We start from the raw sequence: 922,746 nt of genomic DNA, 5'->3' as shown, positions 1-922,746 counted from the left end.
TGGCTGAAATAATCAGCCCCTGATTCGTTATCTGCTGGGCTATCCAGCCAGACGCCTGTTGCTGCGTCATGCCCAATCCCTGTAGCTGATCGTACATTGCCTGCGCATTCGGGTTATACGGATTCACCGACTCGGTTAACTGTGCATGGTGCATCGATTCCCGGTTGGTCCACATGGTGGTGGTGATCGATGTCCCGATTGACCCCGCCAGCGTTCGCGTAAAGTTAGACAAACTCGATGCCGCCGCCAGACGCTCAGGCGGTAAGCCAGACAGCGTGATGGTTGTTAGCGGCATAAAGAAGCACGCCACCGCGAAGCCCTGAATAAACTGTGGCCAGGCGGAGGCGCCGAAGTCCATTCCCGGTTCAAACGTCCACGCGCGCCAGTAAAAGCAGACGGCATACATAATAAAGCTGAACGTCACCAGCCTGCGCATATCCAGCTTATGGGCAAAGCGGCCAATAATCGGCGACAGGATCACCGGAATAATCCCCACCGGCGCGGACGCCAGACCCGCCCACGTCGCGGTATAGCCGTAAACCTCCTGCAAAAGCTGAGGTAGCAGAACAATAGCCCCGAAGTACAGCATATAAGCCAGACTGATACACAAACAGCCGATGGTAAAGTTTCGCGACTTAAACAGTGAGAGATCGACAATGGGGTTATCGTCGGTAAGCTCCCAGACAATCAGGAAGCTAATGGCGACCACCGCCACCACGGTCAGAATGATGATCTCCTGTGAGGCGAACCAGTCCAGCTCTTTCCCCCGGTCGAGCATAATCTGCAGGCTACCGATCCCAATGACCAGCAGCGCCAGCCCGATGGCGTCAATCCGCCGCTGTTCCGTGCGTGTTTCGCGTCCACGCAGGGTTTGCAGCGTCATCAGAACGACGGCAATACCGATCGGCACGTTGATAAAGAAAATCCAGCCCCAGTGATAGTTATCGCTGATATAGCCGCCCAGAATCGGGCCGCAAATCGGCGCGACAATCACTGTCATCGACCACAGCGCCAGCGCGATAGAGCGCTTTGCCGGAGGGTAGTTATTGAGTAGCAGACTTTGCGAAAGCGGGATCAGCGGCCCGGCAACCACCCCCTGAACGACGCGGAAGAAGATCAGCATGTTCAGACTACTGGAGACGCCGCACGCCCAGGAGGCGATGGCAAACGCCACCGTTGACCACATGAAGAGCTTCACTTCCCCAACGCGCTTTGCCAGCCAGCCGGTAATGGGAATCGAGATGGCGTTCGCCACCCCGAAAGAGGTGATCACCCACGTCCCCTGGCTCAGCGATGAGCCCAGGTTCCCGGCGATCGTAGGGATCGCCACGTTAGCAATGGTGGAGTCCAGCACCTGCATGAATGTCGCCAGCGACAGCGCAATCGTCATAATGACGAGCTGCGCGCCCTCCAGCGGTTTTTGCTGTTGCATCACACGCACCTCAGATTAGCCTGCGTTGGCCTGCACAATCTCTTCGATCAGTTTATTGACCGGGGCAAGGCTGATTTCACGGGCGTTACTCTCAGACACCGGCGTAGTGCGCACCTGGCTGGCGAGCACCTGACCGTCGCGGTTCGCGGTATCGACGGTGACGAGCGTCGATAAACCAATCCGCAACGGATGTTGCGCCAGCTGCTGTGCATCCAGTTCGATACGTACAGGCAGACGCTGAACCACTTTGATCCAGTTACCGGTTGCGTTCTGTGCTGGCAGCAGTGAGAAGGCGCTACCGGTCCCCATATCAAGACCGACCACTTTACCGGTGTACTTAACGTCATCGCCGTAGATATCACTGATCACCGTTGCCGGTTGGCCGATGCGCATATGGGCAAGCTGCGTCTCTTTGAAGTTAGCATCAACCCACAGATTGGTGGCCGGAACCACAGCCATCAGCGGCGTGGTAGGGCTGATCTGCGCGCCAGGCTGCACGGCGCGGCGCGACACGTAGCCGGTCATTGGGCTGACGATCTTCGTTCGCTCGAGCGCCAGCCAGGCGTTACGCACTTCGGTGGCGGCCTGTTGGACGGCGGGCTGATCTTCCAGCTTGCTGTCGAGAATCATCGCCTGATTAGCATTGTATTGCTGAATGGCAACATCAAGCTGCGCCTGAGCGCTGGCCACGGCATCCCGTGCGTGTTGCAGCTCTTCACGACCAATCAGATTGGCGTTACCCAGTGGTACGCGACGGTTAAAATCGCTTTGCGCCTGGGCAAGGGCCGTTTTCTGCACCGCAATGTTCGCCTGCAACTGTTTGCTGTTGATCATTAACTGATGCGTCTGACGGACGCTGGAGGCCAGCGCGGTCTTCGCTTTTTCAAATGCCTGTCTGGCATCCGTCTGATCGAGCGTGACGAGAACGTCACCCTGTTTAACAAAATCAGTGTTATCCGCCCAGACTTTCGTCACGCTGCCGGATACCTGTGCCATGATTTGAACCTGGTTCCCTGCCACGTATGCATCATCGGTCTCTTCGACATGACGCAGTACCAAAAACCAATAAATTCCATATGCCACGGCAATAACGATAAAGAGCAAGGTCAGGAGGAGTAGCGTACTTTTACGTTTGCTTTTCTTCTTAACCGGTTGCTGCGGGGTTTGGGTCTCCGCATTTGCGCTCATGTTGTTCTCCACGATCTTATTTTTTCGTCGGCTGAGCCGAGCTGTTTATCAGAAAGGCCAGCACGTTCAAGTGCTGGCCAGTCAGTTTTCTTTGGTAATCTGGATTATTGAGCGAGTCGACGCGTTAGCTCAGCGCCTCAAGGATAGCACCCTCCTGGTCCATCTGATCGAGACGCGTCAGAAGCTTACGAGTGATGTGCTCAAGCTGTTCTTTTTCTGCAGTGTTAAGAGCGGACCACAGTTGATGCAGGCAGTTATGCTGCGGCGGTAATACTTCGCGCAAAAATGCATGGCCTTTATCGGTTAACTGCAGATGCAGGCAACGACGATCGTTGTCGCTTTCATGGCGCTCGATCCAACCGCGCTTTTCCAGCTCATCAGCGATACGTGTCGCGTTAGTACGGGATGATCCCAGGGCACAGCTCAGTTCAGAAGGCTGAATGCTGTGGTTTTCCTGAGACTCCAGCGTAATCAACGCCATAAACAACGTCTCGTTAATCCCTTGAGCTTTCAGCATTTTATTGCGGTTATCCAGCAGTTTTCCTTGCATATGCATGCAAAGACGAGTCAGCAGGATTTCCTGATACGGAAAATCCTCGTGGCGGCTGGCGCGAAATTTTAGCATTTGTTCAATGGGCGTAAACGAACTATCCATTTGGGCATGACCTCATTAATTTCAGCCGATATAGTAACGACAGTGACAAATAAAGTAAATGTATTATTAAATTAAAATGATTTTTCCAACCTATAAAACCGCCAACATTTTCCACGCTAATCCATAGGCCAGAGCACTTAATAGCGTAGGAATGATGATACTGCGCGTTTTATAAAAACTAGCACCCAGTACAGCAAAGCCCACGAGCGTCGGCACGAAGCGACTGGCATCGTGCATGACCTCAGGGGCCGTTGACACAACCAGCAGGGCGCAAATTGATGCAATGCCGATGGTGTCGAGTAAAACGCCGGTTGCACCACGCTTGCCTGGACGGGTATTTCCCATCTTCAGACGCAGCGGTAAATAGCGAAACCCATAATTTACACAGCCGACCAGCAATCCGAGCAGCAGCACCTCATAGCGCATCGGGAACTCCTTGCCAGAAAGCCTGAATTAGCGCGGTCAGACAACCACACACAATCCCCGCCAGAATCGCGGCGGGGATGGAAAACAGCGTCACGCCCGCCAGTGCGCCCGCTAAGGCGGCGGTCACGCACAGGGACTGTTTACGCTGGAATGACGCCAGCAGAAAACTCATAAACAGCGCGGGGAGCATAAAACCGAGCGCCGCTTCGACCGCCGGGAATCCTTTCAATAAACCGCTGCCGGAAAAGGCGCCGAGTACGGTTCCCAGCACCCAGGAGGCCCAGGAGCAAAACGCGATGCCAATCATCCAGTTCTCGCTCCAGCGACGGTTATCCCGCACCAGCTTTGCAGTGGCAGCGGCAAAGACTTCGTCGGTGAGACCAAACGCCCACAGGGCGGTTTTCGGTTTACTGAGTTTCTGGGCGATACGACTGCGCAGGGAAGGACCGTATAAAACATGGCGTACATCCATCGCCATAACGGTCAGGGCGGCAACCCATAATGTGCTGCCTGCGGCGAGCATGGTTGTGATAACGAACTGGCTGGCACCGGCATAAATAATGCAGGAGAAAAACACGCTCTCAACCGGGCTAAACCCGAGACGGGTGGCATTGAGACCAAATGCAAAGGCAACAGGAATATAGCTGATGACGATGGGTAAGCTGTCTTTGAATCCTTCCGCACAGGTAGCCGGAGGGGTATTGGGCAGAGATGCGGGCCTTTCCATAGAGTTTTGCGCGTTATCACCAATGTTAAAATTATCAGGGTTAATAATCTCTATCACCTTAACAGACTGGGGGGCTCCTTAACACCCTCAGGAGCCCAAACGCTTGCCGGGCGCTTAAATTGCAGCGTCTTGTCGGTGAAATCCTCGCCACCAGACCAGCAGGTTCAGTACGGCAACGGTCGTCCCTGCCAGACAAACGCCCAGCCATCCGGCATGCTGCCAGGCCGAGGCGGAGATCAATGACCCTGCTGCCCCGCCGATAAAGTAACTGGTCATATACCCGGCGGTCAGACGGTTTCGGGCCTCCGGATACAAACGGTAAATCACCGTCTGATTAGTGATGTGAACCCCCTGAACGGTAAGATCCAGAACCAGAATCCCCACAATCAGCGCCAGCACTGAGGTGTGTCCCAACCAGATAGCGAGCCAGGAAAGCAGCAATAGCAGCAGGCCATAGGTTGTGGTGAGGTGAGAATGTCCTTTATCCGCAAAACCGCCAGCCGGACGCGCGCCGAGCGCACCAGCGGCACCCGCCAGCCCAAACAGGCCAATCATCCCTTCAGAATAGTTAAACGGCGGGGCGGCCAGTAAAAAGGCCATTGACGTCCAGAGAATGCTGAAATTGGCGAAGGTCAGGCAGCCCAGCAGTGCCCGCGTGCGCAGCAGTTTATCGCGGGTAAACAAACTGAATACCGAACCCAGCAACTGCGGGTAGTTCAGGTGGGTGTCTGACTTCACCTTTGGCAAGCCGCGCCACAGCGCGATAGCCATCAGCGCCATCAATACGGAGGCGACCCAGAAGACAGTGCGCCAACCGCCGAGATTCGCCAGCAGTCCCGCCACGGTTCGCGCCAGCAAAATGCCCAGCAGCAGGCCGCTCATGATGGTCCCGACCACTTTGCCGCGTTTATCCGGCGTGGCAAGCGTCGCCGCCAGCGGCACCAGAATCTGTGCAACCACGGAAAAAAGTCCGGTCAGCGCCGTACCGAGGATCATCATCGCCAGCGACTGACTGCTGGCGGTAATCAGCATCCCGCCCGCCGCCAGCAGCGTCATGGAGACGATCAGCGTCCGGCGTTCAAACATATCGCCAAGCGGAACCAGAAACAGTAAACCGGCGGCGTAGCCAAGCTGAGCGGCGGTGACGATAAACCCCGCTGAACTGGCAGAAAGTAAGAAGTGGCGTGCGATGGTTTCGAGCAGTGGCTGTGCATAATAGTTGCTGGCGACGGCCAGACCGGTAGCCACTGACATGAGAACGATCAGTGCCGGGCTCAGCCCGTGAGAGGTTTTTGTCATTATGTTCGCAATCGTGAGTCAGGTGATGATTTCTTTGGGAATCAATCATAGCGGACATTTATGAATGTTGGGGATTTGTTGCGTGCCGGATTGTGCGATCAGGGGAGGGAACGGAGGGAGCAGGCCGGGAACCGCGTTCCCGGCTATCGTATGCCAGATAAGCGCATCGCGCGCCATCCGGCATTCAGGAGGCAATTACTTCTGCGCCGCCAGCGCGTCGTTCACCCAGCCGTCAAACTGCTGCTGGTGGGCTTTGATCCAGCCGTCAACATGACCCTGAACGTCAGCTTCCGACGCTTTGCCCTCATGCATCATCGCGTTTTGCGCGTTAATGTCCGCCAGCGGCAGTTTCATGATGGCAAACAGTTTCGCCGCCGCCGGGTTTTTCTCTGCCCAGGCCTTGTTGGCAACGATGTGCATGGTGTTTACCGGGAAGCCATAGTTCGCGCCATTCGGCAGTTTAGTATCGATATCTTTCTGTTCGCCCGGCAGTGAGGAGAACGGCACCTGTAACCAGACCACATCTTTACCTGGCTTCATCACGTCGCTCACCCAGTAAGGCGTCCAGGTGTAATACAGAATTGGTTTACCTTCTTTAAAGCGGGTGATGGTATCGGCCATCATCGCTGCATAGTTACCGTGGCTGACGTCGACGGTTTTTTCCAGATCAAACGCTTTGTTCTGGTGGTTAATCACGGCTTCACAGCCCCAGCCTGGTGAGCAGCCCATCATGTCCGCTTTACCGTCGCCGTTGGTGTCGAAGATTTTAGCGATGTTGGGGTCTTTTAACTGGGCGATATTAGTGATTTTGTACTGCTCAGCGGTTTTCTTATCGATCAGGTAACCCTGCGCAGCTCCGGTGACGAATGTGCCTTCGCGGTAAAACTTCTTGTCCCCGCCTGCCGCAGAAAACATATCGTCGTGCAGCGGCTGCCAGTTGACGGCGGTAAAGGTAGCGTCACCGGAGGCAATAGAGGTGTAGCCCACGTTATAGTCGACTTCGCTCGGTTTATTGACGGTGTAACCCAATTTCTCCAGCGCGCGGCTCACCAGCAGCGTCTGAAAGGTTTCTTCGGTGATGGTGCTCTGTACCGGTTGGACGGTAATGCCTTTGCCTGGCAGGTCGGCAGCGAAAGCGCTGGTAGAGACAAGGGTGGCAAACGCTGTGGCAATCATGATTTTCTGTCGCATCGTTGTTCCTTAATTATTGGAGGGACGTGTAGGCCCGGTAAGCGCAGCGCCACCGGGCAACAGGTGAATTACTTAATGAAAGGGCGCGTAACGAGCCCGACAGGACCGGTGGTGTACCAGCGACGGTTACCGCGGCTGCGTGAGTCGCGACCCACGGCCTGAGTCAGACGATCCAGAATGATGGCGAGGATCACAATGCCGACCCCGCCGACGGTGGCCAGTCCCATATCGAGACGACCGATACCGCGCAGTACCATCTGGCCCAGACCACCGACGGCAATCATGGAGGCGATCACGACCATCGAGAGCGCAAGCATGAGCGTCTGGTTGACCCCTGCCATAATGGTGGGCATCGCCAGCGGTAACTGAACTTTGAACAGCATCTGACGCGGACTGGCTCCAAATGAACGTGACGCTTCGATCAAATCAGCCGGAACCTGGTTAATCCCAAGGATCGTCAGACGCACAATCGGCGGCAACGCAAAGATGATCGTCACGACCACCCCCGGCACGTTCCCGATACCGAACAGCATCACAATTGGCACCAGGTAGACGAACGCCGGCGTTGTCTGCATGGCGTCGAGCAGTGGACGAACGATCTTCGCCGCCCGTGGGCTGCGCGCCAGCCAGATCCCCATCGGCAGGCCGATTACCACGCAGAACAGCAGAGCGGTCAGCACCAGCGCCAGCGTAATCATCGCCTGCGACCAGGCGCCGATCGCGCCGATGGCAATCAGGGAAACAAGTGTTGCAACGCCCATCCCGACGCCGGAAATCTGCCAGGCGATCAGGGCGAAAACGACGATCGCTACCGGAGCCGGCATTCCCAGCAGCAATTGCTGAAAACCGTTAAGGATGTAATCCACCGGCACACGAATGCCCTGGAAGACGGGACGAAAATGGGTAACCACCCAGTCGATCCCTTCAGTGACCCAACTGTCGAGCGGGATCAGCGTCTTATGGAACGGATCCATAATGTTGAAATGTTCTGGTGCTGGCGCAGGTGCGCTGGTCAGCCAGTCTGCGCTGTCGCTATCGGCAGGCGTCCCGGACGGCGTGCTCCAGGCGTCAGCGGATGGTGCGGCGCTCTCAGCCGCTGGTGCGGTATCCCACGGATTAGATTGATCAGCCATTGTTTGTCCCCTCGCGATCTAAAGCCTGTAGCAGCATGCGTTTTGAAATAATGCCTACATACTGTTGTTCCTCATCGACAACCGGCACCGCGCACGGCGCTTGTCCGACATGAGAGAGCAGCTCGCTAAGTGGGGTTTGTGCATCTACGGCCAGCGGCTCGTCGATTAACGCCCCTTCAATGCCCTGAGCCTGACCTAATGCCGCTTTTAATGAGTCGATGGAGACCACGCCAACAAACTTATTGCCGCGTTCGATGACGTAACCGTATTCCCGATCTTCGTCCTGTAATAATTTCAGGGCTGAACGGGGGCCAAAGCCCGGCGTTTTACGAATCAGTCCCACCGGGCTACGGCGGGCAATATCTTTCGCGCTAAAGACCTGGCTAATATCGACGCCACGGAAGAAGGTACGCACATAATCGTTCGCCGGATTATTCAGAATTTCATCCGGTGTACCGACCTGAACTACTTCGCCATTTTGCATAATGGCAATTCGGTCGCCAATACGCATCGCTTCATCAAGGTCGTGGGAAATAAAGACGACGGTGCGCTGATGTTTCGCCTGCAGTTTCACCAGTTCATCCTGCATCTCGGTACGAATTAAGGGATCGAGCGCAGAGAAGGCTTCATCCATTAATAAGATGTCAGGGTTAATGGCTAATGCTCTGGCGAGACCGACACGCTGACGCATGCCGCCGGAAAGTTCATCCGGGTAGCCGTGCGCATAATTTTCAAGTCCCACCTGGCGCAGGGCATCCAGCGCTTTTTCGCGACGTTCCTCAGCACTTACACCGGCTAATTCCATGCCGAATGCGGTATTGTCCAGAACGGTCATGTGCGGCATCAGCGCAAATGACTGGAAGACCATCGCAATCTTTTTTCTGCGCACCTCGCGGAGTTCGGCATCCGATATTTTGGCGATATCGACGCCGTCGATCAGTACCTGTCCGCGGGTGGGTTCAATCAGGCGATTGAGAAGGCGTACCATTGTGGATTTACCCGAACCGGATAATCCCATGATGACAAATATCTCGCCTTCTTCAATGGCCAGACTGGCGTCTTTAACGCCAAGCGATAGCCCTGTTTTTTCCAGAATTTGTTCTTTCGAAAGTCCTTTTTCAATATATTTGAAGGCGCGCTGTGGATGCTCTCCAAATACTTTATATAGATTTTTCACTTCTAATTTAATTGCCATGCAATAGAAAGATTCCCGTTATTTATATATATCGATATGTTACCTGATAGAAATAGTCACCTTTTTCTACCCTAACATACTGAGAATCTGAGACAACCCTGAATGTGGCATGAGGGGAAATAGTGTGGAAGGCAAATTGCCGGGATTTCCCATGATATAAGGGTTGAGAGCAAACCACGGCCGGTGAATATTTTTTGTAAGGACCACTGGAAAGGCGCCTGAATTTCGAAAATTCAGGCGAATATGACAACAGCTATTGAGTGTAGAACACCCTGAAATAGTTGGGTGAGAAAAACGTGATCTGCTTAAAATATTAACGTAAATATTGTAATGATATTCCCTATATTAATTTGTGTTAAAAATTCCAGTCTTCGTCTTCTGTTTCGACGGCTTTACCCATTACGTATGACGATCCCGAGCCAGAGAAAAAGTCGTGGTTTTCGTCGGCATTGGGCGACAGCGCAGCCAGGATTGCTGGATTCACCTCCGCCATTTCCGCCGGGAACAGCGCCTCATAGCCCAGGTTCATCAACGCCTTGTTGGCGTTGTAGCAAAGGAACGCATTGACATCCTCTGCCCAGGCGGTGTCGGCATACAGTTCTTCGGTATAACGGACTTCGTTATCGTACAGTTCCATCAGCAGCTCGAGGGCAAAATCCTTCAGCTCGTCACGCTCGGATTGAGAGCGTTTTTCCAGTCCTTTCTGGTATTTATAGCCGATGTAATAGCCATGAACCGCTTCGTCACGAATGATTAGCCGGATAAGATCGGCGGTGTTGGTGAGCTTACCGCGGCTGGAGAAATACATCGGCAACCAGAAGCCGGAATAGAACAGGAAGGATTCCAGAAACACACTGGCAATCTTCTTCTTTAACGGGTCGTCGCTGGCGTAATGCGCGAGGATAATCTGCGCCTTTTGTTGTAACGGCGCATTTTCTTCGCTCCAGGCATAAGCGGCATCGACATCTTTCGTCTGGCACAGCGTAGAGAAGATGGAACTGTAGGAGCGGGCGTGCACCGCTTCCATAAAACTGATGTTCGACAGCACCGCCTCCTCATGCGGTGTCAGGGAATCTGCCATCAGCGACGGGGCCCCGGCGATATTCTGGATGGTGTCGAGCAGCGTCAGGCCGGTAAAGACGCGGATGGTCAGCTGCTGCTCGGCGGCGCTCAGGTTTTGCCACGCTGGAATATCGTTAGACAACGGTACTTTTTCCGGCAACCAGAAGTTGCTGGTCAGGCGGTTCCACACTTCGAGATCTTTGTCGTCCTGAATCTTATTCCAGTTGATGGCGCTCACGCGTGATAATGTCATACCGGTCTCCTTACAATGCGCACGAAACGCAGCCTTCTATTTCTGTACCTTCCAGCGCCAGCTGTCGCAAGCGAATGTAATATAACGACTTAATGCCTTTTCGCCAGGCGTAGATCTGCGCTTTGTTGATATCGCGGGTGGTGGCGGTATCAGGGAAAAACAGCGTCAGCGACAGGCCCTGATCGACGTGTTTAGTGGCTTCGGCGTAGGTATCAATGATTTTCTGTGCGCCGATTTCATACGCGTCCTGATACATATCCAGATTCTCATTGGTCATGAACGGGGCCGGATAGTAGACGCGCCCGGTTTTGCCCTCTTTGCGAATCTCCACTTTCGAGACAATCGGATGAATGCTAGACGTCGCATGATTGATGTAGGAGATCGAACCGGTCGGTGGCACCGCCTGTAAATTCTGGTTGTAGATGCCATAGCGCATCACTTCGTCGCGCAGATACAGCCACATTTCACGCGTCGGCAGCGTGATGCCGCTACGGGCAAACAGCGCCCGGACTTTCTCGGTTTTCGGCGTCCAGTTCTGCTCCAGATACTGCGTGAAAAACTCGCCGCTGGCGTAGCGCGACTGCGCAAATCCGGCAAAGGTCTGCCCACGCTCGCGTGCCAGCAGCATCGACGTATGCAGTGCATGCCAGGTGATGGTGTAAAAGTAGAGATTGGTAAAATCCAGTCCTTCTGGCGAACCATAGGCGATGCCTTCGCGCGCCAGATAGCCGTGCAGGTTCATCTGTCCCAGTCCGATGGCGTGGGAGGCGGCATTACCGGCAGCAATCGACGGGACGCTGTGGATATGGCTCATATCTGACACCGCCGTCAGCCCGCGAATCGCTGTTTCGACCGTCCGGCCAATGTCCGGAGAATCCATGGTGTGGGCAATATTCAGCGAGCCGAGGTTGCAGGAAATGTCATGCCCGGTCTGGGCGTAGTCAAGATTCTCCTCGTAGGTAGAGGCGCTGTTGACCTGCAAAATTTCCGAGCACAGGTTGCTCATATTAATGCGACCCGCAATCGGGTTGGCGCGATTCACCGTATCCTCATACATCATGTAGGGATAGCCGGATTCAAACTGAATTTCTGCCAGTGTCTGGAAAAAGTCGCGGGCGTTAATGTATTTTTTGCGCACGCGCTCGTCGGCGACCAGTTCGTCGTATCGTTCGCTTATGGCGATATCGCCGAAGGGCTTACCGTAAAGACGCTCGACGTCATACGGTGAAAACAGCGCCATCTGCGCATTCTGTTTGGCCAGGCGGAAAGTGACGTCCGGGATCACTACCCCTAGTGAGAGCGTTTTAATGCGGATCTTTTCGTCGGCGTTTTCGCGTTTAGTATCGAGGAAACGCAGAATATCCGGATGATGCGCATGCAGATAGACCGCCCCCGCCCCCTGACGCGCGCCTAGCTGGTTGGCATAGGAAAAGGCGTCTTCCAGCATCTTCATCACCGGGATCACCCCGGAGGACTGGTTTTCGATGCGCTTGATGGGCGCACCGGCTTCGCGCAGGTTAGAGAGTAAAAACGCCACGCCGCCGCCGCGTTTGGAGAGCTGAAGCGCGGAGTTCACCGCCCGACCGATCGACTCCATGTTATCTTCAATCCGCAGCAGGAAGCAGGAGACCAGTTCGCCGCGCTGCTGTTTACCGCAGTTTAAGAAGGTGGGCGTGGCGGGCTGGAAACGCCCCGAGAGCATCTCATCGGTGAGTTGTGACGCCAGCGCTTCATCCCCCTGCGCAAGTGTGAGCGCAACCATCACCACCCGGTCTTCAAAGTGTTCCAGATAGCGTTTGCCATCAAAGGTTTTCAGCGTGTAGCTGGTGTAAAACTTCCAGGCACCGAGGAAGGTCTGGAAACGAAAACCGCTGGCGTGAGCGCGGGCAAACAGCGACACCACGAAAGCGCGATCGTAGCGTGCCAGCACGCTTTCGTCGTAATACCCTTCGCGTACCAGCGTTTGCAGACGTTCCTCCTGACTGCTAAACGTGACAGAGTGGGGGCCAACATGGGCGGCAAAAAAGGCGTCGACCGCCTGCCGGTCCTTATCGAACTGAATACGGCCTGCTTTATCGTACAGATTCAGCATGGCGTTCAGTGCATGGTAATCCAGCGATTCCTGCGTTACGCGTTCTGCGGTTGTCGTTGCCAAAATTCGCTTACTCCTTTTCGAACGTTGTCGATGTCGGCGGGGGTTCCCATCAGTTCAAAACGATAGAGCCAGGGTACGGCACATTTTTGGGCGATCACTTCCCCTGCGCGACCATACGCCTCGCCGAAGTTACGATTGCCAGAGGCAATGACGCCGCGAATTAACGCCCGGTTGTGAGCATCATTTAAAAAGCGGATCACCTGTCGCGGCACTGCGCCAGCCGTGCCGCCGCCACCGTAGGAAGGCACCACCAGAATGTAGGGATCGTCTACCCGGATCCGTTCGCGTTCATTCAGCGGAATGCGAATGGCGGGCAGCCCCAGACGCTGCATAAAACGGTGCGTATTTTCGGAGCTGCTGGAGAAGTAGACGAGCGGGTTCATGCGCTGGCTACCCGAGGCTCTGGATGCAGACGGTTGATCATATCCGGACGAAATCCTGACCAACGGGTTTCGCCGGCAATGACCACCGGCAACTGGCGAAAACCTTCTGCGCGCAGGGTATCCGCTGCTTCCGGCACCAGATCGACGTTTATCATCTCAAATTCAAATCCACGGCTTTCCAGCGCCCGTTTAGTGGCGTGGCACTGAACACAATCATTTCTAGTGTAAATAGTAATGCGCATGATTCGTATTTCCATTTAAAATGAAAGAACGGCGCGATAAGACGCGTCGGTTTGGGTGTGTACTGATAGAGGGGATACTAGATGTAGTTGAAATAAGTTTCAACCATACAAGATATGGGAATTATCGATTAATTACTCCCCACCGATGAGCCTGGCGGGGAGCGGGAGTTTGTGCTGAAAAATCGCCGGATTACATCCGCATGCTAACGGCCAGGCGGTTGAAGCAGTTCATCAGACCGATCGCAAAGGTCAGGTCGCTGATTTCGCGAGCGCTAAAATGCGTAAGCAGCGGCAGATAAACGTCATCTTCAGCATGGGTTCTGGCGATATCGGTCACCGATTCAGCCCACGCCAGCGCCGCTTGTTCCTGCGCGCTGAAATGATGACTCACTCGCCAGCCGGCCAGCGCGTCCAGTTTACTTTGCGTGACACCCGATTTACGCAGCGCCTTGCTGTGCATTTCCAGGCAAAATGCGCAGCCGTTGATCTGCGAAATACGCAGGTAAATCAATTCCATCAGCGTGGTATCCAGCGCGCTGTTTTCCAGTGCCGTTTTCGCTTGTACCAGGGCGTTATAGACTTCAGGGCTGAGTTCATAGTAGGGCTGGCGTAACGTCGTCATGGTGCTTCTCCTCGTGTTGATGGCCGGCAATGTAGCACTATAATGGACTGCAAAAGAGAGCCATATTTTTACGAAAAAAGCAGACCATATGCCGCGCTATCAGCAAATTGCCCGTCAGTTAAAAACGGCCATTGAACGTGGGGAACTCCAGCCCGGAGCCAGACTACCGTCCAGTCGTACCTGGTCACAGGAGCTGGGTATTTCGCGCTCGACGGTGGAAAACGCTTATGTGGAGCTGGTGGCACAGGGCTGGCTGGAGCGGCGAGGGCAGGCGGGAACGTTTGTCAGCGCACAGTTGCATCCGGAACAGACGTACAGCGAACCGGTGGTCTTTGCCGGAGAAAGTACCGTTCCTCAGCCCTTTCAGATGGGGCTTCCTGCGTTGGATCTCTTCCCGCGAGACATCTGGGCGCGGGTGATGGGGCGACGACTGCGCACGCAGACGCGTTTTGATCTGGCTCTCGGCGACGTCTGCGGTGAAGCCGTGTTACGCCAGGCAATCGTGGACTATCTGCGCGTGTCGCGCAGTATTGACTGTCTGCCCGAGCAGATTTTTATCACCTCAGGCTATGCGGCGTCGATGACCCTCATCCTGCGCGCGCTGGCCAAGCCGGGCGATGGCATGTGGATTGAAGATCCCGGCTTTCCGTTGATCCGTCCGGTGATTGAGCAGGAAAATGTCGCGCTGCTGCCGGTTCCGATCGATGACGACGGGTTGAATGTGGCGATCGGGATCCGCGATTATCCGGATGCGCGTTTTGCGCTACTCACTCCGGCCCATCAAAGCCCGCTTGGCGTCGCGCTGTCGTTAGCCCGGCGTCATCAACTGCTGGAGTGGGCATCACATACCCAGGCGTGGATTATTGAAGATGATTACGACAGCGAGTTTCGTTATCACGGTAAACCGCTGCCGCCGCTGAAAAGTCTGGATGCGCCACAGCGGGTAATTTACGCCGGTACGTTCAGCAAATCGCTGTTTCCCGCCTTGCGCTGTGCATGGCTGGTGGTGCCAGTAAACCAGGTGAGTCGTTTTCGTCAGCAGGCGGTACGGATGGCCTGTAGCGTGCCGCTGCTCTGGCAGCAAACGCTGGCGGATTTTATCCGTGATGGGCATTTCTGGCGGCATCTGAAAAAAATGCGTCAGCACTATGCGCAGCGAAGGCAATGGACGGAAAGGGCGCTCGGCGAACAGGGATTTCACGTTGTGCCCCAACAGGGCGGGATACAACTGGTGATTACTGTTGACGGTGACGATATCGCGCCGGTACGCAAAGCCAATGAGGCGGGCCTGGCGGTCCAGGCCCTGAGTCGCTGGCGGTTGAATACATCGGGGATGGGAGGGATTTTGCTGTCGTTCACTAACATCGCTTCGCCTGAAATCGCAAGACAGGTGGCAAAGCGGTTGCGACAGGCCATTCAGTCAGCGCTTTAGTCGAGTTTATGCCAGGCCGGATATACGTAAACGCTATCCGGCACCGGCCTCATCCTTAGCGACGAAGACTCAGCAACGCACCGACAAAGATCCCCACCGCCGCCGCCGTACCGATGCTACACCAGGGTTTATCACGCACAAACGTATCAGCGCAGCCTACGGCGTCACGGGCGGCTTGCTGCACGCGCGTCCGGCCATGCATTTTCGCACGCGTCTCTTTCAGTAGCGCCTGTGCTTTACGCCGTGCGGTATCTGCTTCATCCTTCGCATCGCTACCCAATGACTTCAGTACGGCTTCCAGACTATCGGCTAATTGATTGACGTCATTATGAATATCCTGCACGCCATCATCTACGTCGTTTCGGTTCGGTCGGTTAAACATATGATCCTCCAGTGATTTCGATGTGACTTTCAGTTTAGTCGATATTTTTAACTTCTGAGACGCCTCACGGCGTTATTGCGCGTTTATGGACTTTTCTGAAAGCGTTGCCAATGCTGAATCAGGTAAGGTAAGCCCGCAGTAAAAGATAACGAGGAAAAAATATGTATTTACGACCTGACGAGGTGGCGCGCGTACTTGAAAAAGTGGGGTTTACCGTTGATGTGGTAACACAGAAAACGTACGGTTATCGACGTGGCGAGAATTATGTCTATGTTAATCGCGAAGCGCGTATGGGACGCACTGCGCTGGTGATTCATCCGACATTAAAAGAGCGCAGTTCTTCGCTGGCTGAACCGGCATCTGAAATTAAAACCTGCGACCATTATCAGCATTTTCCGCTTTATTTAGCCGGGGACACCCACGAACACTACGGCATTCCTCACGGCTTTAGTTCGCGTATTGCGCTTGAGCGTTATTTGAATGGACTGTTTGGCGAGGCGAGTTAATTAAGCGACTGGCACAGCCAGTCGCAAAGTCGTTTCAGGCTTTAGCCTGTTGGTAGCGACTCACCTTAAACAGGCGGCGGCAATAATCGAGGAAATAGCCATATACCGCCCCCATCATCATCGATATTACGATATTAGAACTGACTGCGGCGGTAATTTGATGCCAGTCAGCGCCCACCGTCAGCAGAATAGCGACATAAACCGGGGACTGGAAGGTGACATAAGCCAGTACATCCGCCAGGTTTTTCAGCCACCCCGCAGAACCCACTTTACGCGACGCCTTCATAAAGAGATCACGATACATTCCATAGGGCCAGGCGATCAGAATGTTGACCGGAATGGCGACCAGTCGGGACGAAAGTGATTGCTCAAAGGTCATTCCGGAGAGGAAGATCTCGATCAACATGTTCACGACAGAACAATAAACAACCATCGCGAACGTGTCTGCTACAGCATGACGCAAGCGTGACTGTGGTGAGAACATGCTGATGCTCCTTGTAAAAAAGGGGTAAAATTGCCGTTAAATAAGTTCGTGTTAGTGTTTTGTTGTGGTATTTTTGCTTGATGATAGAGTATATTGCTGTATTGTAACTATCAACTAGCGAAATATTTTTATTTTGACGCTTTTTGTCGATAAAATACTCTGTAATCGCCTGATTTTTGTACCGGATAGAGTTTTTGTTGTTTGTGTATCTTAAATGATTAAAAATCAATGTGTTATGTTGATGTTCTGGTTGAGGGGGTTCCCTGTAAGGCAAAAACCGCATTCTATGTTCGATGAGCCGGTATGGAGGTTATTCGTCATAGAATGAGAAAATGAGCCGGAATATTATTTAGCGTATATTAACGGGAGGTGGTATTTCCTCTGTTATATTCCAGGGGCTGGAAAATGTTCTAACAATATAATAGACTGCGCAGTGTAATAATTTGTTTTTGCGTTAAAGGATTTTAATTATTATGAATTTGATGTTACAGAACTTAAATAATATTCGTAAATTACGCGCCATGGCTCGCGAATTCTCCATTGACGTTCTTGAAGAAATGCTGGAGAAATTCAGGGTCGTCACTAAAGAAAGACGTGAAGAAGAAGAACAGTTACAGCGTCAGCGCGCTGAACAGCAGCAGAAAATTAATACTTTGCTGGAAATGATGAAGGCCGACGGAATTAGCCCGGAAGAGTTATTCAGCAATGACGCCGCGGCCATGCGAGTGGGTAAAAAACGCCAGCCGCGTCCGGCGAAATATCGCTATACCGATCTTAACGGGGAAAGTAAAACCTGGACCGGTCAGGGGCGTACGCCAAAACCGATTGCCCAGGCACTGGCGGCAGGTAAATCGCTGGACGATTTTCTGATCTAATTTTGTAAGCGGTGAGGTGTTCCTCACCGCGTATTTCCCGTCATTATTGAGGACGGCGATTCCACGGCATTTTGTCGAGCAGTCGCGCCATGCCGCAAAAACCAGTCAGTCCGGCGAACAGCAACCCCGCGCCTACAAAACCGCTGAGCAGGAAAAAGCCGCTGTTGACGCTATACCCCAACACCACGCCCAGTAAGGCCAGCCCGCCTGCGGCAATTTGTACCTGACGCATCAGCGGAAGCGGCTGTGATTTATCTTCTGCCGTGGGGAAACCCGCCGCTTTCCAGCCGTCAATGCCCCCTTCCAGCAGCAAGACTTCAGCCGGTGCGGCAAGAACCTGCAAGGTAACCGCATTGTTTTGCGTTCGTTTTCCGGACTGACAATGGAAAATGACGCATTCACCTCGCAGCCTGGCAGGAAAGCCCCCCTGTTCGAGCGTACTCAGCGGTGCGAGATGGGCCTGCGGAATATGTTCACGCAGATATTCGTCGGCATCGCGAATATCAATCAGTCTGGCGCCTTGCTCAATACGGGCCTTTGCGTCGCGCGGGGAAATCGTCCCGATGGTCATGTTCACTCCTTATGGACAATAGACGTTTTTCAATGTGGCAATGAGTGAATTCACCGCTGCATTTTTAATGAAATAGAGGATGCGCTGAGCATCGCGCTGGCTGCCAATCAGCCCTTCTTCGCGCATTTTTGCCAGATGCTGTGAAGTGGCCGAGGGACTTAACCCGGTGGCGCGTGCCAGATCGCCCGCGCTGGTGCCCGGTGAGCCGCAAAGCATACACAGGATCAGCAGTCGCTTAGGGTTGCTCATCGCTTTCAGCAGGGCCGCCGCCTGTTCCGCGCTGGCCTGGAGTTGTTCGAGTTCGCTCATATTTATTTTAGTGTTTTCTAAATTAAGTAAAGTCTAAAATAAAAATGAAGCGACTGCCAGTGTAAAAATCGTAAAAGAGGGTAAAAGCGAGAGTGATAACTGGCGATCTCCGCTAAGCTCGCTACGCTTAGGGATAAAATCCCTTTTTAAACAATGAGTAATTTTTCTTTTTGGAGTGTATATGGGTTTCTGGAGAATTGTATTTACGATCATTCTGCCGCCGCTGGGGGTCCTGTTGGGTAAAGGATTCGGCTGGGCGTTCATTCTTAATATCGTTCTGACGTTACTGGGCTATATTCCCGGTTTGATTCACGCGTTCTGGGTGCAAACCCGTCCTTCATCTCTTTCTTAACCGCCATGATACCGCCCGATAGCGTGACGTTATCGGGCCACACCGGTCGCCGCGCCGTCAGAATTTTAAGCGAAACTTTCTGCTACACTTCCTGAGTGTTTATTGTCAACGATCGAGGTGGATATGGGACTTTTCAACTTTGTAAAAGACGCCGGGGAAAAACTGTGGGATGCAGTAACCGGTAATCACGATAAAGACGATTTAGCAAAAAAGGTGCAGGACCATCTGCATAAAACCGGTATTCCGGACGCTGACAAGGTGAATGTACAAATTGCTGATGGCAAGGCGACGGTGACGGGTGACGGATTAAGTCAGGAAGCGAAAGAAAAAATCCTGATTGCGGTCGGGAATATTTCCGGGATTGCCAGCGTGGAGGATCAGGTTAAAACCGACGCGCCTGCCGCCGAGAGTCAGTTCTACACGGTGAAATCCGGCGATACCCTGAGCGCTATTTCGAAACAGGTTTACGGTAATGCCAACCTGTATAACAAAATTTTTGAGGCGAATAAGCCGATGCTTAAAAGCCCGGATAAAATATATCCCGGCCAGGTGCTGCGTATTCCGGAAGAATAAATAAGCGCCGTCAGGATTTTTGCGCCAGTAGTTTACCGGTCATGGCCTGCTGGATAATAGGTATCGGCGTCAGTAAATGTTGGCGCATGAGTTCACTGGCGCGCGTCGCATCGCGCGCCAGAATGGCCTCCGTTAGCGTCTGATGCTGAATGTGTTTATCCTCCAGCATTTCAACCGACAAGACCGTTTTTCGCAGCCAGATAAACCGATAGCGCGCCGCGAGATCAAACAACCGTTCACGCATTTGCAGCAGATACTGCGAACCGCATCCGGCAACAATAGCGGTATGGTATGCCTGATGGCGTAAATCCCACTCATCCAGCAGGTGTTCGCTGGCGTCGCTGGCCTCTAGCTTGCTGAGCATGTGGGCGCGGGCGAGGATCTCAGCTTCCCATTCGTCACCGCCGCGTTCAATCGCCAGACTTACCAGCATGGCTTCCATATTGGCCCGGGCGTCGAAAATATCGAGCAGTTCCTGCTCTGACATGGACGCCACCCGATACCCTTTTTGATTCACCACCGTGACCAGCCGTTCCGCCACCAGATGAGAAAGCGCCTCCCTGAGCGGCCCAACGCCAAGAGAATAGCGTGAAGTTAATAAACTCATGCGCAGTTTTTCATCAGGTTGATAAACACCACGGATAATATCGTTCTTCAGCCAGCGGTATCCATCTATGGCCGTCGGATGGGAAATGGCGGTCATGGTCTTACTCCTGAATCGTGTTCCCGGCCTGCGCCGGGAAATCATTTAACGGGTATTTTGCAGCGGTGTCTTTTGCCACAATACCAGTTTTTTCCAGCGCGACATAATCGGCACGGTGCAAATAATCCCCAGCCCCAGCAACCCTGTGGAAATCACTTCCAGCTGTTGCGCCGGGCGGAAGAGCATCACAACCAGCACAAAGATGATAAAGCCAATCACCAGCCAGGTCAGCCATGGATAGAGCCACATTTTCAGTTTGATCTCGCCGCCTTCCGCCAGCAGGATTTTGCGCATCCTCAGCTGAGAAACGGCGATAACCAGATACACCAGCAGGGCGATAGCGCCGGAGCTGTCAATCAGGAACTTAAACACTTTTGCCGGGGCATAATAGTTCACGACGACGGTTAAAAACGCCGCGCCTGTCGAGAGTAACACCGCCACCCAGGGGGTTTTGCTGCGATTGATTTTACCCATCATGGCTGGCGCGTCGCCACGGCGGCTCAGGGAGTAGAGCATTCGCGACGCGGTATACAGCGCAGAGTTCAGGCAACTGGTTACCGACAGCAGGATCACACAGTCCATGATCAGTTTGGCATGCGGAATATGCAGCAGTTCCAGCACCGACTGATAGGAACCTACCTCTTTCAGACCCGGCATGTTCCACGGAATCAGGGAGACGACGACAAAGATCGAACACAGATAAAAGATCGAAATACGCCAGATGACCGAGTTAGTGGCGCGGACGATGTGCTTATCCGGCGTGTCGGATTCGGCAGCGGCGATGGTAACAATCTCAGCGCCCATAAAGGAGAACATGGTGATCAGCATGGCGCTTAGCACCGCGCCAAAGCCGTTCGGCATAAAGCCGCCGTGATCCCACAAGCGCGAAATACCGCTGACTTCAGCGTAAGGGTAAAAACCGCTGATCGCCGCGGCACCCAGCGCGATAAAGGCGAGGATGGCAATCACTTTGCACAGCGCCAGCCAGAACTCAAATTCACCGTAGTTTTTGACGCTCAGCAAATTACTGCCGGTCAACGCCAGCGTGATGACCAGCGAGAACAGCCAGATCGGGATGCCGGGGACCCAGGAATTGAGGATGATGGCGGCGATATTCGCTTCAAGCGGGATCACCAGCACCCAGAACCACCAGTACAACCAGCCGATGGTGTAGCCTGCCCAGCGTCCGATGGCTTTATCGGCGTACGTGGAAAAGGAACCGGTGTCCGGCGTGGCGACGGCCATTTCGGCCAGCATCCGCATAATCATCACCACCAGTAACCCGGCGAACAGATAGGCCAGCAGGACCGCGGGCCCGGCCTGGGCTATCGCCACACTGGAACCCACAAACAGACTTGCGCCGATAACCCCGGCAATAGACAGCATGGTGACGTGGCGTGATTTCAGCCCGCCCCCTAAATCATGTGATTGCGACAGTTGCCCCATCTTATGACCTCTTTATTGTTATTGAACCGTTTGCCGGATGGCGGCTCCGCCTTATCCGGCCTTCAGAGGAGAGGTTTTCCAGGCCGGACAAGACGCCGAGGCATCTTGTCCGGCAGCGCTACAGGCGTGTTAACCGTGTTTCACCTCATCAAAACACTGGGCGATAATGTCCAGCCCTTGGCGGATTTGCGCCTCTTCAATGGTGAGCGGAACGAGGATGCGCAGCACGTTGTAGTACGGCCCACAGGAGAGCAGGATCAGACCTTTATCGCGGGCGCGCGCGACGATCTCTGCCGTCAGTTTTGCATCCGGCTTGTTGTGGTCGCCGTCTTCAAACAGTTCGATGGCGATCATCGCCCCCAGCCCACGGACATCGCCGATTTCACGATGCGTTTCGGCAATCGCCAGCAGACCGTTGCGCAGGGTTTTGCCGAGTTCGTTGGCTTTTTGCAGCAGATTTTCCTGCTCGAAAATGTTCAGGACCGCCAGCGCGGCGGCGCAGGCAATCGGGTTACCGGCATAGGTGCCGCCCAGTCCACCCGGCGGGATGGCGTCCATGACGTCGGCGCGTCCGGTGACACCCGCCAGCGGGAAGCCCCCGGCAATGGATTTGGCGAAGGTGGTGATGTCCGGTGCCACGCCCATCTGCTCCATCGCAAACAGCGTACCGGTACGCCCCGCACCGCTCTGTACTTCATCGGCAATCAGCATGATCCCGTGCTCGTCGCAAATCGCGCGCAGGCGCTGCATAAAGGCCGGAGAGGCGGCGTAGAAACCGCCTTCGCCCTGTACTGGTTCAATCACGATGGCGGCGATATCTTCCGGCGCGGCATCATTTTTAAAGATGCGGTGAATGCTGGCGATGGCGTCATCTTCGCTAATGCCGTGCAGGGCGCACGGATAGAGCGCGCGATAGACGTGACCCGGCATCAGCCCCATTCCGGCGGAGTACGGGTTCACTTTCCCGGTCAGCGACAGGGTGTAGTGAGTGCGACCGTGGTATGCACCGCTAAAGGCGATCGTCCCCGTGCGTTGCGTTGCCGCGCGGGCGATCTTCACAGCGTTTTCTACCGCTTCGGAACCGGTGGTGACCAGCAGGGTCTTCTTGGCGAAGTCGCCCGGCACTTTCTGGTTCATGATTTCGCACAGTTGCAGATACGGCTCATAGGCCAACACCTGGAAGCAGGTGTGGGACAGTTTTTTCAGTTGCGCTTCGACTGCCGAGACGATCTGCGGGTGCAGGTGTCCGGTGTTCAGCACCGCGATGCCACCAGCAAAATCCAGGAATTCACGGCCTTCCACATCCCAGACCCGGCAGTTTTCCGCGCGCGCGGCAAAGATCGGATGAATTTGTCCTACGCCACGCGGGACGGCATGAGCGCGACGCTGCATTAATTCGTTATTGGTGCTCATCAGGTGTTCTCCAGTTGATTTATTATGAAAGGCCAATGCACAGGTATTTGATTTCTAAGTAATCTTCGATGCCGTATTTGGAACCTTCACGGCCAAGACCGGAGGCTTTGATCCCGCCAAACGGCGCGACTTCGTTCGAGATAATGCCGGTATTAATGCCGACGATGCCGTACTCCAGCGCCTCGCCAACGCGAAAGACGCGGCTCAAATCGCGGGCGTAGAAATAGGCCGCCAGACCAAACTCGGTGTCGTTGGCCTGTCTGATAACGTCGGCTTCATCACTAAAGCGGAACAGCGGAGCCAATGGACCGAAGGTCTCTTCTTTGGCGACCTTTGCGTTGTCTGGCACGTCCACCAGAATGGTGGGCTGGAAGAAATTACCGCCCAGCGCGTGCGGTTTTCCGCCGGTGATGATGCGCGCCCCTTTTTCCAGCGCATCGGCAATATGCTCCTGCACTTTGGCGACCGCTTTCTCATCAATCAGTGGGCCGGTAGTGACGTCGGGTGCCAGACCGTCACCGAGATGCAGTTTTTCCACCGCCTGTTGCAGCTTCTCCGCAAAGCGCTCATAAACGCCGTCCTGCACATACAGACGGTTGGCGCAGACGCAGGTCTGTCCGGCGTTGCGGAACTTGGACGCCAGCGCGCCTTCAACCGCTTTATCGAGGCAGGCATCGTCAAAGACGATAAACGGCGCATTACCGCCCAACTCCAGAGAGACTTTTTTGATGTCTTTGGCGCACTGTTCCATCAACTGACGACCAATCTCCGTCGAACCGGTGAACGACAGTTTGCGCACCAGCGGATTGTGGGTCAGTTCGTTACCGACCGCGCCCGCCGAACCGGTGACAACACTGAATACGCCCGGCGGGATCCCGGCGCGGTTTGCCAGTTCCGCCAGCGCCAGCGCGGAGAACGGCGTCTGGCTGGCGGGTTTAAGCACCATCGTGCAGCCAGCCGCCAGTGCCGGACCGGCTTTGCGGGTGATCATCGCTGACGGGAAGTTCCACGGCGTAATGGCGGCAGTAACGCCAATCGGTTGCTTAATGACGATCAGGCGTTTGTCGGCCTGGTGTCCGGGAATGGTGTCGCCATAAATGCGTTTGCCCTCTTCGGCAAACCACTCAATAAAGGAGGCGGCATAGCTGATTTCCCCTTTGGCTTCTGCCAGCGGCTTGCCCTGTTCCAGGGTCATCAGGCGGGCGAGATCGTCCTGATGCTCCAGCATCAGATTGAACCAGCGACGCAGAATATTCGCCCGCTCTTTGGCGGTGAGGTCGCGCCAGGCGGGCAGCGCGCGGTTAGCGGCCTCAATGGCATCGCGGGTTTCCGCGCTGCCCATTTTCGGCACGCTGCCCAGCGTCTTGCCGTTGGCCGGGTTGGTCACCGCAATGACTTCGCCGCTATCGGCATCGCGCCACTGGCCGTCGATCAAGGCCTGCTGACGGAACAACGTCGGATCGTTTAGTTGCATGATGGCTTCCTGTCTGAAAAAAGGTTAACGGGTGAAAGCGGCGTGTAAGGTGTCCACGCTACGTGCCGCACGCAGCGTGCGTCCGGGGTTGCTCTGGTTTGCCAGCAGCGTTTGTACCTGGCTGACGATGTGTGCGCCGATAGGCAGCGCTGACGTCGCCGCAGGGGAGGGGGCATTGCAGGTGTGGATCGATCGCGGTGTGGTGACAAACAGAAAATCGTCAATCAGCTTGCCGTCCGGCGAAACGGCCTGAGCGCGGACGCCTGCAGGCCACGGTTGCAGATCGTTTAGCGTCAGGCTCGGGCAGTACTTTTGCACCAGTCGCAGATAGCCACTCTTGCACAGCGAGTTTTTCATTTCGCTTAAACCGGCGCGCAGGTTGTTTTGCAGAACCCGACGAATGCCGGAAGAACCGAGGATCTCCAGCGTATCGCTGAGCGAAAAGTCGCGTTTGCGATAGCCCTCGCGCTTAAACGCCAGCACCGCATTTGGCCCAACCGTGACGCTGCCGTCGATCATGCGGGTGAGATGGACGCCGAGAAACGGCATCGCCGGATCGGGAATCGGGTAGATCAAATGGTTGACGATATGGTTGTGTTCCGCCGCCAGGCGGAAGTACTCGCCACGGAACGGGCAGATGATAAAGCCTGGCTCGACGCCGAGCATTTTCACCAGCCGATCGGCCATCAGTCCGGAGCAGGTAATTAGCGTCGACCCTTCAAATTCCTGTCCCTGGCGGGTACGCACGACCATGCCCGAGGCGTGCTCTTTCAGAGCGCTGACGTCGGCGTTGTAGATAATTTCGCCGCCTCTGGCCTGGAAGATTTTCGCCATCGCCGCCGTGACCTCCCGGTAGCTGACGATCCCGCTGGACGGCACAAAAATGCCGCCGAGTCCGGTGATGTTTGGTTCGCGCTCGCGCAATTCCTGCGCATTCAGCCACTCGCGTTCTAAGCCATTCGCGGCGGTGCGATCCCACAGGGCGCGCATCCGTTCCATTTCCTGTTCAGAGGTGGCGACCAACATCTTGCCGCAGGTGTCGTAGCGGATGCTGTTTTGATCGCAAAAGGCTTTGGTCGCACGGTTACCGGCGAGACAAAACTGCGCTTTCAGACTGCCGGGAGTGTAATAGACCCCGGCATGGATCACGCCGCTGTTGTGGCCCGTCTGATGACAGGCCGGGCCGGACTCTTTTTCCAGCAGCGCGATGCGAGCGTCCGGATAGACCTCACTTAACTGCATGGCGGTCGACATGCCAATAATGCCGCCGCCAATAATCACAAAATCATACATCCGCTTGTTCCTTCACGCTTACTGATGCGTCTGGTAGTGGTGGGTGGAATAAGCGAAGTAGCCGCGCTGACGCATGAGTTCGCGGCGCAGGTCCGGGTGCGAGGTAAAACGATCGCGTCCGTGTAGCCAGAACAGGTTGTTGATCAACAGGAATTTACCCACCGAAACCGGAACGGACAGGATGCTTTTGCTGGTTTCCAGCGCATCAGACAGCTCGCTCAGCCAGACACCTTCTTCAAAATCTTTTGGCTGCACAAACTGGTCGATGTAGCGCATAACCGGGCGGCCCTGTTGGTCGACGTCAAATACCGGGTGGTACACATCATGACTGACGTTCTTGCTGGGCGGCGCAGCGAAGCGCATCGGACGGCGCGCCAGTGGGTGGCTGAAGTACTCGTCAAGATGTTCCCAGTCGTCAAGATGCAGCAGCAGCGAGTTGCCGCCGGTCATGTTTTGCTCGTCGATTTTCATCATCAGCACGTAATCGGTGATCTCTTCGACGTAGGTGCCGTCGTTATGCAACTCCATTACGCGGTGTGGCTGACGCAGATAGCTGTCTGAGTTATCGACGTTTTTTACCACAAAGCGCGCATAATACTGACCGCTCATGGCATCAAAGTTGGAGCGTCCAACCAGATGGGCCACCGCGGTTGCCAGTTTGACCATATCGTCAGCCTGCGCCACGTTATCGATGCCTTCTGCGTTGATCAGTAACGCGCCCTTTGCGCGATCCAGCAGCGTTTTCAGCAGCAGCGGCTGCAGCTGGTTGTCGCACAGATCGTCAAGGATCTTGCCCACTTTGAAGCGCAGGAACGATTTGTATTCCAGTGCCTGCACCGGCCATTGCGCGACCTGCCGAAGAAAGTGTTCTGTCGTCCGGGCGGAAAAGGTCAGCTCCAGCAGACGTGGGGATTGGGCTGACGGTTTCAGCGTAAATCCGTTGCCAGGTTGGCCTGGATCTTCAGCGTTTGGTTTAACGGCAGTCAGTGCATTCATCAGAATCGATCCTCTCAGTAGATGGTCAGGGAGACATGGCGAAGCTCATTTCGTAGCCATAAATTAAAAATATCTACATTTTTAGAAAGCGTGCACAAAATGAACTTTTTGTTTCTTTTTTGTGATCAAAAACAACAAATATTTAACATTATTAAATGCAGGGGTAAATGCATGCGTATCGGGAGAAAAGGGCGGAAAAGGTTGAGGAAACCGCCGGTTAGCCTACACTAACGCCGGTTGCGGTGTGTCTGATGAGCGAGGTTCGGGATAAACATGTTGCTTAAAAACCTCTTCCGTCGGGTGAAGTGGGTCAGTTCCGGCCTGTTGGCGCTGATCAAACACGTGGTGCTGACGCTGCTGGTGGTACTGATTATTTTTCTCGGCGTGCGGGTGTATCAGACAGAGAGTGGGCCTGATCTTCATTCCTGGCATACCTGGCACGGGAATGAAATGAGCGCGGCGGCGCTGGATAACGCCACCTTTGCGCAGTATCAGGTACGGGAAGCGGCGCTGTTTGCCGATCTACAAAAACAGGTGGGCGATACGCTGAGCCCGGATGAGCAGACGCCGATCAACCGTTTCTGGTCGGGCAGTCGGGTTGCTCCGGCGCAATTTACCCCCAACTGGAACCGCTCATTCGTGTTGATGCCGCAAGGCAAACCGCGCGGCGTTGCCGTGATGCTCCACGGCCTGACCGACTCGCCCTACAGCCTGAAAGATATCGCCCGGATCTACCAGCAGCAGGGATTTATCGCCGTGGTGCCACGCCTGCCCGGACACGGCACCGCGCCAGGCGCGTTAACGGCGGTCGACTGGGAAGCGTGGCTGGCCGCGACACGTCTGGCGGTGCGTGAGGCGACGAGACTGGTGGGTAACGAGGTGCCGCTGCATCTGGTGGGGTACTCTAACGGCGGCGCGCTGGCGCTGAAATACACGCTGGACAGTCTGGACGACGCCACGCTGCGACGTCCGCGTCAGGTGGTGTTGCTGTCGCCGATGATTGGCGTCACGTCATTCGCCCGTTTTGCCGGGCTGGCGGGGTTACCGGCGCTGTTTCCCGCGTTTGCCAAAGCCGCGTGGCTCAACGTCACGCCAGAATTTAACCCCTTCAAATACAATTCGTTTCCTGTCAATGCGGCGCGGCAGTCTTATCTGCTGACCAAAGCGCTACAGCAGCAAATTGTCCAGGATGCGCAGACTATGCGACTTCACGATCTGCCGCCGGTGCTGACCTTCCAGTCGGTAATGGATTCCACCGTCAGCACCCAGGCGGTAGTGGAGTCGTTGTATCGCTATCTGGGACCTAACGGCAGCGAACTGGTGCTGTTTGATATCAATCAGGCGGCTAACCTGCGCCCTCTGCTGCGGACATCTTCTTATACCGCCGCCGCGACGTTGCTGCCCTCCGTACCGCGAGCTTACCGCACAACGGTGGTCACTAATGCCACGGCAGAAACGCTGGCCGTGGTGGCGCGTGACACCCTCGCCGGAACGCGTGATGTGCAGGTTCAGCCGTTACAGGAGGCCTGGCCGCAGGAGATGTATTCGTTGTCGCATGTGGCGGTGCCCTTTCCAATGACCGATTCGTTGTATGGGTTGAAGCCGGATGTGTTGAATCGCTATGGGCTGAGCATTGGCACGATTGCGCTGCGCGGAGAGACCTCCACGCTGCTGGTGGGGCTGGATACGTTAATGCGTGTCACCTCGAATCCGTTCTTTCCCTATATGAAGGAACGGATTGAGGCGGTTATTGGAAGGAATGTTAAGAATTGAGACTGTTGCCGGATGACAACGCGGCGTGTTTTATGCGGCCTGGGTTGAGGGTAGGCCGGATAAGCGAAGCGCCATCCGGCGAGGCATTACCCGACATCCACCTGCGGTTTGGTGTGGCGCTTACGGAGGATCCGTAACAGCGGCGGGATCACAATGACTGCCACCGCCATCACCAGCAGCACTTTGGTGACGCTACTTTCCCACAGAATCGCCATATTGCCGTTGCTGATCGACAGCGCACGGCGCAGGTTTTGTTCGAGCATTTCGCCCAGCACAAAGCCTAAGATCAGCGGCGACATCGGGAAGTGCATTTTGCGCAGAACGTAGCCCAGCACGCCGAGCGCGACCATCAGCACCAGATCGAAGGTTGTACTGTGTACGGCGTACACCCCGACAGCGGAAACCGCCGCGATAGCCGGTACCAGGAACCACAGTGGGATGGTCAGCATCCGGGTGAACAGGCCGATCAGCGGAATGTTCATCACCAGCAGCATCACGTTGGCAATCAGCAGAGCCGCAATCAATCCCCAGACGATATCCGGTTGTTCGGTAAACATCGCCGGTCCCGGCGTGATGTTGTACAGGGTTAGGGCACCCATCATCACCGCCGTGGTGCCGGAGCCCGGCACGCCCAGTGTCAGCATCGGAATAAACGAGCCACAGGCCGACGCGTTATTCGCCGCTTCTGGTGCGGCAACCCCACGAATATCGCCTTTGCCGAAGCTGTCGCTGTTGCCGCTGATTTTTTTCTCGGTCATGTAGGTGATGGCGCTGGCGATGGTGGCACCCGCGCCCGGCAGCACGCCGACGAAGAAGCCAATCACCGACGAGCGCAGCGTCGCGCCGACGCACTGCGCGCCTTCTTTGGCGTTGAACAGCATGCGCCCTGTTTTGCGTACCAGTTTCTGCCCGCTGCTGGTATGTTCCAGCATCAGCAGGATTTCAGAAACCGAGAACAGGCCGATCACCACGACGATAAACTGCACGCCGTCAGAAAGATGCACGCTGTCAAAGGTAAAGCGATACACCCCGGTGTTGGCGTCAACGCCGACGGTCGCCAGTCCCAGACCAATCAGCGCCGCCAGAAACGATTTCAGCGGATTTTGCGCCATCATGCTGCCAAGACAGGCAATCGCAAAAACCATGAGCGCGAAGTACTCTGCCGGACCAAACGCCAGCGACCATTGCGCCAGTAAGGGGGCGAACAGAATGATTCCGCCGATGGCGATCAGTGAGCCAAAGAAGGAACTGACCGCTGAAATAGAGAGCGCGACGCCGCCGCGCCCCTGTTGCGCCATCGGGTAGCCGTCCAGCGCGGTCATAATTGCCGCCGCATCGCCGGGCACGTTGAGCAAAATCGACGAAATGCGTCCGCCGTATTCGCAACCAATGTAAACCGTTGCCAGCAGGATTAGCGCCGATTCCGCTGGCAGATGCAAAGCAAAGGCCAGTGGCAACAGGATCGCCACGCCGTTGATCGGCCCCAGACCCGGCAGCAGACCGACAATGGTGCCGACGAAGCAGCCGATCAGCGCGATCACCAGGTTTTCCGGCGTCATCGCCACCGCAAAACCCTGAGAAAGATATATCCAGGTATCCATCGTTTCTCCGTTAACTCAGCCAGGCGCCGAGCGGTAAGGTGACATCAAGCAGGCGGTCGAAGGCATACCACAGGGCGACGCCGAGGATCGCGCCGGAAATGCCCGCGGCGGGTAATGTGGCGCCAAACAGAATGCCAATCACCAGCGTCAGAATGGCGGTGGCGACAGGGAAGCCCAGCCACTCAAAGCCCCAGGCGTACATCAACAGGACGATCACCATAGTTAACAGTTTTTGCAGGACGTGCCGGCGCGGCCAGTCCACAACATCCGGATGGCGTAACAGGAGTGCCAGCGCGCACAGCGCCATCAGGGCGATAATCCCCAGCGGAAACGGACGCGGGCCGACCGGTTCGTAACTGTATTCACTCTGAATTTGCCAGGCGATAAACAGCCCGGCGATACACAGCAACAGCCAGATACCGGCGAAAATACGATCGCTCATCGGAGCCTCCATCTTTATTTCGCCAGGCCAAAGGCTTTCGCCTGCTCGCGGTAACCGGTCACCTGTTTTTTGACATACTCATCAAGCTGTTGACCCGTCATATTGAATTCGAACAGGCCACGCAGGTCGCGCTGCTTTTTGAACGCGTCGGTCTGCTGGAGTTTTTCAAATGCCTGCACCCACCATTGATACTCGGCATCACTGACTTTCGGGCCGACATAAAAGCCGCGAATGATGGGCCAGACCAGGTCGTAACCCTGCTCTTTGGCGGTAGGCACATTGGCGAGTTGTCCGGGCAGACGGTTTTCAGAGAAGACGGCGAGGACGCGGATTTTATCGCCGCTCAGATAGGGCACCATCTCACTGAGATCGCCGGAAACCACCTGTACATGATTGCCCATCAGTGCGGTGACTGGTTCGCCGCCGCCTTCAAAGGCGACATAGCGCATCTTGTGCGGATCGACGTGAGCCTGTTGCGCCAGCAGCGCCGACTTCATCCAGTCCTGGCTGCCAATAGAGGCCCCGGCGCCAATCACCACGCTGTTGGGATCTTTTTCCATCGCGGTGAGCAGATCTTTCAGTGACTTCCACGGCGAGTCGGCGCGCACGGCGATCATGCCGTAGTCCGTACCGACGCTCGCCAGCCAGCGCACATCATCCACGCCGTAACGACCAAATTTACCCTGTGACAGGTTCAACAGCGAACCGCCGGAGAACGCCACGACCGTCCCCGCTTCGGCGGGCCGTTGCGCGACGATCGCGTTATAGGCGACTGCGCCCACGCCGCCTGGCATGTAGGTCACGCGCATCGGTTTCTCGATAGCGCCAGTTTCCATCATGCTCACCTGAATCAGTTTGCAGGTAAGGTCAAAGCCGCCGCCCGGTTTCGCCGGGGCGATACATTCGGTACGCGACGGCGCTTCTTGCGCCAGGACAGAGGTGCTCATCAGTAAAACGCTTGCAGCAAGGGTACGAACGAACTGTTTTTTCATTATTTATCCTCACGCCGGAGAACCGGATGGTAGGGTTCGGAAGATTATTTTTTGATTATGTGAACCAACATGTAGCGGTTCGGTTGCGTGATTGTTAAAACATTAACCTTTCATTTCCCTTTCAATGCGGCAGAAACTTTACAGGATGTGATATGCGTCTCTTATTGGCGGAAGATAACCGTGAGCTGGCTCACTGGCTGGAAAAAGCGCTGGTGCAGAACGGATTCGCCGTGGACTGTGTGTTCGACGGACTGGCTGCCGACCATCTTCTGCATAGCGAAACCTATGCGCTGGCGGTTCTGGATATCAACATGCCTGGGATCGACGGACTGGAAGTGGTGCTGCGTCTGCGTAAGCGTGCGCAGACGCTGCCGGTGCTGCTGCTGACAGCGCGTAGCGCGGTGGCGGATCGGGTAAAAGGACTCAATGCCGGAGCGGATGATTATCTGCCCAAGCCCTTCGAACTTGAGGAACTGGACGCCCGGCTGCGGGCTTTGCTCCGGCGCAGTGCGGGACAGGTACAGGAGCTTCAGCAACTGGGCGATCTGGCATTCCATGACGAAGGATATTTCTTGCTTCAGCAGCAACCGCTGGCGCTCACCCCGCGTGAACTGGCGCTGTTGACGGTGCTGATGTATCGCAGAACCCGTCCGGTATCGCGCCAGCAGTTGTTCGAACAGGTCTTCAGCCTGAACGATGAGGTCAGCCCCGAAAGTATCGAACTGTACATTCATCGTCTGCGGAAAAAATTACAGGGCAGCAATGTGCGGATCACCACGCTGCGCGGGCTGGGATACGTGCTGGAGTGCGGCAATGAGGTGGGTTAAACCCCAGTCGTTATACCTGCAATTGATGCTGTTTCTTGATCTACCGTTGATTCTGCTGTGGGGACTGTCGGCGTTTAACAGCTACGTCAGCGCCCTGCAGGCGGCAACGCAGGCCTATGACCGCACGCTGCTGTCGTCTGCCCGCACGGTGGCGGAGCGGCTGGTGGTCCGCAATGCAACGCTGGAGGTCAATGTTCCGTGGGTGGTGCTGGACAGCTTTGAACTGAACATGAACGACCGGCTGTACTATAAAGTGGTGGATCCGTCGGGGAAGGTGATTTCGGGTTACGACGACCTGCCGGCAATGCCGCCTTCCACCTCTCGCACGCAACTCTACCCTGCGCTGGCCTGGTTTTATCATACGCAATATCAGGGGCAGGCCATTCGCGTGGCGCGCCTGTTGCAGCCGGTAAACGAGGGCGGCATTGTCGGGATGGCGGAGATCTACGTCGCAGAGACGCTACAATCGCGGCGTTACCTGGCAGGACAACTGCTGTTTTCGTCATCGGTAACGCAGGGTTTGTTGGTGCTGCTGACGCTGGTGCTGGTCGGCTGGCTGCTGCGCCGCGTGCTGCGGCCGATGCGCCAGCTCTCCTCACTGATGGTGCGACGTGAACCGGAACTCCTGACACCGTTACCTGAACTGCTGCCCTGGTCGGAGACGCGGTTGCTGATCGTCGCGTTTAACCGTTATCTCGATCGCCTGCGCGCGCTGATCTCCCGGCAGGAACGGTTTAGCGCCGATGCCTCTCATCAACTGAAAACCCCGCTGGCCGTGTTGAAAACGCAGGCCGCCGTGGCGCTTGCCAGCGAACAGCCTCAGCAGTGGCACGAGAGTTTACGGGCGATGAGTACGACGCTGGACAACACCATCCTGCTGACGGAAAGGTTGTTACAGCTTTCAGCGGTGAAGCGAAAAGAGCAGGGGGAGCGGCAGTTTTCACCGGTCAATCTGTTCGAGGTGGTGCAGACGAGCTGTTTCACGCGACTGGCGCAGGCGCGCAGTAAAGGCATCGACCTGGGTTATGAAGGCGTGCTGGAGGCGATATGGATAGACGGTGATGATGTCCTGCTGGGGGAATTGTGCGGTAATTTGCTGGATAACGCCCTGAAATATACCCCGGCGCAAGGGACGGTGACCGCCAGGTTACGTCGGGAAGGTGAGGCCGTGGTGCTGGAGGTCGAAGACAGTGGTCCTGGCATCGAAGATGAACAGATTCATCAGGCAATGCTGCCGTTCCATCGTCTTGAAAATGCCGGAACGGAAGCCGGAGCAGGCATTGGCCTGGCGCTGGTTTCTGATATTGCCCGTTTGCATCGCACCCATCCTCATCTTTCACGCAGCAATACGTTAGGCGGTTTACATGTTCGGGTTCGCTTTTTAGTGGTCGCTCACATCCCGATGAAAACATAAATATTCTTAATAGACAATCAGATAGCCGGAATTACCACATTGGGCCATAAAAGCCTTTAGCAAAAAGTGCTTTTCAAAGGCAGTTTTTACACGCTGGCAAAATGTTAAAAATCTTATTACGCAATATAAAAATCCTGGGTTCCTCTCTATTTCCCCTTTCATGATACGGAAAAATAGAATTTCGTCATCTGTCCTTCCCAGGAATTTATGCTCACTAATTATTATTTTCTGATATTAATGTTCAGGCTAATAGTCCGGGGGCGTATTGACAGCTTTTTAGGCGAGTGTAAAACTGAGCGCAAGAATTACATAAACATTATTAACCAAACAGCAAGCCGCAATGGCTGCCGCCGAAACGCTCCCGGGTCGTCACCAGAAGATCTGAATTTATCGTGTGTTGTCAGTCACCAACTGGCATGAGTGGATGTTTTGTACAGGGACACGCGTTATATATTTGCATAATATTGTTTTTTATTTCTGACGATGGTCTGTGATTCATTAACGCCCTCTCCGGAGAGTAAATCGTGGATCCTGGATGTTCGTTATTTACTCATGCATGGATACTATTGTCGGAGACAATATGTGAAATCATTATAACACCATCAATAGATTATTTAATTTAAGACTGTTCAGAATTCATTTCTGAATAGCCCTCTATTTCCCATTTCCAGGTGAGGGAAGCTTATCGATTCTATGTTGCGTATTAAAAACAATTACACCGCATATAAACATTTTATCAGATTATGAGCATTTTTTATGAACACAAATTATCGCGTTATATGGAATGAAGTTCTGAAGGTATTTCAGGTTTGTTCCGAGTTGGTGAGAGGGAAAAGCCAGTCATCAACCCATTCATCTTTGAATACAACGTCCTCTTCCGCGCAACAACACCATGCTTTGCAACCGCTTTTTAAACGTAGTGCCCTGTCACTGCTGCTGCTGGCCTCTCTGCCCGCCTATTCGGCCATTATTGATAATGGCGAGGTGGTCAACGTGGCGACGGGATATTCACTGGATTACTACACTTTCGTCGGCATGAACGGCGTGGGCACACTGAATATTCTCGCGGGCGGTGTGGTGGCAGGATCGGATGTCTACAAGCTCATTATCGGCGATAACACCCAGGCGAACGGTACGGTGAACGTCGATGGTTCCGGCTCTTCGTTACGTTCAGGAGCGATGACCATTGCCGAGTACGGTGTCGGCACCATGACCATCTCCAACGCTGCGGTGGTGAATACTTCAGGGTTGGGCGTGTTGGGCGGATCAAATGGCAGTCACGGGTCCGCTACGATCCGTTCGGGTGGACTGTGGAATTTAGTGAATCCTTCGGGGGCGCTCCAGGACCTGAATATTGGTTATGGCGGCACAGGAGTGATTAACATTGAAGAGGGCGGTGCGCTGAACGCCGGTATGACAACGATTGGCAGTTTTGAGGCTGGAGTCGGAACCGTCAGCATTAGCGGTCAGAATTCAACAATGAGCACCGGCGCGCTGCGGGTCGGGGATTATGGTTCGGGAACGCTGAATATCTCTGACTCTGCCATTGTACGCAGTAGCGCCGACAGTATGCTGGGACGTTCGCCTGCGGGTTATGGGCGAGTGAATATCAGTAACGGCGGGGAATGGCGGATCGCTGACGCCAGTGACGTCACCAAAAAACTCAACGTGGGTCATTCCGCGACAGGGATACTGGATATTCAGTCGGGTGGGAAAGTGGTTGCCAGCGCGGTGAGCCTGGCGGCAAATGGCGGCGAGGGGACGGTGAATATCAATGGCGCCGGATCGCGTCTGGATGCGACGTCAGCCACCGTCGGCGCCGTGGGCGACGGTACTCTCAACCTGAGTAACAGCGGCGCGCTTAACCTGAATGGCAAACTGTTCATTGCGCAGAATGCCTCAAGCACCGGCGTAGTGAACATTGGCGCGGCTCAGGGACAGGCCGCCGCCGGAGCGGGCGTGATTTCCGGCGTGACCGGCGTGACGTTTGGCTCGGGTACCGGTTCTCTTGTGCTCAATCACACCACCAACGATTCCTCCACCGCGGGAGGATATCAGCTCGCTATGCCGATTACCGGCCAGGGAACGATTGTTCATCAGGCCGGGCATACCGTACTGACGGGGGATAATACCTACAGCGGGAAGACCCTGGTCAATGGCGGCACGCTCACCTCGGCTCTGCAATCTAGCGCTAACAGAACCGGCCTTGGCAGCAGTGAAGTGACGATTGGCAGTGATGGCACGCTCGAAATTGTCGGTGCCACCGACACCAGCACTAATGACTTTGCCTTCAGCAATGTGTTGAACGGCACGGGGTTGATGTCTGTCAATCTGCACGCTGGGGATGATGTCTTTTCCTTTACGCCTGCCGTCGGCAACAGTTTTCGCGGAGCGGTTGAGTTGCGAAATAGCACATTTGCGCTTTCCGGGACTAACGCTTCGTCATTGGCACAATCGCTGTTAATCAGCAGTGCGGGGAACACCACAACCGTCAGCGGTACGCAGGATCTTACGGGGCTACTTTTTAATGGGGGCACGCTGGCTTTTGACGTTACGCTTCCGGGGGCAACGATCTCCAACAGTCTGGTGTCGGTCAATACCCTGGTTGCCGGCGCAGCGGGGGTAATGTACAACGGACGCGAACATCAGGCAGACGGTACCGGCACGGTGAAAGTAAACCTTGCCGATCCCTGGAACGATACTGGCGCGGCGGCGAATCCAGATACTACCGCAAATCTGCTCCAGCAGGATGACGCCGGGATTGGCGTACAACTGGTGAAAGCGTCGATTGTGCTTGGGTCGGGTGGTTCACTGACGCTTGCCGATCAAAACGGTGCGCCGATTGCGGGAGATAAAACCCTTCAGATAGCGCAGAACGGGACGACCGTGGCGAACGGGCAGTATGGTTTTCGCCTGACCACCGCACCGGGTAATGGCCTGTATGTAAACTACGGTCTGAAGGCGTTGGATATTCTCTCCGGACAAACGTTGGTGCTGTCGCCGTATGCGGGGGCGACGGGTGCGGGCGCTGATATGTCGGCGACGATCTCCGGCAGCGGCAATCTGGCGGTGAATACGGCTGATGTCGTGTCGCTCTCCAACGGCCTGAACGACTACAGTGGTGCCACGCAGGTACAGGCAGGGACGTTGCGCACCGACGCCGATGGCGCGCTGGGCGAGACCAGCGAATTGCACATCAGTAGTGGAGCAACCGCCGATCTCAATGGTACAACCCAGACGGCGGGTACGTTGACAGGACAGTCCAACTCCACTTTAGCACTAAATGGCGGCTCGCTGACCCTGTCGAACGGCGGGCTTAGCGAGGGAAGTCTGACCGGCAGTGGCGCGCTGAATGTTAACGGCGGCCTGTTAACGATTGACGGTGCTAACGCCGCCCTGACGGCCAAAACGACCATCAGCAGCGGGGCGGAAGTGAGCGTAAATGATGTGCTGGGTGCAGGCAGTGGCGATATCGTCGATGACGGGACGCTGACCCTGAATGGAATTGTCGGCACGCTGACGAACGCCATCAGCGGAGCGGGCGGCATTGATGTGGCGAATATGTCAGATGTGGTCGTCAGCGGGAATAATAGCGGCTTCAGCGGCCTGTTCAACATCGACACAGACAACAAACTGACCGTCAGTGAACAGCAGAACCTTGGCACTGCTTCTGTGACGGATAACGGCTTGTTGACGGTAGCGGCGGATACGAACTGGACGCTGGACAATGCCATTAGCGGCACAGGCAATCTGACCAAGACCGGTAGCGGCGTGTTGACACTGAAACAGGATTTGACCTCCTGGACGGGCACCACCGATATTCTCGACGGTGAGATTGCGCTGGGTAGCGATGCCGATTCTGCCGTCGATATGGCTAACCAGCAGGTAAATATTCACGATGGCGCTACCCTATCGGGGTATGGTCGCACCGCCGGGGATGTGGATGTGATGAGCAGCGGGACGATGCAGGTGTCCGGCTTTACAGTCGGCGGCAATCTGACTCACAGCGGCACTGTGATCCTGGGGCGTTCGGGCATGCAGCCGGGTAATCACCTGGATGTGAACGGTAACTACCACGGTAATGACGGTCTGATGGTATTTAACACAGCCCTCGGCGGTGATGATTCCGCCACGGACAAACTGACCGTACATGGCGATACCTCCGGTAACACGCGGGTGGACGTCAATAATGTCGGCGGTATTGGCGCGCAGACCCGCAACGGCATTGAACTGGTGCAAGTGGAGGGCAATTCAGCCGGTCAATTCGCCCTGACCCGTGGCTCCGTGGAGGCCGGTGCGTATGTCTACACGCTGGCGAAGGGAACCGGCGAGGCGGCGAAAAACTGGTATCTGACCAGCAAATGGAATGGTGTGATTGATTCGGACAACCCGCCGGTTGTTGATCCGCGGACGGTGGATGTTCTGCGACCGGAAGCGGGTAGCTATACCAGCAATATTTCTGCTGCGAACACGCTGTTTGCTCACCGTCTGCACGATCGTCTCGGCGAGCCGCAGTACAGCAATGCGCTCCAGGATGAAGGGCTGGCTGGTAGCATGTGGATGCGCCACGTCGGCGGGCATGAACGTTCCACGGCGGGGGACGGCCAACTGAAAACACAGAGCAATCGCTACGTGCTGCAACTGGGTGGCGACATTGCACAGTGGAGTATGGATGGGCTGGACCGCTGGCATCTCGGCGTGATGGGCGGTTACGCCAATGAGCACAGCAACACCCAGAGTAACCGTGCAGGATACGGTTCAGACGGACGTACCAGCGGCTACAGCGCCGGTCTGTACGGAACCTGGTATCAGAATGCCGTGGATAACACCGGGGCGTATGTTGATAGCTGGTTGCTGTACAACTGGTTCGACAACACGGTGGATGCGGACGAGCGTGAGAGCGACAGCTATGACTCTAAAGGGCTGACGGCCTCGCTGGAAGCGGGTTACACCCTGAAAGCCGGTACGTTCAGCGGCAGCCAGGGTTCTCTGAACACCTGGTACATCCAGCCGCAGGCACAGTTCACCTGGATGGGCGTGAAGTCGGATTCGCATACCCGGCATGATGGTACGCGCATTGAAACAGAAGGTGATGGCAACATTCAGACGCGTCTTGGGGTGAAAACGTACCTCAACAGTCATCACAAAATGGATGACGGACAGCAGCGCGAGTTCCAGCCCTATGTCGAAGTGAACTGGATCCACAATACCGAATCCTTCGGCGTGAAGATGGATGGCGTGAAAATCAGCCGTGACGGCGCGCGCAATCTGGGTGAAGTGCGTACCGGGGTGGAAGGTAAACTGAATAACCGTTTAAGCGTCTGGGGGAATGTCGGTGTGCAACTGGGTGATAAAGGCTACAGCGATACCCAGGGCATGCTGGGAGTGAAATACAGCTGGTAAGTTCAGACGGGGAAAAGCAGAAATAAAAAAGCCGCGTAAGCGGCTTTTTTATTCTTTAATGATCAGGGCGAAAGATTTATTCGCTGATTTTCTTCTCTACGCTGGCTGCGCCTTCTTTGGTTTTATTCCAGCCCTGCTCAGCACTTTCTTTCGTGGCGTTCCAGCCTTTTTCAGTACCTTCTTTGGTTTTATGCCAGGTTTCTTGCGAGCCTTCGCTAACTTTGCTGCTGATATTATCCTGTTTACCTTCGGCGCGGTGTTCTGCTTTCAGTTTTTGCTCTTCCCCCTGATTCTGCGCCTGGTGTAATTTCTCTTTCGCTGTATTTGCGTTTTCATGTGCGGCGGCGACATCATTATCGGTTGCGTGTGTCGTAGCGGCAAAAACAGGAGAAGCCAGCAGAAGTGCAGATAATGCGATTAGAGTCTTTTTCATCATGTCCTCGCTTTACGTTATAAGTTATTAGCGTGTTTAAGCATGGCATCTAAACGAAGCGCTGGCTTTAGGAAAAAACTGTAAGCGGGAAATATCGATTTTTTCCATGTGTTACGTCAGGAGCGCGTCATGCTGATTGGCGTTGACGGCGACAAATAAATATCGACATGACTATGGTTATTTATCGTTCTTTCTACCATGCTTTTTAGATTCGTGGCGTTAAGCGAGTCAACGACAAAATAATAACTTTTCTCTCGCCCGGGGCTGACAATGCGTAACACTCTTCTCCCTATTATTGTTGCTGTGTTGCTCTTTATTCTCGGTGTTTCTGTTTTAAATGTGCAGCTCTGGTATTCGGCGAGAGCAGACAGTCTTTCGGGGGCCCGCTATGTTGCGAGTGATATTGATGTCATTCTTGATGAGGCTACTCACGCGACGTCAACGGCCAGTGATATCATGCGAAAGGGTTGCGATCAGGAAGGGCAGTACCGGTTAGGGACGGAAGCCGCGCTACAGCCTCATCTTCGGACCATTTTAATCTACCGCGAAGGCAAAATATGGTGCTCCTCGCTGCCGGGTAATCGCATGCTACTTTCTTATCTTTCTGAAATACCGGATACAACGCTGCAACTCGCGCCAGCAAATAATGCGGTTAACAGACGACCGGTTTTGTTATATCAGAATCAACTTGCCGGGAGCCGAATTGTCATCACCATCAGCGATCAGCATATTCGTGATTCACTGCGTACGCCGCTGAAAGAAGCGAATTATTCATTAATGGTAGGGAAGGCGATCCTGGGGCTGTCCGGTGATGTGGCGACCGTCAACGATACAGGCCAGGAGTTCGGACAGGTAGGATCCAAACGTTACCCCTTCACAATACGTTATAATTTACCGCCCGTGTTTAGCCTGCAAAGACTCATCAGTCAGGGGATGGGGATGCTGATCTTCATTTTTCTCATGTCTTGTTTTGCCGCGTATGCCCTGATTAAGTATTTAAATAAAAGCACCACGCCGGAAGAAGCGCTGCGCAGAGCAATTCTCAAGGGAGAAATCGTGCCTTTTTATCAGCCCGTGGTGAATGGCCGGGAAGGGACGTTACGGGGCGTTGAAGTGCTGGCGAGGTGGAAACATCCGAAAGCCGGATATATTTCCCCGGCGTCATTTATTCCGCTAGCGGAAAAGTCAGGTTTGATTATTCCTCTGACGCAAAGTTTGATGGAACAAGTGGTTACCCATATGAATGCTATCGCCACGAAGTTGCCAGAAGGTTTTCATGTCGGTATTAACTTCAGCGCCTCTCATATTACCGCACCGACCTTTGTCGACGAGTGTCTGAACTTTAAGGCGCGGTTCAGCCGAAAAGATTTGAATCTGGTGCTCGAAGTGACCGAGCGTGAACCTTTGCATGTCGATGAGCACCTGGTACAGACGCTCAACGTTCTGCACGAAAATGGTTTTGTCATCGCTCTGGATGATTTTGGCACCGGTTATTCCGGACTTTCTTATCTTCATGATCTACACATTGATTACATTAAGATCGATCAAAGCTTTGTGGCGCGAGTCAGCATGGAAGAAGATTCCACCCGGATTCTGGACTGTGTACTGGATCTTGCTCGAAAACTGTCGCTAAGCATTGTGGCGGAGGGCGTGGAAACAAAGGAGCAGGTTGACTATCTGAACCGTAACGATATTACCTTCCAGCAGGGGTACTATTTCTTTAAACCGGTTAACTTCACCGAACTGATAAAAATTATTTTGTCGAAGCCGAAAGTCAAAGTGGTTGTTGAATAGGTGCGCTATTTTTTCTGTGAATTTTGTGTATTCATATTATCCACTTCCTGCATGCCTTTTTGTGGGTCAATAAAATAGCATTTCGTCTTTGACGAATGGGCCAGTGATGCCGTCTCGCATTGCGCCAGATCGCTAAACGCGCCAATCACTTCACTTTTCGTTGTGTTATTGGAAAGGGCGAAAATCAGTGCCAGAACGTACATATTCATTCCTTGAATAAATGGCTCATGGAGAGCCCGTTTTTTATTGACAGGAAGATACTACGTAGGACATGGCGCAAAACAAGTTGAACATGCCTGCAAGTCTGAATCTGGACCAGATCTCGTTTTTTATAAACCAAAGAATTGGCGTGGCTTGTCTGGTGTTCAGGAGGACTCTAGCATATCTCAATGGTGTTAAAGAAAGGCTAAACACCAGACTATGAAGCCGCCTTAGAACGGTTCAATAAGTGTGTTGCGTCTATCAGTTGAACTCACAGCTCATAGCAGACGCTCACATCAGCTATGGCTAAAAAGCATGTATGAGGGGAAGGTGACAGGCTGCGATGAAAGAAAAGCGGGCTGTTGTTTGCGGCCGCATTGAGAGTGGCGAATGAGGCCAGAGAGCAGCAATAAAAAAGCCCGCATCAACGGGCTTTCATGTCACTCTGGAGCCGCGGCTCCTTTGCGTATCCTTTTTTGTCCCCTCACCGTCTGGTCGGTGTCCTGCTGAGACTGCTAACTTCCTGTTTTTGTTAGTGCTGTCTTGGCACTGTCCAATCATGATTGCTGGCGTCCTTGTAATTGGTGGGGGAGGTGGTTGAGTTTGTTGGGGATTTTGATTTTTTGCGGGGAAGGGAAGGCGCAAAAAGAGTGGCGATGATGTTGATATGGAAGGTTTTTTTGTAAGTTTATGATTTTTATAATGATTAATGAAAAAAGAAATATGACGTTTTGAGTTCTGTTTTCAACGGAAGCAAAATGAATAATCGCGATGTGCATTGTCGGATACTGTGAACAAAGTCCCCGAAAAGAAAATCTGTCACATCCCTTCTCATTCAGAATTGATAGGATCTGTTGTTAACTCAACGGCTATTGAAATTTGAAAAAACATGAAAAAAGTGGCTGTCATGCTTGAGAAAGGCTGAGTTAAGCTCTCTAATTTAGAACTGTTAGATTGAGAGTGTGTTTGTTCTGAAATATTTTTAGCCCATAGCTACCTACGTATGGGCCGTGACTTCAAAATATCCAAAAGGAAAAGTGAATATTATAGTTGGATCTCAGGTGGTGATTCATTAAAAATTTCCTCCCACTGAGATTGCCAGTCATTGCTTAAGGAAAACTTTCTGAACTTATGGTGTAAATCTGTCCTTATTAATAACCACTTCTGTTTAGTTAATGCACTAGAGCGTAATGCTCGAGAAACATTATTTGTAAATTTTTTGTTATCTTCACTTACAAGGTGATCATTTATTGCCTCAGTAATTTCAGTTCCAATACTTGCCTCATGGCCCAAGTAAGCTCTAATTACCAATGCCACGAAAATAAGTGGAATATATTCACTGCCACGAGACATAGCTTCATTTAAGCTTAATGGTTTTATCGTGGAAGGGACCTCCTTATCTCCATATGTAATATCTGTGTTTATTGGTTCATTGATATCATCAAAGTTAAAAGATAAATTAATTTGGTTTGTTTTTTCTTTATTACAGCTATTATCTTCATTTATTTCGTTTGTATAATTAAAGGAAGCTATTAGTTTGCTTATTCTCTTTTCAGTTAAAAATACATCAGTCTGTGTTTTTAATATTGATAGTGATAATTTCTCCTTCTCATATTCAGAAGATAAATAACTGGATATTAAACTTGGCATTTTGCTATTTTCAACCAGATCTATAATTTCATGGTTGTTATTTATTGTTCTATCATTATATATAGAGTTAACTAACTTATTAAGTTCATCTTTCGCTTCATTATATGGTTTTTTCTCATGAAAAGGCAGATGGATTGAGGACAAAGAAAGATATATAGGAGTGTGGCATATATCAAGTATCAGACAGGTTCCAAGAGGAGATATCCGGAACGTATGTGATGGTTGAACATTATATTCTATATTGAGATCGCTATCTGAAGGTAACTCAATACATTCTATAATTCTTTCTTTAACAGAACCTTCAATTGCTTTAACAATCCATTGTTTTTTATAACCATATAAAGATGCAAACTTCATTACTCTATCTAAAGATATTCCTCTTGAGGTTTCTCCAGGTGAAACTGCATCATTTAGAAAAGATAATATCCGTAGTTTTAGATAATAGCATTGGTTAATATTTTGATATGGCAAATATACATTTGGAATGTAAGCTTTTTCAGTATGGTCTGGATGATAGGTCAAAGTAGATATAATATCTTGCTTGCGCCACGTTATTTTATTCCCTAGTTGATAATGTACATGCTTTATCAACTGATAGAAAGTTCTAATATTATGCCATGCTACAGATGATAATATCTCAAGGATAGGTATAGATTCATTTGATAGCTGAAGATTTTTGCGTAGAACATCTGCGTAAAAATTCATCCTTTCGAGGAATTTATCTAATTGATATTTTTTCCTCCAATCTTTAATCCTGTAATCCTCACCCAAATGTTCTTTAATGTATTTTATACGGGTTGATATTAGTTTATTAAAATCTGGAGATTTAAGGTGTATTATCTTATCCTCAGGACGAACATCAAGGAAACCTTTATCTTTGTTTTTGAAAAAAGTAAACTCCCTAAGAGTGATTATTACAGTGGCACCTGATTCCTGCGTGATTAAATGTGATAACGCATAAATTTCTTCCTGGAAACTTTCTGCTGCTCGATCTACATTATCAATAATAATAATTACAGATTTGTTTTCTCTAGCTCTTTTTTTAAATATGCGTAATACCATATTTTTCTTGTTAGAGCTTTCTTTTTCTAGAAGTTCAGCTTCTTTAAGTATAAAAGACTCAGGGTTTTTATTGAAAATTTCTTTATAAGCACCATTTTTTAATACTTTTAATTCATGTGAAAATGTTACTCTTAGTTCATCTAAAGTAAACTCTGTTTCGTAGTCATTCTTTATTTTTTCATATAGGTAATCAAAAACTATATTTTTCACATCAATACTGTGTTTAGACACATCATTTATCAAATCAATTATAATTGGCGTGGCATAAATATTTTTTGACTGTCTGGCTTCTACCAGACATTTTGTGACCAATGTTGTTTTTCCACAACCAACAGCACCAGTTATGATGATAACTTTTCCAGTATTGTGCTCAAGAATAAAATCTTTCCCTTCAGATGGAGACAAATCTAGCGCATCATTTGGTAGAAAACTAGGTTTGGAATCCTTTAATGCTCTTTTAATCTCACCTTTAAATTGGTCAAGTTTTGAGTCGCTTACAAAGCAATGCTCAAGCATCTTACGCTGATTTTTTTCAGTTATTTGAGAGAAGAAATTTTGATAAAAATCGTCAATCCATTCATTATCTTTGTTGCTGTCCCACGTAAAATTATTAAAATGATCTTTTAAGATATAACATACTTCTGATGGTGAATAATTTAGTTCTGAAAGATAATTGTCAAGATTGTTATTATGTATGCTATCCTTCGACATTAGGTCATACATAAGATCAAAAGAAAACTCCCCGTTAAATAAATTACCAAAATAAATCCCTTTCATTGAATCAATAGTTTTACCAGGTTTTGGTAACATAGGGCAAACTAACCATTCAGCGCCATTTGTTATAACTGCATATTGCACTGCTTTTTCGACGCAATATCTTTGTGCTTGATCTATAACATCAGTAAGCTTTTTCTTGAATGCTTTTTTAAAATATGAAACTGTATATTCATTAGAAGTTAATGAACTCGTCGGTAAACCAAAGGTAACACCTATCTTTTTTGCTTCGACGACAAGTCGTGGATTCCTCTCTATACTCAGTATATAGTCGGCATATCCTGAGGTTCCACAAAAGGCTTCTGGTGTAAATTCTTCTTTTTTCCAGCCAAGAATCTGTAAAATTTCATCGATCATTAGGAGTCTGATCTCAGCTTCATTAGCTTCAAAAAGAGTTTCCTTGTGAGTGATGTAGTTTTCCTGAAGTGTCTTAAATTTTTCGAATGCTTTTTCTCTGCTCATAGCTAGCCTTGATAACTAGGTTTAAGGAATTATTTTATCTCTGGCTTTCAAAGCGTCAACTTGTACTTAAGTAAAATGTGCTTTGTTAATGAATGCAAAATAAGAGATTATTTCATTTCTTTATGTGATGAGATTCACAAAAATATTGTGGTGCTAAATTTTAATAGTACCTTATAGAGGATGTGTTTACGAATCGTAGATGTGGAAATAATTAGAAAATTATAATTATTTGTTAACATAGGTTAGTTTTGCAAGCGTTAAGGGCTATTTAATATAAACCCTCTCTATATATCTTCCCCGTCCATCTCCATGACCCAGATCCGTTGAAGTCACCGCCAGCGCCTCTTTACTGCTCAGACTTTGCTCTTCGTAATATCGGATCGCGTCCTGCGCCCAGGCATAGCGCAGAGAGTGGGGAGAGTATTCGCCCGTCAGCCCGGCATCGCGAAGATGGTTGTGCCAGTAGTCCATCGCTGATTTCAGATCCGGTTTGTCAATCAGATGCCCGTCACGCTCCCCGGCAATATTCAGCGCCTCTTTCACGGCCTGACGAACAGCTTCCTGATTAATCACCTGCGTCATACGCGGTCGTCCGCCTTTGGTGCCAAAGATCACCGGCAGACGTTCAGCCCCTTTTTCCAGCTGTTTATCCCAGGTTTTCAGAGACTGGCAGCACTGTACCGCTTCCTGACCGCGCAGCCCCATCACCCGCGCCAGTTGGAGGCTGGCTGCGAGACCTACGTCGATATGATGAACCCGGTCCAGTACCTGATGGTAAAGTGCATCCGGAATGGCCCGGTGAGTCCCGTTACGGCTGGCACCACTGATACCGAGCGACTGGTTGCTGATTAATTCTGACTGGCTGAGTTGTGTGCGTCCGGCTTCAGCCAGAATGGAGCGCACCATCGCCATTTCATTCTGTAGTGTTCGCAGAGAAATCCCCTGTGCCAGCCGTTCATGAATATATCCTGCAATGTGTCTGGCTTTGAGTTGGCTGGTGCTGGTGACCTGAATATTTTGCGTCAGCAGATGACGGGCAAAACGCTGCGCCATCCGTTCGCGGTCGTGGACGGTTTTGTGGCTGCCACCTGCGCGGTGTGCCAGTTTTTTCATATCCAGTGCCAGTCGCGACATACTGACTCCTCCGCCTGATGCGGTAGCAATATTTTCCGGCGCGTGGTGGATGCTGTCGCAGTAAAAAACTGCGCCATGCTGAACAATACCGGTGCGCCGGAAGGCGAGAGTTGAGGTATGGTGGGGTACGGTACTGCACGGTGTGCAGGCCGCCTGCCTCAGCAGGGATGCCCCCGGATCGTCGTGATCCGCCTCCGGTACTGTTCATTCCTCCTTGTTATCTTTTTGACGCAGAAATGATGGCGTCAGAGGGTAAATACAACGATAAGCCTGATAAGACGGCGGCTGGCGCAGCGGTGTGCGTCGGCGTCACTTTGTTTTGCTACGTCTCCAAAGTGACGCGCCGCCGTTTCAGGCAACCTGTTTACTGGCGCAGAGATACGCTCCGTCTGAAGACGCGGTACCAACCTGTCTCTTGCTGGCACAGGCTATAGCAGCAACAACGACCGGACTGCGTCAGAGACGCCCCCGCCGTATTGTCCGGCTTGCGGGGTTAAGGGCTTGACCAACCTGACATAGCAGCCAGGCACAGTCCTCTAAGGTCATGGCTGTCTCGGGTGCAGTCCCAGGACTGCGGCAGTTACCGTAAAAATAGCACTGTGGATACGATGGTCAAGCTGATTTATTTCCATAATACACTGATAATAAATAACTTTATCATCATGATGCAGTATGAGGTTTTATGAGTATCAGAAGATTAGGAAAATATTGTCCAGAGAATGCCATGGCAGGAAGGATTCTGTGCGAGTTGTGAACCCGATGCTTACGTATACGCAGCGATGCTGTTTTGCATCTTTGGTGAGGCTTTCATGAATAATTATCCGGAAATGCCGCCCGCAAAGGCTCGCTAAAGCGAGCCTTTGCGGGCGTAGATTTTAAATTTTTCTGATGGTTCAAACCACGCTATCTCAGCCGTACCTAAAATACTTAAACGAACAGAGTGGGGATGCAGAATGATACAACGCACCACGCGAAATGTTACTGTGATGCCGAACGCAGTTCCCTCTGATCCAGAAGCGAAAAAGCAGGCCAGTTCTCCCTGGCAAGAAGAAAATCAGGAAGGACTGGAGGCGCTAAACAGCTTCCATGCTGAGTATGGGCATTTTAGTGGTGACTAATCGCGGCGCATCACGCGAGAGCCGACCGGCCAGACCGACGTGCTCAACGTCAGTGTTAGCGCGCCCTGTCTCGCGGTTCATGCCGATGTAACGTGTTGTCATAGTGGTGTCCCTGTTTCACCGCCGCTGTCGCCGGGGTGTTTATGCAGATGAAGCACTTTTCCGTTTGAAGAAAGCGATCCGGCGGTATGGGTAATATTGCCTTTCATCGTCCCGCCTTTGGTGACCTCGAGTGACCCGGTCGTCAGCTTGTTGGTGCAGACCACCTCTGGGGTGTCGAGGGTGATGCGGGTCTCCGCTTTCACCGTCACCACCGGCACCGTCACGGCGATGGAATCCGACGCCGTAATGTCTGCGGTTTTTATGCCGCTTACGGTCAGCGCGCCGGTCTCCGGCTCGTACTCGATAACCGCCCCGTCAGGAAAGGTAATGTGAAATGCATCAGCCGATGCCGACGGTGCGGGGTAGTCATCAGAGAAAATACCGGGCAGCACAAAGGCGGTATCGAGCTCGCCGCCCACGGCCAGCAGTAAAACCTGCTCGCCCACAGAGGGAGCCCACCACGTGCGAGAGCTACTGTAAGTATCCCGCATAATCGTGCCATTCACATTTAGAGATCCTCCGCCATAATCAATCTGCCAACAAAGGAGATCGCCATGCGTAAAGCCCGTTTTACTGAGCATCAGATCATTGCCGTCATTAAATCGGTTGAAGCCGGACGAACTGTTAAGGATGTCTGCCGGGAGGCCGATATATCTGAAGCCACCTACTACAACTGGAAGTCCAGATACGGCGGCATGGAGGCTTCTGATATTAAAAAGATCAAGGATCTTGAGGACGAGAATCGGCGTTTCAAACAGATGTTTGCCGACCTGAGCCTTGAGAACCGGGCGCTGAAAGACGTTATCGAAAAAAAGCTTTAAAACCAGCCTTTAAGCGTGAGCTGGTTACTCATCAGATAACAACATCTGGACTCAGTATCCGTCAGGCCTGCCGGAGTCTGAACCTGAGCAGAACGGTTTACCATTACCGTCCGGATACCACGCGTGACGAACCCGTTATTGTCGCGTTGCAGGCAGTGGCAGAGCGATACCCACGGTACGGTTTTCCAGAACTTTTCCAGGTTCTGCGGCGGCAGGGATACCCGTGGAATCACAAAAGGATCCATCGTATTTATTGTCTGCTGAAGCTGAATTTTCGCCGTAAAGGCAAACAACGGTTGCCAGTACGTAATCCCTCGCCACTGGCCACACCGGAAGCGCTGAACCAGAGCTGGTCTGTCGATTTTATGCATGATGCCCTGGTCTGTGGTCGTCGTTTTCGCACGTTCAATGTCGTTGATGACTTTAACCGTGAGGCGTTGTCGATTGAAATCGATCTGAATCTGCCAGCTCTGCGCGTGGTCCGTGTACTCGACAGGATCGCGGCAAATCGCGGCTATCCAGTCATGCTACGCATGGACAATGGTCCGGAATTTATCTCACTTGTACTGGCTGAATGGGCAGAGCAACATGCAGTAAAACTGGAATTTATTCAGCCGGGTAAGCCGACGCAGAACGCTTTTATTGAGCGCTTTAACCGAACATACCGTACAGAAATACTCGATTTTTATCTGTTCAGAACGCTGAATGAAGTGCGGGAAATCACGGAAAGATGGGTGTCAGAATATAACTGTGAACGCCCGCATGAATCACTGAACAATATGACGCCAGAGGAGTACCGACAGAACCATTATTTGGCCGGGATCTCAAAAAATGCCTGGAACTAAAGCGGGTCTATTTACACAATTGGCTGTCAAAATCAATAGAATTTAGTTAACTTACTGAAATTGAAAGTTTTAATTCCTATGATTCTTATTGGGAGTTGATGTTCAGAGGTTAACGGATGGCAATGCACTACTACAAAAACTCCATTAACGTTAAGCTAAAAGCTAAATCATTGATAAAAACTTGATAATGAGAATGTCGTGAATTAGTTAGCAGCACAAATAGGTCTCTATCTGTGCTACAATTTCAAGTTAAAGGAAATATCAAGATGAATATATTTTGTTTGCTCCAGTCAGTTTTCCATCGTCGTAAGAAAAAAAACCACTGAATTCTATACGACCATACTGGTGAGTTGAACTTAAGGACCCACCGATAACACCTTTTTCACCAAGAAGCGTCCACACTATTTCTAGATTATTTTCATTCAACATTTTTAAGAACGGCTCTTTCTTAATTAACAAATGTGCTTTTGAGTTATTTAAAGCTTCAGTGGCGAAACAAACTATACTTCCATATTTATCCTCATAACTACCTTCATATTTACCATCTTTGAGGCCCATCTTGTCGAAAATTAAACTAGTTGGTTTGAGGAAACTTAAAGTATCTGTTTTTGATTTATCGAACTCTTCTTCCCATAAATAATTGATCGATGTGACGCTTACATCAGCAATTTTAGCTCCAGAATCTTGATCTGTTACAGAACTCCAATCTAAACTGCCATAATAATCTGATTTAAAATAATGGAATGCTTCAGACCAATAATACTCTCTATTAAATAATTGATACCTATTGCTTCCTTCTGGCATCCACCTGCCCATGTAGTGTTGGTTTTCTGCCCAATTTTTAAGAGCATTTAATTCTGTTGTTCTAACTAAATATCCTCTGATTTGACACCAAACTTCCTTTCGAGGATGCCCCCACTCTTCATTACCGATAGTTTTAGGTTCTTTCCATGAGGGATAGCTTTCTAATATCAACCATTCAGTACCATTGTTGTCATTGACTTCAATCAGTCCATATGGATTACTTATCGTGGAAGGATTGCTAACCCATTCTTGAAAAGTACAATCCCAATCAAATACTTCTTTAGTATCCCACCACATTTCTTGTTGGGTTAACTCTTTTGTTCCTGTATTTTTGATTAAAATGGTTGGATCTATATCTCTTACATATGGATCCCAAGGTCCTTGATAAGGATTTTCTTTGCGTTCATCTCCATACCCATCAAAACGAATAAAATTATCAGAAAGCATTGCCATATATTCATAGTAAGAAATCCATTGATATTTTTTCCCAATTCGCTCTTGTAACGATTCTCTTCGTCCGCGCCCAGAGCCTACCTGCTTATCAAAATCACCATGAAGTTTTGGATCCCAACCAAGGTTAATAACACGATTAAAAATCATGCGTTCAGCAATTCTTAGATCAAAATATTTATCGGTTTCGAGCAGATTATTATTGTGATCTAAATATTTTTCTATGTCTCTTTCAAATGTAGCTAATAAGTCCTCTGACAATGATTTCTTGAACACGGATTTATGGGAAAGAACTTCCTCCTCACTCTTTCTACCTATTGCTACACCATATTTAATAAGTGTATTACCGAATGAAATGCTTTTATAATTTTTATCGTAAATAATAGGGTCTGTAGAGTCGTAGAGCGCTTTTTGTTCGTCTGACAATTGACCTAGAAAATCGTTAAAAATTTTTTTGCGATTAATAGGAGTTTCACCAAATTTACAACCAGACCAATTTGAGTGATTATGATTTGTTCCAATAGTATATCTAGAAAAATCTCCTCCACCCATTATGGATCCCCAAAGTGACCAATACCCATCCTTTTTATAAAGTGATTGAAGTTCTTCTTTGGTTGGTATATTTTCAGGCCATTTACTTTTGTATGGCGGCTTAGTTTTGGATAGGTCGAGTCCTTCCGGTATCAATTGAAGATGTGAAACATACTCTATAATCTCTCTCGCATAGTCTCGTAATAGAATATGTGGATACACATATTTAGGTTGAAACACTTTGGCAAAAACTGTCTCTGCCAATTGACTTAGCTTATTATGATTCTTTGTTCGCAATGTGCAACCTAGGGCTACAGCAAACACTCTCTCCCAAACATATGGATCATTTATTCCATCGAATTTATTGATTATCCTAATTAAAACGGAGATACGTTCCTCTAACAAATTAACCAATGCTTTAGTTGTACAATCCCTTAGCTCTCTATTAGTTGAAGTTAAAAACCAGCATAGAGTGGTTGCAACTAACTCTATCGAATCATCTGATATATAGCTTTTATCAGTCCCACTCCATGCCCAGTCAATCAAATTTTTAAATGCTGAGTCTTCACTATATCTATATTTTAACGCAGTAGTCCAAAAGGCATCTCGATTTGGTAAAGAATGCTGTAATAGCCAGTTATGTAAGAAATTAGCATTGAAAGGATGTTCTTCTAATCCAGAAATAGATATTAGCGTCTCAAGAAAATGACTAAAACTATTATCGAAACCGAGTACTTGCTTGTTTACAAAAGGCTTAATTTTTTCAAAATCAATTGCTGCGGAATCCCTCCAAACTAAGCTATCGATAAAAGCAGTCACTAAATTATAATTGTCACTGTAATTAGGCAGTAATTCATAAATTTCTTTTCCATATTTTTCTGGTGATTGAATAGATAAAGCCTCAATGATTCCTTGATTGCGATAAAAACTGTATTCATCATTGAAGTATTTTTGAAGAGAACCTCCTGTTTTAAATTCATCTTCAATATTATCAACACCATTTAATAAATAGTTAACTGTTAAATGATCATCAAATCTTTCAAAGGATATATAAACGACCTCTTCAACAGAGTTGTCTTCATTGCGAACGATACCTTTGGTCAGTATTCCTTCATCTATCATAGAGCTGAGAAATGTTTTATCGTTCACATAGTCTTTAACAACAGACTGGACAGTTGTATGAGCATCCTTAAGAGCAATGCTATTTCTGCCATTAGCTAGTTTAACTTTAATTAATTTATTGAGAGCATCACTAACTAATGGGAAACTAGGATCGAAATTATATCTTTTGTGAGAGGATAGTGACTTATTTACGCCTTCAACAAAAAAACTTAAGATCTTAGAAATCCCATGAAATCCTACAGGGACTTTTTTCAGACCACTTTTCTTTATCCCCTCGCATAGTAACTTAAGAAATAAAGGGTTTTTAAACTCTGGATTTAAATTAGGTGATGATGGTCTTTCTATATTATAATTATCATAAAATAAGTTAACAGCTTCCATCTCTTTATTCTTAAAACCCAAGTGTTCATAAATTTCAAAATTATTACGAGAGATCCGTTCGTTTGAGATAGTAATATCTTTATATGTTGATCTGACTGATATTATAAGGCCAAGCCATTTAAAACTTCTTATTTCATCAACGAAGCTATTGATGTTATCTTCCCAAAAAATATTACCATTCCCTTCATTTATTGCATCAATAAATATCAGGAATCTTTTCCCTTGTTTTTCACCATAGAGATTTAGCTTTTCAAGAAATTCTGAGGATACAGTGTTTAGCTGTAGCCTTTTTAAAATTTGCACCCAAGGGGATTCATCAGTTGTAAGTTGCTGCCCTAATAAAAATAGAGATGGATATCCTGTTTGAATTCTTGATTCGATGATATCAGCAAGCAAATGAGACTTACCAATCCCAGCTTCTCCTTCAAGGAGCAGAAATGGGTTATTCGATAATTTTACCGTTATAGAATTGAGAAATGTATATAAAGTGTCACACTCATAATAAAATTCTCTTAAGTCTCTCAAAATTGATGAATACTTATCGCTAAAACTTGTTGTCTTATCCGGATTTTCCTTTTCCTTGATTTTCCATAGTGTCGACTCCGCCTCAGAAATGTATTTTTGACAATTTGAGATATATTCATTAAATTTATTGATTGGAATGCTTTTGGATTCGTGAAAATCAATTTTTAGAAACAGAATTGAGGTGTCTGTTAAGGCTTTAGAAATCAAAGCTAACTGCTCACGTATTTCATCGCAGTTTCGAAGATTGTTTCCTTTGATCAAGAAATTATCGATATGTTCGTAAAATATTTTGGAAAATTTGTTAGTTTTCCCAAGCCCTTCGAAGATATCTGCGATCTCTAATTTTAAATTTAGTTCGGGTGTGTAACGTCCTCCTAAATCAGCTATAGCTTCTCTATTTTTATTATTTAACCAATTATCGTTTAAGTGAAAAGTAAACTTTTCATCAAATGATTGCAGCAAAAGTTTTATCTGAATGATCTCATTGCTTACATCGAATATCTTATCTTTATAAGTCTCCTCAATGTGGAGTTTTTTTAATTCTTTACAGTTGTTTATTTTTAGTAAAAAAATTTTATAGAAAGTTTCAAGTTGTTCTTGAGTTGGTGGGATGACATTTGGATATTCACTGAATTTTTGCAACAAATAATCTTTATCTGGTAATTCTTTGAATAAAATATGCTCATTCAATGTTTCAAACAATAGTTGAGATTGGTAAAATGGAATTTTTATACTATCGATGGGGAATTTTTTTTCGAATTCAATAGCCGTTTCTTCAATTATTCTATAGAGTTGGTTAACATAGTTGTTTTTGGGGAATAATTTCTTTTTTAACCATCCGTAACCTTCTTCTGCAATGAACTGATCAATAAATTTTGTTGCGACATAAATTGATACTGTTGTAACTGATATTGGATCCATACTCAACTACCCCTCAATTTTTTGATGATATCCATGTCTTCTAATATGGGTTGAACCTCACAAGAGAAAAGTATTTCTAAAGTTCCTCTGCGAATCTCAGCATAGTATAAGAAGTTAAGATTTCCTTCTTCAAATTTCAGTCCCTGTTCAAGAAGTATATACCTACTTCTCCTTCTCTCGTCCCATTTTCAACACCTCATAAAACGTCCCTCGCCCAAGCCCGTCTGACGGCAATTCCCGCTCCTGCGCTAGCGCTCTCAGCTTTCGAAGTATCCTATCCGAAGCCGGTTTATCAGACGTCCCATAACGCCCGTCAGTCTCCTCAACCAGAAGCTGAACCAGTAGCCAGCAGAGCCTGGCAGTATTCTCCCGCGCTTTGTCGCGTTTATGCATCCCACGCTGGGAAGGTTGTGCTGAAGTAGTGAGATCTGGTAGCGCGTCGTCACCGAGCGTCTTCAGCCACTTGCGGCCACGGCTGTTGCGTGACAGTTTCATCACTGCCTTCAGGCTGCGGGCCTTAATTTCTGGCGGCGTAAGTTCGTCATCAATAAGCCGCCAGGCCAGGGCAAACATTTCATCGGCATAGAACATGCGTTTGTTCGCCGGGGCGCTGACCATGCCCGTTGCTTTGATGGTGCGGCTGATGGCGTCGTGCAGGATACGGTAATTTTCCTGATGTTCTTCCGGCAGGGCGTTTGCCGGTTGGGAAGCATCGAGGCCGAGAAGCAGAAGGGCGAGATGCCGCGCTTCCAGCAGCGGCATATCGCATTCCCGTTCAAACAGATTCTGACGAATGGGGCTGGTCACATTATTCTCCTTCTACGGTCCGCAGCGGTTCTTCTTCGCCGAGCAATGCCTGCCGTCTGGCGGCATCAACGTAGTTTCCCCACCACTGCATGAGCGGTCGCCTTTGTTCCAGGTAATCGCTGCGGTTGTAGGCCGCTTCGATCTCGTCTTCTTTCTGGTGCGCCAGTGCAGATTCCAGGACTTCACGGGGAAAATGGCCTGCTCCCGCCGTTCTGGCGATGCTGCGCATACCGTGGGCAACCAGTTCGCCGCCGAACCCCATGCGGATAAGCGCGGCGTTTGCGGTCTGCTGGTGCATATGCTCCAGTGGTTTGCGGATGCTGGGGAACACCCATGGGCGATGGCGGCTAACCGGCTCCATTATCTGAAGAACGCGCAGCGCCTGTTTGCTGAGCGGCACCGTGTGCGAACGGTTCATCTTCATAAAGGTGTCGGGGATGCGCCATTCCGCTTTTTTCATATCGATGTCGCACCAGCGGGCGCTAACGGCTTCGCCGGGGCGAACCCAGGTCAGTAGCTCCCATTCGATAAGGCAGCGGGTTTCTTTGCGGATAGAGGCGTTCTGTAGCGCCAGCATCAGCCTGCCCAGCTCGCTGGGGTGGAGGGCGGGCATGTTCTGCTTTTTCGGTTTTTTGAAGCGGGCGACCAGGTTGTCAGCCGGATTGAACTCGATGAGCTCTTCGGAGATGGCGAAGCGGAAGATTTCATTAAGCCGCGAAATGACTCGTCGCAGTGTTTCGAGGATGCCTTGTTCTTCCAGAGGTGTGAGGTGCTCCTTGAGCATCTTCGGGCGGATCTCGGTGACGGGCGTGTTACCCAGAGAAGGGAAGACGTGCATCTCCAACGAGCGCCAGACATCTTTGGCGTGATCTTCGCTAAGATCGCTGGTCCGTTTCTTCTCTTTGAGCCACTGTTCCGCAACTTTTTCCAGCGTGCATTCATTCTGGATGCGTTTTTCTTCAGCTATCCCTGCTAAATGTTGACGGGGATCGATCCCTGCCAGAGCAGTCGTCTGTATTTCGTGCGAGTTTCGCGAGCCATGGCCAGTGTAACGACCGGGTAAGGGCCAAGGCTGGTTTTGGTGCGCTTTTTGGTGACGGGATGATAATACTCGAAATGCCAAGCCTTCCTCCCTGAAGTCTTAACCAGCAAGTACAGGCCTTCACCGTCCCGTAGCTCATAGTCCGTGCTACGGGGCTTCGCGCCAGCGATCTCCACATTTGTTAAGGGTTTCAGTTGCTTAGGCATGTTTTAGCACCACGCTTTTTTAGCCCCACGATACCGTGGTGCTAAACATGGTGCCAAAAGGTCAAGATTCATACAGAGATCATGACCACACATGCAACAAAAAATCCTGCAACTCGTTGAAGTTACAGGCTTTTTTAAGGTTCATGATGCATCATGAATGAATGTTTGGGCTGGCGGAGTCTGAATTGGTTTTATAACTATTTGTTTTATATGTGCTAATAATCAATTCAATTTTCATTTTGGTCCCATTGTTGGTCCTAAAAGAAAATGTCAGGTTTTTTGCAGGGGAGGGGAGGTTACAGCAGGAGTCTCTTCGTCTGTGAGATTAGCATTTTGCTTTCCTTTAGTCTGCTCTGTATTTAAGCGTTTATTTCACGTTAGTTTTTTGCAAGCCGGTAGAGCGCCTTGCTCGCAGAATATCCACTACGGAAATATACGGGGTTTGTTCTTGCCACGAAAATCCCTTCCGGTCGATACGGACAAGCCCGTATCTTTCTACCAGAAAGTTCACCGCATCGCTGAGCGATACTCCAGCATCAATATGTTCTCGTATGGTGGTTTCATTACTGAACGGTGTGTCATTCAGCGTCAGGCCATAGTGCTGCGACAACAGATGAGTTAGCAGGCACTGCCAGATTTCAATGGGTGACAGGCAGGGCTGAGCCGCCTGCGTCGGGTGTGATGATAAGGTTTGCATGATGTTTACTCTATGATGTTTAGGGAATAAGTGGTGAGTTAATGCGGCTCAGTTTGCTCAGGATAGATAGCAATGTAGACATAGCCACAGGAGCCGAGTGTGTCGGCTTCGCAGGTGAGTCCGTTGTGGTAAAGCGTGACGCAGTGCTGATAGCGGGGATTGAGCTCGCTGCTAATCAGCATCAACTCCAGTTGTTTGAGCATCAACGGAAAGGCCTGGTCGAGGCGCAATGCATCGTTGTCACTGAAAGCACCGTTAAACCCGGCGCGGTCAGCGAGAAAATGCACCCGATTGCCTTCCTGTACCAGACGAGCCCCAAAACAGGGGGTAATAGCACGTTTTAGTCCCCACAGCTGGCAGGCGGGACTCTCCGGCTTAGTACCGGATTCGGAGTGATTGTTCATTATTGTTCCTGATAAAAGGGAAGGATTAATTGAGAGTGACGCTACGAAGAATCACATAGGGACCATTGCGGTCCTGACGACGTTCAGCAAACACGGCCAGAACGCCACGTATGTCCTGAATTTCCCGACCAGCATAATGGCAGATACTACCTGACCATTTATATTTGCCCGTACTGAAGCGAAACAGTCGGGAGCCAGGATGTTGCCGGTACAGGGTCATTGCCTGGCGTTTGCTGATGATTTTCATATCCAGCCTCGCTCTGCGAACGACACAATGCCCTCTGAACCGATGACCAGATGATCGAGCGTGTTCACATCAACCAGTGCCAGCGCTTCTTTAAGCCTGCCCGTAATGTTGCGGTCGCATTGGCTGGGCTCCGGGTCACCGGATGGATGGTTATGCGCCAGTACGACAGCTGCAGCATTGAAGCGAAGCGCTGACTTCACTACCTCACGGGGATGGACCTGGACATGGTTAATCGAACCAGCAAACAGCGTTTCGCTCTCCAATAAACAGTGCTGGTTATCGAGATAGAGCACCATAAACACTTCCCGTTCTTGTCCTGCCAGCTGTAACCGAAGCCAGTCACGGGCTGCCGTACTTGAGGTAAAGGATATGCCGGACTGACGCAGATATTTATCCAGTAGATTGATAGCGCGGCGAATGGTGCGTTGGGCATAGGGGGTTAATCCGGAGGTCGCAGGGAGCAAATAACCATGCGGGGCCATAATCGCCAGTGGAAAGGGTTCAGGCTGCGTTGACACCGGGGATAATGCGGTATTCATGTCAGGTATTCCTCAGTCGATTAGATGCATAATGGCGCTGCATTCCGGATGGTTTAGCGCGTAGTCGCGTAAGCGATAATAGTGCTCAGTCATCGCGTCACACTCGGTGCGACAGGCGTGGTGGCTGTAAGCCATCAGGCAGGCGACTATCCCTGCCGCTTCGCCAGTAAGTTCAGCGCCGTTGCCGTTCATGCTGTTGAACAATGCCCACGTCTTATCGTGCTCTGACTCAGGAGCCATGAAAGCACCGCCGTTGCTGAGCGTCGAAAAGTTCCAGATACCACCGTGATAATCGACACACAGACGGCTCATCCAGGCAAAGATTCGGGGCTCAAGGGTTATCCATTGTGGGATGGAGCCAAAGTGCTGCGGCCAGAAGCCGATGCGTAACTCGTCAGGGACCACTGAGGCAGTAATTGCGGTATGCTCCGCGAACTGATGATTTTGTGTATTCATTGAACTATCTCCTTATGCCGGAACGGTTGTTTAACGCCCGAAAAATTCGAGCATGTTTTCTGCCATAACCCACAGGGCGCGATTGAGTTTCACATCGCCGTCAATGCCGGTAACAGCACGGGTGCGGCTGCTTTTCCCCTGAGTGGTTCGCCCTGACAGACCTCCTTTCATCAGGTTCTCCTGCACGCGCTGGTATACGGTCCACAGGTCATCGCTGTAGTCCTCCCGCCTACGTGGGGTCAGCAACTGCGATACCGTGACCGGCTGGTGGTCTTCACCAAAGCGATACTTCAGCGCGGCATTCGCCAGGGCGTTACGGGCCGGGGCTGGCAGCGCCAGTGACTGCATCGCATCGCGCTTCTCCTCCACCCGGTCAAAGACCCCGAGCACTTCGTAAGCCCCTTCAATCACCTTCTCGACGACATTGCCTTTATGCGGTACCCGCACTTCTCCGAATGACTGGCCGCAGACCAGACCATTGGTACAGACGCCTCGAAACAGCCCCGGCAACATCTGGTAGCTTGATGAGCCGTCATGGCTGTTAAGTAGAATGATTTCCGGCACCTGATGTCCGGACAGTTGACCGGCACGACGCAGGCGAAGCATGTGTTTGGTGTGCTCCCGCTTGCTCTGGTCCCGAACCTTCGTCTGGCAGGCAAAGAACGGCTCAAAGCCTTCACGCTGCAGGCTTTCAAGGATGGTGATGGTCGGGATGTAGGTGTACCTGTCTGAACGAGATTCATGTTTGTCACTCCCGAACACGCTGGGGACATGACTCATCAGCTCTTCGTAGGTCAGAGGCCGGTCACGGCGTATCTGGTTTATACGGCCAAAGCGGCTGGCTAATCGCATGGGTAACTCCTTATGCAGTGGGTAAAAAGACAAAAGGCCACACTTCCCGAAGGAGGTGTAGCCTGACTTTGTTTATATCGATGATGTGCTGGTGGTGGTTATGCAGGAAATTTGCGGATGCCATAACGAGTGATATACCGGTTCAGCCAGTAACTGGCATCCGACTCAAAGTTCCAGGCTCGCCAGACCATGCGACACTCATGACGGATAACCAGACGGAAATGTGTCCCCTTGCTAATCCTCTATAGCAACACTGGTATATTGAGACGCAACCGCCTCTGCCTGCTGGCGCGTAAATGGCCCCTCAGGTAATTCAGTAAGTTCAGTCATACTGGCTCCTTAAAACAAAAAGCCCCTGTGGCATAAGCGACAGGGGCTGAAACGGACGAGTAATGATGGCATCAGGATGTCTTACCTCCGGCAACCGACACCGGTAGTGGGTGATAATACTGCGGATCAAACACTGACAGCGGCAGGTCAGTCTGGTAACCATCAGAGGCTTCCGTTGCCTTCATGATTTCGACGGAACTGACGTTTTCCACGCATTCGTTCTCCAGCCAGGCTTCCTGAGAGCGAGTGGCATCGCTGTCGCCAAATGCAGCCACTGCCATATTCCCCATCGCCAGCGTGTTCCCCCCTTTATCTTTCAGACGCAGGGAAAGTGTCAAAGGCCCGAATCCTTCACCACTTCCGCCGTTGTCCAGGCGAAACTGCCAGACGCAGACATTGCCTGGCACCCAGACCATGTCTATGTTGCGGATACTGATGTAACGCTGTTCTTCGGCCTGAGCCGGTGACAGCAGACAAAGGCTCAGAGCGAAAAATGAGATAACGCCTTTCAGCTTCTTCATGGATTTTTCTCCTGATTATCCGGCAGATAGAGTTTTCCCGTTTCCTTACCATCGTGCGAATACACCACCGATTTTTCACCCGTATAGCTGTCGGTTTCAATCCTGAAACTCAGGGTGATATTGTCCGCAAGGCACAGGGCTGCCATCAGTGGCTGTACTGTTTTCTGCTGCATGTCAGCAATGTAGTAATAATTGCCTGACTCACAGCCTTCCGGTGACTGGCGGGTTTTCATCACCGTATATTGCGGTGTACCAAAGGCATCCTTCTTTACCCATTCCCGGGCAATATCGGATTTATGCGAGACAACCTTGCTGAACGGTGGTGGAGTCAGGTCCTTAAACCTGGCTATCGCTTTCACGCCAGCATCTTCCTTGCTGTCACAACCGGAAACACTGATAGCACTGATAACGGCCAGAACAGTGACAACAATACGTGGGTATGTTTTTTTCATGACGTTGATCTCTTGCTGATAATATCGTTTTGACTGCGTCAGCAGTTACCGGTACGACGGCATAGCTCAGCAAGACTCTGCTGTGCCACCCACTGTTGCAATTCCCTGTCTTTTTCAGTACGCCGGGCTGCAAGCGCTGCCTGCTGCCGTTTGTTAACACAATTGTCCTTTACCATCATCATGACTTCCGGCGTGAACTGTTTTTTGAGTTCAGCCGCTTTTTCATCAACATTTTCAACGGCGGGATACTGGTAGAGCAGCTTGTCTTCAACGGCTGTCCAGTAGTTAGCCATCCGGTCATCAACGACAGCGAAATAACAGCCCTGTCCTTCATTATTGCCCTGATAAATAATCCGGAGATGTAGCGGATATTCGTCACGGGGTTTTATATCAATGTATCTGACCGTCAGGGATTTTTTGTCTGCCAGATAAAGCGAGCCTCCATCTCTGCTGCGAAGAAAAAAGTGATTCGTCCAGGGATAATTGTCGAGTACAACCGCCTGATAGAGTGCGTTATGCATATGGTTATCATCGTATCCATCAGCGGATTTCCAGCCATCTGCCTGCATGGACTTCCAGGTTCTGACTGAACCCACGATATTTTCAGCGAGGACCGGGGGCGCTGAGATAATGCTGAGACTGGCGACCAGCGCCGCTGTGGTGAGTAATTTCATACCTGTTCCTTATGGATAATCTGCCCGTAACTGTCGTCAGCGAGCAGTGAATGAAAAAGATGAAAATGAGGTAACGCCTGTAAAAAATCCGGGCGTGACAGGATGCGGGTGAAATGTCCGTCTGGTGTGAAGGTTTCCGGGTGAAACATCACAGAGTGAACAGTGTGCAGTGCAAAAATGGTTATCCTGCCGAGGTGTTCTCCTGCCAGAAACCACTCACCGGAACTGAAAATCAGCCGGTAGGGAGCAAGGCTGTCGCAACGGCACCCGTCAGCCAGGAGGGTTACCCTTCGCTGTTCTGATACCGCCCTGACCAGTCGGGTGAAGATGCCCGGGCGGGAAGGCGGTATGGGTGCACCCTGATGCCAGATAAGGCATGGTGGGGTGCCCCGACCGCTTAGTAATGAGCTGACCAGATGGTGGTCCATCTCAGGAAACAGCGCGTCAGTGCCTGACTGACGGGCAAACTGCATTGCTGCCCCGGCCTGAATCTCGTGTCGTCCCCCGCTCAGCAGACGGCAGCAGCCATTCTGATATTCGAGGTCGAGATAAATCAGACGCTCGCGGAAATCACGATGCAGGGTACGCTCCGAGACCCCAAACTCCGTCGCCAGTTTGCGCATATTCAGCGTTTCCCCCGCGAGCAGACGGCTGATAATCAGCGAAAGCCGGACAGACAGGCGGTCATAACGACGCTCAGCCTGAGACATGTATTATCTCCGTGTTGGGTAAGTGATTAATTAAGAAGGTATTACTGTAAAGGATGAGACTGACAGGTTATGTCCGTGATACGTTGCGAAGCGCCTGGCGCGAAAAGGCCGTCTGGGTGCCCTGTTGGCAGCAGTAACGTGCTTATGACCGGTGGTATCTTTTGCTGGTGCAGACAGGTTATGTCTGCCACATAAAAATCATCTGCAGGATGATGAATAAACAGAGTAATCCACTACGGACCAGATGACCTTTGACTCATTCAGAAGAAAATCCAGTCCCAGACGGCCCGGGCCACCGACACGACCGCATCACGCACAGTACGCATCACCGTTTTCAGCGGGGCGGACAGAAACGACGAAGACTCCGCCGTATCAAACACCCGGCCCACGGCCGCACCGAAGCCGTCACGGGCCTGCGACCTGACCGCCTCCGTACAGAGCTGCCCATGCAACTGTGTCGCCACCGGGCTGGCGGCGCGGTCCGGCAGACTGCGCATCATGGTGCCCACCATCTCCTCAGTGCCCCATCCGGCCAGCGCGGACACCATGCAGACAGGATGATGTGGTTTAAACATCGCGGTAATGGCTACCTGCTTTTCCTGAAGATTTGCCCATTGCTGTGCTGAAGGCGTGCTGGTTCGGGTATCCCATTCGTGGCAGGGTTCTATTTTGTCGGCCTGGTTAATCACGAACAACACCTGCTGCTGGTAAGGCTGCATCACGCCGCGCCAGAAATGCTCGTCCACCGACAGCGCCCGGTCATCGGCCTTAATGACCCACAACACCAGGTCCAGTTCCGGCAGCATACGCCGGTACAGGGCGCGGTATTCCTGGTCCCGTTGTCCGTTTTCGCCCACGCCCGGCAAATCAACAATCACCAGACTGTGACGCCCGCTGCGTAGCCGGAAGCGCAGCACGGCACGGGTACAGGCGTTCACATCACTGACGGGGGAGATTTCTCCCCGGAAGAGTTCGTTACAGAGCGAAGACTTACCGACACCGCTCTTACCCATGATGCCAATCACAGGCTCGTAGTGGGTGAGGTTCTGAATGCGTTCAAGAATCAGCTGGCGAAGCGTCTCAGGAAGTGATGCCAGCGGTTGTTCAAGGGCCTGAAGGCCGTGAGGTCTAGTCATACAGGGTTCTCAGCGTGAAAAAGAAAAATCCCCGCACTCCGGTCAGGGAGGCGGGGGGGATTCACGGAGATAATATCTTTCTGAAATTATTTGGCATATGAACCTATCTGTAATCTAGGTTGTGGCAATTGAGTGGGGTTGAGTTTGACAAGCGCCCAGTGCTACAAGGAGACTGAAACAATGCCTTTAAAGTGATAGGTATCATAACTCTTTGATTTTCATCTTAAACATGATAAAATTATAAAAAATAATTACATGACAAGGAAAGAGAGATGAACGTTAATCCATACCTAAATATCCCTGAATCTCAATGGCAAGAACTCACTTCATACTTAGTTAATAATCATCCTTTAACTCCTCACTTGGTTAGTTTGGTCATGGACTCATGGAGAGGTTTATTTAATACATCCTTTGGAATGCATGATCTAAAAATTGGTGTGGATATTTTCCCTAAGCCTCAAATCATTGGTGCCATTCTGCATGAGTTAATTCCAGCGGCTATCGAAGCTCAATTTCCTCAGCAATGGAGAAAAGAAGAAAATAAAAATGATAAAGATATAGTTTGTAAGTATGACAACTCTCTTTCAATAGAGTTGAAAACTTCTTCAAATTCCAGCCAGATTTTTGGGAATAGAAGTTATGCACAGCCGCAAAATGGAGAAGGAAAAATTAAAGATGGATTTTATCTTGCAGTTAATTTCCAACCTTTCTCCCAAGCAAACGCCACCCCACAAATTTTAAAAATTCGATTTGGGTGGCTTGCACATACGGACTGGATTGCGCAGTCATCAAGCACCGGTCAGCAGGCTCGTTTAGCCTCTCATACTTACCAGAATAAGTTTATCACTCTCTATGGCTAAACTAACAATGGTTGTTGGGCCAATGTTAGAGAAATATCTTCTGTTTTACGCTGCAGTCTATTTTTGGCATAGAGTAAATATTCTTTATTTATTTCTATGCCAATAACATAGCGACCATTTATCATTGAACTTTCTGCTGTTGTTCCTGATCCTAAAAACGGATCGAGAACAATTTCCTCTTCGTTCGAAAAACCATTCATCAGCCTGTTAATTAGCTCCAGAGGAAACTGTGCTGGATGAGGGGCTCTTTCCTGAGATGACCTATTTTTCCCAGACGTAACTTTGGCGATCTGCCAGACATCAGACGGATTTTTTCCTAAAGGATTACACTTAAGCTTTCCATTTTTCTTTTGGTTTGGATACTTTACATTTGGGTCTCTGATTAGATCTAAATTAAATGTATAGTTCTTAGGATCTTTCAAAAACCAAAGAACTTTTTCGTTCCTTGGTGACAGACGTTTGCGAGAAGCAACGCCAGCCCCATAATTCCATACAATTTCTTGATGTAAATAAAATGGTGTTTTATCCCATAATAAATATGGTATTGGCACAGCGTAGCCTTTGTTTGGCACCTCTAGATAACCCACATTTAATGCAAGAGCACCATTATAGACAGTAATATCATAAATATTTTTCAACCATGTAATGCACCATTCAACATATTTATGAACATCTTGTATTTCTTCATACGCCTTGCCGATATTGTAAGGGGGTGAAGTAATGGTCAAATCCACTGAGTTATGGGGAATTTGAGACATAATGTCAATACAGTCACCATGATAAAGCGCTGTTCGATCATCCCTATAAAATGGTTGACCCAACGTATCAATAATGTTTTCAAATACTTGTTTTTTCATAGTTTTGCTAGTCATAGAAATTCCTAAACTTCATTTTAAGTGATTTTATCAGGTGAAGAAAAAAATTCCTACCTACGATAGAGTACATAAATTGTTACATTTAGAAATATTTTTACCTCGGTAAGATTCAGAATCTGACATTGTTCGTCGTGTAAAATACAGTTGAAACAGTGATTTAAGTTGAAACTTCTTATTCAACTGCGAATTTTCATAATGCCCAACATTGGTTCGTAATGTGTTGGATTTACGTCAGTGTTCAAAAACGTGACTACGGAAAACGTAAGGCAGGGTAGAGGCGCAAGCGGCTTTTCGATGGCCTGAAGGCCTTTAGATTAATTCATAAGGTGATCTCTGTGAAAAAACATAAAACCCCGCAATCCGGTAAGGATGCGGGAGGATTCACAGTGATGATATCTATCTGAAATTATTTGGAGTAATTATCAAAATTAAGCGTTACGTGAGCACCGTAATGGCGGTCATTTATCGATGAGAACCACGTTCCATGGCAGCAGTTTGGCCACTTTGTTGCCCGGGCACCAGGATTCTGTACCGAACAGCGCCTCGCGAAAATCAGGCCGAGGCACAAGCTGTCTAGAACTTGGTAGTTCTGTGAAAAGGATGATTATCAGTTAACTTAATGGCGGCCAGATTCAGCAACTGAGAAATTTGAGAGGGAATATGGTAGCTTGGAACGCTAAGGTATGCGCCCCTCTCCAACTTCGGCAGGCATCTAATGGAAAGAATGCCACCTGAATTTAAAGAAGCGGAATTAATGGTCGGGGTGAGTGGGGTGCTGTGTTGATATTTAGCGCGTCGTAAGGATAATTCAACCTGATGAGCACAGCACGTCGCAATGGGAACAGAGTTCGGCTATTTATCGGAGAGCGTATAGAACACGCCTCGGATCGCGATGTTTTGGTCACCGTTTGCGATGCTTTAGAAAAGGGCTCCGAGTGGGCCTACATATTCGCCAATTTCAACGTTAACGGCCGTCAGGTTGATGTTGCGGTCTTTTCCGCCACAACTACGCTTGTTATTGAAGCCAAGGGATATACACAACCCATCAAAGGCAGTGTCAACGGCCGTTGGACCCAGGCCGGAGCGTATGGCAGTCGACAGCTACGCAACGGGTACACTCAAGCCCTGGGTGCCAAGAATGCGTTGCGTGACGCGATGGCCGCGCTATTCAGCGATCTTACCGGCTATCCCAATGCTTTGCTGGCCATTACACCTGTGATTCCGTCAGGCTCCTCATTGCCACCGAGTGATTTCAAGGTAGTCACTGGCGGACTGGATGCGATCAAGATTTCTCTCAGTTCAAGGTCAGGAGCCTTACTAAATGAAGTGCAATGCCAAGCGCTCGCAGCCCATTTGAGCCTTGAACGCATATCGGAAAGAGATGCAGCAATTCATGAAACTGTGCTCATATCGGAGCAAACAGTGTCGAGTTATAAATCCGCTTTCTTGGAGTATCATGGGCCAACTGGTGCACGACTGGTAGAGGACCAATACCTCCTTGATGACAAACTGATCTCGGCATCTAAGATTCTTGAGATGGCTCTGTCGTCGCAATCTGCACTTCTGATCAGGGGACCGTCAGGATGTGGAAAGTCCTTGCTAAGTGCGCGTATCGCCACAGAATGTATGCAGGCTGGTGTGCTGCCTATCCACATCCAAGGCAAAGACTTCGAGGGTAAGCTTCAGAAAATAATTGATGCCGAGCTTAGACTACTCGGTGCTTCCGTGCGCGATATATTAAGAGCAAGTCGTCTCCTTTTAAGGCATATTGTACTGTTTCTCGACGGCTATAACGAATGCCCAGAGCATTTGCGAATTACTTTAACGCGAAGCCTTCAAGTATTTTCACTACGCTATGGTGCAGGCCTTGTGATTACCTCACAAGGCATCATGGCTAGGCAAGAGCTTCTGTCAGTAAAAGAGGCTCTTGTCAGCCCGCCACAATCCGCATTGAAGTCACAGCTCGCAAAACTTAGCAAAGAAGATGAAAACTTCACAAACTGCCAGTCTCTCCTTGAAATAGCACTCTCTGGGCTTGAAGCTGAACTCATTGGGCAGGCAGCAGCTTCACTGCCCGCTGGGGCAAGTACGTTCGTTCTATTCGACACGGTTACTCGCATGCGCCTCGGCAACTTCGCAACGGCGGGAATTCGCGCTCTTTCCGGGTTTGCAGAAGAACTGATCTCTCAAACTGCATTTAGTGTGTCCATTCGAGAGTTTGACAGATTTTGCGATGCGGCAAGTGTGACTGACGCGGCACGGTACGCGATCCTTGAGTCGCGGCTTGTGTCACAGCGTGGTGACAGACTTAGCTTCTCTCATGAAATGTTTTTCTATTTCTTCATGGCGGAATCTGTAATCCGGGTAGCGCGTAAAGATTCTGAGCGAATACAAGCTATTCTGCGATCTCCACGGTTTCATGGCTCTAAGGCTCTTATTCTCGGTGCGGTGGAGGACGATTCGACACTAAAGGATATTTTGGAAAAAACCACTGATAAGGGCATCCTGGAGTCTTGCGTCCGAGGAGAGTGTGGAGAAGCCGCAAGACGTACCGTCAAAGCAAAGTTTGACGTGCTATTCGCCGAAATGGTCGCAGAGACTTCTGAACTGCGCTTCCTGATCAATGGCGAGGGATGGCATAGCTGTTCGATTGAAACTGCCTATCATCGGCCAACCCTCTCGAAGTTTGAAGTTTTTCTTCCTGCTATTGGCTGGCTTCTAATGCAGGGGGGCCATTTAGAACAAATCATGACGGCATGTCGCGTCATGGAAGGAAAAATTGCCGAAGCCAATCGGGAGCTTTATAAGGAAGCAAGGGCCAAAAAGGTACCACTTCTGCACGAGACATTTAGCCAAGCCTATGTGTTCAATCGTAAGATCGCGCTTTCGCAGCTTGTGTCCTTCGTCCATAGTGGTGGCCTAAGTTTTCGCCATAGTCCAGGGAGCGAATTTGGTGAAGCTCTGAAAAAATCATGGAAGGAAGCGAGCACACATAGCGAATTCTACGTCCTTCTCGGAATCACCAAGTTCACGAAGTACGCTCCGTGGGCAGCGCCATGTGTGCTGAATCTTCTTGAGCGACTGCAGAGCTTGCCCTACCACCTTCAGCTAGACACGCTGGACTTTTGTGTACACTTGAGAAATGTGGATGATGCCGTAAAAGCAAAGATGATCGCGGCGCTTGAGGACTCCATGGACAAATTGGGCGTGTTTATGAATTCCATGATTTTTGATGCACTGAAGGGTTTAGGTGGATTAGAAACCGAAGAAGAAAACTACAGAACGGTGGTCTTAGAGGAGATCGAAAGTGTATGCTCCGAGACGGGACCGCAGGCCGATACCGAAGCATGGAATATCTTCTCTCGACAATTTGATCATCCGTATGACGGCATTTATTGGGAAGAGATAAATAATCTCGCCAGCGCTCAGAAGCGGCAGTTCCTTTTCAAGGCACTCAAAGGGGCAAGCACCGAGTATGTTTCGTTTGTCGATATTCTGATTCGTCAGCTCGCAGATTTCGGTGACTCATCAGTTTCTGAGGCTATTGAACCTTGGCTTAGGCTGCCAGCCAAAAAGTCGGTTATGCCACAAGATACAGTCGAGGTGTTTTTCGCAGCACACGAAGCGATGGGGATTTTAGACCTCCCACTTCCTGCCACTGTGACATCGACTATCGATGTTGATGAAACTATGCGGGCCTGCGGGGAATTAGCTTACTGGGCTTGCCGGTTAAGCATTTGCGAACTCGAGTCTTCACCTCAGACTCTCGGTGCACGGACTACATTACTGGATTACTCCTCTTCGGCAAGTGCCGGAGCACTGTGGTCTTCAACATCTCGAATGTTGTCTACGGATGGTACAAGAATTAACGTTGCAGCGCGCTATCCGAAAACAGCCCTAGCTATCTGCCGCGATGCATTGACCAACCATGGGTCGCAGAAGACGTACCACGAACACGGGTTAATGAACGATCAGGCGCGCATAGCTTCCTTTTCCATTCAAGTGATTGGGCAGTTTGGTGACGCCGATGACCTAGGACGTTTACGCAGTCTTTGCGACGAAGAGGAACTAGGTCATGAAGCACTTAACGCGATCCATAAGATTGAAGACCGCATTCGTTATCGAAAATAAATGTGTCAGCAGGGATATTCAGACACTGACAGAGCGTTAGACGATATGAGTGAATTACCTGAGTAGACACGTAAATATACTACATCGCTTATTTTTCGGTAGGTGTAGGCGGAAAACAGCTATCGGATTGATTTGTGCGATTTAGTGACATACCACTTATCTCAAATGTAAAAAAGCCTTCCCACGCAGAGAAGGCCACAAGTAGTTACAGATCGATTTGGCTGCAACCGAAGTTACGATCCCCTTCACCAAACACTTTAGATTCGACTTTGGTTAGGTAGTCCAATCGAGTTAGCAGCGCCTGGTAATGATCCTCGAAGCCAGTGTCTTCGTTATCTAGTACGTAGCGACAGTTATCAGGGAATGTCACCAGGTCAGGGCAATCATCCCGTTGCAAAGCTAGGGCGCTGTACCATGCACCTGTAATCATCCCTCTCAGGTTGTCTTCCCGTTCGTAGTCCCCGAGGTGGTAGTAAGCGTCTTTGTTGAACAATAGGCAAATGTGGTAGTGGCATTTACCCGATTCGGAATACTCTTTAGCCCACATAATAAATAAAGGGCAACGGTAAATACGCTTACCTTCACGCTTCTTACGAATACGGTCAGCTTCCAATTTAGCTTTAAGGGACTCACGCATTCGAGATATCACCCCTGGTTCAAGATTAGGGAAACAGCATATATTGTCTCCGTTATCGACTATCTTCGGATAATGCAGATCGACACGTACCGCCGTTAGTCTGGGGTAACGGTCAGTCAAGCGACAGAGTAATTGGTTAATCTTGACCCAATACTGCAGAACGTGATCCCCATGTGAGCCTTTATACGTTTTCATCTTAGTATTCCTATGTGTTTAGTCCTACGGTCTTTTCCAGACCGCATTGGTTATTGCCACACAGGCAGGGCTATCATTACTCAGTGATGAAGGTATATATTGGTATCAGATCTTAGTTCGGACATACTGATCTGATAGTTACTCTTACCGGTTAATACAGGTAGTAAGAGTGTGTTGCCATTATAATACCTATCCAACATCAAAATTTGAGGTGAGCGCAGCCCCAGCCTGACATGGCAGTTAAAAAGTTACTCTGCAATTAGCGTTGAAAACTAACCAATAATTGTGGTATTCCAGTGTCGCTTAACTGTCGATATACTGATCCTCAACAACCTTGCGACGTCTGTCTGTTTGTATCCGTTTGTCTTAAGTTTAACTATGTCGGCTTTGTACCTACTACCTTCCTTCCTCCCCAAAGTATTTTTCATCCCTCGGTATTTGCTTCTGGTTGATTTCAGATTGTGAATATCAACACTTGTCTGAATAGCTATTAGGAATGATATGCAGCTCTCAGCTGTTGGTTCGATTCTTGTATAAGAGTGATAACAGTAAATGTTTATCTCTTTTCGAAAGCAAAAAAATAAAGCTTCCTCTATATCCTCAACATTTCTGCCGAGGCAGCTTAAATGAGGTATAATTAGTGTATCGTTACGATTGATTTTTTGTGTGACTAACTCCTTAAGCAAACGTTGCTCTGATAGTGGTTTTTGATCATCAACTATTTCAATCACAACATCATCTGGGGAGACAGCAAATCTGTCACATATTGCCTGATATGCAGCATGATTCTTTATGTCGTTGATGCCCCGTGCATCTAGACTTTTAAGGTATAAATGACAGTGCATTTGCATCACTCCGGTATCATTAATAGTTTTTGATACGTTGAAAACCTTTTTACTATGTACAAACACCAAGAAATTAAAGGTATTGATTCCTATTATCATTTGCGTGATGTATGTTGTTGCTAGAAAATCACATATGGGTTTGAACTTGCGAAAACTGATTTCGCTGTCTTTCAGGTCGATATTACCGACTTTGCATATCACTAGAAAATGGGTTGATAACAATGACATCACTAGATGCCTTTCTGCATGTTGATACATCAGTTACATTAGCAACCGGAAGCATTATTGATAAGTTATTTACATGATGGATATCTATCCAGCAAATATACGGGTGAGGGAGGGCTATCTTTTTCTTTTTTATAAGTTCAGCAGTGCCAAATGTTATTAGATCTGACGTTGATAATAATTGAATATGATCGAAATCGAAGAAGTAGTTATCATATCTATCTTCTTTAATCGGAATTATATTTGCTCGCCCATGCACGCGTAAGGTCCTGAGATCTATTGCTCTCTCATTATAAATGTATATAATTTTTTTTGCGTTGATTGATTCTTTATGTGATTTCAGTTGTTCCTTTATCGTTATGGCCTCTCTTTTACTCATTGAGTCATTACCGGATTTTTGTTGATGGCTATTTGCAGGTGTTATTAAAGAATTACCTTTAATCGATGTTTGATAAATAATTTTACAAATCTCTTCAGGAACAATACAAGGGTTGGCTCTTAGTTGAGAAATCGTCTCAGTTACGATAAATTTCTGCAGTCTTCCTTGCAGGTTAAGCGCGGATTGATGGTTTTCATTCATTTTTTCCAATATTGGAGCCAATGTAGATACGCAAGACAAAACGACTGATGATTCAGTACAGTTGCTTCGTTTGGCCGTGCTTTTGATTGTTTGTCTAATAGATGGCGAGTTAATCGTTACAGATAAACGTGACATAGAATCCTCGTAAATTTTAAATAAATCACAGTGTTGAAGCGGCGATTTCTATATGCTTCTACGGCTTGACTTGATTTCGGAGCAAAACCCATTCATCGATCTCGGACTCTAGCCAGCCGACAGATTGCTGCCCTAAGCGTCGCTGCTTAGGGAAAGTCTCGTCGTAACGTGGGGACTTGGGGTTGATCCAGTCGTAGATAGTAGAACGGGCAATTCCTATCTTATCTACAACTGCTGAAAGGCGAAGAATTTTGACATTAGTTGCGTTCATACTGAGTTACCTCTCATTGGTGCTATTTGGTTTAAGAGAGGATAACTTGACTTTTTTTCTACTAAAATCCGGTTGGCAAAATAACTTTTATTACGTGATTTTGCATGGTTGTGAACTTGAGGAGTTGGGGGGGAGGTATTGAGTTTTTCTAAGATTTACGCCGAAGTTAGCTATAAAGTTAAGTGTCTGGCTGATGAGGTATCTCGTACTGAGTGGCATGATACTGCTGTGATCATAGAGGAAGAAAATGCTGACTTAGAGAACTATTTTGCGTGGTTGAGAAAACGATTCTGGTGCTCAAATAAGATAGGAACCAAGGTCTTGCGCTATGCAGACCCTCATCTCCGGGAGGAGAAATTCCATGAAGAAGATGGTGAAATCAAATACAAGGAAGAATATACAGAGTTATACGATCCTGTTCAGGCCTGCTGGAGAGAGGTTGAGAGTGAAATTTGTTTTAATACAAGGCCTTACTGGTTTAAACCGAAGTTATTAATTCATGAAGCATTTGAGTCTAATCTGCTTTTTGGCATGTTGGCCTATAGATGGGCCGTTTCTGTATCAAAAGAAAATGAGGCTGTTGCGATCAAAGCTATGCAAGTGGCATCTGGTTTGTTGGATAAATGTACAGGGATGGTATGGGTAAAAACATTTTGGGAAAAAGAGAAGAAATTATCTCGTAAACGCGCGAATGCAGGTAAGGAGGGGGGCAGAGGAAAGGCAGAAACCTATAAAGCTATTCAGGAACAATTAGCTAAAATGTTGCATGAAAAGGGAGTAAAGTCTGGTTGGAAAAGCAAAACTGCAGCAGTGGACGATATTCTTGAGGACTTATGGTCGTTTGTCCAAGCGCCAGAATTCACCATTAAGAGTTCTAGCAACCAGCATAGGGTCGCAACGATGAGCCAAGAAGCATTGAGAGATACCATTATTAAACAATGGTCTACTAAGGTGGACATCGTCAAAGAAGCCTTCGATGCAACGGTGACAAGAAAAAAGAAGGGTAACAAATAGTCAAGACTGCTTCTGTTATGAACTGTGAGAGTTGGCGAAGCCTTATTCACTAAGGCCAAGGCTTCGTTTATCAAGGTGAATAACTCATGGCTACGAAAGCTGATATTTGCTGTATAACAGTTTGTTACAAGCCCAAAAATCAATTTGATACCAGCCTCGGCTATAAAGTTCAAACAACAAGTGATAACACTGTCATGTTATTTTCAATCATGCGCCCTTCATCCGCTGCTTTAACAAGATCAGCCCACCACTGCATCATAGGGCGGCGTTGCTCAAGATAATCACTGCGGTTGTAAGCGCGACGTACCTCATTTTTGTCTACATGAGCCAATGCTGCCTCAATAACATCAGACGGAAACCCTTGCTCATTGAGAGCTGTACTTGCGATAGAACGCAAGCCATGAGAAACGAGAACACCTCCTAACCCAGCACGCTTGAGTGCTGCATTCACTGTTTGGCTGTTCATTGGCTGGGTTGGTTTGATGCGACTGGGAAAGATAAATTCTCGACCACCACTGAGGGACTTCATCATTTCCAGAATTGAGATAGCCTCATCCGATAGTGGAACCGTATGGTCTCGGTTCATCTTCATTCGAGCTGCTGGAATTTTCCATTCTTTAGCATTGAAATCGATCTCATCCCATCGTGCCTCAGCAGCTTCGGCAGGGCGGGTAATGGTGAGGAGCTGCCACATGAACAGACACCGCGTGGACACACTGATACTTGCCGTACGCATTGTTTGCATTAACTGTGGAAGTTGATCCGGGCGGATACTTGGCATGTTTTTCTTCTGCGGTTTCTCGAAGGCTTTTCCGATGTTTACGCTGGGAACAGCATCAATCAGGCCCGTGTTCTGCGCATAAATCATGACTTCGTTAATACGCTGACAAAGGCGGCGAACAGTCTCTAATGCACCTCTGGCCTGTACCGGCTGAACAGCTTTAACCAGAGTATGAGCCTTAATCTCAGTGACGCTGATATCACCGATTGCTGGGAAAACATCTCTCTCAAGCGAGCGCCAGATATCGTCGGCATAGTCCTCTGTTACGCTGGCTTTCTTCACATTCCACCAACGCTCGGCAACTAACAAGAAGGTGTTGGTTTTGGCCTCTTGAGAATTCCTCACCTGTTCTTTCTGGTGTTCCTGAGGATCAATATCTTTTGCCAACAAAACTCGAGATTCAGCTCTGAGTTTACGCGCATCAGAAAGGGAGACGGCTGGGTAGGCTCCGAAGCTCTGCTTGGTTCGCTGCTTGGTCAGAGGTCGATAGTAACGGAACTGCCAGAGCTTACTACCGCTGGACTTGATTAACAGAGTAAGCCCGTCACCATCATACAGCTGGTAATCGGCATCTTTAGGTTTGGCGGCTTTGATTTCCGTATCGGTTAACGGCTTGGTTTTTCTTGCCATGGGGAGTCTCCATGCGTTTAGGCCCAACGAAAACAATAGGGCTTTTCGTTGGGCCTATCAATGGGCCTAAAAGGTTCGGATTTAATTAGTTCTCTTCGGACTTCGCGGGACAAATTGAAGGCACAAAAAAGCCCGCAGGGCTTGCGCCGTGCGGGCTCTTAGGACTTCATCGGATGACTCTGGTAATCACCGATGGAAAATTTTGGTGGAGCTGGCGGGAGTTGAACCCGCGTCCGAAATTCCTACATCCTCGGTACTACATGCTTAGTCAGTCTTTACATTCGCCTGGCACCTGCGGATTGACACGCCACTACCAGACTAGCCTGATTAGTTTTAACGCTTCAACCCCAGGCAGGGCATCCACGCGATCTCTTTTGGGTTTGACCTCTCTTTGATCCCCGTCTTAAGAGCGGAAGCTAGGGAGAGAGGGCTCAGAGCAGGTTATTAAGCTGCTAAAGCGTAGTTTTCGTCGTTTGCGACTATTTTTTGCGGCTTTTTACGAGGCCAACCGCCCCTCGGCATGCACCTTGGGTTTCGCAAATCCCGTCGAATCCAGAATCAGCCCCAATGTGTTAAGACAAGTATAACAGACTTGTGACAGCCCTTTCCACCCCAAATCATCAGGCATTTACCGCTCGCGCAGCGCTTCTTTGGCTCGGTTGAACGGTTTGATTAAATAGTCGACGATGCTTTTTTCACCTGTTTTTATATCCACTGTCGCGATCATGCCCGGTACGATGGAAAAACGGCGTCCTAGCTTGTTTTGCAGATAGTCCTGATGGGTACGAATGAAAACGCGGTAGTAGAAGATTTCCGGCTTCACTTTGTCCTGAATGGTATCCGGCGAAATGGTTTCGACAACGCCTTCCAGTCCGCCGTAAATGGCGTAATCGTAGGCGGTGATTTTCACCAGCGCGCGCTGGCCGGGGTGGATAAAAGCGATGTCGCGCGGCGACAGACGCGTTTCAATCAGCAGATGATCGTCAACCGGTACGATCTCCATCATCTCGCCGTTTGGCGGGATCACGCCGCCGATGGTCGTGACCTGAATGTTCTTCACTATGCCGCGAACCGGTGAGCGAACGGTCAGGCGGGTCACCGAATCTTCGCGTCCCTTAATGATGGCGGAGAGCATTGCCACTTCGGCGTTGGCTTTAGACAGCGCCTCGCGCGCCTGGACGTAATATTGCGAGCGCAAATCCGTGAGCTTCAGACCAATATCGCTTTTTTGCCGTTGCAAACGCAGCACCTCGACGTGGCTGGCGGCGCCGCTTTTTGCCAGCCGCTCGGTGATCGCCAGCTCTTTATTCACCAGCGTCAGCGCCTCTTTGAGCTCAGACTGCGCGTCGGCGAGTTGCGCGCGGCGACTGGTGTAAAGCCGCGTTTCCGAGGCGACCAGATCCGGCCAGGCGTTCAGTTCGTCAGAGAAGACCAGCGGCTTGTCGCTAACCTCAGCCGTCAGGCGCTGACTGGATGCCAGCGAGGCACGATAGCGGGCGGCGCTTTCGCCGACGTTAGACTCCGAGCGCGTTGGGTCCATTCGCGCCAGTACCTGTCCCGCCTGGACCTGATCGCCTTCATGCACCATCAGTTCGGCGAGGATCCCCCCGTCGAGCGACTGCAATACCTGCTCGCGCGAACTGGGGATTACCTTGCCGGTGCCCGTCGAGACCTCATCAAGAATGCCGAACCACGCCCACACCGAGAGAAGCAGACACAAGATCGCGGTGAGCCAGATGATGCGGCTGGCACCTGAGAATTCTCGCTCGCGGCTGTCGTCGAGCGCGTCGTGGGTCGCGTCAGGCTGACTGGTTTTCATTTTTCCACTCCCGCGTGTTGACCTGCGTGGCCATTCGACTTTGCCCCAGCGCCTGCGCTTTCGGCGCGTCCATCACCAGTTGCCCCTCTTTAAGCACCACCACCCGTTCGACCAGCTCCAGTACCGGTACGCGATGGGTGGCGACGATCAGAGTGCGGTTGCCGAGCCACTGTCCCAGTCGTTGAATAAACTCGCGTTCGGAATGCTCATCCAGCGAGGCGGTGGGCTCATCGAGCAGGACGATATTGGGGGCGCGCAGCAGCATGCGGGCGAGCATAATGGACTGTCGCTGACCGCCGGATAACCCGCTGCCGCCTTCCATAATCGGATGATCGAGCCCTTTCGGCAGCCGTTTCACGAAGTTGGCCGCACCGCAAATCTCCAGCACGGTAAATATCTCGTCGTCGCTGGCGTGCGGGGCGCCGAGCGTCAGGTTCTCGCGCAGGGTGCCAAAAAACAGGCGCGCGTTCTGGCTCAGTAGCCCGACGTTGCGGCGCAAATCGGCCATATCGATGTGCGGCAGGCTGAGGTTATCGAGACGGGCGTCGCCCTCGACCAGATCCACGCCGCCTGCCAGCGCCTGCAACAGCGTGGATTTGCCCGCGCCGTTGCGCCCGAGCACCGCGATGCGCTCGCCGGCGGCGATCTCCAGTCGGTTAATGCGCAGTGGCACTCGCTGATCTTCACTGTGATAGCGAAACTGTGCGTTCTCGAACAGATAATGACCGTGAAAGATCTCCTGATGCACCCGCGTTTCGTCACGCTGGGTCTCAGTGGGAAGTTCCATAATGCTGTCCAGCCCCTTTTTAGCGGCTTTCACCTGCTGCCAGCGTGCCAGCACGCCGCACAGATTACCCATCGGGGCGATCATCCTTGAGCCAAGCATGGAGGCAGCAACCACCGAGCCGGTCGTCAGCGTGCCTTCAATCACCAGCGGAGCGCCAAACATCACCATTGCCGCATAAACCAGCCCCTGGACGGTCACCCCCCAGTTGATTAGCCCTTGCGACAGTTCGCGGGTGCGCAGTCCGGACTCGGCGGTGATGCGGATATAGCTGTTCCACTGTTGCAGAAACCGGTTCTCCGCCTGCATCAGCTTGATGTCCTCCAGCCCCTGAACGCTTTCGACCAGCACGGCGTTACGCAGCGTGGCCTCGTGCGCTGACTGATTCGCCAGCTCCGCGAGCTTTTTTTGCAACAGTAGACCGGGAAGGATCATCAGCAGCGCGGCGACCGGGGCGATCCAGGCGAGCGGCGGGGCGATGATCGCCAGCACCACGATGAACAGGAAAAAGAAGGGCAGATCCACAATGGTGGAGATCGTGGAAGAGGTCACCATCTCGCGGATCTGTTCCAGCTCGCGTAGCTGCGAAATAAAGCTGCCGGTGGAGCGCGGGATCGCGCTATTACGCAGGCGTAGAGCGTGGCTGAACACGCGATCCGACACCCGCATATCGGCGCGCTTACCCAACAGATCCATCACATGACCACGGGCGAGTCGCAGCAGAAAACCAAACAACATGGCGATCAAAACGCCGACGGCAAGGACATACAGCGACGGCCACGATTGCGCGGGGATCACCCGGTCATACACCTGCATCGAGAAGACGATCCCGGAAAGCGACAGGATGTTGATCAGCAATGCAGCCAGCATCACCGGGCCGTAAGGACGTAGATCTTTCAGCACCAGGCTTTTCAGCCAGTCGGGTTTGAAACGCGAGATATAGGTATCCACCCGGCGGTCTTTCACGGCGGAAAGCGGACGTAACGCGATAATGAAACGGACCGTCGGCAGCAGGTCGCGCAGGGCGATCCGGTTGCGCTGGAGTTCGCCGTTGATAAAACAGACGTCAAGCTGGTCTTCGCCGTCGAACTGTTCAACCAGTACCAGTTCACCCTCCTGGAGCTGGATCACCACCGGCAGACGCCAGCGGGTGAGCGACTGTTCGCTGGGAGCCAGCGGCTGAAAAGAGAGTCCGGCCTGGCGGGCCAGTTGGCTGAGCGCCTGCGGCATCGGTTTATCCTGGAACCACGGGGCGCTGGCCTGCAACGCGCCGGGAGAACAGGCAATACGATAATGGGTGGCGATATGGCTCATTGCCCGCGCCCAGTTGGCCAGCGCCGGTGCGGTGATGCGCTCGTCGCCAGGAGTGTCGGCGTGAGTCATGGCTGAATCTCCACTGACTGAATGGTGCGGTTTTCCAGACCAAAGGCCTGGCGCATCTGACCGGTGTTGTACAGGCAGTTAAGCTGCAGTTGATGCAACTGACTCTCTGTCTGTAACTGTGCGAAGCGCGCCTGATAGACCTCCTGTTCAGCGTTAAGAACATCGAGAAGCGGTCGGGAACCAAGGTCGAGATACTGTTGCTGGTACAGCTCGCGCGTCCGTTCACTCAACGTCTCCTGACGCTTCTGGATCTGCAAGGAGGTCACCAGGTTCATCGCTTCACTGCGATCCGCAAGCAGCTTCTTGCGCACGTCCAGCCGGGTGCGCTGGATGGCTGACTGGGCGGATTCCACCGCGTGGCTGGCGGCGTTGCGCCGGGCGGTTAAGCCGCCGCCCTGATAAATGGGCATCTCCACTTTGACCCACGCCGAATACTGAGTGCGGTCAACGGACTCATGCCCGGCATAATTATCATTGAGATAGTGGCGAACCTCCGGCTCCAGCGAAACCGTCGGCGTCATCTGCGCGTTGGCGTAGTCGAGATTAGCCTGGGCGACGTTGGCCTGCGCCCAGGCGGCAAGAACGGCGGGTACCAGCTTGTCATCCAGTTTTGCCCGTTCGCAACTGCGGCCCAGCTTTTGCGGGAAGTCGTTGCTGATGGTGTTAAGGTTTTTCCAGCCCAGCCAGGTCATGAGCGTCGCCTGCGAGCTCTCAAGATTGGCCTGATACTGTACGAGTTGGGAGCGGGCGCCCTCAATGCGCGCATCGGTCTGCACCACGTCCGACAGCGAGCTGGCGCCTTCATCGTTGCGCTGATTCGCCAGCCTGCCAATGGTGCTCAGGGCATCCAGTTGCTCCTTTGCCACCGCCACCATCTGCTGCCAGGTCTGCACCTGTACAATAGCGGTTGCCGTTTCATGGCTGACGGTATCAATGCTAAGCAGCACGTTGGCCTGCTCCTGCGCCACGCCGGCGTTTTCTGCCCGCACCTGGCTTGCGACTTTTCCAAAGTCATAGAGCATTTGCGACAGTGACAGTACCAGCGACGGGCTGAATCCGCTGTCGGAATAGGTGTTGGTATAGCCGTTATTCATCCCGGCGTTAACCTGCGGATAGTATTTGGCTTTTGCAACATCGACCTGCTGAATTTGGGCATACAGTTTACCGACCACTTCCGCGATCGATGGATGCCAGGTGACAGCGCGATTGACCGCCTGAGAGAGGGTCAGTTCGCCGGGCGCGGCGCTGTCGCCGCTTTGCGGCATCGGGCCATCAAGCGCGGGCAGTTCCTGCCGTTCAACCCACTGCTGCGGGGCGATGCGGGGCATTTCCACGGCAGCGATAGCGGGTGCAGCGCACAGATTGCCCGCCAGCCACCAGAAAGTAAGCTGTCGTTTTCCCATTTTCTTCCCTAATTGAGCGTTGTTTTTTGCCCCGGGCGAGCGTGCGCCCGGGGTCGTTGTGTGGTCGTGCTACTGGCCTTTATCAGGTCACAATATGGTTTTGTTCGATAAGCTCCGTCAGCGTGGTTTGTACATTCTCCAGGGTTACCAGTTGCGTGGAGTGGTAAGTGCTGCCCGCCCCGTCACGGTCAATAGAGAGGGTGGTATTGCCGCCGCTGGTGCTGACGCTGAGATAGTTGCCCAGCGAGGCGGTTTGCCCGTTCCAGCCCACCAGCAAATCGGCGATGTCAATTTTGTCGCCCTGCGCCAGCGAGAAGTTTCTCCATGTGTCAGTCCCGTTGCCGCCCGTGGCATCGCTGGCGTTGAGCAGGTTGTAGATCAGCGTGTCGCCATATACCGATCCCACCAGCACGTCGCTTTGCACGGTACTGCTTACCTGCGGGGCGATATCCACCGTCAGCGTGGCGGTATCGGTATGACCGTGGGTGTCATTGAGCGTGTAAGTGAATGTCTCCTTCGTGGTGATGGACGAGAGCGCCACACCGTTGTTGAGCGTGTAGGTGTACGAACCGTCGGTGCGAATTTGCAGCGAACCGTAGTGGCCCTGAATGGTTGTAGTGGCGCTGGAGTAAGGATCCAGCGTGGCGGTACTGCCGTTGTAACCGGTAATGGTCAGGCGCGTATCGACGGTATTCAACTGATCCATCGCACCGCCGGAGTCGCTGCCGTCAAAGATATTGCCGCTGACGGTGTGCGTGCCGGAGGTTTCGAAGTTATCCAGATCGACCGTCGTCCCGGTGATTTTCGGCGTAATGGTCGCTGCGCCCGCCAGGGTGTTATTGCCGGTGAAATTCAGCGTGTAGGTGCCGCCATCCAGCTCCAGCCCGCTCAGATTGACGGTCACGGTGGCGCCGCCGAGCGTGATATTGGCGACCGGCACGGTACCGGAGCGAACGACCACGCCGTTTTCCAGTATTGACCAGCTAATGGTCAGATTGCCCAGCGTCACCAGCGTCGAGACATCAAAGACGATGGACGCGCCTTTCAGAATGGTGCCTGCCGCGACGTCAAAGGTTCCGCTGCCGCTACCGGTTCTGCCAAGGACTCCCCAACTGGCACTCCCGACGGTGGAATCCAGATAACTCGTGGTGTCCTGTACGGACGGGGCCAACAGGGTATCGCTGACATCGTTCACGGCATCCAGCGGACGGGCAGTCGGCTGGATATTGAGCGAGGCGGTATCGGTATCCCCGTTTGGCGCTTTCACCGTGTAGATGAAGCTGTCCGGTGTTTTGGTGCCGTCCGCGCCTACGCCGCTTTTCAGGGTGTAGGTGTAGTTCCCTTTCGCATCAATGGTTAACGTGCCGTAGGTGCCGACAATAGTCGTCGGGCCGGTAGCGGCAACCGCCACACCGTTTACCTGGGTGACCAGCGTGCCGGCGGGGGCGATATCATCGCTCAACACATTGCCCTGGGTGCTGGTGGTCAGGCTGTCAACGCTGTAAACATGATCCTCCAGCACGTTCAGGATATAGCCGGTTAACGCCGTGACGCCAAATGCCGGGTTCAGCAGGAACAGGTATTCGCCGCCCGGCAGATTCAGCGTCAGCTTGTCGGACTGACCGCCCAGCAGCGGTGCGTTCAGCCAGTTTTTCTCCACTCGCCACTGTTCAAACTTCTGGGTGACGTCGTTGAAGCGATAGATGTACAGATCGAAGCTGGACGCCACCGCCACGCCGCCAATGGAGGATTGCAGCGTCATGGTGCGCGTAGAACCCTGCTCAACGTCGAAAATAATCGGGTTACTCAGTTTGTCCAGTACGCCCAGATCCAGCACGTTGCCCAGACTGACGTTCACCACCGTAAAGCCGCCCTGCGAGGACGCCCCGTTGTTGATCGCCTCCACATGCGTGTCATAGGGCAGGGTGGAGACGTTATCGACGGCGGTCACGCTGCTGACCGGAGCGTCATTGCCCAGAGTAATCACCAGCTTCGCCGAGGCGCTGTTGCCGCCGCCGTTGATGGTGTAGGTGAAGCTATCCGTGCGGCCAATCACTGAGGCCGGACTGTTCGGGTTCAGCGCATAGCTGTAGCTACCGTCCTGATTAATCGTCAGCGTGCCGTAGACACCCTGAATGACGTTACTGCCAGCGTAAAGCGTAAAGACTTGTCCGTTGGCGTTAGTGACTGTGGTGACAAGAGTATCCTGCGGCGCGCTGTCGTTATTCAGCACGTTGCCAGTCTGCGGCGTAGTGGTAGTGATGGTACCGGCACTGGTCTCTTCGACGCTGACGTTCAGTGCGGTATAAGAGCCGGTTGCCAGCAGCGCGGTGTTATAGGTCAGAACCCGATAAGTACCGCCCTCCAGTCCGGACACGTTCACCGTGACGCCGCTGCTGCCGAGCGTCAGTAAATTGGCAAACTGTGCCTGCGCGGTGTCGATGACCGTGGTCCACGAGTTAGTCGCGGCATCATATTTCTGGATCGCCACCTCCTGCGTATTCAGCAACGAGAGCACAACCCCGGTAGCGCTGGCGTCTATCACCAGACTGGCGCTGCCGCCGTCCTGAATGGTGAACTCCACGGCTGCCGTATCGTTACCTAACACGTTCGCCACGTTGCCCAGCGCGCCAACCAGCAGCAAACCATAGTCGCTCAGTTGCTCGGTTGTGACGGTGGCACTGGAGGTTAACTCCAGATTTTCAACGTTATCGCTGGCCGAGATGGGCAGCGTTGGCGCGGTGACCTGCGTCGGGGTCGAGGCGTTGCCGACGGCGTCCGTGGCGCTGACGCTGATGTTCTCGCCGCTGGTCTGTTTGCGATCGAAGGTATAGGTGTAATTGCCGCTGCTGTTGGCGGTTGTGGTCACCGTTAAGCCCGTGCTAAGCGTGATGCTCACCGTACTGCCCGCTTCAGCGGTGCCGCTGATGCTGGCACCGTCGGCGCTCACGGTGCCCGTTGGCGCGGCCGTGACCGTATCCACCGTGACGGTATAACCGGATGACAGCGTACTGGTGCCGTTGGTGTTAGTGGCTGTGGCGGTGAGGATGTGCGTTCCGTCGGCGATGTTGGCCTGCGGGGTCAGTGACCAGTTACCTTGCGCATCCACGCTGGTGCTGCCAATAGAGACGCCGTCGCTGTACACCGTGATGGTGGAGAACGGCTGACCCGTCCCGTTTAACAACGGTCTGGCGTCATTGGTGCCCTGACCGTTGGCCACCAGGCCGGTGATAGAGCCCACATCGTCCGTCAACGAGGCGATCACCGGGGCACCAGGCAGACCACTGAACGGCGCAATGACGCTGCCGGAGGTCCCGGTATTACCCGCTTTGTCCTGGGCGACTACCTGCAACGTCTCTCCACCGACCTGCGCAGGGGTAATCAGAATGTTAAAGCTGCCAGTGGTGCCGTCCGCAACGCCGGTACCCAGCACCGTGCCATTGCTGCTGGTGATAATGACCGTGCTGCCGGCCTCTGCCGTACCGGTGACGTGACTGCCGTTGGTGACTACCGCCAGATTGGTCGGCGTGCCGGGCGGCGTGGTATCCACCACGATGGTCGATGTCGCCGATGATGCGCTGACATTGCCCGCGGCGTCGGTGGCTTTGGCGGTAAAGGTATGCGTACCCTCCGTCAGTGCGGTGGTAGGCGTAAAGCTCCACGCGCCGTTGGCATCCGCCTGAATCGGGGTTGGCGTGAGTAACGTTGCGCCGTCATAGAGTGTGATGAATGCGCCCGGCTCGCTGGTGCCACGCAGCTCTGGCAGGGTGTCATTGGTGCTTTGTCCGCTGCCGACGGGACCGATGATATTGCTGACATCATCAAGAATGGTGGTAATCACCGGCGCGGTTGGCGCCAGCGTATCCACCGTGACGGCGAAACTGGCCGCCGGACCGACGTTGCCCGCGGCGTCAGTCGCGGTCACAGCAAGGGTATGCGCGCCGTTAGTCAGGGCGGTGGTTGGTGTGAAGGTCCAGTTGCCGTCCGTACCGACAACGAGGCTGCCAATGACCGTGCCGTTATCGGTAAAGGTTAGCGTGGTGCCTGGCTCTGCCGTGCCGTTAAGCGTAGGGCGAGTGTCATTGGTGCTCTGATTGGGCGACAGATTGCCGGTTTGCGGCGCGCTGTCATCGACCACAGAAGTGATTACCGGTGCCAGCGGCGCGGCGGTATCTACCGTGACGGTGAAGCTGGCAGAAGGACCGACGTTACCGGCGGCATCCGTTGGGGTGAAGGTTAACGGATGATTCCCCTGGCCCAGATCGCTGGTGGGGGTAAAGGTCCAGCTCCCGTTCGCCTCAACCGTCACGCTGGCGAGGGGAACGCCGTTGTCCGCGATGCTGATTGTGGTCCCCGGTTCACCGGTGCCGGTGAAAACAGGACGCGCATCGTTGGTGGTTTGACCGCTGCTCAGACTGCCGGTGACCGGGCCAACGTCATCCTGCACATTACTGATTATTGGCGCGCCAGGCGAAACGGTATCGACCGTCAGCGTAAAATTCGCTGATGCCGGGCCGGTATTGCCCGCGCTGTCGGTGGCGGTGACCCTCAGCGAGTGGGCCCCCTGGGACAATCCGTCCGGCCGGTAGCTCCAGCTCCCGCCTTCGGTCACGGTGGCGGTGCCAAGCAGAACGTTGCCATCGTAGACGTTAATGGTGCTACCGGGTTCACCGGTTCCGGTCATGATCGGGCGGGTATCATTGGTGCTTTGCCCGCTGGTGAGCGCACCGGTTCCTGGCGTCACGTTATCGGTGACGCTGACGATGGTGGGAGCCGGAGGGGCAACCGTATCGACGACCACAGTAAAGGCGGTGCCAGGGCTGACGTTACCGGCCGCGTCTGTGGCGGTTACGTTGAACGTGTGTGAGCCATTGCCCAGTGCGGTTGTGGGCGTAAAGGTCCATGCGCCTGTACCGTTGGCCTGCACGGTGCCTAGCAGCGTGGTGCCGTCAAAAATGCTGACGGTGCTGTTCGCTTCGGCGGTTCCGGTCAGCGTTGGCCGCGTGTCGTTGGTGCTTTGTCCGTTGTTCAGCGAACCACTATTCGGGGCGACATCATCACTGACGGAACTGATGACAGGAGCCGATGGCGCCTGTGTGTCCACGGTCAGAGTGAACGCGGCGGACGGGCCTTCGTTGCCTGCCGCGTCCGTGGCCGTGACGGTCAGATTGTGTGGGCCGCTGCCTAATGGGGTATCCGGTGAGAGCGACCAGCTTCCATCGGTGCCCACCACCACGCTGCCCACGGCGAGTCCGCCGTCATACAGCGTAACAGTGGCGCCCGGCTCCGCCGTTCCCTGGAAGGTTGGCTGAGTATCATTGGTGCTTTGTCCGTTCGCCAGTACGCCGGTTGACGGGGTGGTGTCATCGGTGACGCTTTGAATCACCGGTACCCGTGGCGCGGTGGTATCGACGTTCACCGTGTACGCGGTGGAAGGCGCGCTGACGTTACCCATCGCATCGGTGGCGGTGACGGTAATCGCATGTGAGCCTGTGGCAAGCGTCGGAGAGGTAAAACTCCAGCTACCGTTGGTGACCTGCGTGGTGCCGATTTTCACGCCATTGTCATAGAGGGTAATCGTACTGCCTTCTTCACCGCTGCCGGTAAAGGCGGGTGTGGTGTCATTGGTGCTGCCACCGTTACTGATGACGCCTGTTTGCGGCTCGCTGTTATCCGTGGCGCTGGTAAGGGTTGGCGCTACTGGCGGCGTGGTATCCACCACCACGACAAATGCTTCCGACGCGACGCTGGTATTCCCTGCCGCATCGGTGGCAGTGATGGTCAGATTGTGGCTGCCTTCCCCCAGACCGGTGGGAGGCGTAAAACTCCACGTGCCGTTGACGACCTGTACCTGACCGATTGGCGTATTGCCATCGTAAATCGTGATGGTTTCGCCGTTGGTGCCGCTGCCGCTCAGGGTAGGACGGGTATCGTTGGTCGTCTGCCCGCTGGTCAGCGTTCCCGTACCTGGGGCGACATCATCTGTCACGCTGCCAATCGACGGTTGTGCCGGTGGAGTGAGATCGACGGTGATGTTGACCACGGCTGACGCTTTGCTGCCATCCACGGTATCGATAACCTCGAAGGTGTGCAGGCCTTCGGCTAACGTGGCGGTGGATGTCCAGTTCCAGTTGCCGTTCTCGTCAACCGGGACGTTTGACGCGACAACGATGCCGTCGACCAGAATATCGACGGTTGAGTTCGGTGTGGAAACGCCGCGCAGCCCCGGTTGCGTATCGTCAGTGGTTTGTCCGCTCTTCAGATCGCCCTGAATGGTGCCGGTGTCATCGACTATCGCGCTGATGACCGGCAACCCGGTGCCGGAGCCGGTAAAGTTTGTGGGATCGCTGGTGTTACCGGCGGCATCCTGCGCCGTAGCGGTCAGCGAATTGACGCCCGTTTGCGCTGGCGTGACCTGAATCTGGAACGTGCCGTCTGTTGCCACGCCCGTACCAATCACATTGCCGTCGGTATCGCGGATTGTCACCGTGCTGCCGGTTTCTGCCGTGCCGCTGACCGTCGCGCCATCGGCTGTGATCGTTACCTCCTCCGGGGACGCCGGTTTAGTCAGATCGACGTTCAGCGAGATGGAGGCGGAAGGTGTGCTGACGTTCCCCGCCGGATCGGTGGCCGTTGCCGTCAACGTGTAATTGCCTTCGGTGAGCGGCGAATCCGGGGTGATCGTCCAGTTTCCTGCGGAATCGACTTCAGCCGTGCCAATCACCGTGCTGCCATTCGACAGGGTGATGGTGCTGCCGGGTTCGCCGGTACCGCTAATGGGTAACCCGGGCTGATTGGTGACTGCCGGACTGCCCAGCGAGGTGATAAACGGCGCGTCGGGTGCCTGGGTATCAATGATGATGCCAGTCGCTTCTGACGGCTGACTGGTGTTACCTGCGGCATCTTTTGCCGTCACGCTAAAGTTGTAATGGCCTTCGACCAGGGCGCTATCCGGGGTAAAGCTCCAGACGCCATCAATGACCTCGGCAGTGCCAATCTCCACGCCGTTATTCAGAATGGTAACAATGCTACCCGTCTCGCCCGTCCCACTCAGCGTTGGGGTGGTATCGTTGGTTTGCGCTCCGGCGTTCAACGCCCCGTCATCATCGCTCACAACCAGCGTTGGCGTGCCTGGCGCCTGGGTATCCACGCGAACAATGCGATCCGGCGAGGTGCTGCTGTTACCGGCGGGATCGGTCGCGGTGATCTTGATGATATGGTCGCCCTGCGACAGCAGTGGCGACGGGATGCTCCAGTTCCCGGAATTATCAATCACCAGCGATGGCAGCGCGACGCCATCCAGCGTGATAGTGATCGTGTCGCCTGGCGTACCACTTCCGCTCAGCAGCGGTCGCGTATCATCGGTGTACTGACCGTTATCGAGAGTGCCGGTCTGATTGCCGACGCGGTCAGTGACGGTCAGGTTGGGCACGGCGGGTGGGGTGGTATCTACCAGAATGCCGATCGGCGCGGAGGGTTCACTGATATTGCCCGCCGGATCGGTGCTGGTGAGGGTAAAAACATGGTCGCCTTCATCAAGGGCATCCGACGTGTAGCTCCAGACGCCGTTATTCACCGTGACGGTGGTAACCAGATCGCCATTGTCGTAAATGCTGATGATATCGCCATCTGTTCCCGTACCGCTCAGAACCGGCTGGGTTTCCCGGGTCGCCTGACCGTCGGTGAGTGGGCCATTTGCGCCATCCGTCAGCGTCAGCGCCGGAGTGTCGGGGGCGGTGGTATCCACCGTAATGGTTATCGGGGAGGATTTCTCGCTGGTGTTGCCCAGAGGATCGCTGGCGGTGACGCGCAGCGTATGGTCGCCTTCGCCCAGCGCGGGAGTCGGGGTAAAGCTCCAGCTCCCGTTTTCCGCAACTTTTGTCGTGCCAATGATCGCCGTTCCGTCATACACCGTAATGGTGTCTCCGGCGGTGCCGCTTCCACTTAACACCGGTTGCGTGGCGTCGGTCACGTCGTTGTCCGTCAGTTCACCTACGTTGCTGCCAGTGTTGTCAGTCAGGGTCACGATCGGAACGACTGGCGGCGTGGTATCGACGGTAATCGTGATGGGTGCAGAAGGTGTGCTGGTCTGGTTTTCCGCATCGGTCGCGGTGACGGTGAAGGTATGGTCGCCGTCGCCCAGCACCGGTGTGGTGAGCGTCCAGTTGCCGTTGCTGTCCACGGTGGCGGTTCCCGCAAGCGGGGTCCCTCCGTCCAGAATGGTGATGGTTGCGCCGGGTTCACCGGTACCGTTTAAGGTCAACGTGTTGTCGTCCGTGCGCTGGCTGTTACTCAGATTGCCTTTCTGCGCGCCGGCATCATCGATAATCGCACTGATGACGGGGGCGTCTGGCGCTGTGATATCCGGGGCCGTAACGTCAGTTGGCTGGCTGGTATTGCTCGCGGCGTCGGTGGCGGTGACGCTCAGCGTTTCACCGTTGGCCTGCGGCGGGTTAAGGGTGATCACCAGCGTTCCGCTCTCCGGTACCGGACCGGTTTCCGCCAGCGTATTGCCGTCACTGTCTTTAATCGTAATCGTACTGCCGGGTTCGGCGGTGGCGGTCAGGGTGGTGCCGTCTGTTGAAATAACCGCCGTAGGTGGCTGCGGCGCGGTGGTATCCGGCGCGGTAACGTTGGCTGGCGTGCTGTTCTGATTTGCCGGATCGGTCACTGTGGCAGTAAGCGTTTCACCATTGGTTTGCGGCGTGTCCAGCGTGACGGTGAAATTCCCCTCGCCGTCGGTTTGACCCTGGCCAATCGGGTTACCGTCCGGATCGCGAATCGTCACCGTGCTGCCGGGTTCTGCTGTCCCCGTTACGGTGGTGCCATCATCCGAGACGTCCAGGTTTCCGGCGGGCTGCGGCGGGGTCGTGTCCGGGGCGAGGGCGGTCGCCGGAGGACTGGTCAGATTCGCCGGATCCTTGACGATGGCGGTTAAAATCTCTCCGTTGGTTTGTGGTGGGTTCAGTGTGACGGTGAATGAACCGTCGGGTTGAACCTGTTCAGATCCCAGCGGGGTGTTGTCGCTGCCGTAAATGGTCACCGTCGTGCCTGGCTCGGCGGTACCGGTTACGGTTGTCCCATCGTCGGAAACATCCAGATCACCGGCCGCCTGCGGAGGCGTAGTATCTGGAGCGGTTGCGTTGGCTGGCGAGCTGTCATTTCCCGCTTTATCCGTGGCGATGGCGGTCAGAACTTCTCCGTTTACCCGTGGCGGGTTGAGCGGGAAGCTGAATTTCCCTTCGCTGTCTGCGGTTACGGTGCCGAGCGTGGTGCCGCTGGCGTCAGCAATGGTGACTTTACTTCCCGCCTCGGCGTTGCCGGTCAGGACGGTTCCGTTTTGCGAGACGAGCAGATCGTCGGGAGCCGCCGGTGGGGTAGTATCCACGGTGACCGCAAATTCTATCGTATTGCCGCTGACGCCGTCCTCTGTGGTCTGCGTGGCCGTGTAGTTGTGCAACCCTTCAGGCACATCTGTCAGATCGAACGTCCACGTGCCATCGTTGGCACTCGCCGTGCCGATCGCGATACCATTTTCATAAATGGTCACGACTGCGCCAGGCAACGCGGTACCTGTAAGGGTGGGGGTGGTGTCCTTGGTAAACTGACCGCTGCCTAACGTCACCGCGATGGGTTGCGTGTCATCAATGATGCCGGTAATGGTGGGGGCATCAGGAAAACCTGAGTCGGAACCGAGAAAGGCGGCTTCGTCACCTTCGTTACCCGCAGCGTCAGAAATATCGGCATACAGCTGTTCGGAATCGGTTTGCGCTGAAGTGAGGCGAACGGTAAACCGGCCAGTGTCATCGACCTGAACCGAGGCCAGGACATTGTGCTGGTTGTCGAAAATCGTGACGACACAACCCGCTTCTGCGATCCCTGAAACCCAGAGCCCATCTTCAGAAATCGCTAACCCGGAGACCTCATCAGGGGCAATCGTGTCGACGGTAAAGGTGAAATCACCGGAGATGGCGCTGGTATTACCGTTTTCGTCCGTCGCGGTCGCGGTCAGTACGTGTTCGCCTTCGGAAAGCGGGAGGTCGGGTTTATAGCTCCAGTTTCCTTGTTCATCGACGATAACGATCCCCATGACCTGCCCATTGTCATAGAGGGTGATGACGGAGCCAGCTTCACCTGTACCGGCAATCATCGGCTGGCTGTCGTTGGTGCTCTGGTTTTCCTGAATCGCCCCCGTAATGGCGGAGACGGCATCTGTTGCGCTGGTAATCACAGGGGCCGTCGGTGGTGTGGAATTTTCCCCGCCCGGAAGGTTCGTGTTGTTATCGCCGCCGCTGTTATTTCCACTTCCGTTATTTCCGCCCGCGTCCCCCGGCGTGCCGCCGTTCCCGGAACCATCATCAGGATTACCATTGTCGTTATCATGATGATGACTGCTGCCACCTCCCGAGGATGCGATGGCCACGATTCCACCGGCAGCAACCGCGCCACCCAGAAGCCATGGCCAGAGTGCTCCGCCTTCGTGAGATTCGCCGGCAGTAACCAGTAAATCGTCAATGGTTGAAATTTGTTCAAAATGCAGACCGTTTTCCGGGTTTTCCACCCACCACAGAGCACCGTGACTGTCTTCCAGCACCAGTTGGCTGGCCCCCTGGTCGTTCGCCACATAGAAATTTTTAACGGTCAGTTTTTCACCGGACGTAAAGGTGATCACCAGATCCTGATTCACACGAGCCAGTTGGCTGATGTCGCTACGCTCTGCGGATAATTTCACAATGGAAGGGGCATTAAGTGTGACTTCAGAGGCTTCAACATTGGTGGAAACGCCCGTCAACCTGGATATAACGGCGAGATGACGCATATGATCACTCCTGATGGCTAGCTCTGTGCATAAATTCGTTAAAACTACCGGGCAGGGAAAAGTACAGACGAGCGATCCCGTTCATCATGTGGATGAATTCTTGCCGGTGATGACAATGTTATGGCCGTGCAGATGATGGTTTCTGTTGCGTTGAATAACCCTTTGTTTTTTTGATCCACTGGTACTTTCGTATTAGATGATATAGTCAGAAAGAACTCATTCTGCAAATTAACGTATATTTGCGATTTGTTTAGTGGCGGTAAAATATATACAGTTTTGCACCGATTGGCGACGTGAAACGGTACGGTGCGGAAAGCGAGTGTGATTTATCTCATTGTATTGAAATTAATTTTATGATTTCTGTTAGCCGGATAGGTATTGATTTCTTACATAAATTGTATTGGTATTTTTGACTATTAAAATGTCAAAAAAAATTATTTGAAGTATTAGATTATTGGACTATGTACGTAATATGAATAGGGTTGAAGATATATTCTTATCAGTTTTACGTTTCGGGGAAATAGAAATAATAAAGGAGAGAATATATTTTTGGAGTTTCAACAGGTAAATAATGATGACCTACCTCAAATGCGAGGCAGGTCACATAATAACATCGTTAGCGTCCGGCATTTTTCATAATGCGCGCTTTATCCAGTTGCCATTCACGTTCTTTCAGGTCGGAACGTTTGTCGTGCTGTTTCTTACCCTTCGCTACGCCAATTTTGACCTTGCACCAGGCATTCTTCCAGTACAGAGAAAGGGCGACAACAGTGTAGCCTTCACGATTCACGCGACCATACAGGGAATCAAGTTCACGCTGATTCAACAGCAGTTTACGGGTGCGAGTGGGATCGCACACCACGTGCGTGGAGGCCACCGCCATCGGCGTAAAGTTAGCGCCGAACAGGTACGCTTCGCCGTCTTTCAGGATCACATAGCTGTCGCCGATGTTGGCTTTACCGGCGCGCAGGGATTTCACTTCCCACCCTTGCAGAGCGAGTCCCGCTTCGAACTCTTCTTCGATAAAGTATTCGTGTCGCGCGCGCTTGTTGAGCGCGATGGTGGCTGAGCCAGGTTTGTGTGCTTTTTTCTTCGTCATAGTGCCGCTCAGTATAGGTAATCTGGAATCGAAAAACACCCCATTTCATCCTTTGGGGCGCAAGGAGATATCTTAACATGAACGTGGTTGTACCCTATTGTGGGATAGCGTTTTTTTTACCTTGTGATAAATGGTATTATTTGTTCGATTTTTGTTGATGGAAAGAGCTATGCCGCAGATTAGTCGAACCGCGTTAGTCCCTTACAGTGCGGAACAGATGTATCAGTTAGTGAATGATGTTCAGTCCTATCCCCAGTTTTTACCGGGTTGTACCGGCAGCCGTGTTCTCGAGTCTACACCAGGACAGATGACGGCCGCAGTGGATGTCTCTAAGGCGGGGATCAGCAAGACGTTCACCACGCGAAATCAGTTAACCAGTAACCAGAGTATCTTGATGCATCTGGTCGACGGTCCGTTCAAAAAATTGATTGGTGGCTGGAAATTTACGCCGCTGAGTACGGATGCCTGCCGCATTGAGTTTCATCTCGATTTCGAGTTTACCAATAAGCTGATCGAGCTGGCGTTTGGCCGTATCTTCAAAGAGCTGGCATCCAATATGGTGCAGGCTTTTACGGTTCGAGCCAAAGAGGTCTACCGTGTCGCCTAAGATTGTCGTTGAGGTGGCCTATGCGCTGCCTGAGAAACAGTACCTGCAACCGGTGACGTTGCAGCCGGGGGCAACGGTCGAAGAGGCTATCCGCGCGTCGGGGCTGCTGGAACTGCGAACCGATATCGACCTGACGAAAAACAAAGTCGGTATTTACAGTCGTCCGGTCAAGCTGGCGGATGTGTTACAGGATGGCGATCGGGTAGAAATTTATCGACCACTGATTGCCGATCCGAAAGAGTTGCGCAGACAGCGGGCAGAGAAATCGGCAAAAAAATAGCAGATAACAAAAAAGGTGCTCTGAGAGCACCTTTTTTGTTATCTGAAGACAAGCTTACGGATTGTTGGTCAACGAAGGCTTGTTATCGATATTGGTCAATACACCGCTGCTGTTGAAGGTTAACGTCAGCGTTTGCTGCGTAACACCTTCATGGCCCGGCTGTTGACGGAACACATAGAACCAGGTGTTGGTGCCAAACGGATCGGACATCATCGGCGTACCCAGCGCATAGGCAACCTGTTGTTGCGTCATGCCCACACGAATTTTGGCTACATCGTTCGCGGTCAGATAGTTCCCCTGGTTGATATCAGGGCGGTAAACCACTCGCTCCAGAGTGGAACAGCCTGCGGTCAACATCAATAATACTGCTGCGGCAGCAGTCAGCGTTTTACAGCGCATAGTGATTTGATTCCTTTTCGGGCCCGAGCAGTACGTGGCTCATATGTAATATGCCGATGATAATAGACCTTTCACCACTTTAAAACCTTTTGCTTACGGGTCCGACGGCGTTTTTGTTGTCTACTCTGACCGTTAGGGTGCAAAAAAGTTTACGCTGCCAGCAGTTCTTTCGCATTTGCTAGGGTGTTGCGCGTTACTTCGCTGCCGCCCAGCAGGCGCGCCAGCTCCTGTAACCGTGCGCGTTTATCCAGTGGTTGCATGTGCGTTTCGGTCATTTCGCCGTCGGTCTCTTTACTGACAAAAAAGTGCTGATGACCGCATCCCGCCACTTGTGGAAGGTGCGTGACGCACATCACTTGTGTTGACTCACCGAGCTGACGCAGCAATTTCCCGACCACTGCGGCTGTTGGACCACTGATGCCGACATCGACTTCATCGAAAATCAGCGCCGGGGTTTCCATCTTACGTGCGGTAATCACCTGAATGGCGAGAGCAATACGCGACAGTTCCCCACCGGAGGCCACTTTGGCAATCGGCTGCATCGGCTGGCCTGGGTTAGTTGTCACTTTAAACTCGACGCGGTCTGCGCCGTCCTGGCTCAGATGGTGCTCATCAAACGCCACGTCGATAGTGAAACGACCGTGTGGCATAGAGAGTGAGTGCATACTCTCGGTAATGAGGGTACTCAGTTCCTGGGCATAGTGCTGACGTTGCTCATGCAGCGCTTTCGCTGCTTCCAGCGCCTGCTGGCGGTGTTTGTTCACGGCCAGAGTCAACGTTTCCAGCGAGTCGGCCTGATCGTCGAGCTGCTGCTGTTCCTCCAGTAACGACTGGTAATACTGTGGCAGCGCTTCCGGACTGACGTGGTGTTTACGGGCCAGCGAAATTTGCTTCGAGATACGCTGTTCCAGTTCGAACAGGCGATTAGGGTCTAAATCCAGGCGATCGCAATAGTGGCGCAGCTCGTCACTGGCTTCCGTGAGTTGAATCGTTGCCTCTTCCAGCATATCAAGAATGCCTGAGAGCTTACCGTCCATACCGACCAGTTCACTAACCAGTTGCTTTGCGGTATAGAGCTGACTTTGTAGGTTAACGTCTTCACCGTCTGCCATCAGTGACAGCGCATTCTGGCTGGTGGAGAGAAGCTGGCCGCTGTTGGCCAGGCGCTTGTACTCTTCATCAATCTGTTCAAACTCACCCGGCTGCGGGTTAAATTCATTCAGCTCTTTAAGCTGATATTGCAGCAGTTCCGCACGAGCGGCACGTTCCTGACTCAGCTGCTGGTGATGTGCTAAATCACGGCAGCTCTGGTGCCAGAGTTGGTAACGCGCAGCCATATCCTGCACCCGCACGGATTCATTCGCGTAGCCATCAAGCAAGGATTTTTGGTGTTCAGCTTTGGTCAGCAACTGATGCGCGTGCTGGCCATGAATTTGAATGAGCAGTTGTCCCAGTTCGCGAAGCTGAGAGAGGGGAACCGCAGTCCCGTTGATAAAACCACGGGAACGCCCGTCGCTGCTGATCACGCGGCGAAGTAAACACTCACGTCCTTCTTCAAGCTGGTTTTCTTCCAGCCAGCGCAGGGCTGCAGGGGTATCCTTCAGCGAAAAACGGGCGCACAGGTCAGCACGGCTGGCGCCGGCCCGGACCATGTCGGCTTCAGCACGGCCACCAAGGCACAAGCCGAGCGCATCAATTGCAATAGATTTACCCGCCCCAGTTTCACCGGTGATGACGGTCATTCCGCTCTGAAAATCGATCTCAAGTTCACGAACGATAGCAAAATTGCTGATGGTCAGTTGTGCCAACATAGTCGTTTTCCTGTATGAAAAACCATAACTGTAATTACATACAGTATAAACTGGTTTTTTATACAGTAAAGAGGTTGGTGTTAAATTAGAATAATTTTTTTGACCAGCCTAATTTGGTACTTAATGTATTGAAATAGCTATAATCTTTAGGGTGGATGAGATTCAGGTGATAGTCACAGCGGCGGATCAGTACATCTTCACCTTCCTGGATCGGCAACGCGATCTGACTGTCACAACTGATTTCGAGATCGTTACGGCGGTGCGAGAAGCGCAACCGAATAGTGCTGCTGCTGTTGATGACCAGCGGACGCGCAGAAAGGGTGTGCGGGAACATCGGCACCAGCGTGATGGCATCAAGCGACGGGGTCAGAATCGGCCCGCCGGCGGAGAGGGAATAGGCGGTGGAACCGGTAGGCGTTGAGATGATCAGGCCATCGGAACGCTGAGAGAAGGCAAAGCTTTCGTCAATATAGACTTCAAACTCAATCATATGCGCGACTTTGCCGGGATGCAGCACCACTTCGTTAATGGCGGTACTGATACGCTTCTGGCAGTCCTTCTGACACACCTGTGCTTCCAGCAGAAAGCGTTTTTCCGCGACGTAATGACCTTCCAGCACGTCGGCGAGCTGTTGCTGCGCGTTATCGGGGTCAAGGTCAGTCAGAAAGCCGAGATTGCCACGGTTGATACCGATCACTTTGATATCGTATCGCGCCAGCGTTCGCGCCGCACCCAGCATATTGCCATCACCGCCGACAACCACCGCGAGGTCTGCCTGCTGGCCAATCTCCGCCAGGGTGCCAATTTTCACATTCTTCAACTGCAACTCGTGAGCGATTTGTTGCTCAACAATGACCTCATACCCTTTCGTGCATAACCAGCGGTAGAGCATTTCATGTGTCGTGAGTGCCGTGGGGTGCCGAGGGTGTCCCACAATGCCGATACACTTGAAATGATTATTCATTTTTTCGAGGTCCTTGTGACGAAGATTGATGACAATGTGAGTGCTTCCCTTGAAACCCTGAATCTGATCCCCATAATAAGCGAAGTTAGCGAGATGAATGCGAAAAAAACGCGGAGAAATTCATGAGTAGTAAAGAACAGAAAACGCCTGAGGGGCAAGCCCCGGAAGAAATTATCATGGATCAGCACGAAGAAGTTGAGGCGGTTGAATCAGACGCTTCTGCTGAGCAGGTGGATCCGCGCGATGAAAAAATTGCGAATCTGGAAGCGCAGCTTACTGAAGCTCAGACCCGTGAACGTGATGCGGTGTTGCGCATAAAAGCGGAAATGGAAAACCTGCGTCGCCGTACCGAACTGGACGTTGAGAAGGCACACAAGTTCGCGCTGGAGAAATTCGTCAATGAACTGCTGCCGGTGATTGATAGCCTGGATCGCGCGCTGGAAGTGGCGGACAAAGCCAATCCGGATATGAAGCCTATGGTGGAAGGGATCGAACTGACCCTGAAATCGATGCTGGATGTGGTGCGCAAGTTTGGCGTTGAAGTGATTGCTGAGACGAACGTTGCGCTGGATCCGAACGTGCATCAGGCGATTGCGATGGTCGAGTCTGAAGACATCGCGCCGGGCAACGTGCTGGGTATTATGCAGAAAGGCTATACGCTAAACGGTCGTACGATCCGCGCGGCGATGGTGACCGTTGCGAAAGCGAAAGGTTAATCTTTCGGCTATTTATATTGCCGGATGGCGCTGATGTTTATCCGGCCTACGGCCCACTGGAAAACCGGCGGGCCGTTTTCATTACTCCGCGACACTCTCCCGCAGCGGTTTAACGGGCAACACTTTGACCTGTTTAATCATATTCTCCTGGACGTCGAGAATATCGATATCATATTGACCGATGCGCACGCGAGTGCCCGCAATCGGGATCTCTTCCAGTGCTTCCAGAATCACGCCATTTACCGTACGCGCATCGTCTTCCGGCAGATGCCAGTTAAACGCTTTGTTAATTTCCCGCACGTTGGCGCTGCCATCGATAATCACCGAACCGTCATTTTGCGGCGTCACTTCCTCAGCCAGCGTAGGTGACATCGAGGTGGTAAAGTCGCCGACAATCTCTTCAAGAATATCTTCCACCGTGACCAGCCCCTGAATATCGCCATATTCATTGACCACCAGGCCGACTTTCTTTTTATTACGCTGAAATTTGATGAGCTGTGTGCTGAGTGGCGTGCCCTCCGGGACGAAGTAAATCTCATCGGCGGCGCGCAGCATGGTCTCTTTGGTGAACTCTTTCTTTTCCGACATTAACCGCCAGGCTTCGCGAACGCGCAGCATGCTGATAGCGTCATCCAGCGAGTCACGGTACAACACAATACGCCCGTGCGGCGAGTGCGATAGCTGACGCACGATGGACTTCCAGTCGTCATTGATATCAATTCCCATAATTTCACTGCGCGGCACCATGATGTCATCCACGCTGACCTTTTCCAGATCGAGCACTGACAGCAGCATGTCCTGGTTGCGCCGGGAAATTTGCGAGCGGGATTCATTCACGAGGGTTCGTAACTCATCTTTACTCAACGAACCGCTGATGACGATATCGGTTTTAATGCCCATCATGCGCATCAGTAATCGGGTGATAGTGTTGAGCAACCAGACCAACGGCATCATCAGAATCTGTAACGGCGCCAACAGGAAGCTGCTGGGATAGGCCACCTTTTCCGGGTACAGCGCCGCAATGGTTTTTGGCAGAACTTCGGCAAACACCAGCACGACGAAGGTCAGCACGCCGGTGGCGATGGCAACGCCCGCATCGCCATACAAACGCATACCGACAATGGTGCCGATGGCCGAAGCAAGAATATTGACCAGGTTATTACCAATTAGTACCAGGCTTATCAGGCGATCGGGCTTACGCAGCAGCTTTTCAACGCGCTTTGCTGGACGGTTCCCTTGTTTGGCAAGGTGGCGTAAGCGATAGCGATTCAGGGTCATCATTCCGGTTTCGGAACCGGAAAAATAAGCGGAGATAACCACCATGACGATCAATGTGACGATCAGCGTGGTGGTGGAGATGTGTTCCAGGGGGCGCCTCCTTTAAGGCTTAGCTGACAAACTGCTGCAATATCCGGCTACCGAAATAAGCCAGCGTCAGGATCCCGGCGCCTGCGACGTTAAACCACACAACACGACGACCGCGCCAGCCTTCATGATAATGTCCCCACAACAGAACAATATAGACAAACCATGCGATGATCGAGAGCACCGCTTTGTCGATATTTTCCATGCTGAACAGATTGTGCATGTAAAACAGGCCGGTACACAGGGTGAGCGTCAGCAGGACCACGCCAATCTGCGTGATGTGGAACATCTTGCGTTCGATGCTCATCAGCGGCGGCATTTCATTATTGAATGCCAGCTTTTTGTTTTTAAGCTGATAGTCGATCCACGCCAGTTGCAGCGCGTACAGTGCGGCGATAATGAGTGTCGCATAAGAGAACAGCGACAACCCGATGTGGACCATCATTCCCGGCGTGGCTTCAAGGTGGGTGATGAACTCGTTCGGCATAAAGGTCGCGAAAGCCAGATTGATCAGCGCGAAGGCATACACCACTGGCAACAGTAGCCAGCCACGGTTGCGCGAGGCGACAATCGTCATCACCGTACAGATCATCAGGCTGACCAGCGAACCGACGTTCAGCAGGCTCAGGTTTTGTCCGCTATCACCACCCGGCAGAATGCGGGCTTCAAGCGCAATGGCGTGACACACCAGCGCGACAACCGCAGAAAGAATGGCCATACGCCGCCAGCCGCTGTTTTTTTGCAGCAGAGCGGGGACGATCAGCGCGAGGCTGACGGAATAGGCGACAAGGGCGAGCAAAGCAAAAACGGGCATAGTGGTGTCGACAGTTGGCCAGTGAGAAAGAGAAGCAGTATAGCGTTACGTGACCGCGGCTCCAACCGTTGCATAACAACAAAGACGGCTTCATGTTATACTGCGACAAAATTCTGTTCATGTGTCGCTTGAGCGACCAACCGTTTCCACCCCAGGCGAGAGACAATGTTTGATAATTTAACCGATCGTTTGTCGCGCACGCTGCGCAATATCAGTGGCCGCGGACGCCTTACTGAAGACAACGTTAAAGAGACGCTGCGCGAAGTGCGCATGGCGCTGCTGGAGGCTGACGTTGCGCTGCCGGTAGTGCGAGAGTTTATCAATCGCGTAAAAGAGAAAGCGGTTGGGCATGAAGTTAACAAGAGCCTGACGCCAGGGCAGGAGTTCGTCAAGATTGTCCGTAACGAACTCGTGGCGGCGATGGGCGAAGAGAACCAGAGCCTGAATCTGGCTGCGCAGCCGCCAGCCGTGGTGCTGATGGCGGGCTTGCAGGGTGCGGGTAAAACCACCAGCGTCGGTAAGCTGGGTAAGTTCCTGCGCGAAAAGCACAAGAAGAAAGTGCTGGTCGTCTCCGCTGACGTATATCGCCCTGCGGCGATCAAACAGCTGGAAACGCTGGCCGAGCAGGTTGGCGTTGATTTCTTCCCGTCGGATGTCGGCCAGAAGCCGGTCGATATCGTTAACGCGGCGCTGAAAGAAGCCAAACTCAAATTCTACGACGTGCTGCTGGTGGATACCGCCGGTCGTCTGCACGTTGATGAAGCGATGATGGACGAAATCAAGCAGGTCCATGCTTCTATCAATCCGGTAGAAACCCTGTTTGTGGTCGATGCGATGACCGGTCAGGATGCGGCGAATACCGCGAAGGCGTTCAATGAAGCGCTGCCGCTGACCGGCGTGGTGCTGACTAAAGTTGATGGTGACGCCCGTGGCGGTGCTGCGCTCTCTATTCGTCACATCACCGGCAAGCCGATCAAATTCCTCGGCGTTGGCGAGAAAACCGAGGCGCTGGAGCCGTTCCATCCGGATCGTATCGCGTCACGTATTCTCGGCATGGGCGACGTGCTGTCGCTGATCGAAGATATCGAAAGCAAAGTTGACCGCGCGCAGGCTGAGAAGCTGGCGACGAAACTGAAAAAGGGCGACGGTTTTGATCTGACCGACTTTCTGGAACAGCTGCGCCAGATGAAAAACATGGGCGGCATGGCGAGCCTGATGGGCAAGCTGCCGGGCATGGGGCAGATCCCGGACAACGTGAAGTCACAGATGGATGACAAAGTGCTGGTGCGCATGGAGGCGATCATCAACTCGATGACGCTGAAAGAGCGCGCGAAGCCGGAAATCATCAAAGGGTCCCGTAAACGCCGTATCGCACAAGGCTGCGGTATGCAGGTGCAGGACGTTAACCGCCTTCTGAAACAGTTCGACGACATGCAGCGCATGATGAAGAAGATGAAGAAGGGCGGAATGGCCAAAATGATGCGAAGTATGAAAGGGATGATGCCGCCAGGATTCCCTGGTCGCTAAAAACAAGGGTATAAGGCTATCTTGTTTGCCATTTTAGTTCCGGGGTGTGCTCGAAATGCTCACGTACTACGTGTACGCTCCGCTTTTTGCGCGCACGCCGGAACGAAACTGGCTTCACCGATATACATCTTCTATCCCTTGTTTACTGTCCAGCATCAAGATGCTGATTGCAATTTCCCCAGAAATCAGTAAAATTTTCGGGCTTTTAATATGACACCGGGCTCCGTTCCTCGATGGGGCCCGGTTGTTTTATTCACACAAGAGGATGTTATGGTAACTATTCGTTTAGCTCGTCACGGCGCTAAAAAGCGTCCGTTCTACCAGGTTGTTGTTACTGACAGCCGTAACGCACGTAACGGTCGCTTCATTGAGCGCGTTGGCTTCTTTAACCCAATCGCTAGCGAAAAAGAAGAAGGCACTCGCCTGGATCTGGATCGCATCGCTCACTGGGTTGGCCAGGGCGCGACCATTTCTGATCGCGTTGCTACGCTGATCAAAGAAGTAAGCAAAGCAGCTTAATCTGTCACGGTGGTCATGATGAGCAAGCAACTCACTGCGCAAGCACCCGTGGACCCGATTGTCTTAGGGAAAATGGGATCGTCTTACGGTATTCGTGGTTGGCTCAGAGTGTTTTCTTCCACTGAAGACGCCGAAAGCATTTTTGACTATCAGCCCTGGTTTATCCAGAAGGCGGGTCAGTGGCAGCAAGTACAGCTGGAAAGCTGGAAGCACCACAATCAGGATCTGATCATCAAGCTGAAAGGCGTTGAAGATCGGGATGCTGCGAATCTGTTGACCAATTGCGAAATTGTCGTGGATTCTACGCAACTGCCAAAACTGGAAGAAGGTGACTACTACTGGAAAGACCTGATGGGCTGCCAGGTAGTGACCACTGAAGGCTACGATCTCGGTAAAGTCGTCGACATGATGGAAACCGGATCGAATGACGTCATCGTCATTAAGGCAAACCTGAAAGATGCGTTTGGTATCAAGGAACGCCTCGTGCCGTTCCTCGATGGGCAGGTTATCAAGAAAGTCGATCTCACTACGCGGACTATCGAAGTAGATTGGGATCCTGGTTTTTAAACCACCGGATAAGCGGTAAATGACGGCGTGATGGGGATTGGCTTGTGTTTATAGGTATCGTTAGCCTGTTTCCAGAAATGTTTCGCGCAATTACCGATTACGGGGTAACTGGCCGGGCTGTTAAAAATGGCCTGCTGAACATCCAGAGCTGGAGTCCTCGTGACTTCACGCATGACCGGCACCGTACCGTGGACGATCGTCCTTACGGCGGCGGACCGGGGATGTTAATGATGGTACAACCCTTACGGGATGCCATTCATGCAGCAAAAAGCGCGGCGGGTGAAGGCGCTAAGGTGATTTATCTGTCACCTCAGGGACGCAAGCTTGATCAAGCAGGCGTCAGCGAACTGGCTACGAATCAAAAGCTGATTCTGGTCTGTGGTCGCTACGAAGGCATAGATGAGCGCGTGATCCAAACCGAAATTGACGAAGAATGGTCAATCGGCGATTACGTTCTCAGCGGTGGCGAGTTACCGGCAATGGTACTGATTGACTCCGTTTCCCGGTTTATTCCGGGGGTTCTGGGTCATGAGGCATCGGCAACGGAAGATTCCTTTGCGGATGGATTGCTGGACTGCCCGCACTATACCCGACCTGAAGTGTTAGAAGAGATGGACGTCCCGGCAGTGTTACTGTCAGGAAACCATGCTGAGATACGTCGCTGGCGTTTGAAACAGTCGCTGGGTCGCACCTGGCTTAGAAGACCTGAACTTCTGGAAAACCTGGCTCTGACTGAAGAGCAAGCAAGGTTGCTGGCGGAGTTCAAAACGGAACACGCGCAACAGCAACATAAACATGATGGGATGGCGTAAGCCCCCGATTATCAGTTTACCCAGGATAAGAGATTAAATTATGAGCAACATTATTAAGCAACTTGAACAAGAGCAGATGAAGCAGGACGTACCTTCCTTCCGTCCGGGTGATACCGTGGAAGTGAAAGTATGGGTTGTTGAAGGTTCCAAAAAACGTCTGCAGGCATTCGAGGGCGTGGTTATCGCTATTCGTAACCGCGGTCTGCACTCTGCATTCACTGTTCGTAAAATTTCCAACGGCGAAGGCGTTGAGCGTGTCTTCCAGACTCACTCTCCGGTTGTTGACAGCATTGCTGTTAAACGTCGTGGTGCCGTTCGTAAAGCTAAACTGTACTACCTGCGTGAGCGTACTGGTAAGGCAGCTCGTATCAAAGAGCGTCTTAACTAAGATATCGCTCAGGCGACATCCTGTTAGAGGGGCTGGCCAGTTGGCTGGCCCTTTTTTTATCTCCGTAATACTCACAACGTTAACCTTCAGTTCATAAATCATTTACAATGCCCCTCGTTCTCTGCGGGAGGGACAGTGAATAACGGTAAATTTCGTCAGTCAGGTTTTCAGCGGCACGCGGCATGTCTCGCGTTGTTTGCGATCCTGCTGATTGTCATTGCCCCGCTAATCTCCGTTGCACTGCAAAAAGATCCAATGAGCGCGATGCTGGGTATGCATCATGAGATGAGTTCGATGGCGAAGCACACCGGGCATCACGGTGATTCTCCTTCCATTCCGATACCTGTCGATCACGGCGAAGCCTGTGGCTATTGTGTATTACTGGCTCATGTTCCAGGGCTTATCCTGGCGATGATGATTCTGCTCTGCGGCGTTCTGCTCAGAGTGCAATGTCAACCCACTCGTCCGACGGTAAAACACTGGTATTTCTTCCCCTGGCTGTATCCTGATACGCGCGCGCCGCCGCGCAGGTCCTCACTTTCCTGTTACTGAAAATAAGATTGACGCATAAGCGTCACGACACTCTTTTGCTTTTTCTGAGGAAAAGTATGACAACCTGCACACCGCGCGCGGCATGGATAACCCTGCTGCGACGCCTTCATTTCTACATCGGCCTGTTTGTCGGGCCATTTATCTTTGTTGCCGCACTGACCGGCACGTTGTATGTGGCGACGCCGCAGCTGGAAGAGGCCATTTACGCTCAGGCACTTAACGGGACGACGCAGGGAGAGCCGCAATCGCTGGCGGCACAGGTTGCGATCGCGCAGCAGGTGACTGGTGGGCACCTGCGCCTGCACGCCGTCCGCCCTGGACTGGAGCCGGGCGATACAACGCGCATCATGTTTACCGACCCTGCGCTGGCGGCTTCTGAACATCGGGCCATTTTTATCGATCCGGTAACCCTGGCCGTGAAAGGCGATATGCCGGTGTACGGCACCAGCGGTATCCTGCCGCTGCGGCAGTGGATTGATTATGCCCACCGTTCGCTATTGTTGGGGGAGGTCGGGCGTCTCTACAGTGAACTGGCGGCATCCTGGATGTGGGTGGCGGCGCTGGGCGGTATTACACTCTGGTCAGTAACGCGACCCCGGCGCCGGTTGAACAATCCGGTACAAAACCACCGTCGCTTGCACGTTACGCTGGGATGGCTGTTGTTAGTCGGAATGCTGCTGTTTTCAGCAACCGGACTGACCTGGTCGCAGTGGGCTGGCGGCAATGTGGATAAAATGCGCGCCGCGTTTGGCTGGCTGACGCCACAGCTTAACGCTCAACTTCATGGTGCTCGCCCGCTTCATGATGAGCACGCAGACCACCATGGCGGCAGGGAGATGCCTGCTGTCCAGGTGAATATCCGTCAGTTCGATACCGTATTACAGACCGCGCAGACGGCTGGCCTCAATGCGCTTCGGCTGGAGATTCGCCCGCCGAAGGATGCGCAGCACGGGTGGACGGTAACGGAAATCGATCGCCGATGGCCTACGCAGGTTGATGCCGTTGCCGTTGACCCGACGACGCTTCAGGTGACTGACCATACCCGATTTGCCGACTTCCCGCTGATGGCGAAGTTGACGCGCTGGGGCGTCGATTTTCATATGGGCATTCTGCTGGGATTGCCGAACCAATTACTGCTCATCGGTTTTGGCGTTGGCCTTTGCCTGATGATCGTGATTGGTTATCGGCTGTGGTGGATTCGCCGTCCTGCCGGCCCATCAGCCAGTCCGGCGCAGACGCTGGTTCAAAGCTGGCTCATGTTGAGCGTTTGGGGGCGTACAGGTGTTGGGTTACTGGCGATGACGCTCGGACTGGCAATGCCGGTGCTGGGGGGGAGTCTGCTGCTGTTTATGCTGGTCGACTGGCTGCGCTGGGTTCACGCGTCACGCGCGGTAATCGTGCAGCCAGCCGACTGAGGACTAAGGCGTGCTGATGACCACGGCGACACGGCGGTTTTCAGCGCGACCTTTCGCCGACTGGTTGCTGGCGATGGGGTATTTTTTCCCTAATCCCTGAGTGGTCAGATTGGTTCGCGGAATCTTCGCACCTTCTGACCACGCGTCCGCCACGACATTGGCGCGCTTGAGTGATAACGCCTCATTGTAGCTGTCCTCGCCATAGTTATCGGTATGCCCATCCATACGCGCATGATTCAGACCGACTGAAGCCAGACGAGCGGCCATCGACTGAATCTGCTGCTGGCTTTCCGCACGCAGTTTGTAGTCATTCTTATCAAACAGGATAGTGTCGGAAAGCCCCAGGGACCAGTCTCCCGCGGATTCAGTAAATCCGTACGATTGCATGGCTGCTATCTGCTCAGGGGTGAATTTGCCCTGTGGAGCCTGACAGCCTGCCAGCAGTAGTGTGGCAAGAATGAATGGGGATAAAAGACGCTTAAGCATGTGTGCATTCCTTTTTTATTTTATCGAGCGCACAGCGCGCTGATGTTTAGCCTGATACATATTACGATCGGCCAGTTCTTGTAATTTCTCGGCGGAAGCGTGCTCCCAGGTCAGCGCGTAACCCATACTCAGTGTCATACTGACTAAATGTCCGTTATGCAGGTCAAAAGGACGATTAAACTCGTGTGACAGCGCGGCGCTGATTCGCTGGACTTCATAGTCTGAATGGACGCCGTAAAGCACGACGGCAAACTCATCTCCGCCGAGGCGATAAGGAATATGGCGGTTGCCGCCAAATTCAGCCAGTCGTCTGGCGACTTCAATCAGCACGCGATCGCCTGCGGCATGTCCCCAGGTATCATTTATAAATTTGAAGTTATCGCCATCAAGAAACAGAAGCGCTGAGCTGCTACGGGCTGAATTGTCGTTCATCAGGGCGCTGATGCTGCTCCGGAACGCCGCCCGGTTTGCCAGCCCGGTCAGCGGATCGTGCAGCGCCGTTCGCAGTAATTGTGCATTTTTGGCCTGCAAACGCAGCTGCCACTCTTCCATTTCATCCAGCAGGCTGTTGAAGTCCTGGGCAAAATTGTGGAACTCTTCAATCCGCTCTTCAGAGACGCGGCGGGAGAAGTTACGGTTGGTACGCACATCGTGCACCACCTCGGTGATATTTTGCAGCGCCTCAACCACACCACGGTGCAGGTGACGCGTCAGCAAAATGGCAATACCGGAGGCCAGCAGAATCGACCCGGTAAGTACCGCCAGAGAAAGCCAGATGAAGTGGCTGATTAAGCTGTCGCGTGCGGTAAGTCGAACTTCACCGATAATTTCACCACTGTGCCAGACGGGCTGGGCGACGGGGAAGGGAAAGAGCCAGTGACTAATAAAATCCCCTAGCTTATCGTCGTTCTCCAGCGCGTTGTAGCGCCAGGAGGCAATGACATTCTGATTATTGTCGCGAACCTCAGCGGCGGAAAATTGCCCCTGTTGGCCGAGCGCGGCCAGCGTTTCTGCGGCGGCGGCATCATCGGCGAATACCAGCGCAGCTTCCAGACTATGGGTCATTGTCGCCGCCGTGAGCTCGAGGTTCCTTTGCGCATACTGTTTTAACGTCAGCACCGAGGCCACACATAGCAGCAGCCAGATCAACGTCATGGTCACGATCACGCTGGTGATGTTGATGCGTCGCAACGCTCGCTTAAATGTGGGACGGGGGGTTAGGGAAAGATCCTTATCCATTTTTATTATTCCGTGCGAGCATCAATACATCCGGATTGACTCTTACGCCACTGCGTGACAAGGAATCCAGATTAACGGCGAATCTGACATCATTATTGTTAATAATCAGACAAAAGGTGCTGCCAATAATGCATTCGGCATTCTGTTCTGCAATTAATAACAACGCCTTAGACGGATATTTATTCGCTAATTCAACCTGAGCAGTGGGAGATTCGCTGCCGAAATAAACACCATCACAACGCGCAGTTAATGCTTCTTGTTCGGTGTAAATAATAACAGGTTGATAAGGCAGCGACGTATCACTGCTGTCTCCCAGGACGTTGACGAACCGGGAAGACGAGAAAATACACAGTCTGGGTGGCCCTGAGAGGGCAGGCCAGCGCGTATAGCTGACAATGCCAGAGACCATGGTGCGAACGTTCTTCGCCGCATCAGGGATGTCATTTGCAAAAACTGGCGATCCTGCCAGTAAGAGCACCAGCAGCATCAGGCATCGGTGAGAAGCGGACATAACGATTTCCTCACCAGCATCTTTTATCAGTCATCAAAATACATCCATGTTTTGTTTAAAGCAAAATAGCATTATTTTTGCGGAGCGTCATTATACCTTGTAGATTAACGTATACGCCTTAAGCTAAATCTGACTAAATATTAATTCAGACGTATTGAGCCAGCATTTTCATCGGCACCTTGTTGCCATGCTTCACGCAACTGGCTGGCATTTTCTACGGTATCGCAACTGGCAGGGAAGGTTTTCCCCGTTACGCCTCTGGCATAGACAAAATTTTGCTGACAGGTTTTACGCTGACCTTCTGCATAACCGTTGAGGTATTGCGAACGATCCACCTCCGGGTCGTTAAAGCTATCGGCCAGCGTTTCATTATCTTTAACCGCAACGCCGGAAATTGCATCTTTGATACCGGCGTCATACCAGTTGGTACTGGTCCATGTTGGCGCGTGGGTGTAAGGATCGATCTGGCAGCCACTGAGCAGAAAAATGACTGCGATACTGACTCTTCTCGTCATTGCTCGTTCTCCTGTTTTTCAAAGCATAGCGGACCGTACAATAACCGCGTGTAAATTATTATGTACGGTATAGTGGGCTTTAAATCGAACAAATGTCGATTATGTAACGCAATGTTTACGTATTTTGGATTGATATCTTTACTCGTTGTGTTATCGTTACGTCATCCTCATTGAGGAAAACTATCGCAAACGAGCTAAAACAGGATCGCCATCATGCAAAAAGACGCGCTGAACAACGTACATATTACCGACGAACAGGTTCTGATGACCCCGGAACAACTTAAAGCGGAATTCCCACTGAGCCTGGCGCAAGAGGCGCAAATCGCCCAGTCGCGCAAAACCATTTCTGACATCATTGCCGGTCGCGATCCGCGTCTGTTAGTGGTGTGCGGTCCGTGCTCCATTCACGATCCTGAAACGGCCCTGGAATATGCTCGTCGATTTAAAGCCCTTGCCGCAGAGGTCAGCGATAGCCTCTATCTTGTGATGCGCGTCTATTTTGAAAAACCCCGTACTACCGTTGGCTGGAAAGGGTTAATTAACGATCCTCATATGGATGGCTCTTTTGACGTTGAAGCAGGTCTGAAAATTGCGCGTCAACTGCTGCTTGAACTGGTCAACATGGGACTGCCGCTGGCGACGGAAGCGCTGGATCCGAACAGCCCGCAGTACCTGGGCGATCTGTTTAGCTGGTCTGCGATTGGCGCGCGAACCACGGAATCGCAAACGCACCGTGAAATGGCATCGGGTCTGTCGATGCCGGTGGGCTTCAAAAACGGCACCGACGGCAGCCTGGCGACGGCGATCAACGCCATGCGCGCGGCGGCGCAATCGCACCGTTTTGTCGGTATTAACCAGGCAGGTCAGGTTGCGCTGTTGCAAACCCAGGGCAACCCGGACGGGCATGTGATCCTGCGCGGCGGCAAAGCGCCTAACTACAGCCCGGCAGATGTCGCCCAGTGCGAAAAAGAGATGGAGCAGGCGGGACTGCGGCCGTCACTGATGGTAGATTGCAGTCATGGTAATTCCAATAAAGATTACCGTCGTCAGCCTGCCGTGGCGGAGTCGGTGGTTGCGCAAATTAAAGATGGCAACCGCTCAATCATCGGCCTGATGATTGAAAGTAATATTCACGAAGGCAACCAGTCCTCCGAGCAACCGCGCAGCGAAATGAAGTACGGCGTGTCCGTTACCGATGCCTGCATCAGTTGGGAAATGACGGACGCGTTACTGCGTGAAATTAACAAAGACTTGAACGGCCAGTTGGCGGCGCGCCAGGCTTAAGAGGTTCGTTATGGTTGCTGAATTGACCGCGTTACGCGATCAAATTGATGAAGTAGACAAGGCGCTGCTGGATTTGCTGGCGCGCCGTCTGGAACTGGTGGCAGAGGTCGGGGAAGTCAAAAGCCGCTTTGGCCTGCCGATTTATGTACCGGAACGCGAAGCCTCAATGCTGGCTTCGCGCCGAGCCGAAGCGGAAGCGCTCGGCGTACCGCCAGATCTGATTGAAGACGTATTGCGTCGAGTGATGCGTGAATCCTATTCCAGTGAGAACGATAAAGGGTTTAAGACGCTGTGTCCTTCGCTGCGCCCGGTGGTGATTGTCGGCGGTGGCGGTCAGATGGGACGGTTGTTCGAGAAAATGCTCACCCTCTCGGGTTATCAGGTGCGGATCCTCGAACAGCATGACTGGGATCGCGCGCAGGAGATCGTCGCGGATGCCGGCATGGTGATCGTGAGTGTCCCGATCCATCTGACGGAACAGGTGATCGCAACATTACCGCCGCTGCCCGCTGACTGTATCCTGGTCGATCTGGCGTCGGTGAAAAACGGTCCTTTACAGGCAATGCTGGCGGTGCACGACGGGCCGGTACTCGGTCTGCACCCGATGTTTGGCCCGGACAGCGGCAGCCTGGCAAAGCAGGTGGTGGTCTGGTGCGATGGACGTCATCCGGAAGCTTATCAGTGGTTCCTGGAGCAGATTCAGGTCTGGGGCGCGCGGCTGCACCGTATTAGCGCCGTCGAGCACGATCAGAACATGGCGTTCATTCAGGCGCTTCGTCACTTTGCGACCTTTGCTTATGGTCTACATCTGGCAGAAGAAAACGTGCAGCTTGAACAGTTGCTGGCGCTCTCTTCTCCGATTTATCGCCTTGAACTGGCGATGGTGGGGCGGCTGTTTGCTCAGGACCCACAGCTTTACGCCGATATCATTATGGCGTCGGAGAGCAATCTGGCACTGATTAAGCGCTATTACAAACGTTTTGGCGAAGCGATCAGTCTGCTGGAGCAGGGAGATAAACAGGAGTTTATCGACAGCTTCCGCAAAGTGGAGCACTGGTTCGGTGACTACGCGAAGCGCTTCCAGAGCGAAAGTCGTACGCTGTTACGCCAGGCGAATGACAGTCGACAGTAATGGCAGGATTATGCCGGATAGCGCCGCTAAAGTGCCTTATCCAGCCTATGCAACATAAACAACAGGCCGGACAGGCATACGCCCTCCGGCCTTGTTGCACGTTAGCTCGGATCGACTGGCACCACGTTCTCACTGGGATAGCAACCCAACACCTTCATGGAGCGAGTAATCTCGCCCAACTCTTTGAGCGCCTTCTGCATCTGTGGGGATTCCAGATTGGCCTGGATGTCGAGATAAAACATCTCTTCCCACGGATTGCCGTGTATGGGGCGGGATTCCAGTTTGGTCATGATCAGATTGTGGTTACGCATCACCAGTAGCGCTTCCACCAGCGCGCCCGCCTGTTGTCCTGTCGCCATCAGCAGCGTTGTTTTGGCTGGCACCTGGTCAGAAACATTGATCGCTTTACGCGCCAGCACGATGAAACGCGTGATATTTTGCGTCTGATTTGCCTCGATACGTTCAAGAACCTGTAAACCATGCAGCACGCCACCGGCTTCGCTTCCGAGCGCAGCAACGCGCGGAGAATTCGCCTGAGCGACCTTTTCCATTGCGGCGGATGTGCTTTCGGTGTATTCAATTTTCCAGTGCGGATAACGACTGAGGAACTTGCTGCACTGCTGGAACGGCTGCGGGTGGCTGTACACCGTCTCAATGGTGTCGAGGTCCGTGGTACCGGAAACCAGCACGCAGTGATCGATAGTCACCGTCATCTCACCCACAATGGAGAGACTGGTGTGCTGGAGCAGATCGTAGACATCGTTAATCCCACCCGAACTGGTGTTTTCAATCGGTACAACTGCGTAATCGGCCTGGCCGGTTTCAACCTGATTAAAGATATCGGCAAACTTTGTACAACCGCTCTCAATAAACTGCTCAAAGTGACGTGCAGCGTACTGGCGTGCCGCAAGATGTGAGTATGAGCCTTTTGGTCCCAGGAACGCCACGCGCGCAGAATGCGGGTTGATCTTATTCAGATGTTGCTGGAGCAGCGCCTGCTGGGTGAGAACGGAGTCTTCGATGATGAGTTGAAAAAGGCGGGTGATGTAGTGCGCATCCAGATGATGGGTTTTGCCAAGCGTAATCAATCTGTCCAGGAGATCGCGCTCGCGGTCGATATCCCGTACCGGGCGATGGGATTCAAGCTTGGCTTTGCCGACTTCAACTGCCAGCCCACGTCGCTCGGCCAGTAACGCCAGTAATTTTGCATCCAGCGCGCTGATTTTATCGCGCAGCGCCAGTAATGGGTTTTCCGATGTCATAGTGTTGCCTTTATTGTTATCAATAAAAAAGGCCCCCCGGTGTGGGAGGCCTTATTGTTCGTCTTCGCATTCTTTTTCACACGACGAAAGCCTCCCATTCAGGGGAAGGTAAAAAAGAATGCGAAGAAGAACGGAGTGTGTTTCATATCAGTTTCCTTAAGTGATGTCAGTAAAGTACCCGTACTGTTTTCACCCTGTCAACAAAAAACGCGCCCGAAGGTGCGTTAATAATGCCTATCAAATAAGGCGCTCATTGATAAATCAATATGTTATGAGCGCCTTATTAACCCTAATACACCCTAAAATGCCCTAGTCGGTGGACATTATGTGGACACTCCCACGCATAGGGTTAAATCGTATGGCATCAGTCAGATAATCTGGGGCGAAGTGAGCATATGTCATTGTTTGCTCGATTGTTGTATGACCCAAAATACGCTGTAGCGTGATGATATTCCCGCCGTTGATCATGAAATGTGTTGCGAAGGTATGGCGTAAAACATGCAGTGCCTGACCTTTCGGCAAGTCTGGCTTAATCTTACGAAGAACATCGCGAACTCGCTCATAGTTGGTATCGAACAATTTCCCCGATTTGCGTGTAAGGATGTAGTCCGCGATTTCCTTCGATATCGGAACAGTACGAGCTGGGCCGGTTTTGGTCTTAACAAAGGTCACACGGTTACTTATCACGTTTTCAGCTTTAAGATTACTGGCTTCACCCCATCGTGCTCCTGTATTCAGGCAAAGAACGACAACTCTGCGATCATCCCCTGTAAGGGCATTCAGCAAATGGTGGATCTCTTCTTCGGACAGAAATGACATTTCTGTGTTTTCCAGACGTAACTTCTTCACGGCGCGAAACGGGTTTTCGTGATGAAATTCTTCCATATCTATCAGCAAACTGAACATGCTGGACATGGAACAGAAATCCCTGTTTACCGTGCCAGCAGATACTCCACTATGAAGTCGTTCTGCACGATATTTCATCAGGAAGTTGCGGGTAAGCTCGTACACTCTGGGTTCCGCCATTTCTCGGTTGATTTTTTCCAAACGCTTTTTATATGAGTCACCATAGTTGTGATTCTTTCCATGGTAGCTCCACCATAAAGAAATTAACTCGGATACAAGCCTCCTGTCTGCGGGTTTATCCTGCCATTCTTTATCGTGAAAGTTTGTCAGTACATACCGCTCGTATGCCTGTGCTTCCGCCTTTCTGTCAAATTTGCGTCGAATCCTTCTTCCTGAGGTTCCGCGCGGTCTAACGTCCACTTCAAAACGACCATCATCAAGCTTCTTAATCGACATAGCGAAGCCCTCCGATGTATGAATCATTATGTAAATTTTGCTCTAACGCATTGAAAAACCAGATATTTAGCCAATTTTCCGGGTGGAGCGGGATGATGTTATGTTGTCTTGCCCATCAGGGGAGAGAGACGGGGACACCTGCCCCGCAATTGGTGCCGTCTTATCTGTCATTAACCAGAGTGTATATTTTTCAAACATATGTACCTCAATAACACTTTCTAAGACTTCTGCACGAGCTGGCTGATGGCCAGTTTCGTACTTTTTTATTGTTCCAAGAGCTACCCCAGTAAGCTCTGAAAAATCTTTTTGAGTTAACCCTTCAGCTTTCCGGATCTGCCGGAGTTTCTCCGCATAATTTCTTGACATGGTTCTTGTATCGCAACTATTATTGGTTCTTACAAAAGAACCTTGAAAAAAGAACCCTAGAACGACTTAAAGCGCCCTAGGAACCCAAACTAACGGAGGATACCACAGATGAAGGAACCAGCAGAAAAGGCGCTTTCAGAGTTGGTGACCCCTGAGCTTTTTGCCGAATATATAGGCAAAACGCCTGCTGCAATTCGCAAAATGGCCACGGCTGGAAAACTGCCGGTAATCCGCATGAAAGACCCTCTAAATCCATCAAAAAAAGGTGGGGAAATCTATATCCATCGGGGGGAATGGGATGCTTATGCCCTTCATCTGGCTCAAATTGCCCCGCCTGAATGGCATGACTGGAAGAACCGTTTATTCACGAAAGATAAAAGTGCTCGTTAGTAAACTAAATATTATTGGGGATTATCATGAAGACTAAATACGCCACTCTTATTCGTAACCTGTTGCAGAGTTACCATGCTCAGGCAAACGCTATTGAAAAAGAAACGTTCTCTGTCCATAGCGATGGCTTGCAGTTAATGGAATTGAATATCCAGCTTGCGAAATGTCTTGAGGGAATTACTTCTACTGCTCGTTTTAATAACGATAATGATGATTTTGAAGAGTTGCACAAGATTACGCTTATGGTGTTTGGTGGGAATATACCAATTGAAAATAATATTTCCGGGCTTATGTCGCTTGCTACCACAGCGTTAAAAAGTAATAACTCGCATCTTAAATCTGTTGCAGCTTCCCATCGTTAAGGAGCCGATATGAAACATTTAATGATTGACCTTGAAACAATGGATAATAAACCGACTTCTGCGATTGCTTCTATCGGTGCTGTGTTCTTTGACCCTGAAACTGGCGAAATGGGTGAGCAGTTTTATCAGCGCGTTAGCCTGGGCAGTTGTGTAGGCCACGGTCTCACTATGGGTTCAGAAACCGTATTATGGTGGATGCGTCAGGATGCCGAAGCGCGTAGCGAGCTGCTTAATGATGATTGCCTGGACTTGCCTCTGGCTTTAGCGAATCTGGAATCCTTTATTACTGAGCATTCTGACCCATCTAAAGTGCAGGTATGGGGGAATGGTGCGGCGTTCGACAATGTTATTTTACGTAATGCATCAGATAAATGCGGGTTTGCCGATCCACTTTGGTACTGCTGGAATGACCGTGATGTAAGAACGGTTGTTGAACTGTCAAAAACACTTGGGCTGAATGTTCGTAATATTATTAAGTTTGATGGTGTTAAACATCACGCTTTATATGATGCCATTCATCAGGCTAAAGTTGTTTCTTATGTCTGGATGTATCTTGTAAAAATAGCCAGTGTGAAATGACGATGCTTACAGTGACCTCTCATGCAAGTGAAAGTGTCATAGCAAAGGCATTTTCTGTGCTGACGGAATATTACAGCGGCAAAAAAGTATATCAGGTTATAAAACCGCATCATTATTTTTCTGTGCATGTCTCTTATCGCTGGCGATTATTGAGTAAAGATAGGGGGCGGCATTGGGAGTTAATGACGCATGAGCGATATAACAAACAATACCGAATATAGTTTTTTGCCTTTTATACCTTTCTACATCTGGATTAATTATGAATGCCACAATACAGCAGGACGTTGTGCGCCGGCTCGTTCAGGATTTTGAATTCAAGGAACGGGATAAATATTTGCAGCAGGGCGTTTGCCCTAAATGCCATAAACGCGAATTATTCACCAGTATAGAAAAGCCCTGGATACTGAAGTGCGGCCGTGAAAACAACTGCGGCCATCAGGTCGTTGTCAAAGAGCAGTATCCTGAAATCTTTGAGGACTGGTCTAAGCGGTACCAGGACACCCCTGAAACCCCACATGCCGCTGCTGAGGCGTACCTGCGTGAGGCGCGGGGGCTGGATACTGAACCGCTAAAAGGTTGCTTTACTCAGGGCGCGTTCGTGAAGGATGGCATGGGGTCGGCAACGGTCAGATTTTCGCTGTCATGCGGTGCAACATGGGAGCGCATCATTGACCAGCCTCAGCGCTTCGGTAAGCAGAAAGCCAACATCAGGGGAAGCTATGTCGGTCACTGGTGGGTTCCTCCCTTTATTAACCTGCAGGAAGTGAACGAAATCTGGATCACTGAGGGAATCTTCAACGCACTGAGTCTGTGCCAGGCAGGGTTACCTGCAGTTGCCACACTGAGCAGTAACAACTATCCGCTGGCCGCACTGGATACGCTGGCCAAAGAACTGGGCGAAAAACCACGTCCACGTCTTGTATGGGCGTTTGACGGCGATAAAGCCGGCACAAAGCACACGCTGGCGTTCGCTGCCCGTAGTGATGCTGCAGGATGGAAAACCCGTGCCGCGCAGCCGGTAAAATCATCGGCATCGCTGGACTGGAATGACCTGTTGTTACGTAACCGGTTCAGTAAGTCGGACATTAAAAATTATCGCTACTATGGCGATCTCCTTCTGGCAAAAAGCCCGACTGAGAAAGCCCTTCTTATGCATCAGCACAATGAATGGCACTCGTTTTATTTCGAACATGGTTCCCGCATGTACTGGTTTGAGCTGGATCTGGACAGGTACATGCGAGCCTATGAGCGCATCACCAATACCGGTACCGAAGTAGTGATGGAGTGGGAGGCAAAAGAACGGGCGGTTAAAGAGTCAGGCGGTGTGACCGAAATTGCCAACTGCTGGCTGACGCCGCTTTATTTCCAGCGGTCTGAACCTACAGACGAGTCCTGGTATTACGTGAAGGTCAGTATGCCGAACCGGCCAGCCGTGAAAGATACTTTTACGGCTAATCAGCTCACCAGTTCCGCCGAGTTCAAAAAGCGTCTTCTGCATATCGCCAAGGGGGCGGTGTATACCGGCAGTACCAAACAGCTGGATAAGTTCATCCAGATGCGCCTCCCTGAAATCAAAGAGGTAAAGACGCAGAATTTCATCGGCTATAACAAGGATTATGCCGCCTGGTTGTTTAACCGCGTGGCCGTTTGCGATGGCCGGCTGTATGAGATGAACGACGAGGATTACTTCGAAATCAACAGTGCCAGCGTTAAGAGCCTGAGCCTCACGCCGGCGCTGGATCTGAATCCGAAGCTGAACGAGTTTACTACGGGTTGGGTAGACGATATCTGGACGGCATTTGGTGAAAAAGGGTATGTGGCGCTGGCGTTCTGGCTAGGGTCGCTGTTTGCCGAACAAATCCGCGAGCGTGACAAGTCATTTCCGTTTCTGGAAATCGTGGGCGAGCCGGGGACAGGTAAATCCACGCTGATAGAATTTCTCTGGAAGCTCGCCGGCCGTGAGGAATACGAAGGGTTTGACCCATCTAAATCTACCGCCGCCGCGCGTGGTCGTAACTTCGCCCAGGTCGGTAATCTGCCGGTTGTGCTGATTGAGGGCGACCGTACTACCGATAACGCCAAGCAACGCGCTTTTGACTGGGACGAGCTGAAATCACTGTATAACGGTCGTGCCTCCCGCGCCGTGGGTATCAAATCGAACAATAACGAGACGTATGAGCCGCCGTTCAGGGGAAGTATTGTGATAGCGCAAAATGCCGACACAGACGGCAGCAAGGCGTTTCTGGAGCGTATCATCCACATCTATACCGACAAGCGCGGCCAGTCCATTCAGACCCGCTACGCCGCCGAGCGTCTTGAACAGATACCCGTCAGCCAGGTATCCGGGTTCACACTGCTGGCCACCATGCGTGAAAAAGAAATCATGAAGGTGTTTGGCCAGGGCTACGAACGTGCTCGTAGTGAGCTTGAGTCCAATATCAACATTCGCCATATTCGTATCGCCAAAAACCACGCGCAACTGGTTGGTCTGCTGGAAGCGCTGGCGCTGGTTGTGCCGGTACCGGTGGAACGTATTGAGAAGACCCGCGAGACCATCACCGCGCTGGCCGTGGAACGGTGTCAGGCGCTTAAAAAGGATCACCCTCTGGTGCAGGAGTTCTGGGAGCTGTTTGATTACCTGGATGAGCTGGCACCCTATGGCATCAATCACTCATCAGATGAAAATGAAATCGCGGTTAACTTCAATCACATGGAAGAGGTCGCCGCAGCACACCGGCAGCGTATTCCGTTCACATTAACGGAAATTAAAAAGCTGCTTAAAAACGGCAATGAACGCCGGTTTATCAGACAAAGCACCACGCGCAGCGCGGTAAGTGAGCGCCATAATCGTGGTAAAGGGGATATGCAGAGAATGCCGGAAACGTTCCGCTGCTGGATATTCAATAGGGATAAATAAGATTATGTCTGACTGGTTATTATGGGGAACATCGCTTGTCCTGGCTTTGCTTTCAAAATTAGTGAGAAAAATGGATCACGATGTTGTCACTTTATTTTGCATCCTCATTGCTTGTGCAATTGGTTATGGTCTGGCCACATTCTCATTTATGAATATGCTTCAGGAACTTTGACGGGTAACAGAAGTAAAAAAGCACCGGCAACGGTGCTTTTTTCTAAGCGACGGCGGTGCCGTCCTGACTTAAAAACTTGAGCATCAGCTGTTTTTGCTGCATATCAAGGCTGTTGCAGATAGTGGCGATCAACGCATCGCTGGATTTAGCGCTGGGGCTGATGGTATGTGAGAATGTCATATTCATCACAAAAGTGTGACCACATTCAACATCGGTACACGCGCAATATAAATCCGACAGTTCCTTGTGTTTTCGGGCTGTTTTTTTGATAACAGCCCTTGCCTCACATACCGGACAGTAAACCTTCATTACCCGCATATCCATCGCTCCGGAAGTTGGAAAACGATGATATTTTAGCCTTTTTGCGGACATTAATCACCTTCCAGCTCGCTGTCTTTCAGGAAATTAAGGTACAGGTGGGGCGGTACATCACTTTCCTGTTCCACTGCGGCGGTAAACATGCGCTGAATGGGCAAAATTTCTGCTTTGCGGTAGGTTTTGGCCGCTTTCTCAACATCTCCCATTACTGCGCCGTTCGTCGGGATAATCCCCGCCAGTCCTGCCGGGAATCGATGCGCGGTCAGTACGTCCTGGGCGCTGATGCTCTTGATATTCTGAAACTCATCTTTGGCGCTGATATCACCAATCGGGATAAATTTGATGCCGTCCGGATCGCCTTTGGGGATGTTCACAAACATGGTGCTGAAGTTCCCGATCCCCTTTGACTGCTCCAGCTTCTGAATAATTTCTTCTTCCACTTCATCAGTCATATTTGGGTCGTTACAGTAGATCATGCCACCTGTGTGTCCGCCGTTATGGTAGTAACGCCGGCGAAAAATTGTTGCCTCACCGTTAAGCAGGGCAGAATGGATACCGCTGATATAATCCGGCAGACCATAAATCGCCTGTTGCGGATCGTACTGCCTGAGAAAAATAATATCTTCAGGCGGATAAATCATCGGTTCACCCTGCTGCAGTACCACAAATTCCCCGGTCTTACGCTGGCGGGTATAGAGTGCCGGCAGCGGGTACAGCGCCACCACATCCCCCCAGCCGTTACGCACTTTCAGAATGGCCACATCACCGAAGGTCAGCCAGTCGAACACGGCTGCGCCAAGCTGTTCATGCGTCAGTCCGCCGTCTTTATAGTTTGCCGTCACCATATTGCGACGGGCATACAGCACACCGCCGTGCTGTGCGTTCAGGTTCACCAGTTGCGCCAGCGCCAGTCGGTCAATCGGGAGCGTCCAGTGTTCCGCTTCATTGTCATACCAGACGTCTGTGTAGTTTGTGCCGGTCGTCAGAATGGGTTCCGGTTTACCCAGGGTAATAAGGCTCATATGGCGCGGCTTGCTGGCGGTGCGGCGTTCCCTGTATTTCCGTTTTTTCATGCTGCTTTCCCTAAGTTACCCCAGCGTGATTTTCGCTGGTTTTCAAAGTTTAATGGTTCGTTGTCAATGGCATGGGCGATAGCCCAGAAACTGTCAGCGTGGCCGGTTTCTGCTGTACGGTCGGCGACAAACGTCATGGCGTTACCGCTGGCTGTGGACGTGCGGCGGATGGTCATAAAACTGGCGGCAATTTCGGTTTTTTCCTTATCCCATTCCACACGGCCATCTTCGATAACGTCGATCATCTTCATCACCAGGCGATTTTTCGTCTCCACGCCGTAGCGGATAGGCACCGCCTGACGCATGGCGAAGTGCTGCACATCCTCAAAGACCCCGCTCCCCAGCCCGGTGATATCAATGCCGATGTAAGTCATGTTGTACTGACCAAACAGCTTTTTGATTTGTGCCGCCTGCCATTTCCAGTTCATCCCCTGCCAGTGGAATACACGCAGTACCCGAAATTTTTCGCCGACCACTATCGGCGGCGCGATGATCACGAAGGTGGAGGTGTCTCCACTGCGAGCCGGGTCATAACCCGCCCACACTTCACGGTTGCCGAACGGCCGGGGCAGGTTTTCGTCATGATCCTCCCAGATATCCGGATCTACACAGCAGCGTTCTACGTGAGAGAACGAAAATACGCTGTCCTTGCTGTCCACGAACACGCACATATACAGCATGTTGAAAGTGTCGCGGTTGTAGCGGTTGCGCAGCTTCTCGATGCTGGCGAGATTAAACCCGCCTGCGATCGCGTCTTCCATCGTGATGATGTAGCGCCACTGTCCATCAGGACATAAACGTCCACCGTCGCGCAGCTCCTTCTCCGTGGGAAATTGTACGCGCGCGCGTTTTTTGTCACCGCGCTTCCATTCTTCACCAGTCCAGAACGGGTACGCCTGGTGCGTTTTGCTGCTGGGGGTGGAAAAGTAGGTGGTTCGCCATTTGTCGTGTGTGGCCATCGCGCTGGCCACTTCGTTTAATTTTGCAAAGTTGGGTACCCAGAAATATTCATCGCAGTACAGATGGCCGCTGTATGACTGGGCGGTGTTCTTGTTGGTGGACAGGAATCGCAGCTCCGCGCCGTTGGAGAGGCGGATGGGGTTTCCCGTCAGCTCCACGCCGAAATACTGCTCCGCAATGTTGACGATATAGCTGCGGAATACTTCCGCCTGAGCCTTTGATGCGGACAGGAAGATTTGCGGATCGCCTGTCATGACCGCATTCTCAAAGGCTTCTATTGAGAAATACCAGGTTGCACCAATCTGGCGGCTTTTCAGGATGTTCCTGATTTGCTGATGAAGATTAGCGCGAAGGTGTTTCTGGTAGCCGAAAAGGTGCTCCAGCGCGAACCGGTCAAAATCTTCCTGTGTCAGTCCGCTGATGTCGTTCTTTTTGTACTTGCCACGTTTCCGGGGCTTTTCGTCGCCACCGGACTGACGCGCCGGCGCATCATTTTCACTGTGTTTAATTTCTGCCAGTTTTTCCTGATGTTTATTGTGCTGTGCACGTAGTTTCACTAGGTGAGAAACGAGACTGTCCAGCTCCCGCAGCTCCAGCTCCGATTTCCCTTCACGTAATGTCAGTGACTGAATGCGGCGGTTTAATGCATCTTCGGTGGATTCATGACTGAGTAATTCCGCCCAGCAATATTTCTCCGCCCAGTAATAGACAATACGTCGGTTAGGCAGATTAAGCTCGCTGGCAATTTCCTGCGGGGTATAGCGTTTTAAATAAAGCGCCCGCGCAACGCCTTTTAATTCTTCTGAATATTTAGCCATGCACACATTATGCACGGGCGTTTGTATATTAAATCCCGCTTTATTTCTGATGTGTTCGGCTAATAGCCTATATCCGAAATGAAGTGAATGCGGCAGTAAATTTTATTGGCGATACTGAAAACCGCAGCATGAACGGAGGCAATATGTCAGGTTCACAACTGGCAACAAACTGGATTTGTATCGCCACTGCGGGTGAAACGGTCGATAAAAGAACCATTGAAGAACAATGGTTACTTGATGCCGCTGAATTATATGACCCCAATTTATATACCGCGCTGTTATGGCCGGAACATACCCGCAATTTCGGGAATATGGGGGAAGTGCTGGAAGTAAAAGCCGAGCGGGATGATGAAGGTATTCTTCGTTTATACGCCCGACTCTGTCCGGCTATAGCGTTGCTTCAGGCGAATGCGAAGGGGCAGCTTTTATTTTTATCACCGGAGTTTACACCGGACGGGAATTTCAGAAATACCGGGAAAACCTATCTTGAGGGGCTGGCCATTACTGACAGTCCGGCCGGGGTAAGCACCACACGGCTACGTTTCAGCCGCACCAGGGGAAAACGCATCGGACCATACAAGCCGCTGGCGTTTGATGAAGTCAGGGAATTTAAAAAGGAAAAGGGAATGTCAAAGACAGCGAAAAAGGGCTGGCGCCATTTTTTCAGTATCGAAGAACCGGAGCAGACCCCGGAGCAGGAACCTTCACAGTCTGATGCCTTACAGGCGCTGGCTGAAGCGCTGGATGCCATTGATAAGCGCGTATCTGCTATTGAAACCCGTCTGGGTGAGGCGGAAGAGGCGGTATCTGATGTGCAGGACGATGTGGACACCGTGAAGGAAGTGGTGGACACCGAAGATTTTGCGCGTCTGGTAGGGAACCTGCCGGAGCTGGTGAAGAACTTCAGCAAGCTGAATAACAAAGTTACTCAACTGCCGGACAAGAAATTCAGCAAGGGCAAAAAAGGCTTCAATTTCCTGTAAGGGATAACACTACTTTTCTTTAAGGAAAAAGAATATGCAATTAAATGCGAAAGCCCGTGAGTTCCTGCTTCAGTATCACACCGGGCTGCGTGAATCCTACGGGGCGACCGACAGCGAACGCTGGTTTGCACTCACCGACCCCAAAGAAACCCAGCTGCGCAATGCGCTGATGGAGCAGTCTGATTTCCTGAATCTGATCACCGTTGCCGATGTCGATCAGCTGCAGGGGCAGGTGGTTCCGGTTGGCAGCTCTGGCCTGTATACCGGGCGTGTGCTGGATGGACGCTTCCGTAAGAAAGTGGGCGTGAGTGGTAATGATTACAGTCTGGTCGAGACCGACTCATGCGCCGCACTCACCTGGCAGTTGCTTTCTGTCTGGGCGAACGCCGGCGATGAAAACGAGTTTTTCCAGCGTGTTCAGGAGTTCACCAATCAGGCGTTTGCGCTGGATATGCTGCGTATCGGCTTTAACGGTACCAAAGTAGCCGAAACCACGAACGCGGAAACCAACCCGAACGGCGAGGATGTGAACAAGGGCTGGCATCAGATCGTCAAAGAGTGGAAGGACGGACAGCAGATCATCACTGATGCGGTGGTGCTGGACGGTGACGGTAAAGGCGATTACGTGTCGCTGGATGCGATGGCTTCCGATCTCATCAATACCAAAATCCCGGCACAGTACCGTAATGACCCGCGTCTGGTGGTTCTGGTCGGCGCTGATCTGGTCGCGGCGGAGTCGTTCCGTCTGTATCAGAAAGCAGACAAACCCACGGAGAAGATCGCTGCGCAATTACTGTCTGACAGCATCGCCGGTCGCACGGCTTACGTACCGCCGTTTATGCCGGGCAAACGCATGATTGTTACGACACTGCCAAACCTGCACATCTACACCCAGCGCGGCACGCGCCAGCGCAAGGCGGAGTTTGTGGAAGACCGCAAGCAGTATGAAAACAAATACCTGCGTAACGAAGGTTATGCGGTTGAGTATCCAGAACTGTACGCCGCATTTGATGAAAGTGCGGTAACTATCGGGGCACCGGTCGCGCCTCCGGCAGGGGAGTAAGGGGGATTTAATGCAACTGTCACCGGCACAGCGCCACAGCGCACGAATTGAAGCGGAGCGGTTACTGCGACAGCAGCAGTCTCTGGACACGGAAACCAGCCTGCATATTCAGATTGTCGCGCTGGAGAAAGATGTCGCCGCAGCTGCAGCGATTGAAAGCCGCGCTGAGCGCATGGAGTTTAAGCGTGATGTGCTGTTACCGCGCTGGATGCCGACCGCGCAATCCTGGCTGGAAGGTGACAGTGTGCAACAGAATCCTGTTTTTGCCTGGTGTGTCGTCTGGCTGTTTGATACAGGCCAGTTTGACCAGGCGCTGGACTGGGCGGATGTGGCAATCCAGCGGGGGCAGGAAACCCCGGCCGCGTTCGGCAGTACGTTCCCGGTGTTTGTGGCGGATACGGTGTTGTCCTGGGCGGAAGCGGAAGCCGTACAGGGGCATGAAGTGGAGCCGTACTTCAGCCGTACGCTGGAAAACGTGACGCAGCACTGGAATGTGTATGAGGTCATTAAGGCCAAATACCTGAAGTTTGCCGGTCTGCACCTGCTACGCGATGAAAACGGAGAGCCACGCGCAGCAGCAACGGAAGACAGGGAAGTATTGCTCCGGGCTAAGGGACTGCTGGAGCAGGCGAAGGGATTCGACCCTAAATGTGGCGTTGGCACGATGTTGCAGCGTATTGCTGCGCGTCTGCGGGCGCTGAAAAAAGAGTCTACGGGAGTTTGATATGTCGTTTAAGCATGGGTTAGGCCAGGTTGTTGAAGTTTCCATTAGCGGCGAAGAGGGGCATATCAAAGCCCGTGCGGAGTACACCAACAGCTGCAATCAGTATCTGATCCACTATCAGACTGCTGACGGCCGCGCATCTGATGCGTGGTTTGAAGAAGGTGAGATTCAGGCCGCAAAACGCGGCGAGTAAGACTACCGACCCGAAAGCGGGCGCGGTGGAGGGGATCGCATAAGCGTATCGCCTGTGGAAACCGGCCTGCCCGCTTTTTTTCCGGAGAAACAGGATGTTCAGCGGAACTTCAATTGATTTTGACGATGCCACTCTGACGAATGATGGCTTCTGGCCTGACCTGAGCGTGAAAGATTTTCAGTCCCAGCGCACCATTCCGGCCGATATTGATGCGGCCACCATCCGCCAGGCACTGCTGACTGCAGCCGGCGAAATCAATGATGATCTGGTCAGTGTGGCGGCAATGTATCGCAGCGCTGGCCATGAGCGCGCGGCGGACGTTCCGGGCGTGGAAATTGACGGCGAAAATCTGTTGTGCGCCCGTTATCGCAAAGCGGTATATGCACGTGCCAAAGCTGATTTGATGGGCGAGTTTGCCTCTGTTGGTCGCCGTGAGAGCCATCCGGGGCAGGAAAGTGACGAAACCCGCTCCAGCCTGATTGCAGAGTCCACACTGGCAGTACGCCGCATCAAAGGGATGAAACGCATTACGGTGGCCATGATATGAGCCAGTTAACGGCATTAACCGATTTTCTCATTGCCAACATGCCCAGACGGGCAATGCAGGGATTTGACAGCCAGATGGACGAGATCGCGTTCATCCCGGCACAGCGGGACACCGGGCTGGGGCAGTACCGTATTGCCATCATCCGTTATAACGCCGTGCTGACGTGGGAGCGTTATCCCTACCGCGAGTACGATCCCAAAATCCTGATGGCTTTGTTTATGTCGTGGCTTTGCCAGGATGAGCGCACGCTCTTTGAGGAAACCGGCATTGACGCCGAGCTGCCGGAATTTGATATCGAAACCATCGACCAGGAAACAGCCATCATGGTGGTGACGCTGCCAATGGTGGAGGAACTGAATCTGGTTCCCGATCCCAAAGGCCAGATCCCGTTTGATGGCCAGCGCTGGAAGCTGGCAAACCCCGAAGTCTGGACGGCTGATGAGGTGATGGTGATCCCGGTCAGTGAGGGGCAGGAATGATAAATGGCGAGCTGAACAAGGAACAGTTCCGCCAGCTCCAGGAGGCGCTGAAAAAACTGGATTTACCTTCTGCGAAACGTCGCCGGCTGTTGTGGCGTATGGCGAAATACGGCGTGGAAGCTGCAGCAAAGCGTAATGTGCGCAATCAGCAGTCGCCGGAGGGTGATAAGTGGCAGGCGCGACAGACCCGGCGTAAAGGCAAAATGTTGCGCAATATGCCGAAACTGATCCGCATCCGGGAAATGCCTGAAACAGAGTCGGTCAGGCTGTATCTGGCCGGTGGTCATTACCGGAATGCGAAGGGAAATCTGCCTGCCGGCGTGGTGGGGTATGTCCAGCAGAACGGCATGAGCGTGACCGTCAACCGTAAACAGGTGGAAGGCCGTGAGCAGGGGGACAAGCCTGCATCACTGCGACAGGCGAAACGTCTGCGCAAGGCCGGGTATAAAGTCAGGCGCGGTAAGCGCTGGCGTAAGCCCGGTTATAAGGAAATACAGGAAAGGATGACCGCCAGACAGGCAGGTTTGCTTATCCGGATACTGGAGGACAAGCCGGTCAAAACGTCCTGGCAGATTGATTTACCTGCCAGGGCGTTTCTGGGGATAGGTCAGGATGATTTTAACAAAGCGCTGGCGCGACAGCTGCAGGCTATCGGGTTCGGCTGGGATGTTAACGCGCAGGATATCAGGGGGAGAGCATGACCTGGCCAATTGTGACCGTAAACCAGGTAAATCAGCTGCTGGGTGAAACCACGGAAGTGGAGCGCACGCTGCTGTTTATCGGCACGGGAACCAAAAATGTAGGTAAGACGCTGGCAGTTAACGCACAGAGTGATTTTGATGCGCTGCTGGGCGAGGGTGACAACCCGTTAAAAAGTGATGTTCTGGCCGCACTGGCGAACGCCGGCCAGAACTGGTGGGGATTTGTTCATGTGCTGGCCGCAGACAGTGAGCCGGGGGCATGGGTGGAGGCCGTTAAGGCCGCACAGGTCTCCTGTTCGGTGGAAGGTGTGGTGCTGTCTGATGATGTGGCCGCGAAAGCGCAGATTAATCAGGCGGCAACGCTGCGATCTGAACTGATTGCTAAATACGGGCGCTGGGTGTGGTTCATTCTGGCGGTTCAGGGGATGCAGCAGGATGAAGCCCAGGCGGATTATCTGGTGCGTCTGTCCACCCTTCAGGAAGGTATCGCGGAAAAAGCGGTACAACTGGTACCCCGTCTCTGGGGGAATGAACCGGGCGTGCTGGCTGGTCGTCTCTGCAACCGTGCTGTCACTATTGCCGACAGTCCGGCGCGGGTGAAAACAGGCGCGTTGCTGAGTCTGGGAAGCGATGAACTGCCGAAAGACGGTACCGGCGAAACGCTGGAACTGGCGACCCTTCAGGCGCTGGAAGCTCAGCGCTACAGCGTGCCGATGTGGTATCCGGACTATGACGGCTTTTACTGGGCTGACGGGCGCACGCTGGACGTTGAGGGCGGTGATTACCAGTCCATCGAGACGCTGCGTATTGTGGATAAGGCAGCACGCCGCGTCCGTCTGCTGGCCATCGGTAAGATTGCCGATCGCTCACTTAACAGTACACCGGGCAGTATTGCCGCACACCAGACGCTGTTTGCCCGTCCGCTGCGGGAAATGTCCACTGCGGCCAGCATTAACGGCGTGTCATTTCCGGGCGAGGTGAAACCTCCACAGGACGGTGACGTGACCATTGTCTGGAAGAACAAAAAGGCGGTGGATATTTACATTGTGGTGCGTACGTATGAAGTACCGCTGCAGATCACCATCAGTCTGTTACTGGATGCAAGTCTGGAGGCCAGCGCATGACCAAACGTATTTCAGGGATGTCCTTTGATATCTATCTGGACGGTGACCTGATCCACATTGAAAAAATTTCGCTGGATATTACCGATAACAGCGCCGCCGCACAGACGCGCGGCGTTCCTGACGGGTATGTGGACGGTGACGTTGCCGCCGAGGGTGAAATTGAAGTCAGCTCCAAAGTGCTGCAGGTTCTGACAGCCAAAGCCCGTTCAGCGGGGTCATGGCGTGGTATTCCCCCGGTTGACTTCCTTTTTTACGCCAAAGCCGGCAGCGAAGAAATGAAGGTGGAAACCTTTGGTAACAAGCTGCAGCTCAACAGCGTTCTGGATGGTGATCCGAAGGGTGGCAGTGTGTCCACGCATAAAATCAAATACTTCGTGACAAGTCCGAAGTTCGTCAACATCAACGGTGTGCCGTATCTGGAAGCGGAAGCCACGGAAAACCTGATTGGATAAGAGGCAGCAGGGATGCAGGAGTACGAAAAGGGGTTCATTGCACTGGCAGTCATGGGGGCGCTGATTGCGCTGGGTAAATTGCTCAACAGTGATGAACCAATCACCCTTCGCCTAGTGGCGGGGCGTGTCATTGTGGGCAGCGGGCTGTCACTGATTGCCGGGGTGGCGCTGTACTTTGTCCCGGATATCCACCCGCTCGCATTAGCCGGATTTGGCTCTGCGTTGGGTATTCTGGGACAGAACGTGGTGGAAGCCTGGCTGCGTAAGCGGGGGTTAACAGGGATTTTTGATAAAGGGACAGGGAAATGACTCTGAGCGAAAAACAGCAACTCTTTACCGTTATGGTGGCAAATCTGATCCAGTGGGCTGAAGAACATGGCTACCGGCTGACATTTGGTGAGGCTTACCGTACCCCGGAACAGGCTGCACTGAACGCGAAAAAAGGCAGCGGCATTTCCAGCAGTCTGCACACGCAGCGTCTGGCCGTGGACTTCAATCTGTTCATTAATGGCCAGTATCAGACCGACAGCGCGGCGTATCTGCCGCTGGGTGAATACTGGGAATCGCTGGGTGGTTCATGGGGCGGTCGCTTCAAATCCCGCCCTGATGGTAATCATTTCAGCCTGGAACATAACGGGGTGCGCTGATGGATCGCGTCGTGTCAGGCTGGTTATTCACCCTTGCTCTGGCATTTATAGCCGGCTGGAAAACGGCCGGCTGGCAGCGGGACAGTGTTGATCTGACTGTCTCAAAAGCGGTCACCGCGACCGGGGAACAACTGGCTGAAATTGCCGGTTCATCTGGTCGCCGGCTGGAAGACAAACTGGAGGCACTGAAAAATGCGCCACCGCGTGAAATCCGCACGGAAGTGGTTAAGCCGGTATTTACCAATAAGTGTCTGTCTGATGACTTTGTCCGCATGTACAACGACGCCGTCACCAGTACCGAACGTACGTTATCAGGAAAACCTGAAAACTAAATGCGCCACGCAGCTGCCGCGCCTGAGTGGAACGCAGGGAAAAGATGCGGCGGAATTACTGACACTTTATCTGGAGTTATACGGGCAGTGTGCTGCACGGCATAACGCACTTGTTGATGAAATTAATTTAAGAGAGAACGTTATTTATGGAAAAAATTAATCTGGTTGTATGCAAAAAAGAAATTACCTTTGAACCGAATCAGACTGCTTATAATAAGTTCATCAACGAAATGGCGATGGATAATAAAGTGGCACCTGCACACAATTATCTTGTGCGCATTGTGTCTGCTGAAAGTAAAGAGGCGCTGGAAGATATTCTGAAACGTCCTGGCGCAGCGCTCCAGCTTGCCGGGAAAGTGAATGAGCTTTATGCGCCAGAACTGGAAATTGAAGTAAAAAACTGACAAAACGAGTCCGGGCAATTGAACAGAACGGACTCGAACAGTATTTAATTTTACGTCGCCATTATTTACCACACGGTCAGGATTCCGTGGATGATATTTCCGCTGCCATCTGGCTGGATAATCGCCACTGGGAAAATATGCGAATAGCGGTTGCTAACGGAATCAACACTGCATTTAAAGGCACGGAATGAAACAGTTAGATTTTACATTAAGCCTGATTGATAAGCTGACGCGCCCGTTAAAACAGGCGCAGGGCAGCGTCACCGGCTTTGCGGAAAAATCAAAAGCGGCCTTTTCGCAGATTGGTGGTGGCGTGCTGGGGCTGGCCGGTACGGGGATGGCCATAAAAGGCGCGTTATCGCCGGCTATCGAAATGTACGACGCGCTGAATGATGCCGCTGCAAAAGGGATTGATAACCAGGCATTAAAGACCGTACAGCGTGACGCGCTCCGGTTCAGCATGACCTACGGTGCCAGCGCGGTGGAGTTCGTCAAATCCACAGAGAACATTAACGCGTCCATTGCCGGCCTTACCGCCAGCGAGTTGCCGAAAGTGACGAAGGTCGCTAATACGCTGGCATTTGCCCTGAAATCCACATCCGCCGACACAGCGGAGTTCATGGGGCAGATGTACGGTAACTTTTCCGCCGATGCGGCGCGGCTGGGTAAAGTCCAGTTCGCTGAGCAACTGGCGGGGAAAATGGTGTATATGCGCAAGGTCTTCGGTACCGAAATGGGCACCATTAAAGACCTGATGGAAGGGGCGCGGGGTGTCGGTACCAACTACGGCGTCGGGCTGGATGAACAGCTGGCGGTGCTGGGACAGCTCAACCGTACGCTGGGAACAGAGGCCAGCAGCGCTTACGAAGGTTTCATGACCGGCGCGATAGAGGGCGCTAAAAAGCTGGGGCTGTCCTTTACGGACTCCACCGGCAAAATGCTGTCCATGCCTGAAGTGCTGATCAAGCTGCAGGGCAAATACGGCAAAAGCCTGGAAGGGAACCTGAAAGCCCAGGCGGAGCTGGATGCGGCATTTGGTGACAGTTCAGCGGTGATAAAGCACCTGTACGGCAATGTGGCGTTACTGCAGCGTAATATCACCGAACTGGGCGGCTCTGACGGGCTGAAGCGTACACAGGAGATGGCCGGGAAGCTGGTCAAGCCGTGGGATCGCTTTGTACAAATCCTCAAAGCCATTCAAACGGTGATCGGACTGACGTTGATCCCGGTTCTGTACCCGGTCCTGAACCGTCTGGCCGATATGGGGCAGACGTTCGGCCGCTGGATGCAGATGTTTCCCAATATTGCGCGGGTGATTGGTTACGTGCAGCTTGCGCTGTTTGGTGTGGCGGCAGCGGGCGCGGTGACAAATATTGTCATGGGCGTCTCAAAATTTATCCTGGTGGGTCTGAAGGGACTCTGGAGCGCCCTGACGCTGGTCACGAAGATTTACGCGGCCACTGTCTGGATTACCTCAAAGGCTGTTGTGGCGTGGAACCTGACGCTGAAATTCCTGCGGGGTACGCTGCTGGCCGTGCGCATGGCGGCGATTATGGCCGGTATTGGCATCAACCTGATGAGCTGGCCGGTTCTGCTGGTTATCGGGGCGATTGCTCTGCTGGCAGCCGGGTGTTATCTGCTGATTAAACACTGGGATGATGTGAAAGCGGCGGTGATGAATACGGCAGCGTTTACCGCCGTGGCTGGTGTGGTGGAATGGCTTGCCGGCGTGTTTTCCGCTGCGTGGCAATGGATCACGGACGGCTGGAACAGCTTTATTGCGCTGCTGACCGGGTTTTCACCGTCACAGGCGTTAAGCGGCATGGCCAGCGGGATTGTTTCCCTGTTTGATAACGTCTGGCAGACCATCAAAGGCGGGTTCCTGAAATCGTGGAACTGGATTGTCGGAAAACTCAATAAAATTCCGGGCGTCGATATTTCACTGGCGAACGAATCTCAACCGGCACTGACAACGAATACCCTTTCAACTGGCGGTGAATTAAAAGGCGTTGATAAAGGTGGTATCAGTAAAACAATTAGCAGTAATTCTAAATCAGTAACGGATAACAGCCGTAAAATTGGTGAAGTGCATTTTCATACTAAAGAAGCGCTTTCACCCTCCCAGCTAATGGAATGGCAGGAGCTTAATGCGTGAGTGAGATTCTTTATATTGACCTGCTTATTGAGAATGGTGACTTCTCATTAAATGCCGGTAATGAGCCTGAATTATGCAATAACCGAAAAAGTATCGGGCAGGACATTATTCACGCCATTATTGAGAGCGGATTAGCCACGCAATTAATTGCGGAACGCAGTCCGACACTGAGGGCAGATATTTTTACACAACTGGAATTACTGGTTGAAAACGATGAGCGCATTGTGCCGGGAACGGTGGAAATCAGTGAAGAAAGCCAGAAACGGCTGTGGGTGACCGCGAGCACATACGATTTTGGCACGCTTTCATATCAGGTGGACTTATGACGGAAAAGCCCCAGGTTGATTTTGAAGAAGTGGTGAAAGCCAGCGGGATGCCGGTGACGGAATCTGAGGTTCGCGATCGCTTTAATGCGATTGCAGCTGACGAGGGGATTATCACCAATACGTCCCGCATGTCACCGTTCTGGCGGTTAATCACCGCCATTGTGACCGCACCAGTGATGTGGCTGAAAGACGTTCTGGTATTCACCGTGCTGGCCAATATGTTTGTGGCCACAGCCAGCGGGAGCATGTTGCGTCTGCTGGCGTGGGCGGTGAACGTCACGGCAAAACCGGCGAGCGCTGCACAGGGTGTGATCCGCTTCTTCAAAGAAGATGCAAAAGCTGTGGTGACGGTGAAAGCCGGGACGATTATCCAGACAGAGCGCATTAACGGCCGCGTGTATGAGCTGGCCACCAGTGAGGATGTGGTGATCGCTTCCGGTATGGCCAGCGCATTACTGCCGGTGAAAGCCACCGGCACCGGGGGCGCATATAACCTTGCGCCGGGATATTACCGCATTCTGCCGGTTGCCGTTGACGGTATCAGCCACGTGACCAGCGAAGAAAACTGGCTGACCGTACCGGGCGCGGATGAAGAAAGTGATGATGAGCTGCGCGAACGCTGCCGCAATCAGTTCAATCTGGTGGGGAATTACCACACTGACGCCGTTTACCGGTCAATGATTGCCGGCGTTGCAGGGCTGAGTATTGACCGGATTTTCTTTGAACATGAAGCGCCGAGGGGACCCGGTACCGCCAACGCGTATCTGTTGCTGGACAGCGGGGTGGCTTCTTCGCCGTTCGTGGATGCCGTCAATGACTATATCAACACGCAGGGGCATCACGGCCACGGTGATGATATGCAGTGCTATCCCATGCCGGAAACGCTTCATGATCTGTCCGTCACGGTTTATGTCAAAAATCTGGCCAATTTCAGCGATGAGGACAGGAAAACCCTGAAAGACGGGGTGGAAAACATGATCCGCTGTGCCTTTCGTGAGAATGCTGATTATGACGTCAGGAAGACGTGGCCATATTCGCGGTTTTCCTTTTCTCAACTGGGGCGGGAAATTCATAAAACCTTTGCGCAGACGGAATCACTGTCTTTTTCGCTGGGCGACATCACCAGTGAACTGAGTGTGCCACGCCTGAAATCGCTTGCGGTGGTTATTGAAAATGAGTGAGTTCCTGAAAAAGCTGGCCGGGATGGTGCTTCCTTCCTGGATGAACAAAGGGGAGCCGGCCAAGTTGCTGAAAACGGCGCGGCGGTTCTGGGCTGAGGTTTACGGCTGGGTAACGTGGCCAGTGAATCAGTTCGATCCGCTGACGTGTACGCCGGTATTACTGAACCTGCTGGCGTACGACCGCGACATTACCCGCTTTGACGGTGAACCGCTGGCATTGTTCCGTAAGCGCGTGGCATATGCCTTTGTGAATGCGCGGGATGCCGGTTCCGTTGAGGGGTTTATCAACATCTTCGAACGGCTGGGAATTGGGTACGTTGAGCTGCAGGAACGCCAGCCGGGGATTGATTGGGACGTGATACTGGTTCGCGTGACAGACAGCCAGATTGCGGACAACACGCAGTTGCTGATCCAGATAATTCGCCAGTACGGGCGAACATGCCGCCGTTATCAGTTTGAGGTGATCACGTCTGAAAGCTTGGCCATCCGGGCGGGATGGGATCAGGGAGAATATGTGGCGTATCCGGCAGCGTTAAACAGTACGGAAACAGACAGCGCGACGTTTAGCGCGGGTTTATAGGGAGATTTTATGTCACAGACAGCTATCACACTGGCATTTGAACAGTGGAAGGCGCTGCAGGGTGCCACTGGCGAGCCTGTCCTGCTGGACGAATTTGTTTTTGCGAACGTGCCGGGACTGAATCCAGAACAACCCGTTGATCGCAGCGAGACACTGCCACCGGCCGCGCAGATTGTTCACCGGCAGGCAGTCAGCCGTAAAGGTGTGGTGAATGAAAATGCCGTGGTGCACTCCGTTGTGCTGGGTGCGGATGTGGGCGATTTTTCGTTTAACTGGATCGGCCTGATTAACAAGGCCAGCGGCACGCTGGCGATGATTGTTCATGCGCCTGTCCAGCAAAAGCTGAAAACTGCAGAAGGGCAGCAGGGGAATGTTCTGACCCGTTCTTTCCTGATGGAATACAACGGCGCACAGAAAGAAACCGGCATCAATACGCCCGCTGAAACCTGGCAGATTGATTTTACTGCGCGTATGGCCGGAATGGATGAGCGCCAGCGCCTGGAAAATATGGATATCTATGGTGCGGCGGCGTTTTTTGGTAACGGGTATCTGGTAGCCAAAATCGGCAATCAGTTTTTTGTCACGAAAGGCACAGGTTATGTGGCTGGACTTCGTGCGTCACTGACTGCGAACCAGAATATTACGGTGACGACAAAGCCGGTAAAAGTCTGGCTGGATGTGTGCTGGACAGGGACACTGACCAGTGTCTGGAATGTGCAGAGCAAAATCACGGTGGCTGCAAATCTTGCTGATTACGTTCAGAACGGGGTTCAGCATTACGTGTTTGCGGTGGCCAGCATTGATGTGGATGGTCACATCACGGATTTACGACCAAAAGGTAGCCTGGGAGAACAGCAGGCCAGCAGCGATTTCTTGCGTAAGGATGCAAACCTTGCTGATGTTAACGACAAAGCGAAAGCCAGAAAAAATCTTGAACTGGGTGAACTGGCTGTTTTAAGCATTAGTGATGTTGTACCTGTTGGGGTGCCACTTCCCTGGCCGACAGATATCCCACCGGCGCGTCACGCAATCATGCAGGGACAGGCATTTGATACAGTGGCTTGCCCGCAATTGGCTATTGCATACCCATCGGGTGTTCTTCCTGATATGCGCCGCCAGACAATCAAAGGGAAACCAGATGGCCGCGCAGTATTGTCCTGTGAAGATGATGGCAATAAATCCCATGCCCACACTGCGAGTGCATCCAGTACGGATTTGGGAACGAAATCAACATCCTCATTTGATTACGGTACTAAAACGGCGAGTACGTTTGACCACGGTACAAAAACGACAAATACGACAGGGGCGCACGCACACGGTTTTACCACGCGAGGCACTGATGGTTCAGGAATAGCCAGATCAGCAGGCGGAAGTGGTACTGCATATACCGTAAATACCAGTTCAGCGGGAAACCACGCGCACACCGTAGCCATTGGCGCACATAATCACTCCGTAGGTATTGGCGCTCACTCTCATACCGTAGCCATTGGCGCACACAGTCACACCATTACCGTCGTCGCGTCGGGCAACGCAGAAACGACCGTTAAGAATATTGCATTTAACTACATAGTGAGACTCGCATAATGACTTTTAAAATGAGTGAAACCGATCAAACAGTTACTGTTTATAACCTGCGTTCCGATACGAATGAATTTATTGGTTCGGGTGATGCTTTTATTCCTGCGCATACCGGACTGCCAGCTAACTGCACCACGATAAAGCCACCGGCAATCAAAGCGGGATTTGTGGCGATTTTTGATTCAGAGAAGCAAAGATGGATTTCCCGTGAGGATCACCGTGGTGAGGTGGTGTTTGATACAGAAAACGGTAATGAACTGGTGATCACCGAGCCAGGCGCTTACCCGGAAGGGACAACCACGTCAGCACCGGCTAATGCCTGGCAAAAATGGAATGGTAAGGCGTGGGTGGATGATGCGGAGGCCATGCGAATTGCATTAGTTAGCGAAGCAGACGCCGAAAAGAAAAGCCTGCTTAAACAGGCCAATGACGCCATTGCCACATTGCAGGATGCCGTTGATTTAGACATGGCAACCGAAGAAGAAGCACTGCTGCTTATCGCATGGAAAAAATACCGCGTTTTACTGAATCGTATTCAACCGGAAGATGCGCCAGAAATTGTGTGGCCGGAGGTGCCTGGAAATGTGGCGTGAAGCACGTCTGGCCTTCACGGATTCAGTTGCTGCGCTGAACTGTTCGATCGTCCCTGCGCATCCGTGGATTTATGGGCTGGGACAGCAGACAGCGAACGGGGCATATCTCAGCCCTGTTAATGCCGTTCGCTATCTTGCTGAACGCCTGGCCGGAACCGGGGGGAATGCGGATGTGGTGATTATGATGGTCACCGGACAGACGCAGGAAAACTTTATGGCCAGCCTGAATAACCTGGTCGGGATTTTCCCCGCCCCGGCATTCACGCAGGTCAAACGGTTGGCGCAATCCGCCGCAGCGTTGGCTATTGAAAAGATGCAGATCCCTGCGAAAGCCGCCGCAGCATTACCTGCGTCCATTCCACTGTCTGTACCAACCAGCAGGGCAGCTTTATCTGCTGCGGCAATCAGCCAGGCACAAAAGGCGGCGGGTGCCGGGTTTGATATCGAAGGGCTGAAAAAACAGCTGGGCGAGTTCACGCAGCTGCGTGACCAGCTTATCAGTGATGTGGCCAGCGGCCTGAATGATTTACAGGAAAAAAGTGCCAGAGCGTGGGTTTTTACTGCCAGCGGAGACACCGGCACTACGTTACTGGAACTGATGAAGGACATTCCGCAGCAGTCTGCCGTTTACACCGCTGCCATGATGCTGGTTGGCGATAATCTTGATGGAATAAAGGGAATGATTCATGACTTCGATCCCGACACTGGCGCTTAATGGCGAGGCCATCCAGCTGAAAAACATGCGGGTGACTGTTTCACAGCAATTTCAGGATAAAGATCAGTCCGGCCAGACCAGTGCCACAACAAAATCAGAGCAGGGAGCAAAGGGAAAGGAACTGCGGATCAGCGGTGAAATACCTTTTAAACAGCCTGAAATACTGAAGCGTATTTTTGAGCTGGCCAGTGCTACCGATGCCAGTGGTAATCGTCAGAAGTACCGAGTGGCGCATGAAGTTGCCCGTGCTGTTAATTTTCGTGAAGCAACGTTCAGCGGAATGCTGGATGCACCCCAGCAGGACGGGAAAATGGCCTGGCTGGTGACATTCACACTGGCGGAACATATCAGCGTGCAGGAAAAGCGAGAGGCCAGGGCAACAGGTAAGACGACCGCAAAAAAACAAACTGCCGGTAGTGCGGGACAGTCCGGTGGCCAGTCTGCCGGAGAGGATGAAGAAAAACTGACGTGGTTTGAACGCAAGGTGCTGAAGCCCGTCAATGATGCTTTGGGTTAATGATGAAACCAGTAAAACGCCTTTACCTTTCAACGGATGAAGTTCACCTGGTGGATGCCAGCCTGGTACTGGAGCTGAACAGCTGCGGCCGGGGCTTCATCACCGCAGAGACAACAACCGATTACACCGGAAAACTGGTGCGGCTGGATGTGGGGTATACCGATCTGCTTTTGCGCTGGTTTACGGGGTATGTGGAGCGATCGCAGCCCGCTGAAAACGGTTTTCAGCGTCTGTTCATTCGTGAGCTGGCAGGTGTGTTTGAAAGGATGTGGCCATGTTCGTTTCAACACCCGACTTTGCGTGAAATTGCGGGCTGGCTGGAAGAAAACAGCGGGATCACGGTCAGTGTGCCTGATGCACAGTACAGCGATACCCCAATCCCACATTTTACCCATAACGGTACTGGTTATCAGTTGCTGAACAATCTGGGCAGGGCGTTCAGTATCCAGGATTACATCTGGTACCAGTTGCCTGATGGTTCGCTTTACGTCGGAGGCGCAGAAAAATCATTGTTTGCCGGTCGTTCCGTAGAAATCCCGTCAGAGTTCAGCCAGGGGGCTGCTGGCGGTAACTCTGTGACATTACCAGTGATCCAGACTATGCGGCCAGGGGTGGAGATGAACGGTGAACGCGTGACTAAAGTTCACCTGACTAATGACACGATGGCGATCACATGGACACCGAGAAACCGCGCAACGGGTAAACCTTTGCAGAAAACACCAGCGCAACGGCAGATTGAAAGCCATTACCCGGAACTGACATCCGGGCTTCATTTGCCAAAGATGGCCAGAGTCGTGGCGCATTCAGAGCCGGTAAAAAGCGGTAACTTTGCCGATCCCTTCCGGCCACGTTACGCCGTGGACGTGCAGCTGCTTGACGCAGACGGAAACCCGGACAATCAGACGCCTGTTTATTCAGCGGTGCCGCTGCCGGTACCAATGGCCGGGAATGATTCAGGTATGTTTCAGTTCCCGCCAGAAGGGACGCTGGTTGAGGTCGCATTCACAGGAGGCAGACCGGATAAACCTTTTATCAGGCAGACGCTACCGGATGGCACCAGTCTGCCGGACGTTAAACCCGGTGAGCAATTACAGCAGCAGCGGGAAGAAGTATCCCAGAGAGTGACTCAGGCGGGTGACTGGGTAAGGCAGACCGATCAGACCATCAGCGAAACATCGATGGTGCGAACCGTAAAAGCCGATACGGAACAGCGCGAACTGGTCAGCCGTGAAACCACAGTGAAAGCCACGGATAAAACCACGGTACTGGGAACCGCCACACTGCTGGCCGGAGCCATCCAGCAGGTAAGCGCCGGTGATTATAGCCAGGCGGTGAAAGGTAACAGGCTGGCCAGTATTGAAGGAAACGAAGAAACGGACATAGCAGGACAGCAGTCCACTAAAGTGGGCGGAGCTGTAGCCGTGGAGGTTGGCGAAAGCCTGACAGAGAAGATTGCCGCACTGCGTAAATCAGTGGCCGCTGGCGGTCAGCAGGTCATGGGGACAACTGTCCATATTGGCAGTGAGAGTATCAATGCCCTGACCATGATGCTGGACACCATTGATTTGCTGGCAGAACTGGCAAGGCAGTGCGCCAGTCACTCACACCCCAGCGTAGGCACACCGACCAATGCGTCATCATTTACTCAGACTGCCACGAAAGCCGGAGAAACCCGGAGCAAGTACCAGAATATTATCGCCTGATTACCCAACTAGCCCGCGTCATGCGGGCTTTATCGTACCCACCAGACCTCACCAGACGCATTCTGAGCGCCGCAATTATCTGCACCCGTTCATCCCAACCTGATTAACTTCAGTAGCGCAGCAAGGCGCTGATACAGCCTGCCGCGACGAAATAACGGCGGAAGTGACGAAAACGGCGCTACACCGCACCCGCCTGCGGTTTTCGTGTTGAGAATGATTTCAGTTTTTCCGGTGGTACAAAACACATCGCCAGACCGCACCAGCGCTGGAGCTTTGGCAGTAGTTCGCCAACTGAAATGTGTGAAACAAATTTCAAGGATTTCAGTTTTTGTGCGATGACCGGCTGTGGGTGAACAATGCCGGTGCCGGGTTTCATGCGGGGTTAACAGCTATTACGTGACTTTTTACGTAACGGTCGCAGCGAGATCAGGTCAGTGCGTGGAAGTGTCCAGGCCTTAGCTGACGTGCTCTGGCGCGGAATGACAGTGGAACGCGGAACTGAAATACTTTGCACAGCCTGAACCATCGGCATACCTGAGATAACTTACATGCACCAGTGCTTAAATCAGTCACAGATAGATATACAAAACTACCAGAAAATCAGGGTGATTTCTGACCAAATCTGATTTTTTCAAAAAATTATGGGGACTATCGGAAAACCGTCACAAGCGTCACAAGATTTAAAGATGTTATCTATCTATATGATATATATAAATAAAGCATGGAATTGAAAACCATCACAAAACTATCACAACAGTATCACAGTGTGACGGTCTTAAAACATCACAACGCAGCTTTATAACTCACTGAATTTACTAGGTGTGACGGTTTATGTTACGTTTTGTGATGGTTTTACCGTCACAACATTTATTGTTTAGAATCATTAGGATAGGATTTCTTTTGTAAGGTGTGATGGTTGTGACGGTTTTCCGATAGGGCTTCCAATATTATGTTATGTAGATGTTTTTATTATTTAACGGGGTTTAATATCTTGGTAAGAGTGAAATGATGTAAGTTCTGTTAATATTTATATTAGCTACAAATATAGTACCGTATGGTATTAATAGCGTGCTTGTAATTTTTTATGGTTAAAGCTAAGGGACTAAAATGAAATTATCTCCAGCAGAATTAAAGTTAGAAAAAGATAAGGTGCAGGATAATAAATTCAATCAATATGTTAAGCGTATCACACTAAAAAATGTCAGAGGATTTGATGAGGAAATTGTAGAATTTAAAACCCCCGTAACTGCACTTATTGGTACCAATGGTGGCGGGAAGTCGACGATATTAGGTGCTGTAGCCCTCGCTTATAAAAATGTTAAGCCAAGTAAATTTTTCCCTAAATCATTTTATGGCGATGATTCGATGAGTGATTGGGAGATTGGTTTTGAGTTGATTGATAAGTCCATTTCAAAAGATAAAAACATTAACAGAACTGCAAAGTTTAAACAGATGAAATGGCGTAGAGATAGTTTTCCGGAGCGAAATGTTGTATATGTAGAAATACAACGAACGGTGCCTGCTGGTGAGCTAACTAAATTCAATAAGTTTTTATCTGGTGATTCAGAACAATTTGAAGTAAAAAACCTTAATCCAGATACAATAAAATATTGCACTGCGGTTTTGGATAAAAAAATTGAAGATTATAAATGTGTAATAAATAAGTATGATCCATCTTCTAGAATGTTTGTAGGCAAGGCGTTGAATGGTTCTGGTTATTCTCAGTTTCATTTTGGTGCTGGTGAAGCCTCAATAATAGATACTATTGATAGAATTGAAAATGCTACCGATAATTCTCTGATCTTGATTGAAGAAATTGAGAATGGGTTGCATCCCGTCGCAGTAAGATTGTTTGTTAATTATTTGACTAATGTCGCGAAACGAAAAAAACTGCAGATAATATTTACAACACATTCACAGGATGCAGTGAATGAGCTTGAGCCAGAAGCCGTTTGGGCCTCCATTAATAAAAAAGTATGGAATGGTAAACTAAGCATTGAAAGTTTACGTGCTATTACAGGGCAGAAGGTGAATTCGAAGGTTATATATGTTGAGGATTCTTTTGCAAAAGAGTGGGTTGAGAATGCGATAGATAGATATCTTCCAAAATTAGCTTCAACAATAAAAGTTTATACTGCCGGCGGATATCCTAGTGTTGTTAAGGTTAGTCAATATCATAATGAGAACCCTACCATTCATTATCCTTCTATTGCCTTAGTTGATGGCGATATTAAAGGACGGCAGGGAACTAAGGAATTGCCTGAAAATGCAATGTTTATCGGGGAAGATTATCCTGATGCTATAGTCTATCATTATATTGCTAAAAACATAGAAGAACATGCTTCAGTTTTAAGGCAAAGATGTTTGTTAACAAGGTTTGATGCTGAAAAAATTAAGGCTGCTGTTGAGAGTGTAATGCATTCGGCATGTGATCATCATGTTTATTTTACTAGATTAAGTGATAAATTGGATTTTACATCTGAGTTGTTTATTAGGGCCGGTATGATAGATTTATTCAATGAACACAACTCTGAGTTTTGGTCGCCAATCATGGACTTCATTAAAAAAGGATTGGAATGAATGGTTGAGAGTAAATATATAAATGTAGACTGGGATGATTTGTAAAGTTCGTACTACATTTTAATTAGAATTAAACTAATAAGATAAAGCCTCATCAGTCGAGGCTTTATCTTATATATGGCCTTTTTCTTGAGTTTATTGATTGTTTTGCTTTGGTGTAATAACTACTGATGCCAGTTTATTGATCAGACGTTCGCACGCTTCAACATCCTTCAGACTGCGCAACTTGACCTTTGCTATTTTAGGTTCATTGTCCTGGGTACAAAGATTCAATTCGATTTCAACATCATTCTTGTTCAGCAATCCCATAATGACCCCTGCTAACTTCCTTGCCTGAGTAGCCACTTCAAAGATGAGATTAAGTCTATCCGGTGCATTGTTAGAAAAGCAAACAGTTTTACTAACGTCAAACCCGTTACTTTTGAAATAATCTTGTATTGAAGCTGAAAGTTCAGGAGGGCAGGCAAGCCGAACGCCGGCCAGCTTTGAATGGTGTAGTGGTGTTCCTTCTAACTCTTGCATTTTAGACTCCATATGAAAAAACCCCAGAATCGGGGTTTTTGTTGTCGATGTGGTCAATATGTGGTCGCTGGTTGAAATAAATCCTTTTATTTCATTGTGTTACTTTGCAATAAAACGCGCCCGAAGGCGCGTTGGCGATACACTCAATGTAAGGGACTACTCTTCTTCTGCTTCGACGAAGTTGGCGTCTTTTACTGAAGTTGTTGCACGACGGGCTTCGCCTTTGTGCTGCACTTTATTGAGCTGCCGTTCCAGCTTGTTGATCAAATCGTTAATAGCGGTATACATATCTTCGTGTTTTGCGCTGGCGACCAGATGTCCGTTCGGTGTATTGATGGTGGCATCAGCAATGAAACCCTGTGGCTCCTTGGACAGAATGATATGTGGATTAATGAGATGGGTTTGCCATTTTTCAAGTTTGGCGAGACGGTCTGCGACATGTTGGCGAATTGCCGGAGTAATTTCCATTTGTTTACTGGTAATGTTCATTGTCATAAATTTTACCTCTTGTCTTTCCCGTCTTGGTGATTCCAGCATACCGTTCCTAATGTCAAAATGTGTGATTTAAATCACATTATTTTGTCACTTTTTGTCAAGGGTACCTTTTTGTGAGTTATCGCAGGAAGAGGTGATTTTTAACTTGAGGAAAGCCAGAAAGCAGGCCATATTTGATGAGTTGCGTCACGCAAAAGTCATCAGCGCCACAACGCGAAACGGATAAAAAAACGGCAGCTCAGCGCTGCCGTTTTTGCATCTGAAAATCGATCAGGTGTTGCTGCTGTTAGCGGCGATAATCTTCGCCACTTTGTCAGCTTGGGCCGTCATCTGCATTTCGCGATAGGCATTTTCCATCAACGGCAGGGCATCACGCGTTGCCTGCGTATCCGGGAAATCGCGCAGCATACCTTCTACACGGTTAACCACGGCAACCCATGCACCGCGCTGAGTGTAATAATCCGCAACGGAGTACTCATATTTCGCCAGACGATCTTTCAGGAACACCAGACGTTTGGTGGCGTCGGTGGTGTACTGGCTGTTCGGATAACCGCGAACCAGTTTCGAAAAGTCATTGAACGCAGCTCGCGCATGCTGAGGGTCACGGTCGCTACGATCAACACCAAAGAACCCTTGTAATGCGCTGTCATCTAACGCCATATTGGTCAGGCCACGCATATACATGACATAATCAATGTTAGGATGAGTTGGATTCAGGCGGATAAAGCGATCGATGGCAGCCTGAGCAAGCGGCAGATCGGCGTTTTTGTAGTAGGCGTAGATGAGATCTAACTGCACCTGCTGAGAATAAGGACCAAATGGATAGCGGTTATCCAACGCTTCCAATTGCGTTATTGCCTGTTTCCAGTTACCGTCCTGCAGCTTTTGCTGAGCAGTCGCGTAGATTTCATTAGGCGGATTATCGGGCACCTCTTCCTTTGAACCAGAGCAACCCGCCAAAAACAGGCTCAACGTGGCTGCTGCCACCAGATATTTCATGCGCGTCATGACGTTTTGACTTTCCTCAAAATGTTTTACGGGAGATTCTCTGTTCCTGCTCCCGGTTAAGACCAGCTACAATAGCACACTATATTAAACGGCAAAGCCGTAAAACCCAACGTTAAACGAAGAAGCTGTATATGGCACAACGAGTACAACTCACCGCAACGGTATCCGAAAATCAACTCGGTCAACGCTTAGATCAAGCTTTGGCCGAAATGTTCCCTGATTATTCGCGATCGCGCATAAAAGATTGGATTCTTGATCGGCGCGTGCTGGTCAACGGTAAACTTTGCGACAAACCAAAAGAAAAAGTGTTAGGCGGAGAACGGGTCGCCATCGATGCTGAAATCGATGAAGAAATCCGCTTCGAGCCTCAGGATATCCCACTGGATATCGTTTATGAAGATGATGACATCATTGTTATCAACAAGCCACGCGATCTGGTTGTTCATCCTGGCGCGGGCAACCCGGACGGCACGGTTCTGAATGCATTACTGCATTATTATCCGCCAATTGCTGATGTCCCACGCGCAGGTATTGTCCATCGCCTGGATAAAGACACCACCGGGCTGATGGTAGTGGCGAAAACCGTTCCGGCGCAAACGCGGCTGGTGGAAGCGCTGCAACTGCGTGAGATTACCCGTGAATACGAAGCGGTAGCGATCGGTCATATGACGGCTGGCGGCACGGTGGAAGAACCTATCAGCCGTCACCCGACGAAGCGTACTCATATGGCGGTGCATCCGATGGGTAAACCAGCGGTCACGCACTATCGCATCATGGAACACTTCCGTGTGCACACGCGTCTGCGCTTGCGTCTGGAGACCGGACGTACGCACCAGATCCGCGTGCATATGGCGCATATTACCCATCCGCTGGTGGGCGATCAGGTATACGGTGGCCGTCCGCGTCCGCCGAAAGGCGCGTCGGAGGCATTTATCTCGACATTGCGTAAATTCGACCGTCAGGCGCTACATGCCACCATGCTGCGTCTGTATCACCCGATTTCCGGTATCGAAATGGAATGGCATGCGCCGATCCCACAGGATATGGTGGAACTGATTGACGCGATGCGTGCGGATTTCGAAGAGCATAAGGATGATGTGGCCTGGCTATGAGTGAGCTTATTGTCCCGCAGTGGCCTCTGCCGAACGGTGTGGCGGCCTGCAGTTCGACCCGTACCGGTGGTGTGAGTTTGCCGCCGTATGATGCCTTAAACCTGGGCGCCCACTGTGGCGATAACCCGGAGCATGTCGAAGAGAACCGCAGACGCCTGTTTGCTGCGGGCAATCTGCCTTCAAAACCGGTCTGGCTGGAACAGGTGCATGGAAAAGACGTCCTGAAGCTGACCGGCGAGCCTTACGCCTCTAAACGGGCGGATGCGTCATACAGTAATACGCCGGGTACCGTTTGTGCGGTAATGACGGCAGACTGTCTGCCCGTACTCTTTTGTAATCGGGCAGGAACGGAGGTGGCGGCAGCCCATGCGGGCTGGCGTGGATTATGTGAAGGCGTACTGGAAGAGACGGTGGCCTGCTTTGCTGATAAGCCTGAAAATATTCTTGCCTGGTTAGGCCCGGCGATTGGTCCTGCGGCGTTTGAAGTCGGACCTGAGGTGCGCGAGGCGTTTATCGCCAAAGAGACTAATGCGCATGAAGCCTTTGAGCCTCACGGCGAAAAATATCTGGCGAATATTTATCAGCTTGCCCGTCAGCGCCTGGCAAATGTCGGCGTTGAGCAAATTTATGGCGGCGACCGCTGTACTTTTAGTGAAAATGAGACTTTCTTCTCTTATCGTCGCGACAAGACCACGGGGCGTATGGCAAGTTTTATTTGGCTGATATAACCTAAAGAATCAAGACGATCCGGTACGTGTAATTTTCTTTTCACATAATTCAGGTCAATAACCTTGAATAATTGAGGGATGACCTCATTTAATCTCCAGTAGCAAATTTGACCTGTTATGGGAGGAGTTATGCGTCTGGATCGTCTTACTAACAAATTCCAGCTTGCTCTTGCCGATGCCCAGTCGCTCGCACTGGGGCACGACAACCAATTCATCGAACCTCTTCATTTAATGAGCGCCTTGCTGAATCAGGAAGGGGGATCGGTACGTCCTTTATTAACCTCTGCCGGTATTAATGCCGGACAGTTACGCACCGCCATCGATCAGGCGCTGAGTCGTTTACCGCAGGTGGAAGGCACTGGCGGCGACGTCCAGCCCTCTCAGGATCTGATGCGTGTTCTTAATCTTTGCGACAAGCTGGCGCAAAAGCGAGGGGACAATTTTATTTCGTCAGAACTGTTCGTTCTGGCGGCGCTTGAGTCGCGTGGCACACTGCCCGATTTACTGAAATCGGCTGGCGCAACGACCGCGAATATTACTCAGGCAATTGAACAAATGCGTGGAGGTGAAAGCGTGAACGACCAGGGGGCTGAAGACCAACGTCAGGCCTTGAAAAAATACACTGTCGATCTGACTGAGCGTGCCGAGCAGGGCAAACTTGACCCGGTTATCGGCCGTGATGAAGAGATCCGCCGGACCATTCAGGTTCTGCAGCGTCGTACAAAAAACAACCCGGTGTTAATCGGTGAGCCTGGCGTCGGTAAAACGGCGATTGTTGAAGGACTGGCACAGCGAATCATTAATGGTGAAGTCCCTGAAGGGTTAAAAGGCCGTCGCGTACTGGCGCTGGATATGGGCGCACTGGTGGCAGGGGCAAAATACCGCGGTGAATTTGAAGAACGCTTAAAAGGCGTACTCAATGATCTCGCCAAACAGGAAGGGAATGTCATCCTGTTTATCGACGAATTGCACACCATGGTGGGCGCAGGTAAAGCGGATGGCGCAATGGATGCCGGGAACATGCTGAAACCGGCGCTGGCGCGTGGGGAACTGCACTGCGTAGGGGCGACTACGCTCGACGAGTATCGGCAGTACATCGAAAAAGATGCGGCGCTGGAACGTCGTTTCCAGAAAGTGTTCGTGGCTGAGCCGTCAGTGGAAGATACCATTGCGATACTGCGGGGTCTGAAAGAACGTTATGAACTGCATCACCATGTGCAGATTACTGACCCGGCAATCGTCGCGGCCGCCACGCTGTCTCATCGTTACATTGCCGATCGCCAGTTGCCGGATAAAGCCATCGACCTGATCGATGAAGCGGCATCCAGCATCCGTATGCAGATTGACTCTAAGCCGGAAGAACTGGACAGACTCGACCGCCGTATTATCCAGCTCAAACTGGAGCAGCAGGCGTTAATGAAAGAGTCTGATGAGGCGAGTAAAAAACGCCTCGATATGCTTAACGAAGAGCTGGATGACAAAGAACGTCAGTACTCTGAATTAGAAGAAGAGTGGAAAGCGGAAAAAGCGTCGCTCTCCGGAACACAAACGATCAAAGCCGAGCTGGAACAGGCGAAGATTGCTATTGAACAGGCGCGTCGTGTTGGCGATCTGGCGCGGATGTCAGAACTGCAATACGGTAAAATTCCTGAGCTGGAAAAACAGCTGGAAGCTGCGACGCAGTCGGAAGGTAAAACCATGCGTCTGTTGCGTAATAAAGTGACGGATGCGGAAATTGCCGAAGTGCTGGCGCGCTGGACCGGTATTCCGGTCGCGAGAATGCTGGAAGGCGAGCGCGAAAAACTGTTGCGTATGGAGCAAGAGTTACATAGCCGCGTGATAGGGCAGAATGAAGCGGTCGAAGCCGTATCGAATGCGATTCGTCGTAGCCGTGCCGGTCTTGCCGATCCAAACCGTCCGATTGGCTCGTTCCTGTTCCTCGGCCCAACCGGGGTCGGTAAAACCGAGCTGTGTAAGGCGCTGGCAAACTTTATGTTTGACAGTGATGACGCGATGGTGCGGATCGACATGTCCGAGTTTATGGAGAAACACTCCGTATCACGTCTGGTGGGGGCGCCTCCGGGATATGTCGGTTATGAAGAGGGTGGCTACCTGACAGAAGCGGTTCGTCGTCGTCCTTATTCCGTTATTCTGCTTGATGAAGTTGAGAAAGCGCATCCTGATGTGTTCAACATTCTTCTGCAGGTACTGGATGATGGTCGTCTGACCGATGGACAGGGGAGAACGGTCGACTTCCGTAATACGGTGGTCATTATGACCTCTAACCTGGGTTCCGATTTGATTCAGGAACGCTTCGGCGATCTCGACTACAGCCATATGAAAGATCTGGTGTTAGGCGTGGTGAGTCACAACTTCCGCCCGGAATTCATCAACCGTATAGATGAGGTTGTGGTATTCCATCCGTTGGGTGAACAACACATCGCGTCTATTGCGCAGATCCAACTGCAGCGTCTGTACAAACGTCTGGAAGAGCGTGGCTATGAAATCCACATCTCTGATGAAGCGCTGAAACTGCTGAGCGCAAATGGTTATGATCCGGTGTATGGGGCGCGTCCGTTGAAACGTGCAATCCAGCAGCAGATCGAAAACCCGCTGGCGCAGCAAATCCTGTCTGGAGAGTTAATTCCAGGTAAAACGATTCGTCTTGAGGTAAACGACGATCGGATTGTCGCAGTACAGTAATTCTTGATGAAATAATTAATGGGCTCTTCGGAGCCCATTTTTGTTTAAAAACCAGGCTAAAATGATGGTTTATAGAGTGGTTTGCCTGAAAAGTGAGCAGTTGATAAGTTTTTTGTATTTTTGACTTGTCAGCCCGAAATAACTCCCTATAATGCGCCACCACTGACACGGAACAACGGCACACAAGCCGCCGGGTCAGCGGGGTTCTCCGGTGAAAACCAGTGATGAACACCGACAGAGAAAAGCGAAATAAATGCTTGACTCTGAATGAGGAAAACGTAATATACGTGACCTCGCGACAGAGCGCTAAAGCGCGTCGCAGCTGCTCTTTAACAATTTATCAGACAATCTGTGTGGGCACTCAGAGTGACATGGATTCTTAACGTCGCAAGACGAAAAATGAATACCAAGTCTCAAAGAGTGAACACGTAATTCATTACGACGTTTAATTCTAGGAGCATCAAACTTAAATTGAAGAGTTTGATCATGGCTCAGATTGAACGCTGGCGGCAGGCCTAACACATGCAAGTCGAACGGTAACAGGAAGCAGCTTGCTGCTTTGCTGACGAGTGGCGGACGGGTGAGTAATGTCTGGGAAACTGCCCGATGGAGGGGGATAACTACTGGAAACGGTAGCTAATACCGCATAATGTCGCAAGACCAAAGAGGGGGACCTTCGGGCCTCTTGCCATCGGATGTGCCCAGATGGGATTAGCTAGTTGGTGAGGTAACGGCTCACCAAGGCGACGATCCCTAGCTGGTCTGAGAGGATGACCAGCCACACTGGAACTGAGACACGGTCCAGACTCCTACGGGAGGCAGCAGTGGGGAATATTGCACAATGGGCGCAAGCCTGATGCAGCCATGCCGCGTGTATGAAGAAGGCCTTCGGGTTGTAAAGTACTTTCAGCGGGGAGGAAGGGGTTAAGGTTAATAACCTTAGCCATTGACGTTACCCGCAGAAGAAGCACCGGCTAACTCCGTGCCAGCAGCCGCGGTAATACGGAGGGTGCAAGCGTTAATCGGAATTACTGGGCGTAAAGCGCACGCAGGCGGTCTGTCAAGTCGGATGTGAAATCCCCGGGCTCAACCTGGGAACTGCATTCGAAACTGGCAGGCTTGAGTCTCGTAGAGGGGGGTAGAATTCCAGGTGTAGCGGTGAAATGCGTAGAGATCTGGAGGAATACCGGTGGCGAAGGCGGCCCCCTGGACGAAGACTGACGCTCAGGTGCGAAAGCGTGGGGAGCAAACAGGATTAGATACCCTGGTAGTCCACGCCGTAAACGATGTCTATTTGGAGGTTGTGCCCTTGAGGCGTGGCTTCCGGAGCTAACGCGTTAAATAGACCGCCTGGGGAGTACGGCCGCAAGGTTAAAACTCAAATGAATTGACGGGGGCCCGCACAAGCGGTGGAGCATGTGGTTTAATTCGATGCAACGCGAAGAACCTTACCTGGTCTTGACATCCACAGAACTTGGCAGAGATGCCTTGGTGCCTTCGGGAACTGTGAGACAGGTGCTGCATGGCTGTCGTCAGCTCGTGTTGTGAAATGTTGGGTTAAGTCCCGCAACGAGCGCAACCCTTATCCTTTGTTGCCAGCGGTCCGGCCGGGAACTCAAAGGAGACTGCCAGTGATAAACTGGAGGAAGGTGGGGATGACGTCAAGTCATCATGGCCCTTACGACCAGGGCTACACACGTGCTACAATGGCATATACAAAGAGAAGCGACCTCGCGAGAGCAAGCGGACCTCATAAAGTATGTCGTAGTCCGGATTGGAGTCTGCAACTCGACTCCATGAAGTCGGAATCGCTAGTAATCGTGGATCAGAATGCCACGGTGAATACGTTCCCGGGCCTTGTACACACCGCCCGTCACACCATGGGAGTGGGTTGCAAAAGAAGTAGGTAGCTTAACCTTCGGGAGGGCGCTTACCACTTTGTGATTCATGACTGGGGTGAAGTCGTAACAAGGTAACCGTAGGGGAACCTGCGGTTGGATCACCTCCTTACCTTAAAGAACCTGCCTTTGTAGTGCCCACACAGATTGTCTGATGAAAAGTAAAAAGCAAGGCGTCTTGCCGAAGCAGACTTCAGTGTCCCCTTCGTCTAGAGGCCCAGGACACCGCCCTTTCACGGCGGTAACAGGGGTTCGAATCCCCTAGGGGACGCCACTTGCTGGTTTGTGTGAGTGAAAGTCGCCGGCCCCTGTATCTCAAAACTGACTCAGCGAGTCATGTTTGAGATATTTGCTCTTTAAAAATCTGGATCAAGCTGAAAATTGAAACGACACACCGTTAATGGTGTGTTCGAGTCTCTCAAATTTTCGCAACACGATGATGAATCGAAAGAAACATCTTCGGGTTGTGAGGTTAAGCGACTAAGCGTACACGGTGGATGCCCTGGCAGTCAGAGGCGATGAAGGACGTGCTAATCTGCGAAAAGCGTCGGTAAGGTGATATGAACCGTTATAGCCGGCGATGTCCGAATGGGGAAACCCAGTGCAATTCGTTGCACTATCGTTAACTGAATCCATAGGTTAACGAGGCGAACCGGGGGAACTGAAACATCTAAGTACCCCGAGGAAAAGAAATCAACCGAGATTCCCCCAGTAGCGGCGAGCGAACGGGGAGCAGCCCAGAGCCTGAATCAGCATGTGTGGTAGTGGAACGGTCTGGAAAGGCCGGCGATACAGGGTGACAGCCCCGTACACAAAATTGCATGTGCTGTGAGCTCGATGAGTAGGGCGGGACACGTGGTATCCTGTCTGAATATGGGGGGACCATCCTCCAAGGCTAAATACTCCTGACTGACCGATAGTGAACCAGTACCGTGAGGGAAAGGCGAAAAGAACCCCGGCGAGGGGAGTGAAAAAGAACCTGAAACCGTGTACGTACAAGCAGTGGGAGCCTCTTTATGGGGTGACTGCGTACCTTTTGTATAATGGGTCAGCGACTTATATTCTGTAGCAAGGTTAACCGAATAGGGGAGCCGAAGGGAAACCGAGTCTTAACTGGGCGTTAAGTTGCAGGGTATAGACCCGAAACCCGGTGATCTAGCCATGGGCAGGTTGAAGGTTGGGTAACACTAACTGGAGGACCGAACCGACTAATGTTGAAAAATTAGCGGATGACTTGTGGCTGGGGGTGAAAGGCCAATCAAACCGGGAGATAGCTGGTTCTCCCCGAAAGCTATTTAGGTAGCGCCTCGTGAATTCATCTCCGGGGGTAGAGCACTGTTTCGGCTAGGGGGCCATCCCGGCTTACCAACCCGATGCAAACTGCGAATACCGGAGAATGTTATCACGGGAGACACACGGCGGGTGCTAACGTCCGTCGTGAAGAGGGAAACAACCCAGACCGCCAGCTAAGGTCCCAAAGTCATGGTTAAGTGGGAAACGATGTGGGAAGGCTCAGACAGCCAGGATGTTGGCTTAGAAGCAGCCATCATTTAAAGAAAGCGTAATAGCTCACTGGTCGAGTCGGCCTGCGCGGAAGATGTAACGGGGCTAAACCATGCACCGAAGCTGCGGCAGCGACACTAAGTGTTGTTGGGTAGGGGAGCGTTCTGTAAGCCTGTGAAGGTGTGCTGTGAGGCATGCTGGAGGTATCAGAAGTGCGAATGCTGACATAAGTAACGATAAAGCGGGTGAAAAGCCCGCTCGCCGGAAGACCAAGGGTTCCTGTCCAACGTTAATCGGGGCAGGGTGAGTCGACCCCTAAGGCGAGGCCGAAAGGCGTAGTCGATGGGAAACAGGTTAATATTCCTGTACCAGGTGTTACTGCGAAGGGGGGACGGAGAAGGCTATGTTGGCCGGGCGACGGTTGTCCCGGTTTAAGCGTGTAGGTGTGTGTTCCAGGTAAATCCGGTTCACTTTAACACTGAGGCGTGATGACGAGGCACTACGGTGCTGAAGTGACAAATGCCCTGCTTCCAGGAAAAGCCTCTAAGCATCAGGTAACATCAGATCGTACCCCAAACCGACACAGGTGGTCAGGTAGAGAATACCAAGGCGCTTGAGAGAACTCGGGTGAAGGAACTAGGCAAAATGGTGCCGTAACTTCGGGAGAAGGCACGCTGATATGTAGGTGAAGCGATTTACTCGTGGAGCTGAAATCAGTCGAAGATACCAGCTGGCTGCAACTGTTTATTAAAAACACAGCACTGTGCAAACACGAAAGTGGACGTATACGGTGTGACGCCTGCCCGGTGCCGGAAGGTTAATTGATGGGGTTATCCGTAAGGAGAAGCTCTTGATCGAAGCCCCGGTAAACGGCGGCCGTAACTATAACGGTCCTAAGGTAGCGAAATTCCTTGTCGGGTAAGTTCCGACCTGCACGAATGGCGTAATGATGGCCAGGCTGTCTCCACCCGAGACTCAGTGAAATTGAACTCGCTGTGAAGATGCAGTGTACCCGCGGCAAGACGGAAAGACCCCGTGAACCTTTACTATAGCTTGACACTGAACACTGGTCCTTGATGTGTAGGATAGGTGGGAGGCTTTGAAGCGCGGACGCCAGTTCGTGTGGAGCCATCCTTGAAATACCACCCTTTAATGGCTGGTGTTCTAACGTGGGCCCGTAATCCGGGTTGCGGACAGTGTCTGGTGGGTAGTTTGACTGGGGCGGTCTCCTCCTAAAGAGTAACGGAGGAGCACGAAGGTTAGCTAATCCTGGTCGGACATCAGGAGGTTAGTGCAAAGGCATAAGCTAGCTTGACTGCGAGCGTGACGGCGCGAGCAGGTGCGAAAGCAGGTCTTAGTGATCCGGTGGTTCTGAATGGAAGGGCCATCGCTCAACGGATAAAAGGTACTCCGGGGATAACAGGCTGATACCGCCCAAGAGTTCATATCGACGGCGGTGTTTGGCACCTCGATGTCGGCTCATCACATCCTGGGGCTGAAGTAGGTCCCAAGGGTATGGCTGTTCGCCATTTAAAGTGGTACGCGAGCTGGGTTTAGAACGTCGTGAGACAGTTCGGTCCCTATCTGCCGTGGGCGCTGGAGAATTGAGGGGGGCTGCTCCTAGTACGAGAGGACCGGAGTGGACGCATCACTGGTGTTCGGGTTGTCATGCCAATGGCACTGCCCGGTAGCTAAATGCGGAAGAGATAAGTGCTGAAAGCATCTAAGCACGAAACTTGCCCCGAGATGAGTTCTCCCTGACCCTTTAAGGGTCCTGAAGGAACGTTGAAGACGACGACGTTGATAGGCCGGGTGTGTAAGCGCAGCGATGCGTTGAGCTAACCGGTACTAATGAACCGTGAGGCTTAACCTTACAACGCCGAAGCTGTTTTGGCGGATTGAGAAAATTTTCAGCCTGATTACAGATTAGATTAACCGGCGAAAGGCGGGTTAATAAACAGAATTTGCCTGGCGGCTGTAGCGCGGTGGTCCCACCTGACCCCATGCCGAACTCAGAAGTGAAACGCCGTAGCGCCGATGGTAGTGTGGGGTCTCCCCATGCGAGAGTAGGGAACTGCCAGGCATCAAACAAGTGAAGAGCCCATCCTGACGGATGGGCTTTTTGCGTCTCTGCGCTGCAAATTTGGAGTGTGGCTTTGCCTTATCTGGCCTGCTGTCAGGGCGAGGCTCCGTGGTTAACGGACACGACCGTCCAGAATAGTCGAACCTCTGCGCGCGCCGTCACGATGAATCTCATCAACTGATCCCTGCGCTTACTCCTAAATTCTTTCCCTGCTAATTAAAACCGCGATCGCTGTCACACAACAACATATAACAATTATATAACATTTCTTTTACTAAAAAAGACAGCAAACACAACCGGATCTTTGGCAGGAGTACAACTTTAATGACTGAAAGCAGTGTAACTGCGAACGGGTCACTGACTGACAGTGATACCCGTCGTCGCATATGGGCAATTGTAGGCGCGTCATCCGGAAATCTGGTTGAATGGTTTGATTTCTATGTCTACTCGTTTTGCTCGCTCTATTTTGCCCACATCTTCTTTCCTTCCGGAAACACGACAACGCAGCTACTACAAACCGCAGGCGTTTTTGCGGCCGGGTTTTTAATGCGTCCGATTGGTGGTTGGCTATTCGGTCGTATCGCCGATAAACATGGTCGTAAAAAATCCATGCTTTTGTCCGTTTGTATGATGTGTCTGGGATCGCTGGTGATCGCCTGCCTGCCAGGTTATGAAACCATTGGAACCTGGGCTCCGGCGCTGTTACTGCTGGCGCGTTTGTTCCAGGGATTATCTGTTGGTGGGGAGTATGGCACCAGCGCGACCTACATGAGTGAAGTTGCTGTCGAGGGCCGTAAGGGGTTTTACGCCTCTTTCCAGTACGTCACACTTATCGGTGGTCAACTGTTGGCGCTGCTGGTTGTGGTTGTCTTACAGCAGACTATGGAAGATTCAGCCCTCAGAGAGTGGGGCTGGCGTATTCCTTTCGCATTAGGCGCAGTACTGGCGATTGTGGCGCTCTGGTTACGTCGTCAACTGGATGAAACATCAAAGCAGGAAACGCGTGCGCTGAAAGAGGCGGGCTCGCTGAAAGGGTTATGGCGTAACCGTAGAGCGTTCATCATGGTGCTCGGGTTCACCGCGGCGGGATCGCTGTGCTTCTATACCTTCACTACCTATATGCAAAAGTATCTGGTAAACACCGCAGGTATGCATGCCAATGTGGCAAGCGGAATTATGACGGCGGCGCTATTTGTTTATATGCTTGTGCAGCCGCTGTTTGGTGCGTTGTCAGATAAAATTGGCCGACGTACCTCCATGCTGTGTTTCGGCGCGCTGGCAACCCTGTTTACTGTCCCCATTTTGACCGCACTTCAGAATGTGACTTCGCCGTATGTAGCATTTGGTCTGGTAATGTGCGCGCTGCTGATCGTCAGTTTCTACACCTCGATCAGCGGTATATTGAAAGCTGAAATGTTCCCGGCACAGGTTCGTGCATTAGGAGTGGGGCTTTCTTATGCCGTGGCGAATGCTCTGTTTGGTGGTTCGGCGGAATATGTGGCGCTGTCGCTGAAGTCTGTCGGTATGGAAACGTCGTTCTTCTGGTATGTCACCGTTATGTCGATCGTCGCATTTTTGGTTTCGCTGACGTTGCATCGTAAAGGGAAAGGTCTGCGCCTCTAGTGATGCGCCATTTGCCAGAGGGTATAGCCGGTCGTTGCACCGGCGACATCCCAGGCAAAGTCTTTCCAGCTCCAGCCGCTCCCTGCGGGGCGGCTATCCCAAAGCTCCTTTGACGCCCCCAGACTGACCGAGAACATAAACCCTATCATCGCACTGTGATCGCGGCTGATTCCCTGATGTTGCGCGTACTCATTACCTGCGGCTGAGAGCATCGCGGAAGCAATAAAGTGCTGTGCTTTGTCCTGCCCACTCCAGCTATCCTGCGCCATATGGCTACAGCCTGACAGAATAAAGGCGCTCAGAAAAAAAATAACGCGCACCATGCCCCCATAGGAAAAACCCCGTTCAGGACGGGGTTTCACTTTTACAGAATACGGCTTATCAGCCTGTCGATTCGAATACGACGTAATCGACGGATCAGTTTGCGAACTTTTACCGGGTAATCGGCAATGCTCTGCAAGTCACGATAGTGTTTAACGACCGTGGTATGCGTACGAATTAGCGCCAGCTCTTTCTCGCGCTGTGCAGCCAGCTCTTGCTTAGGATCGTGGATCAGGATTGCATTTTCCAGATCCAGACGCCAGGCGCGCGGGTTGAGGTTGTTCCCGGTCAGCAGCATCCACTTGTCATCGATCCACATCCCTTTGAGATGGTAGGTATTGTCGTCATCTTTCCACAAGCGAACGACCAGTTGATCGGTATTGACGTAATACTGCAAACGACTCAGGAAACGACGCAGGTTAATCTCATAGAGATAGGGCAATGCGCCAATTATCTTAAATGGTTCATTTTCCGGGATATAAAAATCGTTGGCGGTTTTATCCCCCACAATGATCTCAACTTTCTTCCCTTCGCGCAGCAGTTGAATGATGTTGCGAACAAGAATTGCTGGCAGGTTGAAATAGGGGGTGCAAATCGTGAGCTTATGCTCCGCACAGGGCATAAGGTGGAAAATGGTTTTGTTCAGCAGGCTGGATTTCCCCAGACCGACCAATGGCGTCACGGACAGCTGTTCATTATCGGCATCGCCCTGGAAGTGATAAGCCGCGTCACGAAGCTCCTGGCGGTATAAACGAATGTCGTTTTTAATCTCCGGGCTTTTCGGACGCTGGGTATTATCCAGACGATTTACGCCACGACCGTTCATCAGGTTCTGGGTCACCCACTCGAACATGATGTCTGCCATTCTGGCGTTGCGGATTAGCTGATAGCGGTCATAGCGATATTTATCGTGCTGATGCAGATAGACATCGTTAAGACTGGCGCCGCTGTACAGGACGCTATCATCAATGATAAAGCCTTTAAAGTGCAGCACGCCAAGGGCTTCGCGGGTATTGATCGGCACACCGTATACCGGCACATCGACACCCGGATTTTCATGCGCCATTCGGCAATACCAGTCGGCGTTGGTATTGGATGCTGCCGCGCCAATACGTCCACGCTGCGCACGATGCCAGTCGACGAGTACCCGAACATCCAACTCAGGACGCTGCCGTTTCGCCTCGTAAAGCGCGCTAAGAATGCCTTTGCCACCGTCATCCTGTTCCAGATACAGGGCAATAATGCAAATGCGCTGCTTCGCGCTGGCTATCTTTTCCAGCAGGGTCTCCCTGAACCTGGCGGGAGCATAAAAGAAATCGACATCATCAACTGATTGAGAAATCTTAGGTAGTTGGGCAAGGTGTTGTTGATGTTTATTACGCTTAAATTTTGACAACATCACAGTGCATTTCTTCTCTGTTCATTGAAGGGTCCTCTGTGCTATGCAGACGACATAAGCGGGCAATGATAACACCGTCCCCGTTAAAGTGGTCAACATTTCCAGTACCTTACTCACGATTCCTCGGGCGGAGCCAGATCCAGCGACAGCCCGACGATTCCCTCTTCGAGCTGGATATCCACGCTAAACCCAAGCTTACGCGCCAGCGCGACCATGCCACGATTATTTGGCATCGTAATACCATTCAGCCTTCTCAGTCCGTGATCTCGTGTATAGGTAATCAATTTTTCCAGCAATCGACGACCCAATCCTAACCCTTTGAGATCGGAACGAACCAGTACGGCAAATTCCGCATCAATATTATCCGGATCGGAGATCGCTCGCGTCACTCCCAGGATCTCTTCCGTTCGTTCTACGCGCCTCACCGCAACAAACGCCATTTCCCGATCGTAGTCGATTTGCGTCATGTTGGCTAAATCTTCATGAGTAAATTCATTGATCTCGCTGAAATAGCGGTAATAAAGATCTTCTTTGGTGACCTGGGAAATAAACTGCTGAAGCTGGGGTTCATCTTCTGGCAGGATAGGACGGAACAGACATTGCTCGCCATTTTTCATCTCCACCCACTCTTCCAGTTGATGCGGATAGGGGCGAATGGCAAGACGACTTTCGTTATCGCCCTCGAATGGGGCGATATCCAGCGTGACATCCAGGGCGGTAAACTCACCGGCGGAGGCCAGCAGCGGGTGAATATCCAGACGCTGGATCTCCGGGCAGTCGACAATCAGGTTTGAGACCTGAACCAGCAATTGACTTAACCCCGCGACATCCAACGGGCGCAGCGCACTGCGGCCACGGATCTTTTTATTCTTGATCGCCTGAATCACTAAATAACGCGCCAGGTTCATGTTTAGCGGCGGTAATGCCACCACGGCCTGCTCTTCAGGCCGCCACTCAACGCCGCCTTCACCCAACATGATCAATGGGCCAAATACGGGATCGTGCTCAACCACCACGCGCAGTTCCTGCGCTCCCGCACGGTTCGCCATACTTTGCACCAGCAGACCGTGGATCCGCGCCTGTGGCCAGGTCATTTTCACACGATCAATAATTGCATTGGCTGCCTGTTGAACTTCGTTTGCCGTACGCAGGTAGAGCATTACGCCCTGAACTTCAGATTTGTGCGGGATGTCCGGTGAACGCAGCTTCAGCGCGACCGGGTAGCCAATCTGTTCTGCAATATGGACGGCCTCGATGCTGTCGCCGGCAATCCAGGTCGGGAGCGTATGTAAGCCATAAGCCTGCAGGATCGGCTGAACCTCATGGGTATCGAGTGAGGTTGCTCCATCGGCAATCGCCTGCTGAAGCAGATCATGCGCCTGGGCCGTATTGGAGGTCAGATTGCTGGGCAGAGCTGGCGTTTCACGCAGCTGTTTCTGGTTGCGCCGGTATTCGACCATATGCATAAATGCAGTGATCGTCCCTTCCGGAGTACGATAGGTAGGGAGTCCGGCTTCACTGAACAGCCTACGGGCTTCCTGAGAGGAAAACTCGCCACACCAGTTGGTCAATAGCGAGACAAATTTTCCACGCGGGTGGTGCTTAACGGTTCCAATCAGCGTTTGTGCACACTCGGTGGCGGGGGCGGCGGCACTGGGGGAGTGAATCACCATCAGAGCGTCAAAGTCCTGGCTGGCGAGCAGAATGTCCAGCGTTCGGGTGTAATGTTCAATGCTGGCATCGTCACGCAGGTCCAGTGGGTTGGCGATCTCGACATGGGCAGGCAGAGCATCGCGCAGTTTCTGGCTGGTCTCTTCACTCAGCATGGCGAGCTTGCCGTTGCGGGACCAAAGTTGATCAAGCGCCAGCGCCGCAGGCGCGGCACCGTTACTGATGATCATCAGCCTGTCACCGCGCAGAGGACGCATATGGCTGAGCGTTTCCACTGCGGAAAAGAGCTCATGGGTATCTTTCACGCGCAGCAGACCGGCGCGTTGAATGGCGGCATCCCAGGCCGGATCCATTCCGGCGCTGGTATGCAATAACCGCTGCGCTGCCGGGCTGCGACCGCTCTTAATCACCAGAATGGGTTTGTTGCGCGCGGCGCTACGGGCGGCGGATACAAAGTGCCGGGCATCGCTGAGATGTTCGAGATAAAGCAAAATAGCGCTGGTTTTGCTGTCACGCGCCAGATAATCCAGCAGCTCATCGACATCAATATCCAGGCTGTCGCCGAGGGCAATGAAATAGGAAAAGCCCATTTCCCGCTGCTGTGCCCAGTCGAGAATGGTATTGGAAACCGCAGCGGACTGAGAAATAAAGGCCAGTTTGCCGCGCTTAATCGGGACCGGCGAGAAGCTGGCATTCAACCCCTGCCAGGGGGCCAGCAGGCCAAGACTGTTAGGGCCGAGCAGACGCATGTTGTAGCGTTGCGCACAGGTTAGCAGTTCTGCATGTTGCGCGCCTGGAGCCGAGAGAATAATGCAGGTTTTACAGCCTTTTTCCCCAAGCGCTTCCAGCAAGGCCAGATTACGGCTGGCATTGGTACACAGCACGGCAAGGTCGGGGGTGAAGGGCAGACTGGCAATATCGGGCCAGGCCAGGACGCCCAGAACGGCTTTCCAGGCAGGGGTTACCGGCAAAACGGGACCGTTAAATCCTCCTGCCAGCAGATTGCGCATCATCAGATATCCCGCCCGATTGGGCTTCATCGATGCCCCGATCACCGCGATCGATTTTGGTCGCAGAAGTGCTTCCAGTCCTCGCTGACTCATACCGGTTTCCCTTACACAGAAGTGACCGAATGATTCTAAACGCTTTCTGCTGATTCTGCTGTGATGCTTCCTTGATGTTGGGTTTTTCCCGCGAGGTAGCGCGTTTTAAAACGGGTAAAGTGCTCGCCGAGGCTGCTTGCTGCATCGGTATCACCGGCCAGATCCAACAGCGCAATGGCGACTTCAGCGGTACAATACTGCCCTTCGGCATGGACTTCACGCAGGTGATAGGCCGACAACCGCGACAGATCCACCGAGATCACGGGGAGAGAGTCGAGATACGGGCTTTTACGGAACATCTTACGCGCTTCCGGCCAGGTGCCGTCGAGCATAATAAACAGCGGAGGCTTACCTGTCGGTGGAGTGGAAATCACCACACGTTCAGCATCGGCATAGGAGGCGGGGAACACTACCATCGGCTGATACGTCGGGTTTTTCACCAGATCCAGCAAGGCCTGCGGTGGTTCTGTCCGCGACCACTGAAACGCGGCAGTATCCGGTAAAATATCGGCGATCAGACGCCCGGTATTGCTCGGTTTCATCGGTTCAGTATCAAACATCACCAGACAAAAACGGCTCGTTGCCTGAGAAGGCGACAGCGTCGCGCACAGGCAAAGTTTCAGCGGCAGCAAGCAGCGCTGGCAGCGACGAATGCGATTGCCTCGGGCGAGAAAAGGGCGAGTGGCGCGCGCCAGACGTTCAGCGCGAAGCGTGAGAACAGCGTTTTCAGTCATAGAGAATACGTTGAAAAACGTCATTGTCGCAGAGGTGAAAACGGGGCACAAGATGCGCCCCGCAGAGTTTACAGTGACTCGTTCAGCCAACTATCAAATGGCGCTTTGGGAACCGCGCCGTTCAGCATGTCGACAACCTGACCGTTTTTGAAGATCATAATGGTGGGAATACTACGGATACCAAAGCGTGCACTGAGCTCTCGTTCCGCTTCCGTGTTGATCTTCACGAAGCGAACTTTGCCGCTGCGTTCTTCGGCAACATCTTCAAAGATCGGGGCGAAGTTACGGCATGGGCCGCACCACGGTGCCCAGAAATCGATTACGACGGGCAGATCGTCTTTGAGCAGTTTATCCAGTGTTTCACCGGTCGCATTGATCACCTCCCCGTCGAACAGGTCGTGACCACAGCGTCCGCATTTTGCCGCATCCTCAACCCGATCGTCGGGAATGCGGTTGATGGCCTGGCAGCTGGTACAAACGGTATTCATAACTAACCTCTGGATGCGTCGGGGTATTGAACGGCAGAGACGCCGGTATGTTTCTAATATGTTACATATTATCGATGAGACTGTTTTAAACGACAATCTGTTTTATTCAATGAGTACAATAGTCATAAGCTTTTAAATGAAATAATGGCTAACCTGGCGCACATCGGGTAATCTGCGCGCTTCGCGCAGCGCTGGTGGAGAAAAGCATGAACGATGAATTGAAAAACAAAAGCGGCAAGGTCAAAGTGATGTATGTCCGCAGTGATGATGATTCTGATAAACGTACCCATAACCCGCGTACCGGGAAAGGTGGCGGGCGTCCAGGAAAATCTCGTGCCGACGGTGGCCGTCGCCCCGCCCGCGATGAAAGAACCCCTCAGAACCGCGATCGCAAGCGTGAAGACTCACCGTGGCGGACCGTGTCCCGCGCGCCGGGTGATGAAACGCCTGAAAAAGCCGATCACGGTGGTATCAGCGGTAAAAGCTTTATCGATCCTGAAGTCTTACGTCGTCAACGTGCAGAAGAGACCCGCGTTTACGGTGAAAATGCCTGTCAGGCCCTGTTCCAGAGTCGTCCGGACGCGATTGTCCGCGCCTGGTTCATTCAGAGCGTCACGCCGCGCTTCAAAGAAGCATTACGCTGGATGGCGGCAAACCGCAAAGCGTACCATGTGGTTGATGAAGCGGAACTGGCGAAAGCTTCAGGTACCGAACATCACGGCGGTGTCTGCTTCCTGATTAAAAAACGTAACGGCACGACGGTGAAACAGTGGGTAAGCCAGGCGGGCGCGCAGGACTGTGTGTTAGCGCTGGAAGCTATTTCTAACCCGCACAACCTCGGTGGCATGATGCGTAGCTGCGCGCACTTCGGTGTGAAAGGCGTAGTGGTGCAGGATGCGGCGCTGCTGGAGTCCGGTGCGGCGATTCGTACCGCAGAAGGCGGTGCCGAACACGTTCAGCCGATTACCGGCGACAGCATCGTTGATGTGTTGGATGATTTCCGTCAGGCGGGTTACACCGTGGTGACAACGTCCAGTGAACGCGGTAAGCCGCTGTTTAAAACTGAACTGCCAGAGAAAATCGTCCTGGTGTTAGGTCAGGACGTTGACGGTTTGCCGGATGCGGCGCGCGATGCCAGCGATCTGTGCGTTAAAATCGACGGTACGGGGAATGTTGAAAGCCTGAACGTCTCGGTGGCAACCGGTGTGCTGCTTGCCGAATGGTGGCGTCAGAACAAAGCCTGATGGAAAAATGCCAGCGATTCGCTGGCATTTTTTTTATTCGCTCTCCGCCGGTAAAACGGGCATCCAGTCAATCGGCTTCTCGCCGCGTTGTTCCAACCACTGATTCGCCAACACAAAATGGTTACAACCAAAAAATCCACGATGCGCCGAGAGCGGTGAAGGATGAGGCGCTTTCAGGACATGATGACGTTTTTGATCAATGATCGCGCCTTTCTTCTGCGCATGAGAGCCCCAGAGCAGAAAAACCACCCCTTCACGATGTTGATTAATCAGGCCGATCACTTTATCGGTGAACGTTTCCCATCCCAGACTGGCATGAGAGTGCGCCTGACCCGCCCGCACGGTTAATACCGTATTAAGCAGCAGAACGCCCTGATGCGCCCAGCTTTCCAGATAACCGTGGGCAGGACGAGTGAAACCGGGGATCGACCCCTCCAGTTCCTTATACATGTTCAGCAGCGAAGGGGGCGTAGCAATACCGGGGCGGACAGAAAACGCCAGACCATGCGCCTGCCCGGGACCGTGGTAGGGATCCTGTCCAAGGATCACGACCTTGACATCACCCAGCTCGGTGAAGCGAAACGCATTGAACACATCTTTTTGCGGCGGATAAACCGTGATCCCGGACTGACGCTCTCCGGCGACGGTATGCAGCGTATTGATAAAGTAGGGCTGCTGTTTCTCTTCAGCCAGCACATCGTGCCAGGTTAATTCAGTGGCCATCTCGCTCTCCTGCGAATTCTCGATCGTCATAGCTTAACTGCTTCTTTCAACGGCGCAAAATTCTCTCCGCGATGATGTGCGCTACGCACTTAATAAAGTTGAAAATTTGTGTAAAAAGTTTATGTCTTCACATGGCGTAAGTTGATGTAAAACAATAAAATCATCTCATCTCCCTATTCTGCATGTGGATTTTATTGATTTAAATCAATGAATCGAGGGTGTTAGGGGGGTATATATACACTCAAGCAACAATGGTTTTACCAATTGGCCGCGAGCCGGCCAACCCTAATCAAATACTTTGCCGGGGAGGCATCACAATGATTACAGGTATCCAGATTACTAAAGCCGCTAATGACGATCTGCTGAATTCCTTCTGGCTGCTGGACAGCGAAAAAGGCGAAGCGCGTTGCATCGCAGCGAAAGCCGGTTTTGCCGAAGATGAAGTGGTAGCGGTCAGCAAACTGGGTGAAATTGAGTACCGCGAAATTCCGATGGAAGTGAAACCGGAAGTTCGTGTGGAAGGTGGCCAGCACCTGAACGTTAACGTTTTGCGTCGTGAAACGCTGGAAGATGCGGTTAAGCATCCGGAAAAATACCCGCAGCTGACTATCCGTGTTTCGGGTTATGCCGTGCGCTTTAACTCACTGACGCCGGAACAACAGCGCGACGTTATCGCTCGTACCTTTACTGAAAGCCTGTAAGGCTTAACGTTTAAATAAAAACGCCGGGAAATCCCGGCGTTTTTTTATTCTTCGTTTGACTCCTGCGGCGTCGTTGCCGTACTCGGCTTGCGACGTTTACCAATGTTCCTGGTATCGCGATGGCGTTTCTTCACGCGCGGTTTATCTTTGTCTTTCTCTTTTTTCTTCTCTTCACGTTTCGCGAGTGCTTTTTTCGACGGTTTGCCCGTCATCTTTTCGCTCGGAGCGCGTGAGGTTGGGCGCAACTCATCAATCACCCTGGATTTCAGCGGTTCTTCAATGTAGCGACCAATTTTCAGCAGCAGCAGGTGATCGTGCGCTTCGACCAGCGAGATTGCGGTGCCCTTGCGACCGGCGCGGCCGGTACGGCCAATGCGGTGCAGATAGGTGTCTCCGCTACGCGGCATGTCGAAGTTAATCACGTGGCTGACGTCAGGAATATCGATCCCGCGTGCGGCAACATCGGTGGCGACCAGCACGTTAACGCGACCGTCAGTAAGACGCTTAATGCCTTCGTTACGCTTGATCTGCGCCATCTCACCTTCGAGATAGCAGTTGTTGATCCCCGCCAGACGCAGCTTTTCAGCCAGTTCGTGCACGCGCTCGCGCTTGCGGACAAACACAATGGTACGGGTGGCGTCGTCTTGCTTCAGCAGGTGCTTCAGCAGTTCGAATTTATGTTCGACGTTATCCGCGCGGTAATACCACTGGTGGATCTTCTTACGTTCGCGGGTGGATGGCGTAGCGGAGACTTCGACCGGCTCTTCCAGCAGACGTTCGGCAAAATCTTTAATCGCATCGCCTTCCAGCGTGGCGGAGAACAGCATCGTCTGTTTGCGCCAGCGCGTTTCCCCGGCGATGTGCTCGATGTCCTGGGCAAAGCCCATATCCAGCATTCGGTCGGCTTCGTCGAGGATCAGCGTTTCGACGGCGCGGCAGTCAAAATTCTCTTCTTTAATATACTGCAGCAGACGTCCGGTGGTGGCGACCACGATATCCTGGTTTTCGCTGAACACTTCGGCGTGGTTCATGTAGGCTACGCCGCCGGTAATTGTCGCGATATCCAGATGGGTGTTTTTGGCCAGTTCACGGGCATGATCGGCGACCTGCATCGCCAGTTCGCGAGTCGGAGTCAGGATCAAAATACGTGGCGGACCGGATTTTTTACGCGGGAAGTCGAGCAGGTGCTGCAACGCTGGCAGCAAATACGCCGCCGTTTTACCGGTGCCTGTCGGCGCAGAACCGAGTACGTCACGGCCTTCGAGTGCAGGCGGAATGGCGGCAGCCTGAATGGCGGTCGGGCGAGTGAAACCTTTTTCCTGGAGGGCATCCAGCAGGCTTTCATCGAGTTCAAGTTCGGAAAAAGTCGTTACAGTCATGTTCTACCTCTGTGTGGGGCGCTGATTATAGACGTTACGGCTGCAATCTTCATCTGTTTGTATGGATATCGCTTCTCAGGTATTGTTTTCACCAGGTGCTGTTGCCGTTTTTCCTGCAAGGTTTTTAATTCATGCCTCAGTCTACATCCGTCCTTCGTCGTAATGGATTTACTTTTAAACAGTTTTTTGTCGCGCACGATCGTTGTGCGATGAAAGTCGGAACAGATGGGATTCTGTTAGGGGCATGGGCACCGGTGGCGGGCGTAAAGCGGATCCTCGATATCGGTACCGGCAGCGGACTGTTGGCGCTGATGCTGGCGCAGCGTACTGATGAAAGCGTCACCGTTGATGCCGTTGAACTGGATAGCGATGCCGCCGCGCAGGCGCAAGAAAACGTTACCCAGTCGCCGTGGGCGGATCGGGTAACGGTGCAGGCGGAAGATGTCCAACATTGGGCGGCACGGCAGACCGTTAAATATGACCTTATCATCAGTAACCCGCCATATTACGAGCAGGGCGTCGAGTGTGCTACACCGCAGCGGGAACAGGCGCGTTATACCACGATGCTGGATCATTCTGCGCTGTTAGCGACGGCGACGGGGCTGATCACGGAAGAGGGATTCTTGTGTGTTGTGTTGCCGGAAAATATCGGCAATACCTTCACGCAGCAGGCGTTAAATATGGGCTGGCATTTACGGCTACGCACCGACGTTGCTGAAACGGAGGCGCGGTTGCCGCATCGGGTGCTGCTGGCATTCTCCCCTAAGAAGGGGGAATGCTTTAGCGACAGGCTGGTGATTCGCGGGCCGGATCAGCGTTACTCCGAAGGTTATACGGCGCTGACCCAGGCATTTTATCTGTTCATGTGAGCCGTTAACGGCGAGAGCACAGACGGGCCAGATTCCTCCAGCAGTGCCGGATAATCGAGCGTGTAGTGCAGACCGCGGCTCTCTTTGCGCATCATCGCACAGCGCACAATCAGCTCGGCGACCTGAACCAGGTTGCGTAACTCCAGCAAATTATTCGAGACGCGGAAATGGGCGTAATACTCGTCGATCTCCTGTTGTAACATAGTGATACGACGCAGGGCCCGCTCCAGACGTTTGGTGGTGCGCACAATCCCCACGTAGTCCCACATAAACAGCCGCAGCTCATGCCAGTTATGCTGAATCACCACCAGTTCGTCAGGGTTGTCCACGCGACTTTCATCCCAGGCGGGCAGGGCGCTTACGCCACGGGCGTAAGGCATTCGTCTGTCGATATCTTCCGCTGCGGACCAGCCGTACACCAGACACTCCAGCAGCGAGTTTGAGGCCATCCGGTTCGCGCCGTGCAGGCCGGTGTAGCTCACTTCCCCGATCGCATACAGGCCGTCCACATCGGTACGACCAAAGTCGTCAACCATCACGCCGCCGCAGGTGTAGTGTGCTGCTGGCACGATGGGCACTGGTTCTTTGGTCAGGTCGATACCCAGCCCCAGCAGCTTTTCGTAAATCATCGGGAAATGCTGACGCACAAAGGCTTCTGGCTTATGGCTGATATCAAGGAACATACAGTCCGCACCGAGACGCTTCATTTCATGGTCGATAGCGCGGGCGACGATATCGCGCGGCGCCAGTTCCCCTCGCGCGTCAAAGTCTGGCATAAACCGCGTGCCGTCCGGGCGTTTGAGATGAGCACCTTCTCCGCGCAGCGCTTCGGTAAGCAGGAAATTACGTGCCTGGGGATGATACAGCGCGGTAGGGTGGAACTGATTAAATTCGAGATTCGCAACCCGGCATCCGGCACGCCAGGCCATCGCAATACCGTCGCCGGAGGAAATGTCCGGATTCGTTGTATATTGATACACCTTTGATGCGCCGCCGGTCGCCAGCACGACAGACTTCGCGTGACAGGTTTCCACCGCCTCTTTATTCCGGTTCCAGACCCATGCCCCCACGACGCGTCGTGTGCCGGGCAGGCCAATTTTGTCGGAGATGATTAAATCGACGGCATTACTGCGTTCCAGTACCCGGATGTTCGGATGGCTTTGCGCCTTGCTGACCAGCGTGGTTTCCACCTCTTTACCGGTGGCATCAGCGGCATGCAAAATGCGACGATGGCTATGGCCACCTTCACGCGTCAGATGGTAACTCGCTTCACCGTTAGGCTGCACCTGGGTATCAAATAGCACCCCCTGATCAATCAACCACTGTACGCAGGGACGGGCGTTGCTGGCGACAAACTCCACCGCATGGCGATCGCAAATACCGGCGCCGGCAATGAGCGTATCTTCGACATGTGAATCAATGCTGTCGGTTTCATCGAAAACGGCGGCAATCCCGCCCTGCGCATAGAAAGTGGAGCCTTCGCTGACGGGACCTTTACTCAGCACGATAACCTGGTGCTTTTCAGCCAGGCGCAGCGCCAGCGAGAGTCCGGCAGCGCCGCTACCAATAATTAACACGTCACAAGAAAGTTCAGGCGTAGTTTTCATGATATTTTGTTTAATGTACTAAACAGTGTTTGGCCAGCATAGCACCAGAATCTGCGATTCAGCACGTTTTATTTTCAGTGTTGTTGTAATGACTAAACAAAACGGTGCGATGTAAAAGGATGTCAGGTGGGGAAACCATTTTGCGCGGCGGGCCGTAAGCATCAGATTAGAGGATGAAATAAAGTGGCCGTTGGGTTACTCTGCAACCGGTTTATGGGCATTTTTAAAGATAGTGCGTTGTTCAGACTCGGTAGACTTATAATGAGAGATAATGACCGTCTACAACATGACAAACAAAAAACAGATGCGTAACGGAACTTTACAAAAACGAGACACTCTAACCTGTTGCTTGCTCATAGTGCAGCTAATGGAGTGGCGTTTCGCGAACGCGTGGAAATTTGGTTTGGGGAGACTTTACCTCGGATGAGCGAGCAGTTAACGGACCAGGTCCTGGTTGAACGGGTCCAGAAGGGAGATCAGAAAGCCTTCAATTTACTGGTAGTACGCTACCAGCATAAAGTGGCGAGTCTGGTTTCCCGTTATGTCCCGTCGGGCGATGTTCCCGATGTGGTGCAAGAATCATTTATTAAAGCCTACCGTGCGCTGGACTCGTTCCGGGGAGATAGTGCTTTTTATACCTGGCTGTATCGCATTGCGGTGAATACAGCGAAGAATTACCTGGTGGCTCAGGGGCGTCGTCCGCCATCAAGCGATGTTGATGCGATTGAAGCAGAAAACTTCGAAAGTGGCGGTGCGCTGAAAGAAATTTCGAACCCTGAGAACTTAATGTTGTCAGAAGAACTGAGACAGATAGTTTTCCGAACTATTGAGTCCCTCCCGGAAGATTTACGTATGGCAATAACCTTGCGGGAGCTGGATGGCCTGAGCTATGAAGAGATAGCCGCTATCATGGATTGTCCGGTGGGTACGGTGCGTTCACGTATCTTCCGAGCGCGGGAAGCTATTGATAATAAAGTTCAACCGCTTATCAGGCGTTGACGATAGCGGATACTGGAAAAGGTATTAGGCATGCAGAAAGAAAAACTTTCCGCTTTAATGGATGGCGAGACGCTGGATAGTGAGTTACTTAACGAACTGGCTCACGATTCGGATATGCAAAAAACCTGGGAAAGCTATCACCTGATCCGTGATTCAATGCGGGGTGATACACCTGAGGTGCTTCATTTCGATATTTCCGCTCGCGTAATGGCCGCTATTGAAGATGAGCCGGTACGCAATACGGTGCCATTCATTCCAGAGGCCCAGCCTGCGCCGCAGCAATGGCAGAAAATGCCATTCTGGAAAAAAATGCGTCCGTGGGCCGCGCAACTTACCCAAATGGGCGTTGCCGCGTGCGTATCGCTTGCAGTTATCGTTGGTGTCCAGCACTATAATGGACAATCTGAAACGTCCCAGCAGCCTGAAACGCCGGTCTTTAATACTTTGCCGATGATGGGTAAAGCCAGCCCGGTAAGCCTGGGAGTACCTTCTGATGCGACCGCGAATGGTGGGCAACAGCAGCAGGTACAGGAGCAGCGTCGTCGGATCAACGCCATGTTGCAGGATTACGAACTGCAACGCCGACTGCACTCCGAACAGCTTCAGTTTGAGCAGGCACAGACACAGCAAGCCGCTGTTCAGGTGCCAGGAATTCAAACTTTAGGAACGCAATCGCAGTAATGAAGCAACTTTGGTTTGCCATGTCACTTGTGACGGGTAGCCTGTTCTTCTCTGTCAACGCCTCGGCCAACACTGCGTCCGGGGCGTTGTTGCAGCAGATGAACGTGGCGAGCCAGTCACTCAATTACGAGCTGTCATTCGTCAGCATCACGAAACAAGGCGTTGAGTCTCTGCGTTATCGCCATGCTCGCCAGGAAAATCGTCCGCTTGCGCAGCTGCTGCAAATGGATGGTCCGCGTCGTGAAGTGGTCCAGCGCGGAAATGAAATTAGCTACTTCGAGCCTGGACTCGAACCGTTCACTCTGAACGGTGACTACATCGTCGACTCCCTGCCGTCGCTTATCTATACCGATTTCAAACGTCTTGCTCCCTACTATGATTTTATTGCTGTGGGTCGTACCCGAATTGCCGATCGCCTGTGCGAAGTGATTCGCGTGGTCGCGCGTGATGGTACGCGTTACAGCTATATTGTCTGGATGGATACGGAAACGAAGCTGCCGATGCGGGTCGATCTCCTCGATCGCGATGGCGAAACGTTAGAGCAATTCCGGGTGATTGCTTTCACCGTGAATCAGGATGTCGGTAGCGGCATGCAGACGCTGGCGAAAGCCAGTTTGCCGCCGCTGCTCTCTGTTCCGGCGGGTGAAAAAGCCAAATTCAGCTGGAATCCGACCTGGCTTCCGAAAGGGTTTAGCGAAGTGTCCAGCGGGCGCAGACCGTTGCCAACGATGGACAACATGCCGATTGAATCGCGTCTCTACTCCGACGGTCTGTTTAGCTTCTCTATTAACGTCAATCGGGCAACTCAGGCCAGCACCGACCAGATGCTGCGCACCGGGCGCAGAACGGTCAGCACCAGCGTACGCGACAACGCGGAAATTACCATCGTGGGTGAATTGCCGCCGCAGACAGCGAAGCGCATTGCCGACACCATTAAGTTCGGAGCCGCGCAATGATCAAAGAGTGGGCTACCGTGGTGTCATGGCAAAACGGTGAGGCATTGGTGAGCTGTGATGTGAAAGCGTCCTGCAGCAGCTGCGCTTCACGTTCAGGATGTGGCACCCGCGTGCTGAATAAACTCGGGCCGCAGACCACGCATACCATTGTGGTGGCGAGCGATGTGCCGTTAGAACCTGGGCAGAAAGTGGAGCTGGGGATTGCCGAAGGCAGTCTGTTAGGTTCCGCCATGCTGGTTTATCTGTCGCCGCTGGTGGGGTTATTCCTCATCGCCTCCCTGTTTCAGGTGCTGTTTGGCTCAGATCTCGCGGCGTTAAGCGGCGCGATACTGGGCGGCGTCGGCGGATTCCTGATTGCCCGTGGCTATTCCCGCAAGCTGGCTGAACGCGAAGCCTGGCAACCCGTTATTCTTAATGTTGCTCTCCCGTCCAGTATGATTCGCGTTGAAACGCCCTCCACCGAAACGGCACCATGATATTCTTGCCGGATGGCGGTTTCGCCTTATCCGACTTTCAAACGATCAGCAAGTCCAGTAGACCCGATAAGCTTGCGCCATCGGGCATCATGCTTCTCTTACGATGTTTTACATCAGAAAAGCGATGCCGTTTCCAGTTCCCGCTATCCTGACTTTATGAACATTTCCTCGCCTCAGCGTTGTAGTGTAGAATGCGGCGTTTCAGTTAAACAGACGTTAAGCTCAGAACAGCGACTTCTCAAAGCCTGTCCAACCAGGCGTAAGGCACAATAATTACACTATATGAAGAACATACGTAACTTTTCGATCATTGCTCACATCGACCACGGTAAATCGACGCTGTCTGACCGTATTATTCAGATCTGCGGTGGCCTGTCTGACCGTGAAATGGAAGCGCAGGTTCTCGACTCGATGGATCTTGAGCGTGAGCGCGGTATTACTATCAAAGCGCAGAGCGTAACGCTCGATTTCAAATCCGCTGATGGTGAAACATACCAGCTTAACTTCATCGACACCCCAGGCCACGTTGACTTCTCGTATGAAGTTTCTCGTTCGCTTGCCGCTTGTGAAGGCGCACTGCTGGTGGTGGATGCCGGGCAGGGCGTCGAAGCGCAAACCCTGGCAAACTGCTACACCGCGATGGAAATGGATCTCGAAGTGGTGCCGGTCCTCAATAAAATTGACCTGCCAGCCGCCGATCCCGAGCGTGTCGCCGAAGAGATTGAAGACATCGTTGGTATTGATGCGACTGATGCCGTGCGCTGCTCGGCGAAAACTGGCGTGGGCGTGACCGACGTTCTGGAACGTCTGGTGCGTGATATTCCGCCGCCGCAGGGCGATCCGGATGGACCGTTACAGGCGCTGATCATCGACTCCTGGTTCGATAACTATCTCGGCGTTGTCTCGCTGGTGCGTATTAAAAACGGCACCCTGCGTAAAGGCGACAAAATCAAAGTGATGAGTACCGGTCAGACCTATAACGCTGACCGTCTGGGGATCTTCACGCCTAAACAGGTTGATCGTACCGAGCTTAAGTGCGGCGAGGTAGGTTGGCTGGTGTGTGCGATTAAAGACATCCTCGGCGCACCGGTTGGCGATACCCTGACTCAGGCACGTAACCCGGCAGAAAAAGCGCTGCCAGGCTTCAAAAAGGTAAAACCGCAGGTTTATGCGGGCCTGTTCCCGGTCAGCTCTGATGATTACGAGAACTTCCGCGACGCGCTGGGCAAGCTTAGCCTCAACGACGCCTCTCTGTTCTATGAGCCGGAAAGTTCTACTGCGCTGGGCTTCGGCTTCCGCTGTGGCTTCCTTGGTCTGTTACACATGGAGATCATTCAGGAGCGTCTGGAACGTGAATACGATCTCGACCTGATCACCACCGCGCCGACGGTTGTGTATGAAGTCGAAACCACCGCGAAAGAGACGATTTACGTCGACAGCCCGTCCAAGCTGCCACCGCTGAATAACATCTATGAGTTGCGCGAGCCGATCGCGGAATGTCACATGCTGTTGCCTCAGGCATACCTCGGTAACGTGATTACCCTGTGTATTGAGAAGCGTGGCGTGCAGACCAACATGGTTTACCACGGTAACCAGGTGGCGCTGACTTATGAAATCCCGATGGCTGAAGTGGTACTCGACTTCTTTGACCGCCTGAAGTCCACCTCGCGCGGTTATGCGTCGCTGGATTACAACTTTAAACGCTTCCAGGCCTCCGACATGGTGCGTGTTGATGTCTTGATCAACAACGAACGTGTCGATGCGCTGGCGCTGATCACTCACCGTGATAACTCGCAGAGCCGTGGTCGTGAGCTGGTGGAGAAGATGAAAGATCTGATCCCACGTCAACAGTTCGATATTGCGATCCAGGCGGCGATCGGGACGCATATCATTGCGCGTTCTACTGTGAAACAGTTGCGTAAAAACGTTCTGGCAAAATGCTATGGCGGCGATATCAGCCGTAAGAAAAAGCTGTTGCAGAAGCAGAAAGAAGGTAAGAAGCGGATGAAGCAGATCGGTAACGTTGAGCTGCCTCAGGAAGCGTTCCTCGCCATTCTGCATGTCGGCAAAGACAGCAAATAATCCTTAAGGAGTTGGCATGGCGAATATGTTTGCCCTGATTCTGGTGATTGCCACATTGGTCACGGGCATTTTATGGTGCGTGGATAAATTTATCTTCGCACCAAAACGTCGGGAGCGTCAGGCGGCGGTACAGGCTGCAGCCGGAGATTCACTGGATAAGGCAACGCTGAAAAAAGTCTCGCCGAAGCCTGGCTGGCTGGAAACTGGCGCTTCGGTTTTCCCGGTGCTGGCTATCGTGCTGGTTGTGCGTTCGTTCATCTATGAACCTTTCCAGATCCCATCGGGTTCGATGATGCCGACGTTGTTGATCGGTGACTTTATTCTGGTGGAGAAATTTGCCTACGGTATTAAAGATCCGATTTACCAGAAAACCCTGATCGAAACGGGTCATCCCAAACGCGGTGATATCGTGGTCTTTAAATACCCGGAAGATCCACGGCTGGATTACATCAAGCGAGCGGTCGGTTTGCCTGGTGATAAAGTGACCTATGATCCGGTCGCGAAAGAAGTGACTATTCAGCCGGGTTGCCGTTCGGGTCAGGCGTGTGAGAACGCCCTGCCGGTCACCTATAGCGATGTTCAGCCGAGCGATTTTGTGCAGACGTTTGCACGTCGTAACGGTGGTGAAGCCACCAGTGGTTTCTTTGAGATCCCGCTGAGTGAAACGAAAGAGAACGGTATTCGTCTGTCCGAGCGTAAAGAGACGCTGGGCGACGTGACGCACCGTATTCTGACCGTGCCGATTGCTCAGGATCAGGTGGGGATGTATTACCAGCAGTCCGGGCAGCCGCTGGCGACCTGGATTGTGCCGCCGGGCCAGTATTTCATGATGGGCGACAACCGCGATAACAGCGCGGACAGCCGTTACTGGGGCTTTGTCCCGGAAGCGAATCTGGTCGGTAAAGCCACTGCCATCTGGATGAGTTTCGACAAACAAGAAGGCGAATGGCCGACTGGCGTTCGTTTAAGCCGCATTGGTGGTATCCACTAATTGCCGCGAATCGTTCACGTTGTCGTCGTTATGACGGCAACGTGAATTATTTCTTCGATAAATCTGCCCAGGCTAACGACATCCCTCGTCGTTGTGTATAGAATATTCCCCCGAAGTTTCAGGTTGGCGCCTCCAGGTCGCCACGGCACACGAAACAGCGTTGGTCCCCCTATATGAGCGTACATAAGCTGCTTAACGCGGCCGGAAGGATGCTACATATATCAGGTCTGTTTCGTGTGCTGAATTGTTGACGCATTTATTTATTGGTATCGCATGAACCCCATCGTAATTAATCGGCTTCAACGGAAGCTGGGCTACACTTTTACTCATCAGGAGTTGTTGCAGCAGGCATTAACCCATCGCAGTGCCAGCAGCAAACATAACGAGCGTTTAGAATTTCTGGGCGACTCAATTTTAAGTTTTGTGATTGCAAATGCGCTATATCACCGTTTCCCGCGAGTGGACGAGGGTGATATGAGCCGTATGCGCGCGACGCTGGTGCGCGGGAATACGCTGGCTGAATTAGCCCGCGAGTTTGATCTGGGCGAATGTCTGCGCTTAGGGCCTGGCGAACTGAAAAGCGGTGGCTTCCGTCGCGAATCGATTCTGGCCGATACCGTCGAAGCGTTGATTGGCGGGGTTTTCCTTGACAGTGACATTCAGACCGTCGAAAAGCTGATCCTCAACTGGTATCAGACTCGTCTGGACGAAATCAGTCCTGGCGATAAGCAAAAAGATCCGAAAACGCGTTTGCAGGAGTATTTGCAGGGTCGCCATCTGCCGCTGCCGTCTTATCTGGTGGTACAGGTGCGTGGTGAAGCGCACGATCAGGAATTTACTATCCACTGCCAGGTCAGCGGCCTGAGTGAACCGGTGGTTGGCACAGGTTCGAGCCGTCGCAAGGCGGAACAGGCTGCCGCCGAACAGGCGTTGAAAAAACTGGAGCTGGAATGAGCGACGAAAAAACCTATTGCGGATTTATTGCCATCGTCGGTCGTCCGAATGTTGGCAAATCCACGCTGTTGAACAACCTGCTCGGGCAGAAGATTTCGATCACCTCCCGTAAAGCGCAGACCACGCGTCACCGTATTGTCGGGATCCATACCGAAGGGCCCTGGCAGGCGATTTACGTCGATACCCCCGGTCTGCACATGGAAGAAAAACGCGCGATTAACCGTCTGATGAACAAAGCAGCCAGCAGTTCCATTGGTGATGTTGAACTGGTGATCTTTGTGGTGGAAGGCACCCGCTGGACGCCGGATGACGAGATGGTGCTCAATAAACTGTGTGACGGTAAAGCGCCGGTGATTCTGGCCGTCAACAAAGTAGATAACGTGCAGGAAAAAGCCGATCTGCTGCCGCATTTGCAGTTCCTGGCAAGCCAGATGGACTTCCTCGACATCGTACCGATCTCTGCGGAAACCGGGATGAATGTCGACACCGTCGCGGGCATCGTGCGCAAGCATCTGCCGGAGGCGGAGCATCACTTCCCGGAAGATTACATCACCGATCGCTCACAGCGTTTTATGGCTTCTGAAATCATCCGTGAAAAGCTGATGCGTTTCCTTGGCGCTGAACTGCCGTACTCCGTGACTGTGGAAATCGAACGCTTCGTGTCAAACGAGCGCGGCGGTTATGACATCAACGGGCTGATCCTCGTTGAGCGCGAAGGGCAAAAGAAGATGGTTATTGGCAACAAAGGGGCCAAAATCAAGACCATCGGTATTGAAGCGCGTAAAGACATGCAGGAAATGTTCGAAGCTCCGGTTCATCTTGAACTGTGGGTGAAAGTGAAATCCGGCTGGGCCGATGACGAACGCGCGCTGCGCAGTCTCGGTTACGTCGACGATCTCTAAACCTGCGCTCCGAACAGGCGACGAGTATGATGGAGGGCTGGCAGCGCGCTTTTGTCCTGCATAGTCGCCCCTGGAGCGAAACCAGCCTGATGCTGGACGTCTTCACGGAAGAGTCGGGTCGCGTGCGTCTTGTTGCTAAAGGCGCACGTTCTAAACGCTCTAATCTGAAAGGTGCCCTTCAACCTTTTACCCCCCTGTTAGTCCGCTTTGGCGGACGTGGCGACGTCAAAACGCTGCGTAGCGCGGAAGCGGTTTCTCTGGCGCTCCCTCTGAGCGGTATCACGCTGTACAGCGGCCTGTACGTCAACGAACTGCTCGCCCGCGTGCTGGAGCACGAAACCCGCTTTTCTGAACTCTTTTTCGATTATCTGCATTGCATTCAGGCACTGGCGGGGGCTACGGGAGCGCCGGAACCCGTGCTGCGTCGTTTTGAACTGGCGCTGCTCGGCCACCTCGGGTATGGAGTCGATTTCCTGCACTGTGCGGGCAGCGGTGAGCCGGTGGATGACACCATGACCTACCGCTATCGCGAAGAAAAAGGCTTTATCGCCAGCGTTGTGATTGACAACAGCACCTTTACCGGACGCCATCTGCGGGCGCTGGCAGAACGTGAATTTCCGGATGTTGATACGCTACGCGCGGCGAAACGCTTTACCCGCATAGCGCTGAAGCCGTATCTTGGTGGTAAACCCTTAAAGAGCCGCGAATTATTCCGGCAGTTCATGCCGAAGCGAACATAAAATCACGAGGATTGTCATGGCTGAATTACTGTTAGGCGTCAACATTGACCACATTGCCACGTTACGTAATGCACGCGGTACTGCATATCCGGATCCGGTTCAGGCGGCATTCATTGCCGAGCAGGCGGGTGCTGATGGCATTACCGTCCATTTACGTGAAGATCGCCGTCACATTACCGACCGCGATGTCCGCATTCTGCGCCAGACGCTGGACACGCGTATGAACCTGGAAATGGCGGTGACGGAAGAGATGCTGGCGATTGCCGTGGAAACCAAACCGCATTTTTGTTGCCTGGTGCCGGAAAAGCGCCAGGAAGTGACCACCGAAGGCGGTCTGGATGTGGCCGGGCAGCGCGACAAAATGCGTGATGCCTGTAAACGTCTGGCTGACGCCGGGATCCTTGTGTCGCTGTTTATTGACGCCGATGACGCGCAAATCAAAGCGGCTGCTGACGTCGGCGCACCGTACATTGAAATTCATACCGGCTGCTATGCGGATGCGAAAACCGATGCGGAACAGGCGCAGGAACTGGCGCGCATCGCGAAAGCCGCCACCTTTGCCGCAAGCCTGGGGCTGAAAGTCAATGCGGGACACGGCCTGACCTATCACAACGTCAAAGCCATTGCCGCACTGCCGGAAATGCACGAGCTGAATATCGGTCATGCGATTATCGGTCGTGCGGTGATGAGCGGGCTGAAAGACGCCGTCGCGGAAATGAAACGTTTGATGCTGGAAGCGCGCGGCTAATGGCCATTCTTGGATTAGGCACCGATATCGTGGAGATTGCGCGCATTGAAGCGGTGATCTCCCGTTCCGGTGACCGGCTTGCCCGACGAGTGCTCAGCGCTAACGAGTGGGCTATCTGGGAAACGCACCAGCAGCCGGTGCGTTTTCTGGCAAAACGCTTTGCCGTCAAAGAGGCGGCGGCGAAAGCTTTTGGTACCGGTATTCGCAATGGGCTGGCATTTGATCAGTTTGAAGTGTTTAACGACGAACTTGGTAAACCGCGCTTGCGGTTATGGGGAGAGGCGTTAGCGCTGGCGGAAAAACTAGGCGTTGCGCATATGCACGTAACGCTGGCCGACGAACGTCACTATGCCTGCGCCACGGTCATTATCGAAAGTTAGATTTTATCGGCGTGGTGCATCTGGACAAATTTGTCCCACAGTTGTTCTTCCGTTTCGACATGTGCCGGGTCTTTGAGGATCGTATTGGGGATCGGGCACACCTTCTGGCAGGTGGGCGTGTCGTAATGCCCGACGCACTCGGTGCATTTGTCGCTGTTAATCTCATAGATGCTGTCACCCATCGAAATGGCCTCATTCGGACATTCGGGTTCGCACATATCGCAATTGATGCATTTTTTCGTGATTAACAGGGCCATCAGGAAACTCTCAAAACAACACAAACCGGGCGGGCATTATACGCGCATTCCTTGCTCAGACCAGTTTTTTTACCAGCGCCTCGCTGTGGCGAATACGTTCAGGTGCGTGCTCCAGATCCTGCTGTACCAGCGCCATAAAAAGCAGATCGGTGAGCATCATTTGCGCGTGGGTTGAAGAGATCGCCGCACTGCGGGTGGCCTGTTCTTCCGCGATGGTATACAGGCAGTGGCTGGCGCGCTGTTGAAGCCCATTAGGGGTGAAACCCGTGATCGCCAGGATCTGCCCGCCGACGCGTAAAGTCTCTTCTGCCGCCAGGTTCAGTTCCCGACGTTCGCCGCTGTAGGAAATCGCTAACAGCAGATCGTCCGGCGTCAGCGCCTGAACCGTGGCCAACAGCGCATGCATATCGCGCTCAACAATAGCGTTCAGGCCGATTTTCATCAGCTTCCAGGCAAAATTCTGCGCTACCAGGCCGGAGGCACCAATCCCGGTTAACACGATCCGACGGGCGTTACGCAGCATCGTCACGCTTTCGCTCAGCTTCTCTTCCGTGTTGACATCCAGCGTGGCATGCATCGCCGCCACATTCTCTTTGATCAGTTTCTCGCCGACCAGACGCAGGGGATCGTCGCCACGGATCTGGTTATGCACTGGCACCGAATGCGGGTTCGGATTGCTGACCAGCGCTTCGCTGATCGCCAGTTTCAACGCCGGGAATCCCTTATAGCCGAGCTTTTGTGCGAACTTCACCACGCTCGACTGACTGACGCCCGCTTCGGCGGCCAGTTGCTGAGAGCTAAGGTGGCGGGCAGTGTCGGGTTGTATCAGAAGATAGTCCGCGAGTTTTTTATCGCTCTGCGCAAATCCCGGGTAGCGCTGGCGGATGCGAATTAAACAGTTCATGGTCTCTCCTGACGAAAACGTGATGGCGGCGACAAAATGAAATTTCACTCGCCTGCACGAATATTATATTCCATTATTGGTCGTTAATATGAATTAAAAATTCCTGAGGAGCAAACATGAATCTCGGCGCTTTAGTATCAGAAACCCGTAATCCGCAAACAATGGACCTCGACGCGTTATCAACGCTGGATCTGGTTCACCGTTTTAATCAACAGGATACGCTGGTAGCGAAAGCAGTAAAAGCAACATTGCCCGATGTTGCGAGCGCCGTCGATGCCGCGGCTGAAGCGTTAAAATCCGGTGGTCGGATTATCTATATGGGCGCAGGGACCAGTGGGCGACTCGGCGTGCTGGATGCGTCTGAATGCCCACCGACGTTTGGCGTTCCTCATGGTCTGGTGGTGGGGCTAATCGCCGGTGGTCCGGGAGCATTGCTGAAAGCCGTTGAAGGGGCAGAAGACAACGCGCAGCTCGGTGAAGACGATCTTATTGCCCTGAACCTCGTGCCGCAGGATCTGGTGGTTGGGCTGGCGGCATCAGGGCGTACGCCGTATGTCATCGGTGGACTGAAATATGCCCGCAAAACGGGTTGTACCACGGTTGCTATCTCCTGTAATCCGGACTCGCCGATTGCGCAGGAAGCGGATATTGCGATTTCACCCGTAGTAGGGCCTGAGGCGCTGACAGGCTCAACGCGTCTGAAATCCGGTACCGCGCAAAAGCTGGTGCTCAATATGATCTCCACTGGGGCGATGGTGAAGTTTGGCAAGGTGTACCAGAACCTGATGGTGGATATGAAAGCCACCAATATCAAACTGATGGACCGCGCGTGTCGAATGGTGGTTGAAGCCACAGGCATTGCCCGCGCTGAGGCGGAAACGCTGCTCAGACAGACCGATTTTGACGTGAAACCGGCCATTCTTATGGCGCTGAGCGGTCTCAATGCTGATGCGGCGCGCGAAAAACTGGCCGCCCATCAGGGATTCTTACGCGCTGCGTTAGCTGATTCATCGAGGTAACTATGGATAAGATGGCGACCCTTGCCAGCGATATTCTGCTGGGAATAGGCGGAGAACAAAATATTCTGCGTCTGGAAAATTGTATGACGCGCGTCCGGGTGGAAGTGAAAGACGATACGCTGTTGGATATCCCGCATCTGAAACAGCTACCGGGCGTCAGTGGCTACGTGAAGCAGGGGGCGCAGCATCAGATCATCGTCGGACCCGGAAAGGCGGCAAAGGTCGTTGATGCCATGCGAGCGCTGTTGGCGCAGGGGAGTGCGCGCCCGGCAGTCGATGACATTGAGCGCACGAAATCGCAGGCCAAAGCAAAGTACAAAGCGCCGATGAGCGATGCGCTACGCAAGCTGGCGAATGTTTTTATTCCCCTGATCCCGGCGTTTATCGCCTCCGGTTTAATCACCGGCATCATTAACATTCTCAAACGCCCGGATATCGTCGGCGATTTCGCCACCCATTACCCCAACATGCTGGGGCTGATGGGGATATTCGGCAGTGCAGTTTTCGCCATCATGAACATTCTGGTGGGGGTGAATACCGCCAAAGTCTTCGGTGGTTCGCTGGCGATGGGCGGCGTGATGGCGGGCATTCTGTCGAGTCCGCAACTGGCGCAAATTACGCTGTTTGGTGAAGCGCTCCAGCCAGGCCGTGGTGGGGTGATTGCCGTGCTGCTGGTGGTGGCGCTGATGTGCTGGATCGAGCGTAAATTCCGCGACGTGTTACCCGGCTCGCTGGAGCTTATCCTCAATCCGCTACTGACGACCATCATCACCGGCTCGATTGCGATTGTGGCGCTGCAACCGCTGGGCGGCTGGATTTCGGAGTCTATTGCTCACGGCGCGTCCTGGGCTATCGATCGCGGCGGCTTTCTGGTCGGCGCGGTTCTGGCGGGAACCTTCCTGCCACTGGTGCTGACGGGGCTGCATCAGGGGCTGGTGCCGATTCACGTTGAGCTGGTGCAGGCGCATGGCTATAACGCGCTCTTTCCCATTCTGGCGATGGCGGGCGTCGGGCAAGTGGGCGCGGCAATTGCCGTGCTAATGAAAACCCGTAACGCGCGGTTGAAAAAAGTGATTAAGGGGGCGTTACCGGTGGGATTACTCGGTATTGGCGAACCGCTGATTTTTGGCGTCACGCTTCCTCTGGGCAAACCGTTTATTGGTGCCTGTCTTGGTGGCGCAGTAGGCGGAGCGCTGATCAGCTACTGGAAGGTCGCCACCGTCATCACCTTCGGTATTTCCGGACTACCGCTGGCGTTAACGATTGTTGCCGGAAAAGTGATGTTCTATCTGTTAGGCTATTTAGTAGCAGTGATAGCCGGGTTCCTGTTTACCTGGCTGTTAGGATTCAACGATCCCGAGGAGTAAGGTTTGACCAATCACGCGCGTCGTGTCGTTTTTTTTGATTTGGATGGTACGCTACATCAGCAGGATATGTTTGGCAGTTTCCTGCGCTATCTGTTGCGTCGCCAGCCGCTGAATGCGCTGCTTGTGCTGCCGTTGTTGCCCGTGATTGTCGGTGCGTTATTGATTAAAGGACGCGCTGCGCGCTGGCCGATGAGTCTGCTGTTGTGGGGATGTACCTTCGGCCACAGCGAGGCCAGTCTACAGGCCAGGCAGGCCGATTTTGTTCGATGGTTCCGACAGAACGTTACGGCGTTTCCTCAGGTACAAGAGCGTCTGACCACCTATCTGCTCAGCTCCGATGCCGATATCTGGCTCATCACCGGTTCGCCGCAGTCGCTGGTGGAACAGGTTTATGTTGATACGCCGTGGCTGCCGCGCGTGAATTTGATCGCCAGCCAGATGAAGCGGGGGTACGGCGGTTGGGTGCTGACCCTGCGCTGTCTGGGGCATGAAAAAGTCGCACAGCTGGAGCGTAAAATCGGCACGCCACTGCGCCTTTACAGCGGCTACAGCGACAGCAATCAGGACAACCCGCTGCTCTATTTTTGCCAGCACCGCTGGCGCGTCACGCCTCGTGGAGAACTCCAGCAACTGGAATAGTTGAAAGACGAAGGGTATCGCGACCCTGTATAATGCGCCCGCAATGATTACCGGAGTAACCCCTTTGTCAGATGTTGAATTTAGTCACGAATACTGGATGCGTCATGCGTTAACGCTGGCGAAGCGCGCCTGGGATGAACGTGAAGTCCCGGTCGGTGCCGTATTGGTGCACAACAATCGTGTGATCGGTGAAGGCTGGAACCGCCCGATTGGCCATCACGATCCCACCGCGCACGCAGAGATCATGGCGCTACGTCAGGGCGGCATCGTCCTGCAAAATTATCGTCTGATTGACGCGACGCTGTATGTGACCCTTGAGCCGTGCGTCATGTGCGCTGGCGCGATGGTGCACAGCCGTATCCGCCATGTGGTGTTCGGCGCGCGCGATGCTAAAACCGGCGCTGCCGGTTCGCTGATGGATGTTCTGCATCATCCGGGAATGAATCATCGCGTTGAGGTCACTGAAGGAATATTGCGTGAGGAGTGTGCGACGCTGCTCAGCGATTTCTTCCGCATGCGCCGTCAGGAGATCAAAGCGTTGAAGAAAGCCGCAAGCCAGTAGGCATTGCGGTTCTGTTTACTCTTTGTCCTCTTTCTTCTGCGGTAAACGCAGCAGCGACGGCGAGTGCGTCAGATAACTGGATGACGATTGCGACAGGAAGGCGGCGAGTGGTCGCCGCTGTTTGCCAAATTCCGTTGGTGAGACGACCGGATACTCTTGTGCCAGTTTCATCTCTTCAGCCAGTTGCTTTTCTTTCTCCTGCAAATAGCCCTGCAGGCTTATCTGATATTTACGGATGTTTTCAACGTAGGCGTAGGCCTCATGTCCGCGCGCATAGCCGTAGGTCAGCTTGCTGTAATACTGTTTTTGACTGAGCAACGGCAGACGCTGTTTGACGTCTGCCCAACTGTCCGGGTTTCCCTTCGTTTTGGCTGTCAGCGCACGCGCATCAAGCATATGCGCATAACCCATGTTATAGGCCGCCAGCGCAAACCAGATACGCTCGTTCTCGGGTACGGTGTCCGGCACTTTACTCATCATGTCCTGTAAGTAGCGTGCTCCACCGCTGATGCTCTGCTCAGGATCGGTTCTGTCGGTCAGACCGAGACTTTGTGCGGTGTTTTTGGTGAGCATCATCATGCCGCGCACGCCGGTTGGTGATGTGGCCTGCGGATCCCAATGCGATTCCTGCCAGGAGATCGCCGCAAGCAGCTGCCAGCCAATCTCCTGGGCGTGTTTTTCAAACAGCGGTTTCAGGTCGGGGAGCATGGCATCAACCGCGCGCAGAAAGGTGCGGGTATCGACATAGTCAAAATCATCGCCGTGCCCCAGATATTTTTCTTCGAGACGCGCCAGGGAGCCGTCCTCATTCATGCTGTTGAAGAAATCGAGCAGGGCGGCAGACAGCGTGTTGTCATCATCCAGCTGACTAAACCAGGTCACCGGCTGTTCGTCGGTGATATCCAGCGCAACGGCCAGTTCGGGATGAACGCGTTGGTAGAGGCTGATGGCGACAGAGTCGGCAATGGTGTAATCCAGCTGTCCGGCAATCACCGCATCCAGCAGTTCCGTTGAGCCTTTTTTCTCATCGATCCGCCAGCTCAGCTCAGGGTATTTTATCTGTTTCAGCGTTTGCAGATCGTTTGCCACCACGTGTCCCGGCGTGATAGTGAGTTGACTTTCCGTCACGCTGCCCAACGTTCGGGGACGATACTGACCCACTTTGTAGACCAGTTGCTGGGATACCGAATAGTAAGTCGGCCCCGGCTGATAGTTTTTCACTCGTTCACTGTTGTAGACCAGCCCGGCCGCCAGCAGGTCGGCGTCACCATTATCCAGATCGTCAAACAGCTGGCTGATGTTCTGGCGGACGGTAATCTTCAGTTTTACACCCAGATAGCTGGCGAACTGCTGCGCCAGCTCGTAATCGAGCCCGTACGGCTTACCGTCGAGTTTCGCCCAGGTGAGCGGCGACTCAATTGTGCTCACGCGCAACTCTCCCCGCGACTGGATCGCGGCGATACGATTATCGGTTTTACCGAACCAGGGGATAGAGGGCCAGAGGGCCGCCGCCAGCAGCAGCGTCAGTATGCCGATGAACAGATAATTAATCTTTAATTTTTTCAATTAGTTAATTCTCTGAACCGTGCGTTGCCTCAGGATGGGAAAAAGAATAGAAAGGCCAGGAGTATTCATCAATGAGCGGCATTTTGCTTAAACTTGCGCCAGTTGGCAACTAATTACAGCCATTGGCAGCATCGTATGACAATAACGGCGGTGGATTTTATTTCGACGCAAACGGTTTCGTCGGCGGCTCAGATTCTTTATAATGACGCCCGTTTCCCCACTTGGGCACACCGAAAGCTTAGCTTAGAAGACGAGAGACTTATGATGGAAATTCTGCGTGGTTCGCCTGCACTGTCCGCATTCCGTATTAACAAACTGCTGGCACGTTTTCAGGCTGCCAACCTCCAGGTAAGCAATATTTACGCCGAGTACGTCCATTTCGCTGACCTGAACGCCCCGTTGAACGAGGATGAGCACGCGCAGCTTGCCCGTCTGCTGAAATACGGTCCCAGCCTGAGCAGCCACACCCCGGAAGGGAAACTGCTGCTGGTGACGCCGCGCCCTGGCACCATCTCCCCCTGGTCTTCCAAAGCGACAGATATCGCCCATAACTGCGGTCTGCAACAAATTGACCGTCTGGAACGCGGCGTCGCTTATTACGTTGAGGCCTCCACGCTAAGCGCTGAGCAGTGGCAGTGGGTTGCCGCTGAACTGCACGATCGAATGATGGAGACGGTGTTCTCTTCGTTAACCGATGCGGAAAAACTGTTTGCTCACCATCAGCCGGCGCCGGTTGCAAGTGTTGATCTGCTGGGTGAAGGCCGTCAGGCGCTGATTGATGCTAACCTGCGTCTCGGTCTGGCGCTGGCGGATGACGAAATTGATTACCTGCAGGACGCGTTTACCCGACTGGGGCGCAACCCGAACGACATCGAACTCTACATGTTTGCGCAGGCGAACTCTGAGCACTGCCGTCACAAGATTTTCAACGCCGACTGGATCATCGATGGCAAGCAACAACCGAAGTCGCTGTTCAAGATGATCAAAAACACCTTTGAAACCACACCGGACCACGTGCTTTCCGCGTATAAAGATAACGCGGCGGTGATGGAAGGGTCTGAAGTGGGGCGTTACTTTGCCGACCACGCGACCGGTCGCTATGACTTCCACCAGGAGCCGGCGCACATCCTGATGAAGGTGGAAACCCATAACCACCCGACGGCGATCTCGCCGTGGCCGGGGGCGGCGACTGGTTCCGGCGGTGAAATCCGTGATGAAGGGGCAACCGGACGCGGCGCGAAGCCAAAAGCGGGTCTGGTAGGCTTCTCCGTTTCTAACCTGCGCATTCCGGGCTTTGAGCAGCCGTGGGAAGAAGACTTCGGCAAGCCAGAGCGTATTGTGACCGCGCTGGATATCATGACTGAAGGCCCGCTGGGCGGCGCGGCGTTTAACAATGAATTTGGTCGTCCTGCGCTGAACGGCTATTTCCGTACTTACGAAGAAAAAGTGAACAGCCACAATGGCGAAGAGCTGCGGGGCTATCACAAGCCGATCATGCTGGCGGGCGGGATTGGTAACATCCGTGCCGATCACGTACAGAAAGGCGAGATCGTCGTCGGGGCGAAGCTGATCGTTCTCGGCGGTCCGGCGATGAATATCGGCCTGGGCGGCGGCGCGGCTTCCTCGATGGCCTCCGGCCAGTCTGACGCGGATCTTGATTTTGCCTCGGTACAGCGTGATAACCCGGAGATGGAACGCCGCTGCCAGGAAGTGATCGACCGCTGCTGGCAGTTGGGTGACGCCAACCCGATCCTGTTTATCCACGACGTTGGCGCCGGCGGTCTGTCGAACGCGATGCCTGAACTGGTTAGCGACGGCGGACGCGGCGGTAAATTCGAACTGCGTGACATCCTCAGCGATGAGCCGGGTATGAGCCCGCTGGAGATCTGGTGTAACGAGTCCCAGGAACGTTACGTGCTGGCTGTGGCGGCGGACCAACTGCCGCTGTTCGACGAGCTGTGTAAGCGCGAGCGCGCGCCGTATGCGGTAATTGGTGAGGCGACCGAAGAACAGCATCTGTCGCTAAACGATCGTCACTTCAACAACCAGCCTATCGATCTGCCGCTTGACGTACTGCTCGGCAAAACGCCGAAGATGACCCGCGACGTTCAGACGCTGAAGGCGAAAGGTGAGGCACTGGATCGTGCTGACATCACCATTGCGGATGCAGTTAAACGCGTTCTGCATCTGCCGACGGTGGCGGAAAAAACCTTCCTGGTCACCATTGGCGACCGTACTGTGACCGGGATGGTGTCTCGCGATCAGATGGTCGGTCCGTGGCAGGTGCCGGTGGCGAACTGCGCGGTGACCACCGCCAGCCTCGATAGCTACTACGGTGAAGCGATGTCGATCGGCGAACGTGCGCCAGTGGCGCTGCTCGACTTCTCCGCTTCTGCCCGTCTGGCGGTCGGGGAAGCATTGACCAATATCGCGGCAACGCAGATTGGCGATATCAAACGCATTAAGCTTTCCGCTAACTGGATGGCCGCAGCCGGTCACCCGGGCGAAGATGCCGGTTTATACGAAGCGGTGAAAGCGGTCGGTGAAGAACTCTGTCCGGCGCTGGGTCTGACGATTCCGGTGGGTAAAGACTCGATGTCGATGAAAACCCGCTGGCAGGAAGGCAACGAACAGCGCGAAATGACCTCGCCGCTGTCGCTGGTGATTTCCGCTTTTGCTCGCGTGGAAGATGTGCGTCATACCATCACCCCGCAGCTTTTTACTGAAGACAACGCGCTGCTGCTGATCGACCTGGGCCGTGGCCACAACGCGCTGGGTGCGACGGCGCTGGCGCAGGTATACCGCCAGCTTGGCGATACGCCGGCAGATGTGCGTGACGTCGCGCAACTGAAGGGCTTCTACGACGCGATGCAGGCGCTGGTGGCGCAACGTAAACTGCTCGCTTATCACGACCGTTCCGATGGCGGCCTGCTGGTGACGCTGGCGGAAATGGCCTTTACCGGCCACTGTGGGGTGCAGGCGGATATCGCCGCACTGGGCGACGATCGTCTGGCGGCGTTGTTCAACGAAGAACTTGGCGCGGTGATTCAGGTTCGCGCAGCGGATCGCGAGGCGGTGGAAGCACTGCTGGCGCAACACGGTCTGGGCGATTGCGTACATTACCTGGGCCAGGCCGTCACGGGCGATCGTTTTGTTATCGAAGCCAACGGTCAGACCGTCTTCAGCGAAAGTCGCACGACGCTTCGCATCTGGTGGGCCGAAACCACCTGGCAAATGCAGCGTCTGCGTGATAACCCGGAGTGTGCCGATCAGGAGCACGATGCGAAAACCAACGATGCCGATCCGGGCCTTAGCGCGAAGCTGACCTTTGATATTAATGACGATATCGCCGCACCGTATATTGCGACCGGTGCGCGTCCGAAAGTGGCGGTACTGCGTGAGCAAGGGGTGAACTCTCACGTCGAAATGGCTGCGGCGTTCCAGCGTGCAGGCTTTGACGCGATTGACGTGCACATGAGCGATCTGCTCGGTGGCCGCACGGGTCTGGGTAACTTCCAGGCGCTGGTGGCCTGCGGCGGCTTCTCTTACGGCGACGTACTGGGCGCGGGTGAGGGCTGGGCGAAATCAATTCTGTTCAACAACCGCGTGCGCGATGAGTTCGAAACCTTCTTCCATCGTCCACAAACGCTGGCGCTGGGTGTGTGTAACGGCTGTCAGATGATGTCGAATCTGCGTGAACTGATCCCGGGCAGTGACCTGTGGCCGCGCTTTGTGCGTAACCATTCGGATCGCTTTGAAGCCCGCTTCAGCCTGGTTGAGGTGACCCAGAGCCCGTCTCTGTTGCTGCAGGGCATGGTCGGGTCAATGATGCCTATCGCCGTCTCGCACGGAGAAGGGCGCGTTGAAGTTCGCGACGCAGCCCATCTGGCGGCGCTGGAAAGCAAAGGTCTGGTCGCACTGCGCTTTGTCGATAACTTTGGCAATGTAACGGAAACCTACCCGGCTAACCCGAACGGCTCGCCGAATGGGATTACCGCTGTCACCACGGAAAGTGGTCGTGTGACGGTGATGATGCCGCATCCGGAACGTGTGTATCGTACCGTCAGTAACTCATGGCACCCGGAAAACTGGGGTGAGGACGGTCCGTGGATGCGTATCTTCCGTAACGCCCGCAAGCAGTTGGGATAAACCTTCTGAAACAGAAAAACCCGGTGAAATAAACACCGGGTTTTTTTACTGAACGGTATCAATTGTTCGCGGTATCAAACCCAACGTTGATCAGAGCGGTGAGTTCATTGCTGGCAAATAGCCTTGCCCGGTAGCATTCTCCAGGAAACTCCGGATAGCCATCCAGTGAACAGATAAGATCGTAAATCGTTGCAATGAAATTCCCGCTGGCGTCGCTGATAAAGAAAGAACGCGCGTGGTTGGTATAGATAGTGTAGTTGTCATTGTGATCAAAAACCGCCCCCATGAAGTCCGTTACTTGTGGGACACGGGCTGATGCCAATGAAATAGGTTCTGCTGCTTTCGTGATGGTTCTGGCCGTTAAATCAACGGCGTAAAACAAAACACGAGCTTCCAGGGTTTGATACTGCTTTGCAGCGTCTGCATCCGCGTCGATAGGGCGGATAACAGGCTGACCATCAGACGTTATGCAAGAGCGGTTATCAAAGACAGAAAGGACAAACTTCCCTGCGTTGTAATCTGTGAGACTGGAAAATGCGCTATTACTGGTGACTAAAACGGTATGGCCGCCGTTTTCATTATCGCCAATTCCGGTTGTACTGATATTTATAACCGATTGATCTGCAGGGAATTGTGGGTTGAAACCGCCAGTATCGATTGTCCAGAGAATCCGGCCATCTTCTGGCGATACGCCAAAAGTAACCCCGGCTGAACGGGTGTGGACAATAATAGCCTCACTGTTTTCAGAGCCTGCTGGGATCCAGGAGAGTGAGTTAAGATGCGCATCATTGGTTGGGCTATTATTCAGAATCGAGGCGTTATCGAAGGCGCGAGTGTAATTTTTGGCCCAGATCATTTTCCCCGACTGTTCATTGAATTTTAAGATCCAGGCATCCTGTCTCATTGTAGATGTCGAACGATCCGGTATATCGTTACCGATCATATAAAGGTTATTTGCCGAATCCCAGGCTAGATCGTGCGTATTTGCGTAAAGATTGCCATCACTATCGCGTAAATCATATTCAAGGATTTCATTGCCAAGAATATCAATTTTAAAGAAGCGACGGCCATACCAATGTTCGTCCTCGTCGCTACCTATGTAAAAATACCCATCGTGCGTTCTTAACATTTGGTTGCGATAAGGTTGCGCGAAATAACAGCGGAGGTCACCGTTTTGGTCATAACCATCGCAATTGGTTGTCATTAACCAACTGTTTCCCCACACACTGGCAAATTTTGCGGGATCGTTTTGCTCAATGTTAAGATGAAAAATGGTCGCTTCACGATAAATTTGATCGCGTGTGCTAACCTGGATCGTACTGTTGAAAATTTCATTCCCCGCCTGATTTTTGAAAATGACCTGAACCTGGTTGTTATAATTAGCGTAAAGGCCAATCACCGGGATTTTAATTTCTGTCGTGGTATCGTCAATCAACTCGCTTGACGTGAAAGAAAAGTCTACGCTTGTCTGACTTGTCGTCCTTTTTAACACGGTATATGAAAATGTGGCTGGTACGTCCAGTTGAAACTTGAGCCAGGCAGCAAGCTGATTGTTTGCCGGAGCGAGCACTGTTCCAGTATAAATAATTGCCATAGTATCCACCTGATTAAATAAGATTAGTGTTTGACTTCACTTACGCGCATTTCATTGACTTGCTGAGGGTCGATGACGTTGCCTTTTTTCAGGTAATCAATCACCGCATCGGAGAGGTTATATCCGCCGCGGACCTGCTTATTTTTACCGTCGGTAAAAGCCATAAAACCATCACCGCCCGGCGCGAGGAAACTGTTGGTTGCCACGCGATAGGTTTGCGTATCGACAATGTTTTTGCCGTTAAGTGTAAATGTCGTCACGCGCTGGCCGACCGGTTTACGCGGGTCGTAGCGCATTTCAGCGCCTTTCGACATCTGTAATACGCCGTTGCTCAGCGACGCCCCATGCTCCATCAGATTGCGTAATGATTTACCCGTTAAATCCATCACGGTCAGTTCATTAGGGAACGGGAAGGCGCTAATAATATCGCCAAGCGTGAGGGGGCCAGGATTGAGATCGGCGCGTAAACCGCCCGAATTGGTCAGCGCAAGTTGCGCATCAGGCGCGGCGAACAGCATGGCATCGGTAAACAGGTTACCCAGCGATGAGGACTCCCCATAGGCCCGGGTCAACGCAATCGGCGTTTCACCCACTTTTTGGCTCACGGTTTCCGCGAGCTTTTTGTTCCAGCCATCAATCACCTTCTGCGTGACCGGATCGGGTTTCCATTCATCCGCATAAATTGTTTTCAGTTCAAAGCTTTTAACCGTGTGACGATGGTTTTTTGTGTTGACATCCAGCACCAGTTTACCGATATCAATGCCACCGCTGTCGGTCGAGAGGATGAGGGTATTCCCCACTTTAATTGGTTCTGGCGTGCCAACATGCGCATGGCCAGTAATGAGAAGATCGAGGCCTTTGACCTGTTTTGCGGTCTGAATATCCTTATCCAGCGCACGTCTGACGTCCGCATTGCCGATGCTGGACTGGCGCGCCGGTGTGCCTTCGTGCATTAACGCGACGGTGATATCCACTTTTCCACGCAGCTCATCCAGATAGCGCTGTAGATACTTGACTTCATCACGCGCTTCAATTCCCTGGCGCATGGCTGACGACACCGTATCGTCGAAGGCAAACACACCGTGCAAACCGATGACACCGATTTTGACGCCGTCTTTTTCCACAATAGTGTACGGTTTATTCCAGAAGGGCAGAGTGCTGTTCTTAAAAAAAACGTTACCCAATAAAATAGGGAACGTCGCCTGGCTGAACTGCAAAAGGGTATTATCCCAGCCATGGTCAAATTCATGATTCCCGACAGAGGCCGCATCCACCGACATTGTATTCATTATATCGATAATTGCTTTTCCTTTAGTCAGGCTGCTTATATATGGACCGGTAAAATAATCACCGGCATCAAAATAAAACGTCGCCTTATTTTTAGCTTTTTCCTGTTTAACCAGTGTGGAAATATTAGCAAAACCGCCAATCTCCCGTTTACCTTCAGCAATATACGGCAGTTTATACGGTTCAACGTGGGCGTGGAGATCATTGGTATAGATGACGGTAACATCCTGCGCACAGGCATATCCCGCATATCCAGCGATGAGTAACGAGGCAATCAAGCGTTTTTTCATTGTTTATCCTTAACGTATAAATGAGAGTGCTATTTTCGTTTCCGCTTGCCTGGATTTTGTGAGGCTCCTCACGACAGTAAATCTGAATAACCGCCAGAGTTATTCGACTGACAAAATCAGTTGGTCGAGTGAAATGGAAATCCAGGACAAAATACATCTCAATGTTTGTAAAAGTTGGTCGTGCCCCAATCTCGGCGTTGCGGAAGCGGCTGACTATCTTTATCCCGTTTATCGTCTGGGGTATGCGGCGCTGGAATGCCAGAAATGTGGCAGTCTGCCCCCCTTATTTAATGAGCGTGAATTTAACCACTGGTTTGCACGGTTAATAAAAAATAAACCGGACGCAACCGGAACAGAATGCCCGCACTGCTCTGCCAGCGACGTGATTCGCTATGGGCGAACGCAGGCAGGTCATAGTCGATTCCAGTGTCGTCTTTGTCGGACGGTTTTCACTCCCCGACAGACGAAGCGCTGTTTCGAACGCACCATCGAGCCGTTTCTCTTGCGACTTCAGCAGGGTGATTACGCGGCAGAAACCACGCAATATCGACTGCTGGCGAAAGCGGTTAACTGGTGTGAGCAGCAAGCGCATCATGCTAACCGTGATGTGAAACGCGTTGCGACAAAGGTTCTGGCGTTGCCTTTCCAGGGACAGGCGGCAGAACAGCGGCTGTATGTGGTGATCAGCGCTGATGCCTGTTCTGGTCATATTCTCCAGGTCACAACTAACTACTGTGATGAGGCGGTAGGTGACTCTTTGCTTTATACCGGTTCGGCGAGTCCTGTGCCGCAAATGGCGCATGAGTGCTCGGTGGAGTCCCTTCGCTGGCAGGAAATGCAGTTCATGCAAAGATGTCAGTTTGATGAAATTCACTATGGCAGTGCGCGACTGAAAGGCAACGATCGCGGGTGTATCCTTCGCCCTGCGATCGCGATTCACGGTCATTTCCAGCGGTTGAAATGGCGGTTTCCTGCTATCACCGATCACTACCTGGCGCACGAGTGTGTGCTGCGTGGCGCAGCGATTACGGCCTGGTCAGCGGAAGTACAGCATGGTACGACGAATCTGTGGTTTGTGCTGGAAGATGCCAACCCGCCATCCGGGACAGAGGCGGAGTACAGGCTGACAGGCAGGTGGAACATTGGGTGGTGGAACAATGTCTGGCAGCGGTGGAGTTGCGGCGGAGCGGATAAGATCGTCTGCTCATTAACCGGGCAAAAGCAGGCCGGGAACATTGCTCCGGTTTCTCTGCGCGCCAGCGATGTCTTTGTTCGCTGGCTGTATACGCACCCGTGGTCCTCGGGTCAGTCAGGATTAGGGCCGAAGGTGTTGAGCCGGCATGTCGTGTGCCTTGCGTATCTTTATAATCACTATCGTTAATTTGGTCTGTCGGGAATTCACGACAAATGCGCGCAAGGGGTGTCTCCAAAAAGAGACATATAACTTGTTGATTTTTATGGGGCTAAATCCATTTCGTTTAAGGTGTTGCTAATTGGCGACAGTTTGTATGAAAGTCGTTCACTGCATTAATCGATTAATTATCAATAAAAAACAATTAAATTCAGGGTGTTAATAATTTGTTTTGAATGTTGGCATAGTTACTGCATAATAGTAACCAGTGGCTCATTCACCTTCTTATGTCAGCCCCTTCGGGACGTGCTACATAAACTTCGAATGACGCACAACAAGGTGCCTGCCGTCCAACTTCTGATAATAGCGCTGCTTTATCAACCATCGGGCGAAACGTCGAGTTAGGCACCGCCTTATTCCATAACAAAGCCGGGTTCAGCCCGGCTTTGTTGTATCTGGCGTTTCCCTCAGTTAGCATCGTTCTATTCATCTCCTGTGAGAGTAATGCCTTGAAGCGCTGGTCTGTTTTTCCCCGGTCACTACGCCAACTGGTGACGCTGGCATTCCTGCTGATCCTGTTACCGCTGCTGGTCCTCGCCTGGCAGGCGTGGCAAAGCCTGAACGCGCTTAGCGCCCAGGCGGCGCAGACTAACCGTACTACCCTTATCGATGCGCGTCGCAGTGAGGCGATGACCAATGCCGCCCTGGAGATGGAGCGTAGCTATCGTCAGTATTGCGTGCTTGACGATCCGACGCTGGCAAAGGTGTATCAGAGCCAGCGCAAACGCTACAGTGAAATGCTGGACGCCCATGCGGGTGTTCTGCCTGACGATAAGCTGTATCAGGCGTTACGTCAGGATCTGAACGACCTGGCGCAACTGCAATGCCGGAACAGTGGGCCTGAAACCGCCGCGGCCGCGCGACTGGAAGCATTTGCCAACGCCAATACCGAAATGGTGCAAGCGACGCGTACCGTGGTTTTTTCACGCGGGCAGCAGCTACAACAAGAGATTGCCGAGCGTGGACAGTTCTTCGGCTGGCAGGCGCTGGTATTGTTTCTGGTGAGTCTGGCGATGGTGCTGTTGTTCACGCGGATGATTATCGGGCCGGTAAAGGGCATTGAGCGGATGATCAATCGTCTGGGGGAAGGGCGATCTCTGGGCAATACCGTCACCTTTACCGGACCGCGCGAACTGCGTTCCGTTGGGCAGCGGATCATCTGGTTGAGCGAGCGCCTCTCCTGGCTGGAGTCTCAACGCCATCAATTTTTGCGCCATCTCTCCCATGAGTTGAAAACCCCGCTGGCCAGCATGCGTGAAGGCACCGAACTGCTGGCGGACCAGGTAGTGGGGCCACTGACGCCGGAACAAAAAGAGGTGGTTGGCATTCTCGATGACAGTAGCCGTAACCTACAAAAATTGATTGAACAACTACTTGATTACAACCGCAAACTGGCGGATAGCGCCATTGAAATGGAAAGCGTGGAGATTGAACCGCTGGTAGATATGGTGGTTTCCGCTCATAGTCTACCGGCTCGCGCTAAAATGATGCATACCGACATTGCGCTGGCGGCCGATCGCTGCCTGGCCGAGCCGATGTTACTGATGAGCGTACTGGATAATCTTTATTCCAATGCGGTGCACTATGGGGCTGAATCCGGTAACATCCGTATTCGCAGCCGCTTACAGGGATCAACCGTGTATATCGATGTTATCAACACCGGAACTCCTATTCCTGAAGCGGAAAGAACTATGATTTTCGAACCTTTTTTCCAGGGAAGTCATCAACGGAAAGGGGCAGTGAAAGGGAGCGGACTGGGGCTAAGTATCGCCAGAGATTGTATCCGCCGTATGCAGGGTGAGCTCTATCTTGTCGATGAACAGGCGCAAGAGGTTTGCTTCCGCATAGAACTGCCGTTATCTGCAACGAAAAACGACTAAATAATGCTAAGCCTGGTGAATATGCCACACGTTTTTTCTCACATTTTCCAACGTCTATTCTCCCGCCAGTTCATCCTGGCGGGAATGCCGTGCCTTGCGCTGATGGGGTGTACGCCGCATTCAGTGAAGCACATCACCGGGGATGCGCCGCAGGATGCCCTCCCGACGTATCAACTGGCGGATTATCTGTCTGTTGAGTGTACTGATATCTGGGCATTGCAGGGGCAATCGACGGATACCAACCCTCTTTACTGGCTGCGCGCCATTGACTGCGCAGATCGCCTGCTACCGGTGCAGTCGCGCAGCGAGGCCCGCTCGCTGAGTGACGACAGCTGGCAAAACGCTTTTAAGCGCGGCATCTTGCTGGCGAATGCCAAAATTACGCCGCTGGAGCGTCGCGAAAACGTCTCGCGACTGGATGCGTTCAGCCCGCAGATCCCGGCGCAGGTGCGCCCGCTTTATCAGGTCTGGCGCGACGGACAGTCGTTACAGCTCCAGCTCGCCGAAGAACGCCAGCGTTACAGCAAACTGCAGCAAACGACCGATGGCGATCTGGATACGCTGCGTCAGCAGCATCAGCACCTTCAGGCACAGCTCGATCTCACCACGCGTAAACTGGAGAACCTGACCGATATTGAGCGCCAGCTTTCCACCCGTAAACCGGCGGGAAATTACAATCCGGATGCGACGCATGGCGGCGACAAGTCTGAGGGACAAGCCCCGGAATCATCACAAGATGAGGTGACCCCATAATGAGTCGTAAACCGGCGCATTTACTGCTCGTGGATGATGATCCAGGCCTGTTAAAACTGCTGGGCATGCGTCTGACCAGTGAAGGCTATAGCGTGGTGACCGCAGAGAGCGGGGCAGAAGGGCTGCGTGTTTTGAACCGTGAAAAAGTGGATCTGGTGATAAGCGATCTGCGGATGGATGAGATGGACGGCATGCAGCTGTTCAGCGAGATCCAGAAGGTGCAGCCGGGAATGCCGGTCATCATTCTTACCGCCCACGGTTCGATTCCGGATGCGGTCGCGGCAACGCAAAAGGGCGTGTTCAGCTTCCTGACTAAACCCGTGGATAAAGATGCGCTGTATCAGGCGATTGACGAGGCGCTTGAGCAGTCGGCACCCGCCACGGATGATAGCTGGCGTGAATCGATTGTTACCCGTAGCCCGCTGATGCTGCGTCTGCTGGAGCAGGCGCGGATGGTGGCACAGTCCGACGTCAGCGTATTGATCAATGGTCAGAGCGGTACCGGGAAAGAGATCTTCGCCCAGGCTATTCACAATGCCAGCCCGCGAAGCAGTAAACCGTTTATTGCCATCAACTGTGGGGCGCTACCGGAACAATTGCTGGAGTCGGAGTTATTCGGCCACTCGCGCGGCGCGTTTACCGGCGCGGTGAGTAACCGCGAGGGGCTGTTTCAGGCGGCGGAAGGCGGGACGCTGTTCCTGGACGAGATTGGCGACATGCCCGCGCCGCTACAGGTCAAACTGCTGCGCGTCTTGCAGGAACGCAAAGTCAGACCGCTTGGCAGCAACCGCGACATCGATATTGATGTGCGTATTATCTCGGCAACCCACCGTGACTTGCCGAAAGCCATGGCGCGCGGCGAGTTTCGTGAAGATTTATACTACCGCCTCAACGTGGTAAGTCTGAAGATCCCGGCGCTGGCGGAGCGGACCGAAGATATTCCGCTGCTGGCAAATCATCTGCTGCGCCAGTCGGCGGAGCGGCATAAGCCGTTTGTGCGGGCGTTTTCGACGGATGCAATGAAGCGGCTAATGACCGCCAGTTGGCCGGGCAACGTGCGTCAACTGGTGAACGTGATTGAACAGTGTGTGGCGCTGACCTCTTCGCCGGTTATCAGCGATGCGCTGGTGGAACAGGCGCTGGAAGGGGAAAATACCGCGCTGCCGACTTTTGTTGAAGCGCGTAACCAGTTTGAACTGAACTATCTGCGCAAGTTGCTGCAAATCACCAAAGGCAATGTGACGCATGCGGCAAGAATGGCGGGCCGTAACCGGACGGAGTTCTACAAACTCCTGTCACGCCATGAGCTGGATGCAAACGATTTCAAAGAATAACGTTGCGTAATATGTTACGTTTACCCGATTAAAAGACAGGCGACCTTTTCAAGGACTAGCATGAAAAAGATTGATGCGATTATTAAACCCTTCAAGCTCGATGATGTTCGTGAAGCGCTGGCTGAAGTCGGTATTACCGGGATGACCGTCACCGAAGTGAAAGGCTTTGGGCGTCAGAAAGGGCATACCGAGCTGTACCGCGGCGCGGAATACATGGTGGATTTTCTGCCGAAGGTGAAAATTGAAATCGTCGTACCAGACGATATCGTTGAAACCTGCGTGGATACCATTATTCGCACAGCGCAGACGGGCAAAATCGGCGATGGTAAGATCTTCGTCTTTGATGTGGCGCGCGTGGTGCGTATCCGTACCGGTGAAGAAGACGACGCGGCAATTTAAGCCGCGCCGTGCGCATGCCGGATGGTGGCGTAAACGCCTTATCCGGCCCTGCATCCTATAGGCCGGATAAGCACAGCGCCATCAGGCATGACGTCATTACAAGACCTTATGCGGGCCGAAGCATTCGTAATGAATGTTTTCGTTTTTCACACCCAGCTCAACAAGCTGCTTCGCGGCAAACTGCATAAAGCCCACCGGACCGCACAGATAAAACTGCATCGCCGGATCGCTGATTGCGCCTTCCAGTTTGTTCAAATCCATCAGCCCAACGCTATCAAACGCGCCTTTCGCGCGATCGGCTTCGGTTGGCTCACGATACCAGGTGTGGGCGCTAAAGCGTGGCAGCATTTTACCCAGTTCACTCACTTCATCGGCAAACGCATGGACGTCGCCGTTTTCTGCGGCGTGGAACCAGTTGACCTGCGCGGTGTGGTTTGCTTTTGCCAGCGTATCCAGCATTGCCAGCATGGGCGTTTGACCGACGCCAGCAGAGATCAGGGAAACCGGCGTATTCGGGGTGACTGCCATAAAGAAATCGCCAGCCGGTGCGGCCAAATGCACGACATCGCCGATGTTCGCATGGTTATGCAGCCAGTTTGATACCTGACCGCCTTCTTCACGTTTCACGGCAATACGGTAGCTTTTACCATCCGCTTTACGGGTCAGAGAATACTGACGAATCTCCTGATGCGGGAAGCCTTCCGGTTTCAGCCAGACACCAAGATACTGGCCAGGCTGGTATTCGGCCACGGTGCCGCCGTCTACCGGTTCAAGTTCAAAGCTGGTAATCAGTGCGCTGCGCGGGGTTTTCGCCACGATCCGGAACGGACGCGTGCCTTCCCAGCCACCGTTTTTACGGGCGTTTTCACTGTAGATTTGCGCTTCGCGGTTGATAAAGACATTCGCCAACACGCCGTAGGCTTTGCCCCACGCATCCAGCACGTCCTGGCCTGGACTGAACATTTCGTCGAGGGTTGCCAGCAGGTGCGTACCGACAATGTTGTACTGCTCAGGTTTTATCTGAAAGCTGGTGTGCTTTTGGGCGATTTTCTCAACTGCAGGCAGCAGGGCAGGCAGATTCTCAATATTGCTGGCATAAGCGGCAATGGCATTAAACAGGGCTTCACGCTGATCGCCATTACGCTGGTTGCTCATGTTAAAAATTTCTTTGAGTTCAGGGTTATGAGCGAACATGCGATCGTAAAAATGGGCGGTCAGTTTGGGGCCGGTTTCTACCAGCAGGGGAATGGTTGCTTTTACAGTGGCGATGGTTTGGGCGTCAAGCATACGGTCTTCCTTTATGTGAATCTTTAATGATGTATGTCAAATGCATCTTATAAAAAATATCCCTGCTTTGTAAATGGTTCTTTGACGCTTGACGTGTTAAACGTTACAACGTGAAAAATCTGCATCACAAACCTGAAAAGAAATCCGTTGAAATTCGTAAGGTCTTCATTCCGCAAAGCCTTGTGTCCTGTGAAGGTAATCGTTTGCGTAAATTCCTTTGTCAAGACCTGTTATCACAGAATGATTCAGTTATACTGTTGCCCGTTGTCCAACAGGACCGCCTTTTAAGGCCAAAAATTCTATCGTTAGCTGAGTCAGGAGATGCGGATGTTAAAGCGTGAAATGAACATTGCCGATTATGATGCCGAACTGTGGCAGGCTATGGAGCAGGAAAAAGTACGTCAGGAAGAGCACATCGAACTGATCGCCTCCGAAAACTACACCAGTCCGCGTGTCATGCAGGCGCAGGGCTCTCAGCTGACTAACAAATACGCTGAAGGATATCCGGGCAAGCGCTACTACGGCGGCTGCGAATACGTCGATATCGTTGAGCAACTGGCGATTGATCGCGCCAAAGAACTGTTTGGCGCAGACTACGCTAACGTACAGCCGCACTCCGGCTCTCAGGCTAACTTCGCGGTCTACACCGCGCTGCTGCAACCCGGTGATACCGTTCTGGGTATGAACCTGGCGCAAGGCGGCCACCTGACTCACGGCTCTCCGGTGAACTTCTCTGGCAAACTGTACAACATCGTACCTTACGGTATCGATGAGTCCGGTAAAATTGACTACGAAGAGATGGCGCAACTGGCGCAGACGCACAAACCGAAAATGATCATCGGTGGCTTCTCAGCTTATTCCGGCGTGGTTGACTGGGCAAAAATGCGTGAAATCGCTGACAGCATCGGTGCGTACCTGTTCGTTGATATGGCCCACGTTGCGGGTCTGATTGCCGCAGGCGTTTACCCGAACCCGGTTCCGCATGCACACGTTGTGACCACCACCACCCACAAAACCCTGGCGGGTCCGCGCGGCGGCCTGATCCTGGCGAAAGGCGGTGATGAAGAGCTGTACAAAAAACTGAACTCTGCCGTTTTCCCAAGCGCGCAGGGCGGCCCGTTGATGCACGTGATTGCCGGTAAAGCGGTTGCACTGAAAGAAGCGATGGAGCCAGAGTTCAAAGTCTACCAGCAGCAGGTTGCGAAAAACGCCAAAGCGATGGTGGAAGTGTTCCTGAACCGTGGCTACAAAGTGGTGTCCGGCGGTACTGAAAACCACCTGTTCTTGCTGGATCTGGTGGACAAAAACCTGACCGGTAAAGAAGCTGACGCCGCGCTGGGTCGTGCCAATATCACCGTGAACAAAAACAGCGTGCCGAACGATCCGAAGAGCCCGTTCGTCACTTCCGGTATCCGTATCGGTTCTCCGGCCATTACGCGTCGCGGCTTTAAAGAAGCGGAAGCGAAAGAGCTGGCGGGCTGGATGTGTGACGTGCTGGACAACATCAATGATGAAGCGGTGATTGAGCGCATCAAAGGGAAAGTTCTGGATATCTGCGCACGCTTCCCGGTTTACGCATAATTCCGTTTTGCTGCAAACAAAAGGCCGCCTGATGCGGCCTTTTTCCTTTTTAGCGCCGGTCAATGGAAATCGCGCCCGGCCCCGTCAGCGCCAGCAGCAGAAAACCGCCTGCGATACTGACATTCTTATAGAAGTTAATCATATTCGGTCCCACCGCATCACCGGTCATATTCCAGAAGTGATGACCGATCACGGCGGTACCCAGCGTATAGAAAACGAAAATAACCGCCAGTGGACGCGTGAAAAAGCCCAGCACAATCAGTATCGCTGCCGGAACCTCCATAACAACGGCAATGATCGCAGCAAGCATCGGCGCAGGGGTACCGAGAGACGTCATATACTGTACGGTACCGTCGAACCCTGTCAGTTTAGGAAAGCCAAAAATAATAAACAGAATTGCCAGCGCAATACGGGCAATCAATAAAAACAGATGGCGTGATTCTCCAAAATCAAAATAACGTAACGTGTTCATAGCAGGCTCATTAGCATGAGTAATGTACTTTAAAACTACTACACAACCCCGAGCCTCGCCATTCGCGCCATAAGCTTATATTTCGTTCAGTTGCGACTCCACGTACAGATAGCCAATGCCCATCAGTTGCTGGGCGCGGGTCAGCGTGCCAACGCTAATTTGCGTCGCTTTCGCCCGCGGGTTATCGCCGTGATCGAAAGGGTTAAATCCCGTCTGTTGCCGTAGCGTATTGAGCCAGGATTCACCGAAGGCGCAACTGCGTCCGTACAGCCAGATCTGATTGATATTCAGGATATTAAGAAAGTTATACAGGCTTAAACCAATCGCGCTGGCGGCATGTTCCACCCATGCCTGAATGCGTACATCACCCTTGCGCCAGGCGTCGATCAGTAAATCCGTGGTCAGCGTTTCCGGATCCCTTCCCGGCACTGGCTGCGCCTTCATCCAGACTCTGGCCTGCTTTTTCAGCGCGCTCAGGGAGGCGACGGTTTCCAGACAACCATAACGACCGCAGTCGCAGGCGATCCCGTCGGGGTTAACAATGGTATGCCCAATCTGACCGCTGCCGTACAGGCTGCCGCGCCAGATATTGTCGTGAATGACGAACGATGAGCCAATGCCGTAATCGACGTTAATCACGCAGAAGTCCTCGTTGGCCGCCGGGTTTTGCCACTTTTCCGCCAGCGCCAGCATTACGCAGTCGTTGTCGAGGCGGACCTGTATACCGAGCCGTTCCTCCAGCAGATACTTGATTTCCACCGGCGTTTTCCACGGCGCCTGTGGCATCGTTTTCGATGCACCGGTGATCGGATCCACCTGACCGTGGACGCCCAGCGCGAGGTTGATCGTGGTGTCGGGATAGCGCTGACGCCAGCGCCGCCAGTGGTTGGCTATTGCGGCAAGCAGCGCGTCAGGCGTCGCGGCGTTAATCACCTCATGCTGCCAGTCGCCAACCGCCACCAGACGCGCATCGGCCAGCTGGCTGGTCAGACTGGTCGGGGTGACGTTCATGCACAGCGTCCACGCGCCCTGTACCGGCAGATGAAAACTCCCGCTGCTGAGTCCGCGCTGGCTCAGCGTTTCACGGGAGTGGCACAGCCGCCCTTCGTCCAGCAATTCTTCAAGAATGTTACTCACCGCCGGAATCGACAGGCCGGTGAGCTGCGCCAGTTGCGATTTACTGAGCTGCTTTTCGCGCCACAAATGCGACAGGAAGATCTGTTTATTCGCCTGTCTGACACGGGCGTTATTGAATCCCGAACGCTGCATACACTTAACTCCCTTAACTATATTGCGTGAGCATTGCGCATTTTACCGCCAGTTAACTGCCACACAATAGCCACAAGATGACATTTTACTTTTGTTTATTGAGTGGAGGCAGCATGTACGGTTCAGTTAAGGTCTGGCAGGAAACCCTCTCACTACCGACCTGGACGGTGGGTGAGGAAGATCCGAACCCGATGTTTCTGGAAAAACGGGTTTATCAGGGCTCCTCAGGTGCGGTTTACCCCTACGGCGTGATCGACACCCTGACCGGCAAGCGCGAGATGCGCGATTACCAGGCCGTGTGGATGGAAAACGATTTTATCCGCGTCATGCTGCTGCCCGAACTGGGGGGGCGTATTCACCGTGCGTATGACAAAGTGCAGCAGCGCGATTTTGTCTATTACAACGAAGTGGTGAAGCCTGCGCTGGTTGGCCTGCTGGGGCCGTGGATCTCCGGCGGGATCGAATTTAACTGGCCGCAGCACCATCGCCCCACCACTTTTATGCCGGTAGATTTTACACAGCGGGCAGGGGAACACGGCGAACAAACCGTCTGGATGGGTGAAGTGGAGCCGATGCGCGGTCTGCAGGTGATGACTGGATTCACCCTCTACCCGGATCGCGCGTTGATAGAAATCACCGGTAAAGTCTTCAACGGCAACGCCACGCCACGTCATTTTTTATGGTGGGCGAACCCGGCGGTGAAGGGCGGCGACGATCATCAAAGCGTGTTCCCGCCTGATGTCACGGCGGTGTTCGATCACGGCAAGCGCGATGTCTCCGCTTTTCCGATCGCTACGGGCACCTATTACAAAGTTGACTACTCGGCAGGGGTGGATATCTCCCGCTATAAGAATGTGCCGGTGCCGACTTCGTACATGGCGGAAAAATCGGACTATGATTTTGTCGGTGCCTGGCATCACGGTGAGCGCGGCGGGTTGCTCCATGTTGCCGATCATCACATCTCGCCGGGGAAAAAGCAGTGGAGCTGGGGCTACGGGGATTTTGGCGTGGCCTGGGATCGTAACCTGACCGATGAGAATGGCCCGTACATCGAATTAATGACCGGGGTGTTTACCGACAACCAGCCGGATTTCACCTGGCTTGCACCTTATGAAGAGAAGGTATTCGTCCAGAACTTCCTGCCATACAGTGAATTAGGAATGGTGCAAAACGCCAGTACCGACCTGGCGTTGCGACTGGTGCGTGATGAAAGCCAGCTGTCCGTTGGTGTCTATGCGGTTGCGCCATTGCAGGATGTGCAAGTGACGCTCAGTGCAGACGGCGCGCCTTTCTTCGAAACCACGCTGACGCTGGCACCGGGGAAAAGCTGGCTGACGACGCTTGCCGATTCGGGCTATGCGCGGATCACCATGACGGTCACCCGTCACGACGGTCAGACATTGCTGCAATACGAAGAGCATATTGCTGACGATTTGCCGCTGCCCTCGGCGGCAACGGCCCCGGCACAGCCGGAGGCATTATCTAACACTGATGAACTTTACTTTATCGGTCAGCATCTGGAGCAGTACAACCACGCCAGTCGTTACGCCGGGGATTACTATCGCCGGGCGCTGGAAATAGATCCGCTGGATTACCGCAACAACGTTGCGCTGGGGACGCTGGCATTGAACCAGGCTGACTGGGCGCAAGCTGAACGCTGCGCGAAAGCGGCATTAGCGCGGGCGCATCACCTGAACAAAAACCCGCGCGATGGCGAAGCCAGTATGCTGTTAGCCGCTGCGCGGGAGCGCCAGGGCGATTGCCAGCAGGCCTGGGATCATTACTACAAGGCGAGCTGGAGCGGAAACTGTCGCGACGCGGCCTTCTGGGCACTGGCCCGGCTTGCGATGGCGCGTGGCGATCATGCAGATGCACTGGCAAAAGTAACGCAGAGTTTGCGCTTTAACGGCAGCAACAATCTGGCGATGGGACTGAAAGCGCTGGTACTGGCAGAACTGGGGCGCACGTCTGAGGCGCTGAAGTACATCGAGCAGCAGCGTAATGACTATCCGCTTAGCTACGTGCTGCACTATGCCCGCTGGGCGATATGCCGGGATGAACCGTCGAAAACGGCGCTTATCGCCATTACCGGTCGCCGAGGTACTAACGCCTGCGAACTGGCAGGATGGCTACTCTCTTTCGGTCAAAAAGCTGCAGCCCGCGAACTGCTGGAACTGCTGGACAGTCAGGAAACGCTGCCGTTGCTGTGGCGGGCGTCGCTGAGCGACCATCCGCAGCCGTTCATCGCCCAGGCGCGTGCTTGCCTGCCTAACCGGGTACGTTTCCCGAATACCCTCGACGAAGTACAGATGCTGCAAACGCTGGAGCATAGTGCTTACGCCCGCTATCTGTTGGGCTGCTTCTGGTACAGCAAACGCCGCTACGAAGAGGCGCTTACCTGCTGGCAATTTACCCTGCAACAGGAGCCTGAATTTGCGCCTGTGCACCGTCTGCTGGGGATTTATGCGTGGAACAAACAGCACGATGCCGCCAGGGCACACCAGTATTTGTCACAGGCCGTGGCGCTGGAACCTGATAACGCCCGCTTCCTGTTTGAACTGGATTACCTCAATAAACTCCTGGCGACGCCTGCTGAACAGCGTCTGCAACAGCTGGAATCGCGTAAGGCGGTGGTGTTCCAGCGTGACGATTTAACCGTGGAGTTGCTCAGCCTGTGGAACGGACTGGGCCACTACGATGATGCCGCGAAGGTGCTTGGCGAGCGCGTATTCCACCCCTGGGAAGGGGGCGAAGGGAAAGCGACCGGGCAGTACCTGCTGAACCAGATGCACCGGGCGCTGGCGGCGATTGGCAAAGAGGAATTCTCCGACGCAGTCAGTCTGCTACAACAGGCGCTGATCTATCCGCATAACCTGGGGGAAGGGCGCTTACCCGGACAAACCGATAACGATATCTGGTATCTGTTGGGCTATTGCGCTCAGCGTCAGGGATATCATGACGAAGCGCATCGTTACTTTGCCCGTGCCACCCGTGGCGGAAGCACGTTGGATGCCGGACGCTACTACAACGATCAGCCCGTGGACTATCTCTTCTGGCAGGGCATGGCGCTGAAACAGCTGGGTGAACGTGACGACGCAGAGCAACTTTTCCGCAGCTTCCTGCAATGGGTGACATCACAACGTGACCACGTGCCGGAGGTGGATTTCTTCGCCGTCTCATTACCGGATCTGGTGGTGCTCGATACGCCGGCGGAGGCAAAGCACCAGCAGCACTGCCTGTTTATTACCGCGTTGGGGCATCTGGGGCTTGGGGATTTATCCGCCTGCCAGCAGGCGCTTGACGCACTTCTGCAACAGAACCCGGCGCATGACAAAGCTCTGCTTTTGCGCCATGTCATCAGACTGGAGTTATTGCACTAACCCTGAACCGGTGGCGGTAACGCCACCGGAAACCTACTGTTCCCTGCGTTTCCCTGAAAGAGGAATCATAATGAATAACGCGCAAACACATTTGAAAATCGGCTATGTCTGGACCATCTGTCTGGTCGCAGCCTGTGGTGGTTTGCTGTTTGGCTACGACTGGGTGGTGATTGGCGGGGCAAAGCCTTTTTATGAAGCGTACTTCTCGATAACCGATCCGGCGCAGTCGGGCTGGGCGATGAGCTCCGCGCTGGTGGGCTGTATTTTTGGCGCGTTGATTTCGGGCTGGTGCGCCGATAAATTTGGTCGAAAAATGCCGCTCATCCTCTCTGCTATTCTGTTCAGCGCCTCGGCATGGGGAACCGCCGTTGCCAGCAACTTCGACATGTTCGTGATTTACCGCATCGTTGGCGGCGTCGGGATTGGTCTGGCGTCAGCGCTCAGCCCGCTGTACATCGCCGAAGTCAGCCCGGCGGAAAAACGGGGGCGCTTCGTGGCGGTGAACCAGTTGACCATTGTCATTGGCGTGCTGGCGGCGCAACTGATCAACCTGATGATCGCTGAACCCGTTGCCACAGGGGCGACACAGCAGGCAATTGTTGAGAGCTGGAACGGGCAGATGGGCTGGCGCTGGATGTTTGGCGCGGAACTGGTTCCCGCGTTGGCGTTTCTGGTGCTGATGTTTTTCGTCCCGGAATCCCCACGCTGGCTGGTGAAGGCGGGTAAACCGGAGCGTGCGCGTGCCATGCTGCTACGCATTGGCTCTGCGGAGTACGCCGGACAGACGCTAAAAGAGATCGAACACACGCTGCTCAAAGATAATCACAGAGTCGCATGGTCCACGCTGCTGCAACCGCAGATCAAACCGATCGTGATCATCGGCATGGTGCTGGCGGTCTTCCAGCAGTGGTGCGGGATCAACGTGATCTTTAACTACGCGCAGGAAATTTTCGCCTCTGCCGGTTTCGACATCAACGGTACGCTGAAATCGATCGTTGCGACCGGCATTATCAACCTGGTCTTTACCCTCGCCGCACTGCCGCTGGTGGACAAAATTGGCCGGCGCAAGCTGATGCTGTTCGGCGCATCCGGCCTGACGGTGATTTATGTGTTGATTGCCGGTGCCTACGGGATGGGGATTATGGGCTGGCCGGTGCTGGTTCTGGTGCTGGCGGCCATTGCCATTTATGCCCTGACGCTGGCACCGGTCACCTGGGTGCTGCTGTCTGAAATCTTTCCTAACCGTGTGCGCGGGCTGGCGATGTCGCTGGGTACGCTGGCGCTGTGGATTGCCTGTTTCCTGTTGACCTATACCTTCCCGCTGCTCAATGCCGGGCTGGGTGCCGCCGGGAGTTTCCTGCTCTACGGCGTGATTTGCGCAATGGGATATGTGTATGTGCTGCGTAATGTACCGGAAACCAAAGGCGTAACGCTGGAAGCGCTGGAAGAACAACTGGCGGCGAGACATTTGAAAGCCAGTCCGTCGGCACAGCCAAAAAGCGTGCGCTGATGACCACGCCGCTGACGCTGCATAACGCGCATCTGCGGATGCGCGTGGATCCTCAGGGCGGCGCGCTGTTGTCGCTGTTTTCGTTACAACATCAACAACCGGTTCTACGCGAAAGCGAGGGAAAAACCGCCGGTGATGGCGGGCTGTTTCCGATGCTGCCGGTTGCCAATCGCGTGGCCGGTAACCGCTTCAGCCAGCGCGGAACCGAGGTGCAATTGCCGTTATATGAGGTCGACGACGCGTTTTTCCTGCACGGTGACGGCTGGCTTAAACGCTGGGAAGTGACGGCGGCGACCGATGATAGCTGTTCGCTGCGTCTGCGCAGTCAACTGGCATGTGGCTATGATTATCAGGCGGAACTGCAGTATGTGCTTGACGCGTCAGTATTCAGGGCGTCGCTGACGATCGCTCATCTGGGCAAGCGCCCCATGCTGTACGGCTGCGGTTTCCACCCGTTTTTTGTCTTTGATACGCGAAGCACCGTGCAGTTTTCTGCCAGCGGTTACTGGCCGGAAGGCGAGCACCATTTGCCGCTGGCCTGGCAGAGTGAACTGCCGACGGAGGCTGATTTTACCAGGGCGCAGTATGGCGCGGATCGCTGGTTAAATGTGGGGTATTCCGGCTGGAGTGGGCAGGCGATCGTTCAATGTAATGTGATGCGCGTCACGATTTTTGCGCAAACTCCCTGGCTTATGCTTTTCAGAATGCCGGGTGAGTCATTTCTTTGTCTGGAACCGCAGACGCATCCGGTGAATGCCCACCACATGCCGGGGCAGCCGGGATTACGGATGTTAGGCTCTGGAGAACAGTGCCGTTTCGCGATGGAGATTCGCGTTGATTAGCGGCAAAACGTTGTTATGTTGCTGTTAATGTTCACTTGCGCCAGCCTGCGTTTATCGCCAGACTATCGCCTCCACACGGGAGGGGATCATGTCTTTGCACTCCACGCGCTGGCTGGCGCTCGGTTACTTCACCTATTTTTTTAGCTACGGGATTTTTCTTCCCTTCTGGAGCGTCTGGCTTAAAGGGCTTGGCCTCACGCCGGAGACGATCGGCCTCTTATTGGGCGCTGGTCTGGTCGCCCGTTTTCTTGGCAGTTTGATCATTGCCCCGCGGGTCAGCGATCCATCACGGCTGATCTCCGCGTTACGCATTCTGGCGCTACTGACGCTGATCTTTGCGCTGGCCTTCTGGGCCGGAACCCATGTCGCCTGGCTGATGGTGGTGATGGTCGGCTTTAACCTCTTCTTCTCGCCGCTGGTGCCGCTCACGGACGCGCTGGCGAATACCTGGCAAAAGCAGATCACCATGGATTATGGACGGGTGCGTCTGTGGGGATCGGTCGCGTTTGTGATTGGTTCGGCGCTAACCGGCAAACTGGTCAGCCTGTTTGATTACCGGGCGATTCTGGCGCTGCTTACGCTGGGTGTCGCCTCAATGTTGCTGGGAATGCTGATTCGCCCCAGCGTGTTGCCCAAAGGGGAAAACCGTCACCAGGAGAGCGCTGGCTGGCCCGCCTGGCGTTCGCTGGTCACACAAAGCTGGCGCTTTCTGGCCTGCGTCTGTCTGTTGCAGGGGGCGCATGCCGCCTACTACGGTTTTAGCGCTATTTACTGGCAGGGGGCGGGGTATTCCGCGTCGGCGGTCGGCTATCTCTGGTCGCTCGGCGTGGTGGCAGAAGTGATTATCTTCGCCCTGAGCAATAAGCTGTTCCGCCGCTTTAGCGCCCGCGATCTGTTACTGCTTTCCGCCATATGTGGTGTGATTCGCTGGGGACTGATGGGCTGGACGACGGCGCTGCCGTGGCTGATTGTGGTGCAGATCCTCCATTGTGGCACCTTTACCGTCTGCCACCTGGCGGCGATGCGTTATATTGCGGCGCGTCAGGGAAGCGAAGTCATTCGTCTGCAGGCGGTCTATTCTGCTGTGGCGATGGGCGGCAGCATTGCCATCATGACCGTGTTTGCTGGCTTCCTGTACCAGAATCTGGGCAACGGCGTCTTCTGGGTGATGGCGCTGGTGGCGTTGCCGGCTATGGTACTGCGGCCAAAAGTGGCCGCTTCAGCCTGATTCCAGCATCTTGCGGATCTGCTGCTGCTGATGTGGCGTTAGCGCCTGATCCGCATGAATCAACGGGGGTGAAAAGAGCGGCAGCAGCGTGGCGTAAGGCGTAACAATCAGCGCCACGCCGCGCGGTGAGCCTTCCTGCTGGAAAGTTCGCATCGGCAATGGCTTGATGTTCAGCGGCAGTAGCGTCAGTTCACGCAGTTGTTGTTCTATCTGCTGCTCCAGTTGCGGATTATCACCGGTCAGTAAGACGACCTGTTTCTCATGCAGGTCATTATCCTGCATCAGCCATGCGCCAAAAATCACCGCCACCAGTCCCGTCTCTTCTTCAGAAAACTCAACGGCATACTCTTCTTCAAACCCGCGTAACGCATCGCGGGTGGTACGCATCAGACGCGGATAGAGGCGGGCGAACTCTTCCGGCAAGGTGTTATCGATGCCAATCGAAAACAGGCAGCGGTTCAGCGCCTGGGACAGATGGATATAGAGCTGATCGTTTAGCCCCTGCTCGTCGTTAAAACGCACCGCGCCCATTTCGCGAAAACGCAGGATCAGGCGGGCGATCGCCAGACGCAACCGCCGGTTCTGCTGATGGTTATCGCGAATCGGGTCCGGGATGCGGACCATCGAAAACAGCAGCGCCATAAACAGCGATTCCGTTAATGGCGCATCCTGCCGGACACGACGCTGCCAGTGACGGCCAATCTCCTGCGCTAACGCGTATTCGGCGCAGGACTGCGCCCAGCGCTGCTGGACGGGATTGAATTCCGGCGAGATCCCCGCATGATGTTGCAACAGACAATATTGCAGATAGAGGCGCAGGAACTGGATGTCCCGGCACTCGAACGGCTTTTGCAGACGACGCGCACAAAGGTTAATCAGCGCATGCAGATTGGTATCGTCATACAGCGTGCGCAGGATCCCCCGCTGTTTTAGCTCAATTTTGAGGGCGGGGGCAAAGTGTTGATTAATGAACGCCGGACACAAACGCAGGCCGCGTCTGAGCCAGTGTAAGAGGCAGAGGCGTTGGTTAAGCGCGGTACCTTCGATCCGGTAGCACCCATTCGGACCAGTGCTAATGCTAAGTCGATGATAGCGTTGGATCTCCAGTCCCGTTTCGACAATATCCTCACGGGCAACAGTATCATCGACACCATTTAGCGCACTGAACATTTCCGCGGTGGCAATCTGCCCCGGCTGGAAAAGCGTCAGCAAAACCTGGCAACGGCGCTGGGGAGCAGAAAGTACAGATGGCGGAGCAAGCGTTGTCATCATCTGTCGGATCTCCCTTAGGTATGTTAGATAAGAATAGCTAAAGTTTTTCCATAGCCATTACGAATGAAATGTTTTGCGTCAGGAATGTAGGGAGAGGTCACAGAATTTTTCACGTGTGCAACCGCGTAAGAGAGTTTAACGCAGCGCTTTATTAGGATTTTCCGCGTTTTTATCTTCAGATTGTGCAGTAAAAAGCCTCGCCAGGGGAGACGAGGCTGAAAGGTTATTAATGGATTAACGATTCTGTCGCAGGGTTAACCCGACATCCCCACCCGGATGCACGGCCAGCAGCGTTTCTCTGGTATAGCCGCTTTCACTCATCAGGCAGGCGCAGGCAGCATCAAAGATCGCAATCACCAGCATGATGGAGGTGGTCGCCAGCATGTTCAGCGGATCCGCCTCGCGCTGGACGCCGGTGGAAATCACCAGCCGGGCGGCCTTTGCAATGGCGGAATTCGCGTTTTCCGTAACGCTGATAATCGGCACGTTGCGCGCCGCAAGGCCTGGCAATAAGCGCGTGAGCTCGTCAGAGTTACCGCCGCGCGAGAGTAAAATCATCCGATCGTCAGCGCGTAAAAAACCGAGATCGCCGTGCGCTGCATCGGTGGCGTTGAGGTAGATCGCCGGGCGCTCAACGCAGGAGAGCATGTGGGCGATTTTACGCGCCGCAATGCCAGAGGTGCCGACGCCGGTGACCACGATTTTCCCCCGACATTCGCGCAATTCCGTCATTAATGCATTCCAGACCGGTTCGCTCAAATGCTGACCCAGACCGGCCAGCGCCTCACTGTAGAGGGTCCAGGTATCGGTGGCCTGTTGCCATGGGCTACTCATGCATCCCCCTGCATCAACTGACGGTACTTCATGTGATCCTGATACATCTCGTGGAACACCTGATATTTACGGTCGTAATACTGCTTAATGCGATTGGTCTGCGGGGTGACCGTTTTACCTATCCGGCTCATGGCCGACATTGCTTCCGGGAAGGTCTCGAACACGCCGGCGGCGATGGTGCCCATCATTGCGCCACCGAGCAGCATCGCTTCGCTCTCTTCCGGAAGTAGCATGGCACAACCAGTGGCATTGGCATGTTCCTGCACAAAGATAGGATTCTTGGTGCCGCCGCCGCTGGCCATGATAGTGTCGATGCTGTACCCACTCTGGTTCATGGTTTCAATGATGTGACGCGTACCCAACGCGATGGCCTGAATGGTTGCCAGATAGTGCAGCGCCATGTCTTCCGGCGTGCGGGAAAGCTTCAGCCCACTGATCGCCCCGGTCAGCGTCGGATTGGCGCGCGGCGAACGGTTGCCGTGGAAGTAGGGCAGGATATGAATATCACGGGTCAGGAAGGCGATATTCTCCGGCTCGCCTGCCATTTTACGCAGCAGCGCGTTCAGCACTTCATAAATGGTTTGCCCCTGCGCTTTGGCTTGCGCCAGCAGCGTATCGTAACAAGGGTGCGACTGAATAATGTGGTCGATCAGCGCGCCGGTCGCGGACTGTCCGCCTTCATTGAGCCAGTATTCCGGCAACACGGCGGAATAGTAAGGACCCCAGACGCCGCCAATAAAGCGAGGCTCTTTTGAGATCGCCATGTGCCCGGTAGAGGTTCCACCAATCAGGGCAACGCGACGGTCAAAGTCAGCGACTTCGCCAGAGACACCGCAGGCGCCAAGCGTGCCGAGGGTACCCGCATGGGCATCAATGATCGACACGCTGACGGCAGTGCCTGGAATCAACCCCATTTCACTGGCGGCGCGCTGAGTCAGTCCGTGACCAAGCGGTTCGCCCATCGTTTTCACATAGCGACCAATTTTTGCCGCATCGTGTTCCAGCAGATCTTCCAGTCCGATCTCCCGGAAGTAGCTGGCATCCCACTTGTCTTCATGGCCCATGTAGGTCCATTTGCACACCGTGGAACACAGTGAACGCGTGTCGTCGCCGGTGGCGCGCCAGGTCAGGAAGTCGGGTAAATCAAAATAGTAGCCCGCGTTGGCCCAGGTGTTAGGCATATGCTGTTTCAGCCACAGCAGTTTCGGCGTTTGCATTTCCGGGGAGATGATCCCGCCTACGTAGTCCAGCACCCGATGGTGCATCGCGTTGATGCGCTCGGCCTGGGTGATGGCGCGGTGATCCATCCACACGATGATGTTTTGCTCGCTGCGCCCGGAAGGGCTGATGGTCAGCGGTTTGCCCTCCTTATCCAGCACCACCAGCGAACAGGTGGCGTCAAATCCCAACCCTTTCACCTGAATGGGGTTGATATCGGACTGATTAATGGCATCACGAACCGCGTTGCAGACAGCCTGCCAGATGTTATCGGACGACTGCTCGACGAAATCGGCCTGCGGGCGGTAAATTTCAATCGCGCGAGTGGCCTGGCCGACCATTCTGCCGTTGAGATCAAACACCCCTGCGCGAGCGCTGCCGGTTCCTACATCCACACCAATAAAGTAACTCGCCATAATTTTTCTCCTGAAATCAGGCTCTACGATTCTGTAATGCGATAAAGAGGATGAGTACCGCGCCCCAAAGCGCCATCGTCAGATAGCTACTGATCCCCAGCAAGTTAAAGCCGCTTTCCAGCATTTGCAGCACAATCAGCGCCAGCACCAGGCCGATGATACGGCCAAAGCCGCCGTCCGGATTGATGCCGCCCAGCACCGAGGCGAGAATAGTGACCAGCAGATAAGACTCACCGTATCCGGCCTTCGCCGAGTTGAATTTCGCCATCATTAAGATTGCGGCCACCCAGCCGAGCAGGGCGGAAATGACGTAGACGGAAATCTGCACCCGAACGGTATTCACGCCGCTGTAGCGGGTCGCCTGTTCGTTGGATCCCATCAGATAAAGACTACGCCCGAGCGTGGTGTGTTCCAGCAATACCCACAGCAGCACCGCAACCACGATGAACAGCAGCAGAGCCACGGGAATACCTGCGAGGGTGGCGTTGCCGAGGTACTGAATTGCCGCCGGAAAGCCAGAAATCACCGTGCCGTTAGAGAGCAAAATGTTCAGCCCGGAGATCAGCGTCATGGTGCCGAGCGTGGCGAGGATCGGTGACACGCCAACCCAGGCGATCAGCGCGCCGTTCAGTGTCCCTATCGCCACGGCGACCGCTGCACCGGCCAGCAGCGCCAGTGCGAGGAACAACGGGTTGTCCGGATGGCTGACGATGACCGCCGCCATCACCAGCGAACAGGCGTTGGCACCGGCAATAATCGACAGGTTAATGCCGCCCGTCAGCATGGTCATCCCCATTCCCAGCGCCAGCATGCCGAGGATCGGTAACTGTGAGCCGATGGACTGGAAGTTTGCGACGCTGAAAAAGCGAGTGCCCAACAGCGCTGAGAAGACGACGGCGACGACGATAATAATCACGCACTGCAGGCGGATGATGGCATCACCGGGTAATACTCTTGCGAACGCTTTCATCTCAAAGCTCCCTTGCCAGTTTGCGTTTTTCGTTCCACGCAGTGGCGCTGATGCTGACCAGGATAATGATGCCGCTGAAAACGGTGTGCCAGTACGAGGAGACGCTGAGTAGCGTCAGACCGTTTTGCAAAAAGGCCAGCAGAATCACCCCCAGCAGCGTTCCGGTCAATGTGCCCCGACCGCCGCTCATGCTGGTGCCGCCGAGCACCACCGCCGCCAGCACCGTCAGCTCAAAACCGAGCAGCGAGTTTGGCGCTACGGACTGGGTGATCTGCGCCTGCACGACGGCGGCGACGCCGGCCAGAATACCCATGTAGCCGTAGACATAGAAATGCAGTTTCAACAGATTCAGCCCGAGGCGGGAGGCGGCGTCACGGTTACCGCCCATCGCGTAAATCTGGCGACCGAGACGGGTGTAGTTCATCAGGATAGCGGTGAAGACGATCACTGCCGCCAGACACAGTAACGGCAGGGTAATACCGTAGTCATAGCCATCTGCCGCGGTGAACGAGAACCAGTTGATACCGTTCATGAACCAGTCCGGGAAGCCGTACAGCCAGGTGCCTTTGGTGGCGTAAACCAGCAGACCGTAATAGACGTTAAGCGTGGCGATGGTGATGATGATAGCGGGCACGCGCAGCCAGTAGACCAGGAAGCCGTTAATCAGCCCGAGCAATAACCCGACGGCGATGGCGATGGTCAGCGCCAGCAGAAAGTTGCCGCCGTGGGCGATCACCCAGCTTGCCATCGCGTACTGCGCTATCGCCGTCATCGCCGGGAACGAAATATCGATTCCGCCGGAGATCAGCACGACAAACAGCCCGCAGGCGAGAATACCGAGAATGGCGTAGCTGGTGGCGACGTCCGTCAGATTACCGAGTGACAGGAACTCGTCAGTGCTGACGCTCAGCCCAACGGCAAGCGCAATCACCAGCAGGCCCAGCCAGAATTCATGGTGCCCGATTAAACGGGAGAGATGAAAGTTATTCATGGATGACCTCGACCACCTCTGCAATGTCTTCTTCACGACAGCGATGCGGATTAAACTCGGCAACCAGCTTTCCGCGACGCATGACCAGTACACGGTGGCTGTTGTAATACGCTTCCGGGATCTCATCGCAAATCATCAGCACCGCCATGCCTTGTTCCGCTAGATTGCGGGCGATCTGGTAGATCCCCTCTTTGTTGGCGATATCAACCCCCACCGTTGGGGAGTCCAGGATCAGGATATGCGGTTGGGTCGCCACCCATTTGGCGATGGCGATACGCTGGGCGTTGCCGCCGGAGAGCGTTTTGACCGGCAACTGCGGATCGGAAACTTTAATGTTCAGTTCACGGATCAGATCGGCGACCAGCGTTTTGGCTTTACCGTGATCGAGCAGGCCGCTGCGGGTATGCAGTTTGTCAAAGACCGTGACAATCGTGTTGTCGTAGATCGACTGTTCCATGATCAGCCCCTGGGTCAGGCGATCTTCTGAGACATAGCCGATCCCGTGTCTGATTGCGTCATGGTTGTTGCGCAGTTGAACCGGTTTCCCGTTAATGCGAATTTCCCCGCTGTCCGGATGCGTCATGCCAAACAGACTCAGACAGAGCTCGGTGCGCCCTGCACCAAGCAGGCCGACAATTGACACGATCTCACCGCTGCGCAGCGACAGGTTGATGTCCTGATATTTTCCTTTGCGGCTCAGGTTGCGCAGTTCCAGCATTGGCTCCTGCTCAACCGGCGGTTTTTCCGGCAGCGGACTGTAGTGGAAGCGTTGACCGGTCATCAGGAATGCCAGTTCATGGCTGTCGAGTTCGCTGGCGGGATACGTCCCCACCAGTTTGCCGTCGCGCATTACGCTGATGCGGTCCGCCACTTCCATCACCTCATCGAGACGGTGGCTGACGAACACCACGCAAATCCCGTCGGCTTTCAGTTCGTTGACCACGCTCAGCAGGCCGTTGACCTCCTGGCGCGTCAGGGAAGCGGTGGGTTCGTCCATAATCACCAGACGCGCGTCGGCGGCAATGGCGCGACAAATCGCGACGAGCTGACGGTCGGCAATGGAGAGTTTTTCCACTTTTTTATCGGGATCGATGCTGACGCCAATCCGCTTCATTGCCGCCAGCGCCTGTTGCTTCATCGTACCGCGCCGCACCCAAATGTCGCCGCCGGGCAGGTAGCGGTTGACGGCAATATTCTCCGCCACGCTGAAGTTAGGAAAGAGGGATAAATCCTGATAGATAACCTGGATGCCGTAATGCGAAGAGAGCTGTGGTGACAACTGGTGAAACAGTTTGCCATCCAGCAGGATCTGCGCTCCTTTTTCCGGCTGATAGACTCCGGAAATCACTTTAATAATGGTGCTTTTACCGCAACCGTTCTGTCCTGCCAGACAGTGAACTTCGCCTTTTTTCAGCGTCAGATTCACATTATCCAGCGCCAGCACGCCCGGGAATTGCTTGCTGATATTCTCAAGAGTGATAAATGCGGTGGTGTCTGTCATGGACAATACCCCTGCGAGCGCCCTGACGGGCGCAGAGTGTTAAGCCTGTTGATAGCGCCGACCAGACGGTCGGCGTTAGGTTTCCCTGGTGGTGGCTGGAGCCTTAGAAACCGAGTGATTGCGCGTTGTCTTTGGTGACTTCGAGGATCTTGTTAAAGCGGATCACTTTCTTCTCCATGTCGACATCGGCTTTCCCTAATCCTTCAATGGTCAGATCTGGCGTGACCTCTTTGCCCTGCAGCAACTGATCTGCCACGGTCACCAGCGCGTAGCCGGCATCTTTTGGATCCCACAGCATCGCTTTTTTGATGTCGCCACGCATCAGATAAGGCGCTGCCTGTGCGGGCATTGCAATCCCCACCACGGCAATTTTATCTTTCGCGCGTTTTTTCTGTACTGCCTGACCGGCACCAATCGGACCCAGCGAACCGAAGCCAATGATGCCCTTCATCTGCGGATAGGTTTTCATCAGGTCCAGCGTCGTGGAGTAGGATTTGTCGATGCTCTCAGCCACCGGCAGACGAGTGGTGACTTCAAACATCTCCGGGTATTTTTCTTTCTGGTACTTGATGGCGTAATCGGCCCAGGCGTTGTGCAACGGCACGGTCAGCGAGCCGACGTAAATGGCATAGCCGCCTTTACCGCCCATATCCTTCGCCAGCTCGTCAACGTTAGCCTGCGCGTACTTCTCGCTGTCGATCGTTTCGATATCCCACTGGCCGATTTGCTGATCTGGCGATTCGTGAGTCAGGACGACAATACCCTTATCGCGCGCTTTTTTAAGCACGGGCTCAAGCACCTTGGCGTCATTAGGTACCACAATGATCGCGTTAACGTTCTTGGCAATGAGATCTTCAATCACTTTTACCTGCTGAGCCGGATCCGGTGTGGAAGGGCCAGTCTGGTAAGCATTCACATCCAGTTTCTTCGCGGCTTCATTCACGCCGGTTTCCATGCGGTTAAACCACGGAATACCGGTGACTTTAGCAACCACAGCGATTTCATATTTTTCTGCCGCAAAGGACGGGCCGGACAACATGCATGCAGAAACCAGGGTTGCACTGAGTAATGCGAGTTTGAATTTCATAGTTGTACCTTTTGTAGGGACCGGGGCATGTCACGAACAGGAGGTTATCAACGAAGGGAAGAGGTAATGAATCTCAAGTTTCATAAATGTGATAAATGCCCATTTTTGTTAATTTATGGGTGTTTTATGGTTAAATTATAGTTAATTTGAACGATTGAAATGCTTTTTTGGTTAATTTAATTGTTAATAATTATCGAAAAATGCTTATTTATTTTTACAATTAATTATCAAATTGGCTATTGCACACAGAAAATAACCGCAGCAGGCGTACCGCCCTCAGCGACGAAATCGCAAATCTGAGAACTGAATCGAGTCCAGAAATCAGCGCCCAACATTCCTCATTTCAATGTTATTCTCACGGACAATCCTGCCACGACGATCGTGACTCGCGTGGCCCGACCTGTTTTTGTGGGGAGTTGATACCATTCATGATACGCGGCGCTTTGCTGGTATTACTCGCATTTTTGACGTCTACGGTGAGTGCACATCCTCACAGTTTTATTCGTCTGAAAACGGAAGTGATCGGCGATAACGGGACTTTTGTGGCGCTGAAGATGCGCTGGACAATGGATGAACTGACCTCTGCCGATCTGCTCTATGATGCGGGCGACGCTCAACCGGGTTCTGAAATCTGGAAGAAGCTGGCGGCGGAAGTGATGGCGAATGTGCTGGGACAGCATTACTTTACCGAAATGTGGCACAACGGGCGGCGCGTTAAATTTAAGAACCGCCCCACGGAATATAGCATGGAGCGTGTTGAGCATCAGGCCGTGCTCACCTTTGTGCTGCCGCTTGCCGAACCGCAACCATTGAGCGGGCAGCGTTACACCTTCTCGACCTTTGATCCCTCTTATTATGTCGATATGAGCTACGAAGAAGATAACGATGCAACGCTATCGTCGGCGTTGCGTGAGCAATGTGAAATCGCCGTGAACACACCGACGCCGAGCGAAGAATCGCTCAGCTTTGCCCAGTCGCTGGATAAAGAAGACGCGCCTCCGGAGGATATGGAACTGGGGAAACAATTTGCACAGACGGTGACGGTCTCATGTCAGTAATATCCACAACCCGCATTCGCGCACGGCGTTGGCTGTCGCTGTGGCCGCTGGCGCTGTTTTTGCTGATTGCAGCGATCGGTGGTGTCTGGCTGTGGTACGCCTGGCCGCAGGTGATGATCAAAAGTATTGTCTGGCAACGGGAGGTGAATCAGCAGATGAGCGTATTGCTGAAGGCCGTTGCCGCCAGTCCAGCCCAGGCGGGTGGGTCATTGCTGCTGTTTAGCTTTTTATATGGTGTGCTGCACGCACTGGGACCGGGGCATGGAAAGGTCGTGATCACCACCTGGCTGGCGACCCATCCTTCAAAGCTTAAGTCGAGCATCGGGCTGACGCTGGCTTCTTCGTTATTGCAGGGGCTGGTGGCAATCGGGCTGGTCGTGGTCGTGCTCAGCATCCTGCAACTGCCGGCGAGACAGTTACATCTGAGCGGTTTCTGGCTGGAGAAGGGGAGCTATGCGCTGGTGGGGATTCTGGGCGTTTTGCTCTGCTGGCGGGCGCTGAAGAAACTGCATGCGCTGCTGCGCAAACCCAGGTTTATCGCCTTCACGCCACACCATGTGCACCATGAAAACTGTGGCTGCGGGCATCAGCACATGCCGAATCCGGAGCAGATCCACCGCGATGATGACTGGCGCGCGCGGCTAATGATTATTCTGTCGATGGGGATGCGTCCCTGTTCCGGGGCGATCATGGTACTGCTGTTCAGCAAAGTCATCGGCGTCTTTGGCTGGGGAATAGTCTCGGCGCTGGCAATGGCGGCGGGAACGTCGCTGACGATTACCTCTCTGGCGCTGCTGGTGCACAGTTTTCGTACGCTGGCAGTCAGGTTGAGCAGCAATCATGCACCGGTACTATGGCGGCAGGTCGGTTGGTTAACGCTGGCGTTAGCCGGTGGCGCGATATTAGTGGTGGCAGCAGGAGTGATGTGGGTGAGTGCGGTGCCAGTGGGAAGGGGATTAAGACCGTTTTGATTTTGCCGGATGGCGTTAGCGCTTATTTGGCCTACTGTTCGCGTAGGCCCGGTAAGCGTTAGCGCCACCGGGCAGTACTGAGATTAACGCTTCAGCGCGTCGCTCAGTTCGTCACGCATATTCGCCAGCATCGCTTTAACCACGCGCGGGTTACCCGCCACGATGTTGCCGGTCGTCATGTAGTTGTGACCACCGGTAAAGTCGCAGACCAGAGCGCCAGCTTCACGGGCGATCAGTTCACCCGCGGCGAAATCCCACGGACGCAGACCAATTTCGAAATAACCGTCAACGCGCGCAGCGGCAACATAGGCCAGATCCAGCGCAGCAGAACCGGTGCGACGGAAGTCAGCACACTCGGTAAACATTTTGCCGAGGATATTCATGTAAGAGGTGGCGTGCTGTTTGGCTTTGAACGGGAAGCCGGTCGCGATAATAGTGCCGTCCAGGTCACGCGCATTGCTGCCGCGCAGACGGTAACCATTCAGCTGTGCGCCCTGACCGCGGGTTGCGGTGAACAGTTCATTACGCATCGGATCGTAAACCACGGCGACTTCAGTGCGGCCTTTAATACGTACGGCGATGGAAACTGCGAAGTGCGGCAGACGTTTTACGAAGTTGGTGGTGCCATCCAGTGGATCGATAACCCATTGAACATCCTGATCGGTACCTTCATGTTCACCGCTTTCTTCGGTGATGATGGTGTGCTGCGGGTAAGATTTGCGGATCGTTTCGATAATAATCGCTTCAGCGGCTTTATCGACGTTGGTCACGAAATCATTGCTGCCTTTTTGGCTGGTTTCTACTGAGTCAGGCGTTTCGTAGTGTTTGGCAATTACATTACCCGCCTTGCGCGCTGCGCGCACGGCGATGGTCAGCATCGGATGCATCGGTCTCTCTCACTGGATGTTAAAGAACGGGAAAACGGCGCAGAGTATAGCAGCGAGATCGGAATATGTCTTCGATTTATGATAATATGGCTGAATAATCTTTAGCTGAAGAAAGACAATGCTGCAAAATATTCGAATCGTGCTGGTGGAAACGTCTCACACCGGCAATATGGGCTCTGTTGCCCGCGCCATGAAAACAATGGGGTTAACCAACCTGTGGCTGGTGAACCCGCTCGTGAAACCTGATTCCCAGGCCATCGCCCTGGCGGCAGGGGCCAGTGATGTGATCGGCAATGCGCAGATCGTCGATACCCTCGATGAAGCGCTGGCCGGATGCAGCCTGGTGGTCGGGACCAGCGCGCGTTCGCGTACGCTGCCGTGGCCGATGCTTGACCCGCGCGAATGCGGTTTAAAAAGCGTAGCGGAAGCGGCAAATACCCCCGTGGCGCTTGTGTTTGGTCGTGAACGCGTTGGGCTGACCAATGACGAGCTGCAAAAATGCCATTACCATGTCGCGATTGCGGCGAACCCGGAATACAGTTCGCTGAACCTGGCAATGGCGGTACAGGTCATCGCGTATGAAGTGCGCATGGCCTGGCTGGCGACGCAGCAAAATCCTGATGCGGTCGTGCATGAAGAAGCACCGTACCCGCTGGTAGACGATCTGGAGCGGTTTTACGGTCACCTTGAGCAGACGTTGCTGTCGACGGGGTTTATCCGTGAAAACCATCCGGGACAAGTGATGAACAAGTTGCGCCGTCTGTTTACGCGTGCGCGTCCGGAGAGCCAGGAGCTGAATATTCTGCGTGGAATGCTTGCTTCTATTGAGCAGCAGAATAAAGACAAGTAAGTGCAAACCAGCTGGCAAAGCAAAATGGCACTGAAGGTTAAATACCTGACTAAAACAGTCAAGTAAATAGTTGACTGATTTAGTCGGGAATGTCAGACTTGGCCCTGCTATGCAATACCCCCATTTTACAATAAAAAACCCCGGGCAGGGGCGAGTTTGAGGCTAAGTAAGACATGAGACTGACATCTAAAGGGCGTTATGCCGTGACCGCAATGTTGGACGTTGCGCTCAACTCCGAAGCGGGCCCGGTACCGTTGGCTGATATTTCTGAACGTCAGGGAATTTCCCTTTCTTATCTGGAACAGCTGTTCTCCCGTTTGCGTAAAAATGGTCTGGTGTCCAGCGTACGTGGGCCAGGCGGTGGTTATCTGCTGGGTAAAGATGCCGGCAGTATTGCAGTCGGTGAAGTGATTAGCGCTGTTGACGAGTCGGTAGATGCGACACGTTGTCAGGGCAAAGGCGGTTGTCAGGGCGGCGATAAATGCCTGACCCACGCGCTGTGGCGCGATCTGAGCGACCGTCTGACCGGTTTCCTCAACAACATTACGTTAGGTGAACTGGTGAATAACCAGGAAGTCCTGGATGTGTCTGGTCGCCAGCACAGCCACGACGCTCCACGCACAAATCGTGCACAAGACGCGATTGACGTTAAGTTACGCGCTTAATTTAACCGTCCTGTTTCGGGTTGCATCTGCGTTGGCTGCACATGTTCACCCCGCTTACTTTTGTAAGCTCTCGGGGATTCGCATGTTTACCGCCTTGCTGAAACGCGAAACAGTTAGGTTAACGATAAGAAGATTTTCGAGTCAGGCCGGAGCGTTTGCGCTCCGTTAACACGGTCGTACATCCAGCCGGTTGCCTGACTCCTTGCATTGAAGCGATGTACGGAGTTTATAGAGCAATGAAATTACCGATTTATCTCGACTACTCCGCAACCACGCCGGTGGACCCGCGTGTTGCCGAGAAAATGATGCAGTTCCTGACACTGGACGGAACCTTTGGTAACCCGGCCTCCCGTTCACACCGTTTCGGCTGGCAGGCTGAAGAGGCGGTTGATATCGCCCGTAATCAGATTGCCGATCTGGTGGGTGCCGATCCTCGTGAAATCGTCTTTACTTCCGGTGCGACTGAGTCCGACAACCTGGCGATCAAAGGTGCAGCCAACTTTTATCAGAAAAAAGGCAAGCACATTATCACCAGTAAAACCGAGCACAAAGCGGTACTGGATACCTGCCGTCAGTTGGAGCGTGAAGGGTTTGAAGTGACCTACCTGGCGCCGCAGAGCAACGGGATTATCGATCTCAAAGAACTGGAAGCGGCGATGCGTGACGACACCATCCTGGTTTCCATCATGCACGTGAATAACGAAATCGGCGTGGTACAGGATATCGCGACTATCGGCGAAATGTGCCGTGCTCGCGGCATCATCTATCATGTTGACGCCACCCAGAGCGTGGGCAAACTGCCTATCGATCTGAGCCAGTTGAAAGTTGACCTGATGTCCTTCTCCGGTCACAAAATTTATGGCCCGAAAGGGATCGGCGCGCTGTACGTTCGTCGTAAACCGCGTATTCGCATTGAGGCACAGATGCACGGCGGCGGTCACGAGCGTGGCATGCGTTCCGGTACGCTGCCTGTCCACCAGATCGTCGGTATGGGCGAAGCCTATCGCATCGCGAAAGAAGAGATGGAAACCGAGATGGCGCGTCTGCGCGGTCTGCGTAACCGTCTGTGGAACGGCGTGAAAGATATGGAAGAAGTCTACCTGAACGGTGACCTTGAGCAGGGCGCACCAAACATCCTCAACGTCAGCTTTAACTACGTTGAAGGCGAGTCGCTGATCATGGCGCTGAAAGACCTCGCGGTCTCTTCCGGTTCTGCCTGTACCTCTGCGAGCCTCGAGCCTTCCTACGTGCTGCGCGCACTGGGAATGACCGACGAGCTGGCACATAGCTCTATTCGTTTCTCTTTAGGTCGTTTTACTACCGAAGAAGAGATTGATTACACCATCGAACTGGTTCGTAAATCTATCGGCCGTCTGCGTGACCTTTCTCCGCTGTGGGAAATGCACAAGCAGGGCGTGGATCTGAACAGCATCGAATGGTCACATCATTAATCGGTACCGATAAGGAGAATTCATCATGGCTTACAGCGAAAAAGTAATCGATCATTACGAGAATCCACGTAACGTGGGCTCTTTTGACAACAGCGACGAGAACGTGGGTAGCGGCATGGTGGGTGCACCAGCCTGTGGCGACGTGATGAAGTTGCAGATCAAAGTTAACAATGAAGGTATCATTGAAGACGCGCGTTTCAAGACTTACGGCTGCGGTTCCGCTATCGCCTCCAGCTCCCTGGTTACCGAATGGGTGAAAGGGAAATCACTGGACGAAGCACAGGCGATCAAAAATACCGATATTGCCGATGAGCTTGAGCTGCCGCCAGTGAAAATTCACTGTTCTATTCTGGCAGAAGACGCGATCAAAGCCGCCATTGCGGACTACAAAAGCAAACGTGAAGCAAAATAAGAAGAGTTGAGGTTTTATTATGTCGATTACACTTAGCGACAGTGCAGCAGCGCGAGTAAATACCTTCCTGGCGAACCGTGGTAAAGGGTTTGGCCTGCGTCTGGGCGTGAGAACCTCCGGCTGCTCAGGTATGGCGTATGTACTGGAATTTGTTGATGAACCGGCGGCAGAAGACACCGTGTTTGAAGACAAAGGCGTTAAGGTTGTGGTCGATGGAAAAAGCCTGCAATTTCTGGACGGAACGCAGTTAGACTTCGTGAAAGAAGGTCTGAACGAAGGGTTCAAGTTCACAAACCCGAACGTGAAAGACGAGTGTGGTTGCGGCGAAAGCTTCCACGTGTAACGCGCGTCATCCGAAAACCCCGCCGTGGCCTTGCTACGTGTGGGGTTTGTTCTAACAGGCTACCCCTGAGAATGTTATGGACTACTTCACCCTCTTTGGCTTACCGGCCCGTTATCCGCTCGATATTCAGGCGCTGAGCCTTCGTTTTCAGGATCTGCAACGCCAGTATCACCCTGATAAATTTGCCAGCGGTACCCAGGCGGAACAGCTTGCTGCCGTCCAGCAATCCGCCACTATCAACCAGGCCTGGCAAACGCTGCGCCATCCCCTGATGCGCGCAGAATATCTGCTTTCGCTACACGGTTTTGATCTTAGCAACGAGCAGCACACGGTGCGCGATACCGCGTTCCTGATGGAACAACTGGAACTGCGTGAAGAACTCGATGAGATCGAACAGACGAAAGACGAGGCGCGGCTGGAACAGTTTATTCAGCGCGTGAAAAAGATGTTTGATAGCCGCCATCAGTTGATGGTGGAACAACTGGATAGCGAGACGTGGGACGCCGCGGCCGATACCGTGCGTAAACTGCGTTTTCTCGATAAACTGCGAAGCAGTGCAGAACAACTCGAAGAAAAACTGCTCGATTTTTAAACTTCGGAAGCAATTATGGCCTTATTACAAATTAGTGAGCCTGGTCTGAGCGCAGCGCCACACCAGCGTCGTCTGGCTGCGGGTATCGATCTCGGGACCACCAACTCTCTGGTCGCAACCGTGCGTAGCGGTCAGGCGGAAACGCTGGCCGATCACGACGGTCGTCATCTGCTGCCGTCCGTCGTTCACTATCAGCCACAGGGCCACACGGTCGGCTATGATGCGCGCGCTAATGCCGCGCTGGATACCGCCAATACTATCAGTTCAGTGAAACGCATGATGGGACGTTCACTGGCGGATATTCAGACTCGCTACCCGCATCTGCCATACCGTTTCCAGGCAAGTGAAAATGGCTTGCCGATGATTGAAACGGCGGCGGGTTTGCTAAATCCGGTCCGTGTTTCAGCCGATATCCTGAAAGCGTTGGCGGCGAGAGCCTCTGAGTCGCTTTCCGGCGATTTGGATGGCGTGGTGATTACCGTACCGGCGTACTTTGACGATGCACAGCGTCAGGGGACCAAAGATGCCGCACGCCTGGCGGGCCTCCATGTGCTGCGCCTGCTCAATGAACCGACCGCTGCGGCGATTGCCTACGGTCTGGATTCCGGCAAAGAGGGCGTCATTGCAGTGTATGACCTCGGTGGCGGAACGTTTGATATTTCTATTCTGCGCCTGAGTCGCGGGGTGTTCGAAGTGTTGGCGACAGGCGGGGATTCCGCGCTTGGCGGCGATGACTTCGACCACCTGCTGGCGGATTACATCCGTGAACAGGCGGGAATTGCCGATCGCAGCGATAACCGCGTGCAGCGCGAACTGCTGGATGCCGCCATCGCGGCGAAAATCGCGCTCAGCGATACCGAGTCAGTCACGATTAACGTGGCGGGCTGGCAGGGCGAGATTACCCGCGAACAGTTTAATGAACTCATTTCTGCGCTGGTTAAGCGTACGCTGCTGGCCTGTCGTCGTGCCCTGAAAGATGCCGGCGTTGAGGCGCAAGAGGTGCTGGAAGTGGTGATGGTTGGCGGTTCCACGCGCGTACCGCTGGTGCGTGAACGTGTGGGCGAATTCTTCGGTCGCCCGCCGCTGACGTCAATCGACCCGGATAAAGTGGTGGCGATTGGCGCGGCAATCCAGGCGGATATTCTGGTTGGTAATAAACCGGACAGTGAAATGCTGCTGCTCGACGTGATCCCGCTGTCGCTGGGACTGGAAACGATGGGCGGCCTGGTGGAGAAGGTGATTCCGCGTAACACTACGATTCCGGTGGCGCGCGCGCAGGACTTTACTACCTTCAAAGACGGCCAGACCGCGATGTCTATCCACGTCATGCAGGGTGAACGTGAACTGGTGCAGGACTGCCGTTCGCTGGCGCGCTTTGCCCTGCGTGGTATTCCGGCGCTCCCGGCAGGCGGCGCGCATATTCGCGTGACCTTCCAGGTGGATGCTGACGGTCTGCTGAGCGTCACTGCGATGGAAAAATCCACCGGCGTTGAGGCTTCTATTCAGGTGAAACCGTCCTACGGTCTGACCGACAGCGAAATTGCCTCAATGATTCAGGATTCGATGAGCTTTGCCGAGCAGGACGTAAAAGCCCGTATGCTGGCAGAGCAGAAAGTCGAAGCGGCGCGCGTGCTGGAGAGTTTAACCGGCGCGCTGACCGCTGATGCCGCGCTGCTAAGCGCCGCAGAACGTCAATTGATCGACGATGCCGCCGCGCACCTGAGCGAAGTGGCGCTGGGCGATGATGTTGACGCTATCGAACAAGCCATTAAAAACGTAGACAAACAAACCCAGGAATTTGCCGCTCGTCGTATGGATCAGTCGGTCCGTAGCGCGCTGAAAGGCCATTCCGTGGACGAGGTTTAATATGCCAAAGATTGTTATTTTGCCTCATCAGGATCTCTGTCCGGATGGCGCAGTTCTGGAAGCTAAGACCGGTGAAACCATTCTTGACGTTGCGCTGCGCAACGGTATCGAGATTGAGCACGCCTGCGAAAAATCCTGTGCCTGTACGACCTGCCACTGCATTGTGCGTGAAGGTTTTGACTCCCTGCCGGAAAGCACGGAAGAAGAAGACGACATGCTGGATAAAGCCTGGGGACTGGAGCCGGAGAGCCGTTTAAGCTGTCAGGCTCGCGTAACCGGGGATGATTTGGTAGTCGAAATCCCACGTTACACAATCAATCATGCTCGTGAGCATTAACAGAGGGTAGTATGGGACTGAAGTGGACCGATAGCCGCGAAATCGGTGAAGCGCTGTACGATGCGTTCCCCGATCTCGATCCAAAGACCGTTCGTTTCACCGATCTTCATCAGTGGATCTGCGATCTTGAGGAATTTGATGACGACCCTGAAGCATCCAATGAAAAAATTCTGGAGGCGATTCTGCTAGTCTGGTTAGATGAAGCAGAGTAAGTCACATAACGGGCTGCCATGAGGCGGCCCGTTTGCTAATAAGGATAAATAACATGACAGAAGCCATGAAAATTACGCTTTCCACACAACCTGCTGACGCACGCTGGGGTGAAAAAGCCACATACAGTATCAATAACGATGGTATTGCCCTGCACCTTAATGGGAAAGATGACCTGGGTCTTATTCAGCGCGCGGCACGTAAAATCGACGGCCTTGGCATCAAGCATGTGCAACTGGCAGGCGAGGGCTGGAATGCAGACCGCTGCTGGTCATTCTGGCAGGGCTACAAAGGGCCGAAAGGCAGCCGAAAAGTGGAATGGCCAGAGCTGGACGACGTACAGCGTCAGGAGCTGGATAACCGTCTGACCATCATTGACTGGGTGCGTGACACCATTAACGCACCGGCGGAAGAGCTGGGGCCAGAGCAACTGGCGCAGCGTGCCGTTGACCTGCTGTGCAGCGTGGCGTGCGATCACGTCTCTTACCGTATTACCAAAGGCGAAGATCTGCGTGAGCAGAACTATATGGGGCTGCATACTGTGGGGCGCGGCTCTGAACGTCCTCCGGTCCTGCTGGCGCTCGACTACAACCCGACAGGAGATAAAGAAGCCCCAGTTTTTGCTTGCCTGGTCGGGAAAGGGATCACCTTTGATTCCGGCGGTTACAGCATCAAGCAGAGTGCCTTTATGGACTCCATGAAGTCCGACATGGGCGGTGCCGCAACGGTAACCGGCGCGCTGGCGTTTGCGATCACGCGCGGTCTGAACAAACGCGTGAAACTGTACCTGTGCTGTGCGGATAACCTGATCAGCGGTAACGCGTTCAAGCTGGGCGATATCATCCACTATCGCAACGGTAAAAACGTCGAAGTGATGAATACCGACGCGGAAGGGCGTCTGGTGCTGGCGGATGGCCTGATTGACGCCAGCTCGCAGAAGCCAGAGCTGATCATTGATGCTGCGACGCTGACCGGAGCCGCGAAAACCGCGCTGGGTAACGACTACCACGCGCTGTTCAGCTTCGATGACCAACTGGCGAACCGCCTGCTGACAAGCGCAGCCGAAGAAAACGAGGCGTTCTGGCGTCTGCCGCTGGCGGAATTTCATCGCAACCAGTTGCCGTCTAATTTTGCCGAGTTGAACAATACCGGCAGCGCGGCGTATCCGGCAGGGGCGAGCACAGCCGCAGGATTCCTGTCGCACTTTGTGGAAAACTACCAGCAGGGCTGGCTGCATATCGACTGTTCGGCAACCTATCGCAAAGCGCCGGTTGAGCAGTGGTCTGCCGGGGCGACCGGTTTGGGCGTGCGTACAATCGCGAATCTACTGACTGCCTGAAGGGTATTTTTGTAGGCCGGGTAAGCGAGGCGCTCCCCGGCATTTTGCCTGATGGCGACGTCATACGTCTTATCAGGCCTACAATCCATATATTATTTGTGATCTCTATGTCTGAAACAAAAAATGAATTAGAAACCCTGCTGGAGCAGGCGGCGACTGAACCCGCACACCGTCCGGCATTTTTCCGCACCCTGTTGGAATCCACTGTCTGGGTACCTGGTACTGCGGCAGACGGCGAAGCGATTGTCGAAGACAGCGCGCTCGATCTTCAGCACTGGGAAAAAGAAGATGGCACCACCGTTATCCCTTTTTTCACCTCGCTGGCAGCGTTGCAGCAGGCCGTCGAAGATGAGCAGGCGTTTGTGGTGATGCCAGTACGGACGCTGTTTGAAATGACGCTCGGCGAAACGCTGTTCCTCAACGCCAAATTGCCGACGGGTAAAGAGTTTATGCCTCGCGAAATCAGCCTGCTGATGGGGGAAGAGGGCAATCCGCTGAGCACGCAGGAAGTGCTGGAAGGTGGGGAATCGCTGATTCTCTCCGAAGTGGCCGAACCACCAGCACAGATGATCGATTCGCTCACGACGCTGTTTAAGACCATCAAGCCGGTGAAGCGTGCGTTTCTCTGCTCAATTAAAGAGCGCGCGGACGCTGAGGCAAATCTGCTGATTGGTATTGAGGCCGATGGCGATATTGAGGAGATTATTCAGGCTGCGGGCAGTGTGGCAACTGATACGCTACCGGGCGATGAACCGATCGATATCTGTCAGGTGAAAAAAGGGGAGAAAGGGATCAGCCACTTTATCACCGAACACATCGCGCCGTTCTACGAACGCCGCTGGGGCGGGTTCCTGCGTGATTTCAAACAGAACCGAATTATTTAAGTGAAGGAAAGCCGCCCCGAAAGGCGGCATCCTCGTTTACCTGCCCTGGTCGCTGGTCTTTACGAGAACAGAATTACTGGGGTAACTCTGGTCTGCGTGAAGGCACAACACACCAGAAACAAGAAGCACGATACAGACGTACCGTATCTTCATTGTGCGGTCCATGCAAAGACCGCTTCACGACAGCACCACTGGCGATAATGCCGTGACAGCAAGCACTACGACATGCCTGCGCTAACGGCCATGGGACATCCTTTTCTGAAGCCAGTGCCCGCTTGCGAGGCGGCGAAAAGGGCCGGGAAGAATGATACATCAACTTCCTAATAGTTTCCTGGCTAACTAACTTGACATTATCTTCCTTAAAAGAGAGTATTACCCCACTACGGCATGCCTGCATTGCTATGGCAACACAGCCAGCTGGAAAGGCCGCGAACCGGACCAGCACAAAAAAAACCGCTCAAACGTTTGAGCGGTTTTTTTGTGGGCGAAGCTGACTAAGACATCAGAATTTATTTAGCGTCAGCCGGTTCTACCGGTAAATCGGCACGCGATCCCCATTCACTCCACGCGCCGTCGTACAACGTGACGTCTGGCACGTCCAGCGTCGCAAGCGCCAGCACGACGACGGCTGCCGTCACGCCAGAACCACAACTGGCGATAATCGGACGATCAAAACTGACGCCGTGGCGAAAGAAGATGGCATCCAGTTCGTCGGTTGTTTTCAATTCGCCTTCCTGAACCAGTTCTGTCCACGGCACGTTTAAGGCGCCGGGTATATGACCACGTCTGAGGCCTGGACGCGGCTCGTCGACTTCAGCATTAAAACGTGCTGCCGGGCGGGCATCGACAATCTGTGCGCTTTTCTCATGGCTGGCGAGCAGGACGTCGGTGACGCGCACGACGGCTTCAGAGGTAAACGCTGCATCAAACTCACCTTCCGGGAGTTCGACGTTACCTTCCTGTAGCGGCAACTCATCACGTTGCCAGCCCGCCAGACCACCACCCAGAATGGACACGTTCTCCACGCCAAAGGTGCGCAGCATCCACCACGCGCGCGGGGCGGAGAATAGATTACCCTCGTCATACACGATCAGATGTTTATCCTGATGTACCCCCAGTTCACGCATCGCCACGGCGAAGCTTTCCGGGCGTGGCATCATATGCGGCAGAGGTGAAGTGTGGTCGGAGAGCGCTTCGATATCGAAAAACACCGCACCCGGGATATGTCCCGAGCGATACTCTTGCGCAACGTCGCGGTCTTCCTGTCCTGGCGGCGCCATGCGGGCGTCGATAATTTGAATCTGCGGATCGTCAATATGCTCGGCAAGCCAGTCGGCGGCGACAAAAAAGGCGGTAGTCATGGGGATCTCCATGTTTATCAGGTGTCCGGTAAATTGTCAGGCCTTTGCCGACAGGGGACAAGTAAAAGAGGCTGATTTGTCCGGTGATCCCACATTTCTTAATTAAATTCAGACAAGATGGGAGGGGAAAGAGACTTACACAAAGTGAAATCTCACGCATAATAACGATTCTACGTTGCTAACGGGCCATACTGGCCAGGGATGAAAAATGAAACACATACGCGTAGTCGCCTGCATGCTCATGCTGGCGCTGGCTGGGTGCGACAACAACGATAAAGCTCCGATAGCGGCAAAAAACGACGCTCCCGCCGCCCAACCCGCGGCGGAAAAGAAAGCAGAAAAAGATACCGCGCAGTTGCAGAAACTGGCCCGAGAAAGCGAGGGCAAAGCGCTGACGCTGCTGGATGTCTCAGAGGTGCAACTGGACGGTGCATCGACGCTGGTGTTGACCTTTTCCATCCCGTTAGATCCTGAACAGGATTTTGCCCGTCTCGTCCACGTGGTGGATAAAAAAAGCGGCAAAGTCGATGGCGCATGGGAACTGTCGCCGAATCTGAAAGAGCTGCGTTTACGCCACCTGGAACCGAATCGTGACCTGCTGGTGACCATTGAGCGCGATCTCAGGGCGCTGAACAACGCGACCTTCGAAATCAACTATGAGAAAAGCCTCACCACGCGTGATATTCAACCCAGCGTGGGTTTTGCCAGCCGTGGTTCACTGCTGCCGGGGAAAGTGGTGGAAGGGCTGCCCGTGATGGCGCTCAACGTGAACAACGTAGACGTTAACTTTTTCCGCGTGAAACCTGAATCGCTGGCGGCCTTTGTCAGTCAGTGGGAGTACCGGAATTCGATGTCCAACTGGGAGTCCGACAATCTGCTGAAAATGGCGGATTTGGTCTATACCGGTCGCTTTGATCTCAATCCTGCGCGTAACACCCGCGAAAAACTTCTTCTGCCGCTGAGCGAGATTAAGCCGTTGCAGCAGGCCGGTGTCTACGTTGCGGTGATGACCAAAGCCGGGCAGTACGAGTACAGCAACGCCGCAACGTTGTTCACGCTCAGCGACGTCGGCGTATCGGCACATCGCTATCAGAACCGGCTCGATGTGTTTACGCAAAGTCTGGAGAATGGTGCCGCGCAGCAGGGGGTAGATGTCGCTTTGCTGGATGAAAAAGGACAGACCCTGGCGAAAGCGACCAGCGATGCGAAAGGCCATGTACAGCTTGAAAATCACCAGAATGCCGCGCTGTTGCTGGCGCGTAAAGAGGGGCAAACCACGCTGCTGGATCTGAAACTCCCGGCGCTGGATTTAGCAGAATTCGACATCGCGGGGGATCCCGGCTACAGCAAACAGTTCTTTATGTTTGGCCCGCGCGATCTCTACCGTCCTGGCGAGACGGTGATCCTCAACGGTCTGCTGCGTGACAGCGACGGCAAGACGCTGCCCGATCAGCCAGTGAAGCTGGAGGTCGTTAAACCGGACGGCCAGGTGATTCGTACTGTCGTCAGTCAACCGGATAACGGGTTGTATCACTTTACTTATCCGCTGGACAGCGGTGCGCCAACCGGAATGTGGCACATTCGCGCCAACACGGGCGATAACCAAAGCCAGATGTGGGATTTCCACGTTGAAGATTTCATGCCAGAGCGAATGGCGTTAAATCTCACCAGTCAGGAAACGCCTTTGTCGCCGTCTGATAAGGTGACGTTCTCGGTAGTGGGCTACTACCTCTACGGCGCCCCGGCGAATGGCAATGCGCTGCAAGGGCAGCTGTACCTGCGCCCACTGCGTGATGCCGTGCCGTCACTGCCCGGCTTCCAGTTTGGCAATATTGCCGAGGAGAACCTGTCGCGCAGTCTCGATGAAGTCCAACTGACGCTGGATGAAACCGGGCGTGGTGACATCAGCACCAATAGCGAGTGGCGTGAGACCCACTCACCGTTGCAGGTGATCTTGCAGGCCAGCCTGCTGGAGTCCGGTGGTCGTCCTGTTACGCGTCGCGCTGAGCAGGCGATCTGGCCGGCAGACACATTACCGGGTATCCGCCCGCAATTTGCCGTTAAAGCGGTATATGACTACCGCACCGATACTACGGTGAATCAGCCGATTGTTGATGAAGACAGCAACGCCGCTTTTGACATTGTCTATGTCGATGCCCAGGGAGAGAAGAAAGCGGTCTCCGGCTTACAGGTGCGTTTGATTCGTGAGCGTCGCGACTACTACTGGGACTGGCTGGAAAGCGAAGGCTGGCAGTCGCGCTTTGATCAAAAAGATCTGGTGGAAGGTGAGCAGACGCTGGATCTGAAAGCCGATGAAACCGGCAAAGTGACATTCCCGGTCGAATGGGGGGCCTACCGACTGGAAGTGAAAGCGCCAAACGATGCGATCAGTAGCGTCCGTTTTTGGGCAGGTTACAGTTGGCAGGATAACAGTGATGGCAGCGGGGCGGCTCGGCCGGATCGCGTGACATTGAAGCTGGACAAACCGGCCTATCGTCCGGGCGACACCATAAAGCTGCATATTGCAGCACCGGCGGCGGGGAAAGGCTATGCGATGGTAGAATCCAGTGAAGGTCCGCTGTGGTGGCAGGAAATTGATGTCCCGGCGCAGGGGCTGGATCTCTCCATTCCGGTCGATAAATCGTGGAATCGCCACGATCTCTACCTGAGCACGCTGGTGGTGCGTCCGGGAGATAAATCTCGTTCTGCAACGCCGAAACGTGCCGTAGGCTTGCTGCATTTACCGCTGGGAGACGAAAACCGACGTCTGGAGCTGGCGCTGGAAAGTCCGGCTAAAATGCGTCCGAACCAGCCGCTGACCGTGAAGATCAAGGCCAGCAGTAAAAACGGCGAGACGCCAAAACAGGTTAACGTCCTGGTGTCGGCAGTGGATAGCGGCGTGTTGAACATTACCGATTACGTTACGCCGGATCCGTGGCAGGCCTTCTTTGGACAAAAACGCTACGGCGCGGATATTTATGACATTTATGGTCAGGTGATTGAGGGCCAGGGGCGTCTGGCCGCACTGCGCTTTGGCGGTGATGGCGATGAACTGAAGCGCGGCGGTAAACCGCCGGTCAACCATGTAAATATCGTGGCGCAGCAGGCGCAACCGGTCACGCTCAATGAGCAGGGTGAAGGCAGTGTGACGCTACCGATTGGCGATTTTAACGGCGAGCTGCGCGTGATGGCGCAGGCGTGGACGGCGGATGACTTTGGCAGCAATGAAAGCAAAACTATTGTCGCCGCCCCGGTCATTGCTGAGCTGAATATGCCGCGCTTTATGGCCGGTGGCGATACCTCGCGACTGGTGCTGGACGTGACCAACCTTACCGATCGACCACAGTCACTGAACGTGACGCTGGCCGCCAGCGGACTGATCGAACTGGTCAGCGACCAGCCTGCGCAGGTCAATCTGGAGCCGGGCGTGCGCACGACCTTGTTTGTTCCTGTTCGTGCAAAAGAAGGATTTGGTGATGGTGAGCTGCAGGCGACGTTAAGTGGATTGAACGTGCCGGGAGAAGACATCGGACCGCAGCAAAAGCAGTGGAAGATTGGCGTACGTCCGGCATTCCCGGCGCAAACGGTCAATAACGGCGTGATGCTGCAACCGGGGGAAAGCTGGACCCTTCCTGAAGAAGGGGTGATGAACTTCTCGCCGGTGACGGTACAGGGCCAACTGTTGTTCAGTGGTAAACCGCCGTTAAATCTGGCGCGCTATATTCGCGAACTGAAGGCGTATCCATACGGCTGTCTGGAACAAACCACCAGTGGCCTGTTCCCGTCGCTTTATACCAATGCCGCGCAGCTACAAGCGCTGGGCATCACGGGTGATACCGACGAGAAGCGTCGTGCGGCAATCGAAACCGGGATTGCCCGCCTGTTACAAATGCAGCGTGATAACGGTGGTTTCGCGCTGTGGGACAAAAATGGTCCGGAAGAGTACTGGCTGACCGCCTATGCGATGGATTTCCTGGTTCGGGCGGGTGAGCAGGGCTATAGGGTTCCAGCGGCGGGGATCAATCAGGGCAATGCGCGCCTGCTGCGATACCTGCAGGATCCGGGAATGATGTCGATTCGCTACTCCAGCGATACGCAGGCAAGCAAATTTGCCGTGCAGGCTTATGCCGCGCTGGTCCTTGCGAGGCAGCAAAAAGCCCCACTTGGCGCGCTGCGCGAGATCTGGGAACGGCGCAGTCAGGCGGCATCCGGCTTACCGCTGCTGCAATTAGGTATAGCGTTGAAAACGATGGGGGACGCGAAACGGAGTGACGATGCGGTTGCGCTGGCGCTCTCCACCCCGCGTCACGATGAACGTCAGTGGCTGGCTGATTACGGTAGTCCGCTTCGCGATAACGCCCTGATGCTGGCGCTGCTGGAAGAAAATAACCTTAAGCCGGACGTCCAGAACTCGCTGCTGAACACGCTCTCTGAACAAGCGTTTAGTCAGCGCTGGCTGTCAACACAGGAGAATAATGCGCTGTTCCTGGCAGCCCGTTCGCTGCAGGATCTACCCGGTACCTGGCAGGCGCAGACTTCTCTTGCGGAGCAACCGCTGACGGGCGATAAAGCACAAACCCGTAATCTGGATGCCGATCAACTTGCGGCGTTGCAGGTGACGAATAACGGTGCTCAACCGATGTGGTTGCGCCTGGACGTGAGCGGCTATCCACAATCGGCTCCGGCACCTGCCAGCAATGTGCTGCAGATTGAGCGTCATATTCTGGGCAGTGACGGGCAGAGCAAATCGCTGGATTCCCTGCGTAGTGGTGAACTTGTTCTGGTCTGGCTGGAAGTGAAAGCCAGTCAGGATGTACCGGATGCGTTGGTGGTGGATCTGCTGCCAGCCGGGCTGGAACTGGAAAACCAGAATCTGGCAAACGGTAGCGCCAGCTTGCAGGACAGCGGCAGCGAGGTGCAAAACCTGCTCAATCAAATGCAGCAGGCAGATATTCAGCACGTTGAGTTTCGGGATGACCGCTTTGTTGCCGCCGTGGCAGTGAATAGTGGACAGCCGGTGACGCTGGTCTATCTGGCGCGAGCGGTGACGCCGGGAACCTATCAGGTGCCGATGCCCATGGTAGAATCGATGTATGTTCCACAATGGCGGGCGACCGGTGTAGCCGGGGACATTCTGATTGTTAAGCCGTAAATGGGGCGATTAACCGGCAAACGCGGCGGTTGGCTTTGGCTGACCGCCGCGTCTGTTTTACTCGTTTGCGCCGTCTGGGTGGCAGATAAAATCTGGCCGCTGCCTTTACGTGAGGTCAATCCGGCGCGAGTGGTCGTGGCCCATGACGGAACGCCACTGTGGCGGTTTGCTGACGCGGATGGCATCTGGCGCTATCCGGTAACGCCTGAAGAGGTCTCTCCGCGTTATCTTGAGGCGCTCATTAACTACGAAGACCGCTGGTTCTGGAAACATCCGGGGGTAAACCCTCTCTCCATTCTTCGTGCCGCCTGGCAGGATCTCTCCTCCGGACGGGTGATTTCTGGCGGCAGTACGCTGACCATGCAGGTGGCGCGATTACTCGATCCACATCCCCGCACTTTTGGCGGTAAGTTTCGCCAGCTCTGGCGCGCTCTGCAGCTCGAATGGCATCTCTCAAAACGCGACATCCTGACGCTGTACCTCAATCGTGCGCCGTTTGGCGGCACGTTGCAGGGAATTGGCGCGGCCAGTTGGGCCTATCTCGGAAAACCTCCGTCACAGCTCAGTTACTCTGAAGCCGCGTTACTGGCGGTATTACCACAGGCGCCGAGTCGACTGCGCCCTGATCGCTGGCCGGATCGGGCAGAAGCTGCGCGCAACAAAGTGCTTGAGCGGATGGCAATGCAGGGGATTTGGTCGCCGCACCAGGTGGAGGAATCACGTGAAGAGCCGGTCTGGCTGACGCCTCGCCAGATGCCGCAACTGGCACCGCTGTTCTCGCGGATGATGTTGGGTAAAAATCAAGGCGACAAAATTGTCACCACCCTGGATGCCGGGCTGCAACGACAGCTGGAAGAATTGGCACAAAACTGGAAGGGCAGGCTGCCAGCGCGAAGTTCGCTGGCGATGATCGTCGTCGATCACACTGACATGAGCGTGCGTGGCTGGGTCGGTTCGGTCGATCTGAATGATGCCACGCGTTTCGGTCATGTGGATATGGTCAAGGCGATTCGATCGCCCGGTTCCGTGCTTAAGCCTTTTGTCTATGGGCTGGCGCTGGATGATGGATTAATCCACCCGGCGTCTTTATTGCAGGATGTACCGCGCCGTAGTGGGGATTATCGTCCAGGTAATTTTGACAGCGGTTTTCATGGCCCTGTCAGTATGAGCGAAGCGCTGGTGCGCTCGCTGAATTTACCTGCGGTACAGGTGCTTGAGGCCTACGGTCCGAAGCGTTTTGCCGCACAATTACGTAATAGTGGACTGCCGCTGTACTTGCCTGCGGGCGCGACTCCTAATTTGTCGCTTATTTTGGGGGGCGCAGGCGCGCGGCTTGAGGATATGGTCGCGGCGTACAGCGCTTTTGCTCGCCACGGCAAAGCGGGAAAATTGCGTTTGCAGCCGGGCGATCCCCTTGTCGAACGCAGACTGATGTCGCCCGGTGCGGCGTGGATCATCCGGCGTATTTTGGCCGATGAAGCGCAGCCGCTGCCGGATAGCGCGCTTCCCCGGGTGGCCCCGTTGGCATGGAAAACGGGCACCAGCTATGGCTATCGCGATGCGTGGGCGATTGGCCTCAATGCTCGCTATGTCATCGGTATCTGGACGGGCAGACCGGACGGTACGCCCGTTGCCGGACAGTTCGGTTATGCCAGTGCAATCCCGCTGCTCAATCAGGTAAACAACCTGCTCTTAGCCCGTGGCGCCTCGCTGCCGGAAGATCCGCGCCCGCAGTCGGTCACCCGTGGCGTTGTGTGCTGGCCTGGCGGGCAGTCTCTTCCCCCTGGTGACAGCAATTGTCGGCGTCGTCTGGCCACCTGGCTGCTGGAAGACGTGCAGCCGCCCACGCTGTTGCTGCCGGAGCAGGAAGGGGTGAGCGGTATTCGTTTCCCGATCTGGCTGGATAAGGCAGGCCGACGCGTTGCCGCTGATTGTCCGCAGGCGCAAGAACAAATGCTGATTGTCTGGCCGTTGCCGCTTGAACCGTGGTTGCCCGCCGCTGAGCGTCGCCGTGCGCGCTTGCCGTTATCCTCAACGGTGTGTCCGCCGCACGGGCAGGATCCCGCATTACCACTGTTGCTGTCTGGCGTGCGTGATGGCGCAATCGTCAGACGTTTACCGGGGGCCACAGAGGCGAGCGTAACGCTTCAGAGCAGCGGCGGCACAGGAGAGCGCTGGTGGTTCCTTAATGGCGAACCGCTACAAGAACGTGGGCGCGGTGTCACGTTACGTCTGCGCGAAAAAGGTGACTATCAGCTACTGGCGATGGATGAGAGCGGGCAGGTTGCGACGGTGAGGTTTACGTTGCAGTAGACCAGGTTGACACTTTTTGTTGCTAATGCTCATCTTATTTTAAAAAAATGTTACCTTCATCCATATGCAATAGCCGGGATGCTCTTTATAATCCGCGCCAGGTAAAACACAACAGAACATCTTTCAGAGGTAATCATGGCTATTGAACGTACTTTTTCCATCATCAAGCCAAACGCGGTGGCAAAAAACGTTATTGGTAATATCTTTGCGCGCTTTGAAGCAGCAGGGTTCAAAATCGTCGGTACCAAAATGCTGCACCTGACCGTTGAACAGGCGCGCGGTTTCTATGCTGAGCATGATGGCAAACCGTTCTTTGACGGTCTGGTCGAGTTCATGACCTCTGGTCCTATCGTGGTGTCCGTGCTGGAAGGCGAAAACGCGGTACAGCGTCACCGCGATCTGCTGGGTGCAACCAACCCGGCTAACGCCCTGGCGGGTACGCTGCGTGCCGACTACGCCGACAGCTTCACTGAAAACGGGACTCACGGTTCGGATTCCGTGGAATCCGCCCAGCGCGAAATCGCCTATTTCTTCGGTGAAGGCGAAGTGTGCGCTCGCACTCGCTGATCCCTTCGGGAATAATTTTCGGTAAATGCCGCGTGCAAACGTGGCATCCTTGCGCCAGACTTTGTACAATGCAACGCCCCGGATGAGCACTGCTTACCGGGGCGTTTCTTTTCAACCTCCCATGGGCCATAACGTGTAACAACGAGGCCGGAAAAAATTATGTCTGAATTAGTTAACACTTCCGAAATCATCACCCCTGCGGTTCCTGCGAAAAATGGCAAAATCAACCTGCTGGATCTGAACCGTCAGCAGATGCGCGAATTCTTTAAAGAGATGGGTGAGAAGCCGTTTCGCGCTGACCAGGTGATGAAATGGATGTACCACTATTGCAGCGACAACTTTGATGAGATGACTGACATCAACAAAGTGCTGCGCAACAAGCTCAAAGAGGTGGCGGAAATCCGCGCACCGGAAGTGGTTGAAGAACAGCGCTCCTCCGATGGCACCATCAAATGGGCAATTGCCGTGGGCGATCAGCGCGTCGAAACGGTGTATATCCCGGAAGATGATCGCGCCACGCTGTGCGTCTCTTCGCAGGTGGGTTGTGCGCTGGAATGTAAATTCTGTTCAACCGCACAGCAGGGTTTTAACCGTAACCTGCGCGTTTCTGAAATTATTGGTCAGGTCTGGCGTGCGGCGAAAATTGTTGGCGCGGCGAAAATCACCGGTCAGCGTCCAATCACCAACGTGGTGATGATGGGGATGGGGGAACCGCTGCTCAACCTGACTAACGTTGTGCCAGCCATGGAAATCATGCTTGATGATTTCGGCTTCGGTCTGTCCAAGCGTCGCGTCACGCTGTCGACTTCCGGCGTCGTGCCTGCGCTCGACAAATTAGGTGACATGATTGACGTCGCGCTGGCGATTTCGCTGCACGCGCCGAATGACGACATTCGTGACGAAATTGTACCAATCAACAAAAAGTACAATATCGAAACCTTCCTGGGCGCGGTTCGCCGCTATCTGGAGAAATCCAATGCCAACCAGGGACGCGTCACTATTGAATACGTCATGCTGGATCACGTTAACGATGGCACAGAGCATGCGCATCAACTGGCAGAGTTGCTGAAAGATACGCCTTGTAAAATTAACCTGATCCCATGGAACCCGTTCCCGGGGGCGCCTTATGGACGTAGTTCTAATAGCCGTATTGACCGTTTCTCTAAGGTGCTGATGAGCTACGGCTTTACCACCATTGTGCGTAAAACACGCGGTGATGATATTGACGCTGCCTGCGGACAACTGGCGGGGGATGTGATTGACCGGACTAAACGTACTCTACGTAAGCGTATGCAGGGTGAGGCTATCGACGTTAAAACCGTCTGATGCACATTGCGCTACAGCCGGATTTTTGTGCTGTGGCGCAATGTAATTTGCATGAGGGCCAGGGTTGTACTTGTCCGGTCAATAATAACGGTGCGTTTTTGTCGACTTTAAGGCAGTATGTACGGCGCGACAATAGTTTAGCCCTCAGGCTTAAGCTGTTTTTGTTAAGAGTCAGCAGAGAGGTTTATACTGTTTGACTCAGGTTGACTGAACCGATTTTCGCGGTGTGGGTGGGCATTGTGACTCACCGGCGCCTGAACCCTAATTTTCACCAGCAGCTGTAGCGAATGAATACTGAAGCCACTCACGACCAACATGAAGCACAATCCACCGGCGTTCGCCTACGTAATGCCCGTGAACAACTCGGACTCAGCCAGCAGGCTGTCGCTGAGCGACTTTGCCTGAAGGTATCCACCGTACGCGACATTGAAGACGATAAGGCGCCTGCCGACCTGGCTTCAACGTTCCTGCGCGGATACATTCGCTCTTATGCACGCCTGGTCCATATTCCTGAAGAAGAACTGTTACCGGCTCTGGAGAAACAGGCTCCGGTTCGTGCGGCGAAAGTGGCACCGATGCAGAGCTTCTCATTAGGCAAGCGTCGCAGAAAGCGTGATGGCTGGTTGATGACGTTTACCTGGCTGGTGCTGTTTGTGGTGGTCGGCCTGACGGGCGCATGGTGGTGGCAAAACCACAAAGCGCAACAGGAAGAGATCTCCACGATGGCCGATCAATCCTCTGCTGAGCTGAACGCCAACAGCGAAAACACACAAAGCGTGCCGCTGGACACCAGCGCGACGGCAACTCAGGACAACACACCAGCGGCAACCGGTCCGGCGGAGACGGTGCAAACGCCTGCGCCGACGACGGCACCTGCGGTTGACCCGCAGCAGAACGCCGTAGTCGCGCCTTCTCAGGCCAACGTTGATACCGCTACAACCTCTCCTGCGACACCGGCAACGCCGGATGGCGCGGCACCGTTGCCGATCAATCAGGCGGGTGTGGAAGCCGCTGCGGATCCAAACGCGCTGGTGATGAACTTTACCGCCGATTGCTGGCTGGAAGTCAGCGATGCGACAGGTAAAAAGCTGTTCAGCGGAATGCAGCGTAAAGATGGTAATTTAAACCTGACCGGTCAGGCACCTTACAAGCTTAAAATTGGCGCGCCGGCTGCGGTGCAGATCCAGTATCAAGGAAAACCTGTCGATCTGAGCCGTTTTATCAGAACTAACCAGGTTGCGCGTCTGACCCTAAATGCCGAACAATCACCGGCGCAGTAATAGACGGGTAACGCGGGAGATTTTTCATGCATAACCAGGCTCCAATTCAACGTAGAAAATCAACGCGAATTTACGTTGGGAATGTGCCGATTGGCGATGGGGCTCCCATCGCCGTCCAGTCGATGACCAACACGCGGACCACGGACGTGGAAGCGACGGTTAATCAGATCAAAGCGCTGGAACGCGTTGGCGCTGACATTGTTCGTGTCTCCGTACCCACGATGGATGCCGCAGAAGCCTTCAAACTGATCAAGCAACAGGTTTCTGTTCCGCTGGTCGCCGACATTCACTTCGACTACCGTATTGCGCTCAAAGTGGCGGAATACGGCGTTGACTGCCTGCGGATTAATCCAGGCAACATCGGCAATGAAGAGCGTATCCGCATGGTGGTGGATTGCGCGCGCGACAAGAATATCCCGATTCGTATCGGAGTTAACGCCGGATCGCTGGAAAAAGATCTACAGGAAAAGTACGGCGAACCCACGCCGCAGGCCTTGCTGGAATCGGCAATGCGCCATGTGGATCATCTCGATCGTCTGAACTTTGATCAGTTCAAGGTCAGCGTAAAAGCGTCTGATGTTTTCCTCGCCGTTGAATCCTATCGCCTGCTGGCGAAGCAAATCGATCAACCACTGCATTTAGGGATCACCGAAGCCGGTGGTGCGCGCAGTGGTGCGGTGAAATCGGCAATCGGTCTTGGTCTGCTGCTGTCCGAAGGGATTGGCGATACGCTGCGCGTTTCGCTGGCTGCCGATCCGGTGGAAGAGATTAAGGTTGGCTTCGATATCCTGAAGTCTCTGCGCATTCGTGCTCGCGGGATAAACTTCATCGCCTGTCCGACCTGCTCGCGTCAGGAGTTTGACGTGATCGGTACGGTTAACGCCCTGGAGCAGCGTCTGGAAGACATCATTACGCCGATGGACGTTTCCATCATTGGCTGTGTCGTTAACGGACCGGGTGAAGCACTGGTTTCGACGCTGGGCGTGACGGGCGGTAACAAAAAAAGCGGCCTCTATGAAGACGGCGTGCGAAAAGATCGTCTGGATAACAGCGATATGATTGACCAGCTTGAAGCCCGTATCCGCGCCAAAGCGACGATGCTCGACGAAGCGCAGCGGATTAACGTGCAGCAGGTTGAAAAATAATAACGTGATGGGAAGCGGCGTGCTTCCCGTGTATGATTGAACCCGCATGGCTCCCGTATCGCTCGGGGAAGCGCTGAGGGTTCATTTTTATATTCAGAAAGAGAATAAACGTGGCAAAAAACATTCAAGCCATTCGCGGCATGAACGATTATCTGCCTGGCGAGACCGCCATCTGGCAGCGCATTGAAGGCACACTCAAAAACGTGCTCGGCAGCTACGGTTACAGTGAAATCCGCTTGCCGATTGTAGAGCAGACCCCGTTATTCAAACGCGCGATCGGCGAAGTGACCGACGTGGTTGAAAAAGAGATGTACACCTTTGAGGACCGCAATGGCGATAGCCTGACGCTGCGTCCGGAAGGCACGGCGGGCTGTGTACGCGCCGGCATCGAGCATGGTCTCCTGTACAATCAGGAACAGCGCCTGTGGTACATCGGGCCGATGTTCCGCCACGAGCGTCCGCAGAAAGGGCGCTATCGTCAGTTTCATCAGTTGGGTGTCGAAGCCTTTGGTCTGCAAGGGCCGGATATTGATGCCGAACTGATTATGCTTACCGCGCGCTGGTGGCGTGCGCTGGGTATCGCTGAACATGTCAATCTTGAGCTGAACTCCATCGGATCGCTGGACGCGCGTGCAAACTACCGCGATGCGCTGGTGGCATTCCTCGAGCAGCATGTTGAGAAACTGGACGAAGACTGCAAACGTCGCATGTACTCCAACCCGCTGCGCGTGCTGGATTCAAAAAATCCGGACGTACAGGCGCTGCTCAACGATGCTCCTCAGCTTGGCGACTATCTGGATGACGATTCCCGCGAACACTTTGCTGGCCTGTGCAAACTGCTGGAAGCCGCAGGGATTGCCTACACTGTCAACCAGCGTCTGGTTCGTGGCCTCGACTACTACAACCGCACCGTGTTTGAGTGGGTCACCAGCAGCCTGGGCTCACAGGGCACCGTCTGTGCGGGTGGTCGTTATGACGGACTGGTTGAGCAACTCGGCGGTCGCGCGACGCCGGGAGTGGGCTTTGCAATGGGCCTGGAACGCCTTGTTTTACTGGTTCAGGCAGTTAATCCGGAATTTAAAGCCGATTCTGTTGTCGATATATACCTGGTCGCTTCAGGTGCGGATACGCAGTCTGCGGCAATGACACTGGCTGAGCGCGTGCGTGATGAAATCCCGGGCGTGAAGCTAATGACAAACCACGGCGGCGGCAACTTTAAGAAACAGTTTGCCCGAGCTGATAAATGGGGTGCCCGCGTTGCACTGGTGCTTGGCGAGTCCGAAGTGGCTGCCGGTACTGTTGTAGTGAAGGATTTGCGCTCCGGTGAGCAAACTGAAGTTGCACAGGATAGCGTTGCAACGCATTTGCGCACGTTAATGGCTTAAGGAGAAGGACTGCGTGGAAATTTACGAGAACGAAAACGATCAGGTTGAGGCGATTAAACGCTTCTTTGCCGAGAACGGCAAAGCCCTGGCTGTTGGGGTTATTTTAGGTGTTGGTGCGCTGGTAGGCTGGCGCTACTGGAACAATCATCAGATTGAGTCCGCACGCTCTGCTTCTCTGTCATATCAAACCGTGGTGAGTTCGCTCAGCGCGGGTAAAGCGGAAGACCTGTCAGCCGCAGAGAAATTTGCTGCCGACAATAAGAACACCTACGGCGCGTTAGCGTCGATGGAACTGGCGCAGCAGTTTGTCGATCAGAATCAACTTGAGAAGGCCGCAGCCCAGCTTCAGCAGGGACTGGCCGCCACGAGTGATGAGAATCTTAACGCAGTGATCACGCTGCGTCTTGCTCGCGTTCAGATTCAACTCAAGCAGGCGGATACGGCGCTGAAAACCCTGGAGAGCGTCAAGGGTGAAGGATGGGCGGCGATTGTTGCCGATCTGCGCGGCGAAGCGCTGCTGAGCAAAGGTGATAAACAAGGTGCGCGTAGTGCGTGGGAAGCGGGCGTGAAAAGTAACGCCTCCCCGGCACTGAGCGAAATGATGCAGATGAAAATCAATAATTTGTCCATCTGAGAGGGACCCGATGCAATTGCGTAAATTACTTCTGCCAGGGCTGCTTTCCGTTACCCTGTTGAGCGGCTGTTCACTGTTTAGTGGCGAAGAAGACGTTGTTAAAATGTCCCCATTACCGGTGGTTGAAAATCAGTTTACCCCGTCTACGGCCTGGAGCACGTCTGTAGGTAATGGTATCGGCGATTTCTATTCCAACCTCCACCCGGCGTATGCCGATAACGTGGTCTACGCAGCCGATCGCGCTGGCGTGGTGAAAGCGTTAAATGCTGATGACGGCAAAGAAGTCTGGTCGGTGAACCTGGGTGAGAAAGATGGCTGGTTCTCGCGTTCGTCAGCCCAGTTGTCTGGCGGCGTAACGGTTGCAGGCGGTCACGTCTATATCGGCAGCGAAAAAGCGCAGGTTTATGCGCTGAACGCAGCGGACGGTACGGTTACGTGGCAAACCAAAGTGGCTGGCGAAGCGCTTTCCCGTCCGGTAGTCAGTGACGGCATGGTGCTGATTCATACCAGCAACGGTCAGTTGCAGGCACTGAACGAAGCCGATGGCGCCATTAAGTGGACCGTGAACCTGGATATGCCTTCGCTGTCACTGCGTGGCGAATCTGCGCCGGCAACCGCCTTTGGTGCGGCCATTGTCGGTGGTGATAACGGCCGCGTGAGCGCCGTACTGATGCAGCAAGGCCAGATGATTTGGCAGCAGCGTATTTCTCAGGCGACCGGTTCTACAGAGATTGACCGTCTGAGCGATGTGGACACCACTCCGGTCATCGTCAATGGCGTCGTTTACGCCCTGGCTTATAATGGTAACCTGACCGCGCTGGATCTGCGCAGTGGCCAGATCATGTGGAAACGTGAACTGGGCTCGGTGAATGACTTTATCGTCGACGGCAACCGTATCTATCTGGTGGATCAGAATGACCGCGTACTGGCGTTGACGACCGATGGCGGCGTTACGCTGTGGACGCAAAGCGATCTGCTGCACCGTCTGCTGACTTCCCCGGCGTTGTATAATGGCAACCTGGTGGTGGGTGACAGCGAAGGGTATCTGCACTGGCTTAACGTCGAAGATGGCCGTTTTGTGGCTCAGCAGAAAGTAGACAGCTCCGGCTTCCTGACTGAACCGGTCTCAGCCGATGGCAAGCTGCTGATCCAGGCCAAAGACGGTACCGTGTATTCCATTACACGTTAATCGTCCTGGTCGTACGCTTTAAAAAACGGCTCCTGGTGCAGGGGCCGTTTTCCTGTTTTTAACAACAGCGCAAAAATCGCGTCTGTTGTCTGATGATTTTTAAAATGAGGCTTTAAACATGGTACCTGTGGTCGCGCTTGTCGGGCGCCCTAACGTCGGAAAATCCACGTTATTTAACCGTCTAACTCGCACCCGAGATGCGCTGGTGGCGGATTTCCCGGGTCTGACTCGTGACCGTAAGTACGGTCGTGCGGAGATTGAAGGCCGTGAGTTTATCTGCATTGATACCGGCGGGATTGATGGCACCGAAGATGGCGTAGAAACCCGTATGGCGGAACAGTCGCTACTGGCAATTGAAGAGGCGGATGTGGTGCTGTTCATGGTGGATGCGCGCGCTGGCCTGATGCCTGCCGATGAAGCGATCGCCCAGCATTTACGCTCTCGTGAAAAACCGACGTTCCTGGTCGCCAACAAAACGGACGGACTCGATCCGGATCAGGCTATCGTTGATTTCTACTCGCTGGGCCTGGGTGAAATCCATCCGATCGCTGCGTCTCATGGCCGTGGCGTGCTCAGTCTGCTGGAACACGTTCTGCTGCCGTGGATGGACGATGCCGCGCCGCAGGAAGAGGTGGACGAAGACGCCGAATACTGGGCACAGTTTGAAGCTGACGAGAACGGTGAAGAAGAGCCTGAAGATGACTTCAATCCGCAGGATCTGCCGATTAAGCTGGCGATTGTCGGTCGTCCGAACGTCGGTAAGTCCACACTGACTAACCGTATTCTGGGTGAAGACCGCGTGGTCGTTTATGATATGCCGGGCACTACGCGTGACAGTATTTATATCCCGATGGAACGTGATGAGCGCGAATACGTGCTGATCGATACCGCCGGGGTACGTAAACGCGGGAAAATCACCGATGCGGTAGAAAAATTCTCCGTTATCAAGACGTTGCAGGCGATTGAAGACGCTAACGTGGTGTTGCTGGTGATTGATGCCCGCGAAGGTATCTCTGACCAGGATTTGTCGCTGCTGGGCTTTATCCTCAATAGTGGGCGCTCACTTGTCATCGTAGTGAACAAGTGGGACGGCCTGACGCAGGAAGTGAAAGAGCAGGTGAAAGAGACGCTGGACTTCCGTCTGGGCTTTATCGATTTTGCGCGTGTGCATTTTATCTCTGCGTTGCATGGCAGCGGTGTCGGCAACCTGTTTGAATCCGTCCGCGAAGCCTATGACAGCTCCACCCGTCGCGTTAGCACGGCGATGCTGACCCGAATCATGACGATGGCGGTTGAAGATCATCAGCCACCGCTGGTCCGTGGTCGTCGCGTGAAACTGAAATATGCTCATGCCGGAGGCTATAACCCGCCGATTGTGGTGATTCACGGTAACCAGGTCAAAGACCTGCCGGATTCCTATAAGCGCTACCTGATGAACTACTTCCGTAAATCGCTGGAAGTGATGGGGACGCCGATCCGTATTCAGTTTAAAGAGGGCGAGAACCCGTATGCCAACAAGCGCAATACGCTGACCCCGACTCAGATGCGCAAGCGTAAACGTCTGATTAAGCACATCAAAAAAAGCAAATAATTCATTACGCCCTCTCCCGGCGGGGAGGGCACCATCAACAGGAATATGAGGAGGAAGTGTGGAACTCATTTGTCCCGTTTGTCAGCATCCGCTCGATCGTCATGGCGATAACGCACATTGTGAAACCTGTCAGACAGACTTTAGCGTAGAAGCGCGTTGCCCGGACTGTCATCAGCCGCTCCAGGTTTTAAAAGCCTGCGGCGCAGTCGATTATTTCTGTCACAACGGTCACGGACTGATTTCGAAAAAACGCGTTGAGTTTGTGCTGTCGCAGGATTAATCGCAGATACAGGCTTCGCCCTTTTGCCAAAGATCGACCAGTGAGGCTGGCGCATCGTTTTCCGGTACCAGTACGATGATGTCGGTAACGCCTGCCTGATTATGCTGTGTCCAGATGATCTGTATGCGAAAGTAGCGCTGGTCGCCGCGACCCGGCGATCCCGTCTGTCCCGGAGGCATACCGACGGTCAGGCTCTGCCGGAGAATGTCGGCCACGCGCTGACGCTGAACAGTCGATAAGGTCGACAGCGCAATTTTGCGCTGCCGGGCCAGTTTGGGCATAAACGCGACGCCACCTTCCCGGGCCAGTTCTACCACGGCGTCATCAGTTAATTCTGGGATCTCCATTCACATCACTCCTGTGGCTTTCCAGGCCGCTTCTATCGCCTTCGCCGTTTCCGCGCCGCTGCGCTTGTCGCCGTGATAAACGGTTAAGCGGGCAAAATCAATGAAGTCTGCATCCTGTGCCAGTTGCCGATCGCAGACCGTATCATACCAGGCATAACCTGCTTTTTCCCATGCGTAGCCGCCGAGCGCGGTGGCTGCCAGATAAAACGCCCGGTTCGGGATGCCAGAGTTAAGATGAACACCGCCATTGTCTTCGCGTGTCTTAATGAAGTCCCGCATATGCGCAGGTTGCGGGTCTTTCCCGAGCAACGGGTCGTCATAGGCTGTGCCCGGCGCTGACATGGAGCGCAATCCCTTACCATTAATGCCGTCCGCCAGCAATCCTTGCCCGATAAGCCAGTCAGCCTGATCGGCGGTTTGTTTGAAATGATACTGTTTAACCAACGCGCCAAATACATCGGAAACCGATTCGTTGAGCGCCCCGGCCTGTTCAAAGTAAATCAACCCTGCTTCTGATTCGGTAATCCCGTGTGCCAGCTCATGAGCCACGACATCAATGGCAATCGTAAATCGATTAAATATCTCACCATCGCCGTCGCCAAAGACCATCTGCTGACCGTTCCAGAACGCATTCTGGTATTCATGCCCGTAATGCACGGTCCCGGTGAGAATTAAGCCTTTGTTATCCAGCGAGTCGCGGCGCCAGTTTTTCCAGAAAAAGTCATGCGTGACACCGAGGTAATCATAGGCTTCGTCCACTGCAACATCCCCGTTTGGGGGATGGCCTTCATAGCGCACCTGCGTGCCAGGTAATTCCTGCCTGTTTTTCGCATCGTAGATATCACGCTCAAGTTGACCGGGTTGGTTCACATGCGGCGCCGCTGGTTTTCCGGGCATGTGCGCCATCAGGGTTTGTACATGAGTCAGCGTCTGGCGTGCGCACTGTTGCTGCATCGCCGAACCGCTTTCAATAATGCGTCGCAGGATATAGGGCGGGATCACACTGTAAGCATGGTACATAAGGCTCTCCTGAGTCTGGCAAAGCCGAAAAAGTAAGCATGTTAAGTGTAAATCATAGGAGCAAACCTGCAGGAAAGTCGGACAAATCAGCGCTGCTGAAAGTAGCGCAACTGACTATCAGGGTTTACGTTTTTAACGACGCATAACGTGAGGGGAGCAATGAATAAACATGTCGCGTTGGGGATGACGGGTTTCTCACTGATTGCTGTGACTTACGGAATGGCGCGATTTTCATGGGGAATCATGCTGCCTGATATCAGTCAGGCGATTCCCTTCACGCCAGAAGTTGCCGGGATAATTGCGGCCTGCAGCTATGTTGCCTACTGTTTATCCGTTTTTTTGGCCTCCTTTCTGACGGATCGCTTTGGTCCACGACTCCCGGCCGTTCTGGCGGGGATCTCCGCAGCAATTGGATTAGTTATCCTGGCGTTGGCGTATTCCCCTCTTATTCTGGCGACAGGTCTTTTTATCGCCGGGCTCAGCTCCGGGCTGGCCTCACCGTCCCTTGCCGCAGCGGTGAGTAAGCGAATCTCAGCGGAACGGCAAACCCAGGTAAATACCCTTATCAACGCTGGAACGAGTGGGGGGATCATCCTGTCGGTTCTGGTGTTACGGGTTATGTCGGGCAACTGGCGCTTGGCATGCATCGTCTTTGCAGTCATGGCGCTATTTTGCCTGTTTGCAGTACTGCGTACGTTGCCAAGGGAACGTGCGGAACAACTCCGATCGCCGCCGCGCTGGCGCGTTGTCCTTGCGAAATCGGGGATGTTTCGCATGCTGGTGATAGCCTTTGTTAGCGGTGTCGCCAGCGCGGCATGGTGGAGTTTTGGCCCCGAATTGCTGCAGCGCCATACCGGGCTGGACAGTGCCATCACCCATATGCTGTGGCTGGTCAGCGGTGGTGCAGGAATTGCCGCTGTATTTACCGGAAGTGCGGCAAAGCGTATCGGTATGCGCGGGGTTTACTGTTGCTCGCTGCTGTTTATGGCGGTTTCGCTAGTGTCCCTGGCGCTAAGCCACGGTTTCGCCTGGTGGCTGTTTCCGGTGGCGGCGTTAAACGGGGCGGGATATGTCATTTTATCCGGTGTGCTGTTGGTGCGGGGCGCCGCGCTGGCGGAGCCTTCACCAGCGGCGGGCGTCAGTCTGGCTTTCCTGATGCTGGCCGTTGGGCAAATTGTTGGCTCAGTGGCATTTGGTCAGCTTTATGGCGCGATTGGCGCGGCGGGGGCACTGGTTGTTTTTTCTGGGCTGTCGGGGGCATTGCTGTTCATTTCACCTGAAGACGAACGCTAGCCTGATGTCAGGCTTTTTTTCGCGCGCGTTTTTTCACCGGCGTTATGCTTTTGACTTCACTTTCTACCCAGCCGTCTTCCAGCCGGGTCGTCATCACATCACCGGCTTTCACTTGTGTCACTTTTTTCAGCACTTTGCCGTCGGTGGCCGTAGAGACGCTGTAACCACGCGCCAGGGTCGAGAGTGGGCTGACCGCTTCCAGGTGGGTAACTGCGTTGCCAAAGCGTTCCCGCGTGGCGCTCAGACGGGAACGCACATTCTCCGCCAGACGATATTCCAGTTGCTGAATGCGGGTTTGCGCACGATGAATGCGTGGCTGCGGATTTTGCTGGTTCAGGCGTTGCAGCAGACGGGATTGCCGCTGGCTGGTGCGCTTCAACTGGCCGTCGATGGCCACGTTCATACGCTGATTCAACCTCTCCAGTGCCGTCTGCTGACGAGCGAGACGCAACTGCGGATGTTGCTGTTGCAGGCGATGATAAATCTGAGTGAATCGACGACTGCGGTTCGCCAGAAAGTAATCCATCGCCATGCCGAGACGCTGCTGTGCAGACAGGATCTGACGCAGCAACTCCTGCTGATTGCGGCTGACCATTTCAGCGGCGGCCGAAGGCGTCGGCGCACGCAGGTCGGCAATAAAATCGGCAATGGTGACGTCCGTTTCATGGCCGACGGCGCTGACTACCGGAATCGCGCTGGCAAAAATAGCCCGTGCGACACGCTCGTCGTTAAAACTCCATAAATCTTCCAGCGAACCGCCGCCGCGACCGACGATCAGGACATCACACTCCTGGCGCGCATTCGCCAGTTCGATTGCACGGACAATCTGCCCCGGTGCGTCGTCACCCTGGACGGCGGTCGGATAGATGATAACCGGTAAAGAGGGATCGCGACGTTTCAGAACATGGAGAATATCGTGCAGTGCGGCCCCGGTTTTCGAGGTAATCACCCCCACGCAGTGGGCGGGAGAGGGAAGTGACTGCTTATGCTGCTGATCAAAAAGCCCTTCAGCCTGCAGTTTAGCTTTTAACTGTTCATACTTTTGCTGGAGCAGACCTTCACCGGCAGGCTGCATGCTTTCGACGATAATCTGATAGTCGCCGCGCGGCTCGTACAGGGTGATATTGGCGCGAACCAAAACCTGCTGGCCGTGCTGGGGGCGAAAGGTCACCCGACGATTGCTGTTGCGGAACATGGCACAGCGAACCTGTGCCGTGTCATCTTTTAGCGTGAAGTACCAGTGCCCCGATGACGGCTGTGAGAAATTGGAAATCTCGCCGCTGATCCAGACCTGTCCCATTTCCTGTTCTAACAGCAGACGAACCGTCTGATTAAGGCGGCTAACAGTAAAAATTGCGGAGGTCTGAGAGGATAACATGTGAGCGGGATCAAATTCTAAATCAGCAGGTTATTCAATCGATAGTAACCCGCCTGAGCAGGAGCGCAAGCATTATTTGCAAAAAAGTGTGGATGCAACCGATTACGCTCTGTATAATGCCACGGCAATATTTATCCACCCCCAGGTTAGAGATATTGCCCATGCTACGTATTGCTAAAGAAGCTTTGACGTTTGACGACGTCCTCCTCGTTCCCGCTCATTCCACCGTTCTGCCGAATACTGCTGACCTCAGCACGCAGTTGACGAAAACGATTCGTCTGAACATTCCTATGCTCTCCGCAGCGATGGATACCGTGACTGAAGCGCGCCTCGCGATTGCACTGGCACAGGAAGGTGGCATTGGTTTTATCCACAAAAACATGTCGATTGAGCGTCAGGCAGAAGAAGTCCGCCGCGTGAAAAAACATGAATCTGGCGTAGTAACTGACCCGCAAACCGTTCTGCCGACGACTACCCTGCGTGAAGTGAAAGAACTGACTGAACGCAATGGCTTTGCAGGTTATCCTGTCGTGACCGAAGACAATGAGCTGGTTGGGATCATCACCGGTCGTGACGTGCGTTTTGTCACCGATTTGAGCCAACCGGTCAGCGTTTACATGACGCCGAAAGAGCGTCTGGTCACCGTTCGCGAAGGCGAAGCGCGTGACGTCGTGCTGGCAAAAATGCACGAGAAACGCGTCGAGAAAGCGCTGGTTGTTGATGACAGCTTCCATCTGCTCGGCATGATCACCGTAAAAGATTTCCAGAAAGCTGAACGTAAGCCGAACTCCTGTAAAGATGAGCATGGCCGTCTGCGCGTTGGCGCTGCGGTTGGCGCAGGCGCTGGCAACGAAGAGCGTGTTGATGCGCTGGTCGCGGCAGGTGTTGACGTGCTGCTGATTGATTCTTCTCACGGCCATTCTGAAGGTGTTTTACAGCGCATTCGTGAAACTCGTGCGAAATACCCGGATCTGCAAATCATTGGCGGTAACGTGGCGACCGGCGCGGGGGCTCGTGCCCTGGCGGAAGCGGGCGTGAGCGCGGTGAAAGTGGGTATTGGCCCTGGCTCCATCTGTACCACTCGTATCGTGACTGGCGTGGGTGTGCCGCAGATCACCGCAGTGTCTGATGCTGTTGAAGCGCTGGAAGGGATGGGGATTCCCGTTATCGCTGACGGCGGTATCCGTTTCTCTGGCGATATCGCCAAAGCCATCGCGGCTGGCGCAAGCGCGGTGATGGTGGGGTCCATGCTGGCGGGCACGGAAGAATCCCCGGGTGAAATCGAACTTTACCAGGGCCGTTCCTACAAATCCTACCGCGGCATGGGCTCTCTGGGCGCAATGTCCAAAGGCTCTTCTGACCGTTACTTCCAGAGCGATAACGCCGCAGACAAACTGGTGCCGGAAGGTATCGAAGGCCGCGTTGCCTATAAAGGCCGCCTGAAAGAGATTATTCACCAGCAGATGGGCGGCCTGCGCTCCTGTATGGGGCTGACCGGCTGTGGTACTATCGACGAATTGCGTACTAAAGCGGAATTCGTACGTATCAGTGGTGCGGGTATTCAGGAAAGCCACGTTCACGACGTGACCATCACCAAAGAGTCCCCGAATTACCGTATGGGCTCCTGATAAGTTTCCGCGCCCGGTTTTAACCGGGCGTTTTGTTATTGTTTCACTTGCCTCGGAATTAGCGTCAATGACAGACAATATTCACAAGCATCGCATTCTCATCCTTGATTTCGGATCGCAGTACACACAACTGGTTGCACGTCGCGTACGTGAACTGGGCGTTTACTGTGAACTGTGGGCGTGGGATGTAACTGAAGCACAGATTCGCGAGTTTAATCCTAGCGGCATCATTCTTTCCGGTGGCCCGGAAAGCACCACGGAAGCAAACAGCCCACGTGCACCGCAATACGTTTTCGAAGCCGGCGTTCCGGTCTTCGGCGTGTGCTACGGCATGCAGACGATGGCGATGCAGTTGGGCGGTCATGTTGAAGGGGCGACTGAGCGTGAATTCGGCTACGCGCAGGTTGAAGTTGTAACCGACAGCGCGCTGGTTCGCGGTATCGAAGACTCCCTGACAGCTGACGGCAAACCGCTGTTGGATGTGTGGATGAGCCACGGCGATAAAGTGACGGCAATCCCGTCCGACTTCGTCACCGTTGCCAGCACCGAAAGCTGCCCGTTTGCCATTATGGCGAACGAAGAAAAACGCTTCTACGGCGTTCAGTTCCACCCGGAAGTGACCCATACCCGTCAGGGGATGCGTATGCTGGAGCGTTTTGTCCGCGATATCTGCCAGTGTGAAGCGCTGTGGACGCCGGCAAAAATCATCGACGACGCCGTTGAGCGTATCCGCCAGCAGGTTGGCGATGACAAAGTGATCCTCGGCCTTTCCGGTGGCGTGGACTCTTCCGTCACGGCGATGCTGCTGCACCGTGCGATTGGTAAAAACCTGACCTGTGTCTTCGTCGATAATGGTCTGCTGCGTCTGAATGAAGCCGGGCAGGTGATGGATATGTTCGGTGATCACTTTGGTCTGAACATTGTTCATGTTCCGGCTGAAGATCGTTTCCTGACCGCGCTGAAAGGCGAGAACGATCCGGAAGCGAAACGTAAGATCATTGGCCGCGTTTTTGTTGAAGTCTTCGACGAAGAAGCGCTGAAGCTGGAAGATGTGAAATGGCTGGCGCAGGGCACCATCTATCCAGACGTTATCGAATCTGCCGCTTCTGCGACCGGTAAAGCGCATGTCATCAAATCTCACCATAACGTAGGTGGTCTGCCTAAAGAGATGAAGATGGGTCTGGTTGAGCCGCTGAAAGAGCTGTTCAAAGACGAAGTGCGTAAAATTGGTCTGGAACTGGGCCTGCCGTACGATATGCTCTACCGTCACCCGTTCCCGGGCCCAGGTCTGGGCGTGCGCGTGCTGGGTGAAGTGAAGAAAGAATATTGCGACCTGCTGCGTCGTGCGGACGCTATCTTCATTGAAGAACTGCACAAAGCCGACCTGTACAACAAAGTGAGTCAGGCGTTCACCGTGTTCCTGCCGGTTCGCTCTGTTGGCGTGATGGGCGATGGCCGTAAATACGACTGGGTGGTTTCTCTGCGTGCGGTTGAAACTATCGACTTCATGACCGCGCATTGGGCACACCTGCCGTATGACTTCCTGGGCCGTGTGTCTAACCGCATCATCAACGAAGTGAACGGCATTTCCCGCGTCGTGTATGACATCAGCGGTAAGCCGCCAGCTACGATCGAGTGGGAATAATATCCCCACACGTCACTGACGTATAATCGACAAAACCCTCTGTTTAGACAGGGGGTTTTTGTTTTATTTGGGCGTATAAAAGACCAAATGGCGTCTGTCTGAAATAACAGGATTAACGTTGAGCAGGCGTTTCGACAGAAAGAGTAGACTGTTGCGCGTCTTTTTTGTCCTGATGATGATGCCAGGCGCCGATAGAAGAGTAGACAAAACGTCCAAAAAAGAAGATAAAGCTGATAAGCAATACGATACGGGTCATGCGACTGTTAAATCGATGTCGTTTTCGCATACTGGTTGCCTGACTCACAAAAGGTTCCTTAAGGGATGCCCATACGGGCGATAGATACATTAAGGCACACTGTGTCAGGCGGGTCAATTCTTGATTATGTAAAATTGCGTCAGTTGAATCATATCTCGTTGTTATGAAGAATAATGATATTATTTACATTAATAATATGAGAATGATAACACCGTGAAATAAAGGTAATAATTGGTTAATGGGGACGGAATTATTTGATATACGTCAAAAATAACTTCCCGTTGATAACTAAAATCTGTGCGACATGTATGGTGAGTTTTTCATCTTAATTTTGACGTCAGGTGGGATGCCTGTCTGATTCACCCCTTAAGGATCCAGGGGTTCCGCTGAGCGTCTATGCGACTGAATAAAACTTATATTGCAATCAGAGATAAGTGGTGGGGACTGCCTCTGATTTTGCCTTCCCTGTTTTTACCGCTCGTGAGCCATACGAATACCTATGCGCATGTGGCCACCGGGGATGTCATCCTTTTCTACTTACCGTTATCACTCATGATGAGCCTGATGATTTTTTTCGGTTGGGCGGCATTACCCGGTATTGTTCTGGCGGTTTTTATTCGCAAATATCCGCAGGTAGGTCTGGCGGAAACATTGCCTGTTATTGCGCATTTTCTTATTGCTGTCGTGCCCAGTTGGGGCGGTTACCGTGTTTTTACGCCCCGACGTAACAACATCTCGCATGGTGACGCGCAGCTGGTCTTCCCCCGCATTTTTTGGCAAGTTTTTTGCCCCGCAACGCTATTTCTGGTGCTTTTCCAGTTCGCAGCCTTTGTGGGGTTGTATGAAAGCAAGTTGAGCTTAATGGGGGGAACACCATTTAACATCAACGCATTAATAAACTACCAGGGTATTCTGGTGGGCAATTTGATTGGTGTACCGCTCTTCTACTTTATTATTCGCGTTATTCGTAACCCGCTACATTTACGCGGCTATTATTCACAATTAAAGTTACAGTTTGATGCCAAGGCCTCGCAAAAAGAGATCATTATTTGGTTGCTGGTATTGTCCGCTTTAATGTCTTTGCTTTGTATGCCACTGAATGAAAATAGTTCCATATTCAGCACGAACTATACTATGTCGTTATTACTCCCGGTTATGTTATGGGGAGCGATGCGTTATGGCTATCGATTCATATCACTGCTATGGGCGCCAGTTTTAATTATTGCGATCCATAATTACAGAAGCTATACGCCCTATTATTCAGGTTACGATGTACAACTGGCGATTACCTCTTCCAGTTTCCTGGTTTTTTCTTTTATTGTGAATTACATGGCGGTGCTGGCGACACGTCAGCGGATTGTGAGCAGTCGTGCCCGACGGCTTGCGTTTCTTGATCCGGTTGTCCATCTTCCCAATCTTCGTGCGCTCAACCGCGCGCTGAGAAATACGCCCTGGTCTGCGTTGTGCTTTCTGCGCGTTCCTGAACTCGAGTTTCTCGTGAAAAATTACGGAATAATGCTGCGTATCCAGTACAAGCAACAGCTCTCCCACTGGATTGCCGAAAAGTTGGGTCCTGATGAGCATGTTTACCAAATGTCCGGGCCTGACCTGCTGCTACGCTTAAATACAGAGTCACATCAGCAACGCATTGACGATCTGGATGAGCATATCAAGATGTTCCGGTTTGTCTGGGATGGCATGACGTTCCAGCCACAGGTGGGGATGAGCTATTGCTATGTGCGTTCCCCGGTAAATCACATTTACCTGTTGCTGGGGGAGTTGAGCACGACGGCTGAGCTGTCCATCATGACCAACACGCCGGAAAATTTAGAGCGTAGTGGTGCGATGAACATGCAGCGTAATCTGCGAGACAAAGTCGCAATGATGAACCGGTTACAGCATGCGCTGGAGCATGACCGTTTTTGTCTGATGGCGCAGCCAATCGAAGGGCTTCGCGGCGATGTTTATCATGAGATTTTACTGCGATTGCTGGATGAGGACGGCGGCATGATCAACCCTGATGCCTTCCTGCCCGTCGCGCATGAGTTTGGTCTCTCCTCGAGAATTGATCTCTGGGTTATCGAACACACGTTACGCTTTATGGCGGAGAATCGTGCGCAGATGCCTGCCCGTCGCTTTGCGCTTAACCTGTCGGCGTCCTCGGTCTGTCGGGCCAGGTTTGCGCAGGATATCAGCAAACTGCTGAGCAAATACCAGATCGAAGCCTGGCAATTGATATTTGAAGTGACAGAAAGTCAGGCGCTGATGAATGCCGGACAGGCGGAGGTAACGCTGCAAAACCTGCAACAACTGGGCTGCCAAATCGCTATTGATGACTTCGGTACGGGTTACGCCAGTTATGCAAGGCTGAAAAACGTTAACGCCAATATTCTGAAGATTGACGGTAGTTTCATCCGCAATATCGTTTCGAATAGCCTCGACTATCAGATTGTGGCCTCAATCTGTCATCTGGCGCGTATGAAGAAAATGCAGGTGGTCGCTGAATTTGTCGAAAGCGAGGAGATTCGCCATGCCGCGATCTCTCTGGGGATTGACTATATGCAGGGATATTTAATCGGGGTGCCGCAGCCGTTAAGCGACACGCTGAAAGAGCAGGTGCCAGTGACTGGCACCTGAGTGTGCTTCACGCGGCGATTTCCGGTGAGCGTTCTTCTTCAATTTTCAGACGCCAGCCGGTCACCGCTTCCCAGTATTGCTGTTCTTTTTCCAGATCGAGCAAAACCAGCGCGTTCTGGCTGAACCAGTCGTGAGGGAAACGCAGGGTCCAGTGGTTGTCATCGGTGATGAGCGTCAGCGTAGGCGGTGTGGTCGTGGCCTGGCGCTGGTTGTTCAGCAGTACGCCAAGACGCAATAGCTGAATGAGCGGCAGGAACTGCTTCTTCTTAAACAGCGTAAAACGGGGGAGATCGTCCAGCTTCACCGCCTTACGATGGTAGCGAACCAGCGTGGCCATCATGGTTTGCTGCTCCTGATTAAAACCAGGCAAATCGCTGTTTTGCAGGATATACGCCGAGTGACGGTGCAGGCCGCTGTGATTAATGTTCAGTCCAACCTCATGCAACATCGCTGCCCATTTCAGCAACGCTTCAAGCTGCGGATGCGCCAGCTTCGGCTGCTGCGTTTGCCATTGGTCATACATCTGCATCGTGGTTTCCAGCACGCGTCGCGCCTGTTCGCTGTCGATATTGTACTGATTCGCCAGGCTGCTGGCGGTGCGACTGCGGACATCCTGATGGCGGAAGCGACCTTCCATTTCGTACAGCACGCCTTCGCGCAGCGCACCATCGGAAAGGCGTAACTCGCGGATCGCCAGCGCATCAAAGACACCGCATAAAATCGCCAGACCTGGAACAAAGACCGCTTTTCGCTCTTCAGATAACCCCGGCAGGCTTAGCGACTCGAAACTGCGGTGTTGCAGCAGTTCAGCTACCAGTCGATCCAGACGTTCTGGGGTGATGAACCCGTCTTTCTCGCCCATTTCTAAGAGTACTTCGTGCGCGGCTTTGATGGTGCCAGAGGCCCCCAGCGCAACGTTCCAGCCCTGAATACGGAATTGCCAGGTCAGGGTTTCAAGCTTCTGCGCCGCCGCCATTCTGGCACGCTGGAAGTTTTCCTTGCTGATGACGCCGCCGGGGAAATAGATCTGGGCAAAACTGACGCAACCCATACGACGGCTTTCAACCAGCTTCGGTTCGAAGTTTTCGCCAATGACCAGCTCCGTCGAGCCGCCGCCAATGTCGATGACCAGCTTGCGGCCTTTTTCCGGTTGCGTATGTTCTACGCCCATAAAGATCAGACGCGCTTCTTCATTACCGGAAATGATCTCGATCGGATAGGGGATAACCTTTTCCGCTCGTTTGAGAAAATCGGTGGCGTTTTGCGCCTGACGAAGCGTATGGGTACCGACAATACACACGCTGGAGGGGGCGAACCCCTGAAGACGTTCAGCAAACAGTGACAGGCAGCTTAGCCCGCGCTCCATTGCCTCTTCGCTCAGCATGTTGTCTTCGCCGAGACCATCCGCCAGATGCACGCGCTGTTTCAGGCGACCGATAATCTGCATGGCGCCATCCACCACACGGGCAATCACCATGTGAAAACTGTTTGAACCGAGGTCGACCGCCGCAAACTCCTGCGGTCGTGGGGTCTTATCATGTATTGGCATAGCGTTAGTCAGATTGCTCGAGTGATTTGATATAGTCGTAAATAGCCAGTTGCGACTGCACTTTGCGGCGGTTTCCACGCGGCACGTAGCGATTACTCAGTTCTTTATCGATGTAGCGGGCTTTTACCGTATCGCTGAACAGGATGTCAATAATATCCAGCACCCGCTGCTTCAGGCGCGGATCAAGCAGCGGCGTCGCCACCTCAATGCGGTAGTCGATGTTACGCGTCATCCAGTCGGCGGAAGAGAGATAGACCTGCTTATCGCCGCCGTTTTCGAAGATATACACCCGGTCATGCTCAAGATAGCGGTCCACAATACTGATGACGCGAATATTATCGCTGATACCTTCCAGATTCGGAATAAGCGAGCACATACCACGAATCAACAGATTGACCGGTACACCTGAGCTGGAGGCGGCATATAGCCGATCGACCAGCCCTTTGTCCACCAGGTTATTCAGTTTCAGTGTGATGCCGGAGGGGAGTCCCTGTTGAGCGTTGGCGATTTCACGATCGATCATCTCATACAGCAGGCGGCGCGAGTTTTGCGGCGAGACCAGCAGATAATCAAACGTCACCGGGCGATACGGGTTCTCGATAAAATTGAACACCCGACGGACTTCGTTAGTGATCCGCGCGTCGGCGGTCAACAGCGAATAGTCGGTATACAGACGCGCGGTTTTTTCGTTGAAGTTACCGGTGCCGATATGGGCGTAACGCACCACCTCTTCGCCTTCTTTGCGCGAAATCAGGAACAGCTTGGCGTGAATTTTTAAGCCGGGCGCGGAGAAGATGACATGCACGCCCGCTTCCGTCAGGCGTTTCGCCCAGTGAATGTTGGCCTCTTCATCAAATCGTGCCTGTAACTCCACCACAACGGTCACTTTTTTACCGTTATGGGCGGCGTGGATCATTGAGTCGATGATCCGCGAGTCTTTTGCCACGCGGTAGATGTTGATTTTGATTGCCAGCACGCTCGGGTCAAACGAAGCCTGGCGCAGCAGTTCCAGAACGTGCTCAAAGGTGTGATACGGATAGTAAAGCAACACATCGCGTTCACGAATGGCGTCAAATCCGTTACGGAACTTCTCTTTATCAAACCAGATATGGCGTAAGCGCGGCAGCGGCTTATTCACCAGATTGGCTTTGCCGACATTAGGGAAGTTAATGAAATCTTTGAAGTTGTGATAACGCCCGCCGGGAACGATAGAGTCATAGCGTGAAATCGTCAGCTTCTCGCGCAGCACTTCGACCAGTGCATTAGGCATGTCGCGCTGATAAACAAAACGCACCGGCTCGGCGGTCAGACGCTGTTTCAGGCTGGAGGACATCAGCTCCATCAGGCTGGATTCCATCTCGTGCACCAGATCGTACTCGGCGTCACGGGTCATCTTCATGGAATAGGCATTCAGTGCGTCATAATCAAAGAAGCCCTTAAAGATGTCGTCCAGACAGTAGCGCAGAATGTTATCCAGCAGGATCATTGGTTTACGGCGACGCGGGGCTTCCGGCGGCAGATTCACAAAGCGTGGAACCTTGTCAGACGGAATTTCCAGCAGCGCATAGCGAATGGTGTCGCCGCGGATAATTTCGACTGCCAGATAGGTGTAGTCATCCTTCAGGAACTGTACCAGATCCGTTTCGCGGTTAATTAAAATAGGGGTGATGTGCTGGCGCAGATACTGTTTGAAATAGTGGCGCAGCCAGCTTTGCTGATTGACTGACAGTTGACGCTCGTTGATCAGGAAGATCTGATTACGCGCCATCTCCAGCAGCAGTTCGTTATACAGGCCATCGAATTCCTGGTCGGCTTTCAGTACGCGGGACTGGATTTTGCCTAACAGGTGGCGAGAATGTGAATTTGAACCCTGTTCTTCGCTGATGATGATGCGGCGTTTGAGCTCTGCGAAGCGAACTTTGTAGAATTCATCCAGGTTATTGGAATAGATGCCTAAGAAACGCATCCGTTCAATTAGCGGGTTTGATTTATCCGCGGCTTCCTGAAGCACACGTTCGTTGAACGCTAACCAGCTGAGCTCTTTCTCGATATAAAGCTTTTCCTGACCCATTAATACTTATACTCCGTTTTATTCACGGGACACTGCCTGATTATTATGGCGAGCATTGCGCTCAGATGTCCAACTGTGCCAGAAAAATATGACAATAAACCGTCTGATCGCAAAGGGGAAGGGGGACTGGAGGTCTGAAGAGAAGCGCTGGCCGGATAAGGGATGACATCCGTTATCCGGCACCGTTTTTACTCATCGGCAGCGTAGCCCTGTGGCGGCAGGCGAACACCGTCCAGCCAGGCGGCGTTATCGCGCATTTTCAGCCGTCCGTCCACAAACCAACTGACGACCAGCGGGTAAATGGCGTGTTCCTGAACCTGAACGCGAGCGGTGATTTCATCTTCGTCATCGCCCTCAAAAACCGGAACTTTGGACTGCAAAATGACCGGTCCGCCGTCGAGCTCGTCAGTGACAAAGTGGACCGAGGTGCCGTGTTCCTCATCGCCGTTTTCCAGCGCCTGACGGTGGGTGTGCAAACCGGGATATTTGGGCAACAGGGAAGGGTGAATATTCAGCAGTCGACCGTTGTAGTGCGCGACGAACGCCGGGCTCAGAATGCGCATAAAACCGGCCAGCACCACCACGTCAGGCGCATACGCGTCGATCTCAAGGATCAGCTCGCGGTCAAATGCTTCACGGCTGGAAAACTGATCCGCCGTCAGCGTATGGGCCGGGATTGCCGCTTTTCTGGCACGCTCAAGGCCGAACGCGTCGGCCTTGTTGCTGAATACTGCCCGCAGGGTGCCGTTGATTTTCTTCTCTTTGCAGGCATCAATAATCGCCTGCAAATTGCTTCCGTTACCGGAAATAAGCACCACAATATTCATTATTCAATAACCACGCGCTGCGCGGAATCGGAAGCCTTGATGACGCCGAGCATCCAGGCTTTTTCACCTTTTGCCTTCAGCAGGGTAAGGGCGTTGTCTACTTCTGCCGCCGGAAGAGCAATGACCATGCCGACGCCGCAGTTAAAGGTACGATACATTTCATGCTGGCTGACGTTACCGGCGCTTTGCAGCCAGTTGAAAACGGCTGGCCACTGCCAGGAGGATTCATCGATCACCGCCTGCGTGTTGTCCGGCAGTACGCGCGGAATGTTTTCCCAGAAGCCGCCGCCGGTCAGGTGCGCGATAGCGTGCACATCAACCTTTTCAATCAATTCCAGAATCGATTTCACGTAGATGCGGGTCGGCGCCAGCAGGTGGTCGGCCAACGGTTTGCCTTCCAGAACCGTCGTTTCTGGATCGCAGCCGCTGACTTCAACAATTTTACGTACCAGTGAGTAACCGTTGGAGTGCGGACCGCTGGAACCCAGTGCAATCAACACATCGCCATCGGCCACTTTGGAACCGTCAATGATGTCTGATTTTTCGACCACGCCGACGCAGAAACCCGCGACGTCATAATCTTCACCGTGATACATCCCCGGCATTTCAGCGGTTTCCCCGCCGACCAGCGCGCAGCCGGATTGCAGGCAGCCTTCGGCGATACCGTTAATCACGCTGGCTGCGGTATCCACATCCAGTTTGCCAGTGGCGTAGTAGTCGAGGAAAAACAGCGGCTCAGCACCCTGAACGACCAGGTCGTTGACGCACATCGCCACGAGATCAATGCCGATGGTATCGTGACGCTTCAGATCCATCGCCAGACGCAGTTTTGTCCCGACGCCATCAGTACCGGAAACCAGCACTGGTTCACGATATTTTTGCGGCAATGCGCACAGCGCACCGAAGCCACCCAAACCACCCATCACTTCCGGGCGGCGAGTTTTCTTCACTACGCCTTTGATTCGATCCACCAGAGCATTACCCGCGTCAATATCAACACCGGCATCTTTGTAGCTAAGAGAGGTTTTATCGGTCACTGCCTGGTTCCCCACGTTTTCTTACGGTAAAAGTAAAATTCGGCGCAATTCTAGCAGGGAAAGCAAACGTTTGCGAGCCTGTGTTGCATCCGTTTTTATCTGTCGAGATTTGCTGCATTTTCTCCGCGGCGCGGTGTTTTTATGACCTGAACCACGAAAATGAAACCGGGTTCAGTTTCACCCTTGAAAGCAGTGCCGGGATTGCTCAGTATCATACTGAAACCGGTTTCTGTTTTGTCATAGCAAATTAACGAGGGAAACTATGTCTGGATTTAACGCGAATTTCATGTGGGGCGGGGCGGTCGCCGCTCATCAGCTTGAGGGCGGCTGGCGGGAAGGCGGAAAAGGGATCAGCGTTGCTGACGTCATGACGGCGGGCGCTCATGGCGTGGCGCGAGAAATTACCGATGGCGTGCTGCCCGGCAAAAACTACCCTAACCACGAGGCGATCGATTTTTATCATCGCTACAAAGAAGACATTAAGCTTTTCGCTGAAATGGGCTTTAAATGTTTCCGGACGTCCATTGCCTGGACGCGCATTTTCCCACTTGGGGATGAAACGCAGCCAAACGAGGCGGGACTGCAATTTTACGACGATCTGTTTGATGAATGCCTGAAGTATGGCATTGAACCGGTAATTACCCTGTCGCATTTCGAGATGCCCTACCATCTGGTGACGGAGTATGGCGGCTGGCGCAACCGGAAGCTGATCGACTTTTTTGTCCGCTTTGCGAAGGTCGTCTTTACCCGCTATCAGGGCAAAGTGAAGTATTGGATGACCTTCAATGAGATCAACAACCAGGCCAATTACCATGAGGATTTTGCACCGTTCACGAACTCCGGCCTGAAGTATCAGCCAGGTGAAGATCGTGAACCGGTAATGTACCAGGCGGCGCACTATGAACTGGTGGCCAGTGCGCTGGCGGTGAAGGCGGCACGAGAAATTAACCCGGCATTGCAGATCGGCTGCATGATCGCCATGTGCCCCATCTACCCACTGACCTGTGCGCCAAACGACATGATGATGGCGATGAACGCCATGCACCGTCGCTACTGGTTTACCGATGTGCATGTGCGGGGGAAATATCCGCAGCATATTCTCAACTATTTTACGCGCCGCGAGTTTGACCTCGATATCACGGAAGAAGACCGTGTTGCTCTGTCCGAAGGCTGCGTCGACTACATCGGTTTTAGCTATTACATGTCGTTTGTCACCAAAGCGACAGACGATAACCCGCAACTCGATTATGACGAGAGCAAAAGTCTGGTCTCCAATCCCTACGTACAGAAATCGGACTGGGGCTGGCAGATTGATCCGGTGGGATTGCGCTATTCGCTGAACTGGTTCTGGGATCACTACCAGTTGCCGTTGTTTATCGTTGAGAACGGGTTTGGTGCGATTGATGTTCAGTTGCCTGACGGCACCGTGGATGACAGCTACCGTATCGAGTATATGGCGGCACATCTTCGTGAAATGAAAAAAGCGGTGGAAGAGGATGGCGTGGATCTCATGGGGTACACGCCGTGGGGATGTATCGATCTGGTTTCTGCGGGAACGGGAGAGATGAAAAAACGCTACGGGTTTATCTACGTTGATAAAAATAATGACGGTAGTGGGACGCTGGCGCGCAGTCGTAAGAAATCTTTCGCCTGGTATCAGCAGGTGATAAAAAGTAACGGTGAATCCCTCTGATTTCAGCCACTTGATACTTGGCCCCGCACAGAATGCGGGGCGTGTTTTATACTCATCACCCAAACGTATACTACTTTGCTTGATCCAGGTCATGCATACGTTATGTTGCGCCAGAGAGGAAAAGCGGTATAATCCGGCGATTTTTTTTGTGGTTGCCACTCGTCTGAGGAAAGGAGAAGAGTATGAAGATCGTGGAAGTCAAACACCCACTCGTCAAACACAAGCTGGGTCTGATGCGTGAGAACGATATCAGCACCAAACGCTTTCGTGAACTCGCCTCGGAAGTAGGCAGTCTGCTGACCTACGAAGCGACTGCGGGCCTGGAAACCGAAAAAGTAACCATTGAAGGCTGGAATGGTCCGGTCGAAGTGGATCAAATCAAAGGCAAAAAAATTACCGTTGTACCTATCCTGCGTGCCGGTCTGGGCATGATGGAAGGCGTGCTGGAAAACGTACCCAGCGCACGTATCAGCGTGGTCGGCATGTACCGCAACGAAGAAACGCTTGAGCCGGTCCCGTATTTCCAGAAGCTGGTATCCAATATCGACGAGCGCATGGCGCTGATCGTCGACCCGATGCTGGCAACCGGGGGTTCTGTTATCGCCACTATCGATCTGCTGAAAAAAGCGGGCTGCAGCAGCATCAAAGTGCTGGTGCTGGTGGCGGCCCCGGAAGGGATCGCCGCGCTGGAAAAAGCGCATCCGGATGTGGAACTCTACACCGCGTCGATCGACCAGGGCCTGAACGAGCACGGATACATTATTCCGGGGCTGGGTGATGCCGGCGATAAGATTTTTGGTACGAAGTAAGTGAATAACTGATAAATAGCCGACTTTAAGAGTCGGCTTTTTTTTGAATAAAACAACTCAACGATTCATAACAAACACACTCAGAGGAAAACACTATGACGCGCCGTGCTATCGGGGTGAGTGAAAGACCGCCACTTTTACAGACAATCCCGCTTAGTTTGCAACACCTGTTCGCCATGTTTGGCGCAACCGTGCTGGTGCCAGTTCTGTTTCATATCAACCCGGCTACCGTTCTGTTGTTCAACGGGATCGGGACCTTGCTGTATCTCTTTATCTGTAAAGGAAAAATTCCTGCCTATTTAGGTTCAAGCTTCGCGTTTATCTCACCGGTTCTGCTGCTGTTGCCGTTGGGATACGAAGTGGCGCTGGGCGGCTTCATCATGTGTGGTGTGCTGTTCTGCCTGGTTTCTTTCATTGTCAAGAAAGCGGGAACCGGCTGGCTGGACGTGATGTTTCCTCCTGCGGCAATGGGCGCAATCGTTGCCGTCATCGGTCTTGAACTGGCAGGCGTGGCCGCTGGTATGGCTGGATTGCTGCCTGCGGAAGGACAATCTGCGGATTCGAAGACCATCATTATCTCGATGGTGACGCTGGCGGTGACCGTGTTTGGCTCGGTGCTGTTTCGTGGTTTCCTTGCGATTATCCCGATCCTGATTGGGGTACTGGCAGGTTATGCACTGTCATTTGCGATGGGCGTGGTTGATACCACACCGATTGCCGAGGCGCACTGGTTTGCGCTGCCGACCTTCTACACGCCGCGCTTTGAGTGGTTCGCCATTCTGACTATTCTGCCTGCGGCGCTGGTGGTGATTGCCGAACACGTCGGTCACCTCGTGGTCACAGCGAATATCGTCAAAAAAGATCTGGTTCGCGACCCGGGCCTGCATCGCTCGATGTTTGCCAACGGTTTGTCGACGGTGATTTCTGGCTTCTTTGGCTCCACGCCGAACACCACCTACGGTGAGAACATTGGTGTAATGGCAATCACCCGTGTTTACAGTACCTGGGTAATTGGCGGCGCGGCGATTTTCGCGATTCTGCTGTCCTGCGTCGGTAAACTGGCGGCGGCGATCCAGATCATTCCGCTACCGGTGATGGGTGGGGTGTCATTGCTGCTGTACGGGGTGATCGGGGCATCCGGTATTCGCGTGCTGATTGAATCGAAAGTGGATTACAACAAAGCGCAGAACCTGATCCTGACCTCTGTCATTCTGATCATTGGCGTCAGCGGCGCGAAAGTGCACATTGGCGCGGCGGAGCTGAAAGGAATGGCGCTGGCGACGATCGTTGGGATCGGTCTGAGCCTGATCTTCAAGCTGATTTCTGTCCTGCGCCCGGAAGAAGTGGTGTTGGACGCGGAAGATGCGGATACGCCGAAGCCGTAAAATGGGATCCGGGCAGTGATGCTGCCCGGTTCTAACGCGACGGAATTCTGTGGTAAACTCATCACGATTTTAATGAAATCTGGGTTGAGGTCTCTCTGAACACACCGGCACAGCTCTCTTTGCCACTTTATCTGCCTGACGACGAAACGTTTGCAAGTTTCTGGCCGGGAGATAACGCCTCTTTACTGGCCGCACTGCAAAACGTGCTGCGCCAGGAGCATAGCGGATACATCTATCTCTGGTCGCGTGAAGGCGCCGGCCGCAGCCATTTGCTGCATGCTGCCTGTGCTGAATTATCGCAGCGTGGTGATGCCGTGGGCTATGTGCCGCTGGACAAGCGCACCTGGTTTGTACCGGAAGTGCTCGACGGGATGGAACACCTGTCGTTAGTCTGTATCGACAATATTGAATGTGTCGCGGGTGATGAAGAGTGGGAGATGGCGATTTTTGATCTCTACAACCGCATTCTGGAATCCGGAAAAACGCGGTTACTGATCACCGGCGATCGTCCTCCACGGCAGTTAAAGCTGGGGTTGCCCGATCTGGCCTCGCGTCTGGATTGGGGGCAAATCTACAAGCTGCAACCGCTGTCGGATGAAGATAAGCTGCAGGCGCTACAGCTACGCGCCCGACTGCGCGGATTTGAACTCCCGGAAGACGTGGGGCGCTTCTTGCTCAAACGGCTCGACAGAGAAATGCGCACGCTGTTTATGACGCTCGATCAGCTTGATCACGCCTCCATCTCCGCGCAGCGCAAATTGACCATTCCGTTCGTGAAAGAAATTCTGAAGCTCTAGCCGAAATACAAGATTACGCATCGCAGTCGGTCTGATAAGCGTAGCACCATCGGGCAGAACGGTACGGATGCCGGAGGGCGACGTCGCCTTATCCGGCCTGATTACCCAAACAAACGCCCTCACTCAGAGGGTGACTCCTCAACTGCCAGATCGTTAAGTAAATGCTGCATCAGCAGTGGAATCGGCCTGCCCGACGCCACGCTTCTTCCTCCTTCGCGCCACAACGCCGTACCGCTGACGTCGAGATGCGCCCATGGAATCGTCGCCGGACAAAAATGATGAAGCAGCCAGGCCGCCGATGCGCTGATTGCCGCGTTGTTAGTCGGCGTATTGCACAGATCGGCAATCGCGCTCTCCGTTTGTTTTTTCAGGTGAGCGTCCAATGGCAGCGACCAGACTCTATCTCCGCTCTGCTCACCGGCAACGGTTAACGCCGCACGCAGCGCGCTATCCTGGGTCATCAATCCACTCAGCTCATAGCCCAGCGCTTTCACCACGGCGCCGGTCAGCGTTGCTAAATCAATGATATAGCGAGTCTCTTTGTGGCGCTGGCTGGCCCAGGCAATGGCGTCAGCAAGTACCAGTCGTCCTTCGGCGTCGGTGTTGTTGATCTCCACCGTCATCCCGTTACAGGCGCGTGCTACGTTACCCGGTTGCATGGCGTCGGGACCAATGGCGTTTTCCGCCAGCGCCAGTACGCCCATGACTCGAACCGGCAGCGCCAGCCGGGCAATACTCAGCATCAGCCCAAGCACGTTGGCTGCGCCGCACATGTCGTACTTCATGGTGTACATGCCCGCGCCTTCTTTCAGCCACAAACCGCCGGTGTCGAAAGTGATGCCTTTCCCGACATAGCTGCGCACCGGGCCGCTGCTGACGCCGTCGTAATGAATCGCCAGCAGGCGGGGCGGGCGGCTGGAGCCTTTCCCCACGGCGTGCAGCAAGCCAAGGCCTTGCGCTACGATGGCCTGTTCGTCCAGCACTTCGCAGCGCAGGTCAGGGTAAGCCGCGCATAGACGTTGGGCCTCTTCGACAACGAACTGCGGCGTACACTGCTCGGATGGCATATCCGCCAGGCGGCGGGCGGCGACCATGCCGTTGGCAATGGCCTGCTGCCGACGGAAAATTTTCTCTAACGCTTCCTGCTGTTCGGGTAAACAAAGCGCCGTTATGTGGTCGAGTCTTATCGTCGCGTTGTCTGTAGTTTTCAGTTGCAGGTCGTCAAGGCGATGTACCTGATTGAACAGAAAACGCAGAACCTGAAGCAGCACGGTTTCGTGTATTTCGCGAACATCAATGATCACGTGAGAACTGACCGGAGTGGTGAACAGTGGACGTAATGCGTTCAGCAAACCGTCGGTCAGGTTGTCCTGCCACAGTGCTAATGGAATGAGGGTGATGCGTTTGTAAGGGGCGCAGCCAAAACAGGTATCCGCCATGTTACCCGTGGCACGCATTTCGTTCATCAGCGCGGTGTCTGGTAAATGTTGGCTTGTGGGACGGGCAATCAGGTGCGCGTTGGGTTGCGCCTCTGAAAGGGACTGAATGAACTGATATGTCATCATTATTCTTCCTCTATTGGCGCACGGATCCGTGCCGCATAGGCCTGCATCCACGCCTCATCGACTGGCTGGTAATACGTCTTTTCGTGCCGACGTTCCGCGAGATAGACGGTAAGTGGATGACTGGCGGTGGCAACGGTAAATGAGAAGGTTTTGATATTGGTCGCCGCGCCAAATTCTCCCCGGTGATTCATACACACGACGGATAAATCGCCCACCCGACCAAAGCGGGACATCAGGTTGTCCTCCAGTTCAAAAACCACTGAGTCCGCAGCCTGCTGCGGCGTCATGCCCTGTCCCATACGGCGAACGATTTCGTAGCTGGTGCAACCCTTCATCAGGTCTTCGCCAACGCCAGTGGCGGTCGCGGCGCCGATTTGACTGTCGCAGTAGAAGCCGGAACCAATAATCGGGGAATCTCCCAGACGACCGCGTTTTTTCATAAACAGACCGCTGGTGGAGGTCGCCACGCTCATCGAACCTTGTGTGTCCAGTCCGATAATGCCGACGGTATCATGGCCGTCATAAGGACTCAGTCCCTTATCCAGCGTCTCGCGGCAGCGTTTGCGATAGTGTTGGATGGCGCGGTCGGTAAGCATGGTTTTTTCTGCAAACCCCTGGCTTAACGCCCATTCTCGGGCACCCTGGCCGACAAGCAGGCTGTTATACCGTTGACGACTCAGGGCGTGAGCAACGCGTACCGGATTGGCGATATCCACGAGATTGCCCACGGCGCCGAACGCCAGCGTGTCGCCATCCATGAATGCGGCATCCAGTTCCACCTCACCCTTTTCGGTTGGCAGTCCGCCGTAGCCAACGGACTTGTATAATGGGAAGTCCTCAACTGCGGCAACGGCATCGACTACCGCACTGGCCGCTGTTTGGCCTGCAGCCAGCGCGGAAGCGGACTCAGTAACGCCTTCAAGCGCCATTCGCCAGGTGGCGATAATTCCCCACATGTTTTACTCCTGTTTAATGGGTGTACTCTCGTTTTGTGCCAGCGTGGTGACTTCCGCCGCGCGGTACTGTTTATCGACAATGCGCATAAATGGCAGATAGAGCATTGCGCCAATCAGTAAATTGATGATCTGCATGACGCTACCGCTGAGATGGCCTGTGACGATAAAACCACTGATAACCGGCGGCAGCGTCCATGGAATAAACACGCCCGTCGTGACGGCAACAGCGCCAATTTTCATTGCGACGTACTGGATGGTGACTAACACCAGAGGCACCAGGTTGAACGGTATTAGCATGATGGGGTTCATGATGACCGGCAGACCGAACAGAATGGGTTCGTTGATATTGAAAATCGATGCGCCAGCCCCCAGTCGGGCCACTTCCCGCATGTTTTTACTGCGGGCAAAAATCAGCATTGCGATAACCAGCGATAAGGTTGCGCCAGCGCCCCCCATCCAGATCATGTCAAAAAACTGCTCGGTGATAATATGCGGTGGCGTGACGCCCGCCTGAATGGCGGCGATGTTATCCGTCTGGTTCTCCATCCACAGTGGCCGGATAATGCCGTTGATCATTGAGCCTGAGTTAATCCCTACCGACCATAAAATCGTAATGCTGAAAACCGTCATCAGCGCGCCAAAATAGGAGGTGCCATAGTGACGAACCGGCGTCGCAACCACTTCATAGATAAAGCGGTGAATTGTCTGGTAGTGGGTATTTTCAAACAGGATGCGAATAATCAGCACCAGGATCATTACCAACAGGGCGGGGATCAGCGCGGCAAATGATTCCTGCACGGCAGGCGGAACCCCTTCGGGCATCTTGATAACCAGTTTTTTGCGTTTCAGCCAGCAGAACAATTCCGTCCACAGCAACGAGCCAATCATTGCCACAAATAGCCCTTTAGTGCCGATCCATTCTACTGGTATCACGGTGATGCCGCCGTTATCCGCAACTTTGATAAACGGGGTGAGGATCAGGAAGCAGACCAGCGCCAGGATGCCGCAGGAGATACGGTCTTCACCGTAATGTTCCGCCAGACGGTAGGCAACCAGGAAACTGATGAACAGTGACATCGTTGAGAACACCGCGTTAAACGGGATCTCGATAATACTGCTCCAGCTTTCACCAAACGCGCCAGACATAAATTGCTGATAGGTCTGGTTCGGAAAGGAGGAAATAACCAGCAGAATGGAGCCGACGATAATGAACGGCATAAAGGAAACATAGGCGCCGCGGATCGCGCCCAGGTGACGCTGCTGCGCCGTTTTGGCCGCAAGCGGCATCAGTTTTGCTTCAAGAAATCCCAGAACATTGTTCATTGTGAACTCCGTACAAGATCGGATGAGAGTATTTATGGTATGCCAGAGGATTATCAGGGAAGCTCCGCAGTCGAAAGGTGAATCTGGTCACAATGTGTTCGCCTTATAAATATAAATCTCATATCATTAGTTATCTCTTTGGAAAAGGATTTGGCGATGGAAATAAAACTGCATGCCAATGCCACCACGACACCGCGCATCCGTCGTTATCTGCAGCAGTCGGATAAAAGCGACAGAGCGCTGGCCGCTGAGCTGGGGATTTCCGTCACCACGGTCAGGCGCTGGCGACAACGTGAGCAGACTGCCGATCGGCAAACTACGCCGAAAGTGATACACAAAGCGATGAGACAAGAGCAGATTGCGCTGATTAACGGACTGCGGGATGCGACCGGCGCGCCGTTAGATGAGCTTTTGTTACTGGTCAATGAAGGGCTGGGCATTCACGTTTCCCGTGCGACGCTAAATCGTTATCTTAAACCTGCAAGGTTGATGCGTCAGGGGACACCTTTGCAGGGGAAAAAGGCACTGAAGGCCGGGCATTTCCCTCATGTGCTTGAGGTGCATCACCTCCCGCTTTCACTGCATATGGAGGATAGCGGGGAGCATCATGTGCTCTGGGCTCGTGAACCGGTGAGCGGCTGGTGCTACGCGCGACTGTATGCCGGGATTTCGCCGCATCTGGTCATGAAATGGCTGGATGCGCTGCTGACAGCCTGTCCGGCTGATATACAATCTATTGAGACATTCTTTTCTGACACCTATCTTGATGGGCTGGAACAGGGGCTGATAGCACGAGGGATGACGCACAACATAAACCATAACGTGCAGAATGCGATTCAGGTTAACCTTCCACTGGTGGCGATTGTGCCGCGGGTAAAGGACGTATCAGCCAGTCAACTGCTGGCAGAGATTTGCGAAAGTTATAATACCGGCAAGGCGCAGAAAAAACTGGGGGAGATGACGCCGCAGGCTTTTCTCGAAGCACTACGGCGGGAGTGATTAGCCGATGATTTCCAGCACGTGTTCCGGTGGACGGCCAATACGCGCCTGGCCGTTCGCCACTACAATTGGACGTTCCATCAGTTTCGGGTGTTCCACCATCGCCTGAATCAATTCATCTTCACTCAGACTGCTGTCAGCCAGGTTGAGCGACGCGTAGAGATCCTCTTTTCGGCGCATCAGTTCCCGGGCGCTTTCCATGCCCAGCATCTTCAACAACTGACGCAGCGTTGCGGCATCGGCAGGCGTTTCCAGGTAAAGCACCACTTCTGGCTCCACACCGTGCGATTGCAGCAGGTTCAGCGTTTCGCGGCTCTTGGAGCAGCGCGGGTTATGGTAGATTTTTACGGCCTTTGACATGGAGAATCCTTTTTACATTTTCGTGTACGGCTTAAAGCGTTCCTGCAACTGGCGCAGTTGGTCGATGCGCGCATCGTAACGCGCCTGTTGTTGGCTGCCCAGCTTCACTTGCGAACTGGCGCTGCTCAGTAACGAGATGGCCTGATCGAGACGGCCCGCCAACGCATACCCTTCCGCACGCGCGGCCAGTTCCTGATCGCGGTTATACAGCGCGGCTTCCGCCTGCGCCAACAGATCCCAGCCGTTGGCGTCGTCCTTGTTATTAAAGGTATAACGGTTAAGGATGGTTGCCGCTTCTTGTGGCTGACCGCCCTGTAGCAGGGCGTTCGCAAGGTTAAGTTGCAAAACCGGGTTGACTCGCAAATCACGCGCTTTTTTCAGTCGGGCAATCGCGTCACTGGTTTTCTTTTGTCCGAGGTCGATGTCGGTGGCCAGATCCAGATACCAGGCGTTATTGGGCTCAGCGGACAGCAGCGGTTGCAGCGCTTTGCGAGCCTCGTCGTATTTATTGGCTTCCATCGCCTGTAACGCACGACCGTACTGCGCTGCGCGCTGCTGTCGGACGTTACCTTTTGCCCACTCGTCGAGCATGTCGCTGGTCAGTTGGTTTCGTCCGGAGTTATACATCCCCAGAGTTCGCGCTTTCGCCAGATAGAAATCTTCAGAGGATTGCACCACCACCGGACGCATCTGGTTTGCGCGATTGCGGGTATCTGAAAGACGACTTTCCGGCAGGGGGTGGGTCAGCAAAATTTCAGGCGGACGCGAGGAGTAACGCGCCTGGTCGAGCAGTTTTTCCAGGAAAGTCGGCATCGCCTGCGGATCGAATCCAGAACGTTGTAAAACCTGAATGCCGATACGGTCTGCTTCCTGTTCATTCTGCTGCGTGAAGCTAATCATTCCTTGACGCGATCCCGCCAGCGTGCCGGTGAGCGCGGCCATCCCGGCCTGAGGGCTCGCCATCGCCAATAGAATGGAGCCTAACGCGCCAACCCAGGTCAGCGGCGCGCTGCGTTTCTGATCTTCCATGGCGCGCGCAAGGTGGCGCTGGGTGACGTGCGAGATTTCGTGCGCCATAACTGAGGCGAGCTGACTTTCGTTATCGGAATAGCGAAACAGGGCAGAGTGCAGCACGACGTTACCGCCAAAAAAAGCAAAGGCGTTGATTTCGTCATTGTTAATCAAAAAGAAATGGAAGGGCGTCTTGACCGAATCGGCGTGTGAAACCAGACGCATACCCAACCCATTAATGTACTGAACCAGCAGCGGATCGTTAATAAGCGGCGCGCTGCCACGCAGCTGGCGTACATAATAATCGCCCATCTGCATTTCCTGGCCGATGGAAAGCGTACTTGCCGCCGAGGTTCCCATGTCTGGCAAGCTGTCCGCGGAGTTTGCGAACGCGGGAGCCACCTGACTCAGGGTCAGCGCGGCAATGAGGGTAGCAACCAGGTTCTTCTTAAACTGCCTGAACATAACCTCTGTCCTGTTTTCTTTGAGATAGTCATTTGACCGATGCCGGGTCGTATCGTTCCGTGTCTGCCGACACAGGCAGTGTAACGGCGAAATTTGTCGATGAATACCCTGCACAAATGACTTTTCAGTTTCCAGAATCAGCAATAAAAAGCGAAGTCTTTTTTGTGACATTTCGATACAATTCGGGATCGCAATCCCGCTATTGAGGTTCAGGGAAGGTTTTATGCTCGAAATGTTGATGCAATGGTATCGCCGTCGCTTTAGCGACCCCGAGGCGATTGCCTTGCTGGTTATTCTGGTTGCCGGGTTTGGCATTCTTTTCTTTTTTAGCGGATTACTGGCACCGCTGCTGGTTGCCATTGTGCTGGCGTACCTGCTGGAATGGCCAACGGTGCGCCTCGAAGCCATCGGCTGCTCGCGCCGCTGGGCGACCTCTCTCGTGCTGATCGTATTTGTCGGCATTTTGCTGTTGATGGCCTTTGTGGTGATGCCGGTGGCATGGCAACAGGGGATCTTACTGATTCGCGACATGCCAGGCATGTTGAACAAACTGTCGGATTTTGCCGCCACGCTGCCGCGTCGTTATCCGGCTTTAATGGATGCGGGCATTATCGATGCGATGGCGGAAAATATGCGCACCCGCATGCTGACGATGGGCGATTCGGTAGTGAAATATTCGCTGGCCTCTTTGGTCGGGCTGCTGACTCTGGCGGTCTATCTGGTGCTGGTGCCGCTGATGGTGTTCTTCCTCGTCAAAGATAAAGAGCAAATGCTGAACGCCGTGCGTCGTGTGCTGCCGCGTAATCGCGGGCTGGCGGGGCAGGTCTGGAAGGAGATGAACCAGCAAATCACTAACTACATCCGCGGCAAGGTGCTGGAGATGGTGGTGGTGGGCGTGGCGACCTGGCTGGGCTTCCTGATGTTTGGCCTCAACTACTCACTGCTACTGGCCGTGCTGGTGGGGTTCTCGGTACTCATTCCCTATATTGGCGCTTTTGTAGTCACTATTCCTGTGGTAGGCGTTGCGCTGTTCCAGTTCGGTCTGGGGACCGAGTTCTGGAGTTGTTTCGCCGTCTATTTGATTATCCAGGCGCTGGACGGCAACCTGCTGGTGCCGGTGCTGTTTTCTGAAGCAGTCAATTTGCATCCGCTGGTGATTATCCTGTCAGTGGTGATCTTTGGCGGCCTGTGGGGATTCTGGGGCGTGTTCTTCGCCATTCCGCTGGCGACGTTAATCAAGGCCGTTGTCCATGCCTGGCCGGATGCGCAGGTCGTTGACGAGTCCTGATGCGTTTATGTAACAGGGAAAGTGGTGAACTGTGTGCTAGTCGATGCGCTCTGAGCGAAAGGCAAAAAGGTAGCGCGAGATAAAAAGGCGAGTGTAAAAAAGGACGCTTAAACAGACAGCCGATTACCCGGCCTACACACGGTAGGCCGGACAGGGCGTCAGCCGTCATCCGGCAGCGTGAAAGTCAGGCGTTTTCTTTCAGCCAGTTCAGCACCACATCGTGGTGATTACTGGTTTTGAAATCATCGAAAACGTGTTCAATCTTACCGTCAGCGTCAATCAAGAAGCTGATGCGATGGATCCCATCATAGGTTTTCCCCATAAAGGATTTCTCGCCCCAGACGCCAAACTGCTCGCAGACCTGATGATCCTCGTCGGACAGCAGGGTAAAGTTAAGCAGCTCTTTTTCGGCAAAACGGGAAAGCTTTTCAGGCTTGTCAGTGCTGATGCCCAGCACGTCTACACCTGCTTTTTTCAGCTCATCCATGTTATCTCGCAGGCCACAGGCCTGAACGGTACAGCCTGGCGTCATGGCTTTCGGATAGAAATAGACCAGCACACGCTGTCCCTGGAAGTCGGTCAAATTTACTTGTTCTCCGTCTTGATCCGGCAAGCTAAATTTCGGTGCGATGTCACCGGCTTTCAGTGGATTCATTACTTAACTCCATCCTGTTCATCATGTTGTGAATAATTAACAACGTTAATACTGCCTTGTGCATTGAGTTCTGTACATAGTGCTTTAAAGGCCTGTTCAATATTTGCGGCATCATCCGATGCCGGACTGTGGGCGGTAATCTGGATGTATAACTGCGCCGCCTTATCATTTTCAGCAGGTTGCGTGCGCGAAACCAGTTCCGCAATGTTCATTCGATGGTTATCAAACAGGGCTGTAAATCGTTCAATTAAATGTGGCGAATCCGGTACATCAACCTGAACCCATACCGTTGCCGGCATTGGCGGACGGGGATGCGCCGTCGTACGCTTCATCACAATCAGTAAATCCAGCTCTGCACCTTTCAACGGCAGGGTCGATTCGATCAGGGTGATGGCATTCCAGGTACCCGACAGCAGCATGATAAACGTAAACTCATCGCCCAACATGGCCAGGCGACTGTCTTCGATATTACAGCCGCAACTGCTGACATGGCGGGTGATCGTGTTCACAATTCCAGGGCGATCGGCACCCAGCGCAGTAATAACCAGGTAATGTTGCGATGAAGGTGTCAAACCTGTTCTTCCTTTGAGAGGTGGGGTAATCATAAGGAAAGCATAAAAAAAACCTGCATACAACAATCAGAAGGGCTCTCGTCGCTTGCTTTTATTGTCGTACCAAACGTAACATTGAGACACTTGTTTGCACAGAGGATGGCCCATGTTCACGGGAAGTATTGTCGCGCTTGTTACACCGATGGATGAAAAAGGTAATGTCTGCCGGTCAAGCCTGAAAAAACTGATTGATTATCATGTCGCCAGTGGCACCTCGGCGATCGTTTCTGTTGGCACTACCGGTGAGTCCGCTACGCTGAGTCATGATGAACATGGCGATGTGGTGATGATGACGCTGGAGCTGGCTGATGGGCGTATCCCGGTGATTGCCGGTACGGGCGCGAACGCGACCGCAGAAGCCATTAGTCTGACGCAGCGTTTCAATGACAGCGGAATTGTCGGCTGCCTGACGGTAACGCCTTACTACAACCGTCCGACTCAGGAAGGTTTGTTCCAGCATTTCAAAGCCATCGCGGAACATACTGACCTGCCCCAAATTCTGTATAATGTGCCATCCCGTACCGGTTGCGATATGCTGCCGGAAACCGTTGGCCGTCTGGCGGAATTAAAAAATATTGTCGCAATTAAAGAGGCGACAGGGAACTTAAGTCGGGTTCACCAGATCAAAGAGCTGGTTTCCGATGATTTTCTGCTGCTCAGCGGCGATGACGCGACCGCGATGGACTTTATGCAGTTAGGCGGTCATGGCGTGATCTCCGTGACGTCTAACGTTGCGGCGCGTGATATGGCGGAAATGTGCAAACTGGCGGCGGAAGGGCGTTTTGCCGAGGCGCGTACCATTAATCAGCGTCTGATGCCGTTACATAACAAACTGTTTGTCGAACCCAACCCAATCCCAGTGAAATGGGCATGTAAGGCGTTGGGCCTTGTGGCGACCGATACGCTGCGCTTGCCGATGACACCCATCACAGACAATGGTCGTGAAATTGTCAAAGCGGCGCTCAAGCATGCCGGTTTGCTGTAAAGTTTAGGGAGATTTGATGGCTTACTCAGTACAAAAGTCGCGCCTGGCCAGGGTTGCGGGTGTTTCGCTTGTTTTGCTGCTCGCGGCCTGTAGTTCTGACTCGCGCTACAAGCGCCAGGTGAGTGGTGATGAATCCTATCTGGAAGCCGCACCGCTTGCTGAACTTCATGCGCCTGCCGGTATGATTCTGCCGGTGACCACGAGCGACTACAACATTCCGGTCACCAACGGCAGCGGTGCCGTTGGGAAAGCGTTGGATATCCGTCCGCCGGCACAGCCGCTGGCGCTGGTTTCCGGTGCCCGGACCCAGTTTGCGGGCGATACCGCCACGCTGCTGGTGGAAAACGGGCGTGGAAATACGCTGTGGCCGCAGGTGGTCAGCGTGATTCAGTCTAAAAACTACACGATTGAAAAACGTGATGATGCCAGCCAGACGCTGACAACCGGTTGGGTTGACTGGAACCGTCTGGACGAAGACGAGCAGTACCGTGGCCGTTATCAAATCTCGGTTAAACCGCAGGGCTATCAGCAGGCGGTGATGGTGAAACTGGTCAACCTTGAGCAGGCCGGTAAGCCTGTGGCGGATGCCGCTTCACTGCAGCGTTATAGCACTGAGATGATGAACGTGATTTCTGCGGGCCTTGATAAGACCGCGACTGACGCCGCGAATGCTGCACAGAACCGTTCTGCCGCCACGATGGATGTGCAGAGCGCCGCGGATGACACCGGTTTACCGATGCTGGTGGTGCGTGGCCCATTCAACGTCGTCTGGCAGCGCCTCCCGGCAGCACTGGAGAAAGTCGGCATGAAAGTGACCGACAGTACCCGTTCGCAGGGGAGTATGGCTGTTACCTACAAACCGCTGTCCGATAGCGGCTGGCAGGAGCTGGGCGCTCGCGATCCAGGGCTCTCTTCCGGTGACTACAAACTGCAGGTCGGTGATTTAGACAACCGCAGCAGCTTGCAGTTTATCGATCCGAAGGGGCATACCCTGACGCAGAGCCAGAACGACGCGCTGGTTGCTATCTTCCAGGCAGCGTTTAGCAAGTAAAAAAACAGGGCTGGAGAAATCCGGCCCTTTTTATTTCCGTGCTACGCAAACGTGTGCGTGGCATAATATTCCCCGTTTTGAATACAAATGATCACACCCAGGAGTAATGAAGATGCAAAAGCAAGCTGAGTTGTATCGTGGTAAAGCGAAGACCGTATACAGCACGGAAAACCCGGACCTGTTGGTGCTCGAATTCCGCAATGATACGTCAGCAGGGGATGGCGCGCGCATTGAGCAGTTTGATCGTAAAGGTATGGTGAATAACAAGTTCAACTATTTCATCATGACCAAACTGGCCGAAGCGGGTATCCCGACGCAGATGGAGCGACTGCTCTCTGATACCGAATGTCTGGTGAAAAAGCTGGATATGGTGCCGGTCGAGTGCGTGGTGCGTAACCGTGCGGCAGGCTCTCTGGTTAAACGTCTGGGTATTGAAGAGGGCATCGAACTGAATCCGCCGTTATTCGACCTGTTCCTGAAAAACGATGCAATGCATGACCCAATGGTCAACGATTCCTACTGCGAAACCTTTGGTTGGGTGAGTAAAGAGAATCTGGCACGAATGAAAGAGCTGACCTATAAAGCGAACGATGTGCTGAAAAAAATGTTCGATGACGCAGGACTGATCCTCGTCGACTTCAAACTGGAGTTCGGTCTGTACAAAGGCGAAGTGGTGCTCGGCGATGAATTCTCTCCGGACGGTAGCCGTCTGTGGGACAAAGAGACCCTCGAGAAAATGGACAAAGACCGTTTCCGTCAGAGCCTGGGTGGTCTGATTGAAGCCTATGAAACCGTGGCGCGTCGTCTGGGTGTGAATCTCGACTAACTTACCTTTCGGGTCGGGGACGCTCTCCGACCCGCTCTTCGCACTTCAATCTTGTTTTCCTGTGGTAATCTTCCGCTGAACCGCCTACGATCATCATCATAACGAATAGAGTGTTGAGGTGAGTATGCGCTGGCAAGGGCGTCGTGAAAGTGACAATGTGGAAGACAGGCGCAGCAGTTCAGGCGGTGGTCCCTCTCTGGGCGGGCCAGGATTTCGTCTGCCGAGCGGCAAAGGCGGGATTATTCTGCTCATCGTCGTGCTGGTTGCCGGGTATTACGGCGTCGATTTAACCGGACTGATGACGGGACAACCGGTCTCTCAGCAGCAGTCTCAGCGTTCCATCAGCCCGAATGAAGATGAAGCAGCAAAATTTACCTCGGTGATTCTGGCAACGACAGAAGACTCCTGGGGACAGCAGTTTGAAAAAATGGGGCGTACCTATCAACCGCCAAAGCTCGTGATGTACCGTGGAGCAACGCGAACTGGTTGCGGTACCGGACAATCTATCATGGGGCCGTTTTATTGCCCGGCGGATAGCACGGTCTATATCGATCTCTCCTTCTACGATGACATGAAAGACAAACTGGGCGCGGACGGTGATTTCGCTCAGGGGTATGTGATTGCTCACGAAGTCGGTCATCACGTCCAGAAACTGCTTGGCATCGAGCCGAAAGTGCGTCAGATGCAGCAGAACGCCTCGCAGGCGGAAATCAACCAACTCTCTGTCCGTATGGAACTACAGGCGGACTGTTTTGCCGGTGTCTGGGGCAACAGCATGCAGCAGCAGGGCGTGCTGGAGTCCGGCGATCTGGAAGAAGCATTGAATGCCGCCGAAGCGATTGGCGACGATCGTCTCCAGCAGCAAAGTCAGGGGCGCGTCGTTCCGGACAGCTTCACCCACGGGACGTCAGAGCAGCGCTATCGCTGGTTTAAGCGCGGTTTCGATAGTGGCAATCCGGCGCAATGTAATACCTTTGGTAAAGGTTTTTAACTTCTGAGGCAGGGATGTCTGGTTACACCGCGCTGAATGCGTTAACCGCGCAAATGACCCGGGAGGGGATTCGCCGCCTGCTGGTGCTGAGCGGCGAGGCGTCCTGGTGTCATGAACAAGTACAGCACCTGCGCGACACGTTGCCCGGCGACTGGCTATGGGTTTCCCCTGATGCCGCCGCCGAACCCAGTTGCACGCCGCTGGCGCTGCAAACGTTACTGGGACGTGAATTCCACCATGCCGTTTTCGATGCTCTGGCCGGGTTTGATGCGGCGGCTTTTGCTGCCTTAAGCGGAACGCTGCGCGCGGGCAGTTGGCTGGTGTTACTCACGCCGCCACTGGCGCGCTGGCATCTCTGTCCTGATAATGATTCGCTGCGCTGGAGCGACTGCGCGCAACCTATTGCGACTCCCCATTTTATCCACCGCATTCGTCGCCTCATCGCGGCGGATGAACAGACGCTGTGCTGGCAACAGTCGCAGCCGTTTTGCGTACCGTATTTTTCAGAACGTCCTCACTGGCAGTCCGCAACCGGTGCGCCGCTGCCGGAACAGGCCGCTATTCTGACGCAACTGCTCCGGATGCCCGAAGGGATCGCCACGGTGACCGCCGCGCGTGGACGTGGGAAATCGGCGCTGGCCGGTCAGTTGATTTCACGTATTACGGGCAACGCCCTTGTGACGGCACCGGCGAAAGCGGCAACGGACGTGCTGGCGCAATTTGCCGGTGACCGTTTCCGCTTTATGGCGCCAGATGCGCTGCTGAGTGCGGAGGTTGATGCCGACTGGCTGGTGGTGGATGAGGCGGCGGCGATCCCTGCGCCGCTCCTTCAGCGTCTGGTTTCCCGTTTTCCGCGCGCCCTACTGACAACGACCGTACAGGGCTACGAAGGCACCGGACGCGGCTTTTTGTTAAAATTTTGCGCCCGCTTCCCGGAACGACAGCGTTATGAACTTCAGCAACCCGTCCGCTGGGCGCAGGGATGTCCGCTGGAGAAATGGGTTAGCGACGCGCTGGTTTTTGATGATGACGATTTTGCAACTACCCCGCAGGGCTGCATGGTGATTAGGCCTTTCGAACAGGACGCCTGGCAGACGCAACCGGAAATGCCTCTGGCGGTCTATCGGCTGCTTTCCGGTGCGCATTATCGTACCTCTCCGCTGGATCTACGCCGAATGATGGATGCGCCGGGGCAGCATTTTTTCCACGCCACCTGTGACAGGGAAATCGTCGGGGCACTCTGGCTGGTTGAGGAAGGCGGTCTTGCTCCCGAACTCAGCCAGGCGGTCTGGGCGGGATTTCGGCGACCGCGGGGGAATCTCGTCGCGCAGTCGCTGGCGGCACACGGTGGCGATCCGCTGGCGGCTACCCTGACCGGTCGTCGAATCAGTCGCATTGCCGTCCATCCGGGACGTCAGCGTGAGGGGATTGGACAACAGCTGATCGCGCAGGCTCATACGGCACACTGTGACTATCTTTCCGTGAGCTTTGGCTATACGCCGGAGCTGTGGCGCTTCTGGCAGCGCTGTGGTTTTATCCTGGTGCGGGTAGGCAACCACAAGGAGGCCAGTAGCGGCTGCTATACCGCAATGGCGCTCTTACCGCTAAGCGCGGCAGGCAGGCGCCTGACCGAATATGAGCACCACCGTTTGCGTCGCGATGCGGATATTCTTGCGCGGTGGAATGGGGAGGCGATCCCGGTTGAACCGCTGAAAGCGACTACGCTTAATGAAGATGACTGGCAGATGCTGGCAGGGTTTGCTTTCGCGCACCGTCCGTTGTTGACCTCTCTCGGTGGTCTGAACCGCCTGCTGTCGACCAGCGCGTTGCCGCTACCGGCGCTGCGGGGCAGCCTGCAAGCACACCTCAGCGATGCGGAACTCTGTGTGACATTGCGCCTTTCAGGGCGCAAAGCACTGCTGAAGCGTCAGCGGGAAGAGGCGGCGCAGGCGTTAGCCGGGCTGGATCCCGCACGGACTGAGCATGACCGTAATCGCATTCTGCAATGGCAATTTTTTCACTAACTCCTTCAATTTTCTGGCATGGTCATTGCGATTGAGCAGCGTAGAATTAACGACATCAGTTAAGGAGATCGCCATGAAACATGACCATTTTGTTGTTCAAAGTCCGGCCCAACCTGCTCAACAGCTGTTGCTGCTGTTTCATGGCGTGGGTGATAACCCCGTTGCGATGGGAGAGATTGGTTCGTGGTTTGCCCCTCTCTTCCCGGACGCGCTGGTGGTCAGTATCGGCGGCGTTGAGCCGAGCGGACCGGCATCCGGGCGGCAGTGGTTTTCCGTGCAAGGGGTGACGGAAGAGAACCGTCAGGCACGGATTGACGCTATCATGCCGGTGTTTATCGAAACCGTACGTTACTGGCAAAAACAGAGTGGCGTAGGGGCAAATGCCACGGCGCTGATTGGTTTCTCGCAGGGCGCGATTATGGCGCTGGAGAGCATCAAAGCCGAGCCTGGGCTGGCCTCGCGGGTGATTGCGTTTAACGGACGCTACGCCAGCCTGCCGGAAACGGCATCGACCGCCACCACGATTCATCTGATTCACGGTGGAGAAGATCGGGTCATTGAACTTTCGCATGCGGTCGCCGCCCAGGACGCGCTGTTAAGCGCAGGCGGGGATGTCACGCTGGATATTGTGGAAGACCTCGGTCACGCGATTGACGACCGTAGCATGCAGTTTGCCCTCGACCATTTGCGCTATACCGTGCCGAAGCACTACTTTGACGAAGCGCTCAGCGGCGGTACGCCGAACGATGATGACGTAATTGAGATGATCTAAAAGACAAAGCCGGAATGGGGAAACCCCTTCCGGCTCTGGTTTATTTCTTCGGTTGGTCTTTCTTCGGCCAATCGTCGTCGTCATCCCACTTATCGTTAAAATCACGATGCGGGGGAAGTTCCGGTTTATTCGCGAGGAATTTTTTGTGGTCGACGCGTTTGAGATCCTTGATCACATTCAGCAGCACACCTACCAAAAACACCAGCACCAGAATCCACCAATATTTTGCCAGCCAGTCCATGCGCGTTACCTCTTGCAGGAACCTCGTCAGGCGACGAGTTGTTCCATTATACGTTGATACATACGGGCAAGCAGTTGCAGGTCGGCGGCGTTCACACATTCATTAATTTTATGAATCGTGGCATTCACCGGACCGAGCTCTACGACCTGCGCCCCCATACGAGCGATAAACCGTCCATCGGACGTACCGCCCGTGGTCAGTAACTGCGGTTTAATTTCATTATAGTGCTCGATGGCGTTCACGACTGCATCCACCAGTTTCCCGCGATCGGTCAGGAACGGCTGGCCAGAGAGCCACCAGTCAACGGTATAGCGCAACTGATGTTTCTCGAGCAGCGCGTGCACCCGCGCTTTGATCATCTCGTCAGTCAGTTCGGTACTGAAACGGAAGTTGAACTGCACAAACAGTTCACCGGGGATGACGTTATTGCTACCGGTACCCGCCTGGACGTTGGCAATCTGCATGCTGGTGGCCGGGAAAAACTCATTGCCCTGATCCCACTCAATATTCACCAGTTCATTGAGCATCGGCGCGGCGCGATGTACCGGGTTATCCGCCAGGTGTGGATAGGCGACGTGACCCTGCACACCGTGGATAGTCAGGTTACAGGTGAGCGATCCGCGACGGCCGTTTTTCACCACGTCACCCACGACTTCGGTACTTGAGGGTTCGCCAACCAGACAGTAATCCAGGCGCTCATTTCGCGCCATCAGCGCCTCAACCACCTTAACGGTGCCGTTTTTCGCGCTGGCCTCTTCATCGGAGGTGATCAGGAACGCCAGGCGCCCTTTGTGGTTCGGGTGCTGAGCGACAAAACGCTCTGCCGCCACCACCATGGCCGCCAGCGAACCTTTCATATCCGCCGCGCCGCGGCCGAACAACATCCCGTCGCGGATGGTTGGCTCGAAAGGTGGGTTGATCCAGCGATCGGCATCGCCCGCCGGCACGACGTCGGTGTGACCGGCAAACGCCAGCGTCTCACCTTGTCCGCGCCATGCCCAAAAATTCTGTGTATCCGCAAAATCCATGCGCTCAACGGTAAAACCGATCGCACGCAGGCGCTCAATCATCAACGCCTGACATCCGGCATCATCCGGGCTCAGGGAAGGGCGGCGAATAAGCTGTTGTGTCAGCTCAATAACCGGGCACGACATAGACTACACCTCGTCAAAAAACTGCTGATAACTGGATTCACTAAAACCCAGCAGCATAGGCTTCCCGGGCGCACAGAGCAATGGGCGTTTGATGATTGCCGGCATTTCAGTCATTAATGCGGCGGCGGACGCGGCATCCGTGATGTGACTGCGTGTGGTTTCATCCAGTTTTCGCCACGTCGTCCCACGGGTGTTGAGAAGCGGTTCCCACCCTAATTCATTGATAAATGAAGTGAGAAGTGTGCTGTCCAGACCATCGACACGGTAATCATGAAAACGGTAGTCAATGCCACGCGCTTCCAACCAGCGGCGGGCCTTTTTAATGGTGTCGCAATTTTTAATACCGTAGAGGGTAATCATGTGCATCCTTATTAACGTAAACTGATTATATAATCATCATTATCGTTACGTCCGATAATACATCTTGTCATTTAATCGTGATCGGTAAATATAACATTGTTGAAGTAATGTGAATAATAATTCCTGAATTTGTTGGAATTTTCTTCTTAATCAAAATTCGGAATTTTCTCCGACGCAGTCACTTGTTTTTAATCGAAATTGAAGAGGTACCAGATAAGGTATGATTGTTGCGAATTATTGCAGTAAGTCACATAAAATTTATGGTGGCCGCGCCATAGTAACCACATCAACCACACCCCGGAGGATGTAATCACAGCAATCGGTTAATTTGTCTTCACCAGATGAGAATGTTTTTGTAGAATACCCATAATAAGAAGCAGAGGTTGTTATGATTGAACGCGAACTGGGGAACTGGAAAGATTTTATCGAAGTTATGCTTCGCAAATAAATTTCTGGAAGGATGACCAAATAACAGAACATACCGTGTGAGATTCATCACACAGAAAGGGCGACCCGTTGGCAGGTCGCCTTTTTTTATCTGTTATTCCGGACGCGGCTTCAGTGGGAAGCGGCGACGCACCAGCACGAAAAACAGCGGCACGAAGTAGATTGCCAGCACCGTTGCCGAGATCATCCCGCCCATGACGCCCGTCCCGACGGCGTGTTGACCGCCGGAGCCTGCGCCGCTGCTGATCGTCATCGGCAGTACGCCAAAGATAAACGCCAGTGAGGTCATCAGGATCGGACGTAAGCGTTGCCGACATGCATGTAGCGTCGCATCCAGCAGATCGTGTCCTTTCTCATTCATCTCATTGGCAAATTCAACGATCAAAATGGCGTTTTTCGCCGAAAGCCCAATGACCGTCAACAGCCCGACCTGGAAATAGACATCGTTTTCCAGGCCACGCATCCAGGTCGCAAGCAGCGCGCCGATGACCCCCAACGGCACCACCAGCATCACTGAGAACGGTACTGACCAGCTTTCATACAGCGCAGCCAGGCACAGGAATACCACCAACAGTGAAATGGCATACAGGGCCGGTGCCTGCGCTCCGGAGAGTCGCTCCTGGTAAGACATGGCGGTCCATTCCAGTCCAAATCCGGTCGGCAAATGACGCACCAGCGACTCCATCACATCCATCGCTGTCCCGGTACTCACCCCTGGTGCGGCTTCACCGACAATCTCGACGGCAGAATAGCCGTTGTAGCGCTCCAGACGTGGAGAACCCGTCTCCCAGCGAGAGGTGGCGAAGGCGGAGAAAGGCACCATACCGCCGCTGTTATTGCGCACGTACCACAGGTTGATGTCGTCTGGCAGCATACGGTATTTCGCTGCCGCCTGGACGTAGACCTTCTTGACGCGGCCACGATCCATAAAGTCGTTGACGTAGCTCGATCCCCAGGCGGTCTGCAACGTATCGTTGATATCGTCAATGGATACACCCAGCGCCTGCGCTTTGCGTTGGTCGACATCAATTTGCAACTGAGGACTGTCGTCCAGACCGTTGTGGCGCACACGGGTCAGGGCGCTATTCTGCAACGCCAGGCGAAGCAGTTGGTCACGCGCGGCCATTAAGGCGTCATGACCGGCGCCGGCGTGATCTTGTAGTTCCATATCAAAACCTGCGGAACTGCCGAGACCGCTGATGGCAGGCGGACTGCTGGCGAACACGCGCGCCTCTTTGATTTTGTTAAACGCCTTCGTCGCACGTTCGATAATGGCAAACGAGGTGCCAGTCGTCGGGTCGCGTTCGCTCCAGTCTTTCAGGCGTACAAACATACGTGCCACGTTCTGACCGTTGCCCCCTGGGCCAGAACCGACCGTCGCAAAGACGGACTGGACGGTATCCTTTTCCTGGGTGAAATAATATTTCTCGACTTCCTGTACCACTTTTAAGGTTTGTTGCTGCGTCGAGCCGCTTGGCAACTGAACCGAGGTGATAAACATACCGCGATCTTCCAGTGGCAGGAACGAGGTCGGCAGACGCAGGAACAGAACCACCATCGCGCCAAGCAGCAACACATAAATCAGGAGCCAGCGCAGGCTGCGATGCAGAATCTTGGCAACGCCTTTTTCGTAGCGTTCGGCGTTACGGTTGAAGGTACGGTTAAACCAGCCGAAGAAACCGGTTTGCCCGTGATGCTCGCCTTTATGCAGTGGTTTAAGCAAAGTGGCGCACAGGGCAGGGGTAAGGATCATCGCCACCAGAACGGAAAGCACCATCGCCGCCACAATGGTAATGGAGAACTGACGGTAGATTGCCCCGGTGGTTCCGCCAAAAAAGGCCATCGGTACGAAGACGGCTGACAGCACCATCGCGATACCGACCAGCGCACCCTGAATTTGTCCCATCGATTTTCGCGTCGCCTCGCGCGGCGTGAGGCCTTCCTCACTCATAATACGCTCGACGTTTTCCACAACCACGATGGCGTCATCCACCAGCAGGCCGATTGCCAGTACCATCGCAAACATCGTCAGGGTATTGATGCTGTAGCCGAAGGCATAGAGCACCGAAAACGTCCCCATCAGTACCACCGGTACGGCAATGGTGGGGATCAGCGTGGCGCGGAAATTTTGCAGGAACAGGTACATCACGAGGAACACCAGCGCGATGGCTTCCAGCAGTGTTTTCACCACGTCTTCAATCGAGGCTTTAACGAAGGAGGTGGTTTCATAGGCCACCTTGTACTCAAGACCATGTGGGAAGTATTGCGCCAGTTCATCCAGACGCTTAATGACCTGGGTCGCGGTGGCCATTTCGTTGGCCCCCGACGCCAGTTTCACTCCAAGACCGGATGCCGCATTGCCATTGAAACGGCTGAGATAGTCATACTTCTCAGCCCCCATTTCGACGGTGGCGACATCGCCCAGGGTTACTTCTGAGCCATCCTGATTGACACGTAGCGTAATGGCGCGAAACTGTTCCGGCGTTTGCAGCAGCGACTGGGCGTTAATGGTGGCATTCAGCGCCTGGGTATCAATGGAAGGGGTTCCGCCAAGCTGTCCGACGGCGATCTGCGCGTTCTGCGACTCAATGGCGTCGGTGACATCTTTCGCCGTCATCTGGAAGCTGTTGAGCTTTGCCGGATCCAGCCAGATGCGCATGGAATATTGCGAGCCGTAGGCATCGATGTCGCCGACGCCGCTCACCCGGCTGAGCGGATCCTGAATATTACTGGCGACGTAGTCCGCGATATCCTGCTTATCCATCGACCCGTCGGTGGAGACAAAAGCAATCGTCAGGATGTTGGTATCCCCGGTCTTACGGACCGTGACACCCTGGTTCTGTACCGCCTGCGGCAGTTTACGCATCGCCGACTGTAACTGGTTCTGGACCTGTTGTACGGCTTCATCCGGATCGGTGCCCGCCACGAAGCTCAGCGTAACCGACGCTTGTCCGGTGCCGCTGCTTTGCGATGACATGTACATCAGATTATCGAGGCCGGTCATGTTCTGCTCAATGACCTGGGTGACGGTGTTTTCCAGCGTTTGGGCGGAAGCGCCAGGATAGTTTGCCGTGATGCGCACGTTTGGCGGCGCCAGATCAGGATATTGCTCCACCGGCAAAGAGAAAATCGCCAGGGTACCTGTCAGACACAACAGAATAGCCAGCACCCAGGCAAATATGGGGCGATCGATAAAGAAATTCGCCATCAGAAAGAGGACCTCATTATTCTACATATCTTTATAGGTATGACTTGCTTCACTGTATCGGGAAGGTACGAGCCAAACGTGGAGAAAAAAAGGAGATAATGTAAATTATCATGCCTGATTACAGTGTTTGTCAGCTTCCCACATGCTCACGTCCGGTTTTGTGAGATTTTATGCCAGATGACTCGCATCCTCTTCTGATTCTGTCGAGCGAAAGCTAATGCTCACTAACGTCCCACCGCCGGAAGGCTGCGAAAAACTTAACGTGCCGCCAAGACGTTCCGCGCGCTCGCGCATAATGTTCAGGCCGTAATGCCCCGCCGGTTCTTTAGGTTCGCCAATGCCCACGCCGTTATCGCGAATATACACCGTGTGATTGCCATCCGGCGCTGTCACACAGCTGACGGCAATCTCACTGGCACTGGCGTGCTTCATCGCGTTGAGCACCGCTTCCCGGATAATCTGTAACAGATGGACCTGCATCTGCGCATCGAGCGCCAGCGTCGGCAACCGGCAGTCCAGAGTGAGTTTAGCGGCAGTTTGTCCTTGTAGCGCTTCGAGCATTTCATGCAGTGCGGAAGGTAAATCAGCCTGTTGCAGGGTCAGGCGGAAGGTGGTCAGCAGTTCACGCAGTTGACGATAGGCGTCGTTCAGCGCCCGCGAGAAGTCATCCATAATGGCCTGCGCCGGGGCGTTATCCTCAGGAATGGCTCGTTTGAGCAGCGTCAACTGAATGCGCAGATACGAGAGCACCTGCGCCAGAGAGTCATGCAGTTCACGGGCAATAGTGGCGCGTTCTTCCATCAGCAACAGTTGCTGGAAGTGTTTCTGCGCATGGTTGAAGTACAGGCCGCGCCCCAGCATTGTCGATACGCTGTTTAACAGCGGGATCGCGCTGGAGACATGCTGACTTTGCCAGTGCAGCTCGCCGTAGACCGTCTCCTGCATGGTCACCGGCAGGATTTGCATCGGCAGGTCGGCCTGTTTTTCACCTTCACTGATACGCCAGTTTTCGCCGACGGTAAGCTCCAGAAATAGTGCCGCTTCATTATCACGGACAATCTGCAAAATATGGCGGAAGCAGTGCACATCAATCTGACTGGTATTTAGCGCCTGAGAACACTGGTACAGCACTTCCAGACGTCGCTTGGCTTCATGGAGATCGTGGGTCTTTTCTTCGACCTTCGCTTCCAGCGAGCGGTACAGCTTATGCAACTCGCTCGACATCTGATTAAAGGTCTTCGCCAGTAGCCCCAGTTCGTTGGGAAGGTGCGTATCCAGCGGCGGCGAATCAAACTGACCGTGTTCGATGCGCTGGCTGGCCATTACCAGTTGGTTCAGCGGGCGCACAACCTGATGACGAATACGGCGCAGGGTGAAAAAGACGAGGGTAAAAATCCCGATACCGCCCGCCAGCGAGATCCCCACCACCAGCATCACTTTGCGCTCGGCATAGTGCTGCAAGGCCAGCACGAAGAGATCGATCTTATCGACGTAGGCGTTAATGTTGTTCTGATACCACTGTAGATCCCCATCAATCAGGCGGGCATTCATCTCCAGCCAGTTGGCATGCAGTTGCGCGTAGCGACCTTTCACCGCCTGAGGCACATACCAGGCATTCAGATTGCTTAACGCCGATGAGTTGAGGGCCTGTTGAAAGAGCAGACGATGGGCGTTTAATTGCGGGCTGTGGCTTTGCAGATCGTACCCCAGACGATAGCTCTGCATACGTAATGAACCCGCCACGTTAATGGCTTCGGCATCCCGCAGGCTGCTGGCCAGCGTCAGTAACGCAACGCCGGTTGAGAGAATCGAGAGCAGGACAATGTAAAAAAAGGCCCGGGCCAGGCTGGCCGAGACGGGGCGTTTGACGATCACACGCGTAATTTCCTTTAAAAGTGCTTACGGTAAAAATCTCTCGCAGATCTGAAACGTAATTTCACTCTGGCTGAAATAAATTGATCTGCCACAGGTTCTGTAGAAATAGTTGTGCTTCCTGGGCAAATGAACATTGCCGACGTGTGGTCAGTCGGTTAATAACAACACTTATATAAAGAATAAGGTTTTTACAACCAAAAAAGAAGGTCGCCATGAACCGTTTTATTATGGCCAACAGCCAACAGTGCCTGGGATGCCATGCCTGTGAAGTCGCTTGCGTTTTGGCCCACAATGAAGAGCAACACGTCCTTAGCCAACGTCACTACCAGCCCCGGATCACGGTTATCAGGCATCAGCATCAGCGAAGTGCAGTGACCTGCCACCATTGCGAAGATGCGCCCTGCGCCCGCAGTTGTCCGAATGGAGCGATAAGCCACGTCAACGACAGCGTGCAGGTCAATCAGCAAAAGTGTATCGGCTGTAAATCCTGCGTGGTGGCCTGCCCGTTTGGCACCATGCAAATCGTCCTGACCCCCGTCGCCAACGATCAGGTCAAAGCCACAGCACATAAATGCGACCTCTGTCAGGGGCGGGAAAAGGGGCCGGCCTGCGTGGAGAACTGTCCTGCGGACGCACTGCAACTGGTGACGGAAGGGTCGTTAACCCGGCTGGCGAAAGCGCGACGTTTACGTACTGCCCGGCAGGAGAATCAGCCGTGGCATGCCGATGCCACAGCGACCGCTTTCCCCGCAATGAGCAAAATTGAGCAAATGCACGCGACGCCGGCGCGCGGTGAGCCGGATAAACTGGCTATCGACGCGCGAAAAGTCAGCTTTGATGAAATCTATCTGCCGTTTCGCACGGCTCAGGCGGAGCGGGAGGCCTCACGCTGCCTGAAGTGTGGTGAACACAGCATTTGCGAATGGACCTGCCCGCTACATAACCACATCCCTCAGTGGATTGAACTGGTGAAAGCCGGAAATATTGATGCGGCAGTGGAGTTGTCTCACCAGACGAATTGTCTGCCGGAAATCACCGGGCGCGTTTGTCCACAAGACCGACTGTGCGAGGGCGCCTGTACGGTGCGCGACGAGCACGGCGCGGTGACGATCGGCAACATTGAACGCTACATTTCTGACCGTGCGCTGGGTAACGGCTGGCGGCCGGATCTGAGTCATGTCCAGAAGGTCGATAAGCGTGTGGCGATTATTGGCGCCGGTCCGGCAGGGCTTGCCTGCGCCGACGTGCTGGCGCGTCACGGTGTCAGCGCCACGGTTTTTGATCGTCATCCTGAAATCGGCGGACTGCTGACCTTTGGCATCCCGGCCTTCAAACTGGATAAATCACTGCTGGCGCGTCGTCGGGAAATTTTTAGCGCGATGGGGATCCATTTTGAGCTGAACTGCGAAGTGGGCAGGGATGTGAAAATGGAGGCGCTGCTCGAGGATTACGATGCCGTATTTGTCGGCGTGGGAACCTATCGTTCGATGAAGGCCGACCTGCCTAACGAAGAGGCTCCGGGCGTCTATGACGCGCTGCCATTCCTGATCGCCAATACTAAACAGGTGATGGGACTGGACGAATGTCCTGAAGAGCCGTACATCAACACCGCCGGACTTAACGTGGTGGTGTTGGGCGGTGGCGACACGGCGATGGACTGTGTCCGTACCGCGCTGCGTCATGGCGCAAGCCAGGTCACCTGCGCCTATCGCCGTGACGAAGCCAACATGCCGGGTTCGAAGAAAGAGGTGAAAAACGCGCGTGAGGAAGGGGCGAAGTTCGAGTTCAACGTACAGCCGGTCGATCTGGAACTGAGCGCGGACGGGCGCGTTTGCGGCATTCGTTTTCTGCGTACGCAATTGGGTGAGCCGGATGCCCAGGGACGCCGCCGTCCGGTGCCGATTGCTGGCAGTGAATTTGTGATGCCGGCAGATGCCGTGATCATGGCGTTTGGTTTCCATCCGCACGGGATGCCGTGGCTGGAGAGCCATGGAGTGCAAGTGGACAGCTGGGGGCGCATCGCGGCGAACGTTGAGAGCACATACCGTTACCAGACCACTAACCCGAAAATTTTTGCCGGCGGCGATGCCGTACGCGGCGCCGATCTGGTGGTCACCGCAATGGCGGAAGGACGCCATGCGGCGCAGGGGATCATCGACTGGCTGGGGCGGTAAACGTTCGATTATCCCGTAGGCCGGATAAGGCGTAGCCGACATCCGGCTTGATAGCGCTGCGCTTATCAGGTCTACAATTCACCTCTGTCTGGCATAAATCAGCCTTATCTTACACAGACAAATCCGGCTTCACGGCGTAGTATAATTTCTCTTCTTACGCTGTGGAGTCGATATGTCGCAAAAAATCACCCTCGTTAAAGACAAAGTCCTTTCTGATAACTATTTCATCCTGCGCAATATTACCTACGATCTGACCCGCTCGAACGGCGATGTCATCCGCCACAAACGTGAAGTGTACGATCGCGGCAATGGGGCAACGATCCTGCTGTATAACGCAGAGAAAAAGACGGTGGTGCTGATTCGTCAGTTCCGCGTAGCGACGTGGGTGAACGGTAACGAAAGCGGGCAGTTGATTGAAACCTGCGCCGGATTACTGGACAACGACGAGCCGGAAGCCTGCATTCGCAAAGAGGCCATTGAAGAGACAGGCTATGAAGTGGGTGAGGTGCGCAAGCTCTTTGAGCTGTACATGTCTCCCGGCGGTGTGACGGAGCTGATTCACTTTTTTATCGCCGAATACAGCGAAAGCCAGCGTGCTAACGCGGGGGGGGGTGTCGAAGATGAAGACATCGAAGTGCTGGAATTACCGTTTACTCAGGCGCTGGAGATGATTAAAACCGGTGAAATACGAGACGGTAAGACCGTGTTATTGCTCAACTATTTGCAATCTTCCCATTTAATGGATTGATAAATAAGGTTTATATTTCTTTACGAATGATTGAATCTATCCGACAAATCCGATTGAGCATGGTCAATAGCACAACGAAGATACGACCTGTGTTGTTCGTTTGACTTCTGGGGTTATTACCGTCCATGCGCTATCGCGTTATTTTCCTTTTCCTGCTCGGCCTGATTCCGGCCCGCTTGCTGTGGGCCGCGCCCGCGCAACAGGCCTTTTCTGACTGGCAGGTAACCTGTAATAACCAGAATTTTTGCGTCGCGCGTAACACCGGTGAACATGGCGGGCTGGTGATGACGCTGAGCCGCAGTGCCGGGGCGCATACCGATGCCGTCTTGCGCCTCGATCTTGGCGGACTGACCGCGCCCACCAACGAAGCGGATATCGCGCCACGCCTGTTGCTGGATGGCAAACCGTTGGCGCTGAGCCCAGAACACTGGAGAATGACGCCGTGGCACCTGATGACAGACGACCCGGCGACTATCGCTGAATTTCTGCTGACGATTCAGGACGGGAAGGCGATTACCCTGCAAAAGGGCAATCAAACCATTTCGCTGGCCGGGCTGAAAGCGGCGCTGTTGTTCATCGACGCGCAGCAGAAGCGGGTGGGCAGCGAAACGGCGTGGATTGAAAAAGGGGACGATCCTCCACTGAGCGTGCCACCGGCACCGGCGCTGAAAGGCGTAGCCGTCGTTAACCCAACACCCACACCGCTCTCCCTCGACGAACGCAACGACCTTCTTGATTACGGCAACTGGCGAATAAACGGCATTAAGTGTTCACTCGATCCTTCACGCCGTGAGGTGCGGGTGACCGCCCTTACCGATGACAAAGCCCTGTTGATGATCGCCTGCGAAGCCGGAGCGTACAACACCATCGATCTGGCGTGGATCGTGTCGCGGAAAAAACCACTGGCCTCACACGCCGTACGCCTACGTTTACCGTTTAACAGCGGCGCGGAAAGTAATGACATGGAGTTAATGAACGCCGTGTTTGATGAGAAGTCGCGTGAACTGGTTACCCTGGCAAAAGGGCGGGGATTAACGGACTGCGGCATCCAGACTCGCTGGCGTTTTGACGGTCAGCGTTTTCGTCTGGTGCGTTATGCCGAAGAGCCGAGCTGTGATGGCTGGCATGGGCCAGATGCCTGGCCCACGCTGTGGATCACGCGTTGATTTTTTATCGGATGACGACGCAGTCGTCATCCGGCGTTGCAGACATCAGGCGTTCAAAACCTTGTGTGCTTTCTCCACAATGTTCTCAACCGTAAAGCCGAAGTAAGGGAACAGCTTCTCTGCTGGCGCGGATTCACCGTAGCCGGTCATCCCGACAATCGCCCCTTTTAAGCCCACGTATTTGTACCAGTAATCGGCAATACCGGCTTCGACCGCGACGCGCGCGCTGACGTTCGATGGCAGCACCGACTCGCGGTATGTCTCGTCCTGGGCATCGAAAATATCCGTTGAGGGCAGCGATACCACGCGGACGTTACGCCCTTCGCCGGTCAGTTTCTCCGCGGCCTGCAGGGTAATCTCCATTTCTGACCCGGTGGCAATCAGAATGATATCCGGTTTGCCGCCGCTGTCTTTCAGCACGTAGCCACCGCGGGCGATCGCTTTCACCTGCTCCGGCGTGCGTTCAACCTGTGCCAGGTTCTGTCGTGACAGGATCAGCGCCGTGGGGCCATCATGGCGCTCGACCGCCAGCTTCCAGCCCACTGCAGCTTCAACCTGATCACACGGACGCCAGGTGCTGAAATTGGGCGTCAGACGCAGGCTGGCCAGTTGTTCCACTGCCTGGTGGGTCGGACCATCTTCCCCCAAGCCGATGGAGTCATGGGTATACACCATGATTTGTCGCGCTTTCATCAGTGCCGCCATGCGCGCGGCATTACGCGCATATTCAACGAACATCAGGAAGGTGGCGGTATAGGGCACGAATCCGCCGTGATGGGCGATGCCGTTGGCGATGGCGGTCATACCAAATTCACGCACGCCATAGTGAATGTAATTGCCCGCCAGATCCTCTTTCAGTGAGGTGGAACCTTTCCAGATCGTCAGGTTGCTCGGCGCCAGATCCGCCGAACCGCCTAACAGCTCCGGCAGAAGTGGGCCGTAGACGTTGAGAGTATTTTGCGATGCCTTGCGGGTGGCGATTTTGGCGGGGGTCGCCTGTAACTCGTTGATGTATTTCTGTGTGGTTTTTTCCCACGCCTCTGGCAGACCGCCGGTCATGCGGCGCGTGAACTCTGCGGCCAGTTGCGGGTGCGCTTTCTGGTAAGCGGCGAATTTTTCGTTCCAGTGCTGTTGCGCTTTCTCGCCTTTTTCGCGGGCGTCCCAGGCGCGATAAATCTCTTTCGGGATCTCAAATGCCGGATGGTGCCAGCCGAGTTTTTGGCGGGTCAGCGCCACTTCTTCTTCGCCCAGCGCCGCGCCGTGGGATTCCTCTTTCCCTGCTTTGTTCGGTGAGCCAAAGCCGATCACCGTGCGGCAGATAATCAGCGACGGTTTGTCCTTCACGCTCTGCGCTTCCTGAATCGCTCTCTTCACCGCTTCCGGGTCGTGGCCATCAATCTCGTGGACGACATGCCAGTGGTAGGCCTCAAAGCGTTTGGCGGTATCATCGGTAAACCAGCCGTCGGTTTCACCATCAATGGAGATACCGTTGTGATCGTAAAAACCAATCAGCTTGCCCAGCCCCAGCGTTCCCGCCAGCGAACAGACCTCATGCGAAATGCCTTCCATCAGGCAGCCGTCACCCATAAACACATACGTGTAGTGATCGACAATCTCGTGGTCCGGCTGGTTAAACTGTGCCGCCAGCGTGCGTTCGGCAATGGCTAAACCGACGGCGTTCGCCAGCCCCTGGCCCAGCGGCCCGGTGGTGGTTTCCACGCCTGGCGTATAGCCGATTTCCGGGTGGCCTGGCGTTCTGGAATGCAACTGGCGGAAGTTTTTCAACTCTTCAAGCGGCAGGTCATAGCCCGACAGATGCAGCAGGCTATAGAGCAGCATAGAAGCGTGACCGTTCGAAAGAATAAAACGATCGCGATCGTACCAGGTTGGATCGGTCGGGTTGTGCTTAAGAAAATCGTTCCACAGCACTTCGGCGATATCCGCCATTCCCATCGGCGCGCCGGGGTGACCGGAATTGGCTTTCTGAACAGCGTCCATACTGAGCGCACGAATGGCATTGGCAAGGTCTTTACGGGACATAGAACACTCCGTGGCAAGGTTTAGAGTTTGGCCGCAAGCAGGTCTTCCAGTTTGCGTTGGTCAACGGCGAACAGACGGATACCGTCAGAGAGTTTCTCTACCGCCATCGCATCCTGGTTATGCTCCCAGCGGAATTCAGCTTCGCTCATGGGGGCGGGACGATGGAAGGTTTGCGAAGACGGCACCAGCTTGCGCACGACCGGTTCTTCTTTTTCCTGTAATTCTTTCAGGAGATTGGGGGCAATCGTCAGGCGATCGCAGCCGGCCAGCGCCAGGATCTGCTCAGTGCGGCGAAAACTGGCGCCCATGACGATGGTGTCATAACGATGCTGTTTGAAGTAATCGTAGATATTGCGCACCGACTTCACGCCGGGATCTTGCTCGACAACGTACGGGTCCATGGGGCTGCGCGCCTGGTACCAGTCGTAAATGCGACCAACGAACGGGGAGATCAAAAAGACGCCCGCTTCGGCGCAGGCGCGGGCCTGAGCAAAGGAAAACAGCAGCGTCAGGTTGCAGTTAATTCCCTCTTTCTCTAACGCTTCTGCCGCGCGAATGCCTTCCCATGTGGAGGCCAGTTTGATCAGTATGCGGGATTTATCGATCCCCTGCTGCTGGTACAAATCCACCAGGTGGCGGGCCTTGTCGATACTCTTTTGTTGATCGAAGGAGAGGCGGGCATCCACTTCGGTCGACACGCGTCCCGGAATGCTTTTAAGAATTTCCGCACCAAAATTGACCGCCAGTTTGTCGCAGGCTTCGGCAACCTGCTGTTCCTGGGTTTTACCCCGCTGCTTTCCCCAGCGGATCGCATCGTCAATCAGATGCGCGTAGTGCGCCAGGCCAGCGGCTTTCAGCAGCAGGGAAGGGTTGGTGGTGGCATCCTGGGGTTGGTAATGACGAATAGACTCAATATCGCCGCTGTCGGCCACGACAGTGGTGAATTGTTTGATGCCGTCTAACTGGTTCATAGGAAATACTCCTTGAAAAGTAACGTGTTAGGTGAGTGCTTAAAATCACACTTCTGAGAAATTCATGATGTGCACCACAAAAAAGCATAGCAGACAGGCATGGTATTGCTGGCTTAAGCAGGTAACATGGTTGTTATGAGTTGATTACGAAATCTTTATTTAAGTCGTGATAGTTTGGGGACCTTCAAAGTTTGCGTCCCGCAGTGCGGTGATAATGTGCGACGCACCTGGCTGCGCGTGACTTTTTTGAACGATACGTGAAAGGAACAACAAGATGGATGACCAGTTAAAGCAAAGCGCCCTTGATTTCCACGAATTCCCGGTACCTGGTAAAATCCAGGTTTCTCCGACCAAGCCCCTTGCCACGCAGCGCGATCTGGCGCTGGCCTACTCGCCGGGCGTCGCGGCACCTTGTCTTGAAATCGAAAAAGACCCGCTGGCTGCGTATAAATACACCGCGCGTGGCAACCTGGTTGCCGTTATCTCTAACGGGACGGCGGTGCTGGGCTTAGGCAATATCGGTGCGCTGGCCGGTAAACCGGTCATGGAAGGCAAAGGCGTTCTGTTTAAGAAATTCGCCGGTATTGATGTGTTCGATATCGAAGTCGATGAGCTCGATCCGGACAAATTTATTAACGTCGTTGCCGCGCTGGAACCGACGTTCGGCGGGATCAACCTGGAAGACATCAAAGCGCCGGAGTGTTTCTACATCGAACAGAAACTGCGCGAACGCATGAATATTCCGGTGTTCCATGACGATCAGCACGGCACCGCGATCATCAGTACCGCCGCCATTCTTAACGGCCTGCGGGTGGTAGAGAAAAATATCTCCGACGTGCGGATGGTGGTATCCGGCGCGGGCGCGGCGGCGATCGCTTGTATGAACCTGCTGGTGGCGCTGGGAATGCAGAAGCACAACATTGTGGTCTGCGACTCCAAGGGCGTTATCTACAAAGGTCGCGAGCCGAATATGGCTGAAACCAAAGCGGCCTACGCGGTAGATGATGACGGCAAACGGACGCTGGATGACGTTATTGACGGCGCGGATATTTTCCTTGGGTGTTCAGGCCCGAAAGTGCTGACCCAGGAGATGGTCAAGAAAATGGCCCGCGCGCCGATGATTCTGGCGCTGGCTAACCCGGAACCGGAAATTCTGCCGCCGTTGGCAAAAGAGGTGCGTCCGGACGCCATCATCTGTACCGGCCGTTCCGACTACCCGAACCAGGTCAACAACGTCCTGTGCTTCCCGTTCATTTTCCGTGGCGCACTGGACGTTGGCGCGACGGCAATCAACGAAGAGATGAAGCTGGCTGCGGTCCATGCCATTGCCGAACTGGCGCATGCCGAGCAAAGCGAAGTCGTGGCCTCGGCCTATGGCGACCAGGATCTGAGCTTCGGCCCGGAATACATCATTCCAAAACCGTTCGACCCGCGTCTGATTGTTAAAATCGCACCAGCGGTTGCCAAAGCAGCAATGGATTCCGGCGTGGCAATGCGTCCCATTGCCGACTTTGACGCTTATGTCGACAAGCTGACGGAATTTGTCTACAAAACTAACCTGTTCATGAAGCCGATTTTCTCGCAGGCACGCAAAGCACCGAAGCGTGTCGTGTTGCCGGAAGGGGAAGAGGCGCGTGTGCTGCACGCAACGCAAGAACTGATCACGCTGGGTCTGGCGAAGCCGATCCTGATCGGCCGTCCGGGCGTAATCGAAATGCGCATTCAAAAACTGGGGCTGCAGATCAAAGCAGGCGTTGATTTTGAGATCGTTAACAATGAATCCGATCCGCGCTTTAAAGAGTACTGGAGCGAGTACTACCAGATTATGAAGCGTCGAGGCATTACCCAGGAGCAGGCGCAGCGTGCGGTGATCGCCAACACCACGGTGATTGGGGCGATCATGGTACAGCGCGGTGAAGCGGATGCGATGATCTGCGGCACTATCGGTGATTACCATGAACACTTCAGCGTGGTGAAAGCGGTGTTTGGCTACCGTGAAGGCGTCCATACCGCCGGGGCGATGAACGCGTTACTGCTGCCGAGCGGCAACACCTTTATTGCCGATACCTACGTCAATGACGATCCTGAGCCGGAAGAGCTGGCGGAAATCGCCGTGATGGCGGCGGAAACCGTGCGTCGCTTTGGTATCGAACCGAAAGTGGCACTGCTGTCGCATTCTAACTTTGGTTCGTCCAACTGTCCGTCTGCCGGCAAAATGCGCGCCGCGCTGGAGATTATCAAAGCACGTGCGCCTGACCTGATGATTGACGGCGAAATGCATGGTGATGCCGCGCTGGTGGAAAGCATTCGTAATGACCGGATGCCGGACAGCCCGCTGAAAGGCTCGGCCAATATTCTGGTGATGCCGAATATGGAAGCGGCGCGTATTAGTTACAACCTGCTGCGCGTTTCCAGTTCGGAAGGGGTCACTGTTGGGCCGGTACTGATGGGGGTCTCGAAACCCGTTCATGTATTAACGCCGATCGCCTCTGTTCGTCGAATTGTTAATATGGTCGCGCTGGCGGTGGTTGAAGCACAAACACAGCCGCTGTAATTCATTGTCATGATGATTTAAGTCCCGTTCTTACCCTGACTGACTCAGGGTAAGAACGTTCTTTATGTATCCTGTCCACATTATTATTAAGCAGATCGTCACCGGTGCGCTATCTGTTCCTTTCTCGTTGCCTCCAGATTAAAACGCCATTAAATTCCTTGCGCTGGCTGAATGAAATCGAAATAATGTTCTCTCGCATAAATTCTGGTTGCTGAAAATGTCTTTGAAATCAATTTTAAGAGGTTTTTTTTATCGTTTTTATGATTATCAGTCTTCTTATATTGATAATTCAAATATAAAGCTAGCGGTTATTCATATCCCTGACCAAATCGGGGATGCGATGTCAATTTTTCCGGTAATACGTGCGCTGGAATCGAATAACGTAGAACATGTGTTAATTGTATCGTCAACGATTAATCAGTCAGTATTTGAGGCACTTTCGATGCGACAGACAAAATTGACCGTAATAAGCATGACGATGCAGGACTCTGCCACGTTGAATGAAATAAAAGCGGTCGCCAGAAAAATAAGACGGGAATATGGAGTTCCCGATATCTGCATCGAAGCCATGCGCCGGAAGAACCTGAAAACAATGGTGTTCATCAATGGATTAAGGGCAAAAACGAATCTTCAGGCGGCTGGATTAATGATGAAGTGTTATTCCCCGGTGTGTAAAATTGCTTCAAGAATGGATCAGGTCCTTCGTGCTCCAGTGCCAATGACCTGGGCAATTTTGATGAGGGAAGCGGGATTCCCTGCGGTAAGGGCTGCTTTCGAACTCCCACTCAGCGAAGTGGTGTTAACAGAGGTTCGCCGTGAGACCTCGACGTTAGGGCGGTATATCGCCCTGAATTTAGAAGGCAGTGCGCAGGAACGCTCGTTCTCACACGCAGTTGCCGAAAAGCTCATCGCGATTATCAAACAAGAGATTGAACTGCCGATTATCATTGTCCATGGGCCGAAGGGGATCGATAATGCAGTATCATTAACGCAGTCGTGTGAAAATGTGCATCGACTGTCTTTATCGCCATCCATAATGCGTTCCGCTGCGGTTATCAACGGAGCCTTTCTGGCCATTACGCCAGATACGTCCATATTACATATGACAAGTGCATACAATATTCCTGTCATTGCGGTTTATGCCGACTATAAAACACGTTGGCCGGCAATGCAGGATATTTCAGAAACGATAGTGGTCGGCAAAGAGATTGACCATATCAATCTGGATGAATTTAACGTTGCGATAAAGCGTGTTATCGCGCGGATTCAAAATTGCTCATAAGAGCATAAACTTTGGGATCTATTTTTTGGATTGGCCTTAGAACATCTTCATAAAGATTCTATCCCCCCATCAACCCAATTGGGTCCTGCGTGATATATCTTCCCTGTGCTGGGTCGTAATACCGGTGCCGGTTATAGTACAACCCCGTCTCTTTATCCCACTGCTGCCCCGGCAGACGGATGAGCTGTTCCAGGTTATGCGGGTTATCTTCCCGCAGGATATTCCCCCATTCATCAAACTCTGCGCGCCACGCAATGGCCCCGTGAACGTCAATCAGTGCCAGCGGCAGCGGCAGGCCCCGGTGGGCGCTGCAAGTTATGGTGATAGCAAATTATAACTTAATCTGGTTTGCCATTATCTCTTGAGAGGTCTTATGTTAAGACTGTAATTCATTCTTAATCTAATTCTTATGGCTAGAATACTTATCTAACTTTTCTCTATATTTGGAATTTAGAATCAAGGCGATTGAAAATATCCAACCGCCTGATAAGAAAGTTACCGAGCAGAAATAGAAAGCAGCATTGTCATTGATAGTGTTTAATAATGATGCAGGAAAATAAAGCCATTCTATTAATGTATAAACTATGAATGGAATAGAAAACATAACCGTTAGAAGAGTGATCCTAAAAATTTTTCCATTTACATTTCCATAAATGGAATTGATAATCAAAAATGATATTAAGCTTGAAGCAAAGACATAAGGCCAGTTTTCTCTACCGACTTTATGTGTTCCTGCTAATATATAGTATTGAAGAATACAGCATATAATGGAATTTATATATAAATATATACATTGTTTGGTTTTTAACATCAGGTCACCCCTGTAAGTAAAATTATTATCACTTCACTCCAGCTTTTGAATAGTCTATGCCTGCATTTCTAAATAAATCCCCTGGGAAAAAAGTTCCCCCTGTAACACGAGGAAAAAAGGAGAACCTTCAAGAATAGTAGATATTGTTGCGGCGCATGCAGGACCAGACCTATCACCTAACTCCATAACTTTTTTATAGAAATTCATTTCTGCCTCAGCAGTAGTTTCATAGTTGCAGGTAATATCGACAGTAGAATTATCATGTTTTCTATAGAAATCTTTATATATCTCAAATGACGCATTGTCATGAAATAACTGTTCCCCGTACCCTGTATCAATTGATCTTGCATATGAACCAGAAGGATCATATATTACAGGCTCATACTGTCCGTTATCAATATAGGCTCTTTCAATAAATAACGACGCATGGTCTCTGAATCCTAGCAGCAATGACATTCATCCTTTTGTTACTAAGATACAGGTTTTTAATCCCATCGGATCTATATTATTCATTGGGTCTAAAGGATATCTGTAAGCGTTTAGCCTCCTTCTAACTCCTCAAGTACTACGTGTAGCTTCGGTTTTTGCGTGCTGTCCGGCCTCAAACAGGCTTCAACAATTACGCCTACTGGTATAGGCTCTAATACTGATTATATGAAAATAGCATCACTTATTATTTTTTATAAAAATCACCAAAATATAGATTATTTTAGAACATATATATCCAATAATACTATATTGAATGCACCCTATAATATATAAAAATGCAATATCAAAAATTATATTCCTTGAGATGTGAAAAATGCCAATTATACTGTAAAACACACTTGATAAGGGAATGTTTATGATCGCAATAATCCAAATCGATTCATATGACTGTGAAAAATCAAATAACAATAAAAACGCGACTGTATATATTAACACAAAAGTCACTGGCAATACTTTGAGTGCGTTTTCCAAAATGCAATCCTCAAAAAAATTAAAATAATGGGCATGTATATATCCCCATAAAAATAAGAAACCAGGAGCATCTATTCAGGATACATTGCCCACCATTGCATTGGAATTTTAGTTACCCCACTATTTTTTTGTTTAGATAAATTATTCATTTCATCCAAAAAATCATTTGGAGACCATGGGGCTACCCATGGGGTGGATAATTTCACCCCTCCGGCTTTTAAAGTCTTATATGCCTGAACAGTGCAATTTGTTTCATTTGCATTATTTGAATACCAATCCCAAGAATCTTTATCTCGCTCATCTTTTGCTGCTTTATCAAAAGAATCATCATCCGGAACAGAGATAAGATAAATACCATCAGGTGTTCGTCCTTCGGCTACTTGGGTATTAACCCAATTTTGGTTGTATTTACTCCATGCATCCCATGAGGTGTTGGGAAGCTACTCATATACACATTACTATTTGAATCCCCCAAAAAAACATGGCCAACAGATTTATCCAAAACTCTACGTCCCCAAACAACAGCAACTACGTCTTTTAGACCTAAAGGATCAATAAACTGTACCGGATTGAGTGGATACTGGTAAGGATTTAATCCCCCCATCAACCCTATCGGATCCTGCGTGATATACCTTCCCTGTGCAGGGTCGTAGTACCGGTGTCGGTTATAGTACAGCCCCGTCTCTTCATCGTATTGTTGCTCCGGCAGGCGAATAAGCTGTTGCAGGTTATACGGGTTATCTTCCCGCAGCATATTCCCCCATTCATCAAACTCTGCGCGCCACGCAATGGCCCCGTTAACGTCAATCAGTGCCAGCGGCAGGCCCCGGTGGTCGCAGTGGTACAGGTGGATTTTTCTTACCGGTATATATATCGGCTCCAGCTGATTTTTCATCTGCTCCGGCGTCAGGCCGCACTGTGCCAGCCACGTCCGGCTGGCTTCGCTGAGTTCCCCGCGCCGTAGTTCCGCTTCCAGATTATCCACCATCGCCACCAGTTCCGGCGGGAAGGTCACGTTTGCTTCCTGCTGAAATTTCTCCGCCAGCGTGCGGCGGGTGGCTCTGGTCAGTTCTCCGGTTGCCGTTTCAATACGGATGAGCGGCGTGAAGCTCCCCGGCAGGTACACCGTCTGGATGCGGGTTTTGTCCGTCTGCGTGGTGGTCAGCCGGTCGCCATCCCAGGCGTACCACACGGTTTCCTGCAGTGCCGGCTGTGAACACGAGCCATCGTGAAATACCGTACATGCCCACACCCGTTTGCTGACGCGGCGGCCCGGCGGGTCGTAAAGATAACGGCTTTCCGTCAGCACGTTGCCCTGTTGCATCCGGCGGTAGTGCGTCAGCCAGTGCTGGTTATCATAGCGGTAATGATGCACGACGCTGCCGTGCGGGCGTATCCGGCGCTCGTCTTTCTCCGTCAGCCTGCCGTGTTCGTCATAATGGTAAAAATTCTCCACATCCTGGGTGATGCGGTTATCCCGGAAATGGTCCGGCAGCATCGGGTATCTATCCCGTTGCGCTGTCCGGTTGCCCGCCGGGTCGGTGAACGTCCACTGCGCCAGGTCGTGGTGGGGCGACTGAATGTGTGTGCCGAGGAGCCTCCCGGCGTCGCCGTACTGATAATCCCGCTGCTCATGCTGCCCGCGGATGCGGACCAGCTGTCCGCCGCTGTTCCAGGTGTAGTCGCGGTTAAGCTGAAGAATGCTGAGGTGATGGCGCTGTAGCTGACCGCCTGGGGTGTATGCCGTGGTCAGGTCGTATTCGCCGAAGCGGCGCTGCGTCTCCCGGTGCAGGCGGTCGCGGGTGAAGTCGATAAGCGGCGTGTCGCCGGGCTTCATGCCGGCCAGATACCCGCTGCCATACGTGAGCCACGCCACCGGGGGAAGGGCGTCCGGTGTCACGCGGTCCGGCAGTCCCTTATCACTGTAATCGTGCCGGGTGGTGTGCTGCCACAGCAGCTCTCCCGTTTCGGGATGCTGCACCGTCTGGCGTTCAAGGTTCATCCGTCCCTGTTTATCGTACTCATACTGCACGGCGACGCGGTGGCCGTCGCTGAGATGGCTGACTTCGGCCAGCCAGCCGCGCGCGTTGTAGGTCCACTGTTCCGCCGGCTCATCATTGACGGTGCGGTGCGTCAGGCGGTCTGATGCATCGTAATGCCAGAGGGTGACAAGGCTTTCATCCTCACTGCGGATAAGCTGCCCGGTAATACCGTACTGATAACGCTGTGTTCTGCCGTCAAAGCCCGCTTCCTGCACCAGCCTGTCCAGCACATCATAAGTGAAAGTGGTGTGGCTGCCGTTTTCGTTGGTCAGTTGCGTCACACGACCTGCGGCATCGTATTCTACCCGGCGTGTCAGGTCGCCAGTGGTGGTGCTCACCGGGTGTCCTGCGGCATCATGCTGCGTCTCCGTGCGTACGCCGTCCGGGCCAGTGACCGCCATCAGGTCGCCCGCGATGCTGTACTCATAGCGGGTCTCATGGCCCTGTGCATTTTTCTGGCTGACCAGTCTGCCCCGGTCATCGTAAGCACGGTACTGGCTGAGGCCTTCTTCCTGATGAAGGGCAGTGACCTGACCGAAGCGGTCATATTCGTAACGGGTCTGGTAGCCTGAGCAGTCGGTGAAGCTCAGCAACTGCCCGTAGCGGCTCCACGTCATCTGTTTCCGGCTGCCGGTGGCATCTTCGGTGGCGGACGGGTATTCGCTGTGCGGGTTGTCATAAAACCAGCGGGTGGTGCTGCCGTCGCGCAGGGTGTCGGCGGTGAGTCTGCCCTGAACGTCGTATTCCTGCCGGCTTTGCAGGCCGTCCGGGTATACGGTGTCCGTCAACTGGCGCTGGCTGTTGTAATAAAATTCAGTACGCCTGCCGTCTGGCGCGACGATTTCTTTTAACTGGCCGGAGCCGGGACTCAGACGGTATTCCGTCTTACGGCCCGCCGCATCGGTCTGCGCAATAAGTCTCCCTGCCGGGTCGTATTCACTGTGAATGGCGCTGCCATCGGAGCGTTCCTGTTTCACTACCCGCTTCAGCCCGCCTTCGCCTTCGGTGTAAAGCACCTCCCGGCGGTTCAGGCTGTCGGTGATAATGACGCGGTTCTGTTCATACGAGTAGGTATAGCTTAAGCCTTCCGGGTTACGCTGTTCCGTTACCCGCCCGGCGATGTCATAGCGATAGCGTATCTCTGGTCTGCCCGCATAACGGTGTGCCACCATGCGTCCCGGATGCGGCGGGTCATACGTAAAATGGCGTACTGCCGTGCCGCTGCGGTCGTATACCGTTGCCAGTTCGCTACGCGGGGAATAGTCGTATCGCGCCAGCGGCGCGGCGGGCAGAGTGTCCGGGTATTCCGGGTCGTGGGTCAGCCATACTTCTGCCAGACGAAGGCCGTTGTCCGTGTCGTACGCGGTGGCGGGCAGAGCATCCGGGAAGGGAAGGGGTTTTGTGCCACTGGCGGTTACCTGCTTCCGGTACTGTGCTGCCCGCTGCGCCTGCGTGGTCAGCACCAGCCGGAAGCGGCGGCCTGCACCGTCCGTCACGGCGCTGATTTCCCCGGCTGCATCACCGGTAGCGGCACGATGGAAGACCATTCTCCGCCCTAAATTGTCCACCAGAGCCGTCAGCGTCCGGTACGGCGGCAGCGGGGCAGGTAAGGGTTCCTCCGCTCCCGGTACGCGCGCAGACCAGCCCAGGATCCACCACGGTCCCTGAACGCTGTTGGTTGCCAGATACACGTGTGGACTGGTGCGAATGTCTTCCGGCAACGACTGCCACAGTGTGTGCAGCGGATTGCTTTCATGCAGCGCCGGCACGCCGCCCCGCGCCAGCCAGAGCGATTCGCTGCGGCTGAAGGCCGTTTCACCGGGAAACAGCGGCTCAAAGTGGATGCTTCTGCCGCCGTTATCGTTAATTATCAGTTCGTTATCGTGGATTTGTAAGCGGATATCGAAGGGCGCTTTCCAGCCGGGGCCGAAGATGCCCGACGGGGCAGGCGTTTTTGTCCGGTAGCTGCTGTAGGTTCTGGAGAGCACAAACGGTAACGGACCCGGCAGGGCGAAATCGGTTTCGCCGGGCAGGACTTTGGCACCCAGCAACGGATTGACCGGGTTACCGGAAGTCATCCCTCCCGGGCAGACCGAACAGGCCACACCGGTAGGTGCGCCAATCATCACGCCCGCCGAGCCCTGGATTATCGGGCCACCCTTCATGGTGCCGTCGCCCTGACGCGCCGCCGGTTTTCCACTCATGCTCAGTCCCTTTTGTTGTCATTCCCGCGATGGATACACAATAAATTTCTGAAGCAGAAAATAAAGTTTCACGTTTAAAGAAAAGATAAAACCAAGAATTTATTTAGATAAGTTAAAGGAATGTTCTTTTTGATTGATTGCGGCGGCCAAAAGAATGTTCTGCCATTTCGGCAGTGAGACTTCCAAAAATACGACCCCATTATTAGTGATCCACTTCACCTTTTAAATCACCTTGCCGAATTTTGTTATTTACCCTGACAAAAAATTGCCACGATAAGCCCAGTCTTAACACAGGCGGTGAGCAATGGATAAAGAACGCATCATTCAGGAATTTGTGCCGGGCAAACAGGTCACGCTGGCGCATCTCATTGCGCATCCAGGTGAAGAACTGGCGAAAAAGATCGGCGTTCCCGAAGCAGGTGCCATTGGCATTATGACCCTGACGCCGGGTGAAACGGCCATGATTGCCGGCGATCTGGCGATGAAGGCGGCTGACGTACACATCGGTTTTCTCGACAGATTCAGCGGCGCGCTGGTGATCTACGGCTCGGTTGGCGCGGTAGAAGAGGCCTTATTGCAAACGGTCAGCGGGCTGGGTCGGTTATTAAATTTCACGCTCTGCGACCTGACGAAAAGCTAATTTTGAGGTGTTCATGAAACGTATTGCGTTTGTTGGCACTGTCGGCGCGGGAAAAACAACGCTTTTTAATGCATTACAGGGAAATTATTCCCTCGCCAGAAAAACCCAGGCCGTGGAATTTAATGAAAATGGCGATATCGATACGCCGGGGGAATATTTTAGTCATCCCCGCTGGTATCACGCCTTAATTACTACGCTGCAGGATGTAGATACGTTGATTTATGTCCATGCGGCCAATGACAAAGAAAGTCGCTTACCTGCCGGGCTGTTAGATATCGGTGCCAGTAAACGACACATCGCCGTGATCAGCAAAACGGATATGCCGGATGCCGACGTAACCGCAACGCGGGAATTACTGCGCGGAATTGGGTTTCAGGGGCCGATTTTCGAGCTCAACAGCCATGACCCGCAAAGCGTGCAGCACCTGGTGGACTATCTGACTGAGCTCAGCCAAAAGGAGGAAGGGGCAGGTGAAAAAACTTATCACAGCTAACGATATACGTGCGGCGCACGCACGAGGCGAACAAGAGATGTCGGTGGTGCTGCGCGCCAGCATCATCACTCCGGAAGCCCGTGAAGTCGCGGAGTTACTGGGCATCACGATTGTGGAGCGCGAGGGATCCGCGCCAACGGCAGCGTGCAGTGTCGACGAGGCCAAATCTGAAACCCAGCGCATTCGTGAAACTATCATCGCGCAACTACCAGAAGGGCAGTTTACCGAGAGTCTGGTTTCACAGCTGATGGACAAGGTGCTGAAGGAAAAACAGTCGCTGGAGCAGGGCGAGATGCAACCGGGTTTTCACTCGGTGACCGGCAAAGGCGGCATCAAAGTGATCGACGGCAGCAGCGTTAAGTTTGGCCGCTTCGATGGTGCGCAGCCACACTGCGTAGGCCTGACCGATCTCGTCACCGAGCAGGATGGCAGCAGTATGGCCGCCGGGTTCATGCAGTGGGATAACGCATTCTTCCCATGGACGCTGAACTACGACGAAATCGACATGGTGCTCGACGGAGAACTGCATGTGCGCCATGAAGGCGAAACGATGATCGCTAAAGCCGGGGACGTCATGTTCATCCCGAAAGGCTCGAGCATTGAATTTGGCACGCCGACGACCGTGCGCTTCCTGTACGTTGCGTGGCCTGCGAACTGGCAATCGGTATGAAAGATTTCATCACCGAAGCATGGCTCAGAGCGAACCATACGCTCAGCGAAGGGGCGGAAATCCATCTCCCCGCTGACGCTCGCCTGACGCCCTCTGCCCGCGAACTGTTGGAAGGCCGTCATCTGCGCATCAAGTTTCTGGATGAGCAGGGCAGTCTGTTTGTCGACGACGAGCAACAGCAGCCGCAGCCGGTGCACGGGTTAACCAGTAGCGATACGCATCCCCAGGCCTGCTGTGAACTGTGTCGCCAGCCGGTGGCGAAAAAGCCTGACACCTTGACCCACCTGACGGCGGACAAAATGGTCGCCAAAAGCGATCCGCGTCTGGGCTTTCGCGCCGCGCTGGACAGCACCATCGCGCTGGCGGTGTGGCTGCAAATCGAACTGGCGGAGCCGTGGCAGCCCTGGCTGGCGGATATTCGTTCGCGGCTGGGCAACATTATGCGCGCCGATGCGATGGATGAACCCCTGGCGGCACAGTCCATCGTTGGGTTGAACGAGGATGACCTGCATCGTCTTTCCCATCAACCGTTGCGTTATCTGGAGCACGATCATCTGGTACCTGAAGCCAGTCATGGTCGTGAGTCCGCGCTGCTGAATCTGCTACGTACCAAAATTCGCGAGACGGAAACGATCGCCGCCCAGGTCTTTATCACCCGCGGATTTGACGTCCTGCGCCCGGATATTTTGCAGGCGCTGAACCGTCTCTCCAGCGCGGTCTACGTGATGATGATTCTGTGTGTCACCAAACACCCACTCACCGTCAACCAGATCCAACAGCGACTGGGAGGTGAACAATGATCATTGAACGCGCCCGTGAACGGGCTCAGCAGGCGCCGGCCCGGGTGGTCTTTCCGGATGCGTTAGACGAACGCGTGCTGAAAGCGGCGCATTACCTGCAACAGCACGGTCTGGCGCACCCCATTCTGGTGGCCAGTCCGTTCGCACTGCGCCAGTTTGCCCTCACACATCGGGTGGCGCTGGACGGTATTCAGGTTATCGACCCGTACAGCAATCTGGCGATGCGTGAAGCGTTCGCCCAGCGCTGGCTCGCCCGGTCTGGAGAGAAAACGCCGCCGGATGCCCTTGAGAAACTCAATGACCCGCTGATGTTTGCTGCGGCGATGGTAAGCGCAGGCCAGGCGGATGTCTGTATCGCTGGCAACCTTTCATCCACAGCTAACGTGCTGCGTGCGGGCTTACGCATTATTGGCCTGCAGCCGGGATGTAAAACGCTGTCGTCCATTTTCCTGATGCTGCCGCAGTACGTCGGACCCGCGTTAGGGTTTGCCGACTGCAGCGTGGTGCCGCAGCCGACGGCGGCGCAACTGGCAGATATCGCGATCGCCAGCGCCGACACCTGGCGCGCCATCACCGGTGAAGAACCGCGTGTGGCGATGCTGTCATTCTCCAGTCAGGGGAGCGCCCGTCATCCCTGTGTGGCGAACGTGCAGCAGGCTACGGAGATTGTTCGCGAACGTGCGCCCACGCTACTGGTGGATGGCGAATTGCAGTTTGACGCCGCCTTTGTGCCGGAGGTCGCTGCGCAAAAAGCGCCCGCCAGCCCTTTGCGCGGTAACGCCAACGTGATGGTTTTTCCGTCACTGGAGGCCGGCAATATTGGTTACAAAATCGCCCAGCGTCTGGGGGGGTATCGTGCCGTCGGGCCGCTGATTCAGGGGCTTGCCGCACCGCTTCATGACCTTTCGCGAGGCTGTAGCGTACAGGAAATTATCGAACTGGCGTTGGTGGCAGCCATGCCGCGCCAGACTGACGTGAGACGCGAACGTGACTCACAAACCCTGGTTGTATAAATGGTCCCGTTCTGGACCCCATGAGAGGAAAACACAATGGAAGCTTTAGGAATGATTGAAACCCGGGGCCTGGTTGCACTGATTGAGGCCTCTGATGCGATGGTAAAAGCCGCACGCGTGAAGCTGGTTGGTGTGAAACAGATTGGCGGCGGTCTGGTGACTGCGATGGTTCGTGGCGATGTCGCGGCCTGCAAAGCAGCAACAGATGCCGGTGCCGCAGCGGCACAGCGTATCGGCGAACTGGTCTCCGTTCACGTGATTCCGCGTCCGCATGGCGATCTGGAAGAAGTCTTCCCGATCAGCTTCAAAGGCGACAGCAACATCTAAGCAGGACTGGGGGCCGGATGGCGCTGCGCTTATCCGGCCTACAGGATCGCAGCACAACGTAACCCACGGAGGCGGGTATGAAACTGGCAGTCGTCACAGGACAAATCGTTTGTACCGTACGCCATCAGGGACTGGCACACGACAAATTGCTGATGGTGGAGATGATCGATGCCCAGGGAAATCCCGACGGGCAGTGTGCCGTCGCCATTGACAGCATCGGGGCGGGAACCGGGGAGTGGGTGCTGCTGGTTAGCGGCAGTTCTGCTCGCCAGGCGCATCGCAGCGAAGCGTCCCCTGTCGATCTGTGCGTGATTGGTATCGTCGATGAAGTGGTGGCTGGCGGTCAGGTGATATTCCACAAATAGGACTGAACATCATGAATCAACAGGATATTGAACAGGTGGTGAAAGCGGTACTGCTGAAAATGAAAGACAGCAGTCAACCCGCGACCGCCGTTCATGAAATGGGCGTCTTTGCCTCCCTGGATGATGCGGTGGCGGCAGCAAAAGTCGCTCAGCAGGGGCTGAAGAGCGTGGCGATGCGCCAGCTTGCCATTCACGCCATCCGTGAAGCGGGCGAAAAGCATGCCAAAGAATTAGCGGAACTTGCCGTCGCAGAGACCGGCATGGGACGCGTCGACGATAAATTTGCCAAAAATGTGGCACAGGCTCGCGGGACGCCGGGCGTGGAGTGCTTATCGCCGCAGGTACTCACCGGCGATAACGGCCTGACGCTGATCGAAAATGCGCCGTGGGGCGTCGTCGCCTCAGTGACGCCATCTACTAACCCGGCGGCGACGGTGATTAATAACGCCATCAGCCTGATTGCCGCGGGTAACAGCGTCGTGTTCGCTCCCCATCCGGCGGCGAAAGGCGTTTCACAACGCGCTATCACACTACTTAACCAGGCGGTGGTGGCGGCGGGTGGCCCGGAAAACCTGTTGGTGACCGTGGCGAACCCGGATATTGAAACCGCACAGCGGTTGTTTAAGTACCCAGGCATTGGTCTGCTGGTCGTCACCGGCGGCGAAGCGGTGGTCGACGCTGCCCGCAAACACACCAATAAACGTCTGATTGCCGCCGGTGCCGGTAATCCGCCGGTGGTCGTCGATGAGACGGCGGATCTGGCGCGGGCTGCACAATCCATCGTCAAAGGCGCTTCTTTCGATAACAACATCATTTGCGCGGATGAAAAGGTACTGATTGTCGTCGATAGCGTGGCGGATGAGCTGATGCGCCTGATGGAAGGCCAGCAGGCAGTGAAACTGAGCGCCGCACAGGCCGAACAGCTCCAGCCGGTGCTGCTGAAAAATATCGATGAACGCGGCAAAGGCACTGTCAGTCGTGACTGGGTCGGACGCGACGCGGCAAAAATCGCCGCCGCCATTGGCCTGCAAGTTCCGCCGCAAACCCGTCTGCTGTTTGTTGAAACGTCAGCCACGCATCCTTTTGCCGTCACGGAACTGATGATGCCGGTTCTGCCGGTGGTGCGGGTGGCAAATGTCGACGAGGCGATTGCGCTGGCGGTGCAACTGGAAGGCGGCTGCCACCATACCGCTGCGATGCACTCACGCAACATCGACAACATGAACCGGATGGCGAACGCCATTGATACCAGCATCTTTGTCAAGAATGGACCGTGCATTGCCGGGCTGGGGCTGGGCGGTGAAGGCTGGACCACCATGACCATCACCACGCCAACCGGGGAAGGGGTGACCAGCGCGCGTACGTTTGTGCGTCTGCGTCGCTGTGTATTGGTGGATGCGTTTCGAATTGTATAAGGGATGAATGATGGCGCACGACGAAGAAAATTGGCTCACGCCAAGACTGCAAAAAGCCGCTGACCTGTGTAATCAGGCGCCTGCGACGAGCGATTCCGCGCTGTGGCTGGGTGTTGATCTCGGCACCTGCGACGTGGTGTCGATGGTTGTCGACGGTGACGGACAGCCGGTCGCGGTGTGTCTTGACTGGGCTGACGTCGTGCGCGACGGCATCGTCTGGGATTTCTTCGGTGCGGTCACTATTGTGCGCCGCCATCTCGATACGCTCGAACAACAGCTCGGCAGCCGGTTTACCCACGCGGCGACGTCGTTCCCGCCGGGCACCGACCCGCGCATCTCCATCAACGTGCTGGAATCTGCCGGGCTGGAGGTCAGCCATGTGCTGGATGAACCAACCGCGGTCGCCGATCTGCTGCAACTGGATAACGCCGGTGTCGTGGATATCGGTGGCGGCACGACCGGGATCGCCATCGTCAAACAGGGCAAAGTGACGTACTCGGCGGATGAAGCGACGGGCGGCCACCACATTTCGCTGACGCTGGCCGGAAACCGGCGCATCGAGCTGGAAGAGGCCGAGCAGGTCAAGCGCAGCAACGCGCAGGAGATTTGGCCGGTGGTGAAACCGGTCTACGAGAAAATGGCGGAGATCGTTGCTCGTCATATCGAAGGACAAGAAATAGCCGATTTATGGCTGGCGGGCGGCTCTTGTATGCAACCGGGCGTAGAGGCGTTGTTTCGCCAGCGCTTTCCTGAACTCCAGGTACATCTGCCCCGGCATAGCCTGTTTATGACACCGCTGGCGATCGCCAACAGCGGGAGAGAGAAAGCGGAGGGAATCTATGCAAGCTGAATTGCAGACGGCGCTCTTTCAGGCATTCGATACCCTGAATCTGCAACGCATGAAAACGTTCAGCGTACCGCCGGTCACGCTGTGCGGGCTCGGGGCGCTCAGTTCCTGCGGACAGGAAGCGCAATCGCGAGGCTTAAGCCATCTGTTCGTGATGGTCGACAGTTTCCTGCATCAGGCGGGGATGACCGCGTCGTTAGAGCGCAGTCTGGCGATGAAAGGCGTGGCGATGACGGTCTGGCCGTGTCCGATGGGTGAGCCGTGCATCACCGACGTCTGCGCAGCGGTCGCCCAATTGCGCGAGTCAAAATGCGACGGCGTTGTTGCCTTTGGCGGCGGTTCGGTGCTGGATGCGGCAAAAGCTGTCGCCCTGCTGGTGACGAATCCACATCAGACGCTGGCCCAGATGACGGAATACAGCAGCTTACGCCCGCGACTGCCGTTGATTGCTGTCCCCACCACCGCCGGAACCGGATCGGAAACCACGAACGTAACGGTGATTATCGACGCGGCGACAGGACGCAAGCAGGTGCTGGCACATGCGACGCTGATGCCGGACGTGGCAATCCTTGATGCCGCGCTGACTGAAGGCGTACCGCCTCATGTGACGGCAATGACCGGGATTGATGCGCTGACGCACGCGGTTGAGGCATACAGTGCGCTGAATGCCTCGCCGTTTACCGACAGCCTGGCGATTGGCGCAATTGCAATGATTGGTAAATCGCTGCCGAAAGCGGTGGGCTACGGTCACGACCTCGCCGCACGGGAGAGCATGCTGCTGGCCTCCTGCATGGCAGGAATGGCGTTTTCCAGCGCCGGGCTGGGGCTGTGTCATGCGATGGCGCATCAGCCTGGCGCCACATTGCACATTCCGCACGGCCAGGCGAACGCCATGCTGCTGCCAACGGTGATGGGCTTTAACCGTATGGTGTGTCGCGAACGCTTTAGCCATATCGGACGCGCCTTGACAAATAAGAAAGCAGACGATCGCGACGCTATCGCCGCCGTCAGCGAACTGATTGCGGAGGTGGGCCTGAACAAACGGCTTGCTGATGTCGGCGCAAAACCAGAACACTACAGCGTCTGGGCGCAAGCCGCGCTGGAGGATATTTGTATACGCAGCAACCCACGCACCGCCACGCAGAGCAACATTATCGAGTTGTACGCGGCGGCACAATAAAAGCATACCAGGACGTAGGCCAGATAAGGCGTTCGCGCCGCCATCCGGCAAAACGCGGCATCATTGCCTGATGGCGCTGTGCTTATCCGGTCTACGAAAAACCTGGCAAATGGAGATAAGGGTATGGGAATTAACGAAATCATCATGTACATCATGATGTTCTTTATGCTGATTGCCGCCGTGGACAGGATCCTGTCGCAGTTCGGCGGGTCGGCGCGTTTCCTCGGGAAGTTCGGCAAAAGTATTGAGGGATCCGGCGGTCAGTTCGAAGAAGGGTTTATGGCGATGGGCGCTCTGGGACTGGCGATGGTCGGTATGACCGCGCTGGCGCCGGTGTTAGCCAAACTGCTCGGGCCGGTGATTATTCCGCTGTATGAAATGCTTGGCGCGAACCCATCCATGTTCGCCGGAACGCTGCTGGCGTGCGATATGGGCGGCTTCTTCCTTGCCAAAGAGCTGGCGGGTGGCGACGTCGCGGCGTGGCTCTATTCGGGATTGATTCTGGGGGCAATGATGGGGCCCACCATCGTGTTCTCTATCCCCGTTGCGCTGGGCATTATCGAGCCGTCTGACCGCCGTTATCTGGCGCTTGGGGTGCTGGCAGGCATTGTCACGATCCCTATCGGCTGTATTGCCGGTGGTCTGGTCGCGATGTATTCGGGCGTTGAGATCAACGGACAACCGGTCGAGTTCACCTTCGCGCTGATCCTGATGAACATGATCCCGGTGATTATCGTCGCCGTGCTGGTGGCGCTGGGATTGAAATTCATCCCGGAAAAAATGATCAACGGCTTCCAGATCTTCGCCAAATTTCTCGTTGCGCTGATCACCATTGGTCTCGCCGCGGCAGTCATCAAGTTCCTGCTGGGCTGGGAGCTGATCCCCGGTCTCGACCCCATCTTTATGGCACCTGGCGACACCCCCGGTGAAGTGATGCGTGCCATTGAAGTGATCGGTTCTATCTCCTGCGTACTGCTCGGGGCGTATCCGATGGTGCTGTTACTGACCCGTTGGTTTGAGAAACCGCTGATGCGCGTCGGAAGCCTGTTGAAAATCAACAATATGGCAGCTGGCGGCATGGTGGCGACACTGGCGAATAACATCCCGATGTTCGGCATGATGAAGCAGATGGATACCCGCGGCAAAGTGATCAACTGCGCCTTCGCCGTCTCCGCAGCCTTCGCGCTGGGTGACCACTTAGGCTTCGCGGCGGCCAACATGAACGCCATGATCTTCCCGATGATTGTCGGCAAATTGATTGGCGGTGTTACGGCGATTGGCGTGGCCATGATGCTGGTGCCAAAAGATGAAAACGTTCCGGCAGAAACGGAAATGGAGGCGCAATCGTGAACACGCGCCAGCTATTGAGCGTCGGTATCGATATCGGCACCACGACCACGCAGGTGATCTTCTCGCGCCTGGAACTGGTTAACCGTGCGGCAGTGTCGCAGGTGCCCCGTTACGAATTCATCAAACGCGACATTAGCTGGCAAAGCCCGGTCTTCTTTACCCCCGTCGATAAGCAGGGCGGGTTACGGGAGGACGACCTTAAAGCGCTGATCCTCGCGCAGTATCAGGCGGCGGGGATCGCGCCGGAATCGGTTGATTCAGGAGCCATCATCATCACCGGCGAGAGCGCGAAAACCCGCAACGCGCGCCCGGCGGTGATGACACTCTCCCAGTCGCTCGGTGACTTTGTGGTTGCCAGTGCCGGACCGCATCTGGAATCGGTGATTGCCGGTCACGGCGCCGGGGCGCAAACCCTGTCTGAACAGCGGATGTGCCGGGTGCTGAACATCGACATCGGCGGCGGCACTTCGAACTATGCGCTGTTTGATGCCGGAAAGGTGAGCGGCACCGCCTGTCTGAACGTCGGCGGGCGTCTGCTGGAGACCGACGGTCAAGGGCGCGTCGTACATGCCCATCAACCCGGTCAGAAGATTGTCGATGAGGTATTCGGGGTGGGTACCGATGCCCGTTCACTGACCGTCGCGCAGTTAGGGCTGGTGGCGCAGCGGATGGCGAGTCTGATCGTAGAAGTGATCGACGGCGCGTTGTCGCCGCTGGCGCAAACGCTGATGCAAACCGGGTTACTGCCAGCGGACGCGAAGCCGGAGGTCATCACCCTGTCCGGCGGCGTGGGAGAGTGCTATCGCAATCTGCCTGCCGATCCGTTCTGCTTTTCTGATATTGGGCCGCTGCTGGCGACGGCGCTGCATGAGCATCCGCGTCTGCGTGCGATGAACGTGCAGTTTCCGGCGCAGACCGTGCGCGCTACGGTGATTGGCGCAGGGGCGCACACGCTGTCGCTCTCGGGCAGCACCATCTGGCTGGAAGGGGTTCAGTTGCCGCTGCGCAATCTGCCGGTGGCGATCCCGATGGATGACGCCGATCTGGTTGGCGCGTGGCAACAAGCGCTGACGCAGCTCGATCTGGATCCACAGACTGACGCATACGTACTGGCGCTTCCCGCCTCGCTACCGGTGCGTTACGCCGCATTACTTACGGTCATCGACGCGCTGCTGGCCTTCATCGCGCGTTACCCGAATCCGCATCCCCTGCTGGTGGTGGCCGAGCAGGACTTTGGTAAAGCGCTGGGCATGCTGTTGCGCCCACAGTTACAGCAACTCCCGCTGGCGGTCATTGACGAAGTGATTGTCCGGGCGGGCGACTATATCGACATTGGTACGCCTTTGTTTGGCGGATCGGTTGTGCCGGTGACGGTGAAATCACTCGCATTTCCTTCCTGAGGGAACGACTTATGAAACTAAAGACCACATTGTTCGGCAATGTTTATCAGTTTAAGGATGTAAAAGAGGTGCTGGCAAAAGCCAACGAACTGCGTTCGGGGGATGTGCTGGCCGGCGTCGCGGCGCAAAGCTCGCAGGAGCGTGTCGCGGCGAAACAGGTGTTGTCGGAAATGACGGTGGCGAATATTCGCAATAACCCGGTGATTTCCTATGAAGAGGATTGCGTCACACGCCTGATTCAGGACGATGTCAACGAAACGGCCTACAACCGCATTAAGAACTGGAGCATCAGCGAGCTGCGTGAGCATGTGCTGAGCGATGACACCTCGGTTGATGATATTGCCTTTACGCGTAAAGGACTGACCTCGGAAGTGGTGGCGGCAGTGGCGAAGATCTGCTCTAACGCCGATCTGATCTACGGCGGCAAGAAAATGCCGGTGATCAAAAAGGCCAACACCACGATCGGTATTCCGGGCACCTTCAGCTGTCGTCTGCAGCCGAACGATACCCGTGATGATGTGCAGAGTATTGCCGCGCAAATCTACGAAGGGCTCTCTTTTGGTGCCGGCGATGCGGTGATTGGCGTCAACCCGGTGACCGACGATGTGGAGAACTTAAGCCGCGTACTGGACACGGTTTATGGGGTGATCGACAAGTTCAACATCCCGACCCAGGGTTGTGTGCTGGCGCACGTTACCACGCAGATTGAAGCGATCCGTCGCGGTGCGCCGGGTGGACTGATCTTCCAGAGTATCTGCGGCAGTGAAAAGGGCTTAAAAGAGTTCGGCGTAGAGCTGGCAATGCTGGACGAAGCGCGTGCGGTAGGGGCGGAGTTTAACCGGATCGCCGGAGAAAACTGCCTGTATTTCGAAACCGGACAGGGTTCGGCGCTTTCCGCCGGGGCGAACTTCGGGGCGGACCAAGTAACGATGGAAGCACGTAACTACGGCCTGGCGCGTCATTACGATCCATTCCTGGTGAACACCGTGGTGGGCTTTATCGGGCCGGAGTATCTCTACAATGACCGCCAGATTATTCGTGCCGGTCTGGAAGATCACTTTATGGGCAAGCTGAGCGGCATCTCGATGGGCTGTGACTGCTGCTACACCAACCATGCCGATGCCGATCAGAACCTCAACGAAAACCTGATGATTCTGCTCGCCACCGCGGGCTGTAACTACATCATGGGTATGCCGCTTGGCGACGACATCATGCTCAACTACCAGACCACCGCCTTCCACGATACGGCGACCGTACGCCAGTTGCTGAATCTGCGTCCGTCGCCGGAGTTTGAACGCTGGCTGGAAACGATGGGCATTATGGCAAACGGTCGCCTGACCAAACGGGCGGGCGATCCGTCACTGTTCTTCTGATGACGCGGGGATGACAAACAATGGATCAAAAACAGATTGAAGAAATTGTACGCAGCGTAATGGCGTCAATGGGACAGACACAGCCGCAGACCGCCGCCCCGTCGCAGTCCTGCGACAAACCTCAGTGTGCGGCACCGTCGACTACAGAGAGCTGCGCGCTGGATCTGGGCTCCGCTGAAGCAAAAGCCTGGATTGGCGTGGAGAACCCGCATCGCGCAGAGGTGCTGACCGAACTGCGGCGCAGTACCGCAGCGCGCGTTTGCACCGGGCGTGCCGGTCCGCGTCCACGCACTCAGGCGCTGCTGCGTTTTCTCGCCGACCACTCACGCTCAAAAGACACCGTACTGAAAGAGGTGCCGGAAGAGTGGGTGAAAGCGCAGGGACTGCTGGAAGTGCGTTCGGAAATCAGCGACAAAAATCTCTACCTGACGCGCCCGGATATGGGCCGCCGTTTGAGTCAGGAAGCCATAGAGGCGCTGAAATCGCAGTGCGTCGCAAATCCGGATGTTCAGGTGGTGGTGTCTGACGGCCTGTCTACCGATGCGATCACCGCGAACTATGAAGAGATCCTGCCACCGCTGCTGTCCGGTCTGAAGCAGGCCGGGCTGAAGGTCGGGACACCGTTCTTTGTCCGCTATGGCCGCGTGAAGATTGAAGACCAGATCGGCGAGATCCTCGGAGCGAAAGTGGTGATTCTGCTGGTCGGTGAACGTCCAGGACTGGGGCAGTCGGAGAGTCTCTCCTGCTACGCGGTCTATTCACCGCGCGTGGCGACGACGGTGGAGGCCGACCGTACCTGTATTTCCAACATCCACCAGGGCGGTACGCCGCCGGTAGAAGCCGCTGCTGTCATCGTGGATTTGGCCAAACGCATGCTGGAGCAGAAAGCGTCCGGCATTAACATGACCCGTTAAGGAGGCATCATGCCAGCATTAGATTTGATTCGACCGTCGGTCAGCGCGATGCGCGTGATTGCTTCCGTGAACGACGGGTTTGCACGCGAACTTAAATTACCGTCGCATATACGTAGCCTCGGTCTCATCACGGCAGATTCTGATGACGTGACGTATATTGCCGCAGACGAAGCGACAAAACAGGCGATGGTTGAAGTGGTGTATGGCCGTTCGCTGTACGCCGGGGCGGCCCATGGGCCGTCGCCGACAGCCGGTGAAGTGTTGATTATGTTGGGCGGTCCAAACCCGGCGGAAGTGCGCGCCGGGCTGGATGCGATGGTGGCGCATATCGAAGGCGGCGCGGCGTTCCAGTGGGCGAACGATGCGGAAAACACCGCGTTCCTGGCGCATGTGGTGTCGCGTACCGGCTCTTATCTGTCGTCAACGGCAGGGATCGCGCTGGGCGATCCGCTGGCTTATCTGGTGGCACCGCCGCTGGAAGCAACGTATGGCATTGATGCGGCAATGAAATCCGCCGATGTTCAACTGGTGACCTACGTGCCGCCTCCGTCAGAAACTAACTACTCGGCGGCGTTTTTGACCGGTAGCCAGGCTGCCTGTAAAGCTGCCTGTAATGCCTTTGCCGATGCGGTTCTGGACATCGCCCGTAATCCTGTTCAGCGCGCGTAACGGAGGTCATCAATGATCAATGCACTGGGGTTACTGGAAGTGGAGGGCATGGTTGCCGCCGTGGACGCGGCGGATGCCATGCTGAAGGCGGCTAATGTCAACCTGCTGAGTCATGAAGTGCTTGACCCGGGTAAAGTGACGCTGGTGGTGGAAGGCGATCTGGCGGCGTGTCGTGCGGCGCTGGATGCCGGAAGCGCCGCAGCACAGCGGACAGGCCGCGTCATCAGCCGCAAAGAAATTGGTCGGCCAGAAGACGACACCCAGTGGCTGATCGGCGGATTTAAGCGCGCGTCGAAATCCCCTGAGCAGAAGATAGCGCCGAAGCCTGAAGCACCTGTACGGTCTGAATACGCCGACGCGCTGCTGGCGCAGCTCGCTACAGCGCGTCAGGGAATGACGGCAGGAGAGGTCGCCGCGCACTTTGGCTGGCCGCTTGAAGAGGCCAGAAACGCACTGGAACAGCTCTTCACTGACGGGGCGTTGCGTAAACGCAGTAGTCGCTATCGCTTAAAAAATTAACCTGTCGGAGGGCCGGGCGTCTTACCAGGCGTCCGGCATAAAAGATCATGAAAAAGACCCGTTCAGCCAGTTTGCACCATCTTTATCATGAAGCGTTACCCGAAGACGTTAAACTCACGCCAAAGGTGGAAGTGGACAACGTTCACCAGCGGCGGACCACGGATGTTTATGAGCACGCCCTGACCATCACTGCCTGGCAGCAGATTTACGATCAACTGCATCCGGGGAAGTTTCATGGTGAATTCACGGAAATCTTGCTCGATGACATTCAGGTTTTTCGCGAATACACCGGACTGGCGCTGCGTCAGTCATGCCTGGTGTGGCCGAATTCGTTCTGGTTTGGCATTCCGGCCACGCGGGGCGAGCAGGGATTTATTGGCGCACAGTGTCTCGGCAGCGCCGAGATTGCGACCCGCCCGGGCGGTACGGAGTTCGAGCTGAGCACGCCGGATGATTACACGATTCTCGGGGTAGTGATTTCAGAGGATGTGATTTCCCGTCAGGCACAGTTTTTACATAATCCGGAAAGGGTGCTGCATATGCTGCGCAACCAGTCGGCGCTGGAGGTCAAAGAGCAGCACAAGGCGGCGCTGTGGGGCTTTGTCCAGCAGGCGCTGGCGACTTTTAGCGAGAACCCGGAGAATCTTCATCAACCCGCAGTGCGTAAGGTGCTGGGGGATAATCTGTTGTTGGCGATGGGCATGATGCTGGAGGACGCGCATCCTATCAACTCGGCGGAGAGTATCAGCCACCAGGGCTACCGCAAACTGCTCTCCCGGGCGCGTGAGTATGTGCTGGAAAATATGTCGGAGCCGCTGACGGTACTCGACCTCTGCAACCAGCTTCACGTCAGCCGTCGTACGTTGCAGAATGCATTTCACGCCATTTTGGGGATTGGACCGAATGCGTGGCTGAAAAGGATCCGCCTGAATGCGGTGCGACGGGAATTAATCAGCCCGTGGTCGCAGAGTACCACGGTCAAGGATGCGGCAATGCAGTGGGGGTTCTGGCATTTAGGGCAGTTCGCCACCGACTACCAGCAATTGTTTGCCGAGAAGCCGTCGCTGACGTTGCACCAGCGTATGCGCCAGTGGATGTGATGAACGCAGGCTGCAATGGATTGTAGGCCTGGTAAGGCGTAAGCCGCCATCAGGCAATTACACCCACTCACGCACCTGAATAAAATCGCTGAGAGCGGCCTCCGGACTGCCAGCGTCCGGCTGCCAGTCGTATTCCCAACGCACCAGCGGCGGCATCGACATCAGGATGGATTCTGTGCGCCCGCCGGTCTGAAGCCCAAACAGGGTGCCACGATCCCACACCAGATTAAACTCCACGTAACGACCGCGACGATAGAGCTGGAAGTTACGCTCACGTTCACCCCAGTTCATCGCCTTGCGGCGCTCAACGATCGGCAGATACGCCTCGGTATAGCCTTCGCCGACGGCCTGCATGAAGGCGAAACAGTGGGCAAAATCCGGCGTGTTCAGATCGTCAAAAAACAGCCCGCCGATGCCACGCTGCTCGTTGCGATGTTTGAGGAAGAAATAGTCATCGCACCACTTTTTGTAACGTGGATAGACATCGTCGCCAAACGGCTGACACAGATCGCGCGCGGTGCGATGCCAGTGAATGGCGTCTTCTTCAAAGCCGTAGTAGGGCGTTAAGTCAAAACCGCCGCCAAACCACCAGACCGGGTCGGCACCCGGCTTTTCGGCAATAAAAAAACGCACGTTGGCATGGCTGGTGGGAATATAAGGGTTGAGCGGGTGCACGACCAGCGACACGCCCATCGCTTCAAAACTGCGTCCTGCCAGTTCCGGGCGATGGGCCGTGGCCGATGCTGGCATGGCGTCACCGTGTACGTGAGAAAAATTGACGCCAGCCTGTTCGAAGATGCCGCCGTTACGCAGCACCCGACTCCTTCCGCCGCCGCCCGCGTCACGCTGCCAGCTATCTTCGACAAACTCCGCGCCGTCAATGGCGGTGAGCTGCTGGCAAATGGCATCCTGCAGGTTCAGCAGGAACTGTTTTACGCGTAGAGCATCGGGTTTCATGATTACCGTTTCTTCGAATGGGCTTTCTGATTATCAAACCAATGGAAATAGCTGATCACACCATTAGCGATGGCGGTGGCGATCTTCTGACGAAATGCCGTGGTGCCCAGCAGTCGCTCCTCTTCCGGATTGGTGATGAACGAGGTTTCAACCAGTACCGACGGGATTGACGGTGATTTTAGCACCACAAACGCCGCCTGTTCCGTATTCCGGCTGTGCAGTTTATGTACCGGTTTGATCTTCCTGAGAATATGTGACCCCAGCGTCAGGCTGTTTTTGATGGTATCCGTCTGTACCAGGTCAAAGAGCACCTGTTGCAACAGGTGATCCTTGTCGGTCGTTTTCTTACCGGCGACTTCGTCGGCGCGGTTTTCGCGGTCGGAAAGGTATTTCGCCATGGCGCTACTGGCCCCGCGATTGGAGAGGGCAAACACCGACGCGCCCGCCGCGCTGGGATTGGTAAAGCCGTCCGCGTGGATTGACATAAACAGATCCGCGCCGTGCTTGTGGGCGATTTCGACGCGGTCGTACAGGGGAATAAAGGTATCGCCCGAACGCGTTAGGCGGCAGTCGATCCCCTGGCTGCGCAAAATGGAACGCACATTTTTCGCAATCGCCAGCACAACATGCTTTTCTTTGGAGCCGTTGCGGCCAATGGCGCCGGTGTCGATACCGCCGTGGCCCGGGTCCAGCACGACAATGCGCTTGCCACCTGATTTTTTCGTGGCAGGCTGACTGTGACCATTGCTGGTTTTCAGTGGGGCTTCTTTGGCTGTGGCGTTCGCCATCCCTGTTAATGTCAGTGCCGCCAGTCCGGCTTTCAGCACCTGGCGGCGCGATGTGAGAGTTTTTAGCGGTTTAAAAGTGCTCATACGGCCTGAGTTGTAAAAAAAAGAGTCCTGATGTTATATCGTATCGCGTAATCCGTTACGACGCTTGATGTTGAGAATTGTTTTACTTTTCATTTCAATACGTGACAATCCGCTATTATGCCATTTTTTCCGCCGTTTCGCGTCAGATATTGGCTAAATGGGGCGTTCGCGCCATAATCGGAGTTTTAACCTTGAAAAGGGCCTCAATACCATGGAGATACGCGTTTTTCGCCAGGAAGATTTCGAAGAGGTGATCACCCTCTGGGAGCGCTGCGATTTGTTGCGTCCGTGGAATGACCCGGAAATGGATATCGAGCGGAAGGTGAACCATGACGTTAGCCTGTTTCTCGTTGCGGAAGTAAACGGGGAAGTGGTGGGGACGGTGATGGGCGGCTACGACGGTCATCGCGGATCGGCCTATTATCTTGGCGTGCACCCGGAATTTCGCGGTCGCGGCATCGCCAATGCGCTGCTTAACCGGCTTGAGAAAAAACTCATTGCGCGCGGTTGCCCGAAGATTCAGATCATGGTGCGTGAAGATAACGACGTGGTGTTGGGGATGTATGAACGACTCGGCTATGAGCATTCCGACGTGCTGTGTCTCGGAAAACGCCTGATCGAAGATGAAGAATATTGAGTTTCATCCTGCAGATTACGACGGCCACGGCCATTTGCGTCTGCCCTTTTTGTTCTGGCTTGTGCTGCTGCTTCAGGCGCGGACCTGGGTGCTGTTTGTGATCGCCGGTTCTTCTCGCGAGCAGGGTACTGCGCTGCTGAATCTGTTTTATCCCGATCACGACAACTTTTGGCTGGGGCTGCTACCCGGCATTCCTGCCGTGCTCGCATTTTTACTGAGCGGGCGACGTTACACTTTTCCGCGTTTATGGCAGGCATTGCGACTGCTATTGATTGTTGCGCAGGTGGTGCTGCTCTGTTGGCAGCCCGTTCTCTGGTGCAATGGCGATCCTGTCAATGGCGCGGGTCTGGCGCTGGTGGTGGCGGATATCGTGGCGCTTTTGTGGCTATTGACCAACCGACGGATGAGCGCCTGTTTTACTCTGGAGAAAGAATAACGGAACTTTTTAGTGAAGCCGGACTCCAGGTAACGTTGATCATTAATGAAAGGAAGTGAGATGAAATCGCTGCGTGTAGTGTTATGTGCTATGCCGCTGGTGCTGACCGGCTGTTCGACGCTGTCGTCGGTAAACTGGTCTGCCGCCAATCCGTGGAACTGGTTTGGTTCATCGACAGAAGTAACCGAACAGGGCGTTGGCGCACTCACGGCATCGACGCCGCTAAATGAACAGGCCATTGCCGATGCGCTGGACGGCGACTATCGCCTGCGCAGTGGCATGAAGACCGAGAATGGCAATGTGGTGCGCTTTTTCGAAGCCATGAACGGCGACAAGGTGGCGATGGTCATTCACGGCGAGCAGGGAAACATCAGCCGCATTGATGTCCTGGATAGCGGGATTCCTTCCGACGCGGGCGTTGAAATTGGCACACCGTTTAGCGACCTCTACAGCAAAGCGTTCGGCAATTGTCAGCCTGCCAGCCACGCTGAGCAGAGCGCAGTAGAATGTAAAGCCGAAGGCAGTCAACACATCAGCTATCTCTTTACCGGTGAATGGAAGGGGCCTGAAGGGTTAATGCCGCCGGACGATACGCTGAAAGCGTGGAAAGTGAGCAAAATTATCTGGCGTCGTTAATTTGCGTCTGAACAAACCCTCGAACGTAAAAACAGGGTAAAATAACGCCCATCAATGCCACGATTGCGTGGCATTCTCATTTTTCAGGAGGAATGATGTCTCAGGTTCAGAGTGGCATTTTGCCAGAGCATTGCCGTGCGGCGATTTGGATTGAAGCGAATGTAAAAGGCGACGTTGATGCCCTGCGTGGTGCCAGCAAAGCGTTCGCCGATAAACTGGCGACCTTCCAGGCGACATTCCCGGACGCCCATCTGGGTGCGGTCGTGGCCTTCGGCAACAACACCTGGCGCGCCCTGAGCGGCGGAGTGGGGGCTGAAGAGCTGAAAGACTTTATCCCTTACGGTAAAGGCCTGGCCCCGGCGACCCAGTACGATGTGCTGATCCACATTCTTTCTCTGCGTCACGATGTGAATTTCTCTGTCGCTCAGGCGGCGATGGAAGCCTTCGGCGATTGCATTGAGGTCCAGGAAGAGATCCACGGTTTCCGTTGGGTGGAAGAGCGTGATCTCAGCGGCTTTGTCGACGGTACGGAAAACCCGGCAGGGGAAGAGACGCGCCGCGAAGTGGCGGTCATCAAAGACGGCGTGGATGCGGGTGGCAGCTACGTCTTTGTTCAGCGCTGGGAACACAATCTGAAGCAGCTCAACCGCATGAGTATTCACGATCAGGAGATGATGATCGGGCGTACCAAAGAAGCCAACGAAGAGATCGATGGCGACGATCGCCCGGTAACGTCGCACCTGAGCCGTGTGGATCTGAAAGAAGATGGCAAAGGGCTGAAAATTGTTCGCCAGAGCCTGCCATACGGCACCGTCAGCGGTACTCATGGTCTCTATTTCTGCGCCTACTGTGCGCGTCTGCATAACATTGAACAGCAACTGCTGAGCATGTTTGGCGACACCGACGGAAAACGTGACGCCATGCTGCGCTTCACCAAACCGGTGACCGGCGGGTATTACTTTGCGCCGTCGCTGGACCGTTTGCTGGCACTGTAATTTTCCGCTTACGCACGTCGCTACGACCAGCATAAAAATAGTGTCCCCGCCCCGGCGGGGATGATTTTTATCTAAGATTTACCTTAATTAGTGAGCTGTTCCTCAGCACGTATCCTTTTTTCCTGTATTTTCAATGTTAATGGAGTGTGAGACTTCATATTCACAAGGAGAGCATTGAAATGGGTAAACTCACGGGCAAAACAGCATTGATTACGGGCGCATCACAGGGCATTGGCGAAGGCATCGCCAAAGTGTTTGCCCGGCATGGGGCGAACTTAATCTTGCTGGATATCTCCGATGAGATTGAAAAGCTGGCGGATGAACTCGGTGGCCGCGGGCATCGCTGTACGGCGGTGATTGCGGATGTGACCGATCCCGCCTCCGTGGCGGCGGCGTTGAAGAAAGCGAAAGAGGTGGAAGGCCGCATCGACATTCTGGTCAACAATGCAGGCGTCTGCCGTCTGGGCAGCTTCCTCGACATGAGCGACGAAGATCGCGACTTCCACATTGATGTGAATATCAAAGGCGTCTGGAACATGACCAAAGCGGTCCTGCCGGAGATGATTAAGCGTAAAGACGGACGCATCGTGATGATGTCCTCGGTCACTGGCGATATGGTCGCCGATCCGGGCGAAACGGCCTATGCGTTGTCGAAGGCCGCGATTGTCGGGCTGACCAAATCGCTGGCGGTGGAGTACGCCCAGTCGGGGATTCGCGTGAATGCGATTTGCCCGGGCTACGTGCGTACCCCGATGGCGGAAAGCATTGCGCAGCAGTCTAACCCGGACGATCCGGAAGCAGTGCTGACCGAAATGGCGAAGGCGATCCCGCTGCGTCGACTGGCCTGCCCGCTGGAAGTGGGTGAACTGGCCGCCTTCCTGGCGTCGGATGAGTCCAGCTATCTCACGGGCACGCAAAACGTGATTGACGGCGGCAGCACGTTGCCGGAGACCGTCAGCGTCGGAATCTGACGACCGCACAACCCCTTCTGACCATCAGGAGGGGTTTCTCTTATTCCCTTTTCAACTTTCAAATCAGTAAACGGTATATAAAACCGTTACTCCTTTCACACTCGTTATAAATATTATGGCTATTAGAAAGTCATCAAATTTATAAGGGTGCGCAATGGCCGTTAACTTACTGAAAAAAAGATATCTGACGCTGATGGCGTCGTTGTTACTGGTCGGTCAGGCGCAGGCGACGGAGCTGTTGAACAGCTCGTACGACGTCTCCCGCGAACTGTTTGCCGCCCTCAACCCGCCGTTTGAACAGCAGTGGGCGAAAGATAACGGCGGCGATAAGCTGACGATTAAGCAGTCGCACGCGGGCTCCTCAAAGCAGGCGCTGGCAATTTTACAGGGATTGAAAGCCGACGTCGTGACCTACAATCAGGTGACCGATGTGCAGATCCTGCATGACAAAGGCAAGCTGATTCCGGCTGACTGGCAAAGCCGTTTGCCGAACAACAGCTCACCGTTTTACTCCACGATGGGATTCCTGGTACGTAAAGGCAACCCGAAGAACATTCGCGACTGGAACGACCTTGTCCGTTCTGATGTGAAGCTGATCTTCCCGAACCCGAAAACCTCCGGTAACGCCCGTTACACCTATCTGGCTGCCTGGGGCGCCGCCGATAACGCGGACGGCGGCGATAAAGCCAAAACCGAACAGTTCATGACCCAGTTCCTGAAAAACGTCGAAGTGTTTGATACCGGCGGTCGCGGCGCGACCACGACGTTTGCTGAGCGCGGACTGGGCGATGTGCTGATTAGCTTTGAGTCCGAAGTGAACAACATTCGCAAACAGTATGAAGCGCAGGGTTTTGAAGTGGTTATCCCGAAAACCAATATTCTGGCTGAGTTCCCGGTTGCCTGGGTGGATAAAAATGTGCAGGCCAATGGCACCGAGAAAGCGGCGAAAGCCTATCTGAACTGGCTGTACAGCCCGCAGGCGCAAACCATCATCACGGACTACTACTACCGCGTGAACAACCCGGAGGTGATGGACAAGCTGAAAGATAAATTCCCACAGACCGAACTGTTCCGCGTGGAAGAGAAATTTGGCTCCTGGCCTGAGGTGATGAAAACCCATTTCACCAGCGGTGGCGAACTGGACAAACTGCTGGCGGCGGGGCGTAAGTAATGTTTGCAGTCTCCTCCCGACGCGTACTGCCTGGCTTTACTTTAAGCCTGGGCACCAGCCTGCTGTTCGTTTGCCTGATTTTGCTGCTGCCGCTCAGTGCGTTAGTGATGCAACTGGCACAGATGAGCTGGGCGCAATACTGGGATGTGATTACCAATCCGCAGGTGGTTGCTGCCTATAAAGTGACGCTACTGTCGGCGTTTGTGGCGTCGATTTTTAACGGTGTGTTTGGCCTGCTGATGGCGTGGATTTTAACCCGCTATCGTTTCCCGGGGCGCACGTTGCTGGATGCGTTGATGGACCTGCCGTTTGCGCTGCCGACGGCAGTTGCCGGTCTGACGCTGGCTTCGCTGTTTTCCGTTAACGGTTTCTACGGCGAATGGCTGGCAAAATTTGATATCAAGGTGACATACACCTGGCTTGGCATTGCGGTGGCGATGGCGTTCACCAGTATTCCGTTCGTGGTGCGTACCGTGCAACCGGTACTCGAAGAGTTAGGCCCGGAATATGAAGAAGCGGCGGAAACCCTGGGCGCCACGCGGCTGCAAAGCTTTCGCAAGGTGGTCCTGCCGGAACTGTCACCTGCGCTGGTGGCCGGTGTCGCGCTGTCGTTTACCCGCAGCCTTGGCGAGTTCGGCGCAGTGATTTTCATCGCCGGTAACATTGCCTGGAAAACGGAAGTCACCTCGCTGATGATTTTTATTCGTTTGCAGGAGTTTGATTACCCTGCCGCCAGCGCGGTTGCCTCGGTGATCCTCGCGGCATCGTTATTGCTGCTGTTTTCAATTAACACCCTGCAAAGTCGCTTTGGCCGACGTGTGGTAGGTCACTAATGGCGGAAGTTACTCAATTGAAGCGTTATGACGCCCCCCGCATCAACTGGGGAAAATGGTTTCTGATTGGCACCGGCATGCTGGTGTCGGTGTTCATCCTGTTGGTGCCGATGATCACCATTTTCGTCCAGGCGTTCAGCAAAGGGGTGATGCCCGTGCTACAGAATCTGGCCGATCCGGATATGCTGCATGCCATCTGGCTGACGGTGTTGATCGCCCTGATTGCGGTGCCGGTGAACCTGGTGTTTGGCGTTCTGCTGGCCTGGCTGGTGACCCGTTTTAACTTTCCGGGCCGCCAGTTGCTGCTGACGCTGCTGGATATTCCTTTTGCCGTCTCGCCGGTGGTGGCGGGGCTGGTGTATCTGCTGTTTTACGGTTCCAACGGCCCGTTGGGCGGCTGGCTGGACGAGCATAATCTGCAAATTATGTTCTCCTGGCCGGGGATGGTGCTGGTGACCATCTTCGTCACCTGTCCGTTTGTGGTACGTGAACTGGTGCCGGTGATGCTCAGTCAGGGCAGTCAGGAAGATGAGGCGGCGATTTTGCTGGGCGCATCCGGCTGGCAGATGTTCCGTCGCGTGACGCTGCCGAACATTCGCTGGGCGCTGCTGTATGGCGTGGTGCTGACTAACGCCCGTGCGATTGGCGAGTTTGGCGCGGTGTCGGTGGTTTCCGGCTCAATTCGCGGCGAAACCCTGTCGCTGCCGTTACAGATTGAATTACTGGAGCAGGACTACAACAGCGTCGGCTCTTTTACCGCTGCGGCGCTATTGACGCTGATGGCGATTATTACCCTGTTTTTGAAGAGCATGTTGCAATGGCGCCTGGAGAATCAGGAAAAACGCGCGCAACAGGAGGAAAATCATGAGCATTGAGATTGCCAATATTAAGAAGTCTTTTGGTCGCACCCAGGTGCTGAACGATATCTCACTGGATATTCCTTCAGGTCAGATGGTTGCCTTGCTGGGGCCGTCCGGTTCCGGTAAAACCACACTACTGCGCATTATTGCCGGGCTGGAACACCAGTCCAGCGGACATATTCGCTTCCATGGTACCGACGTCAGCCGCCTGCATGCGCGCGATCGTAAGGTGGGATTTGTCTTTCAGCACTACGCGCTGTTCCGCCATATGACGGTGTTCGACAACATCGCCTTTGGCCTGAGCGTCCTGCCGCGTCGTGAGCGTCCCAATGCGGCGGCGATTAAAGCCAAAGTGACGACACTGCTGGAGATGGTGCAACTGGCACATCTGGCGGATCGCTTCCCGGCGCAGCTTTCAGGTGGGCAAAAACAACGTGTTGCGCTGGCCCGCGCGTTAGCGGTTGAACCACAAATTCTGCTGCTGGATGAGCCGTTTGGTGCCCTTGATGCGCAGGTGCGTAAAGAGCTGCGCCGCTGGCTGCGTCAACTGCATGAAGAGCTGAAATTCACCAGCGTCTTTGTCACGCATGATCAGGAAGAGGCCACTGAAGTGGCGGACCGCGTGGTGGTAATGAGCCAGGGGAATATTGAACAGGCCGATGCGCCGGATCAGGTCTGGCGTGAACCGGCGACCCGCTTTGTACTGGAATTTATGGGTGAAGTGAACCGCCTGCAAGGCACCATTCGTGGTGGGCAGTTCCACGTTGGCGCACACCGCTGGCCGCTGGGCTATACGCCTGCGTATCAGGGGCCGGTCGATCTGTTCCTGCGTCCATGGGAAGTCGATATCAGCCGCCGTACCAGTCTGGATTCACCGTTGCCGGTTCAGGTTATTGAAGCCAGCCCGAAAGGTCATTACACCCAATTGGTCGTGCAGCCGCTCGGGTGGTATCACGACCCGTTGACCGTGGTCATGCAAGGGGACGATGCTCCGGTACGCGGCGAGCGTCTGTTTGTAGGCCTGCAAAATGCACGCTTGTATAACGGCAATCAGCGTATTGAACGTCATGATGATGTTGTTTTCGCAGAAATAGCGTAATCTCAGAGCGTTTTTTATGTAGGCCGGATAAGACAGTTATGCTGCCTCCGGCAATACACATTTGCCTGATGGCGCTGGGTTTATCAGGTCTGGGTTGTGGACTGAAATTGTGAACACATTAGAACAAACTATTGGCAACACGCCGCTGGTGAAGCTGCAACGGTTGACGCCGGATAATGGCAGTGAAATTTGGGTCAAACTGGAAGGCAATAACCCGGCGGGGTCGGTGAAAGATCGTGCTGCGTTATCGATGATTGTTGAAGCGGAAAAACGCGGGGAGATTACGCCTGGTGATGTATTAATTGAGGCTACCAGCGGGAACACTGGCATTGCGCTGGCGATGATTGCGGCCCTGAAAGGCTATCGTATGAAGCTACTGATGCCGGACAACATGAGCCAGGAACGCCGCGCCGCGATGCGCGCCTACGGTGCTGAGCTGATTCTGGTGACCAAAGAGCAGGGGATGGAAGGGGCGCGCGATTTAGCGCTGGAGATGGCTCAGCGCGGCGAAGGCAAGCTGCTGGACCAGTTCAATAACCCTGATAACCCGTACGCGCATTACACCACTACGGGGCCGGAAATCTGGCGGCAAACGTCCGGACGTCTCACCCATTTTGTTTCCAGCATGGGGACGACTGGTACTATCACCGGGGTTTCTCGCTTTCTGCGCGAGCAGGCCCGTACGGTCACTATTGTGGGTCTGCAACCGGAAGAGGGCAGCAGCATTCCGGGGATTCGCCGCTGGCCAGCGGAATACATGCCGGGCATTTTTAATGCTCAGCTTGTCGATCAGGTCGTCGATATTCACCAGCGAGACGCGGAGAACACTATGCGTGAACTGGCGGTACGTGAAGGGATCTTCTGTGGCGTCAGCTCTGGCGGCGCGGTCGCCGGTGCGATACGGATTGCGAAAGCCAATCCGGGCGCGGTGGTAGTGGCGATTATTTGCGATCGCGGCGATCGTTATCTCTCTACCGGCGTGTTTGGCGAAGAGCACTTCAGCCAGGGCGCGGGGATTTAACCCTATTGCCCGGCGATGACCGGGCATGCGGATTAACCCTGACGTTTTTTCACCAGCAGATCCAGGAACTGCCAGAGTTTTTCATTCATTTCCTTATAATCCCATTCGCGCATTTCCGCCTTCGAGCGAATAAAGCGCTTCCCTTTGGCTTCCGCCAGCTCTTGCTCAGAATGTTGAATCAGTCCTTCCACCGCCTCGGCAGTAAATTCCATATGGCACTGGAAGCCGTAGACAAAATTGCCATATTGCACGATCTGTCGTGGACAACCGACGCTTGTGGCAAGCACCGTGGCCTGATCGGTAAGCCCTGGCATGTCGTTATGCCAGTGGCCGACCGTCAGCGGAGAGCCGAAGTGGGCAAGCAACGGATGCTGTTTTCCTGCTTCGGTCAGCGTAATGGGATAGTGACCAATCTCTTTTTCCGGACTCTGGCAGACCCTGGCTCCCAGCGCTTCGCCAATCAACTGTGAACCCAGACAGATCCCGACCACGATCCGACCCGCCGAGATAGCCTGATTGATCAGGTGTTGTTCAGCCTTAGAGTCAAAATAAGGGCACTCTGCTAGCGTGGTGCGCGGTGACTGCGGGCCGCCAAACACGACCAGCATATCAAAGCCATCGGCGTTGGCCGGAACCGGTTCGCTGTCATAGACGCGGGTCCAGGTGATGTGATGACCGCGCGTTTCAGCCCACGGCAAATAAGCGCCTGCCGATTCAAATGATTCGTGAATAATAAAATGGACGTGCACGGATACTCTCCTGTTATTGGCTCAGCGCCTGATGAAGATGGCCGGCCAGGCGGTTGATGTCGTTGTCATTGAGTGTGGAAAGGGTGATACGCAGACCCTGTGCGGGCGTGTTAACGCCGAAAGCGTCGCCTTCACGCACCAGCCAACCGGATTTCGCCAGCGCGAATGCAACGTTTTGGCTGGCTTCGGCAAGGGGTAGCCACAGGTTCAGACCATCGCCGGGGAAAATATTGTTGATGCCTTGTGCGTGCAGTGCCTGCGCCAGTTTGCGCTGCTGATCGGCGTAAAACTGGCGGGATTCGGCGAGCGTTTGCTGCCAGACGGGGTCTGCCAGACAGGTGTAAACCAGATCCTGCAAAATGTGGCTGACCCACTGACTGCCGGCGTTTAGACGCAGGCGTAATTTTGCTGACGTCGCGGGATCGCTGGCGACAATGGCAAGACGCAGGTCTGGCCCCAGCGTTTTCGACATTGAGCGAACGATCGACCAGTGGAGTGTTTCTGCCGCAATCACCGGATGCCACGCGCAGGCGGAAAGCAGGGCAAAGTGGTCGTCAACAATCACCAGTACCTGTGGGTATCGTGCAAGGATGGCCTGTAATGCGCCAGCGCGTGCGGCGCTTAAACTGCATCCCGTCGGGTTGTGCGCTCGAGGTGTAACGATCACTGCCCGGGCGCCTTTACTCAGCGCCTGTTCGAGCCCCTCTGGTCGCATCCCTTCACTGTCGACGCGCACCGGGCTGGCGCTGAATCCGGCGTATCGCAGCATATTGATACTGCTTAAAAAGCAAGGGTCTTCAACCACCACGCTATCGCCGGGCAGCAGATGGGCGCTCAGCAGGCGTTCAATGGCGTCAATTGCGCCGCTGGTGATATCAATTTCACCCGCAGCGGGAACGGCATCCTGCATCCACTGCGTGGCCCAGCGCTTTAGCTCCGGGGAAACCGGCGTGTCACCGTACAGGCGGTGGTCGTGATGACATTTTGCAAAGTAACGGCTCAGGTCCGGCAGGCGAGTCGGGTCAGGATTTCCGCTGGAGAGATCGTGAAGCGGCGTGTGGGGGTCGCCGCCTTCGCGTGCGATGGGCGTCGAGGCGCTTTTAATAACGGTGCCATTGCGGCCACGACTTTGCGCCAGTCCGGATGTCACCAGGCGTTTGTAGGCCGCTGCAACAGTATTGCGATTTACATTGAGTTGCGCAGCCAGTTCCCGTACCGGCGGCAATGTTTCACCTGCAGACAACACGCCGCTGGTGACGTGCTGCCGTATACTGTCAAAGATTTCGCTGGCGGTTTTTCCGTCGATCATTATTGACCTATGACAAAATGAATTTTAGCATATGACGATAATAGTGAGGCACCCGCCCGCTGTCCAGTGAGAGGAGAAGTTAATGGAGCAGGAGAGTGATATTCAGTCAGTGCTCTTCGACGATAAGCATCGGGCGTTGCAGACCGATATTGTCGCCGTTCAGTCACAGGTGGTGTATGGCAGCGTCGGCAATAGCATCGCTGTGCCAGCCATCAAAGCAAAGGGTTTGCGGGTGACGGCGGTGCCTACCGTCCTGTTCAGTAATACTCCGCACTATGACACGTTCTACGGGGGCGTTATTCCGGCCGACTGGTTCCGCGGTTATTTGCTGGCGTTAAGCGAGCGTGATGCGCTGCGCGAGTTAAAGGCTGTGACCACCGGTTATATGGGCAGCGCAGAACAAATCGTGCTGCTGGCGCAATGGTTGCAAAACGTTCGTCAAACGCATCCTGACATTCCTGTTCTGGTCGATCCGGTGATTGGCGATACCGACAGCGGAATGTATGTGAAAGCCGAGATACCGGATGCCTATCGACATCACCTGCTGCCGCTGGCGCAGGGGCTGACGCCGAATGTCTTCGAACTGGAGATGCTCAGCGGTATGCCGTGCCGCACCCTGGAGGAGGCTGTTATCGCGGCGAGATCGCTGCTGACCGACACGCTGAAGTGGATTGTCATCACCAGCGCGCCAGGACAGGACAGTGAAACCATCAATGTGGCGGTGGTCACGGCCCAAACGCTGGATGTGATTGAGCACCCGCGGGTAGAAACCGATCTGAAAGGGACCGGCGATCTGTTCTGTGCCGAGTTGATTAGCGGCATTGTGTTGGGGAAATCGTTGACGCAGGCAACGCAACAGGCCGCGGAACGCGTACTGGCGGTGATGACCTGGACGCAGCAATGCGGATGTGACGAACTGATACTGCCTCCGGCAGGGGAGGCGCGATGAAGAGTTATCGGTTAGTGGTTTGTCAGCAGGGACGTATCGTGGGACATTTTGAAACCAGCGGGCTGAATGCGCTGGAAGATATCTGCGTGGCGCGCGCGATGTTTGGCATCACGGGCGGCTATCAGTGCGAACTGTTGGTTTCTGATTCAGAAAAGCGGATGCTGGAGAGCGGGCCGGAAGGGATGAAAATCCTGATGCGTGAAAAGTGTTATCGCCCGGTGACCTCACCATTGTAACCGCGAACTGATGCCGGATGGCGGCGTATGCGCCATCAGGCGGGTTTGCCATCCGGTAGATAAAAAAATGGCGCCAGAAGGCGCCATTTTTCTCTGCGGCAAGAATTATTTCTTGATGCGGATAACCGGGGTTTCACCCACAGTCACGCTACCGGACAGTTTGATCAGTTCTTTGATTTCGTCCATGTTGGAGATAACAACCGGAGTCAGGGTTGACTTGGCTTTTTCTTCCAGCAGCGGCAGATCGAATTCAATTACCGGGTCACCCACTTTCACACGCTGGCCTTCTTCAGCGATACGCTTGAAGCCTTCGCCTTTCAGCTCAACGGTGTCGATACCGAAGTGAACAAACAGTTCGATACCGCTATCGGATTCGATAGAGAACGCATGGTTGGTCTCAAAGATTTTGCCGATGGTACCGTCAACCGGTGCAACCATCTTATTACCGGTTGGTTTGATAGCGATGCCATCACCCACGATTTTTTCAGCAAAAACGACATCCGGTACGTCTTCGATGTTGACGATCTCGCCAGAGAGCGGTGCAACAATCTCAATAGTTCCGGTGTCTTTCTTATCATCAGAAACCAGAGACTTCAGTTTATCGAACAAACCCATGATCTTCTCCTAAGCAGTAAATTGGGCCGCATCTCGTGGATTAGCAGATTGTTTTTTCTTCAATGAACTTGTTAACCAGCGTCATTAACTCGTCCGTTGTCGGTTGAGCAAGAGCCTGCTCTGCTAACACCTTCGCATCTTCGAAGTTCGTGTTACGGATAATCTTCTTAATGCGCGGGATAGAAATGGCGCTCATAGAGAATTCGTCCAGACCCATCCCCAGCAACAGAAGTGTAGCACGTTCGTCGCCTGCAAGCTCACCACACATGCCAGTCCATTTACCTTCAGCATGAGAAGCATCAATAACTTGCTTGATCAATGTGAGGACAGATGGCGACATTGGCTGGTAGAGATGTGAAATCATATCATTACCACGGTCAACTGCCAGAGTGTACTGCGTTAAATCATTGGTGCCGATACTAAAGAAATCAACTTCTTTGGCTAAATGACGAGCAATCGTTGCCGCAGCCGGTGTTTCCACCATCACGCCAATCTCAATGGTCTCGTCAAAAGCTTTACCTTCGTCACGCAGTTCCTGTTTGTAGATTTCGATCTCTTTACGCAGTGCGCGAACTTCTTCAACAGAGATGATCATCGGGAACATAATGCGCAGTTTGCCGAAAGCAGACGCGCGCAGGATAGCGCGAACCTGATCGCGCAGGATCTCTTTACGATCCATCGCGATACGCACAGCACGCCAGCCCAGGAACGGGTTTTCTTCTTTCGGGAAGTTCATGTACGGCAGCTCTTTGTCGCCGCCGATGTCCATGGTACGCACGATCACCGCCTGAGAGCCACACGCTTCAGCCACGGCTTTGTAAGCTGCAAACTGTTCTTCTTCAGTCGGCAGCGCGTCGCGATCCATAAACAGGAATTCAGTACGGTACAGACCCACACCTTCCGCACCGTTGCGCTCTGCGCCTTCGACGTCACGCACGGTACCGATGTTGGCGCACACTTCAACCTGATGGCCATCCAGGGTGATGGCAGGCAGATCTTTCAGTTTAGCCAGTTCCGCTTTTTCAGTGGCAACTTGCTCCTGAACGGCGCGCAGTTTTTCAATTTCTTCGTTGGTCGGGTTGACGTAAACCTGGTTGTTTACGGCATCCAGAATCAGATAATCGTCGTTTTTCACCTGAGAGGTGACGCTACCGGTACCCACGATGGCTGGCAGTTCCAGAGAACGCGCCATGATAGAGGTGTGGGAAGTGCGGCCGCCCACGTCGGTAATGAAACCCAGCACCTTTTTCAGGTTCAGCTGTGCGGTTTCTGACGGGGTCAGGTCAGCGGCAACCAGGATGACTTCATCCTGAATTGCGCTCAGGTCAATAATTGCCAGCCCGAGGATGTTGCGCAGCAGGCGCTTACCGATGTCACGTACGTCAGCCGCACGTTCTTTCAGGTATTCATCATCCAGTTCTTCCAGGGCAGTGGCCTGACCTTCGATAACTTCATGCGCAGCCGCGTCAGCCGTCATGTGTTTATCTTTAATCAGGGCTATGATTTCCTGCTCCAGCTCCTCATCTTCGAGCAGCATAATATGCCCTTCGAAAATGGCTTCTTTTTCTTCACCGAACGTTTCACCAGCTTTCGTTTTGATCGCTTCTAACTGTGCAGATGCCTTGGCACGACCGCTCAGAAAACGTTCAACTTCCTGATCAACCTTGTCGGCAGAAATTTTTTTCCGGTCAATGACGATTTCGTCTTCTTTCAGCAAAAGTGCTTTGCCGAAAGCGATACCCGGGGATGCTAAAATGCCTGAAATCATAACCCTACCTTACTTGTGACTGATTTTTAAAAGAACCCGGAAAAACTTATTCCAGTTCCGCCATCAGCTTGACCAGATGTTCTACGGCTTTCTGCTCGTCTTCACCTTCTGCAGAGATGGTCACGACGGTACCCTGAGTCAGACCCAGAGTTTGCAGTTTAAACAGGCTTTTCGCGCTGGCGCTTTTGCCGTTGGAAGTCACAGTAATCTCAGAAGTGAAGCCTTTCGCTTCTTTAACAAACTGAGCAGCAGGGCGGGTGTGCAGACCGTTCGGAGCGGTAATGGTAACTTCTTGCTGGAACATTGTATTTCCCCAACTTATAGGTTTAGTGTTGTGGAACTAAAGTCTAGCCTGGCGGTTTGACTTTAGCCTGTATTGTTAGCGCCGGCGTAAACGGGCGCGACACACCAGGTGTTTTACGCCATCCGTTGCTGTCAACCTCTGGCCGCTGACGTTTCGCTCGTCATTAAACATTATGCCGCTAAATCAATACTTGAACCAAATCATAAAATCGATTCAGCTAGCAGTTTTCCTGTAACGATTAATTTCGCGCTTCAAAATAATTAATCAGGTTAAATACCAGACCTGGTGGGGTGAAGCAATGGCAGGTGGGGTGAAAGTTTGAAGCAGGCCACAAAAAAGCACCTGAAAAGGTGCTTTTTTACGCGTTTTTAACATGCTGGCATTACTGTTGCAATTCTTTCTCTGTGAAGAGATCGGCAAACAGTGCAGTGCTCAAATAACGCTCACCCGATGACGGTAGGATAACCACAATATTCTTATTGGTAAAGGTTTCATCTTCCTGAAGCTTAAGCGCGGCAGCCACTGCGGCTCCGGAGGAGATACCGGCAAGAATGCCTTCCTCTTCCATTAGGCGGCGGGCGGTGGAGATCGCCTCTTCGTTGGTGATGGCGACCACTTTGTCGATCAGTTTCAGATCCAGGTTACCCGGAATGAAACCGGCGCCGATACCCTGAATTTTGTGCGGACCTGGCTTCAGCTCTTCGCCTGCCAGCGCCTGAGCGATGACCGGGGAATCCGTTGGCTCAACGGCAACGGTAATCAGGTCGGTTTTGCCTTTGGTGCCTTTAATATAGCGGGTGACGCCGGTTAGCGTCCCGCCAGTCCCCACGCCGGAGATGAAAACGTCAACCTGGCCGTCGGTATCTTCCCAGATTTCCGGACCGGTGGTTTTTTCGTGAATTTCTGGGTTTGCCGGGTTGCTGAACTGCTGAAGCAACAGATATTTCGCCGGATCGCTGGCGACAATCTCTTCTGCTTTCTGAATGGCGCCTTTCATGCCTTTTGCGCCTTCGGTCAGCACCAGGTTGGCACCCAGCGCTTTCAGCAGTTTACGACGTTCGATACTCATGGTTTCCGGCATGGTCAGCGTCAGTTTGTAACCACGTGCCGCCGCGACATAGGCCAGCGCGATACCCGTGTTGCCGCTGGTGGGTTCAACCAGCTCGACGCCCGGTTTCAGCACGCCGCGTTTTTCAGCATCCCAAATCATATTGGCACCGATACGGCATTTCACGCTGAAGCTCGGGTTACGTGATTCCACCTTCGCCAGAATGCGTCCGTTACCGATACGGTTCAGTCGAACCAGCGGCGTATGACCGATAGTCAGCGAGTTGTCTTCAAAAATCTTACTCATGGCCTGTCCTTAACTGTATGAAATTGGGATACCTTCCCAGCATACCCTTCAGACGAATATGGGGAAGTAAGGATTTCGCATATCTATATGCTATGAAGAAATAATGGGTATCAGTATGGAATAAGAGGCGTTATAAACAACCTCTTATTTACACAAACTTTCGTTATTTCCATAACGCGTGCTTAGCACGATAGCAATCCACCCACATCGCCGTGGCGCCACAGACTGCCACTGGCATGATGAAGAGATTAAGAACCGGGATCAGGGTAAACAGGCTGGTGAGCGCACCAAACTGCATATTGGTGACCTTACGGCTGCGCAGAGCAGTGCGCATCTCTTTAAACGGCACTTTATGGTTGTCAAAAGGGTAATCGCAATACTGAATGGCCAGCATCCAGGCGCTGAACAGGAACCACAGTACGGGGGCGACGGTTTGCCCGATGCCGGGAATAAAGTAAAGGATCAGCAGTACGATGGCGCGTGGCAGATACCAGGCCAGCTTTTGCCATTCGCGTTTCATAATCCGCGGCACATCTTTCATGATCCCCAGAATGCCCGTGTCCGGCGGCGTTGCGCCGGTGAGTCGCGCTTCCAGTTGCTCCGCCAGCAGCCCGTTAAACGGCGCGGCAATCCAGTTGGCCAGGGTCGAGAAAAAATAGCCAAACACCAGCAGCACAGAGATGACCGCGACAGGCCACAGCAGATAGCTCAGCCATTGCAGCCAGTCCGGGACGTGACTCATAAGCGACGGGATCCAGACATCCAGCTGTGTGAACAGCCACCAGAACGCACTGCCCATTAGCAGGATGTTGACCAGTAGCGGTAAAATGACATAGCGACGGATCCCTGGTTGCGAAACCAGTTTCCATCCCTGAGCAAAGTAGTAAAAACCGCTGCGTGGCGCAGTGACAGATGATGACACCATAGTCAGGACATGCTCCTTTTCGTATAAGTCCTAAGCGAACACGGGTATCTTACCGGGTTATCGCACACAGAACAGTTCGGAAATGTTCGAAAAAACAGCAAAAAGCACGATTTCGTTCATCTTTATGCTGTGAAAGCTAAGAGTACACTTGCACTTGACGTAATCGGCAAATACTCTTAGTGAGTAAATGTTTGCCGTGGTGGCAAGGTGTTAGAACAACAGAGAATATAATGATGCAGGATTTGCGTCTGATATTAATCATTGTTGGCGCGATCGCCATAATCGCTTTACTGGTACATGGTTTCTGGACCAGCCGTAAAGAACGATCTTCTATGTTCCGCGATCGTCCACTGAAACGCATGAAATCAAAACGCGACGACGACTCGTATGACGATGATGTCGAAGCAGACGAAGGCGTGGGTGAAGTTCGTGTTCACCGCGTGAATCATGCCCCTGGCAACCCGCAGGAGCATGAAGCTCCTCGCCAGTCGCCGCAACACCAGTACCAGCCGCCTTATGCGTCGGCACAACCGCGTCAGCCGGTTCAGCCATCGTCTGAAGTGCCGGTACAGCCGCAGCATGCCCAGCGTCCGCCGCAGCAGCCGGTACACCAGCCACAGCCTGCGCCGCAGCAATCCGCTCAGCCGCAGCCGGTGCATCAGCCTGCGCCACAGCAACCTGTGCATCAGCCGCAGCCGGTTCAACAACAGCCCGCCGCGCCGCAGATTCAGCCCGTTCAGCCGACTGCACCGCAGCCGTCGCCACAGGCTTTCCAGCCTGCAGAACCCGTGGTCGAGCCACAGCCTGAGCCCGTCGTTGAAGAAGCACCAGCCCCGGAAAAGCCTCAGCGTAAAGAAGCGGTAATCATCATGAACGTCGCCGCCCATCATGGCAGCGAGCTTAACGGTGAAGTGCTGCTCAACAGCATTCAGCAGGCCGGATTCAAGTTTGGCGACATGAATATTTTCCATCGTCATCTGAGTCCGGATGGCAGCGGCCCGGCGTTATTCAGCCTGGCGAATATGGTTAACCCGGGTACGTTTGATCCAGAAATGGTCGACTTCACCACGCCGGGCGTGACCATCTTTATGCAGGTGCCGTCTTACGGCGATGAACTGCAGAACTTCAAACTGATGCTGCAATCCGCACAGCATATTGCCGATGAAGTCGGTGGTGTGGTGCTCGACGATCAGCGTCGGATGATGACGCCGCAAAAATTGCGCGAGTATCAGGACCGTATCCGCGAAGTGAAAGACGCGAACGCCTGATACACTCAAGGCACGACAACTTCCTTTCTGAACCCCCGCCTGTCGGGGGTTTTTTATCATTGATGGTGCGATATGGAATCAATCGAACAACAACTGACCGAACTGCGAACCACGCTTCGCCATCATGAGTATCTTTACCATGTGATGGATGCGCCGGAAATCCCCGATGCAGAATATGACCGCCTGATGCGCGAGCTGCGTGAACTGGAAGCGCAACACCCGGAGCTGATTACTCCGGACTCTCCGACCCAGCGCGTGGGCGCTGCGCCGCTGGCGTCTTTCAGCCAGATTCGTCATGAAGTGCCGATGTTGTCGCTGGACAACGTCTTTGATGAGGAGAGTTTCCTGGCGTTTAACAAGCGCGTGCAGGACCGTCTTAAGAGCAGTGACAAGCTGACCTGGTGCTGTGAGCTGAAACTGGACGGTCTGGCGGTCAGCATTCTCTATGAAAACGGGGTGCTGGTGAGTGCCGCAACTCGCGGTGATGGTACGACCGGTGAGGACATTACCTCAAACGTGCGGACTATTCGCGCCATTCCGCTGAAACTCCACGGCGATAACATTCCGACGCGTCTGGAAGTGCGAGGCGAAGTTTTCCTGCCGCAGGCGGGTTTTGAAAAGATCAATGAAGATGCTCGCCGCACGGGCGGAAAGCTGTTTGCTAACCCGCGAAATGCGGCAGCGGGCTCGCTGCGCCAGCTCGATCCGCGTATCACCGCGAAGCGACCACTCACTTTCTTCTGCTATGGCGTTGGCGTGCTGGAAGGCGGCGAACTGCCTGATACTCATCTGGGGCGTCTGCTGCAATTCAAAGCATGGGGGTTGCCGGTCAGCGATCGCGTGACGCTGTGTGACTCGCCGGAAGCGGTGCTGGCGTTTTACCACAAGGTGGAAGAGGATCGTCCGACGCTGGGTTTCGACATCGATGGGGTGGTGATTAAGGTCAACTCGATGGCGCTACAGGAGCAACTGGGTTTCGTCGCACGTGCGCCGCGCTGGGCGGTGGCCTTTAAATTCCCGGCGCAGGAACAGATGACCTTTGTTCGTGACGTGGAGTTCCAGGTCGGACGCACCGGAGCAATTACTCCCGTTGCGCGTCTTGAACCGGTACAGGTCGCGGGTGTGCTGGTGAGTAACGCCACGCTGCATAATGCCGATGAAATCGAACGTCTTGGCCTGCGCATTGGCGATAAGGTGGTAATTCGCCGTGCTGGCGATGTTATTCCGCAGGTGGTCAACGTGGTGCTTTCCGAACGTCCGGACGACACGCGTCCGGTAGCATTTCCGACGCATTGCCCGGTATGCGGTTCAGACGTTGAGCGCGTGGAAGGTGAAGCGGTTGCTCGCTGTACCGGCGGTTTGATTTGCGGCGCGCAGCGTAAAGAATCGCTCAAGCATTTCGTATCTCGTCGGGCGATGGACGTGGATGGGATGGGCGACAAAATTATCGACCAACTGGTCGAGAAAGAGTATGTCCACACGCCGGCGGACCTGTTTCGGCTGACAGCCGGGAAACTGACCGGTCTTGACCGAATGGGGCCGAAGTCGGCGCAAAACGTGGTGGAGGCGCTGGAAAAATCGAAATCGACCACCTTTGCGCGCTTCCTGTATGCACTCGGTATCCGGGAAGTTGGAGAGGCTACGGCCGCCGGTCTGGCCGCTTACTTCGGTACTCTGGAAGCGCTGGAAGCGGCGTCTATTGACGAGCTGCAAAAAGTCCCCGATGTGGGCATTGTGGTCGCCACCCATGTGTTCAATTTCTTTGCTGAAGAGAGCAATCGCGAAGTCATCGGGCAACTGCTGGCGGAAGGCATTCACTGGCCTGCACCGGTGGTGATCAATGCGGAAGAGATTGACAGTCCATTTGCCGGGAAAACGGTAGTGCTGACGGGAAGCCTGAGCCAGATGTCGCGCGATGATGCTAAAGCGCGGCTGGTGGAGCTCGGTGCGAAAGTGGCGGGCAGCGTCTCGAAGAAGACCGATCTGGTTATTGCTGGCGAAGCGGCCGGGTCCAAACTGGCAAAAGCGCAGGAGCTGGGGATTGCAGTGATTGACGAAGCGGAAATGCTCCGCCTGCTGGGTGTCTGAGATGGAGAAAGAGCAGCTCGTTGAGATTGCCAACACGGTGATGCCGTTTGGTAAATATAAAGGGCGTCGGCTGATCGATGTGCCAGAAGAGTATCTGCTGTGGTTTGCCCGCAAGGATGAGTTTCCGGCGGGTAAACTGGGCGAGCTGATGCAAATTACGCTGCTAATCAAAACCGAAGGGCTGAGCCAGCTGGTTCAGCCCCTGAAGCGCCCGCTTTAAGCTTTGGCGGCGCGGCTGTCCTGCTGCTCCTGTAACTGTTCGGTCTGGCGCTTATAGCGGCGAGCCAGTACTGCACAGACCATCAACTGAATCTGGTGGAAGATCATCAGCGGCAGCACCATCATCCCAATGACGGACGTCGGGAAAAGGATGTTGGCCATGGGGACGCCGTTTGCCAGACTCTTTTTCGACCCGCAGAAAACAATCGTGATTTCGTCGGCTTTGTTGAAGCCGCATTTGCGCGCCACAACGATGTTTACAGCAATCACGATGGCGAGCAACACGATGCTGACCACGACGATAAACAGCAGCGATCCCCAGCCCACTTTGTGCCAGATCCCGTTCACGACGGCTTCACTGAAGGCGGAATAAACCACCAGCAAAATTGACGTTTGATCGGTCTTCGCAATCCATTTTTTATTTCGTGCGACCCACTTGCCGATCCACGGGCGGGAAAGGTGCCCGAGCACAAACGGCAACAGCAGTTGCAGCATGATTTTCCCGACCTGCTCCAGACTGCCTTCTGCGCCATGAATATTCATCACCAGACCAACCAACAGCGGGGAGAGGAAAATCCCCAGCAGGCTGGAGGCCGAGGCTGAGCAGACCGCCGCCGCAACGTTACCGCCCGCCAGCGAGGTAAAGGCAATCGCCGACTGTACCGTAGCGGGCAAAATGCACAGATACAGAAAGCCGGTGTACAGCATCGGATCAACGTTGACCGGCGCCCACCAGGCAAACAATACGCCGAGCACCGGGAACAGAATGAAGGTGCTACACATCACCCACAGGTGTAACCGCCAGTGACTGCCGCCCGCGATAATGGCTTCGCGCGAAAGCTTTGCTCCGTGCATAAAGAACAGGAGCGCGATGGCCGCGGTGGTGATGCCTTCAACAACAGGCACAAAATCTCCCTCAGCGGGGAAAAATGAGGCCAGCAGGACGACCGTAATCAGGGTCAGCGTAAACGGATCGAGGATACGAAAAATATTCATAAATACTCCAGGAATTCGGTGTCCTTATTTTGCGTTTTTCATTTTGAGAAATAAAATTGATTTATTGCATCTATATATGAATCGAATCGATGAATTATTCACTGCGTCAACTTCGGGTGTTTGTCACTGTAGCCCAGGAAAAAAGTTTTAGCCGTGCAGGCGAGTGCATTGGCCTGAGTCAGTCGGCAGTGAGCCACAGTATTAAAGAGCTAGAGCGCCAGACGGGCGTTAAACTGCTGGATCGCACGACGCGAGAAGTGGTGCTGACGGACGCCGGTCAACAACTGGCGGGTCGTCTGGAGCGACTGCTGGATGAACTACACATCACGCTGCGTGAAGCGGGTAGGGTGGGCACGCAACTCACCGGGACGGTCCGCGTGGCGGCAAGCCAGACGATCTCCGCCCATCTCATTCCGCAGTGCATTGCGCAAAGTAACTTGCGCTATCCGGCGATCGATTTTGTCCTGCACGATCGACCGCAGCAGTGGGTACTGGAGAGTATCCGCCAGGGAGAAGTGGATTTTGGCATTGTGATTGATCCGGGGGCGGTGAGCGATCTGCAATGTGAAGCTGTGCTCTCCGAACCTTTTCTCCTGCTTTGCCATGAGTCACACCCGCTGGCGACACGGGAATGGGTGAACTGGCAGGATCTCCGGGAGGAACGGCTGGTGTTGCAGGATTATGCATCGGGGAGTCGACCGCTCATTGACGCGGCGCTCGCGCACTTTGCGATAGAGGCCAATATTGTGCAGGAGATTGGTCATCCGGCGACGCTGTTTCCGATGGTAGAAGCGGGAATAGGTATCAGTATTCTGCCTGCGCTGGCCTTACCGTTGCCGCAGGGGAGCCACTTGCAGGTGAAGCGACTGACGCCGGTGGTGGAGCGGCAACTGATGCTGGCGCGTCGCAAGAATCGCTCGCTGTCGACAGCCGCCCAGGCGTTGTGGGAAGTGGTCCGCACCCAGGCGAATGCATTAACAAATTTACGTGCGCAGGATCCGCTTTATCAGATATAAACATCAATCTGATGGTCGTCGGAAGGATGATTAACGCCTTGCGCGTTTACCTGGGCTTGTTCCTGCTTTTGCTGAGCTTCTTCGGCCTGCTGGTGCTGTAACTGCGCCAGTTGTGCCTGCAACACTTTGATCTGTGTCTGGAGCATTTCTTGTTGTTTTTTCTTCTCTTCCGCGCTGCCAGTGCTATCCGGCACCTCTTTGAGCTTCTGCGTCAGTTGGGTGATTTTCTCCACAATCTGGGCGATCTGCGCGGCGGTACTGTTACCTGAAGCGGTTTTTGCGCTACTCCCGCCGCTTTGAACGGAAGGGGTTGAGACGTTGATGGTGGTCATCGTGGTTTCCTTTTGCCATTAAACCTACGATATCGGCATAGAAAGACAGACCTTCAGTGCATCCTCCTATTTCTGGCAGGGACAATTAGCCTTCATACGCGCTTGCCGGGCCCAGGATTGATATACATTTGCTATCGATCATCCGGGAAAACTGTATTGGTAATCGATTGCGTACTCTCGCTATAACCATTACCTCCCTCACTCAATGAATGACTAGCTGATTATAAGGACATCTCATGACCGACTCCCACTTTTCCCAGAATCCCTGGAACAGCGCTGATATTATCCGCGGCTATAAACCTGACTTCACGCCGCGCGTCGCTTTTATCCTTGGATCGGGTTTAGGCGCGCTGGCTGAGCAGATAGAAGATGCGGTGGCGATCTCTTACGAGAAGCTGCCGGGGTTCCCGGTGAGTACCGTTCACGGGCATGCCGGCGAGTTAGTGCTCGGTCATCTGGCCGGGGTTCCGGTCGCCTGTATGAAAGGACGCGGGCACTTCTACGAGGGGCGCGGCATGACCGTGATGACCGACGCTATTCGCACAATGAAGCTACTGGGTTGCGAACTGCTGTTCTGCACCAATGCGGCGGGGTCTCTGCGTCCGGAAGTGGGGCCAGGGAGTCTGGTGGCGCTGAGTGACCATATCAACACCATGCCGGGAACGCCGATGGTTGGGCCGAACGATGAACGCTTTGGTGAGCGTTTCTTCTCGCTGGCGAATGCCTATGATGCCGATTATCGTGCGATTTTACAGACCGTAGCTGCCGACGAGGGTTTTACGCTGAGTGAAGGCGTGTTTGTTTCTTATCCGGGACCTAACTTTGAGACGGCCGCGGAGATTCGCATGATGCAAATTATCGGCGGCGATGTGGTGGGGATGTCGGTGGTACCTGAAGTTATCACCGCCCGCCACTGCGGACTGAAAGTGGTTGCCGTGTCGGCGATCACCAATCTGGCGGAAGGGCTGGGGGATGTGAAACTCTCGCACGCGCAAACCCTGGCGGCGGCTGAACTTTCACGTCAGAACTTTATCGACCTGATTTGCGGATTCCTGCGTAAACTGGCCTGAAACCGATAATAATAATGACCCCGCCAGCAGGCGGGGTTCGTACTCTACGGCAAGGAAGAAAACATGGGTATTGCGTCCCGATTAAAGATCATGTCGTTTATGCAATATTTTATCTGGGGAAGCTGGCTGGTGACCCTGGGTTCATACATGATTAACACCCTTCATTTTACCGGTGCCAACGTGGGTATGGTGTACAGCTCAAAAGGGCTGGCGGCGATTATTATGCCCGGCATTATGGGGATTATTGCGGACAAATGGCTGCGGGCAGAGCGTGCTTATATGCTTTGTCATCTGCTCTGTGCGGGCGCGCTGCTCTACGCGACGACGGTGACCGATCCGGACACCATGTTCTGGGTGATGTTGATCAACGCAATGGCCTTCATGCCGACGATTTCGCTTTCCAACAGTGTCTCTTATTCCTGTCTGGCGCAATCAGGGCAGGATCCGGTGACGGCATTTCCGCCTATTCGCGTTTTTGGCACGATTGGTTTTATCGTTGCGATGTGGACCGTCAGCCTGATGGGCCTAGAGCTGAGCAATGCGCAACTGTACATTGCGTCTGGCGCATCGCTGCTACTGGCTGCCTACGCACTCACGCTGCCGAAAATTCCGGTCGCCGAGAAGAAAGCGAGCGCGTCGTTTGCCAGTAAGCTGGGGCTGGATGCGTTTGTGCTGTTTAAAAATCCGCGGATGGCGATTTTCTTTCTGTTTGCCATGATGCTGGGTGCAGTGCTGCAAATTACCAACGTTTTTGGTAACCCCTTCCTGCACGACTTTGCCCGCGATCCGCAGTTTGCCGACAGTTTTGTGGTGAAATACCCGTCCATCTTACTCTCTGTCTCGCAGATGGCGGAAGTCGGCTTTATTCTGACTATCCCGTTCTTCCTCAAACGCTTTGGCATCAAAACGGTCATGCTGATGAGCATGCTGGCGTGGACATTGCGCTTTGGCTTCTTTGCTTTTGGCGACCCGTCTCCACTCGGATTTGTTCTGCTGCTGATGTCGATGATCGTCTACGGTTGCGCATTCGATTTCTTCAACATTTCAGGCTCGGTCTTCGTTGAACAGGAAGTGGATTCGAAAATTCGTGCCAGTGCGCAGGGGCTGTTTATGACGATGGTCAATGGCGTCGGCGCGTGGGTCGGCTCCATCCTGAGCGGTATGGCGGTGGATTACTTCTCAGTGGATGGCGTGAAGGACTGGCAAACTATCTGGCTGGTCTTTGCGGCGTATGCCCTGGTGCTGGCGGTGATTTTTGCGCTGTGCTTTAAGTACAAGCATGAACCTGAAAAGCAGGCGCAGCCCTCGCTGGCCCGTTAATCCCCCTTTGCGGCGGGCATATGTTGCCCGTCGTTCCTGTTCTGCGACGCAATGTGGTAATTTGGCGCATCAGTCCTCTCCCCAGGAGCGCATTACCCATGGAACGCACGCCTCGTATCGATCTCAAGTTACTGCGTTATTTTCTTGCTGTCGCCGAAGAGTTACATTTTGGACGCGCCGCCGCTCGTCTGAATATGTCGCAGCCTCCATTGAGTATTCATATTAAAGAGCTGGAACAGGAGCTCGGCACGCTGCTGTTTATCCGCCATTCGCGCAGCGTAGCGTTGACCCATGCAGGGAAAATCCTGATGGAAGAGTCACGACGTCTGCTTTCCAGCGCCAGCCAGGTGTTAGCACGCGTCGAACAGATCGGGCGCGGTGAGGCAGGGCGGATCGAACTGGGCGTGATCGGCACGGCGATGTGGGGAAAAATGCGCCCGGTAATGCGGCGATTCCTGAAGGACAATCCTAACGTTGAGGTGCTGTTTCGTGAAAATATGCCAGCGATGCAGATGGCCATGCTGGAGCGACGTGAACTGGATGCCGGTGTCTGGCGAATGGCGGTTGAGCCAGCGCCTGGGTTTACCAGCCTGCGACTGCATGAATCCTCTTTTCTGGTGGCGATGCCGGAAGGTCATCCACTGACTGTGCGGGAGGCTGTACCATTAGAAGCCCTGCGTAACGAATATTTCGTCACCATGCCTTCCATTCACACTGACTGGGCATTCCTGCAACGCGTTTGCCAGAGTGCGGGGTTCTCTCCGATGATCATACGTGAAGTGATGGAACCGCAAACGGTACTGGCGATGATCAGTATGGGAATTGGCATTACGCTGATTGCCGACAGCTACGCGCAGATGAACTGGCCGGGTGTGGTGTTCCGTCCATTAGAAGAGCGTATTCCGGCTGATTTGTACATTGTGTATGACCAGCAACAGGCGACACCCGCACTGGAACACATGATTAATGCCTTAACGGCGTAACGGGTACATCGCGTACTTTTTTGCTTCAACGTACCCGAACCGACCCCCGTTGTGGTACCTGGACGTCTGCCAGTGGATCAATCATTGTATAGCATCACCAATTGATCCTATGCGGTTGATGGTGACGCTGGGAATATATGTTTGAACCAATTGCCGCAAGGATTATTCACAATTTCGGTAAATGAAAATGTAGCAATGTATATGCGGTAGGTGAAATTTAAATTTGTTCTTTTTTATTGAATTTTTCCGTTCGGGGCGTATGCTGAAGTAAAATAAATGGAGGTTGTAATGTGCGAAAGGATATTAAGAAACGCTTCTTTTGATCATGAAGGCACTATTCTGAGAGACTGTCAGGAACTATTCACAGAGCCAGAGTTATCTTCTGGGGCTGATCCTGTATTATTCAGATCGTTAACCTCCGGAGAGTTAAAGCTGGCGCAAACTCTATTTAAGAATATCATCAACTACGACAGAGTAAAAATATATTGTGACCACAATCATTCAAGGTGTCAATCTAAAGTAATAACCAATACCAGAAATGGTGAGATTCTTTTGAGTATAAGCAATTACAAATCTGATTTTTCAGCTGATTATACAAACCACCATGATTCTGTAAAATATCCTCATTTGTTTATATTTGCTATGTCCTTTGTCTGGCAATATTATCGGCATGACTCTTCTTTTCATGATAATACCTATGCATCAACACGCTGGGATTCATATCATCTTGATGAGCCTCATTTTATTTTTTACTCTATGGAGCAACAGGCGGCAATGATTGCTGACTACTGGTTATTAAAAAAGTATGGATTTACGGAATATGAAAAGTTAAGCAGATATAAAAAACATGAGCAATTTAATTTTAATATAAGAAAGAAGTTATTGGATAAATACGAATCTATTTTAGGGATGCATATTCAAACTGCGTAATCTTCCTGGCAATTTAATAGGCATTTTGTTGGGGTTATTACCTTTCTTGTATGCATCCTTACCAAAACGTTCGAAAAACACCCTTATAGTTTTATTACTTTCCCACGCTTGCCACCGTCATCAATAAAATACGTTCCTAAACGCAATTTATCACTATCATCCTTTCTCATTAGAGTAAACTCCTCTACTAATGAATAATGTGTATAGGTTGAGCGATAAGTAAGCACCACCACATTAGAATTAATAACATTACTGGATATTAAATCAGACTTTATGAAATCGCCTAAGATTTCTTTTTTTCTCCTCATTAACATAAAAAAATCTTCTTTGCTTGTAATTTTCTGGAAATCATTAGTTCCATTTGCATACATATTAGAGAAATCATTTTTATTATATAAACTTTGAAAGTAAACAACCTCTTGTTGAGCCTCGTTTCTTACCTCCGCATCACTCTGTATAAAAGAATGCGTTACAAGTCTCCCTATAAATGCGACAAGTACAGCAAAAAAGAACGCTACCGCAATCAATATGCATTTCTTGCTCTTCATTTAATTACCCCAACAATTCTGACTCGCATCGAGAAATTTGAGAACACGTTAACTTCCCACCAAAAATACCTAACCCAGGACCAGCGCTGAGTGCTCCTGAATAATTTCCAGCCGAATCCTCATTTTGTTCTCCGGCTCACATGAGCACATCGTATTTCGAATTCAGGAGTTCTTAATGAATTTGCACATATAGTATATTCCCAACCGCTCAACAATTAATACTGCCGACAAAAACCAAGCATAGAATGCAATATATGGCAATAATGAACCAATTATAATACTCGACCACAAATCATTTATTACAACATGAGGTGATGTTTTTATAGAAACATAAAAAAAACTTATCACTGATGAAATATAAGGAGTGATAACACAGAAAACCGCATCCATGAAAATAGTTTTCTTCAAAAAGGACACAATTCCAGAAATCAAAAACAAAACATAAAAAACCGTCAAGTAATCGTAAGTGTAATGATTTAATGTTTTAAACACATATGTCTTCACAATAAAGAAATGAATAATTATTGAGAAAATAAGTAGAGATAGGCGTGCTATTCTCATAATTAACACCGACTAATATGCTGGAGATATAAACCATGAACCCCATGGTTTATTTGGCTTAGGGTAACGGATATTTGACATAGCATCTTTCATTCCCCACGGCGTCTGAATTTTTCCCAGATTTTTAAAAGGGCCAATGCCATTTAAAACACTACTGGAACATGATGCACAAAAAAATGGTGAACATCCACCTTGTTCATCTATAGCCTCTCTAATTTTCCTGTCCTCATCTGGAGTTATTTCGAAACTATAAACGTTCACATCCGAACCATCTTCAAATTGATATTTAAAAAAATTATTCAAATTAGCGTCACTTCCCGAGAAAGTACCACCACTTCCCGATGGTATTCTTTCGGGGGGCATATAAGATCCACCAGGATCATATAATAACTCGTTATCACCACTTCCCATATGCAAACCAACATGACCTATCCCATTATTATTAACAATAACATCCAGGTTATTTAACCCATAGGGATCTATAACTAATACTGGATTCAGCGGATATTTATAAAGGTTCCACCCTCCCTGCAATCCAATCGGATCCTGCGTGATATACCTTCCCTGTGCAGGGTCGTAGTACCGGTGCCGGTTATAGTACAGCCCCGTCTCTTCATCGTATTGTTGCTCCGGCAGGCGAATAAGCTATTCCAGGTTCTGCGGGTTATCTTTTAGCAATAGGTTCCCACGCTCATCAAATTCTGCGAACGAATGATTAGCTGCACTTCCCTATAGGCGCAGTGGAGTTTTTTACTAACTTAACTCTGCCAGGCCAATTTGAACAATCAGCCTGGACTTTCTTTATTCTCATTTCTTACTTTTCGAATGTCGAAGTTTTCTTACTATTAGTGTGCATCCTCCTCCAATCCCACCTAAAGCAGCGCCAGTTGATATGCCTTCAAGAAGCAAAATATAGTCATTTGGTCCTACGCCTGAAAGTAAAAAAGTATACATAACACCTAAAGCTACGACTAATGAAGAATGAAATATACTTTTTTTTTGTATTAAATGGCCAGCAATGCAACCACACCAAAATAACATGGAGTAAGCTATTGCATTTGAAATTTTTATTAGCCAGATGTTTTGGAAAGAATCATTAAAAATATACCACATAATAATTCTAAAAGAGTTCCTCATAAATGCAATTAGATTTATACATATGATATAAGAAAGTGTCAATCCTATTCGTGATGGCAATTCAGAAATCTTGTTTATATATTTATTCATTATGATTTTACTCAGTCTCTCCGCATAATTTATTCCCTAACTCTGGGGTCGCAACTGTATCCATGAAGCATTCATAACCATTTTTTGAACCGCACGTTAATGCCCTTGAATGAGCTTTTACGAGATTCTCAATGCAATCTGCAGCGGTGTTTACAGGAGCTGATTTACTTCCAATATTTTCGCTAGGGTCAGGTATCCCTTTCCCTGCTTCAATTTCATTCAACGGAAACAAACCGGTTTGAAAAACTTTTGCAGCAACAGACTTTGTGTTATCAAATTGATCCTTACACATTGCATACACATTTATATAATTAGTCCCGAGATGATTACTTCCTTTAACCACATTCCATCCGGAAAATTCCCATTCGGATATAGGTTTTGCAATTGAACCTTCGGCTTCACCTGCTGCATGATTATAAGCCTCTTTCATACCTGGCTGGCTGAGCCAATTGCCTAATCCATCCCAGCCAGATAACCCTAAAGGATCTATTATTTGTATCGGATCCAGCGGATATTGATACAAATTCCAACCTCCCATTAATCCAATCGGATCCTGCGTGATATATCTTCCCTGCTCAGGGTCGTAATACCGGTGCCGGTTAACGATACCGCTGACATAGCGCTGAGGCGTATTGCCTTGCCAGATAGTCAGGGTGGCATTTTTCTCCAGTAGCTTTTCTGCGGTCTCTCCGAAAGAATCGCTGGCAACATCAATATCCAGCACAAACGGAAATGTGTGGCGCTGCCTTAACACAAAATTCACCACGGCGAAGGTTTTTTGCCCCAGCCCGTCCACGTCCAGCGTAAAACGCAGTCCTTTCAAAGACACAACGACCTCCCCTGATGCAGATAAAAGTATCCTGCGGGAACCGATAGTGCGGCGGAGGATAAAGCGAACCTGACGACACAATACCGAACAGAATAATAACCACTGTTATTGTATGAAACGGAATACTCTCTTTCGGGGCTGTTTTTTTTGATGGATATCAATGGAATGGACAGACGGGGAAAGTATTTTCCCGAAACGGGCTATATTTTGCGCTATTTATTTTTATTCTGAATTTATATTATTTTTAATATTTACAGCGTGCTTGATTTGGCATGAAATTCCCCAGACTCGGTACAGGCTCGAATCTGACAAACAGTACATAGCAAAAAGGCGCCTTTAGGGCGCCTTTTTACATTGGTGGGTCGTGCAGGATGACTCGGCTTCGCCTCGCCCTTCGGGCCGTCGCCGCCAGCGGCTCCGTTGTCTCACTGCGTGAGACTCGAACCTGTAGCAGGTTCTCATCCTGACGATTTTCGCATAGCAAAAAGGCGCCTTTAGGGCGCCTTTCTACATTGGTGGGTCGTGCAGGATTCGAACCTGCGACCAATTGATTAAAAGTCAACTGCTCTACCAACTGAGCTAACGACCCGAAGTGGTGGGTGATGACGGGATCGAACCGCCGACCCCCTCCTTGTAAGGGAGGTGCTCTCCCAGCTGAGCTAATCACCCACTTCGGTACTTCACAATAAGAAATTTAGCTGGCGAGAAAGTGGTGGGTGATGACGGGATCGAACCGCCGACCCCCTCCTTGTAAGGGAGGTGCTCTCCCAGCTGAGCTAATCACCCACTTCTCAATTTCTTATCTACACGGCGGAGACTACATAAAGTAGTTGGTGGGTGATGACGGGATCGAACCGCCGACCCCCTCCTTGTAAGGGAGGTGCTCTCCCAGCTGAGCTAATCACCCCCGCTGTGTGGAGTCGCATTATAGGGAGAGTTGAAAATGAGTCAACGCATTTTCTAAAGAAATTGTTTGTTCGTCGTAATTTTAAGCAAAACGATCGTGAAACGGTCTCTGGCGCATGATTTCTAAACAAAAAGGGTTCTGTACGGCGTTTACCCGGTAACAACATTGAGGATTTACTTCACAGTGATAGAATATCGGCCATTCCATTTTTCCCGGATTTGCCGGTTGTCGGCATCTTTATAAACGTAAGGCCATTTCATGAAAATCAAAACTCGCTTCGCGCCAAGCCCGACAGGCTATCTGCACGTCGGTGGTGCGCGTACTGCTCTCTATTCCTGGCTTTTTGCACGTAATCACGGCGGTGAGTTTGTGCTGCGTATTGAAGACACCGATCTCGAACGTTCCACGCCGGAAGCTATCGAAGCCATTATGGACGGTATGAACTGGCTGAGCCTGGAATGGGACGAAGGTCCGTACTTCCAGACTAAACGTTTCGATCGTTATAACGCAGTGATTGATGAGATGCTGGAAGCGGGCACGGCCTATAAATGTTACTGCTCCAAAGAACGCCTGGACGCACTGCGTGAAGAGCAGATGGCGAAGGGTGAAAAGCCGCGCTACGACGGTCGTTGCCGTCATGGTCATGAACATCACGCTGATGATGAGCCTTGCGTTGTCCGTTTTGCCAACCCGCAGGACGGCTCTGTCATTTTTGACGACCAGATCCGTGGCCCGATCGAATTCAGCAATCAGGAGCTGGACGATCTGATCATCCGCCGCACCGACGGTTCCCCAACCTATAACTTTTGTGTAGTGGTGGACGACTGGGATATGGAGATCACCCACGTCATTCGTGGTGAAGACCATATCAACAATACCCCGCGCCAGATCAACATTCTGAAAGCGCTGAACGCGCCGGTGCCGGTGTACGCCCACGTCTCTATGATCAACGGCGACGACGGTAAAAAACTGTCCAAACGTCACGGCGCGGTGAGTGTGATGCAGTATCGTGATGACGGCTATCTGCCGGAAGCGCTGCTGAACTACCTGGTGCGTTTGGGCTGGTCCAGCGGCGATCAGGAGATCTTCACCCGTGAAGAGATGATCAAGCTGTTCTCCCTTGGAGCGGTCAGCAAATCCGCCAGTGCGTTCAATACGGAAAAACTGCAGTGGCTGAACCATCACTACATTAACTCGCTGGCGCCGGAGTATGTGGCAACGCATCTGCAGTGGCACATCGAGCAGGAAAACATCGATACCCGTAACGGCCCGGAGTTGGCTGAACTGGTGAAACTGCTGGGCGAGCGTTGCAAAACACTGAAAGAGATGGCGCAGAGCTGCCGTTACTTCTACGAAGACTTTGCCGAGTTTGATGCCGATGCCGCGAAGAAACACCTGCGTCCGGTGGCGCGTCAGCCGCTGGAAGTGGTGCGTGACAAACTGGCAGCCATTACCGAGTGGACGGCTGAAAACGTGCATCACGCGATTCATGCTACTGCTGATGAGCTGGAAGTGGGGATGGGTAAAGTCGGTATGCCGTTACGTGTGGCGGTAACCGGTGCGGGTCAGTCTCCTGGCTTAGACGTAACGGTGCACGCGATTGGAAAAACTCGCAGCATTGAGCGCATCAATAAAGCTCTGGCTTTTATTGCGGAGCGTGAAGCGCAACAGTAAGCGATCGCCGCATTAATGAAACGGCAGGGGAGACTCTGCCGTTTTTCTTTGCATTACTCAGAATCGTTCAGACCCAGGCGTGTAAGGAAACCACGGATACCTTCACGTGAAAGGAATAGCGCTAACTTTTCCTGTTCCGCAGCGGACATATTTTCCACGGCATCAATAATTTGCCTATAGGCATGACTGCGTACGACGGGATTGTACTCGGCCAGCGGCTCTTCAGCCTGATAAAATGCAGAATGGTTACGAAACGCCGGGATGTTCAAAATAAACTCCCGCACGCGTGTATCGATATGAACGAGTCTTGCCCGACCACCTTTAACACCTGGAAATTTTTCCGTTTCCCATTTTTGTTCACGTATCCAACGATTCACGGTTTGCTTAGCGACACCGAGGCAATCTGCCAGTTCTTCGGTGGTCATTTTGCTGCGTAATCTTTTCATATTATTTGCTGTCGCGGATCCCTAAGCGTTGTAATAAACCGGTAATCCCTTCCCGCAGTAGCAAAGAGGTAAAGTGTTTTTGTTCGGCAGGCGTCATCTCTTTCACCAGCTTGATCAGGAGTGCTTCCAACGAGGCATCGCCAGGGGGTGAGAAGGTGTCAGACAATCCTTCCGCTGAGCGTTCTGCGCTGCGGATATATTCACGAACCTGTTCGTTAACATGCACCAGTCGCGCTTTACCGCCCTGAACGCCTGGTTTTGGTGATGTCGCCCAACCTTCTTTTCGCACCCATTTATTAATAGTCTGTCGGCTGTAACCCGTCAGATTCGCGAGTTCTTCTGGCGTCATCCGTTCCTTGAACATAACGATTCCCTGAATAGTCGTGTGGTTAATTAGTGGTTCATTTTATAGCACCATTTTAGTGGAAACCGTGACGTGTTTAACTACTGAATGCGAGTTGTTGCGCATTGTTCTTCATTTGTCTGCTTTTTCAGCGATTAGAATCGGCGCTTTCAATTTGCCGTTGACACATGCGAAGGGAATTCATATGATGCCGCCCGTCAACTCGACAAGCTTTACGTAATGGGGCTATAGCTCAGCTGGGAGAGCGCTTGCATGGCATGCAAGAGGTCAGCGGTTCGATCCCGCTTAGCTCCACCAAAAATTGAACCCAACAATTTTGGTACGTAAACGCATCGTGGGGCTATAGCTCAGCTGGGAGAGCGCTTGCATGGCATGCAAGAGGTCAGCGGTTCGATCCCGCTTAGCTCCACCAAATTCAGAACCCTCGCTGTGAAGCGGGGGTTTTTTTATCTCTGCGCGCCTTTCATTTTTGTAATACAGTTTCTATTAAGCCAGAGTCTGTGCTCACAAATTCGGTGGATTTATCTGGCGGGTATAGGTTTGCTTCGCGGTGCGAATAAACTTATCATTTATGTGACAAATAGTTCGTTCCGTGAGAGCAGTTAATTCATGCCACCCAAGCGTAACCTGATAAATAATATAAGAATATTCGCTCTTGCGATCGTACTCTCCATCGCAGCCATCCAGTTTTCACGTTTGATTTCCCCTCGCACCATAGTGGACTCCAGCGATATCTATCTTTCGTGGCTACCGCTGTGCGTGCTGCTGTCGATGCTGCTGCTGTTTGGTCGACGCGCTGTTCTGCCTATTGTGCTGGCGTTATACCTGACCAATCACTGGAATCTTCATCTGCCGTTTGCGCAAGGTATCGTGTTGCTCTTTTGTCAGATGTTTGCCGTACTAGGAACGAGCGCGCTTGTTCGCTGGCATATTGGACCGCGCTGGCGTTACGGCTTGCCCGATCGCAATATCTGGCGCAGGGTGATTTGGTTTGGCTTTGTGGCTCCTGTCGGGATGAAGATCAGCATGTATCTCGCCGGGCATTATCTCGACTTCCCGGTCGCGGTGTCGACATTCTTTGGTGCTGCGGCAGCCATCTTCACGATTGTCGATATTCTGAGTCTGATCTCGGCGGCGCTGATCTTCACCATGCTGTTTTATTATCCGCTGCGGATGATTGTGAATCCGCGGTATGCCCGAACGTTCTGGCGCAGAGACATTGCCCCGTGTTTCGATAAAGAAAAGCGCTTATTTACCGTCAGTTGGCTGGCCTGTATTTCGGCCCTTCTTGTCATTATGTGTTCTCCCCTGGAGAGCGGATACATTGCAGGGTATCTGGTGCCGGTCTTCTTCATTATTTTTACCACCGGCGTGGGTAAACTCACCTATCCGTTTATTAATCTAAGCTGGGCGATTAGCACGCTGTTCTTGTTGACCTATAACCGCAATTTCTTACAAGGCGTGGGGTCGGAGTATTCGCTGGCGTTTATCCTGTCGGTTCTTGTTTCGTTCAGTATCTGCCTGATGTATATGATGCGCATCTTTCAGCGCAGTGAATGGCTTAATCGCCGCTGGCATATGCAAGCGCTTACCGACCCCTTAACTCGTTTACCGAATCTGCGTGCGCTGGAGCAGTTCCTGAAAAAAGAGTCAGGGCAGAGCGTCTGCTGTCTGCGACTGGAGAATCTGGAGTTTCTGAGCCGTCACTACGGCATGTTAATGCGCGTGCACAGCAAACGCACGGTGCACCGTATGCTGCAACCGTTGATGCTTGAGAATGAAAAAATCTTTCAGTTGCCGGGGAGTGAATTATTACTGGTGCTTAACGGGCCGGAAATGGACGCCCGTCTGCAACATATGCTCGACCTGTTGAACAGTCGTAAAATTTACTGGAACAACACCGGGCTGGACATGGGCTACGGCGCATCCTGGGGGCAATGGGATGGGAAGCAGGAGACGCTGCAACCGCTGTTGGGTCAGTTAAGCTGGCTGGCGGAACAATCCTGCGCCAATCACCGGGTACTGGCGCTGACGCATAGCCAGGAAGTCGCGACGGGCCAGACGACCGAACGGGTGCTGCTGCTCAATAAAATTCGTAAAGCGCTCGATAACGGCGATCTCCTGCTTTATGCGCAGCCTATCCGCGACGCTCACGGCAAAGGGTACGACGAGATTCTTGCGCGGCTGAAAAGCGATGAAGGTATCATGACGCCGGATCAGTTCATCCCGCTGATCGCGCAATTTAACCTCAGCGCCCGTTTTGATTTGCAGGTGGTGGAAGCCTTGCTGAACTGGCTATCTGCGCATCCTTCTGGCGAGGCGGGACCGCTTTTCTCGGTGAATCTCATGCCGCTGACCCTGCTGCAAAAAGAGACGGCGCCGCGCATTATTCGCCTGTTCACCCGCTATGGTATCGCCCCGGAAACGGTGATCATTGAGATCACCGAAGAGCAGGCATTTTCCAATTCGGAAACCAGCATGCAGAACCTTGAACAGTTGCATAAATTCGGCTTCCGGATTGCGATTGACGATTTTGGTACCGGGTATGCCAATTACGAGCGCCTGAAGCGTTTGCAGGCTGACATCATCAAAATCGACGGCGTGTTTGTAAAAGATATTCTGACCGATTCACTGGACGCGATGATTGTGAAGTCGATAACCGATCTGGCAAAGGCGAAGTCGTTAAGCGTGGTGGCGGAATACGTGGAAACCCCTGCGCAGCGGGAGCTGCTGTTAAGCCTGGGCGTGAACTACCTGCAAGGATATCTGATTGGACGACCGAGGCCGTTAGGGGAATCACAGGTATAAAAAAACGGGGATGCGCTCCCCGTTTTTTGTGTCAGTGCTGTCTTACAGAACCAGTGCGGCGATAGAGGCAGACAAGACGCTCACCAGCGTAGAGCCGTAAACCAGTTTCAGACCGAAACGGGATACGACATTACCTTGCTCTTCGTTCAGGCCTTTAATCGCGCCTGCGATGATACCGATAGAAGAGAAGTTGGCGAAGGAGACCAGGAATACAGAAAGGATACCTTCCGCGCGCGGAGAGAGCGTGGCGGCGATTTTCTGCAGATCCATCATTGCAACGAATTCGTTGGAAACCAGTTTGGTCGCCATGATACTGCCTACCTGCAACGCTTCGCTGGACGGCACACCCATCACCCAGGCAATCGGGTAGAAAATGTAGCCCAGGATGCCCTGGAAGGAGATGCTGTAGCCGAACCAACCGGTGACGGTGGCGAACAGGGCGTTCAGCGCGGCGATCAGGGCGATAAAGCCGATCAGCATGGCGGCAACGATAATCGCAACTTTAAAGCCCGCCAGAATGTATTCACCCAGCATTTCGAAGAAGCTCTGGCCTTCGTGCAGATTGGACATCTGGATGTTTTCTTCGCTGGCATCAACGCGGTACGGGTTGATCAGCGACAGCACGATAAAGGTGCTGAACATGTTCAGAACCAGCGCCGCAACCACGTATTTAGGTTCCAGCATGGTCATGTACGCACCGACGATAGACATGGAAACGGTGGACATTGCTGTCGCGGCCATGGTGTACATACGGTTGCGGGACATTTTGCCGAGAATATCTTTATACGCGATAAAGTTCTCAGACTGACCGAGGATCAGCGAGCTGACGGCGTTGAAGGATTCCAGTTTTCCCATGCCGTTGACTTTGGATAACAGGAAACCAATGGCACGGATGATAATCGGCAACACGCGAATATGTTGCAGAATACCGATCAACGCTGAAATGAAGACGATAGGGCAGAGAACTTTCAGGAAGAAGAAGGCCAACCCTTTATCGTTCATGCTGCCAAAGACGAAGTTCGTCCCTTCATTGGCGAATCCGAGCAGTTTTTCAAACATTTCGGAGAAGCCTCTCACGAAGCCGAGGCCGACGTCAGAGTTCAGGAAGAACCACGCCAGTAACACTTCGATAACAAGCAGTTGAACGACATAACGAATGCGAATTTTTTTACGGTCACTGCTTACCAGCAATGCGAGGATCGCAACAACGGCAAGTGCCAGGACAAAATGAAGGACGCGGTCCATATTTGCTCCAAATATGAGGCAGGTTAAGTTTTCGTGCACATTCTATGAAACGTGTACAAAGAAAACGAGATCTAACACACACTATAATCAGGACCTGTGACGAGATTCAAAAATAGTGATCCGGCATACACTTCTGTTATGTCTAATGCGAAAGTAAATAGTTAAGTTATTGTGCTAATATAGTAACAATTATTAAACATGCCACGCGCATTCCTGTACCCACACTTTTATCGTTCCCGCCTATTAGAGAAATCAAGGTTACCTTTTTTACATGCACTTGATAACCATTCTCATCAGGCATACTATAAAACATAGCAAAGGCTATGTTTCCGAGGCAGAAGATGACAAACGATCGCGTTGAGAGTAGCAGTGGAAGAGCAGCGCGCAAGTTAAGGCTCACATTAATGGGACCTGCGTTTGTCGCGGCTATCGGCTATATCGACCCGGGCAATTTTGCGACCAACATTCAGGCCGGTGCCAGCTTTGGTTATAAACTGTTGTGGGTCGTGGTCTGGGCAAACCTGATGGCGATGCTGATTCAGGTCTTGTCTGCGAAACTGGGTATTGCGACGGGTAAAAATCTGGCTGAACAAATTCGCGATCACTATCCGCGGCCGGTGGTCTGGTTCTATTGGGTGCAGGCGGAGATTATCGCGATGGCGACCGATCTCGCGGAATTCATCGGGGCGGCGATAGGATTCAAACTGATCCTCGGCGTTTCGTTATTGCAGGGGGCGGTGCTGACCGGGATCGCCACCTTTCTGATCCTGATGCTCCAGCGGCGTGGACAAAAACCGCTGGAAAAAGTGATCGGCGGCCTGCTGCTGTTTGTCGCCATGGCTTATATCGTTGAACTGATCTTTTCCCAACCCAACTTTGCACAGTTGAGTAAAGGCATGATAATCCCTGACTTGCCCAACTCTGAAGCGGTATTTCTGGCCGCCGGGGTGCTGGGCGCTACCATCATGCCACATGTAATCTACCTACACTCTTCGTTAACACAGCACCTGCATGGCGGCACGCGTCAGCAGCGCTATGCGGCGACAAAATGGGATGTAGCTATCGCCATGACCATTGCGGGGTTCGTCAATCTGGCGATGATGGCGACTGCCGCCGCCGCGTTTCACTTCAGTGGTCACACCGGTGTTGCCGATCTGGATCAGGCTTATCTGACGCTGGAGCCGTTATTAAGTCACGCGGCGGCAACGGTCTTCGGACTGAGCCTGGTGGCGGCGGGGTTGTCGTCAACGGTGGTTGGTACGCTGGCGGGGCAGGTCGTGATGCAGGGGTTTGTCCGCTTTCATATCCCCTTATGGGTGCGGCGTACCATCACCATGATGCCGTCCTTTATCGTGATTCTGATTGGCCTTGATCCGACGCGGATTCTGGTGATGAGCCAGGTGCTGTTAAGCTTTGGTATTGCACTGGCGCTGGTGCCGCTGCTGATATTTACCAGCGACAGCAAACTGATGGGCGATCTGGTGAATACCCGCTGGGTTAAACAGACTGGCTGGATGATTGTGGTGCTGGTGGTGGCGTTGAACCTGTGGTTGCTGGTCGGCACGGTGCTGGGGTTGTGATCTAACCCGCCGTGACACGCAACAGGTCACGGTTTTAGTCCTGGATTTCCGTTATCCTGCATCTTGCATTATCCACTGGCGAGCGTTCATGAATCACTTTGATCTCTCTTTCCTGAAGTATTTACAGGATAACAGCCCGCTGTCGATTGACGAGGCGGTTCAGCGTTTCGGTAAGACTCTCTCCACGCTAAAACGCACCATGAAAGAGCTCAATGAACTCTTGCCGGAAGACGTCCAGCTCCATCAGGATAATCAGTTTATTACGACCCGGATTGGCTATAGCGAATACCGGCAATTTTTAGCGCGTATACGTTTTAATCGCTATATCACTACGTCGGAAGAGCGTGTGAGGGATCTCCTCGTGGCGCTCTGTTTGCATGATGTGGTGAATAAAAACGAGTACTACAAAAAGTTTTATGTCAGCGCGGGGACGGTCAAAAATGATAATCCCGTGATGTTGCGTCTGGCGCAAGAACACGCCCTGACGGTACAAAGCATCCCACGTACCGGGTCGCGGCTTGTCGGCGATGAGTTCTCGTTGCGCCTGGCGGTGTGCATGTTAATACTCAAAACCGTTGAGATTGGTAAACACCACCAGTTGATAGCCCATCAGGCGAATGAGCCCGTCAGTCGTTCGATTGCCGATCAGTTTCTGAGTGAATGTGCTTCGGAGATTACCCAGGCTGCACGTTGCTATGAAGACGTTATCCGGCCGATTAACACGCTGGGTTACAACGGTCGGAAATACCTGCTGGTGTATTTGAGCCTCGCGTTACATCGTATCCGCCGAGGGCATGTAATCAAAGAGAGTACGACGACGCCGTTTTTGACGACGTTCCCTTTTGAGGCCATGACCAATCCGCAGGAAAACCGCTGTCTGGATCTCCTGATTGCTTCGCTGACGTTTACGTATCGCCCTTTCACCTTATATGACGCCAGCCTGGTGGCGCATGTGAAACGGACCTGTGAACGTTTAGCCGCTAGCCTGAACAACACCATTCACAATCAGCATGCCTGGTTTGCCGAGGTTTATCACTTTATCTATGCCGCCATCATCCAGAATAAATTTCATCTCTGGTTTGATGATAAAAAACTGCATAACGTCCAGAATCGTTACCCTGAACTCTGGGACGACGTTCAGTCTGCGGTGAGCGAGATTGAAAAAGGCTGGCAAACGACGTTTTCCGCCATTCATCTGGCGACACTGGTGTTGATCACGAAAAAATATGAGCTTAAAAACCGGGTAGTGAGTGAGCCGAAAAAGCGGGTCATTATTGTGACGAACTCTTCGGAAAGTAAGGTCGGGTATTTCAAAGAGGTCCTGTCCTCACGTTTTCATATCGATATCCCGGTATGTATTAATATCAATGAGATTGAACAGCTCCAGTCACGTGAGTTTGATCTGCTGATCACCTTTACCAATAAGATCTCAAGCCATTTGCGGTATGCCGGACTGGATTACGTCAAAGTTAACTTCTGGCTAACGCAGGATGACTTCCAGTTGCTTCGTGAGCGGGGACTTGCCTCCGCGCGCAAAAAAATACCGGCTGAGCAGTTTGTTCAGCAGGTACAGGGTATGAGTCCCGAGGCGCTCAGGGATTTCCTCGAACGCCATTATGGTGATGTGTTTATTTAGCCAGCGGTTGTAAGACGCCGCGACACCAGACGGCTTCAAGATCTAACGCCTCATCAAGGACAAGAATATCGGCATCTTTTCCGGGCGTCAGGCTGCCCTTACGCTGTTCAACACCGGCGAGAATCGCCGGATTCAGGCAGGCAATCTGCGCTACGGAAACCCAACTATTCTCCAGACGACCAACCACATTTTTCACTGAATCCAGAAAGCTCATCTCCAGTGTGCAGACGTCCGCCCAGTCATCAGGCGAGACCGTGCGGATATTGCCGTGGCGATCGGTAATTTCCAGAAGATGATGGCGAATACGAAACGTCTCCTGACGCAGGTAATGGTGAAATTCAAACCCTTCCGGGAAATCCACATATCCCAGACAGTCGCTGACCATGACCAGACGACGATCTTTTTTCAGACGATAGAGAATATCGAACACTTCCGGGCGTAGGGTGATGCCGCTTTGTTTTGCCACTTCGGCGAAGGTGTCCTGGTGGTACATTAGCGCGCCGACAACGCCTGGCTCACGATGATGTAATCCGCGCATGGCGCTGAAGGCGTGGGTAAAGTGGCATAGCCCTGCTTCAATCGCCCGGGTGGTTTCGTCAAACGTCGCGTCGGTATGCCCTGCGGATACCGTGACGCCAGTCCGGCGCAAATGACGGATCAGCGGCAGCGCATCCGGCAACTCTGGCGCCAGCGTCATTAAGCGAATATGCCCCCGTGCAGCCTGCTGATAGCATTCAAAGCCCTCAATGCTGGGGAGCTGAATAGACTCCTTGCGCTGCATCCCGCTGTATTTGGCATTGATAAACGGTCCTTCCATGTGAATGCCGACGGCTTCAGCCCCGTCTTCTGCTTTCGCGTGCGCAATCCAGTCGGCGGCCGTGGTCAGACTCTCCAGTAAGAACGCGTCCGGCTGGGTGGCGGACGTAGCAAGCCACGCGGTGACCCCGGCATTGACCAGATCCCGGCTCATCGCCTGTAAAGAGTGACGCTCCCCCTTCCAGGCAAACGAACCTCTTCCCCAACCGTGGACGTGGATATCGACAAAACCCGGCATCAGCATCGCATGTTGGTAATCAACCACCTGGCCGCGAGGAGAATTATCCAGGCCAACAATCTGTCCCTGTTTGATATGCAGATAACCGCGTTGTATCCCGTCGGGTGTGATGATTCGGTCGCTTGCCAGAGAGAGCAGGGGGTCAGACATCCGCTTTCTCCCATACGCGCGATGCCGTTTCGGCGGCGATCTCCGCACACAAACCGAGGTAGTGGGCGGGATCGAGCAGGGCATCGATTTCTGTATCGCTAAAATGCTGGCGAATCAGGGGGTCGGCGCGCAGCACGTCGGCATAGGGCAATCCCTCGTGGGTGCTGCGCATCGCCAACTGGTACACGCGCTCGTGCGCCGCGTCTTTGCCTAACCGCTCCACCAGTTGCATCATGATTTTTTCGCTATTGATCAAGCCATGGGTTAAGTGGACGTTCTGGCGCATACGTTCAGGATTAATCACCAGCGTACGGGTCAACTCTTCCGCGCGCATCACGATCTCCGCCATCAACTCCATGCTTTCCTGAATATTTCCGTCGAAGATAAAGTAGGCTGAACTGTCTGCTTCAAATGGGCGAGGGCTGACATACAGGCAGGAAGTGAGCACGGAATACAATTTTTGCGCGTTGGCGATAATCCCTTTAGCCAGTTTGGGGTTCACTTTTTGCGGCATAGTGCTGCTGCCAACCGTTCCTTTGGTAAACGCTTCAGAGACTTCAGCGAACTCTTCGCTGGAAGTCTGATACACCTCTTCGGCGATTTTATGCAGCGTGGTGGCGAGCAGGCACAAATTGCTGATGTATTCCGTGCGATAAACGCGGGAGTTACGCGAAGGGATCGCCATGGAGTGCATTCCCAACCGTTGTGCGACGCGATCCTGCACCCGACGTCCAGTTTCGCCAGTGGCGTGAAACGCCCCCACCGCCCCCCCCATCATCACCGTGAAAACGCGTTTTTCTGCTTCCTGCATGCGCTGTTGGGCGCTCAACAGTTCGTCAATCCATACGGCAGCTTTATAGCCCCAGGTCACCGGTAAGGCATGCTTACCGTGGGTGCGACCTGGCATCAGGGTGGCCTGATGATCGGATGCCATTTTCGCCAGGTTGCGCAGAATATCGTTCACAAAGCCCTGCATGATGTCATCGAACTGCTTTGCCAGGTAAAGCTGTGCGGTTTGCTGGATATTCTGGGTGGTGACGCCATAGTGCACATACTTCCCGCTTTCGCTGTCGCAGGCTTTGACCAGTACTTTGATCACCGGGACAAAGCCGTGGCCTATCTCGCGGAGCAGGCGTTCCATTTCTGTCAGGTCGATTTTATCGACGCGACAGTTGGCGGCAATATTTTCTGCCGCACGGGTGGGAATCATCCCGTATTCAGCCTGTGACAGCGCCAGGGCAGCTTCGACATCCAGCCAGGACTGGACCCGCGCAGGTTGAGCGAGCAGCGTTTTCATTCCCCGATCGTCGATGGTTTTACTTTTTGAATCATACAATGCGCGCATTCCTGTCTCCTTAAGCTTATTTCGCGCCGACAAGGCGGTCATCTACCGCATTGCGGACAAATTCGACGTGTGGGCCAAAGACCACGTGGACATGGTTGCTGGAGGGAATAAAGGTACCCAGCGATCCCGATTCTTTCAGCACGGTCATGTCCATTTTTTTCTGATCCTTTACATCGACACGCAAACGCGACACACAGTTTTCAACATGTTTAATGTTGTCGGATCCGCCTAGCCCCTGAATAACCAGTTCAGCGACCTTGTCGTACTCTTTATTATTCAGCAAGGTACTGTCTGACGTTTCACTTTCGCGTCCCGGCGTTTTTATATCAAAGCGAGCGATCGCGAAGCGGAAAACGGCGTAGAAAACGACAAAGTTAATGGCGCCAAGAAGCAGTAAATTTACCCAGTGCGTCTGTTCATACATCAGACCAAAAATACCGAAGTCGAAGATCGTGCCGCGAATATAGCCGATGGACACGTCCAGCATTTGCAGTGGAATAGTCAGCAAACCGCAAAGTATGGCGTAAACAATAAAGAGCTGTGGAGCAATAAACAGGAAGGAAAACTCCAGCGGTTCGGTGATATTCCCCAGCATGGCGGTGAGCACCACGGTCAGAATCATCCCTTTGGCAAATTTCTTATTCTTAAAATAGGCCATGTGATACATCGCCAGCCCAATCGCTGGCACGCGGAACAGCGTGGTGAGCATTTGCGACGACGCCAGATAACTGGTGAGCGTCGGCATATATTCCTTCCAGGCAGGATGGGAAGGGCCAAGCTCAAACAGGATCTTATTAATCGCAGGCAAAATGCCGACGTACGTTTGTCCGTCAATGAGATAGGTACCCCCAGCCGCGGTAAAGCGGACGGTAGAACTCAGGACATGGTGTAAACCAAATGGAATTAACAGACGGTTGAGCGTCATGTAAATCCCGGCACCGATATTAGGAGCCATCATAATGGTTGAAATGGCGCGCATACCGGCAGTAAACAGATCCCAGATAAAAGGGATAATTAACCCCACGGGAATCGAAAAGGCGATAGCCAGAATCGCTACGGATTTCTTACCGCTGAAAAAAGCAAAGGCGAGAGGAAGTTGCAATCGGTAAAACCGGTCGGTGACTTTGGCCGCCAGTAGCCCGGCAATAATGCCGCCAAGCGCTTCGATTTTCAGCGTCTGAATACCGAGTACCATTCCTTGCCCAACGAGCGCCAGCTCATCTTTTGCCAGTGTACCCGCCAGTTTGAGGTGAACATGCATGGCGATAAGTAGCGTCAGATAGGCCACCACGGAGGCAAAAACCGCAATCCCTTTCTCTTTTTTGGACATGCCGTACGCCACACCCATCGCGAATAATAACGGGATATTGTTGAATACGACGCTACTGATTAATCCCAGTGAAGAAAGAATGGCTTTAAATATATCGTTCCCGAGAAACGGGAGTTTTTCTATCATATAGCTCTGGCCTAACGCAGAGCTAATTCCCATGACCATCCCCACGGGCGCCAGTACGGCAATCGGCAATAACAGCGATCGACCGAATGTCTGAATTTCATTCTTAAAATTAGCATTCATAAGTTAATCCTGACGTGAATTCTCATGAGGATAAGATACGTTCAGGATATTTTTGCTCAAGGGCAAATGGTGCAGGATAAAAAGCGCAAGATTTGACCATAAAAAAGAGCCCGAAGGCTCTTTTTTTTAATGATGGTGACCGTGGCCTTTTTTCCCGCGCCCGCGATGGTCGTCGCGATCGCGCCAGCCTTCCCGGTATCCGCGCTCGTAAGCATTACGCTTATCCCAGCCACGGTGATAGCCATTGTCATGTCGCCACCAGCGATTTTTACGCCATTCATAATTGCGATGCCAGTAGTCACGGTCACGCCAGTGTCCGCCGTCCCAGTAGTTACCGTAATTATCGCGATCGCCAATTTGTAATTTTATCGATGGCAACAGGGTGATTTCGCCCGCGTTTGCGGCAAGCGGTGTAAAAGCCAGTAGGGCTGCCGCCAGAATCAGTGACCTGAACATTCTTTATCTCCTTCACGATCGAAGCCGTAGTCGGCCTGTTAACGTAATATTACGGGGCCGTAAAGCCCCATTTCATCGCCTTAACTCTTAAATCATGAATGAGAGCACGAATTGCTAAAAACGCTGCTCACGCTTACTGTTCAGAATGTTGTCGATATCGACGCATTCCTGGTCAGTGAAATGACGATTGGCCAGCATGCCGACCGCATCCTCAATCTGCGAGGTTTTACTGGCACCAATCAGGACCGAGGTGATGTTATCGTCGCGCAGTACCCATGCAAGCGCCATCTGCGATAATTTTTGTCCGCGCTTTTCAGCCAGTGCATTGAGCTGGCGAACGGTTTCCAGCTTTCCGGCGGTAAGTTGATCAGCATTCAGAAAACGGCTTCCGCTTGCCGCTCTGGAATCAGCCGGGATCCCGTTCAGATAGCGATCGGTGAGCTGTCCACCCGCCAGCGGGGAAAAGGCAATGCTGCCCACCCCTTTTTCCTGCAACATCGTCAGCAGTTCCTCCTCCACCCAGCGTTCAAACATCGAATATTTAGGCTGATGGATCAGGCATGGCGTGCCCAAATCATTGAGGATATCGATAGCTTCACGAGCGCGATCGGCCGGGTAATTGGAAATCCCGACATACAGCGCTTTCCCCTGGCGTACGAGGTGATCGAGCGCTTGCATTGTCTCCCGCAGGGGCGTTTCAGGATCGGGACGGTGGTGGTAGAAAATATCTACGTACTCCAGCCCCATTCGCTTCAGGCTTTGATCAAGACTGGCAATCAGATACTTGCGGGATCCCCAGTCGCCGTAAGGGCCGTCCCACATGGTATATCCCGCTTTGGTGGAGATAATGAGCTCATCGCGCCACGGTAAAAAATCTTCCTGCAGGATGCGGCCAAAGTTGCGTTCCGCTGAACCCGGCGGGGGACCGTAGTTATTGGCGAGGTCGAAGTGGGTAATCCCCAGATCAAATGCGCGCTGAAGCAGTGCCCGGCTGTTTTCCATCAGGGTGGTATCGCCGAAGTTATGCCACAGGCCAAGCGAGATGGCGGGTAGCTTCAGGCCGCTCTGACCGCAGCGGCGAAATGCCATTCTCTGATAGCGATTTTCATCAGGCTGGTAAACCATTGTCTTCCCTCGCAGTGAATTCAGCTCCCCAGTGTATACGTTTACACTGGTGATTTTTCAATGACATTTTCACTCGGGAGACTGTAAATCCTGCTTTCCACCCTCATCGCCGCCTCTTTCTGGACAGCCCCGACGCTTCTTCAATACTCAACATGAGGTTACCGTCAGAAGGAAAGCTGTCATGCAAACCCCTTACACCGTTGCGGATTACCTGCTCGACAGAATTGCCGGGTGCGGCATCGGGCATCTGTTTGGCGTGCCGGGTGATTACAATTTGCAGTTTCTTGACCATGTGATCGACCATCCGCATGTGCGCTGGGTCGGGTGTGCCAACGAGCTTAACGCTGCCTATGCGGCGGACGGTTATGCCAGGGTCGCCGGGTCCGGAGCGCTGCTGACTACCTTTGGGGTCGGGGAACTCAGTGCGATGAATGGCCTGGCGGGCAGCTATGCGGAATATGTCCCCGTTCTGCATATTGTTGGCGCCCCATGTAGCGGCGCGCAGCGTCGGGGAGAACTGATGCACCACACGCTGGGCGACGGCGATTTCCAACACTTCTACCGGATGAGCCAGTCCCTGTGTGCGGCCAGCGCTGTGTTGGATGCGCAAAACGCCTGTCATGAGATTGACCGTGTACTGAGTACGATGTTGACTGCCCATCGCCCGGGTTACCTGATGCTGCCTGCTGATGTGGCGAAACGTCCCGCGTTGCCTCCTTCAGCGGAACTGATCCTCTCTGCACCGGAATCGCAGGGGAGCGTGGTGACGGCATTTCGCTACCATGCCCGACAAAAGCTGATCAACAGTCCCCGCGTGGCGCTGCTGGCCGATTTTCTCGCCCACCGTTTTGGTCTACAACCGGTCCTGCAACGCTGGATGGCCGAAACGCCTATGGCCCACGCCACGCTGTTGATGGGAAAAGGACTTTTCGATGAACAACAGCCGGGATTTGTCGGCACCTATAGCGCGGGGGCCAGCAGTGACGACGTCCGTCAGGCGATAGAAGAGGCGGATACGACGATTTGTGTGGGTACCCGATTCGTCGATACGCTAACGGCTGGCTTCACCCAGCAACTGGCGCTGGAACGCACAATTGAGGTGCAGCCGCAGGCATCGCGGGTGGGAGGCATCTGGTTTAGTGGACTGTCTATGGAGCAGGCGGTTACCACGTTACGTGAGCTATGCCTGGAACTCTCCATTGCGCCGCCGCCCGTTAAACCTGCGACCGTACAGCTGCACATCGAACGAGGTCCACTGACCCAGGAGAACTTCTGGCATACCGTGCAGCAGGCGCTGGCACCCGGCGATCTGATCCTGGCCGATCAGGGAACGGCGGCATTTGGGGCCGCGTCCCTGTTGTTGCCTACGGGGGCGGAACTGATTGTCCAACCGCTCTGGGGATCGATAGGCTATTCGCTGCCCGCCGCGTTTGGCGCGCAAACGGCGGCGCCTGAGCGTCGGGTTATCCTGATAACCGGCGACGGCGCGGCGCAACTGACCATCCAGGAAATCGGCTCCATGTTGCGCGACGGGCAAACGCCGGTAATTCTGGTACTCAACAACGACGGCTACACCGTCGAGCGAGCTATCCACGGGGAGAAACAACGGTACAACGATATTGCTTCCTGGAACTGGACGCAGATCCCTCGGGCATTCAGCCTTGCGGATCAGGCTGAATGCTGGCGGGTGACTCAGGCCATCCAGCTCGAGGAAGTTCTGGCCCGGCTGGCACGTCCACAACGGCTCTCGCTGATAGAGGTCGTGCTGCCAAAAGCCGATTTACCCGTGTTATTACGTAAGGTCACCCAGGCGCTGGAGTCGCGTAACAGCGGATGACTATTTGTCCTCCCGGTTGGCGACCATCATGGGTTTGCCCGCCAGCAACAGCCAGGCCGGAAGCATCACAATACACAGCAGCGGCAGCAGGGTGGTATCCGGTACCACCACAGCAGCCATAAACAGGCTAAGCCAGCCGTCACGGGTGACGACCAGCACCAGGCCAAGAATAGCGCAGGAGACGGTAATCGCGGCCGGAACGGCTTCAACGTGGGCGTGCAGCATCAAACCTAATGCCACGCCGATAAACACGGCCGGGAAGATCCGCCCGCCGCGAAAACCACTGGCCGCAGCAATGACCAGCGCAGCGAGTTTTATCACCGCGAGCATAAAAAAATCTGTGGTGCCGAGCGTCTGACTGAACGCCATTTGCTGCATTTCATCCAGACCTTTAAACAGCGTCAGTGGTCCACCCATCACGCCGAGTAACCCTAACAGGAAACCTCCAACGCCGAGGATCAGCACCGGATTCTTCAGGCGATGCAGTAAAGCGTGCAGCCGGGGTAAGCACCAGACCGCCACCATCCCCGCGGCAATAGCAATCGCCGCCACCACGGCTCCGGAGAAAATGTCCACGATGCGCATCTGGGTGTAATGGGCGATCGGGAGCGAGAAATGCGGGTGAAAAAACAGGCTGGTGGTCAACGAACCTGCTGCCGCCGCCATTAACGGCGCAAAGAGGCGATCCCACAAAGGGGTATCGTTAGAGCCACTCAGGGTTTGCGAGAAAATCAGCGCGGCGGCGACCGGCGTGCCAAACAGGGCGCCGATGGTGCCGGCCGAGGCCAGAATGGTCCAGTCGAGGGCACCAATCCGTGGGAAAAACCGACGTCCCAGCGCAACGGCTAGCGCGATGTTAACGGCCATAATCGGATGTTCGGGACCAAGGCTGACGCCACCCGCCAGACCCAGCACCAGTGCGATGATAAGGCCTGGCAATGCAACAGGAGAAATGGGTGCGCCGATCAGCGGTTCGGTGGCCGGATCAGGGCCAGCGTGCCCGGTGCTGTAACGAATCACCAGCCCCACCAGAACCCCGGTTAACGTCAGGGTGAGCATGATCCAGAGCGGGGAATCGGCGGCAATCCCCACACTTCCCGGCAGACGTTGCCAGAGTATGCTCTGTAAGATGGAAGCAAACTTCATGACCACAATCAGGACTAAACTGGATGCAACCCCCAGAATCAGCGCGGGGATCGACAATAACAACATGGTTCTGGCTCGCGGATGGAGCATGTTTTTTTCCTTAATACCGTGTCTTACGTTCAGTTTGCCGCGTCAGCCAGATGGCATCGCTGCAAATGGTGCTGAAACGATAAAGTTATTGTGTGACCTGGATCGATATTTTCAGGGGACTCGCTTTTCTGAGATTGTTGTTATGCCCCCGTATATTTACAGTGTGGCAAAGACTTATTTTGACTTTAGCGGAGCAGTAGAAGAATGACAAAGTATGCTTTAGTAGGTGATGTCGGCGGCACCAACGCTCGTCTTGCTCTGTGTGATATCGACAGTGGTGACATCTCGCAGGCTAAAACCTATTCCGGTCTGGACTATCCCAGTCTGGAAGCTGTCGTGCGTGTTTACCTCGATGAGCACAAGGTGAAAGTGGACGCGGGCTGTATCGCGATCGCCTGTCCGATTACGGGTGACTGGGTGGCTATGACCAACCATACCTGGGCGTTTTCTATTGCGGAGATGAAAAAAAATCTCGGTTTCAGTCATCTGGAAATCATTAATGATTTCACTGCGGTGTCGATGGCGATCCCGATGCTGAAAAAAGAGCATTTGATCCAGTTTGGCGGCGCGGAACCGGTTGAAGGTAAACCTATCGCAGTGTATGGCGCGGGCACCGGTCTGGGGGTATCGCATCTGGTTCATGTTGATAAACGCTGGGTTAGTCTGCCGGGCGAGGGTGGTCATGTCGACTTCGCGCCGAACAGCGAAGAAGAGGCGATCATCCTGGAGGTCCTGCGCGCTGAGATTGGTCACGTCTCTGCTGAACGCGTGCTTTCTGGTCCGGGTCTGGTAAATTTGTATCGTGCAATCGTCAAATCTGACGGACGTCTGCCAGAAAATCTGCAGCCAAAGGATATTACCGAACGTGCGCTGGCCGACAGCTGCACGGACTGTCGCCGCGCGCTGTCGCTGTTCTGTGTGATTATGGGGCGCTTTGGTGGCGATCTGGCGTTAACGCTGGGCACCTTTGGCGGCGTCTACATTGCCGGTGGTATCGTGCCGCGCTTCCTGGAGTTCTTCAAAGCCTCGGGGTTCCGTGGCGGTTTTGAAGATAAAGGTCGCTTTAAGGCCTACGTTCAGGATATTCCGGTGTATCTGATTGTTCACGATAACCCCGGTCTGCTCGGTTCCGGCGCGCATTTGCGCCAGACGTTAGGCCAGATTCTGTAAGTCTCGTTCCACAGGAAAACCGCGTGTCCCACGCGGTTTTTTGGTCTCTGCTCTCTGCGTCGCACGGGTTCACAGTTTATGACCAGGCGGCATGCGTAACCCTGTCCGAGCATAACGAGACCCGTAAACCACGTCCACCAACTGGTATCGTCGCAAAAATTGCAGGTATAATCTCAGACATCATTCCACAGGTTTATAAGCAAAGATGACGAAACTTACCTTACAAGAGCAGATGCTAAAAGCGGGTTTAGTAACCAGCAAAAAAATGGCGAAAGTCCAGAGAACGGCTAAAAAATCACGCGTGCAGGCTCGTGAGGCAAGAGAGGCAGTTGAAGAGAATAAAAAGGCGCAGCTTGAGCGTGACAAGCTGCTCAGTGAGCAGCAAAAGCAGGCGACGCTGGCGAAAGAATTTAAAGCCCAGGTAAAGCAACTGATTGAAATGAATCGTATCACTGTCGCAAAAGGCGACATTGGCTTTAACTTCACCGATAACAATCTCATCAAGAAAATCTACGTCGATAAACTGACCCAGACGCAGTTGATTAACGGACGTCTGGCGATTGCGCGTTTGTCTACCGATAACAGCGCCGAGAGCGAATACGCGATTATCCCGGCCAGCGTCGCCGATAAAATTGCGCAGCGTGACGCAACCAGCATCGTATTGCACAGCGCGTTGAGTCAGGAAGAGCAGGATGAAGACGATCCGTATGCTGATTTTAAAGTGCCTGATGATCTGATGTGGTAAGTCGTATTCAGAACGGCGCGGCGTGATGCACGTTGATGCGCTCCCCGCTGATGCGCTCCCCGCTAATGGGGTGAGTAAAGCGTAATTCGCTGGCGTGTAGCATCAGCCGTGCGGTTTGTTCTGTACCGGGCAGCAGGCGACCGCCATACAGGTCGCAACCCAGAATAGGGTGCCCCAATAGCTGGCAGTGAATACGTAGCTGATGTGTACGTCCGGTCTCCGGCGTGAGCTGGACCCGCGTCAACGGCAGTATAGTTCCGTCGTCCTGCGGTTGGTTAATTCGTGCGACGACCTGATAACGTGACCGCGCGGGTTTGCCATTGACCGGGCTAATTGACATCAGCGGGAACCGTGCCGGATCGTTGGCTATCGGCGCATCAATCACTCCTTCGTCAGCGTTCAGATGGCCGCAGAGCAATGCGCTGTAGACTTTACTGACGGTGCGCTGGCTGAACTGGTGGCAGAGGGCGGCATTGACGGCCTTATTACGCGCCACGACCATCAGTCCGGACGTGCCGAAATCCAGACGGTGGACCAGCGTGCAGCCAGGATATTGCTGAACCAGCCGATAGTGTACCGAATCGAGATTTTGTGGATTTTTCCCTGAAAGACTGAGCAGCCCGCTGGGTTTATTGATCAACAGCAGGTGATCGTCCTGATAGAGCGTCTCTATCTCGTCGTTGCACGGTGGGGCAATAAAGGTATCAATAATCGTAGACATCAGGCTGCCCGACGGGAAAGTGGGTGCGGATGATAACCCATTTTCCGCCGACCGGCGAATGACGGCGGCTTTACTTTCTCTCGCGTCGCTAAAATTAATCATCCAGACTTAAGGCAAAGACGTGGCCTGCGCAGGCAATGTGCTTTACACTGCGCGCTGCTAAAAATTGAGTGGATTAACCAGACGGTAATGGCGATGAACGGAACAATCACAACGTGGTTTAAAGATAAAGGTTTTGGATTTATCAAAGATGAGAACGGCGATAATCGCTATTTTCATGTGATTAAGGTTGCCAACCCTGAGCTTCTCAAGAAAGATGCGGCGGTAACCTTTGAGCCCACCACCAACAACAAAGGTCTTTCTGCGTATGCGGTGAAGGTCGTGCCGGACAGCAAATATATCTATATCGCGGGCGAGCGTCTTAAGCTCACCTCGATTAAGTCCTTCGTGGTATTCAGTGAAGAGATCCCGGCCGACACGCCGATTGATAAAGAAAATGCAGTGCTCTCTGTCGGGCTACTGATGAGCAACATCCGACCGAAAACTACGGCGACACCGGATGAAATGCGCACGGTAAAAAAACTGGCGATCACCACTTTCCAGGGCACGACATTAATCTTCTCGGAAGATGAGATTGATATCGAGTCCACGGTTAAAATGCTCAAAGTTTGATTTTTTTGTGCTTCCGCGCAACAGCACAGTTCAGCCGACTACAGATGCATTAACTGGCGGAATTCTTTCACCTTACTGCGGCTTACGGGAATTTCAAATTCCAGATCCTTGAGCCGCAGAATATAGGTATTGTTGAACCACGGCTCGATCTCGCGAATCTTGTTCAGGTTGACGCAGAACGAGCGGTGACAGCGGAAAAAATGCGAAGGCGGCAGTTTGTTGCAGAACTCGGTGATGTTGATGGGCATCACGTACGATTCCCGCCGCGTATAAACAAACGTCATTTTCTCATGCGCTTCGGCATAATAGATATCGTTGATCGGGGTAACGATGATCCGCTCATCTTTAATTAGATTGATGGTGTCATTTTCACGCGCCACGGGCCCAACCCCAGCAGCGCCAGACTGTTGCTGCTGCCAGGCCGCCTCCAGTTTTTGCAGCATTCCGACAATTCGCGATTCCTGATACGGCTTGAGAATATAGTCAAACGCTTCCAGTTCGAACGCTTCAACCGCATGTTCTTTCCACGCGGTAATAAACACAATAAACGGCTTATGGGCGAACTGGCTGATATTTTGCGCCAGCAGAACGCCGTCCAGAGACGGAATATTGATATCAAGAAAAATGGCGTCAACGCGCTGATGCTGCAAAAACTTCAGCACATCCAGACCGTCGTCAAACGTCCCGACAATCTCCATCTGGCTATGTTCTTTAATCAGCCAACTGAGTTCCTGTTGGGCGAGGAATTCATCTTCAACGATGATGACTTTCACAGTGTTACTCCGGCTTAAAGCAATAACGTGGCGGGCGTAGCCGTTGCCGAACGCTGGTTGGGGACATAAAAGGCGATTTCGGTGCCTGGTTCCAGGCGGCGTATATGCAGGCCTTCACCAAATAACAGCTTAACGCGATGATGGACATTAAGCAGGCCAATTTTATTGCCCGGCATTTCGTTGGACTCCACGCGCTCGATCACTTTCGGATCGATACCGTGGCCGGTGTCCCTTACCGCAATGCGCACCCGGTTGCCGCACTCGGCGACGCTAATCGTTACCACGCCTTTCCCTTTGCAGGGCTGAATGCCGTGGACGATGGCGTTCTCCACTAACGGTTGTATCAACAGGCTGGGAATGGAGCAGTTGACCTCTTCATCAATATCATAAATCACGGTCAGCTTGTCGCCAAAACGGGCCTGTTCAATGGCAATGTAATCCTTGATTTGATACAGCTCTTTTTTGATGTCGATCTGCTCGTCGTCCTTTAACTCAATGTTATAGCGCAGATAACGCGACAAATTAAAAATGAGCTGACGGGCAGTGTCCGGATTAAGTCGAATCGATGACGAAATCGCGTTCAGGGCGTTAAACAGGAAATGAGGATTAATTTTGCTTTGCAGCGCACGTAGCTCTGCCTTATTTGCCATTTCCCGCAATTGCTCGGTGCGGGAGACTTCGAGCTGGGTTGAGATAATTTGCGACAGACCCACCGCCATCTCCTGCAATGATGAGGTGATTTGATGGGCGTGACAATAGTAAATTTTTAGCGTACCGGTCACCACGCCTTTTTCCCATAATGGAATGACCAGCATGGAGTGGATCTCCGGCGTGCGGTGCGCTTCATCATTATTTTTAATAATGATTTCACCGTGATTGATCGCCTGCTGAGTGGTCGGACTGACGAAGTCATCGTGGTTGCGGTAATTTGCTTCCCCGACGCCGACGTAGGCCAGCACATGCTGGGTATTGGTAATGGCGACCGCATCGGCGTGGATATCGTGACGAATGATGTCGCAGATCTGGCGCAGCGATTCACTGTTGACCTTGCGAAACAGGGGCAGGGTTTTATTGGCGATATCCAGCGCCAGCTTGGCTTGCCGCGCGGCGCTCGCTTCTTTTTCCCCCTCAACGCTCTGAACCAGCAGCACGATAAACCCGATACAGACGCTACCGAGGATCATCGGAATACCGATTTTCGAGACAATATCCAGCCCCAGTTCAGTGGTTGGCGCCCAGAGGACCACCAGGATCATCGTCAGCGTTTCGCAAAGCATGCCGCCTAAAATCCCGGCGCGCCAGTGTTGGGCTTTGGGGATCCTGCGGTTAATCCAGCCCGCGAGGCAGCCCGCCAGAATACTGGTAATAAAGCAGGGGATTGCCGTCACGCCGCCAATGTCGATCAGGTAACGGTGCGTTCCTGCGATCACCCCCGTAATAATGCCGACCCACGGACCAAACAGGATGCCGCCGGACATTACGGCAATGATCCGTACGTTCACCAGCGATCCTTCTACCGGTACACCAGACCAGGTACTGAACAACGCGAACATCGAAAAAATCGCGGTGACAGCAAGCAATTCCTTTGGCGTATGGGCAGACTTATGCAGCAGCTCGCGAAACAGGCGGATGCGGATGAGAAAGAACAGGCAAAATAGCATCAGCGCTGCGCGGTCAAACACGGCCAGCAGCATGGTAAATATTTCGTGCACGGGGGGACTCTTGCCAAAGGATTAAAGCCCTATGATAGGTAACCTCAGGGTGGATGACCAGCCTGCTGAGATCTTGCGGCTAATGAGGAAAAACCATAATTTTAAAAGGGGATTGATGGTTGATTGGTGTATTTACAATACATCTCATAAAACGCCCGCTTTCATGGTTATCATCATGGCAACAAAATGTTACTGGAAGGTAATATTGAGCGGTGTCGAAAACCTGTTATTTCCCCTTTTAAAATTGTTATTCCTCATTTGGTGAACGAAAAAATATTTTCCTTTCCCTCTCGACAGAAGGATTTTAATCAGGCTATTTTCTAAACGTGCCACCATCGTGGCAGCGTCGCTCGGACGGTCCGGGCGCTAACGTGAATCTGAGGAAATTATGGCTGACTCTCGCCCTGAACGTCGCTTTACGCGTATTGATCGTCTTCCCCCTTACGTTTTTAACATCACCGCTGAACTGAAGATGGCTGCGCGTCGGCGCGGCGAAGATATTATCGACTTCAGCATGGGGAACCCGGACGGCGCGACGCCGCCTCATATCGTCGAAAAACTGTGTACCGTGGCGCAGCGCCCGGATACGCACGGTTATTCAACTTCTCGCGGTATTCCGCGTCTGCGTCGGGCCATCTCCCGGTGGTATCAGGAACGTTATGATGTCGATATTGACCCGGAATCCGAAGCGATTGTCACCATCGGCTCAAAAGAGGGGCTGGCGCATCTGATGCTGGCCACGCTCGATCACGGTGATACGGTGCTGGTGCCGAACCCCAGTTATCCCATTCATATTTACGGTGCGGTGATCGCCGGCGCGCAGGTCCGTTCTGTTCCGCTGGTGGAAGGTATCGATTTCTTCAACGAGCTGGAACGTGCGATTCGCGAAAGTTATCCAAAGCCGAAGATGATGATCCTCGGCTTCCCGTCTAACCCGACGGCACAATGCGTTGAGTTAGAATTTTTTGAGAAAGTGGTCGCGCTGGCGAAGCGTTACGATGTGCTGGTGGTGCACGATCTGGCTTATGCCGACATCGTTTACGACGGCTGGAAAGCGCCGTCCATCATGCAGGTGCCTGGCGCTCGCGACGTGGCGGTGGAATTTTTCACCCTGTCGAAAAGCTACAACATGGCCGGCTGGCGTATTGGCTTTATGGTCGGTAACAAAACGCTGGTCAACGCGCTGGCGCGGATTAAGAGCTATCACGATTACGGGACGTTTACCCCGTTGCAGGTTGCGGCGATTGCGGCGCTGGAAGGCGATCAGCAGTGCGTACGGGATATCGCCGAGCAGTATAAGCGTCGCCGTGACGTGCTGGTGAAAGGCCTGCATGAGGCCGGATGGATGGTCGAAATGCCGAAGGCTTCGATGTACGTATGGGCGAAGATCCCGGAACAGTATGCCGGCATGGGGTCGCTGGACTTCGCGAAGAAACTACTGAACGACGCCAAAGTATGTGTATCGCCAGGCATTGGTTTTGGTGATTACGGCGATACCCATGTCCGCTTCGCGCTGATTGAGAACCGCGATCGCATTCGTCAGGCGATCAGAGGGATTAAATCAATGTTCCGCGCCGATGGCTTGCTGCCAGCCGGGACGAAATCACCCTCTGAGACACTTGAGTAAAACCCAGTCCTTCCAAACGCAAACAGGAGCCATCGGCTCCTGTTTTTTTGCTGCATTGTTGTCTTTAGATCATCAGAGCAAACGTACCGGCCCAAACGATGACCATAAAAGAAATGCCCATAAAGAAATATTTCACTTTCATCTCTCCGCGCAATAACTGATACGCCTGAATGAATTTCATCTCATCTGATTATAGAGAGCTGATACCGGTAAAAACGAAACCCAGAATATTCCTCATTTCGTTTACGGCACCACCTCAGAATTCTGTGCGTTGATTGCTCCAGACGGCGCTAATGTACGCCTAAAAATGAGGCGAGACAAGAGGGATTTTTTTATTTACTTTTAGTAACTTACAACTGTCGTGATTCGGCGACAGTATAATTGCAGACGGTAATAAATCACATTTGAGCGACGCGATTGACGACCTGAAAAACGAGGATAAAAACCATAACATAATCAAGGTTATTGGCGAGTGACAGGCAATAAAAAAGGCCTTGCGGCCTTTTTTAAATGTAGAGTGAGGTTTCACCCATTGGACGGGTTTTAAAGCGGCGATGGATCCAGAGATACTGTTCGGGCGCGCGCATGATCTCTTTCTCGATAATCTTGTTCATATAGGCAGCAGCCTGATTTTCATCCGCCGGGTAGCCTTGCATCTCTGGTGAGATATACAGACGGTAGCCGCAATTACCGGCTTTTCTGACCATCGTTACGGTGAGCATCGCGGAACCTGACAGGCGCGACAACACATAGGTACCATTAGTGGTCGCTACGTTTTTAACGGCGAAGAACGGCGCGAAAGAACTGCCTTTCGGGCCGTAATCCTGGTCGGGGGCAAACCAGACGGCTTCCCCTTTTTTCAGGGCACCGACGATACCGCGCAGATTGTTTCTGCCGATCATCGCTTTATTCGAACGCATCCGTCCACGGGTCTGTACCCATTCCATCAGCGGATTGTTGTGGGGACGATAGGTTGCCATCATCGGCTGGCAAAGCCCCATTACCCGGCCACCCAGTTCCAGTGACATAAAGTGAACGCCAACGACCATCACGCCGCGGTTTTGCGCCTGCGCGCGCTGTAGGTTTTCCAGTCCCTCAACATCAAACCATTTACGCACGCGACGGTCAGGCCAGAACCAGGCCATACCGGTTTCCAGCAGCGCCATCCCGAGAGAACGGAAATTCTCTTCAATCATCTTTTCTCTCTGTTCCTGAGAATAAGACGGGAAGCAGAGCTCAAGATTTTTACGGGCAATTGACTCGCGACGTTTCAGTAAGGGGCGCGCCAGTGTGCCCGTCCGGGTGCCGAGAAAGCACAGAACAGGGTAGGGCAGTTGCACCAATAACCAAAGCACACCGAGGCCAAACCAGGTGAGCCAGTAACGCGGATGCAGAAACGCGCGGGAAAATTTGCATGTTGGGAACATAAACACCTTCTATAGATACCCATTTTTGTATCGCAGAAGATGAATTCTCCAACGCGGTACACTCAATGTCTTAGGCCATCATGTACGACAATGGTTCCTGCTAAGAGTGTAAAACTGCGTCAGGATAAAACCACGAGGGGCATGAATGCTGGACGTATAATGTACCATCAGGGGATTAATGTCAGCCACAAATAATTAATCAAGAAGCGTAAATATTTGCATGGCGTATAAAGGATAATGGCGTGTTTTTTAATTATTTGTTTTTAATAAGGTTAGAAAAGCGCAATGCGGAATATTCGTATAATTAGACTTGTTATAAAAAAGTTGTGAAATTTGCTGGTGGTGGCGCTTTAGTTTATGATGAAAAGTATAAGGAGAGTAAGGATTTAGGTTTGGAGTTCACGCAAAAAGGAGGTACAGCGATGATCTTTTTTTTAGCCTTTCTGCTCGCGAGTATGCTGGGGGTCAGCGGGTATATCGCGCAGGTTTTAGGTTGGATATCAGCCATTAGCGCGCTTCTTGGCATGGTCGTTCTGGCAGTGCTGATATACTACACCACGATGTGGTTGACTGCGGGTGATGAAATGGTCACAGGATTGTTTCTTTTTCTTTCACCTGCCTGCGGCCTGATCATTCGTTTTATGGTGGGTTACGGTAAGCGTTAATTTGCACGGCAATAAATCATTATTATTGATGATTGCCATTTTTATATTGGGTTGTCGCGTCCTGTGGGAAAGTGCCAGCCAACTGGCACTTCCGTTGTCAGCCCCCCCGAAACGACCCGGTTAATCCTCTGTTCTTCCGTTCGCGCCTTACTCGGCGACTGACCACTCCTGTGGATAGCGTGCGGGAACGAAACGCACTGTGAGCGCCATCAGTCCGGCGATACAGAGGGCATGGAACGTCCAGTCAAGCCAGTAATTGCCGCTCAGACTGCGCAAGAGACCAGAGAGCCAGGGAGAGAGGCCAGCAATAATAAAACCAATCCCCTGCATGAAAGCGACTAATTTACCGGAGATTACCGGATGTCGGGCATGGTCGAGCGCCAGCACCAGACATAAAGGAAACGCGCCGCCCAGGCCGATACCGCACACCACCGCCCAGAGAATCGGCAATTGCGCAGGCCAGAGGATAAAACCACAAAAGCCGAGCATCTGTAGTGCCAGCGTGAAAAGCAGCAATTTACGGCGATCCTGATGATGCGCGAGCATAGGCAATATGAGCGCTCCCGCCGTTTGACCGACGGTCATCAGCGCCAGCAGCGTGCCGCTGAACTGCGCACTTTTGCCCAGTTGAATATAGTACGGCGGCAGCCAGGCAATCAGACTGCCGTAACCGCCATTGATCACGCCAAAATAAAGCCCCAGCGTCCAGGCACGCGGGTTGAGGACGACGCGCACGGCGGCACCTTTCGGGTGAGTGATCGGCATCTCTGCGGAGCGGCGTTGTGCTAGCCAGCCAACCAGAGCAATCAGCGCGGGCAAGGCCCACCATGCCAGCGAGCGATGCCAGAGTTCGCTGTGTTGCGCGATCCACGGCGTCAGCGCCGCCCCGAGTCCCCCGCCCCCCATCAATGCGGCCGACCAGAGTCCCATCACCTGCGGCATGCGGCGATGAAAAAGACGCTTAATCACCGTGGGCATCACCACCTGAATGATCCCGATACCAATGCCGCCCAGCAGAGCGCTGCTGAGCAGCACAACGCTGTGCGGCGCCAGTTCACGAAGCAACGCGCCGGTCATCACCATCAACAAACTCAAGGCGACACTGATATGCTCGCTGATATGGCGATTGATCCACCCGCCTGCCAGCGCCAACGCGCCCATGGCGATCATCGGTAGCGCCGTGAGCAGCGACGCCACGGCAAAGCTCATGCCGCTGGCGGCGCGCAGCTGTGGCAGAAGCGGGCCGACAGAAGTCAGCAGCGGACGCATGTTCAGGCCTATCAGCACCAGAACCAGCAGCATCAGGCCAACGCGGGGAGTTTTGTTCATGACTGTTTTTCAGCCCAGCGTTGATACACCGCCAGACCGTTAGGCTGCGGAAGATGATGAACGGGCAGGGTTTGCTGCTCGAGAGGCTGCTGTAGTTGCTGATAAATGGCAGCCGTAGAAAGACGGAACGTTTCGCCGTCGCCATTGCTGTTGGCGAACCAGACCTCTTTCACCCCGGTGAGATACATCGCGCTAAGGCACATTGGGCACGGTTGTCCGCTGGCGTAAACCACGCATTCGCGGAGCGCTGCACTGCCTGAATGGGCAGCAATCGCCCGAATGGCATTGAGTTCCGCATGTCCGGTGGGATCATCATCCAGGTGCAGCGTATTGACGGCTTCGGCGATCGCGACGCCGTTGCGGACAATGACCGCGCCAAACGGGCGTCCACCCTGTTCAACGTTACGGGCCGCCAGGGCCAACGCCTGTTGCAGATAGTTATCATGTGCAGACATGCTTTACTCCTGTGAGCAAATAAAAGAAGAACGATACGCCTGCGCGTACCGTTCTGATGGATTAAAAAGGCTTCGTTGGCAAGTACTTACCATCCAGAGTAATCACGGCGCGCTCGCCACCTTCTGGATCCGCCACTTTTTTTACATCCAGCCTGAAATTTATGGCGCTGATAATGCCGTCGCCAAATTTTTCGTGGACCAGCGCTTTTAGCGTGGTGCCGTAAACCTGCAACATCTCATAGAAGCGGTACATCGTCGGGTCTGTCGGTACGCGATCGTCAATACTGCCGCGCAGGGGAATGGTCTGTAACAACAGGACTGCATCGCTGTCGAGGGCCAGCTTCTCGCCGATGAGGCGCGCAGCATCGGCCGGGAGGGCATGTTGACCGAGCAGCGCGGCGGTGACAAAGGCTTCGGATAAGCCGGTACCGTCCGCAAGCTGGGCAAATGTGAGATCCTTTTTGGCTTTGCTCAGCAGGATCTGGTCAGCCAGGACCAGGCGAATATCACGGTTAATTTGCGACTGAATCATGATGAATCCTCATTGATACGTTAAAAAATAGCTCAGGCTGCGGATGGCTGGCGGTAAGGCATCGCGCAGGTGTCTGGGTTTTTCGCCAAAGAGACGAACTGTCTGCTGGCACCGTCGTAAGCGGCAATCTCTGCACTTTCGATGTCGTATACCCAGCCGTGTAGCGCGATGCGCCCCTCTTCGAGCGCGAGGCGCACGGAGGGATGGGTCTGGATGTTGGCGAGTTGCGCGATGACGTTTTCACGCACCATTGAGGCCGTTTTCTCAGCCAAAGAGGTGTGCATTCGTGACTCGTTAACGACGCGAGCGGAGTCCGCATAACGCAACCAGTGGTTGACGGCAGGCATATGATCCAGGCAGTGACAGCCGGCAATGGCGGTCATCGCACCGCAGTCTGAGTGTCCGCAGATCACAATGTCGCTGACGCGAAGCGCAGAGACGGCGTATTCCACCGAGGCGGTTACCCCGCCGGGCTCCGGCCCGTATGACGGCACAATATTTCCGGCGTTGCGGATCACGAACAGATCGCCAGGCTCGCGCTGCGTGACCAGTTCGGGAACCAGGCGGCTGTCCGAACAGGAGATGAATAACGCCCGGGGGTTTTGCTGGGTGGCAAGGCGTCTGAACAATTCCGCGCGTTCAGGAAAGACCTTGCGCTGAAACTTCAGGAAGCCATCAATAATCTCTTTCACGAATAATCCTCTGTCTCGCTATGCGATGGACACAGGCTACGCACTTCATATCATAAGATAAAAGACTCATTTATAATTGAGGTTATTGGAAAATCTTATGGGTAAAGGCGATGCTGGATCGACACACTCACTATTTTCTTGCCGTCGCGGAACATCACGGATTCACTCGCGCAGCGGCGGCGCTGCACGTTTCGCAACCGGCGCTTTCACAGCAAATCCGGCAACTGGAGGAGGCGCTGGGCGTTCAGTTGTTCGATCGTAGCGGGCGTTTGACCCGGTTGACCGATGCGGGAGAGGTTTATCTGTGCTATGCGCGTAGCGCGCTACAGGCGCTGGAAGAGGGCAAACGTGCCATTCATGATGTGGAGGATCTGAGCCGGGGGACCCTGCGCGTCGCGGTGACGCCTACCTTTACCGCCTGGTTTATCGGCCCGTTACTGGCCAAATTCTATACCCGCTATCCTAATGTGACTTTACAGTTGCAGGAGCTCTCGCAGGACAACATCGAAGAGAGGCTGGTCAACGATAAACTGGATGTTGGCATTGCTTTTGATGAGATTCACTCTGCGGATATCGATGCACAGCCGTTGCTGACTGAAAACCTGGCCCTGGTTGTGGCGAATCATCATCCGCTGGCGGCACAGGCGTTGGTGGATTTAAGCGTGCTCAATAATGAAAAGTTGATTTTATTGAGCGCGGAGTTTGCTACCCGGGAACAGATTGATCGTTACTGTCGTCAGGCTGGACTGCAACCGCAGATCCACATGGAGGTTAATTCCATCAGCGCGGTGCTGGAACTGGTGCGGCGCACGGGATTATCCACGCTATTGCCTGCGCCTATCGCGTTGCAAAGCAACGATCTGCGGGCCATTTCACTGACGCCACAACTGCTCGAACGCACGGCCGTATTATTGCAGCGCAAAGGCGCCTGGCGAACCGCCGCCGCCAGGGCGTTTGTCGCGATGGCGCAAGAAGGCGTTAAGACTGTGAAAACGACACGCTAAGCGGCGTTTCGGCGAGGTAAGCCGCGGAGCAGATTGTGATTGCATAAGGAAAGTAGTTTGGGTATTTTTATGCAGTAAATGTGCATAAAAATAAAAGGAGAAGGGAATGTTCAGTCAGTGGATAAAAGCAGGATGTTTGATGATGGCGTTGACCGGGGCCGCTTTTGCAGCACAAGAAACCTACGTGGTCGGCGCGGGTGGCACCTATCGCCCATTTGAATTTGAAAACAGCCAGAAACAACTGGAAGGCTTTGATATCGATATTATTAAAGCCATTGCTAAAGCAGAAAATTTTGATGTCAAACTGGTCAACACGCCGTGGGAAGGTATCTTTGCGACGCTGGGTTCCGGGGATCGCGACATCATTATCTCGGGGATCACCATCACGGATAAACGTAAGCAGATGGTGGATTTTTCTCTTCCTTATTTCCCGGCGGAGCAGTCCATTGTCGTTCCGGCTGATTCAAAAGTGAGTTCTCTGGACTCGCTGAAAACGGAAAAGGTTGGCGTCGTTAACTCCAGTACCGGCGACATTGTGGTTTCTGGCGTTCTCGGGAAAAACAGCACCGCAATTAAGCGTTTCGACAACACGCCGTTAATGCTGCAGGAATTATTTGAAGATGGCGTCAGCGCGGCGGTTGGCGATGTTGGCGTGGTGAAATACTACATCAAGCAGCATCCGGAAAAACAGTTCAAGCTTGTGCCGGATGCCAAGTTTGAGCGCCAGTATTTTGGTATTGCGGTCGCCAAAGGGAATACCGAATTACAGCAAAAGATTAACGCGGGATTGAAGAAAATCATCGCTGACGGTACCTACGATAAAATTTATAAAACCTGGTTTGACAGTGAAGTCCCGACGCTTCCGTCAGAGTAATTTGCATTATTAATTTATTTTTTAGGCTGACACGCGGTCTGTGTCAGCTTTTTTGCAGGGGAAAACCATGACGGGATTTCGTTGGGAAATCATCCAGGAGTATGCGCCATTATTTATGGAAGGCGCGTGGATGACCATAAAATGCACCATCATCTGTGTCTGTCTTGGCACACTCTGGGGGCTGACGCTGGGGCTGGGCCGCATGGCGAAAGCCGAGCACGGTTTCTGGAAATACGCACTCCGCTATTTTGTTCAATATCCCGTTCGTTTCTACGTCAGCGCCTTTCGCGGAACGCCACTGTTTGTTCAGATCATGGTCGTCCATTTTGCGCTGGTACCGCTGTTCATCAATCCCCGTGACGGAATTCTGGTCACCAGCGGGCTGATGAGCGCCGATTTTGCCCGCGAATTGCGCTCGGGCTACGGGGCTTTCTTATCCTGTATTGTGGCGATCACGCTGAATGCCGGGGCTTATGTTTCTGAGATCTTCCGCGCGGGGATCCAGTCGATTGACCCTGGTCAGATGGAGGCCTCGCGAGCGCTGGGGATGCCGTGGTGGAAAACCATGCGCAAAGTCATTCTGCCTCAGGCTTTTCGCCGTATTCTTCCACCGTTGGGCAATAACGCCATTGCGATTGTCAAAGATTCCTCACTCGCCTCGGCGATCGGTCTTGCCGATTTGGCCTACGCGGCGCGTACGGTTTCAGGCGCTTACGCCACCTACTGGGAACCCTACCTGACCATTTCACTGGTGTACTGGGTACTCACCTTCCTGCTGGCGCAGCTGGTTAACCGTCTGGAAAAAAGGTTTGGTAAAAGTGATCCACATTAAAAATTTACATAAACATTTTGGTGACAACCACGTTCTGCGCGGGATTGACTGTGATATCAAACCGCAGGAAGTGGTGTGTATCATTGGCCCGTCAGGGTCCGGGAAAAGCACCTTTTTACGCTGTATGAATGCGCTTGAGACAGTCACCGAAGGCGAAGTGATGGTGAATGGTTTTGCCGTTCACGATCGCAAAACCGATCTCAATAAAATGCGCGAAAGCGTGGGGATGGTGTTCCAGCGTTTTAATCTGTTTCCGCACATGACGGTGCTGGACAACCTGATGATGGCACCGCAAATGTTGTTGGGGCTCTCGCGTCGCGATGCGACCAGCCGGGCAGAAATGTTGCTGGAAAAGGTCGGATTAAGCGATAAACGCGACGCCTGGCCTTCACGCCTGTCGGGCGGTCAACAGCAACGTGTGGCGATTGCCCGCGCGCTGGCAATGAACCCCTCGATCATGTTGTTCGATGAGCCAACCTCGGCGCTGGATCCAGAGTTAGTGGGGGATGTGCTGGAGGTTATGAAGAATCTGGCCAATGAAGGCATGACCATGGCGATTGTCACCCACGAAATGGGGTTCGCCCGTGAAGTGGCTGATCGGGTCATCTTCATCGATCACGGTATTATCCAGGAAGAGGGATCGCCTGACGTGCTTTTTACGTCGCCAGTGAATCCGCGAACGGCTGAGTTTTTAAGTAAGGTTCTTTAATATTAGAGGCCAGATCGGTATTTCCCGATCTGGCCAATTACGTCAAAATCCGATCTGCTCTTTTATCGTTTTGCAACTGCCGTTTGTTTTTACTGGCGCGATGCCCGCATCACGCGATTGCACGGAGGCATACATCTGGCTAGCGCTAATAATCTGATGATTACCTGCTTTCAATACAAAACGGAATTGATCGTTTGTACTCTTACTCAATTTAAACCAACCGGCCATCATTATCGCCTTTTTGAAAAGAGAGGAATTACCGGACCGTATTGAGCATCGTTTAGTGATAATTTATCAGGCACTATTCGAAGGGAACTGTAAAGTCTCAAACTAGTCGCGATGCAGAAGGAGAGAAATGAAACAGATCAATGTGCGTCTCGCAAAGCTCAGAAGTCGGTTTCCGCCGCCGGTCATTTTGTTAATCTTTGTGGTCGGGGATTGTTTGACCGCAAATCCGCGTTTTACCTTTGGCCTGGTCACCCAGGTGCTGAGTCTGGCGATTGCTGCAGTCAGTCTCGGCGTCATTCTGACGACCGCGTGGCACATGCATGTGAGTCGCACTACCCTCAATCCACTACAGGCGGATAAAACAACGACGCTGGTTACGCACGGATGTTATGCCTGGAGTCGAAATCCTATTTATCTTGGACTGACCGGTGTGCAATTTGCCGTTGCGCTCTGGATGGGCAGTCTGCCTGGCATGATTGCCGTGCCGCTCTTTATGCTGGTGGTGGCCCGGTTGCATATCGATTTTGAAGAGTTCGAGTTACATAAGCGCTTTGGTGCACAGTGGGAGCACTACACTAAACAGGTTCGCCGCTGGCTATAAAGGCAGGATGTCGACTATCCGCAAACCGCGTCAACAAATGCGATGGCATCAGCGACAGCATGGCGCGCCTGCCACGCAAGGTATCCGGGGCTGTCTGCGTCACAAAAGCCGTGCTGTGCATCGTACATATGACATTGCACCAGGGGCAATGTTTCCAGCTTCTGTTGTAGCGCCGTAGGGTCGAATGACGGCTCATGGCGAGCCATGATCATCAGCGCAGGGCAGTGCGGTAACTCATCGCTGTACTGGCGAATGCGAGAGCCATAATGACAAATAACCCCGTCACACAAGCCGCTTCCTGCGACCCGCCATGCGAGCGTTGCCCCGGTGCTGTAGCCGATGACAATCAATTTGCGATGTTGCGCACGCAGTGTGGTAAGCAACGTTAAGATGGGTTGTGGATCAAAACCAACGTGGTTTGAAAAATAGCGATACGCCTCGTCCTGCTGAGCATAGCTGTACGGCGCGTCATGCTGAAAAAGTGCGGGAACGTAGACGTCGAAACCACGCGCCCGCCACATTTCCCTGGTGCGATGTATATGCGCATTGATGCCGTAGATTTCATGCAGGATCACGACGGCATCTGACCGTTGGGTTGGCATCGGCGGTTTAGTCGTCTGCTTTGTGTGCCCAGGCAGGCATGGATGTCAGGTAACGGATTGCGCGCTTACGTGACTCCTCAGGGCCCACTTTTTGCCAGGAATCCAGAAATCCTGCCAGACCGGAAACGGCGTCATCCCAGGGCTTCAGATTGCCTTCGGCATCGCTGCAATAGGCACAGTATTTATCGCTCGCCCCTTTGGCATCGGGTGCGGAAAGTGGCATTCCGCAGGCATGGCAAAACTGTTCTTGCTGTGACATTTCACGCTCCTTGTATCCTGTGGTTGATGAATGAATATACGGTTATTTTTCGAGAAGAATCCGATGCCAGATCAAATAACCCTGATAGTAGTGTCACAAATATTGATTTGATTTATGTATTGAGAGGCCAGGGGTCTGTTAGTCTTGCTGGCCTATCGGTAACTCAAGGGATTGTTGTGCTGGAAATCTTTTCTTAACCCACTGAAAAATATCTTCAAATATTTTTCGCATAGCAAAATTCATGGTTCGTCCAGGACGAATCCGTTTTTGTATGGGTTAAAAAAGGGTCAACATGCACGTCACATGGACTGTCAGTCCCGTGGGATATCAGCGCATTGCGAAGCGCTGTCCTGCCTGCAATATCAAACGCGATTTCATCCCTTCCGGGGCTTTCAGAATGAATTCGCAAAAGAAGCTGCTTGATGTCTGGAGCATCTATAAGTGCCTTCATTGCGATTATACCTGGAATATCAATCTGTTCTCTCGACTCCCTGTCAGCCGTATTGACCGCGATCTTTTTGCGCGGATCGTTGGCAATGACGCAAGCGCGATCCTGCTTTTCGCTCACGATCGCCAGGTTTTGAAGCGAAATAATGCTGAGCTTTCCGGTAGCCCGGAGTTTGCTGTTCGCGAACAGTGGCGGATGACGCTTGCCCGGCATCAACAGGTGAAGGTCACTATCCGCTTAACGACCGCCTTTCAGGTCAGTCTGTTGTCGGTGATGAAAAAGCAGTTACGACTCAGTACGGGGAGGTCGCGCGACGGATTGCAGAAGGGAAGATTCGCGGCATTACGCTGCGTGAGCTAAAAAATCGCAAAATTCATGAGACGACTCATGAGTTTTGGATGAGTCCCGACGCGTTCTACGCAACCCGAAAAATATACATCGGAGTGAAACGCTAAACCAGACGACGCCCGCCAGTATAGCGGGCGTCACCGTCCAACGCGTCAATCCTGCGAGGGATATCGCGTTTCCGTGATGAGGTCTTTTTATTTTACGGACAATTTCTCCTGAAATATCAATCTTCAAGTGAGATAAATTCTTCGCAAAAAGGCGTATAGGGACGCAGATTCGCGTAATTCCGCGAGAAGCGAAGCCTGCGGTCAATATTTTTGACCAGCCTGTTTGTGGAATCTTCATTCAGGAGTTTACACACGTGCCGTGTATCCAGACGTAATATTTTGCACGCCTCCAGCGTTGGACAGAAATTCATGGAATGGAACGTGATCTGTTTTTCACTTCTCGCCACCACAGGCATTTCATCAACTGTGGTGTGAAATCGACTTACCAGCAAGCGATGGGCCGCTTCTAACAGATTGCTGTGTTCAGCACGCAGTATCGCGCTATTCTCACAGAACCAGGCCGTTCGACGCGCAATGGAATCGGCATTCAGCGCCCTAAGATCGTCATCGGTCGCCGAACGTAGTCTATTGATTTCATTTCGAACATCCGCGCGATAAAGAGTTGCGCATTCTCGCTGAAGAATACCTTTATGTACGGTAATATCCATTCCTGCTTTATCAAACGCTTCGGTACAGAGGAATAAAATCCGCCGCCGCCCCTGGGCCAGCGCATCCTGAATAGAGTATCCAAAGGCTATCTCTTTGATACCTGACCACGCAATGGCGAAGGCACACATCGGACAGGGTTCACTGGTTGAGAGAAGAAGACAACCGGATAAATCTTTGCCGATCTTTTTCCCGGCGAGTTTAATGGCATTAATTTCCGCGTGCGATGTCGGGTCTGATTCTGTTTCCTCACCATCATGCGCAGAGGCAATGATTTCCCCATCCTTGATGATGACTGCGCCAAAACCTTTATTTCCTTCACGCAGACTTTCTTCCGCTTCACGAATGGCGTGGCGCATATAGGATTCAAGTTGAATAATATCATCCATAAGTTATTTATTCCGTGGCGTATTTTTATGAATTATTACACCGCCGTTATTCCGCTGGCAAGGAACAATAACAGAATTTACTGCCACACAAAAAAGCGTTATTTACGTAAGGTTTGGTGACTCATTATTTATTTGAAAAGAGATTTCTGCATAAACGCGCCGATCCCCTGTGCGATGCCGCCGAATAAAAACATCAGTATTCCCGGAACGACTGACGCCGTGCCAAACGGCTGCGCGTTTTTTCGCAACCGTCTTTTTTTGCATAACACAATTAATGCGTTCTTATTACAAAAATAGTTTCTATTCGCATCTTATCTATTCTTGCGGTCGCTGTAATTCCATACTTTTTATCTGGTTATCTGTGAATGCTTTCACAACATCCATTCAGTCATAAGCCTAGCCTCATAAGTAGCTATTTGTACTCAGTTTGCCTTACGTAAACTTATTATTAAGGAATGGCATATGTCGCAACGAGACTACCTTGATGAACTGATTCCTGGCTTCACGCCCTTGTTGGCTATCAAAGAAGCTTCCCGCTGTTTGCTGTGTCACGACGCACCGTGCAGCCGATCCTGTCCGGCGGAAACAGACCCGGGGAAATTTATCCGCTCTGTTTATTTCCGTAACTTTAAGGGCGCGGCCGAAACCATTAGAGAAAATAACGCGCTTGGCGCCGTCTGCGCCCGGGTATGTCCCACGGAAAAACTCTGCCAGCACGGCTGTTCCCGTTCCGGAATTGATAAACCTATCGATATTGCCCGTTTGCAACGGTTTGTCACCGACTTTGAACGACAAACGCAGATGCAGATTTATCAGCCAGGTCGTAAAGATAAGGGCAACGTCGCCATCGTGGGGGCGGGCCCTGCCGGCTTGCAGGCCAGTGTCACGTTGTGCAATCTGGGCTATGACGTCACTGTGTTCGAAAAAACGGCCCAACCCGGCGGTTGGTTGCGCCACGGCATTCCTGAATTCCGTCTGCCGCAATCGGTGCTGGACGCTGAAATTGCGCGTATTACGGAAATGGGGGTGACAATCCGCTGTGGCTGCGAGATTGGCAACACTGTCACGCTGGAGGCGCTCAAAGCTGAATATCGCGCTGTCCTGCTGACGGTCGGCCTGTCAAAAGGCATGTCGCTGCCGTTGTTTAATGACGCGGGGACGGCAGAAATCGCCGTCGACTTTTTAAAACGCGCGCGTGGCAAGGCGGGTGGCATATCCGTGCCGCAAAGCGCGCTGGTGATTGGCGGCGGCGATGTCGCCATGGACGTGGCCAGTACGCTCAAAATTCTCGGCTGTGAATCGGTTACCTGCGTGGCGCGTGAAGAGCTTGCGGAGTTCCCGGCCAGTGAAAAAGAGTTCACCACCACCCAGGCGCTGGGCGTCTCTATCATTGATGGCTTTACGCCAACGGCAGTTGACGGAAATAAGGTCACCTTCAGGCACGTGCGCCTGCCTGGCGAGCTATCTCTGACCGCAGAAAAAATTATCCTCGCCGTCGGTCAGCATGCCGGGCTGGAAGCCTTCTCCGGCATTCGGGTACAACGCAATACCGTCGACACTCAACATTACCAGACTGCAGTTCCGGGACTGTTCGCCGCTGGCGATATCGTCCAGGGAGATAAAACCGTGGTGTATGCCGTTAAAACCGGGAAAGAAGCCGCTCAAGCCATTCATCACTATTTAGAGGAGGCATCATCATGCTAACCAAAGATCTCTCTATTACCTTCTGCGGCGTGAAGTTTCCCAATCCGTTCTGCCTCTCTTCTTCCCCGGTCGGCAATTGCTATGAGATGTGCGCTAAAGCCTACGATAGCGGCTGGGGCGGCATCGTTTTTAAAACCATCGGTTTCTTTATCGCCAACGAAGTTTCTCCCCGCTTCGACCATCTGATTAAAGAAGACACCGGGTTTATCGGCTTTAAAAACATGGAGCAGATTGCTGAGCACCCGCTGGCAGAAAATCTTGCGGCGATTCGTCGGCTCAAACAAGATTACCCGGATAAGGTGCTGATCGCCTCGATCATGGGGGAAAATGAGCAGCAGTGGCAGGATCTGGCGCGTCTGGTCGAAGAGGCTGGCGCGGATATGATTGAATGCAACTTCTCCTGTCCGCAGATGACCTCTCACGCCATGGGGAGCGATGTGGGGCAAAGTCCTGAACTGGTGGAGAAATATTGCCAGGCGGTGAAACGCGGATCTTCTCTGCCGATGCTCGCTAAAATGACGCCCAATATCGGCGATATGTGCGAGGTTGCGCTGGCGGCGAAACGCGGTGGCGCCGATGGTATTGCCGCCATCAACACCGTCAAGTCAATTACCAATATTGACCTCAAGCGTAAATTGGGTCTGCCAGTCGTCAACGGCAAATCCAGTATTTCGGGCTATTCAGGTAAAGCGGTGAAACCGATTGCCCTGCGCTTCATTCAGCAGCTACGCACCCATCCTGAGCTGAAAGATTTTCCGATTAGCGGTATCGGTGGAATTGAAACCTGGGAAGATGCTGCCGAGTTCTTGCTGCTGGGCGCCGCAACACTTCAGGTGACAACCGGCATCATGCAGTACGGTTATCGCATTGTTGAAGATATGATCAGCGGCTTGTCGCACTATCTTAACGATCAGGGTTTCGACTCGCTGGATGAGATGGTGGGGCTGGCAAATGCCAATATCGTTCCGGCAGAAGATCTCGACCGCAGTTATATCGTTTACCCGCATATTAATCAGGAAAAATGCGTCGGCTGCGGTCGTTGCTACATTTCTTGCTTCGACGGTGGTCATCAGGCGATGGAGTGGAACGAACAGACGCGGACCCCGCACTGCAATACCGAAAAATGCGTCGGCTGCCTGCTGTGCGGCCATGTTTGCCCGGTCGCGTGTATCAGCCTCGGAGAGGTAGTATTCAAACCCGGCGAAAAAGCGCATTCGGTCACCCTTTAACGCCCGGACGTTTTCCGGCTCGCCACGGTGGGCCGGATGGTGTCCCCTGCAGGAATCGAACCTGCAACTAGCCCTTAGGAGGGGCTCGTTATATCCATTTAACTAAGGGGACTTTGAACTAACTGATTTTTAAGTGTTCTTCTTGTGTTGAATGTTATCCTATCAGTCCGCACCCCATCAAGCATTTCATTCCTTTTATTTCGTAACCTTTCTCATGTTTCCGCTTATGAAATCACTTCGTTCACTTGCCATTGCGTACAGATTGAGTACAGAATGCTGAAGTTCAGTGTGTACAGGATACTAAGCCGTGGCCCTCAGTGATACCAAACTTCGCAGCATAAATGCCAAGCCTTACAATGGCGCACCCGAAGTCACAGATGGTGACGGTCTGAGTGTGCGTATCACCCCAACCGGAACGATTACGTTTCAGTATCGTTACCGATGGAACGGTAAGCCTGTTCGCCTTTCTGTTGGCCGATATCCTGCTATGTCTCTCAAAGAGGCTCGCGTGATAGTCGGTGAGATGCGCGAATTGTACATCAAGGGACTGAACCCTAAAAATTATTTTGCCAAAGAAGATGGCGAGCTAACGTTGAAGGAGTGTCTGGATCAGTGGTGGACCAAATACGTTGAGACACTCAAGCCCAACACTCAGACGCTGTACAAGTCTGTTGTGTACAACACCATGTACACAGAATTCCCGGATGCGCCGGTAGTCAACATTCCCGTTTCATCCTGGGTCAGGTTCTTCGATAAGCAGGAAAAGAAGAACGGCAAGAAAGCCAGGGTATTACTTCTCCAGCTTCGATCCGTGATGAACTGGTGCATTAGTCGTCAGTTGATCCCGTCATGTGACGTATTGAAACTCAGCGTTAAAACCATTGGGAAAAAGCCCGATGTTGGTAGCCGGGTTCTTACATATACCGAGCTTGCAAAAGTCTGGCTGGCGCTGGAGAACAACAAGATTGTTTCCTCCAACAAAGTTCTGCACCAGTTACTGCTGCTATGGGGTGCCCGTTTGTCTGAATTGCGCCTATCAACTGTCAGCGAGTTTAATATGGATGATCTCATCTGGACCACACCAGGAGAGCATTCCAAGATGGGAAACGTTATCCGGCGACCTGTATTCGACCAGGTGAAACCATACGTGGAAAGGTTACTCAATTCCGGCAGGGATATTCTTTTCCCCGGTCAGGAACTGGACAAGGCGATAGATCGCTCGTCAGCCAATCTATACATGAAAAAATTAAGGGATAAAATTGATATTCCGGAGTGGCGAACACACGACTTCAGGCGCTCGCTGGTGACAAACTTATCGGGGGAAGGGGTGATGCCCCACGTCCTTGAAAAGATGTTGGGGCATGAGCTGGGGGGAGTGATGGCGGTTTATAACAAACATGACTGGCTGGTGGAGCAGAAAGATGCGTATGAACTGTATGCTGATAAGATATTCTGGCATGTCAAACAGCTCGGTTGACGCCACCCTCATCTATCCATTTCATTACAGCTTTTCTGCTGTATCGGGAAGGGTAGGTAAGTACCGGGTTAGGGAATCCATGTTCTTTTCGTAAACGCCAGATTGCTGTTTTTTTCTTTTTGAGCAGGTCAAACACTTCCTGCTCTTCCATAAAATCGGTAGTAGTCATAATTTACCTCTTCTATTAATTCATTCAGCAGGAATTAATTTTTGCCAGATGGCTGATACATATTTTGCCTGGTGACGGGCATCGGCCAGTGCGTTATGCATGTCACCATCGAATGGCATGTCTTGCTTGGGATCGAATCCTATCCCGCGACCGAGGGTTACGATTGTTCGTACGTCATGATCATTACAGAATTTCCACGGACAGATGTGGCCAGCGCGCTCATACGCACCTCGTAAAATGACGTTATCGAATGTTGCACCGTTTCCCCAGACCTTCATATATTTCGGGTTGTCGGCGTGCTGAAGAATAAAATGGTTCAATTCAGAAAGTGCATCGGCGATCGGCATTACATCATCAATGCAAATTGCCGCCCGCGCTTCTGCACTTTGTTTCATCCACCAAATAATAGTATCGCCATCAGGAACTGCGCCTGACTTCATTGCACTTTCGAGGCTGACAACTGCATAGAACTCAGGACCCAATTCACGAGATTGAGGATCAAAGAAAACAGCACCAATTGAAACGATCGGGGCATTTGGTTTATTACCCATTGTTTCGAGGTCGATCATTAAATTGTTCACGTTATAAAGTCTCCTGTTTTGGTACTGCTTTAATCATCGCCGCCCAGCACAACTCAGCCCGACGCGCTGCCTTTCTGCATCCGCTCAATGCTTTGTATTCAGCCCACTCTTTTTCATCGCTGAAATGTGGATCTGGCTCAGACTCGAAGCCGTTAATAGCCATGTCCTCTGTCGGAACGATCGGTACCATCACGTAACCATCCAGCACCTTCACCTCCCGCGCCTCCAGTTCTGCTATGCGCTTCTCTGCGGCTTCCAGTTTTCGCTTCATCTCTTCGTTTTCTTCAACCAGAGAGCAGGCCGCTTCATGGTCTACTGCTGCCGTATGCTCTGCGGCTTCCAGCTCATCCAGCAGCGCCAGCACGGTTTCTGGGTTGGCGACGGCTATAAACTTTGCGTTATTTTCTGTCTGAATCTGACCGCTCCAACCGGCGTTGTTTAACTTGCACAGTACAACAAGCGCTCTGCCGCCTTTTTGTAACTCAATTGGTGCCTGTACGTTTGAATTGGCACCTGATCGCGAAAATACCCACTTCCCGCCTGTTGCAGCTATCGCTGCTTTACGCAGCGCCTGTTTGTCGATGTTGCTCATTGGGCGGCCTCCTGTTTAGATTTCCGCAGCGCCTCTTTGTAACTAGCCTTTGCCGATTTTTTGGTGTCGCACCACTCGCCTTCAACATCACGGCGCGGATATCCATACGCCGCGTCATATGAGCAGCGGTACATCCGGCATTTACCATGTCGGTTATATTCGACTTCTGGAAGCCGGTAGCCCAACAACCATTCACTGAATGACAGGCAGCTATCTGCATCCAGGTAATCTTCGTATCGTGTCTTTTTCTTTGGCTCAGGCAGCGCAGCAATCGCCAACTCTTCGCCTTTATCTGTGACGTGATAGAGAACGCCACCGCCGACGAAATCAGGTGCCAGCCGAGAAGTGGCACAACCATCAGCAACAAGCGCTTGCCACTTCGAGTTATCAGTATGACCGTCGCCAGCGAGGAAATAATTGCGGTAAGGCGTCCTGTTACGCTCGTTGATACCCAGCGCGTGCTGCATGAGTTCGATACCTGTGCTCATTTCCCGGCCTCATGAATATTTGCTGTTAACTCAATCCATGCTGAAGATAATTTCTCTTTCGCACGATCCTCACTACCAACAGGACCATTCAGCGGGACCCGGTAATGGTTGTACGGGCAACGCAGTTCTCCGCGATAAAGTCCGTGATAATCCTTTTTAAGCCCCCATTCCGGCATCAGTCCGCACTCAGGGCAGCGCGGTAAATCGGACTGCTTCACGGCGACACTCCATCAGTAGTTGGTTGAATTGAATTAGCAGTGCGTTACCACACCCATAAGGGAGGTCGTTAACGCGGTAAGTAGGGACACCGTTACACATCCCTGATTTCACAACGCGACCAGTCGTATAAAGCTGGGATATTGCGCCTGCCACAGCGGGCGTCTTCTTGTTCAGCCCTCTGGCGATGTCACCGCTGGTGGTGTTTGGATGAGCCTGGATGTATTCAAAAACCGTCATCGTGCCGCCTCCCGCTTCGCCGTCTTATTGGCTCGAAGCATTTCTTTAGAGCGACCTGAGATCACAGTCTTCATCAGGAAGAAGCCGCGACGCTCTGCAATAACCCCCGGCGTACACATCAGAACCGTATCAACGACGCGAACATGACGACGAAACTCAAAAACGGTACTGGTGATGATGATGTTTGCCGCCGCGCCCTTATCCTGGTATTCGATATTCATGAAATCACCCTCGCTATCAGTCGTGCCGTGGCGATGAAGCAATAGAACCCTGCGGTTAAACCGATTCCAGAAAGAGAAGAAAAGAGCAGGGTCCACATCGCCAGTTCAGTAACTTTTTTCATGAAGCCACCTCATCAGCCTCGTGCCGAAATTCGCGAAGAATGGAGGTTATTTCAGCCTGCATTGCTGGTGGAATTTCAATGGTCAGCACTTCGCCGGAATCCTCAGCACATGAAGAAATAAGCTCCAGGAACTTCCTGGCTTTCCCGGCATTAAACTGAGGACTGGCTATGCTTTTAGTGATTTTTTTCTTACCTGCGGCTTCAGCTTTCTTCATCAGCCGTGAAGCTTCGCGATCGGCATACACGCCATGCTCGCGGGAGATACCGATTGCGATGGCATAATTCATCGAACCATCACGCACGAGCTTTTTGATATACGGGGTACATTCGTGAAGTTGAAGGTGTTGCAGGATATCGGACTCAGAACGTTTAACTTTTGCCGCTATTTCTGAAGGACTCCATCCCTGATTTTGAAGGCGATGGTATGCCGCACCACGCTCAAGGGGAGTAAGGGCAAGCCCTTGCGAGCTGGTTACCATGAAAGCGATTTTATCCGCTTCGCTCCCGATGAAGTCTTTACACTCCAGGCGCACAATGTCGTGCCCCATTTCGATGGCAGCCAGCGCACCATAATATCGGTGATGACCATCGATCACCTTTACACCGCGCTCGGTAACTTCTACGGCCAGAGGCGGGATATATTCACCGGCAATAAATGCATCGCGGAATTCTTCAATATGCGTCTGGTTGAGTTCACGAACGTTGTAGCCTTCCTCGGCGTATATTTTATCCAGAGGGACATTGTAGGTTTTGCGGGTTGTTAACCCGGCGTCTTTGTCATTGTAGAGTTGGCCTAAGCTTGGCATGGTTACTCCTTCAGGTGGTGGGAGAGTGCTTTGCTATGCGCCCGCAGGGCAGGCGCATAAAACAACACGACGGGATTAAACAGAGCCTTCGTAGATAGGGAGGTCATTACCGAGTTGGTTTTCCATATCGGTAACGATTTCCTGGAAAGCATGCTCAATAACTTTCTTCGGTTCGATCAGCTCATACCAGAGGATCAACTGACCATCACGCAGACGGTAGCGGATGCGCGCATCAACCTGATATGGGGAACCGTTATGGAATGGTGAAATTGCCAGGCTGATTTTTTCCGGCATTTTGGTATTACCGGAGCCGGATTTTTCATCGCTGAACTGGAACTGGCATGTACCATCCTGAAGGCGTTTAACCGATTTGAATTCAGATTTGCGGGTTTCCTGGAATGCGAGAACCATTTCCAGAAGTTCAGTACCCGCTGGCCCCTGGTATGAATCACTAACCGGCGCAATGTTCTGAATGTTATTTTCCAGAAACTCAGCGAAGTTGATCTGGTCCATCTTGGTGCCATCGTTGGCAGACCAGGCTTTCCAGTCGTCAGAGAACGGGCAGTCATAAACAGCTTTATGCGCAGCCCAGCTTGGGTTACCGGCGTTTTCATGAAAGTCCAGAACGGCGACAATTTTCGTTTTTGTTTTATCAGCGAAAACCACAGTCCGTTCATCACGGAATCGCTGGATATAGGCGATCAGCGAACCGGGAGAAATCAGGGTTGCGGCCTGGCGAATACGCGACGGGGCCAGTTGAAGGGATTCAAGAGATTTAACTTCAAAACCTTCTGGCACAACGACAGACGGGATATCCGTTTCGGTCTTCAGAGTTGCAGAGACCAGATCACGGATATCGAGCACGGTAGAGCCTTCAATTTGAGACATTGAATATTTCCTTATCAGATTGGTACGGTTGGAACGGAGGGTTTACTGGGCCAGCTTGATCGGTGTGGTCTGAGCGGCAGGCTCAATAACTTTCAAGTCCATCTGAACTTGCGCAGGGTCATCACGCAGAAGATCACCGTCTGCGGTTGAGAACATAATGGTATCTGCGCGGTCGAGTTCAGGGATGGTGCGGGTTACTTTGGGCGTGACTTTCATTGTGTTCTCGTCACGGGTATTCAGCATGCTGCAATTTAGCGTCAGCGTAACAGCGCCTTTCTTACCCGTTTCGCGCACGGCTTTGATTACTTCTGCCAGTGCTTCTGTCAGTTCAGCATCCAGAGTGCCTTTGTTGATGTAAGCGAGTTGCTGGCTAAACGGTGTGACGTTTTTTGCGTCGGACATAATTCTCTCCATCTATAAACATGGATCGCCTTTCTGGGTAAGCAGCCTGTACATCCAGCTACGCCGCCAGATATTGGCGATGGTTTTAGGGTTGCGAACAGCCTGCACACCACGCGGGACGCGCATCAGGTCGCCGTACTGAAAATTAACGTTACGGAAGGTCATATAAGTCACCGAGGAATTGGGTATCCGGCAGGAGTTGAACCCGCGCTGGGGAGGGAAGCCCAGCCGACACCGGAAGCGGACACATTGAATAAAAAGGGCGGTTACCCATCAGAACATTATCTTCTTCCTCCTTTGGAATGGTGAAAGACTGGCTAACCGCCAAATATTAAATTTACTCATCAACTTCAACCAACTGGCTGACACCTGAAGGAGTATCTTTAACCCGATAGCAGTTAGTGATGCTGGTTTGTTCACTTGATGCCGATTCACATTCACGCAGACTTCCGAAGACACCGATAACAGCCTCCTGGTAGTCACCATTCGCCATGACAATGGTCAGGACTAATGCGTACAGAGTTCCCATTATTGAAATCCTCTTTCGCTGGCCTGCTGATTCTGGTAGGTAATTTCCATCTCATTCTCCTGTTTGCCTGTCTTTTCACCACATCAGGCTCGGTGGTATCTTGGTAGTTCTCACACAGCCAAGAAGGTAAATAAGATGTCAGTAATTAATGATGATTATTTCCAGTTACTTCTGATTAAAATTGCAGAATTACATGGCGTTGCAATGCAGGGGGTTATCAATCCTGAATATTACAAAGTCCAAAACAGAACCGTTCTTATATTCAGTCTTGAAGTTATTCTCGAAGAGCATCGTAAAAAATACGGACATTTAACCAACCCGCTGAAGGGAAAGTCGGCGCTTCACCATATGTTGCTCAGAAAATATAAATGGCCCCTTTCCGAAATTAGGTCTTTAAGCCTTCAGGATTCTCTTTTCCTTCTCCAGGAAGAGTTGGCATTAGAATCACTACCTGAATCAGCTCAGAAGGTTATTCAGATGTTCAGTGCGCACAGAGCTAAAGATTGTTTTGATGTGGTTCGTGAAGATGAGTGGGACCCTGAGTTTTACTTAGAAGTTCCAGCGCCGAGGAACTGGTAAGTTCATCTATTCGTAAATCAACATCGTCCAGCGCTTGCTTGAGCATCTCACGTTCAATGAGCGCTGCATCAAGTAATCTGGACGCTGTAGTTTTCTGTCTCATCCAGGCATAAATCTCTTCGGTGCTGTAGCCTTCAGCTACAATCTTTGGTTCATTCTTCTGCATGATTGTCTCCGGATAATCGTTATTTACTGCTGGTGGATTCAGCCCAACCCCCTCATACAGAAGGGGCTGGAATAAATCACATCAATTCTTTTAAAGCTGCTTACGCGTTAACCGGGCGCTAACCGGTTACTCAGTGATGCCTTTCGCCTCCTTTCCCTCACTACGCCGCCGTGGGAACCCGACCAGATTAACGCCGTCGTCACGCTGCCTTAAAAGGCATCCAAAGTGCGGTCTGTCCGCCTTACTGCTTCATTGGAATCACTCCTCTAAGTTGAATCAGCGCCAACTCACTGTCAGTGTTGCCCGTTCTCACGCCGTTCTCGCTCTCGCGCGGGGATACTCTCTCACCGACCGGATCGCGCCCGGTGATACAGCACGTTTCTCGTGTAAGGGTCTAAACAGGTCATTGACACTGTAAATCTGCAGATTGTTAAAGAGCGTTACGGCATGGTTTCTGCCGTTCAACGAAGAGCCGGTTGGGTGGTGATTGGTTTCGGTCTGTTCGCTGTTGATGAGTGAAAATCTAAATTAATTTAGTTTTTTGGTCAAGGTGGAAATCAAAATAAATTTAGATTTCCATGAGGGAGGTATGTTAGATGGGAACTAGGAGCGCATTTTGCGGCGGTGTTCGATGACGACACCAATGATTAAAATCTTCTCATTAAGAGAGTTTAAGGGAGCAAAATCAGGATTCAGTGGTATTAGTTCAAACACATCTTCGCCGTTTTCGTTGACACCCCTGGAACGATATTTTTTGAACGTTGCGTGCTCACTACCGTTCTTAGCTATAACAAAATCACCAGGTGAAGGGCACAACTCAGGATCGACGATCAGAGTATCCCCTTCTTTAAATTCTGGTTCCATGGATTTACCGCGAACCTTGAGAGCAAATGTCCCTAAAGAATGATGCCCTGTCGTTATTACGTAATCCACTGCACCTTCCAAATTGCTGGCATCACTTTCAGATGTCCATGTTCCAGCCTGAACCCAACTGATGACAGGAACTTGCATACCACCAACAGATGAGGGCGTTACATTTGATTTTTGTTCTTTGCCTGACAAAAGGAAATCTTCGGATACTCCAAAGTATCGAGCTAATTTAGTTAGTGATACGCCGCCTGGCGAATTTTGGTCTTTTTCCCAATAGCCCACAGTCACATCACTAACTCCAACTATTTTTCCAAGTTGCTTTTGAGTCAGTTTTCTATCCTTCCGTAGTGCCTGAAGCCGTGATCCAAAAGTGTTCACAGATGATCCCCTAAAAAATGAACCTAAATTATTTTAGTTTTTATTGACCAAAGAAGGTTTAGATAATAGTATCTAAAAAAATTTAGGAGGCAGCATGACTACAACCGAACTTGAAACCTATTTTGGTTCTCCAATTGAGGCTGCAAAATTTTTCGGCCTCTCCCCAGAAGCGTTTTATCAATGGCGGAAACGTCCAGGGAGTTTGATTCCAAAAGGTCGGGCAGCAGAAGCGGCTTACAGGACTAACGGAGAACTAGTTTACCGCCCTGAGCTTTACCAAAAGTCTACCCATTCGGCTGCATAACCGTAACTACCAAAGGAAATTCAATATGGTAGAGCACAGTCTCAAAGAAGTTGTGAAAGCGATGTGCAAGGCATATCCGGGAGGGCGTGAGGCGATGGCTGGAGCCCTTGGTATGACGGTAACGCAGTTCAATAACAACCTGTATGAGAAAAACGGGTGCAGGTTCTTTGAAGTCGCTGAACTTGAGGCGATGGAAGACATTTCCGGCACCGCCGAGTTGGCCGATTACTTTGCTAAGAGACGCGGTGCATTGCTGGTGGATGTCCCCAGGTTCGAGGACCTTGATCGTGTCGAACTCTTCAACAAGGCCATGAACACCGCCGCCATGCGTGGACATGTCGACATAGTCATCAACCTAGCTCTGGAAGATGGGGTTATTGATGAATCTGAAGCGGATGAAATCAGGCACTACCACAGGAAGCACCTTGCAGCCAGAGAGGAAGAAGTGAAATCCATCCTTGCCGTCTTTGGGCGACAAAAACCAAAGCGATAGTAATTCCTTACAGGCTCACCACGTAAGCAGGAGGGCCAATGTTTCAGGACGAAAACATCTACGTGACCATGCCCACGGTTTTTTCTCGTGAGGACGCCACGTGGATTAAAGAGCAGTTATCAACACTCCCGGCAGGCATGCGGGAAAAAATCGCGATGGCGTACGGGCAGGCATACCAGGAAGCGTTCGACGCTGAACCGGTTTCTTTCCGGCAGCAGAACGCAGCACGACGGAATGCAAACCGCCGATTGCGAGAGTTTTGCACGAGGTATACCCCGGCAGTCAGGGGCTATACGTCGCTCCCACCCAGGGTATGAATTTTTGAAATCGGGTTGGGGGAAAGGGGGCGGTGTTGGGTTTTAGCCCGAAGGGCTGGAACAGCTTTACCAGAAGAGATCGATCTAACAGACAGATCACTGTATGGGGTTAAAACGTCGCTTGGAAATCTGGACGTTTAGCCATCCAAAAGGAGCAAAGATGATTTATTCAGACGCAAACGAAAAATGGGCCCCGGTGCCGGTTGAGCCTTATTCCAGTGCTTACGAAGTCAGTAATCTGGGACGGGTTCGCAGCATCCCACGCCTTGCTAACTCTGAATACTTTATTCGCCATATCCACGGCGGTTTTCTGAAAGGTCGGGCGCGCAAAGACGGAACCAAAACCGTTGTGTTGTCTGTTCAGCGTCAGCGCACGAAGTTTGTGATCGATGACCTGGTTGCTATGGCTTTTGGGGAGGTGTCTGCCAATGCTTAACATCCAGCCGCGTGAGAAACAGATCGTCGCACTCAACATGTTGCGTAGTGCATGGAAAAAGAATAATTCGTTCATGCTCTATGCCCCGGTTGGTTTTGGTAAGACGGCTATTGCAGCGCTGATCACTGATGGTTTCGTCAGTCGTGAAATGCGCGTAATGTTTGTGGCCCCATACACCGTCCTGCTGGACCAGACAGCATCCCGTTTCATTGAGTACGGTCTTCCTGCCGAAGAGATCAGTTATGTATGGCGCGATCACCCGTCATACAACCCGACTGCACTCATCCAGATAGCAAGCGCTGATACGCTCATCCGCCGTGAATTCCCGGATAACATTGACCTGCTGATCGTTGATGAAGCCCACCTGAAGCGGAAAAAACTTCTGGAGGTTATCGACAACCTCACCCGCAACACTTCAACGAAGGTGATCGGTCTTTCCGGTACCCCGTTCGCTAAGTTCCTGGGCAACTACTATGAGCGCCTGATCAAACCGACAACTATGAAAGAGCTGATCTCCATTGGCGCTCTGAGTAAATATGAATTTTACGCACCTTCTCATCCTGATCTGACAGGCGTTGAAACTTCCTACGTTGCAGGCTACGGCAGTGACTACAAAGAAGGCCAACTCAGTAAGGTGATGAGTGAGGCAAAACTTGTCGGCGATATCGTGAAAAACTGGCTGGAGAACGGGCAGGACCGACCGACGATCTGTTTCTGTGTAGACGTAGCCCACGCAAACTATGTCACGGTGGAGTTTGCAAGTGCCGGGGTGACAGTCGAAGTCATGACGGCCAGCACACCGCACGACGTGCGCCAGTTAGCGATCCGCCGCTTTGAGCAGGGCATTACCAAAATCATTATCAACGTCGGCGTATTAGTTGCCGGGTTCGACAGTGATGTTCGCTGCATCATCTTTGCCCGCCCGACTAAAAGCGAAATCAGATGGATTCAGACGCTGGGGCGTGGGTTGCGCGCCGCCCCTGGCAAAGATCACTGCCTTATCTTCGATCACAGCGGCACAGTGAATAAGCTGGGCTATCCAGATGATATTGAATACGACTATCTCCCCTCATCATCTGACGGTATGGAAGAGGCCCCTCAGCGTGTAGTTAAAACTGACGAACCTGAGAAACTGCCGAAAGAATGCAGCCAGTGTCACTACGTAAAACCAGCCGGTATTTATGTCTGTCCGAAATGCGGATTTAAACCACTGGCTGGTGAGGATGTTGAAACAGACAAATCACGCGGGCTGACAAAGGTCAGTAAAGCCGAAGTCAAATACACGCCGGAACAGAAGCAATCCTGGTGGTCTCAGATTCTTTTCTATCAGCGCACCCGTGCAGCGCAGGGACGACCTGTTAGCGACGGCTGGTGCGCGCATACCTATCGACAAAAATTCGGTGTCTGGCCGCGTGGTCTTCATCACACGCCCAAAGAGATCACACCCGAAGTCAGCAATTACATCAAATCCAAACAGATCGCATTTGCGAAAAGCAAAGAGAAGCAAGGGGAAGCCGCATGAATACCAAACAAGCAGCCATAGGGCGCTGGTCTGAAATTTTCGAGCATTACGGCCTGCCAGGTATTACGGGGAAAAACCATTTTAAAGGTGAATGTCCTTTGTGCGGTCGTAAGGGGAAGTTTCGCTGTGACAACAAGGACGGAACCGGGTCATACATCTGTGTTTGTGGTTCAGGTGATGGCTGGGCGTTATTGACTGCCAGTACGGGTAAGGCGTTTAAGGTACTTGCCTCGGAAGTGGACCAGATCATAGGTAATGAATTCACCCAGGACAGAACCAGAGTTAACCCGGTGCGCACATCGCTGGCGCAACAGCGTGAACGCGTCAGCCGTAAGTTTGCAAAACTAACACCGCTTCGCGGTACCAGTGCAGACGGTTACCTGAAGGGGAGAGGGATAAACTCATTACCCGCAGACAGCGTCAGATACTGCGACAAACAGCCAGCAGACGGTAAAAACCTCCAGGCTATTTATGCACTGGCAACAGATGACCGTGGAGAGCTGTGTTACCTGCATCGCACCTTGCTGGACGGGGATAAGAAGGCCCATACAGGTGGATCATCCAAGAAGATGATGAAATTGCAGGAGGACAGCTATTTAGAATTTGCGAAATCAGTAGCGATCAGGATGTTTCCAACGTCTTCAACGCTTGGCATTGCTGAAGGTATCGAAACCGCGCTGGCCTGTCATCAGATCACTAAATGCCATACCTGGGCAACGATGAACACCGCGTTCATGAAGAAATTCCGCGTCCCTGCCGGGGTAAAGAACCTCATTATTTTTGCCGACTCTGACGCAAATGCAGCGGGGCATGCCGCCGCATTTGAATGTGCTGCTGCAAACCTGCATGCGAAGAACGATCTGGAGACTGTATCGGTCCGCTGGCCCGCCCAGGGTGATTTCAACGATCTGCTTCTTAATGGCTCTGAAGTATTCGAATGGGTGTTCCACAAGGGGATGAAACAGTGAAGAAACCGTCCAGGCCAAAAGTTAAAGAATACAAGCCGAAGAAGTGCGCCCAGTGCGGTGAGACCTTCACACCGGATCGTAACCTTCAGAAGGTATGTGGTCCGCGCTGTGCAATTGACTATAACCGCGCACTGAAGGCTAAAAAGGCTGAAACAGAGAGAAAAGTCAGCCTTAAGATTCGCAAGAAGGCGCTCCAGCCACGCGGTTACTTTCTCAGTAAAGCCCAGACGGCTTTTAACGCTTTCATCCGTGAACGCGACGAGGGGAAGCCCTGCCCATCCTGCGGCACATATCACCCTCCGATGATTTTCGGCGGTCAGTGGGATTGCGGGCATTTCCTGAGTGTTGGAGCACGCCCGGAACTCAGATTTGAAGAAAAGAACGCCTATCGCCAGTGCAAGGCCTGTAACGGTGGTGCTGGTCGGTTTACCGCTAAGAACAAAACGGTGCATGAACGCTACAGAGCGACTCTCATCGAGTGGTTTGGTCCTGGGCTGGTGGACTGGCTGGAAGGCCCACATGAGGCGAAGCACTACTCACGAGAAGAGCTTGAAGAGATTGCGGCTAAGTACCGCCGTAAAACCCGCGAACTGAAAAAGCAGAGGGCAGCATGATTTCATTACCCTTTACTACCGAAGATGAACGCACAATTTGCTCATACATCAGGATCACACATGAAGGCTATCGAGGCCCTGTATTTATCAATATTCACCGGCTGGAAGAACTTCACATGATGGCGAGCCGAATGATTGTATTAGCTGCATTGTGCAAAGCGAGCAAATCCGGAGGGGAAGCATGAAATATGACCTCATCTACTGTGATCCACCTTGGGAATACGGGAACAGAATCAGTAACGGTGCGGCCTGTAATCATTACAGCACAATGCGCATGGAGGAACTTAAACGCCTTCCGATCTGGTCATTGGCGTCTGAAAACGCTGTTCTGGCGATGTGGTACACAGGGACGCATAACCGCGAGGCCGTAGAACTGGCTGAGTCCTGGGGATTCCGGGTCAGAACGATGAAGGGCTTTACGTGGGTAAAACTGAACCAGAACGCTGCTGATCGCTTCAATAAGGCGTTAAGCACAGGTGAGCTGGTGGACTTTAACGATCTGCTTGAAATGCTGGACCGAGAAACCCGCATGAACGGTGGCAACCATACCCGCAGCAATACCGAGGATGTGCTGATTGCTACCAGGGGAACGGGCTTACAACGCGCCAGCGCAGCAGTAAAACAGGTTGTGCATACCTGCCTTGGCGAACATAGCGCAAAGCCGTGGGAAGTCAGGAACCGACTGGAACAATTATACGGCGATGTGAAAAGAATCGAAATATTCGCTCGGGAAGAGTGGAAAGGATGGGACCGATGGGGAAACGAATGCAACAACAGCATTGAAATGATTACGGGACAGATAAAAGGGGTGAACCATGCAGCGTGATATTCAACTTGTTCTTGAACGTTGGGGAACCTGGGCAACGAGTGAAGGAACTCAGGTCAACTGGTCACCGATTGCCGCAGGCTTTAAAGGTTTGCTGGTAAATACCGGAAAGTCTCGTGATTCATGCAGCGACAATGACGGGCTGATCGTTGATACGGCTGTTGGAATGCTAAGACGTGCCGGGAGAGAAGACGAGTTAGACCTGGTGATGTTGCACTACATGTACAACGTATCGAAATCGACAATCGCCCGTTGGCAAAAATGCTCTGAGGGAAAAATACGTAACAAGTTGATGATTGCAGAAACGTTTATTGATGCCTGCATCATCATGACTGGAACGCGATTAGAAATGGACGACTGGACCCATAAGTGTGAAACAGGAAAAGTTGCATAAAGGGCTATTCGTTACGAATTTTATCAATTAATGTGTTAAGAATGGTCACTTAGACACGAACTTAAGGTTTCTGTTTACGTGACCTTTCTCATAGATTGCCCCTTTTCTCCCTGCTAGTAATGGTATTCCACACAGCAAGGAGAAGGTATGAGTAAATGTGGCAGTTGCGCTAAACCTTTACGACGTTCTTTGAAAGTGATGCGCGAGGGAGTCTCCCTCAAGTCATGCCCTGAATGTTCAGGAAGGGCTGGGTATCATGTGTTTTATCGTTTAGAAGACTTTGGTGACCGGGAAATGGAGGACGGAAGAATAATCCCCCAATCCTGGTGCCCAGCGTGCAGAGCCGATGTTCCTTCATCGATCTCACCATTTATTGTCTGTAAATAATTAAGCACAACAAATTTATAAGGCTCACTTCGGTGGGCCTTTTTTCTTTCCCCTCGTTCTGAGAGGACTCACAGCAATAAGAGGGGGCTAAATGTCCGATCCTGTTTCTGGCACTACGGTAGCGGCTGGTGGGCTGATGGGGGCCAGCATGTTCGGGCTGGCAACCGGCATTGATTACGGCGTAGTGTTTGGTGCCTTTGCTGGTGCAGTATTCTACGTTGCGACGGCGGTGAATATCAGCCGCTTTAAGCTGGTGGGTTACTTCATCACTTCTTTCATCTTTGGCGTTATCGGCGCACCTCTGTTGGGCTCGTACTTCTCAAAATGGACTGGTTACAACGACAGACCGCTTGATGCACTTGGCGCGGTAATTGTTGCAGCAATTGCTATTAAGTTGCTGACATTCGTCAACAGCCAGGATTTGGGTAGCCTGTTTGGCATTCTCTCTCGTTTGCGCGGAGGAGGGACCAGCAATGGTAACAAGTGATCCTTCAGCGATGATCAATGCGTTAATCTGCGCGGTCATCGTTCTTGTTCTGATGTTCTACCAACGTGACGGGGCGAGACATCGCCCAATGATATCTATGCTGGCCTACTTCGTTGTACTGATATACGCCAGCATCCCGTTCCGGTATCTGTTTGGTCTCTATCAGGAGTCTCACTGGATGGTGGTCATCGTCAATCTGATAATCTGTGCCATCGTGCTTCGCGCACGGGGTAACCTAGCACGCTTAATTAACATTCTTCAGAAATAAAAAAAGGGAAGCGCGACATCTCCGCTTCCCTGAAAATTCGAGGCTTTGTGTTGTTTTAATGAGGTGGAGTGTCGACTTTAGTCAAACTCTGTTTCGCGGGTATTACATCACATCCTTTGATTTGAGTTTTGTCCTGCCTCAATTTAGGATTAATCACATGAAACAATCACAATTTCAGCAGGCGGCTGGTATAAGCGCCGGATTAGCTGCGCGCTGGTTTCCGCACATCGATGCAGCAATGAAAGAGTTTGGCATCACAGCAATTAATGATCAGGCCATGTTCATTGCACAAGTCGGGCATGAATCTGCTGGTTTTACCTCTCTGGTAGAGAGCTTCAACTACTCGGTAAACGGGCTGAAGAAAACATTTAGTAAGCGCCTGACTCCGTATCAGTGCGAAATGCTGGGGCGCGTTGATGGTAAGCAGGTCGCTCACCAGCCGCAAATCGCCAATCTGGTTTACGGTGACCGCATGGGTAATAACAGCCCGGGTGATGGCTGGAAATATCGCGGTCGCGGCCTGCTGCAAATCACTGGACGTGAGAACTACACCAAATGTGGTTCGGCGCTGAAGCTTGACCTTGTCAGTACCCCAGAACTTTTGACGCAAGAGCGACATTCGGCCCGTTCGGCGGCGTGGTATTTCACGTTACGCGGTTGTCTCCTGCATTCGGGGGATGTGGAACGCGTCACGCAAATTATCAACGGCGGGCAGAACGGCATTAAAGACCGTCGTGAACGTTACGCCAAAGCTAAAGCTGCACTGGTGTGAGGTCATATGGGGCTTGAAATGATTATTGGCCTGGTTGTTGTTGTCCTGGCAGCAATTGCAGGTGCTTTTGGTCTGGGTAAATCACGCGGTACTAACATCGCTGAGACAAAAGCGAACCAGCAACACACTGAAGAACGCGCAGCAGCTACTGAAGCCGTTGCAGAACGCCGGGTAGAGACAACGAAAGGAGCAAAGGATGTTCAGCAGACTGTTAATCATCTTCCTGATGACGATGTTGACCGTGAGTTGCGTGAGAGATTTACCCGCAAAACCTGAAGTAACGGACACGGCCTGTGACTGGGTAAGCATCATCTACCTCACAGAGCACGATATTGCCGTGCTCGATAAGCAGACGAAGCGGGACATTCTGGCGCACAATAAATCAGTGCAGGCTAACTGCGGGAAGGAGCCAGGTCGTGAACGTAGAGAACCTAAGTAACGCGCATTACATCTATAACGAGATGAAAGAGCTACAGCGACAGAAAAGCATTCTGGAGAGTGGTGAAGGGCTTGGGGTAACAATCCAATCTGCTTATCAGGATAATGTCTTTCTGGACGCTATACGCCCGCATGCTGTAGCTGAGCTTGACCGCCGTATAGAGGAGAAAAAAGCTGTGCTGGTTAGTTTGGGCATCTCCTTCTCTTAATGTGAGGGGCATTACAGCAGGCATTCGCTGAGTGCCTGTGACAAAGCTAAATGGTATCAAGCATGCGATGATGATTGGTTAATAATTGAGCTATGCATGGTATAATAAGCCCCATTCATTGAAAGGTTAACCACCATGTCATTTTTCGATTATGCAATGCAGCGTGTTGGGCTTGTAGCCAATATGACTGTCATGTGCCCGATATGCGGACATAAATCCACACACTCGACCACGAAAGTACGCCAGCAACAGGCGTTACTTTGCCCTAAATGTAAATCTCTGTTTGTCATTCACAGGTAATGGGTCGCGATACAAATAACCCCAGGCCTCGCAATAGCGGGGCTTTTTAACAAATGAGGAATGAGCATGACAGTAGTTCTTACAGCTAAGCAGATTGAAGACTTGGCTGTCTTCGCGAAAGAAGACGGTGCGCCTCAATACACCATCACCACTGGAACAATTCCGGAGTTTGAAGCGGATAATGGCGAGATTATTCCTTTATACACTGGGCTGATCGCGTATTCCGATTCACTTGAGCATGGTGTGTTGCAACTCGACGACTGAGTGACCATTACAAAGCTCACCTGCTGGTGGGTTTGATAATGGTTAATGGCCTTGTTATTTATCAGGTAAACCCCATGTACATTTTGTTACCTGTTATCCCGACAGGATTATAAAATGGAGTTGATATGTTAGAAGGTTACACGACTAAAACAACAGAAGACCGCGAAAGAATTTTGGCTGTACAGGCCGCGTTAGAGATAGCCAAAGCATCGGTAGGTTCTGTCGGAGCCAGCACACAATCAAGAGTAGCGGCTGACCTAAAAGCTGTTGCCAATGAAATCAGCGGATTGGCCGATGCTATACAAGCAGCTCTAGCCAAAAAGTAATCCGTAATTGCCTCTGTGTTAATCAACCCGCTTCGGCGGGTTTTTTTATGCGATCTGGGCTGATATCACATGAACAAAGAACCACGCATATACGGCAGCAAATGGGACCGTGAGCGTCTTATATTCCTTCGCGCTCATCCCTTATGCGTCATGTGTCACGAGCAAGGCAGGGTGACAGCGTCAACGGTGGTTGACCACATCATCCCGCACAAGCTGAAAGAGGCTCTGCGCTCTGGTGACAGCCAGGCAATAGCGAAGGCGCAGAAGCTTTTCTGGAGCCGTAAGAACTGGCAAGGGCTGTGTAAGCAGCACCATGACTCCACGAAGCAGAGGATGGAGAAACGTGGCACCGTCATCGGTTGTGATGAGCACGGCGTGCCGCTTGATCCTAACTCGCACTGGTTCAAATGATATCAATTCTCACCTGAGGGGGAGGGCGGGTCAAAAGTCCAGAAGGCTGACTCTAAATGACCGCCGCCCATCCTTTTTGTACACAACCGCGAAATGAAAAGTTTTTTTCCGGGAGGTTCCGATGGCAGGACGACGCCCGAAACCGTCCCACCTGAAAGTGGTGACCGGCAATCCGGGCAAGCGAAAACTTAACGATAAAGAACCCCAGCCCGCGAGAGAAATACCCAGCCCTCCGGCCCACCTTACCGACTGGGGAAAAGTCGCCTGGGGAAAACTCACTGTGCTGCTTGACGGTATGGGCGTGCTCACCGTGGCTGACGTGCTGGCGCTGGAGCGCCTTTGCGATATTTACGCTGACATACTCCAGTTGCGCCTTACGATCGCTGACGAGGGGAGGACGTATACCGTTCAGACTGAAGGCGGTTTTTTAATTAAGGCTAACCCGGCGGTTGCAATGCTGGCCGACGCGGATCGCCGCTTTAAAAGTTACCTGGTTGAATTCGGTCTTACCCCAGCTGCCAGAACGAAGGTGAAAGTTGATGGTGGAGAAAAAGAAGAAGACCCGCTCAACCAGTTCTTCGGTTGACCCCGCCACACGATACGCGATGGATGTGGCATCCGGCAGGGAAATTGCCGGACCCGATATACGCAATTCCTGCAAGCGTCACCTTAAAGATCTGGATTCTTGCCATGCGCGGGGCCTGCACTGGGACGCGTCGGCGGCACAGCGTGCTATCGACTTTTTTGCAAAAGTGCTGAAGCTCAATGGTGGTGAGCATGAAGGCCAGCCCTTTAATTTATTGCCGTGGCAATGCTTCATCGTTGGTTCGATATTTGGCTGGAAAAACTCAGACGACTATCGCAGATATCGCATGGCTTATGTCGAATCCGGGAAAGGTTCGGGGAAGTCGCCGTTGGCAGCGGGTATAGCCCTTTACTGTCTGGTCGCCGACAAAGAGCCACGCGCCGAAGTGTATGCCGCAGCAACGAAAAAGGACCAGGCTATGATCCTGTTTCGTGATGCAGTGGCGATGGTGGATCAGTCACCGGCGCTGGCGCAGCGAATCCACAAATCAGGCGGAGCCGGGAAAGAGTGGAACCTTGCATTCCTGCAAACTGGCTCATTCTTCAGGCCTATCAGTTCTGATGACGGTCAGTCAGGTCCGCGCCCGCACTGTGCGCTGATTGACGAAATTCACGAGCACAAAAACAACCAGGTGGTTGAAATGATGCGCGCCGGGACGAAAGGCCGGCGGCAGGCGCTGATTTTCATGATCACCAACAGTGGCCACGATAAAACCAGCGTCTGTTATGACTACCACGAGTACGGGCGCAAGGTCGCTGAAGGGTCTATTGAGGATGACAGCTTTTTCTCATTCATCTGCTCACTTGATGAAGGGGAAGATCCTTTTAAGGATGAATCCTGCTGGAAGAAGGCAAATCCGTCGCTGGGGCACACCTTTACCGAGCGCTATCTGCGTGAGCAGGTCACACAGGCCCGTGGCATGCCATCTAAAGAGAGCATTGTCCGGCGCCTGAATTTCTGCCAGTGGGTTGACGCTGATAACCCCTGGATGAGCAGCGATGTCTGGATGGGGTGCGAAGAGGATTTTGACCTTCAGGAACTGCTGGGGGAGGAATGCTACGGTGGACTGGACCTCTCCGGTAGTCGTGACCTTACCGCGCTGGCACTGTTCTTTCCGAGAAAGCGGAAACTGCTGGTAGAGTTCTGGACACCAAAAGACACGCTGGCGGATCGCGCTAAAACAGACCGGGTGCCGTATGACGCCTGGGAGCGGGACGGACATATCCACACCACACCAGGTAAAGCGGTTAAGTATGGATTTGTTGCTGAACGAATAGCCGACCTTTCCCAGATGTTTTTTATAAAAGCTATCGCCTTTGACCAGTACCGCATCAAATATCTTGAACCAGAGCTGGAGGAAGCCGCTGTTTCTGTGCCGCTGATCCCTCACGGCCAGGGCTACTACAAAGCGCAGGAGTCAGGGTTGTGGATGCCACACTCTATCGAGCTTTTCGAACAACGTCTGGATGACGGCGAAATCATCATTAAAACAAATCCCTGTCTTCGCTGGAACGCGGCTTCTGCTGTAACTGAAGCTGATCAGAAAGAAAACCGCATATTTGCCAAGAAGAAAAGTACCGGCCGTATTGATGGTGTGGTTGCTTCCGCTATGGCAATAGGCGCATCCGAAGGTGATGTCACTGACGATGGTGATTTAGAGGGCTTTTTTGACGATCCAATCATAGTGGGTATCTGATGGCTAAGAACAAGCAACCAGGGCGCGTAAAAAGCGCCCTTCTAAACTGGCTGGGCGTACCCATCAGTCTCACAACTGGTGAGTTCTGGCGGGAATGGTTTGGAACCAGCAGTAGTGGAAAAGTCGTTACCGCAGATAAGGTTATCCGGCTGTCTGCTGTGTGGGCATGCGTCAGACTTCTGAGTGAATCAGTTTCTACATTACCGCTGAAAATATATGAGCGGCAGCCGGATGGCTCACGTAAGTTAGCGCAGAATAATACGGCCTACCAGGTGCTGTGTCGACGACCTAACCCGGAAATGACCCCGTCGCGATTTATGCTGATGATCGTTGCCAGTATCTGTTTGCGTGGTAATGCCTTTGTCGAAAAACGTTTTATTGGCAGCAAGCTGGTATCCCTGATTCCGTTGTTGCCGCAGAACATGGTTGTGAAGCGTCTGGACACAGGGCAGTTGCAATACACGTACACAGAGAATGGTACCCAGCGGAATATCCCCCTGAACAGCATTATGCACATTCGTGGTTTTGGTCTCGATGGTGTGTGCGGCATGATGCCAACAATGGCGGGGGTTGATGTGTTCGGTGCTGCGATGTCAGTGGACGAGGCTGCTGCAAAAATCTTCGAAAACGGTCTACAGAGTACAGGGTTTCTGTCTTCAAAAACAGCGCTCTCTAAAGAACAGCGTGCCAGGCTTCGTGAGAACCTTCAGGCGTTCATCGGTTCGAAGAACGCCGGAAAGCTTATGGTGCTTGAAAACGAGCTGACCTATCAGAATGTCACGATGAACCCGGAGGCTGCACAGCTTCTTGAAAGTCGATCATTCAGTATTGAGGAAATCTGCCGCTGGTTCCGTGTCCCGCCTTTTATGGTTGGACACGTCACTAAGCAAAGCAGTTGGGCTTCAAGTCTGGAAGGGATGAATCTGCTGTTCCTGACGCATACTCTACGACCGCTGCTGATAAATATTGAGCAGGAGATTTCACGCTGTTTACTGAACGGCGATGAAGATCTCTTTGCCGAGTTTTCTGTTGAAGGTCTGTTGCGTGCTGACAGCGCCGGTCGTGCTGCATACTATACCAGCGCCCTGCAGAATGGCTGGATGTCGCGTAATGATGTTCGCCGTCTCGAAAACCTTCCACCAATTGAAGGCGGAGATATCTATACGGTTCAGCTTAACCTTACCCAACTGAAAAACCTTGAAAATGCCAACCCACAAGTTCAGGCACTGGCGCTGAGAGAACTGCATAACCATGTTTTCCCGGATATTCCTTTCGAACAGACACCGCTAAAACAGGCTGCTTAGGAGCCATTTCCCATGACAAAAAAACAACTTCCGGTTGCTCCGGCGGGTCGCCTTTGCGCGAGTGTAACCAGCGAGCCAATGCCAGCAGCGCTTGAGCGCTGGAATGGTGGCATTCGTGCGGCATCGAGCGATGACAACACCATCTCAATTTTTGATGTGATCGGGAAAGATTACTGGGATGAAGGCGTGACGGCAAAACGCATTTCTGGCGCACTTCGTTCGCTGAATGGCGCTGATGTGACTGTCAACATCAACTCTCCCGGCGGCGACATGTTCGAAGGTCTGGCGATTTACAACCTGCTGCGAGAGTACCAGGGGAAAGTCACAGTGAAGGTTCTGGGCATTGCCGCCAGTGCTGCCTCGATCATTGCTATGGCCGGGGATGATATTCAGATCGGTCGTGGTGCTTTTCTGATGATTCACAACTGCTGGGTGATTGCTGTAGGTAATCGTCATGACTTTGCCGAACTGGCTGTCTCGCTTGAACCTTTCGATAAAGCAATGGCAGATATCTACGCTGCCCGCTCCGGCCTTGAAATGGCTACGGTACAGAAACTGATGGATGCAGAAAGTTACATCGGTGGTAGCGATGCCGTTGAAAAGGGACTTGCTGACAGCCTTCTTTCTGCCGATGCCGTCAGTGACGGTGATGAATCACCCGCAGCAGCGCTGAGAAAACTGGATGCGTTGCTGGCAAAAACAAACACTCCGCGCTCTGAGCGGCGGAAACTGATTAAAGCCCTCTCCGGTGGCATGCCTGGCGCTGTTACCAATCCTGACGGTACGCCGTGCGCTGCCGACGACATTAAACCTGAAACCATCAATTCACTTGAAAACGCACTGGCTGCGTTAGTCAAATAAGGACCATTTATGTCTGAAGTAAATGAAATTCTGAAAAAAGTTACCGCCAGCATCGAAGAGGCAACCAGCAAATTTAATGCAAAGGCGGAAGACGCGCTGAAAGAAGCGCAAAAGTCCGGTCAGCTTTCAGAAGAAACGAAAGCGGCTGTCGACAAAATGGCGTCTGAGTTTAATGCTCTTCGCGAAGCAGAAAAGACGCTGAAAGCAGCCGTTGGTGACCTTGAACAACATGTCGCGCAGATGCCGCTGGCAAATGCAAAACAGGTTGTCGAGACTGTTGGCCAGCAGGTTATTTCTGCTGAAGCGCTGAAAACTTTTGCTGCCAGCATTGATGGCGGTAAGCGTATTAGTATTCCGGTTAAGGCGGCTCTTACTTCTGCCGATGTAGCAGAAGGAGTGGTTGAACCGCAGCGTTTGCCGGGTATCGATACGGCTCCGAAACAGCGTCTCTTTATCCGTGATCTGATTGCGCCAGGCCGTACTTCCTCTCCGGCCATTTTCTGGGTACAGCAAACGGGTTTTACCAATAACGCAGCCGTGGTACCGGAAAACACGCAGAAGCCGTACAGTGATATTGAGTTCACACCTAAAATCACTGGCGTCAGTACTGTCGCCCACCTGTTCAAAGCATCCAAGCAGATCCTGGATGATTTCGCGCAACTTCAGTCAACCATCGATGCCGAAATGCGCTACGGGCTGAAGTACGCTGAAGAGCAGGAAATCCTCTTTGGTGACGGAACCGGCGTTCACCTTCATGGCATCGTTCCTCAGGCGTCTGCGTTTAACCCGGCGTTCACTGTTGCTCAGCAGAGTGGGATTGACGATCTGCGACTGGCAATGTTGCAGGCTCAACTGGCGCGCTTCCCGGCATCCGGTCACGTTCTGCACTTCATTGACTGGGCGAAGATTGAACTGACTAAAGACAGTCTGGGGCGCTATATCCTGGCGAACCCGGCGGCACTGACGGGTCCGACTCTTTGGGGGCTTCCGATTGTTGCCACCGAAGCTGCTGCCTTCCAGGGTAAATTCCTGACAGGTGCCTTCAACGCTGGCGCGCAGATCTTCGACCGTGAAGATGCGAACGTGGTCATCTCCACAGAGAACGCCGACGACTTCGAGAAAAACATGATCACAATCCGCTGTGAAGAACGTCTGGCGCTGGCCGTCAAACGTCCTGAAGCGTTCGTGTATGGTTCATTTACCGTACCGGCTCCGGGTGGAGAATAATACCTTATGCGGCCTTCGGGCCGCTTTTTATAGGTGGCATTATGAAGTTAATAGCACTTAAGCCGATATATTTTGGCGGTATCGTTATTGTTGAAGGTCAACAATTAAAAACGCTCGAGCAGCATGGGCGCGAGTTAATTGCTAAAGGTTATGCGCGACTGGCGGATGATGGCAATTCTCCACCGCCGGAACCGACTGACGCTAAAGCTGATAAAAAGGCGAAAAAGTAATGATCGATCTTGATGTGGTAAAACAGCACTGCCGCATTGATACCGACTTTACCGGCGATGATGCTCTGCTGAATTTATACACCGGCGCGGCGGCGCGGTATGTCCAGACATGGACACGGCGAACGCTCTATGAAAATGAAAATAGCCCTGGCTACGCAGAAGATGAAGATTCAATTCTGCCTGGTGATGATGTGAAAGCGGCCATGCTGCTCCTTATCGGTCACTGGTACGCAAACCGGGAAGCGGTGAACATCGGAAACATTACGACAGAAATTCCTTTCGCCGTTGAGGCATTGTTGCAGCCTTACCGTATCTATGGCTTGTAGGAGGGTTTATGCAAGCTGGAAGATTGCGAGACCTGGTTACCATTCAGAACGCCACGACTATCAGAGCGCCATCAGGTCAGCCAGTAGAAACCTGGCATGATGGCAAAACCACATGGGCTGAAGTGAAGGGAATAAGCGGGCGTGAACTGGTTGCAGCTGGTGCCGAGAGCGCGCAGGCAACTATTCGTGTATGGATTCGTTTCAGGCGCGACATTACCGCAGCATCACGCCTGAAGGTTAATACAGGTCCATTTAAAGGCGCGATTTTGAATATCATCGGGCCTCCCATTCCTGATGCAAAAGGGGTGCAGATGGAGATACTGTGCAAACAGGGGGCAGAAAAGTGATCGATATTAATCTTGATTTTTCCGGGCTTGAAGATATTTCCCGCGATCTGGAATTGTTGAGCAGGGCAGAAAACAACAAAGTATTGCGAGATGCCACACGGGCTGGCGCTGAAGTGTTGAAGGATGAAGTGATTTCCCGCGCCCCTGAGCGAACTGGGAAGCTGAAGAAAAACGTGGTTGTGCTTACTCAGCGGTCCCGAAACAGAGGGGATATTTCTTCTGGCGTTCATATTCGTGGAAGAAATATGCGAACCGGCAACAGCGATAACTCGATGAAGGCCAGCGACAGACGCAATGCGTTCTACTGGCGATTTGTCGAGATGGGAACGATTAACACGCCGCCCCATCCTTTTGTTCGTCCTGCTTTTGACACGCGGGAAGAACTTGCTGCCCAGGTTGCCATGAAGCGAATGAACAAGGCCATTGATGAGGTGTTAAGAAAATGACGGAAGATGATATTTATCCGTTTCTGGCACCCCTTGCGAGCGGGAATGTATATCCCTATGTTGCACCTCTTGGTGATGATGGTCAGCCATCAATATCTCCTCCGTGGGTTATTTTTTCAATTATCTCTGATGTTTCAGCTGATGTACTTTGCGGGCAGGCCGAATCAGGAATTTCTGTTCAGGTTGATGTGTATGCACTGACGATCAGTGAAGCACGTGAAATCCGCGATATGGCATTACATGCAGTTAAGCCTCTTAATCCAACCAATGTTACAAAAACACCTGGCTATGAACCGGATAAACGCTACTACCGGTCCTCGCTTGAGTTTCAGATCACTGTCTGACGATACCCCCATTCATCAAACTGACCCGCTCCGGCGGGTTTATTTTTTTTCAGGAGACATCCATGTCTGCACTTTATGAAAAATCGCAGGGCACGAAGATCCAGATCACCTCTTCACCTGTAACACCCGATACAGTCGGTGCGGCAACATATCTGGACCTACAGTGCACAATTAAAGAAGTCCAGTTTACCGGCGGTCAGAAACAGGATATCGACGTAACTACGCTGTGCTCCACTGAGCAGGAGAATATCAACGGTCTTGGAGCTCAGTCGGAAATCTCGATGTCGGGTAACTTTTATTCAAACCCGGCGCAGGACGCCCTGCGTGAAGCTTACGATAACGATACCACTTATGGTTTCAGGATCATCTTCCCGTCCGGTATTGGCTTCCAGTTCCTTTCTGAAGTTCGTCAGCATACCTGGTCTTCAGGGACAAACAGTGTGGTGGCCGCAACGTTTTCGCTACGTCTGAAAGGTAAGCCGACGAAAATCGATAACGCGCTGCGTCTGACTACCGATTTGGCTGAAACGAAATCTGTCACTGCTGGTACTGCATTATCGCTGACGGTTGCGGCCGCTGGCGGTACCACACCTTATAGTTATGTGTGGAAAAAGGGCGGAAGCGTGGTAAGTGGACAAACTTCAGCGACGTTCAATAAGGCCAGCGCCGCAGCAGGTGATTCTGGCGATTACGTTTGTGAGGTAACTGATTCCTCAACCCCGGCAGGCAAAGTTATTTCAGAAACCTGTGCTGTAACGGTCGCGTAGTAAAAGGTATGACTAACCAGAGAGAAGCATAATGGCAAAGAGTCTTAAAGAACTTGCGCTGGCTAAAATGTCAGGCTTTCGTCATAAAATCATTACTGTTCCTGAATGGGGCGGCGTGAAGGTGGTTCTGCGTGAACCGTCTGGTGAAGGTTGGCTACGTTGGCAGGAGATTGCAAAATCCGGTACCGACGAAGAAGAAGTGACAGTATCGGAGAAAGCTCACCGTAACTTGTGTGCCGATGTGGCTCTGTTTATTGATGTGCTGTGTGATACCGACAAACAACCGGTATTCAATCAGGAGGAAGGAGAGCAGGTGCGTGAAATTTATGGCCCTGTTCATTCCCGCCTGCTGAAACAGGCACTTGATCTCATCACATCCGCGGAAGACGCAAAGGCAAAGTAGCCACCCCCGGTGTAAAGTTTCTGATGGCGCTCGCGCTCCGGATGGGGCGCACGCTCTCGGAACTCAGGCAGAGCATGACGGCCAGTGAGTTGCTTATGTGGATCGAGTTTGACAGACAGAGTCCTGTTGGTGATATTCGCGCTGATATACAGGCGGCGCAAATTGTGTCTGCAATTTATGGATCACAGGGGGGCAAGGTACCGCTGGACGATGCAATTTTGCGCTGGGGGAGTGATGAACAGAATGAAGGAAAGGACCCGTTTGCAAACCTTGAGGCTGCATTAACCGCAGCAACCCAGTGACATTATAATCATTCCACATTAATATTTATTGCCTTCTAAATATGGAATAGGGATATGAATAAATTACTTCTGGTTGTTGCTATCGCTCTATTATCTGGATGTTCTACGCAGCCCGTTTCTACAGAACAAGCAAGAAGTGTTTCTGCTGACAGAATTTGGGATAAAAAAATCGTTAAAAATTCTGCTGATACCGGAACAGTTGTCGTCAAAAGAGATTCCGGACTAATGGGTAGTGCGTGCCTTATCAGTATTTATATTGATGGCAATCCAATTGCAGATATTGATTCAAGGGAAAAAGTGACCTTCTACCCAAATCCAGGTCGGCATGTTTTAAGTGCAACACCTCATGGCTGGTGTGCTGGTGGCATGGTTGAGGTGGGGGCTGAAGTAGTTAAAGATAAGGTATTAATATACCGGGTTGGATACGGGGCTAACGGCGATTTCAGATTCTCACCTACAGCTTTTTAAGTAAACTCTCGAATTAAAGACACCCGCCTAAAAAGGCGGGTTTTTTATTGGGTGAAATATGGCGACTCTCCGCGAACTTATTATTAAAATTTCGGCTAACTCTCAGTCCTTCCAGACGGAGATCGCGCGTGCTTCACGCACCGGACAAGATTACTATCGCACCATGCAAAATGGTGGTCGTCAGGCGGCAGCCGCATCAAGAGAAACACAGAAGGCGCTGGCGGAAGTAACCAGTCAACTTAATTCAGCAAAAGCCTCTGCTATGGGGCTGGCTGGTGCTTTTGCAGGCGCATATGCCACTGGCCACCTGATTTCTCTGGCGGATGAATGGAGTTCGGTTAATGCCAGGTTAAAGCAAGCATCGCAATCGACTGATGATTTTAAAGAATCACAGCGTGCACTGATGGATATCAGCCAGCGAACCGGCACTGCATTTTCAGATAACGCCAGCCTGTTTGCTCGTTCGGCGGCTTCTATGCGTGAATATGGTTACAGTTCAGAAGAGGTTCTGAAAGTAACCGAAGCTATTTCAACAGGACTTAAGCTGTCTGGTGCCAGCACATCTGAAGCCAGTTCAGTAATCACCCAGTTCAGCCAGGCGCTGGCGCAAGGCGTCCTTCGTGGAGAAGAGTTTAACTCTGTCAATGAAAATGGCGATCGTGTAATACGCGCCCTTGCCTCTGGAATGGGAGTAGCCAGGAAAGACCTTAAAGCGATGGCTGATCAGGGACAATTAACCGCTGACAAGGCGGTGCCTGCTCTAATCAGCCAGCTTGGATCACTTCGCGAAGAATACAGTGCTATGCCGCAGACAGTGGCGGCAGCATCAACAAAAATTGAAAATGCCTTCATGGCATGGGTTGGCGGTGCTAATGAAGCGACCGGCGCGACAAGCGCACTGACCGGTGTTCTCAATACCATTTCAGATAATATTAACACTGTAGCTGCTGCCGCTGGTGCTCTGGCCGCTATTGGCGGTGCAAGGTTTCTTGGTGGTATGTTCGGCGATCTCAGTGGGCAAACAGCACAACTGATTGATGCACGTAAAAATGAGATTGCACTGGCTGCCGCCCGCGCCAGTTCAGCAACACAGTCTCAGCGAAAAGCAGCAGCTGATGCAATTGCAGCAGAACGATCTTACCAACTGGCTCAGACAGAGCTTGAGCTTGCACGTAACACCAATGCAGAGGCAACAGCAACGCAGAACGCTATTGCGAAAAGACGGGCTATGATCACGGCAAATGCCGCGCTGGTTCAGTCTAACCGTGCTGTTACTGCATCACAGCAGGCTCTTAACTCTGCGACCTCTGTGATGGGACTTGTCAAAAGTGGAGCAACAGGGCTGCTTTCACTGGTCGGTGGTCTGCCGGGATTACTGATGCTTGGCGCTGGTGCCTGGTACACCATGTACCAGAATCAGGAACAGGCCCGACAATCTGCCCGCGAATATGCAAACCAGATTGACGAGATCAAAGAGAAGACATCGAAAATGTCTCTTCCTGAGTTGGACAGCAACCGTAGTCAGACTGTCGCAGCACTGGAAGAACAAAAAAGGTTGATTACAGAGCAGGAAAAAAGTGTAGCCAGCCTGAACCGTCAGATTAATGAACTTAATGAGGCGAGAAATAAGCCGGGAATAACTCAAGAAAACGATCTCAACATTCTTAAGTCAATTTCAATACTGACTGATCAAATTTCAGTTGAGGAAGAAAAACTTGCTCAACTGAGAGAAAAATCTCGATCGGTATCGCAAGCTCTTGAGGAAAACGAAAGGCGGCGTAATGACCTGATTAAAGAGCGAGCCTGGCGTCAAAATGCTGAGTATCAGTCTCTGGTAAACATGAATGGCCAGCATACTGAATTCAACAGGCTACTGGGGCTTGGTAATGATCTTCTTCGTGCGAGACAGGGACTTGCCAACATTCCTCTACGTATACCTCAGGCCGATCTGACCAGCAAGCAGACTGATGCACTGGCGAAGAGTCGCCGCGAACTGGAGCTGTCACGGTTACAGGGAGAGGCGAAAGAGCGGGCGCGACTCGGATACGCCGCTGACGATCTCGGGCTTACAAATGATCCTCAGTATCAGACAAACAGACAGGAGTTGATAAACAACGGCCTGGCGGAATGGAGAAATAATCAGGCTAATAAGCCGAAAGCTAAAGGCGGGAAAACAGAAACTGAAAAAACGGCGGATACTTACGACAAGCTGATTAAACAGCAGAAAGAGCAAATCGCTCTGGCTGGGCAAAATACCGAACTGGCTAAACTGAAATATCAGGTAAGCCAGGGTGAGCTTGCTACGCTGACCGAAACGCAGAAACAAACGCTTTTGCAAAATGCAGCACTTATCGACCAGCAGAAGATTCGTGAACAACTGGCAGCATATGAAGCAAACCTCGCTGATGCCAACGCCAGTGCGCGATCTTCTAATCAGGCAGAGCTGACAGGGTATGGGCAGGGAAGCCGTATCCGCGAGCGAATGCAGGAAATGCTGCGCATACGAGAGGAATTTCAGCAGAAGAACGTTGATCTACAGCGGCAATATCAATCTGGAGATATTTCCGAGGACCTCTACCGTCAGGAACTGGCGCTGAATAAGCGCTATCTCGATGAACGTCTTCGCGATCAGGAAGCTTATTACACTGCCTCTGATGCCCAGCGCAGCAACTGGACCGCTGGCATGCGTGAAGGATTCGCTAACTGGGCTGATACTGCTTCGGATTACGCTTCGCAGTCTGCTGATCTGGTTAATAACTCCATGTCTGGGCTGGTCGGTAATATTTCTGATGCTCTGGCCGGTAATAAAGTCGACTGGGAAGACTGGGCCAATTCGGTGCTTCAGTCTATGCAGAAAATCATTCTGAACGCGATGCTGGTGGATTCCCTGCGGTCGGCCAGTAATAGCGGTTTTTTCAGTTCTATTGGCGGAATGTTTGGTGCGTCTGGGGCTGGTGGAAGTACACCCTCAGGCGCTTATAACTCTGCTGCGTCTGGTATTAAGTTGAATGGCAAAGGAGGTGCCTATGCTTCTGAAAGTCTCAGTGCTTACAGCAACAGCGTTGTGAGGACACCAACTTATTTTGCTTTCGCAAAGGGCGCGGGGCTGATGGGAGAAGCTGGGCCAGAAGCGATTATGCCGCTGACGCGTTCTGCCGATGGTTCTCTGGGGGTCCGTATGGTTGGGGCACAGCCCGCATCTGGTGGGAATGGGGATATAAATATTACCCAACACTTTTCCATCTCCGGTAACGGTGACGCGGCACTGAAACAGGCTATGCAGGAAGCCGCCCGTCAGGGAGCGACTGACGGTGCGAAACAGGCACGTCAGGATTTGCTTCAGGACTTTTCCAATCGGGGCCAGGCGCGTCGTTTATTAGGCGTGTGACGTCCAAATTTTTCAATATAAATTGCCGAAAGGCAGGAGATAGTTATGACTTTAGAGCAACGAGTGGAAGCGCTGGAGTTCAAGGTGGAATTTCCAGAAAAGAATGGATTAAGTTTCACTATGAACAAAGACTTAGCCATGAAATTCATACAGCGCATTGGCAGCAATGTGTCGGTAAATATCGGTTCAAAAACGCTGGCTAACATTCCATACAGTGAAGAGTTAACAACTGATTTTACACTAGAAGGGTACAATCAGCGTGCAAAAGAGCATGCTCAAAATGTTGTCGTGAAGATTATTGAAGCGGCCCAGAAACAGGCCGCTCATAAGATGAATATCACTAATGATGAAGTGAAGATAGTTGATAAATGTGGATCTATTCGGGTTTCGTTAGGGCCACTTTGGTAATCATTGCAAGCCGCGCTATATCTTTATGGCAAGGCACACCCTCATTCATTTTATAGGCATTATCAAGCGTCTCGAACAACGCGGAGGAGAACTCAGGATCTAATTTATCTATTGCTCTGGCTAGTGCTGCGTAGCCAACAATAAGTGCATCCACAGTGCGCTCATATGATGGCATATCCAAATCCATGCCTATCTCTTCGAATGTATATTTACTCATGTCATTCCTTATCCAGAGGTAATCAGCCATCCCTCTGCATATAGGTTCGCCAGCGTCCCACCACTGACGGGCTGAGTAACAACCATAACCAGGTATGTAAATCAGTAACATCCTGATAAACGATCAGTAGCCGCCTTATGCGTATTTCTCCAGGAGTGATTTATGGCTGCACTTGAATGGCCGAATGATATCTGTCCGGCGTCTTTAACTTGGCGACCTGAAAGCAACACAAAAACTTTTCGATCCCACTTCAACGGCGTATCACAGACTGTCCGTTTCCCTGGTACCCGTTGGGTATGTTCCCTGACTTTCAACAATCTTTCAGATGAGAAGTCGCGACGTATTGATGCGCTAATTGCTGAACTCGATGGTGAGTATGGCAGGGTGAAAATCCACGACTGGGGGCGGGGAGGAAGAACACCGGCAGGTGTACCGGTTGTGAATGGTGCCAGTCAGACGGGGACACAATTGCAGACGCGCGGATGGACTCCTGGCGTAATGGTTTTGAAACAAGGCGACTATATCACTGTGAACGATGAACTGAAGATGATCACCGCCGACGTGACGAGCGCCGCTAACGGGACCGCCATGATTACGTTTGCGCCAATGCTTCGTAGTCCCCCGCCAGCTAATGCTGCGATTGAGGTGGAGAAACCTTACGGTATTTTCAAACTGAAGGATAACCAGCAGGGGGCGGGGAACAGGGTGCCAGGAGTGTTTACGAGTTACACGCTGGAGCTTGAGGAGGCGTTTTAATGTTGTATTCACCATTTTCTGACGCAATGGTTGACTGGCTTTCCCGCGACCGGGTGACAGCGGTGATCGCCGCAAGCATTCAGTTTGAGTCCGGCACTGTTTACGTGCATTCCGGTACCGGGACGATAGTGCTGGGTGGCTACGTCTATTACGGCATGGGACGCATGGGCTCGATTGATGATGCCACTGAGACGAACACGACCAGCCCGACGCAGGTGAAGATGACGCTTTCCGGGCTTGACCTGTCACTGTTCGCCAAAACACTGAATGAACGTTGTGTGGGGCGTAATGCTGAAATCTACCTGGTTGCGATGGATGACAACGGCGTGGTGCAGGTTGCCGATCTTCTGTTTAAAGGGAAGGTATCGGGTACCGGGGCCACAGCCGGGGAAACCAACGCTCTTCAGTACACCATCAGTAATATTTTTGAAGACTGGCAACGACCTTTCCCGGATCGCTATACCGACGAATCACAGCAGGCTTCTTATTCTGGCGACCGCATATTCCGCTATGTGGCGCAGATGGCTGAGCGTTCCATTTTCTGGGGCAACAAAAAGGATGCGCCTGGGTTTACTTATAAGTGAGGAAGCATGAAGCACCCTGACTGGCAAAACAGATTAAATGCAGTGATGAAGGCCGCTATTGAGCGGCCTTTTTCATGGGGCAAACATGACTGTTGCTTGTTTGCGGCTGACTGCGCACAGGCCATGTGTGGCGATGACTATGCGGCAGACTGGCGTGGAACTTATGACAATGAACCGGGGGCTAAAAAGGCCATTCTTCGCGGTGGTGGTTCACTTGAAAAGGTGTTTGCACGATATCTCGACGAAGTACCGGTGAAACTGGCGCAGCGTGGTGACATCGCCATCGTCGAGAACGGTGGGGCGAAGTGCGCTGGTGTGGTGTATTCCGGTTCGGTCTGGGTGCCTGGTGAAAATGGTCTGGTGAGTTTACGGGTAAAACCGCTGAGCGTCTGGAGGGTTCGTTAATGCCTGCTGCTATTCCTGTCATTGCGACCGTTGCAGCAGGTGCTGCTGCTTCATATCAGTATTACGGGATCGCAATGGCGATCACTGTTGCCGCCCAGGTTGCAACTCAGGCACTCACCAAAAAACCATCCATCGATTCATACCGTGACACATCAGAACGTAAACAGGTTCTTCGTGCAGCGGCCAGCGCCAAAACGGTTGTGTATGGACGTACCACTGCCGCCGGTACGTTGTTCTTTTCAGAAGAGCAGCCAGGCGAACAGGCTGACGGGGAGATGCTGCATCTGGCGGTAGCCCTCGCAGGGCATTCATTATCCAGCATCGGAACGGTATGGCTCGGCGACGAACCCATCAGCAGTTATCCCGAGCATGCATCATTCCAGTTGCACACGAACCGGCAGACCGCTGATCCGTTCATGCTGTCGAACTGCCCGTCATGGAAAAATGACATGATCGGTAAGGGGATCACATGGCTTCGTGTCTCCCTGAAATTCAGCGCAGAGAAATTCCCGTCCGGTATTCCCAATATCAAGGTAGAGAAGTTTGGGCGCGTCGTATACGACCCGAGAACAGGCCTGACTGGATACAGTAACAACGCGGCGCTGGTTATCCTGGACTATTACCGTAACTACCTGAAGGTTCCTGATTCAGACATCAACTGGGATCAGTTTCAGGAAGCCGCCAACATCTGCGATGAGGATGTGATCACCGGCGGCAATACCGTCGAAAGACGCTACACGATCAACGGTGAGTTTGACCTCAGCGAAAACAAGGTGGGCATTCTGGAGGGGATGCTTGCGGCCTGTGCAGGAGACGTGACCTATATTGCCGGAAAGCATGGTTTGCTGGTTGGTGCGTACTATGGCCCGGCAACGGAAGTGATCACTGAAAGCCAGCTGGCCGGTGATATCGAAATCATGCCGGAAGTTTCCCAGTCTGAGCGTGTAAACACTATCAAGGGAACCTTCGTCGATCCGCAGCAGGGGTTTACTGAAGCTGATTTTCCATCCGTATCGGTAAGCGAGTGGGTGGCGGAGGACGGCGTCGAAATCTCGCAGGATATGAAACTGCGATTTGTGACGAGTGAGTTTCAGGCTCAGCGCCTGGCTGATGTGAAGTTAAAGCGTACCCGTATTGCCAGAACGATGAACGTTACGCTGAATCTCAGCGGCTACCGATATCGCCCCGGAATGTATGTGAAGGTCAATTTTCCGTCTATCGGCATCGTGAACGTTGAGATGCGGGTGACGGACTGGAAATTCGGTGTGCAGAATGGCGTGCAACTGACACTGAAACAGGAAACGGCTGATGTATGGGGTGATGCTGTTGGCAAGCCTATAGAGCGCCCTCCATTCACTCAGTTACCGTCCGGTGGTGTTGCCCAGCCGCAGAACATGAAGTACACCGTTGAAGAAATCGGCCAGGTGGTCCAGGGGATACTGTCCTGGGAAAATATCGGGCAGGTTGTCTATAACAAAGTCGTCATTCGTCGAAATGGCCAGATGGTGCTTTCTGCTCAGGTGCCGGGTTCTTTCACTCGTCTGACTGGGTTGCCAAGGAATACCTACACGGCGCATGTTTCAGCGGTGAATCAGATGGGGGCTGAATCTCCGGAAGCTTATCTTGAGTTCAGTGTTGAAGCGCCGCCGCCGCCCTCGCATGTTGATATTGAGCAGGGGTTCTTTGCGGTGACGATGATCCCCCGCCTCGCTGCTATCACCAACGTTTCCACCCAGTTCGACTTCTGGACATCAGGTGAGACGCAACTGTCGGGCACCTCAACTGAAATCGTTGAGGGCAACGCCAGCAGAGAGGGGATGGGCACCATGTGGACCAGCAATCAGTTGCAGGTCGGGCATACCTATTACTGGTATATCAGGACCATTAACGCATTCGGTGCTTCTGCATTTATCGAAGTCCCTGCTCTGTGCTCAATGGATACAGGAAGCCTGATCGACCTCATTGATGATTCTGTTCAGAATTCCGAAGCGTTCCAGAACGTTAAAGGCGGGGTTGATACAAACCTTGAAGGCATAATGGAAAATGCCCTCGCCAATCACGGTACAGTTCAGCGTCAGTTTGAGCAGTATGGTGAAGTCAAAGCCGAAGTTATGACGGTGAGCACTACGGTTGCAAATCTGGATGGCGCATTAGCTGAACTGGCTGATTATGTACAGGCGCAGATCGGGCCGGATGGGGAACTGATGGCGGCTGTAAATCAGAAATTAACAGCCGAAGTGAACAACGATGGTACTGCGAAAGCGTCGTACACACTGAACCTTGGGATTGTCAGAAACGGTGTGAAATATAACACCGGGTTTGGCATGTCCATCGAGCCTTCAGGCAGCACATATAAATCCACAGTGGTTTTTGCGGCTGATCAGTTCGGCATTTATTCTGGTAGCGATCCTGGAAATTACACCGCCGCTTTCTTTGTCTATAACGGACAGGTATTTATCCGCGATGCGCTTATTCAGGATGCCAGTATCACCAACGCCAAAATTGGCAGCTATATCCGCTCGAATAATTTCCTCGCCGGAACACGTGGCTGGAATATTGATAAAAGTGGCGACTGTGAATTCCATGGGAAACTGTATGCGACCAGCGGCCAGTTTGCATTTAACGGTGTGAATAATACGGTCGTTATTAACGGGAATGGAATTACTGTCAATCTGTCTGGCGGTGGGCGAGTCGTTGTTGGTAAATGGTAGGTGAATTATGCCGGAAGGTATTCTGATTGATTATAACGATGGTCGCCCGGTAATGGCGATTACAGCGGGGCTTCGTGCCCCGTCGTTTTGCACGAACTTCTCGGGGCGCGGCACAGCCGGTAATCAAATGACAATAAGCACTCCGCTAACGTCAGGGTCACAGGTGATTGTCGTACCAACGAAGCCGGCAGAAGTCCAGGAAATCATCGATAACCAGGTATTTCTTCAAATCCCAGTATCAATGGCGTCAGTTGCACGAAATGGAAATAGCGGAGTAATCATCAACGGCGGTCCCCAGTTCGGTTACAACCTCACCCCGCAGGACTGGAGCGGCACGGTTCTTGAGATATTGCCTGCTGGAACTTATAACACCGGCCTGCTTGTGGCTGACTCTACCGATTTCACCGCTATATCGAACAACGCAAAATTAATGACATGCGCATGGGTTGGGCAGTGGGTTGTGAATGGGTCCCGCGCCCTTCCTGTTAGCGGGATACCCTTCGCCCGCTGGGATAATGGCGGTGTATCAGTAGGATTCGACGGCACCAATATTATTGTGCGGGATACTAATTACACCGGGGCCGATGACGTTACAGGGAGTGTTACATTAGACCTGGTTATATTCAATAATACCGCTCCGGTTGGTGGGGACGGTATCACCATGACCAACTCAGCGGGGCAGGTGACATTTTCCACACTCAAGCGACCGTTTATTTACGAACGCCTTCTTACCGTGTCCGACAGTAACCAGACAGTCGGAACCAGCTTTACGCAATTATGTTTTGTCGGGTCAAATAGCCGCAAGATTGGTGACTACGATAATGTGCGCTTTAAGGGAATGATTCGGTCCGGGAGTAATATCCGCGCCGGGCTTAGTCGGGTTGTTGGTAATTATTACAACCAGGGCTTTAACAATAATTTTAACCAGAACATCGCAATGCCGATCCTTGTCCTTCCCCCCATGTATTGAGGAAATACTATGTCAGCAGGAACATTAACCCTGACCAATAACTCAGATTTGGTCTCCGGGGCAGGCACCTCATTTTCCACGGAACTGACCGCCGGTGATTTCGTTGTCGCTACCGTTGGGGGTGTAACTTATACGCTGCCGGTTAAGTCCGTTGAAGGTGATACTGAAATCACCCTCATCAGCAAATATCCCGGTCCTACACAGCAAGGTTCCGCGTGGAACGCAGTACCACGTGCCACGCAGAACCAGATTACGGCGGCGTTGGTGGTGCAGAGCACCGAGGCATTGCGTGGGCTGAACTACGACAAACAAAACTGGCAGGCTGTATTCAGTGTGGACGGTAATATCACCGTCATGTTACCGGATGGCTCCTCCTTTTCTGGTCCCTCGTGGTTAAGTATTGCAAACATCCTGAACACACTGGATGTTGAGTATCTCGATCAACTTGCTGCACAAATCAAACAGGATGCACAGCAGGTTGAAGCCGATAAAAACACTGTCGTTGACACTGCTCAGCAGGTATCAACGGATGCGCAGACAGCAACCACTGCTGCAACTGGTGCGCAGGACTCAGCCGCTGATGCTGCCGAGAGTGAAACGAATGCCGAAGGCTATAAAGAACTGGCTCGAAAATATGCGCTTAACCCGGAAGATAACCCGGTAACAGGTAACGAATATTCAGCGCTTCACTATTCGGAGAAAGCGAAAAAATCCGCAGTTGAAGCGGCATCTCACAATCCTGCTGAGGCGCTCGTTAAATCGCTTAACCTGTCAGACCTGGCGGATCGTGCCGCCGCCTGGCTTAATATTCGCCCTCTTGGGTCTACTCCGCTGGCAGGGGATGCAGTAAACCCATACGATGCGCCAACATTACGCCAGGTTGAGAACATGGTCGGCGGTGGTGGCGGTGTAGGACCTACGCTTAATGGGGTGCAAAACTTTGGCGTAGGGTTGTCGACTTTGTGGACCAGTCGCGCATTTATCCCTGCGTGGGCCGTGGTGGCGGACGGGCAGTTACTTAACCGTGTTGACTGGCCCGAACTATGGGCGCATGCACAGATGCACACACCGATTTCGGACGCGGATTGGTTAGCTAACCCAGGCATGCGCGGCAACTACTCCAACGGCGACGGATCGACAACTTTCCGTATTCCTGATTTTAACGGCGTGCAAGACGGGTCTATCCCTGGTTTGTTCGGACGTGGTGACCAGGGTGGGTTATTGCCGGCGGGCAATCTATACGAAAGCGCAGCACCAGACATAACGGGCGCATTCGGAAACATAGCCAGCGCGGTTAGCGTCAACTATCCTATCCCCGTAGCTGCCGCTAACGGGGCGTTCAAGCTTAGAGGTGGTAGCGGATCGTCTCGTGGGTATTCTTTAGGCTCGACTGCATCAGAGCAGAAGATCATCACCACAGACCCCGCGTCGACGTATGTAGACTTTAAAGCGTCCGACAGTAACCCTGTATATGGGCGTAGCGCTAACCAGGTATGGCCTAACTCTTTTGTCGGTGTCTGGATCATCCGCGCATCCGGCGGGTTTACGGCGGCTAACACGCTATGGACAGTTACTAACGCGGACGCCTCTTTGCCGGGTTCTGGAACATTAGTAAAAGGCGGGGAAGTAAAATCCGTCTATCGCGCCGATGAGAAAACGGTGCACGAAATGGCTATGCAGTCCGGCTATACGGTTGGAAACAACTTAGCCGAAGGCAATATTACACAATCACGGTATGACGCATCCGGAGTTCTTGTTGAGGCGGAATCATATGGATTCAGGTCTAACGGCCTGGGTGGCTCAGTGATAACGCACATACCAGGACAGACAAACAGTTTTGGCAACTGGCAGAAACTTATCTCAACGCAAAGGACATATTTCTTAACTGGCGACACCGATACCCCGACCGGTGGTGTCGTGTTCGGGTTCAGTACCGGGCATGCTATAGCGGCGGCTGGGCAGTACGGACTTCAGGTATGCGGGCGGAATAGCGGTATGTGGTTCCGTTCAGTAGAGGGTGGCAATTTCCATGGCTGGCAGAAGGTAACATCAGCAGCCGTATGTGATGCCACGCTTAAGGATGAGATCACTGATACAGACGGCACGTTATCGCTGGAAAACATCAAAGCGATGGAGTTAAAAACATTCGTCTATAAGGATGATGATAAGCGACGTGTACGGCGCGGGGTGATTGCCCAGCAGATCCGCAACATTGATCCGTGCTACGTCAAGGAAGTGCACAACGGTGACGAAGTAAACCTGGTGCTGGACAGCAACCCGTTATTGCTGGATGCCATTTCCGCCGTTAAGGTTCTGGCGCGGCAGGTGGAAGAGTTGCAGGCCGAATTAAAGACGCTGAAAGGCGAGTAAAAGAAGGGGGCCAGTAGGCCCCTTTTTTTGGGTTCAGTCTCTGAACAGTGATCTATGAGTTTAAAGATCAGCAAGATACTCAGCGTTAAATATTGATAGTTTCCGCCTGTATTAAACTGTGTCGAACCGGGCATGATAGTCCATTTCGGCATACTAAAACCTGTAATGTTTGCGTATCCGAAGGCTGGTAATCATTATAAAAATTTAGCTCAATTTAGGTAACTAGTGGATATCGTCTATCAGTCTGTAGTAAACAATATAGAAGGATTTTCTTGCGTAAAATGAGGGGAGAGGGATTTGCTTACGTTTTATGAGATTGCATCAATCAACCATAGATTACTGGATATCAGTGATACATGGGCCGATTTGTGGGTGTGCCTTCACTATTTACCAGTTGGTATCGGAAGGGTAAGAATGCTTCGCTATACTAACTTGGTTGGTAGTAATTTGACCTTTGAGCAAAGAGGAAGATTGAAGGAAATAAATATAATAGCTCCTTCGCCGGTTCGAAACATAATTTTACGCAGAAGGGAAATTTATCCTGATGATGTTTATGTTTTCCAGAGTCATTCTAATCGAGTTAAAGCAGAGGAAAAACCCGTGACAGTTGTTGCATTTAACCGGGCGCTTAAGCTCGCCTCTTCGGGGGTTACGACAAAGAATGTCACCAGTAAATGCGCCTGAAAAAAGTTGCCGTTGTTCGTCGTATGCAGGAACGGACGGCGGCTGGCGATCGTTCGATAGTGCGAGTATTGAATGATTGCCAGCCGGTGCGGATTCTACATATGCAATATGACAAAACAATGCTCTTATTCTGACACCAGCCACATATCAGATTCTTCAAACATTTCCTCAAGCATGCGGTTCAGCCGTTCTTTCTCAGTTTTGGTGCAGTCGCTGTTTAAGGCGTTAGCCTGCATTGGCTTTACCCTCACCTCAGCATCGGGAAAAATCCGGTGCACCCGCTTCGTCAATTCGGCCAGAATGATGTTACTTGCACCTGGCAACCCGGCAACGTTTCTCTTGTCATAAACCAGCTCAACAAACATTTTTACCTTCTCCCTTTACTGGTTGGATATACAGTATATATACTGTGTTTTTATCCAGTGTCAATAGTAGATAGAGGTAACTATGGGCTTCCCTTCTCCGGCAGCGGACTACATTGATCATCGCATATCGCTTGATGAGAAATTCATAGATCATCCAGCATCTACATACTTCATGAGAGCCGGGCAAACCTACTGGCGAGAAGGCATTTTGAACAGTGCCTTGTTAGTCGTTGATAGTTCACTTACGCCATGTGATGGTTCTCTTCTCGTCTGCAACATAGAGAATGAGCTAAGGATAAAGCGTTATCGTTTACACCCAAGACCGCACCTGGTGAATCTGGAGAGCGGTAAGCGCGAAGAGATACCAGACTCAACGGGTGACTACAATATGACTTCGCCAGTATTTGGGGTGATCACTTACATCATCAATGATGCACGCTCTGGTGAGTTTGATGATTGTCCGGTAATGTGAAAGCTTAAAATATTGTGTACATTTTTGGGTACATATTGCATTTATTTTTTGTTGATAAAATTATTATATTCAATAAGTTGTGAATTTTAATAACCTTATCCATTTAACTAAGGGGACGAGGCGGCACGAGTATACCGGTTTTTGTTTGCCCCGGTAAGAGAGTGACCGCCTGACTGTTCAAACCGTCGCCATTCAGGACTGTTTTTCCTCCTTTTTCTGCGCATTGTCTCTTTTTTGCGCCGCGATTCTGGCTTCTTCTTTGCGGGCGTTGCTCATATCGTTGCGGATCTGCGCGTGGCTCATCAGGGCAAAGATAAAAGTACCGCCGCAAATGTTTCCGGCAAGCGTGGGTAAGGCAAACGGCCAGAGGAAATCGCTCCAGTGCAGCGTGCCGTTAAATACCAGATAGAGAATTTCGACTGACCCGACGACGATGTGGGTGGTATCGCCCAACGCAATCAGCCACGTCATCAGGATGATCACCACAATTTTCGCTGCACCCGCCGCCGGGAACATCCAGACCATGGTGGCAATCAGCCAGCCGGAAATAATGGCATTGGCAAACATCTCCGTAGGTGAATTTTTCATCACGTCCATGCCGATCTTCACGAACGCATCGCGGGTCTCTTCGTTGAAAATGGGCATGTATTCAAAGGCCCACGCCGCGACGCCGGTGCCCAGCACGTTCCCCAGCAGTACGATACCCCACAGTCGCATCAACAGGCCCGCGTTACTGAGCGTCGGATTCTGCATGACGGGCAGCACGGCGGTGACGGTGTTTTCAGTGAACAACTGCTGGCGAGCCATGATGACGATGATAAAGCCAAAGGTATAGCCGAGATTCTCCAGCAAGAAACTGCCGGGTACCCCCTCCAGTTCAACGTGGAAGATCCCTTTTGCCAGCAGCGAAGCCCCCATCGAAAGCCCGGCGGCGATGGCAGACCACAGCAATGCCATCGCGTCCCGTTCCAGCTCTTTCTCCCCGTCCTGACGAATATGCTCATGAATCGCCATCGCCCGCGAGGGGAGGCGATCCTCATCCAGTTCTATCTTCTTCCCATCCTGTTTTTCTTCACTTTCGACGGCAAGCTCGTCGCTATGTTTATCTAATTTGTCGTTTTCATGATCGACCATTATTCGTCTCCGGTATAAGCACTGACACGTTAAAGCGTAGCGGTTTTTAGCCTCCCCCCTGTCAGGACATGTTCTGAAAACGCAAAAATGGTAACGTTTGTTTTTCTTCATCCCGCTAAAATAGAAGCGCGACGATTCTGGTGTGACCAGGCTATGATCAAATCAACAAGTTCGGTGATATAGACATCGTTTGACGTACTGTTACAATCGCTCACACCTTTACAGGCGGATACGATAGCGTTCCGTCATGGATGGCAATCAGCGATAGCCATAATTAACAGGGAGACATTTATGAAGCTTCGCCTGTCGGCGCTTGCGCTGGGAACCACACTGCTGGTGGGGTGTGCGAGTTCCGGCACAGAACAGCAGGGGCGTTCAGACCCGCTTGAAGGGTTCAACCGCACCATGTACAACTTCAACTTTAATGTGTTGGATCCGTATATCGTTCGACCGGTGGCCGTCGCATGGCGTGATTATGTTCCGCAGCCTGCCCGTAATGGTCTGAGCAACTTCACTGGCAACCTGGAAGAGCCGGCGGTGATGGTGAACTATTTCCTGCAGGGCGATCCGTATCAGGGGATGGTGCATTTCACCCGCTTCTTCCTCAACACGATCCTGGGGATGGGGGGCTTTATTGACGTCGCCGGTATGGCGAACCCGAAACTGCAGCGTGTTGAACCGCATCGCTTCGGCAGCACTTTAGGTCACTATGGCGTAGGTTACGGTCCTTACGTGCACTTACCGTTCTATGGTAGCTGGACGATCCGTGATGATGGCGGAGATATGGCGGATACGTTATATCCGGTGCTCTCCTGGCTGACCTGGCCGATGTCTATTGGTAAATGGACGATTGAAGGGATTGAAACCCGCGCGCAGTTGCTGGATTCCGATGGTCTGCTGCGTCAGTCTTCCGATCCCTATATTATGGTTCGTGAAGCTTACTTCCAGCGTCATGATTTTATCGCTAATGGCGGCAAGCTCAAGCCGCAGGAAAACCCGAACGCGCAGGCGATTCAGGATGAACTCAAAGAGATCGATTCCGAGTAAGCCAGATTGAGCAAATAAAAAGGTGAGCTAAAAAGCTCACCTTTTTTACATCTGCAAGAAATCAGAATGCGTAGTTGAAGTTGGTACCGAACAGCCAGGCTTTACCTTCAGACTCGAACTGGTACGGACCTTCGTTAATCTTAACGCTCTGACCGTGCATATAAGAGACACCAACGTCCACAGACGCATCTTTATTGAAGGCGTAGGTGGTACCGGCGCTCAGCCAGAAGCGGTCCTGATCCGGAATCGAGATAGAGCGGTTTTGTGATGGAACCGGGCTATCATCGAAGGCGATACCGGTACGGAACGTCCAGTTATCATCGTAGTAGTAGGTGGTACCCAGTGCGATGCGGTAAGCGTCTTTAAAGCCTTCATGTTTCTGGAACAGCGTATCACCACTGGTGGATTTCGCTTTCAGCTCCTGGAACTGACTCCAGCTGGTATAGGCCAGGCTGTAGTGGATAGCCCACTGCGGCGCTACGCGGTTATAACCGGACACTTCCCACATTTCTGGCAGGTTAAGCGTCAGGTAACCTGACTGAGTGGCGCCGCCGGTAGCGGTCGGGATACCCAGGTTGTAGTTGTTGATCGCCGGAGGCAGATCGCTGCTGTAATTACCTTTAAAGTCAATTTTGACTTCAGAACGGTAGGTCAACGCGTAGCGGTTGTTTTTATCCAGTTCATACAGGATCCCGGCGTTCCAGCCGAAGCCCCATTGGTTACCATTCAGATGAGCAATTTTGGTATCGCTTGGGATGCCATTTGCGGTGGCAGCCAGTTGCTGACCCTGCGGCGTTTGTCCGGCAGGAGAGTTCATCACCTGACCGGCGACCAGTTGACCCAGGTCACCGGCGAAGCGTTCGATTTTCGCACGCGCATAAACGGCGTTCAGACCAAGCCCGAAGCTCCAGGCGTCGTCTAAGCGATAGGCGCCGCTTAAGTTGAGGTTCATGGTTTCGAGGTCGGTGGTACCGCCAACAGAACCGCCTGCGTAGGTATCGTTGAACTCTGTTGCCAGACCGTAGTTAGAGGTAATTGATGCCCCCCAACCGAACTGATCGTTAATTGGCGCAACAAAGTGTGCGTTTGGCACCCATGCCGTTGGCGCGATGTTATCGGCATCAAGGCTACGACCAGACGGTGAGCGTCCGCTGATGTTGACGTCCGGATCGATATAGACCGCACCCGCAGAGAACGTCGGGCGATCGAACATTGTGATCAGCGCTGGGTTACGGCTGACGTTACCTGCATCGTCTGCGATAGCGCCTTCACCCGAATAGGCCCGGCCGAGGCCAGAGGAAGAAAATTCGTTTAACTGAAAGCCTGCAGACCAGGCCTGGGTGGAGATAATTGCCACTGCGACTGCGAGAGCAGACTTTGTTAACAGGGTTTTCTGGCTCATGACCATAACCTCAATTGATTTATTTTTATACAAACTATGTTACATGGTGTAACAGGAGCGCGAAGTGTAGGGTCTGTGGTACAACATAGAAATCAGACCAGTGGCGTGAGTATAGGTCTGACCAGCTGAAATGTTGCAAGTATGTTTATAACTTTTTTCAATTGTGATCTTAAAAACGCGATCCAGCTGGCAAAATTGACGGTTTGCGCACTCACCCTTTTAGGTGAAATTTGTTTTAGATCATTTTTAATTGTGATTTCGGTCACTTATCGCATTTCGCACAATTAACAACTGGAGAGGTGAATGTGGGGGGCGTAAAATATCCCCATCGTTTATCTGGCACCCTGGGTGCGAAATACAGAGGAAATCTACAATGAGTAAATGCAGTGCTGATGAAACCCCGGTTTGCTGCTGTATGGATGTTGGTACCATCATGGACAACTCCGATTGCACCGCATCATACAGCCGCGTGTTCGCTAACCGCGCAGAGGCTGAAGAGACGCTGGCGGCGCTGACCGAAAAAGCGCGTAGCGTGGAATCTGAACCGTGCAAAATCACCTCGACCTTCACCGAAGAGTCTGACGGCGTGCGTCTGGATATCGATTTTGTCTTCGCCTGCGAAGCCGAAACCCTGATTTTCCAGCTGGGTCTGCGTTAATCCCGCCTCGTTGTTTCTGATGCCCCGGTGAGTTTTCCCCGGGGCATTTTCGTTTCAGGCAGTGATTATTCACTGTGTCGTAGCTCTCACTTTCTTTGCGCTCCGCTTGGCTAAATGTAAAAAATTGGTTAAGACTATGATCAGGTCAGACCACTTATTTATTTTTTACAGGGGAGTGTTATGAGTCAGGCATTACCGCTGGTCACCCGTCAGGGCGATCGCATCGCCATCGTGAGCGGATTACGTACGCCTTTTGCCCGTCAGGCGACCGCATATCATGGCATTCCCGCCGTCGATCTCGGCAAAATGGTGGTTGGCGAACTGCTTGCACGCAGTGAAATCTCTGCTGATGTGATTGAACAACTGGTTTTTGGCCAGGTGGTACAGATGCCGGAAGCGCCGAACATCGCGCGTGAAATTGTGCTCGGGACCGGGATGAATGTGCATACCGATGCCTACAGCGTCAGTCGTGCCTGTGCAACCAGTTTTCAGGCAGTGGCTAACGTCGCAGAAAGCCTGATGGCCGGCACCATTCGTGCGGGTATCGCCGGTGGGGCTGATTCATCTTCGGTGCTGCCCATTGGCGTCAGCAAAAAACTGGCGCGGGTGCTGGTCGATGTCAACAAAGCCCGCACGATGGGGCAGCGTCTGAAACTCTTTTCCCGTCTGCGCTTGCGCGATCTGATGCCCGTCCCGCCTGCTGTGGCGGAATACTCAACCGGTCTGCGAATGGGCGATACCGCCGAGCAGATGGCGAAAACCTACGGGATTACCCGTGAACAACAGGATGCCCTGGCGCATCGCTCTCATCAGCGGGCTGCCCTGGCGTGGGCAGAAGGTAAGCTCGCCGATGAAGTCATGACCACTTACACACCGCCTTTTAAAGAGCCCCTGTCTGAAGATAACAATATTCGCGGCAACTCCACGCTGGCAGATTACGCCAGACTGCGTCCGGCATTTGACCGCAAGCATGGCAGCGTTACGGCGGCAAACAGCACTCCGCTGACCGATGGCGCGGCGGCAGTCATCCTGATGACGGAATCTCGAGCGAAAGAGTTGGGGCTGGTTCCGCTCGGCTATCTGCGCAGCTACGCGTTTACCGCGATCGATGTCTGGCAGGATATGCTGCTGGGTCCGGCCTGGTCTACGCCGCTGGCGCTGGAACGTGCGGGCATCACAATGGCCGATCTGACGCTTTTCGATATGCACGAAGCCTTTGCCGCGCAGACGCTTGCCAATCTCCAGTTACTTGGCAGTGAGCGTTTTGCCCGCGACGTGCTCGGTCGAAGCCATGCCACTGGCGAAGTGGATGACAGCAAATTTAACGTACTTGGCGGTTCAATTGCCTTTGGACATCCATTTGCCGCGACGGGCGCGAGGATGATCACGCAAACGCTGCACGAATTACGTCGTCGTGGTGGCGGCTTTGGCCTGGTCACCGCCTGCGCAGCGGGTGGGCTGGGTGCGGCAATGGTTCTGGAGGCGGAATAATGGAAATGACATCGGCTTTTACGCTTAACGTGCGTCTGGACAACGTCGCGGTCATCTCTGTTGATGTCCCCGGAGAAAAGATGAATACCCTTAAGGCGGAGTTTGCCTCGCAGGTACGCATCATTCTTAAACAGATTCGCGAGAACAAGGCGATTCGCGGCGTCGTCATTATTTCTGCAAAAGCGGACAATTTTATTGCCGGGGCGGATATCAATATGATTGGCCGCTGCAAAAGCGCCCAGGAAGCAGAAACGCTGGCGCGACAGGGGCAGCAACTGATGGCCGAGATTAACGCGCTGCCGATTCCGGTGGTGGCCGCCATTCACGGCGCTTGCCTGGGTGGCGGACTTGAACTGGCGCTGGCCTGTCATACTCGCGTTTGCACGGACGATGCAAAAACCGTACTCGGTTTACCGGAAGTGCAACTCGGGCTGCTGCCGGGGTCGGGCGGTACCCAACGGCTACCCCGACGGGTGGGTGTTAGTACGGCGCTGGATATGATCCTCACTGGTAAGCAACTTCGCGCGAAGCAGGCGCTGAAAGCGGGGCTGGTGGATGAGGTAGTCCCGCAGACGATCCTGCTGGATGCTGCCGTGGAATGGGCGAAAAAAGATCGTCCCGTTCACCGCGCTTTACCGGTTCGTGAACGTATTCTGGCGGGCCCGCTCGGACGGGCGTTGCTGTTCCGCATGGTTAGCAAGAAAACAGAACAGAAAACCCAGGGAAATTACCCGGCGACAGAACGTATTTTACAGGTGATTGAAACCGGACTGGCACAGGGGAGTAGCAGCGGCTATGACGCGGAGGCGCGCGCGTTTGGCGAGCTGGCGATGACGCCGCAATCGCAGGCGTTACGCAATATCTTTTTTGCCAGTACGGACGTGAAAAAGGATCTGGGCAGCGAGGTGCCGCCAGGGCCGCTTAACAGCGTCGGCGTTTTAGGTGGTGGACTGATGGGAGGCGGTATTGCGTACGTCACAGCCTGTAAAGGTGGCTTGCCAGTTCGTATCAAAGACATAAATACCAAAGGAATCAATCACGCGCTGAAATACAGCTGGGATCAGCTTGAAACGAAGGTACGTCGTCGGCATATCAAAGCCAGTGAACGTGACAAACAGCTGGCGCTAATATCGGGTTCGACCGACTATCGCGGCTTTTCCCATCGCGACCTGGTGATTGAAGCGGTATTTGAAGATCTGTCGTTAAAACAACAGATGGTGGCGGAAGTTGAGCAGAATTGCGCATCCCACACCATTTTTGCCTCCAACACGTCATCTTTACCGATTAGCGATATTGCGGCCAAAGCGGCCAGGCCTGAGCAGGTGATTGGTCTGCACTTCTTTAGCCCGGTAGAAAAAATGCCGCTGGTGGAGGTGATTCCGCATGCTATGACGTCGGGGCAAACCATCGCCACTACGGTTAAGCTGGCGAAAAAACAGGGCAAAACGCCAATTGTGGTGCGTGATAAGGCTGGGTTCTACGTAAACCGCATTCTTGCGCCGTATATCAATGAAGCGATTCGCCTGCTGACCGAAGGTGAGCGGGTCGAGCAGATCGACAGCGCACTGGTAAAGTTTGGTTTTCCGGTTGGGCCAATCCAACTTTTGGATGAGGTCGGAATCGACACAGGCACTAAAATTATACCGATACTGGAAGCCGCTTATGGCGAGCGTTTTAGCGCCCCTGCAAATGTTGTTTCATCAATTTTGAATGACGATCGCAAAGGTAGAAAAAATGGTCGGGGTTTCTATCTTTATGGGGCGAAAGGGCGTAAAAGCAAAAAACAGGTCGACCCTACAATTTATACGCTTATAAGCGCTCAGGGGCAGAGCCGGCTCTCCGCTTCGCAGATTGCGGAACGCTGCGTCATGTTAATGCTCAATGAGGCGGCGCGCTGCTTCGATGAGCAGGTGATCCGTAGCGCGCGCGACGGTGACATTGGCGCAGTGTTTGGTATTGGTTTTCCTCCGTTTCTCGGTGGCCCGTTCCGTTATATGGATTCTCTCGGGGCGGGTGAAGTGGTTGCGGTATTGCAACGTCTGGCTTCGCTGTATGGTCCGCGGTTCACGCCGTGCGATACGTTGTTACAGATGGCGGAGCGGGGTGAAAGTTTCTGGAAAGCAGATGCAACTGACCTGAAAGAACAAGGTCAAATGTAAGGTATATCCGCACTGAATGGCTGTGGGTTGGTTAAATTGTAAACACAGATTGACTATACTTACGCCATTGAGGTAAAACACAGCGTTTCATTCAGTGAACGGATAAGGCACAATGCCGGCCACTGCATTACAGCAACCCTGAGGGGTTTTGGCTGGGGTGCGTGTGATTCTGGTTAACAAAAGCGGTGCAATATGCAAGTTTTTATCATGCGTCACGGCGACGCGGCCCTCGATGCCGCCAGTGATTCGGTTCGTCCCTTAACCCCCTGCGGTTGTGACGAATCACGCCTTATGGCGAACTGGCTGAAAGGTCAAAAAGTGGATATCGAACGTGTTCTGGTGAGCCCGTTCCTGCGAGCCGAACAAACGTTGGATGTGGTAGGGGGATGCATGAACCTGCCACGCGACGTGGATGTTTTGCCGGAGTTGACTCCCTGCGGCGATGTCGGTCTGGTCAGCGCCTATTTGCAGGCTCTGGCCAATGAAGGCGTAGCCACCGCGCTGGTAATCTCCCACCTTCCGTTAGTGGGTTATCTGGTGTCCGAGCTGTGTCCAGGCGAAACGCCGCCGATGTTTACCACCTCCGCGATTGCCAGTGTGACGCTGGATGAAAGCGGAAAAGGGGTGTTCAACTGGCAGATGAGCCCGTGCAACCTCAAAATGGCGAAAGCGATTTAACCGCTGTATTATCTGTAAAGAACCGCTGATGCGGCTCTTCAGACTGCTGACAAAGAAGAAAAAACGTGGTTTTTCCTTCTTTGTGGTTATCAGCCGAAAATCAATAAATTGATTTTCCTGGTTTTTTAATGAGGTGCTCTCTGCTTGTCGGGGGGCCGGAATCAGGTTTATCACTACGCTAAAGAGCCGCTGATGCGGCTCTTGTTGTTTCTGTGCTCAGGGCAGTTCCGGCGGCGCCCACTCTTCCACTTCGATTAACACCAGCAGCGCGGCATCGCCGCCGTACTCTTTCGGTGCCTGATGGAAGGCCATGACGTGCGGATGCTGCGCCAGCCACAGCGGCGTCTGTTGTTTCAGCACATGTTTGCCGTGACCGTGCATCACGCAGGCGCAAAACACATGTTCCCGGCGGCAGGCGGCAATCAGCGCGCCCAGTTCCTGCTTTGCCTGAAGCTGCGTCAGACCGTGTAAATCGAGAAACAGCTCCGGAGAGTAATCGCCACGGCGCATTTTCTTCAGCTCGAAATGGCTCACGTCAGGACGGACATATTTGACCGGGCCTTCCGTATTCAGCAGCGGCTGAAACTCATCAGAGAAATAATGGCTGGCATCGGCCTGCTCCGAAAGCAGCCGCTTAACCGGCACCTCGGTGATCTTTTTACGCAGCGGGCGATGAACAATGGTGTCCTGTTTAATCTGACGGGTGCCGGTCATCAGCTGCCGGAACAGCGCCTGGTCCTCCTCGCTCAGCGATGTTTTCTTTTTCATTCTGCGATCTCATCTTTTTTTATTGTCCGTTAGTTTACCCGACTCGATGCGGATGCGAATGCTCAAAACGCAATTTTCACCCGCAACCCCTGCGTGATTGCTGATTTATCGCCGTCTTCATGGCAAACTAGCCGCCGAAATTAATGCGAGCATGCCCTGGAGGAACAGGTGGATAAAATTTTCGTTGATGAAGCAGTGAGTGATCTGCATACCATTCAGGACATGTTGCGCTGGGCGGTCAGCCGTTTTAGCGCGGCGAATATCTGGTACGGTCACGGTACCGATAACCCGTGGGATGAAGCCGTGCAACTGGTGTTGCCATCGCTGTATTTGCCGCTGGATATTCCAGAAGATATGCGTACCGCGCGCCTGACCTCCAGCGAACGCCATCGTATTGTTGAGCGCGTAATCCGCCGTGTGAACGAACGTATTCCGGTGGCCTATCTGACCAACAAAGCCTGGTTCTGCGGCCATGAGTTTTATGTTGATGAGCGCGTGCTGGTGCCGCGTTCTCCAATTGGTGAGTTGATCAACAACCGCTTTGCGGGGCTGGTCAGGGAGTCGCCTCAGCTTATCCTTGATATGTGTACCGGTAGCGGCTGTATTGCGATTGCCTGCGCCTATGCCTTCCCGGAAGCGGAAGTGGATGCGGTAGATATCTCGGCGGACGCGCTGGCCGTGACCGAACACAACATTGAAGAGCACGGTCTGATCCATCATGTCACGCCGATTCGTTCCGATCTGTTCCGTGACCTGCCGAAGGTTCAGTACGATCTGATCGTAACCAACCCGCCGTACGTTGATGCGGAAGATATGTCCGATCTGCCTAATGAATATCGTCATGAGCCGGAACTGGGTCTGGCGTCCGGCACTGACGGCCTGAAACTCACCCGTCGCATTCTGGGCAACGCGCCGGATTACCTGTCTGATAACGGCATTCTGATTTGTGAAGTCGGTAACAGCATGGTACATCTGATGGAACAATATCCGGATGTGCCGTTCACCTGGCTGGAATTTGACAATGGCGGCGATGGCGTCTTTATGCTGACCAAAGCCGAGTTGATTGCTGCCCGCGAGCACTTCAGCCTCTATAAAGATTAAACCACAACGACAACAACGAGACCGCAATGGCAGGAAATACAATTGGACAACTCTTTCGTGTAACCACCTTCGGCGAATCGCACGGGCTGGCGCTCGGTTGTATCGTCGACGGTGTGCCGCCAGGCATTCCGCTGACAGAAGCTGACCTGCAGCACGATCTCGACAGACGTCGCCCTGGCACGTCGCGTTACACGACGCAGCGTCGCGAACCGGATCAGGTGAAAATCCTCTCCGGCGTGTTTGAAGGCGTAACGACGGGGACCAGCATAGGTTTGCTGATTGAAAACACCGATCAGCGCTCGCAGGACTACAGCGCTATTAAGGACGTGTTTCGTCCGGGACACGCAGACTACACTTACGAACAGAAATATGGCCTGCGCGATTATCGTGGCGGCGGGCGTTCTTCCGCGCGAGAAACCGCGATGCGCGTGGCGGCAGGTGCCATTGCTAAAAAATATCTCGCTGAAAAATTTGGCGTAACCATTCAGGGCTGTTTGACCCAGATGGGCGACATTCCGCTGGCAATCAAAGACTGGTCGCAGGTCGAGCAAAACCCGTTCTTCTGTCCTGACCCTGATAAAATTGAAGCGCTGGACGAGCTGATGCGCGCGCTGAAAAAAGAGGGCGATTCCATTGGCGCGAAAGTGACCGTGGTCGCCAGCGGTGTGCCGGCAGGCCTGGGTGAACCCGTCTTTGACCGACTTGATGCCGATATCGCCCACGCGCTGATGAGCATCAACGCGGTGAAAGGTGTCGAAATTGGTGACGGCTTTGAGGTCGTGGCGCTACGCGGCAGTCAGAATCGTGATGAAATCACCAAAGACGGCTTCCAGAGCAATCACGCCGGCGGTATTCTGGGCGGGATCAGTAGCGGCCAGCAAATCGTGGCCCACATGGCGCTGAAACCGACGTCCAGTATTACCGTTCCGGGTCGCACAATTAACCGTTTTGGCGAAGAGGTGGAGATGATCACGAAAGGTCGTCACGATCCGTGCGTGGGGATCCGTGCGGTACCCATCGCGGAAGCGATGCTGGCGATCGTGCTGATGGATCACCTGTTACGTCAACGGGCGCAAAATGCGGATGTCAAAACGGATATTCCACGCTGGTAAGAGATGAAAAAAACCGCGATAGCACTGCTGGCTCTGTTTGCCAGCGCGGCCAGTCTGGCGGCGACGCCGTGGCAGAAAATTACCCAGCCCGTGCCGGGCAGCGCACAGTCAATTGGTGGTTTCTCGAACGGCTGCATTGTGGGGGCGGACACGCTTCCCGTGCAGTCGGATCACTATCAGGTGATGCGCACCGATCAGCGCCGCTATTTTGGCCATCCCGATCTGGTGATGTTTATCCAGCGACTGAGTACGCAGGTGAGCAATCTGGGGTTGGGAACGGTGCTGATTGGCGATATGGGAATGCCCGCCGGTGGTCGATTTAACGGCGGACATGCCAGCCATCAGACCGGTCTGGATGTAGACATTTTCCTGCAGTTGCCAAAAACACGCTGGACTCAGGCGCAACTGTTGCGTCCCCAGGCGCTGGATTTGGTCGCCCGTGACGGTAAACATGTTGTGCCTTCGCTCTGGAAACCGGAAATCTCCAGCCTGATTAAGCTGGCGGCGAAAGATAACGACGTCACGCGTATTTTTGTGAATCCTGCCATAAAACAACAGCTCTGCCTGGATGCCGGTACCGATCGCGACTGGTTACGTAAAGTGCGACCCTGGTTCCAGCATCGTGCGCATATGCATGTCCGATTACGTTGCCCTGCCGACAGCCTTGAGTGCGAAGATCAACCTTTGCCTCCTCCGGGCGACGGTTGCGGCGCTGAGCTACAAAGTTGGTTTGAACCGCCAAAACCTGGAACAACAAAGCCTGAGAAGAAGACACCGCCTCCGTTGCCGCCTTCCTGCCAGGCGCTTCTGGATGAGCATGTACTCTAATGGATAATTTTGCGGACCTGTTTATGGTCTCTCCGCTGCTGTTGCTGGTGCTGTTTTTTGTGGCAATGTTGGCTGGATTTATCGACTCACTGGCGGGCGGCGGCGGCCTGTTGACCATCCCCGCGCTGATGGCGGCAGGGATGTCTCCCGCGCAGGCGCTGGCAACCAATAAACTGCAGGCCTGCGGCGGTTCGATTTCATCTTCAATTTATTTTATTCGCCGTAAAGTGGTGAACCTCGCCGAGCAAAAACTCAATATCGCGATGACGTTTATTGGTTCGATGAGCGGCGCACTGCTGGTGCAGCATGTGCAGTCAGGCGTGTTGCGACAGATCCTGCCTGTTCTGGTGATCTGCATTGGTCTCTACTTTTTGCTGATGCCGAAAGTGGGCGAGGAAGACAGACAGCGTCGCCTGTACGGTCTGCCGTTTGCCCTGGTGGCCGGTGGCTGCGTAGGCTTCTACGATGGTTTTTTTGGCCCGGCGGCAGGTTCATTTTACGCGCTGTCGTTTGTCATGCTGTGCGGCTATAACCTTGCTAAATCGACGGCTCACGCCAAGGTGCTGAATGCCACCTCCAATATTGGCGGCCTGCTGCTGTTTGTCATCGGCGGGAAAGTGATTTGGGCCACCGGATTTGTCATGCTGATCGGGCAATTTCTCGGGGCGCGGATGGGCTCCCGACTGGTACTAAGCAAAGGACAAAAGCTGATTCGGCCCATGATCGTCATTGTCTCGGCGGTGATGAGCATGAAACTTCTTTATGATAACCATGGACAGGAGATTCTCCACTGGCTGGGGATGAATTAATGAACAGTACGCACCGCTACGAACAATTGATTGAGATTTTTAACGGCTGCTTTGCCGATGATTTTAATACCCGTCTGATTAAAGGCGACGACGAACCGATCTATCTTCCTGCTGATACGGAGATCCCGTATCACCGGATTGTTTTTGCGCATGGCTTTTACGCCAGCGCATTGCATGAGATTTCGCACTGGTGCATTGCCGGAAAAGCGCGCCGCGAGCTGGTGGATTTCGGCTACTGGTATTGTCCGGACGGTCGCGATGCGGTGACACAGGGGCAGTTTGAAGATGTGGAAGTGAAACCGCAGGCATTCGACTGGTTGTTTTGCGTGGCGGCGGGATATCCGTTTAACGTCAGTTGCGACAACCTGGAAGGCGATTTTGAACCGGACCGCGTGGTGTTTCAGCGTCGGGTTCATGCACAGGTGATGACGTATCTGGAGGAGGGCATTCCCGAACGTCCGGCGCGCTTCATCAAAGCATTACAGAATTATTATCACACGCCTGAACTTACGGCGGAACAATTCCCGTGGCCAGAAGCGCTCAACTGAAGCCAGTGCCACGTTACAATGAGGAAAGAAGATGATCGCGGAGTTTGAATCACGCATTCTGGCATTAATCGACGACATGGTAGAGCATGCAAGCGATGATGAGCTGTTTGCCAGTGGATATTTGCGTGGCCACCTGACGTTAGCCGTCGCAGAACTGGAAGGTACTGATGACCATTCTGCTCAGGCCGTCTATGCCAACGTCACCCGCAGCCTGGAAAACGCTATCGGTGCCGGTGAGTTGTCGCCGCGCGATCAGGCGTTAGTCAAAGAGATGTGGGACGCGCTGTATCAGAAGGTGGCGCATCAAGGCGTTTAATAATGACTCAACAGAGGGTCAATTAGACATCTAAGCGAAAGTGTCTCATTGTGGGTCCGATAGTGAATTCTTTATTGGACCCAAATTCTGGCAGGTCGCAAAAAAACAAATCTATTTAAATATATTGCATTATATTATCTCATGTGTAATTTAATTTAAATTAATCAGAAACGCCTCAAAAAAAGAAGAAAAAACGCACGATATAATTCCCACAAATTCAAATCAATCGTTTTGATGAATTGTAATCTGACAATTCAATCCCCTTCGCTATATAAATATAATCTTAAAAAAAATCATAGGGTTATATTTTAGAAATCCAAAGTTCATAATGTTTCCAGCTTGAGCCATATACGAATTCAGGCTGCAGACTGTGTATACGCGCGACTAGCTATCAGGGTTGTTAGCTACTAAATGTATCATAATAGGGACTAAGAAAATGAATGAGCTACTCATCAAAGCTTATGTTAAGGGGTTAAATGGAGCCGGACGTGTCCATAACTACTTTAAAGATGAGCGAGGCGTGACAGCTGTAGAATATGCAATTGTACTTGCTGGCGTTGCAGCCGTAGTCGCAGTGATCTTCGGTAAAGATGGTACAGTACAGACGTTGTTAGAAAGTATTTTCAAAACGGTATCGCAACAGGTTTTGGATTCTATCACTTCATAATCAGCGTTGAGATAATGCGGGCAGGGAATATTCTGCCCGTACAGTTTAATAAAATAAGTATAAATAAATGGTGTGAAAACATCATTTTTTATGTGTAAGCAAAATATGGTAATCCCTTTGTAGACTTCGCAATCAGCAAAGTCCGTGCGGTAGCTATGTCCAAAATAAATGTATATCATGCACGCATTCCCCATTATACATTTACTTCAATTATAGTACTTAACTCTTATATTCAATATTATTCATAATATGCGAACAATGATGGTATCATAAATCATAGTTTGCGCATATAAATTATGACGTCACACTCATTAGCCTGATAACGTTGAGGATATCAATGAGCAAAAAATACTCATTAATAATTAATATTGCCATGATCGTTATTGGTATCATTGGTATGCTTTTTTATTATATGGCGAGCAAGAAACCCTTGGACAAGCCCCGTCAGGTGCAGAAAGTTGTACAAACAAAAGTAATTGAAGCACCAACGGAAAGTATTACCGTCGCCGTTGCGAAGAAAAATCTGAAAAAAGGGACGCGATTAACCTCTGGGGATTTTCAACTCGAAACCCTCAAGATAAAAGAGGGGGGGAATGAAAAAAGTACACTTTCAGTGGGCGATATTGATAACTGGATGCTGAAAAGTGATATTTCAGAAGGCGCAAAAATTCCCCAGGCAATTTTAGTTAAGCCAGGTAGCGAAGAATATATAAAAATGTCAGCAAAACCTGGAAGTATAGTCTACGGATTCTCTATTAAAAAAAATGATAGCTATCTCTTCAACAATGCGCAAGCTGGCGGCGGAGTAGATATTTATCTGGCCTATAATTTGAGAGTAACAAAAGACGAATCCGGAGAGATAAAGACCGCGCCAGTAACAGATGCAACGGATCATATTAATGGTCGGCATTTTAAAATGTTAATGAAAAATAAGAAGATACTGTCCATTCAAACAGTTACATCGAAAGTTAAAGCAGTAGTAAATGAACAAAACCCCATGATAAATGAAGGATATGTTTTAGTGGAGCTTACGCCTGCAGAAGTGATAATGCTAAAAGGTTTAGAGGATGCAAAACTGTATATTTTCCCTACGAGTGAAAATATTGCTGAATTTGATCCTGCTCATTCTGTCTTAGTGGGGGATGAAGGTCAGTGGCCGATTGATAATAGAAATATTTTATCGACAGCGGTTCAAAGTGCGACAACGATTCAAAATGACAGTGAGTTTATAAGAGAGTTTCGCGGTGAGAATAGTGCTAACAGTTCGATAAATAGCAAATAGCGCTAAAAGTATTAATAATACGGATGCTTAAAAATAAGGATAGATTTATGTCGAAAACAGCAAAAGTGCTCGTTTTATTTTGTTTATGTCCATTATTACTATCGTCTGCCTTTGGAGAAGATTTAACACTGAAGGAAGGGCAAGCAAAAAATATTTCATCGCAGCAGAAAATAGAGACTGTTTTCATCTCAAACCCAGAAGTTGCAGATTACAAAGTCATTGATAATAAAAAAATTGTCCTGTTCGCCAAGCAACCAGGTGTGGCTGATCTAACGATTTACGGAGTGAAAGGTAAAGTATTAAAAAAAATCAGCGTTGCCGTTGATGAAATCGGAAGCTCCCTGGCCCAAAAGGTGAATAAAAAATACCCTGGCACCAAAATTAGCATTGAGCGCTACATGAGTAAAGATAAGGCAACTTATATTATTCAAGGTGAAGTGGCGACAGAAGAATTAAGAGATGAGATCTATAACACTGTAGGTAGTCTTGTTGGCAGCGATAAAAAAGAAGAAGACGTCACCTGGAATGAAAGCTCGCAAGGCGGCGGCACGGGCGGCACCAAAATTGACCATTTAAGTAAAAAAAGATGGGACAATATCATCGATCGCATGACTGTACTATCATCGCCGCAACAGGTTAATGTGAAGTTAACCGTTGTTGAAGTGACTAAGCAATTCACCGATGCGTTGGGCATTGAATGGAGCAGCTTAACACTTGACAGTATCATCAACGGTGGGAGTACAGCAAACAGCGCGGGAGTCTTCAGCTTAATAGGCTTTAAAGGCGGATTTGATGCAGGAAACATTAGTACTGTTATCAACGCCGTCAAAAACGACAGCATTGCGAAAGTGTTAGCACAACCGAATTTAACCGTTCTCTCAGGAGAGTATGCCAGCTTTTTGGTAGGAGGGGAGATTCCAATTGTTGTCGACAGTGGTGGCAACAGTACGGCATCTGTGGAGTATAAGGAATACGGCATACGTCTTAATATTGGCGCAAAGGTGAATCGCACTGATAAAATCCGTCTTTTCATATCTAACGAATTAAGTAATGTTACAGGGAGCTACACTTACAACTCCTATGCTATCCCGACCATTAACACCAGAAGAACACAATCCACAATAGAATTAGCCGATGGAGATAGTTTTGTCATCGGTGGATTACTGACTGAAACTGACCGAGAGTCTTTATCTAAAGTGCCGTATGCTGGCGATATCCCAATCCTTGGGGCTTTTGCCCGCAGCTCACAGACTGAAAGAGAGAAGAGTGAGCTGGTCGTATTCGCAACTGTAAAATTAGTAAAACCATTTTCAGCAGAAAATAGCTATAAAATCCCCACTCCCCAATACCATAAAACTTCAGTAGACAAACTTTTCTTCAATGTCGGCGTTGCTGATGAACATACTAATAGACTAGAAGAAGACGCAAGAAGTTTCATTTCACGCGGTGGATTTATCCGATAAGGAACGGGAGGGGAAATGCTGGATCTTACTAAAATTAACAAAAGAAATATTGAAAATAAAAATAACAATTCCACCATTGGAACTGTTGCTGTCATCTCATCACGTAGTCATGTTTCTGCTGGGGTAATGACCCAAATACGCGTGAACGGCTGCCATGACATTATCCAGGTAAATAAATTTTTCAATGATATTATCGATGATAAAGAATTAACATCGTCAGAGTATCTCATCGTTGATATTGAAGATTTTAACGATGTAGACGCTATACAGCAAAAGATAAAATATCTCTTTCCAGCTGCAACGAAAAAAATATTTATTGGCGATGTTGATTCAATTACCTTCAGCAATGAGATGAAGCGAATTGGGGCTGTATATTTGCATCTTGATTCACAAATTACATTGCTCGGTGTAACATTGAAGAATTTTGAAACTGATGTTACAAGTGTGAGCTATACACAACGCATCAGTATCCTGGGCTGCAAAGGGGGAAGTGGAACTTCTTTTGTCGCATACCAGTTTTTTAGATCAATTTGTGGATTAAGTCATTTACCTGTATTGCTGGTTCAGGGGCATACAGGCACACCCGATCTTGATCTCATATCAGATACCGCTCTACAACATGACGGTGTAATATCCTATATTGACGCAAATCGCGGAATGAAGATTGCTACTGATGAAGAGCAATGGCAGTTTGATTCGGACGAATACAAAAATTATAATATTGTTGTTTTTGACCACAACGTTACAACACAGGTGAGAGATAAACTTGCCTACATTGTCCCTGGTTCCGATTTTATCTTTATTGTTGTAACCAGAGAACTCTCATCAGTACGCAATGCCCGTCTTATCATTGATGAATTAGAAAGAACAACCACCACGTCAGACAATCAGAAGAAAAATTCAAAAAACATTATCATTCTGAATGAAAATCATCATTCAAGGCCGAATGAGTTGAATAAGGAAGATATAGAAAATTACCTGGGTAAGAAAATTGACATTGTACACCCTTACATTAAAGATGTAAAAAAGACTGATAACAAATCAGAACTTTATTTCTTTACGGCCAAAATGTTGGGTAAAAATATGAAAGGTGAGAAATCTGATGGCAATAAGAAAGGTCTATCACTATTTTCAATATTTAATAAGAAGAAAAATAATTAATGACCAGGTTATCATCGTGGCTATCCCTCGTCAAGGCACTATATTAATCATGGGCCTTATATGAATAAATCAATTTCCTTTATCTATTTCAGACAAGAAGTACTTAAAAACATAGATCTGGAACAAATTGAAAGTATCAAAGAAAACCGTGCGGAACTCATTAACGAAGTTAATACGGTTATTCGTAATGTTATTAATAACAATCGCACAGAGAATTATCTCTCTGCACCGGAGCGACAGGAGCTGTGTGAGTTAGTTGTTGATGAAATTACTGGCTATGGTCCATTGCGCGAGTTAATGGAAGATGAGTCGATTAGCGATATATTGGTCAACGGCCCGGATCGTATCTTTGTAGAACGTAAAGGTCGCCTGGAACTCTCTGATAAGCAGTTCATCAATAATGAGCAGTTAACAGATATTGCCCGACGTTTGGTGGGTAAAGTAGGAAGGCGAATTGATGACGCGCAACCGCTTGTGGATGCGCGTATGCCTGATGGTAGCCGACTCAACGTAGTTATTTCTCCAATATCTATTGATGGCACTTCAATGTCCATTCGTAAATTTGGTAAGGGAAATATAACTCTGGGAGAGCTAATCAAATATGGCAGTATGAATGAAATGATGGCTAATTTCCTGGTAATTGCAAGTCGCTGTAGAGTCAATATCATTGTCTCCGGGGGGACAGGCTCGGGTAAAACAACTCTACTAAATGCGATGTCCCAATATGTTGACGAAACTGAACGTGTCTTGACACTTGAAGATGCAGCGGAACTTCGTTTACAACAAGCACATGTATTAAGACTAGAAACGCGATTGGCAGGTTCAGAAAACCAAGGGCAAATCACGATGCGAAATTTGGTTATCAACTCACTTCGTATGCGCCCGGATCGTATTATTATTGGGGAATGCCGCGGACCTGAAGCCTTCGAAATGCTGCAGGCAATGAACACCGGACATGATGGTTCTATGTCAACGCTGCATGCAAATAACCCGCGTGATGCATTAGCTCGTCTTGAGAGCATGGTAATGATGGCCAATTCAGCATTACCCCTAGTAGCAATACGGAGAAATATTTCAACTGCTGTGAATATCATTGTTCAAGCTTCACGTCTTCCCGATGGGTCCAGAAAAGTAATAAATATATCCGAAGTCATGGGGATGGAAGGTGAGAATATTATTCTACAGGATATCTTTTCTTATGCTGCTAATCCTGAAAGAGATAATAATGGTATGATCACGGGTACGTTTACATGTAACGGTCTTTTGCAGCGGTCAGCAGTTTATCGGCAAGCTTTAATTCATGGTTATCTTGATCCGTTACGGCAACTATTTGGGAATAAAGTCTCATGATAATGGCAATGATTTTTATTGTTATCTCTATTTGTGGCGTTCTTCAAATATATTTATCGTTAAAAAAAACGAAAGAAATAAAAGGAAAAATACTCTCAACGAACATCATTGCCAGCCAGGAAGTAGCAAATAAAAAACAACCATTCAAAGATTCAATGGCAGGAGTTTTTATTTTTATTGAAAAGCTTCATGCTAATCTAATTGGAAAAAAAAACGAGCACATTTTTAAGCATGTAGCGATAATACTGGTGGCATGTGCCGCAGCATTATATGTAAACATGGAATATCTGAATTTCAGCAATGTTGTAATAACAAATATAACGTTACTTGCTACCATCTATATTTTGTATATGCGACAAGTAAAAAAGTACCGGCGAGAGTTTGAGAGGGATTTCTCCGAGGCACTCAATATAATTAATAGCGCGGTACGAGTAGGGCGCCCGGTATTGCAGGGCTTTGAAGAATGCTCGCGGGTGATAGACAGCGATTTCGGAAGAGAGTTCAAACGTATTCTCATGCGACTGGATATCGGAGATGATCCTGAGCGCATATTTATGGATTCTTACGAAAAATTTCCCTATAGTGAATATTTTTCATTCGTTATTACGGTACTTATAAATATGAAAGGCGGAGGGCAAGTTAGCGAAGTGATGTCTCGCCTGACAATGTTAATCTCAGCAAGTAAGACGTTGGACAGAAAAAAAATCGCAATGACTGCTGAGGCAAGAATGTCGGTTAAAGCACTTGTCATTATTCCTGTCTTTTTTTTCTTTTTCTTGAAATTTGTGGCACCAGATAACTTTGAAATTCTTATTGGAACAGATGCAGGGAAATATATTCTTTATTACGCATTAACAAGTATATTAATAGGGCTATTTATCGTTTGGTCTATGATGAATAAGGTTGGGTGAAATGATATATATTATTTCTTTTATTGTTTTTCTGACTGGAATGAGAAGTATATTACTCCTTATTTATCGCAAGCAGCGAGCTAATAAAGTTAAGAAGTTAATCAATTTTTCTAAAGTAGATAGTAATAAAAAGAATATATTAACATATGGAACAAATTTGATAGAGACGCAACTGGATAAAACATTCAAGAAAAATAGTAAACTTGTTTCAATTTCATCGGAGTTAGATAAGAATGTTAAAGTTAAGGCATTTTTATTTGTTGTGATAGCTTCACCAGTGCTCATAGCGAATTATATGGGATGGATGAAGCTTGATAATCAGATGCTAATGATTGTACTGTTAGCTATACTCGGAGTGATTGTTATCGTACCTTCGAGAGTGCAAACAGCTATTTCTCAGCGGCGATTTAGAAGAATATCTAATGACATTCCTTACTGTATAGATCTTTTAGCCGTATGCATCCAGTCAGGTATGACAGTCGAAGCTTCGCTTGCTTATATTTCTCATAAGATGGAAGTGATCAATAAAGATCTGTCTTCGTTGCTTATCCGCACTGTTTTGAGAGCTGATGTTAGTGGCATTAACGCTGCACTTGAACAACTTTCAGGTGAAGTGGTTAATGAAGAAGTAAGAATGATGTGTTCAGCATTATTGCAGAGCACAAAATTTGGCTCGTCGATATATGCTGTACTTATAGATTTATCTAAAGAAATTAGACAGATGCAATTACTTGCAATGGAAGAAAAAGTTGCAGCACTTTCTGCAAAGATGACATTCCCAATGATTGCTTTTATTCTCTTTCCCCTGATCGCAATTGTTGCCGGTCCGGGCCTGATTAAGATGACTTCGACATGGTAAAAAGATTATTACCCCTATTAATGCTTGCTGTGCTATCTGGCTGTACAGGTGGACCTACGAATGCATCTGATGAAGAACAAAAGGAATATATCCTAACTCAACTGAATGATTATCAAGGGCTTATTGAGATATACAGAAATAAACTCAGTGTTAAAGATAATGATGATGAACGATACTATCTATCACAGCTATATAATAAAATTGGCGACTATAACTCATCAAATATTTATCTGGCACCATTGGTAGAAAAAAAAGGAAGTAAAGAATATTTACTGCTTAAGACACAGAATCTGCTTGAGTTAGGAAAGGAAAATGAAGCCCAGGCCATTCTAAATGAAATGCTTGCACATGATGACTCAAACGGGGAATTATGGAATTTACAGGGTATTTTACTGGCTCAAACAGGAGACTATCTTAAGGCAACGTTATCTTTTGAAAAAGCAAGAGGGCTTTTTTATGATGAAGAGGTCGTCGTCAATAATCTGGCCATGATGGCTATTCTGCAAGGAGATTATATTACGGCAAGAAATTATCTTCTCCCTCTGTATTCCAGGAAAGAATATAAACCACAAACTGCGTATAACCTAGCCTATGCTCTGGTAAAATCCGATGATTACGAGAGTGCGAAAAAAATTATTATTGATGATAAACTCTCAACATCACAACCTGATGCGCTAATTGCATCTTTGGCAAAATTATCACCGCGAGAACATTTTAAAATAGAAGGACAAAAAAACGATGTTGCAGTGACTGCAAGCACAAGCGTTGGCCTTAATCAAAATAAGCCCCTGACAATACCTGTATCGGATATGCAGAATAATATAAAATCTGATGATTCCTCTCAACTGGTGAACAGTGGAATATCCCAGAATTGTACATTTGATAAAAGTATATCTGATGCTGTCCTTCCTTTTGCTGGAGAAATACCACATGCTAAATTAATAGCCAATGTGACATCTGCCAGTATTCCGGGTGGCGATAGAATTGCTCTTTATTCTGCCTACCCACTTAATTATAGTGTGATGCCCAAACGTTATGACAATATAGTCGAAATAGAGATATTTAACGCTCAGCCTATGAAACGTATTTATGATTCGCTCCTCGCAAATATACAAAAACGGCAAAATATTAAAAAAATAGAAATCATGAATAATGGCAATGGGAACTCGAAACTGCAAATAGTAACTAACAAATGTATTACAACTAAAAGTGTTTCACGTTTATCAGTTAACGGTCAATATAAAGAGAAAGTAATAGTTGATATTAACTATTAGTATATTGCTTACTTAATCTTCTCGCTTATGCTTGCGAGGCTGTAGATTGTCTGTCCTGGATATTTAAGAGTTAATAGTCATAGTGCACTCTTTTACTGTCAATATTATTGGGGTAAAGAGTGAATGGAGCGAGTATGGAACATAAAATTAATAATTTGCTTGATACCTTATCTGGGATTGATGGAGTTCTGGGCGTTGCTTTAATAGATAACACAATTAAAGAAATCGTACACAGCAAAAATATCAATGATAGGTTTGGTTTTTTGAGTACAGGTATGAGTGATATTATCAGGGCGAATATAAAATTCAGTAAACTCTCTGCGCAACAAAAGACTATGGAAGATATATTAATTACCTATAGTGATGATATATTTCTTTTAAAACAAGTTCCTGAAGCAGCAAAATATTTTATTTTTATTCGTATTGCACGTGATGCAAATATTGCATTAACTCGCCTGCGATTAAATGAAAAATTTTCTAATTTGTCTGTGCAATAATCTTTTAAAGTTATTGTTGCATACAGTCCAGGTAATTTGCTTTATCGGAAAGCAAATTGGTGTTGAAAAATTTACGATGGTTAATGACGATGGATAAAATTATGTTACCGTTTGGTATGAATGACGTTGAGTCTGACCCCTCCGAGCCAGAATTAGAAGCGCATGATCAATCCGATTCGATGGAACAGCATAGCGATACAGATGTTAATACTATATCTGATTTTTTGACCAATGAATTAAAAGCCGAGCTTGAACGCTTCTCTGAGGGAAATGCAGTATTAAAAAATTTGCTCATATCTACAGCAGATGGCTTTGAAATTGCCTCTCTTCTTACGCCAGGCTATGAACTCCATATTCGAAAAGTATCAGCATTAACCAGTTCCCTGCTGGGGATCAGCTCTGCGATGTTAACTGAAGTGGGGGGCGGTGAGCAAAATGCCGTTTTTATGGAGAGCGACCAAAACATGATTCTTTTTAATCGCATCCCGGCCGCACAGAAGATGTTATGTTTGATGGCAATAACATCAAAAGATGAGTCAATAGGTCAAATTTTCTGGCGTGTAAGGCAGCTTTCGGAAAATATAATTGAGATTTGTAATAAACATTTATAAACACGGTGAGGTAATGTAATGAATAGTTCGTTTAGCTTTGAAGCCGCAGTAGGCTTGTGCGCTTCTGATTTTATCAGCGGTTTTATTTCAGCGAAGCCTGTCATTGAATCGCGTGAGAATATTACGGTAAATCGAATTTCACAGCTTCATGAGATGGTATCACAGATCAGAAAAGACCTTTTAGATAAAATGTCTGATGAACCTGTCGAGAGAATAGATTATTGCCTAAAGAAGGCTATTTATCTTACTCGTGCTGATATTACCTGTGGTGTTATTGCAATTGAACCGATTCTTTGCGATCGTGACACGCTGATCCGTGACACAATTAGTAACTATTTCAGTATGATATGGTCTCTGTTCGAAAAACACGACATTCGACTCATTAAGAATGAAAGTATTACAGTTTGTCACCAGCAAATTTCTTCAGCAGAAGTAGCTGTTAAACATCAGGATGTGGTTATTCCTGTGTATCACAAAATGAAGAGTGCTAAGAAGAAAAAGGGTAAAAGGTGATTTCTCTTTTTTATTTTGTCTGAAAGCAAATTGTCATGGTATGAACTAATGATCTTATTGCAGAGAGGTTTGATAGTATTAATTGCCCTTCAATTGATATATTGTTGTTATACGGACATTTTTGAGAGGAAAATTAGAAATAAAGTGGTTTTTTCTATTTTGCTTCTCTCGCTTCTTCTCTCATTCGTCGTACAAGATATTAATATAAAAATTCCTCTCTCTATTATGATTATTGGATTTTTCATAAATCTTTTTGGGGTAATAGGTGCCGGGGATATAAAACTAATCGCATCTTTATCTTTTAGCATTCCAGCCAGTCAATTTATTGACTTTGCAGTTTTTGTCAGTTTACCAGGCGTATTTTGTGCGCTTTCAATCTTATTGTTCACTCGATGTGTACTACATCATAATGAAACCTCTGTCCCATTTGGTGTTGCGATTACTATTGGTTATATCATGACCATGTGGAGGTTTGTTTATTAAAATGTCAAGACTCAGAAGATTATTTGCAGAGGAAGATGGTGCTGCAGCAATCGAATTTGCATTTGTTATCGTGCCATTCATTGTTTCTATTCTTTTTATAATGGAGTTGTGCCGTGTAATTTTTATCATGGCTTCTCTGGACGCTCTCCTGGCAAATAGTGGGAATGCGTCAGCAAATATACAGGATCCCTCAAATCCGGATTTGGTACATGAGTATTTTCAAAATGCAATCAATGAAAGTGCCAACGGGTGGGCTTTATTGACTTTAGGTAAAGAGGTTGAAATAAAGACTGAAATAGCTTCATGTGGTTATGACCACAATGAAAAGGAACCATTTGTTAATTGTAGTGAACTGAGTAACACGAAAAATCCAATTTCCATATATAAAATTGAAGTTCCCTATGAACCGCTATTTTTTGTGTTCCCTGTTGATATTATGCAGGAAAAAATGACTCGCCGAATTGTCTATATACAAGAGACCAATATTGACAGAAGCTTTAAGGATGGTTATTAACGGGAGCGATGTTTGCGCTTTGTGAATCAGTGAACTATTTAGCAAATAATAAACGCTTGCATTAATAATTTTTCTGGTGCAGAAGGTGCGAAAATACTTAGAGCAAGTTTTCATACGTATCATGATAACAATAAATAAAAACAGTTTTACCTATAAATTAGACATAATCACTCTTGTTAAGTGAATCCTCTATATACAGGATGTTGCGATGAAACGTTACGGTTTATGGAAAAGATTATATTCTGAGAAAGGAACCTCAAGCATCGAGTTTGCTTTTTATTTACTGATTTTCGCGTTGATGTGCGGATTCCTGATTGATATGAGTTTTTCACTCATTAAAAAAAGCCATATGGAGCGCGTTAATTATTCATTAACAATGATTTTTCGTGAGCGAAACGGTCTGTTTGGTGGCGGTAACGCTTCCGATATTAGCAAAAGCGATCTGGATACCTTAAAAGCAACGCTGGACGAGATGTTGCGCCAAAAAGATGGTTCCGTCGAGCCCTATCAGCTCGGTATACAAATTCTACAGCCTATAGCCCAACAATGTAGTATTCAAAGTAGTATTCAAAGTAGTCGCCTAAATAATTGCCCAAGCTCGCATCCCGTTAAACCAGACGGGCCACTTTCAAGATATACATCAACCTCTTTTAATACCATGTTCATTGAGGGTTGTGATGTTACACGTAAGTATTCCCGTCGTGAGGATCTTGCGAAGCTTTCGGTCTGGGGTCATCGCCCGGATAGATCTCCTGACGCTGATCAAGATTGGTTTCCGGTTTATGAAGTGATTTTGTGTGTTCCCGGAGCAGAAAGTTATTTTAATCGAGCTTTGGGCATCTTTAATAAGGACCTCGGTAGTCTTTATATTCGAAATGTCGCGCTGCCGCGGTAAACAAAGCTATCATTTCTGCTGGTAACTCAGGTAGATATAAAATGAAATATTTAATCAAACGATTTTTGTTATTCATTATTTGCAGGGAAGGCGCTGTAACAATAAGTTATGCGCTTATGTTGCCTACGCTTATCGGTTTCTTTTCATTAGCAATTGATGGGGCTCGATTTATCACTGAGCGGTCTCGTTTATCAGATGCTATTAATCAGGGCGTCTATTCAATTGCGATGTCATATGACAGTGACGATAAAAATGCAGATGCTGAAAAAACAGTAATGTATTTATCTTATTATCTCCCTGGTGAGGAAATAGACAAAAACAAAGTCTATATAAATGTTGATAAAGAAAAGGATAAAAATGGTAAGGTGGTGTCGACAGATTTTTCCTTAGATTCTGATATCATCACCCATCCGTTACTTTCTTTATACAAAGAGGGTTATAGTGGTTTTCATTCGAACATAACTTTGCATGGCGGGCGGTCGTCGGGTCATATCCGCAAATCACTTGAAGATCTTTCCGTCCCTGCAGATTATACGTTTGTACTCGACTTTTCAGGTTCTATGAATAGTAGTTCAGCAGAGAGAGGCTACACTCGTATTGCATTATTAAAAAAAGTGTTTACCGATCTTGGTAACCGAATATTCGATAATGACAATGGTAGTACGATTGGTATTGTACCGTTCTCTACGGGAATTCCTGCCGTATTAGACAAGACAAATTACGCGAGTGCAACAAGTAAAGAGGTTGGGTGTACTTATATTGGAAAGCTTCAGGATAAGTATTCAGGGTTAGACTGGAGTTTTTGGTATAACAAACAACCACCGGAACGCACGACAGGTAATACCTTTATAAACAATACAGACGCCTATCTTAATAGTTATTATAAGGATGTAATCGCGAAAGCCAATGGTTATACGACAACCTCTGCGGAGACATGGTTAATTGATGAGGGGTATTGTAGAAAAGATAGTGGCAAGTTAACCTGTGATGCAGATCCTAATTCTGATATTCATAACCTAGATAATTATGAGGAATTTACCAATAATTTTAATAAATTTAATTTGCTAACAGCATCAGTAAGTAAATATAATTCTATCGCTAATATTGAAACAATGGATTACGAAGGTACAGTTGCAGACGATTATCTATTTACCGATGATAATGTTGTAACTTTTATTAATTATCTGAATGCTCCCTCGAATTCTGATCCTTCTGCTCATGTTATTCCTTTTGAGTCCCTTTGTGCCTACGCTACTTCGTGGACCCGTGACCATGCAAATGTTGCTAAATTTATCAGAACCATCGAAAAGCCCAATTACTATCTGGTGGAGCTTACAGATAACCGTTCCATAATAGACAATTTTAACAACATGGGACCTCCAGGTGGGGGGACGGATAGTATTAGTGGATTATTAAGAGCCGTGCCACTCATCACCAAAGGCAAAAATGACGTTAAAATGATATTTGTCATCTCTGATGGTGAGGATGATACCTATTCAAAGAAAAATAGAAAGACACTAATGGATACATATCATCTCTGTGATGTAATCAGAAACGGTCTTAAAAAATATCCTGCTGGAACGACGACGACAGATGTGGAAATATATTATATCTCTTTAATAAGTAATGGTTCTGATTTAGACTGGCAAAACTCTTGTGTCGGTCCTGGACACGCTTTTATAGCAACTAATTACGATGCGCTTTATGATGTCATTGCCGGAGCGATGGCAAGAGAAACGACCCGCTATGTAAACCCGGATGAATAGTCAAAATTCCCGTAGTGCAAATAAACGTCGCTACATTTTTCTCTATTTTCTGAAAGGGTTTGAGAATGTTTGACTTGCCCGCTATTACGGCACAATGCGGTGCGGAAGTGTACACTGAGGCTATACATCGAATTATCAGCGTTGAGTCTTCTTTTAACCCTTATGCCATAGGCGTGGTGGGGGGAAGACTGGCTCGTCAGCCTGTAAATAAGGAAGAGGCTATTGTTACTGCACGCTATCTTGCTAACGCTGGTTGGAATTTTTCAATGGGGCTAGCGCAGATAAATCGGTATAATTTGTCCAGATATGCCCTTGATTATGAAACTGTATTTGAACCGTGTTCAAATCTCCGCGCTGCGGCTTCTATTTATCAGGAATGTTACGATCGCGCGTTAAAAGTATCTGATGCGGAAACCGCCCGGCTGAAAGCGTTCTCTTGTTACTACAGTGGTAACTTTAGTCGGGGTTTCATTGCCGATGCTGGAGGAAGTTCCAGCTATGTGCAACGGATTGCAAATGTGAAGATGGATAATCAGGTAATCAATAACGTGCTGCCTATACCTGTGTTAGGGCACGGAGGTAAGGATAGCCATACTGCTTCGAGCCAACACAAAGGAACACGAGGTGAGTCGAATAAGAATACTGTTGATTCACGACGTATGCGAAGCCTTAATTCTCATCATGATGCAGCTCAGGGAATTAAACAGCTAAGAGGTGATTAATGGGTAAAGCATGGATTTCAGAACAATTTTTAATTCTTTTTTGGGAAAATCAGTAACTCTTGCCTGAATTGTATCTTACCTATTCAATCTACTCATCGTTTAAATGGAACTATATTATTATAAGCATATCTTAGTTCTATTGTTTGCCATGTTTTTTTACTCTGATGAATATTATGCACATGACCTTTTGGAAGGGCGGTTTATATTCATGTGTCGATGGTGTATTATAATGCTGGCAATTTTTTCTGGTTATTTCCTTTTTTATGCTTATAATGTATTTCATACGGTGAGCCTCTGAATGTTGCAAAAACACACTAATTTGCTATCTGGTGTTTTTATATATGAATGAATTAAAAATAGTGTTCGTGGGTCCAACAGGGGCTGGTAAAACGACAGCCATAAATGCAGTTAGTGAAATATCTGTTGTGAGCACGGAGGTTATGCGTTCCTCATTAGATACAGAGTCTTTGAATAGTCAGCTGGTTCCAAAGAAGACAGTCACTGTTGGCATTGATTATGGTGAGTTTAGCTTTAACAATGATACCCGTGTGAGACTCTATGGTGTCCCTGGTCAGATGAGGTTCGAGTTTCTCTGGGAGTTTATGAGTAAAGGATCAAGAGGCACTGTAATACTTTTTGATATTACCAGCAAGACATTTACAGATGAAATTAATTTTTTCATCAATAGGTTTCGTGATGTGTTGTTGACCAGTAAATGTATTGTAGGAATTAGTAAGTATAGTGAGTCTTATTCCGATAGAGTCATTGAAATATTAGATTTAATTAATGATTCAAATGTTCCTGTTATTGCTGTTGATATCAGGAATAAGGAGGATGTACTGAAGTTATTGGCGTTGTTGATCGAGTAGTTTTATTGGAATTAATCTATTTTTTTATAAAGGACTTATCATGAGTAATATTTCTGAATCATTAAATTCGCTGATGCAGGTTTCTGGTGCGATCGTCGCTTCTGTTGTTGACTCTAATAGCGGTATGATGCTAGGTCAGGCTGGCTCAGGCATTAACCTGGAACTGGCTTCTGCAGGTAACACCGAAGTAGTGCGTGCAAAAATGAAAACGATGGAAACCCTTAAGCTCAACGATAAAATTGATGATATTCTGATTACATTAGGTAAACAGTATCATATTATTTGCCCTATTGATAAGAATCCAGGGCTTTTTATCTATTTTGTTCTTGATAAGGCGAAAGCTAACTTAGCCTTGGCTCGTCACCATGTAAAAGAAGTTGAGTCCCAGTTAGTTGTATGATTATTGATTGAGTAAAGAGTTTTGTCATTGTCATACTATGTCAATGACTGTAGGCTCAACAAATTCATTAATACCCTACCGGCATTTTGCTTGTAGGGTATTTTATTGTTTTATGTTTATAAAAACATTCATTATGAATAATATACTTATGGGAAACAGTTGATAAATAATTTTCTATGACGTCAGCATTTCTAATGCATGAGATTTAAAAGGATGCGGTTTATTATGGGAATGGGGAATGAGAGTTGGTCTTTTTTAGCAGCATTGCTTTATTTGTCTGCTTTCTTTTTTTTCTTTAAAAGCCACAGTCGAGGTATCGCCGGCTCGATCATTGCTACCTGTTTTATCCTTATTACAATAATTTTTAGTTTATTGACAGGGTGCTATTTAGTCGCTAACTGGTTTACGGGTATAGGTTTTGATGATTCTGTTTTCTACCATCTTCGATTCGGCGTCGAAGGGGGAGATTTTAGTGATTTTTACTTTTTAATATTTTACTTCTTATTGTCGCAAGCTTTTTTTGCAGTTCTTATTATTATCTATTTTAGGTCTTTTTTAAAAAGCAAAAATACCAAATTCAAAATTGTGCCGGTGGTTGAAGGCATGATAATGGTGTTATGCGCATTCTTTTGTACTCCTGCGACCTCAAATTTAATTTCGTATTCGTTGACATCGCAATCATCAGGTGATTTTTCTGATTATTTTATAAAGCCGCAAGTCATATCATCGACTCAAAAGCCTAAGAATATCATTTATTTTTATCTGGAGAGTCTGGAAGGGAATTATATGGATGAAAGTCTTTTCCCTGGATTACTTCCTGAGTTGCATAAAATTGAAAAGGATAGCGTTACATTCACTAACATTGGTCAAACTATTGGTAGCAGTTGGACAATGGCCGGAATGGTTTCCAGTCAATGTGGTTTGCCGTTATTATCTGTGTTCACCAATGATAATTTCCAGATGAATAATTTTATGCCCAATGCCGTATGTTTAGGGGATATTTTAAAATCGAAAGGCTATCACCTGGAGTTTATGGGCGGAGCCGAAACTGAATTCGCAGGAAAAGGGCAGTTTTATAAGGATCATGGTTTTTCTGATGTGAAAGGTAGGAAAGAGTTTATTGATCAACATGTAGCCAAAGATTACATAAACAACTGGGGGCTGTATGATGATACCCTTTACGAACAATTACTGACGCGCGTTGCTTCTTTGCGACAGGCCCAGGCGCCCTGGGGACTCTTTTCAATCAATATCGGAACCCATCAGCCGGAAGGGTATCTGGCACACGAATGCGCGACTATGAAGTATGGTGATGGTCATGATCATCTGCTGAATGCGGCGCATTGTACCGATTTCCTTATTGGTAAAGTGTATCAGTCCTTGAAGAAGAAAGGTCTTCTGGATGATACGTTACTGGTTTTTGGTTCAGATCATCTCGCTCCAGTAATGGTAAAGACACTAGAGACGTTGAAGAAGAAGGAGCGCCATAATTTATTGATGATCACTGGCGCGGGTATCAAACCAACTCAAAATCCTCGTCATGGTACAACTCTTGATGTTTCTCCGACCATTCTCAATTATCTGAACTATGGTTCTCACCCTGTAGGGCTTGGCCGTGATTTAAATGGCAATATGGCGACGCTCGCGGAAGATTTCTCGGGGCAAATGTTCCTGGACAGAAAACTGCTTTCCTGGCGAACGACTATTGATATGGCATTCTGGGGTTACCCTGATATTAATGGCAGCGTTGAAATTGATTCCCACAAAAAGCAAGTTAAGGTAGGCGATAAGTCATTTAAGATCCCTTCTCTTATCCGTTACACGAAAACCGGTAAAATAGAAGATGTTGTCTTTAGCAGCGATAATATCATCTCTGTCGGGAATAACAGCTATCTTCCCGCTTTTTTCCTTGTGAATCTTATTAGCAACAATCAAATGTTTTTGTGGATAGATACTTGTCGTGAGTTATCAACACTGAATCCTGAGTTGCGTAGTTTTGGCAATCAGTATTGCTATTACAATGGTTCTCTGGCTTCCGTTCATTCGACATCAGGTCTTATTTCTAAAACACCCATGGCAGTTAAGGTCAATCTGAATGAAGATAATGCTTATTCTTCCTCACGAGCGAATGATTTACGTAATGCGCTGAAGGATAAAAATCTAATGGTCTGGACAGAGACGCTGTTAAAATCTGAAAAAACACATAGTTTTCCGCCTGTTAATATCATGTCTGCCGGACATCATTCACTTATTCAGCCTTCAATACTTGCTAACCGCTTTCTGGAAGGCGATGGTTTGTTTTTGACCCGTTTTACGTATACAAATCTCCCTTCGGTGGGGGTTACCATCTACCCGGAAGTCATTGGAAAACTGGCGGTTTGCGATAAAAAACAGGGGGGAATCTCCCTTTCCCGGATGATTAAAGATGCCTCGCCTGCAAAAGGAAAAACGAATCTGTTTTATGCCATTATGGGTAATGTTGATCCGGAGTGTTCAAAAGGGGTTGCTAACCGCATTGATCTCGATTTGCCTCAGTTCGCTGCATTGACTGCGGAGAAGCCTTATATCGCTATTCTTGATGATAATCTGAGGCCTCTTACTGAGAACGCTGGTCGTCCTGATCAGTCTATAGCCATACAGGTCAAGTTTAATGATGATGAATAACCGCACGAGTCAGCGTAATGCTTGAGCCGTTTACCGCGTAAAGCTACATGATACGCCTGCGTTGACTGCTTTAAGACGAGGCGTATTGATACCTTCTACGCGATATGGTCTGTTCTCGTTGGGTTTAGCTCATCATGCCGGAACTGATTTGATGGGCTACTCAACAGGCCGACCTTTCAGGAGTTTACGGATCCACAGTCGATTCGGGTTCAGTGCAGCCAGTGTCAATTTGTCGAGGGGAAGAGGTTCACTGCTCATTTGGGAAGCCAGAATTTCAGCTGCAAGTGGCCCAGAACAAAGTCCGCGAGCACCCAGGGCACCAATCATATACAGGTCCGGATAATATGGGGCTAAAACGGCATCTTTAGTCTGTTCATTGAGTGTTGCATAGCATGAAAGCGTCGACGCGTAGTCCGGAACGCTTCCTACCATCGGTAAATGATCGCGGGTGGCACAACGCACGCCGCAGCGAGCATCTTTGCCGCTCACATCGACTTCTTTGGCCCAGTCTACTGCCGGGAAGCAGTCAATCAGGCGCTGCCTATTTTGCTGCTGATCGTCTTCCCGATACTGCGTCTCTTCGCTGCCGCGATGGTAGCTGGCGCCGATACAGTGTTGTTGATTCGTCGGATTTTGCGGCGTCAGATAACCGTCATAGCACAGCACCTGACGGATCCCGGAAAGCGCTGGCGTCGTCGGAATATGACTGACCTGGCCGGCGACAGCGTAGACGGGTAACGGCTGCGTTTGGGCAAAATGGTTAATCTGATGACCATTGGCCAGCACTACCGCGGCATGTTCTGCGTGACTGCCGTGCGTAAAGTGCAGATCCCAGCCGGAAGCTGAACGGTGAAGAGCTGCCAGAGAGTGTTGGTAATGGCAGCGTAGCCCCTGCTTTTCCGCGAGTTTCAGCACGGCAGCGGTCAGTTGCGCCGGGCACAGCCAACCGCCTTGCGGATAGGTTATGCCACCGCACCCAGTGTCTACCCCGGTAAGTTTTTGTGCCTGGGTAATATCCACCGCACTTGCCAGCGCAGACGGCAATGCCAGCGACAGCATTTGTTGGATCTTGTGCTGGCTCTTGTCGTCATAGCCAAACTGCGTGACGCCACACCAGTCATGATCAAATTCTACGGGCAGGGCGTCATACAAGCGACGGGCAAAGGTAAATGCCGCCGGGAAGAAAAGGGTGAGCGCCGAGTCGTGCTTGCTGAGCAGGGGATAAAGTGCTCCCTGACGGTTGCCGGATGCGCCCAGGGCGGGGGCGTCATCGGCACAATAGAGTGTCACTTGCCAGCCCCGGCGTAACAACGAAAGCGAAAGCAGTGCACTGGCGATCCCGCCGCCAATGATTGCGACGTCACGTTTTTCGCTTCCCTGACGAGCAAACCACGGCGTTGAGGACGGGATTTTCAGCGTCTGTTCCATGGTTCCGCGCAGCATTTCGCGCTTGCGGCCAAAACCTTTGCATTTCTGCATAGTAAAGCCGGCATCCTGCAAACCACGACGAACAAATCCCGCAGATGTAAAGGTTGCCAGCGTACCGCCAGGACGAGCCAGACGCGCCATGGCGTTAAACAGATTTTGCGTCCACATGTCCGGATTTTTGGCCGGGGCGAAGCCGTCGAGAAACCAGGCGTCAACTTTTTGATTCAGGCTGTCGTCGAGTTGATCGGTGAGTTCATTAATATCGCCAAACCAGAGGTCGAGCGTGACGCGTCCTTCTTCCAGCAGCAGGCGGTGGCAACCCGCCAGCGGCAACGGCCACTGGGCCTGAAGTTGCCCGGCAAATTCGGCCAACTCCGGCCAGTGCTGATGCGCCGCTGTGAGATCGTCACGACTCAACGGAAATTTTTCAAAACTGATGAAATGTAATCTTTGTAGCGTAGCATCGGGCTGAGTGGCGCGAAATGCGGCGAACGCCTGCCAGAGCGTGAGAAAGTTCAGACCCGTGCCGAAGCCGCTCTCAGCCACCACAAACAACGGGCGAGGATGTTCCACAAAGCGTTCAGCGATCCGGTTGCCTCCGAGGAAGACATAGCGCGTCTCTTCCAGACCGTTGTCGTTGGAAAAGTAGACGTCGTCAAAATCTCGGGAAACAGGTGTACCCTCAGCGTTGAATTCGAGGTTGGCGGGTTGTATAGCGTATTGTTTCACGTAAGTTACTCGTCTGACAGGCAGTGTCACGATATTAGCGATGTGTGCCAGGCGGCGCAAATTTCAGTATAAATTGGCTGATCGGACTTGTTCGGCGTACAAGTGTACGCTATTGTGCCAATCGAAACTTACTATAGTGCGACTGACAGAGGTATTGAATGAAACGTGCAGTGATTACTGGCTTGGGCATTGTTTCCAGCATCGGTAATAACCAGCAGGAAGTCCTGGCATCTCTGCGTGAAGGACGTTCAGGGATCACTTTTTCTGAAGAGTTTAAAGATGCGGGAATGCGCAGCCACGTATGGGGTAACGTCAAACTGGACACCACTGGTTTGATCGACCGTAAAGTGGTGCGTTTCATGAACGATGCCTCTATTTATGCCTATCTCTCCATGCGTGAAGCTATCGCAGACGCTGGTCTGAGCGAAGAGGTTTATCAGAATAACCCGCGCGTTGGCCTGATTGCAGGTTCCGGTGGATCGTCTAAAGCGCAGGTTTTCGGTGCTGACGCCATGCGCAGCCCGCGTGGTCTGAAAGCAGTTGGCCCGTATGTGGTCACCAAAGCGATGGGCTCTGCCGTTTCGGCCTGCCTCGCTACACCGTTTAAAATCCACGGCGTAAACTATTCGATTAGCTCGGCCTGCGCGACGTCTTCTCACTGCATCGGCAATGCGGTTGAACAAATTCAACTGGGTAAACAGGACATCGTATTTGCGGGCGGCGGCGAAGAGCTGGGCTGGGAAATGGCCTGTGAGTTCGACGCGATGGGAGCACTGTCCACCAAATATAACGATCAGCCTGCTAAAGCTTCCCGTACCTATGACGCGCACCGTGATGGTTTTGTTATCGCGGGTGGCGGCGGTATGGTGGTGGTTGAAGAACTGGAACACGCCCTGGCGCGTGGCGCGCATATCTACGCGGAAATCGTGGGCTACGGCGCGACCTCTGATGGCGCGGATATGGTGGCTCCGTCCGGCGAAGGCGCAGTGCGCTGCATGCAGATGGCGATGCACGGTGTAGATACGCCGATCGACTATCTGAACTCCCACGGTACTTCAACGCCGGTGGGCGACGTGAAAGAGCTGGGCGCGATTCGCGAAGTGTTTGGCGATAAGAGTCCTGCGATCTCTGCAACCAAAGCGATGACAGGTCACTCTCTTGGCGCCGCGGGCGTACAGGAAGCAATTTACTCTCTGTTGATGCTGGAGCATGGCTTTATTGCACCGAGCATCAATATCGAAGAGATGGACGAGCAGGCTGCAGGCCTGAACATCGTGACCGAAACTGTCGATTGCGAACTAAACACCGTTATGTCTAACAGCTTCGGTTTCGGCGGTACTAACGCCACGCTGGTGATGCGTAAGCTGAAAGCGTAAGACAATTATTGACGGAAAAGGGAGCCATAAGGCTCCCTTTTTACTTTTTAAGCGGTTCGTATTCCGGCGCAATTTCTGCTGACCACGCCCTGGCACGGGCAATGGCACCGGCGCTGTAAATGGGATGTTCAAACTGGTTTCCGACATCCCTGACACGATAGATTTTCCAGTGTTTTTCTTCCCAACGCGTATAGACCTCCAGTTGAACGGGCGCTATGTTGGCGGGTCCACCCAGTTTGACATCCACTTTTTCGCCGCCGAGGAAGGGACGTGCTTGTCCAACCTGTAACAGTGGGATCCACTCAGGGGCATAATCCTGCACATACATAAAGTAGTCTGAGTCGACGATGTCTTGCTCATAATAGCTATCGATCAACGTCAGGCGATCGATAACCTCTTTAGTAACATAACGTTGCATTACCCCGCGGGTATCTTGAGGCTTATCTGGTGCATCGATAAATGCCGCCATCCACGCGAGATAGAATTGTTTAACGTCTTCTGTGCTGTCGTGCCGGGGCGTGGAACAACTGCAAAGCAGCAGGACAAGTGCTAAAAAAGAGAAGGCTCTCATCGCTATTTCCTGTAGATGATATAGGCCGGTTTTGCCGCCCGGTAACCAGGGCCTGCCCACATGTCGCGTTGTCTGAAATCTGAGTACCACTCTGAACCGTCGTAAATCGCCATATGACCGCTGGGGTTTCCACCGGAATAGGGTTGAATCACGATGACATCACCCGCCTGAGGAGACTCATAGGCACCAATCGGGACAAAACCGGCGTTTTTTAGCATTGGGCCATAATCCTTGGCGTGGTTAGTGTTGCCAAGTAAGACGCCTCCCGCCAGGATCGCTTTACGGGTAAATTCTGCGCAGCGGCTTTGTGAATGCGCGCCTGCATGAGATTTTGCATAACTCACGGCGGCTGTTTTATCCCAACTCATAATAACCTCTGTTAGTGATACGCGTAATAAATTACGAGAAGCATTAACAATATCTATTCGGTCAGGTGTAACTTTTAATGCTATTTTTATCCGTAAGGTTTTTTTTATTTATTAGTCATTCTCGCGGGTGATTAAATATATCTGAAATATACGCTCATATTATTTTTTAAGGCACTCGGCAGCAGATTCTGTCGGCAGGTTGATATAACGGGTTGGCCAAATTTTTTCTGGCGTGGTTTCCAGCGCGTTAGCGATAATTTGTTCGGCGCGAGGCCAGCTACGAGTAAAGACGTTACGCAGCGAGTCTGGTGATAAACCTGCTGCGCGTGAAAGTTCCCTGAGTGTTATTCCCTTTTTTTCGAGTGCGCTTTTAATATCTGCACGATGCCAGTCTTGGCTTTTTTCTCTCATTCTGTAATCCTACGAAGATGTGTTATCGGCGCCGATATTTTTTACGGTTTTAAATGACTGTGACAAAAGAAGGTGTTTTTCTTTTGTCGGATTATTTTCCCACAATAACCCTGAAATTTCGCGCAAAAAAGAAAATTTATTATTATTTCATTGGGGAAAGGAACGAAACGATGTCTAAAGAATGGCTCACGGTACAGGAATGTATTGGTCTGCCGGGTTTTCCCGGTAGCGTTCCCGCTGTTCGTAGTCGACTCAACATCCTGAGTACGGGTAAAGAAGGCGTTAAGCGCAAACGCAGAAAATCGAAGGCATGGGAATACCATATTTCGATTCTCCCCGTGTATGTTCGTCCTTATGTTGCAGACAGCGACCCGGAATCTGCGCGAAATGATGCCTCGGCCTGGGAAGCGGAACCGAAAGAGATTTGGGATATGATGTTCAGACTCCTGACGCCTGAACAGCAGCAGCAGGTGACTTATCTGTTTGGCACGAAAGGGATTGGAGCGGTCCTTCCTTCGCTTTTCGACAATAATCCCCCGTACTGAGCACACGGTACGGTTTGCGGTTGACAACATTAGTCACTCGCAGGCAGACTTCAGGCCCATCATTATCTTCCGGATAATGCGTAAGCGTTTGACGTTATCCAACGCACCTTAATCCTGACGGTCAGGTGGAGGGGGCGTGGCGTTTCCTCGCCTTACTCTGCATTCTGGAGTAACGCATGACAGCAGTAACCCATAAAGAAAAAACATCTGCAGCGAACACATCGCTTTTTCGTATCGCGTTTGCGGTCTTTTTGACCTACATGACGGTCGGCCTGCCGCTACCCGTCATTCCACTTTTTGTTCATCATGAACTGGGCTATGGCAATACGATGGTCGGTATCGCCGTGGGGATTCAGTTTCTCGCAACCGTCTTAACGCGCGGCTATGCCGGGCGACTTGCCGATCAGTACGGCGCTAAGCGTTCTGCGCTGCAGGGCATGTTTGCCTGCGCGCTGGCGGGCGGCGCGTGGCTACTGGCAGCACTCTTACCCGTTTCTGTACCGATCAAATTCGCGTTATTAATCGTCGGACGGCTGATCCTCGGCTTTGGGGAAAGCCAGTTACTGACCGGAACCCTGACCTGGGGACTGGGTCTGGTGGGGCCGGCACGTTCCGGTAAAGTGATGTCGTGGAACGGGATGGCAATTTACGGTGCGCTGGCGGCAGGGGCGCCGCTGGGTCTGCTGATCCACAGCCATTTTGGGTTTGCGGGTCTTGCGGGCACGACAATGGTGTTACCGCTGCTGGCATGGGCATTTAACGGAACGGTGCGTAAAGTACCGGCACATGCGGGTGAGCGTCCCTCACTGTGGAGCGTAGTAGGGCTTATCTGGAAACCGGGTCTGGGCCTCGCGCTGCAAGGCGTGGGATTTGCCGTGATTGGCACCTTTATCTCTCTCTATTTTCCAGCCACGGTTGGGCGATGGCGGGCTTTACGCTGACTGCGTTTGGCGGAGCCTTTGTGATCATGCGCGTGCTGTTTGGCTGGATGCCGGACCGCTTTGGCGGGGTCAGGGTGGCTATCGCTTCTCTGCTGATCGAGACCGTTGGGCTGGTCTTGCTCTGGCTGGCGCCGACGGCCTGGTTTGCGCTGCTCGGTGCGGCATTAACCGGAGCCGGCTGTTCGCTGATCTTCCCGGCGCTCGGCGTTGAAGTGGTGAAACGCGTACCGTCACAGGTCCGCGGGACCGCGCTGGGGGGGTATGCCGCATTTCAGGATATCTCTTACGCGGTCACTGGTCCGCTGGCGGGGTTGCTTGCCACGTCCTGTGGCTATCCATCCGTGTTTCTTGCCGGTGCGATTTCAGCGGTGCTGGGGATTGTGGTGACGCTACTGTCGTTTCGCCGGCGCTAGATGACCAGCCAGAAAATCAATAACGCGACCAGCAGGGCGATAAACAGCAGTCCTGGACGCGCGGTGAACGAGCGCAGCGTATCGATAACCGGTGTAAACGGACTATAAATCGGTTGAATGTGGCGGGGATCGTTTAATTCCCGATCGCGCTCGACGCGGCGCAGGAAGATCTGATTCAGGAGATCCTGCACTTGCGCGGTGGTCAGCACCGTCTGCGGTTGAATTTGCCAGGTCTGCTGGGCGTAATCTTTCAGGTTGAGCAGTTCATCGGCTTCCAGCGGTTGCTTGAGCGCCGCCTGTAGCGATTGCAGGGTAGGGGCGTGTTGCAGACTCAGGGTTTGACGCGCCTGCAGCCAGGTCGCCAGATGGGTGAACTGTTTTGCCGGGATCAGCTCACCGCTTTTCACGCCAGAAAGTTCCAGCATTGATTGCCAGATCAGCTTGCTGGATTCCCCCGTTGCGGCGGCCAGTTTGGTAACCAGTTGATTTAACGTATTGTGTTCGGCTGGCAGTAGCGGGCGATCGGTCGCCGGGCGCTGCTGCGGCTGCGGGATCGACAACTGTCCCTGCTGTAAAAGCGTTAGCACGTTCTTAAGCTGTTCCGGTTTGAGTTGGCTGAGCGCCGTTTGTCCGTACTGCTGACGAATAAAATCGCTGACCGCCTGGCGGTTATTTCCCTGAGTCAGTAATTCTGTCAACTGTGAAAGCACCTGGCGGTTGGCATGATTTTGTTGGGCCACACCGAGGCGCTGGTTGAGATTTTGTTCCGCCGCAGGGAAATGGCGCGACAGCAGTGGAGTATCGCTTTTTACGCCGAGATCGTGCTTCATACCTGCCCACACTTCCGCACTTTGCTGTTGCGTCAGTGAAATCAGGCGCGTTATCAGGCGTTCCAGTACGGTCCGCTGTTGCGTGGAGAGCGGTTGTTCGCCCGCCGTGGAAACCGCAGGTTGCCCTTCACCGGGAGGGCGTGCGGGAGTACCGGAAATGGGTTGCATCATCACTTATCCTTAAACCATCAATCTTAGCAAAGTATGCCTGGCGGCCAGATTATGGCACACTTGCCCGGTTAACTCTCGTTCTCAAACAGGTACGACAGACGTGAAAATTCTCGTTGATGAAAATATGCCTTATGCCCGCGAATTGTTTAGTCGTCTGGGTGAGGTCAAAGCGGTTCCCGGACGTCCCATCCCTGTCGCTGAGCTGGATGATGCCGATGCGTTAATGGTGCGTTCGGTCACCAAAGTGAACGCGTCGCTGCTGGAAGGGAAAGCCATCAAGTTTGTGGGTACCGCAACTGCGGGTACCGACCATGTGGATGAGGACTGGCTCAGGCTGGCGGGCATCGGATTTTCAGCGGCACCAGGCTGTAACGCCATTGCGGTGGTGGAATATGTGTTCTCCGCGCTACTGATGCTGGCAGAACGTGACGGATTCGCGCTGCGCGATCGTACAGTCGGGATTGTCGGTGTAGGTAACGTCGGTGGACGCCTGCAGGCGCGACTGGAAGCGCTGGGGATCCGCACGCTGTTATGCGATCCACCCCGTGCGGATCGCGGGGACGAGGGCGACTTTCGCTCGCTTGATGAACTGGTTCAGGAAGCGGATGTCCTGACATTCCACACGCCGCTGTTTAAAGAAGGGCCTTACAAAACGCTGCATCTGGCCGATGATGCGCTGATTTCTCGTCTGAAACCGGGCTCTATTCTGATTAATGCCTGTCGTGGCGCCGTGGTGGATAACGCCGCGTTGCTGGCGCGTCTTAACGCCGGACAGGATCTGAGTGTGGTTCTGGATGTCTGGGAAGGCGAGCCGGATCTGAATGTCGACCTGTTGAACACGATCGATATCGGCACCGCGCACATTGCGGGCTACACGCTGGAAGGCAAAGCGCGCGGCACCACGCAGGTCTTTGAAGCATATAGCGCATTTATCGGTCATGAGCAGCGTGTCGCGCTGGATACCTTGTTGCCGGCCCCGGAATTTGGCCGTATTACGCTGCATGGTCCGTTGGATCAGCCGACGCTGAAAAGACTGGTGCATTTGGTGTATGATGTGCGCCGCGACGATGCGCCGCTGCGCAACGTTGCCGGAATACCGGGTGAATTTGATAAACTGCGCAAAAATTACCTCGAGCGTCGTGAATGGTCCTCACTGTATGTGATGTGCGACGACGCAGATGCGGCGGCGTTACTGTGTAAACTGGGTTTTAACGCAGTTCATCACCCGACACGTTAATGTCTTCTTAATGCCCCCTGACGAATAATCGGCAGGGAGGCTTATGCTTTTCTGGAGTAAACCACCATGTCTGAAGGCTGGAATATTGCCGTCCTCGGCGCGACGGGCGCCGTTGGCGAAGCGTTGCTTGAAACCCTGGCTGAACGTCAGTTCCCGGTAGGGGAAATTTTTGCGCTGGCACGTAATGAAAGCGCAGGCGAACATCTGCGCTTTGGTGGTAAGTCAGTGATTGTGCAGGATGCGGCCGAATTTGACTGGACGCAGGCGCAACTGGCCTTTTTCGTTGCTGGCGTTGAGGCCACGGCGGCCTGGGTTGAAGAGGCGACAAACGCGGGCTGTCTGGTCATTGATTCCAGCGGTCTGTTCGCGCTTGAACCCGACGTTCCGCTGGTGGTGCCGGAAGTGAACCCGTTCGTGCTGGCGGACTATCGCAATCGCAATGTGATCGCCGTGCCGAACAGCCTGACCAGCCAACTGCTGGCCGCGCTGAAACCGCTTATCGATCAGGGTGGGCTTTCTCGCATCACCGTAACCAGTCTGCTTTCGGCATCTGCGCAGGGTAAAAAAGCGGTCGATGCGCTGGCCGGACAAAGCGCGAAACTGCTGAACGGGATCCCCATCGATGAAGATGATTTCTTTGGTCGCCAACTGGCGTTCAACATGTTGCCGTTGTTGCCGGATCGCGAAGGCAGCGTGCGTGAAGAGCGGCGGATCGTCGATGAAGTACGCAAAATCATGCAGGATGATGGGTTGTTGATCTCGGCAAACTGCGTACAGTCACCGGTGTTTTACGGTCACGCGCAGATGGTGGCATTTGAAGCGCTGCGTCCACTGGCTGCCGAAGAGGCTCGTGATGCCTTTTCCCGCGGCGAAGACATTGTACTGTCAGAAGAGAGTGAATTTCCGACCCAGGTGGGCGACGCTTCAGGCAGCGCGCATCTGTCTGTGGGCTGCGTGCGTAACGATTACGGCATGCCGGAACAGGTTCAGTTCTGGTCCGTGGCGGATAACGTCCGCTTTGGCGGCGCGCTGATGGCGGTGAAAATTGCGGAAAAACTGGTGCAGGAGTACCTGTACTGATGTCTGACCAGCTACAACCGCCGGTGTATAAAATTGCGCTGGGCATCGAGTATGACGGCAGCAAATATTATGGCTGGCAGCGTCAGAATGAAGTCCGCAGTGTGCAGGAAAAGCTGGAAAAGGCGCTTTCACTGGTCGCCAATGAGCCGATTAACGTCTTTTGCGCCGGGCGCACCGATGCCGGTGTGCACGGCACCGGACAGGTTGTGCATTTTGAAACCACCGCGCTGCGTAAAGATGCGGCCTGGACATTGGGTGTAAATGCGAATTTGCCTGGTGACATTGCGGTGCGATGGGTGAAAGCTGTACCGGAAGATTTTCACGCGCGATTCAGCGCCACGGCTCGCCGATATCGTTACATCATCTACAATCACCGGTTACGTCCGGCGGTGTTAGGCAAAGGGGTGACGCATTATTACGAGCCGCTGGACGCCGAACGCATGCATCGTGCGGCGCAGTGTCTGATTGGCGAAAATGACTTTACGTCGTTTCGCGCCGTCCAGTGCCAGTCGCGCACGCCGTGGCGCAACGTGATGCATATTAATGTGTCGCGCCATGGGGCGTATGTGGTGGTCGATATCAAAGCGAATGCTTTTGTACATCATATGGTCAGGAACATTGTTGGCAGCCTGATGGAAGTAGGCGCCCACAACCAGCCGGAGAGCTGGATAGCAGAGTTGTTAGCGGCAAAGGACAGAACGCTTGCAGCGGCAACGGCGAAGGCCGAAGGACTGTATCTGGTTGCGGTGGACTACCCTGACCGGTTTGATCTTCCTAAACCGCCCATGGGCCCGCTCTTTCTGGCGGACTAATTCGAGTCGTATAAAGGCACAACTATGGACCTGATTTACTTTCTCATCGATTTTATCCTGCATATTGATGTGCACCTGGCGGAACTGGTCGCAGAGTACGGCGTCTGGGTTTACGCAATTTTGTTCCTGATTTTGTTCTGTGAAACCGGACTGGTGGTCACGCCGTTCCTGCCGGGGGACTCCCTGCTGTTTGTGGCGGGGGCGCTGGCGTCGCTGGGCACCAACGATCTCAATGTGCACCTGATGGTGGTGTTGATGCTGATTGCCGCGATTGTCGGGGATGCGGTGAACTACACTATTGGTCGCCTGTTCGGCGAGAAGTTATTCAGTAACCCGGACTCGAAGATTTTCCGCCGTAGCTATCTGGACAAAACACACCAGTTTTACGAAAAACACGGTGGAAAAACCATCATTCTCGCCCGCTTTGTGCCGATTGTCAGAACATTTGCACCGTTTGTGGCGGGAATGGGACATATGTCGTATCGTCATTTTGCGGCGTATAACGTGATAGGGGCGCTGTTGTGGGTTCTGCTCTTTACCTATGCCGGTTACTTCTTCGGCACTATTCCGATGATTCAGAACAACCTTAAGTTGCTGATCGTCGGGATTATTGTGGTATCGATCCTGCCGGGCGTGGTGGAAATTGTTCGCCATAAACGCGCAGCGTCACGTGTAACAAAATAGAAACTAACTCAGCGGTTCGACCACTTTTTTGTCCAAAGTTTCGGGCTGTTATGTTTTAATGTGCAACATTCATGGTCTGTTGGGGGCAAAAATGGCATTATGCGCCCCCACGGCAAAACTGGAACACACCAGGTTCAGGCAGAAAGGTCATAAATGAGCTGGATTGAACGAATTAAAAGCAACATTACTCCCACCCGCAAGGCAAGCATTCCTGAAGGGGTGTGGACTAAGTGTGATAGCTGCGGTCAGGTTTTATACCGTGCTGAGCTGGAACGTAATCTTGAGGTCTGTCCGAAGTGTGACCATCACATGCGTATGTCGGCGCGTAACCGCCTGCATAGCCTGTTAGATGAAGGAACGCTGGTGGAGCTGGGTAGCGAACTCGAGCCGAAAGACGTGCTGAAGTTCCGTGACTCCAAGAAATACAAAGACCGTCTGGCGTCCGCGCAAAAGGAAACCGGCGAGAAAGATGCGCTGGTCGTGATGAAGGGTACGCTTCACGGCATGCCGGTTGTGGCAGCGGCATTTGAGTTTGCTTTCATGGGCGGCTCGATGGGTTCTGTGGTCGGCGCACGTTTTGTCCGTGCCGTTGAACAGGCGCTGGAAGATAACTGCCCGCTGGTATGCTTCTCCGCCTCCGGCGGTGCGCGTATGCAGGAAGCGCTGATGTCGCTGATGCAGATGGCGAAAACCTCTGCGGCGCTGGCAAAAATGCAGGAGCGCGGTCTGCCGTACATCTCCGTGCTGACTGACCCAACAATGGGCGGCGTCTCTGCAAGCTTCGCGATGCTCGGCGATCTCAACATTGCTGAACCGAAAGCGCTGATCGGCTTCGCGGGTCCGCGCGTTATCGAGCAAACCGTACGTGAGAAACTGCCGCCGGGATTCCAGCGCAGTGAGTTTCTGATCGAAAAAGGCGCTATCGATATGATCATCCGCCGTCCGGAGATGCGCCTGAAACTGGCGAGCATTCTGGCGAAGCTGATGAATCTGCCGGCGCCAAATCCGGATACCCCGCGTGAAGGTGTGGTGGTGCCGCCGGTGCCGGATCAGGAACCCGAGGCCTGATAACTGAAAAGGGCAGGGCCACAGGCGCTGCCCTTTTGCTTTTCTCAACGTAACGATTTCACGGGCATCATGAATAACAAACGTATTCCTAAAGCCACGTCGCCCCTGGCCTCGTGGCTTTCTTATCTGGAAAACCTCCACGCGAAAACGATCGATCTGGGCCTTGAGCGCGTAAGCCAGGTGGCTGCGCGACTGGGCGTACTGAAGCCTGCGCCGTTTGTCTTCACCGTGGCTGGCACTAATGGCAAAGGCACGACCTGCCGGACGCTGGAGTCGGTATTGACGGCGGCGGGATATAACGTCGGGGTATACAGTTCGCCGCATCTGGTGCGTTATACCGAACGTGTGCGTGTACGTGGCAATGAACTGCCCGAATCGGCTCACACCGAATCCTTTGCCGAGATCGAAGCGGCGCGTGGGGACATCTCGCTGACCTATTTCGAATACGGCACTTTGTCTGCATTGTGGCTGTTTAAGCAGGCACAACTGGATGTGGTGATCCTGGAAGTTGGGCTGGGTGGACGACTCGACGCGACAAATATCGTCGATGCCGATGTTGGCGTAGTCACCAGCATCGCGCTGGATCATACCGACTGGCTGGGGCCGGATCGTGAAAGCATTGGCCGTGAAAAGGCCGGTATTTTCCGTGCGGGAAAACCGGCGATTGTCGGCGAACCCGAAATGCCTTATACCATCGCCGATGTCGCACTGGAGAAAGGCGCGCGGTTACAGCGTCGTGGCGAGGACTGGCAGTTTACGGTAACGGAGACGGGCTGGTCCTTTAGCGATCGCCACGGTAGCCTGGTGAATTTACCGCTGCCACAGGTGCCTCAACCTAATGCGGCGACTGCGCTGGCGGCACTGCGCGCCAGCGGCCTGAACGTCAGTGAGCAGGCGATTCGCGACGGGATTGCCCGGGCGATTCTACCAGGACGTTTCCAGATTGTGAGCGAGTCGCCGCGCGTCATTCTTGATGTCGCGCATAATCCTCATGCGGCGGAATATCTCACCGGACGGCTGAAAATGTTGCCGAAAAAGGGGCGCGTTCTTGCCGTTATCGGTATGCTACAGGATAAGGATATTGCGGGAACGTTGGCCTGGTTGAAAAGCGTGGTCGACGACTGGTATTGTGCTCCGCTGGAAGGCCCCCGGGGCGCAACGGCAGAACAACTGCAGGAACATCTCGGTAAAGGCAGTGTCTATGACAGTGTCGCGCTGGCATGGCATGCGGCGCTGGCAGACGCGAGACCAGAAGATACCGTACTGGTGTGCGGTTCATTTCACACGGTTGCACATGTCATGGAAGTGATGGACGCGGGGAGAATCGGTGGCGAGTAAGTTTCAGAATCGTTTAGTCGGCACGATCGTGCTGGTCGCGCTGGGCGTCATTGTGTTGCCCGGGCTGCTCGACGGGCAGAAAAAACATTATCAGGATGAATTCGCGGCGATCCCGCTGGTCCCGAAACCGGGAGATCGCGATGAGCCGGATATGATGCCAGCGGCAACGCAGGCATTGCCGACTCAGCCGCCAGAAGGGGCGGCGGAAGAGGTACGGGCAGGCGATGCGGCGGCACCGTCGTTGGATCCGTCACGCTATGCATCAGCGAATAATCCTGAGCTTGATTCGACGCCAGCGCCGGTAGAGCAGCCCAAACCAAAACCGGTTGAAAAGCCGAAGCCGCAACCGAAGCCGCCTGTAGAGGCAACGCCTGCTCCGGTTCCCGCTCCTGCGCCAAAACCGGCGACAGAAGAGAAATCGGCGCCAACGGGTAAAGCCTACGTTGTGCAGTTAGGGGCGCTGAAAAATGCCGATAAGGTCAATGAGATCGTGGGTAAACTTCGTGCCGCAGGTTTCCGGGTATATACTTCTCCGTCAACGCCAGTACAGGGTAAAATAACCCGTATTCTCGTGGGGCCGGATGCATCACGCGACAAGCTGAAAGGCTCGCTCGGTGAACTACAGCAAATCTCCGGATTAAGCGGAGTGGTGATGGGGTACAGCCCGAACTAAGTGAGGGTTGCCTGATGACAGCGCTCGGCGTCTTATCAGGCTTCCCTCCTTGTTGTATGTCGGCCGGATAAGGCGTTTACACCGCCATCCGGCAGTGCCCGAAGAGGCATAAAACGGTATGGCGTTGAAGTTTTTTTCAGCGCCATTTTTATTTACGCGCGGGAAGGAAATCCCTACGCAAACGTTTTCTTTTTCTGTTAGAATGCGCCCCGAACAGGACGACAGGGCGTAAAATCGTGGGACACATATGGTCTGGATTGATTACGCCATTATCGCGGTGATTGGTTTTTCCTGTCTGGTTAGCCTGATCCGTGGCTTTGTTCGTGAAGCGTTATCGTTGGTGACATGGGGTTGTGCTTTCTTTGTCGCCAGCCATTACTACACTTACCTGTCTGTCTGGTTTTCGGGCTTTGAAGACGAACTGGTTCGAAACGGGATTGCCATCGCGGTGCTGTTTATCGCGACGCTGATCGTCGGCGCCATTGTGAACTACGTGGTAGGGCAACTGGTTGAGAAAACCGGTCTGTCAGGTACCGACCGGGTTCTGGGGGTCTGTTTCGGGGCTCTGCGCGGCGTGTTGATTGTGGCTGCTATTCTGTTCTTTCTCGACACCTTTACCGGCCTGTCGAAAGGTGAGGACTGGAGTAAGTCACAGCTGATCCCGGAGTTCAGTTTCATCATCAGATGGTTCTTTGACTATCTGCAAAGCTCGTCAAGTTTCTTGCCCAGAGCATAAGCGTTGGGTTGTAGCTTAACGAGGAAAAAGACGTATGTGCGGTATTGTCGGTATCGCCGGTGTTATGCCGGTTAACCAGTCGATTTATGACGCCTTAACAGTGCTTCAGCATCGTGGTCAGGATGCCGCTGGCATTATCACCATCGATGCAAATAACTGCTTCCGTTTGCGTAAGGCAAACGGTCTGGTGAGTGATGTTTTTGAAGCTCGCCACATGCAGCGTATGCAGGGCAACATGGGCATCGGTCATGTGCGTTATCCAACGGCTGGCAGCTCCAGCGCCTCTGAAGCTCAACCTTTCTACGTCAACTCCCCGTATGGCATCACGCTTGCCCACAATGGCAACCTGACCAATGCCCACGAACTGCGTAAAAAGCTGTTTGAGGAGAAGCGCCGTCACATCAATACCACCTCAGATTCTGAGATCCTGCTCAATATCTTCGCCAGTGAACTGGATAACTTCCGTCACTACCCGCTGGAAGCAGACAACATTTTTGCCGCGATTGCCGCGACCAACCGCCAGATCCGCGGCGCGTATGCCTGTGTGGCGATGATTATTGGTCACGGTATGGTTGCCTTCCGTGACCCGAACGGTATCCGTCCGCTGGTGTTGGGTAAACGTGATGTCGGCGACGGTCGCACCGAATATATGGTGGCGTCTGAAAGCGTCGCGCTGGATACCCTGGGCTTTGAATTCCTGCGTGACGTTGCGTCGGGCGAAGCGGTTTATATCACGGAGAAAGGGCAGCTATTCACCCGTCAGTGTGCCGAAAACCCGGTCAGCAATCCGTGCCTGTTCGAGTATGTTTACTTCGCGCGTCCGGATTCCTTCATCGACAAGATTTCCGTTTACAGCGCCCGTGTGAACATGGGTACCAAGCTTGGCGAAAAAATTGCTCGTGAGTGGGAGGATCTGGATATCGACGTGGTCATCCCGATTCCAGAAACCTCCTGCGATATCGCGCTGGAAATTGCGCGTATTCTCGGCAAGCCGTACCGTCAGGGGTTTGTGAAAAACCGCTACGTTGGTCGTACCTTTATCATGCCGGGACAGCAGCTGCGCCGTAAGTCCGTACGCCGCAAACTGAACGCCAACCGCGCGGAGTTCCGCGATAAAAATGTTCTGCTGGTGGATGACTCCATTGTGCGCGGCACCACCTCAGAGCAGATTATTGAGATGGCACGTGAAGCCGGGGCGAAAAAGGTCTATCTGGCCTCTGCGGCACCAGAGATTCGCTTCCCGAACGTGTACGGCATCGATATGCCTACTGCAAACGAACTTATTGCGCATGGTCGTGAAGTGGATGAGATTCGCCAGATCATCGGCGCAGACGGTCTTATCTTCCAGGACCTGGACGATCTGATCGACGCGGTCCGTACCGAGAACCCGGATATCCAGCAGTTTGAATGTTCCGTGTTTAACGGCGTATACGTTACGAAGGATGTGGATCAGCAGTATCTCGATTTTCTCGATTCCCTGCGTAATGACGATGCCAAAGCAGTTCAGTTGCAGAACGAAGTTGAAAACCTCGAGATGCACAACGAAGGGTAATCCCTGACCTGCCAGGGGGCGAATCCCGCCCCCTGACTTGCAACTCCCCATAAAATCCTGCAAAGTCAGCCCAGAAGTCAGACAGGGCGATAAATCATGAAGCGACTCATTATTGGTATTTCGGGTGCCAGTGGCGCCATTTACGGCGTGCGGCTGCTCCAGGTGTTGCGCGATGTACCGGATGTTGAAACGCATCTGATCATGAGCCAGGCCGCCCGCCAGACGCTTTCTCTCGAGACTGACTTATCGCTGCGTGATGTTCAGGCGCTCGCGAGCGTGACGCACGATGCGCGCGATATTGCCGCCAGCATCTCCTCCGGCTCTTTTCAGACCGCCGGAATGGTTATTCTGCCGTGCTCAATTAAAACGCTTTCTGGTATTGTCCATAGCTATACCGATGGCCTGTTGACCCGCGCGGCAGACGTGGTGTTAAAAGAGCGCCGCCCACTGGTGCTGTGCGTTCGGGAAACGCCGCTCCATCTGGGGCATTTGCGCTTAATGACCCAGGCGGCGGAAATTGGTGCGGTCATTATGCCACCGGTTCCGGCGTTTTATCATCGTCCACAGACGCTGGATGATGTGATAAATCAGACAGTTAATCGCGTCCTCGATCAGTTTGATATCGCCCTTCCGCAGGACCTTTTTACCCGTTGGCAGGGTGCATAATATTGCCCCGTCGGCGGGCCTTTTTGTATCAATTGCCCTGAAACAGGGCAATTTTGTAACCGCGATCATATCCTCAACATTTAATTCGCTAAATCCATCTGAAACGCTGCGGTTCATCCGTCAGACCTGCTATCTTCAACATCAGGACAATATTGCAACGTTTTATTAACATATTTAACGTCGAATATCCCGAGCGGCGCGAAAATGGCATAAGACCTGCATGAAAAAGCCTGCAAACGCACAACACAACGTAAAACATAATAAAGTCATTCCACTTGAGGGTTATGTATGAAGAAGTCAATTCTCGCTCTGTCATTGCTGATTGGTCTATCTGCTACTGCATCCAGCTATGCAGCGCTGCCGCAAACGGTGCGCATTGGCACGGATACCACCTACGCTCCGTTCTCTTCAAAAGATGCCAAAGGCGACTTCATCGGCTTTGATATCGATTTGGGCAATGAGATGTGTAAGCGTATGCAGGTCAAATGTACCTGGGTCGCCAGTGATTTCGATGCACTGATCCCGTCGCTCAAAGCGAAGAAAATTGATGCCATTATCTCTTCGCTCTCCATAACCGATAAGCGCCAGCAGGAAATTGCCTTCTCCGACAAACTGTACGCGGCGGATTCGCGTCTGATCGCGGCGAAAGGCTCCCCGATTCAGCCAACGCTTGACGCGCTTAAAGGTAAGCACGTTGGCGTGTTACAAGGCTCCACTCAGGAAGCCTATGCCAATGACACCTGGCGTAGCAAAGGCGTGGATGTGGTGGCCTACGCAAACCAGGATTTGATTTACTCTGACCTGACGGCGGGCCGTCTTGATGCGGCATTGCAGGACGAAGTTGCCGCCAGTGAAGGTTTCCTCAAACAGCCTGCGGGCAAAGACTTTGCTTTTGCCGGCCCTTCCGTGAAGGATAAAAAGTACTTCGGCGACGGTACAGGCGTCGGTTTACGTAAAGACGATACGGAACTGAAAGCTGCCTTTGATAAGGCGCTGGCCGATCTGCGTCAGGATGGCACTTACGACAAGATGGCGAAAAAGTATTTTGACTTTAACGTCTACGGCGACTGATACCTGAATACGGGGACCTGACTGCACCGTTTGGGTTAGCCATAGCGGTGCGTGACGGGTTGAATGCACCATTATGGTGCAATTATGGCGGGTGAACAGAGCGGAAGTGCATATTTAAGCGCTTTTCATGCAAAATAAACCGGAGGCAGGGCAGAATGTTTTGCCTTGTCGACCCGATTAATGGCACGATAACTGCACCTGGTCCTGTAAACATCCCCTATAAAAGACAGTCTGTTGAGGATAGTTATGAAAAAACTGGTGTTATCTCTTTCTCTGGTCCTGGCTTTCTCCAGTGCTACCGCAGCCTTTGCCGCCATTCCGCAAAAAGTTCGTATTGGTACCGATCCAACCTACGCCCCGTTTGAGTCGAAGAATGCGCAGGGTGAATTGGTGGGTTTTGATATCGATCTGGCGAAAGAGCTGTGCAAACGTATTAATACGCAATGTACCTTCGTTGAGAACCCGCTGGATGCGCTGATCCCGTCGTTAAAAGCGAAGAAAATCGACGCTATCATGTCCTCGCTTTCGATTACTGAAAAGCGTCAGCAGGAAATCGCCTTCACTGACAAACTTTATGCAGCTGACTCGCGTCTGGTCGTGGCCAAGTCATCAGACATTCAGCCGACCGTTGAGTCGCTGAAAGGCAAACGCGTCGGTGTGCTGCAGGGCACCACTCAGGAGACGTTTGGTAACGAACACTGGGCGCCAAAAGGCATTGAGATTGTGTCGTATCAGGGGCAGGACAATATTTACTCTGACCTGACTGCGGGGCGTATTGATGCTGCATTCCAGGACGAAGTTGCCGCAAGCGAAGGCTTCCTGAAACAACCCGTTGGCAAAGATTACAAATTCGGCGGCCCGTCTGTGAAAGACGAGAAACTGTTTGGTGTAGGGACCGGCATGGGTCTGCGCAAAGAGGATAACGAACTGCGTGAAGCCCTGAACAAAGCGTTTGCAGAAATGCGCGCTGACGGAACTTACGAGAAGCTGGCGAAGAAATACTTTGATTTTGATGTTTATGGCGGTTAATCCCCGCAGGTGCAGATAAAGCCCAGGACGTGATGATGAACCGGTTTTATGCCTGATGGCACTGCGCTTATCCGGCCTACAGGTGATTGCTGTAAGCCGGATAAGGCTACGCCGCCATTCGGCATAACAGGTAGCACCATCACGTCAAAAGAGGCTTCTAACTCGCCACTCACGACAGGACAGGCAGCATGTTGTACGGGTTTTCAGGTGTTATTTTACAGGGCGCAATTGTCACGCTGGAACTGGCTCTCAGTTCCGTGGTGCTGGCCGTTCTGATCGGCCTCGTCGGTGCGGGGGCTAAACTCTCGCAAAACCGGGTGACGGGGCTTATTTTCGAAGCTTATACCACCCTCATTCGCGGGGTGCCGGATCTGGTGCTGATGCTGCTGATTTTTTATGGCCTGCAGATAGCACTCAACACATTAACCGATGCGATAGGCATCAGTCAGATTGATATCGACCCGATGGTCGCTGGTATTATTACGCTCGGTTTTATCTATGGCGCGTATTTTACAGAAACCTTTCGTGGCGCTTTTATGGCGGTACCAATAGGTCATATTGAAGCTGCTACCGCTTTCGGTTTTACCTCTTCACAAATTTTCCGCCGTATTATGTTTCCGGCAATGATGCGCTACGCGCTGCCGGGGATTGGGAATAACTGGCAGGTGATCCTCAAAGCGACGGCGCTGGTCTCGCTGCTCGGTCTGGAAGATGTGGTCAAAGCCACGCAACTGGCCGGAAAGAGCACCTGGGAGCCATTCTATTTCGCCATCGTCTGCGGGCTTATCTATCTGGTATTTACTACGGTTTCCAATGGTGTGCTGCTGTTCCTTGAGCGCCGTTACTCCGTCGGTGTGAAGAGGGCTGACCTGTGATTGAGATAATTCAGGAGTACTGGAAATCCCTGTTGTGGACGGATGGCTACCGGTTTACGGGGGTGGCGATTACGCTGTGGCTGCTGATTTCCTCCGTGGTGATGGGCGGCATTCTGGCCGTTTTTCTGGCCATTGGTCGTGTTTCCAGCAACAAATTCATCCAGTTTCCCATCTGGCTGTTTACCTATATTTTTCGCGGGACGCCATTGTACGTTCAGCTACTGGTGTTCTATTCAGGGATGTACACGCTGGAGATAGTCAAAGGCACCGATTTTCTGAACGCCTTCTTCCGCAGCGGTCTGAACTGTACCGTTCTGGCGCTGACGCTGAACACGTGCGCCTATACCACAGAGATTTTCGCCGGGGCCATTCGCTCGGTTCCGCACGGTGAAATTGAAGCCGCGCGCGCGTATGGCTTCTCCTCATTCAAAATGTATCGTTGCATTATTCTGCCTTCGGCGTTGCGTATCGCGTTACCCGCGTACAGCAACGAGGTTATTTTAATGCTGCACTCCACGGCGCTGGCGTTCACGGCAACGGTTCCGGATCTGCTGAAAATCGCCCGTGATATTAACTCGGCGACCTACCAGCCCTTTACCGCTTTCGGTATTGCCGCCGTGCTGTACTTAATCATATCGTATGTCCTGATAAGCCTGTTCCGCTGTGCGGAAAGGCGCTGGTTGCAGCATGTTTCCTCTAAATAATTCGGGTAACACGATGTCTGAGAATAAATTAAACGTTATCGATTTGCACAAACGCTACGGCGAACACGAAGTGCTGAAAGGGGTTTCACTGCAGGCCAACGCCGGAGATGTGATCAGTATTATTGGCTCATCCGGCTCCGGGAAAAGTACATTTTTGCGCTGCATAAACTTCCTCGAAAAACCGAGCGAAGGGTCGATTGTGGTCAACGGCCAGAACATCAACCTGGTGCGTGACAAAGACGGTCAACTGAAGGTGGCGGATAAAAATCAGCTTCGTTTACTGCGTACCCGCCTGACGATGGTGTTTCAGCACTTTAACCTGTGGAGCCACATGACGGTGCTGGAAAACGTCATGGAAGCGCCAATTCAGGTGTTGGGTCTGAGCAAACAGGAAGCCCGTGAACGGGCGACCAAATACCTGGCGAAAGTCGGCATTGATGAGCGTGCACAGGGGAAATACCCGGTGCATCTTTCCGGTGGTCAGCAGCAGCGAGTGTCGATTGCACGCGCCCTGGCGATGGAGCCGGAAGTGTTGCTCTTTGATGAACCAACCTCGGCGCTGGATCCTGAACTGGTCGGCGAGGTGCTGCGTATCATGCAGCAACTGGCCGAAGAGGGGAAAACGATGGTGGTGGTGACGCACGAAATGGGCTTTGCCCGCCATGTCTCCAGCCACGTGATTTTCTTGCATCAGGGGAAAATCGAAGAAGAGGGCAATCCAGAGCAACTCTTCGGTAACCCCCAAAGTCCACGCCTGCAACAGTTCCTGAAAGGATCGCTGAAGTAACGGGTTCAGGCGTATCGTTAAGGTAAGCCGGGAAAGGCAACAGCCTCCCGGCTTTTTTTGCGAGTGACTTTCCGTAAGCCCTGAAAATATTGCAGACCAGCACATTTACCCTGGATTCATCACCGCAAAGCGCAACGTCTGTTGGTGTCGCAGACGATTAATGCGCGTAACGTCATGTCATCGACTCACAGGGATGATGGTATGGCCATGACAACAGCTAAGGTTACAGCGCATGATGCGGTGTTTAAAACGTTCATGTGCCACCCGGACACTGCCAGAGATTTCCTGGAATTCCATCTGCCTGCTTCATTGCGGCAACTTTGCGATCTGGACTCGCTGAAACTCGAGTCAGGTAGCTTTATTGAAGAGAATCTCCGTGCGTATTATTCCGATGTTCTTTGGTCGTTAAAGACGGCGGAAGGAGAGGGCTTTATCTATGTGGTGATTGAACATCAAAGTTCACCCGATGCTCATATGGCATTCCGACTGATGCGCTATGCCATGGGGGCAATGCAACGTCATCTCGATGCCGGACATAAAAAACTGCCATTGGTGATCCCGATGTTATTTTATCACGGCGCGGTGACGCCCTATCCCTTTTCCTTGTGTTGGCTGGATGAATTTGCCGATCCCTCTACGGCAAGACAACTCTATACCGCCGCCTTTCCTCTGGTTGATATTACGGTTGTGGCGGATGATGACATTATGCAGCATCGACGGATAGCGCTCCTGGAGTTAATGCAAAAGCATATCCGCAAGCGTGATTTAATGGGCTTGATGGAGCAATTAGTTGCCCTGTTGATTAAGGGTTACGCTAATGACAGCCAGTTGAAAACGCTGTTTAATTATATGATGCAAACCGGTGACGCCGCGCATTTTAGTGAGTTTCTTGCCGAGGTTGCCCAGCGTTCACCCCACCACAAGGAGAGACTAATGACTATCGCCGACAGATTGCGTCAGCAGGGGTTAGATCAGGGGATTCAACAGGGCAAACGCGATGAAGCCCAGCGGATTGCACGTATGATGCTGGCAGATGGGATTGATGCCCACACCGTCGCCAGGATAACCGGTCTTCCCGTTGACGAGCTTACCGCTACGCGCGCCTGAGACTTTCTTGCGTCGATGAACGGTTAACCTCACGCCATCTCCAGACGGTATCCCCAGTCGTCATAGTGGATACCGTTGATCTCAAACGCTTTCTCCAGCACCTGCGTACGCACAAATCCCAGTTTTTCCAGCAGGCGGACTGAACCCCGGTTCTCGGCAAGCACCCAGGCGTTGATGGCTTTCACGCCAGCTTCGCGGAAGGCATAGTCGCAGACGGCACGAACGGCCTCACTGGCGATACCGCGTCCCTGGACGGCGGGAATAACGCAATAACCGATGTCAGCTTCCTGCGGAAAATGATGACTGATTTGTAAGCCAATGTCGCCCAGCGGTGTGGCATCGTGATGCTGGCGGATCACGAAGGTGTGTTTTGAGGTAAGACGACGTGCAAACAGCAAACGCGTTTCGCGTTCCGGGCAGAGGTTGCCCATAAAACGCATGATGTCCGGATTTTCACGAAGCGCGAGGAAAAAGGGCCAGTCTGTGGGTTGAAACGGGGAAAGCGTCAGTCGTTCGGTTGTGAGTCGTGCCATAAAATCGCCATTCCGGGAGCCAGTGAGACTACCTTACCACCGGAACGGCGAGAGTGAACAGGGAAGACGTTAGCGAACGACATCCGCCAGCGCTTCTTCAAGGTCATACCAACGGAAGGGAAATCCGGCGGCTTCCAGTCGTTTGGGCAGGGCGCGTTGCCCACCCAGCACCAGTACCGATGATTCGCCCATCAGCAGGCGCATCACGGTGGCTGGTACGCGAAGAATGGCTGGCCGTTGCAGGGCATGTCCCAGCGCATGAGCAAACTGCTCATTGCGTACCGGATAGGGCGAGACCATGTTGAACGGCCCACGCAGGTCGTTATCCAGCAGCCAGAGAATCGCATTGACCATATCATCAATGTGGATCCAGGCCAGATACTGGCGACCGTTGCCAATGGGGCCACCGAGACCCAGACGAAACGGTGGAACCATTTTGCCTAGGATCCCGCCCTTTGGTGCCAGCACCACGCCGGTACGCAGCAGGCAAACACGCGTTTTGTCGCTTTGCGCTTCGCAGGCAATTTGCTCCCAGCGTGCGCAAAGTTTATGGGTGAATTCGTTATGCGGCGGTTCTTCCTCAGTGACGACCACTTCGCCCAGATCGCCATAATAACCTGTGGCAGAACCTGAAATCAGGACTGACGGCGGGGTTTCACTGGCATTAATGAGGTCCGCCAGTTTCTGGGTGATGCGCCAGCGGCTCTGACACAAGCGATCTTTTTGCTCCGTCGTCCAGCGCTTGTCAGCAATGGGCTCACCGGCCAGGTTAATCACCGCGTCAAAACCGTCGAGATTTTGCTTATCTCCCAGCGTGTCCCACAGTGTCACCCGGTCATTGAGCTTTTCCCGGGCAGTATCGCGGTGGCGGGTCAGTACGGTCACCTGATGACCCAGTTCCTGCAGGCGCGGGACCAGGTGTCCTCCAATAAGGCCAGTCCCTCCAGTTACCAGTATCTTCATGCAGCCTCCCGTGATGTCGGTTAGCGCTGCCAGCTCAACGTCATGGAGACGGAATCGGCATAACGCAACGCGTGTAGTTTGTCGACTTCCACTTCAGCATAAGTGACCCAGTGGTGTTCGCGTGCGATATCGAGCACATCCTGGGTTAATTTTTCTAACAATGAGAAGCGATTGTTCTCAACGTGCAGGATGATATTTTTGGTGATCGTGCGGTAATTCAACGCATCATTGATATCTTCGCTGACGCGAGCCTTGTCCGCCGGATAGTGAATCGCAACGTTGATGACAATATCCTGTCGGTTATTGATCTCTTCCTCTTTGATGCCAATGAAAGTGCGTAAGCGAAGGTTTTTTATACGAATTATAGCGTCATGATGTGACATTGCAGGTCTCCTCCATGTATGAACTCTCGCATGATACACGAGAACCCGGTCGCGTTATCCTCTTGCTCACGCAGGATCCTGATACGCCAGCATCATTGCGCGTTCTGTGGCGGGCCGACTGCGAATGCGCTCAAACCAATTCTTCACGGCGGGAAACATGTCCAGGTCGACGCGCTGACGCTGCCAGGCGTTCACCCACGGCCAGCAGGCGATATCGGCAATGCTGTAATGCTCGCCGCCCAGCCACGGCGACATCTCCAGCCGTTTATTGAGAACGTTATACAGCCGTTGTGTTTCAACCTGATAGCGCTCAATAGCGTAGGGGATGGACTGTGGAGCAAAATGGTTGAAATGGTGGTTTTGACCAAGCATTGGGCCCAGCCCGCCCACCTGCCAGAACAGCCATTGCAGCGTGCTATGGCGCTCGCGTAATTCACCGCTAAGCAACAGGCCGCTCTTTTCCGCCAGATAGAGCAAAATGGCACCGGACTCAAACAGGCTCAGCGATGTGCCGCCATCGAGCGGGTTATGATCGACGATCGCGGGAATTTTATTGTTGGGTGAAATGGCGAGGAAATCGGGGCGAAACTGATTACCCTTACTGATATCCACTTTAATTAATCGGTAGTCCAGCGCGGCTTCCTCAAGGAAGAGGGTAATCTTGTGCCCATTGGGTGTCGGGGCGTAATAGAGGTCGATCATTTCTGCTCCACAACGTGTTTATCGGATAAGCCAACCACAAGTATAGAAAGCCTGTCGTGCTGTGTGAGTTTTCATCAGGTGACAGCGAGCGAAAGACCCTCTATGTTGGGAGAAAAGCCTAATAAAGACGAGGATGCCATGAGTAAACCCACTATCACGCTGTGGTCCGATGCAAACTATTTCTCCCCCTATGTGCTCTCCGTGTATGTCGCTTTGCAGGAAAAGGGACTGCCGTTTAGTCTGAAAACCGTCGATCTTAACAACGGTGAGCATCTACAACCGGGCTGGCAGGGGTATGCACTGACGCGTCGGGTACCGTTGCTGAACATCGATGGTTTTGAGTTGAGCGAGTCCTCCGCGATTGCTGAATACCTGGAAGACCGCTTTTCGCCACCCACCTGGGAGCGAATCTATCCTCACGACCTGCAAAAACGCGCGCGTGCGCGGCAGATACAGGCATGGTTGCGCAGTGATTTACTGCCCATTCGAGAAGAACGTCCGACGGATGTCGTTTTCGGTGGGGTAAAAAAAAGACCGCTGAGCGAGGCGGGGAAAATCAGCGCAGACAAACTGTTCTCCATAGCGGGGAATCTGCTGGCACATGACATGCCAAATCTTTTCGGTGAATGGTGTCTGGCCGATACTGATTTAGCCCTGATGCTCAACCGTCTGGTTCTCAACGGCGACGACGTCCCGGAGCGACTGGCGGAATATGCAGCATTTCAGTGGCAACGCGCCTCTGTCCAGCGTTATATTGCGCTTTCCGCGAAGCGTTCAGGCTGATAAAACGTTTGTAATCCAGTATCATAATGCGGTTTTTGATGACACGGAGCATGTGATGAAACTGATGTTTGCATCCGACATTCATGGGTCCCTGCCCGCTACAGAACGCGTGCTGACCCTGTTTTCACAGAGCGGCGCGCAGTGGCTGGTGATACTGGGCGATGTCCTCAACCACGGACCGCGAAATGCGTTACCCGAAGGCTACGCGCCCGCTCAGGTCGCTGAGCGGCTCAATGAACAGGCGTCGCAGATTGTCGCGGTGCGGGGAAATTGTGATAGTGAAGTGGATCAAATGCTGCTGCAGTTTCCAATAACCGCGCCCTGGCAGCAGGTGCTACTGGAAAATCAGCGACTGTTTCTGACTCACGGTCATCTCTTTGGGCCGGATAACCTGCCGGCACTGCGGGCCGGTGATGTCCTGGTATACGGGCATACGCATCTGCCGGTGGCAGAAAAAAGAGGCGATATTTATCACTTCAACCCGGGTTCAGTAAGCATTCCGAAAGGTGGCTACCAGGCAAGTTATGGCCTGCTGGACGATAATGTTTTGAGCGTTATCGCACTCAATGATCAAAGTATCATTGCGCAGGTGGCGATTAATTCGTAATTTACCCCCACATATGTAAATGCGCCGTAAGAGCGCCAGAAAAAGAAGGTTTCCTGATGGTGGAACAGCGTCGTTTGGCAAGTACGGAATGGGTGGATATTGTGAATGAAGACAACGAAGTCATTGCACAATCCAGCCGGGAACAGATGCGAGCGCAGGGCCTGCGTCATCGTGCGACCTATATTGTTGTACACGACGGAATGGGCAAAATACTGGTGCAACGTCGTACCGAGACAAAAGACTTTTTACCCGGAATGTTAGATGCCACTGCCGGTGGCGTTGTGCAGGCTGACGAACAGTTGCTGGATTCTGCCCGCCGTGAAGCGGAAGAAGAGTTAGGCATCGCCGGTGTGCCATTCGCCGAACATGGTCAGTTCTACTTTGAAGATAAGAACTGTCGCGTCTGGGGTGCGCTGTTCAGCTGTGTGTCGCACGGCCCGTTCGCCTTGCAGGAAGAAGAGGTCAGCGAAGTTTGCTGGTTGACGCCGGAAGAAATTACCGCCCGTTGTGATGAATTCACGCCCGACTCGCTGAAAGCGCTGGCGCTGTGGATGACCCGTAACGCTAAAAATGAAGCGGCAAGGTCAGAGTCGCAACAGGAGAAGCAGGAAGAGGCGGAGTAGCGTCCTTTCTGAACTAACCGTAAAAAGGAGCCATAAGCGGCTCCTTTTGTCTTTTAGTGGTATCCCATGATTTGTGCGCCAATCACCACCACGCTGGACATAATGAATAGCAGCCCCAGCAGCGTCGCACCCACTTTCAACCAGTTACGGAAATCCACCCGACAGACGCCTAATGTCGCCATCAGTGATGCAGAGGTCGGATAGATGATGTGGCTAAAGCCATCGCCAAACTGGAACGCCAGTACGGTGACCTGACGGTTAACCCCCATCAGATCGCCGAGCGGCGCTAACAGCGGCATGGTCAGCGCCGCCTGGCCCGATCCCGACGTTACAAAGAAATTAAACACTGCCTGGAAGAGCAGCATAAACCACGCGGCAACGGCGTTGTCCAGTCCGCTGATGCCGTTGGCGATGCTGTGTAACAGCGTATTGAGCACGCTGGCGTCACCCGCTTCGCCGTTGCCTACCAACAGTAAAATGCCTTTGGCAAAACCTACCAGCAGGGCGGGGGCAATCATCATGCGTGCGCCTTCGGTGAATGAGGACGCCATAATGTTGACCGTCATGCCGTTAAGACGGAAGACAACGGCGATAATGCCAATGACCAGGCCCATGGTGAAGAACTGGCTGGCTATCTCCGGAATAAACCATGCGTTGACGATAACGCCCCAGACCACCCAAACCATCACCCCGGTCAGTACCAGCAGCACCAGCCAGTCGCCGATTGTGAAGCGGCGCTCGACAACGTCATCCTGCTGTTCGCGAAAGAAACGGTCAGATTCATGCACGCGTGACAGAAGCGGATTCTTTTTCACCCGCGAGGCATAGACCAGGGTAAACGTCAGACCGATCAGTGTCGAAATAACCCATACCACGATGCGCAGACCGGAACCGGAGAGGACCGGTACGCCGGCAATGCCCTGCGCGACCACCACGCAGAAAGGGTTCATCCATGAACTGGCAAAGCCAATTTGTGTCGCAATATAGGTCACTAACACCGTGGTGATACTGTCATACCCCAGTCGCACCATCAGCGGCGCGATGATGATCGCGAAGGCAACCGCCTCTTCTCCCATGCCGAACACCGCACCGCCCAGCGAGAAGAGAATAAACAGTACCGGGATAAACAGAACCTCGTTGCCTTTGGTATGACGGATGAGCGCAAGGATGCCGTTATCAATAGTTCCCGTGCGCATAACGATGCCAAACGCGCCGCCAATCACCAGCATAAACATGATGATACCGACGGCAGTACCGAATTTAGAGCCGGAGGTCAGCCCTTCGAACGGGAAGTTCATCAGTCCCGGGCTTTCATCGCCGGTAGTGAAGAATTTAACCGGATGATACTGCGCTTCACCGGCCTCGTTGGTCAGAATACGGAAAGAGTGGGGGTCAACCACTTTACGGGTTTTTGTCTGACCATCTACCTGGTATTGCACCTCCTGGCTGTCGAACATCCCGACGGGGACAACCCAGGTCGCAAGGCTGGTTAAAATGGCGACAAAGAAAATAATGACCAGCGTATCGGGCATGGCCCATTTTCTGGCTGGCTGTGTTTCGGTTACTGCAGACATGAAAGACTATCCCTGTTGCAAAGCAAAGAGGCTAAGTATGCAAACAGGCGAATGGTTATTCATTGATGCAGCGCAGTTAAGCAAATAAATCCGTTTTTGCATTGCCAGAAACGGCAATAAAAAAGCCGGAAATCAGGGTGATTTCCGGCTTTTGACCGGGCCCGTCCGGACCCAGCGGAGACAACTTACTGCTGTTGTGAAGACTGAATCGCGGTCAGAGCGATGGTGTAGACGATATCGTCAACCAGCGCGCCACGGGACAGGTCATTCACCGGCTTGCGCATACCCTGCAGCATCGGCCCGATGGAGATCAGGTCGGCAGAACGCTGTACCGCTTTGTAAGTGGTGTTACCGGTGTTCAGATCCGGGAAGATGAACACGGTAGCGCGACCCGCAACCGGAGAGTTCGGCGCTTTGGATTTTGCCACGTCAGCCATCACGGCGGCATCGTACTGCAGCGGACCGTCGATCATCAGGTCAGGACGTTTTTCCTGTGCAAGACGAGTTGCTTCACGCACTTTCTCAACGTCGCTACCCGCACCAGAGGTGCCGGTGGAGTAGGAGAGCATTGCGACGCGCGGTTCGATACCAAAGGCAATGGCAGAGTCAGCAGACTGGATAGCGATTTCAGCCAGCTGTTCAGCGGTCGGATCCGGGTTGATCGCGCAGTCGCCGTAAACGTAAACCTGTTCTGGCAGCAGCATGAAGAAGACGGAGGAAACCAGTGAACTGCCTGGCGCAGTTTTGATAAGCTGCAGCGGCGGACGAATGGTGTTAGCCGTGGTGTGAACAGCGCCTGATACCAGACCGTCAACTTCGTCTTGTTCCAGCATCAGCGTACCGAGAACCACGTTGTCTTCCAGCTGTTCGCGGGCAACGGTTTCGGTCATGCCTTTGCTCTTACGCAGTTCAACCAGACGCGCGACATAGCTTTCGCGAACCACTTCCGGATCCACGATTTCGATGCCAGCGCCGAGCTCAACGCCCTGAGAGGCCGCAACGCGGTTGATCTCTTCCGGGTTACCCAGCAGTACGCAGGTTGCGATACCACGTTCAGCACAGATGGCTGCCGCTTTCACGGTACGCGGTTCGTCGCCTTCTGGCAGCACAACGCGTTTACCGGCTTTACGCGCCAGTTCGGTCAACTGATAGCGGAAGGCTGGAGGAGACAGACGACGGCTACGCTCAGAGGTCGCGGTCAGGGACTCGATCCAGTCAGCGTTGATGTAGTTCGCCACGTATTCCTGAACTTTCTCGATGCGTGCGTGATCGTCAACCGGCACTTCCAGGTTGAAGCTCTGCAGGCTCAGAGAAGTTTGCCAGGTGTTGGTGTTCACCATGAATACCGGCAGGCCGGTAGCGAAAGCGCGTTCACACAGTTTAGAGATGCGCGCATCCATTTCGTAGCCACCGGTCAGCAGCAGGGCGCCGATTTCAACGCCATTCATCGCGGCCAGACACGCGGCAACCAGCACGTCCGGACGGTCAGCGGAGGTGACCAGCAGGGAACCGGCGCGGAAGTGTTCCAGCATGTGCGGAATGCTACGCGCACAGAAGGTGACAGACTTCACGCGACGCGTATTGATGTCGCCTTCGTTGACGATGGTGGCATTCAGGTGGCGCGCCATATCGATCGCACGGGTCGCGATCAGCTCAAAGCTCCACGGCACTGCGCCGAGAACCGGCAGTGGGCTGCTTGCGGTGAGCTGTGCCGGATCGACTTTTACGACCTGCGCTTTGGAAGAGTCGTCGAAAATCTCAGACAGATCCGGACGGGTACGACCTTGTTCATCAACCGGAGCGTTCAGTTTGTTCACGATAACGCCGGTGATGTTGGTGTTTTTTGCGCCGCCGAAGCTGCTGCGAGTCAGTTCAATACGCTCGTTCAACTGTTCCGGCGTATCGGTGCCCTGAGACATGACGAAGACGATTTCCGCGTTCAGCGTTTTAGCGATTTCGTAGTTCAGAGACTGCGCGAACTGGTGTTTACGGGTTGGGACCAGGCCTTCAACCAGTACCACTTCTGCGTCTTTGGTGTTCGCATGGTAGTTTGCGATGATCTCTTCCATCAGCACATCTTTCTGGTTGCTGGACAGCAGAGACTCTACGTGGCTCATCTTCAGCGGTTCAGCCGCGGTGACAGAAGAGTTTGCACGAACGATAGCGGTGGTCTGGTCTGGCGCATCGCCACCAGCGCGTGGCTGGGCGATGGGCTTAAAGACACTCAGACGAACGCCTTTGCGTTCCATAGCACGGATGACGCCGAGGCTGACGCTGGTCAGGCCGACGCTGGTTCCGGTAGGGATCAGCATAATAATACGGGACACGGTTTATCCTCTTTCGTTACCGCCCGTTGGGCGGGTTACAAAACAGCACCGCCAGCTTAGCTGGCGGTGTGATATCAGGCAGTCAGACGGCTCGCGTCTTGCGCGATAACCAGTTCTTCGTTGGTTGGGATCACCACCGCAGGACGGGTACCTTCTTTGTTGATGAAACCAGATTTGCCGAAACGGGCAGCCAGGTTACGTTCATGATCAACTTCAAAGCCCAGCACGCCCAGTTTACCCAAGGACAGCTCGCGAACCATGGCCGCGTTCTCACCGATACCGCCGGTGAAGACAACGGCGTCCAGACGACCGTCCATCAGCGCCGTGTAGGAACCGATGTACTTCGCCAGACGGTGGCAGTAAACGTCCATTGCACGTTTCGCGTCTTCTTTGGTGGTGTAGTTGTCTTCAACATAACGGCAGTCGCTGGTCACTTCGGTCAGACCCAGCAGGCCGGATTCTTTGGTCAGCATCTTGTTGATCTGATCAACGCTCATGCCCAGCGTGTCGTGCAGGTGGAAAATGATTGCCGGGTCGATGTCACCAGAGCGGGTACCCATCACCAGGCCTTCCAGCGGGGTCAGGCCCATAGAGGTATCAACACATTTACCATTGCGGATAGCAGAAACAGAACCCCCGTTGCCCAGGTGGCACGTGATGATGTTCAGCTCTTCTACCGGTTTGTTCAGCATTTTTGCCGCTTCCTGGGTAACGAAGAAGTGGCTGGTACCGTGCGCGCCATAACGACGAACGCCGTGTTCTTTGTACAGGCTGTACGGCAGGGCATAGAGGTAAGACTCTTCCGGCATGGTCTGATGGAACGCGGTGTCAAACACAGCCACGTTTTTGTCTTTCAACTGCGGGAAGGATTTCAGTGCTTCTGCAATCCCGATCAGGTGAGCCGGGTTATGCAGCGGTGCGAAAGAGGCAGAATCTTTGATGCCCTGAATAACAGAGTCATCGATAACCACGGAGCTGGTATACTTCTCGCCGCCGTGTACGATACGGTGACCGATTGCAGTCAACTGCGCAGACAGTTCTGGTTTTTGTGCCAGAATAGTATTAACGATAAAGTTCAGCGCTTCACTGTGAGCGGCGCCTGCACCCAAAGCCGCTTCTTGTTTACCGCCGTCCATTTTCCATTTGATACGTGCTTCAGGGAGATGGAAACATTCGGCTAAACCAGAAAGGTACTCTTCACCGTTAACTGCATCGATGATTGCAAATTTCAGTGAGGAGCTACCGCAGTTCAGAACCAGTACTAACTTACTCGACATGGAAGTACCTATTATTGATACGTGGCTAAAAAAACGTCAGGGAGCCATAGAGCGTAGCGCAGTGTGACGCTGACATTTATGATTAACATCATGCCAGTTGTCTTTTTTGGCATGATGGAAGAAATACCTTTGAGTCTATGCCATTTTGCGTATTTTTCAGCCAATGGCATACTATATGTAAATTTGACGACTCAATGATTTTGGACTACAGGCCTTTTACAGGCCGCTACAGGATACCCGATAGTGGGTATCAATGACAAAATGTTTTGAACGTTGTCCCGTATAGTTGTTGTTTTGCACAAATATTTGAAATTTTATATGTGAAGTTGAGGTAAGCCATGTCGACGCCGGATCATCGCTCCGTAAATTTTTTTAGCCTTTTTCGTCGGGGGCAACATTACTCAAAGACGTGGCCAATGGAAAAGCGCCTTGCACCCGTCTTTGTTGAGAACCGCGTGATTCGGATGACACGTTACGCTATTCGCTTTATGCCGCCGATCGCTATCTTTACCCTGTGCTGGCAGATAGCACTGGGCGGCCAGTTAGGGCCTGCCGTCGCCACCGCGTTGTTCGCGCTCAGCCTGCCGATGCAGGGGCTATGGTGGTTAGGGAAGCGTTCCGTCACGCCGCTGCCGCCCTCGATCCTGAACTGGTTTTATGAAGTCAGAGGCAAATTACAGGAGGCGGGGCAAGCGCTCTCCCCGGTTGAAGGGAAGCCGGATTACCAGGCGTTAGCTGACACGCTTAAGCGTGCCTTCAAACAACTGGATAAAACTTTCCTTGATGATTTGTAATTGCCCCCTGATTACGCATATAAAAGAAGGCATATTAATGCCTTCTTTTTTTTCACCGTTGTAGAGTGATACAGGAGTCCCAAATGGAAATGACCAACGCTCAACGTCTTATTTTGTCTAATCAATACAAAATGATGACTATGCTCGATCCGACTAACGCCGAGCGTTATCGTCGTCTGCAGACGATCATTGAACGCGGTTACGGTCTGCAAATGCGCGAACTGGATCGGGAATTTGGCGAGCTGAAAGAGGAAACCTGTCGTACGGTTATCGACATCATGGAGATGTATCACGCTCTGCATGTCTCCTGGGCCAACCTGAAAGATGCGCAAAGTATTGATGAACGTCGGGTAACCTTCCTGGGCTTTGATGCCGCAACGGAAGCGCGCTATCTCGGTTATGTTCGCTTTATGGTGAATGTGGAAGGACGTTACACCCATTTTGATGCCGGCACGCACGGTTTCAACGCGCAGACCCCAATGTGGGAAAAATACCAGCGGATGTTAAGCGCGTGGCATGCCTGCCCGCGTCAGTATCATTTGAGCGCCAACGAAATCAACCAAATCATCAATGCCTGAGGAGGTGAACGTGCAATGCAAGGGCTTTCTGTTTGACCTGGATGGAACGCTGGTTGACTCGTTACCTGCTGTGGAACGTGCATGGTGTAACTGGGCCGATCGTTTTGGGCTGACTCATGACGAAGTGTTAAGTTTTGTTCATGGCAAGCAGGCGATTACCTCTTTGCGCCATTTCATGGTGGGCAAACCTGAGGCGGAAATCGCTGCGGAGTTTACGCGTCTGGAGCAAATAGAAGCGACAGAAACGGCGGGCATCACCGCGCTGCCTGGTGCGGTTGCGCTGCTTAACCATCTGAACAAGGCCGGGATCCCGTGGGCGATTGTAACATCAGGGTCGATGCCGGTTGCGCGCGCACGTCATCAGGTGGCCAACCTGCCAGCCCCGGAGGTTTTCGTGACCGCTGAGCGGGTCAAACGTGGTAAGCCGGAGCCGGATGCTTATCTGCTCGGCGCGCAACTGCTTGGTTTAGCGCCGCACGAATGTGCGGTGGTGGAGGATGCCCCTGCGGGCGTGCTCTCGGGACTCGCCGCAGGCTGCCATGTTATCGCAGTAAATGCCCCGGCGGATACGCCGCGTCTGGATGAGGTCGATTTCACCCTGACCAGCCTGGAGCAGCTTTCGGTGACCAAACAACCGAATGGTGATGTGGTTGTATTAAGAAATACCTGATCATGATTTAGCCCCGGCTTGTCGGGGCTTTTTTATGGCAGAATCATTCCATCTTCTCATCTGACAAGGATAGGTTGTGAACGGTGAATTGATCTGGGTTCTCTCGCTGTTGGCGATTGCTGTGATTTTGTTTGCGACGGGCAGAGTGCGTATGGACGCGGTAGCTCTGTTTGTCATCGTAGCCTTTGTTCTCAGTGGCACACTGACCCTTACTGAGGCCTTTTCAGGATTCAGCGACCCTAATGTGGTGTTGATTGCCGCGCTGTTTATCATCGGCGACGGGCTGGTACGCACCGGCGTGGCGACCGTCATGGGCACCTGGCTGGTGAAAATGGCGGGCAGTAGCGAAATCAAAATGCTGGTCCTGCTGATGCTGACCGTTGCCGGGCTGGGCGCGTTTATGAGTTCAACCGGCGTCGTTGCTATCTTTATTCCCGTGGTACTCAGCGTCTCGATGCGTATGCAAACGTCGCCGTCGCGCCTGATGATGCCGCTCAGTTTCGCCGGGCTTATCAGCGGCATGATGACGCTGGTGGCCACCCCGCCCAACCTGGTCGTTAACAGTGAATTGTTGCGCGAAGGCTATGCCGGTTTCAGCTTCTTCAGCGTCACGCCTATCGGCCTCGTCGTGCTGGTGCTGGGCATTATCTATATGCTGCTGATGCGCTTTATGCTCAAAGGCGACAATCCACAACAGCAGCGAGATAGCTGGAAACGTCGCACCTTTCGCGATCTGATCAAAGAATATCGCCTGACAGGGCGCGCGCGTCGACTGGCGATTCGTCCGGGGTCACCGATGATCGGTCAACGCCTCGACGATCTTAAACTGCGTGAGCGCTATGGCGCCAACGTGATCGGCGTCGAACGCTGGCGGCGTTTTCGGCGGGTGATCGTAAACGTGAATGGGGTATCGGAGTTTCGCGCCCGTGACGTGTTACTGATTGACATGTCCGCCGCTGATGTCGATCTCCGTGAATTTTGTAGCGAGCAATTGCTGGAGCCAATGGTGCTGCGTGGGGAGTATTTCTCTGACCAGGCGCTGGATGTGGGAATGGCGGAAATCTCGCTGATCCCGGAATCGGAGTTGATTGGCAAGTCGGTGCGGGAAATCGGTTTTCGTACCCGCTATGGGCTGAATGTGGTTGGCCTGAAACGTGACGGCGTGGCGATCGAAGGTTCGCTTGCCGATGAGCCGCTGTTGATGGGCGATATCATCCTGGTCGTCGGTAACTGGAAACTGATCGGGATGCTGGCAAAGCAGGGGCGAGATTTTGTCGCGCTTAATCTGCCAGAAGAGGTAAGCGAGGCTTCCCCGGCGCACAGCCAGGCCCCGCACGCGATTTTCTGTCTGGTGCTGATGGTTGCGCTGATGCTGACTGACGAAATTCCTAATCCCATCGCGGCGATTATTGCCTGTCTGCTGATGGGGAAATTTCGCTGTATTGATGCCGAAAGCGCCTACAAAGCCATTCACTGGCCCAGTATCATTTTGATCGTCGGCATGATGCCTTTTGCGCTGGCGCTGCAAAAAACCGGTGGTGTGGATCTGGTCGTGAAAGGATTGATGGACGTGGGCGGCGGTTATGGCCCGTACATGATGCTGGGCTGTCTGTTTACGCTGTGCGCGACCATCGGTCTGTTTATCTCGAATACCGCGACGGCGGTATTAATGGCGCCGATTGCGTTGGCGGCGGCGAAGTCGATGGGCGTTTCTCCCTATCCCTTTGCGATGGTGATCGCGATGGCGGCCTCGGCGGCCTTTATGACGCCGGTTTCATCACCGGTCAACACGCTGGTGTTAGGACCAGGGAATTACAGCTTTAGCGATTTTATTAAGCTGGGCGTACCGTTCACCATTATCGTTATGGCGGTATGCGTGGTGATGATCCCGATGTTGTTTCCGTTTTAATGTTGTATCGCATTGCCGGATGGTGCATACGCGCATCCGGCAAATCGTTACAGCGGAGAGTCCTGGCTAATTTCATCGAGAGACAGGTGAAAACTGGGAACGAAGACTTCCATAAAGTAATCCATCTCCGGGCTGCGGCGTGACTCCAGCGTTTTTTCCAGTCGCGTCTTTGCCAGCAGAAATTCATTATTCCCTGCCGACAACTCTTCCAGACACTTCAGATACGCACACAGCGCATCGGCCTGTTTCACAATCGACTTTTCTTCTTCGCTATATGCATGCTCATCAATCAGCGGGGCAAAAATATCCCGCAGCTCATCGGGCACCATATCGACCAGTTTCTGCTGAGCGATTTTCTCAATAGCCTTATATTCCTGGGCGATTTGCGAATTGAAATATTTTACCGGCGTGGGCAGATCCCCGGTCAGCACTTCTGACGCATCGTGATACATCGCCAACAGCGCAATGCGTTCGGCATTAACCTGACCGGCAAACTTACGATTTTTGATCGCCGCCAGCGCGTGGGCCACCATCGCGACCTGGAGACTGTGCTCAGAGACGTTTTCTGTGCGCACATTGCGCATTAAAGGCCAACGGTTAATGAGTTTGAGGCGGGAGAGGTGGGCAAAAAAATGGCTCTGCTTCATAGTGACCTTTTCATGATGACAACCTGGAGGTCATTGTGCGCAGAGAAGGCCGCCGGATGCAAATGCTCGTCATACTTCACGTTGCAGGACAAAACACCCTGGGTGTTTTGTCCTGCAACGCATTTTGGATTAAAGCTGGTGATATCCCGACAGGAAACGTGCAAATTTGCTCAGCGACATCTCTATGTCGTCGATGCGGGGCAGGGTGACGATGCGCACGTGATCCGGCCACGGCCAGTTAAATGCCGTCCCCTGAACCAGCAGGACTTTTTCCTGTAACAGAAAATCGAGCACCATTTTCTGGTCGTCATGAATATTGAAGCGCTTCGCGTCAATTTTCGGGAACATATACAGCGCACCGCGCGGTTTCACGCAGGAGACGCCCGGAATATCGTTGATCAATTCCCAGGCGCGATTGCGCTGCTCATACAGACGACCGCCGGGCATGATGAATTCACTGATACTCTGGTAACCGCCCAGCGCCGTCTGAATGGCATGCTGTGCCGGCACGTTGGCGCAAAGACGCATCGATGCCAGCATTTCCAGCCCTTCGATATAACCTTTCGCATGCTTCTTCGGCCCGTTGAGAACCATCCAGCCCTGACGGAAACCGGCCACGCGATAGGTTTTGGACAGGCCGTTAAAGGTCACGGTCAGTAGATCCGGTGCCATCGCGGCGATGGAATGGTGCTCGGCGTCGTCATACAGGATCTTATCGTAGATCTCATCGGCAAAAATAATGAGATCATTCTGCCGCGCGATCTCGACGATCTCCATCAACAGCTCTTTGGAATAAACCGCGCCGGTCGGGTTGTTCGGGTTAATGATGACGATCCCACGGGTACGCGGCGTGATTTTGGCGCGGATGTCATCAAGGTCCGGGAACCAGTCGGATGATTCATCGCACAGGTAATGCACCGCATTGCCGCCGGAAAGCGCGACCGCCGCCGTCCACAGCGGATAATCCGGCGCGGGCACCAGCATTTCGTCCCCACTGTTCAGTAATGCCTGCATCGCCTGCACGATCAGTTCTGAAACGCCATTACCGATGTAGATATCTTCGACGGTGACGTCACGCATGCCACGCGCCTGATAGTGCTGCATGATGGCTTTACGCGCGGAATAGAGGCCTTTGGAATCGGAATAACCTTGTGCAGTAGGCAGATTACGGATGACATCCACCAGAATTTCATCGGGGGCGTCAAAGCCAAAAGGGGCGGGGTTACCAATGTTCAGTTTCAGAACCTTATTGCCTTCTTCTTCAAGGCGTTTCGCTTCCTTCAGAACAGGACCGCGGATGTCATAACAGACGTTATCTAATTTGCTGGATTTCTCAATGGGGGACATGAACCTTGACCTTTATGCTGTTATCACCACTTCCTGCCGTGGAAGTCAGTTTGGAACAATGTACTCCCCCAGCGGGGCGTTTTGAAGGCTTTGCAGAAGAAGATTTTGCTGAATGGTGACGTGCTATTGTGCTGTCATTAACTGATTTTTACGTAATATATAGAGATAAAAACAGGTTATTCCGATTTTTATAGCATGATATTGCGATTTTTACGTTCTCGGGTGGCCGATTCTCTTGCTTACAAAAAGGTTCAGCGCCCGTGAAATTTCGGGGAGAATTCTGACGTCATTTAATAATTCGTAAATACTGAAAGATTAATCACTGCCCGTGTTATCGGGATGTACGGGAACCCTGGCGGTGTAAATCTAATGTTAAGCAGGATTTATGAATGACCTGGAATCTCATTAATTATTATTTAATAATTAAAAAGGCTTTACGCAAGGCGCGAATAATAGCGAGTTGATTTGAGAAACATAACAAAACTTTGCATCAGATTATTCGCATTAATGCTTATAAATAAAAAGGTTTTAGGTTAAGATACGCATGATGAAATGACATGTGGCCGCATGATTTGTTAATATCCCGAATGGGTTTTTGTGGCTAACTTACTGCCATGTATGCTTATTTCTCGTTGATGTATGCCCGGTTCCATTCTTTACATTTACACTTTTTACATCCAGAAAATGGCAGAAATCTACATAGGCTTTAATAGGTCAGCCCGTTCTTAACGAAATAACCTGAGAGTTCGCGTAAGGTATTATTACGTAAGAAAGAGGGTAGCATTTCGCCAGTCACATGATATACCTATTTACTTTCACCTGCTGTCAGCGGGTGACTCTGCTAAGGAAGCGCATTACAAACGGAATTGCTTGATTTTGTATGCACAGCATTAACAAGCTCAGTATGAGCCGCCAGTAAGTGAAAAATTATGATAAATGCAAATCGTCCGATAATTAACCTCGACCTCGATCTGCTGAGAACATTTGTTGCTGTTGCCGATCTGAACACATTTGCAGCAGCAGCTGCAGCGGTATGTCGTACTCAGTCTGCGGTGAGCCAACAGATGCAGCGCCTCGAACAGCTCGTGGGAAAAGAACTCTTCGCTCGTCACGGTCGTAACAAACTGTTGACTGAACACGGCATTCAGCTTTTGGGTTACGCCAGAAAAATCCTACGTTTCAATGATGAGGCCTGCTCATCATTGATGTTCAGCAATCTTCAGGGAGTATTAACTATCGGGGCTTCGGATGAATCCGCCGATACGATACTGCCTTTCCTCCTGAATCGCATTAGCTCGGTTTATCCGAAGCTTGCGCTGGATGTCAGAGTGAAGCGAAATGCCTTCATGCTCGATATGCTGAAATCGCAAGAGGTGGATCTGATCGTCACCACTAACCGTCCCGGACCGTTTGAGAGCCTGACGCTGCGTACCTCGCCGACACACTGGTACTGTGCCGCAGAGTATGTGCTGCAAAAGGGCGAACCGGTTCCGCTGGTGTTGTTGGATGATCCCAGTCCGTTCCGTGATGTGGTTCTTGCCACCCTGAATGCGGCGAACATCCCCTGGCGACTGGCCTATGTGGCGTCGACATTGCCGGCCGTGCGCGCGGCGGTGAAAGCTGGTCTTGGCGTGACGGCGCGTCCGGTAGAAATGATGAGTCCGGATCTACGCGTGCTGGGGGCAGTTGACGGATTACCGCCGTTGCCGGACACCGAATACCTGCTGTGCCGTGACCCGGCCTCGAAGAACGATCTGGCGCAGGTTATCTATCAGGCGATGGATACCTGGCAGAATCCGTGGCAGTACAGCCCAATTACCCCAGAAGGGGGAGATGATTCCGTGCTGGTCCAGGGAGACTATGAGTAACGGGTCACAAAAAAAGCATTAAAAAGGGCAAGTGTAAAAAAGAGCCACTGGAGATTAAAAAACATCCAGTGGTTCTTTTTTTGTACTAATATCCTTAACGGGCAGGAGGAAAAAGGTAAAAATCCTCATAAATCAGCGAGTAGACGTTGCGATTAAAAAATGCGTAAAAAATAAGCGAAATTCGCAGGTCAACCCTCTCATGTTAAAAAACGAGAGAAATTGTTGCTGTTTTTTGAGGTGGATTAACAAAAGCGTGTCACAGATCAAGAAAATACTCCCTTTTAGGGGAAGGCTTTTGGATCAATTCCTGTCAAAATAGGCGCGTTTTTTTCTACTTACTTCACAACGGACACGATTCAACAACATCCCCATTTAGCCTGTGAATCGATCGACACGGTGCTAAAGCGCATTAAATGTTAAGGGTGTTGTTATCATGTAAATTAATGTGAGGAAACTTTTGTTAAAGTTGACAAAAGGTTATAGAAAGGAGTAAAAAACCCCATCAATTGGCTGTCTAAAACATTTTCTGCAGCGATTGTAAGGTTTTTTTTATTCCTCCCCATGAATCGATGTGGCGTTCATCTGCCGAAAAGAGCAGAGAATTTGGCGCTACTTTTGATGAGTAAGCAATGAGTATGTCAACATCCACTGAAGTCATCGCTCATCACTGGGCATTCGCTATCTTTCTTATTGTTGCCATTGGCCTGTGCTGCCTGATGCTTATCGGCGGTTGGTTTTTAGGCGGTCGCGCACGCGCGAGGTCAAAAAACACCCCGTTTGAATCAGGTATCGACTCGGTCGGCACCGCCCGCTTACGCCTGTCTGCCAAGTTTTATCTGGTAGCCATGTTCTTCGTTATCTTCGACGTTGAAGCGCTGTATCTGTTCGCATGGTCGACCTCTATCCGCGAAAGCGGTTGGGTAGGCTTTGTGGAAGCTGCAATTTTTATTTTTGTGTTACTGGCAGGTCTGGTTTATCTGGTGCGTATTGGCGCGCTGGACTGGACGCCCGCGCGTTCACGCCGCGAGCGTATGAACCCGGAAACGAACAGTATCGCTAATCGTCAACGCTAACCGCGAGGCATTAAGATGGATTATACGCTCACCCGCATAGATCCTAACGGTGAGAACGACCGTTACCCCCTGCAAAAACAGGAGATCGTAACCGACCCCCTGGAACAGGAAGTTAACAAGAACGTGTTCATGGGCAAACTGCATGACATGGTTAACTGGGGTCGCAAAAACTCAATCTGGCCTTATAACTTCGGCCTTTCCTGCTGCTATGTAGAGATGGTGACCTCGTTCACCGCCGTACATGACGTGGCGCGCTTTGGCGCGGAAGTCCTGCGTGCTTCACCACGTCAGGCTGACTTGATGGTGGTAGCGGGGACCTGCTTTACTAAAATGGCGCCGGTCATTCAGCGTCTTTACGATCAGATGCTGGAGCCGAAATGGGTCATTTCCATGGGCGCATGTGCCAACTCCGGCGGTATGTACGATATTTATTCGGTAGTGCAGGGCGTTGATAAGTTTATCCCTGTGGATGTTTACATCCCGGGTTGCCCGCCGCGTCCGGAAGCGTACATGCAGGCGTTAATGCTGTTGCAGGATTCCATTGGCAAAGAACGTCGTCCGCTCTCCTGGGTGGTTGGCGATCAGGGCGTTTATCGCGCCAACATGCAGTCAGAGCGCGAGCGTAAACGCGGCGAACGCATTGCAGTCACGAATCTGCGTACACCAGACGAGATTTAATTTGCGCCTGTCGGCAGCAGCATTTTACTTCGCCTATCACTACATAAATCGCGCGAAGCTCTGTCGACAGTCACCACGGACCATTTGCAATGGTGAACAATATGACCGACTTAACCGCGCAAGAAGCCGCATGGCAGACCCGGGATCACCTTGATGACCCGGTCATCGGCGAACTGCGCAACCGTTTTGGGCCGGATGCCTTTACCGTTCAGGCGACTCGCACCGGGGTACCCGTTGTTTGGGTCAAGCGTGAACAATTACTGGAAGTGGGCGATTTCTTAAAGAGATTGCCGAAACCTTACGTCATGCTGTTTGACTTACACGGCATGGACGAACGTCTGCGCACACACCGCGAAGGGTTACCCGCCGCGGATTTTTCCGTTTTCTACCACCTGATTTCCATTGAACGCAATCGCGATATCATGCTCAAGGTGGCCTTGTCTGAAAACGACCTGCGTGTACCAACCTTCACCAAACTGTTCCCGAATGCTAACTGGTATGAGCGTGAAACCTGGGACATGTTTGGTATTGAATTTGACGGACACCCGCACCTGACGCGTCTGTTGATGCCGCCAACCTGGAAAGGCCATCCGCTGCGTAAAGACTACCCGGCGCGTGCTACCGAATTCGATCCGTTTGAGCTGACCAAAGCGAAGCAGGATCTGGAAATGGAAGCGCTGACCTTCAAACCGGAAGACTGGGGCATGCAGCGTGGTACCGAAAACGAGGACTTTATGTTCCTCAACCTCGGCCCGAACCACCCGTCTTCACACGGTGCATTCCGTATTGTTCTTCAGCTTGATGGCGAAGAGATTGTCGACTGTGTGCCTGACATCGGTTACCACCACCGTGGTGCTGAAAAGATGGGCGAACGTCAGTCCTGGCATAGCTACATTCCGTATACCGACCGTATCGAATACCTCGGCGGCTGCGTCAACGAGATGCCGTACGTGCTGGCAGTGGAAAAACTGGCGGGCATTACCGTACCGGATCGCGTTAACGTTATCCGCGTGATGCTCTCCGAGCTGTTCCGCATTAACAGCCATCTGCTGTATATCTCGACGTTTATCCAGGACGTCGGCGCCATGACGCCGGTCTTCTTTGCCTTTACCGACCGTCAGAAAATCTACGACATCGTAGAAGCGGTCACCGGCTACCGTATGCACCCGGCCTGGTTCCGTATTGGCGGCGTGGCGCATGACCTGCCGCGCGGCTGGGACAAACTGCTGCGTGAGTTCCTTGACTGGATGCCGAAGCGTCTGGCGTCTTACGAGAAAGCCGCACTGCAAAACACCATTCTGAAAGGGCGTTCGCAGGGCGTGGCCGCTTACGGCAAGAAAGAAGCGCTGGACTGGGGCTGCACCGGCGCGGCGCTGCGTGCGACCGGTATTGATTTCGACGTGCGTAAAGCACGCCCTTACTCTGGCTACGAAAACTTTGACTTTGAAGTGCCGGTTGGCGGCGGGGTTTCCGACTGCTACACCCGCGTGATGCTGAAAGTGGAAGAGCTGCGCCAGAGTCTGCGCATCCTTGAGCAGTGCCTCAACAACATGCCGGAAGGCCCGTTCAAAGCGGATCACCCGTTGACGACGCCGCCGCCGAAAGAGCGCACGCTGCAACATATCGAAACCCTGATCACCCACTTCCTGCAAGTGTCGTGGGGCCCGGTTATGCCGGCGAATGAGTCCTTCCAGATGGTGGAAGCGACCAAGGGTATCAACAGTTACTACCTGACCAGCGATGGCAGCACCATGAGTTATCGCACCCGTATTCGTACCCCGAGCTACGCGCATTTGCAGCAGATCCCGGTGGCAGTACGTGGCAGCCTGGTGTCCGACCTGATCGTCCATCTGGGTAGTATCGATTTTGTTATGTCAGATGTGGACCGCTAATTATGCACGAGAATCAACAACCACAAACCGAGGCTTTTGAGCTGAGTGCGGCAGAGCGTGAAGCCATTGAGCACGAGAAGCACCACTACGAAGACCCGCGTGCGGCGTCCATTGAAGCGCTGAAAATCGTTCAGAAGCAGCGTGGCTGGGTGCCGGACGGTGCGATCCACGCGATCGCCGATGTGCTGGGGATCCCGGCAAGCGATGTCGAAGGTGTTGCGACGTTTTACAGTCAGATCTTCCGCCAGCCGGTGGGTCGCCACGTGATCCGCTATTGCGACAGCGTGGTGTGCCATATCAACGGTTACCAGGGGATTCAGGCTGCGCTGGAGAAAAAGCTCAACATCAAGCCGGGGCAGACGACCTTCGACGGTCGCTTTACGCTGCTGCCGACCTGTTGCCTTGGGAACTGCGACAAAGGGCCGAACATGATGATCGATGAGGATACTCACGCTCACCTGACCCCGGAAGGCATTCCTGAACTGCTGGAGCGGTATAAATGAAAGACATTATCCGTACTCCCGAAACGCATCCGCTGACCTGGCGTCTGCGTGATGATAAACAGCCCGTGTGGCTGGACGAATACCGTAGCAAGAACGGCTACGAAGGTGCGCGTAAGGCGCTGACTGGTCTGTCCCCGGACGAAATCGTCAATCAGGTCAAAGACGCTGGCCTGAAAGGGCGCGGCGGCGCAGGCTTTTCCACCGGTCTGAAGTGGAGCCTGATGCCAAAAGACGAATCCATGAACATCCGCTACCTGCTGTGTAACGCGGATGAAATGGAGCCGGGCACCTATAAAGACCGTTTGCTGATGGAACAGCTGCCGCATCTGCTGGTGGAAGGCATGCTGATCTCCGCGTTTGCGCTGAAAGCGTACCGGGGCTACATCTTCCTGCGCGGTGAATACATTGAAGCCGCCGTGCATCTGCGCCGTGCGATTGCGGAAGCGACCGAAGCCGGTCTGCTCGGCAAAAATATCATGGGCACCGGTTTTGATTTCGAACTGTTTGTTCACACCGGGGCAGGGCGCTACATCTGCGGTGAAGAAACGGCGCTGATCAACTCCCTTGAAGGCCGTCGCGCTAACCCGCGTTCGAAGCCGCCGTTCCCGGCGACCTCCGGCGCATGGGGTAAACCGACCTGCGTCAACAACGTGGAAACGCTGTGTAACGTTCCGGCGATCCTCGCCAACGGCGTGGAGTGGTACCAGAACATTTCGAAGAGCAAAGATGCTGGCACCAAGCTGATGGGCTTCTCGGGTCGCGTGAAGAATCCGGGACTGTGGGAATTGCCGTTCGGTACCACCGCACGTGAGATCCTCGAAGATTACGCGGGCGGCATGCGCGATGGACTGAAGTTCAAAGCCTGGCAGCCTGGCGGCGCGGGAACTGATTTCCTGACCGAAGCGCACCTCGATCTGCCAATGGAATTTGAGAGCATTGGTAAAGCCGGAAGCCGTCTGGGTACCGCGCTGGCAATGGCGGTTGACCACGAGATAGGCATGGTGCCTCTGGTGCGTAACCTGGAAGAGTTCTTTGCTCGTGAATCCTGTGGATGGTGTACGCCATGTCGTGACGGCCTGCCGTGGAGCGTCAAAATTCTGCGTGCACTGGAGCGTGGCGAAGGCCAGCCTGGGGATATCGAGACACTTGAGCAACTGTGTCGTTTCCTCGGCCCGGGTAAAACCTTCTGTGCACACGCACCGGGCGCGGTTGAGCCGCTACAGAGCGCCATTAAATATTTCCGCGAAGAATTCGAAGCTGGCATTAAGCAGTCGTTCAGCAATACCCACGCGATTGGTGGTATTCAGCCGAACCTGCTGAAAGAGCGCTGGTGATTACAGGCCTCTGAGCCTGTATCGCGATATGAATTTCGATTAACGCTTAGTCTCTGACTAAGCCAACTGGAAGCATGCTGACTATGGCTACGATTCATGTAGACGGCAAAGAATATGAGGTCAACGGAGCGGACAACCTGCTGGAAGCTTGTCTGTCTCTCGGCCTTGATATTCCGTACTTTTGCTGGCATCCGGCGCTGGGAAGCGTTGGTGCTTGCCGCCAGTGTGCGGTGAAGCAATACCAAAACGCGGAAGACACGCGTGGTCGCCTGGTGATGTCTTGTATGACACCGGCAACCGAAGGCACGTTTATTTCGATTGACGACGAAGAAGCGAAACAGTTCCGCGAAAGCGTGGTGGAGTGGTTGATGACCAACCACCCGCACGACTGTCCGGTCTGTGAAGAGGGCGGTAACTGCCACCTTCAGGATATGACCGTGATGACCGGCCACAGTTTCCGTCGCTATCGTTTCACCAAACGTACTCACCGCAACCAGGACCTGGGGCCGTTCATCTCTCATGAAATGAACCGCTGCATCGCCTGTTATCGCTGTGTGCGTTACTACAAAGATTATGCAGACGGTCAGGATCTGGGCGTGTATGGCGCACACGATAACGTCTACTTTGGACGTCCGGAAGACGGTACCCTGGAGAGTGAATTCTCCGGTAACCTGGTGGAAATCTGCCCGACCGGCGTATTCACCGATAAAACGCATTCCGAACGCTATAACCGTAAATGGGACATGCAGTTTGCGCCGAGCATCTGCCAACAATGTTCCATCGGCTGTAACATCAGCCCGGGTGAGCGTTACGGCGAACTGCGCCGTATCGAAAACCGTTATAACGGGACCGTTAACCACTACTTCCTCTGCGACCGCGGTCGTTTTGGCTATGGTTATGTGAACCTGAAAGACCGTCCGCGTCAGCCTGTACAGCGTCGTGGCGATGACCTGATCACCCTCAACGCCGAACAGGCAATGCAGGGCGCGGCAGATATTCTGCGTCAGTCGAAGAAAGTGATTGGCATCGGCTCACCGCGCGCCAGCGTTGAGAGCAACTTCGCGTTGCGTGAACTGGTCGGGGCGGAAAACTTCTATACCGGGATTGCACAATCCGAGCAGGAACGTCTGCAACTGGCACTGAAGGTGCTGCGTGAAGGCGGTGTGCATACCCCTGCGCTGCGTGATATTGAATCTTACGATGCGGTACTGGTGCTGGGCGAAGACATCACTCAGACCGGCGCTCGCGTTGCACTGGCCGTGCGTCAGGCGGTGAAAGGCAAGGCACGCGAAATGGCGGCAGCCCAGAAAGTGGCTGACTGGCAGATTGCGGCGATCCTCAACATCGGCCAACGCGCGAAGCACCCGCTGTTCGTGACCAATGTGGATAACACCCGTCTGGATGATATCGCGGCCTGGACCTACCGTGCGCCGGTTGAAGATCAGGCGCGTTTAGGCTTCGCGATTGCCCATGCGCTGGACAACAATGCGCCAGCCGTTGACGGCATCAGCAGCGACCTGCAAAACAAAATCGACGTGATCGTCCAGGCGCTGGCCGGGGCGAAAAAACCGCTGATCATTTCCGGTACTAACGCCGGTAGCGCAGAAGTGATTCAGGCGGCTGCCAACGTGGCGAAAGCGCTGAAAGGTCGCGGTGCGGACGTCGGCATCACGATGATTACCCGTTCGGTTAACAGTATGGGCCTGGGCATTATGGGCGGTGGTTCGCTCGACGATGCGCTGACCGAACTGGAAACCGGCCGTGCTGACGCGGTGGTCGTGCTGGAAAACGATCTGCATCGTCATGCGTCGGCAACGCGCGTGAATGCTGCGCTGGCAAAAGCGCCGCTGGTGATGGTGGTTGACCATCAGCGTACGGCGATCATGGAAAACGCCCATCTGGTGCTTTCCGCCGCCAGCTTTGCCGAAAGCGACGGCACGGTCATCAACAACGAAGGCCGTGCTCAGCGTTTCTTCCAGGTTTACGATCCGGCGTACTACGACAGCAATACCATCATGCTGGAAAGCTGGCGCTGGTTGCATTCACTGCACAGCACCGTACAGAACCGCGAAGTGGACTGGACGCAGCTTGACCACGTGATCGACGCGGTCGTCGCCGCGATGCCTGAACTGGCCGGTATTAAAGATGCTGCGCCGGATGCCACCTTCCGCATTCGTGGACAAAAACTGGCGCGTGAGCCGCACCGTTACAGTGGTCGTACGGCGATGCGCGCGAACATCAGCGTTCATGAACCGCGTCAGCCGCAGGACAAAGACACGATGTTTGCCTTCTCAATGGAAGGGAACAACCAGCCGTCTGCGCCGCGTTCACAGATTCCATTTGCCTGGGCGCCGGGCTGGAACTCTCCACAGGCGTGGAACAAGTTCCAGGATGAAGTGGGCGGGAAACTGCGCCATGGCGATCCGGGTGTGCGTCTGATTGAAGCCTCAGAGGGCAGTCTGGATTACTTCACGACGGTTCCTGCAAGCTTCCAGGCCCAGGACGGTCAGTGGCGTATCGCGCCGTACTACCATTTGTTTGGTAGCGATGAACTGTCTCAGCGTGCGCCGGTCTTCCAGAGCCGCATGCCGCAACCGTACATCAAACTCAACCCGGCCGATGCCGCGAAGTTGGGCGTGAATGCCGGTACCCGCGTCTCCTTTAGCTACGATGGCAATACGGTCACGCTGCCGGTTGAAATCGCCGAAGGGCTGACGGCAGGGCAGGTTGGCTTGCCGATGGGCATGCCGGGCATTGCCCCTGTTCTGGCGGGTGCGCGTCTTGAGGATCTGCAGGAGGCACAACAATGAGTTGGATTACACCGGATCTGATCGAAATCCTGCTGACCATCCTCAAAGCGGTGGTGATTCTGCTGGTGGTGGTCACCTGCGGGGCATTCATGAGCTTTGGCGAACGTCGTCTGCTGGGTCTGTTCCAGAACCGTTACGGACCGAACCGTGTAGGCTGGGGCGGTTCGCTCCAGCTGGTTGCGGACATGATCAAGATGTTCTTTAAAGAAGACTGGATCCCGAAATTCTCGGATCGCGTCATCTTTACCCTTGCGCCAATGATCGCCTTTACCTCGCTGCTGCTGGCGTTTGCCATCGTGCCGGTGAGTCCGGGTTGGGTGGTCGCGGATCTGAACATCGGGATCTTGTTCTTCCTGATGATGGCGGGTCTGGCGGTGTATGCGGTGCTGTTCGCCGGTTGGTCGAGCAACAACAAATACTCGCTGTTGGGTGCGATGCGTGCGTCTGCGCAGACGCTCAGCTACGAAGTGTTCCTCGGGCTTTCCCTGATGGGCGTGGTGGCGCAGGCCGGTTCCTTTAACATGACCGACATCGTCAACAGCCAGGCTGATATCTGGAACGTTATTCCGCAGTTCTTTGGTTTTGTCACCTTCGCTATCGCGGGCGTGGCGGTGTGTCACCGTCATCCGTTTGACCAGCCGGAAGCCGAGCAGGAACTTGCCGATGGTTACCACATTGAATACTCCGGGATGAAATTCGGTCTGTTCTTTGTGGGCGAGTACATCGGTATCGTCACCATTTCTGCGCTGATGGTTACCCTGTTCTTCGGTGGCTGGCAGGGCCCGTTCTTACCGCCATTCATCTGGTTCGCGATTAAAACCGCGTTCTTCATGATGATGTTCATTTTGATTCGTGCGTCGTTACCGCGTCCTCGTTATGACCAGGTAATGTCCTTCGGTTGGAAAATCTGCCTGCCGCTGACGCTCATCAACTTGCTGGTAACGGCGGCTGTCATTCTCTGGCAGGCGCAATAAGGGGCACAAAGACCATGACCTTAAAAGAATTGTTAGTAGGCTTCGGCACCCAGGTACGCAGTATCTGGATGATCGGCCTGCATGCGTTCGCCAAACGCGAAACGCAGATGTACCCGGAAGAGCCGGTCTATCTACCGCCCCGTTTTCGTGGTCGCATTGTTCTGACGCGCGACCCGGACGGTGAGGAGCGCTGCGTTGCCTGTAACCTGTGTGCGGTAGCGTGTCCGGTAGGCTGTATCTCTCTGCAAAAAGCAGAGACCAAAGATGGTCGCTGGTATCCGGAGTTTTTCCGCATTAACTTCTCACGCTGCATTTTCTGCGGTCTGTGCGAAGAAGCCTGTCCAACAACCGCGATTCAGCTTACGCCAGATTTCGAACTGGGTGAGTACAAGCGCCAGGATCTGGTTTACGAGAAAGAGGATCTGCTGATCTCCGGTCCGGGCAAATACCCGGAATATAACTTCTACCGGATGGCAGGTATGGCAATCGACGGCAAAGATAAGGGCGAAGCAGAGAACGAAGCCAAGCCTATCGACGTCAAGAGCCTGTTACCGTAAGGAGAGGGGCAATGGAGTTCGCTTTTTATATCTGTGGCCTGGTCGCCATTCTCGCAACCTTGCGGGTGATCACCCATACCAATCCGGTGCACGCACTGCTGTACCTGATTATTTCGCTGCTGGCGATTTCCGGGGTGTTCTTCTCGCTGGGTGCTTACTTCGCGGGTGCGCTGGAAATCATCGTTTACGCGGGCGCCATTATGGTGCTGTTCGTGTTTGTGGTGATGATGCTCAACCTGGGCGGTTCTGAAATCGAACAGGAACGTCAGTGGCTGAAGCCGCAGGTGTGGATTGGCCCGGCAATTCTGTCGGCCATCATGCTGGTGGTGATTGTTTACGCCATTCTGGGGGTTAACGATCAGGGTATCGACGGTACGCCAATCAGCGCGAAAGCGGTAGGTATTACCCTGTTCGGGCCTTACGTACTGGCGGTTGAACTGGCATCCATGCTGCTGCTGGCAGGTCTGGTTGTTGCCTTCCACGTTGGACGCGAAGAGCGTTCAGGTGAAGTGCTGAGCAACCGTAAAGACGACAGCGCGAAAAGAAAAACGGAGGAGCACGCATGATCCCCTTACAACATGGACTGATCCTCGCTGCGATTTTATTCGTTCTGGGTTTAACCGGTCTGGTTATCCGCCGCAATCTGCTGTTTATGCTGATTGGCCTGGAAATCATGATCAACGCTTCCGCGCTGGCCTTTGTGGTTGCCGGTAGCTACTGGGGCCAGACCGATGGTCAGGTGATGTATATTCTCGCCATCAGCCTTGCGGCTGCCGAAGCGAGTATAGGGCTTGCGCTGTTGCTGCAACTTCATCGCCGTCGCCAGAACCTGAACATCGATTCAGTAAGTGAGATGCGTGGATGAACATGCTTGCCTTAACCATCATTCTGCCATTGATTGGCTTTGTCCTGCTGGCGTTCTCTCGCGGACGCTGGTCAGAAAATCTCTCCGCAACCGTGGGCGTAGGCTCCATTGGTCTGGCGGCGCTGGTCACTGCCTTTGTCGGGATGGACTTCTTCGCCAACGGCAAGCAGGCGTTCAGCCAGCCGCTGTGGACGTGGATGTCTGTCGGTAACTTCAACATTGGTTTCAACCTGGTACTGGACGGCCTGTCGCTGACCATGCTGTCGGTTGTCACCGGTGTCGGTTTCCTGATCCACATGTTCGCCTCCTGGTACATGCGCGGTGAAGAGGGCTACTCCCGCTTCTTCGCTTACACGAACCTGTTTATCGCCAGCATGGTTGTTCTGGTGCTGTCCGATAACCTGCTGTTGATGTACCTCGGCTGGGAAGGCGTGGGCCTGTGCTCTTACCTGCTGATCGGTTTCTATTACACCGATCCGAAGAATGGCGCTGCGGCGATGAAAGCGTTCGTCGTGACCCGTGTGGGTGACGTGTTCCTCGCGTTCGCACTGTTCATTCTGTACAACGAGCTGGGTACCCTGAACTTCCGTGAAATGGTTGAACTGGCGCCAGCACACTTCGCCGCAGGCAACAATATGCTGACGTGGGCGACGCTAATGCTGCTGGGTGGTGCTGTGGGTAAATCAGCACAGCTGCCGTTGCAGACATGGCTGGCTGACGCGATGGCGGGCCCGACGCCTGTCTCCGCGCTGATCCACGCCGCAACGATGGTGACCGCTGGTGTTTACCTGATTGCCCGTACGCATGGCCTGTTCCTGATGACCCCGGAAATTCTGCATCTGGTCGGTATCGTGGGTGCGGTGACGCTGGTGATGGCAGGTTTTGCCGCACTGGTGCAAACCGACATCAAGCGCGTACTCGCCTATTCCACCATGAGCCAGATCGGTTACATGTTCCTGGCGCTGGGCGTTCAGGCATGGGATGCGGCGATTTTCCACCTGATGACGCACGCCTTCTTTAAAGCACTGCTGTTCCTGGCGTCCGGTTCCGTCATTCTGGCCTGCCATCACGAACAGAACATCTTCAAGATGGGTGGCCTGCGTAAGTCCATTCCGCTGGTTTATCTCTGCTTCCTGGTGGGCGGTGCGGCGCTGTCGGCGCTGCCGCTGATTACCGCAGGCTTCTTCAGTAAGGATGAGATTCTGGCAGGCGCGATGGCGAATGGTCATATCAATCTGATGGTGGCAGGACTGGTCGGTGCGTTCATGACCTCCCTGTATACCTTCCGTATGATTTTCATCGTGTTCCACGGTAAAGAACAAATTCATGCTCATGCAGGGAAGGGGATTACTCACCACCTGCCGTTGATTGTCCTGATGATCCTGTCCACCTTCGTAGGCGCGCTGATTGTGCCGCCGCTTCAGGGTGTACTGCCACAGACAACTGAACTTGAGCATGGCCGCGTGATGACCCTGGAAATTACTTCTGGCGTGGTAGCGATTGCGGGCATCCTGATTGCCGCATGGTTGTGGCTGGGTAAACGTACTCTGGTGACCTCGATTGCCAACAGTGCGCCGGGTCGTCTGCTGGGCACCTGGTGGTATAACGCCTGGGGCTTCGACTGGCTGTACGACAAAGTGTTCGTTAAGCCGTTCCTTGGCGTCGCCTGGCTGCTTAAACGCGATCCGCTCAATGCCCTGATGAACGTGCCAGCCATCCTTTCTCGCTTCGCAGGTAAAGGCCTGCTGTTCAGCGAGAACGGTTATCTGCGCTGGTATGTCGCATCAATGAGCATTGGCGCCGTGGTGGTGCTGGCACTGCTGATGGTACTGCGTTGAGTTTGCGGGCTGGATGAACGACTGCCGGATGGCGCTACGCTTATCCGGCCTACACGCTCAAAGAGAATTTTTAGAAAATTCGTTGAAAATCAGGTCCAACTGGACAGGCATTATCGGCGAAGTCAGAGTGAGCACCGCCTGTGCACCGCAACCGGAGCGTACTGAGGTATGTGAGGATTGCGAGCACTGTCGGGGTTCGCTATGACGAGTGAGATAGCCTGAACCGGACTTAAACAAGGAACAAAGATCACCATGTTATTACCTTGGTTGATATTAATCCCCTTTATCGGTGGCTTCCTGTGCTGGCAGACCGAACGCTTTGGCGTGAAGGTGCCGCGCTGGATCGCGCTGATCACCATGGGACTGACGCTCGCGCTTGGCCTGCAACTGTGGCTACAGGGCGGTTATTCGCTGACGCAGTCTGCTGGCATTCCGCAGTGGCAGTCTGAATTTGTCCTGCCGTGGATCCCGCGCTTTGGCATTTCGATTCACCTGGCAATCGACGGTTTGTCGCTGCTGATGGTGGTGCTGACCGGTCTGCTTGGCGTTCTGGCGGTGTTGTGTTCCTGGCGAGAAATCGAAAAATACCAGGGCTTCTTCCACCTGAACCTGATGTGGATCCTGGGCGGCGTGATCGGTGTGTTCCTTGCCATCGACATGTTCCTGTTCTTCTTCTTCTGGGAAATGATGCTGGTGCCGATGTACTTCCTGATCGCGCTGTGGGGCCACAAGGCGTCCGACGGTAAAACGCGTATCACGGCGGCAACCAAGTTCTTCATTTACACCCAGGCGAGCGGTCTGGTGATGCTGATTGCCATCCTGGCGCTGGTGTTCGTTCACCATAATGCGACCGGCGTGTGGACCTTCAACTATGAAGACCTGCTGAAAACGCCGATGTCGCACGGCGTCGAATATCTGCTGATGCTGGGCTTCTTCATCGCGTTTGCGGTGAAAATGCCGGTGGTTCCACTGCACGGCTGGCTGCCAGATGCGCACTCCCAGGCACCGACCGCGGGTTCTGTTGACCTCGCCGGTATTTTGCTGAAAACCGCTGCTTACGGTCTGCTGCGTTTCTCCCTGCCGCTGTTCCCGAACGCGTCAGCGGAGTTCGCGCCTATCGCGATGTGGCTGGGCGTTATCGGTATCTTCTACGGTGCATGGATGGCGTTCACGCAGTACGACATTAAACGTCTGATCGCCTACACCTCGGTTTCACACATGGGTTTCGTGCTGATTGCCATCTACACCGGCAGCCAGCTGGCGTACCAGGGGGCGGTGATTCAGATGATTGCGCACGGCCTGTCCGCTGCGGGTCTGTTCATTCTGTGTGGTCAACTGTACGAACGTCTGCACACCCGCGACATGCGTATGATGGGCGGCCTGTGGGGCAAAATGAAATGGTTACCGGCACTGTCGATGTTCTTCGCCGTGGCGACGCTGGGTATGCCTGGCACCGGTAACTTCGTTGGCGAATTCATGATCCTGTTCGGCAGCTACCAGGTGGTTCCGGTCATCACCGTGATTTCGACCTTTGGTCTGGTGTTTGCCTCTGTTTACTCGCTGGCGATGCTACATCGCGCTTACTTCGGTAAAGCGAAGAGCCAGATTGCACAACAAGAACTGCCAGGGATGTCGCTGCGTGAGCTGTTTATCATCCTGTTGCTGGTCGTGCTTCTGGTACTGCTTGGCTTCTATCCGCAGCCGATTCTGGATACCTCGCATTCTGCGATGAGCAACATCCAGCAGTGGTTTGTTAATTCCGTTACTACTACAAGGCCGTAAATCGCCATGACAATAACTCCACAACACCTGATTGCGCTGCTACCGCTGCTGATCGTCGGCTTGACGGTGGTGGTTGTGATGCTCTCCATTGCGTGGCGACGCAATCACTTCCTCAATGCCACGCTGTCGGTCATTGGGCTTAACGCCGCGCTGGTTTCGCTCTGGTTTGTTGGCCAGGCTGGCGCGATGGACGTGACCCCGCTGATGCGGGTTGACGGTTTCGCAATGCTCTACACCGGACTGGTTCTGCTGGCGAGTCTGGCGACCTGTACTTTTGCCTACCCGTGGCTGGAAGGCTATGACGATAACCGGGAAGAGTTCTACCTGCTGGTGTTGATTGCCGCGCTGGGTGGCATTCTGCTGGCGAACGCCAATCATCTGGCGGCGCTGTTCCTTGGTATCGAACTGATCTCCCTGCCGCTGTTTGGTCTGGTGGGCTATGCCTTCAGTCAGAAACGTTCGCTGGAAGCCAGTATCAAATACACCATCCTGTCTGCTGCCGCCTCGTCATTCCTGCTGTTTGGTATGGCGCTGGTGTACGCGCAGTCTGGCAACCTGTCGTTTGTCGCGCTCGGTAAGAGCCTCGGCGACGGTATGCTGAACGAGCCGCTGCTGCTGGCGGGCTTCGGGATGATGATTGTTGGTCTGGGCTTTAAACTCTCTCTGGTTCCGTTCCACTTGTGGACGCCAGACGTATACCAGGGTGCACCGGCTCCGGTTTCCACCTTCCTGGCGACGGCGAGCAAAATCGCTATCTTCGGCGTGGTGATGCGTCTGTTCCTGTACGCGCCGGTTGGCGACAGTGAAGCGGTTCGCGTGGTGCTTGGCGTGATCGCCTTTGCTTCCATCATCTTCGGTAACCTGATGGCGCTGAGCCAGACTAACATCAAGCGTCTGCTGGGTTATTCGTCTATCTCTCACCTCGGCTACCTGTTAGTGGCGCTGATTGCTCTGCAGAGCGGCGAGATGTCCATGGAAGCGGTCGGCGTTTACCTTGCCGGTTACCTGTTCAGCAGCCTCGGCGCGTTCGGCGTGGTCAGCCTGATGTCCAGTCCGTACCGTGGTCCGGATGCCGATTCTCTGTTCTCCTACCGTGGGCTGTTCTGGCATCGTCCGATCCTCGCGGCAGTGATGACGGTAATGATGCTGTCTCTGGCAGGTATCCCGATGACGCTGGGCTTTATCGGTAAATTCTACGTGCTGGCAGTCGGTGTGCAGGCGAACCTATGGTGGCTGGTTGCCGCTGTGGTGGTTGGTTCCGCGATTGGTTTGTATTACTACCTGCGTGTTGCCGTGAGTCTGTACCTGAGCGCGCCGCAGCAGCTTAACCGCGATGCGCCGTCTAACTGGCAGTACAGCGCAGGCGGTATTGTGGTACTGATCTCCGCACTGCTGGTGCTGGTGCTGGGTATCTACCCGCAGCCGCTGATCAGTATTGTGCAGTTAGCCGCACCGCTGATGTAAGCGACAAGCAAAAACGAAAAACCCGCCGAGGCGGGTTTTTTTATGGATGAAGAATCTTCAGGCAATCAACTGACGACTGACCAGCGGGCCGCTGATGTTTTGCGCCGCGCGATCCATCACTTCCTGAATAACGGATGACAGTTCGTTCACTTCAAACTTCGCCACGTAGCCATCGGCTTTCACTTTGCGGACGTGATCTTCATTGGCACTACCGGAAAGAGAAGAGTGGATCACCACCGGAATTTTCTTCAGCCGCTCGTCGGTTTTGATTTTTCGGGTCAGGGTGAAACCATCCATCTCCGGCATTTCCAGATCGGTTAACACCAGTGCGATCTTCTCGCTAATCGCTTTGCCTTCCGCTTCCGCTTCCTGCGCCAGTTGCTGAATTTTGTCCCAGGCATCTTTACCGGTGACGTGCATTTGATGGGGAATGTCCATGGCCGTCAGACCTTTCTCCAGCATCGCACGGGCTACGCGGGAGTCTTCCGCGACAATAGCCACGGCACCGGGAGTGATGTTGAACTTATTGGTTTTCAGTTCCGTTGCGCGCAGGTCGTGATTCGATGGCACGATGTCATACAGAATCTGTTCTACGTCGAGCACCAGCGCCAGGTTGTTGGTCTCTTTGTCTTCATCCAGACAGGCGATGCTGGTGATGTAGCGGCCGTTCACCGCTTTCTCTGCGGTGTGTACCTGCTTCCAGTCCAGGCGCATGATGTTTTCGACCGACTCGACGGCGAAGGCCTGCACGCTACGGGCATATTCGGTGATTAACAGAATGTTGAGTCCATTCTCCGGCTTGCAGCCGGCAACGGCGGGGAGGTCAATAACCGGAATCACCTGATCGCGAATATTGACCATTCCCAGCAATGGCGCCTTCATCCCTGCCGGACGGGTAAAGGCAGGCATAGGTACAATTTCGCGCAACTTGAACACGTTAATGCCAAACAGCTCAGATTTCTGTTCGTGCAGGGAGTTTCCCAGACGAAACAGCAGCAGTTCAAAGCGGTTGGACAGGGTCAGATTCGCCCTGTCATCGATATCTTTCTGGAAATTGTCCATGCTGTCCTCAGTGTGAATACTGCGTTTTTACTGTTATCGGCACTGAGAGCAAAAAATGGAGCACTAAACCGTGAAAATGGCGAAATCGTCGGCAAGTTCAGTGGAAGGGAAGATAGCCTGACACTCTGCCAGCAGTCGCTGGCAACCTGCGGCGTCATAGCGCGAACTGACGTGCGTTATGATGAGCTTTCCGACTGCAGCCTCCCGTGCCAGCAGTGCCGCCTGGCGGGTGGAACTGTGTCCACGGCTGTTGGCCTTTTCTTCCATTGACGTATCCAGCGTGGTTTCGTGAATCATCACGTCGACCCCTTTCGCCAGCTCAAGCGCGGATGCGCAGGGCGCAGTATCGCCAAAAATCGCGACCGTTTTACCGGGCGTCGCCGGGGCAAGAAAATCGGCCCCGCGTATCACGCTACCGTCTTCCAGGGTGACCGTTTTGCCTGCTTTCAGATCCTGGAACCAGGGACCGGCTTTCACCCCAGCGGCTTTCAGCGCTCTGGCGTTGAGCGCGCCGGGTTTATCATGCTCCTCAACGCGGTAACCGTAACATTCCAGCGGGTGTTCAAGCGGGTAAGCCGTTACTTTTCGCAGCCCGTCATCAAGAATTTCCCCGGCGGTGATTTCGACGATTTCCAGCGGATAGTCAGTCCATGAGCCGCTCAGACGCAGCGCGGTTTCAGTAAACTCACGCACCCCCTTCGGCCCGTAAAGCGTTAGCGGCTGAGCATTGCCCGCCATCGAACGACTGCACAGTAAACCCGGCAAACCGAACAGATGATCGCCGTGCAGATGGCTGATGAAAATCCGCTCAATTTTGCCGGGATGATATGCCGTGCTCAACATCTGATGTTGCGTACCTTCACCACAGTCAAACAGCCATAGCGCGGGCTGCGTCGGGTGTTGATGATGTAGCAAAATGGCTGTCACGTTGCGCGTACGCGTGGGCACGCCAGCTGAGGTACCCAGAAAGAGAAATTCCATTATTTCATTACACTTTTGAAAAATAATCTGGCTAGTATAAATCGTTTACGGAAAAGGAGCGCACGATGATTACCTGGCAAGACCTGCATCATTCGGAATTAACCGTCCCACAGCTCTATGCGCTGTTAAAACTGCGCTGTGCGGTGTTTGTTGTGGAGCAGAACTGTCCCTATCTCGACGTAGACGGTGACGATCTGGTGGGTGAGAACCGCCATATCCTGGGCTGGCATGACGGCGAGCTGGTGGCGTATGCGAGGATTCTGAAAAGCACTGAAGATCTGGAGCCCGTCGTGATTGGACGGGTGATCGTCAGTGAAGCGTTACGCGGTGAAAAGCTGGGCCAAAATTTGATGGCGCAGACGCTGGCGTCTTGTCAGCGACACTGGCCGGAGAAGGCGCTGTATCTGGGCGCACAGGCGCATTTGCAGGCATTCTATGCACGATTTGGTTTTGCTCCGGTCACCGAAGTCTATGAGGAAGATGGCATCCCACATGTGGGGATGGCGCGCGAAGCGATCCGGGCGGGATCCTGAGTCGTTGTCTATAGTTAGGGGCAGGTTTACTAACATGGAGAACGAGAATGTCTTATCAATTTGGTGATTCGCGTATTGATGACGACCTGACGTTGCTGAGTGAAACGCTGGAAGAGGTGCTGCGTTCCTCAGGGGATCCCGCCGATCAGAAATACATTGAGCTGAAAGCGCGGGCTGAAAAGGCGCTGGATGAGGTCAAAAATCGCGTAAGTCAGGCTTCAGATAGCTATTATTATCGTGCCAGACAGGCCGTTTATCGTGCAGATGATTATGTGCACGAAAAACCCTGGCAGGGGATTGGCGTTGGCGCGGCGGTCGGACTGGTGCTCGGCTTACTGTTGGCACGACGCTAATCTGCAAGCGAGATCGCATTGACTCCCTAAACTGGGGTACTGCTTTTTTTGTGCAGTACCCCGTATAATGTGAGGTTTTTAACAGGGAGAGGTCCGCGTGCATTCACTCACTACTGCGCTGGAAGGTCTGACGCGTCTTTTGTCGCAGGCAATCCCGGCGGCACCAGGCATTCGGGTTCTCGATGTTCCTTTTCCCCTTAATGACGCTTTCGATGCGTTAAGCTGGCTGGCAAGTCAGTCCATTTATCCGCAATTTTACTGGCAGCAGCGCAACGGTGATGAAGAGGCCGCCGTTCTGGGCGTCGTTGCGCCATTTTCTTCTCTCGATGAGGCGCAATGCTTTCTTCGCCAACATCCGCAGCAAACCGACCTGCGTATCTGGGGACTGAATGCGTTTGATCCAGAGCAGGGTAACCTGGTGTTACCGCGTCTTGAGTGGCGGCGCTGTGCGGGCGTGGCTGTGCTGCGTCTGCATTTGTGGAGTGATGTTTCTCTGCGCGAGGATGCTGACCGGGCGCTGACCTTTCTCGCCTCGCTGGCGAGTGTAAAACCGCTGCCGACATTACGTCTGAGCAAAACCGCTGAACAGCACTGGCCCGAAAAAGCAGGCTGGATCACCCTGATTGAGCAGGCCACGCAGACGATTGCCGAAGGTGAACTGGATAAAGTGGTGCTGGCGCGCGCCAGCGATCTGCACTTTTCTCGCCCGGTGAATGCCGCTGCTGTGATGGCTTCAAGTCGCCGTTTGAACCTGAACTGCTACCATTTTTATATGGCTTTTTCTGCGCAGAGTGCGTTCCTGGGTTCGTCTCCGGAACGTCTCTGGCGACGTCGCGATACCGCGCTCCGTACCGAGGCGCTCGCCGGGACGGTAGCGAATCACCCGGATGATTATAAGGCCTGGCAACTGGGCGAATGGCTGATGAAGGACGACAAAAATCAGCGCGAAAATATGCTGGTGGTCGAGGATATCTGTCAGCGCCTGCAGGACTACACGCATACACTGGACGTTTTGCCGCCGCAGGTGCTGCGGTTGCGAAAAGTGCAGCATTTGCGACGCTGCATCTGGACGGCGCTGAATCAGGCGGATGACACGCTCTGTTTACTGCAGTTGCAGCCCACGGCAGCCGTGGCCGGGATCCCACGCGAACGGGCACGGGCATTTATTCAGCAGCGTGAACCTTTTGCGCGGGAATGGTACGCCGGGTCGGCGGGCTATCTGTCATTACAGCAAAGCGAATTTTGTGTTTCGCTGCGGTCGGCGAAAATCAGCGGTAACGTGGTTCGGCTGTATGCCGGTGCGGGTATTGTTCGTGGGTCAGACCCTGAGCAGGAGTGGCAGGAAATCGATAATAAAGCCGCTGGTCTGCGATCTTTGTTACAGATGGATGGATAATGAGTTACATATTCCCGACTCATATCAATAATCCCTTTTTTCCGTTCTTTATACTGAGTCGCAATATTGATACCGGACAATCTCATGTCAGTAAGCGCATTTAACCGACGCTGGGCGGCGGTCATTCTGGAAGCATTAACTCGCCATGGCGTCAGGCATGTTTGCATTGCCCCTGGCTCTCGTTCCACGCCGCTCACTCTGGCGGCGGCGGAAAATTCGGCTTTTATTCACCACACGCATTTTGATGAGCGTGGTCTTGGTCATCTGGCGCTGGGACTGGCGAAGGTGAGTAAACAGCCTGTTGCCGTGATCGTGACCTCCGGTACGGCGGTCGCTAACCTCTATCCGGCGCTGATTGAAGCGGGGCTGACCGGTGAAAAACTGATCCTTCTGACGGCCGATCGTCCTCCTGAACTGATTGACTGCGGCGCGAATCAGGCGATTCGTCAGGCGGGCATGTTTGCGTCACACCCGTCACAAACGCTTTCGCTTCCGCGCCCGACGCAGGACATTCCGGCCCGTTGGCTGGTGTCGACTATCGATAATGCGCTGGCCTCGCTGCATGCCGGCGCGGTCCATATCAACTGTCCGTTTGCCGAGCCGTTATATGGCGAGATGGACGAAACCGGTCTGGCCTGGCAACAGCGTCTCGGTGACTGGTGGCAGGATGACAAACCCTGGCTGCGCGAAGCGCGTCGGCTGGAGAGCGACAAACAGCGCGACTGGTTCTTCTGGCGGCAAAAACGCGGCGTTGTTGTTGCCGGGCGAATGGGTGCAGAAGAGGGCAAGAAAGTTGCGCAATGGGCGCAGACGTTGGGCTGGCCGCTGATTGGCGATGTGCTGTCGCAAACCGGACAGCCGCTTCCCTGTGCCGACCTCTGGCTCGGCAATCCGAAGGCGGTGACGGAACTGCAGCAGGCACAGATTGTGGTGCAGCTGGGCAGCAGTCTGACCGGAAAACGTTTACTGCAATGGCAGGCGACCTGCGAGCCGGAGGAGTACTGGATTGTCGATAATATCGAAGGGCGGCTGGATCCGGCGCATCATCGCGGTCGTCGTCTGGTGGCAAAAATCGGCGACTGGCTGGAACTGCATCCTGCGGAAAAACGGCAACCGTGGTGTGTAGACATCCCGCGTCTGGCGGAGCAGGCCTGGAAGGCCGTGGCGGCGCGGCGTGATACTTTTGGCGAGGCGCAACTGGCGCATCGCATTCGCGACTATCTGCCTGAACAGGGGCAGCTTTTTGTCGGCAACAGCCTGGTGGTACGCCTGATTGACGCGCTGTCGCAGCTTCCGGCAGGTTACCCGGTTTACAGCAATCGCGGCGCAAGTGGTATTGATGGTCTGTTATCGACCGCTGCGGGCGTGCAGCGCGCCAGCGCGAAATCGACGCTGGCGATCGTGGGCGATTTATCGGCGTTATACGATCTCAATGCGTTAGCCCTGTTACGGCAGGTCTCCGCGCCGTTCGTACTGATTGTGGTGAACAATAACGGCGGGCAGATTTTCTCGCTGCTGCCCACGCCGCAGAGCGAACGTGAACGCTTTTACCTGATGCCGCAAAATGTCCATTTTGAACACGCGGCTGCAATGTTTAACCTCAAGTATCATCGCCCGGAAAGCTGGGATGAACTGGAGGCGGCGCTGGCTGGCGCGTGGCGTATGCCTGCGACCACGGTGATTGAACTGGTGGTCAACGACACCGACGGCGCGCAGACGCTACAACAGCTGCTGGCGCAGGTGAGCCATTTATGATCCTACACGCGCAGGCAAAAGCCGCGCAGTCAGACTCACCCTGGCTGGTTTTCCTGCACGGTTTTTCCGGCGATAGCCAGGAATGGCAACCGATCGGCGAGCGGCTTTCCGGCTTTTCACGCTTGTACATCGATCTGCCTGGTCACGGTGGATCGGCGGAGAGCCGCGTCAGCGGATTTACCGATGTGATCAGCTTGCTGCGTGATACCCTTCTTAGTTACAACATACTGAAATACTGGCTGGTGGGATATTCCCTCGGCGGCAGAGTGGCGATGATGGCGGCCTGTCAGGAAATGCCGGGGCTTTGCGGCCTGGTGGTTGAAGGCGGGCATCCGGGACTGCAAAGCGACGCCGAACGCGACGCGCGCCGGGATTCTGACCATCACTGGGCGGAACGTTTTCGCCATGACGCGCTGACAGAGGTGTTTACTGACTGGTATCAGCAGCCGGTTTTTGCTTCGCTGAACGCGCGGCAACGAGAAGCGCTGGTCGCGCTACGTAGCCAGAATAACGGCGAAACGCTGGCGGCAATGCTGGAAGCCACTTCGCTGGCGGTCCAGCCTGATTTACGCGCTGCGCTCACCGCGCGCGCCTTTCCGTTTTATTATTTATGTGGTGAACGTGACAGCAAATTCTGCGCCCTGGCGACGGAATTAGCGGCGACCCGCCATGTGATTCGTAACGCCGGACACAATGCGCACCGGGAAAATCCCGCAGGCGTGGTGGACTGTCTGGCTCAGATTCTGCGTCTCTGACTAAAGGACACACTATGATCTATCCTGATGAAACAATGCTTTACGCACCGGTAGAATGGCACGATTGCTCGGAAGGCTACACCGACATTCGCTATGAGAAATCGACCGACGGTATCGCAAAAATCACCATTAATCGTCCGCAGGTGCGCAACGCATTCCGTCCTCTGACCGTCAAAGAGATGATTCAGGCGATGGCGGATGCCCGTTACGACGATAACGTGGGCGTGATTATTCTGACTGGCGCAGGCGATAAAGCCTTTTGTGCCGGCGGCGACCAGAAGGTTCGCGGCGACTACGGCGGCTATCAGGATGACTCTGGTGTGCATCACCTGAACGTGCTGGATTTCCAGCGCCAGATCCGTACCTGTCCGAAGCCGGTCGTGGCGATGGTGGCGGGTTATTCCATTGGCGGTGGTCACGTGCTGCATATGATGTGCGACCTGACGATTGCGGCGGAAAATGCCATCTTCGGGCAGACCGGCCCGAAAGTCGGCTCCTTTGACGGCGGCTGGGGGGCGTCTTACATGGCGCGGATCGTGGGGCAGAAGAAAGCGCGTGAAATCTGGTTCCTGTGCCGTCAGTACGATGCCAAACAGGCGCTGGATATGGGGCTGGTGAACACCGTTGTCCCATTGGCCGAACTCGAAAAAGAGACCGTGCGCTGGTGTCGTGAAATGCTGCAAAACAGCCCGATGGCGCTGCGTTGCCTGAAAGCGGCGCTGAACGCCGACTGTGATGGTCAGGCCGGTTTGCAGGAGCTGGCGGGTAACGCCACCATGCTGTTCTACATGACGGAAGAAGGTCAGGAAGGCCGTAACGCCTTCAACCAGAAACGTCAGCCTGATTTCAGCAAATTCAAACGGAATCCGTAATGCGTAGCGCGCAGGTATACCGCTGGCAGATCCCCATGGACGCGGGGGTGGTTCTGCGCGACAGGCGGTTAAAAACGCGTGACGGGCTGTATGTTCGCCTGCACGACGGCGAGCGTCAGGGATGGGGAGAGATCTCCCCACTGCCGGGATTCAGTCAGGAAACCCAGGAAGAGGCGCAGGTTGCGCTGCTGGCCTGGGTTGACGGCTGGCTGCAGGGAGAAGATGCATTGCCTGACATACCTTCTGTGGCCTTTGGCGTCAGTTGTGCACTGGCGGAAATAGCCGGAACGCTGCCTGAAGCCGCAGACTATCGGGCGGCGCCGCTGTGTACCGGGGACCCGGACGATCTGGTGCTGCAACTGGCGGACATGCCCGGCGAAAAAGTCGCGAAGGTGAAGGTCGGACTGTACGAAGCGGTTCGCGACGGCATGGTGGTCAACCTGCTGCTGGAGGCGATCCCGGAATTGCGGCTGCGGCTGGATGCCAACCGCGCCTGGACGCCGTTGAAGGCGCAGCAGTTCGCGAAGTACGTGAACCCGGACTACCGTAACCGCATCGCTTTCCTCGAAGAACCGTGCAAAACGCGCGACGACTCGCGAGCCTTTGCCCGTGAAACCGGGATTGCTATCGCCTGGGACGAAAGCCTGCGTGAGGCGGATTTTGTCTTTGAAGCAGAAGAGGGCGTACGTGCAGTGGTGATCAAACCGACGCTGACCGGGTCGCTGGAAAAAGTGCGTGAGCAGGTACAGGCCGCGCATACACTGGGGCTGACGGCGGTGATCAGTTCATCCATCGAGTCGAGCCTGGGTCTGACCCAACTGGCGCGCATTGCCGCGTGTCTGACGCCAGACACTATTCCGGGACTGGATACGCTGAGCCTGATGCAGGCGCAGCAGATTCGTCGCTGGCCGGGCAGCATGTTGCCCTGTATTGAAGAATCTGCACTGGAACGCCTGCGATGACCTTTCCTGACTGGCCGTGGCGATACTGGCGGCAGGTTCAGGGAGACGCGCCAGCCATACGCCTGAATGATGAGGTGCTAAGCTGGCGCACGCTCTGTACGCGTATTGATGCCCTGGCGAGCGGTTTTGCCGCGCAGGGGGTTACCGAAGGCTGCGGCGTGATGCTGCGCGCCTGGAATCATCCGCAGACACTGCTGGCATGGCTGGCGCTGTTGCAGTGCGGTGCACGGATCCTGCCGGTCAATCCACAGCTTCCTCACGCCTTGCTGACGACTCTGTTACCTGAACTCACGTTGCAGTTTGCGTTGGACCTGGAGGGGGAGAACGCCTTTCCCTTTCTGCGTTCGCTCGCCATGCAGAAGGGCACTGGAGTGCATGCCGTCGACTGGCAGCCGCAGCGTCTGTGTTCCATGACGCTGACCTCCGGTTCGACCGGTCTACCGAAAGCGGCAGTTCATACCTGTCAGGCGCATATTGCCAGTGCTGACGGTGTGCTGTCGCTGATGCCGCTGGCAACAGAGGACGACTGGCTGCTCTCTCTGCCGTTGTTTCATGTCTCCGGACAGGGGATTCTGTGGCGCTGGTTAGTGGCCGGGGCGCGGATGACGGTACGGGAAAAACAGCCGCTGGAACAGATGCTGGCCGGATGCACCCATGCTTCGCTGGTGCCAACGCAACTCTGGCGACTGCTGGTGAACCAGACGCCGGTGGCGCTGAAAGCCGTTTTGCTGGGTGGCGCGGCGATTCCGGTGGCGTTAACCGAGCAGGCGCACGCGCAGGGCATTCGCTGCTGGTGCGGATACGGCCTGACGGAATTTGCTTCAACGGTATGTGCAAAAGAGGCGGACGGTCTGGCTGATGTCGGTATGCCTTTACCGGGACGAGAAGTCAGAATCGTAAATGATGAAGTCTGGCTGCGGGCGGCCAGTATGGCGGAAGGCTACTGGCGAGACGGTAAACTGGTTTCGCTGGTTAACGATGAAGGCTGGTTTGCCACACGCGATCGCGGCGTGCTGAATGACGGAAAACTGACCATCGCCGGACGTCTGGATAATCTCTTTTTTAGCGGCGGAGAGGGGATACAACCCGAAGAGGTGGAACGGGTCATTGTTACGCATCCTCACGTGCTGCAGGCGTTTATCGTGCCGATCGAGGACGCCGAATTTGGTCATCGACCGGTGGCGGTGGTGGAATGTGACGCAGACGTCGCAGAGACAGAACTTAACGAATGGGTGAAAGACAAACTGGCACGTTTCCAGCAGCCGGTACATTGGCTTTCTCTGCCTGCCGAACTGAAAAATGGGGGGATCAAGATATCCCGGCGTGCCGTCGTTGATTGGGTGAATGAAACATTAGGAAAACATTAATTTCACTTCGCAGTTTTACCAATTGATGCCCATTGCCACTTTGTTTATCTGCTACTGTGTAACGTAATGTAAAAGTTCCCGATACGTAAAGGTATGCAATGGAGTGGCAGGTGAAGAAGTCGTGCTATGACAAAAGGTCAGGGAAGCATGCATTAGTGTTAAGTGATGCCGGCGGTTCACTGAAAATGATCGCTGAAGTCCAGTCTGACATTGTGGTGAATGCCGGTGATATCCTTTCCCCGCAGAAGGATGCGCTGTATTCCGTCAACCGTGACAGCGGGCGGACGGTGAAGATTCTGGATGCCAGAAATTATACCTGCGACGAGTGGGAGCGCCTGAAGACGTTGTTGGGGAACAAATAAACGTCAGCGCGTTTTCCGCGGTGCGGGCAGAAAAATGAACATCAGTCCGGCCATGATACACAGTACGCCCAGCAGCGCTTTCAGAGAAAACGTGCCCTGCCAGCCGGGTAAGATTATCGACGCCACCCACACCAGCACATAACTCAGGCTGAGCAGCGCGTAAGCCTTGCTCAGCGCGAGGTGATGTAGCGCGTTATGCCAGCAGAAAACCGACAGCAGATAGCCCACTAAACTGGTGAATAGCACGAGCGTACCGGTATGGAGGGAGAACAGCACCGGGATAAACGTCTGCCACTGTGTCATCGGCGGCAGGTTTGCCATCGCAAAGCTCAGGCCCAGTTGCGCGACGGACGTGATGATCACGCTGCACAGTCCCCAGAGTAATCCCATTACGCCGCACTCCCCAGAATAAAAATACCGCTGATGATCAAGACGATGCCCAGCCAGTGACGAAGCGCCACCGGTTCACGCCAGATTTTCCATGCCAGCAATGTGACCCAGACAAAGTTGAGACTGAGCATCGGGTAAGCGATACCCACGGGAATGTTCTGCAATACCAACAACCACAAGATCATCGCCAGGCCAAGGCAGGCGATCGCCAGCCCCAGCCACAGGGCAACATGGCGTCTTCGCGCGCGGGTCGGCACGGGGAGCGTTGCCTGTTTCTGGCATAATTGCCCTGCAACGCTGAGCAGGCTGGCGAGTACTAATACCAGCCAGATCATTTGGGACGATACTGAATCAGCACCAGACGCCCCTGATTATCGATACTGTCAGCAGGGGGAATGGCAAGGCGGTTGATGTCTTCATCCTTCGCGATGGTGAGCACGAGCGTAATGATCCCCTCCTGGCGGTGCTGGCTGAGCCAGTCCGCAAAATCGCCGTAGCGAATGAACCGGCCTTTAGCATCGGGATAGTTAAGGCCATATTTCAACTCGCCGGTTTGCCCATACATTAAAATGTCGTCGCGCTTCAGACTCCAGGCCAGCCCGGCGGCGACGCCTACGCTGTCGGTAAGAATGTAGCGGCTTGGCGCCAGGTTTTCCCGGGTCATCTCGACAAAAAACTGTGGCTGTTTGGATTCCATGACCCGATCGGGCACAGAAAAACCAAACAACAGCGCCAGCGCCACGGGACACAGCGCGGCATAAATCCAGCTCTTTTCGGTGTTAGTCAGCGTATACCAGCCGAAAAAAGTCCACAGAGCAAACATCCCCAGCGTGCAGAAAACCTTATACACCTCAATGTGCATCCAGACCGGCGATTTCAGCGGTCCCCACGGCGAGACAACCAGCGTAGCGATAATCCCGATGACGCCGAACAGAATATTGATCCAGCCGTTGATGCGCAGCGCGGCAAAGCCCTTTTCCGCTGCGTTCAATCCGTATCTCGCCATCAGTATGGCGAGCGGGGCGAAACAGGACAGAATATAGGTCGGTAATTTGCCTTTCGCGATGCTGAAAAACACCAGCGGCATTACGATCCAACCGAGCAGATAGAATGCGCTGCGCGATTCATCTCGCGTCTGCCAGCCGGTCTTTAAGGCTCCGGGAAGCAGCGCAAGCCACGGCAGGCTTCCGGCGATCAGCACCGGCAGATAGTACCAAAACGGCGCTTTGTGCTGGGCGTCATCCATCGCGAAACGCTGGATGTGTTCGACCCAGAAAAAGTAGTGCCAGAAATCGGGTTCACGTTGGGCGATTGCCAGTCCCCACGGCAGAATGACGACGACACAACTGATGACCGCTAATCCGCCAAAGAGGAACAGATCTTTCCAGCGTTTCTGCGCGGCGACCCACGGCAGAACGCTGAGCACCGGTACCGCAAGCGCCAGAAAACCCTTGGTCATCACGCCCATCCCGCAGGTGACGCCCAGCAGCAGGAATCCTGCACTTTTCCCTTGCCAGGTGGTGGCCTGCATCGCCTGCCAGAAGCAGCACAGTCCCGCCATTAGCCAGAGCGCAATCAGCGGATCGAGCACTGCATAGGTGCCAATCCCGTAGACAATAAACAACGACAGGAAGATGATGGCCGACAGCAGGGCGGTACGCGTATCGCGCCATAGGCGCATGGCAAGCCATGCCACCAGCACGGCGGTGACCAGCGTCGCAAAAATGGCGCCCGCGCGAACGCCGAAATTGTTCGCACCAAACAACCCCTGCCCGATGCTGTTGATCCAGTACCCGGCAATGGGTTTTTCAAAGTAACGGACGCCAAGAAAATGAGGAACAAGCCAGTCGCCGGAGGCCAGCATTTCACGACTGATCTCGGCATAGCGTGTTTCATCAGGTTGCCACAACAGACGCAGGTTGATGGGGATGATGTACCAGAACGCGATTAGCGCGGCCAGTATCTGATAATAACGGGTGTTTTTCATCGTATGACACTCATTGCTTGCTGGCAGCCTAACCATCCTTCTCTTCCCGCGATGTAACCGCGAATAATCTCTCCCGGCGGCAAGGTGTTGCGATCCTCAGGCAGGAGATCGCCAAGTGGGCAGAAGGTGATGCCCGCATCGGCCGCACGCTGGAGCAGTTCCTCAAACTGGCTGTGCCAGGCACCGCCTTCGACTTCGGCATGAATGGTATACACCGGCGTACCGGTATCCCGCTGTATTCGGGAGAGGATCCAGTCGTTGAAATCCTCTGCCTGAACCTCACGCCCCACCGTTTCATCCCACGTGGGCAACGTGACCGGAATTTGTGGCGTAGCGAACGCATCAGCCCCGAGAACCGGACGGAACGGCGCCCAGCCGCGGCAGTCGCTGTTGTATCGCAGAGGAAATGCCTCTTTGGCGAGCACCACACGCTGGTCAGCGCGCCAGCCCGCGACGGCTGAACAGGTCACGGGTTGTCCGGTGATGGCCTCAAGGGCGGCTATTCCATGTGAAATATCGGCGATCAGTTGCTGTTCGCTCCACTGAGGACTCCGGGACTGCCAGGCGTGGTGATCCCAGGCGTGCAGCCCCGTTTCATGCTGGCGTGCCGCTTCACGGATAATCTCCGCGTTGGCGCGACCGATTTCTTTTCCCGGCCAGGCGGTACCGGCCAGCAAAATATCCCAGCCGTAAAGAGATGCGGCGTTTGAGCGCAGCATTTTCCACAGAAACTGCGGTTTAATCAGGCGCCAGAGATGGCGCCCCATGTTGTCAGGCCCAACGCTAAAGAAAAAACTTGCCCGAATGTGGTATCGGCTCAATGACGCTAACAGGCGCGGCACGCCTTCGCGGGTGCCGCGGAAGGTATCGACATCAATACGCAAGCCGACTTTTGTCATGATGAATGTTCCGTGAGATCTACACTGCGCAGGAAGAAATCCAGCGTCTCGTCAACCGTTTCGCGCATATCGATGGTAGGCTCCCAGTCCAGGCAACGTTTTGCATTACGGATGTTGGGCTTACGGTGCTCCACATCCTGATAGCCTTTGCCATAATAGCTGCTGCTTTCAACCACCCGTAACCCGGCAAACGGTGGAAAATGATGGCGCAGTGGATGTTTGTCGAAACTCTCCAGCAGCATTTCCGCCAGTTCCTTGATGCTGGCTTCGTTTTCTGGGTTGCCGATGTTGATGATTTCACCGTCGCAGCGACCCCCCGCATTTTCAATGATCCGGTACAGCGCTTCGATGCCGTCGCGGATATCCGTAAAGCAGCGTTTCTGTTTTCCGCCTTCGATAAGCTTAATCGGCGAGCCTTCCACCAGGTTAAGGATCAACTGTGTGATGGCGCGTGAGCTGCCAATTCGCGCAGAATTGAGGCTGTCGAGTCTCGGCCCCATCCAGTTGAAGGGGCGAAAGAGGGTAAAGCGGAGCCCGTCTTTTTCGCCATAGGCCCAAATGACACGGTCGAGAAGCTGTTTGGACACCGAGTAAATCCAGCGGGGTTTATTGACCGGCCCGACAATCAGATTCGAGCTGTCTTCATCAAACACTTTGTCGGTACACATCCCGTACACTTCAGAAGTTGATGGGAAAATGATCCGCTTACGGTATTTCACGCAGTAGCGAATGATTTTCAGGTTTTCTTCAAAATCCAGTTCAAAAACGCGCAGCGGGTTGCGGGTATATTCAATTGGCGTGGCAATGGCCACCAGCGGCAGCACCACGTCGCATTTCTTAACGTGATATTCGATCCATTCAGAATGAATGCTGATGTCGCCTTCCACAAAATGAAAACGCGGATGGTTGAGGAAGCGGCCAATCGCATCGCTGCCGATATCCAGACCATAGGTTTCGTAGTGGTCTTCGCGCAGCAGGCGTTCGGTAAGATGGTTGCCAATAAAACCATTCACGCCGAGGATCAGCACGCGGGTACGGCGCTTGCTGGTGGCCAGTGACTGACTGTTTAAACGAGACCCCGCAACCAGGCCGAGAACCTGCGCTAACTGTGCACCCTGCATGGTGATGCCGTTACCCGCCTGTCCGGTCATTACCTCCAGCGCGCCTTCGGAACAGGCGATCAGCAGGGGCGCGACGGAAATCACGGTACCCGGTTGCGCGGTCTGGGGCTGTGAGTGGACGCGGGATGACCAGATGGTGAATTTTTGCGTGCCGGAATAGCTGAACGCGCCCGGCCAGGGGGCCGCGACCGCCCGCACCATGTTGTGCAGCGTCGTTGCCGGTCGGTTCCACGTCAGGAAACTGTCTTCAGGCGTGCGACGACCAAAGTACGTTGCGTCGCTCTCGTTTTGCAAAACGTCACGCGTCTCTCTGCGTTTGATAGCGGGTAGTGCCTGTTCCAGCACCTGTCGGGCGGTCTGGCAAAGCTTATGATGTAGCGTAAGGGCCGTATCGTCAGGCGAAATAGCGACACGCTGTTGCCCGATAATGGCGCCTGCATCGGCGCGGTTGACCATGCGATGCAGCGTCACGCCGGTTTCGCTTTCGCCATTCACCAACACCCAGTTCAACGGGGCGCGACCGCGATACTTTGGCAGGAGTGAACCGTGCAGGTTGAATGCACCAGCCGGAGCCTGTTCCAGAATTGCATCGCTGAGCAGATGACGGTAATAGAAAGAGAAAATAACGTCAGGAGCGAGTTGGCTGATACGCTCAGCCCAGATTGGATGGTTCACGTCATCCGGGGCGTAGACCGGGATCCCCGCCTCAGCAGCCAGGCGAGAAACGGAGCCAAAAAACGTGTTTTCTCCTGGATTATCCGCATGTGTAAAAATGGCGGCAATGTCATAGCCGGCGTCGAGCACGGCCTGAACGCCCAGACAGCCTATATCGTGATACGCGAAGACAACGGCTTTCATTATTGATTTTCCTTTGTAGAGTGCGGGCTTTCCGGACGAATAACTTGCTGGACGAAATAGCGGGGGCGGGCGCGGACATCGTTGTAAATTCGACCGATATATTCACCGAGTAATCCCATGCCGATGAACTGCGCGCCGATAAAGGTAAACAGAACGGCAAACAGCATGAATACCCCTTCAGCCGCCCATTGTGGCCCCAGCGTCAGGCGGAGAATGACGAGGAGTATCGACAGAGTAAATCCGGTAACGGCGATGACGCTGCCGAGCAGGCTCAACATGCGCAAAGGCGTCGTCGTCAGGCAGGTCACCAGGTCGTACATCAGGTTAATCAGCCGCATAAAGCTGTATTTGGAATCACCAAATTCACGTTCCGCGTGATGAACGGGGATCTCCGTGGCGCGCCGGGCAAAAATATTCGCCAGAATCGGGATAAATGTGCTGCGCTCATGACAATGCAACATGGCATCGATAATGTGCCGGCGATAGGCGCGAAGCATGCAGCCGTAGTCGCCCATGGCTTTGCCCGTGGTGCGCTGAATCAGATGGTTGATCATCTTCGAGGCGGTTTTACGGAACAGACTGTCCTGACGATTCTGGCGTACGGTGCCAACGACGTCATACCCTTCATCGGCTTTTGCCACCAGACGCGGGATCTCTTCCGGCGGGTTTTGCAGATCGGCATCGAGCGTAATGATCAGGTCGCCAGTAACGTGACTGAATCCCGCCATGATGGCGGAATGCTGCCCGTAGTTGCGATTGAGTAAAATCGAAACGATGTGGCTGCCTTCGGCTTCTGATGCGTCGATCAACAACCGGGCAGAGTGGTCGCTGCTACCGTCATCAATCAACAGGATTTCATAGTCTTTTCCCAGACTCTCGCAGGCCGCAGTGGTTCGTCTGAACAGTTCCGGCAGGCTTTCCTGTTCGTTATAGACAGGGATCACCACCGACACTTTCGTAATCGGAAGAGCTTCAAACATGGTTATTTACCTGCAATCTGGCGAAGTGCGGTGATGACACGATCGGTATCCGCCGGGGTCATATCAGGAAACAGCGGTAGCGAGCAGATACGTGCGCTGTTCCATTCGGTATGGGGGAGCGACAGAGTGTTAAAGCGCTTGCGGTAATATTTCTGCGTGTGTGCCGCGCGAAAATGCAAACCGGTCCCGATTCCCTGGGCTTTGAGTGCCTCCATCAGCGCGTCACGACTGATGCCACAGCGCTCTTCGTCGGTACGAATAATAAACAGATGCCATGCATGGACGTGGGGCCATGACGGCAGGCTCAGCGGTTGAAACGGCAGATCGGCCAGCGCTTGTTGGTACGCGTGGGCGATAGTTGCCCGGCGACGGTTTAGTGTCTCTAGTTTGTCTAACTGAACCAGCGCCATCGCTGCGTTAATATCGGTTAGATTGTATTTGTAACCTGGTGTCAGTACCTCGGCCTGAGGCGCGCGACCCCAGGTCTGGCGATCGTAGGCATCCACGCCGAGTCCGTGGAATTTCAGGGCGCGTAACTGCCGGGCGAGTGGCTCATCATCGGTGACGATCAGTCCTCCCTCTGCGCAGGTGACATTCTTGATGGCGTGAAAGGAGAAAATCGCGGTACCTCGTGCGCCGACGTGACGACCCTGATAATAAGTCCCGACCGCGTGGGCGGCATCTTCGATAACCGCAATGCCGTGACGTTCCGCAAGGGCGTAAATGGCATCCAGATCGGCCGGTGCGCCGGCGTAATGGACGGGAATAATGGCTTTCGTGCGCGGCGTTATGGCAGCTTCAATGTGCTCAGCGGTGACCATCAGCGTGTCGCGGTCGACATCCACCAACACTGGGGTGGCGCCCAATAGCACAATCATGTTCAGGGTGGAAACCCAGGTCATTGACGGGGTGATGACTTCATCACCGGCACCGATTCCCAGCGCCATGAGGGCGATATGCATACCTGCCGTGGCGGAGCTGACAGCAATAGCGTGGTGGTTTCCCGTCAGCTGGCAGAAGGCCTCTTCCAGTTGCTGATTTTTCGGGCCGGTCGTAATCCATCCGGAATCAAGAACCGCTTTGATTGCGGCAAGTTCTTCCGTACCTATCGCCGGGCGAGAGAAAGGCAGAAAATCAGACATTATATTTCCTTTAGCCATTTGGATACTGCGATCCTCTTATTTATTAAGTCATAAACAGGAGGCTAAATGAGGATTATCCAGTTAAAGCCAAATAATAGTGGCTGAATATTAATTTAACCTTAAGAACTTAACGTTAAGAAAATATATCCTTTTTTCTCTATATTGCATTTGCATTGGCCAGGGTTTTCAGGCATTTTGCCCACTTAAATGATCATGCCTTTGATTAAGCAGTACGCCGTAAAGTGATATTTCTGTTCGCCGGTAACGGGTGGAGTTTATTGTGTTTATCGTGTCCCAGTATTTCATTAAATCCAAAAAATATACGGTTATCCTGTTATCAGCGCTGGTGATAATGGTAGGGCTGGGCAGTCATTTCGCCTGGAGTAGTAACGGATTGCCGCGAATCGATTCCCGTACCCTGGCGGTACTGGCAAAACAGCATCCGGTGGTGGTGTTGTTTCGTCATGCCGAGCGCTGCGACAGATCAGACAATCTCTGCCTGTCGGATAAAACCGGCATTACCGAGCGTGGCGCGAAGCAAGCCCGTGCGTTGGGTGCCGCGTTTGGTAAAGAGATAAAAGACTACGATTTGTATGCCAGCGATACGGTACGCACCATTCAGTCAGCGACCTGGTTTTCTGCGGAAAAAAAACTGACTGTAGATAAAGGCATGCATGCCTGTGGGCGAGGGACTTATCAGGCCATTGAGCGTTTAGCCAATAAGTCGGAAAATAAAGATGTGGTAATTTTTACCCACAATCATTGTTTGACATATCTGGCAAAAAATATGCGGGGTGTAAAATTGACCCCGGATTATCTGGACGGCCTGGTGATGCATGTCGATAAGGGAAAATTATTCCTTGATGGCAAATTGGTATCACTCTAACCCCTATTATGAATAAAAAATGACAGCCGTAATGGCTGTCATCAAATATTACAATAACCCTTTCAGTGTTAAGGTTTTCACCGTCGCAACGTTCAGATCGTATTTCGCTAAATCTTCCGGCTTGACCCAGGCAAACGCCTGAAACTCGTCATTGATATGTACCTCACGATTGGCAGCGATGCAGTCGAAAATCAGGTAAATCATATAAATCTCTTCCTGACGGCCATCGGGGTAGGTTTTGGTACGGATATCATCGCTGAAGGTCCAGGGTTTGATATCAGTCAGAACCAACTCAGTACCCAGTTCTTCGCGAATCTCACGGCGCAGGGCCTCTTCAATGCGTTCCCCTGGTTCAACGCCACCACCAGACAGTGCCCATTGGCCCGGGAAAACGCCCCGGTCGTCGGCCATCTGGCACAGGAGATAACTTCCAGCATTCTGTATTAAGGGGCAAACAATAGTCCTTTGACGCACGGTAATGTTCCTTGAAGCAGAGGGAGTGTTAGCAGGGAAAAGTTTATCCCCTGGCAACAGGGGAGAAAATGTTTATTTTCTATTCATATGAGAAATGTACTTTGATGGATTGCTATGAATAAAAAATAGTATCCTGGCGCTTTTCCGGACGGTAAAGAGGGTTAACGGGACTCTTCTTGTCTCTGAACGGTATTATTTAGTTACAAAATGCCGCACGATCGCTTTTTTAGCTCATTGATTCCTTTAGCGCTGGCAGTACAATCCTGCGGCTTTGGGGAACTTTACGTATTTGCTTGCTGGAAAGGGTAAAAATGAAAAAAAGCGTATTATTTGGCATAGCGGGAATGCTGTTCGTTTCCGCCTCTGCGAGTGCAATGAGCATCAGCGGACAGGCGGGTAAAGAATATACCAACGTTGGCGTCGGCTTTGGCACCGAGTCCACGGGACTGGCGCTGAGCGGTAACTGGATGCATAGCGATGACGACGGCGACGTCGCGGGTCTGGGGCTGGGGCTAAATCTACCGCTCGGTCCGCTGATGGCGACGGTGGGCGGCAAAGGGGTCTATACCAACCCGAACGACAGTGATGAAGGCTATGCTGCTGCGGTTGGCGGTGGATTACAGTGGCCAATAGGCGACAGTTTCCGCCTGTTCGGCGAGTACTACTACTCACCGGACTCGTTATCCAGCGGGATCCAGAGCTATGAAGAGGCGAATGCCGGCGCGCGTCTGACGATCATGCGTCCGCTCAGCATCGAAGCGGGTTATCGCTACCTCAACCTGGCGGGTAAAGACGGCAATCGTGATAACGCCATTGCGGACGGCCCGTATGTTGGGGTCAATGCCAGCTTCTAATTTTGGTGGCGCGGTCTTCTGCCGCGCCACTTTTGTTACCTTCCTGATATTTCTCTACCACGCCACTTCCCCCTTTGCGTTATAGTGTTTTCATCATAAAAGCAGGAGAACACGATGTTAAACGTGGAGATGTTATCCACCGGGGATGAAGTGTTGCACGGGCAAATCGTCGACACGAATGCAGCCTGGCTGGCCGATTTTTTCTTTAATCAGGGATTGCCCTTAACCCGTCGTAATACGGTGGGCGATAACCTCGATTGCCTGGTCGCCATTCTGCGCGAGCGGAGTCAGCATGCTGACGTACTGATCGTCAACGGTGGACTGGGGCCGACCAGTGATGATCTCAGCGCGCTTGCTGCGGCGACGGCGAAAGGAGAAGGGCTGGTTCTGCACGAAGCCTGGCTTGCCGAGATGGAACGATTCTTCCGCGAGCGCGGCAGAGTGATGGCGCCCAGCAACCGCAAACAGGCGGAACTGCCCGCCAGCGCTGAATTCATCAATAATCCTGTCGGCACCGCCTGTGGTTTCGCGGTACAGCTTAATCGCTGTCTGATGTTCTTTACGCCGGGTGTACCGTCAGAATTTAAGGTGATGGTAGAACATGAGATCCTGCCGCGTCTGCGCGAGCGCTTCTCTCTCACTGAACCGCCGCTGTGTCTGCGTCTGACCACCTTTGGTCGTTCGGAAAGCGATCTGGCGCAAAGCCTCGACTCGCTTTCATTACCAGAAGGGGTGACGCTGGGTTACCGTTCTTCGATGCCGATTATCGAACTGAAATTAACCGGACCGTATGCCCAGCGCGAAGCGATGCGCAGTCTGTGGCAGGAGGTCAAACGCGTTGCTGGCCAAAGCCTGATTTTTGAAGGTACCGAGGGACTTCCGTTGCAAATCGCCCGCGAGTTGCAGAAAAGGCAGCTCAGCCTGACGCTGAGCGAGCAGTTCACCGGCGGGTTGGTGGCACTGCAGCTCTCCCGCGTGGGCGCGCCGCTGCTGGCCAGTGAAGTGGTGCCTTCGCAGGAAGAGACGCTGGCGCAGACTGCGCACTGGACGACAGAACGGCGCGATAACCATTACGCCGGACTGGCGCTGGCGATCTCCGGGCTGGAAAACGATCACCTGAATTTTGCGCTGGCGACCCCCGACGGGACGTTTGCCCTGCGCGTGCATTTCAGCGTGACCCGTCACAGTCTGCTGGTCCGTCAGGAGGTCTGTGCGATGATGGCGCTAAACATGTTACGTCGCTGGTTCAACAAGCAGGATATTGCCAGCGAACACGGCTGGATTGAGGTGGTTGAATCCCTGACGCTGTAGTCTTTACCTCGCCCGAAGGCATTGCGCTTTTCGGGCTGATTCTTTTTTGTCCAACCCATTGTACTCCCCACGAAAAAATCCGTGCGCCACCTCACATTCCTGCACGTAATTTCTCCATTCTGCTGGAAGAAAGGCGCGACATGACGCGCTTCACAAATTTACCTGGCGCGACCGATCACACTGATTCCAGTATCTCAGACTGGAGTCCAGTATGTTGGAATCAAGCAAAGTCCCGGCGCTCACCCGCGCCATTGATATTCTCAATCTGATTGCGCGGATTGGCCCCTGTAGCGCCGCCACGATTATCGAAACGTTGGGTATTCCCAAAAGCACGGCGTACCTGCTGTTGAGTGAACTGAAGCGTCAGCGGTTTATCAGTGTCGATCACCAGGAGAACTTTTGTCTGTGGACCAAACTGGTGGAACTCTCCGGCCATGCGCTCAGCAAAATGGATCTGCGTGAACTGGCGCGACCACGCCTGACGCAACTGATGGATGAAACGGGGCTGCTCTGCCATTTGGGGATCATTGACCATGAAAGCGCGTATTACATCCTGAAGGTGGAATCGTCTTCGACCATCAGCGTGCGCTCCCATGAAGGGAAAAGCCTTTCGTTGTATCGCTCTGGTATTGGTAAGTGCCTGTTGGCCTGGCAGCCCGCCGCCGTGCGTAACGCCATTATTGAACAGCTGGTGTGGGAGCAGGCGACCCCCACCACGATCACCCAACCTCAGCAACTTAGCGATGAACTGGAACGCATCCGTCAGCGCGGCTGGAGCTTCGACAACGGAGAGGATTATCCGGATGTACGCTGTGTTGCTGCCCCTGTATTTAATGCCAATAACGAACCCGCCGCCGCCATTTCGGTGGTTGGCACTCGCTTAGAAATCAACGAAGAGAATCGTGATTATCTTGCCGGGAAAGCCATTGCCTGCGCGAAAGATATTTCACGTCTGTTGGGATGGAAAAGTCCCTTCGATTCACTCGCATCATAATAATGGAGAACATCATGACTCTACCCAAAATTAAACATGTCCGCGCCTGGTTTACCGGTGGCGCTACCGCAGAAAAAGGTGCTGGCGGCGGTGATTATCATGACCAGGGCGCGAATCACTGGATTGACGATCATATCGCCACGCCGATGAGCAAATATCGTGAATATGAACAGTCACGCCAGTCCTTTGGGATTAACGTGCTGGGTACGTTGATTGTCGAAGTTGAAGCCGAAAACGGACAAACGGGATTTGCGGTCTCTACGGCAGGGGAGATGGGGTGCTTTATTGTTGAAAAACACCTCAATCGCTTTATCGAAGGAAAATGCGTCAGCGATATCAAACTCATTCACGATCAGATGCTCGGTGCGACCATGTATTACTCAGGCTCTGGCGGTCTGGTGATGAACACCATCTCCTGCGTTGATTTGGCGCTGTGGGATCTTTTTGGCAAGGTGGTCGGCCTGCCGGTCTACAAACTGCTGGGCGGCGCGGTGCGCGATGAAATTCAGTTTTACGCCACGGGTGCTCGTCCGGATCTGGCAAAAGAGATGGGCTTCATTGGCGGCAAAATGCCGACGCACTGGGGACCACACGACGGCGATGCGGGGATCCGCAAAGATGCCGCGATGGTGGCGGAGATGCGTGAGAAGTGCGGCCCGGATTTCTGGCTGATGCTGGACTGCTGGATGAGTCAGGACGTGAATTACGCCACGAAGCTGGCTCACGCCTGCGCGCCATCTAACCTGAAGTGGATCGAAGAGTGTTTACCGCCACAGCAGTATGAAGGCTATCGCGAACTGAAACGCAATGCGCCGGCAGGCATGATGGTCACCAGCGGTGAACACCACGGCACACTGCAGTCCTTCCGTACGCTGGCGGAAACCGGTATCGATATCATGCAGCCGGATGTCGGCTGGTGCGGCGGCCTGACCACGCTGGTCGAGATTGCTGCGATTGCGAAATCGCGCGGACAACTGGTGGTACCGCACGGCTCGTCGGTCTACTCACATCATGCGGTGATTACCTTCACCAACACGCCGTTCAGTGAGTTCCTGATGACCAGCCCGGACTGCTCAACCATGCGTCCGCAGTTTGACCCGATTCTGCTTGATGAACCGGTACCGGTACAGGGCCGCATTCATAAGTCCGTGCTGGATAAACCAGGATTCGGCGTGGAGCTTAACCGCGACTGCAATCTGAAACGGCCTTATAGCCACTAATGACCTGTGCGTTGCCGCAGCGTCGGCAACGCCCTCATCTCTTTGAGGATCTTGCTATGAGTACCACTCTTCTTGACGGCGTGGTGAAGAAAAACCGCGCACGTTTAATCCCGTTTATGCTGGCACTGTATGTACTGGCGTTTCTGGACCGTTCGAACATTGGCTTTGCCAAAGAGACCTATCAGATTGATACCGGGCTGAGCAACGAAGCTTATGCGCTTGGCGCGGGGATTTTCTTTGTGGTCTACGCCTTTCTTGGCGTGCCCGCTAACCTGTTGATGCGCAAGCTGGGGGCCCGAACCTGGATTGGCACCACCACGCTGTTGTGGGGATTCCTCTCCGCCGCGATGGCGTGGGCTGATACCGAGGCGAAATTCCTGATTATCCGTACCCTGCTGGGAGCGGCGGAAGCCGGTTTCTTCCCCGGCATGATCTATCTCACCTCGCAATGGTTCCCGCAGCGTAACCGCGCCAGCATTATGGGGCTGTTTTACATGGGGGCGCCGCTGGCGTTGACGCTGGGATCGCCGCTGTCCGGCGCGCTGCTGGAGATGCACGGTTTCATGGGGCATCCTGGCTGGTTCTGGATGTTCGTTATCGAAGGTTTGCTGGCAGTTGGTGCCGGGGTCTTCACCTTCTTCTGGCTGGATGATACCCCGCAGCAGGCCCGTTTCCTCAGCGCAGAAGAGAAAGCGGCGCTCATAAGCCAACTGGCGAGTGAAGAAGAGAAGAAGACCACGTCAAAACTGACGGATGCCCTGCGTAACGGACGCGTCTGGCAACTGGCGATTATCTATCTGACGATTCAGGTGGCGGTGTACGGACTGATTTTCTTCCTGCCGACTCAGGTTGCTGCACTGCTGGGCACCAAAGTCGGCTTCACGGCGTCGGTGGTGACTGCCATTCCATGGGTTGCCGCACTGTTCGGGACCTGGCTGATCCCTCGCTACTCAGACCGTACGGGTGAACGTCGTAATGTCGCTGCGCTGACGCTGCTGGCGGCGGGGATTGGCATCGGCGTATCCGGGCTGGCGTCTCCGGTGGTGGCGATTCTGGCGCTTTGCGTAGCGGCTGTCGGTTTTATCGCCGTACAACCGGTGTTCTGGACCATGCCGACGCAATTACTTTCCGGCACCGCGCTGGCGGCGGGGATCGGCTTCGTGAACCTGTTTGGCGCGGTGGGCGGGTTTATTGCGCCAATCCTGCGTGTTAAAGCAGAAACGATGTTTGCCAGCGATGCCGCAGGACTGTTGACGCTGGCGGGCGTCGCCATCATCGGCTCATTGATTATTTTCACCCTGAGCGTAAATCGTCCCGCGTCGCAACCGGGTGCTGCGCATCAATAAGTTTATCCATGTTGTAAGGATCATTATGAACGCATTGTTAGCAAACCCTTTTAAGGACGCACTCCGCAAAGGGGAAGTACAAATCGGACTGTGGCTGAGTTCGACCACCTCTTATATGGCGGAAATTGCCGCGACGTCGGGTTATGACTGGCTGCTGATCGATGGCGAACACGCGCCGAACACGATGCAGGATCTCTATCATCAGTTGCAGGCGATAGCCCCTTACGCCAGCCAGCCGGTGATTCGTCCGGTAGAAGGCGCTAAGGCATTGATCAAGCAGGTACTGGATATCGGCGCGCAGACGCTGTTGATACCGATGGTCGATAGCGCAGAACAGGCGCGGCAGGTGGTTGCTGCGACCCGTTACCCGCCGGTGGGGGAGCGCGGCGTCGGCGCCAGCGTGGCGCGGGCAGCGCGCTGGGGACGCATTGAAAACTATATGGCGCAGGCCAATGAGTCACTCTGTCTGCTGGTGCAGGTTGAAAGTAAAGCCGCGCTGGATAATCTGGATGCGATCCTCGATGTAGACGGGATTGACGGCGTGTTTATTGGTCCCGCCGATCTTTCGGCTTCGTTGGGGTATCCGGACAACAGCGGGCACCCGGAGGTGCAGAGGATTATCAAAGAGAGCATCCAGCGCATTCGTGCGGCCGGAAAAGCGGCGGGTTTTCTCGCCGTCGATCCGCTCATGGCGCAGAAATGTCTGGAATGGGGGGCAAACTTTGTCGCCGTGGGCGTTGATACTATGTTGTATACTGACGCGCTGGATCAGCGGCTGGCAATGTTTAAGCCCGGTCAGACGATGCCGAAACTGAAAAGCAGTTACTAAATCCATAGCCCGGCGGCGCTGCACCGCCGGGCCATCTGTCAGACTTTACGGACTGTTTGCCATGATATCGTCGAGTGACAGTCCGGTTATCATCAACACCTTGTCGCGTTCGATCCCGCTCTTCAGCATCATCCGCGCGATACGTAATGCCTCCTTCCTGGTGCCTTTTTGTAATCCTTCCTGTCGTCCCTTCTGTAGCCCCGTGTCGTGGCCTTCCTGCCGAAGCCTTTCTGCAATCGTCATCAATTTCTCCTTGTGATGGGGAACTCGCTCAGCGACGTTACGGATAAAGTCACTGAAGCGGGACACATCGCCGTACTGCACCAGATAATTAAACAGTGTATGCAACTGGCTGTCATTAGCAGTACCTGTAATTAACAGCGTGACCAGTCGATCAACCAGCCCCATCAAATCACGATCGCGGATATGTTTTTGCATCAGTTCCAGCAGAGCTATGCGCTTATGCTGCATGATTTCGTCGTCAGAGATGACCGTGATATCGATCAACGGAAAGGCTTCCGTGTAGAGTTGCCGCGCCAGCTGTGGGTCGTTAAATTCGTCCAGCCAGTTCAGTGAGAAAGGGTATGGGCTTTGTTCGCCATGATAAAACAGCATCGGGATCACCAGCGGCAGGGTTTTATTTCCGCTATCAAGGTGGTGTTGCATCGCGGCAGTGGCATAGCGCATCAAACGAAAGGCCATGTGCGGCACGGCGGTACTCTGATGTTCGATAACGCAGTAAATATAACCCTCACCCTCGCGTGTTTTCAGCGACCACAAAACATCGGAATAGTAGGTTCTCAGGTCGTCTTCAATGAAGGTGGTGGATTCCAGTTTGAGCGTGGTTAACTCGCAAAGTTTACATAATGACTCAGGAAGATGAATCTTAAGAAAATCCTGCGCAATTTCAGGATGGGTCATCATCTTTTTAAACACCGCATCGTGCGGTGTTGACGTCGTTGATTTCGCCATGGTTGTCCGTCACCAAAGAATCCAGTGGCGTGACGATACGAGGTTACATTAAGGGCTGCATGCCCGAAATTCAGTCTTTGCGAAGAGGGACGGGAGATAAATACGTACGACGGTAACGTATTCAATTTTGTGGAAGGCTAAACGCAAAAACGCCCGGGGCACCGTGCCGCCGGGCGAGTCATTTAGCCTAATGCTTTCGCCAACAGGGTGATCGGATGTTCGCAGCGTTTGCTGGTGGACATCTCGATTTGCCATTTGCAGGTCTCGCAGTCGGTCACCACAATATCCGCGCCGCTGTCTTCAATCTGTTTAAACAGCGGTGCGCCGATGGCTTGCGAGGTAGGATAGTTCTCTTTTTTAAAGCCGTAGGTACCAGCTATTCCGCAGCACTGAGAATCCAGCACCGTGAGTTCCAGCCCCGGAATGCGGCGTAACAGTTCAAGGGTGTACAGCGTCCAGCCCATTTTTTCCATATGGCACGGCGTGTGGTACACCACTTTTAACGGTAACGGCTTCAGCGGCAGGGTTTTTCCTTCGTCCAGTTTTCGCCACAGCCAGCGGGTTGCCAGTTCGATATGTTCCCGCAGACCGCTGTTGTCGACGTCCAGCACTTCCGGATACTCGTCACGCAGTGCAAAGGTACAGGTCGAGGAGGTGGCAATGACCGGAATCCCCTTCACGCCAATCGCTTCACGCAGTGATTCGACGTTAGTCACCGCCTGTTTACGCGCCTTGTCGGTGAACCCGTTGGCAATCAGCGGCACGCCGCAGCACTTCTCTTTACTCAATAACTGAACGCCGGTGCCCATCGCATTCAGCACTTTGATCAAATCTTTGCCGAGCTGCGGATGGTTGTAATTCACAAAACAACCGTGGAAGAAGGCAACCTGATCGTTGTACTGCGCCTGCTGGGCCGCCACGCTGCGATACCAGCGGCGGAAGGTGCCGAAAGAGTATTTTGGCAACGTCCGGCGATGGTCGATTTTCAGCGCGTAATCGAGCAACTGGCGCACCGGTTTCAGTGATGTTGCCGTGTTGACCACCGGCGCGAACGGGGTGGAAACACTGCCCATCAGGTCGGTGTGGCTTAAGATAAAGTTACGCAGCGACGGGGTGGAGGTGTCATATTTTGCCCGCGCACGCTGAATGATATCGCCGATTTTGACGTCAGACGGGCAGGCCACTTCGCAGCGTTTGCAGTTAATGCAATATTTCAGCGCGTCGTCGTACAGCGCGCCATCTTTCAGACGCAGGCGCTCACCGTCGGGACCGGCCTGTTTGGGGCCCGGGTAACCTGGATTCACACGGCTGACCGGACAGGCGGTAGTACACACCGTGCATTTGATGCAACTTTCAAAACTCGTATCGCTCATTGCTCACCTCCTGCACGTGCTGCAATGTGATGGGCGGCATGTAACGCGGTGACTGCGCAGACGCCGCCTCCGCATCCCTGGGCAATGGGGTCGAATCCGCCGAGAACCGAGCCAATCGCATAGAGGTTGTCTACGGTTTGTCCGGCCAACGACGGGCGCAGCGCCTCATCAGTGCTGACGCCAAACTGTTGCCAGGGTTGCGCGTCAAAGAAATCGCGTTGATACCATTCGGCGCGGGTCGCCGTTTGCTGAACATCCAGTCCCAGAATCGGTTCGCGGATCCCTTCACGTTCGGCAAGCAGGCCGCTGCTAAAGAAACTCCCGCTGGCAAGCACCGCGAAACGCGGGCGTAGCGGAATGTCCGCGTGGTTGCGCGTCCAGATTTCGCTCACCACGCCATTTTTGCAGGTGACTTTCTTCACCTCATCGCCTGGCATCCAGATGCCGCCCTGACGGACGAACTGACGCTGCAACTGGTTATGCAGACGGATCCCCAGCACCGATGGCGGTAGCGTAGGTAGTATCATCAGCGAGCATGGCAGACGCTCGTTGAGCCAGCGCCACAGGCTGTCATCCGCCAGACCAAAGCAGGCGGGCATGATGATCATTTCGCAGGTTTTTGCGATCGGCAACAGCGCGTCATACAACAAGGGCCATTTATCTTCGTTATCCAGAAAACGCGCAATATTCACCGCCCGAAATTCGGTGGCGTTGTCACGCAACACGTCCAGTTCCGGCAGGTCGATTTCGGCGGTTTCAACCGTCAGATCGTGTTGACGTAAAGAGGCTGCCGCCAGGTGCGCCTGAAAATCGAGTAAGCCGCTAATGCCCACCACACAGAGGCGTTTTGCCGCCAGCGGCCAGACAGGGACTTCCGGTGAACTGAGCCAGGTCGAACGCAGTGTGCCGAGCGGGGTGACCCGCTGATGTGACTGCCGAACCTCGCCTTGCAAATGCGCGCCGGAGGCTTCCAGCAGTGCCTGTGTCTGTTCAGCGAGTGTCAGAACACGTTGCGTACCCAGCGTGGCGTAGGGATGTGTTGGGGCCTGTTCGCGCAGGGCGTCCAGACCGGCAGTGATGTCATTCACTGGTTGCCCGTCCGGTAGCGCGCTGAGCAGATCCAGCGAGCCGGAAGAGAAGTGCAGCGCGCTCTGACCGCGAGTGACCACCGCACAGCGTAATCCGCTCTTTTGCAACTGCAGTCCGCACAGCAGTCCGGCAAGACCGCCGCCCATTATGACCGTATCAAATCTCATCGCGAGGCTCCTTTTCCAGACCACATAATCCCTGGTATACCCAGCGGGTAAATTCGCTTTCGCGCAGGGCATCACCCCAGGCGATCGGTTGTACGCCTTTCCAGCGTTCGTTGAGGAAGTCTGACAACTGGGTAATGGACTGCGCAGCGGTGGTGATGTTAAAGCGTTGCAGCAACCCGGCGGCACGGCAGGCGCAGAGCTCGCCCTGACAGGTGCCCATCCCCACGCGGGTGCGACGACGGAGATCAAGCAGGCTGTTGACGTTTAAATTTTCGACGGCGTACTGCACTTCACCCGCGGTGACGGCTTCACATTCACAGACCAGACTGCGGTGCTGACGACCATGACTCAGCCATGCTGGCGTACGGTCGCCGTGGCGATACACCGCGGAGCCTCGCAGTGGGGCTGGCAGAGAGATCACGCGCTTCAGCGTGCTTTCCGTGGGTTCCTGCGAGCCCGGTAGCGGCGTGTCTGCAGTGATGCAAGGACGCGTGTTACCCAGTTTCCGGCAGACCGCGTCGGTGGCCCATTCCGCCATAAGACGATAAGTCATCAGTTTGCCGCCGGTAATCGTGATAAACCCGTCCAGACCGTCGCGTTTCGCGTGGTCGAACAGCACAATGCCGCGACTGACGTTACGACCGCTGGGATCGTCATCGCTTGCCACCAGTGGACGCACCCCGGAGTAGGCGCGCAGAATGCGCGTTTTTGCCATGATCGGCGCCAGCTTTTCACCTTCGCGCAGCAGAATATCGACCTCATCGGCCGTGACGCGGTTGCTGTCGATATCATTGTAATCAATGTGGGTTGAGGTGGTGCCAATCAGCGAAATGGTATCGCCGGGTACCAGAATATCGGCGTCGGAAGGCTTGCGGCAGCGGTTAATGACGTGTTGGTTGATGCGGTGGTCCATAATGAGCAGCGACCCTTTCGCCGGGAACATGCGGATACTCAAATCGGCATATTCCGCGATCCGCTGTCCCCAGATCCCGGCGGCGTTCACCACCACCGGCGCATGCAGCGTTTGCGTTTCGCCATTGAGATGGTTGCGCACATGGACACCGCTAACGGTCGCGCCTTCACGGATCAACCCCGTCACTTCGTGGGCGGTCAGGATAATGGCACCGTGCTCTTTCGCATCAAGCATGTTGGCTGCAGTCAGGCGGAACGGATCGACCGTTCCGTCCGGCACTTTGACCGCGCCGATCAGCTGTGGATTCACCGACGGTTCGATAATCCGCGCCTGTTGCGGATCGATCGCTTCTGCCCGAATGCCCGCTTCTTCACAGGCACGGATAAAGGTGGCCTGAAAGGAAAGCTCATCTTCGGGCAGGGTAATAAACAGACCGTCTGTCGGCTCAACGCAGTGGCGGGCGATACGTTTCAGAATTTGGTTTTCGCTGATGCATTCGCGGGCAGATTCGGCGTCAGTCACCGCATAACGTGCGCCGCTGTGCAGCAGCCCGTGGTTACGACCTGTCGCTCCGGTCGCAATATCATGACGCTCGACTAAAATAACACGGAGTCCACGCAGCGCGCAGTCGCGGGCAATCCCTGCGCCAGTGGCACCACCCCCAATGATAATCACGTCACTGGTTTGCGAGTCGCGAGTTTTCATTGTTTTCCCTCACAGTTCGTTTTTTATCATTTAGCCACATAAAAAGCATGGTTTGTTTGATTTCGCGCATATTCGCTCATAATTCGAAAATGAAACGTGATTTCGTGCGCCTTTCTGAACATTCATCATAAATCTGTAACAATATGTGCTGTAATTCACATTCACGGCATGTATCTTTGCATAACATCGCGACCAACACTGGAAGCAGCGGGGGTTGCGTGTACCACCTGCGGTGTTTACTACTTATAAAAGACGGGCCACGGAGGCTACATTATGTTGAGTATTTTTAAACCAGCGGCGCATAAAGCTCGCTTGCCTGCAGCGGAGATCGATCCGACATACCGCCGGCTTCGCTGGCAAATATTCCTGGGGATATTCTTTGGCTATGCCGCGTACTATCTGGTGCGCAAGAACTTTGCCCTTGCAATGCCTTACCTGGTCGAGCAGGGGTTTTCACGCGGTGATTTAGGTTTTGCCTTGTCGGGGATCTCTATTGCCTACGGATTTTCGAAATTCATCATGGGGTCGGTTTCGGATCGCTCGAATCCGCGCGTTTTCCTGCCAGCCGGTCTGATTCTGGCCGCGGCAGTGATGCTGTTCATGGGCTTTGTACCGTGGGCGACATCGAGCATTGCCATTATGTTCGTGCTGTTGTTCCTCTGCGGATGGTTCCAGGGAATGGGCTGGCCGCCGTGCGGACGCACCATGGTGCACTGGTGGTCGCAGAAGGAACGTGGCGGGATTGTCTCCGTCTGGAACTGTGCGCATAACGTCGGTGGCGGGATCCCTCCGCTGCTGTTCCTGCTCGGGATGGCCTGGTTTAACGACTGGAAAGCTGCCCTGTATATGCCAGCGTTCGGCGCCATTCTGGTGGCTATTTTCGCTTTCGCGCTGATGCGTGATACGCCGCAATCCTGTGGCTTGCCGCCTATCGAAGAGTACAAAAACGACTATCCGGACGACTACAACGAGAAAGCGGAAGAAGAGCTGACCGCGAAGCAGATCTTCATGCAGTACGTTCTGCCGAATAAACTGTTGTGGTACATCGCGATTGCGAACGTGTTTGTTTATCTGCTGCGTTACGGCATTCTCGACTGGTCTCCAACCTATCTGAAAGAAGTGAAGCACTTTGCGCTGGATAAATCCTCCTGGGCCTACTTCTTCTATGAATATGCAGGGATCCCTGGCACGCTGCTGTGCGGCTGGATGTCGGACAAAGTGTTCCGTGGTAACCGTGGCGCGACCGGTGTGTTCTTTATGACCCTGGTGACGATCGCTACCATCGTTTACTGGATGAACCCGGCAGGTAACCCGACCGTCGATATGGTTTGTATGATTGTGATCGGCTTCCTGATTTACGGTCCGGTGATGCTGATTGGTCTGCATGCGCTGGAACTGGCACCGAAAAAAGCCGCAGGGACGGCAGCGGGCTTTACCGGTCTGTTTGGTTACCTCGGCGGTTCCGTGGCGGCTAGCGCCATCGTCGGCTACACCGTGGACTTCTTCGGCTGGGACGGCGGTTTCATGGTGATGATCGGCGGCAGCATTCTGGCGGTGATTCTGTTGATTGTGGTGATGATCGGCGAAAAACGCCACCATGCTGAGATGCAACTGAAACGCAACGGGGGCTAAGTGAATGAAAAAAACACTGAAAAACCTGAGCCTGACGCTGATGATGGCGGGCGCGGTAATGGGAAGTCATGCCCTGGCCGCCAGCAACACGGATAAAGTTGTGATTGCCCACCGTGGCGCGAGCGGCTACCTACCGGAGCATACGCTGCCCGCGAAAGCGATGGCCTACGCGCAGGGGGCGGATTATCTGGAACAGGATCTGGTGATGACGAAAGACGACCAACTGGTCGTCCTGCATGACCACTATCTTGATCGCGTGACGGATGTCGCCGAGCGTTTTCCGGATCGTGCGCGCAAAGACGGTCGTTATTACGCCATCGACTTTACGCTGGACGAAATCAAATCTCTGAAATTTACCGAAGGGTTTGATCTGGAAAATGGCAAGAAGGTGCAAACCTATCCTGGCCGTTTCCCGATGGGTAAATCGGATTTCCGCGTGCATACCTTTGCTGAAGAGATCGAGTTTGTTCAGGGACTGAACCATTCTACCGGCAAGAACATCGGTATCTATCCGGAGATCAAAGCGCCGTGGTTCCATCATCAGGAAGGGAAGGACATTGCGACGAAGACCCTGGAAGTGCTGAAACAGTACGGTTACAGCGACAAGCAGGACAAAGTCTATCTGCAAAGTTTTGATGTAGCAGAACTCAAGCGCATCAAAAATGAGCTGGAACCTAAAATGGGGATGGATCTGAACCTGGTGCAGTTGATTGCCTATACCGACTGGAATGAAACCCAGGAGAAGCAGCCGGACGGCAGTTGGGTCAATTACAACTACGACTGGATGTTTAAACCCGGGGCGATGAAGCAGGTGGCGGAATATGCGGACGGCATCGGTCCGGATTACCACATGCTGATTGACGAGAAGTCGACGAAAGGCAATATCGTCCTGACAGATATGGTGAAAGAGGCCCACCAGAATAAGATGGCGGTTCATCCTTATACGGTGCGCGCCGATCAGTTGCCGGAGTACACGACGGATGTGAATCAGCTGTACGACATCCTCTACAACAAAGCGGGCGTGGACGGGCTGTTCACCGACTTCCCCGACAAAGCGGTGATGTTCTTACGTAAAGAGTAACAACCGCGTTATCCCTCTCCACTGCACCCCAAAGGCGGGCAACCGCTGAGTAAGGTGCAGTTTTTTTTATCTCTTTTCCTGCCGGTTTAATGCAAAAAAGCACACGTCAGATCAAGAAGTCCGTAGCCGATCATGAATTTCTTAAGATTTCCTTAAGAAGAAGATTTATATTTGTTCGATAAATAATTTATGTCGTTACTGTAACGGATGGTCACAATGGCGCAGGCAGCAGTGCAGGATGAGTTTGAGAGCTGGTGGGCAACGGAAGGCGATTGGGTCGAAGAACCGAATTATCGACGCAAAGGGATGAGCGGTGTGCAATGCATCGAACGTGACGGGAAGAAATTGTATGTGAAGCGGATGACACAACACCTGTTTCACTCGGTACGCTATCCTTTCGGACGTCCGACGATTGTGCGCGAAATCGAGGTGATCAACGAACTGGCCCGCGCGGGCGTTATCGTGCCGAAAATTGTCTATGGCAACGCGACAAAAGTTAACGGTGAATGGCGTGCGCTGCTGATCACCGAAGATATGAAAGGCTTTGTGAGCATCGAAGAGTGGTATAAACAGCATACAGTGACGCCGTATCCTGATGAGGTGCGTGATGCAATGCTAAAAGCGGTCGCGCTGGCCTTTAAAAAGATGCACAGCGTCAATCGTCAGCACGGCTGCTGCTACGTAAGACATATCTATGTGAAAACGGAAGGGACGGTAGAAGCCGGGTTTTTAGATCTGGAAAAAAGCCGTCGTCGTTTGCGCCGCCATAAAGCGGCGCACCATGACTTCTCTCAGCTTGAGAAGTACCTGAGTCCCATCCCGAAAGCGGACTGGGAACAGGTGAAAGCGTATTACTACGCGCTGTAACGCGCGCTACATCTCAATTTCGATGTCGCCTTTTGCCCTGCAACAGCAGGGCAAAATTTCGCCGGGCTGAATGAATGCTAACGGCTCGGCGATCCAGTCCACTTGACCTGCAACCAGACGGCAGCGGCAAGAGCCGCAATAGCCTTCGCGGCACTGATATTCCACTTCAACGTTGTGCGATTCAAGCGCGGCGAGCAGGGAAGGGTGTTCATCCTGGCACAGCAACTGTGTGCCAGTGATGCGCAGTGTGACGCGTCCCATCAGAGCTGGAAGTTACTCAGATCGTCGGTATCGACTTCAGAGTCGATCTGCCCGACCAGATAAGAACTCACTTCCACTTCCTGCGGGGCCACCTGAACGTTATCGGACACCAGCCAGGTGTTGATCCACGGGATCGGGTTGGAACGGGTCTGGAACGGCAGATCCAGACCGACCGCCTGCATACGAATGTTGGTGATGTATTCGACGTACTGGCACAGAATGTCTTTGTTCAGGCCGATCATTGAACCGTCGCGGAACAGATAGTCTGCCCACTCTTTTTCCTGCAGGGCGGCCTGCACAAACAGGTCATAGCACTCCTGCTTACACTCTTCGGCAATTTCCGCCATTTCCGGATCGTCAACGCCGCTGCGCAACAGGTTCAGCATGTGCTGAGTGCCAGTCAAGTGCAGCGCTTCGTCACGGGCAATCAGGCGAATGATTTTAGCGTTGCCTTCCATCAGTTCACGCTCGGCGAAAGCGAATGAGCAGGCGAAGCTGACGTAGAAGCGGATTGCTTCCAGCGCGTTGACGCTCATCAGGCACAGATACAGTTTTTTCTTCAGCGCACGCAGGTTCACGGTGACGGTTTTGCCGTTCACGGTGTGCGTCCCTTCGCCCAGCAGGTGCCAGTAGCTGGTCATCTCAATCAGCTCATCGTAATAGCTGGAAATGCCTTCCGCACGTTTCTGGATCTGCTCGTTGGTGACGATGTCATCAAACACAATAGCCGGATCGTTAACGATATTACGAATGATATGGGTGTAAGAGCGCGAGTGAATGGTCTCGGAGAAGGCCCAGGTTTCGACCCAGGTTTCCAGTTCCGGAATGGAGATCAGCGGCAGCAGTGCCACGTTCGGGCTACGCCCCTGAATAGAATCCAGCAGCGTCTGGTACTTCAGATTGCTGATAAAAATGTGTTTTTCATGCTCTGGCAGCGCCTGGTAGTCGATGCGGTCGCGTGAAACGTCAACCTCTTCAGGACGCCAGAAGAAGGAGAGTTGTTTTTCGATCAGCTTTTCGAAGATGTCATATTTTTGCTGATCGTAGCGGGCCACGTTAACCGGCTGACCAAAAAACATCGGCTCCAGCAGTTGATCGTTTTTCGTCTGTGAAAATGTGGTGTATGCCATTGAAGTGAGTCCTGTCAGCTGTGTAATGCCGGATGGCGCTTCGCTTATCCGGCCTACAACATCCGATTGATTTTGTAGGCCGGATGAGGCTTTTCGCCGCCATCCGGCAACAGATTAAATCTTACATGCGCCGCTTTCGCAGCCATCGTCCTGAATGGATGGCACCAGATCGTCCTGGGCATCTTCCGCGCCGTCGCGGGTGTTCTGATAATACAGCGTTTTGACCCCGAACTTATAGGCGGTGAGCAGGTCTTTGAGCAACTGCTGCATCGGCACTTTTCCGGACGGGAAGCGCGACGGATCGTAATTGGTGTTGGCTGAAATCGACTGATCGATAAACTTCTGCATAATCCCGACCAGTTGCAGATAACCGTCATTCCCCGGCATTTCCCACAGCAGCTCATAGGCGTTGCCCAGGTGCTCGTAGTCCGGCACGACCTGACGCAGGATGCCGTCTTTCGACGCTTTAATGCTGACGTAACCGCGCGGCGGCTCAATACCGTTAGTGGCGTTCGAGATCTGCGAAGAGGTCTCGGACGGCATCAGGGCAGAGAGCGTTGAGTTACGCAGACCGTGGGTCTTGATGGACTCACGAAGCGCTTCCCAGTCATGATGCAGCGGTTCACTGGTGATGGCATCCAGATCTTTCTTGTAAGTATCGATCGGCAGAATGCCCTGTGCGTAGGTGGTTTCGTTAAACCATGGGCAGGCGCCTTGTTCAATCGCCAGTTCGTTAGAGGCCTTCAGCAGATAGTACTGAATGGCTTCAAACGTTTTGTGCGTCAGGTTGTTGGCGCTGCCGTCGGAGTAACGTACGCCGTGCTTCGCCAGATAGTAAGCGTAGTTAATCACGCCAATACCCAGCGTACGACGCCCCATCGCACCACGTTTGGCAGCCGGGATCGGGTAGTCCTGATAATCTAACAGCGCATCAAGGGCACGAACGGCCAGTACCGCCAGCTCTTCCAGTTCCTCGAGGCTGTTGATTGCTCCCAGGTTGAACGCGGAGAGCGTACACAGGGCGATTTCACCGTTTTCGTCGTTCACATCCATCAGCGGTTTGGTTGGCAGCGCGATTTCCAGACACAGGTTGGACTGGCGCACCGGCGCGACCTGCGGATCGAACGGGCTGTGGGTGTTGCAGTGGTCAACGTTCTGAATATAGATACGCCCCGTAGAGGCGCGTTCCTGCATCATCAGCGAGAACAGTTCAACGGCTTTGACACGCTGTTTGCGGATGCTATCGTCTTTCTCATATTTCGTGTACAAACGCTCGAACTCGTCCTGATCGGCGAAGAACGCATCATACAGGCCAGGGACGTCGGACGGGCTGAACAGGGTAATGTCTTCCCCTTTCAGCAGACGGGTGTACATCAGTTTGTTGATTTGTACGCCGTAGTCCATGTGACGCACGCGGTTGCCTTCCACGCCACGGTTGTTTTTCAATACCAGCAGGCTTTCCACTTCCAGATGCCACATCGGGTAGAACAGCGTGGCCGCACCACCGCGTACACCGCCCTGAGAGCAGGATTTCACGGCGGTCTGGAAGTGCTTGTAGAACGGGATACAGCCGGTGTGGAACGCTTCGCCGCCGCGAATCGGGCTGCCCAGCGCACGGATACGACCGGCGTTGATACCGATACCAGCACGCTGGGAAACGTATTTCACAATCGCGCTGGAGGTGGCGTTGATCGAGTCCAGGCTGTCGCCGCACTCGATCAGCACGCAAGAGCTGAACTGACGCGTCGGGGTACGAACGCCGGACATGATCGGCGTCGGCAGAGAAATTTTGAACGTCGACACCGCGTCATAAAAACGTTTGACGTATTCCAGACGGGTTTCGCGCGGGTAATTCGAGAACAGGCAGGCTGCTACCAGAATATAGAGGAACTGGGCGCTTTCGTAGATCTCACCGGTGACACGGTTTTGTACCAGATATTTCCCTTCCAGCTGCTTAACGGCGGCGTAGGAGAAGGTCATATCACGGTCGTGTACGATGAACGAGTCCATCTGCTTGAACTCTTCTTCCGTGTAGTCTTCCAGCAGATGATTGTCGTATTTGCCCATTTCAACCATTTTCACCACATGGTCAAACAGTTTCGGCGGTTCAAATTCGCCGTAGGCTTTTTTACGCAGATGGAAAATCGCCAGACGCGCAGCCAGATACTGATAATCCGGCGCATCGCGGGAGATCAGGTCCGCCGCCGCTTTAATGATCGTTTCATGGATATCGGAGGTCTTGATACCGTCATAAAACTGGATGTGGGAGCGCAGTTCGACCTGAGAGATCGATACGTTATTCAGTCCTTCTGCCGCCCAATCCAGAACCCGATGGATTTTGTCGAGATTGATGCGCTCTGTACTACCATCACGCTTTGTCACCAGCAGACTCTGATTCATGTGGTTTTTTACCTGTCCGTGAAAGAAAAAATATCCCCTGCATTATCCACAATGCCACCTTGTGACTAACTCTGTGGATAAATACTATATGTAGGGGTTGAGTGTTAAAGTAAACGCTATATGGTGAGTATTCTAGTAGGGATTCTTTTCAGCACAAGAGTTGATTTTGAGGTTAAATTGAGGTTGCAAAAGGGTAAGAAAGGCTAAGTGCACGTCGCATAAGGCCTGGCGGGGATGTCAATAATTCATAAAAAAAATAGATAATTTGATCGAGTGCTGATTTCTTCAACGAAGGTGTAGAAAGTTCTCATGATCTGGCGCAATTTTTGTAAGCCGGATGGCGACAGTAATGTTGTATCCGGCCTACAGGCACATCTTTGTAGGCCTGATAAGCGAAGCGCCATCAGGCAGGGGGCTTATTCCGCTTTTGCGGTGGTATGCACCATATAGTTCACATCAACGCCAGGGCCAAGCTTGAAGGTGTTGGTGATGGGGTTGTAGTGCAACCCGGTCATATGGCGCTCCTGCAAGACCGTCTGATCCACCCAACCTAGCAGCTCCGCAGGTTTAATAAATTTCTTCACATCATGGGTCCCTTTCGGCACCATGCGTAAAATATATTCCGCACCGACAACCGCCATCAGCCAGGATTTGCCATTACGGTTGAGCGTTGAGAAGAACACCTCGCCGCCGGGTTTCACCAGCTGCGCGCAGGCGCGGACCACCGATTGCGGATCGGGCACATGTTCCAGCATCTCCATACAGGTTACCACGTCATACTGATGGGCATGTTTTGCCGCGTGTTCTTCCACGGTTTCCTGCACGTAATCCACCTGAATACCACTTTCCAGCGCATGCAGTTTTGCTACCTGCAAGGGCTCAAACCCCATGTCCAGACCGGTCACTGTGGCGCCTTCACGCGCCATGCTCTCTGCCAGAATGCCGCCGCCGCAGCCGACGTCGAGCACCTTTTTACCAAACAGGCCGCCTGAGCGTTCAGCAATATAACCCAGCCGCAGCGGGTTAATGCGATGCAACGGCTTAAATTCGCCTTCCAGATCCCACCAGCGCGACGCGACTGCTTCAAACTTGGCAATTTCTTCATGGTCAACGTTGTGGTTTACCGGTGGTTTTACGGCATTCATCGGGGCTTTTACTCCTTATAGGGCTAGTGACAGGAGTATATCAGTCCACGCGGGTGAATAAAGCTTATTGGTTTACCTCAATCTCTGCGGTTGTGTTATAATTTGCGACCTTTGAATCCGGGATACAGTAGAGGGATAGCGGTTAGATGAGCGACCTTGCGAGAGAAATTACACCGGTCAACATTGAGGAAGAGCTGAAGAACTCTTATCTGGATTATGCGATGTCGGTCATTGTTGGCCGTGCGCTGCCGGATGTCCGAGATGGCCTGAAGCCGGTACACCGTCGCGTACTTTACGCCATGAACGTATTGGGCAATGACTGGAACAAAGCCTATAAGAAATCAGCCCGTGTCGTTGGTGACGTAATCGGTAAATACCACCCGCATGGCGACTCTGCGGTATACGACACCATTGTCCGTATGGCTCAGCCGTTCTCGCTGCGATATATGCTGGTGGATGGCCAGGGGAACTTCGGTTCCATCGATGGCGATTCCGCGGCGGCGATGCGTTATACGGAAATCCGTCTGGCGAAGATTGCCCATGAGTTAATGGCCGATCTGGAAAAAGAGACGGTTGATTTTGTCGACAACTATGACGGCACGGAAAAAATCCCTGACGTTATGCCGACCAAAATCCCGAACCTGTTGGTAAACGGTTCGTCCGGTATCGCAGTAGGGATGGCGACCAACATCCCGCCACACAACCTGACGGAAGTGGTTAACGGCTGCCTGGCGTATATCGACAATGAAGACATCAGCATTGAAGGGCTGATGGAATACATCCCGGGTCCGGACTTCCCGACGGCGGCGATCATCAACGGTCGTCGCGGTATTGAAGAAGCCTATCGTACCGGTCGCGGTAAAGTGTACATCCGTGCCCGCGCGGAAGTGGAAGTAGACGCGAAAACCGGTCGTGAAACCATTATCGTGCATGAAATTCCGTATCAGGTGAACAAAGCGCGCCTGATCGAGAAAATCGCGGAACTGGTAAAAGACAAACGCGTTGAAGGCATCAGCGCGCTGCGTGACGAGTCTGACAAAGACGGTATGCGCATCGTGATTGAAGTTAAGCGCGACGCGGTCGGGGAAGTGGTACTGAACAACCTCTACTCCCAGACTCAACTGCAGGTCTCTTTCGGTATCAACATGGTGGCACTGCACCATGGTCAGCCGAAGATCATGAACCTGAAAGACATCATTTCAGCGTTTGTGCGCCACCGCCGTGAAGTGGTGACCCGCCGTACCATTTTCGAACTGCGTAAAGCCCGCGATCGTGCGCATATCCTTGAAGCACTGGCGATTGCGCTGGCGAACATCGACCCGATCATTGAACTGATTCGTCGTGCGCCGACCCCGTCGGAAGCGAAAGCCGCATTGATCGCACGTCCGTGGGATCTGGGCAACGTGGCTGCGATGCTGGAACGTGCTGGTGACGACGCTGCGCGTCCGGAATGGCTGGAGCCAGAATTCGGCGTGCGTGACGGTCAGTACTACCTGACAGAACAGCAGGCCCAGGCGATTCTGGATCTGCGTCTGCAGAAACTGACCGGCCTTGAGCATGAAAAACTGCTCGATGAATACAAAGAGCTGCTGGAACAGATCGCGGAACTGCTGCACATTCTGGGCAGCGCCGATCGCCTGATGGAAGTGATTCGCGAAGAGCTGGAGCTGATCCGCGATCAGTTTGGCGATGAGCGTCGTACCGAAATCACCGCGAATAGCGCTGATATCAATATCGAAGATCTGATCAACCAGGAAGATGTGGTTGTGACCCTGTCTCATCAGGGCTACGTGAAGTATCAGCCGCTGACCGACTACGAAGCACAACGTCGTGGTGGGAAAGGCAAATCGGCTGCACGTATTAAAGAAGAAGACTTTATTGACCGTCTGCTGGTGGCCAACACCCATGACACGATCCTCTGCTTCTCCAGCCGGGGTCGTCTGTACTGGATGAAGGTTTATCAACTGCCAGAAGCGAGCCGTGGTGCGCGTGGCCGTCCGATCGTCAACCTGCTGCCGCTGGAAGCCGACGAACGTATTACCGCTATCCTGCCGGTTCGTGAGTACGAAGAGGGTGTGAACGTCTTTATGGCGACTGCCAGCGGTACGGTGAAGAAAACCGCGCTGACCGAATTCAGCCGCCCGCGTTCTGCCGGTATCATTGCGGTGAACCTGAACGATGGCGACGAACTGATTGGTGTGGATCTGACCTCCGGTTCTGACGAAGTCATGCTGTTCTCGGCGGCGGGCAAAGTGGTGCGCTTTAAAGAGGACGCCGTCCGTGCGATGGGCCGTACTGCGACTGGCGTACGAGGCATCAAGCTGGCGGGCGAAGACAAAGTCGTCTCCCTGATTATTCCACGTGGTGAAGGCGCGATCCTGACCGTGACGCAAAATGGTTACGGTAAGCGTACGGCGGCGGAAGAGTATCCGACCAAGTCCCGTGCGACGCAGGGCGTTATCTCTATCAAAGTGACCGAGCGCAACGGTTCTGTTGTTGGCGCGGTGCAGGTTGATGATTGCGACCAGATCATGATGATCACCGATGCCGGTACGCTGGTGCGTACTCGCGTGTCGGAAATCAGCGTGGTAGGACGTAATACTCAGGGCGTGATCCTCATCCGTACGGCGGAAGATGAAAACGTGGTGGGTCTGCAGCGTGTGGCTGAGCCGGTGGATGACGAAGAACTCGACTCCATCGACGGTAGCGCGGCGGAAGGGGATGATGATATCGCCCCGGAAGCGGAAACCGACGACGATGTCGCCGATGACGCTGACGAGTAATCGGCGAGTTTAACGACTGCACAAAAGGGAGGCGCTGCCTCCCTTTTTTTCGTCCTGAATTCACCATTTCCCCTCGCCAAAAGGTCCTGTCCGGTGACTTTTTCCTTCATGTATAAAAATACAAAATAAAATGAATAATTATAACTCTGTGAAGGTGCTCACTGTTTGTGCAGCCATTTCCCGTTAACTTTCCTGTTACCAAACCGCGATATTTACGAGCCCTTACTGCCAGGAGAACTGAAAAATTATTAAATAACATCATCTGAATTCTTAAAGACAAAAGCGTTGGCTGCCTTCATCTGTCAATACACTTCTGACGGATGAATATACTTATACCTACACGTTGGGAGTTAACTATGATAGTTGAAATAGCAGAAGGCTTTATCCATCTTTTCCAGAGCGCAGGTAAGATATTCTCCGGGATGATCGTCAGTACCATTCCGATGCTGATAACCTTAATTTTGACCGTTAATTTTATTATGAAATTAATTGGCCAACAGCGAATGGAAAAAGTCGCCACCCTGATGGGGAAGTCAAAAATATTAACCTATGGAATTTTGCCGAGTTTTGCCTGGTTCTTTCTTAGCAGTCCGGGTGCGCTGACGATGGGTAAATTTCTGCCCGAACGTTGTAAACCCGCTTATCAGGATGCGCTGGGCAGCACCGTACACCCGCTGACCTCTCTGTTCCCACACATTGTGCCATCTGAACTCTTTATCTGGCTGGGCGTCGCCGCTGGCCTGACGCGACTCGATCTACCGGTTGCCGACCTGGCATTACGCTATATCGCTGCGGGTATTCTACTCGGTTTTATCCGTGGTTTTCTGACGGAATATATCTTCACCCGGCTGGAGAAACGCGAACTTAATCAGGAATAAGGGAAAACAATGAAAGTACTATTTTCGGCTGACGTCGTAAAGGCTGGAAGAAAAGTGGAAGAGGGACTGCTTAATGGCATGTTGATTACCTTTAATGACCATGCTCCGGAAGATTATCTCGATTATGTCCTGGTCATTAAGAATATTGTTTGTGATGTTACCCCATTACAAAAAACAATGGATTATGTTCTGCAGATTAATAATCAGACCTGGAATATAACCTGCTGGGGAGAGGCCGCATGGCAAAATTTATGCGAGTTAGGTCATGTGACAGTGGTATTTGACGGGGCTGAAAAGCCAATAGCCTATGGTTCATTACACGTTAACAGTCATTGTTCTCCATCCGTAAATGAATTGATTGGCCCATTGACAATAATGAGGAAAACCAATGAAAACCGTACTGATTAAAAAAGGTCATTCAGGGATTGGCGATGACATGTATTTATCTCGCGATACCCGCATGGTCATCCTGTCGCTTACCGGCAAAACCATTGATCCGGTCGCGAAAAAACTGGGTGAAATGCTGGAAATGACCGTGGTTAACGGCTTTGACGCCATGCCGGATGATAAGAAAATCCTTTGTGTGGTCATCAACTGTGGCGGTTCACTGCGCTGCGGCATTTATCCGCAGAAAAGAATCAAGACAATCAACGTACTCCCTACCGGTGCGATGGGGCCGCTGGCGAAATATATCACCGAAGATATTTACATCTCTGATGTCAGTCTTGAATCGCTTTCGCTGATTGAAACCATTAATCAACCGGTAACCGGGGAGGAAAACGTTGAGCTCAGTGATCCTCTCCCGGCAGACCATGCCTGTGCCGTGGCTCACGAACGCGTGGAGGCAAAACCACGCGGTTCCGCGACCAACACCGCGCTGGAGTTGATGACGCGTTTTGCGACGGGAATCGGTAACTTTGTCAGCCTGCTCTACTCCTCGGCGCGTGAATCGGTCGAGCTGTGTATTAAAAACGTGATCCCCTTTATGGCCTTTATCTCGGTTCTGATCGCTCTGGTTCAGGAGACCGCGATTGGTCAGTGGACCGGGAATGCGCTGTCGCCGCTTGCCGGATCGTTAACCGGTCTGTTTGTGATTGCGATTATTTGTGGTCTGCCCTTCATCTCTCCCATTCTGGCTCCTGGCGCGGCGATTGCGCAGGTCGTTGGTGTGCTGGTAGGAACGCTAATCGGTAGCGGGGTGGTTTCACCGCTGATGGCGTTGCCGGCGCTGTTCGCGATTAACGTCCAGGTCGGTGCCGATTTCATTCCCGTTGGGCTTTCCATGCAGGAGGCGAAAGAGAAGACCATTCGTCTTGGCGTGCCCTCTTTCTTGCTGTCACGGATGATTACCGCGCCTCTGGCGGTGGCCATCGGTTATCTGTTTTCGTTTGGCTTGTTTAACTGAGGAAATGTGTAATGAACAAAATCAATGCCGCGGTGGTGGGGGCCGGTATTTATGGCAAACATCATATCAATGCGTATCACTATAATCCGTGGGTGAACCTGGTGGGGTTTTGCGAGATCAATCCGGACATCCGCGCCAACGTTGCGGCGGAGTTTCAGGTGCCTGGTTATGCCTCGCTGGCAGAGTTGTTTGCCGCGACGGACGTTGATCTGGTATCAATCGCGACACCGGATCCGTTCCACTTTGATGCCACGATTGAAGCCATCAGGGCGGGCAAACATGTGCTGATAGAAAAACCGATGGCGACAACGTCAGCGGAATGTCGGGAAATCATCCGCTGTGCGCAGCAACAAGGAGTGAAGATTGGCGTTGATTACCACAAGCGTTGGGACGGGATGGCACAGCATATTCACCATGAGTTGCTGAAACCCGAAACCGGTCAGGTCCTGCGTGGCTATATGAGCATGGACGATATTATCGACGTGCCGAAAAACTGGCTGTCATGGGCGAATGAGAGTTCTCCCGTTCATTTTCTCGGAACGCATTGTTTTGATTTGATTAGATATTATATGAACGGTGCCAATGCGGTGAGCGTCTATGCGATAGGGCAGAAGAAGAAGCTGGTGGCGGAAGGCGTTGATTCCTGGGATACCATTCAGTCGTTTGTCACCTTTGATAATGGCGCGCAATGGACCGTTGAAGTGGGGTGGTGCTTACCACCTTCATTTCCCAAAGCAAACGATGGGCGTAGTTTTGTTATTACCGAGAATAACTATTATCGCGCCGATGCGCAGTTGCGGGGATATGAAATGTTCACCCCTCAGCGCAGTGCAACGCCAAATTATAATTTTATTAATTACGTTAATAATAAAGCCAGTGGCTATGGGATTCAGCCAATACATGATTTTGTTGAGCACATATTATTTGATACCCCTTATCTGGCAACCGCTGATGATGGGTTGCAGGCGACGTTAATATGTGAAGCCGTGCATCATTCGTTATCGACAGGACGTATTGTGCAGTTATAACTCATCGGTGGTTTACGCCTCATAAACCGTTTTGCTGGCTTTAATTTCTTTGATTAAGGTAGGGTTCGTTATTCCCCCTCAACCCGGTCGATGATCATTGTTTATGAGGCGCCTTTTCATTATTCATATTCAGATAGCAATATTGCAGGGCGTGGAAAAAAAGCGTGTGTAAAGACATTTTCAGTGCGGCGAAACTGAGGGGGCTGACGCTGGACTGAGGCGTATATAAGGTTACATCGGCAAGCGTCGCGCCGCTCTGATGGCAGGCGACTGCCAGTGAGGCGGCCTCATGCTCGCGAATCAAGGTAATGAGTTGATTATCCGGCTCATCTTTGAGTCCAGGAAGCAGGATCACGGAATCACAATCCGTCAGGGTGTTTGTCAGCAATGAATGGGCATTCTGGTACTCTACGGGAATGCAGACTTTACCAATATCACTATAATCCTGAATGATATTGCTGAGTAATGAACTCAGTTCTCGCGGATGACAGAAATAGAGGTTACGGCTGGAATTAATAATTTCAAAGAAAGTATTAAGGGCCGCAGGGTTATTATTATTAATAAACTCGCCAAGAATAACATTGTTTTTCGTTGCCTGGGCCGGAAGCAGTGCCTCAGGTTCGCTGCGCAGACACTTAATTAAATCATATTTAAATGAAGTAAAGCCGGTATAACCGAGAGATTGCGCAAAGCGAACAATGGAGGGTTGGCTGGTTTGCGTCTTTTTTGAAATTGCCGTCGACGTCAGTTTTTCCGCGCCCGATAATGTAGCCAGAATGTAACGGCTAATTGTTTGCTCCGCGTGCGTACCTGTTTTTACCAGTAACTGAAGTTGTTCGATAATGTTCATTGAGGTCCCTCGGTTTTGTTTATTATGACAGATACACTTTATCCTTCAAGCAGCCTCTGTGTTGGCGACGAAGCGACCCGGCTCGTCGATGAGCCTCGTCCCTTTAAGCCAGCGAAAGCGTTGTTCAAAATGCCTGCTGCCTGTTGTCCTGCGACTCGAAGGATTTAGTGTCTAACCAGGGGACCCCAGGGGTTAATTCATCCTTTCCACAATCATTGCAATACCCTGACCGCCGCCGATGCACAGCGTTGCCAGACCCAGCGTCTTATCCCTGGCGGAAAGCGCATGCAGCAATGTCACCAGGATCCGCGCGCCGCTGGCGCCGATCGGATGCCCAAGCGCAATCGCGCCACCGTTCACGTTCACCTTTTGTGGGTCGAAGCCCAGCGTCTTGCCGACGGCAAGGAACTGCGCGGCAAACGCCTCATTGGCTTCAATCAGATCGATATCGGAAAGCTGCAATCCGCATTGTTTCAGGGCTTTCTGCGTGGCGGGTACCGGCCCCATCCCCATCAGCGCTGGCGCGACGCCGCCGCTGGCATATGCCTTAATGCGTGCCAGCGGTTTCAGTCCTGCCGCCAGTGCGGCAGATTCTTCCATGACCACCAGCGCGGCCGCGCCGTCGTTGATCCCAGAGGCGTTGCCAGCGGTGACGGTGCCGGCCTTATCAAACGCCGGACGCAGTGCCGCAAGACCTTCTGCTGTTGAGTCAGCCTTGGGGAATTCGTCGCGGTCAAAGACAATGGTTTTTTTACGCGACGTGACGCTGACCGGCACAATTTCGGCCTCAAAGGCGCCAGAATGGATGGCGGCGACCGCTTTTTTCTGAGAGAGCAGTGCGAGCTCATCCTGCATGTCGCGGCTGATACCGTATTCACGGGCGACGTTTTCGGCGGTGATCCCCATGTGATAACCATGGGTGGCACAGAGCAGACCGTCACGCAGAATCACATCCGACAACTGGCCGTCGCCGAGGCGATAACCCCAGCGGGCTTTCGCATCCAGCAGATAGGGGGCTAGACTCATGTTTTCCATGCCGCCAGCAACCAGCGCCTGTGCCTGACCGGCCTGAATTGCCTGGGCGGCCAGTGCGACGCTTTTGAGCCCTGAACCGCAGACTTTGTTGACGGTAAACCCGCAGACGGTTTCGCTAAGGCCGCTTTTTAACAGTGCCTGCCGCGCCGGGTTTTGTCCCAGACCGGCCTGCAACACGTTGCCCATGATCACTTCATCCACACGTTGCGGGTCGAGTTGCGCGCGTTCCAGCGCGGCGCTAATCACAGTCGCGCCAAGTTCGATGGCGCTGGTGGTGGCCAGCGCGCCGTTGAAGCTGCCGATGGCGGTACGTACTGCGCTGACGATGACACAATTTTTCATCTTCTGTTCCTTAAAAGTGAGTCGCTGCCGTCAGAAAAAGGTCAGACCGACAACAAAAATGACACCGGAGAAAAGCAGGGCGGTGATGCAGTACCCCATGATGTCGCGAACCCCCAACCCGGCGATGGCCAGTGCGGGAAGCGCCCAGAAGGGTTGCGCCATGTTCATCCACTGCTCGCCGTAGGCAATCGCCATCACGGATTTACCCAGATCGGCCCCTAGCGCTTGCGCGGCTGGCATGACGAACGGTCCCTGAATAACCCAGTGGCCACCGCCTGACGGCACGGCAAAATTGATCAGCGCAGAGCTGAAGAAGGTCATGACCGGGAAGGTGTCTTTATTGGCGACGTTGATGAAGAACTCGGTGATGAGTCCTCCGAGACCGGAGTGCTCCATCATCAACTGGATACCGGCATAGAACGGGAACTGCACCAGGATACCGGCGGTGCTGCGCGCAGCGGCACTAATGGCGCGCATATAGGCCATCGGCGTTTTGTGCAGCAGCAGACCGGCAATCATAAACATCAGGTTGACGGTGTTGATGGTGATGTTGAACCCTTTCTCGGCGAAGTAGATCCCGAGATAAGCGATGCCTAATGCCCCAATGATCAGCGCCAGGATTCGGCTCTCTTCCAGTTTTTCGGACGGAGGCGCATCTGCTGGCAAGGTCTTCTGGAAATCAGGCTCTTCCATCAACAGTTTCGGATCGACGCTGACAACATCCGACGGTTTTGGCGTCATCATGCGGGTGATAAACGGCATGACCACAATCAGACCGAGAGTGATGAAGATGTTGAAACCGGTAAACAGGGTGTCGCTGACCGGAATCAGGCCCGCAATGTGTTCCACCGGGTTACCCGGCGTTGCCGCCAGCAGGGGCATCGAGCCGGAGAAGCCGCCGCCCCAGGTCAGAAAACCGATATAAGCGCAGGCAATCAGCAGCGGATAATCGGATCCCGGCACGCGACGGGCAACTTCACGGGCAAACATCGCTCCCACTACCAGACCGAAGCCCCAGTTGATGACGCAGGCGACGGAGCCAAAGAAGGTTACCAGCATTACGCCCTGCGCGGGCGTTTTTGCGGCAGACGCGGCAGTACGCAGCAGGTTTTTCACCGGACCGGAACTGGCCAGCGCGTGACCTGTCACGATGATCAACGCCATCTGCATCCCGAAGGCCAGCAGATTCCAGAAGCCATCCCCCCAGAAACGCACCATACTGATCGGCGTTTGCGGCGTCAGCCACAGCGCGATGCCGAACGTCAACAGCGTCAGCAGCATGGCGAAAATCAGGGGATCGGGCAGCCAGCGACTGACGAAGCGCGTCATGAAACGCGAGATACGGCCGATCATGCTTCACCTCGCTGAACGACCAGATCGGCGACAATGTCAAACTGCGCTTCTGTTTTTGCTCGCAGAGTATCGAGGTCGCACCCGTCGACGATTTCCGTCAGCCACATTTTGCCGTCGATAAAGCGGAACACGGCGAGTTCGGTAACCAGCATATGCACCGCATGCTGGGCCGTCAGTGGCATGGTGCAGTGGCGAAGGATTTTCGCCGAGCCGTCTTTCGCGCAGTGTTCCATCGCGATAATCACTTTGCGCGCTCCGGTTACCAGATCCATCGCGCCGCCCATCCCAGGGACCATTTTGCCGGGCACGACCCAGTTCGCGAGGTTAGCCTGTTCATCAACCTGCAACCCGCCCAGTACGCAGGCATCGACGTGGCCGCCACGAATCAGCGCGAATGACATCGCGCTGTCGAACATCGCCGCACCCGGCAATATTCCGCAGGGTTGACCACCGGCGTTCACCAGATCGGGATGCGCGGTCGTGACCGGTCCCAGTCCGAGAAATCCGTTCTCTGATTGCAGGGTGATATGAATGTCATCCGGCAGATAGTTGGCGACCATCGTCGGCAGGCCAATGCCTAAATTCACAACATCACCATCGCGAAGTTCTTGCGCCACACGGCGCGCAATACGTTGTTTAGCATCCATTATTTGCTCTCCTGTGGCATGACGATATGGTCGATAACGGCGCCGGGGGTGACTATCTGGTCAGGCAACAGATCGCCTGTCTCAACGAGTTCGTCAGGTTCCACCAGGGTGATATCGGCGGCGAGGGCAATAAGCGGGTTGAAGTTGCGGGCGCTGAGTTGGTAGGTCAGGTTGCCGAGTGGGTCGGCACGGTGCGCGCGGATGAGTGCCAGGTCGGCACGCAACGGTCGCTCCAGTAGCCAGGTTTTGCCGTCAAGCGTCAGGGTTTGTTTGCCATCTTCCACAATCGTGCCGACGCCGGTTGGGGTCAGGAAGCCGCCGAGTCCAGCACCGCCGCAGCGGATCTGTTCAATCAGCGTACCCTGCGGCACCAGCTGAACGTCCATCTCTTTGGCGATCATCCGACGCCCGGTTTCCGGGTTAGTGCCGATATGGGACGCAATGACTTTGTTCACCCGGCCATTGACGATCAGCGGGCCGATGCCGGTATCGACAAAGGCGGTATCGTTGGCGATCAGTGTCAGGTCTCTGACGCCGGATTCAAGTAAGGCTTCGACAAGGCGGGGCGGGGTCCCGACCCCCATAAAACCACCAACCATGATGGTCATGCCGTCACGAAAGAATCCGGCAGCGTTCTGTAAGGTAATCAGTTTTGTTTTCATTATGTTTCCCTTTTGCATACTCCATTTTGGGTACACAAAGGGAATAGCAAGCGGGATGCCAGAATGGCTAACGGACAGGGATATTAGTTAACTTGTTGAATATAATTAAATATTCATGGGGGTGTTGTGTGATCTTAGTGCGGATGCTATGCAGAATTTTGCGCACTGTGCAAAATTCTGCATAGCAGATTCTGGTTCTACAAGCCTGCCGTATCGATACCGTATTCCTGCAATTTATACATCAGGGCACGTCGACTGATGCCTAACATCAGGGCGGCGCGGGTGCGGTTTCCTTCATGCTGTTCAAGTACCTCGATAATGATCCGCTTCTCTTCGCGTTTAATCTCTTCTTTCAGATTGCGTTCACCAGGCTGTGTGGCCTTTATCTCGCTGCCACCACCCACCGGCTGGCGGAGCGGGGCAGGCAGATCTTCTGCAAAAATGACGGCGCCGGTATTCATCACCACCGCCCGCTCAATGACGTTTGAAAGTTCGCGGATGTTTCCGGGCCAGGGCCAGGTGGTAAGCATTGACATGGCTGCCGGATCGATCTCAATAATGTCGCGCTGATTTTCCGAACTGAATTTCTGCAGGAAGTGGTTAGCCAGCAGCGCAATGTCTTCCCGTCGTTCGCGCAGCGGGGGAAGTTGCAGATGAATCACATTCAGACGATAGAACAGGTCTTCACGGAAAGCGCCTTCTTTCACCATCGCATGGAGATCGCGGTTGGTGGCAGCGACGATGCGGATATCCACCTGAATCGTCTGATGCCCGCCCACGCGTTCGAATTCCCGTTCCTGCAGAATGCGCAGTAATTTAGCCTGGAGCACCAGCGGCATTTCACCAATTTCATCGAGTAGCAGCGTTCCCTGATGAGCGCGTTCGAACAGTCCCTGACGCTGAGTTTGTGCGCCGGTGAAGGCCCCTTTTTCATGACCGAACAACTCGCTTTCCAGCAGCGACTCCGGTAACGCGGCGCAGTTGATTTTGATAAACGGACCGTTTGCCCGGCGCGAATTGTAGTGAATAGCGCGCGCAATCAACTCCTTGCCGGTACCGCTTTCACCACTGATCAGAACGTTGGCCTGCGACAGGGCAATTTTCGCCGTGTCTTTGCAGATATCCATCATCCGCGGACTGTTGGTCAGGATATGTCCCCACTGCCAGCTGGTGCTCAGCGCCTGATGCAGGTTGCGGATCTCCTGTTTCATCGCCTGCAGTTGCAGGGCGCGTTGGATCAGTAAATTCAGTTCATCGAGATCGAAAGGTTTGATCACGTAATCAAACGCCCCGCTGCGTAATGCTTCGACGGCGGTTTCGACTTCGGCGTAAGCGGTCATCAGGATCACGGGGATGCGCGGCTGCTGAGTGCGCATGACTTTCAGGGCGTCGATCCCGTTCATTTCCGGCATGCGGATATCCATCAGCACCACATCCGGTGGAGCGTCGGCAAAGCGCTGCAACGCTTCCTCCCCGTTGCTGGCACAGTGCGTTTCATGCCCCTGTAGCGAAAAGGCGGTGGTGAGCATGCGACGAACGTTATCTTCGTCATCCACAATGAGGATACGGTAGCGGGTTTTCATACTGACAAGTTTCCCTGCGGGTTAATCGGTAAAATAAGGGTAAACGTCGCGCCACATCCGGGCATGCTGGCGACGTGAATATCACCCTGATGAGCATTGATAATGCGCTGGCTGAGCGCGAGTCCAAGCCCTGTTCCTGAGGCTTTGGTGGTGAAAAAGGGGTCAAAAATCTTTTTCTGTAGCGCGATATCAATCCCACCGCCGTTATCTTCAATCGCCACGGCTTGTTGCGTGGCTGAATATTGCCAGGTGCGAATGCGGATTTCACCGCGTGCGTTGATGGCCTGCACGGCATTAATCAAAAGATTGAGGATCACCTGTTTTAACAGTTCACGATCGGCAACGATGGCAGGCAGTCCCGTATCCTGTTCAAAGTTGAACGTGATCCGTGCCTGAACGCCGGAGGTTTGCACCAGAATCAGCGTCTCTTCGATCAGCGAATTGAGCAGCACTTGCTGCCACTGACTTTGTCGCGGCCGGGAGAAATCCAGCAACTGCTGAATGACTTTGTTGATGGAATCAATTTCTTTTAGTACCACGGACAGATATTCCTGATGCACAGGCAGGCTGGTTTGTTGACGGATGATCTGCACATAACCCCGGATGGCGGTGAGCGGATTACGTACCTCATGCGCCACCCCGGCCATCAGTTCACCCAAAGTGGCAAGTCTCTCGGTTTGCGCCAGGCGACGCTGCGTTTCTTTGCGGGCGGTCAGGTCGGAAAAAATCACCAGCGCACCGATCAATTCACCATTGGGGTTATGAATACGGCTGGTGGTGACACTGAGTTCAATGGTGCGGTCGCGCGCCGGAAAGCTAACTTCCTGTGCCAGATGCTCCGTCCCGTGCGCCAGGGTATCGAGAACCGGGCTGGCAAAATGCGGGTCGGAGAAGAGGGTGGCATAGGGGCGACCGACCAGTTCATTGAGCGTATAGCCGGTAATCATTTCCGCCGCAGGGTTCATGGTGGTGACATCGCCCTGTCTATCGATTGCGATCACCCCATCGGCGGCGTTTTCAATGATCAGATCGTTAAGGGTTTTCGTTTCACGCAACGTTTGCGCCAACGCGTTAACGCTGCGGCTAATTTGCCCCAGTTCGCCAGGCAGATTGGGAAGTTGTGCTGGCGTTTTTTGCGCCAGCGTCGACAGACCGTCCGTGATGATGTCGATATTGGCGCCAAGGCGTCGGGAAAACAGCACGATCAAGAGCAGGCTACAGAGCAGACCTGCCGCCAGCACCGCAATGATGCGCACGTCCATCCTCCACGCCTGACGCTGGATATCTTCCGTCAACTCATTCGCCCAGATGTAGCCCAGCACGTCGCCATCCCGGGTGATGGGGATCATGGAGTTAAGAATATCGCCGCGCACCTGGCGACCGGAAAAGACGACCGGGGCATTGCTGCGCATCACTTCGCGTCCGGGGTGATCGGCGGCAATCGTCACGCCAACGTTATTTTGGTACAGCGCGGAAGGGGCGTAGGTCACAATCGCATCCAGCGCTTTGTTATAGTAGCCCGCGCCGACGCCCGGAAATGCCTGAGTGATCCGCTCAGTGATGGGGCCGAGTTCGGTATTCAGCGCCTGAATACGTTCGTCCCGCGGCAGCGCCGTAAAATGGGTAAAGCGATCGCCCAGCGCCTGATCGAGCAGGTGTACAACGGCAGATAATTTTTTCTCTTTTTCAGATAAGACTGCTGACCGTCCTTCGGTTTCTACGATATAACCAATCGACAGCGTCGGCACGATGACCATCAGAAGCGCCATCAGGATCATCTGATTGCGTAAGCGTCGCGGGTATAACCCTCTCAAAAAGCGCATGCTGGCATCCCTGTGACCCATTTTCTGACAAACGCTAATTATCGGGGGTTGCGGCAACTGTTTCTCAGCGGTGTATCATATTCCCGCAAACGCAGGCGCGGGCATTGCGACGACGCGCATTTACCGCTACCTTAACCACACTCCATTTATCGCCTGAGGCGGAGCTTCGCCCTTTTGAAATACCTTGCATCCTTTCGCACGACCCTGAAAATCTCGCGCTATCTGTTCAGAGCGTTGGCGCTGTTGATTTGGCTGCTGATTGCCTTTGCTTCGGTGTTCTACATTGTGAACGCCTTGCATCAGCGGGAGTCAGAGATCCGCCAGGAGTTTAATCTCAGTTCCGATCAGGCCCAGCGCTACATTCAGCGCACGTCGGATGTGATGAAAGAGCTCAAGTACATCGCGGAGAATCGCCTGACGGCGGAGAACGGCGTGTTGTCTTCGCGGTCGCGTGACGATAAAACCGAGGTGCCGACCTTTCAGCCGCTGTTTGCCGATTCCGACTGCGCGGCAATGGGCAACGCCTGGCGCGGATCGCTGGAGTCGCTGGCGTGGTTCATGCGCTACTGGCGTGACAACTTTTCCGCTGCGTACGATCTGAATCGTGTATTTCTCATTGGCAGCGATAATCTCTGCATGGCGAATTTCGGCCTGCGCGATATGCCCGTCGAGCGCGATAACGCGCTGAAAACGCTGCACGAGCGGATTATGAAGTACCGCAACGCGCCGCAGGATGAATCCGGAAACAACCTCTACTGGGTGGCGCAGGGACCACGTCCAGGGATTGGCTATTTCTACGCGCTGACGCCGGTTTATCTGGCAAACCGACTGCAGGCGCTGTTGGGCATTGAACAATCCATTCGAATGGAAAACTTCTTTACGCCGGGCAGTCTGCCGATGGGCGTGACCATTCTGGATGAAAATGGGCATGCGTTGATTTCGCTGACCGGGCCGGAAAGTACCATCAAGGCGGAACCTCGCTGGATGCAGGAACGCTCCTGGTTTGGCTATACGCCGGGCTTTCGTGAGCTGGTGCTGAAGAAAAATCTGCCGCCGTCTTCGTTAAGCATCGTCTATTCCGTTCCGGTCGATCTGGTGCTGGAACGGATCCGGATGCTGATTCTGAATGCCATTCTGCTGAATGTGCTGGTAGGTGCGGCACTGTTTACCCTCGCGCGGATGTACGAACGACGGATCTTTATTCCGGCTGAAAGCGACGCCCAACGGCTGGAAGAGCATGAGCAGTTTAACCGTAAGATTGTCGCGTCCGCGCCGGTCGGGATCTGTATTCTGCGCACCGTTGACGGTATTAACATCCTCAGTAACGAGCTGGCGCATACCTACCTGAACATGCTCACCCATGAGGATCGACAGCGGCTGACGCAAATCATCTGTGGACAGCAGGTGAACTTTGTCGATGTGCTGACCAGCAATAACACCAATTTGCAGATTAGCTTCGTCCATTCCCGCTATCGCAATGAAAACGTGGCGATTTGCGTGCTAGTGGATGTTTCCGCCCGCGTCAAAATGGAGGAGTCGTTGCAGGAGATGGCGCAGGCGGCTGAACAGGCGAGTCAGTCGAAATCGATGTTCCTGGCGACCGTCAGCCACGAGCTGCGCACGCCGCTGTATGGCATTATCGGTAACCTTGATCTGCTGCAAACCAAAGAATTGCCAAAAGGGGTCGATCGCCTGGTGACGGCGATGAATAACTCTTCCAGTCTGCTGCTGAAAATCATCAGTGACATTCTCGACTTCTCGAAAATCGAATCGGAGCAGTTGAAAATTGAGCCGCGTGAATTCTCGCCACGTGAGGTGATGAGCCACATTACCGCGAACTATCTGCCGCTGGTGGTGCGCAAGCAGCTCGGGCTGTACTGCTTTATCGAACCGAATGTGCCGGTTGCGCTTAATGGCGATCCGATGCGCCTGCAACAGGTGATTTCTAATCTGTTGAGCAACGCGATTAAATTCACCGACATCGGCTGCATTGTGCTGCATGTCAGCCGCGACGATGATTATCTCAGCATTCGGGTGCGGGATACCGGCGTCGGGATCCCGGCGAAAGAAGTGGTGCGCTTGTTCGATCCGTTCTTCCAGGTCGGTACGGGCGTGCAGCGCAATTTCCAGGGAACGGGGCTGGGACTGGCGATTTGCGAAAAGCTGATCAGCATGATGGATGGTGACATTTCGGTTGATTCTGAACCAGGGATGGGGAGCCAGTTTACAGTGCGTATTCCGCTGTATGGCGCGCAGTATCCGGCGAAAAAAGGGCTTGATGGACTTGCCAGAACACGCTGCTGGTTGGCGGTGCGTAATGCGTCTTTGTGCCAGTTTGTCGAAAACAGCCTGACGCGTAACGGTGTTGAGGTGATGCGTTATGAAGGGCAGACACCAGCGAGTGATGACATGTTGATCACCGACGATGCCCTGGAACAGCCGTGGCAGGGGCGGGCAGCGGTGATTTTCTGTCGGCGCCACATTGGTATTCCACTGGAAAGGGTGCCGGGGGAATGGGTGCACAGCGTGGCGTCGCCACATGAACTGCCGGCGCTGCTGGCCCGGATCTACCGTATTGAGCTGGACGATGAGGAGCTCTCCTCCGCGTTACCGGCTCCGGAAAAAGCGGCGGCCACCAATGATGACATGATGATCCTGGTGGTTGACGATCATCCGATTAACCGCCGCCTGCTGGCCGATCAGCTGGGATCGCTCGGGTATCAGTGCAAAACCGCCAATGACGGCGTGGATGCCCTGAACGTGCTGAGCAAAAACCATATCGATATCGTGCTGAGCGACGTAAACATGCCGAATATGGATGGCTATCGACTGACACAGCGCATACGTCAGTTAGGGCTGACTTTACCGGTAGTTGGGGTGACGGCCAACGCTTTAGCCGAAGAGAAGCAACGCTGTCTGGAGTCGGGGATGGACAGTTGCCTGTCGAAGCCGGTCACGCTGGACGTTATCAGGCAGACGCTGGCGGTGTATGCGGAGCGGGTCAGGAAAACGCGAGCATAAAAAAGCCCGGTAAGCGCTGAAACTTACCGGGCTTTTTTACGTCTGCAAGAATCAGTCTTTGTCTGCCGGACTCAGGGTCACGGAAGAGAGATAGTTCAGCAGTGCGATATCGTTTTCAACGCCCAGTTTCATCATCGCTGATTTCTTCTGGCTGCTGATGGTTTTGATACTGCGGTTCAGCTTCTTGGCGATTTCAGTCACCAGGAAACCTTCGGCAAACAGACGCAGAACTTCACTCTCTTTCGGAGAGAGACGTTTGTCACCGTAGCCGCCCGCGCTGATTTTTTCCAGCAGGCGAGAGACGCTTTCCGGGGTGAACTTTTTGCCTTTCTGCAGCGCAGCCAGCGCTTTCGGCAGGTCTGTTGGCGCGCCCTGTTTCAGGACAATCCCTTCGATATCGAGATCAAGCACCGCGCTCAGGATTGCCGGGTTATTGTTCATGGTCAGAACAATGATCGACAGGCTTGGGAAATGACGCTTGATGTATTTGATCAGGGTGATCCCATCGCCGTACTTGTCGCCCGGCATAGAGAGATCGGTAATCAACACGTGTGCATCTAATTTTGGCAGGTTGTTGATCAGTGCTGTGGAGTCTTCAAATTCGCCAACAACATTCACCCACTCGATTTGCTCAAGTGATTTGCGAATACCGAACAGTACAATCGGATGGTCATCGGCAATAATTACGTTCATATTGTTCATGTAAAGGCTACCTTGCTACAGCAAGCTCTTGACGTAGGTGTCAATGTCGCTGATGTATTTTTCTATTCCTGGAGCATCTTTCTCACGAATCAGATGTTCCAGCGTTTCACATAACTGCTTGCCGGGTACCAGATTTAGCATGGCAAACACGCCTTTCAGGCGGTGAGCCGTTTGGGCTAGCGCAGCAAAATCGCTGATTGCAGCCTCAGTATACAACCTCTTAACATCATCCGGTACTGTGTCTACAAATAGTGCGTAATAACCGCTGGCATGAAGTTCGGCGTTTTCATCACCTCCCAGAGGGGATTCCGGGATCGCTTCTTGTGCCAGTTGCTCTTCAATTAGTTGTAGTACAGCTTCCTGCATAGCGTTGCTCATATTAAAGTTGACGCGAAGCTGGCCTGGGCCAATTTTCCGCACGCCTGACTCATCATCGCTTAAAAGCAAGCCGGAGGCAGTAAGATTAGACGGATTATCAGTTAAAAAGAGATCATATTCTTGACTTATGAGTCTCTCATCCGGGGTGATGCAGGTCGCTCCCCAGTTTTCCAACTGGCGAAGCACGATATTGCGCACCTCGTTAGAGGTCACGTCGATCATCACGCTGACATCATCCAGCAGACGCTCTTCGTCTTCTTTATGCTGGTCGAGCGGCGTCATTTTAACATGGACTGTATAGCGTGTACCCAGCGCATCTCGCGCTTTTATGCTCAAATGTCCGCCAAGTTTACGCGCCAGCTGATCGCATAACCAAAAGGCCAGCGGATTGGCTTTACCGTAACGGTCTTTCTGCGTCTCACTGATGAACGGGAAATGCAGGTTGTCAATTTCGCTTAACGTCACGCCTTCGCCGGTATCCAGAATGCGGAACGTCAGGCGCTCGGCCACCGATTCGTCCTGATCAACCTCGAGCGTGATTTTACCAATCTGGGTAGTTGTTACCGCGTACTGCATCAGCAGCAGTAAGATCCGTCGCAGTGCATTGCGATCGCCATGTCGTTCGTCGTTTGCCTTCAGATGGTTGTTGATAAGCAGTTGCAGTCCTTTACGCTTCATCGCGGGCAGCACTTGCGGGACGACTTCGTCAATTAACGTCTGAACCGAGAAGAGGGTAGGCTCACTCTTCCAGGCGTCGTTTTCCAGCATGTTCGCCAGTTGAATTTCATCGATCATGCGGACCAGTACATCGGCATGATTCGCCAGTTGCTGTGCATCAGACGTTTGCAATTGAGCAACTTCCGCTGCCAGCGTTTTGACCGGCTCTTTCAACGTCTCGCTGATGTTTTGCATAAAGGCGACGCGGCCCTGCTGATTTTTTTCATATAACCGCTGAGCCTGTTTGAGCTTTTTGTTCACCAGCACTTCACGATCCTGGTCGCGGATAATAAAGATCTGGGTGCGTGGAGCGACCTGGCTGCGAAACAGGCGTATCTCATACAGCTCGTTATTGACGGTCGCCTGGATCACGCCCTGATGCTGTTCCGCCATGCTGGTGATGTTTTGCAGATTCAGATGCGGCAACAGATGGTCGGCAATTTTGTTACTCATCACCGTGCGGTTCGCTTCTTGATCATGCACCAGCAGACCCAGCGGCAGTAGGGAGACAATCTCTTCGTTAATCGCGCGCAGAATCCGTAGCTCATTATTAGCTGCGGTATTGGGCGCGACTTCCGTTGTGCGTCCCGGCTGGTTGCGGAAGGTGGTATAGCCGAACAGGGCGAGCGCCAGCAGCCCGATATTCAGCAATAGCGGTAACAGGATGTTTTGCAGCGTATCGAGCAGTAGGGTGCCAAACGGCACCTGCCAGACCAGGCGCATTCCCGTCGAGTTCAGCGCCGACGAGATTTCAATTTTCGAACTGTTAAAGCTGATGCTTACGCTGTCGGGCGATTCTTTATCTGCATTGCGTGCGCTGGCTGGAGTCGTGTCAGGCTCAAGGCGGAAGCTGTCCAGTGGCATGCCGGGAGGAATTAAGTCGTTGATGGGCAGGTCAAACGCGACAACGGTCGCCAGGTGTCCCGGCTGATTAAACGTGGTTCGCAGCGTAAAATAGTGGCCGTTTTGCCATGCCAGCCGACGCAGCGATGAGAAACTTTCCCGTTCGTCAAGCGCATTGGCCTGCTGGAGCATTTCTGCCCGACGGGAATCGACAATGCTGCCGATGGTCGACTCTTTAAATCCCGAAGAGAGATCTTTTAACGGCAGCGTCGAGATGAGCGTCAGGCTGTTATCCTGCCCGTTGAGATAATACATGGACCACGGCACCGTCTCAGCGCCCCACAGCGTGTCGAGGTAGGACGAGATGCGCTGCGTCATTTCCAGCGTTGAGCTGTCATGCGAGCCAAAGATCAGCGCTTCGGTTTTTCGCCGCGGTTTTTCAAGATAGTAAACGTCCTGTTTCAGGCGCGTTTCCTGCAATCCTTCGCTGCTCGACGGATTCGTCGTCGCGGCGATGTTGTCATAGATTTGCCAGGTCGCGTAACGCCAGGTATCGATACGCTTATGAATTGCATGGGTGATATCGACGATTTGATAGCTTTTATCTTTCAACCAGGCGTTAACCGCGCTTTGCACCATCACGCCCATCGTCACCAGCAACACAATGATCAGCAATAAAAAGAAACGGGTAATGCTTCCCGGCAGGAGGGAAAATCGGGACGTAGCCGTTGTATCAGACTGACTCATTCGTGGTTATGACCTGTAAAACAACGCAGAAGGTGAAAGGGCAGTATAAAGGGTACGGTGTGAATTTCCACACTCTCTACTCATTGATGTTCTGCATTTTTTGCCAAAAAGAATTCATCAGTTAAATGGCGTAAAAGTGTACAGGCCCACCAGAGGCGTACACATATTCCCCGTCAAGTGTGAAGAAATAGCACGAAATAACAAGAAATCGGTTTCTGATATCAGTCAGTGACTGAGTGAAGGTAAATAGTTAATAGTTGTTATTATTTTTATGCGGTAGCACATAAAGAGAAAATAAGTGTAAAGAAGGGTAAAAAAAAACCGGACGCATCGCATCCGGTTGAAATAGGGGTAAACAGACATTCAGAAATGAATGACGGTAATAAATAAAGTTAATGATGATAGCGAGAGATATTTTAGAGATGCATGACGATTTTGTTTTGTCATTCAGTGCTATCAAACTTATTTGTGTAATTACTTGTTTTATATGTATTTTATATATTTCTTGAGTGATCGTGCTTATTTTTTGTCTTTTTGAAGCAAAAAAAAAGTTCCTTGGAATTTACATTTTGAAACATCTATGTGGATAAATGAAACATCTTAAAAGTTTTAGTATCATATTCGTGTTGGATTATTCTGCAATTTTGAGGAGAATGAACTTGCCGACTGGTTAATGAGGGTTAATCAGTATGCAGTGGCATAAAAAAGCAAATAAAGGCATATAACAGAGGGTTAATAACATGAAAGTTAAAGTACTGTCCCTCCTGGTACCAGCACTGCTGGTAGCAGGCGCAGCAAATGCGGCTGAAATTTACAACAAAGACGGCAACAAATTAGACCTGTTCGGTAAAGTCGACGGTCTGCATTATTTCTCCGATGATAAAAACGCTGATGGCGATCAGACCTACATGCGTATTGGCTTCAAAGGCGAAACCCAGGTTAACGATCAGATCACCGGTTACGGCCAGTGGGAGTATCAGATCCAGGGTAACGCGCCTGAATCCGAAAACAACTCCTGGACTCGTGTTGCCTTCGCCGGTCTGAAATTCGGCGATGCGGGTTCTTTCGACTACGGTCGTAACTACGGCGTTGTGTATGACGTCACGTCCTGGACCGACGTCCTGCCAGAATTCGGTGGGGATACCTACGGTTCTGATAACTTCATGCAGCAGCGTGGTAACGGCTTCGCGACTTACCGTAACGCTGATTTCTTCGGTCTGGTTGATGGCCTGAACTTTGCCCTGCAGTATCAGGGTAAAAACGGTAGCCCATCTGGTGAAGGTGCTGATGGCATCGCTTACACCGGCGTGACTAACAACGGTCGTGAAGCGCTGCGTCAGAACGGTGACGGCGTTGGCGGTTCTGTAACCTATGACATCGGCGAAGGCTTCGGTCTGGGTGCGGCAGTGAGCAGCTCCAAACGTACTGATGAGCAGAACAGAGCGATCTACCTGGGTAACGGCGATCGCGCTGAAACCTACACCGGTGGCCTGAAATACGACGCTAACAACCTGTACCTGGCGGCGCAGTACACTCAGACCTATAACGCAACGCGTGTAGGCGGCGAAGGTTGGGCAAACAAAGCGCAGAACTTCGAAGTGGTTGCTCAGTACCAGTTCGACTTCGGTCTGCGTCCGTCCGTTGCTTACCTGCAGTCCAAAGGTAAAAACCTGGGGACTCTCAACGGTCGTAACTACGACGATGAAGATCTGCTGAAATATGTTGATGTGGGCGCAACCTACTACTTCAACAAAAACATGTCCACCTACGTTGATTACAAAATCAACCTGCTGGATGACAACAACTTCACTCGTGATGCCGGTATCAGCACCGACGACGTTGTTGCACTGGGCCTGGTTTACCAGTTCTAAGTTTGCTTAATGTCGATAAAAGGCCCTGCGGGGCCTTTTTTTGTGCGGTTTTTCGGCGTACAACCGCCGGTTTTTGGTGTACTCTTGCGCCTCTTTTGCAGGAGGACAATCACGTATGGAAATGAACGTTGCTCGTGCGGCCTTACTGGCTGTGACTCTCTTTTTTACCGGGTGCGATAACGCACCGGACGCGGCGCAAACGCCTGCCGCGGCTCCGGTCGTGCTGGAAGGGAAAACAATGGGCACCTTCTGGCGCGTGAGCGTGGTCGGAGTCGATGCCAAATCAGCAGCGGCGCTACAAACGAAAATTCAGACGCAACTGGATGCCGACGACCAACTGCTCTCCACTTATAAAAATGATTCGGCGCTGATGCGCTTCAACCAGTCGAAAAGTCTTTCTCCCTGGCCCGTCAACGAGGCAATGGCGGACATTGTTACCTCAGCGCTACGTATTGGGCAAAAAACCCAGGGGGCGATGGACATCACCGTTGGGCCGTTGGTGAACTTATGGGGGTTTGGTCCCGACAAGCAACCGGTCCAGATCCCGACGCAGGCGCAAATTGATGCGGCAAAGGCCAACAGCGGGTTGCAGCACCTGTCGGTGATTAACCAGGCGAAACAGCAGTACCTGCAAAAAGATCTGCCAGATTTGTTTGTCGATCTCTCCACTGTCGGTGAAGGCTATGCCGCCGATCACCTGGCACAGTTGATGGAGCGCGAAGGTATCGCACGCTATCTGGTCTCTGTCGGGGGGGCGCTGAACAGTCGCGGGATGAACGCTGAAGGGCATCCGTGGCGGGTGGCGATCCAGAAGCCTACCGACCGTGAAAACGCGGTTCAGGCGGTGGTGGATATTAACGGGCACGGTATTAGTACCTCCGGCAGCTATCGCAACTATTATGAGCTGAACGGAAAACGCCTCACTCATGTTATCGATCCGCAGACGGGACGCCCCATTGAGCATAATCTGGTGTCAGTGACGGTGATAGCGCCAACGGCGCTGGAAGCGGATGGCTGGGATACCGGACTGATGGTGCTCGGCACGGAGAAAGCCAAAGAGGTCGTACGCCGGGAAGGGCTGGCGGTGTACATGATTATCAAAGAGGGGGAGGGATTCAAAACCTGGATGTCTCCGCAGTTTGAAAGTTTTCTCATTCGTGAACAAAATTAAAAAGCAAGATTGCGGGTTTTCGTGTGATGGGTTTCGGACACACTGCCGCTAAGCAGGCACTATGCTTAACGAAGGAGTCCAGTATGAAAAATTCTCTACGCGTAAATGACGACCAGCGCTGGCAATCGGTGCTGGAACGTGATTCTGAGGCTGACGGACAGTTTGTCTTTGCGGTGCAGACGACCGGCATCTTTTGCCGACCTTCCTGCACGGCAAAACATGCGCTGCGTAAAAATGTCCGCTTCTTTCCTGACGCGCAGGCCGCGTTGCTGGCCGGGTTTCGCCCGTGTAAACGCTGTCAGCCGGATAAAGCCAACGCCCGGCAGCATCGACTGGATAAAATTACGCTTGCCTGTCAGCTTCTGGAGCAGGAGAGCCCCATCACGCTCGATGCGCTGGCTGAACAGGTGGCGATGAGTCCGTACCATCTGCATCGCGTGTTCAAAGCCACGACCGGGATGACGCCAAAAGCGTGGCAGCAGGCGTATCGCGCCCGCCGACTGCGCGATGCCCTGAGCCACGGCGAAAGCGTGACGCAGGCGATTCTGAATGCCGGATTCCCGGACAGCAGCAGCTACTATCGTAATGCTGATGCAACGCTTGGGATGACGGCGAAGCAGTTCCGTCGCGGCGGTGACAAGCTGGCGGTGCGCTATGCGCTGGCGGATTGCTCACTCGGACGCTGTCTGGTGGCGGAAAGCGAGCGGGGGATTTGCGCCATTTTGTTAGGGGATGACGATGCGGCGCTGAAGGCTGAACTGCAGACATTGTTCCCGGCCGCTCAGGCTCAACCCGCCGATCCCGCTTTCCTGCAGCGTATTCGCCACGTTATCGCCAGTATTGACGGGCGTGATGCCGCGCTGTCGTTGCCGCTGGATATTCAGGGTACCGCGTTTCAACAACAGGTCTGGCAGGCGCTGCGGGCGATCCCTTACGGTGAGACCGTCAGCTACCAGCAACTGGCAAAAGCCATCGGTAAGCCGAACGCGGTTCGTGCCGTCGCCAGCGCCTGTGGCGCGAATAAACTGGCGATCGTGATCCCCTGTCACCGCGTTGTGCGAGGCGACGGTTCGCTTTCCGGTTATCGCTGGGGCGTGTCGCGTAAGGCACAAATCCTGCGACGTGAGTCTCCTGATGAGGGGGCATAATGCTTGATTTGTTTGCCGATTCGCAGCCCTGGCAGGAACCGCTGGCACCTGGTGCCGTCATTTTGCGCCGCTTTGCCTTCAACACAGCGTTGCAACTGGTGCAGGAGATTGAGGCGGTCGCCCGTCGGTCGCCGTTTCGCCAGATGATCACCCCCGGCGGTTACACCATGTCGGTGGCGATGACTAACTGTGGACGGCTGGGCTGGACGACCGACCGTCACGGCTACCTCTATTCGCCAATCGATCCGCTGACGGGGGACGCCTGGCCGGATTTTCCGCCGTCCTTCCTGCGGTTGTGTCAGCAGGCGGCAACGGCGGCAGGCTATACGGATTATCAGCCGGACGCCTGCCTGATCAACCGCTATGCGCCTGGCGCAAAGCTTTCGCTGCACCAGGATAAAGACGAGCCGGATCTGCGGGCGCCCATTGTTTCTGTCTCGCTGGGATTACCGGCTGTCTTTCAGTTTGGCGGCCTGAAACGTAGCGATCCGCTGACGCGCGTTCTACTGGAACATGGCGATGTAGTGGTCTGGGGCGGCGAATCGCGCTTGTTTTACCACGGAATTCAGCCGCTGAAGGCTGGGTTCCATCCGGCGACCGCCGACTGTCGTTACAATCTGACTTTTCGCCAGGCGGGTAAAAAAGAATAAAAATAAGAATTATTATTGCTGAACGCGTTGAGATGTTTAAACTGCGGGCTGTTATTCCTTGTCCGGGTTGTATGAATGGAACTACTTCTTCTTGTCTGGCGGCAGTATCGCTGGCCATTTATTTGCGTGATGGCGCTCAGCCTCGTCAGCGCGGCGCTGGGGATTGGCCTTATCGCTTTTATCAATCAGCGTCTTATTGAGACTGCGGATCCCTCTCTGCTGGTTTTACCGGAATTTCTCGGACTACTGTTACTGCTGATGGCGGTGACGCTGGGTTCACAACTGGCGCTCACCACGCTGGGACACCACTTTGTCTTCCGTCTGCGCAGTGAATTCATCAAGCGTATTCTCGATACGCACGTGGAACGTATTGAACAACTGGGCAGTGCCTCTCTGCTGGCCGGGTTGACCAGCGACGTGCGCAATATCACCATCGCTTTTGTTCGTCTGCCTGAACTGGTGCAGGGGATTATTCTGACCGTCGGTTCGGCGGCGTATCTGGCGATGCTGTCGACCAAAATGCTGTTGGTGACCGCTATCTGGATGGTCATAACCATCTGGGGCGGGTTTATGCTGGTATCGCGGGTTTACCGGCACATGGCGACGCTGCGCGAAACCGAAGATAAGCTGTATAACGATTATCAGACGGTGCTGGAAGGACGCAAAGAGCTGACGCTCAACCGCGAGCGGGCGGAACATATCTTCAACAACCTCTATATTCCGGATGCCAAAGCGTATCGCCACCACATTATTCGCGCCGATACCTTCCACCTCAGCGCCGTAAACTGGTCGAACATTATGATGCTCGGCGCGATTGGCCTGGTGTTCTGGATGGCAAACAGTCTCGGCTGGGCGGATACCAACGTTGCGGCGACCTACTCGTTAACGCTTTTATTCCTGCGCACGCCGCTGCTGTCGGCGGTGGGGGCACTCCCTACGCTGCTTACGGCGCAGGTTGCTTTCAACAAGCTGAACACATTCGCGCTGGCACCGTTTAAAGCAGAATTTCCGCGCCCGCAGGCGTTCCCGGGATGGAAAACCCTCGAACTGCGTAACGTCATGTTCCACTATCAGGACAACGCGTTCTCCGTGGGGCCGGTGAATCTGACGATCAATCGCGGTGAGTTGCTGTTCTTAATCGGCGGTAACGGCAGCGGCAAATCGACGCTGGCGATGCTGCTTACGGGGCTGTACCAGCCGCAGTCCGGGGAGATCCTGCTGGACGGTAAGCCTGTCAGCGCCGAAAAGCCGGAAGATTATCGCAAGCTCTTTTCCGCGGTGTTTACCGACGTCTGGCTGTTTGACCAGCTACTGGGACCAGAAGGCAATCCGGCCGATCCTGCTCTGGTTGAGAAGTGGCTGGGGCACCTGAAAATGGCGCACAAACTGGAACTGAGCGATGGCCGGATCCTGAATCTGAAACTGTCGAAGGGGCAGAAAAAGCGCGTGGCGCTGCTGCTGGCGCTGGCGGAAGATCGCGACATTATCCTGCTCGATGAGTGGGCGGCCGATCAGGATCCGCACTTCCGCCGCGAGTTTTACCAGGTGTTGTTGCCGCTGATGCAGGAGATGGGGAAAACCATTTTCGCCATCAGTCACGACGATCACTATTTTATTCACGCCGATCGTTTGCTGGAAATGCGTAACGGACAACTGATTGAGCTGGTGGGCGATGAGCGTGATGCTGCGTCACGCGATGCCGTCGCGCGCACGGCCTGATTCATCTGACCGTGGTCCCGATGGCGCAAGGCGTTTCGGGACAACGGTTGTTTTTTTATTCATCTGACGCCCCCGTTTATTGTTATTTACATAACCTCGCGCCATGCTTAATGGCATCTCGTATCATGGATTTATGATTAATGTTCGCAAAACACCAAAACAGCGCAAGGCTGCGCGATGAAGAGCGTGCGCGGCTGATCTGGCTGCTTACCACCGATAAAGCCATTGTTTCCACCCTGTTAGGCAAGCTCACCCTGGCTGAGCAATATGATGTCGGAACGTTAGCCGACGATATTGCTGAGGTAGGCGCGCTGGTCGACCATCTTCCACCACCTGACCTGGCGGATACCCTTGAAGCGCTCCCGTCGGAAGAACGTCACGCCCTCTGGCGGCTGATTCAGAGTGATAAGCGTGGATACGTCCTGCTTGAGGCGTCCGAAAACGTCTGGGATGACCTGATCGATGAAATGACCGATCGGGAACTGCTTGAGGCGCTGCAATATCTCGACATCGACGAACAGATTTACCTGGTTCAGCACCTGCCGCGTAACCTCACAGGCCGGTTGCTGGCGACGCTGCCGCCCGAAGAGCGGGCCCGCGTGCGCCAGGTCATGCATTACGAAAAGAATCGCGTCGGCGCGATCATGGAATTCGAGGTCATCACCGTGCGCCCGGATGTGACGCTGCAAGTAGTGCAGCGTTATCTGCGTCGTCTGGGCAAGATGCCGGAAAACACTGACAAACTGTTTGTCACCCGTCGCGACAAAACGCTGGTTGGTGAGCTAACCCTGACCTGTATTTTGCTCAATGACGTGCAGTGTAAAGTCAGCGAGGTGATGGATGACGATCCGCTGACCTTCGCCCCGGAAGATAAAACGGAAAATGCGGCGCGTACCTTCGAGCGTGACAACCTGGTCAGTGCGGCGGTAGTCGATTCTGCCGGTAAACTGATGGGACGCTTGACGATCGACGAGATCGTCGACGTGGTCTACGAAGAGACGGACACCGATCTGCGTCGAATGGGCGGATTGAGCGCCGAAGAGGATGTTTTTGCGCCCGTTCCCAAAGCGGTGAAAACGCGCTGGGCGTGGCTGGCTATCAACCTGTGTACTGCGTTCATTGCCTCGCGCGTGATTGATGGCTTTGAACACACCATTTCACAACTGGTGGCATTAGCGTCGCTGATGCCCATTGTCGCCGGGATCGGCGGGAATACCGGTAATCAGACCATCACCATGATTGTTCGGGCGCTGGCGTTACAAAACATCCAGCCTGGCAACCTGACGTTTCTTATTCTGCGCGAGATGGGGGTGGCACTGGTCAATGGCCTCGTCTGGGGGGGGATTATGGGCGGGATCACCTGGTGGCTGTACGACGACATGGCGCTCGGCGGGGTGATGACTCTGGCAATGATGCTGAACCTGTTAATGGCGGCGCTGATGGGGGTGATTATCCCGATGACGATGGTGAAGCTCGGGCGCGACCCGGCGGTCGGCTCGAGCGTGATGATCACCGCGATTACCGATACCGGCGGATTCTTTATTTTTCTTGGGCTGGCGACGCTGTTTCTGATGTAGTGCGTCGTTTACGCTTCACGACGCGAGGCAGTAATCCCATCGCCACCACCCCGGCAACCACGCCAATCGCCAGGTTGCCGGTGGAGACCGTTGCGCCAACGGTAATGACCATTACCAGCGTTTCCACCACGGGCAGTGTCGTCAGGGTGGCGGGCTGGATACTGTGCCAACTGAACGTTTTCACCGCCACAATCACCATGATCCCGGCCAGAACCGACATCGGGATTTTCGCCATCACGTCGCTCAGCGCAGTGACCAGCAGCAGTAAAACCAACCCGGCGGCGATCGTCGACACGCGGCTACGGCCTTTCCCCATCTCCACATTCACGATGGTCTGTCCGATCATCGCGCAGCCAGCAATGCCGCCGTAAAAGCCCGCCAGAATGTTGGCGAACCCCAGACCCGCGCTTTCACGATTTTTGTTCGACGGCGTGACCGTCAGGTCATCAACCAGTTTCGCCGTCAGTAGCGACTCCATCAGGCCCACAAAGGCGATACTCAGCGCGCAGGGCCAGATAATTGTCAGCGTTTGCAGATTCAGCGGCACTAACAGCTGCGTCAGTCCCGGTAGCCCGCCGCTCATTGCGCCTTCATCACCAACGGTCGGCAGCAATTGACCGGTGGTTGCGGTAAACAGCGTCAATAAAACAATGGCAATCAGCGGCGCAGGAATGCTTTTAATAACGCGCGGCATCCACAACACAATGAGTAGCGTTAAGGCAAACAGCCCCCAGATGAGCGGGCTTTTGCTCCAGAAATGGGGGACCTGGGCGAAAAAAATCAGAATACCGAGGGCGTTCACAAACCCGGTCATGACGGCGGCGGGAATAAAACGCATCAGGCGCGCCATCCCGGTAACGCCAAACAGAATCTGGATAAACCCGGCTAATACGACCGCTGGCAGAATGTACTGTACGCCATGCTGGAGCACCATCGGGCCTATCACCAGCGCAACGGAACCGGCTGCTGCCGTGACCATCGCCGGGCGACCGCCCATGAAAGACATTGCCAGACAAAGCACCACTGAGGCAATCAGGCTGACTTTCGGGTCAACGCCGGCAATCACCGAAAAGGAGATTACTTCCGGGATCAGCGCCAGCGCGGTGATCACCCCAGCCAGCGTTTCGCGTACCAGCAGACGTGGGGCGCGAAGAACGCCACTGACCGTGTGTTCCGCTGCCAGAGCAGGAGACGAAGGGGTTACAGACATATTTACTCTCAGGTCGGAAAGGGCCTGATAACAGCAGACCGACAGGCGTCCGTGCGGTGAATAACAACGCGCCGCATAGTACCTTTCTGGAGCGTCTGTTTCCAGAAAATATTGTGAATAACCCTATAAAGATTCAACGTATTTTTAACGTTTTTAAAATCTTAATATAATTTATAAACAATATTTAAATATTATTACTGAAGTGTTAACGTTGGTGCCGCTCGATTTTCACCTGCAAAAAAGCAAAAAAACGATACTAAAAGTAAGGCATTAACCATATGAAAAAAGTGACTGCCATGCTCTTCTCGATGGCCGTAGGGCTGAATGCTGTCTCGATGGCGGCAAAAGCGAAAGCGACGGAAGAGCAGGAGACGGACGTACTGTTGATCGGCGGCGGCATCATGAGCGCCACACTGGGAACTTATCTACAGGAACTGGAACCCGACTGGTCGATGACCATGGTGGAGCGCCTGGACGGTGTCGCGCAAGAGAGTTCAAACGGCTGGAACAATGCCGGAACCGGGCACTCTGCGCTGATGGAGTTGAACTACACACCAAAGAAAGCCGACGGGAGTATCAGTACCGAAAAGGCAGTCGAAATTAACGAAGCTTTCCAGATTTCCCGCCAGTTCTGGGCGCATCAGGTCAAGAGTGGCGTGATGCACGATCCGCGCACCTTCATCACCACCGTTCCGCACATGAGCTTCGTCTGGGGTGAAGAGAACGTCAACTTCCTGCGCGCCCGCTATGCGGCCCTGCAACAAAGCACGCTGTTCCGTGGTATGCGCTACTCCGAAGACCACGCGCAAATCAAAGAGTGGGCACCGCTGGTGATGGAAGGGCGCGATCCGAAACAGAAAGTCGCCGCTACGCGTACCGAAATGGGAACGGACGTGAACTACGGCGAAATTACGCGCCAATTGATTGCTTCGTTGCAGAAAAAGCCTAACTTTGCACTGGAGTTGAGCACCGAAGTCCGTGGATTTAAACGTAACGACGATAATACCTGGACGGTGACCGTCGCCGATCTGAAAAACGGCGAAACGGAACATAACATCAAAGCCAAATTCGTCTTTATCGGTGCGGGCGGCGCAGCGCTGAAACTGTTGCAGGAAACCGGTATTCCGGAAGCCAAAGAGTACGCAGGCTTCCCGGTTGGTGGGCAATTCCTGGTCGCAGAAAACCCGGACGTGGTGAACCGGCATCTGGCGAAAGTGTACGGTCAGGCTTCCGTCGGCGCGCCGCCGATGTCGGTCCCGCATATCGATACCCGTATTCTGGATGGTAAACGTGTCGTGCTGTTCGGGCCGTTCGCCACCTTCTCCACTAAATTCCTGAAAAACGGTTCGCTGTGGGATCTGCTGAGTTCAACCACGCCTTCCAACTTCATGCCGATGGTCAACGTCGGGATGGATAACTTCGATCTGGTGAAATACCTGATTAGCCAGGTGATGCTGAGCGATGATGACCGCTTCGACGCGCTGAAAGAGTACTATCCGCAGGCGAAGAAAGCGGACTGGCGTTTGTGGCAGGCGGGTCAGCGTGTCCAGATCATCAAACGTGATGAAGACAAAGGGGGCGTGCTGCGTCTGGGGACGGAAGTGGTGAGCGACAAAGAGGGGACCGTTGCCGCACTGCTGGGCGCGTCACCGGGCGCATCCACTGCGGCACCGATCATGCTCCATCTGATGGAAACCGTCTTTAAAGAGAAGGTGAGTACGCCGCAATGGCAGGCGAAGCTGAAAACGATTATTCCGTCTTACGGTACAAAACTGAACGGCAACGTTGAGGCGACGCAGCAGGAACTGCAATACACCAGTGAAGTGCTGGGGCTGCAATATGTTCAGCCGCAGACGACGGGCGCGGCACCAAAAGCGCAGCTTAAACCACAGGCTCAGCCTGCGCGTAAAGAAGTGGCAGATATCGCACTGTAACGGTATTGCCGGATGGCGCTGTGCCGCCATCCGGCATCATCAGAGACTTAACGCGTTACCGCGTTCTGCACGTTATCTTCCGCTTTCCAGATGCGGAATTTCACATCAACATTTGCCGGGGTATACACCACGATCGGCAACTTGCTGTTGTAACGCAGCATACCGTCATTACCCAGATAGGCGGTCACAAATTTCTGCTCTTTTTTGCCATCCGGACAAGCCATCATGGTCGATACCGGGGAGGTGACTTTATTAAAGACGTAGTAGTCATAACCCCAACCTTCCAGCGTTTTGCTTTCCAGCTCGCCGCCCAGGCGATGCTGATTGCAGTCGACTTCCAGCGTCTGTCCGATCATCAGTTCCACTTTAAGAGTAGATTCATCTTCCTGATGGGGTAGCTGAATAACCTGGCGCTTCATGCCTTTTTCCGCCTGCGGCCAGGGGGCGATTTTTTCCAGCGGTTGCGGATTAGCTTCCGTGGAGGCCGCCCACACAGAGGTGCTGACGAAAGCAGCGAACAAAACGGCAGGAACCATTGTCTTTATTTTTGAGTTCACAGGTTTTCCTTTTTTATCTTATGAACGATTTCACGGCAGATTAACATATAGACCAGAATCATTGATCTGTCTTTACGTATTTTTAAAGTCTATTTACTGTGGTTATGTAAATTTGTTGGTTATTTATTCTTGTTTTTGCCGTTTGTTTTGGTTAATTATCCCGGCAATCATTGCGATATATAAAATATTACATAACCATTTGATCTGTGCGGAGAAGCACATTCTGACAAGCTTCATTAACACTCTTTTGATCCAACCACTGGTTTTACCCCGATTGGGGTATGCACCTGGAACACATCCTTTACTATCTTACCGATCATAATAATGACTTAGTAGTAACGCGGTTTTTATTGTCGTTCACCCAGCCGGGGGAGCGTCGTTTATGGAAGGGCGATGCCATGGTTGATCTATCCCGTCGAGGCATACTGACTGGCAGTTGGCGTAGTGCCAATCGTGGGATTCGTCCGCCGTGGATCATGGAAGCATCTCAGTTTCTGTCCCAGTGCACCCGTTGCGACGCCTGTATTCAGGCTTGTGAACACGATGTTTTGCAGCGTGGCCCGGGTGGCTATCCGAGCGTTAATTTCCAACAAAGCGAATGCACCTTCTGCTACGCCTGTGCGCAGGCTTGCCCTGAATCTCTCTTTTCTCCGCGCCACACCAGGGCATGGGATCTGATTTTCACCATTGGGCAAGCGTGTCTGGCGTATCAGTCCGTAGAGTGCCGCCGCTGTCAGGATAGCTGTGAACCGCAGGCGATCCTGTTTCGCCCAACGTTGTCCGGCATTTATCAGCCACAACTCGATAACCAGAACTGTAACGGATGCGGCGCGTGTGTCGCCAGTTGCCCGGTGTCAGCCATTACCGCGGAGTATAACCATGCACATTAACTGGCAGGTCTGCAGCCTGATTGTTCAGGCCAAAGGCGAACAGGTACAGGATATTAGCACGCAGCTAAATGCTTTGCCGGGCTGCGAAGTGGCCGTAAGCGACGAGCAAAGCGGCCAGATGATTGCGGTGGTTGAAGCAGAACACAGCGAAACGCTGATGCAAACAATTGAGTCGGTACGCAACGTTGCGGGCGTGCTGGCGGTGTCGCTGGTTTATCACCAGCAGGAAGAACAAGGTGAGGAAACACCATGAAACTCAGTCGTCGTAGCTTTATGAAAGCTAACGCCGTTGCGGCCGCTGCGGCGGCTGCCGGGCTAAGCGTACCGGGCGTTGCCCGCGCAGTTGTCGGTCAACAGGAAGCCATTAAGTGGGATAAAGCCCCGTGCCGTTTTTGTGGTACAGGCTGTGGCGTGCTGGTCGGCACTCAGCAGGGGCGTATTGTCGCCTGTCAGGGTGATCCGGAAGCCCCGGTTAACCGTGGTCTGAACTGCATCAAGGGCTATTTCCTGCCCAAAATTATGTACGGAGAGGACCGTTTAACGCAGCCATTGCTGCGTATGAAAGATGGTAAGTACAGCAAAGACGGTGAATTTACGCCGATCAGCTGGGATCAGGCTTTCGATGTGATGGAAGAGAAGTTTAAAACCGCGCTGAAAGAGAAAGGCCCGGAGTCTGTCGGCATGTTTGGTTCCGGCCAGTGGACCATCTGGGAAGGTTACGCCGCCTCCAAACTGTTTAAAGCGGGCTTGCGCTCGAACAACCTCGATCCCAACGCGCGTCACTGCATGGCCTCAGCGGTGGTAGGCTTTATGCGTACCTTTGGCATGGACGAACCGATGGGCTGCTACGACGATATCGAGCATGCCGATGCGTTTGTCCTGTGGGGCTCGAACATGGCGGAAATGCACCCGATCCTCTGGTCGCGCATTACCAACCGTCGTCTCTCCGATCCGAATGTTAACGTCTCCGTGCTGTCTACCTTCCAGCACCGTAGCTTCGAGCTGGCGGACAACGGGATGGTGTTTACGCCGCAGTCTGACCTGGTGATCCTCAACTACATCGCTAACTACATCATTCAAAACAACGCGATTAACCAGGACTTCTTCAGCAAGCACGTCAACGTCCGCAAAGGGGCAACGGATATCGGTTACGGCCTGCGTCCGACGCATCCGCTGGAAAAAGCCGCGAAAAACCCAGGCTCTGATGCTTCTGAGCCGATGAGCTTTGAAGACTACAAAGCGTTTGTGGCTGAATACACGCTGGATAAAACCGCTGAAATGACCGGCGTGCCGAAAGATCAGCTGGAGCAACTGGCGAAGCTGTATGCCGACCCGAACAAGAAAGTCATCTCTTACTGGACGATGGGCTTCAACCAGCATACGCGCGGCGTGTGGGCCAACAACCTGATCTACAACATTCACCTGCTGACTGGCAAAATCGCGCAGCCGGGCTGTGGACCGTTCTCACTGACCGGTCAGCCTTCTGCCTGTGGTACCGCGCGTGAAGTGGGAACCTTTGCCCACCGTCTGCCGGCGGACATGGTGGTCACTAACGAAAAACACCGTGAGATCTGTGAAAAGCACTGGAATATCCCGGCTGGAACCATTCCGGCGAAAATCGGTCTCCACGCAGTTGCCCAGGACCGGGCATTGAAAGACGGCAAGCTGAACGTCTACTGGACGATGTGTACCAACAATATGCAGGCCGGTCCGAACATCAACGAAGATCGTCTGCCGGGCTGGCGCGATCCACGCAACTTTATCATTGTCTCCGATCCGTACCCGACCGTCAGCGCGCTGGCCGCGGACCTGATCCTGCCAACCGCAATGTGGGTGGAGAAAGAAGGGGCTTACGGTAACGCCGAGCGTCGTACCCAGTTCTGGCGTCAACAGATTAAAGCGCCGGGCGAATCGAAATCCGATCTGTGGCAACTGGTTCAGTTCTCGCGTCGTTTTAAAACGGAAGAGGTCTGGCCGGAAGAGCTGCTGGCACAGAAACCGGAACTGCGCGGCAAAACCCTGTACGACGTGCTGTTTGCCACCCCTGCGGTGAGCAAGTTCCCGTTGACGGAGTTGAAAGAGGATCAGCTTAACGACGAATCACGTGAGCTGGGCTTCTATCTGCAAAAAGGGCTGTTTGAAGAGTACGCCTGGTTTGGTCGTGGACACGGTCACGATCTCGCCCCGTTCGATGACTATCACAAGGCGCGCGGCCTTCGCTGGCCGGTGGTTGACGGAAAAGAGACGCAGTGGCGCTACAGCGAAGGCAACGATCCATACGTCAAAGCAGGTGAAGGCTACAAGTTCTACGGTAAGCCAGACGGTAAAGCGGTGATCTTCGCGCTGCCGTTTGAACCGGCCGCAGAAGCGCCGGATGCCGAGTACGACCTGTGGCTTTCCACGGGGCGTGTACTGGAGCACTGGCATACCGGCAGTATGACGCGCCGCGTGCCGGAACTGCACCGTGCGTTCCCGGAAGGGGTTCTGTTTATCCATCCGCTGGATGCGAAAAAACGGGATATGCGCCGTGGCGACAAGGTCAAAGTGATCTCACGTCGTGGTGAGGTGATTTCCATTGTTGAAACCCGTGGACGTAACCGTCCGCCGCAGGGGCTGGTCTACATGGCGTTCTTCGACGCCGCACAGCTGGTGAATAACCTGACGCTGGATGCGACGGATCCGCTCTCTAAAGAGACGGATTTCAAGAAGTGCGCCGTGAAACTGGCGAAGGTGTAACACGCCATGTCCAGGTCAGCGAAACCCCAAAATGGCCGCCGCCGCTTTCTGCGCGATGTTGTTCGCACAGCGGGCGGACTGGCTGCCGTTGGCGTGGCGCTGGGGTTACAGCAGCAAACCGCACGGGCTACAGGCGTGCGGTTGCGCCCGCCTGGGGCCGTGAACGAGAACGCCTTTGCCAGCGCCTGCGTGCGCTGCGGGCAGTGCGTTCAGGCATGTCCGTATGACACCTTAAAACTGGCGACGCTCGCATCAGGGTTGTCGGCGGGGACGCCGTATTTTGTTGCCCGCGAGATTCCGTGCGAGATGTGTGAAGACATTCCGTGCGCCAAAGTCTGCCCCAGCGGGGCGCTGGACCGGGAGATTGCCTCCATTGACGATTCGCGGATGGGGCTGGCGGTGCTGCTGGATCAGGAAAATTGCCTGAACTTCCAGGGATTACGCTGTGACGTCTGCTATCGCGAATGCCCAAAAATCGATGAGGCTATCACGCTGGAATTGGATCGCAACATGCGAACCGGCAAACATGCGCGATTTATCCCGACCGTTCACAGCGACGCCTGCACGGGGTGCGGGAAATGTGAAAAAGTCTGCGTGCTGGAGCAACCCGCGATAAAAGTGTTGCCGCTGTCGCTGGCGAAAGGGGAGTTGGGTCACCATTACCGCTTCGGCTGGCTGGAGGGGAACGATGGCAAATCGTAAACGTGATGCCGGGCGTGAAGCGCAGGCGAAAAAAGGCGTCTGGCGGAGTCATCGCTGGCTGATTTTCCGCCGGCTCTGTCAGTTTATGGTGCTGGGGATGTTTCTGAGCGGCCCGTGGTTTGGCGTGTGGATCCTGCACGGGAATTACTCCAGCAGCCTGCTGTTGGAGTCGATCCCGTTGACCGATCCGCTCATCACCCTGCAAAGCCTGGCGAGCGGTCATCTGCCTGTGGCGGTGGCGCTAACAGGCGCGGCGATTATTACCGTGCTTTACGCCCTGGCAGGAAAGCGATTGTTTTGCGGTTGGGTTTGCCCGCTGAACCCGATTACCGATTTTGCGGCCTGGCTACGCAGAAGGTTTGACCTGAATCAGTCCGCAACCATTCCACGTCATATACGGTACGTACTTCTGGTTGTCGTGCTGGTGGGTTCAGCACTGACCGGGACGCTACTGTGGGAATGGATTAACCCTGTTTCACTGCTGGGGCGTAGCCTGGTGATGGGATTCGGTAGCGGCGCACTGCTGATTATCGCTCTGTTTTTATTTGATTTGCTGGTCGTTGAACACGGCTGGTGCGGGCATCTTTGTCCTTTAGGCGCACTGTATGGCGTACTGGGTAGCCAGGGCGTATTAACCGTTGCGGCGAAAGACCGACAGAAATGTAACCGCTGTATGGACTGTTTTCATGTTTGCCCGGAACCGCATGTATTACGTGCCCCGGTGCTGGATGAGCAAAGCCCGGTGCAGGTCACCAGCCGCGATTGCATGGCCTGCGGTCGCTGCGTGGATGTCTGTTCTGAGGACGTATTTACAATAACTACACGATGGAGTTCGGGAGCGAAATCATGAAAAGCCATGACCTGAAGAAAGCGCTGTGTCAATGGACAGCCCTGCTGGCCCTGGTGGTGAGCGGTGCGGTTTGGGCGGCAAACGGAGTGGATCTTAGCCAGTCTCCGGAAGTGTCGGGGACACAGGAAGGGGCGATTCGCATGCACAAAGAACAAGAGCGTATGCCGCTGAATTACGTGAATCAGCCGCCGATGATTCCCCATAGCGTCGATGGTTACCAGGTGACCACTAACACCAACCGCTGCCTGCAATGCCACGGCGTTGAAAGCTATCGTACCACCGGCGCGCCGCGTATTAGTCCGACGCACTTTATGGACAGCGACGGCAAAGTGCTGGCCGAAGTGGCGCCGCGTCGTTACTTCTGTCTGCAGTGTCACGTGCCGCAGACTGACGCCCCGCCGATTGTGGGTAACACCTTTACCCCATCGAAAGGTTACGGGAAATAAGAGGTTATTATGGAAAATGCTAACCGTAAACCAGGCCGGATTAAGCGCCTCTGGCAGTGGTGGCGTCGCCCCAGTCGCCTGGCGCTGGGTACGCTGCTGTTAATCGGGTTCGTCGGCGGGATTATTTTCTGGGGTGGATTTAACACCGGGATGGAAAAGGCCAACACCGAAGAGTTCTGCATTAGCTGCCACGAAATGCGCAATACCGTGTATCAGGAATACATGGAAACCGTACACTACAACAACCGTAGCGGTGTGCGTGCGACCTGTCCTGACTGCCACGTACCACACGAGTTTGTGCCGAAAATGATCCGTAAGATCAAGGCCAGTAAAGAACTGTACGCAAAAGCATTGGGACTGATTGATACCCCGCAGAAGTTCGAAGCGCATCGTCTGACGATGGCACAGAATGAATGGCGAAGAATGAAAGATAACAATTCTCAGGAGTGTCGTAACTGTCACAACTTTGACTTCATGGACTTAACGGCCCAGAAGAGTGTCGCCGCAAAAATGCACGATCAGGCGGTGAAAGATGGGCAAACCTGTATTGACTGCCATAAGGGGATTGCGCATAAGCTCCCCGATATGCGCGACGTCAAACCGGGCTTCTGACGGGATGGTAATGAGTGGGTAGTATGCTTGAAGCCAGAAAGCTCCTCTGCGAGCGGGATGACCGGGTCCTGTTTAGCGATTTGTCGTTCCAGGTGAGCGCAGGGGAGTGGATACAGGTCACCGGCGGCAACGGCGCAGGGAAAACCACCCTGCTGCGGTTGCTGACAGGGCTCTCTCGTCCTGACGTCGGGGAGGTGTACTGGCAAGCGCAACCGCTACATCGTGTGCGGGACAGCTACCATCAAAATTTGTTGTGGATTGGCCATCAGCCGGGGATCAAAACCCGGCTGACGGCGTTGGAGAACCTGCGTTTTTTCCATCAGGACGGCGATATCGCGAAATGTCTCGCGGCGCTGGCGCAGGCCGGCCTTGCCGGTTACGAAGATATCCCTGTTAACCAGCTTTCTGCCGGACAGCAGCGCCGGGTGGCGTTAGCGCGTCTCTGGCTGACCCGCGCCACGCTCTGGATCCTCGACGAACCCTTTACCGCCATTGATGTGAACGGCGTTGAACGCCTGACGCAGCGGATGGCGCAGCATACCGATGAAGGTGGGATCGTTATCCTCACCACCCACCAGCCAATGAACGTTGCTACAGACCGCATTCGCCGGATTGCGCTGACTCACGAGAGGGCAGGGCAATGATGTGGCGTATCTTCCGTCTCGAACTGCGCGTTGCCTTTCGCCATAGCGCGGAAATTGCCAACCCGCTGTGGTTCTTCCTGATTGTTATTACGCTGTTCCCGCTGAGCATTGGGCCGGAACCACAGCTGCTGGCGCGAATTGCGCCGGGGATAATTTGGGTTGCTGCGCTGCTGGCCTCGCTGCTGGCGCTGGAGCGACTGTTTCGCGATGACCTGCAGGACGGCAGCCTTGAGCAACTGATGCTGCTGCCAATCCCATTACCGATGGTGGTGCTGGCAAAAGTGATGGCCCACTGGATGGTCACCGGTCTGCCGCTATTGATCCTCTCTCCGCTGGTGGCATTGCTGCTGGGGATGGACCTCTACGGCTGGAAAATTATGGCGCTGACTCTACTGCTGGGGACGCCGACGCTGAGCTTTCTCGGCGCACCGGGGGTGGGGTTAACGGTCGGGTTAAAGCGCGGCGGTGTATTGCTGAGCGTACTGGTACTGCCGTTGACCATTCCCTTGTTGATTTTTGCGACTGCCGCGATGGATGCGGCATCCATGCATCTTCCAGTGGATGGATACATGGCGATTTTGGGCGCGTTACTGGCAGGTAGCGCGACGTTAAGTCCTTTTGCAACGGCGGCGGCGTTACGCATTAGTTTGCAGTAATGAGTTGCCTGATGGCGCTGCGCTTTTCAGGCCGACAAGAGCCGGGTTTTTAGGTCGGATAAGGCATCAGCCGCTATCCGGCATGACGGTAACTTTATTCGTTTGAGTCTGGTGACTGAACTATGTGGAAAACACTTCATCAACTGGCTATGCCCCCACGACTGTATCAGCTTTGTGGCTATTTTGTGCCGTGGCTGGCCGTCGCCTGCGTCCTGGTTCTGGCGACGGGCTGGATCTGGGGATTCGGTTTTGCGCCGGCGGATTACCAGCAGGGGCAGAGCTACCGCATTATTTATCTGCACGTTCCGGCGGCGATCTGGTCAATGGGGATTTATGCCTCGATGGCGGTAGCCGCGTTTATCGGTCTGGTCTGGCAGATGAAGATGGCGAACCTGGCGCTGGCTGCAATGGCGCCGATTGGCGCGGTGTTTACGTTTATTGCGCTGGTCACCGGCTCGGCCTGGGGTAAACCGATGTGGGGTACCTGGTGGGTGTGGGATGCGCGGCTGACGTCGGAACTGGTGCTACTGTTTCTCTACGTCGGCGCAATTGCTCTGTGGCACGCCTTTGACGACCGTAAGATGGCGGGGCGCGCGGCGGGGATCCTGGTGCTGATTGGCGTGGTGAACCTGCCGATCATTCACTATTCGGTGGAGTGGTGGAACACGCTGCATCAGGGCTCGACCCGTATGCAACAAAGCATCGATCCGGCCATGCGCACGCCGCTGCGGCTGGCGATTGTCGGCTATCTGCTGCTGTTTATCACGCTGTCGCTGATGCGGATGCGTAACCTGATTCTGATAATGGAAAAACGTCGCCCGTGGGTGAGTGAACTGATCTTAAAAAGAGGCCGCCAATGACCACTGCATTTGCATCCTGGAGTGATTTTTTTGCGATGGGCGGCTACGCCTTTTACGTCTGGCTGGCTGTGGCGCTGAGCGTCATCCCGCTGGCAGTGCTGGTCATTCATACCGTGACGCAGCATCGCGCAATTTTGCGTGATGTCTCCCGTCAGCGGGCGCGTGAAGCCCGCCTGCGTGCAGCGCAGACACAACGGGAGGCGGCGTGAATATTCGACGTAAGAACCGTTTATGGATTGCCTGCGGCGTGCTTGTCGGGTTAGCGCTGACGATTACGCTGGTGCTGTATGCGCTGCGCGCCAACATCGACCTGTTCTACACGCCAGGCGAGATTCTCTACGGCAAGCGCGAAACGCAGCAAATGCCGGAAGTGGGCCAGCGGCTGCGAGTAGGTGGTATGGTTATGCCCGGCAGCGTCAAGCGCGACCCCAACTCGCTGAAGGTGAATTTCAGCATCTATGATGCCGAAGGCGTGGTGGATGTGACCTACGAAGGCATTCTGCCGGACCTGTTCCGTGAAGGGCAAGGCGTGGTGGTGCAGGGGGAACTTGGCGAGAAAAACCATATTCAGGCGAAAGAAGTCCTCGCCAAGCACGATGAAAACTACACGCCGCCGGAAGTTGAAAAAGCGATGCAGGATAACCACCGCCGTCCGGAGAGCGTCTATAAGGATAAAACATCATGATGCCTGAAATTGGCAATGCGCTGTTATGCCTGGCACTGGGCGTTGCGTTGTTACTCTCAGTCTATCCGCTGTGGGGCGTGGCGCGAGGCGACGCGCGGATGATGGCGTCGGCAAGACCGTTTTCCTGGCTGTTGTTTATCCTCGTGATGGGCGCCTTTCTGGTGCTGGTCAACGCCTTTGTAGTGAATGATTTCACCGTCGTTTACGTTGCCAGTAACTCCAACACGCAGCTGCCGGTCTGGTACCGCGTCGCCGCCACCTGGGGGGCGCATGAAGGCTCGCTGCTGCTGTGGGTGTTGCTGATGAGCGGCTGGACCTTTGCCGTCGCGCTGTTTTCCCAGCGGATGCCGTTGGATATCGTCGCCCGCGTACTTGCGGTGATGGGGATGGTTAGCGTCGGTTTTCTGCTGTTCATCCTGTTTACCTCCAACCCGTTCACCCGCACGCTGCCGAATTTCCCGATAGAAGGGCGCGATCTCAACCCGTTGTTGCAAGATCCTGGGCTTATCTTCCATCCGCCGCTGCTATATATGGGCTACGTCGGTTTCTCGGTCGCCTTCGCGTTCGCTATCGCGGCGTTGATGAGCGGTCGCCTGGACAGCACTTTCGCCCGTTTTTCCCGTCCATGGACGCTGGCCGCGTGGGTTTTCCTGACGCTGGGGATTGTGCTGGGTTCAGCATGGGCGTATTACGAACTGGGCTGGGGAGGCTGGTGGTTCTGGGATCCGGTGGAAAATGCCTCGTTTATGCCATGGTTAGTGGGAACCGCACTGATGCACTCGCTGGCGGTCACTGAACAGCGTGGCAGTTTCAAGGCGTGGACGCTACTGCTCTCCATCTGCGCGTTTTCGCTCTGTCTGTTGGGGACGTTCCTCGTGCGTTCGGGCGTGCTGGTGTCGGTGCATGCGTTTGCTTCCGACCCGTCTCGCGGGATGTTCATTCTGGCCTTCATGGTGCTGGTCATCGGCGGCTCGCTGCTGCTGTTTGCCACGCGAGGACATAAGGTTCGCTCCCGGGTCAATAACGCCCTCTGGTCGCGTGAATCGCTGCTGCTCGGTAATAACGTGCTGCTGATTGCCGCCATGCTGGTCGTGCTGCTCGGCACGCTGCTGCCGCTGGTGCATAAGCAACTCGGTCTGGGCAGTATCTCTATTGGCGAACCGTTTTTTAATACCATGTTTACCTGGCTGATGGCGCCGTTTGCCCTGCTGTTGGGTGTTGGCCCGCTGGTCCGCTGGGGACGCGATCGACCGCGTAAACTGCAACGACTGCTGGTTATCGCGCTGGTCAGCACCCTCGTACTCTCTCTGCTGCTGCCGTGGCTGTTTGAGAACAAGATTGTCGCCATGACCGTAGTCGGGCTGGCAATGGCCTGCTGGGTGTTTGTGCTGGCGATGGCGGAGCTTGCGCTGCGAATTTCACGTGGCGCGAAAATGACGCTGAGCTACTGGGGAATGGTGGCCGGGCACGTCGGCCTGGCGGTGACAATTGTCGGCATCGCCTTCAGCCAGAACTACAGCGTCGAGCGCGATGTTCGCATGAAAGCCGGTGACAGCGTCGATATTCATGAATATCGCTTCACCTTCCGTGAAGTGAAGGATATCACCGGACCAAACTATCGCGGTGGTGTGGCGATTATCAGCGTGACCCGTGATGGCAAGGCAGAAGCAACGTTGCATGCTGAAAAACGGTTCTATAACAGCACCAGTTCGATGATGACGGAAGCGGCGATTGATGGTGGCATCACCCGCGATCTGTACGCCGCGCTCGGTGAAGAGCTGGATAACGGCGCGTGGGCTGTTCGTCTGTACTACAAACCGTTTATTCGCTGGATCTGGGCGGGTGGGATATTGATGGCGCTGGGGGGGCTGTTATGCCTGTTTGACCCGCGTTATCGCAAACGCGTACAACCGCAGAAATCGGCGTCGGAGGCGGTATGAAGCGCAACGTACTTTTGATTCCCTTTGTGATTTTTCTCGTGATTGCCGCAGCGCTGCTGTGGCAACTGGCGCGTAACGCAGAAGGCGATACGCCGACGAATCTGGAGTCGGCGCTGATTGGTAAACCGGTACCGACTTTCCGGCTTGAGTCGCTGGAGAACCCCGGTAAGCATTATGAGGCAGACGTGCTGACTCAGGGTAAACCGGTCTTACTCAACGTCTGGGCAACGTGGTGTCCGACCTGCCGCGCTGAGCATCAGTACCTGAACCAGCTGTCGGCACAGGGGATTCGCGTAGTGGGGCTGAATTATAAAGACGATCGCCAGAAGGCCATCGTCTGGCTGAAAGAGTTGGGTAATCCTTACGCGCTGAGCCTGTTTGACGGCGACGGTATGCTGGGCCTGGATCTTGGAGTCTATGGTGCGCCGGAAACCTTCCTGATCGACGGTAAAGGCATTATTCGCTATCGCCATGCCGGGGATTTGAACGCCCGCGTCTGGGAGAGTGAAATCAAGCCGCTGTGGGAGAAATACAGTAAGGAGGCCGGGCAATGAGACTTTTGCTGAGTGTGCTGATGCTGCTGTTTTCTGCTAACGCGCTGGCCACCATTGATGTGATGCAGTTTAAGGATGAGACCCAGGAGCAACAATTCCGCCAGTTGACTGAACAGCTGCGCTGTCCAAAATGCCAGAACAACAGCATCGCGGATTCCAATTCGATGATTGCGACCGACCTGCGGCAGAAAGTCTATGAGCTGATGCAGGAAGGGAAAAGTCAGAAAGAGATCGTCGACTATATGGTGGCGCGCTACGGTAACTTCGTCACCTATGATCCGCCGCTGACACCACTGACTGTCCTGCTGTGGGTGCTTCCCGTGGCGGCAATTGGCGCAGGTGGCTGGATTATCGTTGCCCGTTCGCGTCGGCGGGTACGCCTGAAACAGGAGGTGTTCCCGGATGAGATATCGTTACCGGAGGGTAAACGAGCCGGTCTGGCGGTTTATCTGCCGGGGATAGTGATTGCCGTCATTGTGGGTGCCGTCAGTTATTACCATACCGGGAGCTATAAGCAGGTGGAAATCTGGCAACTGGCGACGGCACAAAGCCCGGCACTGCTGGAACGCGCGCTGGATCCAAAAGCGCAGCCGCTGGATGAGGAAGAAATGACGCGTCTGGCGCTGGGGCTACGTACTCGTCTGCAAAGTGATGCGACGAACGTAGAAGGCTGGATCATGCTGGGGCGGATCGGAATGGTGCTTGGCAATGCCAGTACCGCTACCGAAGCGTATGCCAACGCCTATCGACTCGATCCGAAGAACAGCGATGCTGCGCTGGGCTATGCCGAGGCGCTGACCCGTTCTTCCGATCCTGATGATAACCGTCGTGGAGGGGAGCTGCTGCGAGAACTGGTGCGTAGCGATCACGCCAATGTGCGGGTTCTGAGCATGTATGCCTTCAACGCCTTTGAGCAGGAGCGTTTTGGCGAGGCGGTTGCCGCCTGGGAGATGATGTTGAAGATGCTGCCAGCGAATGATACGCGTCGTGCGGTGATTGAGCGCAGTATCGCGCAGGCGATGCAGCACTTATCGCCAAAGAGCGAGTAACCACCCGGCCAGATGGCGAGGCACAGGCCCGATAAGCGTAGCGCCATCGGGCATTTGCTGGGCTATTGCATACCGCGGGTTTGTAAAAACAAGATGGTCGCGGCAACGCGTGAGCGTACGTTGAGCTTGCGCAGCAGGTTGCGAATATGCACTTTTACAGTTTGTTCGGAAATATTGAGGACCGAGGCAATCTGCTTGTTAGACAGCCCCTGTGCCAGCTCGTGCAACACATCCAGCTCTCGCTCGGTCAGCATGCTGAACGGATCGTCCTCTTCACCAAACATTTCGCGCTCGCGCAGATAATCGCTGACGCGTTCGCTGAAAACTTTGCCGCCATTGGCGCCTGTGCGAATGGCATCCAGCAGAACTTCCGGATCGCTGTCTTTCAGCAGGTAGCCATCTGCGCCGGCGTCAATCAGGGCGTAGATGTCGTTGGCCGAATCCGAAACGGTGAGAATGATGATCTGCGCCGTGATCCCATCGCGGCGCAGGGCGTTCAACGTATCCAGACCGCTCAGCCCTTTCATATTCAGATCAAGCAGGATTAAATCCAGATCGAGACGGTTTGCCAGATCAATCGCCGTTGCACCATCGCCCGCTTCGGCAACCACCTCAAATGTCGGATCCAGTTCCAGTAATTGACGGATACCACGACGCATAAGAGGGTGGTCATCTACCACCAGCACCTGAAAAGGCGTTGCTTCAGGCATAGTTATCTCCCGAGATTTTATTAGAATCATTATTGTTATTCGATCGCGAATCGTCCAGATTCACCGCATCGATAAGAGGGAGAAATATTACCCCAGATTACGCATGGGTAAGAAGTAAAACCTGAAAGATGAAAGGATATTCAGGAGCATAAAAAAACCAGCCCATCAGGGCTGGTTCTTAAGGAGTATTTTGGTCGGCACGAGAGGATTTGAACCTCCGACCCCCGACACCCCATGACGGTGCGCTACCAGGCTGCGCTACGTGCCGACTCGTGGGAGATAATACTACCGCTTTCCGTACCGAATGCAAGGGGACATCCAGCTAACTGATTAATAATAAATCAGTTAGCGATAAAACGCTTCTCGTCTGTCAGCACCTGTAATAACAGACTCAACTGTGGCTTCTGATCTTTAATCTTCTCGCCGCGTAAATCGTATGTCTGGTACTTGCCGTTGTTGTTCAGCACCAGCGTCATTTCCGGCGTGGTGATTGCCAGCGTACTGAGATCGGCCGCCGTTACCCAGTAGTGACGACGATTGGCATTGAACAGATCCTGCCCCTGCGAATATTCATTAGCAGGCGTGCTGACGTGGAGCAGACGCTGCATCAACGTGGTCATGACGTCTGTGTGATCGGTCAGGCTGTTGATCCGCTGTGCGGGAGTCCCCGGCCAGTGAATAATGAGCGGAACCTGCAGGTGACCGCGCGACCAGGCGAAGTTTTTCTCTTCATCGCTCAACGCGACGCCGCGACCGGCGGTGATTATCACCACCGTGTTATCCAGTTTACCGGACTCACGCAGCGCGCCGAGCACACGGTTGATCTGCTTATCAACATCTCCCGCCGCGCGAGCGTAGCGGCGAACGAAGTTAGACTGGTTGCTGTCGTCAACGTTGGTGCCGTTAAACGAAACCCACGAGAACCAGCGGTTGTCTTCCTGCGCGTAACGCCCCAGCCAGTTGATCCACTGGCTGGCGGTCTGTTCGTCAGACTGCGTCTGTACGCTTGGCATCGAGAAATCAGACAGTAACGCCTGGCGGTAGAGCGGGCTGGTAAAGCCGTCGGAAGAGAACAGTCCCAGCTGATAGCCTTGCTGATTCAGAGCCGAAATCAGCGCAGCCGGCGTTCGGGTGGACAGAATACCGTCCATATAGCTCGGCGACACGCCGTAAAACAGGCCAAAAATACCGTTATCGGTGGTGTTGCCGGAACTCATGTGGCGCGTGAAGGCAATGTTTTGCCCGGCAAATTCGGCAAGGGCAGGCATCTGCTTTTCATAGCGCGAATAGTTCAGGCCATCGACCGTGATCAGCAGGACGTTTTGCCCGGTTCCCATATCGCGATAGCGTAATTCGCTCAGTGGATACTGCACGGACACCGCTTCCGGATTCCCCTGTTCGACCAGACGGCGCTGATACTCCTGCGCATCCAGCAGGCCATGTTTTTCCAGAAACCGGCGCGCGGTCATCGGATAGGAGAGCGGCAGATTGGCGCGCTGCATGGTGATCGGACGATAGAAATTGGCATCCGCCCAGATATAGACCACATGTGAAGCAATAAATGACACAAAGAAGAAGGCGGCCAGCGGCTTGGCGAAGTGACGACGACGCGTCAGGCTGCGCAGTTTTTGCCAGCTCCAGGTCGCAAACAGCATTTCAATCAATAAGATAACCGGCACGCTGATAAACATCAGCTGCCAGTCGCGCGCCATTTCATTTTGGTCGGGGTTAATCACCAGTTCCCAGACGATGGGATTAAGATGCAGGTGGAAACGGGTAAACACTTCGCTGTCGATCAGCAGAAGCGTCATTCCGGCCGTCGCCAGAATGGCTGACAGGAAACGCATCAGCCTCTGGGACATCACAATGAACGTCAGCGGGAACAGAATCAGCAGATAGGTGGCAAACACCAAAAAGCTGAAATGGCCGACGATACTCAGATAAGAGTAAACGCGACCGGCCAGCGTTGTCGGCCAGTCGGCGACAAACAGGTAACGGCTGCCGAGCACGATAGCCAGCAGAATGTTGAACAGTGCAAACCAGTGCCCCCAACTAACCATCTGGGAGACTTTTTCACGGTAGCGCTGACGATGAGTTACCATAACGTGTCGTTCGTTTCCCCGAAATCGGCTTTTAGTGCGCTTTGTCGTCGTTAACCGAGGACTGCAATGCGCGGGCAAAAGAGTTCGCAATCGCCTGGCGCTGAGCCGGGGCAATGCTGGTATTAATAAGGTTGGTGACCATGTTTCCCAGCACCATCAGGGAAAGATCAGTCGGTGCCTTATGTTTTTCCAGTACGTTGAGCATCTCGGTGAGCAGTTGTTCAACGTGTTCGTCACTATAGCGGGAGATTTGTGGCATAAATCGACATCAGTTTATTCATGAAAGGGCAACATATTACCGTAGCAACAGTTTTTTTTCCGCTTTTTTATCCTCAATAATTCGCGTTACCGTGCGACAGGCAAAACGGCGCTGCATCTTCTGTTGCGTCGCCTCGCCGGTGGTGGTTGAATACCGCCCGGTCTTTAAGGAGAGTTTATCATGAGTCTGGATATCAACCAGATTGCCCTGCACCAGCTTATCAAGCGTGATGAGCAAAACCTTGAGCTGGTCCTGCGCGATTCATTACTGGAACCGACAAACACCGTTGTCGATATGATGGCTGAACTGCATCGGGTCTATAGCGCGAAAAACAAAGCGTATGGTCTGTTCAGCGAAGAGAGCGAACTGGCGCAAGCGCTGCGCTTACAGCGCCAGGGTGAGGAAGATTTTCTCGCCTTTAGCCGTGCGGCGACCGGACGTTTACGTGACGAGCTCGCCAAATACCCGTTTGCTGACGGCGGCATTGTGCTGTTCTGTCATTATCGCTATCTGGCGGTAGAGTATTTACTGGTGGCGGTGCTGAACAACTTAAGCAGCATGCGCGTCAATGAGAATCTGGATATCAACCCGACGCACTATCTGGATATCAACCATGCGGATATCGTCGCGCGTATCGATCTGACCGAGTGGGAAACCAATCCGGAATCCACCCGCTATCTGACCTTCCTGAAGGGGCGGGTAGGGCGAAAAGTGGCTGACTTCTTTATGGATTTCCTCGGGGCCAGCGAAGGTCTCAACGCCAAGGCGCAAAACCGTGGACTGCTGCAGGCGGTCGATGACTTCACCGCTGAAGCACAACTGGGTAAGGCCGAGCGCCAGAACGTGCGCCAGCAGGTGTACAGCTACTGCAACGAGCAGCTTCAGGCCGGTGAAGAAATTGAGCTGGAGTCGCTGTCAAAAGAACTTTCTGGCGTCAGTGAAGTGAGTTTTAGCGAGTTTACGGCAGAGAAGGGCTATGAGCTGGAAGAGAGCTTCCCGGCCGATCGCAGCACGCTGCGCCAACTGACCAAATATGCCGGCAGCGGCGGTGGGTTAACCATTAACTTTGACGCGATGCTACTGGGCGAGCGTATTTTCTGGGATCCGGCAACGGATACGTTGACCATTAAAGGCACGCCGCCGAACCTGCGCGATCAGCTTCAGCGCCGTACGTCTGGCGGTAATTAAAAGCCATAAAAAAACCCCGCCGGAGCGGGGTTTTCTTCAACTTGTTGGCGATTACGCGCGAACGAAGTCGATGTGAGTCAGCTTCGGCTTGAACGCGTGACGCTGTACAGCCTGAGCTTTAACTTTTACTTCTTTACCGTCAACAACGATGGTCAGAACGTCGCTATAGAAACCTTCTTTAGCTTGCATGTTCATGATGGAATCGTGGTCCAGTTCGATAGCAATCGGGGCTTCTTTGCCACCGTAGATGATTGCCGGGAACTTGTTAGCGGCACGCAGGCGGCGGCTCGCACCCTTACCCTGCTCTTTACGTACTTCAGCGTTGATAGTAAACATTTAAATCTCTCTTTAATAATTCCTGCTACAGGCGACCCAGCAACAGGTAAGTGATCTGCTTTGCGTATGCAAAAGCGGGCGAGATTCTATCCTCAAACGCCCGTTACATCAATCAAAAGTACGATTAACCGCGTAATTCATGTGCCCGACGGAAACGCCCCTCGTAATCGAATACCTTTTCCCGCACCTGCCAGTACAGGCCTTTCATCCGCGCCACCACAAAGTCGGGATGGCGTAACAAGGGTTGTTGCGCGAGGATATCCGCCGCGGTGATCCAGCGTAGCGGCACACCTGGCGTGCGGGTATGCGGGCGGATAAACAGTTGTTCAAATGCCGTACGTTGGGCAGGGGTTTGCAGGCGAAAGCGCTCGCTAACGTCCGCGCCATCTTCGTCATAGTAGGTGATTTTCAGCCATTCGCCTTTCTCGTCATGGCCGTGCTGCAACGTCATGCCGCTACAGCGGAGCACCAGCGCGTCTTTCAGTTTCAACGCTGCTTTCAGCATGTCGTCGGGATCGACAAGGATCGTATCGCATTCCCGACAGCGGCGAGCGGCAATGTCGTTTTCGGCGTTGCACTGCGGGCAATTTTTAAAGCGGAAGCGAAAATCGCACTGCTCGCGATGTCCTTCATCATCTTCAAACCAACCCTGACAGCGGCGGCCAAAATGTTCGAGCAGCGTACCGTCAGCGGTGGTTTTGCCCCAGAAGGTATTTGCGAAACCGCAGGCCGGGCAGAAGACCTGGACCGGCACGTTATCACTTTTGCCTTTCGGGCTCCCCACCTCCGGAGAATAGAGATCGTGCGGATTACCGGCGTAATCCAGAATCAAACAGTCCGTTTTCCCCGGTGCGAGACGCAGGCCGCGACCCACAATTTGTTGGTACAGACTGACTGACTCGGTGGGGCGCAGAATGGCAATGAGATCGACGTGCGGGGCATCGAAGCCCGTGGTTAAGACGGAGACGTTGACCAGATAACGAAAACGCTGAGCCTTAAACGCGTCTATCAGCTCATCACGTTCAGGACCCGGCGTGTCGCCGGTAATCAGCGCGGAATCCGCTTTCGGCAGCAGTCCGGCAATCTCTTTGGCATGCTCGACGGTGGCGGCAAAAATCATCACCCCTTTGCGGGTCTGGGCGAATTCAATAATCTGGCTGATGATATGCGGTGTGATACGCTGCTGCTTTTTCAGCTCACGGTTCAGGTCGGCTTCGCTAAACAGACCGTTGCTTTGCGCCTGCAGGCGGCTGAAATCGTACTGCACCACCGGCATGTCGAGGCGTTCCGGCGGCGTAAGATAGCCGTGCTTAATCATGTAGCGCAGCGGCAGTTCGTAAATGCAGTCGCGAAACAGCGCCTTGTCGTCGCCGCGCACCATACCGTGGTAGTGAAAATGATAGATCCAGCCTTTGCCCAGACGAAAAGGGGTGGCGGTCAGCCCCAGCAGGCGAATGTGGGGATTGGCGTTGCTCAGATGGGTGAGTATCTGCTGATACTGGCTCTCTTCGTCATCGCCGATACGATGGCATTCATCAACAATCAGCAGCGAAAACTCGCTCTGGAAGGCGTCCAGATTGCGAGCCACGGACTGAACGCTGCCGAACACCACTTTACCGTGGCTCTCTTTACGTTTAAGTCCGGCGGCAAAAATATCGGCTTCCAGCCCCAGTGCGCAGTATTTGGCATGGTTTTGCGCCACCAGCTCTTTCACATGCGCCAGAACCAGCACGCGGCCTCTGGCGACGCGCGCCAGTTCAGCAATCACCAGGCTTTTACCGGCGCCAGTGGGCAGAACAATCACCGCAGGCGTGCGATGGCGACGGAAATGGTTGAGCGTGGCATCCACGGCTTCTTGCTGGTAGGGGCGAAGTGTAAAAATCATGGTCTCACAATACGTAACGAACTCGGGTATAGTATGCCACGAATCGTTTTCCCTTGAGGGATGTTGTTAGCCCGCTATACTGGGCAGATAACGGCTCCACTTTTCGGGCGACGCGCCCGACTCCCGTATTTTTACAGGCAAAATCACACTCATGCGACTTGATAAATTTATCGCTCAGCAACTCGGCGTCAGCCGCGCTATTGCCGGGCGTGAAATCCGCGGTAGCCGTGTTACCGTGGATGGTGAAATCATCCGGAATACTGCGTTCAAACTGCTGCCAGAACACGACGTAGCATATGACGGCAACACGCTGGTTCAGCAAAACGGCCCACGTTACTTTATGCTTAATAAACCCCAGGGCTATGTGTGTTCGACGGATGACCCGGATCATCCGACGATCCTGTATTTCCTGGATGAGCCGGTCGCGCATAAATTACACGCTGCGGGTCGCCTGGATATCGACACCACCGGTCTGGTGCTGATGACCGACGACGGGCAGTGGTCGCACCGCATCACCTCTCCGCGTCACCACTGCGAGAAAACGTATCTGGTCACGCTGGAGTCGCCCGTCGCCGAAGATACCGCCGCGCAGTTTGCAAAAGGCGTGCAGTTACATAATGAAAAAGATCTCACCAAACCGGCTGTGCTTGAGGTTATTACCCCGACGCAGGTGCGTCTGACCATAAGCGAAGGGCGCTATCATCAGGTGAAACGGATGTTTGCCGCCGTGGGTAACCACGTGGTAGAACTGCACCGCGAGCGGATAGGCGCCATTACCCTTGATGCTGACCTTGAACCCGGTGAGTATCGCCCTTTGACCGAAGCCGAAATTGCCAGCGTCGGCATGACGTCCAGCTAAATTCAGGAGTTTTTTGTGACCACCCGGCAGCACTCGTCCTTTGCCATTGTTTTTATTCTCGGTCTGCTGGCGATGTTAATGCCGCTGTCGATCGATATGTACCTTCCGGCGCTACCGGTGATCTCCGAGCAGTTTGGCGTGCCGGCGGGCAGCGCACAGATGACGCTTAGCACCTATATTCTGGGCTTCGCAGTCGGGCAGTTATTGTATGGGCCGATGGCGGATAGCCTTGGGCGAAAACCGGTGATCCTCGGTGGCACGCTGGTGTTCGCTGCCGCCGCCGTAGCCTGTGCGCTGGCGCAGACCATCGATCAGCTGATTGTGATGCGATTCTTCCACGGTCTGGCTGCAGCCGCTGCCAGCGTGGTGATCAATGCGCTGATGCGCGATATGTATCCTAAAGAAGAGTTCTCCCGCATGATGTCGTTCGTCATGCTGGTGACCACGATTGCACCGCTGATGGCACCAATCATCGGCGGCTGGGTGCTGGTGTGGTTGAGCTGGCACTCTATCTTCTGGATCCTGGCGATCGCCGCGGTTCTGGCCTCTGTCATGATCGCAACGCTCATTAAAGAGACGTTACCGGTTGAAAAGCGCCAGCCGTTCCATATCCGCACGACAATAGGTAACTTTGCCTCGCTGTTTCGCCATAAGCGGGTGCTGAGCTATATGCTGGCAAGCGGCTTTAGCTTTGCCGGGATGTTCTCTTTTCTCAGCGCCGGGCCGTTCGTGTATATCGAAATCAACCACGTATCGCCGCAGGATTTTGGCTACTACTTCGCGCTAAACATCGTCTTTTTATTCATTATGACGATTTTTAACAGTCGCTTCGTACGCCGGATCGGTGCGCTGAACATGTTCCGTACCGGATTGTGGATCCAACTGGCGATGGCGGTGTGGATGGTGCTGAGTGCGCTGTTTGGCATCGGTTTCTGGGCGCTGGTGCTGGGGGTGGCAGTCTTTGTCGGTTGCGTGTCGATGATCTCTTCCAATGCGATGGCGGTGATCCTCGATGAGTTCCCACACATGGCGGGAACGGCCTCATCGCTGGCGGGCACTTTCCGCTTTGGCATTGGCGCGCTTGTTGGCGCGTTACTCTCTCTGGCAACGTTTAACTCAGCCTGGCCGATGATTTGGTCTATTGCCTTCTGTGCAAGCTGTTCAATTTTGTTCTATCTCTATGCGAGCCGCCCGAAAAAACGGTGATCAAATACACAATATGGAAGCCGTTCGGCTTCCTTTGTTGATGTATGTCAACGACAATCCTATCATTCCCCCGATATATGTTTATTTTATGTAAAATCAATTTATGTAAAAAGTCACATCATTGTAGTTAAAAAGGTTGAGTTAGATCGCAGAAACGGGTACATATAGCCCGCGCTCCTGTCCCGACTGGAAATCTCTATTTTAATAAAGGCCATACCCAACATACTGGCCACGCGGGAGAAGGATTGCCACGTTATGCATCCGTTTAAGGACGGATTGTCAATGATGTGTTAATATAGATGTAAATAAATTGTGAAGTGATTGTGCTTCCGGGGAAAGAAAGTGACAACATTACAGCTCTCAATCGTTCATCGCTTACCACAGAACTATCGTTGGTCTGCGGGTTTCGCAGGTTCGAAAGTTGAACCGATTCCGCAAAATGGCCAAAGCGTCGAAAACAGTCTGGTGGCACTTAAACTGCTGAGTCCGGATGGCGATAGCGCCTGGCCGGTGATGCATAAACTCAGTCAGGCGCTCAGTGATATCGAAGTGCCATGTTCCGTACTGGAATGTGAAGGCGAACCGTGCCTGTTTGTGAATCGCCAGGACGAATTTGCCGCGACCTGTCGTCTGAAAAACTTTGGCGTGGCCATTGCCGAACCGTTTTCTAACAACAATCCATTTTGAGCGTCAGCTTAGCGTGAGAAGTTGACGCGTATACGCCTGTTGCGGTGCGCTAAAGACGCGCTCGCATTGCCCCTGCTCAATAACCTCTCCCTGTTTCAGCACAATCACCTGATGGCATAGCGCACGTACCACGTGCAGATCGTGACTTATGAAGATATAGGCCAGGCGATGCTTTTGCTGTAGCGATTTCAACAGCGCGAGAATTTGCGCCTGCACGGTCCGGTCGAGAGATGATGTCGGTTCATCAAGAACAATCAATGACGGCTTCAGGATCAGCGCTCTGGCTATCGCAATCCGCTGGCGCTGACCGCCGGAAAACTCCGCCGGATAGCGGTGGCGCGTGTCGGCATCCAGTCCCACTTCCGCCATCACCGCCATGACCTGCTGCTCGCGCTGTTCGGCTGAGAGCGATGGTTGATGAACGCGCAGTCCCTCTTCAATGATTTGTAACACGCTCAGACGCGGATTCAGCGAGGAGTTGGGATCCTGGAAGACCACCTGAATACGATGACGTACGGACAACAACTGTCGGCGGTTAAGATGTTGTAACTGTTGGCCGTCAAATTCTATGCTGCCCTGAGAGGTGATAAGCCGCAGGAGCGCCAGCCCGGTGGTACTTTTCCCTGACCCTGACTCACCAACCAGCCCCAGCGTTTCACCCGGTTGCAGACTGAAACTGATGCCTTTCACCACCTCATTGTTTGCCACCACGCGCTTGAGAATCCCTTTGCGAATGGGGAAGGCGACGCGCAAATCCTCGACCTTTAGCAGAGGTGAATGTCCGGCTGGTAGCGGTACGGGGTCGCCTGTCGGCTCGCTGTTGAGCAATTTCTGCGTATAGGGATGCGTGGGCGCGTGGAGAAGGGGAGCGGCCCGGTTTTGCTCAACGCATTGCCCGTTTTGCATCACCGCTATGCTGTCGGCGAGCTTCCTGACAATACTGAGATTATGGGTGATAAACAGCATCCCCATGTTCAGCTCGCGCTGGAGTTCGCGCAACAGTTGCAGGATCTGCGCCTGTACCGAGACATCCAGCGCGGTAGTCGGCTCGTCGGCGATGAGTAATTCGGGTCGCGTTAACAGCGCCATCGCAATCATCACCCTCTGACGCTCGCCGCCGGAAAGCTGGTGCGGATAATCGCCCAGCCGGGTTGCAGCCTGCCGAATACCGACCCGATCGAGGCAGCTTATTATCTCTGCGCGTGCCGCCTCCCGGCGCATACCGCGGTGCAGGGAAAGGACTTCATAGAGCTGTTTTTCGAGGTTATGGAGCGGGTTCAGCGACACCATCGGCTCCTGAAAAATCATGGCGATCTTGTTGCCGCGCACGCCGCGTAGCGTCTGCTCGCTGGCGTGGAGTAATGACTCGCCGTGAAAACGGATATCGCCGCCAACATATACGGCGGGCGGCGTGGGCAACAGGCGCAGAATCGACAGTGCGGTAACACTCTTGCCGGAACCGGATTCTCCTACCAGCGCCAGCGTTTCGCCGGCCTCCACGCGCAACGACACCGCGTTAACTACCGTACGAACCGTTTCCTGCTTACGAAATCCCAGCGTCAGATTGTCAATGGCGAGCAAAGGTTGCGTCATGTTACACCGCCTTGTTGGGATCGAATGCGTCACGGACGGCCTCGCCAATAAAGATCAGCAGCGAGAGGAGAATGGCGACCGACAAAAACGCAGTAATACCCAGCCACGGCGCCTGCAGGTTATTTTTGCCTTGCAGGAGTAACTCGCCCAGAGAAGGAGAACCTAACGGTAAACCAAAGCCAAGAAAATCGAGCGACGTCAGAGTGGTAATGGAACTGCATAAAATGAACGGTAAGAAGGTCAGGGTGGCAACCATCGCGTTGGGCAGCATGTGACGAAAAATGATACTGCGGTCGCTGACGCCGAGCGCCTGGGCGGCCCGGATATAGTCGAAGTTTCGCGTGCGTAAGAACTCCGCACGCACCACGCCGACCAGACTCATCCAGCCAAACAGCACCGTAATCGCCAGCAGCCACCAGAAGTTAGGCTGCACGACGCTGGAGAGCAAAATAATCAGGAACAGCGTCGGCATACCCGACCAGACCTCGATAAACCGTTGGCCCCATAAATCCACTTTGCCACCGTAGTAGCCCTGTAGCGCCCCGGCCAGTACACCCATGACGCTTGAACACAAGGTCAGCATCAGGCCGAAAAGAATGGAGATCCGCGTGCCGTAAAGCACTCGCGCCAGCACGTCGCCGCCGTTGGCATCGGTACCCAGCCAGTTCTGCGCCGAAGGGGGCGAGGGGAAGGGTTTGTCAGTCGCAAAGTTGATGCTGTTCGCCCCAAAGCGCACCGGAGCCCAGAGGACCCACCCGCGGCTTTCGAGTTGTTGCTTCAGCCACGGGTCCTGGTAATCCGCCCTTGTTGCCAGCGGCCCGCCAAAATCGCTCTCACTGTAGTTCTTGACCAGCGGGAAATACCAGCTTCCGTCGTAGCGCACTAACAGCGGTTTATCGTTAGCAATCAATTCAGAACACAGACTCAGACCAAACAGGACGAGAAAAATCCACAGCGACCAGAAGCCACGACGATGATGGCGAAAACGCGCCCAGCGGGCCTGATTGACGGGGCTTAAATGGGCCATTAACGTCCCTCAAAATCAATGCGCGGATCGACCAGCGTATAGCTGATATCACTGAGAATATTCAGCAGCAGGCCGATCAAGGTGAAGATGTACAGCGTGCCAAACATCACCGGGTAGTCGCGTGACACTGTTGCCTCATAACCCAACAGACCCAGACCGTTGAGGGAAAACATCACTTCGATCAGCAGCGAACCGGTAAAAAACATGCTGATGAAGGTGGCCGGAAAACCGGCGATCACCAGCAGCATGGCGTTGCGAAAAACGTGCTTCCACAGAATATTCCCTTCACTGACTCCTTTGGCACGGGCAGTGACGACATACTGCTTACGCACTTCATCGAGAAAGGAATTTTTAGTCAGCATCGTTAATGCGGCAAACCCGCCAATGACTGTCGCCAGAACAGGTAAGGTGATGTGCCACAGATAGTCGGTTACCTTCTGATACCAGGGCAGCGTGTCGAAATTCGCCGAGACCAGACCACGCAGCGGGAAGAGGTCGTAATAGCTGCCGCCGGCAAAGAAGACAATCAGCAGTATGGCGAACAGAAACGCCGGGATAGCGTAGCCGATGATAATAAACGCGCTGCTCCAGACGTCAAACCGGCTGCCGTTATGTACGGCCTTGCGGATCCCCAACGGAATCGACACCAGATAGATGATGAGCGTACTCCACAGCCCCAGGGTGATCGACACCGGCAGGCTCTCTTTGATGAGCGTCAGTACCGAGGCGCTACGAAACAGGCTGTCGCCGAAATCGAAGCGGATATAGTTCCACAGCATGGTGAAATAGCGCTCGTGCAGTGGCTTATCGAAACCGTAGCGTTGGGTGATTTCGGCAATCACTTCCGGATCAAGGCCGCGTCCCCCGCGATAGTTGCTGTCGCTGATATTACCCACCCCGGTTCGGGCATGACTGGCGCGAACGCCTTCGCTCCCGGCGCCGGGCAGCGCGCTCGTTTGACCAAATTCGATGGCGGCAATCGCCTGATCGACCGGGCCGCCGGGGGCAATTTGCACGATAAAAAAGTTGATGGTGATGATTGCCCAGAGCGTCGGGATAACCAGCAACAAACGACGAATCAGGTACGCGCCCATTTATTCACCCTGCCGTCTGGCGGCAGGTAACTTCGCTGCCCGGTTTACGTCATACCACCAGTTATCCAGGCCAATGGTATACATTGGACGAATGCCCGGGCGGGAAAATTTATCCCACCAGGCCAGTCGATCTTCCGCCATGTACCACATCGGCAACATGTAGTAATTCCAGGTCAGCACGCGGTCCAGCGCACGCCCGAGCGGCAGCAGTTTGTTTTTATCACCCTGTGCGGCGATGATTTGGGCGATCAGTTTGTCGACCACCGGACTTTTCACACCTGGAGAATTATAACTTGAGTCGATATACTCGGACGCCCAGGAGATTTGCAGATCGGAACTGGGCCACGGCATCGCCCGCCACAGGGTCGGCATCATGTCGTAGTCCCGGCTGCGCAGGCGATTGGTGAGCTGTGAGTTATCCACCTGACGAATAGTCATCGTAATCCCCAGACGCTGGAGATTATGCTGGAAGGGCAGGACCCACTGGCTGTTACTGGCGGCGGAAATGAGCAGTTCAAAATTCAGCGGTTTGCCAGTGACCGTGTTAATCCGTTGCTGACCTTTCAGTTCCCAGCCCGCGTCTTTCAGTAATTTATCCGCTTTTAACAGGTTTTCCCGATTGTAACCGTCACCTTTGGATACGGGAGGCTGATAAATCTGGCTGAAGACTTCCGGCGGCAGATCCTTTTTCATCGGCGCAAGCAGGACCAGTTCAGCCGCATCAGGGTAGTTTCTGGCCGCATACTCGGTGTTCTGGAAATAGCTGTTTGCCCGGCTCCAGGCGTTGTAGAACAGCGCTTTATTCATCCATTCAAAATCAAACGCCAGCGTAACGGCTTCACGGACGCGTCGATCATTGAAAACGGGGCGCTGAATGTTGAACGCCAGCCAGCGCGTATCCTGCGCTGATTCATTTTTCTGCTCATCTTTGATGATGTACTGATTATCAAAGTTTTTGCCAACATAGCGCGTCGCCCAGTTTTTGGCATCGCTCTCCAGGCGCAAATCAAACGCGCCGGCCTTAAAGGCCTCAAAGGCTACGTTGTCGTCGAGATAATAGTCATAACGAATGACATCGAAGTTCCAACGGCCACGATTGACCGGCAGATTGGCCGCCCAGTAATCCTTCACGCGCGTATAGACAATATATTGCCCCATCTTCCACTGACTAATGCGATAAGGACCACCACCCAGCGGCGGTCTGGACAACGGGTCGCTGAGCTTATGATCTTTCCAGTACGCTTGTGGCATTACGGGTAATGAGAACAGACTGAGCATATCCTCTTTACCCGGCTTCGCGAGCTCTATGCGTACGGTGAGTGGGGCAATGGCTTTAACCGTTGTGCCTTTGTAGACCAGACGAAACTGTGGCACGCCTTCAGTCATAAATTTGTTGAAAGTGAAGGCGACATCTTTGGCCATGACGGGCGAGCCATCATGAAAACGAGCGCGGGGGTTGATCGTGATTTCCACCCACGAATAATCCTCTGCATAGCGTGCGCTCTCGGCGATCAGCGGATAATAGCTGCCGGGCTCGTCATCAGAGGTGGTAAACAGGGTGTCGTAAAGCTGTTCGGTCCGGGCGCCGGGGTTACCTCGCAGGGCGTAGCGGTTGAAGTTGTCGAAGGTGCCGAGCGCGGAAAGGGTAATCTGACCGCCTTTGGGGGCGGCGGGATTGGCGTAATCAAAATGATCAAAGTTGAACGCGTATTTAGGCTCTCCCAGTACCGCGAAGGCATAACTCTCTTTGATCGCCTGCGCCTGGACACTCGCGCTTATCAACATGACAAACAGCAGCAATATGCGAACGATTATCTGCAAAGGGATTCCTTGTCTTGCTTACCTGCCCGCGCAGGTCACTCTGATGCCTGAATAATAGGGCAGGTGGCGTCTGTTGTGAATCCACGCGTTGGGACTTTACCATTTCAGCGCGTGTGGCTGTGAAACCCAATCAACAAATTCGTCGAGCGGCAGCGGGCGGCTAATCCAGTAGCCCTGCAGGAAGCGAACCCCGCGTTCATGCAGCCATTTTGCCTGCTCAGGCGTTTCCACCCCTTCAGCTACCGTCATCATATCGAGGCGTTTAGCGAGCGTCAGCACTGCATCCAGCACCGGCGAAGTGACGGTTTCTGTTCCAATGGCGTTAATAAAACCGCGATCGATTTTCAGATAATCCAGGGTGTAGCGTTCCAGATAAATCAGCGCACTGTGGCCGGTACCGAAGTCGTCTATCGCAATTTCGAAGCCCGCGGCGTGCAGCCACTCAAATAACTGTGACGCTTCATGTTGCTTGAGCATGTCGCGTTCAGTAATTTCCAGCACGATCTGGAAGTGGTTGGGCGGCATCGCGGCGACTAACTGCCGAACGTCATCTTTAAAACTGCTGCTGTGCAGGTGATCAGGCGCAATATTGATACCGTACTTCGCGCCGACCGGGAGGACTTTTTGCAGCGTAGGGGCGTCCCGCGCCACCAGCTTAAACAGATGTTGGGTCAGCGGCACAATCATGTGCTGGGCCTCAGCGTAATGAATAAACGCATCAGGTGGGATTTCTCCTGCCGTTGGGTGTCTCCAGCGCAGCAACACTTCCAGCCCCGTGACCTTCAGCGACTGCGTATCCACGACGGGCTGATAGACGACGTAGAACTGATCGCGTTTGATCCCGGTGAGGATCTCTTTTCCGGGCCGCAAGCGAATGCTCATGACGTAGTAGCAGAGTAAACCCGCAATGATCCCACCCATCCCGCCGAGAAGCAGGGCATACCATAAGTCGGGCCAGGTCCAGTTGGTTGCGTATAGCCTGATCGTCACCGGAACACCGGCAATTTTTGCTTCGCGCTCCGGTGAACCGTCGAGTTCATCAACGGTGAGCAGATGGTCTGAAAAGGTCGACAACACGGTGTTGCCGACGATGATGGCAATCCCGTCAAAGTCTTCCTGGCGGGCGGTATAGAGCAAATACGGCGTAAGGTTGATATTCAGGGAGGTGAAAACGCCGCTATTCATCATCAGGGGATTACGATACCAAATCACCATCGCGGGTTTATTGGGCATCATCGGCGTTCCCGGGATAATCGCCATATCGATATCTTTACCAATATCGAGGCTGGGGACCAGTTCAGTCAGCAGCGTATCCATGCCTCCGGTTGCCGATGAGCAAAATGCTTTCTTATCCTTGACCAGCAAAAAGGCACGAACGTTCAGGCTAAAGGCGGCACGGGAAGTGAGTTCTGCGCTGACTTGTTTACAGGTCTTTAAAGTCAACGGTTGAAGAATGTCGGTAGTACTTTTGAGATCGGCAAAATAGCTAACCAGGTAATGCTGAATGTCAGAAACCAGCGTGTCGTATTTAACTTCCCGCTTATGCCACGCCATCACGAATTGTAAGCTACTGATAACAATAGCAACGACAACCCCGGTAATCAGGCAGGTAAGCACGATTTTTCGACCAGTCGTTAAGGCGTGAGTGAACATGATGCCTGGCTTTATCCTGAGATTGCGATGATGATAAATGTGATGGAATAACAAGACTATAGCCTGGATTGCTTCGGCGAGTCATGCTTTTCCACAGGGAGAAAAAGGGAATCAAAAAAAAAGCACCGCCGAAGCGATGCTTTTCGTCTGTCTCGTCAGGGTCGCCAAGGGATAGCAACCAAACGATTAACTGCGGCTCAGAACCCGACGCGCTTCGTTATAGCGCTTCTTCCAGTATGGCTCGTTCATGCTGGAGATGATGACACCGCTGCTGGTAGAGGCATGAACAAACTGGTTGTTGCCAATGTAAATACCAACATGACGGCCCGTCGAACCTGCGCGGAACAGAACCAGATCGCCAGTACGCAGATTAGTGCGCGAAACGGATTTACCGGTTTCCTGTTGCTCGTAGGTGGAGCGTGGGAGTTCTAAACCAAACTGTTCACGGAATGTACGCTGTACAAAGCTGGAACAATCAATACCTTTTTTGGAGTTGCCGCCGAGACGATAGCGCACGCCTTTCCAGTCAGCGTACTGATCCATAATCCGCGATTTAACATCGAGGTTACGTACCATACTCTCAAATTCATCCTGAGAAGCTTGCAGTGAAGAAGCTTCTTGATTCACACCAAGCGTCTCAGAATGCGTGTTCTTTGCGGTGTTTGTGGTAGTGCTACATGCAGAAAGCAGTACCGCGACTGCTATCGCGGGGATCCCGCGCAAGATATATCTCAAGATCGGTTGAGATTTGACCATTTTGTTTGTTTTCCCTTGAAGTCCTTAACGATAAATATCGTTATAAAAAATGCCAAACGTGACGAGACTAATTACCTGCGCACAATGAGACAATTCTTTAAGCGCAAAACTGTGGCAGAACGCACAAATTTATTCGCGAAGAGAATAATAACCCAGCGAGGCAAAACGAGTTCGAGGTTACCCGATCGTTTCAGGCTTGGCGAGTGATTTTATCTGAATTTTAATAAGAAAATGTGATACAGAAAGTGAATAAACGGGATTGGTCAATTTAAACGCAAAATGACGGAAAAACAGGCAACTCATTCATTATCAAAGGTAATGTCATGACAAAATAATGACGATGAGATGAATAATTTATCTTAACACATCATCAGGGCGTAAGAATAAACCCTGATGATGTTAATAATTGTGGGTTATTTGTTTAAGATTTGTGTGTTTTTGCCGGGAAGATAATTGTCGAAAAGCGCGATAAGGCGATCGCTTAACGGGGTCAGGAGACACCAGGGCAGGCCAATTAGAACCACGGTTAATGATCCTACGGCGATATCGGTGAACCAGTGGGCGCCGATCATGACACGTGGGAAAGCAAAAACCACAACAATAATAAGGCCGATAAATCCTGCGGCTTTTCCGAAATAGCGCAACATAAATGCGGCGAAAATAAGCAGCATCATCCCGTGATCGCCAGGGAAACTGTCTTTGGAGGCATCCTTCGTCGAAATATGCAGCAATTCGCTGACGCGATAAATATTAGCAAAACTGAGCGTAGGACTGGCGCGTTTTACAGGCAGCAGCGCCTGACCTGCCTGGTTCAGAACCACGGCGGTAAGCAGCATCACCAGACCGATGATGACAATACGGCGGCGGCCTGCAGGCGTCTCTTTCAGCCAGAAATTCAGCATCAGACAACCCATCGCCAGCAGGGAACAGGCGTCAAACGCCCGATTATTGGTGATGGCGACCAGCCACAGGAAGGCCTGGCTCTCTACCAGTTTCTGGTTAAAGAAGTGAAAAATGCCGGCGTCAACGGGGAACCAGAATCCATGATTCACGGGGATATACCAGCTCATGAATAACGCCAGACCGGCAACATTCAGCAAAAGTATCAGGGGTAACCGGATTTTCATATTCAAAGCATTCACTGTTCAATAAATCGCAGGCAACCTTACGCGTGTTCAGCTAAACGAAGCTTCAACAATGCGCTCTGCAACGTATTCCAGTCTGCCTCGGTACTGGAAATCAGTTCAATGCGACTGTCCGGCGGCGCGACATTTTGCGTTTCAATGTGCAGATCGTCGCCCTGACGATTAATACGCACGAGGCCTTCCGGAATACGCATGACGCCCTTCACCCGGCCAACCGGCGCCAGTCGTGCCCATTCCAGCAGTCCGATGGTGTCAAAGACCGTATCGGCATCGAAAATCCAGCCGCAGGCCTGATGCCCCTGACCGCTGTTCAGACTGCGACGCCAGCGTTGTTGAGTTGGTAGGCTCAGCGCCGCCAATCCTCGCGGTTCTGGATGGCTGTGCGAATGCGCGGCGCTGGTGGGCAATTCAGCCAGATTCAGACGCGGTAAATCGAGCAACTGTCTGTCAATCTGACCATGCGTGGCCTGCACTAACTGACGGTTGCCGCCAAACTGTTGCCACCAGGTTTGCAGCGCACGTTCACTTTCCGCAGTCGCACGATCGGTTTTATTCGCCACAATGATATCTGCTGCCGCTAACTGATCGCGGAAGTTCTCATTGGTAACGCTTTTTTCATCCAGCAATCCGCGAGGATCAAGAATGCACAACGTGGCGCGCAGGTCGATCCAGGGTTCATACACCGGTGCGGTGAGGAGGGAGAGGATCTGTTTCGGATGCCCCAGTCCAGTTGGTTCGATCAGCAGGCGGTCTGGTTTTCCCTGACGCAGCAGGGTATTCAGTCCAACCTGCATGGGCAGGCCGTTCACGCAGCACATACAGCCGCCGGGGATCTCTTTGAGCAACGCGCCGCTATCAGCAAGCAGAGCGCCGTCAATGCCGACCTCACCGAACTCATTGACCAGTACCGCCCATTTTTCGGTGGGGTCTTTGTGCGCTAACAGATGGAGGATAGAAGTGGTTTTTCCGCTGCCGAGGAAACCGGTGATGAGGTTAGTTTTGGTCACGCCTGCTCCAGAATAATGTACCGTAACGGTTTCCATTAATCCTGGCGAAAAAAAGTGAAAAAGAGAAGGGCGGGGCGAACGAAGACGGCCTTCGTTCACCTTAATGGCAGAAATTGTTAATTTTTTAACGTATCAATCACCGCCTGATGTGCACCGTGTTGCGCGATACGCTGCCAGGCCGTTTCAATCGCCTGGACAAAAACCGGATTGTGCGGGAGGTCGTTGCCGAAAATTTCCGATAAAGAGAGCAGTGCCGACACGCGCTGATCCTCATGATGGGTGGTCACTATAGCGCGGATTTTATCATTCAGCGGGTCGCGAACGTCGATGGTCACACCGGCATCATCGACGCCGCTGACGTAGCGCATCCATCCCGCCACGCCAAGCGCCAGTAATGGCCATGCGGTTTCGCGCGCCAGATGAAGGCGAATACCCGCCAGCATCCGCTGAGGCAGTTTCTGACTGCCGTCCATCGCGATTTGCCAGGTTTTATGCTTCAGTGCCGGGTTCGCAAAGCGTTCAATCAGGCTTTGCGCGTAGCCGGTCAAATCCACGTCAGTAATAGTGAGCGTCGGCGCCTGTTCGTCCATCATCAGTCGGTACGCGGCTTCGCGGAATGCGATGTCCTGCATGCATTCATTAATATGCTGAAATCCGGAAAGATAACCGAGATACGCGAGAAACGAGTGGCTGCCATTAAGCATCCGTAATTTCATCTCTTCCCAGGGACGCACATCGCTGACCATCTGCACGCCAGCCGCTTCCCATGCGGGACGACCGGCGACAAAGTGGTCTTCAACCACCCATTGAATGAACGGTTCACAGCTGATGGCGCAAGGATCGGTCACACCCAGTTCGCGGGTGATTTCTGCCAGTGAATCTTCTGTGGCGGCCGGAACAATGCGGTCAACCATCGTGGCAGGGAAGCTGACGTGCTCGCGGATCCAGTCTGCCAGCGCGGGGGATCGTTTTTCCGCCATCCCCAGCACGGCGTTCTTCACGACGTGGCCGTTATCAGGAATGTTATCGCAGGAGAGTACAGAAAAAGCTGCCAGGCCGCGTGCCTGCCGACGTGACAGTGCTTCCACCAGAATACCCGGTGCTGAATGGGGTTCATCAGGCGATTGCAGGTCGTGAACAATGCGCGGATTTGTCAGGTCCAGCGCACCGGTAGCCGGATCGATGCAATACCCTTTTTCGGTGATGGTCAGTGAGACAATCGCCACTTGAGGTTCGCAGAATTTTTCGATTATAGCGGCGAGCGAATCGAGTTTCGCATTCAGGCATTCGTTGACGGCACCGACAATAATCGCCTGATTGCCGTCTGCGCCTTTTTCCAGCACGGTGTATAAATGATCCTGCTCGCGGAGTTGACGCATCAGCGTGTCGCCGCTGAACAGGCTGATTTCACAAATTCCCCAATCTCCGCCCTGGGCGTTCAGCACCCGATCGGTCAGTAATGCCTGATGCGCACGATGAAAGGCACCAAAACCGAAATGCACCATGCGGGTTTTCAGTTGCTGGCGGTCATAGCGTGGCGTTTGTACGCCATCCGGCAATATTGCTGAGGCAATTGTAGTCATTTATTACACACCTGATTAACCATAAATTAACAACACCAGTGTAAAGTTATATGACAACAAATTAAATTGGTAAGCCTGATTTATCCGGGTAATGTGAGCTGGATCAATCAATCACGTCCCTTTTATTGATCACCTCGTAGAAGCCTGTATGGTAGTCGTCATTCAGGTAAGCTAATTTGGTATAACAACTTTGTGAGGTAAAGCAATGGAACAAACCTGGCGTTGGTACGGGCCTAACGATCCGGTATCGCTTGATGATGTGCGTCAGGCTGGTGCAACGGGTGTTGTGACAGCATTGCACCACATTCCGAACGGTGAAGTGTGGCCGGTCGATGAGATTAAAAAACGTCAGGCGATTCTGGCGGAAAAAGGGTTAACCTGGTCGGTGGTCGAAAGTATTCCGGTTCATGAAGAGATCAAGACCCGCTCCGGTCAGTATCAGACATGGATCGCAAATTATCAGCAGAGCATCCGTAATCTGGCAGCCTTCGGCATCGACACCGTCTGCTATAACTTTATGCCGATTCTGGACTGGACGCGTACCGACCTTGAGTACGAATTGCCAGACGGTTCGAAAGCGCTGCGTTTCGATCAAATAGCCTTCGCCGCTTTTGAGTTGCATATCCTCAAGCGTGCGGGTGCGGAAGCGGACTATAGCGAAGAAGAACAGCGTCAGGCGTTGGCCTATTTCAATGCCATGAGCGACGCGGATATCGAAAAACTGACCCGTAATATCATTGCCGGTCTGCCTGGTGCGGAAGAGGGTTATACGCTCGATCAGTTCCGCGCGCGTCTGGCCGAGTATGACGGCATCAGCAAAGACGATCTGCGTGACAATATGGCCGTGTTCCTGCGTGCGATTGTCCCGGTGGCTGAAGAAGTGGGCGTGCGTCTGGCAGTGCATCCTGACGATCCGCCGCGTCCGATTCTCGGGTTACCACGCATTGTCTCCACCATTGAAGATATGCAGTGGCTGAAAGAGACCGTCGACAGCATCTACAACGGTTTCACCATGTGCACAGGCTCTTACGGCGTTCGTGCGGATAACGATCTGGTGAAAATGATTGAAACCTTTGGCGATCGTATCCACTTTACCCATCTGCGCTCGACGTGCCGCGAAGCGAACCCGAAAACCTTCCATGAAGGCGCACATTTGCAGGGTGATGTGAATATGGTCGCGGTGGTGACGGCGATTCTGACCGAAGAGCAGCGCCGCAAGAAGGCGGGGGATTTGCGTCCCATTCCGATGCGCCCCGATCACGGTCATCAAATGCTGGACGATCTGCATAAGAAAACCAACCCGGGTTATTCCGCGATTGGCCGTCTGAAAGGGCTGGCGGAAGTACGCGGTGTTGAACTGGCGCTGAAAATGACCCAGTTCCGCGACCTGCTGTAAAACAGCAAACGACAAAAAAAGGACAGCTCAGGCTGTCCTTTTTTACATCCATTCAAAAATTAATCCGCACGGCCCATATAGCGGCGCTCTTCGATATGAATGCGGATTTTCTCACCGGCGCTCAGGTATTCTGGCACCTGAATAACCAGACCGGTGCTCAGCGTCGCGGGTTTGTTACGCGCACTGGCGGAAGCGCCTTTGATGCCTGGAGCGGTTTCCACGATTTCCAGATCCACCGTCTGCGGCAGTTCGAGCGCCAGCAGTTGACCGTCCCAGGTCAGCACCTGCATATCCGGCATTCCACCTTCCGGGATAAACAGCAGCTCTTCTTCGATCTGATCTTTGGTGAAGGTATAAGGCGTGTAGTCTTCTTTATCCATGAACACGTATTCGTTGCCATCGATATAGGAGAAGTCGACGCCACGGCGGCTCAGGGTCACGGTATCGACAATGTCATCGCCCTTGAAACGCTCTTCCACTTTCAGACCCGTGCGGACATCGGAGAACCGCATTTTGTACAGCGTTGCCGCGCCACGGGCTGTCGGGGACTGAATATCGATATCTTTCACAATCAGCAGTTTGCCGTTGTAATTCAGTACCATACCTTTTTTGATTTCGTTCGCTCTTGGCATCGAAAAGATCCTGTTATAGAGATTAGCTAAATTATCGCGTCAAACTACTCGCGCCGGGTCATTCAGGCAAGTGGAATTCACCTTTAGCTGGTGCAAAAAAGGTGGTACTGTGCGCGCCTGTCCGGTGGTCACAATAAAGAGAGTCAGATTATGGAATGCCGTCCGGATTGTGGGGCGTGTTGTATTGCCCCTTCTATTTCCAGCCCCATCCCCGGCATGCCGCAGGGAAAGCCCGCAAACGTCAGGTGCGTCCAGCTCTCAGATGACAACCTGTGCCGTATCTTTGGCTCCAGCCTCCGCCCCAACGTCTGTCGCAGCCTCAAACCGTCCCAGGAAATGTGCTTAACGAACCGCGACGAGGCGATGACCTGGCTTATTGATCTTGAAGCGCTGACCGCGCCCTAAACATCCTTAATGCGCGACAGGCAGGCCATGGTGGCGACAATCATCACCAGCGCAAACCAGAAAACGGCATGGTAGTTCCAGATTTCAGCGGCAATGCCCGCCAGCGATCCGGCGATAATCCAGCCGACGCGGATGGTATTGGTGTAGAGCGTGGTGGCGGACCCTGCCTGACCAGGCATCAGATCCTGAAAATAAAGCATACCGATGCCGCCGAGAATACCGATATAGATGGCGTTCAGCAGTTGTAAACCCAGCAGCACAACAGGGGAGTGCGCGACCAGCATTCCTGTGTAAAAGCAGAAACCGGCAGCGACCGCAATGCACATCAGCAGACGTTTACCCAGACGTTTTGCGAAGTAGCCAGCAATCAACATGGTTGGGATTTCCAGCCCGGCCGCTGTCCCCATCATCACACCCGCCAGTTTCTCCGGCAGATGCAGCTCATTAATAATAAACAGCGGCATATTAATGATATACAGGCTGTTGGTACCCCACATTAAGGTACAAATGGCAAACAGCAGCAGGGTATCGCGACGGTTACGACGCGGCGCTTCCAGCGTACCGATCGCCAGTGCGGTCTCTTTGCGCATGGACGGTAAGAAAAACCATACCATTGCACCGCAAACCACAAACGCCACCGCGGCACTGAGGTACATCACCGTAAAGCTGAAGCCCATTGCCAGCGCGTAAGCCAGCGGCGGGCCGATCACCCACGCGAGGGAAACCTGGGCGCGCAGTATGGAACTGAACATCACCGCTTCACGGCCTGTGCGGTCAGCATGTTCGCGGGCCAGGGCAAACATTTGCGGGTTGGCGGTCGAACCAAAACTGCTTAGAAACACCCCGACAAACAGCAAAATAAAGTAGTTACGATTCCAGGCAAATAACACGCACGCCAGCATGCCCAGCGCACAGCAGAAGACGATCAGCTTTTTGCGATCGCCTTTTTTATCTGAACGTCCCGCCAGAAACTGGCTCACCAGGATGCCGATCACCGCACTGCCGGTAAAAAAGAAGCCGACCATTGCTGGGCGCGCATGGACTTCATCAGTCAGAAAAAGGCTTAGCGTGGGGGTCTGTAGCGCACCGGCGATACCGGTGAGAAAGGCGACAATAAGGAAAGCCGTAGACGTCAGGTCAAACGTTTTTGGCGAGGCGGCAGCGGGGGTATTGTGCATGTTTGGATATCAGTAGTGTGACGAGACGCGGAGTTTACGCCGCTTAGTGAGAAATAAACAGATGACTAAATCAAAATCGCCACGAAAAATCAAAATGGCATTTCACTCTGACAATACTGTTAGCTGACGCTGCTGAAACTTAAGTGAAATGACGCTGTATTGACTTCAGCAACCTACCGCCAGTGAGGCAAAAATGTGCATTGCTTCTAAATTTTGCGATCAAAAATGCAACTTTACTTGCGTGCTGAAGCAGAAAGCGCAAGACTTCTTGAAACGTTTCAGCGCTGTCGAGTTTCAGTTGAGGGAACCGTATAGCGTCTTTTTTCTCATGTTAGCTGAATCGTTTCAATTCAGCAGGAGAGGAGAACCATGTTTCAGTTATCCGTTCAGGACATTCATCCGGGCGAGCAGGCCGGAGATAAACAGGAAGCCATCCGTCAGGTTGCCGCTGCGTTAGTGCAGGCTGGCAACGTTGCGGACGGCTACGTAGACGGCATGCTTGCTCGCGAGCAGCAGACGTCCACTTTTCTCGGCAACGGGATTGCGATTCCGCATGGCACAACCGACACCCGCGATCAGGTGCTGAAAACCGGTGTACAGGTTTTTCAGTTCCCGCAGGGCGTAACCTGGGGTGACGGTCAGGTGGCATATGTGGCGATTGGCATCGCCGCCAGCTCCGATGAGCACCTTGGTCTGCTGCGTCAGCTGACGCACGTGCTGAGCGATGACTCCGTAGCTGAACAGCTTAAGTCAGCGACCACGGCTGAAGAACTGCGTGCGTTGTTGATGGGCGAAAAGCAGAGTGAGCAGCTGAAGCTCGACAACGACACGCTGATGCTGGATGTCGTCGCGACCGATTTAGTGACGTTGCAGGCGCTGAATGCGGCACGTTTGAAAGAGGCTGGCGTCGTAGATGCGGCGTTTGTCGCGAAAGTGATTAACGAACAGCCGATGAACCTGGGTCAGGGGATCTGGCTCAGCGACAGTGCTGAAGGCAACCTGCGCAGCGCCGTGGCGGTAAGTCGTGCGGTAAATGCTTTTGACGTACAGGGCGAAAAAGCGGCGCTGCTAGTGACCGTTGCCATGGCTGACGACCAGCCCGTCGCCGTGCTGAAGCGTCTGGGCGATCTGCTGCTGGAGACGAAAGCTGACCGTCTGCTGAACGCCGACGCGGCGACTGTCCTGGCACTGCTGACCAGCGATGACGCTCTGACTGATGATGTGCTGAACGCCGAGTTTGTGGTCCGCAATGAGCACGGCCTGCATGCCCGTCCGGGGACCATGCTGGTCAATACGATTAAACAATTCAACAGTGAAATTACCGTGGCAAACCTTGATGGAACCGGCAAACCGGCAAATGGACGTAGTCTGATGAAAGTGGTGGCGCTGGGCGTGAAGAAAGGACATCGCCTGCGCTTTACGGCGCAGGGGGCTGATGCTGAACAGGCGCTGAAAGCGATTGGCGATGCCATAGCTGCCGGTCTTGGGGAGGGCGCGTAATGAGCAGACGTGTTGCGACCATCACGCTAAACCCGGCCTACGATCTGGTGGGGTTCTGTCCTGAAATTGAGCGCGGTGAAGTTAACCTGGTAAAAACGACCGGTCTGCACGCGGCGGGGAAAGGGATCAACGTCGCCAAAGTGCTGAAGGATCTCGGGATCGACGTGACGGTCGGCGGTTTCCTCGGCAAAGATAACCAGGACGGTTTTCAGCAGTTGTTCAGCGAACTGGGAATTGCTAACCGTTTTCAGGTGGTGCAGGGGCGTACCCGCATCAACGTCAAGCTGACGGAAAAAGACGGTGAAGTCACCGACTTCAACTTCTCCGGTTTTGAGGTCACGCCTGCCGACTGGGAGCGTTTTGTTAATGATTCCCTGAGCTGGTTGGGTCAGTTCGACATGGTGTGCGTCAGCGGCAGTCTGCCATCCGGCGTGAGTCCGGAAGCCTTCACCGACTGGATGACGCGTCTGCGCAGTCAGTGTCCATGCATTATCTTTGATAGTAGTCGTGAAGCCCTGGTTGCAGGACTAAAAGCCGCGCCGTGGCTGGTGAAACCGAACCGCCGTGAACTGGAAATCTGGGCCGGCCGCAAGCTGCCAGAAATGAAAGATGTGATTGAGGCGGCGCATGCATTACGTGAACAGGGTATCGCACATGTGGTGATCTCCCTGGGAGCAGAAGGCGCGCTGTGGGTGAACGCCTCGGGAGAATGGCTCGCCAAACCGCCTTCGGTTGACGTGGTCAGCACCGTAGGCGCCGGGGATTCGATGGTTGGCGGCCTGATTTACGGTCTGCTGATGCGTGAATCCAGCGAACATACGCTGCGTCTGGCGACAGCCGTTGCTGCGCTGGCAGTCAGTCAGAGCAATGTCGGTATTACCGATCGTCCTCAGTTGGCCGCAATGATGTCGCGTGTCGACTTACAACCGTTTAACTGACAGCAGGAGAGGCATAATGAAAACGCTGCTGATTATTGACGCTAACCTCGGGCAGGCTCGCGCTTACATGGCGAAAACTCTGCTCGGTGCGGCGGCGCATAAAGCAAATCTGGATATCATCGACAATCCAAATGACGCTGAACTGGCGATCGTACTGGCCGATGCCATCCCTAATGACAACGCGTTGAACGGCAAAAAAGTCTGGCTGGGTGATATTGCCCGGGCGGTGGCGCATCCTGAGCTATTTCTTAGCGAAGCTAAGGGTCACGCGAAGCCTTATAGCGCACCGGTTGCTGTAGCGCCTGTTGCCACAACCAGCGGTCCGAAACGCGTCGTGGCCGTGACGGCATGCCCAACCGGCGTAGCACATACCTTTATGGCGGCGGAAGCGATCGAAACCGAAGCGAAAAAACGCGGCTGGTGGGTGAAAGTCGAAACCCGCGGTTCTGTGGGCGCTGGCAATGCCATTACACCGGAAGAAGTGGCCCAGGCGGATCTGGTGATTGTGGCAGCAGATATTGAAGTGGATCTGGCAAAATTTGCTGGTAAACCCATGTACCGTACCTCTACCGGTCTGGCGCTGAAGAAAACCGCGCAGGAACTGGATAACGCCGTGGCGCAAGCCGTGGTATATGAGCCCGCCGGCAAAGCGCAGGCTGCGGCGAATGAAGGGAAAAAAGAGAGTGCTGGCGCGTATCGTCACCTGCTGACGGGCGTGTCCTACATGCTGCCGATGGTGGTTGCCGGCGGTCTGTGTATCGCGCTTTCCTTCGCCTTTGGTATCGAAGCGTTTAAAGTCGAAGGGACACTGGCGGCCGCGCTGATGCAAATTGGCGGCGGTTCAGCCTTTGCGCTGATGGTGCCGGTTCTGGCGGGCTACATTGCTTTCTCGATTGCTGACCGTCCGGGTCTGACGCCAGGTCTTATCGGCGGTATGCTCGCCGTCAGCACGGGTTCTGGCTTTATTGGCGGGATCATTGCGGGCTTCCTTGCAGGCTATGTGGCGAAGGCCATCAGCACGAAGTTGAAGCTGCCGCAGAGTATGGAAGCGCTGAAACCGATCCTGATTATTCCGCTGATTTCCAGCCTCGTGGTGGGTCTGGCTATGATCTACCTCATCGGTAAACCGGTCGCCGGGATCCTCGAAGGGTTAACGCACTGGCTGCAAACCATGGGGACGGCGAATGCGGTGCTGCTGGGTGCGATCCTCGGTGGGATGATGTGTACCGACATGGGGGGGCCGGTTAACAAGGCGGCATACGCGTTTGGCGTCGGTTTGCTGAGTACACAAACCTACGCGCCAATGGCGGCCATTATGGCGGCAGGCATGGTGCCACCGCTGGCGCTGGGGCTGGCAACCATTGTTGCGCGTCGTAAGTTCGACAAGGCGCAGCAGGAAGGGGGTAAAGCGGCGCTGGTACTGGGTCTGTGCTTTATCACCGAAGGAGCCATTCCTTTCGCCGCGCGCGACCCGATGCGTGTTCTGCCGTGCTGTATCGTTGGCGGCGCGCTGACGGGGGCGATCTCAATGGCGGTTGGGGCGAAACTGATGGCACCGCATGGTGGTCTGTTTGTTCTGCTGATCCCAGGGGCGATTACCCCGGTGTTGGGATACCTGATTGCCATTGTCGCCGGTACGCTGGTTGCGGGTCTGGCCTATGCCTTCCTGAAACGTCCGGAAGAAGATGCCGTCGCCAAAGCGGCATAAAGTCATCATTTCACACCAGGGCAGAGAGTTCTCTGCCCTTTTTTTATCTCCGTTTTGTGTCCTTCCTCTCAAATATTTCCTCGCTTGCAAACTGTATCTATAAAAAATTGTGATTCTGTTCATATCTGGCGGTTTTTGCTCTTGCCAGTGCGTTTACTTTCATAAAAACAAGCTTACTATAAACACATGTTTGAATATAAACATGTGCTCTAATAAGTCGTTTGAGCCGTGAATAGTCTTAACAATCTCAAAGTCATGGTATTTTCGTACCAGGAGATGTGCTATGCGCGAAAAGGAATACATCATCACGATTGGTTCCGCCAATATGGACGTTGCAGGATATTCGCATGCTTCCTTGAATTATGCGGACTCAAATCCGGGGAAAATTAAATTTACACCCGGCGGGGTTGGTCGCAATATCGCTCACAATCTTGCATTGCTCGGGAAAAATTCCTGGTTAATGACGGCGGTTGGCAATGATTTCTATGGCCAATCGTTATTGGCGCAGACGAATCAGTCAGGCGTGCATGTGGATAATTGCCTGATTGTTGCCGGTGAGAACACCTCAAGTTATTTATCGCTTCTCGATAATACCGGTGAAATGCTGGTGGCAATCAATGACATGAGCATTACCGAACATATTTCGGCGGCGTTTCTGGCGCAGCATCTCGATTTTATCCGGGGTGCCCGTGTCATTGTGGCAGATTGTAATATTAGTGAACAGACGCTGGCCTGGTTACTGGATAACGTGGGGGATGTACCGGTGTTTGTTGACCCGGTATCGGCGTGGAAATGCGTCAAGATCCGCGAGCGTCTGACCCAAATTCATACCCTCAAACCTAATCGTCTTGAGGCGGAAACTCTCAGCGGCATTGCGCTTTCAGGGCGCGAAGATGTTGCGAAAGTCGCTGCCTGGTTCCATGCGCGTGGCCTGCACCGTCTGGTACTCAGCATGGGGGGCGATGGGGTCTATTACAGTGAAAAAGACGGTGAGAGAGGCTGGTCGCTACCGATAAAAACCCATGTCGTTAACGTTACCGGAGCGGGAGATGCCATGATGGCGGGACTCGCTTCCTGCTGGGTTGAAGGCATGCCCTTCATTGATTCTATTCGATTTGCACAGGGTTGTTCCTCAATGGCGCTGGCCAGTGAATATACCAATAACCCTGAATTATCTGTTGCGAACGTTAAAACCCTTGTGGAGAACACAGAATGTCTGAATTAACGATTTCCTCTGAATTACTGCATATTTCGCCAGAAGTCCAGGACGCTATTAACAGTAAAAAACCGATTGTTGCGCTTGAATCGACAATTATTTCTCACGGTATGCCTTTTCCACAAAATGCGCAGACGGCAATTGAAGTCGAAGAAACTATTCGTAAGCACGGTGCTGTGCCGGCAACGATTGCCATTATTGGCGGAGTAATGAAAGTCGGCCTGAGTAAAGAAGAAATTGAATTATTAGGTCGCGAAGGACATAGCGTAACTAAAGTCAGTCGTCGTGATTTACCGTTTGTGGTAGCCGCTGGAAAAAATGGCGCGACCACGGTTGCTTCAACCATGATTATTGCCGCCCTTGCGGGTATTCACGTTTTTGCTACCGGGGGTATTGGCGGCGTTCATCGCGGTGCGGAACATACGTTTGATATTTCCGCCGATCTTCAGGAACTGGCTCATACCAATGTAACCGTGGTTTGTGCCGGCGCGAAATCTATTCTCGATTTAGGTTTAACCACGGAATATTTAGAAACGTTCGGTGTGCCGTTAATTGGATATCAGACCACTGCGTTACCGGCATTTTTCTGCCGTACCAGTCCGTTTGAGGTCAGCATTCGTCTCGACAGCGCGAAGGAAATTGCCCGGGCGATGGCAGTGAAATGGCAAACCGGCCTGAACGGAGGTCTGGTGGTCGCCAATCCAATCCCGGAAACCTACGCCATGGCGGAAGAGAAAATCAATGCGGCGATTGACCAGGCCGTCCGGGAAGCGGAAGAGCAGGGCGTTATCGGTAAAGAGAGCACGCCGTTCCTGCTGGCGCGCGTTGCTGAATTAACCGGAGGCGACAGCCTGAAGTCCAACATCCAACTGGTGTTTAACAACGCCGTACTGGCCTGCGAGATTGCGAAGGAATATCAACGCCTCGCCTGATCGAAACGAACGGGCAGCGTGCGGTCGCCCGAAACCACCAAAACCTGGCCTCGCGCCGGGTTTCCTGGCATGAAGGGAAATCATTATGGATATAATGAGAAGTGTTGTGGGTATGGCGGTACTGCTGGTGATCGCATACTTACTGTCAGTGAATAAAAAACACATCAGCTTACGTACCGTGGGCGCAGCGCTGGTGCTGCAAATTGCGATTGGCGGGATCATGCTCTATTTCCCGCCGGGCAAATGGCTGGTTGAACAGGCGGCGCTGGGCGTGCATAAAGTTATGTCTTACAGTGACGCGGGCAGTGCCTTTATTTTTGGCTCTCTGGTTGGGCCAAAAATGGATGTGCTGTTTGATGGCGCCGGTTTTATCTTCGCCTTCCGCGTGCTCCCGGCGATCATTTTTGTCACCGCGCTTATCAGCCTGTTGTACTACATTGGCGTGATGGGACTGCTGATTCGCATCCTGGGCGGGATTTTCCAGAAGGCCCTGAATATCAGTAAGATTGAATCGTTCGTTGCGGTCACGACGATTTTCCTCGGGCAAAACGAGATCCCGGCGATTGTGAAGCCGTTTATTGACCGCCTGAATCGCAATGAACTGTTTACCGCGATCTGTAGCGGGATGGCCTCGATTGCGGGCTCGATGATGATTGGCTACGCCGGTATGGGCGTGCCGATTGATTATCTGCTGGCGGCCTCGCTGATGGCGATTCCTGGCGGGATCCTGTTTGCGCGTATTCTGAGTCCGGCAACGGAAGAGTCAAAAGTCACTTTCGAAAACCTCTCTTTCACCGAGACGCCACCAAAAAGCATTATCGAAGCCGCGGCAAGCGGTGCGATGACCGGGCTGAAAATTGCCGCAGGCGTGGCAACGGTGGTCATGGCGTTTGTCGCGATTATCGCACTGCTTAACGGCATTATCGGCGGAATTGGCGGCTGGTTCGGCTATGGTCATGCGACGCTTGAAGGGATCTTCGGCTGGGTGTTAGCCCCGCTGGCGTGGATCATGGGCGTTGACTGGAGCGATGCCACCCTGGCAGGGAGCCTGATTGGGCAGAAGCTGGCAATCAACGAATTTGTCGCTTACCTCAACCTGTCGCCTTATTTGCAGGATGGCGGCACCCTGGATGTGAAAACCATCGCCATCATCTCTTTTGCGCTGTGTGGGTTTGCCAACTTTGGTTCCATTGGCGTAGTGGTCGGGGCGTTCTCGGCTATTTCGCCTCAGCGCGCGCCGGAAATCGCCCAGTTGGGTATGCGGGCGCTGGCGGCAGCCACGCTCTCTAACCTGATGAGTGCGACCATTGCCGGGTTCTTTATTGGACTGGCGTAGCGTGGCTGATAGCTTATCCGGTCAGGGGACCGACCCTGGGCCGGATAAGCCGTTTTCACTGGCTTGTTTTTAACAGATACAGCGCGTTATCAGCGGAAAGGGTGGGGTTGTTGATACTGACGCTGGCGCGTGACAGGGCCGCACAGGCCATTGCGAAATTCGCGCTTTCGCGAAAATCGCTCCCTTCCAGAAAGCAATAGATCAGTCCGGCCATAAAACCGTCATCGGCACCGAAGCTGTCGACCACCGTATGCGCGGGCGGCGTGAGCAAGAATTGCTCACCATCTTTCTCGCTACAAAAGACTGACTCATCTTCCAGACAGACAAAAATCTGTTGAATGCCCTGTTGATGAAGGGCATTCACCGCGCTGAGTCGATCGGCATCGCTGTTGATGGGGTGACCCCATAAGATCTCCAGCTCTTTTTGTGTCGGTTTCAGCGTATGGATGCGCGTAAACCAGGTTTTCACCTTCGTCGCTTTGAACTCGGAAACGGTATCAATAAATACCGGAATGTCATCAGCAACCGTAAAGACCCATTCGATGGCTTCCGGCGTCAGGTTGCAGTCCGCCAGCACCACTCCGGCGTGACGGATTAAATCCCGCGAGCTGTTCAGCAACTGCGGCGTCAGCTGTTGCAGGATATGGGTATCATTAATTGCCAGCACCGTCTCTTCTTGCTGATTGGCGATGGAGAGATAAGTTGAGGTGTTATGCCCGTGCAGGCGAATGCAACTGGAGATATTGACGCCTGCCTGGCGTGTTTGTTCCAGCAACGTCTCGCCGTAAAAATCACTGCCGACAGCGGAAATCAGATGCACATCGCGACCCAGCAGGGCGAGGTTATGGGCAATGTTGCGCCCGACGCCACCCGCAGAACAGTGGATACTGCCTGGGTTAGAGGCGGCCTGCGGGTAGTGGATATCCGCCATCCCACGAATATCCATGTTAATCGCCCCTACCACCACGCAATAGGCCTGTTCGGTAAGGATGTAACCTTTTCCTTTGATTGCCCCTTTACGCATCAGGTCCATGATGTGCGCGGCGACGCGTGAACGGCTGATCTGCAAAATATCAGCGATTTCGTTTTGCTGAATCAGCGGGTTGCGGCGCAGAATTTTGAGTATCTGTTTTTCCCTGTCGTTCATGATTACGCAACCGCCTTTTCAGTTTGCTGCGCTTTCAGCCACGCGATCTCTTCTGCCCAGATGTCGGGATTGATGGTTTCCAGCACCAGCGGAATGCCGTCGAAACGGGCGTCCTGCATGATCCAGCGGAACGCGTCATGACCAATGTTGCCTTCGCCCAGACTGTGGTGACGGTCGACCCGGCTGCCAAAGGCACTCTTGGCATCGTTCAGGTGCATACCGCGCAGATACTGGAAACCGACGATGCGCTCGAATTCGGCAAAGGTTTTTTCGCATTCGGCGGCGGAACGCAAGTCGTAACCCGCGGCGAAAGCGTGGCAGGTGTCAATGCAAACGCCGACGCGTGATTTGTCTTCTACGCCATCGATGATGGCGGCAAGGTGCTCGAATTTGAATCCGAGGTTGCTGCCCTGACCGGCAGTATTTTCAATCACCGCAGTCACCCCTTCGGTCTGGGCGAGTGTGATGTTGATCGACTCAGCAATCTTTGCCAGACACTCGTCTTCCGAAATTTGCATCAGGTGGCTGCCTGGATGGAAGTTAAGCAGAGATAAGCCGAGTTGTTCACAACGCTGCATTTCATCAAGAAAAGCCGCACGGGATTTTTCCAGCGCCTCGCCGACCGGGTGGCCCAGGTTGATCAGATAGCTATCGTGCGGCAGGATTTGAGCGGATGTGAAGTGGTATTGCTCACAGGCGGCTTTAAAGTCATCGATGATTTGCGCGGTAAGAGGGGCGGCGCGCCATTGACGCTGATTTTTAGTAAAGAGTGCAAACGCGGTTGCCTCGATTTCAGCGGCGCGAATTGCGGCATTTGCCAGCCCGCCAGCTGCGCTGACGTGTGCTCCGATGTATTTCATTAAAGACTCCTGTTAACCCACCAGATGTGGCCTGGCGGATTTGTGTATCCGGAAATTGAATCTTGCCAATCATAGCGGGTTAACAGGGTCAGGATGTAGTGAATTATGCAATAACGTGCTGGACCAGGACGTTAATCACGCCACCGCCGACAATCAGCCAGATGAACAGCACCAGTGCCATCAACAGCGGTTTCGCCCCGGCTTTCTTCAGCGCGCTGACATGCGTCGTCAGCCCCAGTGCCGCCATTGCCATAGCCAGCAGGACCGTATCCAGTGTGACCAGCATGTTCACCACCGCCTGCGGTAGCAGATGGAACGAGTTGAAAATGGCGACCACAATGAACAGGATGGCAAACCACGGAATGGTGATTTTGCTTTTTTCCCCACCGTTGGCCGGTGACAGTTGCTTAACGCGAGCGGCCATAAAGATGAGGAACGGAGCCAGCATCATGACGCGAAGCATTTTGGCAATCACCGCTGCGTTTTCGGCGTCCGGGCTAATTGCGTGTCCTGCCGCCACAACCTGAGCAACTTCATGCATGGTGGAGCCAATGAAGATGCCGTAGGTTTCCGGACTAAACCAGTGCGCCAGCAGCGGATACATCGCCGGGTAGAGGAAAATCGCCATCGTCCCGAAGATCACGACCGTTGCGACGGCAACCGTGACTTTGCTGGCTTCGGCTTTCACAACCGGTTCCGTCGCCAGTACCGCCGCCGCGCCGCAAATGCTGCTACCCGCGCCGATCAGCCAACTGGTCTGGCGATCCAGCCCAAAGACTTTTTGCCCCAGAAAGCACGCCAGCATAAAGGTGCTGGACAGCGTCAGGATGTCGATCAGAATGCCGCTGACACCTACGTCAGCAATTTGCGCGAAGGTGAGGCGAAAGCCGTAGAGAATGATCCCCAGGCGCAATAAATGTTGTTTGGCAAACAGAACGCCGCCGTCACAGCTTTTCCAGATCTGGGGATAGACGGTGTTACCGATCACCATCCCCAATAAAATCGCTAAGGTGAGGGCGCTGAATCCGGCACCCGCCACGGCGGGAATGGACCCGCCCCATAAGGCGACTCCGGTAATCACTGCACTCAGGGCAAGCCCCGGAATAAAATGCCACATTGTTCGACGATGATTCGTTAAGGTGAGTTCTGTCATTGCCTTCTCCTCTTTTATGGGCAAAAGGTTACGGCGAACTGGCTTAAAAATAAAATTGATTATATATTTATAATTAATCTTTATAAGTGGTAAGCGACCATGCACATCACCCTGCGGCAACTCGAAGTCTTCACCGAAGTTTTGAAAAGCGGCTCAACAACGCAGGCATCGGTGATGCTGGCGCTATCGCAATCGGCAGTCAGCGCGGCGCTGACCGATCTGGAAGGTCAACTGGGCGTTCAGCTTTTCGACCGCGTAGGCAAACGGCTGGTGGTGAATGAGCACGGGCGCTTGCTTTACCCGCGGGCGCTGGCGTTGCTGGAGCAGGCGGTGGAGATCGAGCAGTTGTTCCGCGAAGACAACGGCGCGATACGCGTGTATGCCAGCAGCACCATCGGCAACTATATCCTTCCGGGGGTGATTGCCCGTTATCGGCGAGATTTCCCCGCGCTGCCGCTGGAACTTAGCGTCGGCAACAGTCAGGATGTGATTACAGCGGTGCTCGATTTTCGGGTCGACATTGGGCTTATCGAAGGGCCGTGTCACAATACGGAGATCATCTCGGAGCCGTGGCTGGAAGATGAACTGGTGGTCTTCGCCGCACCATCTTCACCCCTGGCGCAGGGACCGGTGACGCTTGAACAGCTCGCAGCCGCCCCCTGGATCCTGCGCGAACGCGGTTCCGGGACGCGCGAAATTGTCGATTATCTGCTGCTGTCGCACCTGCCCAAATTTGAAATGGCGATGGAGCTGGGAAACTCCGAAGCCATCAAGCATGCCGTTCGTCATGGGCTGGGCATTAGCTGTCTGTCACGACGCGTGATTGATGAACAACTCCAGGCGGGAACGCTGAGCGAAGTGGCAGTGCCGCTTCCGCGTCTGGTGCGTACGCTCTGGCGGATCCATCATCGCCAGAAACACCTCTCTAATGCGCTCCAGCGCTTCCTCAGTTATTGCGAATAATGCCTGCCGGGGACCGATCGCCTGACGGTGATACGTCCTGGGGGCAGTAAGTTCCCCATTCTCTGCTATTACTTATAATCCGCGGCCAGTCATGAAGGTCTCTTATAACAGCGCATTTGTGCCGGAAGACGAGCGTTTCGTCTGCTACAATCGCGCCTCATTTTTTGGATGGATAGCATTTTCACATGGTTTCCGAAACTAAAACCACAGAAGCGCCCGCGTTACGTCGCGAACTGAAGGCGCGTCACCTGACGATGATCGCGATTGGCGGTTCTATCGGTACAGGTCTTTTCGTGGCATCTGGTGCCACCATTTCCGCAGCGGGTCCAGGCGGTGCGCTGTTTTCCTATATTCTGATTGGCCTGATGGTGTACTTCCTGATGACCAGTCTGGGCGAACTGGCGGCGTATATGCCGGTGTCCGGTTCGTTTGCGACCTATGGTCAGAACTATGTTGAAGAGGGCTTCGGCTTCGCGCTGGGCTGGAACTACTGGTACAACTGGGCGGTGACCATCGCTGTTGACCTTGTGGCGGCACAGCTGGTGATGAGCTGGTGGTTCCCTGATACCCCAGGCTGGATCTGGAGTGCGCTGTTCCTCGGCGTCATCTTCCTGCTGAACTACATCTCGGTCAGAGGTTTTGGTGAAGCGGAATACTGGTTCTCACTGATCAAAGTGGCCACTGTGATTATCTTCATCATTGTTGGCGTTATGATGATCGTCGGTATTTTCAAAGGCACTCAGCCGGTGGGCTGGAGCAACTGGACGACGGGCGATGCGCCGTTTGCCGGTGGCTTTGCGGCGATGATTGGCGTGGCGATGATTGTCGGTTTCTCCTTCCAGGGGACGGAACTGATTGGTATTGCCGCCGGTGAATCTGAAGATCCGGAGAAGAACATTCCGCGTGCGGTGCGTCAGGTGTTCTGGCGAATCCTGCTGTTCTATGTCTTCGCGATTCTGATTATCAGCCTGATCATTCCGTACACCGATCCGAGCCTGCTGCGTAACGATGTGAAAGACATCAGCGTCAGCCCGTTCACGCTGGTCTTCCAGCATGCCGGTCTGCTCTCTGCGGCGGCAGTGATGAATGCGGTGATCCTGACGGCGGTGCTGTCGGCGGGTAACTCCGGGATGTACGCCTCAACCCGTATGCTATACACCCTGGCCTGCGATGGTAAAGCGCCGCGTATTTTTGCGAAACTGTCTCGCGGCGGTGTTCCGCGTAATGCGCTGTATGCCACGACGGTGATTGCCGGTCTGTGCTTCCTGACCTCAATGTTCGGTAACCAGACGGTGTACCTGTGGCTGCTGAATACTTCCGGGATGACGGGCTTTATCGCCTGGCTGGGGATTGCCATCAGCCACTATCGTTTCCGTCGTGGGTATGTTCTGCAAGGGCATGACGTGAAGGATCTGCCGTATCGTTCCGGCTTCTTCCCGCTGGGGCCGATCTTCGCGTTTGTTCTGTGTCTTATCATCACGCTGGGCCAGAACTATGAAGCGTTCCTGAAAGACACCATTGACTGGGGCGGCGTGGCGGCAACCTATATTGGTATCCCGCTGTTCCTGATTATCTGGTTCGGCTATAAGCTGACCCGCGGGACTCACTTCGTACGTTACAATGAAATGCACTTCCCGGAACGCGTGAAGAAATAGTCGTCACCGCATGAATAAAGCGATAAAAAAGCCTCCGTTGCGGAGGCTTTTTTTTGGGAGGGACTCAGAAGTTGTACGTCAGACCTACCGTATAACGACGACCATCGAGAATGGTGTCATAGGTATCGTAATCAATCTGTTTATCCAGCGCGTTATACACCCCGGCTGTCACCAGCAGGTTTTTGTTCGCGTTGTAACGCAGACCGACATCAACCTGCGTATAGGACGGTGTGCCCTGCGACATTGAGGTGCGGCTCAGGTATTCAGACGTTTTACCGCGGAAGTTCAGACGGCTCCAGAAGCCGACGGTCTCCGTTGCCTGCCAGTCCAGCGTGGTGTTAAACATATGCTTTGGCATTTTGTTTAATGGCTTGCCTTCAAACTGGCCGCTCTTCTGTTCTGACTCGGTATAGGTGTAGTTAGCCGTCCAGTTGAGGTCGCGGGTCATCTTCCAACCGAATGTGGATTCCACGCCGCGCATGTTGGCTTTATCGACGTTCACGCGATCGCTGACGAAATCATAGCTTTCGCTGCCAATCGTACAGGCCGGATCGGCGCTGCTGTTGCAGCGACGAACTTCGGTGATCTTGTCTTTGAAATCAGTATTGAACAGGGTGATGCCGGCATTAAGGTTATCGCCGTTATCCCACAGCAGTCCCAGCTCTTCGCTCAGGCTCTTTTCTGGTTTCAGATCCGGGTTGCCGACAATAATGCCATTCAAACGACCGCCACCGGTGACCTGACCCCAGTTTGCGGAGGACTGACGCAGATCGGGGGCGCGGTAGCCTGCGGAGACGCCACCTTTTAAGGTCCATTGATCGCTCAGATGCCAGACGCCATAACCGCGCGGCGTCCAGTTGTCGCCGTAGTTTTCGTCCTTATCCATACGGATCCCGCCGGTCAGGGTAAAACTATCGGTCATCGCCCATTCGTCTTCTGCAAACAGCGCCCAGCTCCAGCGGGTCAGTTTATTCAGACCGTCAGCCGCTTCCAGTTGGTTACCGTTATCGCGCAGTTTTTCATAACGGTACTGACCGCCCAGCGTCATCGTATGGGCGCCGAGGAAAATCTGGTTCTGGTTATTGAAGATCGTGTTGTATGACTTCATCTCACGACCCGGATTGTGGGTCTCTTCCTGCTGGATATAGCTGGTGCTGTTGAAATCATCGTAATAGCCGCTGTGCGTCAGTGAATACGTGGTGTGCTCATAGCGGTTTTCACTTTTCGTGTTTGGCTTACAGGTGCCTTTCCGGCAGGTTTCCTCGGCCATCGATTTGCCTGGTGTACTGTCGCGATCCTGCAATTCACGAGCGATATCAAAATCGATGTCGTTCTTATCATCCGGTGTAAAGTTAAGGGTCAGACCGCCGTTACGCAGGCGCTGCTCATTGTAACCGTTGACAATCTGATCTTCCGCGCGGCGGGACAGCAGTCCGGTGACTTTCGCGCCCAGCAAGCCGTCGATCAGCGGACCAGAAGCATAGGCATTGGTCTGGAACAGATCGCCGGAGTCGCTGTTTTCCTGGAAAGTAGCGTCACCGTGCAGAGAACCGGTCCAGCCTTTAGTGTTAGAGACTTTTTTGGTGATCACGTTAATCACGCCGCCCATCGCATCGGATCCGTACAGCGAGGACATCGGGCCACGGATGACTTCGATACGCTCGATGGACTCCAGCGGCGGCAGCCAGCCCTGCTCGATCCCAGAATTATCGCTGTTCGGACGCGTACCGCGAGTGCTGATGCGTTTACCGTTCACCAGGAACAGCGTGTATTGCGACGCCATCCCTCGGATGCTGATATCACTGCTACTGCCCCCGCCAGTGACGACTACGCCAGGGACATCTTTCAGTGCATCGGTAACGTCACGGTAAGCTTTGTCTTCAATTTGCTGTTTTGAAATAACCGAAATTGACGCTGGGGCGTTCTGGATTTTCTGCTCAAATCCCGTCGCGGTAACCACAACGGTATCCTGATCGGCAGCATGAACGAGCGATGGGAGGCATGCCGCGCTGACGACGATGGCAATAGCCTTAACGTGAGGTATAGTCATTTTGTCATTCCATTAAACGAATAAAAACCGCGTGCCATGTAAAAGGCCATGACAACTGTATGTGTTTGTCTTTTAAGAACTCTTAGCGGTAAAGAAGCGGGGGAAATTGTACAAAAGAATGAATATTTGTAAACACAAATGATAATTGAAATCATTTGCGTTTGTTTGATTTGTAAGGAAAAACCTTTTAAGTCAATAAGATAGCGGAACGTAAATGTGAGGAAAAAATGAAGAAATCATGGAGATGTGGAGAAGAAGAAGGAGGGCGCATTGCCCTCCTGCGGTTATTTCATCAAATGTTCGGCATGGAAGCGCAGATGATCCTCAATGAATGAGGCAATAAAGTAATAGCTATGATCGTAACCAGGCTGAATACGCAGCGTCATCGGCCATGCGGTCTGGCGTGCGGCTTCAGCCAGAACCGCGGGTTGGAGCTGATCGGCCAGAAACTGATCGCTGTCGCCCTGGTCAATCAGCGTCGGGATGGCGTCTTCCGGCTGGCTGGCGTACATCAACTCACAGCTATCCCATTGCGTCCATGCGGCGCGATCCTCGCCGAGATAGGCGAGAAACGCTTTTTCTCCCCACGGGACGCGGCACGGGTTAACGATGGGGGCGAATGCAGAAACGCTGGTGTATTTGCCTGGATTTTTCAACGCCATGATCAGCGCACCGTGACCGCCCATGGAATGTCCACTGATCGCGCAGCGATCGCTGACGTTAAAATGCGCCTGAATCAGCGACGGGAGTTCGTCCCGCACGTAATCATACATGCGGAAATGAGCAGCCCAGGGTTGCTGCGTCGCATTGAGATAAAAACCGGCCCCCTGACCAAGATCATACCCCTCATCGTTGGCGACCTGTTCACCGCGCGGGCTGGTATCCGGCATGACTAAAACGATGCCTAATTCAGCCGCGATACGCTGCGCACCGGCCTTAGTGGTAAAGTTTTCATCATTACAGGTTAACCCGGACAGCCAGTACAGAACCGGCGGAGGGATAGTATCACGAGGGGGAGGGAGAAAAATGCTGAACGTCATTGCACAGTTCAGCGTGGTGGAGTCGTGACGCCAGCGTTGCTGCCAGCCTTCAAAACAGCGGTGCTCTTCGAGCATTTCCATGCGTGGCTCCTTGTTATGTTGAACCTGAATGTGTTCGCAAACTCCCCATAATACAGATAATTCATGGCACTGTGAGTAACTTTCACTTCCGCATCGCGCAGACTTGCTTCATCATCGAGCACACGTCGATGTAACCCTTCCCGTCCCCTTTTACGAAACGTGGTTTGAAAGGCAACGGCGATTTCAATAATTATCGTTGTGAATACTGGATTATGTGCGCGGCCTCACGCACAATAATCAGGCTGTCAACAGCCTACAAACTTTGCCCCACGCAGGGCAGAGGCGCCACACCTGCAGGAGAAGAATAAATGTCATCACTCAGTAAAGAAGCGGCCCTGGTTCATGAAGCGCTGGTAGCGCGAGGGCTGGAAACGCCGCTGCGCCCGCCCGTGCATGAGATGGATAACGAAACGCGCAAACGTCTTATCTCAGGCCATATGACCGAGATCATGCAGTTGCTGAACCTCGACCTGAGCGATGACAGCCTGATGGAAACCCCGCATCGCATCGCCAAAATGTATGTCGATGAGATTTTCTCAGGCCTGGATTACGCCAATTTCCCGAAAATCACCGTCATTGAAAACAAAATGAAAGTCGATGAGATGGTCACCGTACGCGACATCACTCTCACCAGCACGTGTGAACACCATTTTGTGACCATTGATGGTAAAGCCACCGTGGCCTATATCCCAAAAGAGTCGGTGATTGGTTTGTCGAAGATCAACCGCATCGTCCAGTTCTTTGCCCAACGTCCGCAGGTACAGGAGCGTCTGACGCAACAGATCCTGACCGCGCTGCAAACTCTGCTGGGAACCAATAACGTGGCCGTATCGATTGATGCGGTGCATTACTGCGTGAAAGCACGCGGTATTCGTGATGCCACCAGTGCAACCACCACCACCTCGCTTGGCGGTCTGTTTAAATCGAGCCAGAATACGCGTCAGGAATTTTTGCGCGCGGTCCGTCATCACAACTGATAAAGGCAGGAGCTATGGAGCGTAATGTCACGCTGGATTTTGTCCGTGGCGTCGCCATCCTTGGCATCCTGCTGTTAAATATCAGCGCCTTTGGTTTGCCAAAGGCGGCTTACCTCAATCCCGCCTGGTACGGAAATATCACGGCTTCAGATGCCTGGACATGGGCCATTCTGGATCTGTTCGCGCAGGTAAAATTTCTCACTTTGTTTGCACTGCTGTTTGGCGCGGGCCTGCAAATGCTGCTGCCGCGCGGTAAGCGCTGGATCCAGTCCCGCCTGACTCTGCTGGTGCTCCTTGGTTTTATTCATGCCTTGCTGTTTTGGGACGGCGATATTCTGTTGGCCTATGGGCTGGTGGGGCTGATCTGCTGGCGACTGGTGCGCGATGCACCATCGGTGAAAAGCCTGTTTAACACCGGCGTGATGCTCTATCTGGTCGGCATTGCCGTTCTGCTGCTGCTTGGCGCGATCTCCGGCAGTGAAACAAACCGCGCCTGGACGCCGGATGCGTCTGCGTTGCTGTATGAACAATACTGGAAGGTGAATGGCGGCGTGGAAGCCATCAGTAATCGGGTCGATGCCTTATCGAATAGCCTGCTGGCGTTGGGCGCGCAGTACGGCTGGCAACTGGCGGGTATGATGTTGCTCGGGGCGGCACTGATGCGCAGTGGCTGGCTGAAAGGGCAGTTTCGTCTTTCGCATTACCGACGCAGCGGTTTTTTACTGATCGCCGTGGGTCTACTTATTAACCTGCCTGCCGTGGTCGTACAGTGGCAACTGGACTGGAGCTATCGCTGGTGCGCGTTCTTGTTACAGGCTCCGCGTGAGCTTAGCGCACCATTTCAGACGCTCGGCTATACCGCGCTGATGTTTGGTTACTGGCCGCAATTAAGCCGCAGCAAAATCGCTCATGCGATTGCCTGTGTCGGGCGAATGGCGCTGACAAATTATCTGCTGCAAACCGTGATTTGCACCACGCTGTTTTATCAATTCGGCTTATTTATGAAATTTGACCGACTGGAACTGCTGCTGTTTGTCATCCCGGTGTGGCTGGCAAACCTGCTTTTCTCCGTGATCTGGTTACGGTTCCTGCCTCAGGGTCCGATGGAGTGGCTCTGGCGGCAATTAACCCTGCGAGCGTCAGGGACGTCATTGTCCCATACATCCAGATAACGATCTGGATCACAATCATTAACAAAATGGATGTAAGCGCTTTCATCGCTGTGACCGCACTCACGTAGTCCTTTTCCCTCCGCTGACAAAATAGCCGCCAGTTATGCAGCGAGTGGCTGCAATTCCAGACAGGGTAGTGAATATGATCACCATTCGTGATGTGGCGCGTCAGGCAGGCGTATCGGTAGCGACGGTTTCCCGCGTGTTAAATAACAGCGCGCTGGTCAGTCCTGATACGCGCGAGGCGGTAATGAAGGCGGTGACGCTGCTGGGCTATCGGCCAAACGCCAATGCCCAGGCGCTGGCCACGCAGGTCAGTGAAACCATCGGCGTGGTGGTGATGGACGTGTCCGATGCGTTTTTTGGCGCGCTGGTGAAAGCGGTGGATTTGGTCGCTCAACAGCATCAAAAATATGTGCTGATCGGCAACAGCTATCATGAAGCCGAAAAAGAGCGTCATGCCATTGAGGTGTTGATCCGCCAGCGCTGTAACGCGCTGATCGTTCACTCAAAAGCGTTAAGCGATCGGGAACTGGGCGAGTTTATGGATCAGATCCCCGGTATGGTGCTGATCAACCGCATTGTCCCTGGCTACGCCCACCGCTGCGTGTGCCTGGACAATATCAGCGGTGCGAAAATGGCGACCCGTATGTTATTGAATTATGGTCATCAGCGGATTGGCTATCTGGCTTCCAGCCACCGCATTGAAGATGACGTCATGCGCCGGGAAGGGTGGAGCAGTGCGCTTAAGGAGCAGGGCATTGTGGCGCCTGAAAGCTGGATTGGCATCGGAGCGCCGGATATGCAGGGCGGTGAGGCGGCAATGGTTGAGCTGCTGGGGCGCAACCTGCAGCTAAGCGCCGTGTTTGCCTATAACGACAATATGGCCGCGGGCGCGCTGACGGCGCTAAAGGACAACGGCATTTCCATTCCCTTACACCTTTCAATCATTGGTTTCGACGATATTCCCATCGCCCGTTACACCGATCCCCAGTTGACAACGGTGCGCTATCCCATTGCTTCTATGGCAAAACTGGCGACAGAACTCGCATTACAGGGCGCTGCGGGAACGCTGGATTTATCCGCGACCCACTGCTTTATGCCGACCCTCGTGCGGCGTCATTCGGTTGCTGTACGACAGAATGCGGCGGCGATCACTAACTTATGATTTCGCCAGATGTAACCGCTTTCAATATGTGAGTAAATTCACAGTATCTTAACATTGTGATAGCTATGATGGCACCGCTTGTCGCACTGTAACTACGATGTAACTGTGAGTAATCACTTTTACCGAGGTAAAAGCGCTTTAAGCGAAATTAAAGCCTATTTCTGGAGCGTTACCGGGCAAGGAAGAGAGATTTTTTTAAAATGAGCTTCGGCGTTTACATAACACTTCATTAACGTTTTGTCCCGCCGGGCATTTATCTTACGTACTACCCTGCATAATAAAACCGGAGTTACCATGAATAAGAAGGTGTTGACCCTTTCTGCCGTTATGGCAAGCATGTTATTCGGCGCGGCTGCGCACGCTGCGGATACTCGCATCGGTGTGACAATCTACAAATATGACGATAACTTTATGTCCGTGGTGCGTAAGGCTATCGAAGCAGATGCGAAAACGGCGCCAGATGTGCAACTGCTGATGAACGACTCGCAGAACGACCAGTCCAAACAAAACGATCAGATCGACGTGCTGCTGGCAAAAGGCGTTAAAGCGCTGGCCATCAACCTGGTTGACCCGGCGGCTGCGGGCACCGTTATCGAAAAAGCGCGCGGTCAGAATGTGCCTGTGGTCTTCTTCAACAAAGAACCTTCCCGTAAAGCGCTGGACAGCTATGACAAGGCTTACTACGTCGGTACTGACTCCAAAGAATCCGGTATTATCCAGGGCGATCTGATTGCCAAACACTGGGCGGCAAACCAGGGCTGGGATCTGAACAAAGACGGTCAGATTCAGTTCGTGCTGCTGAAAGGCGAGCCGGGTCATCCGGATGCTGAAGCGCGTACCACTTACGTTATCAAAGAGCTGAACGACAAAGGCATCAAAACCGAACAGCTGCAGTTAGATACCGCCATGTGGGACACCGCAATGGCGAAGGACAAAATGGATGCGTGGCTTTCCGGTCCGAACGCCAACAAAATTGAAGTGGTTATTGCCAACAACGATGCGATGGCAATGGGCGCCGTTGAAGCGCTGAAAGCACACAACAAAACCAGCGTACCGGTATTTGGCGTCGATGCGCTGCCAGAAGCGCTGGCACTGGTGAAATCCGGCGCACTGGCCGGTACTGTGCTGAACGATGCGAACAACCAGGCAAAAGCGACCTTTGACCTGGCGAAAAACCTTGCCGATGGCAAGGGGGCGGCTGACGGCACTGAGTGGAAAATCGAAAATAAAATCGTCCGCGTTCCTTACGTAGGCGTTGATAAAGATAACCTGGCCGAGTTCACTAAGAAGTAAGTTTGTGGGGCGCGATGTTATCGCGCCCTTTCATCACGCACTCTGCGAGGCCAACAAGGTATAATTATGGTCAGCACAACTACTCAGCCGTCAGGCGAATTCTTGTTGGAAATGAGCGGCATCAACAAGTCTTTTCCCGGCGTTAAGGCACTTGATAATGTTAATTTAAAAGTCCGCCCACATTCGATTCATGCATTAATGGGAGAGAATGGCGCAGGAAAGTCGACACTATTAAAATGTCTTTTTGGGATCTATCAAAAAGATTCTGGCAGCATATTATTTCAGGGTAAAGAAATCGATTTTCATTCAGCCAAAGAAGCGCTGGAGAATGGTATTTCAATGGTACATCAGGAATTAAACCTGGTATTACAACGTTCTGTTATGGACAACATGTGGCTGGGGCGTTATCCCACCAAAGGCATGTTTGTCGATCAGGATAAAATGTACCGCGATACCAAAGCGATTTTTGACGAGCTGGATATTGATATCGATCCGCGTGCGCGCGTCGGAACATTGTCCGTCTCGCAAATGCAGATGATTGAAATTGCCAAAGCGTTTTCGTATAACGCCAAAATTGTGATTATGGATGAACCGACCTCTTCATTAACCGAAAAAGAGGTCAACCATCTGTTCACCATTATTCGCAAGCTGAAAGAACGCGGTTGCGGTATTGTCTACATCTCCCACAAAATGGAAGAAATTTTCCAGTTGTGTGATGAAATTACCGTGTTGCGCGACGGACAGTGGATTGCGACGCAACCGCTGGAAGGGCTGGATATGGACAAGATCATCGCCATGATGGTCGGCCGTTCCTTGAACCAGCGATTCCCGGATAAATCCAACAATCCGGGGGAAGTGATTCTTGAAGTGCGCAACCTGACCTCGCTGCGTCAGCCGTCTATTCGGGATGTTTCCTTTGATTTGCATAAAGGCGAGATCCTCGGTATCGCAGGACTGGTCGGCGCTAAGCGTACTGACATCGTTGAAACGCTGTTTGGTATCCGTGAGAAATCATCGGGCACCATTACGCTGCACGGCAAAAAGATTAATAACCACAGTGCGAATGAAGCCATTAACCACGGTTTCGCGCTGGTCACCGAAGAGCGTCGTTCTACCGGGATTTATGCTTATCTGGACATTGGTTTTAACTCCTTAATTTCCAATATTCAGAATTACAAAAATAAAGTGGGTCTGTTAGATAACTCACGAATGAAAAGTGATACCCAATGGGTTATTGACTCTATGCGGGTAAAAACGCCAGGTCACAAGACGCAAATTGGTTCGCTTTCGGGCGGTAACCAGCAGAAAGTGGTTATTGGTCGCTGGCTGCTGACGCAACCGGAAATTTTAATGCTCGACGAACCCACCCGTGGGATCGACGTCGGTGCGAAGTTTGAAATTTATCAGTTAATTGCGGAACTGGCGAAAAAAGGTAAGGGGATCATTATTATCTCCTCCGAAATGCCGGAATTGTTAGGGATAACGGATCGTATTCTGGTCATGAGCAACGGCCTCGTTTCTGGAATTGTTGATACAAAAACGACAACGCAAAACGAAATTCTGCGTCTTGCGTCTTTGCACCTTTAAGATCAGGGGCTCCTCATGAGTGCGTTAAATAAGAAAAGTTTTCTTACTTATCTGAAAGAGGGCGGTATTTACGTCGTTCTTTTAGTCTTGCTGGCCATTATTATTTTCCAGGATCCCACGTTCTTAAGTCTGCTTAACTTAAGTAATATTCTGACCCAGTCTTCCGTGCGTATTATCATTGCACTGGGCGTCGCCGGTCTGATTGTCACCCAGGGGACAGACCTGTCAGCGGGTCGTCAGGTGGGTCTGGCGGCGGTGGTGGCGGCAACGTTGCTACAGTCGATGGAGAACGCCAATAAAGTGTTCCCCGAAATGGCGACCATGCCGATTGCGCTGGTTATCCTGATCGTCTGTGCTATTGGCGCGGTCATCGGTCTGGTGAACGGGATTATCATTGCTTACCTGAACGTAACACCGTTTATTACGACGCTCGGCACGATGATTATCGTCTACGGGATCAACTCCCTGTATTACGACTTCGTGGGGGCTTCACCGATTTCGGGCTTTGATAGCGGCTTCTCGACCTTTGCGCAGGGCTTTATCGCACTGGGCAGCTTCCGGCTGTCGTATATCACGTTCTATGCGCTAATCGCCGTGGCGTTTGTCTGGGTGCTGTGGAATAAAACCCGCTTCGGTAAAAACATTTTCGCCATCGGCGGTAACCCGGAAGCGGCTAAGGTATCAGGCGTGAACGTGGCGCTGAACCTGCTGATGATCTATGCGCTGTCCGGTGTGTTCTATGCCTTCGGCGGTCTGCTGGAAGCGGGGCGTATCGGCTCGGCAACCAACAACCTGGGCTTTATGTACGAACTGGATGCGATCGCGGCGTGCGTGGTCGGCGGCGTGTCGTTTAGCGGTGGGGTGGGAACGGTGTTCGGCGTGGTGACCGGTGTGATCATCTTTACCGTCATCAACTACGGTCTGACCTACATCGGCGTTAACCCGTACTGGCAGTACATCATCAAGGGCGGCATCATTATCTTTGCGGTCGCACTGGATTCACTGAAATACGCGCGTAAGAAGTAATCCCTTCAGGGCAGAATCAAACCGGTGCAGACGTGCTCTGCGCCGGTTTTTTTATTTGATAAAAACTAACCAGATGCCGACAAGCAGCGCGCCGACCGAAAGGCCAAAGTAGACGCCAATATAGCTCCAGTAAGCGCCAGGTTCCTCTGCGCGCTGAATTAAGCGCGGCGTTTGCGAACCTTTGACCGTTTTCTCAACGACGCCAGAGCGTAACCCTTTAATACCTTCCCGCAGGGTCCAGGCGACGATCATCAGTACGCCAATCACGATAAAAAGCGTTTTGTCTTCCATGCTTATTTTCCTTGTCTCTTTTGCAGTTCAAGCAATTGTTCCGGTGTTACGGCCGGATAGCCCTGGGCATCGTCGGGAACCTGATGCAGGGAGGGAATTGGCACTAACGGGCCGAGGAAACGGGGTTCACGTTTAAACAGATACAGATCGGCCAGCGCGCCAAAACGTGCGCCAAACTCGCGTACCCGAACCGTCAGCATATCTTTTGGCGACGGCACGGCGTAGCACTGTGCCTGAATCCCCATATGCAACGCGATAAACAGCGCGCGTTCGCAGTGGAAACGCTGGGTAATGATGATGAAGTCATTGGTGTCAAAGACTTTACGGGTGCGGACAATCGAATCGAGCGTGCGGAATCCGGCGTAATCTAACACAATATCGGCAGGATCGACGCCAGCGGCAATCAGGTCTTTGCGCATCGTCATCGGTTCGTTATAGCTTTGCAGGGCGTTGTCGCCGCTGAGCAGCAGATAGTTAACTTTGCCGCTGTTATAGGCGTTCAGCGCACCCTGAATACGGTAGCGATAATACTGGTTGATCACCCCGGTACGATAATATTTGGCCGTGCCGAGCACCACGCCAACCTGGCGGTAGGGCAGGTCCTGAAGCTCGTCGTAAATATAGGGGGCAGTTTTCCAGCTCATCCAGCGATCAAGGCCCAGCACGATCAACAGCAGCAAGCCGATCAGGACCAACAGGCTGTAGAGGGCGCGCTTTAGCATGAAGAAAACTCTGTCACTGGATGAAATTTCAATCAGGCTACTGTACCCGCTGGCGAAGCGCAAGAAACAGCAGTCTGATTGGGGGGATTTTCAGCAATACGTGAAACAAGCGTAGGCCTGATAAACGTTGCGCCATCAGGTGGTTAGACCGGATAGCGATAAAAACGCCTTATCTGGCCTGTGCGCGGACGCCATCAGACAATTAGCCCAAAAGTACGCGATCGATGTTGCTGCAGCCCAGCGCTTTCAGCGTGGCGGCGGTGGCATCCCACTGGATCAGCGGCGCGTCGGCTTTTTCCGCCAGCACCGCACGCTGAATATCGGCATAACCATAGCCGTTCAGATTCAACATAATCAGCGCGCCCTGTAGCGGTGGGATGGTCGGGTTAAATGCGGCGTTTTCGCCATAGCTTCCGCTAAAGATACGTCCATCTTTGCACTCCAGCGCTACACCGCTCGGTGACTGGCTGTACGGCATATGACTGCGGCTCGCGGCGGCAATGGCCGCTTGCGTCAGCGCATCTCCCTGAGGGGCGAAACCGTGATCTTGTTCGTCCATCAGTAGCGTTTTGATGTCGAGATCTTTCGGCCCAAACGCATCCGGCAAATAGTCGCGCAGCGTATGCGGTTCCCGACCGGGCAGGTGAATGCGCAGATCCAGCCCGCTGTTCAGTTCGTTCATAAACTGGCGGCAGTGGCCGCACGGGGTGTAGTTAACGGTGATTGCGGCGAGACCTTTCTCGCCGCGCAACCAGGCGTGGCTGATGGCGCTTTGTTCAGCGTGAACCGTTTGTTGCATCGTCGCGCCGAGGAATTCCATATTGGCGCCGAAATACCACGTTCCGCTCACGCCGCGCGCAATTGCGCCAACGTTAAAGTTCGACAACGGCGTACAGGCGCAGGCCGCCGCCAGCGGCAGCAGCGCGAATGCCAGTGCGTCTTCGTCCAGTCCCGTTGCGCTTTTAAGCATTGATACCTGCTCAGCCGTCAGCGACGCGGGGAAATGCGTATCTGCGAGAATGGGCGCCAGCGCGGATTGCAGGTTGTCCGCAAGTTGGCTAAACGCAGTGTGAAAACGTGGGTGCATGGCGTTGCCTCATAACAATGTATTGGGATCGTAGTGTACGGGCCTGTTATGGCTATATGTGTGATCTAATTCTCATTGTGTATGCAACTTATGAAACATAAATTAAAAATGCGCGACGTATCGCAAATTTTAGCCCACAACCGCGAGAATAACCGGAAACAGGAACGGGGCGATCAGCGAGGTAATAATCCCGCAAATCACCAGCGCCAGCGAACTGAATGCGCCTTCCTGATAATCCAGCTCCGCACAGCGGGCGGTGCCGAGGGCGTGGGACGCGGTGCCCATCGCCAGTCCGCGTGCGGCTTTGGTTTTAATGCGCATGGCGTTTAACAGGGTATGACCAAAGACGGCGCCGAGTATACCGACGAAAATCACGCACACGGCGCTGACCGCCGGAATGCCGCCGATGCTGCCGCCCACGGCCATCGCAATCGGCGTAGTGACGGATTTCGGTAAGACGGAGGCGGCGATTTCAGGCGTGGCGCCCATCAACAGCGCTACTGTGGTGCCGGTCACCATCGCCACAACGCTGCCAACAAAACAGATAGTAATGATTGACTTCCAGCGGGCGCGAATCTGATGCAGCTGTTCATACAGTGGATAGGCCAGCGCCACGACCGCCGGTTGCAGCAGGTCATTCAGCACTTCGCTACCTTTAAAATAGCTGTCGTAGGAGATGCCGGTCAGCAGGAGGAACGGGATAATCACCACCATCGCCACCAGCAGCGGATTCAGTAAGGGAAATTTAAACCGTGTCGCCAGTTTGCGCGCACCGAAAAAAACCGCCAGCGTCAGCGGTAAAGACCACCAGATTGACGACATCATTCTTTAGATCCTTCCTGACCCACCACTTTCCGTTCACCGTGAACAAGATGTGAACTCCAGCTCACGACCAGAAACACCACCAGCGTACTGATCGCACACGACACCACCACCGGGCCAAACTGCGCGCGCAGCAGATCGAAGTACTGCATCACGCCGACGCCAATCGGCACAAATAACAGCGCCATATAGCGAATCAGCACATAGCAGCCAGGATTCACCCATTTCGCCGGGATAATTTGCAGCGCCAGCAGCACAAACAGGATCAGCATCCCGATGATGCTGCCAGAAATGGCGACAGGCAGCAGGGACGCAATAAAAATGCCTGCATACAGACAGGCATAAATCAGCACGAAAGCGCGTAAGTATTGCCAGATGATATTCAGTGTCTTGCTCATGTTGAAATTCCTCGAAGCGACGGATTCATCATACAATTAAACTTTAAAACGTGCTATCGATCACATCATGAATTCTTAGCATACTGAACATAGACAGCGGGAACATTGGGCAATATCCCCAATACGTGATGCTAAACTTGTGCCAGCAGTTGCAGAAAACGACTCAGCGCGCTGGACGGCGTCTCATTATTGCGCCAGAACACGCCCACGCTGCCTTTTTGTTCAATCTTCGGTAGGTTGAGGATCACCAGCTGTCCCTGGCTGGCATAGCGCTGCGCCAGCCGTAAAGAAAGGATAGAGATCATATCGCTGCTTTGCAGCAGGTTAGTACTGACGTTCATCGATGCCGACTCGATGGTGTTCTCCGGCAACATCACTCCGTTATCGACCAGCGCGTTATCAATACTCAGGCGGATAGGCGTTCCCGTCGGCCAGACGATCCAGCGCCAGTGCGCTAGATCGGCCCAGCTCAGGGTGTCAAACTTCGCTAATGGATGGTGGGGACGGGCGACAAAGCAAACGGGTTCGGTATACAGCACCTGATAATTGAGCGGAAGCTGCAGTGCCCGCCCACCGACGCGGCCGACCACGACATCCACGGAACCGGCAAGCAGGTCGTGCAGCAGCGGCGTCATGACCTTTTCTTCAATGTTAAGGTGCAGCGTCGGCATCTCCACGAGCAGATTAAGGATCGCCTGCGACACACAGTCGGTCGCCACTGGCGAGCAGCCAATCTTCAGGCTCCCTACCAGCCCGCCTTCTTTAAAGCGTGCCATTTCATACTGTGAACGCTCCATGTCATTGATTAAGCGCTGGGCGTGTTGCAGCAGCAACTTGCCGCCTTCCGATGGGCGCAGGCCTTTACTGTGACGTTCAAAGAGCGTGATCCCCATCTCATCTTCGAGCTGTGACAGCCATTTCGACAGCGCGGGCTGGGTGATATTCATCATTCGTGCAACGTGCGTGAGATTCCCTTGTTCGCCCAGCGCCACCAGCATTTGCAGATGGTGCAGCTTCAGTTTTTGCGCCCAGTTTGCCATCAGCGATAACCTCCAGGTTATGTCTCTGCATGAAATGCCATTGTACATTTTATCGCCCAGTCTACAAACTCGTAACATACCAAAAACAAAACAACATCTGTCCCTACCTGCACCGAGGCATTCACTATGACTCAACGACGTGAACTACAAGCCCTGATCGATGCTGCTCCTGTCAGCAAGACACAGTGGCGGGTGATCATCTGCTGCTTTCTGGTGGTCATGCTTGATGGTTTTGATACCGCAGCCATTGGCTTTATTGCACCCGATATTCGTACCCACTGGCAGTTAACTGCCGGAGACCTCGCTCCGCTGTTTGGCGCAGGTCTGTTAGGACTTACCGCCGGCGCCTTACTTTGCGGACCGCTGTCTGACCGTTTCGGTCGCAAACGGGTGATTGAGCTCTGCGTGGCGTTGTTTGGTGCGCTGAGCCTGATCTCCGCCTTTTCGCCGGATTTGCAAACGCTGGTTATCCTGCGCTTTCTGACCGGTCTGGGCCTCGGCGGTGCCATGCCCAACACCATCACCATGACCTCTGAATACTTGCCCGCCCGCCGCCGCGGTGCGCTGGTCACCCTGATGTTCTGTGGCTTTACGCTCGGTTCAGCGATGGGCGGAATTGTCAGCGCGCAGCTGGTGCCGGTTATTGGTTGGCACGGGATCCTGGTCCTCGGCGGCGTGTTACCGCTGATGCTGTTCTTCGTCCTGCTCGCGGTCCTGCCGGAATCTCCACGCTGGCAGGTCCGTCGCCAGTTGCCGCAGGCAACCATCGCCAGAACGGTCAGCGCGATCACCGGCGAACGTTACGACAATACCCAGTTTTACCTCCAGGAGGCGGCGGCGATAGCCAAAGGCAGCATTCGTCAGCTGTTTGTTGGCCGCCAGTTGCCCATTACCCTGATGTTATGGGTGGTGTTCTTCATGAGTCTGTTAATCATCTATCTGCTGTCGAGCTGGATGCCGACGCTGTTGAACCATCGTGGGATTGACCTGCAGCAGGCTTCCTGGGTGACGGCGGCGTTCCAGATTGGCGGTACGCTCGGCGCGCTGGCATTGGGCGTGCTGATGGATAAACACAATCCCTTCCGGGTGCTGGCTACGAGCTACGCGCTGGGAGCGGTATGCATTGTCATGATTGGCCTGAGCGAAAACGGTTTATGGCTGATGGCGCTGGCGATTTTCGGTACCGGGGTAGGTATCAGCGGATCGCAGGTGGGCCTCAATGCCTTAACCGCCACGCTCTATCCCACCCAGAGTCGGGCGACGGGCGTGAGCTGGTCCAACGCGGTGGGGCGCTGCGGAGCGATTGTCGGTTCGCTTTCCGGCGGCGTGATGATGGCGATGAATTTCTCTTTCGACACCTTGTTTTTCATTATCGCTGTTCCGGCGGCCATTAGCGCGGTGATGTTAGCCGTACTTACGGTAGTTGTCCGCCAGTCAGCCTCTGTCCCTGATGCTATGCCGCACGCAAGCGTCGTGAACGAATAAGGAGAATCCCTATGTCAGACCATAATCAGGATGTTAAAAACAGCCGTCAGCAGTTTTACCAGCATATTTCGGGGCAGAACCTGACCCCGCTGTGGGAATCGCTGCATCATCTGGTTCCACAAACGCCGAATCCGACCTGTGCGCCAGCATACTGGAACTACCAGGAAATTCGTCCGCTGCTGCTGGAAAGCGGCAACCTGATTGGCGCGAAAGAGGCGATTCGTCGCGTGCTGGTACTGGAAAACCCGATGCTGCGCGGTCAGTCCTCTATTACGTCAACGCTCTATGCGGGACTGCAGCTCATCATGCCGGGCGAAGTCGCTCCCAGCCATCGTCATAACCAGTCGGCGTTACGCTTTATTGTGGAAGGGAAAGGGGCATTTACCGCCGTGGACGGTGAACGCACCCAGATGCACACCGGCGATTTTATTCTGACCCCGCAGTGGCAATGGCACGATCACGGTAACCCTGGCGATGAGCCGGTTGTCTGGCTGGACGGTCTGGATCTGCCGCTGGTGAACATTCTGGGCTGTGGCTTTGCCGAGGATTACCCGGAAGATCAGCAGCCGGTTTCACGCAAAGAGGGCGACTATCTGCCGCGCTATGCCGCCAATATGTTGCCGCTGCGCCATCAGAAAGGCAATTCATCGCCAATTTTCAACTATCGCTATGACCGCAGCCGCGACGCGCTGCACGACCTGACCCGTCTGGGCGATGCCGACGAGTGGGATGGCTACAAAATGCGCTATGTCAACCCGGTAACCGGCGGCTACCCGATGCCATCGATGGGGACGTTCCTGCAACTGTTACCAAAAGGCTTTACCTCGCGGGTGGCGCGTACCACTGACAGCACCATTTATCACGTGGTTGAAGGGGCGGGTGATGTCACCGTCGGCAACGAGACGTTCCATTTCTCAGCCAAAGATATTTTTGTGGTTCCGACCTGGCACGGCGTGTCATTCAAAACCACTGATGAGACCGTTTTATTCAGTTTTTCGGACCGACCGGTACAGGAAGCCCTCGGGTTGTTCCGCGAAGCCCGCTATTAATTTGGGAGAGAACCATGACTCAGTATGTATTTACACCACAGGCCCCCGTTACTGTCCCGGTTGTCGGCAGCGATGCGCAGTTCCCCGTCCGTCGCGTGTACTGCGTGGGGCGTAACTACGCCGCCCATGCCCGCGAAATGGGGTTTGATCCGGACCGTGAGCCGCCGTTCTTTTTCTGTAAGCCTGCCGATGCGATTGTGCCGGTTGCCGCAGGCGAAACGTTAGCGCTGCCATACCCGGCGCAAACGGATAACTATCACTATGAAATTGAGCTGGTGGTCGCCATCGGCAAAAAGGGCAGCGATATCCCGTTAGAAAACGCTCATGAGTATATCTGGGGCTATGCCACCGGACTGGACATGACCCGCCGCGATCGCCAGATGGAGATGCGTCAGATGGGACGTCCGTGGGAAATCGGCAAAGCGTTCGATCTCTCTGCGCCCATCGCGCCGCTGCATAAAGCGGATGAAATTGCGGATATCACCTCTGCGCCCATCTGGTTACAGGTGAATGGCGACGATCATCAGCGCAGCGACATTCGCCATCTGATCTGGTCGGTAAATGAAACGATCAGCTATCTGTCCGGCTTCTTCGAACTGCAACCGGGCGACCTGATCTTCACCGGCACGCCGGAAGGCGTGGGTGCCGTAGTGAAAGGGGATGTGATCACCGGAGGCGTGGACGGACTGACGCCTATCGCTGTGAAGATTGTCTGAGGTGATGTATGAAGCTGTACAGTTTTTTTAACAGTTCGGCGTCGTACCGCGTGCGTATCGCGCTGGCATTAAAGGGCATCGACTACCACACGGTGGGCGTCAATATCCGTATTGGGCAGCAAAATGAACTGGCCTACCGGCGGATGAATCCGGTGGGGCTGGTACCAACGCTGGTAACCGATGATGGCGAAGCGCTGGGCCAGTCGCTGGCGATTATCGACTGGCTGGACCGGCATTTTCCGCAATCACGCTTGCTGCCCGTCAGCGATCCGGCGCGCACGCAGGTGCTGGAGATTGTCTATGCCATCGCTTGCGATATTCATCCGGTTAATAACCTGCGGGTGCTGCGCTATCTGAGCGAGGAACTGAAGGTCAGTGAAGAAGAGAAAAAACGCTGGTACGCGCACTGGATCCAGCAGGGGTTAAGCGCCGTTGAGCAGCTACTGCGTCAGAGTCAGTCGCAGAACTTCTGCGTGGGTAATGCACCGACGCTTGCCGACTGCTGTCTGGTCCCGCAATGGGCGAATGCGTTAAGAATGGGGTGCGATCTGAGCGGCTATCCGCGCTGCAAAGCCGTGTATGACGCCTGCACACAGCTCCCGGCGTTCATCGCCGCCGCCCCGGAAAATCAACAAGATAAAATCTCAGCCTGAGAAGGAGAATGACAATGGCTAAAGTGACGAGCGCAATTATTGTCGGCGGCGGAATTGGCGGGGCAGCCACCGCGCTTTCGCTGGCGCGTCAGGGTATCAAAGTGATGCTGCTGGAAAAAGCCCATGAAATTGGTGAGATCGGCGCGGGCATTCAGCTCGGTCCCAACGCCTTCTCTGCGCTGGACAGCCTCGGCGTCGGCGACGTCGCGCGTCAGCGTGCGGTGTTTACCGACCACATTACCATGATGGATGCCGTGAACGCGGAAGAAGTGGTGCACATCGAGACCGGGCAGGCCTTTCGCGACCACTTCGGCGGTCCGTATGCGGTCATCCACCGGGTCGATATTCACGCTTCCGTCTGGGAATCCGTACTGACTCATCCAAACGTTGAGTACCGGACCTCGACCAATGTGGTCGACATTCGCCAGACGGCGGACGACGTAACGGTGTTCGACGAGCAGGGGAATAGCTGGACCGCTGATATTCTGGTCGGTTGTGATGGCGTGAAGTCGGTGGTGCGTCAGAGTTTGCTGGGCGATTCGCCGCGCGTGACCGGACACGTCGTTTACCGTGCGGTGATTGACTGTGCGGACATGCCGGAAGACCTGCGCATTAACGCGCCAGTGCTCTGGGCCGGGCCGCATTGCCACCTCGTGCACTACCCGCTGCGCGGTGGCAAGCAGTACAACCTGGTCGTCACCTTCCACAGCCGCCAGCAGGAGGAGTGGGGCGTGAAAGACGGCAGTAAGGAAGAGGTGCTGTCGTATTTCGCCGGGATCCATCCGCGCCCGCGGCAGATGCTGGATAAACCCACGACCTGGCGTCGCTGGTCAACCGCCGATCGCGAACCGGTAGAGAAATGGGGCACTGAGCGCATCACGCTGGTGGGCGATGCCGCGCACCCGGTGGCGCAGTACATGGCGCAGGGTGCCTGTATGGCGCTGGAAGATGCTGTGACGCTGGGTAAAGCGCTGGAGCAGTGCGATGGCGATGCGGCGAAAGCCTTTGCGCTGTATGAGTCGGTACGCATTCCACGCACGGCGCGCATCGTCTGGTCGACGCGCGAAATGGGGCGCGTGTATCACGCAGCAGGCGTGGAGCGTCAGGTGCGAAACCTGTTGTGGAAAGGTAAATCGCAGGCGGAGTTTTATCGCGGCATGGAATGGCTGTACGGCTGGAAAGAAGATAACTGTCTTCTGCCACGCTGAGAAAACAGGCGCTTTGCGCCGTCATCCGGCAAAAGGTTTTGCTCATCGCACAGAGGCGCTATGATAGCGCCTCTTTTTTTGCGGATAACGATATGCGTGTTTTACTGGCGCCGATGGAAGGCGTACTTGATTCACTGGTGCGTGAACTTCTGACGGAAGTGAATGACTACGATCTTTGCATCACCGAATTTGTGCGCGTGGTGGATCAACTCTTGCCAGTAAAAGTCTTTCATCGACTCTGTCCCGAACTGCTCAACGGCAGCCGGACTCCATCCGGCACCTTAGTGCGCGTGCAACTGTTAGGGCAGTATCCCCAGTGGCTGGCGGAAAATGCCGCCCGCGCCGTGGAACTCGGTTCTTACGGTGTTGATCTTAACTGCGGGTGTCCGTCAAAAATGGTCAACGGCAGCGGCGGCGGTGCGACGCTGCTGAAGGACCCGGAACTCATCTATCAGGGCGCGAAAGCGATGCGTGAAGCGGTGCCGGCGCATCTGCCGGTGACGGTGAAAGTGCGTCTGGGCTGGGACAGCGGCGACAAAAAGTTTGAGATTGCAGATGCCGTCCAGCAAGCCGGGGCGAGTGAACTGGTTGTACACGGGCGCACCAAAGAGCAGGGCTATAAGGCGGAACATATCAACTGGCAGGCGATTGGCGAAATTCGCGAGCGACTGTCTATTCCGGTGGTTGCCAATGGTGAAATCTGGGACTGGCAAAGCGCCCAGGAATGCCTGGCCGTCAGTGGCTGTGACGCGGTGATGATTGGCCGCGGGGCACTGAACATTCCCAACCTCAGCCGGGTGGTGAAGTATAACGAGCCGCGAATGCCATGGCCGCAGGTTGTCGAACTGCTGAAAAAGTATACCCGTCTGGAAAAACAGGGCGACACCGGTTTATATCATGTCGCGCGTATTAAACAATGGCTGGGCTATTTGCGAAAAGAATATGAAGAAGCCACGGACGTCTTCCAGTCTATCCGCGCGTTAAATAATTCACCGGATATTGCCCGCGCGATCCAGTCGATAGAAATTTAATATTATTGAGCTGCATATATTCTGCTTGGATATATTTTGCCAGGTGTGACTTTTCATTGCTGAAGATGTTATGCCACGCGTAACTAAAAAAGCGCGCACAACAACGGGTAAGCTCCGCGCACCTTTTCTTATCAGAATATTTTAATGACTCGTTACTCTTTTCACGCGCTGAAAGCGGGCTTTCCGCTGGTTATTCTGCTCGCGGGATGTGCTCCCATGCATGACACTCAACAGACGCTGACTCAACAACTTCCCGCTTCTCACGTAGATTCGGCGCTGCCGTCAGCGTTGAAGAACGGGTGGCCCGGAAGCCAGTGGTGGCACGATTATCATGACGCACAGTTGAACGAGTTAGTGAAGAACGCACTTTCCCGTTCTCCGGATATGCAGGTGGCGGAACAGCAAATCAGACTGGCCGAAGCGCAGGCTAAAGCCGTTGAAGCCCAGGACGGGCCGCAGGTCGATTTCTCCGCCAATGCCGAACGGCAGAAAATGTCCGCGGAAGGCATCATGGGGCCGTTTGCCCTGAACGATCCGGCCGCAGGCACGACGGGGCCGTGGTACACCAACGGTACGTTTGGCCTGACGGCCGGTTGGGATCTCGATTTATGGGGCAAGAACCGCGCGGAAGTGACCGCGCGCATCGGGGCGGTGAAAGTGCGGGAAGCCGAGCGTGAGCAAACCCGTCAACTGTTAGCCAGCGGCGTGACGCGGCTTTACTGGGAGTGGCAGACCGAGGCGGCGCTGAGCAAACTGCTGACCCAAATTGAACGGGAACAGCGTAACATCATTGCTAGCGATCGCCAGTTGTACAATAACGGCATCACCTCTTCGGTAGAAGGCGTGGAAACGGATATCGATGACAGTAAAACCCAGCAGCAGTTGAATGAGGTTGCCGGGAAGATGAAGGTGATTGAGGCGCGTCTGAGCGCGCTGACCAACACGCAGTCGGCGGCGCTGAAGCTGCATCCGGTGAGCCTGCCAAAAGTGGAAAGCCAGTTACCGACGCAGCTGGGCTACTCCTTACTGGCGCGCAGAGCGGATTTACAGGCGGCGCACTGGGTGATCGAATCGTCAATGAGCAGCGTGGAGGCGGCGAAGGCGGCGTTCTACCCCGACGTCAATCTGATGGCCTTTTTGCAACAGGATGCGCTGCATCTGAGCGATCTGTTCCGCAGTTCCGCCCAGCAGATGGGCGTGACCGCAGGCCTGACGCTGCCGATCTTCGACAGTGGCAGACTAAATGCCAACCTTGATATCGCTCAGGCGCAGAACAATTTGTCGATCGCCCGTTATAACAAAGCCGTCGTTGATGCGGTAAATGACGTGGCGCGCACGGCCAGTCAGGTGGCGACGCTGATGCAGAAAAATCAGCATCAGCAGCAGATTGAACATGACGCCGATCGAGTGGTCAGCCTGGCGCAGGCGCGCTATAACGCCGGGATTATCGCAGGCTCTCTCGTTAGCAAGGCCAGAATTCCCGCGCTGCGCGAGCAGAGTAACGGCCTGATTTTGCAGGGGCAGTGGCTGGATGCCTCCATCCAGCTTACCAGCGCGCTCGGCGGCGGTTACCATCATTCCTGATTATTTCGGTTGCTTCGAAGAGAGTTTCTATACTTAAGGCTCAGTTCTGTTGCAACCGGAGGATGATATGGCAAAAGCAGCAATCGTGACGGCTTCCGATTCAGGTATTGGCAAGGCGTGCGCCCTTCAGTTAGCGAAAGCGGGATTTGATATCGGCATCACCTGGCATTCAGACGAGCAGGGAGCGCGTGATACCGCCCGTGAGGTGGAAAGTCATGGCGTCCGGGCGGAGACCCTTCAACTGGACCTGAGCCAGCTGCCGCAAGGTGCACAGGTGCTGGAACATCTGATTGCGCGCTTTGGCCGGATCGACGTGCTGGTCAATAACGCGGGAACGATGAGCAAATCCGCATTCCTGGAGACCTCCTTTGACGACTGGCGGCAGATATTTACGGTCGATGTCGATGGGGCGTTTCTCTGCTCACAGCTGGCGGCCCGCAAGATGGTGAAGCAGGGACAGGGGGGGCGCATTATCAATATTACCTCGGTGCACGAACATACCCCGTTACCTGAGGCCAGTGCCTACACGGCGGCGAAACATGCTCTCGGCGGACTCACCAAAGCCATGGCGCTTGAGCTGGTCCGCCATAACATTCTGGTTAACGCTGTGGCGCCTGGGGCGATAGCCACGCCGATGAATGATATGGATGACAGTGACGTTAAGCCGGGAACCGAGCCGTCAATCCCGCTGGGAAGACCTGGGTCGACGCGGGAAATCGCCAGTCTGGTCGCCTGGCTGTGCTCGGAAGAGGCGGGTTATACCACCGGGCAATCGTTTATTGTGGATGGGGGATTTATGCTGGCCAATCCCCAGTTCAGGCCGGAATAACCCGCTTACCCCACCTGTTTACGGCTGCGGCGCTTCAACCACCAGCGAACGCTGATCACCAGCACCACCGCCAGAATCAGCCAGATCCAATGTTTGAGATGCTGATCGAGATGATGCAACCATGGCGCGACCACTTCACCTCCTGCATAACCCAGGGTGGTGAAGATCAGCGCCCAGACCAGCGCGCCGAGGATATTCAGCGGTAAAAAAATCTTTGGCGGCAGATGGCTGGCGCCAATCAACAGCGGGCCAATCACGCGAAACCCGTACATAAAGCGGGTGCCGATCACGAACAGATACGGGCGACGCTGGATCATCTTCTGCGCCTGACGAATTTTGTCACGATGACGTGCAAAGCGGCGCAGGATCCTGCCACCAAAGCGGCGTCCCAGCAGATACAGTAACTGATCGCCTATCATGCCGCCTAAGGCCACGGCCACGACCACGAGGGGGAACTTGAGTAATCCCTGATGCGCCGCTACGCCCCCCAGCAGAGTAATGGTTTCGCCTTCCGCCAGACTTCCAACCACCAGCGCGGCATAACCGTATTGCGCAATAAGACTGTTTATATCCATACGTATGTATGACCTCCACAATGGTAAGCATACACCCTCTGAATTCGTGATGCTCAAAAAGGGCCATCAGGCGCGGCGGCATTTCTTTATCTGTACAATAAATAATCGCAAAGCTGAATTATACTTGAAGTGTTAGGTTCACAGCTGACAACAAGGGGGCGGTATGAACCATGTCTGGGGGCTGTTTTCTCATCCCAATCGTGAAATGCAGGTGATCAACAGCGAGAACGAAACGGTTTCGCATCACTACACCCACCATGTGCTTTTGATGGCGGCCATCCCGGTCATTTGTGCCTTCATTGGTACGACGCAAATCGGCTGGAATTTTGGCGACGGCACTGTCCTGAAGCTTTCTCTGTTTACGGGCCTGGTGCTGGCTGTTCTGTTCTATGCCGTGATGCTGGCGGGCGTGGCGATCATGGGGCGCGTGATCTGGTGGATGGCGCGGAGTTATCCGCAGCGTCCGTCTTTGACGCACTGTATGGTGTTTGCCGGTTATGTGGCGACGCCGCTGTTTCTTAGCGGTCTGGTGGCGCTGTATCCGCTGGTGTGGCTTTGCGCATTTGTCGGGACGGTAGCGTTGTTCTATACCGGCTATCTGCTCTATGTAGGCATTCCGACATTCCTGAATATCAATAAGGACGAAGGGCTGAGCTTCTCCAGTTCAACCCTGGCTATCGGCGTACTGGTACTGGAAGTGCTGCTGGCGCTGACCGTCATCCTCTGGGGATACGGCTATCGCTTGTTCTGATTATCGTGCTGCGTTGCTGGTGTAAAAGCCAGCAACGCAGCATTTCCTGACGATTCTCTTCTGGCGGCAAGGTCATTAGCTCGCTATGATTCCACTGCTAGCCTGAGCCATCCTGACTTCGGCGGTGCGTGTCATCACGCGTGAATCATTTTCTGAAATCTCATCATGCTGAAATTCCGAGTTTCCATACTGAGCCTGGCGCTGATGCTGGCTGTGCCTTATGCGCCGCAAGCGCTGGCAAAAACGGCGGCGGCTGCCGCGGCGTCTCAACCTGAGATTGCCTCCGGTAGCGCGATGATCGTGGATCTGAACACCAATAAGGTGATCTATTCGAACCATCCGGACCTGGTGCGTCCGATTGCGTCGATAACCAAATTAATGACGGCGATGGTGGTGCTTGATGCACGGCTGCCGCTGAACGAAAAACTGAAAGTGGATATCAGCCAGACGCCAGAGATGAAAGGGATCTACTCTCGCGTGCGGCTAAACAGTGAAATCAGCCGTAAAGATATGTTACTGCTGGCGCTGATGTCCTCGGAAAACCGGGCCGCAGCAAGCCTGGCGCACCATTATCCGGGCGGCTATAACGCCTTTATTAAGGCGATGAACGCGAAGGCAAAAGCGCTGGGCATGACCCAGACGCGTTTTGTGGAACCAACCGGTTTGTCGATTCACAACGTGTCGACCGCGCGCGATCTCACCAAACTGCTGATCGCCAGCAAGCAGTATCCGCTGATTGGACAACTGAGCACCACGCGTGAAGATATGGCGACCTTCGCCAACCCGGCGTATACACTGCCGTTTCGCAATACCAACCATCTGGTGTATCGCGACAACTGGAATATTCAGCTCACTAAAACTGGTTTCACCAACGCCGCAGGGCATTGCCTGGTGATGCGCACGGTAATCAACAATAAACCGGTGGCGCTGGTGGTGATGGATGCATTCGGCAAGTACACCCATTTTGCCGATGCCAGTCGTTTACGCACGTGGATCGAAACCGGGAAAGTGATGCCGGTTCCGGCGGCGGCATTGAGCTATAAAAAGCAAAAAGCCGCACAGATGGCTGCAACGGGCGGCAATGCGGGTGAGCAGACCGCGCAAAACGATTAATTACTCCGGCAGCGTCCAGTCACCTTCGTTGAGTGGGCGCTGCATAATCAACGTATCCCGCCAGTCTCCTTTCTTATACCCGACGCTACGCAATTGTCCGGCAATCTCGAAACCGTGTTTTTTATGCAACCGCAGCGACCCGGGATTGTTATGCCCGTCGCCAATCACCGCCACCATCTGCCGCCATGGCCCTTCCTCGCAGCGGGTGATTAACGTCTGCATCAGCAGGCTGCCAATGCCGCGTCCGGTCATGCTGGCATCGACATAAATCGACTCTTCCAGGGTATAGCGATAGGCCGGGCGCGGGCGATATTGTGTGGCGTAGCAATAACCGACAACCACGCCGCGATAGAGCGCCACCAGCCACGGCAGACCATACTGCGCGACCGTACGCATACGTCGGCGCATCTCATCGATCGTCGGAGGCGTTTCTTCAAAAGAGGCGCGGCCATTCAACACATGCCACGCATATAACGAGGAGATCGCCTCTACGTCGTCGGGCAGCGCGTCGCGCACCGCAATATCGTTATCAGAAAGCGTATCGGCAACAGACATGGTTCTCACCTTTGCGAAGAAAACCGGAGTCCTCACGACTCCGGTACATCTGCTTACTTTTGCACGATATTTCGTGCAAATCCAGCCTGCGCCATTAAGCAGTTTACTGGAGTTAATCAGAAGAGGGGACTTTCCAGAATTTCTGCTTACTGGTCTTGCCTATTCCGGGATTCATACTATTGGTCGGGTCATTTTCGCGATAAAAACGGGTCAGCGCGGGCGGTGCTTCATACAGATGCCCGACGTTATGCTCTGCCGGATATTGCGCACCGCGCTGTTGCAGCAGTTCCAGCATTTGCTCTTTCAACGCGTGAGCATCCACGCCTTTCTTCACGATGTAATCCTGGTGGAAGACATAGCACATAAAGTGACCGTAATAGAGTTTATGTACCAGTTGGCTGTCGATTTCCGCCGGCAAATGTTCATACCATTCGGTGTCATTGCGGCGCAGGGCGATATCCAGCGCCAGAATATCCTCCACCTCATCGGCATGAACCGCCTGGTAGCGAATCGCTGCGCCAGCGGCTGCAAAGCGGTGCAGGAAGGCCTTGCTGCCTTCTTCCGGCGTGCAGGCAAAGAAGTCGCCTTCTGCGGTTTTAAAAAATTCCGTGAGCCAGTTTTGCGCTTCAGCGACGCCATCGCCCGCCATTTTTAACAGCAGATGATGTTCATATTTATCGCGCCAGCTTTTCATGCGCGGCGGCAGATGACTCGGGAACAGGTGACCAAACTTTTGCATCGCGCGGTCGGTAAAGTGCGGACGGAAGAATTTCACCTTTTCCAGCATCGCATCGGTGCGGCCCTTCAGCGTGAAGAAGAACGGCATTTTGTCGGTGCCGAGCTTGTCAATCATCAGGAAGGTGTCTTTGCCGTACTGTTCAGCAATGTCGTAGATATCGCGGTGCATGTATTCACCCGCGACCGGCAGATTGTCGAACGTCGACAGAATATGGCGACGGAGCGCTGTCAGCACCTCGGGTTGGTTGGTGCCAATGTAAAATACCTGCTGGTTTTTTTCCGCTTCAAAGGTGTCGAGACGCACGGCGAAGACCGCCAGTTTCCCGGCGCAGCCGGAGGACTCGAACAGGCGCTCCGGGTCAGCGTTATAGCGCGCGGGGGTGTCGGCATCAATGTCTCTGACGCGGGTGACGTAGTCGTGGTCATGCGCATGACGCCCGTCGTGGCGGACATTTTCCTCTTTGATCCGCTCATCGTCCAATTGACTCAGGATCTGCTCCGGCGTTTGCCCCAGATCGATCCCCAAATGGTTAACCAGTTGCAGCTTGCCGTTTTCATCAATGCGGGCAAACAGGGACATTTCGGTATACGCTGGGCCTCTTTGCACCAGCGAGCCACCGGAGTTATTACAGATCCCACCAATGACCGACGCGCCGATACATGATGAGCCAATCACCGAGTGCGGTTCACGCCCCAGGGGTTTCAGCGCTTTTTCCAGTGAGTACAGCGTGGTACCTGGATACGCCAATACCTGCTCGCCTTTGCCCAACACGTGCAGTTTGTCGAGGCGCAGGGTGCTGATAATCACAATCTCGCGGTCATAGTCATTGCCGTTCGGCGTGGAACCTTCGGTCAGGCCGGTATTGGCGGCCTGCATCAGGATAATTTTATCGGCGTTGACGCAGGCGTTCAGCACGCGCCAGAGTTCCAGCAGCGATCCGGGAAAGACCACCGCCAGGGCGTCGCCCTGACCGGAACGGAAGCCCTTGCGATAGCGGGCGGTTTTAGCCGGTTCGGTAAGCAGGTGTGAATGTCCCACCAGACGGGCGAGCTCATTCAGGAAGGTTTTATTATCAGTTGTTGTAATGGAAGACATTTTCCACTCCTTGTGGTGGGACAAAATATCAGGTTCAAGCATAGCGCTTTGTATGACAATACGCTTTCTCATTCACGCTGTCTTTGAATTGGCGGCGTTGAAAATTAAGAGAATAACCTTAGCTTTCTGCCGCGCTGCCGTTTAGGCTTATGGCAAAATGTGGTTTTTGCTATATTTTCGCTGCCACGTCGGGCTTTAGAGGAAGAGAGAATCAACATGAAATGGCTATGTTCTGTAGGTGTCGCAGTTAGTCTGGCATTGCAACCCGCGCTGGCGGAGGAGCTGTTCGGAAACCATCCGCTGACGCCGGAAGCGCGGGACGCGTTTGTCACCCAGTTGCTGACGAAAATGACTGTCGATGAAAAGATTGGTCAGTTGCGTTTAATCAGCGTCGGTCCGGATAACCCGAAAGAAGCGATCCGCGAGATGATCAAAGACGGCCAGGTGGGGGCAATTTTTAACACCATTACCCGTCAGGATATCCGCAAAATGCAGGATCAGGTGATGGAACTGAGCCGCCTGAAAATCCCTCTCTTTTTTGCCTACGACGTACTGCACGGCCAGCGTACCGTCTTCCCGATTAGCCTCGGACTGGCGTCCTCTTTTAACCTCGACGCGGTGAAAACCGTCGGACGCATCTCGGCGTATGAAGCCGCCGACGACGGCCTGAACATGACCTGGGCGCCGATGGTCGATGTCTCCCGCGATCCGCGCTGGGGACGCGCCTCGGAAGGCTTTGGCGAAGATACGTATCTGACCTCCATCATGGGAAAAACGATGGTGGAAGCGATGCAGGGCAAAAGCCCGGCGGATCGCTATTCGGTGATGACCAGCGTTAAGCACTTCGCCGCCTACGGCGCCGTGGAGGGCGGTAAAGAGTACAACACCGTCGACATGAGCCCGCAGCGCCTGTTTAACGACTACATGCCGCCGTACAAAGCCGGTCTGGATGCAGGCAGCGGCGCGGTGATGGTGGCGCTGAACTCATTGAACGGCACGCCAGCGACCTCTGATGCCTGGCTGCTGAAAGACATTCTGCGCGACAAGTGGGGCTTCAAAGGCATTACCGTTTCTGACCATGGTGCTATCAAAGAGCTGATTAAACACGGCACCGCCTCCGACCCGGAAGATGCCGTCCGCGTGGCGCTCAAGTCCGGCATTAACATGAGTATGAGCGACGAGTATTACAGCAAATATCTGCCTGGGCTGATCAAATCCGGCAAAGTGACGATGGCGGAGCTGGATGACGCGACGCGGCATGTACTCAACGTGAAATATGACATGGGGCTGTTTAACGATCCGTACAGCCATCTGGGAGCAAAAGAGTCTGATCCGGTGGATACCAACGCCGAAAGCCGTCTGCACCGGAAAGAGGCGCGTGAAGTGGCGCGTGAAAGTCTGGTGCTGTTGAAAAACCGCCTCGACACGCTACCGCTGAAAAAATCGGGGACGATTGCGGTTGTCGGCCCGCTGGCGGACAGCAAACGCGACGTGATGGGCAGTTGGTCCGCCGCAGGCGTTGCCGATCAGTCCATCACGGTGCTGACCGGCATTAAAAATGCTCTCGGTACAAAGGGTAAAGTGGTGTACGCCCATGGGGCCAACGTCACTAACGATAAAGACATTGTCACCTTCCTCAATCAGTACGAAGAGGCGGTGAAGGTGGATCCACGTTCACCTCAGGAGATGATTGATGAAGCCGTCAATGCGGCGAAGCAGTCTGACGTAGTTGTCGCCGTAGTGGGTGAGGCGCAGGGCATGGCACATGAAGCGTCAAGCCGTACGGATATCACGCTGCCACAGAGCCAGCGCGATCTGATTGCGGCCCTGAAAGCGACCGGCAAACCGCTGGTGCTGGTGCTAATGAACGGTCGTCCGCTGGCGTTGGTGAAAGAAGATCAACAGGCCGATGCGATTCTGGAAACCTGGTTTGCCGGTACAGAAGGCGGCAACGCGATCGCCGACGTCCTGTTTGGCGACTACAACCCGTCGGGCAAACTGCCCATGTCTTTCCCGCGTTCGGTAGGGCAGATCCCGACCTATTACAGCCACCTCAACACCGGTCGTCCATATAACGCCGACAAGCCGAACAAATACACCTCTCGCTACTTTGACGAAGCGAACGGTCCGCTCTATCCATTTGGTTATGGTCTGAGTTACACCACGTTTGACGTTTCTGACGTGACGCTCTCTGCGCCAACCCTGAAACGCGACGGCAGCGTGACGGCAAGTGTGAAGGTGACCAACACCGGTAAGCGTGAAGGTGAGACGGTGATCCAGCTGTACGTACAGGACGTCACGGCTTCCCTGAGCCGCCCGGTGAAAGAGCTGAAAGGCTTTAAGAAAGTGAACCTGAAACCTGGCGAAACGCAAACCGTTAGTTTCCCGATTGATATCAATGCGCTGAAGTTCTGGAATCAGCAGATGACGTTCGATGCCGAACCCGGAAAATTCAACGTCTTTATCGGCGTCGATTCTGCCCGCGTGAAGCAGGGATCGTTTGAATTGCTGTAACGGTTACAGGGGGAACTGACCAATGGGTTCCCCCTTGTTGGTCCCGTGAAAAAACGGAAATGTCGGGTTAACCGAATACTTTTCGACTATGCTTTCCCCTCAAGTCGCTGAAAAAGTCGGCAAAAAGATGAGGAAAGCTTCATGACAATCTCAAAGATTTGGGCCGGTTCGCTGGCGCTGTTAGCGGCAGTGAGCTTACCCTTGCAGGCGGCGTCGCCGGTAAAGGTCGGTTCGAAAATTGACACCGAAGGCGCGCTGCTCGGCAACATCATTTTGCAGGTGCTGGAAAGCCACGGCGTCAAAACGGTCAATAAAGTCCAGTTGGGCACCACGCCGGTCGTGCGCGGCGCGATCACCTCAGGCGAACTGGATATCTACCCTGAATATACCGGTAACGGCGCGTTCTTTTTCAAAGATGAAAACGATCCGGCGTGGAAAAACGCACAAGCTGGCTTTGAGAAAGTCAAAAAACTCGATGCTGAGCAAAACAAGCTGGTCTGGTTAACGCCGGCGCCAGCCAATAATACCTGGACTATCGCGGTGCGCAGCGATGTCGCCGAAAAAAATAAACTCACCTCACTGGCCGATCTTGGGCGTTATCTGAAAGAGGGCGGTACTTTCAAACTGGCCGCCTCCGCTGAATTTATCGAGCGTGCAGACGCGCTGCCCGCTTTCGAAAAAGCCTACGATTTCAAACTCAGTCAGAATCAGTTGCTGTCGCTGGCAGGGGGTGACACCGCCGTGACCATCAAAGCGGCCGCGCAGCAAACGTCCGGCGTCAATGCCGCGATGGCCTACGGTACGGATGGTCCGGTCGCCGCGCTGGGGCTACAGACCTTAAGCGATCCTAAAGGCGTTCAGCCCATTTATGCGCCAGCGCCTGTGGTGCGTGAGGCGGTACTGAAGGAATACCCGCAGATGGCGGAATGGCTGCAACCGGTGTTTGCCAGCCTCGATGAAAAAACGTTGCAACAACTTAATGCCAGCATTGCCGTTGAAGGGTTGGACGCCAAAAAAGTGGCGGCGGACTATCTGAAACAAAAGGGATGGGTGAAGTAAACGGACTGAAAAAGGTTGGGTGACGTGTCAAAAGTCAGTATTCAGCGCGTACTGTTGCTGCTGGTTATTCTTTCAGCCGCTGCTGTCGCGCTGCCGTTTGTGAACTATGCGCCGAATCGCCTGGTATCGGGCGAGGGACGCCAGCTCTGGACGCTCTGGCCAGGTTCGGTGTCGATGCTCACCGGCGCGGGTTGCGCCATGTTGACCTTGTGCTTTGTGCCGGGAAGAAAGGGGGCCGTGTGCACGCTGGTGGTGGCGCAACTGCTGGTGATCCTGATGTTGTGGAGCGTCGGCAAGGCGGCGACGTATCTGGCTGAAACCGGGACACCGCTGGCGCGAACCAGTGTGGGAAGCGGTCTGTGGCTGGGGCTTGCACTCGGATTGCTGGCCTGCAGCGATGCCATCCGACGGATCACCGCGCAACCTCTCTGGCGCTGGGTGTTACATACGCAGATAGCGATTGTTCCCCTCCTACTCCTGTTGACGGGAACGTTCGACGATCTCTCGTTACTCAAAGAGTACGCTAACCGCCAGGATGTCTTTGATGATGCACTGGCTCAACATTTGACGCTGTTGTCAGGTACCGTATTGCCCGCGCTGGTGATTGGCATTCCCCTCGGTATCGGATGTTATTTTTTCCCGTCCCGCCAGGGACCGGTGTTTACCGTCCTCAATGTGATCCAGACCGTTCCTTCTGTTGCCCTGTTTGGCTTGTTGATTGCGCCGCTTGCCGGACTGGTAAAAGCGTTCCCCTGGCTTGCCACGGTGGGCGTGTCGGGAACCGGTTTGACCCCGGCGTTGATCGCGCTGGTGCTGTATGCGCTTCTGCCGCTGGTTCGTGGCGTGGTGGCCGGGCTGAATCAGGTTCCCCGTGATGTTCTGGAAAGCGCACGTGCGATGGGCATGAGCACCGCTCAGCGTTTCCTTCACGTGCAGTTGCCGCTGGCGTTGCCGGTCTTTTTACGTAGCCTGCGGGTGGTGATGGTACAGACCGTCGGGATGGCCGTCATCGCGGCGCTGATTGGCGCTGGCGGTTTTGGCGCGCTGGTGTTTCAGGGACTGCTCAGCAGTGCCGTCGATCTGGTGCTGCTGGGGGTGATCCCGGTTATCGCGCTGGCGGTACTGATTGATGCGCTGTTTGATTTAGGGATCGCTCTGCTGAAGGTAACCCACCATGATTGAATTTAGCCACGTAAATAAAGCCTTTGGTGAGCACAACGCGGTTAGCAACCTGAACCTGCACATTCAGGAAGGCAGTTTCTCAGTACTGATTGGTACCTCAGGCTCGGGGAAATCCACGACCCTGAAAATGATTAACCGACTGGTGGAGCATGACAGCGGCAGGATCCGCTTTGCAGGCGAAGAAATCCGCAGTCTGCCGGTGCTGGAACTGCGCCGACGGATGGGCTACGCGATTCAGTCGATTGGCCTGTTTCCGCACTGGACGGTGGCGCAGAACATCGCCACCGTGCCACAACTGCTGAAGTGGCCGCGCAAAAAAATTGATGAGCGGGTGGCAGAATTAATGGCGTTGCTCGGGCTGGAAGAGGGATTGCGCGAGCGCTATCCGCACCAGCTTTCCGGTGGGCAGCAGCAGCGCGTGGGCGTGGCGCGGGCGCTGGCCGCCGATCCGCAGGTACTGCTGATGGATGAACCGTTTGGCGCGCTGGATCCCGTCACGCGTGGGGCGTTGCAGCAAGAGATGACCCGTATCCACCGTTTGCTGGGGCGAACCATTGTGCTGGTGACGCACGATATTGATGAAGCGCTGCGACTGGCGGAGCATCTGGTGCTGATGGACGGCGGCGAGATAGTCCAGCAAGGGACACCGTTGGCGATGCTGACGGCCCCGACGAATGATTTTGTGCAACAGTTTTTCGGTCGCAGTGAACTGGGGGTGCGACTGCTGTCACTGCGCACCGTGGCGGGCTATGTTCGCCGGGATGAGCGCATTGACGGAGAGGCGCTGACGGAAGCGATGACGCTGCGCGATGCGCTTTCAGCGTTTGTCGCGCACGGCCGTGATGTGTTACCGGTGGTCAACCGGCAGGGCATGGTTTGCGGGACGCTGCATTTTCGCGATCTGCTATCGGAGACGCTGACGCATGAAACGACTGCGTGATCCGCTGTGCTGGCTGATTGTTTTCTTCCTGCTGATGCTGGTGGGGTTACCGCACAGTCAGGCGATTTTCGCCAGCCTGTTTCCCGAACTTCCACGTCCGGTCTATCAGCAGGAGAGCTTTCTCGCGCTGGCGCTGGCCCATTTCTGGCTGGTGGCCGTGTCGAGCCTGTTTGCGGTGGTGATTGGTGTCGGCGCCGGGATTGTGGTGACCCGACCATGGGGAAGAGAGTTTCGTCCGCTGGTGGAGACCATTGCCGCCGTTGGACAAACCTTCCCGCCCGTCGCGGTATTGGCGATTGCGGTGCCGGTGATGGGGTTTGGTCAGCAACCGGCCATTATTGCGTTGATTCTGTACGGCGTGTTACCCATCCTCCAGGCGACGCTGGCGGGGATAGGATCGATCCCGGAAAGTGTGCGCAGCATTGCCAGTGGCATGGGGATGAGTCCGGGACAACAGTTACGCAAGGTTGAGCTGCCGCTGGCGGCACCGGTGATTCTGGCAGGTGTGCGAACGTCGGTGATTATCAATATTGGCACTGCGACTATCGCGTCGACGGTAGGTGCCAGCACGCTCGGTACACCGATTATCATTGGTCTGAGCGGGTTCAATACGGCGTATGTCATTCAGGGGGCGCTGCTGGTTGCGCTGGCGGCGATCATCGTAGACCGCCTGTTCGAACGGTTAGTGCAGCACCTTAGCCGGCACGCAAAATGAAGGTATAGCCTGCAAGCATCACGCCGCCAATACCGCCAATGGCCATGAGTAAAAAGAGGGTGATGACACCGATTTTCGCTACGCTCATGATGTTCTCCTTATGTTAACCCAGAGATTATACAGAGAAGCGTAGCTGTTAATGAATCATTAAATGCCAAGCGGGTAAATATCGTGCCCTTCCGCACGCCAGGCATTCAGTTGCTGTTGCTGCGCCGATGTTTGATTTTCACCGCACCACACCAGTAAGGTGCGCCCTTCGAACAGGTCCGGGCGAAACTGGCTCAGCGAATGGGCCAGAACGTCAACCCGCCATCCCTGCTGACTGGCGACCCAGCCTTCCAGCCACAAACGCGTGGTATCGTGAATATTCCAGCCCACCACCAGCGCATCTTTCCCCTGTTTTTTTCTGGCTGAGGCGAGGCAAATGGCGACGTAATTGATCAGTACGCCATCAAGGATCCCCAGTAGCGCCAGTAGCGTCGGCTGTTGGCACTGCAATCGTCGACGTAGCGGAAGAAAAAGATGGGTGGTCAGCGTTTGCGCGGGGAAATCCTGGCCACGCTCTTTCAGCCAGACCCGCAGGTTGTGCAGATTGTTGTTTTGCAGATAGTGCAACAGGATTTCCTGTTGTTCACGCCAGCCGTTTTGCAGGTCTACGTTCTCATTGCTCAACAGCATTTTGACTTTGCTGACCTGCACCCCGTTATCTATCCAGTGCTTGATTTCGCGGATCCTGTCGATATCCGAATCATTGAACAGGCGATGCCCCCCGTCGGTACGCTGGGGTTTCAATAATCCATAACGCCGTTGCCACGCGCGAAGCGTAACGGGGTTAATATCACAAAGCAAAGCCACTTCACCTATGGTGTAAAGCGCCATTATTTTATCCTTGCTCGCGAGGTCCCAGTCTAACTTTAGTCGCTCTTTTTCGAACCAGGTAGTTTTGTCTGTTTTTTGTTCAGGTGAGGGGTGGTTTTATCAGTACACCGGTACTTTTTGTGTGATATCCCTTACTAATTTCTCATTTTATGCAACAGTTCAAAGACAGATCCCGCGAGTCGATGTATGTTACGCGGTTTTAATTGATGTGTGGTCTGCAGGTATGTACGAGTTTAATCTGGTGTTGCTGCTGCTTCAGCAGATGTGCGTGTTCTTGGTTATCGCATGGCTGATGAGTAAAACTCGTTTATTCATACCATTGATGCAGGTAACCGTTCGTTTGCCGCACAAACTGCTGTGCTACGTAACCTTCTCCATTTTCTGTATCCTCGGCACCTATTTCGGTCTGCATATTGACGACTCTATCGCCAACACACGGGCAATTGGCGCGGTGATGGGCGGTCTGCTTGGCGGGCCGGTCGTGGGTGGACTGGTGGGGCTGACCGGGGGTCTGCACCGCTACTCAATGGGCGGCATGACGGCGCTCAGTTGTATGATCTCCACCATCGTGGAAGGGTTGCTGGGTGGCCTGGTGCACAGCGTACTGACGCGGCGAGGACGCACGGATAAAGTCTTTAATCCGCTGACGGCCGGGGCGATCACATTTGTCGCCGAAATGGTACAGATGCTGATCATTTTGCTGATAGCCCGGCCGTTTGACGATGCTTACCGACTGGTCAGCAATATCGCCGCTCCCATGATGGTCACCAACACCGTCGGTGCGGCGCTGTTTATGCGTATTTTGCTCGACAAGCGGGCGATGTTTGAAAAATATACCTCTGCGTTTTCCGCTACTGCGCTGAAAGTGGCGGCCTCCACCGAGGGGATCTTGCGCCAGGGATTCAACGAAGTGAACAGCATGAAGGTGGCGCAGGTGCTGTACAAAGAACTCGATATCGGCGCGGTGGCAATCACTGACCGCGAGCGGCTGTTAGCCTTTACCGGGATTGGCGACGACCATCACCTGCCGGGCAGGCCGATCTCCTCCGGTTACACGCTGCGGGCCATCGAGACGGGCGAGGTGGTTTACGCTGACGGCAACGAAGTGCCGTATCGCTGTTCGCTGCATCCACAGTGCAAGCTCGGTTCTACGCTGGTCATTCCCTTACGCGGAGAAAACCAACGGGTGATGGGCACCATCAAACTCTATGAAGCGAAAAACCGGTTGTTCAGTTCCATTAACCGAACGCTGGGTGAGGGGATTGCGCAGCTACTTTCCGCGCAGATCCTTGCTGGACAATATGAACGTCAGAAAGCGATGTTGACGCAGTCAGAAATTAAGCTGCTGCATGCGCAGGTCAATCCGCATTTTCTGTTTAATGCGCTCAACACCATCAAAGCGGTGGTGCGTCGCGACAGTGAACAGGCGAGCCAACTGGTACAGGATCTCTCTACCTTTTTCCGTAAGAACTTAAAGCGCCCGTCGGAGATCGTCACACTGGCCGACGAAATTGAGCACGTGAATGCCTATCTGCAAATTGAGAAAGCGCGATTCCAGTCGCGGTTGCAGGTGAGTTTAAACGTGCCGGATGCGCTGGCGCATCAACAGTTGCCAGCCTTCACCCTGCAACCCATAGTCGAAAACGCCATTAAGCATGGGACATCGCAACTACTGGGCACGGGGGAGGTGTCCATCACCGCCCGTCAGGAAGGGCAGTATTTGATGCTGGATATTGAAGATAACGCCGGGTTGTATCAGCCCTCCGCGAACGTCAGCGGTCTGGGCATGAATCTGGTGGATAAACGCCTGCGTGAACGGTTTGGCGATGATTATGGTATTAGCGTCGTCTGCGAACCGGATTGCTTTACCCGAATAACCCTACGACTGCCCCTGGAGGAGACGCATGATTAAAGTGCTGATTGTGGATGATGAACCGTTAGCGCGGGAAAATCTGCGGATCCTGTTACAGGAACAAAGTGATATCGAGATCGTTGGCGAGTGCGCCAACGCCGTGGAAGCGATTGGCGCGGTGCATCGACTGCATCCGGACGTGCTGTTTCTGGATATTCAAATGCCGCGTATCAGCGGGCTGGAAATGGTGGGTATGCTCGACCCGGAGCATCGGCCGTATATTGTTTTTCTGACCGCTTTTGACGAATACGCAATTAAAGCCTTTGAAGAACACGCTTTTGATTATCTGCTTAAACCGATAGAAGAGGCGCGGCTGGAGAAAACCCTTAGCCGCCTGCGCCAGGAGCGGAGCAAACAGGACGTATCGGTATTGCCGGAAAACCAACAGTCGCTGAAGTTTATCCCCTGTAGCGGCCATAGCCGGATCTATCTGCTGCAAATGGATGATGTCGCTTTCGTCAGCAGTCGCATGAGCGGTGTTTATGTCACCAGCAGCGACGGCAAAGAAGGCTTTACTGAACTGACGCTCAGAACGCTGGAAAGCCGCACGCCATTGCTGCGCTGTCATCGACAATATCTGGTTAACATGGCGCAGTTACAGGAAATTCGTCTGGAAGATAACGGTCAGGCGGAACTGATACTGCGTAATGGGTTAACTGTTCCGGTCAGTCGCCGCTATCTGAAAAGTTTGAAAGAGGCGATTGGCCTGTAAAACTGATACACTGCGCGCCATTGCATTATCGACAGTTGAAGGCTCTATGCTAAGTAACGATATTCTTCGTAGCCTGCGCTACGCCCTGAAAGCCAATAATAACGACATGGTGCGCATTCTTGCGCTGGCCGACATGGAATCCACCTCTGCGGGTTTCGACACCTGGATGACCAGGGAAGATGAAGAGGGGTTTGTCCGCTGCCCGGATATTATCCTCTCCGGATTCCTGAACGGCCTGATTTACGAGAAGCGTGGCAAAGATGAGTCAGCGCCTGAACTGGCGCTTGAGCGTCGGGTGAACAACAATACGGTGCTGAAAAAGCTGCGTATCGCTTTTTCACTGAAAACGGATGATATTCAGGCGATTATGACCCAGCAGAACGTTCGCGTTTCAATGCCGGAAATCACCGCCATGATGCGTTCTCCGGATCATAAAAACTACCGCGAGTGTGGTGATCAGTTTATGCGTTATTTCCTGCGCGGATTGACGGCGCGTCTGCACGGCAATAAAGGCTGATAGAAAGCGACGACCCGGCTGGATGCCAGGTCGTCGTCGTTTGATTATTTCACTTCTTTAAAGCCAGCGGTTTCCAGCATTTTCTGGCTCTGTTTCATGCTAATGCCGTTGCTTGGGTCACCCGAGAATTGCGTACCCATCACGCCCTGCAGCTTTTTAAAGTCAACTTTTTCCATGTCAACAGAAACGGTTTCTTCCGCGTAGCCATCCTTATAGGTCAGCTTCTCTTCCACGCCAGGAATGTTTTGATATTTTTCGCTGATCGGATCGAGGATTTTCGCCGCATCTTCTTTGGTTTTTACCCCGATAGAGGCGTAGTTGATTTTGTTCTCTGAGGTCTGCTTAATGACTTTGTCACCCTTGTAGGTATAGGTCATTACGATCTCAGTGCCATTGACGTCCGCTTTGAATGTTTTGCTTTCTTCCTTGTCGCCACATCCTGCCAGAGAGAAAACGAGAACTGACGCAAAAACAACCGAAAAAAACGTATTTAATGCTTTCATGTAAAACTCCATTTTATTAAACGTCTGCTGCTCAAAAATAAACCTTGCAGGGTATGTATACCAGAAATGAGGCAGGAGAGGGGAAAATGGCTAGTGAATATGTCTGATAATGATCATTGAAAAATCTGAAATCATGCGAGTTATTGCCTGGATTAATATGACGCAAAAGAAAAAGCGCCGTGAGAGCGGCGCTTTAGAAAGGCTTATTTAACCTGGTGTCCAGGCTTTGCGCCTTCATCCGGGGTCAGCAGGAAGATGTCTGTCCCGCCAGGACCTGCGGCCATCACCATCCCTTCTGAGATGCCAAAGCGCATTTTACGCGGCGCCAGGTTTGCCACCATGACCGTATGACGACCAATCAGCACCTGCGGGTCCGGATAAGCAGAGCGAATGCCGGAGAAGACGTTACGCTTCTCGCCACCCAAATCCAGCGTCAGGCGCAGCAGTTTATCGGAGCCATCAACGAATTCAGCGTTTTCAATCAACGCTACGCGCAGATCGACTTTCGCGAAATCGTCAAAGGTAATGGTTTCCTGAATCGGGAAGTCCGCCAGTGGGCCGGTTACCGGAGCTGCCATAGCTTTCACCTCTTCTTTAGAGGCTTCCACCAGCGCTTCCACCTGCTTCATATCGATACGGTTATACAGAGCTTTGAAAGTATTGACCTTATGGCCCAGAAGCGGTTGCGCAATAGCATCCCAACGCAGTTCGGTGTGCAGGAATGCTTCAACGCGCTCGCTCAGCGTCGGCAGCACCGGCTTCAGGTACGTCATCAGCACGCGGAACAGGTTGATGCCCATCGAGCAGATCGCCTGCAGATCGGCGTCGCGACCTTCCTGTTTCGCCACCACCCACGGCGCCTGTTCATCAACATAGCGGTTCGCGACATCCGCCAGCGCCATGATTTCACGGATCGCTTTGCCGAACTCACGGCTTTCCCACGCCTCGCCAATCACAGCCGCTGCATCGGTAAAGGTTTTATACAGCGCAGGGTCAGCCAGTTCAGCCGCCAGTACACCATCGAAACGTTTGTTGATAAAGCCAGCGTTACGGGAGGCGAGGTTAACCACCTTGTTGACGATATCGGCGTTTACGCGCTGGACGAAGTCTTCCAGATTCAGGTCGATATCATCAATGCGCGAAGAGAGCTTCGCAGTGTAGTAGTAACGCAGGCTGTCTGCATCAAAATGGTTCAGCCAGGTGCTGGCCTTAATAAACGTGCCGCGGGATTTGGACATCTTCGCGCCGTTGACCGTGACATAACCATGCACGAACAGGTTCGTCGGTTTACGGAAGTTGCTGCCTTCCAGCATGGCAGGCCAGAACAGGCTATGGAAATAGACGATATCTTTGCCGATGAAGTGATACAGTTCGGCAGTAGAATCTTTCTTCCAGTATTCGTCGAAGCTGACGGTATCGCCGCGCTTATCGCACAGATTTTTGAAAGAGCCCATGTAGCCGATTGGCGCATCCAGCCAGACATAGAAATATTTGCCCGGCGCATTCGGGATTTCAAAACCAAAGTAAGGGGCATCGCGGGAGATATCCCATTGCTGCAGGCCGGATTCAAACCATTCCTGCATTTTGTTCGCCACCTGCTCCTGCAGCGCGCCGCTACGGGTCCACGCCTGTAGCATTTCGCTGAAAGAGGGCAGGTCAAAGAAGAAGTGTTCGGAGTCACGCATCACCGGCGTCGCGCCAGAGACCACAGACTTCGGCTCGATCAGCTCCGTCGGGCTATAGGTCGCGCCGCACACTTCGCAGTTGTCGCCATACTGATCCGGTGATTTACATTTCGGGCAGGTACCTTTCACAAAACGATCCGGCAGGAACATACCTTTTTCCGGATCGTAGAGCTGAGAAATGGTGCGGTTCTTAATAAAACCGTTCTCTTTCAGACGGGTATAGATGAGCTCAGACAACTCCCGGTTCTCGTCGCTGTGCGTGGAGTGGTAGTTGTCATAGCTGATGTTGAACCCGGCGAAATCCGTCTGGTGCTCCTGACTCATTTCACCAATCATCTGCTCCGGGGTGATGCCAAGCTGCTGTGCTTTCAGCATGATCGGCGTGCCGTGGGCGTCGTCGGCGCAGATGAAGTTGACCTCGTGGCCGCGCATTCGTTGGTAACGGACCCAGACATCAGCCTGGATGTGCTCCAGCATATGGCCGAGGTGGATTGAGCCGTTGGCGTACGGCAGCGCGCACGTTACCAGAATTTTCTTCGCGACTTGAGTCATAGTAGATGTTACTTCTTCTCTGTTGAAAGGGGGTTCTGATGTTACCTGAAAGGGAATAACTACGCCAAGAATTAAGGGCATCAAACCACAAATGAATAATTGTTACCGCTGGAGTACACTACCTCACTACAATTGACCTTTTCAGAACAACAAAAAGGAGTCGGGATGAACGCACAATCCCAGGCCAAATCACCAGAAACCCTGCGCGCCATGGTCGCCGGGACGCTGGCGAATTTTCAGCACCCCACCCTGAAGCATAACCTGACGACACTTAAAGCGTTACACCACGTCGCCTGGATGGATGACACGCTGCACGTTGAACTGGTCATGCCGTTCGTCTGGCACAGTGCCTTTGAGGTGTTAAAAGAGCAATGTAGCGCTGATCTGCTGCGAATTACCGGGGCGAAGGCGATCGACTGGAAGCTTTCTCACAACATCGCCACCCTGAAGCGCGTGAAAAATCAGCCGGGCGTGAACGGCGTGAAGAACATTATCGCCGTCAGCTCCGGCAAAGGCGGCGTCGGTAAATCGTCGACTGCGGTAAACCTGGCGCTGGCATTAGCGGCAGAAGGGGCGAAAGTAGGGATTCTGGACGCCGACATTTATGGTCCGTCGATCCCAACTATGCTGGGGGCGGAAAACCAGCGCCCAACCTCGCCGGATGGTACCCATATGGCACCGATCATGTCTCACGGGCTGGCGACGAACTCCATCGGTTATCTGGTCACTGATGATAACGCGATGGTGTGGCGTGGGCCGATGGCCAGTAAAGCGCTGATGCAGATGCTACAAGAGACGCTGTGGCCGGATCTGGATTACCTCGTGCTGGACATGCCGCCGGGTACTGGTGATATCCAGCTGACGCTGGCACAAAACATCCCGGTCACGGGGGCCGTTGTGGTGACCACGCCGCAGGATATTGCGTTGATTGACGCTAAAAAAGGCATTGTCATGTTCGAAAAAGTCGAGGTGCCGGTGCTGGGCATTGTCGAAAACATGAGCATGCATATCTGCAGCAACTGCGGTCATCATGAGCCGATCTTTGGTACCGGTGGCGCGCAAAAACTGGCTGAGCAGTATCACACGCAACTGTTGGGACAAATGCCGTTGCATATTAGTCTGCGTGAAGATCTCGATCGCGGGACGCCAACCGTGGTCAGCCGTCCGGACAGTGATTTCACCGTAATGTATCGCGAACTGGCGGGACGTGTTGCCGCACAGCTTTACTGGCAGGGTGAAGTCATCCCCGGCGAAATTGCCTTTCGCGCCGTCTGATTTCGGCTAATCGGTTTTATTCTTTCTATTCACCGCATTGATTTTATATCGGTGTGGTGAATATCTAATTTGAATAACGCTATCTGAGTTATGCAGAGCCACTGAATAACGTGGGCGTTCTTCTTAAATCTGACCGTCTGTGCGGGGTTATCCTGATGACCTTAACGATAAAATAAGCGTTGGATTCCCCCTCAGCCCGAGGGGGGCGAACCTCAACGATGATAGAAAATCTCGCCGTCGTAAGCTTTAATAATTTTACCGTCAGCGTCATTGATCAGCACATAGGCACCGCCCATGTAGGTCCAGTGTGTCCCGGCATCTGGCGCAGGTAAATTACGCAGATTCCACTGTTTGATGGTGTACTCGTCAGTGCGATACATCTCTGGCACCGTATCGCCAGGCTTGAAGTGGGTGAAGTCGGCGATGAAACCACTGAGTTCATATTGATCAATCCCCTTCGCGGGGACGGCTGTAGCTGGTGCGGCCCAGACCGCGCTGGATGCGAGCAGCAGCGCGCCTACCACCAATTTATTCTTCATACTTCTACGCTCTCCACTGTTAGGACCCTCAAAATCAGTCGTGTATCTTTCCCGGCCTTCATGATAACTGACAAGCGCGGGTTTGTTAGATTCCCGAAAAATTCGTAAAAAATGTAAAATTTATTAGTCTGACATGCACTATAGAAGAAAATCGCCAAATACGGGGAGAGGGGCGATGCATTTCGGAACACAGGCTAACAGTGGCTTAGCCCCATATGCAAAAATGCAGACGTTCAGCGTACATCACGCCTGCAATAAAACCCGCACTGATGATAAGGGTGTGCAGGAAAAAATGAAAAATAATTAACTTCACTATCCGGAGGCTCATTTTTAAATACGTATTACAGACGATGTTGTTGAGAATTGTCTAGCTATAGCAATTAATTAATGTCAACATATAAACAGATTGAAATAAAACTATGGATTATTCCTGAATTTTCAATATTGATAAAGATCATAGAAAACACGTTGAATAGTTATTAAGAATCATCGTTTTGATGACATTAGTCTTTTGTATTTGTTACGTTAATTAATTGCAAATTTGAAGACGGCGAATAACTATTTTCTTCGGATTTATCCTTGTGTCATGCATCCTCTAAGTTATTTGATCTTAATTTCCCTAAATTATATTGACAGATGAAAGCGGCCTAAATATTCTGTGCACTAAATAGTGATATAAAAACACGCTGCTTTTGCAGGGTGATATTATTTTGTTAATTAATGATGGTGATGGCAGTGATGAAACAGTTAACTATAAAAAAGGCGGTATTTTCGCTTTTGGTTGTCAGTATTCTGTCCGGCTGCGTGTCGGAAGAGCAGCGCCTGGCGCGCTGTGAAGCCAAAGGCGTCAGTCGTGATGTCTGCTATCAGGTAGAACAGTCTAATCAACAGATGATTATCAATAACGCGGAGCAAAACGCGTATGTGAATGCACGTGAAGCGATAAAGCAACACGCTCAGGCGGCAAAGAAAAAAAACATATATCACTTTGAAGGCATGGAAATTAAAAAGGTGAGCACCGGGCTTGATATTGATGGAGCTCATGCTGCGGTTATCGAGAAAGAGGAAAAAGCGACGGTCTATCAACAAGGGTTGCACTATTTTGTCGTGTACACCAACGGGCGGTTAGCCGTGCTGAACGAGCAGAGACAGTTTTTGGGGTGGGCGAAATGAGAGATTATCTGTTAGCGCTTATTCCGCTAACGTCCTTTTCCGCAGATGCTTCTGATATTGCGCAGGCACAACAAGCCGTTGCTCATGCCCAACTAATGGTTGACGCGGTATAAGAGGATGTTGCCGCCGTGCGGGTGGCGGCTTTCACTATTGATGTTCAGGCTGAACAGGTAAATGCAGAGTAGCGAAAGGGTTACAAATCGGGGCAGTGAGGGTATCATCACGCGAGTGACCTGACCGTCACGCAGAAAAATTTCGTTAATGACTCGGGGTGCCCCTTTTCACGAAGGGCTGAGAAATACCCGTACCACCTGATCTGGATAATGCCAGCGTAGTCCTGGTGATTATCCTCATATAAATCAAAAGATTATTGCTCCTTTTCGTCCCGTATTGTTCAGCCGTAACACATTGAGGCTCTCCAAATGGGACACAAAACCATACGCCACACCATTAAACGTAACGGAGTCTATTACGTTCGTTTTCGCCTGCCTGATAATAAGTTTTTCCGTAAGTCGTTAGAGACTGACAGCCACACCCAGGCGCAGTTGCTCATGTCTTTTGCTTCTCCTGTAATTCCTCTGGTTCAACGTGGGGCCATCCAACCGGATCACTTCGGTAAGCGTCTTTCTGAGTATGGCAATAGTCTGAAGCAGCAGAATGAACAATGGCTGGCGCACCAATTTCTGAATGATGCGCGGCGCAATATTCAGCCGATAGTTGTTCATGAAGACCGCGAGGTTGTCTCTCCTGCGGTAGATGAGGAAGAACAAACTGAAGCACAACCAGAACACGTGTTAACACTGGCTGGCGCGTGGAATATGTATAAAGAGGAGAAAGCCCAAAACTGGACGAAGGCTATCTCTCAAGCCAATGAGCGCTTTATGGAAGTGATGTTGATTGTCTTGGGTTCATCAACTGATGTAACCACGATTACCAAGCAAGACATTAAACAGGTAATGGAGGTTGTAGAAAACTTGCCTAAGCGTGTTGTGCAGCCTTATCGATCAATGACGGTTCAGCAACTGATCGAGTGTGATGATGTTCCGCCAGAAGATTTGGTTGGCGCTGAGTCTATCCACAAGCATTTGAAGATTTACAAATCGCTGTTTAAAACCTTCCTGACAGACAATAAAGATATTCTTGAGAAGTCTCCGACTGATGGGATCGTCGCCGCACCGTCGAAAACGAGATTTGGAGCATACAGTGCAGCAGAAATGAGAAAGTTTGTGGGGTGGGCGCTCAGGCAGCCTGACGGTTGGCAGAAGTGGATCACTCTTTTGTTGGCGTACACGGGAGCCAGAAGAGGCGAGATCGCCAAGCTGGAGAAATCACAGATCAAATTTGATGAAGATAGCCAGCGGCACTATCTCCTTATCGCTGAAGGAGGACAGGGTAAAACCGAAAACGCTACAAGGCAGGTGGCGATCCATCCCAAACTAATCGAGTGGGGTTTCCTCGATTTCGTTAATCGTCAGTGGAAAGATAAAATCTTCTCGCCAGTGTCGGGTAAAAACATGCCGAAAATCGGCAAGGTCTTGGCTGATGTCCGTGATCAGCTTGGTATTCCGTACCTTGATGATTATGGGCAGCGGCGTCTAGTTCACAGTTTCCGGCATACCATGATTTCAACCTGTTTAGCTGGCTGGGTTGGTAACTTAGCGCATTTGCAGCAGGTTGTAGGGCATGAGAAAAGCGGGTCGGGGATCACTAGAAGATACTTACATACCTTCCCTCTGAAAACTGTGTGCTACGTCATTGATGGGTTGTGTTGGAATAGCTAATTATTTGGCTAATGTCATAGTTTTACTGAATTTTCAGTGATATAAGTTATGTAAAAATAAGGTGTTCTATGTAAGGTATATTTTTCTATACACAGCCAGCATAAAGGATTAATAATGTTTATTAAAAAACTGAAGATAGAAAATTTTAAAGGGTATCATGGGGAAAATAATGAGTTGGAATTCAATATCCCTGATGGAGAAACGGAAGGTAGTGGGCTTAATATCTTTGTGGGTGAAAACAACGCCGGAAAATCTACTGTATTTGAAATTATAGATTTTATAAAGGATGGAACCAAAAAGAATATTGAGGATCTTATATGTAAATCAGTCCCGGATAACATAGCTGAGAAGCTTTCAGCCGAGTTAACCTTTACTGGGAATTTATCAGAAGTAATTGCCGCTCACGTACAAGCTAATAAAGTGGCTGCATTCACCTCGCATGTTTTTGAGGATGAGGGAGTTAATTTTTTTAGAGTGAAGAGGTGCAGCGAGGCTGGGGAGAAAAAGATATTATTTTGGAACGGAAATGAATTTGTTAACCCAAGTGGTATAGATGCTCCATTCAAGAAATTTTATGACAATAATTTCATTTGGGCTGATACAAATCCAAGTAATGAAGCAAAGTTTGGCTCTACAACTATATGTGGTTCGCTTCTAAAAGAAATAGCTTTAGGCCATATAGCAACGGATGAGTATAGAGCGTTTTCTGAGCAATACCATCGCGTATTCAATCACCCTGAATCAGAGTTGAGACAGAAAATATCATTAGTCGAAAATCAAGTTAGAGAAGTTTTCTCATCTCAATTTGGTATGGCAGATATTTCTTTCATTTTTGAAGAGTTGCAGGTAGAGAATTTCTTCAAAACTATTTCCATCATGATTGATGATGGGGTGAATGTCCCAATGGGAGAAAAGGGGCATGGTATGCAAAGGGCACTAGCCCTATCATTACTTCAGGTGTACGCTGAGATAACGTGTAATGCGCATGGTGCGGGGATTAGTAAACCATTTTATCTTTTCATTGACGAACCTGAAATATGTCTTCATCCTTCAGGGCAGCAAAAGCTTTTAGAAGCTTTAATGATTATCTCCAAAAGTAGACAGGTTTTTGTTACAACGCACTCTCCTTTCCTTTTGTCCTCCCCTTACCTTAAAAATATCGGTCTGTTTGTTTTCAAAAAAGAGAATAATAAAAATGTTGTGGAAAGGGCTGATACTTCTCCATGGTTCCCTTGGTCTCCATCGTGGGGCGAGATTAATTTCAAAGCATACAATTTAGCAACCGTTGAATTGCATAATGAATTATATGGTTATTTGCAGGAGAAAAACTCCTGTCCAAGCGAAAAAACAATGGAGCAATGGCTAAATTCAAAGGGAATTGCGTTTGATAAAGTATGGGTTAAAGAATTTAAAGGTGCGGCACAACCGCCAGCGGATACTACATTACAAACATTCATCCGTAATCATATACACCACCCAGAGAATGTTACAATGCAATCTCATCGCTATACACAACAAGAATTACTAACTTCAATCCAACAAATGGTTGGGCTTCTATAAAGAAAAAGGCGAGCCGTTTGGCTCGCCTTTTAATATTAATTTAATAACTTGCGCTTTTTAGATAATAGCACGCTTAAAGCATATTCAAACCCGTGTTGCGCCTCTAGACGGCATAGGGTGATATTACAGATCCCCAACTCCTTACACAGCGCCTTTCGATTAATTACTTCCGCCGCGCCTGATACATAGACTTGACCAGCGCCGGGGATATTGATTGAAACTTTCATGTGTTACCTCAGTGTAAAAGTAAAAATGAATATAACCGGAAGGGATAACCCCCAGCGGGAGCCGGGGGCATTCTGCATTACTTCAGCTTGACGTTCAGCGTGTAGTTCGGGCGCAGGTTCAGAGGGATGAAGCTCGCCTCCTGGTGAATGGTCACCATGCCGTAACGGTCAGTCATTACTTTTTGGTAGTAAGGGCTGATCACGCCTTTCGCCGCGATATCCTGATTCCTGGATGCAGGTCCACGCACTAATTTGAATGGGCATCTTTCAGCGGCGGAGAACTTCGGAACGAACAGGCCGGAACCTTCCGCGATTTCGTAGCGGTCATCGTCCGCCAGAATGAAAGTAATGTTGCCAATGCTGAAGGAGTCATAACCCGCAGTGTTAACCGGGATCAGAGCGCCTTTTGCAGCCTCCGCCACTTTGTTGGTGATCAGGCTGGTTACTTCCGGGTGGCTCGCCAGAACGTCATACAGATCCGGGGATGCGAAGCAGAAGAATCGCTCCAGATAGGAGCGGCTCGCGCCGTACTCTTTAACCAACATCCTGCGAATCTTCGAAAGCTGGGAATACACGTTGGAACCCGCTGATCCGTCCAGTTCAAAGTCCAGCGGGGCAGTACCAAACACAGCGTTAAAATCTACGTCGCCGTCATCGGTTTTAGCCGCTTTCGCTTCCTGTTTGAACAGGGCGCGGGCCAGCGTACTTTCAACCGTTTCCAGGTGATGGTTACGCATACGGATAGCTTTAGACGCGATCACTTCAGAAATAGCCGCAACCTGATCCGGGTTAGCCGGGCTGATCAGACCTTGCCAATCAGCGGTTTTTACGTCCGCTTCGGTGGCGTAGTGTGGGATCTCCTGGTCACGCAACAGAGGCTTATCCATTTTGATGGAGTTAACTTCGGTGCCGTAGCGGGCTACCTGTTCCAGTTCAGAGACTTGAGTCTCCACGATGTCCAGAACTTGAGCGTTTGGAGTGGTGGAGTTAACACCGGAGAAGATACCCAGATCAGAGATCAGGTAATTACCCGCTGGCACTTGTTTAAGTGCCGCTACAGTGTCCAGCTTTTCAAACTGTTTAAAATCAATAGCCATTGTGTGTGATTTCCTTATGCTTTGAAGTAATCGGCGTTGATAGCCAGGCGAATATCACCGGAGGCTGTCAGCGCTTCCAGTGCGGCTTTTTTGCTCGCGGCATCTTTAGCACGTAGGGCAAAATCGGTAATCACGAGGTGTCTGTCACAAATGACTAGGGTTTTGGGCTTGCCATCGGCGGACATATTGGAAAGGTTAATGATCGGCTTGCCAGCATCAGCGTCGGCGGAGTCGAACAGGGCAAAGGTTTTGCCGTCCAGAATGTCACCGCAAAAAACGTCAGCAGGCAGTGACGGGGCGGTGACTTCGGTACGGTCAAACAGGCTGGAGGCGTAATTCACGATTACGTCACCTTGCGTTACCGGGTAGCGCTCGGAAGTTTTCATAAAGGTTTTCCTTATGGAGGGTTTTAGACGTGGGAGAGACCACAGGTGATCCGGCGTTGCACCGGATATCAGGACAGCCAGAACGGCGGGCCGGAATGGGTTGGAAGATGGGAGGCCGTGGGGTGGATAAAAGAAAAGGCGGCTATCCTGCCGCCTCTCTTCGTTCCTGACTCTCTCTCACCCTCTAGGGTAGGGGGAGGTATAACCTCTTTTTTGTGGTCACTCATCCGCCAGCGTCACGGGAGCAACCGCCAGCCATTGGACAAATAACCACTAAAAAGAACCCGGAAGGAGAAACCGGGATGAAGGTAATGTTAACTCACTGTCTTATCACTTGTTTTCCTGTGCAGCCTCAGAGCCTTACATGATTTGCTTTCATGGTTCAGCAAAGAAGCCACAGAGGAAAACGGGCACCCTGAACGCGCCCGGAAACCATCGACACAAATCAATAGTTTATCGTTGCAACTGGGGAACCACCCCCGGCCCAACTGTGTACCCCGTGGAGGGTCGATACAATCGAAGGAGATCCGCTTGTATTCTGAAGAGCCGCAGTTAGCGACGCTTTAGAATAGGGCCTGTGGCGCAAGCCCTATGATTTTAGAGGTGTTTTGGATCGTAGGAGAAACTACAATCGGCGGAACTTGAGGAGAGGACCGCACACAAAGCATTCTGGCAAGTGGAGTTGAAAGAACACTTTGGGTGAGGGCCGGGCGGGGAGAAGCCGCCCGGCTCTCTACAGACCCCAACAGGTTGGCTAAAACCTACGTTCTGTAATGGTGCGGGTGACAAGCTGCAAAACGGTAATTTCGATATGCTCACCACATCCCACACCATGTATAATATTTTAACACGAATGATTATCATTTTCAATAAAAATTAATTGCATTGTGTTAAGTCTTATGATATGTGCGCCCTCCACATATGACGGGCCATACCTGCATTAATTTTTATTAATGGGTGGGTGGAATTGAAGGGGGGGTATGTAGCCCTGAAAGGCACACTAAACAATAATAGATATATAAGACCTCGCTACGCTCGCCCTCCGGGTCCGTCTTATTGATCTTATATAACAACTTCATTCAATAACTAATTGTTTACACAATTAATTATTTCATTTTTTATTATATGATCTTAAAACCTTCTCGCCCTTCGGGCTTACCAGGTTTTAGGCCGGGGGCCTGTTTCCCACAATGTGGAGTCTCGCCTGTGTGGCTCACTCCTGGGGAGGAAGAATCTTCCGGGCGGAAATATTTTCCGGACTATCCCGAAAGAGAAGCAGGGCGGAAATATTTTCCTACCTGATCGCCTCTTGGGCGGAAATATTTTCCGGGCGGGGCGGAAAAATCTTCCGACAATAAGACTATAGATAAACCTACCCACACCCGATAAGACTAGAACCCCCAGGGCCAGGTCAAGACCTTAAAGAGAGTGTGAGTAATTATTGATTGAACAATCAAGAGATCAGACTCTTTAGGAAAGAGCCTTACAGGCTCGCCTCCCTTTTGGGGCAATCGCAGGAACAGAAACCGCAACGCGGTTTTCTTTTCCTGCTCTTTGGGAAACACCGTAGCGATGCGAAGGTGACACGATGGCGGCGGGGTGGGGTCCCCGGCCCGGTACACAGTGCCGTATACAGTACAGAACCACAACCCCACAGGAACCCACCTAAACGCGCCGCTATGGCGCTTTCTCATACGTAGACAGGGAAACACCCTATAAACGCCCTGTGCCTCACTGAGAGCGTTACAGAGGCTTTCTGTGCCTCTAGCACAATAAACAACTGAGCGCAAGATAAATCAAGAAATTTGTTGCGAATCATTGTCAAATAGTGTAAAATAGATATTGTGATGAGGGAGTTAATCGGGTATGCAATTTCCCATCATACTATAACTAACCTGAAAGGAGATTGCAATGAGTATTTACCTCGATGTTGAAAAAATGGTTGAACGTGTCGATCAGCGTGACCTGACCCGTAAGACCCTGACAGAAACCCGTAGCCGGATGAAAGCCGCCGGACGTATGAGAGAAGTAGAAGCGATTACGCAGGCCCTTGAATTGACCAAATCCAGCGCCTCCGGCGTTATGCGCCAGTCTCAACGTATCGCTGCAAAGGTCACCGAGATGGACGCAGAAAAAGCGCTTGAAATGAAAGCAACCGTTGCGCTGTTCGCTTCCAAGCCTACGGATCTGCAAGCGTCCATTGTGCTGGCGTTCCAATCCCTCTTTGAGGCAAAAGGCGTCCCGATGGAATATGACGAGGTAATGGCCTACATCATGTTAAATGCGGCGGATCATTTTGAGCGTATCACCGGGGAATTGCCTGTAATTGTTCACTAATTAATCAACAATGGGGAGGGGAAATATGTTGCACCAGTTTACGGATCTTTCGGAAAGTCGCCTTGTGAATGGGTACGCCTCACAGATCATTAACTCGATCCGGGATGACGACAGCGCCCCCGGATTGTATGACGACATTTACAGCATGTTACAGCAGGTTGAGCCGTCCAGAAGGGTGACGCTGGGAAATCCGGCGATCACGGCCCCGGCGAAATGGTGGGGTGAATTTTTCGGCCTGAGTCTGTCAGCCGATGACATCGACGAACTGAAGGAGATTAACCTTTGAAAATTGATTTTCCGAAAGAACAAGCCGATCAGCTTTATGCACTGGTAAGGGCGGGCGGTGGTGCCCCTCATACCATCGTAAAGGAGGCGTTAGCCGCCTACCTGAAAAACCATCCTCTTTTAGTCGCTTCCGCAGAAGGAAAACAGAATGCCAGCAACAGCAAGTAAGCCATTTACCGCCGTTTGTCACGAACTGGCAGACATTGAGAAGATCAACGGCAAGGTATTCACCATGAACATGGTTTACACCTATGCACTGATCGAGGGTTACCAGACCAATGGGCAAACCGCCTATTTCTCACAGGAGCTTTTATCCCGCCGTTTGGGCCTGACTGACCGATCAGTTAGGAATTTGCTTCGGGAAATGGTGGAGATGGGCCTGATCAACAAGACCGGGCAGATCGGCGGCAAGACGTGCCATTATACTGTAAACCCGATCACCCCGGAAATGGTGGGTACAGTGGAAGCGGAAGCACCGCAGGAACAGCCGCAGAAGGCCACAGCGGAGCGGGAAGAAATGCAGGAACCCAACCACACGGCGGAGCCTGTAGAAGCGCCTGAAGCGCCGGAGATTGTGCCAGCAACGCCAGGACCTACCACGCCGATCACATTGATGACGGTTTACAGTGAGAAGGTGGAAACGGTGGGAGAGGGGCTTGTACAAGCTGATCCCCAACCGGGGGAAACGGCCTCTGTGGCGCCAGCGGTGACGCCATACCCAAGAGGGGAAATCAAGGAGCCATCCAGGTATTGGGATTTAGACCCAGCTTTTTGATTTTGTTAAATTTCAAATAAAAATCCCCATTATCCGCATTTTGTCAAATCCCCCGTGTGAAGTCAACCCCTCTGATAGGAGATTCTCTTGAGCATTATCACAACTGAAGTGAAAGCATTAACCCCGGAAGAGGAAGAGAAGATCGCCGCCCTCTCTCTGAAGCTGGCAACCAGCAAGCCGCGCCCCCTGATGGATGAAAAGAAGCTGACAACGGATCAAATCGTCCAAATCAAGCGGGCCTGTGTGATGGGTCATAGTGCTAAGGCGATCTGTTCAGCTTTCAATGTGTCGTTAGCGTATGCCCTGAAGATGAAACGGGAATACAACCCTGTGAAGTATCAAAAGGCCGTGCTGACCCTTCCCGAGAAAGCCGTGATGATTCAGCAGATGAAAGCGGACAATCTCCCGGATCAGATGATTGGTGAGATGTTGGGGATCAACGTCAAGACGGTGCAGACGCTCACCCGTGTGGCCCCGGCCCGCTATCTTGTGGATCAGATGCTTCCATACGATCAAGTTTTGGCTAACCTCCGAGCGCCTCGCTATGTAGCCAACCCGGTTTACAAGTTGGGAACCAGCATGACACGAGTACGCAAGATTATTAGCGCCGGGCGGAAGGAACTCCGCACAGTGATCATCTCCTCCAAACGAGCCGCATAACCACCCCCCGGCCCGCCGGGCCTAACTCCATTGAAACTTTTATTTCTCCTTTTCGGGCGTTGGTCCCTGTGGACGCTCTACGCCCTAATAAATCTCTATTTTCTCTTTTGCCCTCTCGCTAAGTAAGGATCACCTCATGGAAGCATACAAAACACTTTTGGCCCAACTGGAACAGGCCAAAGCGTTGGAACGTCAGAAAGCCACACAGGCCGAAGTGACTAAATCAGCCGCCGCTCTGTCAGAACTGGAAGCATTGATCGACCAGTACAAAGAAACCCTCTCAGAGGGTCCAGAATCAGGCCCGGCCCGGAATGTAAAAAGCCGTGGAATTGCATTGTGTCACAAGGATCAGGGGTTCAGCGCTAACGGGCGCTCTGTATCACTGCTAACTAAATCTGTGGAAGGTCTCCGCCGTGTGAACATTAACAAGGCAAGCCGTCCGCTTATGGCTACCAAACTGGAAGGGGCTGAATAATGGCAAGTGGAAACGTGATCATCACGAAAACCGTAAACCGTACAATTTTTACTGTAGATTCAAGTAGCTACAAAAAGACGGTAGACAAGATCCGCAGTGTGGGGAAAGAGTGGGACAAAGTAGCGTCCAAGATGAAGCCCCTACGCCTCAAGTTTGAGGAAAACGGCTATACCAAAGCCCGCCGCAAACAGCAGGATGAAGCCGCAAAAGCGGCAATGGCAGAGGCCAAAGCTAAAGCCGCAACGGAAGCCAAAGCGGCAAAAGCCCAACTGGTAGCGGAGCGTAAACTCCAGACAATCCGCGCTAAAGCTATCCGCTTCAGCACTTCAGCCGCTAACGCCAATGTTACCCCGGCCCAACGTGCTGGACACCTCCAGGAGTTTGGACAGCTTACCCGCCAGTATCACGCCGGGTCTATGGCATTGCAGGAATATAACGCCAGAGTGTCACGCCTTCAGCAAACCATGCGCCAGCAAGGCCGGGTAGGCATGAGGGGAGCCACAATTCCAGTAACCGCCAAAGTTAACAAACTGGACACCTCCATGATCGAGGGTGCAGGCGGGGCGATCACCATTGCCGCAACTGTGGCGCTCTCCGGCAAGATCATGAACACCGGGCAGGATTTTGAATCCGCGCTTTCTGGTCTGACAGCGATCACCGGTTCCACAGATAAGGCCGCTAAAGAGTTTGATTATCTCCGTGATCAGTCCAACCGTTTGGGCCTGGATTTACTCAAGACCAGTAAAGACTATACCCAGTTTGCCGCCGCTGTTGGTGACAAGCTCCCTAAAGACCAGATGCGATCCATCTTTGAGGGTGCAAGTGAATGGGGCCTTGTTACTGGTGCAGACTCCGAATCCCAATCACGCGCCTTGCGTAGTTTGAATCAGATGATGTCTAAAGGCACGGTAATGAGTGAAGAACTCAAAGGCCAATTGTCTGAAGCTCTTCCGGGCGCTGTGGGGCTGTTCGTTAAGGCTCTTAACCAGATGAAAGGCCGTACAGACCTGACAGAAAAGGATCTGTTTGACCTGATGCAACAAGGGAAGCTGTTCTCTAAGGACATCCTCCCGGAAGTGGCGAAACAGATGAAAGCCGCAGCTCGTAACGGTGGCGCTCTGGATAAGGCTATGAAGTCCAACCGGGCAAGCTGGCAGCGCCTGCAAACCAGTATGCAGAACGCTATGAACGTGTTTTTTACTTCTGGCTTTGGTAACTCACTAACCAGCGCTTTCGACGCTATCAGCGCCGCTGTTAACGGCTCTGGTGGGGCCTTTGAGATGTTCGGGCATATCGCCGGGAAAATTGTTGAGGGTGCCACAGATGCGTTTACAGAGTTGCATGACACTGTGATCCTGACCTTCCGCATTATTGAGTATTACGCCAGCAAGATGGGGATCACTGGTGAGCAGCTTAAATCCTGGGGCGAAATGGCAGTATACGCCGCCGGGGTGGCTCTGTTCGCCGGGTCTATCTGGAAATTGGGCGGGGCCTTTAAATGGTTGTTGACCATGCTTAACCCACTAACCAAATTACTGGGGGTCATGAAAGGGATCGCCGCTATTGGTGGCATTGAAGCCGCTACAACTGGCGGATCTGGTGGGGAAGGTAAAGAGAAGCCAAACAAACCGGGCCGGGGTCCGAAAGTTGGTAAGGCCGGGGGCCTTGCGGCTCTCTCTGGCGGTCCTGTTGGCTGGGGCATTGCGATCGGTTCGGTAGGTGGGGATTATGCCTGGGATAAAGTCATGGACGCTAACGACGCCATGTATGGACAGGACACCACCGCCGGGGGCAATCTGAAGAAAGATAGCCCGCTGGGTAAACTGTGGGATTTCATCCACAGCCCAGATCTTCCGACCAATCCAAACTTTGCCAAACCAGAAGAGAAAACAGGGTGGGTAAGCTCTTACTCCAATCCGGGTTATGTTCCTCCTGCGCCGACGATTACAGCGCCACAGCTTAAAGTTGATATGGCAGGTAATCCACTGATGACGCCGCCAGCGTGGCTAAACCAGCCGCTTAACGTGAACGTCAATGTGAAAGTGCAGGATGGGCAGGTTAGGGATCTGGTCCGCTCTGAAGTTGAGACCAACAACCAGCAGGCTTTCAACATGCTGATGCAGGGCGGGCCGAACTAACCGCCCATACAAAAAAGGCTCCCCTAGTGGGAGCCTTTTCTCTTTTATACTTTCTAATATCCTGGCTTTTCATAACAGATCCTCTATTGAATATTTATCACTAAAATCATCTACTTTGCGTTGTGTGGCCCCAATGTAATGGAGCGTACTGGATAACGATTTGTGCCCCAATGCCTTACTGATTACGGCTATATCCTCCCCATTGTCATATCCGATAGTTGGTTTACTCTTCCTCATGCTGTGGGTCGAAAGATTCAGCCCCAGCTTTTCCCCGGCGTAGCTAATTTCCTCATGCAATTTAGAGCGGCTCACAGGCTTTCCCTTGCTCCTGTGGCTGTCCAACTGTAAGAGGTACACATGATCAGGGTTCGCCTCTCTCCGGGCCGCTATGATGCGTTTAGCGGTATCGGTGAGCCTCACTCGGACAGATTCACCTGTTTTCTGTTGGGACAGGACAAGGTGATCGCCTTTGATGTCGTCATAACGGATAGAGCGCAGATCCGACACCCTCAGCATTAATTCATAACCCAGCAACCAGGCGTCACGGTAAAGCGTCAGCCCCTTGCCCTGTTTGAGTAACTCTGTCGCTACCGCTTTCACTTCCTGAACTGATTTACAGCCCTCTACGAAATTCATTCTGTACCCTCCAGAACCTAACTGTGATCAATTCTTGATCAAAAACAGTCACTTGTAAACTACAAAAATGATTAATTTTAAGATATGTCTTTTTAGTGAATTAAACCGGGTTTAATCGCCTTTAATGGCAGAGTAATGACCCAGCAGGGGAGGTAATGGGCTGTTTATGTGGGTAAAAGATGGTTACTTAATGAACTATCACCACAAGGCGGGTAAGGTGATTTGACTCCCCCAGCCCTTTAAGTTACTGTATTTGTGGGAAATTAATTATTATTTCGTAATGGTGTTGCCTGGCAAATTTTCAATTGACCCTCAAGAAAAAATTCCCAGCTTTTTTATCCACATATGAGAATCAATATCATTTGTAAACGATAGTTATTCTCAATACCAACCGGGGCGAAAGCCTTCGCCCCTCAGAGGGCCTCTGTAGACCCGCTTTCTGTATGCGCCTGTGGCGCTACCACTCTTAACCCTGTGGGTTTGTATTGCTTGCCACAAAATAACGCGCCACAGGCGCACAGGGGAGGCGGACGCCTCCAGGGTGGCCCGGCGGGGCCACTGGTCCACAGGGTAAAAGGACAGAATGGTATTGTGTTGTTATTAAGTAATTGAGAATAAAGGGATATATGAGCGAGCGCACTGTAAGAGCGGAAGGTTGGACAATGTTTGACCAGAATGCAGGCCATCCGGTAGGGAGTGCCCCCAGATATTTGGCGAAAATACTCTCATCACCCGGGGCCTCAGATCGAGGGGCCTAGCAACAATATCCAAACTCCCGGATATTTTCCCACCCAACTGGAAGGAATCCGTCCCTATTTTCTGTTCGTGTATAAGTTAGGCTGAGGGAGGCTTGCCAATGTACACCCCCTGGATTTGGTGATCTGTTAAGTTATTGATTTTGATCGATTTTAGATCAATCATCCGTTGCCGGGATTACCCCCACCCAGACGGATGGCACACAATGAATAACGATAAAGCAAACCACCCTAAACACTTCCAATACTTGGGCCGCATGGTCACTGTTTACCCTACATACATCATTATTGACGGTATCAAGATCAGCCGTTCCCGTCTTTCCTTTGCATTCCAATTGGAATTGGCAAAAGCACTTCGACTGCATGAAGAAAGCGTATGCAGAAAATAGATTTCATTTAAATCTTCACGACTGAATAATTTACTTAAGCCGCCTTATGGGCGGTTTTTTTGTGCCTGCCATTTATCTGTGGGTCACAACGTGAGACACAAACTGGGACACAGAGGATTTTTTAGGGTTGAGTCTTTGGCTTCCCGCTGGCATGATCCAGAACAGGGATTAACGGGACGTTAATCGCAAGCTTTTGATTTTGTTTTATTTGACTCGGGGTGCCCTTCTTTGTGAAGGCTGAGAAATACCCGTATTACCTGATCTGGATAATGCCAGCGTAGGGAAGTCAGACACTGCTCGTGTCCCTTCTTCGCGCGGGCAGGAGCGTAACCATGCAGCCTGACCTGCACAGCCGCGAACATGCGGTTCGTACCTTACAAGATTTTCGTACCCTTTCTCCGTTAACACATTGTATGACCAATGACGTCGTGCAGAGTTTTACCGCCAATACGCTACTGGCGCTGGGGGCTTCTCCGGCGATGGTGATTGAGCCCGAAGAAGCTCGCCAGTTTGCAGCCCTTGCCAGCGCGTTGCTCATCAACGTCGGCACGTTGACACAACCGCGTGCACATGCAATGCGGGCGGCGGTTGAGCAGGCAAACAGCGCCAAAACTCCATGGACACTGGACCCGGTTGCCGTAGGCGCGCTTGAATACCGTCGCCGTTTCTGCCTGGAACTCCTTGCCTTAACACCGGCTGCCATTCGCGGTAACGCCTCTGAGATCCTGGCGTTAGCCGGTGAAAGCGCTGGGGGGCGTGGAGTGGATGCTACCGACCCGGTTGCAACGGCTCTGCCGGCGGCGCAGATTCTGGCACGCCACACCGGCGCTGTTGTGGTAGTCACCGGCGAAGTGGATTACATCACCGACGGCGAGCGCACTCTGAGCGTCACCGGCGGCGATCCGCTGATGACGAAAGTCGTGGGCACTGGCTGTGCGCTTTCTGCCGTGGTCGCCGCCAGCTGCGCGCTACCCGGAAACCGGATCGAAAACATCGCGTCCGCCTGCGGATGGATGAAACTGGCAGGACAGCACGCCAGCAAAATCTGTCACGGACCCGGCAGTTTTCTTCCGGCCTTTCTCGATGCGCTCTACACCCTGGATGCGGAGGTCGCAGCATGAAGCGGATTAACGCACTGACCATTGCCGGTACCGATCCCAGCGGCGGCGCCGGTATTCAGGCCGATCTGAAAACCTTCTCGGCGCTCGGCGCTTACGGCTGTGCGGTAATTACCGCGCTGGTGGCGCAGAATACACGCGGCGTGCAGTCGGTGTATCGCATTGAACCGGATTTTGTCGCCGCCCAGCTCGATTCGGTGTTCAGCGATGTGCGCATCGATACCACCAAAATCGGTATGCTGGCGGAAACCGATATCGTTGAGGCGGTGGCGGAGCGACTGGAACGCCATCAGGTGCAGAATGTCGTACTCGACACAGTCATGCTGGCGAAAAGTGGCGATCCGTTATTGTCGACTTCCGCCGTTGAGACATTGCGCAGGCGACTGTTGCCACAGGTTTCACTCATTACGCCCAATCTGCCCGAAGCGGCAGCGCTGCTGGATTGCCCGCACGCACGAACAGAACAAGAGATGCTGGAACAGGGGCGGGCGTTGCTGGCGATGGGCTGTGACGCAGTGTTGATGAAAGGCGGTCATCTGGACGATGAACAAAGTCCTGACTGGCTCTTTACAGCGACCGGTGAGCAGCGCTTTACCGCACCGCGGGTGATGACCAAAAATACGCACGGCACCGGATGTACGCTCTCTGCGGCGCTGGCCGCGCTGCGTCCACGACATGCTGACTGGGCCGGGACAGTGCAGGAGGCGAAAGTCTGGCTGTCGGCGGCGCTCGCGCAGGCTGACACGCTGGAGGTTGGACACGGCATCGGGCCGGTTCATCATTTCCACGCGTATTGGTAGCGTATATACTGGCAGCAGACTGGCTGTCAGGAAAAAGACTCATGGAACAAGCGCATACTCAACTTATCGCGCAACTGAACGAACGTATTTCAGCGGTGGATAATACCCCGCTGTATATCAAGTTTGCCGAAACGGTGAAAAATGCCGTGCGCAGTGGTGTGATTGCGCATGGCAACATTTTGCCTGGCGAACGCGATCTCAGTCAGTTAACGGGCGTTTCGCGCATCACGGTGCGCAAAGCGATGCAGGCGCTGGAAGAAGAAGGCGTGGTGACGCGTGCTCGCGGCTACGGCACGCAGATCAACAACATCTTTGAATATTCGCTGAAAGAGGCGCGTGGGTTTTCTCAACAGGTGGTGCTGCGCGGGAAAAAACCGGACACCTTATGGGTCAACAAACGGGTGGTTAAGTGTCCGGAAGAGGTGGCGCAACAGCTGGCGATTGCCGCCGGCAGCGATGTGTTTCTGCTTAAGCGCATCCGCTACGTTGATGAGGACGCGGTTTCTATCGAGGAGTCGTGGGTGCCCGCGCATCTTATTCATGATGCCGATGAAATTGGCATATCGCTGTACGACTATTTCCGCAGCCAGCATATCCATCCCCAGCGCACGCGCTCACGGGTGAGTGCAAAGATGCCGGATGCTGAGTTCCAGTCGCATATCCAGATGGACAGCAAAGTGCCGGTGCTGGTGATCAAACAGGTAGCGCTTGACCAACAGCAGCGGCCCATCGAGTACAGCATCAGCTACTGCCGAAGCGATTTATACGTCTTTGTGTGCGAGGAGTAACGCCTCGCGAAACGGCGCACAGTCACCGCCGCGATGTCCAACCACCCACGATGCCACGGCGTTGCCGAGCAGCACGGCATCCGCCAGCAACCAGCCCGACGCCAGCCCGGCCAGCATGCCGCCCGCGTGGCTGTCACCGGCGCCAATCGTGTCAACGACCGTTGTCGGGAAGGCGGGTACGCATCCGGAGGATTGCGCGCTGAAGTACCAGGCGCCTTCTTTGTCATGGCGCACGATTAACGGCGCAGAAAATTGCTTCACCCATTGCGCACCTAAGTCTTCCACATCCTGACAGAGACCAAACCGCTCCGCCGCGATTTCGGCTTCCTGACGATTGAGCGACACCAGAGGGCGACAAGCCAGAATGCGTGACATCAGTGCATCAGGAATATCGCCAATGCGCGGGCCAAAATCGATAAACGGCATAACGCGATCCAGCCCTTCCAGCCACTGCACCAACAGCTCGCCGCAGGGTGAGGAGAGTTGATAGCCCGAAAGATAAATCAGGCTGTCAGGTGGGATGGTGAGCTGGGCCAGCCAGTCGGTATTCCACTGGTTCTCCACGCCGCTGAATGACATAAACGTGCGCTCGCCATCCGGTTCGACCAGCGCAAGGCACCAGCCGTTGTCACCTTGTGTGGTCTCGATGAGGCTGTGTAACCCTTCTTTCGCCATCCGGTTACGAATGATCTCGGCCCATACGCCCTGGCCCAGCGGCAGGGCGTTACCGGCATCAATACCCAGCCGTTTCAGCGCCACGGCGATGTTCAGCGCGCAGCCGCCGACGTTAACGCCTTGCTGTTTCAGTTCAATGTCACACCCGCGCCAGGGCAGGGCATAGGCATCAGCGATGACATCGATGACCGCCGCGCCGATAACCGTGACCGGATGGCGGGTCGTTAACCCCGGCAACAGTTCGGCTAAACGTGAAGTGTTCATGACGCCTCCCGACGTTGGCGCAGACGAGCAAGCGCCGTCGCATAGCGGTTGAAATCGAGCTGATTGACCGTATCCAGCTCTTGTTTCCATACCGGGTTGATGGCACCTATACCCTGCAACGCGCCGCAAATGGCCGTTGCCATTGCTCCAATGGTATCGGTATCGCCGCCGAGGTTGGCACACAAAATGGCGCAGCGATTGGGATCCGTTTGCGCCAGTTCGACCATCGCGATGGCGCAGGCCACCGATTCGATCGTGCTGGTTCCGGCGCCAATCACCTGATACAACTGTTCGCTGGCCGCTTCGGCTCCGTCAGCATTACGCACAATTTTCAGCGCCATCTCCAGACGCGCACAAAGCGATGCGCTGAACGTAGTAATGCGCTTTTGCTGGGCGTGCAGGGCGATGGCGGGAAGCGAGTCAACAATTGCGGCCCAGGAATCACCCTCAATCGCCCGTGAAATCGCCCATGCCACCACCACCGCACCGGCGATAGCCAGATCGGATTTGTGCGTCGGGCTGGAGGCCAGCGCGATATCCTCAATAAACGCATCCAGATCGCGGGCGGGCAGCAGGCATCCCAATGGCGATACGCGCATGGCCGCGCCGTTGGTGACGCCGTTATTCTCCAGTTCTGCTACCGATTTCCCGTCGCGAATCGCGTTCAGGGCGATTTTCGACGTCGGCCCGAGAACGTTTTTATTGAAGGCGTCAAAGCGCAACGCCCAGTCGAGAATGTTCCGTCCAATCAGGTCCGGGTCGATCTCGCCGTCGCGTTCCAGCAGAGCATCCGCCAGACAGAGCGCCATTGAGGTATCGTCGGTAAATTCTGCGCGGCCAAAATAACAGGCCGCATTATTTTCTTTTGGGCCCGGCAGAAAGCGGTCAATCCAGCCAAAGTGTGCTTTGACGCGGGTTCTTGGCCACAGTTCTGACGGCATACCCATCGCATCCCCTAACGCCTGCCCGTAAAGAGCACCGAGAATACGTTCTGCTTTCATTTTACTTCCCCTTGTGTCAACGCAGTCTCGCGAACTTCAATAGCGGTAATTTCTTTGTCCGATTCGCGAAAGAAAATCATGAATAGTACGGCTATCACGGCGATCATCACCGCCCCGAATGTCCACATGCCCGCCCAGTTGAAGGTCAGGCCATTGACCGGCTCCGGATAAGCAAACATTTTTTCCATCATCACGCCGCCGAGACGGTAGCCCAGCAGGCTGCCGAAGCCCTGACAGCAGAGCGTAATCAACCCCTGTGCGGCGGTACGCATATGCACTGGCGCTTTTTTATCGACGTAGATGTACGCCGTCACGTAATAGAAGTCATAGCTCACGCCGTGCAGCAAAATACCGAGGAACAGGAGGGCATAGGTGAAATATTCGTCTGCGCTGCCGTAGATGAAAAAGCCGTAGCGGATCGCCGCGGTGATAAGACCAAGTAGCAATACCTTCTTAATACCAAAGCGTTTCGTAAAGAAAGGCAGCGCCAGCATAAAGAAGATTTCGGAGAACTGACCGAGGGTCATCCAGCCGGTGGCGTTTTTCATCCCCACTTCGGTCAGATACCCATTGGCGAAGATGTAATAGAACGCCAGTGGCATCGCGAAAAGGAACGAGCAGAAGAAAAAGACGAGGAAGTTTTTATCACGCAGCAGGATCAGCGCATCCAGGCCCAGCATGACTTTGACGTCCATCTTGCCGGTGCTTTTCGGCGGGGTATCCGGCAGAAAGAAGGCAAACACACCCAGCAGCGCAGAGCTGGCCGCCGTCACCAGCAGCGGGATGTTGGTTGGCGAGATGTCATTATAGCCCAGCATCTGTGGCAGGAATCCACAGGCGAGACCAGAGGCAATCCAGCCGATGGTGCCCATTACGCGGATGCGCGGGAAGTCACGCTCCACGTCCGGCACGTTAGCAAACGCGATGCTGTTGGTCAGCGCAATGGTTGGCATATAGGTGAGCGAATAGGCCAGCAGCAGCGGGAAGAATCCACCGAACGTCGTCTGCTGAGCGGCAAAATACATCAGTACCGCACCGGCGAACATCAGAACTGCCAGCACTTTTTGCGCCGAGAAGAAACGGTCGGTCAGCGAGCCCACGAGGATCGGCGACAGAATTGCGGCGATCGCCGTACAGGCATAAGACCAGCCAATCTCACCGGCGGTAAAACCACTTTTACTCAACCAGAGCCAGAGCGGAACAAACCAGGCTCCCCAGATAAACCATTCAACGAACATCATGAACGACAGTTTCACTGTAGTTTTCATCTTTAAATCCTTCATGACAGGTAAGGTACGTCATGACAGTACCATTTAATAATACCTTTTAAATACCTTTGGGGTGAAACCTTGACCGTCTTAACACTTTATCGTCAGTGAATCGTGCCAGCAGATAGCGCTGAAAAATCCCCGAAAGATGGAAAAAATGGTCGGTCGGTACCAGACTTATGGCTGCCCGCAAAACGCGGGTCAGGACAATCCACATTCCGACGCATTCGGAACTTACGGGAGCATAACTATGACTGATATTGCGCAGTTGCTTGGCAAAGACGCCGACAGCCTCTTACAGCATCGTTGCATGACCATACCCTCAGACCAACTCTATCTGCCCGGACATGATTACGTCGACCGCGTGATGGTGGACAACAACCGTTCGCCTGCGGTACTGCGTAACATGCAGACGTTGTATAACACCGGGCGTCTGGGGGGAACGGGTTACCTGTCCATTTTACCGGTCGATCAGGGAGTGGAACACTCGGCAGGGGCGTCGTTTGCCGCCAACCCGCTCTATTTCGACCCGAAAAACATCGTTGAACTGGCGATCGAAGCCGGATGTAACTGTGTGGCCTCAACCTATGGCGTACTGGCTTCCGTCTCGCGTCGTTACGCGCATCGCATTCCGTTTCTGGTGAAACTCAACCATAACGAAACCCTCAGCTATCCGAATACCTACGACCAGACGCTGTATGCCAGCGTAGAGCAAGCGTTCAATCTGGGGGCGGTGGCCGTAGGCGCAACCATCTACTTTGGTTCAGAAGAGTCACGTCGGCAGATTGAAGAGATTTCCGCCGCCTTTGAACGGGCGCATGAGCTGGGTATGGTCACCGTACTGTGGGCCTATCTGCGAAATGCCGCGTTCAAAAAAGAGGGCGTCGATTACCACGTCTCCGCCGACTTAACCGGGCAGGCGAACCATCTGGCAGCAACGATTGGTGCGGATATCGTCAAACAGAAAATGGCGGAAAATAACGGCGGATACAAAGCCGTGAATTATGGCTACACCGACGATCGCGTCTACAGCAAACTGACCACAGAGAACCCGATCGATCTGGTGCGCTATCAACTGGCAAACTGCTATATGGGGCGTGCCGGGTTGATTAACTCCGGCGGCGCGGCAGGCGGCGAAACTGACCTGAGCGACGCGGTACGTACGGCGGTAATCAACAAACGTGCAGGCGGGATGGGGTTGATTCTGGGTCGTAAAGCTTTCAAAAAATCGATGGCTGACGGCGTGAAATTGATCAACGCCGTGCAGGATGTCTATCTCGATAACAAAGTGACGATTGCTTAACGCAGTAGCGGGCAATCCGGCGGCAGTCGACACCGCAACGCGGCGGGCAGGATTTCGATATGAAATTCCTGTCCGCTCAGCGGTTCGCCATCAAGGTTAAAGGTAATGTCATGCGGTGCCCGGATATCAAACCAGGCAGAAGCGCCGTCGATGATATTGGGGTTTTCCTCCTGTGGTTTCAGGGTGGAAAATAGCGCGGGCAGGATCTCTTCCCCGGTGAAAATCCGCAGTTGCAGCAAACCGTCGTTGATCAACGCATTCGGACACAACTGCTGACCGCCGCCAGCCTGACGCCCATTACCAATCCCAATCACCAGCGCATCACCCTGCCAGTGGAAGTTCTCACCACGGATTTCGCAACGGTCCGGTTTTAGCGTATCCATGCGCATCAGGCCGTGAATGATGTATGACACGCCGCCCAGCGCCGCTTTCAGTTTTTCCGGCGTCTCGGTGGTGATGCGCGTACCAAAACCACCGGTTGCCATATTGATAAAACAGGTTTTATCGTTGACTTGCGCCATGTCAATCTCAATGGCGTTACCGACAATCGCCAGCTTCAGCGCCTTATCTAACTCCTCGGGGATCCCGACGCTGGTGGCAAAGTCATTGGCGGTGCCCAGTGGCAGAATGCCCAGTGCGGGAATATCGGCCCCCTCACACTGGATCAGCGCCGTCGATACTTCGTTAATCGTGCCGTCACCGCCGCCGGCGATCACCGTTTCAACGCCCAGACGACGAGCCTCTTCGACATAGCGCTGCGCATCGCCTTTTTCCCAGGTAACGCGAACGTGAATCTCTACTCCTTCGTCACGGAGCAGCCCAATGGCGTCCCGCAGTACGGGGTTATCAGCACTTTTACCATTCAGAATCAATACGCTGGAGGGAAAATGATCCATTCCTTTTTTGCCTGTTTGTTTTTGGAATCTATGAAGAAAGTGTATAGCAGAAACGAAAAGTGGAGGTCAGAACAGGCTTAAAATACGCACACAATATACGATTCAGGCCGCAAAAAAATAAGCCTGCGTAAGGGAGATTACGCAGGCTAAGGAGGTGGTTCCTGGTACAGCTAGCATTTATGGGTTATGTTTTTCAGCGAAACGGATAATACCCTTAATGAACGAAGCGGTATGTGATCGGTTTCTAAGATTCCTCCTGGCGTGAAAAAATAACCCTGATTAACTATTTAGCGTGCGGATTTCGCGTCGATTCGCCGGAAAAATTGCGCATTAACAGTGCATAATCCAGCATCAGATCCTGTGGAACAGGGATCCATACGGTATAACCGTCCCCCGGCGCCACTGGCATTGGCTCGCCTTTGGCGTTTTCCATCTGCGCTAACGTGAAGTTCACGTTGCCCTGTGGGGTCATCAGTTCCAGGCTGTCGCCGACGGAGAATTTATTTTTCACTGCCACGGCCGCGAGGTCGCCATTGCGCTCACCGGTAAACTCACCCACGAACTGCTGACGCTCGGATACCGAGTAACCGTATTCGTAGTTCTGATAATCGTCATGGGTGTGGCGACGCAGAAAACCTTCGGTGTAACCACGGTGCGCCAGACCTTCCAGCGTTTCCAACAACTGCGGATCAAACGGCTTACCGGCAGCGGCGTCGTCAATCGCTTTACGATAAACCTGTGCGGTACGCGCGCAGTAGTAGAAAGATTTGGTACGGCCTTCAATTTTCAGCGAGTGCACGCCCATCTGCGTCAGGCGCTCAACGTGGGCGATGGCACGCAGATCTTTCGAGTTCATGATGTAAGTGCCGTGCTCGTCTTCGAACGCGGTCATGTATTCGCCCGGGCGCTGGGCCTCTTCAATCATAAACACTTTATCGGTTGGCGCGCCGATACCCAGCGTCGGCTCCACGTTTTGTACCGGGATCGGCTCGTATTTGTGGACGATATTACCGACCACATCTTCTTTGCCTTCCTGTACGTTATATTCCCAGCGGCAGGCGTTGGTACAGGTGCCCTGGTTCGGGTCGCGCTTATTGATGTAACCGGAAAGCAGGCAGCGACCAGAATAGGCCATGCACAGTGCGCCGTGAACGAAGATCTCAATCTCCATCTCCGGTACCTGGTTGCGGATCTCTTCAATCTCTTCCAGCGACAGTTCGCGGGACAGAATCACACGGGTCAGCCCCATCGATTGCCAGAATTTTACCGTTGCCCAGTTCACGGCGTTGGCCTGGACCGAGAGGTGAATCGGCATTTCCGGGAAATTCTCACGTACCAGCATGATAAGACCCGGATCGGACATGATCAGGGCATCCGGACCCATTTCCACCACCGGCTTCAAATCGCGGATAAAGGTTTTCAGCTTTGCATTGTGCGGGGCGATGTTGACCACCACATAGAATTTTTTCCCCAACTCATGGGCTTCATTAATGCCGCGCTGCAGATTCTCGTGGTTGAATTCGTTATTGCGCACGCGCAGCGAGTAGCGCGGCTGGCCCGCATAGACGGCATCTGCGCCATAGGCGAAAGCGTAACGCATATTTTTCAGCGTTCCCGCCGGGGAAAGGAGTTCCGGTTTAAACATAATGTTCTCGTTCTGATGACAGGTCAGATCCGCTTCACCTGATGAAGCGGCTAGAGGAGAGTCCTCACGTTAAGGGCGGGCATTGTAGCGCTGCGGGCAAATGAGGTAAAGGAAAACGCCGGGCCGATAACGCGGCGTTATCGGGCCACTATTTGCGCTACCGTGTCAGACAATCCGGCAGGCATCCGCTTCCCAGCGATAGCCGACGCCATACACTGCACGGATAAACGACTGCTCTTCGTCAAGCGCTTCCAGCTTGCGACGCAGGTTTTTGATATGACTGTCGATGGTGCGGTCGGTCACCACGCGATAATCATCATAGAGATGATTCAGCAACTGCTCACGGGAAAACACTTTCCCCGGTTCGTGAGACAGCGTTTTCAGCAGGCGGAACTCCGCAGGCGTCAGGTCGAGCATTTTATTACGCCAGGAGGCCTGAAAACGGCTTTCATCGACGATCAGCGGGCTTTCGGCGTCCAGTTGCTGTAATTCACGCTGCGGCTTACAGCGGCGCAGAATGGTCTTCACGCGGGCGACCACTTCGCGCGGACTGTAGGGTTTGCAGATGTAATCATCCGCACCAATTTCCAGCCCCAGCAAGCGGTCGATCTCCTCAATTTTGGCGGTGACCATCACGATTGGCACCTCGGAGAAACGACGGATTTCGCGACACAGGGTCAGGCCATCGGTACCCGGTAGCATCAGATCCAGCAGGATTAAATCCGGCGGCGTCTGGCGCACATAAGATAGTACCTGATCGCCATGGCTAATCAGCGTCGGGGCATAGCTCGCGGCGCGCAGATAGTCGATAAGTAACTGTCCCAGCTTGGGTTCATCTTCCACAATCAGAATGCGTGGCGTGTTTTCATCAATGGGTAACTCAGTCATACGTCTCTCTGTAAATCGCGTTCCAGCGGTAATTCTACTGTAATGCTTACCCCGCCAAAAGGCGAATGGGCAGCGTGGATGCGGCCATTATGGGCCTCAACGATGTTGACGCAGATCGCCAGTCCCAGTCCGGACCCTCCGCTGGCGCGGTTGCGCGATCCTTCGGCGCGGTAGAATCGCTCGAACAGTTTTTGTAGCTGATCGTCACTGACGCCCGGCGCGGAGTCGGCGAAGGTGATCAGCACGCGTTTGTCGCGCAGCTCTGCGCTGATACGTAAGCTGCCGCCGCTATCGGTGTAACGAAGGCTGTTTTCTAACAGGTTGTTGAATAACTGCATCAGGCGATCGCGATCGCCGAACACGGTAACGCTATCGGGCAGGGAAAACTGTAGCGTCAGACCCCGGCTGGCAAAACGTTCGCGGAATGCGCCGCCCGCCACTTCCAGCAGCGGGATCACGTCGACGGTAGTTTTTTGGTAGGCCAGCGCGCCTTCGTCAGACATCGAAAGCTGGTGCAGATCGTCGACCAGTTTGGTCAGTGTCCCCACTTCCGCCTGTAACGAGGCCACCGATTCCGGCGTGAATTTTCGTACACCGTCCTGAATCGCTTCCAGTTCACCGCGCAGGACTGCCAGCGGTGTACGCAGCTCATGCGAGATATCGGCCATAAAATCGCGACGCATCTGCTGATTCTTTTCCAGGGTACTGGCGAGCTGATTAAAGTCCTGCGCCAGTTTGCCCAGCTCATCGGCGCTGGTGGCGGCAACACGGGTGGTGAAATCCCCCGCAGCCAGTTTGTGCGTGCCTTCGACCAGCCGTTTGACCGGGGCCAGCAGTCCGCGCGCGAGTGGAAAGGTCGCCAGCGCCGCCAGCAGGGTTGAGAGCGCCACAATCAGCCAACTGGTGCGCCGCTGCTGTTTATCGAAATTAATGTCGGTGTTACGCGTCAGACGTTCAACAGGGGAGGCAATGACGGCGCCGACCTCCTGACCGTTAACCAGAATGGGCCGCCGCGTGCCGTCTGCGGGAACCGGACCGCGCGGGCCAACCATGACATGCGCATCCTGGTCCACCACCCAGAACTGCGTGCGCCAGCCGTGCGGCGGCATACCTGGGCCTTGTTTATCATCGTCTTTGTCATGTTCAAAGGAGCGGAGGATCTGAAACACAAAGCGGTCATTATTGCGCAAAAAGCGCCAGCTGCCGTGCTGTTGGTACTGTTCACCTAACGCATCGCTGAGCATGGTCAGACGCTGCTCGTTGCCGTTTTTGATGTAGTCAATGAACCCTCGCTCGAAGCTGATGCGTACCGCCCAATGCATACTGATCAACAACACGATGCAGGTGGCGAAAATCGCCAGAAACAGTTTGCCGGTAATGCCGGGTCGCCAGAGCTTCATCAGGTTCTCCTTTTGCGTCGCGCAATGACGACATTTTTATGGGTATCGTTTGGGACGCGGGCAAAGATCACGGCGGGCAACGCGATGATAAAAGCCATGCACAGCCAGGTGTACATAAAGACGGTATGCGACGTTCCGCTATCCACCGTAAACTGTTGTTGTCCGAACATCCCTAGCAGCAGACCGGCAACGGTGACGCCGATACTCATTGAAAGTTGCATAATCATCGACAGCAGGCTGTTCCCGCTGCTGGCCAACTCATCCGGCAGATCTTTCAGGGTCAGGGTGTTCATGGAGGAGAAACGCGTCGAGTTGACCATGCCCTGAACAAACAGCACCAGCGGCAGCACGTAATACCAGCCCAGCAGCGCAGTGGACATAAACAGCAGGGTTACCACCGACAACCCAAGCGTCGTGGCGACCAGCACCCGACGGTAACCAAAGCGGTTAACCACCTGTACAACAATGCGTTTCATGCCCATGCTACCCAGCACCATCGGGATCATCATCAGCCCGGCGTGAAACGGGGAAAAGCCGAGACCAATCTGCAAAAAGACCGGCGTCATGAAAGGCAACATGCCGCTGCCGATGCGTCCGGCAAAGCTGCCGAACAGCCCCAGCGAGAAGGTTGGCGTGCGGAACAGGTGGAGGCTGAACAGCGCTCGCGGGTTAGCTTTGGCGTGTTTCAGGTAGAGCAAAATGGCCGCCACACCGCCCACTACCAGCGCGCCGAGCGCGAACGACGACATCCCCATCCCTTTGCTGCCGTCCAGCGCGATGGTCAGAACCGCCATCCCCGTCGCCAGTAGCAGAAAACCCGAGAGATCAAAGCGTCGGGTTTGCATGGTGTAGTTGGGCATCAGCAGCAGCGTGGCGATCGCGCCGACAATACCGACCGGCAAATTAATCAGGAAAATCCAGTGCCAGGAGGCATATTCCACGAGGATCCCGCCCAGCGCAGGGCCCAGCAACGGGCCTATCTGACCTGGCAGCGTGACAAACGTCATCGCCGCCATGTACTGTTCGCGCGGGACAATCTTCATCACCGTCAGCCGGCCGACCGGTACCATCATGGCACCGCCAACGCCCTGTAACACCCGCGCCATGACCAGTTCATTGAGCGTGCCGGAACCGGCACAAAACAGCGAGCCCAGGGTAAACAGCACAATGGCGGTAAAGAAAATATTCCGCACACCGATTTTGTCTGCCAGCCACCCGCTGGCAGGCAGCATGACCGCCACGGTCAGCACATACGAAACCACGACCATGTGCATATGCAGCGGGCTTTCCCCGAGGCTTTTTGCCATCGAGGGAAGCGCGGTATTGACGATGGTGGTATCCAGCGACTGCATAAAGAAGCCGAATGCCACAATCCACAGTTGCCAGCGGGTGCTGTTGGGAAGTTCTGTCATGTCTCTGTTATCGGTTTACGGTGTTTACGCGAAAAACGCAGCCGCAGACGGTCGAAGAAGAGGTACACCACCGGAGTGGTATAGAGCGTTAACAACTGGCTCATCACCAGACCGCCGACAATGGTAATCCCCAACGGCTGACGCAGTTCAGAACCGTCACCGCCGGAAAGCACCAGCGGCAGCGCGCCAAACAGCGCGGCCAACGTGGTCATCATAATCGGGCGAAAACGCAGCAGACAAGCCTGGAAAATCGCCTGTTCTGGCGTGAGGTTGCCATGCCTTTGCGCCTCCAGCGCAAAATCGACCATCATGATGGCGTTTTTCTTCACGATGCCAATTAAGAGCATGATCCCTATCAGGGCGATGAGGCTGAACGGGGCATCGAAAATCTCCAGCGCTAAGAGCGCGCCCACCCCCGCGGAGGGAAGCGTGGAGAGGATGATTAGCGGGTGGACATAACTTTCATACAGTATGCCAAGCACAATATAGACCGTGGCGATCGCGGCAATAATCAGGATCACCTGGGAATTCATGGTTTCCTGGAAGACCTGCGCGGTCCCGGCAAAACTGCCGCGCACGGTAGACGGCACGCCCAGTTGGGTCATCGCCCGATTAATGGCGTCACTGGCTTCTGACAACGAGGAACCCGTAGGCAGGTTGAAAGAGACGGTGGACGCTGCCGACAGCCCCTGATGATTCACCGACAATGGCGCGTTCGCCGGTTGCCATTTGGCAAACCAGGAGAGCGGAATCGCCTTACCGTCACTGTTAATGACGTACATTTTCTCCAGCGCGCTGATGTCCTGGGTGTAGCGCGGATCGACTTCCATCACCACTTTATATTGGTTCATCGGCTGATAGATGGTGGAGATCTGCCGCTGACCAAAAGCGTTGTTTAACAGGCTGTTTGCCGCCTGCACGTCAATACCCAGGCGCGCCATGGTTTCACGATCGTAGGTAAGATTCATCTCCGCGCCGTTATCCTGTTGATCCGAGTTGACGTCCGCCAGTTGGGGCAGGGCGGCTAAGGCTTTACGAATCTTCGGTTCCCATTCGCGCAGCGCCGCCAGATCGTCTGACAGCAAGGTGTACTGATAGCTGGCATTGGACTGGCGTCCGCCGACACGAATATCCTGCACTGCCATCAGGAACAGATTGGCACCGGGCTCTTTTGCCAGTTTCACCCGCAGACGGTCGATCACCTGCTGCGCGGTCTCCCGGCGTTCATCACGGGACTTAAGGGTGATAAACATCATCCCGCTGTTGACTCGCGAGCCGCCGGTAAATCCGGTGACATTATCCACTGCCGGATCATCGCGAATAATCTTCATAAAGTCCTGAAGCTTACCGCGCATCGCCTGAAACGAGATGCTCTGGTCAGCCTGAATCCCGCCCATCAGTACGCCGGTGTCCTGTTCCGGGAAGAAGGTTTTCGGAATCGAAATGTAGAGCCAGATATTCAGCGCAATAGTGCCGAGCAGCACCACGCCGACCAGTCGCGTATGGTTGAGCACCCATTTCAGCGACTTACCGTAGCCCTGTTGCAGCGCGACCAGCATGCGGCCAAATCCGCGCAGCCGCTTCTGCTCCCGTGGCTGGCTGGATTTTAGCATCCAGCCGCACATCATCGGGGTGAGCGTGAGCGACACCAGCAGCGAGATACCAATCGCCACCGACAGCGTGACGGCAAATTCACGCAGTAATCGTCCCGGCAGCCCGCCCATCAGCAGCAGCGGCAGGAACACGGCGACCAGTGACAGGCTCATGGACAGCACGGTAAAGCCCACTTCACGCGTGCCCTGAAGCGCGGCCTGCAAAGGTTTCATTCCGGCTTCCAGGTGGCGCGAGATATTTTCCAGCACCACGATGGCGTCATCGACCACAAAGCCGGTGGCGATGGTCAGCGCCATCAGCGACAGGTTATTGAGACTGAATCCGCACAGATACATCGCGGCAAAGGTGCCAATTAACGAAACCGGAACCGCCACGGCGGGGATCAGCGTGGCGCGTCCGGATCGCAGGAACAGAAAGACCACCAGAATGACCAGCGCCACGGAAATGACCAGCGTCTGCTCAACTTCCTCCAGCGAGGCGCGGATGGTTGGCGAGCGATCCTGCGCGATTTGCATATCAATCGATGCCGGGATGGTGGACTGCAACTCCGGGAGTCTGGCCCGAATGCTGTCGACCGTCTGGATAATGTTGGCTTCCGGCAGTTTGCGGATCATCAGCAAAATCGCCGGCTTGGCGTTGGTCATCCCGGCGTTGCGGACATCCTGTACCGAGTCCGTCACCGTGGCGACATCACCCAACCGTACGGCGCCGCCATTATTGTAGTGAATCACCAGTGGTTGATATTCCGCTGCCGTTTTGAGTTCGTCATTGGTCTGGATCTGCCAGCGATGCGTGGAATCTTCCAGCGCCCCTTGCGGTTTGCGCACGTTGGCGTTGCTGATGGCGGTGCGTACCTCATCCAGCGAGACGCCCTGATTAAACAGCGCCTGCGGATTCAACCCGACGCGCACGGCGGGCAGCGAGCTGCCGCCTACGTCGACGTCGCCGACACCGTCGATTTGCGCGATGGTCTGCGCCAGTTGGGTTGAGGCGAAGTCGTAGAGCTCACCTTGTGAGTATGTCTCCGAGGTTAGCGTCAGAATCATGATCGGCGCGTCGGACGGATTGGCTTTGCGGTAAGTTGGGCGGCTCGGCATACCACTTGGCAGCAGACTTTGCGCCGCATTTATCGCGGCCTGCACATCTCGCGCCGCGCCGTTGATATCGCGATCGAAGTTAAATTGTAAAATGATGCGCGTGCTGCCGAGGGAACTGCTTGAAGTCATCTCACTGACGCCGGCAATGCGCCCCAGTGAGCGCTCCAGCGGCGTTGCGACGGATGACGCCATGGTCTCCGGCGAGGCTCCGGGCAGCGAGGCACTGACCATAATCACCGGAAAATCAACCTGCGGCAGCGGGGCGACAGGCAACAGTCGAAATCCCAGCACGCCGCAGAGCGTGATGGCGAGAGAAATTAAAATCGTCGCCACCGGGCGGTAAATGAAGAGAGCGAAAAACTTCATTTACGCCTCCTCTTCCCGATGAGAGAAGCGGTTTTTCATATACAGTGACAGGCGGTCAAACAGCAGATAGATAACCGGGGTGGTGAACAGCGTCAGCACCTGGCTGACCAGTAAGCCGCCCACCATACCGATCCCCAGCGGACGGCGCAGTTCTGCCCCCACGCCGGTGCTCAGCATCAGCGGTAGTGCGCCCAGCAGCGCCGCAAGCGTGGTCATCAGGATCGGACGAAAACGCAGCAGACAGGCCTGGAAAATCGCCTCTCGCGGCGCCATCCCCTGTTCGCGCTCAGCGGCAAGGGCAAAGTCGATCATCATGATGGCATTCTTCTTCACAATGCCGATCAGCAAAATAATGCCGATAATGGCGATCACGCCGAGTTCACTACCGGCAATCATCAGCGCCAGCAGCGCGCCGACTCCAGCCGTGGGCAGCGTAGAGAGAATGGTGATTGGGTGAATAAAGCTTTCGTACAGCACGCCGAGCACGATATACATCGCCACCACCGCCGCGACAATCAGCCAGATGGTACTGCTCAGCGCCGCCTGGAAGGCGAGGGTGCTACCCTGGAACTGAGTGGTGATATCCACTGGCAGATTCAGCGTTTTTTCGCTGTCCAGAATCGACTGGACCGCATCGCCCAGCGAATAACCGTCCGCAATGTTAAACGAGATAGTGGTGACCGGGAACTGATCCAGATGGTTAATCGAGAGCGGCGCGAAGCGCTGCTCAATTTTGGCAATGGCGCTGAGCGGCACCATGCCGCCGTCGCTACTGGTCAGACGGATTGAATCCAGCGCTGCCAGTCCAGGCGTCGTTTCCGTATTGTGTTCCAGCACCACGCGATACTGATTCGCCTGAGTGTAGATCGTGGAAATCAGGCGCTGACCGAAAGCGTTATACAGTGCGTTATCGACATCCGCCATGCTGATCCCTAGCCGACTGGCGCTGTCGCGATCGACATTCACATACGCCACCAGCCCCTGATCCTGCCAGTCGCTGCTGACGTCAGAAAGCTGCGGCAACGCCTGTAGTTTTTCCATCAGTTGCGGCACCCAGGTGCTGAGGGCATCCAGCGAGGTGGCCTGCAGCGTGAACTGATACTGCGTGCGGCTGACCTGTGTATCGATCGTCAGATCCTGCGTCGGTTGCAGATACAAGTCGACGCCCGGCACTCTCGCCACGGCGTCCTGCAAACGGGCGATCACTTTCTGGACGCGGTCATCAAGTTCGTCGAGCGGCTTCAGGTTGATTTGCAGACGCGCGCTGTTCAGTGACGGGTTGGTGCCATCGACGCCAACGAAGGAGGTCAGGCTCTCAACCGCCGGATCTTTCAGTATCACGTCCGATACCTGCCGCTGGCGCTGGGCCATACTGGTAAAGGAACTGGACTGCGGTGCCTGCAACGTGCCCTGAATGATGCCGTTATCCTGGATCGGGAAGAAGCCCTTCGGAATAAACACCCACAGCATGATGCTTAACAGCAGGGTGCCGAGCGCCACGCTCAACGTCAGCCACGGATGGTTCAGCACCTTCGCCAGCCAGTGTCCGTAACCGGCAATCACCCGGTCAAACATTTTCTCCGACGCGCGGGAGAAGCGGTTTTGCTTACGCAGTGACTCCTGGCTCAGCATTCTGGCGCACATCATCGGCGTCAGGGTTAACGACACCACGGCAGAGATTAAAATCGCCACTGCCAGCGTCACAGCAAATTCGCGGAACAGACGTCCGACGATATCACCCATGAACAGCAACGGGATCAGGACCGCAATCAGCGAGAAGGTCAAGGAGATGATGGTAAAGCCGATTTCTCCGGCCCCTTTCAGCGCGGCTGTCAGCGGCTTTTCCCCTTTTTCGATATAGCGCGAAATGTTTTCGATCACCACAATCGCATCATCCACCACAAAGCCGGTGGCAATGGTCAGCGCCATAAGCGTCAGGTTGTTGATGGAGAAATCGAGAAACACCATTACCGCAAACGTGCCGATCAGCGACAGCGGGACGGCGACGCCCGGAATAATGGTGGCGGGAATATTGCGCAGGAACAGATAGATAATCATCACAACCAGCGCAATAGCCAGCATGAGCTCAAACTGCGTGTCGCTGACCGAGGCGCGGATGTTAGTCGTGCGGTCAGACAGTACCGTCACGTTTACCGATTTTGGCAGGCTCTCTTTAAGCTGTGGCAACATCTGATGAATGCTGTCCGCCGTTGAGATGATGTTCGCGCCAGGCTGGCGCTGGACGTTCATCACAATAGCCTGTTCTTTATTTGCCCATGCGCCGAGCCAGCTGTTTTCCGCCCCTTGTTCTACGGTCGCGACATCGCCCAGACGAACCGGCGCGCCGTTCTGGTAAGCAATAATGAGCTGACGGTATTCGTCGGCAGACTGCATCTGATCGTTCGCCGAGAGCGTCACCGCGCGGGTGGGGCCATCAAGGCTACCTTTGGCGGAGTTGACGTTTGCGCCGGTAATCGCCGTGCGGACGGTTTCACTGGTCAGGCCCAGCGCGGCAATGGCCTGGGCATTGAGCTTCACGCGGACCGCCGGACGTTGACCGCCGGAGAGCGTCACTAACCCGACGCCGGAGACCTGGGAGATTTTCTGCGCCACGCGGGTTTCGACCATGTCTTCGACCTGGGTCATCGGCATGGCGGTAGAGGTCACCGCCAGCGTCATGATCGGCGGATCGGCAGGGTTGACCTTGCTGTAGACCGGCGGGTTCGGCAGGTCGCTCGGCAGCAGGTTGGTGGCGGCGTTAATGGCCGCCTGAACTTCCTGTTCGGCCACATCCAGCGGCAGGGTCAACTGGAACTGGAGCGTCACCACCGACGCGCCGCCGGAGCTTTGCGACGACATCTGTTTCAGCCCGGACATCTGGCCGAACTGCCGTTCCAGCGGCGCGGTGACCGCAGAGGTCATCACATCCGGGCTGGCGCCAGGATACAACGTCACCACCTGAATGGTGGGATAGTCCACCTCCGGCAGCGCGGAGACGGGCAGAAAACGATAGCCGATGATCCCGGCGAGGAGAATCGCCACCATCAGCAGCGTGGTGGCGACAGGACGCATAATAAACAGACGCGACGGGCCGCCTGTGCTGCTCGGAGGTAACACCTGCATCAGGAGCGCGCTCCTTTCTGACCGTATTCACGGCTGGTGGCTTTTGTATCGGTGGTGGCGGCGGCTTGCGCTTCCACCACTTCCACTTTCGCCCCTTCCGTCAGGCGGTCAATCCCGTCGGTGACGACGCGGTCACCGGCCGAAATCCCGGCGCTGATCACCACCTTCTGACTGTCCTGAATGCCCGTTTTGACCAGATGCTTACTGACTTTGTTTTCATCGTTCAGCACCCAGACGAAGTGTCCTTCATTGCCCATTTGTAGAGCGGCTGTCGGGATCACCACGGCGTTTTGTTCCGTGTCGACCAGCATGCGGGCATTCACAAACTGATTCGGGAACAGCGCGTCATCCTGGTTATCAAAGCGAGCTTTTACTTTGATCGTCCCGGTCGTGACGTCGATCTGGTTGTCCAGACTCAGCAATACGCCCGCGCTGAGCTTTTTCGAATTGGTGCGATCCCAGGCTTCAACAACCAGCGGTTGTCCGCTTTTTTGCGCCTGCACGACGGTGGCGATATCGCTTTCCGGTAGGGTGAAAATCAGGTCGATGGGATGCGTCTGGGTGATCACCACAATACCGTTGGTATCACCACTGGAAATCTGATTGCCGACATCTACCTGTTTCAGACCAACCCGACCATCAACCGGTGCGGTGATGCGGCTCCAGTCAAGTTGTAGCTGCGCGCTGGCGACGCTGGCCTCATCGGCCTTAATCGTACCTTCGGATTCGCTCACCAGCGCCTGCTGGGCGTCCAGCTCCTGGCGGGAGACTAAGTTGCTTTTGACCAGTTGCTGGTAACGAGCCAGATCGCGACGCGCGTTAGCGAGGGTGGCTTTGTCTTTCGCAAGGACGCCCTGTGCCTGTGCCAGTGCCACTTTAAACTGGCTGGGATCGATCTCCGCCAGCAGGTCACCGGCTTTAACCTGTTGACCCTCCTGGAAATGAAGCGCCAGCAGTTGTCCATCCACGCGGCTACGTACGGTGACGGTGTTAGCGGCGGTCATCGTGCCCAGACCGGTGAGATAACGCGGAACGGCCTGCTCTGTGGCGGTCGCGGCCTGTACCGGCGCGAGTGGACCTGAGCGCATACCACGACGACCTGCGCCAGCCGTGGGTTTCGCTTGTCCGGTTGCGCCGGGCGCGCTGCTCTGCGGTTCGCTCCGGTTCTGCCAGAAACCGTATGCGGCGATGGCGGCGATGACCACCACGATGGTGATTACCCAGCGGGATTTGTGACTGCCTTTCATCGTTATGAGTTTCTCATCCTGAAACGTTTCGCGGAATGATACTAGTTTAGCCAGCCATCAAGGGAGAAAAATGGAGGAATTATGAAACCCTGTACGGATTCATCCGAATGGCGGCGCGCTTTGCGAGGCGTTACGCAACAATCATCGCTGAAAAAGGCGCATGAAAAATTGTGCGCTACAGTGGCGGCACGGCAAAAAGGAGGTAAGCCACGGATTTCAGCAGGACGCTGAAACGGGAAAGCCCCTCCCGAGGAAGGGGCCAAAATAAGGAAAGGGTTATGATGAAGGTAGTCATCATACTGGTGATACTCTTAGTCATTAGCTTACCGGCTTACTAAGACACCAGGGGGAGGTGAAACCCTCCCTTACCCTCACTCCTGAAACTAAGCCACATGAACCTTAATGTCAATCCATCCGCGTTCAGCTTGCGAGGCGTTTAGCGGAATACCACCTCAGCCCAGCGGGCCAGACCGGCGGTGACGGAGCCGAAGTCATCGCCACCGGCAATGGGAATACCCGGCAGTTTGGCGGCCAGCGCTTTTTTGATCAGCGGCGAGCGTGCGCTGCCACCGGTCAGATAGATGACGTCTGGCTTTTCCTGGGCGTTATCCAGCGCCAGTTGCACCTGTTCCAGTATCCGGGAAAGCGGCTGATCCAGCGCGCGCTCCAGCCCCTGTTGGCTGATGACGGCGGCCAGATCGTCGCGGATAAACGGGAGCGCTGCATTAACTTCGGGTTGTGCAGACAGCGTAATTTTGCTCTCTTCGGCGCTGCGGACCAGCCGATAACCGAGACGCTGACGCCAGACTTTCAGCAGCAGCGCCACCTGCTCCGGTTCGCGGGCATCGCGTACCAGGTCGTTCAGCAGACGCCCCGTGGCGCTGCTGTAGAAATCGCTTTGTGCCGGAACGTCGTTGATCGCCACCGCGTTCCACCACGGCAGCACCGGTAGGGCGATCCCTTTCTCGGTTTCGCCCCCCATCCCCAGCAGCGGCATCAGGTGTTTAAACGCCAGCGCGATATCTAGATCGTTCCCGCCAACGCGACAGCCGCTGTGACCCAGCAGGCTGGATTCGCGGTCAGCGCGGTGATGCCATTGTGGCCCCATCAGCAGTAACGAACAGTCAGTGGTCCCCCCACCGATATCCACCACCAGGACGCGTTTCTCTTCCTGTAATGTCGCTTCGTAATCCAGTCCCGCCGCCACCGGCTCATACTGGAAAACGACATCCTGAAAGCCAGCTCGTTTTGCCGCTCGTTCCAGAATACCCTGCGCCTGGCTGTTCGCCTCATCGCCGCCTAATCCCTGGAAGTTAATGGGACGTCCGATCACGGCCTGGATGATGGCTTCGGGGAGCTGGTTTTGTGCCTGTTGACGAATGTGCAGCATCATTGCGCAGACTAAATCTTCGAACAGCGCGACCTGTTGCGGTTTTAGTCCGCTGGCGCCGAGGAAGGATTTCGGCGACTTAACGAAGTACACCTCTTCCGGGTCGTCAATATAGTGTCCAAGCGATGACAGGCCAAACTGTACGCTGCTGGCGTGAACGTCAATGTCCTCGTCGCGATTGAAGCGAATGGCCCGACGCAACAGCGCCTGCGTTTCATCGTCTGGTGTCGGAACATCATGATGGCGGTAGAGCCATTCGCTCACCGATTCACGCGTCGGCGCGCAAAGCATGGAAGGCAGCAGCGTACTGCCATTTTCCATTTTCAGCAGTTGCGGCTTGCCGTCGCGCATGATGGCGACAGAACAGTTAGCGGTACCGTAATCAAATCCAATAAACACCTTGAAAATCCCCATGCCAGTGAAGAAGGGGCGTGACTTTAGCGAAATGTCGTCGTCGCGACAACTGGAATATGAAAGCAAAGCACAACGCCTGAATAGCGATTATGCTGAAGGTTTGCAGAAAAAGGAGAGGATGATGTTTACCCTGAACTGGCAACCGCCTTATGACTGGTCATGGATTCTGGGTTTCCTTGCCGCCCGTGCGGTCGACGGGGTGGAAACCGTCGAGGCGTTACGCTACACGCGAAGCCTGGCGATAGGACAACATAAGGGAATCATCGCCGCCGTTCCCGACACCGCGACGAACACGCTTCAGGTGACGCTGAGTGAAGGGCTATTGCCGGTCGCGGATATCTGCCTTGAAAAAATGGAGCGACTGTTTGATTTGCGCTGTAAACCACAGCAGATCAGCCATGCGTTAGGTGAACTGGGCGCAGCGCGTCCGGGACTGCGCCTGCCCGGTTCGGTGGACGCCTTTGAGCAGGGCGTCCGGGCGATTCTGGGCCAACTGGTGAGCGTGGCGATGGCGGCAAAGCTGACGTCGAAGGTTGTGCGATGGTATGGCGACGTGTTAGCGGACAGCCCGGAGTACGTCTGTTTCCCTACGCCTGAACAGCTAGCCGCAGCCGATCCGCTGGAACTGAAAGCGTTGGGCATGCCGCTGATGCGCGCCAACGCGCTTATCCATCTGGCGCAGGCCGCCCGGGATGGAATACTGGTAACCCAGCCGCCGGAAGATATTGAACAGGGAATCAAAATGCTACAGGGATTTCCGGGGATTGGTCGCTGGACGGCAAACTATTTTGCCCTGCGCGGCTGGCAGGCGAAGGACGTGTTTTTGCCTGACGACTATCTGATCAAACAACGTTTCCCGGGGATGACTCCCGCGCAGATCCGTCGCTATGCGGAGCGCTGGAAACCCTGGCGCTCCTACGCGTTATTGCACATCTGGTATACCGAGGGATGGCAGCCGTCAGTTGATCGCGAAATAACTGGTGTTGAGTAGCAGATCCAGCGGTTGCGCTTCGGCGATGATATCGCCATAAATCTGGTCGATACCAATACCTGACAGCGTATCCATGACGATCGGCGTTTGCACCGGCCCGGCAATGGTTTTCATCCCCAGGCGCTGGGCGTGGCCCTGGATGATCGACACCAGCATTTCATCCATCATGTTGCCGTGAATGCTGGCGCTCAACTCACTGTCGAGCAGCAGGTAATCCGCCAAACTTTTGGTCATCAGATTGAAGATCTGCAGATCGCGGCCAATCTGGCTCACAATGATGTGACACCCTGCCTGGCGTAATGTCTGAATTGCTTTGGTGCTCTCCTGTGGGTTCAGTAACAGCGCTTCCGCAGGCACAATCAGATGTAGCAGGCGTCCCGGCAGAGTGCTCTGCTCCAGTTGAGCCAGAAGTTCGTCAATCAGCGTTGTGCTGATTAATCCCGCCACCGAAAGCGGCAGGGCGACGCTGAGTCCTTTGCTGGCAACCGCCGGCGCTGCATGATGGAAAAATTCATGGAGCACGCGGCGATCCAGCGCATGGCTGAGCGCCGGATCGGCTAAGCTTGCCCGAAAGGCCTGCTCTTCCATGACTTCTCCTTCACTGGTCCACAGTCGCAGCGAGATCAGCCAGAAATTACGTGCTTCGGGAATGCGTGGTGACGCAACGCCGCGGGCGACCATCAGCAAGTGGTTATCTTTAATCATCCGCCATTGCTCATCCAGCGACATCATCGCGCGCTCGTGATGCGCCTGCTCTTGTTGTGGTTCATACACGGTCACCTGGCCGCGCCCGCCATTTTTAGAGGCATAGCAGGCGATATCTGCCTGCGACATCACCTCAACCGCCTGGCAATTGTTCTCGTCGATGAGCGTGATCCCGGCGCTGGCACCAATGCGATGCAGGCGGCCTTCCCACATAAAGTGGTAATCATTGACGGCGTTAACGATCCGCGTGGCGATAAAGCGCGCGCTTTCAATATTACACTCCGGCAACAGCAGGCCGAACTCATCACCGCCCAGACGCGCCAGCACGTCGCTGGAACGCAACATGCTGAGCATCAGTTGCGCCAGTTCGCGCAGCAGCGCATCGCCCGCCGCGTGACCGGCGCTGTCATTTACCGCTTTAAAACGATCAAGATCGATAAAGACCAGCGCGTGGCGCTGATGCGCACTGCGGACGGTTTGCAGCAGCAGTTTCAGCTTGTTTTCAAAACTAGCCCGATTGGTCAGGTGGGTGAGGGCGTCGTGGGTGGCGCTGTAGCTTAGCTGGCGCAACATCTTACGTGACTCGGTGACATCCTGAATTACCAGCACTGAACCGATATTTCCACCGTCCAGGGTGCTAAGCGGGGTTATGCTGTAGTGAATGTCGTAACTGCCGCCGTTGCGACAATGGAGAACCACCTCCTGTTCGATGGCGGAGCGGGACATATCAGCACTGTAGATGTTCTCCATCAGCGGACCGTTATCGCCAAAGGTGATGCGCAGTACCGTCAACAGCGGTACGCCAATGGCATTCTCCTGCTGCCAACCGCTCATCTTCTCGGCGACCGGGTTCATAAAGGTAACTTTCAGATCAACGTCAATACACACCACCGCTTCCCCGATGGAGTCGAGGGTAATGTGCAAACGCTCTTTTTCCTGAAACAGCGCTTCATTCAACTGCTTCACTTCGGTCATGTCCATATTGATACCGAGCAGTCGTTCGACTTCGCCATCTTTATTTAACACCCGATTCGCCAGCGAGCGGATATGGCGGACGCCGTCTTTCACCGCAATGCGGAATTCCATCTTAAAAGGCAGGCGCGCGGCTAAGGAGTCACGAACCACCTTTTCTGCATACTCGCGGTCTTCCGGGATAACGCAGTCGTACCAGAGCGACCAGGTGGGCTTAACATGAGCGGGAACCTCATACAGTTCGAACATACGCTTATCCCAACTGATGACGTCGGGTTGCAGTTCCCATTCCCAGATCCCAATGCCGCCAGCTTCGTTTGCCAGCGTGATGCGTTCCATCAGCCGTTTGTTAACCCATTCGGTATGTTTGAGATCGTTGATATCTTCAATTTGGGCAATAAAGTAAAGCGGCGTGCCGTCAGAATGGCGGACCAGCGAGACGGTCAGCAGCGCCCAGACGATCTCGCCCGTACGGGTGTAATAGCGTTTCTCCATCGAATAGCTATTAATGTCGCCGCTCACCAGCATGGTGAGTTGCTCCAGATCTTTATGCAGGTCTTCCGGCCAGGTGAGCTGCTGAAAGGTCAGCGCGCGTAACTCATCCTGGTTATAGCCGAGAAACTGGCATAACGCTTTGTTGGCCTGCAGCCATTGCCCTTCTGTACCGACCAGCGCCATACCGATCGCTGAATACTCCATCGCGTTGCGAAAACGTTCTTCGCTTTCCGTAATGTGCTTACGTTCGGCGCGAAAGGCGTACATCACCATGGTCATGATGTTCGCGGGTAAGAGAATCATTAAGAACGGCAGCCACGGCAGGTTGTTCATGACATGCACTTTGGGGGTGACCAACAGTGACGGGTCGGCCGCCATCATCAGCGATACCATCATGACGGTAGCGAGGAAGATGAGAAAGGCTTCCATCCGTGGCAACCGCACGGCGCTCCACATCAGCAGTACGATCACTAACGTAAAGGGCCATGGAACATACTTCATGGCGAACCAGCTCAGAACCAGGGTGACGACTAGCGTCAGCAATGTTTCCAGGAGCAGACGCGGGTTGCGGTGGCGCAACAGGTAGTGTGGTTTGAACAATAATCCCAACGGTACCAGCGCCAGCGCGCCGATGGATTCCGACAGCACCCAAATCAGAAACGCTTTCAACGGCGTTTCATTCGGCGACATAATCCACACCAGAATACCGCCCAACAGCGGCGGGATAACCGCACTGCCGAAGGCAAGACGTAGCCAGTCATTGAGATTCTGTAACGGGTTGTACCAGGGTAACAGCTTACGTAACAGCATAGCGCCGACGACGGCTTCAATGATGTTGATCGCGGTGTAGGTAAAATTCAGCGCGCTGGGCGGGAACAAGACCAGCGATGCGCCAATGCTCCCTAACGAACAGGCGAGCGCAATTCCGGGCCACATCCGTCCGGCGTGACGGTAAAAGGCCACCATCATGATCGACGTCGGGAACCAGAGCGGGGCGAGTTGGGTGCCAAACTGGGATAATTCCAGTGAGAAAAGGGTAAAAATAAAAGCCGTCAGCCCTAAACTGACGAAGCGCAGCAGAGGATGCGGCAAGGTAACTAAAACATGTTGGGATGGTTTACTCATTACCCTGTATCCGAGTGGCCGGAACGTCGCGGAACGCCCGGACGCATCGTGATATTCTCTGTTTATGCTAGTACAAACAATTTACAATTTATATCCCGGTTGCTCATTATTTGACATTATATGGCGATTAATTACTGCGAAACCGGGTTAATTCCGCGGGGTGCTCTAAATCTGAACAAATAAATTTGCGACAGGGAAACGTTGGGCGCGAAATACACTCCCTGCTATCTCGACTGGTATCGCACGCCCGAAATCCCTATAATTGCCGCGTTTGACGCCCATGCGGCGTCGTCCTTCCTAACCAGGTTATTCAGGTCGCTAAATTTATGACTGATCAGTCCCATCAGTGCGTCATTATCGGTATTGCTGGCGCATCGGCTTCCGGCAAGAGTCTTATTGCCAGTACCCTTTATCGCGAGTTGCGTGAACAAGTCGGTGACGAACATATCGGCGTTATTCCCGAAGACAGCTATTACAAAGATCAAAGCCATCTGTCGATGGAAGAACGCGTTAAAACTAACTACGACCATCCGAATGCGATGGATCACAGCCTCCTGTTTCAGCACCTGCAGGCCCTCAAACGGGGTTCGGCGATCGAACTACCGGTATACAGCTACGTCGAACACACCCGCATGAAAGAGACGGTTCGTGTTGAGCCAAAGAAAGTCATCATTCTTGAAGGGATTTTGCTGCTGACCGACGCGCGTTTACGCGAAGAGATGAACTTCTCTATTTTTGTCGATACCCCGCTGGATATCTGCCTGATGCGCCGTATCAAGCGTGATGTTAACGAACGTGGTCGTTCAATGGATTCCGTCATGGCGCAGTATCAGAAGACCGTGCGTCCGATGTTCCTGCAATTTATTGAACCGTCTAAACAATACGCCGATATTATCGTGCCGCGCGGTGGGAAAAATCGCATCGCCATTGATATTCTGAAAGCGAAAATCAGTCAGTTCTTTGAATAAGCCCGGCGAATTGTGTACCGTTCAGTGATAACCTGGTTTGCCCTTAATGCACAATGCGTTAAGCGCCCGATGCACGAAAGGAGAAAGTGCCATGCGTCTGTGTGACCGAGATATTGAAGCCTGGCTTGATGAAGGCCGTTTGTCGATCAACCCGCGTCCGCCCGTTGAGCGCATTAATGGCGCAACCGTGGATGTGCGCCTGGGCAATAAATTTCGTACATTTAGTGGACATACCGCTGCCTTTATCGATTTAAGTGGACCGAAGGCAGAAGTGAGCGCTGCGCTGGATCGCGTTATGAGCGATGAGATCGTCCTGGCGGAAGGGGATGCATTTTACCTGCATCCTGGCGAACTGGCGCTGGCAGTGACCTATGAGTCGGTGACCCTGCCAGCGGACCTGGTGGGGTGGCTGGACGGTCGCTCTTCACTGGCGCGCCTGGGTCTGATGGTTCATGTGACCGCGCACCGTATCGATCCGGGCTGGTCTGGCTGTATCGTGCTGGAATTCTATAATTCCGGTAAATTGCCGCTGGCTCTGCGCCCAGGGATGCTGATCGGCGCGTTGAGCTTCGAGCCGCTATCGGGACCTGCGCTTAGACCTTACAACCGTCGTGAAGATGCGAAGTATCGCGATCAGCAGGGCGCTGTCGCCAGCCGGATTGATAAAGACTGAGTCTACTCCATTGAGGATAGCATGAGACGATTTCTGACGACGCTGATGATTTTGCTGGTCGTGTTGGTGGCCGGCTTCTCCGCGTTAGTATTGTTAGTCAATCCGAATGATTTCCGCGCCTATATGGTGCAACAGGTGGCTGCGCGAAGCGGTTATCAACTGCAACTGGACGGCCCACTGCGCTGGCACGTCTGGCCGCAACTCAGCATCCTCTCCGGGCGTATGGTGTTAACGGCAGAAGGGGCCGCTGAACCCCTGGTTCGTGCGGATAATATGCGTCTGGATGTCGCACTGTGGCCGCTGCTGAGCCATCAGCTCAGTGTCAAACAGGTGATGCTCAAAGGCGCAGTGATTCAGCTAACGCCGCAAACGGAAGCGGTACGCCGTGAAAACGCCCCGGTGGCCCCGAAAGACAACACCTTGCCAGATGTTGCTGAAGATCGCGGTTGGTCGTTTGATGTCGCCAGCCTGCGTGTAGCGGACAGCGTACTGGTCTTTCAGCATGAAGATGATGAACAGGTAACCGTTCGCGATATTCGTTTGCAAATGGAGCAGGATGCACAGCATCGCGGCACCTTCGAATTTTCAGGCCGGGTGAATCGCGACCAGCGCGACCTTACCCTTGCTTTCAACGGTACCGTTGACGCTTCCGACTATCCGCATAACTTCACCGCGGGTATTCAACAGTTAAGCTGGCAGTTACAGGGCGCCGATCTGCCGAAACAGGGCATCCAGGGGCAGGGACAACTGCAGGCGCAGTGGCAGGAAGAGAAGAAAACGCTCACCTTCAGCCAACTCAATGTGACGGCGAACGACAGCGCCCTGACCGGAAACGTGCAGGTGACGCTGAAGGAACAACCGGCATGGCTCGTCAACCTGCAATTTGCCCGCCTGAATCTGGATAACCTGTTAGCGCCGCCCGAAAATGCCAGCAGCGCCAACGGCGCGGTGGCGCAGGGGGGAAGTCAGCCGCCGCTGGCGCGTCCGGTGATTTCAAGTCGTGTGGATGAACCCGCCTATCAGGGGCTGAAAGGCTTTAGTGCCGATATCGCGCTGAAAGCGGATAACGTGACCTGGCGTGGGATGAATTTTACCGACGTCAGTAGCCGTATGACGAATCAGTCCGATGTGCTGACGATCGCCGAACTGCAAGGCAAACTCGATGGCGGGATGATATCGTTGCCGGGGACGCTGGATACGCGTGCGCAAACGCCACAAGTGGTATTCCAGCCGCGTCTGGACAACGTCGAAATCGGTACGATCCTCAAGGCATTCAACTATCCGATTGCCCTGACCGGCAAGATGTCGCTGGCGGGAGATTTTTCCGGTGTGGATATCGATGCCCAGTCATTCCGTCACAGCTGGCAGGGGAAAGCCCATGTTGACATGCGCGACACGCGGATGGAGGGCATGAACTTCCAGCAGTTGATTCAGCAGGCCGTGGAACGCAGCGGCGGCGATGTACAGTCGATGCAAAGCGTTGATAACGCGACGCGTCTGGCCCGCTTTGTCACGGACCTGACTCTGGATCACGGTAAACTGACGCTGGATAACATGGCAGGCGAGTCCGCAATGTTGTCCCTGACGGGGCAGGGGACGCTCGACCTGGTCGGGCAAACCTGTGACACGCAGTTTAACGTGCGGGTGCTGGATGGCTGGAAGGGCGAAAGCAAGCTGATCGATTTCCTGAAGGCGACTCCGGTTCCGCTGCGGGTTTACGGTAACTGGCAGGCGCTGAATTACAATCTGCAGGTGGATCAGTTACTGCGTAAGCATATGCAGGATGAAGCGAAGCGTCGTCTGAACGACTGGGCGGAGCGAAATAAAGATTCCCGCAACGGCAAAGATGTGAAGAAGCTGCTGGATAAACTCTGATTCGGTAGGGCGTATGTGCCGGATGGCGACGCTTCGCGTCTTAATTCGGCCTGGAAACGGATAATGGCCATATGCCGGGCGGCACATTCGTCACCCGGCATTGTTTCATATTAAACCTCGTAATCCATCTCATCCTCATTGCGTAAAGGCATAATTTGAACCTTCTGTACGCGATGGCTTTCCACCTGCAACGTTTTGAGCAGGAAATCGCCCACCTGGACTTCTTCTCCCGGCTTCGGCACGCGCTGCAATTCTTCCATCAGCAGACCCGCAATGGTGTGATATTCCCGTTTTTCATCAAGCGGCAGCGGGACATATTGCACCAGATCTTCCAGCGGCATGTGGCCGTTGACGGTCCATGAGCCGTCCGGGTTTTTCTGGATGTCATGGCGGGCATCTATCTCTTCTGCCTCGTTCGGTAGATTACCGGCAATGGTTTCCGTGACGTCACTGAGCGTCACGATCCCTTCCACTGAGCCGAATTCATCGACGACAAAAGCAAAGTGCGTTCGCGCATTGCGGAACTGTTCCAGCGCCGGAAGCAGAGGTAGCGTTTCCGGGAACACCAGCGGCTGACGAATCAATACCCGCAGGTTCAACGGTTCACCGCGCAGCGACTGTTGTAGCAGGTCAATCACGTGCACCACGCCCAGCAGATCTTCCTCATCGTGACCACCGGTCACCACCAGGCGCGTATGCTGGTTTTTTTCCAGCAGCGAGCGAATCTCTTCTTCCGGCGCGGTGAGGTCGATATGCTCGATGTCATGGCGCGAGGTCATAATACTGCTGACCGTGCGCTGATTGAGGTTGAGTACGCGCTCAATCATTCGACGCTCTTGCGGGTTGAAAATCTGGCTGTCGTCATGGTCAACCAGCAGCGAGGCGGTTTCCGCATCCAGTTCGGCTTCTTCTTTCTGGCCGCTCAACAGACGCATTACCGCCTCGGTCGTCCGTTGGCGCAGGGTGTGATTGGCCGACAGGAAACGACGACGGTTAAAGATAGCCAACTGGTTCAACGCTTCGATCATCACCGAGAAGCCAATGGCGGCGTACAGATACCCTTTCGGGATCCGGAAGCCGAAGCCTTCCGCCACCAGACTGAAGCCGATCATCAGCAGGAAGCTGAGACAGAGGATGACAATGGTCGGGTGGCTGTTCACAAAGCGGGTGAGCGACTTACTCGCCAGTAGCATCAGGCTGATGGCAATAATCACCGCCGCCATCATCACCGCCAGGTGATCCACCATACCGACGGCGGTGATCACGGAGTCGAGCGAGAAGATGGCATCCAGCACCACAATTTGCGCCACCACGCCCCAGAATTTCGCCCCTTTGCGCTGAGTGGGGTTGTTGCTGTCTTTCCCTTCGAGCCGTTCGTTCAGCTCCATTGTGGCTTTAAACAGCAGGAAGAAGCCCCCAAACAACATGATCAAATCGCGGGCGCTAAAGCTCAGACCGTGCACGCTAAACAGCGGTTTGGTCAGCGTGACCAGCCACGAGATTGATGCCAGCAGCAGCAGACGCATCAGCATTGCCAGGATAAGCCCGGTCACGCGCGCACGGTCGCGCTGCGCAGGCGGCAGTTTCTCTGCGAGGATGGCAATAAAGACTAAGTTATCAATGCCGAGGACTAATTCGATCACGACCAGCGTGACCAGTCCGGCCCAGATTGACGGATCGGCGATCCATTCCATAGTAAATGTAATACCTTTCGTTATATGACAATTGTCACAATTCGATCATGGATAAAGCGGACGGAAAATGCAATGGCGAGAGGGGATTTCTCATGTATTCACCTTGCTGATTGCGCTGAAAATAACCATAAAGTTTCTGTCGGGAATAATTAAATATGGCAAAAAGCTATTTAGGAAATATCGCAGGGTGAATAGAGGAAATAGATTCTGTCAACATCAAGTAATTCCTAAAATCTGGCCAATATATCGCTTAATATTAATCTTAAAAACAGAGAATAGCAGGCGTGTTACCTTGCCTGCAATTACGTTAGCTGTAACAATTCTTCCAGCGTTAATGATGGACGAGTAAATATATTACGTGGGGTTCCGGTTCATTAATGGCTGACATTCAGAATGCCTTAACATTTTCTCTGTTACGACAAACAGTGAAATAACAAGGCTTATAAAAACATAACCTAATCAGTGTATTGGTAGCTAAAAAGCCAGGGGCGGTAGCGTGCCTGAACGCCTGATGACGAGTCTGCATTATTCTGTCAATAGCTTACGGATGAATTCAATTTTTTTAGGACTGATGCCAGTTAAATTTCTTTTCAATTAACTGCAATGTAAATGTGTACGGCGAAGTCGCTATTTAAATTGCACAGGATAATTACTCTGCCAAAGTGATAAATAATCAATGATGAAATCCAAAATGAAATTGATGCCATTATTGGTGTCGGTAACCTTGATAAGCGGTTGCACAGTACTTCCGGGCAGCAATATGTCTACGATGGGCAAAGACGTGATTAAACAGCAAGACGCTGACTTTGATCTCGACCGGATGGTGAACGTGTATCCACTCACGCCACGACTGGTAGAACAATTACGCCCGCGCCCGAATGTCGCCCAGCCGAATATGTCGCTGGACCAGGAGCTCGCCAGCTATGAGTACCGTGTCGGGGCAGGGGATGTGCTGAGTGTGACCGTCTGGGATCACCCGGAACTCACTACGCCTGCGGGCCAATACCGTAGCTCCAGCGATACCGGTAACTGGGTTCAGCCCGATGGCACCATGTTTTACCCGTACATCGGCAAGGTCAGCGTGGTCGGAAAAACCCTGGCAGAAATCCGTAGTGATATTACCGGGCGCTTAGCGAAGTACATTGCTGACCCGCAGGTGGACGTTAATATCGCCGCTTTCCGTTCGCAAAAAGCCTACATCTCCGGGCAGGTGAATAAATCCGGGCAGCAGGCGATCACCAACGTGCCGTTGACCGTGCTGGACGCCATTAACGCCGCCGGCGGCCTGACGGAAGTGGCTGACTGGCGCAATGTGGTGCTGACGCACAAAGGCAAAGAACAACGCATTTCACTGCAGGCGCTGATGCAAAACGGCGATCTCAGCCAGAACCGTCTGCTTTATCCCGGCGATATTCTCTATGTGCCGCGCAATGACGACCTGAAAGTGTTCGTGATGGGTGAAGTGAAAAAACAGAGCACCCTCAAAATGGACTTCAGCGGCATGACGCTGACCGAAGCGCTGGGTAACGCCGAAGGCATCGATCTGACCACCTCCAACGCCAGCGGCATCTTCGTGATCCGTCCGCTGAAAGGCAAAGGCCCTGGCGGCAAGATTGCCAACATCTATCAGCTCGATATGTCTGATGCGACCTCTCTGGTCATGGCGACGGAATTCCGTCTGCAGCCGTATGACGTGGTGTATGTCACCACCGCACCGGTCGCGCGCTGGAACCGTCTGATCAATCAGTTGCTGCCGACCATCAGCGGTGTCCGTTACATGACGGATACGGCCAGCGACCTTCATAACTGGTAATCGTCATGTTTAACAAAATATTAGTGGTTTGCGTGGGGAACATTTGCCGTTCCCCGACGGCAGAGCGTTTGCTTAAACAATATCACCCGCAGATAACGGTGGAATCCGCCGGTCTGGGCGCGCTGGTGGGAAAAGGCGCTGACGCTTCAGCGGTGAGCGTGGCGGCAAGTCATGATCTTTCTCTGGAAGGACACTGCGCGCGTCAGGTCACCGGGCGGCTGTGCCGGGACTATGACCTGATCCTGGCGATGGAAAAAAGACATATCGCCTCTCTGCACGAACTGGCGCCCGAGATGCGTGGCAAGGTCATGCTTTTCGGGCACTGGGACGATGAACGCGAAATTCCCGACCCGTATCGTAAAAGCCGTGAGGCGTTTGAAGCGGTGTACGCCTTACTTGAACGGTCTGCTCGCCAGTGGGCGCAGGCATTGAACGCAGAGCAGGTAAAATAATGACAGAAAAAGTAAAACAGTCTGCCGCACCGGTAACGGGCAATGATGAGATCGATATCGGTCGCCTGGTGGGTACCGTTATTGAAGCGCGTTGGTGGGTGCTGGGCATTACGGCGGTCTTTGCGCTATGCGCGGTGATTTACACACTCTTCGCCACGCCGATCTACAGTGCGGATGCGCTGGTACAGATTGAACAAAACACCGGCAACTCGCTGGTGCAGGATATCGGCTCTGCGTTATCCAACAAGCCGCCGGCTTCGGAAGCGGAAATTCAGCTCATCCAGTCGCGTCTGGTATTAGGCAAAACGGTGGACGATCTGGATCTGGATATTTCGGTCACCAAAAACACCTTCCCGCTGTTTGGCGCGGGCTGGGAACGGCTGATGGGGCGACAGAATGAATCGGCAAAAGTCACCACCTTTACCCTGCCGAAAGGGATGAACGAGCAGACCTTCACCCTGACGGTGCTGAGTGACAAAGACTACCAACTGACCAGCGACGGCGGCTTCAGCGCGCGCGGACAGGTCGGGCAGACGCTGAGCAAAGACGGCGTCACGATAGTAGTCAGTGAAATTCATGCTCGACCGGACACGGAATTTACTGTCACCAAATTCTCCACGCTGGGGATGATCAATAACCTGCAAAACAACCTGACGGTAGTCGAAAACGGCAAAGATACCGGCGTGCTCAGCCTGAGCTTTACTGGCGAAGACCGCGATCAGATCCGCGACATTCTCAACAGCATTACCCGAAATTATCTGGAACAGAACGTTGAGCGCAAATCTGCCGAGGCGGCGAAAAGCCTGGCCTTCCTGGCGAAACAGCTGCCGGAAGTGCGCCAGCATCTGGACGTGGCAGAGAATAAACTCAATGCGTTTCGTCAGGATAAAGACTCCGTCGATTTGCCGCTGGAAGCGAAAGCCGTGCTGGACTCAATGGTTAACATTGATGCGCAGCTTAACGAACTGACCTTTAAAGAAGCGGAAATCTCGAAACTCTTCACCAAAGCGCACCCGGCGTACCGCACGCTGCTGGAAAAACGTCAGGCGCTGGAAGATGAAAAAGCCAAACTGAACGGGCGCGTGACGGCGATGCCGAAAACGCAGCAGGAGATTGTGCGCCTGACGCGTGACGTTGAGTCGGGTCAGCAGGTCTATATGCAATTGCTGAACAAACAGCAGGAGCTGAAGATCACCGAGGCCAGCACCGTGGGTGACGTGCGGATCGTTGACCCGGCCATTGCCCAGCCTGGCGTGCTGAAGCCGAAGAAAGCGCTGATCATTCTCGGCAGCATCATTCTGGGCCTGATGCTCTCTATCGTTGGTGTGCTGCTGCGTTCACTGCTCAACCGCGGTATCGAAAGCCCGCAGGTGCTGGAAGAGAATGGCATCAGCGTATACGCCAGCATTCCGCTGTCGGAATGGCAGAAAGCGCGGGATAGCGTCAAGACCATTAAGGGTGTTAAGCGTTACAAGCAGAGCCAACTGCTGGCAGTGGGTAACCCGACCGATCTGGCGATTGAAGCTGTGCGCAGCCTGCGCACCAGCCTCCACTTCGCCATGATGCAGGCACAAAACAATGTCCTGATGCTCACCGGGGTTAGCCCGTCTATCGGAAAGACCTTTGTCTGCGCCAACCTTGCGGCGGTGATCAGCCAGACCAACAAGCGTGTACTGCTGATCGACTGCGATATGCGTAAAGGCTATACCCACGAACTGCTCGGCACCAATAACGTCAACGGTCTGTCCGAGATTCTGGTCGGCAAAGGGGATATCGCCTCCTGCGCGAAACCGACGTCCATTCCTAATTTTGACCTTGTACCGCGCGGTCAGGTACCGCCAAACCCGTCTGAGCTGCTGATGAGCGAACGCTTTGCTGAACTGCTGCGTTGGGCGAGTAGCCACTATGACCTGGTGCTGATCGATACGCCGCCAATCCTGGCCGTCACCGACGCCGCGATTGTCGGACGTCACGCAGGCACGACGTTGATGGTCGCTCGCTATGCCGTCAATACCCTGAAAGAGGTGGAAACCAGCCTGAGCCGTTTTGAGCAAAACGGCATTCAGGTGAAAGGGGTGATCCTCAACTCCATCTTCCGGCGCGCCACCGGGTATCAGGATTACGGGTACTACGAGTACGAATACAAGTCCGACACAAAATAAAAAATCGTGAGTGGCCTACACGTTGGGCCCTCCGGCATCACTTCCTGGGAAAAGAGCATGAATACAGAAAATCCGCTGATCTCCATTTATATGCCAACCTGGAACCGGCAGCAGCTCGCCATTCGGGCAATTAAATCGGTGCTGCGTCAGGACTATCCCCACTGGGAGATGATCATTGTTGATGATTGCTCTTCCTCTTATGAACAGCTACAGCAGTTTGTTGAGGGATTAAACGACCCGCGCGTACGTTACACCCATAATGAGATCAACTCTGGCGCCTGCGCGGTGCGTAATCAGGCCATCGTCCAGGCGCAAGGGCATTACATCACCGGTATTGATGATGATGATGAGTGGACGCCAAACCGTTTGAGCGTGTTCCTTGCCCATAAACATCAACTGGTGACTCACGCTTTTTTGTACGCCAACGATTATGTCTGCGAAGGCGAAGTTTACTCGCAGCCGGCGAGCCTGCCGCTGTATCCGAAATCCCCTTACTCGCGCCACCTGTTCTATAAACGCAACATCATTGGCAATCAGGTCTTTACCTGGGCGTGGCGGTTTAAAGAGTGCCTGTTCGATACCGAACTGAAAGCCGCGCAGGATTACGACATCTTTCTGCGGATGGTGGTGGAGTATGGCGAACCGTGGAAGGTGGAGGAGGCGACGCAGATCCTGCACGTTAATCATGGCGAAATGCAGATCACCTCGTCGCCGAAGAAATTCTCTGGCTACTTCCATTTTTACCGCAAGCATAAAGATAAATTTGACCGCGCCAGTAAGAAATATCAGCTGTTTACGCTCTACCAGATCCGCAATAAGCGCATGACCTGGCGCACGTTGCTGACGCTGTTTTCACTGCGCAACGGCAAGCGTCTGGCTGACGGGCTGCGAGGACGTTAAGCATGCTGGAAGATATCCGTGCGAACAGCTGGAGCCTGCGCCCGTGCTGCATGGTGCTGGCCTACCGGGTTGCTCATTTCTGCTCCGTCTGGCGCAAAAAAAACGTGCTGAACAATCTGTGGGCCGCGCCGGTGCTGGTGCTGTATCGGCTGATAACCGAATGCCTGTTCGGCTATGAAATCCAGGCGGCGGCCACCATCGGACGACGCTTCACCATTCATCATGGTTACGCCGTGGTGATTAACAAAAACGTGGTGGCCGGTGACGATTTCACGGTTCGTCATGGCGTCACTATCGGCAATCGTGGTGCTGACAGCCTGGCCTGTCCGGTGATAGGCAACGGCGTCGAACTGGGTGCCAACGTGATCGTGCTGGGTGACATCCGCATCGGAAATAACGTGACGATTGGCGCAGGCAGCGTGGTGCTCGACAGCATCCCGGACAATGCGCTGGTGGTGGGCGAGAAGGCCCGGGTGAAGGTAATTAAATGAATATTGTGCAATTTAATGTGCGACTGGCGGAAGGTGGTGCGGCTGGAGTGGCATTAGATCTGCATCAGCGCGCACTGCAAAAAGGGCTGACTTCGCAATTTATTTACGGCTACGGCAAGGGCGGGAAAAAGAGCGTCAGCCATAGCCACTATCCTCATGTCATCAAACAGACGCCGCGTCTGACATCAGTGGCTAATATCGCCCTGTTTCGCCTGTTCAATCGCGATCTGTTTGGCAATCTGAACAATCTCTACCGTACCGTGACCCGCACGGCAGGCCCACTGGTGCTGCATTTTCACGTTCTGCACAGCTACTGGTTGAATCTGGCTGACGTGGTAGCGTTCTGCGAAAAGGTGAAAAACCACAAGCCGGACGTCACGCTGGTCTGGACACTGCACGATCACTGGAGTGTGACCGGGCGCTGCGCCTTTACCGACGGCTGCGAGGGGTGGAAAACCGGCTGCCAGAAATGCCCGACGCTGAGTAATTATCCGCCGGTGAACGTTGACCGCGCGCATAACCTGGTCGATGGAAAACGCCAACTGTTCCGCCAGATGCTGGCGCTGGGTTGCCAGTTTATCTCTCCAAGCCAACACGTTGCCGATGCGTTTAACAGCCTGTACGGCGCGGGGCGCTGCCGCATTATCAATAATGGGATCGATGTGGCGACCGAAGCGATTCTGGCAGAATTGTCTCCGGTCAATGAGACCCCGGGGAAACCGAAAATTGCGATTGTGGCTCATGACCTGCGCTATGACGGAAAAACCAATCAGCGTCTGGTGCGCGACATGATAGCGCTGGGCGATAAGGTTGAACTGCATACCTTTGGCAAATTCTCGCCGTTTGACGGGGCAAACGTGGTGAATCACGGCTTCGAAACCGACAAACGCAAACTGATGAGCGCGCTCAACCAGATGGACGCGCTGGTGTTCAGCTCCCGCGTGGACAACTATCCGCTGATTTTATGTGAAGCGTTGTCAATCGGCGTGCCGGTGATCGCCACCCACAGCGACGCGGCGCAGGAAGTGCTGCGCAAGGCGGGCGGAAAAACGTTTGCCGCTGAAGAGGTGCTGTCACTGGTGCAGATGAACAAAACTGACATCGCGCAGACGGTTTTTGGTACCTCGCTCAGCGCCTTCCGCGAGCGCAGTCGTGCGGCGTACAGTGGTCAACAGATGCTGGAGGAATATGTCTCGTTCTATCAGAATCTGTAGCTATCTGCTGCTGCCGCTGATCTACCTGCTGGTCAACGTCAAAATTGCCCAACTGGGCGAAAGTTTCCCCATCACTATTGTCACTTTTTTACCCGTTTTATTGCTGCTGTACGTTGAACGAATCAGCATTAAGAAGCTGATGATTGCATTAGGGATTGGTGCAGGGCTGACGGCGTTTAACTATCTGTTCGGTCAGTCACTGGACGCCAGCAAATACGTCACCTCGACGATGCTGTTTGTCTATATCGTGATCATTATCGGTATGGTCTGGAGCATTCGCTTCAAAACCATCTCGCCGCATAACTACCGTAAGATCCTGCGCTTTTTCTATCTGGTAGTGGCGTTGGTGGTGGTGCTGGCGGCGGCGGAAATGGCGCAAATTATCCTGACCGGCGGCAGTACCCTGATGGAAAGCATTTCGAAGTACCTTATTTACAGCAATAGCTATGTGTTGAATTTTATTAAATTTGGCGGCAAGCGAACCACCGCGCTCTATTTCGAACCGGCATTTTTTGCTCTGGCCTTAATCTCAATTTGGCTCAGCATCAAACAGTTTGGTATCAAAACGCCTAAAACCGATGCTATGATTCTGGCAGGGATAATATTATCAGGATCGTTTTCAGGGGTAATGACATTTATCCTGTTTTACCTGCTAGAATGGGCGTTCCAGTATCTGAATAAGGATGCGATAAAGAAAAAACTGCCGCTGGCGATAATCTCATTAGCCGTATTTTTAGTAGGGGTGATATTTGCATTTCCTTATATCTCCACACGTCTTGGAGATTTAGGAACGGAAGGGTCGTCTTCTTATTATCGTATTGTCGGTCCGTTAGTGATGGTCGGTTATTCTTTAACCCATATTGATGGCGTCGTCAGATTTGGCTCACTTTACGAATATGTCGCATCATTCGGAATCTTTAACGGTGCAGATGTCGGGAAAACAATAGACAATGGTTTGTATCTGCTGATTATTTATTTTTCCTGGTTCGCGGTGTTAATGACGCTGTGGTACATGTGGAAAATCTTAAAAATGACGTTAAATGCATTTGGCGATAATCGGAATTTTCGGGTGCAACTTTATCTTTTTACACCGGTGTCACTGTTTTTTACCGGTTCGATATTTAGCCCGGAATATGCATTTTTAATCGTTTGTCCGTTTATTTTGCGCAAGGCGCTGAATATGACAAAAGTATGATGAGGTTAATTCTATGCTGCTCAGTATTATCACCGTCGCGTTTCGCAATCTGGACGGCATCGTCAAAACCCATGCGTCGCTGGCGCATCTGGCGAAGGCGACCGACATCCGCTTTGAGTGGATCGTGGTGGACGGCGGTTCAAATGACGGTACGCAAGAATTTCTGGAAAACCTCTGCGGTAACTACCACTTACGTTTTGTCAGCGAACCGGATAACGGCATCTATGATGCGATGAACAAGGGCATTGAAATGGCGCGTGGCAAGTTCGCGCTGTTCCTTAACTCCGGCGATATCTTTCATCCGGATGTCGCCCACGTTGTACGTCAGTTACAGACACAAAAAGATGACGTGATGATTACCGGTGATGCGCTGCTCGATTTTGGCGATGGTCATAAAACGAAGCGTAGCGCGAAACCCGGTTGGTATATCTATCACAGCCTGCCGGCCAGCCATCAGGCAATCTTTTTCCCGCTGGCGGGACTAAAAGTCTGGCACTACGACCTGCAATATAAAGTGTCATCGGATTATGCGCTGGCCGCCAGATTGTATAAAGAAGGTTATGACTTTAAAAAACTGGACGGTCTGGTCTCTGAATTTTCAATGGGCGGTGTGTCAACGACGAATAATCTGGAATTATGCGAAGATGCCAAAAAAGTGCAGCGTCAGATATTACGCGTGCCGGGTTTTTGGGCTGAATTATCGAAGCTATTACGCTTACGTACGACAGGTAAAACGAAAGCCTTATATAACAAAGCCTGAAATATAAGGATTAATGATGCAGGATTTACGTGGTTTCTCCGTACCGAAAGGATTTCGCGGCGGAAATGTAATTAAAGTGCAATTGTGGTGGGCCGTACAGGCAACATTATTTTCCTGGTCACCGCAGGTGTTATATCGCTGGCGCGCTTTTTTGCTCCGTCTGTTTGGCGCGAAAATAGGAAAAAACGTAGTCATTCGACCGTCGGTGAAAATTACCTATCCGTGGAAATTAACCATTGGTGATTATGCCTGGGTAGGGGATGACGTCAATTTATATACGCTCGGCGATATTACGATTGGTGCCCATGCGGTGGTTTCGCAGAAAAGCTATTTGTGTACCGGCAGTCACGATCATACCAGCGCGCATTTTGATATTAACGCCACCCCGATTGTGATTGGCAATAAATGCTGGCTGGCAACGGATGTGTTTGTGGCGCCAGGCGTAACGATAGGCGATGGCACTGTCGTTGGTGCGCGCAGCAGTGTTTTTAAATCGCTACCGGCAAATATGATTTGCCGTGGCAATCCCGCAGTTGTGATACGCGAACGCGTTGAAAAGTAATCAGTTTCCCCGTCATGTTTCGGGCTGTAGCAGTGTTGGCTTTCCTTGATTATCCGGTCACTTACTTCTGTAAGCTCCTGGATAAGCGGCGTCACCGCCTTGCTATAACCCGAACGATTTAGGGGATAATTAAGAGGTAATAAAATGTCTAAAGTCGCTCTCATTACCGGCGTTACCGGGCAGGATGGTTCTTACCTGGCAGAACTTCTGCTGGAAAAAGGTTATGAGGTTCACGGTATTAAGCGTCGTGCGTCTTCATTTAACACCGAGCGCGTGGATCACATCTATCAGGATCCCCATGCGAGCAACCCGAAATTCCATCTGCACTACGGTGACCTGACGGACTCCTCCAACCTGACGCGTATTCTGCAGGAAGTGCAGCCGGATGAAGTCTACAACCTGGGTGCGATGAGCCACGTTGCGGTTTCCTTCGAATCGCCGGAATACACCGCCGATGTGGATGCGATGGGAACGCTGCGTCTGCTGGAAGCCATCCGCTTCCTCGGTCTGGAAAAGAAAACCCGTTTCTATCAGGCATCGACCTCTGAGCTGTACGGTCTGGTGCAGGAAATCCCGCAAAAAGAGTCCACGCCATTCTACCCGCGCTCGCCGTATGCGGTCGCCAAACTTTACGCCTACTGGATCACCGTCAACTACCGTGAATCCTATGGTATCTACGCCTGTAACGGCATCCTGTTTAACCATGAATCGCCGCGTCGTGGCGAAACCTTCGTCACCCGTAAAATCACCCGCGCGATTGCTAACATCGCTCAGGGGCTGGAGTCCTGCCTGTATCTCGGCAACATGGATTCCCTGCGTGACTGGGGCCATGCGAAAGACTACGTCAAAATGCAGTGGATGATGCTGCAACAGGAACAGCCGGAAGACTTCGTGATCGCGACCGGCGTGCAGTACTCCGTGCGTCAGTTCGTCGAAATGGCGGCGGCCCAGCTGGGGATCAAACTGCGCTTTGAAGGCGAAGGCGTGGAAGAGAAAGGGATTGTGGTTTCTGTCACCGGTCATGACGCGCCAGGCGTGAAACCCGGTGATGTGATTGTGGCCGTTGATCCGCGCTACTTCCGTCCGGCAGAAGTGGAAACCCTGCTGGGTGACCCGAGCAAAGCGCATGAGAAGCTGGGCTGGAAACCGGAAATTACGTTGCAGGAAATGGTCTCCGAGATGGTCGCTAAAGATCTGGAAGCGGCGAAGAAACACTCCCTGCTGAAATCTCATGGCTACGAGGTTGCCATCGCGCTGGAGTCCTGAGAATGAGCAAACAACGTATTTTTATTGCTGGTCATCGCGGAATGGTGGGTTCCGCGATTGCCCGCCAGCTTGCGCAGCGTGGTGATGTGGAGCTGGTGCTGCGCACCCGCGATGAGCTGAACCTGCTGGACAGCAAGGCAGTGCTGGATGTCTTTGCCACTGAGCGTATCGATCAGGTTTATCTGGCGGCGGCGAAGGTGGGCGGTATTGTTGCCAATAACACGTATCCGGCCGATTTCATCTTTGAAAATATGATGATGGAAAGCAACATCATTCACGCCGCGCATCTGCATAACGTGAATAAGCTGCTGTTCCTCGGTTCGTCCTGTATCTATCCCAAACTGGCAAAACAGCCGATGGCGGAGAGTGAACTGTTGCAGGGCACGCTGGAACCAACCAACGAGCCGTATGCCATTGCCAAGATTGCCGGTATCAAACTGTGCGAGTCATACAACCGCCAGTACGGGCGCGACTATCGTTCCGTGATGCCGACCAACCTGTATGGTCCACATGACAACTTCCATCCGAGCAATTCGCACGTGATCCCGGCGTTGCTGCGTCGTTTCCACGAAGCGACCATGCAGAATGCGGCGGACGTGGTGGTGTGGGGCAGCGGGACGCCGATGCGTGAGTTTCTGCACGTCGATGATATGGCCGCCGCCAGCATCCATGTGATGGAACTGGACAGCGAAGTCTGGCAGGAGAACACCCAGCCGATGCTGTCGCACATTAACGTCGGTACGGGCGTGGATTGCACCATTCGCGAACTGGCGCAGACCATCGCTCAGGTTGTGGGCTACAAGGGCCGCGTGGTGTTTGACGCGACGAAGCCGGACGGTACGCCACGAAAACTGCTGGATGTGACCCGTTTGCATCAGCTGGGCTGGTATCACGAGATCTCACTGGAAGCGGGCCTTGCCAGCACATATCAGTGGTTCCTTGAGAATCAGCATCGGTTCCGGGGGTAAACATGTTTTTACGTCAGGAAGATTTTGCCACCGTCGTGCGTTCCACGCCGCTTGTCTCCCTCGATTTGATCGTGGAAAACGCGCAGGGGGAATTTCTGCTGGGTAAACGACTGAACCGACCGGCGCAGGGCTTCTGGTTCGTGCCCGGTGGCCGGGTGCAAAAAGATGAGCCGCTGAGTGCGGCCTTCGAACGCCTGACCGAAGCCGAACTGGGGCTACGTTTGCCGCTGTCTGCCGGGGAGTTTTATGGCGTCTGGCAGCATTTCTATGACGATAACTTTTCCGGTGAAGACTTCTCAACGCATTACATCGTGCTCGGTTTCCGTCTGCGGGTGCAGGCGCATGATTTGCCTCTGCCTGACGCGCAGCACGGCGCTTACTGCTGGATGACGCCCGCGGCGTTGCTGGCTAGCGACAACGTCCATGACAACAGTCGGGCGTATTTTTTGCCGGAATGTCAGGCTAAGGCGCTGGGATTATGAGGATCCTTGTGTATGGCATCAACTATTCACCGGAGTTAACCGGCATCGGTAAATACACCGGTGAAATGGTGGAGTGGATGGCGCGCGAAGGCCATGATGTGCGGGTTATCACCGCGCCGCCATATTACCCGCAGTGGAAAGTGGGCGAGCGCTATTCAGCCTGGCGCTATCGCCGGGAAGAGGGGGATGCCACTGTCTGGCGCTGCCCACTGTATGTGCCAAAGCAGCCGTCAACACTGAAACGATTACTGCATCTGGGCAGCTTCGCCCTCAGCAGCTTTTTCCCGCTGATGGCGCAGCGTCGCTGGAAGCCGGATCGCATTATTGGCGTGGTGCCCACGCTGTTTTGTACGCCGGGAATGCGGCTGCTGGCGAAACTCTCAGGCGCCCGCACGCTGCTGCACATTCAGGATTATGAAGTCGATGCGATGCTGGGGCTCGGTCTGGCAGGCAACGGTAAAACCGGCAAAGTGGCACAGCTGGCGACCGCTTTCGAGCGTAGCGGTCTGCATAACGTCGACAATGTCTCCACCATCTCCCGCTCAATGATGCATAAAGCCCAGGCGAAAGGGGTGGCGGCAGAGAAAGTGATCTTCTTCCCTAACTGGTCAGAAGTCGCCCGTTTTCAGAATGTTAACGATGACGAGGTTATCAGCCTCCGCCAACAGCTTGGTTTGCCGGATGACAAAAAAATCATTCTTTACTCCGGCAATATCGGCGAGAAGCAAGGGCTGGAAAACGTGATTGCGGCGGCGGAACAACTGCGTGAGCAGCCGCTGGTTTTCGCTATCGTCGGGCAGGGCGGCGGCAAAGCGCGTCTGGAGAAAATGGCCCGCGAGCGCGGTCTGCACAACGTTCTGTTTTTCCCGTTGCAGCCTTACGAGGCGCTGCCTGCGCTATTGAAGATGGGCGATTGCCACCTGGTGGTGCAAAAACGCGGGGCGGCGGATGCCGTTCTGCCCTCCAAACTGACCAATATTCTGGCGGTGGGCGGCAATGCGGTGATTACCGCAGAACCGGAGACGGAACTCGGTCAGCTTTGCGACCGCTATGCAGGCATTGCGGTGTGCGTTGAGCCGGAATCGGTCGATGCGCTGGTGGCAGGGATAACGATGGCGCTCACCATGCCAAAAAACAACACGGTGGCACGTGAATATGCCGAACGCACGCTCGATAAAGAGAATGTGCTACGTCAATTTATGAATGATATTCGGGATTAAATTATGAGTCAGACAACACTCTATCCGGTTGTGATGGCCGGTGGCTCCGGTAGCCGCTTATGGCCGCTTTCCCGTGTACTTTATCCTAAGCAGTTCCTGTGCCTGAAAGGCGATCTCACCATGCTGCAAACGACCATTTGTCGTCTTAACGGCGTGGAGTGCGAAAGTCCGGTGGTGATCTGCAATGAGCAGCACCGTTTTATCGTCGCGGAGCAATTGCGTCAGCTTAATAAACTGACGGAGAACATTATTCTTGAACCGGCGGGGCGTAATACCGCGCCGGCCATTGCATTAGCGGCGCTGGCGGCAAAACGTCACAGTCCGGACTGCGACCCGCTGATGCTGGTGTTGGCGGCAGATCACGTGATTGCCAACGAAGAGGCCTTTCGCGACGCGGTGCGCAACGCAATGCCGTACGCCGAAGCCGGAAAGCTGGTCACGTTTGGTATCGTTCCGGATCTGCCGGAAACGGGCTACGGCTATATCCGTCGTGGCGATGTCACCCCCGGCGTTAACGATGCCGTGGCGTTTGACGTTGCGCAGTTTGTGGAAAAACCGAGTCTGGAAACAGCGCAGGCCTATGTCGCCAGCGGTGATTATTACTGGAACAGCGGGATGTTTCTGTTCCGCGCCGGACGCTATCTGGAAGAGCTGAAAAAATACCGTCCCGATATCCTGGAAGCCTGCGAAAACGCGATGAGCGTGGTCGATCCGGATCTCGATTTCATTCGCGTGGATGAAGCATCGTTCCTGGCGTGTCCGGAAGAATCTGTCGATTACGCAGTAATGGAACGCACGGCGGATGCGGTGGTGATGCCGATGGATGCGGGCTGGAGCGATGTCGGCTCCTGGTCCTCGCTGTGGGAAATCAGCGCCCATACCGCCGAGGGAAACGTCCATCACGGCGACGTCATCAGCCATAAAACGGAAAACAGCTACGTCTATGCCGAATCGGGACTGGTGACCACCGTCGGCGTGAAAGACCTGGTGGTGGTGCAGACCAAAGACGCGGTGCTGATTGCCGACCGTAACGCGGTGCAGGACGTCAAAAAAGTGGTTGAACAAATCAAAGCCGATGGCCGCCACGAGCACCATATTCACCGCGAAGTGTACCGTCCGTGGGGGAAATATGATTCCATCGACGCCGGTGACCGCTATCAGGTCAAACGCATCACCGTGAAACCAGGGGAAGGGCTGTCGGTACAGATGCACCACCACCGCGCCGAACACTGGGTGGTGGTGGCGGGTACCGCTAAAGTAACCATTGACGGTGAGATCAAACTGCTCGGTGAAAACGAGTCTGTCTACATTCCGCTGGGAGCCACCCACTGTCTGGAAAACCCAGGGAAAATTCCACTCGATCTGATTGAAGTGCGCTCGGGTTCTTACCTCGAAGAGGATGATGTGGTGCGGTTTGAGGATCGCTACGGCCGGGTGTGACGCCCTAACCATCATCTTTCGCGCCGCAGATGCGTTGGCTTCCTTTACGCACCCCGGTCACTTCGTTGACTAAGCTCCCGGGGATACGCGCAGTCGCCGCCTTCCTGCAACGCGAAATCTAATGGTTATGTACTTTACAAAAAATATCTCCAGTCCGGAGAGGGACAACTGTTGCCTGAATAAGGGTAAAAACATGACAAAATTAACCTGTTTCAAAGCCTACGATATTCGCGGCAGGCTGGGCGAAGAGCTGAATGAAGAGATTGCGTGGCGGATTGGTCGCGCTTACGGCGAATTTCTGAAGCCGAAAACCATTGTGCTGGGCGGCGACGTGCGTCTGACCAGTGAGGCGCTGAAGCTGGCGCTGGCAAAAGGGTTGCAGGATGCCGGCGTTGACGTGCTGGATATCGGCCTGTCGGGCACCGAAGAGATCTACTTCGCGACTTTCCACCTTGGCGTGGACGGCGGGATTGAAGTCACCGCCAGCCACAACCCGATGGACTACAACGGCATGAAGCTGGTGCGCGAAGGCGCGCGTCCCATCAGTGGCGATACCGGTCTGCGTGACGTGCAGCGTCTGGCCGAGGCCAACGACTTCCCGCCGGTGAACCCCGCGCAGCGCGGAAGCTATAAGCAAATCTCCCTGCGTGATGCCTATATCGACCATCTGTTCGGCTACATCAATGTTAAAAACCTCACCCCGCTGAAGCTGGTGATCAACTCCGGTAACGGCGCGGCAGGCCCGGTGGTGGACGCCATCGACGCGCGCTTTCAGGCGCTGGGCGTGCCGGTAGAATTGATCAAAGTGCATAACACCCCGGACGGCAACTTCCCGAACGGCATTCCTAATCCGCTGTTGCCGGAGTGTCGCGCCGATACCCGCAATGCGGTGATTGAACATGGCGCGGATATGGGGATTGCCTTTGACGGTGATTTCGACCGCTGCTTCCTGTTCGACGAGAAAGGCCAGTTCATCGAGGGTTACTACATTGTCGGCCTGCTGGCGGAAGCGTTCCTCGAAAAACAACCGGGCGCCAAAATCATTCACGACCCGCGTCTGTCCTGGAACACGGTGGATGTGGTGAAAGCGGCGGGCGGCACGCCGGTGATGTCGAAAACCGGTCACGCTTTCATTAAAGAGCGGATGCGCCACGAAGACGCCATCTACGGCGGCGAGATGAGCGCCCACCACTATTTCCGTGATTTTGCTTACTGCGACAGCGGAATGATCCCATGGTTGCTGGTGGCGGAATTGGTGTGTCTGAAGGGACAGTCGCTGGGTGAACTGGTACGAGACCGGATGGCGGCATTCCCGGCGAGCGGCGAAATCAACAGCAAGCTGGAGGAACCGGCGGCAGCGATTTCTCGGGTGGAACAACACTTTGCCAGCGAGGCGCTGGCGGTGGACAGAACCGACGGCATCAGCATGTCGTTCGTCGACTGGCGTTTCAACCTGCGCTCCTCCAACACCGAACCGGTGGTACGCCTGAACGTGGAGTCACGCGGCGATATTCCGCTGATGGAAGCGCGAACGCGCACTCTGCTGGCGTTACTGAATCAGTAAGGTCAGATCTTCCCTTACCCGCTGGCGGGTAAGGGGCTAATAACAGGAACAACGATGACAAATCTAAAAAAGCGCGAACGGGCCAAAACCAATGCATCGTTAATCTCTATGGTGCAACGCTTTTCAGATATCACCATCATGTTTGGCGGGCTGTGGGTCGTCTGCGAAGTCAGTGGACTGCCTTTCCTGTATATGCACCTGTTGGTGGCGCTGATCACGTTGGTTGTTTTCCAGATGCTGGGTGGCATAACCGATTTCTATCGTTCATGGCGCGGCGTCAAAATTTCCACTGAACTGACTCTCCTGCTGCAAAACTGGACGCTGAGCCTCGTCTTTAGCGCCGGTCTGGTGGCATTCAATCAGGATTTCGATAACCGCCTCGCGGTCTGGCTGGCGTGGTATCTGCTGACCAGCGTCGGACTGGTCTTCTGCCGATCGTTTATTCGCATCGGTGCAGGATGGCTACGCAACCGTGGCTACAACACGCGTCGGGTGGCCGTCGCGGGCGATCTGCCTGCCGGACGGGCGCTGCTCGATAGCTTCCGCAACGAACCGTGGTTAGGTTTTGAGGTAGTTGGCGTTTATCACGATCCGAAACCGGGCGGCGTTACCTCTGACTGGGCAGGTAACCTCGAACAACTGGTTGAAGACGCGAAAGCGTCACGCATCCATAACGTCTACATTGCGATGGCGATGTGCGACGGCGCGCGGGTGAAAAAACTGGTGCGCGAACTGGCGGATACTACCTGTTCGGTGATCCTCATTCCGGACGTGTTTACCTTTAACATTCTGCATTCCCGCATCGAAGAAGTGAGTGGCGTGCCGGTGGTGCCGCTGTATGACACGCCGCTGTCGGGTATCAACCGTCTGCTTAAGCGTGCGGAAGATATTGTGCTGGCGTCGCTGATCCTGCTGCTGATCTCCCCGGTGTTGTGCTGCATTGCGCTGGCGGTGAAGCTGAGTTCGCCGGGGCCGATCATCTTCCGTCAGACCCGTTATGGCATGGACGGTAAACCGATCAACGTGTGGAAATTCCGCTCAATGAAGGTGATGGAAAACGACAAGGTCGTCACACAGGCGACGCAGAACGATCCGCGCGTCACCCGAGTGGGGAATTTCCTGCGTCGTACCTCGCTGGATGAACTACCGCAGTTTATTAATGTGCTGACCGGTGGCATGTCTATCGTCGGGCCGCGTCCGCATGCGGTGGCGCATAACGAACAGTATCGTCAACTGATTGAAGGCTACATGCTGCGCCACAAGGTGAAGCCGGGGATCACCGGTTGGGCGCAAATCAACGGCTGGCGCGGTGAAACTGACACGCTGGAGAAAATGGAAAAACGCGTGGAGTACGATCTGGAGTACATCCGCGAGTGGAGCGTGTGGTTCGACATCAAGATCGTTTTTCTGACGGTGTTTAAGGGCTTTGTTAACAAAGCGGCGTACTGAGGAACGGTCATGAGCTTACGTGAAAAAACCATCAGCGGCGCGAAGTGGTCGGCGATTGCCACGGTGATCATTATCAGCCTTGGGCTTATCCAGATGACGGTACTGGCGCGGATCGTCGATAACCACCAGTTCGGCCTGCTGACCGTGTCGCTGGTGATCATTGCGCTGGCCGATACGCTGTCTGACTTCGGTATTGCCAACTCCATTATTCAGCGCAAGGCGATAAGCCATCTTGAGCTGACCACGCTGTACTGGCTGAATGTCGGGTTGGGAATCATCGTCTGTGTGGCGGTCTTCCTGCTTAGCGATGTGATTAGCAATGTGCTGCATAACCCGGATCTGGCACCGCTGATTAAAACGCTGTCGCTGGCGTTTGTGGTGATCCCTCACGGGCAGCAGTTCCGCGCGCTGATGCAGAAAGAGCTGGAGTTCAACAAGATTGGGATGATTGAAACCAGCGCTGTACTGGCAGGTTTTACATTTACCGTTGTCAGCGCGCATTTCTGGCCGCTGGCGATGACGGCCATACTCGGTTACCTGGTAAATAGCGCGGTGCGCACGCTGTTGTTTGGCTATTTTGGCCGCAAGATCTACCGTCCAGGTCTGCACTTTTCGCTGGCGTCCGTTTCGTCGAATTTGCGCTTTGGTGCGTGGCTGACGGCGGACAGCATCATCAACTACGTCAACACCAACCTTTCCACGCTGGTGCTGGCGCGTATTCTCGGTGCCGGCGTCGCAGGGGGCTATAACCTGGCGTATAACGTGGCAGTGGTGCCGCCGATGAAGCTCAACCCTATCATCACCCGCGTGCTGTTTCCGGCATTTGCCAAAATTCAGGACGACACCCAGAAGCTGCGCGTGAACTTCTACAAACTGCTTTCCGTGGTGGGCATTATCAACTTCCCGGCTTTGCTGGGCCTGATGGTGGTTGCTAATAATTTTGTGCCGCTGGTCTTTGGCGAGAAGTGGAACAGCATCATTCCTGTGCTGCAACTGCTGTGCGTGGTGGGGTTGCTGCGCTCGGTTGGTAATCCGATTGGTTCGCTGTTGATGGCGAAAGCGCGGGTAGACATCAGCTTTAAATTCAATGTGTTTAAAACGTTCCTGTTCATCCCGGCGATTATTGTCGGCGGGCAGATGGCGGGCGCAATTGGCGTGACGCTGGGCTTCCTGCTGGTGCAAATTATCAACACCATTCTGAGCTATTTCGTGATGATCAAACCGGTGCTGGGTTCCAGCTACCGCCAGTACATTCTGAGCCTGTGGCTGCCGTTCTATCTCTCATTGCCGACGCTGGCGGTGAGCTACGGTCTGGGTATCGCGTTACAGGGACATCTGTCGCTCGGTGTGCTGCTGGCGACGCAGATTGCCGCCGGTGCGCTGGCGTTCGCGGTGATGATCGTGCTCTCACGCCATCCGCTGGTGGTGGAGATGAAGCGCCAGTTTTGTCGCAGCGAAAAAATGAAAACCTTGCTTCGTGCAGGATAAGTTTTGCCGGATGGCAACGATTTTAAGAGGGTGAAATGAAATTATTGATTCTGGGCAACCATACCTGCGGCAACCGTGGCGACAGTGCGATTTTACGTGGTCTGCTGGACGCCATTCACCGCCTCGAGCCTGACGCGGAAGTGGATGTGATGAGCCGCTACCCGGTAAGTTCGTCCTGGCTTTTGAACCGTCCGGTGATGGGCGATCCGCTCTTTTTACAGATGAAACAGCACAACAGCGCGGCTGGCGTAGTGGGGCGGGTGAAAAAAATCCTCCGTCGTCGCTATCAGCATCAGGTGCTGCTTTCCCGCGTTACCGATACCGGCAAGCTGCGTAATATCGCGATTGCTCAGGGTTTTACCGATTTCGTGCGTTTGCTTGCGGGTTATGACGCTATCGTTCAGGTGGGTGGTTCGTTCTTCGTCGACTTGTACGGTGTTCCGCAGTTTGAACACGCGCTGTGTACCTTTATGGCGAAAAAACCACTGTACATGGTCGGTCACAGCGTCGGTCCGTTCCAGGATCCGCAATTTAATCAACTGGCCAACTATGTTTTCGGCCACTGTGATGCACTGATCCTGCGGGAGTCGGTCAGCCTGGAACTGATGAAACGCAGTGAAATCACCACCGAAAAAGTGGAGCACGGCGTGGATACCGCCTGGCTGGTGGATCATCATGATGAAGATTTTACGCCGGGCTATGCCGTTCAACACTGGCTGAGCGTAGCGGCGCAGCAGAAAACGGTGGCAATTACTCTGCGAGAACTGGCGCCGTTTGATAAACGCCTGGGCACCACGCAGGAGGCTTATGAGAAGGCCTTCGCCGGTGTGGTCAACCGCATTCTGGATGAGGGCTATCAGGTTATCGCACTGTCTACCTGTACCGGCATTGACAGCTATAACAAAGATGACCGCATGGTGGCGCTGAATCTGCGCCAGTACGTCAGCGACCCGGCGCGTTACCACGTGGTGATGGATGAGCTCAATGATCTGGAGATGGGCAAGATCCTCGGCGCATGCGACCTGACGGTTGGCACACGCCTGCATTCCGCCATTATCTCGATGAACTTCGCGACGCCTGCTATTGCGATTAATTACGAGCACAAATCGGCGGGCATCATGCAGCAACTGGGGATGCCGGAGATGGCGATAGATATCCGTCATCTGCTGGATGGCAGTCTGCAAGCGATGGTGGCGGATACGCTCGGACAGTTGCCGCAGATCAATGAGCGTCTTGCGCAGGCGGTGCGTCGCGAGCGTGAACAGGGATACCGTATGGTGGAGTCGGTGTTAACGCGCATCGGGGAGGGGAAATGAAGGTCAGCTTTTTTTTACTGAAATTTCCGCTGTCGTCGGAAACCTTCGTCCTCAACCAGATTACCGCGTTTATCGACATGGGTTTTGACGTTGAGATTGTCGCCCTGCAAAAAGGTGACACGCAAAATACGCATGCCGCCTGGGAAAAATATGGCCTGGCGGCCAGAACGCACTGGCTACAGGACGAGCCGCCGGGACGTCTGGCAAAGCTGCGCACTCGGGCAGTGAAAACGCTGTCAGGACTGCACCGGGCGACGACGTGGAAATCGCTCAACTTCTCTCGCTACGGCGATGAATCACGTAACCTGATCCTCTCTTCAATCTGTGCGCAGATAAGTCAACCCCTGCGTGCGGATGTCTTTATCGCCCACTTTGGTCCGGCGGGCGTAACGGCGGCGAAGCTGCGTGAGCTGGGCGTTATTCAGGGCAAGATTGCGACGATTTTTCACGGTATTGATATTTCCAGTCGGGAAGTTCTTAACCATTACACGCCGGAGTACCAGCAACTGTTCCGTCGTGGCGATCTGATGTTGCCGATTAGCGATCTCTGGGCTGGAAGGCTGAAAAGCATGGGCTGTCCGCCGGAGAAGATTGCCGTTTCACGGATGGGCGTGGATATGACGCGCTTTACGCACCGGCCAGTGAAAGCCCCCGGTACGCCGCTGGAGATTATCTCTGTTGCGCGACTGACTGAGAAAAAAGGACTGCATGTGGCGATAGAGGCCTGCCGCCAGTTGAAGGCGCAGGGTGTGGCGTTTCGTTATCGCATTCTGGGTATGGGTCCCTGGGAGCGGCGATTGCGCACGTTGATTGAGCAGTATCAGCTTGATGACGTGATTGAGATGCCGGGATTTAAGCCCAGCCATGAAGTGAAAACGATGCTGGATAACGCGGATGTCTTTCTGTTGCCGTCGATTACCGGCACGGATGGCGACATGGAAGGCATTCCCGTTGCGTTGATGGAAGCGATGGCGGTGGGGATCCCGGTGGTCTCTACCGTTCACAGTGGGATCCCGGAGCTGGTGGATGCCGGGGAGTCCGGCTGGCTGGTACCGGAAAACGACGCCCATGCGCTGGCGCAACAGCTCGCGTTGTTCAGCCAACTTGACCACCAGACGCTGGAACCCATCATCCAGCGCGCGCGTGAAAAAGTTGAACATGATTTTAATCAGCAGGTAATCAATCGTCAGTTGGCCAGCCTGCTGCAAACGATGTAAACCGAGGTTGTATGCCAGAGAAAACGCTCTCCCGACGTACCTTCCTGACGGCAAGCTCCGCGCTTGCCGTACTTCCTGTCCTCCATTCACCTTTTGCCCGCGCTGTTGCGTCCCGCAAAACCGTCAATATTCAGGATTACAATGCGAAAGACTGGATTGCCTCCTTTCGACAGGCCTTCAGCGACGCAGAGACCGTGGTGGTGCCAGCGGGACTGGTGTGCGAGAACATCAATACCGGCATTTTTATCCCCCCGGGAAAAACGCTGCATGTGCTGGGCCGCCTGAGCGGTAATGGGCGTGGTCGCTTTGTGCTCCAGGACGGATGCCAGGTTGTGGGCGAGAAGGGCGGCAGCCTGCACAATATCACGCTGGATGTGCGCGGTTCCGACTGTGTGATTAACGGCCTTGCGATGAGCGGTTTTGGGCCGGTGACACAGATTTATATCGGTGGAAAAAAGCCGCGTGTGATGCGTAATCTGGTCATCGATAATCTCACGGTGACCCAGGCCAACTATGCGATTCTGCGCCAGGGATTTCACAATCAGGTTGATGGCGCACGTATTACCCATTGTCGTTTCAGCGATTTGCAGGGGGATGCCATCGAATGGAATGTCGCTATTAACGATAGCAATATCCTGATTTCTGACCACGTCATTGAACGGATCAACTGTACCAACGGCAAGATTAACTGGGGGATTGGCATTGGGCTTGCGGGGAGCACCTACGACAACACCTATCCGGAGCAGCAGACGGTTAAAAATTTTGTGGTCGCCAACATTACCGGATCAGATTGTCGGCAACTGGTGCATGTCGAGAACGGCAAACATTTTGTGATTCGCAATGTGAAGGCGAAGAACATCACCCCGGATTTCAGCAAGAAGGCCGGCATCGACAATGCGACGGTTGCCATTTACGGTTGCGATAATTTTGTGATTGATAATGTCGATATGGTTAACAGTGCCGGGATGCTCATTGGCTATGGCGTGGTCAAAGGGAAATATCTCTCCATCCCGCAAAATTTCAAACTCAACCATATCTCCCTTGATAACACGCAGCTTGAATACAAATTGCGCGGCATTCAAATTTCCTCCGGTAATGCCACCTCTTTTGTCGCGTTAACCAACATCGAGATGAAGCGGGCGACGCTGGAGTTGCATAATCAGCCGCAGCATCTCTTTCTGCGCAACATCAGAGTGATGCAGGCGTCAGCAATCGGTCCGGCGCTGAAGATGCACTTTGATCTGCGCAAAGACGTGCGCGGTAAGTTTATGGCGAAAGAGGACACGCTGCTGTCGTTGGCAAACGTACATGCGGTGAATGAGAAGGGGCAAAGCTCAGTGGATATAGACCGCATAAACCATCATGTGGTGAACGTTGATGCGATCAACTTCCGCTTACCGGTGGGGAGGGGGTGAATTTGCGACCATTCCTGGCGAAATCGGTCCATACTTAAGATTATGGCTACTGCAATTTATCAGTGACCGGCGTAGCATCAGTGACAAAGCAGCGATGATTTCCTCTAACTAATTCATGCTGGCTAAAACGAGTCAAAAGGCTATAATTCAGCAACCATTTTACAGGTGGATGAAATAATGAGTAATTTGAAAGCAGTTATACCGGTAGCGGGTCTGGGTATGCACATGTTGCCTGCCACCAAGGCAATTCCCAAAGAGATGCTACCGATCGTCGACAAACCCATGATTCAGTATATCGTTGACGAAATCGTAGCTGCAGGGATCAAAGAAATCCTCCTGGTCACACACGCGTCTAAAAACGCCGTTGAGAACCATTTCGACACCTCTTATGAACTTGAGTCACTCCTTGAGCAACGCGTGAAGCGTCAGTTGCTGGCGGAAGTGCAGTCCATTTGTCCTCCGGGCGTGACCATTATGAACGTGCGCCAGGCGCAGCCGCTGGGGCTGGGTCACTCCATTCTTTGCGCGCGTCCGGCGATTGGCGATAATCCTTTTGTGGTGGTATTGCCTGATATCGTTATTGATACCGCCAGTGCTGATCCGCTGCGCTATAACCTTGCGGCAATGGTTGCGCGTTTTGAAGAAACTGGCCGTAGTCAGGTTCTGGCGAAACGTATGCCGGGTGATCTTTCCGAGTACTCTGTCATCCAGACGAAAGATCCGCTGGATAATGAAGGGAAGGTGAGTCGCATTGTTGAATTTATCGAGAAACCGGATCAGCCGCAAACGCTGGATTCCGATCTGATGGCGGTAGGGCGTTATGTCCTCTCAGCGGATATCTGGGCCGAACTCGAAAGAACCGAACCGGGCGCCTGGGGCCGTATCCAGTTGACCGATGCAATTGCAGCACTGGCGAAAAAACAATCCGTTGACGCCATGCTAATGACCGGCGACAGCTACGACTGCGGTAAAAAATTGGGCTACATGCAGGCGTTTGTGAAGTACGGACTGCGCAATCTGAAAGAAGGACCGAAGTTCCGTAAAGGTATTGAGAAGTTGCTTAGCGAGTAAATTGAAAAATCGACGGTCCGGCAGGTCGTAAAAACACATAACGGTAGTTAACATTCGACGCGGTGATGCAGATATGCCCGGAATGTTGCTACCGTTTTTTCATCTTCGAAAAATATTTATGATTTCATTGGGTTAACTACAAAATTTAGCACCGCTTTTTATAAGATTTCTTCTTGTTTCTGACATCAATTGGTAAGACAATTAGGGTTTGAGTTTTGGGGCTTTGCGCGAGAGAAAGCAGAGCTCAACACGTCTGTGAGAGTACGCAGTGCACTGGTAGCTGTAAAGCCAGGGGCGGTAGCGTGTGTAAATAAATACATCGGTAATACTGTATATCACACCATTGTTGGCTATTTAAGCCCTGTATGTTAAGCGAAAGAGTCAGCAATTAAATCTATTAAAGTTACATCTCAGGAATAGCAAAATGAGTTTTAATCTTGAAAATTATAAAATAGGAATTATTGGGCTGGGCTATGTTGGCTTACCTTTAGCTGTTGAATTTGGCAAAAATATTAAGACGCTTGGTTTTGATATCAACGAGAAACGCATTAAAGAATTATCTGCAGGTAACGACTTTACGTTGGAATGTAGTTCTAAAGAACTGGCGGAAGCTTACTATCTTCAATATTCATGTGATTATAAAGAATTAGCGGCGTGCAATGTATTTATCGTAACTGTACCAACTCCAATTGATGAATATAAACAACCTGATTTAACGCCTCTCATTAAAGCCTCGGAAACGCTAGGAAAAATAATAAAAAAAGATGATATTATCGTCTACGAATCAACTGTATATCCAGGTGCAACAGAAGAAGTATGTATCCCAGTAATTGAGAAGATCTCTGGTCTGAAATTTAATACGGACTTTTTTGCAGGTTACAGTCCAGAACGAATCAACCCTGGTGACAAAGAACACCGTGTGACAAACATCAAAAAAGTGACGTCTGGTTCAACACCTGAAATCGCTGAGATTGTCGATAAGTTATATGGAACTATTATCACTGCTGGTACACATAAAGCATCTTCGATACGTGTTGCTGAAGCTGCAAAAGTGATTGAAAATACTCAGCGTGATTTAAATATTGCGTTAATTAATGAACTTGCGATGATTTTTAACAAGTTGGGTATTGATACAGAAGAAGTATTAAAAGCCGCAGGTACCAAATGGAATTTCCTCCCATTCCGGCCTGGCTTAGTTGGTGGACACTGCATCGGTGTAGATCCTTATTATTTAACTCATAAAGCACAAGCGATAGGTTACCATCCTGAAGTCATCCTGGCCGGCCGTAGAATTAATGATGGGATGAGTCGGTATGTGGCATCACAACTTATTAAAGCAATGCTCAAGAAAAAATTACAGATTGAAGGTGCTAATGTTTTAATCATGGGGCTTACTTTTAAAGAAAACTGCCCAGACCTTCGTAACACAAAAGTTGTAGATATCTTCGCCGAATTGAAAGAATACAATGTGGCAGTTGATATTTATGATCCTTGGGTTAATGTTGAAGAAGCCTACCATGAGTATGGGATAAATGTATTAAACACATTGTCTAATAAGAAATATGACGGCGTGATCTTCGCTGTTGCTCACTCTCAATTTAAAGACATGAGTAAAGACGACGTTAAAGGACTGATTAGAGATGATGGTGTTGTTTATGATTTGAAATACATCATCGATCCTAACATAGTCGATATTCGTCTATAATAAAAATTGATGCTACATATCAGTGAGGATATTCTGTGAAATATAAACAAGTTGAAGGCGCTTTGTCTTCTAAACCTGAAACCTGGCTAATTACAGGTGTTGCAGGATTTATTGGTTCAAACTTATTAGAAACTTTATTAAAACTCAATCAAAAAGTAATTGGCTTAGATAATTTTGCAACGGGACATCAAGCAAACCTTGATGAGGTCAAAGAGTCTGTTTCAACTGAACAATGGTCTGCTTTTACCTTTGTGAAAGGGGACATACGTGATCCAGAAACGTGTGTGGAGGTTGTTAAAGGAGTAGATAATGTCCTTCATCAGGCGGCATTAGGTTCTGTACCTCGTTCAATTAAAGATCCAATCACTACAAATAATACCAATATATCGGGTTTCATTAATATGTTGGTTGCTGCTAAAGATGCCAATGTCAAAAGCTTCACTTATGCTGCAAGTAGTTCAACATATGGTGATCATCCTGCATTACCTAAAATTGAAGAAAATATAGGCAATCCGTTATCTCCATACGCAGTGACAAAGTATGTAAATGAATTATATGCGCAAGTATTTGCCAGAACCTACGGTTTCAAATCAATTGGATTAAGATACTTTAATGTATTTGGAAAACGTCAGGATCCTAATGGTGCATATGCTGCTGTGATACCTAAGTGGACTGCTGCGATGATCAATGATGAACCGCTATTTATCAATGGTGATGGCGAAACAAGCCGAGACTTTTGTTTTATTGAGAATGTTGTGCAAATGAATATTCTTGCTGCGCAGTCTGATGTGTCTGCAAGAGATCAGGTTTATAACGTTGCAGTTGGCGACCGTACGACGCTCAATCAATTATTCACTGCGTTAAAAAATGCACTTAATGAAAATGGTGTTTCGTACAACAAAGAGCCAGTATATAAAGATTTTCGTGCTGGTGATGTTCGCCATTCTCAAGCTGATATTACTAAAGCCAAAACCAGGCTTGGATACGAGCCTCAGTTCAACATATCGGAAGGTATTCTTAAGGCGATGCCGTGGTATGTAAACTCCTTGGGCAGTAAAAAATAGCCATGAAAATTCTTATTACAGGTGGAGCTGGTTTTATTGGATCTGCTGTTATTCGATACATCATTAATCATACCAATGATAGTGTCGTAAATGTCGATAAATTGACTTACGCAGGAAACCTTCAATCACTCGAAGATGTAGAAAAAAATTCACGTTATAAATTTGAATTGGCAGATATTTGTGATAACGCAAGGATGCAAGAGATATTTTACACTCATCAACCAGATGCTGTTATGCATTTGGCTGCTGAGAGTCATGTCGATAGGTCAATTAATGGTCCGACTGAGTTTATACAGACCAATATCATAGGTACTTTTAACTTACTTGAAGTAGCTAAGTCTTACTGGCTACAGTTTCCTGAAAGCAAAAAAGAACAATTTATTTTTCATCATGTTTCTACGGATGAGGTCTATGGTGATCTACCTCATCCGGATGAACTAGATAAAGTTTCACCTTTGCCTTTATTTACAGAAAAAAAAGGTTATGCGCCAAGCAGTCCTTATTCAGCCTCAAAGGCATCTAGCGACCATTTAGTTCGTGCATGGTATAGGACCTGGGGGTTACCTGTAGTAGTAACTAATTGTTCCAATAATTATGGTCCTTATCATTTCCCCGAAAAATTAATTCCATTGACGATCCTTAACGCGTTGCAGGGTCAGTCGTTGCCAGTTTATGGTAAAGGAGACCAAATTCGTGACTGGTTATATGTAGAGGACCATGCCAGGGCACTTCATCTCGTTATCACCAGTAAACGCGTCGGAGAGACGTATAATATAGGTGGCTATAATGAAATGAGAAATATTGATGTTGTCCTGAATGTATGCGAAATATTAGATGATATCCAACCACGAAGAGAAGGATCTTACAAAAATTTAATCAATTTTGTAAAAGACAGACCTGGTCATGACCGTCGTTATGCGATTGATGCTACGAAAATTACACAAGATTTAGGTTGGCAGCCTACTGAGTCATTTGAGTCTGGTATTAGAAAAACAGTTCTATGGTATCTACAAAATACAGCATGGGTTGAGTCAGTAAAAAATGGTAATTATAAAAAATGGCTCACGCAGCAGTATGGAGAATTGAAATGAAAGGAATAATCCTCGCTGGTGGCTCTGGAACAAGACTTTATCCCATCACGAAGGGGATATCAAAACAGTTGATGCCTGTTTATGATAAACCTATGATTTATTATCCGCTTTCTGTATTAATGCTAGCGGGTATCAAGGATATATTGATTATAACAACACCTGAAGATCTCAATAATTTTCAGCGATTACTAGGTAATGGCAATTGTTTTGGCATTAATCTTTCATATCAAGTGCAACTAAAACCTGAGGGGTTGGCGCAGGCATTCATCATTGGGGAAAAATTTATAGGTAATGATGCGGTCTGCCTGGCACTCGGGGATAATATTTTTTATGGACAAAACTTTAGTCCAAAGCTCAAAGAAGCTGCACAATTAATCGATGGTGCAACTGTATTTGGATATCAAGTCAAAGATCCTGAACGGTTTGGTGTTGTTGAGTTTGACTCTAATAAAAAAGCGCTTTCAATAGAAGAAAAACCGGTAAAACCAAAGTCTAATTATGCTGTTACAGGTCTTTATTTTTATGATAACAATGTTGTTAACATAGCTAAAACAATTAAACCCTCAGAGCGTGGCGAATTAGAAATTACTAGTATCAATGAAGTATATCTTCGCAATGGAAAATTGAATGTTGAGTTATTGGGACGTGGTTTTACCTGGCTTGATACGGGAACTCACCAAAGTCTACTTGAAGCTTCTCATTTTGTGGAAACTATCGAACAACACCAAGGCTTCAAAATTGCATGCCTTGAAGAAATCGCTTTGTATAATGGATGGCTAACCAAAGATGATGTATTCAAAATAGGCAATGAGTACCTGAAAAATGGTTATGGTCAATATCTTCTCTCTTTGGTCAAGGACAAATAATGGAAAAGCCAATCTTTGTAACGCAGCCCAATTTACCTCCGTTGGAAGAGTTTATACCATATCTGGAAGCCATTTGGCAAAACAAGCAATTTACAAATAATGGTCCAATGCATCAAGAATTAGAAAAAAAATTGTGTGATTTTCTTGGTGTGGAATATATCAGTCTTTTCAATAATGGAACGATTGCGCTTATAACTGCAGTACAGGCTCTGGATATTAAAGAAGAAGTAATTACGACACCATATTCATTTGTAGCAACTGCACACTCTTTAGTATTAAATGGACTTAAACCTGTATTTGTCGATATTGATCCAAAAACCTTAAATATTGATCCGGCAAAAATTGAAGAGGCCATTACATCTAAAACACAGGCAATAATGCCGGTGCATTGTTATGGGAATCCTTGCGATACACAGGCTATTGCCGATATTGCACGGAAATATAATTTAAAAGTTATTTATGATGCTGCGCATGCCTTTGGCGTTGAAGATGATGATGGAAGCGTTCTTCGCCATGGAGATTTAAGTGTTCTAAGTTTCCATGCAACAAAAGTATTTAGTACTTTTGAAGGCGGCGCTATTGTATGTAATAGCCGAGAAATGAAAGAAAAAATTGATAGATTAAAAAACTTTGGCTATATCGATGAAACAAATATCAATACTATTGGCTCTAATGGAAAAATGAGCGAAGTTAATGCTGCTTTTGGCCTGTTACAATTAAAACATATGGATACTTTCCTGCGTGGCCGAATGAACGCGGATTTATTTTATCGCGAGGAACTTAAAGATATCACTGGTATCAGTATAGTAATGCCCTGTGGCCAAAAAATATCAAATTTTTCATATTTCCCTGTATTAATTGAGCCTGAATTCCCATTATCACGAGATGAATTATTCACTTACTTGAAGAAGTATAATATTTTTGCAAGACGCTATTTTTATCCTATCATTTCAGATTTTCAAGCTTATTTAAATATAGGTGAAGTCTGTGATGTGAGTAATGCCCGTGAGATGGCGTCTAAAGTACTTTGCCTACCGATGCATGCTGATTTGAACTCTGAAACTTTAAAATATATAGTAAGTACGATTAAGGATATAAAATGATTGCCATAATGCAGCCTTATTTATTTCCTTATCTAGGGTATTTTCAACTGATCATGGCATCAGATACATTTGTACTCTTTGATGATGTTAATTATATTAAAAAAGGGTATATTAACAGAAATAACATATTATTAAATGGTGCTGCATATAGATTTACTGTTCCTGTGCAGAATGTATCGCAAAATAAAAAAATAAATGAACATTATTTTTCTAATGATACAGATGCCATATTAAAAACCTTTAGCATGGCATATCTGAAGGCTCCATATTTTGCGGATGTATTTCCTATAGTAGAGAGAGCCTTAAAGAGTAGCGAGAGAAAGGTTAGTTCTGTTTGTTTCGATTCAATTAACGATATATTGAATTATCTTGGAATAGAGAAAAAAATAGTCTTTTCAAGCGATATTGCTTATGACAGATGTGCTAGTGCTACTGATAAACTAATTGAGATAACAAAGGTATTAGGAAGCAATTACTACATTAATGCAATTGGTGGACGTAATCTTTACGAATATGATTATTTTAAAAGCAAAGATATTACGCTCGCGTTTATTCAGATGGACGATATTGAGTATTCACAGGAAGGAAAGAATATCGAATTTGTTCCTAATTTGTCAATATTAGATGCATTAATGTGGTCTTCCCCAAAAGATGTTTTGGAAATGCTGAGTAAATATACTCTGATAACAAAGGAGTATAATAATGGTGAATGACACGATAAGATTTTTATGTGAAGTCATCGAAGGTGATTTAAATCTGAAATGCTCAATTCTTAATAACTATCACAAAATTGATGATTATATTAACAAGTTAGTTGAGCACGCCACTATAATTTCAATCAGAGAGAACGACCAAATTGTTGGTGCTATCTGTTTCTATTGCAACAATCAAAAAGATTTGATTGCGTATGTCAGCATGATTGCAGTTCATACTGATTATAGAGGGAAAGGGATTGGCGATGAGCTTTTAAGTTTTGCAATGGCTAATTGCAGAAGAAAGGGGTTTGCGCATTGTAAGTTGGAAGTAAATAAAAAAAATGTGAAAGCATTAGCCCTTTACAATAAAAATGGTTTTTCAATATTATCAGAATCTGAAAATATATATTTGATGCAGAAAAATATAAACAGGATTTGAATATTGTGTCATTTAAAAAAAATATTATCATTAGTTATGCTGCACAAATATATGTAAGCGCTGTAGGGATCTTAATACTCCCTCTCTATATTAAGTATATGGGGGCAGAGGCATATGGATTAATTGGCTTTTTTACAATGCTTCAGGCTCTGTTTAATCTCTTAGACATGGGATTAACGCCAACAATTGGTCGCGAAACAGCCCGCTATCATGGAGGATCTATTAATTCTCTTGATTATCGTAGACTGCTTCGTGCACTAAATATTATATTTATTATTATAGCTATTTTTGGCGGTGTACTTATTATTTCACTATCGGATGTTATTGCTGCTAGATGGTTGCATGTTAAGACTCTTTCTATTAGTGAAGTAAAACAATGTATTGAAATTATGTCTATATGTGTTGCCCTCAGATGGATGGGAGGACTTTATCGTGGAATACTAATAGGGTCGGAAAAACTTGATCGATTAGGTATTTTTAATATTATCATAACAACTTTAAGATTTATTGGCGTTTTTATTGCCATGAAAATATATGGCTTTACCCCAGATGTCTTCTTCTATTATCAAGGGGGAGTAGCAATCATAGAGTTTAGTTTTTTATATATACTAGGTTCAAATTTGATACCACCATCTAAGAATATAGGGTGGTCGTTCAAACCAGTTAAGCCACTATTAAAGTTTTCTCTTATGATTGCATTTACATCATCTGTCTGGGTTTGTATAACACAGAGTGATAAATTAATTTTATCTGGTCTATTGAGTTTAAGTGATTATGGACATTATACACTAGCTGTTCTGGTTGCAAGTGGTATTGTACTATTGAATGGACCAGTGAGTTCCGCCTTGCTACCTAGGTTGGCAAGATTATATGCCGAAGGTGGAATTAATAAACTCATTTTTCTCTATGATAAAACAACGATGTTAGTTAGTACTGTTGCAGGTTCTGCTAGTGTCGTTATAGCTTTCTGGGCAAAGGAGTTAGTTTATATTTGGACTGGTGATTTAACTTTGTCTGCTCAAGTTGCTCCTATTTTGACTTTATATTCTATTGGCAATGGATTGCTTGTTGTTTCCGCTTTTCCATACTATCTCCAATATGCTATAGGAAACTTAAAATTACATTTTATTGGTAATTGCATAATGCTTATTATATTATTACCTTCTGTTGTTTATTTATCAATAAAATTTGGTGGAATTGGTGCTGGAATAGCATGGGTTACTTCAAATGCTTTTTATCTTTTTGTATGGTGTGCTTACAGTCATAGAAAAATAATACCAGGAAAACATATTCGCTGGTTGTTTTTTAATGTTGCTATCGTTTATCTTTTGGCTGTGATGATTAATTTAATTATCTCAATATTAAACTTATCAAAGTTAACACGAATCGAAATGACAGGCGCGCTTTTTGCTATTAGCATGTTAACTTTAATCGTCGCAAGCATTCCCATCTTAATTTATAGTAAAAAAAACAATGAATATGAACATAAAGCAATATAACAGTCAGCCTGTAAAAGTATCAGTGTGTGTAATAACTTACAATCACGTGAATTATATCGGGCAATGTCTCGAAAGCATTTTAAATCAAAAAACAAATTTTACATTTGAAATTATCGTGGCGGATGATGCTTCGACAGATGGTACTATTGATATTATTAGAAAATATGCTACAAAGCATCCTGATATCGTCAAGCCGGTATTTCATGATAAAAACGTTGGTGTATATCAGAACTACAAAGATGCACATTCTAAAGCTACTGGCACATATGTAGCGCATTGCGATGGTGATGATTATTGGTATGAAAATAAGCTTGAAAAACAAATTTTAATTATGGACTCCGATAATTCAATAGTGCAAAGTTGGACGGGAGCAAATATAGTTGATGATTCTGGATGTATTACGGGATTATTTCCATCGAGATGGGCACGAAAAGTCTATCCAGACGAAGTTTTTGCCTCTGACATAGCATTAAGCTATGCGTTGGTAGGACAGCATTCTACTCAAATCTATAGAAGAGAATCGCAACCTAAAATTGATAAAACTGAGTTTCTAGATTATTGGGTTGCGTTTAACCTTGCATTAAAAGGGAAATCCCGCTATTTAATAAATGAGAACTTGAGCGCATATAGATGTACATCATCACCATCCTTAACGCGACATAGTGGCTCAAAAAAAGTAGCTGTTGATTTGTTAAGCGAGCATCTTTTTTGTATTTCAAAAAATTATCCTGAGTACTCTCGCGAAGCGAAATCGAATTTATTAACACGTTATTTTTTCTCTAAGCTTAAAAGACATGATACTCGCTGCCTTCAGTTTTATTTGAAGAAGATGAAGCTTTCGGAAATATCTCTAAAATATCTGGCGTCATCCTTTTTTTACTTTTTAATGCAGAAAATAAGATGAAGTATATATATTTGACACCTCGAATTTTTATCATTTTGATAGCATCATTTTATTTGATAATAAATACGATACTTTATATCATGAGAACCATTTCTTCTGACTGGTGGGTTGGTGATTATGCCGTTTATGCGGATGCTTCAGAATCTGTGAATACATTTGCTTTTTTAACATTCTTGGTTTATTTCTTTGTTTTTTTTATGTTGTGTTTTATTTTATATAAAAAAAATAGAACTAAAATAATTAGACAAAATACAGGGCTTATATTTTACTTTGCAATAATTCTCTTTATATTTCAGATTTTTTCAGCCGTATATTTTGATGCTGGAAAGGCCTCTTCGACAGGTGTGACATCTAATTTTATATTATATCTGTTATTCATATTTTCATTTGATGCTTTTTATTACGTTTATGCTGTAGTTGAAAGAAATAAAATTAAATTACTTGTGGTGACCACTTTATTTATAGTATCTAATGTTGTGAGAGGTTGGGCAGGTTTTGTTATACCACTATTTTTAATCTATTTAATAAGAAAAAGCCGTTTTAAGATTTCAAGTCTTCTGATCATGTCGTTTGCAGCAGTGCTTCTCGTTCCTGCATTATTAACTTTAAGAGCTTATTATCGTGGTGGCACAGGTCTTGATATGTCTAATATATCAGGGGATGGCAATTTTAACATTGCAGAATATATTATATTTTCTTTCAAGTTATTAATAAGTAGATTTGATCTTTATTCTCATTATATAGGTGTATCATGGATTAGAGATTCAAAGTCACTAGCATCTTTGTGTATGCCCTTTCAGGAATCAATTTTCTATAAACCAATACAAAGTATTTTTTATGACAACAAGTGCATATCATTAGGTAGTTATTTGCCTTCTTTTTTGTACGATTTTTTTATTGGTAAGGGAACATCTTTTTCAATCGGAAGTTCTTTTTTTGCATTACCCTTCGATTTTATGATTATATACAGTCTCTCATATTTGTTTACAGTTCTCCTGACTTTTTGGGTATCCAGGTGGTTTATCAGGAGCGATGAGATGACAATCATTCTACTTTTTTTAGTATCGTTCTTATTATTTCAAGGTTGGATGTATCAGTTTGTCTATAATTTTCTTGGTTTCTTAATTTGTGGTTTCTGTTTCATGATAACAATTAAATATCCTAAGCGTTTAATCTAGCCATTATTTAAAAGAGATTAATTCATATGTGCGGTATAGCTGGTTTTATGTGTTCGTCTGATATAAACAGGATCTATGAGACGCCTGATATTGTTGTATCGATGTTAGATACACTGAAACGAAGAGGTCCAGATGGTTCCGGCTATTATATTAATGACGAGCCTAAAGTCATTCTCTGCCATACTCGACTGGCAATTGTTGATCTATCAGAAGCCGGTCAACAACCGATGCATTCTCAATGCGGTCGCTATGTCATAGCATTTAATGGTGAAATATACAATCATCTCGAATTGAGACAGCGATTAACAAATAATAGAGAAATTTTCTGGCGTGGTCACTCGGATACTGAAACGCTTTTGGCGTGTTTTAGCGAATGGGGAATTGATAAGACATTGCAGCTATGCGTTGGGATGTTTGCAATTGCATTATGGGATAAAAAAGAGAACAGACTAACATTAGCGCGTGATAGAGTTGGTGAAAAGCCATTATATTGGGGATGGCAAAATGATGTCCTTCTTTTTGGATCAGAACTAAAAGCGTTGAAAGCACATCCATCATTTAATGCTGAGATAAGTAGAGATGCCCTCTGCTTGCTATTAAGGCATAACTATATCCCTGCACCACATACAATATATCGGGGTATCCACAAGCTACAACCTGGCCACTATTTGAGTGTTGAGTTATCTGGTAATGAGAGAAAAGAAACGCTTCATCAGTATTGGTCATATGAGAAGGTAGTACAAAATGGTCTGGCTAATCCTTTCTCTGGTTCCCCAGATCAAGCTGTTACACATCTTGAGTCATTAATCGCGCAAAGCATAAATGGACAATTAATCTCTGATGTTCCTCTTGGTGCTTTTCTCAGTGGTGGAATTGATAGTAGTCTTATTGTATCCATCATGCAGTCTTTATCATCAACGCCAGTGAAAACATTTTCTATAGGATTTGATGATAAAAAGTATGATGAAGCTATCTTTGCTTCTGAAGTTGCCAGTCATTTAGGTACAGAGCATACAGAAATGTACGTTAGTGACAAAGATATACTGGATGTTATTCCTCTTTTGCCTGAAGTTTATTGTGAACCTTTTGCTGACAGTTCCCAGTTGCCAACATATTTGGTCAGCAAAATGGCCCGACAACATGTTACCGTAGCGTTGAGTGGTGACGCAGGAGATGAGTTATTTGGAGGGTATACACCTTATCGCTTTACGCCAAAGTATTGGAACTATGCGCGTAACATACCCTTGCCGATTAGGACATTAGCCTCCAGGTATGTTGATATGCTGCCGGTTAACCCAAAGGTAAAAAAATTGATTGAGTGTATGGCAGCACAGAATCCACAACTTTTTTACAGGAATATCATTAGCCATTGGCTTAATCCTGAAGAGGCGGTTAAAGGTTCGAATGAACCATCAACAGCATTTAATCATTCAACTTCGTTTCCTGATAATGGTGGATATGTTGACTGGATGATGTCAGTAGATGCACAGGTCTATATGGCAGATGATATTTTAGTCAAAGTTGACAGGGCTGCTATGTACAATAGCCTTGAAACACGAGTACCATTATTGGATCACCGGGTTATCGAATTTGCATGGCAACTACCAACTACATTAAAAATCAGGGATGGTGTTGGTAAATGGCCGCTACGAGAAATACTCTATAAGCGAGTACCGAAATCTATGATTGAACGGCCTAAGAAAGGATTTTCTGTTCCGTTAGCCTCATGGTTGCGCGGACCATTGCGTGATTGGGCCGAGCATCTGATTTCGTATCATCGTCTCGAAGATGAAGGATACTTTAATGCTGCTGCAGTGAGAAGTTGCTGGAGTCAGCATATTCAAGGAAAGGCTGATTATTCAAGAAAGCTATGGAGCATACTTATGTTCCAATCATGGTTAGAAAAACAAAAATGAAAGTCGTTCATGTTATCATTGATTTGAATGTTGGTGGAGCGGAACTCATGCTTCAGCGTCTTATCAAGCATACTGCTGATAGTTGTGTTGAACATATTGTCATTTCACTTACTGATATTGGCACGCTCGGGGAGGCAATCCTCAAAAGTGGGGTGGAGGTAAAGTGTTTAAACATTAATTCCCCAATTAAATATATCAATGGTTTATGGAGGCTCTATAAACTATTTAATAAAATTAAGCCAGACGTTGTTCATACCTGGATGTACCATAGTGATCTTATCGGTGGTATTTCTGCAAAAATTGCGGGTGTTAAAAAAATAATTTGGTGTGTTAGAAGTACTGATATCAGTAAAGGAGGAAGTAAGCTCACACTTCTGATCAGATGGTTATGTGCTAAAATTTCATCGTTTATTCCTGATACCATTATTTATGCAGCTAACGCTTCGAGAGAAGTTCATGAACAGTGTGGTTATGATAAACATAAATCATTGGTCATCTCCAATGGATTTGATTTAACTAAGCTGTCGCCAGATAGATTTTCCAGAAGTAATTTAAGAAAAGAGATCGGCTTAGCAGAAGATGACCTTGTGATAAGTTCAGTTGGTCGCTTCAGTCCAGTAAAAGATCATTCGACATTTATATCAGCCGCTCTTCTACTTGCAGAAGAGTTCAGTAATATTCGTTTTTTATTAGTAGGTCGTGATTTAACCTCACAGAATAAAATGATAATGTCACAGGTTAGTACGAGCAGCCACTTTGATAAATTTCTCCTCCTTGGAGAACGTAGTGATGTTCCTGCCTGCTTGTACGCTTCTGATATTTTTTGTCTCCATTCAGTGACTGAGGGCTTCCCTAATGTATTAGGAGAAGCAATGGCAATGGGGATTCCAGCCGTGACTACCAATGTTGGTGACGCTGCTTTTTTACTTGACAGAGAAAATTTTGTTGTTCCTGCTGGAAACTCATATTTATTAGCACAGAAACTGCGAGAAATTATTCTGTTAACACGTGAAGAACGCATTAAATTAGGACATATGCTACGGCTGCGAGTTGAAAGTAATTTTTCTATGGATACTGTAGCCAATAAATATTTATCTGTTTATGAAAATTAAATGAAAAAGATTGCTTTTATAATTAATAATGTTGATTTTTTAATATCTCATCGATTTCCAATCTTACTCGAAGCTTTGAAAGATGGGTTTCAAGTTCATGTGATTGCTCCTGGTTCTGGCAATAATGAGGTTTTAAAAAGACATAATATTATAGGTCATGATCTCTTTCTTTCCAGAGGCGGCAATAATCCATTTTATGACTTATTTACTTTGCTTCAGCTCATAAAACTTCTCAAATTTCTTAAACCTGACCTTGTCCATCTTGTCACGATTAAGCCAACACTTTACGGCGGAATTGCTGCCAGGATTGCAAAGGTACCTCATGTCGTTGCAGCCGTCTCTGGGTTGGGAACCGTTTTCCTGAGCAGAGGGATTATCAGTGGCTTACGTCGTTTACTTGTTACAAATTTATACCGTTCTGCTCTGAAGCATAAGAAGATAAGAGTTATTTTTCAGAACCCTGACGACCGAAATTTACTTGTGAGTGCTGGCATATTAAAAGTGTCTGATTCCTGTTTGATTAGAGGTTCAGGTGTTGATTTACGTGAGTATCCTTATCTACCAGAAAATGTTTTCGGTAAGACCGTAGTAATGGCGTCCAGATTACTAAGAGATAAAGGTGTTTATGAATTTATTGAAGCTGCGCGTTTGCTCAAACAAAGGAACGTTGAAGCTGATATAAGAATTATAGGTTCGCCAGATATTTGTAATCCAACAAGTATCACTGAGGCTGAAATAGAAAAATGGACATCAGAAAATATTGTCGAATTCTGCGGTTTCCGAAGCGATATTGCTGAGCAGTATTCTAGGGCTAATGTAGTCTGTTTACCTTCATATCGCGAAGGATTACCTAAATGTCTGGTCGAAGCAGCAGCGTGCGGAAGGGCTGTTGTTACCACGGATGTCCCTGGTTGCAGAGATGCGATAGAGGCGAATGTTACTGGGATGCTGGTTGCGGTTCGCGACCCAGTATCACTAGCTGACGCGATTGAGTATTTATTAAAAAATCCAGATGAAAGAATAAGAATGGGGAAAGCGGGGAGATTGTTAGCTGAAAATGAGTACTCTATCGAACATATAGTGAATCAGCATTTATCCATCTACAATGAATTAATTCAGTCCTGACGTTTAATGCTGGTGCCATGTGCGATTATCTTTTTTGCATCCTATCTGGCACTTGATGCTACCCATCTCGCCCTAAGCTAAGTTAACATCTGTAATACATTCAAGCCGCGCATGCGTCGCGCGGTGAACACACCTGACAGGAGTATGTAATGTCCAAGCAACAGATCGGCGTCGTCGGCATGGCAGTGATGGGGCGCAACCTGGCGCTCAACATCGAGAGCCGTGGTTATACCGTCTCCGTGTTCAACCGCTCCCGTGAAAAGACCGAAGAAGTGATTGCCGAGAACCCGGGCAAGAAACTTGTGCCTTACTACACGGTGAAAGAGTTTGTTGAATCCCTCGAAACGCCTCGTCGTATCCTGTTAATGGTGAAAGCAGGCGCGGGTACCGATGCAGCCATTGATTCTCTGAAACCGTATCTGGATAAAGGCGATATCATCATTGATGGTGGTAATACTTTCTTCCAGGACACCATTCGTCGTAACCGTGAACTTTCTGCTGAAGGTTTCAACTTCATCGGCACCGGTGTTTCCGGTGGTGAGGAAGGTGCGCTGAAAGGGCCGTCTATCATGCCGGGTGGGCAGAAAGAAGCCTACGAACTGGTGGCTCCGATTCTGACGAAGATCGCTGCAGTCGCTGAAGATGGCGAGCCTTGCGTGACCTATATCGGTGCTGATGGCGCAGGCCATTACGTGAAAATGGTTCACAACGGTATCGAATATGGCGATATGCAGCTCATCGCTGAAGCCTATTCTCTGCTGAAAGGCGGCCTGAATCTCTCTAATGAAGAGCTGGCCAGCACCTTTACGGAATGGAACAACGGCGAGCTTAGTAGCTATCTGATTGACATCACTAAAGACATCTTCACCAAAAAAGATGAAGAGGGTAAATACCTCGTTGATGTCATTCTGGACGAAGCGGCAAACAAAGGTACCGGTAAGTGGACAAGCCAAAGTTCTCTGGATCTCGGCGAACCGCTATCTTTGATCACTGAATCCGTTTTTGCGCGTTACATCTCCTCGCTGAAAGACCAGCGTGTTGCGGCTTCTAAGGTCCTGACCGGTCCGAAAGCGCAGCCTGCGGCTGATAAAGTTGAGTTTATTGAGAAAGTTCGTCGTGCGCTGTATCTCGGCAAAATCGTTTCCTATGCGCAGGGCTTCTCTCAGCTGCGTGCGGCGTCCGATGAGTACAACTGGGATCTGAATTACGGTGAAATCGCGAAGATTTTCCGTGCAGGCTGCATTATTCGTGCGCAGTTCCTGCAGAAGATCACGGATGCCTACGCGAAGAATGCAGGCATTGCCAATCTGCTGTTAGATCCGTACTTCAAGAACATCGCTGATGAATATCAGCAGGCGCTGCGTGATGTTGTTGCCTACGCTGTTCAGAATGGCATCCCGGTACCGACCTTTTCTGCGGCCGTTGCCTACTATGACAGCTATCGTGCTGAAGTACTGCCAGCTAACCTGATCCAGGCACAACGTGATTACTTCGGTGCGCATACCTATAAGCGTACTGATAAAGAAGGTGTTTTCCATACCGAATGGATGGATTAATTACATTGTTTGTCAGAAGCCCGGTCTAAAGACCGGGCTTTTTTTTATCCTGATTCTTATTGCATAATCTTCATCGCTTAATATTAACTTAATATTGTTCCATTAGGATGATAAAGATAATCCTAATTGTATTAGGCTTCGTTGACACATTATTCGCCCAAGCGCTAAAACAATAATAACGTGTCAGGATGTGAATACATCATGATGTCTAATTAAGTTAATTCTGAGAGCATGCAATGAAAATCACCATCTCCGGTACCGGATATGTCGGGCTGTCCAACGGTCTGCTAATCGCACAGCATCATGATGTGGTTGCGTTAGACATCATCCCCTCTCGTGTTGAAATGTTGAATGATCGGATATCTCCGATTGTCGATAAAGAAATTCAGCAGTTCTTAACGTCGGAGAATATTAATTTCAAAGCCACACTGGATAAGCATGACGCCTATCGAAACGCAGATTATGTTATTATTGCGACGCCGACCGATTATGATCCGAAGACCAATTACTTCAATACTTCAAGCGTCGAGTCTGTCATTCAGGATGTGATAGCGATTAATCCAAATGCGGTAATGATAATTAAGTCTACCGTCCCGGTTGGGTTTACCGCTGCGATGGGTAAGAAATTTAAAACGCAAAATATTATTTTTTCCCCTGAATTTTTGCGTGAAGGTAAGGCGCTCTATGACAACTTATATCCGTCGCGTATTGTCATCGGCGAGCGCTCTGAACGGGCAGAGCGGTTCGCCGCTTTGCTTCAGGAAGGGGCGGTGAAGCAAGATATTCCTACGCTGTTTACGGATTCTACTGAAGCAGAAGCGATCAAGCTTTTTGCTAACACCTATCTGGCGATGCGCGTGGCCTATTTTAACGAACTCGATAGCTACGCTGAAAGTTTAGGTTTAAATACCCGCCAGATCATCGAGGGGGTTTGTCTGGATCCGCGTATTGGCAATCACTACAACAATCCCTCATTTGGTTACGGCGGTTATTGCCTGCCAAAGGATACCAAGCAGCTTCTGGCTAATTATCAGTCAGTCCCGAATAACATTATTTCAGCGATCGTTGATGCCAACCGCACTCGTAAAGACTTTATCGCTGATGCCATTCTCGCCAGAAAACCAAAGATTGTAGGGATATATCGTCTGATCATGAAAAGCGGCTCGGATAACTTCCGCGCATCGTCCATTCAGGGGATCATGAAGCGTATTAAAGCCAAAGGTGTGGAAGTGGTGATTTATGAACCTGTGATGCAGGAAGAGATGTTTTTCAATTCGCGTATTGAGCGTGATTTGACACAGTTTAAACAACAGGCTGACGTCATTATCTCGAACCGGATGGCTGAAGAACTCAAAGACGTATTCGAGAAAGTCTATACCCGAGACCTTTTCGGTAGTGATTGATAAGTCAACTGAGGGGAAGGGAGTCCCTGATAATGGGTTAAAGACCTACCAGAATTTTCGCAATCTTGTCAAATTTCCTATGGCATAAATTACGTTTCCCGATAAACTGTGGCGAGTTTAGAGCTTTCTTGTTTAAGGCAATGATGACAGTGGAAAATAACAACCTATCCGGGCGCAGCAACGAACCGGAACAGATTGATTTGATTGACTTAGTGATTCAGATTTGGCGCGGTAAAGTGACAATAATCATCTGCGTTATTGTGGCTATCGCTCTGGCCGTGGGTTACCTGGCGGTAGCGAAAGAAAAATGGACCTCAACGGCGATTATTACTCAACCTGACGCTGGCCAGTTGGCAACGTATACCAATGCCATGAGTATCCTTTACGGTCAGGATGCGCCAAAAGTGAACGATGTTCAGTCGGGTGTGATTGGACGTTTTAACTCGGCATTTTCCGCGCTTTCTGAAACGCTTGATAATCAGCAACAGTCAGAGAAGCTGACCATCGACCCGTCTGTAAAAGGCCAGCCTCTTCCGTTGAAAGTTTCCTATCAGGCAACCTCGGCTGAATCTGCGCAAAAAACGCTGGCGCAGTACATTCAACAGGTTGATGAAGCGGTCTCCAAAGAAATTAATACTGACCTCGTGATGAGCATTAAAACACGTGCTTCTGACTTAGAGCATTCACTCGTAGCGCAGGAAAAGGTCGCTCAGGAACAAAAAGCACTGCGCATTGCCCAGATCACCCAGGCGCTTTCCGTTGCGAAACAGGCCAACATCAAGCTGCCGCAGGTCCAGCAGGCCGATCAGGTCTCCCAGGACACTATGTTTATGCTGGGGAGCGATGCGCTTTCATCGATGGTGAATAACGAAGCGACCCGCCCGCTAACGTTTTCGGATGACTACTACCTGACCCGTCAGAATCTCTTAGCGGTTAAGGCGCTGAAAGTGCAGCCTGACAGTATTCATGCTTATCGCTATGTGATGAAGCCGACGTTGCCGATTCGTCGCGATAGCCCGAAAAAAACGATCACTCTGATACTGGCGACACTGCTCGGTGGAATGATTGGTGCCGGCGTGGTGCTGGGGCGTAACGCGCTGCGTAACTACAAGCCAAAAGCGCAGTAACTTAATTGATGTAATAAAAAACCGGGCCAGTTGAACTGACCCGGTTTTTTTACGCCTTACGATCACTGATGGCGCTTGCGCAGGTTCTCAATGACCGTCGTCAGGTCGAGATCCTGATCCTGCAGCAGGACCAACAGGTGATACATCAAATCCGATGCTTCGTTGGTCAGTTCGAATTTGTCATGTACCGTGGCTGCCAGCGCGGTTTCGACACCTTCTTCACCCACTTTTTGTGCGATGCGCTTGGTGCCGCTGGCATACAGTTTCGCGGTATAGGAACTTGCCGGGTCGGCTGTTTTGCGTTCAGCGAGTAGCTGTTCAAGTTGATACAAGAACAACCACTGATGACTGGTCTCGCCGAAGCAGCTACTGGTGCCTTTATGGCAGGTGGGTCCGACAGGATTTACCAGTACCAGCAAAGTATCGTTATCACAGTCTAGCGCAATGCTGACCACGTTCAGAAAGTTGCCCGACGTCTCGCCTTTGGTCCACAGGCGCTGTTTGCTGCGTGAGAAAAAGGTGACTTTGCCGGTTGCAAGGGTTTTATCCAGCGCGTCCGGGTTCATATAGCCCAGCATCAACACTTCACCCGATACCGCGTGTTGTACGATGGCGGGCATCAGTCCGTCGGTCTTTTCCCAGTCCAGTTGGCTGCGTTGTTGCTCTGTTAACATATCCTGATCTCCACGCCCTGCGTTGCCAGGTACGCTTTTAATTCACCAATATTGATTATCTGTTTGTGGAAGACGGAGGCGGCAAGCGCGCCATCGACATCGGCATCGCGGAAAGCCTCGAGGAAGTGTTCCATGGTTCCCGCACCGCCGGACGCAATCAGCGGTACGCGGCAAACGTCACGTACCTTTTTCAACTGTTCGAGGTCGTAACCGTTACGCACGCCGTCCTGGTTCATCATGTTGAGGACGATTTCTCCGGCACCGCGCTTTTGCACTTCCTGTACCCAGTCGAGAGTTTCCCAGGTGGTAACGCGGGTTCGGCTTTCGTCGCCGGTATACTGATTGACATGGTATTTACCGGTTTCAGCGTCGTACCAGGTATCAATACCCACCACAATACACTGTACGCCAAAGCGATCTGCCAGACGGGTAATCAGCGTCGGGTCAGCCAGCGCTGGCGAATTGATGGAGATTTTGTCTGCACCAAACGAGAGAATTTTGGCCGCGTCGTCAACCGACTTGATCCCGCCCGCCACGCAGAAAGGAATGTCGATCACTTCCGCGACGCGCGAAACCCAGCTTTTATCGACCACACGACCATCGCTGGACGCGGTAATATCGTAAAACACCAGTTCATCGGCACCTTCATCGGCGTAGCGTTTCGCCAGCGGGACGATGTCGCCGATGATTTCGTGATTACGGAACTGCACGCCTTTCACGACCTGACCATCGCGAACGTCGAGGCAAGGGATTATACGTTTTGCCAGCATTGGATCGCCTCCTTAACGGTGAATTTGCCTTCCAGCAGCGCACGCCCGACGATCACGCCGCGCACGCCGGTTCTGCGCAGGGCCGCAACGTCATTGATGTCGCCAATGCCACCGGAGGATTGAAAGGCAATTTGCGGGTATTTTGCACAGACTTCTTCATACAAGGAGACATTCGAGCCCGCCAGCGTTCCATCGCGAGAAATATCCGTACAGAGCACATGTTTCAGGCCCACTGGCAGATAGGTTTCGACCAGTTCTTCGAGCGAAACGCCGGAGTTTTCCTGCCAGCCGCTCACCGCCACCTGTTTGTTTCCTTGCTCATCTATGCGTACATCGAGCGCCAACACCAGGGCATCAGCGCCAAAACGCGCGAACCAGCCTTTCACCATGTCTGGCGACTTTACCGCCGTGGAGCCAACCACCACACGAGCGACACCCGCTGCCAGCAGGGCCGCAACGTCGTCTTCAGTACGTACGCCGCCGCCGACCTGGACTGGTACGTTCACGCCAGCTACCAGGGTTTTTATCAGCGGGATCTGTCGTTTCGCCGGATCTTTCGCGCCGGTTAAGTCAACCAGGTGTAACACCTCGGCACCCTGCGCTGCGTAATCCTGTAAACGCGGTAGTGGGTCGGTGCCATAATCGCGCTGCTGTGCATAATCGCCCTGATGGAGACGCACGACGGTGCCGTCGATCAAATCTAAAGCCGGAATAATCATCACATCTCCAAAAAGTTTTTCAGCAACTGTGCGCCAGCGGCACCCGAACGCTCCGGGTGGAACTGCACGCCAAAGAAGTTATCTTTTTGTACGGCGGCGGTGAACGGTTCGCCGTAGTGGCATTGGGCGATGGCCCACGGATTGACCGGCATGGCATAGCTGTGCACAAAATAGAAATACGCGCCGTCTTCAATACCCTGGAATAACCGGTTGCCTGCCTGCGGGTAGACGCGGTTCCAGCCCATATGCGGCAGTGGTAAACCGAAATCGGTCATCTTCGGTACGTCCTGATCGACGATGCCCAGCAGGTCGACGCCGTTCGTCTCCTCACTTCGCCGCCCCAGAATTTGCATTCCGAGGCAAATGCCCAGCACTGGCTGCGTGCAAGCTTTTATCAGCTCGATCAGTTCGCGCTCGCGTAACTGGTCCATTGCAGCCTGTGCCGTACCGACGCCGGGGAGAAAAAGTTTATCGGCCATTAACACCACGTCCGGGTCGCGGCTGACCACCGGATCATAACCGTGACGCGCGACTGCGGATTTCACCGAGTTCAGGTTGGCGCAGCCGGTGTCGAGGATCACCACGTTCATCACAGCACTCCTTTGGAGGAGGGAAGGGTATCACCCTCAACGCGAATGGCCTGGCGCAGGGTACGGCCGAAAGCTTTGAACAGACTCTCCACGCGATGATGGTCGTTTTTACCTTTGGTCTTCAGATGCAGCGTCACGCCCATGGTGTAGGAGAGTGAACGGAAGAAGTGTTCGATCATCTCGGTACTCAGATCGCCGACGCGCTGATAGGTGAACTCGGCACGGTATTCGAGGTGCGGACGCCCGGAGATATCCAGCGCACAGCGCGCCAGGCATTCGTCCATCGGCAGCACAAAGCCAAAACGGTTGATACCGCGCTTATCACCGAGCGCCAGTTTTAACGCTTCGCCCAGCGCCAGACCGGTGTCTTCCACGGTGTGGTGATCGTCAATGTAAAGATCGCCTTTGACGGTAATCTCCATGCGGAACCCGCCGTGTGTCGCAATTTGATCGAGCATATGGTCGAAGAAGCCGACGCCGGTGTTAATTTTGCTGCCGCCTTCACGGTCCAGCCACACTTTGACGTCAATCTGCGTCTCTTTGGTGACGCGCTCAACGTGGGCGTAGCGATCGCGTTTCGTCAGTTGCTCGCCGATTGCCGTCCAGTTCAGCGTCTCGCGATGGTAACGGAGCCCGGTAATCCCCATGTTTTCAGCCAACTGGATATCGGTAGCGCGATCGCCAATCACGTAGCTGTTGGCGCTGTCCATCGCCTGCTCAGCGAGATAGCGTTCGACCAGCTTCACTTTCGGCTTACGGCAGTCGCACTCATCTGCAGGCAAGTGTGGGCAGATCAGCACTTCATCAAACTGCACGCCCTGAGAGGTCAGGATTTGCATCATCAGATTATGCGGGCCGTCGAAATCGGCTTGCGGGAAGCTTTGCGTTCCCAGACCGTCCTGATTAGTGATCATCACCAGCTTAAAGCCCGCGTTTTGCAGCTTCAGCAGCACCGGCACTACGTCGGGCTCGAAGGCGAGTTTGTCAAAGCGATCCACCTGGAAATCGCTCGGCGGTTCGGAAATCAGGGTTCCATCACGATCAATAAAGAGATACTTCTGGCTCATACTTGCTCCGCACGTAAAGCGTCAATGACGCGCTGGCTTTCTTCACGGGTACCAACAGTAATACGCAGACAGCCGCTTAAAGAAGGTTGCTTGTTCTGGTCTCGTAAGATAATGCCCTGATCCCACAAAGATTTAAATACGCTACTGGAGGCGGTAAAGCGCGCCAGAATGTAGTTGGTTTCGGAGTCAAAAACCTGTTCAACACAGGCAATCTCTTTAAGCGCTTTCACCAGGTACTGACGCTCAAGCAGGATCTGCGCCACGCGTTCGCGCATAGCATTGACGCCTTGCGGGCTCAGCGCTTGTTCGGCAATGTCGGCAACAGGGGTAGAAAGCGGGTAGGGCGCGATCACTTTCAACAACAGGTTAATCACCTCCTCATTCGCCAGCGTAAAGCCGCAGCGCAGACCAGCGAGGGCAAACGCCTTGGACAGCGTGCGCAGAATGACGAGGTTAGGATACTCAGAAAGCCAACCCGCCAGCGTTGCCTGCGGGCAAAACTCGATATAGGCCTCGTCGGCGACCACAATGGCTTTGCCACGTGTCAGTTCCAGCAGCGTGCGCAGATCCTGCGGGTTAATCAGTTGTCCGGTGGGGTTATTGGGACTGCACACGTAAACCACCTTCACGCCATTCAGATTGTCAGAAATGGCCTGCATATCCAGTTGCCAGTCGGCGAGCGCCGGTACGGTACGGCATTCGACGCCAATGGTTTCGGCGCTGACGCTATACATCCCATAGGTGGGCGGGCAGAAGAGAATCGCGTCTTTCCCCGGTTCGCAGAAGGCGCGAATAAGCAGCTCAATGCCTTCATCTGCTCCACGACTGACCAGTACCTGCTCCGGTTTAACTCCGGCGTACTGCGCATAATTTTCAATCACCGCTTTCGGCTGGCATTCCGGGTAACGATTCAACGTTTGCCGGGTGAGTTGATATTCAACCGCTGTCGGGAATTCGTTGGCATTGAGCCAGACGTCGCCGTTGCCGCCCAGACGACGAGCAGATTGATACGGCGTCAGATTGCGGACGTTTTCACGGGCTAAGTCGGTGATGCTGAACGTGTTTTCAGTGCTCATGCTTGCTCCTTCAGGGCGTTAACGCGCAGGGTGACGGCATTTTTGTGAGCGGTCAGGCGTTCCGCCGCCGCCAGTGTCTCGATGGTTGAAGCCAGCGCGGAGAATCCCGCTTTCGACAGTTCCTGAACCGTCATGCGCTTCTGAAAATCCGCAAGCCCGAGGCTGGAACAGGTGGCGGTATAGCCGTAGGTCGGCAGCACGTGGTTAGTCCCGGAGGCGTAATCACCCGCTGACTCCGGCGACCAGTCGCCGAGGAACACCGAACCGGCACTGGTGATGTCATCAACCAGCTCGCGGGCATGACGGGTTTGAATAATCAGGTGCTCAGGTCCATAGAGGTTAGAGATGGCAATACACTGCGCCAAATCTTTCGTCACGATTAATCGACTGGCGCTGAGCGCCTGACGCGCCGTTTCTGCGCGCGGGAGTTCAGCCAGTTGACGTTCAACGGCTTCGGCAACGCGACGGGCGATGTCGGCATCCGGGGTCAGCAGAATGACCTGGGAATCTGGACCGTGCTCCGCTTGCGAAAGCAGATCGGAGGCGACGAAATCCGGCGTGGCGCCGCTGTCGGCAATCACCAGTACTTCGGACGGCCCGGCTGGCATATCAATCGCCGCGCCGTCAAGACGCTGGCTCACCTGACGCTTCGCTTCGGTCACAAATGCGTTTCCAGGGCCAAAAATTTTGTCTACTTTCGGCACGGATTCGCTGCCAAACGCCAGCGCGGCAATGGCCTGTGCACCGCCAACATTAAAGACTTCCTGCACACCGCACAGCTGCGCCGCGTAGAGAATTTCATCGGCAATCGGCGGCGGGGAACACAGCACCACCTTCTTACAGCCCGCAATGCGCGCCGGGGTGGCGAGCATCAGCACGGTAGAAAAGAGCGGGGCGGATCCGCCGGGAATATACAAACCGACGGACGCCACTGCACGCGTCACCTGCTGGCAGCGGACGCCTGGCTGGGTTTCCACATCAACGATCGGTAATTGTTGCGCGTTGTGGAAGGTTTCAATGTTTTGCACCGCGACAGCCATCGCCTGTTTGAGATCGTCGCTTAGTCGTGCGCTGGCGGCGGCTATCTCTGCTGGGGTCACCTTCAGCGCCGCAACCTCGGTTTTATCAAACTTCGCGCTGTACTCGCGCAGGGCGTCATCACCACGGGTTTTGACGTTATCCAGAATCTCGCTCACGGTGCGGGTGATGCTGTCAGACGCGGAAATCGCCGGGCGCGTCAGTAATTCACGCTGCTGCTCAGGGGAACAGGCGTTCCAGTTAATGATTGTGCTAAAGCTCATGGCCATCACTCCATCATCTTCTCAATTGGCAGCACCAGAATCGAGCTGGCGCCGAGCGCTTTCAGTTTTTCCATCGTCTCCCAGAACAGGGTTTCGCTGCTGACCATGTGCATCGCCACGCGTTGCTGATCGCCAGCCAGCGGCAGAATAGTTGGGCGTTCGGCGCCTGGCAGCAGCGCGATGACCTCTTCCAGACGCTCGCTTGGCGCGTGCATCATGATGTATTTCGATTCGCGAGCCTGGATAACGCCCTGAATACGGGTCAGCAGCTTATCGACCAGTTGCTGCTTGGCGTCGGTCATCTCACCGTCACGCTGGATCAGACAGGCTTTAGAACGGTAAATCACTTCGACTTCGCGCAGCCCGTTGGCTTCCAGGGTCGCGCCGGTCGAGACCAGATCGCAGATGGCATCGGCGAGGCCCGCGCGCGGAGCCACTTCCACAGAACCGTTCAGCAAGCAGGATTTAAAAGAGACGCCTTTCTGGTCGAGATAACGTTTGAGCAGGTGCGGATAAGAGGTGGCGATGCGCTTGCCATCCAACGCGGCGGGGCCATCCCAGGCTTCATCCACTGGCGTTGCCAGGGAAAGGCGGCAACCGCCAAAGTCGAGACGACGTAGCGTAAAGTAGCGAGGATCTTCACCCTGGGCGCGGCGGTTCAGCAGTTCTTCTTCCAGAACGTTCTCACCGATGATGCCCAGGTCAACCACGCCGTCCATCACCAGACCGGGGATATCGTCGTCACGCACACGCAGAATATCAATTGGCATATTCTCTGCCATCGCAATCAGGCGCTGAGTGTGTAAATTAATTTTAATCCCACAGCGGGCGAGTAATTCGCGTGAGTCATCGCTCAAACGACCTGATTTCTGAATAGCTATGCGTAAACGGCTGTTGTCTAACATTCTCTTTTCCTCTTTATCCTGTCTGAACCTGTCTGAATTTCGCGCCAAAAAAAAAAGCCCCCGGAAGATGATCTTCCGGGGGCTTTCTCATGCGTTCATGCACCACTGGAAGATCTGAATGTCTCCCAGCACACATCGCCTGAAAGACTAGTCAGGATGATGGTGATGATGGTGATGTTTAAATTGAACGCGTGTCATAAAATTCTCGATGAATGCTTATTCATGTGATGCCTTTTAACCTAAACCACTTTAACGTCTTAAAGCAAGCGCTTTTTTTAATTCCTATTTATAGTATGAATTGTCAGTCTTAAAGCGCTGGCGTAGCCTTATAGACATAGTGCTGGAGTCAGGAGAAAACGGATGAAAAAGGTCGCAGTTGTCGGTTTAGGATGGTTAGGCATGCCGCTGGCGATGTCGCTCGCTGCCAGAGGCTGGCAGGTGACGGGGAGCAAAACCACCCAGGATGGCGTGGAAGCGGCCAGAATGAGCGGGATCGAAGGATATCCGCTACGGCTCGAGCCTGAATTGGTGTGTGAAACAGACGATCTGGATGCGCTGATGGATGTCGATGCGCTGGTGATTACCTTACCGGCTCGACGCAGCGGTCCGGGAGAGGACTTCTATTTGCAGGCGATGCAGGAGCTGGTGGACAGCGCGCTGGCGTATCGTATTCCGCGCATTATCTTTACCAGTTCGACCTCCGTCTATGGTGATGTCCAGGGGACGGTAAAAGAGGGAACCCCGCGCAATCCGGTCACCGCCAGCGGCCGTGTGTTAAAAGAGCTGGAAGACTGGCTGCATAATTTACCGGGTACCTCGGTTGATATCTTGCGACTGGCCGGGTTGGTAGGGCCGGGGCGTCATCCAGGTCGCTTCTTCGCGGGCAAAACCGCGCCTGACGGCGAACACGGCGTCAATCTGGTGCATCTGGAAGATGTGATTGCCGCCATTACGCTGCTGTTACAGGCACCGAAAGGGGGACACATCTATAATATATGTGCGCCTTCGCATCCTGCACGCAATGTGTTTTATCCGCAGATGGCGCGTCTGTTGGGAATGGAGCCGCCGCAGTTCCGCGATTCAGCGGATAACGGTAAAGGTAAAATTATCGATGGCAGCCGGATTTGTAATGAGCTTGGGTTTGAATACCAGTATCCCGATCCGCTGGTGATGCCGTTGGAGTAATGCATACCGCCAGCAGTTAGTCGCCATACAACGCAAGGGGGCGTGTATGAAACCACTGCTGGACGTGCTCATCATCCTTGATGCCCTTGAGAAAGAGGGCAGCTTCGCGGCGGCGTCCGCCAAACTGTATAAGACGCCGTCAGCTCTCAGCTATACCGTCCACCGTCTGGAAAGCGACCTCAACATTCAGATCCTCGATCGCAGTGGCCATCGCGCCCGGTTCACGCGCACGGGGCAAATGCTGTTAGAGAAAGGGCGAGAAGTTCTGCATACCGTGCGGGAACTGGAAAAGCAGGCGATAAAACTCCACGAAGGCTGGGAAAATGAACTGGTGATCGGCGTGGACGATACCTTTCCTTTTTCCCTGCTCGCCCCCCTGATTGAATCCTTTTATCAGCACCACAGCGTCACGCGCCTGAAATTCATTAACGGCGTGTTGGGGGGATCGTGGGATGCGCTGATCCAGGGCAGGGCGGATATTATTGTTGGCGCGATGCATGAACCTCCTTCATCCAGCGACTTTAGCGTTGCGCGCCTGGGTGAGCTGGAGCAGATTTTTGCCGTTGCGCCACACCATCCGCTGGCTGAAGAAGCCGAGCCGCTGAGCCGCAGTACCATCAAACGCTATCGCGCGATTGTGGTCGGCGACAGTTCGCCTCTCGCTGCTGCAGCGGCGACGCAACTGCTTGACGATCAAGAGGCAATCACCGTCTTCGATTTTAAAACCAAACTGGAACTGCAAATCAGCGGTCTGGGATGCGGTTATCTTCCGCGTTATCTGGCGCAGCGCTTCCTGGAAAGTGGGGCGCTGATCGAGAAAAAAGTGGCGGCGCAAATTCTCTTTGAACCAGTATGGATGGGGTGGAATGAGCAGACGGCGGGGCTCGCCAGCGCCTGGTGGCGGGATGCGATTTTAGCAAATAGTGCTATTGCGGGGATCTATAAAAAAGACGATAGCGAAAAATCAAACATTTAAGAAAAAATAGTTCGCGACAAGCTACTCATTCTCTTGTCTTTTCGCCTCATTTTAGTGCACAATGCGCCGCTTGCAAAAAATGACATTAACCGACGTTTTAATACGCGTCGGTTATTTTTTTGCATCAAACCAATCATTCATACAAAGAGGCCGGGCTTCGTACCGGATAGATATTTACTAAAAACCGACAGTTGTTGTCGCTGAGGAATCCAGAAGATGGGGCAATTTTTTGCTTACGCGACGGCATTCGCCGTAAAGGGGAATGACCATGTCGCATAACGCTACTCCAAAAACCTCTCGCGTGGAATTGCGTAAAACGCTTACGCTGATTCCGGTTGTCATGATGGGCCTTGCCTATATGCAGCCAATGACGCTGTTCGATACGTTTGGTATCGTTTCAGGCCTCACTGACGGTCACGTTGCAACGGCGTATGCCTTTGCGCTGGTCGCTATTCTTTTTACTGCGTTGAGCTACGGTAAACTGGTTCGCCGTTTCCCGTCCGCTGGCTCGGCGTATACCTATGCCCAGAAATCCATTAGTCCGACCGTCGGCTTTATGGTTGGTTGGTCATCTCTGCTGGACTACCTGTTCATGCCGATGATCAACATCCTGTTGGCAAAAATTTATTTTGAAGCGCTGGTGCCGTCTGTACCGTCGTGGATCTTTGTTGTCGCGCTGGTGGCCTTTATGACCATCTCCAACCTGCGCAGCATCAAGACCGTGGCAAACTTCAATACCCTGATTGTGATCCTGCAGATGGGCATTGTGGCGGTGATTGTTGGCCTGATCATCTACGGCGTTTCGAACGGTGAAGGTGCGGGTACGCTGACCAGCACGCGTCCGTTCTGGTCGGAAGGTGCGCACGTCGTGCCAATGATTACCGGAGCAACGATTCTGTGCTTCTCGTTCCTGGGCTTTGACGGTATCTCTTCGCTGTCTGAAGAGACCAAAGATGCAGAGCGCGTGATCCCGAAGGCTATCTTCCTGACGGCGCTGATTGGCGGCCTGGTATTCATCGGTGCCTCTTACTTCCTGCAACTGTACTTCCCGGATATCTCTCGCTTTAAGGATCCGGATGCCTCTCAGCCTGAAATCATGCTGTATGTGGCGGGTAAAACCTTCCAGTGGGGCGTGCTGATTTTCTCCAGCGTGACCGTTCTGGCGTCCGGTATGGCGGCACACGCAGGCGTCTCTCGTCTGATGTACGTGATGGGCCGTGACGGCGTATTCCCGACGCGCTTCTTTGGTTACATTCATCCGAAGTGGCGTACCCCGGCATGGAACGTGCTGCTGGTGGGGGCAATTGCGCTGATGGCGATTAAATTTGACCTGGTGACGGCGACGGCGCTGATCAACTTCGGTGCGCTGGTGGCGTTTACCTTCGTGAACCTGTCTGTGATTTCACAGTTCTGGATCCGCGAAAAACGCAACAAGACGCTGAAAGACCACTTCAATTATCTGGTGCTGCCGGTATGTGGCGCGCTGACTGTTGGGGCGCTGTGGATCAACCTGGAAGAGAGCTCTATGGTTCTGGGGCTGATCTGGGCCGGTATTGGTCTGGTGTATCTGGCCTGCGTGACCAAAAGTTTCCGCAACCCGGTTCCGCAGTACGAAGATATCGCCCAGTAATTCATAAGGTTTGTAGACCCGGTAAGCGAAGCGACACCGGGCAGGAAGCCGGAGTTAACCACTCCGGCTTTTTTTATGTCGCTGGTTTATTTCCCGTCATTATTCATAACCATTCGTTCTAAATTAGAGAATTTCGTTATTGGTTCCCGGCCGCATGCTCAGGAATAATTTCCTGATTGATATTCTTCAGGCTAATGAATTTATGTTTTCAATGATTTTAAGCGGGGTTATCTGCGGCGCGCTGTTGGGCTTTGTAATGCAACGTGGTCGATTCTGCCTGACCGGCGGTTTCCGCGACATGTATATTGCTAAAAGCAACCGTATGTTTTATGCGCTGCTGATTGCGATTTCCGTGCAGAGCGTCGGTGCCTTTGCGCTGATTCAGGCGGGAGTGATTCGTTACGATGCGGGCGCGTTCCCGTGGCTCGGTACCATTGTTGGCGGTTATATCTTCGGGATTGGAATTGTCTATGCGGGCGGATGTGCCACCGGAACCTGGTATCGTGCGGGTGAGGGGCTGATCGGCAGCTGGATAGCACTGGCGACCTACATGGTGATGAGCGCGGTAATGCGTTCGCCCCATGCCAGCGGTTTAAACCAGACGTTAAAAACGTACAGCACGGAGCACAACTCCATTGCTGACACGCTGAACCTCTCCGTCTGGCCGCTGATCGCCGTTCTGCTGGTGGTGACGCTCTGGGTAGTCAGTAAAGAGCTGAAAAAGCCAAAGCTGAAAGTCGCCTCTTTGCCGCCGCGTCGTACCGGGCTTGCACATATTTTGTTTGAAAAACGCTGGCATCCGTTCGTGACGGCGGTACTGATTGGTCTTATCGCGCTGCTGGCCTGGCCGCTGAGTGAAGCTACCGGGCGTATGTTTGGACTCGGGATCACCTCGCCGACGGCTAACATTCTGCAGTTCCTGGTGGCGGGAGACAGCAAATTCCTTAACTGGGGCGTTTTCCTGGTGCTGGGGATTTTCCTTGGTTCGTTCATCGCGGCGAAAGCCAGTCGTGAATTCCGCGTGCGGGCTGCCGATGCGGCAACCACGCTGCGCAGCGGCTTCGGCGGGATCCTGATGGGATTTGGCGCCAGTATTGCCGGTGGCTGCTCTATCGGTAACGGTCTGGTGATGACGGCGATGATGACCTGGCAGGGCTGGATTGGCCTGGTATTTATGATCCTTGGCGTCTGGACCGCGTCATGGATTGTGTTTGTTCGACCGCAGCGTAAAGCCCGTCTGGCAACCGCTGCGGCAAATTAAGCGTAAGGATTAATGATGGCGATTAAAAAACTGGACGTGGTCACACAGGTTTGCCCGTTCCCACTGATTGAAGCAAAAGCCGCGCTGGCTGAAATGGCGAGCGGTGACGAACTGGTAATTGAGTTTGACTGCACACAGGCGACAGAAGCGATCCCACAGTGGGCTGCTGAAGAAGGGCATGCGATTACAGATTATCAGCAGGTTGGCGATGCCGCCTGGAGCATCACCGTCCAGAAAGCGTGATAACAGGCCCTCCGCCGTGGCGCGGAGGGCGATTCTCAGACGATCTCTTCAGCGTACTGCCACAGCGCCTTCAGCAGTACCTGCTTCTCTTTATCATCCGCATATTCCTGATACAACATCTGCAACTCGTCGGCGTAGCGCTGCAAATATTCCGGCGTAAAGACCTGACGACGGTGCTCCAGCCAGCGCTGTTGCTCCGCTTCATCCAGCGTGCCGGGGAAATTACGCGCCCGATAGTTGAACAGCAGTTTCTCAATACGTGGATCGACAAAGGTGATGTCCAGTGCCGGCAGGTTTTGCGGGTCGGTTTCCAGCACAATTTTCATTGCCGCACGGTCAGCATCGCTAAAGAAACCATTATAAAGCTGGGCATCGACGTTGTCAGACGGCGTGAACGGCTCGGCTTCGGCAAAGATGGCGACCACTTTGTCACGCACCTGCGGATTTTCACGCAGGACTTTCAGATTATCGAGACAGTGCTGGCGATTAATCCCCAGACGGTCGGCATCTTCCGGGCGCAGCGTGTTCGCCTGCGCCAGCACCGGGCATTTGTTGATGTGCACCAGCTTCAGCGGCACGGCGGCGGTATCGCCCAGATCGGCTTTGGCGGTGTACAGACGTTCGCGCAGGGTGTCGCTGTCCAGTTCCAGCAACGGCGAAATATCACCGGCCAGGTCGACCATGATCACCGCATTACGGTTATCCGGATGCCAGGCTAGCGGTGCAACCCAACTGGTGTTGCCGCGCCATGCGCCAAACATGCCGGAAACATGCACCAGCGGTTTCATTTGCGGCACGTCAATCAGCGCGGCCAGCTTGTGCTTATTGCGGTGCGTATAGAGATACTCAAACAGACGTGGCTGCCGTGACTTCACCAGTTGCGCCATCGCAATGGTGGCATAGACATCCGCCATCGCATCGTGCGCGTTGCTGTGCTCAATACCGTTTGCTTTCGTCAGATGCTCCAGGCGAAAGCTGGGGAGGCCGTCGTCATTTTCCGGCCAGTTGATGCCTTCCGGGCGCAGGGCGTAGCAAGCGCGCATCACGTCCAGCAGATCCCAGCGCGAATTATCATGCTGCCAGCTCCAGGCGTAGGGATCGTAGAAGTTACGGTACAGCACGTTGCGCGTAACCTCGTCGTCGAAGCGCACGTTGTTGTAGCCAATAATGCAGGTTTTCGGCACCGTAAACAGGGCGTGGATCCGCGCGGCAAACGCAGCTTCATTATCACCTTTCTCTCGTGCTTCCTGCGGGGTGATTCCGGTGACCATCACCGCGCCCGGCTGGGGCAAATAGTCATCCGCCGGTTTGCAGTAAAAAACCTCAGGTTCACCGATGATGTTGAATTCGCTATCGGTACGCAGAGCGGCAAATTGCGCAGGTCTGTCGAGCGCCGGATGAATGCCAAAGGTTTCGTAATCGTGGAAGAGAAAGGTGGGTTGTTGCTTGCCGTCATTCATAAATAAGTGGGTTCCGTGACTTCTGGTTGCGCGCTGCCTGGACTGCACAGAGTACCAAAATTCGGCGTGGTAATCAGCCTGACTCACAGAGAAGAAAGACAGAAAGCGGCTGGAGATAGGTGCAACGGATCAATCAAACAGGGATCAATGTGCGATAAGTCACATTTTCTTGCAATTATTCCCTGTTCGTTTATCAGAATTTCCGTAAAAAGGACGGCTCTTTTGAAACGTCTGAGGACATGCTGTTGAAACCCCGTCTGTTTATTACCGCTTCTTTACTCGCGATGCATCTCTCTTCTGCACTTGCTGCCGGTACGGCTGACTTTGCGCCACCGCCACCTGGCATTGAAGCCGATTCATGGGTGCTTATGGATTACACCACGGGGCAAATTCTCACGGCGGGTAATGAACATCAACAGCGCAATCCTGCCAGCCTGACCAAGCTGATGACCGGTTACGTGGTTGACCGCGCCATTGACAGCCAGCGCATTACCCCGGACGACATCGTCACCGTGGGACGCGACGCGTGGGCGAAGGACAACCCGGTGTTCGCCGGATCCTCATTGATGTTCCTCAAAGAAGGGGACCGGGTGTCCGTGCGCGATTTAAGCCGTGGGTTGATTGTTGATTCCGGTAACGACGCCTGCGTAGCGCTGGCAGATTACATCGCTGGTGGGCAACCGCAGTTTGTCGCGATGATGAACAATTACGTCAAGAAGCTCAATTTGCGGGACACCCATTTTGAGACGGTGCACGGACTGGATGCCCCTGGTCAGCACAGTTCAGCTTACGATATGGCGGTGTTGTCCCGGGCAATCATTCATGGTGAGCCGGCGTTTTATCACATGTACAGTGAGAAAAGCCTCACCTGGAACGGTATTACCCAGCAAAACCGTAACGGACTGCTGTGGGATAAAACCATGAACGTTGATGGCCTGAAAACCGGGCACACCTCAGGCGCGGGGTTCAATTTGATTGCTTCTGCGGTGGACGGTCAGCGCCGACTGATTGCCGTGGTGATGGGCGCGAATAGCCCAAAAGGGCGTGAGGAGCAGGCACGTAAACTGCTGCACTGGGGACAACAAAATTTCGACACGGTGCAAATCCTGCGCAGCGGTAAGCAGGTCGGAACAGAGCGTATCTGGTACGGTGATAAAGAGAAAATCGCGTTAGGTACCGAACACGATTTCTGGATGGCGCTGCCAAAGGCGGAAATGCCGCACATCAAAGCGAAGTACATCCTGGATAAGAAGGAACTGGAAGCGCCGCTTGCCGCCCATCAACGGGTCGGGGAAATCGAACTCTACGACCGCGACAAACTGGTCGCTCACTGGCCTCTGGTCACGCTGGAAGCCGTCGGTAAGGGAGGCGTCTTCTCCCGTCTGAGTGATTATTTCCATCACAAAGTCTGAATCGTACTGACAGAGACTGGCAGGAGTTCGGTTCCGCTCACATAATAACCACAAAGTGCTTGTGACGGCGGTTTAGTCTTCGTTATGCTGTATATAAATACAGTGTAACGATGGAGGCAACATGAATTACGAGATCAGAAACGCTGATAAGCGCACCGTTGCAGGTTTCCACCTGGTGGGACCGTGGGAGCAAACGGTGAAACAAGGCTTTGACCAGTTGATGATGTGGGTCGATGGCAAGCAGGTTGTGGCGCAGGAGTGGATCGCCGTTTACTTCGACAATCCGGATGAAGTGCCCGCCGAAAAACTGCGCTGTAGTACAGTCGTTTCCGTGCCTGCTGATTTTGTCATCCCGGAAAACAGCGAAGGCGTGACGCTCAGCGAAATCGACGGCGGTCAATATGCGACGGCAGTTGCACGCGTCGATAATAATGATTTTGCCACGCCGTGGTATCAGTTCTTCAATAGCCTGATGCAGGACAAGACATATGAAATGGCATGCAAACCCTGCTTTGAAGTCTATCTGAATAACGGTTGCGAAGACGGTTACTGGGATATCGAGATGTATATCGCGGTACAACCAGCCACGAAGTAAGTCTAAAACCAGGCGGACCGGCGCGGAGCGACTACGCTTAGCGAGATGTCCTGTCCGCCACAGTGAACTTCTGCGCGTAAAAACAGGTACAATCATTTTTTGCTTTTTCCTGATGGAGTGCATGAGTGCGTGCCGACAAGTCACTGAGTCCATTTGAAATCCGTCTGTATCGCCATTACCGCATTGTGCATGGTATTCGCATTGCACTGGCCTTCATCCTGACTTTTTTGCTTGTTCGTTTATTTAACATTCCGGAAGGGACATGGCCCTTGATTACGCTGGTGGTGATTATGGGGCCGATCTCGTTCTGGGGAAACGTGGTTCCCCGTGCCTGGGAGCGGATTGGTGGTACGATCCTCGGATCGGTGCTGGGTCTGGTGGCGCTGCGTCTTGAGCTATTCTCATTGCCACTGATGCTGCTCTGGTGTGCGGCAGCTATGTTCCTGTGTGGATGGCTCGCGTTAGGAAAAAAACCGTATCAGGCGCTCTTGATTGGCATCACGCTTGCTGTCGTCGTGGGTGCGCCCGCTGGCGATATGGAGACCGCACTCTGGCGCGGCGGCGATGTCATTCTGGGGGCGCTCCTCGCCATGCTGTTCACCGGAATCTGGCCGCAGCGCGCCTTCATTCACTGGCGCATCCAACTGGCGCACTGCGTGACGGCCTATAACCGGGTGTATCAGGCCGCGCTGTCGCCTAATCTGTTAGAACGTCCCCGTCTGGATAAACATCTGCAACAGCTATTAGGTGACGTGGTAAAAATGCGCGGACTTATTACGCCGGCGAGCAAAGAGACGCGTATCCAGAAATCTATTTTTGAAGCCATTCAGACCGTCAATCGTAATTTGGTTTGCATGCTCGAATTGCAGATCAATGCCCTGTGGGCGACCCGTGAAAGCCATTTCGTCATGCTCAATGCCCATACGCTGCGGGAAACGCAGCAAATGACCCAGCAGGCGCTGTTGACGATTGCCCATGCCTTGTTCGAAGGTAATCCGCAGCCGATTCTCGCCAACAGCGAAAAACTGAACGAGATCGTTAACGAATTGCGCACGCTGATCCGTCAGCACGATGAACATCATGTGGCTGAAACGCCGATTCATGGCTATGTCTGGCTAAGCCTGGAAACCGCCCGTCAACTGGAGCTGCTGTCGCATCTTATCTGTCGCGCACTGCGCAAATAAAAAGCAGGTAAGGGGAATGCTGCCCTGGCTGCTTCGATTCAGCAAGGAATAAGGGTATGATGGAAACCAGAATGAAGCCATTGTCATTTGCGGCTGCGAAAAGTAATGTTAGCCCTATCGTTTAAACGAATCCGACTCTCACATTATCAGGGGTGTAAAAATGGAAACTACCAAGCCATCTTTCCAGGACGTGCTGGAATTTGTCCGTCTGTTCCGTCGTAAAAACAAACTGCAGCGTGAAATCCAGGACGTTGAGAAAAAGATCCGTGACAACCAGAAACGTGTTCTGCTGCTGGACAACCTGAGCGATTACATCAAGCCGGGGATGAGTGTTGAAGCTATTCAGGGCATCATCGCCAGCATGAAAAGCGACTATGAAGATCGCGTTGATGACTACATCATCAAAAATGCAGAGATATCCAAAGAACGTCGCGACATCTCCAAAAAGCTGAAGGCGATGGGTGAAATGAAAAACGGCGACGCGAAAGCGGAGTAACGTTTTGCCAGCAGTGAGGATCCGTCAGGCGATCCTCACTGTCGTTTTACGCCACCGCTGACCATTCGCAATAAATGCTGTTCCGGCCAGTGCTCAGTCAGTCTGTTCCTTGCCAGTAACCACTTAACGTAATCAACATCGTGTCGCTGTCTGTCGAGCATCAGTCCGACGACGCTGCCGCTGTGCGCCACGTTCACGCCGTATAAACCACACTCTTCAACCAGCGACAATAGCGCGTCGAAATCCGGTTTTGGCAACAGCATCTGGCTGGCAATAGCGCTCAGCGTCGCCGCTTCTCCCATACGATAAGGATTTTGCTCCGCACAGGCTTCCTGTACTTTTTCCCATGCCCGCTTCAGCGCCGGTGCGCCCGCATGTAAACCTGCCTGCCGGGGAATGCGATGATAATCCGCGGTGCGTAAAGTTTGCGGACTCTCCAGTACGAGAAGATCCAGCGCCGGTTGAGCATCGCAGGGGATTTGCGTTGATGCGTCGTTGTGGTCAAACAGCGTCAGTTGCTGAAAAACGGTGCTGTCCGTCGGTTCCAGCGAGACGCATAGTTGCGCGAGGGTGGACTCATCCAGCTGATGGCCCAGATGCTGCGCGGTGGCGACAGCGGTTGCGGCAATATCCGCCGTACTGCTGGCCATGCCTTTGGCAATCGGGATAGTTGAATGGATCGAAACACGGATATCCTGACTCAGGTAGGCAGGGTAGTCCCAGTGTTCAAGAAGTCGGTTGACCATCGCCCGCGAAAGAGGGCGCTCATCCGCCAGAGGGGAACCGGTGCTGACCTCGACGGTGCTGTACCAGTCAACCGGGCAGGAGACCAGTTTCTCGCTGCCCATTATCCAGCCCTGAATAAGTTCACCGCACGACGCGGGGCACTGCGCAACAGCCACGTTATCACCTTTCTGATCTGCAATCCTCGGCGCATAGTGTCATGGCGATTGCGCTATTACCATGATTTGCCGCAATTTGCGCGGCGCGAACTCAGGCCGACACGGCGATACTTTCTGATTCTGCGAGAGCAATCCGCATCACATCCTGGGCTATCATCAGCTCTTCGTTGGTGTTGATGACCGCCACTTTAACCATGGCGTTTTCCGCCTGAATAAAGGTCGCATTCCGCTGATTCTTCTCTTCGTCTACGATCAGACCCAGGAAGTGCAGATTCTGGCAGATTGCCGCTCTGGCGCGCGCTGAGTTTTCCCCGATACCTCCGGTAAACACCAGCGCATCCAGACCACCCATTTGCATGATATAGCTGCCAATCGTGGCGCGAATACGCTCTGCAAACAGTGACAGGGCGAGCGCGGCGCGGGGATTTCCGCCGTCAGCAGCCTGCTCAACGTCACGATAATCATGCGAGACGCCTGAAACGCCAAGCAGCCCGGATTCATTGTTCAACAGGTGGTTAAGTTGCTGTGGCGTTTTGCCTTCACGTTGCGCAACCCATGGCAAGATGGACGGGTCGATATCCCCGCTGCGGGTACCCATCATCACGCCGGACTGTGGGGTGAAGCCCATCGAAGTATTAACCGACTTACCGCCTTTAATCGCGCAAATACTGCTGCCATTGCCCAGATGGCAACACACGACGCGCAGCGCGCTAAGCGGGACGCCAAGTTTTTCGGCGAGCGTCGCGCTGACGTACTTATGGCTGGTCCCATGAAAACCGTAGCGACGGATACCAAACTCTGCGTAATACCGCCACGGAAGCGGATAGATATAGGCTGGCTCTTCCAGCGTTTGATGAAACGCGGTATCAAACACGGCAACCGAAGGCACGTCGGGCAGCAACTGGCGAAACACGTTGATGCCGAGCAGGTTAACCGGGTTGTGCAAGGGCGCCAGTTCGGCAAGGCGTTCAATTTCCGCCAGTGATTCATCGGTCACGCGCGCAGAATCTTTAAACGATTCCCCGCCATGCGCTACACGATGGCCGACCCCCTCGATGTCCTGCAGGCTGGTAATAATGCCGTGGCTAATCAGCATTTCGAGAAGCAGGGTCACCGCCTCGCGATGATCGGCAACCGGGGTGGTTTGCTGCCATTTTTGATCCTGCGCTTTCAGGGTGATCCGGGCATCCGGCAGGCCGATACGTTCAATCAGCCCCTGACACAGCAAATCACCCTGCGGCATGTCCAGTAACTGAAATTTAAGGGACGAGCTGCCCGCGTTGATCGCCATTATTTTGTGAGACATGAAGATTCCTTTTGGTTCAGAAAGGCAAACAGTTCATCGAGTCCGGAATGGTTGACGGCGCTGGTCACGAACACACGTTCTGCGCCAGCCTGTTCCAGCCAACCTGTGACCTGCGCAATTTTCTGCGGGTCCGCTAAATCTGATTTGGTCACAACGCCGAACGCCGGTCTGTTCATTGGTGCCGTAAAACCGGGGGAAAAAGGTGACCACTGTGCATCGCTGTTGAGCACGAGCGCAATGACATCCGCCTCGCAGGCACTCGCCAGCAGCGCGCTGTAAAGACAGCGGTTTTCCAGATATTCGCCAGGCGTGTCGATGGTTTCGGCAGACCAGACAATCGCCTGCGTTTTCTGATATGCGAGAGCCTCGCCGCGCAGACACTGCGTCAGCGAGGTCTTACCGCACTGGCTGGGGCCAATTAACATCATGCGCTGCATCACGCTATGTCCGCGTGATGGAACAGGTTGTAAAGCGCATCATTTCGCCGAGCGTGCGCGTAACCTGTTTGAGGGCGTATTCCACCGCCGAGACGTCGCCGGTTAACACCACCGCACCCGTGAAGCGGTCAAGAAAGCCGATCTCGACTGCGCCGGATTTCGTCGCGATATCGCAGGCAATAATGGATGCTTCACTTGGCGTGATGGTGAGAATGCCAATCGCCGAGACGCTGTCCTGCAACCCCAGCTTCTTGAACAGGTCTTTGCCGGGATTCGCAATCAGATGCGCCAGCGTGACCTGTTTGCCTGGTACGTACTCCTGGATCATGCGATCCGTGGTCGGTTGCCTTTCCATCATCCCTCCACCATCTGACGCCACATCGCTTCGTGCGGGCGAGGGATCACTGAACGATAAACCAGCAGGCCTTTTTCACCCGCGCTCTCACTGGCAACCGCGACCGCGTTGTTGACATCGGAGACATCACCCGCGACCACCATGTAGCATTTACCTCCGATACCGAACGCCATATGAACGCGCACGAGCGTAACGTTGGACGCCTTCACCGCCCGGTCAGCCGCGCTGATACAGGCTGCTACGCTCCAGGTTTCAACAATCCCCACCGCCTGACGTTTGTCCACGCTGTTCAGTCCGCTAATCGCGGGAAGCACGCTGGCATGAATATTGGGTAACACCAGACTGTCGACCAACATCTCGCCAGCGAGCGCATTTCCGGTCTCGATCGCCTGTTGTACTGCGCCGACGTCGCCGCCCAGCATGAGCAAAAACTTACCCGGACAAATGGTTTTGCTGACCAGCAGATCCACATTGGCGCTTTTCAGCATGGCATCGCCTGCTTCCATCCCTTTGGCAATGCTGGTGAGTTCTAAAATACCTATGGCCTGAGACATGGTTAACCTCTTACAACGATGATGGCCTGATCTGTTACCTCACAGACAATGCCGTCAATACTGGCGTGAACAGGCGCGCCGAGCGCACCTTGCGGAATTTCAGCGACGCACTGACCACGCGCGACACGCTCGCCTTTCTGAACGCAGGGCACCGCGCTGGCGCCGATGTGCTGGCGCAACAGCAGCGTCGTTCTCTCAACAACGGGCTCGCTGTCGATTAATGGCGCTTCCCGATACCACGGTGTCAGCCCCAGTTTGGCGATGAGTCGTTTTACCGGCACCAGACGGTATTTCGCCATCTCATCGGCCGGGTTGAGCGGCCCCTCGTAGCGCTGATTCTGTGCACGTAGCTCGCGCTTCAGCATCCGGTTAATCCGCATAGGTGAAATACCTACCGGGCAGGCCACACTTTCACAGACGTTACATTCAGAACAGGTGAGGGCGCTGAGCAACAGCTGTGGCGTGGCGGCCTGATGGAAATTAACTGCGCGCACCAGCAGATGCGGAGAGAGCTCGTGACCGATGAGATGCCTCGGGCAGAGATCGGTACACAGGCGACACTGTTCACAGACTGTTCTCGCCACCGACAGTACGGTGCGCTCATCCTGCATACGTCGCTGAATCAGTGGATGTGTTTTCGGCAAAACCAGCAGTCCGCCGGTGGTTTTCGTGACCGGCGCGTCCAGTGACGTCACCAGGCTTCCCATCATCGGTCCGCCGTTGATAAACCCGGGATCGTCGATGGTCGCGCCGCCAGCCATCTCCAGCACGTCGCGTAAGGACATACCGATGGGGACGGTCACGGTCTGTGGACGAGCAACAGCGCCGTTGATAGTGAGCGTGCGGCGCGTCACCGGATAGTGCTGTTCGACCGCGCGGGCGATATTCAGTACGGTTTGTACGTTATTGACCACCACGCCCACGCTGACCGGCAGCGCAGCGGGGGGAACGCGGCGACCCGTCGCCATCCAGATGGTCAGTACTTCATCGCCTGCCGGATAAACATCAGGCAGAATGTGCAGTCTGATCGCCGGAGGTAAAAGCGGCGTCAGGGCGGTAATCGCTGGCTGGTACTTCTCTTTCAGGGCGATGATCCCTTCGCAGGCGCCGGTGGCCTTCATTGCATACTGTACGCCGCGAATCAGACGCGCTGCCTGCTGCGCCATGAGTTGCTGATCGACTTTCAGCATCGGCTCGCATTCGGCTGCATTGACGAGGAAAATTTCCACCTGAGCCTGGAGTTTGACATACGTCGGAAAACCGGCACCACCAGCCCCCACAATGCCTGCCGCACGAACGCGTTCAACGAGCGTCGGCGCATCCAGGACGTCTGGTTTATCATTCAGGGCGGTATTCATAACAATTCCTCAAGCAGTTCCTGAATGGCCCCGACATCCGCCGCTCTGGGGTTGGTTTTCAGCGTCACGTCTGCCAGCGCGGCTTGAACCATTGCCGGAATGCGCGTTGACCAGTTCTGTTTTTGTTCTTTAAGCGCCACGGCAAGGGTTGGGATAGCACACGCTTTTTTCAGTTGCTCGATGTGCTGCACCAGCGCGTTCACGCTCGCCGTTTCATTGGCGCTGTCAGCACATAAATGACAGGCCTTCGCGAACCGGGCGTAACGTTTAGCCGCTCGCGGATCGTGCGTGTTGAAGCGGATCACCGACGCCAGCAGCAGGGCATTCGCCAGACCGTGTGGCAAATGGAACTGACCGCCTAACTGGTGGGCGATGGCGTGGTTCAGTCCCAGTCCTGCCTGGCTGAAGGCCATCCCTGCCAGCGTAGAGGCGTTGTGCATTTTGCCGCGTGTAGCGAGGCAGTCGCCTTTACGAACCGCGACAGGCAGATACTGAAAGACTATCTGAGCGGCTTTTTCCGCGAGTGCGTCGGTAAAGTCACTGGCGCGCGTGGACACATAGGCTTCCAGCGCGTGCGTCAACACATCCATTCCGGTATTGGCGGTAATGGTGGGTGGGACGCTGACGACCAGCATCGGATCAAGGATCGCCATGTCCGGGTAGAGCGCGTTATTGAACAGCGGATATTTAATGCCTTTCTCCGGATCGCTTATCACGCAGGCGCTGGTCACTTCCGATCCGGTTCCGCTGGTGGTTGGGATCGCCACACAGGTTTCAATATCAATATCAAATTGACGACTGAACCAGACAATGGCTTTCGCAGCATCCAGCGCGGAGCCGCCGCCGAAACCAATCACCACGTCGGGGCGCAGGGACTGCATTTGTGCAATCCCCTGAACGACGGTTCCGATAGTGGGGTCGGGCGTAATCTCACTGAAGACGCTGATCCGGTTATCTGCCGGTATCGCCTCGCGAAGCGTATCAATCAGCGGCGAACGGGCGAGAAAACCATCGCAGATAATCCAGATGTGCTTGTTCGTAAAGCGGCCAAGCACTTTCAGGCTTCCAGGGCCGCTGTACAAACGGGTTTGTAGTGAAAAAGTATTCATCACAACCTCATTAGCGGATTGAGAAACCGTTAGTCAGCACACAGCGACGGGAGCGGGCAAACGTGCGTGCCGATGTTGTCCCTTCACCCGTCGGCGTGGCGATGGTGAAGGTGGTAAACCCTTCGCCGCCGACGCCAATCCCCGCATAGGAGGGGCCGTTTTTAACGAAAATGGAGGTCTGCAGCGTTCGCGCCGCAAGGTTCAGGCGAGAGACATTCTGCGAATGCATAATGGCGGTGTGGTGTAATCCTTCTTCCACTTTCAGCGCCAGCGACAACGCGGCGTCAAAATCTTTCACCTTCACCACGGGCAGCATCGGCATTAACTGCTCGCTGGTTACCCAACTGTCGTCGGCGCTGACGACGCCAATCAGCAGGCGCGGCGCTTTTGCCGGGAGCGGAATACCGGCGGCTTCAAGCATAGCGCAAGGGCTTTTACCCACCAGTTTTTTATTGGCTACCCCCTCTGGCAGACAGGTTGCACGCAGCTTCTCTGTCTCGGCTGGACTCAACAACAGCGCGCCGAAACTTTGCATCTGCTGAATCAGTTGTTCAGCGACGGATTCCACCACTATCAGGCTTTTTTCCGCGATGCACGGCAGGTTGTAGTCAAACGACGCGCCGTTGATAATATCTTCCGCCGCTTTCACCAGATCGGCCGTCTCATCGACGATGCAAGGAGGATTCCCCGCGCCTGCACCAATCACTTTTTTTCCGCTCTTCATACCCATTGCCACAATGCCCGGACCGCCGGTAATCGCCAGCACGGCAATTTTCGGGTGCGCCATCATCTGCTGGGTGGCTTCAAACGTCGGTTCGGCAACGGTCACCACCAGATTGCGAATGCCGCAGCGACGAAACGCAATATCTTCAATCATGGCGATAAGTTTCAGTGACACGGCCTTCGCACCCGGATGCGGGCTGAAATAGACGCTGTTGCCCGCCGCCAGCATGCTGATGCTGTTGTTAATAATGGTTTCTGTCGGGTTAGTGCTGGGCGCAACGGAACCAATCACGCCGAACGGCGAATACTCAAACAGCACCATGCCGCCGTCGCCGGTGAGTGCCGTGGTGGTCAAATCTTCAATACCCGGCGTATTGTCCAGCGCCGCTTTGTTTTTGAGTAATTTGTCCTCTTTGTTACCCATTCCGGTTTCTGCAGCGCTCTCTGCCGCCAGCGTAGCCAGTTGTGGCGCCAGCTCTTCCCGGATAGCGCTAATAATGGCGCTGCGCGTTTTTAATGGTGATTGCTGATAACGCAAGAACGCCTGGTGGGCAGCATCGACAGCTTCACCAACAGACTGAAAGATGCCGTTCCCTTTGATTTCAGTTTTTGCGGGAGCCAGTTGCTCGCTCAAAATAGTGCGGATGAGGGTTTCCAGTTCGGTCGTATTCATTGATGTGTTCTCACGTTTATTGCCGCAATGGCAGCCTGTGCAATGTCCATGTCCTGTTCAACGCTTCCACCGCTGATACCAAGACCCCCAATAAGCAATCCATCACGCCATAGCGCGTAGCCGCCACCAAAAGTGACGACTTTTCCCTGCATATGACTTTCCAGCCCGTATAGCGGCGCGCCGGGCTGAACTACTGACGCAAGTTCGTGCGTCGCGGTTTTCATCGCCACCGCAGTCCAGGCTTTTTTCGGCGCCAGTTCACTGCTGACCAGCAGGGCATCCGGCATCCGCCAGGTGACGGCTTCGGTGCCGTTAGCATCAACAATGCTGATGACCACCGGGACGTTTAAGACTTGCGCCCGCTCGACGGCGGCGCGTGTTAACTGGTGAAGATCGCCAAAGGAAAGCGACATCGTAGATTCCTTTTTGACAGGGGCGTGACCCGCTGCCAGATAGCGCTTCGTCACTTCCCGGATAATGGTGTCCTGATGGGCGTCGTGATCTTCCGCGCGCGCCAGTGCATACAAGCAGTCTGACAGGCGGTTGATATAGCGCATCAGCACATGCCTGACGGTGACCTCGGCCGCGAGTTCCACCAGACGGCGTTCGGCCCGGCGCGCCAGAGTGCGGGCAAAATGCAGGCGGCTTGCGGCTTCGCAACGGCCAGGCAAAATGAAACTGTGCAAGGGGGCAACGCGTCCCATCGCGGTGTCGATAGCCGCTTCCAGTGCGGCAATTTCCTCAGAGCTGATATAGCGCTGATCCGCAGACGGCTGCTCGCTTTCGCTGGCAAGTTCAGCGCTGAACCAGAAAATTTGTAGCTGAATGGCCTCCAGCAGCGCGCGATGCTGCGCGCTATGGGTGGCGCAGACGCACAGGCTCAGCGCGGCGTTAAGCTCATCGAGCGTGCCATACGCTTCCACGCGGGGGTGCGTTTTACTGACGCGCTGTCCGGTAAAGAGCGCGGTTGTGCCTGCATCACCTGTGCGGGTATAAATCGCCATAACTCCCCCTTACCGAGAAAGCGTGTCGACAATGCCGACAACGGCCAGATCGATGGCCTCATTCGGCCCGGAAAAAACATGTCTGGCGCTGGAGCCACTACTCAGGAGCACCAGTTCGCCAACGCCAGCGCCGACGGAGTCAACGGCGACTTCATCACCTGCCGTTGGGGTCGCCGGCAATTCACCGTCGGCACTCACGCGGCGTACCAGCAGAAGTTTTTTTCCGACCAACGAGGGCGATTTTTGCGTGGATACCACCGCGCCTGTAACACGTGCCAGATGCATGGTTCACTCCTGCTTCATCAATTGGATGTGGCGCGAGCTCGCGGTCTCGCGAGCCAGCGCGGTAACAACACATTTGCGATGCAGCACCAGCAACCCTGCAGGTAACGGGGCAACATCGGCATAACTTAACAGTCGGGTGGGGTGCAGCATGATAGGCTGCCCCTGTTCGTCACAGAGAATCAGCGGCAGTCGGGCCAGTTTTTTTACCGGCACGGCGGGCAGTAACCGACGTTGCACTGAGAGTTGCACCCGCAGGCCCAATGCCAGCGCCTCATGGATCATGACGGCAGCGGCATGTGACGAATCGTTGTTGGCGATCTGCTCCAGCAGGGGCAGATCGACCTGTAAAATATGCACAGAGGCATACTGAGAAAACAGGGCGCGGGACGGTGTTTCCCGCAGTTGCGCGACGCTCAGCGTGACGGTGCTTTGCGCACGACGTTGCAGGCGGGAGACCACCTCCTCGACGATTCGCTGCAACAGATCGCCGTTCATCGCTCAGTCACCAGTGTGACGAAAGCATTGGGATCATCTGCCCCGGCGGCATTGGCCTCGTCCGTATCAATATGCATCTCCAGACGCATGTCGGGGGAAACGCGTACCGCAACGTTATCGAAGATCAGCCGACGATCGGTGCCCTCAATGGCGACACTGACGCTATCGCCGTGAGCAACGCGCAGGATCAGCGCATCCAGCGGCGACATATGAATGTGGCGCTGGGCGACGATCACCCCGGAGGTGAGTTCGAGTTCGCCAAAGGGACTCACGAGGCGAATACCCGGCGTACCTTTGAGATTTCCGGACATCCGCAACGGCGCGGCGATGCCCAGCGTTCTGGCATCCGTGCGCGAAATCTCCACCTGGCTGGTGCTACGCAGCGGCCCCAGCAGGCGGACATTTTTCAGTTGACCTTTTGGTCCCACTAACGTGACGGTTTGCTCAGCCGCATACTGTCCCGGTTGCAGAAGCCCTTTTTTCTCACTAATAGGATGTCCCGGAAATAGACGGGCATAATCCTCAGCGTTAAGGTGGATATGACGGTTGGAAACGCCCAGTGGAATGGGGCGATCCCGTAATTCATTCAGCACTTTGCTGACCGTCGTTTCCAGAAGTTGCTTATCCATTACGCTTAACCTCGTTTACCTGAATGCAGGCAGAGCGACCGGGGTTCGCCTTTCTGGCGCTTACAGGCCGGGTCCAGACACAAATTGCAGCTGATGATCCCGTCTTCAGGCGCCGCTTCCGGTGCTGACTCTTCTACAACGACTTCAGTTTCAGGTTCTTCGATGGGGGCTGGCACGGATTCCGGTGCAGACACCGTTGCGGGTGCAGGCACAGGTGCCGGAGTGGCAGCCATCGCGCGAGAAAGAATGCCCTCGCCAGGTCTGGCGATCACTTTATGCGCGACCAGGCCATCTTGCTGTTCAGCGAGATGAGCACCGGTGATAATGGCAGACTGTACTGATGCCACATCACCGGTGATCTTGATCACCGTCCAGCCTGAACCGTTGGTTTTTTCAAGGCCAACCAGCGTGATGGAAGCCGCTTTCGCCATGGCATCTGCGCAACAGATGGCTAATGCCAGACCACTAACTTCGAGTAATCCCAGTGATTGCTTCACGCTGTGCTCCTTTTCGATAATGCTCAGGCCGATTTCGGTAAAATAGCCTCAACGTCGCTGTGCGGACGCGGGATAACGTGGCTGGATTTCACCTCACCCACGACGCTTGCTGCCGCGCAGCCTGCATCAACGGCGGCTTTAACGGCGCCGACGTCACCGCGAACCATGACGGTCACCAGGCCGGAGCCGATTTTTTCGTAACCGACCAGTTGCACGTTGGCGGATTTCACCATGGCATCTGCGGCTTCAATCGCGCCGACCAACCCTTTTGTTTCAACCAGACCCAGTGCGTTATTCATACTGCAATTCTCCTGTGGATTAAGCATTGAGATCCCGGAAGGGGATCCCTTTGACTAACCTTGCCGCGTTGTTTCCAGTACTTCGCCGGTCAAGGCTGTTTTGGCGATACGTCAGCGTAAAAAGCGGCGCTGAAGTGGGTAAATTCTTGTAGTGCACGACCAGGGTTTCTTCATTGCAGGCGATGCCGACCAGCAGCGGAGACTGGCGGGCCGCCTGCCATGCGCTCTGAACGACTTCTCCCGCCGCCTGGTTTTGGATCACAAACGGAATGCCTTCTTCTTCAATGCCGAGCAGCACCTCTTTCCAGACTGAAAGGCAGTCGCCGATGGTCGAAATCACAATGGCAGGCGTGGTGACGCTACTGTCCATGGGCAAACTCCTTATGCCAGGAGAGGATGAGCCCCGTCGCAACCGCGTTTCGCGGGCCTTCGGTGCCGCGAATGTTTCCGCGTCCGGCCACCAGGCGATAATGCGCCAGGGCGTCCGTCACCAGTTGCGGCACTTCAAAGTCCAGCGAGGAGCCACCGACCAGAACGACAAACGGAATATCGCGGATATTGCCCGTCGGGCTAACCTGTCGCAGTGCGCGCAGGGCGTTGGTGACAAACACGCGCTCTTTGGCGCTGCGGCGAATGGCGCGAACTTTCTCCAGCGCGAGATCGCCGGGCAGGGGCACCAGTTCATCCGGCTTGACCACACAGACGCGGGCAAACACCGCAGGGGGAAGTGGCGTCGGGAAGAATTGAACGCTACCGTCTTCGTGGCGCAGATGGAAAAGGCTTTCGACTTTGGCTAACGGATACTTTTTGATCTCTTCCGCCAGATAGCGGTCATCAAGTCCCAGCTCCCGGGCGATGATCATGGTAACCATGTCGCCAGCCCCGGCGAGGTGGGTGGCGATAATTTCGCCTTTGGGATTGATAATGGAGGCGTCGGTCGAGCCCGCGCCTAAGTCCAGAATCGCCAGCGGACGCGTGGTACCTGGCGTGGTGAGCGCGCCCAGAATTGCCGCTTCGGCTTCTGCACCGCCAACCTGTACATCCACGTTCAGCTTTTCTTTGATTTCGCTGGCGATCATTGCCATCTGCAGACGGTCTGATTTCACCATCGAGGCGATACCGACAGCCTGCTCAAGAGAAAACTCACCGGCCAGTCCACCGGTGACACTGACCGGAACGGAGGTATCTACGGCCAGTAAATCCTGGATAAAAATTTCGTTGCTTGGCTTATTGGTCAGTTCAGCCATTGTCTGGCGAACGTGTTCCAGCATACCGCCAATATTGGTGCCCGCTTCACCGGTAACGTTGTCCAGTTTCGGGCATTCGCCAACTGCTTTCATAATGGCATCGGCGCCTGCCGCGACATCAACGCGTAGCGTGCGCCCTTGGGACTGCAGTTCAATGTTTCCGGCAGGAATGGCACGTGCTTTAACATCGCCTGACGGGGTTTTCACCACCACGGCGGAACGGTTGCCAATCAGCGCTCGCGCCATCGGGACAATGTTTTTGGTCTCGTCCGCATTGAGATTAAACACCGTCGCGATGCCATAAGGATTTGACAGCGTTTCGATGACTTTACCGGGCACGGCGACCTCAATGGCGGCCAGCATTCCGAGCGGGATACGGTCGATGTACAGCACTTCGTCAACGATGGGCAGGGGTTTTTCCAGTCGGTTACTGACCAGAACGCCATCGTCCTGTTGCAAAATGACACCGGTTAACTGGTAACCGGCACGGACAGAGGCGTTAATCATGGTGGCGACATCAGCGAAATCGAAAGCAGATGACACCACCAGAATTAACGGGGTATCCGCCGGTCGGGTGAGTAACTCTTCCGGCGTGATAGTGATCCCCACCCCCAGACCGACGCCGCCCGGTGTTTTCGGGTTATGACCGATCATGGTGGATTCGGTGATGATGGTTTCCGTGATGGTTTCCATCGCGACATCACCAATCACCGGGGTGGCTTCGTTGATACGGATAAGCGAGATATCGCTGACATTGATGCCTGCACGGTTAGCCGCAAGCGTAAGCGCCTCCTGAATCCCAAACACATTACGCAATGTGCCTTTTATCCCGGTGGTTTCTGCCAGCGCGCTACCGGTAATGGTGAGCGCGCCAGTGTCATCCAACGTCGCCAGCGCGACTTCTGTGGATGAGTTGCCGATATCAATGCCAGCTATATATCTCATGACCTTTCCTTAGTCGTCGCCTTTCAGCTTCTTACGCTCGACGTACAACACCGCCGCTTCACGAACAAACGCGGCGCAGATTTTGGCCTGATAGCGGTTTTCAAGATCGTCCGCGATCGCGAGCAGTTCTTCTTTCGTTGAACGATAAGGACGCAGGGCGTTATAGATCTCGAGAATGCGATCGTCCGGCACCGCCGTCAGTTCTGCGGCGCGCTCAAAGTTCATCGCCAGGCGGTCACGTCCGGCATCTTTGGCAATAGCCGCCTGAATGCGCAGCGTTTCCGGTGTGATACGCATATCCTGTGCGGTCACTTTGTTGCTCAGAACGTTTTCGAGGGTGAACTCATCCAGCGTTTTGTTGGTGGCCGTTTTAACCCACTCAGGGTGCTTACTGGCGAGCGGATAGTCAGTCACTTTGGCGGTCTGGGTCGTAGTGCCCGAAGCTGCTGCCGGGGCAGATGTGTCGCCCTGCAGGCTGTTCATGCGGCTCAACACATCCCGAACCATCGATTCAATTGCATCGGTATTCATAAAGGGATCCTTATTAAAGCGCCACGCGCAGTTCCTGCGGGTTTTTGCCCGTCACGACGTACTTCGTCTCTTTAATGTGCAAGATGGCGGATTTAGCCTGATATTTCGGGCGCGCCATCTGGTCGTTCAGCGTCGGGACCGGCTGCGGTGATTCACGCTTGGCATAACGCGCGGCGTTTTTACCAATCTGGCGATAGGTTTCCAGCGTCAGCAGCGGAGCCTGCGGGAACAGCTCCAGGTTGGACAGCGGCGGCAGTCCCTGTTGATGGATGACCGTCGTGCCTTTTGACTGGATGCCGATAGAGATGCCGGAACCACTCAGACGGTTACCCTCAACGGCAACGAAGGCCACGTCGGATGATTTAAAGCAGCGAATCACACGCGCTTTAATACCTTCCTCTTCAATCCCGGCAATCACTTCGCGCAGAATGTTTTTATGCGGTAGACCGACGATGTTAACGGTCTGAGAGAGACCAAACGCCGGGCCGACCGCAATAATCACTTCGTCCTGTTGCGTGCCCTGTTTCGCCTCGCCAATTTCCGTCAGGAAACTGTCACCGGCCGGTGCAGCAGGCGCGGTTGACGTTCCCGGTGCACGAAATGAGACGGGCTTATCGCTGGTCTGCATTTCGGACAGCACGTCTTCGATAATCTGGCGCAGCAATTTTTCATTAATTTCCATTGTTCACCCCTTAGCCAAGCTCGTTGGGATCAAGTGCGCCAGGGATGTTTTTAATTTCTTCCCAGCGTTCGCCTTGCAGGCGATAACCTGTTGCCGGACCGGCATAATCGTTGACGTCATTGACGGCAGAGAGCACTTGTCCATCGCCGACGATGATGGCGGAGGTATGCAGATAGTCCCCGGTTAACTTGGCCTTCTGGATGTTGAGCATGTCCTGCGCGACATCGGTAAAGCCGCCCTGAGCCAGTGCTTTCACCACTTCCAGACCGTTGCGGTTCTTATTGATGATTTCCTGCGCAAACTTGATGTCCTCAACGATGTTACGTTCAGGCATATCTTTCGAACCGTGGGCGTAGGTTGCGGCTTCAACTTCTTCATCCGTAATGGGCGGCAGCCCCATGCCAGCGAAAACCGCCTGCAGAGCGCGCGCTGCTTTGTTACGAATGGCGATAACGTCTTCTTCACGTACCGGACGCAGACCACCGTCCACTTTCAGGTCGCGCTGGATAACGTTGTAGTCATCAAAGTCTTCCGCATCTTCGTTGGAGCCCGCGAACATGTTGTCGTAGTTCGGCACGGCGGAATAACCGGAAGAGATAAAGTCTGTCCCCGGCAGGAACTGCATCAGCAGACGCGCGGTACGACGCATATCGGAGTGGGTAAAGGTCTGGTCGTTACTGGAGGCGCATTCCAGATCCAGCGAGGAACAGATCAGGTTTTCTGCCAGTACCGCACGAATTCCTGATGGCACTGCGGACGGAACGCCGATGCAGCTTACGGAGCCGTTTTGCAGACCCTGTACGCCTGCCGCTTTGGTGATGTAAATGCAGCGCGCTTCGAGATAAAGCATGGATTTGCCCTCGGCATAACCCATCTGTACTTCAGAACCTGAACCGGAAGTGAAGCGCATTTTCAACCCGCGCGAAGCGTAAGAAGAGGCGAGGAAACCTTTTGACCACGGCGTGTCGTCGCCGTCAGTAAAGACCGGTTCGGTACCGTAGACGGAAATGGTTTCGGCGTAGCAGGTGTGTCCCAGCATACCGAGCTTCAGTTCGGTTGCCTCTTCCAGTGAACACTGGGTTAACACGCCGGGGCGGCCCACCTGGGAACCGACGAGCAGCGCAATGGCGTTGAACGGAGCATAACGCGCCACGGCTACTGTGGTCTCTTGCTCGTCAAATCCGCGCCATGCGCCTTCTGCGGCGTCGGCCGCAATCTGTACCGGGTTATCTTTGACGTTGGTGACGTGCGCCTGTTGGGATGGCGTGCGACGCGCGCGCATCTTTTGCATCGCCATCATCATCTCAACCACGTTCATGTGCGAAACCACTTCGACAATTTTTGCCGGGGTCATCGCCGTGGTCAGTGGCACAATGTCGCGACGTTTTACGTTAGGATCGCACAGCATGTTAGCGAGTTTAACGGAGTCCATCGCCATCACTTCTTCTGCGCGCGCCAGGTTGATGCCGTAACGGGCAATGAAGTGGTCAATCAGGTCAAACTGGCTGACCGATTTGCCATCGAGTTCGGTGACGGCGCCGTTAACGATTTTAATCGACGGCTTGGGATCGTTCGGGCTTTCCATCGCAATGAAGCCTTCTTCGATCCACTCCTTAACGAATCCGTCCTGATTGACAGGGCGTTTCGCCAGTGCTTCAAATCTTTTCGATCTCATGAATGAGCCTCACGGAGTTCAGATATAGGACGGGCGATCGTTTTTCGGTTCAGCACCGAGGGTCGCAAGAACGGTTTTACCTATTTCTCGCGCTGAGATAACCGCCTGACGCACTGCGCCAGAATCGCCGGAGATCACCAGGATCGCTTCGTTACTGAAGCTGGTGCCATGTGCCGGAGAGCTGTAGGCCACAACTTCAACGTTCGCGGCTTTCAGGGCGGTATCTGCCATTAACACGCCGACGGAAGCCGGAGCACCCACAATCACGCCGCAGGCACGGCCAACCGGCGCACCAAACGCTTTTTCCAGCGCGTAACTGGCGCGAGCGGTGTACTGCAGTTCGATGTGTCCGGCTTCGTTGCCATACACATCACCAAAGGTGCGATCGAGTTCTTTCAGCGCCACTTCAATTCCGCGCTTAACGTCGGAAACGTCGTTACCGCCGATAATGATGAGAGAACCGTGACCCGCGCCGCCTTTGGTATCGCGAGGGAGTTCAATGCTTACCACTTCGGTATTGGTGGCTTTGACCGCTTCGTCTGCCGCCATAATGTGCGGACCCGCGCCGGTACGCGCGCCCAGGATGCCAATGGAGCGATAGCGCTTCTCAAGCTTCATTGCTTCCAACAGGGCACTGTCTACGTTTGCAATCACCAGACCTACGGTGTCGCCAATCGCGGTGCCAACAAATTCCGTTAAACTGCAGCTCTTCTCTGCCATAGCCGTCTCTCGTTTTGGATGGGTTTTATCAGGGATACCCGCTTGATCAGGCGTTGCCACACGGGCAATGACCTGCGCCATGATCTGTTCAACCAGTTCATTGCTGCTCATGGGTTAATTCCCTTCGGTAAGATTTTTTCAACATCGGTATGAGGGCGTGGAATCACGTGTACGGCTTTCACTTCTCCCACGTTGCGCGCAGCAGCAGCGCCAGCATCGGTCGCCGCTTTTACGGCACCGACATCACCGCGGACGATGACGGTTACCAGCCCTGAGCCAATTTTTTCGTAGCCGACCAACATGACATTGGCTGACTTCACCATTGCATCTGCGGCCTCTATGGCTGCAGTTAAGCCTTTGGTTTCTACCATTCCTAATGCTTCTTGTTGCATAAAGACCTCGCCTGGGTTGTCCCGATATTCATGACTATAAAAAGAAGCGAGGAAAAAGAATGGCTGACTTGAAAGTCTGGGTGAAAAATTAGTGGGCTGTGAATGTGACAAACTTGCTATGTTTTATTTTATCTATTTGTTTTTATTGTTTTTGTTATTTTTTATTAATGTGATATTTTAGCTTTTTATATTCCATATTTACATTTTAGAGGGTGACAAGGTTAATTTAATTTGCTATGCGGAAAATCCAATTTGTGACGTTGATTGGAAAAGGAAAATCTTCAAATAACCAATTTTTGCTATCACGAATCGTCCTGGTTAATTACATTCAGGCACTCTACACGCTGCCTTTGAATAAATAGATGGCAAGAAATTGCTATAACAACACGATTTTTCCAGGTCTGAGAATGCGCAGTTTGCCAACAATTTTCAGCGGCCTCTTCCTATAGTAGTGCCGTTGTACTCTACGACCAGCAAGGGTCCGCTGGTAAGGACACGAACGCTTCTAAGAAGGTGTCACAATGAATGATTCACTGAAAGCGCAATGCATTGCCGAGTTTTTGGGTACCGGATTGTTTTTGTTTTTTGGTATCGGCTGCCTTAGCGCACTGAAAGTCGCAGGCGCCAGTCTGGGTCTCTGGGAAATTTGTATTATTTGGGGTCTGGGTATTTCGCTTGCGGTTTATCTGACGGCGGGAATTTCCGGAGCGCATCTGAACCCGGCCATCACAGTCGCACTCTGGCTGTTTGCCTGCTTCCCGGGACGCAAAGTTCTGCCTTACATCATCGCGCAGGTCGCGGGAGCGTTTGGCGGTGCGGTGCTGGCTTATCTGCTTTACGGCAATTTATTCACCGAGTATGAAACTGCCCACAACATGGTTCGCGGCAGTGTCGATAGCCTCTATCTGGCCAGTATTTTCAGTACCTATCCGGCGGCTGCGCTAAGCGTGTGGCAGGCGGCAGGGGTCGAAATCGTCATCACCTCAATCCTGATGGGGCTGATTATGGCGCTGACCGACGATGGTAACGGTGTGCCTAAAGGGGCACTGGCGCCACTGCTGATCGGTATTCTGGTGGCGGTAATTGGTGCATCCACAGGCCCATTAACCGGCTTTGCCATGAACCCGGCGCGTGATTTTGGTCCTAAGCTGTTCGCCTGGATGGCAGGTTGGGGAGATATTGCGATGACTGGTGGACGCGATATTCCGTACTTTATTGTGCCGATTATTGCGCCATTGATTGGTGCGTGTGCGGGCGCGGCTATCTATAAGTACCTTATCGGTAAAAATTTGCCCTGTAATACGTGTAAAATCGAAGAGACGGACGCGTAATTTTGGCTGGCGTGGCTAATATCACGTCTTTAATTTCTTTTTCGTGATCTGCTTTCACGAACTGACTAAAAAGTCTCCCCACCCAGGGAGACTTTTGTTATTGTCCCTTGTACTTTCTGTCATTTACATACAAGGATGGGGATGATAAGAAGTAAATGTAAAATTTATGTTTTCATTATAACAATGGATTAACTGAGGGATTTTATCATGATTTCTGCGAGCACCCTGAACTCAGAACTCATTAATAAAATCGCACAGGATTTTGCGCAAGCGACCAGCCTGGCTGTTGTGGTTGTCAATATTCACGGTGATGAGATTTCTGAGCTGTTTAATTTCACACCTTTTTGCCAACTGATGCGTCAGCATCCGCAACACAGTACCCGGTGTCGTATGAGCGATCGCTGTGGGGGACTGGAAGCGTCAAAATCGGATCAACCCTGTATCTATCGCTGCCATGCCGGGCTTACCGATTTCTCTATTCCTCTCGTGATCGCAGGCCATCTTGTTGGATTCGTTCTGTGCGGCCAGGTGCGTTTACGTAACGATGATGGTGCCGATCTGCTCGATATCATGAAGGTTGACGATCGCTGGCAGGCCGATCCTGAACTGCTCAATGAGTTCAGTAATGTCCCGGAAATGGACTATTCTCGCGTGATGGCCTCGGCGGATCTGCTCAAACTCATTGTTGAAAACTGCCTCAAGAAGCAACTCAATTTCGTGGTGATCAAAGACAGCACGCAACCTGCTGAGCCTTCACGCCCGACCCGCGCCGCCAGCCCTCATGACAGCAAAATGAAAAAAGCGTTACGCTATATTGATGCCCACTTGTCAGACGATCTTCGCCTTGAAGATGTGGCCTCGCATGTTTACCTGAGCCCGTACTACTTCAGCAAACTGTTCAAAAAATATCAGGGTATTGGTTTTAACGCGTGGGTCAATCAACAGCGCATGGCCAGTGCCAGAGAGCTGCTTTGTCACAGTGACTGGAGCATTGCCAGTATTGCCCGCAATTTAGGTTTTTCGCAAACCAGCTATTTTTGCAAAGTGTTCCGTCAGACTTATCAGGTTACGCCGCAGGCCTATCGGCAAAAAATAAATGAAAACTTGCCTGCTGAATCGGCATAAATAGCAATATTTTGCTATTGCCGATTTTTGATATTCCCGCGTAATCCGGTCATTTATAATGGTTAAGTGTTTTTAGTACAGCAATAAATTGTCATAGCGCAATAAAATATCGCTCTTTACGGAATAAACTTCACCAGTTTTTATTTCTGTGATGAGATACAGTGTCATTGTTAAGAGGTTTCATTATTCTCTTGCACGACATTTCATTCAGAATCGTTTTATTGCGGCGTTTTTTGTTGATAAAAAATGCGTAACGAATAAGTAACGAAAAGTATTGTTGTGATGAGGAGAATTCATTCTGTTCATCATTTAAGCCGACAGGTTTGACACATTTGTGTCTGGGAAGGGGGTGAAAATCCCCCGCAGCCCCCGCTGCTGTGATGCTGACAACCCCGTGAAGACCACTGATCGCAAGATTGGGAAGGACGGGCGAGGACGACGCTAAGCCAGAAGACCAGCCTGTCGGATACTACCAACAACTTCGGTGGGAAGTGGGTTGCTCAGATGCGTACAGTCGGAAGACTGGGTGTCAGTACATCCCTACCACCCTGAACAGGATCAGGGTCATGGCGGCAAAGCAGTACGCGTTTGTTCTGGCAGGTACCGGTAGCGGCTGTGGTAAAACCACAGTGACGCTGGGCTTGCTGAACGTGATGAAACAACGTGGTTTACGCGTCCAGCCCTGCAAAGTCGGCCCTGATTACCTTGACACCGCCTGGCATACGGCCATCAGCGGTACCGCCTCCCGTAATCTCGACAGTTTCATGCTCCCCGAGCCGGTGCTTAATGCGCTGTTCCGCGAACAGATGCAGGATGCAGATATTGCAGTGATCGAAGGGGTGATGGGGCTGTACGACGGTTACGGTACAGATCCTGATTATTGCAGTACCGCCGCGATGGCAAAACAGTTGGGCTGTCCGGTCATTCTGCTGGTTGACGGGAAAGCCGTTTCTACTTCCATTGCCGCCACGGTGATGGGCTTCCAGCATTTCGACCCGACGCTGAACATTGCCGGCGTCATCGTTAACCGCGTCAACAGTGAGTCCCATTTCCAGTTGCTGAAAACCGCTATCGAGCACTACTGCGCTGTGCCGGTGCTGGGTTACGTCCCGCGCGTTGACGGCGTCGCGCTACCCGAACGGCATCTGGGACTGGTGACCGCGCGTGAGTCCGTCGTCAATCAACAATCGTGGCAGGATTTCGCCGCCCGGCTGGAAAGCACGCTGGATATCGATCGGTTGCTGGCGTTAAGCCACCTTCAGGCATTGCCGCCAGGCGAATGGCCTGAACGTCCTGCGCCCAACGCCGGAGAAGGGCTGACGCTGGCGATGGCTGATGATGAGGCCTTTAATTTTTATTATCCCGATAACGTGGCGCTGCTGGCGCGTACCGGCGTCAACATTGTGCGCTTCAGCCCGCTCCACGATTGCAAATTACCCGATTGTCAAATGGTCTGGCTGGGCGGCGGTTATCCGGAACTGCACGCGTCCGCGCTGGCGGCCAATACTACTATGCTGACAAGCCTGCACGAGGCGCATCAGCGCGGTGTCGCCATTTATGCCGAATGCGGCGGATTGATGTACCTCGGCAGCCTGCTGGAAGATGCCGACGGGGTTGAGCATCGCATGGCCGATATCCTTCCCGGTCGCAGCAAAATGGGTAAACGGCTAACCCGCTTTGGCTATTGTGAAGCGCAGGCTTTGCAGCCCACGTTGCTGGCCGCGGAAGGCGATGTGCTGCGCGGTCATGAATTCCATTACTCCGATTTTTCCCCTGAAACCCCCGCTGTGCTGGCTTGCCGTAAAGTCCGTGACGGTCAGACGGTACAGGCGTGGTCCGGTGGCTGGCGAACGGGCAACACCTTCGCCAGCTACCTGCACGTTCACTTTGCTCAGCGTCCATTAATGCTTAATCACTGGCTGAATGCCGCGCGGGAGGCGTTATGACGCTACTGGCATGGTGTGTGGCCTGGCTTCTCGATGTCGTGATTGGCGACCCACCAGACTGGCCGCATCCGGTGCGCTGGATAGGCAATCTGATCACTACCGTGCAGCGGATTATCCGCCGCTACTGCCACAGCGACCGGGCGTTACGCATTGGTGGTGGGGTGATGTGGCTGGTGGTTGTCGGCTTGACGTGGGCGGTTGCCTGGGGCGTGTTACACCTGGCGGCGTGGATTCATCCATGGCTCGGTTGGGGCGTTGAAGTCTGGATGATTTTCACCGTGCTGGCGGGGCGCTGTCTGGCAACGGCGGCGCAAGAGGTTGAGCGCCCGCTGCGCGAAGGTAACCTTGCACAAAGCCGCGAAAAGCTCTCGTGGATTGTGGGGCGCGACACATCGCAACTTCAGCCAGAACAGATCAACCGGGCGGTCGTGGAAACCGTGGCGGAGAATACGGTTGACGGCATTATCGCGCCGCTGTTCTTCCTCTTAATTGGCGGCACGCCGATGGCGATGGCCTACAAAGCGGTGAACACCCTGGATTCCATGGTGGGTTATAAACACGAAAAATACCGGGCGATTGGCATGGTCAGTGCTCGCCTGGACGACGTCGCGAACTACATTCCTGCACGGCTGAGCTGGCTGCTGCTGAGCGCGGCAGCGGTGTTGTGCCGTCGTGACGGCGCCCGGGCGCTCTGTGTGGGCTGGCGGGATCGCTATAACCACAGCAGCCCGAACTGTGCCTGGGCGGAGGCTTCCGTTGCCGGTGCGTTGGGCATTCGACTGGGCGGCCCGAATGATTACTTTGGCGAGCGCGTTGAAAAACCGTGGATCGGCGACGCGCAGCGCACTATTTCCATAGATGACATTTCCCAAACGATTCGACTGATGTGGGTTGCCTCAACGCTGGCTCTGGTGCTGTTCCTTGTGACGCGCTGGCTGGTAGTGGGTGTGGCCTGAGGATAAATGACAATGCAATACATCCAGCAACCCCAGGCGATTGAAGCCAAAAGTTTTGACATCATTGGCGAGATCATTCATGAAACGCGCCCGGAGTACCAGTTTGCCAGTCCGCTACATGAAGCCATCATCAAACGGGTGATTCATACCACCGCTGACTTCGACTGGCTGGATATTCTCTGGTTTTCGGATGATGCGCTGGAACAACTTTGTGCAGCGCTAAGTCGCCCATCGGTTATCTATACCGACACCACCATGGCGCTGTCGGGGATCAATAAAACCCTGCTGGCGAAGACGGGGGGCGAGTGTCGCTGCTATATCAGCGATCCGCGCGTGGTAGCGCAAGCGAAAGCGCAGGGTATCACTCGTTCAATGGCGGCTGTCGACATTGCCGTGACGGAAGAAGGCGAAAAAGTGTTTGTCTTTGGCAACGCGCCCACTGCGCTGTTTCGCCTGTTGGAAAAAGATGTAGCGGTAAGCGGCGTCGTCGGCGTGCCGGTGGGATTTGTCGGCGCGGCGGAATCCAAAGAGGCGCTGACGCACAGCCAGTTGCCCGCCATTGCCGCCCTCGGACGCAAAGGCGGCAGTAACGTTGCGGCGGCGATCGTGAACGCCATGCTGTATTACATGCAGGGGGCGCGATGAGCGATCAGTCTTTCGACGCGCCCGTCTGGCATAACGGCAAAGCGCTGCGCAAAGGTTATACCACTGGATCGTGCGCCACGGCGGCGGCAAAAGTCGCCGCGCTGATGGTGTTGCGTCAGCATCTGATCCATCAGGTATCGATTGTCACACCTTCCGGCGTCACTCTGTGTCTGAACGTGGAATCTCCACACATTGAAGGACAGCAGGCCATTGCCGCGATCCGTAAAGATGGTGGCGATGATGTCGACGCCACCCACGGGATGTTGATTTTCGCCCGCGTCACGCTGAATGACAGCGGTGAAATTGTCCTGTCCGGGGGCGAAGGCGTCGGCACCGTCACCCGCAAGGGGATTGGTCTGCCTGTCGGCAGCGCGGCAATTAATCGCACCCCGCGTCACACCATTGAGTCCGCCGTGCGTGAGGCGATAGGCCCGGTACGCGGGGCGGAAATCGAAATATTTGCCCCGGAAGGCGAAGAACGAGCGCAAAAAACCTACAACTCGCGTCTCGGTATTCTTGGCGGAATTTCCATTATTGGCACCACCGGTATTGTGACCCCCATGTCCGAAGAGAGCTGGAAGCGGTCGTTATCGCTGGAGCTGGAAATCAAACGTGCCGCCGGACTGGAGCGGGTAGTTCTGGTGCCGGGTAATCATGGTGAGCGTTTCGTCCGCGAACAGATGGGAATCGATACCAACGTGGTGGTCACCATGAGCAACTTTGTCGGCTACATGATTGAAGAGGCGGTGCGGCTGGGATTTCGCCAGGTCGTGCTCGTCGGTCATCCTGGGAAATTGATCAAAATTGCTGCCGGGATCTTCCATACCCACAGCCACATAGCCGATGCGCGAATGGAAACGCTGGTGGCGCATCTGGCGCTGCTCGGCGCGCCGCGGGAGTTGCTGACGCTGGTAAGCGATTGCGACACCACTGAAGCGGCAATGGAGCACATCGACGCGTTCGGCTTTCAGCACCTCTACAACCATCTTGCTGAACGCATCTGTCAGCGCGTGATGCAGATGCTGCGCTTTACCAAAACCCCGCCGACCTGCGACGCGATCATGTTTTCGTTTGATAACCAGGTTCTGGGTAGCAACCGCCCCGTCGACGCTATCGCCCGGGAGATGCAATGCTGACGGTCGTGGGGATGGGGCCAGCCGGTCTGCACCTGATGACGCCGGCGGCGCGCGCGGCGGTTGATGAGGCCGATGTGCTGGTCGGCGGTAAGCGCCATTTGCAGCAGTTCCCGGACTTTCGCGGCGAGCAGTTTGCGCTGGGCGCCAACATTCCCGAAATGCTGGCATGGATTGCGGCGCATCAGGATAAGCGGGTGGTGGTTCTGGCTTCCGGCGATCCGCTGTTTTACGGCATCGGTACGCGGATGGTGGCGCATTTTGGCGTTGCGCAGGTACGCATCATTCCAGGTATCAGCGCGGTGCAGTATCTGTGCGCGCAGTCGGGAATCGACATGAATGACATGTGGCTCACCAGTAGCCACGGGCGCAGCGTCTGTTTCGATACGCTGGCGCAGCATAACAAGGTGGCAATGGTCACCGACGGTCAGTGCGGGCCGCGTGACATTGCTGCACAACTGGTTGCACGAGGAAAGGGCGATCGCTGGATGGTGATTGGTGAAAACCTGGCGATGGAAAACGAACGGATCCACTGGCTGCGCGTCAGCGAGGTCCATGCCGAATATGAGATGAATGCAGTGGTGATCCTTGATGAAAGATGAGCTTTTCCTGCGCGGTGAGAAGGTGCCGATGACCAAAGAAGCGGTACGTGCGCTCGCTCTCGCAAAACTTGAACTGCACCGGGCCAGTCACCTGATTGATATCGGGGCCGGAACCGGCAGTGTGTCCATCGAAGCCGCGCTACAGTTTCCGTCGCTACACATTACGGCTATCGAGCGCAATCCGGCGGCGCTGCGTTTACTCGACGAAAACCGTCAGCATTTCGCCTGCGCGAATATCGATATTCTGCCGGGTGAAGCGCCAATGATGATGACCGAGAAAGCCGATGCCGTCTTTATGGGTGGCAGTGGGGGACATCTAACGGAACTGATCGACTGGTCTATGCGCCAGTTGCACGTTGGTGGACGCCTGGTGATGACCTTCATCCTACAGGAAAACCTCAACACCGCGCTGGCACATTTGCAACAGCGCGGTGTGCAGGACGTGGACTGCCTGCAAATGCAGATTTCGTCGTTGACCACGCTGGGTGCGGGTCACTATTTCAAACCGAACAACCCCGTTTTTGTCATCGCCTGCCAGAAGGAAGAACGCCATGTCTGAGACATTTGATCCCCGTTGTGTGTGGTTTGTCGGCGCAGGTCCGGGTGACCGGGAGCTGATTACGCTTAAGGGTTACCGGCTGTTGCAACAGGCGCAGGTGGTGATTTATGCCGGATCGCTGATTAACACTGAGTTGCTGGAGTATTGTCCGGCGGACGCAGAGTGCCACGACAGTGCGGAACTGCATCTTGAGCAAATCCTCACCCTGATGGAAGAGGGGGTGAAGGCCGGAAAAACGGTAGTGCGCCTGCAAACCGGCGACGTGTCGCTGTATGGCTCGGTGCGCGAACAGGGGGAAGAGCTGACCAAACGTGGTATCCCCTGGCAGGTGGTGCCGGGGGTCAGCGCTTTCCTCGGCGCGGCGGCGGAACTGGGGGTTGAGTACACCGTGCCGGAAGTCTCGCAAAGCCTGATTATTACGCGACTCGAAGGTCGCACGCCGGTGCCAGAACGTGAACAACTGGAATCGTTCGCCAGCCACCAGACCTCAATGGCAATTTATCTCTCCGTCCAGCGTATCAACCGGGTTGCGGAACGGTTGATTGAGGGCGGTTACCCGGCGACCACACCGGTGGCCGTGATCTACAAAGCGACCTGGCCGGAAAGTCAAACCGTGCGTGGCACGCTGGCGGATATCGCCGATAAAGTGCGCGACGCCGGGATCCGCAAAACGGCGCTCATCCTGGTCGGGAATTTCCTCGGAGATGAGTATCACTACTCCAGACTCTATGCCGCGGACTTTAGCCATGAATACCGTAAAGCCTGAATCAATCGCGCTGTTTTGCCTGACGCCCGGCGGTGTAATGCTGGCTAAACGGCTGGCAGCGATGTTACCGCTGACCTGTTTTACCAGTGAAAAATTGCTGGAGGACGGTTTCTTACCGTTCGACGGCGGGTTCGCCCACGCCGCGCGCGACGCGTTTTCGAACTATTCCGCGCTGATTTTTATCGGGGCGACCGGCATCGCGGTGCGCGTGCTGGCCCCGCTGGTGAATGACAAGTTCAGCGATCCGGCGGTGGTGGTGATCGACGAGCGCGGCCAGCATGTGATCAGCCTGCTTTCCGGCCATGCGGGCGGCGCGAACGCGCTGACCCGTTATCTCGCCGGCATGCTGGGCGCCGATCCGGTGATTACCACTGCCACCGATGTCAATGAGATGGCGGCACTGGACACCCTCGCGTTTCAGCTCAACGCCCGTATGACCGACTTTCGCACCGCAGTAAAAGCGGTGAATCAGATGCTGGTGAGCAACCAGCGCGTGGGACTGTGGTGGGATGAAGAACTGGATGAAGACGTCCGCCACTGCGATCGCCGTGGGTTCATTACCGTTACCGATCTCCAGCAGTTGCCTGAACTGGATGCGCTGGTGTGCGTCACGTTACGTAACGAATTGCCGGATATTCCGGTTCAACACTGGAAACTGGTGCCACAACGGGTGGTCGCTGGCATTGGCTGTCGTCGCGATACGCCGTTCCCACTACTGGCTGCGCTGCTGGCGCGTCAGCTTGAAGCGCAGCGCTTTGATCCGCTGGCGCTGAAAGCCATCGGCAGCGTGTCGCTCAAGAAAGACGAAGAGGGGCTGATCCAACTTGCCTCCTGCTGGCGTGTGCCGTTTGAAACCTTTACCGCTGACGCGCTGCGTGAGCATGAACATCACTTTCCGGCTTCGCCGTTTGTTCGCCAGACGGTCGGCGTCGGAAGCGTCTCGGGTCCGGCAGCATGGCTGCTGAGTCATGGGCAATTGACCGGCGAAACCTTGCGTGAGCAGGGCGTCACTATCACTTTGGGAGTTTCACACTGATGTTAACCGTAATCGGAATCGGCCCCGGCTCACAGGCCATGATGACCATGGAAGCCGTTGAGGCCCTGCAGGCGGCAGAAATTATTGTGGGTTACAAAACCTACACTCACCTCGTCAAAGCGTTTACCGGTGACAAGCAGGTGATCAAAACCGGCATGTGCAAAGAGATCGAGCGCTGCCATGCGGCGATTGAACTGGCGCAGGCCGGACACAACGTGGCGCTGATCAGCAGCGGTGACGCCGGTATTTACGGCATGGCGGGGCTGGTGCTGGAGCTGGTCAGCAAACAGAAACTGGACGTTGAAGTGCGCCTGATCCCGGGGATGACTGCCAGTATCGCGGCGGCGTCGCTGCTCGGCGCACCGCTGATGCACGATTTTTGTCACATCAGTTTAAGCGATTTACTTACGCCGTGGCCGGTTATCGAAAAACGTATTATCGCCGCCGGAGAAGCGGACTTCGTCATCTGCTTCTACAACCCGCGCAGCCGGGGCCGTGAGGGACATCTGGCGCGCGCATTTGAACTGCTTTCCGCCAGTAAGAGCGGGCAAACGCCGGTGGGAGTGGTGAAATCTGCCGGGCGTAAAAAGCAGGAAAAATGGCTGACTACGCTGGGCGAGATGGATTTTGAACCGGTGGATATGACCAGTCTGGTGATCGTCGGTAACAAAGCGACTTATGTGCAGGACGGTCTGATGATCACGCCACGAGGTTATGTGCTGTGAGTTTTGGTGAGGTTCTGGTCATGGGCGGCACCAGCGATGCCCGTGCGCTGTGCCAGCAACTGGATGCCGCCAATGTGGCTTACACCCTGTCGGTGGCGACGCCGACCGGGAAACAACTGGCTGGCGATATCAAGGGGCAGGTGCGCTGTGGTCGGCTCGAGCAGGATGAAATGGTGAACTGGCTGAAGGAGAACGGAACGCGATGGGTGATCGATGCTTCGCACCCGTATGCCGAAGTGGTGAGCCGCAATATTCTGTGCGCCTGCGAGCGGGCTGGCGTGCTGCTGAGCCGCTACCAGCGCCCGGAACAGCTTAGTGAACTGACGCATCCGCTGCTCTTCACTGTACAGAGCATTGCCGAGGCGTGTGACGTTGCACGACGTTTTGGCGAGCGCGTACTGCTGACCACCGGAAGTAAAGATCTGGCGCTGTGGCGCGCGGGGTTGCCGGAAAAAACGCTGCTCGCCCGCGTGTTGCCCGTCCCCGAGGTGATTCAACAGTGCGCCGATCTGGGCTTTGGCGTAGGCGAGACGTTCGCGCTGTGCGGGCCGTTCAGCGCTGAATTTAACGCTGCGTTTTATCGTCAGTGTCAGGCTGACGTCGTGATAACCAAGGCTTCTGGCGCAGAGGGCGGTTATCAGGAAAAGGTTCAACCCTGTCTGGATGCAGGCATTCCCTGCATCGTGATTACCCGCCCGGCGCCGCTGGTGACGGGAGATGAGTTACTGGAAAGTCAGGCCGCATTTGCGCAACGTTTGGCGCGCTGGCTGGCCGCTGCTTAAGGAATCAGAAAATGAAAAAAGCGCTTCTGGTGGTTAGCTTTGGCACCAGCTATCACGATACCTGCGAGAAGAACATTGTGGCCTGCGAGCGCGATCTGGCCGCCAGCTGTCCTGACCGCACCCTGTTCCGTGCCTTTACCTCTGGAATGATTATTCGCAAGCTCAAACAGCGTGATGGTATTGAGATAGATACCCCGCTGCAGGCGCTGCAAAAGCTTGCTGATCAGGGATATCAGGATGTGGCGATTCAGTCGCTGCACATCATTAACGGCGACGAATATGAAAAAATTGTCCGTGAAGTGCAGACTCTGCGTCCGCTGTTTGCCCGCCTGACGCTGGGCGTTCCGCTGTTGAGCAGCCATGACGATTACGCGCAGTTAATGCTCGCCCTGAAACAGCAGATGCCTGTCCCCGCCGCCAATGAGAAGGTGGTATTCATGGGGCACGGCGCCAGCCATCACGCGTTTGCCGCTTATGCCTGCCTCGACCACATGATGATGGCGCAGGGCTTCCCGGCGCGCGTCGGCGCGGTGGAGAGCTATCCGGAAGTCGATATTCTGATTGAGAGCCTGAGCAAAGAGGGGGTCAAAGCCGTCCATCTGATGCCGCTGATGCTGGTGGCAGGGGATCACGCCATCAATGATATGGCTTCGGACGACGATGATTCGTGGAAAACGCTGTTTACGGCGGCGGGGATCACGGCAACGCCGTGGCTGAACGGTCTTGGCGAAAATCCGGCGGTGCGGGCGATGTTCGTCGCGCATTTGCAACAAGCGCTGAGCGTGGCGATGGAGGAAGCGGCATGAGCGGCAAACTGTACGCCCTGAGCACTGGCCCGGGAGCAGCCGATCTGATTACCGTTCGCGCCTCACGTATTCTGGGTTCACTGGATATTCTCTATGCCCCGGCGGGACGTAAGGGTGGCGACAGCCTCGCGCTTTCCATCGTGCGGGAGTACATTGGCACGAACACAGATATTCGTTGCTGCCATTTCCCCATGAGCGCAGACAGCGCGGAAAAAGAGGCGGTCTGGGATGAAGTGGCCGCGGCGTTGGTTAAGGAAGTGGAGGCAGGCAAACAGGTGGGATTTATCACCCTGGGTGACGCCATGTTGTTCAGCACCTGGGTCTTTTTACTACAGCGCATCGGGTGTCCTGACTGGCTGGAGATCGTGCCTGGCGTGACGTCGTTTGCCGCCATTGCCGCCCGATCCAAAACGCCGCTGGCGATGGAACAGCAGTCGCTGGCGGTGATCTCCTGTACCGCACCGGAAGCGGAGATCGCCCAGGCGCTACGTCAACACGACAGTCTGGTACTGATGAAGGTCTATGGTCGCTTTGCGCGGATTAAAGCGCTGCTGGATCAGGCCGGATTACTGGATTGTGCACTGATGATGTCCGAGGCCACGCTCCCTGGAGAGCAGTGCTGGCGGCATCTCAACGAGGTCAGCGACGATCAGCCGTTGCCTTATTTCTCGACCATCCTGGTCAACAAACAGTGGGAGTATGCAGAATGAAACTCGAACAACAGCTGAAACAGCTGTCATTCAGTGGTCTGGCTGCGGCGCTATTGCTGATGATTGTGCCGGAGCAGGCGTTCGCCATGCACATCATGGAGGGATTTTTACCGCCGATGTGGGCGCTGGCCTGGTGGTTGCTGTTTTTACCGTGCCTGTGGTACGGACTGGTGCGCCTGCGACATATCGTGATGGATGACAGCCATCAGAAAGTGCTACTGGCGCTGTGCGGGGCGTTTATTTTTGTGCTGTCGGCACTGAAGATCCCGTCGGTTACCGGTAGCTGCTCACATCCGACAGGCGTCGGGCTGGCGGTGATCCTGTTTGGTCCGGGCGTGGTGGCTGTTCTCGGCGCTATCGTACTGCTGTTCCAGGCGCTGCTGCTGGCGCACGGTGGCTTGACCACCCTGGGCGCTAACGGCATGTCGATGGCGGTGATTGGCCCGGTTGTCGGCTATATGGTGTGGAAGATGGCCTGTCGCGCCGGGATCCGTCGTGATGTTGGCGTCTTCCTCTGCGCCATGCTGGCGGATCTGGTGACTTACTTTGTGACATCTGTACAGCTTGGCGTGGCCTTCCCGGATCCCGAAGCGGGTGCGACAGGGTCTGTCGTCAAGTTTATGGGGATTTTCTGCCTGACGCAGATCCCGATTGCTATCGCCGAAGGCTTGCTGACCGTGATGATCTACGACCAGCTGACGAAACGGCAACTGATAACCGCGCAAGGACATTAACATGAAAAAGACGCTGATATTGTTAGCCATGGTGATTGCTTTGGTCGTGTTGCCGTTCTTTATCAATCACGGTGGTGAATACGGTGGCTCGGACGGTGAAGCGGAAAGCCAGATTCAGGTGGTTGCTCCGCATTATGAGCCGTGGTTCCAGCCGCTGTATGAACCGGCGAGCGGGGAAATTGAAAGCCTGTTGTTTACGTTGCAAGGCTCGCTCGGCGCGGCGGTGATTTTCTATATTCTGGGCTACACCAAAGGCAGACAACGCCGTGATGACCGGGCTTGATCGACTGAGCTATCAGAGCCGCTGGTTTCACGTCGCACCAGAGCGTAAGTTCCTGTTCTGGCTGCTGCTGATGACTCTGGCGTTTACCCTGCCCGCCTGGGGGCAGGGTATCGAGCTGGCGCTGATTGCCGGGCTGACCTGCTGGCTGCTGCGCATCTCCCTGCGCCGTTGGTGTCGCTGGATGGCGCTGCCGTTTGGTTTTCTGGTGGTGGGGGTGGTGACGATTCTGTTCAGCGTCAGCCGCGACCCACAAACGCTGTTGGTCAGTTTTCCGCTTGGCAGTTACTGGCTGGGGGTCACGGCGTCTGGGCTGCACACCGCGAACGAGACGTTCTGGCGGAGTCTGGCCGCGCTGGCCGCCACATTCTGGCTGGTGCTTAACCTGCCGTTTCCGCAGCTGATTTTACTGCTCAAACGTGCGCGGATACCGCGTCTGCTGACGGAACAGATCCTGCTGACCTGGCGCTTTATTTTTATTCTGTTAGATGAAGCGATGGCGATTCATCGCGCGCAGACGCTGCGTTTTGGCTATCGTAGTTTGCCGATTGGCTATCGCTCGCTGGCGATGCTGGTGGGCGTTTTGTTTACCCGGGTGCTGATTCGCTATCAGCAAATGGCGGCGACGTTAGATATCAAATTGTATCAGGGCGATTTTCACCTGTAAGGAAAAGCATGCTTGCCACCACCGAACTCTGGTTTCGTTATCAGGATGCGCAGGTACTTAAAGGGCTGACGCTGGATTTTTCACAGCATGCCGTCACCGGACTGGTGGGAGCCAACGGCTGTGGGAAATCCACCCTATTTATGAATCTGAGCGGATTACTGCGACCGCAACAGGGCGCGGTATTGTGGCAGGGAAAACCGCTGGACTACAGTAAGCGTGGCCTGCTGGCGCTGCGTCAGCAGGTCGCGACGGTGTTTCAGGATCCCGATCAGCAAATTTTCTACACCGATATCGACAGCGATATCGCCTTCAGCCTGCGCAATCTTGGCGTGGAGGAGGGAGAAATTGCCCGACGAGTCGACGAGGCGTTGACGCTGGTAGATGCGCAACATTTTCGCCAGCAGCCGATTCAGTGCTTAAGCCACGGACAAAAGAAGCGGGTGGCCATCGCCGGTGCGCTGGTGCTACGGGCAAAATACCTGTTACTGGATGAACCCACGGCGGGGCTTGATCCTTCAGGACGTAGCCAGATGATCGACATCATCAAACGGATTGTGGCGCAGGGAAATCACGTGGTGATCTCCAGCCATGATATTGATCTGATTTATGAAGTCAGCAATGCCGTCTACGTTTTACGTCATGGCGAAGTGCTGGCGCACGGTGAGCCGGGTGAGGTTTTTGCCCGTACAGAACTGATTGAAGAGGCCGGGTTAACGCAACCCTGGCTGGTGAAACTGCACGCAGAGCTAGGTATGCCGCTGTGCAAAACCGAAGATGAATTTTTCCGTTGTATGCGACAACGCGCAATCAAGGAGGCGTCATGACGCAGGCCATTATGTTGCAGGGAACGGCGTCTGACGTCGGCAAGAGTGTTCTGGTGGCGGGACTGTGCCGCATTTTTTATCAGGATGGTCGGCGGACCGCACCGTTTAAGTCGCAGAATATGGCGCTTAACTCCGGCATCACGCCGGAGGGGAAAGAGATGGGCCGCGCGCAGATTTTCCAGGCAGAAGCGGCGGGCATTGTGCCAGATGTCCGCATGAATCCGGTGCTGTTGAAACCGACCAGCGATCGCAAGGCGCAGGTGGTGCTGATGGGACAGGTGGCGACCGATATGGATGCGGTCAGCTATCACGAATACAAGCCGCGTCTACGCGAGCAGATCCTTTCCGTTTACACCAGTCTGGCGCAGGAGTTTGATGTACTGGTGCTGGAAGGGGCGGGTAGTCCGGCGGAGATCAACCTGCGTGACCGCGACATCGTCAATATGGGGATGGCCGAGATGGCGCAATGCCCGGTGATCCTGGTCGCCGATATCGATCGCGGCGGGGTGTTTGCCTCAATCTACGGTACGCTGGCGCTGCTGCATGAACACGAGCGTGCGCGGGTGAAAGGGGTGATCATCAATAAGTTTCGTGGTGATGTGGCGTTGCTTAATCCCGGTATTGAGCAGATTGAAAGCCTGACCGGCGTTCCCGTGCTGGGCGTGATGCCGTGGCTGGATGTCGATCTCGAAGATGAAGATGGCGTGGCGCTGCAAAAAGGGAAATACCTGCGCACGGAAAAACGCGACATTAACATTGCCGTGGTGCAGATCCCGCATATCTCCAATTTCACCGATTTTAACGCGCTGGCCGCGCAGCCCGATGTGCGCGTGCGCTATGTGCGTCATCCGCAAGAACTGGCGGACGTTGACCTGGTGATCCTGCCGGGCAGTAAAAATACGCTCGGCGATTTGGTGTGGCTACGTGAAAGCGGCATGGCCCACGCGGTGTTGCAGGCGCACCAACAAAACATCCCCATTGTCGGGATCTGTGGTGGCTACCAGATGTTGGGCGAGACCATTATCGATGAGGTCGAGTCAGGGCTGGGAACGCTACCGGGTCTGGGGCTGCTCGATACGGTAACGCATTTTGCCCAGCGGAAAACCACAACCCAGGTAACGGCGACGATGTCGTCGACACTGCCGGACTGGTTGTCTGCGGCGTCCGGGTTGCCAGTGCGCGGCTATGAAATTCACATGGGCGAAACGACGCTGAACGGCGATTGCCAGTCGGTGATGCAACTGCAGAAGCACGGCGAAAACGTCGCGGATGGTGCCGTCACCGCCGACGGACGAGCGTTTGGGACTTATCTGCATGGCTTGTTCGACAGTGATGATTTTACGCGAGCGCTGGTCAATGGCCTGCGCGTGCGTAAGGGGCTGACTCCCCTGGATCCCACCTTCCAATACGCGCAATATAAATCGCAGCAGTTTGATCTGCTGGCGGATGCGATGCGGCAACACATCGATATTGAGAAAATTTATACCATCATGCAGCAACATCGGGAGTCAGTATGATGATTCTGGTCACTGGCGGCGCACGCAGCGGTAAGAGTCGTCATGCCGAAGCCCTGATCGCTGATTTCCCGCAGGTGCTGTACATCGCGACATCGCAGATTTTTGATGACGAAATGGCAGCGCGCATTCAGCATCATCGTGATGGACGTCCAGCGCACTGGCGTACCGCCGAGCGCTGGCAGCATCTTGATGCGCTGATCACTGCGGATAACGCGCCGGATGAAGCCATTCTACTGGAGTGCATCACCACCATGGTCACTAACCTGCTGTTTGCTTTGGGCGGCGACAGTGACCCCGATAGCTGGGATTACGCCGCGCTGGAAACGGCGATTGAGGCGGAGATCCAGACGCTGATCGCGGCCTGTCAGCGATGTCCGGCCAGGGTGGTGCTAGTGACCAACGAAGTCGGGATGGGGATCGTGCCGGAAAACCGTCTGGCGCGGCACTTTCGGGATATCGCCGGGCGTGTGAATCAGCGTCTGGCGGCAGCGGCGGATGAGGTCTGGCTGGTGGTATCTGGTATTGGAGTCAAAATTAAATGAGTAAGTTGTTCTGGGCAATGCTCTCTTTTATTACGCGTTTGCCCGTTCCGGGTCGCTGGTCGCAGGGACTGGAATTCGATCAGTATTCTCGCGGTATTGTGACTTTCCCGCTCATCGGTCTGCTACTCGGCGCGTTGAGTGGGCTGGTGTTTATGCTCTTTCAGCCCTGGTGCGGCGCACCACTGGCGGCGCTCTTTACCGTGTTAGCGCTGGCGCTGATGACCGGGGGCTTTCACCTCGACGGTCTGGCTGATACCTGCGATGGCGTTTTCTCCGCCCGCAGCCGCGAACGTATGCTGGAGATTATGCGCGACAGCCGACTGGGAACGCACGGCGGTCTGGCGCTCATTTTTGTCTTGCTGGCGAAAGTGCTGGTGATCAGTGAACTGTCGCTACGCGGCACTCCTGTGCTGGCCGCGCTGGCAGCCGCCTGTGCCGTTGGGCGTGGGACAGCCGTGTTGTTGATGTATCGCCACCGCTACGCCCGTGAAGAGGGATTAGGCAACGTGTTTATCGGTCATGTCACCGGGACGCAAACCTGTTTTACCCTTGGTCTGGCCGCGATTCTGGCGGCGGTTCTGTTGCCTGGAATGCAGGGGGTGGCGGCACTGGTCGTGACGATGGTGTCTGTCTTCCTGCTGGGACAACTGTTAAAACGGACGTTGGGTGGGCAAACCGGCGATACGCTGGGTGCGGCAATAGAACTTGGCGAGTTGATATTCCTGCTGGCTCTGCTGTGAGTCAGCCAACACAATGAGAACGCATATGCAAACGTTAACCTCTTTACTCCGCGAAATTCCGCCGCCAGACCGTGGCGCGATGACACGCGCGCAACAGCATATTGATGGCCTGCTTAAACCGCCCGGTAGCCTGGGTCGGCTGGAGGCGCTGGCGGTACAGCTGGCCGGTATGCCAGGTCTACACGGTGTACCGCGTGTCGGTGAAAAAGCGATACTGGTGATGTGCGCCGATCACGGTGTCTGGGATGAAGGGGTTGCCGTTTCGCCTAAAGTGGTGACCGCAATTCAGGCGGCAAATATGACGCGCGGCACGACGGGCGTTTGTGTGCTTGCTGCTCATGCCGGTGCAAAGGTTCATGTGATCGACGTGGGGATTGATGCTGAACTCATTCCCGGCGTAGTGAACATGCGCGTCGCACGAGGGTGTGGAAACATCGCCACTGGCCCAGCGATGAGCCGTACGCAGGCGGAAGAGCTACTGCTGGAAGTCATTCGCTACACACGCGAACAGGCGCAGCGCGGCGTGACGCTGTTTGGCGTTGGCGAGTTGGGGATGGCGAATACCACGCCTGCTGCGGCGATTGTTAGCGTCCTGACAGGCAGTGAGGCTGAAGCGGTGGTGGGAATTGGCGCTAACCTGCCGCTTTCCCGTGTAGGCAATAAAGTGGAGGTGGTTCGCCGGGCGATTGCCGTCAACCAGCCCAATCCGCATGATGGGGTGGATGTGCTGGCGAAAGTCGGTGGATTTGACCTGGTGGGCATGGCGGGAGTTATCCTGGGCGCCGCGTCCTGCGGTTTACCGGTGTTGCTGGATGGCTTCCTGTCCTATTCCGCTGCGCTGGCCGCCTGTCAGATTGCGCCGGAGATCAAACCGTATCTGATCCCATCACATTTCTCCGCCGAAAAGGGCGCACGGATTGCGCTGGAGCACCTGGAGCTTGAGCCTTATCTCAACATGGGAATGCGCCTGGGGGAGGGGAGCGGTGCTGCACTGGCGATGCCGATTGTGGAAGCGGCCTGCGCGATGTACAGCAACATGGGAGAACTGGCGGCCAGCAATATCGTGCTGCCGGATGGCAAAGAAGCGTAATAAAGTGACCTTGCCTGGCCGGTAAACCGCGCAGTTTGCTGGTCAGCGTGAGAGAAGAGGTTAATCGCCTTTAAAAACGCTATAATTTGCCCACATCTGCCGCGACTGAGGAAAGGGAAATGTTGCCTCGTGTAAAATTGTTTTGTTCATTATTTATGCTGCTTGCAAGCCAGAGCGCGCTGGCTGTCAGCTATCCACTGCCACCTGAAGGAAGTCGTCTGGTTGGAAATCCGCTGACGATTACCGTTCCCGACAAGAATACGCAACCGCTTGAAGCATTTGCCGCTCAGTATGGGCAGGGGCTGAGTAATATGCTGGAAGCGAATCCGGATGTGGATGTGTTCCTTCCGAAGTCGGGTTCAACGCTGATTGTGCCGCAGCAAATCATTCTGCCTGCTACCGTTCGTCAGGGCATTGTTGTGAACGTGGCGGAGATGCGTCTTTACTACTATCCAAACGGCAGCAACACGGTTGAGATTTTCCCGATTGGTATTGGCCAGGCAGGACGAGAAACGCCGCGTAACTGGGTGACGAGAGTCGAGCGTAAGCAAGAGGCGCCGAGCTGGACGCCGACGGCGAATACCCGCCGTGAATACGCAAGCAGAGGAGAAAGCCTGCCCGCCTTCGTTCCTGCGGGGCCGGATAACCCGATGGGGCTGTACGCCATCTATATCGGCAAGCTGTACGCTATTCATGGCACCAACGCAAATTTCGGCATTGGTCTGCGCGTGAGCCAGGGCTGCATTCGTTTACGCAATGATGATATCGAACATCTTTTCCAGAACGTGCCCGTCGGCACCCGCGTGCAGATTATCGATCAGCCGGTGAAAACCACGACGGAACCTGACGGTAGTCGCTGGATAGAAGTGCATGAACCACTGTCCCGCAACCGCGCGGAATATGAATCTGACAGAAAAGTCCCGCTGCCGATCACACCTGTGATGCGTAGCTTTATGAGCGCTGAGGGTGTGGATACGAACCGTGTCAGCGAAGCGCTCGAACGCCGTTCGGGGATGCCCGTCAACATCAGCCACGGACAAACCCGCATTTAATGACGCCGGAATGGTGTTCTGAAAAGCAAAAAGCCCGCTAAAAAGCGGGCTTCTTAAATCTGGCTCCTCTGACTGGACTCGAACCAGTGACATACGGATTAACAGTCCGCCGTTCTACCGACTGAACTACAGAGGAATCGTGTGAACGGGGCGCATATTAGCGACGCCCACTGCCGTTGTCAAAGCCTGAATGCACCATCGCGATCGTTTGTCGAAATATTCCTCATTTCGTTGTTTATTCAGACGCAACGGGTGATTTTGTCAGCTTTTGATGTTCCGGGCGCGGGTATTTCCATAGCCAACGTCCGCTAACCATGCGCCAGTAAAACAGCGCTGCACGTACCGCCCAGTCGAAGAACATTCCCATCCAGACCCCGACAACACCCCAGCCAAGTACAATCCCCAGCGTATAACCAGCAACCACTCGACAGCCCCACATTCCCAGCATCGATACCCACATGGCAAAACGTGCATCGCGCGCGCCTTTAAACCCTGAAGGTAAAACCCAGGAAGCAGCCCAGATCGGCATAAACGCCGCGTTGAGCCAAATCAGGATGACAACCACGTCTTTTACCTCCTGATCGCGGGTGTAAAACGAGGCCATCAGCCCGGCAAACGGCGCGCTCAGCCAGGCAATCGCGGTCAGGCCAATCGTGGAAAGCCAGAACACGTGGCGCAATTGAATCTCCGCCTGGGCAATCTGTCCGTTTCCAAGACGTCTTCCGGTAATAATGGTGGATGCCGACCCCAGCGCGTTTCCTGGTAGGTTAATTAGCGCGGCAATGGAGAATGCGATGAAATTACCGGCAATGACGCTGGTGCCCATCCCGGCGACAAACATCTGCGTTAATAACTTGCCGCCGTTGAACAGTACCGATTCAATGCTGGCCGGGATACCAATCCCCATCACTTCCCAGATAATGGCGAAGTTCAGCGGTTTAAAATAACTTTTCAGCGGAATGCGCAGCGCCGGGTTAAAGCCAATCATCAGCACCCAGATAATGGCAACCGCGCCGATATAGCGCGAAATAGTCAGGCCCAGTCCTGCGCCGACAAAGCCGAGCCCTTGCCAGGAAAAAACACCGTAAATCAGGATGCTACTGATAATGATATTAAGGATATTCATCCCACCATTTATCAGCAGCGGAATTTTCGTATTGCCCGCGCCGCGCAACGCGCCGCTACCAATCAGAGCAATCGCGGCGGCAGGATAACTAAGGACCGTTAATTCCAGGTAAGTCAGCGCCAGCGCCTTCACTTCCGCTGTCGCTTCGCCTGCCACTACATTGATAATCTGCGCGCCAAAGTAATGAATCACCGCCGCCAGGATCACGGCAAACAGCGTCATAATCACCAGAGATTGTCGGGCCGCAGCACGGGCGCGTCGGCGGTCACGTTTACCGAGGCTAAAGGCCACCACCACCGTCGTCCCCAGATCGATAGCGGCAAAAAAGGCCATAATTACCATGTTGAAGCTGTCAGCGAGACCGACGCCCGCCATCGCTTCTTTACCCAACCAACTGACCAGGAACGTACTGAGTACGCCCATCAGCAAAACGCAGGTATTCTCCAGAAAAATAGGCACAGCAAGTGGGGTAATTTCGCGCCAGAAAAGTACCTTATAGCTCTTGCGTTTGGCATACCAGGGCGTGCGGGTGACGGCCTGACGTAGGGCAGCGGAGACGTTCAAAATGGACCTTAGAGAAGAAAGTTGAAACCTCATTTCAAATGATGAGGGAGAAACGGAAAAGCTGCAAAGTTTTTTGCCGATTAAATCTCCGCAATTGCAACAAATTGTTGAGAGAAGCGCCAATTAACCGTGCATGTCTGAAATGGGGTTTGACAAAAGATTTTTCGCCGCTAAGATAAGCCTCCACAACGATTCCTCTGTAGTTCAGTCGGTAGAACGGCGGACTGTTAATCCGTATGTCACTGGTTCGAGTCCAGTCAGAGGAGCCAAATTTAAAAAGCCCGCTTTTTAGCGGGCTTTTTGCTTTCTGCCTCTGGTTCTTCTTAACGGAATGGTGGCTCGTTGAAGGTGCGCAGTTTGCGGGAGTGCAGACGGTCGCCTTCAGCACGCAGCAGGTCAATGGCGCGAATACCAATCTGCAGGTGTTCGGAAATGGCCCCCTCGTAGAAACGGTTTGCCTGACCGGGCAGTTTGATCTCACCGTGCAGCGGTTTATCCGAAACGCACAACAAGGTGCCATAGGGCACTCGGAATCGGTAACCCTGTGCGGCGATGGTGGCGCTTTCCATATCAATTGCCACGGCGCGACTCAGGTTAAAACGTAGCGCAGAGGCGGAGTAACGCAATTCCCAGTTGCGATCGGAGGTGGTCACCACCGTTCCGGTACGCAGACGCTGTTTGACTTCTTCACCGGGCATGCCGCTGACCATCTTCGTTGCGTCATACAGGGCGCGCTGTACCTCTGCAATGCTAGGAATCGGGATATCCGGCGGCAGTACCGCATCCAGCACCTGATCATCTCGCAGATAGGCATGGGCAAGCACATAATCGCCAATCGCCTGGCTTTCACGCAGGCCGCCGCAGTGACCAATCATCAACCAGACATCAGGGCGCAGAACCGCCAGATGGTCGCAAATTGTTTTGGCGTTAGACGGGCCTACGCCAATATTTACCAGCGTGATCCCCTGACCGTCGGCAGTGATCAGATGCCAGGCGGGCATCTGGTGTTTCTTCCAGGCCAGATCGGAAATGGCTTCTTCGGGCGCTTCCGTTTCAGCGGTGATCCAGATGCCTCCGGCGCAGGAAAGCGCAATATATGGGCTGTCCGGATCGAGAATTTGACTGCATCCCCAGCGCACAAACTCATCCACATAGCGGGTGTAGTTGGTGAACAACACGAACGGCTGAAAATGTTCCACCGGCGTGCCGGTATAGTGACGTAACCGGGCGAGTGAGAAATCGACCCGTCGTGCGTCAAAGTGCGACAGGGGAGAATACTCGACGGGATGATAGATGCCATCTGCGGTTTCATCACCAATTTGCGCCAGTTCGGTGGTTGGGAAATGGCGGGTTAGCCCAGCGCTCATTGAGCGGTCAAGTGTGAGCTCAGAACCGTCAATCACGTACGGATAGGGGATCTCATGCTGTGATGGCTCGACGGTGATCTGCGCGTCGTAGTCCTGATACAACAGCGTGAGCTGTTCTTCCAGATAGGGGCGGAACAGTCCCGGACGAGTGATGGTCGTGGTATAGCAACCTGCATGAGTAAAACGCCCATAAGCACGGGTTTTCGGGGGATTGGTGGCATTGCCATCCCAGGTAACAGAAAGCGATGGATAAACAAAAAGACCTTTACTCCGGGCGGTGAGATCGGGAAGTTCCCCCGTTTCAATGTACTTGCCAATGGCACTGCGTAGCGCCTGAACCGACTGCTCGTAGAGTGCATCAAGTTTTTCCAGCGCTTGTGCAGGCGTCAGGCTGGAGCCCTTACTCTTCATCTGTGTCTCCTTGTTCTACAGGTGTACTGCTCACCCGATAGTATGTCACCGGAATGTGAAACAAAAGTCAGAGTTTTAGAGAAGAGGCGAGAGCCGAATGGCCCTCGCAGAGAACTCAGGCGTGTTGCTTATCTTTCATCAGCAATGCGGTGGCGGCCGAAATCAGGCAGCCTGCCAGCAGGTATATAGCCACGCTGTGCCAGTCGCCACCGGAGAAGGTAACCAGCGCCGCGGCGATGAAGGGGGTGAATCCGCCGCCCACCACGCTGGCAACCTGATAACCCACGCCAGCCCCACTGTAGCGATATCCTGCACCGAACATGCCGGTGAACATCGGTTGCTGCACACAGACCACCATGTCATGAGCAATGTTAGCAAGCATGATCGAGAAGAACACAATCCAGAAAATCGACTGTGATTCGAGAGCCATAAAGAACGGAAATGCGCTTAGCGTGCCAATCAACGCACCGGTAATATAGACGCGCCGACGGCCAAAGCGGTCTGCCAGCCAGGCAAAGCAGGGGATGGTCAGGCAGCTTAACCCACCGACCAACAGGCCGATATTCAGAAAGAGCTCACGCGGCAGGCCGAGGTTTTGCGTCGAGTAATTCAGGGCGAATGCGGTAACGATGTACATAGTCAACAGTTCGCACAGACGGAGCGCAATAATCTTTAAAAAGGCACCCGGATGGCGTACGAGCGCTTCCATCACCGGCAGGCGCTTTTTCTCTTCAGGTGCCTGCTGTTTCTGCTGTTCAAATTCTGCTGACTCTTCCATCCCGTTTCGCACCCATAACGCACCAAGCACCAGGACGATGCTGAACAGGAACGGAATACGCCAGCCCCAGCTCAGGAACTGCTCGTCGGTCGTCAGATAACTGATCAATGACACAAGACCTGTGGAAAGCAGCAGACCGACGCCGTAGCCCACTTGTACACCACTGCTATAGAACGCTTTTTTGTTTTCTGGCGCGCTTTCTACGGAGAGTAATGCGGCACCGCCCCATTCACCGCCGACCGCAAATCCCTGAATCGCGCGCAGCAGTACTAACAGTACCGGCGCCCACCAACCAATAGCGGCGAATGAAGGAAGAATGCCAATCAATGCTGTGGCAATACCCATCATCCAGACGGTGAGCATCAGCATCCGCTTACGGCCTAAGCGATCGCCGAAGTGGCCGAAGATCACGCCGCCCAGCGGACGGAACAGGAAACCGACACCAAAGGTGGCAAATGCGGCAAGCGTACCCATTGCCGGGCTGACCTGCGGGAAAAACTCACGGTTAAAGACCAGTGCGGCGGTAATGCCATAAAGCAGAAAATCGTACCAGTCGACGACGGCACCGGCAAAGCTGCCCAGCGCGGCACGTCTGGCGCGATTAAGCGATGGGGTTTCCTCTACGGAGGGGGTGGAGATGAGGGTGGAATCCATAGTAATCCTGTCTGTACTGATTTTATTATTAGTATGGGAATAAGAGTCACACACATTGCGGCCAACCTATAAGTGGTTGTTATGAGACTACCGCGACAGACAGGAAGAGAAAACGATTTTTAATCCACAAAGGGCAGAACAGGAAAATGAAGCGGATATGGCGTCCGAAAAAGCAAAAAGCCCGCTAAAAAGCGGGCTCTTCAAAATTTGGCTCCTCTGACTGGACTCGAACCAGTGACATACGGATTAACAGTCCGCCGTTCTACCGACTGAACTACAGAGGAATCGTGTGAACGAGGCGCATATTAGCGACGACGATTGGGGTTGTCAAAGGGGGAAATGCGATTATGCGTCTGTTTGCTGACAAAACCAGCAAAGCGGTGAACTTTCGGTCTCCGGTGGGCTTTGCCCCATTCTGGTGCGTGTCTACCCCGGATGGGGCAGATCGGAAACCGCTGACGAGAATCGATATTACCGATAACAATCATAAATGCTTATTTTACGGCGATTTAACACCAATTCCTCCTCTTATCCGAAACTGGCAAGCATCTTGCAATTCTCTCCTGACATCACTGCCAGCATGGGTTCTGGCATTCCGGACAGGAGGCAAAATGAACTTCAGACGATTGAAATATTTCGTGAAAATTGTCGATATTGGTAGCCTGACACAGGCCGCTGAAGTATTGCATATCGCACAGCCCGCGCTGAGTCAGCAGGTTGCCACTCTTGAAGGCGAGCTCAATCAGCAATTGCTCATTCGCACTAAACGAGGGGTGACGCCGACTGAAGCGGGAAAAATCCTCTACACCCATGCGCGGACGATCCTTCGTCAGTGTGAACAGGCGCAGTTAGCTGTCTGTAATGTTGGGCAAACCTTAACGGGACAGGTGTCGATCGGTCTTGCACCGGGCACTGCTGCGTCGTCGGTCACCATGCCGCTGCTACAGGCGGTGCGCGCAGAACTGCCCGAGGTACTGGTGTATCTGCATGAAAACAGTGGGGCCGTACTGAACGATAAATTATTGAGTGGTCACCTGGATATGGCGGTGCTCTACGAGCGTTCTCCGCAGGCAGGCATTACCAGCCAACCTCTGCTCAAAGAAGACCTCTTCCTTGTTGGTACCCGCGATTGCCCGGGGCAGAGCATAGACCTTACCGCTGTTGCACAGATGAATCTTTTTCTCCCTCGTGACTACAGCGCAGTCCGGTTGCGGGTTGATGAAGCCTTCTCACTGCGGCGTTTAACGGCGAAAGTCATCGGCGAGATTGAGTCGATAGCCACGCTGACCGCCGCGATTGCCAGCGGCATGGGCGTGACGGTGCTACCGGAATCCGCCGCGCGTTCTCTGTGTGGTGCGGCAAATGGCTGGATGGCGCGCATTACTTCGCCGTCGATGAGCCTGTCGCTGTCGCTGAATATGTCAGCAAGAGGGAGTTTGTCACCGCAGGCACAGGCGGTGAAAGAGATCCTGATGTCGCTGGTGAGCAGTCCAGCACTGGATAACCGCGAGTTGCAGTTGGTCAGTTAAACGTTATTCCATGACGGAATAAGATGCAGGTTTTTATTATTTGTTATGCCGGACATCTGACTTTAACAATAGCGGCATGTCTGATGTATCCGGAGCAACAAGTGAATTTCCAGCAGCTAAAAATTATCCGTGAGGCAGCCCGTCAGGATTACAACCTGACGGAGGTCGCCAATATGCTCTTTACCTCTCAGTCAGGGGTGAGTCGGCATATTCGCGAATTAGAAGATGAGCTTGGGATCGAGATATTTATCCGTAGGGGCAAGCGTCTGCTTGGCATGACCGAGCCAGGTAAGGCGTTATTGGTTATCGCCGAGCGCATTTTAAATGAAGCCAGTAACGTACGCCGACTGGCGGATTTGTTCACTAATGACACCTCGGGCGTGTTAACTATCGCAACGACTCATACGCAAGCGCGATACAGTCTGCCGGGGGTGATCAAAGCCTTCCGCGAATTATTCCCGGAAGTTCGTCTGGAATTAATTCAGGGAACGCCGCAGGAAATAGAGACGTTATTACAAAATGGCGGGGCGGATATTGGTATTGCCAGCGAACGGCTGAGCAACGATCCTCTTTTGGTTGCTTTCCCCTGGTTCCGCTGGTATCACAGCCTGTTAGTGCCGAATAATCATCCGTTGACCCTGGTTTCGCCGCTCACGCTGGAGTCGATCGCCCACTGGCCGCTGATCACTTATCGGCAAGGGATCACCGGGCGTTCCCGCATTGATGAAGCTTTTGCCCGTAAAGGTCTGCTGCCGGATATTGTTCTCAGCGCGCAGGATTCCGATGTGATTAAAACCTATGTCGCGTTAGGACTGGGGATTGGTCTGGTGGCGGAACAGTCCAGCGGTGAACAGGAAGAGGGGGCGCTGACGCGACTGGATACCCGGCATCTATTTGACGCCAATACTGTCTGGCTAGGACTGAAGCGCGGGCAACTCCAGCGCAACTACGTCTGGCGATTTATCGAACTGTGTAATGCGGGATTGTCCGTGGAGGATATCAAGCGGCAGGTGATGGAGCCTGATGACGTGGCGATTGATTATCAGATATAAAGCAAAAAGCCCGCTAAAAAGCGGGCTTTTTAAATTTGGCTCCTCTGACTGGACTCGAACCAGTGACATACGGATTAACAGTCCGCCGTTCTACCGACTGAACTACAGAGGAATCGTGTGAACGAGGCGCATAATACTGACCTCGCTACGGCGTGTCAACAGTAAAATTAGCACGCTTTTTCAAGTGGTTAATTAATCCCCAAAATGGAGGATCAGTGAACCTGCGCAGGGTCAAATGGGTCATCGTCTTCGTTATCACGAAGGCGTTGCAGAGGGTCCTGCTGATAGAACTGGCAGAAACGTTGCCACAGCGCGGGGAACCGTGGCGCAAAGAGTTCCGGGGCGCTGAAGAAATATTCTGACAGGACCGCAAAACATTCCGCCGGATCGCTCGCCGCATAGGCATCAATGCTCGATGCCGTTTCACCCACCAGATCAATTTCATCCTGAATATTGTTCATTGCGGCGTGCAGGTCGTGCTCCCAACTGGCGACTTCCCGCAGAGGAATCAGCGGGATGCCGCTGGCGCGATCGCCATTACGCATGTCCAGCTTATGGGCAACTTCATGAATAATCAGGTTAAACCCGGAGGCGTCGAAGGAGTCCTGAATATCCAGCCAGTTCAGGATGATTGGTCCTTGCTGCCAGCTTTGTCCGGACTGAACAACGCGCTGGTTGTGGACCAGACCAATATCATCTTCCCATTCGTCATCGACGACAAAGGGCGCAGGGTAGATCAGCACTTCATGGAAGCCATCCAGCCATTCGATACCCAGTTCCAGAACCGGCAGACAGAAAAGCAGGGCGATGCGCGCGCTTTTCAGCGAGTCGAGTTCGAAACCCTGAAGGGCGACCAGCCTTTTTTGTTGCAGGAATCGCTCTGCCAGCGCAATGAGTCTGGCTTGTTCTTGCGCGGTCAGGGTCACAAGCAGGGGGATTGCAAGGGCTTCCTCCCACTGAGCAGACTCATTTTGTGCGGTGTCTTGTGCTTTCCAGGGCCACTTAATCATCGATTTGCTCGCAAACTCGTCACTTGAACAAAATTGAAGGGACAGGGTCTGTTAAAATGCCAAATTACCTGGCATGATGGCAACCATCAAAACGGAGAGATGCCGGAGCGGCTGAACGGACCGGTCTCGAAAACCGGAGTAGGGGCAACTCTACCGGGGGTTCAAATCCCCCTCTCTCCGCCACTATTCAAACACTTACCCTTCCTGTTGTCAGTGACACACGTCCCGTTGAGAAAAACGAACAGAGATATAACGCCGAAGTTCCCTTCAGCGCCATTATGTTCGTCACATTTTCAATGACTATCACGAACAGCCAGGAAGCCTGGAATCACAGATTGCCGGTTCCACCATCTACCAGTAGTTCCGTACCTACGGTATAACCCGACTCATCAGATGCCAGATAGAGCGCGGCCTTCGCCAGTTCCGTTGGCGTACCCATGCGTCCCAGAGGCACCAGGCTGGCAATGTCACTTTGCAGCGTGCGCTGCGCTTCTTCACTAAGTCCCAGCTTATTAAGCGCGGGTGTGGCAACTGGGCCTGGACTTAAGCCATTAACGCGTATTCCTCGGGGTAAGAGTTCTGCCGATAGTGTGCGTGCGAGCGATAATAATCCGGCCTTACTGGCGGCATAAACGCTGCTGGTTGGCAGACCAATATGCGCGCTGACCGAGCCGCAAAGGATCACGGAAGAGGGATTACTCAGAAGTGGCAGCAGTGCCTGCAGCAAAAAGAAAGGCCCCTTTAGATTGATTTGCATCAGGCGGTCCCACTTTGCCTCATCCCACTCTTCGATCAGTCCGTGCGTGACGTCACCCGCATTGACGAAAACGGCATCCAGCCCCGGCCAACGCGAAGCGAGGGTTTCTGCCAGCCCTTTTTGTGCCTGAATATCCCCGGCATCGGTGGCAATCACCCATGCGCTGTCACCCAGAATGCGTTGGGCCTGAGCGAGCGTGCCGGGATTGCGTCCTGTGACAGCGACATGCGCGCCTTCGGCAATAAACTCCTGCGCAGTTGCCAGACCAATACCACTGGTCCCGCCTGTAATGAGCGTATATTTACCTGTTAAGCGACCCATTTTACTTCTCCTGAATTGTCTCTGGAGAATGCACTATAGAAACGTTAGTATCTAAAGGAAACCAGGTACCAAATGGATACTAAAGAGGCAAGAGGTGTGCTATGGCGGAATCAGCCGACGGTGTAACGGAGAAAAATGTTCAGCATCAACCCTGTCCGATGACTCGCTTCGTCAGTCTGGTCTCCGGAAAGTGGGCAATACCGATTTTGTACCGTCTGATCGTACTGAATGCCCCGGTGCGTTTCGGCGAGTTATTGCGGGCTGCAGCCCCCATTACGCAAAAAGAGCTGACAAAACAGCTGCGTTTATTTGAGTTACGCGGACTGGTGTCACGTACAGTTTATCCGGAAATTCCACCGCGCGTTGAGTATCAGATAACGCCATTGGGATTGACCATGCATGGTGCACTGGCGCCTCTGGCTGACTGGATGCGGGAAAATGGCGACAAGCTCAATACTGAGTGACATTTCAGGCACAAAAAAGCCCGCCGGAAGCGGGCCTGGAATTATTCTGGCGATTAGAACTGATACACTAAGCCCACAGCAACGATATCATCGGTCGCGATGCCATTGTCTGCATAGAAATGGTCATCGTTATCCAGCAGGTTGATTTTGTAATCAACGTAGGTGGACATGTTTTTGTTGAAGTAGTAAGTCATACCTACATCAACATATTTCACCAGATCTTTGTCGGTGTAGCGTGGGTTACCATCACCATCATGATCCTGACCACCCAGTTCCTTCCCTTTAGATACCAGGTAGGCGATAGAAGGGCGCAGACCGAAATCGAACTGGTACTGTGCAACCGCTTCAAAGTTTTTGGTCTGGTTGGCAATACCGCCATTGGTTTCACCTTTACCGCCGCCGTAATAGGTCATGTTGCGAGTTTCGGCATACATCGTGGCCAGATAGATATTGTTCGCGTCATATTTCGCGCCAATGGTCCAGGCTTCAGCTGTTTCACCACCGGCGTAGTTGTTGGCACGAGAACGATCGCCATATCCGCGAGAAACCTGATCATCCGTGCGGTCAGATGAAGAATAGGCAGCACCCAGGCTTAAACCGAAGTCAAAGTCATAAGAGGTGGACATACCGAAACCGTCGCCGTTTTCCTGGGCCAGTTTACGATTTGTGCTATTGCCCGAGCCTTCCTGGCCAAAACTTGCGCCTTCATTGTTGCCCTGATACTGCAGCGCGAAGTTCAGGCCATCAACCTGACCAAAAAAGCCTTTGTTACGGTAGGTGGCTACGCCGTTAGTACGACCCAGCATATAGACGTCGGTCTGGGTGTAGGAGTCACCACCAAATTCCGGCAGCATATCGGTCCACGCTTCGACGTCATAAACCACGCCGTAGTTACGACCATAGTCGAAGGTACCATTCTGACCGAAACCTAAACCCGCGAAGCCCAGACGCGTTGCGGAATCGCCTTTGTCACCTTCGGTACCGCTTGCGTTAATGTTATATTCCCACTGACCGTAACCAGTCAGTTGATCCATGATCTGGGTTTCACCCTTGAAGCCCAGACGCACATAGGACATGTCGCCATCACTGTCAGTGTTGTCTGAGAAGTAGTGCAGTCCATCCACTTTCCCATAGAGGTCCAGTTTATTGCCGTCTTTATTATAGACTTCAGCAGAATGGGCTGCGCCAGCAATCAATAATGCTGGAACGAGCATTGCCAATACTTTTCTTTTCATTATGTATTCCCTTATGATAATAATCTTCATGAATAAGTGCTGCTTTCCAGAAGAGCACGTCTGGATACTATTCCAGGAGTTCATTTTATTTTAAAAATAACATGTAACAATTGTATTTTAAATATTTCTAAATGTTTCAATGTGGGTATTTATAATTCATATTGTATGATAAATATAAAACAAATTCATGATCTTTATGGTTTAATATCAAGTATTTATGCTTTTTTGTTTTGATATTGATGACTTGGATGTTTTCCAGATGACAATCGTACCCATTTGCCGAATGTGATAATTAAAAAAAACCGGCATAAATGCCGGTTATAAAAAAATGATTAAATGATAAAAAGGCTAATAACACGTTTATAGTGCCATGATTAATATAAAACAAAAACCAGATTGATGGGTTGGCGTTTTATTTGTTTATGATATGAGTAAATAAACAGGAGTCTGGATATTTTTGAAAATAAACGGAAATAACAGAGTGTTTTGTGACATAACTAAAATTGCCCTGGATCAATACATCTGCAAAATCAATGATTCGTGGCTATATTGTGACGCACAGAACAGAAAAATGTGACTATAATCACAAAAAAGAGCAAAAAAAATCTTTCGAGTTACGTCACAAAAATGGAGTTTCCTTTGAGCAGTATGGAAGAAAAAGCAACGCGGAGTCTGGGCGGTAAACTGGCATTGTGGGTGTTTTACGCTTTCTGCGTCTATTTTGTCTGGGCCATGCTTCGTTATGCCTGGGTGATCAGCCACATCCAGTCAATTCCGGTTGCCGGATTTGAAAGTTCGCTTGGCTCAACCAGCGGAAAATGGATGGGGGCTTTGCTGGGGTTTCTGGTACTTGGGCTGGTGGGGCTGATTCTTGGCGGCATCGCCTGGTATACGCGCCCGCGTCGTCAGCCAACGTGAAGCTGCCGGAGAAACTTGCTACTGTAGCCTTTCTTAACGTACGGGAGGCACTGTGGATCTTCAGCACTGGCAATCACAATTTGAAGCATGGCTATGCCATCATCACACCCGGCAGGACGCCGCGCATGATATTTTTCACTTCCGCCGCGTCTGGGCGACATCCCGACAGTTGATGGAGGGACAGACGGTCGATGAGCTGGTCGTGCTGACCGCGTGTTATTTTCATGACATTGTCAGCCTTGCCAAAAATCATCCGGATCGTTATCGCTCGTCGGTCCTGGCGGCGGCAGAAACCCGCCGTATCCTCATCCGTGATTTTCCCGCTTTCCCCGAGTCGCAACTGGCCTCGGTTTGCCATGCGATTGAAGCCCACAGTTTTAGCGCAAATATTGCCCCCCTCACTCTGGAAGCGAAAATTGTTCAGGATGCCGACAGGCTTGAAGCGCTGGGCGCGATTGGGCTGGCGCGTGTTTTTGCAGTTTCCGGCGCGTTAGGCGTGGCGCTTTTTGATGGCGAAGACCCCTTCGCCGAGCGGCGAGCGCTCAACGATAAACAGTTTGCCCTTGATCACTTCCAGACCAAATTACTGGCGTTGCCCGACACCATGCAAACCGAGCGTGGCCGGGAACTGGCCCGGCATAATGCCGGCTTCCTGGTGAACTACATGGCAAAACTGAGCGCGGAGCTAAAAGGGGAGTACGAATCTGTCGATCCGGCGGTGATCCGCACGTTTAGTCCCAGCCACTCGTGAGGCCAATTTTATGTTAACCTGACGCCACTCTTTTTTGGTCGGTTAACGATATGCAGCAAAATCTTTCAGTAACAGGTTCGCTGGTTCCCGCAACAGACAGCAATGCAGACGTTGCGCAGGCGTTATTGGCGAAATTGTTGGAAATTTATGATGTTAAAACGCTGGTGGCTCATCTGAATGGAATCGGCGAGAACCACTGGAGTCCGGCCATTTTAAAGCGCGTGGTGGCGAATGCCTCCGCCTGGCACCGATTAAGCGAACGAGAGTCGGGGTTTTTGCGTACCCTGTTGCCCACGCCGCCAGCGCACCATCCGCACTATGCCTTCCGCTTTATCGATCTCTTTGCCGGTATTGGCGGTATTCGTCGCGGATTTGAGGCGATAGGCGGCCAGTGCGTGTTTACCAGCGAGTGGAACAAACATGCGGTGCGTACCTATAAAGCTAACTATTACTGCGACCCGGCCAGCCACCACTTTAATGAAGACATTCGCGACATCACGCTCAGCCATCGCGAAGGTGTCAGCGACAGTCAGGCGGCGGATCATATTCGTCAGCATGTGCCGCAACATGATGTCCTGCTGGCAGGCTTTCCGTGCCAGCCGTTTTCCCTTGCCGGGGTGTCGAAGAAAAATGCGCTGGGACGCGCCCACGGTTTTGCCTGCGATACTCAGGGAACACTGTTCTTTGACGTTGTGCGAATCATCGATGCCCGCCGTCCACCGATTTTTGTTCTGGAAAACGTGAAAAACCTGAAGAGCCACGATCAGGGCAAAACGTTCCGCATTATTATGCAGACGCTGGACGCTCTGGGTTACGACGTTGCCGATGCAGAGGATAATGGCCCGGACGATCCGAAAATCATCGACGGCAAACATTTTTTGCCACAGCACCGGGAACGCATCGTGCTGGTCGGGTTTCGTCGCGATCTGAACCTGAAGCGCGATTTTACCCTGCGTAACATCAGCACGCGTTACCCGCCGCGGCGGACGACGCTGGCGGAATTACTGGAACCAGTGGTTGAAGCCAAATATGTGTTGACGCCTGTACTGTGGAAATATCTCTACCGCTACGCGAAAAAACATCAGGCGAAAGGTAACGGTTTTGGCTACGGCATGGTCGATCCCGCGAATCCGAATAGCGTGACGCGAACGCTTTCCGCGCGCTATTACAAAGATGGTGCTGAAATTCTGATCGACCGCGGTTGGGATTTCGCCACCGGGGAAGTGAATTTCGACGATCCGCAAAATCAACAGCATCGTCCACGTCGCCTGACGCCGAGAGAGTGCGCACGACTAATGGGCTTCGAGTCGCCGCAGGGATACCAGTTCCGTATCCCTGTTTCTGACACCCAGGCCTATCGCCAGTTTGGAAACTCGGTGGTCGTGCCCGCGTTCGCCGCCGTGGCGAAATTGCTGGAAGAGAACATTAATGCGGCGGTCGCGTTACGGCAGCAAGAGAGCGCTCATGGCGGACGTTCACGATAAGGCAACGCGCAGTAAAAACATGCGGGCCATTGCAACCCGCGATACGGCTATCGAAAAACGACTGGCGGGGCTGCTGACGGAGCAGGGGCTCGACTATCGCGTTCAGGATGCTTCACTACCCGGTCGTCCTGATTTTGTGGTGGATGAGTATCGCTGTGTCATTTTTACCCACGGCTGTTTCTGGCACCACCATCACTGTTATCTGTTCAAAGTGCCCGCGACGCGCACCGATTTCTGGCTGGATAAGATTGGTAAAAACGTGGCGCGCGATCGCCGCGATATCCAGCATTTACAGGAACTGGGCTGGCGGGTGCTGATCGTCTGGGAATGTGCGCTACGCGGACGGGAAAAGCTTAGCGACGCTGCGCTGTCAGAACGTCTTGAAGAGTGGATCTGCGGCGGCGGCGCGCCCGCGCAGATCGACACTCAGGGGATGCATTTACTGTAACGTTTTTTTGTTTTCCACCGCGTCAGGCATCGGTTTGGCCGGGAAAAGGTATTTCCCCAACGTGACCAGAACGACCGCAAAGACAATGACCCCCAGCGCCAGCCATTCAATCGGCGCCAGACGTTCACCTCCCAGTCCCGTCCCCAGTAACACCGCAACGACCGGATTCACATAGGCATAACTGGTTGCCAGCGCGGGGCTGACGTTACGGATCAAATACATATAGGCATTGATGGCAATGATGGAACCAAACAACGCCAGGTAGCCGACCGCCAGCAAGCCTGACAGCGACGGCAGCGCGGTCAGTTTTTCACCGCTGAGCAGTGAGGCACACATCAGTACGATCCCGGCGGCGAGCATCTCTATTGCGCCGGCCATCATCCCCACCGGTAGCGTAATACGCGAACCGTAGACGGAGCCAAACGCCCAACTGATCGAACCGATCAGAATTAATATCGCCCCCCACGGATTGCCGCTCAGATTACCACCGCTGTTGAGCATCACGATCCCCGCCAGCCCAATCGCAATCCCCAGCCATTCGAGCCTGCGGGTTTTAATGCCAAAGAAATGGCTAAAGCACAGAGTGAATAGCGGCACCGTCGCCACCACGACCGCCGCGATCCCGGAAGGGACGTTTTGATGCTCCGCCAGGGTAACCAGACCGTTGCCGACGGCCAGCAGTAAAATACCAATCAGCGCCGCGTTAAGCAGAGGACGAAGCGGCGGCAGTTTATGGCCGCGCAGTAGTAAAAAGGCGGTTAACAGTCCCCCGGCGGCGAGAAAGCGCACGCCAGCCATCATCAGCGGCGGCCAACTTTCCACACCGATACGGATGACGAAATAGGTGGAACCCCAGATGATATACAGCGCGAACAGCGCGCTGAAAAGCGGTAACAACTGCCTGAAACGCATAATCCCTCACGTGAAAAACGCTAACAAGCGACATAGTAAACGCGAAAACTATCAGGCTGGCGAGCGATATAATTCATGCGTCTTGTTAAAAAAATGTTGACGAATAACACCAGTTTCGGCCTCGCGTGTTTTACTCCATACTTAACGCTTCAAGAATAAAAAAATGAGGGAATAATTTTGGCAGGAAGTAGCTTACTGACCTTACTCGATGATATCGCCACGCTGTTGGATGACATCTCGATGATGGGCAAACTGGCCGCGAAGAAAACCGCTGGTGTACTGGGGGATGACCTGTCGCTTAACGCGCAGCAGGTGACGGGGGTAAGAGCAAACCGCGAGTTGCCGGTGGTCTGGAGCGTTGCGAAAGGCTCGCTGGTTAACAAAGTGATCCTGGTGCCGCTGGCGCTGCTCATCAGCGCCTTTATTCCCTGGGCGATTACGCCGTTGTTGATGATTGGCGGTGCCTTCCTCTGTTTTGAGGGCGTGGAGAAAGTCCTGCACACCTTCGAATCGCGAAAACACAAAGAAGATCCGGCTGAGCGACAGCGGCGGCTGGAAGCGCTGGCGGCGCAGGATCCGCTGTCGTTTGAGAAAGATAAAATCAAAGGCGCAGTGCGAACCGACTTTATTCTTTCAGCAGAGATCGTGGCGATTACGCTCGGGATTGTGGCCGAGGCGCCGTTGCTCAACCAGGTGCTGGTTTTGTCAGGCATCGCGCTGGTGGTGACCATTGGCGTTTATGGCCTGGTTGGTCTCATCGTTAAGCTGGATGATATGGGGTACTGGCTGGCAGAAAAAACCAGCGTGCTGGCGCAGACATTAGGGAAAGGGCTGCTGGTTGTCGCGCCGTGGCTGATGAAATCACTGTCGGTGGTGGGTACGCTGGCCATGTTCCTGGTGGGCGGGGGAATTGTGGTACACGGTATTGCGCCGTTGCATCATGCCATTGAACAGTTTGCCCAGCAGCAAAATGCTGTGGTGGCGTTGATTTTACCGACGCTGCTGAATCTGGTATTGGGGTTTATCATCGGTGCCATCGTTGTGCTGCTGGTGAAAGCCGTTGCCAGAATGCGCGGGGTTGCGCACTAAAAGTCTTCCTCAGAATGAGGCAAAACCGGACATCCTCGTCTAAGGTGAAAACGTTCACTGGATACAGGAGGTAACATGGTTTTTTTGGTCAGTGAGGAAGTGACTGTGAAAGAGGGCGGTCCGCGTATGATTGTCACCGGCTATTCCAGCGGTATGGTGGAGTGTCGGTGGTATGATGGGTTTGGCGTCAAGCGAGAGGCATTCCATGAGTATGAACTCGTCGCTGGCGCTACCTGTAGACGGTGTGATGAAGCCTGATGACAAAACGCCCGGCGGATGTCGGGCGTTTTCTTAAAAAATGCGTGACGGCAACAATACGTAACGTACTGCGTTATGCCAGGATTAGGAAAGCAACAGCGAGTAGGGAGTGGGCAGAGTGCCGCACGAAGCAACGATGGAAAACGGGGGCTGGCTGAAAACGTTGGCGCGGCGACTCGGCCCTGGCCACGTCGTGAATCTCTGCTTTCTGATTGTCATGTTTTTTTCGACTCTTCTGACCTGGCGGGAAGTGGTCGTCCTGGAAGACGCCTATATCTCCAGCCAGCGTAATCATCTGGAAAATGTCGCCAACTCGCTCGACAAGCAGTTGCAATTCAATGTGGATAAACTGCTGTTTCTGCGTGACGGGATGCATGAGGCGCTGATCACCCCGCTGGGGTTTTCGGTCTTAAGAGATGCGGTTACCCATTTTGAGCAGTTGCGTCATTCACGCGTCTGGCAGCTTGAGCTGGATAAGCGACGGACGCTGCCGCTGAATGGCGTTTCTGATGCGTTTGTAAGTCAAACTCAGTTGCTCTCGCGTGACGATCAATCGCTGAATAACGAGCTGACCGCCGCGCTGGAAGTCGGCTATTTGTTGCGTTTAGCGATCATCCGTACATCGATGTCGCAACAGGCGATGTATGTCTCGCGCGCGGGCTTTTACGTCTCCACGTTACCGACATCGCTGTCCAGCGATATTACTACCCGATATTACCACTACGTGATCCAACCCTGGTTTACCGAGCAGTCGCAGCGAAAAAACCGCATGCGCGGCGTACGCTGGTTCACCACGCCGTCACCCGATCTCTCTTACGAGCAGCAGCGCGTGACCGTTAGCGTACCGCTGGATTATCACTTTTACTGGCTTGGCGTGCTGGCGATGACCATCCCCGTGTCGGCAGTCGAACGGTTTATGGATGAAGCCATCGATAAGGACGTGGAGGGGGTGTATCAACTCTATGACAGCAAACTGAAGCTGCTGGCCGGTTCCTCGGCGGAATTGAGAAACGCGAACACCTTTGATGAGCGCGAACTGGCGATGCTCGCGCACGATATCGAACAGGATACCGTAGGCGGTTTGCGCATGGGGAGCCGCTACATCAGTTGGCAACGTCTGGATCATTTCGATGGCGTACTGGTGCGGGTACATACCTTAAGCGAAGGGGTACACGGCGATTTCGGCAGCATCAGTATTGCGCTGGCGTTACTGTGGGCGCTGTTCACCGCGATGCTGATCATCTCCTGGGTGGTCATCCGTCAAATGGTCAGCAATATGTTTGTGCTGCAAAGTTCACTCCAGTGGCAGGCCTGGCACGATACGCTGACCCGCTTGTATAACCGCGGCGCGCTCTTTGAAAAAGCTAAGCACTTGACTCAGCGTTGCCGAACGCAAAAACAACCGCTGTCGGTTATTCAGATCGATCTGGACCACTTCAAAAGTATTAATGATCGCTTTGGTCATCAGGCCGGGGATCGGGTGTTAACGCATGCCGCAGGCTTAATCAGCGGGACGTTGCGTACTTATGATGTTGCAGGGCGAGTCGGCGGGGAGGAGTTCTGTGTGGTCCTGCCGGAAACGTCTCTGGCGCAGGCGGAGCAGATAGCTGAGCGCATCCGCCTGCGGCTGAATGAGAAAGAGATTCTGGTGGCGAAAAGTGCCACGTTGTGGATTAGCGCCTCACTCGGGGTGAGCAGTACCCAGGAGACCGGAGACTATGATTTTGAGCAGCTCCAGTCACTGGCGGACCGTAGACTCTACCTGGCAAAACAGGCAGGCCGTAACCGGGTCTGTGTCTCGGATAAAGGCTAAGGCGTGGCGAAAAAATGGGTCATGCCTTCGTCCCAGCCTTCCGGTCCCTCTCGCTGCGTGCGGTAAACCTGCGCGGTGCTGTCGGGGCGTAAAATTACCCCTTCGCGACTTAAGCCTTTCACGATGACGGCGTAATCCATCGCCTCCAGCAGTGGCGCGTCATTCGGGCCATCACCCAGTCCGACCGTGACCGGACGTCGCTTCCACTGGCGCTGATAGAGATCAATCAGCCCGTTTGCAGCCTGATCTTTTCCAGCGCTGGCATCCAGGACATGCCAGAATCGCGCGCCCTGAACAAACTGTAATCCCAGGTCGTTTAGCTGTCGGGTGAAGTCGGCCATTCGATCATCGCTGTCGCGCCAGATCAGCGTGACTGAGGCTTCATGCAGGCGCGTTAAGCTGGCCTGGGCATGTGTCAGGCCAGTCCACTCGGCGATGGTGGATTCATCGACATCATCAAACGTCGTAAATTTAAACGAGGATCGGGTACGAAGTTTGTTAATCACGGCGCTAATTTCAGCATGTGAAGCACCGGCTATCTGTCGCGGGAAGTCAGGATGCGTCTGCCAACGGCTGTCCAGTTCAACCACGGCTCCATTCTCAGCAATCAGCGGCAATCCCTGTAAGCCGAGTAACTTCTGGATGTGCAGCATTTCCGCCGCCGTTTTGCTGCTGCACAGGATCAGCGGAATATTTTTCTCACGCAGTCGGGCGAGCCAGGCGGCGGCAGGCTGCCAGTCATAAGTGTGACTGTCCAGCAGCGTGCCATCCAGATCGGTAAAAATCAGCAATGGAGCGTCGAGTGAAAGCATTTTTATTCCTGTCACGTGGGTTGCCGTATTCTGGATAAATCCTAAAAACAGGGTGTTTGGCCTGAAGGGAAAATGGGATCGATCCCGTCATCAGGCGCGCTGGCAGCCGGTCCGTTCCAACCATTAGAAGGATTAATCATTTGTCTGAAAAATATTTGCTTGTCATGCAAAAAAATTGCAGATAAGGTTTAGCGTACATCAGATTTCCTGGTGTAACGAATTTTCAAGTGCTTCTTGCATAAGCAAGTTTCATCCCGACCCGTCAGGGTCGGGATTTTTTTCGCTGCAGCTCATCGATTAATTTCTGTCACGCTAAAATCATGGATGTCGAGCTCAAACGCCTCGGCCAATTCATGCCATGTATGATACTCACGGCCATCCACACTGACTCTGTCCGGGTCGTTTCCGCTACGATGGATCTCACTCTCGCTGATTTCATTAATCGCCGCCAGCAACGCGTCAACATCGACGCTGACTTCACGTTTTGCGGTATCGCTGTACTCTTTCGCGGTCTTCATTTCAACCTCGTCATTCACCGTGCCACAGACTAAGTATAGACCGTTGAGAAAACCCGCAATCGAACCGCTCAGACGCTGTCAGTCAGCGGTTTTTGTTCTACACTGGCACAAAGCCACAGGAGGATAATGATGAAGGTGAATGATCGGGTCACAGTCAAAACGGACGGCGGTTCTCGTCGTCCTGGCGTGGTACTGGCAGTGGAAGAGTTTAGTGAAGGCACAATGTACCTGGTTTCGCTGGAAGACTACCCGCTCGGCATCTGGTTCTTTAATGAGTCAGGGCATCAGGATGGTATCTTTGTGGAGAAGGCGGAGTAGGATTGCGACAGCCGATGTAAACCCGGCTGGTGGGACATCCACCAGTCGGGACGTCTCATCGCATGTTAACAAAGATACCGTTGGTCACGTTATCGGTTAGTCTGACGACATGATAGATAACCTGTTTGTTATGCGTCTTTATCTTTCGTTTTATATTCCCCTTATGGGATGACACCGTTTTTGCCTTGATATTCATTTGATCCGAAATTTGAATTGTTCCCTGGCCTTCCATCCACATGCGCAGCATGCTGGACTCAGTACGACTTAATGATAACGTCGGTAAATTTATTACACTGGCGGAATCCGTCTCTTTTTTCAGAATATCGCCAAGGAGATCGTCCAGGGATTCTGGCTTTATTGACTTTGAACTGATCAATAAGTTTTTTCTGACTAACAGATATTCATCAAAATGCACATTGGCAATTGCCATAAAAACAATAAATAACGTATTGGGATGCTGATTAATGATTTGCTTTATATGCTGACTGTTGGCTGGGTCATGGATAAAACAGTCTTCATTAATAAACACCACAGAAGGTTGGTGTGTATCACAAGCGATGTCGAGTTCGTCAACGGTCTCGATGTCGTTGATTTCCCTTTTTTTCACCCCTCTGCTTACCAGATACCCGGTCAAACCTAGCCGGGTGTAACTGCATAGATCCATAATAATCGTTGACATGGCTTACCCTCACTCAATGCGTAACGATAATTCCCCTTACCCGAATATCTCACACAACTTAACGGAACCGAATGCTTCGCCTAATGAGACGCGTTTGCGGTTTTCAGGCGGACTTACTATCCCGTAAAGTTACGTATAATTTGCCTGGAATTGTCTTAAAGTAAAGTAAATGTTGCGTTATGTGAGTGAGATAAAAACAAATAAAGCGCGTGAGAGTTATCCTGGTAGATGTTTTTACTGAATGACTTTAGGATAATCCTTAGAATAACAAGATAAACATTATGGACTATTATTAACGGGCAATTCACTAACAATATCAGCTAATAAATTGAAAATTTCGCTAAATAGGTGTTCACAAAACGGCGCAATCAACGGCATTAATGCCGCGATTAACGCGATGCCCACGGTCAGGGTAAGCGGAAAACCAATCACAAATACGGATAATTGCGGTGCCATACGATTTAGTAATCCCAGTGCCAGGTTCAGCGTTAGCAGCATGGTGATGACCGGCAGCGCCAGCATCAACCCGTTGAGGAAGATGAGGCTGCCCGCTCTGGCCAGCGCCAGAAACGCGTTGCTGTTCACCGGATTACCGCCAATGGGCAGGGTGTGGAACGTGTCGACCAACAGCGAAATCAGCCACAGATGACCGTCAAAGGTCAGGAACAGCAGCATCGCCAGCATATCAATGATTCTGGCAAGCACCGGCATATTCAGATGGCTTGCCGGATCGACAAAGGTGGCAAAGGAAAGCCCCATCTGCAGACCGATAATCTCACCCGCTGTACGCACCGCCGCAAAGGCAAACTGCATGGTAAAGCCGAGCGCGATGCCGATCAGAATTTGCTGCATCGCCAGCCATAGCGCATTAAACGAAAAAATCGGCACGTCGTTAGGCGGCAACGAAGGGGCAATGACGAGGGTAATGATGATCCCCAACCCCAGTTTCACCCGTTTGGGGACGGCACGTTCACTGAGGATCGGAGCGGTAGTAATCAGCGCCAGTACGCGCAGCAGCGGCCAGAAATAGAGGCTCAGCCACTGCAGCCATTGATCGCTGGTTACCTGCAACATCCGTCGTCTTACCCGATGATGTATGGCAGGTTGGTGAACAGCGTGCGCACGTAATCCAGCAGCAAATTCAGCATCCACGGACCGGCCACGATAATCGCCGTAAACACCGCCACGATTTTCGGGATAAACGACAGCGTCATTTCGTTAATCTGTGTGGCGGCCTGTAAAATACTGATGATAAGCCCCGTCACCAGTGCGACCAGCAGCAGGGGGGCGGCAAGCGCGAGGGCAACTTTCATGGCCTCGGTGCCAATCATCATGACCGATTCGGGTGTCATTTTTCGCCTCTAACTGTAGAAACTTTGTGCAAGCGAACCCACCAGCAGTTGCCAGCCATCAACCAGCACGAACAACATCAGTTTGAACGGGAGGGCAATGGTTGCCGGGGGAACCATCATCATCCCCAGCGCCATCAGCACGCTGGCGATCACCAGGTCGATAATCAGGAAAGGAATGAAAATCGTAAAGCCGATCTGGAACGCGGTTTTCAGCTCGCTGGTCACATAGGCGGGAAGCAAAATGCGCATCGGTACCGCTTCTGGCCCCTGAAGCGGACCGCTGTTTGCCAGACGGGCGAACAGGGCCAGATCGGCTTCGCGGGTCTGGCGCAGCATAAATTCACGTAGCGGCTGTGCGCCTTTGTCCAGCGCTTCCTGCATCGAGATTTTCTCTTCGCTGAACGGTTGATAGGCCTCAACATAAATCTTGTCGATGACCGGCGACATGATGAAAAAGGTCAGGAACAGCGCCAGTCCCAGCAGCACCTGGTTTGGCGGTGCGGACGGTGTACCGAGCGCATTACGCAACAGACCGAAGACGATGATGATGCGGGTGAAGCTGGTCATCATCAGCAAAATAGCCGGAATAAAGGTCAGCGAGGTGATGAAGACCAGCGTCTGTACGGGGAGCGACCAGCTTTGTCCACCGCCGGGCAGCGGTTGGCTCACCAGTCCAGGAAGTTGCGCCAGTGCGGCGGGGCTGATTAGCCATAGACCGGTCAGCGTAAGGGATAACAAACGGCGCATCAGGATCTCCCGGAACGCTTAAGCAAACTCTTCATCATGGCCTGAAAATCGGCAGGAGCAGACGGCGTCTCTTCTGGCACGACAGGGGCTGGGGGGAGGGTATGCAGCACATTGATGGTTGACGCCGTGACGCCAAGCACCAGCCGTGCATCCTCAACATCCACAATCACCACCCGCTCGCGCGGACCCAATGAGGTACTGGCGGAGACTTTCAGGCCGCGCGTACTGCCGCCTTTCGGCGCAAAACCCAGGCGCTTGATTACCCAGGCGGCTACCAGGATCAACAGGATGATCCCCAACAGCGCGCCGCTTACCTGCATCAAAGGCGAGCCCGGTACGGCAGAAGGCTGTTGAACGGTGGCCTGGGTTTTCATGATTAACGACTCAGACGACGCATACGCTCGGACGGGGTGATGATGTCGGTAATGCGTACACCGTATTTATCGGCCACGACCACCACTTCACCCTGGGCGATCAGATAGCCGTTGATCAGGATATCCAGCGGTTCACCCGCCAGGCCGTCCAGCGCCACCACGGAACCCTGCGTCAGGCGCAGCAGCTCTTTAATGGTCATCCGCGTGCGGCCCAATTCGACGGTCAGTTTGACCGGAATATCCATGATCAGATCGATATCCTGTAGCGTGCCGCTGACATCGCCACCGCCAAGCTGCTGGAAAACGGCGTCGGCCGCACTTTTGCTGGTCGTGGTTTTTTGCTCGTTCAACGCGTCAGCCCACAGATCGTCCAATGCGCCAGTGTTCTCATCAGACGGATTATTCATGTCACTCATTTGGGCTGTTCCTCATTCAGCGAATTCAAAATCGGGTTAATCAAATGTTCCACGCGTAACGCATACTGGCCGTTAACCGTGCCGTATTGGCTGGTCAGTACAGGTACACCGTCCACATGAGCAATAATGCGGTCTGGTTTTTCTATTGGCAGCACATCGCCGGGTTGCAGTTTTAATATCTGAGAAAGGCGCAGCGGAATATCGGCAAAGTTCGCCACCAGCTCTAGCTCGGAGTGTTGAACCTGACGCACCAGATTGTCGCGCCAGTTCTGATCTTCATTGCGGGAGTTTTCCAGCGGCGGGTTCACCAGCAGTTCGCGCAGCGGTTCAATCATGCTGAACGGCAAACAGATGTTGAACTCACCGGTCAGGTTGCCAATCTCGACATGGAAAGGGGTATTGACCACGATATCGTTCGGTGACGTGGTGATGTTGGTAAACTTCACCTGCATTTCAGAACGCACGTATTCCACTTCCAGCGGATTGATCGCCTTCCAGGCGTCGCTATAACCTTCCAGCGCCAGTTTCAGCATGCGGTTGATGACGCGCTGTTCGGTGTGGGTAAACTCGCGGCCTTCCACTTTCGTCGGGAAGCGGCCATCACCGCCAAACAGGTTGTCGACGGCGATAAACACCAGGCTCGGCGAGAACACTACCAGACCCGTACCGCGCAGCGGCTTCAGGTGGATCAGGTTCAGGTTGGTCGGTACCGGCAGGTTACGAGCAAACTCGTGATACGGCTGAATGCGGATCGCGCCGACGGTGATATCCGGACTACGACGCAACAGGTTAAACAACCCCATCCGGAACTGACGGGCAAAACGTTCGTTGATGATCTCCAGCGCCTGCAGACGCTCGCGCACTACGCGACGCTGGGTATTGGGATCGTACGGGCGAATTTCGCTTTCGCCCGCGATACCCGGAGTCGGCTCGTCTTTCGTGTCGCTGTCGCCATTCAACAGTGCATCGATTTCAGCCTGAGAAAGAATACTGTCGCCCATGTCTTTACCGCAGAATGAAAGCTGTATACAGCACGTCGGTGACGTCCTGTTTGGGTTGTCCGGCAACGAGCGGAGGAGAAAGCGTCTCTTTAATCGCCGCGATCAATTTTTGCTTACCTTCTTCGGTAGACAGTGCATTGGCGTCCTGACGAGAGAACAGCAACAGCAGACGGCTACGGACTTCTGGCAAATATTCGTTCAGGCGCGTGCGCGTGGCTTCATCCTTCAGACGCAGCGTCACGCCGATATACAGAACGCGATCCGCATCGCCCAGATTGACGGTAAACGTATCCAGGGCGAAGAACACCGGTGCAGGCGGCGGCGGTGGTTCATTGGCCGCCGGAGTGGGATGCTGCTGCATACGCCAGTAGCTATAGCCTGCGGTGGCGCAGGCGGCAAGGGTAATGATTACCAGCAGCGGGATCCAAATTGAGCGTTTGCTCTTTTTGCTAATCGCGGAATCAGTCATCTGATACGGGCTTCCTGTTTCGGTACAGCTTATCGGCTGATTATCCCGTGTCCTGACCACGGCAAAGCGTGGAAAAGACGCGGATAATCGTGCTACCTCTGGCGTTAGGCGAAGATATCGACGGCGCCATTACCGCGTGCGGCGGACTGGAGCGAAGCGGGAACCGCCAGCTCGCTCTCGTCATCAACCATGAGCCGATCCTGTCCCTGCGTGCGAGCCGTCTGCTGCTGTTGGGATGAGGCGTGCTGCTGGTCGGCGAAACTCTCGCTGCTAATGCTGCTTTGTCCCAGTTGAATGCCACTTTCCGCCAGTTGCGTGCGCAGCGTCGGCAGGGCGGCTTCCAGCGCCGCGCGAACGTGACTATGGGCTGAGACCATCTGCAATTGTGCCTGGTTATCATCAAGTTTAAGCGAGATTTGTACCTGACCCAGATCTTCCGGATGCAGACGCAGTTCCGCGCTCTGCTGACCCTGACGGGTAAACAGCGTGATGTGTTGACTCAGGGATTGCTGCCACTCATGGCTACCCAACGGTGCGCTCAGAACCGGTGCGGCGCTGGTGGGCAGCGGTTGTGAGGCGGAATGCGGGGTTGTGGTCATCGCGATGCCTGGCGTCACGGGTGAAGGCGTACTGTCGATCTCCGCGTTGACGGCAGCGGCAGCCACCACAGGCGTAGTGACCGGCTGACCTTTAGCGCTTTCCGCAGCGATCACCGGCGTGGCATTGTCCATTTTGCTTTTTTTCGCATCGTCATGGGTCAACGGACTGGTCGCGGCCTGCGCGAGCGAACGGGGATCGGTGCTCAACGTGGTGCTCAGCACACGCCCTTTTTCACCGGTAGTTACCGGCGGTGTCGTCATTCCCGGTTGACCCGGCAGCATGGCGAAAAGGGCGCTGAGGTTGGCGAGATCTTCATCGCTGAGAGCCGTGGCACCTTCATCTTTCTGCGCGGACTGGTGCAGGGCCGCGAGCGCACTGCTCTTTTGTGTGGGCGTCAGGGCGGACAGCAGGGCCTGCGCATCGCTCAGTCCTTTTTGCAACTCTTCAGACTGTCCTTCTTTGGCCGCTAACAGGTCGGCCAGTTTCACGGTCTGCGAAGCGTCACCGTCCTGTGCCAGCAGGCCTTTTTGCAGTTTGCCGCTGGCGGCCTGTATATCGGCTAACGTCAGCGGCGCGTCTTTACTCTGTGCGTCGCCTGCGCCTAATGCGCCTGCCAGCAGGGTCAGAAAATCCTGGGCGGAATCCGTCGCCTTACCGGACGACAAGCCGGTAATAAGGTCAGTGTCCGTGGTGACCCGTTGGGGTAAAGTGATCATTCTGGTTTCCTCATTGCTGCACGCTGCGCAAATTCATCCATTTTTTTCTGATCCAGGCGGTTTTCAGCCAGTAAGGCCGCCGCGTTCTGTCTGTCTTGTAAGGTTTGCCAGGCCTGAAGCCGTTGTTTTTTTTCACGCCAGCTGTTCAGCGCCATATCTACTTTTTGCGTCCACTGCGTTAACTGCTGGCGGTGTTGTTCCACCGCTTTTTCCAGGGTCTGAATAAATTGCTGGTAGTTAATCCAGCGATTACTGGCAATCCCCTGACTCATATCGTTGTTGAGGTTGCTGCGATATTCATTCTGGTAGTCAAGCAGCATCGTGAGCTGTTCTTCCGCCTGCTGAAAACCGCGGCGCATTTCACCTAACAGCAGCGCCGCGTCATCCACCTCTTTTTCGGCGAGATCTTTGAGTGTTGCCAGTGCACCATGTTCAGCCATGACCATTACCCTCTTGCTTCATCACACCGTCGGGAAAATCAGATCGAGCGCCGACAGAGAATCCTCCCAGTCAGCGCGTTCGAAAATACCTTGCTGCAAAAACGCCTCCAGTTGTGGCCACAGCGCGATGGCTTTATCGAGCATCGGATCGCTGCCTTTGGCATAGGCGCCGACGCTGACGAGATCGCGGTTGCGCTGGAAGCTCGATAGCAACTGCTTGAAGTGACGCACTTTGGCGTAGTGTTGTTCCGTTATCAGCGCCGTCATCGCACGGCTGATCGACGCTTCAATGTCGATAGCGGGGTAGTGTCCGGCCTCCGCCAGACGTCGCGACAGCACAATGTGACCATCAAGGATGGCTCGCGCCGAGTCGGCAATCGGGTCCTGCTGATCGTCGCCTTCGGTCAGTACCGTATAAAAGGCGGTGATGGAACCGCCGCCGTGGATCCCGTTACCTGCGCGTTCAACCAGCGCCGGAAGTTTGGCGAAGACCGACGGCGGATAGCCTTTGGTGGCCGGTGGTTCACCGATCGCCAGCGCGATTTCACGCTGGGCCATGGCATAACGGGTCAGGGAATCCATGATCAGCAGCACGTGCTGACCGCGATCGCGGAAATCCTCGGCGATACGGGTGGCATAAGCGGCACCCTGCATGCGCAGTAAGGGCGACACGTCCGCCGGCGCGGCGATCACGACCGAACGCGCGCGTCCGTCGGCACCGAGAATGTTTTCGATGAAATCCTTCACTTCGCGGCCACGTTCGCCAATCAGTCCAACGACGATGACGTCGGCGCGGGTATAGCGCGCCATCATGCCAAGCAGCACGCTTTTCCCGACGCCGGAACCGGCGAACAGCCCCATACGCTGGCCGCGACCGACGGTTAACAGGGCGTTGATCGGGCGCACGCCGGTATCCAGCACATGCTCAATCGGCGTACGCTGCAACGGGTTAAACGGCTGGGTAATCAGTGCTCCGGTTTCCGTAGTGTCAGGGGAGGGCAGACCGTCAAGCGGTTTGCCGCTGCCGTCGAGCACGCGACCTAACAGCGCCGGACCCAGCGGCAACTGTTTACCGCTTTGCAACCCTTCACCGGCGATGTTTTTGGCATAGACACGCGCGCCGGGCAGAATGCCTTCGACCTCTTCGAGCGGCATCAGAAACAGACGCTGACCGTTAAAGCCCACCACTTCACTTTCCACTTCGCGGGTTTCCGTTCCGTCCTGGCGTTCAATCACGCAGGTCGCGCCGAGCGGCAACTGCAATCCGGTGGCCTCCAGAACCAGGCCGGTGGCGCGGGTCAGTCGTCCGTAACGACGAACGGCCGGAAGCTGCGCCATTTTGGCTTCGAAATTATCCAGCGTCGTCAACCAGCGAGTCAGGCGTGAGGTCATCAGATCACTCCCGGCGCGGCCAGACGACACAGTTCTTGCCAGCGGGTCGCCACGCTGGCGTCGAGATCGCCTTCATCCGCAGAAACTTTGCAGCCGCCATGGTGCAGGGTCGGATCGCCACGCAAACGCCAGCCGTGCAGGCTGAGGGTGGCACCGAGCATCTCTTCAACGCGCTGTAAATCATCCGGATGGACGCGCAGCTGCGGTTTGCCGCTGAACAGGGGCTCCTGTTGTAAGAGCTGTTGGATCTGCTTGATTAAGGCGGAATTATCCACCGCGGGCGTCTGACCAATGACCTGACGCGCGGCTTCCAGCGCCATCTGCATCAGACGCGAAGCGATCACGCTGTCCAGCGCGTCCAGTGTGTGCTGGAATTCGCTGACCAGTTGTTGCATCCGCGCATGAAGCGGGGCCTGCTGGGTGCGCGCCTGCACCTGGCCCTGTTCAAGCCCTTGTGCCAACCCTTCCTGATAGCCTTGTTCATGACCGGACTTACGTCCTTCCGCCAGTCCCGCGTTGTAACCTTGCTCGTGGGCCTGAATTTTCAGCTGGGCTAACTGTTGCTCAAGCTGTTGTTCCGCACTGATCTCGGGTTCGTCCTCTTCAGACACGGGGTCATCGTCGTGCTCCATGGGCACAAATTCAGCCAGCGGCGGCGCGAGATCGTCCGGGGTCCAGATTTTCCACGGCAGCTCGTTAGACATAAGTATCCTCGCCGCTGCCAATCATCATCTCGCCGGTCTCGGCCAGACGACGCACAATCAACAGAATGGCCTTCTGCTCGTTTTCCACTTGCGACAAACGCACCGGGCCACGGTTGGCGAGGTCGTCTCGCAGGATATCTGCCGCACGTTGCGACATATTGCGCAGGAACTTCTCGCGCAGCGGCTGTTCCGCGCCTTTCAGGGCGATCAGCAGCGACTCGGAATCCACTTCCTGTAGTAAACGCTGGATGCTGCGGTCGTCCACATCGACCAGGTTTTCGAACAGGAACATCTCGTCGATAATTTTTTGTGCCAGCTCGCCGTCGAATTCGCGCACAGCGGTAATAACCGCTTCTTCTTGCTGCGTTTTCATCAGGTTGATAATTTCTGCCGCCGTTCTCACGCCGCCCATTTTGCTGCGCTTGAGGTTCTGACCGTCGAGCAGGCCGTTGAGCACTTCGGTCAGTTCCGCCAGTGCGGCAGGCTGTACGCCGCCGAAGGTGGCGATACGCAGCATGACATCGTGACGCAGACGTTCGTCGAACAGCGCCAGGATATCCGCCGCCTGACCGCGTTTGAGGTGCACGAGGATGGTGGCGATAATCTGCGGGTGTTCGTCGCGGATAAGGTCGGCTGCGCTTTGCGGCTCCATAAAGTTGAGCGTTTCAATGCCGCTGGCGGTATCACGGGTTTCAAGAATATCTTCCAGCAGGCTGGAGGCTCGCTCTTCGCCCAGCGCCTTCACCAGTACCGAACGCAGATATTCGTTGGCATTGATGTTCAGGGCGGCGAACTGCTCGGCTTCCTGCTCAAACTCCGCCAGCACGTCGGTCAGCTGTTTGTTGGAGATCTGGCGGACGTTCGCCATGGCGGCGCTCAGGGTTTGCACTTCGCGCTGGGAGAGGTGTTTGAACACTTCCGCCGCGCGATCTTCGCCAATGGTCATCAACAGGATGACGCTTTTATCGGTACCGGAAAGAGCATTACTCATGATCGTTATTCATCCACTGGCGAATGACCAGCGCCACGACGCGCGGATCGTTATCTGACATTTCGCGAATGCGCTGGCTCATCACTTCGGCGCCCAGGCGCTGATTTGCCCGACGCTGCTGAGTCTGCTCATCTTTACTGAGGCGAACCTCAACGGCTTCTTCGGTCTCCTGACGGAGTTGCTCGCGTTCCTGCGCGGCTTTCGCCTCTTCAGCGCGACGGGTCAACTGCGGACGAATCGCTTTGCGCCACAGGATCCATGCCACCAACAGCACCAGCAACCAACGTCCGGCCGAGATCAACTGTTCGATAAACAACGGCTGTTTCCAGAACGGCAGTTCGCCAGCGTTGTCATCGGTAGCGCTGAACGGTGAGTTGACCACGTTCAGGGTATCGCCGCGCTTGTCCGAGAAGCCCATTGCTTCACGGGTCAAATCTTCAATCTGCTTCATTTGATCGGCAGTGAGCGGTAGCGGTTTGCCATCCGGCAACGTTTTGTAGTTCACGACCACGGCGACGGAGAGTCGCTGTATATCGCCGACGTTCATTTTTGTGTGGCGAATGGTGCGGTCAACTTCATAGTTGCTGGTTTCGTTGCGTTGAGTATTACGTGGACCAGCACTGGCGCTGGTGGCCGTCTGCTGCTGCGCGTTCTGTCCATTTTGTGCATTCTGCGCATTTTGCTGATTCGCGGGCGGCGTGGTGATCGGCGCCGTATTGGCTGGGGCAGGCTGGTTGGACAGCGCACCCGGTACGCCACCGGGCAGACCGGAGCCAATTTGCTCGCTTTCATTCAGTTGACGCGAACGCAGTACGGCCTGAGAGGCATCGCCGTTTGGCCGATACTGTTCTTCTGTCTGCTCTTTATTGGCGAAATCCAGCTGCGCGGTGACCTGCGCGTGGACATTCCCGTTACCGACAATCGGTGACAGGATCGATTCGATACGGCGCTGGACACGGCCTTCCACGTCGCTGGCGTATTTCAGCTGTGCGTCGTTCAGATCGCGACTGCTGGTATTCGACTGCGTGAGCAGATGACCGGCCTGATCGACCAGCGTCACGTTGCCCGGCGGCAGACCGGCTACCGCGCTGGAAACCAGATGCACGACCGCAGTGATTTGACCTTCATCCAGCGCACGCCCCGGTTCCAGATTGACGGTCACCGAGGCTGAAGGGGATTTCTGTTCACGCACGAACAGAGACGGCTTGGGCATTGCCAGATGCACGCGGGCGCGCTTAACCGGGCCAAGGGTTTCGATGGTGCGTGCCAGTTCGCCTTCCAGCGCACGCTGGTAGTTCACCTGCTCGCTAAACTGGCTGATGCCGAACTTTTCCTGATCCAACAGCTCAAAGCCCACCGCACCCCCTTTCGGCAGTCCTTGCTGGGCAAGACGCAGGCGCAGTTCATGGACTTTGTCGGCTGGAACTTCAATCGCGCCACTGCCTTCCGAGAAGCGGTACGGGATGTTCATCTGGGTCAACTGGGTGACGATCGCGCCGCCATCCTGATCGGATAAATTGCTGAATAACGTACGATAATCAGGCGCTTTAGCCCACAACACCATCGCCACAATAATGGCGACGGCCGCAGAGCCTGCAACAATCAGAGGAATTTTGGGATTCGCACGCAGGCGATTAAGCCACTCGAGAGGTTTAGATTGGGTTGCAGCCGATGCAGTCGCGTTCATCTCGCACCTCGTGACTGCTCGTGGACGGCTTTATTTGCAAAGTGGAACAAGACTCACTCCCGGGTCAGCAAAATCGAAAAATTGACGGTCTCATTATTTGCGGTTTCGTTTTTTTCTATGCGGCAAAAACCGGGGTTTTTTATCGTTATTTAGCGCCTTTATCTTATTGACAAACTGGTAATCTCTGCTGCGTAGAAAACCATCCAGAGGATTATCATGTCAGCGATTCAGGGGATTGAAGGGGTTATCAGCCAGCTCCAGGCGACGGCGATGAGCGCCAGGGCGCAGGAGACACTGCCGCAACCGACCGTGAGTTTTGCCGGTCAATTACACGCGGCGCTGGACCGCATCAGCGATACGCAAACTGCTGCCCGCGTACAGGCGGAAAAATTCACGCTGGGTGAGCCGGGGATTGCGCTCAACGATGTGATGACCGATATGCAAAAAGCCTCAGTTTCCATGCAGATGGGAATTCAGGTGCGCAACAAACTGGTGTCGGCCTATCAGGAAGTGATGTCCATGCAGGTGTAGGTTTGAGTGCCGGATGGCGCTGGCGCTTATCCGGCCTGTGATTCCCTGTAGACCGGATAAGGGGCCGTTGCCTTCCGGCAAACAGTTACTTCTGAATCAAATAACGAATTGTCGGCCCATCTTGCTGAATATCGAGCACGTTGTAGCCATGGTTGCGCGCGTCCAGCGGAATGTTATTGATGGATTGCGGACAGTCGCTGACCACTTCCAGAATTTCCCCTTTCTTCAACTGCGGCATCGCTTCCAGCGTCGCGACGGCAGGGTAAGGGCAGGGCTCGCCGACCATATCAAGGCGATAATCAGGAACAATGTTTTTCATGCGGATTCCTTAGCAGGGGTCAGCCCGGCACGACGGAAGAAATGTTTTTCCCAGCCGATGATTAACATCAGGGCGGCAAACAGCAGCAGATAGGTCACCAGCAGGCCGCCGAGCGGACCGAAGGTGTTGAGTAGATTAATTTTATCCCAGTTGGTGGCCAGCGCAGGGGCGAAGTCATCCCAGTAGTAGGCCAGAATCGTTGAGCCGATGACGTTACCGAGACCCACCCACCAGTAGTGTACCTGGCCTTCCACCGCGCGGTACATCCAGCCGGTTTCACACCCGCCCGCCAGCACGATACCAAAACCAAACAACAGCCCGCCGATTACTGCATTCGGGCCCGCCCACATGATTTTGGCTTCCACGCCCAGTTGTACGTAGCTGAAAATACCGATTGCGCTGACGCCCATCCCGAAGATGATCGCCTTTGCCATATGGGTGCGTCCGGTGATCCACAGATCCCGGAAGGCGGAGGTGAAGCAGATTTGCGCGCGCTCGATCAGCAGACCAAAACCCACGCCGAACAGCATCGCCAGACCCAGCTTCGGCTGGTTCATGGCGGTCAGCAGCGCCCAGCCAATCATGCCGATAAACACCAGCATGCCGAGGCGGAAACGACGGCGCGCCTGATCCGGTTTCTGCGTCAACGGCGACGCAGCGGAGACTTTCTGCATGTTGACCGGAATGCGGAATATTGGCAGCAGGGTGAATCGCGCGCCAAACCAGGAACCGATGGCGGTTGCCAGGGCAAAGAACCAGGCGTGCAGAGAGAATTGAGGAATACCGGTAAAGAATGCCGCCAGGTTGCAGCCCATCGCCATACGCGCGCCGAACCCGGCGATGATCCCGCCCAGCACCGCCTGCATGATGCGGATGCGACTGCGCGGCATGCGTAGTTTGACGTTGTTGGCCCACAACGCTGCCGCGAAGCAACCGCCGAACATACCGAGGATCATCATCCCGTCGATGCGAGTGAGCGGGGTGCCTTCCAGGTGGATCAGCTTGTAGTAGCCCCATTCTTCCGCATGGACGCCAGACAGTTGCAGGATTTGTCCGCCCCAGCGGGTAAATTCACCCGTAACGGCCCAGAAGGTGCCGGTGATGCCAAAATAATACGTAGAGAGAATACCCGCTGCGATGACCGCAGGGATGGGCGCCCAGAATTTAACTAACCAGGCTTGTTTGAATTGTTGCCATGACATGTGTTTTGCCTCTGAACTCAGAAGGTGTGAAACAAGAAAGCGGATAGTACACCACGGCGGCAATTTTGCCTGGTATTATTAAGCGGTAATCCCAAATGGATCAAAGTTCTGCTGGCACCGCGAAAGGCTGGCGACCGCAGGCCTTTAATGCCACAATCCTCTTTTCTTCGCATGCAGGATGAATGATGAAAAAATGTGCAATCGTTGGGGCGTTACTGATGTTAGCGGGATGCGCCGAGGTGGAAAACTACAATGATGTGGTCAAAACGCCTGCGCCCGCCGGGCTGGAAGGGTACTGGCAGACTAACGGGCCGCAGCGCAAACTGGTGAGCCCGGAAGCTATTGCCAGTCTGGTGGTGACCAAAGAGGGCGATACGCTCGATTGTCGCCAGTGGCAGAGGGTTATTGCGCTGCCGGGTAAGCTAACGATGTTGTCCGGTGACTTAACCAACGTGACGGTCAAACGTGAACTTTATGAGATCGAGCGGGAAGGGAACACCCTGGAATATGACGGGATGACCCTGCAACGCGTGGACCGTCCAACGGTGGAGTGTGCCGCCGCGCTGGAGAAATCCCCGCTGCCAACGCCATTACCGTAATCAATTGTCCCCGACAGTTTTCCCTGTCGGGGCGCTTCATCAGATCACCTCTTCAATGACCCATACGCTGACGCTGCCGCCATTGCAGTAAAACGTAGCCTCGCCATTTTCGTCAGTGATGACGATCTCCTCGCGGTTTCCCAGATAGTCGCGCCAGGTTTTATTGCCGTAGTTTTCACCCAGCATAAGCGTTTTTTCACCGTCGTCGCCATTGGATAACACCACCACGCATCCGGGATCGTCGTCCGTTCCGCTACGGCTGAAAGCAATGCAGTTGGGGTGATCAAACCAGAGCGTCTGAATGCCGTGGGCGAAACGCTGGCGGGCAAGAATGAGTTCGGCGAGTTGCTCGATGACAGGCATGTCGATGGTATAGGTTTCCCCGTCGCCTCCGGTATCTTCATAGTGCGCGCCATAGAGATCGGGATAGAAAATCGACGGTACGCCATTTTCCCGCAGCAGGATGAGCGCGTAGGCCAGCGGTTTGAACCATGCTTCAACGGGGGCTTCCAGCGCTTGCAACGGCTGGGTGTCATGGTTGGCGACCAGCGTCACGGCGTGAAACGGATCGGCTTCTACCAGCGTGCCGCTAAAGATCTGGCTCATGTCGTAATCACGTCCCTGACGCGACGCTTCATGAAAATTGAGCTGTAACGGGGCGTCGAACAGCATCGTTTTGCCTTCCACCTGGTCGATATAGGTTTGCAGCTTATCCACTTCGTGCGACCAGTATTCGGCAACGATAAACAGCGGCTTCGGTGCCACCTCCTGAACGTGTTCAATCCACTCTTTATAGAACCAGGCCGGAATATGCTTTACCGCATCGAGACGAAAGCCATCACACTGCGTTTGTTCCATCACCCAGCGCGCCCAGTATTTAATCTCTTCGGTGACGGCGTGATTACGAAAGTCGATGTTTTCGCCCATCAGGTAATCGAAATTGCCCATTTCATCGTCGACCTGGTCGTTCCAGCCCTCGCCGGTATAGTCGTTGACGATTTTAAAAATGCCGTCTTCGTCAGGGTTTTCGATGTGGTCGATGCCGCTGAAGCATTTGAAATCCCAGATGAACTGCGAGTACTGACCGCCTCGCGCCGGGAAGGTGTAACGCGTCCAGGCTTCGCATTCGATGATCTCATCGGCAATCTGCGTGCGATCGTCTTCGTTGACCCGCTGTACGCGCAGGGGCTCTTTTTCGTCCGCCCCCATTTTGTGATTCACCACCACGTCGAGTAGCACCGCGATGTCGTTTTTCTTCAGCGCGTCGATAGCCGTAAGAAGCTGCGCCTTATCACCATATTTGGTGGCAAGGGAACCTTTTTGGTCAAACTCGCCGAGATCAAACAGATCGTAAGAGTCATAGCCGACGGAATAGCCGCCTGACGCGCCTTTATAGGCGGGCGGTAACCAGACCATGTTGATACCGATATCATTGAGGCTGTCTGCGCGCTCTGTCACCTCTTGCCAGAGTTTGCCACCTTCAGGGTAATACCAGTGGAAGAACTGCAGTAACGTGGGGTTTTTCATCTTCCGAGCTCCAGAAGTCTTGTAGACGACCTCTGGAGTATGGAAGATTTTTGCTAACGTAGCGGGAATTATTGTGGAGCAGGGGGAGCGTCGGGTACCAGCAGCATGCCAGAAAGCCGACCATAAGCATTGTTGAGCGACTGCTGACGCGTTGACTGGCCTATCAGACCACTAAGCTCATCGAGCCGTTGGCGCAGTAAACCTTTCAGGCATTCTTCGTTATCCAGCGTCTGTTTGATATAACTGGCCACGATATCCTGAATGCTGCGTGTCATGCCCGGTGGAGTTTGCGTTTCAACGACCGCTTCAATACTTTGCAGATAGGTGACTTCCTGTTCCAGTAAAAGGTCCCATTCACCCCGCTGCGCAAGTTCGAGCAGCGACTGACTGAGCAGCGCAATGCGCTGCCAACGGTTGATAAACTCCACGGCTGAGGTCATTAACGAGACTCCTGGGAAGATGCTTTCGGTGAGATCTGTTTCCAGGCTTCCGCAATGTTGCCGAGTAACCCTTCCACTTCTTCAATGGCTTGACTGTCATTGCGTAAATTAGCAAGTAATAAACGACGGATCATATAGTCATACAGCGAAGAGAGATGGTCGGCGAGTTCGCCGCCATTCTCCTGATCCAGTCCCGCTTTCAGACCATTATCAATGATATTGATAGCCTTACTCAGCGCTTCCCCTTTGGCGGTAATATCACCTTGCTCTAAAAACAGGCGAGCGCGCACCAGGGCGCTGTTTGCGCCATCAAACAACATTTCGATCAACTGGTGCGGACTCGCACTCATCACGCCGCTTTCCACGCTGATTTGCGCATAAGCTTTGGTACCGCTCGCGGTATACATGTTTACCTCTGGTTATCAGGAACTGGTCATCGCAGTAAATTGCTGGTTCAGGTAGCTACTGGTGTTATTCAACTTGCTCATCATCGTATCCAGTTGCGTAAATTGAGCCTTATACCGCGCAATGGTATCGTCGATACTGGCACTGACGGAAAGATACTGTTTAGTCAGTTTTTTCAGCGTGGCATTGATGCTGTCCTGGGCGCTGTCGATGATGCCATCATCGGCCAGGTAACCTTTCACCAGCGAAGCCACTTTGGTCGTAATTCCGGTCTCTTTGCCATCACCGACTAACAGCTGTTGAACATCCACGCTATTATCGGTTAGCGCTTTTTTCAGTTTTTCATCATCAATTTTCAGCTTACCGGTGGTGCCATCCTGGGTAATGCCCATTTGCGATAACGTTTGGAATTTCCCGTCATTGGCGCTGGAGGAGAATTGACCACGGATACCGGTCTGGATGGTGCGAACGGTGCTGTCACCGAGGAGTGCGCCGTTGCTGGCGTCCTGCTCTTCTGCGCCTGCATCAACCGACGTGTATTTCGTCAAGGAGCCAATGGTATCAACTAAAGAGTTATACGCATCCACCCAGGCTTTGATCGCGGTGGTGGATTTGTCATTACTGTTCGACACGGTAACGGTGACATCTTTGACTTCCTTCGTCAGGTTCAGTGTCAGGCCCTGTGGCGCATCCGTTACAGTATTGCTGCTACGAACAATATTGATCCCGTTAACGGTAAGCTCCGCGTCTTTCGCTTCAACAATTTGTTCAACATTACTATTCGGGCTGTTGGGATTGTTGAAGCTGATAAATTGATTGAGTTTCTCATCGCCTGAGACGGAAACACTCATCTGATTGGCCAGTCCCGTGTTAGAGGAGGTCAGAACCAGTTGGTAATCGTTATCTTTAACCTTAACAATGCTGGCCGTCACCCCACCGTTGGCATTGTTAATCGCATCACGCATTCCTTCCAGCGAAGTTTGATCTTTGGTCAGTTTTATTTCTAATGGTTTCTCTTTGCCGTCCTGCTTAATAATCAGCGTCCGCTGGGCATTGTCGTTACCTTGCGCCGCTTTACTGTCCGTTACCGTAGAGGTGGTACGAATAGATTGGGCCTGGGCTAATTGGGTCACGTTAATTTTGTAGATCCCGGCAGCCGCTCCTGCTGTTGTGCTCACCGTGAGATCCGTTGAGTTGCTTACCGCCGTGGTGCTTTTAAAAAGAGTCGCATCATTGAGTGCCGTGTTGGCGGTCTGGAATTTTTCCAGTGAGCTTTTTAACGTTCCAAACGCCGTCAGTCTTGCTGTAAAACTGCTCTGCTGCTGGGTGATAGGTTTCAGGCGTCCCTTCTCAGCCGTGGTCAGGTTCGTCAGTAACGTATCCAGCGGCAGGTTTGAACCCACGCCTAATGAAGTAAAAGAAGCCATGCGTAATCCCTTTTAATTGCAAACAGTGGTTAGCCACCTTATCGGCAATCTGGCGGCAAAGTTTAATAATAAATTTGGAGAAATAATGGCCGGAATAGTGTGCAAGAAGACGGGTTATTCAAAGGCTAAGAAAAAATGGGGGGAAACTAAAAATTCTCTAAAGTTCGAAATTCAGGTGCCGATACAAGGGTTACGGTGAGAAACCGTGGGCAACAGCCCAATAACATCAAGTTGTAATTGATAAGGAAAAGATCATGGCACAAGTCATTAATACAAACAGCCTGTCGCTGTTGACCCAAAACAACCTGAACAAATCTCAGTCTTCCCTGAGCTCTGCGATTGAGCGCCTGTCTTCCGGTCTGCGTATCAACAGCGCGAAAGACGATGCTGCGGGCCAGGCGATTGCTAACCGCTTTACGTCAAACATTAAAGGCCTGACTCAGGCTTCTCGTAACGCCAACGACGGTATCTCTGTTGCTCAGACGACGGAAGGCGCACTGTCTGAAATCAACAACAACCTGCAGCGTATCCGTGAATTGTCTGTACAGGCAACTAACGGCACTAACTCTGATTCTGACCTGAACTCCATCCAGGACGAAATCACCCAGCGTCTGAACGAAATTGACCGCGTTTCTGGTCAGACTCAGTTTAACGGCGTGAAAGTGCTGGCTTCTGACCAGACCATGAAAATCCAGGTGGGTGCGAACGATGGCGAAACCATCGAAATCGCGCTGGATAAAATCGATGCGAAAACCTTAGGTCTGGATAGCTTCAGCGTGGCGCCGGGTAAAGTTCCGACCTCTGCTTCTGTGAGCCTGAAAAGTCAAGCAGCACCGGCATTGACCAACGTTGTTGCTGATACCGGCGCAGTTAACGGGGCTGCAGGTGCCGCGTTTGGTGCTGACTTCCGCGATGGTACCAACGGTGCTATCACGGCCTATTTTGGTGCCTCAGCTGTTGATACCGGTGATACTACCGATGCTTTGGGTGCTGCTGCTAAAGTATACAAAATTGAGGTGGATGGCCAGACGCACTTTGTCGCTCAGGCCGGCGATGCTGCGACTGCTTCCTATACTCTGCTCCAACAGGATGGCACGGGCTATAAGAAAGTTCAGACACAGGTTAGCGATGGTGCTGGCAGTACTCAAGCTGCTGATGTTCAGTTGGCTAAGTTTGGTGGTCGCGTTACTGCTTTTGCAGAAGAAGCTTCCGGTAATGCCGTAGCTGTGGATGTGTCTAACAACAAAGCAGGTAAAGCCCTGGCATTCAACGATTCTCCGATGTCTGTTTACTCTGACGGCAAAAACCTTGATGTTCGTCAGGTTCTTGACAAAGATGGCAACGCAGTTGCGAATACTTATGCAGCAAAAACTGCTGACGGCAAATACCTGGCTGTAAACGTTGATACAGCGACTGGCAATACTTCTGTCATCAAAGATGCAGATGGTAAGGCTGTTGAGTTCGCTTTAGGTTCAGATGGTAGCGCGAGAGCGATTGTTCGTGATGGCGAAAAAACCTACGGTGTAACGCTGGGTGCTCTGGGTAGTAACGCGCCGACGGCAACTGTTGATAAAACGAAAGAACTGACTGCCAGCGACCTGAAATCCATTAGTACCAACAATCCACTTGAAAAACTGGATGCTGCGCTGGCTAAAGTTGACAAACTGCGTAGCTCCCTGGGTGCGGTACAGAACCGTTTCGATTCTGCTATCACCAACCTGGGCAACACCGTTAACAACCTGTCTTCTGCTCGTAGCCGTATCGAAGACGCTGACTACGCGACTGAAGTGTCTAACATGTCTCGTGCGCAGATCCTGCAACAAGCAGGTACTTCTGTACTGGCACAGGCTAACCAGACGACTCAGAACGTTCTGTCTCTGCTGCGTTAATTTACGCTTCTTGCGCAAACCCCGCTCCGGCGGGGTTTTTTCGTTCTGGCTTTACCGGTAACCCCTAAATAACCCCTCATTTCACCCACTATTCACCCGATTAAAACCCCTGCAGAAACGGATAATCATGCCGATAACTCATTTAACGCAGGGCTGTTTATCGTGAATTCACTGTATACCGCTGAAGGTGTAATGGATAAACACTCGCTGTGGCAGCGTTATGTACCGCTGGTGCGTCACGAAGCGTTGCGCCTGCAGGTGCGTTTGCCCGCGAGCGTAGAACTGGACGATCTGCTACAGGCGGGCGGTATCGGGTTATTGAATGCAGTTGACCGATATGACGCTCTGCAAGGAACGGCATTTACCACTTACGCAGTGCAGCGTATTCGTGGGGCGATGCTGGATGAACTACGCAGCCGCGACTGGGTGCCGCGTAGCGTTCGGCGCAATGCCCGCGAAGTGGCACAGGCGATGGGGCAACTGGAACAGGAATTAGGGCGCAACGCGACGGAAACTGAGGTGGCGGAGCGGCTGGCGATTCCTGTAGAAGAATATCGTCAGATGTTGCTTGATACCAACAACAGCCAACTCTTCTCCTATGACGAGTGGCGGGAAGAGCATGGCGATAGTATCGAGCTGGTGACAGAAGAACACCAGCAGGAAAACCCGTTACAACAGCTCCTTGAGAGCAATTTGCGCCAGCGCGTGATGGATGCCATTGAAGCCCTTCCGGAACGCGAACAACTGGTGCTCACGCTCTATTACCAGGAAGAACTCAATCTCAAAGAGATTGGCGCGGTTCTGGAAGTCGGAGAGTCACGGGTCAGCCAGTTGCACAGTCAGGCCATAAAACGGTTACGCACGAAGCTGGGTAAGTTATAGCGAACGACGTTGTCGGCGCTGAAAAATGCCGCACAACGTATTGACTACCAGGAGTTCTCATGACGGTGCAGCAATCAAAAAGACGGCCTCTAAGCCGCTACCTCAAAGACTTTAAACACAGCCAGACGCATTGCGCCCATTGCCACAAGTTACTGGATCGCATCACGCTGGTGCGCAAAGGGCAGATCGTCAATAAAATCGCCATTTCCCGCCTCGATACGCTCATGGATGAAGCCGCCTGGCAGCAGGAGCAGAAAGAGTGGGTGGCGCTATGCCGTTTCTGCGGCGATCTGCACTGCAAAACGCAGAGCGATTTCTTCGACATCATTGGTTTTAAACAATTCCTGTTTGAACAGACCGAAATGAGCCACGGAACCGTACGCGAGTATGTTGTCCGTTTGCGCCGTCTCGGTAATCATCTCAGCGAGCAGAAAATTTCTCACGATCTGCTCCAGGACGGTTACCTTGATGAAAACCTGGCGCCGTGGCTGCCGGAGACCAGCACCAACAACTATCGCATCGCGCTGCGTAAGTACGCACAATATAAAGCGCATGCTCGCCCCGAGCAGCAACAGAATTCCTCCCTCCGGATGACTTCTGATATATATTAAAAATGAATAAGATGTAGCAGAGTGATTTATGTCGTTACCCATAAACGCTCTACACTACGGGCATTCATAACAACATTCGGGGTAAATATGAAATTAGCACTTCTGGGGCGCCAGGCGCTGATGGGCGTGATGGCTGTGGCGCTTGTAGCGGGAATGAGCGCAAAAACGTTTGCAGATGAAGGTCTGTTGAAGAAGGTTAAAGATCGCGGCACGCTGCTGGTGGGGCTGGAAGGCACCTATCCGCCGTTCAGTTTCCAGGGCGATGACGGTAAATTGACCGGCTTTGAAGTGGAATTTGCCGAAGCGCTCGCGAAGCATCTGGGCGTGAAAGCCACGCTGAAACCGACCAAATGGGACGGGATGCTGGCCTCTCTGGATTCTAAACGCATCGATGTGGTGATCAATCAGGTCACCATCTCCGACGAGCGGAAGAAGAAATATGATTTCTCTACCCCTTATACCGTCTCCGGTATCCAGGCGCTGGTGAAAAAAGGCAATGAAGGCGCGATTAAAACCGCAGCCGATCTGAAAGATAAGAAAGTGGGCGTGGGCCTGGGGACTAACTATGAAGAGTGGTTACGTCAGAACGTCCAGGGCGTTGATATCCGGACTTATGATGATGACCCGACGAAATATCAGGATCTGCGCGTAGGCCGTATCGACGCCATTCTGGTGGATCGTCTGGCGGCGTTAGATCTGGTTAAAAAGACCAAAGATACGCTGGCGGTCACCGGTGAAGCCTTCTCCCGTCAGGAGTCAGGCGTTGCGCTGCGTAAAGGCAATGAAGATCTGCTGAAGGCGGTGGACGCAGCGATTGCTGAAATGCAGAAAGACGGCTCGCTGAAGGCGCTTTCTGAGAAGTGGTTTGGCGCGGATATCACCAAATAGTCCGAACGATATGAAAAAAAAGGCGCTTTAATCAGCGCCTTTTTTATTTCATGCGTTTGAACGTGCATAATAAAAAGAACATCACAACAACGAATAATCGGAGGCTTTATGCCACTGCACAACCTGACACGCTTTCCGCGCCTGGAATTTATCGGTGCGCCGACGCCGCTGGAATACCTGCCGCGCTTTTCTGACTACCTGGGACGGGATATCTTCATCAAACGCGATGACGTCACACCGATGGCGATGGGCGGAAATAAGCTGCGCAAGCTTGAGTTCCTGGCCGCAGATGCGCTGCGTGAAGGCGCTGATACGCTGATCACGGCAGGCGCGATTCAGTCTAACCACGTGCGTCAGACGGCGGCGGTCGCCGCGAAGCTGGGACTGCACTGCGTGGCGCTGCTGGAAAACCCCATTGGCACCACGGCGGAAAACTATCTCACCAATGGCAACCGACTGCTGCTGGATCTGTTCAACGTACAGGTTGAGATGTGCGATGCGCTACATGCACCGGATGCCCAATTGCAAGAACTGGCCACCCGAATCGAAGCGCAGGGCTTTCGTCCCTACATTATACCGGTCGGTGGTTCAAACGCGTTGGGGGCATTAGGCTATGTTGAAAGCGCGCTGGAAATCGCTCAGCAGTGTGAAGGCGCGGTGCAGCTCTCTTCGGTGGTGGTAGCATCTGGCAGTGCAGGAACGCACGCCGGGCTGGCGGTTGGGCTGGAACAACTGATGCCGGATGTGGATCTGATTGGCGTAACCGTTTCACGCAGCGTAGCCGATCAAAAACCGAAAGTGGTGGCGCTGCAACAGGCTGTTGCCAGAGAACTGGAACTGACAGCGGCGGCGGAGATTTTGTTGTGGGATGACTACTATGCCCCAGGCTATGGCACGCCAAATGAAGAGGGGATGGAAGCCGTGAAGTTGTTGGCGCGTCTGGAAGGGATCCTTCTCGACCCCGTCTATACCGGAAAAGCGATGGCCGGACTGATTGACGGAATCAGCCAGAAACGCTTTAAAGACGAAGGCCCGATTCTCTTTATCCATACTGGTGGGGCGCCTGCGCTGTTTGCCTACCATCCACACGTGTAATTTCGGATAAGCTCATGCAAGAAAGTATCCAACTGGTTATTGATTCCCTGCCGTATCTGCTCAAAGGGGCGGTGTTTACGCTGCAACTCAGTATTGGCGGGATGTTCTTCGGCCTGCTGCTGGGATTTATCCTCGCGCTGATGCGCCTGTCGCCGCTGCTGCCACTGCGCTGGCTGGCGCGTTTCTATATCTCTATTTTTCGCGGTACGCCGCTTATCGCACAACTGTTTATGATCTACTACGGTCTGCCGCAGTTTGGTATTGAGCTGGATCCGGTGCCGTCCGCAATGATTGGCCTGTCGCTCAATACGGCGGCCTATGCCGCGGAAACGCTGCGCGCGGCGATTTCATCGATTGACAAAGGACAGTGGGAAGCGGCTGCCAGTATCGGGATGACGCCGTGGCAGACAATGCGTCGCGCCATTTTACCGCAGGCTGCCAGGGTAGCGCTGCCGCCGCTGAGCAACAGTTTTATCAGTCTGGTGAAAGACACGTCGCTGGCGGCCACCATCCAGGTGCCAGAACTGTTCCGTCAGGCGCAGCTGATCACCTCGCGCACGCTGGAGGTATTCACCATGTATCTGGCGGCATCGCTGATCTATTGGATCATGGCAACCGTGCTGTCTTCATTGCAGAACTACTTTGAAAATCAACTGAACCGCCAGGAGAGAGAGCCGAAATGAGTGCGATCGACGTAAAAAACCTGGTCAAGAAATTTCATGGGCAGACGGTGCTGCACGGCATCGATCTGCAAGTGCAGGCGGGAGAGGTGGTCGCGATCATCGGTCCCAGCGGGTCGGGAAAAACGACGCTTCTGCGCAGTATTAACCTGCTGGAACAACCGGAAGCGGGTACGATCACCGTGGGTGATATCACCATTGATACGGCGCGATCGCTCGGTCAGCAACGAACGCTGATTCGCCAGTTGCGCCAGCATGTTGGCTTCGTGTTCCAGAGCTTCAATCTCTTTCCCCATCGCACGGTACTGGAGAATATCATTGAAGGTCCGGTTATCGTGAAAGGCGAGGGCAAAGAAGAGGCGATGGCGCGGGCGCGGGAACTGCTGGCGAAAGTGGGGTTGGCCGGGAAAGAGACCAGCTACCCGCGGCGCTTATCCGGCGGGCAGCAGCAGCGAGTGGCGATTGCCCGTGCGCTGGCCATGCGTCCGGAAGTGATTCTGTTTGATGAACCGACGTCTGCGCTCGATCCTGAGCTGGTGGGCGAGGTGTTGAGCACTATCCGTCAACTGGCGCAGGAAAAACGCACCATGGTGATTGTGACCCATGAAATGAGCTTTGCCCGCGATGTTGCGGACCGGGCGATATTTATGGATCAGGGGCGCATTGTGGAACAGGGGCCAGCCAAAGCGCTATTTGCCAATCCACAGCAACCGAGAACCCGTCAGTTTCTTGAGAAGTTTCTGCTGCAATGATTGGTTTTCTCCACTCGTCCGGGATTATCCCATTTCGGCCGAGTGGAGATGCATAAATAGTAATACCAGACGCATGATGATGAACGTATTTCCCTGGACAAAATACGCGAACTGAAACAACGCTCAAGTAATCTGCTCCCTGACCGATATTTTATACATCTACCGTATGTTTATGTGATAGGTTATTTCTCACATTTAAAATGATTATCACTCTCAAGGGTGCGAATACTGAGTATGCAGGATTTAGATTTCTTTACCTGGCGACGGACGATGCTGTTACGCTTTCACGAAATGACTTGCGCAGAAGACGTCTACAGCGAATTACAGCAGCAGACACTATTGCTGGAATTTGATTATTACGCGCTGTGTGTCAGGCATCCGGTTCCGTTCACGCGTCCTAAAATTTCCCTTCATACCACTTATCCCGATGCGTGGGTTTCGCAATATCAGGCGGAAAACTATTTCGCGATTGATCCTGTGCTGAAGCCGGAAAACTTCATCCAGGGACATCTGCCCTGGAATGACGCATTATTCAGTGACGCGCAGACGATGTGGGATGCTGCTCGTTCACACGGATTACGCAAAGGCGTCACGCAATGTCTCATGCTGCCAAATCGCGCATTAGGCTTTCTCTCGGTCTCACGGTCAAGCCTGCGTAATACGCCGTTTGCGGGCGATGAAGTCGAATTGAAACTGCAGTTGCTGGTGCGCGAAAGCTTAACGGCACTTTCCCGACTCGAAGATGAAATGGTGATGGCGCCGGAAATGCGCTTTAGCAAACGAGAAAAAGAGATTCTGAAATGGACGGCGGAAGGGAAGACTTCAGCTGAAATTGCGATGATTCTGTCGATATCAGAAAATACCGTTAACTTTCACCAGAAGAATATGCAGAAGAAGTTTAACGCGCCGAATAAGACGCAGATTGCGTGCTATGCCGCGGCGACCGGGCTTATCTGAAACAATAAACGTTCTGCGTGGCAGACGATAAACCGGCTGAAAGCACTGCTCTCAGCCGGTTTTTCTTTACTGACGGTAAGCTTGTTTAATTTGCTTAACAGTGCTGGAAAATACTGCAGCCTGCGCGTCGTCTTCGACCAGCGCGATCTGTTTTTCCATTTTAAGAATCACGCGGCCCGCATCGGCCTGGCCCATGGCTTGCAGCATCAGCGTTAACAGCGCCTTCAGGCAGGTGACTTCATTAGCCAGTTCTTGATTATTCTCGGCAGTGGAAAAATCAGGCGTACTCATTTATTTTCCTCGTAATGTTTCAGTAAAAATTTGCGATGATAAATGTTAAGGCCGCGGAGTATACCATAAGCTGAGGGAAAAATAGCAGTGGTTGTTTTTCGATCGGAAATCACACCAGCGGAGTTAAATTAAACAACAACATAAGAAGTCTATATTTTCCTCATTTATTGTTTATTCCGAGTATTTTACTCGTTAATTATTGTTACAAACTTACCTGTCTATTTAGCATTTAGGCGAGAGAAAGCGAGTTTTTGTCACTATTGTGAAACCTCGTTCCCGAAAATAGTGCGTGTAACTGGCTGTTCTTAGCCTAAGTTTCCACAAAGCGTACAGACTAATTTCCGAAAACGAGAGCAAAATCGGTTACCGGACGTTTTTTACGTTTTAAAGTTGAGATAAAACCCGCTAATATAGTGGCGATCCACTATCAGTAGCGTTATCCCTATTCTGGAGATATTCCTTTGATCAACGTTCTTCTTGTTGATGACCACGAACTGGTGCGCGCAGGGATACGACGCATTCTTGAAGATATAAAGGGTATAAAAGTTGTCGGTGAAGCAGGTTGCGGTGAGGATGCCGTTAAATGGTGTCGCGCCAACACCGTCGACGTCGTGTTGATGGACATGAACATGCCCGGTATTGGTGGCCTTGAAGCCACGCGCAAAATTGCGCGTTCAACTGCCGATATTAAAGTGATTATGTTGACCGTTCACACGGAAAACCCGTTGCCGGCAAAAGTGATGCAGGCCGGAGCCGCAGGTTACCTGAGTAAGGGCGCTGCGCCTCAGGAAGTGGTAAGTGCCATCCGCTCGGTTTATTCCGGGCAGCGCTACATTGCTTCTGACATCGCCCAGCAAATGGCATTAAGCCAGATTGAACCCGAAAAAACGGAAACCCCGTTTGCCAGTTTGTCTGAGCGCGAATTGCAGATTATGCTGATGATCACTAAAGGTCAGAAGGTGAATGAGATTTCCGAGCAGTTGAATCTCAGCCCTAAAACGGTGAACAGCTATCGCTATCGTATGTTCAGTAAACTAAACATTCATGGTGATGTAGAGCTGACTCACCTGGCAATTCGCCATGGCCTGTGTAATGCGGAGACGTTAACAAGCCAGTGAGCGATCAGTTTGACGCGAAAGCGTTCCTAAAAACCGTAACCAGTCAACCCGGCGTTTATCGTATGTATGATGCCGGTGGTACGGTTATCTATGTGGGTAAAGCGAAAGACCTGAAAAAACGGCTTTCCAGCTATTTCCGCAGCAACCTGGCTTCGCGTAAGACCGAAGCGCTGGTTGCGCTCATTCAGCAAATCGATGTGACGGTGACGCACACCGAAACGGAAGCGTTGCTGCTCGAGCACAACTATATCAAGCTGTATCAGCCGCGTTACAACGTGCTGTTACGTGATGACAAATCCTATCCCTTTATTTTTCTCAGCGCGGATACGCATCCCCGGCTGGCTATGCACCGTGGCGCGAAACATACCCGAGGCGAATACTTTGGCCCGTTTCCCAACGGCTATGCCGTCCGTGAAACGCTGGCGCTGTTACAGAAAATTTTCCCGATCCGTCAGTGTGAAAACAGCGTTTATCGCAATCGCTCGCGCCCTTGTCTGCAATACCAGATCGGCCGTTGCCTGGGGCCCTGCGTCGAAGGCCTGGTGAGTGAAGAAGAGTATGCGCAGCAGGTTGACTATGTTCGGTTGTTTTTATCCGGTAAAGATGACCAGGTCTTAACTCAACTGATCGCGCGGATGGAGAAAGCCAGTCAAAATCTGGCGTTCGAAGAGGCTGCGCGTATACGCGATCAGATCCAGGCCGTGCGCCGGGTGACGGAGAAACAGTTCGTTTCCAACGCGGGGGACGATCTGGACGTGATCGGCGTTGCGTTTGATGCCGGGATGGCCTGTGTCCATGTGCTCTTTATCCGCCAGGGGAAAGTGCTGGGCAGCCGCAGTTATTTCCCGAAAGTGCCGGGAGGGACTGAACTGGGCGAAGTGGTAGAAACCTTCGTCGGGCAATTCTACCTCCAGGGCAGCCAGATGCGCACGTTGCCTGGCGAGATCCTGCTGGATTTCAATCTGCACGACAAAACGCTGCTGGCCGATTCGCTTTCTGAACTGGCGGGGCGTCGTATTAATGTGCAGACCAAACCCCGCGGCGATCGCGCGCGTTATTTGAAACTGGCGCGGACCAATGCCGCCACGGCGCTGACCACGAAACTCTCTCAGCAGTCGACCATTACCCAACGGTTGACGGCGCTGGCAACCGTGCTGAAGCTGCCAGCTGTAAAACGGATGGAATGTTTTGACATCAGCCACACGATGGGCGAACAGACGGTGGCGTCGTGCGTGGTCTTTGATGCGAACGGGCCGCTGCGTGCGGAATACCGTCGCTACAATATCACCGGTATCACGCCGGGCGATGACTATGCGGCAATGAATCAGGTACTGCGTCGCCGTTATGGTAAAGCCATCGAAGAAAGTAAGATTCCGGATGTGATCCTGATCGACGGCGGAAAAGGGCAACTGGGGCAGGCGAAGGCCGTTTTCGCCGAGCTGGATGTCCCCTGGGATAAAAACCACCCTCTGCTGTTAGGTGTTGCAAAAGGCGCTGACCGTAAAGCCGGTCTGGAAACGCTGTTCTTTGAACCGGAAGGTGAGGGATTTAGCTTGCCGCCGGATTCGCCGGCATTGCATGTGATTCAGCATATCCGCGATGAGTCCCACGATCATGCCATTGGCGGCCACCGTAAAAAACGGGCGAAAGTGAAAAACACCAGTACGCTGGAGACCATCGAAGGCGTTGGACCGAAGCGTCGCCAAATGTTGTTGAAATATATGGGTGGTTTGCAAGGATTACGTAACGCCAGCGTTGAAGAAATTGCAAAAGTGCCGGGTATTTCGCAAGGACTGGCAGAAAAGATCTTCTGGTCGTTGAAACATTGAGTCCGCTGTAGCAACATAGGGGTAAATTCTCTGACAACAGATAGTTACCCGTCACTATGCAATTTAATATTCCAACGTTGCTTACGCTGTTTCGCGTCATACTTATCCCATTCTTTGTCGTGGTGTTTTATCTGCCATTCACCTGGGCGCCGTTCGTTGCTGCGCTGATCTTCTGTATCGCTGCGGTGACCGACTGGTTTGACGGTTTTCTGGCGCGTCGCTGGAACCAGAGTACGCGTTTTGGTGCGTTTCTCGACCCGGTTGCGGATAAAGTGCTGGTGGCAATTGCGATGGTACTGGTGACCGAGCACTATCACAGTTGGTGGGTGACGCTGCCCGCGGCCACGATGATTGCACGTGAAATCATCATTTCCGCGCTGCGTGAATGGATGGCGGAACTGGGTAAGCGCAGCAGCGTGGCGGTCTCCTGGATCGGCAAAGTCAAAACCACCTCGCAAATGGCAGCGCTGGCCTGGCTGCTGTGGCGTCCGAATATCTGGGTGGAGTACGCGGGGATTGCACTGTTCTTCGTCGCTGCGGTCCTGACGCTGTGGTCAATGTTCCAGTATTTGAACGCCGCGCGTGGGGATTTGCTTGATCAGTGATCGTTTCGCCGTAAATTTCAGCAAACGAGCGTAAGTGGCGAAAAATATCGTTGACTCATTGCGTCAGGTAAGTAGAATGCAACGCATCGAACGGCAGCGCAGATTGCCAGACGATAGTAAAATCAAGTGATTAACGATTTACTTGATGATGCGGGAATAGCTCAGTTGGTAGAGCACGACCTTGCCAAGGTCGGGGTCGCGAGTTCGAGTCTCGTTTCCCGCTCCAGATTAAGACATCGGCAGTTGCGGGTGTCAGTCGCAAGACAAAGATTTAAGGCGCGTTAGCAAAGCGGTTATGTAGCGGATTGCAAATCCGTCTAGTCCGGTTCGACTCCGGAACGCGCCTCCACTTTCTTCCCGAGCCCGGATGGTGGAATCGGTAGACACAAGGGATTTAAAATCCCTCGGCGTTCGCGCTGTGCGGGTTCAAGTCCCGCTCCGGGTACCATGGGAAAAGCAGAATAATCAAAGCAATAAGCAGTGTCGTGAAACCACCTACGGGTGGTTTTTTTGTGTCTGAAATTTGCCTCCAGATTGTCTGGTAACCGTCTGTGGGCGTCATTTCATGGACGAGAGTTTATGGTGTATTGTGCTGAAACCGAACGCGTTTTCTGTATACTGATCTCCAGTCTGGCGATTCGCAGTGAGGCGACATCATGTTAAGCATTGAAGCTAAGCGCAAAAGAGACGCACTTTTCAGGAATTACGCAAGCAATGTAGATTTCGTGCTTAACACGCCTCTTCATGAGCAAAGAAGAGTATGGGAAGAAGGGGCAAAGAATGTTCCGTTACCCGAAAATGTCAGCACAGAAGAAATTGATGAAGAGGGTATTTCAGCGGAGTGGGTGCGACATTCGCAGGCCGAAAAGCGGAAAGTTATTCTGTACCTTCATGGCGGAGGTAACAGTCAGGGATCAAGCATCACACACCGGAAACTGGTTGGACATATTGTCCATTATGCAAACGTGAATGCCCTCACGCTCAACTATTCATTAGCTCCTGAAAATCCCTTTCCCGCCGGTTTGATGGATGCCAAATATGCGTGGCAGTGGCTATTAGCGCAGGGGTATCGGCCTGATGAGATCATTCTCGGCGGTGACTCAAGCGGTGGAGGGCTGGTTTTATCTCTGCTCCTGCTACTCAAAAGTGAAAATTTTCCGTTGCCGCATTCCGGTTTCTTATTATCTCCGATGCTTGATTACACCTTATCGGGCGACAGCATCTCTTCCTGTGCAGATAAGGACCCGCTGATCGTTATTGAGGATTTGCGGCAAACCGTCGCATACTATTGTTCTGATGCCGAAACCTCAAATCCGCTGGTTTCTCCTCTTTTTGGCGATCTGACCGGACTTCCCCCTCTCCTGGTACAGACAGGAAGCGATGAATTACTTCTCGATGACGCGATCCGCCTTGCGAAACAGGCGACAGAGGCGGGTGTTAACGTTCAAATTGAAGTGTGGAAAGGTATGTGGCACGTCTTCCAGTCATCCGCTGGCAAGATACCGGAGGCCAGTCGCGCAATACGCCGAATCGCATCCTTTATTCATTCTTAGCCACCTGAAACATTGTAAATAGGGCGTCAAACAAAGCGCGTCAATATAATACGCAACAGAGATATATTCTGGGCTGTAAAACCAGGAATAATCCCGCCTCTATTTAACAAGTCAATGATAAAAATAAAATGATATTTTCACAAATAAATAGCCCTATACATTTGGCATTTTTCTGGCTATATTTAATACGGGTGATTTCTATTCTTCATCTTTCAGTAGATGAAATCATCTGATGTTACGAGAGTATTTTATCATTTAACATGAAGGCCATTATTCTGAAACGTACAGTTTTGGTGGCTTTCTGTGCATCTAATTTTATATTCTACCGGCTTTTATATGATGCCTGAAAAGTAATATTTCTTTTAAAAACAAAGAGAATTCTTATCAGGAGTATTGGTTTTTAATAAATCGGAATAATGGGAATTGGATGCTAATTATCTTAATTAGCAAGGTTATACGCTGTTATTAAGAACCTGGTATTGATGAAATATATCGTAGTGAGGAGATAGTGTTATTGTTTTATTTAAAATCATTAGCCGGGAAATTTTCTTTCTGGGGAAAAACGTTATCGCAGCGACACTGGCAATGAAAATGCTTATCAGGAGGACAGACAAATGATTCAAGGGATATTGAAAAAGATATTATTAGCAGCTTCAGGTTGTACCGTTATAGTTGCTTTTCCTGTCTACACGGAAGAATTAGTCAGCCGGAATTACACCACCGGCATAAACCAGATTGCTTCGGGTGATCATACCGTAACGGCGGGTGATGTGTTGCTGGATGCCAGCGGATATACCGGAATGTTTTATTACCAGCGTTCAATACTTAATACGACTAATGGCAGGATGAATATTGACATTGCTCAGGGCAAGACATTGAGCATTATAGGGTTTAATAATAATCCCGTTGATAACAGTTCTGCGGTTTATGCCTGGAAAAGAGGGACACTTAGCGGAACGATGACCTTTACCGGAGGCAATGTTGTTGTCAGCAATGTTGTTAAAGACAGCTATTCCGATATCTATGGCCTCTTCGCCGGGCCTGGAGGGGTACTAAATTTTGAGAGCGATGGTGAAAATAAAATCAATCTCTCAGTGCTCGTGCCTCTGGCCGATGAGGTTTCTACGCACCGCCATGGTATTGGTCTTTATGGGGGAGAGTTGAATTTTAACGGAGGGCTGTTTTACATCAATGTTGATGGCGATCCGGGGAGTTACTCGATTGACAGACGCATCGGGATATTAATAGCCGGGGGCAGTTCAGTGAACGTCAGGGCGGATAACATTCTGATTGATACAAATGAATCTGCAATCATGGCCGGGAGAGATGCAGGATCGGCTAATTACCCGATGGCCAATAATGTCGTCAACAGCGTGAATCTGGAAGCAAATTTCATCCATCTGAAAAGCAGCCAGGGTATTTTATCCAGAGTGAGTAGCGATTACCTCACCCGCTCGCGTTTCACCTTCACCGGCACTACGCTCATTGAAGCCATTGTCCATGGAGATATAGACAATCTTTTTGGTGACAATGTTGGGGGGGACATTCTTTCTGCTAACTCGACAGATTTTGTCTTTAACAGCGACACGACCCTGATTGGTGAAAACCTGACGCCACTCGGTACGCGTGGTGAATATGAACACGAATATCTTGGATGGTTAGATGGGCACTGGCTTAGAGGCGTCGCGCTGATGGATACCTCATCATTAATCGCCAATGCGGATTTCAAACTCCAGAGCAACGGGGGATATTACAACACGGGACTCTACCTGTGGGAAAGTCAGGCCCTCTTCAAAGGGAGAACGTCTATTTCCGTATTAAACGGCGTGGATACAACTCGGGGTGTCTATCTTTATGGCAGTCCCGAAGAAACGACTTATGCTGAATTTCAGGATGACCTGACGGTTTCCACTTCAGGTTCTCAGGCGGAGTATATTTCCGGGATTGAAGTTCTTGCCGGAGGCAAAGCGGATATTCAGAAAGGGTTATTTATCAATGATAATCCTGCGATAACCTGGTCGCTGTTCTCATCAGGCGATGGAAGCCTGATTGATGTGAACACATCAGAAACCGGAACCGTTCAGATTGACGGCGATATTGGGGCGACAAACGGCGGTACGCTGAATATGACCCTCAATAATGCCAACTCCTGGTTAACCGCGGCCAGTTATACCGCAACAACAACGTCGACCAGCCAGGGTGTCGTAGACATGAATATCACTAACGGCGCGGTATGGAACATGACTGGCAATTCGCATGTCACTAACCTGTCGCTGTCGGGCGGGCGAGTGAATATGCTGGCGCCGGGCAATACTGGCGCGTTTAAGTCTTTGACTGTGGAAGGCGATTATACCGGCGGTGGCACCCTGATGATGAACACGGTACTCGGAGGGGATAACTCCGCAACGGACAAACTCATCGTAGAGGGAAATACCTCCGGCCACACGTTGGTGGCAATCAATAATATTGGTGGCATGGGCGCGCAGACGGTCGAAGGGATTGAAATTGTCAATGTTGCAGGAAACTCCAGTGGGACTTTCGAGAAAGAGAGTCGCATTGTTGCCGGTGCGTATGATTACAATGTGATCCGGCGCGGCAGCAACTGGTATTTAAGCAGCACTGGGGGGCTGAGTGACCCCGTTGACCCGGGCGTGCCAGCTTCGCCAGAAATCCCGCAGGCACCGGTTCACCCTGGTGGTCCTTCACAGATTCGCCCGGAATTTGGCAGTTATCTGGCTAATAACCTGGCTGCCAATACCCTGTTCATTTCGCGGCTTCACGATCGTCTTGGCGAAACGCAGTATACCGATGCGCTAACTGGTGAGAGTAAAACTACCAGCATGTGGATACGCAACGTGGGAAGTCATACGCGCTTTAACGACGATAGCGAACAGTTAAAAACCCAGAGCAATAGTTATGTGCTGCAACTTGGCGGCGATCTGGCGCAGTGGAGTTCAGATGGTCTGGACCGCTGGCATCTTGGGCTAATGGCGGGTTATGCCAACAGCCGTAGCCGCACCACATCAGCGTTAAATAACCATCATTCCCGTGGTTCGGTCGACGGTTACAGTGTGGGTCTGTATGGTACCTGGTATGCCAACGAACCTGATCAATCCGGAAGCTATGTGGACACCTGGATGCTCTATAACTGGTTTGATAACACCGTCAATGGTCAGTATCAGGCAAGTGAAACGTATAAATCCAAAGGCATCACGGCTGCGGTTGAGGCGGGTTACAGCCTGAAGGTTGCAGAAAGTCAGCAATTGACCTACTGGATCCAGCCCAAAGCTCAGATCGTCTGGATGGATGTGCAGGCGGACGATCATCGGGAACGTAATGGCACGCCGGTGAAGGCGGATAGCACCGGTAATCTGATGACCAGTCTGGGTGTCAGAGCATACGTCAATCGTAAACCCACCGTCGAAGAGGACAAGATGGCAGGCATCCAGCCATTTGTTGAAGCGAACTGGATCCACAACTCACACAGCCCGCGAGTGACCATGGGTGAGATGCCAAATGACGTCCAGGGAGTAAAAGATTTGGCAGAACTGAAAATTGGTGTGGAAGGACAACTCTCCTCTCGCTTGACGGTCTGGGGAAATATCTCCGGGCAAGTGGGGAGCGACCACTACAGCAATGCCCAGGGCATGGTGGGTGTGAAATACAACTGGTAAGCATGGGACTGGATATTCCATGAGAAGGGTGAGGGGCAGGGTAAAATCTGCTCCTTTTTTATTCGGGCCTGAGTCGAGTCTGTTCCAGCTAATTACAAAAGATGGGTCGTCTGTCTTCGTTTCAGAGGGTATCTTGAGAGAATCGATGTTTATCTCCCTCCATGACCATGAGAAAACGACCATGAAAAAAGACGTTCATCAGGTGAAGCAGTACCGTCGTGTGATACCTGATGTTGAAATACTGTCGTTATATTCAGCGCGCGCGTTCCCTCGTCACTCTCATGATCAATTCGGCATTGGGGTTTTCATCCAGGGAAGCCATCGCTCATGGAGTAATATCGGCAATGTAAATGCGGTAACAGGGGATATCATCATGGTCAATCCCGGCGAAATTCACGACGGGATCCCCGCTACGGGTCCGCGGGGCTGGCACATGTTGTACATCAATCCTGACGTCTTTATAAAAGAATGGAATACCGACATACCCACAGGTGATTTAACCCTGAAGCCTGTGGCTAACGATCCTACTCTTGGTCTGATGATTAGGCAGTTTCTTCATCAGCTCGCTGCCGATGATCCTGATGCTATGGCGATTGAAGAGATGATCATGCGTTGCCTTATGCAGGCTGGACGGCACCACACCCTTTCTGCCGCACCGCGTATTCTGCCTTCTCCGACAGTACGACGGGTAAAAGAGTTCATTGATGATGCCCCGGAGGAGAACATGACATTGACAGGATTAGCCAGTCTGTGTGACATCTCCCGATTCCAGCTCATTCGCCGTTTTTCCAGGGAGGTGGGGATGACGCCGCATGCTTATCTTTTACAGTCCAGAGTTCGGCTGGCAAAAAAACTCTTGGCACAGGGCAAGAGAACGGTTGATGTTGCATTAATGGCTGGTTTTTCCGATCAAAGCCATCTGACTCATGCATTTCAGAAACAGACAGGCATCACGCCGGGGCAATATCGTTCCGCGATGGTGGATTAACCATCTGCAATTTTCTACAAGATCTGCAGGGGTATCCTGATAAACACTGCCTCTCCTGTTTTGTGTTTACCAGAGATAACGTCATGCTAATCAGTATCGAATTCTTATTAACCTCTTTGATTGTGATTATTTCGCCGGGAACCGGTGCTATCTACACCATCGCGATGGGGCTGTCGCGGGGGACAGCGATGAGTTTGCTGGCTGCCGTGGGATGTACAATGGGGATTGTTCCGCATATGTTGGCCGCCATCACGGGATTAGCCGCCATTTTCTACTCCAGTGAAATGGCGTTTAGCGTCATCAAATATGCCGGGGTCGTGTGGCTGTTATATATGGCGTGGAATATCATAAAAGAGAAATCAACATTACAACCGGATGATTGCGACATTTCTCAGTCAAGGGTAAAAGTGATCCTGCACGCGATATTTATCAATCTGTTAAATCCCAAGTTGTCACTGTTCTTTTTGGCCTTCCTTCCTCAATTCATTCAAACCACATCAACCGCACCGGCAACCGATATGTTAATACTGAGTCTGATCTTCATGTTAATGACGCTGCTCGTGTTCATGTTGTATGGTGTTTTTTCATCCTTTATGCGCACGAAGGTATTAAACCACCCGATGATTTTGTCGGGACTACGGATCCTGTTTTCATGTGGTTTTGTGAGTCTGGCGGTGAATTTATTGTTAACCCAGCGTGGGTAGCGCGAGTCAGGTCTATGGCATACTATTTCTGTGGGAAGGTTATTCCTGAGAATTGCTCTTGCGGTGAGTTTATTCATTACGCCGCAAGAACGCTCTGTAATAGGATGGGATATTATCGGCAAGCAATGGCGTCAAGTTGAAACAACATTCCTGATGTGCCTCCGCGATGAGCAAATTCAGTCTGAATGGATTTTCTGGCCGGAAATTGGCCATGAAAGCGCTGCTTCATGACGTTCTCCATCACCGGAATATCCCACACGTCGCGGAACAGCGCATCAATTTTCACGACTGACTGCAGCGTCAGGCCGATAGTGCTTAGCCTTTCACTCAGATTATCAAACGCGCCATTGATTTGTGCCTCAATGGGTTGTCCGATATTTCCAACACAGTAACTCACAAAGATAAAACCGCCAGCCTCAACCATTCCGGCAAGCGCCCAGTCTTCATTTATTTCATGCCTTGTAATCGTCGTCATAATGTAAGTCATTATCCTTTGGTTTTACATGGGGTCGTTTCTGTCACCATACTAGCCTCAGACATTCTCATGATAAAGGGATATTTCAAAGATGAGAAATAAAAAAGGTCAAATGTCCTTAAAGATTTTTTTATCATTTTTTATAAATACTCCGACGTGGTTAATGCGTTTCTCCAGAGGGGAGGCTTCTCGATCCAGGTAAGAAAATAACATTATTTTTAGTAAGTAACATTCGGTGTAAAGAATGAGTAACGTATTTAAACTTCTTATGGTCAGTGAGAAACTCAGGCTGCTTATCCCGGCGTCATTGCATGAGACGGGTGATCTCAGGACTGCATCACTCATCAATATTCCTTTAATATGATTTTATTGTGCACTGATGGCTTGATATCTTTGTTGTATCTTCTTATAAATCATTCGGTTACAAGCCTGATTTTTACTTGAGATGAAAGATATGTTTCATTTAAGGTCGTTTAAGGCTATTTAAAATGACAGTTTAAGATATTTACAGCAATAATCAATATCACAAAGAGGGTAGCTGTCTTTATTGTGTTTTTGTTTGATTTTTTCAATTAATTTTCAGGAATGTATCGCCAGGCGAAAGGAATCGACTCTGTGGAAACGGTAAAAATATAATGTTGTAATAGATGAATTTAGCATGCAATTTCAAATCCTGGAAATATCGCTGTTACAAGTGGAGTTAACGAATAATGCATATATTTTCACATGATCAGTACTTTATTGCTGGTCTGCAGCAAATACTGTTCTTTACTGGTCTTGATAAATCACCTGAGATTGTTGTTTTTGATCCAGGAGGTGGTACTGTTTATATTACAAACAGTATTGAATGTCTGCGTGCGGATACAATGGATACGTTAACGCATTTTACACAACTACGATGCTATTCATTGACCCGAAATGCGCCTTTAACGGAGTACTTTTACGTACTGGATCAGCTAAAGCAGAATAAGCGGATCCCTCTGCATACCCGATCATTGTCGAACAGGGAACGGATAATCATTGAATATTATCTGGCGGGACTCGGAAAGCGCGCCATTGCACGAAACATGCTGCTCAGCGAGGGAGCTATCAGCAATAGTCAGTTAAGAGCGTTGCGGAAAATGAATATGAAGAATATTGCATTGTTTCTTCAGGTTATGCGCAACTGGTGCGTCTTCAGAGCCAAATATTCCTGTGAACGCAGTATCACATTTTTGCCATAGGCTTTAAGAATTATCGATTATTCCATTGGGCAACATGTCCAGGGGACGACACGGTGATGAAGAACCATTTTAGGGGGATAACGGGAATTATCCAAAGGACATCGCGATGATATTGTACTTAATTAATGGAACAGTAGAGTTCAATCCGCAGACCAGAAGCCTGAAAAATCAATCAACTGGAGAGGTTGTTTATTTACAGCAACCCGCCACGGCATGTTTCCTTTATCTTATTTTGAATCAGGGTAGGGTCATCGCGCAAAAAGAACTGGTAAACGAAGGCTGGAAAGCGCGTGATGTTGTGACCCTGCCCAATACGTTTTATCAGACTATTTTAACATTACGTAAGACACTGGAAGAGATAGGATTACCAAGACATATGGTAAAAACTATTTCCCGTCAAGGACTAACATTATCATCAGATATTGTGATTGAACCGTTTCCTCTTCAGAATCTTGCTATTTCTGAAAATTCAGCAATCAAAACGCTAACCAGTGAAAAAGAATGCACCGCAAGCATTCTACCGAACAAATCCCGCGGGCTACGCATTGGAATATCCTTTTTCTTTATTGTGACGATAATAAACTGCATGTTTATGTATCAGAATCGATTGAAAATGCCATTTCAGAATTTTGTGGCCCTGCACATGGATAAGAAAAATGATAATCGCTGCCATGTCTATTATGAAGTGACGCAGTCGGTCACTGATAATTACGCTGCGCTGATAAAAAAATATCCGAACTTTTGCCAGGACAACAATTATATCTTTCTCTCTGACTACGCCAAAACCGGACGTGCTGTGGCTTTTGTGTGCAACAAAGATGTTCGATCTGACACTGAGGCATTTTGTTCATCTCATTTTTTCTGGAATTTACTCCAATGAGTAAAAATACGGTTGTATTACTCCTGATTTGGTTGTTCAGCACATCGGTGATTTCCGGTGTTTACCTGTTATATCTGCTATTCAAACCGTCATACCTGGATTGTATTGGTGATGCTGACTGGAATGTTGGTGATGCCCGTTTCGTTGGCGTGGTTTCCTATCAGATGCACAAGCGAGAAGGGCTGGCCGTCATTACGGGTAAAGTGGATGGCGAGACAAAGATTAATGTCAATCGGCTGGTCTATTTTAACTATACCCAGCAGTTCAGAACGCGGATTTTACATACAGTACGCATTGTCAAAACCTTTTCCGATACCGTGACGGATGAAAAACTCGAAAAGATATTATCTCCATTCTTTTTGAAGAAAGGTGGTGAATTGACCCTGACCGTGGATGAGTATCAATCTGCGTATGTCTTTTCAAACGCCAATGTGCCGTATCTGTTTTGCAGAAAGAAATGATGAGGAGAATGGGTACCCTATGTGAGGTGTCCCACGCGGCAATCAGTATCCGTTTCCTCGTTCGCCATGTAAGATAGCCGCTGGCGAGAGTGTTTACCGAGGACAAGTATGATGAAAACGGGACCGTTGAACGAAAGTGAACTGGAGTGGCTGGATGATGTGCTGACCAAGTACAACACCGAACATGCCATTCTTGACGTGGCAGAACTGGATGGACTGCTGACGGCTGTACTCAGTTCACCACGTGAAATTGAGCCAGAGCAGTGGCTGGTTGCCGTATGGGGTGGGGCGCAATATGTGCCGCGCTGGTCCTCTGAAAAAGAGATGACGCGTTTTATGAATCTCGCTTTCCAGCATATGGCGGACACCGCTGACCGGTTGAATGATTTCCCGGAACAGTTTGAACCGCTGTTTGGTTTGCGCGAAATTGAAGGGCGTGAGATTACCATCGTGGAAGAGTGGTGCTTCGGCTACATGCGCGGCGTTGCGCTTTCCGACTGGTCCGCGCTACCGGATACACTGAAACCCGCTCTTGACGCCATTGCGTTGCACGGTACAGAAGAGAATTTCGAGGTGGTTGAGAAACTCACCCCGGAAGCGTTTGAAGAAAGCGTTGAGGCGATCCGCCTGGCAGCGTTGGATCTCCATGCATACTGGATGGCGCACCCGCAGGAAACGCCAGTGCAGGTGCCAGTGAAAGCGGAAGTGAAAGTCGGCCGCAACGATCCATGCCCGTGTGGAAGCGGTAAAAAATACAAGCAGTGCTGTCTGCACTGAAAAGAAAGGGGCTGACGCCCCTTTTCTTTATCCCACTTCGGGCAGCAGTCCGGCGGCAATCAGAAATTGTACGCCGATCACCACAATGCCACAGGTAAACACCAGTGCCAGCGCGGGGCGTCCGCCCAGTACGCGATAGCCCGCCTGCGGATTCTGTTTACGACTCTGCCATGCCAGCAGTGAAGGGATGATCAGCGCCAGCACTGCCAGCGCGACGCCGGCGTAGCCTAGCGCCATCACAAAACCACGTGGATAGAAGAGGGCGAAAGCCAGCGGTGGCAGAAAGGTGATTGCACCCGTTTGCAACCGGCCAGCGGCTGTATTGCGGCCCTGAAACAGATCGGCCAGATAATCGAACAGCCCCAGTGCGACGCCGAGGAAAGAGGTTGCCAGCGCTAAGTCAGCAAAAAGGTGCACCGCCAGCTCAACGTGCGGCGAGGCAACGACCTCCCGTAACGCCTGCAACAAACCATTCAACCCCGCATGATTTGCCAGCAGTCCCATAAACGTTGTGGAGTTGATGCTACCGAGCGTCGCCAGTTGCCAGAAAATATAGGCCACTAACGGAATCGCGCTGCCGATAATAAATACCCACCGCAGTTTGCGGATGTTGCCTTCCATGTAACTCACGATGCTGGGGACGCTGCCGTGAAAGCCGAAAGAGGTGAAAATGACCGGGATAGCCGAAAGCGCCAGCCCCTGCTCAAGCGGCAGGGTCAGAAGATTGACTTTATGAATGTGCGGCATCAGCAGCGCCAGCATCACGACCAGGAAAATAATCTTGGCGCTAAAGAGAAAGCGGTTAAACAAATCGACCAGCGAGGTGCCCACGCAGACGACGCCACCGGCAACAAAGGTGAACAGTAATACGCCAGCGGTGGGGGACATTTCGCTTCCGGTCCAGTCGCTGATACTGGAGGCGAGTAACTCACCCGCGCCGCAGATATAGGCAGCGGTCAGCGCATACATCAGGAACATCATACTGAAGCCGGTTATCCACTGACCATAGCGTCCCAGATAGCGCTTAGCCAGCGTCCCTAAACCGGTGTCAGCCGGGACGTGCTGATACACTTCAAGCAGCAACAGCGCGGTGTAGCACATCAATGCCCACAACCCAATCAATAACGCTAAAGTGACACCAAAACCGACCCCGGCGGCCGCCAAAGGCATCGCCAGCATCCCTGCGCCAATCGTGGTGCCTGCCACGATGAAAACACTTCCCAGAGTTCTATTCTTCACGCTTTACACTGTCCCAGAGAAAAACAACGGTTAGATCTGCGGCGCAGGGTAAGGCAAAACGCTATTTTCGTCAAATGACCGTTACATCGACTGTATAAGAATATTTACACCCTAAATGAGCGCAACCTGCGTTGGCGCAAAGCAGAGGATGCCGTTTCGCCGTAGGCTACGCACTTTATTGAGGAGGAATGATGGATTCTGTTCACGGTCACGAAGTGTTGAATATGATGATTGAGTCAGGCGAGAACTATTCTACGGCTAGCCTCGAAGCTGCGATTAAGGCGCGGTTTGGCGAAGCGGCGCGTTTTCATACTTGCTCAGCGTCGGGCATGACGGCGGGAGAACTGGTGGCGTTTCTGGCGGCGAAAGGGAAATTTATCGCTCAGGATGACGGTTTCTCTACGCACGAAAGCAAGATATGCCGTCATTAAGAAAACGGTGAGGAATTTCCTCACCGTTTTATGATTAATTTGCGGTATCGAGCGTCGACAGCTCTTTATCGATAAAATACAAACCTTCGCCGCTTTTTCCTGCCAGCGTTAATTTATCAATCACCGATTTAAACAATTTCTCTTCTTCATGCTGTTCGGCAACATACCATTGCAGGAAATTAAAGGTCGGATAATCCTGACTGGTCATTGCGGCATGCGCCAGTTCGTTAATTTTCTGGGTGATCAACTGTTCGTGTTCGTAAGTCACACGGAATAACTCATCCAGCGATGCATATTCAGCAAAAGGCGATGAGACGGTATTAATGCGCGGCAGGCTGCCGGTATCGGTCAGATAGTCAAACAGACGCTGCATGTGCGTCATCTCTTCCTGCGCGTGGCGACGCAGGAACGCGGCGGCACCTTCAAAGCTGTGGTAGCTACACCAGGCGCTCATCTGCTGATAGAGCAGGGAGGAATATAATTCCAGGTTCATTTGCTCATTCAGTTTGTCGATCATTTCTGTTTTCAGCATGACTTCGCTCCACAAAATTCATAAATATGTTGATGTGGCGTCACTATAATTTGTTATTTAAATATTTGCAAAAGGTAAAATAATAAATTTAATTATTAAAAATACGAATGGGAATAAAACGCATTTGCGCTATAAAATAATTAGCGCGGGATAAATCAGGCCAGTTAATACTGGCCCGTAAATTAATAATAATGAGGTGCTGCTTGCGAAATGGCGATGCCCTGACATTGCCAGGAGAGTGTAATTTTCGTGTTCATACACAGGGAGCCAGCATAAACACTGCAGGTGCTGACGGGTTGACCGAATGGCTGGGCGCTGGCATAGCCTAGTTGCTGACACGCGCGTGTGGCGGTGCCCTGGGCGATATAGTCGTCGGTATAGGCGTTTTGCAGCATCGCCTGATCGTAACTCAATCGCACAACGCCGGTTGTCGCGCTGGCATCACTCACCTGTGCCTGTCTGTTGATCGCGCATCCCGTCAGGAGTATCAGTGAGAGGGCAATAAAAAGAGTCTTCATGGTATCGCTCTGAATGTTCGGTGATACGCTATCCTAATTCACACATCAGCGTTTCAATGGCCTGAATAACTTATAGATCAGCAACGACTAATTCACACGACGACGGTCATTTTGCGGTCACCTGAAGAAAATGTGAAATTATCCCTCATTTTTAAAACCATCTTTCATAAAATTTGAAAGTATGTTTGCTAAGTAGTACTGTGCGGTATCGTGATGACTCAAGGCGGGACTTCCCGCATCGCATTCAGGAGAAGACAGAATGAAAATTGCACTGATGATGGAAAACAGCCAGGCGGGTAAAAACGCCATCATTCACCGCGAGCTCAAAGCGGTGGCGGATGAAAAGGGTTTTCCGGTATTCAACGTCGGGATGAGCGACGAGAATGACCACCACCTGACCTATATCCACCTTGGCATCATGGCGAGCATTCTGCTGAATTCAAAAGCGGTTGATTTTGTGGTGACCGGCTGTGGTACAGGCCAGGGCGCGTTGATGTCACTGAATATTCATCCGGGCGTGGTGTGTGGCTACTGCATTGATCCGGCGGATGCCTTCCTGTTCGCGCAGATTAACAACGGTAATGCGCTGTCTCTGCCGTTTGCGAAAGGGTTTGGCTGGGGGGCAGAACTGAACGTGCGCTTTATCTTCGAGAAAGCCTTTACGGGGCGCAATGGCGAAGGTTACCCGCCAGAGCGTAAAGAACCGCAGGTGCGTAACGCCGGGATCCTTAACCAGGTCAAAGCGGCGGTCGTTAAAGACAACTATCTTGATACGCTGCGTGCCATCGATCCGGAACTGGTGAAGACGGCAGTTTCCGGTCAGCGTTTCCAGCAATGCTTCTTTGAAAATGGCCAGAGCAAAGAGATTGAAGCGTTCGTTCGCGAAATCCTCGGCTAATTTTTGCTGACAAGCCGGAGGGCGTAATGCGCATCCGGCTTTCCACTTTACTTCCTGGCAGACACCGCGCTGCCCGCCTCTTTCACCAGTCGTAACGTCTCCACCATGCCAGTCAGGCAGATAAGCGCGATGACCACAAAAACCAGACGAAAGCTGATGCCGCTAAACTGAATCCCGAGGTACAGCACCAGCAAAATAAGCCAGACAGGCGTGCTGAAGGTGATCTGGGTGGCAGAAGAGATACCTCGTTTGCTTTCTGTGGTTCGAGCTTCTTGCATCGTGCACTTGCCATTCAAAAAAAACGATAAAAATTCACCAGAACTGATATTGCTGTAGGTAATTGATTTATCGGTGAAAGAGTCGCAAATGCAAAGAATATGTTAAGTATAAAACGTGATGCAAATCACGAAGTAGTTGATTTTTGTGATGACGGTCATACTATATGCGCATAGACGATAACACCTGCATAACAAAATAGTTGGAGTCATGGCATGAAACTGCGCAAAATCCTGAAAAGCATGTTTGAAAATTATTGCAAAACGTTTAAAGACGTACCGCCGGGCGATATGTTCCGCTGATAAAAAACCTGCTTCGGCAGGTTTTTTTATACCCGTCGTCCGCGGCGTCAGGTGTGGCTATCGTTTCGGCCTCTGAATCGGTACTATGACGGTCTTTCATCACTAACAGGAACGCCTGCTATGTCCCAACCGCTGAATGCCGATCAGGAACTGGTCTCTGACGTTGTCGCCTGCCAGCTCGTCATCAAACAAATTCTCGATGTTCTCGACGTGATTGCTCCCGTTGAAGTTCGCGAAAAAATGACCAGCCAGCTGAAAAACATTGATTTTTCAACGCATCCCGCAGCTGCCGATCCCGTCACGCGGCGCGCTATCCAGAAAGCGATCGCACTGATTGAACTGAAATTCACGCCGCAGGGCGAAGCGCACTAAAATATGCCGTTGTTTTATATTATAGAAATACTTTTTGCAATGCCTCCCAAAGTGGAGGCATCAGGCTGAAAAGGCTTTGCGAATTGGCCTGCCGGGGAGTGAAATGCAGGCCAATAGCGTGGTCAATTAATGCTGTTGATAATTGACGACGTTGAGCACGTGCTGATCGGTCTGCTCCGGGCACAGTCCCGCGCGTTTGGCGCTACGCACTTCCTCAAGAATTGTTTGTAACAACAGCCCATCTTGCTGCTGTTCTTTTTCCAGAGCGTGGAGAAAATTCAGGGTAGGCGCATCGTTCAGGGCTTCCGCTTCGTTGGTGAGCTGCGAAAGCGTGCTGGCGCGTTGCTCATAATCTTCCATTGTTTTCTGAAACAGTTCTTCCAGCGAATGTAAGTCTTCGCCTGGTACATCAATGGCCTTAACGACCGGATTCGCCCCGGCATTTTTCATGAAGTTAAAGACGCGCATCATTTGGGTGACGTTACTCTGGGCTTGAGTACGTAAGAAAGTCGCAGTACCCATCAGACGGTGTTCAGAACACCACTCACTCAGATGGAGGTAGAGATTGGAAGCATAAAACTCAAGATTCATTTGATTATTGAGTTTGTTTACCATTCCAACTGCAGCCATATCAATATCCTTATTTCCTGATAGAAGGGATGTGCAGCGCTAATCTGCACAACTTACTGTTAGCAGAATACGTCCATTCTGCCAGTCCATTATGTGATCGAAGAGTCAATTCCATCGCGAATCGAAAATAAGCATACCTGCATCAATGGAATAAGAAAATCCTTAAGTGGCATTGTTTATGATTTTTTACACATTACTGAAGTTAATACATCACCCCGTATTTGGTAAACATAATGTGAAATTATATATCTGATTGATTTTGTTGAAGCTTGAATGGTTTTACAATTTTGAAATGATGTTTTAAGTCACAAAAGTGGATAGTTTAGCGTGGTAATATCAGAATATTGATAATCTTTACCGTCCCTGCCGCGATAATAATCCTGTGAAACCGTTCTGGCAGAAATAATGCCAGTTTGTCTCTTACTAAAAATCAGGGCAGCGACATCTTGTTCAATTATAACCGAATGATTAATTCGTCATTTTCGGTGTTATCAGCCTGTAATAAATGAGGAAAGGTGAATGAAAAGAGTGGCCGTCTTGCTGGCATCGGGTTTCGAGGAAGCGGAAGCGATCGTTACTATTGATATCTTGCGTCGTCTGAATATTGACGTCGATACCCTGGCCTGCGCGGAATCTCGCGCCGTCGTGAGCTACCACAATGTCCCAATGGTCACCGATTACACGCTGGCGGGGCAGCAGGAGCGCCTGTATGACGCGGTGGTGCTGCCGGGCGGCCCACAAGGGAGCGTAAACCTGGCGGCGAATCCACAGGTTATTGAGTTTGTCTCGCGCCATGATGCCGCCGGAAAATTAATTTGTCCCATTTGTTCAGCGGCCGCTCGTGTATTAGGCGGCAACGGCTTACTGAAGGGGCGTCGTTATGTCTGCTCAGGCGATCTCTATAAAACGGTGACTGATGGCGTTTATGTTGATGCGCCGGTTGTGGAGGATGGGCATCTCCTGAGTGGTAAAGGGTTAGGCCATATTTTTGATTTTGCCCTGACGCTGTCAGCCCGTTTGTTAGGCAATGAACAACCCGTTCGTGAACATGCTGAACATATCTATTATCCGTGGTAATTCGTTCGTACCCGAATACAGGGGGATTCGGGTACAAGGATTTGTGAGCTGACCTTATGGATTAATGTGCTACGCCACTTTTTATTTGTCTGACAATTACCCCATTTCTTATGTCATTTTCCGCTGAATTTATGTACGCAATTACTGTAATTCTGCGGTGTGATGCCGCTCTCCTATGGAGAATCAATTTCCCGCTACAACTATTCCAGCACTGGCACTTATCTTGAGTTCTTTTGGTAATGCCTTGTTTTTCGTCTGAATTACATAAAGTCGTTGAATATTACCCTACATAAAATGACGCTAAAGCTGGAGTTAACCATGCACAAATTCACTAAAGCGCTGGCAGCCATCGGTCTGGCTGCCGTTATGTCACAATCCGCTATGGCAGAATCGATGAAACTGGGTTTTCTGGTGAAACAACCGGAAGAACCCTGGTTCCAGACGGAGTGGAAATTTGCCGATAAAGCCGGGAAAGATTTGGGCTTTGAAGTGATTAAAATTGCGGTGCCGGACGGCGAGAAGACGCTGAATGCGATCGACAGCCTGGCGGCGAGCGGGGCGAAGGGGTTTGTTATTTGTACCCCGGATCCAAAACTGGGTTCCGCTATTGTCGCGAAGGCGCGCGGCTACGACATGAAAGTGATCGCCGTGGACGATCAGTTCGTCAATGCCAAAGGCAAACCGATGGATACCGTCCCGTTGGTGATGATGGCGGCAACCAAAATCGGCGAGCGTCAGGGCCAGGAACTGTATAAAGAGATGCAGAAACGGGGTTGGGACGTCAAAGACACCGCGGTTATGGCGATTACGGCCAACGAACTGGATACCGCACGTCGTCGTACCGGCGGTTCGATGGAAGCGCTGAAAGCCGCCGGTTTCCCGGAAAAACAGATTTACCAGGTTCCTACCAAATCTAACGATATCCCCGGCGCATTTGATGCTGCCAACTCCATGCTGGTTCAGCACCCTGAAGTTAAACACTGGTTGATTGTCGGCATGAACGATAACACGGTACTCGGCGGCGTGCGCGCCACTGAAGGCCAGGGCTTTAAGGCGGCGGACGTGATCGGCATTGGTATTAATGGCGTTGACGCAGTGAGCGAACTGTCGAAAGGGCAGGCGACCGGCTTCTACGGCTCACTGCTGCCAAGCCCGGACGTTCACGGTTATAAATCCAGCGAAATGCTCTACAACTGGGTGACTAAAGGCGCAGAACCACCGGCATTCACCGAAGTGACTGACGTGGTGCTGATCACCCGTGACAACTTCAAAGAAGAGCTGGCGAAAAAAGGGTTAGGCGGTAAGTAAGAAGACAGCAAGTGAAAAGCCGGATGGCATCGCTCATGTCGCCATCCGGCAACCGGTTAGAACGATACTGACTCACGGAGACGTTATGCAACAGTCTACCCCGTATCTCTCATTTCGCGGCATTGGTAAAACCTTCCCCGGCGTTAAAGCGCTTACGGATATCAGTTTTGACTGTTACGCCGGTCAGGTGCATGCGCTGATGGGTGAAAATGGCGCCGGGAAATCAACGCTTTTAAAAATTCTCAGCGGTAACTATGCGCCAACCACGGGCTCTTTGGCGATTCGCGAGCAGGAAATGAGCTTCGCGGATACCACCGCCGCGCTGAATGCCGGCGTTGCCATTATTTACCAGGAATTACATCTCGTGCCGGAGATGACCGTTGCCGAGAATATCTATCTCGGGCAACTGCCACACAAAGGCGGCATTGTGAACCGCACTCTGCTTAATTATGAAGCGGGTTTACAACTTAAACATCTGGGGATGGATATCGATCCTGCGACCCCTCTGAAATATCTCTCCATCGGCCAGTGGCAGATGGTGGAAATTGCCAAAGCACTGGCGCGCAACGCCAAGATTATTGCCTTCGATGAACCGACCAGTTCGCTCTCTGCAAGGGAGATCGAAAACCTGTTCCGGGTGATCCGCGAACTGCGTAAAGAAGGGCGCGTCATTCTGTATGTTTCGCACCGCATGGAAGAGATTTTCGCGCTCAGTGATGCGATTACCGTGTTTAAAGATGGCCGTTACGTGAAAACCTTTACCGACATGCAGCAGGTCAACCACGATGCGCTGGTGCAGGCGATGGTTGGGCGCGATCTGGGCGATATTTACGGCTGGCAGCCACGTCCCTATGGCGCAGAACGCCTGCGCTTGCATGCCGTAAAAGCGCAGGGCGTACGCACACCCATCAGCCTTACGGTACGCAGCGGCGAAATCGTTGGGCTGTTTGGGCTGGTAGGCGCGGGCCGCAGTGAGTTAATGAAAGGCTTATTTGGCGGCACCCGTATCAGCGAAGGGCAGGTGTACATCGACGAAAAACCGATTGATATCCGCAAGCCGGCGAATGCTATCGCGGCAGGCATGATGCTGTGCCCGGAAGACCGGAAAGCGGAGGGGATCATCCCGGTGCATTCGGTACGTGACAACATCAACATCAGCGCCCGGCGTAAGCATGTGCTGGGGGGATGTGTGATCAACAACGGATGGGAAGAAACCAATGCTGACCAACACATTCGCTCGCTGAATATCAAAACCCCCAGTGCCGAACAGTTAATTATGAATCTCTCCGGTGGTAACCAGCAAAAGGCGATTCTCGGTCGCTGGCTATCGGAAGAGATGAAAGTGATTTTGCTCGACGAACCGACACGCGGCATTGATGTTGGCGCGAAGCACGAAATTTATAACGTTATTTATGCCCTGGCCGCACGCGGCGTTGCCGTGCTGTTCGCCTCCAGTGACCTGCCGGAAGTCCTCGGCGTGGCTGACCGCATTGTGGTGATGCGGGAAGGAGAGATCGCCGGGGAATTACTTCACGAACAGGCGGATGAGCGCCAGGCGCTAAGCCTTGCGATGCCTAAAGTTAGCCAGGCTGTCGCCTGAGAAAGGAGAGAATGATGTCTTCCGTAACAACTTCCGGATCGGGCGCACCAAAGTCGCCATCACCCTTTAGCCTGGGACGTATCTGGGACCAGTATGGCATGCTGGTGGTCTTCGCCGTCCTGTTCCTCGCCTGCGCTATTTTTGTGCCGAACTTCGCAACATTCATCAACATGAAAGGGCTGGGGCTGGCGATCTCCATGTCGGGCATGGTGGCCTGCGGCATGTTGTTCTGCCTGGCATCAGGAGATTTTGACCTGTCCGTGGCGTCGGTGATTGCCTGTGCCGGGGTGACCACGGCGGTGGTCATCAACATGACCGAAAGCCTGTGGATTGGCGTGGGGGCGGGTCTGTTGCTGGGGGTGCTGTGCGGGCTGGTTAACGGCTTCGTGATTGCACAACTCAAGATCAACGCGCTGATCACCACGCTGGCAACGATGCAAATCGTCCGTGGTCTGGCATACATCATTTCCGACGGTAAAGCGGTGGGGATTGAAGACGAGCGCTTCTTTACCCTCGGCTACGCCAACTGGTTCGGCTTACCGGCGCCGATCTGGCTCACGGTAGGCTGCCTGATTATCTTTGGCTTGTTGTTGAACAAAACCACTTTCGGGCGCAACACGCTAGCGATTGGGGGCAACGAAGAGGCAGCGCGTCTGGCCGGGGTGCCGGTGGTGCGTACCAAAATCATTATTTTCGTGCTCTCCGGTCTGGTCTCTGCGGCGGCCGGGATTATCCTCGCCTCGCGTATGACAAGTGGACAGCCGATGACCTCCATTGGCTATGAACTGATCGTCATCTCCGCCTGCGTGTTAGGCGGCGTTTCCCTGAAGGGCGGCATCGGAAAAATCTCATATGTGGTGGCGGGTGTCCTGATCCTGGGGACCGTGGAGAATGCGATGAACCTGCTGAACATTTCGCCCTTCGCCCAGTACGTCGTACGCGGCTTGATCCTGCTGGCAGCAGTGATCTTCGACCGTTACAAACAAAAAGCCAAGCGTACGGTCTGATAAAAAAGTCTAACTTTTTAGTCTAGTTCCTCTCCTTTGCCAGCCGCTACACCCGGCTGGCAATTGTCTTTGCAAATGGCGAGCATCGTCACACTGTCTATACTTACGGTTGCTTATGAGGCGCGATTCGCGCGGCTCAGATATAACAATAAGGAGGAGTACCGGGTGGCAGAACCGTTAACCGTAACCCCTGAACAGTCCGTGCACTATGCTTATTTTTTTGATCTCGATGGAACCCTTGCGGAGTTAAAGCCGCATCCAGACCAGGTGGTGATTCCTCCCACGATCCTTCAGATGCTCCACCACCTTGCAGAACGCAACGCAGGGGCTTTGGCATTGATTTCAGGGCGCTCAATGGTTGAACTTGACGCGTTGGCTCACCCCTGGCGCTTTCCGCTGGCAGGGGTGCATGGGGCTGAACGCCGTGACATCAATGGGAAAATGCATATTGTGCATCTCCCTTCGGCAATAGAACGCGATATTAGCGTGCAGTTACATACGGCGCTGGCGAAACTGCCGGGGACGGAGATGGAAACCAAAGGGATGGCGTTTGCGCTGCACTATCGACAGGCGCCAGAACATGAAGCTGCGCTGCAGGCGCTGGCACTGCGTATTACGCAAACCTGGCCGCAGCTTGCGCTCCAGCAAGGGAAGTGCGTTGTCGAAATTAAGCCGAAAGGCACCAATAAAGGTGAAGCGATAGCCGCGTTTATGCGTGAAGCGCCGTTTGCCGGGCGGGTCCCTGTTTTTCTGGGTGACGATCTGACCGATGAGACCGGGTTTCGCGTGGTGAACGAGGCGGGTGGCATTTCAGTGAAGGTGGGAGAGGGGGAGACGCAGGCGCAATGGCGATTAGCCGGGGTGCCAGACGTCTGGCGCTGGCTGGAGTCTGTTTACACTGCACAACAAGAAACAACCATGAATGACAGGAGAGATGGCCATGAGTCGTTTAGTCGTAGTATCTAATCGAATTGCGCCCCCCGATAACAAAACCAGTGCAGGCGGCCTGGCCGTTGGTGTGCTGGGCGCGCTGAAAGCGGCGGGGGGACTGTGGTTCGGTTGGAGTGGCGAGCTGGGTAACGAGGATCAGCCATTAAAAAAGGTCACCCGGGGCAATATCACCTGGGCGTCGTTTAACCTGAGCGAAAAAGACCACGAGGAGTATTACAACCAGTTCTCTAATGCCGTGTTGTGGCCCGCCTTTCACTACCGTTTAGATCTGGTGAATTTTCAGCGCACCGCCTGGGAAGGCTATCTGCGGGTGAACGCGCTGCTGGCAGATAAGCTGCTGCCGTTACTGAAAAAAGATGACATCCTCTGGATTCATGATTATCACCTTTTGCCGTTCGCCAGCGAACTGCGTAAACGTGGCGTGAATAATCGTATTGGTTTCTTCTTACACATTCCTTTCCCAACGCCGGAAATCTTTAACGCGTTGCCGTCATCGGAAGAGTTGCTTGAGCAGTTATGCGATTTTGACCTGCTGGGATTCCAGACGGAAAACGACAGGCTGGCCTTCCTTGACTGTCTCTCCAGCCTGACGAGAGTCACGACTCACGATACGCGCAGCCACACGGCCTGGGGAAAATCGTTCAGCACCGAGGTGTATCCCATCGGAATCGAGCCGCAGGAGATTGCCCAGCAGGCTTCTGGTCCACTGCCGCCAAAACTGGCGCAGCTGAAAGCGGAGCTGAAGAATCTAAAGAATATCTTTTCCGTTGAGCGACTGGATTACTCAAAAGGGTTGCCAGAGCGTTTTCAGGCCTACGAGGCGTTGCTGGAGAAATACCCTCAGCATCACGGAAAAATCCGTTATACGCAGATTGCGCCCACTTCACGTGGCGATGTGCAGGCATATCAGGATATCCGTCACCAGCTTGAGACAGAAGCCGGGCGCATTAACGGTAAATACGGGCAACTGGGCTGGACGCCACTGTTCTATCTCAACCAACATTTCGACCGCAAATTACTGATGAAAGTGTTTCGCTATTCAGATGTAGGGCTGGTCACGCCGCTGCGAGATGGTATGAATCTGGTGGCGAAGGAATTCGTTGCTGCCCAGGATCCCGCCAATCCAGGCGTTCTGGTGTTGTCTCAGTTCGCCGGTGCGGCAAATGAGCTGACCTCAGCGCTGATCGTTAATCCTTACGATCGCGATGAAGTCGCGGCGGCGCTGGATCGTGCACTCACAATGCCGCTTTCCGAGCGTATTTCGCGGCATGCTGAGATGCTGGAAGTGATTGTCAAAAACGACATCAACCACTGGCAGGAGCAGTTTATCTGCGATCTAAAGACGATCACCCCGCGCAGCGCTGAAACTCTTCAGCAACGGAAAGTCGCGACGTTTCCAAAGCTTGCCTGAGCGAGGTTTTCGGGGATCAATCTCCTTCAAGCGGGACCAGCAGGACGTCCACCAGGCTTGAACTCACCACACTTTTCGCCGAGCAGGAGGCTCGCGAAAAGAAGCTATGGTTGTGGTTGCCACAGATGACCAGATCCACGTCGTGTTTGCGGCACACATCCAGAATATGCTCGCTTAACTCGCCGTAGGTAATGAACGTCTGCGCGATCGGATAGCCCGCCTCTTTCCCCAGTTTTTCAAGAAAATCAGTGGTCTCCTCATGCATTACCGCGCGTAAATCCTCCAGCATGGGGGCGGCAAATTGATTGTATAACTCGGGGTCGGAGGCGAGGGTGATGAGGCTGATTCGTGCGTTGACGGGACGGGCAATGGAGACGGCTTTCGCCAGGAGTTGTTGGCTTTCCGGGGTGACTGCCACGGCGACAAGAATGTGGGTGTAGCTCATAACTCGCTCCTTATTGCAAGAATATGAGGTGGTTCTTCAGCATTACTCCGATTTGCTGACAACTGCAATGCCTCTATATGACAATAATGTGAACGCTATCATAATTATTCATTAATATTCCTTATAGGTGTAACTCAGGAATAACTAAAAAAGTTAACCAAATCGATTGACTTAAATTAAATCATCGAGTCAATCAAAATTTGGTTTAACAAATTCATGTTCGTGATTAATCGCAATCTAATCATAAGCTCTGCGTATTCATAAAAAATAAGTAACAATTAACATATTGTTTCACAAGCATAAAAATAATTTTGCTTGCGGAAGCAGATAAATGCATTTCAATTATTTTACTTGCGTGATATTAACGCTGGTTGCGTAAAATCTTTCGCCGCCCCTGACGCTTGATTTAATACCCGTGAGAATAAAATGGCGTTTTGCTGATTAATTTCCCAGCAAAATAAAAGCCCAACTGATGGATTTATGTTAACGATTAAGTTAATTTATGTGACGTGCATCACATATTTTCCAAATTCGCAGCGTGGGTTTGTTGTATGTCTCGGGTGTGACGAGTACAGTTGCGTCGAATTAGGAAAAATCTTAGGCATTTGTAAGAATTCATGTGCTCGCGTTACAACCAGGCAAGATGCCAGCGTGACGCGCGCATTGATGTTTTAAGCGCCTGAGTCGAAGGTATGTGTTTGACATATTTGATTTTTTTACCGGGAATTCCCGGCGACATCACGGGGTGCGGTTTTTCCGCATAAAAATAAAAGTTGGTTATTCTGGATGGGAATAATGCATACATCCGAGTTGCTGAAACACATTTATGACATCAATTTGTCATATTTACTCCTTGCACAGCGTCTAATCGTTCAGGACAAAGCGTCCGCCATGTTTCGTCTCGGAATCAATGAGGAAATGGCGACCTCTCTGGGGGCGCTGACCCTTCCGCAAATGGTAAAACTGGCAGAAACGAATCAGCTTGTGTGTCATTTCCGTTTCGACAGTCATCAAACCATTACGCGTCTGACTCAGGATTCCAGAGTAGACGATCTCCAGCAAATTCACACCGGTATCATGCTGTCCACGCGTCTGTTAAGTGATGTCAATCAGGCTGATGAAACCGCGCGTAAGAAAAGGGCCTGATGATGAGTGAAAAAAGCATTGTTCAGGAAGCTCGTGATATCCAGTTAGCGATGGAATTGATCACACTGGGTGCCCGTTTGCAAATGCTGGAAAGCGAAACGCAGTTAAGCCGCGGTCGCCTCATCAAGCTGTACAAAGAACTTCGCGGCAGTCCCCCGCCAAAAGGCATGCTGCCGTTTTCCACTGACTGGTTTATGACCTGGGAGCAAAATATACATGCTTCCATGTTCTGTAATGCCTGGCAGTTCTTACTTAAAACGGGCCTGTGTAGCGGTGTTGATGCCGTCATTAAGGCGTATCGACTGTACCTGGAACAGTGTCCGCAGGGTGAAGATGGGCCGCTGTTGGCGTTGACTCGCGCGTGGACGCTGGTGCGTTTTGTCGAAAGCGGCTTGCTTCAGTTATCAAGCTGTAACTGCTGTGGTGGTAATTTCATTACCCACGCTCACCAACCTGCGGGCAGTTTTGCCTGCAGTTTATGCCAGCCGCCTTCCCGTGCGGTAAAAAGACGTAAACTTTCCCAGGATGCTGCCGATATTATTCCACAACTGCTGGATGAACAGATCGAACAGGCTGTTTAACCGATACGGTGTGGACGAAACACTCCAGCAGCGGTAAGTCATTACCGCTGCTTTTTTTTGCCTCGCCAACGCGTTAACGCCCCGACTGCGCATCCTGTCATAGTCAACAGCAGAAGGATGATGTCGTGCTTATCTTATTAGGTTACCTGGTGGTTATTGGTACAGTTTTCGGCGGTTACATGATGACTGGTGGAAACCTGGGGGCACTCTATCAACCGGCTGAATTTGTCATCATCGGTGGCGCGGGAATAGGGGCATTTATCGTGGGTAACAACGGTAAAGCCATCAAGGGGACACTGAAAGCGCTGCCGTTACTGTTTCGTCGTTCGAAATACACCAAAGCGATGTATATGGATCTGCTGGCACTGCTCTATCGCCTGATGGCTAAGTCTCGCCAGCAGGGGATGTTCTCGCTTGAACGAGACATTGAGAACCCGAAAGAGAGCGAAATTTTTGCCAGCTATCCCCGTATTCTGGCCGACTCGGTGATGCTGGAATTCATCGTCGATTACCTGCGCCTGATCATCAGCGGCAACATGAATACCTTCGAGATCGAAGCGCTGATGGACGAAGAGATTGAAACGCACGAAAGTGAATCGGAAGTCCCGGCCAACAGCCTGGCACTGATGGGGGATTCACTGCCGGCGTTTGGTATCGTTGCGGCGGTGATGGGGGTCGTACACGCCCTCGCGTCAGCGGATCGACCGGCTGCAGAACTGGGCTCACTGATTGCCCATGCGATGGTCGGTACATTCCTCGGTATTCTGCTGGCCTACGGTTTTATTTCACCGCTTGCCAGCGTCCTGCGTCAGAAGAGCGCGGAAACCAGCAAAATGATGCAGTGCGTGAAAATCACGTTGCTGTCAAATCTGAACGGTTACGCCCCGCCGATCGCCGTCGAGTTTGGGCGTAAAACGTTGTATTCCAGCGAGCGCCCGTCATTCATTGAACTGGAAGAACATGTTCGCGCCGTGAAAAACCCGAACCAACAGCAGCAGACGACGACTGAGGGCGCATGAAGAATCGGTCTCATCCTATCGTCGTGGTTAAACGGCGCAAACATAAGGGGCATGGCGGCGGCGCACACGGATCGTGGAAGATTGCTTACGCTGACTTTATGACCGCCATGATGGCCTTTTTTCTGGTGATGTGGCTCATTTCCATCTCCAGCCCTAAAGAACTGATTCAGATTGCCGAATACTTCCGTACCCCGCTGGCGACGGCGGTGACGGGAGGGAATCGCATTTCCAATAGCCAGAGCGCGATTCCTGGCGGTGGTGATGACTTTACCCAGCAACAGGGTGAAGTGAATAAGCAGCCGAACCTCGATGAACTGAAAAAACGTATGGAACAAAATCGCCTGAGCAAACTGCGTGGCGACCTCGATCAGCTTATCGAATCGGATCCCAAACTGCGGGCGCTGCGTCCGCATCTGAAGATTGACCTGGTGCAGGAAGGGCTGCGTATTCAGATTATCGACAGCCAGAATCGCCCGATGTTTAAAACCGGTAGCGCCGAGGTTGAGCCTTATATGCGTGACATCCTGCGGGCAATCGCCCCGGTGCTGAACGGTATTCCCAACCGTATCAGCCTGTCCGGGCATACGGATGATTTCCCTTACGCGAACGGTGAAAAAGGCTATAGCAACTGGGAGCTCTCTGCCGATCGCGCCAATGCTTCGCGGCGTGAACTGGTACAGGGCGGTCTGGATGACGGAAAAGTATTACGGGTGGTCGGCATGGCCGCCACGATGCGTATGAGCGATCGCGGTCCGGATGACGCCATCAACCGCCGAATCAGTCTGTTGGTGCTGAACAAACAGTCCGAACAGGCCATTTTGCATGAAAACGCTGAAAGCCAGAACGAGCCGGTAAGTGTATTACAACAGCCTGAGGCCAGTCCGCAGGTAAGCGTTCCCACATCGCCACCAGCCAATCCGAGGTGATAGCGTGAGCATGGATATAAGCGATTTTTATCAGACTTTTTTTGATGAAGCTGACGAGTTGTTGGCTGACATGGAGCAACATCTGCTCGATCTGGCGCCCGAAGCGCCGGATGCCGAGCAACTGAATGCCATATTTCGTGCAGCGCACTCCATCAAAGGGGGCGCCGGCACGTTCGGCTTTACCGTTTTGCAGGAAACCACGCATCTGATGGAGAACCTGCTGGATGATGCGCGTCGCGGTGAGATGCAGCTCAATACCGCCATTATCAACCTGTTTTTGGAAACGAAAGATATTATGCAGGAACAGCTCGATGCCTATAAAAGTTCGCAGGAGCCGGATGCCGCCAGTTTCGAATACATCTGCACGGCATTACGCCAGTTAGCGCTGGAAGCAAAAGGTGAAACCGCGCCAGCGGTGGTGGCGAATGCCCGACTGAGCGTGGTCGACAACACGACACCTGACGACGTGGTCGTGGCAGAAGAAGCGAAATTACGCATCTTTCTCTCGCGCCTGAAGGCCAGTGAAGTGGCCCTGCTGGAAGAAGAGCTGGGCAATCTGTCCACCCTGTCTGATGTCGTCAAGGGCGAAGACAGCCTGGCGGCCACGCTTGATGGCGACATTGCAGAGGATGACGTCATTGCCGTGCTGTGCTTTGTGATTGAAGCCGACCAGATTGCCTTTGAGAAAGTGGTGACAGCGACGGCACCCGCGGTCCAGCCGGAAGTGGCTGAAGTGGTTGCGGTCGAACAGCCTGTCGTCGCCGTCCCAGCGGTGAAAGCGGTTGGCAGAGAAGCGCAAACCGGACGCGTAGAGCGGGAAAAACCGGCACGCGCCAGTGAATCCACCAGCATTCGCGTGGCGGTGGAGAAGGTAGATCAGCTGATCAACCTGGTCGGTGAGCTGGTGATTACCCAGTCAATGCTGGCCCAGCGTTCGAACGAACTCGACCCGGTCAATCATGGCGATCTCATCACCAGCATGGGGCAGTTACAACGTAACGCCCGCGATCTGCAGGAATCGGTGATGTCGATTCGTATGATGCCCATGGAATACGTGTTCAGCCGCTTCCCGCGTCTGGTGCGCGACCTGGCGGGCAAGCTTGGTAAACAGGTTGAACTGACGCTGGTCGGCAGCTCGACGGAACTCGACAAGAGCCTGATTGAACGCATTATCGACCCGCTAACGCACCTGGTGCGTAACAGCCTTGACCACGGTATCGAACTGCCGGAAAAACGCATGGAATCCGGTAAGAATGTGGTGGGCAATCTGATTTTGTCGGCGGAACATCAGGGCGGCAACATCTGCATCGAAGTGACCGATGACGGGGCTGGACTGAACCGCGAGCGCATTCTGGCGAAGGCGATCTCCCAGGGGATGGCGGTCAATGAAAACATGACCGATGACGAAGTGGGGATGCTGATTTTTGCCCCAGGCTTCTCGACGGCCGAGCAGGTGACCGACGTTTCCGGACGCGGCGTGGGTATGGATGTGGTGAAACGGAATATCCAGGAGATGGGTGGCCACGTTGAAATCCAGTCGAAGCAAGGGGCCGGCACCACCATTCGTATTTTGCTGCCGCTGACGCTGGCGATCCTCGACGGCATGTCCGTGCGCGTCGCCGACGAAGTCTTCATTCTGCCGCTGAATGCGGTGATGGAATCCCTGCAACCACGTGACGATGATCTGCATCCGCTGGCCGGGGGCGAGCGTGTGCTGGAAGTACGCGGCGAATATCTGCCGCTGGTTGAGTTGTGGAAAGTCTTTGAAGTGGAAGGGGCGAAAACCGAAGCCACCCAGGGCATCGTGGTGATCCTGCAAAGCGGCGGTCGCCGTTACGCGCTGTTGGTCGATCAGTTGATCGGTCAGCACCAGGTGGTGGTTAAAAACCTGGAGAGTAATTATCGCAAAGTGCCGGGTATTTCAGCCGCCACTATTCTTGGCGATGGCAGCGTCGCGCTGATTGTGGATGTCTCCGCCCTGCAGGGTTTAAATCGCGAACAACGTATGGCGATCACCGCCGCCTGATTGAGTAAGAAAGGGTAAAATATGACCGGTATGACTAATGTAAGCAAACTGGCCGGCGAGCCGTCAGGTCAGGAATTCCTGGTGTTTACGCTGGGAGATGAAGAGTACGGTATCGACATCCTGAAAGTGCAGGAGATCCGTGGTTACGATCAGGTCACGCGCATTGCCAACACGCCTGCCTTCATCAAAGGGGTGACCAACCTGCGCGGCGTGATTGTGCCGATTGTCGATCTGCGCGTGAAGTTCTGCCAGGGTGATGTTGATTACAACGATAACACCGTGGTGATTGTGCTGAATCTGGGACAGCGCGTGGTGGGGATCGTTGTCGATGGCGTGTCTGATGTGCTGTCGCTGACCGCAGAGCAAATCCGTCCTGCACCGGAATTTGCCGTAACGCTGTCAACGGAATACCTGACCGGACTCGGTGCGCTGGGCGACCGGATGTTGATTCTGGTGAACATTGAGAAACTGCTGAACAGTGACGAAATGGCGCTGTTAGATATGGCCGCCTCTCACGTCGCCTAATCGCATGATCAGATGACGGCGTAAACGCCTTATCCGGCCTACCACCTCAACGTAGGCCGGATAAGCGAAGCGCTATCTGACAGTCAACCGTTATGCTCCGACCTGCTGCGACACCGCCTCCTCCTCACTCTCTTCCAGTAAACCTTCGTTTTGTGCCAGCATCGCCGTCGCAATACCGTTACCTAACACGTTAATGGCGGAACGGCCCATGTCGAGAAAATGGTCGATACCCATCAGAAGCAAAATGCCGGCGACCGGAATGTTAAAGCTCGGAATCGTTGCCGCCAGCACCACTAACGCGGAACGCGGAACGCCGGCAATACCTTTTGACGCCAGCATCAGCGTGAGCATCAGGACGCTAATCTCAGCAAACGACAGATGAATGTTGTAGGCCTGCGCGATAAACATCGACGCAAAAGAGCAGTAAACCATTGAACCGACCAGGTTGAACGAGTAACCAATGGGCAGCACGAAAGAGACGATGTTGCGCGAGCAGCCAAATGTCGTCAGTTGCTCCAGCGTTTTCGGATAGGCCGCTTCAGAACTGCTGGTGGTAAAGGCCACCAGAACCGGATCCTTGAGCATACCAAGCAGGCGAAACACCTCTTTTTTCAGTACCAGATATCCCACTGCCAGCAACACCAGACAGGTCATCAGAATTGCCACGTAATAACCGCCAATGAACGAGGCGTAGTTGAGCAAAATGCCCAATCCTTCGGTGGCGATCACCGAGGAGATGGCGGCAAAAATGGCCAGCGGGGCGACGTACATCACGTAGCCGGTCACTTTCAACATAATGTGGGAAACCACGTCCAGCGCCGCCACCAGCGGGGTATTGAATTTTTCGCCCAACGACGCGCCGCCGATCCCGAAGAACATTGAGAACACCACAATCTGCAAAATTTCGTTATTGGCCATCGCACCGGCAATGCTGGTAGGAATGGTATGTGACAGGAAACCTTTCAGGCTCATCCCGCCGACGGCGAGACCGGTATCCACGGCTTCTTTCGGGATAGCCAGATTGAGTCCGCTGCCGGGTTGTTCCAGGGTGACAATAAAAAGGCCCACCAGAATGGAAAGAATAGAAGAGCTGATGAACCAGATCATCGCTTTGCCGCCCACACGTCCGATGGTGGACGTCTCGCCAAGACGCATAATGCCCACAGTCAGAGTGCTGAACACCAGGGGGGCGATAACCATCTTAATCAAACGTAAGAAGATGTCGGTGAGGAGGGTGATGTTATCCGACCAGGCGGCAATGACGCTTTCGGATGTATACGAGTGAATAACCGCACCTGACACAATACCTGCCAGCATGAAAATCACGATGAATATCGTGAGTTTATTTGCATTTGCCACTAAAAATCCCTCAGGCTGAATTTAACAATTTTTTATCAGCGATACATATGTTTTATGTATTTAATTACGCCAAATCATTTCCTACCTAACCTGGAGTAATTCGTCGTGGGTTACAACTTTTTTTTATTATTTGCTTATTTTGTTGTATTCATGACCGCGTACTTTTTAGCACGGGATAGCATAAACGTCTGTGACTGCCAGCCACGCGTCTGCCATCTCAGTGACAGGGTGGAGTGGATATCGCCTTCTGACCTGGATTTCCCTTTCGCAAACGTAAAGTTCTTATCAAGGGTGCCGATAACGTTGTTAACTCGTTTTCAGGAAGGTGCCTTATGTTTAACCGTATCCGCGTTGTCACAATGCTGATGATGGTGCTGGGGGTTTTCGCACTGCTACAGCTTGTCTCTGGTGGTTTGCTGTTTTCGTCTTTACAGCAGAATCAAAAAAGTTTTGTTATTTCCAACGATCTACGCCAACAGCAGAGTGAACTGACCTCGACATGGGATCTGATGCTGCAAACACGTATCAACCTCAGCCGTTCCTCTGCACGCATGATGATGGACGCCAACAATCAGCAGAGTAGCGCAAAAAACGATCTGCTGAAGAGCGCGAAAAATTCCCTCGCTCAGGCGGCAGAGCACTACGCCAGATTTAAAGCTATCGATCCGCTGCCAGAGATGGTGGAGGTCAGCAACAATGTGGACGAAAAATACCAGAACTATTTTGCCGGTTTAACCGAACTGGTGCAGTTCCTGGAAAGCGGCAACATGGATGCCTTTTTCGCGCAACCGACGCAGGGAATGCAAAACGGACTCGGCGACGCGAAGAGCAAGTACGCCAGCGTCAGCGAAAAACTCTATCGCCAGGCGTTTGATGAAAGCGCGCGCGACTACCAGTTTGCGCAGTGGCAACTCGCCATTCTGGCGGTGGTGCTGGTGCTGATCCTGGTGGTGGTGTGGTACGGCATTCGTCACACCCTGCTCAACCCGCTTGCCAGCGTCATCGCTCATATTCGTGAAATCGCCGGCGGCAACCTGACCAACACGCTGACCGTTGCCGGACGGAATGAAATTGGCGAACTGGCTGGTAGCGTCGATCACATGCAGCGCTCGCTGGTAGACACCGTCACCCAGGTGCGCGAAGGCTCCGATGCCATCTACGCCGGTACCACGGAAATCGCCACCGGCAACACCGATCTTTCATCGCGGACCGAACAACAGGCGTCGGCGCTGGAAGAGACGGCGGCCAGCATGGAAGAGTTAACCGCGACGGTGAAACAGAACGCCGACAATGCCCGACAAGCGTCGCAACTGGCGCAGAGCGCCTCGGAAACCGCGCAGCACGGCGGCAAAGTGGTGGATAACGTCGTTAAAACGATGCATGAAATTGCCGGTAGCTCGAAGAAAATTGCCGACATTATCAGCGTTATCGACGGTATTGCCTTCCAGACCAATATCCTGGCACTGAACGCCGCGGTGGAAGCCGCGCGAGCAGGTGAGCAGGGGCGTGGCTTTGCGGTGGTCGCCGGTGAGGTACGTAATCTGGCCAGTCGCAGTGCGCAGGCGGCAAAAGAGATCAAAGCGCTGATTGAAGATTCCGTTTCGCGCGTGGATACCGGCTCCGTGCTGGTCGAAAGCGCGGGTGAGACCATGAACGATATCGTCAATGCGGTGACCCGCGTGACCGACATTATGGGCGAAATTGCCTCGGCTTCTGATGAACAAAGCCGTGGCATCGATCAGGTGGCGCTGGCGGTTTCTGAAATGGACCGCGTGACGCAGCAAAACGCCTCGCTGGTCCAGGAATCCGCAGCCGCCGCGGCCGCGCTGGAAGAACAGGCCAGCCGACTGACGATGGCGGTCTCCGCATTTCGTCTTGCCGCGCGTCCTTATGCGGTAAAAACCAAAGAAGAACGGACTTCTGCAGACGCGCCCCGCAGCGCGCAGAAGCCCTCGTTAAGCATGGAGCACGATACTAACTGGGAAACATTTTGACCGAAATTTAACACTGCGGCCGTTGCCGCCTGATGGGAGCGTTGATGTTTAATCGTATTCGAATCTCGACCACGCTGTTTTTGATTTTGATCCTCTGCGGTGTATTGCAGATTGGCAGTAATGGCTTGTCTTTCTGGGCATTTCGGGACGGTTTTCAGAGCCTGAATCAGGTCGAGCAGAGTAATCAGCAACGCGCGGCGCTGGCACAAACGCGCGCCGTTTTATTACAGGCGAGTACCGCCCTCAACAAGGCCGGGACATTAACGGCGCTGAGCTATCCGCCCGATGACATCAAAAGCCTGATGGTTATCGCGCGCGAAAGCCTGGCGCAGTCCGCCACGTTGTTCAATGGCTTCAAGGCTATCGAGGCGAATACGGAATCGGGCAAAGCGCTGCAGGACGCAACAGAGAAAAGCTTCACCCAGTGGCGCAGCGATCTGGAGCATCAGGCCACCTGGCTTGAAAACAACCAGTTGTCAGACTTTCTGACCGCGCCAGTGCAGGCGTCACAGGATGCCTTTGATGTGAACTTTAACGCCTGGCAGCAGAACATTAACCATGTGCTGGTGGTGGCTGGGCAACAGAGCAAAAACAACTATCACATGTCGGCAGCGATCTTTATCAGCATGGTCATTATTGCCGCGCTGTTAACCACCGGAGCGCTGTACTGGTCGCGCAAAATGATCGTCCAGCCGCTGGCGATTATCGGCAGTCATTTTGACAGCATTGCCGAGGGCAACCTGGCGCGGCCGATTGCGGTTTACGGGCGTAATGAGATTTCGGCGATCTTTGCCAGCCTGAAGGCGATGCAACAGGCGCTGCGGGAAACCGTCAGCGACGTGCGTCAGGGCAGTCTGGCGATGCACACCGGGATTTCTGAAATCGCGATGGGTAATAACGATCTCTCCTCACGCACCGAGCAGCAGGCGGCGTCATTGGCGCAGACGGCGGCCAGCATGGAGCAGTTAACGGCTACCGTCGGTCAAAACGCCGACAATGCGCGCCAGGCTTCCGGGCTGGCAAAAAGCGCCGCCGAAACGGCGAAAACCGGCGGCGAACAGACCACCAAAGTCGCCAGTACGATGCAGGCGATTGCCGCCAGTTCGCAAAAGATTGGCGACATTATCGGGGTGATCGACGGTATCGCCTTCCAGACCAATATTCTGGCGCTCAACGCGGCGGTCGAAGCGGCGCGTGCTGGTGAGCAGGGGCGTGGATTTGCTGTGGTTGCCGGAGAAGTACGCAACCTGGCGAGCCGCAGCGCCCAGGCAGCAAAAGAGATTAAAGGGTTAATTGAAGAGTCGGTGAACCGCGTCCACCAGGGATCGCAACTCGTCGATACGGCTGCCCGTACCATGACGGAAATCGTCAGCTCGGTCACCCGGGTCAACGACATCATGGGCGAGATTGCCTCGGCGTCAGACGAACAACGCAGAGGAATAGAGCAGGTGGCACAGGCCGTCACCCAGATGGATCAGGTGACACAACAGAACGCCGCGCTGGTGGAAGAAGCCGCCGCCGCGACCGGGCAACTCGCGCATCAGGCCGACACGCTGTCAGCCCGTGTAGCAGTATTCAAACTTGAAGAGCATGTGGTAACACACCAAGAATCGGCACCGCCGCAGGCTGTGCCCGTTGTATCCTGAATGTGATTGAGAAGGCGCTATGACATCATCTCTGCCCAACGGGCAAACGTCATTATTGTTACAGATGACCCAGCGCCTTGCGCTGTCCGACGCGCACTTTCGTCGGATATGTCAATTAATCTACCAGCGTGCGGGGATCGTGCTGGCGGACCACAAGCGGGACATGGTTTACAACCGCCTGGTCCGTCGTCTGCGTACGCTGGGAATGGATGATTTTGGTCACTATCTCAGCGTGCTGGAAGCGAATCAAAGCAGCGCAGAGTGGCAGGCTTTTATCAACTCGTTGACCACTAACCTGACCGCTTTTTTCCGCGAAGGGCACCATTTCCCGGTATTGGCGGAAAGCGCGCGTCGTCACAGCGGCGAATACCGGGTCTGGAGCGCCGCGGCATCGACCGGTGAAGAGCCGTACAGTATCGCCATTACGTTGGCCGATACGCTGGGCATGGCGCCAGGGCGCTGGAAGGTGTTCGCCAGCGATATTGATACTGAAGTGCTGGAAAAGGCCCGTAGCGGGATCTATCGCCTGGACGAACTGAAGACCCTGTCGCCGCAGCAGCTCCAGCGTTATTTCATGCGCGGAACCGGTCCTCATGATGGGCTGGTGCGTGTACGTCAGGAACTGGCAAGCCACGTCGAGTTTTCCGTGATTAACCTGCTCGATAAGCAGTACAACGTGCCGGGACCGTTCGACGCCATTTTCTGCCGCAATGTGATGATCTATTTCGATAAAACGACGCAGCAGGACATTCTGCGCCGTTTTGTCCCTCTTCTTAAGCCTGATGGTCTGCTGTTTGCCGGGCATTCAGAGAACTTTAGTAACCTCGTGCGCGACTTTAGCCTGCGCGGGCAAACGGTTTATGCGCTAAGTAAGGGTAAAGCATGAGTAAAATCAGGGTGTTGTCGGTCGATGATTCTGCATTGATGCGCCAAATCATGACCGAAATTATTAACAGCTATAGCGACATGGAGATGGTGGCAACCGCACCCGATCCGCTCGTCGCCCGGGATTTAATCAAGAAATATAACCCTGACGTGCTGACGCTGGACGTCGAAATGCCGCGGATGGACGGCCTCGATTTTCTTGAAAAGCTGATGCGACTGCGTCCGATGCCGGTGGTGATGGTGTCGTCGCTGACGGGGAAAGGCTCGGAAGTGACGCTGCGGGCGCTGGAACTGGGGGCGATCGATTTTGTCACCAAGCCGCAGTTGGGGATCCGCGAAGGGATGCTGGCCTACAGCGAGATGATTGCGGAGAAAGTGCGCACGGCGTCACGCGCACGTCTGACAGCCCATAAACCGCTTGCGGCGCCGGTCACCTTAAAGGCGGGGCCGCTGCTCAGTTCGGAAAAACTGATTGCGATTGGCGCCTCGACGGGGGGCACCGAGGCAATTCGCCATGTGCTGCAACCGCTGCCGCTCTCCAGTCCGGCGGTCATTATTACGCAGCATATGCCTCCCGGTTTTACCCGCTCGTTTGCTGAACGTCTGAACAAGCTGTGTCAGATAACCGTGAAAGAGGCGGAGGACGGCGAGCGTGTTCTGCCGGGTCATGCCTACATTGCGCCG

The 922,746-nt window shown here is 52.9% G+C and carries 870 protein-coding genes, 17 tRNA genes, 3 rRNA genes, 2 other RNA genes, 11 pseudogenes, 3 riboswitches and 2 other annotated features (2 of these 908 cut by a window edge); of the genes and pseudogenes, 543 read left to right on the top strand and 360 right to left on the bottom strand.

Going from position 1 to position 922,746, the window contains the following annotated elements; genetic code table 11:
* The 14 genes from emrB to HVZ37_RS17245 all read right to left on the bottom strand — a co-directional run.
* Nucleotides 1-1,432, bottom strand: partial view of a multidrug efflux MFS transporter permease subunit EmrB gene (gene emrB, locus HVZ37_RS17310; RefSeq protein WP_042999623.1) — the 5' portion only. The gene continues 107 nt to the left of window position 1, outside the view; the window shows 1,432 of its 1,539 coding nt (coding positions 1-1,432); the start codon lies at nucleotides 1,430-1,432; its stop codon lies off the left edge, out of view.
* Between the two features lie 15 nt (nucleotides 1,433-1,447).
* Nucleotides 1,448-2,620: a multidrug efflux MFS transporter periplasmic adaptor subunit EmrA gene (emrA, locus tag HVZ37_RS17305; protein ID WP_044266594.1), complete on the bottom strand. Its 1,173-nt coding sequence runs from the start codon at nucleotides 2,618-2,620 to the stop codon at nucleotides 1,448-1,450.
* 124 nt (nucleotides 2,621-2,744) lie between these two features.
* Nucleotides 2,745-3,275: a transcriptional repressor MprA gene (mprA, locus tag HVZ37_RS17300; RefSeq protein ID WP_042999625.1), complete on the bottom strand. Its 531-nt coding sequence runs from the start codon at nucleotides 3,273-3,275 to the stop codon at nucleotides 2,745-2,747.
* A gap of 90 nt (nucleotides 3,276-3,365) precedes the next feature.
* Nucleotides 3,366-3,701: an L-valine transporter subunit YgaH gene (gene ygaH, locus HVZ37_RS17295; protein ID WP_042326037.1), complete on the bottom strand. Its 336-nt coding sequence runs from the start codon at nucleotides 3,699-3,701 to the stop codon at nucleotides 3,366-3,368.
* Complete coding sequence (locus HVZ37_RS17290; RefSeq protein ID WP_043001836.1) at nucleotides 3,691-4,428, bottom strand: AzlC family ABC transporter permease; 738 nt, start codon at nucleotides 4,426-4,428, stop codon at nucleotides 3,691-3,693. The genes ygaH and HVZ37_RS17290 overlap by 11 nt, the downstream gene beginning before the upstream one ends.
* A 114-nt stretch (nucleotides 4,429-4,542) precedes the next feature.
* Nucleotides 4,543-5,727, bottom strand: a complete 1,185-nt coding sequence (locus HVZ37_RS17285) for an MFS transporter (RefSeq protein WP_042999626.1) — start codon at nucleotides 5,725-5,727, stop codon at nucleotides 4,543-4,545.
* 195 nt (nucleotides 5,728-5,922) lie between these two features.
* On the bottom strand, nucleotides 5,923-6,918 hold the full coding sequence (gene proX / locus HVZ37_RS17280) for a glycine betaine/L-proline ABC transporter substrate-binding protein ProX (protein WP_042999627.1): 996 nt from the start codon (nucleotides 6,916-6,918) through the stop codon (nucleotides 5,923-5,925).
* Nucleotides 6,919-6,986: 68 nt separating this feature from the next.
* On the bottom strand, nucleotides 6,987-8,051 hold the full coding sequence (proW, locus tag HVZ37_RS17275; protein ID WP_181627800.1) for a glycine betaine/L-proline ABC transporter permease ProW: 1,065 nt from the start codon (nucleotides 8,049-8,051) through the stop codon (nucleotides 6,987-6,989).
* Entirely contained in the window at nucleotides 8,044-9,246 is a 1,203-nt protein-coding gene (gene proV, locus HVZ37_RS17270) for a glycine betaine/L-proline ABC transporter ATP-binding protein ProV (protein ID WP_042999629.1), read from the bottom strand. The genes proW and proV overlap by 8 nt, the downstream gene beginning before the upstream one ends.
* A gap of 355 nt (nucleotides 9,247-9,601) precedes the next feature.
* Entirely contained in the window at nucleotides 9,602-10,561 is a 960-nt protein-coding gene (gene nrdF, locus HVZ37_RS17265; protein ID WP_042999630.1) for a class 1b ribonucleoside-diphosphate reductase subunit beta, read from the bottom strand.
* A gap of 10 nt (nucleotides 10,562-10,571) precedes the next feature.
* Nucleotides 10,572-12,716 (bottom strand): class 1b ribonucleoside-diphosphate reductase subunit alpha, encoded by a 2,145-nt coding sequence (gene nrdE / locus HVZ37_RS17260; RefSeq protein ID WP_181627799.1) that lies wholly within the window; start codon nucleotides 12,714-12,716, stop codon nucleotides 10,572-10,574.
* The gene (nrdI, locus tag HVZ37_RS17255) at nucleotides 12,689-13,099 is read right to left on the bottom strand and encodes a class Ib ribonucleoside-diphosphate reductase assembly flavoprotein NrdI (RefSeq protein ID WP_042999632.1); all 411 of its coding nucleotides are present in this window, start codon (nucleotides 13,097-13,099) and stop codon (nucleotides 12,689-12,691) included. Before nrdI ends, nrdE begins: the two co-directional genes overlap by 28 nt.
* Nucleotides 13,096-13,341 carry a glutaredoxin-like protein NrdH gene (gene nrdH / locus HVZ37_RS17250; RefSeq protein ID WP_044266583.1) on the bottom strand — a complete coding sequence of 82 codons (246 nt, stop codon included), beginning with the start codon at nucleotides 13,339-13,341 and terminating at the stop codon, nucleotides 13,096-13,098. The genes nrdI and nrdH overlap by 4 nt, the downstream gene beginning before the upstream one ends.
* A gap of 190 nt (nucleotides 13,342-13,531) precedes the next feature.
* Nucleotides 13,532-13,963 (bottom strand): carboxymuconolactone decarboxylase family protein, encoded by a 432-nt coding sequence (locus HVZ37_RS17245; protein WP_044255114.1) that lies wholly within the window; start codon nucleotides 13,961-13,963, stop codon nucleotides 13,532-13,534.
* An 88-nt stretch (nucleotides 13,964-14,051) separates the two neighbouring features.
* Here HVZ37_RS17245 and HVZ37_RS17240 point away from each other — a divergent pair, with 88 nt between their 5' ends.
* On the top strand, nucleotides 14,052-15,395 hold the full coding sequence (locus HVZ37_RS17240; protein WP_181627798.1) for a PLP-dependent aminotransferase family protein: 1,344 nt from the start codon (nucleotides 14,052-14,054) through the stop codon (nucleotides 15,393-15,395).
* A 55-nt stretch (nucleotides 15,396-15,450) separates the two neighbouring features.
* On the opposite strand, the gene HVZ37_RS17235 is transcribed toward HVZ37_RS17240, so the two are convergent.
* Nucleotides 15,451-15,777 (bottom strand): DUF883 domain-containing protein, encoded by a 327-nt coding sequence (locus HVZ37_RS17235; protein WP_042999636.1) that lies wholly within the window; start codon nucleotides 15,775-15,777, stop codon nucleotides 15,451-15,453.
* A 161-nt stretch (nucleotides 15,778-15,938) separates the two neighbouring features.
* Here HVZ37_RS17235 and HVZ37_RS17230 point away from each other — a divergent pair, with 161 nt between their 5' ends.
* Nucleotides 15,939-16,283 (top strand): DUF2002 family protein, encoded by a 345-nt coding sequence (locus tag HVZ37_RS17230; RefSeq protein WP_042999637.1) that lies wholly within the window; start codon nucleotides 15,939-15,941, stop codon nucleotides 16,281-16,283.
* A 34-nt stretch (nucleotides 16,284-16,317) separates the two neighbouring features.
* Here HVZ37_RS17230 and alaE read toward each other — a convergent pair whose 3' ends face one another.
* Complete coding sequence (alaE, locus tag HVZ37_RS17225; RefSeq protein ID WP_181627797.1) at nucleotides 16,318-16,767, bottom strand: L-alanine exporter AlaE; 450 nt, start codon at nucleotides 16,765-16,767, stop codon at nucleotides 16,318-16,320.
* Between the two features lie 473 nt (nucleotides 16,768-17,240).
* Between alaE and stpA the strand changes: the two genes are divergently transcribed.
* Nucleotides 17,241-17,642 (top strand): DNA-binding protein StpA, encoded by a 402-nt coding sequence (gene stpA, locus HVZ37_RS17220; protein WP_042999639.1) that lies wholly within the window; start codon nucleotides 17,241-17,243, stop codon nucleotides 17,640-17,642.
* Between the two features lie 43 nt (nucleotides 17,643-17,685).
* Here the strand turns inward: stpA and HVZ37_RS17215 are convergent, their stop codons facing one another.
* Nucleotides 17,686-18,213, bottom strand: a complete 528-nt coding sequence (locus HVZ37_RS17215; protein WP_181627796.1) for a rhodanese family protein — start codon at nucleotides 18,211-18,213, stop codon at nucleotides 17,686-17,688.
* Between the two features lie 9 nt (nucleotides 18,214-18,222).
* A complete protein-coding gene (locus HVZ37_RS17210; RefSeq protein ID WP_042999641.1) occupies nucleotides 18,223-18,522 on the bottom strand; it encodes a metalloregulator ArsR/SmtB family transcription factor in 300 nt (99 codons plus the stop codon).
* Nucleotides 18,523-18,703: 181 nt separating this feature from the next.
* On the opposite strand from HVZ37_RS17210, the gene HVZ37_RS17205 reads away from it, so the two are divergent.
* Both HVZ37_RS17205 and lysM read left to right on the top strand, forming a co-directional pair.
* Nucleotides 18,704-18,874, top strand: a complete 171-nt coding sequence (locus tag HVZ37_RS17205) for a YqaE/Pmp3 family membrane protein (protein ID WP_042999642.1) — start codon at nucleotides 18,704-18,706, stop codon at nucleotides 18,872-18,874.
* 123 nt (nucleotides 18,875-18,997) lie between these two features.
* Complete coding sequence (lysM, locus tag HVZ37_RS17200) at nucleotides 18,998-19,447, top strand: peptidoglycan-binding protein LysM (protein WP_042999643.1); 450 nt, start codon at nucleotides 18,998-19,000, stop codon at nucleotides 19,445-19,447.
* 10 nt (nucleotides 19,448-19,457) lie between these two features.
* Here the strand turns inward: lysM and csiR are convergent, their stop codons facing one another.
* From csiR to glaH, 6 genes are all read right to left on the bottom strand, one after another.
* Entirely contained in the window at nucleotides 19,458-20,150 is a 693-nt protein-coding gene (gene csiR / locus HVZ37_RS17195) for a DNA-binding transcriptional regulator CsiR (RefSeq protein ID WP_042999644.1), read from the bottom strand.
* Between the two features lie 45 nt (nucleotides 20,151-20,195).
* Nucleotides 20,196-21,596 (bottom strand): GABA permease, encoded by a 1,401-nt coding sequence (gene gabP, locus HVZ37_RS17190; RefSeq protein ID WP_042999645.1) that lies wholly within the window; start codon nucleotides 21,594-21,596, stop codon nucleotides 20,196-20,198.
* Nucleotides 21,597-21,725: 129 nt separating this feature from the next.
* Nucleotides 21,726-23,009, bottom strand: a complete 1,284-nt coding sequence (gene gabT, locus HVZ37_RS17185) for a 4-aminobutyrate--2-oxoglutarate transaminase (RefSeq protein ID WP_181627795.1) — start codon at nucleotides 23,007-23,009, stop codon at nucleotides 21,726-21,728.
* A gap of 22 nt (nucleotides 23,010-23,031) precedes the next feature.
* A complete protein-coding gene (gene gabD / locus HVZ37_RS17180; RefSeq protein ID WP_042999647.1) occupies nucleotides 23,032-24,483 on the bottom strand; it encodes an NADP-dependent succinate-semialdehyde dehydrogenase in 1,452 nt (483 codons plus the stop codon).
* A 24-nt stretch (nucleotides 24,484-24,507) separates the two neighbouring features.
* Nucleotides 24,508-25,776, bottom strand: a complete 1,269-nt coding sequence (lhgO, locus tag HVZ37_RS17175) for an L-2-hydroxyglutarate oxidase (protein WP_099433373.1) — start codon at nucleotides 25,774-25,776, stop codon at nucleotides 24,508-24,510.
* 18 nt (nucleotides 25,777-25,794) lie between these two features.
* Nucleotides 25,795-26,772 carry a glutarate dioxygenase GlaH gene (gene glaH, locus HVZ37_RS17170; RefSeq protein WP_042999649.1) on the bottom strand — a complete coding sequence of 326 codons (978 nt, stop codon included), beginning with the start codon at nucleotides 26,770-26,772 and terminating at the stop codon, nucleotides 25,795-25,797.
* 273 nt (nucleotides 26,773-27,045) lie between these two features.
* Between glaH and HVZ37_RS17165 the strand changes: the two genes are divergently transcribed.
* Complete coding sequence (locus tag HVZ37_RS17165) at nucleotides 27,046-28,545, top strand: alpha/beta fold hydrolase (protein ID WP_181627794.1); 1,500 nt, start codon at nucleotides 27,046-27,048, stop codon at nucleotides 28,543-28,545.
* Nucleotides 28,546-28,631: 86 nt separating this feature from the next.
* Here HVZ37_RS17165 and HVZ37_RS17160 read toward each other — a convergent pair whose 3' ends face one another.
* From HVZ37_RS17160 to HVZ37_RS17150, 3 genes are read right to left on the bottom strand one after another with little or no spacing between them, the layout of a single operon-like run.
* A complete protein-coding gene (locus HVZ37_RS17160) occupies nucleotides 28,632-30,146 on the bottom strand; it encodes a tripartite tricarboxylate transporter permease (RefSeq protein ID WP_042999650.1) in 1,515 nt (504 codons plus the stop codon).
* Nucleotides 30,147-30,156: 10 nt separating this feature from the next.
* On the bottom strand, nucleotides 30,157-30,588 hold the full coding sequence (locus HVZ37_RS17155; protein ID WP_042999651.1) for a tripartite tricarboxylate transporter TctB family protein: 432 nt from the start codon (nucleotides 30,586-30,588) through the stop codon (nucleotides 30,157-30,159).
* Between the two features lie 14 nt (nucleotides 30,589-30,602).
* Entirely contained in the window at nucleotides 30,603-31,580 is a 978-nt protein-coding gene (locus HVZ37_RS17150; RefSeq protein ID WP_054176932.1) for a tripartite tricarboxylate transporter substrate binding protein, read from the bottom strand.
* Between the two features lie 152 nt (nucleotides 31,581-31,732).
* On the opposite strand from HVZ37_RS17150, the gene tctD reads away from it, so the two are divergent.
* The 3 genes from tctD to HVZ37_RS17135 all read left to right on the top strand — a co-directional run bounded on the left by tctD (nucleotide 31,733) and on the right by HVZ37_RS17135 (nucleotide 39,224).
* Nucleotides 31,733-32,407, top strand: coding sequence for a transcriptional regulator TctD (tctD, locus tag HVZ37_RS17145; RefSeq protein WP_181627793.1), 675 nt, complete (start codon nucleotides 31,733-31,735; stop codon nucleotides 32,405-32,407).
* Nucleotides 32,394-33,821 (top strand): sensor histidine kinase, encoded by a 1,428-nt coding sequence (locus HVZ37_RS17140; RefSeq protein ID WP_181627792.1) that lies wholly within the window; start codon nucleotides 32,394-32,396, stop codon nucleotides 33,819-33,821. The genes tctD and HVZ37_RS17140 overlap by 14 nt, the downstream gene beginning before the upstream one ends.
* Nucleotides 33,822-34,577: 756 nt before the next feature.
* Complete coding sequence (locus HVZ37_RS17135; RefSeq protein WP_181627791.1) at nucleotides 34,578-39,224, top strand: autotransporter outer membrane beta-barrel domain-containing protein; 4,647 nt, start codon at nucleotides 34,578-34,580, stop codon at nucleotides 39,222-39,224.
* Nucleotides 39,225-39,300: 76 nt separating this feature from the next.
* On the opposite strand, the gene HVZ37_RS17130 is transcribed toward HVZ37_RS17135, so the two are convergent.
* Nucleotides 39,301-39,657, bottom strand: a complete 357-nt coding sequence (locus tag HVZ37_RS17130; RefSeq protein ID WP_042999656.1) for a hypothetical protein — start codon at nucleotides 39,655-39,657, stop codon at nucleotides 39,301-39,303.
* 270 nt (nucleotides 39,658-39,927) lie between these two features.
* On the opposite strand from HVZ37_RS17130, the gene HVZ37_RS17125 reads away from it, so the two are divergent.
* On the top strand, nucleotides 39,928-41,451 hold the full coding sequence (locus HVZ37_RS17125) for a cyclic diguanylate phosphodiesterase (protein ID WP_054176929.1): 1,524 nt from the start codon (nucleotides 39,928-39,930) through the stop codon (nucleotides 41,449-41,451).
* Between the two features lie 5 nt (nucleotides 41,452-41,456).
* On the opposite strand, the gene HVZ37_RS17120 is transcribed toward HVZ37_RS17125, so the two are convergent.
* From HVZ37_RS17120 to HVZ37_RS17110, 3 genes are all read right to left on the bottom strand, one after another.
* Nucleotides 41,457-41,654 (bottom strand): hypothetical protein, encoded by a 198-nt coding sequence (locus HVZ37_RS17120; protein WP_042999658.1) that lies wholly within the window; start codon nucleotides 41,652-41,654, stop codon nucleotides 41,457-41,459.
* A 1,042-nt stretch (nucleotides 41,655-42,696) separates the two neighbouring features.
* On the bottom strand, nucleotides 42,697-45,600 hold the full coding sequence (locus tag HVZ37_RS17115; RefSeq protein WP_181627790.1) for an AAA family ATPase: 2,904 nt from the start codon (nucleotides 45,598-45,600) through the stop codon (nucleotides 42,697-42,699).
* Between the two features lie 264 nt (nucleotides 45,601-45,864).
* Nucleotides 45,865-46,734: an integrase domain-containing protein gene (locus HVZ37_RS17110; RefSeq protein ID WP_181627789.1), complete on the bottom strand. Its 870-nt coding sequence runs from the start codon at nucleotides 46,732-46,734 to the stop codon at nucleotides 45,865-45,867.
* A gap of 953 nt (nucleotides 46,735-47,687) precedes the next feature.
* Between HVZ37_RS17110 and HVZ37_RS17105 the strand changes: the two genes are divergently transcribed.
* Nucleotides 47,688-47,852, top strand: coding sequence for a type II toxin-antitoxin system CcdA family antitoxin (locus HVZ37_RS17105; RefSeq protein WP_071844616.1), 165 nt, complete (start codon nucleotides 47,688-47,690; stop codon nucleotides 47,850-47,852).
* On the opposite strand, the gene HVZ37_RS17100 is transcribed toward HVZ37_RS17105, so the two are convergent.
* Together HVZ37_RS17100 and HVZ37_RS17095 are read right to left on the bottom strand one after the other, a co-directional pair.
* A complete protein-coding gene (locus HVZ37_RS17100; RefSeq protein ID WP_249418389.1) occupies nucleotides 47,808-47,954 on the bottom strand; it encodes a hypothetical protein in 147 nt (48 codons plus the stop codon). The genes HVZ37_RS17105 and HVZ37_RS17100 overlap by 45 nt on opposite strands.
* Nucleotides 47,951-48,424, bottom strand: a pseudogene (locus tag HVZ37_RS17095) (phage baseplate assembly protein V); the annotation flags it as partial. The pseudogene HVZ37_RS17095 and the gene HVZ37_RS17100, both read right to left, overlap by 4 nt.
* A gap of 84 nt (nucleotides 48,425-48,508) precedes the next feature.
* Between HVZ37_RS17095 and HVZ37_RS17090 the strand changes: the two are divergent.
* Nucleotides 48,509-49,620, top strand: a protein-coding gene (locus HVZ37_RS17090) for an IS3 family transposase (RefSeq protein ID WP_181627787.1) whose coding sequence is annotated in 2 segments (ribosomal slippage) — nucleotides 48,509-48,770 and nucleotides 48,770-49,620 — 1,113 coding nt in all. Because the reading frame shifts where the segments join, the coding sequence is not laid out codon by codon here.
* Nucleotides 49,621-49,881: 261 nt separating this feature from the next.
* Here HVZ37_RS17090 and avs2 read toward each other — a convergent pair.
* From avs2 to HVZ37_RS17015, 15 genes and pseudogenes are all read right to left on the bottom strand, one after another.
* Complete coding sequence (gene avs2, locus HVZ37_RS17085; RefSeq protein WP_181627786.1) at nucleotides 49,882-54,354, bottom strand: AVAST type 2 anti-phage system protein Avs2; 4,473 nt, start codon at nucleotides 54,352-54,354, stop codon at nucleotides 49,882-49,884.
* 162 nt (nucleotides 54,355-54,516) lie between these two features.
* On the bottom strand, nucleotides 54,517-55,161 hold the full coding sequence (locus HVZ37_RS17080) for a hypothetical protein (protein WP_015958821.1): 645 nt from the start codon (nucleotides 55,159-55,161) through the stop codon (nucleotides 54,517-54,519).
* Nucleotide 55,162: 1 nt separating this feature from the next.
* Nucleotides 55,163-56,409, bottom strand: a pseudogene (locus HVZ37_RS17075) (integrase domain-containing protein).
* 367 nt (nucleotides 56,410-56,776) lie between these two features.
* Entirely contained in the window at nucleotides 56,777-57,106 is a 330-nt protein-coding gene (locus HVZ37_RS17070) for a TA system toxin CbtA family protein (RefSeq protein WP_181627785.1), read from the bottom strand.
* A gap of 38 nt (nucleotides 57,107-57,144) precedes the next feature.
* A complete protein-coding gene (locus HVZ37_RS17065; RefSeq protein WP_181627784.1) occupies nucleotides 57,145-57,510 on the bottom strand; it encodes a type IV toxin-antitoxin system YeeU family antitoxin in 366 nt (121 codons plus the stop codon).
* 25 nt (nucleotides 57,511-57,535) lie between these two features.
* Nucleotides 57,536-57,757, bottom strand: coding sequence for a DUF987 domain-containing protein (locus tag HVZ37_RS17060; RefSeq protein WP_181627783.1), 222 nt, complete (start codon nucleotides 57,755-57,757; stop codon nucleotides 57,536-57,538).
* On the bottom strand, nucleotides 57,754-58,296 hold the full coding sequence (gene radC / locus HVZ37_RS17055; protein ID WP_101427267.1) for a DNA repair protein RadC: 543 nt from the start codon (nucleotides 58,294-58,296) through the stop codon (nucleotides 57,754-57,756). The genes HVZ37_RS17060 and radC overlap by 4 nt, the downstream gene beginning before the upstream one ends.
* 12 nt (nucleotides 58,297-58,308) lie before the next feature.
* On the bottom strand, nucleotides 58,309-58,752 hold the full coding sequence (locus HVZ37_RS17050) for an antirestriction protein (RefSeq protein ID WP_181627782.1): 444 nt from the start codon (nucleotides 58,750-58,752) through the stop codon (nucleotides 58,309-58,311).
* A 30-nt stretch (nucleotides 58,753-58,782) separates the two neighbouring features.
* On the bottom strand, nucleotides 58,783-59,604 hold the full coding sequence (locus HVZ37_RS17045) for a DUF932 domain-containing protein (protein WP_087835510.1): 822 nt from the start codon (nucleotides 59,602-59,604) through the stop codon (nucleotides 58,783-58,785).
* A 98-nt stretch (nucleotides 59,605-59,702) separates the two neighbouring features.
* A pseudogene (locus HVZ37_RS17040) lies at nucleotides 59,703-59,934 on the bottom strand (DUF905 domain-containing protein).
* Nucleotides 59,935-60,005: 71 nt separating this feature from the next.
* Nucleotides 60,006-60,455, bottom strand: coding sequence for an IrmA family protein (locus HVZ37_RS17035; RefSeq protein ID WP_181627781.1), 450 nt, complete (start codon nucleotides 60,453-60,455; stop codon nucleotides 60,006-60,008).
* On the bottom strand, nucleotides 60,452-60,907 hold the full coding sequence (locus HVZ37_RS17030) for a YfjS/YafY family lipoprotein (protein ID WP_181627780.1): 456 nt from the start codon (nucleotides 60,905-60,907) through the stop codon (nucleotides 60,452-60,454). Before HVZ37_RS17030 ends, HVZ37_RS17035 begins: the two co-directional genes overlap by 4 nt.
* A 38-nt stretch (nucleotides 60,908-60,945) precedes the next feature.
* Complete coding sequence (locus HVZ37_RS17025; RefSeq protein ID WP_047667669.1) at nucleotides 60,946-61,581, bottom strand: hypothetical protein; 636 nt, start codon at nucleotides 61,579-61,581, stop codon at nucleotides 60,946-60,948.
* Nucleotides 61,578-62,291: a WYL domain-containing protein gene (locus tag HVZ37_RS17020; protein WP_000075763.1), complete on the bottom strand. Its 714-nt coding sequence runs from the start codon at nucleotides 62,289-62,291 to the stop codon at nucleotides 61,578-61,580. The genes HVZ37_RS17025 and HVZ37_RS17020 overlap by 4 nt, the downstream gene beginning before the upstream one ends.
* A gap of 260 nt (nucleotides 62,292-62,551) precedes the next feature.
* Complete coding sequence (locus HVZ37_RS17015; RefSeq protein WP_047667671.1) at nucleotides 62,552-63,427, bottom strand: GTPase family protein; 876 nt, start codon at nucleotides 63,425-63,427, stop codon at nucleotides 62,552-62,554.
* A gap of 272 nt (nucleotides 63,428-63,699) precedes the next feature.
* Between HVZ37_RS17015 and HVZ37_RS17010 the strand changes: the two genes are divergently transcribed.
* Nucleotides 63,700-64,287, top strand: a complete 588-nt coding sequence (locus HVZ37_RS17010; protein WP_151085528.1) for a ScaI family restriction endonuclease — start codon at nucleotides 63,700-63,702, stop codon at nucleotides 64,285-64,287.
* Here the strand turns inward: HVZ37_RS17010 and HVZ37_RS17005 are convergent.
* On the bottom strand, nucleotides 64,284-65,159 hold the full coding sequence (locus HVZ37_RS17005) for a site-specific DNA-methyltransferase (protein ID WP_220132972.1): 876 nt from the start codon (nucleotides 65,157-65,159) through the stop codon (nucleotides 64,284-64,286). The two genes, HVZ37_RS17010 and HVZ37_RS17005, sit on opposite strands and share 4 nt — an antisense overlap.
* An 819-nt stretch (nucleotides 65,160-65,978) precedes the next feature.
* On the opposite strand from HVZ37_RS17005, the gene HVZ37_RS17000 reads away from it, so the two are divergent.
* Entirely contained in the window at nucleotides 65,979-69,293 is a 3,315-nt protein-coding gene (locus HVZ37_RS17000) for an NERD domain-containing protein (RefSeq protein WP_181627779.1), read from the top strand.
* A 205-nt stretch (nucleotides 69,294-69,498) separates the two neighbouring features.
* Here the strand turns inward: HVZ37_RS17000 and HVZ37_RS16995 are convergent, their stop codons facing one another.
* The 4 genes from HVZ37_RS16995 to HVZ37_RS16980 all read right to left on the bottom strand — a co-directional run bounded on the left by HVZ37_RS16995 (nucleotide 69,499) and on the right by HVZ37_RS16980 (nucleotide 72,181).
* Entirely contained in the window at nucleotides 69,499-70,125 is a 627-nt protein-coding gene (locus HVZ37_RS16995; RefSeq protein WP_057950970.1) for an inovirus Gp2 family protein, read from the bottom strand.
* A 272-nt stretch (nucleotides 70,126-70,397) separates the two neighbouring features.
* The gene (locus tag HVZ37_RS16990; RefSeq protein WP_181627778.1) at nucleotides 70,398-71,198 is read right to left on the bottom strand and encodes a recombinase family protein; all 801 of its coding nucleotides are present in this window, start codon (nucleotides 71,196-71,198) and stop codon (nucleotides 70,398-70,400) included.
* Nucleotides 71,152-71,910 (bottom strand): hypothetical protein, encoded by a 759-nt coding sequence (locus tag HVZ37_RS16985; protein ID WP_181627777.1) that lies wholly within the window; start codon nucleotides 71,908-71,910, stop codon nucleotides 71,152-71,154. Before HVZ37_RS16985 ends, HVZ37_RS16990 begins: the two co-directional genes overlap by 47 nt.
* A 58-nt stretch (nucleotides 71,911-71,968) precedes the next feature.
* The gene (locus HVZ37_RS16980) at nucleotides 71,969-72,181 is read right to left on the bottom strand and encodes an AlpA family phage regulatory protein (protein ID WP_151085533.1); all 213 of its coding nucleotides are present in this window, start codon (nucleotides 72,179-72,181) and stop codon (nucleotides 71,969-71,971) included.
* 138 nt (nucleotides 72,182-72,319) lie between these two features.
* Between HVZ37_RS16980 and HVZ37_RS16975 the strand changes: the two genes are divergently transcribed.
* Nucleotides 72,320-73,195 (top strand): hypothetical protein, encoded by an 876-nt coding sequence (locus HVZ37_RS16975; protein ID WP_181627776.1) that lies wholly within the window; start codon nucleotides 72,320-72,322, stop codon nucleotides 73,193-73,195.
* 169 nt (nucleotides 73,196-73,364) lie between these two features.
* Here HVZ37_RS16975 and HVZ37_RS16970 read toward each other — a convergent pair whose 3' ends face one another.
* The 7 genes from HVZ37_RS16970 to smpB all read right to left on the bottom strand — a co-directional run bounded on the left by HVZ37_RS16970 (nucleotide 73,365) and on the right by smpB (nucleotide 91,913).
* Entirely contained in the window at nucleotides 73,365-74,606 is a 1,242-nt protein-coding gene (locus tag HVZ37_RS16970; RefSeq protein WP_181627775.1) for an integrase, read from the bottom strand.
* A 203-nt stretch (nucleotides 74,607-74,809) separates the two neighbouring features.
* Nucleotides 74,810-75,172: a transfer-messenger RNA gene (gene ssrA, locus HVZ37_RS16965) on the bottom strand.
* 62 nt (nucleotides 75,173-75,234) lie between these two features.
* The gene (locus HVZ37_RS16960) at nucleotides 75,235-76,425 is read right to left on the bottom strand and encodes an HlyD family efflux transporter periplasmic adaptor subunit (protein ID WP_099433351.1); all 1,191 of its coding nucleotides are present in this window, start codon (nucleotides 76,423-76,425) and stop codon (nucleotides 75,235-75,237) included.
* Nucleotides 76,406-78,592: a type I secretion system permease/ATPase gene (locus tag HVZ37_RS16955; protein ID WP_181627774.1), complete on the bottom strand. Its 2,187-nt coding sequence runs from the start codon at nucleotides 78,590-78,592 to the stop codon at nucleotides 76,406-76,408. The genes HVZ37_RS16960 and HVZ37_RS16955 overlap by 20 nt, the downstream gene beginning before the upstream one ends.
* Nucleotides 78,589-79,995: a TolC family outer membrane protein gene (locus HVZ37_RS16950; RefSeq protein WP_181627773.1), complete on the bottom strand. Its 1,407-nt coding sequence runs from the start codon at nucleotides 79,993-79,995 to the stop codon at nucleotides 78,589-78,591. Before HVZ37_RS16950 ends, HVZ37_RS16955 begins: the two co-directional genes overlap by 4 nt.
* 82 nt (nucleotides 79,996-80,077) lie before the next feature.
* The gene (locus tag HVZ37_RS16945) at nucleotides 80,078-90,814 is read right to left on the bottom strand and encodes a BapA/Bap/LapF family large adhesin (protein WP_181627772.1); all 10,737 of its coding nucleotides are present in this window, start codon (nucleotides 90,812-90,814) and stop codon (nucleotides 80,078-80,080) included.
* 616 nt (nucleotides 90,815-91,430) lie between these two features.
* The gene (gene smpB / locus HVZ37_RS16940) at nucleotides 91,431-91,913 is read right to left on the bottom strand and encodes an SsrA-binding protein SmpB (protein WP_042325938.1); all 483 of its coding nucleotides are present in this window, start codon (nucleotides 91,911-91,913) and stop codon (nucleotides 91,431-91,433) included.
* 130 nt (nucleotides 91,914-92,043) lie between these two features.
* On the opposite strand from smpB, the gene HVZ37_RS16935 reads away from it, so the two are divergent.
* Together HVZ37_RS16935 and HVZ37_RS16930 are read left to right on the top strand one after the other, a co-directional pair.
* A complete protein-coding gene (locus tag HVZ37_RS16935) occupies nucleotides 92,044-92,520 on the top strand; it encodes a type II toxin-antitoxin system RatA family toxin (RefSeq protein WP_042999680.1) in 477 nt (158 codons plus the stop codon).
* Nucleotides 92,510-92,800 (top strand): RnfH family protein, encoded by a 291-nt coding sequence (locus HVZ37_RS16930; RefSeq protein ID WP_042999681.1) that lies wholly within the window; start codon nucleotides 92,510-92,512, stop codon nucleotides 92,798-92,800. Before HVZ37_RS16935 ends, HVZ37_RS16930 begins: the two co-directional genes overlap by 11 nt.
* A gap of 54 nt (nucleotides 92,801-92,854) precedes the next feature.
* On the opposite strand, the gene bamE is transcribed toward HVZ37_RS16930, so the two are convergent.
* From bamE to nadK, 3 genes are all read right to left on the bottom strand, one after another.
* Nucleotides 92,855-93,199, bottom strand: coding sequence for an outer membrane protein assembly factor BamE (gene bamE, locus HVZ37_RS16925; protein WP_044255202.1), 345 nt, complete (start codon nucleotides 93,197-93,199; stop codon nucleotides 92,855-92,857).
* Between the two features lie 149 nt (nucleotides 93,200-93,348).
* On the bottom strand, nucleotides 93,349-95,010 hold the full coding sequence (recN, locus tag HVZ37_RS16920) for a DNA repair protein RecN (protein ID WP_042999683.1): 1,662 nt from the start codon (nucleotides 95,008-95,010) through the stop codon (nucleotides 93,349-93,351).
* A gap of 85 nt (nucleotides 95,011-95,095) precedes the next feature.
* Nucleotides 95,096-95,974 carry an NAD(+) kinase gene (gene nadK / locus HVZ37_RS16915; protein ID WP_042325929.1) on the bottom strand — a complete coding sequence of 293 codons (879 nt, stop codon included), beginning with the start codon at nucleotides 95,972-95,974 and terminating at the stop codon, nucleotides 95,096-95,098.
* 122 nt (nucleotides 95,975-96,096) lie between these two features.
* On the opposite strand from nadK, the gene grpE reads away from it, so the two are divergent.
* Nucleotides 96,097-96,690 carry a nucleotide exchange factor GrpE gene (grpE, locus tag HVZ37_RS16910; protein WP_042999685.1) on the top strand — a complete coding sequence of 198 codons (594 nt, stop codon included), beginning with the start codon at nucleotides 96,097-96,099 and terminating at the stop codon, nucleotides 96,688-96,690.
* A gap of 81 nt (nucleotides 96,691-96,771) precedes the next feature.
* On the opposite strand, the gene HVZ37_RS16905 is transcribed toward grpE, so the two are convergent.
* Nucleotides 96,772-98,058 (bottom strand): HlyC/CorC family transporter, encoded by a 1,287-nt coding sequence (locus HVZ37_RS16905; protein ID WP_042999686.1) that lies wholly within the window; start codon nucleotides 98,056-98,058, stop codon nucleotides 96,772-96,774.
* Between the two features lie 19 nt (nucleotides 98,059-98,077).
* Nucleotides 98,078-98,869: an inner membrane protein YpjD gene (locus tag HVZ37_RS16900; protein WP_042999687.1), complete on the bottom strand. Its 792-nt coding sequence runs from the start codon at nucleotides 98,867-98,869 to the stop codon at nucleotides 98,078-98,080.
* 165 nt (nucleotides 98,870-99,034) lie between these two features.
* Between HVZ37_RS16900 and ffh the strand changes: the two genes are divergently transcribed.
* The 7 genes from ffh to HVZ37_RS16865 all read left to right on the top strand — a co-directional run bounded on the left by ffh (nucleotide 99,035) and on the right by HVZ37_RS16865 (nucleotide 104,649).
* Nucleotides 99,035-100,396, top strand: coding sequence for a signal recognition particle protein (ffh, locus tag HVZ37_RS16895; protein ID WP_042325920.1), 1,362 nt, complete (start codon nucleotides 99,035-99,037; stop codon nucleotides 100,394-100,396).
* Nucleotides 100,397-100,666: 270 nt separating this feature from the next.
* Nucleotides 100,667-100,915, top strand: a complete 249-nt coding sequence (gene rpsP, locus HVZ37_RS16890) for a 30S ribosomal protein S16 (protein ID WP_042325918.1) — start codon at nucleotides 100,667-100,669, stop codon at nucleotides 100,913-100,915.
* A gap of 18 nt (nucleotides 100,916-100,933) precedes the next feature.
* The gene (rimM, locus tag HVZ37_RS16885; RefSeq protein ID WP_042325915.1) at nucleotides 100,934-101,482 is read left to right on the top strand and encodes a ribosome maturation factor RimM; all 549 of its coding nucleotides are present in this window, start codon (nucleotides 100,934-100,936) and stop codon (nucleotides 101,480-101,482) included.
* A gap of 44 nt (nucleotides 101,483-101,526) precedes the next feature.
* Nucleotides 101,527-102,294, top strand: a complete 768-nt coding sequence (gene trmD, locus HVZ37_RS16880) for a tRNA (guanosine(37)-N1)-methyltransferase TrmD (RefSeq protein ID WP_042999689.1) — start codon at nucleotides 101,527-101,529, stop codon at nucleotides 102,292-102,294.
* Nucleotides 102,295-102,334: 40 nt separating this feature from the next.
* Nucleotides 102,335-102,682 carry a 50S ribosomal protein L19 gene (rplS, locus tag HVZ37_RS16875; protein ID WP_012134695.1) on the top strand — a complete coding sequence of 116 codons (348 nt, stop codon included), beginning with the start codon at nucleotides 102,335-102,337 and terminating at the stop codon, nucleotides 102,680-102,682.
* A gap of 135 nt (nucleotides 102,683-102,817) precedes the next feature.
* Nucleotides 102,818-103,234: a DUF2946 domain-containing protein gene (locus tag HVZ37_RS16870; protein WP_249418370.1), complete on the top strand. Its 417-nt coding sequence runs from the start codon at nucleotides 102,818-102,820 to the stop codon at nucleotides 103,232-103,234.
* A gap of 56 nt (nucleotides 103,235-103,290) precedes the next feature.
* Entirely contained in the window at nucleotides 103,291-104,649 is a 1,359-nt protein-coding gene (locus HVZ37_RS16865) for a PepSY-associated TM helix domain-containing protein (protein ID WP_181627771.1), read from the top strand.
* A 3-nt stretch (nucleotides 104,650-104,652) separates the two neighbouring features.
* Here the strand turns inward: HVZ37_RS16865 and HVZ37_RS16860 are convergent, their stop codons facing one another.
* The 4 genes from HVZ37_RS16860 to HVZ37_RS16845 form a co-directional block, all read right to left on the bottom strand.
* On the bottom strand, nucleotides 104,653-105,135 hold the full coding sequence (locus HVZ37_RS16860) for an OmpA family protein (protein ID WP_042999692.1): 483 nt from the start codon (nucleotides 105,133-105,135) through the stop codon (nucleotides 104,653-104,655).
* Nucleotides 105,136-105,150: 15 nt separating this feature from the next.
* On the bottom strand, nucleotides 105,151-106,374 hold the full coding sequence (gene dgcN / locus HVZ37_RS16855; RefSeq protein WP_181627770.1) for a diguanylate cyclase DgcN: 1,224 nt from the start codon (nucleotides 106,372-106,374) through the stop codon (nucleotides 105,151-105,153).
* Entirely contained in the window at nucleotides 106,367-106,885 is a 519-nt protein-coding gene (locus HVZ37_RS16850) for a YfiR family protein (RefSeq protein WP_044255216.1), read from the bottom strand. Before HVZ37_RS16850 ends, dgcN begins: the two co-directional genes overlap by 8 nt.
* A gap of 140 nt (nucleotides 106,886-107,025) precedes the next feature.
* Nucleotides 107,026-107,400: a DUF2799 domain-containing protein gene (locus HVZ37_RS16845; protein WP_181627769.1), complete on the bottom strand. Its 375-nt coding sequence runs from the start codon at nucleotides 107,398-107,400 to the stop codon at nucleotides 107,026-107,028.
* Between the two features lie 213 nt (nucleotides 107,401-107,613).
* Here HVZ37_RS16845 and aroF point away from each other — a divergent pair, with 213 nt between their 5' ends.
* Both aroF and tyrA read left to right on the top strand, forming a co-directional pair.
* Nucleotides 107,614-108,684, top strand: coding sequence for a 3-deoxy-7-phosphoheptulonate synthase AroF (gene aroF, locus HVZ37_RS16840; RefSeq protein ID WP_042325901.1), 1,071 nt, complete (start codon nucleotides 107,614-107,616; stop codon nucleotides 108,682-108,684).
* A 10-nt stretch (nucleotides 108,685-108,694) separates the two neighbouring features.
* Nucleotides 108,695-109,816: a bifunctional chorismate mutase/prephenate dehydrogenase gene (tyrA, locus tag HVZ37_RS16835; protein WP_181627768.1), complete on the top strand. Its 1,122-nt coding sequence runs from the start codon at nucleotides 108,695-108,697 to the stop codon at nucleotides 109,814-109,816.
* Between the two features lie 101 nt (nucleotides 109,817-109,917).
* Here the strand turns inward: tyrA and pheA are convergent, their stop codons facing one another.
* The 4 genes from pheA to HVZ37_RS16815 all read right to left on the bottom strand — a co-directional run bounded on the left by pheA (nucleotide 109,918) and on the right by HVZ37_RS16815 (nucleotide 112,746).
* Nucleotides 109,918-111,078: a bifunctional chorismate mutase/prephenate dehydratase gene (gene pheA, locus HVZ37_RS16830; RefSeq protein ID WP_181627767.1), complete on the bottom strand. Its 1,161-nt coding sequence runs from the start codon at nucleotides 111,076-111,078 to the stop codon at nucleotides 109,918-109,920.
* Nucleotides 111,079-111,100: 22 nt separating this feature from the next.
* Nucleotides 111,101-111,225 (bottom strand) — a sequence feature (Phe leader region).
* Entirely contained in the window at nucleotides 111,177-111,224 is a 48-nt protein-coding gene (gene pheL / locus HVZ37_RS16825) for a pheA operon leader peptide PheL (protein WP_001386991.1), read from the bottom strand. Its footprint overlaps the feature before it by 48 nt.
* A 162-nt stretch (nucleotides 111,226-111,387) precedes the next feature.
* Nucleotides 111,388-112,380 (bottom strand): tyrosine-type recombinase/integrase, encoded by a 993-nt coding sequence (locus tag HVZ37_RS16820; RefSeq protein WP_000023380.1) that lies wholly within the window; start codon nucleotides 112,378-112,380, stop codon nucleotides 111,388-111,390.
* 66 nt (nucleotides 112,381-112,446) lie between these two features.
* A complete protein-coding gene (locus HVZ37_RS16815) occupies nucleotides 112,447-112,746 on the bottom strand; it encodes a helix-turn-helix transcriptional regulator (protein WP_000089404.1) in 300 nt (99 codons plus the stop codon).
* A gap of 108 nt (nucleotides 112,747-112,854) precedes the next feature.
* Between HVZ37_RS16815 and HVZ37_RS16810 the strand changes: the two genes are divergently transcribed.
* The 5 genes from HVZ37_RS16810 (at nucleotide 112,855) to HVZ37_RS16790 (ending at nucleotide 117,166) form a co-directional block, all read left to right on the top strand.
* Nucleotides 112,855-113,136: a Cox family DNA-binding protein gene (locus HVZ37_RS16810; protein ID WP_053287335.1), complete on the top strand. Its 282-nt coding sequence runs from the start codon at nucleotides 112,855-112,857 to the stop codon at nucleotides 113,134-113,136.
* A 26-nt stretch (nucleotides 113,137-113,162) separates the two neighbouring features.
* Entirely contained in the window at nucleotides 113,163-113,498 is a 336-nt protein-coding gene (locus HVZ37_RS16805) for a hypothetical protein (protein ID WP_181627766.1), read from the top strand.
* Between the two features lie 9 nt (nucleotides 113,499-113,507).
* A complete protein-coding gene (locus tag HVZ37_RS16800) occupies nucleotides 113,508-114,077 on the top strand; it encodes a 3'-5' exonuclease (protein ID WP_181627765.1) in 570 nt (189 codons plus the stop codon).
* 259 nt (nucleotides 114,078-114,336) lie between these two features.
* Nucleotides 114,337-116,994, top strand: coding sequence for a toprim domain-containing protein (locus HVZ37_RS16795; protein ID WP_181627764.1), 2,658 nt, complete (start codon nucleotides 114,337-114,339; stop codon nucleotides 116,992-116,994).
* Nucleotides 116,995-116,998: 4 nt separating this feature from the next.
* Nucleotides 116,999-117,166 carry a hypothetical protein gene (locus tag HVZ37_RS16790; protein ID WP_181627763.1) on the top strand — a complete coding sequence of 56 codons (168 nt, stop codon included), beginning with the start codon at nucleotides 116,999-117,001 and terminating at the stop codon, nucleotides 117,164-117,166.
* 42 nt (nucleotides 117,167-117,208) lie between these two features.
* Here HVZ37_RS16790 and HVZ37_RS16785 read toward each other — a convergent pair whose 3' ends face one another.
* Genes HVZ37_RS16785 through HVZ37_RS16775 form a run of 3 tightly spaced genes read right to left on the bottom strand, consistent with a single transcriptional unit; the run spans nucleotide 117,209 to nucleotide 120,335 of the window.
* Nucleotides 117,209-117,538 carry an ogr/Delta-like zinc finger family protein gene (locus HVZ37_RS16785; protein ID WP_181627762.1) on the bottom strand — a complete coding sequence of 110 codons (330 nt, stop codon included), beginning with the start codon at nucleotides 117,536-117,538 and terminating at the stop codon, nucleotides 117,209-117,211.
* On the bottom strand, nucleotides 117,538-118,557 hold the full coding sequence (locus tag HVZ37_RS16780) for a phage portal protein (protein WP_053287341.1): 1,020 nt from the start codon (nucleotides 118,555-118,557) through the stop codon (nucleotides 117,538-117,540). The genes HVZ37_RS16785 and HVZ37_RS16780 overlap by 1 nt, the downstream gene beginning before the upstream one ends.
* On the bottom strand, nucleotides 118,554-120,335 hold the full coding sequence (locus HVZ37_RS16775; RefSeq protein ID WP_181627761.1) for a terminase family protein: 1,782 nt from the start codon (nucleotides 120,333-120,335) through the stop codon (nucleotides 118,554-118,556). The genes HVZ37_RS16780 and HVZ37_RS16775 overlap by 4 nt, the downstream gene beginning before the upstream one ends.
* Nucleotides 120,336-120,478: 143 nt before the next feature.
* Here HVZ37_RS16775 and HVZ37_RS16770 point away from each other — a divergent pair, with 143 nt between their 5' ends.
* The 24 genes from HVZ37_RS16770 to HVZ37_RS16660 all read left to right on the top strand — a co-directional run bounded on the left by HVZ37_RS16770 (nucleotide 120,479) and on the right by HVZ37_RS16660 (nucleotide 139,912).
* Nucleotides 120,479-121,318, top strand: coding sequence for a GPO family capsid scaffolding protein (locus tag HVZ37_RS16770; protein ID WP_061069472.1), 840 nt, complete (start codon nucleotides 120,479-120,481; stop codon nucleotides 121,316-121,318).
* Nucleotides 121,319-121,352: 34 nt separating this feature from the next.
* Nucleotides 121,353-122,381, top strand: a complete 1,029-nt coding sequence (locus tag HVZ37_RS16765; RefSeq protein WP_053287343.1) for a phage major capsid protein, P2 family — start codon at nucleotides 121,353-121,355, stop codon at nucleotides 122,379-122,381.
* Nucleotides 122,382-122,391: 10 nt separating this feature from the next.
* Entirely contained in the window at nucleotides 122,392-123,105 is a 714-nt protein-coding gene (gpM, locus tag HVZ37_RS16760) for a phage terminase small subunit (protein WP_181627760.1), read from the top strand.
* A 1-nt stretch (nucleotide 123,106) separates the two neighbouring features.
* Nucleotides 123,107-123,298, top strand: a complete 192-nt coding sequence (locus tag HVZ37_RS16755; protein ID WP_181627759.1) for a hypothetical protein — start codon at nucleotides 123,107-123,109, stop codon at nucleotides 123,296-123,298.
* A 94-nt stretch (nucleotides 123,299-123,392) separates the two neighbouring features.
* Nucleotides 123,393-123,845, top strand: coding sequence for a head completion/stabilization protein (locus HVZ37_RS16750; protein ID WP_181627758.1), 453 nt, complete (start codon nucleotides 123,393-123,395; stop codon nucleotides 123,843-123,845).
* Complete coding sequence (locus HVZ37_RS16745) at nucleotides 123,842-124,324, top strand: phage tail protein (protein WP_181627757.1); 483 nt, start codon at nucleotides 123,842-123,844, stop codon at nucleotides 124,322-124,324. The genes HVZ37_RS16750 and HVZ37_RS16745 overlap by 4 nt, the downstream gene beginning before the upstream one ends.
* Nucleotides 124,321-125,025, top strand: a complete 705-nt coding sequence (locus tag HVZ37_RS16740) for a hypothetical protein (RefSeq protein ID WP_181627756.1) — start codon at nucleotides 124,321-124,323, stop codon at nucleotides 125,023-125,025. The genes HVZ37_RS16745 and HVZ37_RS16740 overlap by 4 nt, the downstream gene beginning before the upstream one ends.
* Complete coding sequence (locus tag HVZ37_RS16735; protein WP_181627755.1) at nucleotides 125,022-126,149, top strand: DUF2586 domain-containing protein; 1,128 nt, start codon at nucleotides 125,022-125,024, stop codon at nucleotides 126,147-126,149. Before HVZ37_RS16740 ends, HVZ37_RS16735 begins: the two co-directional genes overlap by 4 nt.
* Nucleotides 126,146-126,601, top strand: coding sequence for a phage protein (locus HVZ37_RS16730; protein ID WP_053287349.1), 456 nt, complete (start codon nucleotides 126,146-126,148; stop codon nucleotides 126,599-126,601). The genes HVZ37_RS16735 and HVZ37_RS16730 overlap by 4 nt, the downstream gene beginning before the upstream one ends.
* A 12-nt stretch (nucleotides 126,602-126,613) precedes the next feature.
* Complete coding sequence (locus tag HVZ37_RS16725) at nucleotides 126,614-126,910, top strand: phage holin family protein (protein WP_181627754.1); 297 nt, start codon at nucleotides 126,614-126,616, stop codon at nucleotides 126,908-126,910.
* Nucleotides 126,907-127,248, top strand: coding sequence for a M15 family metallopeptidase (locus tag HVZ37_RS16720; RefSeq protein ID WP_053287351.1), 342 nt, complete (start codon nucleotides 126,907-126,909; stop codon nucleotides 127,246-127,248). The genes HVZ37_RS16725 and HVZ37_RS16720 overlap by 4 nt, the downstream gene beginning before the upstream one ends.
* On the top strand, nucleotides 127,248-127,580 hold the full coding sequence (locus HVZ37_RS16715; RefSeq protein ID WP_053287352.1) for a hypothetical protein: 333 nt from the start codon (nucleotides 127,248-127,250) through the stop codon (nucleotides 127,578-127,580). Before HVZ37_RS16720 ends, HVZ37_RS16715 begins: the two co-directional genes overlap by 1 nt.
* The gene (locus tag HVZ37_RS23175; protein ID WP_072135052.1) at nucleotides 127,507-127,740 is read left to right on the top strand and encodes a hypothetical protein; all 234 of its coding nucleotides are present in this window, start codon (nucleotides 127,507-127,509) and stop codon (nucleotides 127,738-127,740) included. Before HVZ37_RS16715 ends, HVZ37_RS23175 begins: the two co-directional genes overlap by 74 nt.
* Nucleotides 127,727-127,984, top strand: coding sequence for a putative phage tail assembly chaperone (locus HVZ37_RS16710; protein ID WP_053287353.1), 258 nt, complete (start codon nucleotides 127,727-127,729; stop codon nucleotides 127,982-127,984). The genes HVZ37_RS23175 and HVZ37_RS16710 overlap by 14 nt, the downstream gene beginning before the upstream one ends.
* 187 nt (nucleotides 127,985-128,171) lie before the next feature.
* A complete protein-coding gene (locus tag HVZ37_RS16705) occupies nucleotides 128,172-130,139 on the top strand; it encodes a phage tail tape measure protein (RefSeq protein WP_181627753.1) in 1,968 nt (655 codons plus the stop codon).
* Nucleotides 130,136-130,465, top strand: coding sequence for a DUF2590 family protein (locus tag HVZ37_RS16700; protein WP_032292401.1), 330 nt, complete (start codon nucleotides 130,136-130,138; stop codon nucleotides 130,463-130,465). Before HVZ37_RS16705 ends, HVZ37_RS16700 begins: the two co-directional genes overlap by 4 nt.
* Nucleotides 130,462-131,646 (top strand): baseplate J/gp47 family protein, encoded by a 1,185-nt coding sequence (locus HVZ37_RS16695; RefSeq protein WP_181627752.1) that lies wholly within the window; start codon nucleotides 130,462-130,464, stop codon nucleotides 131,644-131,646. The genes HVZ37_RS16700 and HVZ37_RS16695 overlap by 4 nt, the downstream gene beginning before the upstream one ends.
* Nucleotides 131,639-132,226, top strand: coding sequence for a phage tail protein (locus HVZ37_RS16690; RefSeq protein WP_181627751.1), 588 nt, complete (start codon nucleotides 131,639-131,641; stop codon nucleotides 132,224-132,226). The genes HVZ37_RS16695 and HVZ37_RS16690 overlap by 8 nt, the downstream gene beginning before the upstream one ends.
* Nucleotides 132,227-132,235: 9 nt before the next feature.
* Nucleotides 132,236-133,810, top strand: coding sequence for a phage tail protein (locus HVZ37_RS16685; RefSeq protein ID WP_181627750.1), 1,575 nt, complete (start codon nucleotides 132,236-132,238; stop codon nucleotides 133,808-133,810).
* The gene (locus tag HVZ37_RS16680) at nucleotides 133,810-134,397 is read left to right on the top strand and encodes a tail fiber assembly protein (RefSeq protein WP_181627749.1); all 588 of its coding nucleotides are present in this window, start codon (nucleotides 133,810-133,812) and stop codon (nucleotides 134,395-134,397) included. Before HVZ37_RS16685 ends, HVZ37_RS16680 begins: the two co-directional genes overlap by 1 nt.
* Entirely contained in the window at nucleotides 134,387-135,112 is a 726-nt protein-coding gene (locus tag HVZ37_RS16675) for a hypothetical protein (protein WP_090050937.1), read from the top strand. Before HVZ37_RS16680 ends, HVZ37_RS16675 begins: the two co-directional genes overlap by 11 nt.
* Nucleotides 135,084-135,629: a hypothetical protein gene (locus tag HVZ37_RS16670; protein ID WP_061103636.1), complete on the top strand. Its 546-nt coding sequence runs from the start codon at nucleotides 135,084-135,086 to the stop codon at nucleotides 135,627-135,629. Before HVZ37_RS16675 ends, HVZ37_RS16670 begins: the two co-directional genes overlap by 29 nt.
* Nucleotides 135,629-137,332, top strand: coding sequence for a hypothetical protein (locus HVZ37_RS16665; RefSeq protein ID WP_181627748.1), 1,704 nt, complete (start codon nucleotides 135,629-135,631; stop codon nucleotides 137,330-137,332). The genes HVZ37_RS16670 and HVZ37_RS16665 overlap by 1 nt, the downstream gene beginning before the upstream one ends.
* A 1,107-nt stretch (nucleotides 137,333-138,439) precedes the next feature.
* Entirely contained in the window at nucleotides 138,440-139,912 is a 1,473-nt protein-coding gene (locus tag HVZ37_RS16660) for an AAA family ATPase (protein WP_181627747.1), read from the top strand.
* A gap of 135 nt (nucleotides 139,913-140,047) precedes the next feature.
* On the opposite strand, the gene HVZ37_RS16655 is transcribed toward HVZ37_RS16660, so the two are convergent.
* The 3 genes from HVZ37_RS16655 to bamD all read right to left on the bottom strand — a co-directional run bounded on the left by HVZ37_RS16655 (nucleotide 140,048) and on the right by bamD (nucleotide 141,937).
* Entirely contained in the window at nucleotides 140,048-140,434 is a 387-nt protein-coding gene (locus HVZ37_RS16655; protein ID WP_181628503.1) for a hypothetical protein, read from the bottom strand.
* 156 nt (nucleotides 140,435-140,590) lie between these two features.
* Complete coding sequence (raiA, locus tag HVZ37_RS16650; protein ID WP_003031244.1) at nucleotides 140,591-140,929, bottom strand: ribosome-associated translation inhibitor RaiA; 339 nt, start codon at nucleotides 140,927-140,929, stop codon at nucleotides 140,591-140,593.
* Between the two features lie 270 nt (nucleotides 140,930-141,199).
* The gene (bamD, locus tag HVZ37_RS16645; protein WP_044255229.1) at nucleotides 141,200-141,937 is read right to left on the bottom strand and encodes an outer membrane protein assembly factor BamD; all 738 of its coding nucleotides are present in this window, start codon (nucleotides 141,935-141,937) and stop codon (nucleotides 141,200-141,202) included.
* Nucleotides 141,938-142,068: 131 nt separating this feature from the next.
* Here bamD and rluD point away from each other — a divergent pair, with 131 nt between their 5' ends.
* The 8 genes from rluD (at nucleotide 142,069) to HVZ37_RS16605 (ending at nucleotide 153,587) form a co-directional block, all read left to right on the top strand.
* Nucleotides 142,069-143,049, top strand: coding sequence for a 23S rRNA pseudouridine(1911/1915/1917) synthase RluD (gene rluD, locus HVZ37_RS16640; protein ID WP_042999700.1), 981 nt, complete (start codon nucleotides 142,069-142,071; stop codon nucleotides 143,047-143,049).
* Nucleotides 143,046-143,777, top strand: coding sequence for a purine nucleoside phosphorylase YfiH (yfiH, locus tag HVZ37_RS16635; protein ID WP_042999701.1), 732 nt, complete (start codon nucleotides 143,046-143,048; stop codon nucleotides 143,775-143,777). Before rluD ends, yfiH begins: the two co-directional genes overlap by 4 nt.
* Before the next feature lie 129 nt (nucleotides 143,778-143,906).
* Nucleotides 143,907-146,480, top strand: coding sequence for an ATP-dependent chaperone ClpB (gene clpB, locus HVZ37_RS16630; RefSeq protein ID WP_044255236.1), 2,574 nt, complete (start codon nucleotides 143,907-143,909; stop codon nucleotides 146,478-146,480).
* Between the two features lie 468 nt (nucleotides 146,481-146,948).
* Nucleotides 146,949-148,490: ribosomal RNA gene (locus HVZ37_RS16625) — 16S ribosomal RNA — on the top strand.
* Nucleotides 148,491-148,576: 86 nt separating this feature from the next.
* Nucleotides 148,577-148,652, top strand: a tRNA-Glu gene (locus HVZ37_RS16620).
* Nucleotides 148,653-148,848: 196 nt separating this feature from the next.
* A 23S ribosomal RNA gene (locus tag HVZ37_RS16615) occupies nucleotides 148,849-151,754 on the top strand.
* Nucleotides 151,755-151,848: 94 nt separating this feature from the next.
* Nucleotides 151,849-151,964: ribosomal RNA gene (rrf, locus tag HVZ37_RS16610) — 5S ribosomal RNA — on the top strand.
* Together the 16S, 23S and 5S rRNA genes with 1 tRNA gene alongside form the textbook arrangement of a ribosomal RNA operon.
* A gap of 324 nt (nucleotides 151,965-152,288) precedes the next feature.
* Entirely contained in the window at nucleotides 152,289-153,587 is a 1,299-nt protein-coding gene (locus HVZ37_RS16605; RefSeq protein WP_181627746.1) for an MFS transporter, read from the top strand.
* Here the strand turns inward: HVZ37_RS16605 and HVZ37_RS16600 are convergent.
* From HVZ37_RS16600 to trxC, 5 genes are all read right to left on the bottom strand, one after another.
* Nucleotides 153,584-153,907: a YfiM family lipoprotein gene (locus HVZ37_RS16600; RefSeq protein ID WP_082366178.1), complete on the bottom strand. Its 324-nt coding sequence runs from the start codon at nucleotides 153,905-153,907 to the stop codon at nucleotides 153,584-153,586. The genes HVZ37_RS16605 and HVZ37_RS16600 overlap by 4 nt on opposite strands.
* A gap of 44 nt (nucleotides 153,908-153,951) precedes the next feature.
* On the bottom strand, nucleotides 153,952-155,307 hold the full coding sequence (pssA, locus tag HVZ37_RS16595) for a CDP-diacylglycerol--serine O-phosphatidyltransferase (RefSeq protein WP_044253171.1): 1,356 nt from the start codon (nucleotides 155,305-155,307) through the stop codon (nucleotides 153,952-153,954).
* A gap of 113 nt (nucleotides 155,308-155,420) precedes the next feature.
* Nucleotides 155,421-158,081 (bottom strand): protein lysine acetyltransferase, encoded by a 2,661-nt coding sequence (gene pat, locus HVZ37_RS16590; RefSeq protein ID WP_044253168.1) that lies wholly within the window; start codon nucleotides 158,079-158,081, stop codon nucleotides 155,421-155,423.
* A 35-nt stretch (nucleotides 158,082-158,116) separates the two neighbouring features.
* Nucleotides 158,117-158,815 carry a tRNA-uridine aminocarboxypropyltransferase gene (gene tapT, locus HVZ37_RS16585; RefSeq protein WP_042999706.1) on the bottom strand — a complete coding sequence of 233 codons (699 nt, stop codon included), beginning with the start codon at nucleotides 158,813-158,815 and terminating at the stop codon, nucleotides 158,117-158,119.
* A 68-nt stretch (nucleotides 158,816-158,883) separates the two neighbouring features.
* Nucleotides 158,884-159,303 (bottom strand): thioredoxin TrxC, encoded by a 420-nt coding sequence (trxC, locus tag HVZ37_RS16580; protein ID WP_042999707.1) that lies wholly within the window; start codon nucleotides 159,301-159,303, stop codon nucleotides 158,884-158,886.
* Between the two features lie 206 nt (nucleotides 159,304-159,509).
* On the opposite strand from trxC, the gene HVZ37_RS16575 reads away from it, so the two are divergent.
* The gene (locus HVZ37_RS16575) at nucleotides 159,510-160,547 is read left to right on the top strand and encodes a tRNA/rRNA methyltransferase (RefSeq protein WP_044268999.1); all 1,038 of its coding nucleotides are present in this window, start codon (nucleotides 159,510-159,512) and stop codon (nucleotides 160,545-160,547) included.
* Nucleotides 160,548-160,580: 33 nt separating this feature from the next.
* On the opposite strand, the gene ung is transcribed toward HVZ37_RS16575, so the two are convergent.
* Nucleotides 160,581-161,270 carry a uracil-DNA glycosylase gene (ung, locus tag HVZ37_RS16570; RefSeq protein ID WP_042999709.1) on the bottom strand — a complete coding sequence of 230 codons (690 nt, stop codon included), beginning with the start codon at nucleotides 161,268-161,270 and terminating at the stop codon, nucleotides 160,581-160,583.
* A gap of 317 nt (nucleotides 161,271-161,587) precedes the next feature.
* On the opposite strand from ung, the gene grcA reads away from it, so the two are divergent.
* Nucleotides 161,588-161,971 carry an autonomous glycyl radical cofactor GrcA gene (gene grcA / locus HVZ37_RS16565; RefSeq protein WP_044253162.1) on the top strand — a complete coding sequence of 128 codons (384 nt, stop codon included), beginning with the start codon at nucleotides 161,588-161,590 and terminating at the stop codon, nucleotides 161,969-161,971.
* 44 nt (nucleotides 161,972-162,015) lie between these two features.
* On the opposite strand, the gene srmB is transcribed toward grcA, so the two are convergent.
* Nucleotides 162,016-163,350 carry an ATP-dependent RNA helicase SrmB gene (gene srmB, locus HVZ37_RS16560; protein ID WP_042999711.1) on the bottom strand — a complete coding sequence of 445 codons (1,335 nt, stop codon included), beginning with the start codon at nucleotides 163,348-163,350 and terminating at the stop codon, nucleotides 162,016-162,018.
* A gap of 131 nt (nucleotides 163,351-163,481) precedes the next feature.
* Here srmB and trmN point away from each other — a divergent pair, with 131 nt between their 5' ends.
* Nucleotides 163,482-164,219: a tRNA(1)(Val) (adenine(37)-N(6))-methyltransferase TrmN gene (gene trmN / locus HVZ37_RS16555; protein ID WP_044253159.1), complete on the top strand. Its 738-nt coding sequence runs from the start codon at nucleotides 163,482-163,484 to the stop codon at nucleotides 164,217-164,219.
* On the opposite strand, the gene nadB is transcribed toward trmN, so the two are convergent.
* The gene (gene nadB, locus HVZ37_RS16550; RefSeq protein ID WP_130098129.1) at nucleotides 164,204-165,826 is read right to left on the bottom strand and encodes an L-aspartate oxidase; all 1,623 of its coding nucleotides are present in this window, start codon (nucleotides 165,824-165,826) and stop codon (nucleotides 164,204-164,206) included. The genes trmN and nadB overlap by 16 nt on opposite strands.
* 261 nt (nucleotides 165,827-166,087) lie before the next feature.
* On the opposite strand from nadB, the pseudogene rseD reads away from it, so the two are divergent.
* The 12 genes and pseudogenes from rseD (at nucleotide 166,088) to acpS (ending at nucleotide 175,735) form a co-directional block, all read left to right on the top strand.
* Nucleotides 166,088-166,253, top strand: a pseudogene (gene rseD, locus HVZ37_RS16545) (rpoE leader peptide RseD).
* Nucleotides 166,250-166,825, top strand: coding sequence for an RNA polymerase sigma factor RpoE (rpoE, locus tag HVZ37_RS16540; protein WP_000003307.1), 576 nt, complete (start codon nucleotides 166,250-166,252; stop codon nucleotides 166,823-166,825). The pseudogene rseD and the gene rpoE overlap by 4 nt, the downstream one beginning before the upstream one ends.
* A gap of 30 nt (nucleotides 166,826-166,855) precedes the next feature.
* The gene (rseA, locus tag HVZ37_RS16535) at nucleotides 166,856-167,506 is read left to right on the top strand and encodes an anti-sigma-E factor RseA (RefSeq protein ID WP_042999714.1); all 651 of its coding nucleotides are present in this window, start codon (nucleotides 166,856-166,858) and stop codon (nucleotides 167,504-167,506) included.
* Nucleotides 167,506-168,462, top strand: a complete 957-nt coding sequence (gene rseB, locus HVZ37_RS16530) for a sigma-E factor regulatory protein RseB (RefSeq protein ID WP_181627745.1) — start codon at nucleotides 167,506-167,508, stop codon at nucleotides 168,460-168,462. Before rseA ends, rseB begins: the two co-directional genes overlap by 1 nt.
* Nucleotides 168,459-168,938 carry a SoxR-reducing system protein RseC gene (gene rseC, locus HVZ37_RS16525; RefSeq protein WP_042999716.1) on the top strand — a complete coding sequence of 160 codons (480 nt, stop codon included), beginning with the start codon at nucleotides 168,459-168,461 and terminating at the stop codon, nucleotides 168,936-168,938. Before rseB ends, rseC begins: the two co-directional genes overlap by 4 nt.
* Before the next feature lie 282 nt (nucleotides 168,939-169,220).
* Complete coding sequence (gene lepA / locus HVZ37_RS16520) at nucleotides 169,221-171,020, top strand: translation elongation factor 4 (RefSeq protein ID WP_042999780.1); 1,800 nt, start codon at nucleotides 169,221-169,223, stop codon at nucleotides 171,018-171,020.
* A gap of 16 nt (nucleotides 171,021-171,036) precedes the next feature.
* Nucleotides 171,037-172,011 carry a signal peptidase I gene (lepB, locus tag HVZ37_RS16515; protein WP_042999781.1) on the top strand — a complete coding sequence of 325 codons (975 nt, stop codon included), beginning with the start codon at nucleotides 171,037-171,039 and terminating at the stop codon, nucleotides 172,009-172,011.
* A 273-nt stretch (nucleotides 172,012-172,284) separates the two neighbouring features.
* Entirely contained in the window at nucleotides 172,285-172,965 is a 681-nt protein-coding gene (rnc, locus tag HVZ37_RS16510; RefSeq protein ID WP_042291512.1) for a ribonuclease III, read from the top strand.
* A complete protein-coding gene (gene era / locus HVZ37_RS16505) occupies nucleotides 172,962-173,867 on the top strand; it encodes a GTPase Era (protein WP_181627744.1) in 906 nt (301 codons plus the stop codon). The genes rnc and era overlap by 4 nt, the downstream gene beginning before the upstream one ends.
* Nucleotides 173,868-173,896: 29 nt before the next feature.
* Complete coding sequence (gene recO / locus HVZ37_RS16500) at nucleotides 173,897-174,607, top strand: DNA repair protein RecO (protein WP_181628493.1); 711 nt, start codon at nucleotides 173,897-173,899, stop codon at nucleotides 174,605-174,607.
* Between the two features lie 16 nt (nucleotides 174,608-174,623).
* Nucleotides 174,624-175,355, top strand: a complete 732-nt coding sequence (gene pdxJ, locus HVZ37_RS16495) for a pyridoxine 5'-phosphate synthase (RefSeq protein ID WP_042999783.1) — start codon at nucleotides 174,624-174,626, stop codon at nucleotides 175,353-175,355.
* Nucleotides 175,355-175,735, top strand: coding sequence for a holo-ACP synthase (acpS, locus tag HVZ37_RS16490; RefSeq protein ID WP_181627743.1), 381 nt, complete (start codon nucleotides 175,355-175,357; stop codon nucleotides 175,733-175,735). The genes pdxJ and acpS overlap by 1 nt, the downstream gene beginning before the upstream one ends.
* On the opposite strand, the gene HVZ37_RS16485 is transcribed toward acpS, so the two are convergent.
* Both HVZ37_RS16485 and HVZ37_RS16480 read right to left on the bottom strand, forming a co-directional pair.
* On the bottom strand, nucleotides 175,732-175,992 hold the full coding sequence (locus HVZ37_RS16485; RefSeq protein WP_042999785.1) for a YfhL family 4Fe-4S dicluster ferredoxin: 261 nt from the start codon (nucleotides 175,990-175,992) through the stop codon (nucleotides 175,732-175,734). The two genes, acpS and HVZ37_RS16485, sit on opposite strands and share 4 nt — an antisense overlap.
* 55 nt (nucleotides 175,993-176,047) lie before the next feature.
* Complete coding sequence (locus HVZ37_RS16480) at nucleotides 176,048-176,896, bottom strand: MurR/RpiR family transcriptional regulator (protein WP_042999786.1); 849 nt, start codon at nucleotides 176,894-176,896, stop codon at nucleotides 176,048-176,050.
* Between the two features lie 116 nt (nucleotides 176,897-177,012).
* Here HVZ37_RS16480 and murQ point away from each other — a divergent pair, with 116 nt between their 5' ends.
* From murQ to tadA, 4 genes are read left to right on the top strand one after another with little or no spacing between them, the layout of a single operon-like run.
* The gene (murQ, locus tag HVZ37_RS16475) at nucleotides 177,013-177,915 is read left to right on the top strand and encodes an N-acetylmuramic acid 6-phosphate etherase (protein ID WP_054176529.1); all 903 of its coding nucleotides are present in this window, start codon (nucleotides 177,013-177,015) and stop codon (nucleotides 177,913-177,915) included.
* Between the two features lie 2 nt (nucleotides 177,916-177,917).
* A complete protein-coding gene (locus HVZ37_RS16470; RefSeq protein WP_042999788.1) occupies nucleotides 177,918-179,282 on the top strand; it encodes a PTS transporter subunit EIIC in 1,365 nt (454 codons plus the stop codon).
* Between the two features lie 3 nt (nucleotides 179,283-179,285).
* On the top strand, nucleotides 179,286-179,921 hold the full coding sequence (yfhb, locus tag HVZ37_RS16465; RefSeq protein WP_042999789.1) for a phosphatidylglycerophosphatase C: 636 nt from the start codon (nucleotides 179,286-179,288) through the stop codon (nucleotides 179,919-179,921).
* 43 nt (nucleotides 179,922-179,964) lie between these two features.
* Nucleotides 179,965-180,483, top strand: coding sequence for a tRNA adenosine(34) deaminase TadA (gene tadA / locus HVZ37_RS16460; protein ID WP_072185382.1), 519 nt, complete (start codon nucleotides 179,965-179,967; stop codon nucleotides 180,481-180,483).
* 15 nt (nucleotides 180,484-180,498) lie between these two features.
* On the opposite strand, the gene mltF is transcribed toward tadA, so the two are convergent.
* The gene (mltF, locus tag HVZ37_RS16455; RefSeq protein WP_181627742.1) at nucleotides 180,499-182,049 is read right to left on the bottom strand and encodes a membrane-bound lytic murein transglycosylase MltF; all 1,551 of its coding nucleotides are present in this window, start codon (nucleotides 182,047-182,049) and stop codon (nucleotides 180,499-180,501) included.
* Nucleotides 182,050-182,310: 261 nt separating this feature from the next.
* Here mltF and purL point away from each other — a divergent pair, with 261 nt between their 5' ends.
* Nucleotides 182,311-186,198 (top strand): phosphoribosylformylglycinamidine synthase, encoded by a 3,888-nt coding sequence (gene purL / locus HVZ37_RS16450; protein ID WP_054176532.1) that lies wholly within the window; start codon nucleotides 182,311-182,313, stop codon nucleotides 186,196-186,198.
* 58 nt (nucleotides 186,199-186,256) lie between these two features.
* Here purL and HVZ37_RS16445 read toward each other — a convergent pair whose 3' ends face one another.
* Nucleotides 186,257-187,792 (bottom strand): aryl-sulfate sulfotransferase N-terminal domain-containing protein, encoded by a 1,536-nt coding sequence (locus HVZ37_RS16445; protein WP_109740522.1) that lies wholly within the window; start codon nucleotides 187,790-187,792, stop codon nucleotides 186,257-186,259.
* A gap of 23 nt (nucleotides 187,793-187,815) precedes the next feature.
* Nucleotides 187,816-189,369 carry a bifunctional UDP-sugar hydrolase/5'-nucleotidase gene (locus HVZ37_RS16440; protein ID WP_042999794.1) on the bottom strand — a complete coding sequence of 518 codons (1,554 nt, stop codon included), beginning with the start codon at nucleotides 189,367-189,369 and terminating at the stop codon, nucleotides 187,816-187,818.
* A gap of 133 nt (nucleotides 189,370-189,502) precedes the next feature.
* Here HVZ37_RS16440 and HVZ37_RS16435 point away from each other — a divergent pair, with 133 nt between their 5' ends.
* From HVZ37_RS16435 to glnB, 5 genes are all read left to right on the top strand, one after another.
* Nucleotides 189,503-190,750 carry an IS1 family transposase gene (locus HVZ37_RS16435; RefSeq protein ID WP_181627741.1) on the top strand — a complete coding sequence of 416 codons (1,248 nt, stop codon included), beginning with the start codon at nucleotides 189,503-189,505 and terminating at the stop codon, nucleotides 190,748-190,750.
* Between the two features lie 479 nt (nucleotides 190,751-191,229).
* Complete coding sequence (qseE, locus tag HVZ37_RS16430; protein ID WP_042999796.1) at nucleotides 191,230-192,660, top strand: two component system sensor histidine kinase QseE/GlrK; 1,431 nt, start codon at nucleotides 191,230-191,232, stop codon at nucleotides 192,658-192,660.
* A gap of 21 nt (nucleotides 192,661-192,681) precedes the next feature.
* Nucleotides 192,682-193,413: a two-component system QseEF-associated lipoprotein QseG gene (gene qseG, locus HVZ37_RS16425; protein ID WP_044253128.1), complete on the top strand. Its 732-nt coding sequence runs from the start codon at nucleotides 192,682-192,684 to the stop codon at nucleotides 193,411-193,413.
* A complete protein-coding gene (gene glrR / locus HVZ37_RS16420) occupies nucleotides 193,413-194,747 on the top strand; it encodes a two-component system response regulator GlrR (RefSeq protein WP_086512879.1) in 1,335 nt (444 codons plus the stop codon). Before qseG ends, glrR begins: the two co-directional genes overlap by 1 nt.
* Nucleotides 194,748-194,807: 60 nt before the next feature.
* A complete protein-coding gene (glnB, locus tag HVZ37_RS16415; protein ID WP_012906673.1) occupies nucleotides 194,808-195,146 on the top strand; it encodes a nitrogen regulatory protein P-II in 339 nt (112 codons plus the stop codon).
* 96 nt (nucleotides 195,147-195,242) lie between these two features.
* Here the strand turns inward: glnB and hmpA are convergent, their stop codons facing one another.
* The gene (hmpA, locus tag HVZ37_RS16410; RefSeq protein ID WP_044253124.1) at nucleotides 195,243-196,433 is read right to left on the bottom strand and encodes an NO-inducible flavohemoprotein; all 1,191 of its coding nucleotides are present in this window, start codon (nucleotides 196,431-196,433) and stop codon (nucleotides 195,243-195,245) included.
* Between the two features lie 327 nt (nucleotides 196,434-196,760).
* Between hmpA and glyA the strand changes: the two genes are divergently transcribed.
* Nucleotides 196,761-198,014, top strand: a complete 1,254-nt coding sequence (gene glyA / locus HVZ37_RS16405; protein WP_042999800.1) for a serine hydroxymethyltransferase — start codon at nucleotides 196,761-196,763, stop codon at nucleotides 198,012-198,014.
* A 49-nt stretch (nucleotides 198,015-198,063) separates the two neighbouring features.
* Here the strand turns inward: glyA and HVZ37_RS16400 are convergent, their stop codons facing one another.
* Complete coding sequence (locus HVZ37_RS16400; protein ID WP_042999801.1) at nucleotides 198,064-198,486, bottom strand: DoxX family protein; 423 nt, start codon at nucleotides 198,484-198,486, stop codon at nucleotides 198,064-198,066.
* A gap of 75 nt (nucleotides 198,487-198,561) precedes the next feature.
* Nucleotides 198,562-199,755: an ROK family transcriptional regulator gene (locus HVZ37_RS16395; RefSeq protein ID WP_044327568.1), complete on the bottom strand. Its 1,194-nt coding sequence runs from the start codon at nucleotides 199,753-199,755 to the stop codon at nucleotides 198,562-198,564.
* A 113-nt stretch (nucleotides 199,756-199,868) separates the two neighbouring features.
* On the opposite strand from HVZ37_RS16395, the gene HVZ37_RS16390 reads away from it, so the two are divergent.
* From HVZ37_RS16390 to HVZ37_RS16375, 4 genes are all read left to right on the top strand, one after another.
* The gene (locus HVZ37_RS16390) at nucleotides 199,869-203,135 is read left to right on the top strand and encodes a DUF5107 domain-containing protein (protein WP_181627740.1); all 3,267 of its coding nucleotides are present in this window, start codon (nucleotides 199,869-199,871) and stop codon (nucleotides 203,133-203,135) included.
* A 70-nt stretch (nucleotides 203,136-203,205) separates the two neighbouring features.
* Complete coding sequence (locus tag HVZ37_RS16385) at nucleotides 203,206-204,645, top strand: sugar porter family MFS transporter (RefSeq protein ID WP_054176538.1); 1,440 nt, start codon at nucleotides 203,206-203,208, stop codon at nucleotides 204,643-204,645.
* Entirely contained in the window at nucleotides 204,645-205,487 is an 843-nt protein-coding gene (locus HVZ37_RS16380; protein ID WP_181627739.1) for an aldose 1-epimerase, read from the top strand. Before HVZ37_RS16385 ends, HVZ37_RS16380 begins: the two co-directional genes overlap by 1 nt.
* An 88-nt stretch (nucleotides 205,488-205,575) precedes the next feature.
* Nucleotides 205,576-206,715, top strand: a complete 1,140-nt coding sequence (locus HVZ37_RS16375; protein WP_042999806.1) for a 3-phenylpropionate MFS transporter — start codon at nucleotides 205,576-205,578, stop codon at nucleotides 206,713-206,715.
* Here the strand turns inward: HVZ37_RS16375 and csiE are convergent.
* The 7 genes from csiE to HVZ37_RS16340 all read right to left on the bottom strand — a co-directional run bounded on the left by csiE (nucleotide 206,707) and on the right by HVZ37_RS16340 (nucleotide 215,004).
* Nucleotides 206,707-207,987, bottom strand: coding sequence for a stationary phase inducible protein CsiE (gene csiE / locus HVZ37_RS16370; RefSeq protein ID WP_042999807.1), 1,281 nt, complete (start codon nucleotides 207,985-207,987; stop codon nucleotides 206,707-206,709). The genes HVZ37_RS16375 and csiE overlap by 9 nt on opposite strands.
* Nucleotides 207,988-208,221: 234 nt before the next feature.
* Complete coding sequence (locus HVZ37_RS16365; RefSeq protein ID WP_044253106.1) at nucleotides 208,222-208,821, bottom strand: SIS domain-containing protein; 600 nt, start codon at nucleotides 208,819-208,821, stop codon at nucleotides 208,222-208,224.
* The gene (locus HVZ37_RS16360) at nucleotides 208,818-210,455 is read right to left on the bottom strand and encodes an FGGY-family carbohydrate kinase (RefSeq protein ID WP_042999809.1); all 1,638 of its coding nucleotides are present in this window, start codon (nucleotides 210,453-210,455) and stop codon (nucleotides 208,818-208,820) included. The genes HVZ37_RS16365 and HVZ37_RS16360 overlap by 4 nt, the downstream gene beginning before the upstream one ends.
* A gap of 16 nt (nucleotides 210,456-210,471) precedes the next feature.
* A complete protein-coding gene (locus HVZ37_RS16355; RefSeq protein WP_042999810.1) occupies nucleotides 210,472-211,425 on the bottom strand; it encodes an ABC transporter permease in 954 nt (317 codons plus the stop codon).
* A gap of 1 nt (nucleotide 211,426) precedes the next feature.
* Nucleotides 211,427-212,416 carry an ABC transporter permease gene (locus HVZ37_RS16350; RefSeq protein WP_044253103.1) on the bottom strand — a complete coding sequence of 330 codons (990 nt, stop codon included), beginning with the start codon at nucleotides 212,414-212,416 and terminating at the stop codon, nucleotides 211,427-211,429.
* Nucleotides 212,409-213,917 carry a sugar ABC transporter ATP-binding protein gene (locus HVZ37_RS16345; protein ID WP_181627738.1) on the bottom strand — a complete coding sequence of 503 codons (1,509 nt, stop codon included), beginning with the start codon at nucleotides 213,915-213,917 and terminating at the stop codon, nucleotides 212,409-212,411. The genes HVZ37_RS16350 and HVZ37_RS16345 overlap by 8 nt, the downstream gene beginning before the upstream one ends.
* A 103-nt stretch (nucleotides 213,918-214,020) precedes the next feature.
* The gene (locus HVZ37_RS16340) at nucleotides 214,021-215,004 is read right to left on the bottom strand and encodes an autoinducer 2 ABC transporter substrate-binding protein (protein ID WP_042999813.1); all 984 of its coding nucleotides are present in this window, start codon (nucleotides 215,002-215,004) and stop codon (nucleotides 214,021-214,023) included.
* Nucleotides 215,005-215,423: 419 nt separating this feature from the next.
* Here HVZ37_RS16340 and HVZ37_RS16335 point away from each other — a divergent pair, with 419 nt between their 5' ends.
* Together HVZ37_RS16335 and HVZ37_RS16330 are read left to right on the top strand one after the other, a co-directional pair.
* On the top strand, nucleotides 215,424-216,062 hold the full coding sequence (locus HVZ37_RS16335) for a DUF1007 family protein (protein WP_229233605.1): 639 nt from the start codon (nucleotides 215,424-215,426) through the stop codon (nucleotides 216,060-216,062).
* Nucleotides 216,053-217,033, top strand: coding sequence for a nickel/cobalt transporter (locus tag HVZ37_RS16330; protein ID WP_042999815.1), 981 nt, complete (start codon nucleotides 216,053-216,055; stop codon nucleotides 217,031-217,033). The genes HVZ37_RS16335 and HVZ37_RS16330 overlap by 10 nt, the downstream gene beginning before the upstream one ends.
* Before the next feature lie 83 nt (nucleotides 217,034-217,116).
* On the opposite strand, the gene suhB is transcribed toward HVZ37_RS16330, so the two are convergent.
* On the bottom strand, nucleotides 217,117-217,920 hold the full coding sequence (suhB, locus tag HVZ37_RS16325; protein WP_042999816.1) for an inositol-1-monophosphatase: 804 nt from the start codon (nucleotides 217,918-217,920) through the stop codon (nucleotides 217,117-217,119).
* A gap of 118 nt (nucleotides 217,921-218,038) precedes the next feature.
* Between suhB and trmJ the strand changes: the two genes are divergently transcribed.
* From trmJ to sseB, 11 genes are all read left to right on the top strand, one after another.
* Nucleotides 218,039-218,770, top strand: coding sequence for a tRNA (cytosine(32)/uridine(32)-2'-O)-methyltransferase TrmJ (trmJ, locus tag HVZ37_RS16320; protein ID WP_042999817.1), 732 nt, complete (start codon nucleotides 218,039-218,041; stop codon nucleotides 218,768-218,770).
* Nucleotides 218,771-218,943: 173 nt separating this feature from the next.
* Nucleotides 218,944-219,435 carry a Fe-S cluster assembly transcriptional regulator IscR gene (gene iscR / locus HVZ37_RS16315; protein WP_042317591.1) on the top strand — a complete coding sequence of 164 codons (492 nt, stop codon included), beginning with the start codon at nucleotides 218,944-218,946 and terminating at the stop codon, nucleotides 219,433-219,435.
* A gap of 236 nt (nucleotides 219,436-219,671) precedes the next feature.
* Nucleotides 219,672-220,886: a cysteine desulfurase gene (iscS, locus tag HVZ37_RS16310; RefSeq protein ID WP_042999818.1), complete on the top strand. Its 1,215-nt coding sequence runs from the start codon at nucleotides 219,672-219,674 to the stop codon at nucleotides 220,884-220,886.
* Nucleotides 220,887-220,911: 25 nt separating this feature from the next.
* Nucleotides 220,912-221,298, top strand: a complete 387-nt coding sequence (gene iscU / locus HVZ37_RS16305) for a Fe-S cluster assembly scaffold IscU (protein WP_002913991.1) — start codon at nucleotides 220,912-220,914, stop codon at nucleotides 221,296-221,298.
* Nucleotides 221,299-221,317: 19 nt separating this feature from the next.
* Nucleotides 221,318-221,641, top strand: a complete 324-nt coding sequence (gene iscA, locus HVZ37_RS16300; RefSeq protein WP_003037681.1) for an iron-sulfur cluster assembly protein IscA — start codon at nucleotides 221,318-221,320, stop codon at nucleotides 221,639-221,641.
* 76 nt (nucleotides 221,642-221,717) lie between these two features.
* On the top strand, nucleotides 221,718-222,233 hold the full coding sequence (hscB, locus tag HVZ37_RS16295; RefSeq protein WP_042999820.1) for a co-chaperone HscB: 516 nt from the start codon (nucleotides 221,718-221,720) through the stop codon (nucleotides 222,231-222,233).
* 15 nt (nucleotides 222,234-222,248) lie between these two features.
* Nucleotides 222,249-224,099, top strand: a complete 1,851-nt coding sequence (gene hscA, locus HVZ37_RS16290) for a Fe-S protein assembly chaperone HscA (RefSeq protein ID WP_044253086.1) — start codon at nucleotides 222,249-222,251, stop codon at nucleotides 224,097-224,099.
* Nucleotide 224,100: 1 nt separating this feature from the next.
* Entirely contained in the window at nucleotides 224,101-224,436 is a 336-nt protein-coding gene (fdx, locus tag HVZ37_RS16285) for an ISC system 2Fe-2S type ferredoxin (RefSeq protein WP_042999822.1), read from the top strand.
* Between the two features lie 11 nt (nucleotides 224,437-224,447).
* Nucleotides 224,448-224,648, top strand: a complete 201-nt coding sequence (gene iscX, locus HVZ37_RS16280) for a Fe-S cluster assembly protein IscX (protein WP_181627737.1) — start codon at nucleotides 224,448-224,450, stop codon at nucleotides 224,646-224,648.
* Nucleotides 224,649-224,701: 53 nt separating this feature from the next.
* Nucleotides 224,702-225,985, top strand: a complete 1,284-nt coding sequence (pepB, locus tag HVZ37_RS16275; protein ID WP_181627736.1) for an aminopeptidase PepB — start codon at nucleotides 224,702-224,704, stop codon at nucleotides 225,983-225,985.
* Nucleotides 225,986-226,092: 107 nt separating this feature from the next.
* Nucleotides 226,093-226,869, top strand: coding sequence for an enhanced serine sensitivity protein SseB (gene sseB, locus HVZ37_RS16270; RefSeq protein ID WP_054176541.1), 777 nt, complete (start codon nucleotides 226,093-226,095; stop codon nucleotides 226,867-226,869).
* A gap of 509 nt (nucleotides 226,870-227,378) precedes the next feature.
* On the opposite strand, the gene sseA is transcribed toward sseB, so the two are convergent.
* Entirely contained in the window at nucleotides 227,379-228,230 is an 852-nt protein-coding gene (sseA, locus tag HVZ37_RS16265; protein WP_181627735.1) for a 3-mercaptopyruvate sulfurtransferase, read from the bottom strand.
* Nucleotides 228,231-228,438: 208 nt separating this feature from the next.
* Here sseA and HVZ37_RS16260 point away from each other — a divergent pair, with 208 nt between their 5' ends.
* The 11 genes from HVZ37_RS16260 to HVZ37_RS16210 all read left to right on the top strand — a co-directional run bounded on the left by HVZ37_RS16260 (nucleotide 228,439) and on the right by HVZ37_RS16210 (nucleotide 245,092).
* Entirely contained in the window at nucleotides 228,439-233,382 is a 4,944-nt protein-coding gene (locus HVZ37_RS16260; RefSeq protein ID WP_181627734.1) for an alpha-2-macroglobulin, read from the top strand.
* Nucleotides 233,383-235,695, top strand: coding sequence for a peptidoglycan glycosyltransferase PbpC (pbpC, locus tag HVZ37_RS16255; RefSeq protein WP_181627733.1), 2,313 nt, complete (start codon nucleotides 233,383-233,385; stop codon nucleotides 235,693-235,695).
* Nucleotides 235,696-235,830: 135 nt separating this feature from the next.
* Nucleotides 235,831-236,262: a nucleoside-diphosphate kinase gene (gene ndk, locus HVZ37_RS16250; RefSeq protein WP_042999829.1), complete on the top strand. Its 432-nt coding sequence runs from the start codon at nucleotides 235,831-235,833 to the stop codon at nucleotides 236,260-236,262.
* 159 nt (nucleotides 236,263-236,421) lie between these two features.
* Nucleotides 236,422-237,588, top strand: a complete 1,167-nt coding sequence (locus HVZ37_RS16245; RefSeq protein WP_042999830.1) for a bifunctional tRNA (adenosine(37)-C2)-methyltransferase TrmG/ribosomal RNA large subunit methyltransferase RlmN — start codon at nucleotides 236,422-236,424, stop codon at nucleotides 237,586-237,588.
* 287 nt (nucleotides 237,589-237,875) lie between these two features.
* Entirely contained in the window at nucleotides 237,876-238,868 is a 993-nt protein-coding gene (gene rodZ / locus HVZ37_RS16240; protein WP_181627732.1) for a cytoskeleton protein RodZ, read from the top strand.
* A 26-nt stretch (nucleotides 238,869-238,894) separates the two neighbouring features.
* Nucleotides 238,895-240,013: a flavodoxin-dependent (E)-4-hydroxy-3-methylbut-2-enyl-diphosphate synthase gene (ispG, locus tag HVZ37_RS16235; RefSeq protein WP_042999832.1), complete on the top strand. Its 1,119-nt coding sequence runs from the start codon at nucleotides 238,895-238,897 to the stop codon at nucleotides 240,011-240,013.
* A 110-nt stretch (nucleotides 240,014-240,123) separates the two neighbouring features.
* Nucleotides 240,124-241,398, top strand: coding sequence for a histidine--tRNA ligase (gene hisS, locus HVZ37_RS16230; RefSeq protein WP_042999833.1), 1,275 nt, complete (start codon nucleotides 240,124-240,126; stop codon nucleotides 241,396-241,398).
* A gap of 13 nt (nucleotides 241,399-241,411) precedes the next feature.
* Nucleotides 241,412-242,032, top strand: coding sequence for a YfgM family protein (locus tag HVZ37_RS16225; RefSeq protein WP_042999834.1), 621 nt, complete (start codon nucleotides 241,412-241,414; stop codon nucleotides 242,030-242,032).
* 10 nt (nucleotides 242,033-242,042) lie between these two features.
* On the top strand, nucleotides 242,043-243,221 hold the full coding sequence (gene bamB, locus HVZ37_RS16220; protein ID WP_044264887.1) for an outer membrane protein assembly factor BamB: 1,179 nt from the start codon (nucleotides 242,043-242,045) through the stop codon (nucleotides 243,219-243,221).
* 118 nt (nucleotides 243,222-243,339) lie between these two features.
* Nucleotides 243,340-244,812 carry a ribosome biogenesis GTPase Der gene (gene der, locus HVZ37_RS16215; protein WP_042999836.1) on the top strand — a complete coding sequence of 491 codons (1,473 nt, stop codon included), beginning with the start codon at nucleotides 243,340-243,342 and terminating at the stop codon, nucleotides 244,810-244,812.
* A gap of 58 nt (nucleotides 244,813-244,870) precedes the next feature.
* Entirely contained in the window at nucleotides 244,871-245,092 is a 222-nt protein-coding gene (locus HVZ37_RS16210; RefSeq protein ID WP_042999837.1) for a zinc ribbon domain-containing protein, read from the top strand.
* On the opposite strand, the gene HVZ37_RS16205 is transcribed toward HVZ37_RS16210, so the two are convergent.
* Together HVZ37_RS16205 and HVZ37_RS16200 are read right to left on the bottom strand one after the other, a co-directional pair.
* Complete coding sequence (locus HVZ37_RS16205) at nucleotides 245,089-245,439, bottom strand: protealysin inhibitor emfourin (RefSeq protein ID WP_042999838.1); 351 nt, start codon at nucleotides 245,437-245,439, stop codon at nucleotides 245,089-245,091. The two genes, HVZ37_RS16210 and HVZ37_RS16205, sit on opposite strands and share 4 nt — an antisense overlap.
* Nucleotides 245,440-246,459, bottom strand: a complete 1,020-nt coding sequence (locus HVZ37_RS16200; protein ID WP_181627731.1) for a M4 family metallopeptidase — start codon at nucleotides 246,457-246,459, stop codon at nucleotides 245,440-245,442.
* Nucleotides 246,460-246,618: 159 nt separating this feature from the next.
* Between HVZ37_RS16200 and HVZ37_RS16195 the strand changes: the two genes are divergently transcribed.
* Nucleotides 246,619-247,752, top strand: a complete 1,134-nt coding sequence (locus tag HVZ37_RS16195; RefSeq protein ID WP_181627730.1) for an MFS transporter — start codon at nucleotides 246,619-246,621, stop codon at nucleotides 247,750-247,752.
* A gap of 7 nt (nucleotides 247,753-247,759) precedes the next feature.
* Here the strand turns inward: HVZ37_RS16195 and xseA are convergent, their stop codons facing one another.
* Nucleotides 247,760-249,130, bottom strand: a complete 1,371-nt coding sequence (gene xseA, locus HVZ37_RS16190) for an exodeoxyribonuclease VII large subunit (protein ID WP_044328040.1) — start codon at nucleotides 249,128-249,130, stop codon at nucleotides 247,760-247,762.
* A gap of 161 nt (nucleotides 249,131-249,291) precedes the next feature.
* Between xseA and guaB the strand changes: the two genes are divergently transcribed.
* Together guaB and guaA are read left to right on the top strand one after the other, a co-directional pair.
* Nucleotides 249,292-250,758 (top strand): IMP dehydrogenase, encoded by a 1,467-nt coding sequence (gene guaB, locus HVZ37_RS16185; protein ID WP_042999842.1) that lies wholly within the window; start codon nucleotides 249,292-249,294, stop codon nucleotides 250,756-250,758.
* 67 nt (nucleotides 250,759-250,825) lie between these two features.
* Complete coding sequence (gene guaA / locus HVZ37_RS16180; RefSeq protein WP_181627729.1) at nucleotides 250,826-252,403, top strand: glutamine-hydrolyzing GMP synthase; 1,578 nt, start codon at nucleotides 250,826-250,828, stop codon at nucleotides 252,401-252,403.
* 112 nt (nucleotides 252,404-252,515) lie between these two features.
* Here guaA and HVZ37_RS16175 read toward each other — a convergent pair whose 3' ends face one another.
* Nucleotides 252,516-252,707 (bottom strand): YfgG family protein, encoded by a 192-nt coding sequence (locus HVZ37_RS16175; RefSeq protein ID WP_042999844.1) that lies wholly within the window; start codon nucleotides 252,705-252,707, stop codon nucleotides 252,516-252,518.
* 348 nt (nucleotides 252,708-253,055) lie between these two features.
* On the opposite strand from HVZ37_RS16175, the gene HVZ37_RS16170 reads away from it, so the two are divergent.
* On the top strand, nucleotides 253,056-255,296 hold the full coding sequence (locus HVZ37_RS16170) for a sensor domain-containing phosphodiesterase (RefSeq protein WP_181627728.1): 2,241 nt from the start codon (nucleotides 253,056-253,058) through the stop codon (nucleotides 255,294-255,296).
* Nucleotides 255,297-255,303: 7 nt separating this feature from the next.
* On the opposite strand, the gene ppx is transcribed toward HVZ37_RS16170, so the two are convergent.
* From ppx to purM, 4 genes are all read right to left on the bottom strand, one after another.
* Nucleotides 255,304-256,845, bottom strand: coding sequence for an exopolyphosphatase (gene ppx, locus HVZ37_RS16165; RefSeq protein ID WP_044264875.1), 1,542 nt, complete (start codon nucleotides 256,843-256,845; stop codon nucleotides 255,304-255,306).
* Between the two features lie 4 nt (nucleotides 256,846-256,849).
* The gene (ppk1, locus tag HVZ37_RS16160; protein ID WP_042999847.1) at nucleotides 256,850-258,916 is read right to left on the bottom strand and encodes a polyphosphate kinase 1; all 2,067 of its coding nucleotides are present in this window, start codon (nucleotides 258,914-258,916) and stop codon (nucleotides 256,850-256,852) included.
* Between the two features lie 188 nt (nucleotides 258,917-259,104).
* Entirely contained in the window at nucleotides 259,105-259,746 is a 642-nt protein-coding gene (purN, locus tag HVZ37_RS16155; RefSeq protein ID WP_044328044.1) for a phosphoribosylglycinamide formyltransferase, read from the bottom strand.
* Nucleotides 259,743-260,780 (bottom strand): phosphoribosylformylglycinamidine cyclo-ligase, encoded by a 1,038-nt coding sequence (gene purM / locus HVZ37_RS16150; protein WP_181627727.1) that lies wholly within the window; start codon nucleotides 260,778-260,780, stop codon nucleotides 259,743-259,745. The genes purN and purM overlap by 4 nt, the downstream gene beginning before the upstream one ends.
* Before the next feature lie 262 nt (nucleotides 260,781-261,042).
* Between purM and HVZ37_RS16145 the strand changes: the two genes are divergently transcribed.
* The 4 genes from HVZ37_RS16145 (at nucleotide 261,043) to HVZ37_RS16130 (ending at nucleotide 265,464) form a co-directional block, all read left to right on the top strand.
* The gene (locus HVZ37_RS16145) at nucleotides 261,043-262,473 is read left to right on the top strand and encodes a 6-phospho-beta-glucosidase (RefSeq protein WP_181627726.1); all 1,431 of its coding nucleotides are present in this window, start codon (nucleotides 261,043-261,045) and stop codon (nucleotides 262,471-262,473) included.
* Nucleotides 262,474-262,655: 182 nt separating this feature from the next.
* Nucleotides 262,656-263,282, top strand: coding sequence for a uracil phosphoribosyltransferase (gene upp / locus HVZ37_RS16140; RefSeq protein WP_003037929.1), 627 nt, complete (start codon nucleotides 262,656-262,658; stop codon nucleotides 263,280-263,282).
* Nucleotides 263,283-263,377: 95 nt separating this feature from the next.
* Nucleotides 263,378-264,667: a uracil permease gene (gene uraA, locus HVZ37_RS16135; RefSeq protein WP_042999850.1), complete on the top strand. Its 1,290-nt coding sequence runs from the start codon at nucleotides 263,378-263,380 to the stop codon at nucleotides 264,665-264,667.
* A gap of 95 nt (nucleotides 264,668-264,762) precedes the next feature.
* Complete coding sequence (locus HVZ37_RS16130) at nucleotides 264,763-265,464, top strand: DnaA inactivator Hda (RefSeq protein WP_061069784.1); 702 nt, start codon at nucleotides 264,763-264,765, stop codon at nucleotides 265,462-265,464.
* Nucleotides 265,465-265,583: 119 nt separating this feature from the next.
* Here HVZ37_RS16130 and HVZ37_RS16125 read toward each other — a convergent pair whose 3' ends face one another.
* From HVZ37_RS16125 to celB, 3 genes are read right to left on the bottom strand one after another with little or no spacing between them, the layout of a single operon-like run.
* Complete coding sequence (locus tag HVZ37_RS16125) at nucleotides 265,584-267,029, bottom strand: leucyl aminopeptidase family protein (protein WP_181627725.1); 1,446 nt, start codon at nucleotides 267,027-267,029, stop codon at nucleotides 265,584-265,586.
* Entirely contained in the window at nucleotides 267,029-267,985 is a 957-nt protein-coding gene (locus HVZ37_RS16120; RefSeq protein WP_181627724.1) for a N(4)-(beta-N-acetylglucosaminyl)-L-asparaginase, read from the bottom strand. The genes HVZ37_RS16125 and HVZ37_RS16120 overlap by 1 nt, the downstream gene beginning before the upstream one ends.
* A gap of 3 nt (nucleotides 267,986-267,988) precedes the next feature.
* Nucleotides 267,989-269,308 (bottom strand): PTS cellobiose transporter subunit IIC, encoded by a 1,320-nt coding sequence (gene celB, locus HVZ37_RS16115; RefSeq protein WP_181627723.1) that lies wholly within the window; start codon nucleotides 269,306-269,308, stop codon nucleotides 267,989-267,991.
* A 156-nt stretch (nucleotides 269,309-269,464) separates the two neighbouring features.
* On the opposite strand from celB, the gene HVZ37_RS16110 reads away from it, so the two are divergent.
* Nucleotides 269,465-270,307: a helix-turn-helix domain-containing protein gene (locus tag HVZ37_RS16110; protein WP_181627722.1), complete on the top strand. Its 843-nt coding sequence runs from the start codon at nucleotides 269,465-269,467 to the stop codon at nucleotides 270,305-270,307.
* Here HVZ37_RS16110 and arsC read toward each other — a convergent pair whose 3' ends face one another.
* Nucleotides 270,308-270,667, bottom strand: coding sequence for an arsenate reductase (glutaredoxin) (gene arsC, locus HVZ37_RS16105; RefSeq protein WP_042999856.1), 360 nt, complete (start codon nucleotides 270,665-270,667; stop codon nucleotides 270,308-270,310).
* A gap of 12 nt (nucleotides 270,668-270,679) precedes the next feature.
* Nucleotides 270,680-272,143: a beta-barrel assembly-enhancing protease gene (gene bepA, locus HVZ37_RS16100; RefSeq protein ID WP_054176570.1), complete on the bottom strand. Its 1,464-nt coding sequence runs from the start codon at nucleotides 272,141-272,143 to the stop codon at nucleotides 270,680-270,682.
* Between the two features lie 223 nt (nucleotides 272,144-272,366).
* On the opposite strand from bepA, the gene HVZ37_RS16095 reads away from it, so the two are divergent.
* Nucleotides 272,367-273,431, top strand: a complete 1,065-nt coding sequence (locus HVZ37_RS16095; RefSeq protein WP_042999858.1) for an AI-2E family transporter — start codon at nucleotides 272,367-272,369, stop codon at nucleotides 273,429-273,431.
* 184 nt (nucleotides 273,432-273,615) lie between these two features.
* Here the strand turns inward: HVZ37_RS16095 and bcp are convergent, their stop codons facing one another.
* On the bottom strand, nucleotides 273,616-274,086 hold the full coding sequence (gene bcp, locus HVZ37_RS16090; protein WP_042999859.1) for a thioredoxin-dependent thiol peroxidase: 471 nt from the start codon (nucleotides 274,084-274,086) through the stop codon (nucleotides 273,616-273,618).
* Nucleotides 274,086-274,658, bottom strand: a complete 573-nt coding sequence (locus HVZ37_RS16085; protein ID WP_042999860.1) for a glycine cleavage system transcriptional repressor — start codon at nucleotides 274,656-274,658, stop codon at nucleotides 274,086-274,088. Before HVZ37_RS16085 ends, bcp begins: the two co-directional genes overlap by 1 nt.
* A gap of 145 nt (nucleotides 274,659-274,803) precedes the next feature.
* Here HVZ37_RS16085 and dapA point away from each other — a divergent pair, with 145 nt between their 5' ends.
* The 6 genes from dapA (at nucleotide 274,804) to ypfH (ending at nucleotide 281,346) form a co-directional block, all read left to right on the top strand.
* A complete protein-coding gene (gene dapA / locus HVZ37_RS16080; protein ID WP_042999861.1) occupies nucleotides 274,804-275,682 on the top strand; it encodes a 4-hydroxy-tetrahydrodipicolinate synthase in 879 nt (292 codons plus the stop codon).
* A 16-nt stretch (nucleotides 275,683-275,698) separates the two neighbouring features.
* Complete coding sequence (gene bamC / locus HVZ37_RS16075) at nucleotides 275,699-276,733, top strand: outer membrane protein assembly factor BamC (RefSeq protein WP_042999862.1); 1,035 nt, start codon at nucleotides 275,699-275,701, stop codon at nucleotides 276,731-276,733.
* Between the two features lie 112 nt (nucleotides 276,734-276,845).
* A complete protein-coding gene (gene purC / locus HVZ37_RS16070; RefSeq protein WP_042999863.1) occupies nucleotides 276,846-277,559 on the top strand; it encodes a phosphoribosylaminoimidazolesuccinocarboxamide synthase in 714 nt (237 codons plus the stop codon).
* A 124-nt stretch (nucleotides 277,560-277,683) separates the two neighbouring features.
* Nucleotides 277,684-278,550, top strand: coding sequence for a neutral zinc metallopeptidase (locus tag HVZ37_RS16065; RefSeq protein ID WP_042999864.1), 867 nt, complete (start codon nucleotides 277,684-277,686; stop codon nucleotides 278,548-278,550).
* A 14-nt stretch (nucleotides 278,551-278,564) separates the two neighbouring features.
* The gene (locus HVZ37_RS16060) at nucleotides 278,565-280,574 is read left to right on the top strand and encodes a GNAT family N-acetyltransferase (RefSeq protein ID WP_130098149.1); all 2,010 of its coding nucleotides are present in this window, start codon (nucleotides 278,565-278,567) and stop codon (nucleotides 280,572-280,574) included.
* Nucleotides 280,575-280,647: 73 nt separating this feature from the next.
* Entirely contained in the window at nucleotides 280,648-281,346 is a 699-nt protein-coding gene (gene ypfH / locus HVZ37_RS16055) for an esterase (protein ID WP_044256912.1), read from the top strand.
* Between the two features lie 40 nt (nucleotides 281,347-281,386).
* On the opposite strand, the gene HVZ37_RS16050 is transcribed toward ypfH, so the two are convergent.
* From HVZ37_RS16050 to HVZ37_RS16040, 3 genes are read right to left on the bottom strand one after another with little or no spacing between them, the layout of a single operon-like run.
* Entirely contained in the window at nucleotides 281,387-281,587 is a 201-nt protein-coding gene (locus HVZ37_RS16050; protein WP_012906607.1) for a YpfN family protein, read from the bottom strand.
* A gap of 26 nt (nucleotides 281,588-281,613) precedes the next feature.
* Nucleotides 281,614-282,741: a succinyl-diaminopimelate desuccinylase gene (gene dapE / locus HVZ37_RS16045; RefSeq protein ID WP_042999867.1), complete on the bottom strand. Its 1,128-nt coding sequence runs from the start codon at nucleotides 282,739-282,741 to the stop codon at nucleotides 281,614-281,616.
* A 3-nt stretch (nucleotides 282,742-282,744) separates the two neighbouring features.
* The gene (locus HVZ37_RS16040; protein ID WP_042999868.1) at nucleotides 282,745-283,101 is read right to left on the bottom strand and encodes an ArsC family reductase; all 357 of its coding nucleotides are present in this window, start codon (nucleotides 283,099-283,101) and stop codon (nucleotides 282,745-282,747) included.
* Between the two features lie 388 nt (nucleotides 283,102-283,489).
* Between HVZ37_RS16040 and ypfM the strand changes: the two genes are divergently transcribed.
* On the top strand, nucleotides 283,490-283,549 hold the full coding sequence (ypfM, locus tag HVZ37_RS16035) for a protein YpfM (RefSeq protein ID WP_001386977.1): 60 nt from the start codon (nucleotides 283,490-283,492) through the stop codon (nucleotides 283,547-283,549).
* Nucleotides 283,550-283,642: 93 nt separating this feature from the next.
* Here the strand turns inward: ypfM and acrD are convergent, their stop codons facing one another.
* Both acrD and narQ read right to left on the bottom strand, forming a co-directional pair.
* Nucleotides 283,643-286,756, bottom strand: a complete 3,114-nt coding sequence (gene acrD, locus HVZ37_RS16030; RefSeq protein ID WP_181627721.1) for a multidrug efflux RND transporter permease AcrD — start codon at nucleotides 286,754-286,756, stop codon at nucleotides 283,643-283,645.
* A gap of 168 nt (nucleotides 286,757-286,924) precedes the next feature.
* Nucleotides 286,925-288,631 carry a nitrate/nitrite two-component system sensor histidine kinase NarQ gene (gene narQ, locus HVZ37_RS16025; protein ID WP_181627720.1) on the bottom strand — a complete coding sequence of 569 codons (1,707 nt, stop codon included), beginning with the start codon at nucleotides 288,629-288,631 and terminating at the stop codon, nucleotides 286,925-286,927.
* 212 nt (nucleotides 288,632-288,843) lie between these two features.
* Between narQ and aegA the strand changes: the two genes are divergently transcribed.
* The 3 genes from aegA (at nucleotide 288,844) to HVZ37_RS16010 (ending at nucleotide 292,719) form a co-directional block, all read left to right on the top strand.
* Complete coding sequence (gene aegA / locus HVZ37_RS16020) at nucleotides 288,844-290,805, top strand: formate-dependent uric acid utilization protein AegA (protein ID WP_181627719.1); 1,962 nt, start codon at nucleotides 288,844-288,846, stop codon at nucleotides 290,803-290,805.
* A 172-nt stretch (nucleotides 290,806-290,977) separates the two neighbouring features.
* On the top strand, nucleotides 290,978-291,553 hold the full coding sequence (gene nudK / locus HVZ37_RS16015; protein ID WP_042999872.1) for a GDP-mannose pyrophosphatase NudK: 576 nt from the start codon (nucleotides 290,978-290,980) through the stop codon (nucleotides 291,551-291,553).
* A gap of 125 nt (nucleotides 291,554-291,678) precedes the next feature.
* Complete coding sequence (locus HVZ37_RS16010; RefSeq protein ID WP_156595587.1) at nucleotides 291,679-292,719, top strand: DUF1176 domain-containing protein; 1,041 nt, start codon at nucleotides 291,679-291,681, stop codon at nucleotides 292,717-292,719.
* Nucleotides 292,720-292,764: 45 nt separating this feature from the next.
* Here HVZ37_RS16010 and tkt read toward each other — a convergent pair whose 3' ends face one another.
* Nucleotides 292,765-294,759 (bottom strand): transketolase, encoded by a 1,995-nt coding sequence (gene tkt / locus HVZ37_RS16005; RefSeq protein WP_181627718.1) that lies wholly within the window; start codon nucleotides 294,757-294,759, stop codon nucleotides 292,765-292,767.
* Nucleotides 294,760-294,779: 20 nt separating this feature from the next.
* Nucleotides 294,780-295,730 carry a transaldolase gene (gene tal, locus HVZ37_RS16000; RefSeq protein ID WP_044256900.1) on the bottom strand — a complete coding sequence of 317 codons (951 nt, stop codon included), beginning with the start codon at nucleotides 295,728-295,730 and terminating at the stop codon, nucleotides 294,780-294,782.
* Between the two features lie 274 nt (nucleotides 295,731-296,004).
* Here tal and maeB point away from each other — a divergent pair, with 274 nt between their 5' ends.
* Together maeB and HVZ37_RS15990 are read left to right on the top strand one after the other, a co-directional pair.
* Nucleotides 296,005-298,284 carry an NADP-dependent oxaloacetate-decarboxylating malate dehydrogenase gene (gene maeB, locus HVZ37_RS15995; RefSeq protein ID WP_044264854.1) on the top strand — a complete coding sequence of 760 codons (2,280 nt, stop codon included), beginning with the start codon at nucleotides 296,005-296,007 and terminating at the stop codon, nucleotides 298,282-298,284.
* A gap of 217 nt (nucleotides 298,285-298,501) precedes the next feature.
* Complete coding sequence (locus HVZ37_RS15990; protein WP_156595590.1) at nucleotides 298,502-299,566, top strand: glycosyltransferase family 9 protein; 1,065 nt, start codon at nucleotides 298,502-298,504, stop codon at nucleotides 299,564-299,566.
* A gap of 61 nt (nucleotides 299,567-299,627) precedes the next feature.
* Here HVZ37_RS15990 and HVZ37_RS15985 read toward each other — a convergent pair.
* The 4 genes and pseudogenes from HVZ37_RS15985 to HVZ37_RS15970 all read right to left on the bottom strand — a co-directional run.
* A pseudogene (locus tag HVZ37_RS15985) lies at nucleotides 299,628-299,870 on the bottom strand (RHS repeat-associated core domain-containing protein); the annotation flags it as partial.
* Between the two features lie 96 nt (nucleotides 299,871-299,966).
* The gene (locus HVZ37_RS15980; protein WP_181627717.1) at nucleotides 299,967-300,377 is read right to left on the bottom strand and encodes a hypothetical protein; all 411 of its coding nucleotides are present in this window, start codon (nucleotides 300,375-300,377) and stop codon (nucleotides 299,967-299,969) included.
* 54 nt (nucleotides 300,378-300,431) lie between these two features.
* Entirely contained in the window at nucleotides 300,432-300,833 is a 402-nt protein-coding gene (locus tag HVZ37_RS15975; RefSeq protein ID WP_181627716.1) for a hypothetical protein, read from the bottom strand.
* 880 nt (nucleotides 300,834-301,713) lie between these two features.
* Nucleotides 301,714-305,544: an RHS element core protein gene (locus tag HVZ37_RS15970; protein WP_346654976.1), complete on the bottom strand. Its 3,831-nt coding sequence runs from the start codon at nucleotides 305,542-305,544 to the stop codon at nucleotides 301,714-301,716.
* Nucleotides 305,545-305,887: 343 nt separating this feature from the next.
* On the opposite strand from HVZ37_RS15970, the gene eutS reads away from it, so the two are divergent.
* The 17 genes from eutS to eutR all read left to right on the top strand — a co-directional run bounded on the left by eutS (nucleotide 305,888) and on the right by eutR (nucleotide 320,658).
* Nucleotides 305,888-306,223 carry an ethanolamine utilization microcompartment protein EutS gene (gene eutS, locus HVZ37_RS15965; protein ID WP_042317647.1) on the top strand — a complete coding sequence of 112 codons (336 nt, stop codon included), beginning with the start codon at nucleotides 305,888-305,890 and terminating at the stop codon, nucleotides 306,221-306,223.
* 13 nt (nucleotides 306,224-306,236) lie between these two features.
* Entirely contained in the window at nucleotides 306,237-306,716 is a 480-nt protein-coding gene (gene eutP / locus HVZ37_RS15960; RefSeq protein ID WP_061069792.1) for an ethanolamine utilization acetate kinase EutP, read from the top strand.
* Nucleotides 306,694-307,386 carry an ethanolamine utilization acetate kinase EutQ gene (gene eutQ / locus HVZ37_RS15955; protein WP_061069793.1) on the top strand — a complete coding sequence of 231 codons (693 nt, stop codon included), beginning with the start codon at nucleotides 306,694-306,696 and terminating at the stop codon, nucleotides 307,384-307,386. Before eutP ends, eutQ begins: the two co-directional genes overlap by 23 nt.
* A complete protein-coding gene (gene eutT / locus HVZ37_RS15950) occupies nucleotides 307,383-308,186 on the top strand; it encodes an ethanolamine utilization cob(I)yrinic acid a,c-diamide adenosyltransferase EutT (RefSeq protein WP_042999881.1) in 804 nt (267 codons plus the stop codon). Before eutQ ends, eutT begins: the two co-directional genes overlap by 4 nt.
* On the top strand, nucleotides 308,183-309,199 hold the full coding sequence (pta, locus tag HVZ37_RS15945; protein ID WP_042999882.1) for a phosphate acetyltransferase: 1,017 nt from the start codon (nucleotides 308,183-308,185) through the stop codon (nucleotides 309,197-309,199). Before eutT ends, pta (HVZ37_RS15945) begins: the two co-directional genes overlap by 4 nt.
* 36 nt (nucleotides 309,200-309,235) lie before the next feature.
* On the top strand, nucleotides 309,236-309,526 hold the full coding sequence (gene eutM, locus HVZ37_RS15940; RefSeq protein WP_000387720.1) for an ethanolamine utilization microcompartment protein EutM: 291 nt from the start codon (nucleotides 309,236-309,238) through the stop codon (nucleotides 309,524-309,526).
* A gap of 77 nt (nucleotides 309,527-309,603) precedes the next feature.
* Nucleotides 309,604-309,891: an ethanolamine utilization microcompartment protein EutN gene (gene eutN / locus HVZ37_RS15935; protein ID WP_042317652.1), complete on the top strand. Its 288-nt coding sequence runs from the start codon at nucleotides 309,604-309,606 to the stop codon at nucleotides 309,889-309,891.
* An 11-nt stretch (nucleotides 309,892-309,902) separates the two neighbouring features.
* Nucleotides 309,903-311,306, top strand: a complete 1,404-nt coding sequence (locus HVZ37_RS15930; protein WP_042999883.1) for an aldehyde dehydrogenase family protein — start codon at nucleotides 309,903-309,905, stop codon at nucleotides 311,304-311,306.
* Between the two features lie 10 nt (nucleotides 311,307-311,316).
* On the top strand, nucleotides 311,317-312,156 hold the full coding sequence (gene eutJ, locus HVZ37_RS15925; protein WP_042999884.1) for an ethanolamine utilization protein EutJ: 840 nt from the start codon (nucleotides 311,317-311,319) through the stop codon (nucleotides 312,154-312,156).
* Nucleotides 312,146-313,333 (top strand): ethanolamine utilization ethanol dehydrogenase EutG, encoded by a 1,188-nt coding sequence (gene eutG / locus HVZ37_RS15920; RefSeq protein WP_042999885.1) that lies wholly within the window; start codon nucleotides 312,146-312,148, stop codon nucleotides 313,331-313,333. Before eutJ ends, eutG begins: the two co-directional genes overlap by 11 nt.
* A 123-nt stretch (nucleotides 313,334-313,456) precedes the next feature.
* Nucleotides 313,457-314,683 carry an ethanolamine utilization protein EutH gene (gene eutH, locus HVZ37_RS15915; RefSeq protein WP_044268321.1) on the top strand — a complete coding sequence of 409 codons (1,227 nt, stop codon included), beginning with the start codon at nucleotides 313,457-313,459 and terminating at the stop codon, nucleotides 314,681-314,683.
* Nucleotides 314,680-316,083: an ethanolamine ammonia-lyase reactivating factor EutA gene (gene eutA / locus HVZ37_RS15910; RefSeq protein ID WP_090050530.1), complete on the top strand. Its 1,404-nt coding sequence runs from the start codon at nucleotides 314,680-314,682 to the stop codon at nucleotides 316,081-316,083. The genes eutH and eutA overlap by 4 nt, the downstream gene beginning before the upstream one ends.
* Nucleotides 316,084-316,094: 11 nt before the next feature.
* A complete protein-coding gene (gene eutB / locus HVZ37_RS15905) occupies nucleotides 316,095-317,456 on the top strand; it encodes an ethanolamine ammonia-lyase subunit alpha (protein WP_181627714.1) in 1,362 nt (453 codons plus the stop codon).
* 20 nt (nucleotides 317,457-317,476) lie between these two features.
* Nucleotides 317,477-318,370, top strand: a complete 894-nt coding sequence (eutC, locus tag HVZ37_RS15900) for an ethanolamine ammonia-lyase subunit EutC (protein ID WP_042999889.1) — start codon at nucleotides 317,477-317,479, stop codon at nucleotides 318,368-318,370.
* A gap of 9 nt (nucleotides 318,371-318,379) precedes the next feature.
* Nucleotides 318,380-319,039 carry an ethanolamine utilization microcompartment protein EutL gene (gene eutL / locus HVZ37_RS15895; RefSeq protein WP_042999890.1) on the top strand — a complete coding sequence of 220 codons (660 nt, stop codon included), beginning with the start codon at nucleotides 318,380-318,382 and terminating at the stop codon, nucleotides 319,037-319,039.
* A 12-nt stretch (nucleotides 319,040-319,051) separates the two neighbouring features.
* Complete coding sequence (eutK, locus tag HVZ37_RS15890) at nucleotides 319,052-319,558, top strand: ethanolamine utilization microcompartment protein EutK (protein WP_042999891.1); 507 nt, start codon at nucleotides 319,052-319,054, stop codon at nucleotides 319,556-319,558.
* 47 nt (nucleotides 319,559-319,605) lie between these two features.
* Nucleotides 319,606-320,658 (top strand): HTH-type transcriptional regulator EutR, encoded by a 1,053-nt coding sequence (eutR, locus tag HVZ37_RS15885; protein WP_042999892.1) that lies wholly within the window; start codon nucleotides 319,606-319,608, stop codon nucleotides 320,656-320,658.
* Between the two features lie 57 nt (nucleotides 320,659-320,715).
* Here eutR and hemF read toward each other — a convergent pair whose 3' ends face one another.
* Both hemF and amiA read right to left on the bottom strand, forming a co-directional pair.
* Nucleotides 320,716-321,615: an oxygen-dependent coproporphyrinogen oxidase gene (gene hemF, locus HVZ37_RS15880; RefSeq protein WP_042999893.1), complete on the bottom strand. Its 900-nt coding sequence runs from the start codon at nucleotides 321,613-321,615 to the stop codon at nucleotides 320,716-320,718.
* Between the two features lie 2 nt (nucleotides 321,616-321,617).
* On the bottom strand, nucleotides 321,618-322,487 hold the full coding sequence (gene amiA, locus HVZ37_RS15875; RefSeq protein WP_042999894.1) for an N-acetylmuramoyl-L-alanine amidase AmiA: 870 nt from the start codon (nucleotides 322,485-322,487) through the stop codon (nucleotides 321,618-321,620).
* A 211-nt stretch (nucleotides 322,488-322,698) separates the two neighbouring features.
* On the opposite strand from amiA, the gene HVZ37_RS15870 reads away from it, so the two are divergent.
* The 10 genes from HVZ37_RS15870 (at nucleotide 322,699) to cysM (ending at nucleotide 331,146) form a co-directional block, all read left to right on the top strand.
* Complete coding sequence (locus tag HVZ37_RS15870; protein WP_042317665.1) at nucleotides 322,699-323,124, top strand: GNAT family acetyltransferase; 426 nt, start codon at nucleotides 322,699-322,701, stop codon at nucleotides 323,122-323,124.
* Nucleotides 323,111-323,560 (top strand): DUF2919 domain-containing protein, encoded by a 450-nt coding sequence (locus tag HVZ37_RS15865; RefSeq protein WP_181627713.1) that lies wholly within the window; start codon nucleotides 323,111-323,113, stop codon nucleotides 323,558-323,560. Before HVZ37_RS15870 ends, HVZ37_RS15865 begins: the two co-directional genes overlap by 14 nt.
* Before the next feature lie 60 nt (nucleotides 323,561-323,620).
* A complete protein-coding gene (locus HVZ37_RS15860) occupies nucleotides 323,621-324,196 on the top strand; it encodes an RpoE-regulated lipoprotein (protein ID WP_042999896.1) in 576 nt (191 codons plus the stop codon).
* Nucleotides 324,197-324,291: 95 nt separating this feature from the next.
* Nucleotides 324,292-325,191, top strand: a complete 900-nt coding sequence (locus HVZ37_RS15855) for a Dyp-type peroxidase (RefSeq protein ID WP_104446821.1) — start codon at nucleotides 324,292-324,294, stop codon at nucleotides 325,189-325,191.
* Nucleotides 325,192-325,370: 179 nt separating this feature from the next.
* Nucleotides 325,371-326,162, top strand: a complete 792-nt coding sequence (ucpA, locus tag HVZ37_RS15850; protein WP_181627712.1) for an SDR family oxidoreductase UcpA — start codon at nucleotides 325,371-325,373, stop codon at nucleotides 326,160-326,162.
* Nucleotides 326,163-326,316: 154 nt separating this feature from the next.
* On the top strand, nucleotides 326,317-327,333 hold the full coding sequence (gene cysP, locus HVZ37_RS15845; protein ID WP_044327214.1) for a thiosulfate/sulfate ABC transporter substrate-binding protein CysP: 1,017 nt from the start codon (nucleotides 326,317-326,319) through the stop codon (nucleotides 327,331-327,333).
* Nucleotides 327,333-328,166 (top strand): sulfate/thiosulfate ABC transporter permease CysT, encoded by an 834-nt coding sequence (cysT, locus tag HVZ37_RS15840; RefSeq protein WP_042999900.1) that lies wholly within the window; start codon nucleotides 327,333-327,335, stop codon nucleotides 328,164-328,166. Before cysP ends, cysT begins: the two co-directional genes overlap by 1 nt.
* Nucleotides 328,166-329,041 carry a sulfate/thiosulfate ABC transporter permease CysW gene (cysW, locus tag HVZ37_RS15835; protein ID WP_042999901.1) on the top strand — a complete coding sequence of 292 codons (876 nt, stop codon included), beginning with the start codon at nucleotides 328,166-328,168 and terminating at the stop codon, nucleotides 329,039-329,041. The genes cysT and cysW overlap by 1 nt, the downstream gene beginning before the upstream one ends.
* Nucleotides 329,031-330,125: a sulfate/thiosulfate ABC transporter ATP-binding protein CysA gene (gene cysA, locus HVZ37_RS15830; protein ID WP_044258378.1), complete on the top strand. Its 1,095-nt coding sequence runs from the start codon at nucleotides 329,031-329,033 to the stop codon at nucleotides 330,123-330,125. The genes cysW and cysA overlap by 11 nt, the downstream gene beginning before the upstream one ends.
* A gap of 109 nt (nucleotides 330,126-330,234) precedes the next feature.
* A complete protein-coding gene (gene cysM, locus HVZ37_RS15825) occupies nucleotides 330,235-331,146 on the top strand; it encodes a cysteine synthase CysM (protein WP_044327212.1) in 912 nt (303 codons plus the stop codon).
* A 32-nt stretch (nucleotides 331,147-331,178) separates the two neighbouring features.
* Here the strand turns inward: cysM and HVZ37_RS15820 are convergent, their stop codons facing one another.
* On the bottom strand, nucleotides 331,179-331,895 hold the full coding sequence (locus HVZ37_RS15820; RefSeq protein WP_058586930.1) for a type 1 glutamine amidotransferase: 717 nt from the start codon (nucleotides 331,893-331,895) through the stop codon (nucleotides 331,179-331,181).
* A gap of 13 nt (nucleotides 331,896-331,908) precedes the next feature.
* Nucleotides 331,909-333,204: a transcriptional regulator PtsJ gene (gene ptsJ / locus HVZ37_RS15815; RefSeq protein WP_042999904.1), complete on the bottom strand. Its 1,296-nt coding sequence runs from the start codon at nucleotides 333,202-333,204 to the stop codon at nucleotides 331,909-331,911.
* An 82-nt stretch (nucleotides 333,205-333,286) separates the two neighbouring features.
* On the opposite strand from ptsJ, the gene pdxK reads away from it, so the two are divergent.
* Together pdxK and HVZ37_RS15805 are read left to right on the top strand one after the other, a co-directional pair.
* A complete protein-coding gene (pdxK, locus tag HVZ37_RS15810) occupies nucleotides 333,287-334,153 on the top strand; it encodes a pyridoxine/pyridoxal/pyridoxamine kinase (protein WP_042999905.1) in 867 nt (288 codons plus the stop codon).
* Entirely contained in the window at nucleotides 334,150-334,389 is a 240-nt protein-coding gene (locus tag HVZ37_RS15805; RefSeq protein ID WP_181627711.1) for a cytoplasmic protein, read from the top strand. The genes pdxK and HVZ37_RS15805 overlap by 4 nt, the downstream gene beginning before the upstream one ends.
* Nucleotides 334,390-334,494: 105 nt before the next feature.
* Here the strand turns inward: HVZ37_RS15805 and crr are convergent, their stop codons facing one another.
* The 5 genes from crr to cysZ all read right to left on the bottom strand — a co-directional run bounded on the left by crr (nucleotide 334,495) and on the right by cysZ (nucleotide 339,355).
* Nucleotides 334,495-335,004: a PTS glucose transporter subunit IIA gene (gene crr / locus HVZ37_RS15800; RefSeq protein ID WP_000522253.1), complete on the bottom strand. Its 510-nt coding sequence runs from the start codon at nucleotides 335,002-335,004 to the stop codon at nucleotides 334,495-334,497.
* A gap of 40 nt (nucleotides 335,005-335,044) precedes the next feature.
* Nucleotides 335,045-336,772 carry a phosphoenolpyruvate-protein phosphotransferase PtsI gene (gene ptsI / locus HVZ37_RS15795; protein ID WP_042999907.1) on the bottom strand — a complete coding sequence of 576 codons (1,728 nt, stop codon included), beginning with the start codon at nucleotides 336,770-336,772 and terminating at the stop codon, nucleotides 335,045-335,047.
* Between the two features lie 46 nt (nucleotides 336,773-336,818).
* Nucleotides 336,819-337,076 carry a phosphocarrier protein Hpr gene (gene ptsH, locus HVZ37_RS15790; RefSeq protein WP_000487600.1) on the bottom strand — a complete coding sequence of 86 codons (258 nt, stop codon included), beginning with the start codon at nucleotides 337,074-337,076 and terminating at the stop codon, nucleotides 336,819-336,821.
* A 382-nt stretch (nucleotides 337,077-337,458) separates the two neighbouring features.
* Nucleotides 337,459-338,430 carry a cysteine synthase A gene (gene cysK, locus HVZ37_RS15785; RefSeq protein ID WP_042999909.1) on the bottom strand — a complete coding sequence of 324 codons (972 nt, stop codon included), beginning with the start codon at nucleotides 338,428-338,430 and terminating at the stop codon, nucleotides 337,459-337,461.
* A gap of 163 nt (nucleotides 338,431-338,593) precedes the next feature.
* On the bottom strand, nucleotides 338,594-339,355 hold the full coding sequence (gene cysZ, locus HVZ37_RS15780) for a sulfate transporter CysZ (protein ID WP_044327908.1): 762 nt from the start codon (nucleotides 339,353-339,355) through the stop codon (nucleotides 338,594-338,596).
* Nucleotides 339,356-339,585: 230 nt separating this feature from the next.
* On the opposite strand from cysZ, the gene zipA reads away from it, so the two are divergent.
* The 3 genes from zipA to HVZ37_RS15765 all read left to right on the top strand — a co-directional run bounded on the left by zipA (nucleotide 339,586) and on the right by HVZ37_RS15765 (nucleotide 342,931).
* Entirely contained in the window at nucleotides 339,586-340,623 is a 1,038-nt protein-coding gene (gene zipA / locus HVZ37_RS15775; RefSeq protein WP_042999911.1) for a cell division protein ZipA, read from the top strand.
* Nucleotides 340,624-340,695: 72 nt separating this feature from the next.
* A complete protein-coding gene (gene ligA / locus HVZ37_RS15770) occupies nucleotides 340,696-342,711 on the top strand; it encodes an NAD-dependent DNA ligase LigA (RefSeq protein ID WP_042999912.1) in 2,016 nt (671 codons plus the stop codon).
* 1 nt (nucleotide 342,712) lies between these two features.
* Complete coding sequence (locus tag HVZ37_RS15765) at nucleotides 342,713-342,931, top strand: DUF3820 family protein (RefSeq protein ID WP_042317684.1); 219 nt, start codon at nucleotides 342,713-342,715, stop codon at nucleotides 342,929-342,931.
* Here HVZ37_RS15765 and HVZ37_RS15760 read toward each other — a convergent pair.
* On the bottom strand, nucleotides 342,928-343,926 hold the full coding sequence (locus tag HVZ37_RS15760; protein ID WP_061069803.1) for a bile acid:sodium symporter family protein: 999 nt from the start codon (nucleotides 343,924-343,926) through the stop codon (nucleotides 342,928-342,930). The genes HVZ37_RS15765 and HVZ37_RS15760 overlap by 4 nt on opposite strands.
* Before the next feature lie 89 nt (nucleotides 343,927-344,015).
* Here HVZ37_RS15760 and HVZ37_RS15755 point away from each other — a divergent pair, with 89 nt between their 5' ends.
* Nucleotides 344,016-344,942: a LysR family transcriptional regulator gene (locus HVZ37_RS15755; RefSeq protein ID WP_042999914.1), complete on the top strand. Its 927-nt coding sequence runs from the start codon at nucleotides 344,016-344,018 to the stop codon at nucleotides 344,940-344,942.
* Here the strand turns inward: HVZ37_RS15755 and HVZ37_RS15750 are convergent.
* On the bottom strand, nucleotides 344,933-345,274 hold the full coding sequence (locus tag HVZ37_RS15750) for a FlxA-like family protein (RefSeq protein WP_042999915.1): 342 nt from the start codon (nucleotides 345,272-345,274) through the stop codon (nucleotides 344,933-344,935). The two genes, HVZ37_RS15755 and HVZ37_RS15750, sit on opposite strands and share 10 nt — an antisense overlap.
* Before the next feature lie 236 nt (nucleotides 345,275-345,510).
* Here HVZ37_RS15750 and xapA point away from each other — a divergent pair, with 236 nt between their 5' ends.
* The 4 genes from xapA (at nucleotide 345,511) to HVZ37_RS23170 (ending at nucleotide 349,577) form a co-directional block, all read left to right on the top strand.
* Nucleotides 345,511-346,344: a xanthosine phosphorylase gene (gene xapA / locus HVZ37_RS15745; RefSeq protein ID WP_042999916.1), complete on the top strand. Its 834-nt coding sequence runs from the start codon at nucleotides 345,511-345,513 to the stop codon at nucleotides 346,342-346,344.
* 63 nt (nucleotides 346,345-346,407) lie between these two features.
* Nucleotides 346,408-347,664: a nucleoside permease gene (locus HVZ37_RS15740; protein ID WP_042999917.1), complete on the top strand. Its 1,257-nt coding sequence runs from the start codon at nucleotides 346,408-346,410 to the stop codon at nucleotides 347,662-347,664.
* A gap of 98 nt (nucleotides 347,665-347,762) precedes the next feature.
* Nucleotides 347,763-348,647 (top strand): LysR family transcriptional regulator, encoded by an 885-nt coding sequence (locus HVZ37_RS15735; protein ID WP_042999918.1) that lies wholly within the window; start codon nucleotides 347,763-347,765, stop codon nucleotides 348,645-348,647.
* Nucleotides 348,648-348,923: 276 nt separating this feature from the next.
* Entirely contained in the window at nucleotides 348,924-349,577 is a 654-nt protein-coding gene (locus tag HVZ37_RS23170; RefSeq protein ID WP_249418369.1) for a hypothetical protein, read from the top strand.
* Between the two features lie 83 nt (nucleotides 349,578-349,660).
* Here the strand turns inward: HVZ37_RS23170 and HVZ37_RS15725 are convergent, their stop codons facing one another.
* From HVZ37_RS15725 to HVZ37_RS15685, 9 genes and pseudogenes are all read right to left on the bottom strand, one after another.
* Nucleotides 349,661-350,125 carry a hypothetical protein gene (locus HVZ37_RS15725; protein ID WP_181627710.1) on the bottom strand — a complete coding sequence of 155 codons (465 nt, stop codon included), beginning with the start codon at nucleotides 350,123-350,125 and terminating at the stop codon, nucleotides 349,661-349,663.
* 1,026 nt (nucleotides 350,126-351,151) lie between these two features.
* A pseudogene (locus HVZ37_RS23165) lies at nucleotides 351,152-351,391 on the bottom strand (RHS repeat-associated core domain-containing protein); the annotation flags it as partial.
* A 102-nt stretch (nucleotides 351,392-351,493) separates the two neighbouring features.
* Nucleotides 351,494-351,913, bottom strand: coding sequence for a hypothetical protein (locus tag HVZ37_RS15715; protein WP_082010100.1), 420 nt, complete (start codon nucleotides 351,911-351,913; stop codon nucleotides 351,494-351,496).
* A 472-nt stretch (nucleotides 351,914-352,385) separates the two neighbouring features.
* A pseudogene (locus HVZ37_RS23285) lies at nucleotides 352,386-352,742 on the bottom strand (RHS repeat-associated core domain-containing protein); the annotation flags it as partial.
* Nucleotides 352,743-353,097: 355 nt separating this feature from the next.
* A non-coding RNA gene (locus tag HVZ37_RS15705) (RtT sRNA) lies at nucleotides 353,098-353,224 on the bottom strand.
* A gap of 31 nt (nucleotides 353,225-353,255) precedes the next feature.
* A tRNA-Lys gene (locus HVZ37_RS15700) sits at nucleotides 353,256-353,331 on the bottom strand.
* A gap of 4 nt (nucleotides 353,332-353,335) precedes the next feature.
* Nucleotides 353,336-353,411: transfer RNA gene (locus tag HVZ37_RS15695), tRNA-Val, on the bottom strand.
* 41 nt (nucleotides 353,412-353,452) lie between these two features.
* Nucleotides 353,453-353,528, bottom strand: a tRNA-Val gene (locus HVZ37_RS15690).
* 45 nt (nucleotides 353,529-353,573) lie between these two features.
* A tRNA-Val gene (locus HVZ37_RS15685) sits at nucleotides 353,574-353,649 on the bottom strand.
* Nucleotides 353,650-353,907: 258 nt separating this feature from the next.
* Here HVZ37_RS15685 and gltX point away from each other — a divergent pair.
* The gene (gene gltX / locus HVZ37_RS15680; protein ID WP_181627708.1) at nucleotides 353,908-355,323 is read left to right on the top strand and encodes a glutamate--tRNA ligase; all 1,416 of its coding nucleotides are present in this window, start codon (nucleotides 353,908-353,910) and stop codon (nucleotides 355,321-355,323) included.
* Between the two features lie 53 nt (nucleotides 355,324-355,376).
* Here gltX and HVZ37_RS15675 read toward each other — a convergent pair whose 3' ends face one another.
* Together HVZ37_RS15675 and HVZ37_RS15670 are read right to left on the bottom strand one after the other, a co-directional pair.
* A complete protein-coding gene (locus HVZ37_RS15675; RefSeq protein WP_042999922.1) occupies nucleotides 355,377-355,769 on the bottom strand; it encodes a YfeC-like transcriptional regulator in 393 nt (130 codons plus the stop codon).
* 1 nt (nucleotide 355,770) lies between these two features.
* Complete coding sequence (locus HVZ37_RS15670) at nucleotides 355,771-356,133, bottom strand: YfeC-like transcriptional regulator (RefSeq protein ID WP_042999923.1); 363 nt, start codon at nucleotides 356,131-356,133, stop codon at nucleotides 355,771-355,773.
* Between the two features lie 221 nt (nucleotides 356,134-356,354).
* Between HVZ37_RS15670 and HVZ37_RS15665 the strand changes: the two genes are divergently transcribed.
* From HVZ37_RS15665 to HVZ37_RS15655, 3 genes are all read left to right on the top strand, one after another.
* Nucleotides 356,355-356,430 (top strand) — tRNA-Ala (locus HVZ37_RS15665).
* Between the two features lie 39 nt (nucleotides 356,431-356,469).
* Nucleotides 356,470-356,545 (top strand) — tRNA-Ala (locus HVZ37_RS15660).
* A gap of 197 nt (nucleotides 356,546-356,742) precedes the next feature.
* On the top strand, nucleotides 356,743-358,941 hold the full coding sequence (locus HVZ37_RS15655) for a sensor domain-containing phosphodiesterase (RefSeq protein WP_181627707.1): 2,199 nt from the start codon (nucleotides 356,743-356,745) through the stop codon (nucleotides 358,939-358,941).
* Nucleotides 358,942-358,983: 42 nt separating this feature from the next.
* Here HVZ37_RS15655 and nupC read toward each other — a convergent pair whose 3' ends face one another.
* Nucleotides 358,984-360,186 (bottom strand): nucleoside permease NupC, encoded by a 1,203-nt coding sequence (gene nupC / locus HVZ37_RS15650; RefSeq protein ID WP_042999925.1) that lies wholly within the window; start codon nucleotides 360,184-360,186, stop codon nucleotides 358,984-358,986.
* Between the two features lie 341 nt (nucleotides 360,187-360,527).
* On the opposite strand from nupC, the gene HVZ37_RS15645 reads away from it, so the two are divergent.
* The gene (locus HVZ37_RS15645) at nucleotides 360,528-361,766 is read left to right on the top strand and encodes an Nramp family divalent metal transporter (RefSeq protein ID WP_042999926.1); all 1,239 of its coding nucleotides are present in this window, start codon (nucleotides 360,528-360,530) and stop codon (nucleotides 361,764-361,766) included.
* 88 nt (nucleotides 361,767-361,854) lie between these two features.
* Nucleotides 361,855-363,402: a hypothetical protein gene (locus HVZ37_RS15640; protein ID WP_054175929.1), complete on the top strand. Its 1,548-nt coding sequence runs from the start codon at nucleotides 361,855-361,857 to the stop codon at nucleotides 363,400-363,402.
* Here HVZ37_RS15640 and nagA read toward each other — a convergent pair.
* From nagA to mgrA, 5 genes are all read right to left on the bottom strand, one after another.
* The gene (nagA, locus tag HVZ37_RS15635; protein ID WP_181627706.1) at nucleotides 363,395-364,606 is read right to left on the bottom strand and encodes an N-acetylglucosamine-6-phosphate deacetylase; all 1,212 of its coding nucleotides are present in this window, start codon (nucleotides 364,604-364,606) and stop codon (nucleotides 363,395-363,397) included. The genes HVZ37_RS15640 and nagA overlap by 8 nt on opposite strands.
* Nucleotides 364,599-365,951, bottom strand: a complete 1,353-nt coding sequence (locus HVZ37_RS15630; protein ID WP_181627705.1) for an adenylosuccinate lyase family protein — start codon at nucleotides 365,949-365,951, stop codon at nucleotides 364,599-364,601. The genes nagA and HVZ37_RS15630 overlap by 8 nt, the downstream gene beginning before the upstream one ends.
* A gap of 16 nt (nucleotides 365,952-365,967) precedes the next feature.
* The gene (locus tag HVZ37_RS15625) at nucleotides 365,968-367,527 is read right to left on the bottom strand and encodes a PTS transporter subunit EIIC (RefSeq protein ID WP_042999930.1); all 1,560 of its coding nucleotides are present in this window, start codon (nucleotides 367,525-367,527) and stop codon (nucleotides 365,968-365,970) included.
* A gap of 126 nt (nucleotides 367,528-367,653) precedes the next feature.
* Nucleotides 367,654-367,983: a DUF2502 domain-containing protein YpeC gene (ypeC, locus tag HVZ37_RS15620; RefSeq protein ID WP_042999931.1), complete on the bottom strand. Its 330-nt coding sequence runs from the start codon at nucleotides 367,981-367,983 to the stop codon at nucleotides 367,654-367,656.
* Between the two features lie 114 nt (nucleotides 367,984-368,097).
* The gene (gene mgrA / locus HVZ37_RS15615) at nucleotides 368,098-369,108 is read right to left on the bottom strand and encodes an L-glyceraldehyde 3-phosphate reductase (protein WP_044267779.1); all 1,011 of its coding nucleotides are present in this window, start codon (nucleotides 369,106-369,108) and stop codon (nucleotides 368,098-368,100) included.
* Nucleotides 369,109-369,289: 181 nt separating this feature from the next.
* On the opposite strand from mgrA, the gene HVZ37_RS15610 reads away from it, so the two are divergent.
* Entirely contained in the window at nucleotides 369,290-370,945 is a 1,656-nt protein-coding gene (locus tag HVZ37_RS15610; protein WP_042999933.1) for a thiamine pyrophosphate-binding protein, read from the top strand.
* Here the strand turns inward: HVZ37_RS15610 and HVZ37_RS15605 are convergent, their stop codons facing one another.
* Entirely contained in the window at nucleotides 370,946-372,181 is a 1,236-nt protein-coding gene (locus tag HVZ37_RS15605; RefSeq protein ID WP_044258412.1) for an ion channel protein, read from the bottom strand. It abuts the gene before it with no gap.
* Nucleotides 372,182-372,385: 204 nt separating this feature from the next.
* Here HVZ37_RS15605 and glk point away from each other — a divergent pair, with 204 nt between their 5' ends.
* Together glk and HVZ37_RS15595 are read left to right on the top strand one after the other, a co-directional pair.
* On the top strand, nucleotides 372,386-373,351 hold the full coding sequence (gene glk / locus HVZ37_RS15600) for a glucokinase (RefSeq protein ID WP_042999936.1): 966 nt from the start codon (nucleotides 372,386-372,388) through the stop codon (nucleotides 373,349-373,351).
* A gap of 205 nt (nucleotides 373,352-373,556) precedes the next feature.
* Nucleotides 373,557-374,096 (top strand): DUF2058 domain-containing protein, encoded by a 540-nt coding sequence (locus HVZ37_RS15595; protein ID WP_042999937.1) that lies wholly within the window; start codon nucleotides 373,557-373,559, stop codon nucleotides 374,094-374,096.
* A 7-nt stretch (nucleotides 374,097-374,103) separates the two neighbouring features.
* On the opposite strand, the gene HVZ37_RS15590 is transcribed toward HVZ37_RS15595, so the two are convergent.
* Nucleotides 374,104-374,817 (bottom strand): RluA family pseudouridine synthase, encoded by a 714-nt coding sequence (locus tag HVZ37_RS15590; protein ID WP_181627704.1) that lies wholly within the window; start codon nucleotides 374,815-374,817, stop codon nucleotides 374,104-374,106.
* A 189-nt stretch (nucleotides 374,818-375,006) separates the two neighbouring features.
* Here HVZ37_RS15590 and HVZ37_RS15585 point away from each other — a divergent pair, with 189 nt between their 5' ends.
* Nucleotides 375,007-375,489, top strand: coding sequence for a cold shock domain-containing protein (locus HVZ37_RS15585; RefSeq protein WP_181627703.1), 483 nt, complete (start codon nucleotides 375,007-375,009; stop codon nucleotides 375,487-375,489).
* A 38-nt stretch (nucleotides 375,490-375,527) separates the two neighbouring features.
* On the opposite strand, the gene HVZ37_RS15580 is transcribed toward HVZ37_RS15585, so the two are convergent.
* Entirely contained in the window at nucleotides 375,528-376,262 is a 735-nt protein-coding gene (locus tag HVZ37_RS15580) for a LytTR family DNA-binding domain-containing protein (RefSeq protein ID WP_042999940.1), read from the bottom strand.
* Between the two features lie 14 nt (nucleotides 376,263-376,276).
* The gene (locus HVZ37_RS15575; protein WP_090049569.1) at nucleotides 376,277-377,974 is read right to left on the bottom strand and encodes a sensor histidine kinase; all 1,698 of its coding nucleotides are present in this window, start codon (nucleotides 377,972-377,974) and stop codon (nucleotides 376,277-376,279) included.
* A gap of 388 nt (nucleotides 377,975-378,362) precedes the next feature.
* On the opposite strand from HVZ37_RS15575, the gene alaC reads away from it, so the two are divergent.
* Nucleotides 378,363-379,601: an alanine transaminase gene (alaC, locus tag HVZ37_RS15570; RefSeq protein ID WP_042999942.1), complete on the top strand. Its 1,239-nt coding sequence runs from the start codon at nucleotides 378,363-378,365 to the stop codon at nucleotides 379,599-379,601.
* A gap of 64 nt (nucleotides 379,602-379,665) precedes the next feature.
* Here the strand turns inward: alaC and ypdK are convergent, their stop codons facing one another.
* Together ypdK and lpxP are read right to left on the bottom strand one after the other, a co-directional pair.
* On the bottom strand, nucleotides 379,666-379,737 hold the full coding sequence (gene ypdK / locus HVZ37_RS15565) for a membrane protein YpdK (RefSeq protein WP_010723117.1): 72 nt from the start codon (nucleotides 379,735-379,737) through the stop codon (nucleotides 379,666-379,668).
* Nucleotides 379,738-380,107: 370 nt separating this feature from the next.
* Nucleotides 380,108-381,028, bottom strand: coding sequence for a kdo(2)-lipid IV(A) palmitoleoyltransferase (lpxP, locus tag HVZ37_RS15560; protein ID WP_042999943.1), 921 nt, complete (start codon nucleotides 381,026-381,028; stop codon nucleotides 380,108-380,110).
* 422 nt (nucleotides 381,029-381,450) lie between these two features.
* On the opposite strand from lpxP, the gene HVZ37_RS15555 reads away from it, so the two are divergent.
* Nucleotides 381,451-381,693 (top strand): DUF2545 family protein, encoded by a 243-nt coding sequence (locus HVZ37_RS15555; protein WP_042999944.1) that lies wholly within the window; start codon nucleotides 381,451-381,453, stop codon nucleotides 381,691-381,693.
* Nucleotides 381,694-381,840: 147 nt separating this feature from the next.
* Here the strand turns inward: HVZ37_RS15555 and HVZ37_RS15550 are convergent, their stop codons facing one another.
* The 4 genes from HVZ37_RS15550 to HVZ37_RS15535 form a co-directional block, all read right to left on the bottom strand.
* The gene (locus tag HVZ37_RS15550; RefSeq protein WP_044267793.1) at nucleotides 381,841-383,022 is read right to left on the bottom strand and encodes a cyanate transporter; all 1,182 of its coding nucleotides are present in this window, start codon (nucleotides 383,020-383,022) and stop codon (nucleotides 381,841-381,843) included.
* The gene (locus tag HVZ37_RS15545) at nucleotides 383,019-383,477 is read right to left on the bottom strand and encodes a nucleoside deaminase (RefSeq protein ID WP_042999946.1); all 459 of its coding nucleotides are present in this window, start codon (nucleotides 383,475-383,477) and stop codon (nucleotides 383,019-383,021) included. The genes HVZ37_RS15550 and HVZ37_RS15545 overlap by 4 nt, the downstream gene beginning before the upstream one ends.
* A gap of 61 nt (nucleotides 383,478-383,538) precedes the next feature.
* Nucleotides 383,539-384,009, bottom strand: a complete 471-nt coding sequence (gene cynS / locus HVZ37_RS15540) for a cyanase (RefSeq protein WP_044258425.1) — start codon at nucleotides 384,007-384,009, stop codon at nucleotides 383,539-383,541.
* Nucleotides 384,010-384,041: 32 nt separating this feature from the next.
* On the bottom strand, nucleotides 384,042-384,701 hold the full coding sequence (locus HVZ37_RS15535; RefSeq protein ID WP_042999948.1) for a carbonic anhydrase: 660 nt from the start codon (nucleotides 384,699-384,701) through the stop codon (nucleotides 384,042-384,044).
* Between the two features lie 110 nt (nucleotides 384,702-384,811).
* Between HVZ37_RS15535 and cynR the strand changes: the two genes are divergently transcribed.
* From cynR to HVZ37_RS15515, 4 genes are all read left to right on the top strand, one after another.
* On the top strand, nucleotides 384,812-385,705 hold the full coding sequence (gene cynR / locus HVZ37_RS15530) for a transcriptional regulator CynR (protein WP_181627702.1): 894 nt from the start codon (nucleotides 384,812-384,814) through the stop codon (nucleotides 385,703-385,705).
* A gap of 106 nt (nucleotides 385,706-385,811) precedes the next feature.
* Nucleotides 385,812-386,579 (top strand): basic amino acid ABC transporter substrate-binding protein, encoded by a 768-nt coding sequence (locus tag HVZ37_RS15525; RefSeq protein ID WP_042317722.1) that lies wholly within the window; start codon nucleotides 385,812-385,814, stop codon nucleotides 386,577-386,579.
* A gap of 67 nt (nucleotides 386,580-386,646) precedes the next feature.
* Nucleotides 386,647-387,411, top strand: a complete 765-nt coding sequence (locus tag HVZ37_RS15520) for an amino acid ABC transporter permease (RefSeq protein WP_042999949.1) — start codon at nucleotides 386,647-386,649, stop codon at nucleotides 387,409-387,411.
* The gene (locus tag HVZ37_RS15515) at nucleotides 387,398-388,120 is read left to right on the top strand and encodes an amino acid ABC transporter ATP-binding protein (RefSeq protein ID WP_044327364.1); all 723 of its coding nucleotides are present in this window, start codon (nucleotides 387,398-387,400) and stop codon (nucleotides 388,118-388,120) included. Before HVZ37_RS15520 ends, HVZ37_RS15515 begins: the two co-directional genes overlap by 14 nt.
* Nucleotides 388,121-388,162: 42 nt before the next feature.
* On the opposite strand, the gene HVZ37_RS15510 is transcribed toward HVZ37_RS15515, so the two are convergent.
* A complete protein-coding gene (locus tag HVZ37_RS15510) occupies nucleotides 388,163-388,348 on the bottom strand; it encodes a YegP family protein (protein WP_181628490.1) in 186 nt (61 codons plus the stop codon).
* A gap of 127 nt (nucleotides 388,349-388,475) precedes the next feature.
* On the opposite strand from HVZ37_RS15510, the gene HVZ37_RS15505 reads away from it, so the two are divergent.
* The gene (locus HVZ37_RS15505) at nucleotides 388,476-388,949 is read left to right on the top strand and encodes an isoprenylcysteine carboxylmethyltransferase family protein (protein WP_230324125.1); all 474 of its coding nucleotides are present in this window, start codon (nucleotides 388,476-388,478) and stop codon (nucleotides 388,947-388,949) included.
* Nucleotides 388,950-388,963: 14 nt separating this feature from the next.
* Here the strand turns inward: HVZ37_RS15505 and HVZ37_RS15500 are convergent, their stop codons facing one another.
* Together HVZ37_RS15500 and HVZ37_RS15495 are read right to left on the bottom strand one after the other, a co-directional pair.
* Nucleotides 388,964-389,551 carry a dienelactone hydrolase family protein gene (locus HVZ37_RS15500; protein WP_181627701.1) on the bottom strand — a complete coding sequence of 196 codons (588 nt, stop codon included), beginning with the start codon at nucleotides 389,549-389,551 and terminating at the stop codon, nucleotides 388,964-388,966.
* Between the two features lie 7 nt (nucleotides 389,552-389,558).
* The gene (locus tag HVZ37_RS15495) at nucleotides 389,559-389,810 is read right to left on the bottom strand and encodes a zinc ribbon domain-containing protein (protein ID WP_042999953.1); all 252 of its coding nucleotides are present in this window, start codon (nucleotides 389,808-389,810) and stop codon (nucleotides 389,559-389,561) included.
* Between the two features lie 292 nt (nucleotides 389,811-390,102).
* Here HVZ37_RS15495 and HVZ37_RS15490 point away from each other — a divergent pair.
* Nucleotides 390,103-390,713, top strand: a pseudogene (locus tag HVZ37_RS15490) (DUF1062 domain-containing protein).
* Nucleotides 390,714-390,829: 116 nt separating this feature from the next.
* Here the strand turns inward: HVZ37_RS15490 and HVZ37_RS15485 are convergent.
* The gene (locus HVZ37_RS15485; RefSeq protein ID WP_044258443.1) at nucleotides 390,830-391,708 is read right to left on the bottom strand and encodes a nucleoside deaminase; all 879 of its coding nucleotides are present in this window, start codon (nucleotides 391,706-391,708) and stop codon (nucleotides 390,830-390,832) included.
* A 462-nt stretch (nucleotides 391,709-392,170) separates the two neighbouring features.
* Here HVZ37_RS15485 and HVZ37_RS15480 point away from each other — a divergent pair, with 462 nt between their 5' ends.
* Nucleotides 392,171-393,412, top strand: a complete 1,242-nt coding sequence (locus HVZ37_RS15480) for an NAD(P)-dependent oxidoreductase (protein WP_044258446.1) — start codon at nucleotides 392,171-392,173, stop codon at nucleotides 393,410-393,412.
* On the top strand, nucleotides 393,406-394,641 hold the full coding sequence (gene preA / locus HVZ37_RS15475) for an NAD-dependent dihydropyrimidine dehydrogenase subunit PreA (RefSeq protein WP_042999957.1): 1,236 nt from the start codon (nucleotides 393,406-393,408) through the stop codon (nucleotides 394,639-394,641). The genes HVZ37_RS15480 and preA overlap by 7 nt, the downstream gene beginning before the upstream one ends.
* A 37-nt stretch (nucleotides 394,642-394,678) precedes the next feature.
* Here preA and HVZ37_RS15470 read toward each other — a convergent pair.
* Nucleotides 394,679-394,753, bottom strand: a tRNA-Arg gene (locus tag HVZ37_RS15470).
* Nucleotides 394,754-394,948: 195 nt separating this feature from the next.
* Between HVZ37_RS15470 and HVZ37_RS15465 the strand changes: the two genes are divergently transcribed.
* Nucleotides 394,949-396,118, top strand: coding sequence for a site-specific integrase (locus HVZ37_RS15465; RefSeq protein ID WP_181627700.1), 1,170 nt, complete (start codon nucleotides 394,949-394,951; stop codon nucleotides 396,116-396,118).
* Here HVZ37_RS15465 and HVZ37_RS15460 read toward each other — a convergent pair.
* From HVZ37_RS15460 to HVZ37_RS15410, 11 genes are all read right to left on the bottom strand, one after another.
* Nucleotides 396,102-396,287, bottom strand: coding sequence for a hypothetical protein (locus HVZ37_RS15460; RefSeq protein ID WP_099531370.1), 186 nt, complete (start codon nucleotides 396,285-396,287; stop codon nucleotides 396,102-396,104). The two genes, HVZ37_RS15465 and HVZ37_RS15460, sit on opposite strands and share 17 nt — an antisense overlap.
* 20 nt (nucleotides 396,288-396,307) lie before the next feature.
* Entirely contained in the window at nucleotides 396,308-396,868 is a 561-nt protein-coding gene (locus HVZ37_RS15455; protein WP_181627699.1) for a 3'-5' exonuclease, read from the bottom strand.
* Nucleotide 396,869: 1 nt separating this feature from the next.
* Nucleotides 396,870-397,460: an ead/Ea22-like family protein gene (locus HVZ37_RS15450; protein WP_181627698.1), complete on the bottom strand. Its 591-nt coding sequence runs from the start codon at nucleotides 397,458-397,460 to the stop codon at nucleotides 396,870-396,872.
* Nucleotides 397,457-397,948 (bottom strand): hypothetical protein, encoded by a 492-nt coding sequence (locus HVZ37_RS15445; protein WP_181627697.1) that lies wholly within the window; start codon nucleotides 397,946-397,948, stop codon nucleotides 397,457-397,459. The genes HVZ37_RS15450 and HVZ37_RS15445 overlap by 4 nt, the downstream gene beginning before the upstream one ends.
* Entirely contained in the window at nucleotides 397,945-398,166 is a 222-nt protein-coding gene (locus HVZ37_RS15440; RefSeq protein ID WP_109740695.1) for a hypothetical protein, read from the bottom strand. Before HVZ37_RS15440 ends, HVZ37_RS15445 begins: the two co-directional genes overlap by 4 nt.
* Before the next feature lie 234 nt (nucleotides 398,167-398,400).
* On the bottom strand, nucleotides 398,401-398,625 hold the full coding sequence (locus HVZ37_RS15435; protein ID WP_125368520.1) for a hypothetical protein: 225 nt from the start codon (nucleotides 398,623-398,625) through the stop codon (nucleotides 398,401-398,403).
* A complete protein-coding gene (locus tag HVZ37_RS15430) occupies nucleotides 398,622-398,747 on the bottom strand; it encodes a sodium:solute symporter (RefSeq protein ID WP_181627696.1) in 126 nt (41 codons plus the stop codon). Before HVZ37_RS15430 ends, HVZ37_RS15435 begins: the two co-directional genes overlap by 4 nt.
* Nucleotides 398,744-399,553 (bottom strand): DNA-binding protein, encoded by an 810-nt coding sequence (locus HVZ37_RS15425; protein WP_181627695.1) that lies wholly within the window; start codon nucleotides 399,551-399,553, stop codon nucleotides 398,744-398,746. The genes HVZ37_RS15430 and HVZ37_RS15425 overlap by 4 nt, the downstream gene beginning before the upstream one ends.
* Nucleotides 399,554-399,628: 75 nt before the next feature.
* A complete protein-coding gene (locus tag HVZ37_RS15420; RefSeq protein ID WP_181627694.1) occupies nucleotides 399,629-400,441 on the bottom strand; it encodes a DUF2303 family protein in 813 nt (270 codons plus the stop codon).
* A 42-nt stretch (nucleotides 400,442-400,483) separates the two neighbouring features.
* A complete protein-coding gene (locus tag HVZ37_RS15415; RefSeq protein ID WP_125338919.1) occupies nucleotides 400,484-400,843 on the bottom strand; it encodes a hypothetical protein in 360 nt (119 codons plus the stop codon).
* Nucleotides 400,844-401,180: 337 nt separating this feature from the next.
* On the bottom strand, nucleotides 401,181-401,372 hold the full coding sequence (locus tag HVZ37_RS15410; protein WP_125338917.1) for a DUF1482 family protein: 192 nt from the start codon (nucleotides 401,370-401,372) through the stop codon (nucleotides 401,181-401,183).
* Nucleotides 401,373-401,507: 135 nt separating this feature from the next.
* Between HVZ37_RS15410 and HVZ37_RS15405 the strand changes: the two genes are divergently transcribed.
* Nucleotides 401,508-401,951: a hypothetical protein gene (locus tag HVZ37_RS15405; protein ID WP_181627693.1), complete on the top strand. Its 444-nt coding sequence runs from the start codon at nucleotides 401,508-401,510 to the stop codon at nucleotides 401,949-401,951.
* A 769-nt stretch (nucleotides 401,952-402,720) separates the two neighbouring features.
* On the opposite strand, the gene HVZ37_RS15400 is transcribed toward HVZ37_RS15405, so the two are convergent.
* Entirely contained in the window at nucleotides 402,721-403,365 is a 645-nt protein-coding gene (locus tag HVZ37_RS15400) for a S24 family peptidase (RefSeq protein WP_181627692.1), read from the bottom strand.
* 94 nt (nucleotides 403,366-403,459) lie between these two features.
* Here HVZ37_RS15400 and HVZ37_RS15395 point away from each other — a divergent pair, with 94 nt between their 5' ends.
* The 35 genes from HVZ37_RS15395 (at nucleotide 403,460) to HVZ37_RS15235 (ending at nucleotide 426,204) form a co-directional block, all read left to right on the top strand.
* Nucleotides 403,460-403,669 carry a Cro/CI family transcriptional regulator gene (locus HVZ37_RS15395; RefSeq protein ID WP_181627691.1) on the top strand — a complete coding sequence of 70 codons (210 nt, stop codon included), beginning with the start codon at nucleotides 403,460-403,462 and terminating at the stop codon, nucleotides 403,667-403,669.
* A 25-nt stretch (nucleotides 403,670-403,694) separates the two neighbouring features.
* Nucleotides 403,695-404,162: a YmfL family putative regulatory protein gene (locus HVZ37_RS15390; RefSeq protein ID WP_181627690.1), complete on the top strand. Its 468-nt coding sequence runs from the start codon at nucleotides 403,695-403,697 to the stop codon at nucleotides 404,160-404,162.
* A 38-nt stretch (nucleotides 404,163-404,200) separates the two neighbouring features.
* The gene (locus HVZ37_RS15385) at nucleotides 404,201-404,479 is read left to right on the top strand and encodes a hypothetical protein (protein WP_181627689.1); all 279 of its coding nucleotides are present in this window, start codon (nucleotides 404,201-404,203) and stop codon (nucleotides 404,477-404,479) included.
* A 160-nt stretch (nucleotides 404,480-404,639) separates the two neighbouring features.
* Nucleotides 404,640-404,915, top strand: coding sequence for an NUMOD4 domain-containing protein (locus HVZ37_RS15380; RefSeq protein ID WP_125338901.1), 276 nt, complete (start codon nucleotides 404,640-404,642; stop codon nucleotides 404,913-404,915).
* On the top strand, nucleotides 404,908-406,437 hold the full coding sequence (locus tag HVZ37_RS15375; protein ID WP_181627688.1) for a DEAD/DEAH box helicase: 1,530 nt from the start codon (nucleotides 404,908-404,910) through the stop codon (nucleotides 406,435-406,437). Before HVZ37_RS15380 ends, HVZ37_RS15375 begins: the two co-directional genes overlap by 8 nt.
* The gene (locus tag HVZ37_RS15370; RefSeq protein ID WP_125368511.1) at nucleotides 406,434-407,405 is read left to right on the top strand and encodes a toprim domain-containing protein; all 972 of its coding nucleotides are present in this window, start codon (nucleotides 406,434-406,436) and stop codon (nucleotides 407,403-407,405) included. The genes HVZ37_RS15375 and HVZ37_RS15370 overlap by 4 nt, the downstream gene beginning before the upstream one ends.
* Complete coding sequence (locus HVZ37_RS15365) at nucleotides 407,375-408,019, top strand: recombination protein NinG (protein WP_181627687.1); 645 nt, start codon at nucleotides 407,375-407,377, stop codon at nucleotides 408,017-408,019. The genes HVZ37_RS15370 and HVZ37_RS15365 overlap by 31 nt, the downstream gene beginning before the upstream one ends.
* Nucleotides 408,020-408,200: 181 nt before the next feature.
* On the top strand, nucleotides 408,201-408,845 hold the full coding sequence (locus HVZ37_RS15360) for an MT-A70 family methyltransferase (RefSeq protein ID WP_181627686.1): 645 nt from the start codon (nucleotides 408,201-408,203) through the stop codon (nucleotides 408,843-408,845).
* The gene (locus HVZ37_RS15355) at nucleotides 408,835-409,239 is read left to right on the top strand and encodes an antiterminator Q family protein (RefSeq protein WP_181627685.1); all 405 of its coding nucleotides are present in this window, start codon (nucleotides 408,835-408,837) and stop codon (nucleotides 409,237-409,239) included. The genes HVZ37_RS15360 and HVZ37_RS15355 overlap by 11 nt, the downstream gene beginning before the upstream one ends.
* A 478-nt stretch (nucleotides 409,240-409,717) precedes the next feature.
* Nucleotides 409,718-410,113, top strand: a complete 396-nt coding sequence (locus tag HVZ37_RS15350; RefSeq protein ID WP_086512929.1) for a phage holin family protein — start codon at nucleotides 409,718-409,720, stop codon at nucleotides 410,111-410,113.
* A complete protein-coding gene (locus tag HVZ37_RS15345; protein WP_181627684.1) occupies nucleotides 410,100-410,381 on the top strand; it encodes a phage holin family protein in 282 nt (93 codons plus the stop codon). The genes HVZ37_RS15350 and HVZ37_RS15345 overlap by 14 nt, the downstream gene beginning before the upstream one ends.
* A gap of 157 nt (nucleotides 410,382-410,538) precedes the next feature.
* A complete protein-coding gene (locus HVZ37_RS15340) occupies nucleotides 410,539-411,153 on the top strand; it encodes a glycoside hydrolase family 19 protein (protein ID WP_181627683.1) in 615 nt (204 codons plus the stop codon).
* 6 nt (nucleotides 411,154-411,159) lie between these two features.
* The gene (locus HVZ37_RS15335; protein ID WP_181627682.1) at nucleotides 411,160-411,429 is read left to right on the top strand and encodes a hypothetical protein; all 270 of its coding nucleotides are present in this window, start codon (nucleotides 411,160-411,162) and stop codon (nucleotides 411,427-411,429) included.
* A complete protein-coding gene (locus HVZ37_RS23160) occupies nucleotides 411,386-411,592 on the top strand; it encodes a hypothetical protein (protein ID WP_249418367.1) in 207 nt (68 codons plus the stop codon). The genes HVZ37_RS15335 and HVZ37_RS23160 overlap by 44 nt, the downstream gene beginning before the upstream one ends.
* Nucleotides 411,570-411,800: a hypothetical protein gene (locus HVZ37_RS15330; protein ID WP_181627681.1), complete on the top strand. Its 231-nt coding sequence runs from the start codon at nucleotides 411,570-411,572 to the stop codon at nucleotides 411,798-411,800. Before HVZ37_RS23160 ends, HVZ37_RS15330 begins: the two co-directional genes overlap by 23 nt.
* A gap of 135 nt (nucleotides 411,801-411,935) precedes the next feature.
* Nucleotides 411,936-412,100, top strand: a complete 165-nt coding sequence (locus HVZ37_RS23005) for a YnfU family zinc-binding protein (protein WP_220132971.1) — start codon at nucleotides 411,936-411,938, stop codon at nucleotides 412,098-412,100.
* A 66-nt stretch (nucleotides 412,101-412,166) separates the two neighbouring features.
* On the top strand, nucleotides 412,167-412,364 hold the full coding sequence (locus tag HVZ37_RS15325) for a hypothetical protein (RefSeq protein ID WP_181627680.1): 198 nt from the start codon (nucleotides 412,167-412,169) through the stop codon (nucleotides 412,362-412,364).
* A gap of 125 nt (nucleotides 412,365-412,489) precedes the next feature.
* Entirely contained in the window at nucleotides 412,490-412,690 is a 201-nt protein-coding gene (locus HVZ37_RS15320; protein WP_181627679.1) for a hypothetical protein, read from the top strand.
* A 69-nt stretch (nucleotides 412,691-412,759) separates the two neighbouring features.
* Nucleotides 412,760-413,101, top strand: coding sequence for an HNH endonuclease signature motif containing protein (locus tag HVZ37_RS15315; protein ID WP_181627678.1), 342 nt, complete (start codon nucleotides 412,760-412,762; stop codon nucleotides 413,099-413,101).
* 121 nt (nucleotides 413,102-413,222) lie between these two features.
* Nucleotides 413,223-413,687: a phage terminase small subunit P27 family gene (locus tag HVZ37_RS15310; RefSeq protein WP_125340033.1), complete on the top strand. Its 465-nt coding sequence runs from the start codon at nucleotides 413,223-413,225 to the stop codon at nucleotides 413,685-413,687.
* On the top strand, nucleotides 413,641-415,383 hold the full coding sequence (locus HVZ37_RS15305) for a terminase TerL endonuclease subunit (protein WP_181627677.1): 1,743 nt from the start codon (nucleotides 413,641-413,643) through the stop codon (nucleotides 415,381-415,383). The genes HVZ37_RS15310 and HVZ37_RS15305 overlap by 47 nt, the downstream gene beginning before the upstream one ends.
* A complete protein-coding gene (locus HVZ37_RS15300) occupies nucleotides 415,383-416,687 on the top strand; it encodes a phage portal protein (protein WP_181627676.1) in 1,305 nt (434 codons plus the stop codon). Before HVZ37_RS15305 ends, HVZ37_RS15300 begins: the two co-directional genes overlap by 1 nt.
* A gap of 12 nt (nucleotides 416,688-416,699) precedes the next feature.
* Nucleotides 416,700-417,548: a head maturation protease, ClpP-related gene (locus HVZ37_RS15295; RefSeq protein ID WP_181627675.1), complete on the top strand. Its 849-nt coding sequence runs from the start codon at nucleotides 416,700-416,702 to the stop codon at nucleotides 417,546-417,548.
* Nucleotides 417,549-417,557: 9 nt separating this feature from the next.
* Nucleotides 417,558-418,775: a phage major capsid protein gene (locus tag HVZ37_RS15290; RefSeq protein ID WP_181627674.1), complete on the top strand. Its 1,218-nt coding sequence runs from the start codon at nucleotides 417,558-417,560 to the stop codon at nucleotides 418,773-418,775.
* A 41-nt stretch (nucleotides 418,776-418,816) separates the two neighbouring features.
* Nucleotides 418,817-419,005, top strand: coding sequence for a hypothetical protein (locus HVZ37_RS15285; protein WP_181627673.1), 189 nt, complete (start codon nucleotides 418,817-418,819; stop codon nucleotides 419,003-419,005).
* Nucleotides 419,005-419,331 (top strand): head-tail connector protein, encoded by a 327-nt coding sequence (locus HVZ37_RS15280; protein ID WP_181627672.1) that lies wholly within the window; start codon nucleotides 419,005-419,007, stop codon nucleotides 419,329-419,331. The genes HVZ37_RS15285 and HVZ37_RS15280 overlap by 1 nt, the downstream gene beginning before the upstream one ends.
* 8 nt (nucleotides 419,332-419,339) lie before the next feature.
* Complete coding sequence (locus tag HVZ37_RS15275; protein WP_044268370.1) at nucleotides 419,340-419,678, top strand: phage head closure protein; 339 nt, start codon at nucleotides 419,340-419,342, stop codon at nucleotides 419,676-419,678.
* A complete protein-coding gene (locus tag HVZ37_RS15270) occupies nucleotides 419,675-420,124 on the top strand; it encodes an HK97-gp10 family putative phage morphogenesis protein (protein WP_181627671.1) in 450 nt (149 codons plus the stop codon). The genes HVZ37_RS15275 and HVZ37_RS15270 overlap by 4 nt, the downstream gene beginning before the upstream one ends.
* Nucleotides 420,121-420,468 carry a DUF3168 domain-containing protein gene (locus HVZ37_RS15265; protein WP_044268364.1) on the top strand — a complete coding sequence of 116 codons (348 nt, stop codon included), beginning with the start codon at nucleotides 420,121-420,123 and terminating at the stop codon, nucleotides 420,466-420,468. The genes HVZ37_RS15270 and HVZ37_RS15265 overlap by 4 nt, the downstream gene beginning before the upstream one ends.
* 62 nt (nucleotides 420,469-420,530) lie before the next feature.
* A complete protein-coding gene (locus HVZ37_RS15260) occupies nucleotides 420,531-421,235 on the top strand; it encodes an immunoglobulin domain-containing protein (protein ID WP_044268361.1) in 705 nt (234 codons plus the stop codon).
* A gap of 31 nt (nucleotides 421,236-421,266) precedes the next feature.
* Entirely contained in the window at nucleotides 421,267-421,638 is a 372-nt protein-coding gene (locus HVZ37_RS15255; protein ID WP_044268357.1) for a phage tail assembly chaperone, read from the top strand.
* Nucleotides 421,639-421,661: 23 nt separating this feature from the next.
* Nucleotides 421,662-421,940, top strand: a complete 279-nt coding sequence (locus HVZ37_RS15250) for a DUF4035 domain-containing protein (RefSeq protein ID WP_044268354.1) — start codon at nucleotides 421,662-421,664, stop codon at nucleotides 421,938-421,940.
* Between the two features lie 54 nt (nucleotides 421,941-421,994).
* Nucleotides 421,995-422,408, top strand: a complete 414-nt coding sequence (locus tag HVZ37_RS15245; RefSeq protein WP_072011101.1) for a hypothetical protein — start codon at nucleotides 421,995-421,997, stop codon at nucleotides 422,406-422,408.
* Nucleotides 422,409-422,466: 58 nt separating this feature from the next.
* Nucleotides 422,467-425,796, top strand: coding sequence for a phage tail tape measure protein (locus HVZ37_RS15240; protein ID WP_181627670.1), 3,330 nt, complete (start codon nucleotides 422,467-422,469; stop codon nucleotides 425,794-425,796).
* A 45-nt stretch (nucleotides 425,797-425,841) separates the two neighbouring features.
* Entirely contained in the window at nucleotides 425,842-426,204 is a 363-nt protein-coding gene (locus HVZ37_RS15235) for a hypothetical protein (protein WP_178826343.1), read from the top strand.
* Here HVZ37_RS15235 and HVZ37_RS15230 read toward each other — a convergent pair.
* Nucleotides 426,173-426,421 carry a hypothetical protein gene (locus tag HVZ37_RS15230; RefSeq protein ID WP_044257081.1) on the bottom strand — a complete coding sequence of 83 codons (249 nt, stop codon included), beginning with the start codon at nucleotides 426,419-426,421 and terminating at the stop codon, nucleotides 426,173-426,175. The two genes, HVZ37_RS15235 and HVZ37_RS15230, sit on opposite strands and share 32 nt — an antisense overlap.
* A 162-nt stretch (nucleotides 426,422-426,583) precedes the next feature.
* Here HVZ37_RS15230 and HVZ37_RS15225 point away from each other — a divergent pair, with 162 nt between their 5' ends.
* The 7 genes and pseudogenes from HVZ37_RS15225 to HVZ37_RS23280 all read left to right on the top strand — a co-directional run bounded on the left by HVZ37_RS15225 (nucleotide 426,584) and on the right by HVZ37_RS23280 (nucleotide 434,217).
* Complete coding sequence (locus HVZ37_RS15225) at nucleotides 426,584-427,177, top strand: hypothetical protein (protein ID WP_181627669.1); 594 nt, start codon at nucleotides 426,584-426,586, stop codon at nucleotides 427,175-427,177.
* Entirely contained in the window at nucleotides 427,177-427,761 is a 585-nt protein-coding gene (locus HVZ37_RS15220; protein ID WP_044257086.1) for a hypothetical protein, read from the top strand. Before HVZ37_RS15225 ends, HVZ37_RS15220 begins: the two co-directional genes overlap by 1 nt.
* A gap of 6 nt (nucleotides 427,762-427,767) precedes the next feature.
* Nucleotides 427,768-428,166, top strand: coding sequence for a hypothetical protein (locus tag HVZ37_RS15215; RefSeq protein ID WP_178826345.1), 399 nt, complete (start codon nucleotides 427,768-427,770; stop codon nucleotides 428,164-428,166).
* Nucleotides 428,166-430,877 (top strand): DUF1983 domain-containing protein, encoded by a 2,712-nt coding sequence (locus HVZ37_RS15210; protein ID WP_181627668.1) that lies wholly within the window; start codon nucleotides 428,166-428,168, stop codon nucleotides 430,875-430,877. Before HVZ37_RS15215 ends, HVZ37_RS15210 begins: the two co-directional genes overlap by 1 nt.
* Nucleotides 430,878-430,884: 7 nt before the next feature.
* Complete coding sequence (locus HVZ37_RS15205; protein ID WP_181627667.1) at nucleotides 430,885-431,847, top strand: DUF6453 family protein; 963 nt, start codon at nucleotides 430,885-430,887, stop codon at nucleotides 431,845-431,847.
* A 9-nt stretch (nucleotides 431,848-431,856) separates the two neighbouring features.
* Nucleotides 431,857-432,240, top strand: a pseudogene (locus tag HVZ37_RS23155) (hypothetical protein); the annotation flags it as partial.
* A 495-nt stretch (nucleotides 432,241-432,735) separates the two neighbouring features.
* Nucleotides 432,736-434,217: a tail fiber domain-containing protein gene (locus HVZ37_RS23280; RefSeq protein WP_346654975.1), complete on the top strand. Its 1,482-nt coding sequence runs from the start codon at nucleotides 432,736-432,738 to the stop codon at nucleotides 434,215-434,217.
* 809 nt (nucleotides 434,218-435,026) lie between these two features.
* Here HVZ37_RS23280 and HVZ37_RS15195 read toward each other — a convergent pair.
* Nucleotides 435,027-435,266: a DinI family protein gene (locus tag HVZ37_RS15195; RefSeq protein ID WP_104446768.1), complete on the bottom strand. Its 240-nt coding sequence runs from the start codon at nucleotides 435,264-435,266 to the stop codon at nucleotides 435,027-435,029.
* 82 nt (nucleotides 435,267-435,348) lie between these two features.
* On the opposite strand from HVZ37_RS15195, the gene HVZ37_RS15190 reads away from it, so the two are divergent.
* Nucleotides 435,349-435,738, top strand: a complete 390-nt coding sequence (locus HVZ37_RS15190) for a S24 family peptidase (RefSeq protein WP_181627665.1) — start codon at nucleotides 435,349-435,351, stop codon at nucleotides 435,736-435,738.
* Between the two features lie 192 nt (nucleotides 435,739-435,930).
* Here the strand turns inward: HVZ37_RS15190 and HVZ37_RS15185 are convergent, their stop codons facing one another.
* The gene (locus tag HVZ37_RS15185) at nucleotides 435,931-436,872 is read right to left on the bottom strand and encodes a formate/nitrite transporter family protein (RefSeq protein ID WP_044258449.1); all 942 of its coding nucleotides are present in this window, start codon (nucleotides 436,870-436,872) and stop codon (nucleotides 435,931-435,933) included.
* 291 nt (nucleotides 436,873-437,163) lie between these two features.
* On the opposite strand from HVZ37_RS15185, the gene mlaA reads away from it, so the two are divergent.
* Nucleotides 437,164-437,919, top strand: a complete 756-nt coding sequence (gene mlaA, locus HVZ37_RS15180; RefSeq protein WP_181627664.1) for a phospholipid-binding lipoprotein MlaA — start codon at nucleotides 437,164-437,166, stop codon at nucleotides 437,917-437,919.
* Nucleotides 437,920-437,980: 61 nt separating this feature from the next.
* Here mlaA and fadL read toward each other — a convergent pair whose 3' ends face one another.
* The gene (fadL, locus tag HVZ37_RS15175; RefSeq protein ID WP_042999959.1) at nucleotides 437,981-439,321 is read right to left on the bottom strand and encodes a long-chain fatty acid transporter FadL; all 1,341 of its coding nucleotides are present in this window, start codon (nucleotides 439,319-439,321) and stop codon (nucleotides 437,981-437,983) included.
* 373 nt (nucleotides 439,322-439,694) lie between these two features.
* Here fadL and HVZ37_RS15170 point away from each other — a divergent pair, with 373 nt between their 5' ends.
* The 4 genes from HVZ37_RS15170 (at nucleotide 439,695) to sixA (ending at nucleotide 444,307) form a co-directional block, all read left to right on the top strand.
* A complete protein-coding gene (locus HVZ37_RS15170) occupies nucleotides 439,695-439,979 on the top strand; it encodes a YfcZ/YiiS family protein (RefSeq protein WP_042317736.1) in 285 nt (94 codons plus the stop codon).
* Nucleotides 439,980-440,159: 180 nt separating this feature from the next.
* Nucleotides 440,160-441,470 carry an acetyl-CoA C-acyltransferase FadI gene (gene fadI, locus HVZ37_RS15165; protein ID WP_181627663.1) on the top strand — a complete coding sequence of 437 codons (1,311 nt, stop codon included), beginning with the start codon at nucleotides 440,160-440,162 and terminating at the stop codon, nucleotides 441,468-441,470.
* Entirely contained in the window at nucleotides 441,470-443,629 is a 2,160-nt protein-coding gene (gene fadJ, locus HVZ37_RS15160) for a fatty acid oxidation complex subunit alpha FadJ (RefSeq protein ID WP_181627662.1), read from the top strand. The genes fadI and fadJ overlap by 1 nt, the downstream gene beginning before the upstream one ends.
* Nucleotides 443,630-443,821: 192 nt before the next feature.
* Entirely contained in the window at nucleotides 443,822-444,307 is a 486-nt protein-coding gene (gene sixA, locus HVZ37_RS15155) for a phosphohistidine phosphatase SixA (protein WP_042999962.1), read from the top strand.
* A 216-nt stretch (nucleotides 444,308-444,523) separates the two neighbouring features.
* Here sixA and smrB read toward each other — a convergent pair whose 3' ends face one another.
* Nucleotides 444,524-445,075: an endonuclease SmrB gene (gene smrB, locus HVZ37_RS15150; protein WP_042999963.1), complete on the bottom strand. Its 552-nt coding sequence runs from the start codon at nucleotides 445,073-445,075 to the stop codon at nucleotides 444,524-444,526.
* Nucleotides 445,076-445,243: 168 nt separating this feature from the next.
* Between smrB and prmB the strand changes: the two genes are divergently transcribed.
* From prmB to HVZ37_RS15025, 24 genes are all read left to right on the top strand, one after another.
* Complete coding sequence (prmB, locus tag HVZ37_RS15145; RefSeq protein WP_044267843.1) at nucleotides 445,244-446,176, top strand: 50S ribosomal protein L3 N(5)-glutamine methyltransferase; 933 nt, start codon at nucleotides 445,244-445,246, stop codon at nucleotides 446,174-446,176.
* 26 nt (nucleotides 446,177-446,202) lie between these two features.
* A complete protein-coding gene (gene aroC / locus HVZ37_RS15140) occupies nucleotides 446,203-447,288 on the top strand; it encodes a chorismate synthase (RefSeq protein ID WP_042999965.1) in 1,086 nt (361 codons plus the stop codon).
* Nucleotides 447,289-447,291: 3 nt separating this feature from the next.
* The gene (gene mepA / locus HVZ37_RS15135; protein WP_044258456.1) at nucleotides 447,292-448,116 is read left to right on the top strand and encodes a penicillin-insensitive murein endopeptidase; all 825 of its coding nucleotides are present in this window, start codon (nucleotides 447,292-447,294) and stop codon (nucleotides 448,114-448,116) included.
* Nucleotides 448,116-448,925 carry a sulfite exporter TauE/SafE family protein gene (locus HVZ37_RS15130; RefSeq protein ID WP_042999967.1) on the top strand — a complete coding sequence of 270 codons (810 nt, stop codon included), beginning with the start codon at nucleotides 448,116-448,118 and terminating at the stop codon, nucleotides 448,923-448,925. Before mepA ends, HVZ37_RS15130 begins: the two co-directional genes overlap by 1 nt.
* Nucleotides 448,925-449,473: an elongation factor P hydroxylase gene (locus tag HVZ37_RS15125; protein WP_044258458.1), complete on the top strand. Its 549-nt coding sequence runs from the start codon at nucleotides 448,925-448,927 to the stop codon at nucleotides 449,471-449,473. Before HVZ37_RS15130 ends, HVZ37_RS15125 begins: the two co-directional genes overlap by 1 nt.
* A 31-nt stretch (nucleotides 449,474-449,504) precedes the next feature.
* Nucleotides 449,505-449,789: a YfcL family protein gene (locus tag HVZ37_RS15120; RefSeq protein ID WP_042999969.1), complete on the top strand. Its 285-nt coding sequence runs from the start codon at nucleotides 449,505-449,507 to the stop codon at nucleotides 449,787-449,789.
* A gap of 436 nt (nucleotides 449,790-450,225) precedes the next feature.
* A complete protein-coding gene (locus HVZ37_RS15115; protein WP_042999970.1) occupies nucleotides 450,226-450,456 on the top strand; it encodes a Flp family type IVb pilin in 231 nt (76 codons plus the stop codon).
* A 337-nt stretch (nucleotides 450,457-450,793) separates the two neighbouring features.
* The gene (locus HVZ37_RS15110) at nucleotides 450,794-451,738 is read left to right on the top strand and encodes a hypothetical protein (protein ID WP_044269105.1); all 945 of its coding nucleotides are present in this window, start codon (nucleotides 450,794-450,796) and stop codon (nucleotides 451,736-451,738) included.
* Nucleotides 451,739-451,785: 47 nt separating this feature from the next.
* A complete protein-coding gene (locus tag HVZ37_RS15105) occupies nucleotides 451,786-453,201 on the top strand; it encodes a pilus assembly protein N-terminal domain-containing protein (protein WP_109740443.1) in 1,416 nt (471 codons plus the stop codon).
* Nucleotides 453,202-453,216: 15 nt separating this feature from the next.
* Entirely contained in the window at nucleotides 453,217-454,362 is a 1,146-nt protein-coding gene (locus tag HVZ37_RS15100) for a hypothetical protein (protein ID WP_125340017.1), read from the top strand.
* A gap of 60 nt (nucleotides 454,363-454,422) precedes the next feature.
* Nucleotides 454,423-455,712: a CpaF family protein gene (locus HVZ37_RS15095; protein ID WP_042999974.1), complete on the top strand. Its 1,290-nt coding sequence runs from the start codon at nucleotides 454,423-454,425 to the stop codon at nucleotides 455,710-455,712.
* A gap of 8 nt (nucleotides 455,713-455,720) precedes the next feature.
* Entirely contained in the window at nucleotides 455,721-456,623 is a 903-nt protein-coding gene (locus HVZ37_RS15090) for a type II secretion system F family protein (protein WP_181627661.1), read from the top strand.
* Nucleotide 456,624: 1 nt separating this feature from the next.
* Complete coding sequence (locus HVZ37_RS15085) at nucleotides 456,625-457,482, top strand: type II secretion system F family protein (RefSeq protein ID WP_054175949.1); 858 nt, start codon at nucleotides 456,625-456,627, stop codon at nucleotides 457,480-457,482.
* Nucleotides 457,476-458,756 (top strand): hypothetical protein, encoded by a 1,281-nt coding sequence (locus HVZ37_RS15080; RefSeq protein WP_181627660.1) that lies wholly within the window; start codon nucleotides 457,476-457,478, stop codon nucleotides 458,754-458,756. Before HVZ37_RS15085 ends, HVZ37_RS15080 begins: the two co-directional genes overlap by 7 nt.
* 134 nt (nucleotides 458,757-458,890) lie before the next feature.
* The gene (locus HVZ37_RS15075) at nucleotides 458,891-459,253 is read left to right on the top strand and encodes a hypothetical protein (RefSeq protein WP_042999976.1); all 363 of its coding nucleotides are present in this window, start codon (nucleotides 458,891-458,893) and stop codon (nucleotides 459,251-459,253) included.
* A gap of 89 nt (nucleotides 459,254-459,342) precedes the next feature.
* A complete protein-coding gene (locus tag HVZ37_RS15070) occupies nucleotides 459,343-459,864 on the top strand; it encodes a hypothetical protein (protein WP_130098102.1) in 522 nt (173 codons plus the stop codon).
* A gap of 18 nt (nucleotides 459,865-459,882) precedes the next feature.
* Nucleotides 459,883-460,377 carry a hypothetical protein gene (locus HVZ37_RS15065; RefSeq protein WP_099434010.1) on the top strand — a complete coding sequence of 165 codons (495 nt, stop codon included), beginning with the start codon at nucleotides 459,883-459,885 and terminating at the stop codon, nucleotides 460,375-460,377.
* A gap of 484 nt (nucleotides 460,378-460,861) precedes the next feature.
* A complete protein-coding gene (locus HVZ37_RS15055; RefSeq protein ID WP_099434008.1) occupies nucleotides 460,862-461,374 on the top strand; it encodes a TadE/TadG family type IV pilus assembly protein in 513 nt (170 codons plus the stop codon).
* Nucleotides 461,375-461,582: 208 nt separating this feature from the next.
* Nucleotides 461,583-462,269 carry a tight adherence pilus pseudopilin TadF gene (gene tadF, locus HVZ37_RS15050; RefSeq protein WP_099434007.1) on the top strand — a complete coding sequence of 229 codons (687 nt, stop codon included), beginning with the start codon at nucleotides 461,583-461,585 and terminating at the stop codon, nucleotides 462,267-462,269.
* Nucleotides 462,270-462,310: 41 nt separating this feature from the next.
* Complete coding sequence (locus HVZ37_RS15045; RefSeq protein ID WP_181627659.1) at nucleotides 462,311-464,035, top strand: VWA domain-containing protein; 1,725 nt, start codon at nucleotides 462,311-462,313, stop codon at nucleotides 464,033-464,035.
* Between the two features lie 65 nt (nucleotides 464,036-464,100).
* The gene (locus HVZ37_RS15040) at nucleotides 464,101-464,757 is read left to right on the top strand and encodes a lytic transglycosylase domain-containing protein (RefSeq protein ID WP_090049611.1); all 657 of its coding nucleotides are present in this window, start codon (nucleotides 464,101-464,103) and stop codon (nucleotides 464,755-464,757) included.
* Nucleotides 464,758-465,098: 341 nt separating this feature from the next.
* Nucleotides 465,099-465,626, top strand: coding sequence for an ATP/GTP-binding protein (locus HVZ37_RS15035; RefSeq protein WP_042999984.1), 528 nt, complete (start codon nucleotides 465,099-465,101; stop codon nucleotides 465,624-465,626).
* Nucleotides 465,627-465,666: 40 nt separating this feature from the next.
* Nucleotides 465,667-466,026, top strand: a complete 360-nt coding sequence (locus tag HVZ37_RS15030) for a hypothetical protein (RefSeq protein ID WP_042999985.1) — start codon at nucleotides 465,667-465,669, stop codon at nucleotides 466,024-466,026.
* A gap of 225 nt (nucleotides 466,027-466,251) precedes the next feature.
* Nucleotides 466,252-468,690, top strand: a complete 2,439-nt coding sequence (locus HVZ37_RS15025) for a sulfatase-like hydrolase/transferase (RefSeq protein WP_181627658.1) — start codon at nucleotides 466,252-466,254, stop codon at nucleotides 468,688-468,690.
* A gap of 156 nt (nucleotides 468,691-468,846) precedes the next feature.
* Here HVZ37_RS15025 and mnmC read toward each other — a convergent pair whose 3' ends face one another.
* Complete coding sequence (mnmC, locus tag HVZ37_RS15020) at nucleotides 468,847-470,847, bottom strand: bifunctional tRNA (5-methylaminomethyl-2-thiouridine)(34)-methyltransferase MnmD/FAD-dependent 5-carboxymethylaminomethyl-2-thiouridine(34) oxidoreductase MnmC (protein ID WP_181627657.1); 2,001 nt, start codon at nucleotides 470,845-470,847, stop codon at nucleotides 468,847-468,849.
* Nucleotides 470,848-471,005: 158 nt separating this feature from the next.
* On the opposite strand from mnmC, the gene fabB reads away from it, so the two are divergent.
* Nucleotides 471,006-472,223, top strand: coding sequence for a beta-ketoacyl-ACP synthase I (fabB, locus tag HVZ37_RS15015; RefSeq protein ID WP_044258478.1), 1,218 nt, complete (start codon nucleotides 471,006-471,008; stop codon nucleotides 472,221-472,223).
* Nucleotides 472,224-472,263: 40 nt separating this feature from the next.
* On the opposite strand, the gene HVZ37_RS15010 is transcribed toward fabB, so the two are convergent.
* The 3 genes from HVZ37_RS15010 to HVZ37_RS15000 all read right to left on the bottom strand — a co-directional run bounded on the left by HVZ37_RS15010 (nucleotide 472,264) and on the right by HVZ37_RS15000 (nucleotide 473,573).
* Entirely contained in the window at nucleotides 472,264-472,794 is a 531-nt protein-coding gene (locus HVZ37_RS15010; protein ID WP_181627656.1) for a YbjP/YqhG family protein, read from the bottom strand.
* A 2-nt stretch (nucleotides 472,795-472,796) separates the two neighbouring features.
* The gene (locus tag HVZ37_RS15005) at nucleotides 472,797-473,162 is read right to left on the bottom strand and encodes a hypothetical protein (protein WP_044258479.1); all 366 of its coding nucleotides are present in this window, start codon (nucleotides 473,160-473,162) and stop codon (nucleotides 472,797-472,799) included.
* A gap of 159 nt (nucleotides 473,163-473,321) precedes the next feature.
* Nucleotides 473,322-473,573, bottom strand: coding sequence for a helix-turn-helix domain-containing protein (locus HVZ37_RS15000; protein WP_044266272.1), 252 nt, complete (start codon nucleotides 473,571-473,573; stop codon nucleotides 473,322-473,324).
* 170 nt (nucleotides 473,574-473,743) lie between these two features.
* On the opposite strand from HVZ37_RS15000, the gene HVZ37_RS14995 reads away from it, so the two are divergent.
* Nucleotides 473,744-474,118: a DNA-binding protein gene (locus tag HVZ37_RS14995; RefSeq protein WP_044258484.1), complete on the top strand. Its 375-nt coding sequence runs from the start codon at nucleotides 473,744-473,746 to the stop codon at nucleotides 474,116-474,118.
* 176 nt (nucleotides 474,119-474,294) lie between these two features.
* Nucleotides 474,295-475,472: pseudogene (locus tag HVZ37_RS14990) on the top strand (MFS transporter).
* Here HVZ37_RS14990 and flk read toward each other — a convergent pair.
* Nucleotides 475,469-476,470 carry a flagella biosynthesis regulator Flk gene (flk, locus tag HVZ37_RS14985; RefSeq protein WP_043001872.1) on the bottom strand — a complete coding sequence of 334 codons (1,002 nt, stop codon included), beginning with the start codon at nucleotides 476,468-476,470 and terminating at the stop codon, nucleotides 475,469-475,471. The pseudogene HVZ37_RS14990 and the gene flk sit on opposite strands and share 4 nt — an antisense overlap.
* Before the next feature lie 103 nt (nucleotides 476,471-476,573).
* Between flk and pdxB the strand changes: the two genes are divergently transcribed.
* The 16 genes from pdxB to HVZ37_RS14905 all read left to right on the top strand — a co-directional run bounded on the left by pdxB (nucleotide 476,574) and on the right by HVZ37_RS14905 (nucleotide 491,892).
* Nucleotides 476,574-477,710: a 4-phosphoerythronate dehydrogenase PdxB gene (gene pdxB / locus HVZ37_RS14980; RefSeq protein ID WP_044258488.1), complete on the top strand. Its 1,137-nt coding sequence runs from the start codon at nucleotides 476,574-476,576 to the stop codon at nucleotides 477,708-477,710.
* A gap of 66 nt (nucleotides 477,711-477,776) precedes the next feature.
* On the top strand, nucleotides 477,777-478,790 hold the full coding sequence (locus tag HVZ37_RS14975) for an aspartate-semialdehyde dehydrogenase (protein ID WP_042999992.1): 1,014 nt from the start codon (nucleotides 477,777-477,779) through the stop codon (nucleotides 478,788-478,790).
* Nucleotides 478,790-479,602, top strand: a complete 813-nt coding sequence (gene truA / locus HVZ37_RS14970; RefSeq protein WP_042999993.1) for a tRNA pseudouridine(38-40) synthase TruA — start codon at nucleotides 478,790-478,792, stop codon at nucleotides 479,600-479,602. Before HVZ37_RS14975 ends, truA begins: the two co-directional genes overlap by 1 nt.
* Nucleotides 479,603-479,626: 24 nt before the next feature.
* Nucleotides 479,627-480,286, top strand: coding sequence for a DedA family protein (locus HVZ37_RS14965; protein WP_042999994.1), 660 nt, complete (start codon nucleotides 479,627-479,629; stop codon nucleotides 480,284-480,286).
* Nucleotides 480,287-480,439: 153 nt separating this feature from the next.
* Entirely contained in the window at nucleotides 480,440-481,354 is a 915-nt protein-coding gene (accD, locus tag HVZ37_RS14960) for an acetyl-CoA carboxylase, carboxyltransferase subunit beta (RefSeq protein ID WP_042999995.1), read from the top strand.
* Between the two features lie 69 nt (nucleotides 481,355-481,423).
* The gene (gene folC / locus HVZ37_RS14955; protein WP_181627655.1) at nucleotides 481,424-482,692 is read left to right on the top strand and encodes a bifunctional tetrahydrofolate synthase/dihydrofolate synthase; all 1,269 of its coding nucleotides are present in this window, start codon (nucleotides 481,424-481,426) and stop codon (nucleotides 482,690-482,692) included.
* Nucleotides 482,682-483,365, top strand: coding sequence for a cell division protein DedD (gene dedD, locus HVZ37_RS14950; RefSeq protein WP_090049625.1), 684 nt, complete (start codon nucleotides 482,682-482,684; stop codon nucleotides 483,363-483,365). The genes folC and dedD overlap by 11 nt, the downstream gene beginning before the upstream one ends.
* Before the next feature lie 247 nt (nucleotides 483,366-483,612).
* Nucleotides 483,613-484,101, top strand: a complete 489-nt coding sequence (cvpA, locus tag HVZ37_RS14945; protein ID WP_046483084.1) for a colicin V production protein — start codon at nucleotides 483,613-483,615, stop codon at nucleotides 484,099-484,101.
* A gap of 34 nt (nucleotides 484,102-484,135) precedes the next feature.
* Nucleotides 484,136-485,653 carry an amidophosphoribosyltransferase gene (gene purF, locus HVZ37_RS14940; protein WP_042999999.1) on the top strand — a complete coding sequence of 506 codons (1,518 nt, stop codon included), beginning with the start codon at nucleotides 484,136-484,138 and terminating at the stop codon, nucleotides 485,651-485,653.
* Between the two features lie 96 nt (nucleotides 485,654-485,749).
* Nucleotides 485,750-486,319, top strand: a complete 570-nt coding sequence (locus HVZ37_RS14935; RefSeq protein ID WP_044258495.1) for a UbiX family flavin prenyltransferase — start codon at nucleotides 485,750-485,752, stop codon at nucleotides 486,317-486,319.
* A gap of 288 nt (nucleotides 486,320-486,607) precedes the next feature.
* The gene (gene argT, locus HVZ37_RS14930; protein WP_043000001.1) at nucleotides 486,608-487,390 is read left to right on the top strand and encodes a lysine/arginine/ornithine ABC transporter substrate-binding protein ArgT; all 783 of its coding nucleotides are present in this window, start codon (nucleotides 486,608-486,610) and stop codon (nucleotides 487,388-487,390) included.
* A gap of 246 nt (nucleotides 487,391-487,636) precedes the next feature.
* The gene (gene hisJ / locus HVZ37_RS14925; protein ID WP_044258497.1) at nucleotides 487,637-488,419 is read left to right on the top strand and encodes a histidine ABC transporter substrate-binding protein HisJ; all 783 of its coding nucleotides are present in this window, start codon (nucleotides 487,637-487,639) and stop codon (nucleotides 488,417-488,419) included.
* Between the two features lie 188 nt (nucleotides 488,420-488,607).
* Nucleotides 488,608-489,294, top strand: a complete 687-nt coding sequence (locus HVZ37_RS14920; protein ID WP_043000003.1) for a histidine ABC transporter permease HisQ — start codon at nucleotides 488,608-488,610, stop codon at nucleotides 489,292-489,294.
* Nucleotides 489,291-489,998 (top strand): histidine ABC transporter permease HisM, encoded by a 708-nt coding sequence (gene hisM, locus HVZ37_RS14915; protein ID WP_181627654.1) that lies wholly within the window; start codon nucleotides 489,291-489,293, stop codon nucleotides 489,996-489,998. The genes HVZ37_RS14920 and hisM overlap by 4 nt, the downstream gene beginning before the upstream one ends.
* 13 nt (nucleotides 489,999-490,011) lie before the next feature.
* Nucleotides 490,012-490,785 (top strand): histidine ABC transporter ATP-binding protein HisP, encoded by a 774-nt coding sequence (gene hisP, locus HVZ37_RS14910; protein WP_043001873.1) that lies wholly within the window; start codon nucleotides 490,012-490,014, stop codon nucleotides 490,783-490,785.
* Nucleotides 490,786-490,986: 201 nt separating this feature from the next.
* Nucleotides 490,987-491,892 (top strand): Rpn family recombination-promoting nuclease/putative transposase, encoded by a 906-nt coding sequence (locus HVZ37_RS14905; RefSeq protein WP_054175962.1) that lies wholly within the window; start codon nucleotides 490,987-490,989, stop codon nucleotides 491,890-491,892.
* Between the two features lie 29 nt (nucleotides 491,893-491,921).
* Here the strand turns inward: HVZ37_RS14905 and HVZ37_RS14900 are convergent, their stop codons facing one another.
* The 4 genes from HVZ37_RS14900 to yfcG form a co-directional block, all read right to left on the bottom strand.
* Nucleotides 491,922-492,425 carry a GNAT family N-acetyltransferase gene (locus HVZ37_RS14900; RefSeq protein WP_043000005.1) on the bottom strand — a complete coding sequence of 168 codons (504 nt, stop codon included), beginning with the start codon at nucleotides 492,423-492,425 and terminating at the stop codon, nucleotides 491,922-491,924.
* Between the two features lie 69 nt (nucleotides 492,426-492,494).
* Entirely contained in the window at nucleotides 492,495-493,388 is an 894-nt protein-coding gene (locus tag HVZ37_RS14895) for a TIGR01777 family oxidoreductase (protein ID WP_181627653.1), read from the bottom strand.
* A 20-nt stretch (nucleotides 493,389-493,408) separates the two neighbouring features.
* Nucleotides 493,409-493,771, bottom strand: a complete 363-nt coding sequence (gene folX, locus HVZ37_RS14890; RefSeq protein WP_043000007.1) for a dihydroneopterin triphosphate 2'-epimerase — start codon at nucleotides 493,769-493,771, stop codon at nucleotides 493,409-493,411.
* 66 nt (nucleotides 493,772-493,837) lie between these two features.
* Entirely contained in the window at nucleotides 493,838-494,473 is a 636-nt protein-coding gene (gene yfcG, locus HVZ37_RS14885) for a GSH-dependent disulfide bond oxidoreductase (protein ID WP_061069830.1), read from the bottom strand.
* 138 nt (nucleotides 494,474-494,611) lie between these two features.
* On the opposite strand from yfcG, the gene yfcF reads away from it, so the two are divergent.
* From yfcF to yfcD, 3 genes are read left to right on the top strand one after another with little or no spacing between them, the layout of a single operon-like run.
* Nucleotides 494,612-495,256 carry a glutathione transferase gene (yfcF, locus tag HVZ37_RS14880; RefSeq protein ID WP_181627652.1) on the top strand — a complete coding sequence of 215 codons (645 nt, stop codon included), beginning with the start codon at nucleotides 494,612-494,614 and terminating at the stop codon, nucleotides 495,254-495,256.
* A gap of 55 nt (nucleotides 495,257-495,311) precedes the next feature.
* Entirely contained in the window at nucleotides 495,312-495,863 is a 552-nt protein-coding gene (yfcE, locus tag HVZ37_RS14875) for a phosphodiesterase (protein WP_054175965.1), read from the top strand.
* A 56-nt stretch (nucleotides 495,864-495,919) separates the two neighbouring features.
* The gene (gene yfcD / locus HVZ37_RS14870; RefSeq protein ID WP_042317782.1) at nucleotides 495,920-496,486 is read left to right on the top strand and encodes an NUDIX hydrolase YfcD; all 567 of its coding nucleotides are present in this window, start codon (nucleotides 495,920-495,922) and stop codon (nucleotides 496,484-496,486) included.
* Nucleotides 496,487-496,539: 53 nt separating this feature from the next.
* Here the strand turns inward: yfcD and yfcC are convergent, their stop codons facing one another.
* From yfcC to ackA, 3 genes are all read right to left on the bottom strand, one after another.
* Complete coding sequence (yfcC, locus tag HVZ37_RS14865) at nucleotides 496,540-498,060, bottom strand: putative basic amino acid antiporter YfcC (RefSeq protein WP_181627651.1); 1,521 nt, start codon at nucleotides 498,058-498,060, stop codon at nucleotides 496,540-496,542.
* Between the two features lie 185 nt (nucleotides 498,061-498,245).
* Nucleotides 498,246-500,387: a phosphate acetyltransferase gene (pta, locus tag HVZ37_RS14860; protein ID WP_043000012.1), complete on the bottom strand. Its 2,142-nt coding sequence runs from the start codon at nucleotides 500,385-500,387 to the stop codon at nucleotides 498,246-498,248.
* A 74-nt stretch (nucleotides 500,388-500,461) separates the two neighbouring features.
* The gene (gene ackA / locus HVZ37_RS14855; RefSeq protein ID WP_042317795.1) at nucleotides 500,462-501,664 is read right to left on the bottom strand and encodes an acetate kinase; all 1,203 of its coding nucleotides are present in this window, start codon (nucleotides 501,662-501,664) and stop codon (nucleotides 500,462-500,464) included.
* 338 nt (nucleotides 501,665-502,002) lie between these two features.
* On the opposite strand from ackA, the gene yfbV reads away from it, so the two are divergent.
* The 4 genes from yfbV (at nucleotide 502,003) to HVZ37_RS14835 (ending at nucleotide 505,615) form a co-directional block, all read left to right on the top strand.
* Nucleotides 502,003-502,458 (top strand): terminus macrodomain insulation protein YfbV, encoded by a 456-nt coding sequence (gene yfbV / locus HVZ37_RS14850; RefSeq protein ID WP_042317796.1) that lies wholly within the window; start codon nucleotides 502,003-502,005, stop codon nucleotides 502,456-502,458.
* A gap of 83 nt (nucleotides 502,459-502,541) precedes the next feature.
* Nucleotides 502,542-503,036: a YfbU family protein gene (locus HVZ37_RS14845; RefSeq protein WP_042290698.1), complete on the top strand. Its 495-nt coding sequence runs from the start codon at nucleotides 502,542-502,544 to the stop codon at nucleotides 503,034-503,036.
* Nucleotides 503,029-503,706, top strand: coding sequence for a sugar phosphatase (locus tag HVZ37_RS14840; RefSeq protein ID WP_044326791.1), 678 nt, complete (start codon nucleotides 503,029-503,031; stop codon nucleotides 503,704-503,706). Before HVZ37_RS14845 ends, HVZ37_RS14840 begins: the two co-directional genes overlap by 8 nt.
* 76 nt (nucleotides 503,707-503,782) lie before the next feature.
* Nucleotides 503,783-505,615, top strand: a complete 1,833-nt coding sequence (locus HVZ37_RS14835; protein ID WP_099433995.1) for an SLC13 family permease — start codon at nucleotides 503,783-503,785, stop codon at nucleotides 505,613-505,615.
* 47 nt (nucleotides 505,616-505,662) lie between these two features.
* Here the strand turns inward: HVZ37_RS14835 and yfbR are convergent, their stop codons facing one another.
* Both yfbR and alaA read right to left on the bottom strand, forming a co-directional pair.
* Entirely contained in the window at nucleotides 505,663-506,262 is a 600-nt protein-coding gene (yfbR, locus tag HVZ37_RS14830) for a 5'-deoxynucleotidase (protein WP_042317802.1), read from the bottom strand.
* A 129-nt stretch (nucleotides 506,263-506,391) separates the two neighbouring features.
* Entirely contained in the window at nucleotides 506,392-507,609 is a 1,218-nt protein-coding gene (gene alaA / locus HVZ37_RS14825) for an alanine transaminase AlaA (protein WP_043000016.1), read from the bottom strand.
* Between the two features lie 929 nt (nucleotides 507,610-508,538).
* Here alaA and lrhA point away from each other — a divergent pair.
* The 14 genes from lrhA (at nucleotide 508,539) to nuoN (ending at nucleotide 525,247) form a co-directional block, all read left to right on the top strand.
* Nucleotides 508,539-509,477, top strand: a complete 939-nt coding sequence (gene lrhA, locus HVZ37_RS14820; protein ID WP_043000017.1) for a transcriptional regulator LrhA — start codon at nucleotides 508,539-508,541, stop codon at nucleotides 509,475-509,477.
* A 629-nt stretch (nucleotides 509,478-510,106) separates the two neighbouring features.
* Entirely contained in the window at nucleotides 510,107-510,550 is a 444-nt protein-coding gene (gene nuoA, locus HVZ37_RS14815) for an NADH-quinone oxidoreductase subunit NuoA (RefSeq protein ID WP_042317806.1), read from the top strand.
* Between the two features lie 15 nt (nucleotides 510,551-510,565).
* On the top strand, nucleotides 510,566-511,228 hold the full coding sequence (gene nuoB / locus HVZ37_RS14810; RefSeq protein WP_003028075.1) for an NADH-quinone oxidoreductase subunit NuoB: 663 nt from the start codon (nucleotides 510,566-510,568) through the stop codon (nucleotides 511,226-511,228).
* A gap of 89 nt (nucleotides 511,229-511,317) precedes the next feature.
* Nucleotides 511,318-513,120 (top strand): NADH-quinone oxidoreductase subunit C/D, encoded by a 1,803-nt coding sequence (gene nuoC, locus HVZ37_RS14805; protein ID WP_080343264.1) that lies wholly within the window; start codon nucleotides 511,318-511,320, stop codon nucleotides 513,118-513,120.
* Between the two features lie 2 nt (nucleotides 513,121-513,122).
* Nucleotides 513,123-513,623 carry an NADH-quinone oxidoreductase subunit NuoE gene (gene nuoE, locus HVZ37_RS14800; protein ID WP_042317807.1) on the top strand — a complete coding sequence of 167 codons (501 nt, stop codon included), beginning with the start codon at nucleotides 513,123-513,125 and terminating at the stop codon, nucleotides 513,621-513,623.
* Entirely contained in the window at nucleotides 513,620-514,957 is a 1,338-nt protein-coding gene (nuoF, locus tag HVZ37_RS14795; protein WP_042317808.1) for an NADH-quinone oxidoreductase subunit NuoF, read from the top strand. The genes nuoE and nuoF overlap by 4 nt, the downstream gene beginning before the upstream one ends.
* 83 nt (nucleotides 514,958-515,040) lie before the next feature.
* Nucleotides 515,041-517,767 carry an NADH-quinone oxidoreductase subunit NuoG gene (gene nuoG / locus HVZ37_RS14790; protein ID WP_044258732.1) on the top strand — a complete coding sequence of 909 codons (2,727 nt, stop codon included), beginning with the start codon at nucleotides 515,041-515,043 and terminating at the stop codon, nucleotides 517,765-517,767.
* Nucleotides 517,764-518,741 carry an NADH-quinone oxidoreductase subunit NuoH gene (gene nuoH / locus HVZ37_RS14785; RefSeq protein WP_043000018.1) on the top strand — a complete coding sequence of 326 codons (978 nt, stop codon included), beginning with the start codon at nucleotides 517,764-517,766 and terminating at the stop codon, nucleotides 518,739-518,741. The genes nuoG and nuoH overlap by 4 nt, the downstream gene beginning before the upstream one ends.
* A 14-nt stretch (nucleotides 518,742-518,755) precedes the next feature.
* Entirely contained in the window at nucleotides 518,756-519,298 is a 543-nt protein-coding gene (gene nuoI, locus HVZ37_RS14780) for an NADH-quinone oxidoreductase subunit NuoI (RefSeq protein ID WP_005129470.1), read from the top strand.
* Between the two features lie 11 nt (nucleotides 519,299-519,309).
* A complete protein-coding gene (nuoJ, locus tag HVZ37_RS14775; protein ID WP_043000019.1) occupies nucleotides 519,310-519,864 on the top strand; it encodes an NADH-quinone oxidoreductase subunit J in 555 nt (184 codons plus the stop codon).
* Nucleotides 519,861-520,163 carry an NADH-quinone oxidoreductase subunit NuoK gene (nuoK, locus tag HVZ37_RS14770; RefSeq protein ID WP_000612644.1) on the top strand — a complete coding sequence of 101 codons (303 nt, stop codon included), beginning with the start codon at nucleotides 519,861-519,863 and terminating at the stop codon, nucleotides 520,161-520,163. The genes nuoJ and nuoK overlap by 4 nt, the downstream gene beginning before the upstream one ends.
* Entirely contained in the window at nucleotides 520,160-522,001 is a 1,842-nt protein-coding gene (nuoL, locus tag HVZ37_RS14765; RefSeq protein ID WP_046401783.1) for an NADH-quinone oxidoreductase subunit L, read from the top strand. Before nuoK ends, nuoL begins: the two co-directional genes overlap by 4 nt.
* Before the next feature lie 252 nt (nucleotides 522,002-522,253).
* Complete coding sequence (gene nuoM / locus HVZ37_RS14760; protein WP_043000021.1) at nucleotides 522,254-523,783, top strand: NADH-quinone oxidoreductase subunit M; 1,530 nt, start codon at nucleotides 522,254-522,256, stop codon at nucleotides 523,781-523,783.
* A gap of 6 nt (nucleotides 523,784-523,789) precedes the next feature.
* Nucleotides 523,790-525,247 (top strand): NADH-quinone oxidoreductase subunit NuoN, encoded by a 1,458-nt coding sequence (gene nuoN, locus HVZ37_RS14755; protein ID WP_181627650.1) that lies wholly within the window; start codon nucleotides 523,790-523,792, stop codon nucleotides 525,245-525,247.
* 57 nt (nucleotides 525,248-525,304) lie between these two features.
* Here the strand turns inward: nuoN and HVZ37_RS14750 are convergent, their stop codons facing one another.
* Both HVZ37_RS14750 and rbn read right to left on the bottom strand, forming a co-directional pair.
* Nucleotides 525,305-526,309, bottom strand: coding sequence for a chemotaxis protein (locus tag HVZ37_RS14750; protein WP_044258510.1), 1,005 nt, complete (start codon nucleotides 526,307-526,309; stop codon nucleotides 525,305-525,307).
* A 63-nt stretch (nucleotides 526,310-526,372) separates the two neighbouring features.
* Nucleotides 526,373-527,290 carry a ribonuclease BN gene (gene rbn, locus HVZ37_RS14745; protein ID WP_181627649.1) on the bottom strand — a complete coding sequence of 306 codons (918 nt, stop codon included), beginning with the start codon at nucleotides 527,288-527,290 and terminating at the stop codon, nucleotides 526,373-526,375.
* Between the two features lie 65 nt (nucleotides 527,291-527,355).
* On the opposite strand from rbn, the gene HVZ37_RS14740 reads away from it, so the two are divergent.
* The 9 genes from HVZ37_RS14740 (at nucleotide 527,356) to pmrD (ending at nucleotide 535,645) form a co-directional block, all read left to right on the top strand.
* A complete protein-coding gene (locus HVZ37_RS14740) occupies nucleotides 527,356-527,823 on the top strand; it encodes a GNAT family N-acetyltransferase (RefSeq protein ID WP_044266239.1) in 468 nt (155 codons plus the stop codon).
* A 47-nt stretch (nucleotides 527,824-527,870) separates the two neighbouring features.
* A complete protein-coding gene (gene elaB / locus HVZ37_RS14735) occupies nucleotides 527,871-528,176 on the top strand; it encodes a stress response protein ElaB (RefSeq protein WP_043000026.1) in 306 nt (101 codons plus the stop codon).
* 97 nt (nucleotides 528,177-528,273) lie between these two features.
* A complete protein-coding gene (gene menF, locus HVZ37_RS14730; RefSeq protein ID WP_044258518.1) occupies nucleotides 528,274-529,572 on the top strand; it encodes an isochorismate synthase MenF in 1,299 nt (432 codons plus the stop codon).
* A gap of 84 nt (nucleotides 529,573-529,656) precedes the next feature.
* On the top strand, nucleotides 529,657-531,327 hold the full coding sequence (gene menD, locus HVZ37_RS14725; protein ID WP_181627648.1) for a 2-succinyl-5-enolpyruvyl-6-hydroxy-3-cyclohexene-1-carboxylic-acid synthase: 1,671 nt from the start codon (nucleotides 529,657-529,659) through the stop codon (nucleotides 531,325-531,327).
* Nucleotides 531,324-532,082: a 2-succinyl-6-hydroxy-2,4-cyclohexadiene-1-carboxylate synthase gene (menH, locus tag HVZ37_RS14720; RefSeq protein WP_044326685.1), complete on the top strand. Its 759-nt coding sequence runs from the start codon at nucleotides 531,324-531,326 to the stop codon at nucleotides 532,080-532,082. Before menD ends, menH begins: the two co-directional genes overlap by 4 nt.
* A 14-nt stretch (nucleotides 532,083-532,096) precedes the next feature.
* A complete protein-coding gene (gene menB / locus HVZ37_RS14715) occupies nucleotides 532,097-532,954 on the top strand; it encodes a 1,4-dihydroxy-2-naphthoyl-CoA synthase (protein ID WP_044258523.1) in 858 nt (285 codons plus the stop codon).
* Complete coding sequence (gene menC / locus HVZ37_RS14710; RefSeq protein ID WP_181627647.1) at nucleotides 532,954-533,916, top strand: o-succinylbenzoate synthase; 963 nt, start codon at nucleotides 532,954-532,956, stop codon at nucleotides 533,914-533,916. The genes menB and menC overlap by 1 nt, the downstream gene beginning before the upstream one ends.
* Entirely contained in the window at nucleotides 533,913-535,283 is a 1,371-nt protein-coding gene (gene menE / locus HVZ37_RS14705) for an o-succinylbenzoate--CoA ligase (RefSeq protein WP_043000032.1), read from the top strand. Before menC ends, menE begins: the two co-directional genes overlap by 4 nt.
* 98 nt (nucleotides 535,284-535,381) lie before the next feature.
* A complete protein-coding gene (gene pmrD, locus HVZ37_RS14700) occupies nucleotides 535,382-535,645 on the top strand; it encodes a signal transduction protein PmrD (RefSeq protein WP_044258528.1) in 264 nt (87 codons plus the stop codon).
* A gap of 3 nt (nucleotides 535,646-535,648) precedes the next feature.
* On the opposite strand, the gene arnF is transcribed toward pmrD, so the two are convergent.
* From arnF to arnB, 7 genes are read right to left on the bottom strand one after another with little or no spacing between them, the layout of a single operon-like run.
* Nucleotides 535,649-536,035, bottom strand: a complete 387-nt coding sequence (arnF, locus tag HVZ37_RS14695) for a 4-amino-4-deoxy-L-arabinose-phosphoundecaprenol flippase subunit ArnF (protein WP_043000034.1) — start codon at nucleotides 536,033-536,035, stop codon at nucleotides 535,649-535,651.
* A complete protein-coding gene (gene arnE / locus HVZ37_RS14690) occupies nucleotides 536,035-536,370 on the bottom strand; it encodes a 4-amino-4-deoxy-L-arabinose-phosphoundecaprenol flippase subunit ArnE (RefSeq protein ID WP_044258530.1) in 336 nt (111 codons plus the stop codon). Before arnE ends, arnF begins: the two co-directional genes overlap by 1 nt.
* Nucleotides 536,367-538,022: a lipid IV(A) 4-amino-4-deoxy-L-arabinosyltransferase gene (gene arnT, locus HVZ37_RS14685; RefSeq protein ID WP_044266224.1), complete on the bottom strand. Its 1,656-nt coding sequence runs from the start codon at nucleotides 538,020-538,022 to the stop codon at nucleotides 536,367-536,369. The genes arnE and arnT overlap by 4 nt, the downstream gene beginning before the upstream one ends.
* Nucleotides 538,019-538,921 (bottom strand): 4-deoxy-4-formamido-L-arabinose-phosphoundecaprenol deformylase, encoded by a 903-nt coding sequence (arnD, locus tag HVZ37_RS14680; RefSeq protein WP_181627646.1) that lies wholly within the window; start codon nucleotides 538,919-538,921, stop codon nucleotides 538,019-538,021. Before arnD ends, arnT begins: the two co-directional genes overlap by 4 nt.
* Complete coding sequence (gene arnA / locus HVZ37_RS14675; RefSeq protein ID WP_181627645.1) at nucleotides 538,918-540,900, bottom strand: bifunctional UDP-4-amino-4-deoxy-L-arabinose formyltransferase/UDP-glucuronic acid oxidase ArnA; 1,983 nt, start codon at nucleotides 540,898-540,900, stop codon at nucleotides 538,918-538,920. The genes arnD and arnA overlap by 4 nt, the downstream gene beginning before the upstream one ends.
* On the bottom strand, nucleotides 540,900-541,880 hold the full coding sequence (gene arnC, locus HVZ37_RS14670; RefSeq protein ID WP_044266219.1) for an undecaprenyl-phosphate 4-deoxy-4-formamido-L-arabinose transferase: 981 nt from the start codon (nucleotides 541,878-541,880) through the stop codon (nucleotides 540,900-540,902). Before arnC ends, arnA begins: the two co-directional genes overlap by 1 nt.
* A 2-nt stretch (nucleotides 541,881-541,882) precedes the next feature.
* Nucleotides 541,883-543,022 carry a UDP-4-amino-4-deoxy-L-arabinose aminotransferase gene (gene arnB, locus HVZ37_RS14665; RefSeq protein ID WP_181627644.1) on the bottom strand — a complete coding sequence of 380 codons (1,140 nt, stop codon included), beginning with the start codon at nucleotides 543,020-543,022 and terminating at the stop codon, nucleotides 541,883-541,885.
* 280 nt (nucleotides 543,023-543,302) lie between these two features.
* On the opposite strand from arnB, the gene HVZ37_RS14660 reads away from it, so the two are divergent.
* Nucleotides 543,303-543,908 carry a histidine phosphatase family protein gene (locus HVZ37_RS14660; protein ID WP_181627643.1) on the top strand — a complete coding sequence of 202 codons (606 nt, stop codon included), beginning with the start codon at nucleotides 543,303-543,305 and terminating at the stop codon, nucleotides 543,906-543,908.
* A 48-nt stretch (nucleotides 543,909-543,956) separates the two neighbouring features.
* On the opposite strand, the gene nudI is transcribed toward HVZ37_RS14660, so the two are convergent.
* Complete coding sequence (gene nudI / locus HVZ37_RS14655) at nucleotides 543,957-544,382, bottom strand: nucleoside triphosphatase NudI (protein ID WP_043000042.1); 426 nt, start codon at nucleotides 544,380-544,382, stop codon at nucleotides 543,957-543,959.
* Nucleotides 544,383-544,693: 311 nt separating this feature from the next.
* Here nudI and HVZ37_RS14650 point away from each other — a divergent pair, with 311 nt between their 5' ends.
* From HVZ37_RS14650 to yfaU, 6 genes are all read left to right on the top strand, one after another.
* On the top strand, nucleotides 544,694-545,236 hold the full coding sequence (locus HVZ37_RS14650; protein ID WP_043000043.1) for a YfaZ family outer membrane protein: 543 nt from the start codon (nucleotides 544,694-544,696) through the stop codon (nucleotides 545,234-545,236).
* A 114-nt stretch (nucleotides 545,237-545,350) separates the two neighbouring features.
* The gene (locus HVZ37_RS14645) at nucleotides 545,351-546,547 is read left to right on the top strand and encodes a nicotinamide mononucleotide deamidase-related protein YfaY (RefSeq protein ID WP_044266214.1); all 1,197 of its coding nucleotides are present in this window, start codon (nucleotides 545,351-545,353) and stop codon (nucleotides 546,545-546,547) included.
* 211 nt (nucleotides 546,548-546,758) lie between these two features.
* A complete protein-coding gene (locus HVZ37_RS14640; RefSeq protein ID WP_043000045.1) occupies nucleotides 546,759-547,541 on the top strand; it encodes an IclR family transcriptional regulator in 783 nt (260 codons plus the stop codon).
* A 14-nt stretch (nucleotides 547,542-547,555) separates the two neighbouring features.
* Complete coding sequence (gene rhmD / locus HVZ37_RS14635) at nucleotides 547,556-548,761, top strand: L-rhamnonate dehydratase (protein WP_046401879.1); 1,206 nt, start codon at nucleotides 547,556-547,558, stop codon at nucleotides 548,759-548,761.
* 56 nt (nucleotides 548,762-548,817) lie between these two features.
* Entirely contained in the window at nucleotides 548,818-550,107 is a 1,290-nt protein-coding gene (locus HVZ37_RS14630) for an MFS transporter (RefSeq protein WP_044258550.1), read from the top strand.
* Between the two features lie 25 nt (nucleotides 550,108-550,132).
* The gene (gene yfaU, locus HVZ37_RS14625) at nucleotides 550,133-550,936 is read left to right on the top strand and encodes a 2-keto-3-deoxy-L-rhamnonate aldolase (protein ID WP_044258552.1); all 804 of its coding nucleotides are present in this window, start codon (nucleotides 550,133-550,135) and stop codon (nucleotides 550,934-550,936) included.
* A 45-nt stretch (nucleotides 550,937-550,981) separates the two neighbouring features.
* On the opposite strand, the gene HVZ37_RS14620 is transcribed toward yfaU, so the two are convergent.
* The 4 genes from HVZ37_RS14620 to glpA form a co-directional block, all read right to left on the bottom strand.
* The gene (locus HVZ37_RS14620; protein ID WP_181627642.1) at nucleotides 550,982-551,908 is read right to left on the bottom strand and encodes an Rpn family recombination-promoting nuclease/putative transposase; all 927 of its coding nucleotides are present in this window, start codon (nucleotides 551,906-551,908) and stop codon (nucleotides 550,982-550,984) included.
* A gap of 182 nt (nucleotides 551,909-552,090) precedes the next feature.
* The gene (glpC, locus tag HVZ37_RS14615; protein WP_043000049.1) at nucleotides 552,091-553,281 is read right to left on the bottom strand and encodes an anaerobic glycerol-3-phosphate dehydrogenase subunit GlpC; all 1,191 of its coding nucleotides are present in this window, start codon (nucleotides 553,279-553,281) and stop codon (nucleotides 552,091-552,093) included.
* The gene (glpB, locus tag HVZ37_RS14610; RefSeq protein WP_181627641.1) at nucleotides 553,278-554,537 is read right to left on the bottom strand and encodes a glycerol-3-phosphate dehydrogenase subunit GlpB; all 1,260 of its coding nucleotides are present in this window, start codon (nucleotides 554,535-554,537) and stop codon (nucleotides 553,278-553,280) included. The genes glpC and glpB overlap by 4 nt, the downstream gene beginning before the upstream one ends.
* Nucleotides 554,527-556,155 (bottom strand): anaerobic glycerol-3-phosphate dehydrogenase subunit A, encoded by a 1,629-nt coding sequence (gene glpA / locus HVZ37_RS14605; RefSeq protein WP_043000051.1) that lies wholly within the window; start codon nucleotides 556,153-556,155, stop codon nucleotides 554,527-554,529. The genes glpB and glpA overlap by 11 nt, the downstream gene beginning before the upstream one ends.
* A 273-nt stretch (nucleotides 556,156-556,428) precedes the next feature.
* Between glpA and glpT the strand changes: the two genes are divergently transcribed.
* The 3 genes from glpT to inaA all read left to right on the top strand — a co-directional run bounded on the left by glpT (nucleotide 556,429) and on the right by inaA (nucleotide 559,735).
* Nucleotides 556,429-557,787 carry a glycerol-3-phosphate transporter gene (glpT, locus tag HVZ37_RS14600; protein WP_044258558.1) on the top strand — a complete coding sequence of 453 codons (1,359 nt, stop codon included), beginning with the start codon at nucleotides 556,429-556,431 and terminating at the stop codon, nucleotides 557,785-557,787.
* Nucleotides 557,788-557,791: 4 nt separating this feature from the next.
* Nucleotides 557,792-558,868, top strand: coding sequence for a glycerophosphodiester phosphodiesterase (gene glpQ / locus HVZ37_RS14595; protein ID WP_043000052.1), 1,077 nt, complete (start codon nucleotides 557,792-557,794; stop codon nucleotides 558,866-558,868).
* 216 nt (nucleotides 558,869-559,084) lie between these two features.
* Entirely contained in the window at nucleotides 559,085-559,735 is a 651-nt protein-coding gene (gene inaA / locus HVZ37_RS14590) for a lipopolysaccharide kinase InaA (protein WP_061069840.1), read from the top strand.
* 6 nt (nucleotides 559,736-559,741) lie between these two features.
* On the opposite strand, the gene yfaE is transcribed toward inaA, so the two are convergent.
* The 4 genes from yfaE to ubiG all read right to left on the bottom strand — a co-directional run bounded on the left by yfaE (nucleotide 559,742) and on the right by ubiG (nucleotide 564,671).
* The gene (gene yfaE / locus HVZ37_RS14585; RefSeq protein WP_043000054.1) at nucleotides 559,742-559,996 is read right to left on the bottom strand and encodes a ferredoxin-like diferric-tyrosyl radical cofactor maintenance protein YfaE; all 255 of its coding nucleotides are present in this window, start codon (nucleotides 559,994-559,996) and stop codon (nucleotides 559,742-559,744) included.
* Nucleotides 559,996-561,126 (bottom strand): class Ia ribonucleoside-diphosphate reductase subunit beta, encoded by a 1,131-nt coding sequence (gene nrdB / locus HVZ37_RS14580; RefSeq protein WP_042317865.1) that lies wholly within the window; start codon nucleotides 561,124-561,126, stop codon nucleotides 559,996-559,998. The genes yfaE and nrdB overlap by 1 nt, the downstream gene beginning before the upstream one ends.
* Before the next feature lie 114 nt (nucleotides 561,127-561,240).
* A complete protein-coding gene (gene nrdA / locus HVZ37_RS14575; RefSeq protein WP_044258561.1) occupies nucleotides 561,241-563,526 on the bottom strand; it encodes a class 1a ribonucleoside-diphosphate reductase subunit alpha in 2,286 nt (761 codons plus the stop codon).
* A 416-nt stretch (nucleotides 563,527-563,942) separates the two neighbouring features.
* Complete coding sequence (gene ubiG / locus HVZ37_RS14570; protein WP_044258562.1) at nucleotides 563,943-564,671, bottom strand: bifunctional 2-polyprenyl-6-hydroxyphenol methylase/3-demethylubiquinol 3-O-methyltransferase UbiG; 729 nt, start codon at nucleotides 564,669-564,671, stop codon at nucleotides 563,943-563,945.
* A 146-nt stretch (nucleotides 564,672-564,817) separates the two neighbouring features.
* Here ubiG and gyrA point away from each other — a divergent pair, with 146 nt between their 5' ends.
* The 5 genes from gyrA (at nucleotide 564,818) to HVZ37_RS14545 (ending at nucleotide 570,765) form a co-directional block, all read left to right on the top strand.
* Nucleotides 564,818-567,454 (top strand): DNA topoisomerase (ATP-hydrolyzing) subunit A, encoded by a 2,637-nt coding sequence (gene gyrA, locus HVZ37_RS14565; RefSeq protein WP_044266198.1) that lies wholly within the window; start codon nucleotides 564,818-564,820, stop codon nucleotides 567,452-567,454.
* 356 nt (nucleotides 567,455-567,810) lie between these two features.
* Nucleotides 567,811-568,332, top strand: a complete 522-nt coding sequence (locus HVZ37_RS14560; protein WP_042317872.1) for a PTS glucitol/sorbitol transporter subunit IIC — start codon at nucleotides 567,811-567,813, stop codon at nucleotides 568,330-568,332.
* Between the two features lie 9 nt (nucleotides 568,333-568,341).
* Nucleotides 568,342-568,740, top strand: coding sequence for a PTS glucitol/sorbitol transporter subunit IIA (locus HVZ37_RS14555; RefSeq protein WP_043000058.1), 399 nt, complete (start codon nucleotides 568,342-568,344; stop codon nucleotides 568,738-568,740).
* Nucleotides 568,721-569,737, top strand: coding sequence for a PTS glucitol/sorbitol transporter subunit IIB (locus HVZ37_RS14550; protein ID WP_044266195.1), 1,017 nt, complete (start codon nucleotides 568,721-568,723; stop codon nucleotides 569,735-569,737). Before HVZ37_RS14555 ends, HVZ37_RS14550 begins: the two co-directional genes overlap by 20 nt.
* Nucleotides 569,738-569,748: 11 nt before the next feature.
* Entirely contained in the window at nucleotides 569,749-570,765 is a 1,017-nt protein-coding gene (locus tag HVZ37_RS14545) for a Gfo/Idh/MocA family oxidoreductase (RefSeq protein ID WP_104446738.1), read from the top strand.
* 94 nt (nucleotides 570,766-570,859) lie between these two features.
* On the opposite strand, the gene HVZ37_RS14540 is transcribed toward HVZ37_RS14545, so the two are convergent.
* From HVZ37_RS14540 to atoS, 7 genes are all read right to left on the bottom strand, one after another.
* On the bottom strand, nucleotides 570,860-571,615 hold the full coding sequence (locus tag HVZ37_RS14540) for a MurR/RpiR family transcriptional regulator (RefSeq protein WP_044266191.1): 756 nt from the start codon (nucleotides 571,613-571,615) through the stop codon (nucleotides 570,860-570,862).
* A 192-nt stretch (nucleotides 571,616-571,807) separates the two neighbouring features.
* Nucleotides 571,808-572,992: an acetyl-CoA C-acetyltransferase gene (locus HVZ37_RS14535; protein ID WP_181627640.1), complete on the bottom strand. Its 1,185-nt coding sequence runs from the start codon at nucleotides 572,990-572,992 to the stop codon at nucleotides 571,808-571,810.
* A 30-nt stretch (nucleotides 572,993-573,022) separates the two neighbouring features.
* On the bottom strand, nucleotides 573,023-574,345 hold the full coding sequence (locus HVZ37_RS14530; protein WP_043000062.1) for a TIGR00366 family protein: 1,323 nt from the start codon (nucleotides 574,343-574,345) through the stop codon (nucleotides 573,023-573,025).
* On the bottom strand, nucleotides 574,342-574,992 hold the full coding sequence (locus tag HVZ37_RS14525; RefSeq protein ID WP_181627639.1) for a 3-oxoacid CoA-transferase subunit B: 651 nt from the start codon (nucleotides 574,990-574,992) through the stop codon (nucleotides 574,342-574,344). The genes HVZ37_RS14530 and HVZ37_RS14525 overlap by 4 nt, the downstream gene beginning before the upstream one ends.
* Nucleotides 574,992-575,654: an acetate CoA-transferase subunit alpha gene (atoD, locus tag HVZ37_RS14520; RefSeq protein ID WP_043000064.1), complete on the bottom strand. Its 663-nt coding sequence runs from the start codon at nucleotides 575,652-575,654 to the stop codon at nucleotides 574,992-574,994. Before atoD ends, HVZ37_RS14525 begins: the two co-directional genes overlap by 1 nt.
* 197 nt (nucleotides 575,655-575,851) lie before the next feature.
* A complete protein-coding gene (gene atoC / locus HVZ37_RS14515; RefSeq protein ID WP_109740415.1) occupies nucleotides 575,852-577,237 on the bottom strand; it encodes an acetoacetate metabolism transcriptional regulator AtoC in 1,386 nt (461 codons plus the stop codon).
* Nucleotides 577,234-579,060, bottom strand: coding sequence for a two-component system sensor histidine kinase AtoS (gene atoS, locus HVZ37_RS14510; RefSeq protein WP_054175989.1), 1,827 nt, complete (start codon nucleotides 579,058-579,060; stop codon nucleotides 577,234-577,236). Before atoS ends, atoC begins: the two co-directional genes overlap by 4 nt.
* 174 nt (nucleotides 579,061-579,234) lie before the next feature.
* Here atoS and rcsC point away from each other — a divergent pair, with 174 nt between their 5' ends.
* Nucleotides 579,235-582,081 (top strand): two-component system sensor histidine kinase RcsC, encoded by a 2,847-nt coding sequence (gene rcsC, locus HVZ37_RS14505; RefSeq protein WP_044266185.1) that lies wholly within the window; start codon nucleotides 579,235-579,237, stop codon nucleotides 582,079-582,081.
* 51 nt (nucleotides 582,082-582,132) lie between these two features.
* Here rcsC and rcsB read toward each other — a convergent pair whose 3' ends face one another.
* Together rcsB and rcsD are read right to left on the bottom strand one after the other, a co-directional pair.
* Complete coding sequence (gene rcsB / locus HVZ37_RS14500) at nucleotides 582,133-582,783, bottom strand: response regulator transcription factor RcsB (protein WP_001061917.1); 651 nt, start codon at nucleotides 582,781-582,783, stop codon at nucleotides 582,133-582,135.
* Between the two features lie 15 nt (nucleotides 582,784-582,798).
* Complete coding sequence (gene rcsD, locus HVZ37_RS14495; RefSeq protein ID WP_046401788.1) at nucleotides 582,799-585,468, bottom strand: phosphotransferase RcsD; 2,670 nt, start codon at nucleotides 585,466-585,468, stop codon at nucleotides 582,799-582,801.
* Between the two features lie 740 nt (nucleotides 585,469-586,208).
* Here rcsD and HVZ37_RS14490 point away from each other — a divergent pair.
* From HVZ37_RS14490 to mgtE, 6 genes are all read left to right on the top strand, one after another.
* On the top strand, nucleotides 586,209-587,339 hold the full coding sequence (locus tag HVZ37_RS14490; RefSeq protein ID WP_043000069.1) for a porin OmpC: 1,131 nt from the start codon (nucleotides 586,209-586,211) through the stop codon (nucleotides 587,337-587,339).
* Between the two features lie 115 nt (nucleotides 587,340-587,454).
* The gene (gene apbE, locus HVZ37_RS14485) at nucleotides 587,455-588,510 is read left to right on the top strand and encodes an FAD:protein FMN transferase ApbE (RefSeq protein ID WP_043000070.1); all 1,056 of its coding nucleotides are present in this window, start codon (nucleotides 587,455-587,457) and stop codon (nucleotides 588,508-588,510) included.
* A gap of 83 nt (nucleotides 588,511-588,593) precedes the next feature.
* Nucleotides 588,594-589,658 (top strand): bifunctional DNA-binding transcriptional regulator/O6-methylguanine-DNA methyltransferase Ada, encoded by a 1,065-nt coding sequence (gene ada / locus HVZ37_RS14480; protein WP_044258584.1) that lies wholly within the window; start codon nucleotides 588,594-588,596, stop codon nucleotides 589,656-589,658.
* Nucleotides 589,658-590,308 carry a DNA oxidative demethylase AlkB gene (alkB, locus tag HVZ37_RS14475; protein WP_044258586.1) on the top strand — a complete coding sequence of 217 codons (651 nt, stop codon included), beginning with the start codon at nucleotides 589,658-589,660 and terminating at the stop codon, nucleotides 590,306-590,308. Before ada ends, alkB begins: the two co-directional genes overlap by 1 nt.
* Nucleotides 590,309-590,383: 75 nt before the next feature.
* A complete protein-coding gene (locus tag HVZ37_RS14470; RefSeq protein ID WP_043000073.1) occupies nucleotides 590,384-592,027 on the top strand; it encodes a multidrug ABC transporter permease/ATP-binding protein in 1,644 nt (547 codons plus the stop codon).
* Between the two features lie 140 nt (nucleotides 592,028-592,167).
* On the top strand, nucleotides 592,168-593,604 hold the full coding sequence (gene mgtE / locus HVZ37_RS14465; RefSeq protein ID WP_043000074.1) for a magnesium transporter: 1,437 nt from the start codon (nucleotides 592,168-592,170) through the stop codon (nucleotides 593,602-593,604).
* Here the strand turns inward: mgtE and HVZ37_RS14460 are convergent.
* Nucleotides 593,567-594,814, bottom strand: coding sequence for a SulP family inorganic anion transporter (locus HVZ37_RS14460; RefSeq protein WP_181627638.1), 1,248 nt, complete (start codon nucleotides 594,812-594,814; stop codon nucleotides 593,567-593,569). The two genes, mgtE and HVZ37_RS14460, sit on opposite strands and share 38 nt — an antisense overlap.
* A gap of 278 nt (nucleotides 594,815-595,092) precedes the next feature.
* Here HVZ37_RS14460 and mqo point away from each other — a divergent pair, with 278 nt between their 5' ends.
* Nucleotides 595,093-596,748, top strand: a complete 1,656-nt coding sequence (mqo, locus tag HVZ37_RS14455; RefSeq protein WP_156594955.1) for a malate dehydrogenase (quinone) — start codon at nucleotides 595,093-595,095, stop codon at nucleotides 596,746-596,748.
* Between the two features lie 47 nt (nucleotides 596,749-596,795).
* On the opposite strand, the gene eco is transcribed toward mqo, so the two are convergent.
* Nucleotides 596,796-597,293 carry a serine protease inhibitor ecotin gene (eco, locus tag HVZ37_RS14450; protein WP_181628488.1) on the bottom strand — a complete coding sequence of 166 codons (498 nt, stop codon included), beginning with the start codon at nucleotides 597,291-597,293 and terminating at the stop codon, nucleotides 596,796-596,798.
* Nucleotides 597,294-597,703: 410 nt separating this feature from the next.
* Between eco and napF the strand changes: the two genes are divergently transcribed.
* The 15 genes from napF to HVZ37_RS14375 all read left to right on the top strand — a co-directional run bounded on the left by napF (nucleotide 597,704) and on the right by HVZ37_RS14375 (nucleotide 609,929).
* Nucleotides 597,704-598,195 carry a ferredoxin-type protein NapF gene (napF, locus tag HVZ37_RS14445; RefSeq protein WP_043000077.1) on the top strand — a complete coding sequence of 164 codons (492 nt, stop codon included), beginning with the start codon at nucleotides 597,704-597,706 and terminating at the stop codon, nucleotides 598,193-598,195.
* Nucleotides 598,185-598,448, top strand: coding sequence for a chaperone NapD (napD, locus tag HVZ37_RS14440; protein ID WP_043000078.1), 264 nt, complete (start codon nucleotides 598,185-598,187; stop codon nucleotides 598,446-598,448). The genes napF and napD overlap by 11 nt, the downstream gene beginning before the upstream one ends.
* Complete coding sequence (gene napA / locus HVZ37_RS14435; RefSeq protein ID WP_044258593.1) at nucleotides 598,445-600,931, top strand: nitrate reductase catalytic subunit NapA; 2,487 nt, start codon at nucleotides 598,445-598,447, stop codon at nucleotides 600,929-600,931. The genes napD and napA overlap by 4 nt, the downstream gene beginning before the upstream one ends.
* Nucleotides 600,932-600,937: 6 nt before the next feature.
* Entirely contained in the window at nucleotides 600,938-601,633 is a 696-nt protein-coding gene (gene napG, locus HVZ37_RS14430) for a ferredoxin-type protein NapG (protein ID WP_043000080.1), read from the top strand.
* On the top strand, nucleotides 601,620-602,483 hold the full coding sequence (napH, locus tag HVZ37_RS14425; RefSeq protein ID WP_044268651.1) for a quinol dehydrogenase ferredoxin subunit NapH: 864 nt from the start codon (nucleotides 601,620-601,622) through the stop codon (nucleotides 602,481-602,483). Before napG ends, napH begins: the two co-directional genes overlap by 14 nt.
* On the top strand, nucleotides 602,480-602,929 hold the full coding sequence (gene napB / locus HVZ37_RS14420; RefSeq protein WP_042317908.1) for a nitrate reductase cytochrome c-type subunit: 450 nt from the start codon (nucleotides 602,480-602,482) through the stop codon (nucleotides 602,927-602,929). Before napH ends, napB begins: the two co-directional genes overlap by 4 nt.
* Nucleotides 602,930-602,938: 9 nt before the next feature.
* Complete coding sequence (gene napC, locus HVZ37_RS14415) at nucleotides 602,939-603,541, top strand: cytochrome c-type protein NapC (protein WP_043000082.1); 603 nt, start codon at nucleotides 602,939-602,941, stop codon at nucleotides 603,539-603,541.
* A 23-nt stretch (nucleotides 603,542-603,564) separates the two neighbouring features.
* Entirely contained in the window at nucleotides 603,565-604,185 is a 621-nt protein-coding gene (gene ccmA, locus HVZ37_RS14410; protein ID WP_044328628.1) for a cytochrome c biogenesis heme-transporting ATPase CcmA, read from the top strand.
* On the top strand, nucleotides 604,182-604,841 hold the full coding sequence (gene ccmB, locus HVZ37_RS14405; protein WP_043000084.1) for a heme exporter protein CcmB: 660 nt from the start codon (nucleotides 604,182-604,184) through the stop codon (nucleotides 604,839-604,841). Before ccmA ends, ccmB begins: the two co-directional genes overlap by 4 nt.
* Nucleotides 604,842-604,963: 122 nt before the next feature.
* The gene (locus tag HVZ37_RS14400; protein ID WP_044268653.1) at nucleotides 604,964-605,701 is read left to right on the top strand and encodes a heme ABC transporter permease; all 738 of its coding nucleotides are present in this window, start codon (nucleotides 604,964-604,966) and stop codon (nucleotides 605,699-605,701) included.
* On the top strand, nucleotides 605,698-605,910 hold the full coding sequence (ccmD, locus tag HVZ37_RS14395; protein WP_043000086.1) for a heme exporter protein CcmD: 213 nt from the start codon (nucleotides 605,698-605,700) through the stop codon (nucleotides 605,908-605,910). The genes HVZ37_RS14400 and ccmD overlap by 4 nt, the downstream gene beginning before the upstream one ends.
* Entirely contained in the window at nucleotides 605,907-606,386 is a 480-nt protein-coding gene (gene ccmE / locus HVZ37_RS14390) for a cytochrome c maturation protein CcmE (RefSeq protein WP_043000087.1), read from the top strand. The genes ccmD and ccmE overlap by 4 nt, the downstream gene beginning before the upstream one ends.
* Complete coding sequence (locus HVZ37_RS14385; protein WP_044268655.1) at nucleotides 606,383-608,326, top strand: heme lyase CcmF/NrfE family subunit; 1,944 nt, start codon at nucleotides 606,383-606,385, stop codon at nucleotides 608,324-608,326. Before ccmE ends, HVZ37_RS14385 begins: the two co-directional genes overlap by 4 nt.
* The gene (gene dsbE, locus HVZ37_RS14380) at nucleotides 608,323-608,880 is read left to right on the top strand and encodes a thiol:disulfide interchange protein DsbE (protein ID WP_043000089.1); all 558 of its coding nucleotides are present in this window, start codon (nucleotides 608,323-608,325) and stop codon (nucleotides 608,878-608,880) included. The genes HVZ37_RS14385 and dsbE overlap by 4 nt, the downstream gene beginning before the upstream one ends.
* Complete coding sequence (locus HVZ37_RS14375; protein ID WP_043000090.1) at nucleotides 608,877-609,929, top strand: cytochrome c-type biogenesis protein CcmH; 1,053 nt, start codon at nucleotides 608,877-608,879, stop codon at nucleotides 609,927-609,929. The genes dsbE and HVZ37_RS14375 overlap by 4 nt, the downstream gene beginning before the upstream one ends.
* A 62-nt stretch (nucleotides 609,930-609,991) precedes the next feature.
* On the opposite strand, the gene narP is transcribed toward HVZ37_RS14375, so the two are convergent.
* From narP to HVZ37_RS14355, 4 genes are all read right to left on the bottom strand, one after another.
* Nucleotides 609,992-610,639, bottom strand: a complete 648-nt coding sequence (narP, locus tag HVZ37_RS14370) for a nitrate/nitrite response regulator protein NarP (RefSeq protein WP_043000091.1) — start codon at nucleotides 610,637-610,639, stop codon at nucleotides 609,992-609,994.
* Nucleotides 610,640-610,830: 191 nt separating this feature from the next.
* Nucleotides 610,831-610,907, bottom strand: a tRNA-Pro gene (locus tag HVZ37_RS14365).
* A gap of 73 nt (nucleotides 610,908-610,980) precedes the next feature.
* On the bottom strand, nucleotides 610,981-612,741 hold the full coding sequence (gene yejM / locus HVZ37_RS14360) for an LPS biosynthesis-modulating metalloenzyme YejM (protein WP_061069852.1): 1,761 nt from the start codon (nucleotides 612,739-612,741) through the stop codon (nucleotides 610,981-610,983).
* A 31-nt stretch (nucleotides 612,742-612,772) separates the two neighbouring features.
* Nucleotides 612,773-613,000 (bottom strand): YejL family protein, encoded by a 228-nt coding sequence (locus HVZ37_RS14355; protein ID WP_042317936.1) that lies wholly within the window; start codon nucleotides 612,998-613,000, stop codon nucleotides 612,773-612,775.
* A 180-nt stretch (nucleotides 613,001-613,180) separates the two neighbouring features.
* Here HVZ37_RS14355 and yejK point away from each other — a divergent pair, with 180 nt between their 5' ends.
* Nucleotides 613,181-614,188: a nucleoid-associated protein YejK gene (gene yejK / locus HVZ37_RS14350; RefSeq protein WP_044258606.1), complete on the top strand. Its 1,008-nt coding sequence runs from the start codon at nucleotides 613,181-613,183 to the stop codon at nucleotides 614,186-614,188.
* Between the two features lie 51 nt (nucleotides 614,189-614,239).
* On the opposite strand, the gene rplY is transcribed toward yejK, so the two are convergent.
* Together rplY and HVZ37_RS14340 are read right to left on the bottom strand one after the other, a co-directional pair.
* The gene (gene rplY / locus HVZ37_RS14345) at nucleotides 614,240-614,524 is read right to left on the bottom strand and encodes a 50S ribosomal protein L25 (protein WP_043000095.1); all 285 of its coding nucleotides are present in this window, start codon (nucleotides 614,522-614,524) and stop codon (nucleotides 614,240-614,242) included.
* Between the two features lie 124 nt (nucleotides 614,525-614,648).
* Nucleotides 614,649-616,409: a DEAD/DEAH box helicase gene (locus tag HVZ37_RS14340; protein ID WP_054175996.1), complete on the bottom strand. Its 1,761-nt coding sequence runs from the start codon at nucleotides 616,407-616,409 to the stop codon at nucleotides 614,649-614,651.
* Nucleotides 616,410-616,560: 151 nt separating this feature from the next.
* Between HVZ37_RS14340 and rsuA the strand changes: the two genes are divergently transcribed.
* From rsuA to HVZ37_RS14325, 3 genes are all read left to right on the top strand, one after another.
* Nucleotides 616,561-617,268, top strand: coding sequence for a 16S rRNA pseudouridine(516) synthase RsuA (gene rsuA, locus HVZ37_RS14335; RefSeq protein WP_090049673.1), 708 nt, complete (start codon nucleotides 616,561-616,563; stop codon nucleotides 617,266-617,268).
* Nucleotides 617,269-617,283: 15 nt separating this feature from the next.
* A complete protein-coding gene (locus tag HVZ37_RS14330; protein WP_043000098.1) occupies nucleotides 617,284-618,474 on the top strand; it encodes a Bcr/CflA family multidrug efflux MFS transporter in 1,191 nt (396 codons plus the stop codon).
* A gap of 342 nt (nucleotides 618,475-618,816) precedes the next feature.
* A complete protein-coding gene (locus tag HVZ37_RS14325; protein ID WP_043000099.1) occupies nucleotides 618,817-619,161 on the top strand; it encodes a YejG family protein in 345 nt (114 codons plus the stop codon).
* 3 nt (nucleotides 619,162-619,164) lie between these two features.
* Here the strand turns inward: HVZ37_RS14325 and yejF are convergent, their stop codons facing one another.
* From yejF to HVZ37_RS14280, 9 genes are all read right to left on the bottom strand, one after another.
* A complete protein-coding gene (gene yejF, locus HVZ37_RS14320; protein ID WP_043000100.1) occupies nucleotides 619,165-620,754 on the bottom strand; it encodes a microcin C ABC transporter ATP-binding protein YejF in 1,590 nt (529 codons plus the stop codon).
* Nucleotide 620,755: 1 nt separating this feature from the next.
* Nucleotides 620,756-621,781 carry an ABC transporter permease gene (locus HVZ37_RS14315; protein WP_043000101.1) on the bottom strand — a complete coding sequence of 342 codons (1,026 nt, stop codon included), beginning with the start codon at nucleotides 621,779-621,781 and terminating at the stop codon, nucleotides 620,756-620,758.
* Nucleotides 621,781-622,875 (bottom strand): microcin C ABC transporter permease YejB, encoded by a 1,095-nt coding sequence (locus HVZ37_RS14310; protein WP_043000102.1) that lies wholly within the window; start codon nucleotides 622,873-622,875, stop codon nucleotides 621,781-621,783. The genes HVZ37_RS14315 and HVZ37_RS14310 overlap by 1 nt, the downstream gene beginning before the upstream one ends.
* The gene (locus HVZ37_RS14305) at nucleotides 622,876-624,690 is read right to left on the bottom strand and encodes an extracellular solute-binding protein (protein WP_181628487.1); all 1,815 of its coding nucleotides are present in this window, start codon (nucleotides 624,688-624,690) and stop codon (nucleotides 622,876-622,878) included.
* Between the two features lie 102 nt (nucleotides 624,691-624,792).
* Entirely contained in the window at nucleotides 624,793-626,349 is a 1,557-nt protein-coding gene (locus HVZ37_RS14300; RefSeq protein WP_043000103.1) for a cyclic di-GMP phosphodiesterase, read from the bottom strand.
* Nucleotides 626,350-626,535: 186 nt separating this feature from the next.
* A complete protein-coding gene (mepS, locus tag HVZ37_RS14295) occupies nucleotides 626,536-627,105 on the bottom strand; it encodes a bifunctional murein DD-endopeptidase/murein LD-carboxypeptidase (RefSeq protein WP_043000104.1) in 570 nt (189 codons plus the stop codon).
* A gap of 413 nt (nucleotides 627,106-627,518) precedes the next feature.
* The gene (locus HVZ37_RS14290; RefSeq protein ID WP_125339980.1) at nucleotides 627,519-628,238 is read right to left on the bottom strand and encodes a phosphatase PAP2 family protein; all 720 of its coding nucleotides are present in this window, start codon (nucleotides 628,236-628,238) and stop codon (nucleotides 627,519-627,521) included.
* Nucleotides 628,239-628,270: 32 nt separating this feature from the next.
* Nucleotides 628,271-629,257: a GTP-binding protein gene (locus HVZ37_RS14285; protein WP_181627637.1), complete on the bottom strand. Its 987-nt coding sequence runs from the start codon at nucleotides 629,255-629,257 to the stop codon at nucleotides 628,271-628,273.
* 116 nt (nucleotides 629,258-629,373) lie between these two features.
* On the bottom strand, nucleotides 629,374-630,840 hold the full coding sequence (locus HVZ37_RS14280) for a fructuronate reductase (RefSeq protein WP_181627636.1): 1,467 nt from the start codon (nucleotides 630,838-630,840) through the stop codon (nucleotides 629,374-629,376).
* Between the two features lie 205 nt (nucleotides 630,841-631,045).
* Here HVZ37_RS14280 and uxuA point away from each other — a divergent pair, with 205 nt between their 5' ends.
* Nucleotides 631,046-632,236, top strand: coding sequence for a mannonate dehydratase (uxuA, locus tag HVZ37_RS14275; RefSeq protein ID WP_181627635.1), 1,191 nt, complete (start codon nucleotides 631,046-631,048; stop codon nucleotides 632,234-632,236).
* Nucleotides 632,237-632,295: 59 nt separating this feature from the next.
* Here the strand turns inward: uxuA and yeiP are convergent, their stop codons facing one another.
* On the bottom strand, nucleotides 632,296-632,868 hold the full coding sequence (gene yeiP, locus HVZ37_RS14270; RefSeq protein WP_012131588.1) for an elongation factor P-like protein YeiP: 573 nt from the start codon (nucleotides 632,866-632,868) through the stop codon (nucleotides 632,296-632,298).
* A gap of 150 nt (nucleotides 632,869-633,018) precedes the next feature.
* Between yeiP and HVZ37_RS14265 the strand changes: the two genes are divergently transcribed.
* Nucleotides 633,019-633,273 carry a YkgJ family cysteine cluster protein gene (locus tag HVZ37_RS14265; RefSeq protein WP_043000107.1) on the top strand — a complete coding sequence of 85 codons (255 nt, stop codon included), beginning with the start codon at nucleotides 633,019-633,021 and terminating at the stop codon, nucleotides 633,271-633,273.
* Here HVZ37_RS14265 and setB read toward each other — a convergent pair.
* Entirely contained in the window at nucleotides 633,270-634,451 is a 1,182-nt protein-coding gene (setB, locus tag HVZ37_RS14260) for a sugar efflux transporter SetB (protein WP_043000108.1), read from the bottom strand. The two genes, HVZ37_RS14265 and setB, sit on opposite strands and share 4 nt — an antisense overlap.
* A gap of 369 nt (nucleotides 634,452-634,820) precedes the next feature.
* On the opposite strand from setB, the gene fruB reads away from it, so the two are divergent.
* The 6 genes from fruB (at nucleotide 634,821) to HVZ37_RS14230 (ending at nucleotide 642,081) form a co-directional block, all read left to right on the top strand.
* Nucleotides 634,821-635,951: a fused PTS fructose transporter subunit IIA/HPr protein gene (fruB, locus tag HVZ37_RS14255; RefSeq protein WP_044258623.1), complete on the top strand. Its 1,131-nt coding sequence runs from the start codon at nucleotides 634,821-634,823 to the stop codon at nucleotides 635,949-635,951.
* Complete coding sequence (gene fruK, locus HVZ37_RS14250; protein WP_043000110.1) at nucleotides 635,951-636,889, top strand: 1-phosphofructokinase; 939 nt, start codon at nucleotides 635,951-635,953, stop codon at nucleotides 636,887-636,889. The genes fruB and fruK overlap by 1 nt, the downstream gene beginning before the upstream one ends.
* Nucleotides 636,890-636,905: 16 nt before the next feature.
* Nucleotides 636,906-638,597 (top strand): PTS fructose transporter subunit IIBC, encoded by a 1,692-nt coding sequence (gene fruA, locus HVZ37_RS14245; RefSeq protein WP_044258626.1) that lies wholly within the window; start codon nucleotides 636,906-636,908, stop codon nucleotides 638,595-638,597.
* Between the two features lie 283 nt (nucleotides 638,598-638,880).
* The gene (locus HVZ37_RS14240; protein ID WP_181627634.1) at nucleotides 638,881-639,822 is read left to right on the top strand and encodes a pseudouridine kinase; all 942 of its coding nucleotides are present in this window, start codon (nucleotides 638,881-638,883) and stop codon (nucleotides 639,820-639,822) included.
* Nucleotides 639,810-640,745 (top strand): pseudouridine-5'-phosphate glycosidase, encoded by a 936-nt coding sequence (locus tag HVZ37_RS14235; protein WP_044258629.1) that lies wholly within the window; start codon nucleotides 639,810-639,812, stop codon nucleotides 640,743-640,745. Before HVZ37_RS14240 ends, HVZ37_RS14235 begins: the two co-directional genes overlap by 13 nt.
* A gap of 85 nt (nucleotides 640,746-640,830) precedes the next feature.
* Nucleotides 640,831-642,081, top strand: a complete 1,251-nt coding sequence (locus tag HVZ37_RS14230; RefSeq protein WP_043000113.1) for a NupC/NupG family nucleoside CNT transporter — start codon at nucleotides 640,831-640,833, stop codon at nucleotides 642,079-642,081.
* A 55-nt stretch (nucleotides 642,082-642,136) separates the two neighbouring features.
* On the opposite strand, the gene HVZ37_RS14225 is transcribed toward HVZ37_RS14230, so the two are convergent.
* From HVZ37_RS14225 to HVZ37_RS14215, 3 genes are all read right to left on the bottom strand, one after another.
* Nucleotides 642,137-643,228: a sugar kinase gene (locus tag HVZ37_RS14225; RefSeq protein WP_043000114.1), complete on the bottom strand. Its 1,092-nt coding sequence runs from the start codon at nucleotides 643,226-643,228 to the stop codon at nucleotides 642,137-642,139.
* A 2-nt stretch (nucleotides 643,229-643,230) separates the two neighbouring features.
* Nucleotides 643,231-644,088 carry a deoxyribonuclease IV gene (gene nfo, locus HVZ37_RS14220; protein ID WP_043000115.1) on the bottom strand — a complete coding sequence of 286 codons (858 nt, stop codon included), beginning with the start codon at nucleotides 644,086-644,088 and terminating at the stop codon, nucleotides 643,231-643,233.
* Between the two features lie 103 nt (nucleotides 644,089-644,191).
* Nucleotides 644,192-645,241, bottom strand: coding sequence for a YeiH family protein (locus HVZ37_RS14215; RefSeq protein ID WP_043000116.1), 1,050 nt, complete (start codon nucleotides 645,239-645,241; stop codon nucleotides 644,192-644,194).
* A gap of 99 nt (nucleotides 645,242-645,340) precedes the next feature.
* Between HVZ37_RS14215 and yieE the strand changes: the two genes are divergently transcribed.
* Nucleotides 645,341-646,204 (top strand): DNA-binding transcriptional regulator YeiE, encoded by an 864-nt coding sequence (gene yieE, locus HVZ37_RS14210; protein ID WP_054176002.1) that lies wholly within the window; start codon nucleotides 645,341-645,343, stop codon nucleotides 646,202-646,204.
* A gap of 185 nt (nucleotides 646,205-646,389) precedes the next feature.
* Nucleotides 646,390-647,859, top strand: a complete 1,470-nt coding sequence (gene lysP, locus HVZ37_RS14205; protein WP_044258633.1) for a lysine-specific permease — start codon at nucleotides 646,390-646,392, stop codon at nucleotides 647,857-647,859.
* Between the two features lie 64 nt (nucleotides 647,860-647,923).
* Here the strand turns inward: lysP and HVZ37_RS14200 are convergent, their stop codons facing one another.
* On the bottom strand, nucleotides 647,924-649,909 hold the full coding sequence (locus HVZ37_RS14200) for a ligand-gated channel protein (RefSeq protein ID WP_099433309.1): 1,986 nt from the start codon (nucleotides 649,907-649,909) through the stop codon (nucleotides 647,924-647,926).
* Nucleotides 649,910-650,193: 284 nt separating this feature from the next.
* The gene (gene fghA / locus HVZ37_RS14195; RefSeq protein ID WP_181627633.1) at nucleotides 650,194-651,030 is read right to left on the bottom strand and encodes an S-formylglutathione hydrolase; all 837 of its coding nucleotides are present in this window, start codon (nucleotides 651,028-651,030) and stop codon (nucleotides 650,194-650,196) included.
* A gap of 308 nt (nucleotides 651,031-651,338) precedes the next feature.
* Between fghA and folE the strand changes: the two genes are divergently transcribed.
* The 6 genes from folE to mglC all read left to right on the top strand — a co-directional run bounded on the left by folE (nucleotide 651,339) and on the right by mglC (nucleotide 658,253).
* Nucleotides 651,339-652,007 (top strand): GTP cyclohydrolase I FolE, encoded by a 669-nt coding sequence (gene folE, locus HVZ37_RS14190; RefSeq protein ID WP_043000121.1) that lies wholly within the window; start codon nucleotides 651,339-651,341, stop codon nucleotides 652,005-652,007.
* A 14-nt stretch (nucleotides 652,008-652,021) separates the two neighbouring features.
* A complete protein-coding gene (gene yeiB, locus HVZ37_RS14185; RefSeq protein WP_058586827.1) occupies nucleotides 652,022-653,179 on the top strand; it encodes a DUF418 domain-containing protein YeiB in 1,158 nt (385 codons plus the stop codon).
* A gap of 142 nt (nucleotides 653,180-653,321) precedes the next feature.
* Complete coding sequence (gene galS, locus HVZ37_RS14180) at nucleotides 653,322-654,347, top strand: HTH-type transcriptional regulator GalS (protein WP_181627632.1); 1,026 nt, start codon at nucleotides 653,322-653,324, stop codon at nucleotides 654,345-654,347.
* Between the two features lie 294 nt (nucleotides 654,348-654,641).
* Nucleotides 654,642-655,640 carry a galactose/glucose ABC transporter substrate-binding protein MglB gene (gene mglB, locus HVZ37_RS14175; protein ID WP_043000124.1) on the top strand — a complete coding sequence of 333 codons (999 nt, stop codon included), beginning with the start codon at nucleotides 654,642-654,644 and terminating at the stop codon, nucleotides 655,638-655,640.
* 66 nt (nucleotides 655,641-655,706) lie between these two features.
* Nucleotides 655,707-657,227 carry a galactose/methyl galactoside ABC transporter ATP-binding protein MglA gene (gene mglA / locus HVZ37_RS14170; RefSeq protein WP_043000125.1) on the top strand — a complete coding sequence of 507 codons (1,521 nt, stop codon included), beginning with the start codon at nucleotides 655,707-655,709 and terminating at the stop codon, nucleotides 657,225-657,227.
* Between the two features lie 15 nt (nucleotides 657,228-657,242).
* On the top strand, nucleotides 657,243-658,253 hold the full coding sequence (gene mglC / locus HVZ37_RS14165) for a galactose/methyl galactoside ABC transporter permease MglC (RefSeq protein WP_043000126.1): 1,011 nt from the start codon (nucleotides 657,243-657,245) through the stop codon (nucleotides 658,251-658,253).
* Between the two features lie 51 nt (nucleotides 658,254-658,304).
* On the opposite strand, the gene HVZ37_RS14160 is transcribed toward mglC, so the two are convergent.
* The 6 genes from HVZ37_RS14160 to HVZ37_RS14135 form a co-directional block, all read right to left on the bottom strand.
* Complete coding sequence (locus HVZ37_RS14160) at nucleotides 658,305-658,544, bottom strand: DUF2542 family protein (protein ID WP_043000128.1); 240 nt, start codon at nucleotides 658,542-658,544, stop codon at nucleotides 658,305-658,307.
* 2 nt (nucleotides 658,545-658,546) lie between these two features.
* Nucleotides 658,547-659,266: an outer membrane permeability protein SanA gene (sanA, locus tag HVZ37_RS14155; RefSeq protein WP_043000129.1), complete on the bottom strand. Its 720-nt coding sequence runs from the start codon at nucleotides 659,264-659,266 to the stop codon at nucleotides 658,547-658,549.
* Between the two features lie 202 nt (nucleotides 659,267-659,468).
* Entirely contained in the window at nucleotides 659,469-660,353 is an 885-nt protein-coding gene (cdd, locus tag HVZ37_RS14150) for a cytidine deaminase (RefSeq protein WP_043000130.1), read from the bottom strand.
* A 129-nt stretch (nucleotides 660,354-660,482) separates the two neighbouring features.
* Complete coding sequence (locus HVZ37_RS14145) at nucleotides 660,483-661,178, bottom strand: CidB/LrgB family autolysis modulator (RefSeq protein WP_044258648.1); 696 nt, start codon at nucleotides 661,176-661,178, stop codon at nucleotides 660,483-660,485.
* A complete protein-coding gene (locus HVZ37_RS14140; RefSeq protein ID WP_043000132.1) occupies nucleotides 661,175-661,573 on the bottom strand; it encodes a CidA/LrgA family protein in 399 nt (132 codons plus the stop codon). The genes HVZ37_RS14145 and HVZ37_RS14140 overlap by 4 nt, the downstream gene beginning before the upstream one ends.
* 131 nt (nucleotides 661,574-661,704) lie before the next feature.
* On the bottom strand, nucleotides 661,705-662,613 hold the full coding sequence (locus HVZ37_RS14135) for a LysR substrate-binding domain-containing protein (RefSeq protein WP_042317990.1): 909 nt from the start codon (nucleotides 662,611-662,613) through the stop codon (nucleotides 661,705-661,707).
* Between the two features lie 126 nt (nucleotides 662,614-662,739).
* Between HVZ37_RS14135 and HVZ37_RS14130 the strand changes: the two genes are divergently transcribed.
* The 8 genes from HVZ37_RS14130 to HVZ37_RS14095 all read left to right on the top strand — a co-directional run bounded on the left by HVZ37_RS14130 (nucleotide 662,740) and on the right by HVZ37_RS14095 (nucleotide 671,168).
* A complete protein-coding gene (locus HVZ37_RS14130) occupies nucleotides 662,740-664,098 on the top strand; it encodes an aromatic acid/H+ symport family MFS transporter (RefSeq protein WP_043000133.1) in 1,359 nt (452 codons plus the stop codon).
* Nucleotides 664,099-664,109: 11 nt separating this feature from the next.
* A complete protein-coding gene (gtdA, locus tag HVZ37_RS14125) occupies nucleotides 664,110-665,147 on the top strand; it encodes a gentisate 1,2-dioxygenase (RefSeq protein ID WP_043000134.1) in 1,038 nt (345 codons plus the stop codon).
* A 14-nt stretch (nucleotides 665,148-665,161) separates the two neighbouring features.
* Entirely contained in the window at nucleotides 665,162-665,863 is a 702-nt protein-coding gene (locus HVZ37_RS14120) for a fumarylacetoacetate hydrolase family protein (protein WP_181627631.1), read from the top strand.
* Nucleotides 665,864-665,871: 8 nt separating this feature from the next.
* Nucleotides 665,872-666,516 carry a maleylacetoacetate isomerase gene (maiA, locus tag HVZ37_RS14115; protein WP_043000136.1) on the top strand — a complete coding sequence of 215 codons (645 nt, stop codon included), beginning with the start codon at nucleotides 665,872-665,874 and terminating at the stop codon, nucleotides 666,514-666,516.
* Between the two features lie 14 nt (nucleotides 666,517-666,530).
* A complete protein-coding gene (locus HVZ37_RS14110) occupies nucleotides 666,531-667,724 on the top strand; it encodes a 3-hydroxybenzoate 6-monooxygenase (protein WP_043000137.1) in 1,194 nt (397 codons plus the stop codon).
* A gap of 92 nt (nucleotides 667,725-667,816) precedes the next feature.
* Nucleotides 667,817-668,755 (top strand): tRNA dihydrouridine(16) synthase DusC, encoded by a 939-nt coding sequence (dusC, locus tag HVZ37_RS14105; protein WP_044266169.1) that lies wholly within the window; start codon nucleotides 667,817-667,819, stop codon nucleotides 668,753-668,755.
* Nucleotides 668,756-668,899: 144 nt separating this feature from the next.
* Nucleotides 668,900-670,339, top strand: coding sequence for a multidrug resistance outer membrane protein MdtQ (gene mdtQ / locus HVZ37_RS14100; protein ID WP_181627630.1), 1,440 nt, complete (start codon nucleotides 668,900-668,902; stop codon nucleotides 670,337-670,339).
* Between the two features lie 67 nt (nucleotides 670,340-670,406).
* The gene (locus tag HVZ37_RS14095) at nucleotides 670,407-671,168 is read left to right on the top strand and encodes an SDR family oxidoreductase (RefSeq protein ID WP_156594946.1); all 762 of its coding nucleotides are present in this window, start codon (nucleotides 670,407-670,409) and stop codon (nucleotides 671,166-671,168) included.
* Nucleotides 671,169-671,173: 5 nt separating this feature from the next.
* Here HVZ37_RS14095 and HVZ37_RS14090 read toward each other — a convergent pair whose 3' ends face one another.
* The gene (locus tag HVZ37_RS14090; RefSeq protein ID WP_099433304.1) at nucleotides 671,174-671,743 is read right to left on the bottom strand and encodes a DedA family protein; all 570 of its coding nucleotides are present in this window, start codon (nucleotides 671,741-671,743) and stop codon (nucleotides 671,174-671,176) included.
* A 163-nt stretch (nucleotides 671,744-671,906) separates the two neighbouring features.
* On the opposite strand from HVZ37_RS14090, the gene HVZ37_RS14085 reads away from it, so the two are divergent.
* A complete protein-coding gene (locus HVZ37_RS14085) occupies nucleotides 671,907-672,494 on the top strand; it encodes a Yip1 family protein (RefSeq protein ID WP_043000142.1) in 588 nt (195 codons plus the stop codon).
* A gap of 165 nt (nucleotides 672,495-672,659) precedes the next feature.
* The gene (pbpG, locus tag HVZ37_RS14080) at nucleotides 672,660-673,607 is read left to right on the top strand and encodes a D-alanyl-D-alanine endopeptidase (protein ID WP_054176006.1); all 948 of its coding nucleotides are present in this window, start codon (nucleotides 672,660-672,662) and stop codon (nucleotides 673,605-673,607) included.
* Here the strand turns inward: pbpG and HVZ37_RS14075 are convergent, their stop codons facing one another.
* Together HVZ37_RS14075 and dld are read right to left on the bottom strand one after the other, a co-directional pair.
* Nucleotides 673,608-674,162: a GNAT family N-acetyltransferase gene (locus tag HVZ37_RS14075; RefSeq protein ID WP_043000144.1), complete on the bottom strand. Its 555-nt coding sequence runs from the start codon at nucleotides 674,160-674,162 to the stop codon at nucleotides 673,608-673,610. It lies immediately after the preceding gene.
* Nucleotides 674,163-674,274: 112 nt separating this feature from the next.
* The gene (dld, locus tag HVZ37_RS14070) at nucleotides 674,275-675,996 is read right to left on the bottom strand and encodes a D-lactate dehydrogenase (RefSeq protein WP_044258660.1); all 1,722 of its coding nucleotides are present in this window, start codon (nucleotides 675,994-675,996) and stop codon (nucleotides 674,275-674,277) included.
* A 216-nt stretch (nucleotides 675,997-676,212) separates the two neighbouring features.
* On the opposite strand from dld, the gene bglX reads away from it, so the two are divergent.
* The 5 genes from bglX (at nucleotide 676,213) to HVZ37_RS14045 (ending at nucleotide 682,406) form a co-directional block, all read left to right on the top strand.
* Complete coding sequence (gene bglX, locus HVZ37_RS14065; protein WP_181627629.1) at nucleotides 676,213-678,510, top strand: beta-glucosidase BglX; 2,298 nt, start codon at nucleotides 676,213-676,215, stop codon at nucleotides 678,508-678,510.
* Nucleotides 678,511-678,651: 141 nt separating this feature from the next.
* Nucleotides 678,652-679,569 carry an ABC transporter substrate-binding protein gene (locus HVZ37_RS14060; RefSeq protein WP_181627628.1) on the top strand — a complete coding sequence of 306 codons (918 nt, stop codon included), beginning with the start codon at nucleotides 678,652-678,654 and terminating at the stop codon, nucleotides 679,567-679,569.
* 15 nt (nucleotides 679,570-679,584) lie between these two features.
* Complete coding sequence (locus tag HVZ37_RS14055) at nucleotides 679,585-680,751, top strand: ABC transporter permease (RefSeq protein WP_181627627.1); 1,167 nt, start codon at nucleotides 679,585-679,587, stop codon at nucleotides 680,749-680,751.
* A complete protein-coding gene (locus tag HVZ37_RS14050; RefSeq protein WP_044266122.1) occupies nucleotides 680,744-681,691 on the top strand; it encodes an ABC transporter ATP-binding protein in 948 nt (315 codons plus the stop codon). The genes HVZ37_RS14055 and HVZ37_RS14050 overlap by 8 nt, the downstream gene beginning before the upstream one ends.
* Nucleotides 681,675-682,406, top strand: coding sequence for an ABC transporter permease (locus tag HVZ37_RS14045; RefSeq protein WP_044266120.1), 732 nt, complete (start codon nucleotides 681,675-681,677; stop codon nucleotides 682,404-682,406). Before HVZ37_RS14050 ends, HVZ37_RS14045 begins: the two co-directional genes overlap by 17 nt.
* Here the strand turns inward: HVZ37_RS14045 and HVZ37_RS14040 are convergent.
* Both HVZ37_RS14040 and mlrA read right to left on the bottom strand, forming a co-directional pair.
* Nucleotides 682,387-682,494 (bottom strand): protein YohO, encoded by a 108-nt coding sequence (locus HVZ37_RS14040; RefSeq protein WP_042318015.1) that lies wholly within the window; start codon nucleotides 682,492-682,494, stop codon nucleotides 682,387-682,389. The genes HVZ37_RS14045 and HVZ37_RS14040 overlap by 20 nt on opposite strands.
* Before the next feature lie 59 nt (nucleotides 682,495-682,553).
* Nucleotides 682,554-683,285, bottom strand: a complete 732-nt coding sequence (gene mlrA, locus HVZ37_RS14035; RefSeq protein ID WP_043000151.1) for an HTH-type transcriptional regulator MlrA — start codon at nucleotides 683,283-683,285, stop codon at nucleotides 682,554-682,556.
* 223 nt (nucleotides 683,286-683,508) lie between these two features.
* Between mlrA and HVZ37_RS14030 the strand changes: the two genes are divergently transcribed.
* From HVZ37_RS14030 to HVZ37_RS14020, 3 genes are read left to right on the top strand one after another with little or no spacing between them, the layout of a single operon-like run.
* A complete protein-coding gene (locus HVZ37_RS14030; protein ID WP_043000152.1) occupies nucleotides 683,509-685,197 on the top strand; it encodes a sensor histidine kinase in 1,689 nt (562 codons plus the stop codon).
* Entirely contained in the window at nucleotides 685,190-685,909 is a 720-nt protein-coding gene (btsR, locus tag HVZ37_RS14025; protein ID WP_043000153.1) for a two-component system response regulator BtsR, read from the top strand. Before HVZ37_RS14030 ends, btsR begins: the two co-directional genes overlap by 8 nt.
* 46 nt (nucleotides 685,910-685,955) lie before the next feature.
* Nucleotides 685,956-686,426 (top strand): DUF1456 family protein, encoded by a 471-nt coding sequence (locus HVZ37_RS14020; RefSeq protein WP_043001885.1) that lies wholly within the window; start codon nucleotides 685,956-685,958, stop codon nucleotides 686,424-686,426.
* Between the two features lie 44 nt (nucleotides 686,427-686,470).
* On the opposite strand, the gene HVZ37_RS14015 is transcribed toward HVZ37_RS14020, so the two are convergent.
* Together HVZ37_RS14015 and metG are read right to left on the bottom strand one after the other, a co-directional pair.
* The gene (locus tag HVZ37_RS14015; RefSeq protein ID WP_043000154.1) at nucleotides 686,471-686,929 is read right to left on the bottom strand and encodes a YehR family lipoprotein; all 459 of its coding nucleotides are present in this window, start codon (nucleotides 686,927-686,929) and stop codon (nucleotides 686,471-686,473) included.
* 203 nt (nucleotides 686,930-687,132) lie between these two features.
* Complete coding sequence (gene metG / locus HVZ37_RS14010; protein WP_043000155.1) at nucleotides 687,133-689,166, bottom strand: methionine--tRNA ligase; 2,034 nt, start codon at nucleotides 689,164-689,166, stop codon at nucleotides 687,133-687,135.
* 165 nt (nucleotides 689,167-689,331) lie between these two features.
* Here metG and apbC point away from each other — a divergent pair, with 165 nt between their 5' ends.
* Nucleotides 689,332-690,441: an iron-sulfur cluster carrier protein ApbC gene (gene apbC, locus HVZ37_RS14005; protein ID WP_043000156.1), complete on the top strand. Its 1,110-nt coding sequence runs from the start codon at nucleotides 689,332-689,334 to the stop codon at nucleotides 690,439-690,441.
* Nucleotides 690,442-690,653: 212 nt separating this feature from the next.
* On the opposite strand, the gene rcnB is transcribed toward apbC, so the two are convergent.
* Nucleotides 690,654-690,980, bottom strand: a complete 327-nt coding sequence (rcnB, locus tag HVZ37_RS14000) for a Ni(II)/Co(II) efflux transporter accessory subunit RcnB (protein WP_043000157.1) — start codon at nucleotides 690,978-690,980, stop codon at nucleotides 690,654-690,656.
* 738 nt (nucleotides 690,981-691,718) lie between these two features.
* Here rcnB and HVZ37_RS13995 point away from each other — a divergent pair.
* The 3 genes from HVZ37_RS13995 (at nucleotide 691,719) to HVZ37_RS13985 (ending at nucleotide 695,494) form a co-directional block, all read left to right on the top strand.
* The gene (locus HVZ37_RS13995; protein WP_044326954.1) at nucleotides 691,719-692,153 is read left to right on the top strand and encodes a hypothetical protein; all 435 of its coding nucleotides are present in this window, start codon (nucleotides 691,719-691,721) and stop codon (nucleotides 692,151-692,153) included.
* A gap of 257 nt (nucleotides 692,154-692,410) precedes the next feature.
* Nucleotides 692,411-692,509, top strand: a riboswitch (TPP riboswitch).
* A gap of 66 nt (nucleotides 692,510-692,575) precedes the next feature.
* The gene (locus HVZ37_RS13990) at nucleotides 692,576-693,934 is read left to right on the top strand and encodes a tyrosine-type recombinase/integrase (protein ID WP_076737840.1); all 1,359 of its coding nucleotides are present in this window, start codon (nucleotides 692,576-692,578) and stop codon (nucleotides 693,932-693,934) included.
* Between the two features lie 114 nt (nucleotides 693,935-694,048).
* Nucleotides 694,049-695,494: an AAA family ATPase gene (locus HVZ37_RS13985; RefSeq protein ID WP_181627626.1), complete on the top strand. Its 1,446-nt coding sequence runs from the start codon at nucleotides 694,049-694,051 to the stop codon at nucleotides 695,492-695,494.
* Nucleotides 695,495-695,529: 35 nt separating this feature from the next.
* On the opposite strand, the gene HVZ37_RS13980 is transcribed toward HVZ37_RS13985, so the two are convergent.
* From HVZ37_RS13980 to HVZ37_RS13970, 3 genes are all read right to left on the bottom strand, one after another.
* The gene (locus tag HVZ37_RS13980; protein ID WP_000868620.1) at nucleotides 695,530-695,721 is read right to left on the bottom strand and encodes a hypothetical protein; all 192 of its coding nucleotides are present in this window, start codon (nucleotides 695,719-695,721) and stop codon (nucleotides 695,530-695,532) included.
* 77 nt (nucleotides 695,722-695,798) lie between these two features.
* A complete protein-coding gene (locus HVZ37_RS13975) occupies nucleotides 695,799-696,818 on the bottom strand; it encodes a major capsid protein (RefSeq protein WP_137595682.1) in 1,020 nt (339 codons plus the stop codon).
* Nucleotides 696,819-696,832: 14 nt separating this feature from the next.
* Entirely contained in the window at nucleotides 696,833-697,204 is a 372-nt protein-coding gene (locus tag HVZ37_RS13970; protein ID WP_069597558.1) for a hypothetical protein, read from the bottom strand.
* Between the two features lie 1,911 nt (nucleotides 697,205-699,115).
* On the opposite strand from HVZ37_RS13970, the gene HVZ37_RS13965 reads away from it, so the two are divergent.
* The 7 genes from HVZ37_RS13965 to HVZ37_RS23145 all read left to right on the top strand — a co-directional run bounded on the left by HVZ37_RS13965 (nucleotide 699,116) and on the right by HVZ37_RS23145 (nucleotide 703,874).
* On the top strand, nucleotides 699,116-699,541 hold the full coding sequence (locus HVZ37_RS13965; RefSeq protein WP_063867907.1) for a hypothetical protein: 426 nt from the start codon (nucleotides 699,116-699,118) through the stop codon (nucleotides 699,539-699,541).
* A 25-nt stretch (nucleotides 699,542-699,566) separates the two neighbouring features.
* Nucleotides 699,567-699,827: a hypothetical protein gene (locus tag HVZ37_RS13960; protein ID WP_063867909.1), complete on the top strand. Its 261-nt coding sequence runs from the start codon at nucleotides 699,567-699,569 to the stop codon at nucleotides 699,825-699,827.
* The gene (locus HVZ37_RS13955) at nucleotides 699,824-699,994 is read left to right on the top strand and encodes a hypothetical protein (RefSeq protein ID WP_007777902.1); all 171 of its coding nucleotides are present in this window, start codon (nucleotides 699,824-699,826) and stop codon (nucleotides 699,992-699,994) included. The genes HVZ37_RS13960 and HVZ37_RS13955 overlap by 4 nt, the downstream gene beginning before the upstream one ends.
* Nucleotides 699,975-700,601 (top strand): helix-turn-helix domain-containing protein, encoded by a 627-nt coding sequence (locus tag HVZ37_RS13950; RefSeq protein ID WP_181627625.1) that lies wholly within the window; start codon nucleotides 699,975-699,977, stop codon nucleotides 700,599-700,601. Before HVZ37_RS13955 ends, HVZ37_RS13950 begins: the two co-directional genes overlap by 20 nt.
* Nucleotides 700,602-700,688: 87 nt before the next feature.
* On the top strand, nucleotides 700,689-701,261 hold the full coding sequence (locus HVZ37_RS13945) for a hypothetical protein (RefSeq protein WP_105457525.1): 573 nt from the start codon (nucleotides 700,689-700,691) through the stop codon (nucleotides 701,259-701,261).
* 136 nt (nucleotides 701,262-701,397) lie between these two features.
* Nucleotides 701,398-701,736 carry a hypothetical protein gene (locus HVZ37_RS13940; RefSeq protein ID WP_069597554.1) on the top strand — a complete coding sequence of 113 codons (339 nt, stop codon included), beginning with the start codon at nucleotides 701,398-701,400 and terminating at the stop codon, nucleotides 701,734-701,736.
* Nucleotides 701,736-703,874: a tape measure protein gene (locus HVZ37_RS23145; protein ID WP_249418366.1), complete on the top strand. Its 2,139-nt coding sequence runs from the start codon at nucleotides 701,736-701,738 to the stop codon at nucleotides 703,872-703,874. Before HVZ37_RS13940 ends, HVZ37_RS23145 begins: the two co-directional genes overlap by 1 nt.
* A gap of 69 nt (nucleotides 703,875-703,943) precedes the next feature.
* On the opposite strand, the gene HVZ37_RS13925 is transcribed toward HVZ37_RS23145, so the two are convergent.
* Nucleotides 703,944-704,510: a tyrosine-type recombinase/integrase gene (locus HVZ37_RS13925; RefSeq protein ID WP_032984030.1), complete on the bottom strand. Its 567-nt coding sequence runs from the start codon at nucleotides 704,508-704,510 to the stop codon at nucleotides 703,944-703,946.
* 1,348 nt (nucleotides 704,511-705,858) lie between these two features.
* Nucleotides 705,859-705,955: riboswitch (TPP riboswitch) on the top strand.
* A 31-nt stretch (nucleotides 705,956-705,986) separates the two neighbouring features.
* On the opposite strand from HVZ37_RS13925, the gene thiM reads away from it, so the two are divergent.
* The 3 genes from thiM to HVZ37_RS13910 are packed head-to-tail and all read left to right on the top strand — an operon-like array spanning nucleotide 705,987 to nucleotide 708,360.
* The gene (gene thiM, locus HVZ37_RS13920; protein WP_043000158.1) at nucleotides 705,987-706,775 is read left to right on the top strand and encodes a hydroxyethylthiazole kinase; all 789 of its coding nucleotides are present in this window, start codon (nucleotides 705,987-705,989) and stop codon (nucleotides 706,773-706,775) included.
* Complete coding sequence (thiD, locus tag HVZ37_RS13915) at nucleotides 706,772-707,572, top strand: bifunctional hydroxymethylpyrimidine kinase/phosphomethylpyrimidine kinase (RefSeq protein ID WP_054176013.1); 801 nt, start codon at nucleotides 706,772-706,774, stop codon at nucleotides 707,570-707,572. The genes thiM and thiD overlap by 4 nt, the downstream gene beginning before the upstream one ends.
* Before the next feature lie 41 nt (nucleotides 707,573-707,613).
* Nucleotides 707,614-708,360, top strand: a complete 747-nt coding sequence (locus HVZ37_RS13910) for a GntR family transcriptional regulator (RefSeq protein WP_043000160.1) — start codon at nucleotides 707,614-707,616, stop codon at nucleotides 708,358-708,360.
* On the opposite strand, the gene HVZ37_RS13905 is transcribed toward HVZ37_RS13910, so the two are convergent.
* From HVZ37_RS13905 to HVZ37_RS13895, 3 genes are read right to left on the bottom strand one after another with little or no spacing between them, the layout of a single operon-like run.
* Nucleotides 708,334-709,299, bottom strand: a complete 966-nt coding sequence (locus tag HVZ37_RS13905) for a PfkB family carbohydrate kinase (RefSeq protein WP_181627624.1) — start codon at nucleotides 709,297-709,299, stop codon at nucleotides 708,334-708,336. The two genes, HVZ37_RS13910 and HVZ37_RS13905, sit on opposite strands and share 27 nt — an antisense overlap.
* The gene (locus tag HVZ37_RS13900) at nucleotides 709,296-710,300 is read right to left on the bottom strand and encodes an ADP-ribosylglycohydrolase family protein (protein WP_181627623.1); all 1,005 of its coding nucleotides are present in this window, start codon (nucleotides 710,298-710,300) and stop codon (nucleotides 709,296-709,298) included. The genes HVZ37_RS13905 and HVZ37_RS13900 overlap by 4 nt, the downstream gene beginning before the upstream one ends.
* The gene (locus HVZ37_RS13895) at nucleotides 710,297-711,568 is read right to left on the bottom strand and encodes a nucleoside permease (RefSeq protein ID WP_044326947.1); all 1,272 of its coding nucleotides are present in this window, start codon (nucleotides 711,566-711,568) and stop codon (nucleotides 710,297-710,299) included. Before HVZ37_RS13895 ends, HVZ37_RS13900 begins: the two co-directional genes overlap by 4 nt.
* Nucleotides 711,569-711,818: 250 nt before the next feature.
* Here HVZ37_RS13895 and fbaB point away from each other — a divergent pair, with 250 nt between their 5' ends.
* Complete coding sequence (fbaB, locus tag HVZ37_RS13890) at nucleotides 711,819-712,871, top strand: class I fructose-bisphosphate aldolase (protein WP_181627622.1); 1,053 nt, start codon at nucleotides 711,819-711,821, stop codon at nucleotides 712,869-712,871.
* Here fbaB and yegS read toward each other — a convergent pair.
* From yegS to HVZ37_RS13850, 8 genes are all read right to left on the bottom strand, one after another.
* A complete protein-coding gene (yegS, locus tag HVZ37_RS13885; RefSeq protein WP_043000165.1) occupies nucleotides 712,868-713,767 on the bottom strand; it encodes a lipid kinase YegS in 900 nt (299 codons plus the stop codon). The two genes, fbaB and yegS, sit on opposite strands and share 4 nt — an antisense overlap.
* A 283-nt stretch (nucleotides 713,768-714,050) precedes the next feature.
* Nucleotides 714,051-715,412: a tRNA 5-hydroxyuridine modification protein YegQ gene (gene yegQ, locus HVZ37_RS13880; RefSeq protein WP_043000166.1), complete on the bottom strand. Its 1,362-nt coding sequence runs from the start codon at nucleotides 715,410-715,412 to the stop codon at nucleotides 714,051-714,053.
* A gap of 165 nt (nucleotides 715,413-715,577) precedes the next feature.
* On the bottom strand, nucleotides 715,578-716,300 hold the full coding sequence (gene baeR, locus HVZ37_RS13875; RefSeq protein ID WP_043000167.1) for a two-component system response regulator BaeR: 723 nt from the start codon (nucleotides 716,298-716,300) through the stop codon (nucleotides 715,578-715,580).
* Nucleotides 716,297-717,700 carry a two-component system sensor histidine kinase BaeS gene (gene baeS / locus HVZ37_RS13870; RefSeq protein WP_054176015.1) on the bottom strand — a complete coding sequence of 468 codons (1,404 nt, stop codon included), beginning with the start codon at nucleotides 717,698-717,700 and terminating at the stop codon, nucleotides 716,297-716,299. Before baeS ends, baeR begins: the two co-directional genes overlap by 4 nt.
* Entirely contained in the window at nucleotides 717,700-719,112 is a 1,413-nt protein-coding gene (locus HVZ37_RS13865; RefSeq protein WP_044266103.1) for an MFS transporter, read from the bottom strand. Before HVZ37_RS13865 ends, baeS begins: the two co-directional genes overlap by 1 nt.
* Entirely contained in the window at nucleotides 719,109-722,189 is a 3,081-nt protein-coding gene (gene mdtC, locus HVZ37_RS13860) for a multidrug efflux RND transporter permease subunit MdtC (protein ID WP_181627621.1), read from the bottom strand. The genes HVZ37_RS13865 and mdtC overlap by 4 nt, the downstream gene beginning before the upstream one ends.
* On the bottom strand, nucleotides 722,190-725,312 hold the full coding sequence (gene mdtB / locus HVZ37_RS13855; protein WP_181627620.1) for a multidrug efflux RND transporter permease subunit MdtB: 3,123 nt from the start codon (nucleotides 725,310-725,312) through the stop codon (nucleotides 722,190-722,192). It lies immediately after the preceding gene.
* A complete protein-coding gene (locus HVZ37_RS13850; RefSeq protein WP_181627619.1) occupies nucleotides 725,312-726,559 on the bottom strand; it encodes an MdtA/MuxA family multidrug efflux RND transporter periplasmic adaptor subunit in 1,248 nt (415 codons plus the stop codon). Before HVZ37_RS13850 ends, mdtB begins: the two co-directional genes overlap by 1 nt.
* Nucleotides 726,560-726,837: 278 nt before the next feature.
* On the opposite strand from HVZ37_RS13850, the gene HVZ37_RS13845 reads away from it, so the two are divergent.
* Nucleotides 726,838-726,897: a type I toxin-antitoxin system Ibs family toxin gene (locus HVZ37_RS13845; protein WP_105887528.1), complete on the top strand. Its 60-nt coding sequence runs from the start codon at nucleotides 726,838-726,840 to the stop codon at nucleotides 726,895-726,897.
* A 98-nt stretch (nucleotides 726,898-726,995) separates the two neighbouring features.
* Here HVZ37_RS13845 and yegD read toward each other — a convergent pair whose 3' ends face one another.
* Nucleotides 726,996-728,348: a molecular chaperone gene (gene yegD, locus HVZ37_RS13840; protein WP_181627618.1), complete on the bottom strand. Its 1,353-nt coding sequence runs from the start codon at nucleotides 728,346-728,348 to the stop codon at nucleotides 726,996-726,998.
* 136 nt (nucleotides 728,349-728,484) lie between these two features.
* Here yegD and alkA point away from each other — a divergent pair, with 136 nt between their 5' ends.
* The gene (alkA, locus tag HVZ37_RS13835; protein WP_181628486.1) at nucleotides 728,485-729,354 is read left to right on the top strand and encodes a DNA-3-methyladenine glycosylase 2; all 870 of its coding nucleotides are present in this window, start codon (nucleotides 728,485-728,487) and stop codon (nucleotides 729,352-729,354) included.
* On the opposite strand, the gene HVZ37_RS13830 is transcribed toward alkA, so the two are convergent.
* Complete coding sequence (locus HVZ37_RS13830) at nucleotides 729,322-732,651, bottom strand: diguanylate cyclase (RefSeq protein WP_043000173.1); 3,330 nt, start codon at nucleotides 732,649-732,651, stop codon at nucleotides 729,322-729,324. The two genes, alkA and HVZ37_RS13830, sit on opposite strands and share 33 nt — an antisense overlap.
* A 326-nt stretch (nucleotides 732,652-732,977) precedes the next feature.
* On the opposite strand from HVZ37_RS13830, the gene udk reads away from it, so the two are divergent.
* The 3 genes from udk (at nucleotide 732,978) to asmA (ending at nucleotide 736,167) form a co-directional block, all read left to right on the top strand.
* Nucleotides 732,978-733,619 (top strand): uridine kinase, encoded by a 642-nt coding sequence (gene udk / locus HVZ37_RS13825; RefSeq protein WP_042318055.1) that lies wholly within the window; start codon nucleotides 732,978-732,980, stop codon nucleotides 733,617-733,619.
* A gap of 91 nt (nucleotides 733,620-733,710) precedes the next feature.
* On the top strand, nucleotides 733,711-734,292 hold the full coding sequence (dcd, locus tag HVZ37_RS13820) for a dCTP deaminase (RefSeq protein ID WP_043000174.1): 582 nt from the start codon (nucleotides 733,711-733,713) through the stop codon (nucleotides 734,290-734,292).
* Nucleotides 734,293-734,313: 21 nt separating this feature from the next.
* Nucleotides 734,314-736,167, top strand: a complete 1,854-nt coding sequence (gene asmA / locus HVZ37_RS13815) for an outer membrane assembly protein AsmA (protein WP_181627617.1) — start codon at nucleotides 734,314-734,316, stop codon at nucleotides 736,165-736,167.
* A gap of 110 nt (nucleotides 736,168-736,277) precedes the next feature.
* Here asmA and HVZ37_RS13810 read toward each other — a convergent pair whose 3' ends face one another.
* Nucleotides 736,278-737,861, bottom strand: a complete 1,584-nt coding sequence (locus HVZ37_RS13810) for a TerC family protein (RefSeq protein ID WP_043000176.1) — start codon at nucleotides 737,859-737,861, stop codon at nucleotides 736,278-736,280.
* Between the two features lie 676 nt (nucleotides 737,862-738,537).
* Here HVZ37_RS13810 and HVZ37_RS13805 point away from each other — a divergent pair.
* From HVZ37_RS13805 to wzzB, 37 genes are all read left to right on the top strand, one after another.
* Nucleotides 738,538-739,674 carry a polysaccharide export protein gene (locus HVZ37_RS13805; RefSeq protein WP_043000178.1) on the top strand — a complete coding sequence of 379 codons (1,137 nt, stop codon included), beginning with the start codon at nucleotides 738,538-738,540 and terminating at the stop codon, nucleotides 739,672-739,674.
* A 5-nt stretch (nucleotides 739,675-739,679) separates the two neighbouring features.
* Nucleotides 739,680-740,126, top strand: a complete 447-nt coding sequence (wzb, locus tag HVZ37_RS13800; RefSeq protein WP_043000179.1) for a low molecular weight protein-tyrosine-phosphatase Wzb — start codon at nucleotides 739,680-739,682, stop codon at nucleotides 740,124-740,126.
* A complete protein-coding gene (wzc, locus tag HVZ37_RS13795; protein ID WP_043000180.1) occupies nucleotides 740,126-742,288 on the top strand; it encodes a tyrosine-protein kinase Wzc in 2,163 nt (720 codons plus the stop codon). Before wzb ends, wzc begins: the two co-directional genes overlap by 1 nt.
* 57 nt (nucleotides 742,289-742,345) lie before the next feature.
* A complete protein-coding gene (wcaA, locus tag HVZ37_RS13790) occupies nucleotides 742,346-743,188 on the top strand; it encodes a colanic acid biosynthesis glycosyltransferase WcaA (RefSeq protein ID WP_044258698.1) in 843 nt (280 codons plus the stop codon).
* A gap of 2 nt (nucleotides 743,189-743,190) precedes the next feature.
* Nucleotides 743,191-743,679: a colanic acid biosynthesis acetyltransferase WcaB gene (wcaB, locus tag HVZ37_RS13785; RefSeq protein ID WP_043000182.1), complete on the top strand. Its 489-nt coding sequence runs from the start codon at nucleotides 743,191-743,193 to the stop codon at nucleotides 743,677-743,679.
* Nucleotides 743,676-744,893: a colanic acid biosynthesis glycosyltransferase WcaC gene (gene wcaC, locus HVZ37_RS13780; RefSeq protein WP_181627616.1), complete on the top strand. Its 1,218-nt coding sequence runs from the start codon at nucleotides 743,676-743,678 to the stop codon at nucleotides 744,891-744,893. Before wcaB ends, wcaC begins: the two co-directional genes overlap by 4 nt.
* Nucleotides 744,868-746,088 carry a colanic acid polymerase WcaD gene (wcaD, locus tag HVZ37_RS13775; RefSeq protein ID WP_181627615.1) on the top strand — a complete coding sequence of 407 codons (1,221 nt, stop codon included), beginning with the start codon at nucleotides 744,868-744,870 and terminating at the stop codon, nucleotides 746,086-746,088. The genes wcaC and wcaD overlap by 26 nt, the downstream gene beginning before the upstream one ends.
* 13 nt (nucleotides 746,089-746,101) lie before the next feature.
* Nucleotides 746,102-746,848 (top strand): colanic acid biosynthesis glycosyltransferase WcaE, encoded by a 747-nt coding sequence (gene wcaE / locus HVZ37_RS13770; protein WP_043000185.1) that lies wholly within the window; start codon nucleotides 746,102-746,104, stop codon nucleotides 746,846-746,848.
* A gap of 16 nt (nucleotides 746,849-746,864) precedes the next feature.
* Nucleotides 746,865-747,410: a colanic acid biosynthesis acetyltransferase WcaF gene (gene wcaF, locus HVZ37_RS13765; RefSeq protein ID WP_044266086.1), complete on the top strand. Its 546-nt coding sequence runs from the start codon at nucleotides 746,865-746,867 to the stop codon at nucleotides 747,408-747,410.
* Between the two features lie 144 nt (nucleotides 747,411-747,554).
* Nucleotides 747,555-748,676, top strand: coding sequence for a GDP-mannose 4,6-dehydratase (gene gmd / locus HVZ37_RS13760; protein WP_181627614.1), 1,122 nt, complete (start codon nucleotides 747,555-747,557; stop codon nucleotides 748,674-748,676).
* Between the two features lie 2 nt (nucleotides 748,677-748,678).
* Nucleotides 748,679-749,644 (top strand): GDP-L-fucose synthase, encoded by a 966-nt coding sequence (locus HVZ37_RS13755; RefSeq protein WP_181627613.1) that lies wholly within the window; start codon nucleotides 748,679-748,681, stop codon nucleotides 749,642-749,644.
* A 2-nt stretch (nucleotides 749,645-749,646) separates the two neighbouring features.
* Nucleotides 749,647-750,126, top strand: a complete 480-nt coding sequence (locus HVZ37_RS13750; RefSeq protein WP_130097243.1) for a GDP-mannose mannosyl hydrolase — start codon at nucleotides 749,647-749,649, stop codon at nucleotides 750,124-750,126.
* Nucleotides 750,123-751,346, top strand: a complete 1,224-nt coding sequence (gene wcaI / locus HVZ37_RS13745; protein ID WP_181627612.1) for a colanic acid biosynthesis fucosyltransferase WcaI — start codon at nucleotides 750,123-750,125, stop codon at nucleotides 751,344-751,346. Before HVZ37_RS13750 ends, wcaI begins: the two co-directional genes overlap by 4 nt.
* A 3-nt stretch (nucleotides 751,347-751,349) precedes the next feature.
* The gene (cpsB, locus tag HVZ37_RS13740) at nucleotides 751,350-752,786 is read left to right on the top strand and encodes a mannose-1-phosphate guanyltransferase (protein WP_043000191.1); all 1,437 of its coding nucleotides are present in this window, start codon (nucleotides 751,350-751,352) and stop codon (nucleotides 752,784-752,786) included.
* 193 nt (nucleotides 752,787-752,979) lie between these two features.
* Nucleotides 752,980-754,350 carry a colanic acid biosynthesis phosphomannomutase CpsG gene (gene cpsG, locus HVZ37_RS13735; protein WP_043000192.1) on the top strand — a complete coding sequence of 457 codons (1,371 nt, stop codon included), beginning with the start codon at nucleotides 752,980-752,982 and terminating at the stop codon, nucleotides 754,348-754,350.
* A 54-nt stretch (nucleotides 754,351-754,404) separates the two neighbouring features.
* Entirely contained in the window at nucleotides 754,405-755,799 is a 1,395-nt protein-coding gene (wcaJ, locus tag HVZ37_RS13730; protein ID WP_043000193.1) for an undecaprenyl-phosphate glucose phosphotransferase, read from the top strand.
* Between the two features lie 9 nt (nucleotides 755,800-755,808).
* On the top strand, nucleotides 755,809-757,287 hold the full coding sequence (gene wzxC / locus HVZ37_RS13725; protein WP_043000194.1) for a colanic acid undecaprenyl disphosphate flippase WzxC: 1,479 nt from the start codon (nucleotides 755,809-755,811) through the stop codon (nucleotides 757,285-757,287).
* 35 nt (nucleotides 757,288-757,322) lie between these two features.
* Complete coding sequence (gene wcaK, locus HVZ37_RS13720; RefSeq protein WP_090049745.1) at nucleotides 757,323-758,603, top strand: colanic acid biosynthesis pyruvyl transferase WcaK; 1,281 nt, start codon at nucleotides 757,323-757,325, stop codon at nucleotides 758,601-758,603.
* Nucleotides 758,600-759,820 carry a colanic acid biosynthesis glycosyltransferase WcaL gene (gene wcaL, locus HVZ37_RS13715; protein WP_181627611.1) on the top strand — a complete coding sequence of 407 codons (1,221 nt, stop codon included), beginning with the start codon at nucleotides 758,600-758,602 and terminating at the stop codon, nucleotides 759,818-759,820. The genes wcaK and wcaL overlap by 4 nt, the downstream gene beginning before the upstream one ends.
* A gap of 11 nt (nucleotides 759,821-759,831) precedes the next feature.
* Nucleotides 759,832-761,235, top strand: a complete 1,404-nt coding sequence (gene wcaM / locus HVZ37_RS13710) for a colanic acid biosynthesis protein WcaM (RefSeq protein WP_181627610.1) — start codon at nucleotides 759,832-759,834, stop codon at nucleotides 761,233-761,235.
* Between the two features lie 177 nt (nucleotides 761,236-761,412).
* Entirely contained in the window at nucleotides 761,413-762,306 is an 894-nt protein-coding gene (gene galF / locus HVZ37_RS13705) for a UTP--glucose-1-phosphate uridylyltransferase GalF (protein ID WP_044266075.1), read from the top strand.
* A gap of 424 nt (nucleotides 762,307-762,730) precedes the next feature.
* On the top strand, nucleotides 762,731-764,011 hold the full coding sequence (tviB, locus tag HVZ37_RS13700; RefSeq protein ID WP_181627609.1) for a Vi polysaccharide biosynthesis UDP-N-acetylglucosamine C-6 dehydrogenase TviB: 1,281 nt from the start codon (nucleotides 762,731-762,733) through the stop codon (nucleotides 764,009-764,011).
* A 35-nt stretch (nucleotides 764,012-764,046) separates the two neighbouring features.
* Entirely contained in the window at nucleotides 764,047-765,075 is a 1,029-nt protein-coding gene (locus HVZ37_RS13695) for an NAD-dependent epimerase/dehydratase family protein (RefSeq protein ID WP_181627608.1), read from the top strand.
* Nucleotides 765,076-765,077: 2 nt separating this feature from the next.
* On the top strand, nucleotides 765,078-766,166 hold the full coding sequence (rfbB, locus tag HVZ37_RS13690; RefSeq protein WP_181627607.1) for a dTDP-glucose 4,6-dehydratase: 1,089 nt from the start codon (nucleotides 765,078-765,080) through the stop codon (nucleotides 766,164-766,166).
* A complete protein-coding gene (rfbA, locus tag HVZ37_RS13685) occupies nucleotides 766,163-767,032 on the top strand; it encodes a glucose-1-phosphate thymidylyltransferase RfbA (protein ID WP_061074637.1) in 870 nt (289 codons plus the stop codon). The genes rfbB and rfbA overlap by 4 nt, the downstream gene beginning before the upstream one ends.
* Nucleotides 767,032-768,135, top strand: coding sequence for a DegT/DnrJ/EryC1/StrS family aminotransferase (locus tag HVZ37_RS13680; RefSeq protein WP_181627606.1), 1,104 nt, complete (start codon nucleotides 767,032-767,034; stop codon nucleotides 768,133-768,135). The genes rfbA and HVZ37_RS13680 overlap by 1 nt, the downstream gene beginning before the upstream one ends.
* Nucleotides 768,132-768,848 (top strand): WbqC family protein, encoded by a 717-nt coding sequence (locus HVZ37_RS13675; protein WP_181627605.1) that lies wholly within the window; start codon nucleotides 768,132-768,134, stop codon nucleotides 768,846-768,848. The genes HVZ37_RS13680 and HVZ37_RS13675 overlap by 4 nt, the downstream gene beginning before the upstream one ends.
* Nucleotides 768,838-769,269 carry a GNAT family N-acetyltransferase gene (locus HVZ37_RS13670; protein WP_181627604.1) on the top strand — a complete coding sequence of 144 codons (432 nt, stop codon included), beginning with the start codon at nucleotides 768,838-768,840 and terminating at the stop codon, nucleotides 769,267-769,269. Before HVZ37_RS13675 ends, HVZ37_RS13670 begins: the two co-directional genes overlap by 11 nt.
* 5 nt (nucleotides 769,270-769,274) lie before the next feature.
* On the top strand, nucleotides 769,275-770,768 hold the full coding sequence (locus HVZ37_RS13665) for an oligosaccharide flippase family protein (RefSeq protein ID WP_181627603.1): 1,494 nt from the start codon (nucleotides 769,275-769,277) through the stop codon (nucleotides 770,766-770,768).
* The gene (locus tag HVZ37_RS13660; RefSeq protein ID WP_181627602.1) at nucleotides 770,743-771,672 is read left to right on the top strand and encodes a glycosyltransferase; all 930 of its coding nucleotides are present in this window, start codon (nucleotides 770,743-770,745) and stop codon (nucleotides 771,670-771,672) included. The genes HVZ37_RS13665 and HVZ37_RS13660 overlap by 26 nt, the downstream gene beginning before the upstream one ends.
* A gap of 80 nt (nucleotides 771,673-771,752) precedes the next feature.
* Nucleotides 771,753-772,850, top strand: a complete 1,098-nt coding sequence (gene wzy, locus HVZ37_RS13655) for an oligosaccharide repeat unit polymerase (protein ID WP_249418365.1) — start codon at nucleotides 771,753-771,755, stop codon at nucleotides 772,848-772,850.
* Between the two features lie 26 nt (nucleotides 772,851-772,876).
* Entirely contained in the window at nucleotides 772,877-774,766 is a 1,890-nt protein-coding gene (gene asnB / locus HVZ37_RS13650) for an asparagine synthase (glutamine-hydrolyzing) (RefSeq protein WP_181627600.1), read from the top strand.
* Nucleotides 774,721-775,878 (top strand): glycosyltransferase, encoded by a 1,158-nt coding sequence (locus tag HVZ37_RS13645; protein ID WP_181627599.1) that lies wholly within the window; start codon nucleotides 774,721-774,723, stop codon nucleotides 775,876-775,878. Before asnB ends, HVZ37_RS13645 begins: the two co-directional genes overlap by 46 nt.
* Nucleotides 775,879-777,003: a glycosyltransferase family 4 protein gene (locus HVZ37_RS13640; protein WP_181627598.1), complete on the top strand. Its 1,125-nt coding sequence runs from the start codon at nucleotides 775,879-775,881 to the stop codon at nucleotides 777,001-777,003.
* Between the two features lie 149 nt (nucleotides 777,004-777,152).
* Nucleotides 777,153-778,559, top strand: coding sequence for an NADP-dependent phosphogluconate dehydrogenase (gene gndA / locus HVZ37_RS13635; protein ID WP_044327333.1), 1,407 nt, complete (start codon nucleotides 777,153-777,155; stop codon nucleotides 778,557-778,559).
* Nucleotides 778,560-778,795: 236 nt separating this feature from the next.
* Entirely contained in the window at nucleotides 778,796-779,962 is a 1,167-nt protein-coding gene (gene ugd / locus HVZ37_RS13630) for a UDP-glucose 6-dehydrogenase (protein ID WP_181627597.1), read from the top strand.
* A gap of 143 nt (nucleotides 779,963-780,105) precedes the next feature.
* On the top strand, nucleotides 780,106-781,089 hold the full coding sequence (wzzB, locus tag HVZ37_RS13625) for an LPS O-antigen chain length determinant protein WzzB (RefSeq protein ID WP_181628485.1): 984 nt from the start codon (nucleotides 780,106-780,108) through the stop codon (nucleotides 781,087-781,089).
* Between the two features lie 62 nt (nucleotides 781,090-781,151).
* On the opposite strand, the gene hisIE is transcribed toward wzzB, so the two are convergent.
* The 9 genes from hisIE to hisL all read right to left on the bottom strand — a co-directional run bounded on the left by hisIE (nucleotide 781,152) and on the right by hisL (nucleotide 788,389).
* Nucleotides 781,152-781,763, bottom strand: coding sequence for a bifunctional phosphoribosyl-AMP cyclohydrolase/phosphoribosyl-ATP diphosphatase HisIE (gene hisIE, locus HVZ37_RS13620; RefSeq protein ID WP_181627596.1), 612 nt, complete (start codon nucleotides 781,761-781,763; stop codon nucleotides 781,152-781,154).
* On the bottom strand, nucleotides 781,757-782,533 hold the full coding sequence (gene hisF / locus HVZ37_RS13615) for an imidazole glycerol phosphate synthase subunit HisF (RefSeq protein WP_043000209.1): 777 nt from the start codon (nucleotides 782,531-782,533) through the stop codon (nucleotides 781,757-781,759). The genes hisIE and hisF overlap by 7 nt, the downstream gene beginning before the upstream one ends.
* Nucleotides 782,515-783,252 (bottom strand): 1-(5-phosphoribosyl)-5-[(5-phosphoribosylamino)methylideneamino]imidazole-4-carboxamide isomerase, encoded by a 738-nt coding sequence (hisA, locus tag HVZ37_RS13610; protein ID WP_181627595.1) that lies wholly within the window; start codon nucleotides 783,250-783,252, stop codon nucleotides 782,515-782,517. The genes hisF and hisA overlap by 19 nt, the downstream gene beginning before the upstream one ends.
* Nucleotides 783,252-783,842 (bottom strand): imidazole glycerol phosphate synthase subunit HisH, encoded by a 591-nt coding sequence (gene hisH, locus HVZ37_RS13605; protein WP_181627594.1) that lies wholly within the window; start codon nucleotides 783,840-783,842, stop codon nucleotides 783,252-783,254. Before hisH ends, hisA begins: the two co-directional genes overlap by 1 nt.
* Nucleotides 783,842-784,909: a bifunctional histidinol-phosphatase/imidazoleglycerol-phosphate dehydratase HisB gene (hisB, locus tag HVZ37_RS13600; RefSeq protein ID WP_043000212.1), complete on the bottom strand. Its 1,068-nt coding sequence runs from the start codon at nucleotides 784,907-784,909 to the stop codon at nucleotides 783,842-783,844. The genes hisH and hisB overlap by 1 nt, the downstream gene beginning before the upstream one ends.
* The gene (gene hisC / locus HVZ37_RS13595) at nucleotides 784,906-785,985 is read right to left on the bottom strand and encodes a histidinol-phosphate transaminase (protein ID WP_181627593.1); all 1,080 of its coding nucleotides are present in this window, start codon (nucleotides 785,983-785,985) and stop codon (nucleotides 784,906-784,908) included. Before hisC ends, hisB begins: the two co-directional genes overlap by 4 nt.
* Nucleotides 785,982-787,286, bottom strand: coding sequence for a histidinol dehydrogenase (gene hisD, locus HVZ37_RS13590; RefSeq protein ID WP_181627592.1), 1,305 nt, complete (start codon nucleotides 787,284-787,286; stop codon nucleotides 785,982-785,984). Before hisD ends, hisC begins: the two co-directional genes overlap by 4 nt.
* A 5-nt stretch (nucleotides 787,287-787,291) precedes the next feature.
* Complete coding sequence (hisG, locus tag HVZ37_RS13585; RefSeq protein ID WP_043000214.1) at nucleotides 787,292-788,191, bottom strand: ATP phosphoribosyltransferase; 900 nt, start codon at nucleotides 788,189-788,191, stop codon at nucleotides 787,292-787,294.
* A gap of 48 nt (nucleotides 788,192-788,239) precedes the next feature.
* Nucleotides 788,240-788,363: a sequence feature (His leader region), on the bottom strand.
* Nucleotides 788,339-788,389: a his operon leader peptide gene (gene hisL, locus HVZ37_RS13580; RefSeq protein ID WP_001364200.1), complete on the bottom strand. Its 51-nt coding sequence runs from the start codon at nucleotides 788,387-788,389 to the stop codon at nucleotides 788,339-788,341. (Overlaps the previous feature by 25 nt.)
* Nucleotides 788,390-788,551: 162 nt before the next feature.
* Here hisL and HVZ37_RS13575 point away from each other — a divergent pair, with 162 nt between their 5' ends.
* From HVZ37_RS13575 to tsuB, 6 genes are all read left to right on the top strand, one after another.
* Nucleotides 788,552-789,376, top strand: coding sequence for an SDR family oxidoreductase (locus HVZ37_RS13575; RefSeq protein WP_043000216.1), 825 nt, complete (start codon nucleotides 788,552-788,554; stop codon nucleotides 789,374-789,376).
* Between the two features lie 46 nt (nucleotides 789,377-789,422).
* Nucleotides 789,423-790,352 (top strand): LysR substrate-binding domain-containing protein, encoded by a 930-nt coding sequence (locus HVZ37_RS13570; protein ID WP_150546983.1) that lies wholly within the window; start codon nucleotides 789,423-789,425, stop codon nucleotides 790,350-790,352.
* 216 nt (nucleotides 790,353-790,568) lie between these two features.
* Nucleotides 790,569-790,631, top strand: coding sequence for a membrane protein YoeI (gene yoeI, locus HVZ37_RS13565; protein ID WP_099433339.1), 63 nt, complete (start codon nucleotides 790,569-790,571; stop codon nucleotides 790,629-790,631).
* Nucleotides 790,621-791,982: an APC family permease gene (locus tag HVZ37_RS13560; RefSeq protein ID WP_044258725.1), complete on the top strand. Its 1,362-nt coding sequence runs from the start codon at nucleotides 790,621-790,623 to the stop codon at nucleotides 791,980-791,982. The genes yoeI and HVZ37_RS13560 overlap by 11 nt, the downstream gene beginning before the upstream one ends.
* Nucleotides 791,983-792,184: 202 nt before the next feature.
* Nucleotides 792,185-793,243: a thiosulfate utilization transporter TsuA/YeeE gene (gene tsuA / locus HVZ37_RS13555; RefSeq protein WP_044258751.1), complete on the top strand. Its 1,059-nt coding sequence runs from the start codon at nucleotides 792,185-792,187 to the stop codon at nucleotides 793,241-793,243.
* 15 nt (nucleotides 793,244-793,258) lie between these two features.
* Nucleotides 793,259-793,486: a thiosulfate utilization sulfurtransferase TsuB/YeeD gene (tsuB, locus tag HVZ37_RS13550; protein WP_000985275.1), complete on the top strand. Its 228-nt coding sequence runs from the start codon at nucleotides 793,259-793,261 to the stop codon at nucleotides 793,484-793,486.
* 35 nt (nucleotides 793,487-793,521) lie between these two features.
* On the opposite strand, the gene sbcB is transcribed toward tsuB, so the two are convergent.
* Nucleotides 793,522-794,946 carry an exodeoxyribonuclease I gene (gene sbcB, locus HVZ37_RS13545; RefSeq protein WP_043000219.1) on the bottom strand — a complete coding sequence of 475 codons (1,425 nt, stop codon included), beginning with the start codon at nucleotides 794,944-794,946 and terminating at the stop codon, nucleotides 793,522-793,524.
* A 239-nt stretch (nucleotides 794,947-795,185) separates the two neighbouring features.
* On the opposite strand from sbcB, the gene dacD reads away from it, so the two are divergent.
* The 4 genes from dacD to HVZ37_RS13525 all read left to right on the top strand — a co-directional run bounded on the left by dacD (nucleotide 795,186) and on the right by HVZ37_RS13525 (nucleotide 798,633).
* Nucleotides 795,186-796,358 (top strand): serine-type D-Ala-D-Ala carboxypeptidase DacD, encoded by a 1,173-nt coding sequence (gene dacD / locus HVZ37_RS13540; RefSeq protein WP_181627591.1) that lies wholly within the window; start codon nucleotides 795,186-795,188, stop codon nucleotides 796,356-796,358.
* A 121-nt stretch (nucleotides 796,359-796,479) separates the two neighbouring features.
* Nucleotides 796,480-796,953: a DNA gyrase inhibitor SbmC gene (gene sbmC / locus HVZ37_RS13535; protein ID WP_044327339.1), complete on the top strand. Its 474-nt coding sequence runs from the start codon at nucleotides 796,480-796,482 to the stop codon at nucleotides 796,951-796,953.
* 125 nt (nucleotides 796,954-797,078) lie between these two features.
* Nucleotides 797,079-798,137, top strand: a complete 1,059-nt coding sequence (locus HVZ37_RS13530; RefSeq protein ID WP_043000222.1) for an FUSC family protein — start codon at nucleotides 797,079-797,081, stop codon at nucleotides 798,135-798,137.
* Nucleotides 798,138-798,297: 160 nt separating this feature from the next.
* Nucleotides 798,298-798,633 (top strand): DUF496 family protein, encoded by a 336-nt coding sequence (locus tag HVZ37_RS13525; protein WP_042318175.1) that lies wholly within the window; start codon nucleotides 798,298-798,300, stop codon nucleotides 798,631-798,633.
* Between the two features lie 35 nt (nucleotides 798,634-798,668).
* On the opposite strand, the gene HVZ37_RS13520 is transcribed toward HVZ37_RS13525, so the two are convergent.
* The 21 genes from HVZ37_RS13520 to pduA form a co-directional block, all read right to left on the bottom strand.
* Nucleotides 798,669-799,535 (bottom strand): L-threonine kinase, encoded by an 867-nt coding sequence (locus tag HVZ37_RS13520; protein WP_061069948.1) that lies wholly within the window; start codon nucleotides 799,533-799,535, stop codon nucleotides 798,669-798,671.
* A gap of 91 nt (nucleotides 799,536-799,626) precedes the next feature.
* Nucleotides 799,627-800,841, bottom strand: a complete 1,215-nt coding sequence (locus HVZ37_RS13515; protein WP_181627590.1) for an acetate/propionate family kinase — start codon at nucleotides 800,839-800,841, stop codon at nucleotides 799,627-799,629.
* Nucleotides 800,826-801,278 (bottom strand): EutP/PduV family microcompartment system protein, encoded by a 453-nt coding sequence (gene pduV, locus HVZ37_RS13510; RefSeq protein WP_044257562.1) that lies wholly within the window; start codon nucleotides 801,276-801,278, stop codon nucleotides 800,826-800,828. Before pduV ends, HVZ37_RS13515 begins: the two co-directional genes overlap by 16 nt.
* Before the next feature lie 4 nt (nucleotides 801,279-801,282).
* Entirely contained in the window at nucleotides 801,283-801,633 is a 351-nt protein-coding gene (pduU, locus tag HVZ37_RS13505) for a propanediol utilization microcompartment protein PduU (protein WP_042318179.1), read from the bottom strand.
* Nucleotides 801,633-802,187: a propanediol utilization microcompartment protein PduT gene (gene pduT / locus HVZ37_RS13500; protein ID WP_043000226.1), complete on the bottom strand. Its 555-nt coding sequence runs from the start codon at nucleotides 802,185-802,187 to the stop codon at nucleotides 801,633-801,635. Before pduT ends, pduU begins: the two co-directional genes overlap by 1 nt.
* Nucleotides 802,188-802,189: 2 nt before the next feature.
* Complete coding sequence (locus tag HVZ37_RS13495; protein ID WP_044267056.1) at nucleotides 802,190-803,545, bottom strand: 4Fe-4S dicluster domain-containing protein; 1,356 nt, start codon at nucleotides 803,543-803,545, stop codon at nucleotides 802,190-802,192.
* Complete coding sequence (locus tag HVZ37_RS13490) at nucleotides 803,542-804,654, bottom strand: 1-propanol dehydrogenase PduQ (protein WP_181627589.1); 1,113 nt, start codon at nucleotides 804,652-804,654, stop codon at nucleotides 803,542-803,544. The genes HVZ37_RS13495 and HVZ37_RS13490 overlap by 4 nt, the downstream gene beginning before the upstream one ends.
* 10 nt (nucleotides 804,655-804,664) lie before the next feature.
* A complete protein-coding gene (gene pduP, locus HVZ37_RS13485; RefSeq protein ID WP_043000229.1) occupies nucleotides 804,665-806,050 on the bottom strand; it encodes a CoA-acylating propionaldehyde dehydrogenase PduP in 1,386 nt (461 codons plus the stop codon).
* Nucleotides 806,047-807,054, bottom strand: a complete 1,008-nt coding sequence (gene pduO / locus HVZ37_RS13480) for a two-domain cob(I)yrinic acid a,c-diamide adenosyltransferase PduO (protein ID WP_058588250.1) — start codon at nucleotides 807,052-807,054, stop codon at nucleotides 806,047-806,049. Before pduO ends, pduP begins: the two co-directional genes overlap by 4 nt.
* 9 nt (nucleotides 807,055-807,063) lie before the next feature.
* Nucleotides 807,064-807,339 carry a propanediol utilization microcompartment protein PduN gene (pduN, locus tag HVZ37_RS13475; RefSeq protein ID WP_104446685.1) on the bottom strand — a complete coding sequence of 92 codons (276 nt, stop codon included), beginning with the start codon at nucleotides 807,337-807,339 and terminating at the stop codon, nucleotides 807,064-807,066.
* Nucleotides 807,340-807,342: 3 nt separating this feature from the next.
* Nucleotides 807,343-807,834 carry a microcompartment protein PduM gene (gene pduM / locus HVZ37_RS13470; protein ID WP_044257566.1) on the bottom strand — a complete coding sequence of 164 codons (492 nt, stop codon included), beginning with the start codon at nucleotides 807,832-807,834 and terminating at the stop codon, nucleotides 807,343-807,345.
* Complete coding sequence (locus tag HVZ37_RS13465) at nucleotides 807,831-808,463, bottom strand: phosphate propanoyltransferase (RefSeq protein WP_043000232.1); 633 nt, start codon at nucleotides 808,461-808,463, stop codon at nucleotides 807,831-807,833. Before HVZ37_RS13465 ends, pduM begins: the two co-directional genes overlap by 4 nt.
* 5 nt (nucleotides 808,464-808,468) lie before the next feature.
* Nucleotides 808,469-808,960, bottom strand: coding sequence for a BMC domain-containing protein (locus tag HVZ37_RS13460; protein WP_044257567.1), 492 nt, complete (start codon nucleotides 808,958-808,960; stop codon nucleotides 808,469-808,471).
* A gap of 23 nt (nucleotides 808,961-808,983) precedes the next feature.
* Nucleotides 808,984-809,259, bottom strand: a complete 276-nt coding sequence (gene pduJ, locus HVZ37_RS13455; RefSeq protein ID WP_042318188.1) for a propanediol utilization microcompartment protein PduJ — start codon at nucleotides 809,257-809,259, stop codon at nucleotides 808,984-808,986.
* 19 nt (nucleotides 809,260-809,278) lie between these two features.
* Nucleotides 809,279-809,629, bottom strand: a complete 351-nt coding sequence (locus HVZ37_RS13450; protein WP_043000234.1) for a glycerol dehydratase reactivase beta/small subunit family protein — start codon at nucleotides 809,627-809,629, stop codon at nucleotides 809,279-809,281.
* Nucleotides 809,619-811,451, bottom strand: coding sequence for a diol dehydratase reactivase subunit alpha (locus HVZ37_RS13445; RefSeq protein WP_043000235.1), 1,833 nt, complete (start codon nucleotides 811,449-811,451; stop codon nucleotides 809,619-809,621). Before HVZ37_RS13445 ends, HVZ37_RS13450 begins: the two co-directional genes overlap by 11 nt.
* A 9-nt stretch (nucleotides 811,452-811,460) precedes the next feature.
* Complete coding sequence (gene pduE / locus HVZ37_RS13440; RefSeq protein WP_043000236.1) at nucleotides 811,461-811,982, bottom strand: propanediol dehydratase small subunit PduE; 522 nt, start codon at nucleotides 811,980-811,982, stop codon at nucleotides 811,461-811,463.
* Nucleotides 811,983-811,995: 13 nt separating this feature from the next.
* Nucleotides 811,996-812,664 (bottom strand): propanediol dehydratase medium subunit PduD, encoded by a 669-nt coding sequence (gene pduD, locus HVZ37_RS13435; RefSeq protein WP_043000237.1) that lies wholly within the window; start codon nucleotides 812,662-812,664, stop codon nucleotides 811,996-811,998.
* 10 nt (nucleotides 812,665-812,674) lie between these two features.
* Complete coding sequence (gene pduC, locus HVZ37_RS13430) at nucleotides 812,675-814,339, bottom strand: propanediol dehydratase large subunit PduC (RefSeq protein ID WP_042318193.1); 1,665 nt, start codon at nucleotides 814,337-814,339, stop codon at nucleotides 812,675-812,677.
* A gap of 18 nt (nucleotides 814,340-814,357) precedes the next feature.
* Nucleotides 814,358-815,170 carry a propanediol utilization microcompartment protein PduB gene (gene pduB, locus HVZ37_RS13425; protein ID WP_043000238.1) on the bottom strand — a complete coding sequence of 271 codons (813 nt, stop codon included), beginning with the start codon at nucleotides 815,168-815,170 and terminating at the stop codon, nucleotides 814,358-814,360.
* Nucleotides 815,167-815,451: a propanediol utilization microcompartment protein PduA gene (gene pduA / locus HVZ37_RS13420; RefSeq protein WP_012906330.1), complete on the bottom strand. Its 285-nt coding sequence runs from the start codon at nucleotides 815,449-815,451 to the stop codon at nucleotides 815,167-815,169. The genes pduB and pduA overlap by 4 nt, the downstream gene beginning before the upstream one ends.
* 521 nt (nucleotides 815,452-815,972) lie before the next feature.
* Here pduA and pduF point away from each other — a divergent pair.
* The 23 genes from pduF to ldtA all read left to right on the top strand — a co-directional run bounded on the left by pduF (nucleotide 815,973) and on the right by ldtA (nucleotide 836,019).
* Entirely contained in the window at nucleotides 815,973-816,782 is an 810-nt protein-coding gene (gene pduF, locus HVZ37_RS13415; RefSeq protein ID WP_043000239.1) for a propanediol diffusion facilitator PduF, read from the top strand.
* A gap of 207 nt (nucleotides 816,783-816,989) precedes the next feature.
* Nucleotides 816,990-817,907, top strand: coding sequence for a regulatory protein PocR (pocR, locus tag HVZ37_RS13410; RefSeq protein WP_043000240.1), 918 nt, complete (start codon nucleotides 816,990-816,992; stop codon nucleotides 817,905-817,907).
* A gap of 302 nt (nucleotides 817,908-818,209) precedes the next feature.
* Nucleotides 818,210-818,385, top strand: a riboswitch (cobalamin riboswitch).
* Nucleotides 818,386-818,473: 88 nt separating this feature from the next.
* A complete protein-coding gene (locus tag HVZ37_RS13405; protein ID WP_181627588.1) occupies nucleotides 818,474-819,853 on the top strand; it encodes a cobyrinate a,c-diamide synthase in 1,380 nt (459 codons plus the stop codon).
* Entirely contained in the window at nucleotides 819,850-820,809 is a 960-nt protein-coding gene (gene cbiB / locus HVZ37_RS13400) for an adenosylcobinamide-phosphate synthase CbiB (RefSeq protein WP_181627587.1), read from the top strand. The genes HVZ37_RS13405 and cbiB overlap by 4 nt, the downstream gene beginning before the upstream one ends.
* A 12-nt stretch (nucleotides 820,810-820,821) precedes the next feature.
* The gene (locus tag HVZ37_RS13395) at nucleotides 820,822-821,454 is read left to right on the top strand and encodes a cobalt-precorrin-8 methylmutase (RefSeq protein ID WP_043000243.1); all 633 of its coding nucleotides are present in this window, start codon (nucleotides 820,822-820,824) and stop codon (nucleotides 821,452-821,454) included.
* Complete coding sequence (gene cbiD, locus HVZ37_RS13390; RefSeq protein ID WP_043000244.1) at nucleotides 821,451-822,590, top strand: cobalt-precorrin-5B (C(1))-methyltransferase CbiD; 1,140 nt, start codon at nucleotides 821,451-821,453, stop codon at nucleotides 822,588-822,590. The genes HVZ37_RS13395 and cbiD overlap by 4 nt, the downstream gene beginning before the upstream one ends.
* Nucleotides 822,584-823,189: a cobalt-precorrin-7 (C(5))-methyltransferase gene (locus HVZ37_RS13385; RefSeq protein ID WP_181627586.1), complete on the top strand. Its 606-nt coding sequence runs from the start codon at nucleotides 822,584-822,586 to the stop codon at nucleotides 823,187-823,189. The genes cbiD and HVZ37_RS13385 overlap by 7 nt, the downstream gene beginning before the upstream one ends.
* Nucleotides 823,179-823,748 (top strand): decarboxylating cobalt-precorrin-6B (C(15))-methyltransferase, encoded by a 570-nt coding sequence (locus HVZ37_RS13380; protein WP_043000246.1) that lies wholly within the window; start codon nucleotides 823,179-823,181, stop codon nucleotides 823,746-823,748. Before HVZ37_RS13385 ends, HVZ37_RS13380 begins: the two co-directional genes overlap by 11 nt.
* Entirely contained in the window at nucleotides 823,741-824,514 is a 774-nt protein-coding gene (locus HVZ37_RS13375; RefSeq protein WP_044257572.1) for a cobalt-precorrin-4 methyltransferase, read from the top strand. Before HVZ37_RS13380 ends, HVZ37_RS13375 begins: the two co-directional genes overlap by 8 nt.
* Nucleotides 824,495-825,550 carry a cobalt-precorrin 5A hydrolase gene (gene cbiG / locus HVZ37_RS13370; RefSeq protein WP_044326738.1) on the top strand — a complete coding sequence of 352 codons (1,056 nt, stop codon included), beginning with the start codon at nucleotides 824,495-824,497 and terminating at the stop codon, nucleotides 825,548-825,550. Before HVZ37_RS13375 ends, cbiG begins: the two co-directional genes overlap by 20 nt.
* Nucleotides 825,550-826,275 (top strand): precorrin-3B C(17)-methyltransferase, encoded by a 726-nt coding sequence (locus HVZ37_RS13365; protein WP_042318211.1) that lies wholly within the window; start codon nucleotides 825,550-825,552, stop codon nucleotides 826,273-826,275. Before cbiG ends, HVZ37_RS13365 begins: the two co-directional genes overlap by 1 nt.
* Nucleotides 826,272-827,057 carry a cobalt-precorrin-6A reductase gene (locus HVZ37_RS13360; RefSeq protein WP_044257574.1) on the top strand — a complete coding sequence of 262 codons (786 nt, stop codon included), beginning with the start codon at nucleotides 826,272-826,274 and terminating at the stop codon, nucleotides 827,055-827,057. The genes HVZ37_RS13365 and HVZ37_RS13360 overlap by 4 nt, the downstream gene beginning before the upstream one ends.
* A gap of 11 nt (nucleotides 827,058-827,068) precedes the next feature.
* A complete protein-coding gene (locus HVZ37_RS13355; protein WP_044266787.1) occupies nucleotides 827,069-827,863 on the top strand; it encodes a sirohydrochlorin cobaltochelatase in 795 nt (264 codons plus the stop codon).
* Nucleotides 827,860-828,573 (top strand): cobalt-factor II C(20)-methyltransferase, encoded by a 714-nt coding sequence (locus tag HVZ37_RS13350; RefSeq protein ID WP_181627585.1) that lies wholly within the window; start codon nucleotides 827,860-827,862, stop codon nucleotides 828,571-828,573. The genes HVZ37_RS13355 and HVZ37_RS13350 overlap by 4 nt, the downstream gene beginning before the upstream one ends.
* Nucleotides 828,570-829,307 carry a cobalt ECF transporter S component CbiM gene (gene cbiM / locus HVZ37_RS13345; RefSeq protein ID WP_042318216.1) on the top strand — a complete coding sequence of 246 codons (738 nt, stop codon included), beginning with the start codon at nucleotides 828,570-828,572 and terminating at the stop codon, nucleotides 829,305-829,307. The genes HVZ37_RS13350 and cbiM overlap by 4 nt, the downstream gene beginning before the upstream one ends.
* A 1-nt stretch (nucleotide 829,308) precedes the next feature.
* Nucleotides 829,309-829,590 carry an energy-coupling factor ABC transporter substrate-binding protein gene (locus HVZ37_RS13340; protein WP_043000254.1) on the top strand — a complete coding sequence of 94 codons (282 nt, stop codon included), beginning with the start codon at nucleotides 829,309-829,311 and terminating at the stop codon, nucleotides 829,588-829,590.
* Nucleotides 829,577-830,254 carry an energy-coupling factor ABC transporter transmembrane protein gene (locus HVZ37_RS13335; protein ID WP_043000255.1) on the top strand — a complete coding sequence of 226 codons (678 nt, stop codon included), beginning with the start codon at nucleotides 829,577-829,579 and terminating at the stop codon, nucleotides 830,252-830,254. Before HVZ37_RS13340 ends, HVZ37_RS13335 begins: the two co-directional genes overlap by 14 nt.
* A gap of 8 nt (nucleotides 830,255-830,262) precedes the next feature.
* Complete coding sequence (locus tag HVZ37_RS13330) at nucleotides 830,263-831,078, top strand: energy-coupling factor ABC transporter ATP-binding protein (protein WP_043000256.1); 816 nt, start codon at nucleotides 830,263-830,265, stop codon at nucleotides 831,076-831,078.
* The gene (locus HVZ37_RS13325; protein ID WP_054176323.1) at nucleotides 831,075-832,595 is read left to right on the top strand and encodes a cobyric acid synthase; all 1,521 of its coding nucleotides are present in this window, start codon (nucleotides 831,075-831,077) and stop codon (nucleotides 832,593-832,595) included. Before HVZ37_RS13330 ends, HVZ37_RS13325 begins: the two co-directional genes overlap by 4 nt.
* Nucleotides 832,592-833,137 (top strand): bifunctional adenosylcobinamide kinase/adenosylcobinamide-phosphate guanylyltransferase, encoded by a 546-nt coding sequence (gene cobU, locus HVZ37_RS13320; protein WP_043000258.1) that lies wholly within the window; start codon nucleotides 832,592-832,594, stop codon nucleotides 833,135-833,137. Before HVZ37_RS13325 ends, cobU begins: the two co-directional genes overlap by 4 nt.
* Nucleotides 833,134-833,877 (top strand): adenosylcobinamide-GDP ribazoletransferase, encoded by a 744-nt coding sequence (cobS, locus tag HVZ37_RS13315; protein ID WP_044257577.1) that lies wholly within the window; start codon nucleotides 833,134-833,136, stop codon nucleotides 833,875-833,877. The genes cobU and cobS overlap by 4 nt, the downstream gene beginning before the upstream one ends.
* Before the next feature lie 25 nt (nucleotides 833,878-833,902).
* Entirely contained in the window at nucleotides 833,903-834,967 is a 1,065-nt protein-coding gene (gene cobT / locus HVZ37_RS13310) for a nicotinate-nucleotide--dimethylbenzimidazole phosphoribosyltransferase (RefSeq protein WP_043000260.1), read from the top strand.
* A 119-nt stretch (nucleotides 834,968-835,086) separates the two neighbouring features.
* On the top strand, nucleotides 835,087-836,019 hold the full coding sequence (ldtA, locus tag HVZ37_RS13305) for a L,D-transpeptidase (RefSeq protein ID WP_090049505.1): 933 nt from the start codon (nucleotides 835,087-835,089) through the stop codon (nucleotides 836,017-836,019).
* 60 nt (nucleotides 836,020-836,079) lie between these two features.
* On the opposite strand, the gene HVZ37_RS13300 is transcribed toward ldtA, so the two are convergent.
* Both HVZ37_RS13300 and HVZ37_RS13295 read right to left on the bottom strand, forming a co-directional pair.
* Nucleotides 836,080-836,155, bottom strand: a tRNA-Asn gene (locus HVZ37_RS13300).
* Nucleotides 836,156-836,254: 99 nt separating this feature from the next.
* A complete protein-coding gene (locus tag HVZ37_RS13295) occupies nucleotides 836,255-837,742 on the bottom strand; it encodes an EmmdR/YeeO family multidrug/toxin efflux MATE transporter (protein ID WP_044266802.1) in 1,488 nt (495 codons plus the stop codon).
* Between the two features lie 160 nt (nucleotides 837,743-837,902).
* Between HVZ37_RS13295 and HVZ37_RS13290 the strand changes: the two genes are divergently transcribed.
* Nucleotides 837,903-837,978, top strand: a tRNA-Asn gene (locus HVZ37_RS13290).
* A 54-nt stretch (nucleotides 837,979-838,032) separates the two neighbouring features.
* Here HVZ37_RS13290 and HVZ37_RS13285 read toward each other — a convergent pair.
* From HVZ37_RS13285 to HVZ37_RS13275, 3 genes are all read right to left on the bottom strand, one after another.
* Nucleotides 838,033-839,487 carry an AMP nucleosidase gene (locus tag HVZ37_RS13285; RefSeq protein ID WP_043000265.1) on the bottom strand — a complete coding sequence of 485 codons (1,455 nt, stop codon included), beginning with the start codon at nucleotides 839,485-839,487 and terminating at the stop codon, nucleotides 838,033-838,035.
* Between the two features lie 115 nt (nucleotides 839,488-839,602).
* Entirely contained in the window at nucleotides 839,603-840,919 is a 1,317-nt protein-coding gene (gene shiA / locus HVZ37_RS13280) for a shikimate transporter (protein ID WP_044257580.1), read from the bottom strand.
* A 208-nt stretch (nucleotides 840,920-841,127) separates the two neighbouring features.
* A tRNA-Asn gene (locus HVZ37_RS13275) sits at nucleotides 841,128-841,203 on the bottom strand.
* 327 nt (nucleotides 841,204-841,530) lie between these two features.
* Between HVZ37_RS13275 and nac the strand changes: the two genes are divergently transcribed.
* Together nac and cbl are read left to right on the top strand one after the other, a co-directional pair.
* Complete coding sequence (gene nac / locus HVZ37_RS13270) at nucleotides 841,531-842,448, top strand: nitrogen assimilation transcriptional regulator NAC (RefSeq protein ID WP_181627584.1); 918 nt, start codon at nucleotides 841,531-841,533, stop codon at nucleotides 842,446-842,448.
* Between the two features lie 101 nt (nucleotides 842,449-842,549).
* Entirely contained in the window at nucleotides 842,550-843,500 is a 951-nt protein-coding gene (gene cbl / locus HVZ37_RS13265) for an HTH-type transcriptional regulator Cbl (RefSeq protein WP_181628484.1), read from the top strand.
* Nucleotides 843,501-843,536: 36 nt separating this feature from the next.
* Here cbl and HVZ37_RS13260 read toward each other — a convergent pair.
* Together HVZ37_RS13260 and mtfA are read right to left on the bottom strand one after the other, a co-directional pair.
* A tRNA-Asn gene (locus tag HVZ37_RS13260) sits at nucleotides 843,537-843,612 on the bottom strand.
* A 100-nt stretch (nucleotides 843,613-843,712) separates the two neighbouring features.
* Nucleotides 843,713-844,510: a DgsA anti-repressor MtfA gene (gene mtfA, locus HVZ37_RS13255; RefSeq protein WP_043000268.1), complete on the bottom strand. Its 798-nt coding sequence runs from the start codon at nucleotides 844,508-844,510 to the stop codon at nucleotides 843,713-843,715.
* 93 nt (nucleotides 844,511-844,603) lie between these two features.
* On the opposite strand from mtfA, the gene HVZ37_RS13250 reads away from it, so the two are divergent.
* Nucleotides 844,604-844,693 (top strand) — tRNA-Ser (locus tag HVZ37_RS13250).
* 145 nt (nucleotides 844,694-844,838) lie between these two features.
* On the opposite strand, the gene HVZ37_RS13245 is transcribed toward HVZ37_RS13250, so the two are convergent.
* Entirely contained in the window at nucleotides 844,839-845,588 is a 750-nt protein-coding gene (locus HVZ37_RS13245) for an SDR family oxidoreductase (RefSeq protein ID WP_109740346.1), read from the bottom strand.
* Nucleotides 845,589-845,689: 101 nt separating this feature from the next.
* Here HVZ37_RS13245 and HVZ37_RS13240 point away from each other — a divergent pair, with 101 nt between their 5' ends.
* Complete coding sequence (locus HVZ37_RS13240) at nucleotides 845,690-846,052, top strand: helix-turn-helix domain-containing protein (protein ID WP_043000270.1); 363 nt, start codon at nucleotides 845,690-845,692, stop codon at nucleotides 846,050-846,052.
* A gap of 53 nt (nucleotides 846,053-846,105) precedes the next feature.
* On the opposite strand, the gene ompC is transcribed toward HVZ37_RS13240, so the two are convergent.
* Entirely contained in the window at nucleotides 846,106-847,287 is a 1,182-nt protein-coding gene (gene ompC, locus HVZ37_RS13235; RefSeq protein WP_044257584.1) for a porin OmpC, read from the bottom strand.
* Nucleotides 847,288-847,935: 648 nt separating this feature from the next.
* Here ompC and drpB point away from each other — a divergent pair.
* Genes drpB through HVZ37_RS13215 form a run of 4 tightly spaced genes read left to right on the top strand, consistent with a single transcriptional unit; the run spans nucleotide 847,936 to nucleotide 850,888 of the window.
* Nucleotides 847,936-848,205 carry a cell division protein DrpB gene (gene drpB / locus HVZ37_RS13230; RefSeq protein ID WP_043000272.1) on the top strand — a complete coding sequence of 90 codons (270 nt, stop codon included), beginning with the start codon at nucleotides 847,936-847,938 and terminating at the stop codon, nucleotides 848,203-848,205.
* Between the two features lie 52 nt (nucleotides 848,206-848,257).
* A complete protein-coding gene (locus tag HVZ37_RS13225) occupies nucleotides 848,258-848,956 on the top strand; it encodes a phosphohydrolase (RefSeq protein ID WP_054176319.1) in 699 nt (232 codons plus the stop codon).
* A 50-nt stretch (nucleotides 848,957-849,006) separates the two neighbouring features.
* Nucleotides 849,007-850,440: a DNA cytosine methyltransferase gene (locus HVZ37_RS13220; protein WP_044266920.1), complete on the top strand. Its 1,434-nt coding sequence runs from the start codon at nucleotides 849,007-849,009 to the stop codon at nucleotides 850,438-850,440.
* Nucleotides 850,421-850,888 (top strand): very short patch repair endonuclease, encoded by a 468-nt coding sequence (locus HVZ37_RS13215; RefSeq protein WP_044257588.1) that lies wholly within the window; start codon nucleotides 850,421-850,423, stop codon nucleotides 850,886-850,888. The genes HVZ37_RS13220 and HVZ37_RS13215 overlap by 20 nt, the downstream gene beginning before the upstream one ends.
* On the opposite strand, the gene yedA is transcribed toward HVZ37_RS13215, so the two are convergent.
* Nucleotides 850,880-851,800 carry a drug/metabolite exporter YedA gene (gene yedA, locus HVZ37_RS13210; RefSeq protein ID WP_044266922.1) on the bottom strand — a complete coding sequence of 307 codons (921 nt, stop codon included), beginning with the start codon at nucleotides 851,798-851,800 and terminating at the stop codon, nucleotides 850,880-850,882. The two genes, HVZ37_RS13215 and yedA, sit on opposite strands and share 9 nt — an antisense overlap.
* A gap of 171 nt (nucleotides 851,801-851,971) precedes the next feature.
* Between yedA and HVZ37_RS13205 the strand changes: the two genes are divergently transcribed.
* The 3 genes from HVZ37_RS13205 (at nucleotide 851,972) to dgcQ (ending at nucleotide 854,960) form a co-directional block, all read left to right on the top strand.
* A complete protein-coding gene (locus HVZ37_RS13205) occupies nucleotides 851,972-852,889 on the top strand; it encodes a DUF808 domain-containing protein (protein WP_181628483.1) in 918 nt (305 codons plus the stop codon).
* A gap of 75 nt (nucleotides 852,890-852,964) precedes the next feature.
* Entirely contained in the window at nucleotides 852,965-853,147 is a 183-nt protein-coding gene (locus tag HVZ37_RS13200) for a DUF2158 domain-containing protein (RefSeq protein WP_043000278.1), read from the top strand.
* A gap of 118 nt (nucleotides 853,148-853,265) precedes the next feature.
* Nucleotides 853,266-854,960: a cellulose biosynthesis regulator diguanylate cyclase DgcQ gene (gene dgcQ, locus HVZ37_RS13195; protein ID WP_156594868.1), complete on the top strand. Its 1,695-nt coding sequence runs from the start codon at nucleotides 853,266-853,268 to the stop codon at nucleotides 854,958-854,960.
* Here dgcQ and HVZ37_RS13190 read toward each other — a convergent pair.
* Entirely contained in the window at nucleotides 854,957-855,772 is an 816-nt protein-coding gene (locus HVZ37_RS13190; protein ID WP_181627583.1) for a mannosyl-3-phosphoglycerate phosphatase-related protein, read from the bottom strand. The two genes, dgcQ and HVZ37_RS13190, sit on opposite strands and share 4 nt — an antisense overlap.
* 290 nt (nucleotides 855,773-856,062) lie before the next feature.
* On the bottom strand, nucleotides 856,063-856,290 hold the full coding sequence (yodD, locus tag HVZ37_RS13185; protein ID WP_042318260.1) for a YodD family peroxide/acid resistance protein: 228 nt from the start codon (nucleotides 856,288-856,290) through the stop codon (nucleotides 856,063-856,065).
* 129 nt (nucleotides 856,291-856,419) lie between these two features.
* Here yodD and dsrB point away from each other — a divergent pair, with 129 nt between their 5' ends.
* On the top strand, nucleotides 856,420-856,608 hold the full coding sequence (gene dsrB / locus HVZ37_RS13180; protein WP_042318262.1) for a protein DsrB: 189 nt from the start codon (nucleotides 856,420-856,422) through the stop codon (nucleotides 856,606-856,608).
* Between the two features lie 55 nt (nucleotides 856,609-856,663).
* Here the strand turns inward: dsrB and rcsA are convergent, their stop codons facing one another.
* The 14 genes from rcsA to fliF form a co-directional block, all read right to left on the bottom strand.
* Nucleotides 856,664-857,287, bottom strand: a complete 624-nt coding sequence (gene rcsA, locus HVZ37_RS13175; protein WP_043000281.1) for a transcriptional regulator RcsA — start codon at nucleotides 857,285-857,287, stop codon at nucleotides 856,664-856,666.
* A 279-nt stretch (nucleotides 857,288-857,566) separates the two neighbouring features.
* On the bottom strand, nucleotides 857,567-858,361 hold the full coding sequence (gene fliR, locus HVZ37_RS13170) for a flagellar biosynthetic protein FliR (protein ID WP_043000282.1): 795 nt from the start codon (nucleotides 858,359-858,361) through the stop codon (nucleotides 857,567-857,569).
* Between the two features lie 8 nt (nucleotides 858,362-858,369).
* Nucleotides 858,370-858,639: a flagellar biosynthesis protein FliQ gene (gene fliQ, locus HVZ37_RS13165; RefSeq protein ID WP_044257593.1), complete on the bottom strand. Its 270-nt coding sequence runs from the start codon at nucleotides 858,637-858,639 to the stop codon at nucleotides 858,370-858,372.
* A 9-nt stretch (nucleotides 858,640-858,648) separates the two neighbouring features.
* Nucleotides 858,649-859,386 (bottom strand): flagellar type III secretion system pore protein FliP, encoded by a 738-nt coding sequence (gene fliP / locus HVZ37_RS13160; protein WP_043000284.1) that lies wholly within the window; start codon nucleotides 859,384-859,386, stop codon nucleotides 858,649-858,651.
* Nucleotides 859,386-859,763 carry a flagellar biosynthetic protein FliO gene (fliO, locus tag HVZ37_RS13155; RefSeq protein ID WP_080343230.1) on the bottom strand — a complete coding sequence of 126 codons (378 nt, stop codon included), beginning with the start codon at nucleotides 859,761-859,763 and terminating at the stop codon, nucleotides 859,386-859,388. The genes fliP and fliO overlap by 1 nt, the downstream gene beginning before the upstream one ends.
* Nucleotides 859,763-860,176, bottom strand: a complete 414-nt coding sequence (gene fliN, locus HVZ37_RS13150) for a flagellar motor switch protein FliN (RefSeq protein WP_042318274.1) — start codon at nucleotides 860,174-860,176, stop codon at nucleotides 859,763-859,765. Before fliN ends, fliO begins: the two co-directional genes overlap by 1 nt.
* Nucleotides 860,173-861,177, bottom strand: coding sequence for a flagellar motor switch protein FliM (gene fliM, locus HVZ37_RS13145; RefSeq protein ID WP_042318275.1), 1,005 nt, complete (start codon nucleotides 861,175-861,177; stop codon nucleotides 860,173-860,175). The genes fliN and fliM overlap by 4 nt, the downstream gene beginning before the upstream one ends.
* 4 nt (nucleotides 861,178-861,181) lie before the next feature.
* On the bottom strand, nucleotides 861,182-861,646 hold the full coding sequence (gene fliL, locus HVZ37_RS13140) for a flagellar basal body-associated protein FliL (RefSeq protein ID WP_043000286.1): 465 nt from the start codon (nucleotides 861,644-861,646) through the stop codon (nucleotides 861,182-861,184).
* A 104-nt stretch (nucleotides 861,647-861,750) separates the two neighbouring features.
* A complete protein-coding gene (fliK, locus tag HVZ37_RS13135) occupies nucleotides 861,751-862,962 on the bottom strand; it encodes a flagellar hook length control protein FliK (RefSeq protein ID WP_181627582.1) in 1,212 nt (403 codons plus the stop codon).
* Nucleotides 862,959-863,402 (bottom strand): flagellar export protein FliJ, encoded by a 444-nt coding sequence (gene fliJ / locus HVZ37_RS13130; RefSeq protein ID WP_043001895.1) that lies wholly within the window; start codon nucleotides 863,400-863,402, stop codon nucleotides 862,959-862,961. The genes fliK and fliJ overlap by 4 nt, the downstream gene beginning before the upstream one ends.
* 21 nt (nucleotides 863,403-863,423) lie before the next feature.
* Nucleotides 863,424-864,794 (bottom strand): flagellar protein export ATPase FliI, encoded by a 1,371-nt coding sequence (fliI, locus tag HVZ37_RS13125; RefSeq protein ID WP_043000288.1) that lies wholly within the window; start codon nucleotides 864,792-864,794, stop codon nucleotides 863,424-863,426.
* Nucleotides 864,794-865,498, bottom strand: a complete 705-nt coding sequence (fliH, locus tag HVZ37_RS13120; protein WP_043000289.1) for a flagellar assembly protein FliH — start codon at nucleotides 865,496-865,498, stop codon at nucleotides 864,794-864,796. Before fliH ends, fliI begins: the two co-directional genes overlap by 1 nt.
* Nucleotides 865,491-866,489: a flagellar motor switch protein FliG gene (gene fliG, locus HVZ37_RS13115; protein WP_042318283.1), complete on the bottom strand. Its 999-nt coding sequence runs from the start codon at nucleotides 866,487-866,489 to the stop codon at nucleotides 865,491-865,493. The genes fliH and fliG overlap by 8 nt, the downstream gene beginning before the upstream one ends.
* Nucleotides 866,482-868,176: a flagellar basal-body MS-ring/collar protein FliF gene (gene fliF, locus HVZ37_RS13110; protein WP_043000290.1), complete on the bottom strand. Its 1,695-nt coding sequence runs from the start codon at nucleotides 868,174-868,176 to the stop codon at nucleotides 866,482-866,484. The genes fliG and fliF overlap by 8 nt, the downstream gene beginning before the upstream one ends.
* A 216-nt stretch (nucleotides 868,177-868,392) precedes the next feature.
* On the opposite strand from fliF, the gene fliE reads away from it, so the two are divergent.
* On the top strand, nucleotides 868,393-868,707 hold the full coding sequence (fliE, locus tag HVZ37_RS13105) for a flagellar hook-basal body complex protein FliE (protein WP_043000291.1): 315 nt from the start codon (nucleotides 868,393-868,395) through the stop codon (nucleotides 868,705-868,707).
* A gap of 85 nt (nucleotides 868,708-868,792) precedes the next feature.
* On the opposite strand, the gene yedF is transcribed toward fliE, so the two are convergent.
* Together yedF and yedE are read right to left on the bottom strand one after the other, a co-directional pair.
* The gene (gene yedF / locus HVZ37_RS13100; protein WP_043000292.1) at nucleotides 868,793-869,026 is read right to left on the bottom strand and encodes a sulfurtransferase-like selenium metabolism protein YedF; all 234 of its coding nucleotides are present in this window, start codon (nucleotides 869,024-869,026) and stop codon (nucleotides 868,793-868,795) included.
* Nucleotides 869,023-870,228: a selenium metabolism membrane protein YedE/FdhT gene (yedE, locus tag HVZ37_RS13095; protein ID WP_181627581.1), complete on the bottom strand. Its 1,206-nt coding sequence runs from the start codon at nucleotides 870,226-870,228 to the stop codon at nucleotides 869,023-869,025. The genes yedF and yedE overlap by 4 nt, the downstream gene beginning before the upstream one ends.
* A 185-nt stretch (nucleotides 870,229-870,413) precedes the next feature.
* Here yedE and yedD point away from each other — a divergent pair, with 185 nt between their 5' ends.
* Complete coding sequence (gene yedD / locus HVZ37_RS13090; RefSeq protein ID WP_043000294.1) at nucleotides 870,414-870,827, top strand: lipoprotein YedD; 414 nt, start codon at nucleotides 870,414-870,416, stop codon at nucleotides 870,825-870,827.
* Between the two features lie 39 nt (nucleotides 870,828-870,866).
* On the opposite strand, the gene amyA is transcribed toward yedD, so the two are convergent.
* The 4 genes from amyA to fliD form a co-directional block, all read right to left on the bottom strand.
* Nucleotides 870,867-872,354, bottom strand: coding sequence for an alpha-amylase (amyA, locus tag HVZ37_RS13085; protein ID WP_044266958.1), 1,488 nt, complete (start codon nucleotides 872,352-872,354; stop codon nucleotides 870,867-870,869).
* A 68-nt stretch (nucleotides 872,355-872,422) separates the two neighbouring features.
* Entirely contained in the window at nucleotides 872,423-872,794 is a 372-nt protein-coding gene (gene fliT, locus HVZ37_RS13080; RefSeq protein ID WP_043000296.1) for a flagella biosynthesis regulatory protein FliT, read from the bottom strand.
* Nucleotides 872,794-873,201, bottom strand: coding sequence for a flagellar export chaperone FliS (fliS, locus tag HVZ37_RS13075; RefSeq protein WP_043000297.1), 408 nt, complete (start codon nucleotides 873,199-873,201; stop codon nucleotides 872,794-872,796). The genes fliT and fliS overlap by 1 nt, the downstream gene beginning before the upstream one ends.
* A gap of 15 nt (nucleotides 873,202-873,216) precedes the next feature.
* Nucleotides 873,217-874,626 (bottom strand): flagellar filament capping protein FliD, encoded by a 1,410-nt coding sequence (gene fliD, locus HVZ37_RS13070; protein ID WP_054176310.1) that lies wholly within the window; start codon nucleotides 874,624-874,626, stop codon nucleotides 873,217-873,219.
* A 254-nt stretch (nucleotides 874,627-874,880) separates the two neighbouring features.
* Here fliD and HVZ37_RS13065 point away from each other — a divergent pair, with 254 nt between their 5' ends.
* The 8 genes from HVZ37_RS13065 to sdiA all read left to right on the top strand — a co-directional run bounded on the left by HVZ37_RS13065 (nucleotide 874,881) and on the right by sdiA (nucleotide 882,380).
* The gene (locus HVZ37_RS13065; protein WP_054176309.1) at nucleotides 874,881-876,515 is read left to right on the top strand and encodes a flagellin; all 1,635 of its coding nucleotides are present in this window, start codon (nucleotides 874,881-874,883) and stop codon (nucleotides 876,513-876,515) included.
* A 162-nt stretch (nucleotides 876,516-876,677) separates the two neighbouring features.
* On the top strand, nucleotides 876,678-877,397 hold the full coding sequence (gene fliA, locus HVZ37_RS13060) for an RNA polymerase sigma factor FliA (RefSeq protein WP_044257600.1): 720 nt from the start codon (nucleotides 876,678-876,680) through the stop codon (nucleotides 877,395-877,397).
* Nucleotides 877,398-877,456: 59 nt separating this feature from the next.
* Complete coding sequence (fliZ, locus tag HVZ37_RS13055) at nucleotides 877,457-878,008, top strand: flagella biosynthesis regulatory protein FliZ (protein WP_043000300.1); 552 nt, start codon at nucleotides 877,457-877,459, stop codon at nucleotides 878,006-878,008.
* A gap of 87 nt (nucleotides 878,009-878,095) precedes the next feature.
* Nucleotides 878,096-878,896, top strand: a complete 801-nt coding sequence (gene tcyJ / locus HVZ37_RS13050) for a cystine ABC transporter substrate-binding protein (RefSeq protein ID WP_043000301.1) — start codon at nucleotides 878,096-878,098, stop codon at nucleotides 878,894-878,896.
* Between the two features lie 108 nt (nucleotides 878,897-879,004).
* Nucleotides 879,005-879,991, top strand: coding sequence for a D-cysteine desulfhydrase (gene dcyD, locus HVZ37_RS13045; protein WP_044257602.1), 987 nt, complete (start codon nucleotides 879,005-879,007; stop codon nucleotides 879,989-879,991).
* A gap of 14 nt (nucleotides 879,992-880,005) precedes the next feature.
* Entirely contained in the window at nucleotides 880,006-880,674 is a 669-nt protein-coding gene (gene tcyL / locus HVZ37_RS13040) for a cystine ABC transporter permease (RefSeq protein ID WP_042318310.1), read from the top strand.
* On the top strand, nucleotides 880,671-881,423 hold the full coding sequence (gene tcyN / locus HVZ37_RS13035) for an L-cystine ABC transporter ATP-binding protein TcyN (protein WP_043000303.1): 753 nt from the start codon (nucleotides 880,671-880,673) through the stop codon (nucleotides 881,421-881,423). Before tcyL ends, tcyN begins: the two co-directional genes overlap by 4 nt.
* A gap of 234 nt (nucleotides 881,424-881,657) precedes the next feature.
* A complete protein-coding gene (gene sdiA / locus HVZ37_RS13030) occupies nucleotides 881,658-882,380 on the top strand; it encodes a transcriptional regulator SdiA (RefSeq protein WP_043000304.1) in 723 nt (240 codons plus the stop codon).
* Between the two features lie 66 nt (nucleotides 882,381-882,446).
* Here the strand turns inward: sdiA and HVZ37_RS13025 are convergent, their stop codons facing one another.
* Entirely contained in the window at nucleotides 882,447-882,671 is a 225-nt protein-coding gene (locus HVZ37_RS13025; protein WP_042318315.1) for a DUF2594 family protein, read from the bottom strand.
* The gene (locus tag HVZ37_RS23275; RefSeq protein ID WP_044257603.1) at nucleotides 882,668-882,784 is read right to left on the bottom strand and encodes a hypothetical protein; all 117 of its coding nucleotides are present in this window, start codon (nucleotides 882,782-882,784) and stop codon (nucleotides 882,668-882,670) included. Before HVZ37_RS23275 ends, HVZ37_RS13025 begins: the two co-directional genes overlap by 4 nt.
* 348 nt (nucleotides 882,785-883,132) lie before the next feature.
* Here HVZ37_RS23275 and uvrY point away from each other — a divergent pair, with 348 nt between their 5' ends.
* The 10 genes from uvrY to HVZ37_RS12975 all read left to right on the top strand — a co-directional run bounded on the left by uvrY (nucleotide 883,133) and on the right by HVZ37_RS12975 (nucleotide 893,142).
* Nucleotides 883,133-883,789 carry a UvrY/SirA/GacA family response regulator transcription factor gene (gene uvrY, locus HVZ37_RS13020; protein ID WP_043000305.1) on the top strand — a complete coding sequence of 219 codons (657 nt, stop codon included), beginning with the start codon at nucleotides 883,133-883,135 and terminating at the stop codon, nucleotides 883,787-883,789.
* Nucleotides 883,786-885,618 (top strand): excinuclease ABC subunit UvrC, encoded by a 1,833-nt coding sequence (gene uvrC / locus HVZ37_RS13015; RefSeq protein ID WP_043000306.1) that lies wholly within the window; start codon nucleotides 883,786-883,788, stop codon nucleotides 885,616-885,618. Before uvrY ends, uvrC begins: the two co-directional genes overlap by 4 nt.
* A 56-nt stretch (nucleotides 885,619-885,674) precedes the next feature.
* Nucleotides 885,675-886,223 carry a CDP-diacylglycerol--glycerol-3-phosphate 3-phosphatidyltransferase gene (pgsA, locus tag HVZ37_RS13010; protein WP_042318323.1) on the top strand — a complete coding sequence of 183 codons (549 nt, stop codon included), beginning with the start codon at nucleotides 885,675-885,677 and terminating at the stop codon, nucleotides 886,221-886,223.
* A 150-nt stretch (nucleotides 886,224-886,373) separates the two neighbouring features.
* A tRNA-Gly gene (locus HVZ37_RS13005) sits at nucleotides 886,374-886,449 on the top strand.
* A gap of 49 nt (nucleotides 886,450-886,498) precedes the next feature.
* Nucleotides 886,499-886,572, top strand: a tRNA-Cys gene (locus tag HVZ37_RS13000).
* Between the two features lie 12 nt (nucleotides 886,573-886,584).
* A tRNA-Leu gene (locus HVZ37_RS12995) sits at nucleotides 886,585-886,671 on the top strand.
* A gap of 208 nt (nucleotides 886,672-886,879) precedes the next feature.
* Nucleotides 886,880-887,776: an alpha/beta hydrolase gene (locus HVZ37_RS12990; protein WP_181627580.1), complete on the top strand. Its 897-nt coding sequence runs from the start codon at nucleotides 886,880-886,882 to the stop codon at nucleotides 887,774-887,776.
* Between the two features lie 614 nt (nucleotides 887,777-888,390).
* Nucleotides 888,391-891,450: an autotransporter outer membrane beta-barrel domain-containing protein gene (locus HVZ37_RS12985; protein WP_231912838.1), complete on the top strand. Its 3,060-nt coding sequence runs from the start codon at nucleotides 888,391-888,393 to the stop codon at nucleotides 891,448-891,450.
* A 181-nt stretch (nucleotides 891,451-891,631) separates the two neighbouring features.
* A complete protein-coding gene (locus tag HVZ37_RS12980) occupies nucleotides 891,632-892,438 on the top strand; it encodes an AraC family transcriptional regulator (RefSeq protein ID WP_181627579.1) in 807 nt (268 codons plus the stop codon).
* An 83-nt stretch (nucleotides 892,439-892,521) separates the two neighbouring features.
* Nucleotides 892,522-893,142: a LysE family translocator gene (locus tag HVZ37_RS12975; protein WP_181627578.1), complete on the top strand. Its 621-nt coding sequence runs from the start codon at nucleotides 892,522-892,524 to the stop codon at nucleotides 893,140-893,142.
* Nucleotides 893,143-893,254: 112 nt separating this feature from the next.
* Here HVZ37_RS12975 and HVZ37_RS12970 read toward each other — a convergent pair whose 3' ends face one another.
* Entirely contained in the window at nucleotides 893,255-893,617 is a 363-nt protein-coding gene (locus HVZ37_RS12970) for a RidA family protein (protein WP_044267006.1), read from the bottom strand.
* Nucleotides 893,618-894,327: 710 nt separating this feature from the next.
* Between HVZ37_RS12970 and HVZ37_RS12965 the strand changes: the two genes are divergently transcribed.
* The 4 genes from HVZ37_RS12965 to HVZ37_RS12950 all read left to right on the top strand — a co-directional run bounded on the left by HVZ37_RS12965 (nucleotide 894,328) and on the right by HVZ37_RS12950 (nucleotide 896,958).
* Nucleotides 894,328-894,840 carry a LuxR C-terminal-related transcriptional regulator gene (locus HVZ37_RS12965; protein ID WP_043000311.1) on the top strand — a complete coding sequence of 171 codons (513 nt, stop codon included), beginning with the start codon at nucleotides 894,328-894,330 and terminating at the stop codon, nucleotides 894,838-894,840.
* 106 nt (nucleotides 894,841-894,946) lie between these two features.
* Nucleotides 894,947-895,720, top strand: coding sequence for a winged helix-turn-helix domain-containing protein (locus tag HVZ37_RS12960; RefSeq protein WP_061069996.1), 774 nt, complete (start codon nucleotides 894,947-894,949; stop codon nucleotides 895,718-895,720).
* Nucleotides 895,717-896,181: a hypothetical protein gene (locus HVZ37_RS12955; RefSeq protein WP_061069997.1), complete on the top strand. Its 465-nt coding sequence runs from the start codon at nucleotides 895,717-895,719 to the stop codon at nucleotides 896,179-896,181. The genes HVZ37_RS12960 and HVZ37_RS12955 overlap by 4 nt, the downstream gene beginning before the upstream one ends.
* A gap of 111 nt (nucleotides 896,182-896,292) precedes the next feature.
* Entirely contained in the window at nucleotides 896,293-896,958 is a 666-nt protein-coding gene (locus HVZ37_RS12950; protein ID WP_043000313.1) for a YecA family protein, read from the top strand.
* Between the two features lie 27 nt (nucleotides 896,959-896,985).
* On the opposite strand, the gene tyrP is transcribed toward HVZ37_RS12950, so the two are convergent.
* Nucleotides 896,986-898,137, bottom strand: coding sequence for a tyrosine transporter TyrP (gene tyrP / locus HVZ37_RS12945; protein ID WP_249418364.1), 1,152 nt, complete (start codon nucleotides 898,135-898,137; stop codon nucleotides 896,986-896,988).
* A gap of 251 nt (nucleotides 898,138-898,388) precedes the next feature.
* Here tyrP and HVZ37_RS12940 point away from each other — a divergent pair, with 251 nt between their 5' ends.
* Nucleotides 898,389-898,628, top strand: coding sequence for a YecH family metal-binding protein (locus tag HVZ37_RS12940; protein WP_043000315.1), 240 nt, complete (start codon nucleotides 898,389-898,391; stop codon nucleotides 898,626-898,628).
* A 34-nt stretch (nucleotides 898,629-898,662) separates the two neighbouring features.
* On the opposite strand, the gene ftnA is transcribed toward HVZ37_RS12940, so the two are convergent.
* Both ftnA and yecR read right to left on the bottom strand, forming a co-directional pair.
* Nucleotides 898,663-899,160, bottom strand: a complete 498-nt coding sequence (gene ftnA / locus HVZ37_RS12935; protein WP_042318344.1) for a non-heme ferritin — start codon at nucleotides 899,158-899,160, stop codon at nucleotides 898,663-898,665.
* A gap of 182 nt (nucleotides 899,161-899,342) precedes the next feature.
* Nucleotides 899,343-899,678: a YecR family lipoprotein gene (gene yecR / locus HVZ37_RS12930; RefSeq protein ID WP_054176304.1), complete on the bottom strand. Its 336-nt coding sequence runs from the start codon at nucleotides 899,676-899,678 to the stop codon at nucleotides 899,343-899,345.
* A gap of 259 nt (nucleotides 899,679-899,937) precedes the next feature.
* Here yecR and HVZ37_RS12925 point away from each other — a divergent pair, with 259 nt between their 5' ends.
* Nucleotides 899,938-900,576: an RpiB/LacA/LacB family sugar-phosphate isomerase gene (locus HVZ37_RS12925; protein ID WP_043000317.1), complete on the top strand. Its 639-nt coding sequence runs from the start codon at nucleotides 899,938-899,940 to the stop codon at nucleotides 900,574-900,576.
* 47 nt (nucleotides 900,577-900,623) lie between these two features.
* On the opposite strand, the pseudogene HVZ37_RS23140 reads toward HVZ37_RS12925, so the two are convergent.
* Nucleotides 900,624-900,737 (bottom strand): annotated as a pseudogene (locus HVZ37_RS23140) (hypothetical protein); the annotation flags it as partial.
* Between the two features lie 330 nt (nucleotides 900,738-901,067).
* Between HVZ37_RS23140 and azuC the strand changes: the two are divergent.
* The gene (gene azuC, locus HVZ37_RS12915; protein ID WP_086513008.1) at nucleotides 901,068-901,154 is read left to right on the top strand and encodes a stress response protein AzuC; all 87 of its coding nucleotides are present in this window, start codon (nucleotides 901,068-901,070) and stop codon (nucleotides 901,152-901,154) included.
* A gap of 120 nt (nucleotides 901,155-901,274) precedes the next feature.
* A complete protein-coding gene (locus tag HVZ37_RS12910; protein ID WP_043000319.1) occupies nucleotides 901,275-901,526 on the top strand; it encodes a DUF2766 family protein in 252 nt (83 codons plus the stop codon).
* Nucleotides 901,527-901,652: 126 nt separating this feature from the next.
* On the opposite strand, the gene HVZ37_RS12905 is transcribed toward HVZ37_RS12910, so the two are convergent.
* The gene (locus tag HVZ37_RS12905; RefSeq protein ID WP_043000320.1) at nucleotides 901,653-902,156 is read right to left on the bottom strand and encodes a non-heme ferritin-like protein; all 504 of its coding nucleotides are present in this window, start codon (nucleotides 902,154-902,156) and stop codon (nucleotides 901,653-901,655) included.
* Between the two features lie 519 nt (nucleotides 902,157-902,675).
* Between HVZ37_RS12905 and HVZ37_RS12900 the strand changes: the two genes are divergently transcribed.
* The 6 genes from HVZ37_RS12900 (at nucleotide 902,676) to otsA (ending at nucleotide 909,510) form a co-directional block, all read left to right on the top strand.
* Complete coding sequence (locus HVZ37_RS12900) at nucleotides 902,676-903,233, top strand: DJ-1/PfpI family protein (protein WP_054176303.1); 558 nt, start codon at nucleotides 902,676-902,678, stop codon at nucleotides 903,231-903,233.
* Between the two features lie 318 nt (nucleotides 903,234-903,551).
* The gene (araF, locus tag HVZ37_RS12895) at nucleotides 903,552-904,541 is read left to right on the top strand and encodes an arabinose ABC transporter substrate-binding protein AraF (RefSeq protein WP_043000322.1); all 990 of its coding nucleotides are present in this window, start codon (nucleotides 903,552-903,554) and stop codon (nucleotides 904,539-904,541) included.
* An 85-nt stretch (nucleotides 904,542-904,626) separates the two neighbouring features.
* Nucleotides 904,627-906,141 carry an arabinose ABC transporter ATP-binding protein AraG gene (gene araG / locus HVZ37_RS12890; RefSeq protein ID WP_043000323.1) on the top strand — a complete coding sequence of 505 codons (1,515 nt, stop codon included), beginning with the start codon at nucleotides 904,627-904,629 and terminating at the stop codon, nucleotides 906,139-906,141.
* Nucleotides 906,142-906,155: 14 nt separating this feature from the next.
* On the top strand, nucleotides 906,156-907,148 hold the full coding sequence (gene araH, locus HVZ37_RS12885; protein ID WP_043000324.1) for an arabinose ABC transporter permease AraH: 993 nt from the start codon (nucleotides 906,156-906,158) through the stop codon (nucleotides 907,146-907,148).
* A gap of 165 nt (nucleotides 907,149-907,313) precedes the next feature.
* A complete protein-coding gene (gene otsB, locus HVZ37_RS12880) occupies nucleotides 907,314-908,114 on the top strand; it encodes a trehalose-phosphatase (protein ID WP_043000325.1) in 801 nt (266 codons plus the stop codon).
* Nucleotides 908,089-909,510, top strand: coding sequence for an alpha,alpha-trehalose-phosphate synthase (gene otsA, locus HVZ37_RS12875; RefSeq protein ID WP_043000326.1), 1,422 nt, complete (start codon nucleotides 908,089-908,091; stop codon nucleotides 909,508-909,510). The genes otsB and otsA overlap by 26 nt, the downstream gene beginning before the upstream one ends.
* 16 nt (nucleotides 909,511-909,526) lie before the next feature.
* Here the strand turns inward: otsA and uspC are convergent, their stop codons facing one another.
* Nucleotides 909,527-909,955: a universal stress protein UspC gene (uspC, locus tag HVZ37_RS12870; protein WP_043000327.1), complete on the bottom strand. Its 429-nt coding sequence runs from the start codon at nucleotides 909,953-909,955 to the stop codon at nucleotides 909,527-909,529.
* 795 nt (nucleotides 909,956-910,750) lie between these two features.
* On the opposite strand from uspC, the gene flhD reads away from it, so the two are divergent.
* The 6 genes from flhD (at nucleotide 910,751) to cheW (ending at nucleotide 916,178) form a co-directional block, all read left to right on the top strand.
* Nucleotides 910,751-911,101, top strand: coding sequence for a flagellar transcriptional regulator FlhD (gene flhD, locus HVZ37_RS12865; protein WP_043000328.1), 351 nt, complete (start codon nucleotides 910,751-910,753; stop codon nucleotides 911,099-911,101).
* Nucleotides 911,102-911,103: 2 nt separating this feature from the next.
* Complete coding sequence (gene flhC / locus HVZ37_RS12860) at nucleotides 911,104-911,682, top strand: flagellar transcriptional regulator FlhC (protein WP_042318680.1); 579 nt, start codon at nucleotides 911,104-911,106, stop codon at nucleotides 911,680-911,682.
* A gap of 125 nt (nucleotides 911,683-911,807) precedes the next feature.
* Nucleotides 911,808-912,701: a flagellar motor stator protein MotA gene (gene motA / locus HVZ37_RS12855; RefSeq protein WP_043000329.1), complete on the top strand. Its 894-nt coding sequence runs from the start codon at nucleotides 911,808-911,810 to the stop codon at nucleotides 912,699-912,701.
* A complete protein-coding gene (motB, locus tag HVZ37_RS12850) occupies nucleotides 912,698-913,627 on the top strand; it encodes a flagellar motor protein MotB (protein WP_043000330.1) in 930 nt (309 codons plus the stop codon). The genes motA and motB overlap by 4 nt, the downstream gene beginning before the upstream one ends.
* Nucleotides 913,628-913,631: 4 nt before the next feature.
* Complete coding sequence (cheA, locus tag HVZ37_RS12845) at nucleotides 913,632-915,653, top strand: chemotaxis protein CheA (RefSeq protein WP_099433113.1); 2,022 nt, start codon at nucleotides 913,632-913,634, stop codon at nucleotides 915,651-915,653.
* Between the two features lie 21 nt (nucleotides 915,654-915,674).
* Nucleotides 915,675-916,178 (top strand): chemotaxis protein CheW, encoded by a 504-nt coding sequence (gene cheW, locus HVZ37_RS12840; RefSeq protein ID WP_043000332.1) that lies wholly within the window; start codon nucleotides 915,675-915,677, stop codon nucleotides 916,176-916,178.
* 90 nt (nucleotides 916,179-916,268) lie between these two features.
* On the opposite strand, the gene HVZ37_RS12835 is transcribed toward cheW, so the two are convergent.
* Nucleotides 916,269-917,537 (bottom strand): dicarboxylate/amino acid:cation symporter, encoded by a 1,269-nt coding sequence (locus tag HVZ37_RS12835; RefSeq protein ID WP_044327049.1) that lies wholly within the window; start codon nucleotides 917,535-917,537, stop codon nucleotides 916,269-916,271.
* 332 nt (nucleotides 917,538-917,869) lie between these two features.
* Here HVZ37_RS12835 and tar point away from each other — a divergent pair, with 332 nt between their 5' ends.
* The 4 genes in view from tar to HVZ37_RS12815 are tightly spaced (at most 44 nt apart) and all read left to right on the top strand, a layout consistent with a single transcriptional unit that may run on beyond the window.
* A complete protein-coding gene (gene tar, locus HVZ37_RS12830; protein ID WP_044264796.1) occupies nucleotides 917,870-919,531 on the top strand; it encodes a methyl-accepting chemotaxis protein II in 1,662 nt (553 codons plus the stop codon).
* A gap of 44 nt (nucleotides 919,532-919,575) precedes the next feature.
* Complete coding sequence (tap, locus tag HVZ37_RS12825) at nucleotides 919,576-921,177, top strand: methyl-accepting chemotaxis protein IV (RefSeq protein ID WP_181627576.1); 1,602 nt, start codon at nucleotides 919,576-919,578, stop codon at nucleotides 921,175-921,177.
* Nucleotides 921,178-921,196: 19 nt separating this feature from the next.
* Nucleotides 921,197-922,063 (top strand): protein-glutamate O-methyltransferase CheR, encoded by an 867-nt coding sequence (gene cheR, locus HVZ37_RS12820; RefSeq protein WP_043000336.1) that lies wholly within the window; start codon nucleotides 921,197-921,199, stop codon nucleotides 922,061-922,063.
* Nucleotides 922,060-922,746, top strand: partial view of a chemotaxis response regulator protein-glutamate methylesterase gene (locus HVZ37_RS12815; RefSeq protein WP_043000337.1) — the 5' portion only. Its footprint extends 363 nt past the window's final position; 687 of the gene's 1,050 nt are visible here — the first part of the coding sequence; the start codon lies at nucleotides 922,060-922,062; its stop codon lies beyond the right edge, outside the window. The genes cheR and HVZ37_RS12815 overlap by 4 nt, the downstream gene beginning before the upstream one ends.

Origin of the sequence: Citrobacter sp. RHB35-C17 (assembly GCF_013816795.1) — a bacterium.
GTDB classification, from domain to species: domain Bacteria; phylum Pseudomonadota; class Gammaproteobacteria; order Enterobacterales; family Enterobacteriaceae; genus Citrobacter_A; species Citrobacter_A amalonaticus.
This window is presented reverse-complemented; position numbering and strand designations above follow the sequence as displayed.

Coding starts and splice junctions, on each gene's coding strand:
- emrA (WP_044266594.1), bottom strand. CDS start 2,620: ATGAGCGCAAATGCGGAGACCCAAACCCCGCAGCAACCGGTTAAGAAG.
- mprA (WP_042999625.1), bottom strand. CDS start 3,275: ATGGATAGTTCGTTTACGCCCATTGAACAAATGCTAAAATTTCGCGCC.
- ygaH (WP_042326037.1), bottom strand. CDS start 3,701: ATGCGCTATGAGGTGCTGCTGCTCGGATTGCTGGTCGGCTGTGTAAAT.
- HVZ37_RS17290 (WP_043001836.1), bottom strand. CDS start 4,428: ATGGAAAGGCCCGCATCTCTGCCCAATACCCCTCCGGCTACCTGTGCG.
- HVZ37_RS17285 (WP_042999626.1), bottom strand. CDS start 5,727: ATGACAAAAACCTCTCACGGGCTGAGCCCGGCACTGATCGTTCTCATG.
- proX (WP_042999627.1), bottom strand. CDS start 6,918: ATGCGACAGAAAATCATGATTGCCACAGCGTTTGCCACCCTTGTCTCT.
- proW (WP_181627800.1), bottom strand. CDS start 8,051: ATGGCTGATCAATCTAATCCGTGGGATACCGCACCAGCGGCTGAGAGC.
- proV (WP_042999629.1), bottom strand. CDS start 9,246: ATGGCAATTAAATTAGAAGTGAAAAATCTATATAAAGTATTTGGAGAG.
- nrdF (WP_042999630.1), bottom strand. CDS start 10,561: ATGACATTATCACGCGTGAGCGCCATCAACTGGAATAAGATTCAGGAC.
- nrdI (WP_042999632.1), bottom strand. CDS start 13,099: ATGAACCCGCTCGTCTACTTCTCCAGCAGCTCCGAAAATACGCACCGT.
- nrdH (WP_044266583.1), bottom strand. CDS start 13,341: ATGCGCATTACTATTTACACTAGAAATGATTGTGTTCAGTGCCACGCC.
- HVZ37_RS17245 (WP_044255114.1), bottom strand. CDS start 13,963: ATGACGACGTTACGCCAGCCCTACTATGAACTCAGCCCTGAAGTCTAT.
- HVZ37_RS17240 (WP_181627798.1), top strand. CDS start 14,052: ATGCCGCGCTATCAGCAAATTGCCCGTCAGTTAAAAACGGCCATTGAA.
- HVZ37_RS17235 (WP_042999636.1), bottom strand. CDS start 15,777: ATGTTTAACCGACCGAACCGAAACGACGTAGATGATGGCGTGCAGGAT.
- HVZ37_RS17230 (WP_042999637.1), top strand. CDS start 15,939: ATGTATTTACGACCTGACGAGGTGGCGCGCGTACTTGAAAAAGTGGGG.
- alaE (WP_181627797.1), bottom strand. CDS start 16,767: ATGTTCTCACCACAGTCACGCTTGCGTCATGCTGTAGCAGACACGTTC.
- stpA (WP_042999639.1), top strand. CDS start 17,241: ATGAATTTGATGTTACAGAACTTAAATAATATTCGTAAATTACGCGCC.
- HVZ37_RS17215 (WP_181627796.1), bottom strand. CDS start 18,213: ATGACCATCGGGACGATTTCCCCGCGCGACGCAAAGGCCCGTATTGAG.
- HVZ37_RS17210 (WP_042999641.1), bottom strand. CDS start 18,522: ATGAGCGAACTCGAACAACTCCAGGCCAGCGCGGAACAGGCGGCGGCC.
- HVZ37_RS17205 (WP_042999642.1), top strand. CDS start 18,704: ATGGGTTTCTGGAGAATTGTATTTACGATCATTCTGCCGCCGCTGGGG.
- lysM (WP_042999643.1), top strand. CDS start 18,998: ATGGGACTTTTCAACTTTGTAAAAGACGCCGGGGAAAAACTGTGGGAT.
- csiR (WP_042999644.1), bottom strand. CDS start 20,150: ATGACCGCCATTTCCCATCCGACGGCCATAGATGGATACCGCTGGCTG.
- gabP (WP_042999645.1), bottom strand. CDS start 21,596: ATGGGGCAACTGTCGCAATCACATGATTTAGGGGGCGGGCTGAAATCA.
- gabT (WP_181627795.1), bottom strand. CDS start 23,009: ATGAGCACCAATAACGAATTAATGCAGCGTCGCGCTCATGCCGTCCCG.
- gabD (WP_042999647.1), bottom strand. CDS start 24,483: ATGCAACTAAACGATCCGACGTTGTTCCGTCAGCAGGCCTTGATCGAC.
- lhgO (WP_099433373.1), bottom strand. CDS start 25,776: ATGTATGATTTTGTGATTATTGGCGGCGGCATTATTGGCATGTCGACC.
- glaH (WP_042999649.1), bottom strand. CDS start 26,772: ATGAATGCACTGACTGCCGTTAAACCAAACGCTGAAGATCCAGGCCAA.
- HVZ37_RS17165 (WP_181627794.1), top strand. CDS start 27,046: ATGTTGCTTAAAAACCTCTTCCGTCGGGTGAAGTGGGTCAGTTCCGGC.
- HVZ37_RS17160 (WP_042999650.1), bottom strand. CDS start 30,146: ATGGATACCTGGATATATCTTTCTCAGGGTTTTGCGGTGGCGATGACG.
- HVZ37_RS17155 (WP_042999651.1), bottom strand. CDS start 30,588: ATGAGCGATCGTATTTTCGCCGGTATCTGGCTGTTGCTGTGTATCGCC.
- HVZ37_RS17150 (WP_054176932.1), bottom strand. CDS start 31,580: ATGAAAAAACAGTTCGTTCGTACCCTTGCTGCAAGCGTTTTACTGATG.
- tctD (WP_181627793.1), top strand. CDS start 31,733: ATGCGTCTCTTATTGGCGGAAGATAACCGTGAGCTGGCTCACTGGCTG.
- HVZ37_RS17140 (WP_181627792.1), top strand. CDS start 32,394: ATGAGGTGGGTTAAACCCCAGTCGTTATACCTGCAATTGATGCTGTTT.
- HVZ37_RS17135 (WP_181627791.1), top strand. CDS start 34,578: ATGAACACAAATTATCGCGTTATATGGAATGAAGTTCTGAAGGTATTT.
- HVZ37_RS17130 (WP_042999656.1), bottom strand. CDS start 39,657: ATGAAAAAGACTCTAATCGCATTATCTGCACTTCTGCTGGCTTCTCCT.
- HVZ37_RS17125 (WP_054176929.1), top strand. CDS start 39,928: ATGCGTAACACTCTTCTCCCTATTATTGTTGCTGTGTTGCTCTTTATT.
- HVZ37_RS17120 (WP_042999658.1), bottom strand. CDS start 41,654: ATGTACGTTCTGGCACTGATTTTCGCCCTTTCCAATAACACAACGAAA.
- HVZ37_RS17115 (WP_181627790.1), bottom strand. CDS start 45,600: ATGAGCAGAGAAAAAGCATTCGAAAAATTTAAGACACTTCAGGAAAAC.
- HVZ37_RS17110 (WP_181627789.1), bottom strand. CDS start 46,734: ATGTCGCGACTGGCACTGGATATGAAAAAACTGGCACACCGCGCAGGT.
- HVZ37_RS17105 (WP_071844616.1), top strand. CDS start 47,688: ATGATACAACGCACCACGCGAAATGTTACTGTGATGCCGAACGCAGTT.
- HVZ37_RS17100 (WP_249418389.1), bottom strand. CDS start 47,954: ATGACAACACGTTACATCGGCATGAACCGCGAGACAGGGCGCGCTAAC.
- avs2 (WP_181627786.1), bottom strand. CDS start 54,354: ATGGATCCAATATCAGTTACAACAGTATCAATTTATGTCGCAACAAAA.
- HVZ37_RS17070 (WP_181627785.1), bottom strand. CDS start 57,106: ATGCAAACCTTATCATCACACCCGACGCAGGCGGCTCAGCCCTGCCTG.
- HVZ37_RS17065 (WP_181627784.1), bottom strand. CDS start 57,510: ATGAACAATCACTCCGAATCCGGTACTAAGCCGGAGAGTCCCGCCTGC.
- HVZ37_RS17060 (WP_181627783.1), bottom strand. CDS start 57,757: ATGAAAATCATCAGCAAACGCCAGGCAATGACCCTGTACCGGCAACAT.
- radC (WP_101427267.1), bottom strand. CDS start 58,296: ATGAATACCGCATTATCCCCGGTGTCAACGCAGCCTGAACCCTTTCCA.
- HVZ37_RS17050 (WP_181627782.1), bottom strand. CDS start 58,752: ATGAATACACAAAATCATCAGTTCGCGGAGCATACCGCAATTACTGCC.
- HVZ37_RS17045 (WP_087835510.1), bottom strand. CDS start 59,604: ATGCGATTAGCCAGCCGCTTTGGCCGTATAAACCAGATACGCCGTGAC.
- HVZ37_RS17035 (WP_181627781.1), bottom strand. CDS start 60,455: ATGAAGAAGCTGAAAGGCGTTATCTCATTTTTCGCTCTGAGCCTTTGT.
- HVZ37_RS17030 (WP_181627780.1), bottom strand. CDS start 60,907: ATGAAAAAAACATACCCACGTATTGTTGTCACTGTTCTGGCCGTTATC.
- HVZ37_RS17025 (WP_047667669.1), bottom strand. CDS start 61,581: ATGAAATTACTCACCACAGCGGCGCTGGTCGCCAGTCTCAGCATTATC.
- HVZ37_RS17020 (WP_000075763.1), bottom strand. CDS start 62,291: ATGTCTCAGGCTGAGCGTCGTTATGACCGCCTGTCTGTCCGGCTTTCG.
- HVZ37_RS17015 (WP_047667671.1), bottom strand. CDS start 63,427: ATGACTAGACCTCACGGCCTTCAGGCCCTTGAACAACCGCTGGCATCA.
- HVZ37_RS17010 (WP_151085528.1), top strand. CDS start 63,700: ATGAACGTTAATCCATACCTAAATATCCCTGAATCTCAATGGCAAGAA.
- HVZ37_RS17005 (WP_220132972.1), bottom strand. CDS start 65,159: ATGACTAGCAAAACTATGAAAAAACAAGTATTTGAAAACATTATTGAT.
- HVZ37_RS17000 (WP_181627779.1), top strand. CDS start 65,979: ATGAGCACAGCACGTCGCAATGGGAACAGAGTTCGGCTATTTATCGGA.
- HVZ37_RS16995 (WP_057950970.1), bottom strand. CDS start 70,125: ATGAAAACGTATAAAGGCTCACATGGGGATCACGTTCTGCAGTATTGG.
- HVZ37_RS16990 (WP_181627778.1), bottom strand. CDS start 71,198: ATGTCATTGTTATCAACCCATTTTCTAGTGATATGCAAAGTCGGTAAT.
- HVZ37_RS16985 (WP_181627777.1), bottom strand. CDS start 71,910: ATGTCACGTTTATCTGTAACGATTAACTCGCCATCTATTAGACAAACA.
- HVZ37_RS16980 (WP_151085533.1), bottom strand. CDS start 72,181: ATGAACGCAACTAATGTCAAAATTCTTCGCCTTTCAGCAGTTGTAGAT.
- HVZ37_RS16970 (WP_181627775.1), bottom strand. CDS start 74,606: ATGGCAAGAAAAACCAAGCCGTTAACCGATACGGAAATCAAAGCCGCC.
- HVZ37_RS16960 (WP_099433351.1), bottom strand. CDS start 76,425: ATGAAAACCAGTCAGCCTGACGCGACCCACGACGCGCTCGACGACAGC.
- HVZ37_RS16955 (WP_181627774.1), bottom strand. CDS start 78,592: ATGACTCACGCCGACACTCCTGGCGACGAGCGCATCACCGCACCGGCG.
- HVZ37_RS16950 (WP_181627773.1), bottom strand. CDS start 79,995: ATGGGAAAACGACAGCTTACTTTCTGGTGGCTGGCGGGCAATCTGTGC.
- HVZ37_RS16945 (WP_181627772.1), bottom strand. CDS start 90,814: ATGCGTCATCTCGCCGTTATATCCAGGTTGACGGGCGTTTCCACCAAT.
- smpB (WP_042325938.1), bottom strand. CDS start 91,913: ATGACGAAGAAAAAAGCACACAAACCTGGCTCAGCCACCATCGCGCTC.
- HVZ37_RS16935 (WP_042999680.1), top strand. CDS start 92,044: ATGGTATTATTTGTTCGATTTTTGTTGATGGAAAGAGCTATGCCGCAG.
- bamE (WP_044255202.1), bottom strand. CDS start 93,199: ATGCGCTGTAAAACGCTGACTGCTGCCGCAGCAGTATTATTGATGTTG.
- recN (WP_042999683.1), bottom strand. CDS start 95,010: ATGTTGGCACAACTGACCATCAGCAATTTTGCTATCGTTCGTGAACTT.
- nadK (WP_042325929.1), bottom strand. CDS start 95,974: ATGAATAATCATTTCAAGTGTATCGGCATTGTGGGACACCCTCGGCAC.
- grpE (WP_042999685.1), top strand. CDS start 96,097: ATGAGTAGTAAAGAACAGAAAACGCCTGAGGGGCAAGCCCCGGAAGAA.
- HVZ37_RS16900 (WP_042999687.1), bottom strand. CDS start 98,869: ATGCCCGTTTTTGCTTTGCTCGCCCTTGTCGCCTATTCCGTCAGCCTC.
- ffh (WP_042325920.1), top strand. CDS start 99,035: ATGTTTGATAATTTAACCGATCGTTTGTCGCGCACGCTGCGCAATATC.
- rpsP (WP_042325918.1), top strand. CDS start 100,667: ATGGTAACTATTCGTTTAGCTCGTCACGGCGCTAAAAAGCGTCCGTTC.
- rimM (WP_042325915.1), top strand. CDS start 100,934: ATGAGCAAGCAACTCACTGCGCAAGCACCCGTGGACCCGATTGTCTTA.
- rplS (WP_012134695.1), top strand. CDS start 102,335: ATGAGCAACATTATTAAGCAACTTGAACAAGAGCAGATGAAGCAGGAC.
- HVZ37_RS16865 (WP_181627771.1), top strand. CDS start 103,291: ATGACAACCTGCACACCGCGCGCGGCATGGATAACCCTGCTGCGACGC.
- HVZ37_RS16860 (WP_042999692.1), bottom strand. CDS start 105,135: ATGCTTAAGCGTCTTTTATCCCCATTCATTCTTGCCACACTACTGCTG.
- dgcN (WP_181627770.1), bottom strand. CDS start 106,374: ATGGATAAGGATCTTTCCCTAACCCCCCGTCCCACATTTAAGCGAGCG.
- HVZ37_RS16850 (WP_044255216.1), bottom strand. CDS start 106,885: ATGTCCGCTTCTCACCGATGCCTGATGCTGCTGGTGCTCTTACTGGCA.
- HVZ37_RS16845 (WP_181627769.1), bottom strand. CDS start 107,400: ATGACGAGAAGAGTCAGTATCGCAGTCATTTTTCTGCTCAGTGGCTGC.
- aroF (WP_042325901.1), top strand. CDS start 107,614: ATGCAAAAAGACGCGCTGAACAACGTACATATTACCGACGAACAGGTT.
- tyrA (WP_181627768.1), top strand. CDS start 108,695: ATGGTTGCTGAATTGACCGCGTTACGCGATCAAATTGATGAAGTAGAC.
- pheA (WP_181627767.1), bottom strand. CDS start 111,078: ATGACATCGGAAAACCCATTACTGGCGCTGCGCGATAAAATCAGCGCG.
- HVZ37_RS16820 (WP_000023380.1), bottom strand. CDS start 112,380: ATGTCGATTAAGAAGCTTGATGATGGTCGTTTTGAAGTGGACGTTAGA.
- HVZ37_RS16815 (WP_000089404.1), bottom strand. CDS start 112,746: ATGTCAAGAAATTATGCGGAGAAACTCCGGCAGATCCGGAAAGCTGAA.
- HVZ37_RS16810 (WP_053287335.1), top strand. CDS start 112,855: ATGAAGGAACCAGCAGAAAAGGCGCTTTCAGAGTTGGTGACCCCTGAG.
- HVZ37_RS16805 (WP_181627766.1), top strand. CDS start 113,163: ATGAAGACTAAATACGCCACTCTTATTCGTAACCTGTTGCAGAGTTAC.
- HVZ37_RS16800 (WP_181627765.1), top strand. CDS start 113,508: ATGAAACATTTAATGATTGACCTTGAAACAATGGATAATAAACCGACT.
- HVZ37_RS16795 (WP_181627764.1), top strand. CDS start 114,337: ATGAATGCCACAATACAGCAGGACGTTGTGCGCCGGCTCGTTCAGGAT.
- HVZ37_RS16790 (WP_181627763.1), top strand. CDS start 116,999: ATGTCTGACTGGTTATTATGGGGAACATCGCTTGTCCTGGCTTTGCTT.
- HVZ37_RS16785 (WP_181627762.1), bottom strand. CDS start 117,538: ATGTCCGCAAAAAGGCTAAAATATCATCGTTTTCCAACTTCCGGAGCG.
- HVZ37_RS16780 (WP_053287341.1), bottom strand. CDS start 118,557: ATGAAAAAACGGAAATACAGGGAACGCCGCACCGCCAGCAAGCCGCGC.
- HVZ37_RS16775 (WP_181627761.1), bottom strand. CDS start 120,335: ATGGCTAAATATTCAGAAGAATTAAAAGGCGTTGCGCGGGCGCTTTAT.
- HVZ37_RS16770 (WP_061069472.1), top strand. CDS start 120,479: ATGTCAGGTTCACAACTGGCAACAAACTGGATTTGTATCGCCACTGCG.
- HVZ37_RS16765 (WP_053287343.1), top strand. CDS start 121,353: ATGCAATTAAATGCGAAAGCCCGTGAGTTCCTGCTTCAGTATCACACC.
- gpM (WP_181627760.1), top strand. CDS start 122,392: ATGCAACTGTCACCGGCACAGCGCCACAGCGCACGAATTGAAGCGGAG.
- HVZ37_RS16755 (WP_181627759.1), top strand. CDS start 123,107: ATGTCGTTTAAGCATGGGTTAGGCCAGGTTGTTGAAGTTTCCATTAGC.
- HVZ37_RS16750 (WP_181627758.1), top strand. CDS start 123,393: ATGTTCAGCGGAACTTCAATTGATTTTGACGATGCCACTCTGACGAAT.
- HVZ37_RS16745 (WP_181627757.1), top strand. CDS start 123,842: ATGAGCCAGTTAACGGCATTAACCGATTTTCTCATTGCCAACATGCCC.
- HVZ37_RS16740 (WP_181627756.1), top strand. CDS start 124,321: ATGATAAATGGCGAGCTGAACAAGGAACAGTTCCGCCAGCTCCAGGAG.
- HVZ37_RS16735 (WP_181627755.1), top strand. CDS start 125,022: ATGACCTGGCCAATTGTGACCGTAAACCAGGTAAATCAGCTGCTGGGT.
- HVZ37_RS16730 (WP_053287349.1), top strand. CDS start 126,146: ATGACCAAACGTATTTCAGGGATGTCCTTTGATATCTATCTGGACGGT.
- HVZ37_RS16725 (WP_181627754.1), top strand. CDS start 126,614: ATGCAGGAGTACGAAAAGGGGTTCATTGCACTGGCAGTCATGGGGGCG.
- HVZ37_RS16720 (WP_053287351.1), top strand. CDS start 126,907: ATGACTCTGAGCGAAAAACAGCAACTCTTTACCGTTATGGTGGCAAAT.
- HVZ37_RS16715 (WP_053287352.1), top strand. CDS start 127,248: ATGGATCGCGTCGTGTCAGGCTGGTTATTCACCCTTGCTCTGGCATTT.
- HVZ37_RS23175 (WP_072135052.1), top strand. CDS start 127,507: ATGACTTTGTCCGCATGTACAACGACGCCGTCACCAGTACCGAACGTA.
- HVZ37_RS16710 (WP_053287353.1), top strand. CDS start 127,727: ATGGAAAAAATTAATCTGGTTGTATGCAAAAAAGAAATTACCTTTGAA.
- HVZ37_RS16705 (WP_181627753.1), top strand. CDS start 128,172: ATGAAACAGTTAGATTTTACATTAAGCCTGATTGATAAGCTGACGCGC.
- HVZ37_RS16695 (WP_181627752.1), top strand. CDS start 130,462: ATGACGGAAAAGCCCCAGGTTGATTTTGAAGAAGTGGTGAAAGCCAGC.
- HVZ37_RS16690 (WP_181627751.1), top strand. CDS start 131,639: ATGAGTGAGTTCCTGAAAAAGCTGGCCGGGATGGTGCTTCCTTCCTGG.
- HVZ37_RS16685 (WP_181627750.1), top strand. CDS start 132,236: ATGTCACAGACAGCTATCACACTGGCATTTGAACAGTGGAAGGCGCTG.
- HVZ37_RS16680 (WP_181627749.1), top strand. CDS start 133,810: ATGACTTTTAAAATGAGTGAAACCGATCAAACAGTTACTGTTTATAAC.
- HVZ37_RS16675 (WP_090050937.1), top strand. CDS start 134,387: ATGTGGCGTGAAGCACGTCTGGCCTTCACGGATTCAGTTGCTGCGCTG.
- HVZ37_RS16670 (WP_061103636.1), top strand. CDS start 135,084: ATGACTTCGATCCCGACACTGGCGCTTAATGGCGAGGCCATCCAGCTG.
- HVZ37_RS16665 (WP_181627748.1), top strand. CDS start 135,629: ATGATGAAACCAGTAAAACGCCTTTACCTTTCAACGGATGAAGTTCAC.
- HVZ37_RS16660 (WP_181627747.1), top strand. CDS start 138,440: ATGAAATTATCTCCAGCAGAATTAAAGTTAGAAAAAGATAAGGTGCAG.
- HVZ37_RS16655 (WP_181628503.1), bottom strand. CDS start 140,434: ATGCAAGAGTTAGAAGGAACACCACTACACCATTCAAAGCTGGCCGGC.
- raiA (WP_003031244.1), bottom strand. CDS start 140,929: ATGACAATGAACATTACCAGTAAACAAATGGAAATTACTCCGGCAATT.
- bamD (WP_044255229.1), bottom strand. CDS start 141,937: ATGACGCGCATGAAATATCTGGTGGCAGCAGCCACGTTGAGCCTGTTT.
- rluD (WP_042999700.1), top strand. CDS start 142,069: ATGGCACAACGAGTACAACTCACCGCAACGGTATCCGAAAATCAACTC.
- yfiH (WP_042999701.1), top strand. CDS start 143,046: ATGAGTGAGCTTATTGTCCCGCAGTGGCCTCTGCCGAACGGTGTGGCG.
- clpB (WP_044255236.1), top strand. CDS start 143,907: ATGCGTCTGGATCGTCTTACTAACAAATTCCAGCTTGCTCTTGCCGAT.
- HVZ37_RS16605 (WP_181627746.1), top strand. CDS start 152,289: ATGACTGAAAGCAGTGTAACTGCGAACGGGTCACTGACTGACAGTGAT.
- pssA (WP_044253171.1), bottom strand. CDS start 155,307: ATGTTGTCAAAATTTAAGCGTAATAAACATCAACAACACCTTGCCCAA.
- pat (WP_044253168.1), bottom strand. CDS start 158,081: ATGAGTCAGCGAGGACTGGAAGCACTTCTGCGACCAAAATCGATCGCG.
- tapT (WP_042999706.1), bottom strand. CDS start 158,815: ATGACTGAAAACGCTGTTCTCACGCTTCGCGCTGAACGTCTGGCGCGC.
- trxC (WP_042999707.1), bottom strand. CDS start 159,303: ATGAATACCGTTTGTACCAGCTGCCAGGCCATCAACCGCATTCCCGAC.
- HVZ37_RS16575 (WP_044268999.1), top strand. CDS start 159,510: ATGAACGATGAATTGAAAAACAAAAGCGGCAAGGTCAAAGTGATGTAT.
- ung (WP_042999709.1), bottom strand. CDS start 161,270: ATGGCCACTGAATTAACCTGGCACGATGTGCTGGCTGAAGAGAAACAG.
- grcA (WP_044253162.1), top strand. CDS start 161,588: ATGATTACAGGTATCCAGATTACTAAAGCCGCTAATGACGATCTGCTG.
- srmB (WP_042999711.1), bottom strand. CDS start 163,350: ATGACTGTAACGACTTTTTCCGAACTTGAACTCGATGAAAGCCTGCTG.
- trmN (WP_044253159.1), top strand. CDS start 163,482: ATGCCTCAGTCTACATCCGTCCTTCGTCGTAATGGATTTACTTTTAAA.
- nadB (WP_130098129.1), bottom strand. CDS start 165,826: ATGAAAACTACGCCTGAACTTTCTTGTGACGTGTTAATTATTGGTAGC.
- rpoE (WP_000003307.1), top strand. CDS start 166,250: ATGAGCGAGCAGTTAACGGACCAGGTCCTGGTTGAACGGGTCCAGAAG.
- rseA (WP_042999714.1), top strand. CDS start 166,856: ATGCAGAAAGAAAAACTTTCCGCTTTAATGGATGGCGAGACGCTGGAT.
- rseB (WP_181627745.1), top strand. CDS start 167,506: ATGAAGCAACTTTGGTTTGCCATGTCACTTGTGACGGGTAGCCTGTTC.
- rseC (WP_042999716.1), top strand. CDS start 168,459: ATGATCAAAGAGTGGGCTACCGTGGTGTCATGGCAAAACGGTGAGGCA.
- lepA (WP_042999780.1), top strand. CDS start 169,221: ATGAAGAACATACGTAACTTTTCGATCATTGCTCACATCGACCACGGT.
- lepB (WP_042999781.1), top strand. CDS start 171,037: ATGGCGAATATGTTTGCCCTGATTCTGGTGATTGCCACATTGGTCACG.
- rnc (WP_042291512.1), top strand. CDS start 172,285: ATGAACCCCATCGTAATTAATCGGCTTCAACGGAAGCTGGGCTACACT.
- era (WP_181627744.1), top strand. CDS start 172,962: ATGAGCGACGAAAAAACCTATTGCGGATTTATTGCCATCGTCGGTCGT.
- recO (WP_181628493.1), top strand. CDS start 173,897: ATGGAGGGCTGGCAGCGCGCTTTTGTCCTGCATAGTCGCCCCTGGAGC.
- pdxJ (WP_042999783.1), top strand. CDS start 174,624: ATGGCTGAATTACTGTTAGGCGTCAACATTGACCACATTGCCACGTTA.
- acpS (WP_181627743.1), top strand. CDS start 175,355: ATGGCCATTCTTGGATTAGGCACCGATATCGTGGAGATTGCGCGCATT.
- HVZ37_RS16485 (WP_042999785.1), bottom strand. CDS start 175,992: ATGGCCCTGTTAATCACGAAAAAATGCATCAATTGCGATATGTGCGAA.
- HVZ37_RS16480 (WP_042999786.1), bottom strand. CDS start 176,896: ATGAACTGTTTAATTCGCATCCGCCAGCGCTACCCGGGATTTGCGCAG.
- murQ (WP_054176529.1), top strand. CDS start 177,013: ATGAATCTCGGCGCTTTAGTATCAGAAACCCGTAATCCGCAAACAATG.
- HVZ37_RS16470 (WP_042999788.1), top strand. CDS start 177,918: ATGGATAAGATGGCGACCCTTGCCAGCGATATTCTGCTGGGAATAGGC.
- tadA (WP_072185382.1), top strand. CDS start 179,965: ATGATTACCGGAGTAACCCCTTTGTCAGATGTTGAATTTAGTCACGAA.
- purL (WP_054176532.1), top strand. CDS start 182,311: ATGATGGAAATTCTGCGTGGTTCGCCTGCACTGTCCGCATTCCGTATT.
- HVZ37_RS16445 (WP_109740522.1), bottom strand. CDS start 187,792: ATGGCAATTATTTATACTGGAACAGTGCTCGCTCCGGCAAACAATCAG.
- HVZ37_RS16440 (WP_042999794.1), bottom strand. CDS start 189,369: ATGAAAAAACGCTTGATTGCCTCGTTACTCATCGCTGGATATGCGGGA.
- HVZ37_RS16435 (WP_181627741.1), top strand. CDS start 189,503: ATGGAAATCCAGGACAAAATACATCTCAATGTTTGTAAAAGTTGGTCG.
- qseG (WP_044253128.1), top strand. CDS start 192,682: ATGCCACACGTTTTTTCTCACATTTTCCAACGTCTATTCTCCCGCCAG.
- glrR (WP_086512879.1), top strand. CDS start 193,413: ATGAGTCGTAAACCGGCGCATTTACTGCTCGTGGATGATGATCCAGGC.
- glnB (WP_012906673.1), top strand. CDS start 194,808: ATGAAAAAGATTGATGCGATTATTAAACCCTTCAAGCTCGATGATGTT.
- hmpA (WP_044253124.1), bottom strand. CDS start 196,433: ATGCTTGACGCCCAAACCATCGCCACTGTAAAAGCAACCATTCCCCTG.
- glyA (WP_042999800.1), top strand. CDS start 196,761: ATGTTAAAGCGTGAAATGAACATTGCCGATTATGATGCCGAACTGTGG.
- HVZ37_RS16400 (WP_042999801.1), bottom strand. CDS start 198,486: ATGAACACGTTACGTTATTTTGATTTTGGAGAATCACGCCATCTGTTT.
- HVZ37_RS16395 (WP_044327568.1), bottom strand. CDS start 199,755: ATGCAGCGTTCGGGATTCAATAACGCCCGTGTCAGACAGGCGAATAAA.
- HVZ37_RS16390 (WP_181627740.1), top strand. CDS start 199,869: ATGTACGGTTCAGTTAAGGTCTGGCAGGAAACCCTCTCACTACCGACC.
- HVZ37_RS16385 (WP_054176538.1), top strand. CDS start 203,206: ATGAATAACGCGCAAACACATTTGAAAATCGGCTATGTCTGGACCATC.
- HVZ37_RS16380 (WP_181627739.1), top strand. CDS start 204,645: ATGACCACGCCGCTGACGCTGCATAACGCGCATCTGCGGATGCGCGTG.
- HVZ37_RS16375 (WP_042999806.1), top strand. CDS start 205,576: ATGTCTTTGCACTCCACGCGCTGGCTGGCGCTCGGTTACTTCACCTAT.
- csiE (WP_042999807.1), bottom strand. CDS start 207,987: ATGATGACAACGCTTGCTCCGCCATCTGTACTTTCTGCTCCCCAGCGC.
- HVZ37_RS16365 (WP_044253106.1), bottom strand. CDS start 208,821: ATGAGTAGCCCATGGCAACAGGCCACCGATACCTGGACCCTCTACAGT.
- HVZ37_RS16360 (WP_042999809.1), bottom strand. CDS start 210,455: ATGGCGAGTTACTTTATTGGTGTGGATGTAGGAACCGGCAGCGCTCGC.
- HVZ37_RS16355 (WP_042999810.1), bottom strand. CDS start 211,425: ATGAAAGCGTTCGCAAGAGTATTACCCGGTGATGCCATCATCCGCCTG.
- HVZ37_RS16350 (WP_044253103.1), bottom strand. CDS start 212,416: ATGAATAACTTTCATCTCTCCCGTTTAATCGGGCACCATGAATTCTGG.
- HVZ37_RS16345 (WP_181627738.1), bottom strand. CDS start 213,917: ATGACAGACACCACCGCATTTATCACTCTTGAGAATATCAGCAAGCAA.
- HVZ37_RS16340 (WP_042999813.1), bottom strand. CDS start 215,004: ATGAAATTCAAACTCGCATTACTCAGTGCAACCCTGGTTTCTGCATGC.
- HVZ37_RS16330 (WP_042999815.1), top strand. CDS start 216,053: ATGTCAGTAATATCCACAACCCGCATTCGCGCACGGCGTTGGCTGTCG.
- suhB (WP_042999816.1), bottom strand. CDS start 217,920: ATGCATCCGATGCTGACCATCGCCGTGCGCGCAGCGCGCAAGGCGGGT.
- trmJ (WP_042999817.1), top strand. CDS start 218,039: ATGCTGCAAAATATTCGAATCGTGCTGGTGGAAACGTCTCACACCGGC.
- iscR (WP_042317591.1), top strand. CDS start 218,944: ATGAGACTGACATCTAAAGGGCGTTATGCCGTGACCGCAATGTTGGAC.
- iscS (WP_042999818.1), top strand. CDS start 219,672: ATGAAATTACCGATTTATCTCGACTACTCCGCAACCACGCCGGTGGAC.
- iscU (WP_002913991.1), top strand. CDS start 220,912: ATGGCTTACAGCGAAAAAGTAATCGATCATTACGAGAATCCACGTAAC.
- iscA (WP_003037681.1), top strand. CDS start 221,318: ATGTCGATTACACTTAGCGACAGTGCAGCAGCGCGAGTAAATACCTTC.
- hscB (WP_042999820.1), top strand. CDS start 221,718: ATGGACTACTTCACCCTCTTTGGCTTACCGGCCCGTTATCCGCTCGAT.
- hscA (WP_044253086.1), top strand. CDS start 222,249: ATGGCCTTATTACAAATTAGTGAGCCTGGTCTGAGCGCAGCGCCACAC.
- fdx (WP_042999822.1), top strand. CDS start 224,101: ATGCCAAAGATTGTTATTTTGCCTCATCAGGATCTCTGTCCGGATGGC.
- iscX (WP_181627737.1), top strand. CDS start 224,448: ATGGGACTGAAGTGGACCGATAGCCGCGAAATCGGTGAAGCGCTGTAC.
- pepB (WP_181627736.1), top strand. CDS start 224,702: ATGACAGAAGCCATGAAAATTACGCTTTCCACACAACCTGCTGACGCA.
- sseB (WP_054176541.1), top strand. CDS start 226,093: ATGTCTGAAACAAAAAATGAATTAGAAACCCTGCTGGAGCAGGCGGCG.
- sseA (WP_181627735.1), bottom strand. CDS start 228,230: ATGACTACCGCCTTTTTTGTCGCCGCCGACTGGCTTGCCGAGCATATT.
- HVZ37_RS16260 (WP_181627734.1), top strand. CDS start 228,439: ATGAAACACATACGCGTAGTCGCCTGCATGCTCATGCTGGCGCTGGCT.
- pbpC (WP_181627733.1), top strand. CDS start 233,383: ATGGGGCGATTAACCGGCAAACGCGGCGGTTGGCTTTGGCTGACCGCC.
- ndk (WP_042999829.1), top strand. CDS start 235,831: ATGGCTATTGAACGTACTTTTTCCATCATCAAGCCAAACGCGGTGGCA.
- HVZ37_RS16245 (WP_042999830.1), top strand. CDS start 236,422: ATGTCTGAATTAGTTAACACTTCCGAAATCATCACCCCTGCGGTTCCT.
- rodZ (WP_181627732.1), top strand. CDS start 237,876: ATGAATACTGAAGCCACTCACGACCAACATGAAGCACAATCCACCGGC.
- ispG (WP_042999832.1), top strand. CDS start 238,895: ATGCATAACCAGGCTCCAATTCAACGTAGAAAATCAACGCGAATTTAC.
- bamB (WP_044264887.1), top strand. CDS start 242,043: ATGCAATTGCGTAAATTACTTCTGCCAGGGCTGCTTTCCGTTACCCTG.
- der (WP_042999836.1), top strand. CDS start 243,340: ATGGTACCTGTGGTCGCGCTTGTCGGGCGCCCTAACGTCGGAAAATCC.
- HVZ37_RS16205 (WP_042999838.1), bottom strand. CDS start 245,439: ATGGAGATCCCAGAATTAACTGATGACGCCGTGGTAGAACTGGCCCGG.
- HVZ37_RS16200 (WP_181627731.1), bottom strand. CDS start 246,459: ATGTACCATGCTTACAGTGTGATCCCGCCCTATATCCTGCGACGCATT.
- HVZ37_RS16195 (WP_181627730.1), top strand. CDS start 246,619: ATGAATAAACATGTCGCGTTGGGGATGACGGGTTTCTCACTGATTGCT.
- xseA (WP_044328040.1), bottom strand. CDS start 249,130: ATGTTATCCTCTCAGACCTCCGCAATTTTTACTGTTAGCCGCCTTAAT.
- guaB (WP_042999842.1), top strand. CDS start 249,292: ATGCTACGTATTGCTAAAGAAGCTTTGACGTTTGACGACGTCCTCCTC.
- guaA (WP_181627729.1), top strand. CDS start 250,826: ATGACAGACAATATTCACAAGCATCGCATTCTCATCCTTGATTTCGGA.
- HVZ37_RS16170 (WP_181627728.1), top strand. CDS start 253,056: ATGCGACTGAATAAAACTTATATTGCAATCAGAGATAAGTGGTGGGGA.
- ppx (WP_044264875.1), bottom strand. CDS start 256,845: ATGCCAATACATGATAAGACCCCACGACCGCAGGAGTTTGCGGCGGTC.
- ppk1 (WP_042999847.1), bottom strand. CDS start 258,916: ATGGGTCAGGAAAAGCTTTATATCGAGAAAGAGCTCAGCTGGTTAGCG.
- HVZ37_RS16145 (WP_181627726.1), top strand. CDS start 261,043: ATGTCTGGATTTAACGCGAATTTCATGTGGGGCGGGGCGGTCGCCGCT.
- upp (WP_003037929.1), top strand. CDS start 262,656: ATGAAGATCGTGGAAGTCAAACACCCACTCGTCAAACACAAGCTGGGT.
- uraA (WP_042999850.1), top strand. CDS start 263,378: ATGACGCGCCGTGCTATCGGGGTGAGTGAAAGACCGCCACTTTTACAG.
- HVZ37_RS16125 (WP_181627725.1), bottom strand. CDS start 267,029: ATGATGACATATCAGTTCATTCAGTCCCTTTCAGAGGCGCAACCCAAC.
- HVZ37_RS16120 (WP_181627724.1), bottom strand. CDS start 267,985: ATGTGGGGAATTATCGCCACCTGGCGAATGGCGCTTGAAGGCGTTACT.
- celB (WP_181627723.1), bottom strand. CDS start 269,308: ATGAACAATGTTCTGGGATTTCTTGAAGCAAAACTGATGCCGCTTGCG.
- HVZ37_RS16110 (WP_181627722.1), top strand. CDS start 269,465: ATGGAAATAAAACTGCATGCCAATGCCACCACGACACCGCGCATCCGT.
- arsC (WP_042999856.1), bottom strand. CDS start 270,667: ATGTCAAAGGCCGTAAAAATCTACCATAACCCGCGCTGCTCCAAGAGC.
- bepA (WP_054176570.1), bottom strand. CDS start 272,143: ATGTTCAGGCAGTTTAAGAAGAACCTGGTTGCTACCCTCATTGCCGCG.
- HVZ37_RS16095 (WP_042999858.1), top strand. CDS start 272,367: ATGCTCGAAATGTTGATGCAATGGTATCGCCGTCGCTTTAGCGACCCC.
- bcp (WP_042999859.1), bottom strand. CDS start 274,086: ATGAATCCACTGAAAGCCGGTGACATCGCACCGAAATTTAGCTTGCCG.
- dapA (WP_042999861.1), top strand. CDS start 274,804: ATGTTCACGGGAAGTATTGTCGCGCTTGTTACACCGATGGATGAAAAA.
- bamC (WP_042999862.1), top strand. CDS start 275,699: ATGGCTTACTCAGTACAAAAGTCGCGCCTGGCCAGGGTTGCGGGTGTT.
- purC (WP_042999863.1), top strand. CDS start 276,846: ATGCAAAAGCAAGCTGAGTTGTATCGTGGTAAAGCGAAGACCGTATAC.
- HVZ37_RS16065 (WP_042999864.1), top strand. CDS start 277,684: ATGCGCTGGCAAGGGCGTCGTGAAAGTGACAATGTGGAAGACAGGCGC.
- HVZ37_RS16060 (WP_130098149.1), top strand. CDS start 278,565: ATGTCTGGTTACACCGCGCTGAATGCGTTAACCGCGCAAATGACCCGG.
- ypfH (WP_044256912.1), top strand. CDS start 280,648: ATGAAACATGACCATTTTGTTGTTCAAAGTCCGGCCCAACCTGCTCAA.
- HVZ37_RS16050 (WP_012906607.1), bottom strand. CDS start 281,587: ATGGACTGGCTGGCAAAATATTGGTGGATTCTGGTGCTGGTGTTTTTG.
- dapE (WP_042999867.1), bottom strand. CDS start 282,741: ATGTCGTGCCCGGTTATTGAGCTGACACAACAGCTTATTCGCCGCCCT.
- HVZ37_RS16040 (WP_042999868.1), bottom strand. CDS start 283,101: ATGATTACCCTCTACGGTATTAAAAATTGCGACACCATTAAAAAGGCC.
- acrD (WP_181627721.1), bottom strand. CDS start 286,756: ATGGCGAATTTCTTTATCGATCGCCCCATATTTGCCTGGGTGCTGGCT.
- aegA (WP_181627719.1), top strand. CDS start 288,844: ATGAACCGTTTTATTATGGCCAACAGCCAACAGTGCCTGGGATGCCAT.
- nudK (WP_042999872.1), top strand. CDS start 290,978: ATGTCGCAAAAAATCACCCTCGTTAAAGACAAAGTCCTTTCTGATAAC.
- HVZ37_RS16010 (WP_156595587.1), top strand. CDS start 291,679: ATGCGCTATCGCGTTATTTTCCTTTTCCTGCTCGGCCTGATTCCGGCC.
- tkt (WP_181627718.1), bottom strand. CDS start 294,759: ATGTCCCGTAAAGACCTTGCCAATGCCATTCGTGCGCTCAGTATGGAC.
- tal (WP_044256900.1), bottom strand. CDS start 295,730: ATGAACCAGTTAGACGGCATCAAACAATTCACCACTGTCGTGGCCGAC.
- maeB (WP_044264854.1), top strand. CDS start 296,005: ATGGATGACCAGTTAAAGCAAAGCGCCCTTGATTTCCACGAATTCCCG.
- HVZ37_RS15990 (WP_156595590.1), top strand. CDS start 298,502: ATGTCTTTGAAATCAATTTTAAGAGGTTTTTTTTATCGTTTTTATGAT.
- HVZ37_RS15980 (WP_181627717.1), bottom strand. CDS start 300,377: ATGTTAAAAACCAAACAATGTATATATTTATATATAAATTCCATTATA.
- HVZ37_RS15975 (WP_181627716.1), bottom strand. CDS start 300,833: ATGTCATTGCTGCTAGGATTCAGAGACCATGCGTCGTTATTTATTGAA.
- HVZ37_RS15970 (WP_346654976.1), bottom strand. CDS start 305,544: ATGAAGGGTGGCCCGATAATCCAGGGCTCGGCGGGCGTGATGATTGGC.
- eutS (WP_042317647.1), top strand. CDS start 305,888: ATGGATAAAGAACGCATCATTCAGGAATTTGTGCCGGGCAAACAGGTC.
- eutP (WP_061069792.1), top strand. CDS start 306,237: ATGAAACGTATTGCGTTTGTTGGCACTGTCGGCGCGGGAAAAACAACG.
- eutT (WP_042999881.1), top strand. CDS start 307,383: ATGAAAGATTTCATCACCGAAGCATGGCTCAGAGCGAACCATACGCTC.
- pta (WP_042999882.1), top strand. CDS start 308,183: ATGATCATTGAACGCGCCCGTGAACGGGCTCAGCAGGCGCCGGCCCGG.
- eutM (WP_000387720.1), top strand. CDS start 309,236: ATGGAAGCTTTAGGAATGATTGAAACCCGGGGCCTGGTTGCACTGATT.
- eutN (WP_042317652.1), top strand. CDS start 309,604: ATGAAACTGGCAGTCGTCACAGGACAAATCGTTTGTACCGTACGCCAT.
- HVZ37_RS15930 (WP_042999883.1), top strand. CDS start 309,903: ATGAATCAACAGGATATTGAACAGGTGGTGAAAGCGGTACTGCTGAAA.
- eutJ (WP_042999884.1), top strand. CDS start 311,317: ATGGCGCACGACGAAGAAAATTGGCTCACGCCAAGACTGCAAAAAGCC.
- eutG (WP_042999885.1), top strand. CDS start 312,146: ATGCAAGCTGAATTGCAGACGGCGCTCTTTCAGGCATTCGATACCCTG.
- eutH (WP_044268321.1), top strand. CDS start 313,457: ATGGGAATTAACGAAATCATCATGTACATCATGATGTTCTTTATGCTG.
- eutB (WP_181627714.1), top strand. CDS start 316,095: ATGAAACTAAAGACCACATTGTTCGGCAATGTTTATCAGTTTAAGGAT.
- eutC (WP_042999889.1), top strand. CDS start 317,477: ATGGATCAAAAACAGATTGAAGAAATTGTACGCAGCGTAATGGCGTCA.
- eutL (WP_042999890.1), top strand. CDS start 318,380: ATGCCAGCATTAGATTTGATTCGACCGTCGGTCAGCGCGATGCGCGTG.
- eutK (WP_042999891.1), top strand. CDS start 319,052: ATGATCAATGCACTGGGGTTACTGGAAGTGGAGGGCATGGTTGCCGCC.
- eutR (WP_042999892.1), top strand. CDS start 319,606: ATGAAAAAGACCCGTTCAGCCAGTTTGCACCATCTTTATCATGAAGCG.
- hemF (WP_042999893.1), bottom strand. CDS start 321,615: ATGAAACCCGATGCTCTACGCGTAAAACAGTTCCTGCTGAACCTGCAG.
- amiA (WP_042999894.1), bottom strand. CDS start 322,487: ATGAGCACTTTTAAACCGCTAAAAACTCTCACATCGCGCCGCCAGGTG.
- HVZ37_RS15870 (WP_042317665.1), top strand. CDS start 322,699: ATGGAGATACGCGTTTTTCGCCAGGAAGATTTCGAAGAGGTGATCACC.
- HVZ37_RS15865 (WP_181627713.1), top strand. CDS start 323,111: ATGAAGAATATTGAGTTTCATCCTGCAGATTACGACGGCCACGGCCAT.
- HVZ37_RS15860 (WP_042999896.1), top strand. CDS start 323,621: ATGAAATCGCTGCGTGTAGTGTTATGTGCTATGCCGCTGGTGCTGACC.
- HVZ37_RS15855 (WP_104446821.1), top strand. CDS start 324,292: ATGTCTCAGGTTCAGAGTGGCATTTTGCCAGAGCATTGCCGTGCGGCG.
- ucpA (WP_181627712.1), top strand. CDS start 325,371: ATGGGTAAACTCACGGGCAAAACAGCATTGATTACGGGCGCATCACAG.
- cysP (WP_044327214.1), top strand. CDS start 326,317: ATGGCCGTTAACTTACTGAAAAAAAGATATCTGACGCTGATGGCGTCG.
- cysT (WP_042999900.1), top strand. CDS start 327,333: ATGTTTGCAGTCTCCTCCCGACGCGTACTGCCTGGCTTTACTTTAAGC.
- cysW (WP_042999901.1), top strand. CDS start 328,166: ATGGCGGAAGTTACTCAATTGAAGCGTTATGACGCCCCCCGCATCAAC.
- cysA (WP_044258378.1), top strand. CDS start 329,031: ATGAGCATTGAGATTGCCAATATTAAGAAGTCTTTTGGTCGCACCCAG.
- ptsJ (WP_042999904.1), bottom strand. CDS start 333,204: ATGATCGACGGAAAAACCGCCAGCGAAATCTTTGACAGTATACGGCAG.
- pdxK (WP_042999905.1), top strand. CDS start 333,287: ATGGAGCAGGAGAGTGATATTCAGTCAGTGCTCTTCGACGATAAGCAT.
- HVZ37_RS15805 (WP_181627711.1), top strand. CDS start 334,150: ATGAAGAGTTATCGGTTAGTGGTTTGTCAGCAGGGACGTATCGTGGGA.
- crr (WP_000522253.1), bottom strand. CDS start 335,004: ATGGGTTTGTTCGATAAACTGAAGTCTCTGGTTTCTGATGATAAGAAA.
- ptsI (WP_042999907.1), bottom strand. CDS start 336,772: ATGATTTCAGGCATTTTAGCATCCCCGGGTATCGCTTTCGGCAAAGCA.
- ptsH (WP_000487600.1), bottom strand. CDS start 337,076: ATGTTCCAGCAAGAAGTTACCATTACCGCTCCGAACGGTCTGCACACC.
- cysK (WP_042999909.1), bottom strand. CDS start 338,430: ATGAGTAAGATTTTTGAAGACAACTCGCTGACTATCGGTCATACGCCG.
- cysZ (WP_044327908.1), bottom strand. CDS start 339,355: ATGGTGTCATCATCTGTCACTGCGCCACGCAGCGGTTTTTACTACTTT.
- zipA (WP_042999911.1), top strand. CDS start 339,586: ATGATGCAGGATTTGCGTCTGATATTAATCATTGTTGGCGCGATCGCC.
- ligA (WP_042999912.1), top strand. CDS start 340,696: ATGGAATCAATCGAACAACAACTGACCGAACTGCGAACCACGCTTCGC.
- HVZ37_RS15765 (WP_042317684.1), top strand. CDS start 342,713: ATGGAGAAAGAGCAGCTCGTTGAGATTGCCAACACGGTGATGCCGTTT.
- HVZ37_RS15760 (WP_061069803.1), bottom strand. CDS start 343,926: ATGAATATTTTTCGTATCCTCGATCCGTTTACGCTGACCCTGATTACG.
- HVZ37_RS15755 (WP_042999914.1), top strand. CDS start 344,016: ATGAATTATTCACTGCGTCAACTTCGGGTGTTTGTCACTGTAGCCCAG.
- HVZ37_RS15750 (WP_042999915.1), bottom strand. CDS start 345,274: ATGACCACCATCAACGTCTCAACCCCTTCCGTTCAAAGCGGCGGGAGT.
- xapA (WP_042999916.1), top strand. CDS start 345,511: ATGACCGACTCCCACTTTTCCCAGAATCCCTGGAACAGCGCTGATATT.
- HVZ37_RS15740 (WP_042999917.1), top strand. CDS start 346,408: ATGGGTATTGCGTCCCGATTAAAGATCATGTCGTTTATGCAATATTTT.
- HVZ37_RS15735 (WP_042999918.1), top strand. CDS start 347,763: ATGGAACGCACGCCTCGTATCGATCTCAAGTTACTGCGTTATTTTCTT.
- HVZ37_RS23170 (WP_249418369.1), top strand. CDS start 348,924: ATGGAGGTTGTAATGTGCGAAAGGATATTAAGAAACGCTTCTTTTGAT.
- HVZ37_RS15725 (WP_181627710.1), bottom strand. CDS start 350,125: ATGAAGAGCAAGAAATGCATATTGATTGCGGTAGCGTTCTTTTTTGCT.
- HVZ37_RS15715 (WP_082010100.1), bottom strand. CDS start 351,913: ATGAATAAATATATAAACAAGATTTCTGAATTGCCATCACGAATAGGA.
- gltX (WP_181627708.1), top strand. CDS start 353,908: ATGAAAATCAAAACTCGCTTCGCGCCAAGCCCGACAGGCTATCTGCAC.
- HVZ37_RS15675 (WP_042999922.1), bottom strand. CDS start 355,769: ATGAAAAGATTACGCAGCAAAATGACCACCGAAGAACTGGCAGATTGC.
- HVZ37_RS15670 (WP_042999923.1), bottom strand. CDS start 356,133: ATGTTCAAGGAACGGATGACGCCAGAAGAACTCGCGAATCTGACGGGT.
- HVZ37_RS15655 (WP_181627707.1), top strand. CDS start 356,743: ATGCCACCCAAGCGTAACCTGATAAATAATATAAGAATATTCGCTCTT.
- nupC (WP_042999925.1), bottom strand. CDS start 360,186: ATGGACCGCGTCCTTCATTTTGTCCTGGCACTTGCCGTTGTTGCGATC.
- HVZ37_RS15645 (WP_042999926.1), top strand. CDS start 360,528: ATGACAAACGATCGCGTTGAGAGTAGCAGTGGAAGAGCAGCGCGCAAG.
- HVZ37_RS15640 (WP_054175929.1), top strand. CDS start 361,855: ATGAATCACTTTGATCTCTCTTTCCTGAAGTATTTACAGGATAACAGC.
- nagA (WP_181627706.1), bottom strand. CDS start 364,606: ATGTCTGACCCCCTGCTCTCTCTGGCAAGCGACCGAATCATCACACCC.
- HVZ37_RS15630 (WP_181627705.1), bottom strand. CDS start 365,951: ATGCGCGCATTGTATGATTCAAAAAGTAAAACCATCGACGATCGGGGA.
- HVZ37_RS15625 (WP_042999930.1), bottom strand. CDS start 367,527: ATGAATGCTAATTTTAAGAATGAAATTCAGACATTCGGTCGATCGCTG.
- ypeC (WP_042999931.1), bottom strand. CDS start 367,983: ATGTTCAGGTCACTGATTCTGGCGGCAGCCCTACTGGCTTTTACACCG.
- mgrA (WP_044267779.1), bottom strand. CDS start 369,108: ATGGTTTACCAGCCTGATGAAAATCGCTATCAGAGAATGGCATTTCGC.
- HVZ37_RS15610 (WP_042999933.1), top strand. CDS start 369,290: ATGCAAACCCCTTACACCGTTGCGGATTACCTGCTCGACAGAATTGCC.
- HVZ37_RS15605 (WP_044258412.1), bottom strand. CDS start 372,181: ATGCTCCATCCGCGAGCCAGAACCATGTTGTTATTGTCGATCCCCGCG.
- glk (WP_042999936.1), top strand. CDS start 372,386: ATGACAAAGTATGCTTTAGTAGGTGATGTCGGCGGCACCAACGCTCGT.
- HVZ37_RS15595 (WP_042999937.1), top strand. CDS start 373,557: ATGACGAAACTTACCTTACAAGAGCAGATGCTAAAAGCGGGTTTAGTA.
- HVZ37_RS15590 (WP_181627704.1), bottom strand. CDS start 374,817: ATGTCTACGATTATTGATACCTTTATTGCCCCACCGTGCAACGACGAG.
- HVZ37_RS15585 (WP_181627703.1), top strand. CDS start 375,007: ATGGCGATGAACGGAACAATCACAACGTGGTTTAAAGATAAAGGTTTT.
- alaC (WP_042999942.1), top strand. CDS start 378,363: ATGGCTGACTCTCGCCCTGAACGTCGCTTTACGCGTATTGATCGTCTT.
- lpxP (WP_042999943.1), bottom strand. CDS start 381,028: ATGTTCCCAACATGCAAATTTTCCCGCGCGTTTCTGCATCCGCGTTAC.
- HVZ37_RS15555 (WP_042999944.1), top strand. CDS start 381,451: ATGATCTTTTTTTTAGCCTTTCTGCTCGCGAGTATGCTGGGGGTCAGC.
- HVZ37_RS15550 (WP_044267793.1), bottom strand. CDS start 383,022: ATGAACAAAACTCCCCGCGTTGGCCTGATGCTGCTGGTTCTGGTGCTG.
- HVZ37_RS15545 (WP_042999946.1), bottom strand. CDS start 383,477: ATGTCTGCACATGATAACTATCTGCAACAGGCGTTGGCCCTGGCGGCC.
- cynS (WP_044258425.1), bottom strand. CDS start 384,009: ATGATTCAGTCGCAAATTAACCGTGATATTCGCCTGGTCCTGGCTGAC.
- cynR (WP_181627702.1), top strand. CDS start 384,812: ATGCTGGATCGACACACTCACTATTTTCTTGCCGTCGCGGAACATCAC.
- HVZ37_RS15525 (WP_042317722.1), top strand. CDS start 385,812: ATGTTCAGTCAGTGGATAAAAGCAGGATGTTTGATGATGGCGTTGACC.
- HVZ37_RS15520 (WP_042999949.1), top strand. CDS start 386,647: ATGACGGGATTTCGTTGGGAAATCATCCAGGAGTATGCGCCATTATTT.
- HVZ37_RS15510 (WP_181628490.1), bottom strand. CDS start 388,348: ATGGCCGGTTGGTTTAAATTGAGTAAGAGTACAAACGATCAATTCCGT.
- HVZ37_RS15505 (WP_230324125.1), top strand. CDS start 388,476: ATGAAACAGATCAATGTGCGTCTCGCAAAGCTCAGAAGTCGGTTTCCG.
- HVZ37_RS15500 (WP_181627701.1), bottom strand. CDS start 389,551: ATGCCAACCCAACGGTCAGATGCCGTCGTGATCCTGCATGAAATCTAC.
- HVZ37_RS15495 (WP_042999953.1), bottom strand. CDS start 389,810: ATGTCACAGCAAGAACAGTTTTGCCATGCCTGCGGAATGCCACTTTCC.
- HVZ37_RS15485 (WP_044258443.1), bottom strand. CDS start 391,708: ATGGATGATATTATTCAACTTGAATCCTATATGCGCCACGCCATTCGT.
- HVZ37_RS15480 (WP_044258446.1), top strand. CDS start 392,171: ATGTCGCAACGAGACTACCTTGATGAACTGATTCCTGGCTTCACGCCC.
- preA (WP_042999957.1), top strand. CDS start 393,406: ATGCTAACCAAAGATCTCTCTATTACCTTCTGCGGCGTGAAGTTTCCC.
- HVZ37_RS15460 (WP_099531370.1), bottom strand. CDS start 396,287: ATGACTACTACCGATTTTATGGAAGAGCAGGAAGTGTTTGACCTGCTC.
- HVZ37_RS15450 (WP_181627698.1), bottom strand. CDS start 397,460: ATGAGCAACATCGACAAACAGGCGCTGCGTAAAGCAGCGATAGCTGCA.
- HVZ37_RS15445 (WP_181627697.1), bottom strand. CDS start 397,948: ATGAGCACAGGTATCGAACTCATGCAGCACGCGCTGGGTATCAACGAG.
- HVZ37_RS15435 (WP_125368520.1), bottom strand. CDS start 398,625: ATGAATATCGAATACCAGGATAAGGGCGCGGCGGCAAACATCATCATC.
- HVZ37_RS15430 (WP_181627696.1), bottom strand. CDS start 398,747: ATGAAAAAAGTTACTGAACTGGCGATGTGGACCCTGCTCTTTTCTTCT.
- HVZ37_RS15425 (WP_181627695.1), bottom strand. CDS start 399,553: ATGCCAAGCTTAGGCCAACTCTACAATGACAAAGACGCCGGGTTAACA.
- HVZ37_RS15420 (WP_181627694.1), bottom strand. CDS start 400,441: ATGTCTCAAATTGAAGGCTCTACCGTGCTCGATATCCGTGATCTGGTC.
- HVZ37_RS15415 (WP_125338919.1), bottom strand. CDS start 400,843: ATGTCCGACGCAAAAAACGTCACACCGTTTAGCCAGCAACTCGCTTAC.
- HVZ37_RS15410 (WP_125338917.1), bottom strand. CDS start 401,372: ATGGGAACTCTGTACGCATTAGTCCTGACCATTGTCATGGCGAATGGT.
- HVZ37_RS15405 (WP_181627693.1), top strand. CDS start 401,508: ATGTCAGTAATTAATGATGATTATTTCCAGTTACTTCTGATTAAAATT.
- HVZ37_RS15395 (WP_181627691.1), top strand. CDS start 403,460: ATGACTACAACCGAACTTGAAACCTATTTTGGTTCTCCAATTGAGGCT.
- HVZ37_RS15390 (WP_181627690.1), top strand. CDS start 403,695: ATGGTAGAGCACAGTCTCAAAGAAGTTGTGAAAGCGATGTGCAAGGCA.
- HVZ37_RS15385 (WP_181627689.1), top strand. CDS start 404,201: ATGTTTCAGGACGAAAACATCTACGTGACCATGCCCACGGTTTTTTCT.
- HVZ37_RS15380 (WP_125338901.1), top strand. CDS start 404,640: ATGATTTATTCAGACGCAAACGAAAAATGGGCCCCGGTGCCGGTTGAG.
- HVZ37_RS15375 (WP_181627688.1), top strand. CDS start 404,908: ATGCTTAACATCCAGCCGCGTGAGAAACAGATCGTCGCACTCAACATG.
- HVZ37_RS15370 (WP_125368511.1), top strand. CDS start 406,434: ATGAATACCAAACAAGCAGCCATAGGGCGCTGGTCTGAAATTTTCGAG.
- HVZ37_RS15365 (WP_181627687.1), top strand. CDS start 407,375: ATGGGTGTTCCACAAGGGGATGAAACAGTGAAGAAACCGTCCAGGCCA.
- HVZ37_RS15360 (WP_181627686.1), top strand. CDS start 408,201: ATGAAATATGACCTCATCTACTGTGATCCACCTTGGGAATACGGGAAC.
- HVZ37_RS15355 (WP_181627685.1), top strand. CDS start 408,835: ATGCAGCGTGATATTCAACTTGTTCTTGAACGTTGGGGAACCTGGGCA.
- HVZ37_RS15350 (WP_086512929.1), top strand. CDS start 409,718: ATGTCCGATCCTGTTTCTGGCACTACGGTAGCGGCTGGTGGGCTGATG.
- HVZ37_RS15345 (WP_181627684.1), top strand. CDS start 410,100: ATGGTAACAAGTGATCCTTCAGCGATGATCAATGCGTTAATCTGCGCG.
- HVZ37_RS15340 (WP_181627683.1), top strand. CDS start 410,539: ATGAAACAATCACAATTTCAGCAGGCGGCTGGTATAAGCGCCGGATTA.
- HVZ37_RS15335 (WP_181627682.1), top strand. CDS start 411,160: ATGGGGCTTGAAATGATTATTGGCCTGGTTGTTGTTGTCCTGGCAGCA.
- HVZ37_RS23160 (WP_249418367.1), top strand. CDS start 411,386: ATGTTGACCGTGAGTTGCGTGAGAGATTTACCCGCAAAACCTGAAGTA.
- HVZ37_RS23005 (WP_220132971.1), top strand. CDS start 411,936: ATGTCATTTTTCGATTATGCAATGCAGCGTGTTGGGCTTGTAGCCAAT.
- HVZ37_RS15325 (WP_181627680.1), top strand. CDS start 412,167: ATGACAGTAGTTCTTACAGCTAAGCAGATTGAAGACTTGGCTGTCTTC.
- HVZ37_RS15320 (WP_181627679.1), top strand. CDS start 412,490: ATGTTAGAAGGTTACACGACTAAAACAACAGAAGACCGCGAAAGAATT.
- HVZ37_RS15315 (WP_181627678.1), top strand. CDS start 412,760: ATGAACAAAGAACCACGCATATACGGCAGCAAATGGGACCGTGAGCGT.
- HVZ37_RS15310 (WP_125340033.1), top strand. CDS start 413,223: ATGGCAGGACGACGCCCGAAACCGTCCCACCTGAAAGTGGTGACCGGC.
- HVZ37_RS15305 (WP_181627677.1), top strand. CDS start 413,641: ATGGTGGAGAAAAAGAAGAAGACCCGCTCAACCAGTTCTTCGGTTGAC.
- HVZ37_RS15300 (WP_181627676.1), top strand. CDS start 415,383: ATGGCTAAGAACAAGCAACCAGGGCGCGTAAAAAGCGCCCTTCTAAAC.
- HVZ37_RS15295 (WP_181627675.1), top strand. CDS start 416,700: ATGACAAAAAAACAACTTCCGGTTGCTCCGGCGGGTCGCCTTTGCGCG.
- HVZ37_RS15290 (WP_181627674.1), top strand. CDS start 417,558: ATGTCTGAAGTAAATGAAATTCTGAAAAAAGTTACCGCCAGCATCGAA.
- HVZ37_RS15285 (WP_181627673.1), top strand. CDS start 418,817: ATGAAGTTAATAGCACTTAAGCCGATATATTTTGGCGGTATCGTTATT.
- HVZ37_RS15280 (WP_181627672.1), top strand. CDS start 419,005: ATGATCGATCTTGATGTGGTAAAACAGCACTGCCGCATTGATACCGAC.
- HVZ37_RS15275 (WP_044268370.1), top strand. CDS start 419,340: ATGCAAGCTGGAAGATTGCGAGACCTGGTTACCATTCAGAACGCCACG.
- HVZ37_RS15265 (WP_044268364.1), top strand. CDS start 420,121: ATGACGGAAGATGATATTTATCCGTTTCTGGCACCCCTTGCGAGCGGG.
- HVZ37_RS15260 (WP_044268361.1), top strand. CDS start 420,531: ATGTCTGCACTTTATGAAAAATCGCAGGGCACGAAGATCCAGATCACC.
- HVZ37_RS15255 (WP_044268357.1), top strand. CDS start 421,267: ATGGCAAAGAGTCTTAAAGAACTTGCGCTGGCTAAAATGTCAGGCTTT.
- HVZ37_RS15250 (WP_044268354.1), top strand. CDS start 421,662: ATGGCGCTCGCGCTCCGGATGGGGCGCACGCTCTCGGAACTCAGGCAG.
- HVZ37_RS15245 (WP_072011101.1), top strand. CDS start 421,995: ATGAATAAATTACTTCTGGTTGTTGCTATCGCTCTATTATCTGGATGT.
- HVZ37_RS15240 (WP_181627670.1), top strand. CDS start 422,467: ATGGCGACTCTCCGCGAACTTATTATTAAAATTTCGGCTAACTCTCAG.
- HVZ37_RS15235 (WP_178826343.1), top strand. CDS start 425,842: ATGACTTTAGAGCAACGAGTGGAAGCGCTGGAGTTCAAGGTGGAATTT.
- HVZ37_RS15230 (WP_044257081.1), bottom strand. CDS start 426,421: ATGAGTAAATATACATTCGAAGAGATAGGCATGGATTTGGATATGCCA.
- HVZ37_RS15225 (WP_181627669.1), top strand. CDS start 426,584: ATGGCTGCACTTGAATGGCCGAATGATATCTGTCCGGCGTCTTTAACT.
- HVZ37_RS15220 (WP_044257086.1), top strand. CDS start 427,177: ATGTTGTATTCACCATTTTCTGACGCAATGGTTGACTGGCTTTCCCGC.
- HVZ37_RS15215 (WP_178826345.1), top strand. CDS start 427,768: ATGAAGCACCCTGACTGGCAAAACAGATTAAATGCAGTGATGAAGGCC.
- HVZ37_RS15210 (WP_181627668.1), top strand. CDS start 428,166: ATGCCTGCTGCTATTCCTGTCATTGCGACCGTTGCAGCAGGTGCTGCT.
- HVZ37_RS15205 (WP_181627667.1), top strand. CDS start 430,885: ATGCCGGAAGGTATTCTGATTGATTATAACGATGGTCGCCCGGTAATG.
- HVZ37_RS23280 (WP_346654975.1), top strand. CDS start 432,736: ATGGTCGGCGGTGGTGGCGGTGTAGGACCTACGCTTAATGGGGTGCAA.
- HVZ37_RS15195 (WP_104446768.1), bottom strand. CDS start 435,266: ATGTTTGTTGAGCTGGTTTATGACAAGAGAAACGTTGCCGGGTTGCCA.
- HVZ37_RS15190 (WP_181627665.1), top strand. CDS start 435,349: ATGGGCTTCCCTTCTCCGGCAGCGGACTACATTGATCATCGCATATCG.
- HVZ37_RS15185 (WP_044258449.1), bottom strand. CDS start 436,872: ATGGTCGATCATGAAAACGACAAATTAGATAAACATAGCGACGAGCTT.
- mlaA (WP_181627664.1), top strand. CDS start 437,164: ATGAAGCTTCGCCTGTCGGCGCTTGCGCTGGGAACCACACTGCTGGTG.
- fadL (WP_042999959.1), bottom strand. CDS start 439,321: ATGAGCCAGAAAACCCTGTTAACAAAGTCTGCTCTCGCAGTCGCAGTG.
- HVZ37_RS15170 (WP_042317736.1), top strand. CDS start 439,695: ATGAGTAAATGCAGTGCTGATGAAACCCCGGTTTGCTGCTGTATGGAT.
- fadI (WP_181627663.1), top strand. CDS start 440,160: ATGAGTCAGGCATTACCGCTGGTCACCCGTCAGGGCGATCGCATCGCC.
- fadJ (WP_181627662.1), top strand. CDS start 441,470: ATGGAAATGACATCGGCTTTTACGCTTAACGTGCGTCTGGACAACGTC.
- sixA (WP_042999962.1), top strand. CDS start 443,822: ATGCAAGTTTTTATCATGCGTCACGGCGACGCGGCCCTCGATGCCGCC.
- smrB (WP_042999963.1), bottom strand. CDS start 445,075: ATGAAAAAGAAAACATCGCTGAGCGAGGAGGACCAGGCGCTGTTCCGG.
- aroC (WP_042999965.1), top strand. CDS start 446,203: ATGGCAGGAAATACAATTGGACAACTCTTTCGTGTAACCACCTTCGGC.
- mepA (WP_044258456.1), top strand. CDS start 447,292: ATGAAAAAAACCGCGATAGCACTGCTGGCTCTGTTTGCCAGCGCGGCC.
- HVZ37_RS15130 (WP_042999967.1), top strand. CDS start 448,116: ATGGATAATTTTGCGGACCTGTTTATGGTCTCTCCGCTGCTGTTGCTG.
- HVZ37_RS15125 (WP_044258458.1), top strand. CDS start 448,925: ATGAACAGTACGCACCGCTACGAACAATTGATTGAGATTTTTAACGGC.
- HVZ37_RS15120 (WP_042999969.1), top strand. CDS start 449,505: ATGATCGCGGAGTTTGAATCACGCATTCTGGCATTAATCGACGACATG.
- HVZ37_RS15115 (WP_042999970.1), top strand. CDS start 450,226: ATGAATGAGCTACTCATCAAAGCTTATGTTAAGGGGTTAAATGGAGCC.
- HVZ37_RS15110 (WP_044269105.1), top strand. CDS start 450,794: ATGAGCAAAAAATACTCATTAATAATTAATATTGCCATGATCGTTATT.
- HVZ37_RS15105 (WP_109740443.1), top strand. CDS start 451,786: ATGTCGAAAACAGCAAAAGTGCTCGTTTTATTTTGTTTATGTCCATTA.
- HVZ37_RS15100 (WP_125340017.1), top strand. CDS start 453,217: ATGCTGGATCTTACTAAAATTAACAAAAGAAATATTGAAAATAAAAAT.
- HVZ37_RS15095 (WP_042999974.1), top strand. CDS start 454,423: ATGAATAAATCAATTTCCTTTATCTATTTCAGACAAGAAGTACTTAAA.
- HVZ37_RS15090 (WP_181627661.1), top strand. CDS start 455,721: ATGATTTTTATTGTTATCTCTATTTGTGGCGTTCTTCAAATATATTTA.
- HVZ37_RS15085 (WP_054175949.1), top strand. CDS start 456,625: ATGATATATATTATTTCTTTTATTGTTTTTCTGACTGGAATGAGAAGT.
- HVZ37_RS15080 (WP_181627660.1), top strand. CDS start 457,476: ATGGTAAAAAGATTATTACCCCTATTAATGCTTGCTGTGCTATCTGGC.
- HVZ37_RS15075 (WP_042999976.1), top strand. CDS start 458,891: ATGGAACATAAAATTAATAATTTGCTTGATACCTTATCTGGGATTGAT.
- HVZ37_RS15070 (WP_130098102.1), top strand. CDS start 459,343: ATGGATAAAATTATGTTACCGTTTGGTATGAATGACGTTGAGTCTGAC.
- HVZ37_RS15065 (WP_099434010.1), top strand. CDS start 459,883: ATGAATAGTTCGTTTAGCTTTGAAGCCGCAGTAGGCTTGTGCGCTTCT.
- HVZ37_RS15055 (WP_099434008.1), top strand. CDS start 460,862: ATGTCAAGACTCAGAAGATTATTTGCAGAGGAAGATGGTGCTGCAGCA.
- tadF (WP_099434007.1), top strand. CDS start 461,583: ATGAAACGTTACGGTTTATGGAAAAGATTATATTCTGAGAAAGGAACC.
- HVZ37_RS15045 (WP_181627659.1), top strand. CDS start 462,311: ATGAAATATTTAATCAAACGATTTTTGTTATTCATTATTTGCAGGGAA.
- HVZ37_RS15040 (WP_090049611.1), top strand. CDS start 464,101: ATGTTTGACTTGCCCGCTATTACGGCACAATGCGGTGCGGAAGTGTAC.
- HVZ37_RS15035 (WP_042999984.1), top strand. CDS start 465,099: ATGAATGAATTAAAAATAGTGTTCGTGGGTCCAACAGGGGCTGGTAAA.
- HVZ37_RS15030 (WP_042999985.1), top strand. CDS start 465,667: ATGAGTAATATTTCTGAATCATTAAATTCGCTGATGCAGGTTTCTGGT.
- HVZ37_RS15025 (WP_181627658.1), top strand. CDS start 466,252: ATGGGAATGGGGAATGAGAGTTGGTCTTTTTTAGCAGCATTGCTTTAT.
- fabB (WP_044258478.1), top strand. CDS start 471,006: ATGAAACGTGCAGTGATTACTGGCTTGGGCATTGTTTCCAGCATCGGT.
- HVZ37_RS15010 (WP_181627656.1), bottom strand. CDS start 472,794: ATGAGAGCCTTCTCTTTTTTAGCACTTGTCCTGCTGCTTTGCAGTTGT.
- HVZ37_RS15005 (WP_044258479.1), bottom strand. CDS start 473,162: ATGAGTTGGGATAAAACAGCCGCCGTGAGTTATGCAAAATCTCATGCA.
- HVZ37_RS15000 (WP_044266272.1), bottom strand. CDS start 473,573: ATGAGAGAAAAAAGCCAAGACTGGCATCGTGCAGATATTAAAAGCGCA.
- HVZ37_RS14995 (WP_044258484.1), top strand. CDS start 473,744: ATGTCTAAAGAATGGCTCACGGTACAGGAATGTATTGGTCTGCCGGGT.
- flk (WP_043001872.1), bottom strand. CDS start 476,470: ATGCAACCCATTTCCGGTACTCCCGCACGCCCTCCCGGTGAAGGGCAA.
- HVZ37_RS14975 (WP_042999992.1), top strand. CDS start 477,777: ATGTCTGAAGGCTGGAATATTGCCGTCCTCGGCGCGACGGGCGCCGTT.
- truA (WP_042999993.1), top strand. CDS start 478,790: ATGTCTGACCAGCTACAACCGCCGGTGTATAAAATTGCGCTGGGCATC.
- HVZ37_RS14965 (WP_042999994.1), top strand. CDS start 479,627: ATGGACCTGATTTACTTTCTCATCGATTTTATCCTGCATATTGATGTG.
- accD (WP_042999995.1), top strand. CDS start 480,440: ATGAGCTGGATTGAACGAATTAAAAGCAACATTACTCCCACCCGCAAG.
- folC (WP_181627655.1), top strand. CDS start 481,424: ATGAATAACAAACGTATTCCTAAAGCCACGTCGCCCCTGGCCTCGTGG.
- cvpA (WP_046483084.1), top strand. CDS start 483,613: ATGGTCTGGATTGATTACGCCATTATCGCGGTGATTGGTTTTTCCTGT.
- purF (WP_042999999.1), top strand. CDS start 484,136: ATGTGCGGTATTGTCGGTATCGCCGGTGTTATGCCGGTTAACCAGTCG.
- HVZ37_RS14935 (WP_044258495.1), top strand. CDS start 485,750: ATGAAGCGACTCATTATTGGTATTTCGGGTGCCAGTGGCGCCATTTAC.
- argT (WP_043000001.1), top strand. CDS start 486,608: ATGAAGAAGTCAATTCTCGCTCTGTCATTGCTGATTGGTCTATCTGCT.
- hisJ (WP_044258497.1), top strand. CDS start 487,637: ATGAAAAAACTGGTGTTATCTCTTTCTCTGGTCCTGGCTTTCTCCAGT.
- HVZ37_RS14920 (WP_043000003.1), top strand. CDS start 488,608: ATGTTGTACGGGTTTTCAGGTGTTATTTTACAGGGCGCAATTGTCACG.
- hisP (WP_043001873.1), top strand. CDS start 490,012: ATGTCTGAGAATAAATTAAACGTTATCGATTTGCACAAACGCTACGGC.
- HVZ37_RS14905 (WP_054175962.1), top strand. CDS start 490,987: ATGGCCATGACAACAGCTAAGGTTACAGCGCATGATGCGGTGTTTAAA.
- HVZ37_RS14900 (WP_043000005.1), bottom strand. CDS start 492,425: ATGGCACGACTCACAACCGAACGACTGACGCTTTCCCCGTTTCAACCC.
- HVZ37_RS14895 (WP_181627653.1), bottom strand. CDS start 493,388: ATGAAGATACTGGTAACTGGAGGGACTGGCCTTATTGGAGGACACCTG.
- folX (WP_043000007.1), bottom strand. CDS start 493,771: ATGTCACATCATGACGCTATAATTCGTATAAAAAACCTTCGCTTACGC.
- yfcG (WP_061069830.1), bottom strand. CDS start 494,473: ATGATCGACCTCTATTACGCCCCGACACCCAATGGGCACAAGATTACC.
- yfcF (WP_181627652.1), top strand. CDS start 494,612: ATGAGTAAACCCACTATCACGCTGTGGTCCGATGCAAACTATTTCTCC.
- yfcE (WP_054175965.1), top strand. CDS start 495,312: ATGAAACTGATGTTTGCATCCGACATTCATGGGTCCCTGCCCGCTACA.
- yfcD (WP_042317782.1), top strand. CDS start 495,920: ATGGTGGAACAGCGTCGTTTGGCAAGTACGGAATGGGTGGATATTGTG.
- yfcC (WP_181627651.1), bottom strand. CDS start 498,060: ATGTCTGCAGTAACCGAAACACAGCCAGCCAGAAAATGGGCCATGCCC.
- ackA (WP_042317795.1), bottom strand. CDS start 501,664: ATGTCGAGTAAGTTAGTACTGGTTCTGAACTGCGGTAGCTCCTCACTG.
- yfbV (WP_042317796.1), top strand. CDS start 502,003: ATGTCGACGCCGGATCATCGCTCCGTAAATTTTTTTAGCCTTTTTCGT.
- HVZ37_RS14845 (WP_042290698.1), top strand. CDS start 502,542: ATGGAAATGACCAACGCTCAACGTCTTATTTTGTCTAATCAATACAAA.
- HVZ37_RS14840 (WP_044326791.1), top strand. CDS start 503,029: ATGCCTGAGGAGGTGAACGTGCAATGCAAGGGCTTTCTGTTTGACCTG.
- yfbR (WP_042317802.1), bottom strand. CDS start 506,262: ATGAAGCAGAGCCATTTTTTTGCCCACCTCTCCCGCCTCAAACTCATT.
- alaA (WP_043000016.1), bottom strand. CDS start 507,609: ATGTCCCCCATTGAGAAATCCAGCAAATTAGATAACGTCTGTTATGAC.
- lrhA (WP_043000017.1), top strand. CDS start 508,539: ATGATAAATGCAAATCGTCCGATAATTAACCTCGACCTCGATCTGCTG.
- nuoA (WP_042317806.1), top strand. CDS start 510,107: ATGAGTATGTCAACATCCACTGAAGTCATCGCTCATCACTGGGCATTC.
- nuoB (WP_003028075.1), top strand. CDS start 510,566: ATGGATTATACGCTCACCCGCATAGATCCTAACGGTGAGAACGACCGT.
- nuoC (WP_080343264.1), top strand. CDS start 511,318: ATGGTGAACAATATGACCGACTTAACCGCGCAAGAAGCCGCATGGCAG.
- nuoE (WP_042317807.1), top strand. CDS start 513,123: ATGCACGAGAATCAACAACCACAAACCGAGGCTTTTGAGCTGAGTGCG.
- nuoF (WP_042317808.1), top strand. CDS start 513,620: ATGAAAGACATTATCCGTACTCCCGAAACGCATCCGCTGACCTGGCGT.
- nuoG (WP_044258732.1), top strand. CDS start 515,041: ATGGCTACGATTCATGTAGACGGCAAAGAATATGAGGTCAACGGAGCG.
- nuoH (WP_043000018.1), top strand. CDS start 517,764: ATGAGTTGGATTACACCGGATCTGATCGAAATCCTGCTGACCATCCTC.
- nuoI (WP_005129470.1), top strand. CDS start 518,756: ATGACCTTAAAAGAATTGTTAGTAGGCTTCGGCACCCAGGTACGCAGT.
- nuoJ (WP_043000019.1), top strand. CDS start 519,310: ATGGAGTTCGCTTTTTATATCTGTGGCCTGGTCGCCATTCTCGCAACC.
- nuoK (WP_000612644.1), top strand. CDS start 519,861: ATGATCCCCTTACAACATGGACTGATCCTCGCTGCGATTTTATTCGTT.
- nuoL (WP_046401783.1), top strand. CDS start 520,160: ATGAACATGCTTGCCTTAACCATCATTCTGCCATTGATTGGCTTTGTC.
- nuoM (WP_043000021.1), top strand. CDS start 522,254: ATGTTATTACCTTGGTTGATATTAATCCCCTTTATCGGTGGCTTCCTG.
- nuoN (WP_181627650.1), top strand. CDS start 523,790: ATGACAATAACTCCACAACACCTGATTGCGCTGCTACCGCTGCTGATC.
- HVZ37_RS14750 (WP_044258510.1), bottom strand. CDS start 526,309: ATGGACAATTTCCAGAAAGATATCGATGACAGGGCGAATCTGACCCTG.
- rbn (WP_181627649.1), bottom strand. CDS start 527,290: ATGGAATTTCTCTTTCTGGGTACCTCAGCTGGCGTGCCCACGCGTACG.
- HVZ37_RS14740 (WP_044266239.1), top strand. CDS start 527,356: ATGATTACCTGGCAAGACCTGCATCATTCGGAATTAACCGTCCCACAG.
- elaB (WP_043000026.1), top strand. CDS start 527,871: ATGTCTTATCAATTTGGTGATTCGCGTATTGATGACGACCTGACGTTG.
- menD (WP_181627648.1), top strand. CDS start 529,657: ATGTCAGTAAGCGCATTTAACCGACGCTGGGCGGCGGTCATTCTGGAA.
- menH (WP_044326685.1), top strand. CDS start 531,324: ATGATCCTACACGCGCAGGCAAAAGCCGCGCAGTCAGACTCACCCTGG.
- menB (WP_044258523.1), top strand. CDS start 532,097: ATGATCTATCCTGATGAAACAATGCTTTACGCACCGGTAGAATGGCAC.
- menC (WP_181627647.1), top strand. CDS start 532,954: ATGCGTAGCGCGCAGGTATACCGCTGGCAGATCCCCATGGACGCGGGG.
- menE (WP_043000032.1), top strand. CDS start 533,913: ATGACCTTTCCTGACTGGCCGTGGCGATACTGGCGGCAGGTTCAGGGA.
- pmrD (WP_044258528.1), top strand. CDS start 535,382: ATGGAGTGGCAGGTGAAGAAGTCGTGCTATGACAAAAGGTCAGGGAAG.
- arnF (WP_043000034.1), bottom strand. CDS start 536,035: ATGGGATTACTCTGGGGACTGTGCAGCGTGATCATCACGTCCGTCGCG.
- arnE (WP_044258530.1), bottom strand. CDS start 536,370: ATGATCTGGCTGGTATTAGTACTCGCCAGCCTGCTCAGCGTTGCAGGG.
- arnT (WP_044266224.1), bottom strand. CDS start 538,022: ATGAAAAACACCCGTTATTATCAGATACTGGCCGCGCTAATCGCGTTC.
- arnD (WP_181627646.1), bottom strand. CDS start 538,921: ATGACAAAAGTCGGCTTGCGTATTGATGTCGATACCTTCCGCGGCACC.
- arnA (WP_181627645.1), bottom strand. CDS start 540,900: ATGAAAGCCGTTGTCTTCGCGTATCACGATATAGGCTGTCTGGGCGTT.
- arnC (WP_044266219.1), bottom strand. CDS start 541,880: ATGTTTGAAGCTCTTCCGATTACGAAAGTGTCGGTGGTGATCCCTGTC.
- arnB (WP_181627644.1), bottom strand. CDS start 543,022: ATGTCTGATTTTCTGCCTTTCTCTCGCCCGGCGATAGGTACGGAAGAA.
- HVZ37_RS14650 (WP_043000043.1), top strand. CDS start 544,694: ATGAAAAAAAGCGTATTATTTGGCATAGCGGGAATGCTGTTCGTTTCC.
- HVZ37_RS14645 (WP_044266214.1), top strand. CDS start 545,351: ATGTTAAACGTGGAGATGTTATCCACCGGGGATGAAGTGTTGCACGGG.
- HVZ37_RS14640 (WP_043000045.1), top strand. CDS start 546,759: ATGTTGGAATCAAGCAAAGTCCCGGCGCTCACCCGCGCCATTGATATT.
- rhmD (WP_046401879.1), top strand. CDS start 547,556: ATGACTCTACCCAAAATTAAACATGTCCGCGCCTGGTTTACCGGTGGC.
- HVZ37_RS14630 (WP_044258550.1), top strand. CDS start 548,818: ATGAGTACCACTCTTCTTGACGGCGTGGTGAAGAAAAACCGCGCACGT.
- yfaU (WP_044258552.1), top strand. CDS start 550,133: ATGAACGCATTGTTAGCAAACCCTTTTAAGGACGCACTCCGCAAAGGG.
- HVZ37_RS14620 (WP_181627642.1), bottom strand. CDS start 551,908: ATGGCGAAATCAACGACGTCAACACCGCACGATGCGGTGTTTAAAAAG.
- glpC (WP_043000049.1), bottom strand. CDS start 553,281: ATGAGCGATACGAGTTTTGAAAGTTGCATCAAATGCACGGTGTGTACT.
- glpB (WP_181627641.1), bottom strand. CDS start 554,537: ATGAGATTTGATACGGTCATAATGGGCGGCGGTCTTGCCGGACTGCTG.
- glpA (WP_043000051.1), bottom strand. CDS start 556,155: ATGAAAACTCGCGACTCGCAAACCAGTGACGTGATTATCATTGGGGGT.
- glpT (WP_044258558.1), top strand. CDS start 556,429: ATGTTGAGTATTTTTAAACCAGCGGCGCATAAAGCTCGCTTGCCTGCA.
- glpQ (WP_043000052.1), top strand. CDS start 557,792: ATGAAAAAAACACTGAAAAACCTGAGCCTGACGCTGATGATGGCGGGC.
- inaA (WP_061069840.1), top strand. CDS start 559,085: ATGGCGCAGGCAGCAGTGCAGGATGAGTTTGAGAGCTGGTGGGCAACG.
- yfaE (WP_043000054.1), bottom strand. CDS start 559,996: ATGGGACGCGTCACACTGCGCATCACTGGCACACAGTTGCTGTGCCAG.
- nrdB (WP_042317865.1), bottom strand. CDS start 561,126: ATGGCATACACCACATTTTCACAGACGAAAAACGATCAACTGCTGGAG.
- nrdA (WP_044258561.1), bottom strand. CDS start 563,526: ATGAATCAGAGTCTGCTGGTGACAAAGCGTGATGGTAGTACAGAGCGC.
- ubiG (WP_044258562.1), bottom strand. CDS start 564,671: ATGAATGCCGTAAAACCACCGGTAAACCACAACGTTGACCATGAAGAA.
- gyrA (WP_044266198.1), top strand. CDS start 564,818: ATGAGCGACCTTGCGAGAGAAATTACACCGGTCAACATTGAGGAAGAG.
- HVZ37_RS14560 (WP_042317872.1), top strand. CDS start 567,811: ATGATAGTTGAAATAGCAGAAGGCTTTATCCATCTTTTCCAGAGCGCA.
- HVZ37_RS14555 (WP_043000058.1), top strand. CDS start 568,342: ATGAAAGTACTATTTTCGGCTGACGTCGTAAAGGCTGGAAGAAAAGTG.
- HVZ37_RS14550 (WP_044266195.1), top strand. CDS start 568,721: ATGAAAACCGTACTGATTAAAAAAGGTCATTCAGGGATTGGCGATGAC.
- HVZ37_RS14545 (WP_104446738.1), top strand. CDS start 569,749: ATGAACAAAATCAATGCCGCGGTGGTGGGGGCCGGTATTTATGGCAAA.
- HVZ37_RS14540 (WP_044266191.1), bottom strand. CDS start 571,615: ATGAACATTATCGAACAACTTCAGTTACTGGTAAAAACAGGTACGCAC.
- HVZ37_RS14535 (WP_181627640.1), bottom strand. CDS start 572,992: ATGAAAAATTGTGTCATCGTCAGCGCAGTACGTACCGCCATCGGCAGC.
- HVZ37_RS14530 (WP_043000062.1), bottom strand. CDS start 574,345: ATGATCGGCCGTATCTCGCGTTTCATGACGCGCTTCGTCAGTCGCTGG.
- HVZ37_RS14525 (WP_181627639.1), bottom strand. CDS start 574,992: ATGGATGCTAAACAACGTATTGCGCGCCGTGTGGCGCAAGAACTTCGC.
- atoD (WP_043000064.1), bottom strand. CDS start 575,654: ATGAAAACAAAACTGATTACCTTACAGAACGCTGCCGGATTCTTTCGT.
- atoC (WP_109740415.1), bottom strand. CDS start 577,237: ATGAAAACCCGCTACCGTATCCTCATTGTGGATGACGAAGATAACGTT.
- atoS (WP_054175989.1), bottom strand. CDS start 579,060: ATGCGCTTTTTGAGAGGGTTATACCCGCGACGCTTACGCAATCAGATG.
- rcsB (WP_001061917.1), bottom strand. CDS start 582,783: ATGAACAATATGAACGTAATTATTGCCGATGACCATCCGATTGTACTG.
- rcsD (WP_046401788.1), bottom strand. CDS start 585,468: ATGAGTCAGTCTGATACAACGGCTACGTCCCGATTTTCCCTCCTGCCG.
- HVZ37_RS14490 (WP_043000069.1), top strand. CDS start 586,209: ATGAAAGTTAAAGTACTGTCCCTCCTGGTACCAGCACTGCTGGTAGCA.
- apbE (WP_043000070.1), top strand. CDS start 587,455: ATGGAAATGAACGTTGCTCGTGCGGCCTTACTGGCTGTGACTCTCTTT.
- ada (WP_044258584.1), top strand. CDS start 588,594: ATGAAAAATTCTCTACGCGTAAATGACGACCAGCGCTGGCAATCGGTG.
- alkB (WP_044258586.1), top strand. CDS start 589,658: ATGCTTGATTTGTTTGCCGATTCGCAGCCCTGGCAGGAACCGCTGGCA.
- HVZ37_RS14470 (WP_043000073.1), top strand. CDS start 590,384: ATGGAACTACTTCTTCTTGTCTGGCGGCAGTATCGCTGGCCATTTATT.
- mgtE (WP_043000074.1), top strand. CDS start 592,168: ATGTTCGCAAAACACCAAAACAGCGCAAGGCTGCGCGATGAAGAGCGT.
- HVZ37_RS14460 (WP_181627638.1), bottom strand. CDS start 594,814: ATGTCTGTAACCCCTTCGTCTCCTGCTCTGGCAGCGGAACACACGGTC.
- mqo (WP_156594955.1), top strand. CDS start 595,093: ATGAAAAAAGTGACTGCCATGCTCTTCTCGATGGCCGTAGGGCTGAAT.
- napF (WP_043000077.1), top strand. CDS start 597,704: ATGGTTGATCTATCCCGTCGAGGCATACTGACTGGCAGTTGGCGTAGT.
- napD (WP_043000078.1), top strand. CDS start 598,185: ATGCACATTAACTGGCAGGTCTGCAGCCTGATTGTTCAGGCCAAAGGC.
- napA (WP_044258593.1), top strand. CDS start 598,445: ATGAAACTCAGTCGTCGTAGCTTTATGAAAGCTAACGCCGTTGCGGCC.
- napG (WP_043000080.1), top strand. CDS start 600,938: ATGTCCAGGTCAGCGAAACCCCAAAATGGCCGCCGCCGCTTTCTGCGC.
- napH (WP_044268651.1), top strand. CDS start 601,620: ATGGCAAATCGTAAACGTGATGCCGGGCGTGAAGCGCAGGCGAAAAAA.
- napB (WP_042317908.1), top strand. CDS start 602,480: ATGAAAAGCCATGACCTGAAGAAAGCGCTGTGTCAATGGACAGCCCTG.
- napC (WP_043000082.1), top strand. CDS start 602,939: ATGGAAAATGCTAACCGTAAACCAGGCCGGATTAAGCGCCTCTGGCAG.
- ccmA (WP_044328628.1), top strand. CDS start 603,565: ATGCTTGAAGCCAGAAAGCTCCTCTGCGAGCGGGATGACCGGGTCCTG.
- ccmB (WP_043000084.1), top strand. CDS start 604,182: ATGATGTGGCGTATCTTCCGTCTCGAACTGCGCGTTGCCTTTCGCCAT.
- HVZ37_RS14400 (WP_044268653.1), top strand. CDS start 604,964: ATGTGGAAAACACTTCATCAACTGGCTATGCCCCCACGACTGTATCAG.
- ccmD (WP_043000086.1), top strand. CDS start 605,698: ATGACCACTGCATTTGCATCCTGGAGTGATTTTTTTGCGATGGGCGGC.
- HVZ37_RS14385 (WP_044268655.1), top strand. CDS start 606,383: ATGATGCCTGAAATTGGCAATGCGCTGTTATGCCTGGCACTGGGCGTT.
- dsbE (WP_043000089.1), top strand. CDS start 608,323: ATGAAGCGCAACGTACTTTTGATTCCCTTTGTGATTTTTCTCGTGATT.
- HVZ37_RS14375 (WP_043000090.1), top strand. CDS start 608,877: ATGAGACTTTTGCTGAGTGTGCTGATGCTGCTGTTTTCTGCTAACGCG.
- narP (WP_043000091.1), bottom strand. CDS start 610,639: ATGCCTGAAGCAACGCCTTTTCAGGTGCTGGTGGTAGATGACCACCCT.
- yejM (WP_061069852.1), bottom strand. CDS start 612,741: ATGGTAACTCATCGTCAGCGCTACCGTGAAAAAGTCTCCCAGATGGTT.
- HVZ37_RS14355 (WP_042317936.1), bottom strand. CDS start 613,000: ATGCCACAAATCTCCCGCTATAGTGACGAACACGTTGAACAACTGCTC.
- yejK (WP_044258606.1), top strand. CDS start 613,181: ATGAGTCTGGATATCAACCAGATTGCCCTGCACCAGCTTATCAAGCGT.
- rplY (WP_043000095.1), bottom strand. CDS start 614,524: ATGTTTACTATCAACGCTGAAGTACGTAAAGAGCAGGGTAAGGGTGCG.
- HVZ37_RS14340 (WP_054175996.1), bottom strand. CDS start 616,409: ATGATTTTTACACTTCGCCCCTACCAGCAAGAAGCCGTGGATGCCACG.
- rsuA (WP_090049673.1), top strand. CDS start 616,561: ATGCGACTTGATAAATTTATCGCTCAGCAACTCGGCGTCAGCCGCGCT.
- yejF (WP_043000100.1), bottom strand. CDS start 620,754: ATGACGCAACCTTTGCTCGCCATTGACAATCTGACGCTGGGATTTCGT.
- HVZ37_RS14315 (WP_043000101.1), bottom strand. CDS start 621,781: ATGGCCCATTTAAGCCCCGTCAATCAGGCCCGCTGGGCGCGTTTTCGC.
- HVZ37_RS14310 (WP_043000102.1), bottom strand. CDS start 622,875: ATGGGCGCGTACCTGATTCGTCGTTTGTTGCTGGTTATCCCGACGCTC.
- HVZ37_RS14300 (WP_043000103.1), bottom strand. CDS start 626,349: ATGTTCACTCACGCCTTAACGACTGGTCGAAAAATCGTGCTTACCTGC.
- mepS (WP_043000104.1), bottom strand. CDS start 627,105: ATGGTCAAATCTCAACCGATCTTGAGATATATCTTGCGCGGGATCCCC.
- HVZ37_RS14280 (WP_181627636.1), bottom strand. CDS start 630,840: ATGACTACAATTGCCTCAGCAATATTGCCGGATGGCGTACAAACGCCA.
- uxuA (WP_181627635.1), top strand. CDS start 631,046: ATGGAACAAACCTGGCGTTGGTACGGGCCTAACGATCCGGTATCGCTT.
- yeiP (WP_012131588.1), bottom strand. CDS start 632,868: ATGCCAAGAGCGAACGAAATCAAAAAAGGTATGGTACTGAATTACAAC.
- HVZ37_RS14265 (WP_043000107.1), top strand. CDS start 633,019: ATGGAATGCCGTCCGGATTGTGGGGCGTGTTGTATTGCCCCTTCTATT.
- setB (WP_043000108.1), bottom strand. CDS start 634,451: ATGCACAATACCCCCGCTGCCGCCTCGCCAAAAACGTTTGACCTGACG.
- fruB (WP_044258623.1), top strand. CDS start 634,821: ATGTTTCAGTTATCCGTTCAGGACATTCATCCGGGCGAGCAGGCCGGA.
- fruK (WP_043000110.1), top strand. CDS start 635,951: ATGAGCAGACGTGTTGCGACCATCACGCTAAACCCGGCCTACGATCTG.
- fruA (WP_044258626.1), top strand. CDS start 636,906: ATGAAAACGCTGCTGATTATTGACGCTAACCTCGGGCAGGCTCGCGCT.
- HVZ37_RS14240 (WP_181627634.1), top strand. CDS start 638,881: ATGCGCGAAAAGGAATACATCATCACGATTGGTTCCGCCAATATGGAC.
- HVZ37_RS14235 (WP_044258629.1), top strand. CDS start 639,810: ATGTCTGAATTAACGATTTCCTCTGAATTACTGCATATTTCGCCAGAA.
- HVZ37_RS14230 (WP_043000113.1), top strand. CDS start 640,831: ATGGATATAATGAGAAGTGTTGTGGGTATGGCGGTACTGCTGGTGATC.
- HVZ37_RS14225 (WP_043000114.1), bottom strand. CDS start 643,228: ATGAACGACAGGGAAAAACAGATACTCAAAATTCTGCGCCGCAACCCG.
- nfo (WP_043000115.1), bottom strand. CDS start 644,088: ATGAAATACATCGGAGCACACGTCAGCGCAGCTGGCGGGCTGGCAAAT.
- HVZ37_RS14215 (WP_043000116.1), bottom strand. CDS start 645,241: ATGACAGAACTCACCTTAACGAATCATCGTCGAACAATGTGGCATTTT.
- yieE (WP_054176002.1), top strand. CDS start 645,341: ATGCACATCACCCTGCGGCAACTCGAAGTCTTCACCGAAGTTTTGAAA.
- lysP (WP_044258633.1), top strand. CDS start 646,390: ATGGTTTCCGAAACTAAAACCACAGAAGCGCCCGCGTTACGTCGCGAA.
- HVZ37_RS14200 (WP_099433309.1), bottom strand. CDS start 649,909: ATGACTATACCTCACGTTAAGGCTATTGCCATCGTCGTCAGCGCGGCA.
- fghA (WP_181627633.1), bottom strand. CDS start 651,030: ATGGAAATGCTCGAAGAGCACCGCTGTTTTGAAGGCTGGCAGCAACGC.
- folE (WP_043000121.1), top strand. CDS start 651,339: ATGTCATCACTCAGTAAAGAAGCGGCCCTGGTTCATGAAGCGCTGGTA.
- yeiB (WP_058586827.1), top strand. CDS start 652,022: ATGGAGCGTAATGTCACGCTGGATTTTGTCCGTGGCGTCGCCATCCTT.
- galS (WP_181627632.1), top strand. CDS start 653,322: ATGATCACCATTCGTGATGTGGCGCGTCAGGCAGGCGTATCGGTAGCG.
- mglB (WP_043000124.1), top strand. CDS start 654,642: ATGAATAAGAAGGTGTTGACCCTTTCTGCCGTTATGGCAAGCATGTTA.
- mglA (WP_043000125.1), top strand. CDS start 655,707: ATGGTCAGCACAACTACTCAGCCGTCAGGCGAATTCTTGTTGGAAATG.
- mglC (WP_043000126.1), top strand. CDS start 657,243: ATGAGTGCGTTAAATAAGAAAAGTTTTCTTACTTATCTGAAAGAGGGC.
- HVZ37_RS14160 (WP_043000128.1), bottom strand. CDS start 658,544: ATGGAAGACAAAACGCTTTTTATCGTGATTGGCGTACTGATGATCGTC.
- sanA (WP_043000129.1), bottom strand. CDS start 659,266: ATGCTAAAGCGCGCCCTCTACAGCCTGTTGGTCCTGATCGGCTTGCTG.
- cdd (WP_043000130.1), bottom strand. CDS start 660,353: ATGCACCCACGTTTTCACACTGCGTTTAGCCAACTTGCGGACAACCTG.
- HVZ37_RS14145 (WP_044258648.1), bottom strand. CDS start 661,178: ATGATGTCGTCAATCTGGTGGTCTTTACCGCTGACGCTGGCGGTTTTT.
- HVZ37_RS14140 (WP_043000132.1), bottom strand. CDS start 661,573: ATGAGCAAGACACTGAATATCATCTGGCAATACTTACGCGCTTTCGTG.
- HVZ37_RS14135 (WP_042317990.1), bottom strand. CDS start 662,613: ATGGCAAACTGGGCGCAAAAACTGAAGCTGCACCATCTGCAAATGCTG.
- HVZ37_RS14130 (WP_043000133.1), top strand. CDS start 662,740: ATGACTCAACGACGTGAACTACAAGCCCTGATCGATGCTGCTCCTGTC.
- gtdA (WP_043000134.1), top strand. CDS start 664,110: ATGTCAGACCATAATCAGGATGTTAAAAACAGCCGTCAGCAGTTTTAC.
- HVZ37_RS14120 (WP_181627631.1), top strand. CDS start 665,162: ATGACTCAGTATGTATTTACACCACAGGCCCCCGTTACTGTCCCGGTT.
- maiA (WP_043000136.1), top strand. CDS start 665,872: ATGAAGCTGTACAGTTTTTTTAACAGTTCGGCGTCGTACCGCGTGCGT.
- HVZ37_RS14110 (WP_043000137.1), top strand. CDS start 666,531: ATGGCTAAAGTGACGAGCGCAATTATTGTCGGCGGCGGAATTGGCGGG.
- dusC (WP_044266169.1), top strand. CDS start 667,817: ATGCGTGTTTTACTGGCGCCGATGGAAGGCGTACTTGATTCACTGGTG.
- mdtQ (WP_181627630.1), top strand. CDS start 668,900: ATGACTCGTTACTCTTTTCACGCGCTGAAAGCGGGCTTTCCGCTGGTT.
- HVZ37_RS14095 (WP_156594946.1), top strand. CDS start 670,407: ATGGCAAAAGCAGCAATCGTGACGGCTTCCGATTCAGGTATTGGCAAG.
- HVZ37_RS14090 (WP_099433304.1), bottom strand. CDS start 671,743: ATGGATATAAACAGTCTTATTGCGCAATACGGTTATGCCGCGCTGGTG.
- HVZ37_RS14085 (WP_043000142.1), top strand. CDS start 671,907: ATGAACCATGTCTGGGGGCTGTTTTCTCATCCCAATCGTGAAATGCAG.
- pbpG (WP_054176006.1), top strand. CDS start 672,660: ATGCTGAAATTCCGAGTTTCCATACTGAGCCTGGCGCTGATGCTGGCT.
- HVZ37_RS14075 (WP_043000144.1), bottom strand. CDS start 674,162: ATGTCTGTTGCCGATACGCTTTCTGATAACGATATTGCGGTGCGCGAC.
- dld (WP_044258660.1), bottom strand. CDS start 675,996: ATGTCTTCCATTACAACAACTGATAATAAAACCTTCCTGAATGAGCTC.
- bglX (WP_181627629.1), top strand. CDS start 676,213: ATGAAATGGCTATGTTCTGTAGGTGTCGCAGTTAGTCTGGCATTGCAA.
- HVZ37_RS14060 (WP_181627628.1), top strand. CDS start 678,652: ATGACAATCTCAAAGATTTGGGCCGGTTCGCTGGCGCTGTTAGCGGCA.
- HVZ37_RS14050 (WP_044266122.1), top strand. CDS start 680,744: ATGATTGAATTTAGCCACGTAAATAAAGCCTTTGGTGAGCACAACGCG.
- HVZ37_RS14045 (WP_044266120.1), top strand. CDS start 681,675: ATGAAACGACTGCGTGATCCGCTGTGCTGGCTGATTGTTTTCTTCCTG.
- HVZ37_RS14040 (WP_042318015.1), bottom strand. CDS start 682,494: ATGAGCGTAGCGAAAATCGGTGTCATCACCCTCTTTTTACTCATGGCC.
- mlrA (WP_043000151.1), bottom strand. CDS start 683,285: ATGGCGCTTTACACCATAGGTGAAGTGGCTTTGCTTTGTGATATTAAC.
- HVZ37_RS14030 (WP_043000152.1), top strand. CDS start 683,509: ATGTACGAGTTTAATCTGGTGTTGCTGCTGCTTCAGCAGATGTGCGTG.
- btsR (WP_043000153.1), top strand. CDS start 685,190: ATGATTAAAGTGCTGATTGTGGATGATGAACCGTTAGCGCGGGAAAAT.
- HVZ37_RS14020 (WP_043001885.1), top strand. CDS start 685,956: ATGCTAAGTAACGATATTCTTCGTAGCCTGCGCTACGCCCTGAAAGCC.
- HVZ37_RS14015 (WP_043000154.1), bottom strand. CDS start 686,929: ATGAAAGCATTAAATACGTTTTTTTCGGTTGTTTTTGCGTCAGTTCTC.
- metG (WP_043000155.1), bottom strand. CDS start 689,166: ATGACTCAAGTCGCGAAGAAAATTCTGGTAACGTGCGCGCTGCCGTAC.
- apbC (WP_043000156.1), top strand. CDS start 689,332: ATGAACGCACAATCCCAGGCCAAATCACCAGAAACCCTGCGCGCCATG.
- rcnB (WP_043000157.1), bottom strand. CDS start 690,980: ATGAAGAATAAATTGGTGGTAGGCGCGCTGCTGCTCGCATCCAGCGCG.
- HVZ37_RS13995 (WP_044326954.1), top strand. CDS start 691,719: ATGAAACAGTTAACTATAAAAAAGGCGGTATTTTCGCTTTTGGTTGTC.
- HVZ37_RS13990 (WP_076737840.1), top strand. CDS start 692,576: ATGGGACACAAAACCATACGCCACACCATTAAACGTAACGGAGTCTAT.
- HVZ37_RS13985 (WP_181627626.1), top strand. CDS start 694,049: ATGTTTATTAAAAAACTGAAGATAGAAAATTTTAAAGGGTATCATGGG.
- HVZ37_RS13980 (WP_000868620.1), bottom strand. CDS start 695,721: ATGAAAGTTTCAATCAATATCCCCGGCGCTGGTCAAGTCTATGTATCA.
- HVZ37_RS13975 (WP_137595682.1), bottom strand. CDS start 696,818: ATGGCTATTGATTTTAAACAGTTTGAAAAGCTGGACACTGTAGCGGCA.
- HVZ37_RS13970 (WP_069597558.1), bottom strand. CDS start 697,204: ATGAAAACTTCCGAGCGCTACCCGGTAACGCAAGGTGACGTAATCGTG.
- HVZ37_RS13965 (WP_063867907.1), top strand. CDS start 699,116: ATGAGTATTTACCTCGATGTTGAAAAAATGGTTGAACGTGTCGATCAG.
- HVZ37_RS13960 (WP_063867909.1), top strand. CDS start 699,567: ATGTTGCACCAGTTTACGGATCTTTCGGAAAGTCGCCTTGTGAATGGG.
- HVZ37_RS13950 (WP_181627625.1), top strand. CDS start 699,975: ATGCCAGCAACAGCAAGTAAGCCATTTACCGCCGTTTGTCACGAACTG.
- HVZ37_RS13940 (WP_069597554.1), top strand. CDS start 701,398: ATGGAAGCATACAAAACACTTTTGGCCCAACTGGAACAGGCCAAAGCG.
- HVZ37_RS23145 (WP_249418366.1), top strand. CDS start 701,736: ATGGCAAGTGGAAACGTGATCATCACGAAAACCGTAAACCGTACAATT.
- HVZ37_RS13925 (WP_032984030.1), bottom strand. CDS start 704,510: ATGAATTTCGTAGAGGGCTGTAAATCAGTTCAGGAAGTGAAAGCGGTA.
- thiM (WP_043000158.1), top strand. CDS start 705,987: ATGCAGCCTGACCTGCACAGCCGCGAACATGCGGTTCGTACCTTACAA.
- thiD (WP_054176013.1), top strand. CDS start 706,772: ATGAAGCGGATTAACGCACTGACCATTGCCGGTACCGATCCCAGCGGC.
- HVZ37_RS13910 (WP_043000160.1), top strand. CDS start 707,614: ATGGAACAAGCGCATACTCAACTTATCGCGCAACTGAACGAACGTATT.
- HVZ37_RS13905 (WP_181627624.1), bottom strand. CDS start 709,299: ATGAACACTTCACGTTTAGCCGAACTGTTGCCGGGGTTAACGACCCGC.
- HVZ37_RS13900 (WP_181627623.1), bottom strand. CDS start 710,300: ATGAAAGCAGAACGTATTCTCGGTGCTCTTTACGGGCAGGCGTTAGGG.
- HVZ37_RS13895 (WP_044326947.1), bottom strand. CDS start 711,568: ATGAAAACTACAGTGAAACTGTCGTTCATGATGTTCGTTGAATGGTTT.
- fbaB (WP_181627622.1), top strand. CDS start 711,819: ATGACTGATATTGCGCAGTTGCTTGGCAAAGACGCCGACAGCCTCTTA.
- yegS (WP_043000165.1), bottom strand. CDS start 713,767: ATGGATCATTTTCCCTCCAGCGTATTGATTCTGAATGGTAAAAGTGCT.
- yegQ (WP_043000166.1), bottom strand. CDS start 715,412: ATGTTTAAACCGGAACTCCTTTCCCCGGCGGGAACGCTGAAAAATATG.
- baeR (WP_043000167.1), bottom strand. CDS start 716,300: ATGACTGAGTTACCCATTGATGAAAACACGCCACGCATTCTGATTGTG.
- baeS (WP_054176015.1), bottom strand. CDS start 717,700: ATGAAGCTCTGGCGACCCGGCATTACCGGCAAACTGTTTCTGGCGATT.
- HVZ37_RS13865 (WP_044266103.1), bottom strand. CDS start 719,112: ATGACAGAACTTCCCAACAGCACCCGCTGGCAACTGTGGATTGTGGCA.
- mdtC (WP_181627621.1), bottom strand. CDS start 722,189: ATGAAGTTTTTCGCTCTCTTCATTTACCGCCCGGTGGCGACGATTTTA.
- mdtB (WP_181627620.1), bottom strand. CDS start 725,312: ATGCAGGTGTTACCTCCGAGCAGCACAGGCGGCCCGTCGCGTCTGTTT.
- HVZ37_RS13850 (WP_181627619.1), bottom strand. CDS start 726,559: ATGAAAGGCAGTCACAAATCCCGCTGGGTAATCACCATCGTGGTGGTC.
- alkA (WP_181628486.1), top strand. CDS start 728,485: ATGTTTACCCTGAACTGGCAACCGCCTTATGACTGGTCATGGATTCTG.
- HVZ37_RS13830 (WP_043000173.1), bottom strand. CDS start 732,651: ATGAGTAAACCATCCCAACATGTTTTAGTTACCTTGCCGCATCCTCTG.
- udk (WP_042318055.1), top strand. CDS start 732,978: ATGACTGATCAGTCCCATCAGTGCGTCATTATCGGTATTGCTGGCGCA.
- dcd (WP_043000174.1), top strand. CDS start 733,711: ATGCGTCTGTGTGACCGAGATATTGAAGCCTGGCTTGATGAAGGCCGT.
- asmA (WP_181627617.1), top strand. CDS start 734,314: ATGAGACGATTTCTGACGACGCTGATGATTTTGCTGGTCGTGTTGGTG.
- HVZ37_RS13810 (WP_043000176.1), bottom strand. CDS start 737,861: ATGGAATGGATCGCCGATCCGTCAATCTGGGCCGGACTGGTCACGCTG.
- HVZ37_RS13805 (WP_043000178.1), top strand. CDS start 738,538: ATGATGAAATCCAAAATGAAATTGATGCCATTATTGGTGTCGGTAACC.
- wzb (WP_043000179.1), top strand. CDS start 739,680: ATGTTTAACAAAATATTAGTGGTTTGCGTGGGGAACATTTGCCGTTCC.
- wzc (WP_043000180.1), top strand. CDS start 740,126: ATGACAGAAAAAGTAAAACAGTCTGCCGCACCGGTAACGGGCAATGAT.
- wcaA (WP_044258698.1), top strand. CDS start 742,346: ATGAATACAGAAAATCCGCTGATCTCCATTTATATGCCAACCTGGAAC.
- wcaB (WP_043000182.1), top strand. CDS start 743,191: ATGCTGGAAGATATCCGTGCGAACAGCTGGAGCCTGCGCCCGTGCTGC.
- wcaC (WP_181627616.1), top strand. CDS start 743,676: ATGAATATTGTGCAATTTAATGTGCGACTGGCGGAAGGTGGTGCGGCT.
- wcaD (WP_181627615.1), top strand. CDS start 744,868: ATGTCTCGTTCTATCAGAATCTGTAGCTATCTGCTGCTGCCGCTGATC.
- wcaE (WP_043000185.1), top strand. CDS start 746,102: ATGCTGCTCAGTATTATCACCGTCGCGTTTCGCAATCTGGACGGCATC.
- wcaF (WP_044266086.1), top strand. CDS start 746,865: ATGCAGGATTTACGTGGTTTCTCCGTACCGAAAGGATTTCGCGGCGGA.
- gmd (WP_181627614.1), top strand. CDS start 747,555: ATGTCTAAAGTCGCTCTCATTACCGGCGTTACCGGGCAGGATGGTTCT.
- HVZ37_RS13755 (WP_181627613.1), top strand. CDS start 748,679: ATGAGCAAACAACGTATTTTTATTGCTGGTCATCGCGGAATGGTGGGT.
- HVZ37_RS13750 (WP_130097243.1), top strand. CDS start 749,647: ATGTTTTTACGTCAGGAAGATTTTGCCACCGTCGTGCGTTCCACGCCG.
- wcaI (WP_181627612.1), top strand. CDS start 750,123: ATGAGGATCCTTGTGTATGGCATCAACTATTCACCGGAGTTAACCGGC.
- cpsB (WP_043000191.1), top strand. CDS start 751,350: ATGAGTCAGACAACACTCTATCCGGTTGTGATGGCCGGTGGCTCCGGT.
- cpsG (WP_043000192.1), top strand. CDS start 752,980: ATGACAAAATTAACCTGTTTCAAAGCCTACGATATTCGCGGCAGGCTG.
- wcaJ (WP_043000193.1), top strand. CDS start 754,405: ATGACAAATCTAAAAAAGCGCGAACGGGCCAAAACCAATGCATCGTTA.
- wzxC (WP_043000194.1), top strand. CDS start 755,809: ATGAGCTTACGTGAAAAAACCATCAGCGGCGCGAAGTGGTCGGCGATT.
- wcaK (WP_090049745.1), top strand. CDS start 757,323: ATGAAATTATTGATTCTGGGCAACCATACCTGCGGCAACCGTGGCGAC.
- wcaL (WP_181627611.1), top strand. CDS start 758,600: ATGAAGGTCAGCTTTTTTTTACTGAAATTTCCGCTGTCGTCGGAAACC.
- wcaM (WP_181627610.1), top strand. CDS start 759,832: ATGCCAGAGAAAACGCTCTCCCGACGTACCTTCCTGACGGCAAGCTCC.
- galF (WP_044266075.1), top strand. CDS start 761,413: ATGAGTAATTTGAAAGCAGTTATACCGGTAGCGGGTCTGGGTATGCAC.
- tviB (WP_181627609.1), top strand. CDS start 762,731: ATGAGTTTTAATCTTGAAAATTATAAAATAGGAATTATTGGGCTGGGC.
- rfbB (WP_181627607.1), top strand. CDS start 765,078: ATGAAAATTCTTATTACAGGTGGAGCTGGTTTTATTGGATCTGCTGTT.
- rfbA (WP_061074637.1), top strand. CDS start 766,163: ATGAAAGGAATAATCCTCGCTGGTGGCTCTGGAACAAGACTTTATCCC.
- HVZ37_RS13680 (WP_181627606.1), top strand. CDS start 767,032: ATGGAAAAGCCAATCTTTGTAACGCAGCCCAATTTACCTCCGTTGGAA.
- HVZ37_RS13675 (WP_181627605.1), top strand. CDS start 768,132: ATGATTGCCATAATGCAGCCTTATTTATTTCCTTATCTAGGGTATTTT.
- HVZ37_RS13670 (WP_181627604.1), top strand. CDS start 768,838: ATGGTGAATGACACGATAAGATTTTTATGTGAAGTCATCGAAGGTGAT.
- HVZ37_RS13660 (WP_181627602.1), top strand. CDS start 770,743: ATGAATATGAACATAAAGCAATATAACAGTCAGCCTGTAAAAGTATCA.
- wzy (WP_249418365.1), top strand. CDS start 771,753: ATGAGAACCATTTCTTCTGACTGGTGGGTTGGTGATTATGCCGTTTAT.
- asnB (WP_181627600.1), top strand. CDS start 772,877: ATGTGCGGTATAGCTGGTTTTATGTGTTCGTCTGATATAAACAGGATC.
- HVZ37_RS13645 (WP_181627599.1), top strand. CDS start 774,721: ATGGAGCATACTTATGTTCCAATCATGGTTAGAAAAACAAAAATGAAA.
- HVZ37_RS13640 (WP_181627598.1), top strand. CDS start 775,879: ATGAAAAAGATTGCTTTTATAATTAATAATGTTGATTTTTTAATATCT.
- gndA (WP_044327333.1), top strand. CDS start 777,153: ATGTCCAAGCAACAGATCGGCGTCGTCGGCATGGCAGTGATGGGGCGC.
- ugd (WP_181627597.1), top strand. CDS start 778,796: ATGAAAATCACCATCTCCGGTACCGGATATGTCGGGCTGTCCAACGGT.
- wzzB (WP_181628485.1), top strand. CDS start 780,106: ATGACAGTGGAAAATAACAACCTATCCGGGCGCAGCAACGAACCGGAA.
- hisIE (WP_181627596.1), bottom strand. CDS start 781,763: ATGTTAACAGAGCAACAACGCAGCCAACTGGACTGGGAAAAGACCGAC.
- hisF (WP_043000209.1), bottom strand. CDS start 782,533: ATGCTGGCAAAACGTATAATCCCTTGCCTCGACGTTCGCGATGGTCAG.
- hisA (WP_181627595.1), bottom strand. CDS start 783,252: ATGATTATTCCGGCTTTAGATTTGATCGACGGCACCGTCGTGCGTCTC.
- hisH (WP_181627594.1), bottom strand. CDS start 783,842: ATGAACGTGGTGATCCTCGACACCGGCTGCGCCAACCTGAACTCGGTG.
- hisB (WP_043000212.1), bottom strand. CDS start 784,909: ATGAGCCAGAAGTATCTCTTTATTGATCGTGATGGAACCCTGATTTCC.
- hisC (WP_181627593.1), bottom strand. CDS start 785,985: ATGAGCACTGAAAACACGTTCAGCATCACCGACTTAGCCCGTGAAAAC.
- hisD (WP_181627592.1), bottom strand. CDS start 787,286: ATGAGCTTTAGCACAATCATTAACTGGAACGCCTGTTCCCCTGAGCAG.
- hisG (WP_043000214.1), bottom strand. CDS start 788,191: ATGTTAGACAACAGCCGTTTACGCATAGCTATTCAGAAATCAGGTCGT.
- HVZ37_RS13575 (WP_043000216.1), top strand. CDS start 788,552: ATGAAAAAGGTCGCAGTTGTCGGTTTAGGATGGTTAGGCATGCCGCTG.
- HVZ37_RS13570 (WP_150546983.1), top strand. CDS start 789,423: ATGAAACCACTGCTGGACGTGCTCATCATCCTTGATGCCCTTGAGAAA.
- HVZ37_RS13560 (WP_044258725.1), top strand. CDS start 790,621: ATGTCGCATAACGCTACTCCAAAAACCTCTCGCGTGGAATTGCGTAAA.
- tsuA (WP_044258751.1), top strand. CDS start 792,185: ATGTTTTCAATGATTTTAAGCGGGGTTATCTGCGGCGCGCTGTTGGGC.
- tsuB (WP_000985275.1), top strand. CDS start 793,259: ATGGCGATTAAAAAACTGGACGTGGTCACACAGGTTTGCCCGTTCCCA.
- sbcB (WP_043000219.1), bottom strand. CDS start 794,946: ATGAATGACGGCAAGCAACAACCCACCTTTCTCTTCCACGATTACGAA.
- dacD (WP_181627591.1), top strand. CDS start 795,186: ATGCTGTTGAAACCCCGTCTGTTTATTACCGCTTCTTTACTCGCGATG.
- sbmC (WP_044327339.1), top strand. CDS start 796,480: ATGAATTACGAGATCAGAAACGCTGATAAGCGCACCGTTGCAGGTTTC.
- HVZ37_RS13525 (WP_042318175.1), top strand. CDS start 798,298: ATGGAAACTACCAAGCCATCTTTCCAGGACGTGCTGGAATTTGTCCGT.
- HVZ37_RS13515 (WP_181627590.1), bottom strand. CDS start 800,841: ATGTCTCACAAAATAATGGCGATCAACGCGGGCAGCTCGTCCCTTAAA.
- pduV (WP_044257562.1), bottom strand. CDS start 801,278: ATGCAGCGCATGATGTTAATTGGCCCCAGCCAGTGCGGTAAGACCTCG.
- pduU (WP_042318179.1), bottom strand. CDS start 801,633: ATGGAAAGGCAACCGACCACGGATCGCATGATCCAGGAGTACGTACCA.
- pduT (WP_043000226.1), bottom strand. CDS start 802,187: ATGTCTCAGGCCATAGGTATTTTAGAACTCACCAGCATTGCCAAAGGG.
- HVZ37_RS13495 (WP_044267056.1), bottom strand. CDS start 803,545: ATGAATACCGCCCTGAATGATAAACCAGACGTCCTGGATGCGCCGACG.
- HVZ37_RS13490 (WP_181627589.1), bottom strand. CDS start 804,654: ATGAATACTTTTTCACTACAAACCCGTTTGTACAGCGGCCCTGGAAGC.
- pduP (WP_043000229.1), bottom strand. CDS start 806,050: ATGAATACGACCGAACTGGAAACCCTCATCCGCACTATTTTGAGCGAG.
- pduO (WP_058588250.1), bottom strand. CDS start 807,054: ATGGCGATTTATACCCGCACAGGTGATGCAGGCACAACCGCGCTCTTT.
- pduN (WP_104446685.1), bottom strand. CDS start 807,339: ATGCATCTGGCACGTGTTACAGGCGCGGTGGTATCCACGCAAAAATCG.
- pduM (WP_044257566.1), bottom strand. CDS start 807,834: ATGAACGGCGATCTGTTGCAGCGAATCGTCGAGGAGGTGGTCTCCCGC.
- HVZ37_RS13465 (WP_043000232.1), bottom strand. CDS start 808,463: ATGGATAAGCAACTTCTGGAAACGACGGTCAGCAAAGTGCTGAATGAA.
- pduJ (WP_042318188.1), bottom strand. CDS start 809,259: ATGAATAACGCACTGGGTCTGGTTGAAACAAAAGGGTTGGTCGGCGCG.
- HVZ37_RS13450 (WP_043000234.1), bottom strand. CDS start 809,629: ATGGACAGTAGCGTCACCACGCCTGCCATTGTGATTTCGACCATCGGC.
- HVZ37_RS13445 (WP_043000235.1), bottom strand. CDS start 811,451: ATGAGATATATAGCTGGCATTGATATCGGCAACTCATCCACAGAAGTC.
- pduE (WP_043000236.1), bottom strand. CDS start 811,982: ATGAATACCGATGCAATTGAATCGATGGTTCGGGATGTGTTGAGCCGC.
- pduD (WP_043000237.1), bottom strand. CDS start 812,664: ATGGAAATTAATGAAAAATTGCTGCGCCAGATTATCGAAGACGTGCTG.
- pduC (WP_042318193.1), bottom strand. CDS start 814,339: ATGAGATCGAAAAGATTTGAAGCACTGGCGAAACGCCCTGTCAATCAG.
- pduB (WP_043000238.1), bottom strand. CDS start 815,170: ATGAGCAGCAATGAACTGGTTGAACAGATCATGGCGCAGGTCATTGCC.
- pduA (WP_012906330.1), bottom strand. CDS start 815,451: ATGCAACAAGAAGCATTAGGAATGGTAGAAACCAAAGGCTTAACTGCA.
- pduF (WP_043000239.1), top strand. CDS start 815,973: ATGAATGATTCACTGAAAGCGCAATGCATTGCCGAGTTTTTGGGTACC.
- pocR (WP_043000240.1), top strand. CDS start 816,990: ATGATTTCTGCGAGCACCCTGAACTCAGAACTCATTAATAAAATCGCA.
- HVZ37_RS13405 (WP_181627588.1), top strand. CDS start 818,474: ATGGCGGCAAAGCAGTACGCGTTTGTTCTGGCAGGTACCGGTAGCGGC.
- cbiB (WP_181627587.1), top strand. CDS start 819,850: ATGACGCTACTGGCATGGTGTGTGGCCTGGCTTCTCGATGTCGTGATT.
- HVZ37_RS13395 (WP_043000243.1), top strand. CDS start 820,822: ATGCAATACATCCAGCAACCCCAGGCGATTGAAGCCAAAAGTTTTGAC.
- cbiD (WP_043000244.1), top strand. CDS start 821,451: ATGAGCGATCAGTCTTTCGACGCGCCCGTCTGGCATAACGGCAAAGCG.
- HVZ37_RS13385 (WP_181627586.1), top strand. CDS start 822,584: ATGCTGACGGTCGTGGGGATGGGGCCAGCCGGTCTGCACCTGATGACG.
- HVZ37_RS13380 (WP_043000246.1), top strand. CDS start 823,179: ATGAAAGATGAGCTTTTCCTGCGCGGTGAGAAGGTGCCGATGACCAAA.
- HVZ37_RS13375 (WP_044257572.1), top strand. CDS start 823,741: ATGTCTGAGACATTTGATCCCCGTTGTGTGTGGTTTGTCGGCGCAGGT.
- cbiG (WP_044326738.1), top strand. CDS start 824,495: ATGAATACCGTAAAGCCTGAATCAATCGCGCTGTTTTGCCTGACGCCC.
- HVZ37_RS13365 (WP_042318211.1), top strand. CDS start 825,550: ATGTTAACCGTAATCGGAATCGGCCCCGGCTCACAGGCCATGATGACC.
- HVZ37_RS13355 (WP_044266787.1), top strand. CDS start 827,069: ATGAAAAAAGCGCTTCTGGTGGTTAGCTTTGGCACCAGCTATCACGAT.
- HVZ37_RS13350 (WP_181627585.1), top strand. CDS start 827,860: ATGAGCGGCAAACTGTACGCCCTGAGCACTGGCCCGGGAGCAGCCGAT.
- cbiM (WP_042318216.1), top strand. CDS start 828,570: ATGAAACTCGAACAACAGCTGAAACAGCTGTCATTCAGTGGTCTGGCT.
- HVZ37_RS13340 (WP_043000254.1), top strand. CDS start 829,309: ATGAAAAAGACGCTGATATTGTTAGCCATGGTGATTGCTTTGGTCGTG.
- HVZ37_RS13335 (WP_043000255.1), top strand. CDS start 829,577: ATGACCGGGCTTGATCGACTGAGCTATCAGAGCCGCTGGTTTCACGTC.
- HVZ37_RS13330 (WP_043000256.1), top strand. CDS start 830,263: ATGCTTGCCACCACCGAACTCTGGTTTCGTTATCAGGATGCGCAGGTA.
- HVZ37_RS13325 (WP_054176323.1), top strand. CDS start 831,075: ATGACGCAGGCCATTATGTTGCAGGGAACGGCGTCTGACGTCGGCAAG.
- cobU (WP_043000258.1), top strand. CDS start 832,592: ATGATGATTCTGGTCACTGGCGGCGCACGCAGCGGTAAGAGTCGTCAT.
- cobS (WP_044257577.1), top strand. CDS start 833,134: ATGAGTAAGTTGTTCTGGGCAATGCTCTCTTTTATTACGCGTTTGCCC.
- cobT (WP_043000260.1), top strand. CDS start 833,903: ATGCAAACGTTAACCTCTTTACTCCGCGAAATTCCGCCGCCAGACCGT.
- ldtA (WP_090049505.1), top strand. CDS start 835,087: ATGTTGCCTCGTGTAAAATTGTTTTGTTCATTATTTATGCTGCTTGCA.
- HVZ37_RS13295 (WP_044266802.1), bottom strand. CDS start 837,742: ATGAGGTTTCAACTTTCTTCTCTAAGGTCCATTTTGAACGTCTCCGCT.
- HVZ37_RS13285 (WP_043000265.1), bottom strand. CDS start 839,487: ATGAAGAGTAAGGGCTCCAGCCTGACGCCTGCACAAGCGCTGGAAAAA.
- shiA (WP_044257580.1), bottom strand. CDS start 840,919: ATGGATTCCACCCTCATCTCCACCCCCTCCGTAGAGGAAACCCCATCG.
- nac (WP_181627584.1), top strand. CDS start 841,531: ATGAACTTCAGACGATTGAAATATTTCGTGAAAATTGTCGATATTGGT.
- mtfA (WP_043000268.1), bottom strand. CDS start 844,510: ATGATTAAGTGGCCCTGGAAAGCACAAGACACCGCACAAAATGAGTCT.
- HVZ37_RS13245 (WP_109740346.1), bottom strand. CDS start 845,588: ATGGGTCGCTTAACAGGTAAATATACGCTCATTACAGGCGGGACCAGT.
- HVZ37_RS13240 (WP_043000270.1), top strand. CDS start 845,690: ATGGCGGAATCAGCCGACGGTGTAACGGAGAAAAATGTTCAGCATCAA.
- ompC (WP_044257584.1), bottom strand. CDS start 847,287: ATGAAAAGAAAAGTATTGGCAATGCTCGTTCCAGCATTATTGATTGCT.
- drpB (WP_043000272.1), top strand. CDS start 847,936: ATGGAAGAAAAAGCAACGCGGAGTCTGGGCGGTAAACTGGCATTGTGG.
- HVZ37_RS13220 (WP_044266920.1), top strand. CDS start 849,007: ATGCAGCAAAATCTTTCAGTAACAGGTTCGCTGGTTCCCGCAACAGAC.
- HVZ37_RS13215 (WP_044257588.1), top strand. CDS start 850,421: ATGGCGGACGTTCACGATAAGGCAACGCGCAGTAAAAACATGCGGGCC.
- yedA (WP_044266922.1), bottom strand. CDS start 851,800: ATGCGTTTCAGGCAGTTGTTACCGCTTTTCAGCGCGCTGTTCGCGCTG.
- HVZ37_RS13200 (WP_043000278.1), top strand. CDS start 852,965: ATGGTTTTTTTGGTCAGTGAGGAAGTGACTGTGAAAGAGGGCGGTCCG.
- HVZ37_RS13190 (WP_181627583.1), bottom strand. CDS start 855,772: ATGCTTTCACTCGACGCTCCATTGCTGATTTTTACCGATCTGGATGGC.
- yodD (WP_042318260.1), bottom strand. CDS start 856,290: ATGAAGACCGCGAAAGAGTACAGCGATACCGCAAAACGTGAAGTCAGC.
- dsrB (WP_042318262.1), top strand. CDS start 856,420: ATGAAGGTGAATGATCGGGTCACAGTCAAAACGGACGGCGGTTCTCGT.
- rcsA (WP_043000281.1), bottom strand. CDS start 857,287: ATGTCAACGATTATTATGGATCTATGCAGTTACACCCGGCTAGGTTTG.
- fliR (WP_043000282.1), bottom strand. CDS start 858,361: ATGTTGCAGGTAACCAGCGATCAATGGCTGCAGTGGCTGAGCCTCTAT.
- fliQ (WP_044257593.1), bottom strand. CDS start 858,639: ATGACACCCGAATCGGTCATGATGATTGGCACCGAGGCCATGAAAGTT.
- fliP (WP_043000284.1), bottom strand. CDS start 859,386: ATGCGCCGTTTGTTATCCCTTACGCTGACCGGTCTATGGCTAATCAGC.
- fliN (WP_042318274.1), bottom strand. CDS start 860,176: ATGAGTGACATGAATAATCCGTCTGATGAGAACACTGGCGCATTGGAC.
- fliM (WP_042318275.1), bottom strand. CDS start 861,177: ATGGGCGACAGTATTCTTTCTCAGGCTGAAATCGATGCACTGTTGAAT.
- fliL (WP_043000286.1), bottom strand. CDS start 861,646: ATGACTGATTCCGCGATTAGCAAAAAGAGCAAACGCTCAATTTGGATC.
- fliK (WP_181627582.1), bottom strand. CDS start 862,962: ATGATCACTTTACCCCAACGGGTCACCACGGACACTGACCTTATTACC.
- fliJ (WP_043001895.1), bottom strand. CDS start 863,402: ATGGCTGAACATGGTGCACTGGCAACACTCAAAGATCTCGCCGAAAAA.
- fliI (WP_043000288.1), bottom strand. CDS start 864,794: ATGACCTCACGCCTGACTCGCTGGTTGACGACGCTGGATAATTTCGAA.
- fliH (WP_043000289.1), bottom strand. CDS start 865,498: ATGTCTAACGAGCTGCCGTGGAAAATCTGGACCCCGGACGATCTCGCG.
- fliG (WP_042318283.1), bottom strand. CDS start 866,489: ATGAGTAATGCTCTTTCCGGTACCGATAAAAGCGTCATCCTGTTGATG.
- fliF (WP_043000290.1), bottom strand. CDS start 868,176: ATGAACGCGACTGCATCGGCTGCAACCCAATCTAAACCTCTCGAGTGG.
- fliE (WP_043000291.1), top strand. CDS start 868,393: ATGTCAGCGATTCAGGGGATTGAAGGGGTTATCAGCCAGCTCCAGGCG.
- yedF (WP_043000292.1), bottom strand. CDS start 869,026: ATGAAAAACATTGTTCCTGATTATCGCCTTGATATGGTCGGCGAGCCC.
- yedE (WP_181627581.1), bottom strand. CDS start 870,228: ATGTCATGGCAACAATTCAAACAAGCCTGGTTAGTTAAATTCTGGGCG.
- yedD (WP_043000294.1), top strand. CDS start 870,414: ATGAAAAAATGTGCAATCGTTGGGGCGTTACTGATGTTAGCGGGATGC.
- amyA (WP_044266958.1), bottom strand. CDS start 872,354: ATGAAAAACCCCACGTTACTGCAGTTCTTCCACTGGTATTACCCTGAA.
- fliT (WP_043000296.1), bottom strand. CDS start 872,794: ATGACCTCAGCCGTGGAGTTTATCAACCGTTGGCAGCGCATTGCGCTG.
- fliS (WP_043000297.1), bottom strand. CDS start 873,201: ATGTATACCGCGAGCGGTACCAAAGCTTATGCGCAAATCAGCGTGGAA.
- fliD (WP_054176310.1), bottom strand. CDS start 874,626: ATGGCTTCTTTTACTTCATTAGGCGTGGGTTCAAACCTGCCGCTGGAT.
- HVZ37_RS13065 (WP_054176309.1), top strand. CDS start 874,881: ATGGCACAAGTCATTAATACAAACAGCCTGTCGCTGTTGACCCAAAAC.
- fliZ (WP_043000300.1), top strand. CDS start 877,457: ATGACGGTGCAGCAATCAAAAAGACGGCCTCTAAGCCGCTACCTCAAA.
- tcyJ (WP_043000301.1), top strand. CDS start 878,096: ATGAAATTAGCACTTCTGGGGCGCCAGGCGCTGATGGGCGTGATGGCT.
- dcyD (WP_044257602.1), top strand. CDS start 879,005: ATGCCACTGCACAACCTGACACGCTTTCCGCGCCTGGAATTTATCGGT.
- tcyL (WP_042318310.1), top strand. CDS start 880,006: ATGCAAGAAAGTATCCAACTGGTTATTGATTCCCTGCCGTATCTGCTC.
- tcyN (WP_043000303.1), top strand. CDS start 880,671: ATGAGTGCGATCGACGTAAAAAACCTGGTCAAGAAATTTCATGGGCAG.
- sdiA (WP_043000304.1), top strand. CDS start 881,658: ATGCAGGATTTAGATTTCTTTACCTGGCGACGGACGATGCTGTTACGC.
- HVZ37_RS13025 (WP_042318315.1), bottom strand. CDS start 882,671: ATGAGTACGCCTGATTTTTCCACTGCCGAGAATAATCAAGAACTGGCT.
- pgsA (WP_042318323.1), top strand. CDS start 885,675: ATGCAATTTAATATTCCAACGTTGCTTACGCTGTTTCGCGTCATACTT.
- HVZ37_RS12990 (WP_181627580.1), top strand. CDS start 886,880: ATGTTAAGCATTGAAGCTAAGCGCAAAAGAGACGCACTTTTCAGGAAT.
- HVZ37_RS12985 (WP_231912838.1), top strand. CDS start 888,391: ATGATTCAAGGGATATTGAAAAAGATATTATTAGCAGCTTCAGGTTGT.
- HVZ37_RS12980 (WP_181627579.1), top strand. CDS start 891,632: ATGAAAAAAGACGTTCATCAGGTGAAGCAGTACCGTCGTGTGATACCT.
- HVZ37_RS12975 (WP_181627578.1), top strand. CDS start 892,522: ATGCTAATCAGTATCGAATTCTTATTAACCTCTTTGATTGTGATTATT.
- HVZ37_RS12970 (WP_044267006.1), bottom strand. CDS start 893,617: ATGACGACGATTACAAGGCATGAAATAAATGAAGACTGGGCGCTTGCC.
- HVZ37_RS12965 (WP_043000311.1), top strand. CDS start 894,328: ATGCATATATTTTCACATGATCAGTACTTTATTGCTGGTCTGCAGCAA.
- HVZ37_RS12960 (WP_061069996.1), top strand. CDS start 894,947: ATGATATTGTACTTAATTAATGGAACAGTAGAGTTCAATCCGCAGACC.
- HVZ37_RS12955 (WP_061069997.1), top strand. CDS start 895,717: ATGAGTAAAAATACGGTTGTATTACTCCTGATTTGGTTGTTCAGCACA.
- HVZ37_RS12950 (WP_043000313.1), top strand. CDS start 896,293: ATGAAAACGGGACCGTTGAACGAAAGTGAACTGGAGTGGCTGGATGAT.
- tyrP (WP_249418364.1), bottom strand. CDS start 898,137: ATGCTGGCGATGCCTTTGGCGGCCGCCGGGGTCGGTTTTGGTGTCACT.
- HVZ37_RS12940 (WP_043000315.1), top strand. CDS start 898,389: ATGGATTCTGTTCACGGTCACGAAGTGTTGAATATGATGATTGAGTCA.
- ftnA (WP_042318344.1), bottom strand. CDS start 899,160: ATGCTGAAAACAGAAATGATCGACAAACTGAATGAGCAAATGAACCTG.
- yecR (WP_054176304.1), bottom strand. CDS start 899,678: ATGAAGACTCTTTTTATTGCCCTCTCACTGATACTCCTGACGGGATGC.
- HVZ37_RS12925 (WP_043000317.1), top strand. CDS start 899,938: ATGAAAATTGCACTGATGATGGAAAACAGCCAGGCGGGTAAAAACGCC.
- azuC (WP_086513008.1), top strand. CDS start 901,068: ATGAAACTGCGCAAAATCCTGAAAAGCATGTTTGAAAATTATTGCAAA.
- HVZ37_RS12910 (WP_043000319.1), top strand. CDS start 901,275: ATGTCCCAACCGCTGAATGCCGATCAGGAACTGGTCTCTGACGTTGTC.
- HVZ37_RS12905 (WP_043000320.1), bottom strand. CDS start 902,156: ATGGCTGCAGTTGGAATGGTAAACAAACTCAATAATCAAATGAATCTT.
- HVZ37_RS12900 (WP_054176303.1), top strand. CDS start 902,676: ATGAAAAGAGTGGCCGTCTTGCTGGCATCGGGTTTCGAGGAAGCGGAA.
- araF (WP_043000322.1), top strand. CDS start 903,552: ATGCACAAATTCACTAAAGCGCTGGCAGCCATCGGTCTGGCTGCCGTT.
- araG (WP_043000323.1), top strand. CDS start 904,627: ATGCAACAGTCTACCCCGTATCTCTCATTTCGCGGCATTGGTAAAACC.
- araH (WP_043000324.1), top strand. CDS start 906,156: ATGTCTTCCGTAACAACTTCCGGATCGGGCGCACCAAAGTCGCCATCA.
- otsA (WP_043000326.1), top strand. CDS start 908,089: ATGAGTCGTTTAGTCGTAGTATCTAATCGAATTGCGCCCCCCGATAAC.
- uspC (WP_043000327.1), bottom strand. CDS start 909,955: ATGAGCTACACCCACATTCTTGTCGCCGTGGCAGTCACCCCGGAAAGC.
- flhD (WP_043000328.1), top strand. CDS start 910,751: ATGCATACATCCGAGTTGCTGAAACACATTTATGACATCAATTTGTCA.
- flhC (WP_042318680.1), top strand. CDS start 911,104: ATGAGTGAAAAAAGCATTGTTCAGGAAGCTCGTGATATCCAGTTAGCG.
- motB (WP_043000330.1), top strand. CDS start 912,698: ATGAAGAATCGGTCTCATCCTATCGTCGTGGTTAAACGGCGCAAACAT.
- cheW (WP_043000332.1), top strand. CDS start 915,675: ATGACCGGTATGACTAATGTAAGCAAACTGGCCGGCGAGCCGTCAGGT.
- tar (WP_044264796.1), top strand. CDS start 917,870: ATGTTTAACCGTATCCGCGTTGTCACAATGCTGATGATGGTGCTGGGG.
- tap (WP_181627576.1), top strand. CDS start 919,576: ATGTTTAATCGTATTCGAATCTCGACCACGCTGTTTTTGATTTTGATC.
- cheR (WP_043000336.1), top strand. CDS start 921,197: ATGACATCATCTCTGCCCAACGGGCAAACGTCATTATTGTTACAGATG.